The sequence below is a fragment of the Tundrisphaera macrotermitis genome (assembly GCF_051175315.1).
Taxonomy (GTDB): Bacteria; Planctomycetota; Planctomycetia; order Isosphaerales; family Isosphaeraceae; genus Tundrisphaera.
Genome location: NZ_CP195100.1, coordinates 2,644,573 through 3,567,318 on the forward strand (window position 1 = coordinate 2,644,573; position 922,746 = coordinate 3,567,318).

Below are 922,746 nucleotides of genomic sequence, written 5' to 3' on the forward strand. Positions count from 1 at the left end.
TCGACCCGTTGGGGTGGACCATCGTCGTCGAGACGTCGTTGACGAACGGGAGCCCGGTGTCCTGGGTGAACTGGCCGGTCGCCGGGTCGTAGCTGGTGAGGCTGATCCCGCCCAGGAGGATCGTCTGCGACGACCGGTCGCGGGCGTCAAACAGGGGGATCTTGGGGCTGTTGTACTGGCTGAAGAACTGCTGATAGGCGTAGTCGACCCGCGACCGGCCCCTGCGGTCGATGTAGACCGAGTTCCGATAGCCGTTGCCGTCCGGTGTGAACACGCCGCCGATGGCCACCAGGCCGGGGTTACCGTGGGCGTCGATCCGGTGGGCCAGGTTGTAGTCGCGGCGGTGGAACTGGATCGGGTCCACCTGGGCGGTGTACTGGGTGATCCCCAGCCGCTTCGCGTTGTCGACGATCCGGAACGAGGCGATCGTGTTGTTGTAGACCTGGCTGATGTCGGCCGTCGACCCGGTGTAGCGGCCCTGGAAGTCCTGGCCGAAGACGAGGTAGGTCCGGCCGTCGATCGCCTCCATGTCCCCGCCCGTCGCGCGGAGCCGGGGGTCGCGGGCCTGCCGCACCGTCGCGGCCACGTCGCCGCCCAGGGTCACGGCGCGGATCAGGTCGGGGACGTCGATGGCGGTCAGGGTATCGAACGTGGTGAACAGCCCCGTCGACGAATCCAGCCCGTAGCCGCCGACCGTGTAGAGGGTGTCGCCCTCCTGGTAGGACTGCTGGTTGGTCGACGACAGGGCGTCGGCCACCAGGGCGGAGACGCCGGTCTCGGCCCAGGGCTTCTCCCAGGTCCGGCCGGTGCTAGGGTCGATCACCACGATCGACCGGTTCTGGAACTGGCGGGGGAACCCGCCGTCCGGGTTGGTCGGGGTCACGCCGTCGAAGTTGTGCAGGCCGTTGGTCCGGCCGCCGATCATGAGCCACTTGCCGTCGGCCTGGGCGAAGGTCATCGACTGCAGGGCCAGGGCCGAGGGCAGGGCCACCGGCGTGATCTGGAGCGCGTAGGGAAAGTTCGCCGAGGCGACCAGGGGCTTCGAGTCGATCGCGAAGGTCGGCCGCGCCAGGGTCGTGATGACCTCGTTCGCCCCTTCGAGGACCGGGATCGCCACCTGCCCGTTGCCCCGACGCGCCTTCTGGACGCCGCCCGAGAGGGTCGTGCGGTAGGGGTTGGCCCCCGAGACCCGGACGACCTGGACATCCCCGCCGATCTCGCGGGTCACCTCCATCTGGCCCGCCCCGGCCAGGCGGAGGGTGGCGACATCCCCCTGGTTGTCCGCGAAGCGGAGCGTCTTGCCCCAGCCGATCAGGTTGCGGTAGTCGCCCCCCGGCGTCAGGTCGGCATCGCCGTCGAACGGGATGCCGTCGGCCGAGGCGAGGCCGGTGAGCGGGTCGCCGCTGATCGTCAGGCGATAGAAATAGCCGGGCGACAGGCGGCGGTCGGCCAGCAGCGTGACCGACCGGGTGGCCTCGTCGTAGGTCGCCGAGCGGAGCGGGATCGAGGCCCCCTCGCCCGCGGTCCCGTAGATCTGATCCTTGCCGCGCCCGGGGCGGATCAGGTTGTATTCCGACAGCGACTCGGCCCGGGCCGGGTTCATCGGCTCGTCGAACCGGACGACCAGGGCCGTGGCCGACCCGACCTCCACGTGGGTCAGGCTCGTCACCAGGGCACCATTCGCCCCGGACAGGACCTGCCGCCGTTCCAGGGATTCCAGGGCGAGGTGCCGGAGGCGATGCGGGTTGCGGGCTCGGATGTTGACTCGGCTCATCGGGTCGGCTTTCTCGGAAAGGGGGAAAGTTCCGGCAGGAACTCCGGCGCGAGCGGCGAGAGAAATGACGCGAAACCGGTCAGGGCAGGATAAAAGGGAAGTTTAAGCCGAACAAGGGGTCTGGGAGGGGAGGGCTCTCCATCCCACCGATCCTTGCCCGTCCCGAACGATGGCCAGGCCCCGTCGGCGTCGGAACTCCCGGGCACGACGGCGGGTTGCCGGGGGAGGCCGACAGAGGCTAGAGTAAAGGGAGTGTGGCGGCCGGGCCGGATCGCGCTCCGTCCCCCGGGCTGCCGCGTTGGTCCATGATCCCAGGACGAGTCCACGCCCCGGAGGGCCTCCGTTCATGCCGCGACGGAACCTGTACGCAATCGCGATGGTGGGGGTGATTTCCCTGGTCTGCTGGAAGGCGGGGCAGGCGGCCCGGCCCAAGGACGACGTGATGGAGATGTACGGCGTGTTCGTGGACGCCGTCGAGCAGGTGCAGGCCAACTACGTCCGGCCGGTCTCGCGCCGGGAGCTGATGGAGAGCGCCCTGCGGGGGATGCTGACCGACCTGGACCCCCACTCGGCCTACATCAACACGTCCCAGTGGCGGTCGTTCAAGAGGCAGATCGACGGCAAGTTCGGCGGCCTGGGGATCACCGTCGAGGTGGACGACGACGCCAAAAGGCTCAAGGTCATCGCCCCGATGGTCGGCACGCCCGCCTACGGCGCGGGGGTCCTGGCCGGCGACCTGATCATGGAGATCGACGGCCAGTCGACCGAGGGGATGAACATCGAGAAGGCCGTGGAGGCGCTCCAGGGCCAGCCGGGCACCCAGGTCAAGCTCACGGTCCTCCACGAAGGGACCGACAAGCTCGAAACCCTCAGCATGAACCGGGCGATCATCGAGGTCCCCAGCGTCATGGGCGATCGCCGCAAGCCCAACGACGAGTGGGACTTCATGCTCGACAAGGACAAGAAGATCGGCTACATCCGGATCACCAACTTCATCCAGGACACCGCCGACCAGGTCAAGCAGGCCCTGGCGACCCTGAAGGATGAGGGGATGAAGGGGCTGATCCTCGACCTCCGCGACGACCCGGGCGGGCTGCTGACCGCCGCCGTCGAGATCTCCGACATGTTCGTGAAGGACGGCAAGATCGTCAGCACCAAGGGCCGGAACACGGCCGAGAAGACGTATACCGCCCACGAAGAAGGCAACGAGCCCGACTATCCGATGGTCGTGCTGGTCAACCACAACTCGGCCTCGGCCTCCGAGATCCTCTCGGCCTGCCTCCAGGACCATGACCGGGCTTTGGTCGTCGGCGAACGGACCTACGGCAAGGGCTCGGTGCAGAGCATCCTCGACCTGGAGGATGGGGACAGCGTCCTGAAGCTGACCATCGCCACCTACTGGCGGCCCTCCGGCAAGAACATCCACCGGTTCAAGAACGCCAAGGAGAGCGACGAGTGGGGCGTCACGCCCAGCCCGGGCCTCGAAGTGAAGCTGTCGCCCCGGGAATACCACGACTGGGCCCTGGCCCGCCGCGACCGCGACTTCCTGTCCAGCGTCAACAAGCCCAAGCCCGCCAAGGGGGAGGACGGCAAGCCGGTCGAGGGGGAGCCCAAGCTCGCCGACAAGCAGCTCGATAAGGCCCTGACCGCCCTCTCCGACAAGCTGAAGTAACCCACCGACGATGTATCTCCTGGCCATCGAGACGACGTGCGACGAGACGGGGGCGGCGGTCCTGGAAGGGCCGGCGCCCCCGGCCGTTGGCGTGCCCGCCATCCGGTCCAGCGTCGTGGCGTCGCAGATCGGGCTCCACGAACGCTTCGGCGGCGTGGTGCCCGAGATCGCCGCCCGCGAGCACACCCGGCAGATCCTGCCCGTGATCGACGAGGCCCTCCGCCGCGCCGGGGTCACGCTCGACCAGATCGGCGCGATCGCCGTGGCGACCCGGCCCGGGCTGGTCGGGGCCCTGGTCGTCGGGCTGACGGCCGCCAAGGCCCTGGCCATGGCGCTGGACGTGCCCCTCATCGCCGTGGACCACCTGGAAGGCCACCTCTACGCCTGCCAGCTCGCCTATCCCGACCGCGAGGTCTACCCGTGCGTCGGCCTGGTGGTGTCGGGCGGGCACACCAGCCTGTTCGCCTGCCGGGGGCCGATCGACGCCGAACTCCTGGGCGGGACGATCGACGACGCGGCCGGCGAGGCGTTCGACAAGGTCGCCAGCCTGCTCGGCCTGGGCTATCCGGGCGGCCCCGGCATCGAACGCGCCGCGAAGGAGGGCAACCCCCGGGCGTTCGCCTTCCCGCGCTCGTTCCTCCACGACGCCCGGCTCGAATTCAGCTTCTCGGGGATCAAGACCGCCGTCCTCTATGCCCTGAAGGGGAAGGACGCGCGGACGGCCGGAACCGCCCCGCCCGCCCCGCTGGTGGCCGACCTGGCGGCGAGCTTCCAGGAGGCGGTGGTGGACATCCTGGTCGCCAAGTGCCGGCAGGCCCTGGAGCAGACCGGCTTCCGCCGGCTCGGGATCGGCGGCGGGGTGGCGGTCAACGGCCGGTTCCGCGAGCAGGTCGGGGCGATGGCCGCGAGGATGGGCGTCGAGTTGTTCCTCCCGCCCATCGCGCTCTGCACCGACAACGCCGCGATGTCCGGCATCGCCCTGGCCAAGCTCGCGGCCGGGCAGGTGGCCGACCTGGAGATCGACGTCACGCCGGGGCTGGTCCGCCCGGCCCGCAAATGAAGTTTGCGAGATGGGGCCGTCAAGGCCTTCCCTCCCGGAAATATTCGACCACAATGGAGAAATTGGGCAAAACGTGCCGACGACCCTTGGGCTGATGGACGCACCGCGAACATGACCAGTCGAGCCGAGTGGGGCGATGTCGAGGGGATCATCTTCGACGCCGTCGGGACCCTGATCGAGCCGGTGCCCTCGGTGTCCCAGGCTTACGCGGCGGCGGCCCTGCGGCAGGGGGTGGTGGTCGAGCTTGACGAGGTCAAGCGGCGGTTCCGGCTCCACTTCCGCAACGACGAGGAAGACGAGCAGATCGGCCCGATGGCCACCGACGAGCGGATCGAGCGTCGGCGGTGGCGGAGGATCGTGGCCAACGTCCTGCCCGACCTGCCCGACCTGGACCGGGGCTTCGACGAGCTGTGGGAGCACTTCGGCGACCCCAAGGCGTGGCGGTGCTTCCCCGACGTGGGCCCGACCCTGGCGGCGCTCCGCGAGGCCGGCTTCCCGACCCGGATCGCGTCGAACTTCGACGGCCGGCTCCGGGGCGTGGCCGCCGGCAAGCCCGACCTGGCGGGGTTCGTGGAGACGGTGGTGATCTCCTCCGAGGTCGGCGTCCGCAAGCCGCATCCGGGGTTCTACCTCGCGGCCTGCGAGGGGATGGGCCTGGCGCCGAACCGGGTCCTGTGCGTGGGCGACGACCTGGAGAACGACGTCCGCGGGGCGGAGCGGGCCGGGCTGCGGGGCATCCTCGTGGATCGCGAGGGACGCCGGCCGGTCGGGCTCGATGCGGTGTCCGACCTGCGGGAGATCGTCGCGTCCCTGGTCGGCGACCGGGTTCGCGCCTGAGGATCCTGTTCGGAGAGGTTGGGGAATTCCCCGGGATCGTCCGATAACAAGGATGAGGCGGGCAGGGTTGCCCACCGGGTCGGGTTCGGCTTGTGGCTTTCGGCCGCTTGGACTACGATCCGCCATCCTGACATCACCCGGGTCGTCCGGGGTCGGCGTCCGACGCCGATCCGGCAAGCCCGGTTCCGTCAGTTCCTTTCAGGGAAGAAGGGAAGATGCACGTGGCCGCCACGGTGGGACAGCTCGCCGCCCTGGTCCGGGGCCGGCTGGTGGGGGACGGAAACGTCCCGATCAATTCGGCAAGGCCGGTCGGCGAGGCCGGGCCGGGCGATATCACGTTCATCGAGAACGAGCGATACGCCCGCCTCCTGAAGGCTTCGCCCGCCTCGGCGGCGATCGTCGGGCCTCATTTCCGGGTGGCCGAATCGGCCCCCGTCGTCCCGGTCATCGAGGTCGACGACCCGATCACCGCATTCCTGGCCGTCCGGACCCACCTGGTCGGCGCCGTCCGGCCGCGCTGGGTCGGCGTCCACCCGATGGCCGCCGTGTCGGCCTCGGCCGAGGTCGGCCCCGGGGTCGCGATCCACGCCTTCGTCTCCATCGGCGACGGGGCGACGATCGGCGAAGGGTCCACGCTCCACCCCGGCGCCGTGATCGGGGAAGGTTGCCGGATCGGCCGCGACGTCGTGATCCATCCCAACGTGGTCCTGTATCCGGGCGTCGTCCTGGGCGACCGGGTCGAGGTCCACGCCGGGACGGTGCTGGGCGGCGACGGCTTCGGCTACCACATGGCCCAGGGCCGCCACGTCAAGGTCCCCCACACCGGCACGCTGGAGGTCGGCGACGACGTGGAGATCGGGTCGAACTGCACGATCGACCGCGCCACTTTCGCGACCACGCGGATTGGAGAGGGGACCAAGATCGATAATCTGGTGATGATCGGTCACAACAATCAGATCGGCCGTCATAATCTCCTGTGCGGCCAGGTCGGCATCGCCGGCAGCTGCAAGACCGGCGACTACGTCGTGATGGCCGGCCAGGCCGGCATCAAGGACCACGTCGAGATCGGCGACAAGGCCGTGGTCGGCGCCCAGGCGGGCGTCCATCGCAACATCCCCGAGGCCCAATCGGTGCTGGGCGCCCCGGCGATCCCGGTCCGGGAGCAGCGTCGCCTGTTCCAGATGATCGCCCGACTCCCCGAGATGCACCGACAACTCCGAGAGCTGACCGCGCAGATTGCGGCGCTTTCCGCCCTCGCTCCATCGGCCGGCGACGCCGCGGCCGTAGATGAGGGTGATCCGACCGGCTTCTGACCGAACGCCGGCCCTTCCCGTTCCCGTTGGGGGTTGATCCCATGTTCGTCCGCAACCGCCCGGCCCTCCTGGTCGCGAGCCTGGCCCTCGTCGTCGCGGCGTCGACGACCGCCCCGGCCGAGGACATCTACGTCGAGAACGGCGTGTACGTCAAGCAGCTCCCGCCCTGGCGGCAGCGGCTGCTCCAGAAGAGGATGCTCCGGCAGTCCGGGGCCGCCGAGGTCGTGATCCAGGGCCCGCCGGCCGTCCGCGTCCCGGGCCCGCCCGCGTCCCGGCGCTCGATGCGTCCGCTGTTCGGCCCCGTCCGCTACCCGGCCACGATCATCGAGCCGGCGGGCGACCCGGTCGTGGTCACCGGCCCCAAGGTGATCTCCAGCAAGCCCGGCGTGGTGGTCGAGTCGCCGACCCGGATCAAGGCCGAGCCGCCGGTCGTGGTCGAGGAAGAACTCGACGAGCTGCCCCCGGTCGACCTGCCGCCCGCCAGGGAAAGGGCCCCCTTGCCGGCCCCCGCCGCCGCCCCCGCGCCCGGCGCGGTGATCTCGACCCCGGCCACGAAGCCGGCCGCGCCCCCGCTGGAGCTGGAGCCCGAGCCGCCCCTGGCCGCGCCCGCCTCGGCCCCCGCTTCGGGCGCCCTGCCGAAGCCGAAGCGGTCCGCCTGAGCCACGAAGCCCATCCGCGATTTTTCGGCCCCAAGGAGGATCGGCCGGTGTCCTTGCTCTCCCTCAAACGACCGCGCGGCCGGGGTGCCCTGTCGTCCACGGCCGCCGATCGCACGATCGGGCTGCTGGCCGGGAGCGGCCGGTTCCCGATCCTGTTCGCCGAGGCGGCCCGCAGGCAGGGCCTGAAGGTGGCCTGCGTCGGCGTCCGCCACGAGGCCCCCGCCGTCCTGGCCGATCTCTGCGACTCGTACGAAGAGGTCGGCGTTTCGAAGCTGGGCGGGATGATCCGATCGTTCCGCCGCCGCGGCGTGGGCAAGGTCGTCATGGCCGGCAAGATCACCAAGGCCGTGATGTACACGCCCTGGCGGATGGTCCAGCTCACGCCCGACCTGCGCATGATGCACATGTGGTATCGGACCTTGCGCGAAGACAAGCGCGATGACTCGATCCTGCTCGGCGTGATCGCCGAGTTCGCCCGAGACGGGATCGGCTTCGCGTCGGCCCTCGACTATTGCCCGGAGCTGCTCGTGACCCAGGGGACATTGACCCGGCGGAAGCCCTCCGCCGCGGAGTTGAAGGACATCGACTTCGGCTGGGGCCTGGCCAAGGAGATGGGCCGGCTCGACGTCGGCCAGTCGGTCGCCGTCAAGGAAAGGGCCGCCCTGGCCATCGAGGCCATCGAGGGGACCGACCGCTGCATCGAGCGCGCCGGGCTCCTGTGCCGGGCCGGCGGCTGGACCCTGGTCAAGGTCGCCAAGCCCCAGCAGGACATGCGGTTCGACGTCCCGACCATCGGCGTCGCGACGGTCGAGAACCTCCACAAGGCGGGCGGCCGTGTCCTGGCCATCGAGGCCGACAAGACCATCGTGATCGACCAGCCCGACGTCGTCGCCCTGGCCGATCGCCTCGGCCTGGTGATTGTCGCCCTCGCCGACGCCTGATCCGCCGCGATCCGCCCCGACCATGACGCGACCCCGGCCCCGACGGCCGGGGTCGCGTCGTTTCGAAGTCGAGGAATGATCCGGAGATGTGCAGGGATTGATCTCGACAGATCCCCGCGGCTATGCGACCTAATCCCGAAATGTGTCGGCCTATGGAACTCGGGCTCGCCTTTGATCGGGAGGGATGCGGATGCCTGCGGTCCAGGAAACGGGGGTCGTCCGATCCCGGCGGATGCGTCGCCTGATCCCGACGATCCCCCCGAGGTCGGCGGCCCCGGGGCGGCTCGACCCGGGCTGGGTCGGGGTCTGGCTGGGCCTGGTGGTGGGCTACGCCGAACTGGGCATCCGCGTGGCCGCCCGATACGCCTCGGGGCACGTCACGGCCGCGACGCTGGCGACCAACCACCACTCGTTCTGGATGATCCCGCTCTGCGACCTCCTCCTGATCGGCGGGGCGGGGGTCCTCCTGGGCCGGATCGCCGCGAGGTCCGCCCGGCCGGCCGTGGCGCGGGCCTGCCTGCTCCTCCCGTGCTTCCTGGCCGCGCAGGCGATCGCGATGACGGTGCCCGGCCTGCACAAGACCGCCGCGCTGGTCCTGGCGGCGGGGGTGGCCTGGCGGCTGGCGATGGCGATCGACGGCCATCGGGACCGTTTCCGCGCCCTGGCCTCGCGGACCGTGCCGGCGTTGGGGGCGATCCTGGCGGTGCTGGTCGCCGTCGGTGCCTGGACGGTCGCGGGCGGGGAAGGGCGGGCCCTGGCGGCGCTGCCCCGGCCCGAGGCCGGATCGCCCAACGTCCTCCTGATCGTGCTCGACACGGTCCGCGCCGACGCCCTGAGCATGAACCGGGCCGACCGCGACACCACGCCCCACCTGGCGCGGCTGGCCGAGCGCGGGGTCCGGTTCGATCGGGCGAAATCCACGGCCCCCTGGACCCTCCCGGCGCACGCCAGCCTGTTCACCGGCCGATGGCCCCACGAGCACTCGGCCAACGTCGGCCGGGCCCTCGACGCCGCCCATCCCACGATCGCCGAGGCGCTCGCCGGTCGCGGCTACGCCACGGCGGCCTTCATGGCCAACACCCACAACGGCAACGCCTGGTACGGCCTCGATCGCGGGTTCGCCCACTACGAAGACCTGTACGAGAACCGGGCCGTCTCGGCGTTCGAGATCCTCCGGAGCACCGGGCTGGGCTGGAAGCTCGCCAAATCCCGGGCCGGTCGGCGGTTGCTGGGCTCGCTGATCGACATCCCCAGGCTCGGCTATCGCAAGACGGCGGCGATGATCAACCGCGACCTCCTCGCGTGGCTGCCGACGCGCGGCGACCGGCCGTTCTTCGCCTTCCTGAACTACTACGACGTCCACGACCCCTACGTCGTCCCGCCCGGGGCCGACCGGGCGTTCGCGCGCTCGGGCGAGGGGCGGCCTCGCTCGGTCCTGGAGACGGCACGCGACGACTACGACGATTGCCTCCGCTCGCTCGACGAGGAGGTCGGCCGCCTGCTCGCCGACCTGGAAGGGCGGGGGCTGCTCGACGACACGCTGATCATCGTCACGTCCGACCACGGCGAGGCGTTCGGCGAGCACGACCTCCAGGGGCACGGGATCAGCCTGTATCGGCCCGAGCTGCACGTCCCGCTCCTGGTCGTCCAGCCGGGCCGCGTCCCGGGAGGGCGGACGGTGGCGGAGCCGGTCAGCACCCGCGACATCCCGGAGACGATCCTCGACCTGATCCGACACGACGGCGACTTCCCCGGCACGTCGCTGGCCCGGTTCTGGTCCGGCCCGCCCGGCGCGGTGGTCCCGCAGCAAGAGCCGGTGCTGGCCACCGTGTCGCGCAGCGCCAAGCTGTCCACGCTTCGCACCAACGCCCCGGCCCGGCTCGGCCCGATGTACGCGCTGATCGATGATGGCCACAAGCTGATCCGCAACGGCGACGGCCGCGAGGAGCTTTATCACCTGGCCTCCGACCCCGACGAGGCCAACGACCTCGCCCCGTCCCCCGGGGCGGCCGACACCCTGGACAGGCTCCGCGCGCAGCTTTCGCGGATCGTCGACGGCGCCGGGAAGGGCTCGGATCGCTGAAGTGGCTCATCTCGAATGAGACTTCGTCGACCGCATTTTGAATCCGGCGACCGGCAGGGCGTGCAGGGTCAATCCGGATCGACCGGCCGCAGGTGCTCGTCCCCGGTGTCGAAAAACCGGTCGATGTATTCACGCAGGCCGAGTTCGCTCGTACGCATCAGCGAGAAGACCTCCGACTTGTGGCCGATGGCCCGGTCGAAGAGGTGGAAGATCTGGAGGAAGCCCGAGTAGGACCAGCCTTCAGACATCGCCACATATTCCTCCGCCTCTTCTTCCGCCATGCGGATGGCCTGCTCCCAGGAATCCGCCCGGACGAGGATCACTCGCTCTTCGTATGTCGTGAGTTGGTCCGGCTGTTCGAGGCAGAAAATGCACCTGGCCGCATACCAGGGCTCTCGTTCCGCATCGGTCTCATCAGGATCGCATCCGTCCATCGTGGCCTCCCCCTGATCGACGATGGGCCGGCGCCGACCGCGACCGCCCTGGAGGCGTCATCACGCGAGCCCGCGAGGGCGGCCGGCCTCGACGGCGCGGACGATGATCTCGGTGGCGATGGCGGGGCCGAGGGATTCGGAGTCGAGCACGAGGTCGTAGTTGGCCGGGTCGGCGGAGTCCATCCGGTACATGGTCCGGACGAAGTGGGCGCGTCGGCGGTCGAGGTCGCGGGCGGCGCGTCGGGCGGTGCGGACCGTCACGCCGGTGCGCTCGGCGAACCGGGCGGCGCGGGCCTTGATCGGGGCGATGATCCGGATCGACAGGGTCTCGCTCCGGGGCAGGAGGAACCCCGCGCCTCGGCCCACGATCACCGAGTCGCCGGCCCGGCCGATCGCCTCGACCAGCTTGGCCAGGTGGTCGAGGTAGGCCTCCTGGGGGGCGTAGTGCTCCTCGCGGAGCGGCAGGATCCAGTCCTGCACCACGCTGGGGGCCAGCTCGTCCAGGACCTTGACCTCCTCGGTTTCCAGTTCCATCCGGTGGGCGATCGCCTCCAGCAGCTCGTGGTCGAAGACCTTCCAGTCGAGCCGGGTGCCGACCATCCGGGCGATCGTGCCGGCCCCGGCGCCGGTCTCTCGGCTGATGCAGACGTTGCGGAACCGTGCGACCGGGGCGGCGGGCCCCTTGGACCCCTCGAGCCTCGCCCCCCGCCGGAACCAGCGGCGCGACAGCGCGAGCGTCCACTGGCGGAGGACGCCGGGCGGCGGGGCCGGTTCGGCCATGGGCGAGGTTTCGGGCGAGGCCATGCGGGGGGACCCCGGAGGTGGAGGGGGACGCAGGCCGGGACCGCCCCCGGGCCGCACGCCTCCCCCAACCCCAGTCTAAAGGCCGGGTTGTCGAAAGGAAAGGCGACGCCGGGGGCCGTCGCCGGGCCATGTAATCGTTACAAGGGGGCCCGGCCCGACACGAGTCCCGAAAAATCCCCGAGATTTCCTCAAGTCCTGCGTGGGCTCCGGTTAGCTCTCGCGGGGCCGTGTCCATCCCCGGCATCGGCACGCCCCTTGCTTTCTTCCGAATCCAATGACGCTCGCCCGACGGTTCGCCGCACCGGTGGGCAAGACGAGAGTGACGGAACGACCGAGGAGCCGCACGATGCGAAACCGACGCCAGACCCTCCTGTGGATGAAGGACCTGATCGACCACATGACCCGCTGCCACGACCAGCTGCAGTGGGCCGCCGACGCCCCGACCGAGACCTACCTGGCCGACTCCCTGATGGTCAACCTGACCGAATGCCAGAGGCTCTGCGAGCAGCTCAGGGACCGGCCGGGCCGGCTGGCCGCCTCGGCCTGAGCCGACGCGGGGCCGACTCCCTTGCGGGGAAGGGCCCGGGCGTCTAGGCTGTGGCGATCGACCGATGCCCGCAGGGTCGGCGGAGGTCGCGCCGGAGTCTCGCCCGCAATGATCGCCCCCGAAGTTTCGCCCGTCGCCCAGTTCACCGTGGATTCGCTCCGGGTCATCGTCCACGAGGATCGCGCCCGGATGGGGCGAGCGGCGGCCCAGTCCGTCGCCCAGGCGATCGCCGCCCGCCAGGCCCAGGGCGGCCAGGCCCGGGTCGTGTTCGCGGCGGCGCCGAGTCAGGACGAGTTCCTGGCGGGCCTGGTCGCCGCCACCGAGGTCGACTGGTCGCGCGTGGTCGGCCTCCACATGGACGAGTACCTCGGGCTCGGCCCCGACCATCCCGGGTCGTTCCGCCGCTACCTGCAGGAGCATCTGTTCCGCCTGGTCGGGCTCGGCCCGGACCGCCTGCAACTGATCCCCGGCGAGCAGGTGGAGCAGCCGGCGCGGACCGCGCTGGGGTACGAGGACATCCTCCGCGCCGGGCCGATCGACCTGGTCTGCGCCGGGATCGGCGAGAACGGCCACCTGGCGTTCAACGACCCGCCCGTGGCCGACTTCCTCGACCCGCAGCTGGTCAAGGTGGTCCGGCTCGACTCCGGGTGCCGCACCCAGCAGCTCAACGACGGCTGCTTCTCGCGGATCGAGGACGTGCCGACCCACGCCTTCACCCTGACCGTCCCGGCGCTCCTGTCCGCCCCGATCCTCTCGGTGGTGGTGCCCGGCCCGCGCAAGGCGGAGGCCGTGCTGGCCACCCTGCGCGGCCCGATCACCGAGGCCTGCCCCGCCTCGGCCCTGCGCCGTCACCCCGGGGCGACGCTCCACCTCGACCGCGACTCGGCGCGGCTGCTGCTCTGACCCGGTGCGATCCGGTTGAGGAGATGGAGAGGCGGCCACCCGACTCATCCCCCTGCTGTGTTCCGGCCACATGGCCGTGGCCGATCGGGTGATCGGTTGTCCGTGGGGCGGGAAACGGCTACAATCCGTCGGTCGATCCCCGGCCGGGACGGCTTCCTATCCCGGCCGGAGGCACCATCGCCGATGACGCCGTGAAGGATGCCCGATGGCCGCCGACGCCTTGCTCAAGACGCCCCTCCATGACTGGCATCACACCCACGGGGGCCGCCTCGTGGAGTTCGGCGGCTGGTCGATGCCGGTGCAGTATTCGACCATCGTCGACGAGCACAACGCCGTCCGCCAGCGGGTCGGGCTGTTCGACATCAGCCACATGGGCCGGCTCGACTTCGAGGGGCCGGACGTCGAGAAGTGGCTCGACTTCGTCACGACCAACCACGTCGCGAAGCTCGCCCCCGGGCAGATCCAGTACAGCCTGATGGTCGACGACCACGGCGGGGTGCTGGACGACATCCTGGTGTATCGCCGCGACGACGGGCTGGCCGTGGTCTGCAACGCGTCGAATCGCCTCAAGGTGATCGGCCAACTGGAGCGCCACCGCGACGGGTTCGACGCCCGCCTGATCGACCGGACCCGAGACACCGCGATGATCGCCGTCCAGGGGCCGGCCGCGCTGGCCACCGCGTCGCGGCACTTCGACGCCCCGTTGACCGACCTGGGGTATTACCGGTGCGCGTCGGGGAAGATCCTCGGCGTCGATGCCGTGGCCAGCCGGACCGGCTACACGGGCGAAGATGGCTTCGAGCTGATCGTCCCGGGCGCGAAGGCCGAGGCGGTGTGGGATGCCCTGATGGACGCCGGCCGCGTCTTCGGCATCCAGCCCTGCGGCCTGGGGGCGCGGGACACGCTCCGGTTCGAGGCGGCCATGCCGCTCTACGGGCACGAGATGGACGAGACGGTCAACCCCTACGCCGCCGGACTGGGCTGGGCCGTGAAGCTGGCCAAGGGGGAGTTCGTCGGCCGAGACGCCCTCCGCAAGCACAAGGCCGGCCCGGGCCGGTCGCGCGTCGGCCTGGCCCTGGAGGGGAAGCGGATCGCCCGCCAGGGCTCGGTCGTCCTGCGGGATGGCCAGGCGGTGGGCGTGGTCACCTCCGGCACGTTCGCCCCGACCGTGGGGCAGAGCCTGGCGATGGCCCTGGTCCGCCCCGAGGCCCTGGCCGACGGCGTCACGCTCTCGGTCGACGTCCGGGGCCGCGACGAGCCCGCCCGCATCGTCCCCTTGCCCTTCTATCGACGCGCCGCGTCGGGCGCGTAAGTCCCCGTCCCCGGTTCGCCCCAGGACCCTCGAAGCCATGGACCCGACGACCCTGAAGTTCACGCCGACCCACGAGTGGGTCCACCTCGACGGCGACATCGCCACCCTCGGGATCTCGCGGTTCGCCGTGGATCAGCTCACCGACCTGATCGTGATCGACCTGCCGCAGGTGGGCGCCACGCTCACCCCGGGCAAGTCGTTCGGCGAGGTCGAGAGCGTCAAGGCGGTCAGCGACCTGTACGCCCCGATCGGCGGCGAGGTGGTCGAGGTCAACTCCGCCGTGGCCGACGACGTTCAAGTCCTGGCCGAGGACCCGTACACCAAGGGGTGGCTGGTCAAGGTCCGCGTGGCCGACGCCTCGCCGCTGGCCGGCATGCTCGACCACGACGCCTACCAGCGCAAGGTGGCCGACGAGGCCCACTGACGCCAGCCCCGCCGATCCGTCTCCCTCGGGCGGCCCGACGCCGGGACCGCCCGTCCTCTCCCCCCATCATCTCCGCCCCTCCTCGAAGGATGCTTCGCGGCCGGTTCTTCGGCCTCGGACGGATCAAACCTCATGGCTTACATCGCGAACACGCCGGACGACGTCCGGGTCATGCTGGATACCATCGGCCTCGAATCGCTGGACCAGCTCTTCGACATGATCCCGCCGGAACTCCGGCTCGACCGCCCCCTGGCGATCCCCGAGGCGCTCGGCGAGCTGGAACTGACCACCGAGGTCGGCGCCCTGCTGGCCCGCAACCAGGGGGCCGACGTCCGGCCCTGCTTCCTGGGCGGGGGCAGCTACGACCACTTCATCCCCGCCGTGGTCGACAACCTGGCCTCCCGCGGCGAGTTCTACACCGCCTACACGCCCTACCAGGCCGAGGCCAGCCAGGGCACGCTCCAGGCGACCTTCGAGTATCAGACGCTGATCGCCCAGTTGACCGGCATGGACGTCTCCAACGCCAGCCTCTACGACGGCGGCTCGGCCGTGGCCGAGGCGGTGCTGATGGCGATGACCTCCACCCGCCGGACGGGCCGGGTGGTGATCGCCGGGTCGGTCCACCCCGAGTATCGCCAGGCCCTGGTGACGAACCTGGCCAACCTCGAACCGGAGATCGTCGAGGTCCCCGCCGTCGACGGCCGGGTCACGCCCGAGGCGATCGCCGCCGCGATCACCGACGACACGTCGGCCGTGGTGGTGGCCTACCCCAACTTCTTCGGTCAGCTGGAAGACGTGGACCGGCTGGTCGAGGCGGCCCGCTCCCGGGGTGCGCTGGCGATCGTCAGCGTCGACCCGATCGGCCTGGGCCTGCTCCGCCGCCCCGGCGACTTCGGGGCCGACATCGTGGTGGCCGAGGGGCAGTCTTTGGGCAACTACCTCAGCTACGGCGGGCCGTACCTGGGGATCCTCGCCTGCCGCGACGCGTTCGTCCGCAAGATGCCGGGCCGGGTGGTGGGCCAGACCGTCGACCGCTCCGGCAAGCGCTGCTTCGTGCTGACGCTGCAGACCCGCGAGCAGCACATCCGCCGCGAGAAGGCCACCTCGAACATCTGCACCAACCAGGGCCTGCTCGCCCTGCGGGCCAGCATCTACCTGGCGGCGCTCGGGCCGTCGGGCCTTCGGCAGGTCGCCGAGAACTCGACCCGCAAGGCCCACTACGCCCTCGACGTCCTGTCGAAGGTGCCCGGCCTCACGCCCGCCTTCGCCGGCCCGTTCTTCAAGGAGTTCGTGGTCCGCTCGGCCAAGGATCCCGTCAAGGTGCTGGCCGAGGTCGGCCGCCTGGGCTACCACGGCGGCATCGCCCTGGGCCGCTGGTACCCCGAACTTGCCGACGCGATCCTCATCGCCGTCACCGAGAAAAGGACCAAGGCCGAGATCGACGGCCTCGCCGAAGCGTACCGCCAGGCGCTGGCGTCCTGATCGGACCGATATGGCAACCCCCACCATCTTCGTGATCGCCGGGCCCAACGGGGCGGGGAAGTCAACCTGCTCCCCGCTCTATATTCCCCCCGGGATGGCTTATCTGAATGCGGATGAGGTCGCCAAGACCTTGCCCAACTATCCATCCTCGGCCGCCGATCTGGAGGCGGGCCGGATCGTCCTGGACCAGATGGCCGATCTGGAGTCACGAGGTGAGGGTTTTGCCTTCGAAACCACCCTGGCCACTCGTGCCCTTGCTTCGCGGGTCGCCCGGCTTCGCGTCTCCGGATATCTGTTCCACCTCGTCTATGTCTGGTCGCCCAATGTCGATTTTTCGATCCGAAGGGTTGCGGCTCGGGTGAGGGCCGGTGGTCATCACATCCCCGAAGACACGATCCGACGACGCTATGCGGCGGGCCTTGCCAATTTCTTCTCGCTGTATCGCCCGCTCGCTGACCATTGGGAGATGGTCGATAATTCCAACAGGGGCCTCCCCCGTCTCATCGCGGCCGGCAGCCTGGGCGATACGATGATAGTCGAGGACTCCGAACTCTGGGATCAGATCAGGAGCGGTCATGAATCCTGAAAACCCTGCGGCGGCGGTCAGTCGCGAAGAGGAAATCGCCGAGATGCTCCGCTTGATGGGCCTGGGTGTCCGGGACGCCCTGCGGGAACACAAACGGCTCGGCCAGTCGATCGTGGTCTGGGATCGCGAGAACCAGAAGATCGTCGAAATTCCCGCCGAGGAGATCGTCGTCCCCGAAGTTGACGACGCCCCGAAACACGAGGAGCGGGCCTGACGGGCCGCCCGCCGATATTGGCCCGATGCGGCGCCGCCCGCCGCGATTTGCCTCGAACCGAATGGACACCTTTGCATGTACAAGATCCAAGTGCCGTCGCTGCTGTTCGAGTCGAGCCGTCCCGGACGCGCCACGGCGATCGTGCCGAAGTCGGACGTGCCGGAGCGTCCGCTGGAATCGCTGATCCCGCCCGAGCATCTGGCCGAGGTGCCGCCGGCCCTGCCCGAACTGGGCGAGCTGGACATCGTCCGGCACTACACCAACCTGTCATCGTTGAACATGTCGATCGACGGGAATTTCTACCCGCTCGGCTCGTGCACGATGAAGTACAACCCCAAGCGCAACGAACGGCTCGCGGGCCTGCCGGGGCTGGGGGCGCAGCATCCGTATCAGGATGAGTCGACGCTCCAGGGCCTGCTGGCGATCCTGTACGAGATGCAGGGGATGCTGGCCGAGATCGCCGGGCTCGATGCGGTCAGCCTCCAGCCGGCGGCCGGGGCCCACGGCGAACTGACGGCCTTGCTCTGCGCCGCGGCCTACTTCCGCGACTTGAAGGAAGCGAAGCCGCGGACCAAGGTCCTGGTGCCGGATAGCGCCCACGGCACCAACCCGGCGTCGGCCAACCTGGCCGGGTTCCAGGCGGTCACGATCAAGAGCAACGCCCAGGGGTTCGTCGACCTCGACGACTTCAAGGCGAAGCTCGACGACGAGGTCGCCGTGTTCATGATGACCAACCCCAATACGGTGGGGCTGTTCGACCCGCAGGTCAAGACGATCGCCGACCTGCTCCACGCCCGGGGGGCCTTGCTCTACATCGACGGGGCTAACATGAACGCCATCCTGGGGATGACCCGGCCCGGCGACATGGGGGCCGACCTGATGCACTACAACCCCCACAAGACGTTCTCCGGACCCCACGGCGGCGGCGGCCCCGGCGCCGGGCCGATCGCCGTCCGCGCCAACCTCGCCCCTTACCTGCCGGCCCCGCTGGTGGCGAAGAACGACGACGGGACGTACCGGCTCGACTACGACCGCCCGCACACGATCGGCCGGGTCCGCTCGTTCTTCGGCAACGTCGGCGTCCTGTTCCGGGCCTACTGCTACATCCGCAGCCAGGGGCCCGACGGCCTGAAGGCGGTGGCCCAGCACGCGGTGCTGAACGCCAACTACATCCTGGCGCTGGTCAAGCACGTCTACCCGGTGCCCCTGGGCGACCGCTGCATGCACGAGTTCATCGCGTCGGCCCGCTCGATGGCCCGGGATCGCGGCGTCCGCGCCATGGACATCGGCAAGCGGCTGATCGACTACAACTTCCACGCCCCCACGGTCTACTTCCCGCTCATCGTCCCCGAGGCGATGATGATCGAGCCGACCGAGACGGAGAGCCGCGACACCCTGGAGGCGTTCGCCGCCGCCCTCCTCAAGATCGCCGAGGAAGACCCGGAAACCCTCCACGCCGCCCCCAGCACGACCCCGATCAGCCGCCCCGACGAGGTCGCCGCCGCGCGGACGCCGATCCTCCGCTGGTCCCCGCCCCAGGATAAGCACGCCCCCGCCCCGGGCCGCGAGCCGGTCGCCTCGGGACAGACCACCTTCGTCTGATCGAAGGACGATCGGCGGGGTTCGCAACGCACACCCCTTGCCCGTGCCCCGCCGATCGGCCACGCTACGAAGGAAGATAGGTTGTCCCGACACCGAGGATCGTCATGACGCGATCGAAGCGGTACGCAGCCTGGGCCGGCGTCCTGAGCCTGACTCTCGTCGTGGTGTGGATGGTGAAGCCGGCCTGTGCCTGCCTCCCCCTGGAATATGCCGAGGTGGCCGTCGCCGACCTCCCCGACCGAGCTCGGGCGGAAGCCGAGGCGTCTGCGCCCGGAATCGTCGTCGGGCGGGCCTGGATCTTCGGCGCCGGCCCCGAGGTCGCGAAGGGCAGGGGCCAGGGCTACTTGATCCGGGGGCGCGTCCCCGGCGGCTGGTGGGACAGCGACGTCAAGGTCCCGTTCGACCATGAGCCGATGACGGGAGGCCCGGTCGAACTGCAACCGATCCCCTGAATTTCACCTGCCACCCGAAGTCTTTGGCGTAGTGTGACGCCCTGAAGGCATCCAGGCACAGGTGTTTTACGGATGGGATGGGGCTATCGGAATTGGATGATATGGAAATCGATACCTTCGTGGAAGTCACGCGTCGCGTCATTGCCACAGATGGCTTCGATGACTATCTCCCGACGATCTGTTATCCGCGACGCCACTACATGACTGTCATCGAAGGGATTCCAGAGGGCATCGACATCGAACAAGCTGCCCTGAGGATGGCCTCTCGTAAGGCCGAAGCCGGTGAGGAATATCTGGTCGCCTTCAAGATCAGCCACGATCATTTCAAGGTGGTGCGTCGGGTGGGCGATGTCACCGAGGAGGGCGTCTACCCCGTCATCGACGCCTGACCTCGATTGGGTGCAGATCCGATGGCAAGATGCTATCTTCTTGCGATCTGCGATCATCTCGGCTGAGTTTCCGGTGACTGGTCGCGTCGCCTCGGCCACCTGGATCACGGCTTGCGTTCGGGAGGCCCTGCGTTGTCGATCGTCGTCGAGGATTACCACAAGATCTACGACCGGACGGCGGCGGTCTCCGGGCTGTCGTTCGAGGTGAGGCCGGGGGAGATCCTCGGGCTGGTGGGGCCCAACGGGGCGGGCAAGACGACCACCATGCGGGCCCTGGCCGGCATCCTCACGCCCACCAAGGGCCGCCTCCTGATCGACGGCCACGACATCACAAAGGACCCTGTCGCCGCCAAGCGGGCGTTGTGCTACGTGCCCGATGACCCCCGACTGTTCGATAACCTGACGGTCTGGGAGCACTTCCAGTTCATCGCCGCCGCGTATCGGCTTTCGGGCTGGGAGCCGGCCGGCGAGGAACTGTTGCGCCAGTTCGACCTGACCGAGAAGCGCGACGCCCCGGCGTCGGACCTGTCGCGGGGGATGCGGCAGAAGGCGGCCATCGGCTGCGGCTACCTCCACGACCCGAAGGTCATCATGCTCGACGAGCCGTTGACCGGACTCGACCCGCGCGGGATTCGGACGATGCAGGAGTCGATCAAGGCCCGGGCGGCGGCCGGCGCGGCGGTCATGGTCAGCTCGCACCTGCTGTCTTTGGTCGAGGACCTGTGCACGTCGGTCCTGCTGATGGTCCGGGGCCGGAAGGTGCTCCACGGCCGGCTCGACGACCTCCGCAGTGAGGCGGCCGAACGCGGGCGGGAGGAGACGCTGGAGGAGGTCTTCTTCCGGCTGACCGAGGCCCCCGAAGCCGCCGGGGGGATCTGACATGGACCCCTCGCTCAAGCTCCTGGCCCGGCTCCAGCGTCGGGGGCGGTTCCGGCGCTGGCGGAAGTCGCTGGGCAGCCCCAAGGGGATCGTCTTCGCCGCGATCTCCGCGATCCTGATCGTCTGGTGGGTCGGTTCGGTCGGCTTCGCGGCGAAGCTCGGCGCGTTCGCCAAGACCCCACCGGAGGCGGTGCGGAGCCAGGGGCCGGTGCTCCTGATGGCGATCACCGTGCTGACCGTGGCGATCGGCAACGGCGGCCGGGCCCTGTACTTCACGCCGGCCGAGGAGGCTTTCCTGTTCGCCGGCCCGTACCGGCGTCGGCAGTTGCTCGGGTACAAACTCCGCGCGGTGGTCGTGGGCTGCCTGATCTCGGCGGTGATCCTGACCCTGGCGACCATGAGTTCCTGGACCTCGCCGGCGGCGGCCTACCTCGCCCTGTTCCTGATCTCGCTGTTCCTGGAGCTGGTGGCCGTGGTGGCCGGGCTGGCGGCCGGCGTGGTCGGCGCGATGGCCTGGGACCGAGCCCGGCGCGGGGTGGTGGCCGTGGTGATCGCGGCGGTCGCCTGGGGGGCCTGGTCCTCGCTGGGCGACCTTTCCAAAGTGTCGTGGCCCGACCTGTTCGCGGGGATCGCGCGGTCGCCGGTCGCCTCGGCGATCGCCACGCCGTTCCGCGTCTTCATCATGGCGTTCGCCGCGGAGCGGATCTGGCCCGACTTCCTCCCCTGGGCGGCCGGGGCGGCGGCCATCGACCTCGCCCTGGTGGGCCTGGTGTTCGCGCTCGATGCCGGCTACCTGGAGGTGGCCTCGGCGACGAGCGCCCGGACGTATGCGAAGCTCCAGAAGATGCGGGCCGGCGGCGGGGGTGCCCGGGCGGTCTCCGCCCGCAAGGCAGGGGGGGCCTCGATCCGTTTGCCGGCGCCCGCGTGGTGGGGCGGCGTGGGGCCCAACTTCTGGAGGCAGATGACCACGGCCCTGGGCTCCCCGGGGCGGATCGTGTTCGTGGTCGCCTGCCTGGCCGCGCCCCTGATCGGCATCCTGGGCGGCCAGAAGGGGGCGGGGCCGGGGGGGATGGGGCCGGCCCTGGGCATGCTCGCCTGGATCTCCCTGTTCCTGGGCGTCCTGCTCCCCTACGATTTCCGGGGCGACATGGACCAGATGGAGTTCCTCAAGACCCTGCCGATCCCCCCGGCGCGGCTGGCCCTGGGGCAGTTGCTCGCGCCGACGCTGATCGCCACCGCCGCGCAGGCGGTGGTCCTGCTGGTGCTGCTGAGGATGGGGGGCACGCAGGGGCAGCCCGCGTGGGCTTGGGCGGCACTCGCCTTCCTCCCGCCCCTGAACCTGCTGCTGATGGCGGTCGAGAACCTCCTGTTCCTGTGGTATCCCTCGCGGCCGGCGGTCGGCCAGTTCGAGATCACGGCGATGGGCCGGCAGGTGCTGTTCCTGCTGGCCAAGCTCCTGGGGGTGGGCGTCGGGGCGGGGACGGCGGCGGCAGTGGGGGCGGGGGCGTATGCCCTGTCCGGGGGGAGCCTGCCGGTCGCGCTGGCGGCGGGATGGGCCGTGCTGGCTTGTGTGGCCCTGGCGATGGTCCCGTGGGTGGGCCGCGCGTTCGTCGGCTACGACGTGGCGAGCGACACGCCGGCCTGATTCGTCTCATGGAAGGCTCGGTCGATGCCGAAACAGGACAATGGGGGGGAGGCCGTCTGCCGCGTCCTGCCGCACGAGGTTGGGCATGGGCCCCGCCAGATGGCGCTGGATGAGGCGTTGCTGGATGCGGTGGCCGCCGACCCGCGCGAGGCCGTGATCCGGACCTATTCCTGGTCGATCCCGACCCTCAGCCTCGGCTATTTCCAGACAATCGCCGAGGCCGAGTCCGACCCGCGATGGGCCGGGGTCCCGATCGTCCGCCGGCCGACCGGGGGCGGAGCCCTCTGGCATGACCGGGAGGTGACGTATGCATTGGTCGTCCCCGGCACCCATCCCTCGGCCCGGCCCAGCTCGGCCCTGTATCGCGCCGTGCACGAGGCGATCGCCGCCCGACTCCGCGATCGCGGCATCCCCGCGGCCCGTCGCGGGCCCGTCACTCCAACCGACGGGCCTCGCCCGTTCCTCTGCTTCACCGACCGGGATTCCGAGGACGTCGTCTGCTCCGGCGCCAAGATCGTCGGGAGCGCCCAGAGGCGTCGGGCCGGGGCTGTCCTCCAGCACGGCTCGCTCCTGCTGTCGCGGTCGCCGACGACCCCGGAATTGCCCGGACTGGCCGACCTCGCCCCCGTCGATCCCGCCGAGTCGGGGTGGCGGGAGTTCCTCCTCCGGGCCCTGTCCGATGCCCTGGGGCTGCGATTCCGGGACGATGGCCTGCGTCCCGACGAGGCCGCGCGGGCGGCCCAGCTGGAGCGCGATGCCTACGGTCATCCCTCGTGGACTCGGCGTCGATGAAGATCGATCCTTTCCCTTGAGCATCGGCACGGTTATGATAATGTTGTCCCGTGCCTCGTGCCCGACGATGGATCATCTCGGACCCTCGATGATTCGATCCCCCTCGCTTCCTTCGGACTGATCATTTCATCTCCCATGGCTCGGCGGTAGCCCTGCGCCGCCCGAGGTGTCTCCGAGAACCCGTCGACTGAATTGACCCCAAGGGTCGGGACTTCGCGCATGAAAGCCCAGTTGGTGGTGGTCCAGGGGAAGCCCGAAGGGAAGACGATCCCGCTGGCGATCCCCATCTTCAAGATCGGCCGGGGCGATACCTGCCAGCTCCGGCCCAACAACGACCTGGTCAGCCGCGAGCACGCCGAGTTCCAGGTCGGTACCGATACCGTGATCGTCCGCGACCTGGGCAGCCGCAACGGCACCCAGGTCAATGGCCGGACCTTGAACAAGGGGGAATCCTACACCCTCAAGAATGGCGACCTCGTCACCGTCGGCACCCTGACCTTCGCCCTCTCCATCACGGGGGTCGAGGCCAAGGCCGCCGCCCAGCCGAAGAAGCCCAAGTCGCTGGACGATGCCAGCCACGACGACATCGACTCCTGGCTCGTCTCCGACGCCGCCGGGACCCCGCCCGATCGGCCGTCGGGCGTCTACGATGGCGCCACCCTGACCCTGGCCACCTACAACGGCAAGGAGAAGGAGAAGGAGAAGGAGAAGGAGAAACCCAAGGCCGCCCCGGCCCCGGCCCCGGCCCCCGCCGCCAAGGCCCCCGCTTCGGCCCCGGCCCCCGCGCCGAAGGCCCCGACGCCCCCGCCCATCCCCGAACCGGTCGCCGAGGACGAGACGGTCGCCGATGACGAGACGGAAGCGGAGGACGAGATCCCCGGGATCGACGAGGTCGAGGAAGACGACGGCATCGAAGATCTCTCGGAGATGACCGCCTCGGACGATTCCGAAGCGGATGACATGCCCGAAGAATTTATCGACGAGTCCAACCCGTTCTACGTCGCCAAGAAGAAGGCGGAGGCCCCCGCCGCCACCTCGGCCGCCAAGGATGCCTCGCGGGATTCCAGCGACGTCGCCGGCGACATCCTCCGCAAGATGATGGAACGCAGGCGGGCCCGCTGACCCCTCCCCGCGAACCGACCCCGGGGGATTTCGCGTCGGGTCCCCTCTACCCGACCGATAATCCCCGGTCCTGCCCTTCACCCTCCCCCCACCCCATGACCGACCTCGACCGTTCGACCCCGCCCCCTCCCCCCGGGGTGGCGCTCTCGGCCCTGCTGGAACGGCTCGAACGCGAAGTCATCGGCCAGCGCCCGCTCCTGGAGCGGCTGGTCATCGCGCTGCTGGCGGGCGGCCACGTCCTGATCGAGGGCGTCCCCGGCCTGGCAAAGACCCGGTCGGTCCGCGCCCTGGCCCGGGCGCTCGACCTCCCCTCGCGGCGGGTCCAGTTCACCCCGGACCTCCTCCCGTCGGACCTCACCGGCACGCAGATCTACCGGCCGAACACCGGCACGTTCGACGTCCGGCACGGGCCGATCGTCACCAACGTCCTGCTCGCCGACGAGATCAACCGCGCCCCGGCGAAGGTCCAGAGCGCCCTGCTGGAGGCGATGCAGGAGGGCCGCGTCACGGTGGGCGACCAGCCCGTGGACCTGCCCGACCCGTTCTGGGTCCTGGCCACCCAGAACCCGATCGAGCACGAGGGGACCTACCCCTTGCCCGAGGCCCAACTCGACCGCTTCCTGATGAAGCTCACGGTCGGCTACCCCGACCGCGACGCCGAGCTGGCGATGCTCGACCTCGCCGGCCCCGGCGCCGGGACCGGCCACGACGACGGCACGGCCGAGTCCCCCCCCTTGCTGGGCCCCGACGACATCCGCCGCCTGCGGGCCCAGGCCAGCGCCGTGCGCGTGGCCCCGGCGATCAAGGAGTACGCCGTCGACCTCGTCCGCGCCACCCGCGACCCGTCCGCCTACGGCCTCGACCTCGTCCCGATGATCGAACTCGGCGCCAGCCCCCGAGCCTCGCTGGCGCTGGTCGCCGCGGCCCGCGCCCACGCCCTGCTGTCCGACCGGGACTACGTCACCCCCCACGACGTCAAGAGCCTGGCCCGCGACGTCCTCCGCCACCGCGTGGTCCCCAGCTACGAGGCCGACGCCGCCGGGCTCTCCCCCGACGCGATCATCGGCCGCATCCTCGACCAGATCCGCATCCCCTGAGGAGGGACCGACCCCCGGTCGGGCTCGTTCGATCGGATCGGGATCCGCGCGATTTGCCGGCGGAATCCCCGGGGACGGGGCGGGCCGTCCCCGGGCGTGGTCCTCGCTCAGAACTGGTCGGCCGAGACGACCTCGCCCCCGGCCCGCGTCGAGAGGAAGCTGAAGATCTTCGGATTCACGGTTTCCTTGATGAACCGGACCGAGCCGTCGCAGAACAGGAAGTTGCACCCGCCCGGGTGCAGGCTCCAGAAGTCGTCCGCCCCGGCCCCCCGATAGTTCGGCACGTCCACCCAGGATTGGTCGGGCGATGGCCCCGTGTGCCCGAGCACCATGACGTTGGCGGTCTCGCAGTCCTGCACCTTCCACTTCGGGTGGGTGCAGACCCGGGAGGACGGGATGACGCCCACCCAGGTCGCATCGGCGACGTTCCGCGACCGCTCGCCCGCCATCATCGTCGTGCTCGTGCCGTCGGCGATGTCGCGGACGCCGACCCGGCTGTTCCGGTAGAACACGCCGTTGTTCTGGGCCGGGAACTCCTCGACTTCGAGCTGGCCGGCCGAGGCGACATACTGGCCGGGCGAGAGGTCGGCCACCAGGGTCTTGCCCCCCGCGTCCTTGAGGACGACGGGGCCGCTCCCCCCGGCCGAGCTGGGGCAGAGGAAGGCGGAGAGGCTCATGGTGCGGACGGTCTGCGAGGCCGGGTCGGCGATGGGCCGGCCGAAGTTCGCGGCATGGTAGGCGGCGGATTGCTCCAGGGAACCCAGGAGCATCGTGCCCCACGCCCATCCGGGCCCGGTCTCCGGGCTGTCGGCATCGTTCGTCAGGGTGCCGGTGATGTAGCCGGGCGGGAAGGTGTCGTGGGTCGCGTGGTAGTTGTGCATCGCCAGGCCGATCTGCTTGAAGTTGTTCGAGCACTGGGCCCGGCGTGCCGCCTCCCTCGCCGACTGGACGGCGGGGATCAGGAGGGCGACGAGCACGCCGATGATGGCGATGACCACCAGCAGTTCGATGAGCGTGAAGGCTCGGGGATGACGGGGGCTCGCAGGATGTGGCATGAGAAAGCTCCGGTTCGTGTGGGTCGCTCGGGACGCGGGATCAGCGGGACGGCACGCATCCGGCGGGCGGATGCGCGTCGAGGGCCGAGATGGGCGAGCGACCTTCAGAACCGGAAGACCTGGAGCCAGGCGTGCCGCCGCCTGGGCGGTGCCTGGGGCCACCAGGCCCGTTCCCACAGACCTTCCTCGGCGGCCGGGGTGCGGACCGTGGAGGACGGAGGGGGCAGGAAGGAGAGGCCGGCGACGGGCGGGGCGTCCGCCTGTGGGCCGTGCGATGCGGTGAGCGTCCCGTCGCCGGAATCGTCGCCGACGGCGCCGTCGAGGGGTTCGACGTCGGCCGGCTCGAACAGGCCGGCGAGCGACCGCGACAGGTCCGACGCCGCCTCCGCCTGCCGGAGCGGCGTGCCCGTGATGGCGACGAGCAGCGCGATGAAGGACGCCCAATGACGCATGCCAGCCTCCCCCGACTGCTCATCTTCGGGCCCCGCCCCGCTCCGGTCAAGCCTGGCCCCCTGCGACGAGGCCGACGCCGCCGGCCTCTCCCCGGACACCCTCATCGGCCGCATCCTCATCCAGAATCCATTCCTTCCTAACCTTTGTTAATACCGATGAAGCAGGTTAAGGACGCTATTTATAACTAGCTTACTTCCGGTTGAGTTAGATTCGGCTTTAATTGTGAGTTAGATGATACAACAGTCAAAACTTTCAGCAGCCTCACTGATTTCAGAACGCGATGAGTTTGACAAAAGGTCCCCGGTTTTGGGAAGATCTTCTCTAGTCGACGTGGATGACCAAGATGTGAGACTTGCATGCCCTATATGATGACAAAATCTCGAACCAATATACCGCCTATGATCGCAAGGGAATTACGACGAGAGGTTGGATTCGGATGCCCATTCAACGGCTGCCGCATTCCGTTCTTGGAGTATCATCATTTCGATCCGACTTGGAGCGAAGCTCAAAGTCACATCCAACAAGGGATGATCGCACTTTGCCCCAAACATCACCGGATGGCTGATCAAGGGCAAATCAGTAAGAAGCAGCTAAAACTGCTGAAATGTCATCCGACCTCTGCTCTAGCCGTCCAAGACAAATTTGGGTGGATTCGGCCTGATCAGTTGATTAGGATCGGAGGCGTTTATTGTAATCCAAACCGATATGCCTTATTGTTGAATCCTGGAGTTGATAGGGAAATCATACAATTTGATGTTGGTAATGAGGAGATGTTGGAGACATCGTTTACGCTTCGAAATCATCAAGGCACTCTGATCGCGTCGATGTCCGCTAATTCGTTTTTGGCTTATCCTCAGAACCTCACTGACTTGCATGTGACAGCAAGTGGTTCTATGGTAAAGATTAAAACAAAGGGAGTGATTCGAAACGAAGATACTGTGCTAGATGCTGCTTTGAAACACCTGAACTTGGATGAGCTTAAAAAGTTAATCGACGATGATTGGGACAATTTTCGAGACACAATTAAAAACAAGCGGCGAGGTGATGTTGATAAAATTGAGTATTCGCGGGTGAATTTGTATGCTGGTCCACCCACTCTCGATTTGACGGTTCAGGAACGTCCTGACGATGCACGGGAGTCTACACGCGAAAGCATTATTAGTTATGCAAGCAAATTGGTTGAAGCTAACGAAGGAAAGGTGCCTTTGTTGAGCGTCAACAAATTTCAGACATTCTATTCCCCTTTGAGCCCACCCCTGGTGGTAGACAAGGTGTTCTCATTTGGAACCATGATACGGGGGTCGGGAGCGTCAATAATTAAAGATAATGCTGACGCAGTGGCGATGCTGTCCGTTCGAGGCATCCCTACAGACTAACGCCGAGTTCGTCTAGCCACCTGAGAAAGTCTTGCACTGCCATTAAGCCGTAACCTTGTTGGATCGCTTCGTCGTTCAGTAATTCTTGAGCAAATTTTGAGCAAACCATGTTTCTTTCCTGTTCCCCCAGTCCATTAAGGTAATTGCGTACAATTCGTCTAAGTTCCGCATCCGAGGATCCGGAATCTGTTGCTCCACTATCAAATGCCATTAGCGAGTCGATCGCTTCGTTTATCGATAAACCTTTGAAATGAAATCCATTTTTTATCATCTCAAATCTCCGGATTTGACGAATGGCGGGCCTGGGAAATATGGGACGCCTGCGGGGACTATACCATGCGGAATCGTGAGTGAGATCTGATTGCGACCAATTAAAAAGTTTTGGTCCTGGACTTGCGGGGGGGGGCTTCGAGCTATGAGCTCTCGGTGTTAGGAGAGTACCATTCAGGCCGTTGATGAACTTTTCATATGTGAATTGATCTGATAATATGGTGTTCGCGGGCTGATTGTTAGCGTGGCTTCTTCCGAGATCAAGGATAGTATTTCAAAACGCCCTCCTCCTCCGAAGGGAAATATCTCGGTAAATAAACCATTCTCGAGGGATTCGAAAACGGCCGGAGCCTCCACGCTGTGCGTCCGAGGCGGCTCCGGCCGTCTGGCTTAGAGGCCATCGCTTACGTCGTTGACGTCGACAACGCGTTGGCGGCTTCGTCGACCTATAGCAAGGCTCAGACCTTCTCGTTCACGAGGGTCTTGGAGAAGGCTTCGAGCTTGCGGGCGTCGGCGTTGAACTGGCGGATGCCGTCGCTCAGCTTCTCGACGGCCATGGCGTCCTCGTTGTGGAGCCAGCGGTAGGACTTCTCGTCCAGGTGGATCTGGTCGATGGACTCGGCCTTGGCCGTCTCGGGGGTGAGCCGGGGCGTCATCTCGCCTTCGGTCTGGCCGAGCTTTTCGAGCAGGTCGGGGCTGATCGTGAGCAGGTCGCAGCCGGCCAGGTGGGAGATCTGGTCGATGTTGCGGAAGCTCGCGCCCATGACCTGGGTCTGGTAGCCGAACTTCTTGTAATAGTTGTAGATCTTGGTGACCGACGCGACGCCGGGGTCCTGGTCGGGCTTGATCTCGGCGCCGGTGGACTTCTTGTACCAGTCGTAGATCCGGCCGACGAACGGCGAGATCAGCGTGACCTTGGCCTCGGCGCAGGCCACGGCCTGGGCGAAGCTGAACAGGAGGGTCAGGTTGCAGTGGATCCCGTCCCGCTCCAGCTTCTCGGCGGCCTTGATGCCTTCCCAGGTGCTGGCGATCTTGATCAGGATCCGGTTCCGGTCGATCCCGTGCTTCTCGTACATGCCGATCAGCTTGTGGGCCTTGGCCACCGTCGCCTCGGTGTCGAAGCTCAGCGACGAGTCGATCTCGGTGGAGACGCGGCCCGGGACGATCTGGAGGATCTCGCGGCCGAAGGCGACCGACAGCCCGTCCATGAATTCCTCGGTCTGGGCCTTCTCGCTCCCGCCGATCTCGGCGGCGTCGCTCAGGGCCTGGCGGACGAGGTGGGCATAGTTCGACTTCTGGGCCGCCTTGAGGAGCAGCGAGGGATTCGTCGTGGCGTCCTGCGGCTTGTACTTGGCGATGGCTTCGATGTCGCCCGTGTCGGCCACCACGGTCGAGAACTTCTTGAGCGATTCCAGCAAGTTCATGATAACGGCGAAGCCTCGTTAGGTACTCAGGCACTCGGGAGATGGTGACGAGCCGGTATCATAACAAAAACCGGCCGCGTCGGGGACCTTGGGGATGGCGATGCATCCCGCCCCCCGCCGTCGCCGCGCGGGCCGGCCGCCGGCCGGGGTCGGGGCGTCAGGCGGCCGGGCTGAGGTCGCGGCGAACGAGGCCGTAGGCCGCCTCCCCCAGCAGGATCAGGACGACGCTGGCCCCCATGACCGGGAGGAAGACGCCCAGGACGGCGATCACCCCGATCAGCCAGGCGGGCACGCGGACGTCGGGGCGGCGGGGCAGGCCGGATCGGCCCTTCGGCCGGCGCTCCCACCACATCCACAGGCCGGTGATCGGCAGGATGGTCAGGACCACGCAGGCGATCAGCCAGGGGATCTTGGTCGCCAGGCCCCAGAAGCTGCCGACGTGGAGCGGGTAGGTCCACTGGTGCCAGAAGAACTCCATCTGGGAGTTGTCCTTCTCGGCCAGCACCTTGCCGGTCGACTTGTCCAGGGTCACGCTGGTGCCGACCATCGGCCCATACGTCCGGTTGAAGTCGTTGCCGGCGCTGATCATCATCCCATTGCTCGGCCCGGACTTGGCGGCCGCCCCGCGACGGCCCCGGCCCTCGCCCAGCGAGGCCATCAGGATCCGGTCGGGGAACCGCTCCCGCATCGTGCCGATCAGGGTGTCCAGCGGCAGCGACGGCGGCGCGGGCGGTCGCTGCGCCGCGACGGCGTCGGGCCGGGGGCCGCGCTCCCCCTTGGATCGAGGGGCCTCGGCCGCCGGCTCGTCCTCGCCGACCCACTCGTGGGCCGCCTTGTGGATCACCGTGCCGACCGCCAGGGTGTAGAACATGCCGGTGACCAGGATCGTCGCGCAGATCGGCATCAGGTAGATCCCGCCCACCGAGTGGAGGTCGCGGAGCAGGGTGTACAGCTTCGCCTTCCACCGCAGGGTCCAGACTCCGGCCGCCTTGGCCTTCTTGCGAGGCCACCAGAGGTAGACCCCGGTGACGACCAGCACGATCGACCAGCTGGTGGCCAGCTCGGTGATGACCCGGCCGGTGGTGCCGGCCCACAGGGTCCGGTGGATCGACAGGATCGTCTGGAAGAAGGAGTTGAGGGCGGACGCCCCGCCCAGCTGGCCCAGGATCTTGCCGTCATAAGGGTTCACATAGACGTTGACCTGGCTCCGGAACCCCTCTCGGCCCTGGGGCGGGGCCTCGCCCGGGCGTCGCGCCGGGCGGAGCGTGATGATCGTGGCCCGGTCGGGGTCGTTGTGGACCTGGATCTGCGCCGGCATGGTGCCCGGATGCGCCGCCAGGGCCGCGTCGACCTGCGCCTGGTAGGTGACCCGCGAGGGTCCCGGCGTCACGAACAGGAGGTCGCGGCGGGCGAACTCCTCGATCTCGGCCTTGAAGATGTACAGCCCGCCTGTCACGGACATGACCACCAGCACCGGGGCGATGATCACCCCGGCGTAGAAATGCCACCGCCAGATCACCCGGAACAGGCTCTGGAGCCCCGGATTCGCCCCGCGGGCAGGGCCCGGCCGCTTCGCCGGGGCGATCGCGGGTGGGAGGATCTCGCGGGCCTCGGCCATCTCCGGGGCTTCCACCGACTCCGTCAGCAACGCTTCGGTCCCGTTCAAGTGACCCCACCCCCAGGCGGTCGAGGCCGCCCGCAGCGGCGGGCCCCGACCGGATCGTTTGCGACTCTCAATGTTGAACCGACATTGAGATTCATTCTCATCGGGGTAGGTTAACGCCCGACGGGCCTCCGATCAATGAGTGGGAGGGCCGGTTGATCCGGAATTTCGTCACCGTCCGGCGTTGATGGTGGGCTGGGTGCCGCGGTCGGAGCAGAGGACGACGAGCAGGTTGCCGACCAGGGCGGCCTTCTTCTCGTTGTCGAGGTCGACGATCTGGTGGTGGGAGAGGCGTTCCAGGGCCATCTCGACCATGCCGACGGCCCCCTCGACGATCTTCTGGCGGGCGGCGATCACGGCGCCGGCCTGCTGGCGTTGGAGCATGGCATGGGCGATCTCGGCGGCGTAGGCCAGGTGGCTGATGCGGGCCTCCAGCACCTCGACGCCGGCCTGGGCCAGCCTTTCCTGGATCTCGGTTTTGAGGTGCTCGGCGACCTCGGCGGTGTGGCTCCGCAGCGAGATCTCCCCCTCGACGTGGGGGTCGTACGGATAGCTCAGGGCCATGTTCCGCAGGGCGGACTCGCTCTGGACGTGGACGAAGTTCTTGTAGTCGTCGACGTGGAACAAGGCCTCGGCCGTGTCCACGACCCGCCACACCACCACGGCGGCGATCTCGATCGGGTTGCCGGACTGGTCGTTGACCTTCAGCCGCTCGCTCTCGAAGTTCCGCACCTTCAGCGAGATCGCCTGCTTGGCGTAGAAGATGTTGACCCACCGCAGCCCCGGCTCGCGCACCGTGCCCTGGTACTGGCCGAACAGTTGGAGCACCTTGGCCTCGTTGGGCCCGACCGTGAACAGGCCGATCGGGATCAGGATCCCGGCGAGCCCGGCCGCGACGCCGACCAGGACCACCAGCGGGTTCCCCATCCCCGCCCCGGCCAGGGTCATCAGCCCGCCGCCGACCAGCCCGGCCAGCGACAGGGCGAGCATCCCCAGCCCCGGTTTGGGGGCGATCAGCACCTCGCGCATCACCTGCGATGGCTTCGTCGTGGCTTCCCAATCGACGCTCATGGTCGGGATCTCGCCTCGTGCCAGGGGTTCATGGGTCGGACTCGATGATCTCTTCGCCGGCCGCCGCCCGGTATTGTTCGGCCTTCCGGGCGGCGACCTCGGGGCATCAATGCTGGAGCCGGCGTAGGCGGTCGGTGTAGAGCAACTGATGCCGTTCGCTCGCCTCAGCCCAGGAACGGGGCAGGGAGAACTGGCCGTGGATCACGTCGTCGATCGCCTGGCGGACCTGCCGGGCGCAGGTGTTGACGCCCATCCGGCCGACACCCGTGCCCAGGCCCGGGAAGGCGATCGACTCGACCCGTTCGGCGATCGGCCGCCCGGCGTGCTCGCCGTGGCCGAACCGGCCGCGTGCCACCAGAAGCAGGGCCGCGCGGGCGGCCAGGTAGGCGTTCACCGACTCGCGGAGGATCATCGGCACCCGCATCGTCGGCGCCGCCACGAGGTAAGGGATCCGCGGGTTGTCGGTCGCGACGATCTCCGCCGCCCCGACCACCAGTTCCCCGTGGTGCTGCTCCAGGATGGCCCGGCGGACCTTCATCTGGATGTCCGGGCCGAAGTGGTCGAGGTACAGGGCGTCGACCCCGCCGTCCATGAAGCCGAAGCTGTTGGCCGGGCTGACCACGGCATCGCACCGGAGGTCGAGGATCGAGCCCCGATGCACCTCGACGCCCTCGACATCGCCGCAAAGCCGTTCCCAGGCGTCGGCCAGCGCCGGTTCGATGGCCGAGAGGATGATCTTCATGCCGATCCCTCATCGATTTCAGGTGATCAATCATCCTGGCTCACACGATCAGCATTGCATCCCCATAACTGTAGAAGCGGTATTCCAGGCGCACCGCCTCGGCGTAGGCCTCGCGGATCAGGTCCACGCCGGCCAGCGCCGACACCAGGACCAGCAGGCTCGACCGGGGCAGGTGGAAGTTGGTCACCAGGGCATCCACCCCCCGGAACGCGTGGCCGGGCCGGAGATACAGCGCGGTGTCGCCCGCGAACGGCTCGAACCGGCCCGACGCGGCCGAGGTCTCCAGGACGCGGGCCGAGGTCGTGCCCACGGCGACGACCCGGCCGCCGTCGGCCCGCTTGCGGTTGAGCGCTTCGGCCGTGTCGGGGGAGAGTTCGGCGGCCTCGGCGTGGAGGGCGTGGTCCTCGATCCGCTCGGCCTCGATCGGCCGGAAGGTGCCGATGCCGACGTGGAGCGTGAGGTCGAGCCGCTCGATCCCCCGGGCGTCGAGCCGGCGGAACACGTCGTCGGTGAAGTGGAGCCCCGCCGTGGGGGCGGCCACCGAGCCCGGCACGGCGGCGTAGACGGTCTGATACCGGGCCCGGTCCCCCTCGGACTCGATCCCCTTGCGGATATAAGGGGGCAGGGGGACCGTTCCGTGGGCTTCCAGCAAGGTGCGCGACGGCCCCTCGGCCCCTCTGCCCGGCCGGGCCGCCCACCGGCCCTCGCCGAGCCGGGCCTCCAGGGTCAGGGGGAGGCCGTGGCCGACCACGACGGTTTCCCCCGGGGCGGGGCGGCCCCGGGTCTTGGCCAGGATCTCCCACGAGCCGTCGGGGCGGTCGCGGAGGAACAGCCCTTCCCAGCGGCCCCCGGTCGAGACGCGGTGCCCGACGATCCGCGCCGGGACCACGCGGGTGTTGTTGCGGACCAGCACGTCGCCGGGGGCGAGCAGGTCGGGCAGGTCGGCGAAGGTGTGGTGCGCGATCGTCCCGGAGTCGCGCCGGACGACCATCAGGCGCGAGCGGTCGCGGGGCTCGACGGCGTGCTGGGCGATCAGGGCATCCGGCAGGTCGAAATCAAACGCCGACGTCTCCAAGTTCCGCTTCTCCCCGGGGCCGGTTCGTTGCACAATGGGCGGTGTTCGGAGGTTCAACGCGGTCGGGAGGGGGTCATCATGGCCAGCATCACCACCGAGGTCTTCTATCCCGAATCCGACGGCAAGCCGATGGCCGAATCCCCCGTGCACCGCGACGTGATGGCCGAGACGATCGCGGCCCTGCGGGACTGGTTCGCCGACGACCCGCTGGCCTACGTCTCGGGCAACGAGTTCCTCTACTTCGTCGAGGGGGACCCGCGGCGCAACGTCTCGCCCGACGTCTGGGTGGCCCGGGGGATCGACAAATCGGTCCGCCGACCCTCCTACAAGACCTGGGAGGAAGGCGGCAAGGGGCCCGACCTGGTGATCGAGGTCTCATCCCCGTCGACCCGCCGCGAGGATCTCCGCCACAAGCTCGGGCTGTACCAGGACGTCCTCCGCGTCCCCGAATATTACCTGTTCGACCCCCTGGGCGAATACCTCGACCCGCCGCTCCAGGGGCATCGCCTGGTCGATGGCGCCTATCGGCCGATCGCCCCCGAGGCCGGCCGCCTGCCCAGCCAGGTCCTGGGCCTCCACCTCGAAGCCGACGGCACCGAGCTGCGCCTGTTCGACCCGGCCGCCGGCCGACGGCTCCTGACCCGGAAGGAAGAGCTGGATCAGGCGCGGGCGGCCGAGGAGAAACGCAAGACCCGGGAACGTCGGTCGCGTCGGGAACTTCGGGCGACCATCCGCGCCCAGGCGGCCATGATCGACGTCCTGAACCAGCGGTTGGCCGCCCAGGGCGAATTGCTGGACCTGCATCGCGCGATCGGCGAGGAGGCCAGGGCGACCGTCCAGCGGCTCCGAGACGAGTTGGCCGAACTCAAGGCGGAGCGGACTTCGGACTGAAGGCGGACGCCGCGTGCAAGACCTCGCCCGACGATTGGCGACCGCCCCCCGCCGGGCCTGGCCCGGCCGGCCGGTGCCGGTGTCGCTGGTGATCACCGGCCTCGACGTCGGCGGCGCCGAGCGGGCGCTGGTGGCGCTGGCGACGGGGCTCGACCGGCGGCGTTGGGCCCCCTCGGTCGTCGCGCTGGACGGGGAAGGGGCCCTGGCGGGGCCGTTGCGAGCGTCGGGGATCGGGGTGGCCTGCCTGAGCGTCGATCGTCGCAAGCCCTGGCAGGCGGTCGCTCGGCTCGCGAAGGCCCTGCGCGACTCGAATCCCGAGCTGATCCAGAGCTTCCTGTTCCACGCCAACGTGGCCGCCCGCCTGGCGGCGCCCCTGGCGGGTCGGCCGTGGGTGCTGGGCGGGCTGCGCGTGGCCGAGCGGCAACGGCGATGGCACCTCGCGCTCGATCGCTTGACCGGCCGGATGGCGGCGGGGTCAGTGTGCGTGTCGGAGGGGGTCCGCCGGTTCAGCCGGGAGGCCGGCGGGCTCGATCCCGATCGGCTGGTCGTGATCCCCAACGGGGTCGACCCCGGCCCGCATGACCGGGCGGGGGCCGTCGATCGCGCGCCCCTGGGCGTGCCCGCCGACGCGATCCTGGCCCTCTACGTCGGCCGGCTCGACCCCCAGAAGGGGCTGCCGAGGCTGCTCGAAGCCGCCGCCCGCGTCGCCCGGGCCCGGCCCGACTGGCACCTGGCGCTGGCCGGAGACGGTCCCGACCGCGACGCCCTGCACGAACAGGCCCGAAACCTTCCCGATCTCGACGGCCGGGTCCACTGGCTGGGCCGGCGCGACGACGTGCCGGGGCTGTTGCGGTCGGCCGACCTGCTGGTCCTGCCGTCGCTGTGGGAGGGGATGCCCAACGCGGTCCTGGAGGCGATGGCCGCCGGCCGCGCCGTGGTGGCGACCGCCGTGGAAGGCTCCGAGGAACTCGTCCGGCCCGGCCGCACCGGCTGGCTGGTGCCCTCCGGCGAGGCCGGCCCGCTGGCCGAGGCCCTCCTCGATGCCGCGTCCGACCGCGACCGCCTGGCCCGGTACGGCCGGGCCGGCCGGGCTCGGATCGAGGCCGAGTTCGACCCGGGTCGCGTGGTCGCGGCCTATGAACGGCTGTGGGCCGGCGTCCTGGGATATGACCCGGACGCCGGCCCGGCGTGAGGCATCGAGCCCGGCCGGCGAACCGGGCTCGTGGTTGACGCGGGGTTCATCCCCTCGGACAGGCCATCGAGGCTCGATGTCAATAATCCATGGATTTCCACTAGCCGTGAATCCTGCCGCGGCGAGGATGTCGTGGGTCCGGGAAGTGACAGGGCATGGATCAAGAATGTTCGTGCGAGTGTCCATCGATCGGTGGCGGCGGCCCGGGGCGCGCGGCTTGCGGGATGGTCCGGTCGCGGCAGGCCGTCGCGCGATCCTCGCGGTGCGAGGCGATCCCGGTGGTGCCCAACCTGTCGTTCCCACTCCTCGCCGCGGTCGTCGGCGCCGGGGGGAGGCTCGGGCATCGCAAGGGGATGGACGATGGCAATCGAGCGTTGGGACCCGTTCCGCGAGATGGTCAGCCTTCGCGATGCGATGAACATGCTCATGCAGGAGAGCTTCGTGCGGCCCGTCGCGACGTCGGGCCAGGACGGCACGCCGGCCCACCTGCCCCTGGATATCACCGAGAACGGGGATGAATTCGTGGTCAAGGCGTCGCTGCCGGGCGTCAAGCCCGAGGACGTGGAGGCCACCGTCCACGGCGATACGCTGCTGATCCGCGCCGAGTCCAGGGCCGATCTGGAGAAGAAGGGGGATCACTGGCATCTGCGCGAGCGCCGGACCGGCGTGGTGCAGCGTGCCGTGAGCCTGGCCGCGCCCGTGGATCCCGGCCGGGCCCGGGCCAACTTCGAGGACGGCGTCCTGACCCTGACCTTGCCCAAGGCGGAACACTCCAAGCCCCGCCAGATCCGGATCGGCGGGGCGAGCCGGGCGGGTGCGGACGCAGGAGGCCAGGACGGCGCCTCGTCCCAGGCCAAGGCCGCCCCCAATGCGGCCGCGGCCCCGGCGGCGGCGGGGAGCTGACCCCGGCCGGCCCGGCGGTCCATCGGGCGACCCTCGGCCCGCGCGGCATGCCGGCCATCCCGCCCGGCATCGCCGCGTCCGCCCGGACGGGCCATCCCCTCTGTTTTTCCGGGATCAGTCCCTTGTTCGGCATCGCCGATTCATGTGTGATGGGGTGGATTCGTTGCCTTCGCGGCGTGGATCGCGCATCGCGTGCGCGTCGCGAAGGGCCGGGCCGCTCGATCTCTCCTCCAGAATGGCGGGCTTCCCATGCGGCTCCCCTTCGGCTTCGCCCGACCTTCTCGATCGCCCTCGCGGGCCCGGCGTCCTCTTGCGACACGCCTGGCCCCGTCCCTGGAGCCCCTGGAAGGGCGCCGGCTCATGGCCGGCGATATCGGGCTCGACCCGACCTTCCACCCGCCCGACGGGAGGGTCTCCCTCGACTTCAACAACGCGGTCGCGGTCAGCCCCCTGCGGGTCCAGACCGATGGCCGCATCCTCTCGGTGGTGTCGATCGGCCGGCCGGGCGGGGGGACCGATTTCGGGATCGAGCGGCTCACTCCGGACGGCTTCCCGGACCCGACCTTCGGCACGCTCGGCCGCAGCACGATCTCGTTCGCCTCCGACCTGGTCACTCCCACGAACCTGGCCCTCCAGCCCGACGGCAAGATCGTCGTGGTCGGGACGGCCGACCTGGACTTCGCCGCCGTGCGATTCACCGCCGATGGCCAGCCCGACACCTCGTTCGGCGCGGGTGGCCGGGTCGTCATCCCGTACAACGCGGGCGGGCTGAACGTCGACGGGGCGCTCCAGGTGGCGGTCCAGGCCGACGGCCGGATCGTCGTGGCCGGCATCGTGCAGCGGACCTTCCCGATCCGGTTCTTCCCCGGCAACAACGACATCGGCCTGGCCCGGCTCAACGCCGACGGGTCCCTGGACGGGACGTTCGGCGTCGGCGGCAAGGTGACCTTCGGGTTCGGCGGCGTGACCTCCGAGCCGGCGGGCCTCGCCGTCGACCCCGATGGCCGGGTCATCGTCGTGGGCACGGGCCGGCCCGCCGTCGGCATCGACCCCGCCGACTTCCAGGTGGCCCGGCTCCGCGCCGACGGCTCGGTGGACTCCTCGTTCGGCTCGGGCGGCGTCGCGTCCGTCGATTTCGGGGCCTACGATCTGCCCAGCGGGGTCTCGGCGCTGCCCGATGGCCGGATCGTCGTCGGCGGGTCGACCCTCCTGAACTCCGGGGTCGCCCGGCCGGTCTTCGCCCGGCTGACGGCGGACGGCCGGCCGGATGCGACCTTCGACGGGGACGGCAAGGTTTACCTCCCGACCTTGCAGTCCTTCTACCCGGCCGAGATGACGGTCCAGCCGGACGGCCGGATCATCGCCCTCCTCGGCCTGTCCGGCCTCTTCTCCAACAGCATCGGCGCCGGCATCGTGGGGCTGGCCGCGGACGGCACGCCCGACCCGACCTACCTCCGGGCCAACGCCACGTTCGGCGATGACATCCCGATCGCCCGGTTCGCGATCCAGCCCTTCGGCGGGATCATCGTGCAGGGCAGTTCGCCGTTCCAGGCCGGTCGCAACGTCGTGGTGGCCCGGCTGGCCCCCACCCAGGCCCCGATCGGCGAACTCCTCGAACGGACACCGCCGCAGCTCGTGGCGGCCCAGGCCGTCTTCGCGGGCGGGCGCCGCAGGCTGACCGGCGTCACGCTCTCCTTCGACGAAGGGCTCGACCCCGCCACGGTCACGGCCGATCGGTTCCGCCTGGGCGTCGTGGTCCGCCGCTCCCGGGGCAAGGTCACGACCCGCCCGCTGCGGGTCGCGGCGGCCTCCTACGACGCGAACTCCGGGCTCGTCACGCTCCGGGCGGCCAACAAGGTGGCCATCCCCAGGGGCGCCCGGATCGTGATCCGGCCGGGGCTCGCCGACCTCGCCGGCAACGCCACCACGACGCAGATCGTCGCCTTCGTCCGTTGAATCGGCCGGTCAGGGCCGGGGCTTCCCCGGCGCGAGCCAGGGGAGGTCCACCGCCTGGTGGATCGCCCCGGTGCGCTTGTCCTGGGCGAACACCGCGAGGCGGAGGGCTTTGGCGTCCCACGACGGGTCGAGGGCGAAGGTGAATTCCTGGTCCTCGGGCTTCCGGCCCCGGAGCGTGAGGAAGTCATACTTCGTCTGGCGGGCCGGGTAGCGGGCGACCAGGGTCTTCCCCTTGTTCTCGCCCGAGGCGATGGCCGTGGCCACGCCGTCCTCGCGGAGCACGGCGCAGACGAGCAGGGGGGCGTTCTCCGCCTTCTCGGACCGCGCCGCGAGCTTGATCCGCACCGTGCCCGATCGGCCGTCGTCCTTGACGGCGAGGTCGGCCGACAGCGAGACGGCGGGTCGCTTCGCCCTGGCGGCGCGGATCGCGGCGCGGGCCGCCTCCGGGTCGCGGCCGTTGACCGATTGCTCGCCGTCGACCATCAGCATCGGCGTGTAGTAGAGGCCATACTCGGGCGGCTTGGGCTTGGTGTAGACCTGGTGATAGGTCATCTGCCGCCGGCTGTAGAGCGGGTCGGAGAAGACGTCCTTCCACGGGGCGTTGAAGTAGTCCACGTGGAAGGCGATCGGCACGATCCCGGGCTCGCGTTTGGCCAGCTCGCCGAGGATCTCCTCGGCCTTCGGGCACATGTCGCAGCCCTGCGAGGTGAACAGCTCCACCAAAACCAACCGCCTCGCCGGCGCCTCGGGCTCGGCCGCCGAGGCGGGCAGCGCCGCCAGGCAGGCCGCGATCATCCAATACCAGGGCCTTCCGTGCAGACTCATCGGCTGTCTCCGTCCTTTCGGGGAAGAACAGCCCATCAGACGCCGGCCGGGACCCGGACATTCACCGCGACTTCGAAACGACGCTCAGGAGGCCGGTTTGGTGACGACCGGGATCTCGACGTGCGACGGGTGTTGCCTCGACCGATGGATCCGGTGGGTGGCGGTGCGGAAGTCCTCGGCCCTGGCGTGGAAGATGTTGGGCACGAACGTCTGGGGGTTTCGGTCGATCAGGGGGAACCAGGTGCTCTGGACCTGAACCATGATCCGGTGCCCCTTGCGGAACGTGTAGTCCTGCGTATGAAGGCTAAAGGCGTACTCGCGGACCTCGCCCGGCGGGATCGGCTCGGGGCGGTCGAACCCCTTGAGGTAGCGGCCCCGGAAGACCTCGTTGGACACCATCAACTGGTAGCCCGCCAGGTCCGGGTCGTCGGGGTTCTTCTCCGGGTAGACGTCGATCAGCTTCACGACCCAGTCGGCGTCGCTGCCGGTGGTCGATGCGTGCAGGCGGGCCATGACCTCGCCGGCAATGCTGGTGTCGGCGTCGAGCGGGGGCGTCTCCCAGCTCAGGACGTCGGCGCGGTCGTCGACGAACCTCTGGTCCTCGACCAGCCACGCCGGCCACTTGGATCCGCCCTCGAAGTAGGTGGCCTGGATCGGCCGGTGTCGGTAGGGGACCGGGTGGGCAGGGTCGGACACGTAGGCGTCCGACCCGTCATCGACCATCGGCGGATCGAAGGATAATTTCTCGTCGGCCCCGAAATAGAGCCGGCGGGGCTCGGCCTCCTTCACCGGGGGCCAGGCGTCGTGCCTTCTCCAGCGGTTGGACCCGGCCTGGAAGGTCAGGGCCTCGGGCAGGTCGAGCGTCCCCTTGTCCTTGAGATAGTAGGCGAACCAGGGGGCCTGGACCTCGTCGCGGAAGTACTTGGCGGTCGCCCCGTCGAACGAGATCGGCCCGAGCTTATCCCCGGCCCCGCGCGACCATCCGCCGTGGTTCCAGGGGCCGACCACGAGGTGGTTGATCCCCTTCGCGTCGAACTTCTCCAGGGCCTCGTAGATCCGCAACGGGCCATAGAAATCCTCCTGGTCCCACCAGCCGGCCACGTTCAGGGTCGGCACCTTCACCGCCTTGATGTGGGGGATGAGGGTCTGGCGCTTCCAGAAGGCGTCGTAGTCGGGGTGGGCGACGTAGTCGTTCCAGGTGGGGATCTTGCCGTGGAGGTATTTGCCGTCGACGTTGGCGAGGGGGCCGAGGTCGAGATACCAGTCGAAGGTGTCGTGGCGGTCGAAGCTGAAGTGGTCGACGTTCTTGCCCGCCTCCATCATGGCGGCGTACTCGAAGCCGTAGCTGAGCCGGAACGCGCCGTTGTGGTGGAAGTCGTCGCCCAGCCACATGTCGGCCGGTGACGCCTGCGGCGAGATCGCCTTGAGCGCCGGGTGCGGCTCCAGCGCGGCCATGATGGTGGTCCAGCCGTCGTAGGAGATCCCCAGCATCCCGACCCGGCCGTTGTTGTCCGGGACGTTCCGTAGCATCCATTCGATGCTGTCGTAGGTGTCCGTCCCCTCGTCCAGCGCCTTGTCGTCCCCCTCGTCCCGGGCCGGGCGCTGCATCACGAAGGTGCCCTCGGAGCCGAACTTGCCGCGGATGTCCTGGAAGGCGAAGATGTAGCCTTCCTCGGCCAACGTCTTGTAGTACGCGGCGAAGGCCCGCTCGGCGTTGGCCACGCCGTAGGGCGTGCGCCTGAAAATGATCGGAAGGGCCTCGCGGCGATCCCTGGGGCGGAAGATCCGGGTGTGGAGCTTCACCCCGTCCCGCATCGGGATCTCGGCCTCGGTGATCGCGAAGGCGTCTTCGGGGGGCGGTGCGGCCCCGGCGGCCGACAGGGCCAGGAGGCCGAGGAGGAGGATCGCGGGCGTCTGACGCCGGATGTTCATGGGCTGATCGATCCCGCAGTCGTCGCGCGGGCGGCCCGGGGCCGTCCCTCCAGCGAGGGTGCGAGCAGGCTCCGACGCCGGGTCGGATCCGCCTCCGGGCGCGACGCCAGGTCGCGACAGGTCGGGGCGATCCTAACCGCGTCGGGGTGCCGCCACAACCGCCCGGCGGTCGAATATTGGGATGTGCATGCGATATTGGCGCCGATGCCTTTCGGTCGGTCAGCGGACGATCTGGGTCTGCGGGTGGGCGTTCATGAATGAGGCGGCCCCCTCGGCGGTCACGCCCGTGCCGTAGGCCCCTACCAGCGAGCACTGCGTGAGCGGGGCGAGCAACGGCAGCCCGGCATCGCTGACCCTGGTCTCGCCCAGGAACAGGCGTTGAAGGCTGGCCATCGCGGCGAGATGCGGCAACCCGGCGTCGCCGATCGCCGTGCCTTCGAGGTTCAAATCGGCGATCCGCGTCAGCCCGGCGATCCGGGCCAATCCATCGTCCGTGATCTTTGTTTGCTTGAGGTTGAGGTTCATCAAGCGTGGCAACTTCCCAATCGTGGTCAGGCACGCGTCGGTGATCGCGGTCTCGGCCAATTCCAGCGTCAGCAATCCGGCAACCCTGGTGATCGGGGCGAGGCCGGCGTCGGTCACTGCGGTCCTTGAAAGGTAGATGTTGTAGAGGGCGGGTAGGGTCGGCAGCTTTTCCAACCCGGCGACCCCCGTTCCGGTCATGTTGATGGATTCCAGCCGGACCCATCCCCGTAGGTGGACGAACCCTTCGCCGGTGACCTTCGGCGCGTCGGTGATGCCAAACCGCTCCATGCTGGTCAGGCCGCGGACGTGCACCAGGCCGGCATCGGTGAGGCTCTCGCCGGAGATGGAAAGCTTTCTCATCTGCCGGAGGCCCGCCAGGTGGGCCAGGTCGGCGTCGGCGAGCGGTACTCCGACCAGGTCCAGGAGCTGGAGCTCGTGCAGCCCGGCGAGGTGCCGGAGGCTCGATCCTGTCGCCACCGTGCCGGGCAACGCGAGCGATCGGAGCCGCCGCAGTCCGGTCAGTTGGGCCAGCCCGGCATCGGTCACGCCCTTGCACCCGTCGAGGTTGACGGATTCGAGGCCGCCGAGGCGGGCGACGTGGGACATCGCCGCGTCGTCCAACTTCCCCCGGCCCTGGACCGCGACGACCTGATCGGAGAAATCGAGGCCGATGATCCGAACGATCCCGATCGGCAGGAACTTGACGGCCCGGGAGTTGGATGGACGGGCGGCGGGCCAGTCGCGTGCCCGGATCACACTGCCCCCCGCGGCCTCGATGGCGGCGATGGCCTCCGCCTGCTCGCGGTCGCGTCGGGCCGACCATCGCCAGGCCAGCCCCGCCCCGACGAGGAGGATCGACGCCATCAGCGCGAGGGCGATCCGGCTGCGTGAGGCCCACGGGCTTGTTGCCGGCTCGGTCATCGATCGGGGCTCCTCGGCGGGGATCATCCCAGGTCGCCGGATTGTTGCCCGGCCCGGCGGCGGCATCAAGGGAGGGACGCCCCGCGATCGGTCAGTGGAAGATCTGCATCTTCGGGGGCAGGCCGTTCCCGGGCGAGGCGACCCCGACCGCCGTCACGCCCGTGCCGATGGCCGTCACATGCCAGCAGCTCGCGAGCGGGGCCAGGAGGGGCAGGCCGGCGTCGGTGATCCGGGTGTTGTTCAGGCAGAGCGACTGGAGCCTGGACATCGACCCCAGGTGCACCAGGCCGGCGTCGGTGATCGCCGTGCGGTCCAGGTGGAGGCTCTCGATGCGGGCGAGCCCGGCGAGGTGCGCCAGCCCGGCATCCGTGATCGCCGTGCCGGTCAGCGCGAGCCTTTTCAGACGGGACAGCTTCCCGATCGCGGGCAACGAGGCATCGGCGATCGGGGCCTCGATCAGCCAGAGATCTTCCAACTCGGGGTAGGCCACAATGGGCGCCAGCCCCGCGTCGTCGATCGGGGATCCCGACAGGCCGAGGGACCGGAGCGCGGGCAGGGGCGGCAGCTTCTCCAGCCCGGACACCCGCGACCCGTTCAGATTCAGCGTGTGCAGGCGGTCCCATCCCCGCAGGTGGACCAGCGCCTCGCCGGTGATCTGCGAGGCATCGACGACGTAGAGATCTTGCATGCCCTTCAGTCGTCGGAGGTGGGCCAGGCCGGCGTCGGAGACCCGCTTGCCCGACATCATGAGCGTTTCCAGCGAGCCGACCCCCGCCAGGTGGGCCAGGTCGGCGTCGGCGACCGGCACGTCCAGCAGGCACAAGGAGCGGAGTTCGCCCGGGCCCGCCAGATGCCGCAGCCCGGGTCCCTTGACGCCGGTGCGCGCGAGGTTGAGCGACCGGAGGCGGGGGAGCCCGCCCAGATGGGCCAGCCCGGCATCGGTCACCTCCGTGCAACCGCTCAGGTCGAGGGATTCGAGGCTGTCGAGCCGGCCGATCTTCTCCAGCGCCGCGTCGTCCAGGCGGCCCTTGCCGACGATCTCGACGATATCGCCGGGGAAATCCAGGCCGACGAGCCGGCCGAGGTCGGCCATCAGCGATGTGATGGCCCAGGGGGCGGGGCCGGACGGCCGGTCCCGCGCGTGGATGGCCTGGCCGACGCCCGCGATGGCGGCGAGGGCCTCCGCCTGCACTCGGTCGCGCCGGGCCGCCCTCTGCCAGGCCAGGGCCGCCCCGGCGAGGAGGACCGACGCCATCAGCGCCATGGCGATCCGGGCACGCGACACCCGCCCGTTCCGTCCCGGATCGGCCATCGATGGTCGCCCTTCGGGGGTCACTTGAGGTCGAAGGCGAGCGGGGGATTGTCGCCCGGCTTGACGGTCACCTTCAGGGGGGTGGTGCCCTGGTTGGCGTATTTGGCCAGGGCGGGTTCGACCCGTTTCGGGGGGACCGGGCCATCAAGCTCCTCGGACCCGGGGCCGAGGGGCGGGCGGATCATCACGACGTAGTCGCCGGCCGGGACGCCGTCGCCGGGATCGTAGGTGCTCAACGAGAACTTGCCCTGGTCGTCCGCCTCGACGACGCGGTCCGCCAGGGCGGGGTCGTCGTTCAGCTGATCGACCGGGACGGCGGTCGGGTGGAACTGGACGGAAACCCCGGCCAGGGGCTTGCCGTCGCGGGTCACGGTCCCCGAGACGGGGTAGACCGCGACACGGGGCTCGCCCCCGCCGCAACCCGGGGCCGCGAGGGCCGCCAGGAGGGCGAGGGCGGAGAGGGACCGGGCCATGTGGGGGACTCCTCCGGATGGCGGTTCGATGCGGATCAATACTGGTCGGCGGAGACGACCTCGCCCATGCTCCGGGTGAGCAGGCGGATGTAGATCCGCATCGGCAGCGTTTCCTTGATGAACCGGACCGAGCCGTCGCCCATCAGGTAGTTGGCCCCGCCGGGGTGGAAGCTGTAGTCCTCGTTGCCGTTGTAGACGTTGGTGAAATACGGCCCCGGAGTGACCGTCCCGTTGGCGGAATAGCCGTGGGTGGTATAGCCGGTGTCGTAGTCCGCCCAGCCGCCCGCCGATTCCTGGGAGAACTTGGCCGGGGGCGGGGCCATCCTCCCGCGGCGGAACACGTTGGGCCGGCCGGCGGACTCGTTCATCATGAGCGTGTTGCTCAGGCCGTCGGTCACGTCGGCGATGTAGGTGACGTTGTTGGGCTCGCTGCCGGTCACGTTGCGGAGCATCGAGTACTGGGCGGTGTCCTTGAGGTCGACCATCCCGGTGTTGGCCAGTTCCTGGGTGATGCCATTGTTGACCGCATAGTCGGTCACCGCGGCGTGGATGCCGTACCAGGGGCCGCCGGTCTGCACCGTGTCGCCTTCGGTGTCGGTGTCGTCGAAGTCGTGGAACTTGTTGCCGTTGGCCGATGACGGGCAGAGCAGGGTGTTGATCACCGTGCCGATGGCCGTCGAGTTCAGCTTGCTGCGGAAGTCGCTCTTGATGTTGTAGCTGTTGTAGAGGGGCGTCTGCTCCATGTACGGCAGGATGTGCGTGAAGACGTAGCTGGACGCCCGCTGGCCGCTGGGAAGGATCTGGCTGCCGTTGTCCCGGACGTTGATGCCCATCGGCTGGACGAACCCGGTGCCCCGGATGCCCGACGGCGGGAAGAACTTGTTGACGCTCTCGAAGTTGTGCAGCCCCAGGCCGATCTGCTTGAGGTTGTTGGTGCACTGGGAGCGGCGGGCGGCCTCGCGCGCCGCCTGCACGGCGGGCAGCAGCAGGGCGATCAGCACGGCGATGATCGCGATCACCACCAGCAATTCGATCAACGTGAAGGCGCGACGGCGCCCGGCCGGATGATGCGAGCGAGACATCGGGATGGATCTCATGGGCGATGGAAAGGGCGATCACGAATCATCGGATCGATCGCTGTTGCGATGAGAACCATCCTGCCAAATCTTTGTGTGGATTCCATCAAGATTTCGCGAGGATTCCGATTTTTCGGGGCCGCCGCCCCGCCATCCGTCGCTAGTACGGCACGCCCCCCTTGCGGGCCTCCTTCATGGCGTTGGCGTACCATTCCAGCTCGCCGAGGAACTTGCCCGACCGCTTGCGCCAGGCGTCGGCGTCGTGCGGGCGGCCCTGCTCGTCGAACGCGTCCTGGACCTTGGGGATGGGCAGCAACGACGGGATGCTCGGCGTCCCCAGCTCGCAGAGCATGGCCCGCAGCTGCATCGCCGCCCGGACCCCGCCGAATCCCCCGGCCGAGTAGCAGGCGATGGCCGATGGCTTCCAGAAGTACTCCTCCAGGAAGTGGCAAAGCAGGTTGGACAGCGCCGGGGGGATGCTGTGGTTGTATTCCCCCGAGACGATGAGGAACCCGTCGGCCCCCCGGATCTGCCCGGCCAGCCGCTCCAGGGCCGCGGGGGCCTCGCCGGCCGGGTACTCCTTGTACATCCGGTCGAGCATCGGCAGTTGCAGCTCGGCCGGGTCGATCAGGGTGGCCCGGTGGCCCCGCCCCGCGCAGGCGTCGACCAGGAACCGGGCCGCCCTGATGCCCTGGCGGTCGCGCCGCACGGAGCCGTAGATCACCAGCAGGTCGAGCGGCGTCGTCGTCATCGCGTCCTCCCCCTCGGTCTCGAAGTACGCCGCCGGCCCGGCCCGGCCCCGGTCCCGCCGGGGAAATCGGGCCGGGGCGGAAAACCTATGATAAAGGTCGCGCGATCTCGCGATACTGTCCGGTGGACGATTCCGCCGGAGGGCCCCGGACGCCGCCGCAACCCGAGGTCTTCCCGGCATGGTCGCAACCCGGCCCGGACTCGCATCGACTCGCGCCCGCACCGCCCCCGGCCCGACCGCCCGCCGCCGGTCGATGGCGGCGCGCCCCGGCGTGCCGGCCCCGGACCCGATCGGGCCGCGGGCCGAGCCCCGATCGACGACGCAGGTGCGTGCCACCCCGGGGGCGGAACGAACCCAGTCCGGGCCCGACCCCGGTCGCCGAAACGAACCCAACCGGGCGGCGGCGCCGCCTCCCCGATCGAACCCCACCCGGACGCGGGACGGCTCGCCGGGGCGACCTCAATCGGGCGGCGTCGCCGTTGCCGAAACGAAGCCAGGCGGAGGCCGGATCGGGCGGGAAAAACGAACCCAATCCCTGCCGGCGGCCGATCCGGGCGGGACGCCTCCTCGTCGCCCCTCCCGGAGTTGGGTTTGTGGGTTTATCTGTCTGTTGGTAAAGGGTTTGCGTTGGCGGGCGGCCGGCGCGGCCCCGGCCGCCGAAACGAACCCAATGGCCGGTGTCCGGCCGCGAACGATGGGGTCAGGCCTGGCCCTCGACCGTGAGGTACTCGATGTCCCCGCTGCTGACGTCGTAGAGGGCGCCGACGATGGCGATCTTGCCCTCCTGGACCAGCCTGGCGATGGTCCCGCTCTGCTGGAGCATGACGGAGACCGATCGGACCACGTTGCGGCGTGCCACGTCGTCGACGTAGGCCTTCTGCTCGGCCTCGGTCATCCGGTCGAAGTCCTTGGCGGAGTCGTCGGCCATCGCCTTCTGGATCTCGGTGACGACCGGTTCCAGGTGATCGCAGCCGGTGGCCTCGGCGATGGACCGGGTCTCGTGGATCAGCTTCACGGCGCCGGTCACGGCCCCGCAGCGGGTGTGTCCCATGAGCACGATCAGCTTGGCGCCGGCCACGGCCACGCCGTACTCGACGCTGCCCAGGATCTTGCGGCTGGTGACGTTGCCCGCGACCCGGACCACGAAGATGTCGCCCACGCCGAGGTCGAAGATCAGCTCGGCCGGGGATCGGGAATCCATGCAGCTCAGGACGATGGCCAGGGGATGCTGGCCGGCGGCCGTGGCCAGCACCTGGCGGCCGAGGTTGCGGGTCAGGCGGCGGCCGGTGCGGAACCGCTCGTGGCCGTCCTTGAGGATCTTGAGCACCTTGGCCGGGGTCAGAGCCGCCTGGATCTCGCGGGTCGAGTAGTCGACGTACTGGGTCCGATCCTCCATCTTGTACTTCTCGCGGAACCCGACCAGGCTGACCTCGACGCCGCGGGCCGGCGCGGTCTGCTCGCTGAAATCGCGGATCAGCTGGAGCACGTCGGGGTCGATGTAGTCGGTCGAGGTCGCGTCCAGCAGGAGGTGGCCGCCGCGCGGCATCTCGTCGAAGGCGCGGACCAGGGCGCCCCGGTTCAGGAAGCTGACCTGGTCGGCCAGCTGGATCCGGACGACCTCGCCGCCGAGGTGCCCCTCGATGATCTTCCGCATCGGGCGGCGGACGCTGCTGCGGAGGATGTAGCCGATGCTCACGGCCAGGCCGATCAGGATGCCGCCCATGATGTCGAACAGGACGCTCGCCGCGACCGTGACGACGAACGGGATGAACTGCTCGGGGCCTTCTTTCCGGATCCGCCCGACCCGGGCGTGACCGATCAGGCTGACGCCGGTGGCCAGCAGGATCGCCGCCAGGCTGGACATCGGGATCAGGTCCAGGAACCGGGGCAGGAGCACCATGCTGACCAGCAGCAGGACGCCCTGGAAGATCGTGGCGAGCCGGGTCTTGGCCCCGGCGGTGATGTTGACCGAGCTGCGGGCGATGACCAGCGTGATCGGGATGCCTCCGAGCAGGCCGCAGGCCACGTTGCCGGCCCCCTGGGCCAGCAGCTCGCGGTTCCGGGGCGACGCCCGGCGTTCCGGGTCGATCCGGTCGTGGGCCTCCAGGTTCAGCAGGGCCTCCAGCGAGGCCACCGCCGCGATCGTCAACGCCGAGACGTAGACGGCCGGGCTGGCCCAATGCGAGAAGTCGGGATGGTGGAGATGGTGGGCATAGCCGAGGATCGTCTCCGACACCGGCAGGTTCACCCGGCGGGCGGCATCGATGGCCCAGGCGCCTCCGATCTGATTCAACAGCTGAGAGATCCCGGTGCCGGCGAGCACCGCGACCACGGGGGCCGGGATCCCGGTGCGCTTCAGCGGGGGCCACAGGGACCACGCCGCCATGAGCGTCAGGGACACGACCCCGACCAGCGCGGCCCCCGGATGGATGCCCACGAAGGTCTCCTGGATCCGGGTCAGGATCGGGGCCTTGTTCGTCTCGAGCAGCACGCCGCTCCACTCGGGGTCGAGGACATGCCCCAGGACGTGCGGGAATTGCTGGATGATCAGCAGCACGCCGATCGCCGTCACGATCCCCCGGACCACCCCGGTCGGGATGAACGAGGCCAGCGCGCCCGCCCGGGCCAGGCCCAGGGCGATCTGGATCAGCCCCGCCACGACCACGGCCATCAGGAACACCCGGAACGAGCCGAGCGAGAGGATCTGGGCGGCCACCACGGTCGACAGCCCGGCGGCGGGGCCGGAGACGGCGGTGGCCGTCCCGCTGAGCATCCCCACCAGGATCCCGCCGATGATCCCGGTGATCACCCCCGACAGCAGCGGCGCCTCCGAGGCCAGCGACATCCCCAGGCAGAGCGGCAGGGCCACCAGGAAGACGACCAGGCCGGCCTTCAGGTCCTTGAAGATGGTCGCGGGCGGGTGTCCGGCGATCGATGACATGGCTGGATCGTGCCTTTTCCTGGCCCGGACCCGAGGCATGGCGGGCCGCCCCGAGGAGCCCTGGCCGTCCTGAGTCCGATACCATTAGGTGAAGGAAAGGCTCGATTTTATCAGTGATGCCGGCCGAGAAAAAGGCCCAAGGAGGATGGCCCGCGAACTCTAGTGGTTATCGGGCCTTGGTTTAAGGGTGAAGATCCCTTGAAGATTCTCGCGTGCCGAGTCCGCCGATCGGGGAGGCCCGCCGCCCCCGCCCGCCGGATCCCTCCCGGGCGGCGCGGCGTGCGGCGGGGGCCGGTGCGGCCCGAGTCCGGGCCGCCCCGCGGGCCGGGTCACGCCGGGGCCTGGCCCCGATCCGGTCCGGGCCGAGCCGCCGGGATGGCCCCCTCGGCGACGGGTTCCCACCCCCGGCCCGGTGATCGGAACGACGCCCCGCCGCCGGCCGGGTCCAGGGCGTAGAGTCGCATCCAGCCGTTCTCCACGAGGTCGAGGACCGCGGGGAGCGAGGCCAATGCCTCGTCGAGCTTGTCCGGCCCGGCCTCCACGATGACCTGGAGCCGCAACGGCTCGTGGAACCACCGCCCGTCGGCCGAGTGGACCGACTGCATCGGCAGCCCGGTGCGGAGGTCGCCGCCGTTGCCCACGACGACCCCGATCGTGCCCAGGCGGTTGTGCAGGGCCTTGGTGCCGCAGCCGAAGACCCGGTTGTCCACCGTGGAGGCGAAGTACTGGAGGTTGATCCACGCCCCCACGACCACCGGGGCCGAGAGGATCTGCTTGAGGACCGACCCGTCGGCGTCCGTCGAGGCGTCGTAGGCGTGGAGGAACGCCCGGCCGTGGAGGTCCACGCCCCGGGTCCGCGCCCTGCGGGCGGCGATGAACGAGGCGTTGCGGGCCAGCCCCCACTCGGGCCGGACCTCGGACCAGTCGCGGCTCCTCCTCCGCAGGAGCCGCTCCAGGAGCGACGGGTCGCCGTCGGCCACCCCGAGGGATTCCGCACGCTCGTGGCGCACCGAGGCGCAGGCGTCCGCCATCCAGCGTCCCAGCCGCTCGACCTCGGCCCGGTGGCCGTTCGGGATCCCCTCGGGATCGAGCACCGTGAATTCATCGATCGTGGTGTTGTGGACCCCGGCGATGAAGACGGTATCGTCCGGGACCCGATGCCCCCGGGCCGGCAGCCCCGCCCGGACGTCCGGGTCGTTGAGGATCGCCGCGGCGACCCGGGCGTTGATCGCCCCGCCATGCCCGCCGCACGCCCCGCAGTTCAGGCCGGCGACGTGCGAGTTGTTGGTGGCGCTGGCCCGATGGCCGCACAGGAGCACGACCCGCGCGATCCGGCCCCGCAGGCCCAGGTTCTTCAGGATCGAGCAGGCCAGGTCCAGGCGAGCCTCGGGGGTGAAGCCCCGGCCCAGGCCGTCGGGGGCGAGGTCGAATCGGGCCGACTCCTCGTCGCGCCTCGCGATCGTGGGGACCAGCCCCAGCGCGTCGCGGATCATGCTGTATCCGTACGCCAGCCCCAGCGTCTCCACCAGGGTGAACGCCGCGCCCGGCGCCGACTGGAGCGGCTTGAGGACCCCCTTCACGTTGGCCGGGGGGGTGGGCTCGGCGGGCCCCAGGCGGTAGGAGGGCTGCAGCAACGCCGGGCACCGCGCGGTCCCCTTGCCCCCGTCCTGCCATTCCATCGGCACGCCGAAGAAGCCGGCGAAGCCGAAGGTGTCGATGCCGGGGTCCAGGGCCTCCAGGTGCCTTCGCAACGGCTCCGAGCGGACGTCGATGCAGAACACCGCCTGGACAGCCGGCCGGGCGGGCGGCTCCTCCGGGGCCGGGGCCGGGGGGATCCGGCCCAGCAGCCGCCGGGTGTAGGCGACCTCCATGGCATCCTGGATCGCCAGCCGCTCGGCCTCGTCCTCCACGACCTGCCGCGTCGGGACGGGGAGCCGGAACGGCCGCGAGGGGGCGGCGCCGCCGGGCCTCGCCAGCTCGGCCACGGCGGCGTCGCAGCAGACGCGGACGGCCAGGAGCCCCGCGACGTCCCGGCAGGTCTCGTCCCCCTCCTGCCAGGAGGCGCGGCGCAGGAACGACGCCCAGCCATAGACGCCGGCCAGCAGCCGGTAGAGATACGGCTCGCGCAGGGCCGGCGTCACGCGATGCCGCTCCAGCATCGCCTCGATCGCCTCCTCCGCCCGATCGGGCAGGGCCCGGGTCCAGCGCCGCCAGCCGACCAGGCCGGCGACCTCCAGCGAGCGGTCCACGAGGGCCGATTCCCGCCAGGACTGGTACAGCCCGGCATCGCCGACGATCTTCCAGGACGGGCCCCCCCCGGAAGCGTGGTCCGCGCACCAGCGGGCGATGTAGCGGATCACGGCGTCGTCCCACCCGGTGCCGTGCCGCCGGTCGAATTGCTCGGCGAAGCTGGACAACTCGCCGGAGGGCCGGAGCTTGGGCTCGGCGCGGCCTTCGAGGACCTCCACGAGGGCCGACGCGGACAGCCCCGCGCGATCGGCGGCCAGGGCCAGGTCGGCCGGGCCGAACTCCTCGGCCTGCCACCGCTCGCGGTAGTAGTCCACCCGGGGCAGGACGTGCGCTCCCAGCCCCTCGCTGATCTCGCGGGCGGCCTCGCCGATCGGCCGCGAGGCGAAGCCGAGGAAGGGGTTGACCGCCACGTAGTTGGTCAGGTCCCACAACGGAGGGATGCGCCGGCAGACCCGCGCCACGTCGTCGGCGATGCCGGCCGTGGTCGCCTCGCTGCCGGTCTCCAGGACTTCAAACATGGGTCACCTCCGTCTTCGCCCCGAAAAGGGACCAGGCCCTGCTCACCAGCCGATCGGCGATCGAGCCGAAATAGAAACCATGAAGGGCATGGACCCGGAAGGCCCGCCCCGAGGGGATCCGCCCCAGGGTCGGCAGGAAGGCGTGGAGCGTGCACAGGCCGGCGAACGCGACCACCGGCAGGGCCGCCGCGACCCAGGCCCACGGCCCCTGCGGGGAGGGCAGATCCCCGAGCACCGGCTCCAGGAAGATCTCCGCGCCGTGGTAGAGGGCGCAGGCCACCACCGCCAGGAACAGGCTCACCGTCGGGGCCCCGACGACCCGGCCCAGCAGCCCCCGGCCGGGCCACTCGGCCCAGAACTGGCCGATCGACAGCGCGACGATCGAGGCCAGGGCCATCTCGCCCGGCGACCGCCACGGATCGAACCCGGTGATCCTCGACCCCACCCACAGGGCGGGGATGCCGAAGGCGGTGCCCAGCGCGGTCAGCCCCAACGCGCGGAGCGGGGGCCGGTCGGGGGCATGCGGCGTCGGCTTCTGCAGGTCCGCCGCCCGGAGGAAGTTCCAGGCCTTGTAGAGCCCGTGGCCGACCAGGTGCATGGCCGCCGAGTGGAACGCCCCCAGCCCGCACTGGACCATCATGAAGCCCATCTGGGCCACCGTCGACCACGCCAGCGACCGCTTCACCTTCACCTGGGCCCACATCGCGATCAGCCCCAGCGCCGCCGTCAACGTCCCGACCGCCGAGAGGAGAATCAAGGCCGCCGGCTCCCTCGCCACCAGCGGCGCGAACCGCAGCAGCAGGACGCCCCCGGCGTTGATGATGCCGGCGTGCATCAGGGCCGAAACCGGCGTCGGCGATTCCATCGTCTCCGGCAGCCAGGAGTGGAAGGGGACCTGGGCCGACTTGGTCAGGGCGGCCAGGGTGATCAGGAGGGCCACCGCCTGCGCCGGGTTCTCGTATTGGGGCAGGGTGGACTGTTCCAGGAAGACATGCATGTCCAGCGTGCCCCAGACACGCCAGATCACCCAGATCGCCCCGATAATGGCGAAGTCACCCACCCGGTTGATCAAGAAGCTCTTTCGCGCAGCCCTCACGGCCTCGATGCGGTCCGGGTAATAGATCAACAAACGATGCAGGATCAGGCTCGTCAGCGACCATGCGGCGAAGAACAGCACCAGATTGGTCGAAATCATCAGGAGGTAGGCCACCGCGATCGTCGCGGCGAGCTGCCGGAGGAATCGATCCTGGCCGGGCTCGCCGGCCAGGTAGTGTTGCGAGAAGCGGAAGGTCACCGCCCCGACCACGGCCACCAGCAGGGAGATCGAGGCCCCGAGCCGGTCGATCGTGATCCAGCCAAGGCGGATGCTGCCCGGGTGCGACGCCTCCCTGATCAACATTCCCGACGAGATTGCCGCGAGGCCGAGCAAGCCGGCCAGGAGCAGGTTGCCCCCATGGCCCGCGGCCCGTTTCCCTCTCCATCGACCCCAGCCTGAGGACATAAATCCAACCTCTCCCCTCCGCGCCAAGTCTCCCCGGCATGCTCGTCAAGCCGGGACTCGCCGCCCGATTAAAAAAGATGTGGTCCAAAATGAACTTATGATGGGGTGGACGATGCGGCAACGATGGGCGGGCACGAAGGCGCCTCCCGTCGATGCCATCATCATCGACGCCGCGAAGGGATGGCTCCTCATGCCGATGACGTCTGCCCGTCATCGGCCATTCGCCGCCTTCACCCGCCCGTCCGTGCGGCGTCATCGGGCCGGATGACCGCCCGTCCCCCGGGCGTCGCGATCGGGGCATGCGACCCGACTTCGCGCCGGGCGCGTCGCATCCGCAATCCGGCCGTCGGGACAAGTTGCAGACGGCGTGCCAGGAGGGCGGGTCGGCGGGAATCGGCCGGCGTTGGCGGCCGTCGCGGGAGACCTGGGAGGGTCGCCGATGGCCCCGACGATGTGGGGGTGTCGCCGGAAGGGCTTGAGCGGATGGGAAGGTGCGAGGGGGCTGTGTCAGCCATCCCGACGCTTGCGATGCAATGAGTTCCGTATGAATTCGTTCGGGATTCGTCGACCTCACCGCTCGCCGCGGCGGGCTTCGTCCATCTTGCCCGCTCACCTCCCGTTCGGAGAAGATCGAATGACGCCCGACCCGCCCCGGCGCGACGGGGGGGCGATGCTGCGGCGATGAACGCGATCGATGCGAGAAGCGGGCCGCGCGGCCCGATGGAATTCGAGCAACGCGGGGGAGGGGGCCATGGCGCGGCAAGATTCCCATCGCGATCCCGAGGGACGTTACCCGCTGCTGGGCTGGCCGGGTCGGCCTTCACGGGCCTCGGGATGTTCCTGCTGGCCGTGGGCGTCGTGCTCATCGCCATCGGGCTCTATTCGCTCGCGGCGGGGATGCTGGGCGACCCGCCCCGGCCGGGCCTGCCGCCCGCTCGCCCGACCACACCAGCGGCCTCGATCATCAATGCACTGGGCGGCGCGTTCGCGACCCTCTGGGGCGGCGGTCTCTTCTTCTCCGGCCTGCAATGCGTGGCCATGGGGGCGCTCTGCCGCCTGGCCATCCAGGTCGAGGCGAACACGCGGGCCTCGGCCGAGCACCTGGCCCGGATCCGATCCCGGGCGGAACCGGCCCGGGAGGATGCCGCCCGCTTCTTCGTGTCGTGAACGCCGGGCGGGGCCGTCTCCGCCCGGCGATCCCTTCGGGGCCGGCTCAGCTCTGCTGGAGCTGGTTGATCTTGTTGTAGAGGGTCTTGAGGCTGATGCCCAGCTCCTTGGAGGCGGCGGGCTTGTTGCCGTTGTGCTTCTCCAGGACGACCTGGATGTACTTCATCTCGATGTCGCGGAGCGTCGGGCTGCCGTCGGGGATCGAGAAATGAGGCCCGGCGACCGCCGAGGGCTGGGCCGCGGGCGAGGCGGCCGACAGCGACGACCGGCGGGGCGGGCCCTGGGTGGGCAGGTGCTCCGGGGTGATGGGGCCGCCGCCGGAGAGGATCGAGGCCCGTTCCACGGCGTTGGCCAGCTCGCGGATGTTGCCCGGCCACTCGTGGGCCATCAGGGCGTCGAGCGCCTCGGGCGTGAAGGCGGTGTCGATCGCCCCGCCCCGACGCGACGTGTATCGCTTGAGCATGTGCTTGGCCAGCGCGGGGATGTCGGACTTGCGCTCCCGCAGCGGCGGCAGGTGGATCTCGAAGGTGTTGATCCGGAAGAATAAGTCCTCGCGAAACGCCTCGGTCTCGATCATCTCGCGGAGGTCGCGGTGGGTGGCGCACAGGACCCGGACGTCGACGCGGAACGGGTCGTTCTCGCCGACCCGGCGGATCTCGCCCGACTCCAGGAACCGGAGCAGCTTGACCTGGACGCTCTTGTCCAGCTCGCCGACTTCGTCCAGGAACAGGGTGCCGCCGTTGGCGACCTCGAACAGCCCCTTGCGGTGGGCGTCGGCCCCGGTGAACGACCCCTTGCGGTGGCCGAACAGCTCGCTCTCGACCAGGTTTTCGGGCAGGGCCCCGCAGTTGACCGGGATGAAGGCGTGCCCGGCGCGGTTGCTCTTGTCGTGGAGGTTGCGGGCGATCAGCTCCTTGCCGGTGCCGGTCTCCCCCAGGATCATCACGCTGGCGTCGGTCGGGGCGATCGTGTCGATCAGGCGGCGGACCGACTGCATCGACGGGGTGTCGCCGACCAGCAAAGGCGTCCCCTCGACGGCTTTGAGCCGGGCCTCCAGCGCGGTGGCCTTGTTGCTCAGCTCGCGGCGTTCGACGATCCGGGCGAGCAGCACCTCCAGCTCGGCCCACTTGCACGGCTTGGTCAGGTAGTCGAAGGCCCCCAGCCGCAGGGCCTGGACGGCGGTGTCCACCGTGGCGTGGCCGGTCATGATGATGACCTGAGTCTCCGGGCTGGCCTGCTTGACCTTGGCCAGGACCTCGATGCCGGTGAAGCCCGGCATCTTGATGTCCAGCAGGGCGGCGTCGAACGAGCCCTTTTCCAAAGCCTTGATCGCGGACACCCCGTCCGGGCAGACGGTGACCTCGTGCCCCAGCCGGGGCAGCTCCATCTGCATGAGCTCGCGGAGGTGGGCCTCGTCGTCGGCGAATAGAAGTCGAAGGCCGCCGTGCGGTTGCGTCTTATCCATGACTGGTCTTCCCCATCCCTGGGCTCCGCGGCCCGAGGCTCGGGCGGGCGGATCTGGTTCGGTCACCTGTGTGGAAACGACGGTTGGATCGGGACGATTGCATGTGTTCGTGTGCGGCTCAGCCGGCCCTGCGCCCCGGGGCCTCGGCCTCGGCGAACTCGGCGTCGTGGGCGGCGATGGCCAGCACCGGGCGGGCCGCCTTGACGGCGCGGGCCTTGCCGGAGCCGTCGCGGGGGCGGACCGGAAGCCGGACGGCGAAGGTCGCCCCCTGGTTCTCGCCGGGGCTGCTCGCGGCGATCTCGCCGTGGTGCTGGCTGATGATTCGGTGCGTGATCGACAGGCCCAGGCCCGTCCCCTTGCCGACCCTTCTCTTGGTGAAGAACGGCTCGAAGATGTTCTCCAGGACCTCCGGGGTCATCCCGCAGCCGTCGTCGGCGAAGACCATCTCGGCCATCCCCTCGGCGTGGCGGAGGTCGATCCGCAGCGTCCCGTTCTCGTCCATGCAGTCCAGGGCGTTGACCACCAGGTTCAGGACGACCTGCTTGATCTCCTGCCCGTCGACGTGGGCCAGGACCGCCTCGCGGGGCTGGAAGACGATCGTCTTGTGGCGATATTTGCCCATGTGCCGGATCATCTCCACGACCCCCTGGATCAGCCCGGCCAGGTCGGTCCGCTCGCGCTTGATCTCGGCGCAGCGGGAGAAGTCCAGCAGCTTCTCGGTGATGTTCTTGCACCGGAACGCCTCCTCCTGGATCATCCGGAGGTAGTTGTTCACGGTCTTGGCGTCGCCCGGGTCGCCGGGGGCGAGCATCGGGGCGAGGCGGTTCTCCAGGGCCTCGGAGCAGAAGGCGATCGAGGCCAGGGGATTGTTGATCTCGTGGGCCACGCCGGCGGCCAGGAAGCCGACCCCGGCCAGCCGTTCGGACCGGACCAGCTGGCGGCTCCGCTCGCGGACCTGGCGTTCCAGGTCGGCATAGGTGACGCGGAGCCGGGCGGTCATGTCGTTGAAGGCCTCGGCCAACGCCTGCATCTCGTCGCCGGTCCGCAGCTCGATCGAGCCGTCGAACGACCCCCGGGCCACCCGGCGCACGCCGCGCTGGAGGAGCCGGACCGGGTACATGACCCAGCGGTTGAACAGCACGGCCAGCACGCCGATCATGGCCAGCACGGCCAGTGCCGCGATCCAGACGATGACCCGGCCGGCCTCGTATTGCCGCTTCGAGTTCAGCAGGATCGCGTAGACGTCGCCGTGGAGCTTGGTCGGCAGCTGCATGACCTGCTGGAACAGGCGGTCGACGCGGTCGCGGGTCGTGCGGACGCCGCCGATCACCTCGGGGTGGCGGCCGACGTAGAGCGCCGTGCCGGGGAGGGCCGGCTGGATGTCCTCGCCGGGTTCGAGCCGGGCGAGGATCTCCGTCAGGTCGTGGTCGATGCCGAAGGCCAGCCCGCGCTCGCTCAGGCCGTCGTCGACCCGGTTGCGGCGGGTGGCGTTCTGCTTGAGTTCCTTGAAGTAGTCGATCAGGGCCTTGCGTGCGGCCTGGGCGTCGGCCAGCAAGGCCGTGCGGTCGGCCGGCGACTCGTCGCGGGGCGCCTCAAGGCGGGCGACGTGGCGGACCAGTTCCTTGGAAGCCCCCAGCTCGCGGAGCAGGTCCGTGAGCATGAGGTTGCTGTCGTGGAAGGCGCTGAGGCTGAACACCGCCCCGCCCAGCAGCGTGAGCATCATCCCGACGACCAGGCTGAGCCCGGCGATCAACTTGACGCGGATGGTCCACTTGGGCATGGGGCGACCTCCTGTCGCGATGTCCATCATCCTGAATGCCGATCCTGGCGGTGCGAGCGGCGGGACTATACCACAGGCCGTCCAGCCCTCAAAGGCGGGTCGGGGGACTTTTCCTCAAGTCCGGGCCCGATCGGGCCGATGCGTCCCGGCGATCAGGGGCCCAGCTGTTCGATCGCCCCGGTCTGATACGACAGGATCAGCGCGGCGATCAGGGCCACGGCCAGGGCGATCCGGAGCCGGGCGACGCCCCACTGGAACGACCGTTCGGCCCGGGGCTTCCCTTCGAGCCGTTCCAAGAACGCGATCCGGGCGGCGATGCTGCCGTGCCTCCAGGACCGCGTGGTCGGGTCCAGGCCGTTCAGGGCGGCGACCCGGGCCAGGGCGTTGGCGAAGATCCGGATGCCGACCGGGCAGAGCGGCCCGGCGGCCGGCAGCGGGGCGTCCGCCGGCCGGGCGTAGGGATCGGGATGCGGCGGGCAGTCGGGGCGATCGCACGACACCGACCGGCAGCCGAACACGTCCGCCTGGCGCTCGAACCGCCGCGACAGCACGCCGAAGACCGCCGCGAAATAGGCCACGCCCACCGACAGGACCAGCCCCGCCTGGATCGCCATCCCCGCCGCCCCGCCGACGATCCCGACCATCCGGTCGGAGACCATCTCGCTGGCCAGCGTCAGCGTCCCGATGCTCCCCACCAGGAAGAACCCGTAGAACGACAGGTGGCGATGGCGGATGTGCCCGACCTCGTGGCCGAACACCGCGGCGACCTCGTGCGGGTCCAGCGACTCGACCAGCAGGTCGGTCAGCAGGACGTAGCGGAACCAGGGCAGGGCCCCGGTCACCCCCGCGTTGACCACCGCCCCGTCGGTCTCCCAGATCAGGATGTCGGTGTACCGGAACGAGAACCGGGCCGCCAGCCGCTCCAGGCGGTCGCGCAAAGGGCCGGCGGGCAGGGGGCGGGTCGGCCAGCTCAGGCGGACGAAGGCCGGGGCCAGCCCCAGGGTCAACGCCCCCATCGCGGCCATCAGGCCGAGCTGGAACGAGGCGTCGGCCGATCGGGCCGGCCAGATCACCCGCGCCAGGTCCTGGCCGAGCGCGAACAGGAGCGACGCCGGCAGGACCATGCCCAGAGCCTGGCGGGCCCGGAGCAGGAGGTGCCGCCCCACCCCGGTCGCGGGCCGATCCGGGTTCCGGGCCAGCCGCAACGCCCGGTCGGCCGGGTAGAAGCCCCACCACCCGGCCAGGCGGGCCAGCACGAACGGGAGGATCACCAGCAACTCGTCGATCAGGACGGTGTCGCCGGTCCCCATCCCGGTGCGGACCACGCCGGTCCAGTTCCGGCCGACGACCGCATAGGCATAGCCGCCCAGGCAGATCGCCTCCACGGCCCACGACCCGGCCCCGTAGAGGCGGCGGACGCCCTGGGTCGGGCGGCCCCGGAGCCGGAGGCGGATCAGCACGGCCAGGGCGAAGGCGAAGGCCACCAGGCCGGCCGTCGCGACCAGGCCGGCGACCTCGGCGACCCGCGCGCCGACTTCGCCCCGGGGGACGGGCGCGGGGGGCAGGATCGACTCGGTCCCGAACGCGAGGAACAAGGCCAGGATCAGGGATACGGGCATGCGGCGAATCCGTCGGGGATCGGGCCCCGGGTCCAGGTGCCACGACGCCCATCGTCACGACTCAGCGTCGATTATGGGGCCGCCGTCGGAGGGGAGTCAAGGAGGGGTCAGGATCGAGACCTCGACCCGGTCCGCCTCGATCGGCGAACGGTTGGCGACGGCGTCGCGGAGGAAGCGGGCCCGTTTCTCGGCCACGCCCTTCCCCGGATCGTCGCCGGACAGGCCGGCCCGACGCACCGGGGCATCGGCGGCCGACCCGGCCAGGTGGAGGATGACCCGCTCGGGGCGGGCCGAGGCCACCTCGGCGGCCAGCCCGTCGATCCATCCCTCCCCCTCGGCGGTGGGACGGCTGCCGCCGGGGGGGAACAGGGCCTCGGCGGGGACGGTCAGCGTGCCCGTGGCATCGTCGAACGACGCGCCGGGCAGGGCCCGGGCCAGGTCGTGGAATCCGCCCGAATCGGCACCCGGAGCCTCGGCCCGCCCCGACCGGGAATCGCCCCGGGCCATCCGCTCGACCTCGCGGAACGCGGACCGCATCTTCTCGCGGTCCTCCTGGTAGCCCCGGATGCTCCGCTCGAACTCCTCGTTGGCGACTTCCAGGGCCCGGAGGGCGCGGGCATCGTCGACGGCCCGTTGCGCCAGCTCCTGATTCTGGGCCCGGAGCGTGATCGTCGTGTCCTTCATCTGGGCATTCTCGGCCCGGATGGCCTGCACCAGCTTGTGGGCCTCCTCGACCCGCGACTTGGGGGCCCAGGCGCAACCGGGCAGGAGCAGGGCCCAGGCCAGCGAGGCCGCGATCAGACTCCGGGCGGGCGGGGCGGCCATGGCGATCCGAATCCTTTCGGGGCGGCGGTGCCGCGCGGGCCCGCCCCATCCCGGGGCGGGCGGTCGGGGAGCCGGCCGGGCCATCTCGGGGGCCCGGCCGGCCTGCACAGATCAGCCGAACAGGCCGGAGATCGACTTGATCAGCCCGGCGGCGGGCCCTTCGCCGCGGAACTCGTAGAGGTTGCGGATCAGGTCCAGCGAGATGAACGTGGAGACCAGCAGGAGCGCCGAGGTGGCGGCCAGCAGGCCGACCCAGATGCCTCCCCACTCGGCCTGGGGGCCGGCGGCCACCAGTCGGGGGCTGCTGACGCCGACATCGGCCACGGCGGCCGCGCCGGCGGCCCCGTCGCCCTCGACATCCCAGGCGCTGCTGATCTCGCCCGAGGGGGCCTCGTCGTCGAACTCCGAATCCCCTTCGTCCAGGACCGCCGGGGCCATGGCGGTCGCGGCGTTGAGGTCGACGTCGTCCTCGTCGAGGGCGAAGACCTCGGAGGCCGAGTCGGACTCGTCCAGGTCGAAGTCGCTGCCGCGTTCCAGCTGGACGGTGCGGTCGTCGCGATCGCCGTCGAGGTCGTCGACTTCGAGGCTGAAGTCGGTGTCCTCGAAGATGTCCTTGTCCACCGCGCCCATGGCGGTTGCGCCGGGGTCGGAGGGCTGGACCGAGGTGGACGGGGCCTTGGGCTTGCTCGGCGGGGTGGCCGCCTTGGGGGCGGGCCGGGCCGGCTCGTCGTCGTCATCCAGCGGGGCCAGCTCGATCGAGTCGGCCTGCGACAGGTCGAAGCCGCCGACGGCCTGGAGGTTGATGCCCGAGTCGCTGGGCCGGGCCAGGTTGAGCCCGGACATGCCCGGCAGGGCGGCGGTCACGTCGGAGTCGTTGGGGCTGGCCATCGGCGTGGCCTCGAACTCGTCGCTGGCGTCCAGCGCCGTCAGCTCGAAGTCGCTGCCCGATTCGGGCTGGAGCGCCGCGGCGATGTCGGTGGACGGCATCAGCTCGAAGTCGCTTCCCGACTCCGCGTCGAGCGAGCTGACCTCGTCGGACGAGCCGATCGGCCCGCCGGCCTTGGGGACGGAGTCGGACGACCCGCTCAGGGCGTTGAAGTTGTGGATCGAGGCGTCCTCGGTGATCAGCGTGACGTCGGAGTCGCCGGGCCGGCCCGGCTGGCCCAGCGGCATGATCCGGACGTCGGAGTCGCTGGCATCCTTGAACGGCTTGTCGGGCACCAGCCGGACGTCGGAGTCGCTGGGCTGCTTGCCGCCGGACTTCATCCCGATGATCGTCGAGCTGGAGTTGCTCAGCGGCCCGGGGGGCAGCGACAGGTCGTCGAACTGGAGGTCGTGGTCGTCGTCGGAGCCCGACTGGCCGACCGCCATGTCGGAGGTCCGGCCGCCCAGGTCGGCCGGGGCCGTGCCGAGCTGGAACTCGGACAGGTCGATCTCGCCGCTGCCGCTGCCGTCGGGCACGGCCAGGTCGAGGTCGGACAGCGACAGCTCGGGGTCGCTGCCCAGCCCGCGCCGCCGGGCCAGCTCGTCGATATCGGCGACGCGGAATCGCCACGATCCGCTGTCCATGAAGGCGCGGACCTCGCGCTGTTGCGCCTTGGCCTTCAGGTCCTCGGGCCCCATGCCCAGGACGCGGGCGGCCTCTTCCAGGGTGTAGAACTGAGCCATCGACGTGCTCCTGGCGATCGAGATCGGCCGGTCGGCCGTTCGGTTCGATTCACAAGCGGGGCCGGGCGGAGTGACCGCGACGCCGAGCACGCCCAGGACCGGCCCTCACCTGGTCTTGGGCGTCACCATCGATTCGACGGCGGATACCTCGGGCGGCGAATTGTTATATTCCGAGAGCTTCAGGTCCCAGCGATACTGGCGGGAGGCTTCGAGCTTGACGGCCCCGGTCCCCTTCGGGTTCTGCGGATCGACGCGATACACGGCGAATGACTGGGCCTTGGTGTCGATCAGGTAGAGCATCTGCGACGGCAACCCCGAAGGGGAGACCGTGGGAGAGGCGAACGCGATCGTCCCGTTGGCATCCCCGCCCGGCCCGGCCGGCCCCTGGGCCCGGGCCGTCGGCCCGAACCCGCCGCCCAACCACGCCAGGGCCAACCCCACCGCGACCCCCGGCAAACCGTATCGAACTGCCTGCCCCCAGTGATGTGCGGCCATGACCTATCCTCCGTGAGTTGCGCCCGGAACCCCCATCCTGCGGGGGCTCGCCCGACCTCAGCTTGGTGCAATCGGCCTGCCGACGACGCGGACGTCCCGCGCCCCGAGGCCACCGTTCTTATGCAGTTTACCACACCACACGGATCGTGTGGGCCGGACCGGCCAAGTCACGCGGATCGCGTGAGGCCAACCGAGGAGAGGACCTTCATCGTTGTATCGATTTTACCGATCCGCCCGGGCCTGGCAAGATCAGTGCCGATCCGCCCCGCGCAACCGGCCGGGCCGCGGCGCCTCACGGCATCAGGCCGGGGCCGTTGGGCGACCCGGGGGAGCGGATCCGCTTGTGCTTGACCAGCTCGGCGTGGGTTGGGGACAGGATGTCGCCATCATCGAGGTCGGGCGGGCCGCTCCACGGATCGGGCCGGGGGGCGAACCGGCCGGGGGACTGTCCGCAGGCGGGGCAGCGGGACCGCCCGGCCCGCCGGGCCACCGTCCCGATCGTCAGGATCATGGCGATCGCCACGGCCACAACGGGCGGTCCCCAGTTCGCCAGGCGGGGCAGGCCCCCGACCAGCAGGCCCCCGGCGAATGCCACGAGGGCCACCGCGATCGTGGAGGGATGGACGAGCCTCGGGCCTTCCGGGCGCGGGGATGGGTCGATCATCGGCGGAACTCCTCGCGTCCGTAGGCCGGGGGACCGATGCTCGGGATCCACCGATCCTGGCCCGTCGGGGCGGCCGATTCAAGCGGGCTCCGCGGCCGGCCCGATGGATTTCCGATAGGATGGGGACGTGCGGCGCGGCCGCGTCCGACCTTGACAGGATCGGCGGGATGGGTAGATTCCGCCCGACCGTCCCGATCCGGCCCGATGGCCCGTTGGGGTCGCCAACCCCCTCTGCCTCTCTCTCAGAACGAGCCGACCGTGTCTTCCGAACCACCGATCCCGCCCCCGGTCCACCGCTCGGTCCTCCTCGACGAGGTCGTGCACTGGCTCGCGCCGGCCGAGGGCAGCGTGATCGTCGACGGCACGGCGGGCGCCGGGGGGCATTCCGCCGCGCTGGCCGACCGGGTCGGGGAATCCGGCCTGGTGATCGCCCTGGACCGCGACCCCGAGATGCTCGAACTCGCGGCGCGGGCCGTCGAGGGGAAGCCGGTGACCCTGGTGCGGACCGGCTACGCCCACATCGGCACGGTGCTGGACGACCTGGAGATCGACCAGGTCGACGGGATCCTCCTGGACCTCGGCCTGTCGTCGGACCAGCTCGCCTGGGAGCATCGCGGCTTCAGCTTCGCGGTCGACGGGCCGCTGGACATGCGGTTCGACCCCCGGGGCAAGACCACCGCCGCCGACCTGGTCAACGACCTGGACGCCGACGAGCTGGCCGACATCATCTTCCAGTATGGCGAGGAGCGGCACAGCCGGAAGATCGCCCGCCGGATCATCGAGGCCCGCCGCGTCGAGCCGATCACCACCACGGCCCGGCTCGCCGAGGTGGTGCGCCGGGGCGTGCCCGGCAAGTGGGGGGCGATCGACCCCGCGACCCGGACCTTCCAGGCGCTCCGGATCGCCGTCAACGGCGAGCTGGACCAGCTCGACGACCTGCTCGCCATGCTGCCCGACCTGCTCAAGCCCGGCGGGAGGGCGGCGATCATCAGCTTCCACTCGCTGGAAGACCGCCGCGTCAAGCACGCGTTCCGCGACAACGCGGAGCTGGACGTCTTGACCCGCAAGCCCGTGATGGCGTCCGAAGAAGAACTGGCCATCAACCCCCGTGCACGAAGCGCGAAACTGAGGGTCGCCCAGCGATGTCCGGACAAGAATGGGTCCCCGAACCCGCAGACCTCCGGGGCGAAGAACGCCCCCTGAGCCCCGCGGTCGGGCCCGAGCCCGGCTTCGCGCACCCCGACCACGCCGCGCCCGATCCGTACCCGGCCGACGACCTCGGCCCGGATGGCGATGGCGACGGCGCGGATGGCGACGATGACGCCGCGCCGGAGGCCCGCCCGCGCCGGGTCGGCTTCCGGTTCAAGATGCCGCGTTTCCGCGCCCGACGCGACGACTCCGCCGAGGCCGAGGAAGGCGTGGTCGAGGTCCTCACCGAGCCCGACGCCTTCGACGGCGACGCCGTCGAGGAAGAGGATGGCGAGCCCGCGCCCCGACGCCGGGCCTTCCCGTTCCGGATCCCCAGCTTCCGCCGCGCGCGGGTCGAGACGGACGAGGATCTCGCGCCGGACGATGATGCCGCGCCGGACGATGCGGACGAGGTCGGGCCGGAGGATGCCGAGCCCGCTCGGCGCCGGTTCCCGGGCCTGCCGCTCACCCGCGAGGCCCGGGTCGGGATCGCGGCGGCGCTCTCGTTCCTGATCCTGGTCACGGTCTGGGTCAACAACAAGGGCCGCGCCCCGGCCCCCATGGCCATCCCGAACCCGCCGAAGACCGAGGGGCCGGCCTCCGATGAGGGCAAGCTAGCGGTTGCCGGCAAGGGGGAGGCGTCGAAGCCCGAATCGAAGGGGACCGGCAAGGACGATCCCGAGGAGAAGCCCGAGGCCGGCGTGGCCGACCTCCATCGCGAAGCCCCGCCCGCGGCCGACGCGGCGATCGCCCACAACATCGGCGCCGGTGAGTCGCCACTACCCTCCGCCGCCCCGGCCCCGATCGATCCGGCGACCCCGCCCGCCCCGGCCGAGGTCCCCCCGGCCGCCCCGATCCTGGCCGCCAACGACGCCCCGGAGCCCGCGGCGACCCCCGCCCCCGCCCCTCCGGAGGCCGCGCCGGCCCCGATCGATCCAGCCACGGCGCCCCCCCCCGAGACGCTGGCCAACGCGGCCCCGGACCCCGTCCCCGCCGCGACCCCCGAAATCAAGCCCGCCGAGCCGGCCGCTACCCCGCCCCCGGCCGACGCGATGGCCGCCCTGCCCACGCTCGATACCAACTCGTCGATGCCCCCCTTGCCCGAGACGACCCCGGCGACGCCGCCGATGCCCGAACCCGGCCCATCGCCGCAGCCGATGCTCGATCCCGATCCCGCCCCGGCGACGCCGCCGATGCCCGATCCCGCCCCGGCGACGCCGCCGACCTTGACGGATCTGCCCGCCGAGCCCAATGCGGTCGAACCTTCCAGCATGCCCGCGCCCGCCTTGGAGCCCGATCCGGCCCCGAAGCCGGCCGAGCCCGAGCCCGAGCCCGCGTCCGAGCCGGTGCGGAAGCCGGCCGAGCCCGAACCGGCGGTCGCGCCCACCGAGCCTCCTTCGTTCGCCCCGGTCCCGGCGCAACGGACGCCTCCCCTGGAATCGGTCCCGGAGAACCCGTCCGCCGCGTCCGATCCGGCCCCGGCGGCCCCCGGGAACCCGTCGGCGCCCCTGGGCGATGGTTGGGTGATCATCAAGGGAGGCGCCAGGCGGGTGGTCGTCAGCAGCCCGCTCCGGGAAGGGCCCGATCCCGCGTCGCCCGCGGAGGGCGTCGGGGCGGCGGCCGGATCGATCGCCGAGGGGCCCCGACCGCGCGAGGACATCGCCGCCCGCGACCAGATCGAGCCCCGGCTCCACCGGGTCCGGTCCCGGGAGAACTTCTGGACGATCTCCCGCGACTACTACGGCACGGGTCGCTACTATCGTGCCCTCTGGAAGGCCAACGCCGGGGAAGTGCCCGACATCCGCGAGTTGTATGTCGGCACGGTGATCCGCGTCCCGCCGCCCGAGACGCTCGACCGCTCGCTGGTCGATCCCCCGCCCCCGGCCCGCGTGGTCGACAAGGCCGACCTGCCCAACGTCAGCCGGACGTCGAACTCCGAGGAGGCCGAGGCCGCCGCGCCCGTGGTCGCCGCACCGAGCTTCCCCCCGGTCCGCCGCCGCGGCCGCGAGGTCGAGAACCCCGACGAGCCCCCGGCCCGCCCGACCTACAAGGTCCGCCCGTACGAGACCCTGCGGAGCATCGCCCGCGACACCCTGGGGGATAGCCGCCGCGACCGCGAGATCCTCATCCTCAACCGCTCGATCCTCAAGGATGCCTCCGACCTGGCCCCGGGCCAGATCCTCACGCTTCCGGCCGACGCCCAGGCCGGACGCCGGGGGCGCTGAGGCAAGATCCCGAGACGGCGCAACGAAACATCGGCCGCCCGACCTATCGAGGTCGGGCGGCCGATGTCGTTCTGCCCGGCGAAACCTCCGGGCCGACCTCAGGCGGAGGCGGCCCGCGGGGCGTGGCGATGCTGGGCCAGGTGCCGCGCGGCGACCTCGGCGTCGTCGAACGGGACCACGCGATCGGCGAGCACCTGGTGGGCGTGGCGGCCCTTGCCGGCGATCAGCACGGCGTCGCCGGGGCGGGCGTCGTCCAGGGCCAGGCCGATCGCTTGGCGGCGATCCGGCTCGACGCGGGCGCGGGACGGGCGGCGGAAGCCGGCGAGCAGGTCGTCGAAGATCCGGTCGGGATCCTCGCCGCGCGGGTTGTCGGAGGTCAGGACCACGCGGTCGGCGCCCGCCTCGGCGACGCGGGCCAGGGCCAGCCGGCCGTCGCGATCGCCGTGCCCTTCGGCCCCGACGACGCAGATGATCCGGCCCGCCCCGGCGTCGCGGAGGGCGCCGAGCGATCGGGCCAGGTCGGGGGCGGTGCGGGCCTGGTCCACACGGACGTCGAGGCCCCATTCCCGGGCCGCGCGGACCGGTTCGAGCCGGCCGGGGATCCGGTCCACCGCCTCCAGGCCATCGACGACGGCCCGGAGCGGCAGCCCGCGTGCCCAGGCCACGGCGGCGGCCGCCAGGGCGTGGCGGACGTGGTCCTCGCCGGCCAGGCGGAGCGTCACCGTCGCCTCGCGATCGAAGCCCAGCAGGCGGAACCGGGTGCCGGACGGGTCGAACCGCTCGATGATCCCGCGGACGTCGGCGCGGCGTTCCAGGCCGAAGGTGACCCGGCGGGCGTCCAGGTTCACGGCCCCCAGCGGGTCGGCGTCCGGGTCGTCGACGTCGATCACCGTGGTGCCGCCCGCCGTGACCCGGCGGAACAGGCGGGCCGCGGCGCGGCGCCGATCGGCGATCGCCCCGGGGCCGGCGGGATGGCGGTCGCCCAGCCGGGTCACGATCGCCGCGTCGAGGTCGAGGCCGGCGAACTCGCGGCGTTCCAGGGCCGCGTCGTCCATCTCCAGCACGGCGCCATCGCAGCCGCGATCGACCATGGTGGCGAGCATCCGGGCCACGGCGTGCGGGGCCATCCCGTCCGGCCCTATCGGGTGATTCGCGGCCCCGTCGGACCACCCCGAGCGGGCGACCTGGCCGACCGTCTCGCCGTGGGCCTCGCCGATCGAGCGGAGGAACGCCGCGGCGGCCGCCTTGCCGCGACGGCCGGCCACGCCGACGGCGCGGAGCCGGGCGGAGGGGTCGCCGGCTAGGGCGTGGCAGATCCGGCCGTGGGCCGTGCGGCTGTCGGGCACGACCACCTGGAGCCGCCCGGCCTCGGGACAGGGGCGTTCCACCACCACGCCCGCCGCGCCGTGGAGCAGGGCCCGGCCGACATAGGCGTGGCCGTCTTGCTGGTCGCCCCGGACCGCCACGAAGACCTGCCCGGGGTCGAGATGCCGGGTGTCGGCCGTGCAGCCGGACACCTCCCAGTCTCGGCACCCGACGAACTGGGCGTCGGGCAGGAGTCGCCGCAGGCTGACCGAAGGGATGCCGCTCTGCGGGGACCGGTCGATGAACCATCGCGTCATGGGAGCTCGCCTCCTTGCCGGTAGGAACGTCCGTGGTGCATCCGGGGCGGGCCGCCCGGCATCATGCCTGGACGCCCTCGCCTCTCGGCCCGCGCGGAAGCCGCCGCGAAGCGGCGCACGCGCGAGTCGCGCAATTCTTGGCGGTCGGCCGGAATCGTGCAATCCCAGATCGCGATCACGCCTTGGTCGGGCGAGGTCCTCGTGCTTCCCGACGGCGTCCCTCGCCGCGGCTCATCGCCTCGCGTCGCGGATCTCCCGCCCCAGGTCCCGGAAATGCTCCAGCGCGGGGGCTTCGGCGGGATCGGCGAGCAGGTCGTGGCCTTCCTCCCGATCGGAGACGTCGTAAAGGGCCTCCGAACCCAGCGGGTCCCGATGGTAGATCCGACCGTCTTCGACGAACGCCGTGCGGTGGCGATCCTCGATCGGGAGGGTGTGAAGGTTGGCCGTGCCGGCGGGCAGCTTGAGTTCGGAGCGAGGAGCTTCGATCGGCCCCGATGCCGAAAGCGTGTCATCCCAGTGATGCCGGAGCGACTGGCCCGGGAACGGCGACGCCGAGCCGAGCCCGAGCATGTCGGCGACCGTCGCGGGCAGGTCGCGAATGCTGACCGGGGTCGTCACCCGCCCCGAAAGGCCGTCGCCCCGGGGCGGCACGATCAGCAACGGGACATCGACCAGGGGTCGCAAGAGGCTGTTGCCATGGCGGTAAATGCCGTGCTCGCCGAAGTGTTCGCCATGGTCGGCGGTCACGATGACCCAGGTGTTTCGCCCCTTGCCGCGCCGATCGAGCTCGGTCAGGAGGCGGTCGATCTGCTCATCGACGTAGCGAATGCAGTCGTCGTAAGCATCCACGCCGATGCGGTCGAGCGCCTCGAATCGCTCGTCGATCGGCAATCTCTCATCCCTGGCCCGGGAGCTCGCCTCGACCAGTTCCTTGCGATTCGCCCGCGAGTACTCGCGGGGGAAGGACTCGGGGAGGAGATACGGGCCGTGGACGTCGATGTAGTTGAGGAACAGGAAGAAGGGCCGATCCTGGCCCGCCCGCCCGTCGAGCCACGCCAAGGCGTTGCGGTTGACCTCTTCGGCCGTCTTGCGGGGGGGGAAGTCTGCGGTCGTCGGCCAGAGTCCCCACCGGACGGCCAGGGGCATCATCAGGCGGGTGAGCGCCGCACTCCGCAGGGTCTCCTGCGTTGATATTGCCTGGTTTTCATGCGTATCTTCGTAGTGGGCGAACCCGCGGGCGACGCCGAACCAGGAGTTACAATAGAAGGTATTGCCGACGAACCCCCCGGCGAGGTAGCCGTGGCCCCCCAGATACTCGGCGAGCGTCGGATGGGTGCCATCCAGGGGACGGTCGTAATCGACCGACAGCTCATTGGGCCATCGTCCCGTGAACATCGTCGCGTGTGACGGCAGCGTCCAGGGGGCCGCCGAGCGGGCGAAATCGAAGATGATCGCATGCTTCGCCAACGCATCCAGGTGGGGCGTCGTGCGGCGATGATAGCCGTAGAGGCTGAGATGATCGGCCCTCACCGTGTCGAGGACGATCAGGACGACGTTCGGTGCCTCTGGCCGCGCCGGGGGCAATCCGGCCAGGGCCCGCTGCTCGGACGAATGGACGAGGGCGAAGCCGCAACACCCGAGCAACGCCGAGGTGATCCCCAGCGGGAGCAGGGTCCGGCGGAGGACCGCCCCGCGATGGCGAATCCACCACGGGGCGAGCTTCAGCGAGAGCGCGGCGGCGAGGATCAGGCCGCTCAGCCAGTGCAATTCCTCGATCGCCAGCAGCGGGGAACTGAGGGCGAGGAAGAAGCCCATCCAGGTCACGAGCGAGTCACGCCACCACGACCGCGTCCATCGATTCGCGAGCAGCGTGGCCAATCCCATCCCGGCGGCGAAGATCGCCAGATGGGCCAGCAGCCCCAGCGGTAGGAAGTAGCGATTGAGCCGAACGGTCCCTCTCGTGATGGTCCCGACCAGGAGCTTGTGGCCCAGGATCACGCCGCATTCGGCCCAGCCGCTCATCAGGCCCAACCAGAGCGACTGGAGGGCCCAGGTGACCACCGGCTGCACCGGCGCGACGGGGGCAGCCGCCACCTCCCGTACCAAGATGCGGTGCAAGATCCGGGCTTGCCGGGAAGTCACGGGCGCATCCATGCGTCGTCCTTTCGGGATGGACTCGGGAGAGTTCGGCGGGTTCAGAATGGGTTCGCTGGTGGCGGTCCTATTTCCTTAAGAGGTTCGGCGAGTGGCGGCATGTTAAACGTCTCCCGAGATTCCGCAACCCCGACCCTGACTCGGAACTCCCGATGGGGGTTGGCCATCCGGCTCAGGCCCGCGGGCAGTCGCCCGCCTCGACGATCCGGCGCGTGGCGTCGTGGCGATAGTCGAACATCCGGCGGAGCTTGCGGCGGACCATCCCCCCGCCCAGCAGGCGGCCCAGGGCGCCCAGGGGCAGCTCATAGTCGACCGCGTCGCGGAGGATCGTCCCGCCCCGGCCGTCGTCGAGGAACTCGTGGCGATGGTGCCACCGGGCGAACGGGCCGGAGACCTGGATGTCGGCGAACAGGTGCGGCGGGGCGTACTCGGTGTGCTCGGCCACCCAGCGGAGCGGGATCGGCCCGAGCTTGGTCACCAGGACCACCCGGCTGCCGACCCGGATCGAATCGCCGCCCGACTCGACCTCGACCTTCTCCCAGGGCGGGGTCAGCCGTTGGAGGGCGCCGGGGCTCTCGTGGAAGGCGAAGACGCGGTCGGGTGGGGCGGCGATCCGGGTTTCCTTGACGAATTGCACGCGGGCCTCGCTCGGTTGAGGGTCGATCGGGTCGGTGATGGCACCCCGATGAGGGGGACGGATGCAACGGTGGTAAGATTTTCCGATCACAGATCTCTGGATTCCACGGGCCGCTCTGCTAGGATGCCACCGCGTTCCCCCCAACCACGCATTCATGATTTCGCCCGGAGGCGATCATGTCCCGTCGCCCGCGAGGATTCACGCTGATCGAGCTGCTGGTCGTCATCGCCATCATCGGTGTCCTGGTCGCCCTATTGTTGCCGGCCGTCCAGTCGGCCCGGGAGTCGGCGCGGCGGACCCAGTGCATCAACAACCTGAAGCAGATCGGCCTGGCCGAGGCCAACTACCACGGGGCCCACGGCTGCTTCCAGCCGGGCGGCTATTACGACAACTGCGACGGCAGCCACGCCCAGTCGCTGAGGACGATGGTGCCGCAGGTCGCCATCCTGCCCTACCTCGAGCAGAAGGCGTTCTTCGATGCGGTGAATTTCGACATCGCCTTCGACAACACCATGCCGTGCACCGCGGGAGGCGACGCCAATCGGACGGTCCGCCGGGTGATGCTCTCGGCCTTCATCTGCCCTTCGGACCCGGACTCGAAGAAGCGCCTGAACTATCGGGCCAACATGGGAAACGGGCCCTGGGTCGATGATGGCGAAAAACCCGACCTCACGCTCTATGTCCGGCCGAACGGCCCATTCTATCTCGACTCCGCGGTCAGCTACGCCGACGTGACCGATGGGACCAGCCACACGGCGATGTTCACCGAGCGTTTGGCCGGCGACGGGGTGGGTCAGGTCGGGCTGGCCACCCTCGCGCCCTACGACAAGGATTTGCAGCCCAGCCCCTGGGCGGCCTGCGATGACCCGCAGTATCGGCTGAATTACAAGACGCTGGGCTACGAGCTCAATCCCCAATCGGCCCGGATCGACGTGAGCAATCCCCCCAATTCCCGCCGGATCGGCTGCTACCTCCATGGCCCCGGCTACCCCAAAAATGTCGGCGATTTCATCGACGGGACCAGCTCCCAGCATCCCGGCGGGGTCAACGTCCTCATGGTCGACGGCTCGGTGCGGTTCCTCAAGGACCAGACCAGGAAAGAGGTCCTCCACGCCCTGGCGTCGATGGACGGGGGCGAGGCCATCAGCGACGACGATTATTGAGCCGGGACGCGCCCTCGGCGCCGGCCCTCGCGCCGCGATTGACGATCCGCCGCGGCGGCCGGTAAGATGCCGGTTTGGTTTGGACGTGCTCACTTCACAGGATCTTCCGTCGGCGCGATGAGCGCGGCGGGCCCGGAAAGACTCGCGAACGATGAAAGACGAGCCGCGCCCCGTCCCGGTCCACGAACTGGAACACCCCGAGCCGGTGGTCATCCACCACGCCGAGGAGGATGACTCGACGGCGCTGGCCCGCTGGCTGCGCCGCGGGCTGGAGAAGGGGCCCGTGTTCTGGATCTTCCTGGGCGGGGCGGCGCTGGCCGTGGCCGCGCTGGCGACCCTGGCCAGCGGCCTGGCCGCCAGCCGGACCGTCGACCCCCAGGCCTGGGTCGAGCTGATGACCGCCCGGACCGCCGAGGATAGCCTCAAGGTGGCCGACGCCCACCCGGACACCACGCTCGCCCTGAACGCCCGGCTCCACGCCGCCAACCTCGAATATGACTCGGGCTTCGATGCCCTGTCCAACCCGGCCCAGCGCGACCTGGCCGGCCCCCGGCTCAAGAAGGCACTCGACCTGTACCGCCAGGTCGCCTCCGCGGCGGACGCGAAGTCGCCGCAGGCCCCGATCGCCGCCTACGGGATCGCCCGGACCCTGGAAGCCCGCAACGAGCTGCCCGAGGCGATCAAGCAGTATCGCCTGGTCGCCTCGACCTATCCCGGGACCACCGAGGCCAAGCGGTCCGAGGCCATGGCCAAGGCCCTGGAAGACCCGGAGGCCGTCCAGTTCTACAAGGAACTCTACGCCTACAAGCCGCCCGCCACCCCGGCACCCGCCGATGGCGCGGTGCCGCCCCCGCTGATCCCCGGGATGAACCCCGGGCTGGGCACCCCGCCCGCCCTGGACCCGACCAAGTCGTTCCTGCCCGACCTCAAGGGGGCCGGGCCGGCCGACATCGACCCGCCGCCCGTCTCGCCCACTCCGACGCCCGCCCCGGCCCCCGAGACGGCCCCGGCCGAGCCCCAGGGCAAGGCGGAACTGCCCAACGACCCCAAGGGCAAGGCGGAACTGCCCAACGACCCGTTCCTCGCCCCGCCGCCCAAGTGACCCGAATCCGCACGTGCCGCCGCGACGCCGGGCTTCCACCCGGCGTCGCGGCGTTTTAGCCCCTCCCGCCCCGTACCTACCCCCTCCGGTCGCCATCCCGCCATGCCACCCGAACTGTCGACCGAGCCCACCGAGTTCGTCGTCAAGGCCCGGATGGTGGGCAAGCGGCTCGACGCCTACCTCGCCAGCCGCTACCAGGATTATTCCCGGAGCGTGATCCAGAAGGTGATCGACGCCGGCGCCGTGCTGATCAACGGCCAGCCGGCCAAGGCGTCCTACCGGGTCCGCGAGGCGGACGTCGTCCGGCTCTGGCTGCCCGAACTGTCCACGGTCTCCTCGGACCCCGAGGACATCCCGATCACGATCGTCTACGAGGACGCCGCGTTCACCGTCGTCGAGAAGCCGGCCGGGCTGGTCACCCACCCGGGCCGGGGCAACTGGAGCGGGACGATGATCAACGCCCTCCAGTTCCACTTCGACAGCCTCTCCTCCGTGGGGGGCGAGCACCGCCCCGGGATCGTCCACCGCCTCGATCGCGACACGTCGGGCCTCCTGATCGTGGCCAAGGACGACAAGGCCCACCGCGACCTGGCCCGCCAGTTCGAGGCCCGGTCGATCCGCAAGGAATACCTGGCCCTGGTCTCGGGGGCCCCGTCGCGCGACAGCGACTACATCGAGAAGCCGATCGGCCAGCACCCGGTCCAGCGCGAGAAGCAGGCCATCCGCCCGCTCACCGACGGGGGCAAGGAGGCGTCGACCTTCTACGAGGTGGTCGAGCGGTTCGACGGCTATGCCCTGGTCCGCTGCCACCCCCGCACCGGCCGGACCCACCAGATCCGGGTCCACCTGGCCCACATTGGCCACCCGATCCTGGCCGATAAGGCATACTTGGGGCGAGACCGCCTGGTGCTCGGCGACCTGATCGGACCCGATGCCCCGGACGCCGACCGCGTCCTGCTGGAACGCCAGGCGTTGCACGCCCACGCCCTGTCCCTGACCCACCCGCTGACCGGCGAGCCGCTCGCGTTCCGGTCGCCGCTGCCCGCCGACATGGAGGCGGCCCTCGCGGCGCTCCGCGAGCATCGCCCGGCGTCCGCCGCCAGGCCGAAGGCCGGGGGCAAGGGCTGACCTTCGCGGGGACGCTCGCATGAGTGACGGCGGATACGGCGGGAGTGCCCCGGGGACCGGCCCGGGCCAGATCAAGGTCTGGAATCGGGCCGAGGCGATCCTCTGGGACGAGAAGTGGCACCGCCTGACGCCCGGCGCCCGGCGGGGATTCCTGGAGCACACCAAGGGGCCGAGCCGTGCCGGATCGATCAATCGGGTCGGCACCCCCGCCGAACAGATCAGCCCGGCGATCCTCGCCGAACTGGTCGAGGCCGGATTCGCGGAGGTCGAGAAGGCCGCCGGCAAGAAAGGCCCCAAGGCCTACGTGCCGACGCACCTGAATGATTTCACCGTCCGGATCCGGACCATCCACCGCTACCACCTGCTCGGCCCCGACGACCGGGCCATGCTCGCCCAGTATTGCCGCTACGTCTTCCAGAGCAACGGCGAGCTGTCGATCGCCCGCGTCCTGGCCCGGGCGAAGGTCGATGACCCGTGCCGCCTGGATGCGGCCATCGAGCGGTATGTCGCCTCGGCCCGCTGGCCGGAGTGGGCCGCCGAGGCCACGGAACTGCCCCTGGCCCAACCCCTGGTCCAGGCCCTGATCAAGGCCCCCGGCCCGATCCGCCTGGCCGACCTGCCCCGCAAGGTCCCCGGGCCGGCGGCCGCCGTCGAGGCGGCCCTGGCGGGGATGATCGATCGGGTGGCCGCCTTCGAGGACCTCGATCCCGAGTCGTTCGACATCGTGGTCGGCCTGCTGCCGGTGGTCCGCGAGCGGATCGAGGCGGCCAGGAAGCCCCGGAGCCGGCCGCCGCTGGTCGCCGTCGAGAAGCCCCGGGGCCTGGGGCCGCCCTCCGGCCTGCTCGCCAACGACCTCCGCGTGTTCCTGCTGGAACTGGTCGGCCAGCCCCCCCGGCTCCGCCAGGATGGAGAGCTGTTCTCCAAGGAGGAGCCCCGGTTCCTGGAGGCGTTCCCCGCCTGGCCGGACTGGCTCGTCGCGGCCTCACGGCTGGACCCGCCCGCGAGGCTGGGCCAGGCCCACGACTGGGCCGAGGCGTTGAAGTTCGTCGAGAAGGACAACGAGGAAGACCGGACGCGACTGCTCCTCTCCGCGAAGGGCCGGGACTGGCTGGCCGCCGACCTGGAGGCCCAGTACGCCGCGATCTACGAGTTCCTCCGCGCCGTGCCGAACCGGCGCGACTCCTACTATTACTATGAGGACGAGACCTCGGGCGATGCCCTGTTCCTCGGCATCCGGGCCATGGTGGCCACCTCCCGGGTCAGCCGTTACCCCTCGTATTCCTACGACCTCAAGGCGACGGATCGCCAGGCCCTCCGCGAGTCGCTCTCCCGATCGTTGACCGCCCTGCCGGTCGGCCGATATGTGACCCTGGAGAGCGTGCTGGCCCACCTGACGTTCCGCGAGCACAACCCGCTGGTGCTGGGCCGGAAGGATCCGAGCGACCTGACGATCCTGGTCAACGACGCCCGCATCCCCCAGATCGAGGACCGGATCGAGAACGCCGGCCAGGTCCTGCTCTCCTCCTTCCTCCTCCGGCGGCTGGTCCTGTGCGACGCCCTGGCCGTGGCCATCGACGACGAGGGACTGCTGTGCGTGGCCCGCCTGCCGAGGTTGGACGGCTACTTCGGGCGGAAGTACAAGGCCGAGAAGGCGGGGAAGGCCGACGGCAAGGTGATCGTCCAGCCCGACTTCAGCATCGTGGTGATCGGGCTCGACCCCGCCCCGGCCGTCGAGCTGGCCCCGTTCTGCGACCGGGCCCAGGGGCAGGCCGGCCAGGGGGCGATGATCTTCAAGCTGACCCGCGAGTCGGTGATCCGGGCCGTCGCGCAGGGGATGAAGGGCGCGGAGATCGTCGCCCGGCTCAACCGCCACGCCAGCGTGGCCGTGCCGGCCAACGTCCTGAGCGAGGTCCGGGAGTGGGCCGACTGGACCCGCCGGGTCAACGTCCGGCCGATGACGGTGGTCCGCTGCCCCGACCCCGAGACCGTGGCGCGGGTGGTCGCGGCGCTGGGGCGGAACGCCGAGAAGCTGGGCGACACCCTGGTGGGCCTGGCCTCCGCCAAGCTGTCCTCGGCCGATCGGGCCAAACTCACGGCCCAGGGCATCATCATCACCAAGGACCCCATCGCCGTGGCCGGGACCGCCGGCGCGAAGGCGAAGGTGAAGGCCGCGGCACCGAAGAAGCGGGGCCGTCCGCGTCGGGCCGAGTGACCGGATCGCGTCGTTTTTTGGCCACATCCCGGACGGTCAGAAAAATTCATCCTAGATACCTCAAAGATCGGAGGGACGAATCAATCACCCGTGCCGGAAGGACTCTTCCCCGTGTTCATCGTGTTGCGGCCCCAGCTTCTGCTCCCCTTGATCATCGCCTGCGTCGTGTTGGCGTTCTCCGCCGGCACGACCCGGGGCGACTTCGTGAGCGCGGCCAACCTCGGGTCTGGCAAGGGCTTCAGCGAATTCGGCGGGTACACCCTGTCGGGCACGGAGGCCCAGGGGGGCGTCGGGCTCAGCCTCGCGGTCCGGTTCACCCAGGGGGGCCCGGGGGCCTCCGCGTTCCGTTCGGCCCAGCTGGCCCTCGGGCATCTGGGCGGGGCCAATGCGGTCGACATCCTCCTGATGGCCGACCTCGACGGGGGGCCGGGCAAGATCCTGGAAACGATCCGGCTGGCCGGTGCCATGACGGCCGCGACCTCGCTGGTCACGGCGAAGTCCGTGCTCACCCCGACCTTGATGGCGGGCCAGGACTACTGGCTGGCCGCCGTGCCCCGCGGGGATACGCTCCTGACCTGGGCGACCAACCCGCTCGGCGAGAAGGGGCACCTGGCCTATCAGTTGACCCTGGGCACCCGGGCCAACGACTGGCTGGTCACCACCAACCCGGACACCGCCTTCGCCGTCACCTCGGCGGTCCTGGCCCGGCCCATCGTCGAGGCCGGGGCCGTGCCGGAACCGTCCAGCATCGTCCTGTGCGGGATCTTCGGGGCCGTCCTGGTCGGCGCCCGTCAGTTCCGGCCCCGGGCCTGATCAACTCGCGGCGTCGAGCCGGGCCTTGAGGGCGGCGGCCGCCCGGCGGGGGAACTCGGCGCGGACCACGGCGGCGGACACGGCGATCCGGCGGGCCCCGGCCTCCAGCACCTCGTCCAGGTTCTCCTCGGTGATCCCGCCGATGGCGAACCAGGGCAGCGACGTGATCTCGGCGGCCCGGGCCACGAACCCGAGCCCGGCCAGGTCATCGAACCCCTTGGTCGTGCTGGCGAAGACCGGCCCCACGCCCAGGTAGCCGGCGGTATCCAGCACCGCCGCCTCGACCTGGGCGGGCTCGTGGGTGGAGACCCCGATCAGGCTCCCCGGGCCGACGATCCGCCGGGCGTCGCGGACCGTGACGTCCTCCTGCCCGAGGTGGACCCCGTCGGCGCCGGCCAGGCGGGCCAGGTCGGGGCGATCGTTGAGGATGAACCGGGCGCGGGCCTGGGCCGTGAGGATCCGGACCTCGCGGGCCCGGCTCAGCAGCTCGCGGTCGGGCAGCCCCTTCTCGCGGAGCTGGATCACGTCGGCCCCGCCGGCCAGGGCCTCGCCGACGATCCAGGTCAGGTCGCCCAGGGTGGGCAGGCCGCCCACCAGCACCATCAGCCGGGCGTCGCCGATCCCCCGGCGGGACGCGGCGGCGTTCAGCACCAGCTTCTCCAGGGTGTAGACGTCGTAGCGGAGGACCTCGAACCGGCCGGAGACCCAGACGTCGACCAGCTTGCTGTATTCCTCCAGCGAGCGGAGCGCCTCGGCGGTCCTCTTGAAGTTGGCGATCAGGACGGCGCGGGGGCTCTCGCGGGCCTGCTCCGAGGCGGTCATGATGTGGGTGCCGACGTCGCCCCGGGTGTCGCGCGAGGCCAGCAGGAGCGCCGGGTCGAGGCCGTCCATCGCGGTGGCGAACCGGTGGCGGACCTCCTTGAGCCTCCGGGTCAGCATCGGGTCGTCGAGCGCGAACCGGGCGAAGTCCTCGATCACGCGGAGCCCTTCGCGGGCGCGGTTGGCCGAGGCGTCGAGGATCCGGGCCAGGTCGATCTCCTGGCCCGGCTCGACCAGCTCCAGGGGGGCGACTTCCGGGCCGACCGGGATCGGCGCCCCCTGGTCGGCCTCGATCTCCTCCTGCCGGGCCAGCAGGTCGGCGACCCGGAGGCCGGCGGCGTCCAGGGCGGCGGAGACCGACCCGTCCATGGCCAGCAGGCCGACCAGCAGGTGCTCGGTGCCGATCGACTGGCCCCGGGTCAGGGCGCGGGCCCGCGCCGTCGCCTCGCCGATGGCGGCCCGGCAGTCGCTCGACCAGGGCAGGGCGGGGGCGTCGTCCTCGAAGTCCGGTCCATCCTCGCCGGGCGAGGGGGCATCGGCGGCGCGGAGGCCCAGGGCCTCGGCCACCCGCGCGGGCGACAGCCCGAACTCGATCAGGAGGGCCACGGCGCGGCCTTCCCCCTCGTCGGCCAGCGCGGCGGCCAGGTCGGCTGCCCCGACCTCGGCCCCGTCGCGGGATCGGGCCCGTGCCTCGGCGCGGCGGGAGGCCCGCAACGCCCCCGGCGTGAACGAATCGAACGAGATGCCTCGACCTGCCACGATCCCCCCTCCCGGCCCGGCCGCCGGGCGATCTGCCCCGCGCCCCGGCTTGCGTTCTGCCCCGAGCCCCCGGATGATGGGGGCTCGTGGCCGTCCCGCGGAGGCCCCGACCCGGGCCCCGCCTCACCTTCGATTCAGGACATCTCCATGATGGAACGCGTCGCCCCGATCGTCGCCGCCTCGCTGGTCCTCGCCTGCGGCCTGGTGGCCATGGCCGATGGGCCGGCCCAGGGCAAGCCCGCCTCGCCGCTCAACATCACGGTGAATGACATCGACGGCAAGCCGGTCAACCTGGCCGAGGCCCACAAGGGCAAGGTCGTCCTCATCGTCAACACCGCCAGCAAGTGCGGCCTCACCCCCCAGTACGAGGGGCTGGAAGCCGCCTACGAGAAGTACAAGGATAAGGGCTTCGAGGTCCTGGCCTTCCCGGCCAACGAGTTCGGCGCCCAGGAGCCGGGCACCAACGCGGAGATCAAGTCCTTCTGCACCGGCAAGTACAACGTCACCTTCCCGATCTACAGCAAGATCAAGGTCAAGGGCGAAGGGATCCACCCGCTCTACCAGACCCTGACCAGCAAGGAGACCAACCCCAAGTTCGCCGGCGACATCAAGTGGAACTTCACCAAGTTCCTGGTCGACCGCGACGGCGAGGTGATCGCCCGGTTCGAGCCCAAGGAGACCCCGGACTCGCCCAAGGTCACCCAGGCCATCGAAGCGGCCCTGGCCGGCTCCAAGTAAGCGGGACGGCGGGGGCCGATCGACCTCGGCTCGATCAACGCTTCGGCTTCGCCCTGGCCTTCGGCTCGCCCAACAGCCCGTCGAACGAGCCGTCGTCCCCCTTCGAGGAGGCCGGCTTGTCGGCGGGCTTCCCCTTGTCGTCCTTGGCCTGGGCGGCCACCTTGGCGACGTACTTCTCCGGGTTGTCGTTGAACTCGTCGCGGCAGCCGGAGCAGCAGACCGGGTAGCTCTTGCCCTGGTAGCTGACCGTCATCGTGGCGGCACCCCCGGTCAGGATGCACTGGGGCAGGCTGGCGGCGTTGCCCCCGGCGGCGAACGACTCCCCTTCCTTGGTCAGCCCGACCGAGAAGACGTCCTTGAACTGCGGCGCCCCCGGCTCCTGCCGCTTGAGTTCCAGGGTGTAGCGGATCTTGTTGCTGTTGGGCCGGAGCACCAGCCGCTCGTTGGCCTTGGACCCCGGGACGGCGCGGTTGAGGGTCAGCACCTTGCCGTCGGGGCTGAACGAGCCGGCGAACTTCGCGGGCTTCCCCTCGGCGTCGGTGCCGTCCAGGGTGTAGGTCTTGGAGGCGGCGTCGTAGGCGAGCTGCCCCTTGGCAATCGCCTTGTCGCCTTCGAAGGCGACGGTCATCCCGACCGGGACCCCCTTGTCGAACTTCCAGGCCCAGCCGTGGGTCTCCTGCCAGCCCTTGAACCGGTTGGCCGCGGGGGTGGCGGTCCCCTTCCAGGACCCGACCATGTGCTCGAACGGGGCGAATGGCCTGGGGATCTCGTCGACCGGGCCGGCCCAGGCCCCCCCGATCAGGATCGCCGCCAGCCCCAACCCCGCGATTCCCGTCCGCATCGCGATCACCTCCCCGCGCCAACGACCCAACCGGCTCCCGCGCCGACCGATGACCCATCCTAACGGCCCCGGTCGGCCGGCGGGAAGGGGGCGTCGCGTCGGGCCGCAAGTCGGCACGCGACATGCTCTGGCCAAAGGCGAGGCCACGGGTTACAGTGAAGGGATCGGGGAGCGACCGACGCCAATAGGGCCCGCCGGACGCATCCCCCACAGTCCGATCGACGGGGTTCGCCATGCGTTTGGAGGCAGTAGTCCTGCCCGAACTGGGGACCGGTCCGCACGTCCCGATCGTGGTCAGCCACTGGTTCGCCGGGCGCGGAGATCGGGTCTGGGAAGGGGATCGGCTGGTCGAGGTCCTGGTCGGCCCGGCCACGTTCGACGTCCCGGCCCCCTCGTCGGGCCGATTGGCGGCGATCCACGGCCGCGAGGATGACCTGGTGACGGCCGGCATGGTGCTGGGCCTGGTGGCCGTGAGCGAGGAAGGCGACCCCGATGGCGACGAGCCGCCGGACACCCCCGCGTCATGACCGCCATCCACGAAAACTCCGCCGGCGTGATCCCCTACCGGCGGACCGAGGACCGGGGCCGGCTTTATCTGGTCCTCCACTCCGCCACGGTGCGGAACCCCCGCGCCAAGTGGGAGTTCCCCAAGGGGGGCATGGAGGCCGGCGAGACCACCCGCGACACGGCCGGCCGCGAGTTTCACGAGGAAACCGGCCTGGTCGACTGGGAGTTCCGCGAGGGCTTCGAGCGGAGCCTCACCTATACCTACGTCCGCCGCGGCCGCAAGGTCCTCAAGACGGTCACCTACTACCTGGTCGAGGTCCTGAGCGACGCTCCGCCGATCCAGTCGATCGAGCACGTCGAGGACGCCTCCGGCCACTGGTTCCGCTGGGGCACGTTCGACGAGATCACCCGCCTCCTCTACCACGCCAAGATCCGCCAGGTCTTCGCCGAGGCCGACCAGTGGATCGACGGCGGCTGAGCCCCGGCCCGGCGTTGGGTTCGTTTCGCGAAAGTCCCGGGCGACCGTCGTTGGGTTCGTTTTGGCCGACTCACCGGGCGGCCCGACCGGGCGATTGGGCTCGTTTTGGCGATCATCCCAACGAGGTGAGGTGCCGCGTGGACCAGAAACTCGAAGTCATCGGCGAAGGGAAGCACCTCCGGCTGGTCCGCAAGGACGGCTGGGAATACGCCGAGCGGGCCCGCCCCGTCCGGGCCGTCTTCATCGCCGCCGTCACCGACGACGCCAAGCTCGTCCTGACCCATGAATACCGGGTCCCCGTGAACAGCATCGTCATCGGCTTCCCCGCCGGCCTCGTCGGCGACACCGAGGGGGATGAGGACGAGGAACTGGAGACCGCCACCCGCCGGGAACTGATCGAGGAGGCCGGCTTCGAGCCCGGCCATGTCGAGTTCCTGACCCGGGGCCCCACCTCCTCCGGCATGGTTGACGAGATCATCGCGATCATGCTGGCGACCCAACTGCGACGCGTCGGGGCCGGCGGCGGCATCGGCTCGGAGTCGATCCGGGTGGAGGAAGTCTCCCTGGCCGAGGTCGACGCCTGGCTGCGGGCGCGGGTCGCGGAAGGCGCCCTGGTCGACCCCAAGGTCTATACGGGGTTGTACTTCCTGCGGACGAATGGGGTCATTTAACCGCAGGGTTCAGTCTTCGGATTGGGCTCTCTTGATCATCTTTTCGATCTGGTCGCTCGTGTGGATCGCGATGATCCTCGTGTCGGGGTGGGACCTTCGATAGACGCGGAAGATCTCGTCAGCGAACGCCTGACCGACCGAATCGACCCCCTTGAAATCCAGGAGGACCTCGTCGAATCGGTCGAACCGATCCAGGACCCGCTTGGCCTGCGATCGCGAGACGAGCAACTCCTCCCCGTATTTGGCGAGCTTCAGGGGGACGTGGGTCTTCTTGAAGCCATAATCGACGTCGGCGAAGCGGTCGAAGACTTCGCGGGTCGTCCGAGTTGAATTGGTCGCGATCGACATCTTCACGAAGGTTCCCCCTGATGGATCGGGCGAGGTCTCGATCAGCCAATCGTCCTTCTCGGCGTTCCGGATATAAAAGAGCCCATCGGCCAAGATGATGAACTCGTCCAGCATCCTCGATGTGAAGAAAATCCCCTGGCCGGAATGATTCTTCGAGTCGGTCGTCAGGCCGCCCTTGGAAAGTTCCAGGATGGCCTCGCGGTGGTCGCGCAGGCCTTTGAAGGCCCGGATCTTCTCGAAGATCCCAACCCCGTCGTCGATGACGGTGATCGAGATTTTCGCCGGATTTGATTCCAGAACCACCAAGGCTTCGGTCCCGCCCGAATGATCGATGACGTTGTTGAACATCTCGGTGAACGCATATTGCAGGATGCCGTAGACGTTCTCTTTGATCCCCACGATGTTCGGGGCGACGTATTCCCGCCAGACGACGTCCTCCTCGCGGAACTCTTTCAGGGGGAACGCGAACCGCTTCCGGATCACCTTGAGGGAGTAAGAACGACTGCGGGTCGTGCCCGATGATTCGAGGATCCCATCCTCGACGAGGATCTTGATGTGACGATTAGCCGCCTGGCGACTGATGGCGAATTCCTGCGCGACCAGGTTCGCCAGATCGTTCGGATGCTCACCGACCTGCTCGATGATGAACTGGCGAATCAGTTCGCTTCGGAGTTTCACGGCAGCCTCGCATTGGCCTCGACATCATCGGTCTACCAAAGGTGGCCGCCACCACAGGGATTGTCAACTTTTCCTCGTGATATTGGAAACATTGGCCGCCTCTATGAGGCGGGTAGATCATGAGGACCCGAGAATTGCGATCTGCTCACTTCGGGCCGGGGCTCACTCGTAGCGGAGGGCCTCGATGGGGTCGAGCCGCGAGGCGCGCCAGGCGGGGTAGTAGCCGAAGGTGAGGCCGACGGCGGCCGAGATCGTGACCGAGGCGACGAGCGCCAGGGGGGACGGGTCGGTGGGCCACTGGGCGAGGACGCGGACCAGGATCGACGAGCCCCGGCCGACGATGATGCCTGCGACGCCGCCGAGGAGGCAGAGCATGGTCGCCTCGACCAGGAACTGGCGGAGGATGTCGCGCGGGCGGGCGCCCACGGCCATCCGGAGGCCGATCTCGCGGTAGCGCTCGGTCACGGACACCAGCATGATGTTCATGATCCCCACCCCGCCCACGACCAGGGAGATCAGGGCGACGCAGACCAGGAGGCCGGCCACCAGGCCGACCGTGCCGTGGACCGCCTCGATCACCTCGGTGAAGTCCTGTACCGAGAAGTCGTCGTCGTCGCCGTAGGCGATCTTGTGGCGCTCCTGGAGCAGCCGGGTGATCTGGTCCATCGCGGCGGGGATCTCGTCGGTCGACGCGGTGCGGGCCAGGATCGAGTCGACGTTGGAGTGCCGTTCCAGCCGGGGGGAGTCGGCGATCTGCATCACCGACGCCACCGGGAAGCTGCTGGCGTCGGAACGGGGGTAGCGGCGGCGGAGCAGGTTGATCTGCTCGGAGATGTCGGTCGGCGAGGCGGCCGGCGTGGCCGGGGCGTGGCCCCCGCCGCCGGAGGCGCTCACGCGATACTTGAGGGTCGTCCAGGGGGCCAGGAGGATGTCGTCCTGGTCCTCGCCCACGATGTCGGCCCCCTTGCGGCGGAGCACGCCGATCACGCGCAGGGGGACGTCGTTGGTGGTGATCTCCTGGCCGATCGGGGACTCGTCGGGGAACAACTCGCGGGCCAGGGTGTTGCCGATCACGCAGACCATCGCGATGTCGCGGACGTCCTCATCCGTGAATGCGTCCCCCTCGGCCAGGTCTTCCCAGTCGCGGACGCGGAGGAAGCCGGGCGTGGTGCCGAAGATCGTCGAGGGGACCCAGTTGCGGTTGCCCCGGACCACCTGCCCCCGGCCATTGACGATCGGGGCGATGGCCACCACCGACGGGCACTCGCGGAGGATCGCGTCGGCGTCCTCGGGCGACAGCGTCTTGAGGCTGCCGCTGCCCAGGCTCACGCCGTTGCGGGTGGCCGACCCGGCCTGCACCAGCACATTGTCCACGCCCATCTTGGTCAGCGTCTCGCGGATCGCCCGCCACGACCCGGTGCCGATCTCGGCGATGGCGATCAGGGACGCCACGCCGATCACGATGCCCAGGGTCGTCAGGGCCGACCGCAGGGGGTTCCGCCGCAGCGACCGGAGCGACGTGGTGGCGGTCCGCATCATGTCGCGGAGACCGCCCCGGCGGCGGGCCGGCAGGGGGTCGGCGGGCTGGCCCGGGATCGATGCGGCCGCGTCGTCGTGCGGGGGCTTGCGGGCCTCGGCGTCGTCGACCAACCCGTCCCGCATCAGGATGATCCGGTCGGCGTTCTCGGCGACCGATAGGTCGTGGGTGACCAGCAGGATCGTCAGCCCGTCCTCGCGGTTGAGCTGGCGGAACAGGGCCAGGATCTCGGCGCCGGTCTTCGAGTCGAGGTTGCCCGTCGGCTCGTCGGCGATCAGGAAGGCGCAGCGGTTCATCAGCGATCGGGCGATCGCGACGCGCTGCTGCTCGCCGCCGGAGAGCCGCGCCGGCTCGTGGTCGAGGCGATCGCCCAGCCCGACGCGAGTGAGCAGCTCGATGGCCCGCTTGCGGCTGGCGCGATCGCTCAGGCCGTGGGGGGCATACGAGACCGGCATCAGGACGTTTTCGAGCGCCGTGAGCCGGGGCAGGAGGTTGAAGTTCTGGAACACGAAGCCGATCTTGTCGCTTCGGAGGGCCGCCAGCTCGGCGATGGTCCTTTCGGAGATCTCCTCGCCGTCGAGCCGGTAGCGGCCCGAGGTCGGGCGGTCGAGGGCGCCGATCAGGTTGATCAGGGTGGTCTTGCCCGACCCCGACGCCCCCATCAGCGCGACCATCTCCCCCCGGTCCACGTCGAGCGAGACCCCCTTGAGCACGGGGACCTCGACCTTGCCGCGGTAGTAGACCTTGTGGATGTCCGACAGGTGGAGGAAGGCCGTGTCTTCGGCGAGGGTGGCGGCGGTGGTCACGGCTTCGACCCCTCCGACTTCTCGGCCGAGCGGGTGTGGGGGAGGAACGACGAGATGTCGCTCTCCTCGGTGCGGGCGATGCCGATCACGGCCTGGGTGCCCGCGTCCACGCCGTGGCCGCTGACCTCGGTGGTGATCCCGTCGCTGATGCCGACCTTGACCTCGATCGGCCGGACGAAGTCGCCGTTGGCGACCCAGATCCGCGCGGGGCCGTCGTCGGGCCGGTCGGAGCCGTCGGCGGGGTCGCGGCGCTTGGCCAGGAGCGAGCGGACGTAGGCCTCGCGCTCGGATTCGACGACGTGTTCGGGCTTGGGCTGCCAGCGGAGGGCGGCCTTGGGCACGAGCAGGACGCCCTGATGGGCCTCGACCTCGAACTCGACGCGGGCGGTCAGGTAGGGCAGGAGCTTGCCGCCGGGATTGTCGAAGGCGACCGCCACGGTGTAGGTCACCACGTTCTGGACCATGCTGGCGTTGAGCCGGATCTGGGTGACCGTGCCCCGGAAGGTCTCGCCGGGGAAGGCCCCGACCGTGAAGTGCGCCGCCTGGCCGATCCGGATCGAGCCGATGTCGGTCTCGTTCACCGACGCCCAGATCTCCATCCGGCCCAGGTCCTTGGCGATCAGGAACAGGCTGGGGGCGTTGAGGCTGGCGACCACGGTCTGGCCGATGTTGACGCGGCGATCGAGGATCACCCCCTTCACCGGCGACTGGATCGTGGTGTAGCCGAGGTTGGCCTCGGCCTCCGCGAGGTTGGCGCGGGCCACGGCGACGCCGCTCTCGGCGACCGCGATGGCGGTGCGGGCGACCTCGTAGTCGGACTGGGAGTTCTCGACCTCCTGGGGCGGGATCATCCCCGGCCCTCGGGTCGAGAGCCGGCGCGACCGCTCGGCGTTGCGCTCGGACTGGCGGAACTTGACCTGCGCCTGTTCGAGGTCGGCCTCGGCCTTGGCGAGGTTGGCGCGGGCCAGGGCGAGCCGGGCCTTGAAGAGCGAGTCGTCCAGCCGGGCGAGCACCGTCCCCTTGTCGACCAGGCTGCCGTAGCTGATGGTCTTGGCCGGGTCGGTCGGGTCCGCGCCGAAGCTGATGACCTCGCCGGCCACCTGGGCGCCGACGTCGACCACTTCTTCGGGCTCGATCGTGCCGGTGGCGCTGACCGCCGCGCGGATGTCTCCCTTGCGGACGGCCGAGGTGCGATAGCGGACCTTCGGCCCCTGGGCGTCGTGCCAGCGCCAGGCGGCGGCGGCCCCCAGGCTGCCCAGGATCGCGAGGAACAGAAGGGCCTTCTTCATCGGTGCATCTCTCCCGCCCGGGCCGGCTCCAGGGCCGCGTGCGGCCCCCCGTCCTCGCCCGGGTCGACGCCGATCCGTCCGTCCCGGAGGCGGACGATCCGGTCGGCGACGTCGTGGTAGGTCTCGTCGTGGCTGATGACCAGGAGCGCCTTGCCGGCGGCCCGGAGGTCGGGCAAAATCTCGCGGTAGAAGGCCTGCTTGAACCGCCAGTCCTGATTGGCGGCCCACTCGTCCAGGACCAGGACCGGGCGGTTTTCGAGCAGGGCGGAGAGCAGGCCGAGCCGCCCCCTCTGGCCCTGCGACAGGTCGGTCGTCGAGTACGACTCCCCCTCGAACCGGACCCGTTTGCCCAGGCCCATCCGGGCCAATCCCTCGGCGGCCTCGGCCTCCAGCCCCGGCCGTTCCTGGCCCCAGAGCCGGCGGAGCAGGTGGCCGTCGGCGAAGATCACGGTGAACAGGTCGCGATACCCGGCGCGTCCGGCGTCGTCGACCGGGCGGCCATCGACCCGGATCGATCCGGTGCGCGGGGCATACAGCCCGGCCAGGATCTTGACCAGCGTGGTCTTGCCGCTGCCGTTGCCGCCGGCCAATAGCACCAATTCACCAGGACGGAGGACGAGGTCGACCGGGCCGAGCGCGAAGCCGGGCTCGCCGTCCTCGCCGGGGTAGTCGTAGGTCACGCCGTCCAGCTCGATCGACGTGCGGAGGGCCGGCACGGGCGCGGCGGGGTCCTCGGCCGCGTCGGCGGAGAGGGTGGGCAGGAGGGCGTCGATCCGCCGGAGCGAGGCCCGGGCCCGGCCCAGGGTCGGGATCCAGGTGATCAGGACGTCGAGCGGCCCCATGATGTACAGGACCACCAGCATGGCCCCGGCCAGGGTCGCCCGGTCGAGCGGGTGGAACGCCGGCAGGACGAAGGTGAGGAACCCGAGGAACCCGAAGAACGACAGTTCGCCCCACCCTTCGGCCAGCGCGAAGAAGGTCTGCCCGCCCACGGCGCGGTCGCGGACCTCGGCGGCGGCCGGCTCCAGCCCGCCCGAGAGGAACGCGGCGGAACGGGCCCGGCTCTGCTTCAGCTCGCGGAAGCCGTCGATCAGGGTCGAGAAGTGGTTGACCAGCGAGTCCTGCCCCGACCTCGCGGCGTAGAGTTGCCGCATGGCCGGGCCGGTCAGCGCCAGGTACGAGCCGACGCCCACCGCCGCGAAGGCCACGCCGCAGGCGAGGATCATCGGCGACAGCCACCCGGCATAGAGCAGGCACAGCGCCACCAGCGGCCCGTTCAGGCAAATCTGGGGGATGCCGACCAGGGCGTTGGACACGACCATGGTGTCCTCGGTCAAAACCGCGAGCAGCCCGCCCTTGTCCAGCGCCTCAAACCGATCCAGGGGGAGGCCGAGGATCTTGCGGCAAAGCTGGATGCCGAGCGACGTGACCGCCCCCTGGCCCAGCCGCGCCATCGCCCCCTGCGCGATCACCCGCGAGCCGGCCACCACCACGCAGAGCGCGGCGAATGCCGGGCCATACCACCGGGGCAGGCTCGCCGCGTCGTCGCCGAGCGCCCGGTGGAGCATGGTCAGCAGCGTGACCGCCCCGGCCCCGCCCACGGCGGCCGCGACGATCGACAGGACGACCACCCCCCGCGACGCCTTCATCACGAACCCGAGCAGGCTCATCCCCGTGCCGTCCCTTCCGCGATGGCCCGGCCGATCAGGCCGGCGACGGTCGCCAGGTTCGGCTCCCGGAGCAGCGTGTGGTGGTCCGCGTCGATGTCGTGGATCGCGATCGGCCCGGACACCACCGCGTCCCAGCCCAGCGCGCCCCGGCCCCGATTCTCGGCCGAGCGGATCAAGGTCATCGGGCCGGGATAGGGTTGGGGCTTGTAGGCGTTGATCGCCCGGTAGTGGTGCCGGAACAGGTTGCGGAGCCGGTCGGTCTGCTCCGGGGTGAGGCGGTTGCGGATGTCGTCCTTGCCCCACCCGGCGCGGGCGATGTCGCGGTCGAAGGCGGCCTTGAGGCCCGCCTCGGTGCTCGGGGCGAAGTTCGGCCCGGGCACGACCATGTCGATCAGGATCAGGGTGGCGACCTCCTCGCCGGCCTCGCGGAGCCGCTGGGCCATCTCGAAGGCGATCGCCCCGCCCATCGACCACCCGCACAGGTGATAGGGCCCGGATGGCTGGCGGGCCCTCATCTCGGCGAGGTAGCGATCGGCCATCACGCCGATGTCGTCCAGAGGGGAGGTCCCGGCGTCGAGCCCGAGGGCCTGGACCGCGATCACCGGCCGCTCGGCCCCGACCAGCCCGGCCAGGCCGTGATAGCTGAGGATCCCCCCGCCGGCGGCGTGGATGCAGAACAACGGGTCCCCCGCGCCGCCCGACGCGAGGTGGACCAGGTGGGTCCATTGGCGGGGTTTGTCGTCGCCCCGGATCAGGGCGGCGAGTTCCTCGACGGTCGGCCCCTGGATCAGGTCGGCCAGGGCGACCCGGCGGCCGAACCGCTCCTCGACCTGGGTGAGCAGCCGGACCGCCAGCAGCGAGTAGCCGCCGACGTCGAAGAAATCGTCGTCGATGCCGACCCGGCGCCCGCCGAGGATCTCCTCCCACAGCGACACCAGCCCGGCCTCGATCGCGTCGCGAGGGGGCTGGACGCCGTCGGGCCGGGCCTCGGCGTCGGGCGTCGGCAAGGCCTGGCGGTCGACCTTGCCCGAGGGCGTGATCGGCAGGGCGTCCAGGATCACGAACGACGACGGGACCAGGTGCCGGGGCAGGCGGGATTTGAGGTCCGACCGGAGCGTTTTGGGATCGAGGTCGGAGCCCGCCGCGTAGGCGATCAGGGCCCCGTCGCGGACGATGACGGCGGCCTCGCGGACGTCGGGCCGGGCCAGGAGCGCGGCCTCGACCTCGCCCGGCTCGACCCGGAAGCCGCGGACCTTGGCCTGGTCGTCGACACGGCCCAGGAATTCGAGCACCCCGTCGGCCCGCCAGCGGGCGCGGTCGCCGGTGCGATACAGGAGGGCGCCCGGGCGATCGCCGAACGGGTCGGGCACGAAGGCGGCGGCGGTCTGGCCCGGCCGGCCCAGGTAGCCCCGGGCCACGCCCAGCCCGCCCAGGTAGAGTTCCCCGGGCATCCCGACCGGCACCGGATGGAGGGCCGGATCCAGGACGTAGGTCGTGGCGTTCGCGATCGGCCCGCCGATCGGGATCGGCCCCGGGACATGGCCCGGGCCGGGCTCGAAGGCGGTGGCAATCACGGTCGCCTCGGTCGGACCATACGTGTTGATCCAGCGGACCCGGTCGCCGGCCATCTCGCGCCAGGGGCCGAGCATCGCCGCCGACGCCTCCTCGCCCCCGACCACGACCAGCCGCAGGCACCCCGGCAGGGCCTCGCCCGACGCGTGCTGCGCCTTGACCCAGGCATGCCAGAACGCGGTCGGCAGGTCGAGGACCGTGACGCCCGCCTCGGCGACCTTCGCGGCGAACCGGGCCGGGTCGAGGAAGCCGTCATCGCGGAGCACCACCGCCGCGCCCGAGAGCCAGGCGGGGAAGATCTCCTCCACGGCGATGTCGAAGCTCACCGAGCAGAACTGGAGCACCCGGTCCCCGGCCCCCAGGCCGAACAGCCGGGCCGCCGCCAGGTTGTGATTGAGCAGGTTCCGATGGGTGACGACCACACCCTTGGGGGTGCCGGTCGAGCCCGACGTGTAAGAAACGTAGGCTGCCTGGTCGGGCGAAAGGCGGACGTCGGGGGCGTGTGGCTTCTCCCTGGCGATCGCGGCGGCATCCCGGTCCAGGTCGATCGTCGCGACCCCCTCGGGCGGGGCGAGCCGGCCGTCCGGGGCGATCAGGGCGGCCACCCCGGCGTCGTCGAGCATGAACCGGAGCCGCTCGGCCGGATAATCCGGGTCCAGGGGCACGTAGGCCGCGCCCGCCTTCAGGGTCGCCAGCAGGGCGACCATCTGGCCGGGCGACCGGGGCAGGCAGATGCCGACCCGCGACTCGGGGCCGACCCCCTTGCGGATCAGGTGGCGGGCCAGGCGGTTGGAGATCTCGGACAGTTCGCGATAGGTCCACGACGCGTCGCCGGAGGCGACCGCCACCGCGTCGGGCGTCCGGCGGGCCTGGGCGTCGATCAAATCCGGGACGGATGCGTCGGGCAGGTCGGCGGCGGTCCGGTTCCACTCATGGACGACCCGCGACCGCTCGGCCGGGGTGAGCAGTTCCGGCGCGGAGACCTTGAGGGCCGGGTCGGCGACCAGCGCGGCGAGCAGGGTGGTGAAGTGGCCGATGATCCGGTCGGCGGTCGCCTCGTCGAACAGGTCGGTGCTGTATTCGAGCGACCCGCCGAAGCCGTCGTCCCCCTCGGCCATGCCCAGGGAGAGGTCGAACTTGGCGGTGCCGCTGCCCCCGCCCGGGGCGTCGAGCGCGGACAGCTCCAGGTCGCGGCGGCCGGCCTCGGGCATCTGGTTGTTCTGGAGGACGAACATGACCTGGAACAAGGGCGTGCGGCTCGGGTCGCGCCGGGGTCGGAGCGTCTCGGTCAGCACGTCGAACGGCAACTCCTGATGCTCGAACGCCCCGAGGGCGGTCTCGCGGACCCGGGCCAGCACGTCGCGGAAGCTGGGGTCGCCCGACAGGTCGGCCCGCAGCGTCAGCATGTTGATGAAGTAGCCGATCAGCCCCTCGACCTCGGCCCGGTTCCGGTTGGCCGACGGCGACCCCACGGCGAAGTCGGCCTGGCCGCTGTACCGCGACAGGAGGACCTGGAAGGCCGCCAGGAGCGCCATGAACGGCGTGACCTGCTCGCGGCGGCACAGCTCGCGGACCGACTCCGACAGTTCGGGCGACAGGGCGAAGCCCCGGAGGCCGCCGCGGCCCGAGCGGACCGGGGGCCGGGGCCGGTCGGTGGGCAGCTCCAGCGCGGGGAGGCCGGCCAGGCGTTCGGTCCAGTAGCCGATCAGGCCATCCAGGAGCCCGCCCTTGAGCCGTTCGTGCTGCCAGTGGGCATAGTCGGCATACTGGACGGGCAGGGGAGGCAACGGCGACGGCCGGCCGTCCCGGATCGCCTCGTACAGGGCCGCCAATTCGCCGGCGGCGACGCCGAACGACCACCCGTCGGTGATGATGTGGTGCATGGCCAGCAGGACGGCGTGGTCGTCCGGGGCGAGCCGGATCAGCCGGGCGCGGATCAGGGGGCCGTCGGCCAGGTCGAAGGGGGTCCGGGCCTGCTCCTCGGCGATCCGCCCGGCCTCGGCGACGCGTTCGGCCTCGGGCAGGTGGGCGAGGTCGACGGTGGGCAGTTCCAGGTCCCATTCCGGGGCGATCCGGGCCATGGGCTGGCCGTCGACGACCGGGAACGTGGTCCGCAGGGCGTCGTGGCGGCGGATCATCTCGCGAAAGCCCAGCAGCAGGGCGTCCAGGTCGAGCGGGCCGGCCACCCGCACCGCCGACGTGACGTTGAACGTCGGCCGGCCCGGTTCGAGCCGGTCGAGATACCACAGCGCCTGCTGGGCGAACGACGGACGGAGCAACGCCCCGGGCTCGCGCGGGACGGGCACGATCGCCGTGTCGGTGCGGTCGCGGCCCTGGGCGCGGAGGCGGTCGACCCGCTCCGCCAGGGCGGACAGGGTGGGTGCCTCGAACAAAGCCCGCAAAGGCAGGTCGACGGCGAACTCCTGGCGGAGCCGGGACACGACCCGCGTGGCCAGCAGCGAGTGGCCGCCCAGCTCGAAGAAGTGGTCGTCGGCCCCGACCCGCTCCACCTGGAGGATCGCGGCCCAGATCGCCGCCAGCTCGGTTTCCGTGGGGGTGCGGGGGGCGACGTAGTCCGACCCGCTCTCGGCGCGGAACGGGCCCATCGCGGCCAGGGCGTCGCGGTCGACCTTGCCGTTGGCGGTCAGGGGCAGCCGGGGCAGGACCACGAAGACCGAGGGCACCATGTAGCTCGGCAGCCGGGAGCCGAGGGCCTGGGCCAGGCTTCGCGCGTCCGGGCTGGCGTCGGTATCGGCCTCGACGATCGCCACCAGCCGGGTGTCGCCCAGGCTGTCGTCGGCGATCACCGCCCCCATCCGCACGCCCGGGCACTCGCCCAGCGCGGCCTCGACCTCGCCGAGCTCGATGCGATAGCCGCGAACCTTGACCTGGTGGTCGATCCGCCCCAGGCACTCCAGCAGCCCGTCGGCCCGCCACCGCCCCAGGTCGCCGGTCCGGTACAGGCGGGCGCCGGGCTCCTTGCCGAAGGGGTCGGGCACGAACCGCTCGGCGGTCAGGCCGGGGCGGTTCAGGTAGCCGCGGGCCACGCCGGCCCCGCCGATGTACAGCTCGCCGGTGACGCCCGGCGGCACCGGCCGCATCCGCGCGTCCAGGACGTACATCCGGGTGGAGGCGATCGGCTTGCCGATGGGGATGGTCGGCCCGTCGGCCTCGCCGCCGACCTGCTGGATGCAGCAGCCGACCACCGTCTCGGTGGGTCCGTATTCGTTGTAGATGACGGTCTCGGGGGCATGCTCGCGCCAGAAGGCGACGTGCTCGGCGGTCAGCGACTCGCCGCCGACGACGAAGGCGCGGGTGCGGCCGGCGACGTCCTTCGGGTCGAGCTGCCGGCCCAGCAGCTGGAGGTGGGCCGGGGTGATCTTCACCAGCGAGTAGTCGCGGTGGTCGCGCAACGCCTGGGCGAGCTGCTCGACGCCGAGCCCCTCGTCGAGCAGATCGACGCGGCGTCCGGCGACCAGGGGGGCCAGCAGCGAGGTGACGGTGAGGTCGAAGGAGGCGGAGGAGTGGACCGGCGAGCCGACCCCCTCGGCCACGCGGTACGCCTTGGCGGCCCAGAGGAGGTAGTTGGTGAGGCCCCTGTGGGCGATCATGGCCCCCTTGGGGCGTCCGGTGGATCCCGACGTATAAATGATGTAGGCCAGGTGGCCGGGGGAGACGGCCACATCGGGCGGCGCGTCGTCGTCGCCGAGTGCGACCGTATCCACGCAGACGACGCGGGCGTCGGAGGCCGGGAGCGTCCCGCGCAACTCCTCCTGGGTGAGCAGGACCGGCGCGTCGGCATCCTCGATCATGAAGGCGATGCGCGAGGCGGGGTAGGCCGGGTCGATGGGGACGTAGGCGCCGCCGGCCTTCAGCACGGCGAGCAAACCGACGACCATCTCGGGGGAGCGTCGGAGGCAGAGGCCCACGCGCACGTCGGGCCCGACGCCGAGGTCGACCAGGCGATGGGCGAGTCGGTTGGCGCGGCGGTCGAGGTCGCGATAGGTGACGTGCCGGCCGGCGTGGGTCAGGGCGACGGCGTCCGGGACGCGGCGGGCCTGGGCCTCGATCATCCGATGGACGGGCGGCGAGGGGCGGCGGGGTGCCGGGGCCTCGGGGGCCCGGCGGTCGGGGCGGGGCAGTGGGGACGGGGGGCGTGCGGCCTTGGTCATTGGGGGGAATCCTCCGGACCCGCGTCGGCCAGCTCGGCGAGCATGGCGTCGAGGTCATCTTCGGATTCGGGGTCGAACCCGTCCTCCTCGTCGGCCGGGTCGTCCCACCGGCCGAGCAGGGCATTCTGCTCGGCCTCGGTGAGCATGGGGAGGTCGGCGACCGGCCGGTCGGGGTCGGCCACGATCGCCTCCAGCAGCGTCCGCAGGTGGCCCAGCATCCGGTCGGCGGTCGCCGGGTCGAACAGGTCGGCGCTGTATTCGAGGGTGGCGTCCAACCCCTCGGCGGTCTCGACCGCGATCAGGGTCAGGTCGTACTTGGCCGTGCCGCTGTTGGTGTCCAGCACGGCGATCTCCAGCCCCGGCGAGCTGGGCACCGCCATCGGGGCGTTCTGGAGCACCAGCATGGCCTGGAAGATCGGCGCCCGGCTGGGGTCGCGGTCGGGCTGGAGCGTGCCGACCAGGTGCTCGAACGGCAGGTCCTGGTGGGCATAGGCCCCCAGCGCCTCGGCCCGGACCCGCCCGAGGAAGGCCCGGAACGTCGGGTCGCCGGACAGGTCGCCCCGGAGGACCAGGGTGTTCATGAAGAAGCCGATCAGCCCCTCCAGCTCGGACCGGGTCCGGCCGGCGATCGGCGACCCGACCGCGATGTCGTGCTGCCCGGTGTAGCGGTGGAGCAGCACCTGGAAGGCGGCCAGCAGGGTCATGTACAGGGTCGCCCCCTCGGCCCGGCCCAGAGCCCGCAGCCCCGCGACCAGCTCGCCGGGGATGGATGTCGTCCGCTGGCCGCCCTTGTCGCCCAGGACGGCCGGGCGGGGCCGGTCGGTGGGCAATTCCAGCGCGGGGACGCCGGCGAGCCGGCCCGACCAGTAGTCGACGAGTTTCTGCAGCGCCTCCCCCCGGAGCCAGTCCGCCTGCCAGGCGGCATAGTCGCCGTACTGGAGGCCCGGCTCGGGCAGGGGGGACGGCTCGCCCAGGCGGGTCGCCTCGTAGATCGCGCCGATCTCGCGGATCAGGACGCCGATCGACCAGCCGTCCGAGGCGATGTGGTGCATGGTCACGCAGGCGACGTGCTCGGCCGCGTCGAGCCGGATCAGGCGGGCCCGGATCATCGGCCCCCGGGCCAGGTCGAACGGGATCCGGGCCTCCTCCGCCACCAGCCGGAGGACCTCGGCCTCGCGGGCCTCGGGGTCGAGCCCGCTCAGGTCGGTCGAAGGCATCGGGATCGGCGCGGGCGGCTGGACCACCTGGAACGGCACCCCGCCGTCGGAGACGAACGCGGTGCGGAGGATCTCGTGCCGCTCGACCACCGCGTCGAGCGCCCGGCGGAGGGCGTCGGCGTCGAGTTCGCCCGTGAGGCGGACGGCGGTCGGGATGTTGTACGCCACGCCGCCCGGCTCCAGCTGGTCGAGGAACCAGAGCTGCCGCTGGGACGACGAGGCGGGCAGGGGGACGGTCCGGTCGACCCGGGCGATCGGCGGGGCCAGCAGCCCGGCGCCCGCCGCCATCTCCTGCTCGATCAGCCGCGACAGCCCGGCGACGGTCGGCGCCTCCAGGAAGCCGCGGAGCGGCGGCTCGACGGCGAACACGTCGCGGAGCCGGGCCACCAGCTGGGTGGCGATCAGGGAGTGGCCGCCGAGGTCGAAGAAGTTGTCGTGGACGCCGATCCGCTCGCGCCCGAGCATCTCGCCCCAGAGGCCGACCAGCGCCTCCTCGACCGGCCCTCGGGGCGGGACGTAGCCGGTGCCGTCGTCCTCGCGGGCCGCGACCGGGTCGGGCAGGGCGTCGCGGTCGACCTTGCCGTTGGCCGTCAGGGGCAGCCGGTCCAGGAGCACGAAGGTGCTCGGGACCATGTATTCGGGCAGCGCCTCGCGGAGCGCCGCGCGGAGGTCGTTGGCGGTCGGGGCGGGCTCGCCGGGACGGGGGGCGACGTAGGCGGCCAGGGCCTTCTCGCCGACCGCGTCGTCGTGGGCGATCACCGCCGCCTCGCCCACGCCGGGCAGGCCGGACAGGGCGGCCTCGACCTCGCCGAGCTCGATGCGATAGCCGCGGACCTTGACCTGGTGGTCGATCCGCCCCAGGCACTCCAGCAGCCCGTCGGCCCGCCACCGCCCCAAGTCGCCGGTCCGGTACAGCCGGGCGCCGGGCTCCTTGCCGAAGGGGTCGGGCACGAACCGCTCGGCGGTCAGGCCGGGGCGGTTCAGGTAGCCGCGGGCCACGCCGGCCCCGCCGATGTACAGCTCGCCGGTGACGCCCGGCGGCACCGGCCGCATCCGGGCATCCAGGACGTACATCCGGGTGGAGGCGATCGGCTTGCCGATGGGGATGGTCGGCCCGTCGGCCTCGCCGCCGACCTGCTGGATGCAGCAGCCGACCACCGTCTCGGTGGGGCCGTACTCGTTGATCAGCACCGTGTCCGGAGCGTGCTCGCGCCAGAAGGCGACGTGCTCGGCGGTCAGCGACTCGCCGCCGACGACGAAGGCGCGGGTGCGGCCCGCCACGTCATTCGGGTCGAGCTGGCGTCCGAGCAATTGGAGGTGGGCCGGGGTGATCTTCACCAGCGAGTAGTCGCGGTGGTCGCGCAACGCCTGGGCGAGCTGCTCGACGCCGAGCCCCTCGTCGAGCAGATCGACGCGGCGGCCGGCGACTAGGGGGGCCAGCAGCGAGGTGACGGTGAGGTCGAAGGAGGCGGAGGAGTGGACCGGCGAGCCGACCCCCTCGGCCACGCGGTACGCCTTGGCGGCCCAGAGGAGGTAGTTGGTCAGCCCCTTGTGGGCGATCATGGCCCCCTTGGGGCGTCCGGTCGATCCCGACGTGTAGATGATGTACGCCAGGTGGCCGGGGGAGACGGCCACATCGGGCGGTGAATCATCGTCGCCGAGTTCGGCCGTATCCACGCAGACGACGCGGGCGTCGGAGGCCGGGAGCGTCCCGCGCAACTCCTCCTGGGTGAGCAGGACCGGCGCGTCGGCATCCTCGATCATGAAGGCGATGCGCGAGGCGGGGTAGGCCGGGTCGATGGGGACGTAGGCGCCGCCGGCCTTGAGCGTGGCGAGGATCGCCACGACGAGTTCGGGGGAGCGTCGGAGGCAGAGGCCGACGCGGGCGTCGGGGCCGACGCCGAGGCCGACGAGGTGGCGGGCGAGGCGGTTGGCCCGCGCATCCAGATCGCGATAAGTCACCGTGAGCCCGGCGTGGGTCAGGGCGACGGCGTCGGGGGCGAGGCGGGCCTGGGCCTCGAACAGGCGGTGGACGGCGGAGGCGTCGGGGCGGGCCCGGGCGGCCTGGGCCTCGGCCTTCTGCTTGAGCAGGCGGGCGACCAGGGCCCGTTTCTCGGCGACCGACAGGCCGGCGTGGGGCTGGGGGTCGGTGGTCATGAGGGGTTTCCTTCTTCGATCTCTCGACGGAGCGCGGCGATGGCCGCGTCGAGGTCGTCGTCCGCGAGGGCGTCGGGCCCGGGCGTGGGGCCCGGATCGCCGTCCCATTCGCGGGCGAGGCGTTGTTGTTCGTCCCGGGAGAGCAGCGCAAGGTCGGCGAGCCGGCGGCCCGTACCCGAGGCGATCCCTTCGATCAGGGCGAGGAAGTGACCGAGCAGGGCGTCGACGGCCGCGCCGTCGTGGCGGCGGGGGTCGAACCCCGCCCAGACGCGGAGCCGTTCGCCCGGCTCGACGGACACGGTCAGGGGGTAACTCGACTGCTCGTGGACCCGGGCGGCCTCGACCCCGAGACGCCCGGCGCGATCGGCGAGTTCGGCCTCGCTCGGCGTGTTCTGCACCACCAGGATGCTCTCGAACAGCGGGGTCCCGGCGGGGAGTTCGCTCCACTGCCGGGCCCGGACCAGCGGCGTATGCTCGAACCGGCGCAGGTCGGCCAGCGTCGCCTGGACGCCGGCGAGCCAGGGGAGGATCTCGGCCTCCTCGTCGACGGCGACCCGCAGCGGCAGGGTGTTGACCATCACGCCGACCATCCTTTCGACCCCGGCCAGGTCGGCCGGCCGCCCCGTCACCGTCACGCCGGAGACGACGTCGGCCCGCCCGGCGTAGCGCGACAGGAGCAATGACCAGGCCCCGTGGATCACGGTGGCCACAGTCAGCCGGGCCGACCGGGCGACCGCGACCAGGCGGGCGGTGGCCTCCGGGCCGAGGGACCGCTCCCGCTCCGCATACGGCGTGCCGGCGGGGACGTCGGGCCGATCCGCCTCGATCCCCCAGGGGGTGGGCGTCCGGAACCCGGCCAGGGCCTTGCGCCAGAAGGCCTCGGCCTCGGCGAGATCCTGGCGGCGGAGCCAGGCGATGTAGTCGCGGAACGGCGGGGCCGGGGGCAGGGCGGGCTCCAGCCCCCGGGCGATCATCTCGTAGGCCGCGACCACCTCGCCCAGGACGATCGGCAGGCACCAGCCGTCGAAGATGAGGTGGTGGCCGCTCCAGGCCAGGGCGTGGAGGTCGTCGCCGAGCCGGGCCAGGGCCAGGCGGAGCAAAGGGGCATGCGCCGGGGCGAAGCCGAGGCGGCGGTCGTCGCGGAGCAACGCGGCCAGCCGCACGTCCTGCTCGGCCGGGTCGAGGCCGCTCCAGTCGAGCCGGGCGATCGGCACGGCGGCCTCGCGGCGGACGACCTGGACCGGGACGTCGTGGTCGGCCCGGTGGAACGAGGTCCGCAAAGCCGGGTGGCGAGCGATCACGGCCTGCCAGGCCCGGGCGAACGCCTCGACGTCCAGCGAGCCCCGGAGCCGGCAGGTGAACTGCTCGACATACGAGCCGGCGTCCGGGGCCATCCGGTCCTGGAAGATCATCCCGGCCTGGACCGGGGAGAGCGGGTAGGCGTCCTCGGCGTCCGGCCCGAACTCGGCGAGCACGGCGGGGAGGTCGTCGAGCAGCGGCTCGGCCGGGGCGTGGGCCGGGGCCGGCTTCTCGTCGAGGGTCGCGGCGGCGAGGTCGGCGATGGTCGGGTGGCGGAACAGCAGGGCCGGGTCGAGCCGCAGCCCGGCGGCGCGGGCCCGCGACACCAGCTGGATGATCAGGACCGAGTCGATCCCCAGCTCGAACAGGTTGTCGGTCACGCCGATGCCGCCCACGCCCATCACCTCGGCGGCGATCCGCGCCAGGGTCGCCTCGGCGGGGGTGCGGGGGGCGACCCCCGCGATCGGCCCGGAGTCGGCGGCGACCTGCGTCTCCGGCTCGATCGCGGCCAGGGCCCGGCGGTCGACCTTGCGGTTGGAGGTCAGGGGCAGGGCGTCGAGGATGCCGAACGAGGCCGGCACCATGTACTCGGGCAGTCCCTGCTTGAGCCGGCGGCGGAGGTCGGCGCCGGCGGGCGGATCCTCGGGGTCGGCCGGCACGACGAACGCCATCAGCCGGCGCTCGCCGGGGCGATCCTCGCGGACCACCACAGCCGCCGCCTTGACCGCCGGGTCGCGGAGCAGGGCGGATTCGACTTCCCCCAACTCGATCCGATAGCCCCGGATCTTGACCTGGGAGTCGGCCCGGCCCAGGATGTCGAGCGAGCCGTCGGGCCGCCAGCGGGCGAGGTCGCCGGTGCGGTAGATCCGGGCTCCCGGGATGGCGCCGAACGGGTCGGGCAGGAACCTTTCGGCGGTCATCGCGGGGCGGTCGAGATAGCCCCGGGTCACCCCGGCCCCGCCGATGTACAACTCGCCGGTGACGCCCGCCGCCAGCGGTTCCAGGCGGTCGTCCAGGACGTACACCGACGACCCCGGGAACGGCCCGCCGATCGGCGCCGGGCGGCCGGGGGGCAGGGCGGACAGGTCCCCCTCGAAGAACGTGGTGTCGATGGTGGTCTCGGTCAGCCCGTAGCTGTTGACCACCCGCGTCCCCGGCCCGGCCAGCCGGCGGAGCCGTTCGTGCAATCCGGCGTGGACGAGATCCGAGCCGACCGCGATCAGCTTCATGAACCCCAGCGTCCCGCCCGTCCGCTCCAGCAAATCGACCAGCCCTTCCACGCCCGCCGGGACGAACTCGGCGCAGTCGACCCGCTCGCGGACCAGGAGATCCAGCAGGACTTCGGGGTCGAGGATCGCCTCGCGCGGGCAGGAGATGAGCGCCCCGCCCGAGCAGAGGGCCCGCGACCAGTCCCCGGTGAACACGTCGAACGCGGCGCCGGCGATCTGGAGGTGGCGGCCGGCCCAGGCGTCGAGGCCGTAGGACTGCTCCCACCCCCGGTAGGCGTTGTCCAGGTTGCGGTGCTCGACCATCACCCCCTTGGGCTTGCCGGTGCTGCCCGAGGTGTAGATGACGTAGGCGAGGTCGCCGGGGGTCGCCAGCGGCGATGGGTTCGTTTCGCGGCGGGCGGCGATCCGCTCGGCGTCGGCGATGAGGTCGACCACCGCATCGGCGGCGATCGGCCCGCTCTGGCCGTCGGTGACGACGATGCCCATGCGGGCGTCGTCGCGAATCTGGGCGAGGCGGGTCTCCGGCAGGCTCGGGTCGAGCGGCAGGTACGCCCCGCCCGCCTTGAGGATCGCCAGCAGGCCGATCATCAGCGACGGGTTCCGCCCCGCGTGGAGCCCGACCAGCACCCCCGGCCCCACCCCGACCGCCCGGAGGTGGTGGGCGAGGCGGTTGCTTTGCTCGTTCAACTCTCGATACGTCAATCGATCCGCGCCGAAGACGATGGCCTCGGCGTCAGGGGTCCGGCGGGCCTGGGCCTCGAAGCGGTCGTGGATGCAGCCCGGGGCGGCGTCCGCGATGAACTGAGGACCGTCGGCCCAGTCGACCAGCAGCTTTTGCCGATCCGCCGCGTCGATCAAAGGCAAATCCGAGAGCAGCCGCGACGGGTCGGCGACGGCGCCGGCCAAAAGGGCCCGGAACTGGGCGAGCAGGCGGTCGGCCGACGCCGGGTCGAACAGGTCGGCGGCGTATTCCAGCGAGAGCGCCAGCCGGCCGTCGCCCACCAGCGCCGTCATGAGGGTGAGGTCGAAGGCGGCCCCGCCGTTGTGCTGGGCCAGCGATTCGAGTGGGAGGCCACCGAGTTCGGTCTCATACCCGGGGATCGCCAGGGCGAACGCGGTCAGCCCCTGATCATCAAGGCGTTGCGACTTCTGGTGGATCAGCAGGACCTGATACACCGGCGCCCGGCTCGGGTCGAACGGGAGGCCGAGCCGGGGGAGCATCGCCGCGAACGGGTAGTCCTGATGCTCCAGCGCCTCGTGGACCACCTTGCGGGAACGGGCCAGCAGGTCGTCGAAGCTGGGGTCGCCGGCCAGGTCGCCCCGCATCGGGATCATGTTGACCAGGTAGCCGACCAGCCCTTCCAGCCCCGGGCGGGTCCGGCCCGCCAACGGCGAGCCGACGATGATGTCGTCCTGCCCGCCCAGCCGGCCGAGCAGCGCCTGGAACGCGGCGAGCAGGGCGGTGTACAGGCTCACGCCCCGCGACCGGGCCAGCTCAACCAGCGAGCCGGCGAGGTCGGCGTCGATCTCCAGGTGCCGCAGCGCCCCGGCCTGGGTCGGCGACGGCGGCCGGGGCCGGTCGGTCGGCAGGGCCAGGGTGGGCAGGGGGCCGGCGAGCTTGCCCTGCCAATAGCCCCAGAGCCGGTCCCCTTCGGGGCCCTTCACGAGTTCGTCCTGCCAGCGGACGAAGTCGGCGAACCGGATCGGCAAAGGTTCGAGCCCGGCCGGCGGGCCGCCGCACTCCGCGCGATAGGCCCGGCCGAACTCGTCCAGGAGGACGGTCGTGGTCCAGAAGTCGGCGACGATGTGGTGGACCACCAGCAGGACGACGTGGTCGCGGTCCCCCCGCGTCCAGAGGCAGACCCGCGCCAGCGGCCCCGCCTCCAGGTCGAACGGGCGGCCTGCCTCGACGTCCCGCAGGCGGGCGATCTCGGCCGGGTCCAGCCCCGACGCCTCGAAGAACTCGACCGCGACGCCCCCCTCGGACGGGTCGAGGACCCGGAGGGCGGGCCGTCCGTCGGGGGCGGGGAAGATGGTCCGCAACGCCTCGTGCCGCGCGGCGACCCGGTCGACGGCCCGGCGGAACGCGGCGGGGTCCAGGCCCGAGAGGATCCGCGCGGCGCCGGCGATGTTGTAGCCGCCCCGGGCCCCGGACAGCTGGTGGGCGTACCACATGGCCTGCTGGGCCAGCGACGGCGTGCCGGCATCCGGACCGCCCGCCGTGACCGACGACGCGGGCGCGGTCGCCGGGCCGAGCGTGGCCTCGGCCAGCCGGGCGATGCTCGGGCCTTCCAGCAGGGTCGTGAGCGGCAGGGCCAGGCCGAGCTGGGCCTCGACGGCGACGTTCAGCTCCATCGCCATGATCGAGTCGAACCCGAGCTGGTTGAGCGGGCGGTCGACGTCGATCTTGTCGGCGGGCAGCCCCAGGATCGCCGCGACCCGGTCCCGGAAGAAGGCGATGGCCGGTCCCCTTCGGCGTTCGGCGTCGAGCCCGAGCCAGGCCGGCAGGCCCGCCCCGTTCCCGTTCGCATGGGCGTTGCCGTTGGCGTGGTGGCCGTTGCCGTTGCGGGACAGCCCCTCGACACTGGCCAGGAACCGGCCCCGCCCGCCCGGGCCGAACGCGGCGGCCAGCCGCTTCCAGTCGGCGCGGACCACGGCGGCCTGGCGGGCCGAGGGGTCGCCGGCCAGCCGGCCGAAGGCGGCGAGGGCGGCGTCGGGGTCGAGCGGCTTGAGGCCGACCAACTGGAACGAGCGATCCCAGCCCGACGCCGAGGCCATCCCGCCGTCGGCCCAGGGCCCCCAGTTGATGCTCAGGCCGGGCAGGCCGAGCGACCCCCGGTGGGCGGCCAGGGCATCCAGGAACTGGTTGGCGGCGGCGTAGTCGCCGGTCCGCGCCGTCCCCCAGACCGAGGCCACCGACGAGTACATGACGAAGAAGTCGAGCGGCAGGTTTCGGGTCGCCTCGTGGAGGGCCCACGCCCCGTCGACCTTGCTCCGGAAGGTCGCCCGCAACCCGTCGGCATCGAGCGGGGCTTCGCCCACGGCGCGGACGACGCCCGCCGTGTGGATCACCCCCCGGACGGCGGGCATGGTCCGGCGGAGCCGGTCGAACAGGGCGGCCACGGCCGGGGCCGAGCCGACGTCGACGGCCTCGGCCGCCACGGTCGCCCCCAGGCGCTCCAGGTCCAGGATGGCGTCAAGTTTCGCCCGGTCGGCGTGGTCGGCGGGCAAAGCGTCCCAGTCGCCCCGGTCGGGCAGGCCGCGGCGGCCGACCAGCACCAGGCGGCGGGCGCCGCGCTCCGCGAGCCATCGGGCGGTCCGCAGGCCGAGCTGGCCCAGGCCGCCGGTGATCAGATACGTCCCCTCGGGCCGGATGGTCGGGCCGGCCGGGGCGGATTCTTCGTGCCCGTCGCGCGGCACCAGGCGGGGGATCAGCCGGCGTCCGCCCCGGAGGGCGACCTGTCCATCGCCGCCGCCCCGGACCAGCAGGCCCGCCAGCGTCTCGGCCTCGTCCGCTTCCCCATCGGGGTCGAGGTCGACCAGCCCGCCCCACAGGTCGGGGCGTTCCAGGGCGATCGACCGCCCCAAACCCCAGGCGGGAGACTGGGCCAGGGCGACGGGTGCCGATGCGTGCCCGGCCGGCTGGGCGCCCCGGGTGACGACCCAGGCCCGGGGCCGGCGCGACCCGCCGTCCGGGCCGGCGACCCGATCCATCAATGCGAGGATGTCGGAGCAGATCCGCGCGGCGGTCGATCCCGGATCGTCCCCCTCGGCGGCATCGAGCGGTCGGAGGTCGACAGTCCCACGAACTTCATCGGACCATTCCGTCTCGCACGACCCGCCCAGGGCCTCGATCGCGACCCGCAACCGGCCCGCGAGCCCCCGTCCGTCGCCCAGGATCAGCCATCGACCGGCGTGGGCCGATCCGTTGAGGTGGACGACTTCCGGGACGTCGGACTCCTGCCAGGCCACTTCGTGGAGTAGGCCGGAGAGGTCGGCCTCGGCCGGGGCTGCAACAGGGGTCGCGACGGGCCGGGCCTCGGTCCAGAACCGCTCGCGTTGCCAGGGATAGGCAGGCAGCCGCACGAGGGGGCCGGCCGGCGGGGCGATCGCGGGCCAGTCCAGGGGCAATCCGCGAACATGGAGGGCGGCCAGCGACCGGAGCAGGCCGCGGCGGGCGTCGTCGTCGCGGCGGATCGAGCCGAGCACGGCGGTCGGGCGGTCGCGGGTGGCCAGCGCCTCGCCCAAAGGGCCGGCGTGGATCGGGTGCGGGCCGACCTCCACGTACGCCTCGTAGGGCCCGTCGGCGAGCGTGGCGATCGCGTCGGCGAACCGGACCGTGTCGCGGAGGTTCCGGCCCCAGTAGTCGGCGTCGAGCGTCGCCCCGTCGCGGGTTTGGCCCGTCACGGTCGAGATGAACGGGATCGAGCCGGCGCGCGGGCGGAGGCCGGACAGGGCCTCGGTCAGCTCCCGGCGGAGCGGGTCCATCTGCGGCCCGTGGAACGCCACGGCCACGTCCAGCGACCGGGCGAAAATCCCCTCGGCGCGGAGGTCGGCCACCAGGGTCTCGACGGCCCCGGGGGTGCCCGACACGGTGGTCTGGCGCGACCCGTTCTCGGCGGCGATGGCCAGCCCGTCGCCGATCCGGCGGCGGACCTCGGCGGCGGGCAGCCCCACGGCGGCGGTCCGGCCCCGGCCCACGGCGCGGCCCATCAGCCGGCCCCGCAGGCAGGCGATCCGCAGGGCGTCGGCCAGGTCCAGCGACCCTGCGACGTGGGCGGCGGCGATCTCCCCCAGGCTGTGGCCCACCACCGCGTCGGGCACCACGCCCCACGACCGCCACAACGCGGCCAGCGCGACCTGGAGCGCGAACTGGTGGGGCTGGGCGAACGCCGGATCCAGGAGCCGTTCGGGCGCGATCTCGCCGGACAACTCGGCCGCCAGCGACCGCCCCTCGCGGGCCATCATCCAGAGGTCGCACGCGTCGTAGGCGGCCCGGAACGCCGGCTCGGCCGCGAGCAGGTCACGGCCTGCGCCGGCCCAGAGCGCCCCCTGGCCCGAGAACACGAACACCACGCCGGGGCGGTTGCCGGGCCGACGCTCGCCGACGGCGAGGTCGGGGTGATCCCGGCCCGCCAGGAAGGCGTCGAGGGCCTCGGCCGGTTCATCCCCGACGATCGCCAGCCGGTGGTCGTGATGCTCGCGCCGCACGGCCAGGGTGCGGGCCAGGCCCTTGCGGTTGCCCATGCTGGGCAGGATCCCCCGCACCCCCTGGGCCATCGCCCGCAGCGCCTCGGGGGACCGGGCGGAGATCGGGAACAGATCCAAACATGATGAATTGAGTTCGGGAGTTTCGATCGGTGCGAGGATCGGGGCGGATGCGAGGACGAGGTGGGCGTTGGTCCCGCCGAAGCCGAACGAGCTGACCCCGGCGAAGTGCGGGGCGTCCCCGACCCAGGCCGCGTCCCGATCGGCCAGCTTGAGCGGGATCGCATCGAAGGGGATGCGCGGGTTGGGCTCGGCGGCGTGCAGGGTGGGCGGGATGGCCCGGCGGCCGAGCATCAGGGCGACCTTGATCAGCCCGGCCACCCCGGCGGCGGCCTCCAGGTGGCCGATGTTCGCCTTGGCCGATCCGATCGGGCAGGGGCGGGCGGGATCGCGGCCCTCGGACAATGCGGAGGCCAGGGCCTTCGCCTCGATTGGGTCGCCCAAAGGGGTGCCGGTGCCGTGGGCCTCGACGTAGCCGATCTGGTCGGGCCGCACGCCCGAGGCCCGCCACGCGGCGCGGAGTACCGCCTCCTGGGCGCGGGGGCTGGGGGCGGTCAGCCCGTTGGAGCGGCCGTCCTGGTTGATCGCGCCGCCCCGGATCACCGCGTAGATCGGGTCGCCGTCGCGGACGGCCTGAGCCAGGGGCTTGAGGACCACGACGCCCGCCCCTTCGCCCCGGACGTAGCCGTCGGCGTCGGCGGCGAACGCCTTGCACCGGCCGTCGGGGGACAGGAACCCGCCCCGGGCGAAGTTGGCGGTGACCTCGGCCGACAGCACGAGGTTCACCCCGCCGGCCAGGGCCACGGTCGCCTCGCCCCGGCGCAGGGACTCGCAGGCCAGGTGGGCGGCCACCAGCGACGACGAGCAAGCGGTGTCCACGGCCAGGCTCGGGCCCCGGAAGTCGAACGCGTAGGAGATCCGGTTGGCGGCGATGCTGGCCGCGTTGCCGGTGATCTCGTAGACGTCGCCCCGGGATTGCGGCGATCGGCCGATCCGGCTGTAGTCGTCGGTGCTGATCCCGACGAAGACGCCGACCGGCGTCCCGGCCAGGCGGTCGGCCGCCAGCCCGGCATCCTCCAGCGCCTCCCAGGCGACTTCGAGCAGGAGCCGCTGTTGGGGGTCCATGCTCGTCGCCTCGCGGGGGCTGATCCCCCAGAACGCGGCGTCGAAGCGGTCGACCACGTCCAGGAACCCGCCCCGCCCGCGTTCGGCGCCAGGAGCGGCCCGGCGGGAGGTCGGGGCCTCGCCCACCGCCTCGCGGCACTCGCTCAGCAGGCTCCAGTAGGCGTCCGGCCCGGACGCGCCCGGGAACCGGCAGCCGATGCCGATGATGGCGATCGGCTCATCCGTCCGGGCCACCCCTTCGGCCGTCGGGTTGGGTTCGTCCTGCTCTCCCGCCAGGTGGCGGGCCAGGTCCTCGATCGTGGGGAACTCGTAGGCCAGCGTCGGCGAAAGCGGGCGGCCGAGCCATTCCTCCAGCTCGCCGGCCAGGGCGACCGCCTGGATCGAGCCCAGGCCGTAGGACGCCAATGGGGCGCGGCGGTCGATCGCCTCGGGGCGGAGGCCGAGCGGGGCCGCGACCCGGGCGGCCAGCCAGGCGGCGATCTCGGCGACCGGGCGCGACGGGCCGGCCTCCGGGGCCTGGATCGCGGCGGGTGCCGGGTCCGATCCGGCCGACGGGCGGGTCCAGGCGGCCACCGCTTCGAGCGAGCCGTCCAGGAACCGGGCGCGGCAGGCGTGCCTCTGGATCTTGCCGCTGGTGGTCCGGGGCAGGCCCATCGCCTTGACGAGGCGTATGGCGTGGACGTCGAGGTCGTGCCCCTCGGCGATCGCCCGCCGGGCCGCCGCGATCACGTCGTCCCCGGCGTTCCCCTTGCCCAGCCGCTCCACTTCCAGGAGGAGGACCAGGCTTTCCTGGCCGTCGACCTCGACCGCCACGGCGGCGGCGCCCCCCATCCGGCCCGACGGGTGGCAGCGCTCGGCGGTGGCCTCGACGTCCTGGGGGTAGACGTTCCGCCCCCGGATGATGAGTAGGTCCTTGATCCGCCCGGTGACGAACAGCTGGCCATCGCGGGCGAAGCCGAGGTCGCCGGTGCGGAGGTAGGGGCCGTCATCCGACCCGGCGATGCGGGCGGCGAAGGTGGCGGCGGTCGCCTCGGGGTCATTCCAGTAGCCGGCCGCGACGCTCGGGCCCCGGGCCCAGATCTCGCCGATCCGGTCGGCGGGGCAGGGCTGGTGGGTCATCGGATCGACGATCGCGACGCCGGGCTCGATCGCGCCGGAGCCGACCAGGGTGCGGGACTTCGGCCCGTCGTCGGGGGCGGGCTCGATCCGGCCGGCGGCCAGCCCGTCGGCGCTCGCGGCGAACAGGGCCGGGCCCGAGGCCGGGCGGCGGCCGGTGACCAGGAGGGTGGACTCGGCCAGGCCGTAGCAGGGGAGGAACGCCTCGCGGCGGAACCCGCAGGGGGCGAACGCCTCGGCGAAGCGGTCCAGGGTCTCCGCCCGGACCGGCTCGGCGCCGTCGTAGGCGACCGCCCACCGGCTCAGGTCGAGGCCCTGTTTCTGCTCCTCGGTCACCTTGCGGGCGCAGAGGTCGTAGGCGAAGTCCGGCCCGCCGCTGATCGTCGCTCCGGCGGCGGCGATCGCCCGGAGCCAGCGCACCGGCTTCTGGAGGAACGCCGTGGGGGCCATCAGGGTGCTGTGGCCGCCGCAGTGGATCGTCTGGAGCACCCCGCCGATCAGCCCCATGTCGTGGAACAGGGGCAGCCAGCAGACCCCCCGGCTCTCGGGGGTCGAGCCGAAGCAGGCCCGGATCGCCGCCGAGTTGGCCAGCAGGTTCCCGTGGGTGACCATCACCCCGCGCGGGGAGGCCGTCGAGCCCGACGTGTACTGGAGGAAGGCCAGGTCATCCCGGCCGACCCCGGGGTCGGACCACGACGAGGCGCGGTCGTCGGGGACGGCGTCGGTGGCCAGGCGGTGCAGCCCCGCCAGGGCGGGGACCTCGGCGGCCCAGCGGTCGGAGTCGGCCAGCAGGCCGGTCGTCGTGAGGATCGCCCGGGGCCGGGCCCCGTCGGCGATCGCCGCCAGCCGGGGCATCGGCCGGTTCGGGCGGGGCAGGTGGGCGGGCACGGCCACGACCCCGGCATACAGGCACCCGAGGAAGGCCGAGATGAACTCCAGCCCCGGCGGCCCGACCAGGAGCGCCCTCTCTCCCGCGACGCCCACCCCCTGCAATGTCGCCGCGATGGCCCGCGCCCGGCGATCGAGGCCGGCGAAGGAGAGCCGATCCTCGGCCCCGCCGCCGATCTCGCCGTCGTGGAGGAACGAGAACGCCGGCGCGTCGGCGCGTTCGTCGGCCCGGAGTCGGGTCAGGGCGACGAACGACGAGAGGTCCCGGGTGGAGGCGTCGGGGGGGTGGTTTTGTCCCATGAGATCAGGCGTCGTCGCCCGCTTTCCGCCGCAGGCTGGCCGGCGTCATGTCGGTCCAGGTGGCCTCGACGTATTCCAGGCACTCTTCCTTCGTGCCGACCTTCCCCGCGTCCGCCCAACCGGCCGGGTTCTCCCGGTCGAGGAACCAGAGGGAATACTGGCCTTCCTCATTGACCACCACCTTGTGGGTGGGGGCCGCACTGGCGGGATGGTCCGTCGTCATGAGGCTGGTGCTCGTCTGGGAGACCGCCCATCGCCGGCGTTTCGGGGCCGGGGGATCGGGGCTCGCAGGGGTAGATGTCGAGGTGTGACGCAAGCGATGCCCCCGCGTCATGCGGGGCGAGGCGGCGGGAGTCCGGGGATGCGGGGCGGGCCATCGACGCCGGTCGACATGCCGTGATCGTAGGGGTCGAGTCAATCCGCCCGGGTCCGGGGGACGCCCTTCGAGTGGCCGCGCCAGGGTCGGGCCGCCTGGGGCGGGATCTTCACGGGGATTACAGGTCTCCTATTTTATGGAGCTTCGCTATCCCGTAAGGTAATTAAAATACCTCCCATTCCCCAGGCCCGTCAAGCGTACTGATCGATCGTCTACGCTCGAATTTTCACAATAGGGGATTTACCCTGACTGATCCCAGGTTGAAATCAACGGCCGACGCGATCGGTCGTCGCGACGTGCCGGGCCCTTCATTGGGGGATCGTATGCGGGGCGGGGGATGTCGGCGGATGAGGTGGCGGGGGGGAGTGCCGGGGTAGGAGGCGAGGCGGGCCGGGAATTCGGCCCGGCCTCGGGGGTGGGAGCCGTCGCGATGAGATCGGGGCCTCATCGCGGCGGCGAGATCGGTCCGGCGGGGGGCTCAGTGGGATGGCGGGCCAAGGATGGGGATCTTGCCGGACACCCCGTAGAATTCGTCGCTGGCCAGGATCCCCTCCTGGACCTCGGCGGCCGAGCCGTCCGGGTCGGCGAGGATCCCTTCCCAGACGGCCGATGACGGGTCGCGGCGGCGGCCCAGGTAGTAACGGTAGAGGTCGTCCAGCACGAGGTCGATCGTCTCCGGGGCCGCGACGATCCCGGCGACCAGCGACGCCCGGCTGGCGCCCGCCGCCAGGGCCGCTTTCTTGTCCGCCATCCCGACGTCGTCGGCCGACCGCCTCAGGACGTCGCCGTAGAGATTGTGGATGAACTCGGCGTCGTCCTGGCGGGCCGAGAGATATTCCTCCGAGGACAGGATGCCCGCGATGACCGACGACTCGGACGCCCCGGCCAGCAGGGCGTCGACCCAGTGTTGCGCCCCGGGGTCAACGGCCCGATTCAGGTAATCCCAGTAATACCCCTTGACCTGATTGGCGCGGTGCTCGATCGAGCGGACGAACGCCGAGGAGACATCCTGGCGGGTCATGCCGTTGAGCAGGCCGCCCACCCAGTTCCCCACCTCGAAGTCGCTGCCCGCGCGGCCCAGCACGTTCCGGTAGAGCGACCGGACGAACGTCGCGTCCGGGCTCTGGTCGAACGCGTCCGGGTCCGGGGCGGACTGGACGCCCACCACGCTCGCCAGGCTCGAGTCGAGGCCGTCGAGCACGCCGACGGTCTGGGTGCCGGCGGTGGGGAGCACGATCGTGAATTCTCCCCGGCCCTGGACCAGTTCGGCGTCGGCGGGCAGGACGGCGGCCGGATCGGACGAGAAGAAGCGGATCGGCCAGGTGTAATCGAACACGCGGTTGCCGAAGAGGTCCTGCGCGGTGACGACCGCCCGCAGCGGGCGGCCCGCGATACCCGGCTCGACCGCGATGTCATACTTGGCCACCTGGTTGGCCCTGACGTTGATGACGATCTCACCCGTCAGGATCGGATCGGAGAGGCCGGACAGGTCGGAAACGATGATCCGCTGGTCACCGGCCGTCGTGAGGCCGGCCAGGAACGTCCCGACCCCGCCGAACAGATCGACCGTGTTCTCATAGCGGATATTCCCGGAAGTTGAGTGGATCGTGAGCCTTCCGCCGAAATCGGTCAGGCGGTTGCCGGCGGCGTCCACGGCGGTCACCGTGTAGGTCTGGACGAGCCCGGCGAGGACCGACGTCTCCGTCGCCGTGATCCGGAAACCGGCCGGCGCCGGGGTCACGTCGACCCGGCTCGTGGCCGAGAACCTCCGCACCGCGAACTGGTCCCCTTCGGAGACGAGGAGATCGCCCATCGCGCCGACGGCCAGCGAGTGGGCCGGGCCGAAGGGCGCCAGAACGCCCGACCCGTACCCGCCGGGGGTGCGGGAGAACCGGGCGACGGTCGAGATGATGCCGTCGGGCGACACGCGGCGGATGGTGGCACCATCATCGTCGGTGAAGTAGAGGTTGCCCCAGGCGTCGACCGTCGGTCTGGAGGGCCGGTTCAACTTCGCGGAGGTGGCCGGCACCCCATCGGCCGTGGTGCCATTCCCGAAGGCCCCGGCCACGGTGGTGATGATCCCGTCCGGCGAGACCCTGCGGATCAAGGCGTTGCCGGAGCCGGCGATGGTAGTGCCGGCGATGTAGAGGTTGCCCGCCACGTCCATCGCCAGGTCCGCCCCGCTGTCGAGGTGCGACGAGGTGGCCGGCACGCCGTCGCCGGGACCGCCCGGGTGCATCGTGCCGGCATAGTCGGAGTAGATGCCGTCCGGCGAGAGCCTGTTGATATAGCCGTACAGGGCGTTCTGGATGTAGAGGTTGCCGGCCGGATCCAGGACGAAATGGCCGATGAAATCGATGGGCAACGTGGACGGCGAGGCGGGCGTCAGGGCGATCCCGTTGCCAACGATGGTGCGGATGATCCCGTCGGGCGAGACCTTGCGGATCGCCCCGTTCCCGGGGTCGGCCAGGTAGAGGTTGCCCGCCGCGTCCACGGCCAGGTCCCGGAGGTCATTGAACCGGGCATCGATCGCCGGCCCGCCGTCGCCGGAGTTGCCGGGCGCCCCGGTGCCCGCGATGCGGGTGATGACGCCACCCGGCGTGATCCGCCCCACGGAGAGGCCGCCGCCGGCGATGAAATAGATGTTCCCCGCCGCGTCGGCGACCATCTCCCGGGGCGCCCCGCCGATGGTCAGCGCGTCGATGGATCCCGCGAGGCCCGGCAAGTTGATCCGGACCGTGTTGAAGTCGCTCGCCGCGTCGACCCCCTGCCGGTCCGGCAGGAATCGGGAACCCCCGTCGTACGAGACGGAGAGCTGGTGCGAGCCGATGCCGAGGGTGGAGACGGCCAGCGAGGCCGACCCGTTGACTACCGCCACGGTGCCCAGCACGGTCGACCCGTCGCGGAACGTCGCCGTCCCTTCGTCGACGACCCCGGCGACGCTGGTGACGTACGCGGTGAGCATCAACTCCCGGCCGGCGTAGAGCGACGTGGCCGACGTCGAGAGCCTGGCCGTGGTCGCGGACGGGGTCACCGTAACGTCCGTGGTCGCGGAGACCATCCGGACGGCGTTGGCCGACGTATCGGCGAAGTAGAGGTTGCCGATCGCGTCCTGCGCCATGCCGCGGATGAGCTGGAATTGGTCGCTGCGGCGCCCACCGCCATCGGTGATCGACCAGGCGGTCGCGATGGTCGAGAGGGTGCCGTCGGGCGAGACCCGGCGGATGGCCTGATCCCCCGAGTCGGCGAAGTAGATGGTGCCCGATGCATCCACCTCCACGCCGGTGATCTTGGTCAACTCGACGGAGGTGGCCGGCATCCCATCGATGCCCTCGTAGTAGAGGATGGGGACCGGGCTGGGCGGTGCTCCGTTGCCGGCGACGGTGGAGATGATGCCGTCCGGGCCGATCTTGCGCACGACGCGGTTGCCGGTATCGGCGATGTAGACGTTGCCCGCCGCGTCGGCCGCGACCGCAAACGGCCGAGCCACGAGGGCCGCCGTGGCCGGCCCGCCATCCCCGGTGTAGCCGACCTCGCCGAGCGTGCCGGGAGTCGTCGTCGGAATCCCCGCGATGGTGGAGATGATCCCGTCGGCCGACACCCTGCGGACGATGTTGTTCCAGTACTCGGTGAAATAGAGGTTGCCGGCCGCGTCCACGGCCACGCCTTGCGGAGCGTTCAACTGCGCGGAGGTGGCCGGCCCGCCGTCCCCGGAGAAGCCGGCTCTGCCGTTGCCGGCCACGGTGGAGATGATGCCGTCCGGGCCCACCTTGCGCACCGAGACCTCTCCGTCGGAGAGGAACAGGTTGCCCGCCGCATCCACGGCCACGCTCAGCGGGTAGTTGATCGGGGCGGCGGTGGCCGGCCTGCCGTCTCCCCCGGATCCGGGGATGCTGATGTCGAAGGAAGTCCCGTTGCCGGCGACGGTGGAGATGATGCCGTCCGGGCCCACCTTGCGCACGAAGCGGTTGGAGGTGTCGGCGATGTAGACGTTGCCCGCCGCGTCGACGGCGACGTCCGAAGGATGATTCAGCAAGGCCGAGGTCGCGAGGCCGCCGTCGCCGGCGTATCCGGCCGCCCCGCCGCCGGCGATGGTCCGCACCGGGCTGTTCGGCCGCACCTCGGTCCGGCTGGCGAGGTAGTCGCCCCCGCCGCTATAGGTGGCCGAGAAACGGTGCGTGCCGATCGCCAGCGAGGTCGTGGTCAGGCTGGCCTGGCCATCGACGACGGGCACGGTGCCGAGCACGGCCGACCCGTCGCGGATCGTCACCGATCCCCCGGTGACGGGAATGTTCGTATCCCTGCCCAGCACGATGGCGTTGAGCGTGAGGGATTGGCCCAGGCCCACCAGCGGGTTCGAGGCTTGCAGCGCCATGGCCGTCGGGGTGGCGCTCATCACCACGCGCGATTCCAGGTTCTCCAAAATCGCGGCGATCGAGGCCCGCCTCGCGGTGCGCGGGCGGCGGCGGGTCGAGAGTTCCATCATGGGGGGTCGACTCGTTGGGGGGGGCGGCTCGATGGTGATCCGGCGCGGCTCCGCCGTCGGATGATTCGGATCGGGTGTCGAGCTTGGGTGGGTGATTGAACTCAATGGGGTCGCCGATTTCAACCCCTGACCACATGAATGCATCGGCAGGCTTCACCCATCCGGTCGAGATTGCCCCCGCTTTGCGGACACCGACGGCGGGTCGTCCCCCCCGGCCGGATCGGTTAGACTGCTCGGGCCAGCGACGACGCCCGCCGGGACGACCCCGCCGAATCCCCATCCGAGGTGCCGATGCCCCGCCTTTCGCCCCTGCTCCTCGCCTTCTTCTGCCTGCCGGCGATCGCCGGCGCCGCCGAGCCGATCCGCTACGCGGTGCGGTTCCCGGCCCCGCAGACCCACTATGCCGAGGTCGAGGCCGACGTCCCCACCGACGGCCGCCCCGACGTCGAGCTGATGATGCCGGTCTGGACGCCCGGCTCCTACCTGGTCCGCGAGTTCGCCCGCCACGTCGAGGCGGTCGCCGCCAAGGGGCCGGACGGCAAGCCCTTGGCCGTGGAGAAGTCCCGCAAGAACCGCTGGAAGGTCGCCACCGGCGGCGCCCCCCGGGTGACGGTGTCGTATCGGGTTTATGGCCGCGAGATGGGGGTCCAGACCAACTGGATCGACGCCGGCTTCGCCCTGCTCAACGGCGCCCCGACCTTCCTGACCCTGGCCGACGGCGGGGCCCGGCCCCACGAGGTCGCCCTGGCGCCCCCGCCCGGCTGGCTCAAGAGCTTCTGCGCCCTGCCGTCCCCGGCGGCCCACCGCTTCGTCGCCCCGGACTACGACAGCCTGGTCGACTCGCCGATCTACGCCGGGAACCCGGCCGTCTACGAGTTCACGGTCGACGGCAAGCCGCATTTCCTGGTCAACGAGGGGGAGAACGGCATCTGGGACGGCCCGAAGGCGGCGAAGGACGTCGAGGCGATCGTCCGGGCCCAGCGGGCATTCTGGGGCTCGCTGCCCTATGATCAATACATCTTCTTCAACATGCTGACCGAATCCAGCGGCGGCCTGGAGCACAAGGCATCCACGGTGCTGATGGCCAGCCGATGGGCCACCCGCCGCCGCGCCGATTACCTGGGCTGGCTCAAGCTGGTGTCGCACGAATTTTTCCACACCTGGAACGTGAAGCGGATGCGCCCGGTCGAGCTGGGGCCGTTCGACTACGAGAACGAGGTGGTCACCAAAAGCCTCTGGATCGCCGAGGGGCTGACCAGCTACTACGGCGACCTCCTCGTCCGCCGCGCCGGGCTGTGTACGTCGGATGAATACCTCGCCGGCCGGGCGGTCGGGGCGGCCGGCGAGGGTGACACCGCCAAGGGGGACATCCAGAACCTGCAGGACACCCCCGGGCGCGGCGTGCAGCCTTTGGAATCGGCGTCGGCCGACACCTGGATCAAGTTCTACCGCCGCGACGAGAACACGCCCAACACGGCGATCAGCTACTACACCAAGGGCTCGGTGGTCGGCTTCCTGCTCGACGCCGAGATCCGCCGCGCCACCAAGGGGGCCAGGAGCCTGGACGACGCGATGCGGCTGGCCTATGCCCGCTTCTCCGGCGCCAGGGGGTACACCCCGGCCGAGTTCCGCGCCGTGGCCGCCGAGGTGGCCGGCACCGACCTCGCCCCCTTCTTCCACCGCGCGTTGGAGACGACCGATGAGCTGGATTACGCCGCCGCGCTCCAGTGGCAGGGCCTCCGCTTCGCCCCCGAGCCCGCCCCCAAGGAAGGGAAGCCGGTCAAGGCGTGGCTCGGCCTGGAAACCAAGGCCGAACTCGGCCGCCTGAACGTGTCGGTGGTGAAGCGCGACACCCCCGGGTATGCCGCCGGCTTCAACGTGGGCGACGAGATCGTGGCCATCGGCGACGACCGGGTGCTCCCCGAGCAGTGGTCGCGGCGGATGGAGCAGTACCTCCCCAACGAGAAGGCGTCGATCCTGGTCGCCCGCCGCGGCCGGCTCCTCCGCCTCGACGCCACCTTCGGCCGCGAGCCCGCCCCCCGCTTCAAGCTGGAGCCGGACCCCGCCGCGACCGATGAACAAAAAGCCCACCGCCGCGCCTGGCTGGGGGAATGATGTCCGAATGGGTCGCCCCTCATGATGCGGGGCGGCCGTTCCTCTCCGACCCGAAGGGATCGACGATGGCCCAGAGCACGGAGGCGTCGAAGACCACCCGCAAGCCCCGGACGAGCGGGGCGGCCGAGCCCATCCCCGACGAGGCCGACTGGCGCGAGGCGACCCTGTCCCGGATGCGGGCCCTGATCCTGGAGGCCGACCCCGGGATGGTCGAGGAGATCAAGTGGCGGAAGCCGTCCAACGGGATGGCGGGCGTCCCGACCTGGTCGCACGACGGCATCGTCTGCACCGGGGAGACGTACAAGCAGGCCGTGAAGCTCACGTTCGCCCGCGGCGCCAGCCTCCCGGACCCCTCGGGCCTGTTCAACTCCGGCCTGGACGGCAACGCCCGCCGGGCGATCGATATCCGCGAAGGGGAGCAGGTCGACGCCCCCGCGTTCCGGGCCCTGATCCGGGCCGCCGTGGCCCACAATCGCGATAAGGCGAAGCCGGCCGAGCTCGCCGCGGCACCGGCCGGCCCGGTCAAGCTCCTCTCGGGCGGCAACCCGCAGATCGCCAAGGCCGACGGCGACGCCCCGGTGCAGGCCTACATCGCCGCCATGCCCGGCTGGAAGCGCGGCGTCGGCGAGCGCCTCGACGCGATCATCACGCGGGCCCTCCCCGACGTCCGCAAGGCCGCGAAGTGGAACTCCCCCCTCTACGGCGTCGAGGGCCAGGGCTGGTTCCTCGGCTTCCACTGCCTGACCAAATACGTCAAGGTCGCCTTCTTCCGGGGCTCGTCGCTGCAACCCCTCCCCCCCGGCACCTCCAAGAGCGCGGACACCCGCTACCTCGACATCCGCGAGGGCGATGAGATCGACGAGGCCCAGCTGGCGGCCTGGGTGCGCCAGGCCGCCTCGCTGCCCGGCTGGACCCCCTGATGCAGGCCTGGGGCCATCCTCCGAGTCGATCGCCACGGCCCCCGATCGGTTCGGCGACGAGCTCCGGCATCCGGCCGCCCTCGCCCTGACTCGGCGCGACGATCGGGCAGGGCGATCCACCGGCCTCGGATGAGCGACCTTCGATCACCGGGGACCTTTCGGGGCCGGTCTCGATGGAGGCATAGGGGATGGGTGGGGCACGTCCAGGGCGTTGGACAGCTTGACGTAGTCCGAGGGGTCCGAGGGGTTCACGTTCTCGACGCCCACGGTCAATTTGTCGCCGGGGGCGAGCCCGATATTCGGGATGGCCAGGTCGTATCGAGTGCCGGTCGTCGCCTCATTAGGGCTGAACCACCTCACGTAGAAGGCATGGCCGTTCTGCCGCACGATGAGGAGATAGCTGCCGGAGGGGCCTGTGCCCGCCGGGCGGTTTTTCCCGTTCGGCTTGATATCGATCACCGGGCGTCCGTCCGGACGAGGCGGCGCCTTGGAGATGGTGAACACCTTGTCGGCGGCCTGGCCGGGGACCAGATCCTGAGTCAGATGCGAATGCCTCGGCTTCCGCTTTCCGGGGAAGATCCGCGCCATCGCGGCATCGATATCCTCGATCTGATTGGCATCGATGGAGAAATAGTCCAGGCCGACCAGGTTCCGGATCTCGTCCGGCAGCGATCTCAGCTTGTTGTGGTCGAGCGTGAGCGATTCGAGGCGGGGCAAGAATCCCACCCTGGGGCTGATCGTCTCGATCTCGTTATCCGACAGATAGAGTGCACGGAGCGACGTGAGGGCGTAGACGACCTCGGGGACCGCTGTCAGGCGGTTCTCGATCAGATTGAGCGATTTCAGTCGTTTCAGCCCGGCGATGGAGCGAGGCAAATCGGCCAGGTGATTGGACCGAATCCCCAGGGTTTCGAGCCTGGATAGGGAGCCGATTTTCCCGGGGATCGATCGGAGCTGATTGGCCATCAGGTCGAGATCGGTGAGTTCGGAGAGCTCGCCGATGCTCTCGGGGACCTCGATGAGGCTATTCATCGCCAGGTTCAGCTTGCGCAGTCGTTTGAGTTGGCCCACTTTGGAGGAGACCGACTCCAGCCCGTTATTCGACAGGTCGAGCTCGACCAGATCGGTCAAGCCGTAGATGGCCTCGGGAAGTTCGGGCAGGTCATTGGAAGCGATAACCAGCTTTTTTAGCCCGTCGAGCCGGCCGATCTCCGGGGGGATCGAGCGAAGGCTTGACGGGAGATTCTGCAGGGACGTCTTCTTTCCGTAGAGCTTCAGTTCAACCACCCTGCCGTCCCGCTGGACGGCAACTTTCGAGACGGGCGTCCCCGCGAGCCCGTTCTCGTCGAGCAAGCGGCGGACGATCCTGGCGTCATCGGAAGTTTCCTGACCATCGGACGCCGCTTGCATGCGTCCTGCGACGCCGATGCTCGGGGATGTTATGACGCCGATGAGCACCATCAGGAAAGCACGTTTGCCGTTCAAGTCCGTCGTCTCCGGGGGGGCGGGTCGTCTGGGGGGGCAGCAGAGGAAACAACGATGTCGATCTTCGCGTCTCATCCCGATCCCGGCAAGCCAGTCCGAGGATGCCATCGGTGCTCAACGAGGCAATCCCTCCGGCCAGCCCGCCGGGCGGGCCGCTCTCACGGCTTCGCCGCCCCGCCCGGGGCGGGCTTGAGCGACCGGAGCAGGTCGAGGATCGTCGCCTCGATCTTGTCGGAGGCGGCGACCTCGACGCGGTTGGTGCCCAGCCAGGTCTCGTAGCCGCCGAGGGCGTGCTGGCGGGGGGTGGGCAGGTAGCCGTAGGATCCGCCGGCCAGCTCGATGGTGAAGGTGCGCGGGAACGGGCTGGCCTTCTTGATCGCCAGGCCGGTCTCGGCGAAGGTCTCGAACGGGATCGCGGCGATGGCCAGGTCGCCGATCCGCACCGCCTGGAGCGGGACGTCCACCGTGGCCGGGGCGTCCACCAGCGAGAGGACGCGGGTGGCGTAGGCCCGCTCGTTGCCGTGGACCGGCTTGGCGCCCTCGGGCTTGGCGAGCATCGACTTGGCGTATTCGACCTGGGCGGGGGTCGGGATCCGGTTGGCCAGGGTCAGGTCTTTGCGGGCGGCGGCCAGGGGGGCCTGGCGCGTGTAGGTGATGGAGGGCAGGGCGCCGAAGACGGCGTCGGCGACCTCGCCGGCCACCGCCTCGATCTTGGCGTAGGGGGGCATGGCGGCCGTGGGCTTGGAGCGGTAGTCGACGTTGTTGCAGTCGCCGCTGGTGCCGTTGGTCATGATCCCCACGAACGGAGGTTCGAGCCGCTCGGCGTCGAGCTTCCGGGCGATGTGTCGGGCGAATGCGGCGAAGTAGTCGGCGGAGATATGACCCTGGGGGACGCCGCCGATGTAGTGGAGCGAATAGTTGGCCATCAGGGCGATGGGACGTCCCGAGGTCGAGCGGATGGAGACGAATGAAACCTGGGGGTCGGTCGGCCCGGCCGGCTCGGAGAGCCCGGGGCGGTTGTACCCGGGGTTCATCATGGCCGTGTCCTGCTCGCCGAACGGGTTGAGCGGCGGCTTCGATCCGGGCTGGAACAGCCAGCGGCGGTTGAACACCTGGTTCGGCACGTCGACCGAGCCCCAGCCGATCTCGGCGGGCTCGCGGTTGTTCCAGGCGCGGCGGATCCCGTCGGCGATCCGGCGGGCGACGAAGCGGTGGTAGTCGGTCATCTCCTTGCCGGGGTCGGGCAGGCTGATCCACCCCGCCGAGGTCGCCGAGTGGGTGTGGGTGGAGGCCAGCAGCAGGTGGGCCTCGGGGATCCCGATCTCCTCGCGGACCAGCCGGCGGGCCTCGTCCAGCACCGGCCGGCCGATGCCCAGGTTGTCGCAGATCGCGAAGGCCAGGATGTTCGTCCCGTCGTCCAGGACCACGCAGCGGGCGTGCAGCTCGTCGTGGACGTGGGTCGCCACGGGCGTCCCGAAGTTGCCGATGATCAACTGGCCCAGCGGCGGCGTGATGTTGCTGGTCGCCGCCCCCGCGCGGAACACCTTCTCCTCGCCGCGTGCGGGATGGGCGGCCAGGACGGACACGATCGTGAGCAAGGACCAGAGGCGCATCGGCGATTCTCCTAAGGAACTGGGTCAGGACGTCGGCATCGTATCCCGCCCGAATCGGCGGCGAAACCCTCTCGCCGGGCCGCCGAGGCCCGGATCAATTCCTCCTAATCCGGCCCATGCCCGGCCCACCGGCCTCGGTTATGCACGTCCTGATGGAAGGCCACCGATCGATGGCCCGGTCCGCATCCCAACCAGGGCTCCGAGGAGAATCGCCATGAAGTTCGCCATCCTGTCGCTGGGCCTGCTCGCCGCCGCCGGGGTCGCCCGGGGCGACGACGAGGAGAAGGTCGCCCTCGAAGACCTCCCCAAGGCCGTGCTCTCCGCCGTGAAGGAGAAGTTCCCCGAGGGGAAGCCGACCTCGGCCGAGAAGGAGACGGAGGACGGCAAGACCAAGTATGAGGTCGTCGTCGAGGATGGCGGTAAGACCGTCGAGGTTTCCGTCTCCCCCAAGGGGAAGGTCACGGAGTCCGAGACCAAGATCGACCCCAAGGACCTCCCCGCGGCCGTCACCGCCACCCTCGCCGCGGAATATCCGAAGGGCAGGATCGCCAAGGCCGAGAAGGTCGTGAAGTACGGCAAGAAGAAGGACAGGACCGGCTACGAGGTCGCCATCGTCGGCGAGGACAAGAAGGAGGTTGAGGTCAAGCTCAACGCCAAGGGGAAGATCCAGGAGGCCGAGGAAGACGAGGAGGATGACGCGAAGCCGGGCGACGCGAAGAAGGAAAAGGACGGCGCCAAGGCCGAGGAGCCCGGCAAGGCGAAGGACAACGGCTGACCTTCCCGGCCCACTCGCCGGAGCGGCGTCCCGCGGTCGCCGGGGCGCCGATCATGAAGTTCACATCGCCGCGCGGCCATGCCCGTCGTCCTCCGCCGCGGGCGGCCGCCGGGCGAGGCCGGGACGTAACCAGACCTCCGGGGACCGGATCGCGCGGGGCGTCGATCGGGCCGGAGGTCGTGCGAGTTTCGGGAGGGAGGGCGGACCCGGGCCTCAGAAGCTGTCGGCGCTGATGACCTCGCCGCCGGCCTTGGTGCCCAGGCTCCAGTACGTGTCCATGCTGATCGTGCTCTTGATGAAGCGCACGCTGCCGTCCAGCAGGAGGAAGTTGCAACCGCCGGGATGGTTGCTGGTCGCGTTGGTGACCGTGGAATTCGCGGCGTAGGCGCCGGCGTTGGTGCAGGACCCCCAACGATACTGGGTGGAACTGGGCGGGGTCACCGTGTTGAACAGGGTGACGGCCTGGCCGCCGGTGGCCCAGTGGTTCCCCTTGTTGTTGAAGGACTCCGCCTTCGTGGGGGGCGTGATCCGGTAGCCGATGGCCTTGTCGGTGCACTTCTGCAGGAGGTTCATGACCGCCGGGCCGTTGGCCTTCACGTCGACGAAGCGGTTGCCGCCGGCGGCGCCGACCTGGGTGATCGTGTTCCGCCACACCTCGGCGTCCCACACCGTGGTGCCGACGAGGCCCTCGCCGAAGCCGATCGTGTTGGACAGGCCGTCCGTGACCGCCGAGATCGTGCAGGCCACGGCGTTGTGCTGATTGGTGTCGTAGCCGAAGGGGCCGGAGACGACCGGGTTGGTGGGCAGGGTGCTGGACCCGCTGCTGCCGAAGTAGCTGTTGGAGCCGGTGACGCCGGCCGAGCCGTCGGAAGGGCAGTAGAACGCGCTGATCTTGGTCTCGAAGGCCGTCTCGTTGACCGGGTACTCCGGCTTGAAGAAGAAATTGCAGGCGTTGTAGACCGCCTGCCCCTCGATCTGGCCGAGCAGCTGGGCGTGGACGCTCCACGGGTTGCCGCCGTAGTTCGCCGGGGGGGTGTTGATGGCGACGATCGCCCCGAGCGGGAACGAGCCGTTGGCGCTCTCGTAGTTGTGCAGGGCCAGGCCGATCTGCTTGAGATTATTGGTGCACTGGATGCGCCGGGCGGCCTCGCGGGCCGCCTGCACGGCCGGGAGCAGCAGGGCGATCAACACGGCGATGATCGCGATCACCACCAGCAATTCGATCAGCGTGAAACCGCGACGACGCATCAAATCAATCTCCTTCGCGCCGAGACCGAGCGAGGCCGAGGCCCCACGGGGGGGCTTCGCCATTTCCGGTCGCGATAGTCCTAAAGCATTAAAGCATATCACCATCGACCCGAAACGGCAATCGCAACGGGGCGGCGTGCCGGGCCGCCGCACCCGGGGATTGGTGATTTATGGAGGGTTTGTGGGAAAAATGCATCATCGTGGGAGGACGCAGTCCAAACCTTCGGGCGGCGGGCCCGGCGGACGCGCAAGTCCTTGAGATGATCGGACTGGACCGGGGCCGACCCCGCGAACATCCCGAGAATGGCCCGCATCCCCGGGGGCCGATGGAGGCCATCGGCGCGGCAGCCTTGCCGGGCGGTGGCGTCGCGAGGCCCCGGGACCGGGATCGTCCGGCGTGATCCGGGAGCGATCCCGGCCGGTCGGGGTCCCGGGCGTGCCGAATCAATGGCCGGGCGCGGCCCCGGACCCGGAGGGACTGCCGGTGGCGCCCGTGCCGGGGGCCGAGTCGACTCCCTTGTTCGTGCTCTCCGCGGCCTCGCGGTCCGACTTGCCGGTCCCCGACGTCTCGCGGTTGTCGGCGCATCCCGCGAAGGCCGTCGCGAGCGTGGCCGCGACGATGGCGTGCTTCCAGTAACCGATGCTCATGGGTGCTGCTCCATTCCCTGGGTTGCGATTTCGAGCCGGGCCGGAAGCCCGGACCCGCTCGACGGGGCGGTTGCGGCATCCCTCCCAGCAAACGAGGAACCGCGGGTGAAGAAATTCCCGATGTCCGATGGGCGGGACGCCCGACCCTCGGGCATGAACCGATCAGCGCCGTCCCCCCGGCCTGCCGCCGACGCCCGCTCCCGAGCCCCGATGGTCGCGGCGACGTGGCCCCTGCGCCTCGAACCCGCAAACCCCGGCATCCCGCCCCCGGATGGGCCATCCGCCCTACTTTGGCGTCGGCTCTGAATAGATAATCATTTCGTTTGGCTTAACAAAATCAATCATGATGTCATGGGGCAAATTTGATTGCATTGACCCCATCGGGCCGCGACAATCCGGACCTGATGCGTCCCGGGTGCAGGGCCGGGCAACACGACTGATGGCCGAGGAGGTGGAAGGAATGGCACGCATGACGCCGCAGCGATGGGTGATGGCCTTGACCGTGCTCTCGATGATCGCAGGCGCCGCGGGCCGGTCGGAGGCCATGTTCGTCACGAATGGGAGCGTCGGCCTGGCCAACCCGGTGAGGACGATCACGTTCAGCGAGGTCGCCGGCATCCAGTCGCGGCTGGTCACGGATCAATTCCGATCCCTCGGCGCCACCTTTTCCGGATTTTACGGCGACGAGGGGCTGATCTATCTGCAGAATGGGATCGGCTTCTCGGGTTCGGCCTTGTCCACTTCCACGATCGATCAGGCGATCAACCCCAACCTCCCGGGGCCTTATTTGATCACCTTCACGGAGCCGGTCAACGCGGCCATGTTTGCCGCCGTCGATCAGGGGTTCTCCTACCGCCTGGATGCCCTCCTGGGCGGCCGGGTCATCGAGACCGGGACCGTCGTGATCCCGCTCCTCCCGGGGCTCGGCTACATCGGCTTCACCGGGATCACGTTCGACGCGATCCGGATCTCCCGGGTCGATGAGGCGCGGTTGAGCGCGTTGGCGATCGATACGCTCCAGTTCAACCCCGCGGTCCCCGAGCCGTCGTCGCTGGCCCTGTGCGTGATCGCGGGCGGCGTCGGCCTCGCGGCCCGGGCGAGGCGTCGCCGCATCTCCTGATCGGAGGCTCCGCCCGGAATCTTCGCGCGAGGACTCCCTCGCCAGGGACGGCCCGGCGAGGCCATGATGGGCCGTTCGTGAATCCGATCGGCTCGCAGGCCCGGCGATGTGCCGTCGGGCCGACAGCGCCGCTTCACTGGTCCGAGTCTTGATCCATGCCTCTTGTTTCCTTGATCCCGGCCGGGATGTTCGCGATGGCGTTGGTGCTGATGGCGGCGGGCCCGCCCGAGGGGAGACGGCCCCGGGCACGCGACCTGGGCGTGGCGCCCGGGGTCTTCCCGCCCGGCCCGCTGAACGCGATCACCGACGTCCCGGGCGTGGCGGTGGGCCACGCCACGATCATCCGGGGGGACGACGTCCGCACCGGGGTGACGGCGATCCTGCCCCACGGCGGCGACCTGTTCCGCGACAAGGTGCCCGGCGGTGTCTTCGTGGGCAACGCCTTCGGCAAGCTGGCCGGGTCGACCCAGGTCGAGGAGCTGGGGACGATCGAGACGCCCATCGTCCTGACCAACACCCTGGCCGTGGGCACGGCGGTCGAGGCCGTGGTGGATTACACGACGGGCGGGCCAGGCCACGGCGACATCCGTTCGGTGAACGCCCTGGTGGGCGAGACCAACGACGGCGGGCTCAACGACATCCGGGGACGGCACGTCACCCGGGACCACGTCCTGTCGGCGATCCGCGACGCCCGGGGCGGGCCGGTCGCCGAGGGGTGCGTGGGCGCCGGGACCGGGTGCGAGGCGTTCGACTGGAAGGGGGGCATCGGCACCGCGTCGCGGAAGCTGCCCGCCCGCTATGGCGGCTGGAACCTGGGCGTGCTGGTGCAGGCCAACTACGGAGGGGTGCTCACGATCGCCGGCGCCCCGGTCGGCAAGGCGCTGGGCCGGCACGCCTTCCGCGAGGAGCCCGAGCCGGCCCGGAACGGCGACGGGTCGTGCCTGATCGTGGTGGCGACCGACGCCCCGCTCGACGCCCGCGACCTCCGACGCCTGGCCGCTCGGGCGGTGTTCGGGCTGGCCCGCACCGGGTCGTCGTTCACCAACGGCAGCGGCGATTACGCGATCGCCTTCAGCACCGACCCCGGCCTCCGCGTCCGCCACGGCGACCGCGATGCGAAGGCCCGCACCGTCCTGCCCACCGAGGCGACCTCGCCCCTGTTCCAGGCCGCGCTGGAGGCGACCGAGGAGGCCGTGGACAACGCCCTGTTCCAGGCCACGACGACCACCGCGAAGGGCCGGACCGTCGAGGCGATCCCGATCGACGAGGTCCGCCGCATCCTCCAGCGGCACCGGATGGTCGAATAGGGCGGCCCCCGGGCCTCGGGGATGTCTTAGAGTCAGGGAGGGCGAGGGCGATTCACGAAGGGGACGAGGGATGGCGATCGCGGACATGGTGTCGGAGCCCGGGCCCCCGGCCCCTCGAAACCCGGAAGGGATCGTGCCGGAGCGGGAGGTGCTGTTCACGCTGGCGAAGACCCTCCACCAGGCGGGCGTGCCGTCGCACCGGCTGGAGGCGACCCTGGCCCGGGTGGCGGAGCGGCTGGGGATCTGCGTCGAGGCGTTCGCGCTGCCGACCGGGCTGATCCTGTCCGCGGGGCGGGGCGAAGGCGCGGCGGTGCGGCTGTTCCGCCTGCCGCCCCGGCCGACCGACCTGGAGCGGCTGCGTCGGCTGACCAGCGAGTCCGAGGCAATCGCCCGCGGCGAGGTCCCGCCGGCGCAGGCCGTGGCCCGGCTGGAGGCGGTCCTGGCCGCCACCCCCCCGGTGCCGCCCCACGCCGCCCACGCGGTCGGCCTCCTGCTGTCGGCGGCCGCCTTCTCGGTCTTCTTCGGCGGGGGGCCGCTGGAACTGCTGGTGGCCGCGTTCATCGGCGGGGTGGTCGGCCTGATCGCGATGGCCTTCGGCGGCCGTCGCGGGGCCAGCCGGCGCTACGAGCTGGTGGCCGCGTTCGCCGCCGGGCTGGTCGCCACCCTGGTCGACCACCACCTGAGCCACTTCATCCACTGGATCCCGATCGCCTCCGGGCTGATCGTCCTGCTGCCCGGCCTGGCCCTGGTCGATTCCATCGAGGAGCTGGCCAACGGCCACCTGGCCTCGGGCGGGGCCCGGATGGCCGGGGTGGGCTCGGCCTTCCTGGCCCTGATCTTCGGGGTGATCCTGGGGGTCAACGTCGCCGAGCTGGCCGGCAGCGCCCAGCCCGACCGGAACTCCGTCTCGTTCCCGACCTGGGCCCTCCTGCCGGCGCTGGCGGTGGTGGCCCTGGGCTCGGTGTTCCGGTTCCACGCCCGGCTCCGGGACTGGCCCTTGATCCTGCTCGCCTCGGCCGTGGCCCTGGCCGGCTCCCGGATCGGCGGGCGGCTGGGCAACCCGCTCCTCGGCCCGTTCGTGGGCGGGCTGGCCCTGGGCCTGACCGCCAACCTCTATTCCCGGTTCTTCCGGCCCACGCCCCAGCTCCTCTTGGTCCCCGGCCTGGCCCTGCTGGTCCCCGGATCGATGGGCTTCCGCAGCCTGGAGGCCCTGGTGGAAGGGGACTCGATCCGGGGCATCGAGCAGGGCTTCACCATGTTCCTGATGGGCATGGCCCTGGTGGCGGGCCTCCTGTTCGGCAACGCCCAGGTCGACCGGCCCGACCGCCGGGACAAATCCGCCCGGGCCCGGATCGGCGCGTAAGAAGAGACCCCCCGGGACGACCAATCCTCCCGGGAGGGACATTTTGCCGTGGTCGACGATCGCCCCGAATTGCTGTTCCAACGCTGGCTCGCCCGCCACGGCGCCGCCGTGATGAAAGTGGCCCGCGCCTACACCGCCACGGCCGACGAGGCCTGCGACCTGGCCCAGGAGATCCTGCTCCAGGTCTGGCGCTCCCTGCCCCGGTTCGAGGGGCGGGCCGACGCCTCCACCTGGGCCTACCGGGTGGCCCTGAACACCGCGATCGGCTGGCACCGCAAGGAGCGCCGCCGACGGTCCCGCCAGCGGCCGATCGCCGAGGATGAGTCCCCGCCCGCCCCCGGCCCGGACGGCCCCCAGCAGGCTGACCGCCGCGAGGTCGTCGAGCGCCTCTACGCCGCGATCCGCCGCCTGTCCCCGGCCGACGCGGCGCTGGTCCTGCTCTACCTGGACGACCTGAGCTATCGCCAGATCGCCGAGGTGCTGGGGATCTCCGAGAACCACGTGGGCGTCAAACTCAACCGCGCGCGGAAGGCCCTGGCCGCGCTGATGAAGGGGGAATGACGTGGAACCCGACGACCTCAAGCAAGCCTGGCAGGGCCAACCCCGCCCGGCCCTGGATGCCGGACCCCTCCTCGAAGAGATCCGGCGCGACCGCCAATCGTTCGCGAGCATGATCTTCCGCCGGGATCTCCGCGAGGTCGGCATCGCCGTCCTGATGGTCCCCCTGTGGCTCTACCTGGGGGCTCGGGGTGCCTTGCCGTGGACGTGGTACCTGACGGTGCCGGCCCTGCTGTGGGTGTCCGGCTTCATGCTGGTCGACCGGATCCGCCATCGCCGCAAGCCGTCCGGCCCGGACGATCCGCTGCGCCGGGTCGTGGAGGGGGCGCTGGCCGAGGTGGAACATCAGATCGGCCTGCTCCGCACCGTGCACTGGTGGGGACTGCTGCCCCTGGCGATCGCGATGCTGGCCTTCTTCGGGCAGGGTGCCTGGCAAGAGCGGGGGGGCGGATGGTGGACGGTCCTGTCCGTCGGGATGGTCTCCTCCCTCGGGCTCGGCGTCTTTGCCATCATCTATGGGCTGAATCGCCACGCCATCCGGGCCGACCTCGAACCGCGACGGAGGGAACTGGAGGCGATCCTCGCGGGACTCGCCGACGAGCCCCCCGGCGCGACCTGAACCCCGGCCGTCAGTCGCCCCCGGGCACGTCCCGATACGGCTTCCCGTCGCGATACAGGGCCAGCCGCCCCTTCGCCTTGGCCTGGAACTCGGGATCCTGCGACAGGGCCAGGGCCTTCTCCTGGGACTCGACCGCCTTCGCGAAATCCCCCGCCTCGGCCTGCGCCGCGGCCAGGGTCCCGACGCAGAATGCATCCTTCCATCCGGTCAATTCGCAGGCCCGCGTCGCGTTCTCGACGGCGCCACGGCCGTCCCGATAGCGGCCCACCGGGCAGGTGGCCTTCAACCAGGCCAGACTGTTGTGGGGCATGGCGACGTCGGGGGCAATCCGGATGACCGCGTCATAATCGGCGATGGCACCATCGTATTGTCGCCTGGCGCACCGTGCCTCGCCGCGGAGGAAGTGGCCCATGGCCGACGCGGGATCGAGCCGGAGCGCCCGGTCGCAGTCGGCGATGACGCGGTCATGTTCCTTCTTGTCGTGCCAGGCTTGGGCGCGAAGGAGATAGGCCGAGGTATAGCCGGGCAAGAGCCGGATGGCCTGGCCGCAATCGGCGATGACGCGGTCATGCTCCCGCTTGTCGCCCCAGGCGAGGCCGCGATTGAGATAGGCCGGCGCCATCCGAGGTTCGAGCCGGATCGCCTCGCTCAGATCGGCGATGGCGCGGTCGGGTTCCTGCATGTCGCGCCAGGTGATGCCGCGATTGTTGTAGGCCATGGCAAGCCCGGGATCGAGCCGGATCGCCTCGGTGCAGTCGTCGATGGCGCGGTCGTACTCCTTCTTGACGCCCCAGGCGCTCCCCCGGTTGTTGAAGGCCATGGCGAGGGTGGGATCCAGCCGGATCGCCTCGGTGCAGTCGGCGATGACGCGGTCGGATTGGCCTTTTGCATCCCATGCGCCGCTGCGGTGGAGGTAGGCCATGGCGAGATCGGGGTCGAGGCGGATCGCCTCGCTCAGGTCGGCGATGGCCCGGTCCCACTCCCGCATCCCGACCCAGAGCCCTCCCCGATTGAGATGGGCCACGGCCATGCCGGGAGCGAGGCGGATGGCCTCGGTGTAATCGGTGATGGCGCGGTCGTATTCCTTTTTCTGCACCCATGCGTTGCCGCGATTGGCGTGGGCCCGGGCGTCATCGGGGTCGAGGCGGAGGGCCCGATCGTAGTCCGCGATGGCGTGGTCGAAGTCCTTCATCCCGGCCCGGACGTTGCCTCGATTGAAGAAGCTGATGGCCAATCGGGGGTTGCGCCGGATGACCTCGTCGAAGTCGGCGAGGGCACCATCGAAATCGCCCATCTCGTTCCGAACGGCCCCTCGGACCGCATAGTTCGCCAGGTCGCCGGGATTGGCCCGGATCCGGGCGGTGTAGGCGTCGATGGCCTGGTCGAAGGGGATGACATCCTCGGGCCTGGCCCATCCCCGGGCGGTCCCATTCTCCTCGGCCAGCCAGAGCCAGCGCTCGTTGCCCTCGACGACCCGATAGGTCCGGAACCCGCCGGATTTCCGGACGGGTGCGGCCGGGCTCCGCGACCGCCCCGCGTCCGTTTGGCCTCCGCCCCCGTCGCGGAGGACGACCCCGGGCCGGGTGATCACGCGGCGACCGGCCCAATCGTCCGGGGGTATGGGATCGGGGGCCTCCGCGTCGGGCGGGCTCGCCAGCAGGGCGGCGATCAGCAGCGGGAGGAGGTGGGGCATCGTCGCCGCGGCTCCGGATCGTCGGTCGGTCGAGGCCGGGGCCGACATCGCCCCCGGCTGCGCCGGCAGTCTGCCACGAACGGTCGAAACGGGCCAGATCGGAAGGCCCGCAGGCTGGCCGGTGACTCGGAAGCCTCCCGGCGAGGAATTCCATCGGCGCGGTCAAAAACTATGCGAACGGCCGTCCACGAACACGATGTTATTCGATGGTCATCACGATCCCGGCCCTCCTGCGCGCGAGCCTCGACCATGCGACCCGATCCCACACAGGTCCCCAACCCAACGCAGCCCGTCCGCGCCGCGGCCTCGATCGCGATCCCGAAACGAACCCACCGACACCCCGTCATGTCGCCCCGGCATTCCGCCGAAATAAAAGCACCACTGATGGGAAGCCCGGCCCCCGTCCCGGGAAAAACGAACCCATTGGACGAGGCCGCCGCCCGTGCTGGCGGGTTCCCGAACGAAGCCAACCCGGTCCTCCGGGGGCGGGAAGGTCGCGGGAAAAACGAACCCAATCCGGGGGATGTCGCCCGGCAGGGGAACCGTCCCGAACGAAGCCAACGCGGTCGCAGGCCGGCGGGGCGATCGCGGGGAAAAACGAACCCAACGGCGGGACTCGGGGCGGGGGCGGAGGGGTTCGGCTACAATCAAGCGGCAAGGGGCGGGCCGGCGTCGGCGGCGCCCGGGGGCGGGGAGCGGGGGCCGATCATGGCGGTTCTGGATCGCGAGGAGTGGATCGAGCAGGCGTACTTCTTCCACGCCTTCCGCGAGCGGTTGCTCGACGGGATGCCGTCGCAGGACATCCTGGCGCGGGTCGGCGAGGAACTGCTCTCGACCACCCGGCTGCCGATGGCCGTCTCGTTCCTGGCCACCGAGATCAAGGTCTACGGGCTGATGGCCCCGGCCATGGCCCGGCTGGGGCACTACTTCACGCCGTTCCAGGCCCACGTCGTCGCGCAGGCCGAGCAGGACGTGAGCCGGTTCCCGATGGATCAGGCCCTGCTGATCCTGGAACGCGAGGCCCGGTATCGCTCCGAGGGGCCGACCTCGGCCGGGCTGTTCGTCTACCAGTTCGAGGCCCTGTCGCGGAACCGTCTGGGCTACAACGCCGGCTTGCAGGCGATCTCCGGCGACCCCGCCTACGACGAGGACTGGCGCGACTACATCGTCCTGCTCCGCTCGCGGCTCGGGGACGTCGATTTCGCCGACCTGATCTACGTCCGCTCGGCCTACCTGGTGACCGAGCAGAGGCGGACCCGGCCCGACTACGTCCCCAAGTTCCCGACCCTGTTCGGCGAGAAGGAAGGCAAGATCGCCCGGGCCAACCGGGGCCGCGACCCGCTCTACCTGTTCTCGGCCCTCCAGCGCCAGCTCGGCTATCCGGAGGTCCCGCGGCCCCGCCGTCCCGACGAGGCCGAGGCCCGCATCCTCCTGCTGGAGCAGCGGGTGACCCAGCTGGAGAACCGGCTCAAGGCGGCCGAGGCCGGGAATGGCCCCGCCGACCTGTCCCAGGTCCTCGTCAAGCCCGAGGACACCGCCGGCCCGCCCACCGGCTGGGGGAAGGCCTGACCGGGGGCCGGCACGGACGCCCCCGGCCGATCTCCGGGCCTCGCTTACTTGGCTTCCAGCAGCGACCAGAGCATGGGCTCCATCGCCTCGGCCCAGAGGCGGTAGCCCTTGGCGCTGAGGTGGAGGAAGTCCGGCATGATCTCGCGGGTCACCTGGCCCTCGGCGTTGAGGAAGCTCCCGCCGATGTCGAGGTAGTGGACGGCCTTGCCGTCGGCGATCCGGGAGATCATCTCGTTGATCCGGGCGACCCGCGGCTCGACGGCGGTGGCGACCTGGCTCTTGTCGCGGTTCAGGCCCCGGGGGAAGATGCCGAGCAGGAGGACCTTGGCCTCGGGGAACTTGTCGCGGATCTTCGCGACGCAGGCGGTGACGCCCTCGGCGATCTCCTCGTCCTTGTTGCCGCCGAGGTTGTTGGTCCCGATCATCAGGACGACCACCTTGGGCTTGAGCCCGTCCCCTTCGCCGTTCTCCAGCCGCCAGAGGATGTGCTGGGTGCGGTCGCCGCCGATGCCGAAGTTGGCCGCCTTGCGGGGCCCGTAGTACCGCTTCCAGGTCGCGTTGTCGGCCCAACCGGCGGTGATCGAGTCGCCCAGGAATAGGAGATCGACGTCCCCCTGCCTGGTCCGTTCGAGCAGCTTCTCGTGCCGGGCCGCGGGCGGTCCCTGGCGGTCCTCGGGCCGGAGGGCGGAGTTGGTGATCTCCGGCTTGGCCGGGGCGTCGGCCTTGGGCTTCTCCTGGGCGGGGGCGGGGGCGTCGGCCTTGGGCTTCTCCTGGGACATCGCCGGGGCGGCGAGCAGTGCCATCAGGGCGAGCGCGGAGAGGCGGACGGGCAGGGGCGTCGCTGTCATGGGAGGCTCGATCTCTCGGGGTGGGATGGGGGCGGGAAGAGCACCCGGCATCGCGCCATCCTATCCCGCCGGCCGGCCCGAATCCAGCGCCTGGGAGTCGTCGTCGCCGACCGTCCAGGGCTGCCCGAAGTGCTCGGCGAAGCCGACGTGATCGAGCCCGAAACGGCCGGGGGGCGGGGCCGTCTCGGAGGCATATCCCAGGGCGATCAGGCCCCAGATGGCATGGTCGTCGGGCACGCCGAACGACGCGCGGACCTGGCCGGCGTCGAACGTCTCCAGCGACGCCGAGGCCAGCCCCAAAGACTCCGCGGCGATCTGCAAGGTCGTGCTCGCGCGGGTCGCCTCGCGGATCGCCCAGATCTCCGGCGCCAGGGGGCCGGAGCGCCCCAGGCCCCGGGCGGCGGTCGCCCGCAGCCGCGCCGCCTCCTCGATGGTGGCCGCGCCGCCCTCGACCATGCGGACGGCCACGGCGTCGAGGTCGGTCTCATGCGGGCGGAGGTATCCCAGGACGATCAGGACCGCCGGGGCCTCGGTGATCCTGGCGTCGCCGAAGGCGCAGCGGCGGAGCCGGCGGCGGTTCGCCGCGTCTCGCACCACCACGAACCGGGTGGGCTGGAGGTGGAAGGATGACGGCACCATCCCGGCCAGGTCGATCAGGCGGGCCAGCAGGGCGTCGGCGACCGGCCGATCCGGGTCGAACCGCACCGCGGTGCGGCGGGCCGCGATGGCCTCGGTCGCCGATCCGGGGCGGGGTGCGTCGGCCTCGGGGGTCACGTCCCCTCCCTCCAGGATCGGACCCCGATCGCGCGGCGCCGGTCGGCCTCGTAGGCCTCGATATTCCCCATCCGCTTGTGGACCCGGGACCGGGCTCGATAAGCATTCAGGTCGGCGGGATCCAGCTCGATGGCCCGGTCCAGGCAATCCAGGGCCCGGTCGAGTTCGCCGAGGTCGAGCCGGATCAGCCCCAGGGCCCGGTGCATGTTGCCGATCCTCGGGCCCAGGGCGATCGCACGCTCGTAATCGGCCGCGGCCCCCGCCAGATTCCCCGCCTGGCGATAGGCCGAGCCCCGATCGGCGTGGTATTTCGCCGAGCCGGGCTCCAGACGGATCGCCTGGGTGAAGTCGGCGATCGCCCGTTCGCACTCCCCGCGCCTCTGGAGGCAGACGCCCCGGCCGTCGAGCGCCCTGACGTTGGCCGGGTCGAGTCGGATCGCCTCATCAAATTCCGCGTACGCCCGGTCGTAGTCGTTGTCCCGGATCCGTTCCCAGCCCCGGACGGAGGCCTTCCGGGCGAGATTCCTGGCCGGGCGATCGGCGGATCCGCTTGGCGAGGGGGACCGGGGCGGGGCGTCCGGGCGGCCATCGATCGGGGCCGGCGTGCCGGGGGCGGGCGGGGCCGACCGGACGGCCCCGGCGCCCTGACCGTCGCGTCGGGCGGCATGCCTCCAGGCCGCGATGCCGCCGGCCGCGATCGCCAGCAGGAGGATCGACCCCGCGACGCGGCGGCCGCCCCAACGCGGCTCCTCGATCAGCGCCCGGAGGGCGGCATCGGAGGGGGGCAGCTCCGGGGCGGTCGGCCCTCCGGAGAACGGCCCGAGCGCGCGGGCCACCTCCTCGGGGGCCGCGAATCGATCCCCGGGCCATCGCGCCATCATCCGGCGGATGACCGCGACCAGCGCGGGGGGCAGGTCCGATCGCAGGGCATCCAGGGGGATCGGCAGGGCGTCGCGATGCTTGCCGACCTTCCCCAACGCCGTGCCCCCGGGGTAGGGGGGGGCGCCGGCCAGGAGGAAATAGAGCGTGCAGCCGAGGCTGTAGATGTCGGCGCGAATGTCCGCCCCGGCGGGGTCCTCGGAGGCCTCGGGGGCCAGGAAGTCGGGCGTGCCCACGATCCGGTCGTCGAGCATCCCCCCGGGCCCCACGCCGTCGCTGGCCCGCGCCAGGCCGAGGTCCGCGACCTTCACCACCCCATCGTCGGCCATGAGCAGGTTGGACGGGTTGATGTCGCGGTGGACCAGACCTCGCTCGTGGATGTGCTGGAGCCCGAGCGCCGCCTGCCGGGCGGCATCGCAGGCCGGGCCGACCGCCAGGGGGCCGCTCCCTCGCACCAGGGCTTCCAGGTCGATCCCGGAGACGAACTCCATGACGAAGTAGGCGAGGTCGTCGACCTCGCCCGCGTCGTGGGCCACCACCACGTTGGGATGGGCCAGCTTGCCCGCGGCCAGGGCCTCGTCGCGGAACCGCTGCACCACCGATGCGCGCTCGCGATGGCCATCCAGGAGGATCTTGAGGGCGACCTCCCGGCCCATCGCCGGGTGCCACGCCCGGAACACCCTCCCCATCCCGCCGGCCCCACGGGGATCCAGCAGGAGGTACGGGCCGATCACCAGCTCATGGCCGCATCCGGCCCGGATCCGCCCGGCCTGGTAGCCGGTCAGGAGGCCGAGCCCCCCCAGCCGTCCGATCAGGTCGGCCGAGGGGTCGTGATCCGCGTCGCCCGTGGCCGGGCCGTCCCGCGAGACATCCACGGCCCTGGATCCACGGAGCAGGGCGAGCACCTCGGCGACGGACGGATCCATGAGCGATATCCCGGGCGTCGGCGGCGATCGATCGGGCAGCGGCCTATCATTCTATCGAGAGGCCGGGCCGATCGTCACGCGACCAACCTCGGCCCGATCGCCGAGGTCGGAGAAAACGAGCCGACGCCCGGCGGGGGGGGCCGGGCGTCGGCTCGGGGGGGAAAGACTCGCTCGGCACAGGGACGAGGGCACAAGATTGGCAACGGCACAGGTTGGGGGGGAACGAACCTCCCCACCCCCCGATGGTCCGGGGGAGTGGGAAGGCCCGCCCACTCCTGATAGAGACGGGATCGGGGATTCTTCCGGCCATCCTGGAAAAAATTCGGACGATCGATCGGATGTGCTGATACAATGCACGCATATGTCGACGCGGGGGAAATGGATTCATGGCGGAAGGGTCGAATCTGGATCAAATCTCGACGGCCTGGTCGGATCTGATGCGGGCCCACACCGCGGCCCCCGATGAGGCGACCGAGGCCCGCCGCAAGATCCTGGAACGCTACGACGTCGCGGTGTTCCGATACCTTTGCAAGGCCTCCGGCAACCTGGACCGGGCCCGCGACCTGTTCCAGGAGTTCTCGCTCCGCTTCATCCAGGGGGACTTCCGCGGGGCCGATCGCGAGCGGGGGCGCTTCCGCGCCTACCTCAAGACCTCGCTGAGCCATCTGGTCTCGGAGATGAACCGGCGGAATCGCCCCGCGTTCACGATGGACCCCAAATCGATCCCGGACGCGGCCATCGAGACGCCCTCGGATCGAGATGCCGAGTTCGCCGACGAGTGCCGGGCGACGATCCTGGGCCGCGCCTGGGACGCCCTGCCCGACGGCACGCGGGGGGGCGAGAAGCCCCTGAGGCTCGCCCTCCAGCTCCGGGCCAACCGGCCCAAGGAGCCGTCGCGGGCCCTGGCCGCCGAGCTGTCCCGGCTCACGGGCCGGGAGGTCACGCCCAACGGGTTCGACAAGATGGTGTGCCAGGCCCGCCCCCGGTACGCCGACCGGGTGCTGGCGCTGATCGCCGAGTCCCTGGGCGACCCGTCGCGCGAGGCGATCGAGGCCGAGTTGATCGAACTCGGCCTGCACGGCCATTGCCGCGACGCGCTGCGGCGATTCGGGCGGGACCGGGGCCCGGCCTGATCCGCGAAGGACGATCCGGCCGAGGCCGGGCGCGGAGGCCCGGCCCCGGCGCCGGGCTCAGGCGTGGGGCGGCCGCGAGGCGAGGATCTCGGCCAGGCAGTCCACCAGGGCGTCGTTCTCCGACGGGGTCCGGACGCAGAACCGGAGGTGGCCGTTGGTGACGAACTCGATGCCGGGGCCGGTGATCCGCGACCCGATCTCCAGGCCGCGATAGTTGGAGCATTCGCGGACGAAGAAGCCGCGGCGGGCCAGCGTGTCCTGGACCTGGGGCGAGGTCCAGGGAGTGTTGACCAGGCTGACCAGGATGAAGTTGGGCATCGAGGCGGCCGACTTGGGCCGCTCGCGGCCGGGCCAGGCGGGGCGGAGGCCGGGGACATCCCAGAGGCGGTCGGTGAACCGGGCTGACTCGGTCTCGATCAGCTCGATGGTCCGGGCCAGGTACTCGTCATCTTCCAGGGCGGCGATCGCGGCGACCTCGGCGGCGGTGGTGACCGACCAGGGCTGCTGGCCGCGGCGGAGCCGGTTGATCATCTCGGTGGAGGCCACCGCGTAGCCGACCCGGAGGCCCGGAAAGGCGAAGATCTTGGTCATCGACCGGAGCACCAGCAGGTTCTCGCTCGACGCGGCGGCCTGGATCACGGTCCGGTCGGCCTCGTCGGGCAGGAACGGCAGGTAGGCCTCGTCGACCACGGTGAGCAAATCGGGGTTGCGGTCCACCAGGGCCAGGAGCTGGTCGCGTTCCCAGGCCCGGCCGGTCGGGTTATTCGGATGCCCGGTCCAGAAGATCCCGGCCGCGCCGTCGGGCTCGGTGTCCTGGCCCCATCCGAGGATGTGCTCCGGCCAGATCCGGGTGTTCAGGCCGTTCTGGGCCGAGGTCCGGCGGTATTCGCCGTAGGACGGCTCGACGAGGTGGGCCAGGGGCAGGTCCGGGTCGCTCGCGTCGAGGCGAGGGTCCTGGGCGAGCCCTTCGCGGTAGACCTGGCCGATCAGGCTGATCAGCTCGGTGGTCCCGGCCCCGACGATGATCCGGTCGGGTTCCACGCCGTGGTATTCGGCCAGCCGCGCCACCAGCCGGGGGGCGCCCGGCTCGGGGTAGCGGTCGATGGTCTCGGTGGCCTCGCGGACGGCCGCGACGGCACCCGTGGGCGGCCCCAGCGCATTGAGCGGAGCCGAGAAGTCGACCATCGGCCGACTCCCCAACTTCAAGCGCGCCCGGATGGCCGACTGGTTCCCGCCGTGTTGGATCGGTTTGGTCGCCTGGTAATCTACCATACGGCTCGCGGAGGTGAGATAGGAGGGATGGAGGCTGGAGGACCCCGACACGCGCCGGTCGAGTACGCCCGGCCCAGGTGGAGTGGAATTCATCTCGGGCGTGACCTCGGTGCCGGTCGCGGGCGAGCCAAGCAGCTCGATGGATCGCCTCCCGCGCGAGGTGGCGATTATGGTGAAGTCCGAATGTAACGAGATCGCCGCTCCGTGCAAAGGGCATGCTGGGCTGTTGGACGATTTGGCGTGTCGGGATCGCCGGACGCAGCGGGGAGCGGCCGGCTTCTGGACCTTGGACGGGGCCGCCGCCCATCGATTACAATCTTGCCCGACGCGAGGCTTTCGGTCGAGCCGACCCCGCGAGCCCGAGGCCCGACCCGCGCGGAGGTCGGTCGATCCGGGCCAAGACCTCCGTGATCCGTTTCCCCACCCAAGGTCCACCATGACGACGGCCAGCTCTTCCGACTCCAACGCCCAGGCCTACGACAACAAGGGCCAGTACAGCCGCACCAGCATCCTCCGCTACGAGAAGATCTTCGGCGAAGGCTATATCAGCACCGGCGGCCACGAGACCACCGAATACCTCTGCACCAAGATCAAGGACGCCCTCCGCCCCGGCGCCCGGCTCCTGGACGTCGGCAGCGGCATCGGCGGGTCGATGTTCTTCCTGGCGAAGACCTACGGCATCGAGGCGACCGGCGTCGACCTGGCCCACGAGATGATCGCCATCGCCCACGACCGGGCGCAGCAGATCCAGGCCCCGGACACGGTCAAGAGCATCCTGGGCGACGTCCTGACGATGGACCTGGAGCCGGCCAGCTTCGACATCGTCTGGAGCCGCGACGCCCTGATGCACATCCCGGACAAGGCCAAGCTGTTCTCGCGGCTCCACTCGCTGAACAAGCCCGGCGGCCGGCTGGTCATCACCGACTACGCCAAGGGCGTCGGCGAACGCTCGCCCGAGTTCAACGAATACATCGAGAAGACCGGCTACCACGTCGTCGACCCGGCCTCCTACGGCAAGTTCCTCGAAGGGGCCGGATATAAGGATGTGGTCGTCGAGGACGCCACCGACCGATTCGTCGCGATCCTGGAGCGCGAGCTGCACCTCCTGGAGAACAACCGCGCCGACTTCCTGGCCAGCTTCTCCGAGGAAGACCTCAACTACCTGGTCGCCCGCTGGAAGATGAAGGTCGGCTTCTGCCAGGCCGGCGACATGAAGTGGGGCATCTACACCGCCACCAAGTAATCCGCCCCACGCCGGGGGGCCGTCCCGTCCGCCCGATCGGGCCCGGGCCGGCCCCCGATCATTCCAGGGCGAACGCCTCCGCAGGCTTGGTCGGCTTCGCGGATCGGCCCCGGGCCCGGCCGATCAGGAAGGCCACCGCGATCGGCGGGGCCACCACGACCAGCACCACGGGCCATTCATACGCGAATGGGTCGTCGCCCTTGTGATGCGGGAACAGGGCGTCGCGTGTCAACGTCCCGAGCCACCAGGCCGGCACGCAGGCCGCGAACAGGATCGCGAGGGTTGGTGCAAACCGGAAGGGCCCGGCCGGGGCGAACGTCGCCCACCCCACGCACGCGCAGACCGTCGTGCATCCGATGAGGGGCATCGAGGCGTAATTCCTCATCCAGGTCCGGAATGCGAGGTCCGACCATTCGCCGTTGAAGCGGCGGGCGACGAGCATCATCGCCATCGTCCCGATGGCCCCCGCGGTGGCACAGAGGATGGTCCCCAGGATGCCGCGAGGCCAGTCCATCGTGTTCGATCCCGATTTCATGGCGATGCCCTCCGGCCCGGGTCGGTGGCCTTCGTCATATCACGCCGGAGCCCCGCGTTGCAAATCCGGCTCGCGGCGCCGGGGTCGGGGAGCCAACCATGGCCGCCCGGATGGAGATCCACGGGTGATCAACCTTCGAGCTGAACGGCCCGGCGTGGCACTCCGCCGCCGGATCCGGGGCGGTCCGAGTCGTCCGGGGCATGGCACCCCCGGGGCGTGTCACGGCCGTCGGCCCCGGCCCGGGGGCCACGCCGGGGGGCCGATCCCCGCACCCGTCGACCGAAAATCGGTCGGGTGAGGCGGTTCGGGACTGGTACGCGTCGGGTCGAGACGGCAAACTACAACCCCATCGCTCCGGGGGGACCGGGGAGGGGGGACGACGTGGTCAAATGGAACGCGGGCGCGGTTGCCCCGCTTGCGAGGTGAATATGGCGAATCTCTGGGTCAGGAAATCGATCGAGTCGCTCAAGGCCGAGGCGGCCGTCAGCGACGATCACGGGGGGCTGAAGCGGACTCTCACGGCGGCCAACCTGACGGCCCTCGGCATCGGTGCGATCATCGGCGCCGGGTTCTTCGTACTGACGGGCCACGCCGCCGCCGAGAATGCCGGGCCGGCGATCGCCCTGTCGTTCGTCGTCGGAGGGATCGCCTGCGCCTTCGCCGGGCTCTGCTACGCCGAGATGGCCTCGACCGTGCCGATCGCCGGCTCGGCCTACACTTACGCCTACGCCACGATGGGCGAATTCATCGCCTGGCTGATCGGCTGGGACCTGATCCTCGAATACATGGTCGGCGCCACGACGGTGGCGGTGGGCTGGTCGGGCTATGTGACGAGCGTGCTCCGGGACTTCGGCATCAACATCCCGGCACGATTCGCCGCCTCGCCCGGCACGCAACTGATCGAAATCCCCAACGCCATCGCCGACCAGCTCCACATGCGTCACGGCTGGTCCGAGATGACCGACTCGATCCGCAGGCTCCTGACCGAGCACGGCATCGACTTTTCGGGCTTCGCGACCGCGACGGGCATCGTGAATCTCCCGGCGATGTTCATCGTCGCGGCGGTCACCGTCCTGCTGGTCATCGGCATCCAGGAGTCGGCCCGGGTCAACAACGTGATCGTCGTCATCAAGGTGTCCATCGTCCTCCTCTTCATCCTGCTCGGCGCCCGCTATTTCTCGACCGCGAATTGGGGCGGCAAGTTCATCCCCGACAGCGACCCGAACGACTTCTTCAAGTACGGCTGGGGCGGCATCTTCCGGGGCGCAGGGCTCGTCTTCTTCGCCTACATCGGCTTCGACGCCGTCTCGACCACCGCGCAGGAGGCCAAGAACCCCCAGCGGGACCTCCCCATCGGCATCATCGGTTCGCTGCTGATCTGCACCCTGCTGTATGTCCTGGGCGCCCTGGTGATGACCGGGATGGTCAACTACAAGCAGCTCGACGTGCCCGACCCGGTCGCCGTGGCGATCGATGTGATGAAGATGCCGTGGTTCTCCTGGTTCGTCAAAATCGGCGCGATCGCCGGCCTGTCGTCGGTGATCCTCGTGATGCTCCTGAGCCAGCCCCGGATCTTCTTCGCGATGGCCAAGGACGGGCTGCTCCCGACGGCGGTCTCGAAGATCCACCCGAGGTTCCGGACCCCCTGGATCACCACGATCATCACCGGCGTGATCGTGATGATCGCCGCCGGGACCATCCCCATCGGGATCGCCGGCGAGCTGACCTCGATCGGCACCCTGTTCGCCTTCGCGGTCGTCTCGGCCGGCGTGCTCTACCTGCGGATCACCCAGCCCGACGTCGAGCGGCCGTTCAAGACGCCCCTGGTCTACTTCACCGCGCCGATGGGCGTGATCTCCTCCGTCCTCCTGATGGCGACCCTCCCGGTCGACACCTGGATCCGGCTCGTCGTCTGGATGGCGATCGGCCTGGTGATCTACTTCGTCTACGGGGCCCGGCACAGCCGGCTCGGCAACCCCGGCAAGGCTGACCCGTCGCTGGCGGCGATCGGCGAGGTGTGAACGACCGGCCCCTCGATGGGGGGCCGGTGAAAAACAGCGGGGCCGCCCTCGTGCCATCCGGACGAGGGCGGCCCCGCTCGTTTCGATCGATCCGGGACTTCGGTGCGGCCGCGGCGATCGGCCGCGACCCCCGGGATCCTTTACTTGGCGGGCAGTTCCTTGACCTCGACCTTGCGGATCGAGACGCGGCTGCCGGGGTCGTGCTGCTGGAAGGCGAAGTGCCCGGCGGCGAACAGCTTGTCGTGGTCCAGGTACTCGTAGAGCAGCTTGTCGTTGACGCTGATCCGGAACCGGGTCACGACCTTGCCGCGGTAGTTGACGTCCTCCACCTCTATCTGCTGGGTGAAGTAGGTATCCGGCGGCGGGGGGTTGGACGAGTCGAACAAGTTGACCAGGGTGTACAGCGAGCCGGTGCGGACCGGGTCGGTGTGGGTGCTGTTGACCTGGATCTCGTAGCCGTCGGTGAAGCTCGGCTTCATGGCCGGGCACCGGACGTACATGCCGGAGTTGCCCTTGTCGTTGATCTTGATCTCGGCGCGGAACACGAAGTTCTTGTAGTCGCCGCGCGGGCTGTAGAGCATCGACTGGGAGCCGGTGCCTTCGATCACCCCGTCCTTGACCTCCCACTTGCTCGGCTGCTTGTTGAGCGGGACGGCGGTCCACCCGCTCAGCGTCTTGCCGTCGAACAGGGAGACCCACTCGCCGGCCGGGGCCTTGGCGTCCTGGGCCGGGGCGGTCGCCGGCGCGGTCGCCAGGCCGAGGGCGAGGCAGGCGGCGGCCTTCCACGATCGGATCATCGGATGCGTTCCTTTCGGTGCGTGTCGGTCGATGGGAGAGGAGGCGGTTCGTGCCGGCGCGGGCCCGCTCACTTCTGGGTGACGGCCGGCAACTCCTGGACCTCGATCTTGCGGATCCAGACCTGGCTGCCGGGGTCATGCTGCTGGAAGGCGAAGTGGCCCTTGGTGTGGGTGTCCTTCTTGTCGACGAAGTCGACCACCGTCTCGCCGTTCACCTTGATGATGATGTGATTGCCCACGGCCTCGATCTCCTGGGTGAACCAGGTGTCGGGCGGCACCAGCATCTTGCGGACGGCGACGAAGTTGTACAGCGACCCGGTGCGGACCGGGTCGGTGTGGGTGCTGTTGACCTGGGCCTCGTAGCCGTTCGGGAAGCCGGGGCCCTTGGCCGTGCGGAAGTACATGCCCGAGTTGGCCTTGTCGGCGATCTTCAGCTCGACGCGATACCGGAAGTTGCGGTAGTCGCCGCGGGGGCTGAACAGGTGCGAGACCGGCCCCGATCCGTGGATCACGCCGTCCTCGACCATCCAGGTCCCGGGCGTGCCGTCGGCCGTGGTCCAGCCGCCCAGGGTCTTGCCGTCGAACAGGGAGACCCACCCGCCGCCGGCCGGCGCGGCGTCCTGCGCGGGGGCGGCCGAAACGGCCAGCGCCGCCAGGCCGAAGGCGATCCGGGCGGCCCCGGCGATCCGTCGTCGCATGCTCATCATGGGAGAGTCCTCGGTCGTCGATCGGGCGGCCCGACCGGACGGGCATCCGCCCGGCCAGACGAAGTCTACGGAAACGGCCCGGCCGACGCCAGCCGCCCGCGGCCCGGAGATCGGGCCGATTCGCCGGAAACCTGAAAGCGCGATGCCCCCCGCCGGCACTATGATCGACGTCGGCACTCAACCGGGGGGATCGAAGGCATGGCGAACGGACGGGGCGGGGCGGCGCTGGGGTCGATCGGGTCGGTGTTCGGGGTCGGGGCCTCGGCCGGGCTCGACGACGCCCGGCTGATCGAACGGTTCCTCGCGGGACGGGGCGAGGCCGCCGAGGCGGCGTTCGAGGCCCTGGTGATCCGCCACGGCCCGATGGTCCTGGGCGTCTGCCGCCGGACCCTCCGCGACGCCGACGCCGCCCAGGATGCGTTCCAGGCGACGTTCCTGGTCCTGGCCACCCGGGCCGGGTCGATCCGGTGCCGCGACGGCCTGGCGGGCTGGCTCTACGGCGTGGCCCGCAAGGTCGCGACCCGGGCTAAGGCCGACGCCGCCCGCCGCAGGCTCCGGGAGCGCGAGGCGGGGACGCAACTCCGCCCCGAGCCGTCCCCCGGCCCCGAGCCCGACGAACTGGCGGCCCTGTTCGAGGAGATCAACCGGCTGCCCGGCACCTATCGCGATCCGGTCATCCTCTGCCACCTGGACGGGATGACCTACGAGGCCGCGGCGCGGGAACTCGGCTGCCCCCTGGGCACGCTGAGCATCCGCCTGAAACGGGCCCGCGAGCGATTGCGGACCCGTTTAGAGCGGCGGGGCCTGGACGTGCCGGCCTCGGTGCTGGCGGCGGGCCGGGTGGCGGGATCGTCGGCGCCCCCGGCCGCGTGGGCCGGGCAGGTCGCGCGGTCGGCGGTGGCGTGGAAGGTGGGCGGAACCGCCGCGTCCGGGATGGTCCCGGCGGCGGTCTCCGCCCTGGCGAGGAGGACGATCATGGCGATGCGATTCCAGGTTCTCGGGCTCGGCGTGCTGGCCCTCGGTGGCGTGGCGGTGGCCGCTTCGGCCTCCCTGGCGATGATCCCGGGGGCGGACAGGCCCGATGCCCCCGCAACCAAGGCCGAGGCGAAGCCCGCCCGATCCTGGGTACAAACCCTCCCCGGAGGGGCCAAGGTCCGGCTGGTCGGCGTCTCGACCTACCCCTCCGGGCCCAACACCTGGAGGACCCCGGACGGCGAGCCGCTGACCGCGCCCTGTGAACGATCGGGCTTCCAACTCCATCCCGATGTGGGCCAGAAGGTGCGGGTATTCGCCATCTCGGTCATCAATACCACCGACGAGCGGGCCTCCTATCGCTGGGAGATCACACCGTCGGCTGGAGCAACGGCCTCGTCCCACCCGTTCGCCGCGTCGGGCGAGGAGATCCCGGGCCTCGGATCGGTCGCCGTCTGCCTGCCCGCCGATCGTCGGACCTGCACGGTCCGGGCCGGGGTCGCCTCCGGGGCCTGGAAGACCCTGCTGACCAACGGGCCGGGATCCGGGTCGATCATGAGCGGCGATTTCGGCGCCACGTTCGCCGACCCCACCGAGATACCCAACCGGCCCGCCCGGGACGGCGGCCCGACCTCGCTCACCCTATCCCATGACGTGCTGGACGGCGACGTGCGGGTCGTGGCCGTGGACGCCCAGGGCAAGGAGACGGCCCCGGTCCGGCAGTCCTCGGGCGGCACGAAGAACTTCCGCCAGGTGACGGTGGGTTTCGACCTGCCGCTCGCCTCGATCAGGGAGTTCCGGCTCCAGTCCCGCCCCTTCGAGTGGGCCGAGTTCGCCGACGTCCCGGTCGACCCTCCATTGCCCGCTTCGACTCGCGGACCCGGTAAATAGCCTTCCTCGCCGGGAATTGCCTCAGGCGGGGCGATCGGCGACGATGGACTGTCGCGGCGGCCGATCGCGAGGAGGCCAAGACCCTCGCCGGGTGCTGGGCAGGGGAGGCCCGGATGTCGGCCAAATACGGGATGGTGTTCGGCCTGATGGCCTCGGCCGCCGCGCTCGTGGGACGCGAGGCCGCATTGCCGGCCCGCCTCCTGGCCGGATGGTCAGCCCTCTCGTTCGGGGTGATGGCGGTCGTCTATCTCGGAGGCGGGGTGCAGATCCTGGGTAAGCGGCCCGACGGTCGACGGGCGGCCTGGGCCTGGCCGCTGCTCGGCCCGTATTTCGCCCTGAACGGGGCCGGGTTCGCCCTGTATCGCCTGAGCCGCCGGGGGGATCGGCCCGACCCGATCGCCCCGGGCGTCTGGCTCGGCCGGAGGATGACGGCCGCCGAGGCCCGCCGGGCGGGGATGCCTCCGTGGGCCTCGGTGCTCGACCTCGCGGCCGAGTTCGCCGAGGCGCGTCCGCTGCGGGAGGGCGTCGCCTATCGGTCGATTCCGGTCCTGGACGGGACGGCCCCCGCCTCGGCCGAACTGTCCGAAGCGGTCGCCTGGCTGATGGGGCGGGCCGGGTCGGGCCCGATCCTGATCCACTGCGCCCTCGGCCATGGCCGGAGCGCCACCGTGGCGGCGGCCTACCTCATGGCCGCCGGCCTCGCCCCGGACGCCGCATCGGCGATGGCGAGGATTCGCGAGGCCCGCCCCGGCGTGGCCTGGAACCCGGCCCAGGCCCGCGCCCTGGCCGGATTCGCCCCGCCGGCCTGATCGCCGTGGTCAGCCCCCGGTCGCCTGGGCCGCCTTGTTGGCGAGGAGGCACTTCGAGGCGGCGGACACGAGGATCACGGCCACGCAGGCCAGGAGCATCACGGTCAGGCCGATGTTGAGGTAGCCCTTGAGCGCCGTGGCCGGCACCAGGGTCATCTTGCGGAACTTGCCGGTGATCTCGTAATAGCCGGCGGTGGTGGTCGTGGTCGCCACGAACAGGAGGGGGAGCAGCGTCACCCAGGAATAGCGGGCCCGGCCGGCGTTGACCAGGATCGTCGTGGCGATCGCCAGGGCGATCACCGACAGCAGCTGGTTCGCCATCCCGAACATCGGCCAGATCGTCTCCACCGACCCGGTGGCGATGAACGTCCCCCAGCCGACCACGATCAGCCCGGTGGCCAGGATCGACGGGCCGAGGCGGTCGAGGTCGCCCAGCGGCTTCCAGATCTTGCCCAGCACCTCCTGGAGCAAGAATCGCCCGATTCGGGTGCCCGTGTCGATCGTGGTCAGGATGAACAGGGCCTCGAACATGATCGCGAAGTGATACCAGTACTTGATCAGGCCGTTGAAGCCGGGCATCGCCTGCGAGAAGATCCGGGCCATGCCCACGGCCAGGGTCACGGCCCCGCCGGTCCGGCCGTGGAGCGACTCCTGGACGTCGGCCTCCATCTGCACGAGTTCGCCGCCGTCGTGGTCCACGTCCAGGGCTTTCAACGCCTGCTGGAACTGGGGGCGTCGGGCGAGGTCGATGTTGATGTCGTAATACATCGAATTGGGCAGGGCCGCCGCCGCGATCAGGGCGACCACGCCGACCAGCCCCTCCATCAGCATCGCCCCGTAGCCGATCATCCGGACGTCACTCTCCCGGTCGACCATCTTGGGCGTCGTGCCGGAGGAGACCAGGGCGTGGAACCCGGAGATCGCCCCGCACATCACGCAGATGAACACGTAGGGGAAGATCGGCCCGTCGAAGTAGGGCCCGCCGCCCTGCGAGAACTGGTGGTTGATCGCCGGGGCTTCCAGCACCGGGTTGGCCACCAGCACGCCGATGACCAGCAGGCCGATCGTTCCGATCTTGAGGAAGCTGGACAGGTAGTCGCGCGGGCAGAGCAGGAGCCACACCGGCAGGATCGACGCGACGAAGCCGTACCCGGCGATCGCCGCGGTAGTCTGGTTCCGGTCCCAGATGAAGTACCGTTCCAGGCTCGAACCCGGGATCCACGCCCCTACGACGGTCGCCGCCAGCACGGCGATGGCCCCCATCAGCGACGCCTCGACCACCTTCCCCTTGCGGAACCGGTACATGTACCAACCCACCGCCAACGCGATCGGCACGGTGCAGGCGATGGTGAACGTCCCCCAGGAACTTCCCGGCACCAGCCGCTTCGCCCCGTCGGGCAGGACCAGCGTGGGCGAATCCGGGGCCGAGGGCTGCGGGGCCTTGGAGTCGGGGACCATCATCCGGAACGGCTCGTGGAAGACCATCGTCTGGTCCGGCGCGTCGCCGAACTTGTAGGTCGTCTCGGGCGGGACGTCGAGGTATTGCTTGCCGTCGGGGCCCGTGGCCAGGGCCAGCTGGACCGAGGCGGGAGGGGTGAGCGACGTGCCCGCCTTCATGGCGACCTCCTCGCCGCCCAGCGCCTTGACGACCACGATCCCCAGCCCGGCCAGGGCGATCACGATCACATAGAGGATCGCCAGGGTCGTGGCCGCCCCCGCCACCGGGCCGACCTCGGCGCGGGCCAGGCCGGCGAGGCTCTTGCCCCCCAGCCGCACCGACGCCGCCAGCGTCATCATGTCCTGCACGGCCCCCGCCAGGCAGACGCCCACCACCAGCCAGACCAGCCCCGGCATGTAGCCGAACTGGATGGCCAGCACCGGGCCGATCAGGGGGCCGGCCCCGGAGATCGCCGCGAAGTGGTGGCCGAACAGGACCCAGCGGTTGGTCGGGTGGTAATTCTGCCCGTCGTTGAGCAGGTGAGCCGGGGTGGTCCGGGTGTCGTCCAGCACCGCGACCCGCGCGGCCAGGAAGGCGCTGTAGAAGCGGTAGGCGACCGCCAGGACGGCCAGAACCCCGAGCATCACCGGCATCGCATGGACTTGAGACATCGCGGGCAAACCCCTGGTGCAGCCCGGATCGTTTCGGCCGGGGAGAGGAGGACGGGTTCGGTGGAAACGGAGGTGGTGTCCGCTTCAAAGTCTACGGGCTCCCCGCCCGCCGTCAACGGGCCACATCGCCGGGGGCCCGGCCCGGACAAAAAAAAGGGCTTGCCCGGACGGTCGCCGGGCAAACCCCTGGATTCAAGCCGACCCCGCGAGGGGGTTTACTTGATGAACAGCATTTCCTGGTAGGTCGGCAGCGGCCAGAGGTCGTCGGCGACGAGGAGTTCGAGCTTGTCGCCGGCGGCGCGGACGGCGTTCATGGCGGGGATGACGGTGTCCTTGGCGTGCTTGGCGTGGGCCAGGGTGTCGCCTTCGGCGTGGTCATCGGACGCCTTGACCAGGGCGGCCAGCCCGGTCTGCAGCTCGTCGATCGTCCTGGTCAGCTCGTTGAGCAGGTCGACCTGGCCCTTGGGGGCGGAGACGCCGGCGGCCTTGAGCTGGGCGATCGCGTTGGCGACCTCGGCCTGGTACCGCATGGCGGCCGGCAGGATCTGCCGCGAGCCGATCTGGGCGGTGAGCTGGGCCTCGATGGTGATCGTCTTCTTGTAGTTCTCCAGGAAGATCTCGAACCGCGAGTGCAGCTCTCGCTCGGAGAAGACCCCGTACTTGCCGAACAGGGCGATCGACTTGGAGGAGATCAGGTCGGGCAGGCTGTCGACCGTGCTCTTGCGGTTGGGCAGGCCGCGGGTCTCGGCCTCGGCGTGCCACTTCTCGGAGTAGTTGTCGCCGTTGAAGATGACCTTCTTGCTGTCGGCGATCAGCTTGGGCAGCAGGGCCTGGATCTCGGCGTGGAGATCCTTGCCGGAGTTGACCGCGGCCTCCAGGTGGGTGGCGATCTCGTCGAGGGCCTCGGCCACGATCGTGTTGAGCACGACGTTGGGGCCGGCGATCGACTGGCTGGAGCCGGCGGCGCGGAACTCGAACTTGTTGCCGGTGAAGGCGAACGGGCTGGTCCGGTTGCGGTCGCCCGCGTCGCGGGGCAGGGTCGGCAGGACCGAGACGCCGATCTGCATCGTGCCGCCGGCCTTGGTGCTCTTGGCGCCGCCCTTCTCGATCTGCTCGACGATGTCCTGGAGCATGTCGCCCAGGAACACCGAGATGATCGCCGGCGGGGCCTCGTTGGCGCCCAGGCGGTGGTCGTTGCCGGCGTGGGCGACGGTCAGGCGGAGCAGGTCGCCGTGGCGGCTGACCGCCGTGAGGACGGCCGCGAGGAAAACCAGGAACTGGGCGTTATCGTGCGGGGTCTCGCCCGGACGCAGGAGGTTCGTGCCCAGGTCGTCGGACAGCGACCAGTTGACGTGCTTGCCCGAGCCGTTGACCCCGGCGAACGGCTTCTCGTGCAGCAGCGACTGCATCCCATACCGGTCGGCGACCCGCTTCAGGGTCTCCATGATCAGCATGTTGTGGTCGGTGGCGACGTTGGCGTTCTCGAACAGGGGCGCCACCTCGTACTGCGACGGGGCGACCTCGTTGTGCCGGGTCTTGACCGGGACGCCCAGCTTGTACAGCTCGGTCTCGAATTCGAGCATGCAGGCCAGGACGCGCTCGGGGATGGCGCCGAAGTAGTGGTCCTCCATCTCCTGCCCCTTGGGGGGCTTGGCGCCGAACAGGGTCCGGCCGGCGTTGATCAGGTCGGGGCGGGCATAGTAGAAGTTCTTGTCGATCAGGAAGTATTCCTGCTCGGGGCCGCAGGTGGAGTGGACCCGCTGGGCCTCCGACCCGAACAGCTTGAGGATCCGCAGCGCCTGCTTGGAGACGGCGTCCATCGACCGGAGCAGCGGGGTCTTCTTGTCCAGCGCCTCGCCGGTCCACGAGCAGAACGCCGTGGGGATGCAGAGCGTGGTGCCGTTGGGGTTCTCCAGGATGAACGCCGGGCTGGTCGGGTCCCACGCGGTGTAGCCGCGGGCCTCGAACGTGGCGCGGATGCCGCCCGACGGGAAGCTGGAGGCGTCCGGCTCGCCCCGGACCAGCTCCGAGCCGCTGAACTCGGCGATCGCGGTGCCGGCCTCGGTGGGGGCCAGGAACGAGTCGTGCTTCTCGGCCGTCAGGCCGGTCATCGGCTGGAACCAGTGGGTGTAGTGGGTCGCACCCTTCTCCATCGCCCACTCCTTCATCGCCGCCGCGACGACGTCGGCGATGTTCGGATCGAGCGAGACCCCCTTCTTGATCGTGTTCCGCAGCCCGCGATAGACGTTCTCGGGCAACCGCGACCGCATCACTTCATCGGAAAAGACGTTGATGCCGAAGAGCTGGCGGACCGGAGTCTCGCTCGGGGCCATCCGGGCCCCGTTGGCGGCCCAGGAGGTGACGGCCGCGATGGCGCTCTGGCGTGCGGAAGGTTGGGCCATGGTCGATTCGGCTCCGGGTACGGTTCGAGTCAGGGGGAGGGTGTGGGCGTCGATACGGATCAGGGGCCCGGGCCGCGGGCGGATCCTGCCGGGGTCGGACGCGGGGGAAGTTCAAGACAGGTGTTCATTCGGAGGGCGGGCTTGCGACGCCCGGATCCCGAGGATCGCCGGGGGCGCCTCGGGTCATGGCGGACGTGGACCCGGGATCGGCGGGTTCGGCCCGCCCCGCAGGGCGATCGGTCCGGGGGAGAGCCGGGGAGGACGCGACCGACTGGTCACGCCCCGCGATCGCTATGCGAGGCATCGCCGATCCGAGTCGGTCGAAGGGGCGGCCTGCGTCGGCCGACCCTTCCACTCAGATCCATCTCGGGGATGAATTATAGCCCCCGCATCATTCCCACGCCAGACCTTGCCCGGCGACGGCGGGGACGCGGTGGGCTGGGGCATCATGGGTCACTTGGGCAGCTTCGCCAGCACGCCGGCGGGGTCGGACTTCACCTCGCCCTCGCAGCCGGAGCAGCAGAGGAAGAAGGTCTTGCCGTTGACCACCTGCTTGATCGGGGCGCCCATGCCGGGGTCGCCGAGGTGGCCGCCGCTGACCGGGCAGACCTTCTGGGCCAGGGCGATCGCCTGATCCTCGGCGGGCAGCTTCTTGATCTCGGCGATCTCCTCGTCGGACAGCTTGACGTCGGCGGCGGCCCCTTCGGCCTTGCCGTCGGCCTTGGGCTCGACCGGCATCGACTTGATCTCGGTGGAGGCGGGCCCTTCGGTGGTGGTCGGGGCCGGGGCCACCGGCGCGGCGGGCTCGCAGCCCGACAGGAGGGCCATCGACAGGCCGAGCGAACAGAGGGAGGCGAACCGGCCGAGGTGGCGGGTCGAAATCATCGGGGAGTCTCTCGTATGGGAAGGATCGACGGTCCGCCCGCGTCCGGCTTCGGCGGGCACCCGTCGATTGTAGCCGGGCCGGGAGCGGCCCGCCAACCGTCGCGATCAGGGCAGGGCGTCGAGTTCCTCCTCGGTGGGCAGCTCGACCGGGATCCCCTTGTAGAACCGGCGGTTGTCCACGGCGAAGATCTTGCCCGTGAACTCGTCGTCGGTGGTCGAGCGCATCCGCTCGGCGGCCACGGCGTTGATCTTGGCGTCGATCTCGTCGGCGTAGTGGACGATCAGCGCCTCGATCGTCAGCGGCGCCTTGGGGGCCCCGTATTCGAGCCGGCCGTGGTGGGCCAGGATGGCGTGCTCCAGCAGGAGCAGCGTCTCCTCCGGGAAGTTGCCGATCTCCCGGGCCTTGTCGCGGACCATGTCCCGGCCCAGGACGATGTGGCCGATCAGCGTCCCCTGCTTGGTGTATCGGGCCTCGACCGGGTGATAATCCAGCTCGCGGAGCTTGCCGATGTCGTGGAGAATCGCCGCGGCCACGATCACGTCGCGGTCCAGCTTCGGGTTCAGGTCGCTGTAGTATTCGGCGTAATGCTTGATCAGCAGGGTGCAGACCCGGGTCACGCTCCAGACGTGCTCGATCAGCCCGCCGTTGAAGCCGTGGTGCAGACTCTGGGCCGCGGGCATCTTGCGGAACAGCTCGGCGTGCTCGGCCAGGATCTCGCGGACCAGCCGGGCCAGTTCCGGGCGGCGGACGTGCTTGTCGATGAACCCGAGGATCTGGGCATAGCAGGAGTCGGGCGGATACTTCGAGCTTTCGACGAGGTCGAAGAAGTCGTACCCGTCGGCGACGTCCTCAGGGACCACCTTCCGGATTTCGAGGATCTTGATCTGCGGGCCGTACCGGGTCGTCTCGGCCTTGGCGCGGAGCCGGAACCCCTCGCCGATCGGCCAGTCCTCGGCGAACGCCAGCAGCGGGTCGGACGACCACAGCGGCGCGATCCGCGTGGCCCTCTTGTCGCGGAAGTGGACCTTGGCGAACGGGTTGCCGTGCTTGTCGGTCCCCGTCTCCTTCTTCACCAGCGCGGCGAAGAACTCCGCTTCCTGGCCGTCCGCCAGGTCGGAGAGTCGAATCACCGCCGTGTCCGTGCCGGCCATGCCCCGCCGCCTTTCGGTCCTCGATGCCCCACGCGATGGCCATCCACCGCGACGCAACACCTCTTATCGTCGCGGGCCCATGCCGCACTTGAGGCCCTATTCACCTGGCGACTACTCATCAAACAGATAGCATGGCCGGACGTACCGTACAAGACTGGACGGGCTTATACCCATGGCGATCAAACGGCTTGCGATGGTCGTGCGGATTGTGGAGATACCGCCGTTCGAAATGAAGATCGGGGACAGATCGCGGCATCGCCATCCATCCCCGCGCGGGTGGACCGCCGCATGGAGCGTCAGGTGGGCGGGGCCTCGGGCAAGCCCTCGGGCGCCTTCCGCTCGGCGGGCGGCAGGTCCATCGAGTCGTTGAGCTTGGTGTCGGTGTTCTCGGTCGACCCGCCCGTGACCAGGACGAAGCGGCCGGCGTCCACCTTGGCGTTGATGGCCAGGGACGGGTTCTTGTCGGCGGTGAACCGGGCCCGCTCGACCGGCTTCCAACCGCCGTCCTTGAGCTTGACCCAGGCGTTGCCGTAGTGGGCCTCGCGGGCGATCGTGGCGGAGACCTTGTTGCGCTTGAAGTCCTCGACGAACGAGTAGTAGCCGCCCAGATCCTTGCCGCCGGTGATCGTGGAGAACGTCACCAGGTGCGTCCAGGCCGGGTCGTCGGGGCCCCGGAAATAGCCTGCGTACTCGGTGCGCTCGCCGTCGACCCGGGAGGTGACGAGGAAGCGATAGGTCGCGCCCACCTTCCAGTCGAAGTCGAGGAACGACTGCCCGCCGGTCCCCTCGCCGCCGAACCGGCCGATCCGCACCTTCTCGTCCTTGTGGAGCAGCTTGACCCGCTTCGACTCGTCGACCGCTGACTTCTCGTCCTGGTTCGAGTCCCAGACCGAAAAGATGACGACCTTCTTGCCCCGGTCCAGCTCCTGGATGCCGAAGTACCCCTTGTTCCAGCCGATGGCGCAGAAGTACGTCCCGGGCGCCGATCGATCGACGGTCACCTCGTTGTAGAACGCCGTCCCCGCCCCGGCCGGATAGCCCAGGTGGACCGACCGGCAGGCCCGGCCCGCGAGCTTCTCGTCGGCGTGGATCGATGCGGTCCACCCGGCCAACAACAAGCCCACAACGATCATCGAACGCCGACCCAGGATCACAGTCTGCATCACGTTGCGGTCCCTTCCAACTCCTCGGGCGTCATCAGCAGGAACACATCATCGACGGCGATTCGCCATTTTGGGACGGCGGGTTCGGCCTCGGCCATGTCACCACGTCGATAAATGACGGGCTGATCCGGGCCCTCAGCCCGATGAACCGTGATCGTCTCCGTGACCTGATCGACGTCCCAAACGACCAACGTACCCACCGCGAAGTAATCAGCTCGCTTGGAGGCCATTTCGGCCAATGAGGCGGGGCCGCGATCTCCCTCGCTGCGGACTTCGGCGGCGAACCGGGGGGCTCCGTCGAGGAACCGCATCGGATTCTTGGGCCAAGGGCCGATGTAATAGGCTGCATCGGGCGAGAACGTCCGCCGCCCCGAAGGCAAGGGCGGCACGACGAACGCCATGTTGTCGGTCACGGCCGCTCCCCGCCGGTTCCGCCTGGCGTAGAGTTTCAGCGAATCGTAGATATTCGCCGCGATCTGGGATGGAATGAATCCGGTGGGCATGAAGCGGACAATCCTCCCGGCGATCAGCTCGGCCTTGCCCGGCTCGCGCGCGAGGTCATCGAGCGTGGCCGGGGCTGTGGACGCGGTGGCCATGGGGAGGGCCCTCCGGGCGCGGGGTGGATCGTTCTCGCCTCGCCCCGATCCTACGCGATGAGGACGGGGCGGGCGAGCACCGGCGGTTTGCTCAGTCGAACGGACGGCGGTCGTTGCCGTGGTCCAGGGGCTTGGGGAGGTCGGTCTTGCCCATCAGTTCCAGGTCGATGGCGTGGGCGGCGTCGCGGCCCTCGGCGATCGCCCAGACGATCAGGGACTGGCCGCGCGACATGTCGCCGGCGACGTAGACCTTCGGGACGTTGGTGCGGCGGTGGCCGTCGGCCTTGACGTTGCCACGCTCGTCCAGCTCGACGCCGAAGCCCTGGAGCAGGCCTCCGCCCTCGGGGCCGGTGTAGCCGAGGGCCAGCAGGACGAGGTCGGCCGGGTAGAACTGCTCGGTGCCGGGGATCTCGACGATCTTGCGGCCGGTCGGGGTCCGCTCCACCTGCACCCGGACGGTCTCCAGGCCGGTGACCTTGCCGTGATCGCCGACGAAGCGGCGGGTGTGGATCGAGAACTCGCGGACGCCGCCTTCTTCGTGCGCGGCCGACGACCTGAAGATGTTCGACCACTGGGGCCAGGGGTTGTCCAGCGCCCGCTCGCCGGGGGGCTGGCGGTGGATCTGGAACTGGTGGACGGCCTTGGCCCCCTGGCGGTGGACCGTGCCCAGGCAGTCGGCCCCGGTGTCGCCGCCGCCGATGATGATGACGTTCTTGCCCTCGGCCGTCAGGGCGGGGCGCTCCTCCACCGGCAGGCCCGCCACGCGGCGATTCTGGGGCGTGAGGAAGTCCATGGCAAACTCGACCCCGTCGAGGTCGCGGCCCGGGATCGGCAGGTCGCGCGGGGCGGTCGCCCCGGCGCAGAGGCAGACGGCGTCGAACTCGGCCAGGATCTGGTCGGGCCGGATGTCCGCCCCGATGTTGACCCCGGTGCGGAAGACGACCCCCTCGGCCTCCATCTGGGCGATCCGGCGGTCAATGTGCCGCTTCTCCATCTTGAAGTCGGGGATGCCGTAGCGGAGCAGCCCGCCGATCTGGTCGTCGCGCTCGAAGACCGTCACGTCGTGGCCGACCCGCGCCAGCTGCTGGGCGACGGCCAGCCCGGCGGGGCCGGAGCCGACCACCGCCACGGTCTTGCCGGTCTTGACCTTGGGGGGCAGGGGGACCACCCAGCCGTTCTCCCAGGCCACGTCGATGATCGATTCCTCGATCTGCTTGATCGCCACCGGCTGGTCGATCAGGCCGAGCACGCAGGCCGACTCGCACGGGGCCGGGCAGAGCTTGCCGGTGAACTCGGGGAAGTTGTTGGTCGCGTGCAGCCGGTCGATGGCCGCCTGCCACTGGTCGCGGTAGACCAGGTCGCTCCAGTCCGGGATCAGGTTGCCCAGCGGGCAGCCCTGATGGCAGAACGGGACGCCGCAGTCCATGCACCGGGCGCCCTGGTCGCGGACGTTGACCAGGGGCAGGGGGTTGTAGACCTCGCGGAAGTCGTTGATCCGCTCGGACACCGGCCGGTACGGATGCGTCTCGCGGGGCAGTTCCAGGAATCCGGTCGGCTTACCCACCGCTCACCTCCACACCCTTCAAAAGATCCTGCCCCGCCTCGGCCGCCGCCTCGCGCTTCCTCTGGTCGAGGACGCGGCGGTAGTCGACCGGCATCACCTTGGCGAACAGCCCGATTGCCTTGTCCCAGTCGCCCAGCAGCCGCGCGGCGACGGGGCTCTTGGTGTATCCCGCGTGCTGGATCAGGAGGTCGCGGACCAGGGCGATGTCCTCCCCCTCGACCAGCCGTTCCAGTTCGACCATGCCCAGGTTGCACCGGGTGGCGAAGTCGTCGGCCTCGTCCAGGACGAAGGCGGCGCCCCCGCTCATGCCGGCGGCGAAGTTCCGCCCGGTCGGGCCGATCACCACCGCGACGCCCCCGGTCATGTACTCGCAGCCGTGGTCGCCCACGCCCTCGACGACCGCCAGCGCCCCGCTGTTGCGGACGCAGAACCGTTCCCCGGCGCGGCCGCGGAAGAACGCCCGGCCGGAGGTCGCCCCGTACAGGGCGACGTTGCCGATGATGATGTTGTCCTCGGCCACCAGGTTCGACGCCCGGGGCGGGTAGACCACGAGCTTGCCGCCCGAGAGGCCCTTGCCGACGTAGTCGTTGGCGTCCCCTTCCAGGGTCAGCGTCATCCCCCGGGGGACGAAGGCGCCGAAGCTCTGGCCGGCGGTGCCGGTGAACCGGAGCTTGATCGTGTCGTCGGGCAGGCCGGCCCCGCCGTGGCGGCGGGTCAGCTCGCTGCCCAGGATCGTGCCCACGGTCCGGTTGACGTTGCGGATCTCCGAGACGATCTCGACCGGCTCGCCCCGCTCCAGGGCCGGGGCCGCCTGGGGCAGCAGGGTCTGGTCCAGCGCCGTGTCCAGGCCGTGATCCTGCTCGATCTCTTTGCGGACGCCGACGCCGGGGCCGGCCTCGGGGCGATAGAAGATCTTGCTGAAGTCGAGCCCGCGGGCCTTGTAGTGGTTGATCGCCTTCCGCATGTCGAGCAGGTCGGACCGGCCGATCATCTCGTCGATGGTGCGGAAGCCGAGCTTGGCCATCAGCTCGCGGACTTCCTCGGCGATGAAGTGGAAGTAGTTGACGACGTGCTCCGCCTTGCCGTTGAACTTCTCGCGGAGCTTGGGGTTCTGGGTGGCGATCCCCACCGGGCAGGTGTCCAGGTGGCAGACCCGCATCATGATGCAGCCCATGACCACCAGGGGCGCGGTGGCGAAGCCGTATTCCTCGGCCCCCAGCAGCGCGGCGATCACCACGTCGCGGCCGGTCTTCATCTGGCCGTCGGCCTGGACGACCACGCGGTCGCGGAGCCGGTTCATGACCAGGGTCTGCTGGGTCTCGGCCAGGCCGAGTTCCCAGGGGACGCCGGCGTGCTTGAGCGAGGTCAGCGGGCTGGCCCCGGTGCCGCCGTCGTGGCCGGAGATCAGGATCACGTCGCTGTGGGCCTTGGCCACGCCCGCCGCGACCGTGCCGACGCCGACCTCGGCCACCAGCTTGACGCTGATCCGGGCCCGGGGGTTGGCATTCTTGAGGTCGTAGATGAGCTGGGCCAGGTCCTCGATCGAGTAGATGTCGTGGTGCGGCGGCGGGCTGATCAGCGACACGCCGGGGGTGGAGAACCGGACCTTGGCGATCCAGGGCCACACCTTCTGGCCGGGAAGCTGGCCCCCCTCGCCGGGCTTGGCCCCCTGGGCCACCTTGATCTGGATCTCGTCGGCGCTGACCAGGTATTCGCTGGTGACGCCGAACCGGCCCGAGGCCACCTGCTTGACCTTGCTCCGGCGGTCGTCGCCGTTGGGGTCCAGGGTGTTGCGGCGGGTGTCCTCGCCCCCCTCGCCGGTGTTGCTCCGGCCGCCGATCCGGTTCATGGCGATGGCCAGGGTCTCGTGCGACTCGCCGCTGATCGACCCGTAGGACATCGCCCCGGAGGCGAACCGCTTGCAGATCGCCTCGATCGACTCGACCTCCTCGATCGGCACCGGCTCGCGGTCGCCGAACCGGAAGTCGAACAGGCCGCGGAGGGTCGCCAGCCGCTCGTTCTGGGCGTCGACCATCTCGGCGTACTGCCGGTAGATCTCGACCTTGCCGGTCTTGGTGGCGTGCTGGAGCCGGAACACCGTCTCGGGGTTGAACAGGTGGTACTCCCCCTCGCGGCGCCACTGGTACTGGCCGCCCCATTCCAGCATGGTCGGCCCGGCCTCGCGGTCGGCGTAGGCCCGGGCGTGGTGGTACAGCGTCTCGCGGGCGATCTCCGGCAGGCCCACGCCGCCGATCCGCGACGCGGTCTTGTCGAAGTACTTGGAGATGAACGCCTCGTTCAGGCCGATCGCCTCGAAGATCTGGGCCCCGCGATAGCTCTGGATCGTGCTGATGCCCATCTTGGACATCACCTTCACGACCCCCTTCTTGATCGCATACCGATACTTCGCGACCGCCTGGGCGTGGTCGATGCCCGGCTGGATCATCCCCATCCGGATCATGTCGTCGAGCGTCTCGAAGGCGACATAGGGGTTGATCGAACCGGCCCCGTAGCCCAGGAGGAGGGCGAAGTGGTGGTTCTCGCGGGCATCCCCGCACTCGATCACCAGCCCGGCGCGGGTGCGGCGACCGACCCGGACGAGGTGGTGGTGCAGCCCGGCGCAGGCCAGCAGCGACGGGATCGGCGCGTGGGTGGCGTCGACGCCCCGGTCGGACAGGATCAGCAGGTTCGCCCCGTCGTCGATGGCGGCCACCGCCGCGTCGAACATCTGCTCCAACGCCCGGGCCATCCCCTGGGCGCCGTCCTCGGCCGGGAAGATCATCGGCAGGATGGCCGACTTGAAGCCGCGCCAGCCGTCCAGCCGCTTGAGCTTGGCCAGGTCGTCGTTATCGAGGATCGGGATGTCCAGCGCGATCTGGCGGCAGCTTTCCGGGGTCGGCATCAGGAGGTTGCCCTCCCCGCCGGCTCCGGTCAGGACCGAGGTCACCAGTTCCTCGCGGATCGCGTCCAGCGGCGGGTTCGTCACCTGGGCGAACAGCTGCTGGAAGTAGTTGAACAAAGGCTGGGCGCGGTCGGAGAGGACGGCCAGCGGGGTGTCCGTGCCCATCGAGCCGATGGCTTCCTCGCCGGCGTTGCCCATCGGGCCGAGGATGTACTTGAGGTCTTCCAGCGTGTAGCCGAACGCCTGCTGGCGGTGGAGCAGGGTCTCGTGGTCGGGGCCCTGGACGTGCTCGGGGGCCTCGGGCACCTCGGCCAGCGGGATCATGTACTCGGACAGCCACTCGCCGTAGGGCTTCTCGGTGGCGATGGCGTTCTTGAGTTCCTCGTCGCCGATGATCCGGCCCTGCTCCAGGTCGACCAGGAACATCTTGCCCGGTTCGAGGCGGCCCTTGAAGACGACGTCCTCGGGCGGTATCGCCAGGACGCCGCTCTCCGAGCCCATGATGACCCGGTCGTCGCGGGTGACCCAGTAGCGGGTCGGGCGGAGGCCGTTGCGGTCCAGCACGGCGCCGATGGTCTTGCCGTCGGTGAAGCCGATCGACGCCGGGCCGTCCCACGCCTCCATCAGGCAGCTATGGTAGCGGTAGAAGTCCTTCTTGTGCTGGGGCATGGTCTCGTGGTTCTCCCACGCCTCCGGCACCAGCATCATCATGGCGTGGGCGAGCGGGTAGCCCGACCGCACCAGCAACTCGACCGCGTTGTCGAGGCAGGCGGTGTCGCTCAGCCCCTCGCGGATGATCGGCTTGAGCTTGTCGACGTCACCGTCGTCGTACAGGTCCGAGGCGAACAGCTCCTGGCGGGCCTTCATCCAGTTGATGTTGCCCCGGAGGGTGTTGATCTCGCCGTTGTGGGAGATCATCCGGTAGGGGTGGGCCAGCTCCCAGCTCGGGAAGGTGTTGGTGCTGAACCGCGAGTGGAACAGGCACAGGGCCGACGCCAGCCGGGGGTCGCCGAGGTCGTCGGCGAAATAGCTGCCGACCTGGTGCGGGGTGAGCATCCCCTTGTAGACGATCGTGCGGCAGGAGAGGCTGCAGAAGTAGAAGAACCGGTGGTCGTCCAGCCGGGACTTCTCGATCTCCTTCTCGAAGCTCTTGCGGATCACGTAGAGCTTGCGCTCGAAACGGTCCTCGGAGAGCGTCGGGTCCTTCTTGCCGACGAAGGCCTGGAAGACGGCCGGCTCGACCGACTTCGCCCCTTCGCCCAGCAGCGCGTTGTCGGTCTTCAGCCGCCGCCAGCCGAGGAACGCCTGCCCCTCGCGGGCGACGATCTTCTCGAACAGGGCCATGCCGAAGGTCTGCTGGACCGGGTCTTGCGAGGCGAAGAACGAGCCCACGCCGTAGGCCCCGGGCTCGGGGACCTCGATGCCCAGGGTGGCGCACCGATCGGCCAGGAAGACCTCGCGGAGGAACTGGTCGGGGATCTGGATCAGCACCCCGGCGCCGTCGCCGGTGTTGTTCTCGCAGCCGCAGGCGCCGCGGTGGTCGAGGTTCACCAGGGCGGTGATGCCGTCGCGGACGAGCTGGTGCGATTTCCGCCCCTTCAGGTCGACGATGAAGCCGACACCGCACGCGTCGTGCTCGAACCGCGGGTCATACAACCCCTGCGCCGCCGGCATTCCTGATCCCATGCTCATGTCTTCCCTTTCCACTCCGCGGACGTTGGCCGTGGGCCTGGCAGTGCAATAATCGGCGGGACGACGGGGCGTCGCGGGCCCAGGGCCGGACGCATCGGGGGGGAGGCTTGCCCTCGGCCGCGACGGACGCCTCATTCCTGGGCGTCGCGGGCGAGGGCCGCCCCGTCGTCGGGTTTGGCCGCCACCTCGACGGCGGGCGGGGCCGCCGGGGCTTCCTTGGTGGTCAGCAGTTCCAGGAACCGCCCGGCCGCCAGCGAGAGCTGCTCCGAGCGGCGATGGATGATCGCCAGGGGCCGGGTCGGGCGGGGGTCGCGGAACCGGACCGTCCGCAGCGTCCCGGCCTTCACCTCGCCGGCCAGCGTCGGCATCGGCAGGATGGCCACCCCGGACGGGACCTCGACGGCCCTCTTGATCATCTCGATGTTGTCGAACTCCAGGGCCACCCGGACGTGGACCCCGTGCTTGCGGAGGAACCGGTCCACGGCGCGGCGGATCGGCAGGCCGTGGTCGAAGCCGACGAATCGCTCCCCCCCCAGCTGCCCGGCATCCACCTCGCCCAGCCCGGCGAGCCGGTGCGACGGGTGGACCGCCAGCACCATCTCCTCCTCACGCCAGGGGATCGCCGTCAGCTCGGGCCACTTCCTCGGGAAGGAGATCAGGCCCAGCTCCGCATCGTCCCCCATCACGCTCTCGATCACCCGGGTCGGGTGGAGATACTCGACCCGGACGTCGGCCTCCGGATACTCGGCGCGGAACCTCTCGACGTATCGCCCCATGTCGTGGAACCCGACCGAATAGATCGCCGCCACCCGGACCGTGCCGGTCAGGCTGCGGGCATCGTCGAGCGCCTTGACGCGATTTTCGACCTCGAGGTAACGTCCGACCAAATCCTTGCAGCCCTCGTAATAGACCTTCCCTTGCGGCGTCGGGACCAGGGGCCGCTTCGATCGGTCGATCAGCTTCACCCCCAACCTGGCCTCGATCTGATGGACGACCTGGCTGGCCGTCGACTGCGAGATCCCGTTCTCCCGTGCCCCCTTGGAAACGCTCGCCCAGCGCACCACGTCGCAGAAGATCTTGAGCCATTCGAGCTGCATGACCCCTCGCCAGTTGGCGAGACCTCGATAGTGCGTCGGGGGAGTTATCGGGAAACGTAATACTAATCGCGACCACGGGGGGAAAGTCAAGTGGTCTCCGTCCCCGAACCCCGGGGCGGAGCCGTTGGCGCTGTCGCGACTTGGGGACACGAACCGGCCCGGACCCCCGCCCCAACCGGGCTCCGGGATCAATTTCGGCCCAAAAACTGCCGGATGCTCCCGACGATCGCATCCACATCGGCCATGCCGCCGATCCCGACATCGCCGCAGGCCAGCCGCTTGGATTGCGGGCCGACCAGTGCGAGATTCGGCGCGTGGCGAGCGAAGACCTCGGCGGCGTCGTCCAGGCTCCAGCTGGGCGGCTGGAGGCCGTCGCCGCGGTCTTCGAGCATCTGGGCGAGATGCCTTCGCGTGACCGGGCTGTCCCACATCAGCGAGTTCATGGCCGGGGCCAGCACCACCGGGCGGCCGAAGTCCCAGGCCCGGAACAGGCAGGACAGGAAGTTGTCCGAGAACCCCAGGGCGAACTTGGCCAGGGTGTTCGCGTCCAGGGGGGCGACCGCGAGCAGGTCGGCCCAGCGGCGGAACTCGATGTGGAGCACCGGGTCGTCGCGACGCCAGCGGGAAGGGGGCCACTCGTCGGCGTCGCGGAAGACCGGCCCGCCGAGCGGATCGGCCGGGTCGGGGGCCAGTTCGGCGGGGTCGAAGAAGTGGAGGGATGGCTCCGTGGCCACCACCCGGACCTGGTGGCCCTCGTCGCGCAACACCCCGTAAATCGCGGGGGTCCGCAGGGCCGCCACCGATCCGGTCACGCCGAGGATGATCCGAGCCATCTTGCCACGGGCCCCGCCCTTCGGGCGGGTCTTGGGGTCAGCGACGGTCGGCGGACAGCGGCTCGACCGCCTGGTTGACCGCCGACACCATCTGATTCCAGAGGTTGGTGCGAAGCTGCGCGTATTCGCGACGCGTGAGCATCAGCCGTTCGTTCGCCCTCTGGGCGACCATCGAGACGACCGCCCGCAGGTCGGCGCGGAGCAATCCCTCGATGTCGTCGAATTCGGCAGGCAATGCGAGGCTATCGAGCGAGGTGTCGTTCTTGCAGATGGCCATGTCGAACCCTCCTTGGCTGGACCGCACGATGGGGACGCGGGGTCCTCCCGCGATCGATCGAGATTAGCTCGCCCATCGCAACCCAGTCAAGTCAATATTGACCGACTCATTCTTTGAGCATCCGTTGACCGATCGCCGCGGTGCCCTGGGAGGTTCGCGACGGCTCATGAAATTGCAACTGCCGCGCCGGTCGCCGATCGAACCGGGAGAACCGTGTCAATTCCGCATCTCCTGCGACTGAACCTCATGGTGAATGCGGTGATCGGGCGACCCGACCGCCCCCCCGATCCGCGGTGCCACGCGGCCGATCGTGCCGGGATCAGGCCGGCGCCGCCGGGAAATGGGGCGGGGCGGATCAGAACCAGGCGGGCTCCGGCTCGCGCTTCGCGCCGGGGCCCATGGCCTCCTGCACCAGCTCGACCAGCCTCGGCCCGTCGATCAGCTCGATCGGATGCTCGGAGGCGAACCGGTCGGCGGCCAGGGTGAAAGTCCGGGTGGTGACGAAGAAGCCCTTGTGGCTCCGCGTGTGATGGATCGTGCCCAGGAACTTCTGGAGTTCCGGGGAGCCGACCACCCCCTTGCTGAAGTACTTGCACTGGACGATCCCGATCACCCCGGAGCGGCAGACCCGGAGGTCCACGCCCTGATCCCCGGTGCCGCCCACGTGCTCGACCTCGAAGCCGAGCGACTCGAACACCTCGCCGACGAATTCCTCGAACTGTTCCGGGGTCAGCGACGCCAGCTGCGACAGCTTCAGCTCGGCGCGTCGGCCCTGCTGGCGGAGCCGGTCGGCCCTCTCCCGGCCGTCGCGGACGAGGTCGCGGATGTCGCGGCACTCGGACTCGACGCGGCAACGCTCGTCGTCGTCGAGCCGGTCCACGTACCGGTCGATCTTGAACAGGGCGTTCTCGATCGTGTTGTCCAGCCGGAGCCGCTCGGCCTTGGTCAGGTGATTCTGATAACGGCGGAACACCGCGTACCGCAGGTGCTCGACGGCGCCCGCCAGCTCGCCGTCGGTCCGGATCGTCGCCGCATCTTCCCGATACGGGACGCTGGCCCACAGCAGGCCCTGCCGGGCCGCCGGATCGGCCTGGGCCGCCTCGCCCGCGCCGGACTGGGCCTTGATCCATTCCAACAAGATCGCCGCGCACCGGGGTTCCGCGCAATCCATCGTCGCCTCGCTCCTCGCGTTCCGGGGATTCCGCATCCGGGAGCCGATCCTGCCGCCCCCTCGTCCTGAGGCCCATTGTAGGAGGCGTCAAGCCGGGAGCAAGCGGCCACGCCCCGGCGTTGACATCGGTGGGGCCGGGGACCACAATCGGGCCCGATCGCCCGGACCTTCTCCGGCGTCGAGGCCCCGAGGAAGGATGCGCCGATGGCCCGGTTCGCCGTGATCCTGCCGGCCGCCGGCCGCTCCACGCGGTTCGGCTCGCCGGACCGGAAGAAGACCTATGCCGAACTGGACGGCCGGGCCGTGTGGCTCCGCGCCGCCGATGCCTTCCTGGGCCGCGACGACGTCGCGCAGGTGATCGTGGCGATCGCCCCCGAGGATCGCGAGCTGTTCGAGCGACGCTACCGGCCCAACGTCGCCTTCATGAACATCACGGTCGTCGAGGGGGGGGCGGAGCGGTCGGACTCGATCGCCAACGCCCTGGCCCGCGTCGACCCGTCGTGCGACTTTGTGGCCGTCCACGACGCGGCCCGCCCCTGCGTGACCCCCGCCGTGGTCGACGCCGTGTTCGCCGCCGCCGTCGAGTTCGGCGCGGCCCTGCCGGCGGTCGCCGTGGCCGACACCCTGAAGCGGGTCGACGCCGACCGATGGACCGTCGAGACCGTCCCCCGCGCCGGGCTGTTCGGGGCCCAGACGCCGCAGGCGTTCCGCCGCGACTGGATCGAGCACGCCTATGCGGAGCGGCACAAGCTCGGCGCCGCGATCACCGACGATGCCCAGCTGGTCGAGGCGTCCGGGCACCACTGCCGGATCGTGGACGGGTCGTCGGAGAACCTCAAGATCACCACGGCCGAGGACTTGCGGCTCGCCTCGGCGATCCTGGCCGCCCGCCCCGCGCCGAAGCGTGACGGCCCGCTCCACCCGTTCGCCGACGATCCCGACCGGTCCTGAGCCCGGCCGGGATGGCGGGGACGGCTCAGCGCTTGTGGCGACCCGCCGGCCGCTCGCCTTCCTTGTCCTTCTTCGGCGCCTCACGCTCGCCGAACCGGGTGACGACGTAGGTGCCGCTCTTGGGGTTGCGCTCGATGTCGACGATCGCCTGGTCGTCGGCCTCTTCCAGGAGGTGGGTGAAGGACCGATAGCCGTAGTAGCTCTCGTCGAACGAGGGCTTCTTGCGCTTCATCGTGTCCTTGATCATCGACGCGTAGAGGACCTCGTGGTTCTCGCGGCGGAGGGCGTTGCAGGCCTCGATCAGCAGCGTGTAGACCTCGCGCTTGCGGTCGGGCATGTCCGCGTAGAGCGTGGTGGTGATCTGCTGCTCGTCCTGCTCCTGGCGTTCGAGGTCCTCGTAATAGATGAACTCGTCGCAGTTGTCGCGGAGCAATTCCGAGGTCGAGCCCTTCATCCCCAGGCCGATGACGTGCTTGCCGTTCTCCTTGAGCTTGGAGACCAGCGGCGAGAAGTCGGAGTCGCCCGAGACGATCACGAAGGTATCGACGTGGGGCTTGCTCCAGGCCAGGTCCATCGCGTCGACGACCAGGCGGATGTCGGCGGAGTTCTTGCCGGTCTGGCTGCGGCGGGGGATCTCGATCAGCTCGATGGCCGCCTCGTGGAACGGGGCCGTGTAGGCCTGGTAGCGGCTCCAGTCGGCGTAGGCCTTCTTGACGATCAGCTTGCCCTTCTCGACCAGGCGTTCGAGCACCTTCTGGATGTCGAACTTGGTCTTGCGCTGGTTCTGGAAGCCCATGGCGAGGTTTTCGAGGTCGACGAAGACCGCCAGGCTGCGTTCGCGTTCAATCTTGGTCATATCGGGCTCGGGGGCGCGCTGGTTCGGGCGTCCCGGTCGGCCCGGGACGAGGCGACGTCGCTCTCTTGAGATCGAAAAAAGGCACTACGCGCCGGCAGTCCACCATCATAAATCGGGAGGGGGCGCAGGGGGAAGCATCCCGATCGAGGATGGGGTGATTTTCGGGATCGATCGCGGGGGGCCAAAAGCCGATCCCCGCCGGCGCCGGATCGGCGGGCGGGGATCGCGGGCCCGGTCGAGGATCGGGCGGGATGTCGTGGGTTCGCCCGGATCGGGGCCGGATGGGGAGGCGGGCCGTCGCTCAGCCGCCGTGGCCGCCGAACCAACCGCCGCCGGCATACAGGTCGCGGACGGTCCGGCGGGGGCGCGACTCGTTGACCGTGAGGGGGCGATTCTTATGTTCCTTGCCGTTCAGGGCGAGGATCGCCGCGTCGGCCTCGGTCTGGCGGGGCATGTCGACCATGCCGAACCCGCGCGAGTGGCCGGTGCGCGCCTTGACCTGGACCTCGGCCATGGCCACCGCGCCGAATGGCTCGAACAGGGCCCGCAGTTCCTCGGACGTCACCCCATAATCCAGATTCCCGACATAAATCATCATAGCGGACTTCAACTCCTCAACGGGACGATGGGCCGGCCTCGCGCCTCGTCTTAAACGCGAGCCAAGCCTTAGCTTCGGCGGGATCGGCGATGACGACCTGAATTGAGGCAAGCCGGCTGGGCCGCTCGTCGCGACGCATCCAGTCGCCGGTTGCACGCGGGAAGGCGAACCCGGCCCGCGGTAATCGACAAGACGAGACTTGGCCTCGATCGTCCGGCGCGATCACGCCGAAGCGGCGCCACCCCAGGCGCCTTCGATTCCTGTCGCCTGCCACTCTATCATCACGGGCCCCGGGTCGCCAGGGAGACCCGCCCCCGATCGTCCGGGGAAACGCCCATCCCGGCGGTGCCGGGCGGGGAAATCCCGATCCGTCGGGATCAAACGGAGCTGACCCCGGCCGCGATGGCGGCCGGGGATCGGATGCTCGATTCCGCGATCGGCGTTCAGGACTGGGGAGCGGCCTTGGTCGGGACGACCGGGGCCGGCAGGACCTTGGACGGGGCCTGGGCGGCCGGAACCACCTTCGAGGGGGCCTGCGGGGCGGCGACCGGGGCCGGCAGGACCTTCGAGGGGGCCTGGGCGGCCGGGATCACCTTCGAGGGGGCCTGGGGAGCGGCGACCGGGGCCGGGGCCGGCAGGACCTTGGACGGGGCCTGGGGAGCGGCGACCGGGGTCGGCAGGACCTTCGAGGGGGCCTGCGGGGCGGCGACCGGGGCCTGGGCGGCCGGGATCACCTTCGAGGGGGCCTGCGGGGCGGCGACCGGGGCCGGCAGGACCTTCGAGGGGGCCTGCGGGGCGGCGACCGGGGCCTGGGCGGCCGGGATCACCTTCGAGGGGGCCTGCGGGGCGGCGACCGGGGCCGGCAGGACCTTCGAGGGGGCCTGGGCGGCCGGCACCACCTTGGACGGGGCCTGGGCGGCGGGCAGCTGCTTCGACTGGGCCTGCGCCGAGGAGGCCAGGGTCAGGCCGACCAGAGAAGCGGCGATCCAGGCGGACGAGTTGCGATCGAACACGGTGGGAATCTCCAGGTATCGTCCCGTTTGTCCCGCCAACCTGACGGGGTCCAACGCGAAGGCGGTTCAGACGATCCAATATACGGCACGATTGGCTGCGTAGTCTAGGAGTCTTAGGAATTCTTGGAGAAATTTTTGAGAGGTACCGCTTTGGGTCGAGAATGACGGCGAATCGGGCTTGGCTCCTCGTTCTGATACAGTTGGAGGAAATGAAGATCAAGACTGTTGCAGGAGCGATGGCCGTGAACCCGCCGTGGAAGCCGACCCCGGAGCAGATCGCCCGGGCCCACAACCGGACGATCCCCGATATCGTGGCCCCCGGGCTGAGGGTCCTGTTCTGCGGGATCAACCCCAGCCTCTACTCCGGGGCGGTCGGCCACCACTTCGCCCGGCCCGGGAATCGGTTCTGGCCGACCCTGCACGCGGCGGGCCTGACGCCCCGTCGATTCGATCCGTTCGAGGATCGGGAACTGCTCGCCCTCGGGTTCGGCATCACCAACCTGGTGGCCCGCTCGACCGGCGCGGCCGACGAGCTGACCCCGGCCGAACTGGTCCTGGGCGGGGAAGAACTGGGGCGCCTGGTCGCGCTCCATCGGCCGAAATGGGTGGCCTTCGTGGGGATCACGGCCTACCGGACCGCGTTCCGGCGGCCCCGGGCCCGATTCGGCCCGCAGGAGGAGTCCATCGGGCCGTCCCGGCTCTGGGTCCTCCCCAACCCCAGCGGGCGGAACCAAAGCTTCTCGATCGGGCCCTTTCGCGACCTGGCCCGGTTCCTCGCCGAGAAATGATGCTTTTGGGCAATCCGCCCGGGATCCGACGGCCGGGATGTCGGCTGGATGATATGCGACCGGCTTGGATTTTGCTAAGTCTTGTAGACTTTCATCCCATGCATCCGACGCTCGCCGGCCCGACTCCGGCGAGGGCTCCGGCCGAGGAGTGAAGTAATGATGGTCCGTGCCTTGGCTTTCTCCCCGCTCTCCCTGGGTCTATTGCTGGGACTCGCCCTCCCCGGCTGTGGGGGCGACGGCATCCCTCGGGAATCCGTCGCCGGGACGGTCACGCTCGATGGGAAGCCCCTGGAGTCGGGGACGATCCGATTCTTGCCGTCCGACCCGGCCGCGACCCAGACCACCGCCGACGCCCCGATCTCCGGGGGCAAGTACGCCATCCCCGCCTCCCAGGGGTTGGCCCCCGGCTCCTATCTCGTCTCCATCTCATCGCCGGTGCCCGGGGAAGACCCGACGGCCAAGAAGCGGCCCGCCGCCAAGCCCGAGGAGAGCGGGACCGGGGCCATCGACGCGCCCGTGGAGCCCCCCATGCACGATCAGATCCCCCGCAAGTACAACATCAACAGCACCCTCAAGGCCGACGTGGTCAAGGGCCAGCCGAACGCCTTCCCGTTCGAGCTGACCTCGAAATAACTCCCGGTCGACTTCATCCATTCCAGCGATCCATTACGGAGTTCGTCCATGAGATCCCCGATCCGACGCGGTTTCACCCTGATCGAGCTGCTGGTCGTCATCGCGATCATCGCGGTCCTGATCGCCCTGCTGCTCCCCGCCGTCCAGGCGGCCCGCGAGGCCGCCCGCCGCAGCCAGTGCATCAACAACCTGAAGCAGATCGGCCTGGCGATGCTCAACTACGAGAACAGCGTGGGGACGTTGCCCCCGGGCGTCGTCGGTTGCTGCAACGGGACCTGGCAGTCGTTCATCCTGCCCTACCTGGAACAGGGCGGACTGTACAACGCCTATAACTACTCCAACCCCCGATACAGCGACGTGGCGAACACCACGGTCACCTGGAGTTTCATCGGTGCGCTGCTGTGTCCCAGCGACTCGCCGAGCCGGCCGACCAGCACGGCCCTCGGGGCGGCCAACAATGGGAAAATCACTGCCCATAACTACGTGGCGAACTTCGGCCAGAACGACATCGATCAGCTTCCCGTCCTCAACGGAGTCGCCTTCGCCGGTTCCCCGTTCAGCTTCATCGCCCGCTACTCGAACGCCAACCACGTCGACTCGGTGAACAAGGGTCGGGTCACCCGATTGGCGGACATCACCGATGGGCTGAGCAACACGATGATGAACTCGGAAGTCGTGGTCGGGAAGGGGGCGGACCTGCGCGGGGTGACCTGGTGGACGGACGCCGCCACGTTCACGACCCACCTGGCCCCGAATTCACCGCTGCCCGACCAGATGTATTCGGCCTCCGCCTGCGCCTACCCGGCGAATGCGAACACGCCCTGCCTGGCGAACACGGTGGCGAATGCCCCGACGATGACCGGGGCCCGGAGCCGTCATCCGGGAGGCGTGAACTCCGTGTTCTGCGACGGCAGCGTGAAGTTCATGAAGAACACGATCAACCTGAACACCTGGCGGGCCCTCAGCTCGACCCAGGGGGGCGAGATCATCAGCGCCGACGCGTACTGATCCGGGTCGCACCATCCTCCTCGTCCTCAAGCCGCCCCCGACTCCGGGGGTGGTTTTCGTTAGCCGGGAGTCTTTCGGACATGAAAAGTGAGCGAGCCGCGATCCTGGCCGTGGGGCTGATGCTCCTGGCCGCACCGGCCCCGGCGGCCGAGCCGATCCGCCTTGCGACGTTCAACATCCACCACGCCGAGGGCAAGGATGGGGTCCTGGACCTCGATCGGGTGGCCGGGGTCGTCCGGGGGGCCGACATCGTGGCCTTCCAGGAGGTCGACGTCCGCTTCGGCGAGCGGAGCAAGTTCGAGGACCAGGCCGAACGCCTGGGCAAGGCGCTCGGCGGCAACGTCACCTTCGGCGGCAACCTGATCGTGGGGGACGGCCGATACGGCGTGGCCCTGGTCAGCCGGTTCCCGATCGTCTCGTCCCGGAACCACCCGCTGCCCCGGTCGGCCGGGCGCGAGCAGGCCGAGCCCCGAGGGCTCCTGGAATCGTTGCTGGACGTGAACGGGGTCAAGCTCCGGGTCTTCGTCACCCACCTGGCGCACGACTCGAAGGAGGATCGGCAGCTCCAGATCGACGCCGTCCGGTCCATCGTCGCGGCCGAGCCCGGCCCGGCGATCCTGATGGGCGACCTGAACCTCCGCCCGGAGTCGCCGGACTACGCCCGCCTGATCGCCCCGGCCCCGGGAAAAACGAACCCAGTGTTCGTCGACGCCTGGGCCCGCGCCGGGGAAGGGCCGGGGGCGACCCTCGGGCTCGGCGGCAAGAACCCCGGCCGGATCGACTATATCCTGGCCACGCCCGACATCGGCGAAGGCTTCGCCAAGGCTCGGGTCGACACCACGGCCAGGGCGTCGGACCACCAGCCTGTCTTCGTCGAGCTGACGCTACCCGCGACCCCGAAATAACATCGGTCGAACAAGTCCCGCCGTGCCGCGGTCTTGCCGGCCCGAGGAGGGCCGTCCCAAACGAACCCAAGCTCGCCCGGGCCTCCTCGCCCGGCCCCCGAACGAACCCACCGAGGTCGGTCCGACCCGGGGCCGCCAGGCGTGCCCAAACGAACCCAGGGCGACCCGGATGCCTGCCCCGGGAAACCGAAACGAACCCACCCCGCCCGGTGCGTCGCCGCCCGGGCGGGGCGGATGGCTCACCAGATCCGGACGCGCTGGTCGGGGGGCAGGTAGAGCTTGTCCCCTTCCTTGACGCCGAACGCCTCGTAGAACTCGGGCATGTTGCGGACCACGCCGTTGCAGCGGAACTCGGTCGGCGAGTGCGGGTCGACGGCCAGTCGGCGGATCGCCTCGGCCTCGCGGGTCTTGCTCCGCCAGACCTGGGCCCAGCCGATGAACAGCCGCTGCTCGCCGGTCAGGCCGTCGAGTTCCGGGGCCTTCTTGTCGCCCAGCGAGATCCGATAGGCCTTGTGGGCGATGGTCAGCCCGCCGAGGTCGCCGATGTTCTCGCCGATCGTCAGGGCGCCGTTGACGTGCTGGCCGGGCAGTTGGGCGGGAGAGTATCCGTTGTACTGCTCGATCAGGAGCTTGGCCCTCTTCTCGAACTCGGCGCGGTCGGCGTCGGTCCACCAGTCGTTGAGGTTGCCCTTGCCGTCGTACTTGGAGCCCTGGTCGTCGAAGCCGTGGCCGATCTCGTGGCCGATCACGGCGCCGATGCCGCCGTAGTTCACCGCGTCGTCGGCCTCCATGTCGAAGAACGGGGGCCGGAGGATCGCCGCCGGGAAGACGATCTCGTTCATCCCCGGGTTGTAGTAGGCGTTGACCGTCTGCGGGGTCATGAACCACTCGTTGCGGTCGACCGGCTTGGCCAGCTTGCCGAGGTCGCGGGCCAGCTCGAAGGCGGCCGAGCGGTGCATGTTGCCCACGAGGTCGTCGCGGCGGATCTCCAGCTTCGAGTAATCCCGCCACTCGTCGGGGTAGCCGATCTTGGGCGTGAACTGGTCGAGCTTCTCCAGGGCCTTCTTCTTGGTCTCCGGGCCCATCCACTCCAGCGACTTGATGTCCTGGCGATACGCCTCGGTCAGGTTGGCGACGAGCTGCTTCATCCGCTCCTTGGCGGCGGGCGGGAAGTGCTTGGCGACGTAGAGCTTGCCGATCGCCTCGCCCAGCATCCCCTCGACGGTCGCCACCCCGCGCTTCCAGCGGGGGCGGTTCTCCTTGGAGCCGGTGAGGATCTGGCCATAGAACTCGAAGTTCTCATCGACGAACGCCTTGCTCAGCATCGGGGCGTGGGCGTGGACCACGTTCCAGCCCAGCCACTCCTTCCAGGTGTCCAGCGAGACGTCGTCGAGGGCCTTGGCCAGCGCGGTGAAGAAGTCGGGCTGGGCGACCACGACCTCCTTGATGTCCTTGGCGCCGATCCCGTCGAAGAAGGCGGCCCAGTCGAAGCCCGGGGCCATCTCGTCCAGGGCCTTGCGGTCCTTCTTGTTGTAGGTCAGCGTGTCGTCGCGGCTCTTGACCCGGTCCCACGAGTTCTTGGCCAGCAGCGTCTCCAGGGCCATGACCCGCTCGGCGGCCGGCTCGGGGTCCTTGGCCGCCGAGGAGAGGGCGAACATCCCGGCGATGTGGTCGACGTAGGCCTCGCGGATCTTGGCGAACTTGGGGTCGCGATAGTACGACTCGTCGGGCAGGCCGAGGCCCCCCTGGGAGAGATAAAGGATGTAGCGGTCCGACTGCTTGGCATCGGTGTTCACCCCGAGCCCGAACGGGCCGGAGACCCCGTCCTTCTGGAGCGCCGCGAGGGCGGCGATCAGCTCGGCCTTGCTGCTGATCGCCTTGACCCGGGCGAGCTGGTCGGCGATCGGCCGGAGGTCGAGGGCCTCGATCGCCTCCTCGTCGATGAAGCTGGCGAACAGATCGCCCACCTTCTTCGCCTCGGCCGAGCCGGACGCCCCGCCCTTGGCGGCCTCCTCGATCAGGACGCGGAGGTCGGCCTCGGCCTGGTCGCGGAGCTTGTAGAAGGCGCCATCCTGGGGGCGGTCGGCCGGGATCTCGGCGGTGTCCAGCCACTTGCCGTTGACGTGGCGGTAGAGGTCGTCCTGCGGCCGGGCGGCCGGGTCGACGAAGCTCTTGTCGATGCCCGACTTGATCTCGGCGGCCGGGGCCAGGGGCGGGATCGCTGCGAGGAGGAGGGCCCATGCGGCCCACGACGAACGGTGCATCCGGTGCGTCTCCAGGGGGATGGTGCGACGGCCCCGGCCGGCGTTCGATCCGGGGCCATGCGACCATTCCATACGATCGGTGGGCCCCATGCCAGGCCAAACGACCGCGACCGGCTCAGGCCGGGCGCCCGGCGACCGTCCGGGCGGGCCAGTGGGCGACGGCGAACAGGAGCGAGACGTAGCTCAGCAGGGCCGCGGCCGGGTGGAGGGCCGAGAACGACCGGCCGGTGTCGGGGTCGGTGAACAGGCCGGTGAGGCCGACCGACGAGCCGAAGGCCATCACCGCCAGGCTCGCCCCGGCCAGGCCCGCGGCGATGCTCGGCGTTGCATCCCAGAGGCGGCCGATGCCCCGCACCCGGAGCACCAGCCCGACCAGCAGGACGATGCCGAGGCCGAGGCTGGCGATGATCGCCGCCACGATCGGCTGGAAGAGGAGCGACGTCAGGCCGTCGTAGGACCAGAGGGCCATCGCGACCATGTCCACCATCCAGCCCACGCACCAGGCGGCCATCGCCCGGGAGATCCGCCCCATGTCGTCGCTCCTCGTCGGGGTCCGGGCCGCGTCAGTCCGCCAGGGTCAGGTCGTCGAACTGGGTCCGGGCATCGGCCTTGGTCCAGAGGCCGATCCGTCCGGCGTCGGGGAAGGTCGCGTCCTCGGCCTCCAGGAACTTCTTCCCGTCCAGCGAGCAGGTCATCTTCGGGCCGACCATCGTCACCCGGAGGGTATGCCAGCCGAGGTCGCCGGGCACGTCGGCCGACCCGAACATCGTCCGCACGCCGTCCTGGACCTTGTAGATGCGGAGATTGTCTTCGAGCGGGTTGTAGCGGGCGGTGTAGTAGTTCCGGGCATCCCTGGCCCGCCAGACCAGCCCGCCCCCCTGGTCGATCTCGCCGTCGATCGCCCGGAGCCGGACGGAGAGGTCCAGGTCCTTGCGGGGCGGGGCATCGACGAGGGCGACGTTGAAGGCGGGCTTCTCGTTCTTCGCGTCCTGGAGGAGGGCGCGATTGCCGCCGTCCTGGGCCACCACCCAGCGGCCGACCTCATTGGTGAAGTTTTTCGGCAGGGCGCCGGGGGCGTCGGCCTCGAAATCCCAGGTCTGGCCCGGCCCGGCCGCCAGGGCGAGACCGGAGAGCAGGGGGGCCATCAGCAAGGCGGATCGAAGGTTCATCGGCGAAAGTTCCTCCCCGTGATCGGGACGTGTTCAGCCCCCGGTGAATTCCGCTTCCAGGAACCGGGTCACCTCGTCCCAGAGCCTGGCGGCGGCTTCGAAGTCGACCGCCATCGGCTTGACCGTCTGCGGCGTCTCGACGCGGGCGGTGGCCGGGGTGCTCAGCAGCAGGGGGATCTGGGCGCTCGGCCCCCTGGCCAGGGCCGATTCGACCTCCGGGCCCAGCAGGTGGTCGGCCAGGGCCTTCGCGGCCTCGGGGTGGGGCGACCCCTTGATCAGGGCGATCACGTTGGGGATGAACAGGGTGCCGAGTTGGTCCGGCCCGCGATCCGGGTAGATGATCGCCACCGGGCTGCCGGCCTCGATCTCCACCATCGCGTCGTCGGTGTCCGTCAGCCCGAACGCGGCCTGCCCCGAGCCGACCGCCGTGGCCACCTGCTTGTTGCCGCTCACGATCTGGACCTCGTTGGCCTTCAGGTCGCGGAAGAACGTCTTGGCCGGCTCGTCGCCCCAGGCGGCGAACAGGCAGGCGGCGTGGGTCGCGGTCGTCCCGGCCAGGGGCTTGGCCATCGCGACCTTCCCCTTCCACTTCGGGTCGAGCAGGTCCTTGATGCCGCCCGGCCTCTGGTCCTGCGGGACGAGCCGGGTGTTCACCAGCAGGATCCGGGCCCGTGCCGCGAAGCCGTACCAGGTGTCGTCCTTGGCCCGGAAGGCGTCGGGGATCTCCCCCAGGTGCTTGGGCCGGAACGGGGCGAGCAGGCCCTTATCTTTGAGCCGCAGGGTGTTGAGGATCTCGTTGTTCCAGAACAGGTCGCAGCGGGGGTGCTCGGCCTCGGCAATCAGGAGGTTGGTCAGGCCGACGGTCTTGGTGCTCTCGACGTCGAACTTGGGCCGGACGTCGACGTTCGCGGCCTTGCCGTAGTCGACCAGGATCGGCTCGGAGAACTCGCGATCCAGGGCCGAATAGACGACCACGGACCCGCCCGGATCGAGCTTGTTGGGTTCCGGCCCGATCTTCTCGGCGCATCCGGGGGCGGCCAGCGTCCAGAGCCCGAGCAGGGCCCACGGGGGGAGCGATCGCATGGGGGAGAGTCCTCGCGGGGGGGCCTTCAGCGCCCGCATTATCCCGGACCGATCCGTCGATCACAAGCCGGGCCCGGCCCCCACCCGGCCCAAGAATCCGAGCCCGATCGCAAAAGGCGTAGACCTGGGGGCGTCGGCGGGCGACAATACACGGTATCACGCCCGCCCGGCATCGTCGCCGGGGATCGGGCCGGTCGCCCGGGATCATGCCTTGCGAGCTGAAGAAGGAAGAGGGAGAGCGATGAATCGCCCGCGTTTCTGGTTCCTGGCGGCGCTGACGTTGACGGCCGCGCTCAGCCGGCTGTTGCCCCACCCGCACAACTTCAGCCCGGTGGCGGCGGTCGCCCTGCTGGGCGGGGCCGCGTTCCCGAAGCGTTGGGCCGCGATCCTGGTCCCGCTCGCCTCCCTGTTCCTCAGCGACGTCCTGCTCCAGGTGACCTACGCCCTGTCCGGCGGCCAGCAGCCGTTCTGGGGATTCTATCCCGGCCAGGTGGTCGTCTATGCCTGCCTGGTCGCGACGGTCGGCATCGGCTTCCTGATCCGCGACCGCCGCACCGTCCCCACCGTGGCCCTGGCCACGCTGGCCTCGTCGGTCCTGTTCTTCCTGGTGACCAACGCGGCCTACGTCTTCGAACCGACCTCGCCCTACCCCAAGAATCTGAACGGGGTGATGCTCAGCTACGGGGCGGCCTTGCCATTCTTCCAGAACGCCCTGCTGGGAGACGCCTTCTTCGCGACCGTCCTGTTCGGCCTGCTCGCCCTGGCCGAGTCCCTGAATCCGGCCCTCCGCGATTCCGCCAAGCCGGCCCTGCCGGAACTGGCCTGATCGATCACGGGTCGGGCTCGTTCCCATCGCGAGCCCGACCCGCCTCGCCCATCAAAAGCCCACCTTTCGAATCCCCCGGGCCCGCATCACCCATCCGCCCGGCCGATCACCGACACCCGGCGAGCCTCGGGGGCAGTGGATTGGAACCTCCCGCTTCCACACGCGAGAGTCCCCCGGGTGCTCGGTTCAAAGTCATCGACCTGATGATCTTGATCGCGGCCATGGCGGTCGGCTCGATCCATTTCGCCCATGCCTTCAAGAACGACGACCATCTCTGGGAGCCGGGGTATCCCACCGATTGGCGGCTTCAGTTCCTCTGGCACTGGATCAGCACGGTCATACCCGCGGCCTTCCTGGTCCACGCGGCAACGCTGGTCCTCGGGTTGAAGGACCGGAGGAGTTGGACGGCCCTGCGTGAACCGGGATTGGGGGCCGGATTCGTCGCGGTGGTCTTCGTCTCCGCCAAGGCGATCCGATGTGCGGCACGAGGAGCCATCCTCGTCTGGGATTACCCGGATGGGTTCTGGACGAAATGGATGGATATGGTCTTCAACAGGGATTGGCCGGTCATTTACGGCGACCTCTTCGACAAGGATAACGAGATCGGCATCGCCGTGGCAGCATTGTGGGCGTTCCTGTTCCTCACGGGTCAATGGCGGCCCCGACCCGCCTGGGATGATCGGCTAGGCCGCGCCTTGGGGATCTTCTGGATCGCCATCATCCCCTTTTCCTGGGCGTCCGGCATCTACGAGTAGGCCGAGGTCGGGCAGGTGCCAGGCTCATCGCCGCTGTCCAAGAGGCGTGGTCGATCGGGCCGGCGTTGGCATAGAATGAGGGCGGGACGATGACGGATGCGTCCCGAGGGACGGCCGAGGCCGATCCCCGATCGCCGCGAAGACCCGCGAGCCGCCGCACGATGCCCACCATGACCGCCGCAACGTCGCGGCTCCGCGACCGACTCAGCCGCGAGACCACGGCCGAAGTCCTCCTCGACGAGGGGAGCCGGTGGCTCTACGCCACCGACGCCAGCCTGTACCAGATCGAGCCGCTCGGCGTGGTCGTCCCGCGCACCGGGGACGACCTGGCCGCCGCCGTACGGATCGCCTTCGAGGAGGGCGTGCCGATCGTCCCCCGGGGGGCCGCCACCAGCCTGTCGGGCCAGACCATCGGCGAGGGGCTGGTGCTCGACCTGTCCAAGTACCTGAACCGGATCGGCATCGTCGACCGCGACCGGATGACGGTCAAGGTGGAGCCGGGCGTGGTGCTCGACCGCCTCAACGCCCACCTCCGGCCGCTCGGCCTGATGTTCGGCCCCGATGTGTCGACCGGCGACCGCGCCACCCTGGGCGGGATGATCGGCAACAACTCGGCCGGCGCCCGGTCCCTGAAATACGGCAAGGTCGTGGACCACGTCCGGTCGCTCGACGTGGTGCTGGACGACGGCACCCGCACCACGTTCGGGCCGACCTCGGCCGAAGACCTGGATCGGATCTGCCGCCAGGACGACCGGGTCGGACGGATCCACCGATCGGTCCGCGACACCGTGGCCCGGCACCGCGCCGCGATCGAGGCCCGGTTCCCGAAGATCCTCCGCCGGGTGAGCGGGTACAACCTGGACGAGCTGGTGCCCGGCCTGGCCCGGCGGGCGCCGGGGTGGGTCGATGGGCCGTGGGCGTTCAACCTGGCCCGGCTGATCGTGGGGTCGGAAGGAACCCTGGCCGTGATCGCCTCGGCCGAGGTCAACGTCGTGCCGATCCCGCCCGCGCAGGGGCTGGTGATCCTGTCGTTCGCCTCGATCCCGGCGGCCCTGGACCGGCTCAATGAGATCATCGCCACCGGACCGGCCGCCGTGGAGATGGTCGACCGGATGATGCTCGACCTCGCCGCGCGGAACCGGGACTATGCCCGGAGCCTGAGCTTCGCCTCCGGACGCCCCGAGGCGATCCTCGCCGCCCAGTTCTACGCCGACTCGGCCGAGGAACTGGCCGACCGCGCCGGCGACCTCGCCCGGCGGTTCGAGGGGCAGCCCGGCGTACTCGGCGTCCGGCAAAGCCTGAGCGAGTCGGCCAAGGACGACTTCTGGAAGATCCGTAAGGCCGGCGTCTCCTTGCTCATGGGCATGGTCGGCGACCACAAGCCGGTGGCGTTCGTCGAGGATACGGCGGTGGCCCCGGAGGTCCTGCCCGCCTTCTACGACCGATTCGCCGCGATCCTGGCCCGGCACGGCACCCACGGCGCCTGCTATGGCCACGCCGACGTCGGCTGCCTCCACATCCGGCCGGTCCTGAACGTGAAGACCGCCGAGGGGGTCGAGACCCTGCGAGAGATCTCCCGCGAGGTGTCCGACCTGGTGGTCGAGTTCGGCGGCTCGATGAGCGGCGAGCACGGCGACGGCCTGGCCCGGAGCATCTGGAACCGCAAGCTGTTCGGCGACGAGGTGTATGCCGCCTTCGGCGAGGTCAAGCACGCCTTTGACCCCCGCGACCGGATGAACCCCGGCAAGGTGGTGGCCGAGCCCGACCCCGGCGCGTCGCTGCGGATCGGCCCGACCTATCACGCGGTCGAGCCCGAGGAGGTGCTGTTCGACTTCGACGCCCAGGGCGGGTTCGCCCGCGCCGCCGAGATGTGCTCGGGCGTCGGGGCCTGCCGCAAGAACGGCGGCGGGACGATGTGCCCGAGCTACATGGTCACCCTGGACGAGCGCCACACCACCCGCGCCCGGGCCAACGCCCTCCGCCTGGTCCTGGACGGCACCATGCCGGCCGACAACCTGGACCACCCCGCGCTCCGCGAGGCGCTGGACCTCTGCCTCCAGTGCAAGGCGTGCAAGACCGAGTGCCCGTCCAACGTGGATATGAGCAAGCTCAAGGCCGAGGTCCTGCACCAGTCCTACAAGGGCCGGCCGGTCCCGCTGGGCGTCCGGCTCATGGCCTACATCTTCCGACTCAACCCCATCGGCTCGGCCACCGCCCCGCTGGCGAACGCGACCCTGCGCAGCCCCGCCTTCCGGTGGCTGATGGAGAAGCTGGCCAGGATCGACCGTCGCCGCACCCTGCCGACCTTCGAGTCGAACCACCTCCGCAAGTGGTTCAAAGCCCACACGCCCGACCCTCGGGCCGGGTCGCGCGGCAAGGTGATCCTCCTGGACGACTGCTTCACCACCTACAACAGCCCGGATGTCGGCCGGGCGGCGGTTCGGGTCCTGGAAGCGTCGGGCTACACGGTTGAGTTGGCTGGATTGCCGTGCTGCGGCCGGCCGGCGATCTCCAAGGGCCTTTTGACCCTGGGACGCGACCTCGCCCGCGAGAACGTCCGACGGCTGGTGGGAGCGGCCCGCGAGGGGACGCCGATCCTGGGATGCGAGCCGAGCTGCCTGCTGACCCTGGTGGACGAGTATCGCGACTTCCGCCTCGGCCCGGATGCCGACCTCGTCGCGGCCTCGGCGCGGATGGTCGACAGCTTCATCGCCGACCGCGAGGCCGTGCCGGACCTGCCGCTGACCGCCGGCTCGCCCGAAAAAGTCCTGCTCCACGGCCACTGCCAGCAGAAGGCGCTGGTGGGAACGGCCGGGACGCTCGCCGCGCTGCGGAGGGTCGAGGGGCTGGAGGTGTCGGAGCTGGATTCCGGCTGCTGCGGGATGGCCGGGTCGTTCGGCTATGAACTCGGCCATTACGAGGTGAGCGAGGCCCTGGCCAACCGTGTCCTCCTCCCCGCATTGGCGAAAGAACCGGGCACGCGGCTGGTGGCCCCCGGCTTCTCATGCCGGAGCCAGGTGCACGGATTGGCCGGCGTGGATGCCGTCCACCCGCTCGAATTGATCGCTTCCCGGCTCGCTCCGCCAGAGGCTTGACGAGGGGCGCGGGGCCGCTGATGATGAGGGCTCGATCCTCCCTCCTCGTGCAGACACCGGCCCCGTGACCCACCACCCTCGCCACGCCCGACCCTCACTGCGTCGCCCCGCCTGGGTGGCGATCGTGGCGGCGCTGTGGCTGGCGGGCGGGATCGCGCCCGGTGCGCTGGCCTCGCCGGGCATCGCGGCCAACGCGGGCGAGGGGAAGCACCGCTGCCCGTGCGGGATGGATTGCGGCACCGTGTGCTGCTGCAGGCACAAGGCGCCCGCGAAGCCGAAGCCGGGCAAGCCCCCGGCCCGCACGCCGGCCAAGGCCGGACCGTGCATGGGGATGGCCCCGTGCGGCGGGGCGCTGCCCCCGGGCGTGTCGGCCGTGGCCTTGTCCGTGGAGAAGGCCGACTGCCCCGCGATCGTGGCCTTCGTGCCCGGCTTCTCCTCCTCGATGCTGGTCCCCCCCGGATCGGATCGGAGTGAGGGCCTGGCCGGATCCCCTCCCGACGAGCCGCCGGAACGTCGCATCGACGCCTGAATGCCCCGCGTCCGCACGCCTGACGCGGCCATGACGTCGACCGTTCCTGGCCAGCCTGCGCCGCCGATCGGGGCCTCCTGCCCGCATCGATCGGTCGTGGGCCCGTTCGCCCCTCCTCGGAAAGATCCGAAGCCATGCGCCGTCGCGCCTTCACCCTGATCGAATTGCTGGTCGTGATCGCGATCATCGCGGTCCTGATCGCCCTGCTGCTGCCCGCCGTGCAGGCGGCCCGCGAGGCCGCCCGCCGCAGCCAGTGCACCAACAACCTCAAGCAGTTGGGGCTGGCGATGCACAACTACCACGCCACCTCGAACAGCTTCCCGGTCGGCTTTTTGTACCCGGCCAACACGACGGGCCTGCCCGTCCCGGCCCTGCATTACCGCTGGTCGCCCCTGGCGCAGATGACGCCGTTCCTGGAGCAGACCAACGTCTACAACGCCCTGAACATGAACTACCCGATCGCCCCCGGGGCGACCGGCGTCTACGGCGGGGCGCCCTGGACCCCGTTCGCGGCCAACACCACCGTGACCGGGTCGATCGTCAATACGTTCCTCTGCCCGAGCGACGGCGCCGCTCCCCCGACGACGCTGCCGGGCGGCGTCCACTCCGGGCCGAGCAACTACCACTTCTCCACCGGCGACGGCTCGCCGGGCACCGCCGTCCCGGGCGATGCGGGCGTGACCGTGCCGGCCAACGGGGCGTTCGTCCTGGGCCCGGCCCAGGGGATCGCCAGCATCACCGACGGGTCTAGCCACACCGTGGCCGCGTCCGAGCAGCTACTCGGCCCGGCCGCCGGGGGGGCCTCCACCCAGTCCGGGGCGACACCCGTGCCGCAGGACGTCCGGCGGGCGGCGGCGGTTTCCTCCGCCCCGCTGACTGATGCCGGCTGCGCCGCCCCGACCGGCTGGCGGCTGGACAAGGGCTTCGGCTGGTGGGATGGCGACTACCGCAGCTCGCTCTACAACCATTACCTCACGCCCAACTCGCGGTCGTTCGACTGCTGGCAGAGCAGCCCGCCCCACAACCCGGCGATCAAGGCGGCGCGGAGCAACCATCCGGGCGGCGTCAACGTCCTGTACTGCGACGGCCACGTCGGTTTCGCCAAGGATGCAATCAACCTCGCCACCTGGCGGGCCCTGTCCACCCGGGGCGGCGGCGAGGTCGTCTCGGCCGACGCCTTCTGACGGGGTTCCGGCATGAGCCGCGGCCGGGGATCGATCCCCGGCCGCGGAGGCTCCGCTGGCGTGCGGAGCCGAATTATCCTAAATTCGGAGGCCGACCGCGCGGGGCAGACGACCGGACCGATCCGCAGGACGCGACCAATGACTGGCCTGAACATGGAATCGTTCCTCCGGCTGATCCGGGCCGACCTCGGCGCGTGGTCCAGCCTGGCCGTGATCGCGGTCGTCCTGGCCCTGATGACCTGGACGAGCTGGGGATCGCGCCGGGCTTTGTGGAAATGCCTGGTGCTGTCGGTGGCCGTCCATGCCGGGCTGCTCGTCTACGGGAACGCGCTGGCCCCGCTGCTCGGCCTGACGCGGATCGACGGGTCGGGGGCGAAGCGGCCGATCGAGGTCGTCGAGCGGGTGCGGATCGCCCCGGTCCCGGACGACCGTTCGGGCGCGACCGGCGCCGGTGGGAAGCGGCCCCGGAAGGTGGAAGCCTGGGACCGAGACCGCACTCCGCTGGCCCTGGACGACCCGGCCTCGCGCCCGCCCCGGCCCGAGCCGGTCCAGGCGGCCCCCGCCATCGAAGCCCCGACGGTCCCCGAGCCGCTGGCGGCCGAGCCGGTGGTGGCGGAGGCCATGACCCCGACCCCGGCGGCCCCCGAACCGGCGCAGGCCCCCGCGCCGGTGGCTGCGGCCGAGGCGGCCCCCGACGTGGCCCCCCTCGCCGCGGCCGAGGCGGTGCCCGACGAAGCATCGCCCCCGCCCCGGCTCGCCCCGGAGCCGGCCCCCGGCCTGGCGATGGCGGGGGGCGAGGACCTACGCGCCCGCACCTCGCGATCGGCCGCCAACCCGGGCCGGTCGCCCATGGGCGCGGGGATGGTCGCCGGCCCGTCGACCCGGGGGCCCATCGTCGAGCCGTCCGAGGCGCCCACGCTCCCGGCCGCGGTCCCGCCCGCCTCCGGACCGGAGCGGCGACCCGCGTCGGTCCCGGCCGCCCCCTCGTTGCCGCTGGGGCCGGATCTCGAACCGCCGATGGCCCCGTCCGAGTCGTCGGCACCCGCCCCGCCCCGGGTCGCGACCAACCCCGCCCCGATGCCCGCGCTGCCCGAGGCGGACCTCCGACGCTCGACCCGCCCGGCGCGGGGGACGCCGGAGCCCGCCCCGATCGTCGCGCCGGGGCGTCTGCAGGAGGCCCGGCCCCCGGTGGCCATGGCCCGGGTCACGCCGTCCGGCCCGTCGAGTTCGCTCGCCCTGCCGAGGCCCGGCGGCAGGCGGGCGCTTTCCGACGTGCCCACGGTGTACCGCTCGCGGCTCGACCCCAATCGCGCCACGCTGGCGCAGCGGGCCGGTGCCAGCGTGGCCAGCGAGCAGGCCGTGGAGAAGGCCCTGGAATGGCTGGCCAAGCACCAGGACGCCGACGGACGCTGGGACGGAGGCACCGCGCGGACCCGCGACGGCACGGCCCTGGGCGACGACGACTCGTTCACCTCGCACTGCGACCCCGGCGACATCTGCTACGGCGAATGCCTCTACTGGGAGGCCGACACGGCCCTGACCGGCCTGTCCCTGCTGGCCTACCTGGGCGCGGGCTACACCCACGTCGACGGCAAGTATGCCCAGACCGTGGATCGAGGGCTCGACTTCCTGCTCCGATCCCAGAAGGAGGACGGCGACCTCCGGGGGGCGAGCACCGCCGTGGGGATGTACTGCCACGCGATGGCGACCCTGGCCCTGGCCGAGGCCCACGCCCTGACAGGCGACAGCCGGCTCCGCGAGGCGGCCGAGAAGGGGGTCGGCTTCCTGGTCCGGTCCCGGGCCAGCGACGGGCTGGCCTGGCGCTACACCCCGGGCGAGCGGCCGATGGGGGATACCAGCATCCTGGGCTGGGCGGTCATGGCCCTGCGCACCGGCCGGGTCATCGGGGTGACGATCCCCGCCTCGATCCAGCCGGGCGTCCAGGCCTGGCTCAAGAAAGTCGCCGGCGGGACCGATGGCGGGCTCGCCCGCTACCAGCCGGGGACCGAGGTCGACCCCACGATGACCGCCGAGGCCTGGGCGTGCCGGCAGTTCCTCGGCTTCGGGGGGCCCGGGGCCGCCAGCGACGAGGCCGCCGCCTACCTCCTCCGCAACGGGCCGGCCAAGGGGCCGTACAACATCTATTACTGGTACTATGGCACCCTGGCCATGTTCCAGCGCGGGGGCGAGGACTGGAAGGCCTGGAACGGCCAGGTCCGCGACCGGATCGTCGCCCGCCAGGAGACGCTGGGGCACAAGGCCGGGAGCTGGGAATCCGACAAGACCCAGCACGGGTCGCGGGGCGGGCGGATCTACGGGACCGCCCTGGCGACCCTGACCCTGGAGGTCTACTACCGCTATCTCCGGCTCTACGAGGCCACGCCGGCGGTCCCCGCGACCGGGCCCTCGCGCTCGGTCGACGCCGGGGCGAGGCGGGCCGGCTCCGGGATTGCCCCGGCCGGCCGCTGATCGCTGGCCCCGTCGCGCCGGGGGGCGTACAATCGTCCGCGACGGCCGGTTCGGGCCGGGGCCTCGGCGCGAGGGGGGCGTGAACGTTGGACGCATGGACCGACCTACCTTGGATCTGGGCCCAATCGACCGGATCGGGGGGGCCCGGCCCGGCACCGCCCCCCGACGATTCCTTGAGGATCGCGATCCTGGCGATCCGCCGCTGGTGCGGCGGCCTCACCCTGTCGCCTCCGGAGCCCGTCCCCGGGCTGGTCTCCCCGGGCCTGTGGGCCTGGCTGGCCGGGCTTGGTGCCTTGCTGACCGTGGCCGCCGCGCTCCAGGGGCCCGGCCGGGCGTTCCTGCAGATGATCGACCTGGCCGGGCTCGCCCGGCTCCTCTCCGACGCCGTGGAGCGGCTGAGGAAGGCGGCGCGGATGGTCGTCGCGGTCGTGGCCATGACGGTCGTCACCTGGACCGCGGGCCAGGCCGTGTCCTACAACAAGCCGCAGGGGCTGGATGAAGTCCGGCTGTTGACCCGGGGGTATTCCCGGGTCGATGTCGCCCTGGGGCAGGGGGTGCTCGCCGCGGTGACGCCGCTCCGCGACATCCAGGCGTTGGGGATGATGATCCCGGTGCTGGCCGCGGCCGTGATCATCCTGTTCCGGTTCAACTTCGACAGCTGGGGGACGGGGATCCGGCCGCCCCGCGAGATTCGGGAGCGGGCCTCGCGCTGGTCGATGCTCGGCTGGGCGGGGACGGCGGTCTACCTCCTGTATTACCGGGTGATCGCCGCGATGGCGGGGCAGGGGGGGATGCCGGTGGGCGGCTGGCTGGTGGTCGAGGTGGTGGTCGCCCCCGCCTTGATGGCGCTGGCCACGGGCGTGGTCCTGGCCTGGGTGCTGGCCGAGCTGCGCGGCGTGGGCGTGGACGGGTCGTCGGGCGAGGCGATGGATGTCCTGGGCTCCGTGCTCCTGTTCCCGGCGGCGATCCTGGCGAGCCTGCTCACCTTCCCCGCGGCGTACCTGGCGATGTCCACGCTCCTGGTCAGCGCCTATGCCCCGCCGGACACCGCGGTCGGGAAGGCGCTGGCGCCCTCCATCCGCTGGGCCCTGGGCTGGGGGCTGGCCGAGATCCAGGCGTTCGGCCTGGCCTGGGTGGGCCTGCTCGGGGCGGTGGCCTGGAGTCGGGGGACCCCCCTGGATTCCCTCCGGGGCTATGCCCGGATGCTCGCGGCCGAGGGAGGGCGGCTGGTGGCCCTGGTCGCCGCGGCCGGCCTGGCGGCGTGGGCGGGGTCGGCCCTGGCCTACCTGGTGATGCTCGCGTTGCCCGCATCGACCTGGGTCCTGGCGGCGGCCGACAGCTATGCCCACTATGCCACCCTGCCGATCGGGCTGGTGCTGCTGTCCGCCCTGGTCGAGTTGGGAGAACGTTCCCTGCCGATGGCCGAACTCGCCGACGCCGCGGCGCCTCCGGAGGATGGGGGCGACGGGCCGGGCTGAAGTGGAGGGCGGCCGGCCCGGGGCGATCCGGTTCGCTTGACACGAAATGGGGGGCGGGGTTGTAATGGACGGTGAAGGCCGGGTGCCCGAAGCGATGGGGCCCGCACCCGCCGCTGTCAGGCCGCTTCGCCCACTCCTCCGGGCCGGCTCGGGCATCCCAGACCGAGTGTCCGCCGGCTTCCTCGTCGATCCACGACGTCATCTTGACAATACGGCCAAGCCTCGCCCCGAGGACTCTCTCGCCACGCGCGGGTCCCGAGCCGCCCGACCGGCTCCCGCGCCTTTTCGCGATGCGCACCGCCCGACGGATCCACACCGTTCAGGAGGGAGATCGCCCATGTCCGCAGGATCAGACCTGATCGCCCAGATTGCCGGCCGCCAGAACCTGGCGGACTACCAGAAGAAGCACTGGACCGGCAGTTTCGCCGAATATCTCGACATCGTCCGCGCCGACCCGAAGGTGACGCGGACCGCCTACCAGCGGATCTACGACATGATCCTGTCCCACGGCACCGATGAGGTGACCGTGAACAAGGAGAAGGTCGCCCGCTACAAGTTCTTCGACGATCCGATCGGCAACGGCCAGGACGCCATCTTCGGCCTGGACCGGACCGCGATGAGCCTGGTCAACGTCCTGAAGAGCGCCGCGCATCGCTACGGGACCGAGCGCCGCGTCCTCCTGCTGCACGGGCCGGTCGGCAGCTCCAAGAGCACGATCGCGAGGCTGCTGAAGAAGGGGATGGAGCACTACACCCGGACCGACGACGGGGCCCTCTATACCTTCAGCTGGAAGGAGGAAGGCCCCGACGGTCCCGAGACCTTCGTCGATTGCCCGATGCACGAGGAGCCGCTCCACCTCGTCCCGCCCGAGTCCCGCGCCGACCTGGTCGAGTCGCTGGCGGCCGCCGCGCCGGACTATCCCTACCCGATCACCATCGAGGGGGACCTCTGCCCATTCTGCCGCCAGACCTTCAACGAGCGGCTGGCGAAGTACGACGGGGATTGGTCCAAGGTCATGGGCGACATCCGGATCCGCCGTCTCGTGCTCTCGGAGCAGGACCGCGTCGGGATCGGCACGTTCCAGCCCAAGGACGAGAAGAACCAGGATGCCACCGAGCTGACCGGCGACATCAACTACCGCAAGATCGCCGAGTACGGCACCGAGAGCGACCCCCGGGCGTTCAACTTCGACGGCGAGTTCAACATCGCCAACCGGGGGATCATCGAGTTCGTCGAGGTCCTGAAGCTCGACGTGGCGTTCCTGTACGACCTCCTGGGGGCCAGCCAGGAGCACAAGATCAAGCCCAAGAAGTTCGCCCAGACCGACATCGACGAGGTCATCATCGGGCACACCAACGAGCCCGAATACAAGAAGCTCCAGAGCAACGAGTTCATGGAGGCGCTGCGGGACCGGACGGTGAAGATCGACGTCCCGTACGTGACGCGGCTCTCCGACGAGATCCACATCTATCAGAAGGATTACAACAGCCGGAAGGTCCGGGGCAAGAGCATCGCCCCGCACACCCTGGAGGTGGCCGCGATGTGGGCCATCCTGACCCGGCTGGAGGAGCCCAAGAACGCCGGGCTGACCCTGCTCCAGAAGCTCAAGCTCTACAACGGCAAGACCCTGCCCGGCTTCACCGAGGACAACATCAAGGAACTCCGCGAGGAGGCCGAGCGCGAGGGGATGCACGGGATCAGCCCGCGCTACGTCCAGGACAAGATCTCCAACGCCCTGGTCGCCCACGCCGACGAACGATCGGTCAACCCGTTCATGGTCCTGAATGAGTTGGAGGCCGGCCTCAAGCACCACTCCCTGATCAATAGCGACGAGGTCAAGAAGCACTACAAGCACCTGCTCGCGGTGGTCAAGGAAGAATACGAGGACATCGTGAAGAACGAGGTCCAGCGCGCCATCGCCGCCGACGAGGACGCCCTGTCCCGGCTCTGCGGCAACTACATCGACAACGTCAAGGCCTACACCCAGCGCGAGAAGGTCAAGAACAAGTACACCGGCCAGACCGAGGAGCCCGACGAGCGGCTGATGCGGTCGATCGAGGAGAAGATCGACATCCCGGAGAGCCGCAAGGACGACTTCCGCCGCGAGATCATGAACTACATCGGGGCGCTCTCGCTGGACGGCAAGAAGTTCGACTACCGGACCAACGAACGGCTCCAGAAGGCCCTGGAGCTGAAGCTGTTCCAGGACCAGAAGGACACGATCAAGCTCACCAGCCTCGTCTCCAACGTCATCGACAAGGACACCCAGGAGAAGATCGACATCGTCAAGGGCCGCCTGATCCGCAACTACGGCTACGACGACGACTCGGCGACCGACGTGCTCAACTACGTCGCCAGCATCTTCGCCCGCGGCGACGTCAAGCGCGGCAACCACTGACCGAACCGGCCGGGGGCGACTCCCGCGTCGCCCCCGGCCGCTCCCCATGACGGAGACCGGACATGGCCACCAGCACTGCCGAGGCCGAAGCGGCGACGCCCGCGACCGAACCGATCGCGACTTTCCCGCGACATCGCCTGACGATTGACCGTTACCTGGCGATGGTCGAAGCGGGGATCTTCGGCGAGGACGAGCCGATCTTCCTCTGGCGTGGGGAGCTTGTCGAGAAGATGACCAAGGGTCGCAACCACACCATCGTCCAACTCGTTCTGCAAAATCTCCTGCTCGCCATGATGCCCGAGACTCATCATGTCGAGATCGAGGCGCCCATGGTCGTCGGCGAGACGAGCCTGCCTGAGCCGGACCTCTCGGTGATCCGCGGAGCGATCCGCGATTATCCCGACCGGCCTCCTGGGGCCCGGGATGCTGCCTTGGTCATTGAGGTTGCCGATTCCAGCCTGCGGATCGATTCGGTGACCAAGCTGGCCGCCTATGCGTTCGAAAGCATCCCCATCTATTGGATTGTCAAACTCGCCGAACGTCGCATCGAAGTTTGCAGTGGGCCGACAGGCCCGGCCGAACCGGCGACCTACCGGGAGCGAAGGACGTACAATCGAGGAGAGGAAGTGCCGGTCGTGCTCGATGGTCGCGAGGTCGGCCGGGTGCCCGTCGATGCGATCTTCCCGGCCGATCGGGGTTGAGCGACGGATCACCTTCGGTCTATGATTTGCCGTATGGCTCGGCGGGGCCGTCCGAGCCCGACGGATCGTGGCTCGTCGAGATGCGATCCCGCCCACGCCCGCCCTTCCATCCTCCAACAGTCCACCCCGATCTTTGCCATCCGGGCCCCGGTCGACCGCTTGAGTCGTGGGCACGCACTGCCGCGTCCCCGGGCTCGCGGGTCTGTCTTCGAGCGAACCCGACGGGGTCGTTCGGGCACCTTGGCCGCCCCCGGTGACGCCGTCCTCCAACGTCGAGGGACCAGCGGCCGTGGTACGGAAAATCGAGCGGGATCAGAATCGGTTCAAGCAGATCGTCCGCGGCAAGATCAAGGACGACCTGCGCAAATACATCACCCACGGCGAGATGATCGGCAAGACGGGGGGCGAACTCGTCTCGATCCCCCTGCCGCAGATCCAGATCCCCGAGTTCCGCTACGGCCCCAAGAACAGCGGGGGCGTGGGGCAGGGGCCCGGCGACGTGGGGACGCCGATCGGCCGCGCCGGCGACGGCGAGCCCGGCGCCGGCGCGGGGGACTCGCCCGGGGCCCACATCCTGGAGGTCGAGCTGACCCTCGACGAACTGGCCGAGATCCTCGGCGAAGGGCTCGCCCTGCCCCGGATCCAGCCCAAGGGGCGGGCCAACATCATCGAGGAGAAGGACAAGTACACCGGCATTCGCCAGACCGGGCCGGAGAGCCTCCGCCACTTCAAGCGGACCTACAAGAAGGCCCTGAAGCGGCAGATCGCCTCGAACACCTACAACGCCGCCGACCCGATCGTGATCCCGGTCCGCGAGGACAAGCTGTATCGCTCCTGGAACCCGGTCTTCCTTCCCCACTCCAACGCCGTGGTCATCTACCTGATGGACGTGTCGGGCAGCATGACCGACGACCAGAAGGAGATCGTCCGGATCGAGGCGTTCTGGATCGATACCTGGCTCCGGAGCCAGTACGACGGCGTGACGACCCGCTACGTGATCCACGACGCGGTCGCCCGCGAGGTCGACCAGCACACCTTCTACCACACCCGGGAGAGCGGCGGCACGCGGATCAGCTCCGCCTACAACCTCGCCCACAAGATCATCGAGGCCGACCACCCGGTCGCCGACTGGAACATCTACGTCCTCCACTTCTCCGACGGCGACAACTGGGGCGAGGACAACCGCAACTGCGTCGCCATGCTCCGCGACCAGCTCCTGCCCAAGTGCAACCTGTTCGGCTACGGCCAGGTGGAGAGCCCCTACGGCTCGGGCGAGTTCTTCCGCGAGCTGGAAGAGGCCTTCGAACACGTGCCGAACCTCGCCCTGTCCGAGATCCGCAACAAGGACGGGATCTACGAGTCGATCAAGGAATTCCTGGGCCGGGGCCGGTGATGGACGACACCCGGGTCGGGATGGAGTGAGAACGATGGCGACCCCGATGGCAGTACCGAAATCGAAACCCTCGCCGACCCGGGGGAGTTCGGGAGATCAATGTGTCGCGATGTCGGGTGTGGGTTGGCATGGCTATGAGGCAGCTCTCCGGGTGCGAGGCGACCAATCTCGACCCCGGCTGATCTACCTCGATGGGGATGTCTTCTTCGTGTCACCCTCCGATGCTCACGAACGGATGAATCTACGGATCGGCACGATCCTCCACGAGATCATCCTCGGGCTGCGCATCCCCTGCCATCGCACGGGGCAGACCACTTTTCGGAGGGAGAGCCGTCGTGGAGGAGTGGAAGGGGATCAAACCTACTACTTCGCCAACGAGGCGAGGGTCCGGGGGAAGCGACGAATCGACCTCAACATCGACCCACCGCCCGACCTTGCCGTCGAGGTCGTTCACACCCACGACGCCGATGCTGCACTGGAGGTCTATGGACGCCTGGGCGTGCCCGAGGTTTGGGTGTGCACGGAGGAAAACCTGGTGATCCTGGCCCGGCAGCCCGATGGCGAGTATCAGGCGATCGAGTCGAGCCTTTCCTTGCCGTTCCTCACCCGGAAAGAAATCTTCGAAAGGGCGAGACAGCCCGAGGATCTTCCCGAGTTGGAATGGATGGAAGGGATTCGTCGCTGGGTCCTGGACGAGTTGGTCCCCAGGGTCCGGGGTCGGGCCGGTTGACGCTGGGGCATTCAGAAAACGTACCGCGTCGTGTCGCAAGACGATGCCGAGGTGAACCGCATGGCGATGTTCCGCGTCCCGTATCCCGGCGACCCCGAGAAGCGCAAGGCCCTGTTCGAGAAGGCCGCCGCGAAGCTCGGGCGTCATGGCACGTATGAGGGGACCCCCGACGGCGGGACGTTCCAGGGGACGACCCCGATCGGGGCGGTCGCCGGGGCGTATCGGAGCCCGGCGGGGGCCGATTACCTGGAGATCGAGATCCACAAGAAGCCGTGGGTCGTGCCCGTGGCGCTGGTCGAGAACAAGGTCCGCGAGTTCATGGCGCAGGTGTGAGAGACAGTCCGGCCCGAGACCAGGGGAGGTACGCCGATGTCGATCATGAGCACCGAGCACAACCTGCCGGCCGACCTCCGGGAGCTGCAGGTCGAGATCGAGGCCCACGCCAAGGGCTATGGGCTGGACTTCTACGACACGATCTTCGAGGTCCTCGATTACGACGAGCTGTCCGAGATCGCCGCCCTCGGCGGGTTCCCGACCCGCTACCCGCACTGGCGGTTCGGGATGGAGTACGAGCAGCTCAGCAAGGGCTACCGCTACGGGCTCCAGAAGATCTACGAGATGGTCATCAACAACGACCCCTGCTACGCCTACCTCCTCCGGTGCAACCAGCGGGTCGACCAGAAGCTCGTGATGGCCCACGTCTACGGGCATAACGACTTCTTCAAGAACAACATCTGGTTCAGCCAGACCAACCGCAAGATGATGGACGAGACGGCCAACCACGGCAACCGGATCCGGTCGCTGATGGAACGTTTCGGCGAGGAGACCGTCGAAGACTTCATCGATAGCTGCCTGTCGCTCGAAAACCTGATCGACATGCACTCGCCGTTCATCAAGCGGCGTGATGACGTCAGCCGCTACGACTTCCACCCCGACGGCCAGGACGGCGGCGACGACGGCCGGTTCCGGAGCAAGGGGTACATGGATGCCTACATCAACCCGCCCGACCACCTCAAAGAGCAGGCCCGGCTGAAGGAGGCGGAGAAGGCGAAGTCGAAGCAGTTCCCCGAGGTGCCCGAGCGCGACGTCCTCCTGTTCCTCCTGGAGAACGCCCCGCTCAACGCCTGGCAGCGCGACGTGCTCGACATCGTCCGCCAGGAGGCGTACTACTTCACCCCCCAGGGGCAGACCAAGATCATGAACGAGGGGTGGGCGTCGTTCTGGCACTCCACCATCATGACGACCAAGACCCTGGAGCCCTCGGAGCTGCTGGACTACGCCGACCACCACTCGGGCACGATGGCCACCCAGCCCGGGCGGCTCAACCCGTACAAGCTCGGCATCGAATTATTCCGGGATATCGAGGAACGTTGGAACAAGGGGCAGTTCGGCCCCGAATACAATGAGTGCGACGACTACGAGACGCGGATGCGGTGGGACACCGGGGCCGGGCTCGGCCGGGAGAAGATTTTTGAGGTCCGCCGGATCCACAACGACGTCACGTTCGTCGACACCTTCCTGACCCCCGACTTCTGCCGCCGTCATCAGATTTTCAGCTTCAAGCACAACGACCAGCACGAAACCTACGAGATCGAGAGTCGGGAGTTCAAGAAGGTCAAGGAGCGGTTGCTGTTCGGGCTGACCAACTTCGGACAGCCGATCATCCGGGTGAAGGAAGGGAACTACCGCAACCGCGGCGAAATGGTCCTGCTGCACGAGCATTTCGGGATCGACCTGAAGCTCGACCATGCGCAGGACACCCTGCGTCATCTCCACCGCCTCTGGACGCGACCGGTCCACATCGAGACCAGCGTCGATGGGCGGCCTACCCTCTTGTCATTCGACGGGACGGATCACACGATCCGGCCCTTGGGAGGAGCATCCCATGACCCTGAGCCGAGAGATCGCCGTCGCGGTTGACCGCCTGCCCGAAGGGGCTGCCCTGCCATGCCGGGTGGACGTGGAGTCGGGCCCGAACCGGCTCGGCCTCGAACTCGTCGCCTGCGGCCCGGTGGGCCTCGCCTTCAACACCCTCGACTTCGCCGCGACCGGCGGCGCGGACCGCGGCCCCGACGACCTCCGCGCCTGGGGGGACCGCCTGGCCGGCCGCCTGACCTACCTGATGGAACCCCTGGTCCTGCTCGAAGTCGACCACCTCGCCGGGGAGGCCAAGCTGCGGAGCAAGGCCCCGACCGCCCGCGAGGATCTCCGGTCGTTCTACGAAATCCGCCTGGGCCGCGCCGGGACGCTCCGCCTCCGCCGGATCGCCTTCGACGGGACGACCCGGGCCCGCCGTGCCGTCCCCTGCCAGATGACCCGCGAGGTGCTCGAACGCCTGGCAGACGACCTCGCCGCGTCGGCCGCCTGAACTCTTTCCATCCCTCCGATCGTGCGCGACGCGGGGCCCCGGGACCGTCCGGGCCCCGCGTCGCGTCGTTTCCGGAATGAGACGTCCTCGGCCCGCCAGGCCGCGCCCGTTGGTGTCTCCCCCTCGGCTTGCTATAATCGGGCCCGATCGGTTCGCCCTCAAATTTGGATTCCCACGAAGGGGAAGGCCCCACCACGATGCTGCATCCCTGGCATGACGTTACACCCGGCGAGAACCTGCCCCGCGAGTTCAACGCGCTCGTCGAGATCCCGATGGGGTCTAGCGTCAAGTATGAGCTGGACAAGAAGACCGGCCTGCTCCGGCTCGATCGGGTGCTCTACTCGGCGGTCTACTATCCGGCTAACTATGGCTTCATCCCCCAGACCTTCGCTGAAGATGACGACCCCCTCGACGTCCTGGTCCTGTGCCAGGAGGCCGTGGCCCCGATGACCCTGGTCACGGCCCGCGCCATCGGCCTGATGACCATGCTCGACACCGGCAAGCCGGACCACAAGATCCTGGCCGTCGCCGTCGGCGACCCCGAGTTCAACAGCTTCCAGGAGGCGGCCGAACTCCCCTCGCACCGGCTGTCGATGCTCCGCCGGTTCTTCCAGGACTACAAGTACCTGGAAGGGAAGTCGGTCGAAGTCGACGAGATCCAGTCGTCGGAACTGGCGCTGCCGATCATCGAGGACTCGCTCCAGCGCTACAGCCACCAGCGGCGGAAGGGCTTCCAATGAGCCCGCTGAACGCGGTCGTCGTCGGCGGCTCCGGCCAGATCGGCGGCTGGCTGCTGCGCACCCTCGCCGAGCGCGGGCATCGCGGGGTGGGGACGTATGCCACCGTCGCCTACCCCGGGCTGGCCCACCTCGACGCCTCCGACCTGGAAGGGTCGGCGGCCTGGGTCCGCGAGCAGAAGCCCGACGTCGTGTTCTACCCGGCCGGGTTCACCTGGGTCGACGGCTGCGAGCGCGACCCGGCGAAGGCCCGGGCGGCGAACGTCGAACAGCCGCTGAATCTGGCCCGGGCCGCGGCGGAGTCGGGGGCCCGGTTCGTCTACTTCTCGACCGACTATGTCTTCGACGGCGTCGCCGGGCCCTACGACGAGAAGAGCCCGACCCGCCCCCTCTCCGTCTATGGGCAGGCCAAGCTCGAGGCGGAGCAGGCCCTGGCCGCCGAACTCGGCGATCGGCAACTGACCGCGCGGACCGCCTGGGTCTTCGGGCCGGAACGGCAGGGGAAGAACTTCTCCTACCAGCTGGCGCGGGCCCTGGCGGCGGGCAAGACCCTGGGATGCCCGTCCGATCAGGTCTCCAACCCGAGCTACGGGCCCGACGTGGCCCGGGCCGTGGTGGAACTGGTCGAGGCGGGCGAGTCGGGGCTGATCCACGTCGCCGGACCCGAGCTTTTAGACCGGGTCCAGTTCGCCCGGATCCTGGCCGACGGCTTCGGGCTCGACCGGGACCTGATCGTCGGCAAGACGACCGCCGAACTCGGCCAGGGGGCCCCGCGCCCCCTGGCCGGCGGCCTCCTCTCGCCCCGGCTCGGCACGCTGCGGCCGGGCGTGATGCGGCCCCTGTCCGAGACGATGGCCGACTTCGTCTCGCGCATCAACCTCGACGCCGACCTCGCCCGACCGATCCCGTCCTGAGAGGGGCCGGCCCTGGGATCGGCGATTCTCACTTTGCGGATCGCCGCCCTCCCGGTACAGTGGTTCCGCGGGCCTGGACGGAGTCCGGGCCCGCGCACGCACACACGACGAGAATCCGGGAGGTCAGGGATGACGATTTATGACGCGGCCATGGCCGGCGTGATCATCTTGGGGATGGTATGGGGTGCCTGGCGCGGGATCACCTGGCAACTGGCGAGCATCGCTTCGTTGGTGCTGGGCTACTCCGTGTCCCAACCGCTCTCCGCGCAGCTGGCCCCCAGGTTCCCCGGCGATCCGACCGTCTCCCGGGCCCTCGCCATGCTGACGGTCTACGTCGGGGTGTCGGCCGCCGTCTTCCTGGTGGCCTGGGTGGTCCGGGCGACCCTGCGCCGGATGCAATTCGAAGCCTTCGATCGCCATCTCGGGATGGTCCTGGGCGGCCTGGAAGGGGCGCTGCTCGGCCTGGTGATCACCCTGTTCGTGGTCAGCCTGGCCCCCAAGAGCCGCGACCCGATCTTCGCGAGCCCCTCGGGCAAGGTCGCCGGCAAGGTGATGCTGGCACTGGGGCCGATCCTGCCGGCCACCGCCCGGGACATCATCGACCCGATCTTCGACCCGGATCGGGCCGAGGAAGTCCGACGCCAAAATGACGAGGTGACGGACGCCGTCGCGTCCGGCCTCAAGGTCTCCCCCGAACTCCTTTCGATCGGCCGCGAGATCGGCCGCGCGAGCACCGCCCATGCCGGAAACCCCGAACGTGCCCGAACCTCTGAACGTCGGCGAGCGGCCTATTAATCTGACCCAGGTCCTGAAGCTGGCCAGCTGGGTCGGTAACGGGGGAGAAGGCAAGGCCCTGATCGCCGAGGGCATGGTCCGCGTGAACGGAGAGGTCGAACTCCGCAAACGCCGACAGATGGCCCTCGGCGACGTCGTTGAACTGGAGGGCGGGCCCAGCCTCGTCCTCGTCAAGGCCTAGCCCGCCGCGTCCCCTCTCCCTCGTGAGGACGCGGCCCGAGGTCGGGCGCGGTCGATCCCAACCGGACGGAAGCAACCACGATGAAGCGGATCGGAATCCTGACGGCGGGGGGAGATACCCCGGCCCTCAACGCCACGATCGCCGGCGCCGTCGAGCAGGCCAACCAGGCGCGGGTCGAGGTCTACGGGATCATCAAGGGATTCAGCGGGCTGTTGAATCGCCAGGTCCCGCACGTCCACTTGAACCCCCTCTACCACAGCATCCCGGAACTGGACCCGACGCGCGGGGGGACGATCCTCGGGGCGTCGCGAGACTACGTCGACGGCGACGATTCGGAGACGATCGCGCGGGTGGCCGAGCGGCTCAAGAAGCTCAAGATCGACGGATTGGTGTGCGTGGGCGGCGACGGCACACTCAACGGCATGCAGCCTTTGAGCAACTATCTTCCCGTCGCTCTCGCCCCCAAGACGATCGACAACGACCTCGGGCTCAACTACCCGGAGGAGCCTAACGAATGGATTCGCGAGCCCAGCGAAGGGTCGCGGGGCTATCGTTATCGGAAGCAGCCGGGACGCGAGTTCACCAACGACGAAATGGTGAATTACGTCACGCCGGGATATGCAACCTCGGTTTACGTTTCGTCCCAGAGCGTCCAGCGCATCCGCACGACCGCCGAGAGCCATCGCCGGGTGGCGATCATCGAGGTCATGGGCCGGGATTGCGGGATGATCGCCCTGGGCACCGCCTATGGCCAGCCCGACATCATCCTGGTGCCCGAATCCCCGGTCGATCCCGGCCCCCTCGTCGAGAGGGTGATTGCCATCCTCGACATCCAGAAGCACGCGGTCATCTGCGTCTCGGAAGGGATCGTCGACAAGGACGGGGACATCCTCGGCTCGAAGGTTGCGAGCAAGGACCCGGCCGGCAACGTCCAGTACACCGGGGCCGCCGAGGCCGTCAAGCGGCTGCTCGTCGAGCAGATCGGCGATGCGTTCTTCACCCGCCAGCGGCGCAACGAGAGCGCCGACGCCGCGATCTTCGTCCGCAAGATCGGCCACACCCAGCGCGGCGGCCGGCCGATCCTCTTCGACCGGTTCTATGCCGCCCAACTCGGCGGCAAGGCGGTCAGGCTCTTGCTGGACGGCTATCATAATTGTGTCGCGACGCTCCAGTGCCGCGACGGAGGCTTCCACCTCGACAGCATGGATGCCAACAAGCTCCGCGATCGCTGGGGCATCATCCATGCCCGGCCGCTGCCCCTGGCGTTCTACGATGCCGAGCGATTCCAGCCGTCGAAGCAGGGCGTCGAATACTTCCGGTCGATGTTCACGAATGCGTTGGGGGCCGATGATATCGAGGCGACGCGGACCCTGTTCAACACCGGCAACCTCGTCCGCCCCTATGATTCGGTGAACGTCCACGTCCACAAGCGGATCCGCCGGATCGATCCCGGGGCCTGATGGCGTCGGCCGGTGCCTGCGGGTTGGCACCGGAGATGCTCAGTTTCGGGGCCCCGGCTCCGTCCGCATCCCGGATCAGCCGCAACGTCGTCATGAGGTGCTTCTTGCCATCCGAGGCCGTATCGACCCCGCTGACGCAACGCTTGACGATGCTCTCCGCCCGGACTTCGGGTGATGAATCGCCGGCTGTTTTCGCCCAGGCCGTCCGGGATGGCCTGGGGGCGGATCCCAAGACCCTTCCATGCCGCTACTTCTATGATGCGGAGGGATCCCGACTCTTCGAGGAAATCTGCGACCTGCCCGAATACTATCCGACCCGGACCGAGGATCAGATCCTCCGCGATCACGCCGATGCCATGGTCGATGGCTGGATGCGCGACCCGGTCATGATCGAGCTGGGCAGCGGGAGTTCGACCAAGACCCGCCGCCTGATCGCGGCGTCGCTCCGGGCTTATGGCGGCCTGCATTACGTCCCCATCGATGTCTCCGCATCGATCCTCGAAGATTCGGCCCGATCCCTGGTCGCGGACTTCCCGGCCCTGGAAGTGACCGGGTTTGTGGCCAACTACCGCGACGCGCTGGATACGGTGTTCGATCGCTTCTCGGGCCCGAAGCTCGTCGTGTTCCTCGGCTCGAGCCTTGGGAACTACGAGTCCGACGAGGCGGTCGATTTGCTCTCCCTGATCGCCCGGGGCATGGACCCGTCCGATCGCTTGCTTTTGGGGACCGATCTGGACAAGGATCCGGCGATCCTGGAAGCCGCCTACGACGACGCTCGGGGGGTCACGGCCCGGTTCAACCTCAACCTGCTGGAGCGGATCAATCGCGAGCTGGGGGGCCGATTCGACCCGGGCCAGTTCGAGCATCGGGCCATTTACCGCGCCGATCGGGGCCGGGTCGAGATGCACCTCGTCAGCCGGAAGGATCAGGTCATCCCGATCGAGGAGGCGGGGATCTCCGTCCGCCTGGCGGCCGGCGAGTCGATCCACACCGAGAGTTCCCACAAGTATTCCGAAGGCCTGCTCCAGGACCTGGCGCGTCGGGCCGGGTTCGAGGAGGAGGCGGCCTGGACCGACCGCCGGGGATGGTTCCGCGTCCAGAAATGGCGGCCTGCCCATCAGGGTTATTGATTCGGTCCCGTTTCCGGGAAATTGTGTGTGGGCGAAGGCTGGATTTCGCGATACTATCAGTTGCGGATCGAGGGGCGGGCTGACGAGGCCCGTCCTCGCATCGACGATGAAGTGGCCGGCTTTCGTTTCCGGAAGTGTGTTCTGCTAAATGAATTGCGCTTGGTGAAGGCGATTTAAACCGATCCTCCCCCATCCCGGATGGGGTTGCGGTCTTTCCTGGAGAGGCCCCTCATGGCGAATGGCATGCTTCTGTCGAAGGTGGAATCCCTCCCGATTTCGGAATCCGTGCTTCCCGTGAACGCGAGCGTGGGGAGGCGGTGGAAGTTTCGCCGCAACCTGGTGATCTACGTCGCGAGCCAGCAGGGGATCTCCCAACGGCTCCTCGCTGACGTGTTCGACCTCCCCCATTCCCGCATCGCGGCCATCCTCAAAGAATTTCGCACCAAATACAGCATCTAAGGCGGCCGAGGCGGGATCCCCTCGCCCTGCGATCCTCGACGAGCGGCGGATGTCCCGCGCCCTGAGACTCGTTCCCGGGGACGTCGGGGACATCGTCGCGGGGCCGCGCGGGGCCGCGCCCCCGTATGATCCAACTTCATGAATACAAAGAATCACCCCGAGACGGTGGGGCCACCCGTGACGGAGTCCGGTCGCCCGCAGACCCCGAAACAACTCCACGACTGGATCCGAGCCTATACGGGGATCGAGATCCCGAGCCAATCGGTGTGTGCCGGCCACCAGTCCCCCTGGGATTGCTTCCGGACGATCCACCTCGACCGCCCCTCGATCGCCCTCGTCCTGGGCTCGCGAGGCTGCGGCAAGTCGTTCCTCTCCGCGCTGGACACGCACATCACGAGCCGGTGGAATCCCGGTCACGGGACGAGGATCCTGGGGGGGAGCAAGGCGCAGTCGGAGCAGATCTATCGCGCCTTGCGCGAGATCGCGACCCAGTACGAGGGCACGAATGGGAACGATGCCGCCGCGATCGCCCGGTTGCGGAAGGATGGGGCCTCCTATGTCAACGGCTCCGAGGTCGCCATCCTGGCCGCTTCGAGCACCAGCGTCCGGGGCCCGCACGTCGCCAGCCTGAAGCTCGACGAGGTCGACGAGATCGATGTCGACCTGCGCGAGTCGGCGATGGGGATGTGCATGGCCTTGAGTCCCAGGGGGGAGCGGGGGAAGGGCCTGCGGGCATCCGCCCTGATGACCTCGACCTGCCATCGGGTGAACGGGCCGATGGCGCAGCTGGTGGAGCGGGCCAGGGAAGGGGAGTTCCCGCTGTTCACCATGTGCGTGTTCGAGGTGCTGGAGACGTGCCCGGCCGAGCGGTCCGGGCCGGGCCTGGAGAGATGCCCCGAGTGCCCGATCGTCCGATGGTGCCACTCGGAATTCGTCGACGGGCTGCCCAAGGCCAAGAGGTCCCAGGGCCATTACACCATCGATTCCTTGATCCAGAAGGCGAAGACGACCGGGATCCGGACCTTCGAGGCCGATTATCTCTGCAAGTTGTCGGGCAGCGACTCGGCCTGGTTCCCGGAGTTCGACCCGGCCCGGCACGTGTCGGAACGCGCCGAGTTCATCCCCGGTTTCGATGTCCACCTGGCCGTCGACTCGGGGGTGTTCACCGGCGCGGTCTTCTTCCAGGTGATCCCCCCGGCCGACGGGCGGTCGGAGACGGGCGAGACGATCCACGTCTTCGCCGACTACCTGGCCGAGGGCCGGTCGGCCGAGGCGAACGCCCGGGAGATCGTCCGATTGTCGGAATCGGTCTGCCTGGGCCGCCGCGATCGCGCATCGACCGACCCGGCGGGGAATTCCCGGACGGCGATCGGCCCGACGGTGCTCGCCGAGTACCGGAGGGCCGGCCTGGAGTTGCAGCCGTGGCCCCTGGGCAAGGTCGCCGATGGCCTGGCCCTCCTGGAATCGTTCATCAACCCGGCCGGTCCCGACGTCCGGTTCCTGGTCCATCCGCGGTGCGTCGCGATGATCCGGGCGTTGCAGAGCTACCGTCGCGCGAAGCGTGCCGGGGATTATCTCGATTATCCCGCCGACCCTCAACACCCCCACGAAGACCTGGTGGACGCGCTCCGGGGCGGGTTGAAGGCGGCATTTCCCGAGGGGAGGATCCCGAAACCGTCCTACCGGCGCGTCAGCGCCAGCAAGGCTTTCTAGGCGATGCCCCAGAACAAAGAAATCCTCGACTTCCTCCGCCGTCGGCATCCCGAATGGCAGGAACATCAGGTCCGCTGGCGGTGGCTCCTCGACTCGCTCGAAGGGGGCGAACGCTATCGCCAGGCGGTCTACGGCCACGACCCGCGCGGGGTGCCGGTCCGCAACCTGATCCGCCACAAGCGCGAGTACCCCGACCCGCGCGAGCCGGGAGCCCTGTACGACCCGCTCGGGCTCGGCCAGCACGGCAACGGCGCGGATCCGGCCACCACCGCCACCGATGACGACTACGAACTGCGTCGCGCCCGCACGCCGGTCCCGACCTTCGTGGCCGAGGCGATCGACACCCACCTGTCGCGGATCTACGCCCGGGAGGTCCGCCGCGCCGGCCCCGATCGCCTGATGGGCTGGTGGCGCGACATCGACGGGTGCGGGACCACGATCGATCAGTGGATGGCCGAGGTGGTCGCGCCCCTCCTGCTGGCCCTGGGCCAGCTCGACCTCTGCTTCGACCATCCGATGGCCCCGGAGGGGGAGACGATCGCCACCCGCGCCGACGTCGAACGATTCGGCCTGGGGCAATGCCTGGCCTCGTACATCCTGCCCGAGAACATGCTCTGGTGGCGGCTCGATCCGGCCGGATCCCGCTATGTCGAGTGCCTGGTCCTGGAGACCCACGAGGTCGGGGACGTCTGCGAACTTCGCTACCGGCACTGGACCGACGAGGATTCCACCCTCTATGACGCGGACGGGAATACCCTGGGCGTCACGCCCCACCCGTTCGGTCGCGTCCCGATCGTCCGGGTCTTCGACCGCCGCAAACCGCGTTGCAAGAACATCGGCCAGCCCCGATACGAGGGGGTGGCCGAGCGTCAGCGCGAATATTACAACCGGGATTCGGAACTGATCCTCTCGGACACGACCCAGGCCCACCCCCTGCTCCAGGGGCCCGAGGACTTCATCAACGCCGACGGCACGATCCCGATCGGGCCCAACTGGCTCCTGCCCAAGAAGAAGAACACGCAGGGCGGGTCCGCGACCTATGAGGGATTCGACGTCGTCCCATTCCCCAAGGAAGGGGCGGATTCGATCCGCAAGAACAAGGCGGACATCCGCGACGACGTCGACCGGGATTCGGCCCTGATCCGGCCGTCCGGACGCACCGGGACGTCGCAATCGGGACTGTCCAAGGTGATGGATCATTCCGACGGCAACAACCGCCTGGCCAAGATCGCCAAGATCCTGGCCCGCGCCGAGGAACAGATCGCCGAGATGGCGCTGCTGGTCCTGGACGACGGGATCACGCCCCTGGATGTCCTCCGGGCGATCCAGGTGGCCTACCCGACCGAGTTCGACCTGTACACGGCCGGGGACGTGGCCGCCGCGGCGGCCAGCTTCCAGGCCCTGATGGCCAGGGCCGGAGACCTCCCGTACACCGAAGGCCTGATGCTCGGGAAACTGATGCGTCTCTGCCTGCCGGGACTCAACGACGACCAGTATGCGCGGTGCGATGCCGAGATCTCGGCGAGGCTCGCCGAGGGGGCCCATCCGGGCCCGCGCTGAGTCCAAGGTCTTTCGGGCGAGGTCGCTTCCACCATCGGGCCCGCCGGGGCCCGCCGGTGGGGCGGCCTCGCCCGGTTCGATTTCCGGCTGGCCGCGATTTGGGATGGGATCCCCGGCCGGTTTCCGGGGCCAATGTGAGCGGCGAAATTCTGCTTAATGTGTTGTGGTTTTTCGTCTTGTGTCTCGCGGTGGCCCAGGGCGATGTTGCCGTTCTCGCCGAATGTAGCGGGACGATGGTGGGGAGGACCTCGAAAGCTCACCACCGCGATCGATCCCGAGCGTCGTCCGGCTTCGTTTGAAGCGATATTCGAGGCGTTCGAGACCCTTCCATGATGCTTTCGCTGTTCTCCGCCTTCGCCATCGGACTTTCTTTCACGATCGCCATCCTGACGATCGTCGTGCCCCTCCTCCGCGGCCTCGGCGACCCCCGTCGCGACAATCTTTGATCTGTTGGGAATCACCATGAGATTGTGCCAATACCTGATGTCACCCGAGCCGGAGGCCGGCGGCGGCCCGGCGGTCGACGAGGTGGTGACGATCGCCCGGGCGGAACTCGACGCCTTGCAGGCCCTCGCCGCGAAGGCCGCCGAGGCCGCCCGGATCACGGAGGAGCGGGCCGAGGACGCCAAGGTCCAGCTCATGGCCCGCGACGCCGCCCATGCCCGCGAGCTCGCCGCCCGGGACCAGCGGTCCGCCGACCTGGAGCGGTCCTATCGATCGGCCCTCCGCGATCGCGAGATCGCCGCGGCCCTGGTCGGCAAGCCGCTGATCCCGGGTGCGGCGTCGCAACTCATGCAACTGTGGCGCGACGACTTCGACGTCATCGACGATGGCGGGCAGGTTCGCATCCTGGGCCGCGATGGCCGGGCCGTCGAGCAGGTCATCGCCGATCGCCTGGGCGGGCCCGAGTTCGCCCACTTCTGCGTCCCGACCTCGCGGGGGGGCACCGGGGCCCGCGGGCAGAATCGCTCGGCGAGCCCCGCCCAGCCCCCGCCAGGTCCCCGGAGCCTGGGCGAGGCGGCCGTGATGCGGTGGCAAGTCGCCGCGTCGGCCGAAGGGATTCACGAACGGGCGGGCTGGGGCCGCCGCTGAGCCTCGCCTCCCCACTCCTACCACCCGCGTCCCGACCTCCCCGCGCCGTCCCGGCCCGTCGCCGCCGTCGCGCCGGGAAGGTCGACGAATACGATCCTCTATCGAAGGTCCCTCCATGCCGAGCAGCTATCTCCAGGGCATCCAGACCGCGTTCGACAACCAGGCCCAGATCGCCAACGATGTCGCCGTCGTCTCGACCAACTGGTTCGTGAACCGATGCCCGCTGATCACGCGGACGCCGCGGGTCCCGGTCGGTTCGACCGTCTTCACGATCGTGAGCCGGGGCTTCCGCCCCCGCGTCGCCACGCTCGCCGCGCCCGCTTCGGCGACCGATTTCCAGCTCACCCTGGCGGATGCCAGCCCGTTCATGAACGGCGACGTGCTGGAACTGGCGTCGGGCGAGCGGGTCGAGATCAATGGCGACCCGAACGCGGCGACCAACACCATCGTGGTGCGTCGGGCCGTCGAGGGGACCACCGCCGCGCCCGGCGCGGCCAACGACACGATCCGCCTGATCTCCAACAGCCGGACCGGCGCCGAGATCAATCAGAGCGCCATCGCCCGGCGTCCTCAAGGCGTGGCCCAGTACTGCCAGACCTGGCAGCATCCCGTCCAGGTGGGCGGCTCCCTCCAGGCCTCGGCCGGCTACCAGGCCTCGCCGGGCCTGCGGACCCCGTTCGAGCAGAGCAAGATGGATGCCCTCCAGAACCTGATGGACGACATGGAAGTGTCGTCGTATTACGGCCGGGGCGAGGACCCCTCCGTGACGGCCCGGCCCAAGCAGAAGGGTCTCAAGGTCCTGCTCGCCGCCAACGGCACCACGGCCCCGACCAACGCGGCCGCCTACCGGCCCACCGACTTCATCCGCGACACGCTGGAGAAGGCCCGGGTCGGCGGCGGCAACCCCGACGTGCTCCTGCTCTCGACCAACTTCATGACCGGCTTGGCCGCCTGGGGCCAGCAGGTCATGCGAATGGATGCCGGGACCAACGTCTTCGGCATGAAGATCGACGTCTTCGAGGCCCCGTTCCTGGGAGGGATCACGATCATCGAGGCCCCGCTGCTCAAGCCGTTCACCGCCGTGGCCCTCACCTCGTCCGAGGTCCGGATGCGGATGAAGCGGAACGAGTTCTGGAGCCCCCGCGGCTCTCGCGGCGACTCCTTCGAAGGGGACTGGATCGCCGAAGGGGCCATCGAGGTGGACAACCCGTCGCACCATGCCTGGCTCGAAGGGGTCACGGCCTTCTCCGCGAATTGACCCCCGGACGCGGCCTGCCCTCATCCCCCATCCCCCGCGGCCGGGCGGCCGGCCGCGGGCCGTTTTCCCGAGGTTCCCCACATGGCGTCTTATGTGTTCCTGGGCTATCCGGCCTTCCTCCAGAGGGCGGCCGACGAACTCGGCCGTCCCGAGTCCGCACTCGCCGCCGGCCGGGTCCCGGCCCTGGCCTCGCTCGCCAATCTCTGCTCCCAGGCGACCCACGCCGATCCCGACCAGGTTGCGGACATCCTGGCCAAGGCCGGCGAGTTCCGCGACCAGATCCATACGGCGTGGCTGGCCGCCGACCTGATGCTGTCCGAGGTGAAGGCCGGCTGTCAGCGGCCGCCCGCCCCGGCGCGGACGCTCGCCGATCCCCCGCGCGGGGCGCCCCGTTCCGGCTCGGGCGGCTCGAAGAACTCGCGGGGGACGGCATGATCCCCCTGGCGACCGACGAGGACATCGCCCTCCGGGCCTCGTCCGACGTCATGGCCCTCTGCCCCCGCGACCAGACGCTGGTCTCGGGGTCCGACGGGGTGATCGCCCCGGACGATCGCTGGACCCTGGCCTCCCCGGGCGCGAATCTCGCTGGGGTTGGCCTCCAGCCGGGTCAATTGATCCACCTGATCCGGCCGACCTCGGCCTTCGGCCCCGGCGGCGAGGTCCTGGTCATCCATCAGGTCACGCCGACGGGGGTCGTCCTCCGGCGCAAGGGCCAACTCGCCGGGGTGGGCCAGCCGCCCGCCGCCGCGACGGGGATCGAATTCGCGGTCCGGACGCTGGGCCCCCAGATCGTCCGGGCCGGGCAGGAGATCGGCCGTCGGCTCGGGATCGACGATCGCTTCCCCGGGCGGCGGGCCATCGACCTCGGGGATCCGACCGAGGTCCGCGAGGCCGTCGTCCTGACCGTGCTGTACCGCCAGTTCCTCGACCAGAGCCGGCAGTCCTCCGGGGCCGGCGACCGGCCCGACGACTGGTACTCGGCCAAGGCGAGGATGATCAAGGCGGAACTCGACGAACGCCTGTCGGGCCTCGCCCTCCGCTGGAGTTCGAACGCCAACGGGGCGGGCGAGACGATCCGGTTTGGCATGCGGATGACTCGATGACCATGCCGATCGCCTACCACATCTACCGGAACGACGGCCGGGGCGGCGACGTCGATTACTCGACGCCGATCGCGACGACGGGCGGCCTGACCTTCGAGTGCGGCCCTCTGGCCGCGCCCGGGGACACCACCTTCGCCGTGCGGGCCTTCGACACGGCCACCGGCCTCGAGGAGGCGAACACCGACGCCCGGGTGCGGATCGTCCTCGATGCGTCGGGCCATGACGTGACGAATCGGCCGGGCCGAGTCGTCGGGTTGTCGGCCCGCCCGATCCGGGGAGGCTCCTGCCGGGTCGCCTGGGGCTACATCCCGCCCCCCGGCTCGAGCCCGCCGTCGGCCTTCGCCGTCACGCTGACCGAGGGGACCGTTCCCGACCTTTCCCGGGTCGCGGTCATCGTCCCCTGGGGGGCCGGGGCCCTCGGGTATGAGTGCGCCCTGTCCGGCCTGGCGGACAACACACCTTATGTGATCGCGGTTCGCGCCGTCGGACCATCCTCCGCCCTGGAAGGCGAGCCGGAGGAGGTGCGGGTGATCCTGGCCTCCACGCCCCTGCAGGACGTGGAGGCGTTGAGGGACGACTCGTCGGGGTGACCCTGCCCGGATCGGCCCGATCCACGGCCCGGCCCAACGATCCTTGTTTTGGCGGAGCGACCCCTTGTCCAAGACCTATTTCTCCCCCACTTATTTCTCCCCGGCCTACTTCAGCAACCTCGCGATCGCCCCGAGCCCGGTGCCGGTGACGGTGCCGGCCAGGACGCGCGACCGGCAGTCGTATCGGGCGATCCTCGATGCGTTGTCCGAAGGCGGGGAGTTCGATCAGATCCTCTTCGGCCAGGCCGGGCCGCGGGCCCGGGCCGGGGCCGACAGCTATCCGGTCCTCATGGTGATCCCGAAAGGGTGGGAAGAGATCGACGACGCCGACCCGACGTCGCTCGTCCGGCGCGCCAAATTCGCGCTGACGATCGTGATCCGGGACGAGGATCCGGAGCGGGGCTTCGACGAGCTCGACCGCCTCGCGTGCCTGGTCGTCGATGCCCTCGACGGGTCGGACCTCGGCGGGACCGCCCTGCCCGCGCTCACGAAGGTCCGGTCGGCCCGCTACCCGCGAGCGGCGAATCCCGAACAGATCGTCGAACTCGAAGGCGAATTCACCAGCCTCTATCAAGTGCCCCAATCATAATTTCGTAGTAAGAGGCCATGAATGTCCGTCTCCAAACGGTTCATGAACTGGAGTGGGGTCTCGTTCACCCCGCTCGCGGGCGCACCGACCGCCTTCACCGGGGTGACCTCGGTGTCCATCGAGAGCGGCGGGAATCTCGCCAAGTTCTCCGGGGATGGCGACCGTTATCCCACGATCGTCGTCAATGACTTCAACGAGCCCACCGTCACGATCCAGTCGGCCGACCTGGCGGCGATCCGCGCCAACCCGGTCGGGACGATCGGCACGGTGACGGCCACCCATAACGACGCGAGGTCCGGCACCGGGACGGGCGCGATCACCTATACGCTGGCCAATGCCGTGGTGGCGTCGTGCGACATCGGCGGGGCCCATCGCCATTTCGGGCAGGGCACGATCACCTTCGCCGCCTATTCGGCGGACGGCGTCACCAACCCGCTCTCGACCAGCGTGGCCCCTTGATGGGGAGAGTCCCGTGACCCAGCGACCTTACGACGCGGTCCTGTCCCCCCTATCGTTCGCCGGCCCGGGGGATGCCGCGAGCCGGCTGGCAAGATTGCAGGAGGCCTTCGCCCCGCTCCTGGGCGTCTCCCGGGTGCATGTCCGCCATCAGGGCGACCGGCATTTCCTCACCGGGGACCCGGGGGAGACCCTCCTGTTCCCCGGCACAGACCCTCGATCCGGGCAGCCCCGGTACCGCTGGGCCGAGCGGGGAGACGGCGTCTCGCTCGGGCGCAGGGTGGACGATGCCTGAACTGGTGGAGCGCGAGCGGCGGAAGCCCGGCGCCCGCGGGCGCCCGGTCCGCCTGGCCGATGGCAACCTGTGGATACTGCCCGATGTCGTGTATCGCCGGGGGGAATCGAGCCTGACCTGGCCCCCCCTGGACGCCATGATCGACCGCTTTCATGAGCAATCCGTGCTGGGCGAGGAGGTCGCCGTGGCCGACCTGATCGGCGTCGCTCGCATCCTCCTGCTCACCAACTACGACCTGTCGAACGACGAAGTGTGCGACCTGCTATGCGTCGAGCCGGGGGCCGAGATCGAGGCCCTGGCACGCGAGGTCTTCGCCTCGTTGTTCGGCCCGACGGAACGGGTCCGGGGCTTCACCGACTGGGCCCGCGCCAGCCTCCTGGCCAACGGCCTGGGCGGCTCGACCATCCCCGCCCCCGCGATCCACGACGTCCTCGCCATCCTGGTCGCGACGAATCGGACCACGCCTTCGGCCCGGTTCATCGACGCGTGCCGGGCGGCCCTCGATCGCAATGCCCTGGAGCAACTGATCTGATGGCCGACCGACCCACGCCGGGATCGTCTCGAAGGGAGGAGGTCCCCGCGACCCCGGCCATACTGGCCGATGGCCGGGCCTGGTCCCTCGCCAGGCCCTCGACCCGCCTCCGGCCAATCCTCCACCGCGAAGTGGATGTCCTGGGCCGGCCGACGGAGGTGGTCCGGCTGGTCGTCGAGGCCGGCTATCCGGCCGAGATCCGGCGGGCGATCGACCGCCTCCGGTCCGAGTGCGAGTCCGGGCCCCCGGCCGGCCTGCGCGATGCCATCGTCGCGCTCGGGGTGTCGCTGCTGCTCCGGGCCCACCGGCTCGACCCGGCGTTCGCCGCGTCCCTGTTCGAGGTGCCCCGAGACGAGTTCCCCCGGCTCGCCGATGCCATCGTCGAGGTCGCGGCCGGGGGGAAAGATCATGACCTTTGAGAATGCGAGGGGATGCCGATGCCTGACGCGGACGACTTGCCCGACGAACCCGAAGCCGAGCCTTCCGATCGGTCGGTGACGCTGGACCCGGAGGCGATCCTCCGGAAACTTGGAGGGCGGACGCCCGGACCGGCGGCCCCCGCCCGGCTGTCCGAGTTCCCGGCGGCCGATCCGGCTCTCCGGGCCGACATCGCCATACCGGGCGGCTCGACCTATGCGGTGGGTGCGAGCTTGCCCGACGCGGAAATCGACGATCCTCCGATTGTCGCGAGCCCGATCACAGGCGGCCGGCCCGCGGCCCCGGGGGAGGTGCGCCGGAACGCCGTGGGGGAAGGGGCCCCGGGCTCGTTCGCCCTACCGCGGGTGGGTCCGCCCGTTCCTTTCGGCGATCCTCCGCCCCAGCGGTCCCGGATCGATCCGGTCGAGTCGTCGGTCTCGGATTTTGGCGAATTTCCCGGGGCGGTGTCGCCCGTTGTCACCCCCGAATCGATCTCGCCCGAGGGGCGGGGACGGGCCCCCGCGATGCCCGAAATCCCGGCCTCGCCGACGATCGCGATCCGCGACGCATTCCCATCCGGTCCGATGATCGACGGGATCCGGGCCGCGTCGTCGGGCGGGGAGCCTCGCGATGACATGCACGATTTCGGGGCCTGGGGGACGGGACGGGCCGGGACGGCGGACGACTTCCCCGGCTCCCAGCACGGGGTCTCGGCGGAGGACCTGCTCAAGACGAACGAGTTGCTCCGCCAGTTGGTCGAGGAAACAAAAAGGCAGCGAGTAGCATCCTTGCCGGCGGCCGGGCCGTCGGTCTATCCGGGCCGTTGACGGCGAGGCGATGGGGGACATATGGCTTCTTTTGGTGGGGTGCGGATCTTCGGCGAAGCGGTGTCGATGATCACGGCGGAGGTGCCGCGGGAGAATCAGCTTAATGGATTCTTCGGCGTAAATGGGTTCGAGTCGATCGACGGCGGATACCGTGGCCGGGTCACCCGCGTGAAGGGGGTGCTCTCGGGCTCGTCGGCCGCCGGCCTCGGCGCGGCGGAGGCCCTGTTCCGCTCGTTCAACGACGGGATCGCCCGCCCCCTGGTCGATACCCTCGACGTCCTGTGGCCATCGACCCGCCTGGTGGCGTTCCAGCCCTCGGGGCGGGTCCGCCGCTCGGCTTATGGCGTCCATTTCCGGGCCTATCAGGCCCAATTCTTCCACCTGGCGTGATCCGATGGCCTTTTCGCAATCCGGCATCGTCGACGTCCGCGTGATGGCCGACGGTGCCGACCTCTTCGTCGCCTGGACGGCACCGGGCCGGGACGGAGCCACGTTCCAGGTCTACGTCGATCGCAGGCTGGCATGGTCCGGGACCGCCCGGCGATGCCACGTCCCGATCCCCGCCGGGTCGATCGGGCGCAACGTCTGGGTCGAGGTCGGCATCGTCGGGCCCGAGGAGCCGACTCGCAACCATGCCTCGCTCCTGTCTTCCCCGGGCGGCCGGGGAGGGCGTGCGACCTTGACCTGGAGCGGGGGGACCTATCTCGATGCCTCCGGGGGCGACAATATCCAGGGGTTTCGCATCTACCAGGGTTCCGGCCCGGGTACGCCGGTCGACGAGGCGGCGCCAGCGGACACCGTCCTCGCCTACCCGGGCGGATGGATCAACGACGGATTCGGCAAGGGGGGATTCGGAGAGGCCGGCTTCGGCCGGGCGGCGACCCTCTACCGATGGCAGAGCAAGCCCCTGGACCCGGGCGACTGGAGCTTCCTCGTCGTCCCGTTCGACAAGACCGGCAAGTCGCAAGGGACGCGGCGACCGATCGTCGTGACGATCGCCTCCCCGCCCCGGCCACCGGCGCGGGGGGCCGACGGGTCGCGACTGGCCTTGAATTACCCGGGGCCAGGGGGCGGGCAAGCGTCGCTCGCCTGGCTCCCCAGCCCGTCCGAACCCAGGTGAACCCTTGGCAACCGCATACACAACGAACGTCCGCCTCCAGAAACCCGCCGCCTCGGACCGTCACTGGGACGTCCCGATCAACGCCAACGTCGACCTGATCGACGGGATGACGGCGATCGGGGGCCTGGCCGTCACGACGGCGGAATCCCCCAGCACCTCGCTCGCCGTCCGGGTCGCGCCCGGCTCTTACGTCAAGGCCGACGGCACCGTGGCGAGGTTCGCGGGCACCCCCTCGCTCGCGATCCCTCCATCGTCCACGGCCTTCGTCTGGCTGACCGACGCCGGCGTCGCGACGGCGGGGACCTCCTATCCCGCCTCGGCCCACCTCCGACTCGCCCGCGTGGTCTCGGAGGCCGCCTCGATCTCCCAGGTGGCCGACGACAGGGTCCAGTGCGCGGTCTCCGGCACCGGCCTGGGTTTCGTGGCCAGGTCCGGAGACACCGTGACCGGCCCGCTGACCGTGGCCACGCCCGCGACCGGGACGCCCCTGCTCACGCTCGACGCCGCGAACCGCACGGTCGGCTTCTTCGGGGCCACGCCCGCGACCCAGGCCGCGGCGCTGACCCTCCTGACGTCGGCGGCCGGCGTCGCCTCCGACTCCATCGCCGACGTCGGATCGACCCACTCGCAGGCCGTGCTCAACAACAACTTCGCCAGCCTGACCGCCAAGGTCGACGCCCTGATCAACGCCCTGAAGCGTCACGGGCTTATGGGCAGCTGAGAGGTATCCATGCCCGCGTACGCCTCCGTCGAGACCGCGAACATCCCGATCATCCGCCCGCCCGCGTCGGTCGGAGTCTTCCGATACCGGCCCGACGGCTCGCCGCCGTTCGAGTTCCTGCCGAACGTCCGGGTCCTGCACATCCAGTTCCGGGAGGGGGCCGACGCCGGCACGGCCCGGTTCCAGTATGTCTTCGACGACCGGGGGACCCCCTCGGTGCCGCACTCGTTCCAGGAGGTCATGTCCGTCGACGCGTCTCTCCCCGGCGTCGTCAGCAACGACGAGCGGCTGGTCGTCCTCTCGGCCAACCCGGACGGGTCGCATCAGGTCCTGTTCGATGGGTTCGCCCAGGTCCCCGAGCTCGGGCTCTCCCCCGATCGGGAGATGGTCACGTTCCTCGCCTTCGGCGTGGCGATCCGCGAGTGGGATACTCCGATTGGTGGGGCGTTGATGCGCGACGCCGACGATCCGGGCGTCGTGTCCGACGTGGAGACGGACCTGCTCACCCACTTCAACCCCCAGGGGATGCCGAACGCCACCCCCGAGGGGGCCGATGCCGTCTCGGATTCGGGCCAGTCCCACCCGAGTTTCCTCGACCCGCTCGTGGTCCGGTCGCCCGACGTCCGCCGCCACTGGAGCCTGCCGATGGCGGCCCGCTACCTGTGCTTCCGCCATAATCCGGGCGAAGCTTATGTGGCGAACCCCGACGGCGGCCACCTGTACGCGATCCTCGATAGCCGCAAGCCGGGCGTCGGGGCCTCGTTCCTCCCCGACGACCCGGGGTCGACCGCGAGCGAGCCGATCGTCGTCCCCGATTATCCCGCGACCGGGAAGGCCTGGCCCAACGTCCTGCGGGATCTCCTCGATCCCCACGGCTTCGGGATGGCCTTCCGGGTCGAGACGACGGGCGACGGGAGGCCCCGCACGGCCCTCGACATCTATCGCCGGCAGGACGGCTCGGACGCCACCTACAAGGACCTCTACCTCCAGGCGCGGGGCTCGACCCTCGACCCGGGCCAGACCAACATCGGCGAGGCGAAGCTTACGCGCGATACCCGAGGGATCGCCAATGCCTACGTCGTCGAGTCGGGCCTGGTCCGCTACGAGGCGAGTTTCATTCTGACGCCAGGATTCGCGATCGCGGCGTCCGACGCGCAAACCGCCGCCTCGATCGTCGCGTATGACCGGAATGGCCCGTCGTTTTCGTCCGCCAATCGTGACAAGTATCGGCTCTACGTCCTGGATGAGACCGGCGAAGGACACTGGGACTGGAAAACATCCAGAATGGTCCGGACCCCCCCGTCGCTCCGCGACCTCTTCCTCCAGGATCCGGAGTCGGATGGATCCTACGTGAAACGCCGGAGGATCCCGATCGGCGAGCTGTTTTCGGTCGACTCCAACCGTAAGCCATTGAAGGCTCAGCTTTCGATCTCGACCGATTACGCGGGCACGCAACCGGGCCTCTGGGACGGGACGGGTACCTGGCAGCCCATCGGTTCCGGGTATGAACTGCTCAGGGATCGGCTCGGCATCTGGATCAATGCGCCCAACCCGAACGCCTGGAACATCCAGGGGTCGAAGGCAGGCAATGCCCCTTATCCGGCCGGGATCGTCAAGGGTGTGGAGGATCAGGCGGCCGGCGCGGGCAAGAGGTTCACGCTCCGGCTGACCTGCGTCATCGAGGGGGATCGGTTGGCCTCGGCCACCGCCGATCGCCGGCCGTCGAGCCCGGTCACCTACACGATCACCCGGCGCGTCGATGCCCGGGATCGCTATGCCAAGCATTTGATCGCCGCACGCAGCGAGTTCCATCCCGGCTCGGAGCCGGAACCGGCCCGCGACGACAGCAACGATGCCCTGGCCGAGGCCGCGGCGCGCCGGCTCGCGGGGGAGGCGGGCGAAGTGGCCGGGTTCGTCACCATCCCCCGCTTCACCCAGGCCTATCGGATCGGCGACCGAATCTGCTCGATCCAGGGGCGCAACCTCTCGCTGAAGACCAACGCCGGGGCCCCGAACGAGGAAGGTGAGGTTTTCCCCACCGTCGTCGGCCTGACCTGGTCCTTCGAGGGGAAGCAGCAGACGGTCCTGCAACTCTCCGATCACAAGGGGGCGTGACCGATGATCGACCCGAGGATTGAGGCTACGAGGCTGCGAAGCCGCGATCCCGCTCCCCAGGAATCGGCGATCGCCGGGGGGAGGGCCGCCGCCAGCGCCTCACCGCTGATCGTGGCCCAGACCAAGGCCTTGACGACCTATCCCACGGCCGCCCAACGCTTCTTCGCCTGCCGGCCGATTATGGTTTTGGGGGCGGAGGTCGAGGGGGGGCTGGGGACCATCACGGCCGACTCGGCCACCGTGCTCGCGTTGAACCTGGGGGCGGGAATCCCCCCATCCGGGACCAACGTGGTCCTCTCCTATTGCGCGAATCGCTGGGTCTTTATTTATAACTGAGCAGCCCACTCCGCCATGCGGAGCCGAGGCCCGGGCGGGGGATGCTGGTGCAAGCATCCCCCGCCGAACTGCGCGCGTCGAGGGCCTCAGAGCGGCGGGGGCTCCGTCGGAGGGGCCGGCTCGGTGGCCTTCTCCTTGGGCTCCGTCGGCGTGGCTGGCTCGGGGGGCTTCTCCTTGGCCTCCGGCTCGGGTTGGGTCGGAGGGGCCGGGGCCGGAGGGGCCGACTTTTCTTCCGGGGCGACCGTTCGTGCGGGGGGCACCGGCTTGCCGAGCTTTTCGAGATAGTAGGCGATCACCGGACGGATCGCCAGGTCGGGCTCGAGTTCCAGGGCTTTCGTGAAGTGCTCGGCGGCGACCGATGGGGCGATGCCCCCTTCGAGCGCGGCCAGGGCCGTCTCGAACTCCCATTCGGCCTGCTGGCTGATCATCTCGGGGATGTCCATGAGGGTGCGAGTCGCCGACATCGGCTCCCCGGTCAGGATCATCTGGGCGGTGGTCAGGGCCTGGAACGATCGCTGGACCTGGAGGGGAGGGATCGCCTTGCTCGCCCAGAGCAGGACTGCATTGGTGTAGTTGCCGAGCAGGAAATGGACGCGACCCTGCCGGAAGGGGGACGTGCCGACGCCCGTGCTGAAGGTCGGGTCGTCGCTGTTGCTGTTGCCGAGCAGGTCGAAAGCCTTGTCCGGCTGACCCGTCTCGCAATAGAGGTCGAGCAAGCCGGGGCGGATGCTGGCCGGATTGCCGCCGCCCGACTGGTCGGCTTCTTCCAACTCCCGGATCGCCAGCCCATAGGCCCCCTGCGAGCGGGCGAATCCCGCCTTCTCCTGGGGCGAGGCCCTCCTCTGGATGACCATGTCCCGGATCTGGGCCTCGATCTGGCGGATCCTCTGGTTCAACTCGTTGAGCTGCTGGGTCAGGGTGATGAAGTCCGCCTCGGCGAATTCCTCTTTATGGCTGAGGTCGATCGCCAGCAACCGGTCGCGGGCGAGGTCCAGGATGCCCATCTGGAGATAGAGCTGGGCCATGGACATGTTCAGCCCCGAGAGCAGGCGACGCTCATTCGCGTCCTTCGGAGGGGGCAATGTCTGGATGGCGTAGTTCATCGCGGTCAGGAGCTGCCGCGAGCGGATGGCGAGGATCCTGGTCTGCTGGGGTCCCTGGCTCATCTTGGCGATGTTGTCCGACGTCAGGGCGATGCCGTTGATCAACGCCGACTCCTGGATGAGCAGGAGCCGGTACGCATCGATGAGCCTCTGGAACGCCAGGGGATCGTCGGGCTTTGCGACCAGTGCGATCCGGGCCTCACGGATGGCCAGCAGACAACGAGCCGGATCGGGCAGGAACGGCTTCGCCGGATCGAGCCCGGCCGGGAACATCCAGTGGAACGCCGCCTCGACGTGGGGTTGGGTCCGGACGCTCACGCGATTACGGAAGACCGCGTCGATCTCCGAGGTCGCCGTGGGCGTCCTCTGGAGGGGCGGGACCTCGCGAGGCGTCTGATAGGCCATCTTGTCGGGGTCGAGCCGGTTCGCCTTGAAGTAGGCGAGGTCGCCCGCGGGCACCTTATCGTCGGAGCGGCCGAACATCTGGACCAGGCCGTCGTCGTAGAACGGGATCCAGTTCGGGCTGGTCATCAGCCGGGTGTAGGTACGAGGGGCGTTGGCGGCCTGGATCAGGATGGTGCTGACCTTGTACTTGTCCAGGGCCGGCCGCCACCGGTTCACGTCGTCGTCGCGGATCGCCAGCCGCAGGTCCTCCCATTCGCGGAAGTCGCTGAGCTTGTAGAGGTGGGGCCGGTTGTCGATGAAGGCCTTCCGCTTCGGGGCGACGCGCCAGGCGAGGAGGTCGCCCTGGGCGAGCGTCGTGTTCAGGATGCCCCCCTCGATCTGGGCCGATTCGAGGGCATGGGTCATCTCGAACGGGAAATCGTCGGGGTTGAATCCGAAGCCATAGACCGAATCATCGGCCTGGCCGCCCCATCCCGTCAATCCCTGGGTGATGGCCAGGAAAAGCAAGCTGATCGTGACCAGGCGACCGCCGGTCGACCAGACGCGCCAGCCCGTGCCGACCTTGCCCTCCGCGCCGAAGGTGTCGAGATACCACTCCTGGCCGTTGGTCGCGAGGGCCGCGGCCAGGGCGATCGCGAAGAACGGCAGGAAGGCGAGCGACATGGCCAACATCAGGGTCGCGGCCAAAAAGCCGAGGAGCCGACCCAGCTGGAAGTTTCGCCGGTTGATCGCGAACGAGAGCAGTCCGATCAGGAGCAGGCCGCCGAAGAAGAGACGATTCGGCCATGTCGCGAGGGCGCTGTTCAGCAGCGAAGGGGGCTGGGGGCCGAAGTCCATCCCGAACTTGCTGAGGACCGAGTCGAAGCTCGCGGCGAGCCCGAACACGTGCGACGGGCTGACCAGCGTCGCCAGCACGCACGCCGCGAGGGCGATCAGGCTCGGGCGGAGGCGCGACGGCCCGGCCCCCCCGGACTTCCTCGCTTCGAAGGCCGATCCCAGCACCGTGCCCGCCAGGACGACGAGCCCGTAGGAGAACGTGTCGTCGAGGTTCGCCCAGAGCAGGAACAACGGGATCAGCAGATAGAAATTCCCGGGCCGGACGGACCTTAACGCCCGGTCGAGGAGCAGGATCTCCGCGGCGAACAGGAGCAGCCCCCAGGCCCCCGGCGAGACCATCGCGGGGCGGGCCAGGCCGCCCAACTGGACCCCGATGGTGCGAATGACGCGGCTCGTCCCCTCATCGTCGGGGATGGATGTGATGATTTCGATGGGCACGAGGAAGACGCCCAATGCCAGCGCGACGCAGGCCGAGACCCACCAGAGACCGGGGCCTGGCCGCCGCAACTTCAGCAGGAGAAAGGCCGTCAGGCCCCGCGCCAGGGCGGCGAGCGCGATCAGCACGCCGATCCCGCCGGTGGCCCCGCGGCCGATCTTGCTGACCAGGTCCGGGGAAGGGTCGGGCGGGAGGAGTCGGGCGACCGCGGCGTAGATCTGGTAGTGTGTCCACTCGAACAGCCACGGGATGTTGACCCAACGCCGATCCTGGCCGGCGATCGACGTCAGGTCCGAGACGATCGGGCGGCCCGCCTCGGAGATCTGCCGGCCCGCGTGGAGGTAGGACCAGAGGACGGAGTTCTCGGGCTGGAGCCGGTTGGCCGACGACAGGAAGGCCAGGAGCAGGACCCCGGCCGCGACATACAGGTCGTAGTACGAGTTCCATTCGAACACGCGGGCCGGGGTCATCGGTTCCGCCGGGGTCGCCTTGGGCGAGGCCGATGCCGACTCGGCGGACGTCGTCGATTCGTCCTTCCCATCGTCGGAGGAGGGATGTTGGGCCTGGGCGTTGGTCATTGTGTGCGCCGACTCGATGAGTGCGATGGTCCGGTGCCGCGACGTCGTCCGGGGGATTCCAGATCGTCGGAGCCAGACATATGAAACGCCATGCTAGGGGGATCGCGGGGGTCGGGTCAAGGGGTTGGGGTGGCCTGCGATGACCGGCCGGCCGGGCGAGTTGCGAGGGCCGGGCGCAACGGATCGCGGCCACGACCGAAGGGGTTCGGTCGTGGCCGCGCGGTGGGGCAAATCGATGGATTCGGCGATCAGACGCTCTTGGCGGGGTCGCGTCCGTCGATCCAGTCACCCTCGAGCTTCTGGTAGTCCTTCGGGGTCAGGGTCGACCCTTCGAGGGGGTCGGCCTTCCAGCCCGGGACCTGGGCGGGCTTGCCGCGCTCGTGGCTGATCTTCTCCCACTTCTTGGACCAGGAGCTGTCGGCCTCGGAGACCTTGCCGTCGGCCTTGTCGAAGTAGTAGGCCTTGCCGTAGCGGTAGGAGTCGACGCCCAGGTTGACCGTGGCGATGGCGGCATAGCCGGTCTCGGCCGGGCACAGCGTCTCGGCGTTCCGCGACCGGAGGCACTCGATGAAGTGATCCCACAGGGCGCGGGTGTCGCGGTCGCCGCCGGCGTTGAAGTCGACCTTGACCTCCTCGCCGCCGACGGCCTTGTTGGACCCCGGAGGGGCCGGCTGGCCTTCGATCTTCTGCGGGCTGATGCGGAACGTGTTGCCCCCCTCGAAGGCGATCGTGCCGGTGTGGCCGCGGATCACCTCGCCGAGCTGGACGTCGTTGCACATCGTGGCCGAGATGATGATCTGGCATCCCTCGTCGTAGTCGGCGACCACCGTCGCGACATCCGGGACGTCGCGGCCGTCATATTCCATATACAGGCCGCCGGCGCCCACGACGCGGCGGGGGAACCGCACGCCCATGGCCAGCAGGATATGGGTGAGCTGGTGGACGAACAGGTCGGTGTACATGCCGCCGCCGAAGTCCCAGTAACAACGCCACTGGGCATACTTGGCGCGGTTGAAGGGCTGGTCCGGGGCGAGGCCGAACTCGGTCCCGAGGAACATCTTCCAGTCGACCGTTTTGGGGGTCATGTCCTCGGTCAGCTTGTAGTACCGCCACTGGCCCATCGAGCTGTTGCGGTAGTAGCTGGTCTGCGCCTGGAGGACGTGGCCGATCCGGCCGGAGGTGATGACCTCGTTGGCCTTGCGCCAGATCGGATGGGCCGTCGACTGGACGCCGACCGTGAAGATCTGCCCGGTCCGCGCCTGCGTCTCGGTGATCTTCTTGGCCTCGTCGATCGTATGGCACATCGGCTTTTCGCAGTAGACGTCCTTCTTGGCGTCCATCGCGTCGATGGCCATCTTGGCATGCCAGTGGTCGGGCGTGGCGATCACGACCGCGTCGATGTCCTTGGACTCGAGTAGCTTGCGATAGTCCTTGGTGACCTTGGACTTGTCGTTGCTGTCGATCCCGCAGCGGTCGGCCGACGGGTAGAGGCCGCGGCCCACTTCCTTGTTGCCGTCCCACACGTCGGCCACGCCGACGATGTCGACGGCCTTGCCTTCCTTCTTCATCGCCAGGAGGTGGCCGATGTGGGCCTGGGCACGACCGCCGGGGCCGAGGATGGCGAAGTTGATGCGGTCGTTGGCCCCCTTGACCGCCCCGATAGCGGGGTGGGCGAAGGCACCGGTGCTGAGCAGGGCCCCCGTCGCCGCGCCCGTGGTCTCCAAGAAACCACGGCGAGACACCGTCTTCTTCTCAGTCATCGCCTTCTCCTGCTGGGGACTCGATCGGGAACGGAGAGGATCAGTCGGACGGTCCGGCCGCGGTGAGGGGATTCGGGCCGGTTCCCCATTATGGTGGCGTCGGGGCCGATCGAGATCAACAGATTTTATCGATCGGCTGCGAATTTAGGGCCGACGCGCCCCGCCCAACGATCTCGAGTGGCAACATCGGCGTTGCCGGCCCGATCGCTCAACGATTTCTGGAGAGCCCCTGATTGACCAGGGCCCTCGCGGCCAGCCTGGCCGCCTTCTGCGCGGCCTTCCTCCGGGCGGCGGCCTGCGCCGCGGCGAGCCGTGCGGCCTTGCGGGCGGCCCTGGCCTGGGCCGCCTTCTGGGCCTTGGTCAGCGGCTTCGCCGGGGGCGCCTCCGGGAGGGGGATCGGAGCGATCGGGTTGGAGGCCGGGGTGACGGAGACCGAGAATCCGTAGCTGGCGACCGCCTGGCCATCCGGGGAGACGAAGATCAGCGAATAGCGGGTCCCCGGCCCCTCGGCGGTGAAGCCGATCAGGCCGACGCCGGCGGCCACGATCTGTCCCGTGGCGTTCATCACGAGGATCCGGGTGCCCTGCGATGCGACCGACACCGTCCCCGCCTGCGTCGCCGTGAAGCTGAAGTAGTCCGCGTCCGCGGCGCTGTCGAGCGTCAGCCCGTTGATGACCGTCTGCCCCAGACCGCCGAGGTTCGTCGCGGCGAAGGTCGAGTCATTCGGTTCGAATCGATCGGCCGGGATCTGGGCCACGATCGGCGTGGGGTTGGTCGGTGCCGGGGCCGGGGACGGGTTCGAGGGGGCCGGGGGCGGCCCCGGCACCGGGGACGGGTTCGAGGGGGCCGGGGCCGGCGGGAGCGGTTGGCCACCGACGAATCCCACGGCCAGGGCATAGGTGCCGACCGAGAAGACGTCGTCGGTCGCCCCCTGGACGGCGATCGTGTAGCGCTGGCCGGCGATGGCGCCGGGGATCACGACCTGGATGTCGTTGCCGTATTGCGAGGGTTGGGCATTGGCCGAGAGCACGTTCCCGGCGGCGTCGGTGACGGTCACCTTCGGGCTGAGCAGGCTGACCCCCGAGGCCAGGGCGGTCACGACGAGGGAGGAGCCGGGGGTCGGGGGCACGACCGAGAAATATTGCGTGGTGCCGATCGCGTTGAGCCGCAACCCGTCGATCTTGACCTGCCGGTCGGTGTTCAGGCCCGGGGACACGTCGATCGAGGAGGACGCCGAGCCGCCGAGGCCGGCCGCGGTGTAGAAGTCGGGGCGGCGGGGGCCGTACAGCGACTGGATCCCCTCGATGTCGTAGGTCGTGAGCGACTGCTTGATCCCGGAATAATACATGTACATGGCGGCCTGGGGCTGGGGCGATTCGCCCAGGCCCAGGGAATGGCCGAACTCGTGGAGCATGATCGTGCCGAAATCATACTGCGCGCCGGCCGCATAGCTGTGCGACGTGTTCAACTCCGCGTCGCCGGCGCCGGTGGTCCCGTTGGGCGGCGGGCCGTAGGTGCGGGCCAGGGTGGTCGCCTCGGGGAAGGCGTATCCGCCGATTCGGATATCGCCGAACCGCGAATCCCCCTGGGAGTTGCCCGACGCGTTGAAGTCGTAGCCGCCGTCGCCGACCAGGGTGAAGTCCAGGTTCGCCGAGGCCGCCCACGTCTGAAGCGCCTTGGCAATCTGGTCCTTCCAGGCGGAGCCGCCGAACTGGGCGTTCATCCGCTCATTGATGTTGTTGATCCCCCGGTCCCAGTGCACACCGTCCGGCGCGAAGCTGAACGTGATCCGCTCCGGGTTCTCCCATTGGCCGCCCATCAGCGTGTAGTTAACCCCAGCACCGGAAAGCATTTGCCGCTGTTCCAGGCCCTCCCCGACGGGGGCGAACCTGGTTTTCAAAGTGCGAGGTCGAACGCCCGCTTTGCGCGTCATGAAAGAGAAGCCCAGCATGGATGCACCTGAATCGGTCGACGAAGTGTGCCAATCACGATGAGACCGGCCGCAACCGAGGGCGTGGAGCTACCCATCGCCCAATCCGGCTCTTGCGGAAAGTCGATGCGTCCATCCGTTGGACTTGATTTGTTCGGGGGGTGTCGGCAAACCCGGCTACGTCCGCACTTCGGGGACGGCCTTTGCGCGGTTTGCCTGATCGAGGGGAAAGACAGCGAGACGAGGGGGAGGCGAACCTTCCTGTTCGTTCGGCCGCCAATCTAACACTAGGTCACGTCCCGGTACAAGGGACTAAGATTTTTCGGATCCATCGGGATTCCCCGAATAAATGGCGCGACCCATAAAGGCTGCGAAAATGCTTCAACCGAATGTCCACGGCCGGTCGGGGGGCGCCGGAGTGTTTTTGGGCCCGAATGTTGACAATTGTCGCCGATTAAGAAAGGTCGCACGATGGCGCAGGCCGGTTCCCCACCCGTCCGGGGCGGTGGCACCGGCCGCGGTGCTTGTCGGTCGGACGCCCAGAAGATACGATTTTCATGGACTTTCTCTCGCCCGCCTCCCGATCCGCCGGCCTGCCGCCGTCGGGTTCGGCGACTGGATCGAATCAACATGGGGTCGCCATGTCCTTGAACTCCCCCCCGCCCGCCCATCTTGAGATCCCGAAGACGTCGCGTCGCGGGCCGATCCTCAAAATCCTGGCGGTCGCTGCCATCGCGGCGTCGGTGATGCTCGGCGTGCATTTCTGGAGGGCGGGATACCGCCCCTCGCATGCGTGGCAGGCCCCGGTCGAGCGCCTGAAGACGGTCTCCGTCGATCGGGGCGACATGGCCGCGCTGGTGACCGAGACGGGCACCCTGGAGAGCGCCAGCAATGTGACGGTCCGCTGCCAGGTCGAGGCCCTGATCGGGATGGTCGGCGGCAGCAGGTCGGGCTCGGGCGGGTCGCGGGGCGGATCGTCGGGAGGTTCCGGGGGGGGATCGTCGGGCGGCGGGACCCAGTATTCCCAGGCCACCCCGGCCAAGGCGAGCGGCGGGGTCGCCAAGGGCGGGGGCGGGGCCAAGGGTATGACCAAGGGGGCGGGCTCGGCCTCCTCCGCATCAGCCGGGGGGGGCTCGTCGGGGGGCGCGGGCTCGGGGGGGGCCACGCCTGCGAGCACGCTCACCCGCCCGCAGATCGCCAGCTTCACGATGAAGGTCACCCCATATTCCCCGCTCCGGGTCACGATCAAGGCGCCGACGCCAGGGTCGAAGGGTTCGGGGGGAGGGGGCGGCGGGGGCGGCGGCGACTCCGAAAAGCCGGGATCGACCCGCATCCTCTGGATCAAGCCCGAGGGGACCCCCGTCCAGGCCGGGGAGGTCGTCTGCGAGCTGGACTCCGCCGCATTCAAGGACGAGGTGCTGGCCCAGCGGATCAAGTACGACCAGGCCAAGGCCTACGTGAACCAGGCCAAGGCCATCCTCGGCGTCAACGAGGTCGCCCGGACCGAGTACAAGGACGGGATCCTGCCCCAGGACCAGATGCTCATCAACCAGTATCTGAATGCTTGCATCACCGACGAGAAGCGTCTGCTCCGCAACGTCAACTGGTCCAAGGAGGCCGTCGCCAAGGGGTTCCGCTCGCCCGCCCAGCACCTCGCCGACGAGCTGGCCCACCAGAGGGCGGTGATCCTGCTGGACGAGGCCAGGGCGATGCAGGAGCGGCTCGTCAAGTACACCGCGCCCAAGCTGCTCAAGACCCTGGATGCGAAGCTGGAGGCCAATCGGGCCGACATCCTCGCCCAGGAAGGGGCCTTCCAGCTGGAGAGCGACCGGCTCGAACGGCTGGAGAAGATGGTCGCCAACTGCACGCTGCGGGCCCCCAGCGATGGGATCGTGGTTTATGCCCAGCCCCCCTCCAATGGGTGGCGGACCAGCTCGACCGTGATCCAGGAAGGGGTGACGGTCCGCGAGGGTCAGGCGATCTTCGAGCTGCCGGACTCCAGGCACATGCGGGTCAAGGCCCGCGTCAACGAGTCGAAGATCCGCGAGGTGCAGATCGGCCAGCGGGCGATGATCAAGGTGGACGCCTTCCCGGATCGGGAGTTGGCCGGCTCGGTCTCCGAGATCACCGCGATCCCCGCGCCGGGGGCCGGGCCCTTCTCCGACACCCGGGTCTACTTCGTCAACGTGACGATCGATGACGGGGCCTTCGAAGGGCTCCGGAGCGGCCTGACCGCCGAGATCTCGTTCCTGGTCGGCCGGCGGGCCGAGGTGACCCGGGTGCCGATCGCCTCGGTCCGGTGGAACCGGGGGCGGAAGTTCGTCGCCGTCGCCACCAATCCCGAGCGGACCGAATGGGAGTGGAAGCCGATCGAGCTGGGGCTGATGAACGACGCCTATGCCGAAGTCCTGAGCGGGCTGGAGGTCGGCGATCAGGTCGTCATCGACCCCCACGACCTCCGGCGGGCCTTCCCGGACGAGGTGAAGCCGACGCTCCAGGCCCGGGGCGAGGCCGACGGCAAGCCCAGCGGCTGATCGCGAGGCGACCGGCCCGGCCCCGGCCCGGGGCGGATCACTCCTGCTCCCGGGCCCGGGGCGAGATCCGGACGTCGAGGCCGATCGACGTCGTGGAGATCTCCCAGTCTTCGCGATCCCAGCCGACGATGATGCCGGTCGCTTCGAGCCGGTCGAGCATCTGCTCGACGAAGGCGGGGACGCGGTTCTCGAACTCCGAGACCAGGTCGAGCTTCCGGCCGATCAGGTTGAACAGGCCCCGGATCGTCGACGGGCCTTTTTCGAGGATCCGGCTCCGCCCCTCGGGGGAGGCCGGGTCGGGCCCTTCCAGGCTCAGGGACATCGAGCGGAGCAGGCGGCCGAAGTCGCCGAACCAGGTGTCGCGATAGCCGAAATAGTCGCGGTGGATGATGTAGAGTTCGCCGCGGCGGACGATGGCGGCCTGGTAGACCGACTCCAGGTGATTCTCGCCGAAGTCGGATTGGAAGGCGATGTTGATCGCCTTGGCCAGGTGTTGCAGGGCGCCGCGGACCCCGATGACGTCGGGGTCGACGTCCATGGCCAGGTCGCGGAGCCCGCCCGCCTTCCGCGCGGTGACGGTGCCCGTGCCGGGATCGGCCGAGACGGCCACGCCCAGGCCCACGTCGCCGGTCGTGGTCGAGGTCGGCAGGACCGGCGGGACGCCCGGAGGGGCGATCGCTCGGGGGGGCGGGGCCGCCATCGGCGGGCGGGGTCGCCCCGGGGCCGGCCTGGGGGCGGCCTGCGGCGGCGGGGTCGGGGGGGCGGCCTGCGGCGTCGGGGCGGGCCGCTTCGGGCCCTTGGTCGGTGGTTGCGGCATCGGGCGGCTCCGGGGTCGCCGGCCCGAGGCGGGCGTCGGGGCGATCCCCCCGACGACACCCCTTCGATGGCCGGCGATGCGATGGGAGTCATCCTATCGGGTCCGGCCGCCGCGCCGAAGCCGGCGGCGGCGAAATCCGATCCCGGCCACGCCCTCCGGTCAACGGCCGGGTTTCCCGGCCTTCCGCCCCGCCGATCCCTGGCGTGCCGTCCGCATCGCCCGAGGTGGCGCCGCGATCGGCCGGGAGGCGAACAGGAAGAGGTGACGACCGCGCCCGGCGGGCTTCCAGAGATTCTTCCAGAACCGCCCGACGCTCGCGGGCACCAGGGCCCTCGCGGCGATCATCGCGGACGGATTGGCCGCGGCGGGCAGGGAGGAAGCGGAGACCTCCGAGCCCTCGTCGGTGCTCCCGACTTCCGGGGCCGAGGGCCACGCGGCCAGTTCCGCCGGATCGGGAAGGGGCCCGGCCTCGTCCTGCGCCCCGGGGGCCAGCAGGGCCGACGGCGGCTGGATCATCGGCGAGGCGGGTGGGGAGGCGGGGAGGCCCGGGGCCCCGGCCGGGGGGATCAGGAACACACCCGGCGGCTTCATCCCGATCGGCGACGGCGCGGGGGGCTCGGGCGGGGTCGGAGGGGCGGGCAGCGGATCGACCGGGGCCGGGACCGTCGGGGTGATGGGCCCCGACGGCGGGGTCGGCGGGGGCGGATCGACCGTCGGGGTGACGACCGGCGGCACGGCCCGCGTCGTCACCAGGGGGTCGATGGGCTGCGGGGCCGGTCGCCCGTAGGCGACGCCGTTGATCGTGACCGAGGCGATCGAGGTGTAGCTCGGCGGGGGTTCGACGCCCTCCCAGGCGACCGTGTTGTTGGACGACGTGATCCGGATCGTGCTCGGGTCGAGGAACCGGGAGGCCTCGGCGTGGGGCACGATCGCCTGGCTCACGACCCGGGCGTACGAGTCCGCGAACTGGGTCCGGACGATCGTCGGGTTCTGATACGAATACTGGAAGGCGTTGTCGTTGAACCGGAGGAAGCCGTAGGTCCGCCCGTACGAGGGGGCGAAACCGCGTTCGACATAAATGTTCACCCCGCCCAGGGCGTCGATGATCGTGTTGTGCTCGATCGTCGCCTCGATGGGGAGATACTGGTTGGCCCGGTGGTCGTCGTACTTGACGAACACCTCGAACCGGATGGCCTGGCTGGTCAGGTGGTTGCCGTTGCCATCGCGTTCGATGCTCCGGTCCCCGAGGAAGGTGTTGCCCGAGACCCGGGCGTTGAGGATCGAGTCGGACAGGACCAGCCCGGTGGAGACCGTCCCCCGGACGTCGATCGTGTTGCCCAGCACGTCGAGGTGGTTGTGGGCCGGGACCAGCGAGAAGTCGAACGTGCCGGCCGGCAGCGGGGAGGCCAGGACGAAGTTGGTGCTGTCCGGGTTGACCAGGTACTGGACCAGGGGGATCGACGTGCCGGCCAGCGGCCCGTTCAGGATCACCAGGACCACCGGCCCGGCGCCCGGGGCGAACCGATCGGTCTGGCTCCGGGCGATGGTGATCACCCGGCGGTCGTAGGAGGCCACGGCCGAGGAGGAGACCCGGGTCGCCGCCAGGCTCCCTTCGAAGAGCTTGCCGTAGCCCTCGAAGACCATGATCTCCGGGTTATTGCGGGGGTTCCCCTCGGAATAGCCGCCCGGGTTGGGCGGGATCAGGCCGACGTTGCCGGTGACCGTGTTGCCGATGATCGTCAGGCCGTAGGAGCCGTTGTTGGCCGTCAGGAAACGGTCGATCGCCCCCGTCTTCACGCCCGAGGTGGCGATCAGGTCGGCCCCGGCGTTGCTGACCAGGTTCCCGCTGATCCGGACGTCGTGCGAGCTGTAGAGCGAGAACGCCGTGTCGGAGACGGTCCCCGCCACGCCCCCCAGGACCTTGTTGTCGCTGATTGTCCACGGCCCGCCCTGGACCGCCACCACGCCGCCCCGGATGGTGTTGCCCGAGATCACCCCGGAGGCGTACGGGCCGCTGTCGAAGGTGGCGAGCGTGCTGATGGCGTAGTTCTGGGACGGGTTGGCCCCGAACGGGACGAACGGGGCCTGGATGTCCAGGTTGAGGAGGTTCAGGTCGACGCGCGGGACCTGGCTGTTGTCCTGGCGGTTGCTGATGATCGCCACGCTGGTGGCGTCGGCCCAGCCCCCGTAGGTGAAGTTGACGGTCGGCTGGGCGAAGCGGATCTTGAACCCGTCGAGCGTGACGTGGCTGGAATAGATGTTGATCGCCCCCTGGACCACCGTCGAGAAGGTGAAGTTCAGGGTCACGTCGGGGCTGGCCGCCTTCAGGTTGACCCCGGCCCGGACGTCGAGCCGGCGGTCCAGGGTGTAGACCCCGCCGGTGGACCCGGCGGTCATCGTGATGTTGCGATAGGGCGAGCCGGGGTTCAGCAGGGTCTGGATGTCGACGACCTGGGTCCGCCCCGCCGCGTCGACGTAGCTGACCATGTTCGGCGTGGCGGCCGAGGTCGGGGCGATCGTCACGGAGGGGGCGGACGCGGCGATCGGCCCGCCGTCGCGACGGTTCAGGTCCATCCCGGAATCGGCCGGGATGGCCACGTCGATGATGTGCTGGGTCGCATTCCCGACCGAGCGGAAGGACAGCGTCATGGTCGTCCCGGATTCGTCCCGGAGCGGGGCGAAGTCGATGTTCGCCGCGGTCCGATCGGTCGAATAGGCGAGTGATGCCCCGAGTTCCCACCGGCCGTTGGTCGAGCCGTAGGTCCAGTAGCGGCCGGTGGTATCGGTCAGCACCAGACTGGACGTGTCGATCGTCGTGCCAGCGGGCAGGCCCGCCAGCGCGATCCGGGCCCGGCCGTCGGGCAGCTGGCCGGCATAGGTCGCGGCATAGGCCCCGAAAGCGATCGGCGGCGAAATCGGCGGGGCGCTCGCGAGGTCCTGCCCGATCAGGTCGTCGACGGCGACGATCAGGGCGGGGTTGGTGGCCCAGGAGTCGCGGGCCGCGCCCCCGCCGGCCGTCCGGTAGGAGACGGAGAGCCGGAGCTGGCTGGTCTGGCCCGGCGAGCCGTGGCGATACTCGCCCGTCGCCGGGTCGTAGACCACCGAGGTCGGCCCGAGCGTGGCCCGGGGCAGGGTGACCATCGCGACGCCCCCCGTCACCTCGTCGACGACCTGGACCGTGGGGCTGATGTAGAGGGTGTAGTTCCGGAACGCATCGCCCGGGGCGAATGGGGCGGGGTCGACCACGATCGCCGCATCGGCCCGCGTCTGGTCCCCAAACGACCAGCGCGTGCCGTCGGGCCCCTCGATGCGGACCGAATCCAACGTCCCGCCACGGCCGTCGGCCCCCGCCGGGAGGCTCACCTTGAGTTCGAGGTTCCGGACCCCGCCGGGTCCGATCGACGCGGTCGGGCCCGCGAAATCGAGGTCGGTCAGCCCGAGATACGAGGCCGAGACGGCCATGAGGCGACGGCTTTCGAGAATCTCGGCGCGCGGACCGATCCAATGACCGCGGTTGGCGCGTCTCATCGTGCTGCGATCCTCTGCAATCGGGGTGCGGGTTTCAGGATGCTTCGACGTCGCCGATTCGAAAGGGGCTGAGCGACGATGGAAGTCGAGAGGGGACCGTTCGATCAGGCTCGGTGGATCCGAAGGCCGGGATGCTCGCGGCCGGATTCTGCCCCGGGAAATCTAGGATGCGAAACCCGGATTGTCACCAGGCGTGATGGTGAAAAGGGGTTGGAGCGGTAACTAGGGGGAAATGGGTAATTTTCTCGATTATGAAATCCAGCCCTGGCATTGTCAAACGTTTCGGGGCACGAATGTCGATAATTCGGCCCCATTCGCCGCGACGTCCGGCGGGCGGCGCGAGGGCCCCTGCGAACCGGGGGGGATCGATGATCGTATCCAAGGATGACCGCCTCCTGGGGCCGCCCGGCGGCTCGCCCGCGGTGGCCTGGGGCATCACCGGGCGTCGATTCGCGGCGGTCGGCTTTTCGGCCCCGGTTTCCCGCCCTATGATGATTCGGCGAGGGATGAGTCCGCGAGTCGGAGAGGAGGCACCATGATTCGGCGTGGCATGAGGATCGGGTTGGGGTTGGCCTTGCTCGCGGCGGCGCCCGCGATGGCCGGCGAGCTCGATTCCGAATTCGGGGTGAAGTCGCGGGTGCCCGTGGGTCCTGCGGCCGTCGCAAACGCCGCCCCCGCCGTGTCGGAGCCGGCGGCTCCCCGATCGAGCGAACTCGACCGGGAGGCGCCCACCCAGGCTTATCGCCACGGTTTCGGCGGCTTCGGCCATCGCGGTTTCGGCGGCTTCGGCCACCGCGGCTTCGGCTACCGCGGTTTCGGCGGCTTCGGCTACCGCGGCTTCGGCTACGGGCGCGGCTATGGAGGCTTCGGCTTCAGCAGCTTCGGGCTGGGCCTGGGCTTGGGCGGCTACGGCCTCGGCTATGGCCTGGGTTACGGCGGCTATGGCCTCGGCTATGGCGGCTACGGCCTGGGTTATGCCGGCTATGGGATTGGCTACGGCGGATATGGCCTGGGTTATGGCGGATACGGCTATGGGTATCCGAGCTACGGCTACGGCGGGTTCGCCCTGAATATCGGGATCGGCAACGGCTGCTGGTGATGATCGCCCGCGCATCGGGATGGCACGATAACCCGGCCCCTCGTCGTCCTCCGGATCGGCGAGGGGTCGTGCGTTGAGGGGAGGCCGCGGATGAGGATCGCTCCGGCCCTGGGCTTCGTTCTCGCGGTGATCGCCGGGCCGGCCGGGCTCGGCCAGGCCCCGCCGTCCGATCCGCCGACCGCCCCGGTCCGGGTCGCACGGTTGGCGGATGCCGCGGGCCTCCGCCGACGCCTCGGGCTGACGCCCGAATACGAGAACCTCGCCCGGGTCGACGCGATCCGCATCGCCGTCCTCGACTATGGCTTCGAGGGGATGGGCCCGGGGCGGCCTTATCTCCCGGATGGCACCGAGTTGATCGAGCATTACGACCCCGAGTTCGTCCGCCGCAACGGGCTGGGCGATCCCGAGTACCGCAAGGGGTTCGAGCCGGGCAACCGCCACGGCCGGGACATGGCGCAGATCATCTGGGCCATGACCGGGTCGAGGCCGCGCGGTCCCCAGTTCGTGCTGCTCAACGCCAACGGCCCGACCATGCTCCGCCGCGCGGTGCGGTACGCGATCGAACGGCAGGTCGACGTCATCCTCTTCAGCGGATCGTTCGAGGGGGGGGGCAATGGCGATGGGCGGGGGCCCATCGACCACGTCGTCGACGAGGCGGTGGGCCGGGGTATCCTCTGGATCAACGCGTCGGGCAACCAGGGGGGGCGCGTCTTCACGGCGCCGGTCCGCCCCCTGAGCGATGGCTATCTCCGGCTCCGGGACGGGGCGGACATCGCCTCGATCCGGTTCCGCAACCGGGTCGACGAGAACACCGTGATCGTCACGCTCACCTGGAACGACTACCGCGAGGAGGAGGACGCCGGCACCGACAAGGACCTCGACCTGTTCGTCGAGGACCCCTCCGGACGCGTGGTCGGTTCGGGCGAGAAGGTCCAGACCTCGGGCGATCGCGAGGTGACCGACGCCGAGACCCGGAACCCCCGCGAGCGCGTCGTCCTGGCCAACCTGCCCGCCCTGCCGGTCGTCTCCAACCCGGAGGCTACCTACCGGATCCGGGTCCGGGCCCGGGCGGGCCGATTCGAGGAGACCGACCGGATCCGCATCCTGGTGACGGCGGCCCGCGAGACCTTCGTCCTCCCGGGAGGAACGACGCCCGAGGAGGCGGTGACCTTCCTCGACGCCTCGAATCGGTCGGAGATCTATCCGCCCGCCGATCACTCCGGCGTCCTGACCGTGGGGGACGCCAGCCCCTCCTCCTCGGTGGGCCCGACCCTCGACCGCCGGATCAAGCCCGACGCCGTGATCGCCGATTCCCGGGTCGACTTCACCGATGGGCTCATCACCTCGGGCTCGTCGAATGCCGCCGCGCAGGTCGCGGGGGTGGTCGTCCTGCTCAAGGCGGCCGAGCCGGCGTTCAATCCCCGGCACCTCCTCCGGCTGGCCAGGCAGGGGCCCTTGCTCTCCCAGGGCGACCGCGCCTCGCTCGGCCTCCGCTCCTGGCAGACCCCGGGCCGGGCCCGGCTCGCGGATTTGGTCCGCACGGGCCGCTGACGGCCGAGGCCCCCGCGCGGCGGACGCCCGGGCCGGGGAGGGAGGGGAGGGTGCAGCGGCGTGCCATGAAGATATGAACGGGCCTGATCGGCGGCCCCGGGCCCGACGCCGGCCGGGCGGGGCTCCTGGGCCCGCCCGCGGAGGGGGAAACGGACCGGGCGGGCGAGGCTCGCGGCAACCGAGCTTGTCTGAATCGACAAACATGCGTACAATCAAGATCCTGGCCGTCCCAAGCCCTCCGACGCTCCCATCCTATTCCTAGATGGCCCGCCACTCCACACGGCGGACTCGATCCCATGATCCGACGCGAAGACATTCGAAACGTGGCGATCATCGCGCACGTCGACCACGGCAAGACCACCCTGGTCGACGTGATGTTGCGGCAGTCCGGGCAGTTCCGGGCGGTGCAGCTCACCCAGGATTGCATCCTCGACTCCAACCCCCAGGAGCGGGAACGCGGCATCACGATCCTGGCGAAGAACATCGCGATCAATCACGGGTCGACCAAGATCAATATCATCGACACGCCCGGGCACGCCGACTTCGGCGGCGAGGTCGAGCGGACCTTGCAGATGGCCGACGGCGCCCTGGTGCTGGTCGACGCCTTCGAAGGCCCGATGCCGCAGACCAAGTTCGTGCTCCGCAAGGCGTTCGCCAACGGCATCAGGCCGATCGTGGTCATCAACAAGGTCGACCGCCCGGACGCCCGCCCCGACGAGGTGCTCAACGAGATCTTCGACACCTTCGTCGACCTCGGCGCCAATGAGGAGCAGCTCGACTTCTCCTACATCTTCGCGTCGGGCAAGGGCGGGTTCGCCTCGCACGATCCCAAGGCGACCTCGGGCGACATCAAGCCCCTGCTCGACCTGATCGTGGCCAAGGTGCCGGGCCCCGAGGTCCACCCCGAAGGCCCGTTCCAGATGCTCTGCACCACGCTGGACTTCTCCGAGTACGTCGGCCGGATCGCCATCGGCCGGATCGCCTCGGGGACCGTCAAGAAGGGGCAGAAGATCGTCCTGATGAAGGCCGAAGGGGTCCAGAAGTCCTGCACGGCCGACGGCGTCCTCGTCTTCGACAAGCTCGGGCGGACCGAGGTCGACCAGGCCGAGGCCGGCGACATCATCGCCCTGGTCGGCGCCGCCGGCGTCGACATCGGCGACACCCTGGCCTCGACCGATGCCCCGTCGGCCCTGCCTCGGATCGAGGTCGACGAGCCGACCCTGAGTATGATGTTTACGGTCAACGACTCGCCTCTGGTGGGCGAGGGGCAGTTCCTCACCTCCCGCCACCTCAAGGACCGCCTCGACCGCGAGCTGCAGTCCAACGTGGCCCTGCGGGTCGAGCCCACCGAGGAACGCGACTCGTTCATGGTCTCCGGCCGCGGCCTGCTCCACCTCTCGGTCCTGATCGAGAGCATGCGACGCGAGGGCTTCGAGCTAGCCGTCGGCAAGCCCGAGGTGATCCTCAAGCGGATCGACGGCGAACTCCACGAGCCGTTCGAGTACCTGGTCGTCGACGTCCCCCAGACCCACATGGGCCCGGTGATGGAACTGGTCGGCGCCCGCCGGGGCGAGATGCTCCGCATGGACGTCAAGGGGGTCTACGCCCACCTCGAATTCGTGATCCCGGCGCGCGGCCTGCTCGGCCTGAGGAACCGCCTGATGAGCGGCACCCAGGGCGAGGCGATCATGCACCACAACTTCCACGAGTACCAGCCCTTCAAGGGGGACATCCCCAAGCGGGCCAACGGCGTGATGATCAGCATGGTCAACGGCCAGGCCGTGGCCTTCGCGATGGACTCGCTCCAGCAGCGCGGCACGATGTTCATCGCCCCCGGCGACGACATCTACGCCGGCATGATCGTCGCGGAGAACGCCCGCGGCGACGACATGACCGTCAACCCGTGCAAGGAAAAGAAGCTGACCAACATGCGGGCCTCGGGCTCGGACAAGAACGTCCTGCTCAAGCCCCCCCGCCTGATGTCGCTCGAATACGCCCTCGAATACATCGAGGCCGATGAGCTGGTCGAGATCACGCCCTCGAAGATCCGCCTCCGCAAGAAGGAACTCTCCGAGGAAGGCCGCAAGCGCGCCGGCCGCAGCAAGGCCGTCAGCGTCTGATCCATCGAGCGATCGCCGAAACGATCCGGGCCGGGGCTGGCTTCACCAGTCCCCGGCCCGTTCCGTTTCACCAGGTCGATTGCATCGGGCGACGGGGTGCGAGGTCGGGCGGGCGCTCGATCCTCAGCGCCGAGGCTCCTGGATCGCCCCGCGGTCGCCCTGCGGGATGGTCGGGACCCCGCGTAGCGGGTCGAGGAAGGTCCGCCGGAACTTCCAGCCGCGATAGCCCTGGGCGAGCAGGTAGAGCCCGGCGACGATCAGGGCCGAGGCCATCCAGGAGTCGATCCCCTCGGCGTAGGTCTTGAATTGCTCGGGGAGGATCGTCCTCCAGCCGGGTCGGGCCCCGGGCGGTATGGTCCGCGCCAGGGCCCAGGCCGTCCGGCGATAGAGCAGCACGAGAAGGCCGGAGCCGCCCAGGATGAAGGCGGCCCCGGTCGCCATCTTGGCCGTGGGATTCTTCACGGTCGATGATCGCTCCGGTCGGGGTCGAACTCAGACCGGGACGACGGTCTGCCACTGGCCGAGTTCGGCCGAGTCGAGCACGGCGTCGCACACGGCCTGGGTCGCCAGGGCCTCGCGGAAGGTCGGGCTGGTCGGCTTGCCGCCGTCGAGGCCGGCCAGGAAGTCGGCCACCTGATGCACGAAGGTGTGCTCGTAGCCGATCTGGAGGCCGGGCACCCACCAAGCTTTCATGTAAGGATGGTCGGGGTCGGTGACGTGGATCGACCGCCAGCCGCGGGTGATCCCCTCGTCGCCGTAGTCGAAGTATTCCAGGCGATGGAGGTCATGGAGGTCCCACTTGAGGGAGCCCTTCTCGCCGTTGATCTCGAACGTGTACAGGGCCTTGTGGCCGCGGGCGTAGCGGGTCGACTCGAACAGGCCGAGCGAGCCGTTGTCGAACCGGCAGAGGAACGAGCAGGCGTCGTCGATGGTGACCGGCTCGACCTTCCCGGTGAGGTTGTGCTTCCGCTCCTTGACGAACGTCTCGGTCATGGCGGTGACCGTGGTGATCGCCCCGTTGAGCCACAGCGCGGTGTCGATGCAGTGGGCGAGCAGGTCGCCCGTCACGCCCGACCCGGCGGCGGCGGCGTCCATCCGCCAGAGGCCGGCGCCGCCTTGCGGCAGCTCGGCATTGATGGTCCAGTCCTGGAGGAAGTTGGCCCGGTAGTGGAAGATCCGGCCGAGCCGTCCTTCCTCGATGAACTGCTTGGCCAGGGTCACGGCCGGGACGCGGCGGTAGTTGTACCAGACGGTGTTGGGGACGCCGGCCTTCTCCACGGCCTCGACCATCTTCTGGCCCTCGACCATGTCCATGGCCAGGGGCTTCTCGCACAGGATCATCTTGCCGGCCTCGGCGGCGGCGATGGCGATCTCGGCGTGCGAGTTGTTGGGCGTGCAGATGTCGATGGCGTCGATGTCGGGGCGGGCGATCAGCTTGCGCCAGTCGGTCTCGACCGACTCGTAGCCCCAGCGGTCGGCGAACGCCTGGGCGGCCTCCTGGCTCCGTCCGCATACGGCCTTCAGGACCGGGCGATGGCCGGAGTCGAAGAAGTCCCCGACGCGCTTGTAGCCGTTGGAGTGGGTCCGGCCCATGAAGCCGTAGCCGACCAGACCGATGTTCAGGGGTTTCTTCGTCGCGGCCATGATGTCCCCGATGGGTGCGAGAAAGGTTCGATGGGGGCGGGATTACTTGGGTTGGACCGGGGAGCTGAGGTCGAGCCAGGGCTGCCCGGCGAGGTGTGGCGGTTTCGACCAGCAATGCCCGGTTTCGGTATCGATCACGATGATGTAGCCATTGCCCGAACCGATGCCGACCATCTGATAGCGGCCCCCCGTGACGCGGGCCGAGGGCGACTGGGCCGGCGGAGCCTGGGCGTCGGTCGGCTTCACCCCGAAGGGGAACAGGCAGAGCGAACCCAATCCGACCGTCATGAGGGTGGCTGCCAGGGCCCGTCGACTCATCGAAGACTCCTCGGTGTGAGCGGTGTGCCCGGGGCATCACCGATGTTGCCGTGGTGTGCGATCAAGGGATGGCCCCGGATGAGGGCAGGGTCGTCGGGACGTGGGCCCGAGAGGTCGGTGTGGGCCTGGGGCCGAATTCGTCCCAGGCCGGCGGCTTGCTCGCCGGGCTCGGCTCGGGCCGACGCACCGGCGGGGTCCACTCCTCCCAGGCGGCCTTCTCGCCGCCGCGCGGCCGTTGCCAGAGCCGCCCGGTGGCGGTGTCGAGGATCACGATCCCTTCGCCCCCGGAGTCGATGGGCTGGTAGCGGCCGACGGGGCCGGGCGACTCCAGTCCCTCGTCGATCCGCCTCTGGCGGTTGAACTGCTCCCACTGATAGGCCACCGCGCCGACGAAGACCACCAGGAGCCCCATCATGATCATCTGGATCATCGTCGTGACTCCCGTGTGGACCACGTCGGCGGGGTTCAGGCCTGCCAGCCGTGCTGGTCGCGGACGGCGATCATCGTGCGGAGGATGTCGTTCCAGGTCGAGGGCCGGCCCATGACCTCGTTGGGGAACATGCAGCCGTCCCAGCAGATGTGGTTGAACTTCTTGGTCAACTGGCCCTTCTCGTCGCGGAGCCAGTAGCCGGCGTGGCGGGGGATGTCGAGCTTGCCGTTGGGGTCGGTGGCCTGGCAGTGGCGCCCGGTGTGGTCGTGCGAGCCCGAGCCGAACACCGTGGCGTCGTTCTGGGCGACGTGGAAGTCGATCGTCCAGGGGCGGAGGGCGTCGGTCAGGGTCTTCAGGGCGGCGTCGAGCGTGGCGCCATCCTTCCAGTCATACCCGGCCGGGAGGATGCGGTCCTCGGGGGCGTTCTCGCCCAGGGTGTAGAGCAGGGTGTGGGCCATGTCGGCCTGGAAGCCGACGGTCTCGGGCTCGCCCACCCGCTCCAGCAGGTCGACCATCTTCCGCCACGAGTGCATCCCGCCCCAGCAGATCTCCCCCTCAGCGGCCAGTTTCTCGCCGTGGTCGCGGGCGATCTTGCCGGCTTCCTTGAAGGTCTGGGCGATCTTGTCCTGCCCCTTGGGGTCGGCCGCCCAGTCGCCGGGGCCCGTGCCCGAGTCGATCCGCACCACGCCATAGGGCCGGATGCCCAGCTCGCGCAACCGGCGGGCGATGTGGCAGCCCTTGTGCACCTGCTTCAGGAAGTTGGTCCGGCCTTCCCCCTCGTCCATCGCCGACCCGCCGCCCGTGGGGGGCCACACCGGGGCGACCACCGAGCCGACCGTCAGCCCCCGCGACCGGATCCGATCGGCGAGGTACTTGAGGTCGTCGTCGGAGCTGTCGATGCTCACGTGGGGGTCGAACAGGAACAGGTCGACGCCGTCGAACTTGACGCCGTCGACCTCCGCCGCGGCGGTCCAGTCGAGCAGGGTGTCCAGGGGGATCGCCGGTTCCGACCCTTCCCCCTTGCCCACCACGCCGGGCCACGCCGCGTTGTGCAGCTTGGGGAAGTTGTTGGCATGGCTGGCGGCGGTGCTCATGGTCTTGGTCCCTGAGGCGGAGGTGGGTCTTTGGAGGGCGTAGGCTGGGTCGAGACCCAGCTGACATTGAACGAAGCGAAGCGTCGTGTCTGGTGAGGGCCGTAAGCTGGGTCCAGACCCAGCCTACCATCCCTGTCATGTCGATTGGTTAGTCCGGCCAGTCTGTCGTGCGGATCGTCTCATCGTGGTCGGCCACGAGGTGTGTTCGGACCAGATTCTCGACGCTTCGTACGTGGGCCACGCCCCGGAACTTGCCACGATATTGGTAGTCGCTCAGGTGAAGGTCGCCCGATCCATCCGGGTACTGGGTGCGTCGGATCGCGGTGGCCAGGATCGTCCCGCGTGGCAGAATCGAGACCTCGATCGCCCCCGGCGTGTCACCGCGTCCCCAGAAGATGGCTCGCCGGTCAGTGATGGCATAAACCTCGCCGACGGTCCGACGCTCGCGTACGAGACGAGCCACAACATTGCCGATCGCGTGGATTCCGACGATCAGGCCTGCGGCGGCCGAGATCGTCCCCAGGATGATGAAAAGACCCTCGCCCGCCCCTGACCGGATCTGCGACCAGGACAGGGCGAAGAAGAGCACGACGCTCAGGCCGAACAGTCCCAGGGCCCAGTAGACCGAAACGGCCTCGGAGCCCAGGAGGACCCTTCGCTTCGGGAAGGAGCGGGCCGCCCAGAGGAGCCGTTCGCCGGGCGCCAGCTCCGGTTTGATCAGCCCGAGCATCCCCTCGTCGAGGTCGAGCGTCCCGAAGCTGGCGTCCGGCGAGGCGTCCATGAGCGATCAACGAGCCTTCTTGTAGTCGCCCATCTTGGGGAGGTCCGAGTGGACGTCGGGGCCGAAGTAGCGGAGGCTGACGAACGGCTCGGTGCCGGTGTTCTTGACGGCGAAGCCTTCCTTCGCCCTCTTCTCGGAGATGAACACCTCGTCCTTGGTCACCTCGCCGTAGCGGATGAAGACCGGGCAATCGACGTCGAGCGTGCCGATCGTGCCGCGGCCCTGGGTGACGACGAGGCCGGAGGCGCCGGCGTCCTTGATCGTGGTCGAGCCGCCGGGGTAGACCGTCAGCTCGCGGGCGCTGAAGACTTGCTTGCCGTCCACGGTGCCGTAGACGATCCACTTGTCGACGAAGCCCTCGGCCTCGGACCCGGCGTAGACGATCGGCTCCAGGTAGTTGTTCGCCTTGAAGTCCGGGTCGACGTTCTTCTCCCAGTCGAGCTGGTCGACGATGTAGTCGAGGTCGCGGTGCTTGTCCGGGGGGACGTCCTTGACCAGCAGTTCCCAGGGGACGCGGCGGCCTTCCACCAGCGACTGGTACATGCCGAAGACGTCCGAGCCCCACTGCGGCTCGTAGGTCACCAGCGAGCCGGGGGCGTGGAGCACGGCGGGCGGGATCAGCCAGCCGGTGCCGGGCTTGAGCCGGTAGGCCTTGCTGAGGTCGAGGATGCCGTTATCCCCTTCGTCCCACCGCTCCAGGCACTGCCGCAGCTCGGCCTTGGTCGTGCCGGGCTCGAAGCCCATGAAGGTGTAGGGGAAGTTGTTGCCGGTCCAGTTGAGCTGGGGCGGGAAGTAGTAACTTTCCGGCTTCCCTTCGAGCCCGAGCAGCGCGGCCTGCTCGGCCGTCTGGTGCATGTGGTGGGGGATGGGCCCCATGTTGTCGAAGAACTTGCTATAGACCGGCCACTTCTTGTACTTGTCCCAGATCGCGGAACCGATGATCTCGGCGCCGGCCTCGGCCACGGCGTCCCGCAGGGTGAACTTGCCGCCCTCGTGGACGACGTAGCTCAACCCCTCGTCGGGCGGGGCGCCTTCGTTGGCGGCGACGGTGGTCGAGCCGAACCAACGCTCGTCGATCCCCCCGCGGTGGGTGCCCAGGGCATACAGGTCCTGGCTCGCGAGCTTGAGCCGGCGTCCGGGCATCAGGAACGAACGCGGGACCCAGGTGGGGGCCAGCCGCAAGATGCCTTCGCCCGCTTCCAGCGCCGCGCGTACGCGACCGCCGAGGTTCTGATCGCTCATCCGTCCCGCTCTCCCCGCCCGTGGAATCTGACCGGGCCACCGACCGCGACGCACCCTCGCCTTCAGCGAACCACGACCCGGGCGCGTCGGGAAGTCCTTTTCTAAGGGGGAGCTACCCGCGAAGCAAGCAAAAAAACAGGGGCATGATCCGATCGATTCGGGTCACGCCGCCGGGGTGGAGCTTGATGGTCGGATGATGGGCGAGGACGCCGGGTGCCTGTGGTTGGCTTGCCAACCACGGAACCTGCGTGCCTGGCCGATCCGGTTGGGTGCCTGTGTGCCGGGGGCGGAGAATCGGCCCAACGCGTCGGCAACGGTGGCTCTCCGGGGCCGTGGGCTGGGCCCGCCGGTAGGCTCACCGGCACCGTGGTTGGCAAGCCAACCACAGGCACCCCGCGACATCAAGGGAAGCGTTTGCGCAGATCGGCGAAGACCTGATCGGCCGGCTCCCCCGCGACGCGTCCGGATTCGATGTCTTCGACGCGTCGGGCCAGTTCGACGTCCCAGGCCTTTTCGACTTCGCCTGCGTCAAACGTGCTCGAACGAAGACGCCCCAGGATTCGGGCCTTGGCCACCTCCCAGGGGATGCCACTGCCCGGGTCCCGATCCAGTTCCTCGATTCGGCGATCGAGTTCCGCCTTCATCGCGTCGGTCAGTTCCAGGTCGTCATCTTCGATGGCGATTCGATCCCAAAGATCCTGGACCAGCCGGAGGCGTTCCTCGACGGGCCAGGAGTCGACCTCGGAGAGGATGTCTTGATAGTCCATCGGTCACCTGCCGGGTTGGGTTGGTGCATCAAGCGTCGCTGGACCGGCCCGCCCGCATCCAGGATACACCGCGAGCCCGACCGGACCCAGTCCGATCGGGCTCGCGTGGGTGGGGCAGAAATCCGAAGCCGTGGGCTCAGTGGTGGGCCGCGACGGCCTCGTGGATCGCCTCGGGGGCCGAGGTGTCGACCTCGGAGACGAAGGTGTTGCTTCGCGGCTTGCGCCACTCGGCCAGGCGTTGCATCACGACGTAGAAGACCGGGACGAAGAAGACGGCCAGCACCGTCGCGGCGATCATCCCTCCGAACACCGCCGTGCCCAGCGACCTCCGGCTGGCGGCCCCGGCACCGGTCGCGTTGACCAGCGGGAGGATGCCCAGGATGAAGGCGAACGAGGTCATCAAGATCGGCCGGAACCGGAGCCTTGAGGCTTCCACCGCAGCCTCCAGGATCGGCCGGCCCTTCTGCCTGAGTTCGCGGGCGAACTCGACGATGAGGATGGCGTTCTTGCTCGCCAGGGCGATGATCAGCACCACGCCGATCTGGGTGTAAACGTTGTTGTCCATCCCCCGGAACGCCACGGCGGCCACCGTGCCCAGCAGCGCCAGGGGAACGACCAGGATCACCGCGGCCGGCATCAGCCAGCTTTCATACTGGGCGGCCAGCACGAGGTAGACCATCAGCACGCCGAGGGCGAAGACGAAGATGGCCTGGTTGCCGACCCTTTTCTCCTGGAACGACATGCCGGTCCACTCGTAGCCCATCGACCCCGGCAGCTTGGTGTCGGCCATCTGCTCCATCAGGGCCATCGCCTGCCCCGAGCTGAAGCCGGGGGCCGACGAGCCGTTGATGGTCGCCGACGGGTAGAGGTTGTAGCGCGGGATGATCTGCGGGCCGTTGGACAGCTCGACCCGGCAGAAGGTCCCCAGCGGGATCATCTGGCCGGCCTGGTTGCGGACCTCCAGCCGGCGGATGTCCTCCGGCTTGAGCCGGAATCTCTGGTCGGCCTGGACCCGGACCTGCCAGGTGCGGCCGAACTTGTTGAAGTCGTTGACATACGCCGACCCGAGCGCCGCCTGGAGCGTCCCGTAGATCGTGCCGAGCGGCAGGCCCAGGCTCTTGGCCTTGACCCGGTCGACCTCGACGTAAAGCTGGGGCACGCCCGACCGGAACGGGCTCTGGAGCTGCGCCAGGCCCGACTGGGCGGAGCCGTCCTTGACCATCTCCTGGACGACCTGCTCCAGCTGGGTCAGGCCGGTGTCGCCGCGGTCCTCGATGCGAAGCTCGAAGCCGCCGGTGGTGCCCAGGCCCATGATCGCGGGCGGCGGGAAGGCGAAGACCATCGCCTCGGGGATCGCCTGGACCGCCCCCATGACGTGGCCCAGGATCGCCTCCAGGCTCATCTCCGGGTGGCCGGCCCGTTCCTCGAACGGGAGGAAGCTGAGGTAGAACGTCGCCGCGTTGGAGGCGGTCGCCCCGTCCAGCAGCGAGTTGCCGCCGATCAGGAACCAGCCCTGGAGGCCCGGCGTCTCCTTGAGGATCTTCGAGAGCTTGTCAACGACCTCGCGGGTCCTTTCCAGCGAGGCGGCGTCGGGCAGCTGGCAGCCCATGATCGCGTAGCCCTGGTCCTCGGTCGGCAGGAAGCCGGTCGGCAGCCGGGTGAACCAGTAGCCGGTGCCCGCCGCCGTGACCACGAACAGGAGCATCATCGTGACCGTGTGGCGGACCAGCCGGCGGATGATCCCTGCGTAGATCGCCTCGCAGCGGTCATACACCCGGTTGAACCAGCGATAGAACGCATTCTTGTGCGTCTTGGTCGGGCGGAGATACACGGCGCACTGGGCCGGCTTGAGCGTCACCGCGTTGATGGCGCTGATGACCGCCGTGGCGGCGATGGTCAGGGCGAACTGGCGATAAAGCTGGCCGGTGATCCCGGGAAGGAAGGCCGTCGGCAAGAACACCGCCATCAGCACCAGGGTGATCCCGATCACCGGCCCGATCACCTCGGACATCGCCTTGATGGTGGCCGTCTTGGGGTCGAGCCCGCCCCGGTCGATGTGGTGCGAGGCGTTCTCGACGATCACGATGGCGTCGTCCACCACGATGCCGATGGCCAGCACCAGCCCGAACAGGGTGAGCATGTTGACCGAGAAGCCCAGCGCCCCCATCGCCGCGAACGTGCCGATGATCGTCACCGGCACGGTGGTCGCCGGGATCAGCACCGCCCGCCAGTCCTGGAGGAACACCAGGATCACGATCAGCACCAGGACGCCGGCCTCGAACAAGGTCTTGTAGACCTCGTAGATCGACTCATCCACGAACGTGGTCGGGTTGAACGGGATCGAGTACTTCATGCCGGGCGGGAAGCCCTTGGACAGCTCCTCCATCTTGGCCAGCGTCTGCTTGGCGACGTCCAGGGCGTTGGCCCCGGGGAGCTGGAAGACGCCGAGGCCGGCGGCGGGCCGGCCGGCGATCTCGGTGTAGGTGTCGTAGGTCTGCGCCCCCAGCTCGATCCGGGCCACGTCCTTGACCCGGGTCAAACGCATCCGTGCCGGGGAGTCGGCCACGGTCTTGACGATGATCTCGCCGAACTCCTTGGGGTCGCTGAGCCGGCCCCGGGTGGTCACCGTGTACTGGAAGTTCTGGTCGCGGGGGGCGGGGGCCTGGCCGACCTGGCCGGCGGCCACCTGGATGTTCTGCTCGGAGATCGACGCCAGAACGTCCTCGGTGGACAGGTTGCGGGCCTTCATCTTCTCGGGGTCGAGCCAGACCCGCATCCCGTAGCTGCTGCCGCCGAAGACCAGGATGTCGCCCACGCCGCTGATCCGGCTCAGGGCGTCCTTGAGGTAGAGCGTGGCGTAGTTGCTGAGGTAGAGGCCGTCGTAGGTGTTGTCCGGCGAGGTCAGGCCGACCACCAGGATGATGGCCGTGGATTGCTTCTTGGCGACGATCCCCTGGCGCTGGACCTCGACCGGCAGGCGGGGCTGGGCCACCGCGATCCGGTTCTGGATCAGCACCTGGGCCTTGTCCAGGTCGGTGCCGACCTCGAAGGTGACCGTCAGGGTGTACGACCCGTTGCTGGAGCAGGTCGAGGACATGTAGAGCATGCCCTCGACGCCGTTGACCTCTTGCTCGATCGGCGAGGCCACCACGTCGGACAGGACCTTGGCGTCGGCCCCCGGGTAGTTGGTCGTCACCTGCACGGTGGGCGGGGTGATCTTGGGATACTGCTCGATCGGCAGCCCCAGCAGCGTCACGACCCCGACCAGCATCGTCATGATCGCGATGACGTTGGCGAAGATCGGCCGCTCGATGAAGAACTTCGAGAACATGGATTGTTCGCTCGGTCGGGATCAGGGGCGGTGATCGGACGCGGTTTCGGCGGGTTGGCGGGCGGCCACGGCGGCGCTCGCCGGCTCCTCCATCTTGGGTTTCACCTTCATGCCGGGCCGGGCCCGGAGCAGGCCATCGACGACGACCCGGTCCTCCAGGCCGAGCTGGCCGGAGACCACCCGCAGGGTGCCGTCCTCGGGCCCGGACTTCACCGCGCGGCGCTGCACCGTGTCATCCTTGTCGACCACCAGCAGGTAGACGCCCCCCTGGTCCGACCCCAGGGCCCGGTCGGGTACCAGCAGCGCGTCGGGCTTGGTCTCCACCGGCATCCGCACCCGGACGAACAGCCCCGGGGTGATCGCCCCGTCGGGGTTGGGGAACAGGCCCCGCATCCGGATCGTGCCGGTGCCGGTGTCGATGCTCGGGTCGGAGTAGTCGACCTTGCCTCGGAAGGTATAGCCCTCCTCGTAGCCCAGCCCCAGCTCCATCGGCAGTTCGATCTTGCGATAGTCGCGGGGCTGGCCCTTCTGGCCCGCGCCCTGGAGCCGCAGCAGGTCGTCCTCGCTGGGCGTGATGTAGGCATAAATCGGGTCGGTCTTCACCACGGTGGCCAGCACCGTGGAGGCCCCGTCGCCGACGTAGTTGCCGATGTCGAACACCCGGTTGTCGATCTTCCCGTCGATCGGGGCGGTGATCCGGCAATAGCCCAGGTCGATCTCGGCGTTGCGGACCTGGGCCTTGGCCGCGGCGATGCTCGACCGGGCCGACAGGATGTTGATCTCGTAGTCCGCCTTGGCCTGCTCCAGCGCGGCGCGGTCGGCCTCGACCTGGGCCTCGCTCTTGCGGTGGTTGGCCTCGGCGCGGTCCAGGTCCTCGCGCGACCCGGCGTTGCGCGACACCAGGTTGCGGCTCCGCCCCTCCTCGATCTTGGCCAGGGCCAGCGACGCCTCGTCCAGGTCGAGCTGGGCCTGGGCGACCTCGCGGCTCCGCGACCCCTCCGCCTTGCGGAGCTGCGCCTCGGCCTCGCCCAGCCGGGCGCGGGCCTGGTCGAGCATCACCTGGAACGGCTCCTCGTCGATCACGAACAGGAGCTGCCCGGCCTTCACGTCGTCGCCGTCCTTGAACTTCCTCTCCTTGAGGAAGCCCTTGACCCGCGCCCGCAGCTCGACCCGCTCCGACGCCTGCGCCGTGCCGGTATAGGAGATGTACTCCGTGACCGACCGGCGCACCGGGTGGGCCACGATCACCTCCGAGGGCGGGAGCTGCTGGAGCACGTTGGTCGGGCCGCAGCCCCCCGCCGCCACGATTAGCACACCGGCCAACGCACGCCAGGGCCGGCGCAGGCCTTGCTGGAGAAGCCATCGATTCTTCACGGATCGGCTCGCCTGATTGTTTACTGTTCGATCGACAAGTATTATGATAATGTTCGTCCGTGCGTCAACGGCAGACCGCCGGGGGCGTCGACTTTTCCGATCGGGCTGATGGTGAGAGGGGATGACACGGTGACCAGCGAAGCGGTTCGCGTCCGAAACCCCGAGAAGACCAAGCGGGCGGTGCTCGACGCGGCCGAGCGTCTGTTCGCCGACCGGGGGTTCGATGGGACCTCGTTGCGCGAGATTTCGCGGGCGTCCAGCGTCTCCCAACCCCTGATCCAGCACCACTTCGGCAGCAAGGAGCAGCTCCACGCCGCCGTGATCGAGCGGTCGATCGACGCCTTCGTGGCCCGCTTCCCCGAGTCGTCGTGGACCTCCGAGCAGACCCTCGACCTCCGGGCCGAGATGACCCGGCTGTTCGCGTTCTGGAGCGAGAACCAGGCCCAGCTCCGGATCTTCGGCTGGTCCCGGCTCGAAGGGCGCAGCCCGCTGCTCAAGGGCTGCTCCGACCTCCGCTGGGCCCTGGTCCGCCGGATCGAGAAGGGCCAGGAACTCGGCGTGGTCCGCCGCGACCTCGACGCCATCGCGCTCAGCCTGATCATCGAAGGGGTGGTCTTCGCCTGGCTCGAAAACCGCTCGCTCACCGCCGAGCATTTCCCCACGATGACCGACGCCGTCTACCTGGAAACCGCCATCGCCACCCTGGAACGCGGCTTCGCCCCCGCCTGAATGCGGGCGCGCTGCGAGCGGGGGGCCAGGCCTCGGAGCAGGCGGGGTGCGAGGTGACGCGACGGGGCCGGTGGGCGATCGGGCCGCTGCCGGAGTTGGGCATCCTGCGGATGCTGCTCGGCGGGGACGCTTTCTCCGTTGCCTGCGCATCCGCCGGTATGCCGCGGCCGGATCTTTCGAGGAAGACCGGGCGGTCGGATTGATGCCTGTGTTCCACGTCATTCACCACGGCGAAGGTGCCGGTGCGGATGCGTTGTGATGCCCGATGCCGTTCGCGGTCGGCCTCTCGTTGGTGATCCACGCATTCTGGTACATCGCTCGGATGGATGCCGAGGAAAATCCCTAAACCGTGCCCCGTCTGCTGGATTCGGGCTGGAGCCGCAGCCCAGGGCCGAGGCGAGCCCGCCAGGGACGGCCCCGATGGCACGGGGGTTGCGGACCTCATCCCCGTCCCATCGAGGATTTGGACCCAACATTCGAAGCGGGCACCCAAGCTCCGGGTCCGCCATCCAAAGGAGCCTCCCACGATGTTCACCCGAACCGTCCTGTCCTTGGGCCTGACCGCCGGCCTGCTCGGCCTGTCCTCCGTCGCCGATGCCCAGCAGAAGCCTGCCGCCAACCCCGACTTCGGGCAGCAGGTCCAGCAGCGCTTGCTCAACAATTTGGAAAACCGCGTCCTCGGACAGCCGAACCAGTATCCGAATCAGAACCAGTACCCGAATCAGAACTACGGCCCGAACCAGAACCCGGGCAACAACCCCTATCGGAACCCGGGCAACAACCCGTATCAGCCCAACAATCCCTACCAGGTCCGGCGGCCCGCCTTCGGCCAGCCGGGATATGTCCAGCCCGGACAGAACCCGACGCAGCCGGACTATCGCCAGGCGACGGCCAGCCCGAACGCGACCCGCTATCAGCTGCCCGCCCAGTACAACGGCTACGCCCCGGGGTCGACTCTGGTCTACGGCGGGACGACCTATGTCGTCAATCCGGACCGGACGATGAGCCCCGCCGCGGCGACCCAGCCCGCTCCCACCGCGCAGCGGTACCAGATCCCGGCCGAGCACGCCGGGGCGGCCCCCGGGTCCACCATCACCTATGGGGCGGCCAACTACGTGATCAACAATGACAACACGATGAGCCCGGTGGCACGGTAACCCATCGGGTCGCCTCGTCGAGGATCGTCCGCACATCAGGCCGGGGGCACGCATGACGCGCCCCCGGCCTGTTCTCGTTCGGGGGTCGATGACTGCCGATCGCCGATGCGGCGAGGGTAGCGTGTCGCCGGGCGGGTTGGGGCCGGCTACAATGCGGCGTCTTTCGTCCGCCCCTCGTGTCGTAGCTGGACCTCGCCGCGCATCGCGCCGGCGACGGAGGAGTGATTCATGCGGAGATTCTCATCCCTGGCGGTCGTCGCCCCGCTCTGGATCGCGCTGGTGCCCGCCCCGGTCGCCCGGGCCGAGGACCTGACGCGGGAGTCGGTCGTCAAGATCTATGCGTCGTCGCGGCTCCCCGACCCGATCCACCCGTGGCAGAAGCAGAGCCCGCAGGACGCCTCGGGCACAGGGATCGTGATCGAGGGCAAGCGGATCCTGACCAATGCCCACGTGGTCAACTACGCCAGCCAGGTGAAGGTCGAGCCCAACCAGTCGGGCGAGAAGTACGTGGCCACCGTCGAGGTCTCCGCCCCGGGGATCGACCTGGCCATCCTCAAGCTGGAGGACGAGAGCTTCTTCGAGAAGCGCCCGCCCTTGCCCCGGGCCGAGAAGCTGCCCGAGATCAAGGATGCGGTCACGGTCTACGGCTACCCGACCGGCGGCAGCAGCCTGTCGATCACCAAGGGGATCGTCTCTCGAATCGAGTTCGTGCCCTACAACGGCCGGACCCAGGGGCTGCGGATCCAGATCGACGCGGCCATCAACCCCGGCAACAGCGGCGGCCCTGCGCTGGTCGACGACAAGATGATCGGCGTGACCTTCAGCGGCATCCGGGGCGCGGACAACATCGGCTACATCATCCCCACCGAGGAGGTCGACCTGTTCCTCAAGGACGTGGCCGACGGGACCTATGACGGCAAGCCGATGATGTACGACCAGCTCCAGACCCTGGAGAACGACGCGGTCCGCGCCAAGCTCGGGTTCTCGAAGAAGCCGATCGGCATGGCCGTGCACGCCCCGGACCGCGACGACGCCGACTACCCGCTCAAGGAGTGGGACGTGATCACCAAGATCGGCGACCACGAGGTCGACAACGTCGGGATGGTCAAGGTCCGCGACAACCTCCGGCTCCGCTTCCAGTACTACATCCAATCGCTCACGAAGGACGGCAAGGTCCCGCTCACGATCGTCCGCGACGGCAAGGAAATGGCCGTCGAGGTCCCGGTGCCGACTCAGGTCGACGACCTCATCAAGCCGTTGAAGGGGAAGTATCCGACCTACTTCGTCTACGGGCCCCTGGTGTTCTCGCCGGCCACGACCGAGTTCGTCAACCTCCTGGAGCGGAACAACAACCTGGCGGTCCTGTTCGCGGCCATCTCCAGCCCGCTGGCCACCCGCAGGGGCGACAAGGTGGCGTTCCCCGGCGAGGAGCTGGTGGTGATCTCCGCCCCGATGTTCCCGCACCGGCTGGGCAGCGGCTACAGCAATCCGTTGGCGAAGGTGGTCAAGGAGGTCAACGGCATCCCGGTCAAGAATCTCCGCCACCTCATCGAGATCCTCCGCGACGCCACCGACACCTACGTGACGATCTCGTTCAACGACCGGGGCTCGGAGACGATTGTTTTCAACCGCAAGGAGGCCCTGGAGGCGACCGACGAGATCCTCTCCGACAACGGCATCCGCCAGCAGGCGTCCGACGACGTCCTGCCGATCTGGAAGAAGACGCCCTGATCGGCGTGGCTCAGGGCCGGCCCTCGGGCGTCTCCGCTCGCGGGCCGGCCAGGATCTCGGCCAGCAGGCGGGGGGCGTAGGTGGCATAGCGCGGGTCGGGCACGGCCCACTTCCCGGCGAACGCCCCGATGGCCGGATGGGCGGGTGACGCCTTCGGGCCGAGGGCGGCCAGGGCGTCCAGCCCCCCCAGTGCCGAGAAGACGTCATTCCCGGCCGGATCGACGAGCCTCGTCAGGACGGGCAGGGCCCGGGCCAGGTCTTCGGCGGTGCCGAACTGCCCGAGGATCCGGCCGGCCACGGCCCGGACGTCGGGCGAGGGGTCGTCCAGGGCCTTGCGGGTCTCCGGTCCCGCCGAAACGAACCCATCGCGGCCTCGCATCAGGACGCCGAGCGCCGCCCAGTAGCGGACGGCGGCGTCGGGGTCGGCGAGGCTGCCCTTCAACGCTGGGAGGGCCTCGGGCCTGAGCATCGAGGCCGCGTCGGCCGTGGCCGAGACGCGGTCGAACGGGTAGCGGTCGCCGTCGCGGGCCAGGTCATACGGGCTGCCGCCCTCGGCCCGGCGGTATCGCTCGCCTTCGGGCAGGAACCCGACGTCTCGGATCGACCGGGCCAGTTCTTGCTGGGCGGTGCGGAGGCGATCCAGGATCGCGCGATGCTCGGGCGATCCGGCCAGGTTGCGGACCTCGTCCGGGTCGGCGTCGAGGTCGTACAGTTCCTCGGGCGGCTTGGGGTTCCAGAACGCGTCCTGGGCCGGGGTCAGCTTGCCGGCATCGTGGAGGGCCTTCCAGACCCGGGTCGTCGGGGTCTGGAACATGTAGTCGATGCGTTGGCCGTAGATCAGGTGCGGCATGTAGTTTCGGGCGTAGACGAACCGGCCGTCGGTGGCGGTGCGGACCAAGTCGACCCGCTCGTCCATCCGGCCCCGGAAGCCGAACGCGAACGGTTGCGGCGGCGCGGCGAACTCGCCCAGGAAGGCGTGCCCCTGCGTCCAGGACGGCGGCCGGACCCCCGCCAGACTGAGCACCGTGGGGGCGAAGTCGACGAACCCGACCAGGCGATCGGACCGGCCGCCCGGCGCGTACCCTTCGGGGGCGAGGTGCCGCCACTTCTTCGGGAACGACACGACCAAGGGCACGCGCAGGCCCGAGTTGTAGGGCCAGCGCTTGCTGCGGGGCATGCCCGACCCGTGGTCGCCGAAGTAGAAGACGATGGTATCGTCGGCCAGCCCGGCCTTATCCAACTCGTCGAGCCGCATCCCGGCGTCGGCGTCGGCGGCCGTCACGCCGTCGTAATACTGGGCCCAGTCGCGGCGGACCTCCGGGGTGTCGGGGTGATAGGCCGGGATCGGGACCTTCGCCGGATCATGGACCAGGGTGTGCGGGCGGGCGCGGATCTGGCTCTCGTGGCTCTTCTCCGAGTTGAACACCGCGAAGAAGGGTTGATTCGCCCGGCGGTTGCGCCAGTGGGCCTGCTTGCCGGAGGCATCCCAGACCTTGCCGGGCTTCGCCAGGTTGTAGTCTTCCTTGGCGTTGTTGGTGCAGTGGTAGCCGGCCTCGCGGAGCAGTTGCGGGAACATGGCCAGCCCGGCGGGGTAGGGGACCAGGCTCCGCATGTTCTCGCCGCCCGTGGAGCAGGCATACATCCCCGAGATCAGGGTCGTCCGGGCCGGGGCGCAGACCGGGGCATTCGACCAGGCGCGGGTGTAGATCATCCCCCGCGCGGCCAGCTTGTCGACGTGGGGCGTGGTCGCCACCGGGTCGCCATAGCAGCCCATCTGCGGGCCGTGGTCCTCGCTGGTCAGCCAGAGGATGTTGGGCCGGTCGGCGGCCGGGGCCGGCCCCGGGGTGACGATGCCGGCGGCGAGGCCCAGCCATCCGGCCGCGACGATGATGCGATTCATGGGGTGGGCATCCGGGTGGGATGAAGCCAGGGGGCGCGGCCGGTCCGGGTCACTTCCCGGGCGGCGTGTAGTCCGGGTTGGGCGTCGGCATCTGGGCATCGACCGAGGCCCGCCAGGCGGCCAGTCGATCGCGGAGCCGGGCGGCTTCTTCGGGATGGTCGGCGGCGAGGTCGTCCACCTCCATCGGGTCGATCGCCACGTCGTAGAGTTCGAGCCGGCCGTCCTCGTAATTTTCGATCAGCTTGCGATATCCCTGGAGGATCGCCCCGCCCGGTTTTCCCCCCTGGTTGCTGTAGTGGGGGTAGTGCCAGAACAGGGCCTCCCGCCTCGGCGTGCCCGACCCCCGCAGCACCGGGACGAGGTCCACGCCGTCGATCGTGGCATTCGGCGCGGGCTTCGTCCCGGCCAAAGTGAGCACGGTGGGAAATAGGTCCTGGCCGCTGGCGGGGACCTGGGTGATCGCCCCGGGCTGGGTCACGCCGGGCCATCGGACGATCAGGGGGACGCGGATCCCCCCTTCGTGGAGATAGCCTTTCCCGTCGCGGAGCGGCGCATTGGAGGTGGACGGCGTGCCCGGGCCTTCCTTGACCGAGAGCCCGCCGTTGTCCGAGGTGAAGATCACCACCGTGCGGTCGGCCAGCTTCGCGTCGTCGAGCGCCTTCAATACCCGGCCCACCGCGTCGTCCAGCGACTCCATCATGGCCGCATAGGTGGGGTTGTTCTGTTTCGACCCGGCCTTCGGGGTGGCCGCCTTGTAGCGGGCGATCGCCTCGGCCCGGGCCTGCAACGGGGTGTGGACGGCATAATGCGGCAGGTAGAGGAAGAAGGGTTTATCGCGATGGGCGTCGATGTATTGGGCCGCCTCCTCGCCCAGCCGGTCGGTGAGGTACTCGTCGTCGGCCCGCGCGGCCAGGGTCGGGGTCTTGAACCGGAAGTAGCCCCCCGGCGGCGAGCCGGTCGCGGTTCCCCCGACGTTGACGGCGAAGCCCTGCTGCTCGGGCAGGAACCCGTCGCCGCCCAGGTGCCACTTGCCCATCGTCGCGGTGTCGTAGCCCACGGCGGCGACCGCCTCGGCGATGGTCGTCTCCTCCAGGGGCAACGCCTGGCGGATGATCGGGCGGATCATCTTCTGCGTCGGGCGGTCGGCGCGGCCGGGCAGCCAGTCGGTCAGGTGGAGCCGCGCCGGGTAGCGGCCGGTCAGCATCGCGGCCCGGGACGGCGAGCAGACCGGGCACGCGGCGTACGCGTGGGTGAACCGCGTCCCCTGCATCGCCAGCCGGTCGAGGTTCGGGGTCTTGTGATACGTGCTGCCGTAGCATCCCAGGTCGGCCCACCCCAGGTCGTCGGCCACGATCAACACCACGTTCGGCCGGACCTCCTCGGCAGGAGCGGACCCGGTCCAGGCGAGCAGGACGACGAACGCGACCAGGCGACGGGACATCGTGGCGGCTCCGGCGGGCGATGGTGCGAGGTGGGCATGACCGGGGCCAGCCTAGACGATGCCGGGGCGCATTGCCATCCCCGGCCCGCGTCCCTCGAATCTCCGGAGGAACTCCGCTCGACCTACAGGCCGCCGAGGCCGCGGAGGTTGGCGGTCATCTGGAAGTGGCAGAGGGCCACGGCGCAGGCGTCGGCCACGTCGTGGGGCTCGGGCAGGCGGTCCAGGCCCAGCTCGGTCTGGATCGCGTGCTGCATCTGCTCCTTGGGGGCGCGGCCGGATCCGGTCAGCGTCTTCTTGATCCGCGACGCGGCATACCCCACCACCGGCACCCCGCGCTCGGCGGCGGCCAGCATGATCACCCCCCGGGCGTGCGACATCAGGATGGCCGTCCGGGGGTGGGCCGGGCGGCTGTGGACCTGCTCCAGGGCCAGGGACGCCGCCGGGAAGGCGTCCAGCACCTCCAGGATCCCCCGGTGGAGGACCAGCAACCGGGCCTCCAAGGCGGTGGCCGTCTTGGCCCGGGGGCGGATCACGCCGGCCTCGACCACGTAGGGCCTGCGGCCGGCCGCGTCGACGACGGCGTAGCCGGTGACGTTCAGGCCGGGGTCGATGCCGACGATCCGCGTCGGCGTCGGGGTCCTGGTCGGGGTGGCCACGGGCGCGGTCGAGGTCGTCGACATCGGGTCACCTCCATGCGAAACGAACCCAAGATCAGGCCGGGGCGTCGATCTTCCAGGCCGTGCCATCGGGCCGGTCTTCCAGGGTCACGCCGATCGCCGCGAGCCTCTTCCTGATCTCATCGGCCATCGCGAAGTTTTTCTCCTTCCGAACTCGTGTACGAAGTTCCACGAGCAGGTCGAGCAACGGCCCGGTGAGGGCGTCGGACTTCGGCTCGGCCTCGACCTTCGCCCGGGGCTCGCGGAACAGGCCGAGGATCTGGGCCAGTTCCTTGAGGATGACCATCCCGGAGCGGAACGCGGCCTTGTCGGCCTCGGCGGCGCCCGGCTGGTCGAGCTTCTGCGCGACGGCGAACTTCCGCAGGGCCTTGACCAGCTCGAACAGCTCGCCGAGGGCCCCGCCGGTGTTGAAGTCGTCGTCCATCGCCTCCAGGAACCGGGCGCGATACTCGCGGAACTCGGCCACGCGGGCGTCCTCGCCGGCCGGCGGCTCGTCGGCGGCGCGGGTCGGGGCGTCGAGGTCGTAGAAGCTCTCGCCGGTGGCGGCCTCGAAGCGGTCGAACAGGTTATAGAACGCCTGGAGGGCGCGGGACAGCTCGTTGAGGCGGTCGGGGCCGTAGTCGATCGGCCGGCGGTAATGGCTGGAGAGGAACAGGCAGCGGAGCGTGTCCGGGTCGTACTTCTCCAGCAGGTCGGCCATCAGCACCACGGTGCCGGGGTCGGACTTGCTGATCTTCTTGCCGCCCTTGGTGAGCAGGCCGTTGTGCAGCCAGTAGGTGGCGAAGGTCTGGCCGGAGTAGCACTCCGACTGCACGACCTCGTTCTCGTGGTGGGGGAAGACGAGGTCGAGCCCGCCGCCGTGGATGTCGAAGTGCTCGCCCAGGATCTTCATGCTCATGGCCGAGCACTCGATGTGCCACCCCGGACGGCCCGGGCCCCAGGGGCTATCCCACGACGGCTCGCCCGGCTTGGAGCCCTTCCAGAGGGCGAAGTCGCCGGGGTGCCGCTTGATCGCCGTGGGCTCGATCCGGGCGCCGGCTTCGAGCTGTTCCGGGTCGCGGTGGCTGAGCTTGCCGTATTCGGGGGCCTTGGAGACCTCGAAGTAGACGTCGCCGGCGGACGGGTAGGCGAAGCCCTTGTCGATCAGCCCCTGGGTCATGGCGATGATCTCGCCGATGTGCTCGGTGGCCTTGGGCATGTGGTCGATGCCGTCGACCCCGAGGGCGTGGAGGCAGCGGAGATAATCCTCGGTCACGCGATCGGCCAGGTCCTTGACGGTGGTCCCGTCCTTCTGAGCCTGGACGATCAGCTTGTCGTCGACGTCGGTGATGTTGACGACCCAGGTCACCTCGTAGCCGAGGTAGACCAGGTGCCGCTTGATCGTGTCGAAGATGACCGGGCCGACCATGTGGCCGACGTGGCTGTTGGAATAGACGGTCGGCCCGCAGACGTACATGCCCACCTTGCCGGGCCGGACGGTCTGGAACGGCGTCTTGGTCTGCGTGAGCGTGTTGTAGAGGCGGAGCGGCATGGCGAAAGGCTCGGGAGGACGGGGGACCAGGGGCATTCAGGCCGGTTGGAGGAGGACCACCGCCTCGCAACAGATCGCCTCGGCGCGGCCGACCGGGCCGACGTGCTCGCCGGTCTTGGCCTTGATGTTCACGGCGGATTCGGCCAGGCCGAGCACCCGGGCGACGTTGGCCCGGATGGCCGGCTTGTGGGCCAGGAGCTTGGGGGCCTGGGCGTGGATGATCACGTCGCAATTCATCGGCCGCCAGCCGGCGCCGGCGACGCGGGCCACGACCTCGCCCAGCAGGCGCCCGCCGTCGAGCCCGAGCCATTCGGGGTCGGTGTCGGGGAAGATCTCGCCGATATCCCCCAGGGCCGAGGCGCCGAGCAGCGCATCGGCGACCGCGTGCATCACCACGTCGGCGTCGGAATGGCCGAGCAGGCCCCTGGGATGATCGATGCGGACCCCGCCCAGGATCAGCGGACGGCCCTCGACCAGGCGATGCGTATCATGACCGATCCCGACCCGCACCGTGCGCCACCCCTTCGCCATGTCCCCGAGGGCCCGGCCGCGACCGGGCCAGTTGTCCCCGATCCTAACCGGGATGCGCGAATCTTGCCATCGCATTCGCCCGGCGTTCGGGCGTGCCGCGTCGGGGCCGGGAGGGGGCCCCGATCAAGGGCCGGCCGGGGCCGGGGGCTGCGCGGTCGCCTCCGTCCTCCCGCCCGCGTCGGGGACGACCCGGGGGGCGTCCGGGCCGGCCGGAGGCCGGTTGTTCATGTCGAACGCGGAGGGGCCATCGGCCCGGGGCCGGCCGTGGGAGCCGGGCATCGGTCCGGACGGGCTGAAGGGGGAATGGGATGGGGAGAGGGGCCACATCACCGAGCGGAGTTCCCGCCGGCCCAGGTGGCCGTCGCCGTCGGTGTCGGCCCGCTTCAGGAAGGCGGTCGCCTCGTCCATCGTGAGCCGATGGTCCGAATCGGCGTCGGCCGCCTCCACGAGCCATTCGGCGACCCTCGCGTCGAGTTCCCCGTACGACCCCGGGGGGTCGGCGGCGAAGGGGAGGTAGATCTCGCTCTGGAGGAGTGCCGCGGCCAGGGTCGAGTAGTCGACGGAGCCGATCCCCGGCGGCTGGAGCGCCGCGACGAAGCTTCGGGCGGCCTCGGCCGCCTCGCCCTCGGAGATCCGGCCGTCGCCGTCGGCGTCGGCCCGCTTCAGGGCCCGGGAGACCGAGCCCGGCGGCCCGGAACGGCCCGGCGGACCGAACCCCTCGCCGGGCCGGGATCGCATGCTCCGGTCCTTGTACGCCATGACGTAGCCGGCCCCGAACCCCATCGACGTGACGCAGGCCAGGATCATCAGGGCGATCACCAGCAGGACGCGATCCTCGACCTTGCGGCGGAACAGGGCGAACACCCCGGACAGGACGATCGACAGGGCGACCGCGATGGCGATGGCGCCCAGGACCTCCTCGGGGCTCCGGTCGAGGATCACGTCGTAGATCGAGCGGAGCAATTGCATCGGGGATCCTCCAGGCGGATGCCGGTCGAGGTCGCGGTCTGGGCGTGGAGTCCATCATCGAAATTCCCCGCCCGATCGCAAGCCCGTCCCGCCCGCCCCCCGGGCGCCGGCGTGGCCCGGCGGCATCACGCCCGTCCGGGCGCGGACAGCTTGCACAGGGATCGGACGTGGTCGCGGCTGCCGTCGTTGGCCCAGCCGTCCAGCTGTGCCGCGTCCTTGAGCTGCTGGCCCCGGCGGCGATCGACGGCCAGGAACGAGCAGGCGAGGTCGGGCAGGGAGGACAGGTCGCCCCAGAGCTTCTCGAACTGGACGACCGGGAAGACGTCCTCCTGGCCGTGCCCCCAGCGCCGCTTGACGTCCTTGATCGTGACGTAGGTCGGCACCCGCGCCGCCACCTCGCGGACCGAGGCGGCGACCTTCTCCGGGCGGTCCCGGAGGTCGGCCCGGGTCAGGCGGAAGGCGTCCAGCAGCTTGTCGACGTCGACCCAGGTGGTCAGCGTGTTGTAATAGCGGAGCCGGAACTCGACGTCCTCGCGCGGCTGGGCCAGCCCTTCCAGCAGCCGCAACCGGCCGCCGACCCGGGCCAGCCCGCCGCCCCGGTCGTCGATCCGCCGGGGGATCACCTCGAACCCCAGGGCCGAGCCGGCCTCGATGGCCAGGCCCAGGACGCCCGGGTCGATGTCGGCGCCCAGGGTGTCGATGTTGTGGACCAGCAGCCACTTGAGGTTCGGCGACTCGTCAAACAGCCGGGCCAGGACGCCGTTGCGGAGCAGGGTGGGGACCTCGTAGAAGTGCCCCGGCGGGTTGAACCGCTGGATCGGCACGTTGTCCACGTAGTCGGACCCTTCCCCCCGCGACCGGGCCCAGTCCAGGATGGCGCGGCGGCCGGCGTCGCGGACCTTCTGCTTGTTCTCGTCGAGGATCTCGTGCGCCCCCTCCTCCCAGAGGAACGAGAGGTCCCGCGCCATCGGGATCAGCCTCTGGCCGATCGACTGCCCCCGCGACAGGATCACCGGCCCGTCGTGGCCGTAGTTGCGGGACTGTTGGAGGTGGTGCTCGATCGCCTGGTGGGTCAGGAAGCTGGTCGTGACCACGTGGGGGATGCGGACGCCGTAGCGGTCCTGGACCTTGCCCGTCTTGGCCAGGTGGATCTCCAGGAAGCTCCGGTGCCGGCCATCGAGCATCACGAACGGGTTGACCGCCTTGACCACCCCGGCGCCGGTCGTCCAGCGGCTGCCGACCCCGGCCGCCAGCGACACCACGGCGACCTCGCCGTTGCGGATCGCCCGCTCGCCCCGCTCGATCGCGTGGGACGGGAACGGCCCGGTGGCGTCGATGAGGTCGCCGTCCTCGACGTCGCGGATGTCGATGTCGACCGGCAGGCGGTTGCGGCTCAGGCCGATCCGACCCCGGCGGAGGTCGTCGCGCAACTGCTCATGCTGGACCGGGTCGAACCCGTTCTCGGCCCGGATCGCCTCGGAGGCCCGGTCCCAGTCGATCGCCCGCGAGTCCCCGGCGGCCCTCGCCACCGGGAACAGGTGGTTGATCATGGTCCGGAAGACCCGGAGCAGGTCGTCGGCCTGCGCGTGCCGGTTGGCGAAGTGGTCCACGTCCGCCTTGCGGCCCGGTGCGAGCCCGGCCGGCCCCTCGGCGATCATCCGGGGGACCTGCAGGGTGTAGTAGCGGGGCGGCATCATGGCCGCGTCGTCCACGTCCAGCTCGGCGAACGTGCCGTGCGGGTTGATCCGGAAGTCGTAGACCACCGGCTCCATCGCGAAGGGCAGGGCGTCGTCGAGCGTCGCCTTGACCCTCCGCATCAGCGCCTTGGCCTCGTCCAGGAACCACGCCTTGCGCTCCGGCGCGACGAAGAAGGCCATGCCGCCGCCCGACATCCCGCCGAGCATCAGGAAGCCCCAGAAGTCGTCGCCCAGCGCCGCCTTCGCCTCGCGGATGATCGCCTCGGTGAACGGGTTGCTGACCCAGGGGATGATCCCCTTGATCGGCCCCTCCCAGTTGGCGGTGGTCAGCCGGCCCAGCTCCTTGACGTCCGAGGACCGGACGGCACCGACGATCCCCTCGAAGATCCGCAGGGCCTCGGCCCGGCCGTCCCACTCCGACCCGCTCCGGAGCAAGTACTTCTCGGTCACCATGTTGAGGATCGGACCGACGTTCTGGGCCATCCCTCCGTGGACCAGTACCAGGCTCTCGGCCAGCCTCTGGTGGAACTCGGGCGTCTCGGCGACGTCGGCCTGATCGTCGTCGGGCCGGGCGTCGAGGATCTCGTGCGAGGGGAGCAAACGGCCCCGGCTCACCCCCCACTCGGGGTCCCCTTCGGCCGCCGCCACGCCCCGGATCAGCTTCACGCCGGGGAAGACGCCGCCGGAGTCCTGCCAGCCGCCGCCCGACCCGCCCAGCCATTCCCCCAGGATGGCGCGGGCCACGACGACCGGCGCCTCCTCGGGGTGGAGCGGGCCGGCGAGGTTCCGCGCCTGGCCGGTGGCCCGCATCAGGGCCGAGATGATCGACGCGAGCAGGTTGGTGGAGACCGCCAGCCGCGACCCCTTGGGGATGTCGTTGACCTTGCTGACCACCTCCAGGCCGTGCCCGGGCCGGACGACCTGGGCCAGCAACTCGTCGAGCTTCGCCGAGGTCCCTTCCAGCGACGCCGGGACCAGCCCCGAGGCGATCACCCCCGCCTTGACCAGCCCGAGGTAGTCGTTGCCGAAGTTGAACAGCTCCTCCAGGGTCGCCACGTCCTTGCAGGCGTCCAGGTCGATGCTGGTCAGCCGGAGGATCGGCTCGGCGATCACCCGCACGCGCGTCTCGATCGGCGGCACCGGGCGGGCATCGCGGCCGTGGACGCCCAGGTCCACCGAGATGTTCAGGACCCGCGCCCCTTCGGGGTAGTCCATCCCCAGGAAGAAGATGTCCGACCAGGCGCTGTGCGACAGGTCGAGCCGCACCGGGGTCCGCTCGACCAGGATCGGGAACAGGCCGTCGTCGGAGGCCCGCTCCAGCAGCCGGGGATGGATCCGGATCGGATGCTCGTCGACCTGGCCGACGCGGAACATCCACCGATTCCCCCGGCATCCCCGGACCGACCGCCGGACCTGGTCGGCCAGGGTCTGATAGGTGATCTTCTCGTAGGCCGAGGCCAGCGCACTGGCGATCGACCCGTCCAGGCCGTCGCGCTCCACGGCCTGCCGGAACGCGGAGATCGCCTGCTCGTACCGCCGGCCCATCAGGTCCAGGAACCCGTCGAACGGGATCATCCCCCCCGGCGGGATGTCCGGGGCATCCTGGAGATGGTAGCGGTAGATCGCGTGGAGGAACATCGAGGCGCGGACCCGCTCATAGAGGTTGCGGGCGTCCTGGCGGAACCGTTCGACCTCCTCGGCGATCCGGCGGACCTCTGCGGTGGGCAGCCCATCCAGCATCGCCCCCAGGGAGCGGTCGCGGACGGCGGGGTCGGGATCGGTGATGGTCTGGATCAGCGGGTTGGGGGCGTTCGACGTCCTGGCCGTCACGACGGGCGACTCCTCTGGGAGGTGCAAGGTTCCGGCTCAGGACGCGTTCTGCTCGACCCGGACGACCGATTCCAGGAGCGTGGTGAGCATCCGCTCGCGGTCCACGCCCGCCAGCGACAGGGCGATCTGGGCCTCGACCACGCCGAACTTGACCCCGAGGTTGTGGCGGGTGCCCCGCGCCTCCAGGGCCAGGTACTTCTCGCGGCGGGCCAGGGCATCCAGCGCGGTCGTCAGCTGGATCGAGCCCAGTTCCCGGCGATCGCCGGCCACCAACTCCGCCAGGCCGTCGAACACGCCGGGCGTCAGCACGTGCATGCCGAAGAAGCAGAGGTAGTGACCGGCCCGGAGCCCGGGGACCTGGAGCCGCAGCTCGGCGAGCGTGGGATTGGGCTTCTCGATGATCTCGTCGATCGCGTAGACGTCGGGCCGGTCGTGCAGCCGCCGCCCCTGGATCGTGCCGTACTGGTGGATCAGGTGCTCGCGGGTCGCCTGCACGGCCGACACGGCGCACCCCTCGGCCTCGGCGAGGTCGATCAGCTGCCGGGCGCAGCGGCGGGCCTCGCCGGAGATGTAGAGGTGATCCCCCAAGAGCAGCAGGCAGGGCTGGCCGGCCACGAAGTCCCGGGCGCACCAGACCGCGTGGCCGTACCCCAGAGGCTCATCCTGGACCGCGAACCGGAGCCTCTGGGCCAGCTCGCCGATCTTGCGGGCCTGCTCCTCGACCCACTCCACCCCCTTGAATGCCGACCGGAGGTTGGCGGCATAGCTCTCGAAGTGGCGGCGGTAGACGGCCTCGTCACTCGGGGCGCAGACGATGCAGATCTCCTCGATCCCGCTCTCCAGCGCCTCCTCGGCGATGATCTGGAGGACCGGCTTGGTCATCCCGTCGCGGTCGACCAGCGGGAGCATCGCCTTCTGCACCGAGTCGAACACCGGATACTGCCGGGCCCCGCGCCCCGCCGCCGTGATGACCGCCTTGGAGATCCGCAACGTCCGTTCCTCCCGCACTCCGACGCCGTCCGCATCGGGGCCCCGGCCCCCTATCGCTGCCCGATCTTAGCAACCGGCGGAAGAAACGTCGAGGATCGGGGACCAGACGCTTGACTCGGTCGGCGACACCGGCTAAGATTCGTCTCACTCGCCCGACATGACGAAATGCGGACGACTGAGGGGATGTAGCTCAATTGGTTAGAGCACCGGCCTGTCACGCCGGAGGTTGCGGGTTCGAGCCCCGTCATCCTCGCCTCAACGGAAACCCCGGGTAACACCGGGGTTTCTTTGTTTCGAAAGCCGCCGTTTCCCATCCCCGATCGCCGACTTCCTCCGGTTCGCCCGGTGCCGCCTCGGGGCGAGCGACGTCGCACAGCGGCGGAGGTACGCCGCGCTCGAGCGGATCCGCTGGACCTTGGCCGCGGATCAGCCGCCGCAGAGCTGGCCCAGCAACCGATCCGTCGCTGGGGCGATCTCGCCCTGGCGGGCCAACAGGAGCACCGGCGGCCCGCCCACTCCCCAGCCCTGCCTTCGAACTCGGCTACTCCCGGGGACCATGCGTCCCGCTCGCCCTGCGGTGCCGGATGGCCGGCCCGCGAGCCGTCGACATCGGGCGACCTGATGGCGAGGATGGAGGCCGGGTCGGCGGCGGGGAGTGGAATCGCCTCCGACCGATGCAAATTGTGAATATGCGAATGATTTCTCTCAATTTCGGATTCCAGCCGGATTAACATGCGAACTCCCGGCGTCCCCGGGGCCTCTCGCCGCTCTCGCGGGCGACGGCATGGACTCATGGTGGGGGATCAACGATGCAGCGGCTCCGAATCGCGGCGATCTTCTTGGGGACCCTGGCCCTTTGCGAGGCCCCGGCGGCCGCGGCCTTCATCGCATCGAGCACCTTCGACACGGGCGACGACGGCTGGACGCTCGCCGGCGACTCGACGTCCGCAGTGCCGACGTATGTCGCGACGGGCGGCAACCCGGGCGGCTTCCTGCGCGGGTTCGACGAGACGGTCGGGGGCACCTGGTACTGGGACGCCCCCGGGAAGTTCCTCGGCGACATCTCCGCGGCCTATGGCCAGGCCCTGACCTTCGACCTCCGACAGCGGGGCGATGGCACCCTGTTCGATGAGCCCGACATCATCCTGAGGAACGGCGCCCTGCGGCTGGTCTACGACACGACGGTCAATCCGCGGCCGAACATCTGGACGACCTACAGCGTCCTGCTCACCGAGTCGTCGGGATGGAGGATCGGGACGCTCGACGGGGCGATCGCGACGCGGTCGCAGTTCTTGGCCGTGCTGTCGGGTGTGGACCGGCTGCGAATCCGGGGCGAGTTCATCGACGGTCCGGACAGCGGGGATCTGGACAACGTCATCCTGGGCTCGGCGGCGGTGCCCGAGCCGTCTTCGCTCTCGCTCTGGGGCGTGGCGGCCGCCACCGGACTGCTCTTCGCCCGCCGGCGTGGAGGCCGGTCTCCGGCGGCCTGACGGCTCATCCCTTCTCCCGAGAACATCTTCGAAACCCAGGGACGCCCGCCCCCCTTCGTCGAAAGGCGGGCGTCATCGCTCCGCAGTCCGGGCCCGAGCGACATCCTTCGGGACGGATGAATCCCCCACTCATGACCGTGGGCGCGGCTCCTCCACGGCGGCAGACCGCGGGCACACTCCCGGGTACAGGCCCAACCGAACCATCGTCTCGACGTCGAATATCATTCGGTCACGTCCGCGGAGATGCCGCTGAGATGCAGAGGCCGTTTCTCAGTCAAGCGATCAGCGATCACCCGCCGACCTCCTGTATAATCTCCCGGTCATAGGTTGACTTCGGGCAATTCCGGTACTAATATCGGATTGAGTCGGGTTTAGGTGGCTTCGGAAGTTGTTGTTCGGCAATGGGTTGGGGCTAACATTCGGAAGTTCGGACAGTCCGTGAGGCCGGACGGTCGCGGCGTCATGCCCCGTCATCCTCGCTCCTGTTTGTATCCGGAATGAAGGTCAAATCCTTTCGACGCCGAGTTCTTTCAGCCACCTCCTTCCCGATGGCCTGACTCAACACCCGAGAGCCTATCCGTTGCCCTCCGGGGTGGCGGGTGGGCTTGTTGTTTATCATCGTGGCACGCCTTGAGGTCGGATGCCGATGGCAACCAGGACGTGCGTCGTCGTTTGCTATTACATCGGCGAGCCGATCGGCCCCCTGTTCCGCCTGCTGAAGCAGATGGGCAAGGTGGACCCGGGCGCCCCGTTCGACGTCGTGATCGTCGTCAACGGCGGGGACCTCAAGCCACTGACCCTCCCCCCCCAATTCGCCGGGCTCCGGGCGCGGGTCATCAACCGGGTCAACCACGGCTACAACATCGAAGCCTGGGACATCGGCTGGCGGGCTTCGGAGGGATACGACTACTTCCTGTTCCTCCAGTCGCAGTGCTTCCTCAAGGCGAAGAACTGGATCTCGGACTTCGAATTCCGGATGGCCCGCGACCGCGGGGTCGGGCTGCTGGGCGAGCTCTACTTCTGGGAGCACAAGACCTGGGAGTTCATCCGCGAGTCGACCGACCGCGACCTCGGCCCGAGCATCTGGCCGGCGGGCGAGCCGCTGCACCCCGTCGAGGCGGTGAAGACGTTCATCGAGGGGCATGGCCTGCCGGCGACCGAGCTGGGGACCCACCTGTCGGCGATCATCCTCTTCACCAGCCGCGCGGTCCTGGAAGAAGTCGGGGGCTTCCCGCTGGTCGGGGCGACCTATCGGCAGGCGACGGCCGGCGAGGTCGGGTTTTCGCGGGTGATCGAGGCGAAAGGCTATCGCCTCTCCCGCATCCGGGACCGTGACTTCTCCGTCATCGGTCATCGCCAGCATACCCGGGCCCACCAGGTCAAAGATCGGCTCATGAACAACGCCCGGTCGTTCCTCAAGAAGCTCGGGGTGAGGCGGCCCCGCAGGAAGAAGCCGGCCGTCGCCCCGCCCGGCGCGGGGTGATCTGGCCCCGGGGCTCCGCATCGAGATCCCCGGCCGCCGAATGGTCTCCCCAGAATCGGGCCCTGGCGGGATGGGGCACCGGACCGCCACGCCGGACGCCGCGGGTTTGAGCGGCGGTCTTTCCGGATCGGCGCTGACCGATCGCGGTCCCCGCCGGGCTTCGTGATCCTGCGCTAGTAGAGCGCCGGGTGTGATCGGCGTGCGCCGGCCGGGATCCCAGGCTCGAGGCGGCCCACGGTCCCCGATTTGCACCCGGTCACCGGGTCGAACTTTGCATCCATGACCGCCGAACCCCCGGTCGTCCGGGTCACTTTTCTCCCCGCCTCTGCTGGAGAACCGGGCACTTTTGCATGGATCGTATTCGCCGTCACCCGGAGGGGCGGCGCCGACGATGCGGTTGGCTCGCGGAGTTTGCACCGCACCGAAACTCGCTAACTCCCTCGAATGGCAGGCCTTGGCCCTCGTGCTCGATGGTTGATCCGGGTCGCAACCAGGGCGCGGGGTGAGGTGGCACGGATTTCGCTTTCAGACCGGGCGTGATGCCCGCCGATCGCTGCACGGAATTCGAAATCCTCCCGGACTCGGCGATTCCAACGATGGGCACCCCCATGCGACCCGGATCCCGGATCGATCATGGGATTCGGCCATCCCATAGGCCGGCATCGCGAGGAAGGCTCAACTGCATGAGTTTCCCTCGCCGGCCCCGGGCCGCATCTTCACGGATTTTTCTTGCTTCATCGAATCGCTCCCACCAGAATGCCTGGATGTCGCCCCCGGCATAATATCGCCCCGTAGCGATATTCCCTTCGATCCCCCGATCCGGGGCGATGCTCTGCCCCTGCAATCAATCACACCATCAACTCTTTTCCAGAGGTTGCACTCCCATGCGCGCACGGCGTGGCTTCACCCTGATCGAACTGCTGGTGGTGATCGCGATCATCGCCGTCCTGATCGCCCTGCTATTGCCCGCCGTTCAGGCGGCCCGCGAGGCGGCCCGCCGCTCGCAGTGCACCAACAACCTGAAGCAGATGGGTTTGGCGATGCACAATTACGAGAGCGCCAACGGGGCGTTCCCGCCGGCCAAGATCTTCGCCAGCAGCTGCGTGACCGCCGGGGGCAACGGCGGGACGGGCTCGGTGCTCAGCACGACGGCCTTCAGCATGATCCTGGGCTCCCTGGAGCAGACGGCGCTCTACAACGCCTACAACTTCAGCCAGGCCTCGACCAACGGGGTCGTGTCCCCGCTCACGAGGACCGTCGGCTCGGCGTTCTCCAACTCGACGGCGGTCGGCACGATGGTCGCGACCTACATCTGCCCCTCCGACCCCAACCCCGCGACGGTCGTCAACGACCCGGCCACGACGCACTACTCGCGGCAGAACGCGATGCGGAGCAACTACCTCGTCTGCACCGCCAATTCCTCCGAGTCGCAGTGCCCCGGCACCGGCGGGGCCGTCCCCGCCGCGATCTCGCGCGGGACCTTCTACAACGACATCTCGACGAGGCTCGCCGACATCAGCGACGGGACCAGCAATACGCTCCTGCTGGGCGAGTCGATCAACGGCCTGGGCAAGTACCGCGGGACCGGGCAGACGGTGTCGGACGGCGGGTATGGCTACGGTCCCTACTGGGGCTCGGGCTGCCACACCTCCACCCACGGCATGATCTACCCGCCGACGAACGGCTCCGTCCTGATGATGCTGCCCAACGGCAAGACGGGCGTGCAGTACCCGACTTTCCCGCCCGAGCAGAAGATCCGCCCCTACGCCTACAACTTCAGCAGCAAGCACCCGGGCGGGGTGAACATGGCGATGGCCGACGGCAGCGTCCGCTTCTTCAAGGATTCCATCAACGTCTACACATGGTGGAGCCTGGCGACCATCGGCGGCGGCGAGGTCATCAGCTCGGACGCTTATTGAGCTCGTGAAGACCTCGATTCTTCCGGAGGTGAGTCTCGCCGCGGACGGCATGCATCCATGTCGTCCGCGGAGGGCCTTCCGAATTCGTCTTTCACCGTGACGAAGGCATGTGCACCGATGAGACAGATTCGATCGCTGGCGACCCTGGCCCTGGCCCTGTCCGGGCTCGGGTTCACCGGATGCGGCTCGGAAGGTCGGGTCAAGCTGGTCCGGGTCGATGGGATGGTCGCGCAGGCGGGCAAACCCGTGGCCGGGGCCGTGCTGACCTTCATCCCCGAGCCGGGTAACAAGGACAATACCCCAGGTAGTGCCGCAACCGACGAGACGGGCCACTATGACGCCATGTGGCTGACCAGGTCGGGATTGGCCCCCGGCTCTTACAAGGTCATGATCATCGCCGAGCCGACCGCGGGGGGGGGCGCGATCCATCCGGACTTCATCAACGACCCCTACATGGCCCAACTCAGCAACGAGGCGGCGGCCCCGCCGGGTCCGAAGAAGGCGCCCGCCCCCAAGCAGGAGTTCAAGGCGGACGTCACCGAAGCGGGAGGGACGTTCGACTTCAACCTGGCACGGACCCCCACGGCCACCGCGAATAAGTAGAATTGACCTGCCGAGCCCTGGCGTCGGGCCCATCCGTGAAGGTGGGCCCGCGCGGGACTTCCCCTCGAATGAGTCGCCCCTCCATGATCGCAAGATGCTTGACGCAACGTCGATTGCTTTGGACGGCCGTCCTGACCCTCACTTTTGGCTGCATGGGGGCGGAAAGCGAGGATGACGCCGGAGGCCCTGACTTCTCGAACCTGGTCCCCGTGAGCGGGGTCATCACCCTCAACGGAGAGCCGCTCCAGGGGGCCGTCATCACGTTCCTCCCGAAAGCCTGGTCGCCCGGTCTCGGCGAAACCGACGCGAAGGGCGAGTACACCGTCACGACTTCGAATCGGCCGGGAATCTCGCCGGGCGAGTACAAGGTCGCCATCAGCCTGCTGCTCTCGCCCGAGAACGTGCCCCAGGGGATCGGTCCCCGATCCAGCATGTCCCCGCCGCCGAGCATGTTGAATTCGAGAGAGCTACTACCTCGGGAATACACCGACCTCTCGGCATCCAAGCTCACCGCTCGCGTCGAGAAGGCCGGGGATGTCTTCAACTTCGACGTGAAGGCCCCGGGGCTCGTCATCCCGGCCCGCGTCGAAGGCCCGCCCGCGGCCGCCCCCGAGCCCGAGAAGCCCGCTGCCCGGGGCAACGACGACGGGGCCGGCGAGAAGCCCGCCTCCGCGCCCTGATCCCCGCCCCGATCGCGGCCCCCCGGCGATTCCCGGCCCGCCTCGCGGCGCCGGGCGTCTGCGGGGGGCGGCTCAGCCCCCCGCCGGGGCATCCCCACGCCCCTCGGGCCCGGGGAAGTCCGCCAGCAGCCGTTCCAGGTCGGCGAAATCGACGGGCTTGACGAGGTGGCCGGAGCAGCCCGCTTCCTTCGACCGGGCCCGGTCGCGATCCTGGCCCCAGCCGGTCATCGCGATGATGAAGGTGGACCGGCCCCAATCCTGGGAGCGGATGCGGCGGGTGGCCTCGTAGCCGTTGAGCCGGGGCATGCCCATGTCCATCAGGATGACGTCGGGCCGGAACCGCTCGGCGACCTCGACCGCCTCGATCCCGTCGTAGGCCTGGCGGGTCTCGTTCCCCATCAGCTTGAGCAGCCGAGCCATCGACCGGGCCGAGTCCTTGTTATCGTCCACGACCAGGATCCGCCGACGGCCCGCGACCGGGGGATGGCCGGCCTCGCGTGGGGCGACGGCCGGCGCGCGGGCCGGTTCCGCGGATGGGATCGGGAGCCGCACGATGAAGGTGGTCCCCCGGCCCTGACCTTTGCTCTCGGCGGCGACGGTCCCGCCGTGCATCTCGACCAGCCCCTTGACCAGCGCCAGCCCGATGCCGAGGCCGCCGGTGGAACGCTCGATGCTCCGATCCACCTGGGAGAACATGTCGAAGATGCGCGGGAGGAACTCGGCGGGGATGCCGATGCCGGTGTCCTCCACCGACACGACCACCTCATCGCCCCGGCGCTCGGCGGCGAGCCGGATCCGGCCGCCGCGCGCGGTGTACTTGGCGCTGTTGGTGAGCAGGTTGCTGAACACCTGGGCCAGCCGGGTGGAGTCGGCATCCAGGGGCACGGGCCGCGTCGGCAGGGAGACGATCAGCTCGTGCCCGGCCTCCTCGATGGCCGGGCCGGCGGTCTCCACCGCGGCCTTCACCACGTCCGACAGGAGGACGCGCGACCGCCGCAATTCCATCTTGTTCAGGCTGATCCGCGAGATGTCCAGGAGGTCGTCGATCAGCCGCACCATGTGCTCCAGCTGGCGTTCCATCATGGCGCGGGCCTGGGCGGCGGCCTCGGCATCATCGCCCGCCATCCGCATCAGCTGGAGGCCGTTGCGCAGGGGGGCCAGGGGGTTGCGCAGCTCATGGGCCAGCAGCGCGATGAACTCGTCCTTGCGGCGTTCCGCCTCCTTGCTCTCGGTGATGTCGCGGGTGGTGCCGGCGACCGCCTCGACCTCCCCATCGACGCCCAGGACGGGGACGAAGATATAATCATAGACGCGTCGGCCGTGCGTCCCGGCGAAGGGGACCTCGCCCCGGATCGGCCGCCGGGTGGCCCGGACCTGGTCGATCTCGCGGCCGTGCATCTCGGCATGCCACGGCTCGTAGCCGATCTCCAGGAACGTCTTGCCGATCGTCTCCTCGGGGCCGCGTCCCCACATCGTCATGAGGGCGTCGTTGGCGTAGAGGACGCGGTGGTCGAGGCTGAAGACGTAGACGAAGTCCGGGGTGGCCGAGAGGACCGCCTCGTAGAGCCGGCGCAGCCGGTCGGACTCGGCCGTCACGCGGGCCAGCTCCTCCCGGGCGAGCCTCTGATCGGTCACATCCCGCGCGGTGCCGAACCACTCGACGATCTCGCCGCCTTCCAGGATCGGGACCGCCCGCGAGAACGTCCAGCCGATCGTCCCGTCGACGCGTTTGACCCGGTGCTCCAGCTCGAATGTCCGCTTCCCGGCGATCGCCGCGTCGATCGCGGCCCGGAGCCGCTCGTGCTCCTCGGGCGGCACGTTCCTCGCCATCCAGTCGCGGATCGGGGTGGGATTGCTGGGGATGAGGTGGCGGCCGTCGAGCGGCTGCATCTCCGCCCAGTCGGCGCTCATGCGGTAGACCACGTCGGAGCTGGCATTGACCAGCACGCGGTGCCGCCATTCGCTCTCCCTCAGGGCGCGGTCGGTCCGGGCCCGCTCCAGCGCCTCCCAGCAGCGGCCCACGAACGTCGTCACCAGCCCGACCTCCTCCGCCGTCCATCGGCGGGGGGACGACTGGTGGACCGACATCGCGGCCGTGAACTTCCCGTGCTTCCGGAGGGGGACGCAGATCGCCGCCCGGATGGCCGCCGCCCGGTAGGCCGGCAGGTCCGCCGGGCCGATGAACGGGTCGGCCTCGGCATCGTCCACGACGAAGGGCTGATCGGCCCGCATCGCCCTGAGGTGCTCCGCGCCGAAGGAGGCCACCGGCCAGCGGCCGACGATGCTCGGCACGCCCCGCGGGTGGTCCCCGATGATCTTGTAGACCGACTCGTCCTCGACCTCCGCGTAGGCGCAGCGATCGGCCCCCAGGTGCTCGGCCAGGAGCCGCGCGGCCTCGGCCATGATCGCCGCCGGGTCGGTCAGGGGCTGGGTGGCCGCGGCCAGGTCCACCAGCAGCCGGCGCCGCCCCTCGCTCGCCCGGGCCTCCGCCTCGGCCTCCTTGCGGGCGGTCACGTCCTGCGCGACCCCGACCATCCGGACCAGCTCGCCCGCCGGGTCGAACACCCCCCGGCCCCGGACCGCCACCCACCGGCCGTTCGCGATCGGGTATTCGATGTCGTAGTCGATCCGCTCCGCGACCGCACGGGCCGCCTCGCGCCGCGCCCGGTCCCGGTGGTCGGGATGGATCAACTCCCGGAGCCCCTCGCGACGATGGGGGCCGGCCGGGTCGATGCCGAAGATCTCGGCCGCGCGGGCGGAGAGGGCCATCGCGTCGGTGGCGGCTTCCCAGTCCCACGCCCCCAGGTCGGCCGAGTCCAGCGACAGCCGGAGCGTCTCGGTCAGCCGGGCCTTCTCGTCCTCGGCCCGCTTCCGCCCGGTGATGTCGCGGGCCACCTTGGACGCCCCGACGACGTGGCCCTCCTCGTCGTGGAGCGGGGAGACCGAAAGGGAGATGTCGATCGGCCGGCCGTCCTTGGTGACCCGGACGGTCTCGAAGTGCTGGATCCGCTCGCCGCGGCGGAGCTTGGCGAGGATCTCGCGCTCTTCCTCCAGCCGCTCCGGGGGGATGATCAAGGTGATCGGCCGGCCGATGGCCTCCTCGGCCTTGTGGCCGAACAGACGCTCGGCGCCGGCGTTCCAGGACCGGATGATGCCGTCTAGCGTCTTGCTGATGATCGCGTCCTCGGACGACTCGACGATCGCGGCCAGGCGGGCCTGGATCACCTCCGCCGCCTTGCGCTCGGTCACGTCGCGGAAGACCAGGACCGCCCCGATCGCCGCCCCGTCGCCGTCGAGCATCGGGGCGGCGCTGTCATCGATGGGCCTTTCGGTCCCGTCGCGCGCGATCAGCAGGGTGTGGTTGGCCAGGCCCACCACCCGCCCCTCGCGCAGGGCGCGCAGGGCGGGGTTCTCGACCGTCTCCCGGCTCCGTTCGTTCACGATGCGAAAGACGTCCGGGAGCGGTAGGCCGCGGGCCTCGGCCAGGGGCCAGCCGGTCAGCGATTCGGCGACCCCGTTCATGAACGTCACCCGGCCGGCGGCGTCGGTGCTGATCACCGCATCGCCGATGCTGGAGAGCGTGACCCGCAGCCATTCCGATTGCTCGCGCAACGCCTCGGCGGACTGCTGGCGCGGGCTGAGGAACCCGTGGGGGGCGACCTGGCCGCGCAGGTCCTCTCCTTCGACTGGAGCCGACATCATGCCCCCCCGGCCACGAATCGGTCGCTCGGCTCTTGGACGTGGCACCAGTCCATCCCGACTCCTGAATCTCCGAAGGCGATCGGCGCGAACGCTCGGCCCGTCCCGCTAGCCCGAATTCCCACATTCTACACCACAATGCCGGGTACGGGGACGATCCTGCCCCGGAATCCCCGCCCGCCCGTTGTGCCGGATGCCCGGCCCCCGCGGCCCGGCGATGTCCGGCTTCGCGGGGGCCTGTCACGACCGTCGTGGCACGGCCGCTCCCCCGATCGGCGCGGGTGCATCGGGCGGTTCGGTGGCTTCCCGCCCCCGGGGGACGCGGTTCGATTGCGTTGGATTATCATGTGAGGCTTATTGTGTAGGATCCGGCCCCGGCCGCTCCCTTCGCTCTGCGCCCCGCGGCGCGACCATGGCCGAGAGCCGGGCCTCATCGCCCGGGGATCGGTCGCTCGGGCGGGCCGATCGGGGCGCCGTCGTCGGGCTTCGGGCCAGCAAGGGCCGTGCCGTCCCGGGGCGATCAGGGCCCGCCGGCCGGGATTGCGGCCGGACCCGGCCCCCAGTATGCTCGCCGCCCGTCACGATCATCCCCGCGTCCCATCATGAGGCCAGGATGCCAAAGGCTGAAAATCAGGATCGGCCCGTCTATTCGGTGGTCGGCGACCGCTACACCTACCTGATGACCGGGGCCGAGACGAACGGGGCCTGCTTCGTCTTCGAGGCCGACGTCCCCCCGGGGGGCGGATCGCCTCCGCATGTCCACACCCGCGAGGACGAGGGATTCTATGTGGTCGAGGGGGAGTTCGAGTTCCTCGTGGCCGGCGAGCGGATCCGGCTCTCGAAGGGGGAATTCCTGTTCGGCCGGCGCGACGTGCCCCACAACTTCACCAACGTCGGCGACGCGCCCGGCAAGCTGATCATCACGGTCACGCCGGCCGGCCTGGAGCACTTCTTCGCCGAGGCCGGCGACCGGCTGGCGGGCCGCGAGGACGCCCCGATCCCCCCGTCGCCCGAGGCGATCGCCCGGCTGATCGAGGCGATGCCCCGATACGGGCTGTCGCTGGCCGGCGGCCCCTGACGGCGCCGCGGGCGAACTTCGCCGGCGGGGATGACGATCGGCCGCCGATCGCCCATAATTCGGGCCGGGGCAGGGGAGTCGCCGACGAACCCGATGCGCCCCGGCTGCCCGGATCGACCCGAGGCCGAGCGTGGACGAAGAGACGGCGGAAGCCGGCAGGAAGGCGACCAGGAAGGCGATCTCCCGGGGGATCTCCGTCGATGGCCGGGGCGGATACGGCCGCCACGTCCTGCTCTGCATCGGCAAGAGCTGCTGCGACGGGGAGGCCCGCAAGGACACGCTGAAGCGGCTCAACAAGCGTCTGCGCAAGCTCCAGGAGGCCGGGATTTACGTCTATCGGTCCGAGGTCGAGTGCCTGAGCCTCTGCCGGAGCGGCCCCCTGCTGGTGGTGTACCCGGATGGGACCTGGTACCACTCGGTCACGCCCGAGGTCCTCGACTGGATCATCGACGAGCACATCGTGGGCGGGCGGGTGGTGGACGAGTACGCGTTCGCCCGCAACCCGATGCGGGGCGGCGACTGACCGCCCCGCCGGGGTCAGCCGTCCGGATCGTCCTCATCCTCGAAGTTGAAGTCGATCCCGCCCGGGGCAGGCCCGGCGTCCGCCGCCTGCTTCGCCTTCCGGCCCGGCTTGCCGCCCTTCGCCCAGCCCTTCTTGCGCTCGGTGGCCTTGGCCGCCAGGAAGAGGCTGGTCGACATCTCGATGCCGAACTCCCGGCGGAGGTAGGCCGTCCCCTCGTCGGCCCCCTCGAACCCCGCGGCCAGGGCCCTCCGGATGGCCTCGGACCTCGAGATGGGGGCGGGCTTCCCCCCGCCTCCCGGGGTCGATTGCGGCGGCTGATTCTCGTTCATGGGCGTCTCGGATGGCCGGGCGGATGGCCGGCGGCGGGCGTCGCCGCGACCCATTGGATTCTAGCAAGGTCCCCCCGCCGGGGAACCGGGGTCGGATCAGGCCGTGGCGTCGGCTCCGTTGGCGAGCAGCTGCAGGAGGGCGTCGTGATCGACGGGCTTGGTCAGGTGGTAGTCGAAGCCGGCCTCGCGGGATCTCCGGCGGTCCTCGTCCTGGCCGTAGCCGGAGACGGCGACGATGAGCGCGTCGCTGCCGCACGGCTCGCGCCGGAGCTTGGCCGCGACCTCGTAGCCGCTCATGCCGGGAAGGCCGATGTCGAGCATGATGAATCGGGGCAGGAATTGGCGGGCCACCTCGATCGCTTCGAGGCCGTCGTGCGCGGTGGCGACCTCGTGGCCGAGGAGCTTCATGAGCCGGGCCATCCCCCGGGCGGTGTCGACATTGTCGTCGACGATCAGGATCTTGAGCTTGCGGGCCGGCTCGGACTCCGGCCGTTTTGGACGGGCCGACTCCACGGAGGGGGCCCCGGCCCGGGGGAGCCGGATCAGGAACTCGCTGCCGAGGCCGGGGCCGTCGCTCCGCGCCGCGATCGTGCCGCCGTGCATCTCGACGAGCTTCTTGACGACGGTGAGGCCGATCCCCAGGCCCCCCTCCGACCGGGCCAGGGAGCGGTCCCCTGGGCGAACAGCTCGAACATCTCGGGGAGCCGCTCGGGGGGGATGCCGACCCCGTTGTCCTTCACGCCGATGAGGATCTCGTCCCCTTCCGCGGAGGCCGACAGGACGATCCGGCCGGCGTTCTCGCTGTACTTGGCCGCGTTGTTCAGGAGGTTCACCACCACCTGTTCGAGCCGGGTCGGGTCGGCGTCGACCCAGAGCTTGCCCCGGTCGATGTCGAGTTCCAGGGTGTGCTTGCGCTCGTCGACGAGGGTCCGCACCGTGGCCGCGGCGCTCTCCAGGATCGGGGTGGCCTCGATCACGTCCCTCCGCAGGGCGATCTTGCCGCGCGTGATCCGCGAGACGTCCATCAGGTCGTCGATCAGCCGCGAGAGGTGCTGCATCTGGCGGCTGATGACCTGGTTGGACCAGTCGTGCTGCTCCTTGGCGTCGGACCGGGACGACAGGAGGACGGCGTTGCCGATGGCCGCCAGGGGGTTCCTCAGCTCGTGGGCGAGCATGGCGAGGAACTCGTCCTTGCGCTCGTCGTTGCTGCGGAGTTCCTGGTACAACCGGGCGTTCTCGATGGCGATCGCCGCGAGCTGCGAGAGCTGGACGAGGATGGCCTCGTCGTCGACGGTGAAATCCCCGTCCGCCTTGTCGGAGAGCTGGATCAGGCCCATGCTCTTGCCGTTGCGGCCCATGAGCGGGGCGGCCAGCCACCCGTTGCCGGTCGACTCGGGTGCCCGATCCCGGAGCGCCCTCCATCGCGGGTCGGCGTCGATCTCCCCCCGGGTGAGCCGGACCGCCTCGTTCTCCGAGCCCATCGCCGCGAGGTCGTCCTGCCCCTCGATGAGCAGGGGGGGCACGCCCGGCGCGAGGCCGGCGGAGTTGGAGACGACGTTGATCGGCTGGGGGTGGTTGGGGTCGAGCGTCATGCTGGTGGCGGCGTGGCGGGCGTTCAGGAGGCTCCGGGCCTCGCCGGTGACCACGCCGATCACGGAGTTCACGTCGTGGGCCGAATTGATCCGGGTGGCGACCTCGGCGAGCTTCTGGAGCTGCGAGGCCCTGCGGACGGTGGCCTCCTCGGCCTCCTTGGCCCCGGTGGCATCCTTGAAGACCTTGCCGAATCCCTTCAGGCTCCCGTCCTCGTCATAGAGGGCGGTCATCACGCCATCGGCATAGAACCGGGACCCGTCCCGCCGGATGTGCCAGCGCCGGTCCTCGGCGCGGCCCAGCTCGGCGGCCTTGGCCAGCTCCTTCTCCGGGATGCCGTCGGCCCGGTCCTCGGGCGTGAAGATCAGGCCGGGGGACTGGCCGATGGCCTCGGCGGGGGGATATCCCGTGATCCGCTCGGCCCCGCCCTGCCACTCGACGATGGTGCCCCGGTGGTCGCTGATGATGACGGCGTAGTCCTTGATGTTCTCGACCAGGAGGTTGACCCGCTCGGTCTTCGACCGCAATTCTTCCTCGGCGCGCTTCCGATCGGTGATGTCGAAGGAGACCCCGGTGAGCGACCTGACCTCCCCGGCCGCGTCGGTCGAGCAGCTGGCCCGGACCTGGACCCAGTGCAGGGAGCCGTCCGGCCAGAGGACGCGGTATTCGATCTGGAAGTCGGCCGCCAGGCCGATCGCGTCGGCGATCGTCTGCCGCCAGTAGGCCCGGTCCTCCTCCAGGACCGAGGCGGCCAGATCGTCATAGTCGAAGGGCTCGCCGGGCTTCCGGCCGTAGTTGGCCCGGCAGGCGTCCGAGCAGGTCAGCCGGCCGGAGCCCAGGTCCAGGTCCCACGTCCCCATCCGCCCGGCTTCCAGGGCGAACTTCAGCTTCCGCTCGCTGGACCGGCGGTCTTCCTCGGCATGCTTCAGGTCGTCGACGTCGATGACCGACCCGACGTAGCCGAGGTATTCCCCCTCCGGGGACCGGCGGGGCCGGCCGATGTCGATGGCCCAGCGGTAGTTCCCGTCGACTTGCCGGACCCGGTACTCGCAGCGGAAATCCCGCTGGTCGCGATTGGCCTCGCGGAAGAGCCGGCCGGACCGCTCGCGGTCGTCCGGGTGGACGGCCTCCAGCCAGCCGAAGCCGAGGCCTTGCTGCGGATCCTGGCCGGTGAACTCGAACCAGCCCCGGGACAGGAACGTGCACCGGCCGTCGGCCTCGGTCACCCAGAGCATGGCCGGGGCGGTGTCGGCGAATTCCCGGAACCGCCGCTCGCTGGCCCGGAGCTCCTGCTCGGCGTGCTTCCGCTCGGTCAGGTCGACGCCGTGGATCAGGACACCCGAGACCGACCCGTCCGGGTCGCGGATCGGCTGGAAGACGAAGTCGAGGTATCGCTCCCGGAGCGGCTCGCCCGGCCGGCCCGCGAGCATGACCCGGGAGTCGGTGCCGACCACCGGCTCGCCGTCCCGGTAGACGCGGTCGAGGGCCTCGAAGAAGCCCTGCCCCTCGATCTCAGGCAGCGCGTCCCGGACCTTCATCCCGACCACCTGGCGATGCCCGACCAGCTGGCTGTATCGCTCGTTGACCAGCTCGAAGACGAGGTCGGGGCCCCGGAGGATCGTCATGAACGACGGCGACCGGCGGATCACGTCGGCCAGGCGCTCCCGCTCGGTCTGGACCTCGCGGAGCAGCCGCTCGCGGTCCTGCTCGGCCCGCACCCGGGTCGTGATATCGTTGAAGAGGACGGCCACTCTCCGGCCTTCGGGGTCGCCGTGGCGGAAGGCGGAGACCTCGAACCAGCGGTGCAGCGCCCGGGCCTCGTGGACCAGGTGCAAGGGCTCGCCGGTCCGGGCCACCTCGCCGTAGGCCTGCATCCAGAACGGTTCATGCTCGGGGGCGAGTTCCAGGATCGTCCGGCCCTCGGCGTCCCGCAGCCCGGTGTGGCCTTCGAAGGCCGGGTTCATCTCCAGGAAGCGGTAATCGAACGGGCGATCCTGCCCGTCGAACAGCACCTCGATGATGCAGAACCCCTCGTCCATGGCGGTGAACAGGGTCCGGTAACGCTCCTCGCTCGCCTTGAGCTGCTGCTCGGCCTCCCTGCGCTCGGTGATGTCGTTGATGGTCCCGTCGAAGCTCCGGAGCCGGCCGTCGTGGTGGATCGCCTTGCCCTTGGCGAAGACCCATCGGACGGCCCCGTCGGGCCGGATCACCCGGAATTCGATCGCATAGGGCTCCGGGTCGACCCCGCGGATCGCCGCCCGGATCGCGGCCTGCACCCCGGGCCGATCTTCGGGGTGGATCATCGCCAGGATGGTCTCCTGGGCGGGCCGGTCGGTCGACAGGCCGAAGATCGCCGCGAACCGATCGTCGACGACGAAGCCTTCGGTCGCGGTGTCGAAGTGCCACGAGCCCAGCTCGGTCGATTCGAGCGTCAGCCGGAGCTGTTCCTCACTCCGCTTCAGCGCCTCGTCCGTCCGCAGCCGCTCGCTGACATCCCGGAAGTAGACGGAGATGCCGTCGGCGGCCGGGTAAGCGTGGACCTCGTACCATCGGCCGTGGTCGGGGTAGAACGAGGTCAGCGGGACGACCTCCCGCCCGTCGTAGGCCTCGCGATACGCCCGTTCGAAGTCGCTCCCGACCAGCCCCGGATACTCGTCCCAGATGACCTTGCCCAGGAGGTCGCCCGGCGTGCGGCCGAGGATCTGCTCGGCCTGGGGATTGGCGTAGGTGAACCGCCAGTCGCGGTCCACCGAGAAGAACCCGTCGGTGATGCTCTCCAGGATGCGCACCGCCCGCCGGTCCGCCTCGCGATCCTCCTCGCGGAGCCGCAGCATCTCGGCCTCGGCCCGCTTCGCCTCGGTCATGTCGCGGGAGGCGGCGAGGATCCGCGTCGGGCTGCCGTTCGGGCCGAGGATCGGGGAAAGGGTGACGTCCCACCACTTTTCGGTGCCCTTCGCGGTCGGGCAGGGGCCCTGGAACTTGGCGATCCGCCCGCCCCGGGCCTCGTCCAGGGCCCGTCGGGCCGTCTCCCGGGCCTCCGGCGGCCAGAAGTCGAGCCACTCCCGGTCCGCGCACGCGGCGAAGTCCTCGACCTCCATCAGCCGGCAGCCGTACTCGTTCATCGAGATCAGCCGGCCGTCGAGGTCGAGGACCTTCAGGCAGTCGACGCTGCTCTCGACGACCCGGCGGTTGAACTCCTCGCTCTCGGCGAGGGCATCCGTCGCCTTCCGCTGCTCGGTCACGTCGCGGAAGACCAGGACGACCCCGGCGATCTCGCCGCGGTCGTCGCGGATCGGGGCGGCGCTGTCGTCGATCGGCCGCTCGGTGCCGTCGCGCGAGATCAGGGTCGTGCGCCCCGGGAGCCCCTGGGGGCGTCCCGTCTCCAGGACCCCGGCCACCGGGCTGGGCGCGGCCTCGCGCGTGGACTCGTCGATGATCGCGAACACGGAATCGAGCGGCCGGCCCCGCGACGCATCGAGGTCCCAGCCGGTCATCGCCTCGGCGACCGCGTTCATGAAGCTGACGCGGCCCGACGCATCCACGGCGATCACGGCGTCGCCGATGCTCTCCACGGTCGTCTGGAACCGCCGGCGCCCGGCCCTCTCGGTCGCCTCGGCTTTCCTCCGGGCCGAGGCCATCAGCCCGATCAGCGACGCGACGATCACGAAGGCCGCCGTCGGGGCGAGGCCCTCCCCTCCGGGCGAGAAGGAGCCGTAGGGCTCGATGAACGAGTAATGCCCGGCGATCGCCGACGCGGCGATCGTCAGGATCCACGGCCACGCCCCCCCGTTCCAGGCGGCGGCCATCACCGCGGCGAAGAACAGGGCCCAAGGCGTGGGCTTCAGCAGGGGCCAGGTCCCGGCGGTCGCAATGAAAGCGATGAGCGCGGACAGCGCGGCGATGCCATACTTCCGAAGCCCCCCGGGCTCGGCCGTCTTCGTCCTCATCGGGCAAGTCGCTCCATCGCGCATCGGTCCGGGGTCGGAGGCCGGGTTCACCACCAGCTTACCAGAAGGCCGGGCATCGGCGGTACGGCCGTCGCTGACGCCCCGGTCGTGCGGGCGGCCTCCTTCGCCGCCTAGCGGGCCAGGAACGGCCGGACGCGCTCCCGGAGCAGGGCATAGCCTTCCGGCGAGAAGTGGAGCCGGTCCTTGACGAACAACTCGGGCCGGGCCTGGCCGTCGCGATCCAGGACCATCTCGAAGGTGTCCACGAAGCCGACGCGCGGCATACCCAGGGCCATCTCGCGGACGAGCCGATTCAGCTCGCGATACTTGTCGGACTGGCCCCACCGCAGCGGGGCCGGGCTGTTGCCGATGAACAGGATCTCGGCCTTGGGGAGCCGGGCGTGGACCACGCGGACGAACTCCGCGAAGTCGTCCGCCACCTCCCTCGGGGTGCGGCCGTTGTGGATGTCGTTGCCGCCGGCCCGGAGGAAGATCTGCTTCGGCTCGTGGGGGAAGATCAGCCGGTCGGCGAAGTGGGTGGAATCCACGATCTCGCTCCCCCCGAACCCGCGGTTGATCACCGGGAGGCCCGGGAAGTCCTCGGCCAGCGTCTTCCAGAGCCGGATCGTCGACGAGCCGATGAACAGGATGCCCCCCTTGGGGGGCTGGGACTGGCGATCCGCCTCCTCGTAGGCGGCGATCTCCTTCTCCCATCTCGCGAAGTCGTGCGCGGCCGCCGCCGCCGGGGCGGGGGGGGCCACCTGGCCCGGGGCCGGCGGGGCTGACAGCAGCCCCAAGGCGAGGATCGCTGCGGTCGGGATCGATCTCATGGGTCCGGTCCTGGGGAGGTGGGGCGGGTCGGGGGAAGGCGACCATCCTACATCGCCGATCGCCGGGCCGCCAAGCACCGCACCGCCGTTTCCCGACCCCGGCCGCGGGTCGGCGATCGCGCAAGTATGGACATGATAGCGAGCATCGAAATGGCGACCGCCCCGCGCGTCCCCCGGCGGAGGTCCGGGGTCCGCGCGGGGGATGGGGGGGACGATGGGGCATCGGCCAGACCGGGCCCGCTCAGAAGAGCCGGCGGAGGGACTGGTACAGCCGGCCTTTCGCGGCGAACAGGCGGCCGGACATCGGCGAGAGGCGGACCAGCTGGATCTGCCGGGCCAGCCCCTCGCGCTGCGAGGCGGGCGTGTCGGCCCGGCCGGCCAGGGTGAGCTTGCTGATCCGGATCAGCTGGTCATCCCCGCCGATCCCGTCGCCGTTGCCGTCCACGGCCAGTCCGGTCGCCCCCCGCAAGGGGTTGGCCCCGGATCCCCTCAGGGTCAGCTGGTACTTGCCGTTCAGGTTGATCCGCGTCCCGGTGGTCAGGCTGACGCTCCGCGTCGCCGGGTCGTAGGTCGCCGACCGCAGCACGATCCGCCGGTCGTCGCGGGTGCCGAACCTCCCGTCCCGCCCGGCCGAGACCAGGACGTAGTTGGACAGGTCGACCGCCGAGGCCGGGTCCAGGGCCGTGTTGAACTGGACGTAGAACGAGGTCGGCTGGGCATGGAACCCGAATCGTGCGACGGCCGCCGCCTGGGGTGCGATCGCGGCGGCCGGCCCGACCGACAGGACGACCGTGACCGGCTGGCTGAGCGCCGTCCCGTCGCTGGCCCGGTAGATGAACGAGTCTCTCCCGACGAAGCCGGGGTTGGGGATGAAGACGAATGACCCGTCGGGGTTGAGCGTCACCGTGCCGTTGGCCGGCCCGGACACCAGCACGGCGATCAGCGGGGTTCCGTTGGGGTCGAAGTCGTTGCCCAGCACGCCCGGGCCGGGGATCACCAGCGGGGTGCCCTCGGTCCCGTTATAGAAGTCGGGCAGGGCGACCGGGGCCCCGTTGACCGCGGTGACGGCGATGGTCACGGCGACCGGGTTGCTGAAGTTGGTCCCGTCCGTGGCCCGGTAGGTGAAGGTATCGGTCCCCACGAACCCGGCGTTGGGCGTGTAGGTGAACGAGCCGTCCGGGTTGAGGGTCAACGTCCCCCCGGTCGGGCCGTCGACCAGCTGCGCGGTCAGCGGGGTGCCCGAAGGCGAGCTGTCGTTGCCCAGCACGCCCGGTCCCGGGATCGTCAGCCCGCTCCCCGATGGCGTGGTGTAGGTGTCCGGCAAGGCCACGGGCCCCGAGATCGCCGCCGCGACCACGACCGTGACGCCGACCGGGTTGCTCAGGTTGGTGCCGTCGCTGGCCCGGTAGGTGAAGGTGTCGGTCCCCACGAACCCGGCGTTGGGCGTGTAGGTGAACGACCCATTCGGGTTGAGCACCAGCGTGCCGTTGGCCGGGCCGGTCACCAGCACGGCCGTCAGCGGCGAGCCGTCGGGGTCGGTGTCGTTGCCCAGCACGCCCGGCCCGGCGATCACCAGCGGCACGCCCTGGGGCCCGGTGTAGATGTCCGGCAACGCCACGGGCGCGCCGTTGGCGGCGTTGATGGCCAGCGTCACGGCGACCGGGTTGCTGAAGTTGACGCCGTCGGAGGCCCGGTAGACGAAGGAGTCGTTGCCGATGAAGCCGGGGTTGGGCGTGTAGGTGAACGAACCGTCCGGGTTCAGGAAGAGGGTGCCGTTGGCCGGGCCGGTCACCAGCACGGCCGTCAGTTGCGTTCCGTTGGGGTCGGTGTCGTTGCCCAGCACGCCCGGGCCGGGGACGATCAGGGCGGTCCCCTGGGTGCCGGAATAGGCGTCCGGAAGGGCCACGGGCGGGGCGTTGACGGCGGTGATGGACAGCGTCACGCCGACCGGGATGCTCTGATTCGTCCCATCGCTGGCGAGATAGGTGAAGGAGTCGGTGCCGACGAAGCCGGCGTTGGGGGTGTAGGTGAACGAACCGTCCGGGTTCAGGGTGACGACGCCGTTGGACGGGGCGGCCACCAGGACCGCCGTGAGCGGGTCACCATTGGGGTCGAAGTCGTTGCCCAGCACGCCCGGCCCGGCGATCACCAGCGAGGTCCCCTGCTGGCCCGCGTAGGCGTCGGGCTGGGCGATGGGGGTGTTGCTCGCGGCCGTGATCGTGATCGTCACGCCGACCGGGGCGCTGGTGTTGGTGCCGTCGGTGGCCTGATAGACGAAGGTGTCGGTCCCCACGAACCCGGGGTTGGGGGTGTAGGTGAACGAACCGTCCGGGTTCAGGACGACCACGCCGTTGGTCCCGTTGGTCACCAGGACCGCCGAGAGCGGGTCGCCGTTGGGGTCGGAGTCGTTGGACAGGACGCCGGGGATGGAGATCACCAGCGGGGTCCCCTGCGGCCCGGTGTAGTTGTCCGGGAGAGCCGTCGGGGTGTTGTTGACCGGCAGGATCGTCAGGGTCACGGACACCGTGCCGCTGGAGTTGGTCCCGTCGGTGGCCTGGTAGGTGAACGTGTCGCTGCCGACGAAGCCGGCATTGGGCGTGTAGGTGAACGACCCGTCCGGGCTGAGGGCCAGCACGCCGTTGGTCGTGGTGCTCACCAGCGTCGTCGTCAAGGGGACGCCGCCGGGGCTGAAGTCATTGCCCAGCACGCCCGGCGCGGCGACCGTCAGGGTGGCCCCCTGGTTGCCGAAATAGGTGTCCGGCAGCGCGGTCGGGGTGGTGACGGCCGCAGCGACGTTGATCGTCACGCCGGCCGGGCCGCTCGCGTTGACGCCGTCGCTGGCGAGGTAGGTGAAGCTGTCGGTCCCCACGAACCCGGCGTTGGGCGTGTAGGTGAACGAACCGTCCGGGTTCAGGACGAGCGTCCCGTTGGTCGGGCCGGCCACCAGCGCCGCCGTCAGGGCCGTGCCCTCGGGGTCGAAGTCGTTGCCCAGCACGCCCGGCCCGGCGACCACCAAAGGCGTGTTCTGGGGCACGAGGTAGGTGTCGGCCACCGCCGTCGGCGGGTTGTTGACCGGGTTGACGGCGATCGTGACCGTGCCGGTCGACGTGCCATTGTTCCCGGTGATCGTGTAGGTGAACGAGTCCGGGCCGACGTAGTTGGCCGCCGGGTTGTAGGTGATCGTCCCGTCGGGGTTGACCGTCAAGGTCCCGTTGGCGGGCTGGGTCACGCTCGTGATCGTGATCGTGTCGCCGGCCACCGAGGCGTCGTTGGCCAGGACCGGGATGATCACCTGCGCGTTGCGGACGGTGGTCGCCACGTCCGGATTGGCGGCCGGGGGGGCGACCAGGCCCTGGTTGCTCACCGTCACCACCAGTTCGCCGATCCCGACGCCCACCGCGTCCAGGACCGGGTCGACCACGCCGGTCAGGACCGTGGACAGCACCGGGGCCAGGGTGTTGGCCACCAGGGGCGTGACGACCGGCAGGATCGTCCCGTTGACCACCGGGTCGAGGACCAGGCCCAGGCTGCCGCTGGTCTGGACCTGGAGGTTGGTCACGAGCGTGGACGCCAGGTTCGCCAGGAAGGCCGCGCTGCTGCCGTCGACCAGCGTCTGGGGATAGGGCGGGGTGAACACGAGGCTGCCGGCGAGCGGGGCCGCGCCCAGCGCCGACGACCTCGCCTGGATCGCCGTGGTCCCCGAGGTATTGATCAGCCCGGACGTCCCGATCGTCAGGGCGCCGATCGTCCCGAAGCCGATGTCCGTGGCCGGATTGATCGGCACGGCGCGATTGCCGAAGACGGCGTCGCTGATCGTGCCGAGGTAGGCATTGGCCACGCCGGGCGTCGTCTGCATGGTCACGGCGCGGCTGATCGCGTCGATCGCCGTGATCGTCCCCGTCCCGCTGGCCACCGTGGTGAACAGGTCGATGTTGCCCAGGGTCAGGTTGGAATCGACGCTGAGCAGGTTGCTGAGCGGCCCGGCCAGGGCGCCGCCCAGCAGGCTGTTCAGCCCGGCCGTGCTGGGCGAGAGGTCGACGAGGTCGAGGTTGAGCTTGAGCCGGATGCCGGCCGTGTGGAAGGTCGTGCCGACCCCGCCGACGGTGAAGACCGGAGGCTCCACGACCGTGGCGGACAGCGCCACGCTATTGACGACCGAGCCCAGGCCGAGCGCCGCCCCGGAGATCGTGACCGGGGCCGTGGTCGTCGCGACATTCTTGAAGTTGAAGAGCTGGACGGCGCCGGTCGCCAGGTCGAGCGCGTTGAGATTCGCGTCGGCGAGGTCGCCCTGGTTGGGCGTCACGTTGATCAGTTCGCCGAGGCGGATCGTCTGATTCGACCCGGTGACCTGGAGCGCCAGGTTGTCGAAGGCGGTGACCAGGGCCGTGTTCCCCTCGGCCTGGGCCGCGTCCGCGGCGGCCGCGAACAGCTGGGGCAGGGTGATGTCGGCCGCCGCGGCCTGGTCGGTCGAGGCCAGGCCGAGGTTCGTCTGCAAGGCCGCCAGCAGGTTGCCGCCCCGGACCTGCCCCTGGGCCAGGGCGTTGTTATCCAGCACGCTGGTGGACAGGGCCCCACCGCCCACCAAATTGCCGAGGAGGCCGTTGAGCAGGGCACTCCTCGTGGTGTCTACGCTCGCCAGTCGCGTCCCTGCCGTGACGGATGCTATCGGTACGCTGGCTGCTACGTTGAGCGTGACGGTGGCGGAGGCGGTGTTCACCCCGTCGCTGGCGGTGTAGTTGAACTGATCCTGGCCGACGAATCCCGGGTTCGGGACATAGGTGAAGGTCCCCGCCGGGGCCAGCACCAGCGTCCCGTTGGCGGGCGTCGTGTTCGCGCTCACCGACAGGGGATTGCCCGAGGCCAGCGTGTCGTTGGCCAGGACCCCCGACGCGGCGACGTTCAGGAGGTTGTTCTGGACGAGGTTGTAGGTGTCGGGCAGCGCCACCGCCGCCAGCAATTGCCGGGCTTCCAGGCACTCGATCCGCGTGAGAGTCGATCGATGCCGGATCCGGGACCGGCGGCGGGCGAGGGCGGGCCTGTTCGTAGGCATGGGGACTATCGGGATCATCGGGGCCGGTCCTTGATAAGTAGGGGCATCGGTTCTCGGTGTCTGTCCGAAACGATCCTGTCGCTGGGAGGCTGGCAATCTTCCGGGGCGGACTTTCGACGTTGGCCCGGCGGCACGAGCCGGGGCGCGACCGTCCCCAACCGACGCGGCGCCGCGGCTTGCGGCGGCCCGATCGCCCCCCGAATTCAGGCCCGGGAGCACGGGGCGCACGGGCCCTCGCCGCTCATCCCGGGCGGTGGTTCGGGGATCTCGGGAGGTTTGGCCTGATGCGATGAGGAGGCGACTCTCGGCTGCACGACCCTTGATTTACCGGATCGGAACCGCCCATTGGTCGGCGGGAAGGCCCGATCCGAGTTAGGGTTTTTCCCTGATGTCGCCATAGGGGAACCTAGTTCATGATTGCCAGATGGGAGAGAAAATCGTATTCGAATTCGCCTTTCGCTTGCCGCGCCGTGCATGGGGTCTTATTGCCAAAATAAACATGCCATACAAGTGGCAAAGGTGGGATCGGGGCGTATGGGTCGGGGCGACGGGCGGCATCCGCGGGCACTCTCGGGGCGGATGGCGGCCGTCGGTGACCCGGCGATGGGGGTGGACCTCGGTTGTCGCCCGGTCGGGCCGCCGGCGGGGTGGGACGATCGCCCGCCCACCGGGTCGGAGGGGGGTCAGCCCGCGCGGGCGACCATCGCCAGGGAGGCGACCGCTCCGAGGAGCAGGGCGGGCAGGAGGCGGCGGATCAGGTCGAGGGGGGCGACCCCGGCCAGGCCGGCCCCGCAGACGACGACCGCCGAGACCGGCGACATCGTCCGGCCGAACCCGGCGGCCAGGCAGGTCAGCGCCCCCAGGGCGACGGCCCCGGGCCGGTCGCCGAGCGGTGCCAGGCCGATCTGGGCGAACGCCAACACCGGCCCCGAGCCGGACCCCGACACCGCGGCCAGCCCCCACGGCAGCGCCATCGCCGAGGCGGCCAGCGCCCCCGGCGAATGGCCGGCGTGGCGGAGCATCGCATCCCCCAGCCCCGACGCGGCGATCCCCGCCCCGAAGCATTGGGCCGCGACCGTCAGGGCGATGACGTTCCCGTAGGCGGAGCCCATCCCCTCCGAAAAGCCGCGGGCCAGCCGCGGGATGTCCCGCGCCGCGAGGAGCCCGGCCACCAGGACCCCGATCAGCATGGCACGCACCACCGGCAGGGCCCCGGCGAGCGGCCTCCAGCCCTCGCCGTCCGGGACCCGGATCAGCCAGCCCATCGGCGCCCAGCCGGCGTGGGCCACCAGCAGCAAGGTGACGGGGACCAGAGGCACGGCCGCCTTGAAGATTGAAGGCGCCGATTCGTCCCCGTCGGCGGGGAAGGGCAGGGGCATCGGATCCCCGGCCGGCCCGCGCCGGTTCAGCAGGGGGAAGGCGATCGCCGCGACGAGAAGGCCCGCCAGGTTGGCCGGGGCCGCCAGGGAGTACAGGGCCCGTGCCTCCATGCCGGTCGTCCCGGCGATCGACAGGAGATCCTGGGCGCCGGGGTTGAGCAGGTCCCCCCCGAACGAGGATCCCAGCACCAGGGCCGCCGCGGCGACATCGCGCCGGCAGCCGGAGGCGACGATCAGGGGCAGGAGGATCGGCCCGAGCATCGCCGCCGTGCTGGACTGGCTGGGCACCGCCAGGTTGACCAGGTAGGACGCCACGATCCCGCCCGGCAGGACGGCCCAGCGCGCCCTCCGCAGGGGCGAGGTCAGGAGCCGGACCAGCTGGCGGTCGCACCCCGTGACCCCGAGCGCGGCGGCGAAGCCCATCGAGGCGCAGATCGGGGCGACCATCGGCGCCACCATCGACCGGGCGAAGGTGTCCGCCACGGCGAGCGGCCGCCCCGCCAGCGTCGCCAGCGCCAGCCCGGCCCCGATCAGCACGACCCGGACGTCGACGCGGCGGATCATCAGCCCCAGCGCGATCGCCAGGATGAGGCCGTTGAGGACGAGCAAGCCCACCCACCTTTCCATCGAGCGTTCGTGATGACGCCGGGCCGGGGTCGGTCGCCAGTCTAACCGATCGCCGCGCCCGGAGGATTGCCCTTCGCGGATCGGCGGGTCGGCGGTACGATCCGGCCCGGCCGGGGATCGGGCAAGGTGGCGTCGCCGCGCCCCGGCCAGGCCAGGGACAGGGAGGTCTCGCGTCCGATGAGAAACCGGGTCGCCCGTCTGGGCCTGTCGGCGGTCGGTCTGGCCTTCGCCGGGCCGTGGTGCGTGATCGAGGCCGGGGCCCAGCAGCCCTCGGCGGTCCATGCCACCGCCTCGATCAAGGATGGCTTCGAATCCCCCAGGGTCGCGTGGCGGTTGGAGCAGACCGACGCCACGGTCAAGATCTACGCCCAGGAGCGGACCGAGCGCGCGGCGCACGAGGGTTCCAAATCCGAGGGCTTCTCGTTCGACGCCGGGGTCGGCGGCGGCTTCTACTATAGCTACGAGCTGCCCAGGATCCCGATCACCGATGACCTCCGGGTCTCGATGTACGTCCGATCCAACCGGGCCGGGGCCTACTTCATCGGCCGGGTGATCCTGCCCGCCGACATCGACCCGGAGAAGCGCCTCCCGTCGTTCGTCACGGTCCAGAGCAGCTCCTACGAGGCGACCGACCGCTGGCAGCGGCTCGACCTGGCCGAGATGCTCCCGGAGGTCGAGCGGCAGGCCCGCGTCCTCCGCGCCTCGACCCGCCGCAAGGTGAGCCTGGAAGGGGCCTACCTGGAGCGGCTGGTGGTCAACCTCTACGGGGGCGAGGGGGAGACCGAGGTCTACCTGGACGAGCTGACGATCGCCCCGGTCTCGGCGGAGGTGGCCGACTCGTTCTCCCAGGCCTCCCGCCCCCGCGCGGCCCGCCCCCGGGCGGTGCCGATCGCCGACCGGCCCCGGGGCGAGGACGAGCCCCTGCCGCCCCTGCCGTCGTCGGCCCGGGTGCAGTTCGCCCGGAATCGGCTGACCAAGGACGGATTCCCCTGGTTCTTCACCGGGGTCCGCGGCCTGGGGATGGACCCCGCCCAGCTCCGGAGGGCGGGATTCGACACGATGTTCCTGCCCAAGGAGGCCGGCGAGGAGGACATCCTCGACGCCGTCCGCAGCGGGATGCTGCTGGTGCCGGAACTGGTCGGCCAGCCCGGGAAATCCTCGCGCGAGCCCGACCAGGTCGCCTCCGAGGCGGCGACCTACCCCGGCCGCGACGCGGTCGCCTTCTGGTCGATCGGCCGGAATCTGGGCGATGACATCGACCTCGACCGCCGCCAGGCGGTCAAGGCGCGGACCCGCGAGACGGTCCGGGCGATCCGCAAGGAGAAGCCCGGCGGCACGGCGATCTCCACCGCCACCGTGCTGGGCCAGGTCTCCGACTACGCCCGACTCCCCGAGAACCTCGACCTCCTCGGCGTCCCGCTCACCAACTGGGCCACGGTCCAGAACCCCCTGGAATCGCTGGCCTACCTCAACCAGCGTCGGTTCCTCACCGCCCGGAGCAACGCCGACGCCCTGATGTGGGCCAGCATCGACGCGACGCCGCCGCCGGCCTACGCCGAGGCCATCTGGGGCCGAGATCGCCCGCCGGGCTGGGGCGTCCCCCAGGTCCAGCCCGAGCAGATCCGCATCGCGGCCTACGCCGCCATCGCGGCCGGGTGCCGGGGCCTCTGCTTCAACGGCGATGCCTCGCTGACGCAGGGGGGCGGCCGGTCGAACCTGATCGAGCTGGCGCTCCTGAACCTGGAGTGCGACGTCCTGGAGCCGATCCTGGCCGATGCCGACAAGACGATCCAGATCCTGGATACGCTCCAGCCCGACATCCCCCAGCCCCTGCCGCCGCCCGTGATCGGGATGAACACCTCGACCCAGAGGGTGGTGATCCCCAAGGAGCAGGCCCCCCATCCGACCATCAAGGCCGCGATGATCGAGACCAAGGACCGCCGGGGCCGGCTGCTCATGGTGGCCGACTTCAGCCCCTATGCCCAGTACCAGCCGCCGATGGCCGCGATCAACAACCTCTCCGTGGTGGTCCCCGCCTCCAACGACTCGGTGGCCTACGAGATCACCCCCGGCGGGATCACGGTCCGCGACATCGAGCGCGTGCCGGGCGGGATGCGCGTGACCCTGCCCGACTTCGGCGTCTCGACGATCCTGCTGGTCACCACCAACGTCGACCTCGCCAACCAGGTCAAGACGTCCATCAACAACGTCCGCCACCTCGCCGTGGCCTATGCCATCGAGCAGGCGGAGATCCAGAGGGCCTGGGTCGAGGAGATCGACGCCCGGATCGTCGAGCTGGACCATCCCCAGAAGGATTCGGCCGCCCTGATCGCGCAGGCCGGCGACCTGGTCAAGTCGGCCCGCGAGCGGTACGAGGCCGAGGATTATCAGATGGCCTGGGAGGAGGCCCGCCGCGCCGGGCGGCCGCTCCGCCACCTGATGCGCTACCACTTCATGGCGGTCTACGACCGGATCATCAAGTCGCTCAACGACGAGAGCCTGCCGTGCGGCCCGGTCCCCCTGGAGGGCAAGGAGAAGCCGCAGGAGCGGGTGATCCAGCCGATCGTCGCGGCGCCGCTGGCCTCGTGGTCGACCCTGCCCCAGGCGTGGATCTGGCTGGACTGGATCCGCTCCGGCCGGCTGGGCTCGAACCGGATGGCGAGCGGCGACTTCGAGTTCGAGGATGAGGAATTGCTCGCCGACCGGGGCTGGGCCGACGAGAGCTACCAGGACCCGGAGATCCAGGCCACGATCAAGGTCGTCAAGGGGGGGGCCGACAAGAGGGGTCACCACCTCATGCTCAACGCCAAGCCCAAGGGGGTCGCCCTCGACTCGCTCCCCCCGTTCCAGGACCATCCGGTGGTCGCCGTCCGCTCGCCGGCCATCAAGGTGAGCGAGCGCGAGGTCTATCGGGTCTCCATGAAGGTGGACCTCACCTACCCCACCGCGGCCGGGGCCGGCGGGCTGATCATCCGCGACTCAATCGGCGGAGAGCGGCTCCAGTTCCGGCTCACCTCGGCGGCACAGGCCTGGTACGAGGTCGTCTTCTACCGGAGGATCCCCGCCGACGGCACCATGAGCCTCATGATCGGCCTGGCGGGGTACGGGTCGGTGGGGATCGACGACCTCAGGATCGAGCCGATCCAGGAGACCGTGGACCCGGAGGCCTACGCCGCCAGCCGGCCCCGCCGGGCGGCCGAGGTCCGGACGACCACCGTGGACCCCACCGCGATCCCCGCGGCCCCCGCCGCGACCCGCTCGGCCACCCGGGCCCAGCCCTATCCGGTCCGCCAGTGAGCGGCCGGGGCCCGACGCCGACGGGCCTCCCGCCTCAGCGGCCCTCGGCGGGGGCCGGGGGCGGGGCGGAGGCGTCGGCGTAGCCCTTCTGGGCCTGGACGTCGGACGGATCGATGCGGATGGCCAGCTTGTACCAGGAGCGGGCCTCGGCCCGCCGGCCCACCCCCAGGCAGGCGGCGCCCAGGTCGCGGATCAGGGCCGGGTCGTCCCGGTTCGACACCCGGGCGGCCCGCTGCATCAGCTGTTCGAGCCGGTCGTGCTTCTTCAACTCCTCCAGGTACGGCGCCGCGGCCTTCGCGTCGCCGACGGCGAGCAGGGCCTGTCCCAGCCCGAGGATCGCCTCGCGCTGCGACGGGTCGGCCGCATGGGCCGCGCGGAACGCCGCCAGGGCGGCCGGCCCCTCGTTGCGGGCCAGGGCCAGCCGGCCCCTCAGCAGGGCGAGGCCCGCGTGGTCGGCCGGCCCCTCGGCCAGCAGGGTTTCGAGCCGCTCGTCCTCGCCCCGGTCGATCGCCGTGCGGGCCCGGATGGTGCGGGCGTCCGGGTCGGAGTCGGGCAGGGAGGCCAGGGCCGCCTCGGACTCGGCGAATCGGTTCTGCTGGCGCAGGGCCTCGGCCAGCCCGAGCCGCGATTGGCGATCGGCCGGGTCGGCCCGGACGCACTCGGCCAGGTACTCCGAGACCTCCTCGGGCTCCCAGGTCACCCCGCGGGTCAGGGTCCAGAGGTAGACCTCGTCGGCATTCAGGTCCGCCAGCCCGGACAGGGCCCGGAAGGTCCGGTTCAGCTCGGGGCGGCGCAGCTGCATCCCATAGATGTAGATCAGCTCGCGGAGCGGCTGGACCAGCCGGGGCCCGAGTTCCGCGGCGCGGCGCAACAGCGCCTCGGCCGCGACCAGGCGGTGCCTCCGCAGCTCCAGCTGCCCCGCGAGCAGGCGGGCCTGCGGGGCCATGGGCTCGCCGTCGGGGACGCGGGCCAGGTTTTCCAGGGCCGCGTCGGGCCGGCCCAGGCCGATCTCGGCCTCCGCCCGGAGCAGGAGGTCCTCCGACTTCGGCTCGCGGAGCCGACGCAGCCGGTCGAGCGTCGCCAGCGTCCGGTCGAACCGGTGGCCGTCCAGCTCCGCCTTCGCCTGACGCCACAGGTCGTCCGGGGCCGGGGACGGCCGGAGGACGAACAAGAGGCCCCCCAGCAACGTAAGGGACAGCAACCCGACGGCCAGTCCATATCGAAGCGGCCGGGGGCGAGTCGGGTCGTTCGTCGCCGGTCCCGGCGGTTGCCCCTGTTGCATGTCTGATCCCGGGGCGACCCCAGCCAGGCCTCGTCGTCGGCGGGAGGGGCCGCGATGGCCCCGATCCCGCCTCACGAATCGTGTTTCATGGTGGCGACACGGTGCGCCGGTTGCAAGACCATCACCGGGAAGATCCGACGCCGCATCGATCGGGGACGGGGCGAATGCGACGCTCCCGGGCGTCGTCGAGCGATCCGTCCGCCCGGCCCGCCTTCGCGGGCCCGGGCGGGGCCCATCGGCGTCGCGGATCCATCATCTCCAATCGCGAGGGTATCGTCATGCATGTCCAGGTCCACACCGACAACCACGTCCACATCGGCGCGAAGAAGATCCAGGAGATCGGCGAGGATCTCCAGGGCGACCTGTCCCGCTACGGCTCCCGGATCACGGGCATCGAGGTCTTCCTCTCCGACGAGAACGGGCCCAAGGGGGGCGAGGACAAGCGTTGCCTGATCGAGGCCCGGGTGGCGGGCCACTCCCCGATCGTGGCGAGCCACAGCGCGGGGGGTGTGGATGAGGCCCTGGACGGCGCCTCCGAGAAGCTCCTGCGCGGCCTGGAGCACACCCTCGGCCGGCTCCACGACCCCAAGGGGCGGGTCACCTCGTTCGGCGGGGATCAGGAGATCTGAACCCCGCCCGGGCCGACCGTCATTCCCCCTCGACCACCGCCAGGGTCGCGTCGACCGCGACGCGCTCGCGGACGGTGGTCGCCCCCGAGGGCCAGCGGATCGAAAGCTTGTCGACCTCGGCCGCGTCGCCCACGCCGATCAGCATCCGCGGGTCGTGCGACGAGAAGACGCTCGACCCGTGCTTCCGCTGGCGGACGATGGTCCTCCCCCCGGCCTCGACCCGGATCGTGGCGCCGATGGCGTCGCGGTTGCTCTTCGTGCCGGTCAATTCGAGCCTGATCCAGTGCCCCTGGGCCGGCGTGTCGTTGCGGAGCAGGGCGGCCGGGCCGTCCTTGTGGCTGACGGCGATGTCGATGTCGCCGTCGTCGTCGAAATCGCCGAAGGCGGCCCCCCGCGCCACGTGCACACCGGAGAAATACGGCCCCACGTCGCGGGTGGCCAGGCGGAACCGCTTGCCGTTGGCGTTGCGGTGGAGCAGCGGGGGCTCGGCATAATCGACGTTCTGGCCCAGGGCCCGGCGGTTGTCGTCGACGTGCCCGTTGGCGACGAAGCAGTCGGGCCAACCGTCGTTGTCGAAGTCGGCCAGGGCGGTCCCCCAGCCGACCCAGGGGCGGCTGTCGGCCCCCATCCCGGAGAACGGCGTCATGTCCAGGAAGTTGCCGCCCCCCCGGTTCTGGTAGAGCGTGTTGTATTCGTGGGCGAAGTTGGTCACGAACAGCTCGGGGTCGCCGTCGCCGTCGATGTCCTCGGCGTCCACCCCCATGCCCGACTGGACGTGCCCCTTCTCGTCGTACGCGGCGTTGGACGAGTCGGTGGCGTCCTCGAACTTGCCCCCGCCCTTGTTGAGGAACAGGAAGTTCGGGTTCATGTCGTTGGCGACGTACAGGTCGGCGCGGCCGTCGTCGTCCACGTCGGCGGCGACCGCCGCGAAGCCGTGGCCGTCGTCGCGGCCGGGGATCGGGTTGCCCGAGGCATCCACCAAAAACTGGTCGTAGACGTCGGTGAAGGTCCGGTCGCCGTTGTTGCGATACAGGAAGTGCTTGGTCGTGCGGATCTCGCGCGGCGAGCAGTAGAGGCGGACGTTTTTCTCGCGGTCGCCGCAGAATCGGTCGTCCTCGGGCAGGTTCCAGATCCCGTAGTTGGCGACGTAGAGGTCGAGGTCGCCGTCGCCGTCATAGTCGAAGAAGGCCCCGCCGGACGACCAGCCCGGCACGTCGATCTTGCTGGCGTGGCTGATGTCCTCGAACGTCCCATCCCCCCGGTTCAGGTAGAGGGCGTTCGGGCCGTAGTTGCAAAGGAAGACGTCGGGGTCGCCGTCGTTGTCGATGTCGCCCACCACGATCCCGTGGCAGAACCCGGAGAAGCCCAGGCCCGACGGCCCGGTCCGGTCCTCGAACTTGCCATCCCCCATGTTGCGATAGAGCCGGTTCGTCCCGCCCGACGACGAGCCCAGGGGGAGCGTGGTGGCGGTGACGAAGTAGAGGTCGAGCTTGCCGTCGCCGTCGTAGTCCAGGAAGGCCACGCCCGAGCCGTTGGCGGTGGGGAAGTGCTTGGCCTCGGTCATGCCCGAAACGTGGCGGAAGTCGATCCCGGACGCGGCGGCGACCTCGGCGAATCGGAACGGGCTGACCTCCTGGGGGATCGTCGGGTTGGCCGGCTCGGCCTTGTAGTGCGCCTCGCGGTCCCCGGTGATGGTCGAGGCCGGGCGCGGCGCCGGGCCGGCGGTGGGCCCGGCCACCGTCGCGGGGGGCGGGGCGACCCCGGCCTCCGGGCCGGGCTCGGCCGTGCCGTCGCAGCCGCACGCCGCGGCCCAGGCGATCACCAGTGCCGGCAAGCAGGGGGTTCCACGCATCGGCCGGCGCCGATCGGGGATCGAGGGGCAGGGCATCGACGTCTCCGAGAGAGGGGCGGAGTCAATCGCGATCGACTGGGAACGGGAGGTATGGGCGCAGCGAACGGGCCTGCGCCCCCGATTCCCGAAGGATTGTATCCGCCGTCGACCCCCATTTCTGTGCCGGACCGACGGCTCGAACGAAATCCTTCCCTCGGCCTATGTTGCAGCGACCGGCCGGCCGGTGCGGCGGGCCCGGCCCAACCCGGCAAGAGAAGTCGACCCTGCCGAATGCGGGCTTGGCATGTGGCGTGCTAGAATTTGGCGGCTGAATCGCGCCGGATCCGCCGTGCCGGACCGCCCGGCCGAATTGCGCGACCCCGACGATATACAATCGCGACACAACCCCATCGCCCGGGCGATTTGGCATCGAATGGGCGTCAAGGCCCGGCCGGAAACTCTCGACTCTATATCCAGTCTGAAGGGACTCATGACGCGTCAAACCGGACCGCGACAACTGGGAGCTCTCATGAGCCGACGGACCAGATTCTGGACGCTCGCGATGGTCGGGGCCGGATCGGCCCTGGGCACCGCGACCTTCGCCCAGCAGCCCCCCGCCGCCCTGCCGGTGAACGCCGCTAAGGCGGCCCCGAGCTACCACGCCGTCTCCGCGGCGATCGCCGACGTGACCGCTTCCTGGGATCAGCCGGGCGCCGTGGTCTCCGACCAGGCCCCGGGCTGGCGGGCCTTCTTCGGGGCCCTGGGCGAGGAGCTCGACCGCTTCGGCGCCGCGGCCGACGCCAACGCCCGGCTCGCCTCGCTGGGCCGTCTCCACAAGATGGACGTCGCCCTGACCAGCACCAGCTGGGAGCCCGCCGTGCGGGTGCGCCGGGCCCTGAACGCCTGGCTCGCCCCCCGAATCCGGATCGCCTGGGCCGGCCGCAACCTGACCGACTACGTCAAGGGCCAGGCCGGCGTGGCCCCCGAGAACGCCGACCACTGGGTCCGCTTCGTCGGCGACGACCTCGGCGCGGCCCTGTCCTCCTACGAGGGGGCCAAGACCGTCCAGGCCCGCGCCGCGGCGCTCCGCCGGCTCACCGACGTCCTGGCCGCGCTCCGCAAGGGGAACCAGGCCAATCCCTGGACCTTCTCCTGGGAACTCCAGGGGGCGCTGGACGGGCTCTACAACCGGCCCAACCTCGACGCCTCGGCCGACGTCGCCTCGGTCGCCCCGTTCCTGTCCAACGACGTGGTCCAGACCGGCCCGGTCTACCGCAAAGGCTACGTCTCGCAGGTGACCGCCGGCCCCCGCACCGGCTTCGGCCTGCTGCCCAGCGACGACGGCATCGCCTTCTACAACAGCCAGCTGGCCAGCACCGCGACGCCGATCACCGACTTCCAGCAGCAGCTCCAGCAGGACCGGCGGGGCCGGAAGCTGTCCAAGCTCTACTACTTCTCGGCGTCGTCCTACGACCAGCCGCAGATCACGGTGACGGCGGTCCTCCGCCCCACCACCGGCCTGAGCCTGATCCCGCAGTCGACCCACGCCGTCAGCGCCTCGTTCAACTCGATGCCCACCCAGGGCAAGGGGCTGACCCGGGGCCTCCTGGGGGTGATCGGCCTGAACCAGAACAAGCTGACCAACCTGGTCGCCCAGAACGCGATCCCCAAGATCGCCTCGAACGTGGAACGGGAGGCCGCCCAGGAGGCCGCCGAGCGGATCCCCGGGGCCGAGGCCGAGCAGAACGCCAAGCTCCGCCAGGTCCTGCCCGGCGACGGCACCGTGGCGGTCAAGGCCTACCGGATCAACGACGTGTCGTTCCGGTCGCGGCCGGAGAATGTCCTGGTCTCCGGCAAGGTCGGCCACCAGGCGGTCCCCGACGCCATCGGCGCCGACATGCCGCAGCCGCCCGCCCTGATCCAGCCCGACGCCGGCGTCTCGGTCGACGTCCACCTGGGGTCGATCCTCTCCAACGTCGCGGCCGGGGCCCTGCAGGATGAGGGCGTCCGCTCCATCGAGAACGTGATGATCGTGACCAAGGCGACCCAGCCGGGCGCCCCGCCCGCCGAGGGCGTGACGGTCGGCCGCAACGTCCCGTTCGCCGAGTTCCTCGGGCAGATCGACGCGGCTCGCGCCGCCAATGACCCCAAGACCACGGCCCTGCGGATCCGCAAGCCGGGCAAGCCGCCCGAGTTTTTCGCCGACGCCCGCGGCTACCTGGTCGCCCTGGTCCGCGACTTCCAGATGGACGTCCCGGCCCCGCCGGGATCCGAGCGTGGCGGCCTCCTGGGCGCCAAGGCCAAGGTCTTCCGGATCACGATCCCGACCGCCGAGTTCATCCTCTCGTTCAAGGCCAACTCGGCCACCCCGGGCGGCCCGCCGACCCAGGTGGACGCCAAGGTCGAGGACTTCGTCGCTTCGAGCGATGCCAAGGTCCTCGGGATCCTGGACGACGAGAACGCGGCCGTCCCCCTCGGCCCGCTCCAGGCCAACCTGATCCTCGCCGGCTTCCGCACCAAGCTCCAGCAGGTGCCCATCAACGTCCCGCTGACCCAGCTGCGGATCCCCGGCTTCGACCTCCGGACGATCTCGCCGCTGGACCCGTCCGGCTGGATGCGGGTGGTCCTCTACCCCAACGGCCAGCCGATCCCCAAGCCCGGCCAGCAGGTCGCCCAGGTCGAGGCCCCGGCCCCGGCCCCCGCGGTCGCCGCCCCGGCCGTCGCCGCCCCGGCCCCGGCCGTCGTCACCCCGACGCCAGCCGTGCCCGAGGCGAACCCCGCCCCCGCCGTGACGGCCGCCTCCCGCTGAGGCCCGCCCGACCGACGCTCGATCTCCACGAGGCCGCGTGACTCCCGACCGGGGGCCACGCGGCCTTTTTTCGTGCAGTCTATTGACGGCGGCGGAGGTTTACGACAAATGTACTAGGGCGCTTGTCCCATCATCTCAAGTCCCGGCCGGGGGCCCGACCCATGATCCCTCGTTACTGCGTTGTCGCGGCCTTATTGCTCAGCGTCCCCTGGGATGCGACCGGTGAGGAGCCGAAGACGGTCGTCGGCCGGGTCGTCGACGAGGCGGGCCGACCCGTGGAGGGGGCCGACATCTCCGCCTTCTGGGGCGCGAATGGGAAGGCCTGGGAGCAGGTGGTCGACCTCCGTGCCAAGGATCCGGAGGCTCTCTGGCGCGACGAGGGCCGGATGGAGCCCTGGGGCGACACGCGGGCCCGCTCCGATGCGGACGGGCGGTTCTCGATCCCGGCCCAGGAGCGGCGGAACTGGCTGATGATCCTCGACCGCGACCGCAAGCGGGGCGCCCTGATCGACCCCCGGACCTTCGCCGGGCCGGTCGAGGCCCGGTTGCAACCCCTCGTCCGCGTGTCCGGGACCACCCGCCTGGAAGGCAAGGAAGGTCCGATGCCGTGGTCGTGCACCTACTTCGAGATCCCGTACAATGAGGCGGATCCGCTCGAAAACGGCCGCGTGGCGATCTGCGGCAGCCTGCGGTCCCGGTTCTCATTCCTGGTCCCGCCCGGGACCTATCAGGTCTCGGCGAGCGGCTCGGATCCGAACTCCTCCACCGTCGACGGCCCGAAGATCGCCGTCGCGGCCGGGTCGGGGGACATCGACCTCGGCGCCCTGGTCCTCCGGCCCGTCACTTCGCTCGGGATCAACGATCTGATCGATCGGTCCAGGGCACGCGGGACCTGGGGCAACTACCGGGAGATCGTCGGCAAGACGCCGCCCGACTGGCACCTGACCGACGCCAGGGGGATCGCCAAGGACGCCCGGCTGGCCGACTTCCGGGGCCGGTGGGTCGTCCTCTACTTCTGGTCGCCGGGCTGTGCCCCTTGCCTGGCCAAGGATCTCCCGGAACTGATGGCGTTCCACAAGGCCCACGCAGGCCAGCGTGAACGCTTCGAGATCCTCGCCTTCTGCACCGATTTCGATGAGAAGCTCAAGACCGTCGCCGAACTGGAGGCGAAGCTGGAGCCGGTGCGGAAGGCGGTGTGGGGCGGCCATTCGTTGCCGTTCCCGGTCCTGCTCGACAGCACGTTCCAGACCTACGAACGCTTCGGCCTGGAAGGGGACGACGTGCCGAACTACCTCCTCATCAACCCCGACGGCAAGCTCGTCGAGGGCGGGCTGGACGCCCTGGCCCGGACGCTCGACGGCCCCGGCCGCTGAGCCGCTCGGCCCATCGCCGTCGGGGTCGGCCGGATCTCAGGGTTCGTTGGTCGTGTCCTTGACCTCGAAGCCGGCCGGGGGCAACGTGCCGAACAGGACCGCCGGGTCGGCCCCTGCGGGGTCCCAGGCGAAGTCGGTGTAGACCCACTCGTTGCGGGCGATCCGAGGACTCGGGTCGACGCTCGTGAACTCGATCCGGATCGGCAGCTTCGTCGCGTCGTCGACCCAGAGGACGGAGGTGAGATTCCCCTCCACGAGCCGATACTTCGTCGCCTCTCGGCCGTCGAGATTCCCCCGGAACGACGTCGTCGCCGGGTTGGCTTGGAGCTTTCGCAGGCTGTCCAGCAGCGTCCGGCCCTTGCCGAGGTCGCTCATCGGCTTGATGTCATCCGTTTGGGTCTGGGCGACCCTGGAGACGATGGCCTTCTTCTGGTCGGTGAGCCCGCGTTCCTTCGCGTTCCGGATCATCCAGGCATCCATCTCGTCCTTGGCCTGGGCTTCCTCCTTGATGATCCGGTTGGTGGTGCAGAAGAGGCAGCGATCCGCCTCGTAGTCGTAGACCGCGGCGTAGGTGAACGCCACGGCGCCGTTGAGCGTCAGGTGCGCCACCTCCTGCCGGAGTCGCGAGTGCCGGAGATCGACATAGACCGTCGAGACCAACGAGCCGGTCAGGCCGGTCTCCCGGTCGTCGGACGTCTGGGTCATCTTGAACCGGACCAGGCCATGCTTCTCGGTCGCCTTGATGACCTCCTCCAGTGCCATCGATGGCCGAGGGGTGAGTGACAGGAAGCCGGCGGCCAGCAGGATCAGGGCGGCGGCCGAGGAGTAGCGGACGGTCGGGCGCATCAGGAACCTCCGGATCGGGTGGGGTGGGGCCGGGGATCGCCGGGCCTCGGCGGCCAGGCGGGCGAGGATCAACGCGTCGGGGGGACGGTCGGGCACGGCGAGCCGCCGGAACGCGGCGGCGATCGGGTCGTCGTGGTCGTCGGTCATCGGTCGCTCCGCGTTCGGGGTGGTTCGGAGTAGGCGGCACGGAGCCGGGCCCGCGCCCGGTGGAGCAGGACCCGCAGCTCGCCGGGGGAGACCTCCATGGCTGCGGAGGCCTCGGCGTGGGGCATCTCCTCGACGCCGATCAGCCAGAACGCCTCGGCCTGCCTGGCGGGCAGGCCGGCCAGCAGGGCGCGGAGTCCGTCGAGCGACTCGGCCCCCTCGGCCATCTCGGCCGCCGAGAAGCCCGTGGCGGCCGGCTCGGCGGCGGGGTCGAGCGGGGCGAGCCGGCGCGCGGAGCGCCCCCGACGCCGGAGGTGGTCGATGGCCCGGCGGGTGGCCAGGCTCTTGAGGAAGGCGGGCCAGCGGTCGATGGCCCGGCCCTGGGCGGCGCGATAGGCATCGAGGAACACCTCCTGGTAGCAGTCGTGGGCGTCGGCGTGGCGGCCCAGCAGGCGGAACACGGTCCGCCAGACGGCGGGTCCGTGGTCGGCGATCAGGGCGGGCCAGTCGGTCTCGGTCACGATTCGTCCTCCCCCCTCATGTCGCCCGGCATCGCCCCGGCGTTACAGATCCGCCGAACCTCGGCGCGGCCGGCCTTGTCGCATCCCCTGGGGGGGCGGGTAGAATGGGCCGTCTTCCTCCGGAATCGTGTCCCCTCGGAACGTGCCATGATCGCCATCATTGATTACGGGATGGGCAACCTGCGGAGCGTGCAGAAGGCGTTCGAGGCCGTCGGCCACGAGGCGACGATCACCTCCGACCCCGACGCCATCCGCCACGCCTCCCGGGCGATCCTCCCGGGCGTCGGCGCCTTCGCCGATGCCGCCGCCGAGCTGCGCCGGACCGGCCTCGGCGAGGCCTTCCGCGACGCCGTCCGCGCCGGCAAGCCCTGCCTGGGCGTCTGCCTGGGCATGCAGCTCCTGTTCGACGCCAGCGAGGAGGACGGCGAGTACCAGGGCCTCGGCCTCCTGCCCGGCCGGATCGTCCGGTTCGAGTCCGCCCCCGGGCTGAAGATCCCCCACATGGGCTGGAACACCCTGCAGATCCGCCGGCCCGCCCCCCTGTTCGAAGGGCTGGAGCCCGACCCCTCGGTCTACTTCGTCCACTCCTACCACGCCCGGGCCGACAACCCCGACGACGTGGCCGCCGAGTCCGACCACCCCACCCCGTTCCCCGCCGTCGTCTGGCGCGACAACCTGATGGCCACCCAGTTCCATCCCGAGAAGAGCCAGAAGGTCGGCCTGGCCATGTACGCCAACTTCGCCCGGCTCTGATCGGCGATCAGAACGGGAACCGGCCGGGGTCGTCGGAGGGCGGGCGCCGATCCCCGTAGGTGTTGAAGAACATCCGGTCCCGCGGCTCGACGAGGTGGAACGCGTCCCGGAGCATCGGCACGCCGATCAGGAGCGTTGCCAGCAGGGCGAACACGATCGGACGTCCGGGCCGGAGGTCGCGCGAGCGGTCCAGCCCGGCCGCGATCAGGAGCAGGAACGCCGGGACCAGGAACAGGATCAGCCGGCCGTGGAACGGGTAGAGCCGCAGGCCCGACGCCGCCGCGGCGAAGGCGATCGGCAGGGTCAGGATCGCCAGGCGGTCCCGGCCCGATCGCCACAGCGCGGCGAACCCCGCGACCCCGCACAGCAGCGCCGGGATCATCGACCACCCCGGGCCGAACGGCTCGCGGAAGTGGAGCGGGTTGACGAGGACGTAGGCCAGCCTCCGGGCGATCCACGACGCGTCCCAGGCCGATCGGGGGGCGGGGGGGAAGGCGAACGCCCAGAACTCCCACATCATGCCTTCGTGCCCGAGTTGGTCCATCGCCACGTGGTGCACGGCGGCGAAGCTGGCGACCCACGCCGCCCCGATCCCGCACCAGGCCGCCGCCCCCGGCCAGTCCCGCACGAGGATCCGCCCGGCCAGCCGGGCCGTGCCCACCGCCGCCAGCACGAAGACGGACGGGTGCGAGAACCAGACGATCAGCACGCCGAAGCCGGCCAGGATCGCCGCGCGTCGGGGCGTCAACCGGCCGGCGCCGGCGGTCAGCCCCAGGAGCGTGCAGGCCAGGGCCGCCGCCACGTCGCTGGAATACTGCTTCCCCTCGGCCGCGAAGTAGATCAGGTCGTCGGCCGAGGCGAACAGGGCCGCCGCCGCCGGAACCGCGCGGGGGGCCAGGACCCGCCGGGCCACCTCCAGGAACAGCCACAGGCCGGCGAGCCCGGCCAGCAGGGGGACGAATCGCACCCCATACGACGAATCGCCGATCGCCCGGACGGCGAGCCACTGGAGCAGCAGGAACCCCGGCGGGGCGAGCTGGCCGTTGCCGAGCGGGCCGAAGAACGCCAGGGGGGACGCGACCCGGACGCTGGCCCGCAGCGACTGCTCGTCCAGCCACAGCGACCGGCCGGCCAGGTACTGGGCCACGCGGAACAGGGCCCCCAGGCCGAGCAGGATCGCCACGCGATGCCGCCAGAGCCAGGCTCGCACCGCCGGCCCGTCCCAATCGATCCGCAGGTTCCAGCCGCCGGAGGGCTCGTCGTCCACGGTGAAGCGGCTCCCCTGCGGCGGTCGGGCCCGGCCCGCCCGACGAGGGACGCGGCGTGACCGGTCCGGTATATGCCAACCGGGCCCGGCCCGCAATGCCCCCGGGCCGCAGGACGGGACGCCCGGGGCTGGCGTCAGGGCCCGCCGGCCTCAACCCGGATGGCCTGGGCAGCCGCCTCCGCGGCCTGCCGGACTCGCTCGTCGGGGTCGGCCGCCCGGGCGTCGAGGGCGGGCAGCGCCTCGCGGGCCGCCGGGCCGATCCGGCCGAGGGCATGGGCCGAGGCGATGCGGACCGCGGCCTCGGGGTCGTCCAGGCACCGGATCAGGGCCGGGACGGCCGGGGCGGAGTGCGGCCCGTAGGTCCCGAGGATCTCGGCGGCGCCGCGGCGGGCCTCCGGATCGGGGCTGGCCAGGTCCTCCACGGCGCCGGGGAGGAGCTTCGTCCGGAATGCTGACGCCTTGCCCTCGATCCGCCGGATCGCCTCGGAGGCCGCCTCGCGGACGATTCCTTCCTTGTCCTCGGCCGCGCGGCGGAGGTCGGGGAGGGCCGCCTCGGCGTCGAGGCAGATCGAGCCGAGCCGACCGGCCGCCGCGCGGCGCACCTCCGGGGCGGGGTCGCCCAGATGATGGATTAGGATCGGCACGGCCGGCCGTGCGCCCGGGCGATGGGGCAGCGATTTGCAGGCCATTCGGCGGACGAACGGACTCGGGTCGGACAGGGTGTCGTAGAACTCGGGAACGTCTCCCGGCGCGAGTTGGGAATAGTTGCCCAGGATGTTCGCGGCGAATCCGCGATTGACCTCGTTCGACTCCTTCAGGGCCGGCGCGAGGGCCTCGCGGACGGCGGCAAGGCGCGATGGCCGGGGCGTCCAGCCGAGGACCCGGATCGCCTGGTTGCGGACGTCCAGGTCAGGATCCCGGGTCGCCCCCAGGATCGTGGACCAGACAGCCTCGTCGTCGAGGGCGGTGCCCATCAGGCCGACGGCCTCGGACCGGATCATCGGGTCGGCATCGCCGGCCGCCTCGATCAGGGCGGGAGAAATGGTCTTCGCGTCGGGTTGCAGCATCGCCAGGGCCACGGCCGCCGCATGGCGGGCGCCGGGATCTTTGCCGGCCATGGCCATCTCCAGGGTGGCGCGGACCTCGTCGGCCCGGGGGTGATTGTGGTCACGGAGGACATTGGGGAGCGCCATCGCCGCCCTGGCGCGGAGGGTGGGGTCGGCGTCTTCGATGGCTTCCAGCAGAGGATTGATCGCCGACTCGGCCCTGAATTGGACCGACGAGAGCCGCTCCGCCGCCTTGATCCGCTCGGCCGGGTCGAACGAACGAAGCCGCCTCGCCAGGCTCGCGGCCGGGTCATAAACCTCCTGGCGATACCGCATCACCGCGAGGTAGGCGGCGAAGGCCGCGACCAACCCGATCAGGTGCCACATCCGGAGCCGGAGCCTGGGCCTTCGCATGGTCGCTCCCGGTCGAGGCCAGGGGAAATCCGCAGGACCATCGGCGCGATTCTATGTCGGATGTCGTGGGCCGAACAGCCCGGGTGTGCCCGTTGATTTTGGCATGTGGCTCGGCGGTCCTGGGTGGCTGTGGTTGGCTTGCCAACCACGGCGCCGGCGCCACGATCGCGGTGTGCTGACCATCGCGGCACCGGGCCGAGGATCATCGACGCCGGCCATCGATCGCCGGGCGGGCTCGTCGGCACCGTGGTTGGCAAGCCAACCACAGCCACCCGGAAATCCGAATGCCAAAAGCAAAAGGCACACCCAACAGCCCCGACCAGGGGATGCGCCGCTTGCGGAGCCGGCCGGGCAGGGCTACGATTCGAGGTTGTGCGAGGTGGTTTCGGCAGTTGCGGGGCGAATCATGCAGATCATTCCGGCGATCGATCTTCGGGGAGGCCGCTGCGTCCGTCTCCAGCAGGGGGACTACGGGCGCGAGACCGTCTTCGGCGACGATCCGGCGGCGATGGCCGCGAAGTGGGAGTCCGAGGGGGCGTCGCGGATCCACCTGGTGGACCTCGACGGCGCCAAGGACGGCCGGCCGGTCAACGGCGACGCCGTCCGCGCGATCCTCGCCCGCGTCAAGGTCCCGTGCCAGCTGGGCGGCGGCGTCCGCGACGAGGCGACCATCGCCTCCTGGCTCGAAGCCGGGCTGGACACCGTGATCGTCGGCACCCGCGCCCTGCAGGATCCGGCCTGGTTCCGCGAGATGGCCGCCAAGTACCCCGGGCGGCTGACCCTGGGCTTGGACGCCAAGGACGGGCGGGTGGCGACCGGGGGCTGGCTCGACGTCTCGTCGGTCGAGGCCACCGCCCTGGCCACGCAGTTCGATGACCTCCCGCTGGCGGCGGTCGTGTACACCGACATCGCCTGCGACGGGATGCTGCAAGGGCCCAACGTGGCCATGACCGAGGCGCTGGCCCGCACCCTCCGGACGCCGGTCACGGCCTCCGGCGGCGTGGGCACCCTGGAAGACCTGGCGGTGCTGGCGACCACGCCGGTGGCCGCCTGCATCGTCGGACGGGCCTTGTACGAAGGGCGTTTCACGCTCCCCGAGGCGCGGGAACGCGCCGGCGACCGGACCTAGGCACCCGACGCGGGCCTCGTCGACCCGCGCCCGGCTCTTTCCCATCATCGAACAGGTGCCACGCGCCCCCTCGCCGGTCAGTCGCGGATTCACCAAGCTCACCCCTTGGGAGGCCGACGCATGACCACGACCTATCACATCGCCGATATCCGCAACATTGCCCTGGCCGGACACGGGGCGTCGGGCAAGACCAGTTTGGCCGACGCCCTCCTGTTCGCCGCCGGGGCCATCGATCGCCGGGGCTCGGTCGACGACGGCACGAGTCCGACCGACGCCGAGGATGAGGAGCGGCGCCGGCACTTCACCATCGACTGCCACCCGCTCCACTGCGAGTGGGCCGGCCGGCAGGTCCACCTGCTCGACTCGCCCGGCTATCCCGACTTCATCGGCCACGCCCTGGAGGCCCTGGCCGCCGTCGAGAACGTGGTCCTGGCCGTCTCGGCCACCGCCGGGGTCGAGGCCCAGACCCGGCGGATCGAGCAGGAGGCCACCCGGCTCCGGCTCGGCGGCCTGATCGCCATCACCAAGATGGACGCGGATTCCGCCGACTTCCTCCGCACCCTGGATGCGATCCGCGAGGCGTTCGGCCCGCGCTGCGTCCCGTTCTTCGTCCCCATCGGCGAAGGGCGGACGTACCGGGGCGTCGTGGACGTGCTCGACCCGCCCGACGGGGCCGAGTGCGAAGACTGCCCGATGTCGCCGGCCGACGCCTACCAGATGCTCGTCGAGCAGATCGTCGAGACCGACGAGGAGCTGATGGCCCTCTACCTGGAGGGGGAGGCGATCGAGCCCCAGCTGCTCCGCGAGGCCGCGCACCGCGCGGTGGCCACCGGCATGCTCGTGCCCGTCGCCTGCGTCTCCGCCCGCAAGGAGATCGGCGTCCGCGAGCTGCTCGACCTGCTCGCCGAGATCAGCCTGACGCCCGAGGAGCTGCACCGCTTCGGCCATCGCGGGGCGGACGAAGACGAGGTCGAGCTGGAGCCGTTGGAGGACGGCGAGCTGGTGGCCCAGGTCTTCAAGACGACGAATGACCTGTTCGTGGGCAAGCTCAGCGTCCTGCGGATCCACTCCGGCCGGATCACCCACGATACCACCCTGGTCAACCTCCGCACCGGCAAGAGCAGCAAGCCCGGCCACCTGTATCGGCTCCAGGGCAAGGCCCAGGAGGAGGTCAAGGAGGCGATCGCCGGCGACATCGTGGCCGTGCCCAAGTGCGAGGACCTCCACATCTCCGACACCGTGACCGCCCTGTCCGGGGGCAACGGCAACGGCAACGGCCACGCGGCCCACATCGCGCTCGACCCGATCCACTTCCCCACGCCGATGGTCCCCCGCGCCGTGGACCCCCGGGCCCGCGAGGACGAGCCCAAGATCGCCGCCGGCCTGGCCCGGATCGCCGACGAGGACCCCACCTTCCAGGTCCGGCGCGACGCCCAGACCCACGAGCTGGTGATCTCGGGCATGAGCGAACTGCACCTCGACGTGATCCGCAACCGGCTCAAGTCCCGGTACAAGATCGACATCGACACCCACATCCCCCAGGTCGCCTACCTGGAGACGATCGCCGGCGAGGCCGAGGCCCACCACCGCCACAAGAAGCAGACCGGCGGCCGGGGCCAGTTCGCCGACGTCCAGCTCCGGGTCCGGCCCCGCGCCCGGGGCGAGGGGTTCTCGTTCATCGACGCGACCAAGGGGGGGGTGATCCCCAACCAGTTCATCCCGGCGATCGAGAAGGGGGTGCGGGAGCAGCTGGAGAAGGGGGTCATCTCCGGCAACCCGGCCGTGGACGTGGAGGTCGAGGTCTTCTTCGGCTCGCACCACGCGGTGGACAGCTCCGAGGCGGCGTTCAAGACGGCCGGGGCGGCGGCCTTCCGCAAGGCGTTCGCGGCGGCCCGGCCGGTCCTGCTGGAGCCGGTCGTGGCGCTGGAGGTGGCGGCCCCGCTCGACAAGTTCGGCGACCTCGCCGCCGACCTCGCCACCCGACGCGGGCACATCACCGGCATGGATACCCTGAGCGGCCAGCAGCAGGTGATCCGGGCCACGGTCCCCCTGGCGGAGGTGCTCCGCTACGGCACCGACCTCAAGAGCCTGACGGCCGGGCAGGGTAGCTTCGCCATGGAGTTCCTCGCCCACGAGCCGGTCCCGCCCCAGGTCCAGCAGGCGATCGTCGATCGCTGGGCCCGCTCGCGGGCGGGGGTCGAGGAGGATTGACCGCGTTGCGGGCCGGCCCGGGCCGGGCTATAAGGGGGCGGAGGCGGCCCGATCTCGGCCGGCCGCCCGTCCCCCCTCTCGGACTCGACCGATGGCCACCGATTCCTACGAGATCGACGCGCCGGGCCCCGCCCCGGACCCCGCACCCGCGCCCCGGGCCGCCCCGGCCCGCCCGGCGGGTCCCCCTTCGGCCCTCCCCGGATGGTTCGCCATCGCCGCGGCGGCGGCGATCGGCCTGATCCACGTCGCCGCGATCTGGCTGGCGCTGGGGAAGACGGCCGGGATCCGGTCCGACTGGCCGCCGCTGATGCACGACCACGGCTTCCAGTTCCACCACGGGATCACCGCCCGCGAATTCCTCCGGCAGACGGGGACGACGGCCGGGTACGACCCGAGCTTCATGGGCGGGTATGCCATGAGCGTCCTGTCCGGGCCGTCGACGACGCTCACCGGGCTGGGGATGCTGTGCCTGCCGGGGGGCCCGGCCCTGTCCTACAAGCTCGGCGTCCTGATCCTGGGCGGGGGGGCGATCTCGCTGGTGGCCCTGGCCGCGGCCCTGATGGGGGCCCGCCCGGCGGCCGTGGCGGTGTCCGCCCTCCTGTTCCTGGCCTACTTCTGGACCGGCCCGCCGATCGGGTATGCGGAACTGGGGATGCTGCCCTACGTGATCTCGGTGCCGGCCGGGCTGGTGGCCGTGGCCTCGCTGGCGGCCTACCTGGATCGGGGCGGGTTCGGCCGCTGGGCCGGTGCCTGCGCCGCCTGCTCGTTGGTGTTCCTCTGCCACCTGACCAGCCCCATGCTGGTGGGCCCGGCGGGGCTGCTGGCCTACGCCGTGGCGGCGGTCCGAGGGCATCGCTCGGGCCGGCCCCTGCCGATCGCGCGGCACCTGGGCCTGTGGGGGATGGTGCCGGTGATCCTCCTGGTCAACGCCTTCTGGTATCTGCCGGGATTCGCCCTGCTGGAGACCAAGGGGCCGGCCGGCATCGCCCCGTTCGTCCACACCGAGCCGTTCTGGCGGAGGGTCGCGGAGATCTTCTGGTCGGAAGGGCCGATCGACCCGATCCTGCTCGGGCTGGGCGCCGTCGGCGTGATGACCCTGGCCCGGCGCCGCCCGGTGGTCGCGGCGGCCCTGGGCGGGTTCCTCCTGATCGGCTTCCTCTGGGGCTATCCGGCCGGCATGTTCCGGTCGCTCGACGAGTTCCAGCCCGGCCGGCACACGTATGCCTGCTTCACGGCCGGGTGCATCGCCTCCGGGATCGGGCTGGTCGAGATCCTCGCCCGGCTCCGCGACCCGGCGCGGGGGCGGCTGGACGTCGCGGTCGCGGCGCTCGCGGTGATGATCGGCGTCCGCGTCGTCGGCCCGTCGATCGATCACTCGGCCCGGACGCGCCTCTTCACCCCGTCCCCGGTCCTCTCCAACAGCCCGCACCCCGGGGCCCTGGCCATGGTCGATTCGATCCGCCGCCACGTCGCGCCCGGGGAACGCCTCCTGTACGAGGAATCCGGGCTGGGCGCGGACCCCTTCGACGGCCGGCACTACAGCGCCCTGCTCCCCTGGCTGGCGGGGGTCGAGGTGATCGGCGGCCCCTACCTCCACATGGCCCTGAAGTCGAATTTCACCCAATTCGGCGAGGGGAAGATCTTCGGGTCGAAGGACTGGAGCCGCGAGCATTTCGAACGCTACGCCCGGCTCTATCGCCCCTCCGCGATCGCCTGCTGGAGCCGCGACGCCGTCCGGTTCTGCCGGGCCAACCCCGACCTGATCCGGATCGTGGACGAAAGCGGACCGGTGCTGATCGGCCGGGTGATCGGGTTCGAGGGGGCGACGATCCGGGGCACGGCCGCCGTGGAAGCCCGGCCCGGCCGCCTGGTCGTCCGCGACGCGAAGCCCGGCCCCGACGGCCTGGTCGTCCTCCGCTACCACCACACGCCCCGCCTCCGGGCCACCCCGCCGGCCGTGATCGAGCCGATCACGCTGGAGGCCGACCCGGTCCCGTTCATCGGCCTCCGCGCCGACACGCCGGGGCCGATCACCATCGAGCTGGTCGCGCCCCCCGCGTCCTGGTTCCGCCGATGATCGGGCGGGGTTCGCGCTAAGGGTTGGACGGCCCGAGGATTGCGTGTGGGTGCCCGGAATCGTCCGCCCCGACGATCCTCGGCGGTCCGCCCGCGCGAGGATCGCCGGGGCCCCTCCGCCGCATCCCGAGGCCCTTCATGACCGAGTCCCCGTCCGCGATCCCCTCGGCGACGAGCCTGGAGCGCGTCCAGAAGCCGTTCTATCGCCTGGCCTTGCTGGTCCTGATCGTCATCATCCTCCACTCGATGCAGGTCGTCCTGGTGCCGGTCGCGCTGGCGGTCCTGCTCGCGTTCGCCCTGTCCGGCCCGGCCGACTTCCTGGAAGAACGGGCCGGCCTGAAGCGATACGTCTCCGTGCCGATCGTCATGATCGGGTCGCTGGCCCTGATGGGGACGGCCGCCTGGGTGGCGGGCGCCCAGTTCCGGTCCCTGGCGGCCGAGATCCCCAAACATCGGGAGAACCTCGACCGCAAGCTGGACCCGCTCTACAAGCTCGCCGAGGGGCTGGAACAGCTCGAAAACTTCGGGGCGAAGCCCGACGTCGAGAAGAGGAAGGAGAAGGCGACCGGCGACGTCCCGACCCCGGTCGAGGTCAAGCCCCCCGGATCGTCCGGGCTCTCGTGGCTCCCGACCGTGGCCCAGCCGATCGTCGAGACGTTGGCCACCACCTTCCTGGTGCTGGTGCTGACCACCTTCTTCCTGGCCCAGCGCGAGTCGCTGCGCGACCGCCTGCTCGGCCTCGTCGGCCGGACCCAGATGACCGGGACCACGCGGGCCCTGGAGGACGCCGGCCGCCGCGTCGGGCAATACCTGCTCCTGCAGCTGGGGACCAACGCCGTGGTCGGCGTCGGGGTGGGCGTCGGCCTGGCGCTGATGGGCGTGCCCTATGCCCCGCTGTGGGGGCTGTTGACCACGCTCCTCCGGTTCCTCCCGTATGTCGGGATCTGGCTGTCGGCCCTCGGACCGATCCTCCTGAGCGTCGCCCTGTCGCCGGGGTGGACCCAGCCGTTCCTGATCCTCGGCCTCTACGTCGCGCTCGACCTGCTGATGGCCAACGTGGTCGAGCCCCTGCTGTTCAGCCACGGGACCGGGGTCTCGCCGGTCGCCCTGCTGATCGCGGCGGTGTTCTGGGCGTGGCTCTGGGGCTCGGTCGGGCTGCTGCTGGCCACGCCCTTGACGGTCTGCCTGGTGGTGCTGGGCAAGCACATCCCGTCGCTCAAATTCCTGAGCCTCCTGCTGGGGGACGAGTCGAACTTCGACCAGGCCACCCGCTATTACGACCGCCTGCTCGCCCGCGACTACGACGAGGCGGCGATCATGCTCAAGGACTACGCCAGGGACCGGACCGCCGACGACGTGTATGACGACGTGATCCTGCCGGCGCTGGCCCAGGCCAAGACCGACCGCGAGCAGCGCGACTTGACGGAAGAGCAGGAGCGGTCGATCTACGACGTGACCGGCGAGATGGTCAAGATGATGAGCCGGCGTCCCGCCTCGCCGACCGCCCCGGCCCCCACCCTCCGGGTCCTGGGCTGTGCCGTGAAGGGGCAGGCCGACGTCCTGGCCCTGGACATGCTCCGCGACGCCCTGGAGCCGGCCGGCGCCGAGGTGATCGTGGCCACCCCGGAGTTGCTCGCCGAGGCGATCGAGAAGGAGGCCAGCACCCGCAAGACCGTCGCGGTCTGCCTCACCGCCCTGTCGCCGGGCGGGCTGTCGCAGTCGGCCGACATCTGCCGGGCGATCAAGGCGAAGTTCCCCGACGTCCAGATCACGGTGGCCCGCTGGGGCCAGTCCGGCGACACCACCCAGACGGCCGACTACCTCAAGGCCGCCGGCGCCGACCGGATCGGCTGGACCCTCAAGGAGGTCAAGGCGGAACTCACCGCCTCCGAGAAGACCAGCCCCACCGGCAACGCCGACGCCGCCGGCAAGGCGAGCCCCTCGACGCCGCCCGGGCCCCGGTCGAATCGCCGGAACCGCAAGCGTTGATCCTTGATGCGGAGGTCAGGGCGTGGGCACCTCGACTTCCGCCAGGTAGATGTTCGCCTTCCCCTCGTGGGACGAGTAGTACGACACCCAGAGCTTGCCGTCGTGCCAGGCCAGGCCGGGGTAGCTGGTGTCGCCGCCCGAGGGGAGGGGGAGGAACTCGGCGAGCTTGCCGGACTCGGGGTCGAGCCAGCACAGGGCGGTGCGGACCTTGCCGTCGTGGAGCCGGACGCCGGCCACGATCCGGCCGTCGGGCAGGGCCAGCATCGCGGGGCCGCCGAACCGCACGCCCAGGTCGGTCCAGGTCCAGTCGGTGTAGGGGGGGCGGGACCGGCCGAGCTGGCCGCTCGCCTCCTTGCCGTCGCGGCGGAGCAGGCACAGGGCCGACCCGTCCGGGCGGAAGAGCAGGGCCGACTCGTTGGGGAAGCCCCGGTCGAACAGGGTCGGCACCAGCGTGTCGTAACGGACACCGTCCGCGCTGCGATAGAGCCGGGCGAACCGGGCGGCGCCGGCGCCGGTGCCATAGCCCACGCCGTAGGCGGCCCCGTCGTGCCAGGCGATCCGCCAGAGCCACACATCCCGCTCGCCGATCGGCGTGGCCTGGCCCCAGTCCTTGCCGTCGCGGGAGAACCACACGAGCGTCTGGTGCTTGCCGACGTCGGGCGGGCGGAGGGCCGCCGCCGCCAGGAGCATCAGGCGGCCGTCGGGGTGGATGCTCAGCTTAGCGTCGCGGAGGTCGGAGGTCGCGGACTCGATCCGCGCCGCCGAGGCCCAGGCCTTGCCATCCTCGGACGTCAGCACCCGCAGGGCCCCGTCGGGGGCGACGTGCGTCTTCCCCTCGCGGAAGGCGCAGAACCAGCGGTCCTGGTAGCGGATCAGGTCGGTGAAGGCGTTGTGCGGGGCCTGGTCCCAGATCCGCCGCACCTCCAGCAGGCGCGGGGCCTGCGGTGCGGGCTGGGCAAACGCCGGCGCGGGGCAGGCGAGGAGGGCCGTCCAGACGAAGAATCGCCGCATCGCATCGGGCTCCGGGGGTCGGTGGAAGACCCCCAGGATAGCCCGACGTTCGAGGATCGCAAGGGTCGCCCGGCGAGGACGGATGGATGAAACGCCGGGCGATCCCCGATCGATCAGGCGGCGTTTCGCGACGTCCGCCGACGCAGCCCGAGCAGGCCCGCCCCCGCGAGCCCGACGGCCACCATCGCCAGCGAGGCCGGCTCGGGGACGGCACTCGGGGCGATGGCCAGGCCGTACACGTTGCCGAATTGCGAGCCGAACGACCCCTGCGAGGTCGCCGCGCCGGTGGCCAGGTTGATCGCGTAGAGGCCGGTCGACCCGTTGGCGGTCAGCACGGCGAAGGCCGAGTTCACGCCGTTGGTCGTGGTGATGTCCAGCCCCGCCAGCTCGTTGAAGTCGAGCACGACGTTGTTGACCCGGATCTGGGCGACCGTGGTCAGCGTGCCGGCGTTGTTGGCGATGGTGACCAGGGTGTTCCGGTCGTGGTCCAGGCCATACTGGACGGTCGCGTTGGCCCCGGCGAAGTTGTTGGTGTAAGCGTTATCGATGATCAACGGCCCCTTGGCCGGGTCCGCGCCGGGGTCGCCCGCGGCGTAGAACAGGCCGGTGGCCGCCGTGGAGGTCGCGTCGTTGGGGTTGAACACGATGTTCTGGGCGCTCTCCGTCACCACCCGCAGCCGGTCGATGGTCGGGTTGAAGTCCATGCCCAGCGAGAAGGTGTTGGTCGCCGTCGCCCCGGTGCCGCCGCCGACCCGGGTGAGGGCCCCGGTCGAAAGGTTCACGGTGTAATAGCTGTCGGCGAGGTCGCTGTAGCCGTACAGCTGGCCGGTGGCGGTGCGGAAGTCGATGGCGTCCAGGAACAGGCCGGATTGGAAGAAGCCGACGCGGGACGCGGACCCGGGGCTGCCGGTGTCGAAGCGGATCAGCGACGCCCCGCCGTCGCCGATCGCGTAGGCGAATTCGGCCGAGGCGGTGCCGGCGGTCAGCAGGCCCAGGGACAGGACGGCCGCCAGGGATGCGAGGGGATGGCGCATGATCGGGGGGACTCCCGGGTGGAGGAATGGCCGCGCCCGGAAAGGGCGCGGCGGTGTGGGATCGGGCCGGATCAGCGGATGGCGCCGTTCAGGCCGGCCGGGAAGAAGCCGCCCGGGGCCCCGTTGCCGTTGAGATAGACGATGTTCAGCACCTGCTGGGCGGTGCGACTGTATGCGATGGCGTTGTCGTCGGTCGGCACGATGTTGATGCTGCCGCCCTGCAAGATGCCCTGGTCCTGGTCGCCCGCGCCGTCGGCGGCGTCGCGGAGGTCGGAAATCTTCTGGACGATGTCGGCGATCGCGGGGTTGTTCTGGCTCAGGCTCGCGAGCACGGTGCGGACCTCGCCGGCGTGGTAGGCCTCCACGGCCAGGATGCCGGCGGCGGCCTCCAGGAAGTCCTTGTTGGCCAGGAGGCGGGCCGCCCCCTTGTAGGCGGTCACGCCCACGTCCTCGAAGATGAAGGCGCCGAGCAGGAAGCTCACCTCGTCGGCGAACGGGTCGAAGCTCGCCCCGATGCCGGCGGCCGAGGCGGCGGCGTTGAAGCTGTTCTGCAGGTCGATGGCCGGCCGGGCGACGGCGGCCGCCCCCAGCGCGGACCGGAGGAACGCGACGTGCTTCAGCTCGTCGGACGCGATCTCCCGGGCATATTGCTCGATCAACGGGGTCTGGAACGGCACCTTGGGGTTGGCCTTGGCGGTGATCGCGCCGGGGTTGCCCGCCCCCGTGTTCACGCCGGTCACGCCGATGCCCATCTGCGAGATCGACGTCCCGTAAACGGCGAGGTTGTAGTATTCCGCCTCGAGGTATTCGAGGTTGAGCGCGAAGTTGAGGACGGCCACGTCCAGCCCCCCCCGCTGGGCCTCGGCCGTCCCCGGCACCAGGGCCGCCCCCGCCACGCCGAGCGTCCCGAGCCCGAGCCCCTTGAGCAGATCGCGACGACTCCGCGCGAGGGCGGTGCCCCATCTCTGTCCGAACATGATGCCGTCTCCCGGATCCTGAGGAAGCAACGATCCCGCCCCGCCGCCCGGATTCGCCCGATCCGTGGGGTCATTCCCGGGGGCACTCGGCCGGCCCGGTTGGGTTTGCGGGAGGTGCTTCCCCAACCCTCGATCTTGGATTCAGGAGGGATTCGATTTTGCGGGGGACGACCGTCGCCGATGGCGGAAAGCGATGTGTGCTCTCGGGATCGATCCGAGGCGTCCGGATCTCGTCAGGCAGAGGTTCAGGTGCAGGTCGGGTCGGTCTGGGCGAAGAAGCCAAGGAGCTGGGTGATGATCAGCACGGCCACCAGCCCGACCAGGATGGCCCAGAGGGGTTGTGCCAGGGCCAACGACACCGGTGCCCCGAGTCGCGTGGCCCACGGCGAAGGCCGTGAGGGGCTTCCGGCCTCGCGGGCGACCCCGGATTTCGGGCCTGGCGGGGGCGGGAGGGAGGGCTCGTCGACGGGCCCGGCCGTGGCGGATTGCGCCGCCTCCCGCCCCGGCCAGAGCAGCCACAACAACCCCACGCCCACGGAGATCCCGCGCCGATCCAGGAGGTCCTGGAGCCTCCGGCGGCCCCGGAGGATCCGGGTCTTCAGGGTCCCGAGCGGCCATCCCAGGGCCGTAGCCGCCTGCTCATGGCTCTGGCCCCGGAGGTAGCACAGCTCCAGGGGGATGCGATACGCCTCGGGCAGGGTATCCAGCTCCTCGCGGACCGTCTTCCCGAGGTCGTCCCAGGGGCGGGGCCCGTCTCCGGGAGCCGGGGCCATCCTGGCCCGGAGCCCTTCGTGCTTCCGCCGCCGCGCCTGGTCGCGGCGGAGCCGGAGCGAGACGCGGTGGGCGACCCCGTGCAGCCAGTTCCCCAGCGCCCCGGGGTCGCGGATCGCCGGGGCCTTCTGCACCAGGACCAGGAAGGTCGCCTGGTAGGCATCCTCGATGTCGTCGGGCTCGGTCAAGACCTCCCGACAGACCCGGATCACGCGCGGGCCGTGGCGGGTCACCAGGGCATCGAAGGACGCCCCATCTTTCCGATGGATGAAATCATCGAGGAGCTGGATGTCCGTCATTCGGGGCACTCTTCCGGCCAGGGTCGGGATCGTCCCCGGGACTGCTCATGCCGATGGCATTGGGAGTTTGCCTGGAGGAGTTCCCGATCATCGCAGTTCGGATTCAATGACCCGAAGCGGGGCCGGCGGATTCGCCCGCCGATGTCGCGAAAAGAAAACATCCTGCCGGGGCAGGATGTGGTAAGTCTCGTCAGGAACGAAGGATCGGCGAAGCCGCGATCAATACGGGAAGGCGTAGCCCATCCCGCCCGCGAAGCCGATCCCGTAGCCGAAGCCGATCGGCCGGCCATAGGCGTCGATGTGGTCCTGGATGTTGCGGGCCCTCTGGTTGCCGACCTGCTGGGCCGCGATCTGTTCGGAGCGGCTGGGGCCGCCGCCGCTGTCGAACTTGGCGACCGGGTTGGCGTGGTAGTCGGCCGGGGCGTCCAGGGTCCGCTGGTCGTAGTATTCCGAGTAGCGGCCGACGCCGCCCGGGTTCGAGAACCGCGCCGAACCCTGCTGGGACTGCGTCTCGGACGAGCGGTAGGAGGACCGCTGCGGGATCGGGTTGTGCCGGAGGATCGTCCTGTGGGCCCCCGCGTGATAGCCCGGCTGCGACGGGTCGGTCGGGATCGGCGGGAACAGCGAGGAGGGATCGCCCGGGTCCGGGGCCGGCGTCCGGGCCGGCGCGGGGGGCGGGGTCGATGTCGGTGCGGGGGACTGGGCCCCGACGTGGGCGGTCATGAGGCCGCCCACGAGGAGGGCCGAGGCGATGCGCAGGTGGCGGACCATGATGTGCCTCGGTTCGGGGTCGATCGGGTCGGGGCGGAATTGCGCCCTTTTCCCAATTATAGGACGAGGCGAGATCGGGGCCGAATGGATTCCGGCCCGATTTCGCCCCGTCCCCCCGGATTTCGCCCGACCGCTCAGGCGCGGTCATACCCCAGGTTCGGCGCCAGCCAGCGCTCGACCTCGGCGACGGGCTGCTTCTTGCGGGCGGCGTAGGCCTCGATCTGGTCCCGGGTCAGCATGTCGACGGCGAAGTAGCGGCTCTGCGGGTGGGCGAAGTAGAGGCCGCTGACCGACGCGGCGGGGTGCATGGCCAGGCTCTCGGTGAGCCAGATGCCGGTCGCCTTCTCGACGTCCAGCAGGCTCCAGATGGTCGTCTTCTCGGTGTGGTCCGGGCAGGCGGGGTAGCCCGGGGCCGGGCGGATGCCGCGATACTTCTCGTCGATCAGCTCGTCGTTGGAGAGCCCCTCGGACCGGCCGTAGCCCCACTGCTGGCGCACCGTCTGGTGCAGCTTCTCGGCGAACGCCTCGGCGAGGCGGTCGGCCAGGGCCTTGGCCATGATCGCCGAGGGGTCGTCGCCGTCGGCCTCGAACTCCTTGGCCAGCTCGTCGGCCCCGGCGCCGGTGGTCAGGGCGAAGGCGCCCAGGTAGTCGGCCCGCCCCGAGTCGATCGGCGCGATGTAGTCGGCGAGGCTGCGGAAGTCCCGCTGCCCCTCGCGCTCCCACTGCTGGCGGAGGGTGTGGATCCGGCACTTTTCCACCTCGCGCGATTCATCCTCATACAGGACGATGTCGTCGCCGTCGGAGTTGGCCGGGAAGAAGCCGTAGACGGCGTTGGCCTGGAACAGCTTCTCGCCGATGATCCGGTCCATGAGCTTGCTGGCGTCGGCGAACAGCTCCTTCGCCACCTCGCCCACGAACGGGTCCTGGAAGATCGCCGGGTACTTCCCCTTCAGCTCCCAGGCGTTGAAGAACGGCGACCAGTCGATGTAGGGGAGCAGGTCGGTTAGGGGGTAGTCGCTCAGGACCTTGGTGCCGACGAATTCGGGGACGGCGATCTCGGCCTTGGCCCAGTCGGTGGCGAACCGGCGGCGGTAGGCCTCCTCGTAGGGGACGAGCTTCCGCTTGATCTTGCGTCCGAAGGCGACCCGCTCGCGCTCTTGGGCCTCGCGGTTCTCGCGCTCGATCTCGGGCCGGGTCTCGGGGCGGTTGAGGCGGTCGACCACCCCGACGCTCCGCGAGGCGTCCTTGACGTGGACGACCGGTCCGTCGTAGTGCGGGGCGATCTTCACCGCCGTGTGCTTGGCGCTGGTGGTGGCCCCGCCGACCAGCAGGGGCACGGTGAACCCCTCGCGCTTCATCTCCTTGGCGACGTGGGCCATCTCGTCGAGCGACGGGGTGATCAGGCCGGACAGGCCGATCATGTCCACGTCGTGCTCGCGGGCGGCGCTGAGGATCTTGTCGGCGGGCACCATCACGCCGATGTCGATGATCTCGTAGTCGTTGCAGCCGAGGACGACGCCGACGATGTTCTTGCCGATGTCGTGGACGTCCCCCTTCACGGTGGCCATCAGCACCTTGCCGCGGGCCTTGTGCTCGCCCCCCTCGCCGCCGGCGGCGACTTTTTCCGCCTCCATGAACGGCTGGAGGTAGGCGACCGCCTTCTTCATCACCCGGGCGCTCTTGACGACTTGCGGCAGGAACATCTTGCCGGCGCCGAACAGGTCGCCGACCACGTTCATGCCGTCCATCAGCGGGCCTTCGATGATGTGCAGGGCGCGGCCGTACTTCTGGCGGGCCTCCTCCACGTCCTCGTCGATGTGGTCCACCGTGCCGGTGACCAGCGCGTGCTTGAGACGTTCCTCGACGCTGGCCTCGCGCCAGGCGGTGCTCTCGGCGGCGGCGGACTTCTTGCCCTTCTTCTTCACCGTCTCGGCGAACTCGGTCAGGCGGTCGGCGGCGTCCGGGCGGCGGTTGAGCAGGACGTCCTCGACCCGTTCCAGCAGGTCCTTGGGGATCTCGTCGTAGACTTCGAGCTGGCCCGGGTTGACGATCCCCATCGACAGCCCGGCGTTGATCGCGTGGTACAGGAACGCCGCGTTCATCGCCTCGCGGACGGTGTCGTTGCCGCGATAGCTGAACGACACGTTGCTCACGCCGCCGCTGGTCTTGCTCTCCGGGAACCGCTTCTTCAGCTCGCGGACGGCCTCGATGAACTCGACCGCGTAGTTGTTGTGCTCCTCGATCCCGGTGCCGACGGTGAGGATGTTGGTGTCGAAGATGATGTCCGACGGGTGGAAGCCGACCTCCTCGGTCAGCAGGCGGTAGGACAGGTCGCAGATGGCGACCTTGTCGTCCTTGGTCACGGCCTGCCCCTCGGGCATCCCGGGGATGACCCCGTCGGCCACGAACGCCATGACCACCACCGCGGCGCCATACTGCCGGGCCAGCCGGGCCCTTTCCAGGAACTTGTCGACGCCGTCCTTGAGGCTGATCGAGTTGACGATCGACTTGCCCTGGACGCACTTCAGGCCGGCCTCGATGACCTTCCAGTCGGAGCTGTCGATCATCACCGGGATGCGGGCGATGCCGGGGTCGGCGGCGATCATGTTGAGGAACTTGGTCATGGCCGCCGGGCCGTCGATCATCCCCTCGTCCATGTTGACGTCGAGGATGTTGGCGCCCCCTTCGACCTGGTCGCGGGCCACGGCCACGGCCGCCTCGTAGTTCCCCTCGCGGATCAGGCGGGCGAACTTCTTGGAGCCGGTGATGTTGGTCCGCTCGCCGACCATGATGAAGTTGGTCTCGGGGCGGATCGTCAGCGGCTCCATCCCGCTGAAGCTGCTGTAGCCGGTCGGCGCGGGCCGCCTGCGGGGGACGATCCCCTCCACGGCGGCGGCGATCTGGCGGATGTAGTTGGGGTTCGTGCCGCAGCACCCGCCGACGATGTTCACCCAGCCGTTCTGGGCGAACTCGGCGATGATCTCGGCCATCTCCTCGGGCGTGTTGTCGAAGTTGCCGAACCCGTCGGGCATCCCGGCGTTGGGGTGGATGTTGATGTGCGACGTCGCCACGCCGGCCAGCGCCTCGACGTTGGGCCGCATCTCGTTGGCCCCCAGCGCGCAGTTGATCCCGACGCTCAGGAGCGGGAAGTGCGACACCGAGTGCCAGAACGCCTCGATCGTCTGCCCGGACAGGGTCCGCCCGGCCTTGTCGATGATCGTGCCGGACACCATCACCGGCAGGGTCTTGCCCGTGTCCTGGAAGAACCGGGCGATGGCGAACAGGCACGCCTTCATGTTCAGGGTGTCGAAGCTGGTCTCCGGGAACAGGATGTCCACCCCGCCCTCGACCAGCCCTTCCACCTGGACATAATAGGAATCGGCCAGCTCGTCGAACGTGACGTTGCGGTAGGACGGGTCGGCCACGTCGGTGGCGGTGGACGCCGCCTTGTCCGTCGGCCCGATCGAGCCGGCGACGAACCGGGGCTTGTCCGGGTTCAGGGCCGTGACCTCGTCGGCCACGCGGCGGGCCAGGGCGGCGGACGCCCGGCTCATCTCGCGGGCGTGGGCCGATAGGCCGTAGACGTGCATCGAGATCGGGTTCGAGTTGAACGTGTTGGTCTCGATGATGTCCGCGCCGGCGTCGAGGTAGGCGCGGTGGATCTCGGCGATCACGTCGGGCCGGGTGATCGACAGGAGGTCGTTGTTCCCCTTGAGCGGACTGGGGTGGTCCTTGAACCGCTCGCCCCGAAAGTCGTCCTCCTCCAGCCCATACGTCTGGATCACGGTCCCCATCGCCCCGTCGAGGATCATGATCCGCTCGGCCAGGATCTCTTCCAGGAGTTCCAGCGTCGTCGGGCGGGCGGCGGATTTGAGCATCGCGGGGCGACTCGTCTCGGGGTATTCGGGGCAGGGGGGCGACCAGGATCGGCCATGCCGACGCGCAATCCGCGCGGCCTCGCCCCGGTTGTCGGGACCTGAATTATCGGATCGGCCCGGATCGCATGTCAAGCCGACGCGCCCGGACGCCACATCCCGCCGCCGATCGTCCGATCGTCGACGAACCCGCCTGAATCCGGGCAAGCCGCCGAGGTGGCGCCCCGCCCATGGGGCGACATGGCCGGATTGCCGCGATCGCAGATTGCGATTACCGTGGAGGGATGCGAGTCATTTCGCGTGCTCGACTGCGGCAGTTCTGGGAGTCGCGGAAGGACGACTCGGCCCTGGCCATGCGATCCCTCCTGGCCTGGGAGAAGATCGCCCGGGGGGCGGCCTGGTCGAACTGGGGACAACTGACGCAGACCTTCGGATCGGCCGACCGGGTGGGGAACTGCGTCGTCTTCGACGTGGGCAACAACCGCTTCCGACTCATCGCCAGGGTAAACTTCGACAAGGGGCGGCTCTACATCCTCAGGGTGATGGACCACGGAGAATACGACAAGGCCAGGTGGGTCGAGTCCTGCCGATGTCACCAACCGCCGCCGAGGGGAGCTTGAAATGCCCATCGCCCTGCCCGCAACCTATTTCCGGATGGTGCAGTCGTTCCCGCTGACGCGAATCCGGGACGACGCCCACCTGGCGGAAGCCCAGGCCCTCCTCGATGACCTGTTGAGCCAGGATATGGACGAAGGGGCCGAGGCGTATCTGGATGCCCTGGCCGATCTCATCGAATCCTATGAAGGCCAGAACGAACGTTTCCCGGATGCCCCGGCCCGGGATGTGCTCAAGCTTCTCATCGAATCCAGCGGCATGAGCCAGCGAGAATTCTCCCGCGTCGTGGGGATCGCCCAGTCGACCATCTCGGCGTTCCTGAACGGCACCCGGAGGCCGACCACCGACCACTCGAAGACGCTGGCCGATCATTTCGGGGTGGCGCCGTCCGTATTCCTCGCCGAATGATCGAGGGATGAAGATGAGATCGATTGAGATTGGGATGTTGCCGGATGGGTCCGGGGATGGTACGATCGCCGTGGCCCGGGGCCGCCGCGCCCCCGCCGGTGCCGGCCGCGACGCCGCGCCTCGCGATGCGGCCCGAACGCCCGGGCCTCGCCGCCCGATCCTCTCCCCACCACCAACCCTGGGTGTCAGCCATGCCGCTCACGCCGGATGAGGCCCTGTCCCGGAACGCGGGCCGGGCCAACCTGCAGATGGAACGGGCGATCCGCGCCCTGCTGGACGAGGTGGAACTCGCCCTGGAAGACTACGTGGGCGACCACCTCTACGTCGGCCTGCCGTCCTACCTCGAATATCGCACCGAGTTCGACGCGGCCCTCGGCAGGAAGCCGACCACCCTGGAGATCGTCGACGAGCGCCTCCACGAGCGGTTCGCCGCGTTCGGGTGGAAGATCGGGATCGTGACCAATTCCACGGGCACGCACCACTGGATCCACCTCCTGGACGCCCGGGAACGCTAGCGGCGGGCGGCCCCGGCCCGGTCGCTCCCGGGCGATCGCGGCCTACTTCGGCACGTGGAGGAAGCGGAGGTCCCCGCCCTCGGTGTCCAGCAGGGCGACCGTGAACGCGGAGGCCCGGTGCAGCGCCCCGGGGTTGATCCGCCGCACCGACCCGGCCATGCCGTCCGAGGCGACGTGCGAATGCCCGGTGAGCAGGTAGTCGGGCCGGTCGGCCAGCACGCGCCGGAGGTCCCGGGCCAGGTGGCCGTGGGCCACGCCCAGCCGCGCCCCGCCCAACTCGATCACGCCGCCCCGGCCCAGGCACGCCACGCCCGACGCGGCGGCGGCCCGCTCCAGGTGCGGGGCCCGGCCCTCATCGTTGTTCCCCAGCACGAACCAGGCGGGCAGGCACGCCAGGATCTCCACGATCGGCGGGGTGGTCAGGTCGCCGCAATGGATCAGCGCCTCCGCCCCCTCCGACCGCAGAAGTTCGACGGCGGTGCGGGTCCGCTCGACCTTGTCGTGGGTGTCGGACAGGATCCCGACCCGCATCGTCAACGCCTCGGAGGGGAGTCGGTGCGGCCGGCACCGGCGGCATCGCCGCCCGGTCGATCCTCGGGGACGCCCAGGGCTCTCCGGAAGGCCTTGTCGAACCGCGGGATGTAAAGGTAGAGCATGGCCATCTCGATCGCCAGGGACAGCAGCCCGATCAGGATCAGCAACCCCAACTCGCCGATCGGCACGGGCAACATCCAGGCCAACGCCGAGGCCACGCAGAACGACAGCACCACGCCGATCGCGACCATGAGCGGCAAGAGCACCAGGTGAAGGGCCATCGCGGCGACGATGACGATCACCAAACGCGACCGGTTCGAAGGGCCGTCGGCCATGATCCTGGGTCCCCGCCATCGCCTTGGGGGCCGTCCCCGCCCGGCCCGGGCATCTCGTCCCGGCATCCCGCCGCGTCAGAAATTCTTGATGAGCTGGAAGGTGGTCTGCGTGTCGAACGGCATCCCCCCGACCAGCGGCACTTCCAGGCCGCCGAGGAAGTACCAGTCCCCGCCCACGCCGAACCGGAAACCGGGCGTGATGCTGAGGTAGGTGGCGTCGCCCCCGCTCAGCTCGGTGTGCAGGTTCGCCGCCGCGTAGTACACGAAGCTCTTGAAGAAGCGGGCATCGCCCGAGGTCAGGTAGTGCCCCACCGCCAGCCGGGCGTCGAAGGTCGTGAAGCTGCTCGGCGACGCGTTGAAGCCGGTCCAGGGGTTGGACCGCTGCAACGCCGAGGACGCGGGCGTGTAGTTGGTGGGGACCGTCACGCCGGCCCCGCCCCGGACGACCCAGCGTTCGAACGGATTCGCCCAGAACTCGACGTCGGGCGACAGGCTGGCCGCCCCGTTGCCGTTGCGGCCGTCGCCGGTCGGCAGCCGGACGAACAGGTTGCTGGTCACGGTGTACCGGCGATCCTCAGCCAGAAGGATGCGCGGGGCGATGGTCAGGTCCCCGAAATCGGTCCAGTTGGGCCCGCCGGCCGGGCGTGCGGCGTCCGGGGCCGAGGTCACGAAGGGGACGAACCAGCCGAGTTCGAACCGGCGGCTGAGCGGGCTGAACAGGATGGCCGTGCCGTTGTAGGCGGTGCCGCCCCCCGGGATCGGGGCGAACGAATACGAGGCGACGTAGAGCCGGTAGAACGCCCCGTCGGCGCTGCCGACCCAGGTCTGCCGGGGCGCGTCCCCGGGGGCCGGTGCATACGGCTCATCCCAGCCTTCGGTCAGCAAAGACCCGATGCCGAGCGGGCGCCACGCCTCGGGCCGGAGCGGGTCGAGCAACGACTCGCCCACGACCTCCGCGAACGATCGGGGCCGCCACTCCGCGACATCCGCCGGGACCGGCCCGGCCGCGGGCGGCTCCTGTCCACCGACCGGGGGCGCGGGCCAGAGCAGCCATAACGCGACGGCCGCCTTGAGTGAACCCCATCGAACCCTGTTCATTGGTCTTCCCCCCGAGGGCCGTCGATCGGTCTGCGTTAGGATCGGCAGGATCGGAAATTTCGGTGAGTCCAACTGCCGCCCCGCTCCGAATCCCGCCGATCTCCCCCCGTCGGCCGGATCCGCCGCCATCGCGGACGCCCTCCCGGGCCGGCTTTCCGGAAGAAAATCGCCATTTCGGGAAAAACACAGCTTAAGGCCCCCCCGGAATCCTGAATATGTCGGACGAATGCTCCGGCCCGACCCCCGGAGCCGCCCGCACCTCGACGACCTCCCGGAGCCGCCCGCCATGACCTGCAGCCCCGCACGCCTCGCCGCGAACCGGGCCAACGCCCGCCGGAGCACCGGGCCGACCACCCCGGAGGGGCGGCGGATCTCGTCGAGGAACGCCTACAAGCACGGATTGGCCGGCGACGGCGTGGTCCTGCCCCCCGACGAGGAGGCCGGGGTCGACGCCGCGACCGCCCAACTCGTCGCCGAGATGAAACCTCCGGGCTGATGGGCCGGATCCTCCTGCGGCGGATCGCCGTCTTCTCCCACCGCCTCGACAAATGCGGCCGGCACGACGCGGCCATGACCGCCCGGCGGGTCCGCGACGCCCAGAAGCAGCGCGATGCGGCCCGCCGCGCCGAGGTCAACGAACTCGGCGTCATCCTGGACATCGACCCCGATCGCGCGGTCACCCGCATGCTGGAGACGCCCGAGGGGATCGACGGGCTGACCGAGGCCTGGCAGGTCCTCCGGGGGAAGCTGGCCCGGCCCGGCAAGCTCGCCTGGAACGAGCACGACGACCGACAGCTCGACCGCCTGCTCGGCCGGCACCCCGGCATGCACCCGCCGACCCCGTTCGACCCGATCCTCCGGGCGATCCGGGGCGACTTCTCCGGCATGACCGCCGATCAGCGGGCCGGGCTCGACAGCAAGAAGCGGAAGCAATGGGCCCGCGAGCAGCTGGCCGCCCTGATCGACGCCGAGGTGGAGGCCCTGCGCGAGCTTCGCCCCCTGATCGACGACGAAAACGAAGCCGCCGACCGCGCCGAGGCGGCCGACCGCGCCCTGTTCGACCCGTCCAGGGAGGGGCAGCTGGCGCGTCGTTACGAGGCCGCCGCCGAGCGCGGGCTGTTCCGCGCCCTGCGCGAGTTCCACGAGGTCGAGGCGCGGAACGAACCCAACGCCGCCCCCCCGGCCCCGGCCGCCCCGCCGGCGACGCCCCCGGCCCGGCCGGAGCCCCGGCCCCGCGCCACCGCCCCGGCCCGGGTCGCCCCGACGCGGGCCTTCGAGCCCAGGCCGATGGCCCCCGCGACGCCGGGCGAAACGAACCCAACCGACGCGGCCCGGACGGCGACGATCGGGGGGCCGGGCCGGTCCCCGACGCCATGACGCCTCCCCTCCGACCCGACGATCGGCCCCGCGCGACCGCCCCTCCCGACCCTCCTCCGGGCCCGGATCGGGGGACCTGCCGCCATCCCGGGACGCCCTCGGCCCGTCGCCATCGGCGCGAATCCGCGCCCGCGAGTGGCCGAGGCCGGCCCCCCGTCGGGGCTTGCGCCGTCGGGAAATCGGGCCGGCCGGGCCGGGCCGGGGCGGATTGGGTTTGCCGAATCGGCGGCCGGCGCGGGAAGATGGGGGAAACGGCCCGCCCGACGCGCCACCTCGTCGTGACCGCGAAAAGGATCGGTCGGGCCATCCATGGAGTTCGCCATGAGAGTTCGACCGTTCGCGCCGTTCGCCATGATGGGCCTGATGATCGGGCTGGCCTGCGCCGAGCCGACCCCGCCCCAGGCCGCCAAGGCGGCCCCCGCCGACGAGAAGTCGGCCAAGGCCCTTCTGAAGCAGGCGATGGAGGCCGCCGACAACAACGACATGACCAAGGGGATCGCCCTGGCCGAGAAGGCCGTGGCGGCGTCCCCCTCGGATCGCGAGTCGCTGTTCATCCTGGGCGCGATGACCCAGCTCCACGCCGACTCGGTCAAGGACAAGGCGGGGCGGATCGCCCTGTTCCGCCGCTCGTCCGAGGTGCTCCACAAGCTCGCCGACGTGTACAAGGACCTCAAGCCGCAGGAGCAGATGTTCCTGGCCCGGTCCACCTACGGCGAAGCCCGCGCCGCGGCCCTGGAAGGCAAGCCCAAGGAGGCCGTCGCCCTGATCAAGAAGCTGGTCGACGACGGGCTGGACGACGCGGACATGATCGACGGCGAATCGGACTTCGAGTCGATCCGCGGCCTGCCCGAGTACGCCGAGCTGAAGGCCGGCCTGCTCAAGGCGATGAAGGAGAGCGTCGCCAAGGAGCTGGCCGAGTCCAAGTCCTACCCATTCGACTTCTCGCTGCTCGACATGGACGACAAGCCGGTCAAGCTGGCCGACTACAAGGGCAAGGTCACGATCGTCGACGTGTGGGGCACCTGGTGCCCGCCGTGCCGCAAGGAGATCCCCCACTTCGTCGAGCTGTACAAGGATCTGCACGACAAGGGGCTGGAGATCGTCGGGATCAACTGCAACGAGGGGGACGACAAGGCCGAGGCCAAGAAGACCGTCAAGGCCTTCATCGCCGAGCAGAAGATCCCCTACAAGTGCGTGCTCAACGACGAGAAGACCGAGAGCAAGATCCCGGACTTCCAGGGCTACCCCACCACCCTGTTCCTGGACCGGACCGGCAAGGTCCGCCTGACCCTGGTGGGCTACACCGCCAAGCCCAAGCTGGACGCCATCATCGGCGCCCTGATGGCCGAGCCGGCCGCCAACTGAGCCCCCGCCCGGGCCGCCCCGCCGGATCGCATCCGGCGGGGCGCAGGGTCGGATTGACGATCCGCGGGGCTTTTTTTAAAGTCCCCGATCATCCGGGACGATGGACGTCCCCCGAGCTTGAAAACATGGAGGGGGCCTTGAACAGGCGATGGATCGCCCAGAGGCTGGGAATCTCCGCATTCCTGGCCATGCATCTCGCCGCGCTGGCCATCTACAACATGCCGGCCTGCGCCCTCCGGGCGCGGCTGTTCCCCTACGCCTCGACCTACCTGATCCCGCTCGGGCTCTGGCAGAACTGGGGGATGTTCGCCCCGAACCCCGCGGCCTGCGAGATGACCGTGGAGGCCATCACGCTGGACGCCAAGGGGATCCAGCGGACCTTCGCCTTCCCCAAGATGGCGGACTTCTCGATCCTCCGCGCCGCCCCCCGGGTCCGGCACTCGAAGTACGCATCGAACATCGGCGATGATGAGAACGTGGCGATCCGCGAATGTGCGGCCCGGCACGTGATCCGCCAGCTCCACATCCCCGAGGACGCCTACCCGGTCGAGGTCGAGCTGTACTACCAGGTGCGCGAGACGCCGAAGCTGGGCGAGGGCCCGCTCGACCCGATGAAGCCGACCGTCCCGCACACCCTCAAGAGCTACCGATTCGCCAGCGCCGAGGACATCCGCTCATGAACCCGATCCGCGCCTGGAATGCGTTCTGGTTCCGGCCGACCTCGGCGAAGCCGCTGGCGGCGATCCGGATTTTGTTCGGCCTGCTGGTGCTGTGCAACCTGGCCTTCATCTCCGTGGACCTCGACTACTGGTTCACCGACACCGGGCTGCTCCAGGGGTCGGAGTCGAAGTTCGTGGCCGGCCCGCTGCGGCAGTCGCCGTTCCAGTACTGGCAGGACCCGACCACGGTGCGGGCGGGCTTCGCCGTCGTCGCGGCGATCGCGGCGGCCTACACGGTCGGCTGGCGGACCCGGACGATGGGCGTCCTGCTCTACCTGGGGCTGGTCTCGATCCACCACCGCAACGTGGTGACCAGCAGCGGGGCCGACGTCCTGCTGATCACCTTCGCCTTCAACCTGATGCTGGCCCCCGCCGGCGCCGCGTGGTCGCTCGACGCCCGCAAGCGGGACCGGCTCCGGGGCACCCTGGCCGAACCCCTGATCATCCCCTGGGCCCAGCGGCTGATCCAGGTGCAGATCAGCCTGATCTACACGGTCGCCTCGGTGCTCAAGGCCCACGGCGTGAACTGGCTCAACGGGTCGGCCCTGCACCTGGTGCTGAACAACGCCGAGGTCCGCCGGTTCGACTTCAGCTTCCTGACCCAGTACCCCGAGCTGATCAACCTGATGACCTACTCGGCCCTGGCCATCGAGTTCGGCCTGGCCATCGTCATCTGGTTCCGAGCCGCGAGGCCCTGGATCCTGCTCGCCGGCGTGGCGCTGCACACCGGGATCTTCTTCACGATCAACATCCCGATCTTCGGCGAGCTGATGATGGTCGGCTACCTGGCCTTCCTCACGCCCGAGGAATTCAATCACATGATGGCCTGCCTGGACGTCCGCCGCTGGTTCCGCCGGGCCCCCGCGCCGGCGGCCGCCATCGCGGCGAGCCCGCCGGCCGTCCTGCCGATCGACGCGCGGGCCGACGGCCCGTCCGAGTTCTGGGGCCCGCACCAGGTCGACACCGCCTGGGGCGCCGCGTCGGAGCCGGAGTTCGCCGACGCCGAGGCGTGACCTCTCCCCCGAGCATTGATGCACCGCGGCCCCGCCGACCCGAATCCCGGGGGGGCGGGGCTTCGGCGTGGGGGTTGCAAGGAGGGGCGGGCCTGGACCCCACCCCTCCCCGGGAGCCACCCCATGATCGCCAAGAACGCCGACCTGCACGGCAACGTCCCTGACACGGCCAAGGTCGCCCTGCTCCTGATCGACACGATCAACGACCTGGAGTTCCCCGATGGGGAGCAGCTCCTCCGGCAGGCCCTGCCGATGGCCGATCGGATCGCCGAGCTGAAGCGCCGGGCCGGAGCCGCCGGCATCCCGGTGGTCTATGCCAACGACAACTTCGGCCGCTGGCAGTCCAACTTCCACCACCTGATCGAGCACTGCGCGGGCGACGTGCGCGGCCGTCCGGTCGTCGAGAAGCTCCGGCCCGGCGAGCAGGACTACTTCGTCCTCAAGCCCAAGCATTCCGCGTTCTTCTCGACCACGCTGGACATCCTCCTGGATTACCTCCAGGTGGATACGCTGATCCTGACCGGCATGGCGGGCAACATCTGCGTGCTGTTCACGGCCAACGACGCCTATATGCGCGACTTCCGGCTGGTCGTGCCCGGCGACTGCATCGCCTCGAACACCGAGGAGGACAACCGGTACGCCCTCCGGCAGATGGAGACGATCCTCAAGGCCGACGTCCGGTCCTCGGCCGAACTCGACCTCGAAGCCCTCAAGGGGGAGGCCCGCGACCTGGCCGGGTGCGAGCCGAAGGGGGGCCGCGGCGGGGGGTGATCCCGCCGCGGCCGGTGGGTCGTCGCGGTCAGTTGCCGCCGGCCGCCGCCGGCGTGGCCGGGGCGGGCGACGGGCTGGGGGAAGGGGCCTGCCCAGGGGCTGGCTTGCGGGGGATCTTCTCGTCGCGGTTGGCGGTGTTCAGGACGAAGGCGGCCATGATCGCCGACGCCTGCTTCATGTCATCGGCCTGGATCCGGTCGAAGACGTCCTGGTTGGAGTGGTGGGTCCGCGAGTCGTACTCGACCACGTCCTGGATGAACTGGAAGCCGGGCAGGCCGATCCCGTCGAACGACTGGTGGTCGGTCCCGCCGGTGTTGGCGATCGTGACCGTCGCCGCCCCCATCTCCCGGAACGGGTTGAGCCAGGGGTGGAACACCGACCGGGCCGCCTCGTTCCCCTGGAGGTAGATGCCCCGGATCTTGCCGGTGCCGTTGTCGAGGTTGTAGTAGGCAGAGAACTTCTCATACTCGGGCTTCGTGGTGAGCTTTGCCATCCGGGCGTTGCCCAGCGCCTCGGCGGCCGGGGAGGCGTTGCCGAGCTGGCCGAAGTGCTCGCGGACGTAGGCCTTCGATCCCAGCAGGCCCTGCTCCTCGCCGGTCCAGAGCGCGACGCGGATCGTCCGGCGCGGCTTGAGGTCCAGCGCCTTGATGATCCGGACGGCTTCCATCGCCACGGCCACGCCGGCGGCGTTGTCGGTTGCCCCGGTGCCGCTGTGCCAGGAATCCATGTGCCCACCGAGCATGACGACCTCATCCTTGAGGTCGGTCCCGGGGATCTCGGCCACGGTGTTATAGACCTTGGCGTCGTCCCCCTCGTGGAACTGCACCGCGAGGTCGACGGTCATCTTGAGCGACTCGCCCTGGCGGATCATCCGCAGGAGGCGGTTGTAGTGCTCCTTGCTGACGGCGATCTGGGGGAGGATCCTGGGGGCATCCTTGTCCCAGGCCGAGACCCGACGCGCGGGCGGCTCGCCGGGGCCGGGCAACGGGCCGGAGGGCACGCTCGCCTGGGCGACGAACAGGGTGCCGCCATCCCCCTGGGCGCTGCCGTCGAGGATCGCGGCGGCCCCCTCCTCCATCGCGAAGGTCGTCTTCCTCCGCTGGAGCTGCAGGGCGGCCCGCTGCTCGGGGCTCATCCCGCCCCGGCCGCCCGTCGGCGCCGGCGTGGGGGCGGGGGTCGGCGCGGTGCCGGGGGCAGGGGGCGGGGTGCGGCGAGGCCGGCGGGTGTTCACGTCCGGGGCGTTGGCCAGGACCAGCAGCTCGGAGTCGTTGATCCGGGTGGCCAGTGGCTCGAACCGGGCGGGCACGTCGCGCACCGGGCCGAGCAGGACGAACGCCCCCTTGAGCTTCCCCTTGAGCTTGTCGAGGTCGGCCTCGGTCTTCACCGAGTCCAGGTCCACCACGTCGCCCGTGACCGGGCCGTCGGTGCCCGGCGACCAGGCGCGGGGGAAGGCGATCAGCGGGATGCACTGGGGCTCGACCACCTGGATCGAGAACCGCTTGAGCGTCCATCCCTTGCCGAACTCGCCCCACGGCTCCAGCTTGGCGTTCTCCAGGCCCCAGGCGGCGAGCTTGTCGCGGGTCCACTCGTTGGCCCGCTTGGCGCCGGGGGAGGCCGTCAGGCGGGGGCCGATCACGTCGGTCAGGTAGCCCAGGGTCGCCATGACCTGGGACCTCTTCTCCGCTTCCTCCTTGATCCGCTCGATCGGGTCGGCGGGGCGCTTCGCCGGCACGGCCTCCTTGGCCTGCGCCACGGCCTCCTTGGCCGAAGGCTCGGCGGGAGGGGTGGTCGGGGGCGGCTGCTGGGCGCGAGAGGCGACGCCCGATCCGATCAGGACGACGGCCATCAGCATCGGGCAGGACAACGAGAGGACACGGCCGGGCATGGTCGGAGACTCCGGGTGGCGGGATCGGCGGATGGGATGGCCGTGCAGAGGGCATCGGGTCGGGGAAGAACTCCCGACGGACGAGGGCCGACGTCGATCATAACCCGCCCATCCCGGGGAATCACCCGCCCAGGTTGCCGACCCGCCGCTTTTCCCGGCCTTCGAAACGGCCGAAGGCCGGGAGGATCGATCCCCCCGGCCCCCGTCGTCGATGATCCGCGAAAGTGAGCGGGCCTCAGGACTTGCTGGTCGCGTTGCGGACCGTGTGGTCGACCCGGTCCCAGGCGTCGCGGGCGGCGTGCTTGGCGTGATCCCAGGTCAGGCTGGACGAACCCTTGCGGCTGTCCCAGTCGCGGCCCAGGTCGCCCTCGACCTCGTCGAAGGACTTGTCCGCATGAATCCCGCGCGACTCCCACCCATACTGGTAGGCGGGGCGATAGTGGTCGTAGCTGGTGCCGGCCTGGGCATACGGCCGTTCGCGATGGGCATCCCGCCAGTAGGCGTCCTCGGTGGTCGGGTCGATCGATTCGGCCACGCCCTTGCCGGCGAGCCCGCCCGCCACGGCACCGACGACGGCACCCACCGCCGCGCCCACCGGGCCGGCGGCCATCCCGCCCACGGCCCCGGCCGCGGCGCCGGCCCCGGCCGCACCCAGGCCGGTCCCCACGGGATGCGCGCCCGGCTCTCCGGTGATCGGGTCGCGATTGGCGTCAGGGGCGGTCTTCTTGGCGTCGGACATGATCGGTATCTCCCGGGCTGGTGTGTGGGGCGAAAGGACTGACTGATGAATATGACAAAGCAAACCAAGTGCCGTGCCCACCAATCCGTCGCCCGGATTTTTCCGACACCATGGCGCGGGACGCCCGACCACCCCCCGTCTCGATCATTTGAATGGATATGGAGATCTGGAAACGGTCCCGCCGACGGCGCGTGCCAGCTCGGCGACGCGGCGGGCATCCACGACGCCCCGCCGATCCCCCCCGACGCAGGCCGCCCCCCGGACCGCGAACAGGTCGGGCTGGAGCGGGGCCAGCCGGGCGATGGCCGCCAGGTCGAGCCGGCCGGCCAGCGCGACGAATCGGCCCCCGGACCGGGCCCGCTCCGCCCAGGCGATCCATCCCGGCGAGGCGTCGAGCGACCCCGGTCGGGACTTGTCCCAGGTGTCCACCAGCACGCCGACCACCTCGGGCGCATCCAGGGCGGCCTCCAGGATCCGATCGGGACGGGGCGAGCGGGCGATTTCCCAGTCGGAGTAGGCGACCGCCACCCAGCGCGGCCCGTCGGGGTCGGAACCCCGGATCTCGGCCCAGGCTGCCTCCCAGTCCGGGCCGGAGCCGGCGAGCCCGAGCTTGCGGAAGGCGATCCCCTCGCCGTGCGCGCGGTCGAGCCGCCATTCGCCCAGCTCGCCCAGGGCCATGCTGACCGGGATCGCCGCGGGGACGGCCGACCGGATCGCCCGGATCGCCGGGGCGGGGGCCCGTCCCAGCGGCCCGAGGTCGGGCTCCTTCACGTCGATCACGCTCGCGCCGCCCGCGACGGCGGCCCGCGCCTCCTCGGCCGAGCGGACGCTGACCAGCAAGCCCGCCATGAACTAACCTCCCAGCCCGGCATCGCCGCCGGCGATCCGATCGATGATGTCGAAGCGGCGGACCCGATCGAGGCGGAACTCCTTCTCGCGATCGTCGAGATGGCAGACCGCGACCAGGTAGGCGACCCCGCCGCGATGGGCGAATCCCCGGGGCGTGACCAGGCGAGGCCCCGGCCCGCGCGAGCCGCCTTCGTACACGATCCGGAGATCCTGGACCCGCTCGATCGCCCCGGCCACGCCCGTCCAGCTTTCGGGCGCCGGGGGCGGCAGCCGGCCGTCGAAGATCGGGTAGGCCAGGGGGGGCTCCCCGGCCGGGTCGCCGTCGCGGAGCGCCCGCCAGAGGCCGAGGACGCGGCGGGCATCGGCCAGGGCCCGGTGGGGGCCGCTCGGGTCGAGCCCGAACCGCGTGGCCAGGCTCCCGAGCTTGTAGCTCGACAGGGCAGGCCAGCGGTCGCGCGACCAGGCCAGGGTGTCCACGACCGAGTGGCCGGGCAGGGGGAGGCCGAGCCGGATCAGCTCCCGGCCCAGGAAGCCGGCGTCCAGGGTCGCCCCGTGGGCCAGCAGCCGCGTCCGGAGCGGGTCGCCAAGGAAGGCGACGAACGCCGGCAGGACGACCTCGGCGCCGGGCGCCTCGGCCAGCACCTCGTCGCCGATCCCGTGGATGGCCCGCGCCGCCGGGCTCGACGGCCGGCCGGGGTTGATCAGCGACGCGAACGCGGCCAGCTCGACGCCGGCCGCGTCGAATCGGACGGCGCCGACCTCGACGATCCGATCGTCGGCCGGGGACAGGCCGGTCATCTCCAGGTCGAACGCCACGAACTCCGCCGCCGGTCCGGCCACCGTTTCGCCCCTCACCCCGCGATTCCGGTCGGCGGTCGGCCCGCCGATCCGACCTCATTATCGGGGGCCGGGCCGGGCGCGGATAGCCCGACCGGAACCGGCGTCCTCCTCCTGCGCCCGATTGGCTCGCGGATCGGCCCGATGCCGGCCGATTTTCCCGACATGTGCCCCACGCCCCCGCGATCGCGACGCCTGGTGCTGGCCGCCCTCCTCGCGGGTGCGGGCCTGAGCTGCACCGCGCATCGGCCGGCCCCGCTGCCTTCCGCGCCCCGGGTCTCGCTCCCGGATTCGCCCGCCCCCGACGATGGGGACGTGGTCGAGGCGCTGGTGGCGGCCCACGCCGCCGAACGGGCCCGGAAGCGGCTGCCTCCGCTGGTGCTCAACCCCGAGCTGGAGGAGGCGGCGCGGGGCCACGCCCGGGAGATGGCCTCGCGGCGGAAGATGAGCCACACCGGGGCCGATCGGTCGTCCCCGTTCGACCGGATGTCCCGGGTCGGCTATCGCTACACCCGGGCGGCGGAGAACGTGGCGGCCGGCCAGCGCGACGTCGCCGAGGTCATGTCGTCCTGGATGCACAGCCCCGGCCACCGCCGGAACATCCTGGGCGACTACGCCGAGATCGGCGTGGCCCGCGCAGTCGCCACGGACGGCACAGCCTATTGGTGCGCCACGTTCGGCACGCCTTCCTCGGCACGATCTCCGGCAAGCGCCTCAGCCGTGGGGTATCCTTGACCAGAGGCGATGATGCCCGGCCCGCTCGGGTCGGGCCCCGCCGGAAAGGATCGTCTGGTCATGCGTGCCAACCATCGGACGGTGATTGCCCTGGCGGCGTTGGCGTTGATCGGCCCCGGTTGCCAGAATGCTGCGCGTCGCAAGGTCGTGGAGAACGAGCCGGTGCTGACCGACCCCGCCGAATCCGGGACCCTGATCGGGGACGCCTCGGTCCCGTCCAAGGTCGCGGTCGTCCCGCCCGCGTCGGTGTCGGTGGTGGACCGCCACCCCCTGCTGTCGCGCCCACGGGATTACTACGAGTCCTCGGGCAACAACAAGTTCGTCAAGACCGCCGCGGCGGCCGTGGTCGGCGTGCCGGCCGGGATCGTCGGGGAACTTCGCCAGATCGTGACCGGCACCCCGGTCGCCCGGACGACGCCCGTCGTCACGCCCACCGATTACTGAACCTCGGCGGGCGGATCATCCCGGCCGGACCCGTGGGCCAGGTAGATCCGCCCGGCCAACCGGTCGTAGAGGAAGTCGGGCAAGACCCGGACCATCCGCAGGGCGGCGACCAAAGGCCAGGGGAAGTCGACCCGGCTCCTCCTGGCCGCGATCCCCCGGAGGATGATCCGGGCGGCCTGGTCCGGCCCCATCTCCAACGGCTTGGGATTGGTCTGGTCGGCGGTCATCGCCGTCCGGACGAAGCCGGGGTGGACCGTGGTCACGGCGATGCCCGCCCCGCGCAGCTCGGGCCTGAGCGATTCCAGCAGGGTCGAGAGCCCCGCCTTGGTGGCCGCATAGGCCGAGGCGCCGGGGATCCCCCGGAAGGCCGACAGGCTGCTGATCCCGACCAGGTGCCCACGCTTCCGGGCGAGCATGCCGGGCAGGACGGCCTCGATGGCGTAGGCCGGCCCGATGAAGTTGACCCGGGCCATGCGGTCGAACTCGCGGGCGGAGAAATCGTCGGCCGGGGTCTTCAGGCCGACGCCGGCGTTCATCACCAGGAGGTCGATCGGGCCGAGTTCGCCGGCGATCTTCGCCAGGGCCTCACGGATCGCGGCGGGATCGGAGGCGTCGGCCGGGGCGACGCAGGCGGTCCCGCCGGCCGCGCGGATCGACGCGGCGACCGCCTCCAGGTTCTCGGCCCGCCGCGCCGTGAGCCCGACCCGCACCCCCTGGGCCGCCAGTTGCCGGGCCAGTTCCGCCCCGATCCCGCTGGATGCCCCCGTGACCGCCGCGACCTCGCTGGAAATCCGCATCGGGCCCCTCATGACCTCCGCATCCGTCGAAAAGACTCAACCCATTGCACAAACCGGGCCGATACCGATCTCGCGTCATGGCCCAGCATCATGGCGGCTCGACCCCGTCGAGGACAAGCTCATGCGACGAATCGGCGGCGGCAAATCCAACAGGACCGGCGACGACCCCGGCTCATCCGGCCGGGCCATCCGCCTGGCGCTCGCCCTCGGCCTGATCGGCCCGGCCGGCGTCCGGGCCGGCGACGAGGGGCCCATGCTGTCGGCCCCGGCCGGGCTGCCCGACGCGGCCCCGCTGCCCGGGCCGGCGGACGCACCGCCGATCCGACAGGGGCCGGTCCTGGCCTTGCCCGGGATCAGCACTCCCCCCCGCGGCGCCGCCCCGGCCCCGGCCGCCGACCTGATGCTGCCCGACCTGGATGCGCCGATCGGGATGAGCAACGCCCCCGCGCCGGCCCGGGCCGCCGAGCCGACGATCATCGAGACGATGCCGTTCGAGCCGGCCGCGCCGATCGACGAGCGCCCGACCACGCCCCGCTCGTCGGCCCGGGCCACTCCGACCGCCTCGACATCCGGCCCCACCCGATCGGCCACGCCCCCGCCGCCCGCCCGCCGCCCCTGGTGGTTCGGCAACGCCCGGCCCGGGACGGCTCCCACGCCCGCCTCGGCCCCCGGCCGGGCCGCCGTCGCGTCGGGCGGGTCGATGGCCAACCCGTCCGAGCCCAAGAACGACCCGGCCGCCGATACCCTGCTGCGCCGCAAAATCGAACGCCAGGCGCGGGCGCTGGTCGGCAACCGGGCCCGGTCGCTCGAAGTCCGGGTCGTCGGCAAGCAGGTGGCCATCGAGGCGCGGGGCGTCGGCATCTTCCAGAAAAGGGCGGTGCGCCGGTCCCTGGAGTCGATGCCCTCGCTGTCGGGCCTGCGGTCGTCGGTCGTGGTGCTGGACTGATCCGGCATCAGCGGGTCGACCGCCAGACCTCGCGGGTCCAGGCTTCCCGTAGCCGGACGTGGGCCCGGAGCGCGGCGAGCGGGTAGAGGTGCCCGCGCCAGATCACGCCCCCCCGGGCCAGGGTCAGGACCACCGATCGGACCAGGGCGACCAGCACGGCGACCGCTCCCACGGGGAGGATCAGGCCGTAGACCCCGCCGATCCCGCTCCCCCTCTTCGTCCCGGCCAGGGCCAGGACGATGCTCGCCACCCCGATCCCGCACACGGCCCGCGTCCAGATCGGCCCGACGAACAGGCCGGCGTGGGGCGCGATCCCCAGGATCACGACCGCCGCGCCCGCCCCCAGGGCCCGGGGCAGGCTGTAGAACATCCCGGCGAAGAAGTTCTTCTCAAGGCCCCGGATCATCCCCCCCAGGCCGACCTGCCAGCGGACCGCGACCGCACGCCGGCCCAGCACCAGCCGCGCGGCATAGCCGCCATACTTGAGCGCCCGGGCCAGCCGGATGTCGTCGTCCACCGACAGGGCCAGGTGGCGGAATCCGCCGATGGCCCGGAACGACTCGGCCCGGATCAGGTTGAACGCGCCGACGCCGGCATTGGCCCGGCTGGAGAAGTCGGCGATCTTGCCGGGCCGGGCGTGCATCGAGAACAGGAGTCCGAACATCGCCAGGAAGACCCGCTCGGCCGACGTGTCCGAGAGCACCTCGGGGATCGCGCAGACGTGGTCGGCCCGCTCGGACTCGGCGTAGGCGATCGACTTCCGCAACGCCCCGGGCGCGAAGACCACGTCGGCGTCGGTGAACAGGATCCACCGCGCGTCGGTGGCGTCGGCCCCCATCTGGAGGGCGTTGGTCTTGCCCAGCCAGCCGTCGGGCAGGTCGCGGACGTGGACCACCGTCAGGCGGTCGGACTCGGCGGCGAGCGCGTCCAGGATCGGCCCGGTCGCGTCGGCGGAGCGGTCATCGACGGCGATCACCCGCAGGCCGGGGTAGTCCTGGACCAGCAGCGACCGGATGGCGGCCTCGATCGACCCCGCCTCGTCCCGCGCCGCCACGATCACGGCCAGCGACGGCCAGCCCCCCTCGGGCTCGCGGTCGGGCACGTCGGCCAGCTCGACCACGTCTCGGCGATGGCGTCCCAGGTGGATCAGGTGGACCAGCCAGATCAGCGAGCCGAACACGCCCAGTGCGGCGACCGTCGAGGAGAGCCATGCCATCGTTCGGGGGCCAAGAATGCCGGTGGATCCATCGGGCCTCGGCGCGTCCGGGGCCGATCCCCACGATAACCGAGCCGGTCGCCGGCGCGGAGCCCGTCTCGGCTCAGCCGACCACCGAGACGGTGATCCGGCGGCGGTGGGGGGCCGTCCGGTGCTCGTACAGGAAGATGCCCTGCCAGGTGCCGAGGTCGCAGCGGGACCGCTCGATCGGCACCGAGATCGAGGCCTGGGTGAGGATCGATCGGACGTGGGCCGGCATGTCGTCGGGCCCCTCGGCGACGTGGCGGAACAGCGGGTCGCCGTCCGGCACGAGCCGCGAGAAGAACCGCTCCAGGTCGGACACGACGCCGGGGTCGGCGTTCTCGCAGATGATCAGCGAGGCGCTGGTGTGGTGGACGAAGACGGTGCAGAGCCCGCGGTCGACCCCCGAGCGCCGCACCACCTCGCCGACCTGATCGCTGATCTCCCAGGTCCCTCGCCCTCGGGTCCGCAACTCGAAGGTCTCGGCGTGATACATCGGCGATGCTCCGGCGCCTGGCGGGTCCCGCCCACGTGCTTTGGCGATCGGTCGGCCGCCCGGACGTCGCGAGGGCGGCCCCGGCTCACCTGGCCCCGGGTTCTCGCAAGGCGTCCTTGATCAGGGTCATCAGGGCCCGGGCCCGCTTCCGATCCTCGCGGGACATCCCGTCGGCGGCCATCAGCCGGCCCAGGAACCGACGCGACTGGTCGAGGATCATCCCCATCTCGATGCTGTGGCCACGCTCCAGGGCCCAGGCTCGCAGCAGGTCTTCCATGTCGACCTGCGGGCGGAACAGCTCGATGCCGATCGGGGAGGTGGCCCCGTCGTCGGCAGACGTGATCCAGAGGTCTTCGAGACGATTTCTCACGATCTGGGCTCCTTGGCCCTGGCCTTCATGGCCGACCCAAATCCTGAGCCGCCCGGATCGACGACGACGGGCGACATCGATCCTCCAGCCGGGCACGAACCAACCCTTGGCGGCGCGTTCGACCAATCGATGATGTTCGCGAAAACGGACCTTGGCGGAGATCCTCCTGACCGCCCCTCGCACGTGAGCCTGTCTCGGAAGGTTATAGGGGGACCGACGAAAGTTTGCAAAAGAAAAGTACGGGTTCACCCAAAATCGTGACCGGGGGGCGTCACTCGGACCGCACGGGACGCCCTTCGCCGGCCGGGGGAACCGGACCGGGTCGGGGAGCTTCGAGGTAGGTCCGGCCTGCCAAGGATTCGGGCAGGCAGGTCATGGCGGAGGCGCCCTCGGGGTCGTCGTGGGCGTATCGATAGCCCTGGCCGTAGCCCTGGGCCTTCATCAGCGGAGTGACGGCGTTGCGGAGGTGGAGCGGCACCGGCTCGCGGGCGGTGGCCGCGGCATCCTCGGCCGCCGCGAAGTAGGCCCGCTTCAGGGCGTTCGACTTGGGGGCCCGCGCCAGGTAGGCGGTGGCCTGGGCCAGGGGATAGAGCCCCTCGGGCAGTCCGATCAGCCGGACGATCTCGGCGGCGGCCGCCGCCTGCTCCATGGCCCGGGGGTCGGCCAGCCCGACGTCCTCGGAAGCCAGGATGCAGAGCCGACGCGCGATGAACATCGGGTCGGCCCCCCCCTCGATCAGACGGGCCAGCCAGTAGAGCCCGGCGTCGGCGTCGCTATTTCGCAACGACTTGATCAGGGCCGAGGCGAGGTTGTAGTGCTCCTCGCCCCCCTTGTCGTAGGCGAACCGGGCCCGGCCGACGGCCTCGATGATCGCCTCGCGGTCCACCCCCCGCGCGCCGTCGGGGCCGGGGTCGGCCGACAGGACGGCGGCCTCCAGGGCCGTGAGGGCGACCCGGGCGTCGCCGGCGGCGGCGCGGGCCAGGTGGGCGAGATCCTCGTCGGCGACCGCGGGCCGGAGATGCTTCAGGCCGCGCTCGTCGGCCATGGCGCGGCGGAGGATCGTCGCAACGTCTTCCTCGGATAGGGGCTGGAGCGTCAGGACCCGGGACCGGGACAGGAGCGCGGCGTTGACCTCGAACGACGGGTTCTCGGTGGTCGCGCCGACCAGGCTGACGGTCCCGTCCTCCACGGCCGGGAGCAGGGCGTCCTGCTGGGCCTTGTTGAAGCGGTGGATCTCGTCCACGAACAGGATCGTCGGCTTGCCCCGGCGCCGGGCGTCCCGGGCCTCGGCGATCGCCTCGCGCAGCTCCTTGACCCCGGACAGGACCGCCGACAGCGGCGCGAACCTCGCGCCGGTGCGGTTGGCGAGCAGCCGGGCGAGGGTGGTCTTGCCCGTCCCCGGCCCGCCCCAGAGGATCAAAGACGGGAAGGGGCCCCCGCCGTCGACCAGCTTGCGGACCATCCGCCCGGCCCCGATCAGGTGCCCCTGGCCGACGTACTCTTCCAGCGTCCGGGGCCGCATCCGCTCGGCGAGCGGGGCGTCCTGCGCCACGGCCTCCGGGGCGGGCTCGTCGTCTTCGGGCTCGAACAGGCTGCGGACGGCGTGCCTGGCCATGTTTCACCTTCCTGGTCGATGGCGGGGATTCAGTCGGACTTCGGGGCGGCCAGCCATTCGGGGTTGAACCGGGCCAGCTGCAGGGTGGGCGGGACGGTCGACCCCTTTGCCGACGACCCCGACTCGTAGAAGCAGGAGATCACCCCGTCGGGCCCGACCGCAAGGTCGGCATAGCCGCTCGTGCCGGGTTCGAGCGCCCGGGCGACCGGCCAGGTCCGGCCGTCGTCGCGGCTCATCCGGACGGTCAGGTTCCGCCGCTCCTTGCTCGCGGCGTTGTCCAGGTTGACGAACAGGAGCCGGGCCGGGTCGGCCGGCATCCGCGCGAGGCTGCCGAAGCAGACCGGGTCGGGCAGGGCCGGGTCGAACCGCATCGGGCTCCAGCCCGAGAGGCCGTCGGGGCTGATCGAGATTCCCCGGAGCCGGGGCTCGGACTCGTGCCGGACGTTGAGCATCACCCGGCCGTCGGAAAGCTCCGCCGTCGACGACTCGCTCGGGTTGGACGGGCGGGGGTCGGCGACCACGATCGCCCCCCGGGCCCAGGTCTTGCCCCCGTCGTCGCTCGCGATGGTCGAGACGACCGACGGCCGGTGCGCGGTCTGCCCCTTGCCGGTCGACAGCCAGACCGGGACGACCAGCCGACCGCCCGAGAGCCGGATGCCGTGGCCGGGGCCGGTGGCCAGGACGTTCCAGTCGTATTCGGGGCGGAACCGGTCGAAGGCCGGGGTGATCTCCACCGGGGGGGAGAAGGTCGCGCCGTCGTCGTCGCTCCGCATGTGGAAGCAGCGGGCGTACTCGACGCAGTAGAGGACGTGGACGGCCCCGGTCTCCGGGTCGGCGATGGCCACCGGGTTGTTGAGGGTGAACTCGCCGGGCGGGGCGTCCTTCCGGGCCGGGGCGACGGGGTTCTTGCGGGCGTCCGGCGGCGGGGCGGCGATTTTCCGCGCCGGGCCCCAGGTCTTGCCGCCGTCGGTGCTCCGACGCATCACGATGTCGATGGTGCCCCAGTCGCTCCGCGAGTGCTTGCGGGCCTCGCAGTAGGCCAGCAGCGTCCCCGCCTTCGTCGCCACCAACCCGGGGATCCGGTAGAGGGCATAGCCGCCGGTGTTCGCCTCGAACAGGGTCTGCCGCTCCAGGATCGGGTCGTCGGCCCGGGCCGTCCCCGCGAGGAGGATTCCGGCGAGAGCGATCAGCATGCGTGTCATGGGCGGGCCTCCTCGGGGTCGGGCGTCGGCGTTGCGGGCAGGTCGTGTTCTACCCGATCGGGGGCCCGAGCGGCACCCGTGCGCGATGATCAGGATGGGATGGAAGGCGACAATCGTATACTATGTGCGATACGGGCGTTCTCGGGCACGACCCCTTCATCGCAGGCAGGAGCATCGGCATCATGGGCGAGAAGCACCCGGTCTGGACCCGGACCCGGGTCGGTCGCGACCGTGTCCACTGGGTGGCCTACGACGACGTGGCCGGTGCCGAGGGCCGGATCACGATCGCCCAGGGCTACGCGCCCAGCTTGAAGGAGGCCGATGTCGCCGCCCGGGAGGCGCTGGCCGAGGCCGGGATCTACGGGTCGCGGCGGGCGTCGACCGCGTCGAGGCGAGTCGCCCCGCCGAAGCGGGACAACCCCGCCCCGGCCGCCGGCGCATCGGGCGGGCGCGAGCCGCGGCGGGAATACCTCTACACCCGCCGCGCCGGGGACCACGAAGGGGAGACGTTCGTGGCCGCCCACCTCGTCCTGTCGAAGACCGCCAAGAAGGTCCGGGTCGGCCGCCGCTCGTGCGGGCCGGACCAGATCGGCACCGAGGACGAGGACTGGGAGGGGCTGAACCCGACGGTCGCCCTGGACCGGGCCCGCCTGGAGCGCGAGGGCTCGGCCTACTCGGTCGGCTATCCCGACTCCGAGTTCTACACCACCCGCGCCCGGGCGATGGGGGACACCGGCTCCGACGCGCGGCCCGCGTTCCGGGCCCTGGGGCTGGAGCCCCCGTGCAGCCTGGACGACATCAAGGCCGCCTATCGCATCAGGGCCCTCTCGGTCCACCCCGACCGGGGCGGCAACCCCGCCGAGTTCCACGCGGTCGAGGCCGCCTATCGGAGGCTCCTCCGCGAGGCGGCCCCCGACGAACCGCCGACCCGGTGAGGCCCTCCGGGCGGCGGCGGTCGTCGGGCGGGGTCAGGCGTCGATCCGGTCCCGCAGGCCGCCGTAGGTCAGCCCCTTGATCAGGTCCTTGGCGTAGAAGTCGTGCGGGAAGCCGAGTTCGATCCGGCTGGCCTCGTCGAGCCGGCCGACCTGCGCCGGGTCGAGCCTGAGGTCGACGCAGGCCAGGTTGTCGCGGAACTGGTCGATCTTCCGGGCGCCGATGATCGGGATCACCGGGGTCGGCCGGTGGCGGAGCCAGGCCAGGGCGACTTGCGCCGGGGACCGCCCGACCTCTTCGGCGACCTTCAGGACCTCGGCCACGATCGCATCGGTCCGGGTGCCGGACGCGGCGAAGCCCTTCATCATGTCGCTGTTCATCCGGGCGTCGGCCCCGGCCTTGCCGTGGGCATACTTGCCGGTCAGGACGCCGTTGGCCAGCGGGGACCAGGCGGTCACGCCCAGGCCGAGGGCGTCGGCCATGGGTGTCAGCTCGCGCTCCACGGTCCGCTCGATCAGGCTGTACTCGACCTGGAGCCCGACGAACGGGGTCCAGCCCCGCAGCTCGGCCAGGGTGTTGGCGCGGGCCACCGCCCAGGCGGCCATGTCCGACACCCCGGCGTGGAGGATCTTGCCCTGGGCGACCAGGTCGTCGAAGGCCCGCATCACCTCTTCCAATGGCGTGAGCCGGTCCCAGATGTGGAGCCAGTAGAGGTCGATGTAGTCGGTGCGGAGCCGCTTGAGGCTGGCCTCCACGGCCCTCATCATGTTCTTGCGCTGGTTGCCGCCGGCGTTGGGGTCGGTGCCCGGCATGGCGTTGGTGTACTTGGTCGCCAGCACGGCCCGGTCCCGGTCCCCTTCCAGGAACTCCCCCAGCAGCGCCTCGCTGGTGCCGTTGGTGTAGACGTTGGCCGTGTCGATGAAGTTGCCGCCGGCCTCGAAGAAGGCGTCCAGGATCTGCCGGCTCTCTTCCTTCGTCGAGCCCCAGCCCCAGTCCTCGCCGAAGGTCATCGTCCCGAGGCAAAGCTCCGAGACACGCAGGCCGGACTTGCCGAGCAGTCGGTATCGCATCGCTGAATCTCCCGAACCGAGGGAAGAGGGATCCGAAGTCGAGGCGCAGCGCGGCCCGGAGGGGCCGCGCGATGGGCCGATGATGATGGACGGATCAGGGACGGCCGGCCTCGTCGCCCGGCTCGGCCAGTCGCCGCAAGGCCCGGTCGAAGGCGGCCCGATCGCCCGGGGCGAGCCGGGCCAGGCGTACGCCCAGAGGGCGGCTGAGGGCGTCGCTGCCCCGGAGCAGCGCCTCGCGGCCCGATGCGGTCTGCTCCAGCCGGAACCGCCGCAGGTCGTCGGGCTCGGCCCGCCGTTCCACGAACCCCCGCGCCTCCAGCTGCTTGACCAGGTAGGTCACCGTCGGCGGCGGCAGGTGCATCTTGCGGGCGAGCTGGGCCGGATACGGATGATCGCCGATCGCCTCCAGCAGGTAGAACGCCTTGACCGACAGCCCCAGCTCCGCCAGGGCCGGCTCCGAGTCGTCCAGGATCGCCTGGAACAGACGCCAGAGGTCGGCCAGCAGGGCCCCGGCATCCCGGCCGACCCCCTCATCGCTTGGCACCATGATAGGCCTGCACTGTTTCCAGGTCAAATAATTCAGGTGTGGAACTAAGCGGCGAGATTGGAATATGCTCAGCGCAAATCGGGGGCCGGGTGGTGGAGCCGATAGGTCTTGAAGCCGCCGCCGATGTTCGCGGCGCGGAACCCGGACTGGAGCAGGATCCGGGTCGCCATGTGGCCGTTCTGCCCGGACTGGCAGTAGGTGGCGATCTCCCGGTCGCGGGGGATCTGGTCGAGCCGGTCGCGGATCTCGTCCAGGGGCAGGTTCACGGCGCCGGGGAGATGCGCCTTCATGAAATCGTCGGGGCTGCGGACGTCGAGCAGGAGGGGCCGGCGATCGGCGGACAGGTCCAGGACCGCCTCGACGTCGACCTGGGGATGCTCGCCCCGGAGGAGCCCGCCCGCCACGAACCCGGCCATGTTCACCGGGTCCTTGGCCGCGCCGAACTGGGGGGCGTAGGCCAGCTCCGACTCTTCGAGGTCGAACGCCGTCATCCCCGCCTGGATGGCCATGGCCAGGACGTCGATCCGCTTGTCCACGCCGCTGCCGCCCACCGCCTGGGCCCCGAGGATCTTGCCGCCCTCCGGTTCGAACAGGAGTTTCAGCGAGATCGGCTCGGCCCCGGGCATGTAACCGGCGTGGTTGTTGGCGTGGACGTAGACCTTGCGGAACGGCCTGTTCGCCTTGCGGAGGGCCTTCTCCGAGGCGCCGGTCATGGCCGCCGTCTTGCCGAAGACGCCGACGATGGCCGTCCCCTGGGTGCCCCGATAGCGGGCCTCGGCCTCCCCGCAGATGTGGGCGGCGGCCAGCCGTCCCTGGCGGTTGGCCGGCCCGGCCAGGGGGACGAGCGTGGGGCCGCCGAGGACGTAGTCCTCGACCTCGATGGCGTCGCCGACGGCGTAGATGTCCGGGTCGTCGGTCCGCAGGTGCTCGTCGACCCGGATGCCCCCCTTCGGGCCGAGGGCCAGCCCCGCCGCGACGGCCAGCCCGGTCTCGGGCCGCACGCCCACGCCCACCACCACGAGCTGCGCCTGCCGGGTCCCGCCCGATCTGAGCCGGACCTCGATCCCGCCCGCCTTCTCCTCGAAGGCCTCGGCGGAATCGCCCAGGATCAGCTCGATCCCGTGCTCGGCGAGATGCTCGGCGATGGGCGTCGTCATCTCGGCGTCGAACAGCGACAGGACCTGGCCCTGGGACTGGACCAGGGTGGTGGCCACGCCCCGACGCGCCAGGTTCTCGGCCACCTCCAGGCCGATGTAGCCGCCGCCGATCACGACCGCGCGGCGGATGCCGGCGTCGACCCGCCCGCGGATCCGGTCGACGTCGCGGAGGTCGCGGAGGGTATGGATGCCCGGCAGGTCGGCTCCGGGCACGTCGGGCCGGGTCGGTGCGGCGCCGGGCGAGAGGATCAGCTTGTCGTAGGGCTCGTCATACTCCCGGCCGGAGGCCAGGTCGCGGGCCCGCACCACCTTCCGGGCCCGGTCGATCGACTCGACCGAAGTGCGGACCCGGACGTCGATGCGGTAGCGGTCGCGCATCCGCTCGGGCGAGGTGACGATCAGCTTGTCCCGGTCGTCGATCACGTCGCCGACGTAGTAGGGGAGGCCGCAGTTGTTGAACGAGACGTCCGGGCCGCGTTCGAAGACGACGATCTCCGCCGCCTCGTCGGCCCGGCGGGCAGAGGTCGCCGCCGACGCCCCCCCGGCCACCCCGCCGACGATCACCAGTTTCAGCGGCATGATTCGACCTCCTGACTGAGTCGTGCGTGTTCGAGGGGCCGGCGGCCCGGCCTCACCCGGAAGACTTCGCCTTGCGTCGGGCGCTGATCTTCGGGGGTTCCTTGACCACGTCGAACCACACCTTGGCCCGGCTCGTGGGGCTGCCGTTGTAGTTGATGGTGATCTCCTCGCCGGCCGCGATGTCGCGGATCGCGATGTATTCCTTGGCCTTCGGCTCGTCCGCGTCGTCGTCGTAGCGGGCGTTGGGCTTGTACGAATGGTTGTAGATCGAGCCGAAGCCCAGAACCAGGGCGATCTGGCCCTCGCCCCAGGCGAAGACGTAGCCCGCCAGCAGGGTCTTGTCCACGCCGCTGCAATATTCCTTGTCGCTCATCAGGAGCACGGGGGCCCGCTCGATCAACTCCCCCTTGCCGATCGGGCGGCGGGCGAAGACGCCCAGCCCCTTCCCCTCGGCCTTCTTGACCTCGACCGCATCCGGTGGCTCAAAGCCCATCGCGTCACGTCCCCTGGACAACTCTCTCGCGCTCCCGTCGCGATACCTTCGATGATCGGGGCGGGCCCGTCCAGTGTCGGTCGGGAAAGAATGCCCGTGCCGGCCGGCCGAACCGGCCTCCCCGACGCCTCCAGGGCCTCATTCGACCTTCAGGGTCACCACGCCGTATCGGGCCAGGGCCGGCCGGCCCCGGTCGGTGACGGAGAGCCGGATCCGGATCGTCTGGCCGGCCAATTCCGGGCCGACGACGACCCCGGCCCGGCCGGCGTCCTGGACCTCGAACCGGACGGCGCGGGACGACGCCGGGGAAGGGGATTCGACGGCCCAGCCGAAGTCCAGCGGATCGCCGTCCGGGTCGCTCGTCTCCCCGGCGTCGATCGTGGCGACCATCCCGGCCCGGACGGTCCGCTCCCGACCCCCGGCGATCCGGACCTGAGGGGGGTGGTTGGCCCGGTCGAAGGGCCGGACGCACCAGTCGAGCCGGGCCTGGAAGTCGGCCTGGAACGCGGGGCGCCAGCGGTGGACCGACGCGATCCGCGGGTCGGGGTCCTCGGGCATGTCGAGGCCCGGGTCGGGCACGTCGGTCGGGCTGCCGCCGACCCGTTCGAACCGGCCGCCCCAGGTGCCGACCCCGGTTTGTCCCGGTTCGCCCAGCCCGACGGGGATCAGGGCCAGGAACGACGGCGTGTCCCCTTCCTTGATCCCCCGGACCGGGCCCAGCTTCGAGGACCAGATGTCGCCGCCGCGATAGTCCGGGTAGAGGTCGCCGAGCGGGCCGTGGCCGTGGATGTGCTCGCGGACCCAGGCGGGGGAGGTGAGGGCGGTGTCGCCGCCCCGGTACATCCCCCGATACGCCCGCCTCTGGGTGATCGCGAACAGGCCGGGGAACTCCGCCCGGATCCACGGCCCGGTCGAATCCTGGTCGCCGATGGCGTGGACCCGCAGCTTCGCCACGAACCGGGCCAGTTCCTCGGGCGTGCGGGTCGCGCGGACCTTCCACAAGGCCTGGGCCAGGTCGGTCGATCCGCCCCAGATCAGCACCCAGGCGGGGCGGGGGTCGGGCCGGTCCGCGACCCGGATGATCCAGTCGGAGGCCTCGGTGTCCTTCCCCTCGCCGACGCCGTCGGCGATGGCGACCTTCGGCCCGGCGATCGGTTGGCCCGCCTTGACCGCCGCGTCGAGGTGGGACGCCGGGGGATAGCGGTCGTCGTGCAGGACCAGGCTCGGGCGGGCCTGCCCATAGGCCGCGACGACCCGGCGGATCAGGTCGGGCCGCACGGCCTGGCCGTGCCCCAGGTTGGAGGAGGCGACCAGCCCTTCGATGTCGAAGTCGTTGGCATAGAGCATCAGGCGGATCAGCGACTGGCCGTCGTCGGGCTCGGCGACCCCGGCCTTCAGGCTGCTGATGTCCGTCAGCACCACCAGCCGGGGCCGTTCCGGCGGCGCGTCCGCGGGCGAGCCGAGGAGGAGGGAGAGCAGCACCGGGCCGAGGATCACGGTCGGGCCTCCCCGGAAGCGCCCTGATCCGGGCGGGCCCCGGCCGGGCCGGCGGATCGCAGGTCGCCCGCCTCGGCGTCGCGGAACCCGGGGGCCTCGCCGTACACGCCGTCGGCCTCGGGGATCGGCAGTTTGGGCCGGCTCCGCGCCGGGGCATCCAGGCAATACCAGGCGTTGCGGGCCAGGGTGAAGCTGTCCGGTGCCGTGCCGGGGCCGACGTTGATCGGCACCGCCATCTCGTCGGATCGGAACGCGATCAGGTTGTCGGAGAACGCGCCGTTGCGGCAGGGGGCGAAACCATCGGCCTTGGTCTCCTGGAGGATCCGCAGGCCCCAGCGCTTCGGCCGATAGATCGTGTTGTGCCGCACGGTCGCCCCGTCCACGCCCACGAAGGCCACCGGGGCCATCGAGCCCAGGAACGTGCAGTCCTCGACGGTGATGGCCTTCGCCTCGTAGCCCGGAGCGGGCTGGGGCCGGAAGTAGGGCAGTCCGGTGCTGCCGCCGAGGTTCACCGCCCTCTGGCCGGCGTGGTCGAACCGGCAGCGGCGGATCGCGATCTCGGCGCTTCCCCCCTTGGTCTGGACGCCGTGATCCCCGAGCTTGTCGCCGTGGTGGAACGTGCAGCCGACGATCTCGCCCCGGTGGCAGCCCACCATGTCGATCCCCGAGCCCCGGTCGCCCCAGCGCTCGACGGTGCAGCCCTCGACCCGGAAGTCGTCCAGGCCGGACAGCTTGATCCCGTCCCGGTTGCCCTTCGGCCCGACGTCGCGGACGACCAGGCCCCGCAGCACGACGTGGTGCGAGGGCTCGCCGGCCTTCCCGCCGTCGTCGATGTTGATCCCGTTGCCGGTCGCCCCCTCGACGACGAGGTCGGCCAGTTCGAGGTGCGAGACCGCGGCGAGGTGGAAGGCGGACGCGCCGCCCCGGAAGGTGGGCGGCTCCTTCGGGTCGGCCGCCCGGATCGCGATCGGCGATCCCGGCTTGCCGTGCAGGCCGCGGGCCGAGACGCCCCCCTCGTAGACCCCGGGGGCGACCCGGATGACGGACCCCGGCTTCGCCCCGGCGATCTCCCGCCGCAGGCCGGCGATGTCCCGGACCACGATCTCCTGCCCCTCGGCGGGGGCGGCCATCAGGGCCGCGAAGGCGAGGGCCATCGGCGCGAACGTGATGCGGGCCATGGTCGGGTCCTGGCGGGTGGCGATTCGGGCTGGTCTCGGGTCGCGCCCAGTAGACACCCCCGGCCCGGCCGCGTCTACGGCGTGGCGGGCCCGGCCTTCTTCCGGAGGTACGCCTTCGCCGAGTCGGCCATCGTGACGAGTGCGGCGCCCATCATGATCGCGTCCTTGACCACCAGCCGTCCGGCCCCGCTCAGGTACGGGAACCCGTGGTTCGCGTCGCCGAGCGGCGGCACCCAGCATTCCGGGGTCGTGATGAGGAACGACAGGGTCACGAACGACATCACGACCACCAGGAAGCTCCCCAGGGTCGCCACCTGCGGCAGCCACGGGTGGAGGCAGAGCATCAGCCCGTACAGGACGATCACCGACCCCAGCCCGTAGGCGAACGGATAGGTGTGGTTGGCCTCGTGCCAGGCCCGGTTGGCCGGGACCAGCGCCCCCTCCGGGTTCTTGTGCTGCTTGTAGTCCGGGGCGGGGTACTTGTAGAAGAAGTTCATGAACGGCGAGTTGGCCACGAACGGTACGATGCCGTCGGCCTCGTAGCGGGCCGACTTCAGCCCGCCGATCCAGACCAGCACCACGATCAGCCCGGCGCGGGTGACGGCCACGCCGAGCCGGTCCGCGCGGGCGGCGACCTCGAAGAGCCTGGTGATCGCGTTCATCTCGGACGCTCCCTGCACGGCCCTCCCGCGCCCGGGCCCGACCGTCAGGGCCCCTCGGCGGGATCGTCCCCATTCTGGGCCGATGGGGCGTCCGGAGGAATGGACGGATCGCCCCAGGGCATGGACAGATTTCGCCCGCCCCGAATTTCGGTCTCATATTCCCGGAAGAACTTCGGGGAGCAGCCGGTGGCCCGCTTGAACAGGCGGCTGAAGTGGAACACGTCCTCGAAGCCGAGTTCCCGGGCCACCCGCTTGACCGGCTTGGTGGTGTGGAGCATCTCCCACCTGGCCTGGCGGATCACCCTGTCCCGGATCAGTTCTGTCAGGGTCTTGCCGTGGTGCCGCCGCACCAGCCGGGCCAGCGACTTCGGCTCCAGGTGGAGCAGCCGGGCGTAGTCGGCGGGCCGGCGCAGCTCCCGGTAATGGGCCTCGATCAGGGCCTTCAACTCGAGCAGGACCGGAGGCCGCTTCTCGGGCGTCGACCAGTCGACCTCCTGCTGTTCGAGCTTGAGCCGGGTGGCCCGCACCAGGAGGATCTTGAGGTAGGAGACCAGGACCTCGGCATGGGCCAGCCCGCACTCCTCCAGCTCGCGTCGCATGGCCTCGACGATCAGGCCGATCTCGCGGGCCTGGGGCTCGTCCAGGCGGACGGCGGGGCTGCCGTAGACGTCGTTGAACAGGACGCCGTTGCAGCCGACCTCCTCGTGGTGGGTCTCGATGCAGAAGAAGTTGGCGTGGAACTGGATGAGGTGCCCCCGGATCGGCGTCTCGCCGACGAGCCGGTGGGCCTGGTAGGTCGAGGCGAACAGAAGGCAGTGGGCGGCGAACGGGACCTCGGCCAGATCCGCCGCGAACGTGCCTTGCCCCTCGCTGGCCCAGATCACCGAGAAGCAGTTGGAGCGGCGGGGCCCGGCCGGGTCCGCCCCGGGCGTGAGCGCCTCGACCTTCAGGGCCAGGTCGCCGATCCTGGGGTCGTAGAGGTCGAGCGGGGCGTCGTGCATGGGCGGTCCGGGTCCTCGCTCTCCCTCAGGGGCCCGAACGGCCCGGCAGCTTCGCCGCGAACGCGTGCTGGACGATCTGCTTGATGCCGGAGCCCACCGATCCGCCGAGCAGGCCGCCCAGGATCGGGATGTCGCCCGAGGCGTGGACCTCCGACGCATCCACCTTCATCTCGACCCAGAATCCGGCCCCTTCCAGGCGGACCCCGTTGCGGTCGCCGTCCCAGGTCGCGCCCCGGATCATCCGCCCGAAGCGGGCCTGCATGTCCCGGACGGCATGCTCCATGGCGCCCCGGGCCTCGTCCAGCGTCCGCCCATGCTTCAGCGTCAGGTTGATCAGGGACATGATCGTTCCCCGGCTCGGTCGCCGCTTCGCCCGTCACGATACAGGAAATCGTCGCACGCTCCCACACCATCTCGCACGTCGGGGGCCAATGATGCCGGCGCGATGGTTTTCCCGGCCGGGCCGGGCCGACTGGCCTTCCGGCGAGGCCCGCGCCTAGAATCCCCCGTCGGGGTTCGATCTTCGGGTTCCAGGAGCGGCGCGATGAGTCTGCAAGGCAAGGTGGCGGTGGTCACGGGGGCGTCGCGGGGCATCGGCCGGGCGATCGCCGAGCGGCTCGGGCGCGACGGGGCATCGGTCGTCGTCAACTATGCCGGGAATGAAGCGGCCGCACGCGAGGCCGTGGCCGCCGTCGAGGCCGCGGGGGGCCGGGCCGTCGCGGTCCGGGCGGATGTCGGCAAGGTCGCCGAGATCGCGCGGCTGTTCGACGAGGCGATCGCGGCGTTCGGCCGGCTCGACATCCTGGTCAACAACGCCGGGACGCTGTTCAACAAGCCGCTGGCCGACGTGACCGAGGAGGAATACGACCGGATCTTCGACGTGAACGTGAAGGGGACGTTCTTCGCCTGCCAGCAGGCGGCCCGCCGCATGGCCGACGGCGGCCGGATCATCAACTTCTCCTCGACCACCACCGTGATGATGCTGCCCACCTACGGGGCCTACGTCGCCACCAAGGGGGCCGTGGAGCAGCTCTCGCGGGCGCTGGCCAAGGAACTCGGGCCGAGGGGGATCACCGTCAACGTGGTCTCGCCCGGCCCGACCGACACCGAGATGTTCGGGCAGGGCAAGACCGAGCAGGACAAGCAACGGTTCGCGCAGATGGCGGCCCTGGGCCGGCTCGGCACGCCCGGGGACATCGCCGACGTCGTGGCGTTCCTGGCCGGCGACGACTCCCGCTGGGTCACCGGGCAGAACATCCGGGCCAACGGCGGGCTGATGTGAGGGCCGGGCCTACCGCGACGCGTGGTCGGTCGGGGCGGGGGCCTGGGCGATCGCCGGGGGCCGGCCGATCGCCCGGCAGAGGCGGAACTGGGACCGGTTGTAGGACAGGACGGAGTCGAGGTAATCGGCCCGCGCCTGGGCCAGGGCCTGCACCGGCTGGAGCACCTCGATCGGCCGGGTCGCCTGGGGTAGCCCCGCCCCCCGGCGGATGTTGGTGAGGTTGAGTTCGAGCGAGGCCTGGGCCTCGGGCAACGCCCGCGCCGCCTCGTTCATCTGCCGGGACGCGGCGATCCGCTCCTTCTCGGCCCGGACCACCTCGGACGCCACGCGGTCCTGGACCTTGAGCAGTTGCAGCTGGGCCACGCGCTGCTGGGCGGCCCGCTGGCGGGCGATCGAGCGATCGGCCAGGCCCAGGTTCTGGACCTCCCAGTAGAGGTTCACGTCGGCATCGCTGCGGGCGTCGAAGTTGCCGAAGAAGTCGTTCCGCCCGCCGCCGAACCCGCCGCCCGAGTAGCGGAAGGCGACGCTCGGGATCAGCGGCCGGAGCTTCGCCTGCCGGAGCCGGACCAACGTCTCGCGGACCAGCGCCTGGGACTCGGCCAGCTCGGGGCGGCCTTGCAGGCCCATCACGATCAGGGCGTCGATCGAGCAGCCGTCCTCGATGAGCCGGAGCACGGTCTCGGGGGGCTCGATCGGGGCGACCACCAGCTTCGGGTCGAGCCGGGTGCGGCGGACCAGGTCGGCGGAGGCCATCTCCAGCTCGCCCACGGCGACCTCGACGTTCCGGCGCTGGCGGTCCCGCTCGGCGAGGCTGCGGCGATAATCGGCGTCGAGCCCCGCCCCGGTCCGGGCGTAGGACGCGGTGAGGTCGGCGAGCGTCTGGGCGTCGGACGCCGCCTCGCGGGCGATGGCTAGCCGGCCGGCGGCGCGCTGGAGGTCCAGGTACGACTCCGCGACGCCGAGCAACGCATCGTTGGTCGCCACGGCGATCCCGGACCGGCGGGCCTCGACGATCTGGCTGGCGGCGAGCGGCTCGAAGATGGCGTCGGAGATCCGCAGGATCGAGGTCAGGCCGGAGACCTGGGCGGGCCCTCCCGCCGGCACCGGCCCGCTGATGCTGGAACCCCCGGCGGCGGTCGCCCCGAGGAAAAGCGAGCTCTTGCTGATCGTCCGGACCGGCCCCTCGACCACCTGGGCCTGGCCGTCGTGGCGGGTCCAGTTCGGGCCGAGATACAGGCTGGGGAGCCACTGGACCCGGGCCTGCTGCAGCTCGGCGATGGCCTGGCAGACCCGCTCGCGGGCGATGGCCACGTCCAGGTCCTCGGCCCCGGCCAGGCGGAGGGCCCCCGGCAGGTCGATCGGCTGGATGGCCTGGCCCGGGACGAGCGGCATCCCGAGCCCATCGATCATGCCCGGGTCGGGCGCGGGTGGGGCGGGATCCGTCAGGGGCACGGGGAGCGGGTCGGCCGCGACCTGAGCGGCGATCATCGCCGCCTCGGGCCGGCCGAGGGGCGGTTCCTGCGCCCCGGCGCCCCCGAGCATGAGCAGGGCGAACGCCGACCCAACGAACGGCATCGTCTTCGTCGAAATCCTGTCGATCATCGGGCCCTCCCTGGCCTCGCCCGATCGGGGCGTACCCCTCAATTCGTTCGTTGCGGGCCCTCCTCGCGAGCCGACCTGGGCCTTCGCGGCCCGGGCGGCTCGGGTCGTGCCGGTCGGATCAGTTCTTCGCCTTGGGGGCGTCCGCCGGCGGGTCGTTCTTCGCCACGGGCTGGCCGTCGACGAGCGAGGCGCCGCCGGCCTCGACGACCTCGGCATCCGCCCCGATTCCGGAGAGGATCTCGGTCCGCTTCCCCTCGGCGAGGCCGAGCTTGACCTCATGCCGGCGTGCCTTGCCATCCTCGACCGTGACGCAGAACGTCTTGCCGGCGTCGGCGACGATCGCCGTCGTGGGAACGGTGAGCGCGTCCTTGTGCTCCTCGGCCACGATCGAGGCGTAGGCGTACAGGCCGGGCCGGAGGGCGTCGTCGGCATTGGGGAAGTCGATCTCGGTGCGCAGGGTCCGGGTCGGGGCATCCAGGGCCCAGGCGGTGCGGCCGACCTTGCCCTCGAACGACTTCCCCTCCAGGGCCTGGAGCCGGACCCGGGCGGTGTCGCCGATGTTGACGGACGGGGCCTCGGTCTCGGGCACGCCCACGGTGATGGTGACCAGGCCCGACCGGGCGACGACGAACAGGGGCTCGCCCACGGCCCCCGGCGTGGTGAGGTGGCCGGTGTCGATGCCCCGACGGGTCACCACGCCGTCGAACGGGGCGACGATCCGCGCGTAGCTTTCCATGGCGGCGGCCCGCTCGGCCTCGAATCGGGCGACGTCGATGCGGGCGATGCTGGCCTCCAGGTCGGCGCCGGCCTTGTCGAGGTGGGCCTTCGCCTCGGCCAGCGCCGCCTCGGCGGAGCGGACCTTGGCCTTCACCTCGTCGCGGCCGGCCTGCGCCGCTTCGAGCTTGCTCCGGGTCTCGTCCAGGAGGCTGCCGGTCAGGGCCCGCTCGCGGGCCAGTTGCTCGACGCGGGCGTACTCCGCTTGCCAGCGGGCGGCCTCGGCCTCGGAGCGGCGCACGCCGGACTGGATCTCCTCCACCTTCGCCTGGGCGCTGGCGACGCCCGCGCGGGCGACCTCGACGGCCGACTCGCTCTGCTTCCGCTCGGCCTCGGCCTGCTTCACGGCGGCGTTCTTCTGCTTCAGGTCGGCCTCGGCCTCCGGCACGCGGAGTTCGGCGAGCACCTGCCCCTGCTTGACCGGGTCGCCGATGTCGACGGCGACCTTCTCCACGTAGCCGCCGAGCTTGGCGTAGATCGGCGTCGTCTCGGCGGCCTCGATCTGGCCCGGCTGCTCGGTCATCCGGCGGACCGTCTCCCGGAGCGGCCTCGCCACGGTCACCCTGGCGACGGGCCGCGCCGGGATGGTTTCCGCCCGGGCCGTCTTCTCGACGGCCGGGCGGTCGCAGCCGGGCAGGGCCAGGGCGGCCAGGCAGAGCGCCGCGTGGGATCGTCGGGCTTTCATGAGTGGTCCTCCATCCGCGGGGCGTGGGTCGTCGGCGAGGGGCGGGGCGTGCCCGCCCCCGGCCCGTCGAAGTAGGGGCTCTCCGGGTCGTCCGGGTCCACGGACGCCGAGGTGCGGCCGCTGCCCCCCTGGGCCAGGGCGAACAGGGCGGGCAAGACCAAAAGCGTCGCCAGGGTCGCGGCGACCAGCCCGCCGATCACGGCCCGGCCCAGCGGGGCGGTCTGCTCGCCCCCCTCGCCCCAGCCCAGGGCCATCGGCACCATCCCGGCGATCATGGCGCAGCTGGTCATCAGGATCGGCCGGAGCCGCCCGCCGGCGCCAAGGACGGCGGCCTCGGCCGCGCCGGCCCCGTCCTCGCGGCGGTGCCGCTCGGCGAAGGTCACCAGCAGGATGGCGTTGGCCACCGCGACGCCGACCGCCATGATCGCCCCCATGAACGACTCGATGTTGACGGTCGTGCGGGTCAGCCACAGGGCGACCACCACCCCGCACAGGACGGCCGGGGCGGTGGAGATCGTCACCAGGGCGAGCTTCACGGACTGGAAGTTCGCGGTCAGCAGCAGCAGGATCACCACGATCGACATCGCCAGCCCGACCGACAGGCCGCCGAGCATCTCGCGCATCGGGACGATCTGGCCGCGGATGTCCACGACCACCCCCTTGGGCGGCGTCCCGGCCCGCTCGATCGCCTCGGTCACCCGATTGGCGACCCGGCCCAGGTCTTCCCCCTCGATGTTGGCAGTGAGGCTGATGGTCCGTTTCATGTTGTAGCGGTCGTATTCGCCGGGCATGGTCCCGCGTCGGACGTTCGCGACATCCCGCAGGAGCAGCGAGGGGCCGCCGGAACGCTGGACCGGGATCGTCTCCACCTGCTTGATCGAGTCCATCAGGGCCAGGGGGATCTCGACCTGGACCTGGTAGCCGATGCCGGTCTTGGGGTCGGGCCAGTAGTTGGGCACGATGAACCGGCTGGACGAGGTGGCGGTGACCAGCGACCGCGACACCTCCTCGGCCGTCACCCCGCTGATCCCGGCCCGCTCGCGGTCGATCTCGACCGAGACGGTCGGGTAGTCGAGGGCCTGGGCATACTGGAGGTCGCGGAGCGAGCCGACCTTGGCCAACTCGTCCTTGAGCTTCGCCGCGTGCGCCCGGACGTCGGCGTAGGCCGGGCCGCTGACGGCCACCTCGACCGGCGTGGGGGAGCCGAAGCTCATCACGTCGCTGACGATGTCGGCCGGCTCGAACGAGAACCGGACGTCGGGCATCTGCCCGGTCAGCTTGTCGCGAAGCCTCCGCTTCAACGCCTCCACGTCGACCCCGGCCTCGTGGCGGAGCGCGACGCGGAGCATCACCTCCTCCGGCCCGGCGGTCCACTGGTAGATGGCGTTGATCGGGTAGCTGGACGGGATCAGGCCGACGTAGCCGACCGAGATCTCGATGGCGTCTTCGCCCACGTCCGCCTTCACGGCGTCCAGCGCGGCCCGGGCGATCTGCTCGGTCTTCTCGATCCGCGTCCCGGCCGGGGCCTTGATCCGGAGCTGGAATCGCCCGGCGTCGACCCGGGGGAAGATCTCCAGCCCGAGCCGGCTCCCCACCCCGTAGGCGATCAGCACGGTCACGGCGATATAGGCCGGGACGACCAGCCATCGGAGCCGGACCGCCCCGCCCAGCCCCCGCGTGTAGGCGTCGCGCACCCGGTCGAAGGCCGTCCGCCTCGGCTCGCCCCCCCCGTGCCGCCGGGGATGCCGGAGCAGCCACGCCGAGAGGACCGGCACGAACGTGCTGGATAACAGGTACGACGAGACCATCGCGAAGCCGACGGCCAGCGACAGCGGCACGAACAGCGCCCGGGCCGCCCCCTGCATGAAGAACGACGGGATGAACACCGCCAGCACGCTGAGCATGGCCAGGAGCCGGGGCACCGCCGTGTCCAGGTTCCCCTGCCTCACGGCGCGGGGGATGTTCGGGGTGTGGCTCATCCTCGCGTGGATGTTCTCGATCTCGACGGTCGCCTCGTCCACCAGGATGCCGATGGCCAGGGCCAGCCCGCCCAGGGTCATCAGGTTCAGGGTCTGCCCGGTCAGCCAGAGCGCGACCACCGCCCCGCACAGGGCGAACGGGATGTTCAGGACGACCACGATCACGCTCCGCCAGTCGCGGAGGAACACCAGCACCATCAGCCCGGTGAGCATCGCCCCGACGATCCCCTCGGTGGCCAGGCTCCGCATGGCGTTGGTGACGGTCGGGGACTGGTCGAACTCGAAGCCGACCTTGATGTCGTCGGGCAGGACCGCCTGCATCGAGGGGAGGGCGGCCTTGACGTTCTCCACCACCGAGACGGTCGAGGCGTCGGCCCGTTTGGTCACCAGGATGTAGACCGCGCGTCGGCCGTTCACCAGGGCATAGCCGGTGGGGATGTCCGAGGCGTCCGACACCGTGGCCACGTCGCGGAGGTAGACGGTGGGCGACACGCCGGGGCGGATTGGGATCGCCTTCAGATCCTCGGCCTGCTTGACCAGCGAGTTCACCGGGACGATGGGCATCTCGTCGCCGATCCGGACGTTGCCCGACGGGCTGATCGCGTTGCCGGCGGCCAGCGCCTTGATGACCTCGTCCGGGGACATCCGGTAGGAGCGGAGCCGGTCCGGGTCGATGCGGACGACCACGGTCCTCTGGCTCCCGCCGAACGGGGGCGGGGCCGACACCCCGGGCAGCCCGGCGAACATCGGCCGGACCTTGAACAGGGCCTGGTCCTGGATCTCGCCGATGCTCTTGGTCTCGCTGGACAGCACGAGATAGCCGACCGGAACGCTCCCGGAGTCGAACCGGGTGATGAACGGCGAGACGGTGCCCGGGGGCATGAAGGCGCGCGACCGGGTGACGTAGCCGATGGTCTCGGCCATGGCCTGGGCCATGTTGGTGCCCGGGTGGAAGAACAGCTTCATCAGGGCCATGCCCTGGATGTTCCGCGACTCGACGTGGTGGATCCCGCCGATATAAAGGAAGTGGTATTCGTAGTAGTTGGTGAGCAGCCCCTCCATCTGCGCCGGGTCCATCCCGCCGTAGGGCTGGCAGACGTAGACGACGGGCAGGTTGAGGTTGGGGAAGATGTCCACGGACATCCGCTTGAGCGCGAGGCCGCTCCCCAGGGCGACGGCGATCACCGCCACCATCACGGTGAGGGGCCGCCTCATGGCGAAAACGATGGGGTTCATGGGCCGGGCATCGCTCCGTGGTCGGGCCCCGGTCCGAAGGATCCAGGGAGGAAAGTCGGGTTCGAAATCGGTCGGGGTGGCGCCGGGGCGGGGGGCCCGGGTCGGCGGGCCCGTCGCGGCCGAGGGGACGCGGCCGGCGGGAGGCTCGGGGCGTGCGTTCGCGGCGGCGATGGCCCCGATTAGAAGGCTTCGGATTCGGCAGGACAAGGGGTAGACTGTCGATTCCGGCGGGGCGACCCGCCCATCCGACCGGATCGGGCCATTCGCCCGCCCCTTGTCATGGAGGAGCCGCATCATGAGCAAGTCCAGGCTGACGTTCGCCCTGCTAGCCCTCGCCTTCTTCGGGGGCCGGGCCGAGGCCCAGGCTCCCGGCCGGGCGTGGCTCGTCCCCTTCGACGAGCTGGAGCGGCGGCTCCCCGACCCCGACCTCCGCCTCCTGGATGCCCGCCCGAAGGCGGACTACGACCGGGGCCACATCCCCGGCGCCGTGTGGGTGGACGTCAAGGCGGTCGAGGCCCTGGCCGCGAAGCCGGGGGCCCTCGCCGATCGCGCGACCTGGGAGGCCTGGATCGCCCCGCTCGGGATCGGGCCGAAGTCCGAGGTCGTGGTCTACGACGCGAGCCGCCAGCTGGCCGCCGCCCGGATCTGGTGGCTGCTGGGCTACCTGGGCGTGGAGCGGGTCGGGCTCCTGAACGGGAACTTCCGCCTCTGGGCCGAGGGGGGGCACCCGGTCACCGCCGAGGTGAAGCCCGTCGCCCCGCAACCGTTCCCGGTCGCGTTCCGCAAGGACCGGCACGCGACCCAGGAGGAGGTCCTCGCCGCCCTGGGCTCGAAGACGGGCGCCATCCTCGACGCCCGCAGCGACGAGGAGTACGTCGGCTCGAAGAAGCTCTCGAAGCGGGCGGGGCACATCCCGACGGCCTGCCACTTGGAGTGGAGCCAGCTGGTCGACCCGGACGGGCGGTTCCTGGATGACGCGACGCTCCGGGCGAAGCTCGCCAAGGCGGGCGTGGACCCCGGCGTGCCGGTCATCACCCATTGCCAGGGGGGCGGCCGGGCCTCGGTGAACGCCTTCGTCCTCGAACACCTCGGCTACCACGCCCGGAACTACTACCTGGGCTGGTCCGACTGGGGGAATGCCGAGGCGACCCCCGTGCAGCTCGATGAACCGGCCGGGCCGAAGGATTGAGGCCCGGATCGGGCGGCGGCCGAGGATCGCGGTTCTCGCATCCTCGTCCCCGACGTATGATGCTCCCACGGCCGACGGGCCGAGGACCAGCTCATCCGGGTAGGGATACGACATGGCGAATCAAGGACCGTCCCCAGCGCTCTTCTTCGAGACGATTTTCGCCTATCAGCGCACCGAGGCGCTCCGGGCGGCGATCGAGCTGGACCTGTTCTCGAACCTGGCGCGGGGGCGGGGGACGGCGACCGAACTGGCCGAGGGGTGCCGGGCCGACGCCCGGGGCATCCGCATCCTGGCGGATTACCTGGCCATCATCGGCTTCCTCCGCAAGTCCGGCGACCGCTACGAGCTGACCGACGATTCGAGGCTGTTCCTGGACCGAGGCTCGCCGGCCTTCGCGGGCGATGCCGTGCGGTTCATGCTCTCGCCCCAGCTGCGCGAGAGCTTCCTGACGCTCCCCGAGGCGGTGCGCCGGGGCGGCACGGCGGTCTCCGACGAGGGGACGGTCTCCCACGACAACCCGGTCTGGGTGGAGTTCGCCCGCGCGATGGCCCCGCTGATGCGGATGCCGGCCCATTTGCTGGCGGGCCTGGCCGGCGAGCCGGGCGGGCGGCCCCTGCGTGTGCTCGACGTCGCCGCGGGCCACGGGGTCTTCGGCCTCGCGATCGCCGAGCGCCACCCCGAGGCCCGCGTGACGGCCCTGGACTGGCCGAACGTGCTGGCGGTCGCCGAGGAGAATGCCCGCATCGCCGGCGTGGCCGACCGCTACGACCTGCGGCCCGGCAGCGCCTTCGACGTGGACTGGGGCGGCCCCTACGACGTCGTCCTCCTGACGAACTTCCTCCACCACTTCGACCGCGAGACCTGCGCAGGGCTGGCGGCCCGGGCCCACGCGGCGCTCGCCCCGGGCGGGCGGGCCCTGACGCTGGACTTCATCCCCGAGCCGGATCGCGTGACCCCGCCGCCGACGGCCGCCTTCGCCCTGGTGATGCTCGCCACGACGGCCCGCGGCGACGCCTACACCTTCGAGGAATTCCGGGACATCTTCGCCCGGGGTGGCTTCTCGCGCAGCGAGTTCCATCCCCTCCCGCCGACCACGCAGCAGGCCGTGGTGTCGTTCAAGGATTGACCCGGATCGGAGGTCGAGTGGCACCCGCCGGCACGACGGGCGACGATCGACGGGCATCGGTGATCGGGGGAGGACGCGATGGAAGTCATCCATTTCTACTCGGTGTCCGAGGAATTCGGCTGCTTCTCGAACTTCTCGCCCCACCCGATCTCGCTCAAGGGGAAGAAATGGCCCACGAGCGAGCATTACTTCCAGGCCCAGAAGTTCGCGGGCACTCCCGACGAGGAGGAGGTCCGGCAGGCCAAATCGCCGATGATCGCCGCGCGGATGGGCCGAAGCCGCAAGCGTCCGCTCCGCAAGGATTGGGAGTCGGCCAAGGACCGGATCATGCACGAGGCGGTCATGGCGAAGTTCGCCCAGCACGCCGACCTGCGCGAGATCCTCCTGGGGACCGGCGACGCGACGATCGTCGAGCACACCGAGAACGACGCCTACTGGGGCGACGGCGGCGACGGGAGGGGGAAGAACATGCTGGGGAGGATCCTGATGCGCGTCCGGGCCGAACTCCGCGACGCTGGCCCGAGGCCGTGAGCCCGGCCGTCGGCGCGATCCGGGAGGGCCTCGCGGCCCGCCGGGACGCCGGTCATCGGATCGTGGTGGTCCTGGGGCACCCCGAGTTCTACCCCCGGTTCGGCTTCTCTGCCAGAATGGCCGATCGGCTGCGGTCGCCGTACGCGGGGCCTGCGTTCATGGCGGTCGAACTCGTTCCCGGTGCCCTGGAGGGCATCGAAGGCGAGGTCCGCTATCCGCCGCCGTTCGAAGCCTTATCGCCGCTGGGGGGCGTGCCATGCGATTGATCTGGATCGGGCTGCTGGTCCTCGTGCCGATGGCTTCCGGGCTCGCCGCGCCCCCCGAACCCGAGGTGGTCGTCCGGCCCTCGCCCGCACCCGGCCCGCTCGACAACCCACTCAAGGGCTGGTGCCCCTACGCCGATGCCGGGCCGATCCGCCAGCCGTATTCGATGGTCTTCCTCTACGCCCCCTGGAAGGACCTGGAGCCGGAGGAGGGCCGCTATGCCTTCGATCGGTGGGAGCGGCGGTCCTGGTCGGCCCCCCGGGCCGCGGGCAAGCACGTCGTCCTCCGGGTCTACATCGACTATCCCTCCCGCCCCTCCGGCCTGCCCGGCTGGCTCAAGGAGAAGGGCGTCAAGCTGACGCCCTATGCGGACCACGGCGGCGGCCTCTCGCCCGACTACGACGACCCCCGGATGGTCGCGGCCATGGAGCGGCTGATCGAGGCGATGGGCCGGCGGTACGACGGCGACCCGCGGGTGGCCTTCATCCAGCTGGGCCTGCTCGGCTTCTGGGGCGAGTGGCACACCTGGCCGAAGGGCAAGCTCTACGCCAGCAAGGAGACCGAACGCCGGGTCATCGATGCCTACCGGCGGGCGTTCCCCCACAAGATCCTCATGGCCCGCTACGCCCGGGACGCCGCCGGAGATCAGCCCTGGCTCGGGTTCCACGACGACATGTTCCCGGACGACACCGACAACGGCCACGACTGGTCGTTCCTGGCCGGGCTGAGGAAATCGGGCCGGATGGACAACTGGCAGCGGGCGGCCATCGGCGGCGAGATGGAGCCGCACCGAGCGAAGAAGTGGCTCGGCGAGGGCTACGAGCACACGGTCGAGATGGTCGAACGGAGCCACTTCACCTGGGTCGGCCCCTATGCCCCGGCGCTGGACGCGTCCCGATCTCCCGAGTTCCTCGGTCGGAGCGAGGCCCTGGTGCGCCGGATGGGCTATCAGTTCCGGCTCGACGAGGTCCGTCACCCGGCCACCGTCGCCCCGGGCGGCAGCCTGACGGTCGCGATCCGAGGGGAGAACCAGGGGGTGGCCCCGTTCTACTACCCGTGGCCGGTGGAACTGGCCCTGATCAACGCGGCGGGCAAGGTCGCCGGTCGCTGGCCGCTCCGCTGCGACGTGCGGTCGTGGCGGCCGGGTCCGTTCCAGGTCGATGGCGGCGTCGAGGCCAACTCCCCGCCCGGCCGCTACCGCCTGGCCCTCGGCATCATCGACCCCTGGACCGGCCGCCCGGCCATCGCCTTCGCCAATGACTTGCCCCGGCACGAGGGCTGGACGGTGATCTCGGAGGTGTCCGTGGGGCCGGTCCAATGAGCGGGCGCCGGGGCAGGGGGGCCCAACCTTCGTCAGCCCCCGAGTTCCCGGATCTTCGACTTCACCAGGCGTTCGACCTCCTCGACCGACGCGTCGGTGGCCTCCTGGACGGCCCGCTCCGAACCCCGGCCCCGGGCGGCGATCTGCTTGCGGGCGTCCTGGCGGATGGCGCGGATGGCGACCTTGGCCTCCTCTCCGAGCTTCTTGACGTGTCGGGCGAGTTCGGCCCTTTGCTCGCCGCTGACCGGCGGGATGCCGACTGCGACCGTCCTCGGATCCAGGGCGTAGGCGTTCAACTTCGCCTCGGCGAGGGCCTTCACCACGGCCGGGACGTTGGCCGGGTCGAACGGCGTGACGACGATCCGGTCGCCCCGGCTCGCGACGCTGGCCATCCTCCCGAGCGCGACCGAGTTGCCGCCGAGCGAGGCCCGGAAGGTCTCGATGAAGCCCACGCTGAGCGTGCCGGCCCGGATGCCCGCCAGCTGCTCGGCCAGGTGACGCACCGCCTTGCCCATCCTCGGCTTCCAGTCGCTCATGCCGCCCCTCGCCGGATGGAGCAAGGCCGGGCGAATGCCCGCCGATCCCTTCGCCACCCATGCGATTGTAACCCGGGCGAACCCCGGGGCCATCGGGCGCGTCCACCCTCGCGGGAAACACGGTCCTGGACGGGACGATCGTTCGCAGCAACCGCCCCGGACGGGGGCCGGGATTTCGGACATGATACCGATCCTCATCGTCGGGCTGGACGAGCCCGAAGTCGCAGAACTACGCAGCCGGATCGATCGGCCGGTCCTCGCCTTCGAGAACCTGCCCCGCATCCGCGTGGATCGCGGGCTACTCCTGGTCGAGCATCCCCACGTCATGGACCACTTCGTCCCGGTCGGGCGGGTGGCCTACCACGCCATCTTCGAGGATGACTTCGACTTCCTCTCCGCGTTGGCCTTGTGGGGAGGCCCTTGCCTGCCGGGTGCCCGGGGGATGATGGACCTCCGGCTCCGCCTCCCGGGTTTGGTGCGGGCCCTGGCCGTCACCCGCTTCGGCCGGATTCCTCGGGGCTATGCCGACCGGGGGACGACCGTGGTCGCCGAGGGGCCGATGGTCGCCAAGTGGGGGAACTGGCACTGCGGGGAGGACAAGGCCCGATTCGACGCGACGTGGTCCGCGACCGTGCCGACGCTCTTCGAGGAGTTCGTCGAGGGCGAGGCCGTCCGCATCGTCCTGATCGGCGAGCATGCCTGGCAGGTCGGCATGGCCGGCGACGGCTGGCTCAAGTCGATCCACGACCCTGGGGCCGCCTTCATGGCGATCGACCCGGAACTCCTCGACGACGCCCGACGCCTGGCCGCCCACTTCGGCCTGGAGGCCGTCGGCGTGGATTACATGGTTTCGCCCGACGGCTCCCGGCACCTCCTGGAGGTCAATCACGTCCCCAACGTCACGGTCTTCCCAGAAGTCCGGGCGGCCTATCTGGATCGGGTCGTGGCCTGGGCGGGGGGGGCGGATCGCGGAGCGGTCCCATCATGAACCTGCTCGACGACGCCACCCTGGAACGATCGGCGGTGGTCGCCAACTGCCGGATGAATCGGGAGCGTGCCCTCGTCGGCCCCAACGGCTACGGCAGAGAACTGGGCTTCAACCCGCTCGACGTCCTCCGGGAGCGGGCGGGCTCGGGCCACGCGTCCTGGCTCGACCTCTGCTGCGGGTCGGGCCGGGCCCTGATCGAGGCCGCACGCGTCCTCCACGCTGAGGGGCTCGACCCGCGGGTCGAGATCGTCGGCATCGATCTTGTCGGGATGTTCTTCCCCGCCGACCCGGCTCCGACCTGGCTCCGGCTCGTGGAGGCATCGCTGTCCAACTGGCGGCCCGACCGGCCATTCGACCTGATCACCTGCGTCCACGGCCTGCACTATGTCGGCGACAAGCTCGGGCTGATCGCCCGGGCCACCTCGTGGCTGGCCGACGGCAGTCGGTTCGCGGCGAGCCTGGACCCGGTCAACCTGAAGTTCGCCGACGACCCGAACGCTGGCCCGAAGATCGTGGCCGGGCTGCGCAGCGCGGGCCTGGAATTCGACCGCCGGAGGCGACTGATCGCCCGCCGGGGCCGGATGGATTGCGAACTGCCCTATCGCTACTTGGGGGCCGACGACCAGGCCGGGCCGAATTCCACCGGGCAGCCCGCCGTGGATTCGTACTACCGGGCCCTCTGATCGCCCCTCCGGCCCGCGCCCGACGGGGCCGGGTCGCGGCCTCGGAACTGCATGGAATCCGTCCCGGGCACCCCCGCGAGGCCGGAACCATCGGAGGACCGATCCATGTTCTTCTTCTACTTCAACAAGCTGGGATGGGCGGGGTCGCTGCTGGTCTCGATCGGCCTGACGTTGCTCCTGATCCTGGCGTTCCGCCTGCTCGCCGGTTGAGCCGGGGTCACGCCCGGGCCAGGTAGCCGGGCGGCACGGCGTCGACCAGCCAGACCCCGTTCGCCGAGACGAAGAACGCGATCCCGTCCCGGTGCATTCGCCCGGCGGCCACTTCGAGGACGACGGGCCGGCCCCGCCTCGCCCCGACCCGGCGGGCGGTCTCCCGATCGCTCGATAGGTGGACGTGGTGCCGGTCCCCCCGGATCAACCCCCGGGACAGGATCGACGGCAAGGACCGCTCGACCGTCCCGTGGTACAGCAGATCGGGCGGCTCCTTCTCCTCCAGTTGCAGGTCCACCGCGACGCTGTGCCCCTGGTTGGCCCGGATCCGGTCTCCGCCGTCATCGAACGAGAACCGGCGCTTGTCGTTCGTCTCCACGACCTCGACGAGTTCGTCGTAGGAGATCGGGAAGCCGTGACTCGCCGCGGCCGCCAGCAGGTCATCCACCGGCACCCACCCGCCCGGGAGCAGGGATAATCCCAGTTCCTCGGGGGAATGCCGCAGGTACTTCGACAGGTACTTGCTGACCCGGATGGCTCGTGCCGACACAACTCGTCCTCGATCTGTGTGCCCTGGCCGCATCGCGCGAGCCCGGAGCATCTTGCCCGCTCGACACGCATCTCGTCGCGGGGGTTCGGCCGATTCGTCGGCATGCCCGGCCTGCCTGCCTCCATCGCACCGGCCGAAGGATGGGCGCACGAAAAAACCCGGCTCGGACCTGGAATGGCCCGAGCCGGGTTTCTTGAGAGAACGAATTCACCGCTCGAAATGATCGGCGGGAATCCATGACCTTTGGCGAGGTCGTAATGGGCGATACAGGATTCGAACCTGTGACCCCCAGCGTGTCGAGCTGGTGCTCTAGCCAACTGAGCTAATCGCCCTTGCGAGTGCGAGGTAGAATGTACCGGGAGGAGCCGCCCGGGTCAAGAACTTCCCGGGGAAGAATTCGCGGGGGTCGGATCCGGGGCGGGCGCGGGAGGTTCTGGAAACCTCGGGGAGAGTTCGATAACCTGAGGTCCTGGCGGGCCGGATGTGGAACGGACAAGCCGCCTTCGACCGAGATCCCGAGCCTCCGATCCAGGACCCCCGATGGCGACGACCCAGTTCACCAAGGCCGAGCGGCTCCAGAAGCTCCCCCCCTACCTGTTCGCCGAGATCGACAAGAAGAAGAAGGCGGCGCTGGCCGCCGGGCGCGACGTGATCAACCTGGGGGTCGGCGACCCCGATCGGCCGACCCCGGCCCCGATCATCAAGAGCCTCCAGCACCACGTCGAGAACCCGGCCTTCCACCAGTACGCGCTCGACCAGGGGGCGCCGGAGCTGCGCCTGAGCATCGCCGCGTTCTGCAAGAAGCGGTACGGGATCGACCTCGACCCGAACAGCGAGATCCTGCCCCTGATCGGTTCCAAGGAAGGGATCGCCCACTTCCCGCTCGCCGTGCTCAACCCCGGCGACATCAGCCTGGTGCCCGACCCCTGCTACCCGGTCTACCGGAGCAGCAGCACGTTCGCCGGGGCCGACGTCTACACGATGCCGCTTGAGCCGGGCCTGGGCTTCCGCCCCGACCTCGATTCGATCCCGGCCGACGTCTACCACCGCGCCCGGCTGATGTTCCTCAACTACCCGAACAACCCGACCGGCGGCTCGGCCGACCTCGCGTTCTTCGAGAAGGTCGCCGGCCTGGCCCAGGCGCACAACCTGGTGATCGCCCAGGATGCGGCCTACAACGAGATGTACTTCGAGACGCCCCCGCCCAGCATGCTCCAGATCCCGGGGGCCAAGGAGCACACGGTCGAATTCCACAGCCTGTCCAAGACCTTCAACATGACCGGCTGGCGGGTCGGCTTCGCGATCGGCGGGGCCCCTTTGATCGCGGCCCTCGCCCAGGTGAAGGCGAACACGGACTCGGGCATCTTCACGGCGATCCAGCACGCCGCCAAGGCCGCCCTGGACGAGTACGACACCATCACCCCTCCGCTCCGGGCCCTCTACAAGGAACGCCGCGACGCCTTCGTCGCCGGGATGCGCGGGCTGGGCTGGGAGGTGCCGACGCCCGAGGCCACGTTCTACGTCTGGATGCCCTGCCCGAAGGGGTACACCTCCACGGAACTGGCTTCGCGCCTGCTGGATGAGGCCGACCTCGTGATGACCCCCGGCCTCGGCTTCGGCCGCACCGCCGACGGCTACATCCGGGCCGCCCTGACCGTGGAGACCCCGCGCCTGCTCCAGGCGGTCGAGCGCATCGGCAAGCTCAAGCTGTGACCCGCGCGGCGATCGGGATGGGCGGCAACCTCGGCGATCGGGCCAGAACGCTCGACGACGCGGTCGCCGCCCTGTCCAAGACGCCGGGCCTGATCGTCCGGGCCGTCAGCTCGTACCACGCGACCAACCCGACGGGCGGGCCGGGCGGGCAGGGGGCCTTCCTGAACGCCGCCGCCGTGGTCGATGCCGAGTGCGGGCCGATCGAGCTGCTCCGGATCTTGCAGGGGATCGAGCAGGCGGCCGGCCGGGTCCGGCGGGAACGCTGGGGCGAGCGGACGCTCGACCTCGACCTCCTGCTGTTCGGCCCGACCTGCCTGGACACGGCCGAGCTGACGATCCCCCATCCCCTGATGCCGGTCCGCCGATTCGTGCTCGCCCCGTTGGCCGAGATCGCCGCGGAGGAGGTCCATCCCCCGACCGGGCGGACGGTCGGGGAATTACTGCGGAACCTCGACCGCCGGCCGGCGCGGGTCGAGGTCCTCGACCGCGACGAGGCCCGTCGATCTCGGGTCGTCGCCCGGCTGGCTGGGGGGATTGCCGCGAACGGCTGGGCGATGGTCGTGGGCGACGTCCCCGCGACGCCGACGACCTTCCGGGCCGTCATCGGCGAGTCCCGCTCGGATCTCCCGCCCGATGGCACGCCGGTCGTGCGCGTGACCCCGGGCGAGCCCGAAGCGATCGCCGACCACCTGCTGGCGATCTGTCAGGGCGTGCTCGGCCTTTGAGATCGAGGATCCGGCCCACGCCATCGCATGGGCCGGATCGGTCGGTCGATCAGGCCTTCTTGGCTTGGGCCTCGGCGAACGCGGAGTCGAAGCCGCGGCCGGACGAGGTGAAGCCCATCTTGGTCTTCACGAACGAGGCCGCCTCGGCGGCGCCGAACTCGCGGTCCATGCCGGGGTCTTCCCACTCGACGGAGAGGGGCCCGGCGTAGCCGAGGGTGTTCAGCGTGCGGGCGATCTCCTCGAAGTCGACCTGCCCCCGGCCCGGCGAGCGGAAGTCCCAGCCCCGGCGGGGATCGCCGAAGTTCAGGTGCGAGCCGAGGATGCCGGTCTTGCCGTCGAGCGTGCGGGCGGCGTCCTTGACGTGGACGTGGTAGATCCGGTCCGGGAACGCCCGGAGGAACGCCACCGGGTCGACGAACTGCCACAGGAGGTGGCTCGGGTCGAAGTTGAACCCGAACTCGGGGCGATGGTCCAGGGCTTCCAGCGCCGTCTGGGCCGAGTAGAGGTCGAAGGCGATCTCGGTCGGGTGGACCTCCAGCGCGAACTTGACGCCCACTTCCTTGAACACGTCGAGGATCGGGTTCCAGCGCTCGGCCAGCAGCTTGAAGCCGTCGGAGATCGTCTGGTCGGAGACCGGCGGGAACGAGTAGAGCAGGTGCCAGATCGACGAGCCGGTGAAGCCGTTGACCACCGGCACGCCCAGCTTCGCGGCGGCGCGGGCGGTGTCCTTCATCTCCCGGATCGCCCAGTCGCGCTTCGACTCGGCCGAGCCCCGGAACTCCTCGGGCACCCAGGGGTCGGTGCGGTCGTCGAGGATGTCCAGCACGAGCTGTCCGACGAGGTGGTTGGAGATCGCCCAGGTCTTCAGGCCGTACTTGGCCAGCAGGTCGTGGCGGCCCTGGCAGTACTTGTCGTCGGTCAGCGCCTTCTGGACGTTGAAGTGGTCGCCCCAGCAGGCCAGCTCGATCCCGTCATAGCCCCACTGGCTGGCCTTCTGGGCGATGGTTTCCAGCGGGAGGTCGGCCCACTGGCCGGTGAACAGGGTGACGGGTCGGGCCATGATCCGCGGGCTCCCAAGGGCGTCGGCGATGCCGCCGGGCTCGGTCTCGGTATGGGGAAGGGGACGAGCCGCAACCATAAGCGGCGTCCGGGGGAAAGTCAACGATTTGACGCTCGCGCCCCCGCCCGCGATAATCGCCCCCATCCGCCCCGCCCGGGGCCTTTTCGCGAGGCGAGATCGATGCCCACCCGCGCCGTCCTGTTCGACTTCGATGGCGTGATCGCCGACACCGAGAACGTCCACGTCGCCGCCTGGCAAAGGACCTTCGGCGCCCTCGGCTGGGACGAGAGCGAGGAGGCCTGCCTCCGCGCGATGGAGGTCGACGATCGCCAGTTCCTCGCCGAGGTCTTCGCCCGCCGCGGGATCGAGGGGGGCGACGTGGAGGGCTGGGTCCGCCGCAAGCAGGACCTCACCCTCTCGCTCCTGGCCGATGCCCCCCGGATCTACCCCGGCGTCGCCGAACTGGTCGCCCGCCTCAAGGAATACGCCCGGCTCGCGGTGGTCTCGACGACGTGGCGGGCCAACGTCGAGGCCGTGCTCCGGTCGGCCGGGCTGCTCGACGTCTTCCCCATCATCATCGCCAAGGAAGACGTGGCCGCCCCCAAGCCCGACCCCGAAGGCTACCGCCTGGCCCTGGCCCGCCTGGGACTGGACGCCGAGGATGCGGCCGCCCTGGAAGATTCCCCCACCGGGCTGGCCGCCGCCCGCGCCGCCGGGCTTCGGGCGGTCGCCGTCGGCCATCGCCGACCGATGGGGGACTGGGCCGGCGAGGCCGAATTCGTGGCCGACTTCGCCGACCCGTCGGCGGTGCTGAGAGTTCTCCAGATCGAGGAATGCTGATCCGAAAATCCCGCGGCGCGTCCCATCCAACGGAGTCCACCGACCATGATCCGGCCCCTCTCCGCCGCACTGCTGGCCCTGTCGTTCGTGGTGTCATCTCGGGCCGCCGAGCCGGGCCCTTACGCCCAGCACGCCCGCGAGGTGACGGAGCACATTCAGAAGACGTTCTACGACGCCAGGACCGGCGTCTACCTCAAGGCCCTGTCGATCCAGAAGCCGGATTACGTCTGGCTCCAGAGCGTCCAGTTCTCGAATCTGGTCGCGGCGGCGAGGGTTGACCCGGCGACTTATCAGAAGCGGCTCAAGGATTACTTCGTCGCCCTCGACGCCTACTGGGACGACAAGGTCGCCATCCCCGGCTACGAGGCCGCGATGACCAGGGGGAACGGCAACGACAAGTACTATGATGACAATGCCTGGCTGGTGATCTCCTACCTCGAAGCGTACGAGACCGACCGCGACCCGCGCTACCTCAAGCGGGCCGACGAGACGCTCAAGTTCGTCCTGAGCGGCTGGGACGAAGAGATCGGCGGCGGCATCTGGTGGCACCAGCTGCACAAGGACGGCACCAAAAACGTCTGCGCCAACGGCCCGGCGGCGGTGGGCTGCCTGCGGATGGCCCGCGAGGTCGACGAGGCCCGCTCGGCGGAACTCATCGATCGCGCCCGCAAGATCGTCGCCTGGACGAGGGGGGCGTTGCAGGACACCGACGGCCTGTTCGACGACCGCAAGGTGGTGGCCACCGGCGAGATCAAGCGCGGCAAGCTGACGTATAACACCGCCCTGATGCTCCGCGCCCTGCTCGGCCTCTACCGGGCCACCGGCGAGGCCCAGTATTTGGACGAAGCGAAGCGGATCGGCAAGGCCAGCGACTGGTTCCTGGGGGAGACGACCGGCGTCTACCGCGACGCCCCCCGGTATTCCCACTTCATGATCGAGGCCGACCTCGAACTCTACCGCACCACCAAGGAGCCCTACCTCATGGAGCGGGCCCGGAAGAACGTCGACGCCCTCTACGCCGGCTGGAAGGCCAAGCCGCCCGAGGACATGATCTCCAACGCCGCCATCGGCCGCGTCCTGTGGCTGATGTCCGAGACCGAGACCGACGCCGGCCAACTCTTCTGGGAGGAATCCGACAAGACGAGATTCCTCCACTGAACTCAGATCGACCCCGGCTCCAGCGTGTGAGCGGGACTTCCCGTGCCCCACGCGTTGATCTCGTTGATGAGCGGCTGGAACGGCCCACGCCCCGCACCGCTCGATGATGAGGGTACGGGAGGGCCGTGATCTACCTGCCGGCATCCCGAACACATGGCAAGTATCAAGATCAGCGCGAGTCGTGCCATCCCACCCTCCTGGTTGCCCGGGATCATATCGGGCCGCCCGGGGGGATCAAGGCCAGATGGCCGATTCGTCGCTGACGATCCAATCCGTCAGCCTTCGCCGGACCGCGACCAGACGACGTAGGCCGCCAGCCCTTCGGACAGCGTCGTCTTCGGCTCATAGCCGAGTTCGGCGCGGGCCAGGGAGATGTCGGCGTGGGTCTTGGGGACGTCGCCGGGCTGTTCGGGCAGGTGGTTGAGGCGGACCGGCTTTCCGAGGGCGTGGCCCAGCGCGGCGATCATGTCCCGGAGCGGGACCGGGGTGGCGTTGCCGAGGTTGTAGAGGTGCAGGCCCCGGCAGCGCTCCACGGCCCGGACGATGCCGTCGACGATGTCGCCGACGAACGTATAGTCGCGCAGGGTGGAGCCGTCGCCGAACATCGGGATCGGCTCGCCCGCCTCGATCAGGGCGGAGAACTTGGCGATCGCCAGGTCGGGGCGATTGCGGGGCCCGTAGGCGGTGAACAGGCGGAGCCCGGTGGCCGGCAGGCCGTGGAGGTGGTGGAACGTCGCCGCCATCAGCTCGCACGCCTTCTTGGTCGCCGCGTACGGACTGACCGGGCGGTCGACCGGGTCGGACTCGCGGAACGGGGCGGCGGTCCTTTCGCCGTAGACGCTGGAACTGGACGCATAGACGAACCGGGGGATCTCGGGCAGGCGGCGGGCCGCCTCCATCAGGTGGACCGTGGCCACCACGTTGGCCTCGGCATAGCCCGAGGGGTCGTCGATGCTGGGGCGGACCCCCGCCTTGGCCGCGAGGTGGACGATCGCCTCGGGCGCGACCTCGGCGATCAGCCGATGCACGGCCGGGCCGTCGCGGAGGTCGATCTCCGCCAGCCGGAACCGGGGGGACCGCAGGGCGCGGGACAGGTTGGCCTGCTTGCGGGCGCGGGCGTAGAACGGGTCGAAGTTGTCGACGGCGACCACGTCGCGGCCTTCGGCCAGCAGGCGATCGACCAGGGTGGACCCGATGAATCCGGCTCCGCCGGTCACGAGGGTGGGCATCGGGCGACGTCCTTTCCTTGGAACGTGGGGCGGGTGGCTCTCCGGGCTTATTCGACGACGAGTTCGCGGTGGATCGCCGGGGAATCGCGGTCGATGGTGAGCTGGACGCCCCCCTCGACCTTCTCCACGGGGATCGGCCCGATGCGGGCCCCGGTGCTGTCCAGGGCGTACGCCTTGATCGTGCCAGCCCGCCGCCAGGACAGCTTCGCCTTGACCGGCTCGCGGAGCAGGGGGGGCAGGCCGGGGTCGGCCCGCTCCCGGCGCCACTCGTCGGCCCAGCGGAAGCCGGTCGGCTCGACGCGGGCGACCGACGTGACCAGCAGGCGGCGGGCGGTGGCGATCGGCTCGGGCCCCGTGGCGGTGACCACGACCACGGCGAACGGGGTGTCCACCGACACCGAGATCGCCCCGAGATCGGCGGGCTCGTCGTCTACCCAACCGGCCACCCCCTGGGTGTGGGGCGTGTCCAGGACCAGGCGGCCCCGGGTCGGGTCCCACCCGCCCACGCCCGCGCCGGGCCGGGCCCTTTGCGGGACGCGTCCCTTCGGGGCGGCGGCGGCCGGCTGGCCCCGGAGCATCAGCGACGAGGCGTGGGGGAGCAGGGCATAGGTCTGGGGGATGCCGTTGAGGACCTCGGGCAGCGAGAAGATGTCCTCGCCCCCTCCGGTGCCGGCGGCCGAAGCCCCCCAGTTCTCGGGGAACAGGAAGATCCCGCGCCGGATCAAAGCGTCCCAGTCGTCGGCGCCGGCGGTCTGGGCGGCGAGCAGGAGGTCGGCCCCCTCGTCGGGGGTGGCCCAGTTGCCCTGGGTCTGCAGGGCCCACTGGCCGACGACGTAGGGGCGGTCCGCCCTCCGCTTGCGATTCGCACCGGCCGCGATCCCGCCGTCGCGGCTCCAGAGCGACGACCGGCGATCCGGGCTGATCCAGGTCGGCGAGGAGTAAAAGAGGCGGTCGTCGATGAGGTCCAGCCCCGGGGCGGCCTGGGCCGAGGCGTAGTCGGCCTCCCTCCGCCAGTGCGACCCGCCCGCGATCGGGACGCGGACGCCGAGCTTGCGGAGGTCGTCGGCCATGGCCTTCCACTGGGCCGACTCGACGGCCGCCCAGCCCTTGCGGGCCGAGGTGATCCCGTCCTTCCGCATCAGGTCGCGGACGGCGGCCGCCTCGGCCGGATAGCCGAACTCGCCGGCGTCCCCCTGGTCGAAGATCGAGAGTTCGCCGGCCAGCGTGATCCAGGCGAGCGCGGGTTCATCCCGGAGCCGGAGCCCGGTCTCGGAGTTGACGTGGTCGAGCAGGAGTTTGGCCGCGTCGGTGGCCGCCTTGCGGATCGCGGGATCGAACGCGGCGGCGGCCCCCCCGCCGGGCGGGAGCTTGCGGCCGTCCGGGATCGGGTCGCCGTTGCGGAACTTCTGCCCGCCCTGCAACTCCAGGGCGACGTAGATCCCCCGCTCCTTGAGCGCGGCGATCAGGTGATCGAGCCGGCTCAGGGATTCGGGGTCGAGGGCCGCGTTGTCGTCGCGGGTGTCGTCGAACAGGCTCCGCCCCGGCCCCAGGGGGGTGCCCAGCTCGCCGAGCCGGACCAGGTTCACGCCCGAGCGGGCCAGGCGGTCGGCCAGCGCGTCGGCCCGGTCGGCGTCCAGGAACGCGGTCGGCGGCAGGAGCGACGCCCCGAGGAATCGCGCCCGGGTCCCGTCGGCGAAGTGGAGCCGGCCGGAGCGGACCTCGACGAACCCGTGCTTGCCCGCCGGGGCTTCGAGCAGCGACGAGGCATCCAGCGCCGAGCCCTCGGCGATCCTCGGCGACGGCTCGACCGGGGCCCATCCCCGGGTGTCGGTCAGGACATGGCCCGGGGTCCACTGGCCGTCGGCCCCCTGGCCCTCGACCCGGACGTCGTCGATCCAGAGGGTGCCGCTGGATGACGCCTTCTCGAACTGGACGATCGCCCGCGACGCCCCGCGCGGCACCTCGATGGTGCGCCGGGCCGGCTGCCAGGCGAAGCTGCCCGAGAAGTTCAGCGCCACGGTGCCGTTCTCGGAGCCGGGCAGCGGGCGGCCGTCGTCGTCCAGGAAGAAGAAGGCCCCCATCCCGGCATTGGCCCCGCGCAGCCCGGAGCCCTTGACGTTGGCCGACAGCTCCAGGGACGAGAATCGGCCGACCGGCAGGGCCAGGCCGGCGGTGGCCCGCGCCCCGCTCGCCTTGAGTTCCAGCGAGGCGTCCGAGCGATAGCCCGGGAACGACCGGCCGGCGCCGTGGTCGACGATCCAGCCGGCGGCGTCGGGGTCGCCCAGCTCGAAGTCGCCGTTGCGGACGAGGTTCGTGGTCGGCGTGCCGCCGACGGGGATGGCCTCGATCGTCAGGCGGTCGATCTCCAGGACGCCGGTCGCGCCGATCAGGCCGACCGAGAGGATCGCGTCGCGGGTCTCGGGCGGGATCGGCAGCGTCCTGGCGACGTGGACCCAGGACGACCCGACCGTCCGCCACGGCCCCACCGCCCCCCGGCGCACCGCGCGGAGCTGGTCGCCCAGGAAGTCGATCACCAGGGCGGGGTCGTCGCCGAGCCGCTCGCCCGGGGCGATCCGCTCCTGGCGGACCCAGAGGCCGACGACCAGCGCCTCGATTTTCCGGCCGTCCACGCCGAACGCCCGGCTGGCCCGCGCGGGGCGGCCCGGCCGGTCGTTCTCGAACCGGAGGCAGTGCCCGCCGGGTTCCGGCCCGCCGGCGACGATCTTTGCGTCGCGGAGGTTGTACCAGCCGTCGGGCACGCCGTCCTTGTCGGCGTCGACCTCGAAGTCTTCCAGCGGGGGCGGACCGGATCGTTCCGGCTCGACCGCCTGACCAAAGGAGGATCCGGCCATCAATCCCGCGACGATCAGCCCTGGAATCCAGCGGATCACGGCTTGGCCCCCGGGGCGCCGGCCTCGCGCTGGGCCCGGCCTGTCATCGGGACGAACAGGGTCGGCTTGAGCGGGGTCTCCACCAGCTTGCCGTCCTTCTTGACCATCAGGTAGACCTTCTGGAGGAAGCGGTCGCCGAGCGGGATCACCATCCGGCCCCCCTCCTTCAACTGCTCGACCAGCGGCGGAGGGACCTTGGTCGGGGCGCAGGTGACGATGATCGCGTCGAACGGTGCCGCCTCGGGCCAGCCGGCGTAGCCGTCGCCGACCCGGGTGTGGATGTTGGTGTAGCCCAGGTCCTTGATGACCGCCGCGGCCCTTTTGCCCAGGGGTTCGTGGATCTCCACCGAGTAGACGTCCTTGACGCACCGCGACAGGATCGACGCCTGGTAGCCCGACCCGGTGCCGACCTCGTAGACCACGTCGGTCGGCTTGGGCTCCAGGGCCTCGGTCATGAACGCGACGTCGTAGGGGGGCGTGATGGTCTGCCCCTCGCCGATCGGGATCGACTCGTCGTCGTAGGCCATCCGCTGGGTGGCGGGCGGGAGGAACTTGTGCCGGGGCACGGTGCGGAAGGCGTTCAGGACCGCCGGGTCCTTGATACCCCGCTCGACGAGGTGCTGCTGGACCATCTTGGCCCGCGCCGCGGCGGTGGGGTCGGCGGCCGGCTTCCCGTCGTCCCCGGCCAGGGCCAGGGAGCCCGCCCCGATCACCAGGGTCGCCAGGGTCGCGACGCGCGAGGACGCTCGGTCTCTCATCGGGGGATCTCGCCTCGGGGACCAGAGTTCGGGCCGGCACACGACGGGCGCCAGGATAGCAGACACCCCCGGACCCGTCGACCGGACTCGGGGCGGTCTCGCCGGGAAATCCGGGCGGTCGTCCGGTGTCCGAGTCACGCCCGTGGCATCAACATTGCACAAAAAATGTAGCGTTGATCCGGCCACATCCGGCCCGACCCGTCCCGGAGTTGCATCATGAAGCCGCACCAGTTGCTTTCGGGCTTGCTCTGCGGGGCGAGCCTGGCCCTGATCGCCCCCGGGGTGGGGATGGCACAGGGGCCGATCTACGCGAACCAGGCCGATCTCGGCGGGCTGACCCGGGGCCTGGCGGATCGGGTCCGCCACCTCGGCGAGGACATCGCGGCCGAGCTGGGCCAGAACCCCGGCGTCCAGCACATGCTGGAGGACACCCAGGAGCTGGCGATCACGGTCGACGAGTTCGGCCAGACCCTCCAATCCCGACCCGACCCGAACCAGGTGGCCCAGGCCCACGCGGCGATCGAGACGACCTGGCAGCACCTGCGGGCCCAGCTGACCCGCCCCGGCGCCAGCACCGACGGCGTGAACCGGGCGATCGTCCGGGTGGACGAGATGCTGGTCCAGGTCCGGCAGGCGGTGCAGGGCAACCCGCCGCCGCCGGCTTATAACGGATACGGCCCGCCGCCGACCGGAGTCGCCGAGACCCAGAGGCTGGCCCATGCCCTGGTCAGCCGGGCCCAGGGCCTGGCCACGGCGATCCGGATCGACATGGCCGGCGACCCCAACGGCGAACCGTTCGCCCGCGACGCCGACCAGCTCACCCAGGCGGCCGACCGCTTCCACGACGCGATCGACGCCAACCAGCCGATCGAGGTCGCGGCGCAGGCCTTCGGCCCCGTCGACCAGATCGCCGACCACGTCGAGAAGTACGCGACCTCGGGCCGGGTGCCGCCCCGCGTCCAGCAGGCCTGGCAGGCGTTCGCCTCGGTGGAGGCCCTGATCCACCAGAACCTCGGGCTCAACTCCCCCCAGCCCACCGCCGCCTACGTGATCACCGCGCCGGCCGGGGGCGGGCCGTCGCCGATCGTCGGCCTGGCCGACCGGATGGCCGAGCAGATCAACGCCTACATCGCCACCTTCAACAAGACCGCCCGGGGAGAGCCCGAGGGCCTGGCCGCCCTGTCCGACGCCCAGCGGCTGCTCCAGTCGACGGCGAACTTCCGCCAGGTCGCGGCCCAGGGGGCCCCGCCCAACCAGCTCGCCTACGAATTCCGCGAGGTCGACGCCGACTGGCAGAGGCTGGCCCGTCGGGCCGCCCGGATCGCCCGGGGTCGGAACGGCCCCTACGTCCAGCAGGTCCGGGCGATCGGCGGCACCAGCGAGCAGATCCACGCCGCCCTCGGCATGATCGGCTATCCCCCGACGTTCGAGGATCCGGTCGGCAACGTCCCGCCGCCCCCGCCCCCCGGCAGCGGCCAGTTCCGCTGACTCGAGGGGCGCGCCAGGGTCGGACGTGCCGGGTGTGCCCTTTGACTTCTGCCTTCGGTTCGGCGGTCCTGGGTGGCTGTTGTTGGCTCGCCAACCACGGCGCCGGTGACGCGATCGCGGGGTGATGGCCATCGCGGCACCGGGCCAGGGATCATCGACGCCGGCCGACAATGGCCGGGGCGGGCTCGTCGGCGCCGTGGTTGGCGAGCCAACCACAGCCACTCGGAGGCCAGGACGCCAAAATCGAAAAAGCACACCCGACGGGCCCCGATTCTCGGAAAACTGCTAACCCCCCGCCGCCCGGCCCTGCGATGATCCCGTGATTGGCGGGCGTTTTCGCAGGTCCGGGCCGGGTCGGGAGTGCAGCGAGATGAATCTGTTCGGACGAGTTTGTTTGCTGGCATGGATCGTGGCGGCCGGGACGGCCGGGGCCGAGGTCGTGATCGAGAAGGATCTCTCCTATCTCGGGCCCGACCGGGCCGAGAAGATGGACCTGTACCGGCCCAAGGCCGACCCGAAGCCCGGCGAGAAGCGGCCGGGGATCGTCATCATCCACGGCGGGGGCTGGACGGGCGGCGACAAGGGGGCCAAGCGCGAGATCAACATCGGCACGACCCTGGCCGAACACGGCTACGTCTGCATCAGCATCAACTACGTCTTGGCGAGCAAAGGCCACCCGACCTGGCCCGAGAACGTCAAGGACTGCAAACGGGCCGTCCGCTGGCTCCGCCGCAACGCCGACAAATACGCCATCGACGCCGACCACATCGGCGCCATCGGCGGGTCGGCGGGCGGGCACCTGACGGCCATGCTGGCGGTGGCCGGACCGGAAGTCGGTCTGGAGCCCGAGGAGGACGCCGGCCTCTCCAGCCGGGTCCAGGCGGCCGTCCCGATGTACGCCCACATGGCCGCGAGCATGGACCGCGACCACACGATGTTCCCCGCCACCAAGGCCGAGGATCCCGCGATGTACCTGCGGGCCACACCGGCCACCCACGTCACCAGGGACGATGCGCCGATGCTGCTCCTGCACGGCACGGCCGACAAGACCACGCCCCTGAACCAGTCGCAGCGGTTCGCCGCGAAGCTGGCCGAGGTTGGCGTGGAGCATCAGCTCGTGATCGTCGAGGGGGCCCCGCACAGCTTCGACCTCAAGCCCAAGCAGCGCGACCTGCGGCCCCTGGTGCTCGAATTCTTCGACAAGCACCTCAAGCCCCCCGCCGCCGACAAGAAGGCCGCCGGGATGTTCGGCCCGCCCCCGGCCCTGGTCGGCGACCTGGGCGCGTATCGCAGCCCGCTCAAGTTCGAGGACGGCCGCCCGGTCCGCGACGCCTCCGACTGGGCGGAGCGCCGGTCGGAGATCCGCGCCGCGTGGCACGCCGCGATGGGGGCCTGGCCCCCCCTGATCGAGGCCCCCAAGGTCGAGCGGCTGGAGACGGTCGCCGAGCAGGGGTACACGCGACAGAAGCTCCGCGTCGAGGTCGCCCCGGACCGGACCGTCGACGGCTACTGGCTCCGCCCCGAGGGGCAGGGGCCGTTCCCGGCCATGCTGGTCGTCTTCTACGAGCCCGAGACCGCCGTCGGCATCGGCGGGAAGCCCCGGCGCGACTTCGCCCGCCAACTGGCGAAGGACGGGATCGCCGCCCTGTCGATCGGCTTCGACCCTCGGGTCATCGACCCGAACAAGTCGGGCATCGCCATCCAGCCGCTCTCCTACCTGGCCTACGTCGCGTCCAACGCCCTGACCGCGATGCGGGGCTTCCCGGACGCCGACCGCGACCGGATCGGCGTGATGGGCCACTCCTACGGCGGCAAGTGGGCGATGTTCGCCGCCTGCCTGGACGACCGCTTCGCCTGCGGCGTCTGGTCCGATCCCGGCGTGGCCTTCGACGAGGCCCGCCCCAACGTCAACTACTGGGACCCCTGGTATCTCGGCTGGGAGCCGGGCCAGGTCCGCAAGAAGGGCCCGATCTCCGAGAGCAACCCCCGCACCGGCGCCTACAAGCGCCTGGTCGCCGAGGGGCGGGACCTCCACGAGTTCCAGGCGCTCATGGCACCCCGGCCGTTCCTGGTCTCGGGCGGGGCCGAGGACGGGCCCGGACGCTGGACGGCCCTGAACCACGTTGTTGCGGTCAACGACACGCTGGGCGTCCGCGATCGGGTCGCGATGACCTATCGGCCGATGCACGACCCGACCGAGGAATCCAACGCCCGGATCGTCGGATTCCTCCGGGAGGCGCTCAAGGCGGCGCCTTGATCCGTCAGAACAGCTCGGCGATCGGTTCGCCGCGCTCGACGATTGCGTGCGGGCGGTCGGTGGGGTCGAGGTAGACGGCGTCCACCGGCACGCCCATGTGGCGATAGATGGTCGCGGCGAGGTCGCCCGGGGTGACCGGCCGGGAGGCGATGTAGCCGCCGTCGCGATCCGACGAGCCGATCACCTGCCCGTGGCGGAGCCCTCCGCCGGCCAGGCACATGGACATCACGTTGGGCCAGTGGTCGCGGCCGTCGGTGCTGCCCTGGGTGCCGATCCGAGGCGTCCGGCCGAACTCCCCCATCGCGATCACCAGGGTCTCGTCGAGCAACCCCCGGTCGTCGAGGTCGCCCACCAGCGTGGTGATCAGGTGGTCGAACAGGGGGAGGAGGGGCTGGAGCCCGTTCTTGATCCCGCCATAGGGGGGGATGTTGTCGCCGTGGTTGTCCCAGGTGCCCGACGCGCCGTGGTAGCTCAGGTCGAGGGTCACGAAGGCGACCCCCGCCTCCACCAATCGCCGCGCCAGAAGGGCCTGCTGGCACCACAGGTGCTTCCCGTAGCGCTCGCGGACCTTCGGGTCTTCCTTGCTCATGTCGAAGGCGTCGCGGGCCTTGGTCCCCACGAGGAGGTCGATGGCCTTCTGGCCGTAGCCCCCCATCGCCTCGACCGAGCGGACCCGGTCCAGATCGGCGCGGACCTGATCGACGCTCTCCAGCAACGACCGGCGGGCGTGGAGCCGGTCGGGCGTGATCCCCCTGGGGAGCTGGAAGAAGCCGCCGCCGGACTTCCGCCCGGTGTCGACCCCCACGTCGGTGTAGACCGGCAGCGAGGCGCCGTCGCGGCCCAGAAACGGGTCGTACGCCTTGCCCAGGTAGCCGCCGTAGGCGATGTGGCTGCGCGAGGTCTGGAACGCGACGTAGGGCGGCATCGCCGGGTGGTTGGCCCCGCGCATCTTGGCGATGATCGAGCCGATCGCCGGGTACATCTCCGCCGATGGGTTGGTGCGGGGCTCCGCCAGCAGGTTGGCGGTCTGCATCACCTTGTTGGGCTCGTGGTTGCTGTGCCGGCAGTCCACCCCCCGGAGGATCGTGAACTTGTCGAGCATGGCCGCCTGCTTGGGCAGGTGCTCGCAGATCTGGACGCCGGGGATCTTCGTCTGGATCGCGGCGAACGGCCCCCGGTTCCCCTCGGGACGATCCGGCTTCGGGTCCCAGGTGTCGATCTGGCTGGGCCCGCCGGCCATCCACAGCAGGATCACGCTTTTGCGCGACCCGATCGGCCGGCCGGCCGCCCCGGCGACGTCCCGCGCCTGGAGCAGGCGCGGCAGGCTCAGGCCCGCCAAGCCGGCGAGACCCGCCTTGAGCATCCCCCGGCGATGGACGAACGCCAGGCCCTCGGCCTCGCGTGCCTTGAGCCCGGAGAACGCATGAGGCCGATCGTGGCCCGCGCAACCCGCCGGATGGTCATTTGCCATGCCGTCATGCCCCCCTGTTCAACTTCGACGGATCACCCTGGCCGTGGCCGTCTTGTTGAACAATCAGTCTAGTCGATCGGGCGATGACCGCAAGCGGATTATCGCCGCTCAGGGATTGGCCGGGGGGACGAACTCGAACGCCTCGGCGGGGATCGGGCCGTCGAGCTTCGGGCGATAGATCGTCGTCGCCTCCACCTTCGTCGCGCCGGGGATCGTGAACTGATGGACGATCTTCCGCACCAGCGACGAATCCTTGTCGATCCAGATCGCCAACGGATCGCCCCTCCTGGACTTGCCGTCGATCCACCAGCAGGCCACCCCTTCGATCTCCGCCTCGCCGCCGAGCTTCAGGTCGTGCATGCCGCCGAACGGGACCTCCACCCTCGGGCCGGGCATCAGCAGGCTGGGCAGGTTGACCGACGACCTCCCGGAGACTCCGGCCGCGGTGCCGAGGGCCTGGCGCATCGAGACCTCCGAGACCTTGGGCTGGATGGTCCACCACGATTTGGCCCGCTCGGGGGCCTCGGCGCTCCAGATGACGTAGTGGCTCTTCTCGGTCCGGCCATCGGGGCCGATGTCCGAGAATTCGAAGCGAAACCGGGTCGGCCGTTCATATTTCGTGGAGAACCTGAGGAGATTGGCGAAGTTCACGTTCGGGCCGTTGAAGACCGTCGTGATCTCCCCCGTATCCTCGTAGGAACGGGCCGTCGCGTAGGCCCGGACCATCCGGGCAAACGCCGCCTCGGCCTTCGCATCGGCCGGGCCGGCCGGCTTCGCGGGCTCCGAGGGGACCGGATCGGTTTTCGGCGAAACCGGGTCGGGGACGGCCACCGGCGGGGGGACGGGCGCGTCCTGCGACAGGAGGACCAGGGTGGCGGAGGACGAGCCGATGCACACCAGGCAGGCGGCCGCCGAGGGGAGGATTCGACACCAGCTCATGACTTTCAAGACTCCCGTTCGCCATCGCCGACGCGGTCGCCGAGGCCGAAATGGCCCGAATAAGGCGATCCGTCGGGCCGAGCTGGCCCGGCATCGAGCCGCCATCATAGACGAAGCCGGCCTGCGCAAGCGATGGGAAGGGCCGTCCCGTCCCACATGGAGGGCCGGCCCGCCAGGTCGCAGACGCGGGGACGCCCGTGTTGTATCCTCGGATCCCGAACCCCCTCCCTCGACGGCGAGCGGGGGGCGACGGAGCCTCGGGACCCAGGCCCACCCCATGACACAACCGCCGACGCCCGACGCCGCCCCCGGCGACCTGGTTCCGCCCCATCGACCGCGCTGGAAGACGGTCCTCAACCGGGGCCTGAAGGCCTTCGGCGTGACCGTGATCGCCTGGGTGCTGATGGCCTATCTGATCCTGCCCGCGATCTGGAAGCACTACGAGCACAACCCGGCCCTGGAAGAGGCCCCCAAGGTGGCGACCACGTCCCAGGGGATCCCCGGCGACCCGCTCAACGTCGGGCTGATCGGCCCGGAATCGGCGGTGGTGCACGCCATGCTCGCGGCCGGCTGGGACCCGGCCGACCCGATCACCCTGGGCACCAGCCTGCGGATCGCCGGCAGCGTCCTGAGGCGCAAGCCGTACCCCGACGCGCCGGTCAGCGACCTGTTCCTGTTCGGCCGCAAGCAGGACCTCGCCTTCGAGAAGCCCGCCGGCCGGAGCGCCAGCCGTCGCCATCACGTCCGGTTCTGGAGGTCGGACGACCTGGGCCGGGACGGCGCGCCGCTCTGGTGCGGCGCCGTGACCTTCGACCGCAGCGTCGGGCTCAGCCACCGGACCGGCCAGATCACCCACCACATCGGGCCCGACGTCGACGCCGAGCGCGACGCCCTGATCGGCGGGCTCCGCGACGCGGGCCGGCTGTCGGAGATCTACCAGGTCACCGGCGTGGGCGCGACCCTGCTGGGCCGCAACGGCGGCGGGGACCTCTACTTCACCGACGGCGAGCTGACCATCGGCGTCCTGGCGCCGGCCGAGTCCCGCGACGAATCGCCCGACCTGCTTCCCAACCCCCAGCCCGTCCGGATCAAGGAGCAGCTCTGGACGGCGATCCGCCCGCTGCTCCAGTCCCTCCCGGACCCCGCTACGACCGAGGATCCCCGGCCATGATGCGTGCCCCCCTCCTGATCGCGTTCGTCGCGGCGATCCTGCCGGGTCCGTCCCCGGCCGCCGAACCGGCCGCCGATGCCTACCGCCATTACATCGAGACGGCCCCGGAGTTCCGCCCGGTGCCGCCGCCGAAGGGGCCGGGCCGCTGGGACACCTGGCTCTACATGCCCTGGCGGTATCGCTGGACCATCGGCACCAACGAGGCGGGCGGCCGGTTCTGCCGCGAGGTTGGGATCAACGGCGGGTTCGCCGATCGCGGGGAAGGGCCCCTGGACTGGCTCGACCGCTGGAACCTCCGGTTCTACAACGACCACACGGCCGGCAAGGGGGACCTCTGGCTCCCGGCCTTCCCGGACCGGCCCCGCCTCCAGGCGATCCAGCGCGACCCCCGGGCGATCCGCCAGGGCAAGGACGGCCCGCGACCCCTGGACGGGGCGATGCGCGAGCGGCTGGAGGCCGCCATCGGCCGGAGCATCGCCGGGGCCTCGAAGAGCCCGAACCGGGTCGCCTACGCCCTCGACGACGAGATCTCCTGGGGGATGTTCGTCACCCCGATCCCCTGGCGGATCAACGACGACGACGCCGCCTACCAGGCCTGGCTGGAAACCTACTACGGGGCCGGGAACGCCCCCCGCGCCGCGTTCGTGACCCCCGACTTCGCGCTCGGGCAGCTCGATCGGCCGCTGGCCCGGATCGACTTCTCCCCGCTCCTCGACCGCATGACCTACAACGACTCGGCCTGGGCCAACCTGCTGGGCGGGCTAGTGGAGCACGCCAACCGGCTCGACCCGGAGACGCCGTGCGGCTTCGTGGGCGGTCAGGCGCCCAACCTCTGGGGCGGCTACGACTACGCCAAGCTGTCGAAGAAGTCCCAGTTCACCGAGGCCTACGACCTCGGATCGGCCCAGGCCATCCTCCGGTCGTTCGATCCCTCCGGCGACCGGCCCCTGGTGACCTCGCACTTCCACAACGACAAGCTCGGCGTCGCCAACGACATCTGGCACGCCTGGTATTACTTCGCCCACGGCAATCGCGGGATCATCGGCTGGGTCGACGAGTCGTGGTTCGACGGCGACCGCCCCCGGCCCTGGCTGGAAGCCTTCGGGCCCACGCTCCGCGAGATCGGGGCGGTGCAGGGGCCCAAGCTCGCCGGGGCGAAGCGGGTCCACGACGGCGTGGCCATCTATTATTCGCACCCGTCGATCCAGGTCGGCTGGTGCCTCGACGCCGAGCCCCACGGCAAGACCTGGACCAACCGCAACGACGACCACCGACTGGGCACCTCGCACAACGTCCGCAAGGCCTGGGAGTACCTTCTGGCCGATTCCGGGGTCCAGGCCAATTTCCTCGCCTACGACGAGGTGATCCGCCACGGCGTGCCGAAGGAGTACCGGACCCTGATCCTGCCGGCCTGCTACGCCCTGTCGGACGCCGAGGCCGGGCGGATCGCCGAGTTCTGCCGCGCCGGGGGGACGGTGGTCGCCGACTTCGCCCCCGGCCTGTTCGACCAGCACGGCAAGGGGCGCGATCGCGGGGCGCTCGACGACCTGTTCGGCGTGGCCCACGACGGGGCGCTCACCAAAACCGACTTCTTCGGCGGCAAGCTCTGGGTCGAGGCCAACCAAGACGCGGGCTACTCGGCGAAGACCCCGCGCGCCTTGCTGGACACCGTCGCCTGCCGGCAGGAGGGGGGATTCGCCGTGGCCCGGCCCGGCCAACCCACCCAGGTCGCCCGCCCGGTCGGCCAGGGCCAGGCGGTCTACCTGAACCTGTCGCCCTGGCGCTACCTCCAGCACCGGGCCGAGAGGACGGACACCGACGACCATCGCGCGGCCTTCCTCCGCCACATATTGACGGACGGCCGGCCCCCGCGCGTGGCCGTCACCGCCGCGGACGGCCGACGCCCCCGGAACATCGAGGCGACCTACTGGGAGAAGGGCGGCCGGCTATTCGTCTTCCTGGTGCGGAACCTCCCGACCTCGGTGACCCAGGCCGGTGGCGGCGGGGCGATCGGCCTGGCCCCCTCGGCCGCCGACCTGGCCGTCGAGCTGCGCTGGCCGGCCCGCGACGCGATCGACGAACGCACCGGCCGACGCCTGGGCGACGGATCCCGATTCACCTTCCCCTTCGACGGCACCTCCGCCGTCCTGTTCAGCGTCGCCGCGCCCGGGCCGTGAGGCGGCGGGCCGGGCGGGGTGGATTTCTTGACTTTTTTACTTTTGAATGGATTTGGGTTGTGGTAGATTCGAGTCGGTTGGTCTGACGATCGAGAAGCACCGCTGGCTCATCGCGATCCGGTCCCTGCTCCCCCCTCGCCTTTCCCGCCCACCGGGCTCGCCTTGAGCCCCCCTTTCTCCTCGACCCGGAAAGTCATCAGCGGGTCGGCGTTTCGAGTTCCGGAGCTTGATCTTGGCCAAGAAGCTGTACGTCGGCAACCTGACCTACAACGTCAACGAGTCCGACCTGGAGGCATTGTTCTCGCAGTTCGGCACCGTCCAGAGCGCGCAAATCATCATCGACCGCGACACGAACCGGTCCAAGGGATTCGGCTTCGTGGAGATGGGCAGCGACGCCGAGGCGCAGGCTGCCATCCAGGGGCTCAACGGCCAGGATCATGAAGGCCGCAACCTGACGGTCAACGAGGCCAAGCCCCGCGAGCCGCGCTCGGGCGGCGGCGGCGGTTATGGCGGCGGCCGCAGCGGTGGCGGTGGCGGTGGCTACGGCGGTGGCGGTGGCGGCGGCTACGGTGGTGGCGGCGGCTACGGCGGCGGCGGCCGTTATTGATCCCGAACGGCCTCGGTCGCGGGGCGATGCGTTCGCCCCCGACACGATGCCGCGATGCCAGACCGGCCCGCCTGCCCCGATCGGGCCGGGTCGGGCCTGGTCCGTTCGCCGGGGAGATCGGACGGGGTGATCCCGCGTCCGATCGCCGGCCATGCGTCCCCCAGGCTTTCCGAATCGCTCCGCGAGTCGGACCGGCCCTCTCGCCGGCGCCCGGGCCCGCTCCGATCCCGCCCATCCCGATTCGCACCCCCACGCTCGGAAGGTGGCGCCGATGGCCATGCGCACCGATCACACCCCGCCCCCGCCGGGCTCGACCCGGGCCCGCTGCCCGGTCTGCCGCGAGGCGGTCTACTCCCGCTCCGGCATCCACCCGCAGTGTGCCGTCCGCCAGTCCGAGCTGAACCGCCCCAAGGCCGTTCCGGCGGACGTGGCCGCCGAGTCCGAACCGGCCGCCGGGCCGGAGATCCTGGTCGCGGAGCCCTCGGCCGTCGCGATCATCGAGCCTGCCCCGGCCGCGCCCGCCCGGCGCCGACGCGGCTGAGCTTCGGGGCGGGTTCGTAAAAAAGGCGAGCTTCCTCCGGCACTCCCTGGCCCTCGGGGGACCGCACGGGTTCAATGGCGCCACCGTACGCCATCACACTCCGTCGCTTGATCCGAGGAGCTTCGCATGAGCCGTCGCCTCGATCGTCGTCGATTCCTCCAGGCCGCCTCGGTCGCGGGGGTCGGTTTCGGCGTCGCCCCGGGCATCCTCCGGGGCCAGGTGGGTTCCCCCAACGACCGCCTCCGGTTCGCCTGCATCGGCGTCGGCGGCAAGGGGTCGAGCGATACCGACCACGTCGCCGCCCTCGGCGATGTCGTGGGCCTCTGCGACATCGACGCCAACCGCCTGGACGCCAAGGGGGAGAAGCTCCCCAAGGCCAAGAAGTACGCCGACTTCCGCAAGATGCTGGAAGAAATGGGCGACCAGATCGACGCGGTGGTCGTCAGCTCGCCCGACCACACCCATGCCCCGGCCGCCCTGATGGCCATGCGGATGGGCAAGCCGGTGTACTGCCAGAAGCCCCTGGCCCACTCCCCGTATGAAGCCCGCCTGATGCGCGAGGTCGCGGCCGAGAAGAAGGTCGCCACCCAGATGGGCAACCAGGGGACCGCGCACCCCGGCTTCCGCTCCGGGATCGAGCTGATCCGCTCGGGCGTGGTCGGGCCGATCCGCGAGGTCCATTCCTGGACCAACCGCCCGTTCAGCTACTGGAAGCAGGCGCCCGACGTCGTGGCCCGGCCCCAGAATCCCGGGCCCGCCCCGGCCCACGTGGCCTGGGACCTGTTCCTCGGCCCGGCGCCGGAGCGTCCCTACGCGCCCGGCTACCACCCCTTCGCCTGGCGCGGCTGGTGGGATTTCGGCACCGGGGCGATGGGCGACATGGCGTGCCACACGGCCAACCTCGCCTTCATGGCCCTGAAGCTCGGCCTGCCGACCCACGTCTCCGCCGAGAGCGGCGAGATCAACCCGGAGACCTACCCCGCCTGGGCGACCATCACCTATGACTTCCCGGGCCGGGGCGACCTCCCGCCCGTGAAGCTCACCTGGTACGAGGGGGCCCGGGACGGCCGGCGCAACCTCCCGCCCGCCGAGCTGTTCCGGGGCAAGAAGCTCTCCGACAGCGGATCGATCCTGATCGGCGACAAGGGGGCGATCTACTCCCCCAGCGACTACGGCCAGGAGCAGGTCGTCCTGGGCGTCGACGCCGAGGCCGTCCCCAAGCCGGCCGAGAAGCCCAAGGACGCCCCCAAGCCCAACATCGACGCCGACCACAAGGCCGAGTGGGTCAAGGCCATCCGCGCCAACGACCCGTCGATCGCCTGGTCGAACTTCGGTTACGCCGGGCTGCTGACCGAGGCCATGCTGCTGGGCAACGTCGCCGTCCGGATGGGCAAGGCGTTCGACTACGACCCCGCCACCGGCCAGGCCGGCAGCGGCACCGACGCCAACCGCTTCATCCGGCCCGCGTTCCGCGAGGGCTGGAACCTCTGATCCGGGCCGGGCGCGAGGGGCGGGCCGCGAACCCCGCCCTTCGCTCCCGCGACTTTTCGCCGGATTTCCACTGTACAAACGTGGCGGCTTGGCCGATAAAGACTCTCGACAAGACGCTCGGAATCATTCCTGTTCATGGGAACGGGGTGGCCCGGGCGGGTCTTCGTAGGGAGGCGAGATCATGGGTCACCCGATTCCGGCCGGCCACCATTCCATCACCCCGCACCTGATCATCGACGGGGCCGCCGACGCCATCGAGTTCTACAAGAAGGCCTTCGGCGCGGTGGAGCTGGGCCGGATGCCGATGCCCCGGGCCGACGGCTCGATGATGATCGGCCACGCCGCGATCCGGATCGGCGATTCGCAGGTCTTCCTGGCCGACGAGTTCCCCGACTATGGCGCCGTGGGCCCCAAGAACGGCTCGGCGGTGGTCATCCACCTCTACGTCGAGGACGTCGATGCCGTCTTCGCCCAGGCCGTCGAGGCCGGCGCGACCGTGACCATGCCCGTGGAAAACATGTTCTGGGGCGATCGCTACGGCAAGCTCGTCGACCCGTTCGGCCACCACTGGTCGATCGCCGAACACCTGGAAGACCTGACCCACGAGCAGATGGCCGAGCGGATGGCCGCCATGGCCGGCGCCGGCTGCGACTGACGCCCTCCGACGGACGCGCGGCCCTGGGCCGGCCCGGGATCTCCGGTTAGACTCTCCCGAAACACGCGGGAGAGGCGAGCATGGAATCGACGATCCTGGGCCGGACGGGCCTGAACGTGACGCGCATCGGCCTGGGCCTGGCGGCGCTGGGGCGGCCCGGCTACATCAATCTCGGCCATGCCGGCGACTTGGACGACGGCCGCGACGTGGCCGCGATGGAACGCCGGGCGCAGGCCGTCCTGGACGCGGCCTGGGCGGCCGGGGTCCGCTACTTCGACGCCGCCCGGTCCTACGGCCGCGCCGAAGCGTTCCTGGCCGGCTGGCTCGCGAGCCGGGGCATCCGGCCCGAGTCCGTGGCCGTCGGCTCCAAGTGGGGCTACCGCTACACGGCCGGCTGGCAGGTCGAGGCCGAGAAGCACGAGGTCAAGGACCACTCGCTCGCCCACCTGACGACGCAACTGGCCGAGAGCCGAGCCTTGCTCGGCAGCCATCTCGACCTCTACCAGATCCACTCCGCCACGCTGGAAAGCGGCGTGCTCGACGACCCCGCCGTCCTCGACGCGCTGGCCCGGATCCGGTCCGAGGGCCTGGCCATCGGCCTGTCGGTCTCCGGCCCGCGCCAGGCGGACGCGATCCGCAAGGCGATCGCCGTCCGCGTGGATGGCCAACCCCTGTTCGACGCCGTCCAGGCCACCTGGAACCTCCTCGAAACCTCGGCCGGCCCGGCGCTGTCCGAGGCCCACGACGCGGGGCTCGGGGTGATCGTCAAGGAAGGGCTCGCCAACGGCCGGCTGACCGCGCGGAACGATGACCCGGCCTTCGCCGCCCAGCGAACCCGGATCGACGAGGCCGCCGCCCGCCTGGGCACCACCCCGGACGCGCTGGCGCTGGCCGCCGTCCTCGCCCAACCCTGGGCCGACGTGGTCCTGAGCGGGGCCAGCACGGCGGACCAACTCCGATCCAACCTCGCGGCGACCGGCGTCCGGTTCGACGGCGAGGCGGCCGACCGGCTCGCCTTCCTGGCGGAAACTCCGGACGCCTACTGGTCGACACGGTCACGGCTCCCCTGGAACTGACCGGAACTCACATCGCCAGGAACGGGACCGGCAGCAGGAAGGCGTGCTGCTCGTAGAGCCCGCCCACGCCGTCCCAGCCGATGTATTGCGAGATGAACACGACGAGCACGTAGAACGCCGCCGCCGGGACGATCGCCGCCCGCCCCAGGATCCGGAAGAACCAGTGCCGGGGCCGGTCCCTCCGCAGAGATCGGGCGTAGGCCCACCCGGTCAGCAGCCGCGCCGGGGCGAGGAAGGCGATGAACACCAGGCTGGGCAGCCAGGCCGCCTCGCGGGGGATCATCTCGATCTTGAGCACATACAGCGGGATCGCCGCCAGCAGCAGGACCATCAGCGAGAACGCGAACGCCCACGGGGCGCGGCGGAACTGGTCGCGCACCGCCCGGGGGGCGAACAACGCCGCCGCCCGCCCCTCGATCGCGTACCGGACCTGGAGGAACGGCAGGAACGGGACGACCACCGCCAGCGCGAGCGCCCCCAGCAGCCCCAGCAGCGGGAACCGCGACCCCGCCGCGATCAGCAGCACCGGCGGGACGATCCACGCCAGCGTCCCGAAGAAGCCCACCAGCCCGAGCCGGAAGTAATACGGCAGCCGCAACGACTCCCGGAATGCCCACAGCCCGTCGCGGGCCTCGACGTAGAGCCCGCCCCGCCTCAGCCGCCGGACCAGCCAGGACGGATGCCCCAGGGGCCAGAGGAACAGCCGGAACCGTCCCCCCCGCAGGCAGGCCGCCGCGATGTGCATCACGGTGAGCACCGCCAGCACCAGCGCGGCCGCCCGCCACGACCGGGCGACGGGCCCGCCCGGGTCGATCAACTCGGCCGACCGGGCATAAGACCGCACCATCCACGCCGGCCGGGTCGCCAGCCAGGCCCCGGCGATCACCCCGCCGACCCTCGCCGCCTTCCGGACCCCGATCAGCCCGTCCCGGAGCCGTCCCGACCGCGCCACCCGCCCGGACGCCTCCAGCAAATAACCCAGGCTGAGGAACTGGGCCACCGGCAGCGCCGCCAGGATCGACAACCCCAGCAGCAATGCCGTCAGGCCGAAGATCCATTCCGACGCCGACCCGACGAGTCGCGCGACGGCGCGGATCCCGCCCAGCAGCGACCGGCGTCGCCCGGCGGCCATCGGATCGGGGGGAGCGTCGAGCAGGAGGAGATCGGACATGATCGACACGGCCCTCACCGACGTTTTTCCGGGTGGCTGTGGTTGGCTTGCCAACCACGGCGCCGGCGAGCAGGCGATGCAAGGCCGTCCGCCCGACAGGCCGATCCCGGCACCGCTGACCGGAAGGGTCATCGAACCAACCCCGACTCCTCGGCGCCGTGGTTGGCAAGCCAACCACAGCCACCCGGAGGGGACTCCTGGACCCGGCGTGTCCAGCCGATCGGGTTACCTCGCGAGGGCCCGTCCCGGTTTCGTCGAAACCGGATCGTCCCCTTCCTGGTATCGTCGAACGACGGCCGGACGGCAAGGTCGAGGAGGATGCTCATGGGCGTGCGCGACGGATTCCTGATCGGGATGGCCCTCGCCGGGCTGGTCGCCGTGGGCGTCGAGCTGGTCGGCCTGCCGCCCGCCGTCCGCCCCGGGCCCGCCCCGGATCGGCCCGGGATCGCGTCGGCCGTCGATGCGGCGATCCGACGGGGCTGGGCCGAGGCCGGCGTCACGCCGACGCAACCGGCGCCGGACCTCGTCGTGATGCGCCGGCTCGCCCTGGCGCTGACCGGCTCGATCCCCTCGCTGGAGGAGATCCGCCGCTTCGAGGCCCGGCCCGCGGCCGCGCGGGTGGATGCGTACCTGGACGACCTCCTCCACGACCGCCGGACGGCCGACTACCTGGCCGAGCGGTTCGCGCGGGCGTTCGTGGGGACCGAGGGGGGCCCGTTCCTGGTGTTCCGCCGCCGCCGGTTCGTCGCCTGGCTGGCCGACGCGATCCTCGAAGATCGTCCGTATGACGCCACGGTCCGGGCGATGATCGCCGATCGCGGCCTCTGGACCGACCACCCGGCCACCAATTTCGTGTCGGTTACCTACGACCAGGAGGCCAAGCTCCCCGACCCCGAACGGCTGGCCGCCCGCGTCTCGCGGGCCTTCCTCGGGACGCGGATCGACTGCGCCCAGTGCCACGACCACCCGTTCCAACCCTGGAAACAGGCCGACTTCCGGGGCCTGGCGGCGTTCTTCGGCGAGGCCCGGTCCGACCTCCGGGGCATCGGAGATGGCCCGATGCTCTACCGGCCCGCCGACCGCAAGACCCTGGAGCCGACCCAGGTCGCCCCCCGCGTCCCGTCGCATCCCGAACTCTGCCCCGACACCGGCAAGGGCCGACAGCGGCTGGCCGCCTGGGTCACCCACCCCGACAACCCGGCGCTGCCCCGGGCCACCGCCAACCGGGCCTGGGCCCTCCTGTTCGGCCGGCCCCTGGTCGAGCCGATCGACGACCTGCCGCCCGACGGCGCCCTGCCGCCGGCCCTCACGCTCCTGGCCGACGACTTCTCCGGCCACGGCTTCCGGCTCCATCGCCTGATCCGCGCGATCGTCGCGACCGAGGCGTTCCGGCTGGACGGCGCGGCCGGCGCCGATTCCGACGGCCCCACCGAGGCCGAAGAATCGGCGTGGGCCGCGTTCCCGCTCACCCGGCTCCGCCCCGAGCAGGTGGCCGGGGCGCTCGACCAGGCGGGCAAGCTCTCGACCCTGGGGCCACGGACGTCGTGGGTCTTCCGGCTGATCGGCCAGCTCGAACGCAACGACTTCGTCAAGATGCACGGCGACACCGGCGAGGACGAGTTCAACGACCGCGTCGGTACGATCCCCCAACGCCTCCTCCTGATGAACGGGAAGCTCGCCAACGAGGCGATCCAGGGCGACCCGTTCCGCGCCCCGGGCCGGATCGCGGCGCTCGCCCCCGACGACCGCACGGCGGTCGAGGTCGCCTACCTCACCGTCCTCACCCGCCGCCCCGACCCCGACGAGGCCGCCCACTTCGCGGCCCGCCTGGCGGGAACCTCGGGCGACGAGCGGAAGCGCCGGCTCACCGACCTCTGCTGGACCCTGGTGAACTCGACCGAATTCTCCTGGAACCACTGAGCCAACCATGCCCATCCCCTCGACCCCGTCGATCGGCCGCCGCCACCTGCTCGCTTTGGGCGGGGTGGGGGCGGCCTGGCTCACGCCGATCGGCCAGCTCCTGGCCCGCGAGGCCGAGGCGACCCGGGCCCCGGCGCGGTCCTTGATCCTGCTCTGGCTCGGCGGCGGCCCCAGCCAGCTCGAAACCTTCGACCCCCACCCCGACACCCGGATCGCCGCCGGCACCGGCGCGATCCGCACGGCGGCCTCGGGCATCCGGCTGGCCCCGGGCCTGGAGCGCCTGGCCGAGCGGATGGGGGACGTGGCCCTGATCCGGTCGATGGTGAGCAAGGAGGGGGACCACGAGCGCGGGACGTACCTCCTGAAGACCGGCTATCGCCCCGACACCACCGTCGAGCACCCGTCCATCGGCGCGATCTGCTGCCACGAGCTTCCCCCGGGGCCGGTCGACATCCCACGCCACATCTCGATTCTGGCCGGGCAGTGGCCCGCCCGGGGCGGGTTCCTCGGGGCCGAGCACGACGCCTTCCAGGTCGGCGACCCCCGCGACCGGCTCCGCGACGTGGCCTCGTGGGCCCCGGCCGACCGCGATGCGGCGCGGGTCCGCGACCTCGACGTGGTCGAGCGGTCGTTCGCCCGGGGCCGATCGGCCCGGGTCGACGCCACCGGCCACCGCGACGCCCTGGCCCGCGCCCGGCGGATGATGTCGTCCGACCAGCTCCGCGCCTTCGATGTGGCCTCCGAGCCCGCCTCCGTCCGCGCCGAGTACGGCGACACCCCGTTCGGCCGGGGCTGCCTGGCCGCCCGCCGGCTGATCGAGGCCGGGGTCCGCTGCGTGGAGGTCACCCTCGACGGCTGGGATTCGCACGTCAACAACCACCAGATCCACCGCAACCTACTCGCCCAGCTCGACCCGGCCTATGCCGCCCTTTTGGCCGACCTCAAGCGGCGCGACCTCCTGGGCCGCACGGTCGTCCTCTGCGGCGGCGAGTTCGGCCGCACCCCCCGCGTCAACCTCGCCGGGGGCCGCGACCACTGGCCCGGCGGCTTCAGCCTGGCCCTGGCCGGAGGCGGCTTCCGCGGCGGCTTCGCCCTCGGCGAGACCGACCCCGAGGGGATCAAGGCCCCCGCCCGCCCCACCTCGGTCGAGGACGTCCACGCCACGATCCTCTCCGCCCTCGGCCTCGACCCCTCCCGCGAGAACATCGCCCCCGCCACCAGCCGCCCGATCAAGCTCAGCGCCGGCCGGCCGATCCCCGATTTGCTGACCTGAACCGGAAGGTCGTGCCGGACCGCGATAAATGCAGTGTCAGCTGGCCAGGGGAATAATTCCTGAACCTATGCAATGATGATGACTTATTGGGTTCTATCGGGGCGGCGTAGGGTTATTCTTCTGCGTCCCGGATGATCCAGCCTCTGGTCGAGGCGTAAAGCGTCAACCCCGTGGCATTCTCCCGGAGATGCCAGAGGTGATCGTCTTCGGGATCGGAGGCGAGGACCCGGACGACGTGCCCGCCCGCCACGTTCATCGTCATCGAGCGAGTGCGCCGGTCGACTTGGAGCTCGGTGATCGGTCGACCTAACAACTCGCCACGGATCGGCGTCGAGACGCGACCGAGTTGCTCCTCCGTCGGCCCTTCCTCATCCTCGGACCTGGCCTGGCTCGAATCGGCCACGACGCCCTCCGGCGAGGAGACCTCCCAGGGAGGATTGAGCCAGAATGTCAGCCCTCGGCCGTCGCCCGGATCGCAATCGACGTACAGCAGGAGGATGTCGCAAACCAGGCGAACGAAGGAGATCGGGCGTCCGATCACCTCATCTCGCATCCGCCGGAAAAGTTCATCGCCGTCCACACCGAGCCTCCGTCCGATGATCCTTGAGTCTGGCAGGCTGGGTCGAAACCCAGCGATCGACTCGGTGATGAGCTCGAAGCAGGGTCTCGACCTGGCCTACAGGACTTCATCGTGATGGGCGATGAGCGGGCCAGGCATGACACCGATCCTGGTTCGTGCTGGGGACGACGCGAGCCGTCGTCGAAGCTTCAAGCGTTGCGGCTCGGGCGGGGCTCCGATCGATCAGACCGCACGCAGGGGTGCCGGCGGGGCCGGGTGGGAAGGTGGGTTGAGCTTGCATCGGAGCAGCAACAGGGACCGTCGGCAAATCGCCGCCGCAAGCACGGCCGTCGCCGCGAGGATGAGCAGCGAGATCCTGAGATCCCAGACGAGCGGAGCCCCGGCCTTGGCGAATTGCTCGCAATGGATCCGGAGTCCGGGGACCTCCATCCGACCGTTCCATCGGATCGGTACGCCGGGAGTCCGGGGGTTGACCTGGAGCGCCTGGCCCATGCCTTCGTCGTCGAAGCGGTGGCAAATCGCCAGTTGGCCACGGCCGACGATCAGGTCAACGTCGTGCGGACCCCATGAGGCGAGGTTCCTGAATCCGAACGAGTCGGCTTCTTCGGAGGCCGTATGCACCCATCCGGCCGCCAGCACGAGGGCGATGGCCATGAACCCCAGGCAGGCCCATTCGAGTGCCGCGCGTTTCCAGCCATGACGGTGAACCGGCGTCTGGGTATTGAGCTTCATGGTCTGCACCTCAGGGAATCGTCCCGTTGAACTCGACTTCGGTTGCGTCCGCCGGGCCTGGCCCAAGCCTCCATCACTCCGGCTCGACGATAGGGGGCTCCACCCCGCGCCGGATCAATTCCTGGAACGCTTCGCTGCGGCCCTGCCTCCAGGACCGCCGCGCCTTGTTGAACTTGACCGAACGCTCCATCGTGGTGCAGGCATCGATCCAGTCGCGGATCTGCTCGACGGAGAGGTCGCGGAGATCCCGGCCGCGCAACGCCATCTGGCTCTTCGTCAGCAGGCCATCCATCGACTCAGCCCCCGTCGCCCCGGAACCGATTTTCCGGCAATCCCATCAAAGGACCGCCAACTCCAGTCGCCCGGCCATCAACCGCCGTCACGATATCATCCGTTGCCATCAGGCCGGTCTGGACGTCCCCGAAGCGATCGCCCGGATCGATCTCCAGGCGGCGAACCCCGTCAGCGAGAAGAGCGCGAGGGGCATCAGGTCCGGCCTCGTCGCCCCGTGATCCCTGCGCGAAGAACGCTCGGCCATGATGGCCCGGACGAGCCGGGTTCCGGTCGAGATGGGAGGCCCGGAGGCTCGCCGCCACTCGATGAGGCCGGCGAGGCCGATGGCGATCAACGCGACCACGATCATCAGATGGCCGATGCTTGCCCTGAACCTCATCGAATTCTCTCCGCCGAATGAACGCGGCCGCGCCGCACGACGATGGTGCCCGCCTCACCCGGGCGATGGGGGGGCGGACGTTTCGCGTCTCGGTGCGGCACGATGGCCCCACAGTGCATCCGCCCCCCGACCTGAGCGGCGATCCGGCCGGGCAGTTGAAAAAATACAACGGAACCCATTGTTGATTTGTCGCATCATAATATTGCAGATTGCCTCACAATAAACCATATTCGCATTTCGTTCCGCTCGGCGCCCGATCCCACCTCAAGGATGCCCCCCAATGCTTCGGATCGCCAAACTCGCCCTCGCCTGCACCGCCCTCGCCCTCGTGGCGGCCCCCGCCAACGCCGGTTTCGTCCCCGTTTTCCAGAGCGCCGTCTTCTCCAGCGGCACCAACTCCACCACGATCTCCTACTCCCTCAACTTCACCAGCAACGGAGCCACCGAGACCCTCGGCTCCGGCAACTTCCTCACCATCTACGACATCGCCCCGACGGCCCTCACCGCCGTCACCACCCCGGCCACTCTCACCTTCTCGACCACCACCACCGGCGTGACCCCGCCGCTGGTCGGGCCGACCGACAACCCCGCCCTCAACAACATCACCTACACCTACACCGGCAGCACGCTCACCACCGACACGACCTTCACCGTGTCCTTCTCCGTGGCCGGCAACTACACCTTCGGCACCCGGATCGGCCAGTACGGGAGCACCGACAACATCGCCCTGGGCACCAACAATCAGGTCGGGCCCGTGGCGATCCCCACCGCCGTCCCCGAGCCCGCCTCGCTCGCCATGGTCGGCCTCGGCCTGGCCGGCCTCGGCATCGTCGCCCGCCGTCGCCGCTCGATCGCCTGATCGGCCTGCCCGACGCTTGAAACCCATCGCCCCGGCCGCTCCCTTCGGAGTGGCCGGGGCGTGTTCGTTTTTATCGAGAATCGGCCTTGGTCCCGCAGGCTGGGTCTGGACCCAGCAACCGACTCGGTGATGAGCTCGAAGCGGGGTCTCGGCCCAGCTTACAGGGCTGCATCACACACCGGCTCATCGCGACCGTTCGACTTCCGGAGTGACATCAATCACACTCACGCCAGAATCTATCGACGAGTTGCTGCATCTCACGCACCATGCTGCACACGCGTTTGGACCTGATCTCGGCCAACGCCTGTTCCGCCGTGAGTCGCCGATGCCGGACCAGGTATGCGGCCACGACCGCCGGAGACCGGCTCCATCCCGCCTGGCAGTGGACCAGGACTGGCCCGGATTGGTCGACCAACCTTGATAATTTGGTCACGGCCCAGCAGAACTGCATGAAGTCGTTACCCTCGCCGTCGATCAGGGGGACGACCTCGATGGCAGACACGCCGAGATCCATCGGGGACGTCTTCGCAAGCGCATCGACCAACCCGAGGATGGATCGGATCCCGTTGCGGCGCAGCAGTTCGGGATCACTGGCCTCATGGACGCTGCCGATCGCGATCTCTCCGGTGATCCAATTCATCCAGGATCCTGGGCCAGTAAGGTGAGTCTGGTAGGCTGGGTCGAGACCCGGCGCTCGGCTCGGTGATGAGTTCGAACGGAATCCTATGGCGTCTCCGGCCTGTCCCTGAACAATCCGACCACACTCGTGCCGACCATCAGCATGCCGCCCCCGATCATGATGATACCCAGCATCATCGGGGGCCAGCCTCCGCCAGAGTCCATGTGGTCGAGGACTTCGGACCACCATTCCCGGCCATCCAGCGAAGGATCGACCATGCTGGCAAAGGCGAAGATGCAGAGGACGATCCATCCGCCGAGAACCATCAGCCCGGCACCGCAAAGGATTCTCACGGCTGACTCCAGGTGCTGGAGGCTGGGTCAAGACCCAGCAATTGACCATCGAATCGACGGGCATGCATCATCACGTCGGTCGGTCGGATGTGAAGGGATCAGGCGTGTGGGCCTCATGATGCGAAATCGGGCCCGATCGAGCAAATACTATGCTAAGCGGCCCGCGAAATCCTGAAGTTAAGGGGAGGGACGCGACGCGCGTCCATCCGTGATCGACTTCATGACGTGGGACCCTTCATCATGGCTTGCAGCCCCGCGCGCCTCGCCGCGAATCGTGCCAACGCGAAATTGTCGACCGGGCCGAAGAGCGATCAGGGGAAGGCCACGTCCCGGAGGAACTCGCTGAAGCACGGCCTGAGCGGCGCCGGGGTGGTCCTGCCGCCCGACGACGTGGCCAAGGTCGACGCCCTCTCCGCCGAACTCGTGGAGGAGATGAAGCCCAGGGGCGCCATGGGGCGGGTCCTCTTGCGGCAGTTCGCCATCTTCTCCGCCCGGATCGACCGCTGCGAGCAGCAGGAGGCGGCGGCCCGGGCCCGGCGCGTCCGCGACGCGGAGAAGGACCGCGACGTCGCCCGCCGCGCCGAGGTCAACGCGATCGCCGCCAACCTGGAGAACGACCCCGACGGGACGGTCCGGACCCTGTTGCAGACGCCCGAGGGGATCGACGGCCTGATCGAGTCGTGGCAGGAAATCCGGGGCCACCTGGACCGGCCCCGACGGTTCGCCTGGGGCGATTGGCACGCGAAAAGGGTCGATTACCTGATGGGCCGCCACCCGGGGATGCACCCGCCCAGCCCTCTCGAAGCCCTGAGCCAGGCGTTGCGGGGCGACTTCTCGATGCTGGGGGAAGGGCAGGGGGCCGGCCTCCGGCGGGATCGACGCATGGCCTGGGCCCGCGAGCAACTGGGCGCCCTGATCGACGCCGAGGTGGCGGAACTCCGGGCGGTGCGAGCGTCGATCGACGCCCAGAACGAAGCCACCGACCGGGCCGAGGCGGCCGACCGCGCCCTGTTCGACCCCTCCCCGGAGGGCCAGCTCGCCCGGAAGTACCAGGCGGCGGCCGAGCGCGGCCTGTTCCGCGCCCTGCGCGAGTACCGGGCCCACGAACGGCAGACCGAGGTCGAGGCCCCGCCCGAACCGGCCGCGCCGGCCGCGCCGGCCGCCCCTTCTCCCCGAGTCTCGAAGCCGGCGGCGGCCGCGGCCCGGCCGGCCCCGGCTCCCCCCGTCATCGCGGCCCCGACCCCGCCGCCCTCCCGAACGAAGCCAACGCCCAGGGTGGGCGGCCCGGCCATCGGCAGACCGGACGCGTCCACCATCCGGGGATTCGCCTGATTCCGCCCGCCTGGACGCCCCCCCGTTCCTTGGCAATTCGATGCAGGGCCCGCCGACCGGCCGGCCTGCGCCCTCATTTGACCTGGAAGTAGCCCCAGATCTCGACCGCCTCGCCCCCTTCGAGGGCCGCGTCGACGCGATAGCTGACCGGCGTCGCCCGCTCGAACGTCGCGAGGGGCACGCGCGCGGGCGGCTCGCCGGCCGTCCCGATCTCGGCCTTCCCTTCGATCCAGGGGCCGGCCAGCTCGGTCTGGTAGCGGATCCGGAGCGACTTGACCTTCGCGCCGGCCGGCCACCGGACCCGGAGCGCGACCGGCTCGCCGGCCTTCGGCACGGTCGGGTCCTGGAGGGCCGTGAACGCGGTGAAGAGGGCTTCGGAGGCGTCGTTGCGCCGCTCCTGGGGCGGCAACCAGTTCAACTTCTTCTTCTGGTCGACGTTCAGGAAGGTCTCGTTGATCCATCCTTGATATTGGGCCACGCCCATGACCGAGCCGTCGACCGGCTCCGGGTGGGGCAGGCCGATCGTGTGGCCGACCCCTTCGTGATAGACCACGCAATCGGACCCGGAATAGGGCACCCGCCAGCCGTCGGCGCTGACCAGCCCGAGCCCGAACCCTTCCCGGGACCAGTAGGTCGCCCGCGCCCCGCCCGACTCGGCCCCGGGGAAGTGCCGTCCCCCCCGGCCGATGTTCCCCTCGTGCACCTCCTTGCCGTCGACCACCCGGGTGCGGCGGAAGTCGTCGAGTTCCCGCCAGTTGATCTCGCTCAGGACCAGCAGGATCGGGAAGGCTTTCCGGGACTCGCCCGGCCACTTCAGCGCCTTCCGGGTCTCGTTCACGGTGTTGTAGAACGTCGCGTTCGGGTCGTTGCCCCGGACCTCCTCGGCCGTCTTCGCGGAGCGGAACGGCTCGGGCCGGACGATGACCTTGAGGTTGGACTGGCCGTCGAGTTCCCGGCGATGGAACGCCTCGATCCGCTTCGCGAAGTAGCCGAGCCGGTCGTGCCAGTCGGCCAGGGGCTCGCGATCCTCGGGCACGAAATAGACGAAGGTCACCTCGATGTCGTCGATCGGATGCTTGCCGTCGAAGGTACGCATCCTTTCATTCGCGAGGGCCGACCGGGCGAGGAGGGCGATGGAGAACAACACGACCATGCGACGGGTCATCGATCGGGCTCCGCGGGCCGGGGTGGAGGTTTCGCGATCAGGTTATCACGGCCCGGCCCGGGATGCTGTCGGGTGGCAGGGCGGATTCGAATCCGGGATCCGGGCGAGCGTTTGCGGTTGTGGGTCGGGGGGGAAGTCCCTACAATGGTCGATTCTTCGGCCGGGCGGGATGGATCGGGACGCGACTTGCCATGTTTGACGACCTTCAGAAACGGCTCGGGACGGCGTTCGGCCGCTTCCGCACGCGCGGGCTGTTGACCGAGGCGAACATCTCCGAGGGGCTCCGCGAGGTCCGATCGGCCTTGCTGGAGGCGGACGTCAATTACGACGTCGTCACGGAGTTCATGGACCGGGTCAACGCCAAGGCCGTCGGGGCCCAGTTGATCAAGACGGTCCGGCCCGAGCAGCAGGTCGTCAAGATCGTCCACGACGAGCTGATCGAACTGATGGGCCCGGGCGATCCGGCGATCAAGTTCGAGAAGTCCGGCCCGACGATCCTGATGCTCTGCGGACTCCAGGGGGCCGGCAAGACGACCACCGTCGGCAAGCTGGGCAAGCTGCTGCTGGGGCAGGGGCGCAAGCCGCTTTTGGTCGGGGCCGACCTCCAGAGGCCGGCGGCCGTCGAGCAGCTGCGGGTGATCGGCGAGCAGCTCGGGCTGCCGGTCTTCAGCCAGGCCGGGGTGAGCCCGGTCAAGGTCTGCCAGGACGCCGTGGCCGAGGCCAACCGCCAGGGCCGCGACACGATCATCCTCGATACCGCCGGCCGGCTCCACATCGACGACGCGTTGATGTCCGAGCTGAAGCAGATCGAGAAGAAGGTCAAGCCGCACCAGGTCTACTTCGTCTGCGATGCCCTGACCGGCCAGGATGCCGTGGCCTCGGCCGGGGCGTTCAACGACGCCCTGGAACTCGACGGCGTGATCCTGACCAAGCTCGACGGCGACGCCCGCGGCGGTGCCGCGCTGTCGGTCAAGCAGGTCACCGGGGTGCCGATCAAGTTCGTCGGGATGGGGGAGAAGCTGGACAAGCTCCAGCCGTTCGACCCCCGGCGGATCGTCGGCCAGATCCTCGGCATGGGCGACATCGTCGGCCTGGTCGAGGCGGCGCAGACGGCGGTCGACGAGGAGGAGGCCAAGCGCCAGCAGGAGAAGCTGGCCAAGGGCAAGTTCGACCTCGACGACTTCCGCAAGCAGATCATCCAGATGAAGTCGATGGGGTCGGTCAAGGACCTCATGAAGATGATCCCCGGCATGAACCAGATGTCGGCGGGCCTGGAGGGGATCGACGCCGACGGCGAGGTCCAGCGGATCCAGGGCATCATCGACTCGATGACCAAGGCCGAGCGCCGCGATCCGCACATGATCGACATCTCGCGTCGGAGGCGGATCGCCGCCGGCGCCGGGGTCGACCCGTCGGACGTGTCCGGGCTGGTCAAGCAGTTCGACGCGATGGCCTCGGTCGTCAAGCAGATGGCCTCGATGACCATGCTCGACAAGGTCCGCGCCCTGTCCGGCCTGGGCCGCGCGGGTGCCTTCAACCCCGGGGCGACGCTGAACGCCCTGAAGGGGAGCACCGGCAAACGGCTCAGCCCGAAGGAAAAAGAGAAGGCCAGGAAAGAGCGGGAGAAGGAAGAGCGCCGCAAGCGTCGCGAGATGCGCGACAAGGGCGGGCCCCCGGCGTGACCTGAACTCCCCCCCACCGTGCACCGCCCGGCCCCGGACGACGAACCGTCCCGGGCCGGCATTCCCGTGCTGTCGATCGATAGGGTGATGCCGAACGCCGGGCGTGATGCCCGGCCGGAGGCGCGAGGCCGCCGTGGGCTCGGGACCGGCCTCGTCCCCGCGAGGGGCGTCCCCGATGGACTCGCCATGCGTCCGAGCCGTCCCTTTCCCCGAAGAGGTTTGCCGTGGTCCGCATTCGCATGAAGTCGTTCGGCCGCCGTCACCGCCCGTTCTACCGGATCTGCGCCATGGACTCGCGCACCGGCCGCGATGGACGCGCCATCGAGGAGCTGGGCCACTACGACCCGATGGTCCGCAACAAGGAAGCCCGCACGGTCCTGGACGTGAGCCGGGTCCGCTACTGGCTGTCCGTGGGCGCCCAGCCCAGCGAGAAGGTCGCGGCCCTGCTCCGCGCCCACAAGATCGAGAAGCCCGCCCCCGGCGAGCCGTGGCAGGTCGCCGAGCCGGCGCCCGCCCCCGCCGCCGAGACGGCCCCGGCCGCCGCCCCGACGACCCCGCCGACCTCCTGAGGCCCCCGGGCCGCCGAGACCCGAGACGATGTCGCCCCCGACGCCCTTGCTCCGCGTGGACGTGCTGACCCTCTTCCCGGACCTTTTCCAAGGGTTCCTGGGCGAGAGCATCCTCAAGCGCGCCATCGCCAAGGGATTGGTGGACGTCCGGCTCTGGGACCTGCGCGACTGGGCCGAGGGGAAGCACAGGCAGGTCGATGATCGCCCCTTCGGCGGCGGTCCCGGCATGGTCCTGATGGCCCCCCCCATGGTCGCGGCGGTCGAGGCTCTCCGGGCGATGGCCGATGCCGGTGGGCCCGGGCGATTGATCGCCATGACCCCGCAAGGCCGGACCCTGACCCAGGAAACGGTGCGGACCCTGGCGCGCGAGCCCCGGCTGGTCCTGCTGTGCGGACGCTATGAAGGGTTCGACGAGCGGATCTTCGAGATCCTCGAGCCCGAGCTGATCTCGATCGGCGACTACGTGCTGTCCGGGGGCGAGGTCGCGGCCATGGTCGTCATCGACGCCGTGATGCGGCTGATCCCCGGGGTCCTCGGCGACGCCGAGAGCGCGGTCGACGAGTCGTTCGGCCCCGACGGCGGGCTGGAATATCCCCACTACACGCGGCCGCGGACCTATCGCGACCGGGCCGTCCCCGAGATCCTCCTGAACGGCGACCACGCGGCGATCGAACGCTGGCGCCGGGACCAGGCACGCGGGCGGACCGCCGAGAGGCGACGCGACCTCCTCCATCCTCCTCAAGACACCAGACTCGAACCGCCCGGAGAGCCGGGACCGCCCGAGCCGGGCGGCAGAAAGGAAGTCGTGAGCCATGCAGAATAAATTCATGGAGCTCGTCGAACAGTCGAGCATGAAGGCGAATCTGCCGAAATTCGAGATCGGCGATACGGTCGACGTCCACGTCCGGATCCTGGAAGGCGAGAAGGAACGGATCCAGATCTTCAACGGCGTGGTCATCGCCCGCTCGGGCACCAAGACCCGCGAGATGTTCGTGGTCCGCCGGATCGTGCAGGGCGAGGGCGTGGAGCGCAAGTTCCCGATCCACTCGCCGCGGATCGCCGACATCGTCGTGAAGCGGTCGGGCAAGGTCCGCCGCGCCAAGCTCTACTTCCTCCGCGAGCGGACCGGCAAGGCCGTCCGCCTCAAGGAGCGTTTCCCGACCGCCTCCGCCTCGCCGGCCGAGGCCGCGGCCGCCAAGGCCGAACGCCGGGCCGTCCGCGCCGCCAAGAAGGCGGCGCGTGCCGTGGCCGCCGCCGCCAGCAAGGCCGCCGCGGCCGCCGGCTCGGCCGTCTCCTCTGCGGTCGAGACCGTCACCGGCTCGGGCGACGAGTCCAAGGAAAGCTGAGGCCCTCCGCCTCTCGGATCGCCGACTCTCCCACGCCGCCTCGCCCGGAGGTTCCCCTCGGGCGAGGCGGCGTCGTAGGATAGGAGGCCGACCCCGAGGAGGAGACGCCCATGCTCGCCGCGCCCGCCGAACCGAACGCCGACGGCCCGACCATCGGCCAGTACCTGATCGACCGCCTCCATGCGATGGGGCTGGGTCATGTCTTCGGGATCCCCGGGGACTACATCCTCACCCTCTACAAGCTCCTGGAAGAAAGCCCGATCGGCCTGGTGGGCATGACCCGCGAGGACTCCGCCGGGTTCGCCGCAGACGCCTATGCCCGGGTCCGGGGCCTGGGCTGCCTGTGCGTGACCTACTGCGTGGGCGGCCTGAGCGCCTGCAACAGCGTGGCCGGGGCGTTTGCCGAGAAGTCCCCGGTGGTGGTCCTGACCGGGTCGCCGGGCCTGGCGGAGCGGGCCCATAACCCCCTGCTGCACCACAAGGTCCGCGACTTCTCGACCCAGTTCGAGGTGTTCGAGAAGATCACGATCGCCGCGGCGGTGATCGACGACCCCTCGCGGGCCTTCGCGGAGATCGACCGCGTGCTCGCCGCGGCGGTCCGATACAAGCGGCCGGTCTACCTGGAGATCCCCCGCGACATGGTGCTGGTCCGTCCGGGCACGCCGCCCCGACCGCCGGTCGAGCCGCCTCCCAGCGACCCGGATGCCCTCCGCGAGGCGCTCGACGAGGCGGGGGCATTACTGACCGCCGCCAAACGACCGATGATCCTGGCGGACGTGGAGATCCATCGATTCGGGCTCCAGGATGACATGCTCGCCCTGGCAGAAGGGGCGGGGCTGCCGATCGCCACGACGATCCTGGGCAAGAGCGTGATCAGCGAGTCCCACCCGCTGTTCGTCGGGGTGTACGAGGGGGCGATGGGCCGGGCCGAGGTCGCCGAATGCGTCGAGGGGGCGGACTGCCTGCTGATGCTCGGCTGCTTCCTCACCGACTTCAACCTGGGGATGTTCACGGCGAAGCTCGACCCGTCGCGGTGCATCGACGCGACCAGCGAAGACCTTCGGATCCGCTACCACCACTATCGCGACGTCCGGCTGGAGGACTTCGTCCGGGGGCTCCACGAGCGGCAACTGAAGTTGGCCCGCCCGCTGGTGCCGCCCCGGGTCCCCATCGAGCCCGGCCCCTGGGTGGCGGTGCCCGACGCCCCGGTCACGTCGGATCGGCTGTTCGCCCGGATCGACCGGATGCTCGACGACCGGATGGCGGTGATCGCCGACATCGGCACGTCGTTGTTCGGCGCGGCCGACCTCCACATCGCCCGCCGCACCGAGTTCATCAGCCCGGCCTATTACACGTCGATGGGATTCGCGGTGCCGGCCGCCGTGGGGGTGGGGATCGCCAACCGCGACCTCCGGCCCCTGGTGATCGTGGGCGACGGGGCGTTCCAGATGACCGGGCTGGAGCTTTCCACGGTCGCCCGCCACGGGCTCAACCCGATCGTCATCGTCCTGAACAACAAGGGTTACACGACCGAGCGGTTCCTGCTGGAGGGCTCGTTCAACGACATCCACGACTGGGCGTTCCACAAGATCCCCGACCTGCTCGGCGTCGGACTGGGGCTGGACGTCCGCACCGAAGGGGAACTGGATCAAGCCCTGGACCGGGCCATTGCCAATGCCGGATCCTTCACGATCCTGAACGTCCACCTCGACCCGATGGACCGCAGCCCGGCCCTGGATCGGCTGGCGTCCCGGCTCTCGAAGTTGGTCTGAGTCGCAATGCGATCGGGCCGCCCCCCGCCATGAGGCGAGGGACGGCCCGAAGTCGCGACGATGGCCGGGGGCGGGCGTCAGAACGACGTGTAGATGTCTTTCTGGCGGTTGCGGGGGATCACCTTCACCTTGTGGGTGAACTGGATCGACTGCCCCTTCTTGAACTGGCCCCGGGTGCGGATCTTGTTCGAGACGGTGTTGACGCCCAGGTACTTGTCGTTGACGGTGGTGCCGGCCGGGGCCTGGTGGAGCCTGGCCTTGGTCTTTCCGCCCTTGGCGAAGATCTGCTGCCGGGCCCGGAAGCCGGGGGCGGGCAGGAACTGCTCGTAGGCCACCGACACCGGCAACGGCTTGTAGGAGTTGAGGTGCTCCAGGGTCTCGACGCCCGGGACCAACTCGCCGCCGTAGGACCCGCTGAAGGTGCTCGGGATGTAGGCGGAGACGAACGGATTGAAGAAGCCCACCGAGCCGCCGCCAGGGGTCGGGTTGGGCGGGGTGTTGCCGGTGAGGGAGGCGATGGTGCTGCCCACGATCGGCAGGCCGTTGGTGGTGTCGGCCGAGAACAGGACTGGCAGGGTGGTGCCGGTCGTGTCGAGGCCCGAGGTCGAGATGGTGAACGAGGCCTCGGGCACCCCATCGCCGTTGACGTCGGGCACGCTGGTCAGGGTCACGCCGGGGAAGGCCACCCCGTTGATGACGATCGAGGCGGGGTCGAGCTGGGTGAAAGGCGCGAGGGCCGGCTGGGTGGGGGTGGCCGGGGTGCTGGCCACGAAGATCGTGATGGACGTCGTGGTGCTCGGGTTGAACGCGTAATTCGGCGTCAGGCTGTTGATGCCGATCGCCGGGTTGATCCGGTCGAGGAGCTTCAGCCCGGACACGGCGAATGCGGTCCCGGCCAGGGGCCGGGTCGTCACGGTGCCGGCGGCGTTGCCGATCACGCTCGGGTTGTAGCCCGGCGCCCCGACGATCAGGTCATCCAGGGGGTCCTGGTCCACGGTGTAGAACCGGTTCGCCGCGAACAGCGGGCGGGTCGACACCGAGGTGCCCAGCGCGGCGGGGGCTCCGCCGGCCGAGTTGGTGGCCGTCAGGGTCTGGGCCTGGACGATCGAGATGCTCGTGGACGCCCCGGGGGCCGCGAAGATGGACGGGATCACGTAGACCGCACCCAGGCCGCCGGCGGTGCCCGGGGCCCCGACGGCGATCCCCTTCAGGAACCCGGCCTGTTCGCCGTTGTACAGCGCGATCGGGGCGAGGGAGTAGCCGGTCAGGTCGCCGGGGGTCGCCGCGGTGAAGTACTGGGTCGACAGCGGGCCGCCGGCGAACGGGTCGATCTGGAACGTGCCGTTGATGCGGGTCAGGCTGGACCGGCCGTAGACGACCGCCGCGAAGCCCGAGTTGGCCGCGCCCGGCGCCCCGATGAGCACGTCGTCGAAGCCGTCGTTGTTGAAGTCGCCCGCCGAGTTCACCGCGAAGCCGAGCCGGTTGGCGGAGATCCCGTTGAGGATCAGGCCCTTGACCGGGAAGGGGATCGCCGTGGTGGGCGTGGCCACGCCGACGGTCGACAGGGCGTAGGTGCCGCCGCCGGGGGCGATTGTCGCGGCGGCCGTCCCTTCGAGCGTCTGGTTGCCGTAGATCAGGTAGGAGCGGCCCGACGTGAAGGCGCCGGGGGTGGCCGGGCCGGGGGCTCCGATCAGGAGGCCGTTGATGGCCTGGATGTTGGCGGTGGAAGTCCCGTCGTAGTCGCCGAAGTTCCCGGCGGTGGACAGGGCGGCACCGGCGCGATCGTTGGCCTGGCCGGTGAAGATCACGCCGCTGGTGGTCGCGAAGGTGGTCAGGTTGACGCCCAGCCCCGCGCCGGCGACCGAGGCGCCGGAGAGGGTGTAGACCGTCCCGGCGTTGCCGTTGGTGCCCGGGGCGCCGATGGCGAGGTCGTTGACGGTGGTCCCCTTGGTGATGAACTTCCCGATGCCGGCCACCGAGGCGCCGACCTGATCTCCCGCGTTGGGAGAGGTGAAGCTGGCCACCCGCGTCGGGGCCGTGCCGACGTCGAGGTTGACGTTCGCCCCGCTCGAATTGGCGAGGTTCGGGCTGCCGAAGACGACGTAGGCCGTGCCGCCGGTCCCCTGGTTCGGGGCGCCCAGGGCGAAGTCGTTCAGGCCGTCGCCGTCGAGGTCGCCCACGCCGGCGACCGACGCGCCCAGCTGGCTGTTGGTGCTGGACGTCGTGAAGGTGATCCCGTCGAAGTTGAAGCCGACGGGCGAGCCGTCGGTGGGGGTGACGATCAGGGGATTGACCTGGCCGGTCGTGCCCAGGCTGAGGAGGTCGCCCACCCGCTCGTTGGGCGTGAGGTTCAGGAAGTTCGTGACGGTGCCGCTATTGACCGTCTTCGACCCGAAGATCAGGTAGACCTTGCCCTGGCCGGTGCCGATCCCCGTGCCGGTCCCGGTCGGGGCCGTGATCGTCGGCGAGGAGACCAGGAAGCTGTCGTAGCCCGAGCCCGTGACGTCGCCCACGTTGGCGACCGTGAAGCCGGCCCCGTCGCCGGAGGCGGCCCCGATCTCCTGGACGCCGATCGAGAGGTTGGAATTGGAAGCCTGGGACTGCGCGATGTTGGCGAGGTCCACCACCGCCATCAGCTTGCGGTCTTCAAGCCGTTCGTTGCTCGGGCGGAACGAGATGCGTCGTCGGGAAGACGGCGAACCGGGCCCACGCTTGCCTGAATGCATCATCGGAGACTCCCTCCTCCAAGCTCTTGGTCGCAACCGGGCGGGCCGGGGGCCTTTCCGGCCGGAATCTCCCGGGGACCGGGCCTCCTGTGCCCTTCATCCCCCTGGCTGACCGGCGCGACTCCGCGGCCGTCAATAGGAATTCCGTTCCTGCTCACTTTGTTCGGCCCGTCGGCGGCCCGGCCTGCAACCAAAGGCACCGGGAAAGGAGAGGGGCCCGCGGGCACAACCGGCCATTTCGTCTCAATCGATCCGACCGGAGCGACCGATACCCCCCATATCGAATTGAGAGGCGCCGTCCCCACTCCCTCTGTGCCTCGCCCCTCCCGGGACCTGGCCGGGACGGAAGCCACCGCGTCGCGACCCTCCGTATCACCGACCCCGCCGGCCAGGCGTCCGAAACGGCCAGGCTGCGGGGATGTCCGAGGTCATAAGCCCATGAGAAGTCCAGCCGTCGGGGCGCCATCGGCGCGTCCACATCTCCTCCGCCTGGTCGGGATCACGCTGCTGGCCGTCGTCTCGCAGCCGGGGTGCGGCCGCGAGTTCTACCGCGAATGGGCCAACCAGGACGTCTCCGAGGCGGTCTACGAGAAGAGCCGCGACCCGCGCTTCCGCATGGACCTGTTCTCGGTCGAGCCGCCCGGCATGTCCCGGTTCGCCGACCCCTACGACCCGGAGCGGCCCCCCGCGCCGCCCGACGACTTCGCCACCCAGGCGATGGCCCCGGTCCCCCAGTGGCCCGACCACCGCCTGATCACCCCCGTGGAGGGGACCGGCTACCTGGCGCTCCTGGAGAAGGACGCCGAGCGCTACGAGCCGCCGCCCCCCCGGCCCGCCACGCTCCCCCTGAGCGGGACCGACCTGCCCGGGCCGCCCCCGGGGTCGACCTCCCCATTCATCCCGGCCCCGGGCTCGATCGTGCCGCCGCCCGGCCCGTCGTCGATCACGGCCCCGACGGCCCCCGGCGACCCGCTCCGGACGCCGCGGACGCCCAACGACCCGAACCCGACCGACGCCGACCTGTCGATCCCGACCCGGCCGCCGATCATCCCGCCCGGCCCGGGCGCATCCCGGGCGAATTCCGGGACGAACGCCGTCGCGATGTCGCCCATACCTATGTCGCCCAGGCCTTCATCGCCCGCCGCGTCCGCCGCACCCAAGCCGGCCGCGGCGGCGGCACCCTCCCGGGTTTCCGCCCCGGGGAGTGCGAAGGATGCCGGCGTCCGTCGCGTCGCCATGCAGGATATGCCCCAGCCCATGCCGATCCCTACGGGACCCACGACTCCTGAGGCCGACCAGACCGCTCCGGGCGACCCGCTCCGGACGCCGCGGACGCCCAACGACCCGAACCCGACCGACCCGAACCTGTCCAGCCCGCTCGACGTCCGGCCCGACCAGACCAACCCGGAGATCGCCGACAACGAGACGGCCATCTCCACCCTGTCCGGCCTGTTCGTCCCCGAGAACGTCCCGCTGGACGAGGCCATCGCCGGCGGCCTCCCGTCCAACAGCCGCCCCTCGATCCTGACGATGGAGAAGGCCTTCGAACTGGCCCTGGTCAACAGCCGGACCTACCAGACCCAGCTGGAAAACCTCTACATCAGCGCCCTGCCGGTCACCCTGCAGCGGTTCGCCTTCCAGCCCCAGTTCATCGCCGGCCTGTCGCCGGTCAACAGCTTCCTGAGCCCGTCCTCCGGCGGGGCGAACCTCGGCCCGTCCGTCAGCCCGGTCAACAGCTTCCTCTATAGCACCCGGGAGACGGGGGCCCAGCAGTCGACCCTGAACCTCGGGACGGTCGCGGGCATCGGCAAGTCGTTCGACGCGGGCGGCCGGATCCTGGCCTCGTTCGCCAGCTCGGTCGTGTTCAACTTCGTCGGCCGGAACCCGAGCCAGCCCACCGTCCGGTCGTTCCTGCCGATCCAGTTCGTCCAGCCGTTCCTCCGCGGCGGCGGGCGGGCCGTGACCCTGGAGGCGCTCACGCAGGCCGAGCGCACCCTGGTCTACGCCGTCCGGAACTTCGCCCGGTATCGCCAGGAGTTCGTCGTCAACACCCTGGTCGGCGGCGGCCAGAATACGTTCGGCCCGATCGGCACGTCCGGCCAGATCGACCCGACCGCCAATGGGTTCCTCAACCTGGTCCGCGACCTCCAGGTCGTCGAGAACAACGTCAAGAACGTCTCGGTGTTCGAGCGGATCATCGGCGTCTACCGGGAGCTGGTGAAGGGGGAGAGCTCGGGCCTGACGCAGCTCCAGGTCGACCAGATCGACCAGAGCCTCCAGACCGCCCGGAGCAATCTCTTCCAGGCCCAGGTGCAGTATCGTAACGACATCGATACGTACAAGCTCGTGCTCGGCATGCCGCCCGACGTCCCCCTGGTGGTCAGCCGCCAGCGGACCGAGGGGTTCCGCAAGGTCTTCAACGAGATCGACGAGTGGTCGCTGAGCCCGAAGCGCGAGCTGCCGCAGCTCGACCTGATCGTCTCGCGGCTCCCCAGCCTGGAGACTCCGGTCCTGGAAGGCCGGGCGTTCGTGACGGTCTTCAACGAGATCGAGGACCAGACCCTGGAGGACCTGCTGCTGACCGCCGAGCGGGTGGCCCTGGAGAACCGGCTCGACTTGATGAACGCCCGCGCCTCGCTTTATGATAGCTGGAGACAGATCCGCGTCACGGCCAATGCCCTCAAGGGCGTCCTCAACGTCGCGGTCACCAACCAGTTCGTCACGCCCCCGACCACCAACAATCCGTTCGCCTTCGTCGATCAGGCCAAGAACTTCTCGCTCGTGCTGAACGCCGAGCTCCCCCTGGTCCGGATCGCCGAGCGCAACGCCTTCCGCCAGTCCCTGATCACCTACCAGCGGGCACGACGTACCCTCCAGGCCTCGGAAGACTCGCTCAAGAATCTCATCCGCGCCAACGTCCGCCAGATGGAGTTGATCTATCGCCAGTACAACATCGCCAAGCGGAACCTGGTCCTGAGCGTCCGGCAGAAGGACCAGTCCTTCGAGCAGATCATCGCCCCGACGGCGGGGACCACGGCCAGCACCCAGGGTGCCACCCAGACGATCAACCTGGTCAACGCCCAGCAGTCCGTCCTGAACCAAGAAAACAACCTGGTCTCGCTCTGGTATCAGTACCAGGTGCAACGCCTGAGTCTCTACCGCGACCTCGGCATCTTGCCCTACGACGAATGGGAGGCCTTCGATGAACTTTTCCCTGCAGACCGAGCCAGCGGCACCGACGCCGCCCCCGCAGGTGGCCGACCTGCCGTCGTACAGCCAGGCGAAGCCGCGGCGCCGCCGGTGGGGGGCCCTTAAGGCCGCCGCAGTCGCGGCGGCGGTGGCCGGGGCCGGGGCCGTCGCCGTGATCGGCGTCCCCGGGATCAAGCGTCCGCTCTCCGGGCTGTTCGCGTCCACCCGCCGCGAGGTCATCACCGTGCCGGTCAAGCCCGGCAAGTTATCGGTGATCGTTAAAGAAAAGGGTAGCATCGAGAGCGCCAATAATAAGGACGTCGTCGTCGAGGTCGAAGGCGGCACGACGATCATCTCGATCAAGCCGGAGGGGACCAAGGTCAAGGAAGGCGACATCGTCTGCGAGCTGGACTCGGCCGCCCTCCGCGACTCGCTGAACACCCAGAAGATCAGCACCAGCCAGGCGGAGGCGTCCTACGAGCAGTCCAAGCTGACCCGCGAGGTGGCCGAGGTCGCCGTCGTCGAGTACATCGAGGGGCTGTACAAGCAGGAGATCAGCACCAACGCGGGCGAGAAGTCCCTGGCCGAATCCGACCTGGAACGCGCCATCGACCGCCACAAGTGGTCGTCCCGGATGCTCGAGAAGGGCTACGTCTCGATCTCCTCGAACATCGCCGACAAGCTCTCGGTGGACAAGGCGAAGTTCGAGCTGGAGAAGGCTCAGACGGCCTACGAGGTGCTGACCAAGTACACCAAGGAGAAGACGATCAAGGAGCTGCGGAGCGAGGTCGAGAAGGCCCGCGCCGACGAGCTGTCCAAGGCGTCGGTCTGGGCGCTGGAGAAGACCAAGGAAGCCAAGCTGATCAAGCAGATCAACGCCTGCATCCTGAAGGCCCCCGCCGACGGCATCGTCGTCTACGCCAACGACCCGAACCGGTTCGGCGGCCAGAACCAGCTCCAGATCGAGGAAGGGGCCTCGGTCCGCGAGCGGCAGAAGATCTTCAGCCTCCCCGACATCAGCAAGATGCGGGTCAACACCAAGGTCCACGAGTCGATGGTCGACCGGATCAAGCCGGGCCTCCGGGCCCTGATCCGGGTGGACGCCGCGGCCAATCAGGTCCTCCGCGGCCGGGTCAGCAGCGTCGCTCCGATGGCCGACCCCAACAGCATGTTCAGCTCGGACATCAAGGTCTATACGACCCAGATCGCCATCGAGAGCGACGCGTCGGCCCTGAACCTCCGCCCGGGCATGACCGCCCAGGTCGAGATCCTGGTCACCGAGCTCGATGACGTCCTGTCGGTGCCGGTGATGTCGATCCTGGAATACAAGGGCAAGGACTACGTCTTCATCCGCAAGGGCGAGGAATACAAGCGGGTCGAGGTCACGCCGGGCGTGTCCAACGACCAGCATGTCGAGATCAAGAAGGGCCTGATCTCCGGCGACCAGGTCGCCCTGACCCCGCTGGCCCTGCTCTCCGAGGACGAGCGCCGCGAGGCCTTCAGCGTCGCCGAACGCGACGCCGCCAAGAAGGACTGGGGTGCCGAAGGCCCGCCCGCCGCCAAGGGGGCCGGACCCGGTGCCGAGGGCGGCGATGGCGCCTCCGCCAAGGGCAAGGCCAAGGGCAAGCGAGGCGGTGGCGGCGGGATGGGAGCGATGGGCGCCCTCTTCCAGAACATGAGCGAAGAGGACCGCGGCAAGCTCCGCACGGCCAGCCCGGAAGAACGCATCAGCATCCTCAAGAAGGCCGGCGCGACCGACGCCCAGATCGAGCAGATGCAGCAGATGGGCGGCGGTGGTGGCGGCGGTGGCGAGGGCGGCGGACGCCGTCGCGGCGGCGGCGGTGAGGGCGGCGGCGGTGGCGGATTCGGCGGCGGAGGGCCCGGCCAGTGACCAACTCGGGACGCCCGATCGTCAAGATCGTCGACATCCGCAAGAAGTACGTCATGGGACACGCCCCCAGCAAGGGCGGCCTCTTCGGGGGCCGCAAGGGGCCGAGCCAGACGATCACCGTGCACGCCCTCAAGGGCGTGTCGGTGGACTTCCACCAGGGCGAATACGTCGCCATCATGGGCACCTCGGGCTCGGGCAAGAGCACCATGCTCAACCTGCTCGGGTGCCTGGACCGTCCCACCAGCGGGCAATACTTCCTGGGGGATCGCGACGTCGCCCAGCTCGACGACGACGAGCTGTCCGAGGTCCGGAGCCGCTACATCGGCTTCATCTTCCAGTCGTACAACCTGATCCAGCAGTACACGGTGGTCGAGAACATCCAGCTCCCCCTGACCTACCAGGGGAGCGGCGAGATCACCCCCGAGCAGCAGGCCCGGACCGAGGAGCTGGCGCGGATGGTCGGCCTGGCCGAACGCCTCGACCACCGGCCCAACCAGCTCTCCGGCGGCCAGCAGCAGCGCGTGGCGATCGCCCGATCGCTGATCAACGACCCGTTCATCATCCTGGCCGACGAGGCCACGGGCAACCTGGACAGCGCCACTTCGGACGAGATCATGGCGATGCTCGGCCGGCTCAACGAGGCCGGCAAGACCATCATCATGGTCACCCACGAGGAGGACATCGCCGAGCACGCCAAGCGGATCATCCGGATGCGCGACGGCCAGATCGTCCAGGACGGCCCCAGCCCCCGGATGCTCGCCGCGATGGCCGAGACCGCCGCCCCCTGATCGCCGGGCGATTTCCCCGTCCGCCGCCCGAAGACCCCGCCGATTCACCCCCAACTTCGCGACCACCGCGGAGGGTTTCGTCCATGCGTCGGATCATTCGCAGCGTGAAGCTGGGCATGAAAAGCCTGGTCCTCCACAAACTCCGGTCGGGCTTGACCGTCCTCGGCATCGTCTTCGGCGTGGCGGCGGTCATCTCGATGCTGGCCGTGGGCGAGGGGTCGAGCCGCGAGGCCCAGCGCCGGTTCATGGCGCTGGGGGCGACCAACATCATCTACAAATCCAAGAAGCCCAGCGACGAGTCGCAGGCGGCCGGCGGCCGTCCGGTGCGGGTGCTCAACTACGGGCTGAAGTACGACGATTTCGACCGGATCCTGGCGACCGTCCCCACGATCAAGAAGGCGCTGCCGATCCGCGAGATCCGCAAGCAGGTCCGCTACTTGAACCGTGCCCTCGACGGCCGCGTGGTGGGCACGACGCACGACTACGCCGACTTCACCCACCTGGAGATCGCGCGAGGCCGGTTCCTCAGCCCGTCGGACAACGAGCGGTACGAGAACTTCGCGGTGATCGCCGCCGGGACCGCCTCGAAGCTGTTCCCCTACGAGGACCCGATCGGCAAGGCGGTCAAGCTCGGCTCCGACTACTACACGGTGATCGGCGTGACCCGCGAGCGGGCCGGCACCGCCGGCGTCGGCAGCAGCCTGGCGGCCGAGGACTTCAATCAAGACGTCTATATCCCCCTGAATACCTGCAAGCTCCGGTTCGGCGAGCGGATCATGGACAACCGCTCGGGGTCGATGTCGGTCGAGGAGACCCAGCTCTCGCAGATCACCCTGCAGGTCCACGACATCTCCGAGGTCCAGCCGTCGTCGCCGATCATCGAGGCGGCGGTCAAGCCCCGCCACCCCAAGTCCGACGTGGAGATGATCGTCCCGCTCGACCTGCTCCAGGAGGCCCAGCGGACGGCCCGCCAGTTCAGCATCATCCTCGGGACGATCGCGTCGATCTCCTTGCTGGTCGGCGGCATCGGCATCATGAACATCATGCTGGCCACCGTCACCGAAAGGACCCGCGAGATCGGCATCCGCCGCGCCCTGGGGGCCAAGCGGAAGGACATCACCCAGCAGTTCCTGATCGAGACGGTGGTGCTGTCCGGCGTGGGCGGCGTGCTGGGCGTGTGCATCGGCGTGGGCATCCCCCAACTCATCAAGTATTTCGCCACCGACCAGAACCCCGTGGTCACACCGGGCTCGGTGCTCCTGGCCTTCGGGATCTCGGTGGGAATCGGCATCCTGTTCGGCCTGTACCCGGCCCGGCGGGCCGCCATGATGGACCCGATCGAGGCGCTGCGCCACGAATGACCACCGGACGCGTCAACACCTATCGACATCGGTTCGGGGTTGCGTCGCGGTCCGGCGAAGACTAGGCTTAATCTCGACCGCGGCCTCGGGCTTCCCCCGAGGCCGCGGTCCTTCCATGCTCGGCCCGGGGACGGCCCTGCGGTCGTCCGGCTCGACTTCCCCCCTCACTACGCTCGCGCGGCCTCGTCGCGTGCCATAGATTGTCCGATCTTGGGAGCCGCAAGGGATGTCCGCAGACCGAATCCCGATGTCGAAGGAAGGCTACGAGAAGCTCAAAGCCCAGCTCGATACGATGAAGAACGAGGAAATGCCGAAGATCGCCGAGCAGATCGCCGAGGCGAGGGCGTTCGGCGACCTGTCGGAGAACGCCGAGTTCGACGCCGCCCGCGAGGCCCAGGGGATGCTCCAGGCTCGCATCAACGACCTCCAGGGCAAGCTCGCCCTGGCGTTGATCGTCGACAAGTCGACCCTGCCCACCGACCGCGTCGTGTTCGGCTCCCGGGTCCGCGTGCTCGACCTCGACCTCAAGGACGAAGAGGACTTCATCCTGGTCGGCCCCGGCGAGGAAGATTACGACCAGAACAAGATCCTGCTCACCAGCCCGATCGGCCAGGCCCTGATCGGCAAGCAGGTCGGCGACACCGTCGAGGTCCCCATCCCGCGCGGGACGCTGAAGCTGAAGATCGTCCAGATCAGCATCGACTGATCGGCCCGCCCCGCCTCAGGCCCCGCCGGCCCATCGCGACCACGCGTCCGGCGGCGGGGCCACCCAGGTCATCTCCTCGCGGAGGATCGGGTGGCGGGTCGTGAGGCTCCGGGCATGCAGGGCGATCCCCTCGGGGAAGGCCCGGGTGGAGCCGTAGGTCGCGTCGCCGACGATCGGCCGGCCCCGCGACGCGGCCTGGGCCCGCAACTGGTGGGTCCGTCCCGTCTCCGGCCGGAGCGTCAGCCGGGTCGTGCCCGCGGGGCCGCCCGCGCGTGCGGCCACCTCGTAGGCCGTCAGGGCGTGGGCGAAGCCGCTCGCCTCGTCGGATCGGATCGGGGCCCGGCCCTGCCGGTCGGGCGGGCCGATCCAGTCGTCCCAGGTCCCCGACGGGCCGAACGGGGCCGCATCCCCCTCGACGATCGCCCAGTATTCCTTGCGGGCCTCGCGGCGGGCGAACTGCTCGGACCATCGCCGCGCCGCCTTGGGCGTCTTGGCCCAGAGGACGACTCCGGAGACCGGCCGGTCGAGCCGGTGGACCGTCCCGACGAAGGCGGAGGCCGGGTCGTCGGGGCGGAGGTGCTGCCGGACCAGGGTTTCCAGGGTGATCTCGGCCGGGTCCGACCCGCGCTGGGTCAGCAGGCCGGCCGGTTTGTTGGTCGCCAGACCGTGGGCGTCTTCCCACAACACGACCAGGGGCGCGGGCATGACGGCCTCGATCCGGCGGGGGCGTCCCCGGTCACTGGGGGGCGGGAAGGTCGCTCGGCCGCCCCATGGCGGCGGGCGCGTCGAGCGAGGGGGGGGCCATCTGCCCCACCGACGGGGGTTCGACGCTCAGGTCGGGTCCGGACGGGGGCGCCATGATGCCGGGCATCTCGGCCGCGGGCATCGGCGAGGGGGGTTCGCCCAGGCCGGACGTGCCCGGCCCGCCATAGGCGGGGCCCGGCATGGCGCCGAACGGGGTCGACCCGCCGTCGCGGCCGGTGCCGACCGGCTGGCCCGGCTTCATGTTCGGGGTGATGCTCGGCTGGAAGACGGCGGTCGCGGCGCCGTTGACCGGGTGGCCTTCCGAGCTGAAGTCGATCGGCTTTCTCTGGCGACCGTCGTTGGCGTAGGGGCGGGCCGGCGGCACTTCGGGCTTCATGCTCCGGCATCCCGCGGCCGGCGCGAGCAGGCCGAGGACGGTGACGGCCAGGATTTTCCGGTGCCGATCCATCGGCGTGATCCTCTCCGGGGAAGGGGCGGCGTCGGGGGTCGACCTGACCCTCCGACGCCGGATCATAGCGATCTGGCCGGCCCGGTCAACGCGGATCGGCGGCCCGGCTCAGCCCTTGGCGGCGGCGTAGAGCTTGTTGACCTCGTCCCAGTTGATCACGTTCCAGAACGCCGAGATGTAGTCCGGGCGGCGGTTCTGGTACTTGAGGTAATAGGCGTGCTCCCACACGTCCAGGCCCAGCAGCGGCTTGAGCCCTTCCATCACGGGGCTGTCCTGGTTGGGGGTGGAGGTCACGGCGAGCTTGCCATCCTTGCCCACGATCAGCCAGGCCCAGCCCGAGCCGAACCGGGTGGTGGCGGCCTTGGTGAAGGCCTCCTTGAACGCGGCGAACCCGCCCAGCTCCGAGGCGATCGCCTCGCCGATCGCGCCGGTCGGCTCGCCCGAGCCCCCGCCCGGCTTCAGCAGGGTCCAGAACAGCGAGTGGTTGGCGTGGCCGCCGCCGTTGTTGCGGACCGCCGTCCGGGCCGACTCGGGGACCGCGTCGAGGTTGGCGATCAGCTCGTCGATCGGCTTGCCTTGGAGCTGCGGGTGGTCCTTCAGGGCCGCATTCAGGTTGTTGACGTAGGCGGCATGGTGCTTGTCGTGGTGGATCTCCATCGTCTTGGCGTCGATGTGGGGTTCCAGGGCCGCGTTGTCGTACGGCAGCGGGGGGACGGTGTACTCGGCCACGATGTCGATCTCCTGGGATGGGTGACCCGGCCGGTCGGCCGCGATGCGTCACCGCCAGATTAACACAACGACCCATGATCGTCCAAAGGGCGGGCGGGCCCCGGGCGGCCATCCGCCGGCTCGTTGACTTCCCTTCCCCCCCAACTAAAATGCGGTGGCCTGGATTTTGCCGGTCCATCATTTGCGACCCGCCATCCCGTGCTTTCCCTCGCTCGTCCGCCTGCTCCGGGGCCGTTCATGCGCATCCTGACAGCGATCCCCGTCTACAACGAAGAAGCCCACATCGAGCCGGTGCTGGAGGAGGTCCTCCGGTATGCCGACGACGTCCTCGTCGTCGACGACGGCTCGACGGACGGGACCAGCGAGAAGCTCCGCGCCTTCCCCAAGGTCCGGGTGATCCGCCACGGCACCAATCGCGGCTACGGGGCCGGGCTCGCCAGCGCCTTCGAGTACACGATCTCCCAGGGCTTCGACGGCCTGGTGACGATCGACTGCGACGGCCAGCACGAGCCGAAGCGGATCCCCGAGATCGCCCGCGACCTCGACAAGGTCGACATCGTCTCGGGCAGCCGATACCTCCAGGTCTTCGACCCGAGCCAGGTCCCGCCGATCGAGCGGCGCAAGATCAACGTGGAGATCACGGCGAAGCTCAACGAATGCCTCGGGCTGAACCTGACCGACGCCTTCTGCGGCTTCAAGGCCTACCGGACGTCGGCCCTGGCCAAGTTCGACATCACCGACTTCGGCTACGCCATGCCGCTCCAGGTCTGGGTCCAGGCGGTCCAGCACGGGATGACGATCCTGGAGGTCCCGGTCCCCCTGATCTACCTGGACGAGAAGCGGGCCTTCGGCGGCGCCCTGGATGACTCGACGTACCGCCTGAACCATTACCTGGCCGTCTTCCGCGAGGCCCTGGACCGCTCGGGCCTGAACGTGGCCGGGGGATGTCGTTGATGCGTCCGAACCGCTTGCGGGCCCCCTCCGCCGACGGTGCCTTGCTGGCGGCCCCGTCCCTCGACCAGGCGGGCGTGGTGCTCCGGGCGAATGCCGGTCGCCTGTCGGCCTGGGATCACGACTTCCAGGGACGCCGCGCCTTCCGCCTCCGGGCGATGGCACGCGCCCAGGCCGTCGCGCTGGCCCGGGGCTTCCACGACCGCTTCGGCCTGGACTGGCCCGACGTCCCGGCGCGTCCGGAACTGATGGCCGTCACCGGGCACCAGCCGGAGCTGTTCCACCCGGGCGTCTGGGTCAAGAACTTCGCCGTGGCCGGCATCGCCTCGGCGACCGGCGGCGTCGCGCTGAACCTGATCGTCGACAACGACATCCCCAAGGGGCCGGCGATCCGCGTCCCGCACCGATCGGGCTCGTCCCTGCGGGCCGTGCCGGTCGCCTTCGACGTCCGGGCCGACGAGGCGCCCTATGAAGACCTGAAGGCCCACGACGAGTCGCTCTTCGACTCGTTCGGCGGCCGGGTCCGCGAGACGATGGGCGGGCTGGTGGAACACCCGCTGATCGATCTGTTCTGGGACCGCGTCCTCCGCCGACGCGACTCGGGCATCGCCACCGACCGGGTCGGGCTCCGGTTCGCCCTGGCCCGCCACGAGCTGGAGGCGGATTGGGGCGTGGCGAATCTGGAAGTGCCGATCGGGGCGGTCTGCGAGAGCGAGGCGTTCCTCTGGTTCGCCTGCCACGTCCTGGCCCACCTCCCCCGGTTCCGGGGCATCCACAACGCGGCGCTGGCCCGCTATCGGGCCACCTACGGGATCCGCAGCCGCAACCACCCGGTCCCGGCGCTGGCCCGCCAGGGGGAATGGCTGGAGGCCCCGTTCTGGGTCTGGCGGGCCGACTCCCCCCGGCGTCGCCCGCTCATGATCCGGCCGATGGCCCAGTCAATGGAGCTGCGGATCGGCGGGGAGGATCAGCCGTTCCTGGAACTCCCGCTGACCGCCGATCGCGACGCCTGCTGCGCCGTCGAGATCCTCCAGGGCCTGCCGGCGCAGGGCATCCGGTTCCGGACCCGGGCGTTGACCACAACCATGTTCGCCCGCTACCTGCTGGGCGACCTGTTCGTGCACGGGATCGGCGGGGCGAAGTATGACGAGCTAGGCGACGAGGTGGCGCGCGAGTTCCTCGGGATCGAGCCGCCCACCTTCCTGACCCTGTCGCAGACCGTCCGCCTCGGCCTGGAAGAAGACCCCGCGACCCCGGACCGGCTCGATCGGCTGGGCCTGCGGCTCCGCGACCTCGAATTCAACCCGGATCGCCACCTGCCCGATCCCTGCCCGGCCGAGGCCCGGCCGTTCGTCGAGGCCAAGTGGGCCGCCATCAAGGGGCCGGTCGAGACCCATCGCGACCGGGTCGAGCGGCTCCGAGCGATCCGCCGGAGCAACGAGGCCCTGGCCCCCTGGGTCGAGTCGGGGCGGGCCGAATTGCTCCGCGAGAGGGACCGCCTGAAGGCCGGGCTGAAGCACAACGCCATCGCCCGATCGCGCGAGTATGCCTTCCCGCTCCACGACCAGGCCCGGCTCCGGGCCGCCATGGAATCCACTCGGATCCGGGCCTCCGAGGGCTGAGGCCGTGACGGCCGGCCGGCGCCCATCTCTTCAAGGATGGGCGCCCGACGGGCGGGCGGGTCGGCCCGCCCGGTTCACTTGGACTGGATGGCGAAGTTGGCCGACGACGTGCCCTTGCCATCGACCTCGAACTTCAGGGTCGTCTTGTCGTTGTACTTGTCGGGCACCCGCTCCTTGGGCTGGTTCTGCATGTGCAGATAGTTGTCGTCGCGGGTGATGTCCACGGCCTGGGTGTTGGGCGGCACCGACCGGATGGTGACCTTGTGGGTCCCGACCACCGCGCCGGCCCCCTTCAGCGGGGTCTGGAGCACGTACATCCCGTCGGCGTTGGTGGTCCCGCTGGAGTCGGTCAACCCCTTGGTCGCGGTCCCTTCGGGCTCGAAGCGGACGACGGCATCGGCCAGGGGCTTGCCATCCATGGTGACCGTCCCGGCGACCGGGACGAGGACGAGTTCGGAGTTGCCATCCCGGTTGCAGCCGGCCATCGCGACGATCAGGCAGGCCGAGGGAATCCAAAGGCGAGTGGTCATGGTGGTGGGGCGCGTCCTGGGCGGGATCTGAGAATGGGAAGATCAGGATGGTTCATGGATCGGGGTCCATGAACCATCCTGATGAATGACCGCGTCGATGGGCCGGACTGGGCGGCCGTGCCGGTCGATCAGAACGCGTCGGCCGAGATGACCTCGCTGCCCTGGATGGTGGCCAGGGGCATCCAGACGCCGCGAAGGTTGATCGTCTGCTTGATGAACACGACCGAACCGTCGGCCTTCAGCGCGTTCATCCCGCCCGGGTGGAGGCTGGCGAAGGCCCGCTTGCAGACGTTGCTATCCGGGACGGCGGTCGCGCCGGCGATGCAGGCGGTGTAGTCCGGGATCATGGCGATGGTGTACGGGTTCGCGGTCGACGAGTTGTACGAGGTGTAGGAATCGGCCCAGAAGGTCCGGCGGCGATTGTTGGTCTTGGTGCAGTACTCGGCCACGCAGACCGTGTTCGAGGTCCCGTCGATGATCGCGGAGATCGGCTCGCAGGTCAGCTGCGGCTTCGGCCCGACGGTGTGCATCACGCCCCGCCAGTTGCGGCTCAGGTCCGAGGGCAGGTCGGGGTTGTCCCAGTAGTAAGCCCCGCTTTGGGCATTGGACGCGCCGGCGACGATCCGATACGAGCCCGGGGCATAGGAAACGTCCGCGGTCTGGGCCGACGGGCGGCTTTCCGGGATGGCCAGCGTGTTGGTGTTCAGGTCGGACGGGCAGAGGTAGGTGGCGACGATCGACTCGCGGAGGGTCTTGTTCTGCGGCTCGTAGTTGAAATTGCTGAAGTTGTAGCTGTTGAACAGAGCCGTCTGTTCCATCGACGGCAGGAGGGCGATCGACCAGGTCGTCTGGAACGGGTCGTTGATCCCGTTGATGGCGAGGTTGCCGGGCGGGAACGTGTTGTTGACCCCCAGATAGTTGTGGAGCGAGAGGCCGATCTGCTTGAGGTTGTTGGTGCACTGCGAGCGGCGGGCGGCCTCGCGCGCGGCCTGCACGGCCGGCAGCAGCAGGGCGATGAGCACCGCGATGATCGCGATCACCACCAACAATTCAATGAGTGTGAATCCGCGACGCTGGACGGCGCGCATGACGGTACCCCCCTCCGAGATGATGGATGTAGGACTGGCACGAACCGATGTCTATTAGACGCGAGGAGACCAAACTATATCTCGCCGATCGCCACGTCAAGCATGGATCAAGGATTTGGAATCAGCCCATCCAAGGGGGCTCGTCCGATCAGCGTCGGACGCATGGGCGCAGGGGATCCCCCGGCCGCGGCCTGCGCCGCGACGCGACCTTGGCGGGCATTTCCTCGATCGTGCTCAAAGAGGGGGAATCGCCCGGGCATCAAACAGATGTTGGGGCGTGCACGGACGATCGGGTCGGGTCCGGCCCCTCGCCTCGTCGGGAAGGGCGGGGGGCCCGGATTATTACCAGTCGAGGACCTCGCGGGGGGCGGCCGACAGGTCGGCGACCACCCAGTCGGCGTCGGCGAGCTTGTCGCGGGTGAACGAGGTGGAGAGCGCCAGGCATCGGGCGCCGGCACGCTTGGCGGCGGTCACGCCGGCGATGGCATCTTCCACCACCAGGCAGGATGAGGGGTCGAGTCCGAGCCGACGCGCGGCCTCCTGGAAGATCTCGGGCGACGGCTTCTTGTGAGCGACGTCGCTCCCCGTGACGATCGCGTCGAAGGTCTCGGGGGGTATGCCGATCTCCCGCAGGTTCCCCTCGACCTTGATCGCGTCGGCGCTCGACGCGACGGCGATCTTGAGCCTGCGCTCGCGGCACAGGTCGATGAAGTCGCGGACGCCCGGTAGCGGTTCGAGCCGACCCTTGATCAGGTCGAGGTAGATGGCGTAGGTGCGGGCCTTGTCCACCTCCGGGTCCAGGGGGATGCCCCGCGCCTCGGCCGGCCCGCCGATGAATCGGTCCTCGCCGGTGCCGATGAACGGCCGGAAATCCTCGGGCTCCAGGGTGTAGCCCTTCTCGGCGAACATCCGGATGGCCGCCTCGGCGATGATCGGCTCGGAGAGCACCAGGACGCCATCCATGTCGAAGATCACGCCCTGGATCCGCTGCGGTTCGATCATGGCCACTCCGGGAGAAAGATCAGGATTTGAGCCGGGGGACGGGCAGGAGGGGAAACTCGGCCCGGAGCGCATCGCGGGCGAGCGGCGGGAGCGGCACGAAATGACGCGAGGCGAGGGCCGCCGAGCCCAGGCTACACTCCTTCTCCAGCAGATAGAAGCGGTTATACCCTTCGATTTGACGATTCAGGGCGTCGAGGTCGACCGCGTCGAGGTATTTGCCCCACCGCCGGTTGAACCGCTCGACGCTGGCGATGAGGTCGCGCGCGACGCCCCGGAGCCGCCGGGGAGGTGCGGTGACGAACGCCCAGCGCGGGGCCTCGGCCTGGGCCATCGCCCACAGGTCGTCGATCGGTGCGGCGAACGCGGCCCGGGCGGCCTCGGGCCCGGACGCCACCCCGGCCCACTGGCGGAGCCGGAGCCGGACCATGTCGAGCATCCCGGCCCGCTCGGCGGCGCAGCGGAGGCGGAGCCGGGACAATCCGTACTCGACGTCCTGCCCCCGGCGGGCGAACGACGGCACGTCGAACAGGCCGAGCAGTTCCTTGATCTCGGTGTCGACCCCGCCCAGGGGCGTGGCGTCCTGACCCCACTCGTCCATGCGATCGCCGGGACCAGCGGCCCCGGCCCTCCAACAAGGCCGCCTCAGCGCGAGGGCGGCTCGGGCGGGGTGATGACGCCGGGCAGCCCGCGGCGGTGGTGCCAGGTCTGGAGGGCCTCGCCCCGGGCTTTGCTCCGGTCGGCCCAGGCCTTCGCCAGCGCGTCCAGGGCCTGATCGACCGGCGTCCCCCCGACCGCGGACGCCCGCGCCCTGGCCAGGTCGGCCAGGTAGCCCGGTGCATCCGGGATCCGGAGGCCGGGGGCGATGCGTTCGTTTTCCATGGTCTTGCGGACCGCCTCGGCCCAGGGGCGGGCCTCGACGCCGGGCGCCGACCGGGGGCTGTTCATCCCCTTGGCCAGCTGAGGGCCTCGGACCGCGAGCATCGGGAAACCCTTCTCGGCCCGCATGCGGTCGGACGCCTCGGGCCCGGAAAGGTGACGGGCGAAGTCGAGCGCCGCGTCGCGACGCGTGCCGGCGGCGACCACCCCGGCCAGCCAGCCGCCCCCGTTCAGGAGATAGGTCGGCCGGTTCGGATCGGCCGACTCTTCCCAGGCCTGGCGCGACGGGTCGAAGACCCGGCCCGAGCCGGGCAGGGGCCACACGCCGATCGCAGCGTCCGGCGTCTCGCCCCAGGACGACGCCCTTTCGGCGCGGTCGATCAGGAGGGCCGCCTCGCCGGTGCGGAACGCCTTGCGGGCGGCCTCGGCATCGAACGCCTTGGCCTCGGCCGGGCCGGACGCGGCGAGCCCCACCAGGGCCCGGAGCGATTCGACGAACGGAGGGGACGCGACCCGGGGGGCGGTGGTCTCGGAGTCGAGCAGGAAGGCGAACTGGTCCTTGTGGAAGGCCGAGGCCGCCGCGCGGGCCAGCCAGATCCCGTCCCCGACTCCCTCGGGATCCGAACCCCAGGCCAGGGCCAGGCCCGATTCCGGGGCGCCGTCGCCGTCCCAGTCCTTGCCGTGGAGGAACCGGGCCAGGGCATCGAACTCTTCCCAGGTCCGGGGCGGGCCGAGCTTGATCCCGGCCTTCTCGGCCGCCTCGCGGATCTCCGGCCGTTCGAGCGCCCCCCGACGGTAGGCGATCACCAGGGCGGATCCGCCCAGGGGCAGGGCCATCCGGTCGGGGCCGTAGCGGGTGACGAGGTCGCGATAGGCCGGGACGATCTCCTGGTAGGCGAACGCGTCGGAGGCTTCCGAACCGGCCTCGACCGCGGCGTCGGGGATCGCGGCCAGGGTCTTCGCCTCGACGAGGTCGCCCATCCGGTCGCCGGTGAAGATCAGGACATCAACGCCTTCGACCTTGGCCGGGTCGACGGGGGTGTCGCGGATCTCGATGTCGCCGCCGGTGCGGGCCGCCCACTCGCCGCGCTGGGATTTGACCGAGGCCAGGATCGCCGGGTCGCCGACGGCCCCGACGACGAGCTTGACCCCCTGGTACGGGCGGGCCGGCGCCTCGGCCTTGGGCTCGGGGGCCCGCTCGCACCCGGCCAGGGCCTGGATCAGGAAGGCACCCCAGCAGGCCGCCGACCGCATCGCTCTCTGAAACCGCATGATCCCCGAGTCCTCGAAGCCCCTTGCACGCCAACCCGTCCGACTTTCCATCGTACCGGGTCCGGGGCCGTCGGATCAAACGGGGATCGGCGGGACGAGTTGCAACCGCTGGCGGCTCAGGCCCTGGGCGTGAACGGAGGCATCAGCCCCTCGACCTTGAGCCGGACCCGGTAGACCTGATCCACGGCGGTGATCGCCAGGGTCGACCCGTCGCGTCCGCACCAGGCCAGGTTGGACGGGCGGGCGGGCATGGCCAGGATGCCCAGGAGTTCGCCCGTCGGCTCGAACACCCACACACCCAGCGCCACGGCGACGTAGACCCGCCCCGCGCGATCGACCTTCATGCCGTCCGGGCCGCCGGGCTGGCCGGGGTCGAGCGTGCAGAAGACGCGGCCGGTGGCCGGGACGACCTCCCCCTCGGGCGAGAAGTCGAACGCCCGGACGTGGTACTTGCCGGTGTCGCAGACGTACAGGGTCTTCTCGTCGGGCGAGAAGGCCAGGCCGTTGGGCTTCTCGAAGTCGTCCAGCAGGAGCCTCGGCTCGCGCGGGCCCGCGCCGTCGAGGGCGAACACGCCCTGGAACGGGAGCTCGCGGTCGGCCGGCTGGACCCCATACGGCGGGTCGGTGAAGACCAGCAGCCCGTCGGAACGGGCCACGATGTCGTTGGGGCTGTTGAGGTGCTTGCCCTTCCAGGCGACGGCGACGGTCTCGACGCCGGTGCCGTCGGGGTTCATCCGCGACACCTGGCGGCCGTTCTGCTCGCAGAAGACGATCTTGCCGTCCTTGTCGAACGTCTGGCCGTTGGCGGCGCCGGTCTTCTCGCGGAGGACCGTCGCGTTGCCCGAGGCGTCGATCCGGTGGGTCTGCTCGGCCTTGATGTCCTGGAACAGGATCGACCCGTCCGGGAGCCAGAGCGGCCCCTCGGTGAACTGGAGGCCCGACGCGATCGGGGAGAGCGATGCGCCGGGCTCGATCAGGTCCGACAGCCCGGCGTCGCGGAGGATGGCGATCATCGGGCGACTTCCTCCCCGGCGGCGGCCAGGGCCTCGACGCCGATGCGGTGGCAGTAGTCGCCGAAGGTCTCGTCGGCCGACCGCTCGTCCTTGTAGCGGGCGAGGATCGGGGCGAGTTCGGGGACCACGCGGTCGAACGGGACGTAGTCCTTGAACTCGACGTTGAGCCGGTCGCCCAGGGTCCGGCCGCCCAGGAAGATCGTGTAGGTGCCCGGCCCCGGCGTGCCGTCCGGGTTGCGGGTCGCCGACCGTCCGACCAGGCCGATGTCCGAGTTATACGGCCGGGCGCAGCCGTTGGGGCAGCCGGTCATCCGGACCGTGAACCGGTCCCGATCCAGGCCCAGGCTGGTCAGCTCGGCTTCCAGCTGGTTCATGATCGTGGGCAGGGCCCGCTCGGCCTCGGTCACGGCCAGGCCGCAGGTGGGCAGGGCGGGGCAGGCCATCGACCAGCGGCGGACCGTGGAGATCTGCTCGACCCGGGCGATCCCGTGGTCGACCAGGAGCTGCTCGATCTCGGCCTTGTGGGCCGGGTCGATCCCCGCCAGGATGATCGACTGCTGGCAGGTCATCCGCGCCGGGGTGCCGTACTTCGCGAAGAAGGTGCGGAGGCCGGTGAGGAACCGGAAGTCGCCCACGTCCTTGAGCCGGCCGTTCTCGACGGGCAGGCCCAGGAACACCTTGCCGTCCCCCTGCTCGTGCCAGCCCAGGTGGTCGTCGACCTCGGTGATCCGGATCGGCTTGCTGGGCTCCAGGGACCGGCCGAGGTACTCCGCGACCGTGGCGCGGAACCTGTCCATGCCCCAATCGTAGACCAGGTACTTGATCCGGGCCCTCTTGCGGTCGGAGCGGTTGCCGTGGTCGCGGTAGACCTTCATGACCGCCTCGCCGACGTCGAGGATCTGGTCGCGGGGCACGAAGGCGAGATCCTCGGCCAGTGCGGGGAAGGTCTTCTCGGCGCTCGGGGTCGTGCCCAGGCCGCCGCCGACCACCACGTTGTAGCCGACCAGCTCCCCGCCCTCGACCACGGCGAGGAAGCCGAGGTCATTGGCCAGGACGTCGGTGCAGTTGTCCTCGGGCAGGGCGAAGGCGGTCTTGAACTTGCGGGGCAGGAACGCCTTGCCGTAGATCGGCTCGGACGGCTCGTCGCCGGCGGTCGGCACCCGGATCGGGCCGGGGACCGGGAAGTCTGGGTTAGCGACCTTCTCGCCGTCCAGCCAGATGTCGAAGTAGCTCGATGCCCGGGGGGCGAAGTGGGCGGCGAACAGGTCGACGTCCTGCTGCATCGCGTCGCGGATCCCGTCATGGATCGGCGCGGGGCAGCACAGGACGTTGCGCTCGACGTCGCCGCACGCGGCCAGGGTCGACAGCAGGATCTCGTTGATCCGCCGCATGGTCGACGGGAGGTCGGACTTCAGGACGCCGTAGATCTGGAATTCCTGCCGGGTCGTGATCCGCAGGGTCCCGTTGCCCACGGTCCGGGCCAGCTCGTCGACGGCCAGGTACTGCGCGGCGGTCGCCTTGCCGCCGGGCACCCGGACCCGGACCATCAGGCGGAAGTCCTTCTCCTTGCCTTCCTTCTTGAGCTGCGTGCGGTGGTCGCGGTCGTCCTGCTGGTAGCTCCCGTGGAACTTCAGCACCGTGGCCGCGTCTTCGCTGAAGTGGGCCACGCCATTGTGGAGTTCCTCGGCGAGTTGCACCTTGAGGAACTGGCTGGCGATCTTGATGGCCTCGACTTTGCTAGGCTTGGGCGCCTTGGGCTCCATGCGTGCGGCCTCCTGACCGATCGTCGAGTCGCCGACCATCGTATCACCTGAATCTTCGGTTCCAACATCAACATTCCGACCATTCCATCATAACGATCCAGGCCCCTCGAAATCAATCGAGGCATGGTCGGCGGCCTCGAAACCCCCGTGGCTCCTCGGGTACACTCGGGTTTGGCGCCGCCCGGCCGACGCGCGAAGAGGTAGGTCGATGACCGGATACCATCTGGAAGGCCCCAAGGCCGCGCGGATGTACGAGGTGATCCTGCCCAAGAAGCTCGGCTACTTCGGCAAGGTCCAGGAAGTCCTCGAAGACCTGTTCAACGAGGAGGCGATCCGCGCCATCCCGTTCGTGCAGCGGTCGATCGCCTCGCGAACCAAGGACGATGCCGGATTCGACGCCGACGCCTGGGTCCGGACGCTCTACCATGCCTCGCGGGGCTATTCGATCTACGAGATGGACGGCCGGTTCCTGAACGGGCCGGAGCCGATCGACGAGCGGGTGCTGGTGATCCGGTTCATCTTCCACGACACCGAGGCCCATTCCGATTCGCGGACCACCATCCTGGATGCGTCGCTGGAGGTCGTGAACTACCTGGTCGCGCATCGGTTCGCGGAGGAACTGGGCGTCGAGCAGGAAATCTGGTTCCTCGAATACCCGTACACCCGCCTGGCCATCTGGCGCAAGGAACCCCCGAGGGGAGATTGATCGCGTGATTCCCAGCCGAACCTCCCAGATCGCCGGCGTGATCGGCCGCTTCGCCGACGGCGGGCCGATCCTGGTCCAGGCCGCCTCCGGACTGACGCCCGAGGCCGCATCCGCCCGCCCCGGCCCCGGGGCCTGGAGCCCGGCCGAGGTGATCGCCCACATCGTGGACACCGACCTCGTCCTGGCCGACCGGATGAAGCGGCTGATCGCCGAGGACTCGCCCACCCTCCAGGCCTTCGACGAGAACGCCTGGATCGAGCGGCTCGGCTCCAACGAGATGCCCCCCGAGGAGGCCGCCACGCTCCTGGCCGCCAACCGGACCTGGATGACCCGCGTCCTCCGCCGGCTCGACGAGGCCGACTTCGCCCGCGCCGGGACGCACACGGTGGCCGGCCGCGTGACCCTGGCCGAGGCCCTGGCCAAGGCGGTGAATCACATGGACCACCACCTCAAATTCCTGTATGCCAAGCGGGCCAAGCTCGGCCTGGCGATCTATCCCCGTTATGCGGGCAACCCCGGCTTCTGACTCGACGGGCCGGGAGGCCATCTCATGGGACGATTGTTCGCCGGGACGCCCTTCGATCGTCCCCCGACCTGCGAGCGCTGCGGCCGGCTCGAAACCGATTGCACCTGCCCGCCGCCGGTGGTCGAGCCGGTCCGGATCCCCCCGGAGACCCAGACGGCGCGGATTCGGGTCGAGAAACGCCCCAAAGGGAAGTCCGTCACCACGGTGAGCGGGCTCGACCCCGAGGGCAACGACCTCGCCGACCTCGCCACCCGGCTCAAGTCCCGCTGCAACTCGGGCGGGACGGTCAAGGACGGCGTGATCGAGTTGCAGGGCGACCAGATCGCCGGCGCCGAGGGCGTCCTCAAGACGCTCGGCTACAAGGTCCGCCGCGGCTGACCCCACCTCTCCAGGATCGGCCGACACCCCCCAACGAACGGAGTCCCCCCCATGCTGCGTTCCCTCCTGGCCCTGGCCACCCTCCCTTGCCTGATGGCGGCCGGCCCGCCGCTGGAGCGGATCGTCATCGACGACGACTTCCCGGCCGGCTACCAGGTCGAGGTGGCCGACGTCAACGGCGACGGCAAGCCGGACATCGTGGGCCTGGGCGGGGGCACCTGCGCCTGGTACGAGAACCCCACCTGGCGGAAGCGGATCGTGACCGGGCCGGACCGGACGCCGGACATCATCAGCAGCGCCACGGCGGACATCGACGGCGACGGCAAGGCGGAGATCGCCATCGCCTACGACTTCGCCATGAACGAGCCGAAGCGGGGCAAACTCCTGCTGGCCGTCCAGGGCAAGGGGCCCGACGACCCGTGGGAGGTGGGCCACATCGCCGACGTCCCGAGCATCCACCGGCTCCGCTGGTTCGATCAGCTCAACGTCGGGCCGGATTCGGTCCGCATGACCCCCGTTCAACCGGGTCGCAATCCGGCGCCGGAACACCCCGGCACGATTTTCAGGACACGCTTGATCGTCGCCCCCTTGTTCGGGCCTTCAGCCACGCCGCCGACTTATGCCCAAGAACCGGCCCACGTGCGATTCTGCGGGTTCGAACCCTATCAGCCTGCCAGACTCGATCCGTCGAGAGGCATCCGTAATCCTTTTCTCCGCCCTGATCAGATGCAGCCGGCGACGGCCTTCCTGCAGAAATGGAATCCGCCGCAGATCTATCTCGGGCCGATCAACGATGGTCGGGACACCGGTGATGCCCCGGTGACCCACGCCATCGCCGTGGATTCCTCCGTCAAGGGCAGCGGTCTTCACATCCTCGCGGCAAGCAATCTGGGCGTCACCCGCCGGTACGTCGAGTTCGTGGCGGGGGCGGAGTTCTGGAAAACGGTGACCATCGTCCCGGGTGCCCCTGGAGAGGCTCCCAAGAAGGGGGCGAGCGAGGTCCACGTCGGCAAGCTCAAGGACGGTCGGTACTTCCTGACAACCGTCGAGCCCTGGCACGGCACCGACGTCGCCGTCTACGTGTCCCAATCGGCGGAACAGGGGAACCGGAAACTGGGCCCGAGGATGGTCATCGACACGACCCTGGTCGATGGCCACGCCCTGTGGGTGGCCGACATCGACGGCGACGGCGATGACGAGATCTTCGCCGGCTACCGGGGCGGCAAGGCCGGGGTGAACATGTACCGCCGCGAGGGGGATGCCTGGACCAGGACCGTCGTGGACGACGCGATCGCGGCGCAGGACCTCCGGGGCGGAGACCTCGACGGCGACGGCCGGCCGGACGTCGTGGCCATCGGGGGCAAGACGCACAACCTGGTCTGGTATCGCCCGATCGGTCGGCCATGAGCCCCGCGATGACAAATCCGGCCAGATCTCTTGCAGGAGGATGTTCCGCCATCCGATGATGGAGGTCGGGGGTTCCTGTCCACGATCCCCGACCACCCTGAAGTGAGCAGTCGACATGGCGATGCGGATGGGTCCCCGGTGGCTCGCGACGCTCGTATTGACGGTCTGGGTCGTGCCCACCTTCGCCGGCGATGAACGATCGACCGACGTGATTCTCGACCTGGAATATGCCAACGTCGGAGGCCGGTCGCTCAAGCTCGACCTGGCCCAACCCTCCGAGGAGGCGGGGCCGTTCCCGGCGGTCGTGGTCATCCACGGCGGGGCCTGGCGGACCGGGAACAAGGCCCACCACCGCGGCCTCCTGGCCGACCTGGCCCGGCGGGGTTACGTGGCGATCTCGCCGCAATATCGCTTCTGCCCACAGGATCGATTCCCCGCGCAGGTCCACGACGTCAAGGCGGCCGTGCGGTGGCTCCGGACCCACGCCGAGGAATATCGGATCGACCCCGAGCGGATCGGGGCGATGGGATTCTCGGCGGGCGGGCATCTCTCGCTGATGCTGGGCGTGACCAGCCCGGAGGATGGCCTGGAAGGTGGCGTGCCCCCCGGGGCCCCCAGCTCCCGGGTCGCGGCGGTCGTCAACTACTTCGGCCCCACCGACTTGCTGGCGTCGCGCATCCCGCTGACCTCGCGGTTCCTGATCCGCGACTTCCTGGGCAAGCTGCCCGACGAGTTGCCCGAGATGGCCGCCAAGGCGTCGCCCGTCACGTTCGTCACCCGGGACGACCCCCCGATGCTGACGTTCCACGGCACCAACGACCCGATCGTCCCGTTCGACCAGGCGACCCGGCTGGCCGCCGCCATGAACCGGGCCGGCGTCAAGGGGCGGGTGGAACTGGTGGTCGGCGCGGGGCATGGGTGGTTCGGCCGGGAAAATCACCGCACCATGGACGTCACCTTCGAATTCTTCGATGCCCATCTCAAGCCCCAGGCGCGCCGGGTCGAACCGCCGACCGGCGACGCTCCCCGCCCCGACGCGGTCGCGGGCGGGAGTTCCGGGAACTAGCCGGGCTCCGGCGATGGCCCGTCCGTCGGGGGAGGATGCCGCGACCGGGGCCCGTTCCGGACCGCCGGTCGAGAAAATCCGCGCGTTTTCTCATACAACTAGCGGCAGACCGGCGACGCGCCTCCTACAATGGGAAGTCTCATCGCCGGGGCGGCTCGCCCCGACCCGACGCCGGCATCGAAACGTTCGCGGCTCGCCCCGAAGGTATTCCATTGATGAAAGCGTCCGAGCCGGTCGTGCGGCTACCTTATCGTCGTGGCTCCGTCGAGTTTAGCCTCGGCACCGAGGCCGACCACGAGGCGGTCTACCAGGCCCTGCTCCATGTCTTCCCCGGGGCGGACCGCGAGGCGTTCCTGGGGGCGCTGGGCGACCCGGACTATCGGCCCGACCAGCGGATCCTCGTCAAGGTGGATCACCGCGTCGTCAGCCACATCCACCTGACGGATCGGTCGATCCGCTATGGCTCGACCACGCTCGCGATGAACGGGGTGATGTGGGTCGGCACCCTGCCCGAATATCGCGGCCTCGGGTTCGCTCAGAATCTCATCCGCCTGGCCGATAGCCGGGCCCGCGAGACCGGCGTCGCCCTCCAGGCCCTGACCACCGGCATGCCGCAGGTCTTCCGGCCCCTGGGCTGGGGGGTGTGCGGGCGGCAGAGCCTGGGGCAGACCCTCAGCCGGAACCTCCCCCAGGTGAGCGACGGGGTGGTCGAAGGGAAGGGCGGTTTCTGGCACGTCCGGCCCTGGCGGCAGGTCGAACTCAACGACCTGATGAGCCTGTATGATCGCCAGTTCGCCCGGACCAACGGGTCGGTCATCCGATCCGAGGACTACTGGCGGTGGATGATTGGTCGCCGCTACGCCCACGTGATCTGGGTCGCCTGCCAGGGCGAATCGGTCCGGGGCTATGCCTTCGTCAAGGATCACCGGATCCTGGAGATCGCGACCGATCCCGCCTATCCCCAGGCCCTCAAGGCCCTGCTCGGCCGGATCCGCGCCGAGGCGCTGGAGCGGGCCTATCCCCAGGTGATCGTCCACGCTCCGCCGGATCACCCGGTCATGGAGGCGTTCGTCCAGGCCTCGGGCCGGATCATCGACCAGGAGGAATGGGAAGGGATGACCTCGATGTACCACATCCCCAACCTGGAGAAGTTCCTCACCTCGGCCATGCCGGAGCTCATCCAGAGGGTCGCGGCGTCGGGCGTCTCCACCCCGGTCGAGCTGGGCCTCACGGTCGGGGAGCGCCGCTGGCTCCTCCACGTCGAGGCCGACAAATCGCGAGTCGAGCCGGACAAGCTGAGCCGGCGGCACCTGACCCTCTCCGGCCCGGCCCTGGTCCGGCTCCTGATGGGCCACACCGGGATCGAACGCGCGGTCGAGGAGGACGGCGTGGAATCCTCCACCGGCACCGCCCTGGACGCCGCGCGGATCCTGTTCCCGGCCCGCCCGGTCTGGAGGAGCCCGCTCGACGCGGCCACGGCCTGAGAGGTCCGCCGCCCGGCCATCCGGGCGGCGGATCAGGTAGTCCGGCCGAATCCGGTCGGATCAGTGCCTGGCGAACTGCCGCCGGAACGACGGGGTGTTCATGTAGACGGCCAGGGCCGCGTAGCCGAGCAGGAGCGTCACGCCCAGCTTGATCTTGCCCATGTCCAGCCGCTCGTCGATCGAGCGGATGCGCGGGCCTTCGAGTTCTTCGAGCGACCCGGGGGCCGGCGCGATGATATCGGTCGGAACCGCGTCATCCACGAAGTTGGCGTGGTAGATCGGCAGGGCGATCAAGGCGGCGATGTTGATGAAGATGCCGATGCTGAGGGCGACCATCAGCAGCCTCGCCGACTTGCGGCGGAGGAACTGGACGGAGGCGTAGACCCCGAACAGGCAGATCGCCAGGAGGAATTCCGCCCCCTGCATCCCCTTGTTCCAGGCCAGCAGCGAGACCACGGCCAGGATCACGCTGCCCAGGGCGCTGATGCCGCCGATGATGAAGACGCCCATCGGGAACGAGACCTGGCGCGGGGCCGCCGGGGCCTCGTCGAACAGGTCGAGCGTCTCGACCCTCTGCCCGGTGTCCAGGTCGAGCCCGCACTTCGAGCAGAGCGACATCCCAACCGGGACCACGCCGCTGCACGTCGGGCATCGGCGGGCATCGGCGCGGGCTTCCGCCCCCTTGGGACGCCGTGCCGCCTTGGGTTCGTCCTGGAACAGCGCCATCGCGTCGGACACGGGGGGGGCGGCCCCCGCCGGCGGGGTGGTCGGGCCCAGGTCCGAGAGCAAGGGCAGGTCGAATGTTTCTCGCAGGGGGGGCAGGGAACTCGGCAGGGTGAAATCCCCGCTGCTCCCCCCCTCGCGATCCATCGGGGCATACATGGACGAGGCGGCGCTCGACCCATTGATCGTCGGGATGACCGCGGAACTGGCCTCGGGGGCCGGGAACCGCGTCTCGCAACGGGGACACTTCAGTCGGCGACCCGCGGCCGTGGCGGGCACGTTGAGCACGACCCCGCATTCGGGGCATTGGACCGTCTTGGGTGAGCCGACCTGGCCGGGGAGGGCCGCGGTGGAAAAATCGGGAACCCGCGCCATCGGGGGCACCTCCTCGCGAAGGGGGGGCGGGGCAAGCGATGGGCCTGCCCCGTGGAATCTTACGCTGGCGGGCGGTCTCGGGGTTCTACGAATGACGAGGCTCGATCTTGGCGATGACTCGAAAAATCATCGCGGCGTCGCTACCCTGTGACAGTCGTCTCAAGAAAGAATCCTAACAACTTTACCCTGGATCCCACAAATGGGAATCCTGCGAAACGCGAAATCCCGCCATTTTTCCGCCCCAAACCATCAGGCCTGGGGTCATAGGAGGGAAGTCAAGTCGATCTTAGCCTCGTTGCAAGCATGATTGCAAGCGGATTGCGTCGGCCTGATGAGCGGTCACCCATGAGGGTTCGTCACCGATCCCGATTTCTTGGCGACGCGGCGCCGGAATCTCGCGACATCGATGATCCGGCGCCGATGGATACCTCGGGCGACCGGCTCGATCCCGTCGTGGGCTTCCACCTGGAAGGTGACGACCGGTCCCGACACCAGGATGACGCGGGCCTTGCAGATCACGGTCAGGCCTTCGGGCACCGGCGCCAGGTGTTCGACTTCGACATAAGTTCCGACGCTCCGCTCGTCGTCCGATAGGCATGGGGCGATGGCGTGGCGTGCCGCGTATTCGAGGTGGGCGACCAGCCAAGGCGTCGACAGGACGGCCGGCATCTGCTCGTCGGCGAAGACGATCCGGTTCGTTTCGTCCACGACAAGCCGTTCTTCGGCCGACATCCCGGGGCGGGGAGGGGTGCGCATCCGACGGGAACGGGGCGGCGAGGCCCCGCCTCCTCTGACTTCAATCAAACTTGCGGCGTCCCGACGGGTCAACGCCTTGACCATCCTCGGGGGGACAACGATAATCATTATCGGTTAGGATCGATGGGGACGCGAGACCGAGGCCGAATCGACCCCGCCCCGATGCCGGCGCAGGCGAAGCCGCCCCGAGGACCGCTCCCGGATCCCTCCGGCCCGAACAGGCCTCAACTCGATCGGCGCGTTGATCGTCGCCGGTCCCGCCTCCGGCGAAGCGTATCGGGGTCGCGTTTCGCGCGTCCCCCTGTTGGAGAAATCATGCCCATCCCGCCTCCTTCGTCCCGGCCCGCCTGGCTCGCCTCCCTCATGCTCGCGGCCCCAATCCTCCTCACGGGTTGCGGCGGTACCGGTCCGATGGCGGAAGCCTCCGCCTCGGCGCAGGACAAGCCCGCCACGACGGGCTCGAACCCGGCCACGCCCGCCCCCGCCCCGGGGCAGAAGGGCGCGGAACTGACCACGCCCGATCGCCGGGTCGACACCAAGCAGTTGATCGACGTCGTCAAGGAAGAGGTCAAGGGGGGCGAGGCGACCGAGGGCCCGACCCCGCTGAACTACCTCTGGCTCCCCGCCGACAAGAGCCTGATCTCCGACGAGCCGTATGAGCTGGCCGAGCCCCTGGGCCTCGACCCGATCGCCGCCACGATCCCCGCCTCCAACCCGATCACCAAGGGGAAGGTCGAGCTGGGCCGCCAGCTCTACTTCGACCCCCGCGTATCCAAGAACGGCACGGTGAGCTGCGCCACCTGCCACGACCCGGAGCGGGGCTGGACCGACAACGCCAAGACCTCGATCGGCATCGAGGGCCAGGTCGGCGGCCGGAACGCCCCCACCGTGATCAACACGGCCTACGGCCGGACCATGTTCTGGGACGGCCGGGCCCCGTCGCTCGAAGGGCAGGCCCAGGGCCCGATCCAGAACAAGATCGAGATGGGCGACCAGTCCTACAAGGAGATCGTCGAGCGGCTCCGGACCATCCCCGGCTACAAGGAGCAGTTCCGCAAGGTGTTCGGCACCGACGTGACCCTGGACGGCATGGCCAAGGCGATCGCCTCGTTCGAGCGGACCGCACTGTCGGGCAACTCGGCCTATGACCGCTACACCCGGGGGAACCCCGACGACGAGGAGACCTTCAAGATCCTCGACGAGAGCCAGAAGCGCGGGATGGTCCTGTTCGGCCTCCGCCTCCAGGACGACGACCCGTTCAAGGTCGACCCCTCGCTGCTGAAGAAGGCCAACTGCACCTCGTGCCACGCCGGGGCCAACTTCACCGACGAGATGTTCCACAACCTCGGCGTCGGCTTCGATGCTTCCCAGGGCAAGTTCGCCGACCTCGGCCGGTTCGCCATCGCCCCGATCGGCGCCAAGTCCGAGAGCGAGGTCGGGTCGTTCAAGACGCCGACGATCCGCGACATCGTCCACACAGGCCCGTACATGCACGACGGCAGCGAAGCGACCCTGGAAGCGGTCATCGACTACTACGACCGGGGCGGCAACCCCAACCCCTCGCTCGACCCCGAGATGAAGCCGCTCAAGCTGACCGCCCAGGAGAAGGCCGACCTCGTCGCCTTCATGAAGGCCCTCACCGGCGCCCCGATCAAGGTCGAACTGCCCAAGCTCCCCCCGGGCGCCGACGGCAAGAGCCCCGACCCCGAGGCCGCCCTGGCCATCCCGACCAAGACCAAGAAGGCCTCGCTGGAAACCCAGGACGTCCACCGGGTCCTCTCCGCCCGCTGAGAGGGATGGTTCGATGAGATGAATCGAGGCGCCCGCCAGGATCAAGCATCCTGGCGGGCGTCGTTCATTCCCGGGCCGGGGCGTCGTCGGCTTTCACCCATCGCCCGTCCACGCAGGCTTCGGTCAATTCGAATGCGGGCCGACCCCCGAGCCGGAACCGGATCAGGTTGGCCGGCTGGCCGGGCTCGATGGCCGGATCGGGACGGCCCAGGAATCGGGCCGGGTGTTTCGTCCCGGCGGCGATCGCCTGCGCCGGGGTGAGCCCGGCGACCCGGATGAGCGCGTCGGTCCCCTCGGCCATCCCCTGCATGGCCCCGGCCAGGTAGGGGGTTCCGGCGACGACGACCTTCCCCTCGGGCACGACCTCCCACTCGCCATGACGGCCGGGGGGCAATCCCGCCAGGGGGCTGGCGTCGCTGACCAGGATGACCCGTTCGGGGGTCTTGGCCCGGACCAGCGTCTTGAGCACGCACGGTTCGAGGTGGTGGCCGTCGGCGATCACGGACGCCCACAACTCGTCGAGCGCCGCCTGATCCCAGATCGGGTTGGGGTGGCGGGGCAGGGGCGAGGCGATCCCGTTCCCAAGGTGGGTCGAGAGCCTGGCCCCGCTCGCCGCGGCGGCCCGGAGCGTCGCGCCATCGGCGGCGGTGTGCCCCACGGCCACCGCTACCCCCCGAGCCACCAGCCACTCGATGAACGGCAACGACCCCGGACGCTCCGGCGCCAGGGTCATCATCACAACCCGCCCCCCGGACGCTGCCTGGATGGCCTCGAACTCGCCCCGATCCGGGTCGCGGATCGCCGCGATCGGGTGGGCGCCCCGGTATCCGTCGATCTCGGAAAGATACGGCCCTTCCAGGTGGATCCCGAGGATCATCGACGCGACGTCCGGGTGCGCGTCGCACGCCTGCGCGATCGTCCGGACCCCATGGATCGTGGCGTCGGGCATCGCGGTGATCAGCGTCGGGCAGAGCCGCGCCGTCCCCAGGTGGGCCTGGGCGCGGACGACCTCGACCACCTGATCGACGGTCAGGTCCGGTGCCGAGAACGAGATGCCCCACCGGCCGTTGGTCTGGATGTCCCAGAATGCCGGCGCGACCCAGGGATCATCATCGCGGATCTCGTCCGGCCCCTCGGCGTCCTCGACCGCCGCGATCTTGCCATCAGCAATGTCGACTTTGACCCACTCGCCCGTATCGATCTGGCGTGCTTTTCCGATCATATCCCAGCGATGTTCCCCACCCTGATGCCAGGGGTTCCAACCCGATCGATCAAGGTTCAATGATCAGGGAGACGTTATCGACCCGGCAGACGATGTCCTGGAAATCGTCATTGGTCGAATATTCCCATCCCAGCAGGTAGCTGTTCGGGACGATCTGGCCGGTGGCCTTGTCCTTGTACGGGTAGATCATGAGCTTGTAGGGCTGCTTGGAGAGCCTTTTGGTGTGGGCGGCGACGAGGGCGGGCTGGCTGTAGACATCGCTCTCGGCGAGGCCGTCGTTGGCGACCCAGAGGCCGAAGGGGGCGTCGCCGGGGTCGAACTCGACCTTGGAGCCATCGGCCAACGGGGGCGGGAGGCGGTTGCCGGTCTGGACGTCCTTGGTGGTGTTCTTGAAGGTGTAGGACCAGGTCTCGGTGCGGTCGGGCTTCCGGGTGGGGTCGGCGGCGGGGCGATACCAGCCCCCCTTGTTGCGGGTCTCCAGGCCGAGGGCGATGACCGGGCGGTAGGTGACCGGGCCGGGGCCGGCCTTGCGGAACAGGCCGGGCGTGGCCTCGGGCGTGGTCTTGACCGGGTTGAGCAGGTCGCCGAACATCGAGAGGCCGTACTTGGTGTCGAGCACGACCTTCCAGTCGGGCTCGTTGGGCCCGGGGGCGACCTTGGGCTGCTTCGGCCCCTGGGCCACCGCGACCGTTGCCAGGGACAGGAAAGCGATCGGCAGTTTCAGGCCCATGACGAACGGCTCGCGACGAGGGAAGGGGGGCGACAACTCGACCCACTTTAACCTCCCGCCGGGACGCATCAAGGGCCGAGTCCTCCGCCCCTCCCACCCCTTTCGGAGATCGAGCCCATGCCGGCGATCCCTCTCCTCCTGGCCGCGGTGCTGATCAGCCAGGCGTCGACCGCGACTCCCGGCCGGCGGGTGGACCTCGGCGGGGAGGCCACCGCGTTCATCCCCGAAGGCTACCGGCCCGCCGATGGGGCGGTGGACCTCCTGATCCATCTCCACGGCGCCCCGAGTGCCGTCGAGCCGGCGCTGGCGAAGTTCCCCGGCTCCGTCGTGCTGGTCGAGGTCAACCGCAAGGGGCTGTCGAAGGCATATTCCGAGCCGTTCGCCGACCGGGAGTTGTTCCTCCGGATCATCGATCGCGCCGTGAAGGCGGTCGATAGCCCGACGCCGTTGCACGCCGGGCGGGTGACGGTCAGCTCGTTCAGCGCCGGGTTCGGCGGGGTGCGCGAGCTGCTCAAGGTCCCCGAGCACTTCGCCCGAATCGACGCCCTGATCATGGCCGACTCGATCTATGCCGGGTATGAGGGGGACATCGCGGCCCGCAAGGTCGACCCCGGCCTGATGGCGGGGTTCCGGGCCTTCGCCCGGGCGGCCGCGGCGGGGGAGAAGGCGATGATCGTCACCCACTCGGCCCAGGTGCCCGAGGGCTACGCCAGCACCACCGAGACCGCCGACGACCTGATTCGCGCCGTCGACGGCCGGCCCACCACGGCTCGGGTCGATTGGGGCGACGGCTGGATCCAGTCGCGGGCGTTCTCCGAAGGGAAGTTCACCGTGATCGGGTTCGAGGGGGCCGGGCCCGAGGATCACATGAGGCACCTGCGGCGGATCGGGGAGGTCTGGCGGATCACCCCCGGATCATCGCATGTTCCAGGCGCCAGCGACGGCGCCAGCCCAGCCCGATCGGATAGGCCACGAGGAAGCCGAGCCCGCCCAGGCTGATCAGGCAGCCGACCCGGAACGAGCCGGGCTCGTAGGTATAGACCAGGCGATGCCGGCCCGACGGGACGGCTGCCCCGCGCATGATCCGGTTGGCCCGGAGGATCGGGGCGGGCTGGCCGTCGATGGTCAGCTTCCAGCCGGGGTAGAAGATGTCGGCCAGGATCACCAGCCCGGGCCGGGCCAGCGAGACGTCCAGCTCCACCCGCTGCGGACCCTGGACGACCACCGAGGCGGTCTCCGAGGCCGTCGGCGCCCCGCCCGACACGAAGCCCTGGAGCTGGGATCGGTCGTCGGTCTCGATCCAGGCCGTCCGCTTCGGGTCGTAGAGCACCCATTCGGGGTCGAACCACAGGGCGTCGGCGGGATAGAGGATCTCGAAGATCGTCCGGGTGCGGGAATTGCGAGCCAGGTCGACGATCGGGTCCTTCATCCGCGCTTCGTGGACGATCCAGGCCCGCGGGTAGGCGTCCTTGTTGCGGAGGATCTGGTAGTCGGAGGTCTCGGCCCACGTCCGCATCTTCGTCTCGCCGTCCGGGCCCTTGAAGGCATCGCGGGGCGGGTAGATCCGCTCGGTCCGGGGCAGGAGCGCGGCGAATCCCCGATCCGGGTCGTTCCACGACGGGACGAAGGGGAGGACGAAGTAGCGGGTGTTCCAGAGGTCGAACCCGCGCCGGGGATAGATCACGATCTGCTGGGGCTCCTTCAGCCCGAGCTGCCGCATCATGTCGCCTTCGACGGTGCGCGGGAATCCGGCGAAGAACCACTCGTAGTCGTAAAGCTCGGCCGTCCCCATCGTGTAGGTGTAGTCGACCCCGTGGAGCAGGCCGTACTTGGGCTGGATCGTGTCCCGCTCCCAGCGCACCATGTCGGTCAGCCGGTCGGCCGAGCCTTGCGAGGTCCACACCATGGGGCTCCACACCGGCGTCCGGTGGATCCGGAATGGGCCCGGGGCCGGGTCGATCTTCTCGGCCTCGTCGATCCGGAGCAGAACCTCCGGGCGTTTCTCCAGCTCCGCCTGATCCACGGTGACGACCAGCGGGGCGTTGGCCACGCCGAGGTCGATCGCCGTCAGGGCCGCCGCCAGGGTCCCGGCCAGGGCGGGGCGGCGCCAGGCCAGGCGGATCAGCCACCAGCCGGCCCCCAGGATCAGCGCACCGTGGATCAGCGCCGCCTGGATGCCGGAGACCGCCCCCGCCGCGTCGAGCGGCCCGAACACGGTGGCGACCTTCGCCCCGGCGAGGCCCTTGACCAGGGCGGGACGCGCCAGCGTGACCGCGACCAGGACCGCCACGGTCGCCCCGGCCCCGATCGCCGAGAATCGGAGCATCCGCCGCTGCCGGCCGGCGATCGCGGCCTCCCAGCCGATGCCGGCCAGCGCGGCCAGGGCCAGGGCGGTGAAGCTCAGGAGCTTGCTCGGGTAGCGGAACGTGTGGAACCCGGGGAGGACCGTGGCGAGGATCGAATAGGGGCTCCCGTCGCCGTCGCGGAGAAATCCATCCAGCCGGACCGTGTTGGTGTTGGGCAGGTCATGCGCCCCGATCTCGCGGGCGACCGCAGGGATGTACCGGGCCAGGAAGATCGGGCTGGCGAACTCGCCGAAACCCGCGACCAGGCTCGCGACGGCGATCCCGGAGAGCCACGCCCGCCAGGGGGCACCGCCACGGAACCCCCACGCCCCCAGGGCCAGGACCAGGGTCAAGCCCCCGAGGTACAGCGACGGCGACCAGACCCGGTGGTTCCCGCGCGGAGGGATCACGCCGATCCAGGAGACGGGCTCGCCGAACGGCCGGTCGAAGACTCCCGGCCAGGCCAGGTCCACCACGCGGTAGGGCTCCAGGCTGAACGGATAGATGTCGTGCGGCCCCTCGTCGGTCGCCCGGGCGCTGCTGCGGGTGAACTCCAGGACCGGCAGCAACTGGGCCGCCGAGAGGGCCCCGGCCAGGGCCGCCGCCGCCGCCAGGCCGACCAATCGCGGCATCAGCACCCGGGCCAGGGGCTTCCCCTTCCGCCAGCGGACGAGCAGGACCAGGCCCGCCAGCCCCCATGCCGCCAGGGAGATCTTCGGCAGCCAGGGCACCCACGGGAGGCTCGGCACCGGGCCCTCGTTCACCCTCTGGCGGAGATGGGGGAGGTAGTAGGCGCCGGCCAGGCTGATCGCCGTCCATGCCACGGCCCCGGCCGCCGCCAGGGCGATGATCCGTCCCGGCCTGGCGGGGCGATCGTCGCGGCGATTCGGCTCGATCTCGCCCCGGCTCAACGCGAACGCATAGGCCCCAGCGCACAGGCCGAGCAGATAGGCCGTTTCGGGATCGCCCCCCAGGACGATCATCGCCAGGATCACGGCCAACTCGGGCAGGGCCATCGGCCTCCGCAGCCGGACCCACCGGTCGATCGCCCGCATCCCCCACGGGGCCCACGCCGCGCCGACCAGGAAGATGATGTTGCAGTACTGGAACAGGATCGGGGCGCCGAACGCATACCCCAGGGCGGCGATCGTCGCGCCCGGGCCCCGGACCCCCCAGGGCCGCAGCAGCATCCACATCCCCAGGAAGGCCCAGGCGGTGTGGACCACCGCGTAGGTCCGCGCCGCCCAGGCATAGCTCAGGGCGGCATAGATCACCTTGCCGGGGTAGAGCACGGCCGCGGTGGGATTGCCCAGCAGCGGCATCCCGGCATTCTCCCCGGGATCCCACAGCGGCCATCGGCCGGCGTCCCACTCCGCCTGGACCCGGTGATAGAGCGGATAATAGAAGTGCGCGGCGTCGCGGAACCCGTACTGGCCTCCGGAGAACAGGGCCGGCCGGTAGCAGAACAGGAGCAGGGCCAGGCCGAACCCCAGGCCGAGCCAGGACGGAAGGCGACGCATCGCAGTGGGACCTCCGACCGCGACGGGGCGAGGCGGGCCCGGTCCGAACCCCGGCGCAACGATGCCCCACCTCGCGCGGTCGGCAACATCCTATCCCATTCCCCCGCCAATCTGTAGGTAGGCCGGGACGTGGATTCGCTTCGGTCGGACGGAGCAGGGTCGAACGCATCTGGTTCCACTCATCCCCGACGAGGAACCGCTATCGGACCCATGCCGATGGCGTCGGCTCTCCGCCGCCGATCGTCGCGAGGCCCCTCGCCTCACTCGGGGCGATCGATCCCGGCAGCACCCGCACCGAGCCGTCCACGCAAACGACATGGGCGACGCGATCATGACTGGAGATATGAGGCTGTTTCGGGCCGCCATCGACGGCATCGATCGTCCTCACGTCGAGGTCGCGCGGCTCCATCCAGTTGATCCCGGAGTCGGCGACCTCGGCGATCATGATCGTGTCGCCGGTCGGGTCGCTGACATCGGAGAGCGAGGTCGATCGTCCGCCGGGGAACGCCGTGCCCGGCCCGACGATGGCCAGATAGTTGGTCCGATTCGAGTGCCCCCCATAGTCGGGACCATTGGGGCAGGCGAAGAAGTTGGGTTTGGAGAGGGCCAGCCGGGAGTTGTTCGGCCCGTCCCATGGTTCGGCGAAGTCATAAGCCCCGTAGAGGCCAGGCTCGAGGAATTGGAGGATCAGCACTCGCCAGCTATGCATCGGCCGGCCTTCCGGGTCGGCGATGTAGGCAGGAGGGAAGCGGCCGTAAACTTCGTGATAGTTGTGAAGGGCGAGGGCGATTTGCGCCAGGTGGCCCACGCATTGGGCGCTATTCGCCGATCGACGGGCTTCATCAACTATCCGGACGAGCCAGGCGATCATCCCGAAGAGGACGGCGGCAACGGCAACCCACGCCATGAGACGCCGCAGGTTGAATGAAGCGAGGGTCGCTTTCATGACATCGTTCCCGGGAAGCTAGCTCGCCGGAAGTTCCGAGGCGGATTCGTCCGAGCCGAATGCGTCCTCGATCGGCCGGAACGGCGCGGCGCCCCGGCCTCGGAAGGGATCGAACTGCTTGCGTTCGCGCTTGAGGGCCTCCAGGCCGAGGAGGCGGGGGCGGAGCGCGGCGAGGATCTGGTCGAGCGACCAGACGTGGTAGTCGTGGCCGTCGAAGCCGACGTCCAGGGCCGCCCAGGCCTCTGTGTAGCGGAGCGGGCTGGCCTCGGGGTTGCGCTGGTAGAGGGCGTGGACGTGGCCGTAGAGGTGGATGTTCGGCTCGGCCACCGACCCGCGATGCTGGCCGTCCCAGGTGACCATCGGGTAGTGGTTGAGGGTCAACACGGCCTCGCCGTCGCGGATCCGGACCTGATCATGGGTCGCCGTGAACAGGTCGCGGATCTTGCGGTCGTCGTGGTTGCCCCAGATCAGGCGGACGTCCCGGCAATGGATCTGGTCGCGGAACCAGCGGGCGTTGCGGAGGTAGTCCGAGCCCCGGCCGAAGGCCCAGTCGCCCAGGCACCAGAGGGTGTCGTCGCGGCCGACCCGGGCGTTGATGTTCTCGACCAGGGCCCGGTTCATCCGCGCCACCGACTCGTCGCCGATCCGGAGCGTGCCGAAGTCCCCGCCGGTCTCCTCCAGGCGGAGGAACGCCGCGAGGTCCTCGGGCGTCATGAAGGCGGTCCGCCGGCAGTACTTGAGGATGTTGGCGTGGAAGGCGTGCGGGTCGCTGCAATAAAAGTTGGCCATGGGGATCCGGTCGCTTCTCCCGGCCCGATTGCCGGCTTGGATGTGGTCATATGGATTGGGAAGGGAGGATCGCAAGGCCCGTGCCGACGGCTCGGCGGCTCGCTTGACCCCCGCCCATCCTCTTTACGACAATGGCGGCCATGGGGATTGATGGATTGAATCCTACCATCCGGGCGCTGGCCACGGACTATGACGGGACCCTGGCCGATCGGGGGGTGATCGACGCGACGACCTGGTTCGCCCTGGGACGGTGGCGGGCATCGGGGCGGGCGGTGGTCCTGGTCACGGGGAGGGAGTTGCCCGAACTGCTGGCCATCTGCCCGGAGATCGCCGGGTTCGACCGCGTGGTGGCGGAGAACGGGGCGGTGCTGTATCGCCCCGGGGATGGTTCCGAACGACGGCTCGCCCCGCCCCCGCCCGATGGCTTCGTTTCGACGCTCCGGGCCCGGGGCGTGGGCCCGATCTCGGTCGGCCGGGCGATCGTGGCGACCTGGCAGCCGCATGCCGAGGCGGTCGAGGCGGTGATCCGCGAGCAGGGACTCGACCTGGCCGTGACGCTCAACAAGAGGGCGGTGATGGTCCTGCCTTCGGGCGTGGACAAGGCGTCGGGGCTGGCCGTCGCCCTGGCGGAACTGGGCCTGACGCCCGGCGAGGCGGCGGGGGTCGGGGATGCCGAGAACGACCTGGCGTTCCTCCGCATCTGCGGCCGGTCGGTGGCGGTCGCCAACGCCTTGCCGGAGGTCAAGTCCCGCGTCGATGTGGTCACGCAGGGCGAGCGTGGGGCCGGGGTCGCGGAGTGGATCGACGCGGTGCTGTCGGGCCAGGGCTGACCCGGCCCGCAGGATCCGCGGGCATGGGATTCGCGGCCAGCCGGCGGGATCGGCGGGCCGACCGGAACGGCCCCGTCCCCATCCCCACCCCGGAGAGGCCGCGCCATGAGCCCCGAAGATGCCCTGACCGTCTCGATCGCCGACGTCCCCGGCGACATCGACAAGTCGATCACCCGCGCCCTGTCCGACATCACGCTCGACGACTTCAAGGACAAGGTCGTGGCGATCAAGCCCAACGACACGACGGCCACGAAGTCCGACAAGACCGCCTGCACCCAAGCTGATTCGCTTCGGGCGACGATCCGCCACATCAAGACCCTGCACCCCCGCAAGATCATCGTGTCCGGCGGCGCCGGGGCGATGGAGACGGAGGAGGTGTTCAAGGTCCTGGGTTTCATGGAGGTGATCGAGGAGGAGGGGGTCGAGTGGTTCGACCACAACAAGGCCCCGTTCGTCGGCGTCGACCTCCCGTTCGGGCCGCAGCGGCGGGTGATGGTCAACCCGCGCGTGCTCGAATACGAGAAGCTGGTCTCGCTGGCCCAGCTCAAGGTCCACCAGACGGCGACCGTGACCCTGGCGATCAAGAATATCGCCATGAGCTACCCGGCCGCCGACTTCTACGGCCACCCCCGCGTGAGCCAGAAGCTCCACCCGCACAACATCCTGGACGACAAGCAGGCGTTCCTGGTGGGGATGCTCATGCGTTTTCCGATCGATCTGTCGATCGTGGTCGGGCATCCGGCGATGATCGGCAAGGGGCCGGTCGGCGGCAAGGCGATCGAGACCGGCATCACCATTGCAGGACGCGACGCCGTGGCCGTGGACACGGTCGGGGCCTACCTGCTCGGTTTCGAGACGCTGGCCGTCCAGCACCTCCACCAGGCGGCGAAGCTGGGCCTGGGCATCCCGTATGCAGGGTCGGAGCAGGCCACCAAGCCGGGGGTCCTCCGGTTCAAGGGCGTGTCCGTCGAGGCGGCCGTGAAGTCGTTCCGCAAGTCGGCGTATGGCGAGGCGTTCTGATCCAAGACCGGCGAAAGCCAGGGGGCAGGCACCATGAATCCGATGATCCAGCACCAGATGCAGGACCAGCTCCAGACCGCGCCCGGATTCCATGACCGCGAAGGGGGGACGGCCGCCACGGCCATCGCCGACGACATCGCCTACCTGCGGACGGCGATCGTCAACGTGGTCCTGGTCGGGCCGCCCGAGGCCGGGGATCGGGGCTGGGTCCTGGTCGACGCCGGGATGCCGCTCTCGGAGACCTCGATCGTCGAGGCGGCCGAGGACCGATTCGGGGCGTATGCCCGGCCCTCGGCCATCGTCCTGACCCACGGCCATTTCGATCATATCGGCGTGCTCCGGTCGCTGGCCGAGCGGTGGGACGTGCCGATCTATGCCCACGAGCTGGAGTTGCCCTACATCACCGGCCGGTCGGCCTACCCGCCGCCCGACACGACCGTGGGGGGCGGGATGTTCTCGGCCCTGTCGTGGATGTTCCCGCCCGGCCCGATCGACGTCGGTGACCGGGCCCGCGCCCTGCCCGCCGACGGTTCCGTGCCGGGCCTGCCGGGCTGGCGGTGGGTCCACACGCCGGGGCACACCCACGGCCACGTCGCGCTGTTCCGCGACTCCGACCGGGCCCTGATCGCCGGCGATGCCTTCGTCACGACCCGGCAGGAATCGGTCCTGGCCGTGATCGAGCAGCGCAAGGAGATCCACGGCCCGCCGATGTACTACACCAGCGACTTCGGCCTGGCCCGCCGGTCGGTGGAGGCCCTGGCCAACCTGCGGCCCGCCCTGGCGATCACCGGCCACGGCCGGCCGATGGCCGGGGCCGAACTCGACGCCGCCCTGGCCACCCTGGTCCGCGACTTCGACCGGATCGCCGTCCCGCACGGCGGCCGATATGCCCGCGACCCGGCCCGGGCCGATGCCTCGGGCGTGACCTACATCCCGCCCGACGTGCCGCACCCGGCGCGCAGCCTGCTTCTCTGCCTGGGGTTGGGGCTGGTCGTGGGCGTTGTCGCGGCCCGATCCTTCGACGACCGCGACTGATCGCGAGACTCGCGTGCACGCCCGGCCCCGAACCCTCGGGCGCGGCCGCCGGCAGGGACGGCGTCTCAGGTTGGGGCGTGCACGCCGCGGCTTGCGTACTGGACGACCCGGGGGTCGGTCGGGTCGAGGGCGAGCAGGTCGGCGTGCTCGCGGAGGAGCTGGCCGGCCAGCTCGCCATCCCCGCGTTCCAGGGCATCGACGATCGGGACGTGGGTCTCGGCGATCGGGATCAGGGCGTCGCCGACGTGCTCGATGCCGAGCCGGGTCCGGGCCTCCAGGAGGAGCGAATCCCAGGTGCGCAGCAGGACCTCATTGCCGGCGGCCAGCATGATGAAGCGGTGGAAATCCTCGTTGTGCCGGGCATAGTCGTCGAGCCGGCCCTCGCGGGCGGCGACGATCAAGGCATCGGTCATCTCGCGGAGCGCCCCGACGTTGCCCGCCAAGGAAGGGGCGGAGAGCGTTGCGGCCTCGGCTTCCAGGTGCCCCCGGACCCAGGCGGCCTCCACCATCTCCTCGCGGCTCACGGCCCGGACCCGCGAGCCCCGGTAACGCTCGGTGGAGACCAGCCGCATCCCTTCCAACTCGCGGAGGGCCTCGCGCACGGGCCCCTGGCTGGTGCCGAACTCCTTGGCGAGCTTCAGCTCCAGGAGGCGGTCGCCGGGGGCATAGGTGCCGTCGGTGATCCTCTGGACCAGGGCGCGGCGGATCGTCACCCTCGTGCAGTCGCGGGAGATGTCGCTCGCCGAGGCATGGCAGTCGTCGCCCGGGGCCGAGTCCGATTCCATCGCAGCCATGGGTGACCAGCTTTCTGGAGGTCGCGGGCCTCGATCGCGGCGGCCCGGGGCTCAGGGGGGGGACAGGGCCGCATCCAGGGTGGCGACGTGGCCGGCGCGGAGGTCAGCCTTGCCGAAGCCGGGGAGGGCGCCGAGGGCCTGGGCCTCGGCCTGGGCCTCCGGGAAGTTGCTGACCAGCATGACGGGCACGTCCGCCAGATCCGGGTCGGCCTTCAGGGCGCGGATCACGTCCACGCCGGGCGAGCCGTCGCGGTCGAGCTGGCGATTGATCAGGATCAGGTCGAAGCCGCCGCCCTTGGCCGCCTTCAGGGCCTCGGCGGCCGACTGGGCCCGGGCCACCTCCGCACCATAGGCGGCGGACAGGTGGCGGGAGATCGAGCCGTGATCGTAGGAGCACTGGCCGACGTCGAGGATGCGGGGCTTGGCCATCGCTTCTTCACTCCGGGGGGCTGGTCGACCGGGACGGGGCTCGGTTCGCGCGGGATCGGGAGGCGTCAGGATTCCGCCGCAATCGGCGTGCCCTGCGCCGAGACCATCTGCCACCGGCCGTCCTGCTCGACGTAGACGTGGACGTAGCGGCTCTTGATCTGATAGGTGGCGTCTCCCAGCCAGCCGACGATGTCGGTCCGGCCCGAGACGATCGCCGTGGCGCCGTGGCGGCGTTCCTTGACCTCCGCGGGCTCGAAGGCCTCGAACCGGAGCAGCCCCCCGCCCACCGCCGCGATCAGGTCGCCGCGCGGGACCTCCCCGCCGCGCATCACGTCGACGAGGACGAAGTCCGGGCTCAGCAACCGGTCCAGCGTGTTCGCGTCGCCACCGATCAGGGCCGCGAAGAACTCCCGATCCGCCACCAACGCTCCCGATTCTTCTGCCATCGTCGATCTCCCCCGACCGCGTCTCTCGTACGGTCGATTTTATGCAATGCCCCCCGAATCCGGCAAATCTCGGCCGACGATACGGCCCGCCCTCGCGGCCCGGGGCGGGGCCGCGAGGGGGGCGTGGGCATCGTGGCCACTCCGACGCCGCTCAGGCGCCGAACTTCTGGAGCCGGTTGGCGTGGGCGAGCGCCAGCGGCATGATCTGCTTGGCGAGGATCTGGCCCAGGCCCCCCTGGAGGCAGGGACGCTCGCCGAAGGTCGTCACCAGGTCGGGTCGCCCGGTGGCCGGGGCCCACAGCAGGAGCGGAACCGGGTGGAAGCTGTGCGACTTCATCCGGCTGGGGGTGGAGTGGTCGCCGGTGACGATCAGGACGTCGGGGTTCAGCCCCATGAGCTTGGGAAGTTCGGCGTCCAGGGCCTCGATCATCTCCACCTTCTTGGCGAAGTTGCCGTCCTCGCCGGTGCTATCCGTGTACTTGTAGTGGATGAAGAAGAAGTCGTACTTCGCCCACTCCTGCTTGGCCACCTCGAACTGGTCGGCCAGGGTCTTTCCCGGCTCGACCACCGTCATCCCGACCAGGCGGGCCAGGCCGCGATACATCGGGTAGACGGCGATGGCCGCCGACTTGAGGCCGTAGGCCTCCTCCATGGTCGCGATCTGCGGGAACTTGGCGAAGCCCCGGAGCATCAAGAAATTGGCCGGGGTCTCGTCCTTCAAGATTTCCTTGGCCTGGCGGAGGAACTCGGAGGCGATCTTGGCCGTCCGCTCCGAGCCGGCGTCGCCCGCCTGGGGCTCCAGGGTGTGGAGGCCGGTCGACAGGGGGTCGGTGTCGGCGACGTTGTCGCCCAGCCCCTCGCCCCGGAACCGGACCACGAGGCGATACTCGCGGACGGCCTCGACCAGGGTCTCGACGCCGTCGATCTTCACCCCGGCGCGGAGCTTCTCGACCAGCTTCTCGCAGACCTCGGTGGGGATCCGCCCGGCGCGGCGGTCGGTGACGCGGCCCTCGGCGTCGATCGTGCAGAAGTTGCCCCGGATCGCCACGTCCTTCGGGCCGACCTCGACGCCGATGCCCAGCGCCTCCAGCACCCCGCGGCCGATGTCGTTCTCCAGCGGGTCGAACCCGAACAGGCCGAGGTGGCCCGGCCCGGAGCCGGGGGTGATGCCGGGGGCGACCGGCGTGCTGAGGCCCACGGTCCCCTCGGTGGCGAGCCGGTCCAGATTCGGGGTTTTGGCCGTCTCCAGCTCGGTCTTCCCGCCCGGCTCGATCGGCAGCCCGCCGAGGCCGTCGGCCACCAGCATCACGATCTTGGTTGAGTTGGTCTCTCGGAGCTGGCGGAGCAGGTCATGCATCGACATTGCGGGGCGGTTCCCAGGAGAGTGCAAGGGGCGCGACGCGCGCTCGCGCCGGCGCCATTCTCCCCTTTGCCTAACCGATCGCGCCCCCCGGACGCAAGCCCGGTCCGCTCAAGGGGCGGGCGGGGCCGGCTCCGGCAGGGCATCCCGCAGCCGCAGGGCCTCGTCGCGATCCCCGCCGGGGACCTCGGACAGCCAGGTGTAGAACCGCCGGGACCGGGCCATGTCCCCCTTCGCGGCGGACTGCTCGGCGTCGGCCTTCAGGGACGGGGCGGGCAGGGCCCCCGGCAGGACGCGGGCCTTGTCGCGGGCCGTGCGGATCTCCTCCGCATTCAGCCCCGTGCCGGTGGTCCCCGAGGCCAGGAGGTTGAACGTGTCCTGGCGATGGGCCAGGCCGAGGGCGTGGCCCAACTCGTGGGCGGTGACCCGGGGCAAGGGCTCGTCGATCCCCCCCTCGACCTTCCGCAGCCGCGCCGTGTCCTTGACGAAGGCCGTGCGATTGCCGAGGTAAACCCCGTTGGCCTCGAACTCATGGACATAGTAGACGTCGATCCCGCCCGGTCCGCGGCTCTCGGCCGGGACCAGCTGGCGGAGCAGTCCCAGGGGGGCGGGTCGCCCGGCGGCCTCCTCGTCGGCCTCCCGGGCCTTGCGGAAGGCGTCCTGCCGCGCGGCGGGCTCGCGGATCAGCGCCTCCAGGCCCCAGTGGATCCCGGCCGGTTGCCAGATGCCGTTGACCTTGCCCAGCACGCGATGGATGTCGGCGTCCTCCAGCCGGCAGTCGACCTCGGGCAGGTCGGTCGCCGACAGCAGGTGGACCCGGATCGGGATCACCACGAATTCGGCGAACGGCGGCGGGGTCGGCGTATCCTCGCCCCGGGCCGCCCCGACGCTCGCGAGGAAGCCGGCGAAAGCCAACCGGACGATGCGACGCATGAATGCGATCCCTTTGATGATGGCCTGACTCGACACGCCCGCCGGGCACGCTCGCCCATTGCACCACCCGGGTTGACCGCCCGCAATGACCGATCGTCGCGGGCGGTTCGGCCAGGATCAGGTCAGGGCCTCCCCGATGGCAGTGCCGGCCGGGAGGACCTGGTAGTCGATCGGCTTGAACGAGTAGTTGTTCGACATCTCGGCCGAGCACGCCGTCAGCCCCACGATCAGGTCCATCTCGGCGCGGAGGGTGATCGACTGGCCGGCCTTCGAGGTCGGCGGGCCGATCTTCAATTCGCCGGTAGGCAGGACCTCGACATTCATGAAGATGTTGAAGGTCGTGGGGATCTCGTCGGGCTCGATGCCGAACGGGGCGAGGTTCTGGACGAGGTTGCCGAAGCAACTGGGGTGGTCGCCCTGGTGGTCGTAGATGATCCGGAACGTCTCGATGCTGCACGGGGTCAGCAGGAAGTCGTGGCGTCCGACCTCATCTTCCAGGATCGTGAACATCGGCCGGCTCCGGTTGGAGTAGAGCAGGTGGCCGGTGGTCAGGTAGATCGAGTTGGCGTAGTCCATGCTCCGGCCCGACGAGAGCCATTCGCGCTTGTCGTCGCGGGCGAAGGCCACGAGGTCGGAGACCTGCTCGCCGTGGGGGTCGATCACCCGGAGGCGTTGCCCCTTCTCCAGCAGGAAACCCGCCCCGGTTTGGGGCGGCATGCGATGGGTGGCGACGTCGCTCGATTCGTTCATGATTCGGACCTCAGGACCGCGTGGAAGGGGCAGCCGGACGCCCCGGCCGGGGCATCGTGATGTGCGGTCGGGTGGAACGGGGGGTGCCAGTCGGCCTCGACGGCGCGGCCCGAATACTGGCGGGCCTCGGTGGCGGTGCCGTAATCGGCCAGGTTCGGGTTGAGCGACCCTTGCAGGTGCTCCTCCCGCGTCCGGATGACCTCCTGTAGCCGCTCCCAGCGCCCGTCCTCCTTGAGGTGCTGGAACTGGGCGTGGGGGTTGAACACCAGGGTCGGCCAGATGAACCGGCGCGCCTCGCGCGAGCTGTGGGGATGGAGCCCGACGATGAAGAAGGCCATCTCCGCGAAGCTGAAGCCGAAGTGCGGGCTCTCCGGGTCCTGGCTCACGCTCGGGTCCCAGCGGTGGAGCGGGGCGTCGAGTTCGTTGAGCCGGCGGAGCTGGTCCCAGAGCATCCTTTCGAACGCCTCCTCGTCCACGTCCATCGGCCCGCGGAACATGGCGACGAACGTCCGGAACTCGTGCGGGTCGGCGCCCTCGGACTCGCGGGCGAAGGTATAGAGGTCGCGAGCCAGGCCGGCGGTCGCCCCGTCGCCGGCCAGCTGGTCGTACACGCCGAGCCGGTAGGTTTCGTGCATCACCGCGCTCTTGGCGCCGACGCACGAGAAGTCCGGGTTGAGCACGAAGCCCCGGAACGCCCCCACGGCGGCCGACGCGAACAGGTCGGGGGTGGAGCCGGGGCGGGAGAGGAGGACGGCCCGACCGCCCTTCGTCCCGTAGTACTGGCTGTTCCGGAGGGCGATCTCGCTATCGAAGGGGTTATCCACGCCGGCGGCGGCGTGGGGACAGGTCGGGGCCGTTGCCGGCGAGGCGACAGAAATGGTCATGAAAGATCCTGCAAGAAGGCGACCGCATCGAGGGCGGGCGGCAAGGCCCGCACCCGATCGCACGGCGGACTCGTGGGCGGAAGTCCGGGGACGGTCGGGGCAGGGATGAAGCAAATGGCATGCCTTCTAGGGTACGGGCGTCGACCCGGTCGCGACGGTCCTGCCGAATCGCGGGGCGGGAGTTCCCCGGGCGGCCGGGGGTTGATAAATTCGATGGGCCCGCCCGAGGGCCATCCGGCCCGGATCGCACCACCGCAAGGACAGCCCGACATGCGACTCGTTCGCCCGAAATATTCGATCATCCTGCTCCTGGTCGCGGCATGGGCAGCGCCCACCGCCTCCGGGGCCGACGACGCCGGCGTCGTCCCATCCGACGCCCGGGGCCTCCCGCTCAACCTCGACTTCGAGGCCGGCTCGCTGAAGGACTGGACGGCCGAGGGGCCGGCCTTCGCGGGCTCGCTGGTGGAAGGGGACGCGGTCGCCAAACGCCGGTCCGACATGAAGAGCGGCCACGCCGGCAAGTTCTGGGTCGGATCCTATGAGAAGGGGGGCGATGTCCCCCACGGCACGCTCACCTCGGCCCCGTTCCCGGTGGCGAAGCCGTTCGCCAGCTTCCTGGTCGGCGGCGGCGATTTCCCGGAGACCCGCGTCGAGCTGGTCCTGCGCGACGGCGGCCGGGTGATCGCCAAGGCGTCGGGCGAGAAGAACGAGGGGATGACCCGGGTGGCGTTCGACCTCACCCCGCACCTGGGCAGGGAGATCTTCATCCGGCTGGTGGACGAGCATTCGGGCGGCTGGGGCCACGTCAATTTCGATGATTTCCGGCTCCACGACACGAAGCCCGCCGTCCCCGCCCGCAAGGCGCCGGACGCCTTCGCCCATGCCGGGCTGCCGCCCGCCGAGTCGGCCGCCGCGATGACCGTGCCCGAGGGCTTCAAGGTCACTCTGTTCGCCGGAGAGCCGGACGTCCACCAGCCGATCGGCTTCGCCATCGACGACCGGGGCCGGCTCTGGGTGGCCGAGGATTATTCGTACCCGGTCCGCGTCCCCGAGGATCAGGCCCGCGACCAGATCCTGATCTTCGAGGATACGGACAACGACGGCAAGTTCGACACCCGCAAGGTCTTCGCCGACAAGCTCAACCTCGTCAGCGGCATCGAACTCGGATTCGGCGGCGTCTTCGTGGGGGCGGCCCCGAACCTCCTGTTCATCCCGGACAAGGACGGCGACGACCGCCCCGACGGCCCCCCGGAGATCCTCCTGGATGGCTGGGGCTATGAGGATACCCACGAGACCCTGAACAGCTTCGCCTGGGGCCCCGACGGCTGGCTCTACGGCTGCCACGGCGTGTTCACCCACTCGCGGGTCGGCAAGCCCGGCACGCCCGACGCCGAAAGGACGCCGATCAACGCCGGGATCTGGCGCTATCACCCGACCCGCCGCGAGTTCGAGGTCTTCGCCCACGGCACCAGCAACCCCTGGGGCATCGCCTTCGACCCGCACGGCCAGGCGGTCGAGACCGCGTGCGTGATCCCGCACCTCTACCACATGATCCAGGGCGGCCGGTATGAGCGTCAGGCCGGCCCGCACTTCAACCCCTACACCTATGACGACATCAAGACCATCGCCGACCACCGCCACTACCTGGGCGGGAACCCCCACGCCGGCAACGGCGTGTCGGGCGACGCCGGCGGCGGCCACGCCCACGCCGGGGCGATGATCTACCAGGGCGGATCCTGGCCCGCGCCCTATGCCGGCTCCCTGTTCATGAACAACATCCACGGCGCCCGGATCAACCGCGACGTCCTCACGCCCAGGGGCTCCGGCTTCGTCGGCTCGCACGCCCCGGACTTCCTCCTGACCAACGATGCCTGGTCGCAGATCATCAGCCTCAAGTACGGCCCGGACGGCCAGGTCTACTTCATCGACTGGTACGACCGCCAGCAGTGCCACCACAAGGATCTCAACATCCACGACCGCTCCAACGGCCGGATCTACAAGGTCAGCTACGAGCCGGATGGCAAGAAGCCGACCCGGCCGATCGCCGACGTCGCGAAGCTGACCGACGATGAGTTGATGAATCTGGTCTCGGCCCCCAATGAGTGGTACGCAGCCCACGCCCGCCGGGTCCTGATGGAACGGGCCCAGGGTGGGAAGCAGCTCGACCATAAACGTCTACGGTGGGCGTTCGTGGACATCAACAACTACGCTTTGAACAAAGAGGTCGAGCGTCTTCGAGCCCTCTGGGCCTTCCACGCAATCGGGAAGATCGACGAACCGGATTGGGGCTGGGGCGATCCGAGTCCATACGTCCGTGCCTGGAAGATCCAACTAATCTTCGAGCAACGTGTCGTTAACCCTAGTCGATGGGACAACCTCGTATCTCTGGCGAAGTCCGATCTGTCGCCGGTGGTCCGGCTCGCCCTCGCATCGGCCATGCAGCGCCGTCTCGAATTCCCCACCGACCGGCATCGCGAGGCCGATGCGAAGCGATGGGATGTCATCGCCGCGTTGGCCGATCACGCCGAGGACGCCGACGACCACAATCTGCCCCTGATGGTCTGGTATGCCGCCGAGCCCCTGGCGGCTCAGGATCCGTCGCGGGCGCTCAAGCTGGCCGCCGGGTCGAAGCTGCCCACGCTGCTGCCGTTCATGGTCCGGCGGGTCGCGGCGATCGGCACGCCCGAATCCCTGGCCCTTTTGATCGACGCGATCGGTCAGGCACCCACGGCCGAAGCCCGGCGCACGATCCTGGCCGGGGTGGTCGAGGCCCTGAAGGGCCGCCGCACCGTGGATCGCCCAGCCAACTGGGACGAGATCTACGCCAAGCTCGTCGAGGACAAGGACCCCGAGGTCCGGTCGCGGGCGACCTCGCTGGCGGTGTCGTTCGGCGACGCCTCGGCCATGGAGCAGATGCGCACCGTCCTGGTCGACGCCTCGGCCGACCTCCCGCGGCGCCGCGACGCCCTGGCCTCGCTGCTCAAGGCGAAGGACGCCAAACTCGCCCCGGCCCTGCGGGCCTTGCTGGCCGAGCCGGCGCTCCGGGGCGAGGCCCTGCGGGGGCTGGCCGCCGCCGACGACCCCGCCACCCCGGCCGCCATCCTGCGGATCTACCCCACGCTGCCCCCCAACGAGCGCCGCGACGCCCTGAACACTCTGGCGGCCCGGAGCAACTCGGCCCGGGCCCTGCTGGCGGCCGTGGCTTCGGGCACGGTCGGCCGCGCCGAGTTGTCGGCCGACCTGCTCCGGCAGGTCCGCAACCTCAAGGACCCCGAGATCGACGCCGAGGTCGGCCGCGTCTGGGGGGCGGTCCGCGAGACCTCGCAGGACCGCGCCAAGATGATCGCCGATGCCCGGAAGCGGTTCGCCGCCAAGCCGGCGAAGGCCCCGGACCCGATCCTCGGCCGCGCCGTGTTCGCCAAGACCTGCCAGCAGTGCCACAACCTGTTCGGCACCGGCGGGGCGGTCGGCCCCGAACTGACTGGGTCGAACCGGGCCGACCTCGACTATGTTTTGGCCAACGTCTATGACCCCTCGGCGCTGATCGGCAAGGACTACCTGGCCCACGTCGTGGCCACCACCGACGGCCGCATCCTCACCGGGATCGTCCGGGCCGAGGACAAGGATGCCCTCACCCTGGTCACGGCCAACGAGACCGTGATCCTGCCCAAAAACGAGGTCGAGGACCGCAAGCCGAGCGAGGCGTCGATGATGCCCGAAGGACTTTGGGACCCGCTCGACGACCACGAGATCCGCTCGTTGCTCGCCTACCTGGCCAGCCCGGCCCAGGTGCCGATGCTCGCCACCCCAGAGAACGCCGCCGGCTTCTTCAACGGCCGCGACCTCGCCGGCTGGGACGGCGACCCCACCCTCTGGTCGGTGAAGGATGGCGAGATCGTGGGCCGGACGGAGAAGGGGATCGGCCACAACAGCTTCCTCCGCTCCGACCTCGCCGCCGCCGACTTCCGCCTCACCCTCGACATCAAGCTCGTCGGCGACCAGGGCAACAGCGGCATTCAGTTCCGCAGCGAACCCCTGCCCAGGGGCGAAATGAAGGGCTACCAGGCCGACGCCGGCCCCGGCTGGTGGGGCAAGCTCTACGAGGAGGAAGGCCGGGGCATCCTCCGCGAGCCCTCGGGCCCGGTCGCCCTCAACTCGGGCGACTGGAACACCTATGAGATCCTCGCCGTCGGCCCGAAGATCGAAACGCGGATCAATGGGCAGGTGGCGATCACCATCGAAGACCCGGCCGGGGCCCGGCGGGGGATTTTTGGGCTCCAGCTCCACGCGGGCGGGCCGACCGAGGTCCGATTCCGCAACCTCAAGCTCGAACTCAACCCCAGGCCCTGACCCGGCCCCTCACCACGCGATCCGGTCGAACTCGGCCCGCAACCGGCCGGCTCGCGTGGGGTTGAGGGTCGCGACGTGGGCGATCCGCCCGAGCAGGTGCGCCCGGAAGTCCGTATGACCCACGCGGTCCTGGCCCCCCGGCCCGTGGCGGGCGCAGTTGTGCAGGATCGCCTTGAGGGCGTCGAACTCGTCGCGAGCGACGTTCGGCCTTTCGTTGATCACCGCCCCGGCCAGTTGCTGCCGCACGCCGGGGCGCATGATCCTCGTCTTCTCCGGATGGACCGCGAACCCTTCCTCCAGGGCGATCGCGTGGGCCCGGACGGCGAACCGGCCGACGCCCCGGGCGAACTCGGGGCCGCCCGAGAAGGCCAGGTCGTCGGCATAGCGGGTGTAGGCCGCCCCGTGCGACGCGGCGAAGGCGGACAGTCGCAGGTCGAGCCGGAACGCGCAGAGGTTGGCCAGGGCCGGCGAGGTCGGTGCCCCCTGGGGCAGGTGGGCCACCTGGAACTGCTTCCGCGCCCGCCACGCCTCCGGGCTCGACCCGGCGACGGAGGCCGGGGCATCGGCCCGCCGCCACACCCCCGACGGCACGCGGTTGCAGCACAACCCGGCCAGGCTTTGGGCCACGGCCTCGGGATAGCCGGCCACCCGGAACAGGGCCGCCACCCGCGCCGAGGTGATCGACGGGAAGAAGTCCCGGAGATCCAGCTTCAGCACCGCCGACCGCCCGGCATGGGGCGCCACGAACGAGCCCACCGACCGCCCGGGCCGGAAGCCGTGGGCGGCGTCGTGGGGCGGGATCGGGCCGATGATCTCGCGGAGCAGACGCCTCTGGATCTGCTTCAACCGGGGCCGGGGGGCCTCGACCAGGCGGGCCGACCCGTTCCGCTTCGCCACCCAACGATAGTCGTAGTGGCACAACGGCCCGTCCGCGACCCGATCCAGCCGCCCCCGCAGGTCGGCGAACCAGTCCAGCTCGGCCGGCTCGACCCCGACCCGCGCCGCCAGCGCGGCGAGGGTTACGATCGCCGGCACCTTCCACGACGACGGCACGCCCGGCGACGGGCTCATCACCGGGGGCGGTCGGGGCCCGACGACCAGCTCGACCGGCGTCTCGGCCCACGCTTCGCCGAATCCCGGATCATCGACCAGGAACAGGAAGACTCGTCGCGCCCTCGGCCTCGCCCCCGGGAACGCGGCCAGCACGCGGTCGGCCAGCCCCGGCAGCCAGTCCGGGCTGTGGCCCAGCACCATCGACCCGCGCTCGATCATCCCCTCGGCGGTCCAGGGCCCTTCGCCAAACGCCTCCGCAAGCAGGGCGGCGGCCCTTCGCTCGGTGGTGGTCATGGTGGATCTGATGGCGGCGGGACGCCCCAACCCCACTGGTCCGGCGTGAGCACTACTGCGACGGAGGCGCAGCGACGCTCACGCGACGTCAAGTCCTCGGTCAACGCATCCCCCGGGGTAACCCCGGAGAGGCGAATCCGACCGTCCGAAACGGCCCGATCCCGCCTGCTTGGCGCGTTCCCGCCGCCGGACTGACCCTAAAGAACTCCTGAACCTTTGTCAAGGCATTCGAGGTCGAGCCCGATCAGCGTTCTTCCAGCCGGACGTGGCTGACCTTGTTGTCCTGGAGCCACTGGAGGAACAGCTCCTGCTCCTCGGACAGCTCGACCTCGGTCATCGAGTCGGTATCCAGCGGGGAGACCAGGAGGAAGACCCCTTCGTCGGCCCAGGTGGCCACTTCCTTCGGCTCGAAGAAGAAATCCAGCTCGCCGAGCGGGGGGAGGCCGGGGGTGTCCCGGGGGGTCATGAAGTAGACGAGCTGGTTGCGGAGCCTCTCCGTGATCGGTCGCGCGGGGACCTCGGGGCGGTCGATCGGGACGAGGGTGAGACGAGCCATCGGTCGGGCCTGGCCTTTCGCGGGGTGGGGGCGCCATGGCAGATGGCGTCAACCGGGCGAACGTAACGCGCCCCGGAGCCCGCCGTCAATTCAATCGGGGCGCGGCGCCTTGTCGCCGGGGCGGGCCCGCTTTACTCTGGGGGCCGTGGGAGGACGGGAGGAACGGGATGGATTTCCAACGTGGGAAGGCCGTGATGATGGAATTCGCGGGACGTCGATGGATGCTCGCCCTGGGGCTCGTGACCCTCGCCGCTTTGGCCGCGGGGGGGGCGAGTGCGGATGAGGACGTCCGACTGGCCGATTATTATGGGTTCCTCCCCGTCGAGGTGTACAAGCTCGACAACCGGATCAGCAACATCCTGACCGCCGACCTCGACGGCGACAAGGTGGCCGACGTCGCCGTCAGCAACAACGCCCGTTCGCGGATCGACCTGCTTTTGAGCACCCGCAAGCCCGGCGACGACGACGCCGGGGGGGCCAAGAAGGAAGTCAACGACATCGTCGGTGATCGCCGGATGCGGCTGGTCAGCATCCCGGTCAACAAGGAGGTCGTCAGCCTCCAGGCCGGGGACCTCGACGGCGACGGCAAGGCGGACCTCGTCTACTACGGGACGCCGGCCGGGATCGAGATCCTCTCCAACCGGGGGGGCGGCAAGTTCTCCGACCCCCGCAAGCTCCAGGTGGGCGAGGCCGTCGAGAGCGCCGGGGCGCTGGCGGTGGCCGACCTCGACGGCGACGGTCGCGACGACATCGCCCTGCTGACCCGCGAGGAGATCATCGTCTTCCGTCAGCGGGAGAAGGGGAAGCTCGGCGATCCGGAGCGCTGGCCGCACACCCTGGACAATCCCCGGATGGTGAAGGCCGTCGACATGGACGGCGACGGGAAGCTCGACCTGGCGATGCTCGACGGCGGCCAGGACGACCCGATCCGGGTCCGGTTCGCCACCGGCGAGGGGCGGTACGGCCCCGAGGAGCGCTTCGAGGTCGAGCCGCTCCGCGCCTACGCCTTCGGGCAGGTCGACGGCAAGCCCGGCGACGAGCTGGTGACCATCGAGCAGCAATCGGGCCGGGCCCGGGTCGCCACGCTCGCCGAGCAGGACGACGAGTCGGAAGTCCGCGGCCGGCTCAGCTTCACCCCGCTGCCCCCGGGCGCCGGCCTGGGGCGGTCGCTCGACCTGGGCGACCTCGACGGCGACGGCAAGATCGACGTCGTGGCCACCGACCCGGCCCGCGCCCAGCTCGTCCTGTACCGGCAGTCCGGCACGTCGGGGCTCGGGCAGGCCCGCACCTTCCCGGGCCTGGCCGGCGGGGGCCCGGTCCGCCTGGCCGACTTCGACGGCGACGGCAAGGCCGAGGTCATCGTCCTGTCGGAGAAGGAGCGGCAGATCGGCCGGAGCGTCCTGATCGACGATCGCCTGACCTTCCCGGTCCCGCTGCCCATCGTCGGCGAGCCGGTGACCCTGGCGGCGGCCGACCTCGACGGCGACAAGACCCCGGAGATCCTCTACGTCACCCGCGAGAAGACCGAGAACTCGACCGCCGACTCGTTCGCCCTCCGTGCCCTGGCCCGGGGCAAGGACAAGTCCGCCCCGTTCGCGCCGTACCGCTGGGGCCAGGCCGACATCGTCCCGCTCAAGGGGATCAACGGCGTGCCCCCCGAGATCTCGGTCATCGACGCCAATCGCGACGGCCGGGCCGACGTCCTGGTCTTCAACGCCTACGGCCCGCCGGTCCTCCTGCTCGGCCGCGCCGGTGACATCCCGACGCCCCCGGCCGAGGGCCTCGGCCCCCTGGCCGGCGCCTCGCCGGGCGGCCTGACCATGGCCGACCTCGGCGGCCCGGCCCTGCTGGTCGCCCAGCAGGCCAGCGCCCGCGACCTCCTGCTCGACGCCGACGGCCACTGGGTCGTCAAGGACCAGTTCGACGCCGGGCGGTCCTCGGCCCAGGTCGAGGGCGTGGCCGCGCTCGACTTCGACGGCGACGGCGTCAAGGAAGTCGTCCTCCTGGATCGGGCCGACAAGAAGCTGGTGATCCTGGCCCGCAAGGGCGGGACCTACGTCCCGAGCGGCACGCTCTCGGTCGGGCCGTTCGACGACTTCCGGGGGATGCGCGTGGCCGACCTCGACGGCGACGGCCGCGACGACCTCCTGCTGGCCGGCACGTCCCGATTCGGCGTGGTCCTGGCCGGCAAGAAGGGCCGACGCCTGAAGGTGATCGCCAGCTACGAGCCGGAACGCGAGGATGCCCGGCTCGGCGACCTGATCGTGGGCGACCTCAACAACGACGGCAAGCCCGACATCGCCCTGACCGACATCGCCGAGCACTTCGTCGAGATCGCAACCTACGCCGGCAAGCCCGACATGGCCCGCGCCCTCGCCTTCAAGGTGTTCGAGCGCAAGGGCCGCCGCTCGGTCGCCGACATGATCGAGCCCCGCGACCTCACCCTCGGCGACGTCGACGGCGACGGCCGCACCGACCTGATCCTGCTGGTCCACGACCGCATCCTGATCTATCGCCAGGATCCGGGCCAGGACAGGGACAAGGGCATCATCAAGGCCGCCGAAGGCCAGTAAACCCCTCACCCCTCGTCCACCTCCCGAAGCGGCCGGGGCCTCCTCGCCCCGGCCGCTTCGTTTTCCCCTCGATCGAAGCGGGCCGAAATTCCCGGCCGGATCGGCTTGACGGGCCGGGCGGTGCCGCTACATTTGAATCATCAAATTTGGGAAACCAAACCGGAGGGGCGACTGGCATGGGACGGCCGGCGGCGAAGGATCTCACGGAAAGGGAGCTGGAGGTGATGCACGCCTTCTGGTCCCGGGGCGAGGCGACGGCGGCGGAGGCCCGCGACCGCCTGGCGGAGTCGGGGCTGGATCGGACCTATGCGACGATCGCCAACCTGGTCCGGGGCCTCCACGAACGGGGCTTCTTACGCCAGGTCAACGCCGACCGCCCGTTCGTCTACCAGGCCGAGCGCACGTACGAAGACGTCTCGGGACGTCTGCTGGGCGACCTGGTCCAGCGGGTGTTCCGGGGATCGCGGTCGCAGCTCCTCTGCCGGCTGGTCGAGGGGCGGAAATTGACCGACGAGGAACGGGCCATCCTGGAGCGGGTCCTGGAGGAGTCGGGCCGATGAATCACGCCGGCCTGACTTTGGCCTGGCTGGCCATCCAGGACGGATTCGTCCTGGCGCCGGCCCTGGCCGTCCATGCGTGGGCCTCGCGCCGCGGCCCCGCGGCCGGGGCGTGGGTCGCCTCCCTCAGCCTGGCGCTGGTGCTGGCCCTGGGGATGTCGGCGTTCTGGCCCCGGTCGGGGCGGCCGGCCGGGCCGATCCGGGCCCCGCTTTCGACCCCGATCGCGGTCGCGGCCGGCCGCCCGGCGTCCCCCGTCGCGACGGATCCGTCCCGCTCCGGCCCCACCCTCGGCGGCTGGTCGGCGCTGCGATCGGCCTGGGCCCGGGCGGGCCGGGGCGTCGCCGCGCCGGCGGCTCAGTGGCGACCCTGGGGCCGGGCGGTGGCCTGGGTCGCCGGCCCTTTGATCGGGTTCGGCCTGATCCGGCTCGCGCTCGGCATGGTCTCGCTCGCCGTTTGCTTGCGGAGGGCCCGGCCCGTCGATGATCCGGGCCTGGCGACGCTCCTCGGCGAACTCCGCTATTCGATGGGTTGCCGACGGCCCGTGCGACTGCGGGAGGTCGACGACGTGGGATCCCCGGCCACCGCCGGCTGGCGGAGGCCGACGATCCTGCTGCCGCCCGACTGGCGCGACTGGGACGCGTCGGAGCGGCGTGCGGTCCTGGCCCACGAACTGGCCCACATCATCCGGGGCGACTACGCGGCGGGCCTGCTGGCCCGGCTGGCGGTGGCGCTCCATGCCTTCCACCCGATGGTCCGGGCGATGGCGTCCCGCCTGCTGCTCCAGCAGGAGATGGCGGCCGATGCGCTCGGGGCGCAGTTCTCAGGCGGGAGGACCGACTACCTGGTCGCCCTCGCGCGGCTGGCGTTGCGGCAGGATGGACGGGCCCCGGTCGGACCGGCGAGGGCGTTCCTCCCCGGCCGAGGGGCCCTGATCAGGAGGATCGCGATGTTGCGTGACGAATCCCCGGCGAAGCCCGCCGATCGGCCGTGGTCCCCGGCCCGGAAAGGGCTGATCTCCCTGGCCCTCCTGGGCACGACGGTCGCCGTCGCCTCGTTCCGCCCCCCGGCCCTGGCCGAGGACGCCCCGGCCCCGGCCCGCCCGGCCGCCACGCTCCTGGCCCCGGTCTGCTTCGGCGACAACATGGACGGCGTGCTCACGTTCCGGCCGGCGGCGGCGTTCCGCCATCCCGGCCTGGAACGGATCGCCGCCGACCTCGACGCCTACGCCGATAAGGAACTGATCCAGGAACTGGTCCGCATGCTCCGCGTCGACCCTACTCGCTCGGGCTTCCTCCGGATCAGCGTCCGGGACATCGAGTGGATCTCGGTCGGGATCGGGCTCGATCTGGGCGGCCACAAATCGGAGGACAAGCTCCATCGGCTCACGGTGGGCGGCACCGCGATCCGTCTGGTCTCCCCGTTCGATTGGTTGGCTTACCTGCGCCAGTGGCGGCTGGAACTCACCGAGGCCGGGGCGCCGGGCCAGCGTCTCTACCGGGTCGGCTTCGACGGCCGCCCGGTCCCGTCCGAGAGCGGGGGTGTCTGCTTCGCCCACCTGCCCGACGACCGGACCTTGATGCTGGGGTCGGAGGCCGAGATCCGGGCGACGATCGCTCGGGGGCCCGCGACGCCGCCCCTCATCGACCAGGCCGACTGGGCCCGCGCCAGCCGGGGGCTGATGGGCCTGACCCTGGCGAATCCCGGCGGGGCGATGGTGAAACGATTCGACCTGGGCAGGCCCGACGACGCCGTGTTCCTTTCGCTGTTCCGTGGCGTCGAGCGCTGGACGCTCGGCGTCGAGGATGCCGAGCCGATCCAGTCGTGGGGCTCGGCCGCATGCGTCGATGATGCGGTCGGCTCTGCGATCGCCGCCGTACTCCGGTCCTACTGGGCGACGAATCGTGCCTACCCCAAGGAGGATGGGCTCGGCAAGGATCTCCCGGTGGAACCCGAGGATCTTTTCCTGGTCCTTTGCCGGCGGATGATCGATCGCGGGGTGATCACGCAGGAAGGCCGCTCGGTTCTTGCGAAGTTCGGGCCGGCGCTGACGAACGCGGAATTCGCCGAGGTCATCGCACGCTATCTCCTGGATGTCGTGCGGTGACGGCCGCCGGGAAGGGCCTCCAATCGATGGCCTTCGGGCGACGAAAATGGCTGTCGACAAAATCCCGGTAATGCCGATACTCACCCCGTTCGCGCGCTCGTAAGGGACGGGGTGGAGGACGGGGATGCCGGCCATGGATGGATCGAAGTTCGCCCTGGGCCGACTGCCGTGGGGCCTGATCGCCTCGATCGTCGCGATCGCCGGGATCGAATCCTACATCGCCGGTCGCGGGGCCTTCTTCCGCGACCCGGGCGACTGGGGCTGGGCGGTCACCGAGAAGGCCGCCCGCGTCGAGGGGCCGAAGCACGAGATCCTCGCCTTCGGCGATAGCCTGGCCAAGATGGGCCTCGTCCCCGAGGTGATCGAGGCCCATTCCGGGCGATCGACCTACAACCTGGCCGTGACCGCCGGCCAGGCCCCGTCGAGCTATTACCTCCTGCAAAAGACGCTCGACGCCGGGGCCCGGCCGCGGGCGATCCTGGTGGACTTCTTCCCCCGGCTCCTCCAGGTCGGCGTGCGGGATACCCCGTACTGGCACGCCGTGCTCGGACCCGGGCAGGCGGCGGAACTGGCCTGGAAAGCCCGCGACCCCGAACTCTTCGCCACGATCATGGCGCCCCGGCTGCTGTCCAGCCTCAGGGCCCGCCACGGGCTCCGGATGGCGATCAGCAATCTCACCTGGCGGCCGTGGGGGACCGAGACTTCGGCCTATCGCCGCAACTGGCGCGAGAATCGGGGGGCGCAGCTGATGCCCTGCGGGGTCGACCCCAACGTCGACTTCCCCGGCATCCGCCGGGCGTTCTACTCCGACGCGAAGTTCGACCCGGTCAACGTCGCCTATATCCATCGCTTCCTGGACCTGGCGGCCTCGCGGTCGATCCCCGTCTATTACCTGCTCCCGCCGATCAAGCCGGCCCTCCAGGCCGAGTGCGAGGGCAGCGGGTTCGAGGCCGCCTACCGGGCCTTCCTCCGGGAGATCCAGGATCGCCACCCCTCCGTGGTGATCGTCGATGGGCGCCACGCCGACTACGATCCGGCCCTGTTCCACGATGCGAACCACCTGGGCCGCGACGGTGCCTGGGCCTTCAGCGCCGCGATCGGCGACCTGCTCCGGGAACGACCCCCGGAGGCGCCCGGACCCCTCTGGGTGGACCTCCCGGCATATCGCGGCCTGCCCGCGGGATCGCCCCCCGAGGACCTGAACGAGTCCCGCGCCGCCCTCGTCGCCGAACGCCGGGCCGCCCGGTTGCGGTGAGGGGCATTGCCCGCCGCATGTGCCTCGCCTATGCTCGGACATGCGTCATGAGGTGACAGGGGACGCAAAGGGAGAGGGAGGGGCAGCCATGCCGGGCGATCCCGCACCGGGCCGTGATCGGTTCGAGGGCTGCCTGCTCGGGCTGGCGATCGGCGACGGCCTGGGGGCGCCCTACGAGGGCCTGCCCGAGGACGTGATCTTCGCGATGGGGCCGGCCGATGCGATCGTCGCCGACTTCCCCGAGCCGGTGATCCGCTACACCGACGACACGCAGATGACCATCGCGGTGGCCGAGGCCCTGGTCGCGCGGGAGGAGATCGAGGAGGAGTCCCTCTGCGCCGCCTTCACGGCCCACTACGACCCGGATCGCGGCTACGGCCCCGGCGCCCGGCGGATCCTCGGGGCGATGCGGGACGGCCAGGATTGGCGATCGGTGGCCCGCGACGTCTTCCCGGGCGGGTCCCTGGGCAACGGCGCCGCGATGCGGGTCGCCCCGATCGGCCTCCTGTTCGGGGATGACCTCGACCGCGTCGCCGAGCAGGCCGAGCGATCCGCCCGGCCGACCCACCTCCACCCGATCGGCATCGACGGCGCCCGGCTGATGGCGGTCGCCGTCGCGCTGGCCTCGCGCGGGGGGCCGTTCGACCGCAAGGCGTTCTTCCGCGACCTCGCCCCGTTCGCGGAGACGGAGGAGTTCCGCTGGCAACTCTCGGTCGCTCGGCGGCTCCGGCGGTCCGATGGCGTCGGCGGATTCGGCAACGGCCTGGAAGCCCACCGATCGGTCACCACCGCCCTGGCGATCTTCGCCGCCTCGCCCGACGACTATCCCGCCGTGGTGGCCCGCGCCATCGGCCAGGGCAACGACGTCGACACCCTGGCGGCGATGGCCGGCGCCCTCGCCGGCGCCCGGCTGGGCCTGGCCGGCATCCCTCCCGTGCTGGTGAGCAAGCTCGAAGAAGGACACCAGGGTCGATCCCACATCCTCAGCCTCGCCGGCCGCCTCCATGAGCTTCGCGCCGGCCGGCCCGACTCGGCTTGATCCTCGGGCCGGTCCGTTCTCCTGCAAGACTCACCAGATCCGCCGGATCGGGTAGGCATCGAATGCGGAATCGGCACTGACCAGCGGCAGTGATTCGACGGTTGCCTGTGCAATCAACATGCGATCGAACGGGTCGCGATGGTGGTTCGCCACGAATTCCACCTGCGTGGCGTGGACCAGGGAGATCGGCAGGAGCGAGAAGCGATTGCGGACCAGGGCTCGATCGAGGAAGGTTCGCGTCGGCTCGCCGAGGTCCAGCTTGCCGAGCCCCACCTTGATCGAGATCTCCCAGCAGGTGGCGATGCTCACGAACTTGTGGTGTCGGGGATCCTCGATCCAGGCCTTCGCGGTCGCGCTCAGCCGCCGATCGTCCTGGAAGAACCAGAGGAGGGCATGAGTATCCAGGAGGAGGCCCGCGCTCATTCCATGTACTCGCGGAAGTCCTCCAGAGGCTCGTCGAAATCGGGGGCCATCCAGAATTTATCGCTCCGCTCGCTGCCCGCCTTGCACGGCCAGGGGCCCGGGTTTCGCTCCAACTCAAACTGGCCGGAGTTATCCGAGGGGGGGGACGGGTCGCCGCTCAAACAGGCCACGACCCGATCTCCCCGGACGATCAGCACCTGCTCGCCCCTGGAGAGCCCGTCGATCAACTCGGGCAGCCGGGCCTGGGCATCTTCCACAGTGATCGTGGTCATGGTCGGCTCCTTCGAATGGGGGCGGCCTCTGCCCTGATTCTACAGGAGCCGACCGGATCATGGCCCGGGGAATCCTCAGGCCGCCTCGGTGTCCGGGGCGACGTGGGGGTAGGCGGCGCTGCTGAAGGTCCGCTTGACGATGCTGCGATACAGGGCGTTGCCCTGCTCCATGCTGACGTTGAGCAGGTCGAGCGCGTCCTTGAGGTTGTGCATGGTCTTGGCCAGTTGTTCCTGGCTGGCGCGGCTGGATCGCTCGAACGAGGCGGACCAGGACTGCGACAGGTTCTCGACGGCGGCGCAGGTGCGGTCCAGGCCCCGCTTGATCTCGTCGAGCGGCTCGACGTGGGGGATGTTGGCCTCGATCCGGGCCAGGGTCAGGACGCCCCGGCGGATCGACTCGTCGACCGTGCCGAGCGTGGCCAGGTCGCGCCCCAGGCGGTCCATCGCCTCGGCGCCCGTCTTGAGGCCGGACAGGGCCACCGGCAGGCGGTCCACCGAGTCGGCGAACCGATCGACGTGCGGGCCGAGGCCGTCGCCCATCCGCGCGGCGAGGTCTTGCAAGGCCCGCGTGGCGGGCTCCAGGGCGGCGGCCAGCTCGCGGCGCATCGCCTCCAGGTGCGGGGCCAGGGCCTCGGCCACGCCGGCGGCCAGCGGGTGCTCGCCGGCCGAGCCGAAGCGGGGCAGGGCGTTCTCCACGACCCAGCGGTCGACTCGGGCGAGCAAATCTTCGGAGCGGCGGTAGACCAGCGTCTGCACCAGCATCAGGGTGGCGCTCAGGAACAGGGCCAGCAGCGTGCTGTCGAAGGCGACCTGGAGCGCGGAGGTCACGCTGGTCAGGTTGCTCATGAACCCATCCAGGTCCTTGACCATCGGCAGGACCCGGCTGATGTTCATCAGCGCCATGCTGATCCCCTCGACCGTGCCGATGAAGCCGATCACCGGCAGGAGGTAGAGGATGTACTTGGTCAGCGTGAACCGGCCGCCCATCATCTCCTGGTCGAGCCCCGACCCCTCGCGGTGGACCTCCATCAGCTGCGACGCCGACGCCTCGCGGGCCTCGGCGGCATACGCGGCGAGCTGCCGGACCCGGGCCGGCAGGATCCGCCGGTCGTCCTCGGCGATCGCCCCGGCGCGGATGGCGGTCGCGCGGGTCGGGTCGAGCCACCCCTTCGCCTCGGCGAACGCCGCCTCATTCCTCCAGAGCCGGGTGAGTTCCCAGCCCAGGGCGAGCACCGCCCAGACGAAGATCGAGGTCCCGACGTACTGCTCCCAGCCCCGCTCGAACATCAGGGTTGGGTTGAAGACCATCAGCGCGATCGGGAACGCCAGGGCGAGCGCCAGCATCCCGAAGGTGCCCGGATAGCTCAGTTTCGAGACGCCGTGGGCGGCCTTCGCGGCGCGTCCCGTCTTCCTGGCGGCGGCCTTCGCGGGCGTGGGGCTGGCCATGACGATCATCCTTCCTGGACGCAAGGCGTGGGTCATCCGCCGATTCAAAAGATCGGCCCTCATCATCGATCCCATCGGCACGATCCCCACCCGACTTGAGACCGGTCAGGCGTCGCCCCCTCCCGATGGCTTCGTCCGGCGGAACCGGAAGTCGCAGTGCGTGGCCCCTTCCATCAGCGTCTGGGTGCGGGTCAGGGTGATATCGGGGTTGAAGCCCTCGACCAGCGCGAAGTCGCGGACGCAGGACAGGTGGGCGCCCAGGTCGGCCAGCCCCAGCGAGCGATACATCTCGGCGTAGCGGCAGCGCACGACGTCGAACGACAGGGCCTCGGGCGTCTGTTCCAGGATCTCCATCTCCAGCGCCCCGCCCTCGCGCCAGCGGTCCAGGCAGGCGGAGAAGGCTTCCAGCGAGGTCTCGCCCAGGCCCCGGGCCATCTCGGCGCCGGCGTCGCGGGCCAGGCCCTCGATGGTCCGGGCGACGATCTCCAGGGCCTTCTGCTGCCCCACCTCCTCGGCGAAGGCCCTCACCAGCGGCCCGACGATCCGGGCCTCGATCTCCCTGCGGCCCAACAGCGTGAGCTTCGGCATCTCCTGATCCATCGCGGCTCTCCTCGGGATTCGGTGGCTGGCGGGGATTCCGGGGCGAATCGTCGGATTCCCCCTTCTTGCCTACCTCCCCAGTATGAATCGTCGAATCGATTCGGTCACGCCGCCTACCGGTTTCCCAGCACGAAAGTTGCGGTCGACCAACTCATTTGGCTGGCGACCGGCCGATCAAAGTCTTCCGCGTCGGCGACCAGGGCCTGGCCCAGGACACCCGCACCGGGGCCCTCGCCTATCGGCCGATCGTGCGGGTCATCCCCGGTACCCTCGCCGCCCTTGCGGGTCGCTTTCGGCGGGGGAACGGTCATCGTCTCGGGAATCCACCGGTTCTGGAAGGCGGGCCGGGGCTGGGCGATGGCCCGCGAACTGAAGCCGGGCGATGTGCCGCGGGCCCTGGGCGGGCTGACCTCGGTCGAGTTGGTCGAGCCCGATCGGGTCCTGCCGGTGTTCAACCCCGACGTGGCTGAGGACGCCGACTTCTTCGTCGGGGCCTCGGGCGCCCTGGTCCACGACAGTACGCTGCCCGACCCCAGGGCCTTGCCGATCGAAGCCCCCCGGGAGATCGCCCGCCGTCCCGGATGATAGGGCGAAGCCGCGGCCGCCGGTCGCGGGACTCCTCCCTGGACAGGCCGGGGTCCGGCGCGTCCAATGGGGGAAAGCGAACGACGGGGCGGGGGGAGAAATCATGGGCGATCTCTGGGATCGGGTCGACGAGCAGCCGGGCGGCGGGATCGTGCGGGGCGGCCCCGCCGTCTCCGACGTGGTCGCGCGGGTCGAGCGGGGGGGGGCGCTGGTCGCGGTCGCCGACGAGATGGGCCTGGGCCCGGCGGACCTGATCTCGGCCCTGGCCCACGCCGGGCTCGGCCCCGCCACCGCCCCCGGGCCGACGCTGAACCAGGTGCCGCCCGGCCGCCCCTGGCTGCGGCCGGCTCTGGAGGAGGGGTCGCTGGCGGACCTCCTGCCCGGCGCGAGGAGGCCGGCGTTGCTGGCCCTGTCGGCCGGGCTCCTCCAGATCCACGACGAGTGGGGGGCCAGCCACGAGGCGGCCCAGGAGGCCGACGACCTGGGGGAATCCGCGACCTCGGCCTACTGGCACGGGATCGCCCACCGCCGCGAGCCCGACCCCGGCAATGCCGCCTACTGGTTCCGCCGGGTCGGCCGGAACCATCCGGCGTTCTCCCCCCTGGCCGCCGCCGCCCGGCCCCTGCTGGACGGCCACGGCGATCCCGGCCTCGCGTCCGGCCTCCTGGCGGGGGGGGCCTGGAACTCCACGGCCATGATCGACCTCTGCACCCGGTCGCAGCCGGGGACGCCCCGCGCCTCGCTCGCCCGCAAGCTCCAGCGCCTGGAGATGATCGCCCTCCTGGAAGTGACCGTCGCTCCCCTCTTGTGAAGGAACCGCATGGAATATCGTCGACTCGGGGCCTCGGGCCTCATGGTGCCCGCCCTGAGCTTCGGCACCGCCACCTTCGGCGGCAACGCGATCTTTCAAGCCTGGGGGCACAGCGATGCCGCCGAGGCCACCCGGATGGTCGACATCTGCCTGGACGCCGGGCTCAACCTGTTCGATTCCGCCGACGCCTACTCCGCCGGGATGGCCGAGGAGATCCTCGGCGCCGCCATCAAGGGTCGCCGCGACCGGGTCCTGATCTCCACCAAGAGCGCCTTCCGGGTCGGCCCCGGCCCCAACGACGTCGGGTCTTCCCGATCCCACCTGATCCGCGCGGTCGAGGGGAGCCTCCGGCGCCTGGGCACGGATTATATCGACCTCTACCAGCTCCACGCCTTCGACGCCGTGACGCCGGTCGAGGAGGTGCTGGGAACGCTCGACGGCCTCATCCGGGCGGGCAAGATCCGCTACATCGGATGCTCCAACTTCTCGGGCTGGCACCTGATGAAGTCGCTGGCCGCCTCCCGGGAACTCGGGCTCGCCCGCCACGTCGCCCACCAGGCGTATTACTCCCTGGTCGGCCGCGACTACGAGTGGGAGCTGATGCCCCTGGCCCTCGACCAGGGGGTCGGCACCCTGGCCTGGAGCCCGCTGGGCTGGGGCCGGCTCACCGGCAAGGTCCGGCGCGGCCAGCCGCTGCCGGAGACCAGCCGGCTCCACTTCGCCGACGCCGCCCACACCGGGCCGCCCCTGGAGGATGAGTTCGTCTACCGAGTGGTCGACGCCCTGGACGAAGTGGCCGCCGAGGTCGGCAAGACCGTCGCCCAGGTCGCCCTCAACTGGCTGCTCGGCCGGCCGACCGTGTCCAGCGTGATCATCGGCGCCCGGACCGAGGACCAGCTCCGCCAGAATCTCGGCGCCCTCGGCTGGACCCTCGCCCCCGAGCAGGTGGCCCGGCTCGACGCCGCCAGCGCGGTCACGCCGTCCTACCCCGCCTGGCACCAGCGCCTCGCCACCGAGCGGAACCCGCCCCCGGCCTGACTCAGGGCTGGATGGGCTGGATCGCGTAGACGATCCGGTCGTAGAAGTTGGCCACCAGGAGCCGGTGGTTGGCCTCGTCCGCCAGCACGGCCAGGGGGCCATTGAAGCCGGACGCCACCCGGCGGACCTTGCCGGACGAGGGATCCGCGGCCACCAGGTCGTTGTAGGTGAGCGTCCGCGACAGCCCCCCGGTTTCTGTCACCGAGGCGATGAAGCGGACGATGAAGACGTTGCCCCGGAGTTCGGCCGGCAGCCGGTCCGAGTAGAAGAATGAACACCCGTTCGACGACGAACTCGGCCCCAGCCCGTCCGGATTGGCCGGGTCGTGGATCGGGTACGGGCCCTTGTTGAACAGGTTGTCGAAGGTGATCGAGACGACGCGCGTATAGCCGGGGGCGGTCGGCGTGAGCATCGGGTTCACGCCGCGCCAGTTGGTGGTGGTATAGCCGTAGTCGGCCCCGAGCCGGGCCTGGAACAACTGGTCGTGGACGTCCCGGCCGAAGTTGGACGAGGTCTGGTCGCCCCGCAGGCCGAAGCTGGTCTTGCCGTTGCCCAGGGTCGTCATCCTCTGGAAGTTATTGGTGAACCAGAGGTTGCGATTGCGGTCCAGGCAGAGGCCGAAGGGATTTCGGGTGCCGGCCGAATGGACCACCAGGCGGCCGGGCGACTTGTCGGTGAACGGGCCGGGATCCTGCTGAAGCCGGGCCTGGAGCGAGGGGGCCGGCTCGACCGCCCAGGCGTTGGCCGACCCGGGCAGGTCGACCACGGCGTCGAGGTCCTGGATCCAGGCGATCGTGCCATTGTAGGCGGATTCGCCGTAGGTCCTGCCGAGTCCCCGGTTGAAATAGCCCTCACCGCCGAAGTCGTCGATCACGCCGCCGGTGTAGGCCCCGGCCTGCCCGTTCTCGGTCCGGGTGCCGATCCCGGCGTAGAGGGTCCGGCCGACGATCTGGATCTGGTCGATCGTATGGTCGCCGGAGGGGATCCCGGTGACGATCGCCACGTCCAGCTCGCCAGCCTCGCCCCAGATCCCGTTGCCGTTGTCGTCGGCCAGCTTGTGGAGCGAGCCGTCCATCCCCGTTGTATACATCGTGCCGTCGCGGAATCCGATGCCGATCCCCCGGACGTTCGGCGCGGCCGGCCTCGGGTCGGAGAGGGCCCCGGTCGTCGGGTCGTAGGCATAGCTGAAGGCGCCGGCGTCGATCGTCATCGCGTAGACCCGGCCGCCGGGCCCGAAGGTCATCTGCGCCGGCGCTCCGCCGACGCTCCCGACCGCGCCGATGGCCAGCCGCCCCTGGTAGGCCGGGGCGATTGAGGGGGCCTGGGCCATCGCGGGGGCCTGGGCCATCGCCGCGACTGCGCAGACGCCCAGCAGGGCCAGGGCCCTCCTCCGGAAGCGGAAGGCCAGGCCGGCCGCCCCAGCGATCGCCGACAACGCCAGCGACGAGGGCTCGGGCACGGGGGCCGGCGCGGCGATCGGCGTGAGGTTCACCGTGACCGATTGCGGCGATCCCGAGAAGTTGAACCCCAGGAAGGTCTCCAGCACGTCGTCGGGCGGGGTCGTCCCGCCCAGGAACGTGGCCGTCCGCCCGCCGTCGGAGAGCAGCACCGTGTACGACGGGGGGGTGGCGTAGGTGCCGTGGGCGTCGAACGGATTGTTCGGCTCGCGGAACGTCGCCGAGCCCGAGACGATCTCCGCCCGGAACCCGATCCAGGTGGTCAGGGAGTCGTTGATGTTGACCACATCCAGCGTGACCGCGGCGTTGTCCGTCACCGAGAACGACACCGCGATCGGCGCGATCGCCGTGAAGTCGGCGTAGACCACCGCCGACATCTGCTGATCGAAGGTGTTGATCTCGGAGTAGGTGATCGACCCGCCCGGCCCCGTCGTCCCCTCCGGGCTGAGCGATCCGGTCGTGAAGCTCGCCGGTGCCGGGGCGACCAGGGCCAGGAAGGCGAGCATCGGGGCCAGGGTCCATCGCATCGGCATCGGCAGGTTCGGCATCGTCTGAATCGCCCCGTCCGGTGATCTGATCATCGATCCGTCGATCCGACGGACCCGCGGCCCGGATATTTCAGCCGGCCGGGCCGTCGCAAGTCAACGGATCCTGGACGTGTTACTTTGATCGACTTTGTTAAGCCATCATGTGTTTCCCCAATCCGACCCGGGCGTCTGGGCTGCCTTGATATGCGGGCATCACCGCGGGGCGTCGGGCTTCGGGGCGGACGCCGGGGCGGGGGCGGTCAGGTAGGCGAGGAGGTCGCGCGTGGCCTCGGTGCCGATGGCGCCCAGCAGCCCGACCGGCATGATCGACGAGGGGCTGGGGCGGAGTTCCTCGACCTCGGCCGTGGGGAAGGTGGCGGATTTGGCGTCGATGTCGGAAACCCGGAGCGAGTCCGCCCCTTCGGCCCGGACGACGCCCATCACCACCCGGCCATCCTTGAAGGCCACGGTGTATGAGGCGTAGTCCGGGTGGATCGAGGCGCTGGGCTCGGCGATGTTCTGGTAGACCCAGGACCGATCGGCCCCGGCGAGCCCGGCGAGGTCGGGGCCGATGGCCGGCCCCTGCCCACGCATGGCGTGGCAGGTGGCGCACTTGGCGGTCTCGCCCCGGAAGATGGCCTCGCCCCGGGCCGGGTCGCCCCCGGTCAGGAGCGTCGCGGGGACCTCGGCCGGCGAGGCCACGGTCGGGGTGGGCGGGGCCCAGGGCATCACCAGGGAGGAGCGGGGCAGGGGAGTCAGGGCGTCCTGCCCGGCCGCCTGGGTCGCGATCCGCAGCCGGGGGGAGGGGGAACATCCGGTCGCCAGGTCCACCTGCAACTCCACGGCCTCACCCGCCCCCTCGAACCGCAGCGCGGCGCGGTGGGCATTCTCCGGCGTGGCGAACGAGCGGACCTCCTCGCCCGACAAGGTCGCCCGGAACGGCGCCGAGGCGTCGAAGGTGAGCGACCCCTGGCCCATCGGGAGGTTCACGAAGGCGCGGAGGGTCAGGCGCCCGGCGTCGCCGCCGATCTTCGCCCAGAGCCGCTCATGTCCCGCCGAGGCCCGGGTGGTGTCGTACGCCTCGGCCATGTCGAAGGTGGGCAGCCAGCCCGACCACGCCGGGGGCGGCCCGCCGCCGGCGCCGGGGGGAGGGGCGGCCCCGAGATGCCAGGTGGCCTCGACCCCGGACAGGTCGTAGGCGACCTCCACCCGCTCGCCCTCCCCGGGCTTCCCCGCAGCCTTCACCCCGGGGAGGGATAGCCGGTAGGTCGCCTCGCGCGGGTGGGGATCGGTGGCCAGGACCAGTGTCCGGCCGCCGTCCTCCAGCCGCGCCGCGGCCACGCGGAGCGTCCCCCGATTGCCCCCCGGACGCCCCTGGGCCGCCGGGTCCTCGAAGCCGATCTTCGTCCCGACGACACCGGAGGCCACCGACGGGTCGACCGCCTCGGGGAACGCGATCCGCGTCTCCATCGGCCCCGCGGCCCACGCCTGAGGCCCCCGGGGCGGGTCCGCCGCGATCGAGAGCGAGGCCATCGGCAGGGCGAGGGTGCAGGCGGCGAGCCATCGGGAGGTCGTCATCGGGGGGTCACCGGGGCCGGTTCGGGTGTCGGGTCAGGTCCTCCCATCTTAGGCGCCGCTCCTGGCCCCGGACAACCGAAGACCACGCTCGCGGGGCGGGCCGGGCCCCGGCATCCTCGCCCCATCCCCGGCCGTCTTTCGCGCCGAGATGCGCCGGGGGGCGACGACGGTCGCCGCGTGCCCTAGAATCGTCCTGTCCGTCGGCCGAATCGAAGCCGCCGACGCCCGAGGCGCCTCCACCCGACGACGGGGCGGGCCGGCCGGGGCGGGGCCGGGGGCTTCTGTCCGGGGGAGGACAGATCCGGTCGGCGCGATCTGATCCATTGGCACGATCAGCGCCGAGGCGCGGAAGTCCGCATCGGCCCGTGATGTTCGCGGCGAGCTTGCCGCCAGGAAGCCCCATGCCATCCTTCCCCACCTACCGCAACATCGATAACTTCATCCTCGATCGCCTGCCCGACCAGGAATATGGCCGGATCGCCCCGCACCTGCGACTCGTCCCCCTGGAACTCCGCCAGGTGATCCATCAGATCGACGAGGAGATGGATCACGTCTACTTCCCGACCACCGCGTTATCGTCGCTCCTGACCGTCCTGGAGGCGGAAGACCCGGTCGAGGCGGCCGCCGTCGGCCGCGAGGGATTCATCGGGGCCGTGGCGGGCCTGGACCTCACGCAGAGCCCGCACCGGGTCATCTGCCAGATGCCCGGGGAGAGCTTTCGCCTGCCGATCGAGGCGTTCCACGAGGCCCTGGCCCAATCCCCGGTGCTATCGCGGCTGGTCTCGCGCTACCATGCCTACTTGATGCGATACTTCAGCCAGGGGATCGCCTGCAATGCGCTCCACATGGCCGAGGCGCGGGCGGCACGATGGCTGCTGATCTCGCACGACCAGGCGCGGGCCGACGAGTTCGCGCTGACCCAGGAGTTCCTCGGCGTGATGCTCGGGGTCCGGCGCCAGGGGGTGACGGTGATCACGGGCGTCTTGCAGAACGCCGGGATCATCGCCCACAGGCGGGGGCATTTCATGGTTCTGGACCGGGGCCGGCTGGAGGAGGTGGCCTGCGAATGCTACGCGGCCACCCGCGCCTATCACGAACGCGTCATGGGGTGAGCGCCGGAGGCACGCAAGGGGACGCGGCCGGGCCATCCCGACGCGGAACGGGGGCACGACCTTGAAGCGAACCGATCGAGAGCCGTTCGACCTGGACGAGGTGTTCCGCCGGCTCCGCGAGGCGCTGGCGGGGCTGCCCAAGGCGGCGATGTTCGACCTGCGAGACCGGGGGTATGACACACCGTTCGAGCAGTTGGTGGGCAGCCTGATCTCGGCCCGGACCCGGGACGAGACGACCATGGCCGCCTGCCTCCGCCTGTTCGCCGTGGCCCGCACGCCGGGGGCGATGGCGAAGCTCGACGAATCGGAGATCGCCCGCCTGATCGCGCCGGCCACCTTCCCGGAGCCCAAGGCCCGCGACCTCCGCGAGCTGTCGCGGCGGATCGTCGAGGAGCATGGCGGGACGGTGCCGGACACGATGGAGGGGCTGACGGCGTTCCGGGGCGTCGGCCCCAAGATCGCCGCCCTGACGCTGGCGGTGGGGTTCGGCCGGGCGGCGATCGCCGTGGATGTCCACGTCCACCGGATCTGCAACCGCTGGGGCTACGTCCGCACCAAGACCCCGGAGCAGACCATGGCCCGGCTGGCGGAGATCCTGCCGGAACGCTACTGGGTCGAGATCAACGAGCGGCTCGTCCCGTTCGGCAAGTTCGTCTGCGTGGGCGTGAGCCCGAAATGCTCGACCTGCCCGCTGCTGTCGATGTGCGAGCAGGTCGGCGTCACCACCCATCGTTGATTGGCGTCCCGTCACTTCCTGGATCGGAGGTGCCGGTCGGCGAAGTCGAGGTAGCGGGCCCAGTCGAAGTCGGTCACGTCGTGGACGCCGGGGCGGACGTGGTAACCGATGCCCCCCATCGACGGCTCGCCCACCGCCGGCCAGGCGGTCGCGGGCATCCCTTCGACGCCCAGCAGGCGGAAGGCGGGCTCGGCCGACTTGATCCCGGCGAACTCCCCTTCCGGGTCGGCGTTCTTGTCTTCCAGGGCGCTGCCGACGTAGGCCGGTCGGGGCGCGATCAGGGCGATCACCTGGTGCTGGTCGAACGGGAGCATCGCATCCTGGTCGTTGTACTTGCGGAAGTTCTCGCAGAACCAGTGGGGGAAGTTGGTGTTGAGCTTCCGGACGCTCTCGCCCGACGCCCGCCGGAACAGCTTGGCCCCGCCGGCGCCCGACTCGTTGCTGATCACCAGGGCGAACCGCTCATCCGTCGCGCCGGCCCACAGCGACGCCTTGCCCAGCCGGGAGTGGCCGAACGCAGCCACCCGCTTGGCGTCGATGGCCGGGTGCGTCTCCAGGTAGTCGAGCGCCCGCGACAGGCCCCAGGCCCAGGCGGCGATCCCGCCGAAGTTGTCGGGCCGGTTCTGGAGGTCCGGGAAATCCGACCGGACGCTCTCGGCGAAGCCGTCCTTGCGGTCGGGGTCGAGGTCGCCCCGGGCGAAGGTCGCCACGGCGTAGCCCCGGTCGATGATCGTCTCCAGCGGCCACCGCCGCGACTCCGACCCGCGCGGGAAGATCACCATCTTGCCGCCGGGGGCCGCCATCTTGACCTTCGACTCGATGATCGCCGGGTCCTCGTTGACCGACTGGTTGCCCTGGAAGTTGATGCCGAGGAAGGCCGGCACCGGCACCGTGGCCGCCTTGGGGCGGTACAGGAGCAGGTGGATGGTCCGCCCTTCGGGCCGTCCGTCGAGCCGGATCGCGACCTGCTCGCGGATCGCCTTGCCGCCCAACGCCTCGGCCGGCTCGGCCTCGGCCGCGATGGTCATCGCTTCGGGACGGCCCGGCGATCGGCCGTACATCTCGCGGGCGAAGAATTCGAGCAACTCGGGGCGGCGAACGTCGCGCCACTGCTCCGGGGTGGTGATCTTCACGCCCGAGGCGGTGGTGAGCAGGTCGGGAATGCCGGCGGGGAAGGTGGGGGGCATGGCCGAGTCCTGGGCCGCGACGCCGATGGGGGCCGTCAGCAGGGCCCATCCGGCCAGCGATCGGAGAGTACGCAGCATGGGCGACCTTCTCGGGGTTCGTGGGGTTCGGGACGATCCGAATCCGGACGGATCGCGGGATTGCGGCGATTTTGCGGCACGGGCGGGCCCGGCTCAAGGCCCGGGTCGGGTCGGGCCGATGGTTTCGAAGTGATGGGCCGGCGACGCACGGACGGCGCCGCGGATCGATCCGGCGGGAGGGAGGCCGAACACCCATGCGACGGTCGAGGCGAGGCGGTCATTCCGGGATGGAGTTCGGCGGGTCGGGCGAGGATTCGTTCGTCGCGGTGGTCGTCACCAAGCTGACCGGGGCGTTGCTGTTCATCCTCCTGCTGACCATGGTCATCATGGCCCTGATCCCCAAGGCGATCGACCTGCCCTCATCGCCGGCCCGCGACGCGGCCGCGGAGTCGGAGGACGACGGCGCGGGGCCGCTGCGGATCGGCACCCCGGGCACGCTGCCCGAGGCGATCGCGGGCCGGCCCTACCAGGTCGCGCTGGCCGCGATCGGCGGCCGGGGGCCGTTGCGGTGGTCGATCGACGGCCCGCTGCCCGCCGGCCTCTCGCTGGATCCCGAATCGGGCCTGGTCCGGGGCACCCCCGAACGCGGGACGCCCGAGCCGTCGAGCCTGGTCCTCCGGGTCGACGACGGGAAGGCCCGGGCCAGCCAATCCACCCAGCTGGTGGTCTACCAGCCCGACCGGCCGCTGACCGTCCCGTCGAAGTGGAAGCCGGCCCTGCCGCCGATCCCGTGGCGGGCCTGGCTGGACCAGGGCTTCGGCTTCCTCGTGCTCGTGCTCGTCCACATGGTCGGGATGAACGCGATCGCCTCGCTGGAGCGTCGCGCCCGGGCCGCCGACCCCGAGGCGGCCCCGGGCACCCATCGCCGATTCGTCGCCTACCGGGCGACCCTCCGGCTGGCCTCCGTGGCCGCGTTCGCCGGGCTGGTGGCCTGGCTCTGGGCGGCCCCGGCCTGACGGCCCCGGCATCGCAGGCGGATCGGAGGCCGATTTCGGCTTTTTTCGGAGATTCCGAGGACGAAACGGGCCGTCTTGCCGCTCACCCTCTCATGATGCGATCATACGAATCGTGAGGCAGGCGGTCCCGGGTCGCGCGACGGTGCCCGGCCCCGAACCATCCGTCCCGGTCATTTCCGAGGGATCACCCATGCTCCGCTCGTACCGTAGCCTCCTGGCGGCTAGCCTCGCCATCGTCTTCGCCTGCTCCGCGGCGAATGTCCTCGCCCAGCAGGATCCAGGGAACCAGGGCGGCAACCGGCGCGGTGGCCAGGGCGGCCCCGGCGGCCCGGGTGGCTTCGGCGGCGGGCCCGGCGGGTTCGGCGGCCGCGGCGGCGGGTTCGGCGGCCGCAGCAGCAACCCCCTGCAGTCGATCCCGATGCTGCTCGGCGTCGAGGCCGTCCAGGCCGAGCTGAAGCTGACCGACGATCAGAAGGCTCAGATCAAGGCGATCAACGAGAAGTCCGGCGCGCAGATGCGGACCCTGATGGAAAAGATGGGCAATCGCCGGAATCGCGGCGGCAACAACGGCGGCAACGACCTGGGCGACAACGCCGGCAACAACAACGCCGGCAACAACAACAATCGGGGCGGCGACAACGCCGACGCCGACCGTCAGGCCGCCCGCGACGAGATGACCGCCCTGCAGAAGGACACCGAGAACGCGCTGGCCAAGGTCCTCAAGAAGGAGCAGGCCAAGCGGGTCGCCGAGATCGCCTACCAGCTCGCCGGCCCCCAGGCCTTCACCTCGCAGGCCCTGGCCGCGAAGCTCAGCCTCGATGACGACCAGATCGAGCGGATCAACGCCGTCCTGGGCGACATGCGGCGGACCCAGTTCGAGTCGATGCGGGCCCGGTTCGCCAACCGCGACGGCGGCAACGGCGGCAATCGCGGCGGCGACAATGGCAACAACCGCGGCGGCACCCGGGGCGGCGACAACGGCGGCAACCGCAACGGCAACGGCGACCAGGGCAACGCGAACCGGGGCGGGGACAACGGCGGCCGGGGCGGTCGCCCCGACTTCAACAGCCCCGAGTTCCAGGCCCGGATGACCGAGATGAGGGCCGAGCAGGCCAAGCTCAACGACAAGGCCATGGTCGCCATCGGCAAGATCCTCGGGCCGACCCAGCGGAAGGTCTACTCGGGCCTCGTCGGCGCCAAGTTCGACCTGACCAAGGTCAACTTCCGCGGCCCCGGCGGCCCCGGCGGCCCCGGCGGCCCCGGCGGCCCCCCCGCCGCCCCGGCCCCGGCCGCCGCCGCGACCCCGACGGCCGCAACCCCGACGGCCGCCGCCCCGGCCCCGGCCGCCGCGGCCACCAAGCCCGCGAGCAAGATGACCCTGAGCGAGCGTCGCGCCGCCGCCGCGGCGGCCGCCAACGCCGCCCCCAAGTAATTCCGATCGCCGCGCCTCCGGGGGGCCTCGATCGCCCTTCCCGGACGGCCCGGTTCGTCGTATAAGGACGAGGGGCGAAGCCCAGGGACGGGCGATTGCCCCTCGTCCCTCGCATTTCCGGATCGTGAACCCTGGTCACGGAGGACCGCCCATGCGTCTGGGAATGACGCCCGCACTGATCCCGTTCGCCCTCGGGGTCGTCCTCCTCGGGTCCGCCTCGGCCGGCCCCTGGAGCCTTCCCGACGCGGCCCAGGGGATGCGGCTCAACCCGCTGTTCCTCCTGAGCCGGCCGGACATCCGCGACGATCTCAAGATCGGCCCCGAGCAGGCGGCCGCCATCGACCGCGAGGTCGTCGAGGTCTATCGCCAGGCCGCCGCCCTGATCGGCCGGACCGATCCCGGCGTCGTCGCGGCGCGTCGCGCGGTCGACGAGCGGGCGGCCCGATGGATCGAGGAGCACCTCTCGACGGATCAGCGGGTCCGGCTGTCCCAGCTCGAACTCTGGTGGGAGGGGCTCGCTGCCCTGACCTATCGCCCGGCGGTGGCCGACGCCCTGTCGCTCTCGCCGGAACAGCAGGCCGCGCTGGCCAAGGCCGTCGCCGCCCGCAATGCCGCCCGCGCCAGGGGGGGCGACCCGGCCGTCGAGCAGCAGAAGCTGACCCGGGCCGCCATGGCCGTGCTCTCCGAAGGGCAGCGCAATCGCTGGGTCGGCCTGCTCGGCCCGCCCTTCCTGCTCCGCCCCGCCACGGCCCAGCTCGATCCCCAGGCCATGACCGCCGGCCACCAAGGCCCCGGGCGGTAAGCATCCGCCCCGGAAAATCGCCCGGCCCCCGAGTTGCGTGCATGTTAGACTCTCCTTGAGGGCGATGCACGCGAGAAAGGATGGGTCGGGGTCATGGGCCGATCTGGCGAGATTCGGATCGGCATCGTCGGGGCGGGACGGGTGGCCCGCGAACGCCACCTGCCGGGCTTCCTTGCCTTGCCGGGCGTGCGGGTCGTGGCCGTCTGCAACCAGAGGCGCGAGTCCTCGGGCCGGATCGCCCGGGAATTCGACATCCCCAAGGTCCATGGCGGCTGGGAAAGCCTGATCGACGACGACGACGTCGACGCCGTGGTCATCGGCACCTGGCCTTACCTCCATTGCCCGATCACCCTGGCGGCCCTGGACGCCGGCAAGCACGTCCTCACGCAGTCGCGGATGGCGATGAACGCCCGCGAGGCGCAAAGGATGCTGGATCGGTCCCTGGAGTGCCCCGACCAGGCGACGATGGTCGCGCCGTCTCCCTACGGGCTGGTCGGCGACGCCTACCTGAAACGCCTGATCGCCGACGGTTTCCTGGGCGTGCTCCGCGAGGTTCACGTCACCGGGCTGTCCGGCGAGCTGGCCGACCCGACGACCCCGGCCGGCTGGCGGCAGATGACCAAGTACGCCGGCTTCAACATGCTCGACCTCGGCGAGCTGCACGAGGCGGCCCTCCGCTGGGTCCCGCCCCCGCGCCGGGTGATCGCCGCGGCCTCCAAGCAGATCGCCACCCGGCCCGACCCGGAGACCGGCGACCTGGCCAAGGTCGGCACGCCCGACAGCGTCCAGGTGCTCACCGCCTACGCGGACGGGGCCCGGGGCACCTACCGGGTCAGCGGCGTCGCCTGGCACGAGGACGAGACCTCGATCGTCCTCCACGGCAGCGAGGGGACGCTCCGCTACGACTTCCGGGCCGACGAGATCACCGGCGCCCATCGCGACGACCCGAAGATGAAGCCGTTGCCGATCCCCGAGTCCCTCAAAGGGGGCTGGACCGCCGAGGCCGACTTCGTGGCCGCGGCCCGGGGCGAACGCCCGGTCACCCGCACCACCTTCCTGGACGGCGTCCGCGGCATGCAGTTCGCCGAGGCCGTCGCCCGCAGCTCCCGCCACCAGACCCCGGTCGACCTCCCTCTCAAGGAGTTCTCGAACCCCAGCCTCTGAGGCGGTCCCCGGCCGACCTCGGCCCCGATCGCGAAGTGAGCAGGCCCGGATTCCCGAGGACTCGCCCGGCGAGGAGCCAACCCCGCCTGGGGCGACGGGAACCCGGCGGATCCCCGCCAGGATTGGGTCCATCGATGCCGGGCCATGCGCCGGGGCCGGAGGAGCCCTCCGGCGAGGCGTCCGGGAGCGCGCCCGGCCGGCGGCGAGCCTCGACGGAAAAACGAACCCAACGCCGGACGACTCACGGTCCGCCCGGGGGGGCAGCGACCGGGCTCGGCTCCCGGGCGAACCCGGCGCGGTGCCATGCGAAACGAACCCAACGCCCGGGCCGGCCCGCCCGGCATGGCGTCCCGAACGAACCCAACGCTCGGGCCGGGCCCGGATGCGGGAAGGGTCTGGCCGGCCCGGACGGCGGCCGATCGAGGGGCGTCGGTCGTCGGGCTGGTTCAGGGAAGTTGCGTAATCGTCGCAATCGATTTCATCGTTAGTTTCTTGTCATCTTCGCGCCGGCATGCAAAATTGTGGATCCGGCGGTCCCGTCCGGAGTCGGCAAAGCGGCCGACGTGGCGACGAAGCTTCCCCCCACCCGTGATGCCCATCACCGATGAACAACCTCCGCATTCGCGATCCCTTCCCACGCCGCCCGCGGCAGTCCGGGCGTCGCGCCCGATCGATGGCCCCGAGGGTCGAATCGCTCGAAGGGCGACAGCTGCTCGCGGTCCAGCTCCAGGTCGATTATTCGCTCGACACCGGCTTCTTCGCCTCGTCGGATCGTCGGACGTTGCTGGAGAACACCCTCCGGGAGATCACGTCGCGCCTCGATGACTCGCTGGGGGCGCTCTCGTCGGACTCGTACACCTTCCCCGGGCCGTCCGGCGACGTGACGAAGACCATCTCGGTCCCCGCCGACACCCTGAAGCTCTACGTCTACGGCCGGAAGCTGGGCGACCGCACCGCCGGCCGGGGCGGCAGCGTCTTCTCCGATTCCAATCGGTTCCGCGGCCAGTCCGAGACCAACGACTTCGCCCCTTCAATCTCCTACATCGGCTTCGACGATGACGGGTCGACGGACTGGTTCTTCGGCTCCTCGACCACGTCCGGGGTCGACCTGTCGGGCCGGCCGGCGACCCTGGAAGACCACTTCGACTTCGTCTCGACCGTCCGGCACGAGTTCCTGCACACCCTGGGCTTCCTCGGCAGCGTCTACACGAAGCTGGGGCTGTCCAGCGGCGGGAACTTCGTCGGGCCGACGGCCCTGAAGGCCAACAAGGACAAGTCGATCCCGCTCGACGGCGGGCATGTGGACGAGGCGATCCCCTCGCTGATGAACCCGTCGACGGCGAACGGCGTCCGCCGCGACCTGACCTCCCTCGAATACGGGATGCTGACGGACCTCGGCTGGCAGATCAAGCAGCCGGCCGGCTTCTACAAGAAATTCGACCTGCTGACCTCGGGCGACGGCGGGTCGCTGCGGCTCCGGGTCACCCCGTCGCGGGGCGTCTACCTGATGCGCCTCGACGCGCTGGTCGGCGATACCCTCACGCTGACGACCCAGGATGGCACGAAGTCGAACGAGAAGGGGGTCTCGACCTCGCTCCGCCTCTACGACCTCGACGGCAACCTGCTCGCCACGGGCGACACGTCCGGCGAGAAGGCGAGCCTGAGCTACTATTTCGCCCGGGGCGGCTCCTTCTACGTCGGCGCGTCCGCGCGGTCCCAGGATGACTACAGCTTCTCGACCCCGTCGGCCACGGCCGCCTCGTCGCAGTCCTTCTTCCTGGACGCCACGCTGGACGGGCCGGCCGACGCCGAGGCCAACAACATCGCCTCGGCGACGGTCCCCCTGGCCATTTCGGGGGCCGGGACCACGCTGACGACCACCCTCCGGGAGAATGCCGACCCGGACTTCTACGCCTTCGACGCGACGGCCGGGCACACGATCCGGATCCGCACGGCCCTGCCCGCCGGCGGCGGGTTCGCCGGGGCGTCCATCATCACGGTCTACGACCAGTCCGGCCGCAAGCTCGCCGGGATGCCCGCCCCGAGCGAGGAGGACGCGACCAGCTACGGCGAGATCGCCTTCCTCGCGCCGGCCACGGCCCGCTACTACGTCCTGATCGCGCACGACGCGGGCTCCGAGACGGTCGGCCTCGATGATGGGACGATCACCGAAGGCTGGGGCTTCCTCACCTCCACCGGCGAATTCAGCGGCGGCGGCGAACGTTCCGGCGGGAGCGACTACCGGCTGACCATCATCGACTCGACCATCGACAACGGAGGCGGTGGCGGTGGAGGCGGTGGCGGTGGCGGTGGCGGCGGTGGTGGTGGTGGCGGAGGCGGAGGCGGTGGCGGTGGCGTTGTCACTGTCGCGCCGACGGTCGTGGGCGTCATCGCCGTGGGGCGGGTCAAGAAGTCCCGGAAGATCTCGACGATCACCCTGGCCTTCAGCGACTCGGTCGACCCGGCCCAGGGGACCCAGGCCGGCTTCTATTCGCTCGCCCTCGGGGTGAAGAAGAAGCGGAAGCTGGTCTTCACCAAGCGGGTTGCGATCAAGTCGATCCGGATCGGGGATGCGCCGAACACGGTCGTCCTGGCCTTGCCCAAGGCCGGCGTCCAGGGGAAGGTCCAGGTGACCGCCCGGGCCGGCATCCTCGGGTCCGGGGGCGTGGCCACCGCGTCCGACTTCGTATCCGTCATCAGCTGATCGGCCCGCCCCCCCGGGTCATCGGGGGGAGAGCCGGGCCAGGCCCCTGCCGGCGATCCAGGCCGGCAGGGCCAGGATCGCCAGCGTGACCAGGCCGATGCCCGCCAGCTTGCTCTCGACCCCGGTGTGGAGCAGGCCCCAGACCCGGACCGACAGCAGCGAGGTGCCGGGCGGGACCACCTGGTTCGCCGCCGGTAGCTCGCCCATCGCCAGGGCGAAGGCCACCCCCCACGACGCCGCGATGGCGGCCCGGGTCAGGGGCACCCCGACGCGGATGGCCTGCCCGAGCGGGCCGCATCCGTCGACCTCGGCGGCCTCCAGGATCTCGGGCGGCAGCCCCCGGACGGCCGGCCAGGCGACGAGCAAGGCATAGGGGAGCGTCCGGAACCCGAACGCCAGGATCACCAGTCCAGGGGAGTCGTAGAACCGGGGCCACCCGATGTAGCCCAGGACCAACGCCATCCCCGCCACCGGGCCGGGCGTGGCCAGCGTCGCGGCCAGGGTCGCCGCCGTGATCCATCGCCATGCCGCGGACCGGCGGGACTTCCAGGCCAGGCACCAGGCCAGCGCCGCCGTGCCGGTCGCCGCGATCGCGGCCAGGATCAGGCTCGACGCCATCGGACTCTCGAACGGGTCGCGGAAGGCCGGGCCGACGAGTTCCCCCGCCGAGGCCGCGATCGTCCCGGCCAGCCCCGACGGCGACCACGTCGGCGGCCGGCCCGCCACGCCGCCGACCCGGCCGGCCCGCCAGACCAGGCTATAGAGAGGAAGGGCGACCAGGTTGCCCGCCGTCATCAGGATGGCCATCCCCACCGGCACCCGCCACCGGCCCAGCGGCCAGTCCCGCGCCCGGCTCGCGGCCGACGCCAAGCGGGCCGGGTCGAGGCGGAGCAGGGCGGTCGACCCCGCGAAGATCAGCCCGCCCAGCACGATCAGGGGCAGGAGGGCCGAGGCCGCCGCGCCGGGGGCGTCGCCCATCTGGTAGCGGATGTAGGCTTCCTCGGCATAGGTGCGGACCAGCAGGAGGTCGGTCACGGTCATGTCGCCCGCCGTCTGCACGGCCACCGCCAGGGCCGCCGCCGCCAGGTAGCCCGGGCACCTCCGCAGGGTGACCTGCCAGGCCACCCGCCAGGGGGGCAGGTCGAGCCGGGCGGCATCCTCCAACTCGGGCTCGACCGACCGGAGTCCGACGCCCACGATCAGGACGATCCAGGGGAGCGCCGCCGCCGCGTGGATGAACGCTGCCCCCGGCCACCCCACCAGCCACGGCCCGGCCCCGAGCGCCTGGGACCGGCCGGCGTTGCCGAACCCGCCCAGCCAGGCCGTCGCGTGGAGCGGGGTCGGCACGAAGGCCGCCAGGAGGACCGCCCCGAGCATCGCCCGCCGGCCCCAGGCATCGGTGCGGCACAGGAGGAATGCCAGGGCGACCCCGGCCGGCATCGCCATCGCCTCGGCGGCCACCACCAGCCGGGCGGTCTCCCAGGCCAGACCCAGGGGCCGGACGATCTCGCCCGGCCGGGCCGGCTGGCCCGAGCCGTCCCCGCCCCATCCCCCGACCGCCGCCCGGGCCGTCGCCAGCAACGGCCACCCGACCACACCGATCAGGGCCAGCGCGAGCAGGAGGTCGCCGAGCCGCCGGGCGATCAAGCGCGGAGCCCCGCCGCCTTCATCAGCTTCGACGTCTCCTCATAGGCCTCCCGGACCCACTCGACGATTCGGTCGGGCTCCGGGGAATACTCCAGCTCGATCGACATCGTGGCGTCGTCCAGCCCGAGGTCGCGGATTTTACGCAGATACGGCCCGAAGTCCACCACGCCCCGGCCGGGCGGGAGGTCGCCGTGGACCTTGCCATCGCAGTCCGAGATGTGGACGTGGGCCACCCGGCCCCGGAGCTGTTCCAGGGACTCGGCCGGCTCGCCGGCCAGCATCAGGTGGGAGATGTCCAGGTTGGCCTTCACCGACGGCCGGCCGACCTCATCGAGGAACCGGGCCATCTTCGCCACGTCGTTGAGCAACGACAGGCGGAACGGCTCCAGTTCCAGGGCGATCTCCAGCCCCAGCCCCTCGGCATACTCACCCAGCGCCCGGACCTGCTCCACGCCGGCCGCCCACTGCTCGGCGGGGGGGATGACCTCCTTCTGCCAGACGTACTCGCCGAGCACCAGCAGGAGATTCCTGGCCCCGAACCCCCTGGCCATGTCCAGGTAGGCCCGGACCCGTTCGGCGTGGAACCGCCGGACGCTCGGGTTGAAGTCCACCAGCCCGAGCGCCACGCAGGCCACGCTGACGATCGGCAGCCCGGCCCGGTCGCACTCCTCCTTGGTGAGCCGGATCTCCGCCGCGTCGGCGTCGAGCGGGTCCAGGAAGATGTCGATCGCGTCGAAGCCGATCTCCTTGGTCTGGCGGATGCCGAACGCCGTGTCCCGCCCGGCCTGGGCCCAGGCGGAGTTGATCAGGCCGAGTTTCATGGATCGGTGACCTCCGGGGTATTCGGGGCGAACTCGGCGAAGTCGACGACCCGATGCTCGCGGGCCGCGGCGAGCACGGCCTCGCACAGGGCGAGGGTGCGGAGGTGGTCGCGGCCGGGGATGTCGGGCGTGGTGCCGGTTTCCAGTGCGATCAGGAGCCCGGCCATCGGCCCGGCGAAGGCGTCGGGGAACCAGGCCTCGGCCCAGCGCGGGCGGTGCCAGACGCCGGGCTCGTCCAGGGTCGTCCAGTCGATCGTGCTCGGGACCCGGGCCGGCCAGCCCGGCCAGCCGATCGTCCCCAGCGCCAGCCCGCGCGTCCCCTCGAACCGCCAGCGGACGGACAACTCCTCGCGCGTCGGCCCGGCCCACACGTCGTCCCAGGCCGAGGCACGGGCCTCATTCGCATATTCGAGGATCGTCAGGTTGATCCCGTCGTCGTGCGGGAACGTCGTCCGGGGGTCGGGGCGGGTGCTGGCCAGGACCCGGGCCGGGTCGCCGAGCCAGTATCGGAAGGTGTCGAGGTGGTGGATGCTCATGATGAATGTCGAGAGCGACCGGCCCCCCTCGGCCCAGGGCATCCAGTGCGGCACGGCCCGCATCTCGATCGTCGCCAGGACCGGGTCGCCCAGGACGCCGCGATCGATCAGCCCCTTCAGGGCCCGGACCGAGTGGTCATGCCGCATGTTCTGGTTGACCTGGAGCACCACCCCGGCCGCTTCGCAGGCCTCGACGATCTCCCGGCCCTCGGCCGCCGTCATGGCCAGCGGCTTCTGGGCGAGGATCCCCCGAGGCCGCCGCGGGTGGGCCAGCAGGCGGCGGATCACGCCCGGTTGTTCCCGGGGCGGGACCGCGACGTCGACCACGGTCACGGCCGGGTCGTCCAGCATCGCCTCGGCCGACGGGTAGACCCGGGGCACGTCCCGGAGCGCGGCGACCTCGCGGGCGGTGGCCTCGGTCCGCGACGTGATCCCCGCGACCGGGAACCCGGCGTCGGCATAGGCGACCAGGTGGCAATCCCGGACGATGAACCCGGCGCCGACGACGCCGATCCCGAAGTCCCGGCCTCGGGGCATCGGCGGCAGGTGGCTCGGGGGAAGGGGGGCGTCCATCGGTGCCGATCCGCTTCGGGGTGGAGGGGGGCCGGGCTTGCTGGCTTTTCGCCTCCCAGTCTAACCCCTCCGCGCGTCGGGTCCAGCCACCGGCCCGATCAGGCCGGGACGGCCAGCGTCACCAGCACCGTGGCGTCGTCGACCCCCCGGAGCGAGTGGGGCTGGCCGGCCGGGACGTAGAGCAGGTGCCCGGCGTGGAGTTCCTGGGTTTCGTCCCCGATCGTGAAGTCGACCTGCCCTTCCAGGCAGTGGACCGTGATCGTGCCCCGGGCCGAGTGGGTGGGGATCTCCTTGCCGCGGGGGATCACCAGCCGGAGCACTTCCAGGCCGTCGGCCTTGAACAGGGCGGAGGTCCGGGCCTCCGCGAAGGCCGGCCCCAGCGGGCGGACGTCGATGACCTGGCCGGGCAGAGCGTGGGGGATCGCCATGGGACATCATCCTCGATTCAGGGCAGGATCCTGGAAAGGGCGTCGCGCATCCGCCGGGCTCGGGCTATGTAGGCCTCGGCCTGATCGGCCGGGCAGAGGTCGCGCGCGGTGGACTCGAACAGGGCGAGCCAGCGGTCGAAGTGAGCGGCGTCCAGGCCCTCGATCGCCCGGTGCCGTTCCAGCGGATTGCCGGAATACCGGCCCGTCCGCAGCAGGGCGGCCGACCAGAAGTCGGTCATCTTCGCGAGGTGTTCGCCCCAATTGTGGATCCGCGAGGCGAACACCGGGCCGAGGCGGTCGTCCTGGGCCGCTCGCCGGTAGAAGGCTTCGACCACCCGGCGGATCTGGGCCTCGTCGATCCCCAGGGCATCGGCGAAGGGGGCCGCGATCCCCTCGGTCAGCGGCAATGAGAGAGGAGGTCGGTTCATGCCGGGCCGTCCTTCCAGGCCTCGGGCAGGTCCGTCCGGGTGGCGCGGAGGATCTCGATGATGGCCCGGCGGTCCTCGGCCGACAGCCGAGGGTCGTCCTTGCGGCGGTTGCGATCGTTGAGGATGTCCCAGAGCCGGCCGTCGATGTAACCCTTGACCTCGGCGGGCAGCGAGGTATAGGCCCGGGAGGTGATCAGGTAGCTGCACGGGTGGCGGAACAGGCGGGTCTGGAGGTCAAACTCCCGGAGCGACCGGCCTTTCCCGTCGCGCGGACCCCGGGCGGCGAACTCGGCCGCGAAGGGGGAGGTCCCCTCGATGTCGCCGGTCAGCTGGGCCTCGCCCTGGAACAGCATGTAGCGGACGACGGCATCCCCCACGCTCCGGATCCGCGATCGGGTGCTCTCGGCCTCGGTGCCCGGCGGCCGCCCGAGGGCCTTGTTCAGGTCCTCCTGGTAGTGCAGGGCCATCCGCGTCTCGATCCCGGCGCGGGCCAGGCGGTTGAGCATGCCGACCTGGTGTTCCAGGACCATCAGGGCCACGATGTCGCTGTGGGGCGTCGGATACAGGGCGGTCGTGAACCGGCCCGACAGGTCGACCACGTTCACGCCGTCGTCGTCGTAGCTCTCCGGCTTGCGGTTGCCCCGATAGATCCGATTGCCGAGGTGTTCTTGATTCCCGCTCGTGCCGGTGACGTACCAGCCGCCCCAGCGCTCGGCCAAAGGGCTCTCATGATCGGTCCGGAACGACCCCCCGGCCAGCATCGGCTCCCCCTGCCGATCCACATAGAGGGAGCGGACCAGATGCCCGGGCATCTTCTGGTTGGCCGAGGAGGCATGGCAGAGCAGGCACGACTCGGTCTGGCGTTCCGGCGCCGGGGGGACCTCCCGGTCCTGGTCGATCGTGTAGAAGGAAGTGCCCAGGGCGTCGTCGACCGTGGCGATCTCCAGCACCGACCCCTTCAGGCAATAGCCCACGGTCACGTCGTCGTTGAAGTAGATGGCCCGGGGCGTCTTGGGGGAGATCCGCTGCCTTTGCATGCTGGTCTTGGAATAGACCAGCACCTGCGACGACTCGGGAATGTCGAGGGCCTTGAGCAATCCCCGGAGGTAGCCGTGATCCCCGGCGAACTCCAGCCGCGCCGCGCCCGCGTCGATCCGGCCCTTCAACTCGGCGATCGGATTGCGGGGCGTCGCCGTGCTGTACCGGATCGGCTCGGCCTCGATGTCCTGGCCCGACGAGGGTGGCGCCGAGGCCAGCAGCCAGGCGGCCAGCATGCCTCCGATCCATCGACCCGATCCCGCCCGACGGTTGCCCATCATCGCCCCTCGATCGGTCTCGTTAATTGGTATTCAACATACATGATATGGGGCCTGGCCCGGCTGTCAATGAAACAATCCGGGGTGGCCACGAACACGAACTGCCGAGCTTGACCCAAGAAGGTGCCGGCTGCATCGTGATTTCTCGGGAGAGAGTCGTTCACTCCATCGAGGAAATGACCATGGGTTTCTTGCTGCTCTGCCTGATGTCGATGGCGCCGGCGGTGGCCGATGAGGCGATCACCGAGATCGCCCTCCGGCGTTCCCCCTGCTTCGGCAAGTGCCCGGTGGACGAGGTGATCCTCCGCTCCGACGGCACGGCCGAGTACGTGGGCACCCGGTTTGTCCCGCGACTGGGGAAGTATCGGGGCAAGCTGGCCCCCGCCGACTTCGAGACGCTGGCCAAACTCCTGGCCGACCGCAAATTCTTCGCGCTCGACGCCCGCTATGCCCGGCCGATCACCGACCAGGCGACCTGGACCACCTCGGCCAAACGCGGGGCGGTCGAGAAGAAGGTTGAGGATTATGGCGGCGCCGGGCCGGAGGGGCTGAAGGAGATCGAGCGCCGGATCGTCGAGGTGATGGATCGGATCGAATGGCAGAAGGCGGGCTGATCAGGGGGACGGCCGGAACCAGGCGGCGAACTCCTCCTCGACGCCGCCCCGGCGGGCGACCCGGACGATCCGGGCCATCGCCAGCGACGGGGCGAGCACGGCCATGCCCCGCACGCCCCATCGCTCGGCCGCGAGCCAGGCGGCCGGGGAGATCACGGCCACCAGGGCCAACCCGGTCAGCCCGAGCAGGACGACGTGGGGCTCGCACGCCTTGTAGGCCGGCCAGGTCAGCATCCCCCGGCCGCGTCGAGGCCACGGGGCCGGCGGCGCGGGGCGGCCCCCCGACCCGCCGGCGACGCGGAACGAGTCGGGCGACGCCTTGAGCCTCTGGAAGAAGGCCTTGTAGCGGGCGTCGTTGTGGAGGCCGAGGAACAGCCACCCGGCGGCGATCGCGAACCCGGCCGCCGTCCAGCGGAGATCCCCGGTCCGCGCCGCCAGCCCGTACCCGAGGCCGAAGCCCAGCGCCGGGGCCGTGGCGTGGTGCATCAGATAATCCAGATACACCCCGTCCAGGCTGGCCGTGCCGGTCCAGCGGGCCACCTGGCCGTCGACGTGGTCGAGCCAGAAGGTCAGGTGGGCCAGGGCCACGCCCGCGACGAATCCCCACCGGGTCCCGGTCGCCACCGCGACGGCCGCCCCCATCCCGGCGAGCCAGGCCAGGAAGGTGACCTGGTGGGCCGAAAGCCCCAGGCGCACCGCCGCCCAGGTCCCGTAGATGGCCGCAGGCCGGCCGACCCGCCGGGCCAGCCAGTTGCCCACCTCGCGATGCCGGCCCTTGTGGGCCCGCGCCCGGAGTTCGTCCAGGGTGGGGTGTCGATTCGTCACGGCCCTTCCTCCGCCCGGATCGAGTAGATCGCGTAGCGGCGGGTCACGCCGTCTGCGTCGGACAGGTCGCGGCGATAGACCGGCTCGTGCGTCGCCAGCCAGGGGGCGAGCAGGCGGCCGAGGGTCGGGTCGAACTCGACCGCATGCTCGGGGACCGGCGGGCAGAGCAGGACGTGGGTGAACCCGGCGCCCCGCAGGGCCTCGACCACCCCGTCGGCCGATTCGCCGTGCCGTCCCAGCCCGGTCCGCCGCCGGTGGGCCAGTTCCATGGAATAAGGTCGAGGGATGTAGAACCCGCGATGGTCCTGCCCGACCAGCCGGGCATCGCCGGGCAGGTGGGCGTCGATCCACCGACCCACCGGATAGGTCGGCTCGCGGCGGGTCAGATGAGAGTCGGCCGATTCCCGGCCCAGGACCACGCCGAGGCCCGTCCGGGCCCGGGCCACCGCCAGCGATGCCTCGAACCCCAGGGCCAGGAGCAGGATCCCGACCAGGGCTTGCGCCGGGATCGTCCGGCGATCCCGCCAGGTCGAGGCCAGCCAGCCCACGCCCACGGCCATCGGCCCGACGGCGGTCAGGACGAATCGCATGCTCTGCCGCTGGGTCAGGCAGAGCGACAGGAACGCATAACCGACCAGCACGACCACCCAGACCCGTCGCGGCGGGCGCTCCCAGATCAGGGCCGGGAGGAACAGGAGGAACATCGGCCCGAACTGGTGCGAGAAGCTGTCGAACCGGCCCGGTTGCAGCGTCATCGGCCCGAGCGCCGTGAGGACGTTCCAGGCGGTCGGCACCATCGCCTTCTTCGCCGGGTCGAGCACCTCGTCCAGCCCCGCGCCGCCGAAGACCTGGCGAAAGAACGGGAACACCGGATTGCCCGTGTGGAGATATGCCCGAAGATACCAACCGCCGCCGACGAGCACGGCCATCCCGCCGAACATCAAGGCATGCTTTATCCGCACGCGAATCCCACCCGGCCCGAGGAGCATCCCCAGCCCGAGCACGCCCAGCAGCACCAGCCCCGGATATTTCACCCCGATGGCCAGCCCGGCGAACGCCCCCGCTAGCAGGGCCGAGGCCATGGACGGCCGATCGCGGTGTCGCATCCAGGCGAAGATCGCGGCGTTGCCGAAGGCTGCCAAGGCCACGTCGTTGAGCGGTGCCCCCATCCCGTTGGAGACCGCCGGCACCAGCAACGCGATCGTCGCCGCCCACCGGGCCCGCGTCCCCAGAATGGGCCTGGCCAGCGCCGCGACGTTGGCCGCGAACACGATCCCCAGCAGCCACTGGACCAACCGGCACGCCACCGGCCCCCGGAGGGCCAGCGCCACGGCATAGAGCATCTCGACCGAGAGGGGGTAGACCGTCTCGTGCAGGTCGGGCTCGAACGTCGCCCCGCCCGCCGCCAGAAAGACCTTGGGGACCTGGAGGTGATAGCACAGGGCGTCCCCGTCCGTCACCGGGGCCAGCGCCGTCGCCAGCGACCCGGCCGCCGTCGCCGCGAACAGCCAGTCGAACGCCCGCCCGACCCCATCCCGCCCCCGATCCCGGACGATGCCCCTCACCACCCCGGCCGTCGCGTCCCATCCTGCCTTGCCGCCGACTACCAACCCGATCACCATCGCCAGCCCGATCGACCCCGGCGTCAGCCGCCCGGCCACCCCCAGCCCGAGCACCGCCAGCGCCAGACCGCCGAGCCCGAGCGGCACGGACAGGGCCCACGCGTCGGCCGGATCCTCGGGCCTCATCCCGATCGCATCGAGCACCCGACGCCCGACGCCCGCCGCGACGATGGCCAGGAAGATCAAGAATCCCAGGTCGAGCGGCATCCGTCTCCCTATGCGTTCGTTGAATCGTTCGAGCAGCGGAAGACAATGGCTAAGGCGAGGCGAAGTTGCGAGAGGACCTCCGGCGGAATCATCCTCGACTTCTACCGCCGGCCAGCAATCCGCCCCATTCATGCCGGCGGCCCCAGAGCCACATCGTCGGGGCGAGCCAGGCCGCCAAGGCCAGGGTCCGCAGGGCGAGGGCCGCCCACGAGCCGAGGTCGTTCAAGGGCCAGTGGGCGACCAGGAGCGTGCCGAGCGTGAAGCCGACCAGGGTCCGGCAGGTCCGGGCGCCGTGGCCGATCCAGGCCCGGACGCCCAGCAGGGGGGCGAAGGCGACGCATGCGGTCAGGGCCGAGACGATGGCGTAGCCGAGCGAGACGCCCCAGGCCACGCCGACCATCCCGGCGCGGTCGGCCCCGACGATCCCGAATCCGGCCGTCGCGGCCAGCCCGACCAGGGTGGCCAGGGCGAGGCGGTAGGGTCGGCCGAGGGCGATCATCGCCTGGCGGGCCGGCCAGGCCAGGCCCAAAAAGAGGGCGCCGGGCAGGGCCGGCCGGAGCGCGGGCAGGCCTTCGACATAGCGGGGCATGAGTGCGCCCAGGACGGTCGGCGCCAGGACGTAGGCCACGGCACCGCCCGCCGCGAGCAGGGGGGCCTGGGCCTCGGCGGCACGCATCGCCTGCCGGGCCACTTCGGCCGGATCGCGGGTCCGGCCCAGGGTGGACTGGAAGTAGGTGTAGAGGACCGTGACGATCCGCCCGGCCAGGTCCAGGCTCCAGCTCGTCCCCATGATCGCGATCGTGTAGAGCCCCGCGACTCGTTCGCCGTCGGGCACGCGTCCGAGGATGAGCACGCGATCGATGCCCAGCACGGCGCCGAACGCCGCCGTGTTGGCCAGGATCGGCAGCCCGGCGACCATCAGCCGCGATGCCAGGGGGAGGTCCCAGGCCCAGCGGAACCGGAGCGGATGGCTCGCCTGCAGGTAGGCGATCTTCGCCAGGAGGATCACCGCCACCGAGGCCAGCAGGCCCCAGAACCCCGCGAACCACAGGCCGAGGCCGACCGCGACCGCCGAGACCAACGACTCCAGAACGTCGACCCGGCTGGTGAGCGCGAACTCCTGGTGGGCCCGCAGCACGGCGATCAGGAAGCTTTCTTGCCGTTTGAGCAACGCCAGCCCGGCCACGGCCACCAGCCCCCAGGTCCACTCGGCGGCCAGCGGGTCGGCGGCCAGGGAGCGGGATCGGAGCAGGGCCCAGGCGATCAACCCGACGGCATAGATCAGGCAGGTCAGGGTGTTGGTCGTGTGGGCCACGTCGGCGATGTGGCGGGCCTCGGCCTCGCGGCCCTGGGCGCGGAGGATCGGGATCTCCTGGACGGCCCCGAGGCCGATCCCCAGGCTCGACCGATTGGTGTTGTCGAGCGCCAGCCTCAGCCCGGTGTAGACGCCGAGCCGAGCCGGGTCGAGCCACCAGCGGAGCATCAGCGCCGTCAGCGTCCCGATCCCGCGGCCGACCTGCCCGCCGACCACCACGACCAGGCTATCGCGGACCGCCCCCCTGGGCTCGGCCCGGGGCGGTGCGACCGCGCGGGCGGGCCGGGTCAGGCTCGCCACAGCTCGGCCACGCAAAACTGGGAGTCGTAGGGATCGCTGGGGATCGGGCCGACCTCGGCCAGCGGGATCCCCCGGTCGCGATACCAGGCGGCGGTGTCGTAGCCGTACCGGTTATAGGTGACGTCGGTGTCCTCGTTGTGCGCGGCGAACCGGCGGCCGACGCGGACCACCTCGCGGCGGATCGCCTCGGCCAGCTCCGGCTCGTTGTGGAGGATCACCGCCGAGGTCACCACCATGTCGAACGCGTTGTCCGGGAACGGCAGGCGGACGCCCGAGGCCAGGATCAGGTCGATGTCGTTGAGCCCTTCCAGGTAGTCGCGGGCCTTGCCGAGCTGGCTCGGGCTGAAGTCCACGCCGACGATCGGGGCGCCGGTCTGGGCCCTCATGCAGCGCACCAGCTTGCCGTAGCCGCAGCCGACTTCGAGGATCGACTCGGGTTGGTAGTGCGAGATCCGCCGCGCCACCCATTCGGCCCGATGGGTCCGGGCGAGCTGCCCTTCCTGCTCGCGGAAGTAGTCGTGCCCGCCCCGGAGCGTCCAGTATTCGCGGGGGTCGGCGTAGACCACCCGCCGTTTCACGCCCGGCCAGCGCCCGAGCGTCTTCCGCATGGCCTTGTGCCAGGCATACTTCCCGCCCCGGTCTCGCCAGGCCTTCCAGGCGCGGACGACCAGCGGCGGCGGTTCGAGCTGTCCCACGGCGCAAACCTCCTCCATGAGGGCGCCTCGATGCCGGGATGCAATTCCCCCATCGGGCGTGCGATGCGGCGGGAGTGTAGGCCCGCGGCCCGGTGCGGTCAAGGCGGGATGGGCGAGGGCCGCCGGCGGGGGCGCCGGCAATTCCCCCCTGGGGGCGATCGGGGGCAGCGGATTTGCCTGGTTCGGTCGGGCGGCGATTTCATCATGAGAGCACCACGTCGCGGCGATACGCATCGGGGAAAGGTCCATGGATCTCATCAAAGGCGCGGCGCTCTCCCTCCTGGCGGCCATCGGGACCGCCTCGGCCGCGGCGGCCGGCGAGACTCCCGCCGCCAGTCCGCCCATCGCCGAGGGGATCCGCTGGCCCGGGGAAGGGGGCAAGCGGATCGTCGTCTCGGTCGGGATCACGATCATCGACTTCGCCCGGGTCAGCCCCCAGGATGAGACCTTCGAGATGGCGGGCTACCTCGACCTCGGCTGGGTCGACCCCACCCTGGCCCTCCCCCCGGAACGGGCGAAGACGACGCGTCGCCGGTTCCGGAAGGGGGACATCTGGTCGCCGGAACTGGAGTTCGTGAACGCGGCCGAGCAGGTCCAGAGCGAACGAGACGGGGACCTGTACGTCGACCCGGACGGGCGGGTGGTCCAGCGGGTCCGGTTCAGCCACAACTTCCGATCGAGCCTCTACCTGAAACGGTTCCCGTTCGACCACCAGACCCTGACGATCTCGATCTCCCCGTTCGACCCGTTCGCCCGGGACATCGACCTGGTGATCGACCGGCGGGCAACCGGGAAGCTGCCGGGGGCCTCCGTCCCGGACTGGAAGATCGAGAAGGTCTCCGCCCGCATCGATCCGCCGTCGGACGGCAATCCGTCGGATCAGGCGTTCGTCTTCGAGGTCAAGGTCTCGCGGCGGTCCACGTTCTACCTCTGGCGGGTCTTCCTGCCGCTCGCCCTGCTGGTCGCCGTGTCGTGGTCCGTCTTCTGGATCGACGAGGAGGCCGCCCCGGCGAAATTCGGCACGGCGGTCACCGTGCTCGTCTCCCTGGTCGCTTTCAGCTACACGATCGACTTCTCGCTGCCGAAGGTCCCCTACCTCACGTTCGCCGACACCTTCTCCCTCGCCTCGTTCGCCTACGTCCTGTCGGTGATCTTCGCGGTCACGGCGATCCACGTCATCCACAAACGCCGGGGGTCTGAGGCCGCCGAGCGCCTCCAGGCCCGGGCCCGGGTCGGCTTCCCGGCCAGCTTCGTCGCGGTGATCCTGGCCGTCTCCATCTACTCGCTGGCCTGAACGACGGGTCGGTTCGATGGGCGGAAATCCCCCCGATGGGCGGGGCGATCCCACCGCATCCGCCGACGCCTCCCTCGCCCGTATCGCCCTGGATTTCTGCAAGCTGGAGCAGGATCATCACATGCGGTCCTGTATCGGATATTGGCACGCGTCCTGCATCGACACCCGCCCGGCCGGTCACGTCGCCGGCCGATCCCGAGCCTTCCACCGAGAAAGCGCGATACCCATGAGCGGGCATACGACCGTCGACGAACGCGGCGAGCAGGCCTTGAAGGGAAGCATCCGGGCCGTCAACTTCGCCCCGAAGGGGGAGATCGATGGCTTGATCCTGGACGTGGCGGGCGAGACGGTGCAGGTCAACCTGCCCCCCGGACGCGAAGAGATCAGACAACGGGTCGGGCAGGAGGTCGAGGTGATCGTCGTGCCGGAGCCGAAGGTGGCGGATCATCCCAAGGGCCCGCATCGGGTCCACAAGCTGGTCGCCTTCGCCGGCGAGGATCGCGAGGCCAAGCCCCCCCATCCCCCCAAGCCGCCGCATCCCGGCCACGGAGAGAAGGTGAAGGCTTCGGGCAAGGTGTCCCGGTTCAACTTCGCCAAGCACGGCGAGGCGAACGGGGTGGTCCTGGAAGGAGGGGAGTTCCTTCACCTCAAGCCCGATGGGATGAAGCGGGCCGGATTGGAGTTGGGCCAGCACGTCGAGGCCGAAGGCGAGGCGAAGCCGTCGCCGACCGGCGTGCGGGCCATCGAGACCTCTGTCGTGAACGGGGTCGCCCTGGGGCCGAAGAAAGGACATTGATGAGGAAGTACGTGCCGGGTCGCGGGCCGGGGAACTCGGGGGGGGACCCTGGCCGCGGCCCGGCACTTACCACGATGTGCGGCGGAGGGGAGGTTCGTCGCGGCCGGGATCGCCGGTTTAATGATGCCCTGTGAGCCGTTTGCCGGTCGTCCGGAGGCGTTCTATAATCTGTCCGACAGGCCCGAGGAGTGACGGGCCGCCGACGACGGTGCCGACCACGGAAAGGGGTGCGGCGATGGGTTCTGGCCTGGGGCATACGCGGATTTCCGACCTCACCTTTCGAGTCTTCGGGCGAGCCCCGCACCCCGACTGGTTCGCCACGCGGGCCCACCGGCGGGTCGCCCAGGACGGGTGGCAGGCCGACATCCGGATCATCGAGGGCGGCCATGCGATCCTGTGGCGGGCCGGCGACGTCCGGCTGGCCGAGGTCCTGGTCGGCGCCAACTCGCCCCTGCCGGAATCGTCGGTCCTTTTCCAGGCCCCGGTCCGTCACGAGCGGGCCACGGTGCTCCGCCCCGGGTCGGGCGTCGAGTATCAGACCTGCTTCGAGGTCGAGAGCACCGACCCCGAGGTGTTCGCCCACCTCTGCGACGAGATGGTGCTGGATGCCGGCCGCGACCGGCTGTTCCACCGATCGTCGTGTGCCGATCGGATGCATCCCCCGGGCCTGAGCCACGTCATCTTCGAGACCCGGGCCCGCGGCCTCCTCGTCCATTCGTTCCACTCGTTCCCGGCCGACCGGGCGATCGTCCGCACCCAGTCCCTGTTCGAGATCCCGGCCGAGCCCCGGTGACTCAACCCGGTCCGATCTCGGCGGGCCGATCCGGGGGGAGCAGGAACCAGCTCGTCGCCGTGGTCGCGGCCCCGAGCGCGACCAGGAGCCGGAACGCGGCGGTCTCGCCCCAGGCCACGGCCCAGCCGTCGTAGCACCAGCCGCCCACGGCGGTGGACAGCGCCGCCGCCAGGTTTTCCAGGGCCATCAGCGTCGCGAAGACGCTGCCCGTGGCCTCGGGCGGGCAGGCCCGCGCGGCGAGTTCGAGCTGGATCAGGGTCGCCAGCATGTACGCGAAGCCGACCGCCGCCGCGACCACCAGCAACGACGCCGGCCCGCCCAGCCCCCAGTAGAGCAGGGTGCTGACGACCCCCAGGGGCACCGAGGCCCGCGCTAGGGCGGGGAAGGGGACTGCGACGGCGATCGGCGCGTAGGCCAGGCAGGCGGCGATCGAGGCGACGGCCATCAGCGACTGCGACCGGCCGAAGTGCGCCTCGCTGTGGCCCAGGGGGCCGGTCATGTATCGCTGGAGGATGTAGGTCGAGAACGGGTTGAAGTTCCACAGGAACAGGAAGCCGCCCACCCTCAGCAGCCCCGGCGAGCGGGCCGCCCGGGCCCAGGATCGCAGTGCCTCGGCCAGCCCGGTCTGTTGGCCCCCGACCCGGGGCTCGCGCGCGGCGAACGCGGCCAGGGCCACGATCCCGAGCGCGGCCAGGGTGCAGGCCATCAGCGCCCGATCCTCGCGATGCTCGCCGGCCCACCGACCGCCGACCAGGCCGACCACGACCCCGGCGGCGTAGGCCGACCCCCATTGCGCCGCCTGGAGCGGGCCGATGCGGCCGATGGCCCGGCCCCGGTCGATCAGGAGGGCGTCGGAGGCCACGTCGGTGCAGGCCACGGCGGCGGTGGCCAGCGCCAGGCACCCGACCAGAGCGCCGATCGAAGGGCCCGGCCGGGCCGCCAGGGCGAACAGGGCCAGGGCCGCGACCCCCCCGCCCAGGATCAGGTAGCCCTGCCTCCGCCGTCCCCAAAGAGGCACGGCATCGCTGAGCAGGCCGAGCAGCGGCTTGAAGGTCCAGGGCAGGGCGATCAGGGCGAGCACCGCCCCGTCGACGGCCGTCCCCCGTCCCTGGCGGATCAGCCACGAGCGGACCGGCTGGGCGGCGAGCCCTTCGGTCGGCTCCGCGATCGCCTGGAGGAAGGCGAGGAGGCCGAACAGCGTCCCCAGGCCGACGGCCCGGCGGGCGTCCGGGCTCAATCGAGCATCTGGAGCCAGATGTTGCGGTACTGGACCGGGTTGCCGTGGTCCTGGAGCATGATCGGCCCCGGCGTGCTGGGGTCGCCCCCCATCCCGGCGACGGTGTTGTCCAGCGGGATGGCGACATCCCGATGGATCGGCGTCCCGTTCTGCGTCACGCTGATCCGCGCCGGGGCGACCTTCTTGCCGTCGGCGAACCGGGGGGCCTGGAAGTCGATGTCGTAGCTTTGCCAGACGGTCGGGGCCTTGCAGGCGTTGGCCAGCGGCCGGGCGACCTTGTAGATCCCCCCGCAGTCGTTGTCCTGGCTGTCGAGGCCGTAGCTGTCGAGGATCTGGACCTCGTAGCGGCCCTGGAGGTAGACCCCGCTGTTGCCCCGGCCCTGCCCGGCCTTGTCCGGCATGTAGGGGACCCGAAATTCGACGTGGAGCCGGAAGTGGCCGTCGAAGGCGTCGCGGGTCCGGATGCTCTGGCCCTGGACCTGCATCACGCCGCCGGGCAGGACGGGCCATGCGGCGGGCCCCTTGCCGTCGGCCCGCATCCAGGCGTCCAGGTTCGACCCGTCGAACAGGACGACGGAACCCGGCGGCGGTGGGACGGTCGGGGCGTCCACCTTGTCCTCGGGGCGGGCGAGCTTCACCCCGGAGATGTCGCCGTAGAAGTCCGCGGCCGCGGCCATCCCGGCCAGCGCGAGGAACATCGCCCCGGCGCCGGCCCAGCCCATCGTCACGGGTCGCATCGCGGTCCGCCTCCTCGTCGATCGCGCCGCGTCGCGGCATCCCGGGAACCTCGCACGAAGATGGTGCACGGTCCTCCAGCAATCGTCAACAGATGGCTTGGATTTGTTTCGATCCGATTCGTGCTCCTCGACCGTACGAGGCGGGTGGCGACCGCTGATCCTGGCATTCCGTTCCTCACGATTGCGCGACGGAGGGGCGGCGGATGGGTCGAAGTTCGTCGATCTCGGTGTCAGCCGGGGCGGCCGTGACTGCCGATAAACCCTTGCGGGTCGACCCGGCCTGGACGCCGGGTCGTCCTCGCCGACCGGCCCCCTCCCGCCCCCGGGTCGACCGCCCCGATGCCCCCGTCTCCCAGGCCGCCGTCGTTCGAGGCCCGCATGAGGTGCGGGGCGGTGGCAAATCGGAAAAAACCGATGCCGCCCGACTCGGATCCTAAGTGGATGACGCGCCAAGGGCCCCTGCTGCCAGGGGTGCGTCGCGGGGGGGCCGGCGGCCGGGTTGGCGGGCAAATTTCGATTGGCGTCCTCGGTCCCCCCCGGTACCTTCGACGCGTCCGGGCGACTTCGGGATGCCGACCGTCCGACGCGGGCCGCCCCTGGATCTGTAGGAGCCGTGACGAGATGACGCAAACGACCCGCATCGACCGCGTCCGTGGGTGCTTGCTTGGATTGGCCATCGGAGATGCACTTGGGGGACCGCTGGAGGGTCTCGGGGCGCAACAAATCCGGGCGCATTACCAGCTGGTGACCGACTACGTCGATGGGGCCCGCGCCTGGAAGAAGAAGCCCTACCGCTGGCGGATGCCCGGCCTGTATACCGACGACACCCAGCAGGCCCTGGCCTTGTCCGACAACCTGCTGGCCCACGGCCGCGTGGATGTCAGGCGCCTGGCCGAGGTGTACTTGGACCTGGCGACTCCCGAGGCGGGGTATGCCGGGGCCCATCGCGGGGTCGGCCGAAGCTTCCGCCAGGTGCTCGCCGACCTGCGCCGCGGCGTGGAGCCGCACCTCACGGGCCAGGACTCGGCCGGCATCGGCGCGGCGATGCGGATCGCCCCGGTGGCCCTCTACTTCCCCGAGGATGACGACGCCCGCCACGAGGCGATCCTGTCCGCCAGCCTCATGACCCACCGCGACGTCCGCAGCCTGGCCGGCGCCATGGCCGTGGCCCACGGCGTCCGCCGCCTGGCCTCCGGGGAGTCGCGCGACCCCAGCTTCCTGTTCCGCGTCGCCGCCGACACGGCCCGATCCGAGGCGAGGATCGCCGCAGACGCTTCCCTGCCCGTGGCCTCGATCGCCGGCCATGGCCGGGCCATGTCGCAGGCGATCGCCCACGCCGAGTCCCTGCTGGACATCCCCCGCGAGCGGGCCCTGGCCGCGCTGGCCGAGGAGGCCAACCGCCACGGGGCGGAACCGGCCTGCCGCCGCGCCACGATGGGCTTCCCCCCCGCCTGCATCCCGGCCTGCTTCTATCTCCTGCTCACCACCGAGAGCTTCGAGGAGGCCGTGACCGAGGTCATCAACCTCGGCGGCGATGCCGACTCCACCGGCGCGATCCTGGGCGCCCTGGCCGGGGCCCACTACGGCATCGAGGCGATCCCCGCCCGCTGGCTGGCCGGCCTCCAGAACCGGGAAGGGATCGAGGTCCGCGCCGAGGCCTTGGCCCGCCGGTCCGCCGAGGGGCTGGAGATCCCCGACCTCGTGGCCACCGAGAAGGCCCTGAGCGCCCAGGAAGTCGCCTGCCGCCAGTCGCTCATGACCCAGTCGGCCAACGGGGGCGACCTCGGCGCCAACCGGCGCCTTTGAGCCGATCCCGGATCCCCGCGACACGGGCAGGACCCGCCGATGCGCGGCAGGTCTTGCCCTGGACGCGAGTTTCGCTAGGATTGGATCTCAGCGGATCGGCGTGGGCCGGTCCGGTCCCGGGGGGCGATCGCGTGCAGGCGCAACCGACCTACGATCGGATCAAGCGGCAACTCGGCGAGGCCGAGGGCTACCTGATGCTCAACCTGCCCCTGCGCGCCCTGGAGATCCTGGAGAGCCGGCCGGACTGGGCGACCATGCAGTTCGAGGCCAACTCCCTGATGGGGGAGGCGCTCCGGACCCTGGGCCGGTATCGCGAGGCGCTCCGCCCCCTGGAGACGGCCGCCTCGCTCCGCCCCGGCGATGTGGTGGTCGCGATCGCCCTGGGCTGGTGCTACAAGCGGACCCATCGGCTGGCCCAGGCCATCGACTCCCTGAGCCGGGCCCTCCGGCACAACCCCGAGCACGCGCTCTTGCACTACAACCTGTCGTGCTACTGGAGCCTGGCCAACAACCCGGCCAAGTGCCTCGACGAACTCGCCGCCGCGCTCGATCTCGACCCGGACCTCCGGGCGCTGATCGCCGACGAGGGGGATTTCGACGCCCTCCGCGGCAACCCCGAGTTCGACCGCCTCGCCGTCGGCCCGGCCCCGCTGGCCTGATCGGTTCGGATGTCCCGCGCGAGCCGACCTCGGCGTCATTCGTCGCCATCTGCCGTCAGGATCGCCCACTTCGGCGGACGGGCACTACATCGTCGATCATCTACGATGGAATGATCTGGGTTCGCCCTTCCCAGGCCCCATGCTCGGCGGTCGGCCTGAATCTCAACGTGGTGAACTCGAAGTGAAAATCCTTGCGCTGGCGCTCGACCATGGCCGCGGCATGGCGCTCGGGTCGCGGCACGAGGCTTCGCCCGCGGACCATGTCGACCATCTCCTGTTGGGACCTCCACACGGTGAAGGTGGAGACCGTGCGAGGCGGCCGATTCGCCGCCAACGCCAGGGTCGTGCCCGGGTGGTCTCGGACGAGTTGCTCGACCGGCTTTCCCCATCGGATGAAACGCGGCACTTGCAGAAGATTCAACCGGGCGAGCGTGACCGCGACCACCGGCGCCGCGGGGTCTTGCCCTCCGTCACTCGCTTCGAAGCCATCGAATTCGGTGAAATGACCCCAGCGTCGCAGTAGCGCCATCCGCACATGCCACCCGGTGGCCAGCACGCGGCCCAGCGAATGATTGGCAAGAAAATCATCGATCGCTGAGTGGCTGTCCCAGGCGGCGAACATCACCAGATGGCGGAGCTGCAACCGGGCCGGGGAGAGGATCGGGGCGCCGAGCGTCATCCTTGTCATGCATTCGGCGTGGTTGAGGCCGGGTACCTTCCGACCCGTCGGCGGGCGACAGAGCGACATCGCCGTGGTACCGAGCTCGGTCTTTGCCAGGTGGAAGGTAAACACCGTCATCGGATTCTCCCCTCTCGAACGACACAGCACGGCCACGCGGACTGCGATGGATCCTATCACAACATCATCCGGTGGGGCCGTTCACCGGTTCCTCGATCCGATCCATGTCGCTCGTCCCTCAGCCTCCTGCGGGCGTCGTTCGGAGAACCCCAGGGCGATACAGCCTCCCGAACCGTTGGGCGCCCGGATAACCGCTAAAATCGAAACAGTCTCACGCGATCAGGCTCGCGGTCCGATAAAGGTCGTGCCCATCCATCGAATCGGGGACAACTTATCCCTTGCCTCGCTCTCCGCGGCGGGATGCCGCCGGCATGACCGCGGGATCGACGCCGGGGTGGTCATGGACGGGCCGGGCCTTAGCCAGGAAAGGTTCACTTGGTCAAGGTCGAAACGCCACGATCGGGGCGACGGTCTCGATGGCCGAGGATCCTCCTGCGATGGGTGCCTTCGCTCGTGCTGGCCCTGGGCCTTGGTGCGGACGGGGGCGAGCCCACGCCCGCCGCCCCTCCTGCGGCTCCGGCCGCCACGCCGGCCGCACTCCCCTCGGACATCGACGAGCGGTTTCGGCGTCTGGAGAGCCTGGTTGGCAAGCAGTCGGAGCAGATCCAGAGGCTGACCGAGGAGAACCGGAGGCTGGCCGATCGGCTGGGCGCCGTGCGGGTCGCCCCCCCCGACGACCGGGTGGCGCCCACGCAGGCGGAATCCCCGCCCACCCCGGACCAGCCCAGCCCGAGCCTTCCCGGCGATGTCCAGGATCCCGCCCCCATGGACGCGGATTCGCCCCCTGCGGACGCGGCCCCGGCACCGGAGGCCATCCCGGTCGACGGCCCGGCGATCCGGGGGGACGACGACATCCCGTCGGACTTCTCGGATCTCCAGGATGGCGGCAACGATGCCATCCCCCAGGCCAGCTCGCTCGGGACGGGCCGCCGGTACATCACCGGCCGCTATGACCAGGGCTTCGTGCTGGTCGCCCCCGTCGACGAACAGAAGACGCCCTTCTCCCTCAAGCTCAACATCACGACCCAGGTCCGCTACACGGGCTTCAGCCGATCGGTGCAGAACTGGACGGACAGCACCGGGCAGGTGCTCCCCGTCCTCCAGCGGAACAACATCGAGATGAACCGCAACTGGTTCTCGTTCACCGGCTTCGCCTTCTCCCCGAAGTTGAAGTACAACGCCACGGTCTTCAGCACCTCGACGACCAATCAGACGATCTTCCAGGGATTCGTAGGCTACGATTTCGCCAAGGCGCTGCGGATCGCGGGCGGATACTACAAGATCCCCGGCACCCGCGAGTGGACCGAATCGGCCCGCTACCCGCTGGGCATCGATCGGTCGATGGCCAACACCTTCTTCCGGCCCTCGCTCAGCGGGGGCATCTGGGCCAACGGCGAGCCCCTGCAAGGCGTCTTCTACTACGCGGGGGTCTACAACAATTTCAACGCGGCCCGCCTCGGCGCCGACCGATCCAACAACAACATGGCCTACGCCGCGAACGTCTGGTGGGAGCCGCTCGGCGAGTTCGGCCCCGGCTACTCGGACGAGGAGTATCACGAGAACCTCGTGCTCCGCACCGGGTCGAGCCTGACCTACCAGCGCAGCCGCCGCGAGCCCGACCCCGCCACCGGCGGGACGAACCCCGAGGACACGATCCTCCGCCTGTCCGACGGCACCCCGATCTACCAGGCCGGGGCGTTGGCCAGGGGGGTGACGGTGACCGGGGCGAACATCGCCCTGTTCTCCTACGACCTGTCCCTGAAATATCGCGGCTTCAGCCTCGGCGGCGAATACTACGGCCGGTGGATCAATGGGCTCGACTCGCGCGGCGGGGCGATCCCCCAGCCGAGGCTGAACCTGTTCGACTCGGGCGGGCTCGCCCAGGTGTCCTATGCGTTGATCCCGAAGCGTTTCGAAGTCTACGCGAGGGGGTCCGCGGTCTTCGGCGAATTCGGCGACGGCAGCGAATATGGCGGGGGGGTGAACTGGTACATCTACTCCACCCGCAACGTCCGGGGCACCTTCGAGGTCAAGCGGATCAACCACTCTCCGGCCAACAACGCCCTCTACGGCTACTTCGCCGGCGAGAGCGGGACGATGTACCAGGTCCAGATCCTCACGGATTTCTAAAGGCCGCATCATCCCCCGGCGTTGGGGATGCCGTAGCGGTTGCGGAGGTCGACGATCAGGTCGTCCATGTCCTGGGGCAGGGGGGCCTCGACCCGGACCTCCTGCCCGGTGATCGGGTGGACGAAGCCCAGGGCCTGGGTGCGGAATCAGGGCGAGGCTCGGTCGACCTTGATGAGCATCGATCGGAGGGAGGCGGCCCTGGCCAATGCCGCGTCGACCCGGGCCGCCAGTGCCGCGAAGTCCGCATGATGACTGCAGAGGACGAGTCCGCTGTGGGGGTGGCCGGCGTTGTGGAGATTGCGGAAATGTTTGCGATTGTGCGTGAGCACCGCCCGGCCGAGCGAGTGCGCATAGGCCAGGACCTCCTCATCGGAGATCCCTCGCCCCGCCCGACCGGCCTCGTTCGCCGTCAAGACGTCATGTCCGAGCCGTCGCAGGGCCTCGCAGGCCGGGAGCGGGAAGTCCTCGTCGGCGTAGAGGTGGGCCAAGCGCTAGGCCCCCTCGTTCTCGGCGATCTGCCGCTCGACCTCGTCGCGATTCGCGGCCACATAGGCCCAGGCATTGACCAGGTCGGCGGCCCTCAGCCCGGGATAGGCGGCGAGGATCTGCGATTCGGACAGGCCGAGGCGGCGGTAATGCTCCAGGGTCCAGACCGGGATCCGGGTGTTCGCGATCCGGGGATCGCCGCCGCAGATGCCCGGCTCCGACTCGATGCCCGAGCCGAGCCCGGCCAGAAGCTGTTCGACGGTCGTGGCCATGAGCTTGCCCCTCCTGCCATCGATCGTACCTGCCGGGGCGGAAGGCTGCAACGAAAGGGGCCTCGCCATCGATTCGGCAACGTTCATCCCCCGGCGTTGGGGATGCCGTAGCGGTTGCGGAGGTCGACGATCAGGTCGTCCATGTCCTGGGGCAGGGGGGCCTCGACCCGGACCTCCTGCCCGGTGATCGGGTGGACGAAGCCCAGGGTCTGGGCGTGCAGGGCCTGGCGGTGGAACTTGGCCTTGCACGAGGGCTGTTCGCGGGGCCGGTAGACCGGCTCGCCCACGACGGGGTGGCCCATCTCGGCCAGGTGGATGCGAATCTGGTGGGTGCGGCCGGTCTCCAGCCAGCAGGCGACCAGGGTGGCGACCGGGCCGAAGCGTTCCACGACCCGGAAGTGGGTCACGGCGTGCTTCCCCTCGCCGGGCACGCGGGCCACGCCCCGGCGGAGGTCGCCACGGTCGACCACGAGGGCCTTGTCGATCGTCCCGGTCTCGCGGCGGACCGTGCCCTCGACCACCGCGAGGTACTGCCGCTCGATGTTGTGGTCGCGGAACAGGTCCTGGAAGGCCCGCGTGGCCTGGGGCGTGCGGGCCAGGGCCAGGGCGCCGGAGGTGTCCTTGTCGAGCCGGTGGACGACGCCGATGTAGGTCCGGCCCGCCCCGTGGCGGTAGGTCAGGTAGCGCTGGGCCCGGGTGACCAGGGTGTCCTTCTCCTGCTCGGGCGTGGGCTGGCTGAGCAGGCCGGCCGGCTTGACCACGATCAGGACGTGGGGATCCTCGTGGAGGATCTGGAGCCGCCCGGCCACCTTGCGGAGCCGGGGCCGGTTCGGGAAGTACCCCAGCGGGGCGTCGGGCTCGACCTCGCGGCCGGGCTCGTCGCAACGCTCGCCGTCGAGGTCGATCCGGCCGTTGCGGACCGCCTCCTGGGCGGCCCGGCGGGAGAGTTGGAAGCGTTCGGAGACGAGTTTATCGAGGCGGATCGGCACGGCGGGCGATGTCCCAACGGTTCCGGTGGCTGACTGGGCGGCCTTCCAGTCCATGAGGGCCGCCCGCCTCGCGATCTTCGGTCGCCCGGAGGGGGGACGGCCGGGGACCGCGAGCAGTCTCGTCCATCGTAGATGAGGCCACCCGGCGGGGCCATCCTTGACGGCTCCATTCTTAGCGTGCCGCGCCCCCCAGGCATAGGCCCCACCGCCGGGAGGGGCCGGTTTGGGCCGGGGACTGTCCCCCGGGGGCCCCGATGGACTATCTTGTAAGGCAGACTGGACGCCTGCCGCCGCCGACCGGGGATCGATGGGAATGGGAACGCTCGCCGAGGATCTGGAAGCAATCAAGGGACTGGCCGCCGAGGCCGCCGCGCTGGCCCGGTCGCGGTCGGATCAGGTGACGCCCGAGGAGAAGGCCAATGAGAGCTACGTCACCGACCTCGACAAGGCCCTGGAGCGGCTGATCCGCGAGCGTCTGGGGACGATGTTCCCCGACGACCGGCTGACCGGCGAGGAATACGCCGCCTCGGGCGGCACCGGGCCGCGCCGGTGGTCGATCGACCCGATCGACGGCACCGGCAACCTGGTCCACGGCCTGCCCCTGTGGGCCGTCTCGATCGGCCTGATCGACGACGGCGAGCCGGTGCTGGGCGTGATCGCCATCCCCCCGCTCAACGAGCTGTTCTGGGCCATCAAGGGGGGGGGGGCCTGGAAGGACGGGGTCCGGCTCCGGATCCAGGACGCGGACACCTTCCACTCCCAGGACAACCTCTGCGTCGGCACCAATGCCCTTCGGACGGTCGACCCCCGGACCCTGCCCGGGCGGCTCCGCGACCTCGGCAGCGCCTGCTGCGAGCAGACGTTCGTGGCCTGCGGCCGGCTGGCCGCCTGCACCTTCCTGGGCGAGCAAGCCCACGACGTCGCCGCCGGCGCGGTGATCGTCTCCGAGGCCGGCGGGCGGTTCGCCACGATCGACGGCGAGCACCTGACCCCGGCGCAGTTCGTCGCCCGGACCCCGGTGGCGCGGCCCACCTTCATCGCCCCGCCGAAGCGACTGGAGATCCTGCTGGCTTCGGCCCGCGAATTCTGACCGTCGCCCCGAGGCGGATGGAGGCGTTCCCCGCATGCGTCGCGTCGTCGCTTCGTTGCCCGAGACCATGACGGAGCTTTGCCTGGTCCGGCTCGGGCTCCGGGTCCGCCGGCTCCGCGCCCTGCCGTTCGCCCTGCGGATCGGCCGGGCCATCGAGCGGTCGGCGAAGGAGGCGATGGCCGGCGACGCGGGGCTGCTGAGTTCGGAACGATTCCTGCTCGGCAGGGATCATCTCGGGGTCCTACAATACTGGAAGGACTTCGAGTCCCTGGACGCCTGGTCGCACCGGCCCCCCCACTCGGACTGGTGGCGTGAGGCCTTGGGCCGGATGCGTACCAAGGGGGATTTCGGGATCTACCATGAAACGTATCTCGTGCCGAGGTCGGGGATCGAGGCGATCGCGCTCGACTGCCCGCCGACCGGGCTGTTCGCGTTCGGGGCGACCGGCGAGGCCGTCGGGCCGATGACCACGAGCCGGGATCGATTGGGGCGACGCTGAGGCGAGGGGACCGCGATGGGACAATGGGGCGTGCGGAGCTACGAGAACGACGACGCGGCCGAGGCGCTCGACGCCGGCTTCGACCGGGTGCATGGGGCCGTCTATGAAGACCTGATGGACGACCGCAACCCGCTCACGCCCGACCAGATCGAGAAGCAACTGGCCAACCCCGCCACCCTGGAGGCGGCGGTCGCGGCCTGCCGCGAGGCGGTGGACAAGCCCTGGGACGAGTGGGACGAGACCGAGCGGCTGGGGTTCGTCGGCGTGGTGGTCCGCCATGCCGAACTCGGCGTTCCGGTCCCCGACGAGTGGCGCGACCGCGCGGCCGGCTGGCTCCGGGACGAGGACATCGACTGGGAGGAGGCCACCGCCCGCCGGCTCCGGCGCGAACGCGAGATCCGCATCCTGGTCGGGGAGGCCGGCTGATGATCCGTCGCGGCGTCGTCCTGGCGGGCCTGATTTCGGCGTTGATGATGCCGGCCCCCGGCCCGGCCGACGAGCCCCGGCCCGGGGACGACGCCACCTTTCGCCCGACGGTCATGATCCGCAACGGATCGTCGCTCGGGACCGGCACCGTGATCGCCTCGTCCGCGGGCGAGACGCTGGTGCTGACCGCGGCCCACGTCGTCGCGTCCGAAACGAACCCAACGCGGGTCGCCCTCCACCGGTTCAACATCGGCGTCGAGCAGACGGCGAAGGAATCGGCCTTCCCCAAGCAGTTCGCCGCGACCGTGGCGGCGCGGGACCCCGATGCGGACGTGGCCATCCTCCGCGTCCCGGGCCTGCCCGCGTTGCCGTACCGGGCGCGGATCGAGCCGGGGAGCAACCCGCCCGAGCCGGGCATCGTCGTCAATTCCCTGGGCTACGACCGGGGCGAACGCCTGCTCGGCTGGACGACCCGGTTCCGCCGGACCGCGCGGCTCCGGATCGCCGACGAGCGGGTCGACCGGATGTTCTACCTGACCGACGACCCGCCCGTGGAAGGGCGGTCCGGGGGCGGCCTCTATCGCGAGGACGGGACGCTGATCGGCGTGTGCGTGGGCCGGATCACCTGGGACACGAACAAGACGCTCGGCCTGTTCAGCCCGATTCGCAACGTCCACCGACTGCTCGCCGAGCACAAGGACCTGGCCGGGTCGGTGGCCCGGTCCCAGGGGGAGTTGCAGGCCGTGGCCCGCTAGCCCGGCCGGCGCGAACAACCGGGGCCCGGATTTCGTTGTCTATCCAGGAGCGGTGGTCCACAATAGGGATGTGGGGGTGCGCGGTTCGCCCGCCGTCCCCGGCCGACTCAACCGCCTGGCCTCGCTGGAGAATCGACCGTGCAGACGAGCAATCCCGCGTTTTCCGACAATATCCTGTCCCACTTCGACCAGTCGCGGTCGTGGGGGACGAGCACGACGCTGACCGCCCAGGGCACCGCCCTGAAGGGATTGGTGCTGCTGGCCCTGGTGATGCTGACGGCCGCGTGGTCGTGGGACCAGACCGCGGCGGGCACCATGCCCCAAGGCCTCATGGTGGGGTCGATGATCGGCGGGTTCGTGCTGGCCCTGATCACGACCTTCAAGCCGACCGCCGCCCCCTGGACGGCGCCGATCTATGCCGCCGTGCAGGGCGTGTTCCTCGGGTCGTTGTCGCGGGTCATCGAGAACCAGGGCTATCCCGGCATCGCCTTCCAGGCGGTGGCGCTGACCGGCGGCGTCAGCTTCGTCATGCTATTCACCTACGTGACCGGGCTGATCAAGGTCACGGGGCAACTCGTCGCGGCCGTCACGGCGGCCACCGGCGCAATCGCCCTGGTCTACCTGGCGTCGTGGATCGCGGGGATGTTCGGCTACCCGTTCACCCTGATCCAGGGCTCGGGCGGGTTTAGCATCGCCTTCAGCGTCTTCGTGGTCGGGCTGGCCGCGTTCAACCTGCTGCTCGACTTCGACCAGATCGACCGCTGGTCGCGCTCCGGCGCCCCGAAGTCGATGGAGTGGTACTGCGCCTTCGGCCTGATGGTCACCCTGATCTGGCTGTACCTGGAGATCGTCCGCCTGCTCATGAAGCTCCAGAGCCGCCGCGACTAATCCCGATCCACCCCGGCCCGGCCGCGACGCCCGATCGCGGCCGGGCCGTCTCGTCAGGCCTGCTTCGTGCCGCCGCGCGTCCCGGCGTAGAAGCCGTATCTGCCCTGGATCACCTCGTTCCCCGGCTTGGGCTTGTTGTACACCCAGCCGACGTCCCGGACGGTCCGGCCCTCCAACGGATCGACGAAATCGATCCACTGGCAGACGCCCTTGTGCGGGCAGGTGTAGGTCCGGTCGGTGACGCGGAGGGAGCCTTCCTCCACGACGGACGTGTCGAAGTACAGGTTCCCCTCGAAGGGGACGACCAGCTCGGAGCCCTCCGGCGCGCTCGCCAGGAGTTTGCCCGACTGCTTCTCGCGAATCGTGATGTTCATGATGCGTGCGTCCTCCCTTGGCCGGGGGCGGGACGCCCCCGTTCCCCGGCATTGTAGGCCGCCGGCCGGGATCGTCATGGCCGGATCGCGCGGGGGGAAGGCCGCCCGCGCGTCGGCCCTGCCGCTCCGGAATCTTGAGGAAATCTTTTTGCCGGCCCGCCGATCGCGCGATACATTAGAGGCATCGCCAGGTCGGGCGTGCTCCCGACACTCGCACCGCGTGATTTAGGACCTTGCCGCACACCGAAGCGGCTGCGAACCGACCTCCTCGGCCCCTGATCAGGCCCGGGCGGATTTTCCGGTCGTCAGTCCGGTTGCCACGCATCGAGCCCGGCTCCCCCCGAGGTTCATCTCGACGGGGAGCCGGGTTTTTTCCTTTCCCGGCCAGGATGCCGCGCCCTTGAACCCGGTCGCCGACGTCGCCACCGAGACGATCGACCCCGTGCCCGCCCGGGGGCCGAACCGGGGCCTGCTCGCCCTCGCGCTGGCACTCCTCCCGGCGCTGGCGGCGATCGCCTTCGTCCCCGAGTTCTCGACCCAGGACGGGCCGGCCCACCTGTTCAACGCCCGGATCCTGGCGTCGTCGCTCCGGGCCGATTCGTCCTACTCCGGCACCTACGAGGTCAACTGGCGGCCGGTGCCCAACTGGGCCGGGCACGCGGCGACCGTGCTGGCGGTCGAGCTGTTGCCGGCGGGCGTGGCCGGGCGGGCGATCACGGCCGGGACGCTGGCGGCCCTGGCCGGGGCCATCGTCTGGTTGCGGTGGCGGGTGGCGGGTGCGGACGGGCTGGCATGGGCGAGCGTGCTGGCGGTCTTGCTCGGCCTGAACGTGACCTGGCTGCTGGGGTTCACCAGCTTCCTGCTCGGCGCGACCCTGTTCCCGATCACCCTGGCGTCCTGGTGGCGGGGTCGGGACCAACCCGGGCCGGCCGGTGCCGCGAGGTTGGCCGGGCTGCTGATCCTCGGCTATTTCTGCCACCCGGTCAGCCTGGGCATGACGGCGTTCGGGCTGGCGGTGCTGACGCTGGCGACGCCCGGCCCGAGGCGCGGGCGATTGATCTGGACGCTGGCCGCGCTGGTCCCGCTGGTCCCTCTCGGCCTGATCTATGCGGCGATCACCCGATCCGGGGGCGGGCTGGAGCCGACCTGGCAGCACCTGGCGGGCCGGCTCGCCTCGCCCCGGGCCTGGGTGGCCCAGCTGTCGTGGGTCGATCCGCTCTCGCTGGCGGCGAAGACCATCCGCCCCCTGGGCGGGGCCTCCTCGCCCTGGTATGGCCTGCTGGCGCCGGCGGCCTGGACGTCGGTCGGCCTGATCCTGCTGGCGGGCGCGACCTGGAGGGCCCGACGCTCCGAACTACGGGGCTGGGGGATCCTCGCGGCCCTGATCCTGGCCGGGGGCGTGTTCGGCCCCGATACCCTGGGCGAGCGCCACGGGCATTACCTCCCCCAGCGGCTGACCCTGCTCGGGCTGGTGGCGCTGGTGCCCTGGCTCGACTTCGGTTCGAAGCGGCCGGCGGGCCGGCTGGCGGTTCTCTTGCTGGGGGTGGCCCTTGCGGTGCAGTCGGCGTTCGTCTGGGAATACGCCCTGGACTGCCGCGATCGGCTCCGGGAGTTCCTCCGGGCCGGGCCGTCGATCGGGACGGGGCAGAGGGTCGGGACGCTCCTGGTCGGGACGAGGGGCCGGTTCCTGGCCAATCCCTTGCTCCACGCCGATTGCCTGTTCGGCATCGACCCGCCCAACATCATCTGGGGCAATTACGAGACGGACCACTATTACTTCCCGGTCCGGGTCCGGGCCGATCGCCCCCACCCCGCGGCCAAGGACTTCGAGGTCGTCTCGTTCAAGGACGGCCCCGGCGAGGCCGAGGAGCGTCTCCGGCTCTGGGAGTCGTTGCTCCGCGAGCATCACGGCGAGATCGACGTCCTGGTCACCTGGCAGGCCGACCGCCGGCTCGATGCCATCACCGAACGCTGGTTCCAGCCCCGCGCCGGGTCCGGCCGGGTGCGGACCTGGGCCCACCGGGGCCTCCACCGAGAATGACCCGAGGAGCGTCGCCATGGCGGCACGCCGCGACCTGACTTTCGAACGACTTGATGATGTGATGGCCGACGTCGACCGCCTTCTCAAGGGGCATACGACCCTGGGTCGGTGGTCGCTCGGCCAGATCTGCAACCACCTCTCCGGTTCCTTCATCGGATCAGTGGAGGGGTACGGCGGCAAGGCCCCCTGGCTGATCCGCCAGACCTTCGGGCGATTCATGAAGCGGAAGATCCTCCGCTCCGGCCGGATGCGGGAAGGGGCGCCCTTGCCCGCGAAGTTCCAGCCGAAGCCCGGCCTCGATGATCGGGCCGAGGCCGAGGCGCTCCGCGCTGTGATCGGGTGCGTGACCGGATCCCGGCCGCCGTCAGCGGATCATCCGTTCCTCGGGCCGATGGCCCCCGAGGAATGGATGACGTTCCACAGGATCCACGCCGCGCACCACCTCAGCTTCGTCATCCCCGACGAGGCCTGCTGATCGGCCCGAGCGGGATCGGCGAGGCGGTGCGCCCGCCGACCACCGATCCATCAACCCTTCGGGTTCGCCACGCGTCCGAGGAACAGGATGGCGCCGGATCGGACGTCGCGGATCAGGAACAGGAACGGGTGATCGGCGCGGAAGATGGCGGGGGGCGTCGGGGGCTGCATCGCCGCCGTGGCCCGCATGACCACCGCCGTGGCCGCGGCCGCCTCGGTCCCCTCCTCGTCCACGGCGACGAACGCCTGATGGATGACCGCCGAGATCGAAAGCTCCTCCTCGGTGGCGATCCCCGAGAAGTCCGCCGCCTCCGGGTTGAAGGCGCGGATCATCCCCAGGGCGGCGAGGGGCTTACTGAGCTCGGCCTTGGTCTTCATGGTGAACCTGGGCAGCGAAAGCTCCACGCGGCGACTCTTGAGGCCGCCGAGCCACCGCGTCAGGTTGTCCGGGGTGAGCTTCGCCTCGATCGCCGGGAGGCCGTCGATGGCGTCGGGCAGGAGGATGTCCATGGCCAGGTCGCCCGGGCGATAGGGCAGTTCGATCGCCTTGAGCCCGTCCCCCTCATAATAGAGGTACGAGCCCTCGTGCATCATGGTCGGCACCGGGGCGGGGGCGGATGCGGAGGCGTGGAACGGCCGGTCGCGGGTAGATTCCTTCGCGAAGGGGATCGTCCACTTCCCCTTGAAATAGATGGCGTTGGTCAGAACCAGGCGGGTCCCGGCGTTGACGTCGCCCTCCTGGAGCAGATCGTTGATCTTGTACTGGGTCTTCGAGGCGACCCAGGCGTTGATCGTGCGGATCGCCTCGGCCGTCTGGCCGAAGTTGATGCGCTCCAGCCCCGCGCCGTAGTTGGCCCTGGTCCGCTCGATGAACTCGGGGACGAAGTGGAAGCCCTGCATCCCCCAGAGCCGGTTGGCCACGTCGAGGCGATAGCCGCGGTCGGCCTTATCCCCGTTCAACGAGGACATCAGGGCCGCGAATTCGCGGTCCGTGGCCGCGGGGTCGCCGCCCTTGAGGTGGAGGACCCGATCCATTTCGGCGGCCGTCTCCCCCTTCGCCCCCGCCCGGGTCATCGCCAGGGCGGATGAGATCGAGTAGGGCGAGAGGAAGGCGTTGCCCTCCTGGGCCCGGAGCTTACCGTAGAGGTCGAGCGCGAAGGCGTTGTTTCCCCGGACGACGTCGGACATCGGAGCCTCCCCAGGTTCGGTCCCCAGCCCCAGGGCCACGAGCGAGATCGCGAGCCAGTTCATGCGTCATCCTCCGGCGAGTGGTGTCGGACCCGTTCCCGAAGATACCACGTCCCCGGCCCGGAAACCTTGGATCGGGGGCGAGCCCGCCGGTCGTGCCGGCCTCCGTCGCGCTGATACACTGGTGGCGATCCGACGCTCCGAACCCTGGGGAGGCGCCGCCGCCGATGGACGAGACCTATTTCTACGAGCCCGCCCGGGGGCATGGCCTCCCGCACAATCCGTTCAAGGCCATCATCGCCCCCCGGCCGATCGGCTGGATCTCGACCCGGGACAGAGAAGGCCGGGTCAACCTGGCCCCGTACAGCTACTTCAACGCCTTCTGCGACGAGCCGCCGATCATCGGCTTCAGCAGCTACGGCCGCAAGGATAGCCTGAGCAACGCCGAAGCGACCGGCGAATTCACCTTCAACCTGGCGACCCGGCCGCTGGCGGAGGCGATGAACCTGACCTCGGCCGCCGTGGCCCACGGCGTCGATGAACTGGTCATGGCCGGGCTGACGGCCCTGCCGTGCCGGATCATCTCGGCCCCCCGCGTGGCCGAGTCGCCGGCGGCCCTCGAATGCAAGCTGATCCGGGTGATCCCGGTCACCGACCTCGAAGGCCGGGAGACGAACAACTTCCTGGTGATGGGCCAGGTGGTCGGGGTCCACATCGACCCGAAATGCCTCCGCGACGGGCTGTTCGACATCACCCTGGCCCGGACCATCGCCCGGTGCGGCTACCTGGCCGACTACATCGAGGCCGATCGGCCGTTCCAGATGACCCGGCCGAAGGTCGGGTGACGCCGGCCCCCGGGGTTATCCCCCTGGTCAATCGGCCAATGGCTGGTTGAGTTCGGTCCGCCAGGCGGCAGGGTCCCGGCCCGATTCCGGCCCCACCAGGTAGGCTTCCCAGAGGTCTTCGCATCGGGCCAGCCCCCGGGATGCCACCCACGCGGTCAGCTCGCCCCAGGCACCGGCGAGCCCTTCGTAGGGGCCGCCATACACCGTGCGGGCCACCCGGGCGGCGGCCAGTCGGCCCGGGATCACCCGGCCCGACGGGGCCACCGGCGTGTGGACCGGGACGCTGACGGCGAAGTCGAATGTGTCCGAGGGGCGTCGCCGGTGGTGGGTCAACCAGGGGCCGGCGGGGGCGATCCCCTGCGCGGCGAGCGTGGCGTACAACTCACGGAGGCTCGGGCCCATGACGAATTGGATCTCGGCCCGGGGGACGACCAGCGGGATGCAGGCGGTCAGGCGGTCGGCGGTCTCGACGATCTGCGGTGGTTCAACCATCTCGGACTCCTTCCATGAGGTTGGATCGGCAGGGGGAAGGGGGGGCGATGCGATCACGTCCCCCGGTCAATGCGTCAGGCGGCGGCCCGGTCGAGAATCTGGTCGAGGCGGTCGTAGCCGGCGGCCATGCCCCGTTCCATGCCCGAGGCGAGCGCGCCGTCGCGGGCCTCCCTGGATTCGTAGAGGAGGGTGATCGTGAGGGCGGTCGTCTCGCCGCAATCCTCCAGGACCAGCGTCGCCCGTTGCTCGCCCCCGCCGGGGACGCAGCCGGTGTCGAAGACCTCGGTGCGGACGCACCGCTCGGGCGGGACGACTTCGTGGTAGACGCCCGACATCGACATCGAGGCCCCGTCCGGGCCGACCCAGGCCCAGCGAAACGTCCCGCCGACGCGGGCATCTTCCTCGCATACCGTCATCTCCCAGCCGGGGGGGCCGAGCAGCCAACGCTTGAGCAACTCGGGCCGGGACATGGCGTCCCAGACCAGGGCACGCGAGGCGTTGAAATCGCGAGTGATGACGATTTCTCGATCGGTCGGGGTCGTGACCTTCAGGGCGTTCCGCATCGGCGGGGTCCTCAGGGGGATTTCTTGTCGGCTTTCATCTCGTCCAGCAGGGTATCGAGGCGGTCGAAGTTCGCTTCCCAGATCTTCCGATAATCCTCCAGCCACCGGTTGGCCGCGGCGAGCGGCCCGGCCTCGATCCGGCACGGACGCCTCTGGGCATCCCGCCCCCGCGAGATCAGGCCGGCCTTCTCCAGGACCTTCAGGTGCTTGGAGATCGCCGGCTGGCTGAGTTGGAACGGGGCCACCAGCTCGTTCACCGTGGCTTCCCCCTCCGCCAGGCGGGCGAGGATCGCCCTCCGCGTGGGGTCGGACAGGGCCGCGAACGTCGCGTCGAGCGTTGCTGTCAGCATCGGTAGATTACCTTGTGGTTGTATAGCCGAAAGGTAATTTATGTGCAAGTTGATCGCCGGTCAATGGCCGGGTCGAGACCCGGTCGGGCATCGCTCGGTTTGCCCTGGCGGCTAGAATGGCGGCGACGCATCGGAGATCGACCACCAGGACAGGAGGCGACGCCATGGCCAGGGTTGTCCGTTTTCACGAACTCGGCGGGCCCGAGGTTTTGCGGATCGAGGACCTCGACGTCGCCCCTCCCGGCAAGGGGGAGGTGCAGATCGCCGTCAAGGCGATCGGCCTGAACCGGGCCGAGGCGATGTTCCGCCGGGGGCAGTACCTCGAACCGCCTCAGTTTCCGGCGCGAAACGGGTACGAGGCATCGGGGACGGTGACGGCCGTGGGCGAGGGCGTGGCGGGGTTCAAGAAGGGGGAGGCCGTCAGCACGATCCCGGCCTTCAGCCTGAACCAGTATGGGGTGTATGGGGAACTAGTGAACGTCCCGGCCCATGCGGTGGCGCACCATCCCGCCTCGCTCTCGTGGGAGGAGGCCGCCTCGATCTGGATGCAGTACCTCACCGCCTACGGGGCGTTGATCGAGGTCGCCGGGCTCGGGAAGGGCGAGGCCGTGGTCATCCCCGCCGCGTCGAGCAGCGTCGGACTGGCCTCGATCCAGATCGCCAACAAGGTCGGGGCCATCCCCATCGCCATGACGCGGGGCAGCTCCAAGCGGCAGGCCCTGCTGGACGCCGGCGCGGCGCACGTGATCGCCAGCGATGAGCAGGATCTGGTCCGGGAGATCCTATCGATCACCGGCGGCAAGGGGGCCCGCGTCGTCTTCGACCCGGTGGGCGGTCCGACCGTCGCCAAGCTGGTCAAGGCGATGACGCACCTGGGCATCCTGTTCATCTACGGGGCCCTGAGCAGCGAGCCCACACCGGTGCCGGTGTTCGAGGTGCTCGGAAAATCCCTCTCGATCCGCGGCTATCTCCTGTCCGAGGTCACGACGGTCCCGGAGAAGATGGAGCGCGGCCTGGCGTTCGTCAACGAGGGCCTCGCCGACGGGACCCTGAAACCGATCATCGCAAAGACCTTCCCGTTCGAGCAGATCGCCGAGGCCCATCGCTACATGGAAGGGAACGAGCAGATCGGCAAGATCGTCGTCACGGTGTGACCGGGCAGGTCCCCCCAGCCGGACCCCGGCCGGATGGCCTGCGGGGGAGGTGCCGGGGATGCCGATGAAAGGATTTTCGGCGGAGCCAGGAGGGCACGGACATGAGCGTGGCGACGCGGATGGCGGAGATCCGTTCCGGCGATCGGATCGTGCAGGGCGAGGCTTATCAATCCCTGCTCGCCGAGTCGGAAGGGCCGGTGGATTGGGCGTACGAAGTCTGGGACGATCTCCTCGGAGCCTTGTCCCACAAGGACAATCGCCTCCGGTCGATCGCCGCGCAACTCCTTTGCAACCTGGCCATGAGCGACCCCGAAGGGCGGATCCTCCGGGACCTCGACGCCCTGATCGGGGTGACGAGAGACCCGAAGTTCGTGACCGCCAGGCATTGCCTGCTCGCGCTCTGGAAGGTCGGGTTGGCGGGGGACGCCCAGGCGGAGGCGGTGGTCGCGGCGATGGCCGGACGCTTCGCGGACTGTGTCGCCGAGAAGAACGCGACCCTGATCCGCTTCGACATCGTCCAGGGCCTGCGAAAGCTCCACGATCGCCGGCCGGATGGGGCGATCCGGTCGAAGGCCCTGGAGTTGATCGAGTCGGAACCGGACGGGAAGTATCGCAAGAAATATGCGGGGGTGTGGAAGGATTCATGAGGCGGGCGGCCCGCCGTGTCCGGGGCACCTTCGCGAGAAAGGCCCGCGGTGTGCATGCTCGGCGGGCCGTTGCCTCGGAGGTTGGACTTCGCCCGACCCCGCCCGATGTTTCACCAGGAGGTGCAGGATGGCCGCTCCGACCGGATCGGTGGCTGGACACGAGACCGTCGGCTGGCGGTTAGAGACGACCTACGCGCAACTGCCGGGCGACCTGTTCGTCGCGACCAGCCCGGCCGCCGTGCCGCAGCCGCGCGTCGCGATCTTGAACCATCGCCTGGCGGGGGAACTCGGGCTCGACCTCGCCGCGTGCTCGGCCGACGAGGCGGCGGCGCTGTTCGCCGGCCAGGCCATCCCGGCCGGGGCCATGCCGATCGCGCAGGCGTATGCCGGGCACCAGTACGGCGGCTTCACCATGCTCGGCGATGGCCGGGCGATCCTCCTGGGGGAACATCGGACGCCCGACGGGCGGCTGGTCGACATCCAGTTCAAGGGATCGGGGAGGACTCGGTTTTCCCGGGGCGGCGACGGCAAGGCCGCGCTCGGGCCGATGCTCCGCGAATACGCGATCAGCGAGGCGATGGCCGCCCTGGGCATCCCCACCACGCGGAGCCTCGCGGTCGTGACCACCGGCGAGCGGGTCTATCGGGAGACGCCCCTGCGCGGGGCCATCCTCACCCGCGTGGCCGCCAGCCACATCCGGGTCGGCACCTTCGAGTATGCGGCCCGCCGCGACGAATCGACCCTCCGGGCGCTCGCGGCTTACGCCATCGATCGCCATTATCCCGAGCTGGTCGATGCTCCTCGCAAGCACCTGGAATTCTTCCGGGCGGTCGCCGATCGCCAGGCCGCGCTGATCGCCCGGTGGCAGCTCGTCGGCTTCGTCCACGGGGTGATGAACACCGACAACGTGGCGATCTCGGGCGAGACGATCGACTACGGCCCTTGCGCCTTCATGGACGCATACGACCCGGCGACGGTGTTCAGCTCGATCGACCGGGGCGGGCGCTACGCCTACGGCAACCAGCCGCTCATCACCCAGTGGAACCTGGCCCGATTGGCCGAAACGCTGCTGCCGCTCCTCGACCCCGAGCCGGAGACGGCGGTCGAAATCGCCACCGAGGTGCTGGAGGGCTTCCCCGACCTCTGCGAAGGCTACTGGCTCGCCGGGATGCGGAAGAAGTTGGGATTCCGCACCGAAGAGGCCGGCGACCCCGAGCTGATCCACTCGCTTCTCGACTGGATGCAGCGGACCCGGGCCGACTTCACCAACACCTTCCGCGACCTCTCGCCGGATCGACCGCCGGGCGATTGCGCCGATCGGGATGGCGACTTCCGGTCCTGGCATGCCCGCTGGGTGGAGCGGCTCGGCCGCGAGCCGCAAACCGGGGCGCTCGCCCTGATGCGATCGGTCAACCCGGCGGTGATCCCCAGGAATCATCGGGTGGAGGAGGCCCTCGCCGCCGCCGAGAAGGAGGACGACCTCTCGCTGCTCCGCCGGCTCCTCGATGCGCTGGCCGCCCCCTACGAGGATCGCCCCGGCAACGCCGAATATCGGGAACCCTCCGCGAAGCCGGGATATCGGACGTTCTGCGGGACGTAGTCGCTTCGGCCCTCCCGAGGACCGCTCGCCGTCAGGACGTCCCGGCGGATGGGAAACGAAGGAAGGGGAAGGACTTCACCTCCAGCTTCCCGGGAGAAGGATCGCGACCCGGCGAGGACCGCCCTGCCATCGCGATGGCAAGGGGCGGTCCTGTCGCCGCTTCGAAGCCCGGTTGACAGGGGCGGCGTTGATTTGCCGAGCATCCCGTGTCGAGGAATCGATTTGTCTTCCCGTGGCATCCCGGGCCGTGAAGGCAGCGGCCGGGGGCCGGTGGTCGGGGCACGCCCCGGACCCGGCGGCCTTTCCTCGGGAAGCCCTGCCGGCGAAGGGGCGGACCCCTCGGCGTCGAGGGGCGACGACGAGCCGGCCTCGGCGGCTTGCAGCCCGTCCCGTCGGCCCGAAAGAGTTGCTTCTCGGTTTGATGGGCTGACATTCGGATCGATCTCGGGCGGGCGGTTCGGCCGATCCGCCGGCACGTCCTGGTATTCTTGGATGCGTGACGGGTATCGTCGGTGTTCCAACCCCGATCAGGCTGACATGATCCCGAGGGCCCCCCATGACCGAACCGACCGATTCCGGCAAGCCGTTCGAGGTCGAGAACGACGCGACGGCCGCCTACTGGCATAACAGCCCCGCCAACACCATGCCGCCGCCCGACATGATGGGCGCCTACATGCGGAATCGGCCGGTGCTGCCCGGGCCCGTCCCCGGCCGGAAGGCGTGGATCATCGGCGGCGGCATCGCGGGCCTCGCCGCGGCCTTCTACATGATTCGCGATGGCGGGATGGCCGGCGAGGATATCACCATCCTGGATGCGTTGGACATCGCGGGCGGGTCGCTCGACGGCGCGGGCAATGCCGAGGAAGGGTACATCATCCGCGGCGGCCGGGAGATGAACTGGAACTACGACAACCTGTGGGACATGTTCCAGGATGTCCAGGCGTTGGAGCTGCCCGAGGGCTACAGCGTCCTCGACGAATATCGGCTGGTCAATGACAACGATTCCAACTACTCCAAGTCCCGGCTCATGCACAAGCGTGGCCAGATCCGCGACTTCTCCACCCTGGGCCTGTCGAAGTCGCACCAGTGGGACCTGATCCGGCTGATGCTCAAGCGGAAGGAAGACCTCGACGACATCTCCATCGAGCAATACTTCAGCGCGAGCTTCCTGGAGACCAACTTCTGGTATCTCTGGCGATCCATGTTCGCGTTCGAGAACTGGCAGAGCCTCCTGGAGATGAAGCTCTACATGCACCGGTTCCTCGACGCGTTCGACGGGCTGGCCGATATGTCGGCCCTCGTCTTCCCCAAGTACAACCAGTATGACAGCTTCGTCCGGCCCCTGGTCGACCACCTGCGGGCCCGGGGCGTCAAGGTGCAGTTCGACACGCATGCCTACGACCTCGACATGGCCGTCGAGGGCGAGTCCCGGACGGTGACCGCGATCCGGGCCCGGTCGGGCGGGGCGGAGACCACCATCCCCCTCGGGCCGAAGGATGTCGTCTTCGCACTGACCGGGTCGATGACCGAGGGCACGGCCTACGGCGACATGGACCACGCCCCGGTCCTGGAACGCGGCAAGCATGACCCGGGCGACCAGAGCGACTGGGCCCTGTGGAAGAACCTGGCGAAGAAGTCGCCCATCTTCGGCAAGCCCGAGAAATTCTACGGCGATGTCGATGGCTCGATGTGGGAGTCGGTGACGCTGACCTGCAAGCCGTCGCCACTGGTCGAGAAGCTGAAGGAACTGTCGGTCAACGACCCCTATTCCGGCAAGACCGTGACCGGAGGGATCATCACCTTCACCGACTCCAACTGGGTCCTGAGCTTCACCTGCAATCGACAGCCGCACTTCCCGAATCAGCCCGCCGACGTCCTGGTGCTCTGGGTCTATGCCCTGCTGATGGACAAGGAGGGCAACCACGTCAAGAAGCCGATGCCGGCCTGCAACGGGCGGGAAATCCTGGCCGAGCTTTGCTACCACCTCGGCATCGAGGATCGGCTGGACGACGTGGCGGCGAATACCAAGGCGAGGCTCGCGTTGATGCCTTACATCACCGCGATGTTCATGCCCCGCGCGGCGGGGGATCGCCCGCACGTCGTGCCCGCCGGCTGCACGAACCTCGGCCTGATGGGCCAGTTCGTCGAGACGTCCAATGACATCATCTTCACCATGGATAGTTCGATCCGCACCGCGCGGATCGCCGTCTACAAGCTCCTCGGCCTGCGAAAGCAGGTGCCCGACATCAGCCCGACGCAGTATGACATCCGAAACTTGCTGAAGGCCGCCCGCGTCCTGAACAACAACGAGCCCTTCCCGGGCGAGCGCCTCCTGCACCGGCTCCTGGACAAAACCTACTTCGCCCACATCCTGCCGCCGCTGCCGGAGCCGGCTTCCTCCCGGCTCCAATCGGTCGAGAACGAGCTTTCGGGCCTCCTGGGCAAGGGGAATCAGGCGATGGGCACGGTGCTCGGCTGGCTCGACAGGATCCGGGGAAGCCTGGCCGAGCGAAAGAGTTAGGGCCTGATGCCTCCAAGGCGACTGCAGACTGTTGAACATCGGTACGAGCAAGGCGGCATGGAACTGGCCCGCCCACCCCGAGTGGGCCGGGCCATGCTTCCGGATGGCTCGATCGGAAGGAATCGGGGCCGGTGGCGGGCGGTCACATCGGCTTGCTCCTGGGTCGTTGCAGGGCCGCCTCCAGGCCGAAGATGGCCCCGGACCAGGGGCCGAGATGGCCCCGGATGCGGCGCACGACGCGTCGGTAGGCCCGGACCACGGCGGGGTGGCCATTGGCGGGGATGGACGGGCCCTGGTTCAGGGCCAGGACGGCCCGGCTGGCCCGATAGGCCGCCCGCCGGCGCTGGTCGGGGTCGGCCGCCTCGACCTCGCGGATCGCGCCGGCCAGCCCGATGAGATGCTTGTGTTCCTCGTCGAGGGGCCCGGGGTCGATCCCGTCGAGCCGGGCCGAGCCGGCCTCGACCTGCCCCGCGAGCAGCTCGTCGAGGGCCAGCCAGGTCAGGTGCATCGGGGTGCAGACATCGCTCGCGAGGGCCAGGGACCGGCGACTGGCCTCGTTGGCCTCGGCGTCGCGCCCGACGGTGCGGAGGGCGATGATGAGGTTCAGCAGCATCCACGGCTGGAGGCCGGCCCGGTCTCGCCAGTCGGCGAGGTGGCGGATGGTGGCCCGGAAGTCGCTGGCCTGGAGCAGCGCATAGCCGCCGGTCCCCCAGCAGAAGGTGTCTCGCCGGATGGCCTCGCGGTGCCGGCGGAGAGCGGCGCGGAGGCGAGACCGTCGCCGGCCCTGCCCCAGGCACCGCAGGTGGGCGGCCAGGGCCTGGAGGCCGGCCTCGCTGCCCGCCGCAACGATCGTCGGGAGCCGGCGGAGTGCCCGCCGGTCGCGGCGGTCGGTCATCCGTTCGCCCCAGAACGCCCCCAGGGTCGGCGAGGCATCGGGCCGCTCCAGGGCCCGGGCATAGATTTCCCGGGCGGGGGCATCCCAGCCGGCGTGGTGGATCGCGTCGTCGGCGACCTCGAAGGGCCAGCTCGTGTCGACTCCCGGTGCCGTGGCCAGGCGCTCCAGGGCGGACAGGGCCCGGTCGCGATCGCGCCGGGCGGCGTGGAGCTGGACCGCGCGGGCCAGGACGAAGTGCCCGCCCTCGTCGTCGATGCCGATGGGCTCCAGCACCGCGGCGGCCTCGTCCAGATCCCCGTCTTCGAGCAGGAGGTCGAACTGGCTGAGCGCGGCGAACTGGTAGTCGGCGTCGAGGGCCAGGGCGCGGCGATACGCGTCCTTCGCCCCGGCGCGGTCGGCGGTCCGCTCGCTGGCCTCGGCGTGGTAGGCGTGGGCGACCGCCGCGTCGGGCCAGAGTCGGGCCGCGGCCTCCGCCGCCTCCAGGTACTTCTCGGGCGGGGCCACCTCGCGCCTCCACTCGGCGAGCTGGAACCAACCCCAGGCGTAGTCCGGGTTCTCGTCGAGCAGGGCCTGCATCCGCTCGGCGGCGCCCGCCATGTCGCCACGGCTGGCCATGACCCAGAGGGCCCGCCCGCGGATCGACACGGGCGGGCGATCCCCCCAGCGCGGGGACCGGCAGGCGGCCTCGGCCTCGTCGTACCGACCGGCGTCGGCCAGCAGCCGGACCTTGAAATCGATCGCGTCGGTCCCCTGGAGGTCGATCGCGGCGGCCCGATCCAGCGCGTCGAGGCGCTCGGCCAGCGCCTCGGGCCCGTCGAGCGTGCGGGCCAACGCCATCCAGGCCGAGGCGTCGCCGCTCCGTCGGTCGGAGATCTCGCGAGCCAGCGCGGGCAGGCGCTCGGCCCGACCCAGTTGCTCCAGCCAGTCGCGGAGGGTCCGCCATCCCCATTCGTAGCCCGGTTCGAGGCGGAGGGATCGCTCCATCCGCTCGACGGCCGCCTCGCGCTCGTCGAGATGCCAGAGGGCGTCGGCCAGATAGGCGTGATTGCCCGCATCGAGGGGCGAATGCGCGGCGGCCTGTTCCAGGACGGTCCGCGACCCGGCGTAATCCCCGTCGGCCTCCAGCGACTGGGCGAGCAGGCGCGCCGCCATCCCCCATCCCGGGCTGATCCGCAGGGCCACCCCCAGCGCCTCGCGCTCGCCGGTGCGGTCTCCCTCGGCGGCGCAGGCGGCGGCCAGTTCGCGCCAGACCTGGGCGAGCAAGGGGAATCGTTCGGTCGCCTCGCGGGCCAGGGCGCGGGCCCCGGAGGCATCGCCCTGCACGATGTGCTGGCGGATCAGCGCCGACCAGGCGTGCCACAGGTCGGGCCGCTTCTCGTGGGCGGCCCGGAGCAGGGCCATCAGCTCGGCGGGGTCGAGCGTGCCCCGGGCCTGGCCGGCGAAGGCCAGCAGGCCGTCGCCGAAGGTGACCTGGGTCGTCAGCTCGGCGGCGATGAACGTCAGGTCGGCCACGCGCTCGGCGTGGGACCCGACCGTCTCGATCAGCCGGGCCAGCGCCTGGCCGTTGTCCACGTCGCGGCGGATGGCCTCGCGATAGGCCTCCCGCGCCTCTCCGACCCGGCCGGCCCTCTCCAGGATGTAGCCCCGGACCGATTCGTTGATCGAACCGCCCGGCTCGAAAAGGACGGCGGCGTGCAGCTCGGCCTGGGCCTCGGCGTGCTCGCCCCGATTGGCCAGGATGATCGCCAGCTCGCGCCGGGCCCAGGCGTCGTGGGGGTGATCGGCCAGGAGCCGACGGACGACCGGTTCGGCGTCGGCGGCCGACCTTTCGTCGCGTAGGTAGTGGATGAGGAGCTTTCGCAACGCGTAATTGAAGGGCGAACGCTCGCAGGCCGCTTCCAGGTGGGACAGGGCCGCGTCGGCCCCCTCGGTCTCGGCCCGGAGCCGGGCGGCGGCTCGGTTGGCGTCGACGTCGGTCGGTTCTCCGGCGAGGAATTCGTCCCAGAGGGCGAGCGCCCCGACCAGGTCGCCGCGCATCTGGGCGACCTCCGCCGCGACGCGGAGCCAGTCGCCGCGCCGGCAATGGCCCCGCGCCGCGTCGAGCCGGGAATCGGCCCGGTCGAAGGCCCCGGCGGAGGCGTCGGCGCGGGCGGCGTGCAGCAGCAGCGCCCCGTCGTCGGGCCGGAGCCGGAGGGCCTCCTTCAGGACCGCCTCGGCCTCAGCCGACCGATTGAGCTGGTCGAGGACGTCGTGGAGCGTCCGCGCCGGCTCCGACGAGCGGACCCCGGAGCGTCGGACGCGCCCGGCGAGGAGACGCAGGGGCTCGTCGACCCGGCCGAGGAAGCGGGCGGCGGAGAAATAGCTCTGCGCCATCCCCTCGTCCTTGTCGTCGAGGCACGAGGCGAACCGGTACCGCTCCAGCCCCTCGTCACGCCGGCCCGCCTCCCAGGCCACGCGGGCCAGCACCATCATCGCCCCGGCATCGCGGGGCCGGAACCGCAGGACGCGGCGGGCCAATCGCCCGGCGGCCGGGTGCTCGCGGGCGTCGGCCAGCAGTTCCTGGGCGTACTGCCGCCAGACGAGCGGGTCGGTCTTGCTATTGTCGCAGAGGTCGCGGAGCAGGACCAGTCGCTCATCGCGTCGCCCCAGCGCGCGGAGGCAGCCGAGGTGGGCCAGCCGGAGGTTCTCGTCCTCGGGGAACAGGGCCCGGAGCGACTCAACGCCCGCGAGGATCTCGGCCGGGTTGTTGTCGTAGATCGCCAGGAGGCGCCGGGCGTGATGGGCCAGGCGGTGCTCGGGCGTGGCCTCCCGGAGCGATCGGAACGCGTCGTCGGCCCCCTTGCGGTCGTGGTCGTGCAGGGCGACCTGCACGCGGTGGAGCCGGTCGTAAACCTCCGCGTCGGGCAGGTCGATCCCGTCGAGCAGGCCCGGCCGGTCGAGCGGGACGAAGGCCATCCCCCTCGGCCCGACCGAGCGGTACTTTTCGAGGAACGGGACGGCCAGGGCCTCCCCGGCGTGCGGCATGGTCGGGTCGCGGATCAGGAACGACTCCCGCCGGGCGTCGTACCCGATGACCGCCTGGAGGTGGGCGCTGCCGACCTCGACCGTCGTCAGGGTGAACGGGATGCCCCGATCCAGCAGGGCGATCGCCGATTCCCAGGTCACGGTGAACTCGCGGGCCACCCATCCGTTGGCCTCGGCCCAGGAGCGTTCGCGGTGGTCGGGGGTGCCGTCGTAGCAGATCGCGTCGGCCACGGCGAGTTGGTCGGCCTCGCGGCCCCAGAACCGCGCCAGGGCCGAGAGCGTCGCCGGGGCACAGGTCTGGTGGTGCTGCCGGACGAACCCGACCGGCAACTGGACCCGGCGATCGGGGATGGCCGGGTCTTCGAGCCGCTCGGCCACCTTGAGGAAGAAGGGGGCCTCGGTGGCGCGGGCATACTCGGCGGCCCGGGCGTGATCGCCCAGCCAGTAGGCGGCGTCCGACCGCCGGGCGGCGAGCCAGCGGCGGGTCGGCCGGTCGATCAGCGGGGACAGCTCGGCGTAGCGATCCAGGCTTTGCAGCGACTCGGCGTAGAGCCCCGCCTCGAAATGCAAGACCGCCAGCTGGCCGGCCAGCGACCCGGCCCGGACATGGTCCAACGCCTCGATCAGCAGCTCCCGCGCCTCCCCCTCGCGACCGAGGAGCGAGAGGACGTGGGCGACGCACTGCACGGCCGGGCGATACCACGGCTGGATCGCCAGGGCCTCGCGGGCGGCGGAGAGCGCGTCGTCGTATCGGTCCTGCTCCTCCAGCAGGTCGGCCCGCTCGACGGCGATCCAGGCCCGCCCCGGCGCGGTGCGTTCGGCGTCGGCGAGATAGCCCTCGGCGGCGTCGAAGTCGCGCAGGCCGCCCAGGACCATCGCGTGCGTGGCCAGCCAGTCGGAGCGGATCTCGGCGGGGGCGTCGGGCAGCGGCCCGACCCGGCGGAGGAACTCCCAGGCCGCCAGGAACCCGCGTCGGCCCGCGATCATCCGTGCCACATAATAGTTGGCCTCGGGATCGGTCGGGTCGTCCCGCAGGGCCAGGCGGTGGATCGTCGTGGCCAGGCGGATCGAGCCGAGGTTGCCCGCCAGCCGCCCGGCCAGGACCCGCGCGGCCGTGCCGGTCCACCGGTCCAGCGGCCCGATCGCGGTGGCGGCGTGGTAGGCGCCGAGGTAGTCCCCGGCCTCGTAGAGGCCCCGGACGCCGGCCAGGTCGGCCGGGCGCACCGCGATCGGCGCTCGCTCATCGGTTGCTGTCGCCATGATGGCCCGTCCCAACCCTTCCTCGGCTTGCCGATCCGTCGTCGGGCCCATCGCGGCCAGAGTCCCCGCGCGGTCGCGGCGCCGGATCGATTGTTGGACACACCAACCTACGACAAGGTTCCGGGACAGGGAACGAGGATCCTCGCCGTCGTCGAAAACGGCGACGACGGAGGAACAAAGGGCGAGGCCGGCCCCTCCCGGGCCATCTCGCGACGGTTGACTCCTCGACCGGGTCGCCGCCATGGCGGAATCGGCCCCGGATGTCACTCGGGCATACCGCCCGCAGGGACTCGCCCATCGCCCCGATCAGGGCTGCGGTCGTCCGGGCCACCGTCCGCAGCCGTGCCTTGAGTTTCAAGGAAAGCGCTCGATCGGGTTCAATTCGGGCGAAAAGGCCAGCAGATAGCGGACCTCCGTACCGGCTGAGCGGGATCGGCCGGCGGTGGCCTCGGCGTTGAAGGGTGCGAATGCCCGGCCCAGGGCCGCGAGGAGCGATTGACGCGTCACGTTCTCCTCCGAGGTCGTATCTCGCCCGGATTCGGCCCGTTTGGTGACGATCCCGTCTTCCGTGGGACCAATGAACGCACGCAAGATCCAGATGTGACGAACGCGAGGACATCCCCCCGGCAGCCCCGCCGCGTTGGTGGTAATCTGGTGGGCAAGCAAAGGGCATCGGGATCTGGGACCATTCCGGGAGAGAGCCATGCACCGAGGGCCGGGGATGGATCGCGGGGTTCGACGAGGACGGCGGCTCGGGGCGAGGAGGCGACCGGAGGTCGATCGCCTCGAAACCCGCGTGGTCCTCTCGGGGATCCTGGTCCAGGGGGCGGGGAGCGGGGACGCGCCCGAGGTCCGGGTGTTCGACTCCGCCACCGGGGTCGAGACGTCCCGCTTCCTCGCCTATGACGAGGCGTTCCGGGGCGGCGTGCGGGTGGCCGTCGGCGACGTCGACGGCGACGGGCGGCCCGACATCGTGACCGCGCCCGGCCCGGGCATGGCCGGCCTGGTGAAGGTCTTCTCGGGCGCGGACGGGGCCCTGGTCGGGCGGTTCCTCGCACGCCCGAAGTCGTACCGCGGCGGCCTGACGGTGGCGACCGGCGACGTCGAGGGGGGCGGGCTGGCCAACATCGTGGTCGGGGCCGACCGGGGCCCGGCGCGGGTGGGGGTCTTCCGGGGCGTGCAGGGGCGGCGGGTGGCCTCCTTCCTCGCCGGCACCCCGGGCGGCCGGGGCGTGCAGGTCGCGGTGGGCGACCTCGACCGGGACGCGCACGCCGACATCGTGACGACCCCGGTCGCGGGCCGGGCCGTGGTCAAGATCCTCGACGGGGCCACCGGTCGCGTGCTCGCCCGACACCAGCCGCCCACGAAGGGAGCCCGGGGCGGCAACTCGGTGGCCGTCGGCGACGTCGACAACGATAACCGGCTCGACGTGATCGTCGGCACCGGCGGCGTGCAGGGCGCGGCGGTCCGGGTCTATTCCGGCCTGGGCACCACGCCGTCGGCGACCTACCGCGTGGCCGGCCCCGAGTTCGCCCGCGGCGTGCGGGTCGCGGCCGTCGACATCGGGGCCCGGCGTGGGGGCGACGGCATCGCGGTCGCCCCCGCAGGCAGGCCCGGCGCGACGACCGTGCTCGATGCGGCCCCCTCGCGCGTCCGGCTCCTCGGCCTGACCACGCCGGACGCGTCCCCGGCGGTGGCCTACACGCTCCCCGTCGCCCGGGGTGGCGGCTCGCTCGCTGCGAGCAACACGGTCGGCCTCTCCACCCCGGCCGTCGTCGCCGCCGACGCTTTCAGCGACGCCGATCTGCTCCCCTACCAGCGGCTCGCCCGCTTTCGGTACAACCCGTCCACGGGGAAGCCCGAATTCGTCCCCGTCGCGCCCAACGACCCCAGCCTCGTCGGCAAGCATGTCGTCGTGCTCGTCCACGGCTGGGCCGCCGACTACAGCTACTGGGTCGATGCCGAGGCCAATGCCAGCCCCCCGAAGGACCTCACCTGGTGGGACACCGACCCGAGCCAGGCCGGCTACTCCCTCGCCGCCAACCTCGCCGCGAACGACCAGTCCGACATGACGCTGGGGCCGGCGTCGTACTGGCTGCTCCACGGCTACGACGTGAACGCAATCGAGGTATCCGAGACCGGCATGGCCCAGACGATCGCCGCCCGGGCCGCGGCGATCGACCCCCAGGCCGTCGTCCTCGCCTATACTTGGATCGACGACTCGGGCACCTCGTCGATCACCAACCCGAATGTGTCCGAGGCGGCGACGGTCCTCAATGGCGAGCGGCTGGCCGATGGCCTCCGCACGGTCCTGGGGAGCCAGGAGGCCTTCGGCGGGGAGATCCAGCTCATCGGCCACAGCCACGGCTCCAAGGTGGCGACCGTCGCCGCGGTCTCGCTCGCCACCAAGGCCGTGCCAGGCACGTTCGACGTCCGGCAGCTCACCACCCTGGACTCGCCCGAGGACCTCTCCGAGGTGAGCAACACGCTCGGGGCGACGAACTTCAACTGGTACTACCTGCAGGACCTGAACATCGGCCGGCAGGGCCAGGGGGCCACGTTCGTCGACAACTACATCTCCTACCTGAGCGAGCCGTACAGCAACATCACCACCCCGTCCGGCAACACCCTGAGCCAGGTGGTGGACGTGAACCTGGACGGCTCGGACTTTTCGATCGAGGACCGGCACAGCTATTCGGCGTACTGGTACACCGGATCGGGCCAGCCGGGCGTGAGGTTCGGCGCGACCGTCGGCCAGGGGTGGTCGCCGCTGTTGCCGGGCAATCAGGGGCAGCAGAAGCCGCCGGCGGATCTCACGTCGAGCTACTACACGCAGGGCTGGGCCGGATCGAGCTATGACCCGAGCCTTCAGTACGTGCTCCAGCCGGGCACGCTGGCCTCGCGCGTCTACAAGTCGTATAACCTGGCATTCAAGACCACGCCGAACACGCCGTCGGTGGCGGTCAGCAATCCCGGCTCGGGCGCCCAGGTCACCCTGACCCAGACGAGCGGCGTCCCTCAACCGAGCTACTCGGGCTCGTTCTCGACCGAGTACGGCCGGCTCAACGGCATCTCGTTCGATTACCAGTTCCTCGACCCCTCGCAGGGGGGGACGCTGACGATGACCCTCGACGGCGACCTCGTGTTCGTGATGGACGCGTCGGTCGTCCGGGATCGCGGAGGGCGGGGGACGATCACGCTCAACCAGAGCGAATTCAGCATCGGCGGGTCGCACACGATGCAGTTCGTGCTCACCCCGGCGGCGGGGTCGTCGAGCACCCAGGTCCGGGTCTCGGACCTGAACTTCTTCTACGCGACGAGTTGACGGGCCTGCCGGGCCTTCGGGACCCCGGCCCTGGCGGCACCGCCGGGTCGGGGTCCTCGCCTGCCTCATCTCGCCGAGATACCTCGCGGGGCCGTCGGGCCATCCGCCCGCCTCGATCGGCGGAGGAACCCGCGGGCTCCCCCCGGGATCCGCTCGCGGCGAAGTCGAGGTCGAGCAAGCGGGCCGGGTAGCCGGCGGGGGGGCCGGAGGACTCCCTTGATCGCCAAGGCATCGGCCCAACCCATCAGCATCCTCTGGTCCCCAACGGCCCGGGTCGACGAATGGCTCGCCGTGATGGCCGAGGAAAAGAGCGCCTTCACGGTCGCGTTCGGGAAGCTCCTCGCGTGGGCGAACGACGACCTCCCGTCCCTCGACCGACGGCGACGGCCGGTTCACGATCTGGGGGACCGGCCGGGAACGGGTCGAGTCGCCACTGATCTCCGGCCCGGGCTGCGAGATCCGCCCCGAGCACTCCGCGACGCGGGGGATGCCGGTCTGGTCCCCGGCCTGAAGAATCGCCTGCGAGACCGGTCGGGCCGGGTCGTCGCCGGGGAGGCGGCCGGCGATGTGACCACCCTGCCGGGCGAGGCGAAGCACCTCGGCATCTTGAGGTTCCAGGCCCCCGGATCGACGGGGAAGCGGTGGGCATCCGGTGCGGTCCGGCGAGATTTCGGGGAAAATTCCGGGACGAGGCCGTGACATCACCCCTCTTATTCGGGTCGGACGAGACGCGATCGGGGGAGCCCACCGCATGGCGAGCGCAGGATTGGGATCGGCCGACCGCCACCTCCGCGACCTCTTCGGGGCGGGGACGGCGGTCGGGCAGGGGGACGGCCAACTGCTGGCCAGGTACGCATCGTCGCGGGACGGGGTGGCGTTCGAAGCGCTGGTGGCCCGCCACGGGCCGCTGGTGCTGGCCACCTGCCGGGCGATCCTCCGGGACGAGCACGACGTGGAGGACGCCTTCCAGGCGACCTTCCTGGTCCTTGCCCGGCGGGCCGGCGCAATCCGGGGCGGCGAGGCGCTCGCCGCCTGGCTCCACCGGGTCGCCTATCGGGCGAGCCTCCAGCTCGCCGCCGAGGCGGGCCGGAGGCGTCGGAAGGAGGCGGAGGCGGCGGCCATGAAGCCCCCGATCGCGAGCGTGTCCGGCGACGGTTCCGACCCCGAGCTCCGCCGGGTCGTCCACGAGGAGGTCGACCGCCTGCCCGAGGGCCAGCGCCTCCCGGTCGTCCTGTGCGACCTGGAAGGGCTGAGCTACGAGCAGGCGGCCGGCCGGCTCCGATGGACCGTGCCGACGCTCCGCAACCGCCTGGCCCGGGCCCGCCAGCGGCTGAAGGGCCGCCTGGCACGTCGGGGCCTCGCCGCGCCGGCGGTCGCGGCCCTGCTGGCAACGCCTGCCACGGCCTCGGCGGTCCCGCCGGCCCTGGCCCGGGCGGCGGTCTCGGCCGCCACCGGCGGGGGCGCCTCGGCGGTCGCCCTGGCCCTGACCCATGCCATCACGAGGGGGATGCTCATGACCAAGATCAAGATCGCCGCGACGTCCGCCGTCGCAGCCTTCGGCCTGGCGACGGCCGGCGTGATCGCCGCCGGCGCGGGCCGCCCCGAGGGCCCTGATGCCAGGCCGGATGCTCCGGCCCGGTCGACCGCCGAGGCCGCCGCGACGGAGCAGGAAAAGCCGGTTGAGACCGTCGAGGTCCGGGGCCGGGTCGTCGCGCCTGACGGCAGGCCGGTCGCCGGGGCGGTCGTGCGGGCGGCCCTCGTCGATCGCGGGGAGAAGCCCTGGCCGGAGGCCACCTCGGGCGCCGATGGCCGATTCGCCATCCTCCTGACCAAACCGGGCGGGGCCGAACCGCAGGGATACGCGGCCAGCTTCCCCTGGCTCGTCGCCTCGGCCCCGGGATTCGGTGTGGGCTGGATCGAGCGGGCCTTGCGGGCCAACCGGCCTGCCGAGCAGGTGGTCTCCCTGGTCGAGGAGGGGCCGCCCATCGAGGGGCGGATCATCGACCTGGAAGGACGGCCCGCCGCCGACGCCAGGGTCGAGGTCGCCCGGATCTGGTTCGAGGCGAGGGGCGACCTGCCGGGATGGATCGCCCGGGCCCGCAATGGCGCCGCCGGCAACCTCTGGCAGGGGTTGGAGAACCTCCCGATGGAGCGGCCCGGGCCGATCGCGGCCGAGGCCGGCCCCGATGGCCGGTTCCGGCTGACCGGCGTGGGCCGCGACCGGATCGCCGAGTTGAACATCACGGGCCCCGGGCTCGCCACGACACGCGTCAATGTGCTGAGCCGCGAGGAGGCGACGATCCGGTCCGTCGACAAGGCGATGCTGCGGCAAGGGCCGTTCATCGTGGAAGCCCCCCGGTTCCAGATCGCCCTGGCGCCCAGCAAGCGGATCGAAGGCGTCGCCCGCGATAAGGACTCGGGGAAGCCGATCGCCGGCCTGAAGATCAAGGCCGCCGTCTACGACGCGTCCAGCATGATCCCGGCCCAAGGGATCGAGGCGCGGACGGATGCCGAAGGGCGGTACCGCCTGGAGGGCCTGCCCAGGTCGACCGCCTATCGCCTGTTCCTGGAGCCCGGCCCGGGGCTCCCCTACACCCGTGACACCCTGAAGGTCACGGCCGACTCCCCCGCCCTGGAACCCGTCGCCTTCGACTTCGCGCCGAAGGCGGGGATCGTCGTCCGGGGCAAGGTCACTGACAAGGGGACCGGACGGCCGGTCCGGGGGTACGCGAGCTATTACACCTTCAGGGACAACCCCCACCTCGCCGATTACCCGCGATTCTCCGCAGGGCTGGAGTCCTACGGCCAGTTGGGGGCGGACGGCAGCTACGAGCTGACCGCGCTGCCCGGCCGCGGCCTGATCGCGATCCGTGCGGAGGAGGAGCGGCATCTCAAGGCCGTTGGGGCGGAGACGATCGCGGGATTCAATCCCAAGACGCGGTGGTTCGATACCGCGCCGAATGTTTGCCACGTGGATGGCTTCCACGCGATCGCCGAGGTGAACCTGGGGCCCGATTCCGTCCCCGCCACGGTCGATTTCCACCCCGATCCCGGCCGGTCGGCGGAGGTCCGGCTCGTCGATCCCGAAGGCCGGCCCGTGGGCGAGACCACGGTCAAGGGATTGGGAGAGCTGTTCGCGACCAGCCCATCCGACCAGCAGGCGTCCCGCTTCGAGGTCCACGCCCTCGATCCGTCCAAACCTCGCCGAGTGGTCGCCGCCCGCGAGGGCCGCAAGCTGATCGGCTCGGCGCTCCTGAGGGGGGACGAGGCGGGCCCGGTCACGATCCAGCTCCAACCCTGGGGGACGGTGGTCGGCCGGATCGTCGACGACGAGGGCAAGCCCCGCAAGGGGATGTTCATCGGGAGCCCGACCGGCTCCACCAACCCGCACCCGGAGACCGACGACATCCTGCCCGGGAGCGACTGGAATCAGGGCATCTGGGTCGGCGACGACGGCCGCTTCCGGGTCGAGAGGCTGGTCCCCGGCCTGAGGTACAACGCGGACGCCCGGGCGAATATGGACTCCCCCGGTGACCTGTTCGTGAACCTGATCGTCGCCCCCGGCGAGGTCAAGGATCTTGGCGACCTCAAGGTCCAGCCCCCGAAGAAGCAGGAGGATTGACCCTTGGGACCCCGTTGCGACGCCCCAAGCCCGGTCGACTCCTGGGCCCCCTACGAGCCGACCGCCGAGGTCCCCTGGGACCTCGGCCGGGTCGTCCACCTCCACCGCCGGGCCGGATTCGCCGCCACCTGGGCCGAGACCCGGAGGGACCTGCATGATGGCCCGGAGGCCACGGTCTCCCGGGTCCTGGCGGGGACCTCCCGGATCGGCGGCGTCCCCGAGGACTTCGAGGCGACCTCCGCCCTGCTGGCCGATGCGGCGGTGGCCTCGGGCGATGCCGACCGGCTCCGGGCCTGGTGGGTCTATCGGATGCTCGGCTCGCCCGACCCCCTGGGCGAACGGCTGGCCCTGATGTGGCACGGCCACTTCGCCTCGGCCGTCTCGAAGGTCGGAGACCTCGCTTTGATGAGGCGGCAGGTCGAGACCTTCCGCCGGCTGGCCCGCGCCCCGTTCGGCGAGCTGCTGGGAGAGGCCGCCCGCGAGCCGGCCCTGCTGATCTACCTCGACGCGCCTGCCAACCGCAAGGGCCATCCCAACGAGAACCTCGCCCGCGAGCTGATGGAGCTGTTCACGCTCGGGATCGGCCAGTTCGCCGAAGGCGACGTCCGCGAGGCGGCCCGCGCCCTGACCGGCTGGCGGGTCGAGGATGGCCGGTTCGCCGAGTCGCCGTCCCGGCACGATGACGGCCCGAAGACGATCCTCGGTCGCAAGGGCAACTTGTCGGGCTCCGACCTGCTGCGGATCCTCCTGGACCACCCGGCCACCGCCCGGCGGGTCGCCTGGCGGCTCTGCGACACGCTGATGGGCGAGGGCGCCACGGACGGCCCGGCCATCGACGCCCTGGCCGGCCGGCTGCGGTCCGACGGGCTCGACGTGGGCCGGGCCGTGGCGACGATCCTCCGCTCTCGGGACTTCTTCGCCCCGGCCAACCTTCGGTCGCGGGTGCTCGGGCCGGCCGAACTGGTCGTCGGGGCCTGCCGGGCGCTGGTGCCGGCCGGTTCGATGCCGAGCACGCTGATCCTGGCCGATTGGATCGGCCGGCTGGGGCAGGAGCTGTTCGAGCCGCCCAACGTCGGCGGCTGGCCGGGGGGCCGGTCGTGGCTTTCCGCCCGGTCCCTGGTCGCGCGGGCCAATCTCGCCGCGGCCCTGGCGGATGGCAAGGCGGTCGGCCTGCCGGGGCCGCTCGATGCGCAGGCCATCGCCGCCTCGCAGGGCCGGGGCACCTCGGCGGGCGATGCCCGCGTTGCCGCATCCGCCCTCCTGCTTGGCGTCGAGCCCGACGGCGCGGCGACCCTCGGCGAGGACACCCCCGAAGCGGCCCGCCATGCCCTGCGGGAGGTCCTGGCCTCGCCAGAGGCCCAGGTGGGCTGAGCCCGAGATCGGGCCGCGAGAGACCGGAACGAACCCAACCCGAGGAGCCCGACCATGGCCACCCGCCGCGACGTCCTGCGATCGCTCCCCCTGATCTCGCTGGCCCCCACCATCCCCGGCTTCCTCGCCCGTTCGGCCTGGGCCGCCTCCGCTGAGAAGGACGGCCGGGTCCTGGTCGTGATCCAGCTCGACGGCGGCAACGACGGGATCAACACCGTCGTGCCCTTCGGGGATGAGGGCTACGCGAAGAATCGTCAGGCCCTGAGGATCCCGGCCGATCGGCTAATCAAGGTCGCCGACGGCGTCGGGCTGCACCCGGCGATGGCCGGGGCGGGGCGGCTGCTGGAGTCGGGCCGGCTGGCGATCGTGCCGGGCGTCGGCTATCCCAACCCCGACCGGTCGCACTTCCGGAGCATGGCCATCTGGCAGACCGCCCGTCTCGACCCCGAGGAACACGTCGGGCCGGGCTGGATCGGCCGCTCGCTCGACGCCGCGGGCGGGCGGGGAGAGTCGCTGCTCGTCGGCCCGGGGCCGATCCCGCCGGCGCTCCGGGGTCGGCGGTCGGTCGCCTCGGCCATCGAGCGGATCGACGACCTCGCGCTCGACCCCGCCCTCGGCCGGCCCGCCGGAGATCCGGCCGGCGACGACCTGGCGGCGTTCGTCCGCCGGAGCACCCTGGACGCCTACGCCGGCGCCGATCGCCTGGCCGAACTGGCCCGCCGCTACGAAGGCTCGGCCCGCTACCCGGCGACCAGCCTGGCCGGCCGCCTGAAGCTGATCGCCCGGCTGCTGAAGGGGGGCTACGCCTCGCGCGTCTTCTACGCGACGCAGGGCGGCTACGACACCCACGCCGCCCAGGCCCCGACACATGCCGGACTCCTGTCCGAGCTGTCCGGGGCCCTGGAGGCGTTCCTGGATGACCTGGCCGCCTCGGGCCTGGCCGAGCGGGTCCTCGTGCTGGCCTTCAGCGAGTTCGGCCGTCGGGTGGCCGAGAACGGCTCGGCTGGGACCGACCACGGGGCCGCCGGCCCGGTGTTGCTGGCCGGCCCCGCGGTCCGCCCCGGCCTGATCGGTGCCTACCCGAGCCTGGGCGACCTCGACGACGGCGACCTGAAGGCATCCGTGGACTTTCGCATGGTCTACGCCACGCTCCTCGACGGCTGGCTCGGCCTGGAGTCGAGGTCGGCCCTGGGCGGATCATTCGGGAGGATGCCGCTGCTCCCTGAGTGAGCTTTCGCTCCACCGATCCGATGGGGGGATCGCCCCGGTTCGCACGCGAGTCGTGCGCGCCAGGGCGTGGTCTTCGAGGGCGTGGGGCTGGTCGCGGAGTGGATGGAGCAGGCGAGCACGGCCACGGGTCGCGGGTCCCGGTGGATGTCCGTGAGAAGCTGTGCCGGCCGGATCGACGGGCATGCCATGGCGACACTCGACGATGAAGCAGGTCGGTCATGCGGAAACGCACGGGGCGGTTCGGATGGCCAGGCGGCTTTCGATCAGGACAGCGTGACCCGCTTCTTGTTGATCGTGGCCAGCAGGTCGCCGCCGACCCGGCCATCGCGATTTCCGTCGACCGGGCGGCCGCTGCCGTCGAGCAGCCCGGCGCCGATCACCCGGAGCTGGACCGGGCCGGAGGTCAGCGAGACCTTCCGGTTCGGCGAGAGCGTGACGGTGTTGGTCGCCGCGTCGTACGACGCGGAGGCCAGGTTGAGCCGGACGTCATCGCGGGTGCCGAACCTGCGGTCGCGGCCCGCGCCGATCAGCCGGTAGTTGCCCAGGTTGATGGCCGAGCCGGCGTTGAGCGCCCGTCCGAAGCCGACGGCGATCGCCTGGGCCCTGGACTTCTTGGCCTTGACCGTGACCACCCGGACTCCGGACACGGTGACGGGCGGGAGATTGATGTTGATCATGGCCACGGGGGCGGTGTTCAGGTCGTTGTAACGCGGGTCGATGCTGGACGCGGTCGCCGTGACGGTGTATGCGACCGACCCGGTGCTTCTGTTGCGGCCCGACCCGACGACGCTGACCGACTGGGGGAGGTTCCAGTTGTCGGGCGTGAAGATCAGGACCGAGGGCGATACCGTTCCCTGGGCCGGGTCGGTCGAAACGACGTTGACCGCGACCGTCGAGATCGGCCGCGACCGGAGCAGGATGGCCAGCGTCGCCGCTCCGCCGGCGGTGGTGGTCGGCGGCGAGGTCATGATCACGGCGATCCCGGGCTCGTCGTCGTCGATATTGACGATCCCGACATCCGGTGCGCCCAGGTTGTTGTAGGACGGGTCGGCCGACTGCGCCGGGCCGATCACGACCGCGTGGGCGACGTTTCCGTCGGCGACCGGGTCGTCCGCGCCGGAGACGGTGACGGCCTGCGGGACGTCCCAGTTGCTCGGGGTGAAGAGCAGGAAGGCGGGCGTGACCACCCCCTCGGCTGGGTTGCTGGTGCGGAGCGGGACCACCACGTCGCTCGTCGGCCGGGTATCCAGTCGCACGGAGAAGGTGGCGGTGACGCCCATCTCGGTCGTCACCAGGCCGGAGGTCGGCGCCACGATGATCCCGGCCACATCGGTGTCGATGCTGTAAACGAGGAAGTCATCGGCGTCCAAACCGTTGTAGACCGGGTCATCGCTGACCGCGGTGCCGGTGATGATCGTGTAGAAGGTCGGCCCGTCCACCGTCTGGTCGGCGACGCCACGGACCGTGACGGTCTGCGGGACGTTCCAGTTGCTCGGGGTGAAGATCAGGAAGGATGGGTCGGGGACGCCCTCGCCCGGCTTCGTCGACCCCAGGGGGATCATCACCTGCGCGGTCGGCCGCGACGTGAGTCGGACGGTGAACGTGTCGGTGCTGCCGGCCTCGGCCGTCCCCAGAGTGGAGGTCAACGCGGTCGCGACGATCCTGGCGGTGTCGTCGTCGGTGTTGCTGAGGCCGACGTCGGGCACCGCCAGCCCATGATAGGAAGGGTCGGCGCTGCTGGTGGCGGAGGTCACGATCGTGTACGCGGCGCTGCCGTCGGCGGTGTCGTCGTCGACCCCGGTGACGGTGACCACCTGCGGGGTGGCCCAGTTGGCCGGGGTGAAGACCAGCGTGGCCGGGCCGACGGTCCCCTCGGCCGTGTTGGACGAGGCGAGGGCGATCGTCACGTTGGCCGTGGGCTTGGAATTCAACCTGAGGGAGAACGTGGAGGCGCCGCCCGCCTCGGTTGTCACCAGGCCCGCCGTCCGGGAGACCGTGACGCCGGGCGTGTCGTCGTCGAGGTTGACCACATCCACATCGGCGACCGCCAACCCGTTGTAGAACGGGTCGTCGCTGACGATGTCCGAGGTCACGATCGTGTAGGCGACATCGCCGTCGGCGAGGGCGTCATCGACCCCGGTGATGGTCACATACTTCGGCGTATTGAATTCGTTCGGGGTGAAGGTCACGGTGGTCGGGCTCACCGTCCCTTCGGCCGGGTTGGACGAGGTGAGGGTGATCGTGACGTTGGCCGTGGGCCGGCTCTTCAGGAAGAGGCCGAACCTGGCGGTCCCGCCCGCTTCGGTCGTGGTCAGTCCGAGGCTAGCGTTGACGTCGATGCCGGCGGTGTTGCTGTCGATGATGGTGACCACCGTCGAACTCGTCGCCCCGAGCGTCGCCCCATCGATCCCGCTCAGGGTGATGCTGAACGTCTCGATCGGCTCGACGGTGAGGTTGCTGATCGGCGAGATCGTGAAGGTTTGGGGGGTGGCATCCCCGTCTTCGAAGGTGATCGTGCCCGTCTTCGCCAAGTAGTCCGACCCGGCCAGCGCCGTCCCGTCGGACGTGGCGTAGCCGACGCTCACCGTTCCGACCGTCCCGCCCGTCCGGGTGACCGTGATCGTGGCCATCCTCGATTCGGTCATGCTGTAGGTCGCCGATTCAAACTGGATCGTGCCCGGCGAGGGGGCCAGGCTGAGGAAGGCCTGCGAGAATTCGGAGGTGTTCCCATTCGGATCGGTCGCCGTCGCGGTGATGTAACTGCCCCCAGCGACCGCCCCCTCGGGGAAGAAGCTGAAACGGCCCGTCCCCAGGCTATTGACCGTGACCGTGGTGAATCCGAGGTAAGTCCGGCCCTGGCCATACCCGGTGGCATCGGGAGTCTCGCTGGCGAAAAATTCGACCCGGAATTGATCGCCGGTATGACCGCTCGTCAACGTCCCGCGAACCGCGGGGCTGCTCCCCGAGGTGGCCGAAGTGACGACCGGGAAGGGTTGGGATGAGTTGGGCCCACCCCCCGTGGGCTCCACAGGATTCCGGGTCACGCCATCGCCACCCAGGTCGATGCCGATGCCGGTATTGCCGTAGATCGAGTTGCCCAGGATGCGATTGCCCCGGCTGTCGAATCCCCCCCGGATGACGATCCCCTCGCCCCGGTTGAATGCGACCAGGTTGCCGTCGATGGACTTGGTGCCGCCGATCGTGTTGTTGCTGACCGATTTGCGGAAGGGAGGGTTGACTTCGATCAACTCGATCCCGGCCCCGCCGTTGGGCCTGGCACTCGTGCCCGTCGCATCGGTGCCGATGTAGTTGCCCCGGACCAGGGTGCCGGAGGCTCCCTCGATCACGATCCCCCGCGAATCGAAGCCGCCGATGGCCAGGCCGTCGATCCTGCAGTTATTGGCCCGGATATCGAGCCCGGATGCGCCGCTGCCGGCGTTGGCCCCATCCAGCGCGATCGTCGGCTTGCCGTCCGGGCCGGCACCGCCGATGGAGACCGTGTTGGTGATCGCCGGCAATGCCGACATCGGTGCGATCGTGAACGGTGCCGACCCGCTCAGGGCAAAGCCGATGTCGTTGGCCCCTGGCGTCGCGTTGGAGTCGATGATCGCCTGCCGGAGGGAGCCCGCGCCCGAGTCATTGACGTTCAGGACGAGGAACGATGCCAGCAATTCGCGCGTTTCCAGCCGCTCCGGCGCCAGCCCGTGACGAGAACGGTTCGCTACCATGCCACGACGTCGGCGCGGGGAGGGGCCTGACGGCATCGACGAACTCCAATGCAATGCATGGGCCATTGGGTGCAAGTGCTGGTTCGTCGGCAAAGCTATCAGGTCCACCCGGGTCAGGCAAGCAGACAAAAAGATGGGTGAATGTAAATGATGGGCGGATGCGTCCGGGGACTCGCGGGATGTTGAAAAAGCGGAACGCAAGAAGCCCGAGCGACCGGGCCACCCTGCAGGACCATCCGCCCTGGGCCAGGTGGCCACGGCATGAGTTCGCAGCAAGGAACCATGTCGAGTCATCATGCATCCATGGAACGGACTGAGGTGCCGGTGGCGGATCTTGCCCGGTCGTCGATCCGCCGGGCATTCCCCTCGGCCATCGTTGCCAGGATGCGGAAGGTCAACCGGGTCGATTCCGGTCATTTCCCATCGATGTTGTCCAGCGCGAAAGCCATCTGGGTCATGGCCGCGACCTTGAGGTCGGGCTCGGGGATCGCATCGATGACCGCCTGGGCACCGGCGAGGTCGCCGCGATAGATGAGCATCGCCACGAGCGATCCGTAGGCCGATTGTCTCCGCGTCATCGCCCCCTGGCGGATGAGATCGGGGTCGTCGGCCGGCAATTCGCCTATCAGCTTCAGCGCGACCTCGGGCCCATCGAGCAGGCCGCGTATCGTGATCGATCGATCTCGCTGGGTGAATCGGTCCATCTCCGGGGCCGATTCCAGGTCAGGGTCGATGAACGTATCGATCGAGATCACATCCAATCGCTGGGACGGCCCGGGCCTGGCATCCTTCGGCGTCTCGGCCTCGCAGGCGGCCAATTCCTGGCGGAGGAAGGCCCGGTCGCCCTCGATATCGCCCGCCCTGCGATGGGCCTCGGCGATGCCCCTCAAGGCGTTGAGCTTCTCGCTCCTGGGATAAGAACGGATCGCCGTCATCGAGGCGGCCGCGCCGGCCAGATCGCCCGCGTGGATCCGCTCGGTGACGATCATCGCCAGCGATCGCGAGCGGCGGGGCTCGGGCAGCGTCCCGACGAGGGATTCCGCCTCGCCCAGGACGGCCAGGGCGGCCGCCCGATCACCGAGCCGAGCCATCTCGCGCCCGATCACCATCAGGGCAACCGTCTTCTCCCCCCGGTTGTTGATGGCCCGGGCCTCGTCGAGAGCCCCGCGAAGTTCGGCCTCGACGCGGGAGCGGTCGCCGGCCTCGGCCTGTTCGCGGGCGATCAGGGCGAAGGTGACCGGGCGGATCGCGTCGTAGAAGCCGTCGCTCGGGCCGGGGTGGTCTTCGCGATGGAGGGCAGGTATCGCACCCGCCGTCTCCCGGGCGCCGGCGAAGTCGCCGGCCTTGGCTTGCAAGTGGGCGATCCTCGCGAGCAGCCTCGCCCGGGCGATGGGAGCATCCACCCCGGCCAGGGCCCTGGCATACCTGGGCAGGTCGCGTCGGGCCGTTCCGGGGTCCGTGACCTTGAAGGAATCGGCGCCGATCGTGACCTTGAGCAGACCCGGCCCGTACCAGGTCGCCCGGGTATCGGATTCGATCAGATCCCGGAGGAGCCCATCGAGTGTCGAGGTGAGACGGGCCGGGCCCGAGTCGACGAGCATGGAGAGCGCCCCGTCGATGTCGCCCGACCGGGCCAGCGCCCTCGACAGGCCGATCCGGGCGGCTTCCTTCTCCTCGGGCGTGGCCGCTGCTTCGGCGAGCTTGCGGGCGCGGTCGATCAGGTCGCGGGCCCCGGCCGGGTCGCCCGCCTTTTGCATCTCGCTGCCGAGATAGCCGAGGTAGATGGCCCGCAGACCGGCGGATTCCCCCTCCAGGCAGTCGGCCATGCGGCGGAGCAGCCGGAGGGCCTCCTCGCGATCGCCGAGCTTGATCCGCTGCTGCGCGATCGATCCGAGGAATTCGGCCAGGACGAGATTGCTGCTGAAATGCTCGACCCGAATCGTGAAGTTCCTGTCGCCCTCGATTGGCGCGACTCGGGAAGGGTTGGAGGGCTTGTTCACCCGGGAGTCGATGAGCCTGGTCGCCCGGTCGAGCATCCCTCGGGCGACGTCCGCCTCCCCTTCGGAAAGGAGGATCCTGGGGATGTCGATGAGCGAATCGATCCGCCCCCGATCCTCCTCGGCGCCCGTCAGGTCGCCCTTGTCGATCGCCTCGAACGCCCTCCTGAGGGTCGCCACGCCGGCCTCGCGGTCTCCGAGCTGGATCTGGGCCTGCCCGAAAGCCTCAAGGGCATCGATCCGGGAGGCTTCTCGCTCGCGTGGCCCGCGCAGGGCCTCCAGACGCGCGACGGCCTGGCGGGCCATCGAGCGCCTGGCCTCGATCTCATTGGTCGCATCGGCCCGCGATCCCAACGCCAGGGTCGCCACGAGGGCGAGTGCCCCCGCCACGCCGAGTCCTTCCGGCATGCTCAACTTCATCGATCGGTCCTCCAGATTGAAAAGGCGACGGATGCGGGTCAGCAACGGCCCGTCGGCCAGGGGCATGGCGGCGCGGGTGCGATGTCCCGGCGTCGCCATCGAGGCGAGCATCTCCGCATACGCCCTCGGCTCGCCCACGCGATCGACCACGAGCCGATCGCAGCACAACTCCCGCTCCAGGCGCACCCACGACGACAGCCACCACGTCGCCGGGTGGAAGAACAGCAGCGATTCGGCGACCCTCTGGGCCAGATTCACGAGGTTGTCGCGCCTCCGCAGATGGGCCAGCTCGTGCAGCAGCACCATCTCGATCTGATCGATCCCCCACCCGCAGAGGGCCGCCGGGGGGAGCAGGATCATCGGCCGCACGATCCCCACCAGCACCGGCGAGGCGAGCCGATCGCACACCCCCACCGCGACCCGCCCGGCGATGCCGAGCGAACCCGCCAGTTTGTCGACCAGTTCGGCGATCGGCCCCTCATGGATCGGGCGGCTCGACCGCCGCAGGCCCTCGACCCCGACGAGCCCTGTGGCCAGCAGCAGGAGCGTCGCGGACGATCCCGAGATCCACAGCCAGGGCAGGTAGGGAACCAGGACCTCGACCCGGGAGCGGACCTCGACCTCGTGCCGCCCCGGGGTCCGTGGCCGAGCCGCGGGCCGTTGTGGGGCACCAGGGGCAGCTTGCATGACGGGGACCGCCGCCGAGGCGATAGATGACGCCGAAGGATTGACGACCGACGCGGGCGATTCGTACACGGCGGCGAGGATCGCGACCGGCGAGGCGGTCAGGATCATCAGCGCCAGCAAGGCGACGGCATATCGGACCTCGGGTCGGGCCGACCCGAGGACCCGGCGGGCGAGCGCGGCCATCACGCCGATCAGGATGCCGGCCCAGCCGAGGTGGACCATCGTCCAGCCCGCGGCCATCCACAAGGCTGAGGCAGGGGCGATCATGCGTCGTCCCCTTTCGCCCGGGGCTTCTTGGGGGCGGTCCCGGCCTCGGTGCGTTTCAGCAGGTCGAGGATCTCGGCGCGCTCGCGATCGTCGAGCGCACCATCCTCGATCAGGTGCGCGACGAGGCGGCGGGTCGAGCCGTCGAAGAGATGGCTCACGAGCTTGCCGACCAGGCCCGAGGCGGTCGCCCGCTCCGTCGGGACGGCCGACCACGCATAGCCGCGCGGGCCGTCCTCGCGGGCGACGAGCCCCTTGGAATGCATCGTCTTGAGCATCGTGGCCACGGTGGTCATGGCCGCCGGGCGCAGCTCCTGGATCGCGGCGTGGATCTGGCCCAGCCCGGCGGGACCTGACTTCCAGAGGATCTTCAGCACCTCCAGTTCGCCATCGGTGGGCTGCTTGCTCGGAGATCGGGCCATGGCGTCATCCTCGGAGTTAGCGGGTCGTCATGGGTTCTGATTCTGCAGAAATAGAAGATCCCGTCAAGCCGGGCCTGACGGCGACCTCGGCCCCGGCAAGGATTGGGAACATGCCGGATCGGCCATCCCGAAGCGGGATAAGGTCGTGCGTCATCCTCGATTCGTGCGGGGCGACCGCACCCCTGCGGGTCGCCACGCCCGGCAGGGTCGAGACCTCGAAGCGGCGAGGGGAATCGGCAAGGGCCTGATTGCCGGGTGTTTGGGCGTGCGAGATCTCGCTCGTCGGCCGCGCCATCGGATGCTTGCCCCTCGAATCGATCCCTGGGACACTGATGCACCCAGATCAATGACGATTGTGGATAGGTCCCCTTTCGGCGGGAGGTCTTGTCATGACGGATCGGATCGGCCCCGGGCGAGCGGCCCGGTTGGCGTGCCTTATCACCCTGATCGCCCTATCCACCGGGCGGGCGGAAGCCGGTCGGGTCGCGGGGACGGTCGTCGACCGCGAAGGCAAACCCGCGGGCGAGGCCAGGGTCTGGGTCGCGAAGATGGACCTGAGCGGGCCGCTAGAGGTCCGCGAGGCGACGGCCGACGGCGCCGGGGCATTCGGCATCGAGGCCGGGCCCGGGAGATGGTTCGTCTTCGCCCTCCGGGGCGACGAGGGTGGCCGGTGCGGGTTCGATCAAATGCCCCGGATCGTGGACGGCAAGGACCCGGCGCCGGTGACGATCCGCCTGGGGCCGCCCACGAAGTTGAAGGGACGCCTGCTGGACGCCGAGACGGGCGGGCCGGTCGCCGGAGGCAGGTTCGCCCTGGACGACGGCAGGCGGGTCGAGGTCGATGCCGAGGGCCGGTTCGAGGCCCCGGGCCTGCTCCCGGACAACCATGAGGCGTATCCGGCCTGCCCGGGCTACGAACGCAAGCGGATCTTGTTCGACACGACCGGCCGGCCTGAGGCCGAGTTGGAACTGAAGCTGCCGAAGGCGGGCAAGGTCGTCGGCCGGGTCGTCGACGCCGAGGGCAAGCCGATCCCGGGCGCGACGGTCGGGTTGAACACCTCGGGCACGATCCTCTCGGGCGCGGCGTTGTGGGAGCGGTGCGACCAGGATGGCCGCTTCGCCTATGACGGCCGCTCCCTGGGCCGGGCCCAGCGGCTCTCGGCCCAGGCCCCGGGTTTCCAGCAGCAGGAACTGCCCGAGGTCGTCGTGCACGATGGCGGGACCCCGACGGCGGTGGAGTTCGTCCTGAAGCCGCGACCGGCCGGAGGGCAGGCGGCGAAGCCGGTCGCGGACCGTCCGCCGACGTCCCGGCGGACGGTGTCCGGCACCGTGGTCGGGCCCGACGGCAAGCCGGTGGCCTCGGCCCTGGTGCGCTGGGACCTGCGGTACGGCAGCAATGACATGCCCGAGACGAAGACCGACGATCGGGGGGCGTTCCGCCTGGAGGGCGTGCCCGACGCCGCCAATGTCCTGTCGGTGATGGCCAAAGGGCTGTCGCCGGCCTTCCCCCAGGTCGATGCCGGCGGCGACCGCGAGGTGGCGGTCGCGTTGAAGCCCGGCGTCACGATCCGCGGCCGGGTCGTGGACGACGCGGGCTCGCCCGTGGAAGGGGCCGGGGTGTCCCCGCAAATCACTAATCCCAAGCCCAACTGGGCGGGCTTCGTCTACCTCGACGAACTGAGGACGAAGACCGATCGCGACGGCCGGTTCACCCTGGAGGGGATGCCCGAGGGGGCGACCTGCGACGTGGTGGCCGAGGGCCGCAGCGCCGTCCGGCGGAAGGCCCTGTCCCCGACGGACGAGGCGATGAACCTGGTGACACTGCAGGGCGAGGGGGCGATCCGGGGTCGGGTGGTCACGCCCGGAGGCCGGCCCGTGCGGAATTTCCGGATCGTGCTCGGCTTCCCCAAGGACACCAAGCCGGGGGATCCGGTGGGCGGCTTCTTCGCCGGGTATTCGGGCATCGGCGTGACCTTCACCCGGGACGACGGCGAGTTCACCGTCACCGGCCTGACCGCCGGCAGCTTCGTGCGCGTGTCGGCGATCGCCGAGGGCTTCGGGGCCGGCGAGGCCGACCGCGTCGAGGTCCGGTCGATCGGCAGCCTGGGGCCGGCCGACGACCTGACGCTCAAGCTCGGGGCGCCGCATGCCCTCCGGCTCCGCGTCTTCCGGTCCGGCGGCAAGCCGGTGGAGGGCGCCCGCGTGACGGTGATCCACGGGGAGGGGCGGGGCGGTTTCCAGTGGGGCTACAGCGAGAATTCGTGGGCCGACACCGTCTCCGCCCGGTCCGATGCGAGGGGATGGGCCGGGTTCCCGTCCCTCTATTTCGACAAGGGCGCCATCGTGGTCAGGGCCGAAGGATTCGGCCGCGCGAAGCTGGATTGGGCGAACGGCGAGGATGAGATGGATGTCCTCCTGGAGCCCCAGGCGAAGCTCTCGGGCAGCGTCCTGGACCAGGACGGCAAGCCCGTCGCCGAGGCGAGCTTGATGCTCTCCTGGGGGGCGGGCGAGTCGATGGATGTGCCGATCGACGAGACGACCGGCAAGTTCACGGCCGAGGGGCTGGGCCCGGGCAAGTACCAACTGAGCGTCCAGGCCAACGTCGGCCCCGCCCTGTTCGCTGAATCGATCACGCTGGAGGAAGGCAAGGCCGAGGTCAGGGACATCCGCGTCAAGCGACGGGCCCCGGATGCCGGGGCGGCGCCACGCCCCAATTGAAGCAGATCGTTGGACGGTCGGCGCCGAGCCTCGTGCTGGAGCGAGGACAGCCTGCCACGGGCTCGGTCGGCACGTCGCTCGCGTCGCTCGACGGCTACGGTCCCGACCTTGTCGGATGCCGGGGCCGCGACCTCGATCCGTTGGGCGTTGTCCGGCCCGCAGGAGATCGGCTCGTGCCTGCTCCTCGGGCGGTCACGCCGCATTCAGTCTTCCCAGGCCATGCCGGTCTCCTGTGAGGATGATGGGACGGCGTCCTATCGGCGCTCGCCGACGGGATTGGCGGGTCGGGCCGAGGCCCTCGACCTTCGAGCCCACTTCGATTGGGGAGATCCTCGGGAGCAATATCGAGCCGGGCCAGGACGCGGGCCCGATCGACCTGGACATCTTCGAGCCCGGTGGCGCTGTGCAACTCGACCTCGTCGACGGGCAAGGTCGGCCGATCCCCGGCCTCTCGTTCGCCCTCCGCCGGCCGGAGGGGTCACGGACAATTCGTTTGGGTCGGATCCGACCGGCCGGAGGGCGAGCGGCCCATCTCCGGCATCTCCGGAGGATCCACCTCGTCCAGCCGATCATGGGCGAAGGGACTGGCGGGACGTCGAAGACCGATCAGGCCCCCCTTTGGACGTGATCCATCCCGCGACGAGCGACGTCTCCTTCCCCACGGATGATGCGGGGCCTGGAAGCCACCGGATCCTTCCCGGAAATGCCATGGGACGCCTCGAAAATCGAGATCGTTTGTCCACAAGGCAACGTTATCGAAAAATCTGGATTCGACTCTTGACCTCGTCCGCTCTGATCGCCACTCTATACCTAACTTTCTAAGTTAGGTGGGTCGCCCCGGACTCGGGGTGGGGAGGTCGGGTTGGCCGAGAACGAACCGAGCCCGAGGGAGCTGGACGTACTCAAGGCCCTCTGGGCGCTGGGCTACGGCAGCGTGCGCGAGGTCCACCGCCGGATGTGCCCGGGCGGCGAGCTGGCGTTCAACACGGTGCAGACGCTGTTACGGATCATGGAGGAGAAGGGGTTGGTCCGACATCGGGCCGAGGGGCGGACCTTCATCTACGAGCCGGCCTACGACCGGGACAAGGTGACGTCCCGGCTGCTACATCGGGTGTTCGACGGTGCCCTCGATCAGGTCGTCCTCAGCCTTTTGCAGGCGAAGGAGACCAGCGAGGAGGAGTTGCGGGGCCTGGAGCGGCTGATCGCCGAGGCCCGCAGGCGGAAGGGATCGAAGGGCGACGGGAAAACGGGGGGCAACTGAGATGGATGGGGGAATCTTCGCCTGGTGGCGGCCGGCGGATGCCGCCGCCGGAGGTCTGATCGTCCTGGCCGCCGGGAGCCTCGCGGCCCGGCTCTGCCGGCAGCCGGTGAGGCGAGCCCGGCTCATCGTCTTGACCCTCCTCGGTGGGCTGGCCGTCCCTTGCCTGGGAGCCCTGCCGATCGTGCCGCGGTGGTCGGCCGGACTCGTCTCCGCGCCTGGCCCGGCCGGGTCGCGGCCCGCGAGCCCAACCATCACCAACGGCCCTGCCATCCCTTTCGGGGGAGCGGAATGGCCGGGAGTCATCGATCCTTCCGGGCGGTCCGCGGTGCCGCCGAAAGCCTTGGTGCCCGGTGATGGAGCGATCGCGCCGAAACGGCCGGCGACGCCGCTTTCCCGGGGGCGGTGGAGCATCCCGCCCGCCGGGGTCATCGTCGGGTCGTGCTATCTCGCCGCGTCGGCCGGGTTCGCGGCCTGGTGGCTTGCGGGCCAGTGCCTGCTCTGGCGTTTGGCCCGGTCGGCCCGTCCCGTGCCGGGGGCGGTCCGCGGAGTGTTCGACGATCTGGCCGGGCCCGGGGGCCGGCGGGTCGCCTTGCTGGAGAGCGACCGGATCGCCCTGCCGATCACCTTCACCTGGGCCCGGCCGGTGATCCTGCTGCCGTCGTCGCTGTGCGACGGGGGAGAGCTCGGGGCGCTTCGATACGTCCTGGCCCACGAGTGGTCGCACGTCGAGAGGGGCGACGCCTGGGCGTGGAACTTCGCCTGCCTGTCGGGCTTTGTCCTCTTCTACCAGCCCCTGTTCTGGTGGCTCAGGCGCCAGCTCCGCCTCTGCCAGGACTATCTCGCCGACGCCCGGGCCGCCGCGGCGGGCTCGTCCGAGGATTATGCGGCCTATCTCGTCTGCCTGGCGAGGCGGCATCGGTCCGGGCCGGCGTTGCCGGCGCTGGGGATCGGCGACCGTCGCTCGAACCTGTACCGGAGGGTCACCATGCTCGTGGACGATCGCGAACCGCTGGAGCAACGCTGCCGGACGGCCTGGAGCGCCGCCATCACCGCCATCGCCGCGGCCGTGATCGTCTTCGCCTCAGGGGTCCGACTCGGGGCCGCGCAATCGGTCGCCGTCGAGGCCACCAAGGAGGCCCAAGCCGTGAAGGACGCCGCCAAGCCGTCCCCGGACGCCAAGGATGCCGAGGGGCCCCTCCGCTACAAGGGGACGGTCGTCGACAAGGACTCCGGCCAGCCGATCCCGGGGGCCACGGTGGTCGTCCGCCGCTCGATCCTCCGGGCGAACGACAACCGGATGATCCAGGAGACCAGCCACACCACCGCCGCCGACGGCACGTACGCCTTCGGGATCCCGCCCGATCAGTTCTCGATGCCCTATCTCTACATCGAGCTTGATGTGGAGCACCCGGACTATGCCACGCGGGATCGGTTCGGCTACTCCCTGAGCATGATCCGGAAGAACGAGACGCTCAACGAGCGGCCGTTCTTCGAGACCGTCGAGCTGCGCCCGGCGAAGCCGATCACGGGGCGGGTCGAGACGCCCGAGGGCCGCCCGGCGGAAGGGGTCGTGGTGCTGGCCTACTCGCGCAGCGACAAGGGAGGATTCGCCGAATACGGTTCCTTCGTCCGGGCCGAGACGGACGCCCAGGGCCGGTATCGACTCCCGATCACCACCCCGGGCCAGGCGGCGTACTGGGTCCTGCCCAGGGACCATGCCGTCGAGTTGCACGTGGTCCCCGGCGGGAAACGAGGAGACATGGGGACGATCACCTTGAAGAAGGGGGTCTCCGTCGCAGGCCGGGTCGTGGACGTCCAGGGCAAGCCGATCGTGGGCGTGTTCGTCGAGATCGAGCGAAAGCCCGGGGGCGAATCGGATCTGGACGCGAACGGCCTTTCGTTCATCTCCAACGTGATCCGGCGGGTGGCGGAGACCGACGCCGACGGGCGATTCACCTTCGCCCCATTGCCGTCGGGGGAATACACCGCCACTCCCAGCGAGTCCAACTACGATGGCGACCGAAAATCCCGATGGGACCGCCGGCCGTTGGACCACGTCTTCGCGCCCGTGAAGCTGACGATCAAGGAAGGAGAGGCCGCCGAGCCGCTGGAGATCCGAGCGTCGCCGGTCGCGGTCATCGAGGGGCGGTGGCTCGACAGCAAAGGGCAGCCGAAAGGGGGCTGGAGCAGCAGCGTCTTCGGCCGGATCGACGGTTCATTCTGGCATGCGATGACCAATCCCGATGTCCAGGGCCGGTTCTCCCTCAAGGTCCCCCACGGGCTGGAGCAGGTGGAGCTCGACATCTCGACCAACGAGCACGCCTCGGCCCGATATCGGATCGGCAAGGACGGGCCGCTGTCCGAGGGTCGCAGGGTCAATCTGGGCACGCTCGACCACGACGTTAAGGGCATCGAGATCGTCCGCTACGTGGCGCCGATCGTCGTCGTCGATGCCACGACCGGGGACGGCAAGCAGATCCAGGGGTTCCGGGCGACCGCGAAGTACACCGACCCCGGGACGGACCCGGACCAGAGGCTCCACTTGACCGGCGGGGGCAAGAAGAAGGACGCCCTGCAGGACGAGCAGTATGACGGCCGCTACCGCACGTCCAGCCTGCTGCCCGACCGCGAGGTGGAGATCGGCGTCTCGGCCGACGGCTTCGCGCCGGCGAGCCGAAAATTCACGCTGCCCGAGGGGAAGACCGAGGAAGTCACCTTCGTCCTGGAACCGAAGTGACTCCGGGAGCCAGCCGATGAAGAAGCGACTCGCGATGGCCGGCATCCTGGCGATGCTCGCCGCCCGGCCGTCGAGGGGTGATGAAATCAGGCCGGCACTCCCGCCGGGCGAGTCGGCGCCTTCGGGCGTCGAGTTCGACCGGCACGTCGCCGGCCTGTTCGGGCGGCTCGGCTGCAACGCCGGGAGCTGCCACGGGTCGTTCCAGGGTCGGGGAGGGCTGGCCCTGAGCCTATTCGGCCACGACCCCGCCCGCGACTTCGCGTCGCTCACGAGGGGCGATCAGGGCCGCCGCGTCAACGTCCTCGACCCCGACCGCAGCCTGGTCCTGCTGAAGGCCACCGGGCGGGTGCCCCACGAGGGGGGGAGGCGATTCGCCCCCGATTCGTGGGAATACGGATTCCTCCGCACCTGGATCGCCGAGGGGGCCCGGCGTGACCCGGGGCGCCCCTCGGCGAGGGAGATCGCGATCCGGCCCCCGGAGTCGCGGCTCAGGCGCCCCGGCGCGACCGGCCGGATCGAGGTCATCGCCCGGTTCGCCGACGGCACCGAGGCCGACGTCACCCCATTCTGCGACCTTCGCTCTCGGGACCCCGGCGTCGTCGACGTCTCCCCGGCGGGGGAGGTCCGGGGCCTGGCACCCGGCGACACGGCCGTGGTCGCCTCCTACATTGGCCTGATCGCGTCGGCCCGCGTCCTGATCCCGACCGGGCGGGAGGTTGCGATCCCCGATGACCCCGACTCCGGCCTCGTCGACCGCGAGGTGGACGCGAAGTTCCGCGACCTCGGCGTCGAGCCCTCGGGGCCGGCGTCGGACGCCGAGTTCCTTCGCCGGGTCACGCTCGACTTGATCGGCACCCTGCCCACCCCCGAGGAAGTCCGCTCCTTCCTCGTCGACGCGGCGCCCGACAAGCGGACGCGGGCGATCGACCGACTGCTCGCCCACCCCATGCACGCGGCGCTCTGGGCCATGCGATACCTCGACATCACCGGCTGCGACGTCGCCGCGATGGAAGGCCCCGACGACCTGCGGCCACGCCGGGCCCGGCTCTGGCACGACTGGTTCCGGGCGAGGTTCGCCGCGAACGTCCCCTACGACCGGATCGCCCGCGGCGTCCTGTGCGCGACCAGCCGCGACGGGGCCGACGCACTCGCCTGGGCCCGCCGAGAGGCCGAGGACACCCTCGCCCTCCGGGAAGGCAAGGCGACCGATTATGCGGACAGGCCGGGGCTCGACCTGTTCTGGCGACGCCTGGACGGCGGCGGCCCCGCCCCGGTCGAGGCCCAGGCCGAGCGGGTCGCGGCGGCCTTCCTGGGCGTCCGCATCGAGTGCGCCCAGTGCCACAAGCACCCGTTGGACCGCTGGACCCAGGACGACTACCGGGCGTTCGCCAACGCGATCGCCGACGTCCGGTTCGGCCTCTCGCCGGACGGCCTCGCCGCCACCGCCGCCCTGCTCGACGAGCGGCGCAACGCCGACCCGAACGGCGTCCTGCCCCCGATCCCCCGGATCCGCGAGGTCTTCGTCGCGAGGCAACCCTCCCGCCGGCTTGCCGACCCCAGCTCGGGCCGGCCGACCGCCCCGCGAGCCCTCGGCGGGCTCGACTTGCCCGAGGACGGCGATCCTCGCGAGAGCCTGGCCGACTGGCTCGCCCGGCCCGATAACCCCTTCTTCGCCCGCAGCTTCGTCAACCGCGTGTGGGCCGCCTACTTCGGGGCGGGGCTGGTGGATCCGGTCGACGGCTTCTCGGTCGCCAACCCGCCCTCGAACCCCCGTTTGCTCGACGCCCTGGCCGCGGACTTCGTCGCCCACGGCTTCGACATCCGCCGGCTGGAACGGCTCATCCTCGCCTCGCGGGCCTACCAACGGTCGTCGGCCCCGGCGGCCGGGAACCTCGACCACGGCGGGGATTTCGCCCGCTCGGTGCCGAGGCCCCTGATGGCCGAGGTGCTGGTCGACGCGATCGACGCCGCGGCCGGACACCCCAGCGCATTCGGCACCGACGCCCCCGAGGCGACGCGGGCCATCGAGGTCGCCACCAACCGGGCCGTGTCGCCCGCCCTCGCCCGCGCCTTCCGAGCCCTCGGCCGGCCCGAGCGGGCCTCGACCTGCGACTGCGAGCGGCCACGGGCACCGGTCCTCTCCCAGACCCTGTTCCTGATGTCCGATGAATCCATGATCGCCCGGCTCAAGGACGGGCGGGTCCGGGAGTTGGCCGCGTCGGGCCGGCCCGACGCCGAGGCGGTCGAGGATCTCTTCCTGGCCTCGCTCTCCCGACCGCCGAGCCGCGACGAGGCCGAGGCGGCGGTCGACCACCTCCGATCGGCGGCCGACCGCGCGTCCGGGCTGGCCGACATCCTCTGGTCGTTGATCAACACCCGCGAATTCGTGTTGAACCACTGAATCGTCCCGACGACATCCCGGGGGGCTGCGCCATGCCTCGATCCTGGTCCGACTGCGAGGGATTCCACCGACGCGATGCCCTGAGGGCCGGCGTCGCCGGGCTGCTCGGCCTGTCGCTGCCCGATGCGTTGAGGGCGGAAGCCCGCGCCGCCTCCCGGCCCCGCGGGAAGAAGCCGGCGACCGGGGTGATCCAGATCTGGCTGGCGGGCGGCCCGGCGACGATCGACATGTGGGACCCGAAGCCCGACGCCCCCGAGGAGATCCGCGGCGAGTTCCGACCCATCGCCACGGCCGCGCCGGGGATCTCGGTCGGCGAGCACCTGCCGGGCATGGCGAAGGTCATGGACCGCTGCTCGCTGGTCCGCTCGCTCGGCCACTCGATCGCCGCCCACGGACCCGGCACCACCTACATGGCCACGGGGAACCGCCCGGGGCCGTCGCTGGAGTTCCCCGCGGCGGGCCCACTTGCAGCACGCTTGCTGCCGTCCCGGGGCGGCGTCCCCCCCTACGTCACGTTCGAGACGCTGCGGGACGGCATCTCCGGGACCGGCCCCGGCTTCCTCGGCCCGGCGTTCGGCCCGTTCGAGGTCGAGGGTGACCCCGCCCGCGGGTCCCTCCGATCCCTCGGGGTGACGCTGCCGGAAGGAGTGACGCCCCGCGACTTCGAGGCCCGCGAGTCGCTCCGGGGCCGGTTCGACCGGGGCCTGGGACCGCTCGAAGGCTCCGACGCGATGGCCGGCCTCGACCGGTTCCACCGCCAGGCGGCGGAGATCCTCCGGTCCGACCGGGTACGGACGGCGCTCGACCTGTCCCGAGAGCCCGAGGCGTTGCGCGACGACTACGGGCGGACGACGCTGGGGCAGGGGGCGCTGGCGGCCCGGCGGCTGATCGAGGCCGGGGCCCGGTTCGTGACCTTGGGCTTCGGCGGCTGGGACACCCACTCCGACAATTTCCGCACCCTCCGCGACCGCCTCCTGCCCATGCTCGACAAGGCCCTCTCGGCCCTGGTCCTCGACCTGGAATCCCGCGGTCTGCTGGACGAGACGATCGTTGTCTGCGCCGGCGAGTTCGGCCGGACCCCACGGATCAACGCCGCGAGCGGTCGGGACCACTGGGCGAGATCGATGTCGGTGATCCTGGCCGGCGGAGGTTTTCCCGGAGGGGCCGTCTACGGGTCGACCGATGCCCGAGGGGCCGCCCCGGTGCGGGACGCCTGCTCTCCCGACGACCTCGCCGCCATGATCTTCGCGAGGCTGGGGTTCGGCCCCCGGCACGAGGTCGAATCGGCCGCAGGTCGGCCGATCCCGATCTTCCGCGAGGGGCGATGCCTGGAGCCCCTGCTGGGCTAGGTCCTGCCTGGCGATCCACGAGTCGTCGTCATGGGATCTCCCGCCCGGGGTTCCTCGCATGATTCGCCGCCATGAGCGGTTCGCCCTGGTCGAAGACCTGATGCCCACGACCCGTCGCCCGGGTGGCCGGTGGATGGCCACCGCTCCACGCTCGACGGCATCTTCTGGATCCTCCACACCGGCTCGCGGTGGCGGAAGCTGCCCGAATGCCACGGAGTTCCATTCCTCCATGTCGCAGGAGCCACCCCCTTGAGGGGCAGGTGTCGACATGGCCGGAATAATTGTCGCGTGCTCGCTCACAGTCTTCCGACATTCGGCGATCGCTCAGCCTCGCCGGGAAATAGATGGCTGAAAGGCGGGGACTTCTTGATTCCAGGATTGAGATCGATTAGACAAATACCGATTCTCACCTCCTCGATCGATCTCTGTGAGCACGCTTGCGGCGGCGGTTGGGACTGGTTCTAATTTCCTCGTGGGGCCGGGTCGCATTCCGTGTTGGAGGTGGCCCCGACTCGGCATGCCGCGTCCTTGAAGCGGACCAGCGTCGGACCATTTCCGGGATTGCCGTCGGAGGGCGAGGCCGGGAACTCAACTCATCGGTCGTTCGGCCCTGCTCGCGGACAGATCGAGTCGTTTGCGGGGGGCCTGCAGGGGGTGTCCGACGGCCTGGGACCGCGGTGCCGGCGAGATCCGAGCACGGATCGCACGCGGGCCGAGGATCATCGGCACGCCACGCCGGTGCAGATTGAACCCCAGTTCGGAGAGCATGGGGGGCTTGGTGTAGCCACAATGAGCCTTCGGCCATGAGCCCCCGCTGAAACCCTGGATGAGCCTGGATCATGGCCGAAACCTGGGGTTTGTCTCGCCTATTCCGTCGTTGGACGATCGGTGAATGGGGAGCAGACCCATGGCCAATATGGAAACAATCATGCAACCGATAAAAACCATCGGTGTTGTTGTGTTTGACGGAATCGAGCGGCTCGACATCGAGGGGCCCCTCGGTGTTTTCGGCTGGACCGCCAAGGTGACCAATTCGGCCATTGACCTCCGGCTGATGTCGAAACACGGGAGGTCGATTCGTGACCACCTCATAGGCAGGGAAATCCAGGTCGATGGAGCGACGGCAGATCACGAGCGCTTCGACCTGCTCCTGATCCCCGGCGGGGATCGATCCAGGTTCGAGGACGACGGCATCCTGATCAAGGAGGTAGGCCGGCTGGCGGAAAACAGCATGCTGGTCGCTTCCGTCTGCACCGGGGCATTCCTGGTCGCCCCAAATCCGGTGGCCGATCAGAAGACCATGGTCACTCACCACATGGCCAAGATACCGTTCCGCCAGAAATTCGAACCGCGGGTCCGCTTGGCCGACCCAGCCCGGTTCTACCAGGACGGGAACTTGTGGTCCTCTGCCGGCATCAGCGCCGGCATCGACATGGCCCTGCGGATAGTGATCTCGGTCTGGGGCGAACCGACCGCGAAGATGGTCCAGTCATTCCTGGAGTATTACCCCGAGCCTCCGTTCGGCCCTGTTGATTTGTAGCACTCAAGAGAGCCGAGTGTTTGAGAGATCCGCACCCGAGGCCCAAGGAAACTTGAGATGCGTTATCTGCCGATCGGGATCCTGCTCGTCCTATCGACCCTCGGCGGGCCGGTTGCCTCCGCCAATGGGCAGGTGATCCTCGACATCGAGATCAATAACACCCCAGCCGAGGACGATGATTATATCGGCTGGACACCGGTACGGGCCCAGATCCGCCAGCGGAATGGCACGGCCGACATGGCGGTCAATCTGACCGGTGCCAAAATCAACGCGACGACTGCGACCGGCGAGGTGTCGTTCCTCCCGTTCTCCGCGCTGCCCCATACGCCCGTGACGGCAGTATTTCAAGATTCGCTCAGCGTTACGTTGCCCGCAGACGGCACCTGGAAAGGGTTTTGGTTGGCGGGCAAGGCGGCGTCGTCCGACGGCAAAGACGTGAAAATCGTCGTGCGGGACGCGATGAACGCCGAACGAGCGGCCCTCCCGCTCATGGTCCGGGTCCGCAAGAACGCTGAATCTCTCTCGGATGCCGAGGTGAACCGATTTCTCGTCGCCTTGGCGAAGATGCACGACCTGGATAACGCCGCGGGCGTCGGCAGGGCATCCAAATATCTCAAATACGTCAAGGCGCATAAGGAGGCGTTCAGTGAAGGCATCCATGGCTCGCCTCTGTTCACCCCGTGGCACCGGGCCATGCTGCTCTCGTTCGAGCGAGAACTCCAGTCGTTCGATCCTGCCGTCGCCCTGCCATACTGGAAGTTCGACGAGCCGGCCCCGAAGCTATTCTCGCGGAAGTTCATGGGTGTCATCACCTCGTCCTCCAATATCGTGCGATTCGACGCCGGCAACCCGATCCGGAATTGGGCCATGCCCAGCGAGGCGGCCATGGACGCGATGACCTCTCTGTCCTCGATCCCGACGAGTACGGAGCCGATGCTTCGGATCGACAACGCGGACACCGTGGCACCCGATGTGGACTTCCAGTCCGTGATAGACGAAGATAGCCATACCTTTATGCGGAGCGCGTTGGAGAACAACTACCACAATCGCGCGCATTCGACGATCGGGGGCTGGCTGGTGTCCGCGGCCTCGCCGCGAGACCCGCTCTTCTTCCTGCTGCACGCCAACGTCGACCGAGCCTGGGCCGCCTGGCAGAAGGAGAAGAGCCTGTTCGACCCCGACGGGGTGGACTCCGTCACCTACTCGCCGCTGGGCGGCTACCCCGGCCCGGTCGCACCCAACCGATCGCATCACGGCACCTACGCCAACGACACCGTGTGGCCTTGGAACGGGGCTGGCGGAACCCAGGGCACCAATGATCCGTTGGACGACTGGCCGAACTATTCCTTCTCGATGCCGGCCGCATTCGCCAACCACGGGCCGGGCAACCGAGTCCGGAACTTGATCGACTACCTCGACATCCGCGGCAAGGGGACGCCGCACGGCTATTGTTACGATAAAATTGGATTCAAATGAAGGACGCCGGCCGCTCCCATGCCATACAATTCAAGTCACAGGGGGAACGCCATGACCATAAATCGCACACTCAGGGTCGGGTTCACCGCCGGCTTGATGGTCGGCTATCTTGCCACCTCGCCGTCTCTGGGCCAAGAACACAAGATGGCGCCCAGCTCCGAGGCGCCGCTCATCCATCCCGACCTCGTCGCGAGGTACGAGAAGAACGCCGCCGACATCAAGGCTCTGCAGGAGACGGTCCAGGACGGTAGCCGGCCAGAGGAGGACCGGCTGAAGGCCTTCCACCTGCTGCGACGGAAGTACCCGGACGCCGCTGTCGTGACCTCTGCCGCATTGGTGAAAGCCAAAGAACCTTCCGAGAAGGTGGCCGCCTTCGCCGTCGGTGAACTCGGGGCGGCGGCGGCGATGTCCGATCACCGGATGCGCGAAGGCGTACAACCGACCCCAACGGACTTGTACATGATGCGACGGCACGAATTCGCCCGCGAAGCGCTGCGGATTGGTCAGAAGGACCCGCGGCCGTCCATCCGCAACTCGGCCACGAACACGCTCGCGGCCTTGTCCGACAAAATCGGGCTGGACAACGTCGTTGCTGGGGCCAACGAGGGTCGGTATTCGGCCCTCGAGGCGGTCAACCACCTCGGTTTGGCGCGGCGAGATGTAGGGGCCGAGTTTCTGGAACCCTACCTGGACAGCAGCAAATCCGCCGATGTGCAGGCCGCCGCCGTCACCTACCTGGCGGGCGTGCCCGACCTTTCCAATCGCATCCGCGACGAGTTTCTGCTCAACCCGGACGCCCCGATGGAAGCTCGATTGGCAGCGGCGAGGCGCCTCGCCAAGAATCCGGACATCGCGCTCCTGATTCTTAGCAACGACAAAACACCCCCCGAGTTGTTTCAAGAAACCTTCACCACGTATCTCACAGCCGAGGAGAAGCATTTCTCCGAACCGCAGCTCAAGCTCATCGAGGGCACTCTGATGCGGTACAAGAATGCCAACCCGGATGCCAACCTGAAACGAGCAGACGACACGGTGAAGAAGGTGCGAGAGGCGAATTCTCGGTGATTCGCATGGCATCGCCGTCGGGCTCGTTCGACAACTCGAAGTGGACCTGCCCCTTCAAGCGAGCCCGCCTCCGATGTGAGAATCGAGGCGCGGGCCTGATGGAAGCCGCCTCGGGGAAATACTGAGCCTGGCGAAGCGAAGCGAGACGGTCGAGCACGTCGCGAGCGTGCTCGGCCTCGATCGCGTCTCGCAGCGTCGGGCGTGCAGGACGCTGGGCCTGTGCCGGACAAACCAGAGGCGCTCGCCGGACGTCGCCGACGACGAGCCCCGGCTGGCGGGCCGGATGGCTGAGGGCCGAGGGCTTCGCTGTCAGCCACAATCGGATCGAGAGGCCCTGGCGGCGCGAAGGCCTGAAGGTGCCTGCGAGGCATTCGATGCGGGGCCGACCCTGGCTGGGCGGCGGGTCGTGCGTCGGGCGGATTGCGGGCTAAAGTCCAGTCTCGCCGTAGATCGGATCGACGAGGCTTGCCCTCGACCCAGGTCGGACTGAGCCTGGGTTGGCGCAAATATATCTCCCCACTTTTTCCACAGATATCAGTGGATATCCTGGGGTTCTGAAGGGGAGATCGCTGAACGGCGGGCAGGACATCCTCGCCGTAAACCATTGCCTGTACTGTGATTTTTCAACTGAATGCGAGAGGAGGGACTTGAACCCTCACGCCTTGCGGCACAGGAACCTAAATCCTGCGTGTCTGCCGTTCCACCACTCTCGCCCAACGGGCCCGGCCGGCGCAGCGTCGCGTCATGTTGCGACGAACGGCCTCCTCCCCCCTTCCAGGTGACTCGGCCGTGGAAAGGGGGCCGGGTGGGCCGAAACCCATTCTAATCAATCCCCCCCGGCGGGGTCCATCATCCCATCGCCGACCTTCGTGCGATCGCATCCCGGCGCGTCATCGATCCGCCGGGGCGGGGCAGTCTTCCGGGCCTGGTCAGGGGACGGGAGTGGTCTCGATCATCCCGCGAAAGACATCGCGGGCCTGGGCCGCCGTGCCCGGGTCGGCCGCCGAGGCCGAGACGACGACCCAGGAGCCGGCGGGGTGTGGGACGGCGACGATGGTCAGCGTGACCGCATCGTTGCCGCCGATCACGAGCGGGTCGACCCCGTCCGCCCCCTTGACGATGGTCTGGCCCTGGGAGCGGAGCGCCTGATCGGCGACCGCCAGGCAGCCGTCGGGCGACGAGGGTTTGACGAACGTGCCGTAGACGACATACATCGATGGAACCTCGCGTCAGGGGCGGGGGGATTCCAAAGCGGCCAGCCCGGCACGCGCCACCTGGCCATCCTCGACCGGCTTCACGCCCGAGACGCCGATCGCCCCGATGATCTTCCCATCCAGGATGACCGGCAAGCCCCCTTCGATGGGCATGACGGGGGATCGGAGCGAGCGGAGGCCGGCGCCCCCCGCGGCGATGGCGTCCTCGAAGTATTTCGTCGGCCTGCGGAACATGGCGGAGGTCCGGGCTTTCTCCAGGGACACCTCGACGCTGCCGAGTTGGGTGTTATCGAGTCGGTGGAAGGCGACGAGGTGGCCTCCGCTGTCGACGACCGTGATGGCGACCGGCCAGGAATGCTTCTTGGCCTCGGCCTCGGCGGCGGCGACCAGCCTGAGCGCCTGCTCCAGCGTGATCGGGGGCCCATACGGGGTCGGCTCCTGTCCGACGACGGGAGCAGCCGGCAGGCAGGCCAGGATCAGGGCGAGGAAACCGAGTCTCATGTCGTGGCTCCGGGAGGGGTGGCGGGCCTGGGGTTCGGGGGGATGCGGAACGTGGGCGTGGTCCGGGGCGGGGGGGCTTCCTTCGAAGGAGGGACCAGTTCGAAGACCCCGATCGGCCGGGGCTGTCCCTCCTCGCCCACGTCCCACTGGTCGAACTTCAGGTCCCAGCCCGCTTTTTCCAGCGTTTCCATCATCCGGATGCCATCGCCGCGGAAGGGGTCGGCAAGCAGCAGCTTCCCACCGGGGGCGAGGTTGGTCTCGAAGATCTTCTGGAGGTGGGGGTGGAGCGACGCCCCATAGAGGATGTCCGCCCCGATGATCCAGTCGTACTGGCCGGTCTCCTCCCAGGCCGTCCAGTCGGCCAGGCGGTATTCGACCCCCTCGACGTTGTTCCGCTCGCCGTTCTTGCGGCAGAGGTGCAGAACCAGCTCGTCCCGGTCGGTCTGGACCACCCGCGCCCCGAGCGTGGCCGCGATGATGCCGGGCAGGCCGGTGCCCGAGCCCAGTTCCAGCACGCGTTTGCCCTTGATGACGGCCTCCCGGGTGGCGATCTCGTGCCCCAGGACGATGGCGGCGGGCCAAAGTGAGACCCCATAGGGCAGCCGGTTCGTCTTGAGGACGATCACGTGGGTCTCGTCGTCGTCGGTCATCACCGCGCCGGTGTGGAGCACGCTCCATTCCCGCCCGCCGCTGTGGAGCCGATAGTCCAGGAGCCGGAAGTCGCCGATCGATGTCTCAAGAACGGTATCGCTCATCACGGCCTCGGGCAGGAAACGGGTCGAAGGAGGTGCATTGTACGAGCCGGATCCGGCCCCGCTCCAGCCCGGAAATCCGACCGGCCGGTCGGGGTGTGGTGCGGAACTGTTCGCTCACCCGACCAACCGCTATAATCAGGATCGTCCCGGACGGTCCACGATCGATGCGGAGATGGACGCGACCACTCAGATATCTGACTCACCGACGGAGCGAGCCCCCCATGGCCAAGTTGCGTTTGCTGAAGACCGGGCACGGCGACCTTTGCCTGGCCGAGTGGGATCCCAAGCGGCCCGAGACCGTCTCCGATGCCGCATCGGCCTTCGCGGAACACTTCACGGCGGGCCGCCTGGCGTTCCGGCTCGATGGTCCCGGCCAGACCCGGCCGATCCGGGCCTTCGATGCCGCGGCGCCCGAAATCCTCCTCGTCCCCGCGATCCAGGGCGGCTGAGCGTCTCCGAGGCGGGGTCCCACTCCTCATGATCCGCACCGGCTATCTGCGCTGGGAGATCGACGTCGCCGACGAGCGGAGCGCCGTCGATCCCCGGGCCCGCGAGGTCTCGTTCCGGGCCCGGCCCAGCTATCGCATCGTCCGCGTCAAGAACCACGGGCATCGCGAGGCATCCGAGCGGTTCGTCCGCGGCGAAGACTCGTACGACGCGGTGATCCGCACCCTCAAGAAGGAGGGGGCGGAGACCGACGTGACGATCCCCGACGTCGGGCCTCGCCTGTTCCGCTACAGCGACGAGGACCGGAACCAGACCCCGCGATTCTGGATGGTGAAGCTCCAGCGCGAGGCCAACGCCTTCGCCCACGAGGTCGTCCGCGCCGCCGCGTCGTTCCCGCAGATGGTGATCTCCAGCTCGGCATTGCGGGCCGGCTATGCCCGGCTCGTCGAGTGGGAGATCTTCCGCGTGATCGAGGGGCGGAGCCAGCCGGCGGCGACGGTCGAGGACGAGCCGATGCGGCTCGACGCGGGGGCCTACCAGGCCGGCGTGCCCGAGCTGGTCGCGGCCGAGCTGGTGCGCGACGTGGTCGAGCCCAAGGAGTTCGACGAGTTCTGCCGGTTCGATCGCGTCACCGTGCTGAACAACGGCAAGTATTACCGCGTCCCGCGCCGTCCGCACGGGCTGATCGAAGTCTGGGACGCGAAGACCCATCGGGGCGAGGCCCGGCTCTGCGTGGTCTTCCAGGACCCCGGCATGCCGCCGTCGGACGAGGTGGTGATGAAGTACCTCCTCGCCAAGCACCAGCCCGACCTGCTGTGGCAGGTCGGGGTCAAGTTCAGCCCGCCCACCGGGCGGTTCGATGCCGCCCCGCCTCGGCGATGGCGGTCCGCCGACGACTGAGGCGATGGCCCGCCGATCACTTCGCGGGCTTGTCCTCCGGGGCCTTGTCGAAGATCAGGATGTGCTGCCAGGGGAGGAAGTCGAACTTCTCCTTGAACAGGAATCCGTTCGCTTCCAGCTCCAGACGGACCTGCGCGACGGTCATCTTGTGCTCGGGCTTGATCGGGACCTCAGGGTCCTCGCCCCTGAACTCGACGAGCACGAGGCGGCCGGTCGGCTTGAGCGCCTGACGAAGCCCGGCCAGGGTCGCCACCGGGTCGGAGCATTCGTGGTAGACGTCCACCATCAGGGCCAGATCGACCTGGGCCTCGGGCAATTTGGTGTCGGTCGCCGTGCAGAGGATCGGCTTGATGTTGCGGATGCCGACCGATTTGGCGTTGGCCGAGAGCATCCGCAGCATCTGCGGCTGCACGTCGGTCGCCAGCACGGTCCCCTTCGGCCCCACCCGGCGGGCCAGGCGAAGGCTGGTGTAGCCGGCCCCGGCCCCCACGTCGGCCACCGTCTCGCCGACCTTGATCCGCAGGGCATCGAGCATCTTCTCGGGCTGTTCTTCGTCCTCGCGGGTGTCGCGGAACAGCCAGTCGGCCCCGTGGTAGCTCATGATCTCGGCGATCGGCCGGCCCATGTACGTGCCCGGGGCGTCGCCGCGTCCTTGCCGCTTCGCGGCCGGCCGGGCCTTGGCCTTCGGCGAGGGGTCGGTCGCGTCCTGTGCCACGGCGGTCCCGACGGCGAACGCCGCGAGGAAGGAGGCGATCAGCAACGCCGGGGCAGACGACGCGGGGCGGATCATGGTGCGTTCCCCGAGGGGAGGGCGGCACAGGAGGGATGCCCTGCGCCGGCCAGCCGATGGATCGATCAATCCCAGAATGCGTAGCGGACGATGCAGTAGAGGGCCTGGAAGCCGTCCTTGATGCCGATCTTCTTGCCTTCGCTGTAGTCGCGGCCGTTGTAGCTGACCGGGATCTCGTAGATCCGGCAGCGTCGGGCCGGGCGGCCGTCGAGGGCCGGCACCTGGAACCGGGCGACCTTGGCCGTCACCTCGGGCTCGAAGCCGAAGCGATTGCTGTCCAGCTTGATGTTCTGGATCACCTCGCGGCGGAAGACCTTGTAGCAGACCTCCATGTCCGTGAGGTTCAGGTCGGTGAAGAAGTTCGACAGGAGCGTCAGGACCCGGTTGCCCTGCGAGTGCCAGAAGTGGAGCACCCGGTGGGATTCGCCGATGAACCGCGATCCGTAGACGACGTCGGCCTTGCCCTCGATGATCGGCTGGACCAGCTGGAGGTACTGCGACGGGTCGTATTCGAGGTCGGCATCCTGGACGATCACCAGGTCGCCGGTGGCATGCTTGAAGCCGGTCCGCAGCGCGGCCCCCTTGCCCTGATTCACCTCGTGGAAGACGATCGTCAGGTCGGGGTCGGTCGTCATCATCTCGCGGAGGACGTCGGTCGTGCCGTCCGTGGAGCAGTCGTCGACCAGGATGATCTGCTTGTTGATCTTCACCGCGCGGACCTGGCGGAGGATCTCGCGGATCGTGTTCTTCTCGTTGTAGACCGGGATCACCACCGAGAGCACGAGATTGTCGGGGATGCGGAAGATGCCCAACCGCTTGCAATTGGCCTCGCCCAGCAGCCGCACCAGTTCATCGTAACGTTCGGAGTCTTGAAAAGGATTGGACACAGACAGTTCCTCGTCATCCAGCTCGGCCGAGGAGGAGGGGTCCGATTCAAATTGTGTGTTCATCGGGCGGGAAACCCCAGATTGACCGCGAAGTCGAAGAGATCGGCCGGGTCGAGCCTTGCCCAAACTGCCTTGCTCGGGCCTTCCACCAGGCGTCGAACGAGTATAAGAAAAAGGCCCGGATCGGTAAAGCCGGCGTCCATATCCGTCAACATGCGCGGATCGCCCCGATGGGACGACGAGCACCCTGGGCGCATAATGCAAGACGACCCGCGACGAGTGGACGTCGCGGGTCGTCTCGGGGAGAAAGCCAGGGGCCTTCTCTAGTCTCAGAAGCCGGCCGAAGGAGCCGGGACCGGCGGGGGCGGGGGCGTGCCGGGGGCCGGGGTGGCCGGGGCGGAATCGGGCACCGGGGCGGGCTCGGAGGCCGGGGCCGGCTCGGGGGTCGGGGCAGGGACAGGAGCCGGGGCGGCAGCCGGGGCGCTGGTCACCGGGTACTGCTTGGACGGGACGATCTGGCCCGACGGGATGTACTGGGCCGAGGCGTAGGTCTCATAAACCGGGGTGTAGGTGCCGTAGACCGGCATGCTGCCCAGCGAGCAGGTGTCGCAGACCGGGGCGGGGACCGCACAAACCGGGGCGCAGACCGGGGCGGGCTCGTAGCAGCCGCCGCACGACCGCTTCTTGTGGCCGAACAGGCCGTGCTTGTGCTTCTTCCCGCTGTAGCAGGAGCTGTAGCACGACGAGTAGCAGGAGCTGTAGCACGACGAGTAGCAGCTGGAGGCGTAGCAGCTCGACGAGCTGTAGCACGACGAGTAGCAGCCGCTGTACATCGAGGAATAGCAGCTCGACGAGCTGTAGCACGACGAGTAGCAGGAGCTGTAGCACGACGAGTAGCAGCTGGAGGCGTAGGCCACCGGCTCGCACTTCTTGTGGTGACAACCCAGCCCGGTCAGAGCCATCAGCATCACGACGGTCGCCTGCATGTCGGAAACTCCCTGGGTGTGCAATTCTCGGTGTCAAACCTGGCGAGGGGGTCGGCCCCCGACGCCGGCCCCGCTCATGGGCCGACGCATCATACCAGGATCCCCCTGCTCGCCGACCCGTTACTTCTGGCGTTTTCGTTATTGGTCGCTCAGATACCGCAAATTCTAGTCTCCCAATCGGCTGATGCAAGTCAATTTGGGAAATTTGCGTTGAAGATTTTGGATGGGGCGAATGGTGGGTCCTGGCGAGTTCCCCCGAGGCTGTCCCGTTCGGCTGGCCCGAAGCGTCGCGGGCGGCTAGTCTGGCAGCGCGGATCATGTGGCGATCGGCCGGGGTCGGGGGGAATCGGCATGGGACGGAGAATGGCGGATGAGGGCGATTGGGCCGAGGCCGACGCGCAGGGATGGCCGGTCTGGGCCAAGCGGCTCACGACCCTGGCCGTCCTGTTCCACGCCGCGGCGATCTGGGCCGGTGCCTGGGCGGCCGCGCCGGCCTCCGGGCTGGAAAGGGCCCTGGCCGATCGGTTCTCGGCCTACAATCAGTTCATCGATCAGGGCTACTCCTACCGGTACTACAGCCCGGAGCCGCCGCCCACGCCGGTGGTCACGGCCGAGTTGAGCTACGCCGACGGTCGCCCGAGCCGGACCGTCCGTCTGCCGGAGCGCGGGACCTGGCCCCGACTGAGATACCAAAGGCAACTGGCCCTGGCCAACGCCCTGGCGGCCGACTTCGAGGATGCCCGGACCCATGCCGGCGACGGCTCGCGGAGCCGTTGGGCCCACGCCTACGCGACCCACCTGGGGAAGGAAAATCCGGGATGTTCGGAGGTCACGCTCCGGCTCCAGATGCACCTGATCCCGCCGCTTGAACGGGTGCGCGATCAGGTGAGGCAACGCGGGTTCGCCCCGGTCGACCTGGACGCCGAGGAGTTCTACTCGACCCCCGAACGGATCGGAGTCTACCCGTGCAACGCTTCCTGAACGGCCTGGTGGGCGTCCCGGCCGCGCTGGCGGGCTCGATCGCCCGCGGCTGGGATCGGTTCCTCTTCACCCCGGCCGATCCCACGCCCCTGGGCCTGATCCGCGTGCTGGTGGGGGGCCTCCTGACGTGGAGCATGCTGGTCTATGGGCTGGACCTGCACGCGTTCTTCGGCCGCCAGGGCTGGGCCAACCTGGAGACGGTGCTCCAGTTCCGCTCCGAGCAGGGGCCGGGGTCGTGGTCGTTCTGGTTCTACGTCCCCGACGCCATGCTCCGCCCGGTGTGGATCGCCTGCGTGGCCGTCCTGGCCGCGTTCACCCTGGGGCTGTGGAGCCGGACCACGGCCGTCCTGGCCTGGATCATCGTCGTCTCCACGGCGCGGCGGGCTCCGATCAGCCTGTACGGGTTCGACAACATCGCCTCGACCTGGGCCCTGTACCTGGCGGTGTCCGGGGCGAGCGGCCAGGCGGTGTCGCTCGACCGGATGATCGCCCGCTATAGCAGGAGCCGGGCCGAGGTCGCCACCCGGCGCAAGGATGGGCTCTGGACGGCCCCGTCCGGCGTGCCTTCGCCCTCGATTTCGGCCAACCTGGGCTTGCGGCTGATCCAGTGCCACCTGGTCCTGATCTACGGGCTGTCCGGGCTGTCGAAGCTCCGGGGCAACCCCTGGTGGGAGGGGACGGCGATCTGGGGGACGATCGCCGCCGGGGAGTTCCGGCTGTTCGACCTGACCTGGCTGGCGGCGTTCCCGTTCCTCCTGAACGCGATGACCCACGCCGCCGTGGCCCTGGAGGTCGGCTACCCGGCCCTGGTCTGGGTCCGGCCGATCCGCCCGTTCATCGTGGCCGCGGCGATGATGATGCACGCGGCCATCGGGCTGACCCTGGGGCTGTTCGAGTTCGGCCTGGCCATGATCGCCGGCAACCTCGCGTTCGCCTCCGGCCCGTGGCTCCGGAGCCTGGCCTCGGGCCTGGAGCAGCCCTCGGGCCGGGTCCTCTACGACGGCGCCTGCCCCCGGTGCCGGGCGTCGATGGCGCTGATCACCGCGATGGACCCGGACCGGGTCATCGAGCCGGTCGACCTGACCGCCGTGGACGTCGCGACCATCCATCACGGGCTGACGAAGGAGGAATGCCTCCGGGCGATGCACCTGGTCCGCAGCGACGGGGTGGTCGAGGTCGGCTACGAGGCGGTCATGCGAATCCTGGGCTGGACCCCCCTGGGCCGCATGCCGGCGATGGTCCGGTATGTGCCGGGGGTTTCGTGGGTCGGCCGTCGGGTCTACAATCGGATTGCGGCGACGCGCCCGCGCGATGGTTCCTGCAACGACGAGGCTTGTGGCATCCACCCGCCCGGGGGCCGGCGACCGGCGGACGGCCGCCCGGCCTCGACCCAGCCCGGGAAGGTCACCCGATGAGCCCCGATCCCTCGACGCCCGAGCCCGCCCCGCGTCGGATGTTCATCCGAGAGCCCGGCTGGCGGGTCGGGCACAAGCTCGGCAGCGAGCGCGAATTCTGCTATGCGATGGCCCCCGGACAGGATTACTACCACCGCCTGCTCGATGGCGAGATCTACGTCCATCACGGCGACGAGCGGCTCTGCCTCGCCTGCGCCGAGCGGCGGGGCCTGCTCGCCTACGAGCCCAAGGGGCTGGGCCGGCCCGGTTCGGCTGCATCGGGATTCGTGATCGAATACGATCCGGCGAACGACGAGGGGGGGCAGGGCGGCCTTGAGCTGGAACCGTGAGGCGATCCGACTTCGGCGACCGTGCCGGGAGCGGGCGGGATGCGTGACCCCGTCCGTTCGATCTTGACTTGTCTGGTCGAAATGGGGATGATTCGTCCCCGTCCGAGGTGAGATCGTACCGATGAGCGTTTCTTCCAAGTGCTACTACGCCTTGCGTGCGATCTACGCCCTCGCCGAACACGCCAGCACCGAGCCCCTGAAGATCGCCGAGATCGCCGAGCGGGAGCTGATCCCGGTGCGATTCCTGGAGGTCATCCTGGGCCAGCTCAAGGGCGGCGGGTTCGTCCGGAGCCGTCGCGGCGCGGAGGGGGGGTACACCCTGGCCAAGGCGCCCGAGGACATCACCGTCGGCGAGGTGATGCGGTACGTGGACGGGCCGATCGCCCCGGTGGATTGCGTCAGCCAGTCCCGGCCCAAGGAGTGCGAGTTCCACGGGCACTGCCACTTCTTCGGTTTCTGGTGCCGGGTCCGCCAGGCCATGTCGGACGTCGTCGACAAGACCACCTTCGCCGACCTGATCGTCGAGAATCGCGACCGGAAACGTGAGTATGTCGGCGACTGGATCATCTGAGAGGCAGGGACGAGCTGCGATGCGACGACCGGAGGGGGCGAAGTTCGGGGCCTGGTTGATGGGGCTGCTCCTGGCGGCCTCCGGCCCCTCGTGCGGCCCTCGGGTCGGCGCCTCGCAAGGGGTCGATACCCTGACCCTGGGCGCCTATTCGGTCGTCCGCGAGGCGTTCCACGACGGGCTGATCCCCGCCTTCACGAAGTCCTGGGCCGACAAGACCGGCCGGGCCGTGCGGTTCGAGGAGTCGTACAACGCCTCCGGGGCCCAGTCCCGCGCCATCGCCGCCGGGTTCGATGCCGACATCGCCGTGCTGTCGCTCCAGGGGGACATGGACAACCTGGTCAAGGCGGGCGTGGTCGAGAAGGGCTGGGACGCCGGCCCGACCCGGGGCATGGCCACCCGCAGCCTGGTCGTGATCGGCGTCCGCGACGGCAACCCCAAGAACATCCGCGATTGGGCCGACCTGGCCAATCCCGGCGTCGGCGTCCTCTACCCCGACCCCAAGACCTCGGGCGGGGCCCGCTGGAACATCGCTGCCGTCTGGGGGGCCGGGCTCCTCGGGGCGGATCGGGACAAGCCCGACCCGGAGGCCGCCCGCGACCTCCTGTCCCGGGTCCAGGCCAACGTGGTGAACATGGACAGCTCCGGCCGGCAGAGCCTGGCGACCTTCGAACGCGGGACCGGCGACGCCGTGGTCACCTACGAGAACGAACTGCTCCTCCGGGAGAAGTTCGTCCCGCATCCGATCCCTTATGTGACCCCGCCCGCGACGCTCCAGATCGAGAGCCCCGCGGCGCTGGTCGAGGCCTCGGTCCGCCGCCACGGCAACCGGCAGGTCGCCCAGGCGTTCCTCGAATTCATCCGCTCGGACGAGGGGCAGCGGATCCTCGGTGATTACGGCTTCCGGCCCATCGACCCGAAGGTTGAGGTGCCCGGCCAGGCCCCGCTGCCGCCCCGCCTGTTCACGATCAAGGATCTCGGGGGCTGGTCCCAGGTGAAGAAGACTGTGTTCGATCCCGGAGGCGTCTTCGATCGGACGTTCACCCGTCGCGGCGGGGGGAAGTGACGACGATGACGAGGCGACCCGAACACGTCCCGGCGTTGATGCTCCGGGCCTCGACCCTGGCCTACCTCGGCGTGATGGTGGCGCTGCCCCTGGCCACGCTGGCTTATCAGGCGGCGGAGCCCGGCCCGGCCGCGTTCCGCAAGGCGATCTTCGACCCGTTTGCCTGGCACGCCCTCCAGCTCACGATCACGACGGCCCTGATCATGGTGGCCATCAACGCCGTGGCGGGCACGGCCACCGCCTGGGTTTTAGTCCGCTACGACTTCCCCGGCAAGGGGATCATGAATGCTTTGATCGACCTGCCGTTCGCCGTGCCCACGGTGGTCACCGGGCTGATGCTGGTGGCCCTCTATGGACCGTCGAGCGCGCTGGGGGCGGTGCTGGGCCGATTCGGGCTAGGGGTCATCTACCAGCAGCCGGGCATCGTCCTGGCGCTCCTGTTCGTCACCTACCCGTTCGTTATCCGCAGCGTGCAGCCGGTGCTCCTGGAGATCGACCGGGGCGAGGAGGAGGCTGCGGCGACGCTGGGGGCCCGGCCCTGGACGATCTTCCGCCGCGTGACCCTGCCCACCCTGTTCCCCTCGATCCTCACCGGCACGGCGCTGGCGTTCAGCCGGGCGCTCGGGGAGTTCGGCAGCGTGGTGATGGTGGCCGGCAACCGTCCTCTGGAGACCAAGACCGGGCCGATGTACATCTTCGGGGAGATCGAGAGCGGCCGGCCCCACGGGGCCCTGGTCGTTTCTTCGGTGCTGCTGGCGGCGTCGCTGGGCATCCTGATCGTCCTGAACCTGATCCAACGAACCCGAAAGGCCTGACGCCGTGGCCAGCCCCGCATCGCCCGCGACCACCCTCGGCAATCGGTCGGCGTTCTGGAGCGGCCGGACGCTCCTGATCGGCCTGGTCGTCGGCTGGTTCGCGATCCTGATCCTGGTGCCGACCCTGTCGCTGGTGAGGACGGCGCTGGCCGGCGGGTTCCGGCCGTTCTGGGATGCCCTGCTGTCGGCCGACGCCCGCAGGGCCTTCGGCCTGACGATCGGGATCACGGTGGTCGCCACTCTGGTCAACACCCTGTTCGGCCTGGCCTTCGCGCTGGTGCTGGTGCGGCAGAAGTTCTGGGGCCGGGCGTTCGCCGACGGCCTGGTGGACCTGCCGTTCGCGGTGTCGCCGATCATCGCCGGGCTGATGCTGGTGATCGTCTACGGCCCGAATGGCTGGCTGGGCCGACCCCTGGAGGCGGCCGGCCTTCGGGTGGTCTACGCCTGGCCCGGGATGGTGCTGGCCACCCTGTTCGTGACCCTCCCGTTCGTGGTCCGCGAGGTCGTGCCGGTCCTGGTGGAGTTCGGCGTCGACCAGGAAGAAGTCGCCCGGACCCTGGGCGCGGGCCGGTGGCGGACCTTCTGGCAGGTGACCTTGCCCTCGATCCGCTGGGGGCTGGCCTACGGCGTGACCCTGACCGTGGCCCGCTCCCTGGGCGAGTTCGGGGCGCTTTTGGTGGTGTCGGGCAACATCCTGGGCCGGACCCAGACGGCCACCCTGTACATCCACGACGGGATCGAGGGGTTCCACCCCGAAGGGGCCTACGCCGCCAGCGTGGCCCTAGCCGGGATCTCCTTCGTCCTGCTGATCGGCATGGAATCGCTGCGTCGTCGCGTCGAGGCCCACGAACACAACCGGGGCGAGTGAACGGGCTCGGTCCCGTCTCCCCCTCAGCCAGAGATCTCGTCCGGGAGGATGCCGTGGGTATCGTGGTCCGCGACCTTCAGAAGAAGCTGGGCAAGTTCCGGATCGACTCGGTCTCCTTCGAGGTCCCATCCGGCCAGCTCGTGGCGCTGCTCGGCCCGTCGGGCTCGGGCAAGAGCACGATCCTGCGGATCATCGCCGGGCTGGAGCAGGCCGACTCGGGATCGGTCGAGCTGACCGGCGAGGACGCCACCCGGATGCCGGTCCAGCGCCGGGGCGTCGGCTTCGTGTTCCAGCACTACGCCCTGTTCCGCCACATGACGGTCCGCCAGAACGTGGCGTTCGGCCTGGAAGTCCAGAAGCTGCCCAAGGCCGAGATCCGCGACCGGGTCGAGGAGCTGCTGAGGCTGGTCCAGCTGGCCGATTACGCCGAGCGATTCCCCTCGCAGTTGTCGGGTGGGCAGAGGCAGCGGGTCGCACTGGCGCGGGCTCTGGCCCCCCGGCCCAAGGTGCTCCTCCTGGACGAGCCGTTCGGGGCGCTCGACTCGCGGGTCCGGGACGAGCTGCGGAGCTGGCTCCGCCGGCTCCACGACGAGGTCCACGTCACCACCCTGTTCGTCACCCACGACCAGCAGGAGGCGTTCGAGGTCTCCGACCAGATCGTGGTCCTGGACAAGGGGAAGATCGAGCAGATGGGCCCGCCCCAGGAACTCTACGAACGGCCGGTCTCGCCGTTCGTGACCGAGTTCCTCGGCGCCGTCAACATCCTCCCGTTCGAGACCGTGCTGAACATGGAGATGCAGCACGACGAGGCCCCTCTCCCGCTGGATGTGCCCGGCAGCGACGGTCCGACCCTGGTCTACGTCCGGCCGCACGACCTGGACATCGCCCGGAGCCGGAACGGCAAGCCGGCCTGGGCGTCGCAGATCCGCCGCCTGACCCGCCTGGGCGCGCTGGTGCGGCTCGACCTCCGGCTGGCCGACGGCACGCCGCTCCAGGTCCAGCTCACCCGCGAGCGGTGCCAGGAATTGAACCTGGCCGAGGGGGAGCAGATCTTCGTGACGCCCAAGGACCTCAAGGTCTTCCACGGCCGGCGCGGGGTGTTCGTCGAGAACTACGTGATCTGACCCGATCGAGGAGCGCCGGATGACCGATTCGCCCGCCGAAACCCGCCCGGGGCCCGCGTCGATCCTGGCCTGGGCCGCCTGGTTCGGCCTCGCCTTCGGCGAACTGGAGCTGGCGGCGTTCCTGCTCAAGTGCCACGTCCTGGACCCGCGCAACTACAACATCAGCCACCACTTTCCCTGGATGATCCCGGTGGCCGGGCTCATCCTGACGGCGATCCCCGGGCTGGTGCTGGCGGCCCTGGCCGTCGCATCCCGCCGCCGGGTTCCCGCGGGGGTTTCCGCCTTCGCCCTGGCGGCCGTCGCGTCGCTCGGGTTCCTGTTCCGCTGGCCGATCTACACGGCGGCCTGCCTCGTCCTCTCGGCCGCCATCGGGCTGGGCTTCGCCCGGTTGGCGACCCGCCATCCCGGCCGGTTCCGGAGTGCGGTCCGGTGGACCTTGCCGGTGCTGGTCGGCCTGGTCCTGGCCTCGGCCGTGGCCTGCTCGGTCCCCTGGTCGCGGGTGCTGAGTCGGGGCAGGGGAGGCCCGCCCGAGGGGCTCGAAGGCGGGCCGAAGAATGCGATCCTGATCGTCCTGGACACGGTCCGGGCCCGGAGCCTGAGCCTTCATGGATACGACCGGGACACCACGCCCAACCTCGCCCGCTGGGCGGCCCGGGGCGTCCGGTTCGACCAGGCGTACGCGACGGCCCCGTGGACGGCCCCCTCGCACGCGGGGATGTTCACGGGTCGCTGGCCGCATGAGTTGAAGGTCGACTGGAAACAACCGCTGGAGCGGGAAGTGCCGACCCTGGCCTGGTTCCTGGGCAATAAGGGGTTCGACACGGCCGGGTTCGTGGCCAACGTCACCTATTGCAGCTATGAGACCGGCCTGGCCCACGGCTTCGACCACTACGAGGATTACCCCGTCACCCCCCGGTCGATCCTGATGGGATCGGCCACGGTGGCGCGGGGCATGGACTTCCTCCATCGCCACCCCGCCCTGTCGCGGGGGCTCGGCCTGCCCGAGCAAACCTCGGGCGATCGCAAGGACGCGGCGCGGATCCGCAGCGACTTCCTCGGCTGGCTCGACCGCCGATCGCCGGGGCCGAACTTCGCGTTCCTAAATTTCTTCGACGCCCACCATCCCTACTTCCCGCCCGAGGGTTCCGGGGCGGACCTGCCGGGCGCCGTGGCCGAATCCCCGGATCGAATCCGCCTGCTGAAGACCTGGTGGGAGGCCGACAAGTCCGGCCTGACCCGGGACGAACTCAGGCTGGCCCGGGACGCCTACGACCGCTGCATCGCCGCCCTCGACGCCGAACTCGGCCGGCTGCTCGACGACCTCGACCGCCGGGGGGCGATGAAGGACACGCTGGTCATCATCACGGCGGACCACGGCGAACACCTGGGCGAGCACGGGGTGTTCGGCCACGGGGTCAGCCTGGGGCGGCCCGAGATCCACGTCCCGCTGGTGGTGCTCGGCCCGGGCATCCCGGCCGGGGCCAAGGTCGAGACGCCGGTCAGCCTCCGCGACCTGCCGGCCACGGTCGTCGGCGAACTCCTGGCCGATCGCGAGGCGTTCTTCCCCGGGGATTCGCTGGCCCGGTTCTGGACGGCCCGGCCCGAGGAGCTTCCCGTCCCGCCCGACCTCGTGCTGTCCGAGGTCAAGGCCCCGCCCGAGGACGACCCCAACCACGGCCGGTCCCCGGCCCGATTCGGGCCGTTGCGGTCGATCGTCGACGCGACCCACCACTACATCCGCGATCGGGACGGGCGCGAGCGCCTGTTCGACCTGGCCCGCGACCCGGACGAGGATCGCGACCTCGCCCCGCTCGCGGATTCGGCACCGATCCTGGGGCGGTTCCGGGAGTTGCTGCCGAGGTGACCCGCCCGCGCTGGACGATCGGTCCCCCGGGCGGTTAGAACTGGTGGATCGCCCTCCCCGGCGACCGACACGGCCGGATCGCACCTCCGCCCGCATCTGCGCCCTTCGCATCTGGGAGCATCCGCACATGAGATCCCGCCTCGCGTTCGCGCCCTTCGCCGTCCTCCTCGCGTTGGCGACGGTGGCACCTGCGGGCCTGAAGGCCCAGACCATCCCCGACCTGAAGGTCGAGACGTACTCGCTGCCCAACGGCCTGTCGGTCATCCTCCACGAGGATCACACCACGCCCACGGTCAGCGTCAACATCTGGTACAAGGTCGGGTCCAAGAACGAGAAGGTCGGCCGGACCGGATTCGCCCACCTGTTCGAACACCTGATGTTCCAGGGGTCGGAGCACCACGACGGCGAGTACTTCGGCCCGCTCGAAAAGCTCGGCGCCCAGATCAACGGCAGCACCAGCAACGACCGGACGAACTACTACCAGGCCCTGCCCAGCAACGCCCTGGAGCTGGCCCTGTACATGGAGTCCGACCGGATGGGCTTCCTGCTCCCGGCCCTGACCCAGGAGAAGCTGGACAATCAGCGCGACGTGGTCAAGAACGAGCGCCGGCAGCGGATCGATAACGTCCCGTACGGCCAGACCCAGGAAAGGATCCTGGAGGCCCTCTACCCGCCCAACCACCCGTATCACCACTCGGTGATCGGCTCGATGGCCGACCTCTCCGCGGCCAGCCTCGAAGACGTCTCGGCCTTCTTCCGCACCTATTACAGCCCGAACAACGCCAGCCTGGCGATCGCCGGGGACTTCGACCCGGCCGAGGCCCGCAAGCTGGTGGCCAAGTACTTCGGGCCGCTGCCGAAGGGCCCCGAGGTCGCCAAGATGGCCCCGGACGTCCCCAAGCTCGACGCCCCCAAGCACCTGACCATGACCGACGCCGTCCAGCTGGCGCGGACCCAGCTCGTCTGGCCGACCGTGCCCAACGGCCATGAGGACGAGGCGGCCCTGGACACCCTGGCCGCCGTCCTGGGGCAGCTCGACAACCAGAACCGCCTGTTCCTGGCCTTGCAGTACGAGAAGCCGCTGGCGGCCAGCGCCATGGCCTACCACGGCGCCCAGGCGATCTCCGGCACCTTCAACGTCTCGATCACGCCCCAGAAGGGGCAGACCATCGACGACCTGATCGCCATCGCCGACCGCGAGATCGAGCGGCTCAAGGCCGATGGGCCGACCGCCGACGAGGTCCAGAAGGCCAAGACCAGCGTCGAGAGCGGGTCGATCTTCGGCCTCCAGTCGGTGGCCCGGAAGTCCGACTTCCTGAACACCTACAACGTCGTCTACGGCGACCCGCTCGCCTACAAGAAGGAGCTGGAACGGGCCTACGCCGTCACCCCCGACGACGTGAGGCGGGTGGCCAACAAGTACCTGGTCGCCAACCGGATCCGGATGGACGTGACCCCCGGCAAGCCGACCCCCCGCCCCGAGGAGCCGGCCGTCGACCGGTCCGCCCAGGCCCCGTTGGTCAGCCCGCCGGTGGCCCAGATCAAGGACGACGTCGATCGGTCCAAGCTGCCCACGCCCGGCCCCAACCCGGACTTCACCCCGGCCCCGGTCGTCCGCCGCAAGCTGTCCAACGGCCTGGAAGTGCTGATCTCGGAGCGGCATAACCTGCCGATCGTCGGGATGAACCTGGTGGTCAAGGGCGGGGCGACCACAGTGGCCCCCGGCAAGGAAGGGCTCGCGTCGCTGGCCACCTCGCTGATGACCGAGGGGACCACCTCGCGGGACGCAATCCAGCTGGCCAAGGACCTGGCCGACCTGGGGGCCTCGGTGAACGCCGGGGGCGGCCTGGAGTCGAGCAGCCTCTCGATGTCCACCCTCACGCGGCAGTTGCCCAAGGCTCTGGAGATCTACACCGACGTCCTGCTCCACCCGACCTTCCCGGACAAGGAGCTGGAACGCCTCCGCCTCCAAAGGCTCGCCGTCCTTCTCCGCCAGGCCGACAGCCCGCCGGCCATCGCCGGGATCGTCTTCCCCAAGCTGGTCTACGGCGAGGATCACCCTTACGGCCGGGTCGCCACCGGCACGCCGAAGTCGGTCAAGTCGATCACCCGCGATGACGTGGTGGCCTACCACAAGAACCTGTTCATCCCCAACAACTCGGCCCTGATCGTGGTCGGCGACACCACGCCCGACGCGATCATCCCGGTGCTGGAGGCCGCGCTCAAGGACTGGCAGCCCGGCTCGCCGGTCACGGCCAAGCTGCCCGACGCCCCGCCCGCCAAGCCGGTCACGGTCTACCTGATCGACAAGCCGGGCGCGGCCCAGTCGATCCTCTCGGTCGGCCAGGTCGGCGTCGCCCGGAACACCCCGGACTACTTCCCGCTGGTGATCATGAACGCGATCCTGGGCGGCCAGTTCTCCAGCCGGATCAACCTCAACCTGCGCGAGGCCAAGGGCTACACCTATGGGGCACGGTCGAGCTTCGACTTCCGCCTGACCCCGGGCCCGTTCGAGGCCGGAGGCTCGGTGAAGACCGAGGTCACCGCCCCCGCGCTCGTCGAACTGGTCAAGGAAGTGGCCGACATCGCCGGCCCCCGCCCGGTGACCGACGCCGAGCTGGCCTTCGCCAAGGACCGCTCGATCAAGGGGTTCCCCGCCCAGTTCGAGACGATCTCCGGCGTCGGCAGCACCCTCGCGGCGCTGGTCCTGTATGACCTCCCGGCCGACTACTTCACCACCTACCGCGATAAGGTCGAGGCCGTCACCCGGGCCGACATCGACCGCGTCGCCGCCAAGTACCTCGACCCCTCGAAGCTGACCATCCTGGTCGTCGGCGACCGCTCCAAGATCGAGGGCCCCATCAAGGAACTGCCGTTCGCCAAGGTCGTCAACGTCCTCGACGTCGAGGGGAATCCCGCCCCAGCCACGAAGCCCGACGTGGTGCAGTGACCGGCCCGAATTCCCGATCCCGGCAAATCTTGGCCCCGCTCACTTCGGCGAGCGGGGCTTTTTTCATCCTCTCCAGCCCGGCCACATCCTCGGCGAATGTTCAGACCACGACCCGCAGCGTCCGGAGGCGGTTGATCGCCAGGTCCAGGGTCTCATCCTTCTTGCAGAAGCAGAACCGGATGTACCTGGAGCCGAGGGCCTTGTCCTGGAAGAAGCTGGAGCCGGGGACGGTGGCGACGCCGACCTCGCGGACGAGGTGGCGGGCGAACGCGACGTCGTCGGTGGCGCCGAAAGCCTCGATGTTGGCCATGACGTAGTAGGCCCCCTGGGGCGGGTCGAGGTCGAACCCGACGTCGAGCAGGGCGGAGCACAGGCGGTCGCGGCGGGCCTGGTAGTCGGCGGCGAGCCCGTCGTAGTAGGAGCGCGGGAGGCGATAGGCCACGGCCCCCGCGGCCTGGAGCGGCGCCGCGGCGCCGATGCTGACGAAGTCATGGACCCGGCGGAACGCGTGGGTCAGGTTCGGCGGGGCGATCATGGTGCCGATCCGCCAGCCGGTCACGGAGTAGGTCTTGCTCATCCCGCCGATCGTGATCGTCCGCTCGCGCATCCCGTCCAGGGACGCCAGCGACACGTGCGGGCGGCCGTCGTAGAGGATGTGCTCGTAGATCTCGTCGGTGATCGCCAGGACGTCCCACTTGCGGCACAGGGCCGCGACCTGCTCCAGCTCGTCGCGGGTGAAGACGGTGCCGGTCGGGTTGTTCGGGTTGCACAGGACGATGGCCTTGGTCCGGTCGTTGAACGACGCGGCCAGTTCGTCCGGGTCGAAGGTCCAGCCGGGCGGGCGGAACGGGACGAACCGGGGCGTGGCCCCGGCCAGGACGCAGTCGGGCCAGTAGTTCTCGTAGAACGGCTGCGACAGGATCACCTCGTCGCCGGGGTTGATCACCGAGAGCAGGGCGACCAGCATCGCCTCGGTGCTGCCGCAGGTGACGGTGATCTCGGTCTCGGGGTCGACGTCCAGCCCCAGGTGCCACTTCGCGTGATCGGCGATGCCGGACCGGAGGCCGGAGGCCCCCCAGGTGATGGCGTACTGGTTGACGTCCTCCTGGATCGCGCGGCAGGCGGCGTCCTTGATCTCGGCCGGAGCGGGGAAGTCGGGCATGCCCTGGGCCAGGTTCACGGCGCCGTGGGCGGCGGCCTCCAGCGACATGCCGCGGATCACGCTCTCGGTGAACCGCGACGCCTTCTGCGAGATCAGGGGGGCCTGCATCGGGACGGGACCTCGGGGCGATTCGGATCGGGGCTCGGCGGGCGTCCAGGGTGCCATTGTGTCGCAACCGGCGGATCGGGGCAATTCCGGTCCTGGAGCTCACGATCGGACCGACCGGGCCAACCGGCGTGACCCGCGATCGGCGCGTCGGGTCGGGCGTGTTTTGGGACGAGGCGACGATCCGGGCCGTCGATACTTCGGAGGGGAATCGGACCATTCGAAGGGCCTGGCATCGGCCGGGGTTGGCTACGGAGGGCAGCGAGCATGACCCGCGACGCATCGGACGGACGGAAGTCGAATCGGCGGGCCTTCCGGCCCACGCTGGACGGCCGCCTCGAATCGCGACTCCTGATGGCCGCCAAGGCGAACGTCGCCAGCGCCTTCGGCAACGCCCGGACCGCGGCGGGGGGCCAGGCCGTCGTCGTCACCCTGGCGAGCAAGGAGCGGTTCTACATCTCGATCGTCAACGGCGGGACCATCCGCGCCACGGCCGCGCCCCGGGGCCGGATCAACCTGATCATCGACGGCTCGTCGATCGACTCTCTGGTGACGATCAACCCGATCGTCCAGCTCGGCACCGTCCAGTCCAGCAACTCCCAGTCGGAAGGCTCGTCGCAGCAGGTGCTGGACGCCCACACCTTCCGCACGGCCCTCGGGAACCAGAGCCGGCTGGTGAACATCGCGTCGATCCGGGTCAGCTCGGGCACGATCGGGGCGATCGAGGGCTACCGCACCGCGATCCTGTCCGGGCCGGTGAACATCAAGAGCACCAACCGCGTCGACCGGCTCGCCTTCGCCTCGGTCGCCCGCCGCGGGTCGATCTCCGTGGGCGGCGACCTCAACACCCTGGACATCCTCACCGACGCGGACTTCAACACCGGGGCCGGCCTGAACGTCGGCCGCGACCTGAACAACATGAACGTCGGCGGCAACCTGACCTTCCAGAACGGCGCCGACATGACGGTCGGTCGCTACATCGGCCTGACCGCCCAGGCCGCCAAGGGGTCCGGGCCGGCCGGCAAGGGGGTCCAGGTCACGGGCGATACCACCATCGCCCCGGGCAGCTCGCTCTCGGTCGGCCTCGGCTTCCCCCCCAACAGCGCCTTCTCGACCTCCGGCTTCCTGGCCGGCGTGTCGCGGATCCAGGTCGGCGGTGAGCCGATCCTCGGCACCAGTCTCCTCGGCGCCTTCCCGGCGCTCGGCGGCGCCTCGATCTGAGACACCGCCCCGGGCCGGGAGGGATCGTCCTAGCTGGTAATCCCCTTGGTCAGGTGCATGAACGCCGTCTCCAGGTTGATCTCGTCCTCCTTGAACAGGGTGATGTCGAACCCCTGTTCCAGGAGGCGGGGCACCAGGAAGCTGTACTGGACGACCCCCTCGCGCATCTTGACGACCATCACGCCGTTCTTGTCCTGGACGTCCTCGACCTCCGGCTGCTTCTCCAGGAACAGGGCGGCGTCGGCGGCGCGGTCGGACACGCCGATGTTCAGGACGATGTCGGTCCGGACCTGCTTCATCACGTCGACCACGGCGCCGTTGACCAGCAGGACGCCCTGCTCGATGATGCCGATCTTGTTGCAGATGTCGGCCAGCTCCGGGAGGATGTGGCTGGACACCAGGATCGTCTTGCCCATCGCCCGCAGTTCCTTGAGCAGCGCCCGGATCTCGATCCGCGCCCGGGGGTCGAGCCCCGACGCCGGCTCGTCCAGCAGCAGCACCTGGGGGTCGTGCAGCAGCACGCGGGCCAGGCCGAGCCTCTGGGTCATCCCGCGCGATAGGCTGGTGACCAGGGCATCGCGCTTGTAGGTCAGGTCGACCAGCTCCAGCACCTCCTCGCAGATCTTCTTGCGGGCCGGGCCGGTGATCCGGTAGGCGGCGGCGAAGAATTCGAGGTATTCGATGACCTTCATGTCATCGTAGACGCCGAAGAAGTCGGGCATGTAGCCGATGGCGCGGCGGATGTCCTTGGCGCCGGTGTAGATCGAGTAGCCGCAGACGGTGGCCTCGCCCCAGGTCGGGTTGAGCAGCGTGGCCAGGATCCGCATCGTGGTCGTCTTGCCGGCGCCGTTGGGGCCGATGAAGCCGTAGACGTCCCCCTGGTTCAGGGTCAGGTTCAGGCGATTCAGGGCGTACAGGTCGCCGTACATCTTCGTCAGGTCATGCGTCTCGATCATTGCGGTGAGCCTTTCGAGGTGCCTGCGGCCCTTATTTGCCCCGGGACGCTTCCGGCTTGAGGGGGAGGATCACGCGGATCAGGGTGGTCTGCTCCACCTTCGCCGGGGACGGGGTGTCGCCCAGCAGGAGCTTCGCCGCGGGCCGGTCGACCTGGGCCACCAGCATCGGCCGCCCCAGTTCCAGCTGCCCGGTGAGGTCCAGGTCGTGCAGGGCCCGGCTGGGCAGGGAGACCTTGCCGGAGCGGTCGCTGTCGTGGAACATCAGCTCGCGGGCGAGGTTGGCCCGGTCGATCTTCGCGGTCTGCTGGCCGTAGAAGTTGTCCGGCATGAACGAGGCGCGGAGGTCGTCCAGGTAGCCGCCGAGCACTCGGTTGAGCGAGGCGTCGATCTGCACGGTGGCGCCCGGCTCGATCGTGGGGATCTGGTAATAGACCTGGGTGCCGTAGGCCAGCAGGACGTTCTTGAGCGGGATGTCGAGCCGGTTGGTGACGGTCCCTTCCACGCGGTCGGTGCCGACCGCCGACAGGTCGGAATCGACCACCGGCGACGGCGCCGGCCCGTCCCACCGGCCGGCGAAGGCCTTGGTGCTCCAGATCCCGACCCGCACCCCTTCCAGCCGCTCCGCCCGGCCGGCCGGCTCGTAGGCGTAGCCCGACCCGCCGAAGCCGGTGCCGCGCCCGCGGTTGTTCATCCCCCGCAGTCCGGCCTCAGGGGCCCCGAACCAGGAGACCATCGTCTCGGTGCCGGGGGGCGGCGGAGGCACCTCGCCCGCGTCGGCCGCCGGCTCGGGGCGGTCCGGCGCCAGCGGCGCGATGGCCACGTCGTAGTCGCGGTTCTGGGGGCTGAACACGTTGAAGAAGGTCGAGCCCCGGACCCTTTTCGTCGCCAGGTCCACGTCCACGATGTCCACCTTGTTGACCCGGAGGTCGGTCCCCTTGATCCGGTAGGCGGCGTAGTACGCCAGCAGGCTCACCGCGACCACGATCGTGGGGAAGGTGATCCAGGTCAGCTCCATCCGCTTCAGGACCTTCTTCAGGAAGAAGTAGTCCCCGGGGCCGATCAGCAGGATGTACAGGAAGATGAACCCGGCCACCCAGCCGAACGGGACGAGGGTCACCCCCTGGAACTGCTCCAGCGCCTGGAGGAGCCGGCTGGACAGGTCCGAGACGCCCGACTGCACCAGGCGGCCGGCCTGGTTGATCGCCGCGTTGGCGTCGCCGGGCGGGGCCTTCAGGTCCATCGCCTTGACCCAGAACAGGGCCCGGTCCGGCCAGTCGGCGAACGGCTTGGCGTCCACGTCCAGCCCGATCACCGTGACCCGGCCGAAGCCGTAGGGGCCGCGGACGATCAGCGGGGTGGACAGGGTCGAGGCGATCACCTGGCCGCCGCGGGCCTCGACCTCCTCGAACTTGGCGGCCCGGCCCTGGTTGGCCTCGGAGACGATCGGCTTGGAGCCGCCGGCGAACGCCTCGATCGCCTCGTAGGGCTCGACCTGGACCTGGCCGGCGATCCGGAGCGGCAGCATCGGGCCGAGCACGCTGTCGTTGACCGCCTGCCAGTTCGACCCGACGGCGACCACCAGGTGTCCGCCCCGCTCGACCCAGCGGCGGAGCGCCTCGCCCCGCCCGGCCGAGAGGGCGGCCAGCGTCTCCTTGTCGTTGGTGTCGATGGCCACGGCGTCGGCCGCGTCGTAGCCGTACCACCGGCCGGGCAGCAGGTCCTCGGCCGCGCCGGGCTGGGCCACGGCCACCTCGCGGGCGCGGCCGTAGGTGGCCGGCCCGTTGCGGTCGGCGTTGAAGCCGGGCAGGGTGGGGATCTGCTTGATCCCCTGGGGCTGGCCCAGGGCCACCAGGAGGTAGTCCTCCGCGGTCAGGGCGTCGGGGACCTTCGAGCCCATCAGGGAGCCGATCGCCGCGTCGTTGACGGCGCGACGGCCGGTCTTGCCGTCGCGGAACCGGAGCGTGGCGAAGTCGGGGTCGGTCGACCCGACCCGGACGTAGGCGGTCACCCTTTGACCCTGGCCGGGGCCGACCTGGACCGGCTGGCGGACCACGGTCTCCGTGCCGTACTCGTCGGGGGCGACCAGCTCCATGACGCCGGCGAACCCCTGCGGCCCGCCCCGGAGCTGGATCCAGACCGGGGTCCACGAGCCGGGCTTGAACCGCTCTTCGAACCCGACGCGGACGTTCTCGACCTCGACGGCGGGCGCGGCCGCCCGGGCCGTGGCGACGGTGGATGCCATCGCCGCGAGGGCGGCGATCATCCGGAGAAAGGGGCGGGATCCGGGTCTATGGGTGGTCACGCTGGGGGGTCCGTTCAGGGTTTCTCCGCCGGGTCGCACCGGCAGGGGATCGCGTCGCACCCGGGGCACGCCTCGCCGTATTTCCGCCAGGCCGCCGCCTCGAGGTCCACGCCCCGGACGTTGGCCAGGGTCACCAGCCAGGCCAGGACGTCGGCCATCTCCAGCGCCAGCTCCTCGGGCGTCCCGGTCCGCAGGGCGGTGGCCAGCTCCCCGACCTCCTCGGCGAACCAGAGGAAGGTCCCGGCGTCGCCCCGGGTGGCGTCCTTGGCCCCGTAAAGCTCGCGGATCCGGCGCTGGAGGGCCCCGATGCTCAGCCCTCCCGGGGGTGGTTCGCTCATGGGGCCGAGATCTTGCGCCAGGATGAGGCTTCGACGACGCGCGGGCCGACGACGCCCGCGCAGGGATACCAGGGTCGCGGAGGGTCGGTCGATTGTCAAGGGCCGGGCCCCCTGCGGGCGGCCGCCCGGGTGTCCCTTTTGATTTCGGCGTTCTGGGCTCCGGGTGGCTGTGGTTGGCTTGCCAACCACGGCGCTCGTGATGCAATCGCGGGGTGATGGCCATCGCGGCCCCGGGCCAAGGATCATCGACGCCGGCCATCGATCGCCGAGCGGGCTCGTCGGCGCCGTGGTTGGCAAGCCAACCACAGCCACCCAGCGGCGGCCCCCCAGCCCTGACCCCGCGTGGGGCCGGATGGCGTCTCGATCCGGCCGGCCGGAGGCGTCGGATGGCTCATCCCGGCCTCCCATCCGCGAGCGTCCGGAGGCCGGGGGCTGGGTTCGTTTTGCACGGCGTGTGGGCGGGCGGGCCGAACGACGCGGGCCGGGGCGCCGGCGGGGGAGCGGTCGCGGGTCGGCGGCGGATCGGCACGGGCCGGGCGTCCGGGGCGGCCTTCGGCGCGGGGGCCGGGGCTGCTGGGATCGATGGGGCGGCGTTGGGTTCGTTTCGCGCCTCGACCTCGTGGAACTCGCGTAGGGCCCGGAACAGCCCGCGCTCGGCGGCGGCCTCGTAACGACGCGCCAGCTGCGCCTCCTTGGACGGGTCGAAAAGGGCGCGGTCGCCCGCCTCGGCGCGGTCGGCGGCCTCGTTTTCGTCGTCGATCAGGGGGCGCAGCTCGCGCAGGGCCTCGACCTCGGCATCGATCAGCGCGGCCAGCTGCTCGCGGGCCCACCGCATGCGGGCGTTGCGAGACAGCCCGGCCCCCTGGTCGGCGGTCAGGCCGGAGAAGTCGCCCCGCAGGGCCCGCAGGATCGGGTCGAACTGGGTCGGCGGGTGCATCCCGGGGTGACGGCCGAGGAGGCGGTCGAGCTGCCGGTCGTCGTGCTCGTTCCAGGCGAGCTTGCCGGGCTGGGCCAGCTTGCCGCGCAGCACCAACCAGGCCTCGGTCAGCCCGTCGATCCCCTCGGGCGTCTCCAGCAGCCGGGTGACGGCCCGGTCGGGGTCGATGTCCAGGATGACGCCGAGTTCGTTGACCTCGGCGCGGCGTGCCGCGTCTCGGGCCTTCTGGGCGTCGCGGACCCGCCGGGCGGTCATGGCCGCGTCGTGCCGGCCGCATCTGTCGAGTCGGTGGGAGAAGACGGCGATCCGCTTCAGGAGGATCCGGCCCATCAGCCCGGAGGGCTTCATCTCGGCGACGAGCTGGGCGGCCACGACGTCGACCTCGGCCGCTTCCCCTTCGGGCAGCACGACGCCGTCGCCGGCCAGCCCGTGCTTCAGGGCGTTGCGAGACGATTTGCGACGCCCTTCCGGGCTGGTCGGCCCGGTGCTTTTCAGGGCGTTGGCCCGGTTCGCGGCCAGTCGGGCGGGGCTGCAGGGCATGGCGTGGACTCCTCGCGGCTCGTCGATGATGCGGGGTGCCGACGCCCGGCGGCGCCGTCGCCCTACATATTCAGAATCGCGAGGGGTGCCTAAACATACTATTTCGACATGTCGGGGGATTTTTCGGGGAGAAAGGGCCGCCCCCGATCAGGCGGTGAACGACCGGCGGAACCGCTCGATCATCGCCGCGAAGGCCTGGTCGGTCGCCTCGGGGTCGTATCGGGGCCCTTCGTCCCGCATGAAGGCATGCTCGGCCGGCAGGAGGAGGAAGTCCGCGGGGACCGACGCCGAGCGGAGGGCGGACTCGATCGCCAGCCGCCCCTCGGGGGGGACGTGGGGGTCCAGGCTGCCGAACACCATCAGGAGGTCGCCCCGGATCTCCCCGGCGCGGGCCAGAGACCCGGCGTCGTCGTCGCGGCCGAGCTTGCCGTTGTGGATGCCCGTCCCGTAGAAGCAGACCGTGGCCTTCACGTCGGGCTGCAACGCCGCCCGGAACGCCAGGTGCCCGCCCAGGCAGAACCCGCTCGCACCGAGCTGCCCCGGCGCAACCGCCGGATGGGCGGCCAGGTAGTCGAGCGCCGCGCGGCAGTCGGCGTCGTAGTGGGCGACCGGCATCTTCGCGGTGTCCTCCAGGCCCCGGGTGCGCCCGGCGTCGTCGAACGGGATGGCGGTCCCCTTCGGCTCGATCCGGTGGTAGATCTCCGGGGCCGCGACCACGAACCCGTATCCGGCCAGCCGCTCCGACACCCGGAGCATCGGCCCGGTGAGCTGGAAGATGTCCGAGTAGAAGACGATCCCCGGGAACCGCCCCTCGGCGCGGGGCCGGGCCTGGAACGTCCGCATGGGGGAGCCGTCGACCGGGATGTCGACGAATTCCGTCGTGATGACCATCGCATGCACCTCGCGTCGGGAGATCGGGATGAACGGACCAATGTACCCGGCGAGTCGATGGCGGTCGCGGGGGTGGGCTGATAGGATGGGCCGGGGGGTGGAATCAGGGCGGAAAGGAATCGGGGCACCGCGATGGGCAAGTCCGACGTCCCTTATCGGCTGGTGATCTTCGACGCCCTGGACAACCCGACGGCGGTGCGGGACCTGTTCAGCCGCGTGACCGGGGCGCATCCCACCGATGCGATGCAGTGGGTGGCCAAGGTGCCCGGGGTCTGGCCGAAGATGCTCGATGAGGCGCAGGCCCGGCAGTTGCTCGACGGGCTGTTCGAGCTGCACGTGGCCGCCGAGGCGTGGCGGGCCGACGCCTTCCCGGACATCGCCCGGCCCCGGACGATCCACGAGGCGAGCTGCCTGCCGGGCGGGTTCCGCGTGACCGGCCTGCGGGGCGAGCCGACCCACTGGGTCCCCTGGGACAAGATCGAGCTGGTCTGCGCCGGGCGGATCGACGCCGAGGACGAGTTCCGCGAGGTCTCGCCGCCCGGCTGGATCAACGCCATCTCGACCGGCTTCCGCGCCGCGGTGGGTCGGGCCCCGAGGCAGGCCCGCCGGCTCCGGGCGTCCCGGGTGACGCGCGACCCGGTGGGCGAGGTGATCGTGGTCCGCCGCGACCCGAGGGTGGCGTTCCGGATCGTCGAGAACAAGATGAACTACGCCTATCTCGGCGACCGGCTCCGCACGTCGGCCGCCGAGAACTTCCCCCAGTTCGTCGGCGACCTCCGCCGGCTCTCGACCGACGCCTACATCACGCCCAGCACCGTGGCGCTGCTGGACGGCACCGACCCGGACGATCCCGAGGCGGAGCCGTTCCCCTCGTCGCAGGCCCTCCTCGACTACGCGACGCTCCGGCTCCTGTGGAGCTGGTATCGCCGCGATCGCGAGGCGAGCCGGGGCACCGAGTCCTCGGGCGAGTTCAACCAACTCTGATCACGGGGCCGCGTCCAGCCGCCGCGACGAGGCGCCGTCGGCGGCGTGGCAGATGTGGACGTCCGGGACCAGCTTGGTCCGGCGGGCATAGCCGGCGCGGACCGCCTCGGCGAAGGCGTCGGCGTCGTCGGACCGGACCAGGTTGACCGTGCAGCCCGCCCACCCCGCGCCCGAAAGCTTCCCGCCCAGGAAGCCGGGGGCGACCTCGGCCGACTCGATCAGGGCGTCGAGCGCCGGAGAACTGTTCTGGAAGTCGTCGCGGCTGGAGGCGTGCGACGCCGACATCAGCGAGCCGAACCGGGCGACATCGCCGGCCCGCAGGGCCTCGGCGCCGTCGCGGACCCGGTCGTTCTCGGTCAGGACGTGGCGGGCGCGGAGCCGGCCGACCGGGTCGAGCCGGTCCCACTCCTCCCGGAGTTCGCCCAGGGTCACGTCGCGGAGGAGCGTGATCGCCTCGTCCTGCTTCGCCGCGCGGAAGTGGGCGACGACCCCCTCACACTCGGCGTGGCGGCGGTTGTACATCCCGTCGGCCAGCTGGCGCGAGGTCTTGCTGTCGCAGACGACGATGGCCGGGGCGGGGTCGCCGAGCGTGACCCGGTCATACTGGAGGGTCCGGCAGTCGAGGAAGACGGCGTGATCGCGGCGGCCGAACAGCGAGGTGAACTGGTCGAGCAGGCCCGAGGCGACGCCGACGAACTCGTTCTCGGAGCGCCGGAGGGTGTGGGCCAGGGCCATCCGGCTGGGGTCGTCCGGATCCGATCCGCCCGGGTCGGCGACGCGTGCCAGGAACATCGCCAGGGCCGCCTGGAGGCTGGCGGAACTCGACAGCCCGGCGCCTAAGGGCACGTTGCCGGCCAGGGTGGCCACGAAGCCCCGGGGCAGGGGGCCACCGGCCTCCTGGATCGCCCAGGTCACGCCCCGGATGTACTGGCGCCACGATCCGGGCTCGGCCGGCCGGATGGGGTCGAGCGGGAAGGCGTCGTCCTGGCCGAGGTTGGCCGATCGGATCCGGCCATCGCGTTCCGGCGTGGGGCGGCCGACGACGACCGTCTCGCGGTCGATGGCGGCGGCCAGCACCAGGCCGCCGTTGTAGTCGGTGTGATTCCCGAGCAGCTCGACGCGGCCGGGGGCCCGCCCCAGGAAAGCGGGCGGACGCGGGTCGATCTCGGCGAAGGCGAGGCGTGCCGACGCTTCGTTACTGGGCATGGAGCTGGACATGGACATGGTCGGCGTGACCTTCCCGGAGGGGCGGGGTCGGTTCTCCCGGGCGGGGTCCCAGGCCACCGACCGCCCCGGCGACGAGGCCGGGGCGGGGAGGCCGGAACTTGAAAGCGCGGGAATCCCGCCCGGTCCATCGGTCGGTCAACTCGGGAGCAACTCAGAGTCCGGCGGCCTTGCGGAGGGCGGCGGCGTCCTCGGTCTTCTCCCAGGTGAAGTCGGGCTCGGAGCGGCCGAAGTGGCCGCCGCTGGCCGTCTTCTGGAAGATCGGGCGACGGAGGTCGAGGTGCTTGATGATCCCGGCCGGGCTGAGCGGGAACTGCTTGCGGACCAGCTCCGCGATCTTGGTGTCGGGGATCTTGCCGGTCCCCTCGGTGTCGACCAGGACGCTGACCGGCTCGGACACGCCGATGGCGTAGGCCAGCTGGATCTCGCAGCGGTCGGCGAGGCCGGCCGCGACGATGTTCTTGGCGACGTGGCGGGCCATGTAGGCGGCCGAGCGGTCGACCTTCGTGGGGTCCTTGCCGCTGAAGGCGCCGCCGCCGTGGCGGCCCCGGCCGCCGTAGGTATCGACGATGATCTTCCGCCCGGTCACGCCGGCGTCGCCGTGAGGGCCGCCGACCACGAAGTTGCCGGTCGGGTTGATGTGGTAGATGATGTCGCCGTGGACCAGCTCCTTGGGCAGGACCGGCTCGATCACCTGCTTGATGATGGTGTCGCGGATCGTCTTGTTGTCGACGTCCGGGGCGTGCTGGGTCGACACGACCACGGTGTGGACGCGGACCGGCTTGCCGCCCTCGTACTCGACGGTGACCTGGCTCTTGCTGTCCGGGCGGAGCCAGGGGATCGTGCCGTCCTGGCGCAGCTCGGTCAGGCGATTGATGATCCGGTGCGACAGGGCGATCGGCATCGGCATCAGCTCGGGCGTCTCGTTGGACGCGAAGCCGAACATCAGCCCCTGGTCGCCGGCCCCGATATCCTTGCCCGCCCCTTCGTCAGCGTTCACGCCCATGGCGATGTCGGGCGACTGCTTGCCCAGGGCGACCATCACGCCGCAGGTCGTGGCGTCGAAGCCCATGTCGCTGGAGGTGTAGCCGATCTCTTTGACGACCCGGCGGACGACGTCGGCGTAGTTCACCTGCGCCGAGGTCGTGATCTCGCCGGCGACGACCACCAGGCCGGTCGTCAGCAGGGTCTCGCAGGCGACGCGGGCCGCCGGGTCCTGGGCCAGGATGGCGTCGAGGATGCCGTCGGAGATCTGATCGGCCATCTTGTCCGGATGGCCCATCGACACCGATTCGCTGGTGAACAGATGGCGGTCTTGAGACACGAAGGGTGTTCCTCCCGAGGCGATGGGGCGGTATATGCCGGGCGGTCGGGTGCCGGCCGGACCTTGAGGCGCGACGTGCGCGGACGCACGCCCGTCCGTGAGCGAGGGGTCCGAGTGTAGCAAGTCGCCGGACCGGCTGTCCATTCGACCCTCGGCGGACTCTCCCGCCGCGTGGCTTTCCGGCGGAGTTCGTTGGAAATCGGCGACGCCCGCGGCCACAATCGGGCAACGTCGCCCATCTTAGCGCCCCGCCCGGAGAAGACCGATGCTCGCACCGATCCGCCCCGCCAACCGCCCGGCCCCGGCGGGATGGGTCCTGGCCGCGCTGGCCTGGGTCGTCCCGGCCGTCTCCGCGGAGGGGGGGGCCGTGCCGGTCGTCCCGCACGCCTCGGCCCCCTTATTAAACGGCCAGCCGCCCGAGGCGTACAAGAAGCGTCGCCGCGACCTGATGGAGCGGATCAAGGGGGCTGATGCGGCCTCGGCGACCCTTCGCGATGCGATCCGGGCCGCCGAGGGGCACGGCGGGGCGGCGCCCGAGCCCGGGCCGGTCGTGATCCTGCTGGGGCGCGGGGTGCCGCCCGAGGACGGCAAGTTCGCCCAGGAGCCGAACTTCGCCTACCTCACCGGCGTGGCCGAGGAGGACGCCGCCCTGATCCTCCGGCCCGACACCGGGGAGGAAGCCTTGTACCTCCCGCCCAGGAACCCCGCCCAGGAGCGGTGGAACGGCCCGAGGCTGGCCCCGGGGCCGGAGGCCCAGGCGCGGACCGGGTTCGACCGGGTCGAGTCGTCGGCCCTGTTCCTGGCCGACGCGTTCCGGGCGGTGGCCGACCCGCGATCCGGGCTCCACGCCCGGGCGGCCACGGTCCACCTGATCGAGCCCGAGGCCCGGCCGGGCTCGACCTCGGTCGCCGCCCGGTTCGCGCGGTTCCTCCGCGAGGGGGCGCCCCATGCCCGGTTCGTCGACGTGGCCCCGCGGCTCAACGAGATGCGGAAGGCGAAGTCGGAGCCCGAGATCGCCCTGATCCGCCGCGCCATCGCCGCCACGGCGGTCGCGCAGGACGAGGTGGCCCGCCTGCTCGCACCGGGCGTGACCGAGAATCGTCTGGAAGGGGCGATCCTGGGGGCGTTCCTCGCCGGGGGCGGTTCGCGGGCGGCCTTCCCGTCGATCGTCGGCTCCGGCCCCAATTCCACGGTGCTCCACTACAACCGCAACGACCGGACGGTCGGCGGCGGGGAACTCGTGGTGGTGGACATCGGCGCGGAGGTCCACGGCTACGCGGCCGACATTACCCGCACCTATCCGGCCGACGGCGTCTTCACCCCCCGCCAGCGCGAGGTCTACCAACTCGTCCTGGACGCCCAGTCCGGCGCGGCGGCCCAGTTCAAGCCGGGGGAGACGACCATCGCCACCCTGTCGCGGTGGGTCAAGGACTTCTTCCGCAAGAGCCCGCTCCGGGCCCGGGACGAGACCGGGACCGAGCAGACGATGGACCACTTCTTCACCCACGGCCTCGGCCACCACATGGGCCTGGAGGTCCACGACGTGGGCGACACCTCGAAGCCGCTCGCCCCCGGCGAGGTCTTCACCATCGAGCCCGGCCTCTACCTCCCCTCGGAAGGCTTCGGCGTCCGGATCGAGGATGACTACCTGGTCACGAAGGACGGGCTGGAGAAGTTGTCCGGGGACATCCCCAGCGACCCGGCCGAGGTGGAGCGGCGGATCAGCGACCGCCGATCCTCGTCGCCCCCCCGCGCCGCGACCGCCCCCTGATCGCGGCGCGAACTCGCCCCGGCCCCGGGCCGACGCCCGATCAGTGGAACGTCGATTGGAACCGGAGCATGCCGACGAGCGGGGGCATCTTCCCCTCGGACCTCTGGACGAAGTCGACCGCGATCCGGTTCACCTGGCCCTGGGTCATGTCCAGCTCCCAGATCCGGAATTCCCCGGCGAGCATGTTGGAGCCCCGGCCGTTGCCGCTGAAGTCCAGGCCCGGGGCGTCGTTGCTGAACGGATACCGCTTGGCGTCCCGATACTCGGCCGCCTCCAGCATCCGATTGCCGCCGGCCGAGAGCGACAGGGTCCAGTTGCCGAAGTCGCCGATTTGGCAGCGGAGGGCCGGGCCCTGCATCTGGAAGGACAGGTCCCCCTTCCCATACGAGTAGGATTTCCCCTGGCCGATGTAATCCCCCGCCGTGCTCTCGACGCGGACGTAGGAGATCGGCGAGGTGCTGCGGGGCGGCCGGATGAATCGGCCTTCGCGGAGGGCGTCGAAGGATGGCCGCGGGGCCCCTTCCAGGAACAGGGGCAGGCTGGACCGGCCGATCTCCTCCTTGCCCCGGAGCGCGACCACGGCGCAGCTGACCGCGTCGTCGGCGTTGGGCTCCGTCACCTCGATCTCGCGGGCCTGCGACAGGTCCAGGGCGAGCCTTTGCCCGCCGACCTGCACCGGCAGTTCCTTGGGGGCCTCGGGCGCCGGGTCCAGCGGACGACCGTCGGCCGCGATGGCCTCCGGGCCGGGCGACAGGCGCAAGGTGCGGAGCCGTCCGAGCCGCACGCCGGCGCCGCCCGACCGGAGTTCGATGTCCTCCGCGTTGCCCTTCACGGACCCGTCGGGATACCGGACCTCCACGCCGACGCTCCGCGGCCCCTTGGTCGCGGGGAAGGGGACATCGCTCGCAACGTACGCGTCCCCCGCGCGGGTCATGGGCTTGCGACGCTCCTGGGGCGTGCCGGCGGCGAACACGAGTTGCAGGTCCGGCGGCGTCGAGCCCGCGATGGGCGACGCGACCTGGGCCCGGAATTCGACCGATTCGCCGGGCATCGCCGTGTCGCCATGCCCCATCGCCGCGAAGTCGATCTCCGGCATGGAGAGGAATCGGTCCAGGATGGTGACCGGGATCGCCAGGTCGATGCCCGCCCCGAACTGCCCCTCGACGCGGCCGACGACCACGCCCACCACGTTCCCCCTGGCGTTCAGCACCGGCCCCCCGGAATTCCCCGGGTTGACCGCCGCGTTGAGCTGGATCCGCTCCAACCGGCCATCCTTCCGCCGGAGCGAGCTGATCGCCCCGCGATTGACGCTGATCGACGGATACTGCTCGTTCCTGGGCGTCGCCACGATCATGGTCTGGTTGCGGCCGAACGGGAAGCCGAAGATGAACACCTCGTCCAGTTCCGCCAGGCCATCGGCAGAGCCCAGCGGCAGCGCGGGCAGGCCCCTGGCCGATTCGGCCCGCAGCAGGGCCAGGTCCGCCTCGCGGTCGCGGCGGACGACCTTCGCGTCGAAGACCTGCTGCTCCAGCGACCCCGACCCCATCACGACCTTGATCTTCGCGCCGTCGCCCGCCCCCGGCCCGCGCAGGACGTGGTCGTTGGTGACGAATAGCCCCGACGGGTGGACGCAGAAGGCCGTGGCCGAGCGGTTCCCGCCGAACTCCAGGAAGGCGGTCGCCTCCCTCCCGCGCCGGGCGATCTCGGCCCGGGGAAGCTCCGGCCCCTCGGCGCCCCGGACCGCCGGCGCCCCCCATGTCGCCCAGGCCAGGAAGGCCGCCCCCCAGAAACTCGCCGATCTCAGGATCATCGTCGCCCCCGTCGCCCGGACACACGACACGGCCCCGGTGGGGGGACCGGCCGAACCCGCAGCCACCCAGATCCTCGGGCATGCCGGAGATGCCTGCTGGTGTGATGATGCGGCTCGGCCCCAGTATCCTCGCCGCGTCGATGGCGGGAAAGGATGCGGTTCCCCGAATATTTCGAGGCCCGGCCGCGTCAGCAGGGGCTCCCGGCCGCCGGTCGGCCGACCCCGGCCCCCTCGGAGATCCAGCCATGCCCGTCGATCCTTCGGCATCCGAATCCGGCGATCGGCCCGACCCCGCCCGCAGATCGCACCGACGCGCCCGGCTTGTGGGACTAGCCCTCGCGGTGGTCCTGGCGGCGGGGGGGCTCCATCTCTGGCTGAAGCCGAGGCCCCGGCTGATGTTCGCCTTCGCGAACACGGCCAATCAGACGGCGTTCTCGCCCGACGGGCGGGCCTTGCTCTCGGGCGGGCCGGGTTTCGAGTCGGTCCCCTCGACCGACTGGTGGGCCGAGCCCGGGGACGTGTCCTGGCGGGCGCGGCTCTCGCTCCGCGACGGCCGGAGCGGGGCCCCGCTCCTCGGCGATTCGCTGGGAGGGATGAGGCTGGAGCCCGAGGCCACGCCGACGCCGGTCGAACTCCTGGACTTCTCGCGCGATGGCGGTTTGATCGCGGCCGGCGGCTGGGACTCGGTCTCGGTCCCGGGCCGGACCGGGATCCTCCGGATCTGGGACGCGGCGACCGGCGTGGAAGGGCCGACCCTCGACCTCCCGGGTCATGGCGGGCAGGTCGCCTTCGCCGACGGCGGCCGGACGCTCTTGATGAGGGAGATGGTCGGTTCCGACCAGGAACGGATCCATCGCTGGGACGCCCGGACCTGGCAGCCCTTGCCCGAGATCCTCCTCTCCAACCTGGTCCACGAGGCGGCGATCTTCGCCCCGGATGGGTCGGCCCTCGCCGTCGCCGACCTGGCCGGGGTGGCGATCACCCTGTACGACCTGCCCTCGGGCCTGAAACGGACGGTCCTGGCCGATCCCGACCGCTCCGGCCCGCAACTCTCGTATATCGCCCTGCAATTCTCCCCGGACGGGCGCACCCTGGCCGTGATCCGCGCCGACGGGGCGGTCCAGCTCTGGGATGTCCCCTCGTCGACGATCCGTCGTACCCTCCGCCCGGATCTCGGCGACCTGTCGCTGGGCTGGTCGATCGCCTGCGGGGACCGCTACCTGGCCCTCGGGGCCTTCGAGGAAATCACCCCGTCCTGGGCCCAACGGCTGGTGCGCCGGTTCACACCGGGGGGGCGTCCGGCGGCCTCGGCCCTGCCCGTCGCGGGCCGGATCCGGATCGTCGACGGCCTGACCGGGCGCGAGGTCGCGACCCTGGAGGGGTTCAACACCAGGTCGGTCCGCCTGGCCTTTTCGCCCGACGAGCGGACCCTGGCCACCACGGAGATGGACATCGACGCGACCGGCACGCGGCAGGGGGTGTGGTACGCGACCAAGGTCTGGGACATCTCGGCGGTGCGATGACGCCCCGGACCCGTCGCCGCCGGCGGCTCACAGCATCGGCAGGTCGAGCTTCTCCTCGCCGGCGATGCGGCGGAGCTTGTCCTGGGCGCGGGATTCGATCTGGCGGACGCGCTCCTTGGTGATGCCGAGTTCCTTGCCGAGCTGCTCCAGGGTCTGCTCGCTGGCGCCGTTGATGCCGTAGCGGCAGATGATGATCCGGCGCTCGCGGTCGTCGAGCCGGCCGAGCATCCCCTTGACGGCGACCTGCATCTTCTTCTGGGAGTTCTCGTATTCGTGCTCGTCGGTGCGGTTGTCGGCGGCGGCCTCGAACATCTCCTCATGCCCGGTGACGAAGCGGTCGCGGCGGTAGTTCTCCTCGGGGATCGTCCGGGCGAAGTTCTTCATGATCGCCCAGCTGGCGTAGGTGCTGAACTTGTTGCCCCGGGCGTAGTCGAACTTCTCCACGGCGCGGATCAGCGACATGTTGCCGTCGGAGACGAGGTGGAAGAAGTCGTTGGACGGGCCGACGTGCCTCTTGGCGATCGAGACCACCAGGCGGAGGTTGGCGCTGATGATCTGGTTCTTGACGGCCAGGGCCGCGTCCTGGAGCCTTTCGATCTCGTCCAGGACCGAGGTCTTCACCTTGGTCGGTTCGATGGCCTGGCGGATCTTGTCGGCCTGGTACTTGAGGTAGTTCATCTTGCGGAACAGGTGGGCTTCCTGCTCGCGGGCCAGCAGGTTGACCTCGTACAGGCTGGCCAGGTAGGGGGGCAGGCCCTTGGGGGCCTTGGTCTTGCGGGGAGCCTTGCCGTCGGCCGGCTCGGGCATCGGGCCCAGGATCTCGGCGGCCATCGCGGGGTCGTCGAAGCTGGGGTGGGCCATGTACTCCAGCTTGATCTCCAGGATCCGCTGGGCCCGGACCTCGTTGAGGACGCGGTAGATGCTCGACCGGGTGCGGCCGAACTGGGCGGCGAGGTCGTCGGCCGAGACGCCCCGGCCGTGGTTGTAGAGTCGCGCGATCTTGGCCTTGGTGGCGTCGTCCAGGGGCGGCGTCGTGGGCCCGAAGATCGCCCGGTCCGGGTGTTCCAGGTCGTAGGTCTTGAGGGTCATGCGGACGGTCTCGGTGGAGCGTTCCATCTTCCGTGCGATCCTCCGTGCGATCTCGACCAGCCCGCCCTGGCCGACGGGCGCCATGCGCCGGGCGCGACGGATGATCTCCTCGCGCTCCTCGTCGGTGAGCCGTTGGAACCGGGACCCGCGATCGACCTGGGCCCGGTGCGATTCGACGAATTTCGAGAGGCTCGACTCCAGGAAGCCGACCTTGGACCGGCCGCCGATCAGGAAGCGGCGGGCGACCAGCCCCTGGCCCCGCCATCGGGTGATGGTCCGGGTGGAGACGTTGAAGCGGCGGCTGACCTCGGCCACCGTGAGGACCGGCTCGGGGGCCTGCTCGACGGTCTGTCCGAGCGACGCGGAGAGGTCCTCGGCGTAGACGCGGAGGTCGGCCCGGACCCCGGCGCCGTCCAGCACCAGCGCCGTGGTCACCTCGGGCCGGAAGCCGGTGAGGCGGAAGAACAGATATTCGAACGGGTATCTCTTCTCGGCGTCGATCTCCTCCAGGAGCTTCTCGGCCCGCTCGACCTGCTCGAACAGGCGTTCGCGGGGCGCGAACCGGGCCTGCTGCTCCTGGAGCTCGCGGAGAGCCGGATGGCGGTATGTCCCCCCCATGAGCCTCGCCCCCGTCCGTCGCCCGCCTCCCCCGTCGCCACCCCGCCGCTCGCCGATGGCCGGCGATCCCGCCCGGTGGTGACTGACGGACCGATCCGGGAACCCTCGGGTTCGCGATCGGCGCCAGTGTGATTACGCAAAGAAGGTGCCCGGTGATCGATCCGGCCCGCCCCCGTCCCCAACGTCATCGCCCCGGCGGGTTTCGGGATCGGCCCAGTCGCAACCCTCCCCTCTCCTGATCGTAAAAGCGGGCGGATTTCGCCGCGCCTTCTCTACAACTTACCCGACGGGACGATGAGAAGTGGACAGTCCGGGCGGATTCCCTCGCCGATCGCCGACGGACCGGCCGGGATGGGGCGTTCCTGTCGCCTCGCGGTCGCGGTCTGCGATAGATTGATCAGGCGCGCGAATCGAGGTCGATCCGCGCCGGGCCGGGGTTCGGGAGATTGGATGATGGGCGTCTTCTGGGCATGCGCGACGGTTCTGCTGGCAGTCGCGGCGCCGGCCGACAAGGTGTCGCTCCGCCCGGCCGCGAAGGCGGGGGACCTGTCGCACGCCACGATCGAGCTGAAGGCGGCCGGCACCTACAAGCCGGCGGTGGCCCCCGGGGCGCCCGCCGCCCCGGCCCTGGCGCTGAAGGTGGAGACCCGCCTGGAGTTCGACGACCGGGTCGCGGAGGTCGCCCGGGACGGATCGCCCCGGCTGGCGGTCCGGCAGGTCAGCCGCGCCGGGGCCACGATCAACGGCGAGATCCGGCCGTCCTCCTCGTCGCTCCGCCCCGAGATGACGACCCTGGTCGCCGAGCGCAAGGATGGGCAGGTCACGGTCCATAGCGCCGGAGGGCCGCTCACGCGGTCGGAGCTGGAGCTGGTGCAGGGCCCCGGCGACCCCCTGGCCCTGGCCGACCTGCTCCCCCCCGCGCCGGTGGCGGTCGGCGAGCGGTGGACCGTCGGGGCCGACGCCGCCCGGTCCTTGAGCGGCTACGACGCGCTGGCGGCCAACACGCTGGAGGCGACCCTGGAGGCCGCCACCGAGGCGACCGCCACCGTCCGGCTCCTGGGCTCGATCCGGGGCGCCGCGCTGGGCGGCGAGGGGAACATGGCCTGCGAGGGCTCCTTCACTTTCGATCGCGCGGCCCATCGGGTCGCGACCCTGTCGCTGCGGAGGGCCGAGACCCGCGCCCCCGGGCCGATCGAGGCCGGTCTGGACGTCAAGAGCACGCTGGACGTCGCCATCGCGGCGACGCCCACCACCGGGATCCTGGCCGATGACGGGCTGGTCGGGCGGGCGATGGCCCCCGCGCCGGGCCGGGACCTGCTCCAGTTCAACGCGCCGGACGGCAAGTATTCGCTGCTCCACGACCGCAACTGGCACCTCTACTGGGACGACCCACGCCAGGTCGTGCTCAAGCGGCTCGACCGCGGCGAGCTGGTCGCCCAGGCCAACCTGATGGCCGGGCCCGACGCCGGCAAGGGGAAGCACCAGGACCCCGAGCAGTTCCGCGAGGACGTCCGCAAGGCGCTCGGCCCCCGGTTCGAGGCGATCGTCGGGCAGGGGGAGGTCGGCGGGGTGGCCGCCGGGAACTATCGCTACAAGGTGTCGGCCCGGGGCAAGCAGGGGGACGCGGCGATCCTCTGGCATTACTACCTGATCGCCTCGCCGGCCGGCGACCAGATCATCGCCACGTTCACGCTCGGCCAGGCGCAGGAGAAGGCGTTCGGCGACCAGGACCTGCTGCTGATCGGCTCTTTGGAATGGAAGATGCCGGCCGCGAGATGATCGGCGCGGACCGATGACCCCGACCCCAGATCCTTGCTTCGAGGTGCCACCGATGAGCCCCAGCCCCGCCGACGGCCCGGCCCGACCCGGCCGGATGATCCGAGCTTCGATGATCCCGGCCGGGCTCCTGGCGATCGGACTGGCCGCCCACGCCCAGGAGCCGAAGGGGGAGATCGCCGCCTCGTCGCCCGCGAAGACGACGGTGATGGCCGACCTCACCCACCGCTATCGCCTCATGGAGCGCTACGCGCCGGACGAGACGGACGCCGCCGGCACGCCGCTGATCGGCCCTTATCGCGTCGGCGTGGTCGAGATCACCAAGGACTCGATCGACGTGCCCAAGGGGTCGCCGAAGCGGTCCGAGACGGCGCGGCAACTGGTGTACGTCGAGCGCCCGGCCGAGGTCTCGACCCAGGGGATCCCGGCGGCCACGGTCCGCACCTTCGAGCGGTTCCAGGTCCGCCCGGGCGACGCCGCCGAGGCGGTCATGCCCCGCCCCTTCGAGGGGCTGTCCGTCTATTGCCGCCCCCGCCCCGGCGAGGCGTCCCAGCTCCTCAGCCTGACCGAAGGGCGGCGGCTCCGCGACACCGAGTATGAGCTGGCGGCCCGCGTCACCTTCCTGCCCCACGCGTCCCAGATCCTGCCCGCCCAGCCGGTGCGGGTCGGGGAGACCTGGCGGATCCCCCGCAAGGCGGCCCAGGCCCTGATCGGCGAGGCCGCCGGCCCGGTCGACGCCCTGACCGGGAAGCTCGTCGAGCTGCGCCGCGAGGCCGACGGCCCGCGCCTGGTGGCGGTGATCGGGATCTCGGGCCGGGTCGAGTCCCCCAGCCTCCAGGCCGCCGTCAACGCCGAGGCCCTGTTCACCGGCCTGCCCGAAGACGCCACGCCCCCCGCCGATGCCACGGCCCCTGCCACGGCCCCGGCCCAGCCCCCGGCCCGGGCCGACGACGGGATCATCGAAACCCGGGGCGGCCTGACCGAGATCCGCATGGCCCGGACCACCACCGGCCTGCTGCCGGGGCCGGGCCGGCTCCACTACCGGACGACCCGCGAGGTCGTGGTCCACCGCCAGCTCGGCCTGGGCAACGACGCCGCCACGATCCCCAGGCCCCCGGCCCGGCCCGAACCCACCGACGCCAACGCCTGGCTGTCCTATCTCGACCCCAGGGGCCGGTTCGGCTTCGACCACCCCCAGGACCTGCTGCCGCCCGACCCCTACCAGCTGGTGGCCGGGGGGATCGTCGCCGACCCGGAGACGGCCACCCTCACCCGGGGCCGCCGCGACGGCCACGACCTGCTCCAGGTCGAGTACGTGGGCAAGGTCGTCACCCCGGAATTGCTCCGCCAGAAGCTGGCGTCCAAGTGGGGATCGAACCGGCTCGAAGTCATGAAGGGGGGCGAGGAGTGGCTGCCCGAGGCCGAATGGCCCAGGATGAAGGTCCACCGGATCGAGGCCGCCATCCAGGCCCCCGACCGATCCAAGACCGGCAACGCCCCCCGGATCCACTTCGACGGCTACCTGATCCAGTTCGGCCAGTCGGCCTCGATCCTGGCCGTGGCCACCACCTCGCGCGACAACGTGGCCGCCTATCGCCAGGAGATCGAGCGGATCCTCAAGTCCCTCCAGATCAGCCCGGCCCGCTCGGTCGAGGGGTGAGGCCGGCCAGGCTCGCCGCGACCTCCCCGGCCAGCCGGGCGTTGTTGACGATCAGCGACCGGTTGGCGCGGAGGCTGCGGCCCTCGGTGGCGTGGCGGAGGTGATCCAGCAGGAACGGTGTGATCGCCTTGCCGACCACCCCTTGGTCGCGGGCGGCGGCCTGGGCCTCGGCCAGGGCGGTTTCCATCGCGGCCCGGTCCAGCGCGTCGGCCTCCGGGACCGGCTGGGCCACGACCACGGCCCCGGGCAGCGCCAGGTCGCGGTGGGCCCGGATCAGGTCGGCGACCTCCCCCGGCGATTCGACGCGGGCGTCGAGCCGGTGCTCGTCGCCGGTCGAGGTGAACGCCGGGAAGCAGTCGGTCCGGTAGCCGACCACGGCCACGCCCCGGGTCTCCAGGACCTCCAGGGTCGCCGGAACGTCGAGGATCGACTTCACCCCCGAGCAGACCACCGCCATCCCGTCGGCGTCGGCCAGCTCGTCGAGGTCGGTCGACACGTCGAAGCTGGTCGAGGCATCCCGGTGGACCCCGCCCAGCCCGCCGGTGGCCATCACGCCGATCCCGGCCCGGCGGGCGATCCGCAGGGTGGCGCTCACGGTGGTCGCGGCGTCCAGGCCGCGCGCGACCGCCCAGGCCAGGTCGCGGCGGCTCGCCTTGAGGATCGTCCCCGGCCGCGCCAGGCGGTCCAGGTCGGCCGCGTCCAGCCCCACCCGCACCCTTCCTCCCAGGACGGCGATCGTGGCCGGCACGGCGCCCGCCTCGCGGACGGCCGCCTCGCACGCGCGGGCCACCTCCAGGTTGTCGGGGAAGGGGAGGCCATGCGCGATCAGGGTCGATTCCAGGGCGACCACGCCCCGGCCTTCGGCGAGTGCCCGGGCGATTTCATGGGTGATGTCATGCATGGCTGTTTCCCGGGGTTTTCCCGATTTTTGCCGAAGATGTGACCGGGATTGGTCCCCGACCCGTATGGTCCCTTATACTTGATGGGATGGCGAGGTTGGAGGACGATCGGGACCCGATGCGAGTGATCCTGGATGTCGTCGAGGGCCCGCGACGCGGCCAAACGTTCCTGTTCGACCGCCACGATACGTTCATCGTGGGGCGGTCGCGGTTCGTCCATTGCCCGATGCCCGAGGACTCGGCGCTGTCGCGCGACCACTTCCTGGTCGAGATGTACCCGCCCCGCTGCGAGCTGCGCGACCTGGGCAGCACCAACGGGACGTTCGTCAACGACCGGAAGGTGACGCGGACCCTGCTGGCGGCCGGGGACCGGATCGCGGCCGGGCAGAGCGTCTTCGTGGTCCGGATCGAGGGGAGCGCGGCGGTCGCGCCGGAGGAGGATTCGGAGCTGACCGTGCCGGAGAAGACCCGGACGTTCATCCCCGCCGCGCCCCCCGCCAGGATCAACTGCGCCAGCTGCGGCGCCGGGGCCCCGCCGGGCATCGACGTGTCCAGCGGGTTCGGCGACGCCCGGGCCGGCGAGTCGATCCAGTGGCTGTGCGACATCTGCCGGGGCGAGGTGTCCACGGCGATGCAGCCGGTCCCGCACTTCACCACGATCCGCGAGCTGGGCCGGGGCGGGATGGGGGTCGTCTTCCAGGCCCGCCACAACGAGACCGGGCGGATGGTCGCCCTCAAGCTGATCGTCCCGGAGAGCGCCGCGACCCGGTCGGCGATCGACCGCTTCCTCCGCGAGATGTCGGTCATCAGCCAGCTGAAGCACCCGAACATCGTGGAATGGCTGGAGCAGGGGATGACCCGGGGCCAGTTCTGGTTCACGATGGAATACGTGGCCGGGACCAACCTGGAGGCCCTGGCCAATGCCGAGCCGGGCACCTACCCGATCGACCAGGCGTGCCGGATGGCCAGCCAGGTGCTCAAGGGGCTGGAGCACGCCCACGCCCTCGGCTTCGTCCACCGCGACATCAAGCCGGAGAACATCCTGATCGGCCAGTCGCCGCAGGGGCTGATCGCCAAGATCTCCGACTTCGGACTGGCCAAGAGCTTCCGGGGGCTGGGGCTGTCGGGCCTGACGTTCTCCGGCGAGATGCGCGGGACGATCCCGTTCATGCCGCCCGAGCAGATGCTCGACTTCAAGGCGGTCAAGCCGATCGGCGACCTGTACTCGACGGCCGCGACCCTGTACTACCTGATCACCGGCCGGTTCATCTACGACGAGGACGCCAACAGCAACGACCTGATCCGGACCCTCCTGGAAGAGGCCCCGATCCCGATCCGCGACCGCCGCCCCGACGTCCCCGCCGCGCTGGCGGCGGTCCTGGCCCGGGGGCTGGCCCGCGACCCGTCCGACCGCTACCCGACCGCCTCCTCGCTCCGCCGCGCGATCCGGCCGTTCTGCTGAAACCCGCGTCCGCGATCATCCCAGGGTCGCCCCGGGCGTGATCCGTGGGAGACCTCCGCCGCCTCGGGCCGTTCGTCCGGGCCGGAGGCGGTCGGGAGGTGGAGGCGCCGGGCGGGTCAGGCGGCCCGCCTGCGACGGAGCCGGACGGCGCCCAGGCCCATCAACCCGGCGGTCACGCAGAGGGCGAGAGAGCCGGGCTCGGGCACGGCGGCCGTCGTGACGTAGGTCCGGAAGCCGGTGTCGAGGGTGGCCAGCTCCGGTGGGATACCCCATGCCCCCGCGGTGCCGCTCCGCGTGTAGATGTTGCCGCCGCTGTAAGAACCGGCCGACGTCTGCCAGAGGACCCAGGGGGGCGTGCCCGGCCCGGTCCGGCTGAGCGACAGGGCCAGCACCTGGCCGGGCGTCACCGCGATCCCGGCCGAAGAGATGTCGATGGACGTGAATGGGTCGATGCCGGAGTTGTCGAACGGCACGCTGCTCAGGGGGATGGTCACCTGGAAGAGCGACTGGACTTCGTCCGGGTTCGGGGCCCCGCCGGCGGTCGTGCGGATCGAGAAAAGCAGGTCGCCGGTCGTTCCTTGCGACTGGGCGATTTGCAGGTCAACCCGGGCGAGGATGCCCTGCACGCCCACGGTGAAGGTCTGGGCGACGGACTGGGTGCTCACCACGGCGATGTCGAAGGTGCGGCTCGTGATGACGTTCGATTGATCGAGGACGAAGTCTGCCTTGCCGGGGGCGGAGGCTGCGAGGGCCAGGAACAACGCGGCCGGGAGGATTCTTCTTGAGTTCATCATCGGGGGGCTTCCGGGTCCGGCCGGCGATGGGCCCGACCTGCCACCGTCGGCGGTCGCCTGGACCATCGCAGACCTTGACATCGCAGGAGTGTGGCACCTCCCCGGCCGCCGGGTCGAGAGGGTCGGGCAGGGACGTTGCCCTGACGCCACATGGCCCGGACTCCCGGCCCGGCCGCCCGCCGGGGTCAACCGCCGCTCCTCGGGTCGATCGCACCCACGCCGGTCGCGTGGCGACTCGCCCGGCCTGCGATGGGGAGGGGTATTCTCCCGACCGAACGCCGGATCGAAGCCCGGAGCGGATCCCGAAGTCATCGATTCGGGTACACTGGCCCTCCCCGCGACGAACCATCGCCACCGGCGTGAGAGATCCTCCGAATGCCACGCAACCCCGGACATCCCAGGCTCCCTGCAAGAAAGGCGAAGCGTGTTCGACCTCCCGCGCGGCCGAGGTATCCGGGGGAACCGCTCGTCATCCGGGCTCGACTGGCGGCGGCCGGGGAGTCGTTGAAGATCCTGTCCGGGCCGCCGATGGCCCCGGCGACCATCGAACTGGCACGCAGGATCGACGGACTGACCGACCGGTCGATCGCGCAGGTCCACGACGCTTGCCACGATGGGCACCGCGTCGCCTGCCGGAGCGGCTGCACCTATTGCTGCACGTTCCCGGTCGCGGCCTCGATCCCGGAGGTCCTGGCCATCGCCTCGTTCGTGCGGGATCGCTTCGAGGCAGGACGCCGCTCGGCGCTGGACGCCCGCATCGAGGCCAACATCGCGGCGACCAACGGCATGGACATGAGCCGGAGGGATCGCGTCCGGCTGGATTGCCCCTTCCTCGAGGCGGGCCAATGCTCGGTCTACGAGGTCAGGCCGGTCGCGTGCCGGGGAGTCTCGTCCTACAGCGTCGATGATTGCCGGGAGGACTATGAGCAGGCGGGGGCCGGGGTGGAAATCCACGCGAATGCCATCCGCGAGCTCGTCTTCGGGGCGATCCGCGAGGGGCTGGCCGTCGCCTGCAAGATGGCCTCGGTCGAGCATCGCCTCGTCGAACTGGCCCGGTCCTACCGGATCGCCTCGGAAGACTCGACCCTGGAGGAGACCTGGCGCAGCCGCGCCGGAGCTTTCGACTCCGCGATGGCGGAGCGCGTCTTTCCCGGACCGTGGTCGGGCGAGCTTGAGGAGGAGTTCAAGGAGGTCTATCGGGAGACCGTCGATCATTTCGAGCGGGGGAGCGGATCGGCGTGAGCGTCCCTACCGGCCCTCAATACCGGTTCTCGATGACCAGCCGGGGGATGGGGACCTTCGACTCGATGCGGAGGAACGGCACGTCGCCGGGCGGGGCCGGTTCCGGGCCGATCGTCGCGGGCGGCTCGGCCTTCCAGGTGTCGAGCCAGTGGAGCGAGACCACCGCGACGCCGTCCTGGGGCTCGACGTCGGCGAGTTCGACCCGGTTCGGGCCGAACGAGACGAGTCTCCCCTTTCCCTTGAGGAAGAACGAGTGGGGCCGCTCGACCCGGTAGACCGAGTAGGAGCCTTCCCCCTCCATCATGTAGCGGCGGGCCACGATCGACCCGGCCCTCCGGGTCATCGCGGCCCACTCGTGATCATTGGGCGAGGCGGGCCAGCCCGGCGTGGCCACCCGGGGCAGAGTCGCCACTTTGGTCGCGCCGGGGAACCGGTCGAACCAGAAGCGGGAGAGAGGCGACCAGCAGATCACCCAGCCGACGTTGTACAGGTCGCAGTACGCCCGGAGCTGCGTGGCGTTCCACTTGTCGATCGGGCGGTCGCCGAGCTGGAAGTCGCCGAAGGCGGCCATCTTGTGGTGGCGGATGAACGCGGTCTGGTAGAGCCCGCCGATGAACATCCGCGCATCGGGGCCGAGCAGCGTGGGGAGCAGCGGCGTCCAGTGGACGCTCTCCGGGTCGGTCGCCTCCAGGAGCCGGAGCTGGTCTTCGAGCATGATCCGCGCCGAGGCGTCGGTGTTGGCCTTGATCCAGTCGACCAGCGCCCGCGCCTCCGGGGGAACGCCGACCACCAGCGGGCGATGCTGGATCAGCCCCGCGACCATCGACCGGGCGACGCGGGCATCGGCGTAGAGCCAGCCGGTGACGGCCAGCCCCCAGGCGATCGCGGCGGTCAGCCCGCCCCGGGCACCGCCGCCCGCCTTCCGGATCAGCCACCCGGTCGCCGCGATCAGGCACGAACCGGCCGGAACGGCGAGCAGGAATTGCAACGGGACGCGGAACCGCAGCGGCTCCATGACCCGGGTCGGCCCCCACAGGCTGCCGAACCCGGTCATCAGGAGCAGGGCGAGGATCGACCCGCCGAAGGCCGCCGCCTCCGCCCTCCGCCCGATCTTGCGCCAGCGGATCAGGCCCAGCACTCCGGGGATCAGGATCAGCAGGCCGAGCCGGCCGTCGGGGTCCGGCCCCAGGTAATACTCGAGGAGGTAGAGCGGGGAGTCGCTCGTCATGAAGAAGCCGGTGCCGGTGCGCAGGCCCCGGAACCGCCACAGGCTGACCAGCCAGGTCAGGTTCGCGACGACCGTGACGGCCGCCGCCCCCAGCACGGCGGCATGCCAGCGGCGGTCGTGCTTCCGGGCCACCGTGGCGTAGAAGGCCAGGGCGCCGCCGAGGGCCATCACCGGGGCCGTGACGTGGAGGAAGAACAGGACAACCCCGCACGCCGCCAGCGCGGCCCAGTTGCCCCGGGTCGGCCGCCGGTCGAACCGGACGCAGAGCCCGAGCAGGAGGCCGACCCCCGCCGCCGCCGAGATGAACGCGAACAGGCCCGTCCGCCAGAGCACGGCGGGGAAGGCGCCCCAGAAGTAGATCCAACCCAGCGCGGCGGCCGCGGCCACCTCCCCGGCGCCCAGCCCCAGCCCCCACGCCCCGCCCGCGATCGCCGCCGGGATCAGCAACGACAGCAGGAGCAGCCCGAGCTTGTAGGCCCGGGGCCGGTAGCCCCCCCCGCCCAGGAGCTGGAACAGGATCGACGGGTTGCTGCTGGAGTCCCAGACCGGCGTCTCGGGGTAGCCGGCCAGGAACATGGGGTCATAGCCCCAGCTCGTCGCATGGTTGCGGAAGAAGGTCGCGCCCAGCGATCCGTGATAGAGGTGGATCGCGTGATCCACCATGATGACCGGGGCCTCGGGGTCGAGGATCGAGCCGATCCCCGGGAACAGCCGCGCGGACTGGTAGGCGTGGGCGGCGAGGACCAGGCCCAGGACGGCCCAGGCCCATCGCCTCCGCCGGCCGGGAGGGGGTTGCGGGGCGACGACGAGGGGGCCGGTCGGCGGGGTGGGCGTCATGACGACGCACCCTACCAACCGACCCCGGGGCGGGCAAGTCGGTTGCGGCGGCCCCGCTCAACCCGGGGCGTTGCGGGATGTCACCCGTCCCCCCTCGGCGAGATCTTCAGGGGTGGCTCTGGCTTGGACTCCGACTCCGCGACCTTGGCCGGCGGGTCGCATCCCTTGCGGCGCTCGGCGGCGTTTGGGTCGAGGTAGAACGTCGGCGTCAGGCCCGGGGCGTCGGCATAGGAGTTCGGCCGGACCGGGCCGCCGGCCCTTTTGTAGATGATCCGGGACTCGGTGATCTTGGTCGTGTCGGCCTGGACCCGGCTGCTGGTCCCGCCCAGCTTCGCGACCTTCAGCCCGGCCGTGGCGATCGCCGGGGACATCTCGGCGGTCCTCGATCCTTCGAGCTTGAGCGTGCGCGACCCTTCCACGACCTCCTCGGCACGGACGATCTCGTGCCCTTCGGGGAAATGGGCCGCCATCAGTTTGTCCGCCTGCTTGCGATAGTAGGTGGGCCAGACGTTGGAATTCTCCGGCATCCCCACCACGCCGTAATCACCATCCTGGTAGACGTAACGCACCCCCATCGTGGAGGCGCAGCCGAAGGACGTGGCCAGGGTCGGGGCGACCAGGCACAAGCTCAAGGTGTTCAAACGCATGGCATCCTCCATGCGGGTACAACCCGCGTCTCCTCCGGGTGATCCAGACGTTCGCACGCCCCGATTCCTCGCCATCGCCGGCGGGATCGGAACGGCGGTTCGACGAATTTTTGCAAAAAGGTGGAGTCGCGAGGTGTGATTGCCATTGACCTGCAATCCTCGCGCCGAAATCCGGCCGGATCGGAGTGAGTCAAGCCCAAACCCGCCGGCCCGGGGAGGAGGGGCAGGATGGGCCGGACCTGACTGCCGGGCGTGCGGCCTTCCCCTGGCGAGCGGGGCGGAGGCTCTGTTACGGTAGATCGGATCGACAACCCAGGAGGTGGGCATGATGCGTCGCGTCGCGATCGGTTGGGCAGTGGCGGTGGGACTGGTCGCGGGCCTCGCGGCCCCGGCGCATGCGGCGGGGCCGGGCCTGGACGAGGCGCGGTCGATGATCAAGGTCGGCAAATATGCCGAGGCCCTGGAAGCCCTCGACGCGCTGGCCAAGGCGGACCCCCCGCCCGCGCCGGCCGAGCGGGAGGCGATCGCGCTGGCCCGCGCCGAGGCGCTGGAAAGCACCGGCGAGGTCGGCCAGGCTTCGCAGGTCTTGCGCGCCGCGATGGACGCCGCCACCGCGGCGAAGCCCGTCGACCCCAAGGCAATCAACCCCGACCTCTGGGCTCGGCAGGCCGAGATCTTCCTGGGGCTGGGCGAGCGCGAGGCCGCCGCCGAGGCGGCGAAGCTGGCCCGCGAAGCGAACCCCGACCACCTGCTCGCCCGGTGGGTGGAGGCCCGGCTCCTGGAAGCCCGGGGCGACACCGAGGGGGCCGACGCCGCCTACAAGTGGTTCGTCGACTACCAGAACGCCCACGAGGAAGAACTGTCGAAGGATGCCGCCGGCCTCCTCATCGTCGGGCAGGCGGCCGAGAAGTACTTCCGGGCCAACATGAAGGGGGAGGAGCAGAGCGAGGCCCTCAACGACGTGATCAACCAGCTCTACGAGGCGGCGATCAAGGCCGACCCCGAGTGCTGGCGGGCCCCGTGGCTGGAAGGCCGGCTGTTCCTGGCCGGATATCAGGAAGGGGACGCCCGCCGCGAACTGACGCGCGCCCTGCGGATCAACCCCCACGCCCCCGAGGTCCTGGTCACGCTCGGCCAGGCCGACCTCCAGGGCTACAAGCTCGCGGCCGGGCGGAAGAAGGCGGAGCGGGCCCTGGAGATCAACCCCCGGTATGCCCCGGCCCACATCCTGATCGCCGACCTGAACATCTCCGACGAGCGGTTCGCCGACGCCAAGGCCGCCGCCGAGAAGGCGGTCGCCGAGAACCCCCGCGACGAGGACGCCCTGGCCCGGCTCGCCGCCTCGTCCCGGCTGCTCGTCGATCCCCTGGGGGCGCTTGCCGTCGAGGCCGTGGCGCGGTCCCACAACCCCCGCCCGGCGACGTTCTATGCCGCCCTGGCCGAGAGGCTGGCCGATCGCCGCAAGTACCATTCGGCCGAGAAGGCATTCCTCCAGGCGATCGAAGCGGACCCGCGCCGCGCCGACACCCGGATCGGCCTGGGGATGCTCTACATGCAGATCGGCCGCGAGCCCGAGGCCCGCGACCTGTTCGAAGCCGCGTTCGAGTCCGACCCGTTCAACGTCCGCGCCAACAACATGCGGCTGATCCTCAAGCACATGGCCGCCTACAAGCCGGTGGACAGCCCGCACTACACGGTCCTGTACGACCCGACCCAGGACAAGCTCCTGGCCCGGTACGCCTCGCGGTATCTGGAGTCGATCCACGGCGAATTGACCGAGCGGTTCGGGTTCTCGCTGCCCGGGATGACCCAGATCGAGATCATGAAGGACCACGAGAAGTTCTCCGGCCGGACCGTGGCCCTGCCGTTCATCCCCACCGTGGGGGCCTGCACCGGCACGGTGGTCGCCCTGGCCAGCCCCAAGTCGAGCAAGAAGCCGTACAACTGGGCCCGGGTGCTGAAGCATGAGTTGACCCACGTCATCACGCTCCAGCAGACCGAGTTCAACATCCCCCACTGGTACACCGAGGCCCTGGCCGTCGAGAGCGAAGGCTACCCCCGGCCCCAGCCCTGGAACCAGATGCTCCAGGAACGGGTGCCGGCGCGCAAGGTTTTCAACCTCGACAACATCAACCTCGGCTTCATCCGCCCGGACGTGGCCGAGGATCGGCAGATGGCCTACTGCCAGGCCCAGCTCTATGCCCAGTACATGGTCAAGCGGTTCGGGGCCGATGCCCAGATCCGGATGCTCGACGCCTACCGCCGGGGGATGACCACCGACGCCGCCGTGAAGCACTGCTTCAACGTCGAGAAGGCGGACTTCGAGGAGAAGTTCCTGGTCTATCTGGACGAGGTGGTGGCCTCGATCCGCACCCGGGTGGCCGAGGAGAAGGCGCCGAGCATGTCGGTCCTGGAGCGGAAGCTCAAGGAGAACCCCGAGGACGCCACCGTCAACGCCCAGCTCGCCTACGAGCACTTCGCCCGCCGCGACCTGAAGAAGGCCCGGCCGCTGGCCGACGCGGCGCTCAAGCTCCAGCCCAACCAGCCGCTGGCCGCCTACGTCAAGGCCCGGCTCTACACCTCGATCGGCGACGACGACGCGGCGCTGGAGGTCCTGCGGCCGGCCCTCGACCCCGAGAAGCCCAACGAGCGGGTCGTGGACCTGCTGGCCGAGCTGGAGATGAAGGCGGGCAAGCTCGACGAGGCGGCCCGGCTCTACGAGCTGGCCCGCAAGGACGACCCCCAGCATACCAAGTGGATCGCCAACCTGGCGCGGGTCCACCTCCGCCAGGGGGACCAGGAGAAGCTCCTCGGCGACCTCGAAAAGCTGGCCGTCAACGATGCCGACGACATCGCCGTCCGCAAGACCCTGGCCGAGCGCCGGCTGGCCGCCGGCCAGCCCGCGCAGGCCGAGACGTGGGCCACGGAGATGATCTACATCGACACCTACGACCCGACCGGGCACATCCTCCTGGCCGACGCCCTGGCCGCCCAGGGCAAGCATGCCCCGGCCGCCGAGGAGTACGAGACGGCCCTCACGCTCAAGCCCAAGAAGCCCGACGACCTCCGCGTCCGCCTGGCGAAGTCCCGCCTGGCGCTCGGCGACAAGGACGGGGCCCGCGCGACCCTCGACGACATCCTGGCCCGCGACCCGGACCACCCCGAGGCCAAGGCCGCGCGCGAAAGCATCGAGAAGTGAGCGGCCCCGATTCCCGGGCGAGCGGCGGCGGACCCGAAGAGAGAGGCTCGTTTCCCGGGCCGGGGCGCTCGGCGCGACCGGCCGAGCGTGCGGCATGGGACGGGCGAAACGAAGCATCGGGCCTGATGAGAGTAGACGACACGATTGTTATGATCCGACCCCACCGATGACAGCGGCGTGCCCGAAGGCCTCCTCTCATCCCGGTTGGCCCTCCCTTCGCCGCAACGCGTCGGCAATGCGGGAGGCCTCGTTGCGCCAGCCGCACGTGCCCGGGGTGGCCTTCGCCCCCGCCCGAACTTCCCTATCGAGCGGGCGCTAACATGGGCGAAGTCCGAGGATTGCAGACGGGATGCGACGCGGTTGCCCCCTTCGCCGGGGGCGGCGAGATGGGCGAACGAACCCGATCCTTCGATTGGGGGCGGACCCCGCTCGGCCCGATCGAGGGATGGCCGCAGGCGCTCAAGACGGTGGTCCGGGTGATGCTGTCGTCGCGGTATGCGATGTGGCTCGGCTGGGGGCCGGAGTTCACCTTCTTCTACAACGACGACTACGCGCGGATGACCCTGGGGCCGAAGCACCCGTGGGCCCTGGGCCGGCCCGCCGGGGAGGTGTGGTCGGAGATCTGGGGCGACATCGGCCCGAGGGCCGAACGGGTCGTCCGTACCGGCCAGGCGACGTGGGACGAGGGGCTGCTGCTGTTCCTGGAGCGGAACGGCTTCGCCGAGGAGACCTATCACACGTTCTCCTACAGCCCGGTGCCCGACGACCACGGCGCGATCGGCGGGATGCTCTGCGTGGTCACCGAGGACACGGAGCGGACCATCGGCGAGCGCCGGCTCCGGACCCTCCGGGAGTTGGCGGCCGACACCTCCCACGAGCCTAGGTCGGTCGAGGAGGCGTGCCGGGCCATGGCGCGGCTCCTGGAAGGCAACCCGCACGATGTCCCGTTCGCCCTCCTCTACTTGCTGGATGACGGGGGGACGCGCCTGAAGCTCGCCGGTTCGGCCGGCCTGGGGCCGGGCTCGGCGGTCAGCCCGCATTCGATCAACCTGGCGGACGGGCGGAGCCCCTGGCCGTTCCGCGAGGCGGCCCGCACCGGGGCGGTCATCGAGGTCGCCGACCTGCCCGATCGCTTCGGGCCGATGCCGGGCGGGGCCTGGCTCGAGCCCGCCCCGAGGGCCCTGATCCTGCCGATGGCGCGGCCCGGGCAGTCCCAGGTCGCCGGCTTCGTCGTGGCGGGGATCAGCCCCCGCCGCCCGCTGGACGACGGCTATCGGGGCTTCCTCGACCTGCTTGCCGGCCAGGTGGCCAACGCCGTCAACCACGCCCGGGCCTACGAGGAGGAGCGGGAAAGGGCCGAGAAGCTCGCCGAGCTGGACCGGGCCAAGACCGCATTCTTCTCCAACGTCAGCCACGAGTTCCGCACGCCGTTGACGCTCATGCTCGGGCCCGTCGAGGACCTGCTCGCCGCCGACTCCGGGCTCCCGCCGGGGAGCCGGGGGCTGCTGGAGGTCGTCAACCGCAACGGGCTGAGGCTGCTCCGCCTGGTCAACACCCTGCTGGACTTCTCGCGGATCGAGGCGGGGCGGGTCCGGGCCTGCTACCGACCCACCGACATCGCCGCGCTCACCGCCGACCTCGCCAGCGTCTTCCGCTCGGCGTGCGAGCGGGCCGGGCTCGGGCTGGTGGTGGACTGCCCGCCGATCCCCGAGCCCGCCTACCTCGACGCCGAGCTGTGGGAGAAGGTTGTCCTGAACCTCCTCTCCAACGCCTTCAAGTTCACGTTCGAAGGGGAGATCGCCGTCGCCCTGAGGCGGGTCGGCCGGTCCGTGGAATTGAGCGTCCGGGATACCGGGGCCGGCATCCCCGAGGCGGAGATGCCCCGGCTCTTCGAGCGATTCCATCGGGTCGAGTCGGCGCGGGGCCGGACCCACGAGGGGAGCGGCATCGGCCTGGCGCTGGTGCAGGAGGTCGTGAAGCTGCACGGGGGCGCCGTCGCCGCCGAGAGCGTCGTGGGGCAGGGCACGACGTTCCGGGTGACCATCCCCCTGGGCTCTCGCCACCTCCCGGCCGGGCAGGTCCGGGAAGATCGGGCGGCCCCCGCCGCGGCCGCGGCCGCCGTGCCGTTCGTGGAGGAGGCCCTGCGGTGGCTCCCCGACCGTCCCCGGGGCGACCGCGGCCCGTCGGGATCGCCGGACGTCGATGGCGCCCCGGCCGAGCCCGATCCGCCATCGCCCCAGGCCCCGGCGGCCGCCCGCCCCCGGGTGCTCCTGGCCGACGACAACGCCGACATGCGGGATTACGTCGCCCGCCTCCTCTCCGGCCAGTTCCGGGTCGAGGCCGTGGCGGACGGCGAGGCGGCGCTGGCCTCGGCGCTGGCAAGCCCGCCCGACCTGATCCTGACCGACGTGATGATGCCCCGGCTCGACGGCTTCGGCCTCCTGCGGGCGCTGCGGGACGACGCCCGCACCGCCGAGGTGCCGATCCTCATGCTGTCGGCCCGCGCCGGGGAGGAGAGCCGGGTCGAGGGGATGGAGGCCGGGGCCGACGACTACCTGGTCAAGCCGTTCGGCGCCCGTGAGCTGCTGGCCCGGGTGGCCGCCCACCTCCAGATGGCCCGGATGCGGCGCGAGGCCGGCGAGTCGCTCCGGCACAGCAACGCCCGCTTCGAGGCGGTGCTCGACGCCGCGCCGATCGGCGTCTTCCTCGTGGATTCGGGGCTGCGGATCCGCCAGGTGAACCCGACGGCCCGGCCCGCCTTCGGCGAGATCCCGGGGCTGATCGGCCGCGACCTCGACGGGGTCCTGCACGCCATCTGGCCCGACGGTTTCGCCGACGAGGCCGTCGCCCGGTTCCGCGCGACGCTGGCCACGGGCCGCCCCCATCTCGTCGCCGAGGAGGCCCTGGTGCGGCGGGGTTCGGGCGAGGCCGAATACTTCGAGTGGCAGATCCATCGCCTCCCGCTGGCCGGCGGCGAGTTCGGGGTGGTCTGCTACTTCACCGATATCTCCCGGCACGTCCGGGCCCGGCAGGCGCTGGCCGAGGCCGACGGCCGCAAGAACGAGTTCCTGGCGATCCTGGCCCACGAGCTGCGCAACCCTCTGGCCCCGATACGCAACGGCCTCCAGATCATGAAACGGGCCGGCGACGACCGGGGCGCGATCGACGAGGCCCGCGTCCTGATGGAGCGGCAGGTCTCGCACATGGTCCGGCTCATCGACGACCTGATGGACGTCTCGCGGATCACCCGGGGCAAGCTGGAGCTGAGGCGCGAGCGCGCCGACCTGGCGACCATCATCGGCAACGCCGTGGACGCCTGCCGGCCCCTGGTCGACTCGGCCGGGCACGAGCTTTCGGTCTCCCTGCCGCCCCGGCCGATCTGGGTGCGGGGCGACGCGACCCGGCTGGCCCAGGTGTTCACGAACCTCCTGAACAACGCCGCCAAGTACACCGAGCCGGGGGGCCACCTGCGGCTGGCCGCCGAGCAGTCGGACCGCGAGGTGGTCGTCGCGGTGAGCGACGACGGGCTCGGCATCCCGGCGGAGATGCTGCCCCAGGTCTTCGACATGTTCACGCAGGTGGACCGGTCGCTGGAGCGTGCCCAGGGGGGCCTGGGCATCGGCCTCACCCTGGTGCGGAGGATCGTGGAGAAGCACGGTGGGTCGATCGAGGCGAGGAGCCAGGGCCCCGGCCGGGGGAGCGAGTTCGTCGTCCGCCTGCCGATCGTGATCGACCGGGGCGGCGACCCCTCCGCGCCGGCGGGGCGCATCCCGGAGTCCCTGCCGGCCCCCCGCCGGATCCTGGTGGTGGACGACAACCTCGACGCGGCCCGCACCCTGGGCCGGCTCCTCAAGCTGATGGGCCACGCGTTCCGGCTGGCCCACGACGGCGGGCAGGCCGTGGAGGTGGCCGGGTCATACCGGCCCGAGATCCTCCTGCTGGACATCGGCCTGCCGGTCATGAACGGCTACGAGGTCGCGCGGGAGATTCGCAGTCGGCCCTGGGGGCGGGAGATCCACATCATCGCCCTGACCGGATGGGGGCAGGAGGACGACCGAAGGCGGTCCCACGAGGCGGGGATCGACTGGCACCTGGTCAAGCCGGTCGACCCCGATCGCCTGGAGGCCCTGCTCCGGGAGTGCCGGCCGCTCCCGGCCTGATCCGCCCCGCCCCGGGTCATTGCAGCTTGAAGGCCGCCTTCAACTCGTCGATCGCCGCGTCCCCCATGATGTGGACCTCGCCCAGAGACCGCCCGCCGATCATGGCCTCGGCGGTCGCCTCCAGCACCTCCAGGCGGTCGAATGCATCCAGGACGGTCGTCCCGCAGACCTGGACGCCGTCGTTGGCCAGGATCGAGATCGGGTGGGTGGGCGAGACCAGGTCGGCCAGGGCGGTGCCGTCGCCGAGCTGGACCCCGGCCGGCACGCGGGCCACGTCGCGGAGGAACAGGAAGCTTTCCGGGATGGTCCGGGAATCGAACGGGGCGTCCGTGATGCTGAAGGCCGTGGCGTTGACCGGGTAGGCGTTGACGATCGACTGGAAGGCGGGATGCTTGAGGTAGATGGCCCGGTGGTTCCGCGCGGACCCGCTCGGCACCTTGCCCGCCTCCGGGATCCCGTCGCGGACCAGGACGATGTCGTCCACCTCCAGCGACTGGCGGTCGACCCGGTGCGGCGTGATCAGGAAGGCGTCGCCCTCCAGGCGGGCCGAGAACGCCCCCTGGGTGCTGATCATCAGCCTTTGCTGGTAGCTGCGGCGGACGAACTCGCACAGCTGCCGGCGCAGCTCCTTCTCGTGGCTGGTCGGCTTGTGGGGGGCGGGCGTCCCGGCCGCCTCGGCCCGGGGCCGCTCCTCGTCGCCGATCAGGGGGCGGACCGGGCCGAGGATCCGGGCCTTGATGATCGTCTTGGCGGTGAATTCCAGGGTCTCGAACCGCTCGAACGCCTCGGTGAGGTCGGCGCCGCCCACCACCACGCCGTGATTCTCCAGGACCACGCAGTCGAACCCCTCGGCGAAGGTCCCGGCGATGTTCCGCCCCAGGGCCTCGCTGCCGGGCAGGGCATAGGGGGCGAACCCGACCTTGCCGCAGACCCGCCGGGCCTGCCGGCTGATCTGGGTGTCCGGCACCTGGCGGCAGATCGAGAACGCCACCAGCGCCACCGGGTGGGCGTGGACGATCCCCCGGAGGTCGGGCCGGGCCTCATAGATGGCGCGATGGAACGGATATTCCGAGGAGGGCTTGTGAGGCCCTTCGATGGTGCCGTCCTTGAGGACCCGGACGATGTCCTCGCGGCGGAGGGCCCCCTTGTCGAGCCGCGCCGGGGTGATCCAGAGGTCCCCCTCGTCGTCCAGGATCGAGATGTTGCCCCCCGACGTGGTGGTCATGCGATAGCGGTAGATCCGCTCCATGGTGCGCATGATCGCGTCGCGGGGGTGGGTCAACTCGTGGCGTCGGCTCATCGTCGGCTCTCCTGGCGGTCCCGGCTCGGGTCGCGCCGATTCTACCAGGAGGTCCGGCCACGTCGAGCGGCCGGCGGCCCCGCGTCCCGCTGGGGACTGTCCCGCGCGGGGGCAACGTGGTATCCAGGCTGGTGAGGGCCGCCTCGCGGCCGGGCCGATGGGATCGAGAAGCCAAGGGAGACGCGACGCGATGAGCATTCTGAAGAACGGGCGGATCAACCAGTCGCTCGTCTACTGGTGTTACGAGAAGTACTGGGACTTCGAGTCCTTCATCGGCGTCGCCAAGGAGCTGGGCTGCACCAGCATCGAGCTGGTCGACCCCAAGTATTACCCCCTGCTGGTGAAGAACGACCTGACCTGCGCCATCAGCTGGATCGACATGGGCGGCGAGATGCCGTTCCTCAACGGGTTCTGCGATCCGAAGAACCACGACCGGGTGATCGCGGCCACCAAGAAGTCGATCGACGAGAGCCATGAGCACGGCTTCCGGAACGTGATCTCGTTCACCGGCATGGCCAACGGCATCGACCCGGCCGTCGGGGCGACGAACTGCGTCGAGGGGTTCAAGAAGGTCGTCGAGTACGCCGAGCGGAAGGGCGTGACCCTCTGCCTGGAGATGCTCAACTCGCGCGACGAGGTCGAGATGAAGGGGCACCCCGGCTACCTGGGGGACCACACCGACTACTGCATCGACATCATCAAGCGCGTGGGCTCGCCGGCGCTGAAGCTCCTGTTCGACTTCTACCACGTCCAGATCATGGACGGCGACCTGATCCGCCGCGTCCACCAGCATAAAGATTACATCGGCCACATCCACACGGCGGGCAACCCCGGCCGGTGCGAGCTGGATAACAAGCAGGAGATCAACTACCCCCCGCTGATGCAGGCCCTGATCGACGTCGGCTACAAGGGGCACGTCGCCCACGAGTTCATCCCGACCCGCGACGCGATGGAAGGGCTCCGCGAGGCCGTCCGCCTCTGCGACGTCTGAACGATCCGCCCGCCCCGCCCGCCGCGCCGACGGTGGGCGGGGACGCTTGCCGATGCAACCCTTGTTTGATCCTTCCCCTTCCCGTACAATGGACCGGTCGACCGCACCCGGGTCGTCCTCCCGCCTGCCCACCCGCGACCGAATCCCGAAATCATGCCCCGGCCGCCCGCCCGATCCGGCGGAGTGTGCCCGGGATGTCGCCCCCCGGCGTCGAACCGCCGGGCCATCGCGACCCGCGCCCGGCCCGAATCCCTCGCCGCACGAAACCCGAGGTCCATCGCCGATGACTCGACCCTGCTGGTATCGACCCTCGGTCTTCCTCGCGATCGCCGCGGCGATGGTCTCGATCACGCCCCCGGCCGGCGCGGGCGACCGTCTGGAATTCAACCGGGATATCCGGCCGATCCTCTCGGAAAACTGCTTCCTCTGCCACGGGCCGGACAAGGCCCACCGCGAGGCCGACCTCCGGCTCGACGACCGAGACGCCGCGATCGCCCTGGATGCGATCGTCCCCGGCAAGCCGGAGGAGAGCACGCTGGTCGAGCGGATCCTGAGCGAAGAGAAGACGGAGATGATGCCCCCGCCGTCGTCGGCCAAGTCGCTGACGGCCGCCCAGAAGGACACCCTCCGCCGCTGGATCGCCCAGGGGGCCGAGTATCAGCCGCACTGGGCCTACGTCGCCCCCCGCCGGCCCGAGATCCCCGCGGTCTCCCGCCCCGAGTGGGTCCGCAACCCGATCGACGCCTTCATCCTGGCCGGACTCGACGCGAAGAAGGTCGCCCCGTCCCCCGAGGCCGACCGCCCGACCCTGATCCGCCGCCTGAGCCTGGACCTGATCGGCCTGCCCCCGACCCCCGAGGAGGTCGCCCGGTTCGAGGCCGACGCCGACCCGAAGGCCTACGAGAACCTGGTCGACCGCCTGCTCGCCTCGCCCCACTACGGCGAACGCATGGCCGTGCCCTGGCTCGACCTGGCCCGGTTCACCGACACGGTGGGCTACCACGGCGACCAGAACCAGAACATCTACCCGTTCCGCGACTACGTCATCGGGGCGTTCAACCGCAACCTCCCGTTCGACCGTTTCACGGCCGAGCAGCTGGCCGGCGACCTCCTGCCCGATGCCACGCCCGAGCAGCGGGTGGCCAGCGGCTTCAACCGCCTGAACATGGTGACGCGCGAGGGCGGGGCCCAGCCCAAGGAATACCTGGCCAAGTACGCGGCCGATCGGGTCCGCACGACCTCGATCACCTGGCTCGGCTCGACCATGGGCTGCGCCGAGTGCCACGACCACAAGTACGACCCGATCACGGCCAAGGACTTCTACCGCTTCTCGGCGTTCTTCAGCGACCTGAAGCAGTGGGGCGTCTACAGCGACTACAACTACTCCCCCAACCCCGACCTCAAGGGGTTCACCAACGATCACCCGTTCCCGCCCGAGCTGGAAGTCGAGAGCCCCTACCTCCAGCGTCGGATCGCCGCCGACGACCGCCGGATCGCCGAGTTGCTCGACCTCGCCTCGGCGAAGCTCGACCAGGACCCGGCCAAACTCTCCGCCTTCCAGGCGTGGCGTGACGAGGTCCGGGCCTTCCTCGACCGCAACCCGACCGGCTGGGCCACCCCGGCCGCCTCGACCGACGAGGAAGATGTGGCCGCCCGCGAGGACGGCAGCCTGCTGTTCACCGGCAAGCCCGCCAAGCCGGCCGCGAAGAAGGCGGCGAAGGGCGACGACGGGGCCGCGATCACCCTGGCCGGTTCGCCCGGCTGGGTCGCCGCGATCCGCCTGGAGCTCCTGCCCGCCGACGAGCACAAGGGCAAGATCGTCCGCGGCGGGGGCATGGGCACCACGATCCAGCTCTCCGCGGCAGTCCAGGGCGGCGACAAGAAGCCGACCAAGCTGGCGATCGGCCACGCCGATGCCGACCTCCGCGACGAGCGCTACGTCAATGGCTCGGCCGTGCTCGGCGTCGCCGGGTTGTGGAGGACCAACAGCCAGCACGCCCGGGAGCCGCAGACGGCCGTCTACCGCCTGGCCCGCCCGGTCCGGATCGGCGACGGCGAGCAGCTGGTCGTGACCCTCAAGAGCGACGCCGTGGGCCGCGTGAGGATCTCGACCTCCCCGTTCCTGCCCCAGGACCCGCAGGACGACGCGATCGACCCGGCCCTGCTGGCCGCGGCCCGATCCGACGAGCCCGCCGACCTGGCGCGGATCCGGGCGGCCTACCTGGTCGGGACCGCCGCCGACGAGCCGACGCTGGCGGCGATCAAGACCATCGAGATAGACAAGTTCGAGTGCCGGGGCGGCAAGACGATGACCCTGGTCTCGGAGGCCTTGCCCGAGCCGGCGGTGACGCGGGTCCTGGCCCGGGGCAATTTCCTGGACGAGACCGGCGAGGTCGTCACGCCCGCCGTCCCGCACTTCCTCCCCCAGCCGCCCGAGGCCGAATCCCGCCGCTTGACCCGGCTCGACCTGGCCCGGTGGATCACCTCGCCCGACAACCCGCTCACCGCCCGCGTGTTCGCCAACCGGATGTGGAAGCAGTTCTTCGGCACCGGCCTGAGCGCCGTGATGGAGGACGTGGGCGCCCAGGGGGAATGGCCCTCGCACCCCGACCTGCTCGACTGGCTCGCCCTGGAATTCCGCGACCTCTGGGACATCAAGAAGCTGGTCAAGACCATCGTGATGTCGGCCACCTATCGCCAGGACGCCCGGCTCCGCCCCGAGCTGCGCGAGGTCGACCCGTCCAACCGCTGGCTGGCGTCGCAGAACCCCCGCCGGCTGGAGGCCGAGTTCGTCCGCGACAACGCCCTGAGCATCGCCGGACTGCTCAACGCCGAGATGGGCGGCCCCAGCGTCTTCCCGTACCAGCCGGACGGCTACTACGCGGCGATCCAGTTCCCCAACCGGACCTATGAAGCGAGCCAGGACGCCCGGCAGTATCGCCGGGGCCTCTACGCCCACTGGCAGCGGACGTTCCTCCAGCCGATGCTGGCGAACTTCGACGCCCCGAGCCGAGAGGACTGCGTGGCCAGCCGGATCATGGCCAACTCTCCCCAGCAGGCGCTGACCCTGCTCAACGACCCGACCTTCGTCGAGGCCGCCCGGACTCTGGCCGCCGCGCTGCTCCGCGAGACGGCCGATTCCGACGCGGCCCGGATCGATCGGCTGTTCCTCAAGGCCCTGGCCCGCCCGGCGAAGCCGAAGGAGCGGGAGTCGTTGCAGGCGTTCCTCGCCGCCCGCCGGGCCGAGTGCCAGTCCACCCCGGACGACGCCGCCAAGCTGCTCCGCGTCGGGATCGCCCCCACCCCGGAGGACTTGCCGGTCGCCGAGCTGGCGGCCTGGGCCGAGGTCTGCCGGGTCGTCCTGAACCTCCACGAAACCATCACCCGCTATTGAGCGACGGGAAACCCATGACGCCGCACTTCGATCCCGAAGACTATCGCCGTGGCCTCCACCGTCGCGCCTTCCTGGGCCGCACCTCGCTCGGCCTCGGCGGGCTCGCCCTCGCCAACCTGATGGGCCCGAAGGCCCTGCTCGGCGCGGAGGGCAGCGCCGCGAAGGCGGGCGGGGTGGTCCACCCCCTGCACGTCCCGGCCAGGGCCAAGCGGGTGATCCACCTCTGCATGGCGGGCGGTCCGTCGCAGTTCGAGAGCCTGGACCACAAGCCGGAGCTTTACCGGCTCGACGGCCAGCCGTTCCCGGAATCGTTCACCAAGGGGCAGCAGCTCGCCCAGTTGCAGAACACGGTCCTGAAGGCCCGCGCCCCGTTCACGAAGTTCCAGAAGCACGGCGAGTCGGGCCAGGAAATCTCCGACCTGTTCCCGCACATCGCCGCGATCGCCGACGACCTCTGCATCGTCCGCTCGATGCAGACCGAGCAGATCAACCACGACCCGGCCCACGCCTTCATGAACAGCGGGTCGATCCTCAAGGGCCGGCCCAGCATGGGGTCGTGGCTCCTCTACGGCCTCGGGGCCGAGACCGAGGACCTGCCCGGCTTCATCGTCCTGAACTCGCAGGGCCGGACCGGGCTCCAGCCGGTGTCGGCCCGCCAGTGGTCGGCCGGGTGCCTCCCCTCGCGGTTCCAGGGGATCCAGTTCCAGTCGCGCGGGGATGCGGTCCACTACGTCGGCAACCCCGACGGCGTGTGCCAGAGCACCCAGAGGCAGGTGATCGACGAGATCAACCGCCTCAACGGCGTGCTGGCCGAGGACCGGCTCGACCCCGAGATCCAAACCCGCATCGCCCAGTACGAGCTGGCGTTCAAGATGCAGACCTCGGTCCCCGAGCTGACCGACTTCGCCGCCGAGTCCAAGGAGACGCTCGACCTCTACGGGGTCAAGACCCCCGGCGACGGCTCGTTCGCCTCAAACTGCCTGCTCGCCCGGCGTTTGGCCGAGCGGGGCGTCCGGTTCATCCAGCTCTACCACCGCGCCTGGGACCACCACTCCAACATCGTCGACGGCATGAAGTGGGGTGCCGAGGACGTGGATCAGGCCTCGGCCGCCCTGGTCTCGGACCTCAAGCGGCGCGGGATGCTCGACGACACCCTGGTCATCTGGGGCGGCGAGTTCGGCCGCACGCCGATGGGGCAGGGGACCGGCCGCGACCACCACATCCTCGGCTTTTCGCTCTGGATGGCCGGCGGCGGCATCAAGCCCGGCCTCACCTTCGGCGAGACCGACGAACTCGGCTATCGCGCGGTCAAGGACATCGTCCACGTCCGCGACTTCCACGCCACCATGCTCCACCTCTGCGGCATCGACCACCGCCGCCTCTCCGTCAAGTTCCAGGGCCTCGACATCAAGCTCACCGGCGTCGAGGCCGCCCACGTCGTCAAACCGCTCTTGGCCTGACCCCATCTCGGTCGCATCGCACGGCGCGGGTGGACACGCCGATGAACTCCTGATGTCTCATCAGAGAAGTGAGGATTGGACGGTCGGGCAATATGATCATCTCTGCCGTGTCAGGCCCGTGCTCGATGACCCGGCCACGGAGGGCCGACTTTCGAGCAAGGAGACGCTTCGGGTGGCTTTTGTTGGCTTGCCAACTAAGGCGCCAAAGAGCCGGTAGCACGGCGCTGGATGCCGCGTCCGATCGGTCGTGGCGTCTCACTTGCCTCGTCGATTGAACCGGCTATCAAGCTCGGCGCCGTGGTTGGCAAGCCAACAAAAGCCACCCGGCCGCTTGGATCATCCTATTCCTGGCCTTCGTAGCCGGGCAGCCACGGCTCCAGTTCGATCTCGTGCAGCGATCCGCGAGATAGCTTGATCCATAATTCCAGCACGCGAGCTCTTGTCACATCGTTCATGTGTCTCGGGTTGTCGCCGGCCTCTGCATTCTCCCAAACAAGCAACCCGCTCGGGTACGCCGCCAGATACCATTCGGACTCGTGACTCAGCGAGACCGACGTGTGCTCATCATCCTCGGCATCGAGTTGGCTGAGGATCTCCTGCAAACGCTCGACCGAGGGCTCGCGTTCGTCGCCACCCCAACGTGTGCGTGCGAAGAATCCCAGCGGCCTTGGCTCCATGCAGGATAGATCCGCCTCGTTCGCCACGGCCTTCCCGAGCATTCGGAGATCAACCAGGCAGGTCGGTCGATGCTTTTTGGTCTTGCTATCGAGCCGGTTCCAGGTCGATGGCCGGGTCGAGGCCGGCGCCGCTGACCGGGTTGGGGCGGGCGACGGCGTGGTTGGGGAATCGGACGGCGTAGGGGGAGATGTCGGGGCGGGGCTCGAAGAAGTCGGAGCTGAGGAACTGGGCGCCGCTGGCGAGGGCCTTGTCGCGGCGGGTGGGGTCGTTGCGGCGGGCCTCGGCGGTGTCGATGTCGGTGCGGGTGCGGACCAGGAAGCCGGCGGCGACCAGCGAGCGGATCTCGTCGAACTCCGCGATCGCGTCGTTGCGCTTCATCCAGGCGGCGGCGGGGTGGTCCGGGGCGACGTTGGCGAACATCGCGCGGCCCTGGAGGGCGGGGTGGTCGGCCAGGTAGTCGTCGCGGATCGACCCCTCGTTGTCCAGGGCGAAGTAGACCTTGCCCCGGCACTCGGAAAGCCTCGGCCAGCCCCGGGAGCGGATCGCCTCGGGCAGCGTGGCCGAGTCGCCCCGGACGTCGTCCGGCAGGAGCAGCCCCTCGCGCGGGAAGACCGAATAAATCGCCGCGTCGATCGTGTCCAACTCGGCCCGGCCGATGGGCGGGGTGGCCTGGAGGATCGCCCAGTCCTTGACCTCGACCAGCACCAGGATCGGGACGTGGTCGGGGTGGGCCTTGGACCAGTCGCGGACCTGCTCCAACGCGGCGACGAAGGTGGGCGTGGTGCTCAGGAAGTCGAACTCGGGGATGTGGAGGATCTTCCACCCGGGCCGGCGGAGCACCCCGTCGATGTCGGGGTCGGGTCCGGCGTCGCGTCCGAAGGTTTTGAGTACCTTACGCGCGGGGGGATCGGCGTATCGGCCCCCCTCGGGGTCGGGGTAGATGTCCAGCTCGATCTGGCGGACCCCGGCCCGGGACAACTGCTCGGCCAGCGGGGGGTGGGTGTAGTCGAGCGCCTTGGCCTGGGGCCGGAAGCGCGGGATCATCAGGTTGACGACAGTCGGGTAGGGGGCGATGTGGTAGGAATTGTGGCTGCCGACCACCTGGATCTGGTTGAGCCGGACCTCGTCGGCGGCCGGGGCCGGCGACGCCGGGGCAACGCCCAGCGCGAGGGCCGCGAGGGCCGTTCCGAAGCGAACGATCATGAAGGGCCGGGAAATCGATCCCGCTCCGATGGATGGGCGGCGGCGGGGATGACGACCGATCCCCGTGCCCGATCGATCCATCGGACCATGACTCGGCGCGCACGTCCAGGGATCATTTCGGCGGGTCGCCCGACGACTTCTGCACGCCGGGGTCCACCGTGGTCTTGGTGGCGACCGTGACCTTGGCCGCGTCGGGCTTGGTGTCCTCGGCCTTCTTCTGGGCCGCCAGCAGGGTGGTTGCCCCGAGCTTCCGCACCGTGTCGTTGGGGTCGATGTAGAGGTTGGGGACGGCGGTGGCGACCTCGGCGAAGCCGTCGGTGACGGCCGGCGTGCGGGCCCCCTTGCGGCGGTAGATGATCCGGCTCTCGGTGATCTGGAGCGTGTCCTTCTGGTCCAGGGACGTGCTTTTTTCGAACTTGCCGACCTTGAGCATCTGGTTCAGGGCGTTGACCCCCGGCTCGGTCTCGACCTCCACCTTGCGGGCGGTGTCAGTAACCCGCTCGCCGGCCACGATCTCCTCGGCCCGGACGATCTCGTAGCCCTCGGGGAAGTGGAGGGTCATCAGCTCGCGGGCCTGCTGGCGATAGTCCTTCTTGCCGTACGAGCTGTTGCGCGGGACCCCGATCACGCCGTATTCGCCGTCCTGGTAGACGTAGCGGGCGTCCATGGTCGTCGACAGGCAGCCCGGGCCGGAGGCGATCCCGAGCAGCACGACCAGCCCCGCCAGAACCCGGCCCCGTCCGTCCCTCATCCGCTCATGCTCCTCGTCCGGGGTGCGACCTGGCCCGACCATGCCCGCGGAGACGCCCGGCGGGAGGGGGGCGGCCGGATCAGGGGTCGGAGGGTTCGGCGAGGGTGCGGTGCGAGGGTGTCCGACGCGCGGATGCGGCAACCGATCGGCGGTCGCTTCGCATCCTACGCATCGACGCATCCCCGTCAAGTCAGGGTTTGGCATCCAGGTGCCGGGCGCGGAGGTTGCGGAAGGCGACCGGGCCGTGGTCGGACTGGATCAGGATCGGCCCGGTGGGCTTCTCCTTGTTCCGCCAGTTGTTGCCGGTGGGGGAGGTCACCTCCAGGTTGTCCTGCACGACCTGGCCGTTGAGCTTCACCGAGATCCGGGCGCTGGCGGTCTTGTTCCCCTTGTCGTCGAACCGGGGGGCCTTGAAGGTCAGGTCCATCTCCTGCCACTCGCCGGGGGGGCGCGAGGCGATCACGAGGGGCGGGTGTCCCTCGTCGATCTTGTGGTACTTGGGCTTCATCTCCGACCGGGGGTAGACCGAGCCCGAGTCCGTGCCGGTCGGCTTCTTGGCGCCGTAGCTGTCGAAGATCTGGACTTCGTAGACCGTCTGGAACTTGATGCCGGAGTTGGAGCCCTTGGGCACGACGAACTCGGCGTGGATCTCGACGTCGCCGAAAGATTCCTTGCTGACGATGTTCTTGCTCTTCTTGAAGTCCGGGCCGTTGTACATCACGGCCGAGCCCGGCTCGGCGACCAGCTTCTTCGCGTCCGAGGGGTCGAGCTTCACCCCGCCGACGATCGACCACCCGGCCGTCGGCTCCTTCCAGGCGTCCAGCGTCGAGAGGTCGACCCACCCGTCCCCGGCGCGGAGGGGGGCGGACCAGGCGAGCAGCGAGAGGCCGAACATCAGGGCGAGGTTGCGGGACGGGCGGCGCATCGGATCATCCCCGGGTGGTGGTCGGGCCGGTCGTGGTGGGCGTGGTTCGGCATCGATCCTAAAGACATCCGACGGGAATGCAATCCTCCAGGCCGGCGCAATGCGGCCCGGCGAGTGCTAGCGGACCGACCCGCGCTTGTGCGAACCTGGGACCCGGACGACGCCATCGATCATCCTTGGGATTCGGAGTGCCGCGATGTTTCGGAAGTGGGGTGCGATTGTTCTGGGGCTGGCGATCATCGCGGGGGGCGGAGCGTCGGCGGGCCGGGCGGAGGAGCCGAACTATCGGCGGATCGAGGACGTCATCTACGGGCGGAAGTTCGGCACGGCCCTGACGCTCGACGTCTTCACGCCGGTCGCCGACGCGAAGGGGATCGGCGTCGTCCTGGTGGTCAGCGGCGGCTGGGTCTCCGGCCACGACGCGGTCCGGCCGATGATCTGCCAGCCCCTGCTGGATCGGGGCTACACGGTCTTCGCCGTCGTCCACGGCAGCCAGCCCCGGTTCACGGTGCCGGAGATCATCCCGGACATCAATCGGGCGGTCCGGTTCGTCCGCCACCACGCCGGGCGCTACGGGATCGACCCGGATCGGATCGGGATCACCGGGGCCTCGGCCGGCGGGCACCTTTCGCTGATGATGGGGACCGACGGTTCGCCGGGCTCCGCGACCGCCGCCGACCCGGTGGAGCGGGAGTCGAGCCGGGTCCAGGCGGTCGCCTGCTTCTTCCCGCCCACCGACTTCCTGAACTACGGCAAGCCCGGCAATCGGCTCGTCCGCGCCGAGGACCTGGGACGGACGTTCCGCCCGGCGTTCGACTTCCGTGAGATCGACCGCAAGACCGGGCTGTCCGTGCCGATCGTCGACCCCGAGCGGCTCAAGGAGATCGCCCGGGAGATCTCGCCGATCACCCACGTCACGCCCGACGACGCCCCGACGCTGATCGTCCACGGCGATGCCGACCCGCTGGTCCCGCTCCAGCAGTCGGAGACCTTCCTGGAACGCCTGAAGGCGGCCGGGGTCCCGACCAGGCTGATCGTCAAGCCGGGCTACGGCCACGGCTGGCTCACCCTGGCCCGGGACATGGCGACCTTCGCCGACTGGTTCGACGAGCACCTCAAGCCCCGGGAATCCCCGGCCCATTGAGGGCCTGGCGTCGATCGCGGGGCGGCCGGGTCGTGGCCTTTCTCGGTGATCCAGGGTGGGGCGGTGTCGCATGGCCGTGAATCCGGACTGGCCCCGGGGCGAGGCGATCCGCCTGGAAGGCGTCTCGGTCCGGAGGGGAGGGGCGGAGATCCTCCGGGGCGTCGACCTCGCCTTCGAGCCCGGCCGCCGCCACGTCCTGATCGGGGCCTCGGGGGCGGGCAAGAGCACCCTGCTGAGGCTCCTGAACCGGCTCGACGATCCCGACGGGGGGCGGATCCTGGTGGGCGGACGGGACCTGGCGAGCATCCCCCCGCGTGAGGTGCGGGCGGCCGTCGGGCTGGTGGTCGCCGCGGCGCGGCCGTTGCCCGGCACCGTGGCCGAAAACCTGCTCTATCCGCACCGCGTCCGGGGCCGGTCCGGCCCCGACCGGGACGCGCAGGCCGCCTCCCTCGACGCCTTCGGGCTGGATCCCGCCTGGCTCGACCGCGACGCCCGGGAACTCTCCACCGGCGAGCGGCAACGCCTGGCGATCGCGACCGCCCTGGGGGCCGGGCCCGAGATCCTGGCCCTGGACGAGCCCACCGCCGCGCTCGACCCGGCCTCGGCACGCCGGGTCGCGGAGATCCTGGCGGCGAAGGCCCGGGACGAGGGGTTGCGGACCATCGTGGCCACCCACGACCGGGCGCATGCCGGTCGGCTGGGGGACGTGGGGATCCGGATGGATGCCGGCCGGGTCGTCGACGTCGGGCCGATCGCCGAGGTCCTGGGCCGGGCGGGAAGGGCGGGGCACGCGTGATGAAGACCATCGGGCCGGATTGGTGGGGCCTGGCCTGGGCGAGCCTGCCCATGGCCGTCGGGCTGGCCCTGCTGTCGTGGCAACGGCTCGGGCAGGTCCGGCCGATGCTGATCGCCACGGCGCGGCTGGTGGGGCAGATGATGCTCCTGGCGGTCTCCTTCGGTGCGATCGTCGCGGCGGACAGTGCGATCCTGGTGGTCGCGGTGGCCGCCCTGATGCTGGGCGTCGCCGCCCACACGGTCGCGTCGCGGATGTCGTCGGGCCGCCGCGTCCGGGTGGGCGTCGAGGCCTTCGCGGCGATGGCGCTGGGGTCGGTGGTCGTCCTGGCCGTCTCGTCGCAACTGGCGCTGAAGGTCCAACCCTGGTACGACGCCCGGGTGATCCTGCCGTTGCTGGGGATGATCCTGGGCAACTGCGTGACCGCCGTGGCGCTGGCGGCGGAGCGGCTCGATGCCGACCTGGAGGCGGACCGCGACCTCGTCGAGCGGTGCCTGTCGCTGGGGGCCTCGCCCCGGCAGGCGGCCACCCCGGCGCTGCGGGCGGCGGTGGCGGCCGGGCTCACGCCGATCATCAACAACATGATGATCGCCGGGATCGTCGCCATCCCGGGCATGACCACCGGCCAGATCCTGGCCGGGGCCGACGTCGGCTCGGCGGTCCGGTATCAGATCCTGATGTACCTGGGGATCGCCGGCACCACCACGATCGGCGTCCAGGTGCTGCTCTGGTCCCGCCTGCGCCGGGCGTTCACCCACGCCGAGCAACTGCGACGGCCCGAAGAACGCGAACGGCCGCGCCCCCGACCCGAGGGTCGAGGGCGCGGCCGGGATGGATCCGCCGAACCGATCGGGGACGATCAGGGGGCGTAGGTCCGGGTCGAACCTTCCTCGTCGAACACCCGGCGGACGGTGGCGACCTGGTCGTCGGGCACGTTGGCCGAGACGAAGATCCCGCCGCTCTCGATGGCCGAGGAGAAGTGCTGGGCCTCTTCCTCGGGGATGCCGGCGCCGATCAGGCCGCCGATCAGGCCGCCCGACGCCGCGCCGATGCCGGCCCCGGTGAGGGCGGCGGCGATCGGCCCGCCGATCAGGACGGTGCCCAGGCCCGGGAGCAGCACGGTGCTGCCGACCAGCGCGATGCCGATCAGGGCCCCCACGCCGGCGCCCGAGACGAGGCCGGCGGTCGCCCCTTCATCGCTGAGGTCGCCGACGCCGGTCGACTCGCTGATGGAGGAAGCCTCCCGGACATCCTTCATGGCCACGCTGATCGAGTCGCGGTCGACCCCATCGGCCTGGAGCCTGCGGATGGCGGCCTCGGCACCCGACCTCGCGTCGAACAATCCCACAACCGTACGCATCGCTGATCTCCCCCGGCGGTGCCCGCCCGATGGGCCGGCTCCTGGTGATGTTGCGCCGCGAGGATCGCGACGCCGACATCCTTAAGCATCAAGCAAACGTCGGGCCGCTCAGCGGGGCTTCGGCGTGGAGAAATCGCCGACCGGCTCGGGCTTAGCCGGATCGGAGGCCGCCGGCTTGGCGGTGCCCTTGAGTTCGGCCAGGAAGGCATCCACCCCGGCGGTGGCCACTTCCACATCCTGCTCGCTGTTGCCGCCGGCCACGCCGATCGCGCCGATGACCTGGCCGTCGACCGTGATCGGCAGACCGCCGCGGAGCGAGGTGAACTTGCCGCCGCTGGCCGCCGCCGCGTCCTGGATGCCCAGATTCAGCAGGAGGTCGGGCGATCCCCCGACGGGCAACGGGCCGCTCGCCTGGCGGAAGGTTGCCGCCGTGGTCGCCTTGGTGATCGAGGTCGCCACGCTGGCCGGCCGCGACCCGTCCATCCGGGCGAACGCCAGCAGGTGGCCGCCGTCGTCCACCACGGCGATGTTGGACTTCAGCTTCAGGCTCACTGCCTTCGCCTCGGCCGCATCCAGCGCCTTGCGGGCGCCGGCCAGGGTCAGCCCCACCCGGGATTCGTCCACCAGCGGGGACGGCCCCCGGCCGATGATCGGGGCCGCCGCGGCGGCGGGGGCCGGCTCGAAGCTCCGCTCGGGCTTGGATCCCGACGGCTTGGGCATGACCTCGATGATCGTGGTGGCGGCGGCGTGGACCCCGCGGATGAGCCCCTCGTCGGCCTTGCCGGCGCGGAACTGGTCGGTGAAGGCGTCGCGGATCGCGATCATCTTCTCCACCGTGAGCTTGTCGCGGAAGTTCCGCGAGGCGATCGCCTGGGCGCGGTGGTCCTTGTTGGCGATCAGGATGAAGATCCCCTTGTGGTCGAGCTGCTCGGCCCGGCGCTCGGTGGCCTCGTTGATCGTCTGCCCCTTGAGCGAGTCGATCGTCTCGACCGTGACGGCGAGCTTGTAGGCGCGGTCGATCTCGGCCAGCTCCGACTGAGCCAGGCGGATCGCGTCCTTGGAGAACATCCCGGCCTCGTCGATGATCGCGGAGCGATCCTGGGCGGACGCCGGCGCGGCCAGGGCGAGGCCGGCCAGCAGGGACAATGTCATGGCGATGCGTGTCATGGTCTCGATTCCGGAGAGGGATGGGGGTGGATGGCGTTCACTTCGCCGGGGCATCGTCCAGGAAGGCGCCGACGTCGGCCCGGAGCTTCGCAAGGGACGCGGCGTGGAGGTACATCATGTGCCCGGCGTCGTACTCCTCGACGCGGAGCCGCCGGCGGAACCCGGGGTCGAGCCCCATGTGGGCGAACGTGTACTCGGCCGCGCGATACGGGGTGGCCAGGTCATACAAGCCGGATGCCACCAGGACCCGGAGGTGCGGGTTCTGGGTCCAGGCCGACCGCAGGGACTCGCTGGTGTCGGCCGCGATCCGCCCGGTCGTGCCGTAGTCCCACGCGCCGACCCCCTCGCCCAGGACGAAGTAGGGGAGGTCGTTCTTGTAGCCTAGCTCGGACCGGACGTACTGGTTGAAGGCCGCGGTGAAGGCCGGGCGGATCGCCGAATAGCTCGGGTCTTCCTCCGGCCGGTCGGTCACGCCCAGCTCGTCGGAGCCGAGGAACCGGGTGTCGAACCGCCCCACGGTCCGGCCCTGGTCGCGGAGGAGTTCCTTGCGGAACCGGGTCGGCTCGATCCGGAGGTTGCTCCGCTCCACATAGGTCGGGTCCAGCCCGGTGAGGCTCGCCAGCTTCGCGGCGACCTCCTTCCGCTTTTCGGGGGAAAGGCGATCCCCCTGCATCAGCGCCACGGTGTAGTCGGACTCGGCCCAGCGAGCGGCCTCGGCCAGCGTCCCGGCCCGGTCGGCCAGCAGGTCCTCGCTGAGTTTCCGGTGATACCAGGCGGTGGCCGTGTAGGTGGGCAGGAACAGGATGTAGGCGAGGTCGTTCCCGCGATTGGTGCTCAGGGTCTGGAAGTTCAGCACCGTGGACATCAGCACGATCCCGTTGACGGCGATCCCGCGCTCGATCAGGCGGTCCGACAACCCCGCCGCGCGGGTCGTGCCGTAGCTCTCCCCGGCCAGGAACAGCGGCGAGCCCCAGCGGTCGTTGCGGGTCAGGTAGAGCCGGATGAACTCGCCCACCGAGTCCAGGTCCCCCTGGAGGCCGTGGAACTTCTTGTTCAGCTCCGGCTTGGCGGCCCGGCTGAACCCGGTGCCCACCGGGTCGATGAAGATCAGGTCGGTGCGGTCGAGCCAGGTGGAGGGGTTGTCGACCAGCCGGAACGGCGGGGCGGGGATCTGCGCGGCGTCGGGGAACTCGACCTTCCTCGGGCCGATCGCCCCGATGTGCAGCCACAGCGAGGCGGAGCCCGGCCCGCCGTTGAAGGCGAAGGTGAGCGGCCTGTTGCCGGCCGGGCCGGCCTCGTCGCGGTGGTAGGCCATGTAGAAGATGTTCGCCTCGACCACGCCCTCGTCGTTGGCGATCGGCAGGAAGCCCGCGGTCGCGGTGTACTTCAGCGGCTGGCCGGCCAGGCCGATCTCGTGGTGGGTCACCACCGGGTCGCCGGGCTTGCCCTTCTCGGCGGGCTTCTCCTCGGCCTTGGCGGCGGCGGCCGGGGGCGGGCTCTGGCCGAATCCGGGGGCGGGCAGGAGCGCCGCCAGTGCGAAGGTCAGCCGGGCGGTGCGGGACGGTGAGATCATGGGATGTGCGCTCGAACGTCGGGTCGGGCATGAGGCGGAAGCGAGCCCCGTCGGGCCCCGACCACCATAAACGGCGCTCGGAGCGGATGGCAAGGATCTCACGACCCGGACGGCCGTCGCGCGGATCGCCCGGTCCGGCTTGACCGATGTCCGAAAAAGGTGATAATTGAAAGAACCTCCCTCGCGTTACCCCATCGCGCCGAATTCGCCAAATTATCATTTCCGCATCGATCCGTCCGTTTGTTTGGGAGCTGGACCCTTGTCCAACCAACCATCCCGTCGCCTGGTGCTGAAATCCGTCCTGGCCGGCGCCTTGGGGACCTCCTGGGTCGGGGCCAAGGGTCAGGATCCCGTCCCGGTCGGCGACTTCCCGCCGCCCGAGCCGATCACCCCGGTCGTCCTCGGCCCGACGCTGAAGACGCACGCGGTCCGGCGGAACGCCAACGGGTTCGAGAACCCGCTCAACGGCAAGAAGGTCTTCAACGAGCGCTGGGTCGACGCCTCGGTCCTCCCTCGCGACAAGAAGGGGATCTGGGTCCTCGACTTCGCCTTCAAGCCGCTGCGGATCGTCACCGTGGACGTGCCGGGCAAGGGCCGCCGCGACGTGCATTACATGTACTATCAGGTGATCAACAAGACCGGCGAGCCCCGGATGTTCGTCCCCCAGTTTACCCTGGTGACCGACACCGGCAAGCGGTATGAAGACACGGTGATGCCCGCCGCCGTCAAGATCATCGCGATGCGGGAAGACCCGACCATCGACGACCTCTACGGCGCCGTCGACATCATGGGCATGGTCCCGCCCAGCACCAAGCGGGGGATCGACGACGCCGTCTTCGGCGTGGCGATCTGGGAAGGGATCGACCCCAAGGCCGACAAGCTCACCATCTACGTCCGCGGCCTGTCCGACGGCTATCGCGAGGACTCGGCGCCCGACGGCGGCAAGCCCGTGGTCCGCTACAAGACCCTCCAGATCGACCTGATCCGCCGCGGCGACGAGCACGATCTCAAGGAACGCGAGATCACCCTGCTCGACCCGCCCTACGACTGGACCTATCGCTGATCCCGGGTCAACCCGCGGCTCTTGCAGGGGGATTGACTCCGGGTTGAATCCCGGGGCCGTCCCCCGTTCGCATTGGCGGATGCGATGGGGGGAGCCGATGCACTTCGATCAACTCACCATCGGCATGATCTGCGCCTCGTTCGTCCTGACGCCGTTCACCGCCCTCATCGTCGGTTCGCAGGATCGCGATGATGTCGGGACGCTGTCGGCCTGGGTTGGGGGCATCCTCGGGGTCATGCTCCTCGCCTCCTGCGTCCCGCTTTTGGCGGGGCCGGCGGAAGCCCGCGCGGGGGGCTGGCCTTCATCATCTTCTTCGCGGCCCAGATCACGGGCGTGGTCTTCGGCTATCACTTCGCGCTCGCCCGTCCCGTCGATCCTCCGGTCGAATCGGTGGGCAAGAAGGGGCTGCCGATCCGCTGGGACGAGGAAGATGCCTGAGCCGGGTGCCTCCGCCTAGCGTTCGCCTTCCAGGGTCCGGTGCGTTTCCGGCTCGATGATGTGCCGGCGTTCGGGCTCGGCGTAGCCGGCGGGGTCGTCGAGGCCGAGGGCGTTGAAGGCGTTCAGGCGGAGCGTGCAGGAGTCGCAGCGGCCGCAGGACAGCCCTTCCGGCGTGGGGTCGTAGCAACTGTGGGTCAGCCCGTAGTCGACTCCGAGTTCCCGGCCCCGGACGATGATCTGCTCCTTGGTCAGTTCGAGCAGGGGGGCATGGACCCGGAACTGGCCGTGGCCTTCCACCCCGGCCCGGGTGGCCAGATTGGCCAGGGTCTCGAAGGCCCGGAGGAACTCGGGGCGGCAGTCGGGGTAGCCCGAGTAGTCGATGCAGTTCACGCCGACGAACAGGTCGAATGCCCCCAGGGTTTCGGCCCAGGCCAGCGCCAGGGACAGGAAGACGGTGTTCCGCGCCGGGACGTAGGTGATGGGGATCCCGTGGGACATGGCGTCGGCGGATCGTCCCTTGGGCACCTCCCCCTCGCCCACCAGGGCGCTCCCGCCGAACTGGCGGAGGTCGATCGACTGCTCGACGTGGCGCTTGACGCCGATGGCCCGGGCGACCTTGCGGGCCGCCTCCAACTCGACGGCATGCCGCTGGCCGTAGGTGATCGTCAGGGCATAAAGCTCGAAGCCCTGCGCCCTGGCCTCCGCCAGCGCCGTGGCCGAGTCGAGCCCGCCGCTCAGGAGGACGACCGCCCGGGGATGTTCATGGTCGGTCATGGGGGTTGCCTTTCTCTGCGACCCGACCGGCCGAGCCCGGCGACCGGAAGTGAGCGGTCGCGGATCCGGGCTTCGGCGGGAATTCTCGGCCCGATCCGTCGTCGGAGGTCCGCCGATCCGGCTGGGACTCGGCAAGGGATGGGGGGAGAGTTCCCGACCTCCGATCGTCGGCGAACCTCCCGGCCCGATTGTCGACCGCACCGGGGTGGGTCGGCAAGGGGTTGGCAATCGGCATTTCCCCGGCAATCATACGGATCCGGACGCCGGCCTCGCCGATGGGCCGGGCGACGCACTTGACGTCCGGCGAGCCTGGACTTAGATTGGTGGTTTCCCGATCGTCGGGCCCTGTCGAGATCGCCGTGCGTCGGCGCGTCGGACGCTTACACGTCGGATCTGAGGACGAGGATTTTCGCGTCATGCCCCGGAAGAAATTCGGTCGTAATCGCAAGAACCGCTGCCGGTTTTGCACCCCCGAAGGTTGCCCTCGTCCGGCGTACGTCGACTACAAGGACATCGGCCTCCTGAAGAAGCTCTGCACCAACCAGAGCAAGATGTTCTCGCGGAAGCGGAGCGGCAACTGCGCGGCCTTCCAGCGCGCGTCCAGCGACGCCGTCAAGCGGGCCCGCTTCATGGCCCTGATCCCCTACGTCGGCGAATAATCGCGGCCTCGACGATCCGACGACGAGACAAACCGGGCCGGCATCCCTCCCCGAGCGATGCCGGCCCGACCTCGTCCCGCCCTCAGCGAGGCCGGAGGTAGTCGAGGAACTCCCGGTCGAGGTCCGCGTAGCGACGGCCCAGCCGCGACTCCAGGCTCCGGCCCGACGCGTTCCTCAGCCGTCCTCGATACGCATCCTGGACATAATCCAGGAATCCCTCGCGGTAGCGCCCGCCCTCCGCCTGCATCAGGAACACCGCCAGCGCCATCGATTCGGCGTAGTGGAGATAGATGGCCGGTTCGGTGTTGAACCGCCACTTGTCCATCGCCACCAGATCCTTGATCGGGATGAACTCGCCGCCGTCGAGGAGCCGGGCCCGGGCCCGCTCGATCCTCGGGCCGACCAATCCGCCGATCCGCACCGAGCCGTCGGGCTCCAGGGTCAGGGTCTCGAAGTAGGTCCCGAACCCCTCAAACACCCAGTAGTTCCCCTGATTCTGACCGTAGTGGTCCAGCCCCCCCGTCTCGAACAGCAATTGGTGCGACCCTTCGTGGAACAGGGTGGCCTCGATCGGGAGCTGACCGCCGACATCGTTGAAGAAGTAGCTGGCCAGGCCCAGCGTCTTCGAGTCCTTCCGCGGGACGTACAAGCCCAGGCTGGCCCGGGCCTTGTCGCCGAGCACCGGGGCGACGTGGCGAGCATATTCGTCGAGCGTGGCGAAGTAATAAACCCGATGGCGCTTGCCGGCCGGGGTCGGCTTGACCTCCTTGCCCGCATACCGCAGGGCCAGCGGAAGCCGCTCCGGCACGACGAGGTCGGCGGCGATCGAGAAATACAACTCGTGGAGAATTTCCAGTTTGCGCCCGAATGAGATCGCCTCGGCGAGCGGCATGTTGGTGCCGATCTCGAAGTGCTCGGTGTTGATGCTCCAGCGGTTGGCCCAGTCCCGATGCCTTTCGTCGGCCTCGGCCGCCGGCAGCCAGCGGCCCGTCGCGCCGGGCTCCGGGAGTTCCCCCTGGCGGAGGTGGGGGACCCAGTTTTCGGGGACCCAGCCGAACGTCGCGTCATCGACCCAGCGGTTGGCCTTCATCGCGAGGGCATGCGGGGTCGCCCAGCCCCCCTCGTGCGAAACGAACCCAAGCAGGCGGCGGGCCTCGGGGTGGTCGGGCTTCCGCTCCAGGGCGGCGCGGAGGCAAGAGTCCGCCACCGCATAGGCCGGGGGCCGGGACCGGGCGGCCTCGCCGGCCAGGTCGACCAGGGCGGCCGCCGCCTCGTCGCGGATGGCCTCCGCCTCCTTCGCCCCTGGGGGCGTCTCGCCGGGAGGGGCGGGGGCCGGGACGATCGGGGGCAGGGGGACGAACCGGGTGGACCCGTCGCGGACGGCAGGAAGGTCGGGGCCGAGGATGGCGTCGGCCGTTTTCGCGTCCCCCTCGTTGCGCAGGCGGACCGAGAGGGCCGAGATCCGGTCGGCCTCGCGGGCGAGGATCGCCTCGGACCTCTTGCGGAATCCCCCGGCCTCGGCGGCATCGACCGGGGGGGCCGGCACCTGGGCCCGGGCCGGCGCAGGCGGCGAAACGAACCCAATCCCGAGCGCAAACGCGATCCAGGCGGCCCTCATGCTCATCTCCTCCCTGTTCGATCGCCCGGGCGGCGATCGCCATCTGCCCTGGACGGTCCGGCCCATTTCGAGCACGATCCGGGGGCCGCGTCCGACCCCGGCGGCATCGCAATCACCCGATGGAGTCTAACCCACGATGACTGGTTTTCCACGCCGAGTCCCGCCCGCGATCGTCCTGGCCCTCGGCGTCCTGCTGGGCTGGGCCGTGTCGTGGCACCCCTCGCCGACGGCGAAGGCCACCGGCGGGGACCGCTACGGCGACTGGGCCGTGACCACCGGCGCGATCTCGGTCCAGTACAACGACGCGACCAAGACCCAGGCGACCCAGGAGGCGGTCTACTTCCTGGATTATCGCGGGGCGCGGCTCCTGGCCACCATCCCCGCGATCAAGATCAGCCAGGCAGGGTCGAAGCTGGTCGAGGGGTTCGTCGAGCGCGACCTCACCGCCGACTTCAAGCTCGACGTCGAGCGGGGCCCCGCCCCCCACTTCCTGATGACCACCGGCACCCTGGGCGGCTATGGGGACGGGTGGGCCCCCCTGTTCGTCTTCGAGACGACCACCAAGCAGATGGCCGCCTACCGGCTCCAGCCCCAGATCGTCGGCGCCAGCGGGACGAGGCCGAAGTTCGACCTCCTGGAAATCCGACCGTTCGCCGGCCAGCCCCAGGCCCCGCCCCAGTGAGGCGGGGCGGGACGGTCCCGGCCGATCCGACCCGGGCCGGCTGATCTCAGGGGGTCGTCGGGGCCAGCCCGGCGGCCGCGCCGGCGGGACCGCCGGGGATGCCGGGCCCCGGGGTCCCCGGCGCCGCGGGCGGGGTGGCCCCGCCCTCGGCCGGCGCGGCCGGGGCGGCGCCCCCTTCGGATCCGCCTTCATCCAGGATGTCCTCGGTCCCGATCGGCCGGGCCTGCTGATGCAGCAGCAACCACGACGCCTTGGGGTCGAAGAGCATCGGCTTGTTCTTGAACTCGCCCATCCCGTCGGCAGGCCCGACCCCGTTGCGGGCGAACGTGTAGCCGGTGGTGTACTGGAAGAAGGCCAGGAAATCGCGGTCGAACCGGACCCCGTAGAACGGCTTGTACTGGTAGTCCATCACCCCCAGCATCTTCTTCTGCACCGGCGACGCCTGGTAGCCCAGGATCAGCATCGCGATCGTGATCAGGGCGGCGCCGACGCCGAAGACGATCCGCCCCAGGTGATAGACCGGGGTCGGGAATCGCACCATGGTCGGTGCGATGCTTTCCGTGGCCAGCCGGAGCAGCACGAGCGGGATGATGTAGAGCAGCATCATGCAGAGCGAGTCCGCATAAGGCTGGAGCATCTCCGGGAAGTTGTCAACGGCCAGCTGGGCCAGGGGCTCGTAGAAGTTGAACGCGATCAGGGCCGCGAAAAGCGAGTTGAAGAACATCAGGGCCGCCCCCCAGAGCCCTTCGCTCATCAGGGCGTAGGTGATCCCGGCGACGAGGGCCAGGATGATCAGGTCGATCACGGTCGACATGGGCGTGGGTCTCGGGTCGGGGGCGGTGGATGGTCCAATCGGTCGGGGTGATTACTTGACGACCCGCAGCAGCTCGTCGATCGAGGTCTTGCCCTGGATCACCTGGCGGAGTCCGTCTTCCTGGAGGTAGATCATCCCGTTCTTGCGGGCCTCGGCCTTGATGGCGTTGATCGACGGGTTCTCGCGGATCAGGTCGCGCATCGACTCGGTGACGACCAGCAGCTCGAAGATGCCGGTCCGGCCCAGGTAGCCGGTGCCGCCGCACTGGGGGCAGGGCTGCTGGGGCTCGGTCGGCTTGCGGTAGAAGACGTCGACCTTGTCCGCCGGGAGATTGGCCTTCTTGAGGAACTCGGGCTTCGGCTTGTACGGCTCCTTGCAGGTGTCGCAGAGCTGGCGGACCAGCCGCTGGCCGAGCACCGCCGTGAGGGCCGAGGCGATCATGAACGGCTCGACCCCGAGGTCCAGGAGGCGGAACAGGGCGGTGATCGTGTCGTTGGAGTGGACCGTGGAGAACACCATGTGGCCGGTGGTCGCCGCCTGGCAGGCGATGGTCGCGGTCTCCTGGTCGCGGATTTCGCCGATCATGATCACGTCCGGGTCTTGCCGGAGGATCGATCGCAGGCTGCCGGCGAAGGTCTGGCCGCTCTTGGTGTTGATCTCCATCTGCGTGATGTTGTCGAGGTGGTACTCGATCGGGTCTTCGACCGTGATGATGTTCTTCTGGAACCGGTCGATCTCGCGGAGGCAGGCGTAGAGCGTGGTCGTCTTGCCCGACCCGGTCGGGCCGCAGCAGAGAAACATCCCATGCGGCTGGGTGACGAGGTTGCGGATCTCGGTCACGAGCTTCGAGCGGAGGCCGACCTCGTCGAGCCGGCCCACGGCCGACGCGTTGTCGAGGATTCGCATGACCATCTTCTCGCCCGACTTCGACCCGGAGGTCGCCACGCGGAAGTCGACCTCGCGGCCTTCGAGCTTGGCCCCGAACGAGCCGTCCTGCGGCTTCCTCTTCTCGGAGATGTCCAGCGCGGCCAGCACCTTGAACACGTTGAGCACGGCGTCGCCCGTGGCCCGGTCGAACGGCTCGGCGGCGTGGAGGATGCCGTCGATGCGGTAGCGGATCGAGAGTTGCTCGGGCGTCGGCTCCAGGTGGATGTCGGTCGCCCGCCGGAGCACCGCGTCGTAAACCAGCTCCTTGGCCGACATGTACGACTTGGATTCCTCGGCCTGGGCCACGCGGCCGTGGTCGACCTTGGACGATCCCTGGCTCTTGCCCACGAAGGTGATCGGCGGCCCGGTCTTGCTGGTCCCGGTGTCGGACTTGTTGAAGATCCCCCGCATCCCGACCTTGTTCATGAGGTCGTTGGCCACCTCGCCGAGGTGGTACGGCGTCAGGACCTTGTCCATGTCCGGCACCGTCTGGTTGCGGATGTAGATGTAGGTGAACAGGGGGACGAAGTAGGACAGCAGCAGCAGGACGATCCCGACGGCATAGAACGGGATGGCCCAGATCAACGCCAGGCCGAGCACGCCGGAGGCGAAGATGATCGAGTTCCACATCTCGAACCGGGGGTTGGCCAGGTCCCGGCAGTCGGAGTCGACCCAGTTGGTGGTCCAGGCCCAGAGCAGGTAGATGCAAAGCACGGGGACGAACTTGAACAGGTTCAAATACATCCCCGGCCCGCGGGCCATGGTCGGGGACTGGGCCAGCAGGAGCAGGTCGCCGAACGAGGCGGCGTTCGCCGCGTCGGCCACGCCGAGGATCAGCAGGGCGAACGTCGCGAGCGCGAGGGCGTGGCGCGGACGGGTCATCGCAGGCCTTTCATGGACGGTGGATCGACGCGGACGGGGCCCGGCATCGGCCCGGGCCCGGGGCGTTGGCTTAGAGGATACCAGGTTGGTTGAGCGAAATCCCCTTGAGCGCCATTTTCAGGACCTCGACGCTCGGGGCCACTTCGAAGGCCGTCGCCCGCTCGATCTTCTCGTCGACCACGAGCTGGCGGAGGCTCTCGGTGAAGTCCTGCATCCCTTCTTCCTTGCCCATCCGGATCGCGTCGCCGAGCTTGTTGTCGTCCTCGTTGAGGATCAGCTTCCGGATGATCGGGTTGGTCCGCATGATCTCGTTGGTCGGCACCCGGGTGTTGCCGGTCTTCGCCGCGTATTCCTTGGTCGTGGGCAGGAGCTTCTGGGCCACCACGGCCTTGAGGTTGAACGACATGTTCTGCCGCAGCGGCGTGTGCATCTCGCGGGGGAACAGGTCGAGGATTCGGCTGATCGTGGACGGGGCGCTGGAGGCGTGGATCGTCCCGAACACCAGGTGCCCGGTCTCGGCGGCGTGGAGGGCGGCGCTGAACGTCTCCTGGTCACGCATCTCGCCCACCAGGATGATGTCCGGGTCCTGGCGGACGGCGTCCTTGAGCGACTTGTGGAAGTCCTTGACGTCGATGCCGATCTCACGCTGGTTGATGATCGACTTCTCATCCGTGAACGTGAATTCGATCGGGTCCTCGATCGTCACGATGTGCATCCGCTCGCGCTCGTTGATGTACTGGAGCATCGAGGCGATCGTGGTCGACTTGCCGGACCCGGTCACGCCGGCCAGGATGATGATCCCCTGCTCGTACTGGGTCAGGTCGGCCATGACCGGCGGCAGGCCGAGCTGCTCGAAGTTGGGGATCGTGTTGTTGACCCGCCGGGCGACCAGGCTGAGCCGGCCGCGGGCCCGGAACAGGTTGACGCGGAACCTCGTTTCCAGCTTGCCGTCGTAGACGATGTGGGCGAAGTCCGCGCCCCCTTCGTCGTCGAGGATCTGCCGCGACCGGGGCGTCATGATCGGGTACATCAGCCGCTCCATCTCGGCCGTGGTCAGCGGCGGGAGGGCCATCTGGCGGAGCACGCCGCCCATCCGGACGCACGGCGGGAGGCCGACCTTCAGGTGGAGGTCCGACCCCTTGTGCTTCATCACCATCCGGAACAGCTTGTTCGCCTCGGGCTCGCTGGTGCTGGCGACGGGCTCGATCGTCGATGCGGGCACGAGCGAAGGGGCGGCGGCGGCCGGTTCGGTCTTGGCTGACATCGCGTTCAATCCTCCGCGAGAAGGGACGCCGCGAGGCATCCGGGGTCGGTGACGGTTCCGGGGGCGGGGCGGGATCGCGCCGGTCAGGAGGCCGCGGCGACGACCCGCCGGACCGCGACGCCGTGGCGATGGAGGTGTTCCTTGGTCTCGGCGATGGTGAACTGGCGATAGTGGAAGATGCTGGCCGCCAGGGCGGCGCTGGCCCCGCCCTCGTCCAGCGCGGCTCGGAGGTGGTCGGGATGGCCGGCGCCGCCGGAGGCCACCACCGGCACCTCGAGAGCGTCGCTCACGGCGCGGGTCATGGGCAGGTCGTAGCCGTTGCGGGTCCCGTCGGCGTCCATGCTGGTCAGGACGATCTCGCCGGCCCCCAGGCGCTCGACCTCGCGGGCCCAGGCCACCGCCTCCAGCCCGGTCGGGATCCGCCCGCCGTTGACGTGGACTTCCCAGACCTCCGCCCCGTCCCGCATCACCCGCTTGGGGTCGATGTTCACGACGATGCACTGGCGGCCGAACCGCCGGGCCGCCTTCTCGACGAACGCCGGGTCGCGGACCGCCGCCGAGTTGATCGACACCTTGTCGGCCCCGGCGTTCAGCAGGGCCCGGATGTCGTCCAGGGTCTTGATCCCGCCGCCGACGGTGACCGGCATGAAGCAGACCTCGGCGGTGCGGCGGACCACGTCCAGGATGATGCCGCGGCCTTCGTGGCTGGCGGTGATATCGAGGAAGACCAACTCGTCGGCCCCCTCCGCCTCGTACCGGGCCGCGACCTCCACCGGGTCGCCCGCGTCGCGAAGGTTGACGAAGTTCGTCCCCTTCACCACGCGCCCCTCATTGACGTCGAGGCAGGGGATGATCCGCTTGGCGACCATATCCGGGGGATTCTCGATCGGGACGACGGGCCTGCGACGGGCGGATTGCCCAACTTAAATCATCCTACTCCATGCACCGACCGAATCCAAGGAGGAGGGGCGGAGGCGGCGGATCGGCCCCGCCGCGCCCCGGCAAACCGTCACGCTCAACGAACTCCGGACCAACTTCCGGCATCGATGCGTAGCGTGCCCGGTCCTGGTATCGTGCGGACGAACGACCTCCCCGACCCGACTCGGGGCCCCAAGACTCGGGACCGTGCCCCGGGCCTGACGACCTCGCGAACTGAGGGTAATCCACGATGCCCATCGCTCGTTTCCTGGCATTCGTCCTCGCATTGAGCGGCCAGGCCCCCAAGGACGACCCGGCGGCCTCGACGGATCGGCCCCGGGCCGAGACGCCCGAAGCGACCTTACGCGCGTTCATGGATGCGATGATCGCCCGGGACGAACCCCGTTTGCGCGATCTGGCGCTCCCCGATGACGATCTGCACTACCTCCTGAAGACCGCAACCAAGCCCAACCTGTTGCAGGTCACCGTGGCCCGCCGGAAGATCGCCCAGGTCCCGATTCGTGCGCTGACCGCGGGCGAAATCGTCGAGATCCCCACGCCCGGTGGCAAGAAGCTCCTGGTTGTCGGGCCCGACGAGGTATCGGACACGGCGGCTTTCCTCCTGATGGAGGGCAACCCGGTCCCGACCCGGATCCGCAAGGTTGACGGCCGATGGAAGGTCGATGCTCGCCCGATGATTGCGGGCCGGAAGGCGGCCGAGGCGGCCCGCAAGCGCCCGGACGACCAGCCCAAACCCTGATCGCCGCACCCCTCGTCAGGCCGGGCCAGGCCATCGGGCGGATCAACGAGAACGGCCGGCCCGCCGGGAGGATGATTCCCCTCGGCACGCCGGCCTCGTCGAGATCGAGCGACGGCCACCCGAAGGCGGCCGACGGTTCGGGTTCGGATCAATACGAGTCGCTGGAGACGACCTCGCCGCCGCTGCGGGTGCCGAGCGCCATCCAGGTGGCCTGATTGATCGTGCTCTTGATGAACTTCACGGAGCCGTCGCCCATCATGGCGTTGACGCCGCCCGAGTGGAGGCTCGACGCCTTGGTGAAGTGGGCGTGGCCGGCCGTGGCGCAGCAGTCGAGGCGGCACGCATTCCACTTGTTCTGCGCCGAGTTCGGGGTCACGACGGTGTTGAACATCGAGTACCCCTCGATCCCGTTCTGCCAGTACTTGCCGGAGTCGCGGAAGATGTTCGTCCCGGCCTGGAACGAGGTATTGCAGCCGGCCAGGGCCTGGTTGACCGCGGTCATGTTGGCCGAGGCGTCGATCAGCTTGGCCGCCGCCACGTCGCCGGCCAGCCCGACGCCGTTGCCGGGCTTGGCGTTGGTGCCGATCGAGTCGCCGGCCAGCGACTCGGAGAACGCGATCGTGTTGGTGGTGCCGTCGGTGCAGTCGCGGATCCCGTAGGCGACCTGGTAGGTGAACATCCCGGTGCTGCCGGTGTTGTTCATCAGGGTCGTGGTGCCGATCGATCCGTAGTAGCTATTGTTGTTGCCGGAGGAGCCGCCGGCATTGCCGTCGGTCGGGCAGAGGAAGACGCCGATCTTGATGCCGAGGGCCGTGGAGTTGATGTACTGGGGCGGGTCGCCCGCGGTCGAGGCCCGGGCGGCCCAATCGAAGTTGATGGCATTGTAGACGGCGGTCTGCTCCATCTGGGGGAGCATCAGGGCGTGGGCGCCCCAATTGTTCCACTTGGTCTGGCTCGTCGTCGTCTCGGCGGCGAGCGAGGAGCCGAGCGGATAGACGTTGGACGCCGAGTGGTAGTTGTGCAGGGCCAGGCCGATCTGCTTCAAGTTGTTGATGCACTGCGAGCGCCGGGCGGCTTCGCGGGCGGCCTGCACGGCCGGCAGCAAGAGCGCGATCAGGACCGCGATGATGGCGATGACGACCAGCAGCTCGATCAGGGTGAACCCCGACCTACGTCGCGAAATGCGCATGATATCTCCGAATCTTGAAAATGGATGAATGGAAATGAGTCGTTGATCGGTCAATGGCGGAGCCCGACCGCCCAGGACGATCCGAGGCCCGGGGCTTCGCCGGGATCGCCCGGCTTCCTTCCCGGCGAGATACGGGGATCTGGCCGCCGGGATGGGCGAGTCGTGTCGTCGCCGTCGGGCCCGCGCAACGCAGGGATGGGGCGGGGCGATCGCCCCGGCAACCCGTCCCTCAATGGCTTATTTTTTCTTCTTCTGCTTCTCAAATTCGAGCATCTGCTTGTTGATGTCGATCTCCTGCGGCGACTGCCCGGGGGGATACTTCGCCGCATCGGACGCGTCTTGACCGCCGCCACCACAACCCCCCACGCAGGCGAGGGTGGTGACGCAAAACAGCAGGATCCCGGTCAGAATGGATGATTGAGCGCGCACGAACCGTCTCCATGATCCCGCGCCAGGGCCCGCCTATGGCACGCTCCATGGGGGAGCGAACCAACTCCGACTGGGAGTGGCCTGGGTCGCAGGCTCGATCTTTTTAGAGCATAGGTTAAACAGAGACCCTACCCCGAGTAATCCATGTATGCAACAAGAATTTCGGTAAAGGTTCCTGATGGATGCACGCATCCGCCCGGAGGTTCTGCAAACCTGCCAAGGCTCGGATTTTTTGGGGCGTCCCCGGGCCAAGTGCCATCCCCCCGAGGGTTGGTCCGGCGATGCAAATCGAGCGTGTGGGCCGACGTTGATCGCCCTGGGGATCCCCTGTACCCTGGGTTCATCCGCGCGAGGCGTTGCGATCGATCCGACCGGTCCGATGACCCGGGGTCACCGATCAGGGTGGATGGGGTTATGCCGCTGCGTCTCCGATTCCCCCGGGTTCACTGGCCGTTCCGTCGACGCCGAGCCCGGGCCGAGGTGGAGACGCCGCGCATGGATGCGGCGGCCCTGATCGCGCGGGCTCGCCGGCTCAGGTTCCGGGTGCGGCGGGGGGCGATGGCCGACCTCGTCGGGGCGTACCAGGGGTCGCGGGCCGGCTCGGGGCTGCTGTTCGCCGAGCTGAGGCCGTACGAGCCGGGGGACGAGGTCCGGCATCTCGACTGGAACGCCTCGGCTCGGCAGGGGAGGCCGTTCGTCCGGAAGTTCGCCGAGGAGCGGGCGCTTACCGTCTGGCTGGTGGTCGACGTGTCGGCGAGCCTCCGATTCGGGCCCGAGGGGGCGACCAAGGCCGACCGGGCCGTGCAGGCCGCGGCGCTGCTGGCGACGGCCGCCGTCCGGGCGGGGGACCGGGCCGGGCTGGTGCTGGTCAGCGACCGGGTCGAGGCCGAGCTGCCGCCGGGGGTCGGGCCCCGGCACCTGGCCCGGCTGATCCGGACCCTGGTGGTCACCCCGTCGCGTTCGCGGAGGACCGCGCTGGCGAAGGGGCTGGCCGGCCCCTCCCGATCGCGGAGGCGGGCCCTGGTCATCGTCCTGGGCGACTTCCTGGCCGCCGAGCCGGCCGCGGACTGGGAGGCGGCGACCCGGAGGCACGACGTCGTGGCGATCCGGATCGTCGAGCCGCGCGAGGAGCGGCTGCCCCCGGCCGGGCTGCTCGACGTGGCCGATGCCGAGACCGGGGCCGCCCGGGTCGTCGATTCCGGTTCGAGCCGGGTCCGCGATGCCTACGCCCGGGCGGCCGAGGAGCGGGCCCGCGCCTTCCGGGCCTGGTGCGGGGCGTGCGGCGTGGTCGGTCTCGAACTCAGCACGGCCGACGACCCGCTGACGGCGTTGCTCCGGTTCTTCTCCGCCCGGGCCCGCAGGCGGGGCCGCCCATGAGCCCGGGCGAAGGGGCCGGCGACCCGGCCGGCGAATCCCTGATCCCTCCACGGCCCAACCTCGGCCCCGAGCCCTGGGAGGAGCCGGGCGGGCTCGGCCCGGCCTGGATCGGCGGTGGGCTGGCCCTCGCCCTGGCCTTGATCCTCGTCGCCCGGCGTCGACGCCTCGCCCGGAAGCGGCCCGCGGGCGAGTCCGACGGCCCGTCCGATGGCGGGGCGGGGCTCGACCCCTGGGTGGCGGCCTCGGAGCGGGCTCGCGAGGCCCTGGTGCGGGCCTTCGGCCCCGGCTGGCGATCGCGGACGACCGAGGAGATCGAGGCCGACCCGATGCTCGCGGATCGCCTCGGCCCCGACCATGCGACGCGGCTGGTCGCCCTGTTCCGCCGGGCCGATCTCGCCAAGTTCGCCGATCCGCCCCCGAGCCCCGAGGACGGCCCGGGCCCCTCCGACCTCGACCCCCTCATGGCGGCGATCGGTGGCGCGGGGCGTCGGGGGGCGTCCGGGGTGCGTCCCGGCGATCGGCCCTGATCGGGCCGAACCCGCGAGCCGCCCGCTATCGATCCTTCGCTCCCTGGGGGGCGATGCCGATCGACTCGACCTGATCCACCCCGGACCGGAGCCGGAGTCGCCAGGAGAGCGATTCGGGCGAGACCGTCGCGGCCTTCGGCGACATCGCGATCACCACGTCGCGCGATTCCCCCGGCCGAAGCTCGGCGAAATCCTGGCCGACGATCCCCATCTCGCTCTCGAAGGCGAGCGGATAAGGATAGATCCGTTCGCCGTCGGGCGTCTCGGCGAAGCACTCCGGCGAGGACAGGCCGCGTTGGCGGACGAACCCGGGCTCGAAAGGGGCGAACACCTGGTCCTGGGACGTGTTCTGGAGCCTGAGAGTCAGGATGATCGTCCCGGGCAGCCCTTTCCGCTCGGTCACGTCCCCCGTCAGGCCGACGCGGCGGAGGACGACGTCCCGGCGCTTGGTATCCAGGGGGGTGATGGCCAGCGACCCCACCCGGAGCGTGACGCCGAACCGGGCGGTCCGGTCCTCGGCCAGCGGGGCCAAAGGCTCGACCGTCCGGCCGGCGGGGCCCTCGGCCGGCACCTCGATGGCGACCGGGGCGCGGGGGGCGAGTTCGGCGGGGATCCCGCGCTCCCGGTCGCGGACCAGGACGAAGCCCAGGGCCAGGGTCACGGCGCTGGCGTAGCTGCCCAGCAGGACCATCGGCCAGGGGGTCCGCGCGTCGGCCGCATCGGGGCCGTCCCATTCCTCGGACGATCCCGCCGGAGGGGCCGGCTTCGCCGGCGGCGACGTGTCGATCCCGCCGAGCAGGACGTCGGTGGGCGAGCCGGGCAGGGGCCCCGGGACGGCGTACAGGTCGGACGGCGAGTCGGTCAGCTCCGGGACGAGCCGATGGCTGTGGGGGGACTGGAGGAACGAGTCGTCCTGGCTGCCCGGCGCCAGGATCGGCGTGGGCGGGATCGGATCGCCCTCGTCGGCCGGCCTCGGCCCCGGATCGGGGTTCGGCCGATCAGGGACGGGGGGATCCTCGGCGGGACGGGGAGGCTCGGTCGTCATGCGCCGCTCCGGAATCAATCGATACGCCAGGCACGCCGGGGGTCGCCGGTCCGCGACATCATCGCCAAAGCATACCAGGTGAGGACCCCGGCATCGACCGGGCCGGGAAGGATGGGGGACGCCTCGCCGGGCCGGTGGGGCCACTCGCCCAGGATGGCCACCCCTCCCAGCCGCCGGGACAGCTCCTCGGCGTTGGTGGCCTCGGCGACCGGGTCGGCGGTGGGCCTCGCCCCGTTCAGGAGGACGCCCGCCACCCGCAGCCCCCGGGACCGGGCGGCCTCGACGGTCATCAGGGTGTGATTGATGGTGCCCAGCCCGCGGTGGGCCACGACCAGCAAAGGGTAGTCGAGCGCGATCGCCATGTCGGCGACGGTCGCCCCCTCGGCGATCGGGCAGAGCAGGCCGCCGACCCCCTCCACGACCATCACCTCGGCCCGCGTGGACCACCATTCGAGCGAGCCCAGGACCGCCCGGGCCAGCTCGTCCCAAAGCAAAGGGGCGCCGGCCCGACGCGCGGCCACGGGCGGGGCCAGCGGTTCCTCGTAGAGCAGCGGGCAGACCCGGTCGAGCGGGGCCGGGCCGATCGCCGCCCGGAGGGCCTCGGCATCCTCGGAGATCCATCGGCCGTCGCGGACCTCGGCGCCGGTCGCCACCGGCTTGAGCACGCCGACCCGGCGGCCGGCCCCGGCCCAGGATCGGGCGATCCGCGAGGCGACCCGCGTCTTGCCGACGCCGGTGTCGGTGCCGACCACGAAGAGTCCGGGCAGGTCGTTCATCGGTCGGGCCCCAGCTCGGCCACGATGCAGGTTTCCATCGTGTCCACCATCCAGGATAGCTCGTCGGCGGTGATGGCCAGGGGCGGCATGATGACCAGGACATCCCCCAGGGGCCGGATCAGGAGGCCGAGGTCGCGGGCCCGCCGGCAGATCCTGGCCCCGGTCTGCCGGTCCCAGGGGAACGGGGCCCTGGTCGCCCGGTCGGCCACCAGCTCGATCCCGGCGATCAGGCCGTGCTGGCGGATGTCCCCGACGTGGGGATGGTCGCGCAGGCCGTCGAGCTTCTCGCGCAGCCGGTCCACCTTGGCCGGGAGGTTCTCCAGGGTCTGCTCGTCGTCGAAGACCTGCAGGCAGGCCAGGGCGATCGCCGCGCCCAGCGGGTTCCCGGCGTAGGTGTGGCCGTGGTAGAAGGTCCGGCCGTCGCGGGCCGTGCCCCGGAAGGCGTCGTAGATGCGGTCGGTGGTCAGGGTGGCGGCCAGGGGCATGTAGCCGCCGGTCAGCCCCTTGGCCAGGCAAAGGAAGTCGGGCGAGACCCCCTCCCGCTCGCAGGCGAACATCGACCCGGTCTTGCCGAACCCCACGGCCACCTCGTCGGCGATCAGGAGCGTGCCGTGGCGGCGGGTCAGCTCGCGAAGTCCCTTCAGGTAGCCTTCGGGGTGGACGATCATCCCGGCCGCCCCCTGGACCAGGGGCTCGACGACCACCGCCGCGACCTCCCCGGCGTGGGCCGCCAGGATCCGATCCGCCTCGGCCAGGCAGGCCATCCCGCAGTCGGAGCGGTCGCGGTCGAGCGGGCAGCGGTAGCAGTGGGGCGACGGGGCGCGGAGGGCCGGGAAGAGCAAGGGGCCGAACATGGCGTGGAACCGATCGACCCCGCCCACGCTCACGTCGCCCAGGGTGTCGCCGTGGTAGGCGTTGCCCAGGGCGAGGAACCGGGTCCGCTTCGGCTCGGGGTCGGGCTTCTGGCGCCAGTACTGGAAGGCCATCTTGAGGGCAACTTCGACGGCGGTCGCCCCGTCGTCGGAGAAGAAGACCCGGGTCAGTCCCTTGGGGGCGATCTCCGCCAGACGCCGGGCCAGCTCGATCGCCGGGCGGTTGGTCAGGCCCAGCAGGGTCGAGTGGGCGATCGTGTCGATTTGGGCCTTCGCCGCGCGGTCGAGGGCGGGGTGGCGGTGGCCGTGGACGTTGCACCACAGGGAGCCGACGCCGTCCAGGTAACGCTTGCCTTCGGCATCGCGGAGGTAGACCCCTTCGCCGTCGGCGATCACCAGGGGGTCGGTCGCCTCCCAGTCGGTGATGGCCGTGAACGGGTGCCAGAGGTGGGCGTGGTCCCAGGCCCGGAGCTGGGCGAGGTCGGTGTCGTTCATGATCTCGGTTCTTGGCTGCGATGGAGGCGGACCGGCACGCCTCGGCCGACGCCCAGGAGGCGGGCCGCGGATCCGTTGACCACGGCGATTTCGAGCCGGCCCGAACTCCCGACCAGGGCGACCAGGTCGCCGGGAGGCCGCTCGCCGTAGGTACGGATCAGGTCCGGGGAGGAGCCAGCGATCGTAAGGGCCGGCCCTGGGATCGTCGCGAGGTGATCGCGGGTGAGGTTGGTGATCAGGTTGCCGAACGGGTCGACCGAGATGACCTCGCCGGCGAGCCCGTCGGGCGTCGGGCTCGGCTCGGACGCCGGGAGGACGATCAGGTCCCGGGCGGGCGGGCCAAGGTCGGCGGGATCCCCGCCACGGAGCAGGAAGCCGGCGGCGGGGGCTAGGATGTCGCGGCCGTGGAACGTGTCCGAGACCGGGTGGAGCCGGTGGGCCGGGTTGCGGACCTCCCACGCCTCGGGAGGCCGGAGGCCGCGCAGGGACGGGCCGATCAGGCCGTTGTCCGGCAGGAGGAACCACCGGTCGTCGACCCGGACCGCCACCAGCCGCCGGTCGGTCCCCACCCCCGGGTCGACGACCGCCAGGTGGATCGTGCCGGGGGGGAAGTAGGGGGCGACCTCGGCCAGGACGAACCCGGCCTCGCGGATATCCTGGGGCGGGATCGCGTGGGACACGTCCACCAGGCGGGCGTCGGGGGCAAGGCCGAGGATGACCCCCTTCATCGCGGCGACGTAGGGGCCGTCGGCGCCGAAGTCGGTCGTGAGGGTCACGATCCCCGACGTCACCACGACCCGCCCTCGTCGGCGGTGGCGGCCGAGTAGCGGGCCGTGATCTTGGAGGAGATCCCCCCGCGTGGGGTGAACTGGCCGACCACGGTCATGCTCCGGGGCTGGCAACAGGCGACCAGGTCATCCAGGATGGTGTTGATCGAGTGCTCGTAGAAAATCCCCCGGTCGCGGTAGGCGAACAGGTAGAGCTTGAGCGACTTCAGCTCGACGCAGGTCTTCGCCGGGACGTAGGTGATCAGGATCGTGGCGAAGTCGGGCTGGCCGGTCTTGGGGCAGACGGCGGTGAACTCGGGGCAGGTGATCTCGATCTCGTAGGGCCGGTCCGGGAACTGGTTCGGGAAGGTTTCCAGCAGGTTCGACATCGGCGCGATCCATTCTCCGGGGCGAGGCGGCGGCCCAATGGCGGGCCGGGCGGGTTCGCCCCCCATCGTAAACGATCCCCGCCCCAGGCCACCAGGGGACCCGGCGATCACGCCTCGGCCCGCCGGTATTCCTCCAGCGCCCGGTGGATGAACTGGACGGCGATCGACCCTTCGCCGACCGCCGACGCGACCCGCTTCACCGAGCCGGCCCGAACATCCCCCACGGCGAAGATCCCCGGCCGGCTGGTCTCCAGGATGAAGGGGGCCCGCTCCAGCGGCCAGTCCTCGGAGATCCCGGGGCCGACGCAGATGAACCCGTTGGGATCGGTGGCCACGCAGCCGCCCAGCCATTCGCTGTTGGGGGTGGCCCCGACCATCAGGAAGACGTGACGGATCGGCCGGTCCTCGGGTTCCGGTGCGTCGGCGTGCTGCCAGGAGATCCCTTCCAGGTGGCGGTCTCCCCGGACCGCCACGATCTGGGTGCGGGTGTGGATCGTGATCCGGTCGCTGGCCTCGATCCGGTCGACCAGGTAGTCGGACATGGTCAGCGCCAGCGCCGGGCCCCGGACCAGGATGTGGACGTGCCTGGCCGAGCGGGACAGGAACATCGCCGCCTGCCCGGCCGAGTTGCCCCCGCCGACGATCGCCACCTCCTCCTCGGCACAGAGGCGGGCCTCGATCGTGCTGGCGGCATAGTGGATGCCCATCCCCTCGAACTGGCCGCACCCCGGGACCTGGATCCCCCGGTAGTGGGCCCCGGTGGCGATGACCACGGTCCGGGCCAGGGCGTGCCGGCCGTCGTCGAGCCGGATCCGATAGGGCCGCTGGTCGCAGTCGATCCCGACCACGCGCCGGGGCAGGGCGATCTTGGCGCCGAACCGCATGGCCTGGATCGTGGCGCGGCCGGCCAGGGACTGGCCCGACAGCCCGGTGGGGAAGCCCAGGTAGTTCTCGATCCGGGAGCTGGTGCCGGCCTGGCCGCCGGGGGCCTCGGCCTCCAGGACCAGCGTCGTCAGCCCCTCCGAGGCGGCGTAGACGGCCGCGGCCAGCCCGGAGGGCCCGGCGCCGACGACCGCCACGTCGTGGACCCACTCCGAGCTGAAGTCCTCGGCCAGCCCGAGGTGCTCGGCCAGCTCGACGTTGTCGGGGTTGACCAGGGTCGTGGACCCCGGGACCAGCACGGCGGGCAGGTCGGCGCAGACCAGCCCGTTCTGGTCCATGAGGGCGCGGGCCTCGCCGTTGCAGTCGGCGTCCAGCGACCGGAGCGGGTGGCCATTCCGGCGGAGGAACCGCTCGATCCGCACCGCGTCGGCCGACATCCCCGAGCCGATCAGAGTGACTGCCGCGTGCCCGTTCCTGATGAAGCCGAACCGGCGGGCCACGAACGCCTGCATCACCAGCTCGCCGATGTCGGGCTCGGCCAGGAGCATCTTGCGGAATTCGGACCGGACCACCCGCAGGACCCGCCCGGGCTCGCCCATCCGGCCGTTGACCAGGGCCTTGCGGTCGTTGAACAGGTTCACCTCGCCGGTGAACTGCCCCGGGTGGTGGATCGTGAAGATCCGCCCCTCGTTCTCCACGACCTCGATCGTGCCCGACAGGACCAGGTAGAAGTCGATCCGCCGGTCGCCGCGGCGGAACAGCAGTTCCCCGGCGACGCATTCCAGCACCGTCCCGAACCGCGACGCCCGCTCGATCTGGTCGGGCGTCAGGAACGGGGAGGCTTCGGGGCCGTACGGGTGGGCGAAGGGGGGCTCGGTCGGGATCTCGTCGGCTCGGGACATGGCTTCGTGGCCTCTGGGGGCGAGGATCGCGGTGATGGGGCCGTCGGGGCGGCAGGGGCCGGGCTCGGCGCCCGATCGCGTGCCTCCTTATACTGGCGGGTCGAATCGGCAAGGCGGGATCGCGGATCGATGAGGGTTGAGATGATCGAAGCGGGAACCGGGCAGGACGCGGCGAGCGGGGATCGGCGGACGTTCCTGGAACGGCTGGGCGCGACCAGCGACGGCGAAGGGCGGCTGATCCTCCGGCCGGGCCCCGAACACCTCCGGAGCCTGGGCATCGTCCACGGCGGAATGATCGCCACCCTGCTCGACTCGGTGATGGGGCTCGACGTGAGCCGCCGGGCCCCAGAAGAGTATTACGCGGTGACCGTCCAGCTCAACATCAATTACATCCGGCCCGCATTCCCGGCCGAGACATTGATCGCTTCCAGCACGATCAAGCACCTGGGCCGGTCGACCGCCGTGGCCCAGGGGGAACTGCGGACCGAGTCGGGGACGCTGGTCGCCACCAGCTCGGGCACCTTCTGCTTCGTGGCCCACACCGACCGGACCCGAGGCCTCGAAGATCGCCTCGATCCCGGCCCCGGCTGACTCCGGGCCATCAGGGCGGTGGGGACTCGCCGATCCTCCTCAACTCGGCCGCGATGATCTCGGATTCGGGCGGGCGTGGGCCGAGGCGGAGCCCCTCCCGCAGCGATCCGGCCCAGGCCGCGCGCCGGCCCGCGGCGTCGTTCAGCTTGCCGACCCGGGCCGTGGACTGCTCCTTGAGTTCGCGCGAGGCGTCCGACCCGATGATCGAGGCCCACACGGCCCGCGCCTGGTCGTGGGCGTCCCGGGCGATGGCCCGGTCGAGTTCGATGGCCAGGCAGGTCTCGCGGAGCCGCCGGAGGTCGGGCGTCCGCTCGATCGGCGGGACCTGATCGAGCTTCGCCAGCAGCTCGGGACGGCGATCGGCCGTCAGCAGGATCTCGGCGAGCAAGGCGTCGTGGACCGGCCGGAACGGGGCCGAGATCCGGTCGCGGCGGATTCCCAGGAGGGCCTCGGCCAGATCAGTCCGGGCCGGGGAGGGCGGGGGCCCCTCGGCCTGGAACCGGGACAGGGCGGCCTGCAAGGCCCAGGTGAGCAGGGCCTCGTCATTGCCGGGTCCGGGCCGGGCCGCCTCCTGGTAGCGGGGCCAGGCGGAGGTGGCGATCCAGTGTCGGGTCCGGTCATTCCCGCCGACCCGGGCATGGACCCGGTAGAGGGGATCGCCCAGGTAGATCAGCCGCCACGGCTGGCCGTAGGCCTCGGCCATCGTCTTGCGGACGGCGGCGGCCATGGGGATCTTCTCGCCGAGGAGGTCGCCGATCAGCAACGGGGTGCGGAACGCCTGGAGGTAGGGCTCGTTGACCGACCCGTAGAAGACGAACGCCCCGTTGGCCAGCCACCGGCCGGCCACGGTGTCCGGGTTGGTGGGGTCGGCCGACGAGAAGCTGTGGATCATCGCCACCGCCGTCGGCACCCCCCGGGGGATGTCGGCCGCGGAGGCCGGCCCCCCCTGGAGGTTGAAGACGGTCGGCGACCCGTGCGAGTTCACCCAGACCAGCCCGTGTGGGTTCTCCGCCCCGAAGGCGTCGTGCCAGCCGTGGATCGAGGCCCGGTCCGTCCCCGAGACCTGATGGGTCGGGACCACCGCCGAGAAGCGGGTGGCGGCCAGCCGGGTGGCATAATCCGACCAGGGGGGGGCGTCCTCGGCGTACCCGTTGAACATCAGGGCCGACTCGGGCTGGAGGAACAGGCTGCACATCGCCCGGTAGGCGCTATCGGCCGATTCCCCCAGCAGCCGCCCGGCATAGGCCCACCGGACGTGGTTCCCGGAAGATCGGCCGATCAGGTCATCGACCGCGTCGACCTGCCCGTCGTCGCCCCGGTAGCGGTAGGGCCAGTCGCCCGCCAGGGTGATGAAGTCGCAGGCGTCGCCCAGCCGGCGGTACTCGATGACCCGGCCGCCGATGACCGTCTCGGCCATCTGGCAAAACGTCCGGGCCTGCTCGCCGGTCAGGATCTCGGGGAACTTGCGGGGGGTGGTCAGCCGGGCCAGGGGCTGGAACCGGCCCGCGGCCAGGGCCACGGCCCCCGCCAGCATCGGGGCGTCGGGCGAGGAGAGGACGACGCCGGGGGGCGTCGCGCCGATCCCTTCCGGGGCGGAGCCGCCATCCATCGGGGGGGCCTTGGCCGACCCCGGGCCGCCCGGCTTCCACGACGCCCCGACCGCCGCCGTCGCCCGGGACCAGAGCTGGGCCTCCGGGACCGGGGCGACCGCCCGGGGATAGCGGATGATCCGGGCGGGCTTGAAGGCGCGGATGAACCGGAACGACGACTCGACGTCGTCGAACAGGACCGGGAAGTACCGGGTCCGGTCCCAGGTGGCGATCACCTCCAGGAAGGTCGGGACGTCCGGGACCAGGCAGACCTGATCGACCACGGTGCGCTCGGGGCCGGTCCGGATTTCCCAGGCCACCCCGGCCTGGCGGAGCGTTTCCAGGCTGGGGTCGCGCAACGAGGTCGGCATGGCGGCCGGAGTGGGGGGCTGGGCCGGGCCCTGGTCGGCCGCCGGATCGGCGCCGACGCCCGCGAGCACCGGCAGGGCCAGCCACCACCACCGCATCCGCCCGGTCGTCCGCATCATCAAAAACGCCCTCCGGCCAAGGGGTTGGGCCCGCCGAACGGGGGGGCATCCGTGGGGTGGAGTCGATCGCGGCCAGCGGGTATACTACCCGACTTGGTGTCAGCAGTCCGTGTCTTGCGCTCGATTCTGGCCGGCCCGGCGACCCGTCGCCCACGCCCGCCGACAGGGATCAGGTCCGATGAAAAAAGGTGGCATCCTCAACCCCGCGATCTGCTCTCTCCTGGCGGAACTCGGTCATCTCGACGAACTCCTGATCGTGGATGCCGGATATCCGCTCCCCCCGGACGGACACGTCATCGACCTGACCCTGACCCCCGGCATCCCCCGATTCCTCGACGTCCTCCGCGCCGTGGCCGAGGAACTGGTGATCGAGTCGATCGCCGTGGCCACCGAGATCAACGAGTATAGCCCCAAGCTGTACCAGGAGATCCAGAAGATCGTCGGCGACATCGACGTGGACGAGGTCCCCCACCACGAGTTCAAGGAACAGTCCCTGGGCGTCAAGGGGATCATCCGCACGGCCGAGTTCACCCCCTATGCCAACGTCCGGATCCTCTGCGGCAGTGCGTTCTGAGTCAGGCCGGCAAAGAAGTTACGTCGCGAGCCCGGTGGTCGATCGACCCGGGCATTGGGTTCGTTTCGTCAAGCGGGCGAGGACCGGCCGGGATCGTCATTGGCTTCGTTTGGGAACCGGGGTGAGGCCCGTCCGCGCCCCGGCTTGGCTTCGTTTGGGATCAAGGGCATTCGTCGGATTGGCTTCGTTTGGGAGTCCTCGACGCCGGCGGATTGGCTTCGTTTGGGACGGGCCATTCCATCCGGTTGGGTGTGGGTGGCAAGCCGGCCACGGCCACCCGGACCGGACAGGGATCGAGAGTTGAAGCCGACTCGCTCCCCCCATCATCGCTTCCCTCCAATATAGGATGGGGATGAGAGGATCGGGCCGAGCGGCGAGGGTGGAAATGCAACGGGCCGGCCCGCGATGTCGCAGGGCCGGCCCGTCGGTTGATGCTCACTTCGGCGGGGCTCAGCCGCCGATGGTGACGACCTCGGGCATTTCGAGGTCGCCGGTGATCAGGGCCCGCTTGACCTCGGAGATGGTCTGCGTGACCGGGATGTCGCGCGGGCAGGCGGTGGTGCAGTTGAACACGGTGCGGCAGCGCCACACGCCCTCGGCATCGTTGAGGATTTCCAGGCGCTCGGCGGCCCCGCGGTCGCGGGAGTCGAAGATGAAGCGGTGGGCGTTGACGATCGCCGCCGGGCCGACATACTTCTGGTCACCCCAGAAGGGGGGGCAGGCCGTGGTGCAGCAGGCGCAGAGGATGCACTTGGTCGAGTCGTCGAACCGGGCCCGTTCCTCGGGCGACTGGAGCCGCTCGGTGGTCGGGGCCGGCTCATCGTTGATCAGGAACGGCATGACCGCCTTGTAGTGGTCGAAGAACGGCTTCATGTCGACGATCAGGTCCTTGATCACCGGCAGGCCGAGGATCGGCTCCAGCGTCAGGGTGTCCGACCTGAGGTTCTTGACCAGGATCTTGCAGGCGAGCCCGTTGGTGCCGTTAATCCGCATCGCGTCGGACCCGCAGACGCCGTGGGCGCACGACCGGCGGAGGCCGAGCGTCTCGTCCTTCTCCCACTTCACCTGCTGGATCACGTCGAGGACGCGGTCGTGCCCCTCGGCCTCGATCTGATACTGCTCCCAGTGCGGCTGGTCGTCGATCTCGGGGTTGTACCGCTTGATCTTGACGGTCAGCTTGCGCGTCGCCTCGACGGACGTGGCCATGATCGGTCGCCCCTCTTCTTAATATTTGCGGATTTCGAGGGGGTACTTGGACACCTGCTGGCCGTCCTTCTCGACGGTGATGACGTCGACATCCTTGTAGTCGACGCGGGTCCCGTTCTCCCCCTCGCGATAGATCAGGCTGTGGCGGAAGAAGCGGTCGTCGTCGCGGTCGGGGAAGTCCTCGCGCGAGTGGCCGCCGCGGCTCTCCTGGCGGGCCAGGGCCCCGGCGACGGTGGCCTGGGCCACGTCCAGCAGGCAGCCGAGTTCGAGGACTTCCAGGAGGTTGGTGTTGAACACCGTCCCCTTGTCCTGGACGCCGAGCTTCTGGTACCGCTCCTTGAGGCCGACCAGGACGTCGCGGGCCCTGGTCAGGGTCTCCTCGGTCCGGTAGACGCCGCAGTCGTCCATCATGGTCTGCTGCATCTGGTCGCGGATGCGGACCCAGGGCTCGGTGCGGGGGCGGGACAGGAGGCCGTCGATGGCCGCCTTGGTCGGGGCCTCGGGGTTGGCGGGCATGGCCGCGAACTTCCGGGTCGAGGCGTACTCGGCCATCGCCCGCCCGGCCCTCCGGCCGTAGACGACGAGGTCGACCAGGCTGTTCGTGCCGAGCCGGTTGGCCCCGTGGACGCTGACGCACGCCGACTCGCCGGCCGAGTAGAGGCCCGGCACCGGGGTATTATAGGCATCGCGGATCACGCGGCCTTCGACATCGGTCGGGATCCCGCCCATGCCGTAGTGGGCCGTGGGCTGGATCGGCATCGGCTCGCGGATCGGGTCGACGCCGAGATAGGTCCGGGCGAATTCGATGATGTCCGGCAGGCGATGCTCGACCCAGGCGCTGTCCACGTCCTTGCCGGTCGGGCTGGTCTTGTACTTGTTGATCGTCTCGGCGCGGATGTCGAGGTAGACGTAGTCCTTGCCGTTGATGCCGGCCCCGGCCCGCACTTCCTGGTAGATCGACCGCGAGCAGACGTCGCGGCTGGCGAGGTCCTTGAGGTTGGGGGCGTACTTCTCCATGAAGCGCTCCCCCTTGCCGTTGAACATCACGCCGCCGTCGCCCCGGCACGCCTCGCTGAGCAGGATGCCCAGGCGATAGATGCCGGTGGGGTGGAACTGGTAGAACTCCAGGTCCTCCAGCGGCAGGCCGTGGCGGTAGGCGATCGCGGGCCCGTCGCCGGTCAGGGCGTAGGCGTTGGACGACACCTTGAACATCCGGCCGAACCCGCCGGTCGCGATCAGGACGCTCTTGGCCTGGAAGGTGTGCAGCTGGCCGGTGGCGATCTCCAGGGCGACGATGCCCCGGCATTCGCCGTCTTCCATGACGAGGTCCAGCATGTGGAACTCGTCGAAGAAGGTGACGCCCTGCTTGATGCACTGCTGGTAGAGCGTCTGCAGGATCATGTGGCCGGTGCGGTCGGCCGCGTGGCAGGCCCGCATGACCGGGATGCGGGGCTTGGCCGCGTCGGTGCCGGGGGCCGCGCCCTTGTCATAGATCGGGTTGGGCTTGGTGTGGCCGCCGAACCGGCGCTGGGAGATCCGGCCGTCGGCGGTGCGGTCGAACGGCAGGCCCATGTGTTCGAGGTCGTAGATGCACTCCACGGCCTCGCGGCAGAGGATCTCGGCGGCGGTCTGGTCGACCAGGAAGTCGCCGCCCTTGATCGTGTCGTAGGCGTGGTTCTCCCAGGAGTCGTTCTCCAGGTTGGCCAGCGCCGCGGCGATGCCGCCCTGGGCGGCCCCGGTGTGGGACCGAGTCGGGTAGAGCTTGCTGACGACCGCCGTGCCCACGCGCTTGCTGGATTCCAGCGCGGCCATCATGCCGGCGCCGCCGGCCCCGACGATGATGCTGTCGAAACGATGGTAATTCATGCGACCCGTCGTGAGCGTGGGAATGGGGTTGGTCTAGCGCTCGGCCGGGGGGATCGCGGCCGGACCCGGCATCTCGTCGGTGGTCCGCTCGACCTTCAACGGATGCTTGCGGATGTGCTCTTCGTCCTTCTCGAACATGAGGATCGAATAGCCCCCGGCCCCGATGAACAAGGCGCACAGGCCCCAGATCACGGTCCCGGCCAGGACGCGCCCGCGGGCGCCGAGGTATTCGTAGAGGATCTGCCGCAGCCCGTTGAACCCGTGGATCACGGCCAGGCTGATCAGGGCGGCATCCCAGAGCCGCCAGATCCACCCGGTCCGGGGGGCCGTCCAGCGGCTGGCGACGAACGCGTAGTTGATGGTCTCGACGTTGTTCAGGATGTGCATGATGAACAGGTGGCCGACCGCGAGGAACACGAGCACCAGGCCCGAGATTCGCATGAAGTACCACAGGAACAGTTCATAGCCGCCGCTCGGCCGGATGCGTCGGCTCATCGATCGCGATGCCATGTCGATACCCATCTCGCCTGGAGGTGATTCGGATCCCGGGCGGGGATCAGCGGCCCGGGGCGGGCGTGGTGGCGACCGGCTTGTCGAGGGCCGGGCGATCCGCCTGGACATCGGCCACGGTGTCGGGGGCCTTGCGGAGCGGGTAGAGCACGATCGGCGTCGTGATCAGCATGATCGCCCAGAAGACGACCTGCACCGCGACGACGATCCCCCGCCGGTTCTCCGCCCCCTTCGACCAGAGGTCGTAGAGGATCACGCCGACCCCGTTGACGGCATGGAAGACGACCGAGGCGATCAGCCCGAGTTCCGCGATCCGGAACAACCACCGGAGCTGCCAGTAATAATTCCCGTCGAACCAGATCCCGCCGTAGATCGCCACCGTATGGTCATACCAGTCGGGGGCGAACACCACGAAGAACGTGTCGGTGATGTGGACGATCAGGAAGAACAGGATGCCGAGCCCGCTCAGCCGATGGGCCAACCATGACCACTGGCCGACGCCCCCGCCGTAGCGAAGGCCTTCGATGATGCGGGCGATCGTCCCGCTCTTGTAAACGCGGGGGGCGCGGAGTGTCTGCGACATAGAACTTCACGATCCGGGGCGGGCAGAAACCGATCCGAGGCGAGCCACATGCGTTCGGGCCGCCTGCCCGGCGACCAGCGATGGCCCCGTACGCCAGAGACAGTCTACAAGGAGTTTGTAGAGGTGCAACCTGGCAGGGTCAAGGGGCGGGGCGATTTCCCGGCCGGCCGATCAGGGCGCCAGGCGGATCTCGGTCGCCGAAAAGAGGCCGGACAGGGTCAGCCGGCCCACCGCGGAGACCGGCAGCCCATGGCACAGGTTCTCGCCCAGATCCTGGAGCCAGCCGCGATCGGGGACGAGGTGCGCCTCGGCCTCCACGATCATCAGGTCCTTGGGGTGGCCGGACGGGGCGACTTGCAGGACCAGACGCGAGCCGGAGCCGGAAAGATGGGCCCGCTCCAGCCACGAATCGACGATCGCCCCGGTGACCTGAATTTCCTGATCCATGTGACGCTCCTCCTTGCTCGCGCAGGAGACGTGGGGGCCCGAGAGGGACGAGCCACCGAATGCATCCATCATAGCTGGCGAAGGAGCGGTCGGCAAGTTCCCTTTACGGTAAGATCGGCGGAATGGCGAACCGGACGATCGGGAAAAAGGGGGAGGGGAGGGGTTGATGGGCCTGTAAGCCGGATTCTGTCGGAAGCGAACTTCCGGATGACCATTTCTCTCGGGCGACGGTTGCCCGCCGCCTCCAGCGACCTACCCGGGAGTCGTAACGGGCCGGGCCGGCCCGCGAGCCTCGGCCGTGACCTCGCGGCCCCGACCTCGACGCTGCTCCCCTATTTGGTCTTGCTCCCGGTGGGGTTTACCGAGCCGAGGCGGTCACCCGCCCCGCTGGTGAGCTCTTACCTCACCGTTTCACCCTTACCGCGACCGCCTTGCGACGGCCGAGGCGGTTTGTTTTCTGTGGCACTGTCCCTACCCGTTTCCGGGCGGTGGGCGTTACCCACCACCGCGCCCTGCGGAGTCCGGACTTTCCTCCCCGGCATGCCCCCGCCGGGGTGTTTCCACCCCGACCGGCGCCGGAGCGGTCATCCGGCCCATCAACCCCGCGACCATCCTACCAGAACAGCCTCCCGGACTTCGAGGCCATCTGCCGCCGCGGGTTTCCCGGCGCCGGGTTCGCGGCCCGACCCGATCGGCGGAACCGGGATTGCATGCATGGTGACGATATGCATCATGGCGGCGAATTCGCGACCTTTCGGCTCGAAACCGCCGGGCCGGTCCTGTACAATCCCTAGCTTTATGAAGACGTTAAAGTTTATTTAATTGTGTGGGGTGGTCGCCTGCGCCCTCGCGCCGGCCGGCCCCATCGCTTTGATATCGAATCCGGAGATGGCCATGATTTCCGCTCGGATCTTGCTGACCGGCCTGATCACCCTGTGCCTTTTCGCCGATCGGCCCGCCGGGGCGGCATTCGTCGCGATCAATCCCTCCGGGAGCGTCGGCCAGACCGTCACGACGGAATTCACCCCGGGGCCCATCGCGACGACGACCTACTTCGAGTCTCAGAACGCCAGCGGCCCCTTCACCACCGGATCCCAGTTTTTCTACGGCCGTTTCAATCAGGTCACCACGGCCCAATCCACGCGATTCCTGGTCAAGTTCAACCTGGGTTCGCTGGCCGGTGCCGACATCACCGCCGCGACGCTCGATTTCTCCGTCGCCAACGGCTTCTATTCCGGCGGCGTGGAAGTCTTCGGTTACGGTTCCGGCACGGTCGACGCACGCGCATCCGATTACGTCGGGGGGGGGCTCGTCTCCAACGCAACCCTCAGGGAAGTCATCGACAACCCGTCGACGGGCCAGCCCCTCTCCCTCGACGCGGGCTTCATCCGGACCCTGGCGAAGGCCGGCGTTCCGGCGGTCGCGTTCATGTTCACCGTCGATTCCTTCGGTGCCTACAACGGGATGACGGGCGGGGTCTCGTTCACAGCGCCCCGCCTGAATGTCACCTTCCAGCCTGCCTCCGTCCCCGAGCCTTCCAGCCTCGTCCTGTGCTCGCTCGCCGGGCTCGCTGGCCTGGGCGGGGCCGCCCTCCGCCGCCGCGCGGTCGCGACGGCCTGACGGCCGGGGCGATCCCGCCATCGGGTCACGGGGCGACCGGGAGCTGGGCCGACTGGAGGCCGCGTTTCAGGGCCTCGACCAGATCCGGCCGATCCGAGGCGCGGTCCCGGCGTTCCGCCGGATCCTCGACGAGATCGTAGAGGGCAAACTCCCTCATACCGGCGTCGGCGAGCAGCTTCCACGGCCCTTGCCTCACGGCCAGGGTCCACGGAGGCCCTCCGATCGCCCGGTCGTATTGCCAGGCCAGGGGCCGGGGACGCTCCACGGCCTTCCCCTCCAGGGCGGCCCGGGCATCGACCCCGTCCAGCCCGAGATGGTCGGGGACCGGGGTGCCGGTCGCCGCGCACAGGGTCGGCAGGAGGTCGAAGAAGGCCACGGGCTCGTCCGAAACCGTGCCGGCGCGGACCCGGCCCGGCCAGCGGACGATGCCCGGGACCCGGATCCCCCCCTCGTACATCGACAACTTCTGACCGCGGAGCGGGCCGGCCGAGCCGTGCGAATGGACCGCTTTGGGGTAACGCTTCAGCCCCTCCGGCCCGTTGTCGCTGGTGAACAGGACCAAAGTCTTCTCGCGCAGGTTGTTCGCGTCCAACGTCGCGAGGAGCCGGCCGACCTCGTGGTCGACGAGCGAGACGCTCCCGTAGTAGTCCCTGACCGTGGGATCTGCCTCGTCCGCGTACATCGCCCGGTAGGCCTCCGGGGTCTCGATGATCTCGTGAGGGGCGTGGAAGGTGACGAAGACGGCGAACGGTCGGTCGCCGGCCTTGCCGATGAAGTCGATCGCCTCATCCACCACCACCTGCGACGCGTGGGCCGCGAGCGGGCCCGCCCGTTTGCCGTTCCGCACGAAGTTCTTCGGGGCGGAGTGGTCGGTGTTGTTCTGGGTCGCGAACCAGTGGTCGAAGCCGAAGTCGCCCGGGTTCGTCTCCTTCCCGTCGAACTTGCTGTTGAGGTGCCACTTGCCGGACAGGCAGGTCGTGTAGCCGGCCTGCTGGAGCAGGCGGGGCAGGGTGACCTCGCCCCGCGGCAGGTGGATGCCCGAATCCTGGGGGATCCAGTCCCGGATGCCCACGCGGTTGGGATTACGCCCCGTGAACAATGCCGCCCGCGACGGGGAGCAGACCGGGGCCCCGGCATAGAACGCGGTGAGGCGGACCCCATCCCGCGCCAGGGCGTCGAGGTTCGGGGTCCGGATCCGGGGGTGGCCGAAGCAGCCCAGGTCTCCATATCCCAGATCATCGCAGAGCAAGACGACCAGATTGGGCCGGGCCGGCTCCGCGACGGATAGCACGGCCAGGGACAACGCGAGGGCGGCGACGGTCATGATCGTGGCCTCGGGCGGGGTGGGGCGAACGTCCGACCCCCGGGTTCGGGGTGAGGCCAGGGTGGCGTGGCCCGGGGGCCGACGCAAGGGGCCCGCATCGAAACTCGTTCAAGTCCCCGTCCGCACCCGGCCGACGTTTCTCCCTGGACGAAGCAAGCCGACGCGCGGATGGGCAGGGGAGGCCCGACCTCAATGAGACGTCCTCGGGCGGGGATCGGGGCCGAACTGGTCCTCCTGGCGATGGTCCTGGTCGCCCTCGCCGGGGCATGGAGCCTGCTGATCCTGGTGCATCGCCGGTCGGCGGCGCCGCCGGCCGACGCGCCCGCGTTGGTGGTCGCGACCTCGGCCCCGCCGACGATCGCCGCGCCGGAACCGGTCCCGGCCCCGGAACCGGATCCCGAGCCGGAACCCGCCCCGGAACCGCCGGCGCCGCCACCGCCCCCGCCCGAAGATCCGACGCCGAAGGTGCTGGCCCCGATCGCGGCGGCCGAGGCGGAGCAACGCGAGGCGGCGACCCAGGCCGATCGGAAGGCCGAAGCCCTGGAAAAAGCCCGACGCGAGGCGGAAGTCGAGGCGGAGCGTCTGCGGCGGCGCGAGTCGCTGGTTCGCTCGCAACTGGACGCCCTGGACGCAAAGGCGAAGGGGGTGGAGCGCCAGATCGCCGTGATGGCCGCCGAGCGTGACGTCCTGGCCCAACGCCGCGATGCCGCCAAACGCGTGGTCGCCCAGGCCAATGCGCGTCCGAGTTCCGCGATCCTGCCGCACAAGGGCCCGAATGGCACCTGGCGGAGGCCGATCGCGGTCGAGTGCCGCAACGGTCAGGCGATCATCCAGCCCAGGGGGATTGCCTTCGGCCTGCTCGAACTCTCCGAGGGGTACGGCCCCTCCTCCAACCCGTTCGTGTCGGCCGTGATCCGCGAGGCCGTCCGCCTCCAGGGTGAACGGGGCCCCGATGGAGCCCCGATCGTGCCGTACATCTTCTTCCTGATCCGCCCCGACGGGATTCGGCCCTATTACGAGGCGCGGAGCCGCCTGGAGCCGCTGAGCATCACCTTCGGCTACGAACTCGTCGAGTCCGACGAGGCGGTCGACTTCCCCGACCTCGATGAAATCTCGACCTGGGATGGTTCGGCGCCGAAGCGGAAGGCCGACGTCCCGCTGGCGTCGGGCCGGCCGGCGTCCGGATTCGGCCGCGATCCGGCCACGCCCTCCCGCCCGGATTCGCGACGAGGCGGCGTGGCCGGCCCCCGCGGGTCGGAAAAGGCCGATGAGTTCGTCTGGACCATGCCCCGGCTGGGCCGCTTCGCCGGGTCGGGCCCGTCCGCGGGCAACTTCGCCGATCAGCCCGGCTCCCTGGTGCCCCCCGCCCTCGAATCTGGCGGGTCCGCCGACCATCCGAATTCGCTCCAACCGCCAGGCCATCACCCGGCGGGGGGAAACTCCGACCTTTCGGCCGCCCCGACGGTCGACCCGTCCCTCGGCGGGACCAAGACGGCCGGGACGCGGGTCGGGTCGGGCGGGCCGGGTACGATGGCCCGGGAGCCCCGGACCGCCTCCGGGGCCTCGGATCTGGCCGCCGGCGAAGGGCTCGAACCGGGCGGGACTTCTCCCGAGCCCGCCACGGCCCGCGAAGCGAACGGCGAGGCCTCGGCCGACCGGCAACTCGCCGGAGAGGCGGGGCAGCCCGGCGGGTCGAAACGGGACGACGCCTCCGCCGACCCCGGCGTCGCGTTCGTCTGGCCTCCCAAACCCGGCCCGGGGGCGAGTCGCGCCGCGAGCCGGCCGGGCGTCGAGGCCGAATCCGACGCCGAGGCGGAGGCCGCCGTCTCCGGGATCCCTTCGCTCCCCTCGGCCCGCGAGATCGCGGAGCGACGCGGGTTCGTCCCACGATCGGTCCCGGCGTCACCTCGCCTCGGCTCGGGGATTGGCGAGCCGGCCGGGCGACCGGACCTGTCCCGATCCGGAGGGGAGTCCGGCACGCCATCGGGCTCGTCGCGAGGTGCGAGCGGGGCATCAGCGTCGGGGTCGGGCCTCGCCGCGGGCGATCCATCGGGGGCGCCGGGCCAGGGGCAGGGACAGTCGGGCGGGAGCGGGGAGAAGTCCCCGACCGATTTCACCTCGCCCGGGACGGTCGTCGACCGGCCCTTCGAACTGGTCGTCGCCTGCGGCCCCCACGGCGCGACGATCCACCCCGGCGGCTACCGGGTGACCGCCCAGGCGCTCGATTCGAGGGATGGGCTGCTGATCCAGCAGTTGAAGGGCCTGGTCAGCGAGCAGAGGCACGACGATCCGTACTCGCGGATCGAGCCCCGGGTCCGATTCCTGGTCCAGCCGGGGGGCGAGGCGACCTATCGCTCGGCGAAGGGCCAACTCTGGATGTCGGGCCTCAACTGGCCGACGAACTTGCAGGTGGTGGGCCCCGATCCCGTGGCCGCGCTGCCATCGGAGTCCTGGTGATGATCGACCCCAACCCGCCCCGCCCGGACCGTGCCGCCCCCGCCTCGGCCGAATCCTTCGCGCGGATCCTGGCCCGCCCGCTCCTGGTCCTCCTCGTGCTCGGGGCGGTCGCGGGGCTGGTCCTCCGCCGGGGGGAGGTCCGGACGCCGAAAGCTCCCCGTACCGAGCCGGCGACGGCACCCCGGCCCGTCGTGGTGGCCGCGCCGCCCCGGCCGAGCCCCGCCAGGCCGGCACGGGAGGAGGCCCCGGCCCCGCCGCCCCCGCCGGCCCCGCCCCAGGTCGATCGCGAGGCGGTCGCCCGCGCCGAGCAGGCCCTCGATGCCGCCAGCCGGGACCGGGCCCGCGCCGATGCCCGCCTGGCGGATGCCGCCCGATCGCTGGAGGTGGCCACCACCCGCGCCGCCGCCGAGGCGGCGAAGAGTCGCACCCTGGTCCATCGCGTCCGCGACCCGAGTGCGCGGATCCAGGCGGCCTCGGCCAAGGCCCAAATCCTCCGGGCGGAGCGCGATCGGCTCGCCGGCGAGGTCGTGGCCCTGGATAAGGTGGAAGCCCCCAAGGCCAAGGCCCTGCTGGCCAAGAGCGCCGTGGCCAAGCCGACCGAGGGGACCGAATACCACTTCGAGGTCCGCCGCAACCGCGTCGCGTTCATCGACCTGGACCGCCTGGTGGACCAGGTGAAGGCCGACGCCCGGCTCCGGCTCAGGATCGGCGGCGGGGCGACCCGAGGGGCGATCGCCGCCCTGGTCGGGCCGGTGGGGTCGTTCTCGCTCCGCTACCGGATGGCCCGCGCGATCTCCGACGACCTTTCCGACCTGCTCGACGCCCGCGAGGTCACCTATACCCTCCAGAGCTGGGAAGTCATCCCCGAGGGGGAGAACCGCGGCGAGCCCTACGAGATGACCCGGTCAACCTCCTCGGAATTCGGGCGGGCGATCCGCCGGCTCAACCCCGAACGGGACACGATCACGATGTGGATCTACCCGGACGGCTTCTCGCTCTATCGCCGGCTCCGCGACGACCTCCACGAGCGGGGGTTCACCGTCGCCGCCCGCCCGCTGCCCGCCGGCATGGCGATCCGGGGCAGCCCCTCGGGATCGCTGTCCGCCGGCCAGTGAACGAATGGATCGGCCCATTCGCCCCGTACGCCGGGTACTGGCGTGTGGCTTAAGTGGTCGATGCGAACCCCTCCCGCTCCGCAGGTTGGCCCGAAAGTTGTGGTATCATGGCCGCCGGCCCATGGCACCCCCCTCGATGGTCTTCCCGGATCGGGAGAGCAACCCCGCATGGTACGCGACGAAACGGGCCATCACGCCCCGTGGCTCGTGATCCTCAACCCCAGGTCGGGCACCGCTTCGGTCGACACCGCGCGACGCGCGATTGCCGACCGGAAAGCCAGCGGCGAGCTGGACGAGTATGAGCTGAAGGAAGGCGACGATCTCCACGCCGTCGTCCGGGAAGCCCTGGGGCGTGGCGTCCGCCTCGTCGTCGCGGCCGGCGGGGACGGCACCGTCTCCTCCGTGGCCGACGTCCTGGCCGGCACCGACGCGTCCCTGGCCATCTTCCCGATGGGGACCACCAACGTCCTGGCGCGGGAGATGGGCCTGCCTGTCGAGCCCGACGGGACGTCGCCGCTCCCCGCCGCCGCCCTCCTCGATCACCCCGAATCGATCGCCCGCATCGATGCCATGAAGGTCGCCGGTCATCACTACTTCACCCAGGTCGGCGTCGGCATCGACGCCCTGATGATCCGCGACACCAAGGACGGGGCCAAGCGGATGTTCGGCCGGGCGGCCTACCTCTGGACCGCTTTCGGGCAGCTCCTCGGGTTCCAGCCGCGACGCTTCACCATCACCGCCGACGACCGCACCCTGGTCGTCCGGGCCTCGGAGATCGTGGTCGCCAACGTCGGGATGCTGGGGCAGCCCCCCTATCGATGGGGGCCCGGCATCCGGCCGGACGACGGCCGACTTTCCATTTGCATCGTCCGGGCCCGGAACCTCTGGCACTACGCCCAGCTGTTCTGGATGGTCGCCCGGGGGCGGCACAACGAGAGTCCCCACATCCGCTATGTCGAGTCGCGGAAGACGATCTCCATCGCCAGCGAAAAGCCCCTGCCGGTGCAGGCCGACGGCGAGATCATCGGGGAGACGCCGGTCCGGATCGAACTCGTTCCGGCCGCCCTCCGGCTGGTCGTCCCGAAGCCCTGAGGGCCGGCGGAGGGGAGGCCGGCCCGGGGTCCGGTGCCGGCGGGCGCAAGTTGTGTCTCCCAGGGTAAAAACCCAGGAACTCCCGTTGACTCGGGAGAGGACTGCCTGTACTTTCTTACTTTCCCCGCGAACGTCGTCCTGAGCGGGGTCGGAACGATGACGAAGCTCGGTCCGACGATCGAAAGAGGGGATTTCAAGCGTGGCCGGGATCAGCAACGAACGAATCCGCATCCGTATGGAAGCTTACGATCACACGATCCTTGATCAATCCGCCAAGGATATCGTGGACACCGCCAAGAGGACCGAAGCCATCGTGCATGGCCCGATCCCCTTGCCGACTCGGATCGAGCGCTATACGGTGCTTCGCGGCCCGCACATCGACAAGAAGTCGCGCGAGCAGTTCGAGATCCGCACCCACAAGCGGCTGATCGACATCGTTCAACCGACCAACAAGACAATCGACGCCCTGAACAAGCTCAGCCTCCCGGCGGGCGTTGACATCAAGATCAAGGCCTCCCCCTCGGGAGGTTGATCGGCGATGGTTCGGGTTTCGTGAACCAATTTCGTGCGTGTGAGACCGGACCAGGTCTCCGTTGAAGATCCCAGGGTGGCCGCCTCGGCCCCGTCGTGGCGGGCCCTTCGAGCGGATCGTTTGAGAACCTATTCATGCGTGTCGGACTCCTTGGCCGCAAAGTCGGCATGACTCAGATCTTCGAGGCGAACGGGACGGCGGTCCCGGTGACCGTCCTCGAATGTGGCCCGTGCACGGTCCTCCAGGTGCGGACCGCCGAGCGCGATGGCTATCACGCTGTCCAGCTCGGCTTCGACGACAAGAAGCGAAAGAGCGCCACCCAGGCCGAACGCGGCCACGCCAAGAAGGTTGAGGCCGAACCCAAGCGATATGTTCGCGAGATTCGCCAGGAATCTCCGGCCGAAGGGGTGGCCGAAGGGCAGACCCTGACGGTCGAGGTCTTCAACGAGATCGGCCGCGTCGACGTCATCGGCACCAGCAAGGGCCGTGGCTTCTCGGGCGTGGTGAAGCGTCACGGCTTCAAGGGCCTCCGGGCCAGCCACGGCGTCAAGCGGATGCACCGCCACCCGGGCTCCTCGGGCCCGAGTGCCGACCCCGCCCACACCCGCAAGGGGATCCGCAAGCCGGGCCAGTACGGCAACGCCCGGATCACGGTGAAGAACCTGAAGGTCGTCCGCGTCGACCTCGACAATAATTTGCTGTTGATCCGAGGGGCGGTCCCGGGACCCAACGGCGGCTACCTGACCGTCCGGCAAACCAACAAAGTCTGAGGATCACCCGAGGGTCCCACGCCGTTGCCCAGTTCGGGCCGCGTGGCGATCGGGGAGTGGATGGAAACATGCTGAGCGTCCCGGTTTACAACGCGGCAGGCGAGAAGGTCGCCGACGAGTCGATCGATCCGGTCGATTTCGGTGGCGCCGTGAACAAGCAATTGCTCCACGACGTCGTGCTCATGCACCTCGCCGCTCGTCGCGTGGGCACCGTCAACACGCGCGGCCGGGCCGATGTCGCCGGGTCGGGCAAGAAGCTGTTTCGCCAGAAGGGGACCGGCAACGCCCGGGCCGGCTCGAAGCGGACCAACAAGCGGAAGGGTGGCGGTGTCGCCTTCGCCCGCCGCAACCGCGACTATCGCTACTCCATCCCGAAGAAGGCCGTCCGGGCCGCGATCCGGATGGCGATCCTTTCGAAGTTCCAGGACGGCCAGGCGATCATCATCGATGGGCTGGCCCCCGAAGGGTCCCCGAAGACCAAGATCGTCGCCCAGGCCCTCCGGTCAATCCGCCGCCCCGACCTGCCCGAGGCGGAAGCCGCCCCGGTCGCCGGCGAGACCAAGGCGTCGGCCCTCCGCCGCACCCTGGACGGCCGCTCGATCCTGATCGGGCTGCCCGGCAACGACCCGCTCCTCTACCGGAGCGTCCGGAACATCGAAGGCGTGGAAGCGGCCCCGGTGGCCGAGTTCAACACCTACGACGTGCTCAAGCAACGCTATCTCATCCTGACCCGCGAGGCGCTCGCCGTCCTCAAGGAACGGGTGAAGCAGAAACCCGCCCGACGTCCGGCCGCCACGCCGGCCCCGGCCGCTTCGGAGGTCTGATCTCATGGTGACGCTTTATCGCCCCCCGCAGTATGTCCGATCCGGGCCGGCCCTGGAGCCTTACCAGGTCATCCTCCGCCCGCTGATCACCGAAAAGGCGACTCACCTTTCGGAACGCCACAACGCCTACACCTTCGAAGTGAACTCGCTCGCCAACAAGACCGAGATCAAGCAGGCCGTCGAGGCCCTGTTCAACGTCAAGGTGGCGGACGTCCGGACCCAGAACCGCCGCGGCAAGGTCCGCCGGTATCGGCTCAAGCTCGGGCGGATGCGGAACTGGAAGAAGGCGATCGTCGCACTCCACGACGATTATCGTATCGACTTTTATTGACCCCAGGGCCTCGCCGTGGAGGCGATGCCGGGCCTGCTCCTGTCGTCGGGCGCGGGCGGCCGACGGCTCGACGTTCGCAGGCGAAGAAGGATGCGTTCGCGATGGGTATCCGCTACTACAAGCCGACCAGTCCCGGCCGACGAAATGCCTCGGTCAGCGACTTCTCCGAGCTGACCGACAAGAACAAGAAGCCCGAGAAGAGCCTGACCGAGCCGCTGAAGAAGACCGGCGGCCGGAACAATCAGGGCTTCATCACCGCGCGGCATCGTGGTGGCGGCCACAAGCGGATGTATCGGATCATCGACTTCAAGCGTAACGACAAGGACGGCATCCCGGCCGCCGTGACGCATATCGAGTATGATCCCAATCGCTCGGCCCGGATCGCCCTCCTGGTGTTCCCCGACGGCGTCAAGCGCTACATCATCGCCCCCGAAGGCCTCAAGGCGGGCATGACCGTGACCAGCGGGCCGACCGCCGACCCCAAGGTCGGCAACTGCCTGCCCCTGTCGCGGATCCCGACCGGCATGGCGATCCACAACCTTGAGATGCAGCCGGGCGGCGGGGCCAAGCTCTGCCGCTCCGCGGGCGTCTCCGCGACCCTGACGGCTCGCGAAGGGACCTGGGCCCAGATCACGCTGCCTTCGGGCGAGGTGCGGCGGATCCCGGCCGCGTGCCGTGCCACCGTCGGGACGGTCGGCAACGCCGACCACATGAACATCGTCCTCGGCAAGGCGGGCCGCAAGCGTTGGCTCGGCCGTCGCCCGCACGTTCGTGGCGTCGCCATGAACCCTGTCGATCACCCGATGGGTGGCGGCGAAGGACGCACCTCCGGCGGTCGTCATCCGTGCTCGCCGACCGGCAAGCTCGCGAAGGGCGGCAAGACCCGTCGTCGTCGCAAGCCGTCGAACTCCGCGATCATCCGCCGTCGCCGGAGCGTCCGTTACGGGCAGCTCAAGCTCTGATCATGGGCCCGATTCGTCGGGCCATCGCCACCTACTTCAATCTTTGTCGCGACGTCGTTCGACACCACCGCCCCGCCAGTCGGGGCGTTTGACCCCGAGGGGTCCGGGGACCGGAGTTTCATGGGACGTTCGTTGAAGAAAGGCCCGTACGTCGTCGAGCGTTTGCTCGAGAAGGTGTACCGGGCGGATGCCAGTGGAAATCGCGAACCGATCAAGACCTGGGCTCGTGCTTGCACCATCGTGCCCGAGTTCATCGGCAAGAATTTCGCCATCCACAATGGGCGGAATTTCATCAAGTTGTACGTGACCGAAGACATGGTCGGTCACAAGCTCGGCGAATTCGCACCGACGCGGACTTTCCGGAGCCACGGCGGTAAGTCGACCAAGGGCAAGCGTTGAGCTTGCCGTGAGAGGCTCGGGACTGGGGACTCTGGACACAGACCACAAGGGGAGGACTGGGAACGCCGGGTTGGTTGATTCCGGGGCATTTCGCCTCGGATTCAGGTCCGGAGTCGCGAGTCCTTGAGTACACATGCCTTCCTATCACGCCTCACACCGATTCGCCCGGATCTCCGTCAGGAAGCTCCTGCCGCTCCTGGACCTGATCCGAGGCAAGTATGCCGATGACGCCCTCGACATCCTCCGCTATATGCCCAATCGTGGGGCCCGGATGATCGAGCAGGTCCTGAAAAGCTCCATGGCCAACGCCGAGGACAAGGGAGTCCGGTCCGCCGGCGACCTGATCATCTCGGATGCCCGGGGCGAGGGCGGGCCGATGTTCAAGCGGCTGATGCCCCGGGCCCGCGGCATGGCGTACATGATTCGCCGCCGCAGCTCGCACATCATCATCGGCCTGACTGATCTGGAATCATATCTATCCCGTGGCGCGACCGTCGGCGCGGGCGAGGACCGGGCCTAACCGCCGGAGGACCACTCGATGGGCCAGAAGATCAATCCGACCGGCTTCCGCGTCGGGATCATGGAAGATTGGCGGAGCCGTTGGTACGCCTCCAAGCATGAATTCTCCGACCTGCTCGTCGAAGATTTCAAAATCCGCAAGTTCATCAAGGGGAAGTACAGCTATGCTGGCATTCCCCGGATCGAGATCGAGCGGACTCGCGACGCCGTCACGGTCCTCCTGTTCACGGCCCGTCCGGGTGTGATCATCGGCCGCAAGGGCGCCGAGGTCGAAAAGCTCCAGGAAGAACTCCAGGGGCTGACCGGTCGTCGTATCGAGATCAAGATTCAGGAAGTTTCCCGTCCTGAGCTCGAAGCCCAATTGATCAGCGAGGACATCGCCGAGCAGCTCAAGAAGCGCTCGAGCTTTCGTCGCACGATGAAGCGGGCTCTCGAGCAGACCATGGATGGCGGCGCCCGGGGCGTCAAAATTCAACTGTCTGGGCGGCTCGGTGGCTCCGAAATGTCGCGGACCGAGGTTGCCAACCTCGGGTCGATCCCCTTGAGCACCCTGCGGGCCAAGATCGACTACGGTTTTGCGGAAGCCAAGACCGCCCAGGGCCACATCGGCGTCAAGGTGTGGGTCAACCAAGGTGATCACTTGAAGGTGGAGGGCTCGTCCGATGCCGCTGATGCCCAAGCGAGTCAAGTTCCGAAAAAGCCAAAAAGGCCGCGTAAAAGGTAACGCGACCCGCGGCAATTATGTCGCGTTCGGCGAATACGGAATCCAAACTCTGGAAGCCGGGAAGATTTCCGCCCAAACGATCGAGGCCGGCCGAATTGTCGGTAGCCAATCGGTCAAGGGCGGTGGTAAACTCTACATCCGCATCTTCCCCCAGAAGAGCGTGACCTCGATCCCCGCCGAGACCCGAATGGGTAAGGGCAAGGGTGAGGTGGAATACTGGGCCGCCGTCGTCAAGCCCGGAACGGTCCTCTACGAACTGGGCGGCGTGAGCGAAGAGCTGGCGCGAGCCACCCTGGCCCGCGTCGCTTACAAGCTTCCGGTCCGCTGCCGATTCGTGACCCGACGCCCCACGTTCTGAACCCGGATTGACCGGCCTGGTCGAGATCTTCCATGAGCAAGCCATCCGAACTTCGCGAACAGGGCGACGAGCAGCTGGAACTCCTGCTCCACGAGACCCAGACGAATCTGTTTCGTCTCCGCCTCCAGAGCGAGACCGAGCGGCTCGAAGCCCCGAGCGAGATCATCAAGGCCAAGCGTGAGATCGCCCGGATCAAGACGATCCTCCGCTTGCGTCAAATCGAACGCGATCGGGCGAGCCTCGTCCCGACTTCCTAAACTCCTCCCCGGTGGGACGCGATGAGCCAGCCGACGACCGATGCCGACGCTCGATCCACTCGGAAAACCGAGATCGGCGTCGTGACCTCCGATAAGATGGACAAGACCCGCCGGGTCGAGGTCGACCGCCTCGTGCCCCACCCGAAGTACGGGAAGTTCCTCCGTCGCCGCACCGTCTGCCATGCCCACGACGAGGTCAACCAGTCCCACGTGGGCGACATCGTCGAGATCATGGAAACCCGGCCCCTGTCCAAACTCAAGCGTTGGCGAATCGTCCGCATCGTTCGGCCCGGTGTCCAGCAGGCACTGGCCGGCGAGGGCGAGGCTCCCAAGTCGGAATCCTGAACCGTCTGCCGGTGGACCCGGGTTCCCGAAGGTCCACCGTTCGCCTTCTTCCCGCCTAGGTGCCTCATGATCCAGATGCAAACGCGACTCGATGTCGCCGATAACACCGGGGCCAAGGAAGTCATGTGCTTCAAGGTCCTCGGCGGTAGCGCGTCGCACTACAAGCGGCGCATCGCCGGTCTTGGCGATGTGATCATTGCTAGCGTCAAGAAAGCCAGCCCTGGCGGTGAAGTCAAGGCGGGCGATGTCGTTCGATGCGTGGTGGTCCGGGTCCGCAGCTCGACCCGTCGGGCTGATGGATCGTACGTCCGCTTCGACCGCAACGCGGTCGTGCTGATCGACAACGACAAGAATCCTCGTGGCACCCGGATCTTTGGTGCCATCGCTCGCGAGCTCCGCGATCGCCAGTTCATGAAGATCATCAGCCTGGCCGCCGAGGTCGTCTGAGCACGACCTCCGTCTCCTACCGTCACGGGCACTTCCATGTATATTCGTAAAGATGATCTCGTCGTCGTGATCACGGGCGACGACAAGGGATCCGAGCCTCGCAAGGTGTTGCGGGCCTTCCCCCAGAAGAACAAGATCGTCGTCGAAGGTGTGAACCGGGTCTACAAGCACCTCAAGCCGAGTGCCAAGAATCAGCAGGGTGGCCGGCTCTCCAAGGAGATGCCGATCGATGCTTCCAATGTCATGCTCTACAACCCGACCCTGAAGCGGGGCGTTCGCGTCGGATTCCGCTTCACCGAGTCGGGCCAGAAGGAGCGGTATTGCAAGCTTTCGGGCGAATCTCTGGGCCTGGTGGGGCCTGCCAAAGCCAACCATGCCAAGTCGAATTCCTGAATCCTCGTCGGATCGTGGCCACCTGGCCGCGATTTTTCCCATCGGTTTCGGAGTTTTCGACGCACGCATTTTCCCAGGGCCTGCGTCGGCAAAGGTATAGTTCCATGGCCCGTTTGCAAGACCACTACAACACGACGGTCGCAACCGAGCTTGCCGCCAAGTTCGGCGTCAAGAACAAGATGGCGATCCCGAAGCTCGAAAAGATCGTCATTAACATGGGTGTCGGACGCGCCACCCAGGATAAGGCGCTCATCGAGGCCGCCGTCGATAGCCTGACCAAGATCTCCGGCCAGAAGCCGATGGTCACCAAGGCGAAGACCTCGGTCGCGGGCTTCCGCCTCCGAGAAGGCAACGAGATCGGGTGCAAGGTGACCCTGCGTGGCCGCCGCATGTTCGAGTTCCTCGACCGTCTCGTGACGATCGCCCTCCCTCGTATTCGCGACTTCCGGGGCGTCAATCCCAATAGCTTCGATGGGCACGGGAACTACACCCTCGGCCTGTCCGAGCAGGTGGTTTTCCCCGAGATCGACGCCGACCGTCTTCAGCACACGCAGGGCATGGACATCACGATCGTGACGTCCGCGCCGAATGACGACCAAGCTCGTGAATTGCTCCGCTCGTTCGGGATGCCCTTCCGTCAACCCCAGCAGCGCGGCGGACGGAACTAAGTTCGTTCCGACCTCAATCGACGCATCGAGACCTGGTGGGATATGTCGACCAAAGCTCAGATGATCCGCTCCCAGACGCCCCGCAAGTTCGCCGTGCAGCACCGCAACCGGTGCAAGCTCTGCGGGCGTCCTCGCGCTGTGTATCGCAAGTTCGGCATTTGCCGGATCTGCTTCCGCAATCTCGCCGCCCGTGGTCTGATCCCGGGTGTCAAGAAGGCCAGCTGGTGAGCATCCCTCCCGCCCGTTGATTGTCTTTCCATGCCGATGTGTCACCCCTCCCGATCGGTTCGGGTCGGCTGAGCATTACCCGTGGAAAGTGCGAGTCTCCCCGCCATGATGACCGATCCGATCGCCGACATGTTGACGCGCATCCGCAATGCCGTCCGAATTGAAAAGCCCATCGTGGAGATGCCCGCCTCCAAGATTCGGCGTGGCATCGCTGCCGTGCTTAAAGAAGAAGGTTACATCTGGGATTTTGAAGAGATCGACACCGTTCCCAGCAAGACCCTTCGTCTTCAGATGAAGTATGGTCCGAACGGCGAGCGTCTGATCACCAAAATCGACCGTGTCAGCAAGCCTGGTTGTCGCCGTTACATGGGCTACAAAGATCTTCGGCCGGTCTTGGGGGGTATGGGGATCCAGATCCTGAGCACTCCTCGCGGTGTGCTGAGTGACCGCCGTGCTCGCGCCGAGAAAGTCGGCGGCGAAGTCCTCGCGCTGCTTCACTAATTCGGCCCCATGACCCGCATCGGTGTCGCAGCCCTGCGCGATCACGACCCTGGTCGGATCCGCCCCGGCTCCATCGGTTCCCACGATTGCGAGAGGATGAGGATCTCATGTCCCGTATTGGACGTAAGCCGGTCGCTGTCCCGGCCAACGTGAAGATTTCCCTGGCCGACTCGACCATTCAGGTCGAAGGTCCTAAAGGCAAGCTGGCCTATCAGTATCGTGACTCCATTGGCGTCACCTATGATGATGCCGGCCGCCAGGTCGTCGTTACCCGCAATGATGATGAGCGTGAGAACCGCGCTCTCCACGGTCTGACGCGCAGCCTGATCGCCAACATGGTCGAGGGCGTGACGACCGGCTACACGAAGAAGCTGGAAATCGTCGGCGTCGGTTACCAGGCCCAGCTCAAGAAGGCCAATACGGTCGCTCTCCAGGTCGGGTTCGCCAACCAGGTTGTCCTGGAAGCTCCGGCCGGTGTCAGCGTCGTCGTCCCCGACCCCACGCACATCACCATCACCGGTGCCGACAAGCAGGCCGTGGGGCAGTTCGCCGCCGTCGTTCGCAAAGTCCGGCCCCCTGAGCCTTACAAGGGCAAGGGCATCCGCTACGAAGGCGAAGTCGTCCGTCGCAAGGCCGGCAAGGCGTTCGGGTCCAAGTAAGTTCCAACACTTGCATCGATCCACTCCGATTCCAAGCTCCGTTGAGGCTGGGTGCCCGGTCGGTATCGGTCACCTCTAACCCCTCGCGTTCGAGAAGGATAGATCCTTGAATCAGCGCAAGCAGGTCGAAGTCCGTCGCCTTCGACGCCAACGCCATGTTCGTAAGCGGCTGCTTGGGACCAGCGAGCGTCCTCGCCTGGCCGTGTTCCGCAGCTCCAAGCATATCTACGCCCAGGTCATCAACGACGAGAACGGGACGACCCTGGCCTCCGCCAGCACCCTCGATCCGACTATCCGCGGCGATCATCCTTACGGCGGCAACAAGGCTGCTGCCGCGGTCGTCGGCAAGCTGGTGGCTGAGCGTGCTGTTCAGGCCGGCATCTCCAAGATCTGCTTCGACCGCCGCAGCTACAAGTATCATGGTCGGGTCCAGTCCCTGGCCGATGCCGCTCGCGAAGGTGGACTGCAGTTCTGATCGGTCTTGACTTTTCGTCGTTGGTAGTCGCCTCGTGGCCGTTTTGCTAGAATTCGTTCCCTCGCGATTGGTTGTCGGACTCGGCTCGGACTTCACGTCCCACCTGCCAACATCTCGCGACGGATCCTCATACGGGAGTCATCGTCGTGTCGAGCGATAATCGGGATCGCGACCGCGGGGATTGGTCGGAAAGCGTCGTCACCATCCGTCGTTGCGCGGCGGTGGTGAAGGGTGGTCGTCGGTTTAGCTTCAATGCGCTCGTCGTCGTGGGCAATGGCCGCGGACAGGTGGCTTGGGGTTACGGCAAGGCGAATGAGGTCCCCCCTTCCGTGGAGAAGGGTGTCAAGGACGCTCATAAGCAGATGAATCGCGTCAACCTCAAGGGTGGGACCATCCCGCACCGCGTGGTCGGCAAGTTCGGCGCGGCTCGCGTCGTGATGCTCCCGGCCAGCCCGGGTACCGGCGTCATCGCTGGTGGTGCGGTCCGCGCCGTCGTCCAGGCGGCCGGCGTGACCGACATCCTCACCAAGAGCTATGGCTCGACCAACAAGCTCAACATCGTCAAGGCGACGATCAACGCCCTGACGCAGCTCAGGACCAAGGAAGATATCGCTCGCCTTCGGGGGGTGACGCTCTAATGCAACTTCATGATGTCGATCGCGGGATCCACAAGCGGAAGCCGCGGCGCCGGATCGGTCGCGGTGTCGGCTCGGGTCACGGCAAGACGGCCGGCAAGGGTCACAAGGGTCACTCCTCTCGGCAAGGGTTCAAGCAGAACCCCTTGTTCGAGGGTGGCCAGATGCCTCTGGCTCGCCGCGTCCCCAAGCGGGGATTCTTCAATGGCGCCTTCAAGAAGGATTACGCCATCGTCAACCTCGATTCGATCGAAGCTGCCTTCGTGGCGGGCGACGTCATCGACGAGGCGGCCTTGCGGGCTCGTGGGCTGGTCAAAGGTCGCCATGATGACGGGGTCAAGATCCTCGGCGATGGCGAAGTGACCAAGTCGTTCACCGTCCACGCGACGAAGTTCAGCGCCTCGGCCGCCGCCAAGATCGCCGCCGCCGGCGGATCCTGCGTCGTCGCTTAATTCCCTTCGTCCGTCGAATTTTCATGATCGTGGCCGTGTCGATCGTTTGACGGTCGCCGGCCCCATCATCACGCCTTCTCGCCCCGTTCGCCTGCCAGGAGGAGTCGTGGAGAAGCTGTTCACGATCTTGTTCAAGGTTCCGGAACTTCAGCGCAAGATCCTGATGACGGCCATGTTTCTGGCCATCTATCGGGTCGGCTACTTCATCCCTCTGCACGTCGTCAATCAGGCCAAGCTGGAAAGCTATCAGAACCAGCTCAACCAGACGGCGGCCGGCAAGGTGTTTGGCGCGGTGGCCATGTTCGGCGGCACCCAGATCGGGATGAGCACCATCTTCGGTCTGGGCATCATGCCTTATATCTCCGCCTCGATCATCTTCCAGCTCCTCGGCAGCGTCGTCCCCTCCCTCGAAGCCATGATGAAGGAGGGGGAGAGCGGGCGTAAGAAGATCAATGAGTATACACGATACGCTACGGTCATCTTATGTCTGATCCAGAGTACGCTCTGGGTCCAATACATGATGAGTAGTTTGGATATCGTCCATCCGGATTTCAGGACGCTACCCAATATCATCGTCTGTGTGCTCACGATGACGGCCGGGACCATCTTCTTGATGTGGATCGGCGAGCAGATCGACGAGTACGGCATCGGTAACGGGATCAGCCTCCTGATCATGGCCGGGATCCTCGCCCGGATGCCTGAATCCATCACCCGACTTCTGGCGAATTCGACGACCCACATCTCCTCCGAGGGCGGGAAGCACGGCCTGCTCACCCTGGCCGCCTTGGTGGTCGTGTTCCTGGCGGTCGTCGTGGGTGTGATCGCGATCACCGAGAGCCAACGACGCATCCCCACCCAGTCGGCGAAGCATGTTCGTGGCCGTCGGGTTTACGGTGGTACGAAGCAATACCTCCCGTTGAAGGTGAACCAGGCCGGCGTGATGCCGATCATCTTCGCGTCCAGCCTTTTGATGTTCCCCTTCTTCATCCTGAATAGCTTGAAGCAGGCGACGACGACCTGGACGCTGCCGAAGAAGATCGGCGACGTGGTTCAACCGATGACCCTCCTTGATTCGATCAAGTATGGCCTCGGGTCGTTCTTCGAGGCGGGGGCCGATGCCTTCCAGAGCCACGGGTATGTCTACACGATGTTCTACATCGTCCTGATCTACTTCTTCTGCTATTTCTGGACGGCGATTACCTTCAACCCCAAGGATATGGCCGATAATCTCAAGGATTACGGCAGCTTCATCCCGGGTTATCGGCCGGGTCGCCGGACGGCGGATTACCTCGAGAAGGTGATGCTCCGGATCACCTACGTCGGTGCGGCGTTCCTCAGCCTCGTCGCTGTCATCCCGTCCCTGGTCTCGGCCTTCCTGGGCGTCGATTACACCATCGCCTCCTTCCTGGGCGGCACCGGGCTCCTGATCGTCATCAGCGTCTGCCTCGATCTGGTCCAGAAGATCGATAGCCACCTGATCATGCGTAATTACAGCGGCCTTGTCAGCAAACGCTGATCTCAGGGCCCGCTCCAAGCACGTATCGAGGGTCCGGTCCTGTCGCCCTGCGACGTGGAGTCCGGACCCTTGGTCGTATCTACCGTTCGAGATGGGTGCCGTGATCAAGCTGAAGAGTCCTCGTGAAATTGGCCTGATGCGCGAGGCTGGTCGTGTCGTCGCCCAGGCCCTCGATCGCGTCCGATCGATGGCCCAACCGGGTGTGTCCACGGCGGACATGGACGATGCGGTCGCCGAGATCTTTCGCGAGCACGGCGCCATCTCTCTTTTCCAGGGCTATCCCAACTCCGTCCGAGGCAAGCCGGCGTTCCCGGCGGTCATCTGCGCCAGCGTCAATGAGGCGGTGGTCCACGGGATCCCGAATCGCCGTCCCCTGGTGGCCGGTGACGTCGTCTCCATCGATACGGGGTGCAAGCTGAATGGTTGGTGCGGCGACGCCGCCGTGACCCTGGCCATCGGAGAGGTCGCCCCGGAAACGCAGAAGCTTCTTGAAGTGACCTCGCAGACCCTGGACCTAGCCATCAGTGCCATGTCCCGGTGCCGCCTGTGGTCGGAAGTCGCCGCGTTGATGGAGAAGTTCGTCAAAAGTCAAAACATGTTTGTCGTCGAGAAGTTCGTCGGGCATGGGATCGGGCGCGACATGCACGAGGAGCCGCAGGTCCCGAATTTCGTCAGCAAGGCCCTCCGCAAACATGATATCGTACTCGAACCCGGCGTCGTCCTCGCCATCGAGCCGATGGTCGCCCTGGGCACCAAGGCCGTGACGACCCTCGACGATTCCTGGACCGTGGTCACCAAGGATCGCCGGGCGAGCGCCCACTTCGAGCATACGGTGGCCATGACGACCGACGGACCTCGCGTCCTGACCCACCTGAAGGACTGACCGAGGTCGTCCTCGGCCGGTTCGATCATTCCCTCCGGTCTGTGCTTGCAGTGACCGGGCGGTCGAGGTATATTGGCCGAATTCGGCCCCGGATCGGTTGCCCCGGACTGGTTTCAGCTTTGCGGTTTGATCTGCGATCATGGTATCGGCCCCGGTCGGGCCGTTTGTCCTCTGTCGCATGAGAGCGTCGATGGGAAAGCGAGAGGCCCGATGAAGATCCGTTCGAGCGTGAAACGAATCTGCGAGAGTTGCAAGATCGTCCGTCGCCGGGGCAAGGTGTACGTGATCTGCGATAACCCGCGCCACAAGCAACGGCAGGGCTGAGGCCCGACACAGCCCCACGGAGATTGGACGGATGCCTCGTATTCTGGGTGTCGACATCCCGAACGATAAGCGAACCATCATCTCGCTTCAGTACATCTACGGGATCGGTTCGTATCTCGCCAAGCAGCTCTGCGAACGGGCCTCGATCGATCCCGATCAGAGGGCCCGCGAGCTGAGCGAAGACGATCTGGCCAAACTGGCCACCCTGCTCGATAACGAGTATGTGGTGGAAGGCCAACTCCGCCGCCAGGTCCAGCAGAATATCGCCCGCCTGCGTGATATCGGCTGCTACCGCGGACTTCGCCATCGCAAGGGCTTGCCGGTCCATGGTCAACGGACCCGGACCAACGCCCGGACTCGCAAGGGTCCTCGTAAGACCGTGGCTGGCAAGAAGGGTGTCAAGGAAATGCGTTGATCCGGATCGTCCTGAATTTGGTGGGACGGCCCGCCGGATTCGCCTGATCCTGATCGATTTGTTTTTCTTGAAGCCTGCACTCGAATTCATTGACGCGATCCAGGGAGCAACGGACCCGTGGCCAAGGCCAAGAAGCGAAAGACACGGCGCAACGTCAGTCGGGCGGTCGTGCACATCAAGGCGACCTTCAATAACACCACGGTGACCATCACCGATCCCAACGGCGATGCGCTGTGCTGGGCTTCCTCGGGGACCGTCGGGTTCAAGGGTAGCCGCAAGAGCACTCCGTTCGCGGCCCAGCGGGCCGCCGAGACCGCCGCCTCGACCGCCACCAAGTATGGGGTCAAGGAGGTCGAGGTGAAGGTCAAGGGTCCGGGCTCGGGTCGCGAGAGCGCGATCACCGCCCTGCAGGCCTCGGGCCTCTCGATCAAAGCCATCGAGGACGTGACTCCTCTGCCGCACAACGGTTGCCGTCCGCCCAAGAAGCGTCGGGTCTGACCCCGACTTTCCGACGACGGACGTTGCCTCGGGCTACGTCGGGTCGTCGGCACGAATTTGCCTTCAATCCGTTGATCCGGCGGAGAGCCGTCGGTTTCTCCAACGAGGAATGCCCGAGACATCATGGGACGTCATATCGGTCCGGTTTGCCGGCTTTGCCGCCGCGAAGGTTTGAAGTTGTTCCTGAAGGGGACGCGGTGCGATACCCCCAAGTGCGCCGTGGATCGTCGTGAAGGCGTCCCCGGCATGCACCAGTTCCGCCGCAGCAAGGCCAGCGAGTATTCGGTTCGCCTTCGCGAGAAGCAGAAGGTCAAGCGGTATTACGGGATCTTCGAGCGGCAGTTCCGCAAATATTTCGACCTGGCCAGCCGCCGTCCGGGCAACACCGGCGATGCCCTGATGTCGCTCCTGGAGCGGCGTCTGGACAACGTCGTGACCCGCCTCGGGTTCGCGACGAGCCGACCCCAGGCCCGCCAGATGATCACTCACGGTCACATCTCCGTGAACGGTCGCAAGCTCGACATCCCGAGCTATCTGGTCCGCCCGGGCGATCAGATCCAGGTCAAGGATCGCGAGCACTCGCGGGCCATGGCCGCCAGCCACCTGGCCACCGATGGCATGCCGCCGGTCCCGGATTGGTTGGATCGCACGACGACCGAGCCGCCCGAGGGGCGTGTCTCCCGCCTGCCGGCCACCCAGGACATCTCCCTGCCGGTGACCCCGCAGCTGATCGTCGAGTTGTTGAGCCGCTGATCCTCCCGTCCCATCGCGGGATCGATCTTGCCTCGATGGGCCGTGACCGGCCCAGTCCTCTTGCTCTCGCACGCAGCGTCGGCGGCCGGTCTTCCTTTCGACGACCGGCCGCGGTTGCCGACCGCCGTCTGCCCTTTTCCGGAGAACTCGCGCGATGCGCATCCGTTGGCGTGGCCTCGAACTTCCCAGCCGGGTCGTCTGCGCCCGCGAAAAGCTGTCCGATACCTATGGCGAGTTCCACGTCGAGCCCTTCGAGCGCGGATTTGGCCACACGGTCGGCAATAGTCTTCGCCGCATCCTCCTGTCGAGCCTCGAGGGGAGCGCGGTCTCGACGATCAAGATCCAGGGCGTCCAGCACGAATTCTCGTCGATCCCCGGGATGGTCGAGGATATCACCGACTTGGTCCTGAATCTCAAGGGCCTGGTCGTCAAGAACCACTCCGAGCAGAGCCGCACCATCCGGATCGACCGGGATCGTCGCGGGGTCGTCACCGCCGCCGACATCCTCCACGACGAATCGATCGAGATCATCAACCCGGACCACGTGCTTTGCACGCTGACCGATGATGTCCCCTTCGTCCTCGAGATGATCGTCGAGAACGGCCGCGGTTACCGGCCGGCCGCCGAAGGGCACACCGACGACCTCGAAGTCGGCGGCATCCCCATCGACGCGATCTTCAGCCCGGTCATCCGGGTCGAGTACAAGGTCGAGAACACCCGCGTCGGTCAGCGGACGAACTACGACAAGCTCCTGCTCAAGATCTGGACGACCGGGACGCTCGGCCCCGAGATGGCCCTGGTCGAGGCCGCGAAGATCCTTCGCAAGCACCTCAACCCGTTCGTCCAGTACTACGAGCCCGGCCCCGGCCTTCCGGCCGAACCCGGCGGCCACGACAGCCTGCGTGACCTGCCGATGGATGCCGAGCTGGAGCGGAAGCTGGGCATGAGCCTCGCCGAACTGGAACTCTCGGTCCGGGCCACCAACTGCCTGGAGAGCGAGGGGATCACCACCGTTCGCGACCTCGTCAGCCGCAATGAAGACCAGTTGCTGACCGTCCGCAACTTCGGCGAGACGACCCTGAAAGAGGTCAAGGCGAAGCTCAACGAGATCGGCCTCGACCTGGGAATGGACGTCGACTCTCGGTAGCTCCGTCAAGACTCCCGCCGGGTGTCGAAGGCCGGTCTCCGGCCTGATGATGCCGGCCTTCGTCCCTGGCCCTTATTCTCTTCTAGACAGCGAAATCATCATGCGCCACCGTAATGCCGGACGCAAATTCAAGCGGACCCCGGAGCATCGTCGGATGATGCTCCGCAATCTGGCCACCGCTCTGATCGAGCATGGCCGGATCGAGACGACCCTGGCCAAGGCCAAGGAACTCCAGCCCTACGTCGAGAAGCTCATCACCCTCGCCAAGGGCGGGTGGGACCTGAACAACTTCCGGCGGATCAACGCCGTCCTGACCAGCAAGAAGGTCGCCTTCTCCCTGATCCACGAGGTCGGGCCGCGGTTCCAGGGCCGGCCGGGTGGCTATACTCGCATCTACAAGCTGGCCAAGGTCCGCCAGGGTGACGCTGCCCCCATGGGCATCATCGCCCTCCTCGGGGCCGACGAGCAGATCAAGGCCCCCACGCGTCCCGCCGTCGCCGCGAGCGGTGCCTGAGCGAATGACCGGTCGGGGTCCCGGAGGATCATCATGAGCCATCAGGATCCCGACTGCCTGTTCTGCCGGATCATCGCCGGCCAGATTCCCTCGGCCCAGATCCTGGAAACGGACTGGGCCGTGGCATTCCTGGACATCCACCCGGTCAATCCGGGCCATGTCCTGCTGGTCCCCAAGGTGCATCACGCCACCCTGGCCGACCTGCCCGAGGATGCCGCATCGGCGGTCGCCGCCCTGATGCCCGGGCTCGTCCGGGCGATCATCGCCGCCACCGGCGCCGATGGCCTCAACGTGGTCGTGAACAACGGCCACGCCGCCGGTCAGACGGTTGATCATGGCCACTGGCACCTGATCCCCCGGTTTCATGGCGACCCGGTGCACTGGCCCTGGCCGCATCAGTCGTACAGCGGCGATGAACTGGGCCGGATGCAGGGGCGGATCGCCGAGGCGTTTCGGGCCCGGCCGAGCTGACGCGGGCCGTCGCCTTCTCGGGCGGCGGCCTGTTGCGGTTGACGCTTGCCGCGCTCCGACTTACACTCCGGCACGCAGGTCCCTTCCGAGGGCCCGATCGCCGAACCCGGTCGCGGAAAGGATTCCGCCCCATGTCTTTGAAACTCCCGTTCGCCGCCCTGGCCATGATGGCCCTGGCCGGTTGCTCGTTCATCCATCCCGAATCGAGGCCGAAGGGCGACCAGGTCGTTCCCGCGTCCTATACCGGACGGTCTGGTAAGCTCGTGGTCCCTCGATTTTGCAAGCTCGACACCGCCGTCGTCACTCGCCCGCTCGGCCATGTTGCCATCGAAGAGGCTGCCTGGCGGGCCGCCGACGAGCAAGGGGTCCCGCTGGGCGTCCGCCAGGCCCTTTCCGCCAACGGGCTCCGGATCGGGGTGATCACCGGCGGCCTGCCGCCCGACCTCTCCGAGGCCTTCCAGAGTCGGCCCCCCCAGAAGCCGACCGAATGGGTCCATTTCGACCTGCCGGAAGGGGTGCAGACGCCGGTCACGGTCCGCCCCAAGGTCGATCCCGACGCCGCATCGGGCTCCGAAGTGGTCACCTTGCTCGTCAATAATCAGGGCAAAGTCGAGGGGAAGGACTATGCGGACGCCAGCGGGCTGATCACCCTGACCGCCGATCAGAAGGGGACGCGCGAGGTGTCGCTGCGGATCGTCCCTGCGGTGCAACATGGACCCAAGCGGGGTGGTTATGCCGCTGTCCAGAACGCCGGGCCCTTTGCCCAGCAGGAATTCACCTTCAAAAACGAACAGCAGGAGGATTCCCGGCGCGACCTGGCGGTCACCCTGGACATCCAACCCGGTCAATATGTGGTGATCGGATGCCGGAGCGGCCACGAGCGCAGCCTCGGGTCGTTCCTGTTCACCCGCACCGAGGCCAACAGCGATCAGGTCATGCAGAGCATCCTCCTGATCCAGGCCGGCCGGAACAACGTGGGGGCCGAGCCCCCGAAGCCCGAAGGCATGGAAGAGCCGAGCATCGCCCCCGGGGCCAGCCCTCGGCCCGTCAAGGAAGTGCCCCAGTTCGAGGCGAGGCCGGCCAAGGACGCTCCGGATCGCTAAGCCCCCAGGGAAGGGAGATCGCCGATGGAATGGCTCCAGGGACGGTCGGCTCGCGGCCTCGGAAAGACCACCGGACGAACCCCGTCCCGGCGATGGGTGTCCCACGGTCGTCATGGCGAGATTTCCCTCCCGCACCGGGAGGTCGTCAGATCGTCGGGTGCGATTCCGAGCGGAGGTGGGGCGATGGCGACCAGTCCTGGGCGACATCACGTGACGTTGGACGGTTCGAGCGGGGAAGGGGGGGGCCAGATCCTCCGCTCCGGGCTCACGCTCTCCTTGTTGACCGGGCTCCCGGTCACGTTCGAGAACATCCGGGCCAATCGCGACCGACCAGGCCTCCGGCCCCAGCACCTGAAGGCCGTGGAAGTTGCCGCCCAGATCGGCCAGGCCCGGACCGATGGGGCGAAGATCGGTTCCCGGAGCTTGACGTTTCGGCCGGGGACGATTGCGACCGGCGACCTCCAGGTCGACATCGGCACGGCCGGCTCGACGGCGCTGGTGCTCCAGGCCGTGCATCTGGCCCTCGCACTCCGAGCCACGTCCGCCGTTCGCCTGACGCTGACGGGGGGGACGTTCAACACGCAGGCCCCGTCCTTCCCCTTCCTCGACTCCACCTGGAAGGCCCACCTGGCCGCCCTGGGCATGCCCCTGGGCCTGGCCATGCCGGCCGCCGGCTTTTATCCGGAAGGGGGGGGCCAGCTCGACGCCTGGATCGAGCCCGCCTCGCCCCGGCCGATTGTGCAGGAGACGCGAGGGGCATTGACCCGGATCCGAGGGGTGGCCGGCGTCACGAATCTCGACCCGGGCATCGCCGCCCGGATGCGAGATCGCGCCGCGAACCGACTGGCCCGGCGCGGGCTGGACGCGGACCTCGCCGTGGCACTGTGGGACGGCCCCGGTCATGGGGCGGCCATCGCGCTGGTCGCGGAGTATGAGGGCGTCACGGTCCCCGTCACGTTCGTCGGCCTGGGACAGCGGGGGAAACCCGCCGAAGCGGTCGCCGATGACGCCGTCGCGGAACTCCTCGACTACCACGATGCCCCCAACGGTGCCATCGACCCCCACTCCGCGGATCAACTGCTCCTCCCGCTCGCCTTCGCCGACGGCCCGAGCCGGTTCTCCGTCTCGCGGGTGACCGAGCATCTCCGGACCAACGTCGCCACGATCCACGCGTTCCTCGACCGCCCGATCCGGATCGAGGAATCCACCGAGGGGCCCCACGGCCGCGTGTTCATCGACTGACGGTCCCGGGCCGCCCCGGGCGTGGGAATCCCGATCCGTCCCCGATGATTCACCAGGCTCGCCGACGGTCCTCCTGCCTCCCGAAGCGGCGTCCGGGGTTCGGTCAACTCGACCTTACCTTGTCCCTCTGGCCCGGGGAGTGCTTGTCGGGGGCCTCAGGGGGCCCGAAGCCACTTCGCGCAAGGGGAGTGGAGCGGGTGGCGATGGATTGCGAGGATGTTTGGTGGGGATCGACCCAGCCACGGATTCGGGGTACGACGATGGGCTATCAGATCGTGGCGATCGGCGAGGTCCTGTGGGATTGCCTCCCCTCCGGAAGGAAACTCGGGGGGGCCCCCGCCAACTTCGCCTTCCACGCGCAATCGCTGGGGGCGGATGCCCGGATCATCAGCCGCGTCGGGGATGATGCCCTGGGTCGCGAGATCCTGGAACAACTCCAGAAGAATGGCCTCTCGATCCAGACGATCGAGGTGGACGAGGACGCGCCAACCGGGACCGTCGAGGTGGCGGTCGATGAACAGGGCCAGCCTTCCTACACCATCTGGGAAGGGGTGGCGTGGGACCGGATCGATGCCAGCCCGCTGGCCCTGGCGACTTGCGCGTCCGCCGACGCGGTCTGTTTCGGCAGCCTCGCCAGGCGGAGCGAGGTCTCGCGACGTGGCATCGGAGGTCTCGTGGCCGCGACCGGACCGGGCGCCCTCCGCATCTTCGACGTCAATCTCCGACCCCCCTTCGTCGATCGGGGCGTGATCGAGGATTCGCTCGCCCTGGCCAACGTCCTGAAGCTCAACCACGACGAACTCGACGTGCTGGCCGGGTGGTTCGGGCTGGAAGGGGCTGATGCCAGGAGGGTTGCGGGCCTGGCCGCCCGATTCGACCTGGGGGCCATCGCCCTGACGCGCGGGTCGTCCGGGAGCCTCATCTATCGCGACGGGGTCGTGGCCGAGCATCCCGGAACCCACGCGCGCGTCGTGGACACGGTCGGGGCCGGCGACGCGTTCACCGCCGTCCTGACCATCGGGCTGCTCGACGCCTGGTCGCTCGACGAGATCAATCACCGGGCGAACCTGGTGGCCGCGTTCGTCTGCTCCCGCGAAGGGGCGACCCCCGAACTCCCGGATGGCCTGATCCGAGCCTGACGGGTCCATCGACGATGATTGGTCCTCCAATCCTGACTCCCGGCGTCGACCTGCACAGCGAAACGACCGTCGGAGGCTCCGTCCTCTTGGTGCCGAATCGCAGTCGGCGACGAAGCCCCGGAGCGGGTTGTCGTGAAGGCCAATCGATGACGCCCCGGGGAGGCCTAAGACTCGAACGGCCAGACGGTTTCGGTGATGGCGCGGACACGATCACGAGATTTTCAGCAGGCTCTTGATCAGGCCGCGTTGTCCGGGTAAACTTGGCCTCGCACTGAAGATGAGCCGTCAAGACAACGCCCCGCGTTGAATGGCAGCGAATCTTGATCAAAGCCGAAGTGGCGGAATTGGCAGACGCGCTAGGTTCAGGTCCTAGTCCGGTTCACCCCGGGTGGAGGTTCAAGTCCTCTCTTCGGCACTGTGACGACAAGGGGTCACGTCGCGAGACGTGACCCCTTGTCGTTTCATGCGTTGGTAGGAAACATCGCGGTCGCCGCGTTGATCGTGCCAAGTCGGCCGTGGGCCCTCCAGCCTGATGTTCGCCGGCCTTCAGATTCCTCTAGGCGAGGGTGCTCCAGATCTGGGCGGTGCCGTGCGATTGGATCTCCAGGAAGTCTCCGAACGGGTTCTCGCAGGGGCAGAAGTCGAAGTTGAAGCCGGGGGCAAACTCCCAGATCTTGCACCGCTGCTTGCCTCGATTCTCGACGATCCGCCGGGCCAGGCCTTCGACGTCCGGGTCAAACACGCAGAAGTGGAACGCGCCGGTCCAGTGCAGGTCGAACTCCTGGTTCTCCTCCGCACCTCGGGGGGCGAGATCCGGTTCGGCGAATTCGAATAACTCCAGGCCGACGCCTTGGCCGGCGTCGAGCATGGCGATCCGTCCGCGGACTACCCCTCCTACAGCGTCGACGATTGCCGGGAAGACTTCGAGCTTCCGGGAGCGGGGGTGGAGTTGCGGACCAACGGGCTGCGCGAGCTGGCCTACGGGGCGATCCGCGAGGGGCTGGCCGTCGCGTGCCGGAAAGCCTCGGCCGAGCATCGCCACCTCGAACCGGTGAGGGCGTTCCAGGTCGCCTCGGAGGATCCGACGCTGGCGGCATCCCGGCGCGATCGTCCCGGTGCTTTCGAGGCCGCCACCGGGGCGAGAGTCCATCCCGGACCATGGCCGGATGAACCCGATCAGGAGATCGAAGACGTCTATCGGGAGGTCGTGGATGAGATCGGAGGAAGCGGATCCGATCCGGATGAGTCTCGATTTCCTGACGCTTCACGTCCAGGGGGAAATCGTTCGGGAAAAGCGATCAAAACGTCCACCCGCAGCAAATTGGCGTCAGTTTGAGTCTGTTCGTGTCGTCGGTCGGCCATAAGCTGCGATCAGGCGTAAAGATTTGGAGGGTGCGGTGGGTCTACGATCACCTCCATCCTCGTCGATCTCGATGCCGAGCGATCTCGTTGGAAATCGCCGCAAGGCCGTGAGACTCGCGTATCGAGTGTGGACGCTGCTGGTTTCTCCCGGCCCGTGCGATCACACTCGGGATGGCGCGGGCGGTCGTCGATCGGACGGGGATCGAGATTCATCCAGGGGAAGGGCATTCATGAGAGTCCTGACGGTGAGCGTCGGCCTCCCGCGCGAGATCGAAGTCGATGTCGGGACCGTGTTGACCTCGATCTTCAAGGCACCCGTCGCCGGCCGGGTCCGCGTCTCCGGCCTGAATCTGGACGGCGACGAGCAATCCGACCTCTCGGTCCACGGGGGGCCGCTGAAGGCCGTCTATGCCTATCCCTCCGAGCATTATGCCGCCTGGCGGCAGGAACTCCCGGACATGGAGTTCCCCCCGGCGGCCTTCGGCGAGAACCTGACCACCGAAGGGCTGTCCGAGGACGTGCGGATCGGCGATCGCTTCCGGATCGGTTCGGCGGAGTTCATGGTGACCCAGCCGCGGATGCCCTGCTTCAAGCTCGGGATCCGATTCGGTCGCATGGACATGCTGAAACGGATGCTCAGGAACGGCCGGACCGGCTTCTACTTCTCGGTGGAGAAGGAGGGGGATGTGGGGGCCGGCGATGCCATCGAGCCCCTGGGACGATCCGAGGAAGACCTGACGATCGCCGACGTCGTGCGGCTCTACACGGTGGAGGCCGGGAACCAGGACCTGCTGCGCAAGGCCATCGGCTCCTCCTTTCTCCCGGAAAGCTGGCGGGAATATTTCCGCAAACGGTCCCGCTGACGCCGGACGCCCAGGCCCGAACGGGGTGGGTCGTCGGCCAAAAAACAAACCCCCGGTGTTGGCCGGGGGTTGTTCATCTCTCGGGGAGAGAAGCGATCTGAGATGCGAGGCAGATGCCGGAGACAGGACTTGAACCTGCACGGCCTTGTGGGCCACTAGCCCCTCAAGCTAGCGCGTCTGCCAATTCCGCCACTCCGGCTTTCAGAGCGAGGCATGAGGCTGAGGGTGTTCCCGAGACGATTGGTGTCTCGAAAGCAGGTCCAGACTTTACCGTCGACGCCCCCCCGGATCAAGGGCAACCTGCCGGCCGATCGCGATTCTCGGCGATTTTCTCCGATCCGGTGGGTGCAAACCGGGTCGCGGCCGGTTAGGCTTCGAACGATCACTCCTCAACAACCCGGGATGGTGCATCCATGAGGCTCGTCCTCCTCGCGTCGATAGCGTGTTCGGCCCTGGCATTCCCCGCGTGCGGCGCCCGCGACGAGGGGGCTCGCCCGGGGGGGGCGGCGCCGTCGGGGGCCTCGCGGGGGACGATCGGCGTCTCCGTGCTGAGCCTGACCAACCCGTTCTTCAAGGTGATCGCCGACGGGATCGCCGAGGAGGCGAAGAAGAACGGGTACGACGTGATCGTGACCAGCGGCGAGTTCGACGTGGCCCGCCAGCAGAATCAGGTCAAGGATTTCCTGGTCAAGAAGGTCGCGGCCATCGTGCTCTGCCCGTGCGATTCAAGGGCGATCGGGACCGCGATCGCGGAGGCCAACGCGGCCGGCGTGCCCGTCTTCACGGCGGATATCGCCTGCCTGGCGCCGGACGCGAAGGTCGTGTCGCACATCGCCACCGACAACTTCGGGGGAGGGGAGCAGGCGGCCGGGGCGATGATCGGGGCGCTCAAGGAGGGCGGCAAGGTCGTCATCCTCGACTTCAAGCAGGCCGAGTCCTGCCTCCAGAGGGTCGACGGCTTCAAGAAGGTCATCGATGGGTGGAACAAGGAGCATCCGGCCGCCGGGCGGATCGAGATCGTCGCCGAGCTGCCCGGCGACGGCAAGAAGGACCAGGGCTACAAGTGCGCCGAGGATGCCCTCCAGTCGCACCCCGACCTGGCCGGGATCTTCGCCATCAATGACCCCTCGGCGCTTGGCGCGAGGGCGGCCCTGGAGAAGGCCGGGAAGGCGGACCGGGTCGTGATCATCGGCTTCGACGGGCAGCCCGAAGGGCTTCGGGCCATCGACGAGGGGAAGATCCTCGCCGACCCGGTCCAGGACCCCGACAAGATCGGCCGGATGACGGTCGCCTCGATCGTCGCCTACTTCAAGGGGGAGTCGGTGCCGCCGTCCCAGCTGATCCCGACGACCCTCTACCGCAAGGGGACCGCCGAGGGGCCGAAGCAGCCATGAGGCGTGGAGCCTGGACCCGGCCGCTCGGCTTCCTCCTTTCCGACCACGGCATGCTCCTGGTCCTGCTGGGGCTGTGCGGGTTCTTCAGCCTGGCGACGATCGAGGAGCAGCACCCGGGCGGGGCCTCGGCGGCTCGGCAGCTCGCCGCGTCGATCGCCGCCGGGGCAGGGCGGGAGCCCCACGCCGCGATCGTCGTCCGCGACCACCCCGCCGATGCCGAGTTCGCCGACGCCCTGGCCGGTGCCCTCCGCGAGCGCGGGGTGGAGGTGGTCGCAACGGTCCGAGGCGGGCCGGCCGATGCCCGATCGACCCTGGTCGGCCTCGGCGAACGGGGCGTTCGCGTGGACGCCATCGCGGCCAACCGGGTGACGGCGGCCTGGAACGTCTACGAGTCGCCCATGGCCCGCTATCCGTCGCTGGCGAAGGCGCGGATCTACCAGCCCGAGAGCTACCGCTGGCCGGTCTTTCTCAAGGCGGACAACCTCCTGAACGTGGCCAACCAGATTGCGGTGATCGCCATCATCGCGATCGGGATGACCCTGGTCATCATCACCGGGGGCATCGACCTTTCGGTGGGGAGCCTGATCGCGCTGGCGGCGGTGATCGCGGCCCGACTGATCCGCGACCAGGCCGGGGGGGCCTCCGCATCGATCCTGGGGATGGTCGCCTGCTCGCTGATCGGGATCCTGGCGTGCTCGGCCTCCGGCTATTTTTCCGGGCTGATGATCACATGGTTCCGGGTCCCCCCGTTCATCGTCACGCTGGCGATGATGCTGGTGGCCAGCGGCCTGGCCTACATCCTGGCCGAGGGGCAATCGATCGACCAGGTCCCCGACCGCTTCATCTGGCTGGGCCGGGGCTCCGACCTCCCCTATCTGCCCAATGCCGTCGCGCTGATGCTGGTGCTGTATGCCATCGCCCACGTCGTGATGGGCCGGACCGTGCTGGGCCGGTACATCTACGCGGTGGGCGGCAATCCCGAGGCCGCCCGCCTCTCCGGGCTGCCGGTCCCCCGGGTGATCCGCACCGTCTACGTGATCAGCGGGACCCTGGCCGGGCTGGGCGGGATCGTCATGGCGTCGCAGCTCAAGAGCGGAGGGCCGACCTACGGGCAGATGTACGAGCTTTACGTGATCGCCGCCGTGGTCGTCGGTGGAACCTCGCTGTCCGGGGGCGAGGGGAAGATCTTCGGCACCCTGATCGGGGCGCTGATCATCGCCGTGATCCAGAACGGGATGAACCTCAAGGGGGTCGAGAGCTATACCCAGAAGATCGTCCTGGGGCTGGTCATCCTCGTTTCCGTCCTGCTCGACCGGATCCGAGCCCGCCCGGGGCGATGATCCCCGGGGGCGGGCCGGGGCGAAACGAACCCGATTTCCGCATGGCCGGAGGGGGAAGATCGGGTAGACTGGACCGATCCCGCTCCCCACCCGCCCGACACATCCCGACCGAGGTACGACCATGGCCGAGTCGATCGTCCGCAGGGCCGAGGGGCCGCTCGCCGACCTCGATGATTGGGAGTCGGCGCACGAACCGACCGAGTCCGAAGGCGGGGAGAAAACCCCGTCCGGCTTCCGCGACTATCGCAAGAACGTCCGTCCGGGGGTGGTCGAGTTCTATCGCCAGAATCACACCCACCAGACGCTCGATTTCGTCCTGGCGAAGAAGCGCGACTACCTCGCGCTCAACCGCCGGCGGATGGGCATCTGGGAGGCGATGGAATACCTGAACACGCTGGTCGATGACAGCGACCCGGACACCGACCTGTCCCAGATCGAACACCTGATGCAGTGTGCGGAGGCGATCCGGGCCGATGGCCACCCGCGATGGATGATCCTGACCGGGCTGATCCACGACCTCGGCAAGATCCTCTGCCTGTTCGGCGAGCCGCAATGGGCGGTGGTCGGGGACACGTTCCCGGTCGGGTGCCGCTACTCGGACAAGATCGTCTTCCCCGAGTTCTTCGAGCTGAATCCCGACAGTCGGGTCGCCGCGTACCAGACCCCGACGGGGATCTACGAGCCGCATTGCGGGCTGGACAACGTCCACCTCTCCTGGGGGCACGACGAGTACCTGTATCACGTCGTGAAGGATTACCTGCCCGAGGAAGGGCTGGCGATGATCCGCTACCACTCCTGCTACCCGATCCATCGCGAAGGGGAATATGGGCACTTGATGGACGAGCGGGATCATCGCATGATGAAATCGGTCCTCGCCTTCAACCCGTATGACCTGTACTCGAAGGGGCACGCGAAGCCCGACGTCGCGGCCCTGACGCCGTACTATCGCGAGTTGATCGCCGAGTACTTCCCGCCGACCCTCGCCTGGTGAGGCCCGCCGCAGCCAGACCGCCCGGAGACCCCCGATGCTCACGTTCACCGGCAGGGGCAAGGCCCAGACCTGCGACGGCACCACCCGCCGCGACTTCCTCCAGGTCGGCGCCCTGGGGGCGATCGGCTTCGGCCTGCCGCAACTGATGGCCGCGCAGGCCGCCGGGGCGGTCAAGCCCGGCCACGACGATCGCGCCTGCATCATGATCTTCAACCTCGGGGCACCCAGCAACATCGACCTCTGGGACATGAAGCCGGACGCCCCGGCCGAGATCCGCGGCCCGTTCAAGCCGGTTAAGACCAAGGTCCCGGGCCTCGAATTCTCCGAGATCCTCCCCGGCCACGCCCGGATCGCCGACAAGATTTCGCTGGTACGGTCGGCCCACCACGGCGGGGCGGCGGTCCACGACGCCGGCTGGCAGATGATGCAGACCGGGCGGCTGTTCTCCGGCGGGGTGAACACGCCCCACGTCGGCGCCGTGGTCGGCTACCTCAAGGGAAGGAAGACCGACCTCCCCCCGTTCGCCGTCCTGCCCGAGCTGATGGGCCGGGGCGGGGGCAACATGCCCAACGGCCAGGCCGGCGGGTTTTTGGGCAAGAACCACGACCCGTTCGCCCTCAACGCCGACCCGTCGCAGCCCAACTTCCGCGTCCCGGACCTCCTGCCGCCCGCCGAGATCGGCACGGTCCGGCTCGACCGCCGCCGCAAGATCCGCGACCTCGTGGACAACGCGGTCGACCTGTTCGAGTCGAGCGAGGACGCCGCGCTCCTGGACGGCAACTTCCAGGCGGCGTTCCGGCTCATGACCAGCGAGCAGGCGCGGTCGGCGTTCGACCTCTCCAAGGAGCCGGCCGCCGTCCGCGAGCGGTACGGGATGACCCGGTTCGGCCAGTGCTGCCTGCTGGCCCGGCGGCTGATCGAGAACGGCGTCCGGTTCGTGACGATCAACACCTTCCTGACCGTCTTCGACGAGATCACCTGGGACATCCACGGATCGAAGCCGTTCACCTCGATCGAGGGGATGCGCGACATCGTCTGCCCGCTCTACGATCAGGGCTACAGCGCCCTGATCGAGGACCTCGACCAACGCGGCATGCTCGACGCGACGATGGTCTGCAACATGGCCGAATTCGGCCGGACTCCCCGGGTCAACCCGGCCGGGGGGCGCGACCACTGGCCGCAGTGCTTCACGGTCGGTTTCGCCGGCGGGGGCGTCAAAGGTGGCCGGGTGGTCGGGGCCAGCGACCCCATCGGCGCCGTGCCGGCCGACCGGCCGGTCGAGCCGGCCGACGTGGCCGCGACGATCTTCCACAGCCTCGGGCTCGACCCGGAAACGACCCTCCCCGGCCCGGCCGGCCGGCCGTTCCCGCTGGTGGACTTCGGGCACCGCGAGATCCACGAGCTGTTCTGACCGACCGAGGCCCATCGGCAACCGCGAGGAAGTCCCCTGATGACGATCAAGCCCTGGTTCTGCCCGGTCGCCGCCCTGCTGATCTCGATCGTCGGCCCGCTTGCCGTCGCCGAGGAGGGGCTGGTCCTCCTCCCCGCCGAATCGACCCTGGGCGGGGCCGACAGCGTCCAGCGGCTGCTCCTCCAGCACGCCGACCGGGGGGAGATCGGGCGGCAAGAGGGCGGGGCGATCTCGTGGACTTCCAGCGACCCCGGCGTGGCGACCGTGGTCGACGGCGTGGTCCGGCCGGTCGGCGACGGGCGGGCGACGATCGAGGCGAAGGTCGGCGGGCGGTCGGCCACGGCCCAGGTCGTCGTCTCGGGGATGTCGCGGCCGTTCGAGCCCGGGTTCCGCGACCACATCGAGCCGATCCTCGCCAAGCTCGGGTGCAACTCGGGGGCGTGCCACGGGGCGCTGGCCGGGAAGGGGGGCTTCCGCCTCTCCTTGAACGGCTATGACCCGGATGCCGATTACTTCAACATCGTGAAGCTGGACCGGGGCCGCCGGGTCGAGTTCGCCGACCCGGGCCGGAGCCTGGTCCTGGCCAAGCCGTCCGGGGCGATCCCGCACAAGGGCGGGACCAAGTTCGCCACCGACTCCCGCGAGTATCGCCTGCTGGCCGACTGGATCGCCGTCGGGGCCCGCCCCCCGTCCGACGCCGATGCCCGCGTGGTGTCGCTCGACGTGCTCCCGGAGCGTTCGACCCACGCGATCGGCGACGCCCAGCGGGTCGTGGTCCGGGCCCGCTACTCCGACGGCCGGGTCGAGGACGTGTCGCGCCAGGTCAAATGGTCGTCGGCCGACGAAACGGTCTGCCGCGTCGATCAGGACGGCGTCGCCACCGTGGCCGGGCCGGGGGAAGGGGCGGTGGTCGCCTGGTTCGCCAGCCGGATCGCGATCGCCCGGATCACCGTCCCCTACGGCGATGGCAAGCCCGCCCCGGCCGGCCCGCTGGTGGACCAAAGGAAGCCACGCAACTTCATCGACGAGCAGGTCGACCGCCAGCTCGCCCGGCTGAACCTGCCCGCCTCGCCCGCCTGCGAGGACGACGAGTTCGCCCGCCGCGCCTGGGTGGACACCGTGGGCCGGCTGCCGACCGTCGATGAGATCAAGCGGTTCCTCGCCTCGACCGCTCCCGACAAGCGAGACGCCCTGATCGACGAACTCCTCGCCCGGCCCGAGTTCGTCGACTACTGGACCTACAAGTGGGCCGACGTCCTGATGCTGACGAGCGTCAAGCTGCCGCCCAGCTCGGTCAAGGCGTACTACGACTGGCTCCGCAAGGAGGTCGCGGCTAATACCCCCTGGGACAGGCTGGTCCGGCAGATCCTGGTCGCCACCGGGGAGAGTTCCGAGAATGGGGCGACCAACTTCTACGGCCTGAGCCAGTCGCCCGAGGACATGACCGAGAACGCCAGCCAGGCGTTCCTGGGGCTGTCGATCGCCTGCGCCCGCTGCCACAACCACCCGCTCGAAAAATGGACCAACGACCAGTATTACGCGATGGCCAACCTGTTCTCGCGGGTCCGGGCCAAGGGGTGGGGGGGCGACGCGACCAAGGAGAAGGGGAGCGGGCAGCGGACGATCTACGTCTCGCAGGCCGGCGACCTGACCCAGCCCCGGACCGGCAAGCCCCAGCCGCCCACCCCGCTGGACGGGACGCCGATGGACCTGGACGATCCGTCCGACCGCCGGGTGGCGCTGGCCGACTGGATGACGGCGCCGGACAACCCGTACTTCGCCCGGTCGATCACCAACCGGGTCTGGGCCAACTTTTTCGGCGTCGGGCTGGTCGAGAAGGTCGATGACGTCCGGGCCTCCAACCCGGCGAGCAACGAGGCCCTGCTGAAGCAGGCGTCCGACGAGGTGGTGCGGGCGAAATTCAACCTCAAGGTCCTGATGAAGTCGATCCTCCAGTCCAACGCCTACCAGAGGTCGAGCCGGCCGTTGCCCGGCAATCGCGGCGAGCAGCGGTTCTATTCCCGCTACTATCCCCGGCGGATGATGGCCGAGGTGATGCACGACGCGATCGTCCAGGTGACCGGGGTGCCGACGAAGTTCGACGCCCTCGTCGTGCCGGGGGGCGAAACCCAGAGGATCGACTTCTTCCCCACGGGGACGCGGGCGATCCAGCTCAGCGACGCGGCCGTCGACTCGTACTTCCTCCAGGCCTTCGGCCGCAACCCGAGGCGGATCGTCTGCGAGTGCGACCGCTCCGACGAGCCCTCGGTGGTCCAGGTGCTCCACCTCTCCAACGGGGACACCCTCAACGCCAAGCTCAAGGCGGCGGGCAACCAGGTCGAGTCCCTGCTCAACCTGCGCCATCAGGGGATGTCCGACGCGTCTTTGATCGACGACCTCTACCTGGCGAGCCTGACCCGCTATCCCACCGAGGCCGAGCGGGCCCGCCTGCTCGAACTCCTGCCGCCCCCCGGTTCCGCCGAGGAGCGTCCGACCCTCGAAGACGTGTTCTGGGGCCTGCTGAGCAGCCGCGAGTTCCTGTTCAACCATTGAATGATGGCCCGGCCCCCGTCGCCCGAAACCACCGCCCCGCGAGCCTCCCATGAGCAGATCCGTCGTCCTGGCGGCGTTCGCCTCCCTCGTCCTGTCGGCCGCCTCCCGCGGCGAGGATGGCGCGACCCCCGACTTCGCGACCGGGGTCGCCCCGATCCTCAAGGCTTACTGCGCCGGTTGCCATAATGATGACGATCGCGAGGGGGAATTCTCGCTCGATGGCGAGGATCCCTGGGAGAAAGGGACGTCGCGCGGCCCCCTGGTCAAGCCGGGCGACTCCGCGTCCAGCCTCCTGATCCGTCAGATGACCGGCCAGGCCAAGCCGGCGATGCCCCCCAAGGGGAAACCCCGCCCCAGCGACGCCGAGATCGCCCGGGTCGCGGCCTGGATCGACGCCGGCGCCAGGCGGCCGGCGGCCGCCCCCGCCGATCGTCTCGCCCTGGTCGTCCCGAAGATCGTCCCCCGGGCGAAGGTCCGGCCCGTGACGGCCCTCGACCTGTCCCGCGACGGCCGTTGGCGGGCGGTGGCTCGCTATGGCGAGGTCGAACTCTTCACCGGGTCCTTCGAGACGCCGACGATGACCCTGCGGGACTTCCCCGGGAAGGTGACCGCGGTCCATTTCTCCCCGGATGGGACGAGGTTCGTGACGGCCTCGGGCGTGGTCGGGCTGGGCGGTGTGGCCGCCCTCTGGAACGTCGCGGACGGGACGCTGATCCGCCGCTTCGACGGCCATCGCGACATCCTGCTCGACGCCGAGCTTTCCCCCGACGGGAAGGTGCTGGCGACCTGCGGCTATGACCGGACCATCCAGCTCTGGGACGCGGAGACGGGCAAGAGCCTCCGGACCCTGCTCGGCCACAACGGCGCCGTGAACGACGTCGGGTTCAGCCCCGACGGCCGGTTCCTGGTCAGCGCCAGCTCCGACGATACGTGCAAGGTCTGGCGGGTCGGCGACGGCACCCGGATGGATACGCTGCCCCAGCCCCTCAAGGAAGAATACGCCTGCACCTTCAGCCCCGACGGCCGCTACATCGTCGCGGGCGGGGCGGACTGCTCGATCCGGGTCTGGGAGTTCGTCTCCCGCGACGAGCCGAAGATCAACCCGATGATCCTGGCGCGATTCGCCCACGAAGGCCCGATCACCCGCCTCGCCTACAGCCCCGACGGGTCGCGGCTGGTGACCGTCGCCGAGGACCGGACGATCAAGGTCTGGGACACGGCCCACTTCTCCGAGATGCGGCTCTGGGAGCACGAGCCCGACATCGCGACCGCCCTGGCGGCCTCCGGCGACGGCCGGGGTTTCGGGATCGGGCGGATCGACGGGACGACGGCTCATCATGAATTTCCCGCCAGTTCGGAGCGGGCATCGACCGTCGCGAGCCCATCCTCGACGGCGAGCCCGGCCGGATCGGCCGCGGGCGAGCCGACGAAAATCGCCGAACGGGAGCCCAATAACACCCCCGGGGAGGCCGCCGAAGTCGTACTGCCCGCCCAGATCACCGGGGTCATCGCCGACCCGGCGGACGTCGACCTGTTCCGGTTCGCGGCCAAGGCCGGCGAGGAGTGGGTCCTGGAAGTGAATGCGTCCCGCTCCGGGTCGAAGCTCGATTCGTTCCTGGAAGTCGTCGACGCCCAGGGGAAGCGGATCGAACGCGTCAAGCTCCAGGCGACCCGCGATTCCTACTTCACTTTCCGGGGCAAGAACGACGCCGTCTCCGGCGACTTCCGGGTCTTCAACTGGGAGGAGATGCATCTCGACGAGTACCTCTACGCCAACGGCGAGGTGGTGAAGCTCTGGCTCCACCCGCGCGGGCCCGACTCCGGCTTCCTGGTCTATCCCGGCGAGGGGAAACGCTGGGGGTACTTCGACACGACCCCGATGGCCCACGCGTTGGGCGAGCCCTGCTACGTGGTCGAACCCCACCCGCCCGGGTCGACTCCCACGCCCAACGGCCTGCCGGTCTTCTCGCTCGCCTTCGAGAACGACGACGACGCCCGCCGCGAACTCGGCCGGGATTCGCGCCTGACCTTCACCGCGCCCGCCGATGGTTCGTACCTGGCGAAAGTCCGCGACGTGCGGGGGTCGGGAGGGGCCGACCACGGATACACCCTCGCGATCCGCCCGCGTCGCCCCGACTTCGGGGTCACCCTGTCCGCGATCAAGGCGGCCATCACTCCGGGGGGGGCCCAGGAGTTCACGGCCCGGGCGAGCCGGATCGATGGCTATGACGGGCCGATCCGGGTGGCGATCGAAGGGCTGCCGCCCGGCATCTCGGCCTCGACCCCGCTGATCATCGAGGCGGGGCAGGTCGAGGCCCTGGGCGTGATCGCCGCGGCGCCCGACGCAAAGGCCCCCACGCCCGAGCAGGCCGGGGCGATCCGGGTCGCGGCCTCGGCCGTGATCAACGGGGAGGAGCGGTCACACCCGGTCAAGTTCGCGGGGATGATCAAGCTGGCCCCGGCCCCCGCCCTCCGGCTGGCGATCGCCCCCGACTCGGAGGGTGATCCGGCCGTCCACGACGACCCGGACGGCGGGCTCACCGTCGACATCGATCGGGGGCAGACGATCACCCTCAAGGTCCGCGTCGAGCGGAACGGCCACGTCGGGCCGGTGCCGCTGGGCAACGAAGGGGCCGGTCGCAACCTCCCGTTCGGCGTCTACGTGGACAACATCGGCCTGAACGGGCTGCTGATCACCGAGCAGCAGGCGGAGCGGACCTTCTTCATCACCGCCGACCGCGCCGCGACGCCCCAGTCCCGCAAGTTCCACCTGAGGACCACGGCGGCCGGAGGCCAGGCCAGCCTGCCCGTCACGCTCCGCGTCCGATAGCTCCGACCTCGACCGCTCACGGGCAGAGTCGCGTCTCGATCAGGGTCGCGACCCCGTCGTGCTGATCCGAGCCGGTCACGTGATCGGCGACGGCCAGCACCTCGCCGGCGGCATGCCCCATCGCGACCCCGAGCCCGGCGCCCCGGAGCATCGGGATGTCGTTGCGGTCATCCCCCACCGCGCAGATCTCCGACGGGTCGACGCCCCAGGCCTCGGCCAGGCGGAGCAGGGCGGTCCACTTGTTGGCGTCGCGGTGGAGGATCTCGCACATCGTCCCGGCGTATCGGGGGCTCTTCTGGACGAAGGTCTGGACGGCGTCCGGCATCCGCTCGTGGACCGCGTCCTCGAAGGCGAGCATCGCTTCCCGGGTCCCGATCGCGCACAGGTGGAAGTGCTTCAGGTCCCGGCGTAGGAGCCAATCGGGATCGACCCCCGCATACTCCTGATTCTGCGAAACGTAGTCGTCGAACAGGGGGCGGCCGGTGGACTCCGCGGCGACCAGGAAATCATGCTCGTCGATCCCGCGATCCAGGAAGGTCACGGCCGGCTCGTCGTGCTCCCGGAACAGGGCGAGCGCGGTGGCGGAGTGGTGATCGGAGAGGTCCGCCCTCCACAGGGTGGACCGATCGCCGGGCTGCTTGATCAGAGCGCCCGAGTTGCAGACCAGCGGGGCATCCAGCCCCAGGGCCTCGGCGATCGGCAGGGCGCGGCGGAAACGCCTCCCGGTGCAGAGGACGGGTCGGATGCCGGCCCGGGCGGCGAGGTGGACGGCCGAGATCGTCCGGGGGCGGAGGACGCCGTCGCGATCGAGGAGGGTGCCGTCGATGTCCAGGGCCAGGATGCGGAAGCGAGGGGTGTTCAAGGGTCATATTCCGGAATGGTATGCGGCGTGCATTGGTCAGATCACGAAACTTTTGCGTGGCGGCATTCCCCGGGATGGGGTGGTCTTTTCGAGTTCGTCGGGGTTCGACCTTGTCGCGGGGTAGAATTATTCTAAACTGAACCTGCGAGCGACCAGATCCCGATGAAGAAGTGACCCCCCCTCCGCGACGCCGCCGGGATGCGAGCCCGGCATCAACCAGGGCGGCCTGCCGCCGACCCGACCGAATGCCGCTCGCCCGCCTCCGCCCACCCGCCCCACCCCAGCCTCGATTTCGACCACGCCCACGGTCTGGAGCCATACCCGTGACCTCCCCGGATCAGGCCGTTCCGACCCTTCCGTCAGCCGTACGACCCCGTCGCCGTGGCCTCAAGCCGGCCCTCTGGATCCTCGCGTTCGGCGTGATCGGGAGCCTGGCGGTCGCGGGTGCATCGCGAAACTCGGGCCTCTGGAAGCGCGACGATCGGATGGCCCACGTGGCCCGGACCGTCGTCTATCGCACCGACCTGGGGGCGGTCCTCACGACCTCGGGCCAGACCGAGAGCGCCGACAATACGATCATCTCCTGCCAGCTCGAACGGCTCGATTTCCGGACCTCGGGCGGGGCCGGGATGTCGACGGGCGGGGCCTCGGTCATCATCGATGTCGTCGATGAGGGCACGATGGTCAAGAAGGACGACGTGATCTGCCGGCTGGACGCCTCGGACTACGAGGAACTGGTCCGGCAGCAGGAGATCAAGGTCGACCAGGCCCGCGCGGCGTTGCTCCAGACCCAGCTGGATTTCGAGGTCGCCGAGCTCGGCGTCCGCGAGTACACCGAAGGGCTGCTCAAGCAGTCGATGGAAAATCTGTCGGGGCAGATCGTCTTCGACCAATCGAATCTCGAACGGACGGTCGACCGGCTGGCCTGGACGACGCGGATGCTGGAGAAGGGATATGCCTCCCTCTCTCAGAGGACCACGGCGGAGCGGGCCGTCACCCAGGCGAACCTGAAGCTGATCGCCTCGAAGTGGCAGATGCACCTCTTCGAACGCTTCGGCCGGCCGAAGTCGCTCAAGAGCCTCCAGGCCAACGTGGAGAAGTGTCGTTACGGCCTGATCTCCAACGAGCGACGCCTCACCCGGATGACCGAGCGGCTCGACTACTACAAGCAAATGGTGGACTTCTGCACGATCCGCGCGCCCCACGACGGCTTCCTGATCTACGCCAGCGATCCCTACCGGTCGGGGAATTATCGGCTGGAGCCGGGGGCCACCGTCCGTCAGTCCCAGAAGCTGTTCTTCCTCCCGAATCTCGATCAGATGAACCTGCTCACCTACCTGCACGAGTCCGTCGCCCAGAGGGTGCAGGCCGGGATGGTGGTCCGGGCCAAGATCGAAGGGCTGGGGGCCAGGACCCTGACCGGCCGGGTGCTCTCGGTGGCCCCGCTCCCGGTTGCCGCGTCGAGCGGCTGGCTCAGCAGCGGCGAGGTGAAGTATTTCATCGGGGTCGTGAAGCTGGACGAGAGCCCGCCGGGCATGCGGCCCGGACTGACGGCCCAGGTGGAGATCGACATCGACCGCCGGGAGGACGTCCTGGCCATCCCGTCCGAGGCGCTGGCCATCCGCGACGGCCGCGAGGTCTGCTACGTGGCCGGGCAGGACGGCCTGGAACGGCGCTCGATCACGATCGGGCAGTCGACCAAGGATTTCCTGGAAGTGACCTCCGGGCTGAACGAGGGGGAAGAGGTCGTCATGCAACCCGAGCAGATCGATTCCCTCGACTCCATGGTCGCCGCGAGCGATGAGCCTGAGCCCGCGTCCGCCCTGGCGGAATCGACCGGGTTCAGCGGGACCCCGACCGTGGAATGATGGTCGACCCGCACGACCCCTCCGGAGCGGATGACCCGCCCCGACGGGGATGGCTCGCCTCGGATGGGCTGTTCGATCGGTGCCGGCGGTGACGAAGACAGGATGAAGCCCGGTACGAGCGCGATGGGACCGGGCCGACCATCACCCGCCGGGACCGACCCTCGATGGCATCCAAACGTCCTCCGCCCAAGCCCGCGGCGGCCCCGACCGCATTCCCCTGGGTCAACGCCCTGCTGATCGGGGCCGCGCTGAGCTACGGGATCGGGCTGCTAATCGCACGCGGCCGGGTCTCCTGGCCGCCCCACCAACTGCTGGCGAACCTCTTCACCGTGGCGGGCTGCCTCGGCCTGATCGGGCCGATCCTGCTGGGGCGATCCCAGTCGTCCTCATTTGGGCTGGGCGAAGTCCTCTGGATGGCCGGCGGGATGGTGATCTGGGTCCACGACCTCGCGGCGCTGGCCCGGGGCGATCTCGGCACGGCCACTTGGTCTACCCCCCTGGGCTACCAGCCGATGGGCCTCATCATCCTCGCCGTCCTGCTCGCGGGCTGGCGGTGTCGGATCGGCGGATCGCAGTGGACCTGGACCAACGTGACGGGGTGGGTGCTGGGGATCTACTGGGTCGGCATGGCCGCCACCACGCTCGTGCCGGCCCGAACGCTCGGCCTGGCCTCCCGCTGATCGGCTGGTCGCTTGACGCCTCGCGCTGGGCCGATTAGTCTCGCTCCTGGCCTTCGCGACGGTCCCGAAGAAGGGATCCACCATTCATTATCGTCGATCCTTAGCGTAAGTTGCTGCTTCCAAGGAGTTTGCGACGTGGCCATCGATCCCAAGCAGGCGGCCGGGCCGGTCGACACCGGCCCGACGTCGATCATCGAGAATGAGATTCCGACCTATCGGGCGATCAGCTCGGCCGCGGTCTTCAGCCTGCTGCTGGGCATCGCCTCGTTCCTCTGCTTCACGCATGTGGGGTTCATCGGGGTGGCCATCGCGGCGGTCCTGGTCGGGGTCCTGGCCCTGCGCGGGATCGATCGGAGGTCGGACGTCCTGACCGGGTCGAACCTCGCCCGGGTCGGGATCACGCTCGGGCTGGTCTGCGGGATCGCCGCGTTCACCTCGAACGTCGTCCAGGCGATGATGCTGAAGCGCGAGTCGACCCAGTTCGCGTCCGACTTCGTGGAGGTCCTCAAGAACGAACCGATGGCCGTCGCCCTCTGGTATCACCAACCCCCCGGGGTCCGCTCGGACAAAAAGCCCGACGAGGTCGTCGAGGAGTTGAAGAAGGCCGCCCAGGGGCCGGCCGGCGATGCCTACGCGACACAGAGCACCCCGGTCCTGAAGATCAAGGAGATCGTCAAGGCGAAGGGGGACGTCCACTTCGAGAAGATCGAGACGAGCCTCTACCAGGGGCTGACCGCCTACGCGAACGCGTTGCTCGAAGTCCACAACCCCTCGGCCAAGGACCCGGCCGAGAAGGAAGCGTTCGCCCGGCTCCGGATCCGCCGCGATGCGGCGAATGCCCGGAACGAGTGGACCGTGGAAGAGCTGGAGTATCCCTACAAGCCGGCGAGCTACGTCGAGAAGGTGGCCGCGCCCGATGATGGCCACGGGCACGGCAGCCACTAGTCGGCGGGCAAGCCACGCCGGCCGGGCCGAGGATCAACCGGCCCGGTAGGCGGCGTGGCAGTTCTCCGTCTCCCAGAGGATCACCTCGACGATCGGCAGGCCGGCCTTCACGCCTTGCTCGAAGATGAGCCGGGCGATGTTCTCGGCGGTCGGGTTGGCCTCCATCACGTAGACGCGCTCGCCCTGTTCCAGGAGGATGGGCAGGAGCGGATCCTCGCGGCAGAGCAGAAGGGTATGGTCGAGCGTCTCGTCGATCCATCTCTGGAGATGCCGCTTGATCTCGGAGAAGTCGACGAGCATGCCCTTGTCGTCGAGGGCGGGCGCCTCCAGCGAGACCACGGCCCGCCCGTTGTGGCCGTGCAGGTGGCGGCACTTGCCGTCATAGTTGAGCAGGCGATGGCCGTAGCAAAACAGGATTTCACGCGTGACGCGGTACATGCGAACCTTTCAGACGTCCACCGTCGAAGGAGTTCGGTAATCCGTCGGATCGGCCAGGCCCGCCTCCGCGAAGCCCCGTCGCCGTTCCGCACACTTGTTGCAGGCGCCACAATGGATCCCCGACCGGGGATCGAGGCACGAGATGGTCAGTCCCAGGGGTAGTCCCGCCCCCCGGCCCAGGACCTCGACCTTGGAGAGTCGGGCATAGGGCCGGATCAGGCGCAAGGGCATCCCCAGGCCCAGGGCGAGCGTCGTCTCCAGGGACCGATCGAACTCGGGCGAGCTGTCCCGGAACGGATTCGACGCCAGGCTGCCCACCGCGATCGTGCCGATCCGATGGATCTGGCAGAAGACGGCCGCCTTGGCGATCAGGAGGAGATTCCGCCCGGGCAGATGGACCGCCTCGTCGGGGCTCGAATCATCGGGGATGCCCGGCCCTCCCACGCTCCAGTGCGGGCCGTAAACCCCGGCCATCGGCTCATCGAGCACCACGAGCGGGGCCAGGCCCGGCCGGTCGATCTGCTCCAGGAACGCCCGCAACCCGGCCAGTTCCTCCCGCTCCCAGCGCAAGCCGAAGCGGACGAAGATCGGCTGCACCCGCTCATGGCGTCCGAGCAGTTCGGCACACAGGATTGCGCTATCCAGCCCCCCGCTCACGAGGACGGCGAGATCGGCCGGTCGGGTGGACATCGAGGCGGAGATCCCGGTCGGATTCATCGGGCGACGAGGCGACCCGACAACTCCATCGGTTCGTCATGGACCATCGTATCCCGGAGGGGCATCGAGTTCAAACCGGAGCCGGCGTCACCGAGCCCGCCGGGACCGCCCGTTGAACCAGCCGAGGGCGTCGCAATGGCGGTGATAGGTCGTGCCCAGGATCCGGACGATCGCCATCGCCGCGTACAGCGTCAGGACCCAGCAGGCCCAGAGCCCCAGCACGCCGGCCTCCACGCTGGGCGAGTGGAACAGGACGAAGTACCAGGCCGACAGGACGATCGCCAGCGTCCCCCCGATCAGGAGGCTGGGGGCGACATTGGCCCGGCCGATGAGCACCAGGGCCCGGCCGATCGTGACGGGGTTGGCCGCCAGGGGCGTGTCGTGGAGCAGGGCGGCGATCAGGGCCATCTGGGCATAGGACAGCCCCGCCACCACCAGCACGGCGAAGGCCGCGAGCGACCAGCGGCTGCTGAGCCCGACCGAGGTCGCGTAGAGCCCGGCGGGGATGCCCCCCACCGCGATGCCCAGGAGGCCCGCCCAGGCCCATCGGCCGATCTCTTCGAGGATCTCGACCCGGTCCCAGATCGGCCACCGGGGATGATCCTCCTCGCCGATCGACGAGGACTCCAGGGTCCGGCCGAGGAACAGGAGGAGATAGCCGGACGTGAGGGTGAAGCTCGTCACCAGCGGGAGGCTGAACGGCAGGATCAGGAGGTTGACCGGGTTCAGGGCGTTCTCGGGGGAGAACCGGACGATCAGGTCCAGGACCGGAAGCGCCATGATCGCCAGGAAGGGGGGGAGGCCGATCAGCAACCCGAGGCCCGGGCCGTCCACCAGCGGATAGGCGAAGCAATCGCGGAGCCGGGAGACCGGTCGACGCCGCCAGGCCCTCAGCGGCCGTCCGTGGCGATCGAACCCGAACGGTATCGATGAGATGGTCCGACCGAATCCCATGCCTGGTTCCATCCCCGAGGCGTGCGAGATGACGCGCGAGTCACGCGGGGGCGATTATCCCAAACCAAGCATGTGCCAGCAAGCATGCCTCCGCGATCTCCCCGGTGGAGACGGGAAGAATCTTGAAGATTCTCCCCAATGAATCGCGATCATGTGCGAACAAGACCTGAGGCCGGCATCACTCCCCGTCCGGTGCGCCATCGTGGATGTTCATCTCATCCAGGAGGCTCCGCACCTCGCGGGCCTGATCCGGCTGGAGGGTGTGGGATTTGAGGAGGTGGAGGACCAGCAGGCCGGGCTCGCCCTGATAGAGCTTGTCGATCAGGCTGTCCACCCGCCGCTGCTGGACCTCGGAGGCGGAGACGACGGGCCGGTACACGAATGCCTGCTCCGCCCGGTCGCTCTCCACGACCTTCTTCATCTCGAGGCGGTCGAGCAGCGTGGCGATCGTGGCGTAGGACCACGGCTGGCCCTTCTTCTCCCCGGTGTGGCCCGATGCCTTGAGCGTGTCGAAGACCTCGCGTACCGTGGCCTGGCCCCGCTCCCAGAGGACTTTGAGGACATCCAGTTCCGAATCGGGGATGGATGAGGGAGGCTTCGCCATGATCTCTCGTCTCGCTTCGAATCGATTGACCGACGTCTGGACCCATCGTGGTGACCGACGCATCGGGACGCATTGACCGGCCGTTCCGATTCCTGTATCCTAAGACAACTGTCAACCTTTCGTCAACCCCCGTTCCGACAACTGTCTTGAATCCGAAAATCAAGATCAGTTTGCGATGTGCGTCCTGGCGATCGGAGGGGACCGTGATTCGCAGCGACGGGCGGCCCATCGGTGCGAGATGTCGGGGGTCCTTTCCGATGGCGTCCGCCATGATTCATCCCTTGGCACGACCCCCCCTGGGGCCGGATCGTGCCGGTGACCGGGTCGTGAGCCACGATGCCGGATAAGAACGCATCGGTGAGCGGGCTCTCCCTATCGATGCGTCGCGGGATCCTGCTCGGCCTGCCCTGGATCCATCGCCTCGGGATCGGCATCGGGTCGATCGGCCTGATCGCGCTGGGCGGCGGGTTCCTGGTCATCCGGTCCTGGCTCGAGGACGAGATCCGGGAGGGGTCGGACATCACGGCCTGCCTGGGCGGGCCGAGGGTCGCGCCGACCGACCGGGACGGCAATGCGAACTTCGGCCCGATCCTGGAGCGTTCCGATGCCCCCCTGTTCCACGACGCGGTCGGATCGATCGCGCGGAGGATGGGCGTCCGGCCGCCGGAGGAGATCCGGCTGGCCTACCTCCCGTGCTGCGGCGTCCTGACCCGGCGCCGGAGGCGGGTGCTCCTGATCGGCCTGCCCTTGCTCCCGGTGCTCACGCGCGGCGAGTTCCAGGCCGTGCTCGCCCACGAGCTGGCGCACCTGGCCCGGGGCGATGCCACCCGGATCATGGACGCGATCCGCTACGTCGAGGCCCTGGGGCGGGGCCTGGATGACCCGAGGGCGCGGACGTGGGGGCCGCTCCGGGCCTGGTCGGCCGCCTGTCGCCGGGTGGGCGAGGCCGTCGCCGCCCCGATCGCCCGGGGCCAGGAAGTCCGGGCCGACCGCGTCTCGGCCTCGATCGCCGGCGGGGTGGTCGCCGCCTCCGCCCTGGCCAAGGTGGCCATGGTCCAGCCGCTGTTCCGCGAGGTCCTCGCTCGCTTCTCCGGGGCGGGCCCCGGCTCGCCCAACCTGTTCGCCACCTTCCGGGGGCTCTGGGATCGCCTCCCCGAGCCGTTCCGGGAGGAGATGAGGCGTCGCTTGCAGGTGGACCAGGAGGCCGCGCCGGGCGACCCCCACCCGCCGCTTGCCGACCGGTTGACCGCCCTCCAACGCTTCCCCGATCGCGCCGAGGCCGGGACGGATGCCCTGCCGGCCTGGGGACTCCTGAACGATCCCGAATGGCTCGAAGAGATGCTCCACGAGTCGCTGTTCCGGCGGATGGAAGCCCGGCCCAACGTCTTCCACCGGGCCGGCAGCTGACCCGGCGCCGGGCAGCCTGGCGGGGCCTTCGCGGGTGGCCCGGGGACGTCGCCACGGCTTGACTTTTCCCCCGCGGAGTCCTGATACTGTAGCCACCCGGAACCGACGACTGTGGCCGGCCGGCGCAGGGCCGTGCAGCAACGACGCTGTCCAAAGCGAAAGCACATTATGAGCGAGACCGCCACTTTGGCGGATCACATCGACCATCATGGCGACGCGATCCTGGCCGTCTGGCGTTCGACGACCGAGCAGGTGGGGAATGTTCCCCGAGCGGAACAGCTCTCCAATCGGGAGTTCGTGGACCATGTCCCCGAGTTGCTGAAGAACCTGGCCGATCGGCTGCGCGGCAAACCCGTCGACCCGAGCGAGGCGGGCCAGAAGCACGGGCAGCATCGGTGGAGCCAGGGGTATGACATCGCCCAGGTGATCAGCGAGCTGGGGCATCTGCGGACGAGCCTGATCCGGGCGACCTTCGACTATGCGCAGACGCATGGGTTCGAGGGCCGGTGGCTCGAAGACGCCACGGTGGCCATCAACGAGGTCATCGACGAGGCCGCCGCGGAATCGGCCCGCCAGTACCAGGGCGACAGCATGGCCGCCACCCTCCGCATCCTCCAGCAATCGGAGGCGCGCAAGGCCGCGGCCGACGCCGAGCGGACCCAGCTCAAGACCCTGCTGGAACACCTCCCCGTCGGCGTCTGGGTCCTGGATTCGCAGGGCCAGAAGATCGCGGTCAACCGCGAAGGCGAGCGTCTCCAGGGCTCGACGTCCCCCGACGAGGCCGTCCGCCCCGGGGGCCGCCGGTGGCTCCCCCTGGAAGACATTCGCCCGATCGGCGGCCGCGCCTATCGGCCCGAGGATCACCCCCTGGCCCGGGCCCTCCGGGGCGAGACGATCCTCCAGGCCGAGCACGCCTGGCCCATGCCCTCGCGGATGCAATACATCTCCGTCAACGCCGCGCCCCTCCGCGATGCCGGGGGTCAGATCACCGGCGCCGTGGCCGTCGTCCTGGACATCACCGCCCGCAAGACCCTGGAGAACGACCTCGCCCTGAGCGAGGCCCAGACCCGGGCGATCGTCGACCAGTCGCCGGTCATGATCTGGAGGTCGGACGCCTCGGGCAATTACGACTTCTTCAACCGGACCTGGCTCGAATTCCGGAGCCGTCCGCTCGACGACGAGGCCGGAGAGGGTTGGTACGAGGGGATCCATCCCGACGATCGCGATCGGAGGCGGGACGCGTTCCTCGCCGCCTTCGCCCGGCGCGAGCCGTTCGAGATCGACTTCCGCCTGAAGCATCGCGACGGGTCGTATCGCTGGGTCTCCGACCGGGCGGCCCCCTATCTCGACTCCCGAGGAGTCTTCCTCGGCTATCTGGGCAGCTGCCTCGACATCACCTCCCGGATCGAGCTGGAAGAACGGCTCTTGGAACAGTCGCGGCACAAGAGCCGGCTGATGTCGGCCCTCTCGCACGACGCCCGCACCCCGCTGAACGCCGTGGTCCTGTCCGCCGACCTGCTCCAGTCGCAGATCCACGACCAGGAAGAGCCCGAGGTCCAGGAGTCCCTGCGCACCATCCGCAACGCCGTGCGCAACGTCCTGGACCTGCTCAGCGACCTGCTCGACCTGACCCGGCTCGACGCCGGGGCGACGACCGCCGACCGGACCCGCTTCGCCATCCGGCCGACGCTCTCGGAGTGCCTCTCGAACATCGAGGGGCAGGCGCGGGCCAAGGGGCTCGACGTCCGCTGCGAGTTCGATCGGCTCGGCACCGCCAGCATCGAGACCGATCGATTCAAGTTCAAGCAAATCTTCTCCAACCTGCTCTCCAACGCGCTCCGGTACACCGAACGCGGTCACATCCGGCTGACGACGGAACGGGCCGACGGCCTGATCCGCTTCAGCGTCGAGGATACGGGGGTCGGCATCGCCGAGCAGGACCAGAAGAAGATCTTCGACGAGTTCGCGGTCCTCGAGCACCCCAACCGGGTTCGAGGCGAAGGGACGGGCCTGGGGCTGGCGATCTGCCGGCGGCTGGCCAACCTGCTCGGGGGGGAGATCCTCCTGGAGAGCCAGCTCGGCCGCGGGAGCACCTTCACCCTGGCGTTCCCCGACTCGATCCTGTGCGAGGTCGATGAGGTGGCCGCCCCGCCCGAGGTGATCACCTCGGCGGCCCCGTCCGGTTCCATCCTGATCGCCGAGGATCACGCCGGAAGCCGCACGGCGCTCGCCAAGGTGCTCCGACGCATGGGTTACCGGGTCCTCGAAGCTGGCGATGGCCATGATGTCCTGCGACTGGTCGAGGAGGAGGTCCCCTCGGTCGTCCTCATGGATGTCAACATGCCCGGGCTCGACGGGATCGAGACCACGCTCGCCCTCCGCAAGGATCCCCGGTTCCGGACGCTCCCGATCTTCGCCCTGACCGGCGATGTCACGATCGTCAATCAGCAGAGGATCGGCGAGGCCGGGGTGGACGGTTATCTGGAGAAGCCGGTCACCTGGGAGAAGCTCGAATCGGCCCTCTCCCAGATCCATTCCAGCCGCCCTTGAGGCGCGGGTAAACGCGAGGGGCTCCGAACTCGCCGGTCGAGTTCGGAGCCCCGTTGTTTTTCAGACGAAGGGATCGGATCGATTACTTCGGCTGGGCGGCACCCTTGGGCGCGGCCGGGGCGCCGGGGGCGGCCGGCTCGGCGGGCGCGGGCGGGAAGAAGTCGGCGGGCATCTTGTTGATCTCGATCTTGGCCGTCTTCCGCATCTCCTTGACGATCTTCTCCATGATGTCGATGCCGTAGAAGTTCTGGATCGCCAGCTTCTTCTGCTCGAAATCGATGGGAGTTCCTTCGCGGCGGTCGGTCACCTGGATCAGGTGATAGCCGAACGGGGTCTCGACCGGGTCGGAGATCGACCCCTTCTTGAGCTGGAAGGCGGCGGCGGTGAACTCGTCGTTGAACTGGCCCTTGCGGGTGAAGTAGCCGACGTCGCCGCCCGACGGGCTGGTCTTGTTGCCTTCGTCCTCGGAGTACTTGTTGGCCGCGTCGGCGAAGCTGATCTTGTTGCCGTCGATCTCGGCCTTGATGCCGGCGAGCTTCTGCTTGACCTTCTCCTTCTCGGCGGCCGGGGCATCGGGGTCGACCCGGAGGACGATGTGGCTCGCCTTCACCTGGGTCATGTTGAAGATGTCCTGGTTGTCGGCGACGAACTTCTTGAGGTTGGCGTCGGTGGCGACCTTCTGAAGGTAATTCCTCCAGCGAAGGGTCTTCACCATCTCCTTGCGGACGTCTTCCGGGGTCAGGCCGTTGGCGGCCAGGGCCGGGCCGAGCTCGCCCCCCTCGTCCTTGATCGTCTTCTCGAACCGGGCATACTCCTCGTCGACCTCCTTGTCGGTGACGGGGATGTTCTGCTTGGCCAGGTACTGGTTGATCAGCTTGTGATTGGCCAGCATCTCGATGGCGGCCTTGTAGATTTCCTGCTCGTTGCCCGGGGGCAACTCCTGCTTATTGATCACCTGGATCAACTCGCCCCGGGTGATCGGCTCGCCGTTCACCGTGGCGAGCGTCTGGTTGAGGATCGGCGGGCGGACGACCGGGGCGGCGGCGGTCTTCGGGGCGGCGGCGTTGCCGGCCGGGGCCGGGGCGGGCTTCGGCGTCTGGGCCCCGGCGACCGTCGCGCACATCACGACGGAGGAGGCCATCAGGCCGGATCGGACGAACTGGCGCATCGGTCGCTGCTCCCGGGCAAATCGGTGTCCACGAATGCGATCAATCGCATCCCCTCGGAAACGGCCGATTATAGGAGTAACGCCGATTCTTCGCCGCGCCAAAAATCCCCCGACGGCCGTCGGAGACTCGCGTCAGCCCGGCCTTTCCGGCTTCTCGATCCTCTCCGGCTCGCGGATCGCTTCCAGGACGCGATCGATGTAGTCCTGCCAGGGGATTTCCAGCGCCGGGATGTCGAAGCGGGACGGGTCCTGGGGCCAGATAGCGATGGCGCGCCAGGCGAGGTAGCTGAGCAGGCCATACATGGCCAGGGTCGTCCAGGGCGACGGTGCCCAGAACTTCATCGCCGTGCCGAACGCCTTGTTGACCCGCGCCCCCCGGAGGTCGACGCTGCAGATCTCGTCGAGCAGGAGGTGGGAGAAGAACCCGACCATCACCGCCACGGCCATCACGATCCGGAGTCCGTGATAGGGGCTGGGGTAATAGAGGTAGGTGAGCAGCCCCCAGACGCCGCAGGTCGGGATGCTGTGGCTGATGCCGCGATGCTTCGAGAGCTTCGACAGGATGCGGCGAAGCCCGTGCCTCACCGAGACATAGGCAAGGACGACCGCCCAGAGATGGATCTCGAAGACGGTGTTCGGCTCGACCCGGGCGAAGGCTTCCCAGGTCGCCAGCGCGGCGAGCACCCCGAGGATGCCGGTGAATCCCCGCATCTCGACGCCGGAGGCCGAGTCGAGGTCGGGCAGGAGGCCGCCGAGCGTGGCCAGCAGCGTGGCCACCGTCCCGTACAGCCAGTGGACCGGCACCAGCATGAACGCGGCCACCGAGTAGCCGGCGCCCAGGAACCAGGCGAACGTGATGTGCTGGCGATAGTTGCCCATCCGGTGAGCGAGCCGTCGGCGTCCGGGGGAATGGCCCCGGACGCCGGGCGAAGGCGATCCGTCAGGCCGCGAGCCAGGTCCGGATCCGGCCCATCTCCCCGTTCCAGTCGGGTCCGGTCCGGCATCGACCGTAGGCATCGTACAGGAGGTCGAGCGTCTCGACCAGATGCCGAAGGGCGTCGACCCGGGCGAGGTGGAGGTCGTGGCCCGACGCCCCCTCGATCTTCGGCATGGCGGCGCCGGAGACGGCCAGGGTCTCGGCCTGGAGGGTCAGCTCGTACTGCGAGCCGTGGCGGACCAGGATCAGCCCAGCCTTGCGGGGCAGCTTGCCCGCCTGGAGGGCGCGGAATGCCTCGGGCAGCTTGGTCGGCCCTTCGTGCGCCAGCTGGTCGCGGCCGGTCTCGCCCCGGGGGCAATCCAGGACCAGCGTCTTGCTCAGCATGACGGTCACTTCGGAGTCATCCGGCAGGCGGATCGTGTCGCCGTCGGCCTGGAGGGTGTGCCACAGCCAGATCAGGAACTCGTTGCCCCAGTAGTCGGGGCGGGTCACGTCGGACGCATCCGACCAGGCGACCGACGAATGCCCGTCCGCGCCCAGATAGCCGAGGGGGACGTGGCTCTCGACCGTCGACTCGTGGCCTCGCACCCCAGCCAGCGAGTGCGCCAGGCTGCCGGCGCTGATCGGCTCCAGGATCCGGTCGAAAGTCTCGCGGAACAGGGTCTGGACCCGGTCCAGGACCGACAGGCTGGTCACGCCGGCATAGACGATGTTGCTCATCCCGTCCCAGAGGATCGGGTAGTGGGCCATCCGGCGGAACCGGCCGTCCTTGGCCTCGGACTCGGCGCGGGCCTTGGCGGCCTCCTTGGCTTCCTGCTTCTGCGCCTTATTGGCGTACCCGCTCGGGTTCATCCGGGCCCGGGCATCGGTCTCGATCTTGGTGTAGGCCTTGAGCAGCGTGCCCGGGATCTTATCGGTGTCGACCCGCATCGCCAGGTGCAGGGCATCGTTGACGATGTTCTTGCCGATGTCCAGCGTCGTGTCGAGGACATGGTCCCCGCCCGCCCAGCCCACCGAGATCCCATCGGTCGGGTCGGCCTCGCCGTGGACGCCGATCAGATGGGCCCTGGCCGTGTCCAGATGCTCCTCCGAGAAGGGCAGGGGGCTATCGCCGGAAACGCGGAAACGAGCAAACGTGACCCGACCATTCAAGAAGCCCATGACGCCCCTCCTAAAGCAAGGCTCCTCGGCATCCGGCGCCATCCAGCGCCTCCGAGGGCCGACGGGGATTTACATCGTCCCTCGGAGGCCCGGGAGGCAAGGCATCCGGACGGACCAGGACCGGAGGGGGGCCGCTGGTAGGGGTCGGGCCGACCTTGACGGTCAGGTGAAGTTGTTGAACTGGAGGGGATAGCCCGGCCCGTTCTCGCGGAGGAAGGCCATCACCGCCTGCAGTTCGTCCTTCTTCTTGGCCGTCACGCGGACCTTGTTGTCCATGATCTGGGACTGGACCTTCAGGCCCAACCCCTTGATCTGCTTGACGATCTTCTTGGCGTCGTCGGTCTCGATCCCGATGTGGAGGGTGGCGACCTCCCGGACCGTGTCGTGGGTCGCCTCCTCCAGCTTGCCGCGTTGGAGGGCCGTGACGGCCACGCTCCGCTTGGCCATCTTCTCCTTGAGCATCTGGACGACCGTGTCGAGCTGCCCCTTGTCGTTGGCCGTCAGGTTGATCTTGTTCTCTTTCTTGTCGTACTCGATGCCGGCGCGGGTGCCCTTGAAGTCGTAGCGCACCGCGATCTCGTGCTGGGCCTGCACGACCGCGTTGTGCATCTCGGCGGTGTTGATCTCGCTCACGATGTCGAACGAGTGATTATCGGCCACGGATCGGCGTGCTCCGGCTGGTGGGTTGGGATCGGTTCAGAGCCACTTGGCGGCCAGGGACTGGAAGAAGGGTTCGAGGTCGACGTTGCCGCCGGTGATGATGATCCCGACCCGGAGGCCCTCGACCGGGAGCTGCCCATTGTAGACCGGGGCGACCGGCACCGCGCACGACGGCTCGATGATGATCTTGAATCGCTCCCAGACGAACCGCATGGCGTCGAGGATCTCCGCCTCGGTGGCCGTGACGATCTGGTCGACGTCGCGGCGGATGATCGAGAACGGCCGGACGCCCAGCGAGGTCCGCAGCCCGTCCGCGACGGTCCGGGGATCGCCCGAGGGTTCGATCCGGCCCGAGACGAACGAGCGGAGGGCGTCATCGGCCCTCGCCGGCTCCCCGCCGACGACGCGGGTGGAGGGGGATCGGCCCTTGGTGGCCAGGGCGGTGCCCGCGAGCAGGCCGCCGCCGCCGACCGGGCAGAGGATCACGTCGAGCGGCCCGGCCTGGTCCATCAACTCCCAGGCGGCGGTCCCCTGGCCGGCGATCACGTCCCAGTTGTCGAACGGGTGGACCAGGGTCGACCCTTCGCGTTCGATGATCTCGGCCACGGCCCCCTCGCGGGCCGCCAGGGTCGGCTCGCACTCGATGATCCTCGCCCCGTAGCCGGCCGTGGCGGCCTTCTTGGGGGCCGGGGCGATGTTCGGCATGACCACGCAAACCGGCACGCCCAGCCACCGGCCGGCCTGCGCCAGGGCCTGCGCATGATTGCCCGACGAGTGGGTGACCACCCCACGCGCCCTCTCCTCCTCGCCGAGGCGGAGCAGGGCGTTCATCGCCCCCCGGATCTTGAAGGCCCCGATCTTCTGGAAGTTCTCGCACTTCAGGAAGACCGAGCCCCCGCACCGCTCGTCCAGCGTCCGCGACGTCATTACGGGCGTGCGGTGGATCCAGGGGGCCAGCCGGGTCGCGGCCTCCCGGACCGCCTCGACGCCGATCGCAGGCGGGGTGATCTCTGCCGTGGACATATTCGAGGATCTCGCGGGGAAGGGGGGCCGGCTTACTTGATCGCGCTGTAGTCGGTCGGTTCGAGGAACACCGAGTCGACCTTCTTCACCAGGACGCCGTTCTTGTGGCTCTCCTCCATCGCCTTCTTCCACTCGGGGTCGTCGCGGAAGGCCTTCCAGGAGGCTTCGGCCGCCTCCTTGCTGGGATAGGCGAGGATGTAGACCAGGGTATCCGCCTTGCCGTCCTTCTCGTTGATCGGGGTCCAGAAGCCGATCAGGTCCATCCCGTGCTTCTTGAACAGGCCGCAGGTGTGCTCGCGGAACCGCTTGTTGAGGTCGTCCAGCTTGCCCTCGTTGGCGTGGTAGGTCCGCATCTCGAAGACGCGATTCTGGCCGGGCGTGGAGGCTGGCTTGTCGTCGGCCGCCATGGCAACTCCCGAGAGGGAAACGAGGAAACCGAAGGCGAGGGCGAGGCGGATCATGCGCGTCTCCGTGGTCGGATCGATGGGGCGAGTCTTGGTTCGTTTATACCCGATCCGGGGCCGGCCTCAATGGTCGACGGCCCCGGACACGGCCTTGGCCTCCTCCCAGATCGGCCCGTAGACCGCCTTGTCGAAGGGGGGGCATCCGGCCGGGAACTGGCCCATCTCGTTCTGCTTGTTCCGCATCAGCGCCGTGCAGTAGCTGAACGTGCGGCAGGTCTTCTTGGGGTCGAGCGGCCGGCCCTCCGCGGCGTACCTGGCGAACTCGGGATGCGACAGCGATCCCCGGCCGACGCCCATGAGGGAGACCCGGCCGTCCCGGATGTTCGCGGCCCCCGCCTGGAGCATCCAGGCCTGGAGCCAGCTGTAGCCCGACCCCACGATCGCCAGGTCGGGGAACGCGGCCTGGACCTCGGCCGTGGCCCGGAAGTGGCGGTCGACGCCCACCAGCGGATGCTCGGGCGTCTGGTATCCGTCCACCGGGGCGTACTCGAACGGCCGGACATGGTGCGGATTGGCGTAAGGGTTCCCCATCGAGACGTTCAGCAGGTTGAGCCCTGCGGAGCGGAGGTCGCCGATCAGGCGGATCGGCTCGGCCAGGTCGGGCACGCCCGGGTCATCGGGCCGGGTGCCCCAGCACGAATCGAGGGGGAGCGTGTGAGGGTCGGGGACGCCCGAACCGTCCGCCCCGCCCGGTCCGTAGGGGATGCTATCGAACAGATTCAGGCGGGTGCCGAGGATCTTGCCGGGGTTCTCGCCCCGGACCCGCCCGACGAGGTCGCGGATGAACCGGGTCCGGTTCTCGTAGGGGCCGCCGTACTTGCCGGGCCGGCTCCGGGCCGCGAGGAGTTCGTTGAGCAGGTAGCGGTGGCACTGCTTGAAGTCGACGAAATCGAACCCGATCCGGAAGGCGAGCGCCGCGGCCCGGACGTAGGTGTCCTGGAGTCGATCGAGTTCGTCGTCGGTGATCAGCGGTGTGGAGGCCGAGGCCCTGGTGCCGGCCGCCTTGTCGGTGACGGTGCGGGGGTCGAGCAGGGGGTCGTGCTGGGCCAGCACGGGCCGGCCGAAGCTGTACCGGCCCGAATGGGTGAGCTGGATCCCGACCAGGAAGTCGTCGGCGTCGCCCCAGGCCGCGCGATGGGCGTCCCGGCAGGTTTCCAGCAGGCGGGAGAGGCCGTCGGCGTGGGCCTCGTCGATGACGAGCTGGCGCGGGTTGGCGCGGCCTTCGGGGACGATCGCGGCGGCCTCGCCCCAGATCAGCTTGGCCCCACCGGCGCCGAAGCGCTCATAGCGGCGGATGGCGAGCACGTCCGGGGAGCCGTCCGCCGTGGCATCACACCCTTCCATCGGGTGGATGGCCATCCGGTTGCCGGCCGTCCGGGGCCCGATCGTGATCGGGCGGAGCAGCGGGCCGAGGTCTGGGTCCAGGCGGATGTCGAGCCCTCGCGCCTCGGCGTCGCGCGCCAGGGCGTCGGCGGTCTTGTACTTGAAGAAGCGGGCCAAGGCCGGTCGTCCTTCCCACGGAGAGGGCGAGAAAGTCCGCGAACGGACGCCATTCTCCCAGGCGGGGCGGGCCGCGACAATCCCTCGCTCGGGGCCGCGTTGCGTCGCTTGACTCGGTCCGCGCACGCGTCGTACAGTGAATCATCGAATCATGGCATCCGCCTCACGCTCGTCGCGCCATCGCCACCGGATCTCCATCGGGCGGCCCCGGGCCCGTCTTTCCCATCGATCAGGAGCCGTCCATGCTCCGCCGTTGCTTCGCCCGCGCGATCGCGCCCGCCCTGGTGATCGCCGGTATCGCGTCCCCGGCGATCGCCGAGGACCCCCGCGTCGCGGCCGACTTCCTCCAGGGCCTCCGCGACCGGGAATACTTCGACCTGGCGCTGGAATACCTGGGCACCTTGCGTGAGTCTCCCGACACCCCGGCCGAACTGAAGACCCTGATCGACTACGAGGAAGCCCGCTGCCTGATTGGCGAGGCGGCCCGGTCGTCGGACCTCGAAGCGGCCCGGCAGACCCTGGATCGCGCCAAGAGCAAGATCGACGCCTTCGTGAAGGCCAACCCCGACCTGCCCCAGACCACCGAGGCCCTGGTCGAGCTGGCCCACCTCCTCTATGAGCGCGGCCGGATCATCGCCCGGATCGCCGAGGAGCAGCGCACCCCCGCCGACACCCAGGCCCGGCTCTCCGAGGCCCGCGACACCCTGGCGGCGGCCAGGGACGCCTATTCGCTGGCCTTCGACCGATTGAACGCCAAGTTCAACGCCTTCCCCAAGTTCATCCCCGACGACGACCCCCGCAAGATCGAGCGGGAGCGGGTCCAGACCTCGCTGATGCAGTCGGAGTTGCAGAAGTCGGTGGTGGACTACGAGATCGCCCAGACCTACCCGCTCAAGGCGCCCGAACGCAAGGAATACCTCGACAAGGGCCTCGCCGGGTTCGAGGAGATCTACAAGCGATACCGGACCCAGCTCGTCGGGTTCACGGCGCGGATGTGGCAGGGGAAGACCTACGAGGAACGCGGCGAGCTCGGCCCCGCCATGGGCATCTACAACGAGCTGATCGACCACCCCGATCCCCGGCTCCGGGTGCTCCAGAAGCAGGTCGACTACTTCCGGATCATCGTGATGGGCAAGCGCGGCGAGTACGCCAAGGCGGCCGACGAGTGCCGACGCTGGCTCACCATGTTCCCCAAGGATCGCCGGTCCTTCGAGGCCCTGGGGGTCCAGCTCGAACTGGCCAAGTCGATGCTGGCCCAGCTGCCCGAGCTTTCCGAGGACGACCAGAAGCGGGCGACCAAGGCGGCCGGGGACGCGCTCGTCGATGTGGTCCGCTACTTCTCGCCCCACAAGCCCGAGGCCGTGGCCCTGCTCAAGAAGATCCGCCCGAGCGCCGCCCTGAGCGCCTCGGCGATCGCCAACCTGAGCTACGACGACGCCATGTCGCAGGCCGAACAGTCGCTCTCCTCGCAGGAGTACGACCGGGCGATCTCGCTGTTCAAGGGGGCGGTGCTCAAGGCCGACCCGGTGAAGGATGCCGCGAAGGCGAACAAGGCCCGGTTCAACCAGGCGTTCGCCGCCTACATGGCCAAGCGGTACTACGAGTCGGCCGTCATCGCCGAGCACCTCGCCCGGCGTTATCCCAGCGGAGAGAACGCCCCCAAGGCGGCCGAGATCGGCATGGCCGCCTTGGTCGACGCCTACAACAACGAGCCGGGCGGGGATCGGACCGTCGACCTCGATCGGCTGGTCGACCTGGCCAAATACACCTCGGAAACCTGGCCGGACACGGAGCAGGGGGATTCCGCCCGGATCGCCCTGGGCAAGATCGCCCTGGGGCGCGGCCGGTATGCCGAGGCGATCGCCGCCTTCGACTCGCTCCGCGACAACTCCCCCAAGAAGACCGAGGCGCAGTCCGGCAGCGGCGACGCCCACTGGAAGCTCGGGCAGGCCCTCCGCGAGCAGGGGAAGGAGAAGGAGGCCGACGCGGAGGCCAAGAAGGCGGTCGACCTCCTGAACGCCGCCCTGAAGGCGAAGCGCGACGCCAACACCTCGGACTCCGACCCCTCCCTGGTCAACATCGCCTGCGACCTGGCCGTCATCCAGCTGGAGTCCGGCAAGTCCGACGACGCGCTCAAGCTGCTCGATCCCCTCGCCAAGGCGCTGGCCAACGCGACCCGCACGCCGTCGCAGAACGCCGCCTACGGCCGGGTTTTGACCTCCATCCTGCGGGGCCATGTCGCGACCAACCAGGTCGACAAGGCGATCGCCGGGATGAAGACGTTGGAGGAGTCCGGGATCGCCGGGGCCAGCGGGGCCCAGCTCTACTTCGAACTCGGCAAGCTCCTGGAACGCGAGATCGAGGCCCTCAAGAAGAAGAACGATCGCCGGGGGCTCGAACGCACCCAGAAGGCCTACGAGCAGTTCCTCATGGCCCTGGTCGCGAGCAAGTCGGGCCAGTCGATCCAGTCGCTCCAGTGGGCCGGCGAGAACTTGCTCAAGCTCGGCAACTACAAGGAGGCGGGCTCGGTCTTCGCCAACATCCTGACGATCTACGGCAAGGATCCCGACTTCCTGGCGAAGCCGGGATCCAACGATCGGCTGCTCCGCGTCCGGATCAAGCAGGTCGCGGCGCTGGTCGGCGAGCGGAATTTCGACGAGGCGGGTAAGCAGATCGAAGAGATCGTGAAGCAGAACCCGCGTTCGCTCGAAGCCCAGATGGAACTCGGCCACCTGATCGATGCCCGGGCCGAGGCCAAGCAGGCGACCTGGGCCCAGGCCCACGACCACTGGCGGAAGCTCGCCCTCAAGCTCGCCTCCGCCCGGCAGAAGCCCCCCGAATACTACGAAGCCTGGTATCACGCGGCCCTCGCCCTGGAGAAGCAGGGGAAGAAGGACCTCGCGCAGCAATCGCTGGCCAGCGTCGTCCGGCTCTCCAACTTCGCCGGGGCGACGGACATGAAGGCCAAGTACCTCGAAACGATCAAACGCCTGGGCAAGTGAGGCCCGAGACGGCCGCTCCGGCCTCCCCCCTGTTCGCGAGGAACCGCACGCCATGAGCCTCCGCCGATCGCGCCTCCTGCTCGCCCCGGCCGCGACGTCCGCCTTCACCCTGATGGCCCTGTCCGTCGCCCTCGGGGATGTCGTCACGCTGAACCCCGACGCCACGACCAAGGGGGTCGGGGGCGCCGTCCGCGGCGTGGTCCAGGCGGAATCGTCGACCGTGGTCGAGGTGAAGCTCGGCAACACCGTCACCAAGGTCCCGACCAACGAGGTCGCCTCGATCACCTACGATGGGCACCCCGCCAGCCTCGACCAGGCCAATGATAAGCTCGCGGCGAACGACCTGGCGGCCGCCGCCGAACTCTTCAAGAAGGCGGCCGGCGAGGCCTCGACCAAGCCGTTCATCGCCGAGGACGCCCTGTTCAGCCAGGCCCGGACGGTCGCCGAGATGGCATTGACCGACACGTCCAAGGCCGAGGAGGCGGTCGCCCTCCTGGACGCCTTCACCCGGGCCCACAAGTCGGGCCGGCATGCCGCCCCGGCCCTCGAAGCCCTGGCCCGGCTCCAGATCGCCCAGGAGGACTATGCGGGGGTCGAGAAGACCCTGTCCCAGCTCGGCCAGTTCCCCAAGGGGGAGGACCGGGCCGCCATCTTCAAGGTCAAGGTGTTCGCCAAGAAGGGGCAACTCGACCAGGCGATCGCCGAACTCGACAAGATCATCGCGGCCGCCCCCGAGAAATCGGAGAAAAGGCGCGACGCCCTGCTGACCAAGGCCGAGAGCCTCGCCGCCCAGAAGAAGTACGCCGAGGCCGAGTCGACCGTCCGGGCCGTGATCAAGGACGCCCCGACCGAGGACGCCGCCACCCAGGCCGCCGCCTACAACACGCTGGGCGACTGCCTGAGGGCGGCCGGCAAACCCAAGGAGGCCCTTTACGCCTACCTCCACACCGACCTCCTGTTCGGCAAGGCGAAGAACGAACACGCCCGAGCCCTGTCCCAGATCTCCCAGCTCTGGCGCGTCCTGAAGCGGGAAGACCGGGCCGAGGAGGCCAAGGAGCGGCTCAAGCAGGAGTATCCCCGGAGCACCTACGCCAACGCGATGAAGTGAGCCCCGGGGCGGATTCGCCTCAGAGGAGCAACTGGTCCAGCCCCGCGAGCCCGACCGGCTCGCGGCTGGCGAACGGCTCGGCGTGAAGCACGCCGACCGTGTTCCCCCAGAACCGGGACCGGTCGCGGACCGCGTCGATCACCCCCGGCCGGCCGGCCGGCTGGTTGTCGACCAGCTGCGACCGGTAGCACCGCAGCGCCTCCGACTTCCGCTCGGCCTGGTCCGAGACGTCGACCACGAAGCTCGGCCGCTCGACGATCCGGAGGTGGACGCTGAAGTAGTAGAGGATGCGCGACGGGTGGAACGGGTCGCCCGGGATGTCGCTCTTGCTCAGCTTGCTCCAGAAGCGGGCGTCCTCCACGAGCTTGGTGGCCGCGGTGTGGTCGGGGTGGGCGTCCTCCCAGAACGGGGCGAACAGGAGCCGGGGCCGGACCTGCCGGAAGACCGCCGCCAGGGATCGGCGATGTTCCAGGGTCGCCTCCAGGCTCCGATTCGGCAGGCCGAGGTTCTTCCTCCAGGAGAGCCCGAGGATCTGAGAGGCTGCCTCGGTCTCTGCCCTGCGGATTTCCGGCGACCCGAGCGGCGTCGGCTCGCCGCTGGTCAGGTCCAGGATGCCGACCTTCCAGCCCGACCCGATGAGTTTGATGATGGTCCCGCCCATCCCGAGTTCGGCGTCATCCGGGTGGGGGGCGATGACCAGGGCGTCGAGCATGATGGCTACTTCCGGAGGATTCCAGGGGGGCGGACGCAAAATCGATGGTCGAAAGCGGTGAAAATCGAGTAAGGTGGAACTTTGCCCCGGCGGGGTCGCCGGGAAGTCCCTCCGATCCGGTCTCGACGAGGTGTCTCGTGGCGTTCCGCCCTCGCAAGAAAGCGTTCCACAAGGCCAAGAACCACACCTGCAAGCGTTGCGGCGGCTCGATCCGCAAGCGGTCGGTCCGCTGCAAGAAGTGTAGCGAAAGCCAGCGTTGAGCGAAACGATGCGAGGCGGCCCACACGGGTCGCCTCGCTTCGTTTGGCGGATCGGTTCGGGATCATCCCGGCCGGCGGTCAGTCCAACGGCCGCGTGCCGGTCGGCTGCCCGGTCTCCGAGGCCGTCGCCAGGACCTTGATGGTCATGTCCGACTGGACGCGGACCTGGCAGGACAGCCGGATGTCCGGCCCGAAACTTTCGTCGCGGGCGAGCCGGGCCTGCTCCATGCCCCCCATCTCGGGGAGATCGCCCGAGATCACCTGGACGCGGCAGGTGGTGCAGCGGGCGTTCCCGCCGCATCGGTGGAGGATATCGATCCCGGCATCCTCGATCCCGAGGACCAGCTTCTTGCCGGCCTCCATCTCGAACGACTTCACGCCTTCAACGGTGACGGTTGGCATTCTGTTTGGACCCTTAAACGCTGCGGCCGGTGGGAACCCGAGAAGACGGCGGCGTGGCCTCACGCCGGTCGACCCGCTCAGACGTGGTCAATCTTAACACTTCGGATGTCGCGCTCGGATCGGGCATGATGCCAGATCCGGTCCAGGACGACCTTCGGGTCGCGGACGCCCAGCAGGTAGAAGGTGGGGGCGCCCTTCTCCGTCGAGACGACGATGACGGTCCCCAGCCCGAACCAGCGTTCGAACAGGCTGTTCTGCCGCATCGTCACGTCCTTGATGCGGAGCAGCTCCAGCATCTCGCGGCGACGCTGGACGATGCCGGAGGAGACGAACAGCCGGCGGGTGGTCAGGCGATAGAAATGGCTGTACCAGGCCCTGAGCATCCGGTAGCCCAGGTAGAGCCACATCGCGGCGATGATGATGGCGAACACCATGTTCAGCCGGCGCAACCAGTGGTAGTCGGCCTCATTGCCGGCCCGGATCGCCAGGGCGATCGCCGCGATTGTCAGGACGACCCGGACGGCGATCCGCCCGATGAAGTTCAGCATCGAATACCGGCCGGTCCAGACGTCGACCTCGCCTTCGACGCCGACCTGCTCGGCGGATTTCCCCGACCCGACTTCCAGCTCATCCCCGGCGGTCGTCGCGGTGGCGGCGATCAGGGGATCGACCGACGGCCCAGCGGTGGCACCAAGGGGGGAGGTCGAGACCGTCGTCACCGGTGGCTCGGGTCCGAGGGGATTGGAGTTTGGGGCGGACATTTCGGATTTCCTCGAGGCTCCCGAGGCGTCCGGGATGGGCCTGTCCCTCCCGGAAATCGACCCGGAACATCACTTGCAATCCACGTTCCGTCTTCGTATCTGGGATGATCGGCTACGCCGGGGTTCCCTGGCAAGGGCTGGCATTTCCCGCGTGATCCGCGATATTATCGGCCGTGAGCCGGCGACTGCGCGCTGAGTTGGTCGCATTGCGCCGATTTCCACAGACCGGGGGTCCCGTATGGCAGGTCAGGCGAAGGTCGTCGATAAGTTGAGGGAACTGGCTCGCAACCTCTGGTGGACCTGGCAGCCGAACGTGATTGGCCTGTTCCGGGAGATCGACCCCGCCTTGTGGACCGCGACGGGGCACAATCCGGTCGAGTTCCTCCAGAGGATCGAGCCGGAACGCCTGGAAGGGATGGCCGCCCAGGTGGCCCTCCACTCCCGGATCGATTATGCCTTCCGACGCCTGGCCGAATACCTCAAGAATACCGACTCCTGGGGCTCCGTCCACGCATCCTGCCTCCGCTCCCGGCCGGTGGCCTACTTCTCGGCCGAATTCGGCCTCCACGAGAGCCTGCCGATCTATTCGGGCGGCCTCGGCGTGCTGGCGGGCGACCACCTCAAGAGCGCCAGCGACCTGGGCATCCCCCTGATCGGCATCGGCCTCCTGTATGCCGAGGGCTATTTCCGCCAGTCGCTGGACGGCGACGGGTGGCAGCAGGAATCGTACCTGTTCAACAACCCCGACCTCCTGCCGATCGAGCCGGCCCTGGATGCCAAGGGCAACCCGGTGCGGATCTCGATCGACACCAACGCGGGCGTCCTGCACGCCCGGGTCTGGCGGGCCGAGGTCGGCCGGACGATGCTGCTCCTGCTCGACTCCAAGGTGGATGAGAACAACGAGAGCGACCGCGCCCTGACCTCCCGGCTCTACGGCGGCGACGCCCGGGTCCGGATCCGCCAGGAACTGCTCCTGGGCGTGGGCGGCGTCCGGGCCCTGGCCGCCCTGGACATCAACCCGTCGGTGCTCCACCTCAATGAGGGCCACAGCGCCTTCGCCGGGCTGGAGATGGCCCGGAGCCTGATGGAGTCCGAGGGGATCCCGTTCGGCGAGGCCGCCCGCGAGGTGGCCACCATGACGGTCTTCACCACCCACACCCCGGTGGCCGCCGGCCACGACCGATTCCCCGGGCAGCTCGTCGAGGAGCACCTGGGCAAGATCCGCGAGGGGCTGCACCTCTCCTACGACGACTTCCTGGGTCTCGGCCGGGTCCACCCGGGCGACCCCAACGAGCCGTATTGCATGACGGTGCTGGCGCTGAAGCTCGACCGCCACGCCAACGGCGTGAGCGCCCTGCACGGCCGGGTCTCGCGGCAGATGTGGCACCCCCTCTACCCCAACCGGGTCGAGGAGGAAGTGCCGATCGGCCACATCACCAACGGCGTCCACGTCCAGAGCTGGCTCGCCCCCCAGATGCACGCCCTGTTCGAGCGGCACCTCGGGCCCGACTGGGCCCGGAACATGAGCGACCCGGACACCTGGGCCAACATCGCCCACATCGACGACGCCGAGCTTTGGGAAACCCAGCAGATCCTCAAGGCCAGCATGATCGACTTCGTCCGCTGGCGCCTGGCCTCCCAGGCCCGCCGCCGGGACGAGGGGGACGGGGCGATCGAGAAGGCCGGCAAGGTGCTCGACCACGACGCCCTGACGATCGGGTTCGCCCGCCGGTTCGCCACCTACAAGCGGGCCGGCCTGGTGCTGAGCGACATCGAGCGCCTGCTGGCGATCATGGACACCTCGGACCGGCCAATCCAGTTCGTGTTCGCCGGCAAGGCCCACCCGGAAGACAAGTACGGCAAGGAACTGATCCAGAACATCGCCCGGCTGGCCCGCGACGCCCGGCTCGAAAACCGCCTGGTGTTCGTCGAGGACTACGACATGAACGTCGCCCGCCACCTGGTCCAGGGGGTCGACGTCTGGTTGAACAACCCCCGGAGGCCGCAGGAGGCGAGCGGCACGTCGGGCGAGAAGGCGTTCCTGAACGGTGCGCTGAACTTCTCGATCCTCGACGGCTGGTGGGCCGAGGCCTACGACGGCACCAACGGGTTCGCCATCGGCCACGGCCGGTCGCACTCGGTCCCGTCGATCCAGGACGAGCGCGACCACGCGTCTCTGATCGAGGTGCTGGCCAACGAGGTCGTCCCCCTGTTCTACGACCGGGACGCCTCGGGCCTGCCCCGGGGCTGGATCCAGAGGCAGAAGTCGGCCCTCCGCTCGCTCTCCTGGCGGTTCAACGCCGACCGGATGGTGATGGACTACGTCCAGAATAGCTATCTGCCGGCCGCGGCCGGGCTGACCTGCGTCATGCCCCGGTCCTGATCGATTCGGTTGTGCCTGCGGCCCGGGGCGGGGGAGGTCGACTCCCCGGCCTCCGGTGCCCGATCCCCGTCCAGAGGCCCTGATCGAACCCCATCGCCCGTCTCCGGTGCCCCATGATCGGCCAGAAACTCGGGTCGTTCCAGATCGAGTCGATCCTCGGTTCGGGGGCGATGGGCGTCGTCTACCTCGGCGTCCACCAGGAGAAGAACCGCAAGGCGGCGATCAAGGTGATCGGCGGCGACCAGATGGGGAAGGGGAACGCCTACGAGCGGTTCGTCCGCGAGGCGGTGATCCTGGAGCAGTTCCGCCACCCCAACATCGTCCGCTACCTGGCCCGGGGCCGGGCCTCCGGCATCAATTACTATGCGATGGAGTTCGTGGAAGGCCAGACGGTCGACCACATCCTCACCGGCCGGGGCACCCTGCACTGGCGCGAGGTGGTGGCCCTGGGCATCCAGCTTTGCGACGCCCTCCACTACGCCCACGAGCGCGGGATCGTCCATCGCGACCTCAAGCCGTCCAACCTGATGCTGACCGCCGACGGGAAGCTCAAGCTGACCGACTTCGGCATCGCCAAGGATCTTGACGCGACCGCCCTGACCGCCACCGGGCGGACCCTGGGCACGGCCGCCTACATGGCCCCGGAGCAGATCCGGGGCAACTACGCGATCAGCCACAAGACCGACCTGTATTCGCTCGGGTGCGTGTTCTATCAGCTGCTCACGGGGGAAGTCCCATTCGTGGGGCAGACCCCGATGGTCATGATGCACGCCCACATCAATTCCCCGGTGCCCCACCCTTCCAGCAAGACCCAGGAGATCCCCAAGGCGCTGGATGCCCTGATCGTCTCCCTGATGGCCAAGGAGCCGTCCGACCGCCCGTGGGATGCCGAGGCCGTGGCCCAGACTCTGCGCGAGCTGCAGAAAAAGGACCAGGCCAAGGAAACGGTGGCGATGGTCTGGCCCGAGCCGGGCAGCGATGCCGCCAACCCCACCCGGGCCGAGGTCCTCGCCGACCCGCGCCCGGCAAAGACCGCGAAGAAGAGGAAGCAGGCCCGCCCCCGGGTCGGGTGGGAAGTCGTCGGGCTGGTCCTCGGCCTGGTGGCCGTCGGCTCGCTGATCGCCTACCTGCTCTGGCCGCCCGGGGAGGCGTATCTGTATCGCCATGCCCGGGAGTTGATGGCCTCGGCCGAGCCGTCGGATTGGGTCCGGGCCCGCGACGAATACCTGGCGCCGCTGGACGCCCGATTCCCGAAGCACGCGCATCGGGAGGAGGTCGACGGCTGGCTGGATCGGATCGACCTCCACCAGGTCAAGCGCCGCGCCGAGGTCCTGGAACGCCCGGTCCTGCTGGCGCTCACCAAGCCCAAGACCGAGACCGAGATCCAGTATCGGACCACCTTCGACGAGGCCGCCGCCGCCCTGGCCATCCACCACGACGGCGACGCCTACGACCTCTGGAAGAAGCTCGAATTGTCGCTGGCCCGCGAGGGGAGGAAGGAACGCGGGTGGGCCCTCCTAGCCGGCGAGCGGGCCGAGCAGATCAAGCGCCAGATCGAGCAGAGGCGTGAGGTGGTGGCCGGCCTCCTGGCCCGGGCCACGATCACCGAGCCGGTCGCGGCGACCGAGGCCGGCCGCAAGTACCGCAAGGACATCCTCGAAGACATCATCGCCCGGTTCGGCCCGTATCCCGACGTCGCCGACCTGGTGGATGAGGCCAAGGTCGGGCTATCCGCCCTCCCGGCGTCCTGAGGCTGGCCCATCGCGGCCCGTCGGACGACGTCGCCCCAGATCGACATGGGATGCGGCCCTCCGGGCGTCGGCTCGCCCCGACTTGACCCTGCCGACGGGCGAATGCTAACTTCGAAATGGGCGTGGGACGCCTCGAAACCCTTCGAGCGACCAGGACATCACCCGGACGGCTGAGCGATTCATGCAATCCACGCGAGAGGCCCCGCTCCCCATCCCCCCCGCCGCGACCCCCGACCCGACGACGCCCCCCGAACTCTCCGTCGCGGTGTCCGCCACCTACACCGCCGAGCCGATCGAGGGGCCTCTGCGGTTCTGGATCGGGGAGCTTGGCTTCGATCCGCGGGTCCGGTTCGCGGACTACAGCCAGCTGATCCCCCAGTTGCTCGACCCCGGCAGCCTGTTCGCGGCGAATGCCCGGGGGATCAACGTCGCGCTGGTCCGCGTCGAGGACTTCGCCCGCGCCCGGCCCGGAGGGTGGGACGAGGCCACGATCGCCGCCGGGGTGGATGACCTGGCCGACGCCTTCCGCTCGTTCGCCGAACGGTCGAACACCCCCACGATCATCGCCACCCCGCCCGCCTCGCCCCAGGTTGCCGAGGATCCCGCCCGCGCGGCGTTCCTCGTATCCATGGAGGCGAGGCTCCGCGATGCGGTCGTCCCGTTCGATTCGCTCCACTGGCTCGGCCGGGCCGAACTGGCCAGCCATGACCTGGAGGGGGCCCACGACGCGGCCGGCGACCGCGTCGGACACATGCCCTACACGCCGCTGTTCGAGGCGGCCCTGGCGACCGACCTGGCCCGGCGGATCCACCTGATCCAGTCGCCCCCCCGCAAGGTGATCGCCCTGGACTGCGACAACACCCTGTGGAAGGGGGTCGTGGGCGAGGACGGGATCGACGGGATCACCCTCGGCCCCGGCATGAAGGCGCTCCAGGAATTCGTCGTCGAGCAGCAGGCCGCGGGGATGGTCGTCTGCCTGGTCAGCAAGAATGCCGAGGCCGATGTCCTGGACGCCTTCGACGCCCGGTCCGACTTCCCCCTGCGCCGCGAGCATCTGGTCTCGTGGCGGATCGGCTGGGGACGCAAGTCGCAGGCGCTGGTGGAGTTGGCCGAGGAGCTGAACCTGGGCCTGGATAGCTTCATCTTCCTGGACGATAACCCGGTCGAATGCGCCGAGGTTCGCGCCGCGTTGCCGCAGGTCCTGACCCTGCAGGTCCCGCCCGACGAGGAACTGGCGGACTTCCTCCGCCACGCCTGGTTCTTCGACCGCCGCAAGATCACCGAGGAAGACCGCGCCCGGACCCGGATGTATCGCGAGAATGCCGACCGCTCGCGGGTCGAGCGCCAGGTCTCGGACATCGGGACGTTCCTCGCCTCGCTCGACATCCGGATCGACATCGGAGCCCCACGCGAGGACCAGTGGGCCCGGGTCTCGCAACTGACCCAGCGGACCAACCAGTTCAACGCCTCGACCGTGCGCCGGTCCGAGGCGGAGGTCCGCCGGCTCGCCGGGTCCGGTCTCGAAGTCCTCCGGGTCGAGGTCTCCGACCGATTCGGCGACTACGGCCTTGTCGGCGTCCTGATCTTCGGGGCCGAGCCGGATACGCTGGTGGTCGACACCATGCTCCTGAGCTGCCGCGTCCTGGGCCGGGGCGTCGAGCATGCCATGCTGGCCCACCTGGGTCGGCTCGCCCGCGATCGGGTCCTCTCGTCCGTCCGGGTCGGCTATGTCCCCACGCCCAAGAACGAGCCGGCGTTGAACTTCCTGAAATCGCTCCCCGAAGCGACCGCAACGCCGGGCGCCGACGGCAACGGCACCGCCTACCGCGTCCCGGCCGCGACCGCGGCGGAGCTGGTCTATCGCCCCGGATCCGACGCCAAGGATCAGCTCGAACTGGCACGGACGGGCGGCAAGCCGGCGAAGGCGACGAAGTCGGGCGGCGGGCCGGGGATCGACCTTTCCGCCTTGCATGGCCGGATCATCGCCGAACTCCACCGGCCCGAGGCGGTCCTCGGCGCCGTGGCCCGGGGGTCGATCAAGCGGAGGGCGCTGGAAGCCCCGTTCGTCCCGCCCCACACGGCGGTCCAGCGCGAGCTGGCCTCGATCTGGTCCCGGGTGCTCCTGATCGAGCAGGTCGGGATCCGCGATGATTTCACGGCCCTCGGGGGGACCTCGCTCAAGGCCGCACGGATGTTCGTCGAGATCGAGGCCCAGTTCGGCATCCGCCTGCCGATGACGACGATCCTCGAAGCGGCGACGATCGAGGAACTGGCCGTGCGGCTCACCGACGGACGGTCCCGGTCCCGCGAATCGCTGAAGCTGCTCAAGCCCGGCGCGGAGGGGGGGCCGTCCCTGTTCCTGGTCCACGATGGGGACAGCGAAACGCTCCTTTACCTCAACCTGGCCCGCCGCCTGCCCGACTCGGTGGCCGTGTTCGGCCTGGAGCCGGCCGGCGACGAGCGGAGCCCCTACCTCCACACCCGGATCCCGGAGATGGCCGCCCACTACGCGGCCCGGGTCGTGTCGGCCTGCCCGAGCGGTCCCATCCTCCTGGGCGGGATGTGCGCGGGGGGGATCATCGCCTACGAAATGGCCCGGCAGTTGACCGCCGAGGGCCGGAGGGTTGGGCTCGTCGCCCTCCTGGATGCTGCGGCGCCGCAGGCCAAGGTGCGGCCCTTCCGCGAGGTCCGGCTCCGCCTCCAGAGGTTCCGCAGTTCGCTCCGCGGCAAGGCCCCGGCCCAACCCGTCGAGGCCTCGGAACCGGGGCCGGTGGTCGCGTCGCACGCACCGAAGCGTTCCCGCATCGGGTCGATCGCGCGGAAGGCCGCGATCGCCGCCGGCAAGGTCCGGTCCCTGGCCGCCTACGAGCTCGGGGCCTATCGCAAACGTCGCGCGGATGCGGCCAATGTCCGGACCCTGCGCGCGATCCTCGACCGCGGGGGGAGCCTGCCCGAGGACTACGCGATCCCGACCTACCGGACGGTCTACAAGCAGGCCGAATCCGCCTATCGCCCCGAAGGACTGCTCGACGTCCCCGTCGTCCTGTTCCGCGCCGGGGCCGGTGGGCATGACGACCCTTCGGACGAGCCGTTCCTCACGATCTACCGGGACGAACGGTTCGGCTGGGGCCGGCACGTCCGATCCGTCGAGGTCATCGACGTGCCGGGCGGCCATGGCGGGATGCTCCAGGAACCCCACGTCTCGGCGATCGCCGAACCCCTGGCGGATCGGATCGACCGAGTCCAAGCGTCGGAGGCCACGCCTTGAACCCGGCCGCCACCGCGAACGCACCCGTCACCGAATCCGCCGACGTCTCGAACAGGCCCGAACTGCTGGTCGTGATCGTCAACTACAAGACGGCCCGGTTGACGGTCGCCTGCCTGGAGACCCTCGAACCGGAGCTGGCCGCGATCCCCGGCGCCCGGGTGGCCGTGGTCGAGAACGCGTCGGGCGACGGCGAGGCCCTGGCCCGGGCGATCGCCGAGCGAGGGTGGGGGGGCTGGGTCGATCTCGACGTCGCCGAGGTCAACGGCGGCTTCGCCTACGGCAACAATCGCCCGATCCGGGCCGCGATGGCGTCCGGCAACCCTCCCCGGTTCGTCCTGCTCCTGAACTCGGACACGGAGGTGCGCCCCGGCGCGATCCGGATCCTCCTGGATGACATGCGGGACCATCCCGATGTCGGGATCGCCGGCGGGAGCTTCGAGAATCTCGACGGCTCCGACTGGCCGATCGCCTTCCGCTTCATCACGCCCCTGTCCGAGTTGGAGAGCGGCTTCAAGTTCGGCCCCGTGACGCGCCTGCTGAAACGCCACGTCGTCGCTCGCGTGATGGAGCAGGATGCCCCCCAGCCGATCGACTGGGTGGCCGGCGCCTCGATGATGATCCGCTGGGAAGTCTTCGAGGCGATCGGACTGATGGACGAGGATTACTTCCTCTATTTCGAGGAAGTCGACTTCTGCCTGCGGGCCAAGCGCCACGGCTGGCCGTGCCGCTACGTCCCCAAAAGCCGGGTGATGCACATCGCCGGCCAAAGCAGCGGGCTGACCGAGCGCGACCGCCGCCCCCCGCGCACGCCGGCCTACTGGTTCGAGTCCCGCCGCCGCTACTTCCTGAAGAATTTCGGCCTCGCCGGGGCGATCTCCGCCGACCTGGCCTTCGGGTTCGGCTTCTGGACCTGCCGACTCCGCCGGATCGTCCAGAGGAAGCCGGACCTCGATCCGCCCCACTTCCTCGCGGACTTCTGGAAACAGAGCGTCCTCCGTCGCAAGAATCGCCGGTCGATCCCCCGGGCCTGATCGGCGCGGCGCGGTACACGCCGACGTCCCGCTGAGCCGCGCATGAATCCGGGCGGTCGATGCCGGTTCCGCGGACCTGCGCTTGCCAAGGGGCAGCAAAACCTTACAATAGCAATTCGCGTTGACCCGTCCTCGGCGTGGAGCGGACGGGTTCATACTTCTCGGTCCCGGAAGACCAAGCGGCCACCGCCCAGGCCTCCACGCCCTGAGCGACCCCGGCCCGCGATTCGGACTGCGCGTCGTCGCCCCGCGATGCCCGGCCCGGATTCCCCCGTCGTCCCCGACGGGGGCTGGATGAAATCACACCCAACTATGGTAGATCGCAATCTGCTCCGTGAGTTCGACGTCAGCGACGATGAACTCGGCTTGATGACCGTTGGCGAGGACGGCGAGAACGACTTCGATCGCTTCCTGACCGATGGCCAAAATTTCGACATCGGCGGGATCGTCTCCGGCAAGGTCATCGAGATCGTCGGCGACCAGGTCATCGTCGACGTCGGCTACAAGTCCGAAGGGCTCGTCCCGCTCAACGAGTGGGAAGACGGCGAAGAGCCGCCCAAGCCCGGCGACGCCGTCGAGGTCCTCCTCGAAGGCATGGAGGACGAGACCGGCGAGATCGTCCTGTCGCGGAAGAAGGCGCACCGGATGCGCCAGTGGGAGATGGTGATCTCCAAGTACCACGAGGGCGACTCGGTCTCGGGCAAGGTGACCCGCAAGATCAAGGGCGGCCTCCTGGTCGACATCGGCGTCAACGTCTTCCTGCCCGCCAGCCAGGTCGACATCCGCCGCCCGTCGGACATCGCCGACTACATCGACCAAGAAATCCACTGCATGATCCTCAAGATCGACGAGGGTCGGCGCAACATCGTCGTGTCTCGCCGCAAGCTGATCGAGATCACCCGCGAGCAGCAGAAGAAGCACCTGCTCTCGGAGATCGAGACCGGCCAGGTCCGCAAGGGCACGGTCAAGAACATCGCCGACTTCGGCGCGTTCGTCGACCTCGGCGGCATCGACGGCCTGCTGCACATCACCGACATGTCGTGGGGCCGGATCAACCACCCCTCGGACATGGTCAAGATCGACGATCAGATCGAGGTCATGGTCCTCAACGTGGACAAGGACCGCGAGAAGATCGCGCTCGGCCTGAAGCAGAAGTCCGCCAGCCCGTGGGAAAACGTCGCCGACAAGTACCCCGTCACCACCCGCGTGATGGGCGAAGTCGTCAACGTCATGAGCTACGGCGCGTTCGTCAAGCTTGAGGAAGGGATCGAGGGCCTGGTCCACATCTCCGAGATGAGCTGGACCAAGCGCATCAATCACCCCTCCGAGCTGGTGAACATCGGCGACAAGATCGAGGTCGTGGTCCTGGCCATCAACAAGGAGAAGCAAGAAATCTCCCTGGGGATGAAGCAGACCCAGACCAACCCGTGGGACCAGGTCGCGCACAAGTATCCCCCCGGCACGATGATCGAGGGGACCGTCCGCAACCTGACCAACTACGGGGCGTTCATCGAGATCGAGGAGGGCATCGACGGCCTCCTCCACATCTCCGACATGAGCTGGACCCGCAAGATCGGCCACCCCAACGAGGTGCTCGAGAAGGGCCAGAAGATCCGCTGCCAGGTCCTCAACGTCGACCAGGACCGCAAGCGCATCGCGCTCGGTCTCAAGCAGCTCAAGGACGATCCCTGGGAGACCGACATCCCGGCCCGCTATGGCCCCGGCGATGTGGTCACCGGCAAGGTCACCAAGCTGACCAACTTCGGCGTCTTCGTCGAGCTGGAAGCCGGCCTGGAAGGCCTGCTCCACATCTCGGAGCTGGCCGACCACAAGGTCGATAGCCCCGAGGAAGTCGTCAACGTCGGCGACGACATCGAGGTCAAGATCCTCCGCGTCGACCGCGGCGAGCGGAAGATCGGCCTGTCTCGCAAGAAGGCCCACTGGTCCAAGGAAGACGGCGAGCCCGAAGAGGGCGGCGAGGCGTCGACCGCCTCGGCCGGTTCGCCCAAGTCCGAGGCCCCCGCGCCCAAGCCCGAAGTCAAGGGGCTCAAGGGCGGCCTGGGCGGCTCCGGCCCGCTGTTCAGCATGGGCGGGGATTCGACCCCGGCCGAGCCCGAACCCGCCGCCGAAGCCCCGGCTTCGTCCGAGCCCGAGGCCCCGGCCGAAGGCGAATAAGCCCACCCTCGCAACCGTATGATCCTGGTCGCCGTCTCCTCTCCGAGGGGACGGCGACCTTTTTTTGCGCGCACGCCCCAGATTTCCAACGTAACCGGGCTTGACTACCCATCCGCAACAAACTGCATTACTATCAAATTGCCGGTAACTCCCATATTTCCAAAGTCATCTCAAGTTACCCAGAGTACGGGTCGATAGCTAATCTCAGGTCGGGAAGTTCTCGCGGACTTTCTGACGGCAAAGGCAGAGGGTGACTCGTAGGCGGCGGCGGAGGCCGGATCGGCCGCGGGTCGAGCCCGGGGGCCTGGCAAGGGCCTGACCGGGGAGCGGAAGGTTGGCCCATGAGGGGCAGAGCCCGCTGGCCCTTATCTCGACGATCCGGCCCGCCGGGCGGACCCCTACACGAGAACGACCGACGACGAGGTTCCTTCATGGCCCGTATTCGACGACATCGCCGAGACACGGTGCAGAGTCCCCTGGAGACGTATCTCCGGGAGATCAACGAAACCGCTCTGCTCAACGCCGACGAAGAGAAGATGCTCGCGCGAAGGATCGCCGAAAGCGACTTGGAAGCGAGCAAGGCGGCCCGGGACCGGATGGTCCGCGCCAACTTGCGGCTGGTGGTGAACATCGCTCGGGGCTATGTGGGCAAGGGATTGGCCCTGCAAGACCTGATCGAGGAGGGGAACCTCGGCCTCCTCCGCGCCGTGGAAGGGTTCGACCCGGCCGTCGGCACCCGGTTCAGCACCTACGCCAGCTACTGGATCAAGCAGTCGATCAAGCGGGCCCTGGTCAATACGGCCAAGCCGATCCGGATCCCGGCCTACATGGTCGAGCTGCTGAGCAAGTGGCGGAAGATGGCCGCCGACCTCCAGGATTCGCTGAAGCGACCGGCGACCGTCGAGGAGATCGCCCGGGCCCTGGAACTGCCCAAGAAGAAGCTGGCGATCGTCAAGAAGGCGATCAAGGTCTACAACCTCGTCCCCCAGACCGACCAGCCCGAGAACGGCTGGAGCCTGGGCGAGATGCTCATGGACGAGCGGACCAAGGCCCCCGACGTCGAGATGGTCGAGGCCGACAACCTCAAGCTGGTCATGCACCGGCTCAACGAGATGGACAAGCGCGAGGCCACCGTCCTGCGGATGCGGTTCGGCCTGAACGACGCCCCGCCGAAGACGCTCAAGGAGATCGGCGAATCCCTGGGCCTGACCCGGGAGCGGGTCCGCCAGATCGAGAACGAGGCCCTCGGCAAGCTCTCGGCGACCTTTGCGGCCGACTGATCGGCCGATGACGAGGCCCGGGCTGATCCGAAAATCAACCCGGGCCTGGTGGTGTTTCGATCGAGTCCGGGCCGTTTCTCAGGCCCCGAGATCCCGGGTCGTGATCCGGCGGCGGCCCCGATAGAACAGGCCGGCACCGCAGGCGAGCAGGACGACCAAAGTGGTCGGCTCGGGGACGGGCGGCGGGATCGGGGTGCTGGTCCGGTGGGTGTTGGTCAGGACCTTCTCGCTGGCGAAGTCGGCGGTGAAGACGCCCTGGAAGGTGCTGTTGGCCTCGGACGTGACCCGGATGTAGGCATCCGGCCCGTAGCTGGCCGCGAGCACGCCCCCGGTGATCTTCAGCTGGAGATCGAAGATATCCTCGCCCGTGACCGCCTTGCCGAGGTCTTCCGAACCGAACGCGGTCGGCGTCCCCTGGAGCAGCAGGCCGGTGTAGGTCTGGTCGCCGACGACCACCTTGCCGTAGAGCTGGAACGAGTTCTTGTCGCTGTCGACGAGCCGGCCGTTGGAGTCGAGGACCGCCGTGACCGTCTGGAGCCGCATGCCGCTATCGGACTTGGTGACGTCGTACTCGTCGAAGCCGCCGCTCGACGTCCTGCCGGTCGTGAGCAGGAAGGGCAGGTTGGTCAGCTGGAAGACGCCGGTGCCGGTCGACGCATCGTAGGAATAGGTCTGCGACCCGTTGGCGAAGGCCGTGATGTCGGGGAACTCGCGTTGATCGTTGGGGCGGAGCAGGGCGGCGGTGGCCCGGTCGGCAGACCCGAGGACGACGATCGCGATCAAGCCGGCGGGAACGATGAGGCGGCGCATCCGGTGCATGGGAACTCCCTTGTAGCCGGCCGCCGATCGGAGCTTTCCGTGGTGCAGTTTCGGGTTCGACGGAAAGGTGCGGATCGGGGCGCGGCTGCAATTAGGTCCGACTCAAGTGAACCGGGCCGAGAACAGGGAGCGACGTCGCTGCCCCAGGACTCGACCAACGCCCTCCAGGCGCGTCGGTTCGAAGCAAATCCAAAGCGATCGAGACGACGGTGCGACTCGTTGATGACGATCCTCGCGGATCGGCCGGCCATCACGGGTGTTTAGCGGGGTGTCGGACGAGATGGGGTGGCGGGGCCATCCGGAATCCGTTCCGAGCCAGGCTCAACTCCGGGGAGTTGCTGATCCCCCTCGCTCCTTGAGGGGTATGGGTGCGGGCAAGCCGATCCCGACGTCGATGTCGGCAGGCTTGCGGAGCGGAGGTGATTAAAGCCGGACTCGCCGAGACTGTCAATCGCGAAACCGGCGATTCGAGAAAAGCCCCGCCGAGGCGACTCGGACCCCTCGGGTTGGCTTGTCGGCGGTAGTCCCTGACCGGATAATGGTTGAGCATCCCGACCGACCCTCCCCCGATCGAGAAAGCCTTTCTCCGTGTCGACAGCGTTGGAACCCCGGCTCGATCGAACCCCCGCGCTCGCCCGTCCGGAATTGCTCTCGCCGGCCGGCAACCGCGAATGCATGGTCGCGGCCATCGAGAATGGGGCCGACGCCGTCTACTTCGGCCTCCAGGGGCACAACGCCCGCGCCCGGGCGGCCAACTTCGCCCTGGATGACCTCGACGGGGCGATGACCCTGCTCCACCGGCGGGGGGTCAAGGGTTACGTCACGCTCAACACCCTGGCGTTCCCCTCCGAGCTGGCCGACCTGGAAAGGGCGATCCGCCGGGTCGCCGAGGCGGGCGTCGATGCCGCGATCGTCCAGGATGTCGGCCTGGCACGGTTGATCCGGGCGATCACGCCCGACCTGGAGATCCACGCCTCGACCCAGATGTCGATCACCAGCGCCGAGGGGGTCCGGCTCGCCCGCGAACTCGGCTGCACCCGGGTCATCCTGGCCCGCGAACTCTCGCTCCGCGAGATCGCCAAGGTCCGCGCCGAGTCCGACCTGCCGGTCGAGGTCTTCGTCCACGGGGCCCTGTGCGTGGCCTATTCCGGGCAATGCCTGACCAGCGAGGCCCTCGGCGGCCGGTCGGCCAATCGGGGCGAGTGCGCCCAGGCCTGCCGGATGCCCTATGAAATCGTGTGCGACGGAGAGCTTCAGGACCTGGGGAAGACGAAATTCCTCCTCAGCCCCCAGGACCTCTCCGCCCACGACCTCGTCCCGGCGCTGATCGAACTGGGCGTCGCCAGCCTCAAGATCGAGGGCCGCCTCAAGGCCCCCGAATACGTGGCGAACATCACCCGCCACTATCGCGAGGCCATCGATCAGGCCGTCTCGGGCCAACCACGGGCGGCCGACCCCGACGCGGTCCGCGAGATGGAACTGTCGTTCTCGCGCGGATTCAGCCACGGCTTCCTGGACGGCAACGATCACAAAGTCCTGGTCCGCGGTGACTACGCCAAGAAGCGAGGCGTTTACGTCGGCGAGATCACCTCTCTCGCGAATGGCCGCGTCTGCCTGAATTTGTCCGCCCCGGTGAAGCCCGGCGACGGGATCGTGTTCGACGGCGACGAGCAGGCGGGCGTCGAGGAGCAGGGGGGGCGGGTCTACGAGGTCTTCCGGGATGCGTCCGGACGCGGGCGATTCGCGGCCCCGGCACCGGTCGGGCCCGAAGGGCTGGCCGCCGGCCCGGCGCAGCTCGGGTTTGGGCGGCGTGATCTCGACGTCCGGCTCCTCCGCCCCGGCCAGAGGGCCTGGAAGACCGATGATCCCGAGCTGACCCGCAGGCTCCGCCGCACCTTCGAGGGGCCGCCCCGACGCAAGGCGGCCCTCGACGTCCGGATCCGAGCCCACGCCGGCGAGCCCCTGCAAATCTCCGCGGTCGCTTCCAGCGGTGCCCGGGCCGAGATGGCGTCCGAGATGCCCCTCGACCCGGCGACCAACCGACCGGCGACGGCGGACGACCTGCGGGCCCAGTTCGATCGGCTGGGCGGCACGATCTACGAGCTGGGCGACTTCGCCGCATCGATCGAGGGGGGGCCGCTCGTCCCCCGCAGCCTGCTCAACGACCTCCGCCGCAGGCTGGTGGAATCCCTCGACGCCCAGACGTTGATCCCCGCCCGCGCGATCGCCGAAGGGCCGGTGCTGGATGGGCTCCGCCCCACGGTCATCGCGGCCCCCCCGGAGCCGCCGGTCCTCTCGGCCCTGTGCCGGACGGTCGAGCAGATCGAGGCGGCCACGGCCCGGGGCGTCCGGACGATCTATGCCGAGTTCCAGGACATCAAACAGTATGGCGCCGCGGTTGGGGCGGCCCGCAAGGTCGACGGGACGGCGATCTACCTGGCGACCACGCGGATCCAGAAGCCGGGCGAGGCCAACCTGTTCCGCTACCTGGAGAAGCAGGGTGCCGACGGGTTGCTGGTCCGCAACCCGGCCGGGCTGTTCCACTGCGCGGATCGGGGCGTGCCGTTCGTCGTCGACTTCTCTCTGAACGCCGCCAACGAGCTGGCGGTCGACTACTTCATGGGCCGGGGGGCGCAACGGGTCGCGGCCTCCTATGACCTGAGCTTCGAGCAGCTGGACGACCTGATTCGGGCCACGCCGGCCGGCTGGCTGGAGGTCGTGATCCACCAGCAAATCCCCATGTTCCACATGGAGCATTGCGTCTTCTGCGCCTTCCTCTCGCCCGGGAACAACGCGACGAATTGCGGACGGCCGTGCGACTCCCACGACGTGAAGCTGCGCGATCGGGTGGGAATGGAACACCCGCTGAAGGCCGATGTCGGCTGCCGGAACACGCTCTACAACGCGGTTCCCCAGACCGCCGCCGAGTTCCTCCCGCGGCTCATCGCCCGGGGCGTCCGCCACTTCCGGGTCGAGTTCCTCGACGACGACCCCGGGGCGGTGGGGCGCATCCTGTCCCTGTACCGGGGGGCGATGGATGGCACGCGCAATGCAAAGGATCTCTGGCGAGAGCTGAAGGCGACCAACCAGTATGGCGTGACCCGGGGCCAGCTCTCGATCCTGGCGTAAGGCGGGATGGACACGAACGTCCGGCCCTCCCGCACTCCCGGGATGCCCGCGTCGGATCATGGCGTGGGATCCTGGGGTGAGATAGATTCACACCCTGGGATATCACCACCGGGACCAGCAGGCCGCCCCCACCCTCGCCCGGCGAGGGGCCGGGTCCGGGGCCCGTCCGCCGTCCGGTCCGAACGGCCATCCTCCCGTCGTCCTCCAGCCACGACTCTTTCACCGAGGATCGTCATGACGGAAACGACCATGCCCCGACCGAGAACCCGAGGGGGATTGCTCCCCCTGATGCTCCTGCTCGCGTGCGCCGGCTGCCACGACGAGCCGAATCGATTCGATAAGGTCCAGCAGGAGACGCGGGGCCAGAAGGCGACCTCCGACGAGGCCGTCGCCGGGGGTGACTTCAACAAGTTCTTCCCACGATCGGAAGGGGATTTCTCGGTCATCTACACGCAGGAGAAGAAGGGCTTCGCCGAAGCCGAGGTGAAGAAGGGGGGGGAGGTGCTCGCCACCCTTTCGATCTTCGACACGACCAGCAACCCCGAGGCGGCCCAGAAATTCCGCGATGCGACCCTGACCCTGGACACCTATCCCGAGGTCGAAGTCGGCAGCCTGGGCACGGCCATCCTGGTCGAGAACCGGATGCAGGTCCAGGTCCGGTCCAAGGATGCGGGGATCGACAAGGCGGGGCGAGAGTCCTGGATCCGGCGATTCGACCTGCCCAACCTCGCGGCCTACGCCAAGATCCAGTGAGCCCCGGCCGGACGCCCGGGCCCCGCGCCGAAGATTCATCCCCCGGATCCATCCCTCCACCGTCGGAACCATCATCATGAGCGCGTCGATTTTCAAGCTCGTCGACGATCTGCCCGAATCAAACCTGACCGTCCGGATGCTCAAGGCGATCGACACGATCGTACCGGGGAACTACACCAACCTCGTCGGCTTCGAGCACACGATCAAGACCATCACCGGCGAATCCGACGAGGCGATGGTCCAGAAGATCGGCGAGCGGGCCGTGGCCCTCTACAACGACAAGAAGCAGGGCTATCAGCGGGCCATCTGGCTCTACGGCGCCGCCGAGACCATGAGCAACATGGTGGGGGCCGCCTCGCTCGTCAACAAGGTGGGCGAGAGCTGGAGCTTCATGAAGCTGCTCAAGTGGGTCACCCCCAAGGCGGAGAAGGCCCAGAGCCTCGACTTCGCCGTCAAGACCCTGCTGGAGATGCTGACCTACTGCCAGATCAACGGCATCCCGGGCGACAGCGTCGGCGACTTCGTCAAGGGGCTGACCAATTACAAGGAAGAAGCCCTGATCCGAGTCGCCGCGCTGATCTGCGTGGACGGCCTGATCCCGCTGGGCCCCGATTACCTGGACAAGGCGTTCAACGCCCTGAACAAGGGGGGGGCCTCGGAACTCCAGGGCAACTCCACCTACCAGTCGATCGAGCAGTACATCCCGGGCGACCCCGCGCACAAGATGGGCGTCGTGAAGCAGACGCTCGAAGGCGTCGGGGGCTGGATGAACAACTTCACGATCCAGAACCACCTGACGCAGGATTCGGTGCTGGGCAAGGTCAAGCAGTTCATCGACGTCTCGGAGAGCAAGCTCGACTACGTCGCCGCGTTCATCGACATCTCCACCAACTATTACGAGCACACCGGGACCCAGTCGGTGGCCCGGAGCCTGATCGAGCGCGCGGTCAACGAGATCTGACCGCAAGCTCCCCCGACGGGCCACCCCCGACGTCCCGACCCGCCGAAACCCACCGGCGGGGCGGGCCGTGGCCGGCTCGGGGGATGACCGGGACCCCCGAATATCCTATGATGCGACGTCGGCCTGCGCCCGATCGACGATGATGATGCGGGACGGCGCGGGGCCCTGGTCGGTTGTCGAGGGGGCGGGATGCAATCGGTCGCGGTGGGCCTGCTGGGCCTGGGGACGGTCGGTGGGGGGGTGGCTCAGCTCCTCGATGAGCATGGCGATCGGATCGCGGCCCGCGCGGGGCGGAGGATCGAGATCCGCCGGGCCGCCGTGCGCGACGTCGGCCGGGCCCGTGCGGGCCGGATCGCCGGCGACAGGATCACGGACGACCCCCGCTCGGTCATCGAGGACCCCGAGATCGCGATCGTGGTCGAGGTGATGGGGGGCATCCACCCCACGCTCGACCTCCTGCTGGCCTCGCTGGCGAACGGCAAGGACGTGGTGACGGCCAACAAGGCGCTGCTGGCCGAGCACGGCGCCGAGCTGTTCGCCGCCGCCCGCAAGCACGGCCGGACGATCGCCTTCGAGGGGAGCGTGGCCGGGGGCATCCCGATCATCCAGGCCCTAGGGGTCGGGCTGGCGGCCAACCAGGTCCAGGGCCTAGCGGCGATCCTCAACGGCACCTGCAACTTCATCCTGACGGCGATGAGCCGGGACGGCCTGCCCTATGCCACGGCCCTGGCCCAGGCCCAGTCGCTGGGGTTCGCCGAGGCCGATCCGACCCTGGATGTTGACGGGTCCGACACCGCTCACAAGCTCGCGGTGCTCGCCCAGATCGCGTTCCGGGCCGACGTGACCACGGCCGACATCCCCCGCGAGGGGATCGACCGCCTCCAGCCGGCCGACATCGCCTACGCGGCCGAGCTGGGCTATTCGGTCAAGCTGCTCGCCCTGGCCAAGCTGTCCGAACCCGGGCTGGAACTCCGCGTGGCCCCCACGCTGGTGCGCCGCGGCAACCCTCTGGCCGAGGTCAAGGGGCCGTTCAATGCCGTCCGGGTGGTCGGGGATGCGGTGGGCGACGCCCTGTTCTCGGGACGCGGGGCCGGGGCGATGCCGACCGCCTCGGCGGTGGTCGGCGACCTGATCGATGTGGTCGTGGGCCGGGCCGCCCTGACCTTCCGCGCCATGAATCTCTGGTCCGGAGCGGGGCAGTCCCCCCGGCTGGTGACGACCCACGAGGTCCGCAGCCGGTACTACCTCCGGTTCACGATCGCCGATCGTCCCGGGGTGATCGCCGCCTTGACCAAGATCCTCGGCGATCACGGCATCAGCATCGCCAGCGTGATCCAGCACGACCCCGGGGACGATGCGCCCGCCGATGCCCCGGTCCCCCTGGTCATCATGACCCACCTCGCCATCGAGGGGGACCTCAACGCCGCCCTCCGCGCCATCGATGGGCTGGACGTGGTCCACGCCCCGAGCGTCTGCCTGGGCGTCGAGGAATGAGGGGGCCGATCGGGTCGGCCCACCACCCCCTTAAATCTCGGCCTCGTCGCGGGTAAGATCGGATGTTCCGTCCCGCGAGGCGTCTACCTCCGGGCCGGATCGGTCCGATTCCCACGCTCGTCCAGGGTCCCGCTTCCATGCCTCAGAAATTCGCGATCGTGATCCCCGACGGGGCCGCCGATGAGCCGTTGGAATCGCTCGGGGGCCGGACCCCGCTCCAGGCCGCCCGCACCCCGGAGATGGACGCGATCGCCCGCGAGGGCGTGCTCGGCCGGTCGAGGAACGTCCCCGATCGCTTCCTCCCCGGAAGCGACGTCGCCACCCTGAGCCTGTTCGGCTACGACCCGGACGCGGTCTTCACCGGCCGCGCCCCGCTGGAGGCCGCCGCCGCCGGGGTCGAACTCGGCCCCGAGGACTGGGCGATCCGCTGCAACCTGATGACGATCGAGGACGGCCGCCTCTCCGATTTCACCGCCGGCCACATCACCTCCGAGGAGGCCGCCGAGCTGATCGCCGCCCTCGACAAAGGGCTGGGCGGCGACGGCATCGAGTTCCGGCCCGGGGTCAGCTACCGCAACCTGATGATCTATCGCGGGGCCGGCCGTCCCGCCCCGTTCGGGCCGACGACCAAGACCGTCCCGCCCCACGACCACCCCGACCAGCCCGCCGCCGAGTACCTGCCGACCGGCCCCGGGTCCGACCTGCTTCGCGACCTGATCGAGCGAGGCCGGGAGATCGTCGAGAACCATCCGGTGAACCTGGCCCGGGCCGACCTGGGCAAGAAGCCGGCCAATGCCATCTGGCTCTGGGGGCAGGGCAAGGCCCCCAGCCTGAGCAAATTCGCCGACCTGCATGGCCTGCGCGGGGCGATCATCTCGGCCGTGGACCTGGTCCGGGGCGTCGGGCTGCTGGCCGGCTGGGATCGGATCGACGTGCCCGGGGCGACCGGCTACCTCGACACCGATTATGCCGCCAAGGGACGGTACGGCGTCGAGGCGCTCGACCGCTACGACATCGTGTGCGTCCACATCGAGGCCCCCGACGAGGCCAGCCATGAAGGCCGGGCCGACGCCAAGGTCGAGGCCCTGGAGCGGATCGACCGCGAGATCGTCGGCCCGATGCGGCGGGCGATCGACTCGCATGGCGGGCGGATCCTGGTCTCGCCCGACCATGCGACCCTGGTCCGCACCAAGGCCCACGACCGCGACTGGGTCCCCTGGGCGATGGCCGGGGCCGGCCTGGCGGCATCCGGGTTCCCCTACGACGAGGCGTCCGCGGCCCGTGCCGGCGGCCCGTCCCTGGCGGACGGGCATCGCCTCATGAACACCTTCCTCGACATCGCGAACAATCGCTGATCGACGACCTACGGAGCGTGGACGAGTGGCCCTTCTGGTTCAGAAATTCGGCGGGACGAGCGTCGCGGATGCTCCCAAGATCCTCGCCGCCGCGCGCCGGGCGATCGCGGCCCATGACCGGGGGGCGAAAGTCCTGGTCGTCGTCTCGGCCCGGGGCCACACGACCGACGAGCTGATCGACCTGGCCCGCGAGATCAACGAACGGCCGCCGGCCCGCGAGATGGACATGCTCCTCTCCACCGGCGAGCAGGTCACCGTGGCCCTGATGGCCATGGCCATCCAGGCCCAGGGCGTGCCGTCGATCAGCTTCACCGGCGCCCAGATCGGCATCGTCACGGACAGCTTCCACACCAAGGCCCGGATCCGCAACATCTCGACGGCGCGGATCTCGCAGGCCCTGGACGAGGGCAAGATCGTCATCGTCGCCGGGTTCCAGGGGGTCGACGACGACTACAACATCACGACCCTCGGCCGGGGCGGGTCGGACACCACCGCCGTGGCCCTGGCCGCCGTCCTGGGCGCCGACGCCTGCGAGATCTACACCGACGTCGACGGGGTCTACACCACCGACCCCCGGGTCTGCACCGAGGCCCGCAAGATGGACCGGATCAGCTTCGACGAGATGCTGGAACTGGCCAGCCTGGGCGCGGGGGTGATGCACTCCCGGTCGATCGAGTTCGCCAAGAAGTACGGCGTGCCGATCCACGTCCGCAGCTCGTTCTCCGACGCCCCGGGGTCGTGGATCGTGAGCGAAGGGGATGCCCGCCGGCTCGGGGTCCGCGTCAGCGGGGCGGCCCTGGCCAAGGACGAGGCCCGGATCACGATCGCCGGCGTGCCCGACCGCCCCGGCGTGGTCCGGACGATCTTCGGGGCGATCGCCGCGGCCAACATCGTCGTGGACATGATCGTCCAGAACATCGCCACCGAGGGCGTCACCGAGGTCAGCTTCACCGTGGCCGGGGGGGACCTGGAGGAGACCCTGGCCGTGGCCCGCGAGGCCGCCGAGGCCGTGGGCGCGACCGGGGCGATCACCCACGACGCCGACGTGGCCAAGGTCTCCGTGGTCGGCCTGGGGATGCGGACCCACACCGGCGTGGCCCGCGAGATGTTCGATGCCCTGGCCGAGGCCGGCATCAACATCCAGATGATCACCACCAGCGAGATCAAGATCAGCGTCCTGGTCGAGCGGTCCCGCTCCGCCGAGGCCCTCCGCGTCGTCCACCGCGCCTTCGAGTTGGAACGGCCGGTCGAGGATCGCCCCCGCGACGCCGACGACGCCACCCCGGACTGGTCGGCCACCCGCGCCTCGCGCCGGCCGCCGGCCACCGAGGACGGCCAGGTCGCCACGCATCCCCCCGGCATGGAAGACCTGGTGATCTCCGGCGTGGAACTCGACGAGGGCCAGGCCCGCGTCACGATCTACGACGTCCCCGACCAGCCGGGCTACGCCGCCAAGGTATTCCGCAAGATCGCGGAGGCCGAGGTTTTCGTGGACATGATCGTCCAGAACGTGAGCACCTCGGGCCACACCCACCTCTCGTTCACCGTCCCCCGCCACGAGGTCCGCCGCGCCACCGAGGCGGCCACCGCCGTCGGGCTGGGCAGCGTCTCGGTCGAGCCGGCCATCGCCAAGCTGGCCGTCCTGGGCGTCGGGATGCGGACCCACACCGGGGTCGCGGCCCGGACCTTCGCGGCCCTGGCCGAGGGGGGGATCAACATCGCCCTGATCAACACGTCCGAGGTCCGGATCAACGTGGCGACCGGCCACGACCGGGGCCAGGAAGGGCTCGAATACCTCCGCAAGACGTTCGACCTCCCCGCCGAGTAACCCGAAACGCCGTTTTCTCCCGTTAGAACGAAGGACTTGCACGTGGCACGCGATAAGGTCGTATTGGCATACAGCGGCGGGCTCGACACCTCGGTCGCCGTCAAGTGGATCAACGAGACGTATGGTCTCGACGTGATCGCCTACACCTGCGACCTGGGGCAGGGGCAGGACATCCAGGCGATCCGCGATAAGGCCCTCCGCACCGGCGCCGTCGAGGCGATCGCCGAGGACGTCCGCAACCTGTTCGTCGACTTCTTCGCGTTCCCCTCGCTGATGGCCGGCGCCCTGTACGAGGGCAAGTACCCGCTCGCCACGGCGCTCGGCCGCCCGCTCATCGCCCAGCTCATGGTCCGCGTGGCCAAGGAGCACGGCGCGGTGGCCGTGGCCCACGGCTGCACCGGCAAGGGGAACGACCAGGTCCGCTTCGACGTCACGTTCCAGACCCTGGCCCCGCACCTCAAGATCATCGCCCCGGTCCGCGAGTGGAAGTGGACCCGGACCCAGGAACTCCAGTACGCGGCCGACCACAACATCGAGGTCGAGGCCACCAAGAAGAGCATCTTCAGCACCGACCAGAACCTCTGGGGCCGCTCGATCGAGGCCGGGATCCTGGAAGACCCCTGGGTCGAACCCCCGCCCGAGACGTTCCAGTGGTCGGTCGACCCCCGCAACGCCCCCGACGAGCCCCAGGAAATCGAGATCGAGTTCGAGCGCGGACGCCCGGTCGCCCTCGACGGCCGGCGGATGGACGGGGCCGAGCTGATCGAGACCCTGAACAAGATCGCCGGCAGCCACGGCGTGGGCCGGGTCGACCACATCGAGAACCGCCTGGTCGGCATCAAGTCTCGCGAGATTTATGAGGCCCCGGCCGCGCTGGTCCTCCACGAGGCCCACCGCGAGATCGAGTTCCTCACGCTCTCCAAGGAAGCCCTCCGGTTCAAGACCCTGGTCAGCCAGCAGTACTCGGACCTGATCTACAACGGCCTCTGGTTCAGTGCCTTGCACCAGGACCTGATGGCCTTCGTGGTGTCCAACCAGCAGTACGTCTCGGGCGTGGCCCGGGTCAAGCTGTTCAAGGGGCACGCCGCGATCTCGGGCCGCAAGAGCGAGCACAGCCTCTATCGCCACGAACTCGCCACCTACGAGGAAGGCGACCAGTACGACGCCTCGGCCGCCCAGGGCTTCATCAAGATCCACGGCCTGTCGCAGACCACCCAGGCCAAGTTCCAGATGCTCAAGGGCCCCGGCGGCCGCGGCCCGCTCGAACTGCCCAGCATCATCCCGCCCGACTCGGGACAGTGATCCGCTGAACCTTCGATGAGGGGACACGACATGGACGCCCGCACCCTGGTTCCTTCCGCACCGTCCGATTTCGAACGCGACGATCGTTGGGATGAAGTCTGGGAGGGCGTTCTTTTCGTGTCTCCAATTCCGAATGTCGAGCATCAACGGATCGGCACGAGGCTTTCCAGAGCCTTCCTGGAGGCCATCGAGGACGATGGGCTTGGGATGGTCTTGCACGGGACGAACGTCAGCGATCGGGGTCAGGGTTGGGTCCAGAATTATCGATGTCCCGACATCGCCGTGTATCTGGTGGGTAACCCCTCTCGCGATTGGAACACCCATTGGGAGGGGGGACCGGATTTCGCCGTCGAGATCGTCAGCCCCGCGGATCGGTCCCGGGAGAAGCTCGACTTCTACGCCAAGGTCGGCGTCCGGGAACTCCTGGTCATCGATCGCAAGCCCTGGAGGCTTGAGTTGTATCGGCTCGGGGACGGTGTCCTGACGTCGGCCGGATCGATCGAGCCGGGTCAGGCCAACCTGCTGGACAGCGAGGTGCTCCCGCTCAAGCTCCGGCTCGATGCGGGCACGCCCCGGCCCACCATCGCGGTGATCCACGATGATGGGCTTCGCCGGTGGACGGTCTGAGCCGGGCCTCGGCGTTCAGGCCGGATCGGCCTGGGGCGTCGTGCCTTCGGAGGCCAGCCAGCGGTCGACCCATTCCAGGGCGTCGCGCTTGCTGTGGATGGTCCGTTCGAGCTGGGCCTCGTAGGCCAGTTCGAGGATCGTCTTGAACCGGGGCCCGGGGCGGAGTCCGTGGCGGGCGAGGTCGTGGCCGGAGAGCAGGGGGGCCGGGTTGATCGGCCCGGTCGGCTGGTCGCGGAGATAGGCCTCGCAGTAGTCGACCTGCGAGGCATCGCCGGTCGAGGCCAGGGCATCGGCGCGGTGCAATGCCAGGAGGTCGGCGATGCCCGGGGCGGACAGGATCCGCTTGAGCTTGGCCTCGCGGAGCTGGGTGGCCTGGCCGAGATACTGGTGATATTCGACCAGCCAGGCGATGTGCTCGCGCTCCGCGTTGGCGAGCTTCAGATCCCGGGCGATCTTCTCGGCGATCGTGCGGCCGACCTGCTCGTGGTTGTGGAACGAAACCTTGCCGTCCGCCCACGCCAGGGTCGAGGGCTTGCCGACGTCGTGGAGCAGCGCCGCGAAGGCTAGGGGGAAGCCGGGATCGGGAGGTAAGAAGTCGAGGACGAGCTTGGTGTGATCCCAGAGGTCGCCGTCGGGCTGGACCGGCTTCCCCTGGAACAGCCCCTTCATCCGGGCCACGGGCGGCAGGATGGCCCGGACCAGGCCCGATTCCATCGCCAGGTCCAGGGCGGCCGACCGCCTCGGGTGGACCATCATCTTGCGCAACTCGTCGGCGATCCGCTCGACGGCCACGACGTGGATCTGCGAGGCCATCGCGACCAGGGCCGACCAGGTCCTCGGCTCGATGGCGAGGCCCAGCCTCGCGGCGAAGCGGACGGCGCGGAGGAGGCGGAGCTTGTCCTCGGCGAACCGCGCCTCGGGGTCGCCGATGGCGCGCAGGACGCGGGCTTCGAGGTCGGCCCGGCCGCCGACATGGTCGATGACCTCGCCGCCGATGGGGTCGTAGAACATCCCGTTGATGGTGAAATCGCGGCGCTCGGCGTCGCGGCGGGGGTCGCCGAACTGGACCGATTCCGGATGCCGGCCGTCGAGGTAGGCCCCGTCGCTCCGGAACGTGGCCACCTCGACCTCGCCCGCCGGGGGCGGGCCGAGCACGCGGACGACCCCGAAGCTGACCCCGACCGGGATCGTCCGGCGAAACAAACCCATCACCTCATCCGGGGTGGCCGAGGTCGCCACGTCGAAATCCGCCGGCATCTCCCCCAGGATCAGGTCGCGGACGCACCCGCCGGCCCAGAGCGCCTCGAAGCCGGCCTGGCGGAGGCGGGACACGACCTCGGTGGCGAAGGCCCGGCGCGATTCATGAGGCGTCATCGGCGGCATCCTGCTGGTCGTCGACCCCTTCGTCCGACGGCGCGTCGTCCTCGGGGACCTCGCCGATGGTCCGGATGGCGACCTGCGTCCCGCCGTAGCGGCGGATGTCCCAGAGTTCCAGGTCCGGCAGGACCTCGGCGTCGAGCTTGCGCCGGGACTCGGCGGCCAGGATCGAGCCGTCGGGCATCGCGGCGGCCAGCCCGGTGATCAGCTTGTTGACCTTCCCGGGATGGTCCTCGTAGTCGGCATAGGGCGGGTCGACGTAGATGGCCACCGGCTGGTCGTCGGCGGGGGCGTAGGACTTGCCCCAGCGATAGGCGTCGGCCATCACCACCGAGGCCCTGTCCTCGTAGTGGAGCGTGGCGATGTTGCGGCGGATCAGGGCCACGTTCTCGCGGTTCTTCTCGACGAAGATGGCCCGCGCGGCCCCCCGGCTCAGGGCCTCCAATCCGATGGCCCCGGTCCCCGCGAACAGGTCGATCACGACCCAGTCCTCGACGACCTCGCCGATGATGTTGAACAACGCCTCGCGGACCAGGTCGCTGGTCGGCCGCGTGGAATGATCCCGGGGCCCGTCGAACTTATGCCCGCGCCGTTGGCCGGCGATGATCCGCATCCTCAAGGCTCCCGCGGGGGACGTCCGGGGCCGGGCCGACGATCTCGACACCACCGCCCTTCGGCCCGACCATCTTATCAAGAGGGATGCGTCGCCGACATCGAAGCTTGCGATCGAGGCCCGTCGATCCGCGGGATTCGCTGGATCCGGCCTTCCCGCGGATCCGATATCCCCATCAGTAGCCCCCCGGATTCGGGATTGACCGTCTTCCGCGATCGGACCATACTGCCGTCGAACCCATCGAATCAGGGTCATGGAATGGCCCCCCGATGGATTCGATCATCATGGACGATCCCCAGGGACGAGGTCGGCCCGCCCGCTTCGCCCGCCCCCGGTCGCCACGGCCTGGGGCGACCACGGCGAATCGCTTTCGTCGAGGACGGCGGCGTTGACCGAAAGCAGGACACGGAACGTCATGCACCGCCCCGCGCTCGCCTGCCTCCTGATCCTGGCCACGTTGGCAGCCTCATCGCCGGCCCGCGGCGACGCGGCCGGTGCCATCGCCGACGCGCGTCGCCAACTGGCCGGGCGCGATGCCATCGCCGCCGCCTCGACCCTCGAAGCCGCGCTCGCGACCGCCGGCGGCGAGAAATCCGCCGTCCTCGACCTGCTGCGCACCGCCTACGCGCAAGCGGCCCAGCAGTGCGAGGCCCAGGGCAAGCCCGGCGAGGCCGAGACGTACCGCGAAGACCTCCGGATCCTGAATCGATCCATCAAGCCGACGGTCCCGCGAGCCCAGTCACCGGCCTCGGAGCCGGCGAAGCCGCCGATCGAGCCGCTCCCGGAGCCGGCGAAGCCGCCGATCGAGCCGCTCCCGGAGGTCCCGCCGTCGCCGGTGCCCGCGGAGTTGCCGCCGCTCCAGGCCCCGGCGCCCACCCCGGAACCAACGTCGATCACCCCCCCGAAGCCGGAGCCCGAGCCCGAGCCGGCCCCGGTGACGAAGCCGGAGCCCGAGCCGGCCCCCGCCCCCGCCCCCGCCACGCTTCCCGAACCGGCGCCGGCCCCCGTTCCATCGGCCTTGCTCCCGCTCCCGGCGCCGACGCCGACCGTGGACCTGGCGACCGCGGACGCGGCCTTCCTGGCCGAGCGGTATGCCGAGGCGGGCCGGCTCTACACCGAGCTGGCCCGGGCCCGGAAGCTCCCCAAGGAACGGAACGACTGCTGGGCCTATTGCCGATCCGTGGCCGTCGCCAAGAGGATCAACGCCCGGCCCACGGACCGGTCCGAGTGGGCGAGCATCGATGCGGAGATCCAGCAGATCCGGAAGCTCGACCCCGAGAACTGGATCGGCGAATACCTCCGGAACCTCGCCGCGGAGCGTCCCGGTGGAAAGAAGGCCGCCGCGTCCGGCTCGACGGTCGTGCGGGCCTCGTCCCCCGAGGAATCGCCGGCCACCAGCCCGCCCACCCGAGCCGCCGCGAATGCCCCGGCCGGGGCCTCCGCCAAGCCGGCCCAGACGATCGGCCGGTGGCAGACCCGCGAGTCCACGAACTTCCGGATCTACCACGTCGACCCCGCGCTCGCGGCCAAGGTGGCCCAGATCGCCGAGACCACACGCGTCCGCCAGACCAAGTTCTGGACCGGGGCCGAGCCTCAGGCCGCGTGGATGCCGAAGTGCGAAATCTACCTCTATCCCAACGGCAAGATCTACGGCCAGATGACCGGGCAGCCCGAGGATTCCCCCGGGTTCTCGACCATGGGGATGAACGAGGGGAAGCTGATCGGCCGGCGCGTGAACGTCCGGGTCGATCACCCCACGGCATTGACGGCCGTCCTCCCCCACGAGGTCACCCACGTCATCCTGGCCGATTTCTTCACCACCCAGCAGATCCCGCGCTGGGCCGACGAAGGGATGGCGGTGCTCTCTGAGCCGGCGGACGAGCAGAGGCGCCGGGCCGCCGACCTGTCCGAACCCCTCGCCGCCGACCGCCTGTTCCCGATCGCCAACCTGATGACGATGGATTACCCCGAGAGCCAGTACTGGAACCTCTACTACGCCCAGAGCGTCTCGCTGACGCGGTTCCTGGTCGAGACCGGCTCCTCCAAGCTGCTCCTCAAATACCTCCAGGCGGCCCAGGCGGGCGACCCGGAAGAGGAGCTGCGTAAGCACTACAAGATCGACGGGTATGCCGACCTCCAGAGCCGCTGGGTCGAGTATGCCCGGAAGAACGCTTCCCCGGCCCTGGCGACGCCCGCGCCGAAGCCCGACCTCCGGGTCCGCTAAAGGGTTCCGGACGCCTGGATCGCCCGGATCGCGTCGGCGATCTCCGCCGGGTCGAAGGGGCCGTCCTCGACGGTCGCCGCCCCGTCGCCGAGTCGCACTCGGCGGAGCCGGACGGGGATCTCGGGCTTCCGCTCGCGGGCGACCTCGGCGGAGACCAGATGCCGGAGCCGCTCGCGGGGCCCGTCCGCGCCCGGGCCGCTGACCTGGATCACGGTCATCCCGCTGCCCGGTTCGTCGAAGGCATAATCCCCGGTCCCCGAGAGGACCAATGGGTTCGACTCGAACGGCCAGGCGATCGTCCAGGAATACCCCCGGATCACGTAGGGGGAATGGGTGGCGTCGCGGGTCGCGGCCTTCCAGGCGGGCAGGGCCAGCCAATCCAGGACCTCGGCGACGAGCGAGGCGGGGGCGACCGGATCCTGGAGCCGGGCGGCACGGGCCGCGACCTTCGGCAGGGCGGCCAGGTCGAGCGACCGTGACTCGGCCAGGATCGTCCGCAGCAGCCGGTCGCGTCGGCCGGCCCGCGACGAGAGGCCCCAGGCCGGGTCGAGGTCGAGGGACGGCGGGGTCGGCGCGATCCGGGGCGGGGGCTCCGGGCACGGGCCGGCGATCGTCTCGCGGATCACGCGGGCCACGTCGAGCAGCCGGGGCTGGCGGCGGCGCGGCAGCAACCGCTGGGCTGGGTCCGGCCGGTCGGAGGCGATCACCTCGACCCGGGGCGCGACGAGCCCGTCGGGCAACTGGCCGAGGAACCGGCCGGTGGTACGCTCGAATCGGCGATCGATCAGGCGGAGGGCCGGCGAGGTGGCGGGCTTCGCCGGGTCGCTGGCCGAGGAGAGCAGGAGGAAGTCCCGGGCGCGGGTGGTAGCCACGTAGAGCAGGCGGAGCGCCTCGTCGTCGTCGGCCTGGCGCTCCAGGTGGCGATGGAGGGTCCAGCCCAGGCTGCCCCCCGACTCCTCGGCGTCGTCCGGCCCGGCGGCCTCGGCGACCGGGTTGACCAGCGGCCCGAGGGTGGCGTCGAAGGCCACCCGCTTGAGGTCGCCGGGGCGTTTGCGGTCGAGGTCGGGGATCACCACGATCGGGAATTCGAGCCCCTTGGCCTGGTGGATCGACATCAGGCGGACGATCTCGCCCGCCTCGTCGGTCGTCGCGGCCTGATTCTCCTTGGTTGCCATCCGCATATCCGCGCGGAGGCGGGCCACGAAGTCGGCCAGGGTGAACCCGCCCTGCTCGTCGAAGGCTCGGGCCATCCGCGCCAGCTTCCGGGCGTTGGCCCGCTTGCGGTCGCCCAGGGCCTCGCCCAGCAGGGCGGCCTCGTAGCCCGACTCGTCGAGGATCATCTCCACCAGCCCGGCGATCGGCGTCCGATCCTTGATTGCGCGCCAGCGGTCGAGGAGTTCCCGCGCCCGCTCGACCCGGGGCCGGTCGGGCGGGGAGAGCCGTTCGAGCCATTCGCCCCGGGCGGCGGCCAGTCCGGCATGGGGGGCGCCGGGCGTCTCCTGGACGAGCCAGAACAGGGAGTCGTCGCTGAGGGAGAACGCCGGGCTCCGCAACGCCCCGGCCATGGCCACGGCGTCGAGCGGGTCCTCGACGGCGGTGAGCAGGTTGATCACGTCGGAGACTTCTTGCTGAGCGAAGAAGCCCGAGCCGCCCACGACGTGGTAGTCCAGCCCCGCCTCGGCCAGGGCCGTCTCGTAGGCCGAGGCGTCGGACAGGGATCGGAACAGGATGGCGACATCGCCGGCCGTGGCGGGGCGGGGGATCCCACCCGGCCCCCGGACCGTCCACCCGGCGTCGAGTCGGTCGCGGAGATATTCGGCGATCCGGCGGGCCTCCTCGCGGCGCCGGGCCGTGGCGTCGGCCTTCTCGGTCGTCCCCTTCGGCTCGGCCGGGGCGGGATCCCAAAGGAAGCCGACGGCGGGCGGGCCTCCCTCAAAGTCGGGGCGGCCCCCGCCGGGCTGGAGCGCCGCGTCGGCCTCTTCGAACGTGTCGGCGAACAGGGCGTTGACGAAGTCGAGGATGCCCGGCACGCTCCGGAAATTCTCGGTCAGGCTCCGCCGGCCCTCGGCCGGGAACTCGGATCGGTATTCGATGAACAGCCCCGGACGGGCCCCCCGGAAGCGATAGATCGACTGCTTGAAGTCGCCCACCAGAAACATCCGCCCGTCCCCCAGGCCCGGCCCGGCCAGGTGGCGGAGGATGTCCGACTGCACCGGGTCGGTGTCCTGGAACTCGTCGACGAGCATCAGGTCGATCGACCCGTTCAGGTCGGCGCGGACGCTCTCGGGATGCTCGGCCAGGAGCCGGCGGGTCAGCAGCAGGAGGTCGTCGTTGTCCAGACCGCCCCGACGCTGCTTGGCCCGGTCGTAGGCATCCCGGGCGTGGACGACCAGGCGGGCGAACTGGACCCCCTGCCGCGCCGCGACCAGGGACGTCGACTCGTCCCAGACGAAGGCTTCCAGGAGCTTGTCGATCTCGTCGCGGATCTTCTTGAAATGATCGCCGACCGCGGCCTTCACCTCGTCCGAAGGCCAGGTCCCCTTGGCGCTCAATCCGGTCATCTTGGCGAGTTCGCGGATCGCGGCGAGGGCCGCCTCGGTCGATTCGGACCGCGTCTTCAGCAGGGCGAAAGCATCTTCGAGCCGGGCTACCCGTTCGATCGCCTTGGGATGGGCCAGGCCCGCCGAGGCGAGCAGGTCCCGGCAGGGCCGGCACTTCTTCTCGAAATCGACCAGGAGTTGCGGGCGGACCGTCTCCGTCCAGGTGGCCACCCATTCGATCAGGACATCCTCGGGCTCGCGGGCCGCCCAGGCCGGGAGGTCACCGGCCGATCGGTTGGCCAGCAGCTCGTCGAGGGCCTTGACGACGATCCCCAGGCCGAATTCCACGGCCAGCTCGATCAGGTCGGGGTCGCGATCGGCCAGCCTTTCGCGGAGCGCCAGATTCAGCGCCTCGTCGCGGATCGCCATCGCGATCGGCTCGTCGAGGACCGCGAAGCCGGGGTCGACCCCCGCCGCGATCGCGTGGCGGCGGAGGATCTCGCCGCAGAACGAGTGGAAGGTGCCGATCCGGGCGGCTTCCAGCCCGCGCAGGATCGACCGCCAGCGGTCCGGGTCGCCGTGGCCCGATTCGAGCCGGGCCCGGCACTCGGCGCGGATCCGGTCCCGCAATTCGCGGGCGGCCTTATTGGTGAACGTCAGGGCGACCACCCGCCCCAGGGCGATCGGCTCCGGCCCACCCACGGCGCGGACGAACCGCTCGGTCAGCACCGTCGTCTTGCCGCAGCCCGCCCCGGCGCTCAGGGCCACGCTCGCCCGATCCACATCCAGCGCCTCGGCCTGCTGGCGGGTCAACCTCGGCCCGGTCCGCGTCTCGCTCATCCGACTCGCCCTCCCAGCAAGGGCATCTCGGTCCAGATCTTGCCCGCCCGGCGGACCTGGGAGACCCGGCACATGGCCTGGAAGTCGCAATACTTGTTGCAGTCCTTCTTCCGCGAATCGATCGGGAATCGGCCGCCGCGGAGCTTCGCGACGATCTCCTGGACGAACGCGATCAGGTCGGAGCGATAGCCGTCCCAGTCGTCGAGCTTCACCCGGCTGAACCCCTCCTTGTGGAGGCTCCAGTAGCCCACGTCGAGCAACGGGTGGTCCCCGCCGGGCAGGATGAGCTGCTCCACGGCCAGGGCGTAGAGCGGGAGTTGCGAGGCTTGCCCGCTCAGGACGTCGGCCTTGCTCGGGTTCGAGCCGGTCTTGTAGTCGATCACGCGGAACCCGGTCCGGCCGTCCGACTGGACCAGGTCGATGCGGTCGATGACCCCCTGGAACCGGACGGCCGAGTCGCCCTCGCCGATCGTCAGGTGGTCGAGCGAATCCGGCTTGTCGGGCTGCCCGAACCGCACCTCGAACTTGTGGGGGGACGGCGTCCCGCCCCTCTCCACGTAGGTGCGGAACTGGGCATGGTAGCGGCCGAGGATCTTCCGGGTTCGGAGCGAGCCGATCTCCCGGAGCACCAGCGACACGTCGCCCGCCGCCCCGTCGAACTGGTCCAGCTCGACCTGCATCTCCGAGCGGATCAGCTCGTCGAGCCGATCGACCAGATTGACGTCGGATTCGGACGCCATGAGGAGGTGGATGGTTTCGAGGATGCGGTGGACGTCGCTCCCCCGGCCGGCGTAGTCCTCATCGAGTTCGCGCCGCTCATCCACGGGCTTCAGCCCCAGGACGTAGCGGAGGAAGAACTGGAACGGGCAGAGCGCGAACGTTTCGAGCTGGCTGGCGCTGAACGGGTGGGACGGGCCGAACTTCTCGCGGATCTTGGCGATCGCGGCCGGGTTGGCGAGCAGGCCGTCGAACGAGCTGAAGGCCCGGTCGTGGTGCCGTTCCTGGGCGACCTCCAGCGCCGAGGCCGTCCCTTCCAGGGCGCGGCCGTGCCCGGGGACACGCGCGACCCGGCGCACCGCGTCGAAATCATCGTCCCGGAAGGCCCGGGCGACCGCCAGGACGCGGGCATCAGTGGGCGCGACGGCTAGGTCGTCGTGGCCCAGCAGGACGGGGTCGAAGCGTTGGTGGATCTCGACCACCGGGGCCGCGTAGCCGCCGTCGAGCCGGCGCACCACGTCGTCGAGGAAGCCGGCGGGAAGGAGCCGCTCGCCATTGAGGTCTGTGGTCGGGTAGGCCAGGATCAGCCGCTCGTCGGCCATCCCGGCCACCCGCAGGAACCGGAGCATCTCGCGGCCGTAGGCCGTGGCCTCGGGCGGCGTCTCGTCTTCGAAAAATTCCTCGACGGGATCCGGTTCCCCTGCCCCGGCCGGGGCGTCCGGGGTGGCCGGCCCGAGGTCGATGGCGTCGGCCGAGGGGAAGGTGCGTTCCGCCAGGTTGGCCAGGATCACCACCCGGACGCGGGCCCCGTCGGCCGACCCGACCGGCTCGATCCGGATCGTGCCCGGGGCGGGGGGGGCGGCGTCGATCACCTGTTCGGTGACGATCGCGTCGACCTCATCGGCGAATTCGGCCCAGGACCAGGGCTGATCCGCGACCGAGGGGCCGAGCCCTTCGCGGACCCATCGGGCATCGTCGAGGGCATCCCAGAGCGGGTCGAGGTCGGGCCCGAGCAGGCCCAGGCCGCCCGCCAGGCGTCGCAGACGACCGTCCTGGACCCGCCAGGGGCCGGTGCGGGCCAGGGGATCGATCAGGGTTGAGAGCCGCTCGACCAGCGCCCGGGCTTCCTTCGCGCCGGGGCGTTCGGCCGCGCCGGGGGAGGGCCGCTCCAGGGCGCGGAGGAGCATGGCCCGATCGCGGAAGACCCGGGTCGCCCGGATCGCCGAGGCGGCCTCGAACCGGGCGAAGGCGGATGCCTCCGCGTCGCCCCAGTCGATCCGGCCGTTGCGGAGCAGGCGGGACAGGCTCGCCATGTCCCAACCCTCAACGGGCAGCCGCATGGCCCTCCGCAACGCGGCCAGGGCGGGGACCGCCGCCAGGCGGGCGACCGGCGGGTCGGCCGCGGGCAGCCCCCACGATCGCAGCGTCGATCGGATCAGCTCGGCGTCGGAGTCGGGCCGAGGGACGAGGATCAGGATCTGGTCGGGCTCCACGCCGCGTTCCAACTCGGCCCGGACCTGGCGGGCGACCAGCAAGGCCAGCCCCTCCCCGCGCGGGCCTCCCAGGATCCGCAGCCCGCTGTCCGGGCCGAGCCGGACCTTCGGGCGGGCATGGGCGTCGGGCCGGAACACCTCCAGCTCGATGGTCTTGAGCCCGGCCGGGCGGAACCAGTCCTGGTGGGCCGTCGCCTCCTGGAAGCCCCAATCGAGGAACCGTTGCCGGGACGACGCCGGGCCTGCGTAGGGCTCGACCATCGTCGGCTCGTCGGAATAGGGGAGGAGGACCAGCATCCCCTTGGCGACCTTCTGGCAGTGGTCGAGCACGCGCCAGCCGGCGCGGCCGGGATCGACCGGGTCGAGCACCACCACCATGCCTGGCTTCCGCAGTCCGGGGGGAGCCGATCGCGCGATCTCGCGCGAGGCCCAGGCCGCCCATCCGGCCCGGTCGACGGCTTCGAGGTCGGCCAGGACGCCCCGATAATGGCCGTAGAGGTGCCACTCGTCCCGCCCGGTCGCCGAGTCCTCGACCGGCGGCGCGGCCGGCGATCGCTCCAGCCGGCCCCAGCCCGCGAATCGATCGAGGAGCTGGCGGCGATAGCCGGCGAAGGACAGGGACCGCCCGATCGCGGCGAGTCCGCCGTCGGCCCGGCAGCGCTCGATGGCCTCGGCCAGGACGGCCCGGAGCCCGGCGTCCGAGAGCCGGGCCGGGGGCTCGGCATGGGCCAGGGCCATCGCCTTCCAGGCGTCGTCCCAGCACCAGACGCGGTGGCGGGTGATCGCGCCCTTAGCGGCGATCGCCAACGAGCGGGACACCTGATCGCGGGCCATCGGCGAGGGGACCAGCCAGAGCGTGGACGTCTCCCGCGCCGCCCGCTCGATCACCGCCGAGCGCGGGTCCACCCCGCAGGGGCCGGTCCAGAGCGTGCGAAGGCCGGGCATCGGTGCCGCCTTTCCCGAGCGAATCCGTTGCGATCAGGGCGATCCCCAATGCGATCAGGTATACAGAAAAATACCATAGCCGACCGAGTTGGACAAGCCGAACCAGCCAGGTGATCGCCAGGTAGCCGATCACGCCCGCCAACGCGGCCGAGGCAATGATCTGGGCGACCCGGTCGGGGGTCATGGTGGCCGGGTCGACCTTGAGGATCTCGAACGCGGTGGCCCCCAGTATCGCCGGCACGGCGATCAGGAGGCTGAACCCCACGGCCCAGGTGCGGCTGAAGCCCAGGGCTAGCGCCGCGGTGATCGTCATGCCGCTCCGGCTGACGCCGGGCAGGGGGGCGAGCATCTGGGCGATCCCCACCAGCAGGGCGTCCAGCCAGGTCATCTCATTCGGGCCCTTGGATGCCCCTTTGAGCCGAGCATTCACCAGCAGGACGGCCGCCGTGATCAGGAAGCCGACCCCGGTGGCCGTGAGGCTGTGGAAGGCGTTCTCGATCAGATCCATGAAGAAAAGCTTGAGCGGGATCAGCGGCAGCGTCGCGATCACCGCCAGGATGCCGACCCGGATCACCGCCGATCTCCGGGACGAAGCGGGGACCTCCTCCGATCCCAACAAGCCCCGGGCACCCTCGATGGCGACGGAGCGATAGTGGAACACGATGGCCAGCAAGGTCCCGACGTGGAGCATCACATCGAAGAAGATCTTGTCGGCTTCCGTCTGCCGGCGTCCGGTCAATCGTTCGAACAGGTGCTGAATCGTGTTCAGGTGGCCGTCGCTGGAGATCGGCAAGAATTCGGTCAGGCCCTGCACCACGCCGAGCACCAGGGATTCGATCCAGTCCATGAAGCCTCGGCAATAACGTCAGGGGAGCGTGGACGGGGACCGATCACGAAATCGGGGGATGGCCAGCATCACATAGCCGAGGCCGCTGTAGACCGTAAGCGCGACCGCCGTCCAGGTCACCACGTCGCGGGCCAGGAGCCAGGGGGCGGTTGGCCGGAGGCTGAGCGACATCAGGATGGCTGAGATCGAGAGGCACTGGACGACCGTCTTGAGCTTGCCGGCCATCTGGGCCCCGAACGCCTGACCGCCCCCTTCGAGGTGGCTCCGCAGCCCCTGGATCAGCAGCTCCCGGATCACGATCGTCGAGACGATCCAGGGGCCGAGCCCGGTGTCGGCCCGGACGCTCATCAGGAAGATGAACACGCCGCAGATCAGGACCTTGTCGACCAGCGGGTCGAGCTGGCGGCCGAGGACCGTGCCCTGGCCGAGCCGGCGGGCGACGTATCCGTCGAAGGCGTCGGTGATGGCCGCGATCGCGAAGACGATCAGGGCCGCCCAGTACCACTGGGCGCCGACTAGGGCGAAGACCACCCAGGCCAGCGCCAGGCGGCTGAGGGTCAGGAGGTTGGGGATGTTGAACACATGCTCCGGCCGGGCCGCTTGGCGGGGTTCGGGAGGTGCTATCATCGTCGACCATCCTCCGGTCGGGGCGGTTCGGCGTCAGTTCAGGATGGTGAACGGAGAGCCCGGCTTGCGCCTCGGGCGCGGCCGCGTCTTGCGGCGGCGCGGCGGGGCGGCGGCGTCCGGCTTGCCGACCAGGTCATACCCTTCGGCGGCCACGATCGTGCAGCGGACCAGGTCGCCCGGCTCCAGGTGCGAGCCGGGGACGTAGACCAGCCCGTCGACGTCGGGTGCGTCGGCATAGGAACGGCCGACCTTCAGGTCGCCCCGGTCCGAGCCCTCGGCATCGCCGTCGATCAAGATGTCCAGGGTCTTTCCGACCAGGCTCTGGTTGAACTCGAAGGCGATCGGCTGCTGGGCCGCCATGATCCGGTCGCGGCGCTCGGCCTTGACCTCGTCGGGCAGGTGGCCGGGCAGGCGGGCGGCCGGAGTGTCGGGCTCCAGCGAGTAGGGGAACACCCCAAGCCGCTCGAACCGCTTCTCCTCGACGAAGTGGAGCAGGTCCTCGAACTCCGCCTGGGTCTCGCCCGGGAAGCCGACGATGAACGTGGTCCGGAGGACGAGGTTGGGCACGGTCGAACGGAGCCGCGTCAGGATCGCCTCGGTCTCTGTCAGGGTGTGACGGCGATTCATCAGCTTCAGCATCCGGTCGTTGGCATGCTGGATTGGCATGTCGAGGTACGGGATGACCTTGGAGCAAGTGGCGAGGGCGTCGTACAGCTCGTCCGTGAAGTAGTTCGGATAGTTGTAGAGGACGCGGACCCACTCGATCCCCTCGACCTCCTCCAGGGCCCGCAGCAGGTCCGCGAGCCGGGGGCGGCCGTAGAGGTCGAGGCCGTAGTAGGTCATGTCCTGGGCGACGAGGTTCAGCTCGCGGACGCCGTCGGCGGCCAGTTCGCGGGCCTCCTCGACGACCTTTTCGATCGGCTTGGTGACGTGCTTGCCCCGCATGTAGGGGATCGCGCAGAACGTGCAGAGCCGGTCGCAGCCCTCTGACACCTTCAAGTAGGCCAGGTGGCGCGGGGTGATCCGGAGCCGGGCACGGTCGTCCTGGGCCTGGACTGGGGCCGGGCGGAAGATCGACCGTTGCTCGTGGAGGTCGCCCATGATCCGGTCGGCGGCGCGGCTGATCTCCTCGCGGCCGAACACGCCGATGATCTGGTCGACGTCGGGGACCTCGTCCAGGAGCATCTCGCGCTGGCGCTCGGCCAGGCACCCGGCGACGATCACGCCCTTGATGTCCCCGGCCTTCTTGCGGTCGAGCATCTCGCGGATGACGCCCAGCGACTCCTGGCGGGCGGCGTCGATAAACCCGCAGGTGTTGATGATGACCAGGTCGGCGTTGCCGGCGTCGGGCACCAGGGCGTAGCCATCTTGGGACAGGAGCCCGAGCATCCGCTCGGAATCGACCAGGTTCTTCGGGCATCCCAGGCTGACGAACGAGAACGTCGCCTTCCGGGCGGGATCTTGGGTCATGGGGTCCACGGGCGGGGTTTCGAGGTGCGGGGGAGTTTCCCCGAGCATCCCGGGATGGTCCTCGGGCCCGTCGGGGAGATCCAACATGACGTCGGCGAACACGGAGGGATCACAGGACAACGGCCATCAAGCGTCGATCCATTTGCGATCGTCCATCCCGATCGAGGCGATGGAAAAAATGCGCCCGGTAGGATTCGAACCTACAACCTTCGGATTCGAAGTCCGCGACTCTATCCGTTGAGCTACGGGCGCCTGGTCTGCATCACTATAGCGGGGACCCCCTCCTCGGGACAAGTCACCCGCTCTTGGTGCGACCAGAACTTCAGGTCGAGGGGCGGACGGACATCAGAGTTCCGTCGCCTCGTCGGGAGTGGGATAGACCTTGCCGTCGATCGTCCAGTCGATCGGGGTCTTGGCCCGGACCAGGGCCTGGATCTCCCCGATGCGTCCGAACGCGGCCCGGCTGTCGAGGTTCTCGCGGGCCATGAACGCGGCGATCACCCCGGAGGCGGTCCCGGTCGACCATTCGATCGGATGCAGACGGGTGGCGGAATTGGCCATGAAGCTTTGGGCCATGGTCTTGCCGGCCACCATCATGTTGCCGTACCGCTCGTTGGTCAGCGCCCGGAACGGGATGCAGAAGGGGAGCGTGTCGTTGTGGGCGTGGACGTAGGAAGGGAAGTCGCACCCGGTCACCGGGTGGATGTCGGCCGGGTAGGCCCCCAGGGCGATCCGATCCTTGAACCGCTTGCCGGTCAGGTTCGCCACCGGGCCTTCGAGGTCGGAGATCTTGAGGATGAAGCCATCCAGCCCGATCGATCGCCGGGTGTCGCGGATGTAGGGGAGCTTGGCCAGGCCGTGACCGGTGCCGAGCAGGCCCCGATCCAGGGTCACCTGGCCCGGGACGAACGGGGCCGGGACGTGTTCCTTCAACCAGTAGTGCCAGCCCAGGGCCCTCTGCTCGGCCCCGGCGAGCACGGCGCGATTGAGCCCGCCCTTCCAGTCCTTCGCCTCGGCGGCCGCCGCGGAGCGGGGGGGGAACAGGTAGCCGAACGGATAGTCGTTGCCCCCCTCCTTCATGCGGTCCGAGTAGCCCCAGTTCTGGAGGCTCAGGTCCCCCACGGCCGGGCCGGCCTCCTTCCCCTTGAGCCGGCGATAGGTCCAGATGTGGGCCCAGGGGTCTTTCTGCTCCGGCTTCAGGGCGAAGCCGAGTTTCTCGACGCCCTTCGGGCCGGGCGGTTCGTCCACCGGGGTCGGGTTGAGGCGTTGGATGAAATCGAACACCGTGGCCTGGCCGCAGGTGTCGTCCCCCTCGCGGCCGCCGTCGACGGCCTCGACACCCTGGAGATAGGGGGCACCGGACAGGGCGAGGACCTCGCCCCACTCGGTCGCTTCCAGGAAGACGGTCCGGTGGCCGGGCCGATCGTCGGCGCGGAAGGTCAGGAGGACCTTGTCGAACCGGTCGGAGGGCTCGGGGCTGTACCAGTCGTCGAGGTCGAGCGAGAGGAGTCGGTCATACCCGCCCCAGGCCACGCCGGGCCGGGGGATACGCCGGATCGCGTGGATCGCGGTGATTCGCCCTGATGCGGCGTCGGCCTCCACCGACTTGATGACCGCCTCCCGGAACACCACGAGCTTATCGCCCCGGGCCTTCTCCCGCGGCAGAAGCTGGGCGTCCAGGAATTTCTTCGGCTCGAAGCAGTACTGGCTGACCCAGCCCCGGCCCGGGTTGCCGGTGGCGTCCAGCATGGCGCGGAAGTCGGGCGTCATGTTGGCCCGATCGCGGGCGATCGTGGCGACGTTCAGGACCTTCTTCATTTTGGGATCGGTGATCTTGTGCCAGGCCTCGTCGATGGCCGGCACGGCCGAGGCGGTGATCTGCCCCCCCACCCAGTCGGTCGGCTCGATCAGCGCGGTCCGGGCCCCGGAGTCGGCCGAGGCCAATGCTGCGGCGAAGGCGGCGGTGGTCCCCCCGGCGATCACGACGTCGAAGTCACCATGCGTCTCGCGGGGCGGCGGCTCGACCGAGCGGGCGGTGAGGGCGAAGAGATGCAGGATCCCAAAAAGGGCAGGCGCGTAACTCCATCGGCGGAATGTCATGGAACCTCAACCATAAAAAAACCAGGGATGGGCAGCCCGAGGGGCTGCTTCGATTCGCGGAGGGGGTAATTAAGACTATGGACCCCGGCCCGCGACTTCAACCGGCCAACCCCCGCGTCCAATTTGCGGTTGACACGTTCAAATGATCTTCGCCGGTTCCCATCTTGCAATCCCCAAAAATCCGGTCATAGTATCGGGATCACGAATCGTGGCCCCGCGGCCGTATTGGTAAAACCGATGCGAGGTCAGTCCGACCTCGCCGGATTTCACCTCCCCGGATGCGGCACGATTCGCGGGCTCGATCGCACGACCACCGCACGAGTTGGGGCTGGCCCTTTCCCGCCCCAAGGCCAAGGCCCGGTCCACGGCCCTGGACTCGTCGGGTCCGGTCGCGGGGCATCCCCGGATCCTCGGGCGATCCCCGCTCCCGGCGCTTCCACGGCCCCCTTCCTGCGGGCCGGGCGGGCCGACGCGATCCGGCCTGTCGACGAACCTCTCCCGTCCCGTCCTCGAACTTCAACCCTCGCCCCGATGGCTGCCTCCTCGCGCGGAACCGCCCCGGTCAATGCCCCGAGTGGAACCCGACGCGTCGACGACAGCCGCCTTCCTCCCTCAGGTGGCCCAACCCCATGAAACGTGCGACCCCCATTCCGTTCATCCTTCTCACCGTCGTCGCCGTCCTCGCCCTCTGCCCGGCCTTCTACCCGAAGCCGCAACCGGCCCCGGCCGGCGATGCGATCGTCGCGGGGGATGTTGCCTGGATGCTCACGGCCTCGGCGCTCGTGCTGTTGATGACCCCGGGCCTGTCGTTCTTCTATGGCGGGATGGTCGGATTCAAGAACGTCGTGTCGACGATGCTCCAGAGCGTCGTGGCCCTGGGCGTGATCAGCATCCTCTGGGTCATGGTCGGCTTCAGCCTGGCCTTCGGCGATGACGTCAAGGGGCTGGGGCTGATCGGCAATCCGTTCACGTACATGTTCCTGGACGGGGTCGGCGAGGCCACCAGCTCCAAGCTGCCGATGACGATCCCCCTGATCGTGTTCGCGATGTTCCAGCTCAAGTTCGCGATTATCACCCCGGCGCTGATCACCGGGTCGTTCGCCGAGCGGGTGCGGTTCTCCGGCTACCTCCTGTTCATGGTCCTGTTCAGCCTGTTCATCTACGCCCCGCTCGCCCACATGACCTGGCACCCCGAGGGGCTGTTCATGAAGTGGGGCGTGCTGGACTTCGCCGGCGGCACCGTGGTCCACATGTCGGCCGGCTGGGCCGCCCTGGCGGGCGCCATGCTGCTGGGCCGCCGCAAGAGCCACGTGGCCCGCGAGGAGCACACCCCGGCCAACGTCCCGTTCGTCCTGCTGGGCACCGGGATGCTGTGGTTCGGCTGGTTCGGCTTCAACGCCGGCTCGGCCCTGGCGGCCAACGGCACCGCGGCGATGGCCTTCGCCACGACCAACACGGCCTCGGCCGCGGCCATGCTCGGCTGGATGTTCTTCGACTGGATGATGGGCAAGAAGCCGTCGGCCCTGGGGGCCTGCATCGGCGCCGTGGTCGGCCTGGTGGCCATCACCCCGGCGGCCGGCTTCGTCACGGTCCGCGAGAGCATCATGATCGGCCTGGCGGCCAGCGTGATCAGCAACATCGCCGTCCACCTCCGCACCAAGTCCACCCTGGATGACACGCTCGACGTCTTCCCCTGCCACGGCGTGGGCGGGATGGTCGGGATGATCGCCACGGCCCTGTTCGCCTCCCAGGCCAAGGGCGGGCTGTTCCACGGCGGCGGCATCGAACTGATCAAGAACCACATGATCGCGATGGTGATCGTGTCGGTCTATGCGTTCGTCGGCTCGATTGTCCTCTACAAGGTCACCGACATGATCATCCGGCTCCGCGTCACCGACGAGCAGGAGATCACCGGGCTGGACCTCAGCCAGCACGGCGAGACCGCCCTGGGCGCCGACCTCTTCGGCACCCCGAGCAACGGCGTCTACGAGCACGCCGGCGAACTCGTCGGCTCCGGCGTCTGATCCCGGGATCCGGCACGCGAGCGGCCCCGCCCTTGCAAGCGGCGGGCCGTTCGCTTAACATGCTCTGCTTGGCTTGCTCGTCCCGATCATCGTCCCGTCGCCCGGGATGCTGGTCGGGATGTTTCGTCCATGATGCGATCGAGCCCGTGACAGGTCGAGGGAGAGACGGATGGCCGAGTTGATGACCACCGACGTTCGCGCGCTCTTGGATCGCAATCCGTTCGATGCTTCGGCCGTGGCCGATCTCCGGGAAGTCCTGGGGCGTGACCCCTCGCGCTACGCCACCCTGCGGGAGGCCGTCGGCACCCTGCGCGACCGCAGCAAGGGGGGCGAGATGACCCCCGACACCCACCTCCGCCTCGGCGTCGGCGAGGTCCTGCTCGGCAAGTATGCCAGCGGCCTGTCGCACCTGTCCGAGGTCGGCAAGCATGGCCTGGCCTACTTCTTCCGGGGCCTCGCCCTCGAATACCTCCAGAAGTGGGAAGAGGCCGCCTCCGAGTTCGAGGCCGCCTCGGCCGCCGGGTACGAGCCCAAGCTGTCCGACCTCCACCGGGCCGGGGCCTTCCGACGACTCGGGCAGGATGCGGAAGCCCGCGCCATCCTGGACGGCCTGAGTTCGATGGCCGGCTCGTCGGCCGAATACCACTACCAGCGGGGCAGCCTGCTCGCCTCCGAGGGGGAGCTGGTCCTCGCCTCGGCCGAGCTGGAGAAGGCCGTTGAGCTGGATCGCCACCACACGAACGCCCTGTTCGAGCTGGCCTACATCAACGACCTCCACGGCAACGATGACGTGGCGCTGGACTTCTACAAGGACTGCGTGAATCGCCCGCCCGTCCCGCTGGCCGCCCTGATCAACCTGGGCGTCCTGTACGAAGACCGGATGAACTTCCGCGAGGCCGAGAACTGCTATCGCCAGGTCCTGGCCTACGATCGCAACCATCCCCGCGCCGCCCTGTTCTTCAAGGACTGCCGCGCCAGCCGCGACATGTTCTACGACGAGACCGTCGAGAAGGACATCGCGATCAAGCGGCAGTTGATGGAGATCCCCGTCACCGACTTCGAGCTGTCGGTGCGGAGCCGCAACTGCCTGCGGAAGATGAACATCCGCACGCTCGGCGACCTCTCCCGGACGACCGAGGCGGCGCTGCTCGCCTCCAAGAACTTCGGCGAAACCTCGCTGTCCGAGATCAAGGAGATGATGACCTCCAAGGGCCTCTGGCTCGGCATGGCGCTGGAGGGGGGCTCGCAGACGTCGGCCTCGACCCACGAGGAGCCGGAATCGCTGTCGGCCGAGGATCGGGCGCTGCTGGTCAAGCCGATCGGCGACCTCAACCTGTCGGTCCGGGCCCGCAAGTGCATGACCAAGCTCGGCATCAATTCGCTGGGCGAGTTGCTGAGCCGCACCGGGGATGAACTCCTCGAATGCAAGAACTTCGGCGTCACCTCGCTGAACGAGGTCCGCGAGAAGCTCCGCGAGCTGAACCTCAAGCTCAAGAACGAGTGAGCACGACCACCCGCCCGGTCAAGTTCGAGACGATCGCGACCGATGCCGCGTCGGCCGCCCGCTGCGGGCGGCTTCAGACGCGGCATGGGTCGTTGGACACCCCGGCGTTCATGCCGGTCGGCACCCTGGCGACGGTCAAGGGCGTCACGCCCGACCAGCTTCGTGCCACCGGGAGTCGGATGCTCCTCGCCAACACCTATCACCTCGCGCTCCGCCCGGGCGACGAGGAGGTGGCCGCGATGGGCGGCCTCCACGCCTTCATGGACTGGGACGGCCCGATCCTGACCGACTCGGGCGGGTTCCAGGTCTTCAGCCTCGCCGATCGGGCCAAGATCACCGAGAAGGGCGTGGCGTTCCGATCCCACCTCGACGGACGCCTGCTCGACCTCACGCCCGAACGCGCCGTGCAGATCCAGGAAAACCTGGGCGCGGACGTGGCGATGTGCCTGGACGTCTGCCCCGCCTTGCCCGCTTCGCGCGAGACGATCGCCGCGGCCGTCGATCGCACGATCCGCTGGGCGACCCGGTGCCAGCAGGCCCGCACCCGCGCCGACCAGGCCCTGTTCGGGATCGTGCAGGGGGGGGCCGAAGAAGACCTGCGAGGCCGGTGCGCCGAGGCGTTGATCGCCCTGGACTTCGACGGCTATGCCGTGGGCGGCGTGAGCGTGGGCGAGGATCGCGAGCAGGTCCGCAAGGCCCTGGAGGTGACCACCCACCTGCTGCCCGCCGACCGCCCCCGCTACCTGATGGGCGTGGGCCGCCCGCAGGACATCCTGGACGCGATCGCCACCGGGATCGACATGTTCGACTGCGTCCTGCCGACCCGCAATGGCCGCAATGCCACCTGCCTGACCATGGCCGGGCCGGTCAAGCTCCGCAACGCCGGCCACCGCCGCGACCCCCGGCCGATCGAGGAGGGGTGCGATTGCCTGGCCTGCACGCGGTTCAGCCGGGCGTACCTCCGCCACCTCTTCATCGCCAACGAGATGCTCGGGCCGATCCTGGCCTCGATCCACAACCTCCGGTTCCTCCAGCGGTTGACCGCCCGGGCCCGCGAGGCGATCCGCGCCGGTCGATTCGTCCAGTTGCGAGCGGAAGTTCTTGAAGCGTTGGGACCGTAACGGGTAGAGTGCAGGTTCCAGCGGGGCCGGGCCGATCGGAGAGGCCCGCGTCGCTCGCGAAGGCCGCCCTCCCTACTCCTCCTCGAACGATGACGGACTGATCCCCATGTTTGGCCCGTTTGACGCCGTGCCGTTGTTGTTCGCCCAGGCCGCCGCCCAACAACCGAGCCCCTTCAGCACCCTGATCCCGCTCCTGCCGATCCCGATCCTCTTCTACCTGCTGATGTACCGCCCGCAGCAGCAGCAGGAGCGGAGGCGCAAGGACATGATCCGGGCCCTGAAGCCCAACGATAAGGTCCTGACCGCGGCTGGCATCTACGGGACCGTCCAGTCGGTGGATCCCGCCAATGACCGGATCGTGCTCCGGGTCGACGGGGACGGTCGGGTCAAGATCCCCTTCACGATGTCCAGCGTGGTCCGGCTCCTGGAACCATCGGACAAGCCCGAAACGGCCCGCGACGTTTGACATCAGCCGGGCGCCGTCGGATCGGCGATCCCGCACCATCCGGGGGACCGGCATCGAAGGCGATCCGCCGGACGGCCCCCGCATCACATCGACTTGTCGGAAATCATCAAAGGCCGCCGGACCGCGGGGACGCTCATGAACAAGTTCGCTTCGAGATTCGCCCTGATCGCCGGGCTGACCGTGCTCGGCCTGATGGCGATCATCCCGCCCAGTGAAAAGCTCAAGACCGGCATCGACCTGTCGGGCGGGACGATCCTGGTCTACGAGGTCCGCGAGGACAAGGCGAATGCCTCCGGCAACGTCAATGTCGATGACCTGATCACCGCCCTGAAGCGGCGCATCAACCCGGAGGGGGTGCTCGACATCCCGATCCGCAAGGTCGGCAAGAATCGCGTCGAGGTGATCCTCCCCAAGGCCAGCGCCGAGGAGGTCGAGGAAGTCAAGCGGAAGATGACCAACGTCGGTCAGCTCGAATTCCGCATCCTCGCTAACTACAAGCATGACGGCGGCATCGCCGACCGCGCGCTGGGCTCGCGGCTGGACAAGGCCCCCCCGCGCTACCGCTGGGCCAAGCTGGGCGAGACGATCACCGGCACCAACCCGGTCAGCGACGCCTCGGGCCGGACGATCACCGACCCGACCCGCCGCTGGGTCAAGAACGCCTACGCCGGCCGGACCGTCTACCTCAAGGGGAAAGACTCCTCCGGGGTCGAGTCGCCCGAGGTGGCCGTCCAGATCGAGGGGAATACCCTGAACTCCCTGACGCTGGCCAAGCCGCACGGCCTGACCAACGTCACCGGATACCGGATCGAGTTCAACCCGAGCCGCATCACCGCCCGGAACCCCCTGGCCCCCTCGCCGTCCGACCCGATCATCCGCGAGGAAACCTCGCCCGGCCTGGTCGAGCGCTACATCCTCTACCGGGTCGATCGCCAGAACGTCTCCGGCCAGTATCTCGCCAAGGCCGAGATGCAGACCGACGACCACTTCCAGCCGGCCGTCGGCTTCACGTTCAACCGCCAGGGCGGGCGGAAGTTCGGCCAGCTGACCCGCGAGCACCTGCCCGAGGAAGGCGGCAACTTCCGCTACCAGCTGGCGATCCTGCTCGACAACGTCGTGCAGTCGGCCCCGACGATCAACTCGGAGATCCGCGACTCCGGGATCATCGAGGGCGGCGCGGACGGCTTCACGCCCAGCGAACTCGACTTCCTGATCACCGTGCTCCGGTCCGGCAGCCTGCCCGCCAGCCTGAATCCCGAGCCGTTGCAGGAGGAGAGCGTCGGCCCGACCCTGGGCGACGACACGATCGCCAAGGGCATCTTCGCGATCGGCCTGTCGATGATCGTGGTGCCGGTCTTCATGATCGCGTACTACCGCTTCGCCGGGCTCGTCTCGGTCTTCGCCCTGATCCTGAACATGATCCTGCTGATCGCCTCGCTCGGGATCACGGGGACCAGCTTCACCCTGCCCGGCCTGGCCGGGTTGGCCCTGACGATCGGCATGGCCGTCGATGCCAACGTGCTGATCTTCGAGCGCATGCGTGAGGAGGCGGAGCGAGGGGCGAGCGTCGCCCAGCAGATCCGGCTCGGGTTCGACCGGGCGTGGGTCACGATCCTGGACTCGCACGTCACCCAGTTCCTGGCCGGGGCTGTGCTCTACTTCGTCGGCACCGACGAGGTGAAGGGGTTCGCCCTGACCCTGATCATCGGCATGGTCTGGAACCTGTTCACCGCCGTCTACGTCTCCCGCGTGATCTTCGACTTCTGGTACAGCCAGGGGTGGCTCAAGAAGATCTCGATGCTGAAGATGATGGACAAGACCCGGTTCGACTTCATCGGCCCCCGCAAGGCCTGCATGGCGGCGTCGGTCGTGATCATCGGGCTGGGCCTGGCCGCCACCATGGCGCGGGGCCGGGGGATGTACAACATCGACTTCACCGGCGGCTCGCTGGTGACGATCCGGCTCAACCAGCAAGCCGAGGCGATCAAGGGGATGTCCGAGTCGAGCCGGACCAGCTTCGTCCGCGAGAAGGCGGACGCGCTGCCCGACGTCACGGTCGAGAGCCTGAACGTGGGCGGCTCCAAGGGGGGCGTCCGCTACAACATCCGCACCACCGAGCAGGACCGCGACGTCGTCAAGAAGGCGGTCCTCGACGCCTTCGGGCCGTCGCTGCAGCGGGTCGAGATGACCCCGGGTGCCCCGACCCCGATCGCCGCGGCCGCCCCCGCCGACCCGGCCAAGCCGGCCGACGCCAACAGCCCGGCCGCGTCCGACCGTTTCGCGGGCGGCAAGCAGTATGAACTCACGTTCAACACGCCCCAGTCCGCCTCCCAGGTCGAGTCCCTGTTCCTCACCAACCTCAACAATGCCGGGATCGTGAATCCCCGGACCCGGTTCGAGATCCTCAACCCGCTGGCCACGCCGGGCAGCACCTCGGTGGCCGACTCCAACAAGCTGGTCCTGCGGACCAATCTGGAGGACGAGGTGGCCCAGGCCGAGCTGAAGAAGCTGGCCGTCACGCTCCAGAACGACCCGAACCTCCTGTTCGAGCGTTCGGAGAACTTCGGCAGCACGGTCGCCGGCGAGACCCGGACTCTGGCGGTGATCGCGACGGTCGCGAGCTGGATCATCATCGCCGGCTACCTCTGGTTCCGGTTCAAGTCGCTGACCTACGGGCTGGCGGCGATCATCGCGGTCGTCCACGACGTCCTCGTGACCCTAGGCGCCGTGGCGGTGAGCTACTGGCTTTCGATGATCCCGGGCGTGAGCGAGGTCCTCTTGCTCGAACCGTTCAAGATCGACCTGCCGATGATCGCGGCGTTCCTGACCCTGATCGGGTTCTCGGTCAACGACACGATCGTGATCTTCGACCGGATCCGCGAGCTGAAGGGGAAGACGCCCCACCTGACCGCGACCATGATCAACGACGCGATCAACCAGACCCTGAGCCGGACGATCCTCACCTCGCTGACGGCGTGGCTGGTCGTCTTGATCCTCTACATCTTCGGCGGCGAGGGGCTGCACGGCTTCGCCTTCGCCCTCGTGGTCGGGTTCCTCAGCGGGACCTATAGCACGGTCTACATCGCCAGCCCGATCCTGATCGACTGGGATCGTCGGGCGACCGAGAAGACGCTGAACAAGCAGGACCTGGCCGCCTCGCAGCTCTCCTGAGCCGGCCGAGATTCTCGACGACGGCCCGCCCGGTCCCGGACCGGCGGGCCGTCGTCGTTTCGAATCTCAGCGGAGGACCTGCCCGCCGACCACGGGCACGATCGACGAGCCGCTCAGGACCCGCAAGGCCCCGGCCTCGTCGATCCCGCAGCCGGCCCCCTCCAGGATCGAGGTCCCGAGGTCGATCCGCACCGGTGCGCCGAACAGGGTGTCGAGGCTGGCCCAGCGACCGGCCAGCTCAGGATCGTCGTCGGCGAGCCTCCGCAGGGCGACGGCGAATCGATCCAGGATGGTGCGGAGGACGGCCGGCTTCGGGTCGTCCGGGGTGGGGTCGGCCTCCCACTCGACCAGCGAGGCGGCCATCCGCGCCACCTCCGCCGGGGCGTCGTCGAGGCGGGTGCGGACGTTGAGGCCGATCCCCACCAGGATGCGCGGGCCGGCGTCCGTCTCGACCCGCTCGGGGAGGAGCCCCCCGAGCTTGCGGCCCCCGACCTCGATGTCGTTGGGCCAGCGGATGCCGGGCCGGCAGGTCGGGTAGAGGGTTTCGATAGCGTCGACGATCGCCACGGCGGTCGCCAGCGCCAGCCTCGGCTCGTGCAGCGGGGTCAGGCCGTGGGCGGCGGGGTCGAGGGCGACCGTCACGGTCAGGCTCCCCTCGTCGGACCACCAGCGATGCGAGCCCCGCCCCCGGCCCTTCGTCTGGCGGTCGGCCCCCACCAGCAGGGGGAGGTCGGCCCCCGCCCGCGCGACGAGGCGTCGGGCCTCGTCGCTGGTCGAGTCGACGTCCGCCAGCCAGGCGGCCGAGCGGACGAACGGCCAGGGCGGGGCAGGCCGGGCCGGGTTCAAGGGATCACTCCGGCGTCATCCGGATCAGCAACTCGCCGGTCTTGACCTGGCGGCCGACGGCGGTGACGACCTCCGAGACGCGGCCGGGGCGCTCGGCGTAGAGGGTGGTCTCCATCTTCATGGCCTCGATCGACAGCAGCTTCTGACCCTTGCGGACCGGGTCGCCCACGGCCACGGCCAGGCCGACGACCAGGCCGGGCAGGGGGGCGGCCACCTGGTTGGGGTCGTTCGGGTCGGCCTTGGGGGCCTCGCGGACGGCCGAGGCCAGCGAACGGTCGACGACCTCGACCTCGCGGGGCTGGCCATTGAGTTCGAAGAAGACCGTGCGCTTGCCGTCCTCGTGGGCCTCGCCCACGGTGAGCAGCTTGACGATCAGGGTCTTGCCCGGCTCGATCTCGATCAGGTTCTCGACGCCCGGCTCGGGGCCGAAGAAGAACAGGGGGGTGGGCAGGACCGACGTGTCGGAGTAGGCCCGCTCGTGGCTGGCCAGGTCGGGGAAGACCCGGGGATAGATCAGGTAGCTGAGGGCATCCTGGTCGTTGGCCGGGCGACCCAGAAGCGAGGTCGCCTTCTCGCGGGCCGCGGCGATGTCGGCCGGGGGCAGGTCCTTGCCGGGGCGCTCGGTGGTCGCCGGGCGGCCGCGGAGGACGCGCTCCTGGAGCGCCTTGGGGAAACCGCCGGGCGGCTGGCCGAGGCGGCCTTCGAAGAGTTCGACGACGCTCTCGGGGAAGGCCAGCTCGCGCTCGGGGTCGAGCGTATCCTCGGGGGTGAGGTTGTTGGCGACCAGGAACAGGGCCATGTCGCCGACGACCTTGGACGAGGGGGTCACCTTGACGATGTCGCCGAACAGGATGTTCACGTCGGCGTAGGCCTTGCACACCTGCGGCCACTGCGCGGCCAGCCCGAGCGCCTTGGCCTGCTGGAACAGGTTGGTGTACTGGCCGCCGGGCATCTCGTAGGCGTAGACCTCGGCCGAGGGGGACCGGAGGTTGGTCTCGAACGGAGCATACATCGACCGGACTTCGTCCCAGTAGCGACTGATGTCGATCAGGACATCGGGATCGACGCCGGTCTCGCGGGGGGTGAACCGCAGGGCCTCGACGATCGAGTTGAGGCACGGCTGCGAGGTCATCCCGGACATGGACGCCATCGCGCCGTCGGCGATGTCGAGCCCGACCTCCGAGCCCTTGAGCACGCTGGCGGCCTGGGCCCCGCCCACGTCGTGGGTGTGGAAGTGGACCGGGATGCCGACCGCTTCGCGGAGGGCCTTGACCAGCTTCTCGGCGGCGAACGGCTTGCAGAGGCCCGCCATGTCCTTGATCGCGATCAGGTTGGCCCCGCGCTTCTCCAGCTCCTGGGCCATGCTGACGTAGTACTTCAGGTCGTACTTGGTCCGCTTCGGGTTGAGGATGTCGCCGGTGTAGCAGATGGCGGCCTCGCACAGCCCGCCGGCCTCACGCACCGCCTCCAGGGCGACCTCCATGTTGGGCACCCAGTTCAGCGCGTCGAAGACGCGGAACAGGTCGATGCCGGCATCGGCCGATTCCTTGACGAACGCCTTCACCAGGTTGTCGGGATAGCTGGTGTAGCCGACCGCGTTGGAGCCGCGCAAGAGCATCTGGAACAGGATGTTGGGGATCTTCTCGCGGAGCTGGGCCAGGCGGTCCCAGGGGTCTTCCTTGAGGAACCGCATCGACGTGTCGAAGGTGGCCCCGCCCCACATCTCGATCGAAAATAGCTCCGGGCAGAGCCGGGCGTAGGCATCGGCCACGCGGAGCATGTCGCGGGTCCGCAGCCGGGTGGCCAGCAGCGACTGGTGGGCGTCGCGGAACGTGGTGTCGGTCAGCAGCAGCGGGGTCTGCTCGCGGACCCACTGGGAGAACTTCTCCGGCCCCAGCTGCTTGAACCGGACGCGCGAGCCGTGATCGGGCATGGGGCGGCCGCCGGACGACGGAGGGGTCGGCTCGGGCAGGGTCGCCGCCTGGCTGGAGCGGGTGACGCCCGGGAAACCATTGACGGTGACGTCGGCGGCGAAGCTCAGGAGCTTGGTGGCCCGGTCCTTCGTCACCGGGAACTGGAACAGCTCGGGCGTCTCGTCGAGGAAGCGGGTCGTGGCCTGGCCGGCCAGGAACGCCGGGTGGCGGATCACGTTCAGGAGGAACGGGATGTTGGTCTTCACGCCCCGGACCCGGAACTCGCGGAGGGCCCGCTCCATCCGCCGCGACGCGTCGATGAACCGGTGCCCGCTGGCGCAGGCCTTGACCAGCAGCGAGTCATAGAACGGCGTGACGATCCCGCCGGTGATCGCCGGCCCGCCGTCGAGGCGGAGCCCCAGGCCGCCCGGGGATCGGTAGTGGGTGATCTTGCCGTAGTCCGGGGTGAACTTGTTCTCCGGGTCCTCGGTGGTGATCCGGCACTGGAAGGCGAAGCCCTCGGTCTTGATCTTGGACTGGTCGCCGAGGTGGATCTCCGGGTCCGAGAGGTCGACCCCCTGGGTGATCAGGATCTGGCTCTTGATCAGGTCGACGTTCGTCACCATCTCGGTGACGGTGTGCTCGACCTGGATCCGCGGGTTCACCTCGATGAAGTAGAACCGGGCTGCGTCGGCGTCGTAGAGGAACTCCACCGTCCCGGCGTTGTCGTAGCGGACGTGCTTGCCGAGCCGCACGGCCGAGGCGCACAGCTCGTCGCGGATCGCGGGGTCGAGGTTCGGCGCCGGGGCGATCTCGATCACCTTCTGGTGCCGCCTCTGGATCGAGCAATCGCGCTCGAACAGGTGGACGAGGTGGCCGTGGCGGTCGCCCAGGATCTGGACTTCGAGGTGGCGGGCCCGCCGGATGAACTTCTCCAGGAAGACGTCGGGCACCCCGAAGGCGTTGCCGGCCTCGCGGCGGGCCTGGTCGATGGCGTCATCCAACCCCTCGGCCGAGTCGACCACCCGCATCCCGCGCCCGCCGCCGCCCATCGACGCCTTGACGATCACGGGGTAGCCGAGCGATTCGGCCAGGGAGTGGGCGTCGGCCCCGGGCAGCACAGGGTCGTCGCTGCCGCTCAGGACCGGCACTCCGGCCTCGCGGGCGAGCTTGCGGGCCGCCACCTTGTCGCCGAGCTGGTCGAGCAGCTCCGGCCGGGGTCCGACGAAGGCGATCCCCGCCGCCTCGCAGGCGCGGGCGAAGTCGGCGTTCTCGGACAGGAAGCCGTAGCCGGGGTGGATCGCATCCACCCCCTTCTCCTTGGCGAGCGCGACGATCGCCTCGATGTTGAGGTAGGACCGGATCGGCTCGCCGGGCTTGCCGATCAGGTAGGCCTCGTCGGCCTTGAGCCGGTGGATCGCGAACCGATCCTCGTGCGAGTAGATCGCGACCGTGCGGATGCCCAGCTCGCTGGCCGATCGGAAGACGCGGATCGCGATCTCACCCCGGTTGGCCACCAACAACTTGCGAATCGCGGACATGAAAACCATCCCGGGGTTGAATCGATCGAGCGCGAGGGGAATGTCGCGAACCGGCATCGCGGATCATGGCCGGGCCCGGCCCGGACCGGCGACCGTGGGACCTGGTCCCCGCGATTGCCCGCCTTCTGGTCATCCCGGCCAAGGATAACATACCGGATGCCCGCCGCCTCCGCCCCTCATTCCTCGGCCTCGACCGTGTTTTTCAGCGTGCCGATCCCCGAGATCGTCGCCTCGACGACGTCGCCCGGCTCAAGATAGGTCTCGGTTGCCGAGCCTACCCCCGCCGGGGTGCCCGTGGCGATCAGGTCGCCCGGCTCCAGCGTGACGAATCGCGAGACGAACTCGATGATCGCGGCGATCGGGAAGATCATCTGGCCCGTGGATGCGGCCTGCTTCACCTCGCCGTTGACCGTGAGCGTCAGCTTGAGATCCTGCGGGTCGCCCAGGTAGTCGGACGGGACGACGCACGGGCCCATCGGCAGGAACGTGTCGTGCCACTTGCCGTGGAGCCAGTCGAAGAATTTGTCGCGTTCCCGTGGTTTCCGGTCCGGATTCGGCGTGAATTTGCGGTCGCTGATGTCGTTGATGATGGTGTAGCCGGCGACGTAATCCATCGCCTCGGCCTCGGCCACGCCCCGGCACCGGCGGCCGATGATCACCGCCAGCTCGCATTCCCAGTCGATGTGGTCGGGCGAGACGCGGGGGATCCGGATCGGGTCGCCCGGATGGTTGATGGTGGTCGCCGGTTTCATGAAGACGTAGGGGAAGGTCAGCCGACGCTCGGCCGGCGTCCCGCCCCGCTCGACGACGTGGGCCGCATAGTTGCCCGCCAGCAGGAGGATCTTGGGCGGGGCCTGGATCGGGGCCAACAGCCGGATCCGGTCGTGGGGGATGCCCAGCCCCGCCCCGTCGGACTTCTCCTTCTCGACCACCCAATCGTGGAGGGTGCGGATCGCCCCGAGCGAGGCGCCGTCGGGCGGGAGGTAATCCAGCAGGTCCGGCGAGGGCTCGATCCACAGGTCCATCCCCGTCTCGTCCACGTAGGACTCGAGGGCTCCCTGGATCGGGATCACCCGACCGTTCTCGAAGAAGCCGACCAGGGTGAGGTCGTCGGTCTGGAATCGGCAAAGGCGCATGATGGCGGGCTCCGGGAGGATGAGAGGGGGGGGCCCGGCTCTAGACGTGGTGCTGCCGGCGGTGGTGGATCAACGATAACTTAAATGCCCGCCCCGATCCATCCATGCGGCCGCGCCGTCTCCTGGCGGCCGATGCCGGCCTATTACGACTTGACCCTGAGGGGTCGGGCGTTGATACTGGTCAGCGCTACGGATGGCCCGTCCTCGGATGGCACGGAGGATGACACCGCGATGATGCACCCCGACGAATCGGCCCGCACTTCCCCAGGGCTCCGCCCCCACGCCCGGGACCCCCTCGCCGCCGACCCCGGCCGGCGTTCCAATCCGAATCGGCCCCCCGCCGCCCGCCGGGATCCGGCCGGGCCGTCGACGCACCGTCGGGCCCGCCGCACGCCGTTCGCGGCCCAATGGCCCCGCCGCCGCGCGGGCCGCTGAAGCACTCCCCGAATCATGCGCCCGCGGGCCACGCCGGACGAGGATGTCCGGGCCGATCGCGCACCGGTCGAACAACGAATCAGGACGATGAGGCTTGTCCGACCCATGCTCCCATCCAACACCTACCTGCTGATCTTCGCCCTGGCGTTCATGGGATGCGTCCTGGCGACGCCGGTGGTCACCCGCGTCGCGGGCTGGCTGGGCGCCATCGATCGGCCCGACCAGTTCCGCCGGATCCACAAGGGGGCGACGCCGCGCCTGGGCGGCCTGGCGCTGGGCTTTGGCCTGGTGCTGGCCATCGCCCTGATGGTGGCGGGCAACTACCTCCACGAGTGGGCCGACTACCATCGCTGGCTCGCCTCGCTGTTCCCGATCGGCCTGGCCGCCGCGATCATCCTGGCGGTCGGGGTCGTGGATGATGCCCGCGAGATCGGCCCGAGGGTCAAGCTGCTGGGCCAGGCCTCGGCCGTGGTGGTGCTGTACCTCGGCGGGATCCGGATCGACACGATCACGCTGATGAATCGGACGCTCGACCTGACCGCCCCGGGATTCGACCTGGCGATCGCCGGCCACGGGGTCCGCCTGGCCCTGCCGGCGCTGATGGTCTCGATGCTCTGGTTCCTGGCGTGCATGAACATCTGGAACCTGATCGACGGGATGGACGGGCTCGCCTCGGGCGTCGGCCTGCTGGTGAGCGGGACCCTGGCCCTGGTGGCGATCTGGCTGGAGAACCCCAGCGTGGCCATCCTGGCGGCCGCCCTGGCCGGGGGCCTGGCCGGGTTCCTCCTCTATAACTGGCACCCGGCCTGCATCTTCCTGGGCGACAGCGGCAGCCTGATGATCGGCCTCCTGATCGGGATCATCGGGGTCCAGGGGTCCTTGAAAGAAGGGGCCACGATCTCGATCCTGTTCCCGATCCTGGCGATGGGGCTGCCGATCACCGACACGGCGATGGCGATCTTCCGGCGGTGGGTCCGCAACCTCCCGCTCAGCTCGGCGGACCGGAGGCATATCCACCACCTGCTGATCGGCCTGGGGCTCAACCCCCGGCAGGCGGCGGCGATGCTGTATTGCTTCTCGGCCGGCCTGTGCGGCGTGGTCATGCTGGGCGTGGTGTACAAGAACGAGGTCCTGGCCCTGGCGATGGGGATCTCCGGCTGCCTGGCGTTCCTCCTGATCCTGACCAGCCGCCGCGACGAGCTGACCACGCTCCGATCCGACCTCCAGGCCCGCCTGGCCCGGGGCAAGCAGGAGCGTTTCGCCGCCAAGGTGACGTGGGAGGCGATCCAGAGGGTCGAGCTCTGCACGGCCCCGGACGCCATATGGGCCATCCTCCGGGCGGCCGCGGGCAAGCTCGGGTGCGACCACATCGAGCTGTCCTGCCGCAGGGACGGCCTGTCGCTCTTCGAGGGGCGGGGGCCGACCGACGCCGAATCCGCCGCGGACGCCCCGATGTTGATGTCGGGCCCCACGGTCACTTTCCGACTGTCAACGGGGCGGGAGTCGCTGCTGATCGTCTCGCTCCACCAGCACGCGGAGTCGACCCTGGCGGCCGACATCGCCTTCCGGTTCGTGCAACGGCTCTCGCTGGCCTCGGCCGAGCGGCTGGAACGTCTCTTCGGCGCCGACGAGCGGCCCGAGACGATCCTCCTGCCGGCCGGGCCGGACTGCATGGCGGCGGACGGGTCGGTCCCGTCGATGGCCCGGCTATCCCCCCGCATCGCCCCGTCCGACGCCTCGCCGCTGGCGAGGCCCATCTTCGGACGGATTCGGAATCACCTGGGTTGGCCCTGGACCCCGGCGGCCTCCGGACGCCCTCTCGGCGAGGAATGATTGGAGACGATCGATCCATGGATGGACTACAATCGCTCGACAAGGCACCACGCCCCATCGTCGCCACGATCCACCCGCAGCCGATCTCGGCCCTGCCGGCCAAGTCCCCCTCCGACTATATCCAGGCCCTCCGCAGGCGGATCTGGATGGTCCTGCTGGTGGCCGTCCCGGTCGCCACGGCCGGCACGCTCCTGATCCTGCGGATGACTCCGGTCTATTCGGTCTCCGCCCAGATCGTGATCGAGCCTCCCCGGATCGACCCCAAGGTCAGCGGCATCGTCGGCCACGGCGAGCTGGGGGCCGGGGACTCCGCCAGGGGTGAGCAATACGTCCCCAATGCCCTGGCGATCCTCCGGAGCAAGACCCTGGCCGAGGACGTCCTCAAGGACCCGTCGCTGGAGCTGCCCCACGCCCCATCGGAGGCCGAGATCGCCGACCTGATGGGCAAGATCCAGACCCGCAACCCGCCCAAGTCGCAGCACTTCTTCGTCACCCTGGAAGGGACCGATCAGGGGCGGCTGGCCAAGGTGCTCAACCTCCTGCTCAACAAGTTCCGGAAGAAGATCGAAGACGAGAACATGGAGGTCAGCCAGAACGTCGAGGACTTCGCCTCCCGCGCCCTGAATGACTACGGGTCGGAGCTGGTCCAGATCGACAAGGCGATCGCCAAGATCCTCGCCGAGTCCACCTCGCTCGCCCCGGGCGGGCGTAACCTCCGCGAGATCGACTATGAGCGGCTGCGGAACCTGATCTTCCAGGAAGAGACCCGCCTCGGCCAGCTCAGCGAGAACCTGGAGCTGCGGGCCCTCGACCCGCGCAACGCCGGGGCACCGGCCAGCGACCGGGCCCGCAAGGTCGCCGAGCTGCAGCAGGATCGGAAGCTGATCCTCAAGAAATACAACCATCACAACAACATCGTCCGCGACAAGTCCGACCCCGCCCTGACCCGGGCCTCGGGGGAACTCCGCGACATCGACGAGCAGATCGCCCAGCTGGAGGGCCTGGAAGCCCCCGACCAGGGCGCCTCGGTCGCCGCCGCGACGGAGGCCTTCCTCGCCAGGTCCTACGAGAAGATCGAGGGGCTGCAGAACCGGATGCAGGGGGTCATGGGCGAACTCAAGGGCTCGATGCCCGAGTACCAGACCTACTTGACGAAGCTCCGCGAACGCGAGGCGAAGGAGAAGCAGATCGCCACGATGACGGCGAAGATCTCCGACTTCAAGATGATGGCCCGGACCCAGAAGCCCCCGGTGACGATCGTCGACGATGCGAGCGACCCGACCCAGCCGATCCGGCCGAAGAAGGCGATCTACATCGCCGGCTGCATCATCTTCTGCCTGTCGCTGGGCGTGGCCCTGGTCTGCTTCCTGGAATACATCGACAACTCGGTCAAGGTGCCCGAGCACCTGACGGCCGGCCTGGCGTTGCCGCTGTTCGGCGTGGTCCCCCGGATCCGCCGCGAGGCCCGCAACCACCGGGGGGGCCACCTCTGGACCCACGGGATGCCCGAGTCGATCGAGGCCGACGCCTTCCGCAACCTCCGGGCCAGCCTCCTGGGGGCCGGGTCCAAGGCCGACCCGATCATCACCCTGCTGGTCACCAGCGCCAAGGCGGGCGAGGGGAAGAGCACCACCGCCCTGAACCTGGCCGCCACCTGCGCCCGGGCCGGCGAGCGGGTCCTGCTGATGGACGTCGACCTCCGCCGGCCGAGCCTCGTGGATGTCTTCCCGCAGAACGAGCACGGGCTCGGACTGGTTGACGTCCTCCGCGGCGACCTGCCCTGGCAGCGGACGGTCGTCCAGAGCGAGATCCCCAACCTCGACTTCCTGCCGACCGGCGACACCCAGGGCGTGCCGATCGAGGTGCTGGGCAGCCTTGAGCTGCGGCAGCTCCTCCTGTCGCTGTCCCAGCACCACTACGACCGCGTGATCCTGGACGGGCCGGCCGTGCTGGGCCTGGCCGATTGCCGGATGCTGGGTCGGATCGTCGACGCGTCGGTCCTGGTGGTCCGCTCGGGCTCGCAGGGCCTCCGGCCGCTCCAGCGGGCCAAGACGATGCTGGAGCAGTCGCAGGTCCACATCGCCGGCCTGATCTTCAACGGGCTGAGCGACGACCTCCAGAACTGGTCGAGCTACGGCACCGGCGTCATGGAATACCCGTCGCTGGTCGACGCATCCCGGCGTCCCGCCGGCGCCTCGCGGGGGCTGGGCGCCTCCTCGACCGCCGGGGCGGAGGCCGCCCTGATGGTGGCCGGCCCGGTCGACGCCTGAGGGCAGGAGACACCTTGTGCTGACGCTTCGACTCAAACTCCTGCTCGGCCTCGATCGGCTGATCGCCCTGGCCCTGGCCGCGGCGCTGGTCGGGGCGGCGCTCGCCTTCGGTGGGGCCGTCTGGTGGGCCCGCCCCCCGATCGCGGCGATCACCCTGGCGCTGGTCCTGGCCTGGGTGGCCCGGTCGGCGATGGCGGGATCGTGGCGGATGCTCAAGAGCCCGCTCGCCGGGCTCGGCGCCCTGGCCCTGGCGCTGGCCCTCGTCCAGCTCCTTCCGCTGCCCGTGTCGATCGCCCGGCGGGTCTCCCCCCGCTCGGTGGCGGCCAACACCATCGGCACGATCCCCGACAAGGCCCTGGCCGATGACCCCTCGGCCGTCCTCCCGGCGCCGTTCCTGGCCCGGGTGCCGCTGACCCTCGACCGGCCGGCCACGCTGCGCTGGCTGGCCGGCGGGATGGCCTGCCTGGCGATGTTCTGGGTGGCCTCCCATTTCTGCGACCGCCTGGGCCATGCCCGGGTGGTGTGGGGGAGCGTGGTCGCCGTGTTCTTCGTGAACACGGTGCTCAGCGTGGTCCAGGTGGCCAACCTCTCCGACGGTCTCTATGGATTCATCGTCCCCGGCGCCGGGCCGATCTGGGCCCCGTCCCTGGCCGACGCCGCCGCGGCCCCGGCCTCGACCGTCCTCCGACCCCTGGCCGATGCGCGGCCGGCGACCGAGTCGGATCGGGCCCGCCCGGCGATCGCGGCGGCCCGGCTCAAGCCGCAATTCCAGCTCGGCACCCTGATGGGCGGGCCGGGCGGGTTCCTCGCCCTGGGCAGCCTGGCCCTGCCGCTGGCCCTCGGGATGACGCTCCACCTGATGTCGCCCCGTGGCAGCCGTGGCGGGCTGCTGACCCGGCTCCGCGCCGAGGGGCAGGGGAGCCAGCTCGTCGTCCTGGCCGCCCTGGTCCTGGCGGGGGCCACGCTGATCGGGCTGGTCGCCGGCCCATCGCTGGCCCCCTGCTTCGCGATCGCCGTGCTGGCGGTCGGGCTGCCGGGGACCTGGTCGGCCGGCCTCCGATGGACCGGCCTGCTCGCCACGCTGGCCCTGGTCGGCGCGATCGGTGCCGGGGTGGCCCTCGGGGGGATGCTCCCGCCCTCCTCGAACGGCGAGGGTTCGCCCCGGATCGAGTGGGCGGGCGCCCGGCGGATCTGGGCCGAGGCGATCCCGATCGCCCGCGACTTCCCCCTCGTGGGGACCGGCCTCGGGAGCTTCGCCGCCGTCGAGCCGTTCTACAAGGCGAGCGACGAGGCCTCCAACACTGCCATGAGCAGCGTGGCCCAGTGGGCGGTGGAGACGGGCGGGGCGGGCGTGGCCCTGCTCGGCCTGGCCGGGCTCTGGTGCCTCGTCCGCCTGCCCGGCGCGATCCGGAGGGTGGGGACGGCCGATCGAGCCCTGGCCTTCGGACTGCTCGGCTCGCTGGGCGGCTTCGCCCTGTTCTCGGCCGTCCACTGGACGGTCCAGCTCCCCGCCGTCGCCCTGGCCGCCAGCGCGGTCGCGGGCACGGCCAACCGCTGGCTCGCCGGCGGGACCGACCTGTTCGTCGACCGAGGATGATGCACCACACGGCCCCGGCCGGGGGGATGAACCCCCGGCCCCACCCGGGCCTGATTCGCGGAGGAGACGGTCTCGCCATGCCGGAAACCACGTTCCTGCAAATCCAGGGTCGAGACCAATCCGCGTCGCGGGTGCTGGAACTCCCCCTCGGCCCCGTGCGGATCGGCCGAGGTTCGAACTGCGAGGTCCGCCTGGGCGGCGAGCCGGGCCTCGGCGACGTCCAGTGCCTGCTCCGGCGACGGGGCAGCAACTGGCACTTCCAGCCGGTCGGGCCTCCGGGCCACGTCTGGATCGACGGCCGGCCCGCCGACCACCAGCGCCCGCTCCCGGTCGGCTCGTCGCTCCGCGTCGGGGACCACTGGCTCACGCTCCGGACCGCTTCCGGCCCCGCCGACGCCCGCGGCTCGTTCACCGCCCCGATCACCGTCGACTTCCGCCCGGCCGACGAAGCGCCCGCCCCGGCGAGGCCGCAGCCCGCCCCCGAGCCGCCGCCCGAGGTCGCCGCCACGCCCGAGCCGATCGGGTCATCCGAGCCGATCGAACCGGAACGGGCCCGCCCGGCGTCGGCCTCCCCCTCGGAGGATGAAGACCGGCTCCGCCGCTGGCAGTCGCGGCTGGAGCAGCGCGAGCGCTGGCTCAAGAGCCGGCAGGACGAGCGGACCTGGGAAGCGCGCTGGAAAGCGGCCGGCGAGACGATCCGGGGCCGGGGCACGGCGGCGACCCCGCCCCCTCCCGCCCGACCGGCCTCGCCCGCCGGCCCCGCGTCGCCGCCGGCGCCGTCTCCGACGCCGCCGTCCCCACTCGACCGCCGCCCGCCGGCCCGGCCCGCCGAGCGGGTCATCGAGCCCCGGACCTCGGCGCCGCTCCGACGCGCGGCCGAGCCGGCCCGCCGCCCGGTCCCGGGCCGGGTGCCGGTCCGCACCCCGGCCGCGGCGATCCCCGCGACGCCCCGGACCCGCCCCGAGCCGCCGGCACCCGCGGCCCCGGCCCCGGTCCCATCGTCGCGGGCCCTGAGCACCCGCTCCACCGCCCCGGCCACGCCCCAGGTCGAGACGGTCGCCCGCCAGGCCGAGTCCGAGCCGCTCTTGATCGCGGAAGCGATCCCCGTCCTCCCGGTCGCGGCCCGCGACGCGGAGGCGTCGGAGGCCGTCGTCCTGGTGCAGGATGAGGCCGAGGCCGAGATCTCCTCGATCGGGATGCCGGCCTTCGCCCCGGACATCGACGAGGCCGACCTCGAACCCGAGCCCTTCGCGGTCGAGTCGGCCGTGATCGAACCGGCCGTCGACGATGCCGCCGCCGACCTCCTGACCGACGACGAGGCCCGGGCCCAGGCCGAGTGGACCGCCCCGGTCGTCGAGGAAGCTCCGGCGGACGTCGAGGAAGCCGAGGTTGAGGAGGCCGAGCGGGACGGGGAACCGGCCGCCGAAGCCGTCGCCGACCTGCCCGCGATGGCCGACCCGGAAACGGCCCCCCCCGTCCGGTCGACGCCCGCCCCGGCGGCCGCGATCGCGGGCTACGCCAGCGCCCGGGCGATCTTCGATGCGAGCCTGACCCGACCCGTCCCGCAGCCCTCCGCGACGACCGACCGCCGGCGTGCCAAGCTCGGCCCGATGCCGACCGCCGTGCGGGAGCCGGACCAGTGGACCATGCCCTTCTGGCTGGGCGGCCTGCCCACCGCCCTGGCCGCCCTCTGCGCCGGGGGCCTGGGCCTGATCCTGGCGTGGGCCTGGACCAACGACGCCCTGGCGATGAACGAGGCGGTCCGGCTCGCCCTCCGGCCCGAGAAGTCGGCCCCCCCGGCCGTCGACCCGGCCCTGATCCCGCGCCTCCCCTGGTGGCAGACCACGCCGGGCCAGCTCGCCGCCTGGGCGGTCGCCCTGGAACGGTCCGCCGACGGCGACGACCGCGAGCTGGAGGTCCGGGCTCTGGTCGACGAGGCCCGCCGCGCCTCGCCGCTGTCGGCCACCTCGCGGTTCGTGATCGACCTGCCCGCCGACCCCTCCCCGGACGCCGCCCCGGCCCCGGTGGCCGTGGGCCGGACCCGCGACATCGTCTCGATGGCCTGGACCGGCCGCGACCTCCGCCGGGCCGGGAAGGCCGAGGACGCCCTGCGGGCCTATCGCGCCGCGTTCGACCTCGCCGGCCGCGGCGAGGGGGATCGCCCCGCCTTCGACGAGGCCCGCCAGCCGCGCCGGTTCGTGCTCGAACACGAGGGCCTGCTGGAATGGGTCGCCCGGGACATGGCCGCCGCGGGCCCCTGGACCCAGGAGCAATGGGCCGGCGTCCTGCCCCCGTTCGCCCTGGCCCCGCTGGTGGCGGCGAGGGCGATGCTGGATCGCGACCGCGACCAGGCCGACCGGCTGCTGGAGCTGGCCGTGGCCGGCGTCGAACAGGCGGCGGGCCCCGGCTTCCCCGAGGCCGAGCATCGCGCGGCCGGGGCGGAGGCCCTGGCGGCGCGGTCGCGCTGGACCGACGCGATCGAGCAGTATCGCCGGGCCATCGAGGTCGCCCGCGACGACGCCGCCCGGCGGATGTGGTGGGTCAACCTGGCCGAGATCGCCGGCCGGACCGGCGACGAGGCGGCCCGGTCCGAGGCCCTGGAGCAGGCGATGGGCCCGTCCGAGAACCCCGACGAGATCGGCCGGCGGGCCCAGAAGGTCCGCGACCTGGCCGGCCTGTCCCGCCAGGCGTCCCGGCCCTGAACACGATTCTTCGCGGGCGGAGGGAGACTCCGCCGTTGACCTCTCCCCAGTATCCCTTCTCCCCGAGGCGCACCGCGATGGCGACCGTCCCGATCTCGACACCCCGGACGACTCCCCCGGCCCCATCGGCCGGGACGGCCCGGGATCGCCCCACGCCGCCGCTCCTCGATCTGCTCCGCGGCGGCTGGGCCGACCCGCGGCACCGGGCCCTGATCGTCGCGGCGGTCGGCGCCCTGGGGCTGATCGGGTTCCTGTTCTGGGAGAACCTCGAACACTTCATCCGGGTCTGGTCCAACGACGAGAACTACAGCCACGGCTTCCTCGTCCCGTTCATCAGCCTCTATTTCGCCAACGAGGCCGCCCGCAAGGGGCCGGTCGCGATCCGGTCGGGGGCGTTCCTGGGCACGGCGCTGATCCTGCTCGGCCTGGCCATGAAGGCGGCCACGATCGTCATCCCGTTCTCGGTGGCCAGCGACGTGGGCCTGCTGGTGACCCTGGCGGGGGTCTGCACCGTCCTGATCGGCACGTCGGGGCTGCGGCGCTACGGGTTCGCGATCTTCTTCCTGGTCTTCATGATCCCGCTGCCGGTGGCCATGTACGCGGTGATCGCCTCGCCGTTGCAGCTCCTGGTCAGCCGGGTGGCCACGTCAATGCTCAACCTGATCGCGATCCCGGCGCTCTGCGAGGGGAACATGATCACCCTGCCGGGCGGGCACCAGCTGTTCGTGGCCCAGGCGTGCAGCGGGATGCGGCAGTTGACCGGGTTCCTGGCGCTGACGACGGCCTGGGCCTACCTGTCCGACCGCCCGTTCTGGAACCGCCTGCTCCTGATCGGCTCGTCGGTGCCGATCGCCATGACGGCCAACGTCGTCCGGGTGACGCTCACGGGCGTGATCACCCACTCGCTGGACCCGCGCTACGCGTCCGGGGCGTTCCACACGATCGAGGGGCTGGCGATGATGGTCCTGGGCCTGGCCATGCTGTCCTCGTTCAGCTGGGGCATCGACCAGGTCGTCGCCCTGTGCCGCGACGCGGTCCGGCCCGGGTCGACCGAGTCCACGACCTCTCCCGTCGCATCGCTCTGAACCGGCACCCACCCGCCCGAACGAGGGAACATCGAAGATGAACAGCATCGGCCGCGCCGTGCTCTGCCTGTCGCTCCTGTCCCTCGGGGTCGCCGCGCAGGCCGGCCTCGAATCCATGAGCCGGATCGATCGGCCCCCGCTGCGTCGCCCCCTGGGATCGTTGCCGCACCGGCTGGGGTCGTGGGTCGGCGTGGATCAGGAGGTCGACCCCCGGATCCGCCAGGAGTCTCAGGCGACCGAGCTGGTGAGCCGGATCTACGAGAATCCGGCCTTCCCGGGCGCCCGCCTGAACCTGTGGGTGAACTTCTCGATGATCGGCGACAACATGCGGCATTCGCCGGCGATCTGCTTCCCCTCGCAGGGCTGGACGCGGATCGAGTCCCAGACCGAGACGATCCCGGTGGTGGACGCCGATGGGAAGGAACTCCCCATCACCGGGCTGGGTTACGCGAAAGAAGAACTAGTGCAAGGGGTGGGATTCTGGTACTACATCTTCGGTGAAGGGGTCGCCGAACGCTGGGTGCGAACCCTGCCGATCACCAGCCGGAGTAGCCATGGACGGACGACTCGCGGCTCGGGATTGACGGTGGAAGTCTTCTGGACGCCGGACGGCAACGGTGATACGACGGCGTTGCGCGACTTCGCGCACGCCTTGCTGGTCGGCCTGGAGCCGATCATGCCCGAGGATCGTGCCGAATATTTCGTCCCCTGACCCTGTCAAGCCTCGAAGACAGTCTGGCGAGCCCGACGGAACGAGGCCGAGGATCCTTTCATGAAACGTGCATTGATCACCGGGATTACGGGCCAGGATGGCTCCTATCTCGCCGAATTCCTCCTGGGCAAGCCGGACTACGAGGTCCACGGGCTGGTCCGCCGATCCAGCTCGATCAACCGGCAGCGGATCGACCCGATCTTCCGCGCCCATCCGGACCTGGGAGACCGCTTCCAGCTCCATTACGCCGACCTCGCCGACGCGTCGAGCCTGTCGGTGATCATGGAGCAGGTCCGGCCCGACGAGATCTACAACCTCGGCGCCCAGAGCCACGTCCGGGTCTCGTTCGACCAGCCGCTCTACACCGCCGACGTGGTCGGCCTGGGGACGCTCCGGCTCCTGGAGGCCGCGCGGCACCTGAACCAGAGCCAGAAGGTCAAGTTCTACCAGGCCAGCAGCTCGGAGATGTTCGGCTCGGCCCCGCCCCCGCAGGGCCTGGACACGCCGTTCCACCCCCGCAGCCCCTACTCGTGCGCCAAGCTCTACGGGCACTGGCAGACGATCAACTATCGCGAATCCTACGACATGTTCGCCTGCTCGGGCATCCTCTTCAACCACGAGAGCCCCCGCCGCGGCGAGACCTTCGTGACCCGGAAGATCACGCTGGGCGTGGGCCGGATCAAGGAAGGGCTCCAGAAGAAGCTCATCATGGGCAACCTGGAAGCCAAGCGCGACTGGGGCTTCGCCGGCGACTACGTCCGCGCCATGTGGATGATGCTCCAGCAGGACAAGCCCGATGATTTCGTGGTCGCCACCGGCGAGACCTACGCGATCACCGAGTTCCTGGAGATCGCCTTCGGCATGGTCGACCTCGACTGGAAGGACTTCGTCGATTTCGACCAGAAATACTGCCGCCCCGCCGAGGTGGACGTCCTGCTGGGCGACCCGACCAAGGCCAAGAAGGTCCTGGGCTGGGAGCCCGAGGTCGACTTCAAGGGCCTGGTCAAGATGATGGTCGAGCACGACCTGGAACTGGCCCGCCGCGAGAAGTTCGCCCTGGGCTACCAGCAGGTCTGATCGGCCCGCGGATCGGCGCCGACGCGACGGGAAGGCCGCCCGCCCCGTCGCGAGGCCCGATCGATGGCCGCAGGGCCTCGGCATTTTGCACGGAAGATCACGCAGCACGGAGGGAGAGGACGCGATGCCCCCAGCCAAGGCGACCAAGGTCGTGGTCATCGGCCTCGATTGCGCCGAGCCCAGCCTGGTCTTCGAGAAGTTCGCCGAGCGGATGCCCAACCTCACGAAGCTCCGCCAGCGCGGGACGTGGGGCAAGCTCCGCAGCAGCGACCCGCCCATCACGGTGCCGGCCTGGATGTCGATGATGTCCAGCCGCGACCCCGGGGTGCTCGGCTACTACGGGTTCCGCAACCGGGCCGACCACTCGTATGAGAAGATGACCACGGCGACCTCGCTGGCGGTCAAGGAGCCGTTGCTCTGGGATTACCTGGGCCAGGCCGGCAAGCAGGTGATCCTGATCGGCGTGCCCCAGACCTATCCGCCCCGCGCCGTCAACGGGCTGATGATCACGGACTTCCTCACGCCGTCGATCGCCTCCAACTACACCCATCCCCCCGCGCTCAAGGAGGAGATCGCCGGCCTGGCCGACGTCCACCCCTATGAGTTCGACGTCAGCGACTTCCGCACGCCCGACAAGGGGAAGATCCGCGACGCCCTGGTGCGGATGACCGACAAGAGGTTCGCCCTGGCCCGTCACCTGATGACGACCAAGCCGTGGGACTTCTTCATGATGGTGGAGATGGGCACCGACCGCGTCCATCACGCCTTCTGGCAGTACATGGACCAGTCCCACCACCGCTACGAGCCCGGCAACCCCTACGAGAACGTGATCGAGGAATACTTCGCCCACGTCGACCGCAAGATCGGCGAGCTGCTCGAAGTGATCCCCGACGACGCCCACGTGATCGTGGTGTCCGACCACGGCGCCCAGTGCATGGACGGCGGGATCGCCCTCAACGAGTGGCTGGTGCAGCAGGGCTACCTCGTCCTCCACGAGCAGCCGACCACCCCGTCGCGGCTCGAATCGCTCAAGGTCGACTGGTCGAAGACCACCGCGTGGGGCTCGGGCGGCTACTACGGCCGCCTGTTCCTCAACGTCCAGGGGCGCGAGCCCCAGGGCGTGATCGCCCCCGAGGACTACGAGAAGACCCGCGACAAGCTGATCCGCGAGCTGGAAGCCCTGCCGGGGCCGGATGGCGAGTCGATCGGCACCCGGGTCCTCAAGCCGCAGGACCTGTACGAGACGGTCAAGGGCGTGGCCCCGCCCGACCTGTTCGTCTACTTCGGCGACCTCAAGTGGCGGTCGGTGGGTACGGTCGGCTCGGGCGAGATCTACACGTTCGAGAACGACACCGGACCCGACGACGCCAACCATGCCCAGAACGGCCTGATCGTCGTCGCCGGCCCCGGCGTCCCCAGCCACGGGCCGACCGAAGGGCTCCAGCTGATGGACGTGACCCCGACCGTGCTCCGGCTGTTCGGGCTCGACGTGCCCGCCCAGCTCCAGGGCAAGCCGATCAAGCCGGTGGTTTCGGCCGAGCCGGCGCTCGCCGGTTCCTGAGATCCGAGAGGAACGGGCCGGCCGGACTTCCCGGGTCCGGCCGGCCCCGCTCGCATCCTCCGCACCCCTCGCCAGAACACCCCCGATCAAGGATGATCTCGTGACGACCTCCGCGATCCCCGACCATCGGGCCCTCGCGCCCGCCGGGCCGACGCCGCTTCCCCGCGAGATCGGGCCGGTGCTGGTCGCCTGCCCGGATGCCCGGCCCCCCGCCTACCAGGCCGCGATCGGGCTGGCGCAGGCCGGGGCCCTGGATCGGTTCCTGACCGGGTTCTATTACAAGGGGCACGGCACCGCCTCGGAGATGGCCCGGCAACTGCTGCCGTGCCAGTTCGCCCGGATCCGTCGGACCCTGATGCGGCGCCACGAGCGTCGGATCCCCGCCGACCGGGTCCGGTCGGCCTGGAGTTTCGACGCCGCTCTGGCGGTCGAGAACCGGCTGGCCGCCCGCCGGCCCGGGGCCCGCGAGGCCGTGGCCCGGTGGCGAACCGAGCGGTTCGATCGGTTCGTCGCGCGGTCCCAGTCCTGGGGCGAACGGCCGTCGGCCGCGCTCCTGTTCAGCGACGTGGGCTCGCGCGAGGCTCTGCCGGCCTGCCGACGCCTGGGGATCCCGTCGATCCTGAGCATGGTGCACGGCGACGTCCGCGAGGAAGTGGAAGTCCTGGCCCGCGAGAAGGCCGAGGCCCCCGACTTCTTCCCGATCTACCTGGGGGACGGCCGGCTCGACCTCGACGCCCTCGACTGGCTCCACCAGAGACGCTTACGCGACATCGCCGAGGCCGACCACATCCTGGTCCCGTCCGACCACATCGCCGGGGAACTGGCCAGGCATGGCACGCCCCGCGACCGGATCTCGGTCATCCCCTACGCGGCCGATTGCAAGCGGTTCCGCCCCGATCCCGGCAAGACCCACGGCGACGGCTGCACCTTCCTGTTCGCCGGGGGGATCACCCAGCGCAAGGGGATCAAGTATCTCCTGGAGGCCTGGCGGCGGGTGCGCCGGCCCGGCTGGCGGCTCCAACTCGTCGGCGCCCTGCCCAGCGACCCGGGGCCGCTGGCCGGCCTCCTGGACGATGTCGAGCACCTGGGACGGGTCGGGCATGCCGACATGCCGGGGCTGATGGCGAAGGCCGACGTCTTCGTGTTCCCGTCGCTGTTCGAGGGCTCGGCCGTCGTCACCTACGAGGCCCTCGCCTGCGGCCTCCCGGTCATCACCACCCCCGCCGCCGGGTCGGTGGCCCGCGACGGCGTGGAGGGGGCATTGGTCGGATCCCGCGACGTCGATGGCCTGGCCGCGGCGATGGCCCGGCTCGGCTCCGATCCGGCCCTCCGATCCCGGATGGCGGTCGCCGCCCGCCTGCGTGCCGAGGCATTCGACTGGGATCGCTACCACGCCGCGTTGCTCGACGTCGTGGCGCGGGTGGCGGTGCCCCGCCGCTGAAACCGGCCGGGCGTGTCGCGGAATCGGCCGGAACTCGACTAATCACCGGGGAGATCGGGCGCCGAGGACGCGCGCCCGCCGGGTGTCGGGGCTTTACGGGCAAGGATGCGCGATGGACGACCTGGTCTACATCTACGCGATCGCGGCGATGATCGTCGCCACGTTCATCCTCCAGGTGATGCGGAAGACCTTCGATCCGTTCGCCCCGATCTGGCTGTTCTTCGTCGGCTATGCCCACGTCTACGTGATCCAGGCCCTGTCCTACCACGAGTGGGGCATCCGTACCCGCGGGGCGGAACTGGTCGCGGCGGCCAGCTTCCGGTCGTTCTGGGCCATCTCCCTGTTCATGCTGGTCTACTTCCTCGCCCCCTGCCGGGTGATGGCGAAGTGCGTGCCCAGGCCGCCGAAGGCCTGGTCGATCAGCCTGATGGGGCTCCTCTGCCCGGTGCTGATGGTCTGGGGCCTGTACTGCGCCTACACCGTGTCCCGCCTCACCAGCGGCGAGACCGACATGAGCGCCGAGTCGAACCTGATCCTGTCGTTCCCGCTGTTCCTGCTGGTGTCGGGGATCCTGCTGGTCGTCAGCGGCCGCTTGCCCGAGAAGCCGCAGCCGATGCTGGTGATGGCCGGGGTCGCGATCATCACCCTTTATATGCTGCTCTGGATGTTCAACGGCAAGCGGTCGCACTCGCTGATCGCGGTGCTGACCGGCGTGTGCGTCTTCTACATCTCCAAGCTGAAGCGGCCCTCGTTCCCGATCCTGATCGCCACGGCGATCCTGGGGGCGTCGTCGGTCGGCGCGGCGATCAGCTGGCGCTACTACATGCAGAAGTCCGAGTCCAAGGTCTCGTTCTCCACGTTCCTCAGCTTCCTCTCCGACTTCGACCCGGGCACGGTGCTGGAAAGCCTGAACATCAAGGAGCACGCGTTCGCCACCGAGGACGTCACCTACGAGACGGAGGAGTTCGGGGCCTACCTCCTGATGATGGACACCGTCCCGATGAAGTCGGACTACGACTACGGGCTGCCCTACCTCCGGGTCTTCACCACGTTCATCCCCCGGGTCGTCTGGCCGAGCAAGCCGCTGCCGGGCCGGGACCAGTGGACCGAGGCGTGGATCGCCGGTTCCGAGCAGAAGCGGGACATGACCTTCACCGGCCCGGCCATCAGCATCCTCGGGGCGACCCAGCTGAACGGCGGGGCGATGGGGACGTTCATCGTCATCGGCGTGGTCGCCTTCGTCTTGAGGGCCGGCTACGAGTACTTCCGGATGCACGCCGACGTGCCGTGGGTCCAGGTGTGGTGGGCCCTGACCTACTACAACGCCTGGTTCTGCACGGTGAACGACGACCCGCTCAACTGGTTCTATTACAACTGGGGCTTCACCACGATGCCGATGCTGGTGGCCCTGTGGGTGGCCAACAAGTTCTCCGGCGCCCCGGCCAACACCGCGGCCCCCGCCCCCTCCGCCGTGGCCGCGTATTGACCGGGCCGGGACCGCACCCGAGGGAACACCATCGATGATCTTCGCCGTCTGCTTCACCAACTTCGGCCCCTACCACCTGGCCCGGCTCCGGGCGCTGGCCGGACAGCTGGCCGGTCGCGGGGACGCCCTGCTCGCCTACGAGCTGGCCGATCGCGAGGAACGGTATCCCTGGGACCGGTCCCGGGCCGGTGAGCCGTTCCGCTGGACGACCCTTTTCCCCGGCCGGTCGATGGAATCGCTCTCGCGCGACGACTGCGCCCACGCGATGACCCGGGCCCTGGACCGCGACCGCCCCGATGCCCTGGGCGTCGTCGGCTACGCCCGGCCCGAGTCGATGGCCATGCTCCGCTGGGCCATCCGCCACCGCCGGACCTCGGTGCTGATGAGCGAGAGCCAGGAGATCGACCACCCCCGGGCCTGGTGGAAGGAAGCGATCAAGGCCCGCCGGGTCCGCCGGTTCTCCGCCGGGCTGGTCGGCGGGCCGAGGCACCGCGACTACCTGGTCAAGCTCGGGCTGCCCGCCCATCGGATCGCCCTGGGCTACAACGCCGTCGACAACGCCGCCTTCGCCGCGCGGGCCGACGCCGCGCGGAGCGACCCGGCCGGCCGTCGCTGGCTCCCGGGCCGCCCTTACTTCCTGGCCACCAACCGATTCGTGCCCGAGAAGAACCTCGACCGGCTGGTCCGGGCGTTCGCCGCCTATCGGGCCGACGCCCCGGCCGATCGGGCCTGGGACCTGGCCCTGTGCGGCGGCGGGCCGATCGAGGCCGAGATCGACGACCTGATCCTGGCCCTGGGGCTGACCGCCTCGGTCCATCGACCCGGGTTCATCCAGGAAGCCGAGCTGGCCCGGTGGCTGGCGCACGCCTCGGCGTTCGTCCACCCTAGCCTGATGGAGCCCTGGGGGCTGGTGGTCAACGAGGCCGCCGCCTGCGGGCTGCCGCTGCTCGTCTCCGACCGGGCCGGGTGCGTCGAGACCCTGGTCCCCGACCCCTCGGGCACGACCGGGCGGCGGTTCGACCCCCATGACGATGACGACCTCGCGGCGGCCCTGGCCTGGATGGCCGGGCTCGGCGACGCGGACCGGGCGGCGATGGGCCGGCGGGCGGCCGAGGTCGCGACGGAATGGGGGCCGGAACGGTTCGCGCAGGGGGCCATCGAGGCCCTGGAACGGGCGGATGCCCACGCGGTTCGAGGAGTTCGACCATGCCGGAGCTGATCGTCGCCGACCGCCCCACCGCCGCGATCCCGGCCCGCGCCCCGGCGGGCGGCTGGCTCCACTGCTGCAACGGGCTCGACCCGCGCCGGGATGGCGGGATGGTGCCGAGCATCCTGGGGATGACCGGCGCCCTGGCCCGGCACGCGGGGCCCCTCGCCATCGTCACGCCCACCCCGTCGCGGCTCGACGGCACGCCGGTCCCGGCCGACGTCACCCTGCTTGGCCCGGAAACGGACTACCTGGCCTCAATCCGCCGGGCCGACGCGGTCCACTTCCACGGACTCTGGCAGGTCCACACCAGGCTCGGCACGAAGGCCGCGCGGCAGTCGAACGTCCCCTATCTCATGGCCGCCCACGGGATGGCCGAGCCCTGGGCCCTGCGGCACAAGGCCCTCAAGAAGAAGGTCTACACCGCGCTGGTCGAGGGGAAGAACCTCCGCCGGGCGTCTTGCCTCCACGCCCTGTCCCGGCCCGAGATCGGCCACCTCCGGGCCATCGCCCCCCGGACCCCGGTCTGCCTGGTCCCCAACGGCGTCGACCTCCGGCCGTTCGACGACCTCCCGGCGCGGGCCGAGCTGGAACGCGACCACCCGGAGCTGGCCGGCAAGTTCGTCGTCCTGTTCTTCGGCCGGGTGCACCGCAAGAAGGGGCTCGACCTGCTGGCGAAGGCCCTGGGATCGATCCGCACCGACCATCCCGACGTCCACGTCCTGTTGGCCGGGCTCGACGACGGCGCGCTCGCGCCGTTTTTGGCCCAGGCCGAGGCCGAGGGGGTGCGGGACCGGATCACCTACGTCGGCCACGTCTCCGGGGCAGGGGCCCGCCGGGTCTGGGGGGCGGCCGACGCCTTCATCCTCCCCAGCTACAGCGAGGGGTTCAGCATGGCGATCCTGGAGGCCCTGGCCTGCCGGCTCCCCTGCCTGGTGACCACCGCCTGCCACTTCGGCGAGCTGGAGCCGGCCGGCGCCGCCCTCGTCGTCGAGCCGACCGAGGCCGGGGTCACTCAGGGGCTCCGCAACCTGATCGAAATGGGTGCCGACCAGCGTGCCGCGATGGCCCGCAACGGCCGGGCCCTGGTCGAGTCGCGCTACACCTGGGACCGCCAGGCGGAGCGGCTCGCCGGGGTCTATCGCTGGGTCGCCGGCGGGGGCCCGGCCCCCGAGGCCGTCCTGGACGCCCGGGAGGAGGCCCGATGAACCGCATCGACCCGCAACCGAAGCCCGGGAAGGCCCGCATCAGCGTCCTGGTCCCGGTCAAGAACGAGGCCGACAACCTCCGCCGCTGCCTCCCGGCCCTGGCCTGGGCCGACGAGGTCTTCGTGGTCGACAGCCAGAGCAGCGACGAGACCGCCCGGGTCGCCGAGGAGCATGGGGCCAAGGTCGTCCAGTTCCATTTCAACGGGGTCTACCCCAAGAAGAAGAACTGGGCGCTGGACCACCTCCCGTTCCGCAACGAGTGGGTCCTGATCGTCGACGCCGACGAGGTGGTGGTCCCGGAACTCGCCGAGGAGATCGCCCGGCGCACCGCCGCCGACGAGTCCGACGGCTTCTACCTGAACATGAAATACTTCTTCCTCGGCCGGCGCATCAAGCATTGCGGGTATGCCGAGGCCTGGAACCTCCGGCTCTTCCAGCACCGGCTCGGCCGCTACGAGAAGATGCCCGTCGCCCCCGGGATCCGGACCGGCGACAACGAGGCCCACGAGCACGTCGAGTTGCAGGGACGGGCCCCGCTCCGGCTCCGCCACGAGCTCGACCACCACGCCTACCCGTCGATCGCCGTGTGGGTCGAGAAGCACAACCGCTACGCCGTCTGGGAGGCGGCGATGTACGAGCGGTTCCTCCGCGAGCCGATCCCGACCAGCATCGGCCCCGGCAAGCGGTTCAAGCGAATGCTCAAGAAGGTCTACCTCCGGCTCCCGGCGCGGCCTCTGGTCCGGTTCCTCTACGCCTACGTGGCGCGGCTCGGGTTCCTGGACGGGCGGCCCGGGCTGGTGTTCTGCACCCTGCTGGCGTTCTACGACTTCCTGGCCTGGGCCAACGTCTACGAGATGGGCCTCGACGGTCGCGGGACCGGGCCTCGCGTCGGGGCCACCGCAAGCGATCCTTTGCCGATCCGCGAGGCGGCCCGGCCGGAGTTGATCGCGACGGCGGGGGCGATCGCCGGTCCCGGGGCCTGAGCCTCGGCCTCGATCGGGAGCCCCGCATCGGGACCGGCCACGACCTCTCGGTAGAGGCGGTCGAGCCGGGCCGCCTCTACCGAGAGGTCGTGGGCTCGGAGGGCGGCCTCGCGGCCCCGCGATCCCAGCTCCTCGGCCCGTTCGGGGTCCGCCAGCAATGACAGGATGGCGCGGGCCAGGGCCCCGGGGTCGCCCGGGGGGATCCGCAGTCCGTCCTGTTCGTGCTCGATCAGCGTCCGCATGCCGGCGACGTCTGTTGCGATCGACGGGACGCCGTGCGCCATCGCCACGGAGAGCGGAAGGCCGATCGTCGGCGCGACGGACGTCTGGCAGTAGACGTCCAGGACATTCCAGAAGTCCAGGTGGCCCGATCGGTCGTCCGCGAACGTGATCCGGTCGGCGATCCGGAGGCGGTCGGCGCGGCGGCGCAATTCGATCTCGTCCTCGCCCTGGCCAGCGATCAGGAACTCGACGTCGACGCCGGCGTCCAGGACCCGCTTGGCGGCCGACAGGTAGGTGGCGAAGCCGGAACCCTGGACCAGGGGGCCCGCCGCCCCGACCACGGGCACCCGGTCGCGGCGTCGCGGGGAAGGGGGGGGCGCGGGCGGGCAGATCCCCCTCGGGATGGCGTGGACCCAGTCCCGCGGCAGGCCGAAGTCGCGGTGGAGGACGTCGGCCAGTTCGCCGTTGGCGGCCACCAGCCCCCGGCAGCGGGCCCGGCTCAGCCGGAATCGGGCGCCTCGTGCGGGGTATTCCTCGACGGAGAGCAGGTAGGGCAGCCCCCAGCGCTCGGCGATCTCCAGCCCGGCCGCGCCGAGCCTCGACTCCAGGACGTGGAGCAGGCGAGGGCGGCCGGCCTCCTCGGCCAGGAACCGGAGGCCCCGCGCCGCCCAGGGGAGCCGCCACCAACGGTCCAGGCCCGCGCACTCGGTCAGGACGGGGAAGAGCGGGACGCCGGGGGCCCGCGTGCAGAGGATGCGCGGGGCGTGCCCGAGCGCGGCCAGCCGCTCGACCAGGGCCGCCAGGTCCCGCGACGGTTCCCCGCCGGACAGCTCGCCGGCCAGGAAGATGATCTCGCAACCGGGGTCGGCCATGACGTCCCGTCCTCGCGAGGAGATGAGAGATGGTGGGAGGAGGCCCGCCGGCCTCGGGGCGGTTGTAGCACAACCCCCGGGATCGGGACACCCGAGCCGGGGCCGAGGGCCGGCTTCCCCCCGATCAGTCGGTTGGAATCGCCGTCCCGGCGGTTTATAATCGACCGGGCCGCCGTCGCCCCCCCATGGTATCTCGCGACCGAATCCAAGGATCAGGCATGATCGCACCGCAAACGGCCGAGTCCCCCGATCGCGAAGCGGCCTCCCTCGCGCCGTTGCTCCACCGGCTCCTGGATAACATCGGTTCGGTGGTCCTGGGCAAGCCGGAGGCGATCAAGCTCGCGGTCGTCGCCCTGCTGGCCGAGGGGCATGTCCTGGTGGAGGACGTCCCTGGCGTGGGCAAGACGCTGCTGGCCCGGGCGATGGCCGCGAGCATCGATTGCACGTTCCGGCGGCTCCAGTTCACGCCCGACCTGCTCCCCTCCGATATCCTCGGGTCGAGCGTCTACCACAACGCCACCGGCGAGTTCACGTTCAAGCCCGGGCCGATCTTCGCCAACGTCATCCTGGCCGACGAGATCAACCGGACCACGCCCCGGACCCAGAGCGCGCTGCTGGAGGCGATGAGCGACGGCCAGGTGTCGGTGGAGGGGAAGACCCACATCCTGGAGCCCCCGTTCCTGGTCATCGCGACCCAGAACCCCTACGAATTCGAGGGGACCTACGTCCTGCCCGAGAGCCAGCTCGACCGGTTCATGATCCGGCTCAAGATGGGCTACCCGCTCCGATCCGAGGAGCGCAGGGTCCTGTCCAGCCACCGCTCGGGCATGCCGGTGGAGACGCTCAAGCCGGTGCTGACCAAGGACGACGTGCGTCGGCTCCAGATGGCAGTGCGCGAGGTCCGGGTCGACGACGCGGTGGCCGACTACCTGCTGGACATCGTCCATGCCACCCGCGACGGTGAGGACCTGAGCGTCGGCGTGAGCACCCGGGGAGCCCTCACGTTCTACCGGGCGGCGCAGGGGCTGGCCCTGGTCTCCGGGCGCGACTACGTGATCCCCGACGACGTCAAGACCCTGGCGGTGCCGGTGCTCTCACACCGCGTGGTCGGCAAGTCGTTCCTCCAGGCCGGCGAATTCGGCGCCGCCGAGGCGATCATCCGCGAGATCGTCGGCCGGCTCCGCGTCCCGACCTGAGCCCGCTCCGGGCCGGGCCCCATCCCGCAGATCCACAACCTCGCGACCGCAGCCACCCCGGATGGGGGAGACCTGGATGCCCGAACCCCGGACCTCACCGCGGCGGTTCAGCCGCTGGTTGATCTCGCACCTGTGGCCCAACCAGAGGCTCCGCCTGACCCGCGAGGGCTGGCGTTACCTGGTGATCTGGCTCGGCCTGCTGGCCTTCGGCCTCTACCAGCAGATCAACCTGATCCTCCTGGTCGCGGGCCTGGCGGCCGGCCCGATCGCCTCGTCGATCGTGGTCAGCGCCGCGATGCTCCGCCGCCTCCGGGTCGGCCGGAGGGCCCCCAAGTATGCGTTCGCCGGCGAGCCGCTGGCCATCGACTACACGCTGGACAACGACCGCAGGATGTCCGCCGCCCTGGCGCTGGTGGTGGCCGACGAGCTGGTGCCCGCCGATCGGTCGTCCGGGGCGACCGGGGTGGGGCCCCTGGTCTTCTTCCCCCGGGTGGCGGGGCTGTCCCGGATGCGGGCCCGCTGGCAGGGGATCGCCCCGGCCCGCGGCCGATACCGGTTCCGGAACCTGGAGATCGTCACCCGTTCCCCGTTCGGCCTGCTCGAACGCGAGCTTTCGATCCCGGACCCCGGCGACCTGGTCGTCTATCCCACCATCGGCCAGCTCGCCCGCCGCTGGCAATACAAGCACCTGGAGGCCAGCGAGGCCCGGCGCGGCTCGCGGAGCGACCGCTCGATCCAGCAGCAGGAATACCACGGCCTGCGCGACTATCGCCCGGGCGACAGCCCCCGCTGGATCCACTGGCGGACGACGGCCCGCCTCGGCGTGCCGATGGTCAAGGAATTCGAGCAGCACAACGAGCAGGACCTGGCCATCCTGCTCGACCCGTGGCTCCCCCGCAACAAGGCGACCGCCGAGCAGCGCGAGGCCGTGGAACTGGCGATCCGATTCGTGGCCACGATCTGCTACGAGACCTGCCGTCACCCGGGCCGGAGGCTCCTGATGGGCTGGGCCGGCCCCACGCCCGGCGTCCGGCAGGGCCCGGCCTCCGTCAAGCTGCTCCACGAGTTCCTGGAGCAGCTCGCCACGCTCCGCCCCCTGCCCGAGGGGGGGCTGGCCGACCTGCTCGACATCCTCCCGCCGGCCACGCTCCGCGACTCGTTCCTGATCGTGGTCTCGACCCGGCCCATACAATTGGCCGAGGAGGCGGAGCGTTCCACGAAACTCTCGGCCACCTCGATCCGCGGCCTCATGGGGCGGGTCACGCTGCTGGATGCCTCCCGCGGCGACCTCGCCCCCCTGATCCACTTCGGCCCCCCCGGCAGCTCACCGGCCGCGCTCCGGGACGCGCAGCGACGCACGGATGATGGCGACCGGCCGGAGGGGGCGGCGGATCCCGCCGGGGTGGCATCGGCAGGGGGGGCATCGTGACATTCTCGGCGATCTATCGGGCCAGCTTCTACTTGATGCTGACGTTCGCGACCCTGGTCATGAGCGTCGACGCCACCGACGACAACAAGCTCGCGATGCTCTACCCGCCCGCGGTGGCGCTGGCCGGGGCGATCGCGTTCCTCACCGTGGACCGGAACCCGAAGCTGGCGCTGTCGCGCCCGCTCGCCTCGGCCCTCGGCCTGGCGTCGACCGGGCTCTGCTTCGCCGAGTACCAGTACGACCACAATCTCCTGCTGCTGTCCGCGGCGCACTGGCTGGTCTACCTCCAGATCATCAAGATTTTCCTGCCCAAGACGGTCGAGGACGACTGGTTCCTGTTCCTGCTCGGGCTGGTCCAGGTGCTGGTGGGCGGCGTGATCAGCCAGAGCGACAAGGTGGGGATGGCGCTCTTCTGCTGGGCATTGCTGTCGCTGTGGGTCCTCTCCCTGTTCGCGCTCCACCGAGACGCCCTCCGGATGGAGAAGATCCCCCGGCCGGTCGACGAGGACGCGCCGCTCGGCCACTTCGAGATCTATCGCGGCCTGATCGATGCTCCGTTCTTCCTGGCCTCGATCCGCGTGGCGGTCACCACCCTGGCGCTGGCGGGCCTGATCTTCCTGGCGATGCCGCGGCGGGCCTCGATGAGCCTCTCCCGCGGCGGGGGCACCCCCGGCCAGACGGTGTCCGGGTTCGATGAGGAAGTCCAGCTCGGCGTGATGGGGGAGATACTGGAGAACGACAGCGTCGTGCTGAGCATCGAGATGTTCGATCAGGACGATCGCAAGATCGTGCCCACGGCCGACAACGAGTCGCTCTGGCGGGGCGCCACCATGTCCCGCTATGAGCGGGGCCGCTGGCGTCGCCAGTCGTCCGACGCGGGCGGCAGCGACTTCGGCCGGCCCGAGCGCGAGCCCGGGGTGAAGCTGATCCGCCAGATGATCAAGATGGAGCCCAGGGATAGCAACATCCTGTTCGCGCTCCGGCCGATCATCGAGGCCGACTCCGCGAATCGCCGCTCCCACCCATCGGTCAACATGACCGACGGCACGCTCCATCGCATGGACCACCGGCCCATCCCCCTGGAGTACGAGGTCACCTCGGGGATCGATCCCAACCTCCCCCAGCCCGGGGAGACCTATCCCCTCCCCGACTATCGGAACGACCTGGTGTCGATGCCCGACGACCTCCGCCAGAGGTTCCGGGCGATCGCCCTGAAGGTGGTCGGCTCGATCCCGGCGAAGGATGTCCGGGGCCGCGCCGACGCCCTGGAACGATATCTTCGCGACTCCGGGCAGTTCGGCTACACCCTCAAGCAGGAGCGGGGCGCCGCCGACGTCGATCCGGTGGAAGACTTCCTGGTACGCCGTAAAAAGGGACACTGCGAATACTTCGCCAGCGCCCTGACGCTCCTGCTCCGGTCGATCGACATCCCGGCCCGGATGATCAACGGATTCAAGGGGGGCGACCACAATACCCTGGCCGGCGTCCTGACCGTCCGCCAGAAGCATGCCCATAGCTGGGTGGAGGCCCTGGTCGGCCGCGCCGCCCCGGATTACCAGCAGCCCAGTTGGCTCACCCTGGACCCTACCCCCGCCGACCAGAGGAACGAGTCGGTCGCCCAGGTCGGGGGATTCGCGAGCCACTTCCGCCAGATCACCGACCTGATCCGCTACCTGTGGGTCTTCTACGTCGTCGGCTTCAACACCGAGCGCCAGTATCGGCTGCTCTACGGGCCGATCAGCCGGCTGATCAGCGACGCCCAGCGCGGGTTCGCGATCATGGGGGAGACGATCCGATCGTGGCTCCACTTCCCCAGCGTCGGCAGCTTCTTCAGCTTCCGCGGTTTCGTCGTCAGCTTCTTCGCCCTCCTGCTCCTCGTCGCGTTCGGCAAGCTCGTCCACTGGTTGGTGATGCGGATCGTCCGCTGGCTCTCGGGCCCATCCAGGGAGTCGGCCAACCAGGGCGCCGGGATCGCCTTCTACACCCGACTTCTCCAACTGCTGGCGGAGGCCGGCCTGGAACGTCCGCCGGCCGAGACGTCCCGCGAATTTGCCCGTCGGGCCGCCATCTTCCTCTCAGGACACGGCTCCGAGGCGGAGACGGTGGCCGACGTCCCGCCCCTGGTCGTCGACGCCTTCTACCGGATCCGATTCGGCGACCACCGGCTGGCCGCCGCCGACCTCGGCCATCTCGACGCCCGGCTCGATGCCCTGGAAGCCCACATCCGGCCGTCGCGGGCCTGAGCCGCAAGACTCTCAGGGGGTCCGCAGCCAGGTCCCGGCCTCCAGCGGACGGTCGCTGGAACGGACCTGGTCGCGGTTCGCCCGGAGCAGGACATCGACCGCCGATCGCGTCCCATAAACCCGGTCGGCCACGTCGCCCAGGGTCTCCCCCGCCTCCACCTCGGCGAACGCCGATCGGGGCCGGGAGGCCCGCGGCGGCCGGGCCGGGACTGGGGCCGGGGAGGGGGGCGGCGAAGGCACCGGGGCTTCGACCCGCCTCTGGACCATCCGGGGCCTCGCCTTCGCAACGGCGGGCCGATGAGCCGGGGTCTCGACCGTCGTCGGGGGAACCGCGGCCGGCCAGGCCGGCGGGCTGGGGATGATCGGCGGGGTCGGCGCGGGCAGGGCTCCCGGCTCGCGGATCTCGGCGCGGGCGAGGGCCGTCTCGATGACCGTGCCGACCGGGGCCGCGGAGGGAGTCGGTGATGGCGGTGGCGTCGGGGGAGGGGCCGGGGCCTGGGCCGGGGTGACCTGCGCGACCTTCTCGGCCACCGTCGCCGGCTTCTGCGGTTGGGGTGGCGTCTCCTTCTCATGGAGCAGGACCGCAAACGTCGCAACGATCAGGAGGCTGAGAATCCCGCCGGCGCCCGCGTGTTCCACCATGCCAGGCGTCTCCCCTTCCAACTCAGGATGACGGATCGAGTGGTTCTCTCCTTGAATCGGATAAATGACCCGGGAGCTTGAGCGGTTTGCGTTAAATGGGAAAAAAGAAGCGGGCGGGGAAGATGGTTGGGCGACCATCTCTCCCGCCCGTGTTTCATTCAGCGTTCAGGCAGGACGAACTCAGCGGGGCGACGTCACCCCGCCCGAGATCGGCCGTTCACCCGTTGTGCCGGCGGGGACCGGGTTGCCGTTCGGCCCGAGGGTGTTGGGCGTGTTGGGCAGGGCCGGGTTGGGATCGGGGTTGGGGGTGGTGGCTGCCTCGCGGAGGGCTTCCTTGACCCCGGCGTTGTTCACCGTGCCGACCGACGGGCTGCCGGTGCTGTAGGTGCCGCCGATGATCTCGGGGCGGGGGTCCTGGAACCGGCCCGGCGAGTTGACGGCCTCGCCGTTGTTGGGCAGGCCGCCGGGGATGGCCCGGACGGGGCGATCGTTGGCGATGTCGGGGACGCCGTTGGTGACGTTGGGGGTGTTGGAGGGGAGTTGGCCCCTCATGCTCACCGGGGCGGGGGCCGACGCGGCGATCTGGTCGGCGGCCTCGATCAGGTCGCGGCCGTGGCGGGCGAGCATCGCGGGGCCGGGCTGATCGGCCTCGGCGCCGGCGTTGCCGACCATCCGCATGATCGACTGGGTCCCGGCTTCCTTCATGGCGCGGGCGTGCTGGACGAGCTGCTCGGTGGCGCCGCTGCCGCCGTAGGTCCGGCCCATCGCCGCGATGTGATTGGCGTCGAGCACTTCCTTGACGGCGTGGTTGATCAGGGCCACGCGGGCCAGCTCGGCGGGCGGGGCCGGGCTGGCGGCCGACATCGCCGACAGGGCGGTGATGTAGGCGTTGGACGCGTCGTAGAACCGGCGGATCGGCGAGTTGGCCGGCACGTTCCGCCCGTCGCTGGCGGCGCGGGTCAGCAGGTCGCGGCTCTCCTGGAGGGCGGCCCGGCCGTGGTCGGACAGCTCCTTAGTGGGCCCGCCGGCGGACGCCTGGGGGCCGGCGATCGCCTGGAGGGCCGAGCCTTCGATGGCCATCCCCACGGCGTGCTCGATCAGCATCGCCACGTCGAGCCCCGGCATCAGGGCCGGCCGGGCGCCCATCATGCCCTGGCCCGGCGTGCCGGGATTGCGGAGGATCACGCTATCCGCGGCGGGCACGGTCCCGGCGGCGGGCGCGACGCCCGGCGCGTTGGGGTCGGCCGGCAAGGGCGCGGGGGCGGGCACCGAGGAGGATCCGACGGCCCCGGGCGGGATGGCCGGGGCGATGGCCCGGCCGCGGGAGGCCTCCGCGGCGGCCTCATCCTTCTGGATCTGGCGATTGATGGTCGAGGGGGTGACCCCTTCGGTCGTGATCCGCTCGTTCTGGGATCGGGGCTGGGCCGCGGCACCGGTGGCGCCGCTCTGGGCGAGGGCGGCGGGACTCGCGGCGAGCGTGAGCAAACAGGCGGCGCCCAGGCGGAACGTCGGGCTCTGGCGTCGATTCATCATGGCCGGGTCTCCGGAGCGGGTGGCATCGCGGGACGACTTCGCGGTCGAGGTTTCATCGGATTGGCAGGCGCCGGCCACGCTCTTCGCAGCATAACGCCTGGCGATCCTGGAAGGACAATAGGTGACGGGGAGGGCTTCCCGTCGGCATCTCGGCGGATAAACTTCAATTTTCATGCCAAGATTTCTCGATCCGGAGGGATCCCGCCGTGGCGACCGACATTCCTCGACGCGATGCGCTCCGGGCGGGCCTCGCCTCGATGTCCTTCCTCGCGCTCGGGCAGGCCCCGCGACTCTCCGGGGTCGCGTCGTTCCGCCTGATCGAGCGGGAGGGGCTGCGCCGCATGGCGGAGCCGGTCTCGACCACCTTGCCCGTCCCCGGCCGGGGGCTCGGATTCCGGCTGGTCCGCGACGGGCGGGCGATCCCGGCGCAGTTCCGCCCGGCCGCGCCCGATCCGGCTTGCCCCGGGATCCGGCTCGATTTCGCCGCCGACCTCGGCCCCGGCGAGGTGGCTCGCTACGAGGTGCATTTCGGACCGGCCGTCGAATCCGGCCCCGACCCCGCCGCACGCTGGGCCCTGGATCCCACCCCGGACGAGTTCATCATCACCCGGGACCGGGTCGAACTCTTCTCGATCGATCGATCCCTCCGCGATCCCGGTCGCCCGTCCGGCCCGGCCCCTCGCGAAGGGCTGATGCGGCTCGCCCCCGGGCCGTCGATCTTCCTGCGTGATGGCCGCCGCATCCGGCCAGGATCGGCGACGGGCACGATCACGCGCGAAGGCCCGTTCGCCATCGGGCTCCGATTTGCCTGGGACGGCCCGCCGGGCGTGGCCTCGACCCTGGACCTCGACTTCCCCACCACCCGCGATCAGGCGATCGTCGCGTGGACAGTCCAGGACCCCGACGATCGGGCGGCCACGCTGGAATTCGAACTCGACCGCCCCGGCCTCGGTCCGGGCGGGGTCCGAGTCGAGTCCGAGCCCGGCACGTCCCCGCGATGGGCGATGGCGGAGGGCCCGCATCGCCGCATCCTCGCGGTCGCCGATGGGCCGGATGGGCCGGTGTCGATCGGCTTTCCCGACGGGGCCCGATTCTCGATCTCGCGCCGATTCCCGACGGCGTCCCGGGTCAAGTCGCTGGCATTCCGGCTCGACCTCTCGCGTCCCGATCGGCCCTCGGAGCGGGGATCGAGCCTCCGATCCCTGCTCTGGCCGATCCGCCTGGAATGGGATCAGCCCGTCCCGGCCCCGGGCTGATCCTCGCCCCGATTAACGGGGGACGACCGCGACTTCCTCCAGCTTCGGCGCGGCATCGAAGGGGACCAGCCTCGTATCCGGCAGGCTGTTGTCGTGCACCAGCGCCGCGGCGGACCCGGCGAAGAAGTCGTGGTCGCCGGCCACGTCGAGGTTGAAGACTGGCTGCGTCGGCCCAGGCTCCACCGCGTCGACCCGGGCCGTCCCGCCCAGTAGCCGCATGGTCTCGCCGCCTTCCAAATCGCGGGCCATGACCCAGCCCCTCCCGGCGACCCAGAAGCGGTGGAACGGGCTGCTGACGATGGAGTCGCCGCTGACCTTCACGACGAACGTGGGGCTGGGGGGGGTGTGGTGGACCTTGGTGATCGCGTGGTAGCCCAGAGAGCCGTCCGCGACGTCCTGGGTCAGGACGCGGTCGCCGACCTTCAGGGATTCGATCGGCCTGGGGCCGTCGAGCGTGCGGACCATCGTCCCCGCGCCGAAGCAGGACATCCGCTGGAAGGTGCCCGAGTACGTCGTGAAGGTGGGGATCTCGATCTGAGAGACGTCGGCCACCTGGACGGTCGTGGTCGGGACGGTGCTGACGCCCAGGGTCGCCGTGGAATAGCCCATCTGGTCGATCGCCCAGTCCCGCCACCGGTCCGGGTCTTCGTCGTACGGCTTGCCCGAGACGGCGGAGAGGATGGGCAGGATCGCGGCATTCGCCTTCTTCACCTCGGCGGCGTTTGCATCGAGCCAGGCCACGTCACGATTCATCTGGCCCTCGATCTCGACCCGGGCCTGACCCACCGGGACGATGGCCTCATTCCTGACCTGCCCGTTGAATCGAAAGCCGAAGGTCGTGGTCGAGGATTTTTCCATTACGGCCGTCGCCTGGATCGTCGAGGCGATCGGGCTCGGCATCGAGGGAATGAAATCGTACGCCGACATCGTCGCCACCATCCCCGTCGTGTCATTCTCCAGGGCCTGGATGTAAAGGCCGGCGCTCGACCGATCGAATGAGAAGAGCGGCCTGAATTTGCCGTCCGCGATCTGGCGGTCGAACGCGTTGATGTCGGACTCGCTGTAGCCTTCCATCCTCAACCATTGGGCTCCCGTGATCCGGCCCGTCCGTACGGGTTGCTGGGCCAGGACGCGGTCGAGCGCCGGGAGCCCGGCGCGATCGCGGATGACCTGATCGCCGGGCCGAGGTCGATAATATTCGGGGAGGGAATAGTCCCGGACGACAGCCCCCTCCGGCCCCTCGATCCGGATCGAGCCGGGCGATTCGATCGCATCCGATCGCGTGACCGTGTATTTGATGGGCCGTCGCAGCAGGCCGATCAGCAATCCGGAGAATTCGCGCGGATCGCGTCGCTTGAGGATCTCGGTCGCCGCCCTTCGGATCTCCGGCGATCCATCGAACGCGGCCAGCAAGGCGAGCGCCCGCGAGGACGTCGGCGCATCGATCTGGCCCAGGATTCGGATCATCCGCTCGCGATCCTCTTCGTGGCCCCGCGAGAAGACCGCGAGCACCGCCGGCACGGCCCGGGGATCGGTCACCCCGGACAGGGCGGCTTCGGCCCGGCCCTTCCTGTCCCCGCGATCATCGAGATGACTCCGCCATTCCGCCAGGTCGGCCTTCCACCGGCGGGTGGCCTCTTTCTGGAGCTTCGCCTCCTCCTTCTCGGCCGAGAGTTGAGCCTCGGTCACCCACCGCTTCCCGTCCTTCCTGTAGCCGAGCTTGCGCCAGGATGCTTCGCGGGTGGGGTCGAGTTGGACGGCGACGCCGTGGTGGGCCTTCGCCTCGTCGGATAGCCCGTTCCGCTCGCACCAGTCGGCCAGCCGGGCCTGGGCCTCGGCGGTTCGGGGGGCCTTCTCGCGGCGGTCGCGATACTCGGCCATGCGGGCGGCATGCTCGGCGTCACTGGCGAGTTGTTCGGCCACCTTCTCGGGGCGGGCCCAGGCGTCGCGATGGCGGACGACGCCCATCAGGCCGCGGGCCGCGGCGTTGTTGGGATCGCGCAACGCCGCCAGGGCCAGGTGCTTGAGCCGCTCGGCGGGGAGCCCATGGGACTCGCACCAGAGGGCCAGGCGGATCTGGGCGCCGGCGTCGTTGCCTGTCTGAGTGCGGGCCGCCTCGTAGGCGGCCCGGTCAGCCGGCGTGGGGGGGCAGGCCGCCGGATATTCGGGTGAGACGCACAGGAGCCCGGTCGCGAGCAGCAAGCAGGGGGGCATGGGCTTGGCTCCGGAAGGGGATTCGGTCGCGTCGGCTTCCTCTAGTCGATAAGATATGACGGAACCTAACGCGGAAAAAATCGAACCGGCTCGATTTCGCCCTCCGCCTACCCCCCCATCCCGGAGTCGCGTCCCTCGTGGCCGATACGGTATTCGCCTCGACCAGCCTGACGTTGCTCGGGCGACTCCGCGAAGCCCCCAGGGATGAGGCCGCCTGGGCCGAGTTCGTCCAGGGCTATGCCCCGGCGATCTCCCGCTGGTGCCGGGCCTGGGGCCTCCAGCCGGCCGACGTCGAGGACGTGACCCAGGTCGTGCTGCTCAAGCTGGCCCGGTCGATGGCGACGTTCCGCTACGATCCGTCGCGGAGCTTCCGCGCTTATCTCAAGACTCTGACCGGATATGCGGCTCGGGACGCCCTGGCCGAGATCCGCGATCGGCCCACGACCGGCCTGGGCACCGAGATGGCCGCCTGGCTCGCCATCGAGGATACGGGCTTGGACCTGGCCCGCTGGATCGAGCGAGAGATGCGCGGCGAGCTATTCCGCGAGGCTTCGCTGAAGGTCAGCGGCCGGGTCGATGCCCACACCTGGGAGGCGTTCATGCTCACGGCGATGGAGCGCATCCCCGGGCGCGAGGTGGCCGAGCGGCTGGGCATGACGGTCGACGCCGTCTACATGGCCAAGTCCCGGGTCGTCCGGATGATGCGTGGGGAGGTCCGACGGCTGAGCGGGCCGATGTCCGACGCCCTGGCCTGAACAATCGGGACGAACCGTGGCGGGTCGGCGACGTATCAATAGGATCATTGCCGCGGCCCGCCCGATCGACCCCGCCCCGGCCACCCCCCGAGATCGCAAGGCCGGCCTTGTTGACCCGGGCGTCGCGGACTAAGATGACGAGGTGTGGGCGGGCGGCGCCAACAACTCCCCAATCCCTCTGACCTTGGGATCCACAATTCATGTCCCGATCCGTCTTGCGACCAGTGGCGGCGACCGGACTCCTGGGGATCGTGGCCCTCGTGATCGGCGCCCAGGCGCCGGCCCCGGCCCCCACCCCCCTCGACGAGCGGACCGCGCGGGCCGTGGTCTACCTGCTCGAAAAGAGCCACATGGCCAAGCCCACCATTGACGACGAGATCGCCAAGCGGTGGTGCAAGACCTTCTTGAAAGACCTGGACCCCCAGAAATATGTCTTCTTGAAGGCCGACATCGATGAGTTCCTCCCCCAGGCCGTGACCCTGGACGACAAGATCCGCGACGGCAACCTCGACTTCGCCAAGGAAGTCTTCGCCCGCTACCTCAAGCGCTCCGACGAGCGCCTCAAGATGGCCACGGAGATCCTGGCCCAGAAGCCCGACTTCACCATCGACGAGTCGATGGCCGACGACCCCGAGCAGCTGGACTATCCGGCCGACGAGGCCGAGGCCCGCGACCGGCTCCGCAAGCGGATCAAGCTGGAGTTGCTCCAGGCCAAGATCGACGGCGAGCCCGAGGAGGAGGCGGTCAAGAAGGCCAGCATCCGCTATCGCGACCGCAACCGGATCGTCCACCAGTTCAACTCGTCCGACATGCTGGAGATCTACCTCACCAGCCTGAGCCGGACGTTCGACCCGCATACCAGCTTCATGAACAAGGATTCGCTGGAAGACCTCATCCAGCAGTCGTTGCAGCTGTCGCTGACCGGCATCGGCGCTTCGCTCCAGTCCGAGGACGGCTTCGCGGTCGTCAAGGAGCTGATCCCCGGCGGCCCGGCCGACAAGGATGGCCGGCTCCAGCCCGAGGACAAGATCATCGGCATCCGCAAGGATGACGGCACCGACATCGACTTCGTCGAGAAGCGGCTCAAGGACGTCGTCCGCGACATCCGGGGCGACGCCGGAACCCACGTCAAGCTGATCGTGATCCCCCACGACTCCAAGGAAAAGAAGATCTACGAGCTAATCCGCCAGAAGGTGGAGCTGAGCGAGGCCCATGCCAAGGGGCAGGTCATCGAGACCAAGGGCCCGGACGGCAAGCCGCTCAAGGTCGGCGTGATCAACCTGCCGGCGTTCTACGGCGACAGCACGGCCGTCCGCAACGGCGACGCCAACGCCGTGAGCTGCACCCTGGACACCGCCCGGATCATCCGGGACTTCAAGGAGAAGGGCGTCAACGCCGTGATGATGGACCTCCGCGGCAACGGCGGCGGCCTGCTGGATGAGGCCATCTCCCTGTCCGGCCTGTTCATCGACAAGGGCCCGGTCGTCCAGGTCCGCGAGTCGGCGGGCGTCGACCACAACGACGACGAGGACGCCGGCACCGCCTGGGATGGCCCCCTGGTCGTCCTGATCGACCGCCAGAGCGCCTCGGCCTCGGAGATCTTCGCGGGCGTGATCAAGGACTACGGCCGCGGCCTGATCATCGGCGACATCAGCACCTTCGGCAAGGGGACCGTGCAGAGCATCGTCCCGATCAACGAGCATCTCCGCCAGCGGGGAATGCCGAGCCTGGGCGCCCTGAAGCTGACGATCCGCCAGTTCTACCGGGTCAACGGCGAGAGCACCCAGATCAAGGGCGTCCCGCCCGACATCCACATCCCCTCGATCTTCGACCAGGCCGAGTTCGGCGAGGGGAAGATGGAGAATGCCCTCAAGTTCGACAAGGTCGCCGAACTGCCCCACGACAACTACAACCGCGTCCCGTCGAAGCTGGTGGCCCAGCTCACCGAGCTGTCCAGCAAGCGTCGCGCCGAGAACGACAAGTTCCGCAAGCGTGACGAGGCGATCAAGAAGATCCTCGAACGTAAGTCGCGGCACGCGATCTCGCTGAACGAGGAGAAGTTCCGCGCCGAGACGGTCTCCGACGAGGAAGACAAGGACGAGACCAAGGTCTCCAAGACCAAGGCCAAGAAGCGGCTGGCCGAGCATCCCGCCTGGGAGTCGAACTATTACAACGACGAGATCCTCAACATCGTCGGCGACTACCTGACGATCGGCTCCGACGTCGTGGCCAACGCCCCGATCAAGGCGGCCGCCAACAACTGAGCCGCTTCGAGATCGGATCGAAACGACCACGCCGGCGGATCGGGGATCACTCCCCGATCCGCCGGCGTTTTTCGTCGTTCACGGGTGGCGCTGCGTCGGATCGATGACGGCACGCTCGAACCAGGATGGGATGCGTTCGGACCTCAACACCAGCTCATCGCCGCCGGTCACTTCCGCCAGCCACGTCAGCCCCGGGTCGCGGCCATCGCCGGAATTATCGAAGATGTAGGCGCGGTCGACGTGCCTGATCGCGCTGGCGAGCAGGTCGAGTGACCGATGATAACGCGAGAGGATCCGATCCTCGGGCACCGCATGTCCGCCTTGAGCGACGCGATTGCGGACGCGTGCGACATTGATGGCGGGATCGTCCGTGGCCACATAGTAGAGATAGGTCCGGAAACCCTCCCTCCGGGCTCGCGCGAGGAACTCGACCTTCCCGGGATGAGACATGACCGTCTCGAACGTGAACGAGGTCCGCGTCCGGAGCAGATGCGAGCGGAGGAAATCCACGGCCACGGATGCCAGGTAGGAATTCACCGTGGTGCGCGTGAAGTCGAGTCGACCCTCAGCATACGTCAGTTCATGGGCGGCGTTGCCCAGCCCGACGGAGTGCAGGAACGACGACCCCGAGAAGAATCCCAGGATCTCCTCGGCCGAGGTCGAGACGCCGTAGGAAGTCAGGTCGAGATGGCCAATTCCTCGGACCGCCTGCTCGATCTCATCGGCGTTCAGATAGACGCCGACGAGTTCCGATGGCAAGACCGCCTTGAGGGTGCTTTTGCCGGAGCCATTCGGCCCGGCGAACATGCGAAGGCGCGGCGTGGGGCTACTCACCGCAGTCGGATCTTGCTGCCCGCGACGACCGGGAGCCAGGGCTTGGCGGCCTTGACGAATCGGCGGCCACCATCGGGCGAGATCTCGACGATCGCGCCGGCTTGCACCTGCACGACACTGTGGCCGGCCGCCAGGGCGTGGTCGAACGCCGAGGCGAACGCCTCGCCCGCCGCGTGCGGGAAGGACCGTTCGAGCCGATCCAGGTCGGCCTCGGTGATTTCCGCATCATCTTGATTCATCGATCACCCCCGCATGGATTTTAGGTTGGGCGATCGAGCGGAGCAACCGGACTTCTGGCGTGGCTTGAACCGGGTGGTTCCCTATGATCCCGCGTGACGTGATTGCATCTCGCGCGTGACGCGACTATACCGGACGGCCGGCGATGCCTCCTCTCCGTCATGATGGTCGCACCCATGAATCCAACGCGTTTGTGCGTGTATCTTACGCTGATCACGCTTCTGCATGCTCCCGCGATGGCCCCGGCGGCCGAGCCGTGGAGCGGGATCTATCCCCACCTGGCGATGTTCAACGAGGGGGGCGAATGCGGCACCGGCGCCGTGGTCCCCTGGGCGGGGCGGCTCTGGGCGGTCACGTACTCCCCCCACAGCCCGGCCGGCTCGGCGGACAAGCTCTACGAGATCGACGACCAGCTCCGCCTGATCGTCCGGCCCGAGAGCATCGGCGGGACGCCCGCCAACCGGATGATCCACCGCGAGTCCAACCAGCTGTTCATCGGCCCCTACGCCATCGATGGCGATCGCCGGGTGCGGGCCATCCCCTATTCCCGGATGTATGGCCGCCCCACCGGCAACGCCCGGCACCTGACCGACCCCGCCGGCAAGATCTACTACGCCAGCATGGAGGAGGGGTTCTACGAGGTCGACGTCAAGACCTTGGACGTCAAGGAGTTGTGGACCGACGAGCAGAAGAAGGGCGGCCACTACGCCGACCTCCCCGGCTATCACGGCAAAGGCTTCTACAGCGGGCAGGGCCGGATGGTCTACGCCAACAACGGCGAGCACGGCCCCGCCGCGCTCAAGGATCCGACGATCGCCTCGGGCATCCTCGCCCAGTGGGACGGCAAGGCCCCCGCCTGGGACCTGGTCCGGCGCAACCAGTTCACCGAGGTCACCGGGCCGGGCGGGATTTTTGGCAATGACCATCCCGAGACCGACCCGATCTGGACCATCGGCTGGGATCCCCGTTCGCTGATCCTGATGGTCCTGCACGAGGGCAAGTGGACATCGTATCGCCTGCCCAAGGCCAGCCTCTCCTACGACGGGGCCCATGGCTGGGACACGGAGTGGCCGCGGATCCGCGAGATCGGCGAGGACGATCTCCTGATGACCATGCACGGGATGTTCTGGCACTTCCCGCGCGACTTCCGGCCCGGCCATACCTCCGGGATCGCGCCCCGGTCGAGCTACCTCAAGGTCATCGGCGACTTCTGCCGCTGGAACGACAAGGTGGTCCTCGGCTGCGACGATGCCGCGCAGGCCGAGTTCACCAACGTCAGCCGGGTGAAGGGGAAGATCGGCGGCCCCGGCCAGTCGCAATCGAACCTGGTCTTCCTCGACCCCGCCCAGCTCGACGGCTTCGGCCCGGCCCTGGGCCGGGGGGCGGTCTGGCTCCGAGACAAGGTGGAAGGCGGCCGGCCGAGCGATCCCTACCTGTTCCAGGGCTTCCGACGCCGGACCCTGACCCTCTCCCACGGCTCGAAGGGGCCGGTGACGTTCACCATCCAGACGGATGGCGGCGACGGCCGGTGGACCACCCGCCGCACCGAATCGGTCCAACCCGGCGAGGCCACCTGGATCCCGTTCGACGAGCAGGAACCCGGCGCGTGGATCCGGGTGATCGCCGACCGGGATGTGGACTCCGCGACCGCCGTCTTCCGCTCCAGCAACCCGGACCCGAGGACGTCGGCCGCCGACCCGATCTTCGCAGGGATCGCCACGACGAGTTCCGCCGACTACCTCGCCGGGGTCCTCCGGGCCCGAGGCGACAACCTCCGCACCCTGGCGGTGGGGGCCGCGAAGGTGGAGGCCGGCTCCGTCGTGTCGAAGGGCTTCTATGAGCTGGGTGCGGACATGATCCTCAGGCCGTCCGGCGATACCTCCGCCCTGGCGGCGCTGGAGAAGGCCGTCCCGGTGAACGGCGAGGCCCTCCAACGCGATGCGGCCAGCGTCCTGATCGTGGACGATCAGGGCAAGCGCTGGCGACTCCCCAGCGACCTGGCCTATGCCGGCCCGCCGGCCGCGTCCCTCAAGGTGGCCCGGCGACTCGATCGCAACCGGGACTTTGCCGGTCCGCCGGGGCGGGTGGCCCGGGAAGTGGTCACGGAGCGGAACATCCTCAACGCGGACGGGACCTTCTACGAACTGCCCGCCGGCAACGCGGGCGGATTCGCCGGCCTGCGGGCCATCGCCACCCACGGGCGGCGGGTGGCGGATTTCGCCTCCTATCGCGGCCTCATGGTGATGACCGGCATCGACCCCGCCGGCGCGAAGGAGAATCGCCACCTCATCCGATCCGAGGACGGCCGGGCGGCGGTCTGGGTCGGCTCGATCGACGACCTCTGGCGGTTCGGCAAGCCGGTCGGGGTCGGCGGGCCCTGGAAGGACACGATCGTCGCGGCGGGCGTCCCGTCCGACCCCTACATCCTGACCGGCTTCGACCGGAAGCGGGTCCTGCTCGCGCACAACGCCGGCAAGGCCGTGCGGATGCGGGTCGAGGTGGAGGTGGCCGGCAACGACCACTGGATCCCCTATCGCACCTTGGACGTCCCGCCCGGCAAGGCGATTGACTTCGCTTTCCCCCCCGATTTCGACGGCAACTGGGTCCGCGTCGTCGCGGACGCGGACTGCGTGGCCACCGCGCAGTTCACCTACGAGTGAGGTTAGACGACGATCGCCGAAATTCCTGGAACCATCCCGGCCACTCGCCCCATTATCAACGTGTCATCGAGACGATGGGGCGGGCCGGGGAGGGCGGGACGTGACGATCGGCGATCGGGGAGAGGCCGTCCGGAGCTTGCGGTCGGCGTACCAGGCCGGGTCGGTCCGGGACTGGACCGACGGCCAGCTCCTGGAGCGGTTCGCGGCCGGCCCGGCCGATGTCCGGGATGTGGCCTTCTCCGCCCTGATCGAGCGGCACGGGCCGATGGTCCTGGGCGTCTGCCGGGGGATCCTGGGCGGACGTCATGACGCCGAGGATGCGTTCCAGGCGACGTTCCTGGTCCTGGTCCGCCAGGCGCGCGGGCTCTGGGTCCGCGACTCGATCGGCCCCTGGCTCCACCGGGTCGCCCAACGGACCGCCGTGGCCGCCCGCGCGGGGGCGGCCCGACGCGCCCGGATTGAGCGCCGATCCCCGCCGACCGAACCAACCCATCACCCCGGCGACGACCTCGCCCGCGTGGTCCACGAGGAGGTCGCCCGGCTGGCCGATCGCGACCGCGCCGTGGTCGTCCTGTGCGACCTCGAAGGCCAGACCCACGAGCAGGCGGCGCGGGCCCTGGGCTGGCCGGTCGGCTCGGTCAAGAGCCGCCTGTCCCGCGCCCGAGACCGGCTCCGCCTCCGCCTGATCCGCCGGGGGCTCGCCCCCGAAGGAGCGGCCTCGTCGGTGGTGGGGCTCATCGGCGGGTTGCCGCCCGCGCCCGCCGCCTCCCTGGTCTCCCTCACCTACGCCGCCGCGATCCGGTTCGCGGCGGGGGGGCCCGTCGTCGCCCCGACCATCGCCACCGCGCTCGCCCTGGGAGTCCTCCAGACCATGACCCTCTCCCGACTGATCCATTCGGCCTTGGCCGCCTCACTGACCGCCCTGGCCCTCACTGTCGGCTCGTCCTGGCTCATGGCCGGCGATGCCCCGCAGGAACCCCCCGACGCCATCAAGGAAGCGGTAAAGCCCGGACGGCCCGAGGTCCCGACCGTGGTGGCCCGCGCCTCCATGAAATCGGAGTTCCTCACCGAGAGGGGGCAGGTGATGCCGCCGAATGGCGTCGATGTCGACAACCCGCTCCAGGTCAACAATCCGGTCGGCGAGCCGATCCCGATCATCTGGTCGATCCCGCTGGGCAGCCGGGTCAAGAAGGGGGATTTGCTCTATCGCTTCGACACCTCACCGTTGCGGAAGGCCCTGGATCGGCAGGAGAAGAAAAAGGCAGAGGCGCAGGAGCAGCTCGACCTGGCCAGGAAGGAGTTGGAGTCGGCCGAGGCCGCACTCCGGGAGTACAAGGACGAGGTCGAGGCCAGGCGTCGCCAGGCGGTCGAGATCGAGGTGGGTGCCGCCCGTGATGCCCTGAAGCGGGCCGAGGCCCGCGTCAAACGTTATCGCGACGCGAACGAACTGGCCGCCCGGATGACGATTGATCCGTCCGAACCGACGAGCATCGCCAGTATGATTGCCCGCCTCGACCTCGCCGATCGACTTGATGGCGTGGAGGCGGACCTCGAACGCGAGAAAGCCAAGCTCCTCCGGATCGAGGCCGATGCATCCAAGAGCAAATTCGCCGAAGATCCTGCGGTGGGCACGATTAGCGGGCGTGTCGATGGTGCTCGAACTCGGGCCTCCGCTGCGTCGAAGAAGAGTGAGAACGCCTCCCGGGATGAACAGCAGATCCGCGCCATGCTCGACATCAACGAGCTCCGATCGCCGGCCGATGGCATCGTCGCCGAGCCTCCGGGGATGGATCAAAGCATTATGGGCCGAGTCCAGGCTCTTTGCCGGATCATCACCGGGCCGGAACCCTATGAATTGATACGCGTTACCTTGCCGGTCGAAAGCCGGATGTCCTACCTCAAGCCGGGCCAGAGTGTGCTGGTCAAGTACACGCGGGGCGACCCGGGGATGGCCAGGGAACTCTGGTCGATCCCGGCTACCTTCGTGGAACTCGAAACCGCCCAACCCTCGATCCGCGAAGGAGGCGGTCCATTCGGCCGCCCGGGTTCTCGCATCGCCTTGCTTCGGCTGGCAAGCCCCCTTGACGCGACGTTGGCGGATAATATCACGCTCGAATACTCGGCCATGATCCCTTCCGGTGGGATCGAAGTCCCGGCCCGTGCCGTCGATGGCCAACGGGTCGCGGTCCGCGGGGAGGACGGAACGTTTCGGTGGCGAGATGTTCTGATCAAGATGGCCAACGGCGACCGGCTGATCGTCTCGAAGATGCTCGGCGACGGGGAGGTGATCGCGCTCGATCCCCGGGCGGCCATGGGCTTGCCCCCCAGGGAGAAGAAGGTTAAGACGCCTGCCGAACCCGCCCCGTAAGAGCAGTGAGCGATCACAATCGGGGAAAATGGGCGGGATCGGCAGAATCTCGGATAAGGAGCCGCGGATTTTCTGAAATTAAAGGGTGATGGCCGCGGGCAACGACCCGGTGACGGGCAGGATCGCGGCATCTTCTACCCTACGAAGAGAAATCCCCCCATGCCGTGCAGCCCCGCCCGCCTCGCCGCGAACCGCGCCAACTCGTCCCGGAGCACCGGGCCGCGGACGGAGGCCGGGAAGGATCGCTCCCGCGCCAACAGCCTGAAGCATGGGATGACCGGCGACGGCGTGGTGATGGCCTCCCGCGACGCCGCCGAGGTCGCGGACCTGTCCCGCGAGCTGGAGGCCGACCTCCGGCCGACCAACGCCGCCAGCCGGGTGTTGCTCAAGCGGTTCGCGGTGCTGGCCGTCCGGCTCGACCGCTGCGTCGAGCACGGCGACGCGATTCGGGCCGGGCAAGCCCGCGACGCCGACCATGCCTTCCTGATCGCCCGGACCGCCGAGATCAAGGTGATCGGCACCCACCTGGAGCACCGGCCGGCGGCCACGGTCCGGACGCTCAAGGAGACCGCCCAGGGGATCGACTGGCTGGTCGGGACCTGGCTGGCCATCAAGAAGGACCTCGGCCGGGGCCGCAAGGTCCGCTGGCAGCGCTGGCACCTGGACCGGATCGACAACCTGCAGGGCCGATATCCCGGCGAGTCGCCGCCGTCCCGGTTCGATGCCGCCTGCCGGGCCGGGTGGGGCGACTTCTCGGGCCTGCCCGCCGACCCGGGCACGCCCACCCCGCGCGAGCGGAAGGTGCTGGCCCGCCGGCAGGTCGCCGCGATGATCGACGAGGAGGTCGCGGCGCTGCGGGCGATGGCCCCGACCCGCGACCCGGACGAGGAGGCCGCCGACCGCGCCCAGGCCCCCGCGCGGGCTTTGTTCGACCCCTCGCCGGAGGCGAACCTCGCCCGGAAGTACGAGGCCGCCGCCGAGCGGGGCCTGTTCCGGGCCCTCCGCGACTTCCGCCAGCTCGAAGGCTGGGCCGAGGGCCGAGACTCCGGCCCCACCCCACCGCCCCGGGCCGCCGATCCCCGCCCCGAGCCGACGCCCGAGATCGAGCCCAAGGAGGAGGAGGTCGAGGGCCCCGAGCCCGCCGTACCCCCGGCAAAAACGAACCCAACCGACCCGCCCCGGACGCTGGACCCGCCGGCCCCGTTGGACTGGGAGCCGGCCTTCTGGCAGCCGCCGTCCCCTTTGCCCCCGGGCTTGCCCTCGATCCGCGAGATGACGGGATACGGATCGGGCGGGGGAGGCCCGGCCTGAGCCCTTCCCCGCCCGATTGCGATCGACTCGATGGCCGAAAAGGCTCGGCCCCGGCCGCCCCGCGCCCCGGGTCAGCCCTGGATGGCCGACGTCCGCCCGAGCGCGATGTCGAAGTCGCTGACCGCCGGGACCAGCATCGCCAGCAGGGCGAACCCGTACATGCCGACGCTGAACAGGAACGCGGCCAGGATCTCCCCCTTGAGCAGCGAGATCACGCAGTAGAACGACCAGAACGGCACCAGCAGCGCCACCAGGGCGATGGCCCGCGACGGGTTCTTGGCCCCCAGCGAGGCGAACAGGGCCACGCTCCCCGCCCCGATGAAGATCAGGAAGCTGAGCAGCTGCCGGGCGAACTGGCGGTCGCTGAGGATGATCAGCCAGGCGCAGATGCCGATGCCGACCATCAGGAAGAAGATCGTCCCCAGGCTGTTGGCCACCGCCGTCCGGCTGTTGGTGTAGGTGATCGCCGAGTGGAGCCCGAGCATCGCCGAGAAGTGGGCCAGCAGCAGCCCGTCGGTGATCGCATAGAACGCCGACTCGGCATTCATCGTCCCCCGGATCGTGAACCAGAGGATCAGCAGCAACGGCAGGAGGATCATCTCCTTGGTGTTGTAGAGCACCCCGTACAGCTTCCCGTAGACGAACTGCTTGGGGGTCAGCTCGGTCACCAGCAGGAGGTCCAGCGCCCCGGTGTCGCGCTCGGAGGTCAGGGCGGTCACCCCCTGGGCATTGATCAGGATCAGGCTGAGGATGCCCAGCAGCAGCAGCGTCCAGGTCTGCCGCGAGTTCATGGTCGCGGCGTCGGGCGAGGAGTAGACGTAGGCGACGCCGAGGGCGAACGCCAGCAGATACGCCCCCTTGATGACCAGCGGCTTGGTGCCGTAGGCCCGGGTCTTCAGCTCGCGCCAGAGGACCGGGTTCGACCACGGCCGGCGATACTGGCCCGGGCCCCGGGTGATCCGGCGGTGGGTCCGGCGCGGGACGTGGAGCCCGGTCGAGACGCCGTGGCCGTGCGCCACGACCTCGGGGGCCGGGGCCGGCTCGATCTCGGCCACCTCCACCAGGGTCTCGCCCCCGGCCTCGGCCTGCTCCCCCTCGCGCTGCTCGCGGGGCTCGTTGCGGCCCGGGTTCCAGACCCGGAGCATGAACACGCCCACGGTCAGCAGGATCACGGCGAAGATCGACGCGGCGGACACGAAGACCAGACCCGGCGAGCCGACCCCGGGCCGGTCCCTCGCGGTGGGGTCGATGATCGTCAGGACCGTCCGGAACGGGTCGAGCGCCTGGGCGATCGGCACGCCGAAGAGGGTCAGGTCGGGGAAGGCGAAGCCGGCCGTCTCCACGGCCGCCAGCGACAGGACGATCGCCAGCACCGTGAGGGCCAGCGACTGGAAGGTCCGGTCGCGGCCCAGGGCCACCAGCAGCCCCAGCGCCCCCCCCACGAACCCGGCGGCGGCCGTCACGCCGATCACCTCCACCACCTGGCCGGGCGAGACGCCGCCCAGCAGCAGGCAGAGGAAGAACACCGGCGCCGAGGTCAGCAGCAGGGTCAGGATCTGGAGCAGGCTCGCCGCCAGCTTGCCGAGGATGATCTCGACATCCCGGAGGTCGGTCATGAGCAGGAGGATGAACGTCCGCCGGTCCTTCTCGTGCGCGACGGCCGTGGCCGCCGACAGCGGGGCGAAGAACAGCATCAGCGTGAGCTGGAACAGCACGAACATCCGGAACAGGACCCGCCCGAAGTAGGCGATCTCCCCGACTTCCGTCACGTCGCGGAGCCCGACCAGCGATTGCCAGGCCGTCCACATCAGGATGAACAGGAGCCCGACGTAGGAGGCGCGGGCCACGTAGAACCGGACCGGCCGGGGGGCGGTGAGGACCTCTCGGGCGATGATGGGGCCGGCGAACAAAGGAGACCTCCCGGAACGATCATTGATGATGTGTCAATAAGCTCGCGGTTGCGCGGCGTCGATCGGGCCGCGCGGGCCCGGGCGGGGGCCATGACCCATCTTAGCCGAAAAGCGTCCCCTTGCCCAATCGTCCCGGGCATCTCCCGCCGGTCAAGCCGACGCGTCGAATCATCCAGATCGATTGAAATTCTCACGCTCACCCATGAATACGGCATCAGAGTTGCCTGGGTTGCTCCGGCCCGATCATCCCGCCCAATCGGCAAAATCGGCCCAGCTTCCGCCCTTCTCACCAATCCGGGCGACGCGCCATCGCGGGCCCGCCGCCGGTGACCCACCGGCCCCAACCGGAATCCGAGGCATCCATGACGAACCCCGACCCGAGCGTCCTCGATCCCACCGCCGACCGCGAAGCCAGCGAGCCGACCGGAGGACGACCGTCCTCGGCCTCCCGGCGCACCCTGGTGGGCCGGGGGCTCGCCTTCGCGGCCGCCGCCGCGCCGGCCGGTGCCCTGCTATCCGCCGCGTCGACGGCCCGCGCCGCCGGCAAGATCCGCCGCGATGCCGACGGGGGCGCCTCCCGCGCCAATCCCAACGTCGAGACCAACTCCGGCACCAATGCCTCGGTCGCGGGCCGGAACAGATCCCGCCCCCGGGGCGGGTCGGGGGGCGGGGCCGGGGGAGGATCGGGGATCGACGAGGGCGGGCTCCCCTCGCTCTACCCGGACTGGATCCGGCGGAATTTCCTCCAGATCCGCACCAACGAGAACTCCCACCTCGACATCGTGATCACGGCGATCCGATCCCTGGGCGGCACCCCGCGCCCGAAGCCGACCTTCCAGAACCTGGCGGCGGGGTCGCTGATCGAGTTCACCCGGATGTCCTCGATCTTCGAGAATACCGGGACCTCGGCCTACGTCGGCGGCGCCCCCTTCATCCTCAACCCGAACGTCGCCGCCGTGGCGGGGTCGCTGGGGCTGGTCGAGGCCTACCAGTCGGGCTGGCTCAACACCCTCCTGAATGACCCGCTCATCCCCACCCGGACCACCTACGCCGTGCCGGCGACGCCCCCGCAGGTCGCGGCGATCCAGGCCCCTTTCATTGCCAGCCTGAACGACGGCGGCCTGTTCCCGCCGACCTTCGCGACGACCAAATCCCCGGAGAATGACATCGCGATCCTCAACTTCGCCCTGCTCCAGGAGTACCTCGAGGTGGAGTTCTACAACATCAATATCCCCCGCCTCTTCAACGGGGCCTGAGCGGGCGGACCGCGCCCATCGATTCGACATCATCCGGCTCGATCATCCACCAAGAACATCATTCCTCGAAGGGTCATCCGATGTCATCTCCCGCCGCCGACCAGTCGACTCAAGACGAGCTTTTCGCGAGGCTGACGCAGGACGTCAATCGCCGATCCTTCCTGGGCCTCGGCCTCGGGGCCGCCGCCGCGCCCGCGATGATGGCCCTGGCCGGCACCTCCGCCGAGGGGGCCTCGAACTCGCGGAACAACATCCCCTCGCTCTATAACGGCTGGACCGAGCGGAACTTCCAGAAGATCCGCGAGGACGAGAACGACCACGTCACGATCCTCCAGACGGCGATCGTCTCGCTGGGCGGCACGCCCCGGCCCATGCCGACGTTCCGGAACCTGGGCTTCACCAATCCGACCCTGTTCGCGAATCAGGCCGCAGCCCTCGAAAACCTGGGCGTGATGGCCTACTTCGGGGCGGCCCCGGCGATCTCCAACCCCAACGTCCTGGCGGTTGCCAACTCGATCGCCTATGTCGAGGCCTACCACTCCGGGTTCATCAACACCCTGCTGAACCGGACGCTCACGCCCAACGGCATGACCTACGTCACCCCGGCCACCCAGGAACAGGTGATCGCGGCGGCGACCCCGTTCATCGCCAGCCTGAACGACAACGGCCAGTTCCCGCCCGGATTCAGCCCGACGCCGTCGCCGGCCAACGACCTCGCGATCCTGAACTTCGCCTTGCTCCTGGAGCAACTCGAAGCCGAGTTCTACAACATCAACGTCGCCCGGTTCGCCTCGGGCCGCTGAGGCGAGATCGCCCCGCGCCGCGCCCGCCGGGACCGGCGGTCGCGTCCGCTTGACAGGCCGGCGTCGAGGCCTTCTAATCGAAATCTCGTCGCTTGCCCGTCCGGGAGATCGTCCGTCGTGCCAGCCCGCTCGCACGCCCTGAGCCGCATCGGCCTCTGGTCGATGGCCGCCCTGTTGCTCCTGCTCGCCCCGGCGCGTCCGGCGTCGGCGGCCGGATGCCACGGGCCGGATCGTCCGCAGCTGGACTACGCCTGGGCCGGCGACGCCCCATCCGAGGCCCCGTCGACGGTCGACCCGGCGCCGACGCCGATTTCCCTCCGCCATGCCCCATGCCCCGGCGAGCCCGCCGAGGTCTCACCCCGGACCAGCCCGATCGTGGGGTCGGGGCCGGGACCCCGGCTCCCGGATCGACCCGACCGATCGCCGACGGATCTGGCCGCGCTACTGGCATCGGAATCCCTGATCTCGTCCGAGTTTGCATCGCGAATGGAACGCCCGCCCCGGGCCACGACGGCCGCGGCCTGAGGCCGCCGTGCCTTGCCGTCGAGCGTCCGGTGTGTCCGATCCATTTTCCTTGATGCAAGCCGGCCCGGTCGCGCCGCGACGGGCCGGGGATGAGGGTTTTTGATGTCTTCCAGCGTCCGACCGATGCAGGATCGCCGCGGGCGGGCGTACGTCCCGGCCGTGGGATCGGGGCTCCGCCCGTGGCTCTGGGTGCTCCTGGGCGGGTTCGCCCTGCTGGGGGCCAACGGCGTCTACCTGGCCAGCGTCTCGGCGCTGACCTGGGCGACCGGCGTGACCCAGCAGACCTACTTCTACATGCTCATGATCGGGCTCCACCTGGCGCTCGGCGTGCTCATCGTGGTGCCGTTCATCGTCTTCGGCCTGGCCCACTGGGTCACGTCGTGGAAGCGGCCCAACAAGTCGGCCATCCGGTTCGGTGTGGCCCTGCTGGCCTGCTCGGTGGTGGTGCTGATCTCGGGCTTCGTGCTGGTCCGCCAGATCGGCCCGTTCGAGGTCCGCGACCCGACGGCGCGGCGGATCAGCTACTGGCTCCACGTCGCGACCCCTCTCCTGGCCATCGGCCTGTACATCAAGCATCGCCTGGCCGGGCCGAGGATCCGCTGGGTCTACGCCCGCCGGATCGGCGCGGTGGTCGGGGTGGTGGTGGTGGCCATGGGCATCCTCCACACCCAGGAGCCGCGACGGTTCGGCACCAAGGGGCCGCGCGACGGGGCCAAGTACTTCTTCCCGTCGGAGGCGGTGACGGCGACCGGCAACTTCATCCCGGCCGAGACGCTGATGATGGACGAGTATTGCATGCGCTGCCACAAGGACGCCTACGACAGCTGGTTCCACTCGGCGCACCACTTCAGCTCGTTCAACAATCCGGCCTACCTGTTCAGCGTCCGCGAGACCCGCAAGGTCTCGATCGAGCGCGATGGCGACACCCGCGCCGCCCGCTGGTGCGCCGGCTGCCATGATCCGGTCCCGTTCTTCTCCGGGCAGTTCGACGACCCCAAGTACGACGACGTGAACAACCCGACCAGCCAGGCCGGGATCACCTGCACCTCGTGCCACTCGATCACCCACGTCAACAGCACCCGGGGCAACGCCGACTACACGATCGAGGAGCCCCAGCATTATCCGTTCGCCGGGTCGGACCAGCCGGTCCTCCGCTGGATCAACGAGACGCTGGTCAAGGCCAAGCCGGAGATGCACAAGCGGACGTTCCTGAAGCCGGCCATCAAGGGTGCCGAGTTCTGCTCGACCTGCCACAAGGTCGGCCTCCCGTTCGCCCTGAATCACTACAAGGACTTCCTCCGGGGCCAGAACCATTACGACACGTTCCTGCTGTCGGGCGTGTCGGGCCAAGGGGCGCGGAGCTTCTACTATCCCCCGGCCGCCAAGGGGAATTGCGTCGACTGCCACATGAACCTGGTCGCCTCGACCGACTTCGGGGCCAAGGACTTCGACAGCAAGGGCGGGCGCGAGATCCACAACCACCTGTTCCTGGGGGCCAACACCGGGCTGGCGACGATCCGGGGCAAGCCGGAGATCGCCAAGATCCACGCCGACTACCTCAAGGATAAGAAGGTCCGCGTCGACCTGTTCGCCCTCCGCGAAGGGGGGACGATCGACGGGGCGATGCTCGGCCCGCTGCGGCCGGAAGTGCCGACCCTGACGCCGGGCAAGCCGTATCTGGTCGAGGCGGTGGTCCGCACCCTCGGGCTCGGCCACCCATTCAGCCAGGGGACCGTGGACTCCAACGAGATCTGGGTCGAGCTGGTGGCGAAGGTCGGCGACCGCGTGGTGGGGCGTTCGGGAGGGATCGGTCCGGATGGCCAGGTCGACCCCTATTCCCACTTCATCAACGTCTACATGCTGGACCGCGACGGCAAGCGGATCGACCGCCGCAACCCGCAGGACATCTTCGTCCCGCTCTACAACAAGCAGATCCCACCCGGTGCCGGGCAGGTGGTCCACTTCGGGCTCGACGTGCCGGCCGACGTCGCCGGCCCCGTGACGCTTGAGGCCCGGATCAACTACCGCAAGTTCGACCGGACCTACATGGACCACATCTACGGCCCGGGCAAGGGGCCCGAGCTGCCCATCACCCTGATGGCCCGCGACGAGGTCCGCCTGCCGGTGCAGGGGGGGCCGGCCGTCACCAACCCGCCGTCGCCGATCGCCGAGACCTGGCAGCGCTGGAATGACTACGGCATCGGCCTCCTGCTGGAAGGCTCCGACAAGGGCGGCCAGAAGGGGGAATTGCGCCAGGCCGAGCCGATCTTCCGCAAGGTGGCCGAGCTGGGCTTCGCCGACGGCTGGGTGAACCTCGCCCGCGTCTACCTCCGCGAAGGCCGGAACGCCGACGCCCGGGACGCCCTGGAGAAGGCGGCCAATCACCCCAAGCCGGCCGCCCCCTGGGTCATTTCCTGGCTGTCCGGCCAGATCGACGAGCGGAACGGCTTCCTCGACGAGGCGATCGAACGCTACGAGGCGGTCCTGGGCCACAAGATTCCGGAGAAAGGTTTCGACTTCGGCAAGGATTACGAGGTGATCAACGCCTTGGGCTCGGTCACCTACGCCCGCGCCCGGCAGGAGGACCTCAAGAGCCCCGAGCGGACGAAGTGGCTCCTCCGCGCGGCCGAGGTCTATCGCCGGACGATCGCCATCGACTCGGAGAACGTGGCGGCCCATTACGGCCTGGGGCTGGCGTATGCCGACCTCGCGACGGCCGCGACCGACCAGCCCGCACCGGCCGGCGCCCCGACCGAACAGATCCTCCGCGAATGGCTGGCCACGGCGACCGATCCCACCATCCCCCGGGATCGGCGGATGGCGGCGTCCCGGGATCTGGCCCGGATGGTCCCGGCGTTCCTGGCGGCACCTCGCCAGGAGTTTGCCTCGCGGCTCAACCCGCTCCACGACGTGGTCGAGACCCTGGGGCGATCCTTCGCCGAAGGGGAGGATCCCACGCTCCGGTCGGCACAGGCCCTCGCGCTGGCGGCGACCCACAAGGCGCTCCATGCCCTGTTCAAGCCCGACGAGACCGCCGAAGGCCGCGCCGTGGCCAACGCCCGCCGCGACAACCCGGCGGCCGACCAGAACGCCCAGTCGATCGTGATCCATCCGCTCCACCGTCCGGGCGCACCGGGGATCGACCCGACCCCCGCGACCTCGACCGTCGCCCGGGAGGCCGAAGAATGAGAAAGCCCGCCCTGATCGCCTCGGCCGCCCTCCTGGCCTCGCTCGCGGGGGGCTGCAAGCCGCCGCCCGCGGAGACGGTCGCCGCCGCGCCGCTCCGGCCCACGGCGGTCAAGCCGTTCGACCCCAAGGACGTGCCCGACGTCCGGTTCGTGGAGATCACCGGCGAGGCCGGGATCACCTTCCGCCACAGCAACGCTGCCGCCGGGAAGAAGCTCCTGCCCGAGACGATGGGCTCGGGCGTGGCCTTCCTCGACTACGACAACGACGGCGACCCCGACCTGTTCCTGGTCAACTCCATGCCCTGGGCCGACGCCAAGACCGAGGGGCCGCCCCCGACCCAGGCCCTCTACCGCAACGACGGGAAAGGGCACTTCGAGGACGTGACCAAGGCCGCCGGCCTCGATCGCACCCTGTTCGGCATGGGCGTGGCCGTGGGCGACTACGACAACGACGGCGATCCGGACCTCTACCTGACGGCATTGGGCGGCAACGTCCTGTTCCGCAACGAGGGGAACGGCCGGTTCGAGGACGTGACCGCCGCGACCAGGACCGGGGCGGGGGAGGGCTGGTCCACCAGCGCCGCGTTCTTCGACATGGAGAACGACGGAGACCTCGACCTGTTCGTCTGCCGCTATGTCGAGTGGTCGGAGCAGGCCGATGCCTCGGTCTCGACCCAACTGCTCGGCACCGGCAACGGGTCGGCCTACGACCCGCCCTCGGCCTACGGGGGGGCCCACTGCATCCTGTTCCGCAACGACGGCGGGACCTTCGCCGACGTGAGCGCCGAGGCGGGCATCCAGGTCTTCTCGCCCGACCGCAAGGTGCCGACCGCCAAGTCGCTGGGCGTGGCCCCCTACGACGTCGACGGCGACGGGCTCGTCGACCTCGCCGTGGCCAACGACACGGTGACCAACTTCCTGTTCCACAACCTCGGCGGCGGCAAGTTCGAGGAGATCGGCGTCGTCACCGGCATCGCCCTGGACGAGTACGGCTCGACCCGCGCCGCGATGGGGATCGACTGGGCCGACTTCAAGAACGACGGCTCGCTCGGCCTGGCCATCGGCAACTACGCCAACGAGATGACCGCCCTGTACGTCTCCGAGGAGCCGTCGCGGCTCCTGTTCTCGGACCTCGCCAAGATGAACGGCCTGGGGGCGCCCACCCAGCCGCCGCTGAAGTTCGGCCTCTTCTTCTTCGACTACGACCTCGACGGCCGGCTCGACCTTCTTTCCACCAACGGCCACCTGGAGAGTGACATCGCCAAGGTCCAGGCCAGCGAGACCTATGCCCAGGCGGCCCAGCTTTTCTGGAACACCGGCAAGGCGGGCCGGAGCCGGTTCGTCCTGGCGGATGCCACCAAGGCCGGCCCGGACCTGTTCAAGCCGATCGTCGGCCGGGGCAGCGCGTATGCCGACATCGACGGCGACGGCGACCTCGACGTGGCGATGACCGAGAATGGCGGACCGGCCCACCTGTTCCGCAACGACGGCGGGTCGAAGAACCACTGGCTCCGGCTTGCCCTGGTCGGCACCGGCAAGTCCAACCGCGACGCCACAGGGGCCAAGGTCGAGGTCCGGTCCGGCGAGACCGTCGCCCGCCGCCAGCTCTTCGCGGCCAAGGGGTATCTCTCCTCGGTCGAGCCCGTCCTGACGTTCGGGTTGGGCGAGTTGGAGCGGGCCGATTCGGTCCGGATCACCTGGCCGTCGGGCCGGGTTTCCGAATTGAAAGATTTGGGTGCCGATCGGGTCCATCGCATCGAGGAGGCCGGTCCGGGGGACTCGGAGGCCCCAAAAGGAGCGGTCCAGCTTCCCCCATCCCCCGACGCAACTCGGTAAGAATTACCATTTTTTGTCGTCCGGACAATCCGGGCGTGACCCTTGCCTCCCTGTGATATATTTCGACTGGAGGGGATGGCCGCCGCGACCGAGCCCCCTCCGGACCGACCCCGGTCATCCGGGCCTTGCCGCCCGGATTGGCCGAAGTCCTGCCCACCGGGATCGATCGAGCAACCATTGAGCACACCGCAACCCTGGAGCCTGGCGCCTGGCGCGATCGGATCGAGACCTTCGACATCGGACCCGCTTCTCGGCCCCCGGCCAGCCCCATCCGGACGCGCGGCGTCGGTGGGACGGCCCGGCCGGCCGGATCCGGATCCATCGACGTCCGCGACCCGGCGCGAGGCTCCTCCGTGGGGAGATCGTCCGCGATGAGAACCCTGGCGTTTTCCCGATCGGGGTGGCTCGTCCCGGCCCTGCTGGCCGGGCTCTGGGCCGCCACCGCCCGGGCCGGCGAACCGGCCAACCCGCCGAGCGAGGCCCCGCGTGCCGTCGCGGGCGATCCCGAGGCGACCCTCCAGAAGGGGCTCGACCTCGAACGCCGCAAGAACTGGTCGGCGGCCCTCCAGGTCTACATTGACGCCAACGAGCAATGGCCCAGCCGCCAAGACTTCCGCCAGCGGAAGCGGCTCTGCGAGATCCATCATCGGCTCGCCAGGCGGTACCAGGATCAGAGTTTCCGCAACGTCCTGCTCCGCCTCTCCCGCGAGAAGTCGTTCGACCTGTTCGACGAGATGGTCGAGCGGATCGAGAGCCACTATGTCGATCCCGTCCCGCTGGCGCCCCTGATCCGCCGGGGGCTCGATAATCTGGAGGTCGCCCTCCGCGACCCGACCTTCCCGTTCCTGGCCATCAACGCCCCGCAGGCCACCCCGGCCCGCCTGTCCTGGCTCCGCGAGCAGCTCCGGGTCCGCCGCGATCACCTCGTCGTGGATAGCCGCGACGCGGCCCGCGCCGAACTCCAGGCCGTGTGCGACCTGGCCCGGCAGGCGATCGGCGTGGACCCGGCCCCGGTGGTCCTCGAATTCGTGTTCGCCACCTGCGACGTCCTGGACGACTACACGACCTACCTGACCCCCGACAAGCTCGACGACATGTTCGCCATGATCGACGGCAACTTCGTCGGGCTCGGGGTCGAGCTGAAGCTGGACGATGAGGGCCTCCGACTGGTCGGCGTGATCCGGGGCGGACCCGCCTCGGAGGCGGGCCTGAAGGCCGGCGACCGGATCGTGGCGGTCGGCGGCAAGTCGGTCCGCGGCCTCGGGCTCGACGAGGCGGCCGGCCAGCTCCAGGGGACCGAGGGGACGCCGATCGAGATCTCCGTGCTCCGGAGCGACAAGTCGACCCACGACCTCAAGCTGGTCCGCCGGCACGTCGAGGTCGAGAGTGTGGCCCAGGCCAAGATCGTAGAGCCGCTTTCCGGGGTCGGCTACATCCAGCTCGCCGGATTCCAGAAGTCCTCGGGCGAGGAGCTGGACCGGGCCGTCTCCGACCTGCAAAAGCAGGGGATGCGTTACCTGATCCTCGACCTCCGCGGCAATCCCGGCGGGCTCCTGAATGTCGCCGTGGAGATCGCCGACCGGTTCGTGGATCGGGGCGTGATCGTCTCGACCCGGGGCCGGGCGCCGGGGCAGACCCAGGTCTACCGGGCCCATCCCGACGTCCCGTTCACCATGCCCGTGGCCGTCCTGATCGACCACGACAGCGCCAGCGCCAGCGAGATCCTCGCCGGTGCCCTCCAGGAACTCGGCCGGGCGATCGTGATCGGCGACCGGAGCTACGGCAAGGGCTCGGTCCAGAGCATCTTCGAGCTGCGCTCCGCGCCGGCCGGCCTGAAGCTCACGACGGCCAAGTTCTACTCCCCCCAGAACCGGGCCTACAGCGAGCAGGGGGTCACGCCCGACGTCAAGGTCACGGTCCGGGCCAAGCCCGCCGCGGACGCGGAGGAATCCGGCGACGGGCCGTCGCCCGAGTTCGGCGATCCCGGCACCGACGAGGTCCTCAAGATGGCCCTGATGCAGGCCCGCCGCCAGCTGACCACCGCCCGCTGAACGTCCGCCGATCATCGCAGCCGAGGGCCGGGGAGATGCGGGATCGATCCCGTCCCCCGGCCTTCCTGTTTGATCGGCCTTTGGCAAATGTCGTAGGATCAGGGTATGTCATCCCCTCCCGCTCGCCCATCCGGACGGATCGACCCCGCGCCGGCCTGGACCATCGTCACCGACGCCCCGCTCAAGGGGTTGGGCCTGGCCCGCGAGGCGGGTTGCGTCCTGGCCTGGGACGAGGCCGACCAACTCTACCGGATCGACGGCCGGGGCCAGTTCCAGTCGGTGGCCCGGGCCCCGGGCAAGGTCTCGCAGGTCGCCATCAGCGACGACGGCACCCTGGTGGCGATCCTGGGGGAAGGCTCCCGGCTCTGGCTCCTGGACGGGGACTTCAACCTGCTCCACGACCGCCCGGCGATCTCCGACCCGCTCTCCCTGGCCGTCGACCCTCACGGACGCTATGTCGCGGTCGGCTCGCGGATGAACCTGGTCCAGATCACCGACCGCCGCGGCAAGGCGGCTGGGCGATTCGAGACCCGCCAGCCGCTGTCCAACATCGTCTTCGTGCCGACCCACCCGTTCCTGATCGGCACCGGCGCCTTCGGCTCGATCATGGGGATCGCCCTGGCGCCCCGGGGCGGCTCCGGCGGGCTGGACGGCAACGTGTTCTGGTATGAGGCGCTGATGACCAGCGTCGGCCAGCTGTCGACCTCGGGCGACGGCGGGATGATCCTGATCGCCTGCTTCACCCACGGGGTCCAGAAGTACAACCTCGCCGGCCATGCCGAGGGCTCCTACCACCTGGGCGGGTCGGCCTCCCACGCCATGCCCGACTTCGCCGGCCGGTCGATCGCGGTGGCCACGCTGGAAGGGGAGCTGGCGATCCTGAGCGGGGCCGGCAACGTCCGCTGGAGGACGACGCTCCCCCGTCCGGCGTCGGCCCTGCAGATGGACGCCCTGGGCCGCTACGTGATCTATGGGATGGCCAGCGGCGAGGTGGTCCGGCTCGACCTCCAGGGGGCCGGCCGTTCCGCCGCGTCGGCCCCGCCGGTCGGCGTGAAGGGGGTCGTCACTTCCCGCCCCGAGCCCGAGCCGGCCCCGGCGCGGATGAGGGAAGGGGCGGCCGAGGTCCGGACGCCGGACTGGGCCGTCGAGGTCGTCCAGAACGAGGATCAGGCCGAATTCGCCGTGCTGGCCGTGGCAGATCAACCGCCCCGGGTCGGCGTGATCACCCACCACAACCGGCTCGAACTGTTCGGCACCGACGGCCGGAAGCTGGGCCAGGCCCCCGAGATCGACGGCGTGGGGCGGATCCTCCGCGTGGCGCCCAACTGGATGGCCGCGGCCACCGATCGCCGGATCATCCTCTGCGACCTGGCCAACAACACGGCGAGGCGGGTCGACATGAGCCTCGCCGAGCTGACCCACCTGGCGATCCTGCCCGACAGCTACGGGCTGGGACTGGTCCAGGAGCGCGACCGGGTCGGGCGGGCGACGATCGCCGGCCGCTGGATCTGGAAGGCCGAGCTGAAGTCGCCGGTCGAGGAGCTGGCCATCACCGAGGAAGGCTACACCGCGATGACCACCGAGGACGGCAAGCTCCGGGTCCACGACCCGGCCGGCGTCGCGGTCGGCGAGTCGCAGGGGGCGGTCGGCGACCCGGCGCTGCTGTTCGCCGCGCCGGCCGGGGCGGGAGTCACGTGGATCACCCTCTCGCGTAGGTCTCAGGTCATCCGGGGCCACGATCGCGAAGGCCAGGTGCTCTGGCAGTCGCCCGTCCCCTGGGAAGGCTGGCAGCTCCATTCGGTGGGGCCCCTGGCGGTGGTGGTCGCCCCGGACGGCCGGACGGCGGCCTACGACGCCACGGGCCGGGTGATCGCCCAGGGCCGGGCCGATGGCCCGCCCGACGCCTTCCTCAGCGGGCCAGGCGGCAAGGCGTTACGCATCGTGCGCCAGGGAGTCCACCTCCTCTGCTCCGACCTCGGCGGGCGCGTGATCTGGCGGGCCGTGGCCGAGGCGCCCCTCGGCCCGATCGCCTCGGACACGCCGGGCGTGGCGGCGATGGTGGGCAAAACCCTGGCCTGGTTCGGATCGCGGCAAAATCCTTGATTCCCCGGGCGGAGAAACGTCGATGAGCGAGACATCCCTCCCCCAACCGTGTCGTACAATCGCATCGACGAGCGAACTCGGCTTGCCCGCGATCGGCCCGTTCGATTACGATTGCCCGCGAGAATCTGCCACGTTTTGAGAGATCGACCTTCCTTGCGCCTCGTTTTTGCTACTCTGCTAATCGCGATGGATTTCGATAGCGATTGAGTGAAACGCCCCCTGGCCTGGGTCTTGTCGCCTCGTCGAATTACTTGATTCATCCCTCTCCCGACCTGGAGGACGAGATGGCTCCATGTAGTTCTCCCCAACTCGATATGGTCCGCCCCATGATTCGCATGAGCGTCCATGATCGCGGGGCCATCGAAGCAGAGCGGCACAAATGGATCGAGAGCGAGAAGGCGGGCCACGACCTCGGCGAGCGCGCCATCCGGAGCTGGGTCCGCCAGCACTGGAATGGCTTCCTCCGCGAGAAGTGGCTCGAACACCTGGAGGGCAGGACGTTCTGGATCGAGCTCGATCACGACGACTTCGGCCTGCTCCAGCGCTCCTACCACAATTCCGAGCTGATCCGCGAGATCGTCTGGCGGCTCAAGGGCGGCCAGGAAAACCTCGATATCCTGAACTGGGCGATCGATGAAAACCTGGACATGAACGAGATCATGAGCATCCTGGAGATGCTCGACATCAACAGCCGTCGCATCGAATGCTTGTTCGAAACCCGCCTCCTGCAGGCAGGTTGATCGCCTCCCCCCACCTTCTCGCTTATACGTGCTGCATCGATGCCCGATCTAGCCGAATGCTCATTCGGCGGCGTTCGCCGTCCGCTCCCAGGTTTGCTGCCTCGTTGATGCATCGGTTCGGAGCCAGTTCGGGGCGACGTTGGCCCCCATGACCATGACGTCGCCCCGAAGTCAGCTCGATCGCGTCCGATCAGGCCGTCCCGGCCTCGCCCTGGATCAGGGCGATGAGGGTGCGGACGAAGCAGCCCGTCCCGCCCGCGTCCCGCGTGCCCGACTCGGAATCCGCCCAGCTCGGGCCGGCGATGTCGAGGTGGACCCAGGGGCGTTCGGCCACGAACTGTTCGAGGAACTTGGCGGCGGTGATCGACCCGCCCCACCGGGTGCCCACGTTCTTCAGGTCCGCGACCGGGCTCTTGAGCTGTTCCAGGAAGTCGTCGTCCAGCGGGAGCTGCCAGGCCCGCTCGCCGGTCCGCTTCGACGCCGCCAGGACGTCCCCGGCGAACCCGGGATCGTTGCCGAACAGGCCGGCGACCTTGGTCCCGAGGGCGACCATGCAGGCGCCGGTGAGGGTCGCCAGGTCGAGGATCCGGTCCGGCTCCTGTTCGGCGGCGTAGCTCAGGGCATCGGCCAGGATGAGGCGGCCCTCGGCGTCGGTGTTCATGACCTCCACCGTCTTGCCGTTCCGCATCGTGAGCACGTCGCCCAGCCGCATCGCCTTGCCGTTGACCATGTTCTCGGTCAGGGCCAGGTAGCCGACGAGGTTGGCCTTGAGCCCGAGCCGGGCGGCGGCCACCATCGTGGCCAGCACCACCGCGGCGCCGGTCATGTCGGCCTTCATGTCCTCCATCGAGGCGCTGGGCTTGAGCGACAGCCCGCCGGAGTCGAACGTCACGCCCTTGCCGACCAGGGCCAGGGTCGGCCCGTCGCCGCCGCCCTTGTGCTCCAGGATCACGAAGGCGGGCGGCTCCTCGGACCCGGCCGCGACGCCCAGCAGGCCGCCGAACCGCTCGTTGCGGATCCGGGCCTCGTCCCAGACCGTGACGGTCAGCCCGGCGGCTTCGGCGGCCTCGCGGGCCCGCGCCGCCAGGGCGGTCGGGGTCTTCTCGGCGGGCGGGGTGTTGGCCAGGTCGCGGGCCAGGTTGACCGCCTCGCCGACGATCGCGCCCCGCGTCGCGGCGGCCTCGACGTCCGGCGAGGCCCCCTCGGTATCGACCAGCGTGAGGCCGGCGAATTCGTGGCGGTTCGGCTCGGCCTTGCGGAGCCCGGGCCCGCGCGTGCCCACGGTGAGCCCCTCGATCAGGGCCGAGGCGACGGCGGGGCGGTCACCGGCGTCGGGAAGGGCGACGGCGACCTGCCCCCGGGCCTTGCCCGCGAGCTTCTTGCCGGCCGCGACCCCCGCCGCGAAGGCGACCCCGGCGTCGAACTTCTCCCGCTTGCCCAGGCCGAGGGCGACCACGGCCTTCGCCTTGATCCCGCCGGCCGGGAGCCCGAGCAGGGGGGCGACCTCGCCGACGGATCCGGACAGGTCCTTGGCCTCGACCAGCCGCGCGAACGTGTCGCCCAGGGGTGTGCCCGCCAACGCGGCGGGGGCGCCGGGATCGCCGTCGAAGACCCCGATGGCCAGGACCTCGGCTTCGACATCCACCAAATTCTGTCCGCTCGTCTTCACGTTCATCGTCGGTTCGTTCCCGGGCCGCAGGTTCGTCGTTCCCCGGCGAAGTTTACGCCAAACCGGCCCCGCCGAGTAGTCGGGCGGCGATCGGGCGGAACCGGACGGGCCGGGAGGTCCGGCCGGGATGTCGGGTTGAGGCAATCCGGCCGGATCGCTACAATCCGCCCCGATCGACGCCCGGGGGCCTCCCCGGCCCGTCCCGTCACGCCGACCCACCCCCGACCGCGCACCCCGGATTCGACCCTCGGCGCCATCTCGTCCTGGCCGAACTGCGGGGAGCCGGAAATGCCGAGTCATCGCGGACGCTTGCTGGCCGTGATCGCCCTGTTCGCCACCTGCGGCCTGTCGGGGTGCGTGGAGCGTCGCTACACCATCCGGACCGACCCGCCGGGTGCCCTCGTCGTCATGAACGGCGAGCCGATCGGGATCTCCCCGGTCTCCAAGAGCTTCGTCTACTACGGCGACCGGAACGTGCGGATCGTCAAGGAAGGTTACGAGACGCTGGACATCGTCCAGCCGATCAAGGCCCCGTACTGGGACAACCTCCTGACCGAGTTCTTCACCGAGAACCTGATCCCGTACACCTTCCGCGACGAGCTGGAGTTCAACTACAAGCTCCAGCCCAACCAGACGGCCGACCCCAACGACGTGCTGGCCCGATCCGAGGCGCTCCGGGCGGAGGCCCAGGCGCCGCCCACGCCCCGGCGTCGCGGGTTCCTCGGCTTCTTCGGGTTCTGACCACCGGTCGCGGAGATCGGGCCGATTGGGGTTGTCAGGATGACGGGTCCGGTTAAATTGCCGGCCGCGAGGGCCGACGTCACGTCCCCCGCGTGCCGATGGGCCGACCTTGCCGCCTGCAATCGCCGGCCCGCCGTCCTCCAACATCAGGGGTCACGCTCGTGAAGATCGCCGCCGCGACCATCCAGATGGCATCGGAACCGGGGCGGGTCGCGAGCAACCTCGACCGTGCCGATGCCCACCTCCGACGGGCCCGCGACCTCGGCGCCGAGCTGGCGGTCCTGCCCGAGATGTTCAACACAGGCTACGGCCTGGTGCCCGACTACGCCCCGACCGCCGAGGGCCGCGACGGCCCGACGCTCCGCCACCTGGCCGCCCGGAGCCGGGAGTGGGGCATGGGCATCGCCTTCGGCTTCGTCGAGAGCGACGGCCATCACCTCTACGACTCGCTCGGCTTCTGCCAGCCCGACGGCCAGCTCGACGTCTACCGGAAGCGGCACCTGGTCTTCTGGGAACGCTTCCGGTTCCGCCCCGGCCGCGAGCCGGTGATCGTGGCCAGCCCGTGGGGCCGGATCGGCTTCGCCATCTGCGCCGACATGATCTATCGCCGGACCTGGGCGGATTATCGCGGCAAGGTCGACCTGGCCATCGTGGCGGCGGCCTGGCCCGACTTCGCCTGCCGTTTGTCTGGGCGGAAGCACTGGCTGTTCGGCCAGCTCGGGCCGCTGTCGGCCTCGATCCCGGCCAAGGTCGCGGCCGAGCTGGACGTGCCGGTCCTGTTCAGCAACCAGGTCGGCGACACCCAGACCTGCATCCCGATCCTGGGCGGGCGGATCGCCGACCGCTTCGCCGGCATGAGCAGCCTTTGCGACGGCCTCCACGGGATCTCCGCCCTGGCCGGGACCGCCGAGGACGTCCTGATCGCCCCCCTGACCATCCACCCCGCACGAGGACCCCGCACATGGCGTTCTATGTCCCCCTCGGCTCGCGAGGCATCCTTTTCCGGGTCGGAACCGGTTTGATCGGCGTGCTCGGTTCGTGGGTTTATTGGCGGGCCAGCCGTCGGCGTGTCATGATAGGGGTGTCCGCGCCGGAGCCGACCCCGCTGGAACCGGCCTGAGCCGGGCCCTCGGGCCTGCCCGCGCCAACCCGAACATCGACCGAAGGCCCCGTCACCATCCCCTGAGGAGACGACCGGCCGTCGCTCGCCACCCCTGGGGATAGGGAACGAATTATGTGCGGAATCGCCGGGGCCTTCGACCTCACGGGTGAGCGCGAGTTTCCGATCCCTCGCCTCCTCTCGATGACCGCCGCCATCGCGCACCGCGGGCCCGACGACGAGCAGTTCCACGCCGAGCCGGGGGTGATCCTGGGCGCCCGCCGGCTCTCGATCATCGACCTCGCCGGCGGCCGCCAGCCGATCCCCAATGAGGACGGGTCGATCTGGGTCGCCTTCAACGGCGAGCTGTTCGAGTACCCCGAACTCCGGCAGGAGTTGCTGGCCAAGGGCCACACCCTGTCCACCCGTTGCGACACCGAGGCGTGGGTCCACCTCTACGAGGACCACGCCGAGGGGATGTTCGACCATGCCCGGGGCCAGTTCGCCGTCTCGCTCTGGGATCGCGACAACCGGACCCTGATCCTCGGCCGGGACCGCGCCGGGATCTGCCCGCTCTACTACATCGAGCGCGACGGCTGGCTCCTCTGGGGCTCGGAGATCAAAGCCCTGCTCGCCTCCGGGATGGTGCCGGCCCGGCCCGATCCGAAGGGCGTGGACCACCTGTTCTCGTTCTTCTGCGCAGGGACCGAGCGGACGTTCTTCGAGGGGATCAAGTCGCTCCGCCCCGGCCATTACCTCAAGGTCAAGGATGGCCGGGTCTCGGCCCATCAGTACTGGGACCTTGACTTCCCCGACGCCGGCCAGGAGCGCAGGCTCGCCGACCCCACCCCGCTGGTCGACGAGTTCGAGGCGCTGCTCCGGCAGTCGGTCGAGCGCAGGCTCCGGGGCGACGTGCCGGTGGTCAGCTACATCAGCGGCGGACTGGACTCGACGGTGGTGCTCGGCCTGAGCTCCAAGCAAAGGGGCAAGGCGATCCCGTCGTTCACGATCGGCCTCGATAACGCCGGCCCCGACGAGCGGAGCCAGTCGGCCGAGTCGGCCCAGATGCTCGGGTCGCCGCTGACCATGGTCACGATGGACAGCCGGAAGATCGCCGACTCCTACCCGGAGCTGGTGATGGCCGCCGAAGGCCCGGTGATGGACACCTCGTGCGCCGCCCTGATGAAGCTGGCGCAGGCGGTCCACGGGCAGGGGTACAAGGTGGCGTTGACCGGGGAAGGGGCCGACGAGGCGCTGGCCGGCTACGTCTGGTTCAAGACCCAGGCCACCCGCGAGGCCGTGTCGAGCCGGATCGGCCACGCCCTGCCCAGGGTGGCCCGCTCGTTCCTCCTGGCGGCCGTCGGCGGCGGGTCGAAGCATCGCCCCCCGATGCGGGCGATCAATGGCGTCCGCACCGCCCAGCAGGACATGTACGAGCTGATCGGCCAGGCCCGGTCGATCCTCTACACGCCCGAGATGTGGGAGCGGCTGGGCGACCACAACCCGTACGACGACCTGGGCATCACCACCGACCGCATCAAGCGGTGGGCGCCGATGAACCAGTCGCTCTACGTCGGCTACAAGGTGATGCTCGCCGGCCTCCTGATGATCTCCAAGGGGGACCGGATCTCGATGCACTCGTCGGTCGAGACCCGCTACCCGTTCCTGGACGACGACGTGATCCGGTTCTGCTCGGAGATCGCCCCCGAATACAAGCTCCGGGGCCGGACCGAGAAGTGGATCCTCCGCCAGGTGGCCGCCCGGATCCTCCCTCCGGCCATCGCCAAACGCCCCAAGACGATGTTCCGGTCCAAGTTCGCCCCGACCTTCTTCGGCCGGAACCGCCCCAAGTGGGTCGACCAGCTGCTGAGCCCCGAATCGCTCCGGGCGACCGGCTACTTCGACGCCGAGATCGTCAAGAGCGAGCGGATGAAGCAGGTGGCCTTGCCCCGGATCACGGCCCGCCGGTTCGTGCTCGACATCGCCCTCACCAATGTGGTGGCCACCCAGCTCTGGCACCACCTCTACTTCGGCGGCCTGTGCGACCTGCCGACCTGGACCCCGCCCCGGTTCGACGAGGAATCGGCCTCGGCCAACGGACACGCGGCCTCGCTCTCCTCGCTGTGACAAGGGCAGGGGGGTGTGCCGGATGAGAGCGGTCCTGCAGCGCGTCACGCGGGCCTCGGTCACGGTCGAGGGCCGCGTCGTCGGCTCGATCGGCATCGGCTGGCTGATCCTCCTGGGCGTGGCCCGGGAGGACGGCGACGACGACGCCCTCAAGCTCGCCGACAAGGCGGCCGGCCTCCGCGCCTTCGAGGACGCCGACGGCAAGATGAACCTGGCTCTGGCCGACGTCGGAGGCTCGGCCCTGGTGGTCAGCCAGTTCACCCTGTTGGGCGATTGCCGCGCCGGGCGTCGCCCCAGCTTCATCGCCGCCGCCGAGCCGGCCGAGGCCGAACGGCTCTACCTCGTCTTCTGCGACCGGATCCGCTCGGCGGGCATCGCCGTCGCCACCGGGGTCTTCCGGGCCGACATGCAGGTCGAGCTGGTCAACGACGGCCCGGTGACCCTGCTGCTGGATAGCCGCAAGGCGTTCTGAGGCGGGCCTCGCGGGAAGCCGTGCCCGAGACCGTCGAGCATGGTTTTCCGGCGACGGGGGGCCGGATAAAATGGTCTGCGAGAGACACCGACAGTCGAGCAGGGAGTTTTGACCGTGAGCGAGTCCGCCGCCCCCGCCGAGACGCACGAATACGCCTTCCAGGCCGAGATCAAGCAGCTCCTCCACCTGCTGTCGCATTCGCTCTACCAGAGCCGGGACGTGGCGATCCGCGAGCTGATCTCCAACGCCTCGGACGCGTTGGATAAGCAGAGGTATCTCGGGCTCACCGACGAGTCCCGCCGCGACGATGCCCCCCTGGAAATCACGCTCGAAGGCAAGGCCGACGACAAGACCCTGACGATCCGCGACAACGGCGTGGGGATGACCCGCGACGAGCTGGTGACCAACCTCGGGACGATCGCCCACAGCGGCTCGCGCGAGTTCCTCCGCGCCGCCAGGGATGGGGCAGCGTCCTCCCCGTCGGGCAAGCCCGACCTTTCGCTGATCGGCCAGTTCGGCGTCGGCTTCTACGCGGCGTTCATGATCGCCGACCGCGTCGTGGTCCGTTCGCGGAGTGTCAAGGAGGAGGCCGGCCACGAGTGGCGGTCCGACGGCTCGGGCTCGTTCACCGTGGGCGACGTCGCCGACCTCCCACGCGGGACCGAGATCGTCCTCCACCTCAAGGACGACGCCAAGGACTACGCCAACGCCTGGAAGCTCAACGAGGTCATCCGCCGCTACTCCAGCTTCGTCCCGTACCCGATCAAGGTCGACGGCGTCATCGCCAACAGCCAGAAGCCGATCTGGGTCGAGCCCAAGTCGCAGGTGACCGAGGAGCAGTACGAGCAGTTCTACCAGCACCTGACCCACCACCCGGAGGAGAAGCCGCTCTGGCATCTCCACCTCTCGGCCGACTCGCCGATCCAGTTCCACGCCGTGCTCTACTGCCCGCCCACCAACCCGGAGAAGCTGGGCTTCGGCGTCCTGGACCACGGCCTCAGCCTGTGCGCCCGCCGGGTGCTGGTCCAGGCGGATTGCCGCGAGCTGGTGCCGGAGTACCTCCGGTTCCTCCACGGGCTGGTCGATAGCGAGGACCTGCCCCTCAACGTCTCCCGCGAGACCTTGCAGGACAACGCGGTGGTCCGGCGGATCCGCACGTCGCTGGTGAAGGGGGTCCTGGACCTCCTGACCCGGATGGCGGCCGACAAGCCCGAGGACTATGCCCGGTTCTACGAGACCTTCGGCATCTTCATCAAGGAAGGCGTGGCACGCGACCAACCCAACCGCGAGAAGCTGGCCAAGCTCCTCCGGTTCGCCTCGACCCGGTCCGAGGGGGACGAGCCGACGACCTCGCTCGACGAGTACGCCGGCCGGATGATCCCGGATCAGACCCACATCTACTACCTGGGCGGGCCGGACCTCGCCTCGGTGCGGCGGAGCCCGAACCTGGAGATCTTCCGCCGCAAGGGGGTGGAAGTCCTGTTCCTGACCGAGCCGGTCGACGAGTTCGTGATGTCGGCCCTCGGCGAGTTCGGCGGCAAGACCCTGACCTCGATCGACTCCGCCGACCTCGACCTCCCCGGCGAGGAGCCCAAGGCCGAGGACAAGCCCGAGTCCCACCCCGGCGGGTTCGGCCGGGTGCTCGACCTGTTCCGCGAGGCCCTGGGGACGCGGGTCCAGGAAGTCCGCGCCTCGAAACGGCTGACCGAGAGCCCATGCTGCCTGGTCAACGCCGAGGGGGCCCTGAGCACCCAGATGCACCGCCTGCTGGCGATGAGCGGCAAGGAGGCCCCGCCGGTCAGCCGGAGCCTGGAAGTGAATCCCGACTCCCCGCTGATCGGCCGCCTGGCGCTGCTCGCCGCCAACCCGGACAACGACGCCTTCATCAAGGACTGCGCCCTCCAGCTCTGGTCGGGCGCCATGATCCTGGAAGGCTCGCTGCCCGAGCCCGAGGATCTCGCGGCCCGAATGCAGCGGTTCGTCGAGAAGGCCGCCGAGGGGAAGTCGGCGATCGTCATCTAATCGATCCTTGATCCATCATCGCGAGGAGACGCCGATGTTGCCCGGCTTGACGATCCTGGTCGCTTGCCTGGCGGCATCGGCGGCCGACCCCGGCGCGGTGGCGACCCGCTTCCTGGAACGGTGCCGCGACGCCCGGTTCGCCGAGGCGGTCGAGGCCTTCGACGCGAAGATGGCGGACGTCCTGCCCGCCTCGAAGCTGGCGCAGACCTGGGACGCCGTGCGGCTCGGCGCAGGCGATCTCGGATCCCTGGGCCCGCCCCGCGTCGAGGCCAGGGGCCAGCACGCCGTGGTCCTGGTCCGATGCGGCTTCGCCCGCAAGGCCCTGGATGCCCAGGTCTCGATCAACCCGGAAGGGAAGATCGATGGACTGTACTTCCGGGCCCCCAAGGTCACCGGGCTCGCCCCTTATGTGAAGCCGGGGACCTATGCCGAGTCCGCCCTGATTGTGGGGGCCGAGGGCTGGCCTCTGGGGGCCACCCTGGCCATGCCCGAAGGGGCCGGGCCGTTCCCCCTGGTGGTGTTCGTCCACGGGTCCGGGCCCAACGATCGCGACGAGACGGTCGGGGCCAACGCCCCGTTCCGCGACCTTGCCCTGGGCCTGGCCTCGCGGGGGATCGCTACGCTCCGCTATGACAAGCGGACCAAGGTCCACGGCGAGCGGATGGCGAAGCTCACGCCGACGCTCGACGAGGAGGTCGTCGACGATGCCCTGGCGGCCGTCGCCAGGGCCCGCACGCTCGAACGGGTCGACCCCCGCCGCATCTTCGTCCTGGGGCATAGCCTGGGGGCGGTGATGGCCCCGAGGATCGCCCGCCGCGACGGCCACCTGGCCGGGATCATCTGGATGGCGGGCAATGTCCGGCCGATCGATGAGGTGGTCCTCGACCAGTTCCGCTACCTGTCGCGCCCCGAGGCGAAGCCGTCGGACGCGGTCAAGGATCTGGTCCGCGCTACCGAGGCCGATGTCGCCGCCTTCCGCGCCGATCCGGAGAAGGCCGACGGCAAGATCCTGGGCGCCCCGTTCGCCTATTGGAAAGAGCTGGGAACGGTCCGTCCCGAGCGCGAGCTGGCCGAACTGCCCGGGGTCCCCGTCCTTGCCCTCCAGGGCACGCGGGACTACCAGGTGACGATGGTCGATTTCGACCGCCTGCGCGATGCCCTGAAGGGCCGGGCCAACGCCTCGTTCGAGGCCTTTCCCGACCTCAACCACCTGTTCATCGCCGGGTCCGGCGTGTCGGGACCGGCCGAGTATGATCGTCCCGGGCATGTCGACGTGCGGGTCGTCGAGCGGATCGCCGCCTGGATCGATGGCACGAAATAAGGCGGGTGGCGATCGGGAGCGAAATGCCCCCGATCGCCGACCCTCCGTCGATCAGTGGGCCAGGTAGGCCTCGACCATCATCACGATCGGCCCGGCGCGGCGGATCACGGCCAGGCGGGTCTCGGCGCTGGCGACCTCTTCCAGTTGCTCGGTGACGAACCACTGGAGGAACGTCGACATGACGTGGCACTTCTCGGCCGCGGCGGCGTCCACGAGGTCGTAGATCTGCTTGGTGGTGCGGATCTCGGAGTCCAGCGCGAGCTGGGCGGCGTCCTCGGCCGAGATGAACTCGTTGCGCGGGGCGGGCACGTCGGGGATGGCCACCTTGCCGCCGGAGTCGTGGATGAACTTCACGATCTTCATCGCGTGTTCACGCTCTTCCTCGGCCTGCTTGTAGAAGATCTTCGCCAGGCCGAACAGGTCCTCGCTGTCGAAGTAAGAGGCGATCGCGATGTACTGGTGCGAGTTGCCCAGCTCGTGGCCGATCTGGGTATTGAGCAAGGCGTTGAGATTGCCGCTGATCAGCATCGGACCTTCTTACCCTTCCGAAAGAGGCGAGTCGGGGGACCGTCCCGAGCGATGTCGAGGCGACACGCGCATCATCGCATCGTACCCATTCCTGCCCGAACGACCAACCCCTGTGCCGGGCCGGGCAACCCCTGGGAAATCGGCCCGGCGCCCGCTAGACTCGCGACCGGTCGCGCCTCGATCCCGCCTCCCCTCGCCCCGTTGACCCGACACCCAGGGATTCCACCATGCTCGCAGCCCGCACCCGCCCCCGCGCGTCGCTCGCGCTCCTGTTCGCCCTGGCGACGGCGCCCGCCCTCGCCGATGATCCCGTCCCTAAGGGCGACGTGACCAAATACACGTTCGAGGCGTCCAAGATCTTCCCCGGGACGACCCGCAGCTACTGGATTTATGTCCCGAAGCAGTACGACCCGAGCAAGCCGGCCTGCCTCTACGTCAATCAGGACAACGTCCAGTTCAAGGCCCCGGAGGTCTTCGACGCCCTGATCGCCGCCAAGGAGATGCCGGTCACCATCGGCGTGTTCGTCTCCCCGGGCGTCGTCAAGGCGATCGCCCCCAACGCCCTCGACCGGTTCAACCGCAGCTACGAGTACGACGGCCTCGGCGACGCCTACGCCCGGTTCCTCCTCGACGAATTGCTGCCCGAGGTCGAGCGTCAGAAGGCCCTGGACGGCCGGGAGATCCACCTGTCCAAGGACCCCAACGACCGCGGCATCGGCGGCTCCAGCAGCGGGGCGATCGCCGCGTTCACGGCCGCGTGGGAGCGTCCCGACGCCTTCCGCCGGGTGTTCAGCTCGATCGGCACCTATGTCGGCCTCCGGGGCGGCAACGAGTACCCGACCCTGATCCGCAAGGTCGAGCCCAAGCCGCTCCGCGTCTTCCTCCAGGACGGCAAGAACGACCTGAACATCTACGGGGGCGACTGGTGGATGGCCAACCAGGAGATGGAGCGGGCGCTCACGTTCGCCGGGTATGAGGTCAACCACGAGTGGGGCGACGGTGGCCACGACGGCAAGCACGCCACGGCCATCTTCGCCGACGCCCAGCGCTGGCTCTGGAAAGATTGGCCCAGGCCGATCAAGGCCGGCGCCGGTTCTCCGGTGATGTCCTCGATCCTCATCCCCGGAGAGGACTGGCAGCTCGTCGGCGAGGGGTACGGCTTCACCGAGGGGCCGACCGCCAACGCCAAGGGGGAGGTCTTCTTCGACGACATCCCCAAGAACACCTCCTACAAGGTCGACCTCGACGGGAAGGTCTCGGTCTTCCAGCCCGACAGCAAGAAGGCCAACGGCCAGGCGTTCGGCCCCGACGGCACCATGTATGTGATCGCCACCGCCACGGCCCAGATCCTGGCCTACGACCAGTCCGGCCAGTGCAAGGTCTTCGCCGACAACATCAAGGGCAACGACCTCGTCGTCCTGGCCAACGGGTCGATCTACGCGACGGCCCCCAACCCCAACGCCGCCCCGTTCAGCGAGCTGGTCTACTTCAGCCCGACCGGCGAGCGGAAGGTGGTGGACACCGGCCTGAAGTACGCCAACGGCGTGACCGTCTCGCCCGACCAGAGCCTCCTGTACGCGGCCGACAGCCGGACCCACTGGGTCTACAGCTACCAGATCCAGCCCGACGGGACCCTCAAGTACAAGCAGAAGTACGACCGGCTCCACGTCCCGGACACCGCCGACGACTCCGGCGCCGACGGCATCCGCTGCGACCGCGAGGGCCGGCTCTACGTCGCCACCCGCATGGGCCTCCAGGTCTGCGACCAGCCCGGCCGGGTCAACGCGATCATCCCCACGCCGACCGGCTCGGCGTCCAACCTCTGCTTCGGCGGCAAGGACTTCGACACGATCTACGCCACCGCCGGCACCCGGGTCTTCCGCCGCAAGGTCAAGGCCCAGGGCGCCATCCCCTTCATGGCCCCGATCAAGCCGCCGACCCCCCGGCTCTAATTGATCGATCCGCCGCGCCGGGAGAACTCATTGCCCGGCGTGGACATTCGAGCAAGGATGAATGGCGAGCCTGATCGGCGTTCATGCGTACCGATCAACCGAACAGCATCAGAGAGTTTGGCCAGGTCGGACGCAGTCACTCGGGACGGCCCGCGACGCGCTTCACGACCGAAACGGCGCGGGGGGAGGACTGGGAGAGTCGTTGCAGGCGTCGCGCCAGGCCCAGGCGATCGGGCCCGGCTTACGATATCGAGCCCGACATCGGTGGGCCGGATCGATTCCTCATCCTCACGCCGGGGTCGCGTCGTCCCATCACCAGAGGAAGTGGCCGATCAGCAGGCCGCTCAGGAAGGCGAAGCCGAGCCCGCCCAGCGCCCCCAGCGCCCAGGCCATGACCACGGTCCGGGGCAGCATCACGTCCCGACGCCGCCCGGCGGGGTCGTAGGCCGTCGACACCGGCCGGCGGCCGGTGATCGGCGAGACCGCCGGGGCCACGTCGATCGCGACCTCGGCGTCCGATCCTCCCTCCGCATCGGGCCCTTCCGCCTCCGGGGCCGGCTCGGGGGGGGGCGGGGCCGCTTCGAGGAAGGCGATCGGGTTCGACTCCGGGATCGAGAAGTTGGGGTCGAGCAGCGATGACGAGGATGGCGGCGACTTGCGGGGGGGCAGGGGGTCGAGTTTCACCCCGATGTCTTCGAGGTTGACGGCGAAGGCGTTCTCGTCGGCGTCGTCGGCCGGCACATCCTCGGGCGACGGGACGACCAGCTCGACCCCGCAGCGCGGGCATCGGATCGTCTTGCCGAACTTCGATTCCGGCGCACCCATCAATTTCTGGCAGCGGAAGCAGCGGAATCGAAATAACTCCGCCATGCGGTGCGTCTCCAGGGCAAGGGATTCGGGAGAGGGGCCGTGCTCAGGAGGGATCTCCCTCCTCCCAGGCTATGCAAACGGTCCCGCCGGTGCCAGGTCGCCGATCCCGTACCCCAAAGCCGCCCGCGCGGCTTGACCCGGGCTCGGGCCGCGGCACAATAACTCCTGGGATTCAGCGGACGGGCCCCGGCGTTCGGGCCGATTCGACCGATCGGACATTGTCGATTCGAGGGGGCACCAGCATGGGTCACGGACGGCGATCCGGCCGCATCATCGGCGTCGCGACGCTCGCCGCGTCCCTGCTCCTGGGCGGGGGAAGGGCCGGGGCGGATACGGTCATCCTCAAGAACGGGGTCGCCTACAAGGGGACCGTCGACCGCGACAATACGACCATCAGCGTCTACGACGGCCTGAAGCGGATCGTCTTCCGCGACAACCGGATCGAGCGGATCGATTCGGACCCCGGCTATTCCCGCAACGAGCGATTCCAGCTGGTCCAACCGTTGGAAGTCCATGCCGGGGTGATGCCGCACGCCGCCGTCAACATCCAGTCGACCCCCTGGGATGCCAAGGGGCGCCGGAGCTTCCGCTACCTGACGCAGAAGCCGGGCAAGGGGATGGCCGCCGTCGAGATGCAGCAGGCGATCAACGAGCTGACCCCGCACATGGTCAAGTATCGCGGGATCGACGGCTTCTGGCTCGGCCAGGTCGCCACCAGCCAGGTCCCCCGCCCGATGATCCTGGGGCTGCTGGGGCGCGTGGACCAGGCCGACCAGGAGCAGCGGCTCAAGGTTGCCCGCTGGCTGATCCAGGCAGAATGGTTCCCGGAGGCCCGCGAGGCCCTCGACGGCCTGGCCCGCGACTTCGCCGACCTGGCCCCGACCGTGGCCGACGTCCGCAACTCGATCGCCGAGATGGAGGCCCGCGAATCCCTGGCCGAGGCCCGTGTCCGCCGGCAGGGGAATCAACCGGTCGCCGCCCTGGCCCGGCTCCGGGCGATCCCCGAAGCCGGCCTGCCCGAATCCCTGCTCGAAGAACTGCGGGCCGAGATCCGCGCCGCCGACGATCGGTTGGCGGCCGACCGGACGCTCGCCGCCGACCTCCGGTCGCTGGCCGACTCCCTGCCCGAGGAAGATCGGAAGGCCTGGAAGGTCCACCTGGCCGAGGTGCTGGAAGGGCTGTCGCAGGCCCCCGAGGTCGCCCGGCCCCGGCTCGAACCCCCGGCGCCCGCCTCGCCCGCCCCGGCCTCGGCGGCGGCCACGGTCCCCCCCGACCCATCGCCCGCGGCCCGCTTCGCGCGGAAGATGTCGGGATGGGTCGTCGGCGAGGACGCCGCGACCGAGGATCTCAGGGCGGCCCTGGCCATGTGGAAGGGGCGGGACGCCGCCCAGGCGTATCTCTCCGAGTCCGACCCGATGGCCCGCGAGACCCTGCTAGCCGACCTGGTCAAATACGCCGAGGTCGACCGGCCGACCATGGAACGCATCATCCCCCGGATGCCCCCGCCGCTCCGGGATCGCGACCGGGCCCGTGAGGCGGCCCCCGGGGTGAAGATCCGCCGGGTCGCCGAGGATGAGAACCCGGTCCCCTCGGAATACGCCGTCCTCCTCCCGCCCGAATACCACCCGCTCCGGTCCTACCCGGCCGTGGTCGTCCTCCACGACGGCAAGGGCCCGCTCCCGGCGATCGACCTGGTGGCGGAGGAGGCGGCCCGCCGGGGCTACATCGCGATCGCCCCGGAATATGCCGCCCCCGGCAAGCTCGGCGGCGACCCCGCCTCGGTGATCCTCGCCCTCCGCGACGCCCGCAAGCGGTACGCGATCGACTCCGATCGGGTATTCCTGCTCGGCCAGCTCGACGGCGGCACCTCGGCCTGGGAGATCGGCCTGGGCCACCCGGACACCTTCGCCGGGGTGGTCTCGCTCTCGGGCTTCCCGGCCCGCTATGCCTACCGCTACACCAAGAATGCCGAGCAGGTCCCGCTGTACGTCGCCCTCGGCGAACTCGCCCCAGGCGCCCGCGAGGTGGTCTTCGACACGCTGGTCAAGAAGCAGATCGACGACGTCCAGGACGTGACCTACGTGGACTACCTCAAGCGGGGGTACGAGTCGTTCCCCGAGGAAATCCCGCCCGCCTTCGACTGGATGGACCGCCGCCGACGCGACCCGGCCCCCAAGGGCTTCGAGCTGGTGACCGCCCGCGACACCGACGACCGGTTCTTCGGCGTCGTGGTCCGCGACTTCGTCCCCGGGCGCGTCACCGCGCCCGAGGCCGCCGACCCGCTCGGCAAGAACCTCCGGCCGGCCACGCTCAAGGTCCGAACCACGGTCCAGGGCAACCAGTTGACCCTGACCACGTCCGGCATCCAGCGGATGGACGTCTGGCTCAGCAGCAAGCTCCTGGACCCGAACCGGACGATCCAGGTCCGGATCAACGGGTCGCTGATCTATCGCGGGCAACCGGCGGCCAACGACCTCGCCCCGATGCTCGAAGACGTGCGCGTCCGCGGCGACCGCCAGCAGTTATACTTCCTGAAGATCGCGGCCGACGGCCCGCGGACCAGGATTCGTTGATGAGACGCCCCGACGCCGCACGGAGATGATGGTGCTCGAACCCCAGACGCCCGATTGGGTCCGCGACGCGATCTTCTACCAGATCTTCCCCGATCGGTTTGCCCGCAGCCTCTCGCTCCCCAAGCCGCAACGGCTCGATGAATGGGGCTCCGCCCCGACGCCCCACGGCTATCAGGGGGGCGACCTGCTGGGTGTGGTCGAACGCCTGGATTACCTGGTCGACCTGGGGATCAACGCCATCTACTTCACGCCGATCTTCCAGTCGGCCTCCAACCATCGCTATCACACCCACGACTACGAGCGCGTCGATCCGATGCTCGGCGGCGAGGCCGCCCTGCGGAGGCTGGTGGACGAGTCGCACGCCCGGGGCATCCGGGTCGTGCTGGACGGGGTCTTCAACCACGCCAGCCGCGGGTTCTTCCAGTTCCACGACATCCTGGAGAATGGCGAAAATTCGGCCTACCTCGACTGGTTCACGGTCCACGGCTGGCCCCTGAACGCCTACGACCACGCCGCCAGCCCCTCCTACAACGCCTGGTGGGGGCTCCATGCCCTGCCGAAGTTCAACACCGACACCCCGGCGGTGCGCGAATATCTCTGGGGGATCGGCCGGAAGTGGATCGAGTTCGGCATCGACGGCTGGCGGCTCGACGTGGCCAACGAGATCGACGACGACTCCTTCTGGCGCGAGTTCCGCCGGAAGGTTCGGGCCGCGAATCCGGAGGCCTACATCGTGGGCGAGATCTGGGAGTCGAACCGGCTCGCCGACCTCACCCCGTTCGCCTCGGGCGAGGACCGCAACGACGAGGCGACCCGCTGGCTCCGAGGCGACATGTGGGACGCGGTGATGAACTACGCGTTCACCCGAGCCTGCCTGGCCTTCTTCATCGGCGACCGGGTCGACCCCACCGAGATCGGCCGGACCGGCTTCCGCAAGCTCGACCCGGTCGGCGCCCCGGCGTTCCGGACCGCCATCGAGCGGCTGCTGGCCCACAACCACCCCAACACCACCGGGGTGATGCTCAACCTGCTGGACAGCCACGACCTGGCCCGTTTCCGGTACTTCGCCAAGGGCGACGCCTCGGCGGTCCGGCTGGCCACCCTGTTCCAGATGACCTACCCGGGCGCCCCGTCGATCTACTACGGCGACGAGATCGGCCTCGACGGCGGCCATGATCCGTTCAATCGCGAGGCCTTCCCCTGGCATCGGACCGATACCTGGGACCTCGGCCTGCTCCACGACTTCCAGAAGATGGTCGCCCTCCGCAAGGCCCGCCCGTCCCTCCGCCGCGGCTCGTTCGCCTTCATGCTGGCGGAAAATGACGTGGTGGCCTACGTCCGGCAACTCGGGGACGAGACCGTGATCGTCGCCCTGAACACCGCGACGGAAACCCGGCGCGTCGACCTCAACGCCCATCCCCACCTGGCCGAAGGGGCGGTGCTGGAAGACGTCTGGAACCACGAGGCCGCCCGGGTCGAGGACGGTCACCTCCGGTCGATCGAACTGGCCCCGCGCACCGGCCGGGTCTTCGCCACCCCGGCCCCGGCCCGATGAGCGGCGAGCCGCCCCCCGACTGGATGCTGCCCGCCGGGGTGGACGCCCCGCTCTGGCGGTACGCCCACACCCCCCGGCTGGCCGTCGAGGAGGATGATTACTTCTCCGGCCATCCGCTGTTCGAGGCCGATGCCCGGGCGCTCGACGCCCGGTTCGTCGAGCCCGGCCCGCTGGTCGACCTCGGGTGCGGGGCCGGACGGCATTCGATCCGGTTCGCCCGGCGCGGCTTCCCCGTGACGGCGGTCGACCTCTCCGCGCCGATGCTGCGGACGGTCCGGGCCAAGGCGCAGGCGGAGGGGGTGGCGGTCGACTGCGTCCAGGCCAACCTGTGCCGGCTCGGCTGCTTCCCGGACGCGACCTTCGCCTCTGCGATCTCGATGTTCAGCACCCTGGGGATGATCCGGGGGGCGGCCCGACGCCGCGAGGCGGTGGCCGAGGCGTTCCGCATCCTCCGGCCCGGCGGGCGGCTGGCCCTCCACGCCCACAACGTCTGGCTCAACCTGGGGGACCGCCAGGGCCGGCGGTGGCTGCTGAGCGAGCTAGGACGTCGGTGGGCCGGTCGGATCGACGAGGCCGGGGACCGGCGGATGACCTATCGCGGCGTGGCCGGGATGGGGGTCCACCTCTTCACCTGGAAGGAGCTGGCAGGGGACCTCGGGGCGGCCGGCTTCCGGATCGATGAGGTGCTGCCGATCGACGCCGTCCACGCCCGGCCGATCCGGTGGCCCCGGCTGCTCCGCGACCTGCGGGCCGGGGGGTGGCTGGTGTTCGCCCGCAAGCCGGGTTGACGTCCGACTCAGATCTGGTAGTCGAGCCCGCCCAGCGAGGGGTCGGCCCCGGCGGCCCGGATCCGGAGCCGAGGGTCCTCGATGGTGACCGTCGTGTTCGGCGCGACCGACCGGGTGATCCAGGCAGAGGATCCGATCACGGCGTTCTGGCCGATCACGGTCTTGCCGCCCAGGATCGTGGCGTTGGCATAGATGACCACGCCGTCCTCGATGGTCGGGTGCCGCTTGATGCCGCGGAGCAGCTCGCCGGTGGTCTCGTCGCGGGGGAAGCTGAGTGCGCCCAGGGTCACCCCCTGGTAGACCTTGACCCCCTCGCCGATGTGGGTCGTCTCCCCGATCACGACGCCGGTGCCGTGGTCGATGAAGAAGCTCCGCCCGATGGTGGCGCCGGGGTGGAGGTCGATGCCGGTCTTGGCGTGGGCGTACTCGGTCATCATCCGGGGGATCAGGGGCACGCCCAGCTTGTACAGGACGTGGGCGATCCGGAAGACCGTCACGGCGGCCACGCCGGGGTAGCAGAACAGGATCTCGTCGAGGTTCCGCGCGGCCGGGTCTCCTTCGAACGCGGCGCGGGCGTCGTCGGCCAGGATCTTCCGCAGGTCGGGGATCGACTCCAGGAGCTGGACCGCGATCGCCTGGGCCTCGGCGTCCAGGTCCTCGCCCGGCTCGCGCTCGTCGCAGCCGTGGCGCAGGGCCCGCGCGATCTGGGCGGTCAGGCGATCGTGGAGGCTGTCGATCAGGTCGCCGACGTGGTAGCCGACGTTGCCCAGGTGGAGGTTCTGCCGCCGGCCATAGCCCGGATAGAGGATCTCCCGGAAATCGGCCAGGATGTCGACCACCTCGCGATAGCTGGGCAGGGGGCAATGGCCCAGGTGGTGGATCCCGCCGCACTCCTCGTAGGTCTCGACGATCCGCTCGATCAGCGCGGGCATGGTCCCCTTGAGCCGCAGGTCTGTGGCCATGGTCGGACGGACTCCCCGGCGGATCGGCGCCCAGGCTAGGTCAGGTTCGAGGCGGATGAGATCGCGGACCGATTGTAGGAGGGCGGGGCAAACTGGTCAACGCCGGCACGCCGATCCCGCCGTCCCGGCCGGACTTGTGCGATTGGCGTCGATCGCTACGATACGCCCGGTCCTCGCCCCGAGCCGGCGGCCCCGGCGCGTCCCCAGGCCCCCACCGAGATCGACCATGAACGGAAGTTTGGTCCGACTCCGGCCCGTCGCCCGCCTCGCGTCGGCCCTCGTTCCATGGTTCGCCCTGTCGGTCGCATCGGCCGCCCCGCCCGCCTCCGGGATGGTGGACCAGGGGACGCGCGACCCCCGGCTCAAGGGGATCGCCGCGCCCCGGGGCATCAAGGTCGAGGTGGTGGCCGACGAGGCGGAGGTCGGCACGAGCCCGATAGCCATTGCGTTCGATGACCGGGGCTCGCTCCTCGTCGCCGGCTGGAATCCCTCGGACCGGACCTACTCCGTCTCGGAGGTGATCCACCCGCCGACCGGCGACCCGGTCCGGGTGCGCCGGCTCCGCAAGACCACGACCGACGTGGTCCGCCGCCTCGTCGACAAGGACGGCAACGGGACGTTCGAGGCGTCGGAGGTCGTCCTGGAAGGGGCCGAGATGCCGGCCGCGATCGTCGCCGGCAAGGGCCATCTCCTGCTGGCCTGCGGCGGGCGGCTCGAACGCTGGGAGGACGAGGACGGCGACGGGCGGTTCGAGGCCCGGACGATCCTGGCCGATGGCTTCCCCGGGTCCGACCTCCACGGACTGAGCGGGATCACGCCCGGCCTCGACGGATGGCTCTACCTCGCGACCGGGGACGGCCAGGGGCACCTGGTCGGGGCCGAGGGGCGACGCATCGACGTCGACCGGGCCGGGGCGATCTTCCGGTGCCGCCCCGACGGCTCGGAGCTTCACCTGTTCGCGACCGGGCTGTCCGACCCGCGCGGGGGCCTGGCCTTCGACGCCGCGTTCCGGCCGTTCCTGGCCGACGACGATCAGGAGGATGGTTCGAAGTTCCAGGGGGTCCGGCTGATCAGCCCGGTCGAGGAGGGGGACTATGGCTGGCGTTCCCGCCCCGACGGCTCGGCCGATTTCGACCGCGCGGCCGTCGATGGCGAGCGGTCCGGCAAGCTGCCGGTGGTGGCCCGGGTCGGCCGGGGCAGTCCCCACGGCCTGGTCGTCTACAACGGCTCGGCCTTGCCCGAGGAATGCCGCGACCTGATCCTCTATCCCGACCAGGCCGGCCACCGGATCCGGGGCTTCAAGCTGAAGCCCGGCCCGGGTGCCCGGAAGCTGGAGGGGGAGACGGTCCTGATCTCCGGGGATGAGCAGTTTGCCCCGAAGGTCGCGGTCGTCGGGCCCGATGATGCTCTCTACGTCCTGGATGCCCGCCAGGGGCCCGGCGACGAGTCCCATCCGTGCGGTGCCGCGAAGGCCGGGCGGATCTATCGGATCACACGCGACGGGCCGGTTCAGGGCGATCCGCCCCAGGACGGAAAGTGGATCGGCTCCGCGACGCTGGCCCAGCTCCTCCCGCTGCTGGGGGCGGAAAACCCGGCCCAGGCCGATCGGGCCGCCCGCGAGATCGTCGGCCGGGGGGCCGCGGTCGCACGCGGGCCGCTCCTGGGCACCCTCGCCGACCCGGCCAAACCGATCCACGCCCGCCTGCTCGGGCTCCAGGGGGCGCGGACCTTCTGGGATGAGACCGTCGAGGCCGCGATGGTCCAGGCCCTGACCGACCCCCATCCCGACGTCCGCCGCCTGGCCGCGCAGGCCCTGGCCTGGGAACCGAAGTCGCCCAACCCCCAGCTAATCGCCCGGCTCGCGCCGCTGCTGGCCGACGCCGATGCCGGGGTCGTCCGCGAGGCGGTCCTGGCGGTCGGCCGCCATGCCGACCACCGGCCCGGGCCGTCGTCGGTGGTCCTGGTCCGCCGCCTGTTCGCCGACCCGGGCATGGACCCGACGACCCGGGACGGCTACATCCGCGCCCTGGAACGGCTGGGCGATGCGGGCGTCGAGGAGCTGGCCGTGGCGGTCCGCACCAAGCACGGGGCCGACCGGGTCCGGGCCATCGCCTTCTGGACCTCGCTCCGATCGGCCCCCGCCGCCGAGCGCCTGCCCGGCCTGGTGGCGATGCCCGACCTGACCGGGACCGAACGCGCCGCGCTGATCCGGCACTATCTCGACTTCCCCGCCTCGATCGCGATGCCGACGCAGGGCCTGGCCGACTGGGCGGCCCGCCACCCCGAGGCCGAGTCCCCGGTCAAGCTGGCCGTGCTGGACGTCTGCCTCTCGGCGGGCAACCCCGCCTCGGCGCTGGTCCTCCGCCTGATCGATGACGAGGACGAGGCGACCCGGCTGGCCGCCATCGAGGTCGCCGCCCGGTCCCGCCCGCCCGGCTCGATGGCCCGGCTCGCCCAGAGGCTGAACCAGCCCGCCTCGTCGGCCGCCGAACGGCTTGCCATCGTCCGGGCCCTGGGGGGGGCCGGGTCGTCGGCGTTCCCGGCGATCGAGGCCGCCTATGCCCGGGCGAGCGACGACCCCGCCTACGCCGTGGCCGCCCTCCGGGCGATGGCCGAGGCCGACCCGGAGAAGGCCGCCCCGGCGATCGAGGCCGCCCTGGTCGGCTCGGTCTCCGACCTCAAGGCCGAGGCGATCCGGATTTTGTCCGCGACGCCGCAAGGGGCGATATCGCTGGGCAAGCGTCTCATCGCCGGCAAGCTCGGCCGCGACGACCTGCCCGCAGTGATGGCCGCCCTCGGGCATCATGGCGGCGCACCCGGGATCCGTCCGGTCTGGACCGAGGTGAATCAGGCAAACACCCCTATCGGCGATCTCGGAAAGTTGAAGCAGGGGGGCGATCCCTGGCGAGGTTTGGGTGTCTTGCTCCGGGACCCCATCCTCCGGGAAGGTCAGGTCCACTCGATCTCGGTCGCCGGGCCGGTCGGCCCTTACCTCTCGGAACATCAGGACAGCCTCAAGGGGGATGACCTCCTCAAGGCCATCGGTGATCGATCTTCCCTCGTAGGCTTCGCCCTGAATCGCCTGACCTTGAAGGATGGTCGCAAGGTGGAAGGGAATGTTCACAAGGAGGATGACACGTCGATCACCCTGGGCCGGCCGTTCAAGAAGGACGAGACTTTCCGGCTGGACGAGGTGGCAAGCCGGGACCGGATCGCCGCCAATCTCAGCCCGATGGATCTTCACAAGGAACTGACCACGTCCGAGATCGCCGACCTGGTGGCCTTCCTCCGGAGCCAGCCGGCGCGGCAATCCCTGGAGCACGGCCCGCGGCGGATCGACCAGGTGATGGCCATCGGCCCGATGGAGATGGGGGCGGACAAGCTCCGCGTCCCCCTGAACCGGATCGACCCGGCACGCGCCTTGCCTGGTCAGGATGGATCGTCCGTGGGCTGGGGCATGCTCGAAGCGTCGGCGGCCGGAACGTTCGACCTCCGGGGGCAGTTCGGCCACCGGCCGGGCCGGGCCTACATCGCCGCCGAGATCCGAAGTGAATCCGACCAGGAGGCAGCCCTCCGGTTCGCCTCGGACGGGGCCGCGCGGGTCTACCTCAATGGGATCAAGGTCGGCGAGTTCGCCGCCGCCGACCCGTCCGAGATCGCCCCGGCCTTCGCCTCGCCCCGCCCCGGGACCGTGGCGCCGATGCCGGGGCTGGCCCGCCTCCTGCTCAAGGATGGCTGGAACCTCGTCGTCGTCGCCATCGACCGGGGCTTCGCCGGTTCGGACCGGGCCGCCTTCGAGGTCGCCTCGCCCCGGCCGGTCGAGATCCGGACGCCCCGCCCGACATCTTCGCCCAGCAACACCGCCGCCTCGCCCACCCCGGGACGCACCCGATGATGAACCACCCGCCTCTGGTCTCGCCCGCGATCGACCCGACCTCGATCTTCGAGATCTTCCGGGGCAACCTGGGCACCGAACTGTTGACGGCCGCGGTCGCCCACTTCCGGGTGTTCGAGCGGCTGTCGCACGGACCGATGACCCCGGACGAACTGCGCCGGGACCTCGGCCTTGCGGAACGGCCGGCCTCGGTCCTGACCACGGCCTTGAAGGCGTTCGGCCTGCTGGCCCAGGACGGAGAGGGCCGGCTCGGCGTGACCGACCTGGCCCGCGACCACCTGACGCCGGGGGCCCACTTCGACGTGGGGGGCTACATCGGCCTGGCCGCCGAGACCCCCGGGGTCCTGGACCTCGTCGAGCGGCTTCGCACCAACCGGCCCGCCGGGGCCGACGAGGTCGGGGAGGGGGCCGCCTTCATCTACAAGGACGGGATCGCCTCGGCGATGGAGGCCGAATCGTCGGCGGAGCGGCTGACCCTGGCCCTCGCCGGGCGTGCCATGAACGTCGCCCCAGTGCTGGCCGAGCGATACCCCCTGGAAGATTCCCGGCTGCTGCTGGACGTCGGGGGCGGCACGGGCATCTACAGCATCGCCTGGCTGCTGCGGCATCCCGAACTCAGGGCGATCGTCTGGGACCGGCCCGAGGTCCTGAAGGTGGCGGTCCGCCTGGCCGAGTCCCACGGCGTGGCCGACCGGATGGAGTTCCGGCCCGGCGACATGCTCAAGGACCCGGTCCCGGAGGGGGCCGACGTCGTCCTCCTGTCCAACGTCCTGCACGACTGGGACGTGGCCGACTGCTGGGTCCTGGTGTCGCGCTGCGCCGCGGCCCTGCACCCGGGGGGGCGCCTGCTGATCCACGACGTGTTCCTCGACGATGACCAGGCCGGGCCGTTGCCGGTGGCCCTCTACTCGGCGGCCCTGTTCCGGATGACCGAGGGCCGGGCCTACAGCACCCGCGAGTACAAGGCCTGGCTGACCGCGGCCGGCCTGATCCCCGGCGATGTGATCCCCACCCTGATCCATTGCGGCGTCCTGCCGGGGATCAAGGTGACGGATTGAGGGGCGGAGAAGTGGACTGGTCAATGCGGCGGGGTTCGGTTAGTGTCGCGGGTCAAGTTTTTCCGACCGACGCATCACGTATTCCGGGGGCAATGCTCCGACACCGGGGGCACAGATAACGCCATGATGATCAAGGCCACCGACGTCCGCCGCGGCATGGTGATCACGATGGAAGGGATCAACTTCGTCGTGGTCGACTTCGCCCACCATACCCCCGGCAACCTCCGCGCGATGGTGCAGACCAAGCTCCGCAACATGAAGACCGGCGCCCTGATCGACAAGCGGCTCCGCTCGGTCGACCAGATCGAGGTGCCCTACGTCGAGACCAAGGAGTTCGAGTACCTGTACTCCGCGGGCGACGAGCACATCTTCATGGACACCGAGACCTACGACCAGTTCCCGCTGGGCTCGGAGATCCTCGGCACGTCGATGCAGTACCTGCTGCCCAACAGCCGGGTGCAGGTCAAGTACGTCGACGACAAGCCGGTCTCCATCGAAGTGCCGGCCTCGATCGACCTGACCGTCGTCGATACGCCCCCCTCGATCAAGGGCGCGACCGCGACCAACCAGTACAAGGAAGCCACCCTCGAGACCGGCCTCAAGGTCAACGTCCCGCCGTTCGTCGGCCCCGGCGAGAAGATCCGCATCGACACCCGCACCGGCGAGTATGTCGAACGGGTGAAGTGAGCGGTTCCTTATGCTCCAAGGATCGGCGTCGTCGCATCGCCTCGGATGGCCATGCCCGACTCGATCGGGCTTCCATCCCGAGATCCGAGGATGACGCCTCCGTCCTGCCGATTGTTCGTCATCCTCGCCCGTGACGTGCCGAAGGCCGTGATCCTCCGTCGCGGCCCGTCACGTTGGTTCCATGTGATACTGTGGGACATGGCGGGCGATCTGTTCACGCCGGGGGCCTGGCTGCACGGTCGCATCTACGAGGAGAAGTGCGACCTTTCCCCGGATGGGCAACTCTTCGTCTATTTCGCCTACAAGACGAACCGGATCGGCGAGAGCACCTACGCCGCTTTCACGGCAGTCAGCAGGCCGCCCTGGCTCCGTGCCCTGGTGATGTGGCCGCAAGACGACACCTACGGCGGGGGCGGGCGATTCCCGGCCGATCGGATCCTCCACGCGCGGCCTCTCGTGTCTCACGAATGTTCCTATCCGGCACCCTTGCCCGGGCTGAAATTGAAGCCCGGAACATGGGATGTGCCGGCCACCCACGCGTCGAGCGGTGAGGTCGCCGGATCGGATTGGAGCGGACGCGACCATCGGTGCCGCGTCATCTTCACCGTGGGCGGGAAGCTGTTCCGCCGGGATCAGGGGGTCGAGACCCTGCTCGCGGACTTCACCGACCTGAAGCCCGATCCCCAGCCGCCCCCCGCCTGGGCGAACGACTGGCCCGGCCCCTGATCTCACTTCCGGCTCTTCGGCGGCTTGACCTTCCGGCTCAAGGCCCCGGCGCAGACGCCGGTCAGGACGCGGGTGGCGTTGCGGCCAAGGAAGCGGACGTTGTAGCCCCCCTCCTGGACCAGCAGGGTGGGCAGCTTCATCTGGCCGATCCGCAGGCCGACCTCGTGCAGCCCCTCCGGTGTGACGGACCAGGTGCCGGTGGGGTCGGCCTTGGCGATGTCCAGGCCGAGCGACACGACCAGGGCCTCGGGCTGGAAGGCGCGGATCAGGGCCAGCGCCTCGTCGAGGGCTTCCAGGTAGCGGCCGTCGTGGACGTCCTCGGGTAGAGGCAGGTTGTGGTTGAAGCCGAGGCCCTCCCCCTCGCCGGTCTCGTCGGCGAATCCGGAGAAATACGGATAGGCGAAGTTGGGATGGCCGTGGATCGAGACGGTCAGGATGTCGGACCGGCCGTAGAAGATGTCCTGCGTGCCGTTGCCGTGGTGGTAGTCGACGTCGAGGACGGCGATCTTGCCGCCGAGCTTGGTGCGGAGGTACTGGGCGGCGATCGCCCCGTTGCAGAAGTAGCAGAACCCGCCGTAGGTGTCGCGTTCGGCGTGGTGGCCCGGGGGGCGGCACAGGCTGTAGACTAACGGCTCGCCGGCCACGATCGCCGCCGCGCCGGACAGGGCGACGTTCACCGAGGCGCGGGCCGCTTTGTAGGCGTCGCGGCCCAGGGGGGTGAACGTGTCGATGCAGTAATACCCGGCGCGGACGGTGCGGTCGTGGGGCGGGCGGTCGGTGCGGCGGATCGGGAAGACGTAGGGGTAGAGGAGCTTTCCCTCGGGCATCTCGGTGCAGGTGTTGCGGATGTAGTTGACGAAGTCCGCGTCGTGCACGGCTCGGATCGGCCCCTCGCCGAAGTTGCGGACCTTCATCCGCTCGACATCGGGCAGGGCCTCGATCGCCTTGAGAATCACGTCCACCCGCGCCGGCCGCTCGACATACCCGCGCTCGCGGACGTGGTGCAGGGCATGGCGGGAGGAGCAGAAGACCTTGATCGGGTGGAGGCGGCTCGGCGCCTTGAAGCGGCTGTCGTCCTCGGGCTGGGTGTACAGCGGCTTGCGGAGGCGGATCGGATCCTTGACCGAGTCCAGGACCTCGGTCACATAGGGCCCGTCATCCTCGAAGTTGTACCGCTCGACGAGGATGGCCCGGATCACCTGGCGAACGGTCTCGGCGTCGGGCACCTCGTCGTCGTTGAGGGCGTCGTAGAGCAGGCGGGGCTCGGCCGGGCTGCCGGGCCGGATCGGCTGGTCGTACAGGGTGCCGACGATCGGCCGGGCGTCGTATCGCTCGTAGAACTTGAGCCGATTCTTGTTCGACTTGAGGTAGGCGGCGTCCGAGACCTGCTTGGGGTCGTCGGTGGGGACTTCGAGGAACAGCCCCTGGGCCCCGCGCGCCATCAGGTCCTGCCGAAGGGCTTCGTACAGGGCCCCGCCCAGGCCTCGCCCGCGCTGCTCGGACTCGGTGACGATGAAGTCGAGGTAGGCGTGCCCGGTCCACTCGAAGTGGTCGGCCAGGGCGAAGCCCATGACGTGATCGTCGGGGCCGTGGGCGACCAGGAGGATCGACGGATAGCCCCGGGTCGACTGGTCGGCGAGCTTGCGCTCGATGTAGTCGGTGATGTCGGCGAGGTCGGGGAAGGCGGCGGCCAGGAGCGCCTGGACCTCGGCGATGCACCGGCGGTCGTGCTCGCGGTGGGTGCCCAGGACGTGGCTGATTCGAAACATCGGGTCATCCCCGGTCCAACCGCTTGCCGAACGTCAGGCGGTCGTCGCCCGGTCGGTAGAAGTCGGCGATCCGTTCCAACAGTTGATAGCCACGCCGGAGGTAGAACGCCCGGGCCGGGGCATAAATCTCGGTCGACGAGGTCTCCGCGAGCAACCAGCGTGCCCCGGACGCCCGCACCGCCGCCTCCGCCGCCTCGTCGAGCCTGGTCGCGGCTCCCGACCGGAGCGACCCGGCGTCGACCGCGATCCAGTAAAGGTCGTACGTCCCCTCGGTCAACGGGACCGGGCCGAAGCAGGCGAAGCCGATCACCCGGCCGTTGGCCTCGGCCATGACCCAGCGATAGTCGGTGGACGGGCCGGGATTCAGGGTCTCGTCCACCAGTTCCAGGCCGATGGCGATCTCCTCGGAGCGGAACGCCCCCGAGCCTTCGAGAATCGCGGCGATCGGGCCCCGATCCCCGGCCTTCAGCGTCTCTCGCAGCGTGATCGCCGGCTTATCCATGCCCGCCCCTCCGCCCCGCCTGCTCGGCCAGCGCCGCCAGGGTCGCCCCGTATGCGCGCCCGGATGCCCGGAGCGCCCGGGCCCAGCCGGCGGTCGGGCCGATGTCCGGGTTCGGGTTGACCTCCAGGATCATCGGGCGGCCCTCCGCATCGAGCCGCACGTCCACCCGAGCATAGTCGCGGCACCCCGTCGCGCGGAAGGCGTCAACCGCCAGCCCGGAGAGCCGACCGGCCAGCGCCTCGTCGACCGGCGCGGGGCAGACCGGGGGGCTCGCCAGGTCCTCGTCCGACCCGGCATGCCACTTGGCGGCATAGGTCAGGATCGGCCAGTCGCCGGTCGGGACCTTGTAGACGATCTCCGCCACCGGCAACGCGGACGGTTCGCCCAGTTCGATGACGCCGATGTTGAACTCGCGTCCCGGCAGGTAGGCTTCGATCAGGACGTCCGACCCGTAGCGGTCGTGGAGCCGGGCGACGGCCCGCCGGAGTTCGTCGGCCGAGCCCGCCACGCTCCGCTGGTCGATGCCGAGGCTGGCATCCTCGGACTCGGGTTTGGCGATCGCGGGGAAGGGACCCTCCCAATCGATGGGCGCCCCGCCGACCCGGGCCACGGCCGCGGGCGCCGTGGGCAGGCCCGAACCCCGGAGGACCGCCTTGGCCCTTGCCTTGGACCGGCACAGGCCCTGGGCCTCGGGCGGGCAGCCGGTGTAGGGCAGCCCGAGCAGTTCGAGCAACCCGGTGATGTGGGCCTCGCCGCCGCTCGAACCTCCGAAGCCTTCGATCAGGTTGAAGACGACGTCCGGCGGCCTCTGATCCAGCGAGGCCACCAGGGATCCCAAAGGAGGCTTCGCGGCCACCGGCCAGGCCTCGTGGCCGGCATCGACAAGGGCCTGGATCACGGCCGAGGCCACCTCGACCACGTCGGCCTCGGAGGCGAAGTCCGGGTGGTCGGGCGGCAACGCTGGGGCGTTGAACAGGACGGCCACCCTCACGAGAGCCCGACCCGCGTCAACGCGATGCGGAACAGCTTGCGGATCAGGTCGGCATGCGACAGCCCGTAGCCTTCGGCCAGGATCACGAGGTCGCTGGTCACCGGGGCCAGGCCGGGCAGGGGGTTGGCCTCGATGAAGAAGACGTCTCCGCCGGGCGTCACCCGAAAGTCGATCCGGGCGAAGTCGCGGCAGCCCAGGGCTGCATAGGCCCCGCAGGCGGATTGCTCCAACTCCCGGATGATCTCGGGATCGAACCGGGCCGGCGTCTCGTAGGTGACGCGCCGTCTCCAGTCGCGCTTCACGTCGAGCGAGTAGACGAACCGGGGGTCGGGCCGGTTGGGGACGACCCGCATGACCCCGAGGACCTCGACCGATGACGTGCCATCGGGACCCGGGTTCCCGCAGACGCCGACGGTCACCTCGTCCCCGGCGATGAATTCCTCGACGATCAAAGGCTGGTCATAATCGCGGACCAGGCGTTGCCAGATGTCGATGAGTTCGGCCTCGGACTCAGCGAGCGCCCGGCCGCGGATGCCTTTGCTCGACCCCTCGAACGCCGGCTTGAGGATCAGCGGGGTCCGGGACAGGTCGACCGGTTTGTCGAGCATCAATGGATCGAAAATCAGATAGATCCCGTCGATGAAGCGGTCGTGGTCGTCGGGATCATAGGCGATCGGGGACAGGGAGCATCCCCGGGGCATCGGCACGCTCAGGGGCCAGCCATCGAGCATCTGCCGGGTCGTCCCCTTGTCCAGGCAGGCGGCCAGGGTCAGGGGGTCGGATCCGGAGTAGGGGATGCCCAGCATCTCCAGGGCGGCGGGGACGCGGGCCTCGCGGCAGCGGCCGACACCTTCCCCCTCGGCAATGTTCCAGACGAAGTCGGGCGGGTCGGCCAGGACTTTTTCGAGGAACGAGCGGCCGTCGCCCAGGAGGACGACCTCGTGCCCCTCGCCTCGGATCACGTCGGCGATGGCGTGGACTGTCTCGGGCTGATCGAACTCCTCGAACCGATCGTCGGGCCCGTCCGAGGGCGGGCCCGACGCCGGAGCGAGGTCGAAGGCGATGCCGACCTTCACGACCCGTTCTCCGAGCCGTGGTATCCGTTGCCATTCCCGTTGCCGTTCAGATACGGCTTGACGATCCGCCGGGCATGGCGCGGGTTGCCGGAGGGGATCAGAGCCTCGGCCTGCCCTTCGAGCAGGGCGCTCACGCCCTGGGTCTCGACCGCCGCCGGCCGGGCCGGGGCGTCCCCGGTGGGATGATAATGGACGATCATCCCCTCGTAGTTGCGGAGGACGACCGAGTCGTTGGACGCGGACAGGAGATAGTTCGGCCCGAGCGGGATCTTGCCCCCCCCGCGCGGGGCATCGACCACGTAGGTCGGTACGCCCAGCCCGGAGATGTGCCCGCGCAGCCCTTCGATGATTTCGATCCCCTTCCAGACCGGCGTCCGGAAGTGACCGGCGCCGGTGACCGGGTCGCAGTGGAACAGGTAGTAGGGACGGACCTTGATCCGCAGCAGGGACCGGCACAGTTCCTTCTGGATCTCCAGGCTGTCGTTCACCCCGGCCAGCAGGACCGCATGGTTGTTAATCGGCATGCCGGCCATGCGGAGTCGGGCGCAGCCCCGGGCGGCCTCGGGCGTCACCTCGCGCGGGTGGTTGAAGTGGGTCTGGATCCAGATCTTGTCGGAGGCGCCCAGGATCTCGATCAGGTCGTCGTCCATCAGCCGTTGGGGCAACGTGACCGGGACGCGGGTCCCGATCCGGAGGACGTCGACGTGCGGGATGGCCGACAGGTTCTCGACGAAGAACGCCAGCTTCTCCGGGGGCAGGGTGAGCGGGTCGCCCCCGGACAGGATGACGTCGCGGATCTCGGGGTGGTCTCGGACGTACTCCACCATCCGCTCGTCGTCGCGCGAGACCGAGTCCCACCCGCCCCGGCGCATCGTGGCCCGCTTGCGGGTGCAGAACCGGCAGTACATCGTGCAGACGTGGGTGGACACCATCAGCACCCGGTCCGGGTAGCGATGGGTGAGGCCTGGGACCGGCGAATCCTTGTCCTCGTCGAGCGGGTCGTCTTCCTCGGCCCCGGCCGCCCCCTGCCTCTCCAGCGCCGAGGGGACCGACTGCAACCGGATCGGGTCGCGGAGGTCGCTCGGGTCGATCAAGGAGAAGTAATAGGGCGGGATCGCCGTCTTGAACTCGGCCGACAGGGCATCGACGGCCGCCCGTTCTTCGGGCGAGAAGTCGAGCAGGGCGGCGAGCTGCTTCGGCTGGCGGATCGCGTTGCGCGATTGCCAGCGCCAGTCGGACCACTCGTGATCGGGGACGTCGGCCCAGATCGGATGCCGACGCGAGGCGGTCGGCCGGGGACTGGGAGGCTCGTCGCTGTCCGGGGCCTCGGTCGGCCCGGCGACATCGACGAGGGAAGACTGCGAGCCCGCGGGATCGCTCATCGGATTCCATTCCCTCGTTGGAGAGAGAGGGGGGAGCCCGGACGCCCCGTACGGAGCCCCCCGAAATGTTGTGGGGATTCTAAGACATCCGAACCGTCGGGCAAGTGGGAGGGGATCATTTTGAAAAAAGAAATCATCGATGCCGCGACCGGGTCGGCGAGGACGCCCGCCCGCCCCCATTTTTCGACCGACCGGTCACCCTCCAGGCGGGCCGACCGACCGGGTGGCCGCCCGCCCCGGGCCCGGTTATCATCGGCCCATCTCGAAGCGAAACCGGCCGCATTGGAGCTGCTCCCTTGGATGCCGTGACCCGCCTGCTCTCGGACCTCGTCGCCATCCCCAGCGTCAATCCGATGGGGCGGCCCTTCGGCGGGCCGGGATTCCTGGAGGCGGGGATGTCCGACTACCTGGAAGCGTGGTTCCGCGACCTCGGCGTCCCCTGCGAACGGATCACGGTCTCGCCCGGCCGCGACAACCTCCTGGCCCGATACGATGCGCCCGATTCGCGGAGGACCATCCTCTTCGACGCCCACCAGGACACGGTCCCGACCGACGGGATGACGATCCCCGCGTGGACCCCCGACGTGGTCGGCGGGCGGCTGTATGGCCGAGGGTCCTGCGACATCAAGGGCGGGATGGCGGCGATGCTCCTGGCCTTTGCACGGCTGGTCCGCGAGCGGCCGGCCGGCTCGGCCTCGGTCGTCATGGCCTGCACGGTCGACGAGGAGTACACCCACACGGGGTCGGACCACCTGGCCCTCTGGCCCCACGGGGCCGATTTCGCCATCGTGGCCGAGCCCACCGGGCTGGAGATCGTCGATCGCCACAAGGGCGCGGTGCGGTGGAAGATCCGGGCCGATGGCGTGGCCTGCCACTCCTCGACGCCCCACCTGGGGGACAACGCCATCTATCGGATGGCCACGGTGGTCTCCTCTTTGGCCCGCCACGCCTGCGAACTCGCCGGCATGCCGCCGGTCCCGATGCTGGGCACGCCGAGCCTCTCGGTCGGGCGGATAGAGGGGGGCGTGAGCGCCAATGTCGTCCCGGACCGGTGCGAGATCGACATCGACCGCCGGCTCCTGCCCGGCGAGACCCCGGACGCGGCCGTCGACCGCGTCCGGGCCGCCCTCGGCGACCTCCGAGGCCTCACCTTCCTCCCGCCCTGGGTCAAGATGCCCGCTCTGGGGCCGCGGGCCGACGATCCCTGGTTGGCCCCGATCCGGGAGGCCATGGCCGGGGCCCTCGGTCGGGAGCCGGGCGTGATCGGCGTCCCCTACGGGACCGACGCCGGGCCGTTAAACCAGGCCGGGTTGCCCTGCTATGTGGTCGGGCCCGGGGACATTGCTCAGGCCCACACCAAGGACGAATGGATCGAGCTGGATCAGGTCCGAGCCGCCGTGGACGTGTATTACGGGATCGCACGGCACCTGGGTTGAAATCCGTCGGCGTTCGAAACGCGATGGGGCCCGGCATCGCTGCCGGGCCCCAGATGCAGAACCAACAAGGAGTAGTGCGGGGAGAGGATCAGAACACGTCGAGCGTGTAGTGATGGCCCTGGTAGAACTTCTTCTTGGTGTTGCCGTGCACGCCGAACGGCTGCTTGTGGATGCCGAGCACCCGCTGGCCACCATAGTAGTTCATGTAATACTTGCTCTGGATCTGGGGGACGATCCGCTGCTCACGCGGATAGACATACCAGTTGTCGTAGAGCGGCTTGTAATTGAAGCCGTTGCTGGCCGACTGGGGCGGGATGTAGGGCCAGTGCATGTAGTCGCCCCAGTCCTGGGCCTTGGCCGACGACAGACCGGACAGCCCGAACATCGCCGCGAGGGCGAACGCCTTGATCAGAGTACCACGCGTCACGATCCACCTCCGTGCTGGGACGCCATTCCCTTAACGAGTCGAAGCATGACATACGATCGGGCGGTGCGGCGGGAAGTCGGCGCGCTTTTTCTGGGGTCGAGACTCGGTCGTCCGGGCCATGCCTGTCAGCCCGATCGCGCCGATGATGCCGGCCTGTCGCCTCGTCCCGCCTGGCGCGGGTGGATCGGGGCCCTGGGTTTGCTCCTCCTCCTCGCCACGGGCGGTCCCGCCGACGGGGCCGAGCCGGAACTCCCCCGTCTCCGATCCCACGTCGAGACCCTCGCCTCGCCCGAGTTCGCCGGGCGTCGGGGAGAAGGGGCCGCCAGGTCCCGAGACTACATCCTCGCCGAGTTCCGGCGCCTCGGTCTCGCTCCGCTGTTCGGGGAGTCGTACACCCAGGAGATCCCGGACGCGAACACCGGCGAGGTCCTTGGGGTGAACGTCGCCGCCCGGATCCCGGGGACGGACCCCGCCCTCCGCGACGAGTGGGTCGTGCTCGGCGTCCACTACGACCACCTCGGGTCCAGGGATGGGTTCTACTTCCCGGGTGCCGACGACAACGCCTCGGGCGTGGCCATGATGCTCGAAGTGGCCCGGTCGATCGCCGAAGGCCCGGAGAAGCCCCGCAGGGGGATCGCCTTCGTCGGGTTCGACCTGGAAGAGGTCGGGCCGAAGGGGGAATTCGGCCTCCGCGGGTCGCGCTACTTCGCCAACCACTCGCCGATCCCGATCGACCAGATCCGCCTGTTCGTGACCGCCGACATGATCGGCCGGGCGTTGGGCGGGGTTTGCCTCTCGAAAGTCTTCGTCCTGGGCAGCGAGCACGCCCCCGGCCTCCGCCCCTGGATCGCCGACGCGGCGAAGGGCCGGCCGGCCGAGGTGGCCCTGCTGGGGGCGGACATGCTGGTGATCGACCGCAGCGACTACGGGCCGTTCCTGTCGCGGAGCGTCCCGTTCCTGTTTTTCACAACCGGCGAGAATCCGGTCTACCACACGCCGCGAGACGTCGCCGAGACGCTGGACTACCCCAAGTTCGAGGCCATCAGCCGGATCATCATGGGGGTGATCCGAGAGTCCACGCGGGCCGAAAAGATGCCCACCTGGTCGGCGGTCCCCGATCATCCGGTGGCCGAGGCACTGGCCGTCCGAGACGTCCTCCGCATCCTGATCGAGAACCGCGACCGGCTCAAGATCGGCCAGACGCAACTCTTCCTGATGAGGAACTGCCTCCGGGTCATCGACGGGATCGAGGAACGCAGGGCGATGACCCCGGCGGAGCGCACCGGCATCGTCCGGGTGGCCCAGGTCGTCCTGTTCACGGTCTTCTGAGCCGGACCGCGGCGATCAGGGCAGGGGGTCGGGCGGCGGGAAGACGCGACGGCCCCGAACCGGAGGATCCGCCGGACGGTCGGGCGGGGCGGGGAACCGGTTGCGGGGCGGGGGCAGGACCGGTTCCTCGATGTTCCCGAATCGGCCGTTGAGGACCCCCGGCCGGATCGCGTCGAATCCCAGTCCCTGGATCGGGTCGGGGGTGAAGCGATCGTGGGAGGCCGCTGCGGCGTCAGGCTCCCCCCTGGCCTGGGCGGCGGCCAGGTCGCGAAGACGGGTCGCCCTCTCGGCGAGCGTGGCGACCCAACCCGGCCCGGGGCGGGGATCGGCCGTCAAGACCGCCCGCAGACCGACCCATTCCAGGCGGGAGGCCGGTTTCGGTTCGATCGACCGGAGATAGTTGATCATCCGGCCCGCCCGGTCGAACTCACCCAGGCCCAGAGCGATCTGGGCCCGAAGCCCGAGCAGGGCCAAACGCCGTTCCGGAGCGTCGGCCGAGGGCTCGCCACGATCCAGGTCGGCCCGGGCCGCCGCATAATCCTCACTGAGAACGTCGAAGAAGAGCCGAGCCTCACCCAGGAGGGCCCCGAGTCGCGGGTCGGCATCGGGCAGGTCCGACGGACGGTCGCACAGGCTCCGACCCATCAGCGAGACGCGGCGGATCCGCTGGGGCACGTCCCCGACCGGGCCGAGTTCTCCCGGATAGGGCAGGATCGTGGGGCTGTCGCCCGCCTGGGCGCGGGCCGGCCGCGACGCCAGGGCCTTCCGGGCCGCATCGATCATCAAGGTCACCCACGAGGCGCGGGCGAAATCGTCGGGGACGATCGCGCGGAGATCCTGATCGCGTCCGTCGTAGGAGAGGAGGATGGGGGGCGAGAGGAACTCGTCCCGGGCGAAGCGGGCCGCCAGCCTCCCGCCCTTCGGCGACAGCGCAATCGAGCGGATCGGCAGGGCGGGGTCGAGGATCACCATCCGGTTCCGGACCAGGACCTCGCGCGGGCGGTACCACTCGATGTGATGAGCCCGGGCCCCGACCGACATCGACCAGAACAGGTCATCCCCCTCGCGGTCGATCGAGAACGACAGGCCTTCGATCTCCCGGCCCACGGGGATGGAGGTCTCCGCCGCCAGTGCCCGGATCGTTTCTATCTGACCATTATCGGTCCGGACCCGCACCAGGTCGACCGGCCGCATCGGCCGGTCGAACCGGATCTGATTCTGCCGGGCCCCGAACACCGCCGTCACCAGTCCTTCGCGCGTCCACAAGGCCGGGGACGTCGCCTTGCCCACCTCGCAGAGGGGCTTGGCACGGCCCAGGGCCGAATCCAGCACCGCCAGGGATTGCCCCGATTCGCTCGGGATGAAGCAGGCGAGTTGAGGTCCGGTCGGCGACCAGGAGGGCAGGCTGCCCCCGGGGATGAGGTTGACCTGCCGCCCTTCCTCGACGTGGAGGATGGCCAGGCCCAGGGTCGGACCCTGCGGGACCGCGACATAGCGGCCATCGGGGCTCCAGGCAATCGACTCGCCCGCGATCCGCTCGACCTCCTCGCGCGTGCCCGGGAACGGTCGGGTCCCGACCAGTCGACTGCGGGCCGGCCCTTCCCAGATGACGACCTCGATCACCTCCGGATCGTCGCCGCGACGTCCGAAGGCCACCGCCCGCCCGTCGGGGCTCCACGACGGGCCGAGGATCAGGTCGGGCGACTCGTCGACCAGGTGCGAGAGCCGGCCGTCGACGCGAGTCACCCAGAGTTGATCCCGATTCTCGAAATCCGGAGCCGCCGGGTCCGTGGGGGGGGCGGCGACGCCCGAAGTGCCGAACAGCCACCCCGGCTCGCTTGCGACGGCCTCGGGCCGGACCCGGGCCGTGTAGGCGATCCAGGCGCCGTCGGGGGACCAGCCGATCCGCTGATCGAGGTCGGCCCCATAGGTCGTGGCCGATCCCAGGAGGAGCGAGGCGAGCAGGGCGATTCTCATCGGGCGGGTCGTCCCCAGGATGCGGGCCGGGCCCTCAGGAATAAGGCGGGACGGCCGAGGCCGGCGGGCGCACCCGTGTCGTATTATAAAGGATCGCTCATCCGGAGGAAGGGCACACCCGCGATGATTCCGGTTTTGCGGGCGGTGCGGATTAAGCCAACGCCGTGCACTGAAGAAATTTGGGGACCCTGGCAAGCTGATTTGACGCGTCCCAGCTGAGGTGTAAAGTTGCCTGACGACTCCGGCGGACCAGGATGAGGGGCGATCGGCTTCCCTTGCCAGGGCGGCGCCGCCTCTCTACAATGTCCGACTTGTCATGGGATTGCGATGATTCGAGTTCCATCGATCGGGGCTCGGTTCTCGGTGTTCGAGGAATTCGCCAGCCAGTTCCGGGGCTCTCCATGAGATTTGTCCTCATCGATCGCATCACCGAACTCCATCCCGGCCAATCGCTGGTCGCCACCAAGAATCTTTCGCTGGCGGAAGAGTACCTGGCGGACCACTTCCCGGGCTTCCCCGTCATGCCGGGCGTCCTGATGCTCGAAGCCTTGACCCAGTCCGGCGCCTGGCTGCTCCGCGACATGGAAGACTTCGCGCACAGCGTGATCGTGCTCAAGAAGGCCAAGATGATCAAGTACGGGAGCTTCGTCGAGCCCGGTCGGCAGCTCCAGCTCAAGGTTACGCTGGCCTCGCACGACGAGCGGGACGCGGTGTTCAAGGGTGAAGGGGTGATCGACGGCCAGACCATGGTGAAGGGCCAGCTGACGCTCACGCGATTCAATCTCCGCGACCGCGACCCGCAGCTGCACACGACCGACGCCTCGATCGTGGCCGGCCTCCGCGACCTGTTCGCGACCCTCCGCAAGGGGTCCGTGGGCGCCAGGGCCCTGGTCAAGGCCGCTCAAACGGAGCCGGCCGTCGCGACGGTGGTCGAGTCGGCGGGCCGCTGAATGGCGGGATGGGAGATGGGGGAGGGCAGGGGCCGGCGGTGATGAGGTTGCAAGGATCGTCGAAATCCATCAAGATGAGCGTGCAATGGAACGCCGGCCGGTCACGCACGAAGCCTTCCCCTCGCGCCCCGCATCCGCGATCAGTCCCGCCCCGGTTGAAGTTGCACGCCAGAAACTGCCGACGATGATCGGGTTGGCCCGTTGGACGGCGGTCGGGGACTGTCCCCATCGTGGGTTCCCGTTTGGTGTTCCCCCATTCCGAGGATAACATGCCGACGCACGACGAGATCTATCAGAAGGTTCAGGCCACGCTGGTCGACGCCCTGGGCGTGGACGAAGAGGATGTCACCCGGGACGCGACCCTCCAGGGCGACCTCGGGGCCGAGTCGATCGACTTCCTCGACATCGTGTTCCGCCTGGAGCGCAACTTCGGCATCAAGATCCCTCGCGGCGAACTCTTCCCCGAGAACGTGGTCACCGACCCCGATATGATCGCCGATGGGAAGCTCACCGCCAAGGGGATGGACGAGCTGAAGGCCCGGATGCCCTACGCCGACTTGAGCGGCTTCGCCGCCGACCCGGACGTGGAGCGGATCGGCGACCTGTACACCGTCGACATGCTGGTCCACTACGTGTCCAGCAAGCTGGCGGCCTGATCTCGATCGCGTCGCGTCGGGTCTCCTGGCGAGGTGAGCGGGCGAATCTCGGCCCGCTCCATCGCGCCGGATCCATGTTCCCCACGCCGAACGGCGTCTGATTCCCCCTGGCGACGGCTTCGACGGATTTCGCTCCGGCCCAGTGCCGACGATCCCGTCTCCCTGATGGGTGACCACCGATCATGCGATGGATCTGGATCGATAAATTCCTCGACTTCCACAGCGGCAAGTTCGCCCGGGCGATCAAGAATTTGACGCTGGCCGAGGAACACCTGCACGACCATTACCCCGGCTACCCGGTCATGCCGGCCTCCCTGATCATCGAGGGGCTGGCGCAGACGGGCGGCATCCTGGTCGGCGAGGCGGGCGGGTTCGTCGAGAAGGTGGTGCTGGCGAAGATCCCCCGCGCCGAGTTCTTCGGCGTGGCGTGTGCCGGTGACCAACTGGTCTACGAGGTCACCTTGACCGACCTCCGGGCCGAAGGGGCCGTGGTCGAGGCCAAGGCCTTCCTGGGAGGCGAACTCCTGGCCGACACCGAGATCGTCTTCGCCCATCTCGACAATACCAGGGCCAACCAGATCTTCGGCCCCAAGAACTTCGTGTTCACCCAGCAGTTGCTGGGCGTCCTCGACCTGGCCAAGGCCCAGGCCCGGGCCAAAGATGCAGAGGCGGCCGCTGCCCTGCCCGCGTCGTCCAACGGCGACCTTGAACACAACCCTTCCCCGACATCGAGCTGATCGACCCGAATCCCCGAGCGTCGCGGAGCGTCCCGGACCGACGACTCGGCCGATACCCGGCGGAGGCTGACGAGAATTCCCCATGGCCCGTTCCGAACGTCGAGTCGTCATCACCGGTCTGGGCCTCGTCACCCCGGTGGGCATCGGGGTGGATCCGTTCTGGGCCTCCCTGATCGAAGGTCGAGGCGCCATCCGCAAGATCGGCGCCTTCCCGGTCGAAGGCCTGCCCAATGACATCGCCGCCGAGATCCCCCAGCTCGACAAGAAAGCCATGGCCGAGCTGGCGATCCCCAGGGTCCGCAAGGCCCTGACGCGAAGCCTCAAATACATGGCCCGCGACATCCAGCTCGCCGTGGCGGGGGCTTTCCTGGCCATGACCGACGCCGGGCTCGCCGACGGCGGGTTTGATCCGACCCGGATCGGCGTCGACCTCGGGGCCGGGCTGATCTCCACGGAACTCGACGAGCTGGCCCCGGCCATCGACGTCGGCTTCCAGGGCGGCGGGGCATTCGACTACAGCGCCTACGGTCGCGAGGGGATCGAGAAGATCACCCCGATCTGGCTGCTGAAGTACCTGCCCAACATGCTCGCCTGCCACATCTCGATCCTGATGGATTGCCAGGGGCCGAGCAACACGATCACCGAGGCGGAGGCGGCCTCCAACGTCGCCATCGGCGAGGCGGCGCGGATCATCGCCCGCGACCGGGCCGACATCATGATCTCGGGCGGGGCGGACAGCAAGATCCATCCCCTCAGCCTGATCCGGATGAGCCTGCTCGACCAGATGACCCGGTGGTCCGGCGAACCGGCCCGCGCCTGCCGGCCGTTCGACACGGAACGCGACGGCTGGGTGCCCGGCGAAGGGGCGGGGATCCTCGTCCTCGAAGAGCGCGACCACGCGATCGCCCGCGGCGCGACCATCTACGGCGAGATCCTCGGCTTCGGCTCGGGCTGCGACGCGAACCCGCGCGGCGGGCTCGACCCCGACGGCGTCGGCACCGAGATCGCCATGAAGGCCGCCCTCCGCGATGCCGGTCTGGAGCCCTCCGCGATCGGCCATGTCAACGCCCACGGTGCGGCCACCGGGACGTCGGACCTCGCCGAAGCCCGGGCCATCCGCCGCGTCTTCGGCGACTCCCCCGGAGTGCCCGTCACGGCCCTCAAGGGTTATATGGGCAACATGGTCTCGGGCAGCGGGGCCGTGGAGCTGATCGCCAGCCTCCTCGGCGTCAACCGCGGCCTGATCCCCTCGGTGCTCAACTGCGACCATCCCGATCCGGAGTGCGGCATCGATGTGGTGACGGGCTCGGCCCGGCCCACCGATAATCCGACCTTCCTCACGACCAACCTCACCCGACACGGGCAAGCCGCGGCGCTGATCGTTCGCGGAGGCCCCGGGGCCGACTGAGCCACTACGACTGGAGCCTTCGAAGCGATGAAATTCCTGCATCGTCGAGTCGTCGTGACGGGGATGGGGATGGTGACCCCGGTCGGCCGCGATCTCGAATCCACCTGGACCTCCCTTCGCGAGGCGCGGAGCGGGGTCGGCCTGATCACGCTGTTCGACGCCGCCAGCTTCCCCACCCGGATTGCGGCCGAGGCCAGCGGCTTCGCCCTGTCCGATTACGTTTCCGATGCGGAACGCTGGGCCGAGTACAATCGCAACACCAAGTTCGCCATCGCCGCCGCCCGGATGGCGATGGACGACTCGGGGCTGGAAGACTACCCGGCCCTGGATCGGTCCCGTTTCGGGATCTACCTCGGCTCGGGCGAAGGGCAGCAGGACTTCCCCCGGTTCGTCAGCCTCGTCCACCGGTCGTCGCGGGATGGCCGGGTCGACACCGCCAACTTCACCAAGCATGGCGTCCACGAACTCCACGCGATCCACGAGGCCGAGCAGGAGCCGGGGACGCCGGCCGGCCATCTCGCCGGGATCTTCGGGGCCCGGGGGCCGAACGCGAATTGCCTGACGGCCTGCGCCGCCAGCTCGCAGGCGATCGGCGAGGCGACCGAGATCATCCGCCGGGGCGATGCCGACGTCATGCTCTCGGGCGGGACGCACAGCATGATCCACCCGTTCGGGGTGACCGGCTTCAACCTGCTCACCGCCCTGTCGACCCGCAACGACGAGCCGGCCCGGGCCAGCCGCCCCTTCGACCGCGATCGGGACGGGTTCATCCTCGGCGAAGGCTCGGGGATGCTCCTACTCGAAGAGCTGGAGCATGCCAAGGCACGCGGAGCCAAAATTTACGGCGAGGTGGCCGGATACGGCTCCACCGCCGATGCCTTCCGGCTGACCGACACCCACGACGAGGGCCGCGGGGGCATCGCCTGCATCCGCCAGGCGATGGCCGATGCCGGGCTGAATTACGATGATGTCGACTACATCAACGCCCACGGGACCAGCACGTCGGTCAACGACTCGATCGAGACCCTGGCCATCAAGAAGTCGTTCGGCGACCAGGCCTACAAGGTGCCCGTTTCCAGCACCAAGAGCATGATGGGCCACCTCATCGCCGCCGCCGGCAGCGTCGAGGCGATCGTCTGCCTGCTGACGATCCGCGATGGCGTCGTCCCCCCCACGGTGAACCTCGACCATCCCGGCGAGGATTGCGACCTCGACTACATCCCCCACGAGTCCAGGGACCGGAAAGTGGATGTCACCCTTTCCAACAGCTTCGGATTCGGGGGGCAGAATATCACCCTGATCCTCCGGCGTTTCGCCGGCTGATCGAGCCAGACGACATACCGACCCGACGACTTCCCTCGTCGGGCGGTCGCCCAGTGAACGACCCCACGAATCTCCCACCCGGCGAACGCCCTCGGAGCCCCTCTCGTGTCCAGTCTCGCGACGGTGATCTTGCTGGCCTCCGCGAGCATCGCCACGGCCACCCTGATCGGTTTCCTGATCTATATCGTGATCCGATACGCTCCGATCGTCGGCCGGATCTTCGAAGAAAAGCCGATGTTCCTCCCGCTCCGCGTCAAGCGGGTCGAGGGGAACGAGGATGTTCGTTTCCGGACACCGACCGGCGTCGAGCTGGTGGGGACGTATTTCAAGGCCCGCACCGAGGCTCGCCTCGGCGTCCTGGTCTTCTGCCATGAATATCTGAGCGACCGCTGGAGTGCGATCCCCTACGTCGATCACCTCCGCGACCAGGGGTTCGACCTGTTCAGCTTCGATTTCCGGAACCACGGCGAGAGTCCCAAGGATGCGGACTACGTCCCGCTTCAATGGGTCACCGACCACGAGCTCGACGACCTCCGCGGCGCCCTGGCCTATCTCCGCTCCCGTCCCGATGCGGACAAGGCCGGTTTCGGCCTGTTCGGCGTGAGCCGGGGCGGCGGCACCGCCCTCTGCGTGGCCGCCCGCGACCCGGGCGTGTGGGGAGTCATCACCGACGGTGCCTTCCCGACCCGCGGGACGATGCTGGCCTACATCACGCGGTGGGCCGGCATCTATGTCGGCAATCCGTTCTTCTGGAAGCTGATGCCCACCTGGGTCTTCGAGTTCCTCGGCTGGTCCGCCCGATTCCGCACCCAGCGCAAGCTCCATTGCCGCTACGCGAACGTCGAGCGGGCGGCCGCCAAGCTGGCCCCGCGCCCCTGGCTGATGATCCACGGCGCCAAGGATGCTTATATCGGGGCCGATATCGCGCGAGGGCTGTTCGACCGGGCCCGCGAGCCCAAGGAGTTCTGGCTGGTTCCCGGGGCGAAGCACAATCGCTGTCGGGAGAAGGAGCCGATCCTCTATCCCGAACGCATCAGCACTTTCCTCCGCCGCTATTCCCCACGGACGGCCCGGCCGGCCTCCCCGGTCCCTGTTTCGTCGACCCTGACGGAACCCGGCGACTTCGCCCCCATCACCGTCTCTCCCGATTTCGGGGTCGCGGTGGCGGGTTGACGAAATTTGAATTCTTTCGGAAACATGGGGCGAGCCCCGACCGGCCCGGTCGGGCTCGCCCCTTCTCGTTGCGATTGACACCTTTGAGGTGCAGGGCTAGATTTGCCTGAAGGGCCACCGCGCCGGATGACCGTAAGGATGTGGTCATCACTGGCGGCCATCGCGACCCAGGGGATGGGCGATCCACGCATGCTGAACACGATCCGCAAGTATGTGGGTTTGCCGCTGGTCCATCGTTCGCAGAGGCTGGCCCGACGGTTCCTCCGCCAGACGCGCGACTCACGCCAGGTCCAGAACGATCTCCTGCTGTCGCGGATCGCCCGGCACGCCGACTCCCAGTTCGGGCGTGACCATCATTTCGGCGAGATCAAGTCCCCGGCCGACTTCCGGCGTCGAGTGCCGGTCGGCGGTTATGATCGCCATGAACCCTACATCGACCGGGTCCGGCAGGGCGATACCTCGGCCCTGTTCGGCGCCGGTACCGAAGTCCTGATGTTCGCCCTGACCTCGGGCACTACCAACCGTCCCAAGACCATCCCGGTCACCCGAGAAGCCCTGAAGGATTACCGGGAAGGCTGGACGATCTGGGGCATCATGGCCTTCGACGCCCACCCCCGGATCCTGGACAGCGGGCTGAAGCCGATCCTCCAGCTTGCCAGCGACTGGCGCGAGAGCTTCACGCCAGCCGGCATCCCGTGCGGGGCGATCACCGGCCTGACGGCCCACATGCAGAATCCCCTGATCCGGATCACCTACTGCATGCCCCCCTCGGCGTCCAAGATCAAGGACGTCGAATCCAAGTATTACCTGGCGTTGCGGCTCTCGGCCTACCGCGACCTCGGCGCGACGATCGCCGCCAGCCCCAGCACGATCCTGGCCATCGCCCGCCTCGGCGACCGCGAGAAGCAGACCCTGATCCGCGACATCGCCGACGGCACCCTGGACCCCAAGTGGTCGATCCCGGACGAGGTCCGTCAGGCCGTCAGGATCCGGACCCGTTGGAAGCGCCGCCGGACCGCCCGCCGCCTGGAGGCGATCGTCGAGCGGACCGGCCGGCTCCTGCCCAAGGATTACTGGCCCAACCTCGACTTCCTGGCCAACTGGACCGGCGGGACGATGGGGGCCTACCTCCGAAACTATCCGGAGTATTTCGGCGACCATCCGGTCCGCGACATCGGCCTGATCGCCTCGGAAGGCCGGTTCACGATCCCGATCGCCGACGGCACCCCGGCCGGCGTCCTCGACATCCGGCACCACTACTTCGAGTTCATCCCCGAGGATCAGGCCGGGCGCGACGACCCCGAGACCGTGGAGGCGGCCGACCTCATCGAGGGCCGACGCTACTTCCTCGTGCCGACCACGGCGGGCGGGCTCTACCGCTACATGATCCATGACCTCGTCCGCTGCGTCGGGTTCGAGGGGCAGGCCCCTTTGATCGAGTTCCTGAGCAAGGGGGCCCACTTCTCCAGCCTGACCGGCGAGAAGCTCTCCGAATACCAGGTGGTCGAGGCCGTGTCCAACGCGCAGAGGCGGCTGGGCATCCGGCTGACCGCCTTCCTGGTGCTCCCCAGCTGGGGCGATCCGCCCTTCTATAACCTCCTGTTCGAGGAGGGAGATCTCCCCGACTCCAGCACCGAGTCCCGGCTGATCGCCGAGGTCGAGGAGCAACTCCAGCGGGTCAACCTCGAATACGAGAATAAGAGGGCGACCCAACGCCTCGGCCCGATCCGGGCATTCCGCATCGCCCCCGGCTCCTGGGCCGATTTCCAGCGGAGGCGGCTGGCGCGGAGCGGGGGAACCGTCGAACAGTACAAGCAACCGTGCCTCCTGTCCGACCTGGAGGCGCTGGAGGGATTCCGGCCCCCCGGGCCGAGGATCTCCGCCCACGCCTGATGTTGTCGGCCCTTCCATCGATCCCCATCGAGGGGGAGAATCTTCATGTTCCCGGCGATGGATCGCTCGTGCCCGTTCATCCCGGGTCGCCGCCGACTCGCCCTCGGCGTGGCCCTGGGACTCGTCCCCATCCTGATCGCTCCCGGCTGCGCCCGGATGCGTTCCTCGCGGTCGGCCCCGGCACCCGCAACGCTCGGCGTCGAGCGGCCCGAGAACAATTACTCGTCCTACCACACGGCCCGCAATACGGCGAACTCCCCGGTGGTCGATTCAACGATCCCGCACATCGCCGGGGTCGAGGCCATCCCGCCCGGCGAGATGATCGTCGAGGCGAACCCGCCGGCCGTGACGCCCGCCCCGGGCCCGGCCTCGGATGAGTCGACCCACCTCGTCTCGGCGACCCGGGGGGTCCCGAACGCCGCGAGGCTGATCGCCGCCTCCGGGGCGCGTCCCGAGTCGCCCGCCCCGGCCTTGCCGACCGATGAGGCCGTGCGATTGCTGGAGCAGGCCCGGGCCAGCCTGAATCGGGCCTCATCTTACCAGGCGAAGATGTATCGCCAGGAGCGGGTCGGATCGAAGCTCCTCCCGGCCGAGGATCTGGTCCTGAGCGTCCGTCGCGAGCCGCTGGCGGTCCGCCTGAGCTGGCCGGAGGGGCCGACCAAGGGCCGCGAGGTGATCTATCGCGCCGATTCCGGCGGTGGCCTGATCCACGTGAATATGGCCGACTCGGCCATCCCCGTGCCCCGGATCTCGCTGCCCCCGGATAATCCGATGGTCATGCGGAACAGCCGCCATCCGATCACCGAGGCCGGATTCGACTCCATCATTGCGGCCATGGAGCGTGCCGTCGCATCGCCCGGGCCGGCGCCGCTGACCTTCGCGGGGATGGAGACGCCCGTCTCGATGGATCGCCCCCATCCATGCCTGGTCTTCACCAACGCGGCGGGCGAGGTGGCCAAGACCTATCTCGACCCGGACTCCCACCTCCCGGTGGTCGTCGAGGTCAAGGCGGCCAACGGCGACCTGCTGGAAGATTACCGCTTCCATGACGTCCGCATCGACGTGCCCGAGCTGGCCCAGGCCGACGCCTTCGATCAGGACGTGCGATGGGGCCCGGCGCGGGGCCTTTTCGGCCGGATCGCCCGCGGCAACGACGCGACCGATGAGGCCAAGCCTCGTTAACTGCCAAAATGGCCAACGGGTGCGGCATGCATGACGCGCCCGATGGCCGGCACCGCCGATCTCCATCGACGCGTAACTTTTTAGAGATACGGGGCTTGGAGAATATCATCGCTTGAGCCTCATTGAGCTTCTTTGATGGCTCGCGGATTGCATTTGGTCCAGTCGTTGCTGCCGGTCTCAATCCTCCGATGAGCGCGGTGGGTCGGTCATGACCTCGGATGCTACACCTTCGATCTTGGTAACCGACGACGATCCGGCCTCGCGGGAGACCTTCCGCGAGATCTTCGAGGTGGTCGGCTTCCGCACGTTCCTCGCCGAGAGCGGCGAGGAGGCGATCGACATCGTGAAGGGGCATGAGGTCCACGTGGCCTTGATGGACATGCATCTGCCCAGGCTCTCGGGCCTGGAGACGATGGCGATCGTCCGACAGATCAAGGGGATGTTCCCGATGATCCTGATCTCAGCCGACCAGGACGAACACCTGATGCGCCGGGCCTTGACGGCCCAGGCGTTCAGCGTCCTGGCCAAGCCGGTCAGCCGGAACGTGGTGATCTACATCGTGCAGCGGGCCCTCGACAAATTCTATGATCGGGGAGAGCTCCCCGGGGCGTGATGACTCCAACCGGCCCGCGATCGCTCGACCTCTACCACGTCGACGTCCCGCTCAAGAAACCGATCAAGCATGCGTCCCACGAGCGAACTCATAGCGACAACCTCGTCGTCCGGGTCCGGCTGGGCGACGGCAGCGAGGGCCACGGCGAGGGGGTGCCCCGCGACTACGTCACGGGCGAGACGATCGAGAGCACCTTCGCCAGCCTGGCCGGGCTCGACCTCCCCAGCCTCCTCGGGAGCCCCGAGGACTGGCCGTCCGCCGTCCGGGCGATCGAGTCCCTGGCCCTGCCCGAAACGCAGGCCGACCCGCGCGGGATGGCCGGCAATGCCTCCCGGTGTGCCCTGGAGTTGGCGCTGCTCGACGCCTACGGGCGTCGATTCGGCGTGTCGGTCGCGGACGCCGTGCGCCGGGCCGAATCGGCCTCCGGCCTGCTGTCCCCCGCGCCCCGGCCCGTCCGGTACAGCGGGGCGATCACGGCGGAGACGGAGAAGGGGGAGCGGATCTCGGCCTGGAAGATGTGGATCTATGGATTCCGGCAGGTGAAGGTGAAGGTCGGGGTCGATGGCCAGGATGACCCCGCCCGACTGGCGCGGATCCGGCGGATCGTGGGTCGACGGATGGATCTCCGGATCGATGCCAACGAGGCCTGGTCCGCCGATGAACTGATCGAGCGGGTGGGGCCGCTGCTCCGGTTCGCCCCCTCGGCCCTGGAGCAGCCCGTCCCCCATGCCCAGGTGGACGCCCTGGCCGACCTGCGGCCCCGGATCGGCGTCCCGATCATGCTCGACGAGTCGCTTTGCGGCTATCCCGACGCGGTCCATGCGGTCGAGCGGAAGACGGCCGACGTGCTCAACGTCCGGCTCTCCAAATGCGGGGGGATCATGCCGACGCTCCGGATCATGGCCCTGGCGGCGAAGTCCGGGCTCGGCGTGCAGCTCGGCTGCCACCCGGGCGAGACCGGCCTCCTCTCGGCGGCGGGGCGTCATGTGGCGGCCAACATCGCCGGCATCCGCTACGTGGAAGGGTCTTATGACCGCCACGTCCTCCGCGAGAATCTGATCGCCGAGGACGTGACCTTCGGCTATGGCGGCCGCGCCCGCCCGATCGCCGGGCCCGGCCTCGGCGTGACGGTCGTCCCCGAGGCGCTGGCCCGGATGACGGTCCGGCATCAGGAGGTCCACTATGGCTGATCCCGGACCGGCCCTCTCGACCTGGACGGCCTCCGACGGCTACCCGATCCACGTCGCCACCTGGCCCACCCCCGGCCCCACGCGCGGGAGGGTGGTCATCCTCCACGGCGTCCAGAGTCACGGCGGCTGGTATCATCGCCTGGGGCGGACCCTGGCGGAGGCCGGCTACGAGGCGCATTTCCCCGATCGTCGCGGGTCCGGGTCCAACCGCAAGGACCGGGGCCATGCCCCCTCATCGCGCCGTTTGATCGACGACGTGACCGAGTATGTCGCCTCGATCCGCTCGGGGTCGCCGCCCCTGCCGACCACCCTGGCCGGGATCAGCTGGGGCGGGAAGATCGCGGTCATCGCCGCGGCGCGACGCCCCGACCTGATCGACGCGCTGGCCCTGATCTGCCCCGGGCTCCAGCCCCGCGTCGGCGTCACCTCGCGCGAGCGGCGGGCGATCGCCTGGGCCTATTTCACCAACCGTCGCAAGACCTTCCCGATCCCGCTCAGCGACCCCGCCCTGTTCACGGACAACCACGAAGCCCAGACCTTCATCGCCAACGATCCGCTCGGCCTCCGCGCCGGCACCGCCGGGCTGCTCGCCGCCAGCGCCTTCCTCGATCGCGGCGTCCGACGCTCCCTCCGCCGCGTCCGCCAGCCGAGTCTCCTCATCCTCGCCGGCCACGATCGGATCGTCGACAACGACAAGACCCGCGCCGATTTCGCCCGGATTCCTTCCGCCGAGAAGCAAATCATCGAATACCCCGAAGGCCATCACACCCTGGAATTCGATCCCGACCCCTCCGCCTACGCCCACGCCCTGATCGCCTGGCTCCAGGCCTCATCGCCAGCACGACCTTGATCCGTCCGATGGTTGACCCGGCGGTCCTCCCGACGAAGGTGGCTCGACGATGAACGCTCCCCGGCTCGAATCGGATGTTCCCGCTCGACCCGGTCTCATGCAGGGTGCGTGGAAGCGGGCGAAACGGTTCGGCTTCTTCGCGTCGTTCCTCGGCGTCCCGTTCATCGCCATCGGTCTGGTCGGGGGACTCGCTTTCTCGGCGTTCCTGTTCGGGGCCGGCCGTGGTTACTGGATTTTCAGGCTCCCGATCAACCTGATCGGGCTCGGCGGCGGCTTCATCACTTTCTGGATGGTCGTCGGAGCTGCGTGGGGGATGGTCGCCGGACTGCTGGACCGAACCCGACCGGATTCCCGATTGGGGGCCGGTTGGTCTCTGGCAAACCGCCCGATCTCCTTGCCGTTTCGACGCGCGAAGAAGAAGGCCGCGCCCGATCACGCCGCGGAACTACCTCCGGTGCGTCGGATGCCGGTCTGGCCCTGGCTGCTCCTCATCCCATTCCTCGGGCTACTCGTCGTCGCCGGACTGTTCGGTCGTTATGTGGACAACAGGCTCGAAAAGCGGCTTGAGGACGCCGTCAACGCGGCGGATGCCGACGACCCGAACTGGCGATGTGATGATTTGATGGCTGGCCGAGTGCCGATCCCCGACGATGAGAACGGGGCGATCGTGGTCGCCGAGGCACTCGAAAACGTCCCCGACACCTGGCCGATGGACCCCGGCGGCCCGGGCCAGCGACCGACCGACACGGCGGTTTCCAAGGTCTACGACAGATCCGTTGAGATCGAACCCAATGTCCTGCTCGACGATGAGGGCGTAGACACGCTTAGGGCTGAGTTGGCCCGGCTCGGCGACTCCGTCCGGATCGCCCGCACCGTCGCGGACTTCGACCAGGGCCGTCACGAGTTGGAATTCGCCTGGAACCCGTTGTCCACACTCTTGCCTGAAACCCAGCGGTCACGCACCGCTGCGCGGTTGCTGGTCGCCGACGCGATGATCAGGGCCCAGGATGGGGATGCCGACGGTGCCCTCGATTCTTGCCGCGCGATCCTCGGGGTCGCCCGTTCGATCGGCGACGAACCGTTCTCGATCTCGCAACTCGTCCGGATCGCCATCGATACCGTGGCCGCTCAGGCGACCGTCCGCGTCCTCGGGCTGGGCGAGCCCTCCGACGCGGCCCTCGCCCGGCTCCAGGCCGTCGCGTTGGACGAGATGGCCGAGCCCTTGTTTCTCTACGGGATGAAAGGCGAGAGGGCGATGCTCGTCGAGGTGATCCGCAAGATCAGGGACGGGGAAATGCCGATCGGAGCCCTTTCCGGATCGGCGCCCGATGACGACCCCAGCCTCCGATCCCCGGTGTCGGGTTGGAGCCAGTTCTATTACGACTGCCAGCTGGCGACCGCCCTGGAATGGATGAACGAGACGGTCGCCATCGCGCGAAGCCCGGTCCTCGCCCGACCGCCCCTCCGGGATGCATGGGAGGCCGAGTTCGATCGGACTCGCAAAAGTCGCCTACGATCATGGTTTGCGGTGCTTCCGATTCTGCTCATGCCCGCCGTCGATGCCTCGGAATCCGCGGCGTTGCGAAACCAGGCTCAAATGGGAACACTGGCAAACCTGCTCGCCGCGGAGCGTCATCGTCTCAGGCATGGCGAATGGCCAGAGAGCCTTGCGGCGATCGACCGGGAGATCCTCCCCATACCACCGCTCGATCCCTACACGGGCAAGCCCTTCCTGCTGAATCGGAGCGATGGGCGGTTCATCGTCCATTCAATCGGCCCGAATCTCGTCGATGAGGACGGCGCTTATGAGCCGAAGCGTTCTCTGCGAGGAGGACCGGACGACATCGGCTCCATGGCATGGGACCTGCCCCTCCGACGACAGGCGGCCCCAGAGTGAGGATGGGATCAGCGCCCGAACCGATGCGGATCTCTTGTGTCCTGGACTCCAGACCCGCCGATCTCGAAAGACGAGGCCGTCATGGACCCCACCAAGCGTGAACTCCGCGAGACGAAACGCGCCGTCAAGCGGGCCGGCAACAAGCATCGCCGGCTGATGCTCAAGCGGACGCTGATCGACAACCCGGAGGAGGCGGCCGCCGTCGAGGAAAGTTTCGGACGCCATCGGTCGTCGAAGCTCAACGGGATCGACCGGGACAGCACCCGCAAGAAGGCGGGGCCCGACCCGATCGACCCCGCCCTGCGGATCGATGAGAGCTGAGGAGGCTCAGGGGGCCTTGGCCGGCCGGACCTCGACCTTGGACGCCCCGAAGGCAGCGGTAAGGAGTGCGTCGGTCCGGGTCGGTTCGAATCCCTCGACGACCGCCACATCGAGGCCTCGCCGCTCGACCGCGTAGACCACCCCAGAGTGGGGGCGGCGGAGCGAGTCCGGGAAGGCGTCGGGAGAAGCCACCCCGTCGCCCATTTTGGTCGTCTGGAACCGGGCGTACTGGCGGGCGAAGTCGCGGGCATCCTCCTCGGTGTCCCAGGTCGTCAGCCAGACGACGCCGAGCTTGTTCTCGGGGCCTTCGAACACCGCGAAGCGGTCGCCATCCCATCCGGCGGCGATCGGCTTGCCGCCGTGGCGCCGGAGCAAGACGCCCAGCTGCATCTCGCCCACCACGTTGCGGCCGACCTCGGCCCATCCTTCGCCCGGGTCAAGCCGGCCGAGGTCGATGGAGGTCGGGTAATCGGGCCGGGCCCGATACTTCTCGGGGTGGAGGATCTGTTCGGTCGACTGGGGCGGGCTGGAGTACGCCTCGTCGACCGATCGCCAGCCGCCATCGTTGGCCAGTTTGGCGCAGAAGACCATCCCCCGCAGGTAGGGGAACAGCAGCGATTCGGAGAGGATCGGCGGTGCGTCGCGGAGGCCGGCCCCGCCCGCCATCGGCAGGAGCGGCATCAGCAGCGAGAACACCCGGTCGAGGTCGGCGGCCGGAATCGCCGTGACCAGCGTGCCGTCCCAGTCATTCATCTGGGCCCCGATCATGGCCAGCGTCGCCTCCCCCTCGATCAGGGCGGAGAGGGCCAGTGATCGGTCGTCGTCGCTCTTGGCGTCGGCGTGGAGCTTGTCGAGGTCGTAGTGCTGATCGGCGAGCGCGTGGGTCAGCTCGTGGGCGATCACGGTCTTGTTCTCGTCCTTGTCGAACCCCTGCTTCTTCAGGCCGAGCAGGCTCTCCAGGAAGGTTGCCTTCTTCGGCTCGGCGACGGCCGGCTCCCCGATCAGGTGCATGGTCTTGGTCTTGGGGTCGTAGAACGCCGCGATCTCCTCCGAGTAGACCCGGACCATCGTCTCCTTCCAGTTCAGGTCGCGGGGCAGGAACCCAAGCGCCTTGAGCCCCAGCTCATTCGTCTTGAACTCCCCCGGGGACAGGTCGTTGTCGATCTCCTTGATCAAGAAGGCCCGCAGGTCCTCGCGCGCGGTGACGTCGCGCTTGACCTCGGTCCGGAACGGCAGCCGTCGCAGGCCGGGGAGCAACTGCTCGAACCCGAGCTTGTACCGCAGGACGGCCTCGGTCGGCTCGTTCTTGTTGGCCAGGTCGTCCCCTTCCTTGAGGAGCTTCTTGCCCAGGCCGGCGTCGGCCGGCAGGTCGGCGGCGACGGCATTCGACGCGACCAGCAGGCAGGGGATGAGGAGGAGGATGGCGGACGGGCGACGCATGGTGGAGTCTCGGATGGGTGGGTCGCCGGGTCTCACCGACGCCCGGCGGGGGCGGAAGATGGCCCTGAGGCCCGGGCCGATGAGGGGGACACCGGACGGGGCGGGTAGGCGAGCAGGACGTTCGCGCATCGGCTCAGGATCTGATGATACGATTTCGGGCCGTTGCGCGACGTGCCGTCCTCCCACTTCCCCTGATGCGAGGTGAGGTCGAGCAGGATGCCGGCCTCGGGCCAGCCGATCGATCGCAGTTCCTTGATCCGGAGCTTCTGATCGACGCCCGCGGCTCCCAAACTCAGCACCCGCGACGCCTTCGCCTGGGCCCTGGCCACGGGATCGGGCTCGAAACCATAGCGACGGCAGAGGTCGGCGATCTGGGCGCCGCCATCCTTGCCGAACCTGCGGACCAGCGCCCGGAGGTCGGCGTGGAATCGGGTGCGCTCCTCATCCCGCCGCCGCCTCTCGGCGAGGAACCGCCGATACCGTTCGAGTTCGGCCTGCCTCGGATCGCGGGGCAGGACGTCCGGGTCGATCGCCTTCGGCAACTCCGCGACTTGCGGGGCGGCCGGCTGCGGGGCGGCAGGCTCGGCCGCCGGGGGCTTGATCTCGGCCTTCTCCAATGCGTCGAGATCGAAGCCGAACGCGGGGGCGCTCGCCAGGGGGGCGGCCGGCTCGGGCGTGGCCGGGGCCGCCGGCGCGGGATCGGGCGAGGCTTCGACGACGTCCGCAGGCTTCGGAGGATCCGGTGCGGCGGCCGGCTCGCTCGTGGCCGGGGCCGTCGGCGCGGGCTGCGGCGGCGCGGGATCCGGCTCGACCACCGGCGGTAATTGATCGGCCGGCAGGGCCACCGGCGAGGGGGGGGCCGGGGCCGGGGCGATCGGATCGAGGATCGGCCGTTCGGGGAGGATCTGCGGCGGGGGCGTAGCTGCCTCCGCCAACAGGGTTTCCGGCACGGCGTGAACGGGCCGGACCTTGATTTCGAAGGCCTTGTAGCCGATGACGGCCACCGCCGCGGCCGTGACCAGCAGCGGAAGCACCAGCATCCAGGGCAGCCCCCGGTCGCGATACTCGATCACGACATGGGGGCCTGCGATCGGGCCTGGCACCGTGTCGTCGTTCGGGTCGCCGATCTCGATCAGATGGTCGCCGCGATGTTCGGACATGCTCGGCCCTCCTCGCTCTGGTGCGGATTCAACCCCCGGCGGCCCCGCCCACCCCCGTCCCTCGGACGGTCTGGCCGTGGGGTTCGAGCATCGCGGCGATCTCCTCGGCGGTGGGCACTCCTAGGCGCATCAGGAGCCCGGGCGGGTCGGCCAGCCCGAGCGCCGGCCCGATCTCCTCGACCGTCTTGCCGGCGACGTCGGACAGGGCGATCTCGCGGACGTTCTTCCCTTCTTTATAGGCCTTCTTCGCGAGCGAGGCGGCCACGTCGTAGCCGATCCGGGGCGCCAGGGCGGTGCACATCGCCAGGCTCTGCTCGATCAGCTCGCGGCAGCGCTGCTCGTCGGCCTCGATCCCCAGGACGCCGACGACCGCCTTGCCGGCGAGGTGCTTCTCCGCATCGACGCACTTCTCGGCGAGGTGCTTAGCGGCGTTGGAGAGGATCTCGATCGACTGGAGCAGGTTGAAGGCGATGACCGGCATCATCACGTTGAGGTCGAAGTTCGACCCGAGGGCGTTGGCCCAGGCGATCGTGGCGTCGTTGCCCACGACCTGCGCCGCGACCATCATGACGGCCTCGGGGATGACCGGGTTGACCTTGCCGGGCATGATCGACGAGCCGGGCTGCAACTCGGGGATCTTGATCTCTCCGATGCCGCACCGGGGGCCGGAGGCCAGCCAGCGGATGTTGTTGGCGATATTCGACAGGCTGATGGCGACGGTCTTCAGGGCCCCCGAGACCTCCACAGCGGCGTCGCGATTGGCCATCGCCTCGAAGCAGTTGGAGGCCGGCCGGAACTCCAGGCCGGTGTCCTTGCCGAGTTCGGCGGCCATACGCTGGGGGAACTCGGCGTGGGTGTTGATGCCCGTGCCCACGGCCGTCCCGCCGATCACCAACTCGCACAGGGCGTCGCTGGCCTGGGTCAGGCGGCGGACGCCGTGCTCGATCTGGGAGGCGTAGCCGGAGAACTCCTGGCCGAGGCGGATCGGCACGGCGTCCTGGAGGTGGGTCCGGCCGATCTTGACCACGTTATCGAAGGCGACGGCCTTGGCGGCCAGGGCTTCCTGGAGGGCGGTCAGGGTCGGGATCAGCCGCTTGCGGACCCCTTCCAGGGTCGCGACGTGAATCGCGGTGGGGATCACGTCGTTGGACGACTGCCCCATGTTCACGGCATCATTGGGGTGGACCGGGGTCTTGCCGCCCCGGGCGCCGGTGAGGCGCTCGTTGGCGACGCCGGCGATCACCTCATTGGTGTTCATGTTGGTCGACGTGCCGCTGCCGGTCTGGAAGACGTCGACCACGAACTGGTCGTCGTGCCGGCCGTCGGCCACGGCCTGCGCCGCCTGGACGATCGGGGCGCCCAGGTCGGGATTGAGCAGCCCCAGGTCCATGTTGACCTGGGCGGCGGCCTTCTTGATCAGGCCCATCGCCCGGATGAACGGGCGGGGCATCCGCAGCGGGCTGATCTCGAAGTTCAGCTCGGCCCGGCGGGTCTGGGCCCCGTAATAGGCGTCGACCGGGACTTCCAGGGCCCCCATCGAATCTTTCTCGGTGCGGAACGGCGAGGTGGCCAAGCTCGGGAACTCCCAACGGGCGGAACGGGTGGATCATGGCCGGCTCGACGCCCCGGCCGTCCGGTTTGCGTGGGCCATGATAACAAATTCCAGCCCGCCGGGCACGACACCCCATCCGCCGGAGGGATGCCCCCGGATGCGCCTTCGCAACATCCGGGGGCCTCGATTCAGACGCGGACGGCCTTCGGCCGGACCGTGATCAGCCGCCCCGTGTCGACCGTCGTGGTCGCGCCGTCGGGGTCGGTCACGGAGGCGAGGAGGCGGTACGTCCCGGCGGGGACGGCCGCCTTGACCCGGTTGGCGACGAGGGTCACCCGGGCCGATTTGCCCTCCTTGAGCCTGACCTTCGCCGCGCCCGAGGCGAGCGTGTAATCCCCGACCGCCCCGGATGCGGCCGGCGACAGGCTCAAGCGCACCCTGGCCCTTTGCGTGACGTCCGACGACCGGGCGGTCAGCGTGAGGGTCTGCTGGATCCGGGCCCTCTGGCCGGCCACCACGCTGGCCGGGACCGGGCCCCTCCCCTTGATGTTCAGGACCGAGGCCGGGATCACGACCGGGGGGATGATGACCGGCGGCGGGATCACCGGCGGCGTGACGACCGGCGGAGGGATCACCACGACCGGGGGAGGGGTCACGACCGGCGGGGGAGTCACGACCGGCGGCGTGACGACGGGCGGGTTGCCCCCCGTGACGTTGATCGAGAACGTCTGGGTGACGGATACGCCGTCCGATCCGTAGCCGGTGACCGTGATCTTCGCGTTGCCGGACGCGACCGGCTTCACACTGAGCGTCCGGCCCTGGACCGTCGCGACCGCCACGCCTGGGGTGTCGCTCGACGCCAGGTACAGGTCGTTCGCTGTCGTGATCTTGTTGATCACCACCATGTTCGACGGCTGGACGGCCGTCCCCGGCGAGTAGTTCCGCAGCGGGATCTGATTCAGGGGCGAAGCGAAGGGGGAGGGCGACGGGACGGGCACGCTGGAGATCGCGTCCATGACCGACAGGCCAGCCGACCCGACCACGTTGCCGAAGACGGTGAACCCGCCGTTCTGATTGTCGAGGTTGGCGGCGTTGGTGTCCGACTCGTTGAAGAAGAACTGGTTGGTGGCGCTATTCGGGTTGCCGCCCAGCTTGGCCATGGCGATCGTCCCGCGGACGTTCGAGGCCTTGAACTCGTTTTGGATCGGTGAATCGGACGCGATCGGCGTCTGCGCCGGGTTGGCCGACGCGGTGAAGCCGCCGGACTGCCAGATGAATCCGGGGACCGAGCGATGCACGACTGTGTTGTCGTAGCTGCCCTTGTTCACGTAATTCTGGAAGTTGGCGACCGTGATTGGGGTCGTCTTGGGCGTCAGCAACACCGGGATCGTGCCCAGGGTCGTGTCGAAGATCGCGAAATTCGGCTCGGGGGCCGGATCCTGGAAGTACGACCCGAGGTCCACCGAGGTGGGGGCCGCGCCGGGGGCGACGGTGACGGCCGGCAGGGGGTTCGTCGCGGCGATGGTCATCAGGGACCGCGATTCGAGATGTTCCAATGGGGCCAGGCGGCCCTTGCGACGCAAGCGTTCCCGACTCTTCATCTCGGCTCTCCGGAAGGCGGATCGGCACGGCGGGACCGGCCCCGCGTGCCATCCTGTGATCAATTCCCGTGGGGACGGTTCGCGATCGGGCGGATCGTCTCAGGGATGAAGAGCCTACGGTGAGGAGAATATCCCGGTTCGCGCGAGCCGGGACTTTACCGCCGCCCGGGACTTCGAGACAGGCCAAACCGCCCGGCGGCGTTTCGCCGATCGCACGATCCGGGATCGGGCTTGACGGAGATCCGGGACTTCGTACCTTCCTCGGAATTGCAATCGAGAATGTCAAACGGCCGACGGGAAGGATCCGCAATGGTCATGAATCCGATGCGTGGGAGCCTTGCGATCCTGGCCCTCGCCCTGTGCGTGCCAACCTCCGCCCGGGCCGGCGCATTGACGGCCTACTCCATCAAGGACCTCGGCCCGGGTGTGGCCCGGCTCTCCGATCCGGTCGGAGCGGGCGCGACGCTCATCACCCCCGATGGCTCCACTACGTATGCCTTCCCCAGGACCGACCACCGCGTTGCCGACGATCGGGGGAGCAAGGAAATCGGGGCCTATCAATCGCCCTCCTATTACTCAGGCCTCCCCAAACTCTTCGCCTACCAGCCACCGCCCGGTTCGTACTCGACCGGGGCCTATTCCCCCGAGTTCTACTACCACAACTACATCGGGCCGATTTTTCGCAACGCCAACGGCTTCGTCGCCGTGTCCGATATGTCCGGCCTCGCCGGCCATTCCACCGGGGCGGGGAGCGCGATCGGTTTCTATCGAATGAAAGATGACGGCACCTACGGCAGGCTGGAGACGATGATTCAGGGTCAACCCCTCTCCACACCGGACAACATCTCGACCTCGGGCGTCATCGCTGCGGTTTTGGATCTCAATAATCGCAATGAAGCTTTGGTCAGGACGGCGAACCCGCGTAACGGTTGGAATGGGTACACCTCGCCGCGATATTCCGTGGTCGATCTCGTCACCGGGATCCAGACCGACCTCGCCACCCTCCTGCCCAACAAGCATCAATTCGACGCACTGGCACTCGACGACGAGGGTCGGATTCTCGTGAAAGGCTGGGCCGAGGACGAGTTGTTGAGGACCACCGAGCTGCATTCCTATCTCCTCTCCCCTTCGGGTGTGGCCTCAGAGCCGATCACGACGCCCGAGCCGGCGACTCGGGCCCTGTTCGCCGTCGCCAGCACCTCCGTGCTGATCAGGCGTCGGGCGAAGCACCGGCGCGCGTGAAGCCCTGGAATGAGGCACCCGAGGGCCTCAACTCCGGATCTTCGATCCGTTTCCTGGGCGGGCCCGGCTCCTCTTCGTCCGCATCCTCCCGTCCGGCGGGCAGGGGCACGCCGGCCGGGGGCCAGGTGCGGAGCAAAACCTCGCCATCCTTAACCGAGACGAACGGGCAGGGGGACGACTCGATCCAGGTCCCGCTGTTGACGTAGAGGATGCCGTCTTTCTCGGCCACCAGGGGGCTATGGGTGTGGCCGCAGGTCACGGCCTGGCAGCCCAGGCTCCGGGCGTACTCGATCGCACCGTCCTGGACCTGGGGGCCGTTGCGCTGCCACTTCTTGGTGGTCCGGCGGATCCAGCGGGCGGCGCGGTGGGGGAACCAGCGCTGGATCCAGTAGAACAGCCCGCAGGCGATCTCGGTGAGCCACGGATTGTGGGTGATGATCCGGTCGAACTGGTCGCCGTGGAGGATCAGGAGGCGGATCCGCCCATCCTCATAGATCCTCTCGTCGAGGATGTTGACCCCGACGATGTGGCCGATGATGTCGGCCGGGCCGTCGTGATTGCCGCGGATCCATGTCAGTCGGAAGTCGGGCCGGTCGGAGTTCTTGCGGATGATCTTGAGGCAGGCGAAGTGCCGCTTCTTGAGCCGCTTGAAGTTGAGGTCGTCGAAGATGTCGCCGTTGATGACCAGCTCGCGGGAGTTGGCGACGGCCCAGTTGAGGAAGCATTCGAGCAGACGGCCCTGGACCATCTCGCTGCCCAGGTGGATGTCGCTGATGATCAGGCAGTCGTAGGGGGACGGCGGGGCGATCTCGGCGGGCGTGGAGGCGAAGGTGGCGGCCATGCTCGGGTCTCGAAGGGGACGAGGCTCGATCCTTGGGACGGACAGTCGACCACGATCGGTCACGACCAGCCGGCATAGAACGCCATGCCGGGAAAGTCGCGGACGAAGCCGACCTCGGCCAGCCAGGGGGCGGCGGGGCTGGCCAGGGTCGCCGCCGTATTATAAGCCTCGACCTTCAGGACGCGACGGGCCGGCCCCGCCAGGCTCGGGAGCAGGCCGCAGGCCGCCTTCAACTCCTCTTCGGAGGCCGAGGCCAGCCCGGTCAGCCGCTTGCCGTTCGCCTCGACGATCAGCACCGGCCGGCCCGCGATCTGGATGAGGAAGTTTGCCGGGTTGCGGCTCAGCCGGGCCGTCCCGCCTTCGAGCAGGGGGACGTCGAACGGGGCCCCCGCCCCATAGAGATTGGCCGGGTCGAGCGTGCCCAGGAGCATCGGGCCGCGATCCTGGTCGAGCCGGGAGGCGCAGCGGGCCAGGCCCTCCACGGCCTCGACGGTCGCGTACTGGACGCCCGACAGCCCCTCGACGAAGAAGCCCCGGCGCAATTCGCCCCGCATCTCGGCCCGGTCGAGCCAGGGGGCCAGCTCGCGCCAGGGCGGGGCCCACGGCTCCATCGCCGTCGTCTCGCGGGCCAGGACCCCGTAGCGACCCAGGAGGATCGCCGCCCAGGCCAGGTAGGCCGCCTCGGAGTTCGCCTCCGGCGTGGGGGGGATCAGCGACCATCGCCCTTCGGGCCGACCGGCCGCCGGCCGTCTCAGGTTGGGCCGGGGCCGGCCCAGCCGATTGGTCCGCTCGGGTGCGGACGCTGCGGGAGTCGCCGCGGGCACCCCCCTCGCCCCCGGGCGGAGCGGGTCGAACCGATCATTGGTCGCCAGACCCCGGAGCATCAGCGCATCCAGGGCTGATCGTGCCGCCGCCGGACCCAGGCCGGTCTCGCGGGCGACGTCCACGGCGAAGCTGGCCCCGCGCCGCTCCAGATGGTCCAGGACGGTCGCCTCGGGCGGGGTCGGTCCGGCGGCCTCGGGGTCGGGGGCAGGCCACGGGCCGAGGAAGTCGCGGGGGACGAGCGCCACCCGGGGCTCGCCCCGGCCGTCGGCCTCGGCCCGCCAGGTCCATCCGCCCGAGGCCAGCGCCTCGTCGAGCCAGGACGGGCGGAAGTCCTTGACCCGCCGGGGCAGCAGGTCCGCTTCCCAGAGATCGGCGGGGGCGGCGAAGCCCTGCAACTCCTCCAGCACCAGGGGCACGGCCGCCATCCCCTCGCGGCGCACGTCCGGGTGGACGAGCTGGCGGCGGGCGACGAAGTCGGCGAACGCCTCGGGCGAGACCGCGACGCTTTCCTTGCGGCGGATCGCGATCGACAGGCGGCGGACTTCTTCGAGGTTCTGCCGGTCGGCCCAGCGCGGGCCGTCCGATCCCTCTTCGGGGTCGAGGCGGACCAGTCCCCCCTCGTCGGCGAACCGCTCCAGGAGGTCGGTGGCCGTGGCCGGGCCCATCGGGTAACGCGCGGTCAGGTCGCCGAGCCCGACCAGGGCCCGCGACCGGAGATACCGCCGGACGATCGCCTCGACCGCCGCGTCGGCCTCGGGGGGCGGCTCCGGTTGGGTTCGTTTTTTCCCCTTCGGCCTCGGGGAAAGCTGGTCAAAGGCGGTGGCGTAAAGCGAGCCATCCTCGTCGCCGATCCAGCGATCCGGCTCGGCGGCCCCCGCAACCATGATCCGCAGGGCGCGGCCCTGCCGCTCCAACTCGGCCAAAAAGCCGGCCATCGGGCCCACGACCTCGCTCGGTTCGAGGTCGCCGAGACGGCGGAGGGCCTCGGCCATCTCGTCGGCGTTTCGCGGGGGATGGCCCATACCCCGGAGCCGGGCCTCGACCCGGCCGATCGCGGCGGGCTCCAGCAGGGCGTCGAGCAGCGCCGTGTCCACCGGCTCGGCCCCATCGACCGCGCGAGACTGGGTTTTCTTGGGCTCGTCCCACTCGTAGAGGAAGTGCGAGGTGAACCGGAAGATCAGGTCCGAGGCGAACGGGGACGGGTTCTCCCCCTCGCGGATGATGACCCGGATCTGGCCGGCCTCGACATCGTTCAGGAAGGCCCGGAGTCGCGGCAGGTCCAGGTCATCGTCGAGGCATTCGCGGTAAGTCTCGACGACGATCGGGAAGTCGGGCATCTTGCGGACGACTTGCAGCAGATCTTTGGCGCGGAGCCTCTGGAGCCAGAGAGGAGTCCGCTTCGCGGGATCGGGCCGGGGCATCAGCAGGGCCCGCCCGGCATTCTGGCGGAACCGGAGGCCGAACAGGGCGCTATCGCCGAGTTCCTGGCGGATCAGGGTCTCGGCCACCGGCGCGGTCAGGCCGGCGAAAAGGTCGGTGGGCAGCGTATCGGTGCGCGGCAAGCGGATCAGCAGGCCATCGTCGCCGTGGAGGCAGGCGACAGCGATCCCCAGCCGTTGCCGGAGTCGGCCCTGGATCGCTAGCTTCAGGGCGAGGTGGAGCTTGCCGCCGTGGGGCGACAGGAGGGCGAGCCCGACCTCGCCGGCCGGGTCGCGGAACGTCTCGATCACCACCGTCCGGTCGTCGGGGACCGCCCCGGCCACCCGGACCTGCCGGGCCACATGGTCGCGGACCACCGCCGCGGCGTTGGCGTCCAGCCGGCAGGTCTCGTGCAGCCAGGCGGGCAGGGACGGGTCATCGCTTCGTTCGGCGACCTCGCGGCACAGCTCGCCGACGCGTGCCCCCAACTCGGCGGTCCGGGGCGAACTCTCGCCGCGCCAGAAGGGCATCATCGCCGCCTGACCCTCGGCGCGGGATACGACGACCTTGTGGGCCTCGATCGCATCGATCCGCCAGGTGGCCGTCCCCAGGACGAACGTCTCGCCGATGCGCCTTTCCAGGACGAACTCCTCGTCGAGTTCGCCGAGCCTCGGGCCGTTCTCGCCGAGGAATAGCGGGTACTGGCCGGTGTCCGGGATCGTGCCACCCCCCATCAACGCCATGCGGGCGGTGCCGGGAAGGGGGTGGAGCCGGTTCCGGACCCGGTCCCAGCTGATCCGGGGCTGGAGGTCGCGGAATGTGGCCACGGGGAACCGGCCCGAAACCATCTTGAGGACGCCTTCGAACGCCTCCGGGTGGAGGTCGCGGTACGGGTAGGCGGAGCGGATCAGGTCGAACAGGGCCGGCACGTCCCAGGGTTCGAGGGCCACGCAGGCGACCACCTGCTGGGCCAGGACATCGAGGCAGTTCGTGGGGACGCGGAGGGTTTCCACCTCCCCGGCCAGCATCGACCGGGCCAGCGCCGCGGACTCGAACAGGTCGGCCGAAGTCTTCGCGATCAGGCGTCCCTTGCTCACCCGACCGACGATATGCCCCGCACGCCCAACCCGTTGCAGGCCCCGGGCCACCCCGCCCGGCGAGCCGACCTGGCAGACCAGGTCGACCGCTCCCATGTCGATGCCCAGCTCCAGGGACGCCGTGGCCACGACGCTCGCCAGCTCCCCCTTCTTCAACGACTCCTCGGTCGCCCGCCGTTCGTCCAGGCTCAGACTTCCGTGATGCGAGCGGGCGACGACGATCGCCGGCTCACCTCCATCGGTTTCGGACTCGGGCGAGGCGAGTTCGTTGAGGTGCGCCGTCAGGCGCTCGACGATCCGACGGTTATTGGCGAACACGATCGTCGAGCGATGGTCGCGGATCAGGTCGAGGAGTCGCCGTTCGATGGCCGGCCAGATCGACCCTTCGACCCTCGGGCCGCCGCGGTCGAACGGGGCGATCACTTCGAGGTCCAGATTTTTTCTGCGGCCCGCATCGATGATCGAGACGGGTCGCGGTTCGAACGTTCCCGGGTGCTCGTCGGATTTGCGTAAACCGCCTAGAAAGCGTGCGACTTCTTCCAGAGGTCGTTGGGTGGCCGAGAGCCCAACACGAACGAGCGGATGCCGGGGAATCACCTCCAAGCGCTCCAACAGGAGCGACAGGAAGACCCCACGCTTGTTGGGGCAGAGGGCGTGGATCTCGTCGATGATGACGTGCGACAGCCCGGAGAAGATCGCTCGTGCCTTGCTCGTGAGCATGAGGTGCAGCGATTCGGGCGTCGTGATCAGGATGTCGGGCGGATGTCGCAGGATCCGTTGCCGCTCGTTCGCCGGGGTGTCCCCGGTCCGGATCGCCAGGGTGAGGGGCCGGAGCGGGGTCCCGACCCGTTCGGCGGTGGCCAGGATGGCGTCGAGCGGATCTCGGAGGTTTCGATAAACGTCGTTATTGAGGGCCTTCAGCGGCGAGATGTAGAGGATCCGGACGCCGGGTTGGGCGCGCGGCACTCGCCACAGATGATCCAGGCAGGCCAGGAATGCGGCGAAGGTCTTACCCGACCCGGTCGGTGCGAACAGGAGCGTATTCTGCCCGGCCGCGATGGCCGGCCATCCGAGACGCTGCGGAGGGGTCGGATCGCCGTAAGTTTCTCGAAACCAGGAGGATACCGCCGGAAGCAGGACGTTCAGGCCGTCGGATTCATGGGGATTCAAAAGGAAGCCGTCCCTCGGTCGCCGTCATGCGAAGGCACGATCCCTTTTTACCGTCGAAATGTAAGAAGCTCAAGGTCGCCTGAACAAAAGTGAGCGGACAAGGGGCAAGGCGGGGAGAGGATTTGCGGCGGCAAGTCAGGCCCGAGCGGACCGGGCGCGGGAAAGCTCCTGATCGATCATCTGCCTCAGGACCTGGCCGACCGTCTGTTCCCGATCGCGGGCCAGGCTCAACAAGGCGGCCGCGCGATGGGCGGGCAGCAACAATTCCAGCTCGACGACCCCGTGCATCGGGCCTTCACCGGTCTTCGTGGGATGCTCGCCCATCAGGGCGGCGATCGATTGGGTCGGCATGGGTCTTCCTGATCGGCGGGCGGTTCCATGGATCTCACGGTGCGAGGGATATGCACGTCGCGGACCAAAGTTGTTCACCGGAGCCACTGGGCCGCGGCGATGCCGATCACCGCCAGGGCCCCCACGATCAAGGCGATCGCGATGAAGCGGATCAGCCACCGCATCTCGTCGGGTTGGTGACTGGGCCGATTCATCTGGGGCGGGAGGATCACCGCCGGCCGGGGCCGGGTCGGGCGACGTCGATAGGGGGCCGGGGCCGCCTCGGCCGAACCGTAGTCGCGGAGCGAGGTGCCGGGCCCCTCCGAGGCGGAATCGGCCAGGCCCCGGAGATCCTCGTCGTCGATCTCCGGGGCCGGGAGGCGGAACGCCCTTGCGGCATCGGCCTCGGCCCCGAGGATCGCATGCACCAGCGCCGGATCGGCCCAGCGGGCGAGGTCGACCCGAAGCTCGGCGCAGGTCTGATAGCGGTCCTCGGGCTGTTTGGCCATCAGCTTGCGGACGATCGCGGCGAACGCGGCGGGCACGCCCCGCGCCACCTGCTCCAGGGGGTCGGGCTCGTCCATCTTCTGCTTGAAGATCTTGTTGACCACGTCTCCCCCTTCGAAGGGGGGACGCCCGGCCAGGCTGAAATAGATGGTGCAGCCCAGGCTGTAGAGGTCGCTCCGGCGGTCGGCCGAGGCCGCGTTGCCGAGCTGTTCCGGGCTGGCGTAGTCCAGGGTCCCGATCACCACGTGCTCGCGGGTCAGGGGGCGGTCTTCGTCCTCGGCGCGGGCGAGGCCGAGGTCGAGGATGCGGGCGTCCCCCTCGGGCGTCACCATCAGGTTGGAAGGCTTGATGTCGCGGTGGATCAGGCCGGCCTCGTGGGCCGCCTCCAGCCCGTCGATCACCTTGAGGAAGAACCGGGCGGCATCGGGCACCCGCAGGGGGCCGCCGTGCTTCTGCTTCACGAGCTGATACAGGCTCTCCCCGGGCACATATTCCAGGATCATGAAGTGGACGTTGCCGTCCTGCCCGACGTCGATCGTCCGGGCCAGGTTGGGGTGGGTGGCCCGGCGGGACAGGGTCATCTCGCGTCGGAAGCGGAGCAGGGCCTGGCCCCCATCCCGGGCCCGGCCCGGGGGGAGGACCTTGATCGCCACCCGCTGCCCGTCGTCCTTGTGGGCGGCCAGGTAGACCTTGCCCATCCCGCCTTCGCCCAGGGCCCGGAGGATCCGGTAGTCCCCGAGGAAGAAGCCACGCGTCGCCCCGGCCAGGATCTTGCGGGCCTGGTAGCTGGTCAGTGCCCCCTGCTGGATCAGGACGCGGGCCAGGCGGACCGCCGCGTCGGAGGCCGGCTCGGGGGGTAGCCCGTCGCGCGCGAGTTCGACATCGGCGCGGGGGACCAGCCCGCTCCGGATGACGTTGGCGACGAATTCGTCGAGGCGAGCCATGCCTTCGAACCCCATCAGGCCGGAGGCGCCGTCGGGCCTTGCCGCGGATCGTCGCGGCTCAGACCGCGTGGATCACCAGGCAAGTGACATTATCCTTGGAATGGCTGTCGAGCGCCAGCTGCATCAGGGTCCGGGCGGCCACCTGCGGGTCGTCCGTGGTGGACAGGACTTCCTCCAGCCGCTCGTCGGGGACGACCCCCGTGAGCCCATCGGAGGCCAGGAGGAAGCGATCGCCGGGCTCGACCTTGGCGGAATGGACGTCCTCGGGGCCTCCCCGCGCATCCTTGCTCCCGAGGTACAGATAAAGAACGTGGCTGAACTTGTGGTTCGTCATCTCCTCGGGCGAGATCGTCCCGGCGTCCAGCAACGCCTGGGCCAGCGAATGGTCCTTGGTGAGCTGTTCGAGCCGACCTTGCCGGACCCGGTAGGCCCGCGAGTCGCCGATCCCCGCGATGTAGACGCGGTCGTCGTGGAACAGGGCCAGGACGACCGTCGTCCCCATGTTGTTGAACTCGGTCTGCACGACCGACAGGCCGAGGATCTCGTGGTTGGCCGCGGCCACCGACTCGCGGATCGCCTTGCGGATCGAGCGATCGTCGGCCCCGATCGGCACCAGCCGGCGCGACAGCTCTTTGGGCAGGATGTCGACGGCCATCTGGCTGGCCTTCTCGCCGGCGAGCTGGCCGCCCATCCCGTCGGCCACCACGAAGAGCGACGACGACTTGGAAGGCGCGGGCAATTCCAGACCGTCATCGCGATGGCCGGTCCCGCCGCTCGACGACCGGCCCGGTGGGGCGGGAAGGTAGAAATTATCCTCGTTGTGCTCGCGGTAGTTCCCGACCGTCGAGACCACGCCGACCCGCAGGCGGGCGAACCCCGGCGTCCCTCCGAGCAAAGGCAACTCGTCGACGGTCGAGGGCACGACCTCCGCGTCCCGGGTGGCGTACGGGTCGGCGGCCGGCTCGGCCCCCGGAGACGTACGGGCGGAGGCGGGCGAGGCCGGCGGGCCGCCCCACAGTCTGCGCCAGAAATCCCGCAAGCTAGGAGGTGCCACCGCTTCCGCCTCTCAGAAAACGTCGGCCGCTCGGGGCCCCGGGGAGGCCCCGAGATGCCACCGGCCGATCAGGGTAGCGCGGCGCCCGGGCAGGCCCAGCGCATGAGATCATCGACCCCGATCGAGCGATACGTCAGGAACAATTCCCCCGCCTCGAAGCCCGCCGTCAGGCCGTGATACCGATTCATCGTCTCGATTGCCGCAAAAATCCCCGCCTTTTTCGCGGGAAATTGGGTCGCATAGCACCGCACCGCTTCGATCTTGGCCGCCAGGGTGTCGCCGATGTTCACGATCACCGTCCCCGCCGACTCGTGAACATCCATCGAATGCAATGCGATCATATAGCTGAGCTGGGTGGTGACGGTATGGACGGGCAGTCCGTCGAAGTGCTCGTCCCACTTGGTCAGCCGGCTGTAGAAGACCGCGGCGTCGGTGATCAGCATCGCCTGGTAATGATCCGGCGAGGCCCCGACCGTCTTCCCCCCGAACCCCATGACGAGCTTGGGCTTGTGCTTGCGGAAGACCTTGGCCAGCGCCACCCGGGCCTCGAAGCAGTCGAAGAGCCGGCGGTTGGGCAGGTTGAGGTTGATGCGGGCGTGGATGCCCAGGGCCTCCGCCGCCCGCCGGGCCTCCTCCATCCGGACGTCCGGCCCGGCCGACAGGGGCGTCGGCTCGCCGTCGGTCAAGTCGACGATGCCGACCCGATAGCCCTGGCGAGCCAGGCGGGCCAGCGTCCCCCCGCAAGCGATCTCGACGTCATCGGGGTGGGCCCCGACGGCGATCACATCCAGCTCGAACTCGCCCGACTCGAGCATGCCAACCTCTCCATGCCACACGATCTCGATTCGCTCCACTTAGTATAATGCGATCCGGGCGGATCCGACAGGGCGAGCCCCCGATCGCCACGCGTTTCCCCATGACCGCGACCGGGTTATGGTCGGGATCGGGGGGGAAGGGGGTCGCCGGACTCACCGGCCCGGGCGTCGCGGGCGGGGGCGGGCCGCAATCCCCATCGCGGGGATCAGTCGTCGGCCTCGGCCGACTTGGTGACGGCCAGCAGGAACGTGGGGTTGACCGCCTCGAAGCGGACCCGGTCCATCTGCTCGATGCCCCGGTTGATCGAGATGTTCCAGATCTGGACCTCGCCGGCCAGGGTCTTCAAGGTCCGGTGGGCCGTGGCCAGCCCGTCGATCGTGGCGACGTTCACCGCCAGGCGGCCGCCGGGGCCGAGGCGGGCGAAGGCGGCGGAAAGCACCAGGTCGACCTGCCGGCCGGTCCCGCCGATGAAGATTGCGTCGGGGTCGGGCAGGGTGCCCAGGACGTCGGGCGCCCGACCGGCGATGCTCCGCACGTTGGGTACGCCGAACGTCTCGGCGTTGGCGGAGATCAGGGCCAGGTCATCGGGCTCTGGCTCGACCGCGTAGACCATCCCCTGGCTGGCCAGCTGGGCAGCCTCGATGGCCACCGAGCCCGAGCCGGCGCCGATGTCCCAGACCACGCTGGTCGGACGGATGTCCAGCTGCGCCAGGGCGATCGAGCGGACCTCGGCCTGGGTGATCAGGGCGCGTTTCGGCTGGCTCTGGGCGAAGGCGTGGTCCGGGTTGCCGAACAGGCGGTAACGGCTCTTTCCCCCGGCGCGGTCGGGGCGGTCCGGCTTGCGGACCAGGATCAGCACGTTGAGCGGGTCGAAGTCGAGCCCGAGGAGGTCCGACAGCTCCCCGGAGGTCACGCGCTCGTCGGGCGAGCCAAGGTTCTCGCAGACGTAGGCGCGGAAGTAATCGATGCCTCGGTCCAGGAGTTCCCTGGCGATCCGCGCCGGCGTGTGATCATCGCCCGAGAACAGGCCGACCTTCTCGGCGGTGCGGATCCGGTCCACGATGGCCTCGAACGGCCGGCCGGCCAGGCTGGTGAGGTAGGCATCCTCCCAGCTTTCCTTGACCCGGGCGAAGGCCAGCTGCATGCTGCTGACGTGTGGCACGACCTCGAACTGGTCCTTGCCCAGGCGGTCGCAGAGGTATCGGGCGACGCCGTAGAACAAAGGGTCGCCGCCGCTGACCAGGACCGGGCGGCTGGCCATCATCGCCTCGCGGACCTGCCGCAGGGCGGCGGGCATCTCCGCCTGCAAGGGAACTTGCCGGGCCGCGCTGTCGTCGATCAGGCGGAGCGTGGCGGGCGCCCCCAGGATCACGTCGGCCTCGCGGATCGTCCTCCGGGCCGACTCGGTCAGCCCGGGAAGCCCGTCGTCGCCGATGCCCACGATCACCAATTTCGCCCGTTGCTCGGCCACGTCGGTCGCCCCATTCGCCCAGGTTCGCCTGCCCCGTCCTCCGGGATGCCCCGAGATTGTACCGGCAAGCGGCCCCAATCCTCAACCGCCCGGAACGGACCCGGCCCGCTCGACGAAATCGGAGACGAGGTCGGCCAGTTCCTCCGGATGCGTGAAATGCGGCTGGTGCCCGGCCCCGACCATGATCCGCTCCTCGGCGTTGGGCAGGCCGGCCCGCAGGTCGGCCTGGCATCGTTCCGGCACGATCCGATCGCCGGTGCCCCGGATCAGGAGGACGGCCGCCCGGACCTGGGGCAGGCTCGTCCGGAGGTCGAGCCGATGGATGAGGTCGAGGCGGGCCGACAGCGCGGCGATCGGCGTCAGGCCGTTCTGCTCGACGTAGAACCGCCAGCGGTCGTCCATCCCGGCGAATTCCGACCGGCTTCGATGGGCGAGCGCCCGTTCGTGGAACGGGAGCCGAGAGGAAGGCCCCCGGATCCTCCGGCCCAGGGCGAGCGCCGCCCTCTCGTGCGGGGCCAATCCCCGCCGGGCAAACCCGCCCTGGAGCACCGCGACCGGGGCGTATCGGCCCGGGTGGCGCAGCAGCGAGCGGAGGGTGATCGTCGACCCGAACGACAGGCCGAACAGGATCGGCCGGTCCAGCCCCAGGTGGTCGCACAACCCGGCCAGGTCGTCGACCAGATCATCATGGCCGATCGACCCGAGGCGGGCCCCGTCGTCGGGATTTTCCCCGGGGTAGTCGATCACGACGGTCCGGAACCGCGAGGCGAGGCGGTTGAGCATCGGGGCGTAGCCGCGATAGGTCGACGCCAGGCCCGGGACGACGACCAGGGGGGGGCCTTCGCCCAGGGTCCGGTAGGTCATCCGGTAATGCGGCCCGGCCCAGTCCCCGACGCTGGTACGTCGATCGTACTCGGCCACCCCTTCGAGGAACGATGCGGGAAGCGATGCTGTCTCGGTCACGTCGCGGTCCCCTGTGCGGTCGAGGTCTCGTAGGCCACGCTGGCGAAGCTGACGCAGCAGGTCCGCGTCGGGTCGACCGCCTGGCCATAGCGGAGCGAGCGGCCCCGGGCCGGGCCGATCGCGTGGAGCAGGGTGTAGGTCGCGGCCAGCCCACAGACCCGCCACCGATTCTGAACTTCGGCGGCGCGGGCGAACCAGCCGTGGGGATCGACGGCCTCGGCGCGGTCGAGCATGCTCTCGTCGAACCGGTGGATCTGATCGAGCTGGCCATCGTCGACCGGATCCGGGTCGCCGAATTCGGGGCCGACGTGGCACAGGTCGATTGCGCCGATGTAGGCGACCTTCCGCCCGGACTTCGCCTCGGCGGCCTCCAGGGCGGCCACCATCCGGGAAACCTCCGGGTCATCGATCGGATCCCGCCCGGATTCCATCAGGTCGTGGAACGAGCCGACCAGGATCGGCACGATCCGGAACGGACGCCGATCTCCCAGGAGGTGCTGGAGGAAGACCGCCTGGAACTCGATCGAGTGCTCGTTGCGATGGGCCATCTCGTCGTCGTACAGATTCGGACCGGCCACAGCGACGATCCGATCGAGGAAGTCGCGATCCGTCGGGACCAGGCCCAGCGGGGTGGCGAAGTCCTTCCGGGTCAGCGCGAAGCGGTTGCGGGTGCCGTGGTGGGCCACGCCCAGGATCACGAAGGTGTCCGCGTCGGAATTCTCCACCAGCTCGCGATACGCCCAGGTATAGGTCGGCCCGCCCCGGGTGAAGTCGATGTGCGGGCAGAGGATGGCACGGAGGCCGGGCCCGCCGTCGTTTTGTCCAACGGTGGAGGGGGGGCCGGAGCCCCGAGGGTCCGCGAAGAACCCATCGATCCAGGCCCTCAACCGCGCGGGATCGGACGGATAGGACCGGCCGGCCAGGGCCGCGGGCCGGATCGCCTCGCCCGCATAGGCTTCCCGGAGGGCCTGGAACGACGGCCCGTCCAGCACCAGGGCCCGATCCAATCGTTCCAGGACCGCATGGATCTCGCCCTCGGCGATCTCAATCCCGAGTTCGCGCGACGCAAGGATCCGGATCTCCTCGCGGGTCGATCCTCCATCGCAATGACGAAGGATGGCGCGGAAGATCGGGCGCGGCACGAGGACCTGGCCCTCGAAGCTGCCCGTAGGATCTTCGCAGGCGATGAAATCGCCCCCCTCGTGGCGGACGGCGCGGAGCTGCAAGGGGCGGATCCGGGGCCTGTCGAGGATGGACATTCGGTGTGGTCCCCGCCGGGGGGCCGAGGCCGGGTCTTGCTCACCAGGCCATCGACTCCCGACGGGGGATGATTGTGTCCCGTCCCGGATGGGCCGGTCAAGACGATCGGCGCGTCCCACGGGGAGGGTTGCCGATGAGCGGGAGCGACCAGGCGGGCGGGGCGGCTTCCTGGGACGGTCGCGGCATGGTTCGCATCGTCGTCTCCCTTCTGATCCGGGGTGGTCATCGGCCCGATGGAGAGTTGCTCAAGCAATCCCCGTTCCCATCGCCGGGCACTGCGGAATTATATCCTCGGGGAGACACCGATCGGCGGATTTCGGTTCGTTAAGTCCTGCTCCACGGCAGAAGGGCCCGGGATGGCCCGGGCAGGGGTGCCCGGATTCGCGGCGTTTTTCGCCCGGGATCGCGATCCGGGGAAGACCTGTGCGCTTTTCGGAAATTTTGTTAAGTTTCGCGATGATGGGAGGGCGGTGGTCGGGAAGGATCCCCGATCCACGTCGTCCGGAAGTGCGGCAGGTCCACGGTCCGACCAGGGAGGGAGACGCCATGAAGACTCACATCGCTTGGATTCTTGCATTGGCCGCGGTGGCCGGGGCCGTCGCGCCGGCCTCGGCCCAGCAGGCGCCGCCGGCCCGGCCGGCCCGCCCGCAGCCGGCCGCGGGGGCGGGCTCGGGGGTCCGGGTGGCCCCGGCCCCGACGGCCAAGCCCGATCCGGTGACAGAGAAGCTGGCGCAGCAGGCCGCCGCGAAGCTCCGTCAGGAGATGGATCAGATCCTGGTGGCCTGGGAGAAGCAGAGTTCCCAGGTCAAGTCGCTGAGCGTCGACTTCAAGCGGATCGACAAGTCCGCCGCCTGGGGCGAGGAGGAGTTCACCGGCCAGGCCGTGCTCCAGAGTCCCGACCTGGCCTGCCTCAACTTCAAGAAGCGGACCAACCCCGACGCCGGACCCGATGCGAAGCCAATCTATGAGGACGACGAGCGCATCGTCAGCACGGGGAGCGAAGTGCTCCAGTACAAGTGGGATACGATGCAGATCTACGTCTATCCCCTGGACAAGCAGGCCCAGCAGAAGACGCTCCAGCAGGGCCCTCTGCCGTTCCTCTTCAACATGAAGGCGGACGAGGCCCGCAAGCGGTACGACATGGCCTTGACCAACCAGTCGGACAAGCAATACCTGATCCGCATCGCGCCGCTCTACGACATCGATCGCGAGTCGTTCAGCAAGGCGTTCCTGTGGCTCAACAAGACGACCTTCCTGCCCGACCAACTCTGGCTGGTGGCGACCAACGGCAAGGATTATCAGGACTTCAGGTTCAACAACGTCGCCACGAACCAGAAGATCGACCCCAAGTTTTTCCAGAAGATCAAGCTGCCGGGCTGGAAAGAGGTCGTGAACGACGGCAACGAAGGCCGCGCCGCGGCCGCCCCCGCGGCCGCCCCCGCGGGCGGCAAGCCGGCACCCGGCCGGGGTGCGATCCAGCCCACCCGTCCGGCCCCCGCCGCCGCGACGCGCGGGGCCGCCGCCCCGCGCTGATCCTCGGCATCCGACTCCGAACGCGACGCCGGCCCTCGTCCTGCCCAGGACGAGGGCCGGCGTCGTCGCGCGCCCGGCCCGGGAAATCCGTTGGCAACCGGCCTTGATGCAGGTCTATAATCGCCGACGACGCAAGCATCGAGATCCGCCGGGCGCACGGATGGAAGCGAATTCATGTTCATGCCTCGATCGATTCCCGTATTGCGGATCGTGATCCTGGGGTGGGCGGCGGGCTCGTTCGCGTCCGGGGCGGCATCCGGGGCCGACATCGACGAGGCCGCCGACTTCCTCCGCACCGGCCGCTATGAGGATTGTGCCCGCGAGGCCGCGGCGGGGATCGTCGGGGGGGCCTGGGACGAACGCTGGTTTGCCCTCAAGATCCGGGCCGAGATGGCCCAGGGCCATTATGCCGAGGCGCGGGCCGCGCTCGACGCGTCGAGCCGCCGCCACGCCACCAGCGTCGCCTTATTCCTGCTGGGCCGCGAGGTCCGCCGATTCAGTGGTCTGGCCGATCGCGAGCCGGCGGCGATGGACGCCATGGAACGGATCATCGTCACCAACCCGCGCCGCTACGCCTCGGCCGAGGGTCAGGTGGCGCTCGGCCGGTTCCTGGTCCGACGCGGTTACGACCCCAAGAAGGTGCTCGATCAGTTCTACGACCCGGTCGTGAAGAATCATCCGGGCCATCTCGACGCCTACTTCGCGATGGCCGAACTCGCGCTCGACAAGCAGGACTACGGCCTTGCCGCCGAGAGCCTCAAAAAGGCCCCGGAGCAGGCTGCAGAGGAACCGCGCTTCCATTATCTCACCGCCCTCGCCTATTCCCAGGATGATCGCGCCCGCGCCGAGAAGGCCCTGCTGGAAGCCCTCGCGATCAATCCGAAATATGTCGACGCCCTCATCCTGCAAGCTGATGGGCTGATCGACGCGGAGAAGTACGATGAGGCCGAGGCGGTGCTGGCAGCGACGCTCGCCGTCAATCCGCGCGAGCCCCGGGCCTGGGCCCTCCGCGCCGTGCTCGCCCACCTGCTCAACAATCCGGAAGGCGAGGATAAGGCCCGGTTGACCGCGCTCGAACCGTGGGCCACCAACCCCGAGGTTGACACGCTGATCGGCCGCAAGCTGGCCGAGAAGTATCGGTTCGCCGAGGGGGCCACCGCCCAGCGCAAGGCCCTGGCGTTCGACCCCGACCACCTCCCGGCCAAGATCCAGCTTTGCGAGGCCCTTCTGCGACTGGGCCAGGAGGCCGAGGGCTGGAAGCTGGCCGACGAAATCTTCCGCCGCGACGCCTACAACGTCGTGGCCTTCAACCTGATCGCGCTCCGCGACTATCTCGCCAAGTTCCGGGTCCTGGAGGCCGACGGGCTGGTGGTCCACATGGACCCCCGCGAGGCCGACCTGTACGGGGCCCGCGTGCTCGACCTGCTCAAGCGGGCGCGTTCGACCCTGGGATCGACCTACGAGGTGGCCTTGCCCGGCCCGGTCATCGTCGAAATCTTCCCGCGCAAGCAGGAGTTCGCCGTCCGGACCTTCGGGCTCCCCGGGGCCGACGGGCTGCTGGGCGTCTGCTTCGGCCGGGTGATCACGGCCAACAGCCCGGCCTCGCAGGGGGAGAATCCCTCGAACTGGGAGGCCGTGCTCTGGCACGAACTCTGCCACGCCATCACCCTGACCAAGACCCGCAACAAGATGCCCCGCTGGCTCAGCGAAGGGATCTCGGTCTACGAGGAAGGCCGGAGCGACCCCGCCTGGCGAGGGGCGATCAACCCCCGGTTCCGGGCCATGATCCTGGGCGAGGAACTGACGCCGCTCAGCAAACTGAGTTCGGCGTTCCTGGGGGCGAAGTCCGCGCTGCACCTCCAGTTCGCCTACCACGAATCGGCCATGGCCGTGGAGTTCCTGGTCGAGAAGGCCGGGTCCTCCGGGCTCAACGCGATCCTTGATGACCTGGGTGCCGGCCTGACGATCAACGAGGCGCTGCCGAAACACGCGCGGATGACGCTAGAGGAGATGGACCGATCGTTCGCCGACTTCGCTCGGGCCAAGGCCTCGGCCGTCGCCCCGGAAGCGACCTGGGAGCCGGTCGACCTGCCCGACGACGCCGAATCGACGGCCGTCGCCGCCTGGCTCAAGGACCATCCCAAGAGCTTCGCGGGCCGTCAGCTCCTGGCGAAACGGTTGATCGCCGAGGAGAAGTGGGAGGCGGCCAGGGCCGCGATCCGGGAGTTCCAGGCCCTCGACCCGACCTACGCCGGCGCGGAGAACGCTTCGATGATGCTCGCCGCCGTCCACAAACGCCTGGGCGACACCGACGCCGAACGCCGGGCGTTGGAGGAGGTCGCCGGCTGCGACGGCGACGCCTTGCCCGCCTATCTCCGCCTGATCGAGCTCGATGAGGCGGCCGGTCGTTGGGAGGACTTGGCCCGCAACGCCCGCCGCGCCCTGGCGGTCCAGCCGCTGACCGTGGGGCCCCACCGGGCCCTGGCCCGGGCCGGCGAGCACACCGACCATCGCGACGAGGCCATCTCCGAATATCGCGCGGTCGCCCTGCTCGACGACACCGACCCGGCCGACGTCCACTTCCGCCTCGCCGGGCTCCTCCGGCAGTCGGGCCGGCTTGACGAGGCCCGCCGCGAGGTGCTCAAGGCGTTGGAGGAAGCCCCGAGGTTCCGCGACGCCCACAAACTCCTGCTCGAACTGACGCCGTCCCAAGCCTCCGCGGAGCCCCGTCCATGACGCGGAAACGCCTGATCCTGGCCGTGGTGCCGGCCCTCGTCCTCCTGCTGGGCGGATTCACGCTCGGCCAGATGATGCGGCGGGGCTGGGGTCCGTCCCCCCTGGATGGAATCCCGGCCGACCGCTCGGGCGTGCCGGACTGGAAGCAGGACGAGCAGTTCAAGAAAGACGTCTTCACCTTCGTCCGGGTCCAGTACGACTCGGCGTATGGCGGCTACGGTCGACGGCGGGGCGGCGCGGGCTGGGAGACCGACTGGCCGGACAGCGATCTGAACTTCTCCTATCGCCTCCAGCAGCTGACCTCGCTCAAGGTCAACCCGAACCCGATCTCGCTCCGCCTGACCGACGAGGCGCTCTTTGACTACCCGTTCCTCTACATGATCGAGGTCGGTAGCCTCCAATTCTCCGAGGAGGAAGTCGTCGCCCTCCGCCGCTACCTGCTCAACGGCGGGTTCCTGATGGTGGACGACTTCTGGGGCGACGACCAGTATCAGAATTTTTACGAGCAGATCAAACGCGTGTTCCCCGACCGCGAGCCCCGGGAGTTGCCGCTCACGCACGAGATCTTCCAGTGCGTCTACCGGCTCAAGGAGAAGCCGCAGGTCCCCAGCATCCATACCTTCGAGCAGTCGGGGTACGACCCGACGATCACGTGGGAGTGGGGCCACGGGGGCAACGTCCGCGAGGTCCACTATCGGGGGATCTCCGACGACAAGGGGCGCCTGATGGCGATCATCTGCCACAACACCGACCTCGGGGACGGCTGGGAACGCGAGGGGGAAGACCCGCGCTACTTCCGGGAGTTCTCCGAGAAGAAGGCCTATCCCATGGGCATCAACATCATCACCTACGCCATGACCCACTGACCGACATCCATCGACCGCCTGACGAGGAGCCATCGTGACGCAAGACGGGGATGCCTACGAGGACGAGCGCCGGGTGGTCGAGAAGGTCCACGAGAGCCGGGGACGGATCGAGCACGAACTCGGGAAGGTGATCGTCGGCCAGCGGGAGGTGACCCATCAACTCCTGATCAGCCTGTTCGCGGGCGGGCACTGCCTGATCACCGGCGCACCCGGGCTGGCCAAGACGCTGCTGGTCCGCACCATCGCCCAGGTCTTCCACCTCCGGTTCCAGCGGATCCAGTTCACCCCCGACCTGATGCCCGCGGACATCACCGGGACCGAGATCCTGGAGGAGACGACCGATGGCCGGCGGCGGATGCAGTTCGTCAAGGGGCCGATCTTCGCCAACGTGATCCTCGCCGACGAGATCAACCGCACGCCCCCCAAGACCCAGGCGGCGCTCCTGGAGGCGATGCAGGAGCACCAGGTCACGGCGGCCGGCGTCCGCTATCCGCTCGAAGAGCCGTTCTTCGTCCTGGCCACGCAGAACCCGATCGAGATGGAAGGGACCTACCCGCTCCCCGAGGCCCAGCTCGACCGCTTCCTGTTCAACGTGGTGGTCGATTACCTGCCCGAGGATGACGAGGTCTTGGTGATCCTCCAGACCACCTCGCGGAAGACCGAGCCGATCGAGCCCCTGTTCGACGGGGCCGACGTCCTCCGGTTCCACGAGGTCGTCCGCAAGGTGCCGATCGCCGAAGACCTGGCCCGCCTGGCCGTCCGCCTCGCCTCGGCCAGCCGACCCGGGCCGAAGGCGCCGGCGTTCGTGAATGAGTGGGTGTCGTGGGGGGCCGGCCTCCGCGCCGCGCAATCGCTGGTCATGGGGGCGAAGGCACGGGCCTTGCTGGCGGGGCGGTTCCACGTCTCGGCCGAGGACATCCGCGCCCTGGCCCATCCGGCGCTCCGCCACCGCATCCTGCTCGGCTACCGGGCGGAGGCCGATGGCATCTCGGTCGACGCCGTGATCGACCGCCTGCTGGAACACGCCAAGATGCCGGGTTGAGAGCCGCCGCGATCCTGACCAGGGAGCGAACCGCACCATGCCCGCCCGCCCCGACGCCCCGGCCCCGCCCCGGCCCGGATCGACCATCGATCCCCGGGCCCTGATGCGGATCAAGAGCCTGCAGCTCCGGGCGCGGGCGACCGTGGAAGGCTTCCTCAAGGGGATCCACCGCAGCCCGTTCCACGGCTTCTCGGTCGAGTTCAGCGAGTATCGCCAGTACAGCCCCGGCGACGATACCCGCCACATCGACTGGCGGCTGTTCGCCCGGTCCGACCGCTACTACGTCAAGCGGTTCGAGGACGAGACCAACCTCCGCTGCACCCTGGTCGTCGACACCAGCCGGTCGATGCAGTACCGCTCCGGCGCGTACAGCAAGGGGGAGTACGCCCGGACCACGGCCGCCACGATCGCCCACTTCCTCGGCCTCCAGCGCGACGCGGTCGGGTTGCTGACCTTCGAGGATCGGATCACCGATTACCTCCCTCCGCGGCTCCGCCCCGGCCAGCTCCGGCGCCTGATGGGGATGCTCGACCGCGAGCCGACCGGCCGGTCGACCGACCTGGATGCTCCGCTGGAACAGGTCGCGGCGACCGTCCGCAAGCGCGGGCTCGTCATCCTCCTGTCCGACCTCCTGGCGCCGGTGGAAACGCTCAAGTCGCGGCTCGGATCGCTCCGGGCCCGGGGGCACGAGGTCGTCGTGCTCCGCATCCTCGACCCGGCCGAGGTCGAGTTCTCGTTCGCGACCCCGTCGATGTTTCGCGACGTGGAGTCGGGCCGGCAGCTCTACATCGACCCGGACGCCGCCCGCGCCGAGTATCTCCGCAAGTTCGCCGACCATGCCGAGGCCATCGAGCGGGCGTGCTCGGACCAGGGGATCGACTACCAGTCGATCCGGACCGACCAGCCCCTGGAATTGATCCTGTTCGACCTGCTCAAGTCCCGGATGCGGCGCGGCCGACCGGGCGGCCGACGCAGTGCCCCGGGGCAGGGGGCATCGCGATGAGCCTGCTCGCGCCGCTGTACCTGCTGGGGGCGTTGGCCGTCGTCGCGCCGATCGTCTTCCACCTGATCCGCAGGACCACCCGGGGCGAGGTCCCGTTCAGTTCCTTGCTGTTCCTCTCGGCGTCCCCCCCGCGCCTGACCCGCCGCAGCCGGCTCGACCACTGGCCGTTACTCCTGCTCCGGTCCACCGCCCTGATCCTGCTGGCGATCGCGTTCGCCCGGCCGTTCCTCCGGGAACTGTCGATCCTCAACCTGGGGTCCGGCGAGCGGAGCCGGGTCGCGGTCCTGATCGACGCCAGCGCCAGCATGAAGCGGGGGGATCTCTGGAAGCAGGCCCAGGCCGCCGCAGCGGACGCGATCGACGCGACCGGCCCGGACGATCAGATCGCCGTGCTCGCCTTCGACACGGGCACGCGAACGGCGTTCGGCTTCGGGCAATCCCAGGCCCTCGACGCATCGCGCCGCCAGGCCGCCGCGCGCGGGGTCGTGGCCGGCCTGGCTCCGTCGTGGCGGGGGACCGACCTGGGGCATGCCCTGATCGACGCCGTGGGGGCGATCGAGGACGTTGGCGACGCGGCGGGCAAGGCGTCCCGGATGCGCCGGCGGATCGTCCTGGTGAGCGACATGGCCCAGGGGTCGAAGCTCGACGCCCTGGGCGGCTTCGAATGGCCGTCGGACGTCGAGATCGAATGGAAACGGATCGGCGTCTCCGGCTCCAACGCCGGGATCCAAAGGCAATCTGGCCCGGCCGAGGGGGAGGGGACCGCCGAGAAGGACGGTGGCATCCGGGTGCGGGTCGCCAACGATCCGCTCTCGAAACGGGACACCTTCGCCCTGGCCTGGGCGGGCGACCCGGGGCCGCCGACCTCGGTCTACGTCCCGCCCGGGGAGAGCCGGGTGGCCAAGCTGCCCCGGCCCCTGGCGTCGGGCTCGCTCCGGCTCCGGGGCGACGACTTCGACTACGATGACACCCTGTTCGTGGCGGCCGAGCCCGCCGAGCCGGCCACCGTCCTGTTCGTCGGGCCCGACGCGGCCGACGATCCGGCGGGCTTGCTCTATTACCTCACGCGGGTGTTCGAGGGGGATGGCCGCCGGGCGATCACGGTCGAGCCGAGGTCGCCGACCGCCGCGCTGACGAAGCCGGCCGACCGCTCCCTGCCGATGATCGTGCTGGCCGGGGAGACCACGGCGGGCAACGTGGACTTCCTCCGGTCCTTCGTCCGAGACGGCGGGACGCTGGTGGCGGTGCCGGCCGCGGGACGGGCCGAGGCCCTGGCGGCCGTGGCCGAGGTCCCGCCCTTCGACGTCGCCGAGGCGCCGGTCAAGGGGGATGTCCTGCTCGGTGAGATCGCCTTCGACCATCCCCTGTTCGCCCCGTTCGCCTCGCCCCAGTTCAACGACTTCACCAAAATCCACTTCTGGAAGCGTCGGTCGTGGCCATCCGACGCCCTCGGCCCCGACGCCCGGGTGCTGGCCCGGTTCGAGGGGGGCGACCCAGCCGTCGTGGAGAAGGCCGCCGGAAAGGGCCGAATCGTGGTCCTGGCGAGCGGCTGGACGCCCGCCGATGGCCAGCTCGCCCGCTCGTCGAAGTTCGTCCCGCTGATGGCCGCGCTGCTGGATCGCGGCGATGCCACGCCCGAGGCCACCGATCTCCGCGTGGGCGATCCGATCCCGCTGTCGCCCGACGCCCGGTCGGTCCGGACGCCCGACGGCTCGGACGTGCCGGTCGAGGCCGGGTCCGCCTCGTTCGCAGCGACCGAGTCGCCGGGCGTGTATGCGATCGAGTCGGCCGGTCGGAAGACCCGGCTGGTCGCGGTGAACCTCGACCCGGCCGAGAGCAAGACCGCCCCGCTGCCGATCGAGACGCTGGAGCAGTTCGGCTGCCGGATGGCGAGCCCGACCCGCGAGGCGGCCGAGCGCGAGAGCCGGAGGCAGATGCAGAACGCGGAGCTGGAAGGTCGCCAGAAGGCATGGCGGTGGCTGATCCTGGCGACGATCGGCGTCCTGATCCTGGAAACCGGCCTGGCGGGGTGGCTCGGTCGCCCCCGTCCCCTTCCTTCGTCAGCGGAGGCCCCGGCGACATGAACGCGGAACTGGAACGGGCGCTGGAACGGGTCGCGCATCGGGTCCGGCTGGTCCGGCTCTGGTCGGCGCTCGCCCTCTGCTGGCTGGTTTGGGCCTCGGCCGGGCTGGTGCTGATCGGGCTGGGCGTCCGGCCGTCGCCCGGCCTCCTGGCGGGCCTCGCCGTCGCGGTGGTCGGGTCGGGGGTGGCGTGCGGGGTCCTCGCCTGGAGGTCGGTGCGGGATGCCCGTTGGGTCGCCCGCCGGGTCGAGGCGCGGCACCCGGACCTCGATGCCGGGCTGCTCGCTGCCGTCGAGGAACTGCTCCGGCCGACCGCCGAGCCCGCGGGGTTCCTCCGCGATGCCGTGATCCGCTCGGCGGCGCGACACGCCCGCACCCACGACTGGAACCGCGCCGTGCCGTCCTCGCGGATGGGCGGGGCGATCCTGGCCCACGTCGTCGCGACGGCCGGGCTGGTCGCGGTCGCGGCCACCCTGGTCGGGTCGACCCCGACGCGGGCCGAGATCCTGGCCGACGCCGCCCGGCCCGCCGACCCCTCGACGATCCAGGTCGAGGTCGAGCCGGGCAACGCCTCGGTGGAACGCGGCTCATCGTTGCTGGTCGTCGCCCGGTTCCCGGGCTATGTCCCCCCGGACGCCAGCCTCGTCATCGAGGCCCCGGCGAACCCCGGGCCGGCCCGGCCGATGGCACGGAGCCTGGACGACCCGACCTTCGCCGGCCGGATCGAGTCGGTGGATGCCGACCTATCCTACCGGATCGAGTTCGCTGGCCGGAGCAGCGAGACGTTCCGCGTCCGCACCTTCGAGTATCCGGCGTTGCTCCGCACCGACGCCCGGCTCGCCTTCCCCGCCTACACCGGCATGGAAACCCGGATCGCCGAGGACATCCGCCACGCCTCGGCCATCGAGGGGACCGAGTTGACCCTGACCTGCCGGCTCAACAAGGAGGTCGCCTCCGCCCTGCTGGTCGACGAGACGGGTGCGGAGATCCCGCTCCTCCCGGGCAAGGAGGATCCCCGCCTGCACACGGCGACGTGGACCCTGACCGACTCGCACCGCTACAAGGTCCGCCTCGTCGATCGGGACGGGCTCAAGAACAAGGTCGTGCCCGAGATCGCGGTGAACGTGACCCGCAACAAGCCGCCGACGATCCTGGTCACCCGGCCGGGGCACGACGCGCGGGTCTCGCCGGTCGAGGAACTGCCGGTCAAGGCGGAGATCGCCGACGACTTCGGCATCATCCGACATGGCCTCAGCTATGAGCTGACCGGAGTGGAACCGCGCGACCTGCCGATCGGCGATGGCCAGGCCGCCCTGGGCAAGAAAGTGCTGGCCGATCACCTGATCGACTTCGAATCCCTGAAGGCCGAGCCCGACCAGCTCGTCACCTATCATGTCTGGGCCGAGGACTTCGGCCCCGACGGCAAGCCCCGGCGCACCGACGGCGACATGTTCTTCGCCGAGGTCCGCCACTTCGAGGAGATCTTCCGCCAGGGCGAACCCCCCTCGGGCGATCAGGAGTCGCAGGAACAACAGCAGGGGGGCAACGCCCAGCAGGCCGAACAACTGGCCGAGTTGGAGAAGCAGATCATCAACGGCACCTGGAAGGTCATCCGCCGCGAGATCAAGGCGACCCCGAGCGACGCCTTCAAGTCCGATGTCGAACTGCTCCGCGACTCCCAGGCCCAGGCGATCGAGCAGGCCGTGGCCATGGGCGAAAAGCTGACCGACGCCGCCTCCAAGGCCAGCCTGGAGAAGGCGGTCGAGGCGATGTCCCGCGCCGGCGACCTCCTGGGCAGGGCCGCCGGTGAAGCGTCGATCCCCGGCCTCACGCCCGCCCTGGCCGCCGAGCAGGCCGCCTATCAAGCCCTGCTCAAGCTCCGCGCCCGCGAGTTCGAGGTGACCCGGCAGAACTCCAGCCAGCGGCAATCCCGGGGCGGATCGGCCTCGGCCTCCCAACGTCAGCTCAACCAGCTCGAACTGAAGGATGACGAGAATCGGTTCGAGCAGCAGAGCAAGGCCCGCCAGGATGAGGCCTCCGCCAGGGAGCAGGAGCGGCGCGAGACCCGGCAGGTGGTCAACCGGCTCAAGGAACTGGCCCAGCGCCAGGGCGACCTCAACCAGCGGGTCAAGGAGCTGCAGGCGGCCCTGGAAGCCGCCAAGGACGACCCGGCCAAGGAGGAGATCGAGCGCCAGCTCAAGCGGCTCCGCGAGCAGCAGCAGCAGATCCTCCGCGACACCGACGAACTTCAGGAGCGGATGGAAAACGAAGCCAACCGCGAGCGGATGGCCGAGGCCCGCCAGCAGGTCGAGGAAGGCCGCGAGCACGTTCGCCAGGCATCCGAGGCCCTCGAAAAGGGCCAGCTCTCCCAGGCCGTGACCGAAGGGGCCCGCGCCGGGCAGAAGCTCGACGAGGTCAAGGAAGATCTCCGCAAGAAGTCGTCCGACCAGTTCTCCGAGCAGATGACCGCGATGCGCGACCAGGCCCGCAAGCTCGACGAGGGCCAGGACAAGCTCACCGAACGGCTCGACGCCTGGAAGGACTCGGCCCAGAAGACGCTCCGCGACACCGAGGATCGCCAGAAGCTCAAGGAAGCCCTGGAAGGCCAGCGCAAGGGGTTCGAGGATCTCGTCGACCGGATGCAGAAAACCGTCCAGGAGGCCGAGGAAACCGAGCCCCTGCTCGCCAAGAACCTGTTCGATGCCGCCCGCAAGGCCGACGTCCCCGGGACCGACGGCGAACTCCAGGACGCCGGCCAGCTCGTGGATGCGGGCATCGCCAACGAGGCCGCCGAGTCGTCCCGCCGTGCCGGCCGGGGGATCGAGCAGGCCCGCGAGGGCGTCGAACGCGCGGCCCGCGCCATCCTCGGCGATGAGACGGCCGCCCTCAAGCGTGCCCAGGGAGAAGTCGAGGATCTCGCCAACCAGATCAACCGCGAGATCGCCCAGGCCAACGGCGACCAGCCCGGGGCGATCCCGCCCATTTCCGGCAATCCCGGCGGCACCGAGCCCGGCCGTCGCGATCGCCCCGAACAACCCGGGGAGCCCCAGGCCGGACAGGCCCGGGACGGCGAGGAAGCCGGACAGCCCGGCCGACGTCCAGGGCAGGAAGGCCAGGAAAGGCAACCCGGCCAGGGGCGGGAAGGCAACCAACCCGCCCAGCAACCCGGACGGCGTCAACCCGGGCAAGAGCCGGGCCAGCAGCCCGGCGAAGGCCAGCAGCCGGGGCAGGGGCAACAGCCCGGCCAGCAGGGCGAAGGACAACAGCCGGGCCAGGGCCAGCAGCCCGGCCAGGGCGAACAGCCAGGACAGCAAGGACAAGGACAACAGCCGGGCCAGGGGCAGCAACCCGGCCAACAAGGCCAGGGCCAGCAGCCCGGGCAACAAGGCCAGGGGCAGCCGGGCGGCCAGCAGCCGGGCGGCGGGAACCGGCCGGGGGGCGGGCAGCCGCCGCAACCGGGCGGGCGACAGCCGTCGGAACTGGAACGACTGCTGGAAGGGATGGCGGGTAATAACGGCGGCGGTCCGGGGGGAAGTCCGGGTGGGCCGATCACCGGCGAAGGGTTCCGGCAGTGGTCGGACCGGATGCGTGAGGTCGAGGAACTGCTCGATGATCCCAACCTCAGGGCCGAGGCCGCGCGGATCCGCGACCGGGTCCGGGGGGCCCGCGAGGAGTTCAAGCGGCACGCCAAGACCCCGGACTGGAAGGAGATGCAAGGCATGGTCGCCGAGCCGATCCGCGAGCTGGCCCGGCGGATCGGCGAGGAGGTCCGGCGCCGCGAGGATCCCGACGCGCTGGTGCCGATCGACCGCGACCCGGTCCCGCCCCGCTATGCCGAAGGGGTGAGACGCTATTACGAACGCCTGGGGAGCGGCAAATGACCGTGCCGACGCTGATCCTCGGCACCCCCGGCTGGTGGGCCGTCGCGGCCGGCCTGATGGCCCTCGCCGCGGCCGTGATCGCCTGGAGCTATGGCCGGGCCGGGGGCAAGCCCTCGGTCCGCCTGGCCTGCGCCCTGCTCAAGGCCGCGGGCCTGGCGGCACTGTCCCTGATCCTGCTCGAACCTCTGCTCACCGGCACCCGGCCCCGCAAGGGGGCAAACTCGTTCGCGGTGCTGGTGGATAACAGCCGAAGCCTCCAGATCCGCGATCGGGACGACCAACGATCGCGCGGCGACTGGGTGCGCGACCAGGTCCGGTCGGGGAGCCCCTGGGCGACCCGGCTCGGCCAGGACTTCGACGCCCGGTCCTACGTCTTCGATTCCCACCTCCGGTCGGTCGAGGGGTTCGATACGGCCCTCGACTTCGACGGCCCCGGCACGGCGCTCGGCTCGTCCCTGACGGCCCTCGCGAAGCGATTCCGCGGCCTGCCCCTGGCCGGGGTCCTCCTGTTCACGGACGGCAACCGGACCGACCTCGCCGGCCTGGACTGGTCGGCGTTGCCGCCGATCTACCCGGTGATCCCCCCCGCGCGAGGGGTGGCCCGCGATGTCGGGGTGCGCGACGTGGCGGTGAGCCAGACCAACTTCGAGGCCGCCCCGGTCGTCCTCCGCGCCGAGGTCTCGGCCGTCGGGTTCGGGTCCGAACCGATCGTCGCCGCCGTGTTCGACGAGGCCGGGGCGGAGGTGGAACGGCAGCAGGCGAAGGCCTCGGCCGACGGCCGGCCGCTCTCGTTCCGCTTCCAGTTCCGACCGATCAAGGCGGGGGTCAACTTCTACCAGGTCCGGGCCTTCCCGGCCTCCGAGGAGCCGAAGGCGGAGGCAGGACAGGTGCCGGCGAACTCGTCGGAGCAGACCCTGGCCAACAACCGCCGACTGGTGGTGGTCGACCAGGGGGGCGGGCCGTATCGGGTCCTGTATGTCGGCGGCCGGCCCAACTGGGAGTTCAAGTTCCTCCGCCGCGCCCTGAGCGAGGACGAGCAGATCCAGCTCGTCGGCCTGCTGCGGATCGCGCGTCGCCAGCCGAAATTCGACTTCCAGGCGTCCCGCAACCGGACCACCAGCCCCCTGTTCGACGGCTTCGACAACCCGGACGGCGACACGGCCGAGGCGTCCGACCGGCCGGTCCTGATCCGGCTCAACACGCTCGACGAGGTCGAGCTTCGCGACGGCTTCCCGAAGACGGCCGAGGAGCTATTCAAATACCACGCGATCGTCCTGGACGACCTGGAAGCCGGCTTCTTCACCCCGGACCAGCTCGCCCTGGTGCGGAACTTCGTCGGCGTGCGGGGCGGCGGCCTCTTGATGCTGGGCGGCCCCGACTCGTTCGCCCAGGGGAAGTACGACCGGACACCCATCGGCGAGCTACTTCCGGTCTACCTTAACGGGCCGGCCTCGGCCGCCACGTTCGCGGGCGACTGCCGCCTGGTGCTGACCCGCGAAGGCTGGCTGCAACCCTGGGTCCGGACCCGCAAGAGCGAGGACGAGGAGCGGAAACGGCTCGCGGCGATGCCCGCCTTCCAGACCTTGAGCCTGGCCTCGGGGATCAAGCCCGGCGCGGTGACGCTGGCCGAGGTGGCCGACGAGTCGGGCAACCCGGTCCCCGCCCTGGTAGCCCAGATGTTCGGCAAGGGGCACGTCGCGGCCCTGATGATCGGCGACCTGTGGCGGTGGGGGATCCGCCGCGAGACGCCCGAGGAGGACGACCTCGACCGCTCCTGGCGGCAGACCGCCCGCTGGCTGGTCAGCGACGTGCCGGGCCGGGTCGAATTGACCGTAAAGCCGGACCCCGACGCCGCGTCCAACGCCGTCGACCTGATCGCCCGGGTCCGCGACGCCGAGTTTCGCCCGCTGGATAACGCCAAGGTCACGCTCCGCCTGACCCTGCCCGGCGGCGACACGCTGAGCCTGGACGCCGAGCCGGATGCCCGGGAAAGCGGCCTCTACGCCGCGAGCTTCGCCCCCAAGCAGGCCGGGGCCCACCGCGTGGTCGCCTCGGCCGCCATGCCCGACGGCTCGGCCATCGGCGAGCGCGAGGCGGGCTGGGCGGCCCAGCCGTCGGCCGACGAGTTCGCCCGCCTGGAGCCCGACCGGGGGTTCCTCGCCGAGATCGCCTCCCGGACGGGCGGGGAAGTCGTCGATGGTCGCGGCCCCGATGCGTTGGTGTCCGGGCTGATGGCCCGGGGGGCCCCGATCACCGAGCCGTGGACCGCCCCGCTCTGGCACCATCCCCTGTACTTCGCCATCGCGATCCTCTGCTTCGCCGCCGAATGGGGCCTGCGACGGGTCAACGGCCTGCCCTGACCGAAGCGAAACCCTGCCAGGACCCGCCCATGCCGTGGCTCTGCCTCGCCCTGTCCCTCTGCCTGGCCTCCCCCAAACCGGCGGATCCGCCCCTGGTGATCGTGGTCGAGGGGGCACCGGGCACCCCGGAGTATGGCCGGGAGTTCCGCCGATCGGCCGACTTGTGGGAGAAGGCCGCCGCCCGGGGATCGGCCCGGCTGGTTCGGGTTGGGGAGGGCCATGGCGACGGCTCGGAGACCGACCGCGATCGGCTCCGAGCGGCCATGGAGGCCCGCGCGAAGGATGGCTCCCAGTCCCCGTCGTGGCTGGTCCTGATCGGCCACGGGACCTGGGATGGTCGCGAGGCCCGGTTCAACCTGCGCGGGCCGGATTTGTCGGACGCCGAGCTGGCCGAATGGCTCAAGCCGATCGCCACGCCGATCGCCATCGTGAACGGCGCCTCGGCGAGCGGGCCGTTCTTGCCGAAGCTCTCGGCCCCGAATCGGGTGATCGTCACGGCCACGCGGAGCGGCGACGAGCAGAACTTCGCCCGCTTCGGCCTGTATCTGGCCGAGGCGATCGCCGACCCGGCCGCCGACATCGACAAGGACGGGCAGACCTCGCTGCTGGAGGCGTTCCTCAAGGCGAGCGCCCAGGCGCAGGAGTATTATCGATCGCGGTCGCGGCTGGCCACCGAGCATGCCCTGATCGACGACAACGGCGACAAGCTGGGCACGCCCGCCGACTGGTTCCGCGGCATCCGGGCCACGAAGCGGGCCAAGGACGGCGCCGAGCTGGACGGCCTCCGGGCCAATCAGCGCACGCTGGTCCTCGGCGATCGCGATGCGACGCTCTCGCCGGAGGCCCTCCAACGCCGCGACCAGATCGAGGTGGCCGTGGCCTCGCTCCGGTCCAAAAAGACGAGTTTAGCCGAGGACGAATATTATCGGCAGCTTGAAGCCTTGATGCTGGAGCTAGCCCGATTGTACAAGGGGCCTTCCGACGCGCCGATCGCCCCGACCTCGCCGTGAACCGGGGCGGGGGGCGGGGCCGGACGGTCTTCCTCCCCCCCACGTGCGAGACGAACCCATGCGACACCCCCGACAAGTCCTCCCGCCGACCCTGGCACTGATCTTCGCCCTGATCGTGATCCCTCCCACCGCGAGGGCCGGGCAGGAGGGGAAGGGCTTTGTCTCCGTAGACGAGTCGCTGAGGCAAGGCGACCTCGCGGCCGCCGAGCGGCAGGTGGCGGAGAAGCTGCAGGCCGATCCCGGCGACGATTCCCTGCGCTTCGGCCTGGGCATGGTCCGGTTCCTCCGGGCGGTGGAGGCACGGATCCAGGCGTTCCATCGCCACGGCCTGGGCGTCAACCTCATGGGCATGGGCGGCCTGACCCGCCTGCCGGTCCCGCCCAATCCCAACCCCGAGCCGATCGACGCCGCCAAGGCCCGCACCCTTCTCCAGGCCTGGGTCGACGACCTGGCGGGGGTCGAGGCGACCCTGGCCGACATCAAGTCGGACGCGGTGAAGCTCCCGATCCACTTCGCCCTGGTCCGGCTCGACTTCGACGGCGACGGCACGGCCGGCGATGAGGAATCGCTCTGGAAGATCTACGAGCGGATGAACGGGGGGCAGGAGGGCCTGGAAGGAGCGGCCAGGGAACTCGTGGTCGCCTTCGATCGCGGCGACGTGGACTGGCTCCGCGGCTATTGCCACCTGCTCTCGGCCATGACCGAGGTGGTGCTCGCCCACGACTTCGCCCCCTGGTTCGAGCATTCCGGGCACGTCTTCTTCGCCGGCGCGAAGCCCCCTCAGCCCTTCCTCGACTCGCGGGAGGAGCGGGAAGGCAACCGGTTCATGTCCGACGTCCTGGATGTCGTGGCCCTGATCCATCAGGTCCGGATGGACGTGGCCGAGCCGGCGCGGTTGAAGGCGGTGCTCGCCCACCTGGAGGCGATGGTCGCGCTCAGCCGATCCACCTGGAAGTTCATCCAGGCCGAGGCCGACGATGATCGCGAGTGGATCCCCAACCCCAAACAGCACACGGTCATCGGCGTCGCGGTGACCGACGAGATGATCCAGGGTTGGCACCGCTTCCTCGACGAGTTCGAGGCCATCCTCCAGGGCCGGACGCTGGTCCCCTTCTGGCGCGGTCATCAGGCCGATCGCGGGATCAACGTCCGCCGCGTCCTGCTGGAACCGCGGCCCTTCGACCTCGTCCTGTGGGTCCAGGGGACGGCCGCCGCCCCCTACCTGGAGCGGGGCGAAGTCAGCTCGACCGAGACCTGGGGCCGGATCAACCGGATCTTCCGCGGCGAATTCATCGGGTTCGCCATCTGGTTCAACTGATCCGCGATGCGGGCGGAGTCGGACGCCCCGCCCGGGGTCATTCGGGCGGGGGGTCGTACTGCGGCATCGGCTTGCCGAGCAAGTACTTGTCGAACCAGTTGACCATGTGCTGGAGGCGTTCGACCCGGTGCCAGGGCTTGCCGGTGCGCGACAGGTCGTGCGTCTCGCCGGGGAAGCGGATCATCACGGTGGGTTTCTTGAGGGCCTTCAGGGCGCGGAACATCGCCTCGCCCCCGGCGGCGGGCGGGGTCCGGGCATCGGCTTCCCCCTCGATCAGCATCAAGGGGGTGTCGACCTTCTCGACGAAGGTGATCGGCGAACGGGCGGCGAATCGGGCGGGGTCCTGGAACGGGAATGTCTCGAACCAGGTCGGCCGGAACAGGGTGAAGTCGGCCGCATACCACCAGGCCGACCAGTCGGCGATCGATCGCTGAGAGACGGCCGCCGCGAATCGGTCGGTCTGCGTGATCGCCCAGTTGGTCAGCATCCCGCCGCCGCTCCCCCCGGTGATCCCCAGCTTCTTCGGGTCGATATATCCTCTGCGGATCAGCTCATCGACGCCCGCCATCAGATCCTTGTAGTCGTCGCCGGGATAGTGGTGCTGGATCGCGTTGCCGAACGCCTCGCCGTAGGTGCTGCTCCCGCGCGGGTTGGGGTAGAGCACCACATAACCCCGGGCGGCCAGCCACTGGAACTCGTGCGAGAACGTGTACCCATAGGCCGCGTGCGGTCCCCCGTGGATGTTGAGGATCAGCGGATACTTGATCTTGGGATCGAAACGGGGCGGCTTCTGGACCCACGCCTCGATCTCACGCCCGTCGAAGCTGCGGTACCGGATCGCCTCCGGCGGCGTGAGGTCCAGGCCTGCGAACAGGGCGGCATTGGGATCGACCAGCTTGCGGGGTTCCCCCTTCTTTTCCGGCTCCACCAGCTTCAATTGGCCGATGATCGTGGGCGAGGAGGCGAGGATCGCCAGCTTCGAGCCGTCCGCCGACCCGGAGAATCCGGCCACCTCCTGATCGCCCGACGTGACAGGATGGGATCGGCCGGTGGCGACGTCGAAGGATTCGAGGTTGGCCCGCCCCTCGCGGGCGACCCGGTCGATCAGCGACGACCCGCCATGTGCCCAGATCGGACGGGTCGGGGCCGTCCCCCGGGGCGGGTGCTGGTCCCCCGAGAGGGTCGATCCGACGTCGGCCTCGAACTCCTCGGTCAGGTTGCGGGGCGGTTGCTTCGCGCCGAGGTCGAGGACGAACAGGTCGTGGGTGGAATACGATCGCGCCGGCTCGTTGATCGTTCCCCGGAAGGCGATCCGCTTGCCGTCGGGGGAGGGGGCCAGGGTCGAGATCGAGCCCGGGATGGAGGCGACCTCGGCGATCGGCCCGCCGTCCGCCGCCACCGAGTAGATCGCCCCCCGATCGGCCCGGTGGGCCGGGTCCGGGTCGCGGGTCGAGAGGAAGTACAGGCGGCGGCCGTCCGGGGCCCACTGGGGATCCCACTCGTCGGACGGTCCGGAGGTGATCCGCCGGGGCGCGGGCCTGTCCTCGGCATCGGCCGAGACCGCCAGGATCCAGATGTGGGCGGGGTGCTTCGGGTCGCGGTATCCGGCGTGATCGGCGCGGAATTCGGAGCGGGTCACGATCCGGACGTCGCTCTCGCGCTCCGCGGCGACCGCCGCCTTGCCACGCTCGCGGATCTTCTGGAGCCGAGCCAGGTCCTCGTTCGACGTGGTGCTCAGGAAGGCGATCGACTTGCCGTCGGGGGACCACTCCGGCGCGGAGACCCCTTCCGGCAGCTCGGTCAGGACGCGCGGCTCGCCCCCCGCCAGGGACAGGACGAACAGTTGCGTCTTGCCCTTCTCCCCCTCGCCCCGGCGGAGGAACAGGAGCCGGGCGCCGTCCGGGGACCACCGGGGCAGCGTGTCTCGGGGGCCGTTGGTGAGCCGGCGGGGCGGCCCTCCGGCCGACGGCACCATCCAGATCGACGACTCGTAGTCGTCCTTGTCCCGATCCGCCGCGACGCGGACGTAGGCGATGGATTGGCCATCGGGCGAGATCCGGGGGTCGGCGGCCCACGCGAACCGGAACAGGTCGGTCTCGGCGATCGGACGGCGTTCGCCCCCGACCAGCGGGGCGGCGGGCAGCGTGGCGAACGCGATCATCAAGGCGAAGGAGACCGCCCGTCTCCGGCGCGTCGGGATCATCGCAAAACCTCTGGCGGGGCGCGACGGCCCGGATCTGGTACGCTCCGACGGATGCCATCCTACCGGGACGGTCGACGCGAAGCGATCGGACGCCGATGGCGGCCGGCCCGCCGTCGGCGGCGAGGATCGGCAGTCCCGGCCCGATCGGCGGGGCCCGCGATGTTTCGAGGATACAAAGGATTCGCCATGAACGAGGTCTCTTCCCGTCGCGCCCGGATCGGGCGCGGGTTCACCCTGATCGAGCTGCTGGTCGTCATCGCCATCATCGCGCTGCTGATCGGGCTGTTGCTGCCCTCCGTGCAGGCGTCGCGCGAGGCCGCCCGCCGGGCCCAGTGCGCCAACAACCAGAAGCAGCTCGGCCTGGCCCTGCATAACTACCTCTCGGTCCACAACACCTTCCCACCGTTCTCGGTCCTGCCCCGAACCCGCACCGCCCAGCCCTGGTCGGCGCTGGCCCGCCTGCTGCCGTTCATCGAGCAGACGGCCCTGGCCAACCTGATCAACTTCGACACCGACTTCGAGTTCCCGATGAAGCCGACCGTGGCCTCGACCCGCGTGGCCGCCTTCATGTGCCCCAGCGAGACCCAGGACCGGTCCCGGCCCACGGCCACGCTGACTTACTATCCGTCCAACCAGGCGTTCTTCTGCGGCTCGTGGTTCCAGTACGACCCGGCCAGCGACACCGCCGGCGATGGGGCGTTCCTGCCCAATCGCGCGATGCGCGCGACCGACTTCGCCGACGGCATGAGCTATACCCTGGCCGTCTCCGAGGGCAAGGCCTTCCAGGATAACATCTACGATTCCCGCGTCCCGGCGGCCCTGGGGGCACCGATCCCGGCGACCCCGGCCGAACTCGCGCCCTTCCTCCCGGCCGGCGTCTACGACCACAATGGGCACAC

729 protein-coding genes, 6 tRNA genes, 1 other RNA gene and 2 pseudogenes (2 of these 738 cut by a window edge) are annotated in these 922,746 nt (G+C 69.8%); 409 read left to right on the top strand and 329 right to left on the bottom strand.

The genetic code is table 11. The features are described from left to right. On the bottom strand, window positions 1–1,774 hold the 5' portion of the coding sequence (locus TA3x_RS10625; protein ID WP_435020984.1) for a hypothetical protein. It extends 233 nt beyond the left edge of the window; only the first 1,774 of its 2,007 coding nucleotides appear in the window; it begins with the start codon at window positions 1,772–1,774; the stop codon falls past the left edge of the window. 346 nt (window positions 1,775–2,120) lie between these two features. On the opposite strand from TA3x_RS10625, the gene TA3x_RS10630 reads away from it, so the two are divergent. From TA3x_RS10630 to TA3x_RS10660, 7 genes are all read left to right on the top strand, one after another. Further along, complete coding sequence (locus TA3x_RS10630) at window positions 2,121–3,446, top strand: S41 family peptidase (protein ID WP_435020986.1); 1,326 nt, start codon at window positions 2,121–2,123, stop codon at window positions 3,444–3,446. A 10-nt stretch (window positions 3,447–3,456) separates the two neighbouring features. Further along, entirely contained in the window at window positions 3,457–4,506 is a 1,050-nt protein-coding gene (gene tsaD / locus TA3x_RS10635) for a tRNA (adenosine(37)-N6)-threonylcarbamoyltransferase complex transferase subunit TsaD (protein WP_435020988.1), read from the top strand. Window positions 4,507–4,617: 111 nt separating this feature from the next. Then, on the top strand, window positions 4,618–5,343 hold the full coding sequence (locus TA3x_RS10640; RefSeq protein WP_435020990.1) for an HAD-IA family hydrolase: 726 nt from the start codon (window positions 4,618–4,620) through the stop codon (window positions 5,341–5,343). A gap of 215 nt (window positions 5,344–5,558) precedes the next feature. After that, entirely contained in the window at window positions 5,559–6,656 is a 1,098-nt protein-coding gene (gene lpxD / locus TA3x_RS10645) for a UDP-3-O-(3-hydroxymyristoyl)glucosamine N-acyltransferase (RefSeq protein ID WP_435020992.1), read from the top strand. 41 nt (window positions 6,657–6,697) lie between these two features. Next, window positions 6,698–7,315 (top strand): hypothetical protein, encoded by a 618-nt coding sequence (locus TA3x_RS10650; RefSeq protein WP_435020994.1) that lies wholly within the window; start codon window positions 6,698–6,700, stop codon window positions 7,313–7,315. A gap of 47 nt (window positions 7,316–7,362) precedes the next feature. Further along, window positions 7,363–8,256, top strand: coding sequence for an LpxI family protein (locus TA3x_RS10655; RefSeq protein WP_435020996.1), 894 nt, complete (start codon window positions 7,363–7,365; stop codon window positions 8,254–8,256). 232 nt (window positions 8,257–8,488) lie between these two features. Beyond that, on the top strand, window positions 8,489–10,339 hold the full coding sequence (locus TA3x_RS10660; protein ID WP_435020998.1) for a sulfatase: 1,851 nt from the start codon (window positions 8,489–8,491) through the stop codon (window positions 10,337–10,339). Between the two features lie 68 nt (window positions 10,340–10,407). Here TA3x_RS10660 and TA3x_RS10665 read toward each other — a convergent pair whose 3' ends face one another. Then, window positions 10,408–10,773, bottom strand: coding sequence for a DUF4288 domain-containing protein (locus TA3x_RS10665; RefSeq protein WP_435021000.1), 366 nt, complete (start codon window positions 10,771–10,773; stop codon window positions 10,408–10,410). Window positions 10,774–10,833: 60 nt separating this feature from the next. Continuing rightward, the gene (locus tag TA3x_RS10670; RefSeq protein ID WP_435021002.1) at window positions 10,834–11,577 is read right to left on the bottom strand and encodes an AAA family ATPase; all 744 of its coding nucleotides are present in this window, start codon (window positions 11,575–11,577) and stop codon (window positions 10,834–10,836) included. A gap of 346 nt (window positions 11,578–11,923) precedes the next feature. Between TA3x_RS10670 and TA3x_RS10675 the strand changes: the two genes are divergently transcribed. The 15 genes from TA3x_RS10675 (at window position 11,924) to TA3x_RS10745 (ending at window position 25,023) form a co-directional block, all read left to right on the top strand. Continuing rightward, complete coding sequence (locus TA3x_RS10675; RefSeq protein WP_435021004.1) at window positions 11,924–12,124, top strand: hypothetical protein; 201 nt, start codon at window positions 11,924–11,926, stop codon at window positions 12,122–12,124. 108 nt (window positions 12,125–12,232) lie between these two features. Continuing rightward, the gene (locus tag TA3x_RS10680; protein WP_435021006.1) at window positions 12,233–13,027 is read left to right on the top strand and encodes a glucosamine-6-phosphate deaminase; all 795 of its coding nucleotides are present in this window, start codon (window positions 12,233–12,235) and stop codon (window positions 13,025–13,027) included. 205 nt (window positions 13,028–13,232) lie between these two features. Continuing rightward, window positions 13,233–14,339: a glycine cleavage system aminomethyltransferase GcvT gene (gcvT, locus tag TA3x_RS10685; protein ID WP_435021008.1), complete on the top strand. Its 1,107-nt coding sequence runs from the start codon at window positions 13,233–13,235 to the stop codon at window positions 14,337–14,339. 37 nt (window positions 14,340–14,376) lie between these two features. Next, window positions 14,377–14,763: a glycine cleavage system protein GcvH gene (gcvH, locus tag TA3x_RS10690; RefSeq protein ID WP_435021010.1), complete on the top strand. Its 387-nt coding sequence runs from the start codon at window positions 14,377–14,379 to the stop codon at window positions 14,761–14,763. A gap of 132 nt (window positions 14,764–14,895) precedes the next feature. Continuing rightward, window positions 14,896–16,245 carry an aminomethyl-transferring glycine dehydrogenase subunit GcvPA gene (gene gcvPA / locus TA3x_RS10695; RefSeq protein WP_435021012.1) on the top strand — a complete coding sequence of 450 codons (1,350 nt, stop codon included), beginning with the start codon at window positions 14,896–14,898 and terminating at the stop codon, window positions 16,243–16,245. A 10-nt stretch (window positions 16,246–16,255) separates the two neighbouring features. After that, entirely contained in the window at window positions 16,256–16,831 is a 576-nt protein-coding gene (locus TA3x_RS10700; protein ID WP_435021014.1) for a zeta toxin family protein, read from the top strand. A gap of 43 nt (window positions 16,832–16,874) precedes the next feature. Continuing rightward, complete coding sequence (locus tag TA3x_RS10705; protein ID WP_435021016.1) at window positions 16,875–17,045, top strand: hypothetical protein; 171 nt, start codon at window positions 16,875–16,877, stop codon at window positions 17,043–17,045. 75 nt (window positions 17,046–17,120) lie between these two features. Beyond that, complete coding sequence (gene gcvPB / locus TA3x_RS10710) at window positions 17,121–18,647, top strand: aminomethyl-transferring glycine dehydrogenase subunit GcvPB (protein ID WP_435021018.1); 1,527 nt, start codon at window positions 17,121–17,123, stop codon at window positions 18,645–18,647. Between the two features lie 104 nt (window positions 18,648–18,751). Beyond that, a complete protein-coding gene (locus TA3x_RS10715) occupies window positions 18,752–19,099 on the top strand; it encodes a hypothetical protein (RefSeq protein ID WP_435021019.1) in 348 nt (115 codons plus the stop codon). Window positions 19,100–19,200: 101 nt separating this feature from the next. Next, window positions 19,201–19,488, top strand: a complete 288-nt coding sequence (locus TA3x_RS10720; RefSeq protein WP_435021021.1) for a hypothetical protein — start codon at window positions 19,201–19,203, stop codon at window positions 19,486–19,488. Between the two features lie 132 nt (window positions 19,489–19,620). Beyond that, window positions 19,621–20,367 (top strand): ABC transporter ATP-binding protein, encoded by a 747-nt coding sequence (locus tag TA3x_RS10725; RefSeq protein WP_435021023.1) that lies wholly within the window; start codon window positions 19,621–19,623, stop codon window positions 20,365–20,367. A 1-nt stretch (window position 20,368) separates the two neighbouring features. Further along, window positions 20,369–22,012, top strand: coding sequence for a putative ABC exporter domain-containing protein (locus TA3x_RS10730; protein WP_435021025.1), 1,644 nt, complete (start codon window positions 20,369–20,371; stop codon window positions 22,010–22,012). A gap of 24 nt (window positions 22,013–22,036) precedes the next feature. Further along, window positions 22,037–22,804 (top strand): lipoate--protein ligase family protein, encoded by a 768-nt coding sequence (locus TA3x_RS10735; protein WP_435021027.1) that lies wholly within the window; start codon window positions 22,037–22,039, stop codon window positions 22,802–22,804. A 219-nt stretch (window positions 22,805–23,023) separates the two neighbouring features. Beyond that, on the top strand, window positions 23,024–23,926 hold the full coding sequence (locus TA3x_RS10740; protein ID WP_435021029.1) for an FHA domain-containing protein: 903 nt from the start codon (window positions 23,024–23,026) through the stop codon (window positions 23,924–23,926). 95 nt (window positions 23,927–24,021) lie between these two features. Next, on the top strand, window positions 24,022–25,023 hold the full coding sequence (locus tag TA3x_RS10745) for an AAA family ATPase (protein ID WP_435021031.1): 1,002 nt from the start codon (window positions 24,022–24,024) through the stop codon (window positions 25,021–25,023). A gap of 107 nt (window positions 25,024–25,130) precedes the next feature. On the opposite strand, the gene TA3x_RS10750 is transcribed toward TA3x_RS10745, so the two are convergent. Further along, window positions 25,131–26,078, bottom strand: coding sequence for a DUF1559 domain-containing protein (locus TA3x_RS10750; protein WP_435021033.1), 948 nt, complete (start codon window positions 26,076–26,078; stop codon window positions 25,131–25,133). Window positions 26,079–26,182: 104 nt separating this feature from the next. Then, window positions 26,183–26,530 (bottom strand): hypothetical protein, encoded by a 348-nt coding sequence (locus tag TA3x_RS10755; protein WP_435021035.1) that lies wholly within the window; start codon window positions 26,528–26,530, stop codon window positions 26,183–26,185. A gap of 357 nt (window positions 26,531–26,887) precedes the next feature. Here TA3x_RS10755 and TA3x_RS10760 point away from each other — a divergent pair, with 357 nt between their 5' ends. Beyond that, window positions 26,888–27,907 (top strand): hypothetical protein, encoded by a 1,020-nt coding sequence (locus TA3x_RS10760; protein ID WP_435021037.1) that lies wholly within the window; start codon window positions 26,888–26,890, stop codon window positions 27,905–27,907. A 728-nt stretch (window positions 27,908–28,635) separates the two neighbouring features. Here the strand turns inward: TA3x_RS10760 and tal are convergent. The 5 genes from tal to queA form a co-directional block, all read right to left on the bottom strand. Beyond that, window positions 28,636–29,601, bottom strand: coding sequence for a transaldolase (gene tal / locus TA3x_RS10765; RefSeq protein WP_435021039.1), 966 nt, complete (start codon window positions 29,599–29,601; stop codon window positions 28,636–28,638). Between the two features lie 157 nt (window positions 29,602–29,758). Continuing rightward, a complete protein-coding gene (locus TA3x_RS10770; protein ID WP_435021041.1) occupies window positions 29,759–31,267 on the bottom strand; it encodes a PepSY-associated TM helix domain-containing protein in 1,509 nt (502 codons plus the stop codon). Window positions 31,268–31,435: 168 nt separating this feature from the next. Continuing rightward, window positions 31,436–32,293, bottom strand: a complete 858-nt coding sequence (locus tag TA3x_RS10775; RefSeq protein ID WP_435022337.1) for an SPFH domain-containing protein — start codon at window positions 32,291–32,293, stop codon at window positions 31,436–31,438. 148 nt (window positions 32,294–32,441) lie between these two features. Further along, window positions 32,442–33,077, bottom strand: coding sequence for a macro domain-containing protein (locus tag TA3x_RS10780; RefSeq protein ID WP_435021043.1), 636 nt, complete (start codon window positions 33,075–33,077; stop codon window positions 32,442–32,444). Between the two features lie 40 nt (window positions 33,078–33,117). Then, a complete protein-coding gene (gene queA, locus TA3x_RS10785) occupies window positions 33,118–34,152 on the bottom strand; it encodes a tRNA preQ1(34) S-adenosylmethionine ribosyltransferase-isomerase QueA (protein ID WP_435021045.1) in 1,035 nt (344 codons plus the stop codon). 78 nt (window positions 34,153–34,230) lie between these two features. Here queA and TA3x_RS10790 point away from each other — a divergent pair, with 78 nt between their 5' ends. The 4 genes from TA3x_RS10790 (at window position 34,231) to TA3x_RS10805 (ending at window position 39,094) form a co-directional block, all read left to right on the top strand. After that, window positions 34,231–35,043: a Uma2 family endonuclease gene (locus TA3x_RS10790; RefSeq protein ID WP_435021047.1), complete on the top strand. Its 813-nt coding sequence runs from the start codon at window positions 34,231–34,233 to the stop codon at window positions 35,041–35,043. Between the two features lie 13 nt (window positions 35,044–35,056). Then, a complete protein-coding gene (locus TA3x_RS10795) occupies window positions 35,057–36,235 on the top strand; it encodes a glycosyltransferase (protein ID WP_435021049.1) in 1,179 nt (392 codons plus the stop codon). A gap of 360 nt (window positions 36,236–36,595) precedes the next feature. Continuing rightward, window positions 36,596–37,138, top strand: coding sequence for an Hsp20/alpha crystallin family protein (locus tag TA3x_RS10800; RefSeq protein WP_435021051.1), 543 nt, complete (start codon window positions 36,596–36,598; stop codon window positions 37,136–37,138). 360 nt (window positions 37,139–37,498) lie between these two features. After that, window positions 37,499–39,094 carry a hypothetical protein gene (locus TA3x_RS10805; protein ID WP_435021052.1) on the top strand — a complete coding sequence of 532 codons (1,596 nt, stop codon included), beginning with the start codon at window positions 37,499–37,501 and terminating at the stop codon, window positions 39,092–39,094. 9 nt (window positions 39,095–39,103) lie between these two features. Here the strand turns inward: TA3x_RS10805 and TA3x_RS10810 are convergent, their stop codons facing one another. The 10 genes from TA3x_RS10810 to TA3x_RS10855 all read right to left on the bottom strand — a co-directional run bounded on the left by TA3x_RS10810 (window position 39,104) and on the right by TA3x_RS10855 (window position 54,017). Continuing rightward, complete coding sequence (locus tag TA3x_RS10810; RefSeq protein WP_435021054.1) at window positions 39,104–39,919, bottom strand: DUF1223 domain-containing protein; 816 nt, start codon at window positions 39,917–39,919, stop codon at window positions 39,104–39,106. Between the two features lie 84 nt (window positions 39,920–40,003). Next, the gene (locus tag TA3x_RS10815; RefSeq protein ID WP_435021056.1) at window positions 40,004–41,851 is read right to left on the bottom strand and encodes a CocE/NonD family hydrolase; all 1,848 of its coding nucleotides are present in this window, start codon (window positions 41,849–41,851) and stop codon (window positions 40,004–40,006) included. A gap of 219 nt (window positions 41,852–42,070) precedes the next feature. Continuing rightward, window positions 42,071–43,297: a leucine-rich repeat domain-containing protein gene (locus tag TA3x_RS10820; RefSeq protein ID WP_435021058.1), complete on the bottom strand. Its 1,227-nt coding sequence runs from the start codon at window positions 43,295–43,297 to the stop codon at window positions 42,071–42,073. Window positions 43,298–43,388: 91 nt separating this feature from the next. After that, window positions 43,389–44,609, bottom strand: a complete 1,221-nt coding sequence (locus TA3x_RS10825) for a leucine-rich repeat domain-containing protein (protein WP_435021060.1) — start codon at window positions 44,607–44,609, stop codon at window positions 43,389–43,391. Between the two features lie 20 nt (window positions 44,610–44,629). Beyond that, window positions 44,630–45,082, bottom strand: a complete 453-nt coding sequence (locus TA3x_RS10830) for a hypothetical protein (RefSeq protein ID WP_435021062.1) — start codon at window positions 45,080–45,082, stop codon at window positions 44,630–44,632. Window positions 45,083–45,117: 35 nt separating this feature from the next. After that, the gene (locus tag TA3x_RS10835) at window positions 45,118–46,164 is read right to left on the bottom strand and encodes a DUF1559 domain-containing protein (RefSeq protein ID WP_435021064.1); all 1,047 of its coding nucleotides are present in this window, start codon (window positions 46,162–46,164) and stop codon (window positions 45,118–45,120) included. A gap of 154 nt (window positions 46,165–46,318) precedes the next feature. Next, a complete protein-coding gene (locus tag TA3x_RS10840; protein WP_435021066.1) occupies window positions 46,319–46,909 on the bottom strand; it encodes an NADPH-dependent FMN reductase in 591 nt (196 codons plus the stop codon). Between the two features lie 700 nt (window positions 46,910–47,609). After that, window positions 47,610–49,850 (bottom strand): bifunctional SulP family inorganic anion transporter/carbonic anhydrase, encoded by a 2,241-nt coding sequence (locus tag TA3x_RS10845; RefSeq protein ID WP_435021068.1) that lies wholly within the window; start codon window positions 49,848–49,850, stop codon window positions 47,610–47,612. A gap of 329 nt (window positions 49,851–50,179) precedes the next feature. Then, the gene (locus TA3x_RS10850; RefSeq protein WP_435021070.1) at window positions 50,180–52,618 is read right to left on the bottom strand and encodes a putative inorganic carbon transporter subunit DabA; all 2,439 of its coding nucleotides are present in this window, start codon (window positions 52,616–52,618) and stop codon (window positions 50,180–50,182) included. Beyond that, window positions 52,611–54,017 (bottom strand): proton-conducting transporter transmembrane domain-containing protein, encoded by a 1,407-nt coding sequence (locus TA3x_RS10855; RefSeq protein ID WP_435021072.1) that lies wholly within the window; start codon window positions 54,015–54,017, stop codon window positions 52,611–52,613. The genes TA3x_RS10850 and TA3x_RS10855 overlap by 8 nt, the downstream gene beginning before the upstream one ends. Before the next feature lie 936 nt (window positions 54,018–54,953). Here TA3x_RS10855 and TA3x_RS10860 point away from each other — a divergent pair. Then, complete coding sequence (locus TA3x_RS10860) at window positions 54,954–55,286, top strand: hypothetical protein (RefSeq protein ID WP_435021074.1); 333 nt, start codon at window positions 54,954–54,956, stop codon at window positions 55,284–55,286. A 46-nt stretch (window positions 55,287–55,332) separates the two neighbouring features. Here TA3x_RS10860 and TA3x_RS10865 read toward each other — a convergent pair whose 3' ends face one another. The 7 genes from TA3x_RS10865 to TA3x_RS10895 form a co-directional block, all read right to left on the bottom strand. Then, the gene (locus TA3x_RS10865) at window positions 55,333–56,751 is read right to left on the bottom strand and encodes a sigma-54-dependent transcriptional regulator (RefSeq protein WP_435021076.1); all 1,419 of its coding nucleotides are present in this window, start codon (window positions 56,749–56,751) and stop codon (window positions 55,333–55,335) included. 118 nt (window positions 56,752–56,869) lie between these two features. Next, complete coding sequence (locus TA3x_RS10870) at window positions 56,870–58,531, bottom strand: ATP-binding protein (protein WP_435021078.1); 1,662 nt, start codon at window positions 58,529–58,531, stop codon at window positions 56,870–56,872. A gap of 152 nt (window positions 58,532–58,683) precedes the next feature. Then, complete coding sequence (locus TA3x_RS10875) at window positions 58,684–60,150, bottom strand: M48 family metallopeptidase (protein ID WP_435021080.1); 1,467 nt, start codon at window positions 60,148–60,150, stop codon at window positions 58,684–58,686. 96 nt (window positions 60,151–60,246) lie between these two features. Continuing rightward, window positions 60,247–60,975, bottom strand: coding sequence for a hypothetical protein (locus TA3x_RS10880; protein WP_435021082.1), 729 nt, complete (start codon window positions 60,973–60,975; stop codon window positions 60,247–60,249). 111 nt (window positions 60,976–61,086) lie between these two features. Continuing rightward, window positions 61,087–62,643 carry a helix-turn-helix domain-containing protein gene (locus tag TA3x_RS10885; protein ID WP_435021084.1) on the bottom strand — a complete coding sequence of 519 codons (1,557 nt, stop codon included), beginning with the start codon at window positions 62,641–62,643 and terminating at the stop codon, window positions 61,087–61,089. A gap of 105 nt (window positions 62,644–62,748) precedes the next feature. Then, a complete protein-coding gene (locus tag TA3x_RS10890) occupies window positions 62,749–63,138 on the bottom strand; it encodes a hypothetical protein (protein ID WP_435021086.1) in 390 nt (129 codons plus the stop codon). A gap of 292 nt (window positions 63,139–63,430) precedes the next feature. Beyond that, complete coding sequence (locus TA3x_RS10895) at window positions 63,431–63,802, bottom strand: hypothetical protein (RefSeq protein WP_435021088.1); 372 nt, start codon at window positions 63,800–63,802, stop codon at window positions 63,431–63,433. Window positions 63,803–64,060: 258 nt separating this feature from the next. Here TA3x_RS10895 and rsmH point away from each other — a divergent pair, with 258 nt between their 5' ends. Together rsmH and TA3x_RS10905 are read left to right on the top strand one after the other, a co-directional pair. Continuing rightward, entirely contained in the window at window positions 64,061–65,005 is a 945-nt protein-coding gene (gene rsmH / locus TA3x_RS10900) for a 16S rRNA (cytosine(1402)-N(4))-methyltransferase RsmH (RefSeq protein ID WP_435021090.1), read from the top strand. Continuing rightward, entirely contained in the window at window positions 64,945–67,215 is a 2,271-nt protein-coding gene (locus tag TA3x_RS10905) for a LysM peptidoglycan-binding domain-containing protein (protein WP_435021092.1), read from the top strand. The genes rsmH and TA3x_RS10905 overlap by 61 nt, the downstream gene beginning before the upstream one ends. A gap of 98 nt (window positions 67,216–67,313) precedes the next feature. Here TA3x_RS10905 and TA3x_RS10910 read toward each other — a convergent pair whose 3' ends face one another. The 3 genes from TA3x_RS10910 to TA3x_RS10920 form a co-directional block, all read right to left on the bottom strand. Continuing rightward, the gene (locus tag TA3x_RS10910) at window positions 67,314–68,837 is read right to left on the bottom strand and encodes a Mur ligase family protein (RefSeq protein WP_435021094.1); all 1,524 of its coding nucleotides are present in this window, start codon (window positions 68,835–68,837) and stop codon (window positions 67,314–67,316) included. 231 nt (window positions 68,838–69,068) lie between these two features. Next, entirely contained in the window at window positions 69,069–70,931 is a 1,863-nt protein-coding gene (locus tag TA3x_RS10915; protein ID WP_435021096.1) for a sulfatase, read from the bottom strand. Window positions 70,932–71,163: 232 nt separating this feature from the next. Then, window positions 71,164–71,628: an SRPBCC family protein gene (locus TA3x_RS10920; RefSeq protein ID WP_435021098.1), complete on the bottom strand. Its 465-nt coding sequence runs from the start codon at window positions 71,626–71,628 to the stop codon at window positions 71,164–71,166. Between the two features lie 176 nt (window positions 71,629–71,804). On the opposite strand from TA3x_RS10920, the gene TA3x_RS10925 reads away from it, so the two are divergent. The 5 genes from TA3x_RS10925 to TA3x_RS10945 all read left to right on the top strand — a co-directional run bounded on the left by TA3x_RS10925 (window position 71,805) and on the right by TA3x_RS10945 (window position 78,046). Then, window positions 71,805–72,791, top strand: a complete 987-nt coding sequence (locus TA3x_RS10925; RefSeq protein WP_435021100.1) for a DUF1559 domain-containing protein — start codon at window positions 71,805–71,807, stop codon at window positions 72,789–72,791. A gap of 151 nt (window positions 72,792–72,942) precedes the next feature. After that, complete coding sequence (locus TA3x_RS10930) at window positions 72,943–73,893, top strand: tetratricopeptide repeat protein (protein ID WP_435021102.1); 951 nt, start codon at window positions 72,943–72,945, stop codon at window positions 73,891–73,893. Window positions 73,894–73,995: 102 nt separating this feature from the next. Further along, window positions 73,996–75,021 (top strand): RluA family pseudouridine synthase, encoded by a 1,026-nt coding sequence (locus tag TA3x_RS10935; RefSeq protein WP_435021104.1) that lies wholly within the window; start codon window positions 73,996–73,998, stop codon window positions 75,019–75,021. A 19-nt stretch (window positions 75,022–75,040) separates the two neighbouring features. Further along, a complete protein-coding gene (locus TA3x_RS10940) occupies window positions 75,041–77,233 on the top strand; it encodes a helicase-associated domain-containing protein (protein WP_435021106.1) in 2,193 nt (730 codons plus the stop codon). A gap of 111 nt (window positions 77,234–77,344) precedes the next feature. Next, window positions 77,345–78,046, top strand: a complete 702-nt coding sequence (locus TA3x_RS10945) for a hypothetical protein (protein WP_435021108.1) — start codon at window positions 77,345–77,347, stop codon at window positions 78,044–78,046. Here the strand turns inward: TA3x_RS10945 and TA3x_RS10950 are convergent, their stop codons facing one another. Beyond that, entirely contained in the window at window positions 78,047–79,624 is a 1,578-nt protein-coding gene (locus TA3x_RS10950; protein ID WP_435021110.1) for a thiamine phosphate synthase, read from the bottom strand. It abuts the gene before it with no gap. A gap of 147 nt (window positions 79,625–79,771) precedes the next feature. On the opposite strand from TA3x_RS10950, the gene TA3x_RS10955 reads away from it, so the two are divergent. Continuing rightward, the gene (locus tag TA3x_RS10955) at window positions 79,772–80,362 is read left to right on the top strand and encodes a glutathione peroxidase (RefSeq protein WP_435021112.1); all 591 of its coding nucleotides are present in this window, start codon (window positions 79,772–79,774) and stop codon (window positions 80,360–80,362) included. Between the two features lie 34 nt (window positions 80,363–80,396). Here TA3x_RS10955 and TA3x_RS10960 read toward each other — a convergent pair whose 3' ends face one another. Continuing rightward, window positions 80,397–81,203: a YHS domain-containing protein gene (locus TA3x_RS10960; RefSeq protein WP_435021114.1), complete on the bottom strand. Its 807-nt coding sequence runs from the start codon at window positions 81,201–81,203 to the stop codon at window positions 80,397–80,399. A gap of 233 nt (window positions 81,204–81,436) precedes the next feature. Between TA3x_RS10960 and TA3x_RS10965 the strand changes: the two genes are divergently transcribed. From TA3x_RS10965 to TA3x_RS10975, 3 genes are all read left to right on the top strand, one after another. Beyond that, complete coding sequence (locus tag TA3x_RS10965; protein WP_435021116.1) at window positions 81,437–81,730, top strand: biotin/lipoyl-containing protein; 294 nt, start codon at window positions 81,437–81,439, stop codon at window positions 81,728–81,730. Further along, on the top strand, window positions 81,727–82,188 hold the full coding sequence (locus TA3x_RS10970; protein WP_435021118.1) for a bis(5'-nucleosyl)-tetraphosphatase: 462 nt from the start codon (window positions 81,727–81,729) through the stop codon (window positions 82,186–82,188). The genes TA3x_RS10965 and TA3x_RS10970 overlap by 4 nt, the downstream gene beginning before the upstream one ends. A 137-nt stretch (window positions 82,189–82,325) precedes the next feature. After that, the gene (locus TA3x_RS10975) at window positions 82,326–82,859 is read left to right on the top strand and encodes an NUDIX hydrolase (protein WP_435021120.1); all 534 of its coding nucleotides are present in this window, start codon (window positions 82,326–82,328) and stop codon (window positions 82,857–82,859) included. Window positions 82,860–82,868: 9 nt separating this feature from the next. Here TA3x_RS10975 and TA3x_RS10980 read toward each other — a convergent pair whose 3' ends face one another. The 9 genes from TA3x_RS10980 to TA3x_RS11020 form a co-directional block, all read right to left on the bottom strand. Next, window positions 82,869–83,885, bottom strand: coding sequence for an STAS-like domain-containing protein (locus tag TA3x_RS10980; RefSeq protein ID WP_435021122.1), 1,017 nt, complete (start codon window positions 83,883–83,885; stop codon window positions 82,869–82,871). Between the two features lie 162 nt (window positions 83,886–84,047). Continuing rightward, the gene (locus TA3x_RS10985; RefSeq protein ID WP_435021123.1) at window positions 84,048–86,228 is read right to left on the bottom strand and encodes an ABC transporter permease; all 2,181 of its coding nucleotides are present in this window, start codon (window positions 86,226–86,228) and stop codon (window positions 84,048–84,050) included. Further along, window positions 86,225–87,517 (bottom strand): efflux RND transporter periplasmic adaptor subunit, encoded by a 1,293-nt coding sequence (locus TA3x_RS10990; RefSeq protein ID WP_435021125.1) that lies wholly within the window; start codon window positions 87,515–87,517, stop codon window positions 86,225–86,227. The genes TA3x_RS10985 and TA3x_RS10990 overlap by 4 nt, the downstream gene beginning before the upstream one ends. After that, complete coding sequence (locus TA3x_RS10995; protein WP_435021126.1) at window positions 87,514–89,187, bottom strand: cyclic peptide export ABC transporter; 1,674 nt, start codon at window positions 89,185–89,187, stop codon at window positions 87,514–87,516. Before TA3x_RS10995 ends, TA3x_RS10990 begins: the two co-directional genes overlap by 4 nt. Continuing rightward, window positions 89,184–94,931, bottom strand: coding sequence for an amino acid adenylation domain-containing protein (locus tag TA3x_RS11000; protein WP_435021128.1), 5,748 nt, complete (start codon window positions 94,929–94,931; stop codon window positions 89,184–89,186). Before TA3x_RS11000 ends, TA3x_RS10995 begins: the two co-directional genes overlap by 4 nt. Then, window positions 94,928–98,305: an amino acid adenylation domain-containing protein gene (locus TA3x_RS11005; protein ID WP_435021130.1), complete on the bottom strand. Its 3,378-nt coding sequence runs from the start codon at window positions 98,303–98,305 to the stop codon at window positions 94,928–94,930. The genes TA3x_RS11000 and TA3x_RS11005 overlap by 4 nt, the downstream gene beginning before the upstream one ends. Then, window positions 98,302–109,530 (bottom strand): amino acid adenylation domain-containing protein, encoded by an 11,229-nt coding sequence (locus tag TA3x_RS11010; RefSeq protein ID WP_435021132.1) that lies wholly within the window; start codon window positions 109,528–109,530, stop codon window positions 98,302–98,304. The genes TA3x_RS11005 and TA3x_RS11010 overlap by 4 nt, the downstream gene beginning before the upstream one ends. A gap of 4 nt (window positions 109,531–109,534) precedes the next feature. Then, window positions 109,535–109,753 carry an MbtH family protein gene (locus TA3x_RS11015; protein ID WP_435021134.1) on the bottom strand — a complete coding sequence of 73 codons (219 nt, stop codon included), beginning with the start codon at window positions 109,751–109,753 and terminating at the stop codon, window positions 109,535–109,537. Window positions 109,754–110,384: 631 nt separating this feature from the next. After that, complete coding sequence (locus TA3x_RS11020) at window positions 110,385–114,392, bottom strand: Ig-like domain repeat protein (protein WP_435021136.1); 4,008 nt, start codon at window positions 114,390–114,392, stop codon at window positions 110,385–110,387. Between the two features lie 291 nt (window positions 114,393–114,683). Here TA3x_RS11020 and TA3x_RS11025 point away from each other — a divergent pair, with 291 nt between their 5' ends. Together TA3x_RS11025 and TA3x_RS11030 are read left to right on the top strand one after the other, a co-directional pair. Next, on the top strand, window positions 114,684–116,507 hold the full coding sequence (locus tag TA3x_RS11025; RefSeq protein ID WP_435021138.1) for a M61 family metallopeptidase: 1,824 nt from the start codon (window positions 114,684–114,686) through the stop codon (window positions 116,505–116,507). 65 nt (window positions 116,508–116,572) lie between these two features. Continuing rightward, complete coding sequence (locus tag TA3x_RS11030; RefSeq protein ID WP_435021140.1) at window positions 116,573–117,427, top strand: DUF1801 domain-containing protein; 855 nt, start codon at window positions 116,573–116,575, stop codon at window positions 117,425–117,427. A gap of 144 nt (window positions 117,428–117,571) precedes the next feature. Here the strand turns inward: TA3x_RS11030 and TA3x_RS11035 are convergent, their stop codons facing one another. Both TA3x_RS11035 and TA3x_RS11040 read right to left on the bottom strand, forming a co-directional pair. Then, the gene (locus tag TA3x_RS11035; RefSeq protein WP_435021142.1) at window positions 117,572–118,912 is read right to left on the bottom strand and encodes a leucine-rich repeat domain-containing protein; all 1,341 of its coding nucleotides are present in this window, start codon (window positions 118,910–118,912) and stop codon (window positions 117,572–117,574) included. 158 nt (window positions 118,913–119,070) lie between these two features. Then, window positions 119,071–120,525 (bottom strand): hypothetical protein, encoded by a 1,455-nt coding sequence (locus tag TA3x_RS11040; RefSeq protein WP_435021144.1) that lies wholly within the window; start codon window positions 120,523–120,525, stop codon window positions 119,071–119,073. 214 nt (window positions 120,526–120,739) lie between these two features. Here TA3x_RS11040 and TA3x_RS11045 point away from each other — a divergent pair, with 214 nt between their 5' ends. After that, a complete protein-coding gene (locus tag TA3x_RS11045; protein WP_435021146.1) occupies window positions 120,740–121,300 on the top strand; it encodes a PepSY domain-containing protein in 561 nt (186 codons plus the stop codon). A gap of 213 nt (window positions 121,301–121,513) precedes the next feature. Here the strand turns inward: TA3x_RS11045 and TA3x_RS11050 are convergent, their stop codons facing one another. Then, window positions 121,514–122,548 carry a DUF1559 domain-containing protein gene (locus TA3x_RS11050; RefSeq protein ID WP_435021148.1) on the bottom strand — a complete coding sequence of 345 codons (1,035 nt, stop codon included), beginning with the start codon at window positions 122,546–122,548 and terminating at the stop codon, window positions 121,514–121,516. Between the two features lie 444 nt (window positions 122,549–122,992). Continuing rightward, on the bottom strand, window positions 122,993–123,196 hold the full coding sequence (locus tag TA3x_RS11055; RefSeq protein WP_435021150.1) for a hypothetical protein: 204 nt from the start codon (window positions 123,194–123,196) through the stop codon (window positions 122,993–122,995). Window positions 123,197–123,665: 469 nt separating this feature from the next. Here TA3x_RS11055 and TA3x_RS11060 point away from each other — a divergent pair, with 469 nt between their 5' ends. From TA3x_RS11060 to TA3x_RS11080, 5 genes are all read left to right on the top strand, one after another. Next, window positions 123,666–124,316 (top strand): PEP-CTERM sorting domain-containing protein, encoded by a 651-nt coding sequence (locus TA3x_RS11060; protein ID WP_435021152.1) that lies wholly within the window; start codon window positions 123,666–123,668, stop codon window positions 124,314–124,316. A gap of 155 nt (window positions 124,317–124,471) precedes the next feature. Then, on the top strand, window positions 124,472–125,623 hold the full coding sequence (locus tag TA3x_RS11065; protein WP_435021153.1) for a P1 family peptidase: 1,152 nt from the start codon (window positions 124,472–124,474) through the stop codon (window positions 125,621–125,623). Window positions 125,624–125,693: 70 nt separating this feature from the next. Further along, on the top strand, window positions 125,694–126,986 hold the full coding sequence (locus TA3x_RS11070) for a threonine/serine ThrE exporter family protein (protein WP_435021155.1): 1,293 nt from the start codon (window positions 125,694–125,696) through the stop codon (window positions 126,984–126,986). Window positions 126,987–127,034: 48 nt separating this feature from the next. Next, window positions 127,035–127,547: an RNA polymerase sigma factor gene (locus TA3x_RS11075; protein WP_435021157.1), complete on the top strand. Its 513-nt coding sequence runs from the start codon at window positions 127,035–127,037 to the stop codon at window positions 127,545–127,547. A 1-nt stretch (window position 127,548) separates the two neighbouring features. Then, a complete protein-coding gene (locus TA3x_RS11080; RefSeq protein WP_435021159.1) occupies window positions 127,549–128,163 on the top strand; it encodes a hypothetical protein in 615 nt (204 codons plus the stop codon). Window positions 128,164–128,173: 10 nt separating this feature from the next. On the opposite strand, the gene TA3x_RS11085 is transcribed toward TA3x_RS11080, so the two are convergent. Beyond that, a complete protein-coding gene (locus TA3x_RS11085; RefSeq protein ID WP_435021161.1) occupies window positions 128,174–129,856 on the bottom strand; it encodes a tetratricopeptide repeat protein in 1,683 nt (560 codons plus the stop codon). Between the two features lie 708 nt (window positions 129,857–130,564). On the opposite strand from TA3x_RS11085, the gene TA3x_RS11090 reads away from it, so the two are divergent. Further along, window positions 130,565–131,425: a hypothetical protein gene (locus TA3x_RS11090; RefSeq protein WP_435021163.1), complete on the top strand. Its 861-nt coding sequence runs from the start codon at window positions 130,565–130,567 to the stop codon at window positions 131,423–131,425. 44 nt (window positions 131,426–131,469) lie between these two features. Here the strand turns inward: TA3x_RS11090 and TA3x_RS11095 are convergent, their stop codons facing one another. The 3 genes from TA3x_RS11095 to TA3x_RS11105 are packed head-to-tail and all read right to left on the bottom strand — an operon-like array spanning window position 131,470 to window position 134,852. Continuing rightward, window positions 131,470–132,273, bottom strand: coding sequence for a GDSL-type esterase/lipase family protein (locus tag TA3x_RS11095; RefSeq protein ID WP_435021165.1), 804 nt, complete (start codon window positions 132,271–132,273; stop codon window positions 131,470–131,472). Window positions 132,274–132,333: 60 nt separating this feature from the next. Then, a complete protein-coding gene (locus TA3x_RS11100; protein WP_435021167.1) occupies window positions 132,334–133,047 on the bottom strand; it encodes a nitroreductase family protein in 714 nt (237 codons plus the stop codon). Further along, the gene (locus TA3x_RS11105; protein WP_435021169.1) at window positions 133,044–134,852 is read right to left on the bottom strand and encodes a protein kinase domain-containing protein; all 1,809 of its coding nucleotides are present in this window, start codon (window positions 134,850–134,852) and stop codon (window positions 133,044–133,046) included. Before TA3x_RS11105 ends, TA3x_RS11100 begins: the two co-directional genes overlap by 4 nt. 386 nt (window positions 134,853–135,238) lie before the next feature. Here TA3x_RS11105 and TA3x_RS11110 point away from each other — a divergent pair, with 386 nt between their 5' ends. Continuing rightward, window positions 135,239–135,985 (top strand): RNA polymerase sigma factor, encoded by a 747-nt coding sequence (locus TA3x_RS11110; RefSeq protein WP_435021171.1) that lies wholly within the window; start codon window positions 135,239–135,241, stop codon window positions 135,983–135,985. A gap of 57 nt (window positions 135,986–136,042) precedes the next feature. On the opposite strand, the gene TA3x_RS11115 is transcribed toward TA3x_RS11110, so the two are convergent. After that, a complete protein-coding gene (locus tag TA3x_RS11115) occupies window positions 136,043–137,170 on the bottom strand; it encodes a pyridoxal phosphate-dependent aminotransferase (protein WP_435021173.1) in 1,128 nt (375 codons plus the stop codon). A gap of 523 nt (window positions 137,171–137,693) precedes the next feature. On the opposite strand from TA3x_RS11115, the gene TA3x_RS11120 reads away from it, so the two are divergent. After that, window positions 137,694–138,500, top strand: a complete 807-nt coding sequence (locus TA3x_RS11120) for a methyltransferase domain-containing protein (protein ID WP_435021175.1) — start codon at window positions 137,694–137,696, stop codon at window positions 138,498–138,500. A gap of 58 nt (window positions 138,501–138,558) precedes the next feature. Here TA3x_RS11120 and TA3x_RS11125 read toward each other — a convergent pair whose 3' ends face one another. Beyond that, window positions 138,559–139,014, bottom strand: a complete 456-nt coding sequence (locus TA3x_RS11125; protein WP_435021177.1) for a hypothetical protein — start codon at window positions 139,012–139,014, stop codon at window positions 138,559–138,561. A gap of 449 nt (window positions 139,015–139,463) precedes the next feature. Here TA3x_RS11125 and TA3x_RS11130 point away from each other — a divergent pair, with 449 nt between their 5' ends. Beyond that, window positions 139,464–141,056 (top strand): amino acid permease, encoded by a 1,593-nt coding sequence (locus TA3x_RS11130; protein WP_435021178.1) that lies wholly within the window; start codon window positions 139,464–139,466, stop codon window positions 141,054–141,056. A 140-nt stretch (window positions 141,057–141,196) separates the two neighbouring features. Here TA3x_RS11130 and TA3x_RS11135 read toward each other — a convergent pair whose 3' ends face one another. Further along, complete coding sequence (locus TA3x_RS11135; RefSeq protein ID WP_435021180.1) at window positions 141,197–141,853, bottom strand: 3-keto-disaccharide hydrolase; 657 nt, start codon at window positions 141,851–141,853, stop codon at window positions 141,197–141,199. Between the two features lie 68 nt (window positions 141,854–141,921). Then, window positions 141,922–142,560, bottom strand: a complete 639-nt coding sequence (locus TA3x_RS11140) for a 3-keto-disaccharide hydrolase (RefSeq protein ID WP_435021182.1) — start codon at window positions 142,558–142,560, stop codon at window positions 141,922–141,924. A gap of 198 nt (window positions 142,561–142,758) precedes the next feature. Between TA3x_RS11140 and TA3x_RS11145 the strand changes: the two genes are divergently transcribed. Continuing rightward, complete coding sequence (locus TA3x_RS11145; RefSeq protein ID WP_435021184.1) at window positions 142,759–144,423, top strand: RNA polymerase sigma factor; 1,665 nt, start codon at window positions 142,759–142,761, stop codon at window positions 144,421–144,423. 113 nt (window positions 144,424–144,536) lie between these two features. Further along, window positions 144,537–145,232 carry a dual specificity protein phosphatase family protein gene (locus TA3x_RS11150; protein ID WP_435021186.1) on the top strand — a complete coding sequence of 232 codons (696 nt, stop codon included), beginning with the start codon at window positions 144,537–144,539 and terminating at the stop codon, window positions 145,230–145,232. Between the two features lie 9 nt (window positions 145,233–145,241). Here TA3x_RS11150 and TA3x_RS11155 read toward each other — a convergent pair whose 3' ends face one another. From TA3x_RS11155 to TA3x_RS11210, 12 genes are all read right to left on the bottom strand, one after another. After that, window positions 145,242–147,341: a carbon starvation CstA family protein gene (locus TA3x_RS11155; RefSeq protein ID WP_435021188.1), complete on the bottom strand. Its 2,100-nt coding sequence runs from the start codon at window positions 147,339–147,341 to the stop codon at window positions 145,242–145,244. 215 nt (window positions 147,342–147,556) lie between these two features. Continuing rightward, a complete protein-coding gene (locus tag TA3x_RS11160) occupies window positions 147,557–149,743 on the bottom strand; it encodes a glutamine synthetase III (RefSeq protein ID WP_435021190.1) in 2,187 nt (728 codons plus the stop codon). A gap of 453 nt (window positions 149,744–150,196) precedes the next feature. Then, window positions 150,197–150,628 carry a hypothetical protein gene (locus TA3x_RS11165; protein WP_435021192.1) on the bottom strand — a complete coding sequence of 144 codons (432 nt, stop codon included), beginning with the start codon at window positions 150,626–150,628 and terminating at the stop codon, window positions 150,197–150,199. Window positions 150,629–150,733: 105 nt separating this feature from the next. After that, window positions 150,734–151,780, bottom strand: a complete 1,047-nt coding sequence (locus tag TA3x_RS11170; RefSeq protein WP_435021194.1) for a 3'-5' exoribonuclease YhaM family protein — start codon at window positions 151,778–151,780, stop codon at window positions 150,734–150,736. A gap of 296 nt (window positions 151,781–152,076) precedes the next feature. Next, entirely contained in the window at window positions 152,077–152,943 is an 867-nt protein-coding gene (locus tag TA3x_RS11175) for a DUF3472 domain-containing protein (protein WP_435022339.1), read from the bottom strand. Further along, entirely contained in the window at window positions 152,943–153,539 is a 597-nt protein-coding gene (locus TA3x_RS11180) for a Uma2 family endonuclease (protein WP_435021196.1), read from the bottom strand. Before TA3x_RS11180 ends, TA3x_RS11175 begins: the two co-directional genes overlap by 1 nt. Window positions 153,540–153,630: 91 nt before the next feature. After that, complete coding sequence (locus tag TA3x_RS11185; RefSeq protein ID WP_435021198.1) at window positions 153,631–155,103, bottom strand: glutamate synthase subunit beta; 1,473 nt, start codon at window positions 155,101–155,103, stop codon at window positions 153,631–153,633. After that, entirely contained in the window at window positions 155,096–159,691 is a 4,596-nt protein-coding gene (gene gltB / locus TA3x_RS11190) for a glutamate synthase large subunit (RefSeq protein ID WP_435021200.1), read from the bottom strand. Before gltB ends, TA3x_RS11185 begins: the two co-directional genes overlap by 8 nt. A gap of 137 nt (window positions 159,692–159,828) precedes the next feature. Next, on the bottom strand, window positions 159,829–160,794 hold the full coding sequence (locus TA3x_RS11195) for a LysR family transcriptional regulator (RefSeq protein ID WP_435021201.1): 966 nt from the start codon (window positions 160,792–160,794) through the stop codon (window positions 159,829–159,831). Between the two features lie 188 nt (window positions 160,795–160,982). Next, window positions 160,983–161,627 carry a flavoprotein gene (locus TA3x_RS11200; RefSeq protein ID WP_435021202.1) on the bottom strand — a complete coding sequence of 215 codons (645 nt, stop codon included), beginning with the start codon at window positions 161,625–161,627 and terminating at the stop codon, window positions 160,983–160,985. 37 nt (window positions 161,628–161,664) lie between these two features. Beyond that, window positions 161,665–161,904: a hypothetical protein gene (locus TA3x_RS11205; protein ID WP_435021203.1), complete on the bottom strand. Its 240-nt coding sequence runs from the start codon at window positions 161,902–161,904 to the stop codon at window positions 161,665–161,667. A gap of 355 nt (window positions 161,905–162,259) precedes the next feature. Continuing rightward, complete coding sequence (locus TA3x_RS11210) at window positions 162,260–163,075, bottom strand: restriction endonuclease (protein ID WP_435021204.1); 816 nt, start codon at window positions 163,073–163,075, stop codon at window positions 162,260–162,262. 204 nt (window positions 163,076–163,279) lie between these two features. Between TA3x_RS11210 and ispD the strand changes: the two genes are divergently transcribed. Then, window positions 163,280–164,026 carry a 2-C-methyl-D-erythritol 4-phosphate cytidylyltransferase gene (ispD, locus tag TA3x_RS11215; RefSeq protein WP_435021205.1) on the top strand — a complete coding sequence of 249 codons (747 nt, stop codon included), beginning with the start codon at window positions 163,280–163,282 and terminating at the stop codon, window positions 164,024–164,026. A gap of 25 nt (window positions 164,027–164,051) precedes the next feature. On the opposite strand, the gene TA3x_RS11220 is transcribed toward ispD, so the two are convergent. From TA3x_RS11220 to TA3x_RS11230, 3 genes are all read right to left on the bottom strand, one after another. Beyond that, window positions 164,052–164,882, bottom strand: a complete 831-nt coding sequence (locus TA3x_RS11220; protein ID WP_435021206.1) for an NYN domain-containing protein — start codon at window positions 164,880–164,882, stop codon at window positions 164,052–164,054. A gap of 301 nt (window positions 164,883–165,183) precedes the next feature. Next, window positions 165,184–165,480: an RNA recognition motif domain-containing protein gene (locus tag TA3x_RS11225; protein WP_435021207.1), complete on the bottom strand. Its 297-nt coding sequence runs from the start codon at window positions 165,478–165,480 to the stop codon at window positions 165,184–165,186. Between the two features lie 443 nt (window positions 165,481–165,923). Next, window positions 165,924–166,493, bottom strand: a complete 570-nt coding sequence (locus TA3x_RS11230; protein WP_435021208.1) for a hypothetical protein — start codon at window positions 166,491–166,493, stop codon at window positions 165,924–165,926. A 242-nt stretch (window positions 166,494–166,735) separates the two neighbouring features. Between TA3x_RS11230 and mug the strand changes: the two genes are divergently transcribed. The 4 genes from mug to TA3x_RS11250 all read left to right on the top strand — a co-directional run bounded on the left by mug (window position 166,736) and on the right by TA3x_RS11250 (window position 169,827). Then, window positions 166,736–167,281, top strand: a complete 546-nt coding sequence (gene mug / locus TA3x_RS11235; RefSeq protein ID WP_435021210.1) for a G/U mismatch-specific DNA glycosylase — start codon at window positions 166,736–166,738, stop codon at window positions 167,279–167,281. 156 nt (window positions 167,282–167,437) lie between these two features. Further along, window positions 167,438–167,914: a carboxypeptidase-like regulatory domain-containing protein gene (locus TA3x_RS11240; RefSeq protein WP_435021212.1), complete on the top strand. Its 477-nt coding sequence runs from the start codon at window positions 167,438–167,440 to the stop codon at window positions 167,912–167,914. Between the two features lie 48 nt (window positions 167,915–167,962). Then, window positions 167,963–168,922, top strand: a complete 960-nt coding sequence (locus TA3x_RS11245) for a DUF1559 domain-containing protein (RefSeq protein WP_435021213.1) — start codon at window positions 167,963–167,965, stop codon at window positions 168,920–168,922. An 80-nt stretch (window positions 168,923–169,002) separates the two neighbouring features. Then, on the top strand, window positions 169,003–169,827 hold the full coding sequence (locus TA3x_RS11250) for an endonuclease/exonuclease/phosphatase family protein (protein ID WP_435021215.1): 825 nt from the start codon (window positions 169,003–169,005) through the stop codon (window positions 169,825–169,827). A 239-nt stretch (window positions 169,828–170,066) separates the two neighbouring features. On the opposite strand, the gene TA3x_RS11255 is transcribed toward TA3x_RS11250, so the two are convergent. The 4 genes from TA3x_RS11255 to TA3x_RS11270 all read right to left on the bottom strand — a co-directional run bounded on the left by TA3x_RS11255 (window position 170,067) and on the right by TA3x_RS11270 (window position 174,343). Further along, complete coding sequence (locus tag TA3x_RS11255; RefSeq protein WP_435021216.1) at window positions 170,067–172,091, bottom strand: M13 family metallopeptidase; 2,025 nt, start codon at window positions 172,089–172,091, stop codon at window positions 170,067–170,069. A 115-nt stretch (window positions 172,092–172,206) separates the two neighbouring features. After that, window positions 172,207–172,623, bottom strand: a complete 417-nt coding sequence (locus TA3x_RS11260; protein ID WP_435021218.1) for a hypothetical protein — start codon at window positions 172,621–172,623, stop codon at window positions 172,207–172,209. 31 nt (window positions 172,624–172,654) lie between these two features. Continuing rightward, window positions 172,655–173,260 (bottom strand): hypothetical protein, encoded by a 606-nt coding sequence (locus TA3x_RS11265; protein ID WP_435021219.1) that lies wholly within the window; start codon window positions 173,258–173,260, stop codon window positions 172,655–172,657. Between the two features lie 33 nt (window positions 173,261–173,293). Next, a complete protein-coding gene (locus TA3x_RS11270) occupies window positions 173,294–174,343 on the bottom strand; it encodes an extracellular solute-binding protein (protein ID WP_435021220.1) in 1,050 nt (349 codons plus the stop codon). Window positions 174,344–174,584: 241 nt separating this feature from the next. On the opposite strand from TA3x_RS11270, the gene TA3x_RS11275 reads away from it, so the two are divergent. From TA3x_RS11275 to TA3x_RS11465, 39 genes are all read left to right on the top strand, one after another. Beyond that, entirely contained in the window at window positions 174,585–175,169 is a 585-nt protein-coding gene (locus TA3x_RS11275; protein ID WP_435021221.1) for a DUF6580 family putative transport protein, read from the top strand. 203 nt (window positions 175,170–175,372) lie between these two features. Continuing rightward, window positions 175,373–175,924, top strand: a complete 552-nt coding sequence (locus TA3x_RS11280) for a hypothetical protein (protein WP_435021222.1) — start codon at window positions 175,373–175,375, stop codon at window positions 175,922–175,924. A 170-nt stretch (window positions 175,925–176,094) separates the two neighbouring features. Further along, window positions 176,095–179,019 (top strand): FAD-binding and (Fe-S)-binding domain-containing protein, encoded by a 2,925-nt coding sequence (locus TA3x_RS11285; RefSeq protein ID WP_435021223.1) that lies wholly within the window; start codon window positions 176,095–176,097, stop codon window positions 179,017–179,019. 64 nt (window positions 179,020–179,083) lie between these two features. Further along, complete coding sequence (locus TA3x_RS11290) at window positions 179,084–179,548, top strand: hypothetical protein (protein ID WP_435021225.1); 465 nt, start codon at window positions 179,084–179,086, stop codon at window positions 179,546–179,548. Window positions 179,549–179,682: 134 nt separating this feature from the next. Beyond that, a complete protein-coding gene (locus TA3x_RS11295; RefSeq protein ID WP_435021227.1) occupies window positions 179,683–180,732 on the top strand; it encodes a DUF1559 domain-containing protein in 1,050 nt (349 codons plus the stop codon). A gap of 138 nt (window positions 180,733–180,870) precedes the next feature. After that, window positions 180,871–183,201: a prenyltransferase/squalene oxidase repeat-containing protein gene (locus tag TA3x_RS11300; RefSeq protein ID WP_435021229.1), complete on the top strand. Its 2,331-nt coding sequence runs from the start codon at window positions 180,871–180,873 to the stop codon at window positions 183,199–183,201. A gap of 173 nt (window positions 183,202–183,374) precedes the next feature. Further along, window positions 183,375–184,679: a hypothetical protein gene (locus TA3x_RS11305; protein ID WP_435021230.1), complete on the top strand. Its 1,305-nt coding sequence runs from the start codon at window positions 183,375–183,377 to the stop codon at window positions 184,677–184,679. A 337-nt stretch (window positions 184,680–185,016) separates the two neighbouring features. Next, on the top strand, window positions 185,017–187,077 hold the full coding sequence (locus TA3x_RS11310) for a PrkA family serine protein kinase (RefSeq protein WP_435021232.1): 2,061 nt from the start codon (window positions 185,017–185,019) through the stop codon (window positions 187,075–187,077). A gap of 62 nt (window positions 187,078–187,139) precedes the next feature. Then, window positions 187,140–187,778 (top strand): Uma2 family endonuclease, encoded by a 639-nt coding sequence (locus TA3x_RS11315; protein WP_435021234.1) that lies wholly within the window; start codon window positions 187,140–187,142, stop codon window positions 187,776–187,778. Window positions 187,779–188,067: 289 nt separating this feature from the next. Beyond that, window positions 188,068–189,171, top strand: a complete 1,104-nt coding sequence (locus tag TA3x_RS11320; protein WP_435021236.1) for a DUF444 family protein — start codon at window positions 188,068–188,070, stop codon at window positions 189,169–189,171. A gap of 34 nt (window positions 189,172–189,205) precedes the next feature. Continuing rightward, a complete protein-coding gene (locus TA3x_RS11325) occupies window positions 189,206–189,901 on the top strand; it encodes a Uma2 family endonuclease (RefSeq protein WP_435021237.1) in 696 nt (231 codons plus the stop codon). Between the two features lie 60 nt (window positions 189,902–189,961). After that, window positions 189,962–190,234, top strand: coding sequence for a hypothetical protein (locus TA3x_RS11330; protein ID WP_435022341.1), 273 nt, complete (start codon window positions 189,962–189,964; stop codon window positions 190,232–190,234). Window positions 190,235–190,279: 45 nt separating this feature from the next. Further along, a complete protein-coding gene (locus tag TA3x_RS11335) occupies window positions 190,280–191,821 on the top strand; it encodes a SpoVR family protein (RefSeq protein ID WP_435022343.1) in 1,542 nt (513 codons plus the stop codon). Continuing rightward, window positions 191,787–192,269 carry a hypothetical protein gene (locus TA3x_RS11340; protein ID WP_435021239.1) on the top strand — a complete coding sequence of 161 codons (483 nt, stop codon included), beginning with the start codon at window positions 191,787–191,789 and terminating at the stop codon, window positions 192,267–192,269. Before TA3x_RS11335 ends, TA3x_RS11340 begins: the two co-directional genes overlap by 35 nt. 197 nt (window positions 192,270–192,466) lie before the next feature. Beyond that, a complete protein-coding gene (locus TA3x_RS11345; RefSeq protein ID WP_435021241.1) occupies window positions 192,467–193,009 on the top strand; it encodes an inorganic diphosphatase in 543 nt (180 codons plus the stop codon). Then, complete coding sequence (locus TA3x_RS11350) at window positions 193,006–193,920, top strand: SDR family oxidoreductase (RefSeq protein WP_435021243.1); 915 nt, start codon at window positions 193,006–193,008, stop codon at window positions 193,918–193,920. Before TA3x_RS11345 ends, TA3x_RS11350 begins: the two co-directional genes overlap by 4 nt. 129 nt (window positions 193,921–194,049) lie before the next feature. After that, complete coding sequence (locus TA3x_RS11355; RefSeq protein ID WP_435021245.1) at window positions 194,050–194,715, top strand: CvpA family protein; 666 nt, start codon at window positions 194,050–194,052, stop codon at window positions 194,713–194,715. After that, window positions 194,678–194,896, top strand: a complete 219-nt coding sequence (locus TA3x_RS11360; RefSeq protein ID WP_435021247.1) for an RNA-binding S4 domain-containing protein — start codon at window positions 194,678–194,680, stop codon at window positions 194,894–194,896. Before TA3x_RS11355 ends, TA3x_RS11360 begins: the two co-directional genes overlap by 38 nt. An 80-nt stretch (window positions 194,897–194,976) precedes the next feature. After that, window positions 194,977–196,356 (top strand): 6-phosphofructokinase, encoded by a 1,380-nt coding sequence (locus TA3x_RS11365; RefSeq protein ID WP_435021248.1) that lies wholly within the window; start codon window positions 194,977–194,979, stop codon window positions 196,354–196,356. A gap of 149 nt (window positions 196,357–196,505) precedes the next feature. Continuing rightward, window positions 196,506–197,486, top strand: coding sequence for an L-histidine N(alpha)-methyltransferase (egtD, locus tag TA3x_RS11370; protein WP_435022344.1), 981 nt, complete (start codon window positions 196,506–196,508; stop codon window positions 197,484–197,486). Window positions 197,487–197,771: 285 nt separating this feature from the next. Beyond that, window positions 197,772–197,945, top strand: coding sequence for a hypothetical protein (locus TA3x_RS11375; RefSeq protein WP_435021250.1), 174 nt, complete (start codon window positions 197,772–197,774; stop codon window positions 197,943–197,945). Between the two features lie 138 nt (window positions 197,946–198,083). Beyond that, window positions 198,084–199,658, top strand: coding sequence for a hypothetical protein (locus TA3x_RS11380; protein WP_435021252.1), 1,575 nt, complete (start codon window positions 198,084–198,086; stop codon window positions 199,656–199,658). Between the two features lie 3 nt (window positions 199,659–199,661). Continuing rightward, a complete protein-coding gene (locus TA3x_RS11385) occupies window positions 199,662–201,218 on the top strand; it encodes a hypothetical protein (RefSeq protein WP_435021254.1) in 1,557 nt (518 codons plus the stop codon). 462 nt (window positions 201,219–201,680) lie between these two features. Then, complete coding sequence (locus TA3x_RS11390; protein WP_435021256.1) at window positions 201,681–202,310, top strand: hypothetical protein; 630 nt, start codon at window positions 201,681–201,683, stop codon at window positions 202,308–202,310. A gap of 115 nt (window positions 202,311–202,425) precedes the next feature. Continuing rightward, a complete protein-coding gene (locus tag TA3x_RS11395) occupies window positions 202,426–203,568 on the top strand; it encodes an SU10 major capsid protein (RefSeq protein ID WP_435021258.1) in 1,143 nt (380 codons plus the stop codon). An 81-nt stretch (window positions 203,569–203,649) separates the two neighbouring features. After that, a complete protein-coding gene (locus tag TA3x_RS11400; protein WP_435021260.1) occupies window positions 203,650–204,003 on the top strand; it encodes a hypothetical protein in 354 nt (117 codons plus the stop codon). Continuing rightward, on the top strand, window positions 204,000–204,671 hold the full coding sequence (locus TA3x_RS11405) for a hypothetical protein (protein ID WP_435021262.1): 672 nt from the start codon (window positions 204,000–204,002) through the stop codon (window positions 204,669–204,671). The genes TA3x_RS11400 and TA3x_RS11405 overlap by 4 nt, the downstream gene beginning before the upstream one ends. Beyond that, window positions 204,668–205,261, top strand: a complete 594-nt coding sequence (locus TA3x_RS11410; protein ID WP_435021264.1) for a hypothetical protein — start codon at window positions 204,668–204,670, stop codon at window positions 205,259–205,261. The genes TA3x_RS11405 and TA3x_RS11410 overlap by 4 nt, the downstream gene beginning before the upstream one ends. Window positions 205,262–205,325: 64 nt before the next feature. Further along, entirely contained in the window at window positions 205,326–205,850 is a 525-nt protein-coding gene (locus tag TA3x_RS11415; protein ID WP_435021265.1) for a hypothetical protein, read from the top strand. 21 nt (window positions 205,851–205,871) lie between these two features. Next, window positions 205,872–206,309 carry a hypothetical protein gene (locus TA3x_RS11420; RefSeq protein WP_435021267.1) on the top strand — a complete coding sequence of 146 codons (438 nt, stop codon included), beginning with the start codon at window positions 205,872–205,874 and terminating at the stop codon, window positions 206,307–206,309. A gap of 13 nt (window positions 206,310–206,322) precedes the next feature. Continuing rightward, complete coding sequence (locus TA3x_RS11425; RefSeq protein ID WP_435021269.1) at window positions 206,323–206,601, top strand: hypothetical protein; 279 nt, start codon at window positions 206,323–206,325, stop codon at window positions 206,599–206,601. Further along, window positions 206,594–207,133: a hypothetical protein gene (locus TA3x_RS11430; protein WP_435021271.1), complete on the top strand. Its 540-nt coding sequence runs from the start codon at window positions 206,594–206,596 to the stop codon at window positions 207,131–207,133. Before TA3x_RS11425 ends, TA3x_RS11430 begins: the two co-directional genes overlap by 8 nt. Then, entirely contained in the window at window positions 207,133–207,552 is a 420-nt protein-coding gene (locus tag TA3x_RS11435) for a hypothetical protein (protein WP_435021272.1), read from the top strand. Before TA3x_RS11430 ends, TA3x_RS11435 begins: the two co-directional genes overlap by 1 nt. Before the next feature lie 522 nt (window positions 207,553–208,074). Further along, window positions 208,075–208,377 (top strand): hypothetical protein, encoded by a 303-nt coding sequence (locus tag TA3x_RS11440; RefSeq protein ID WP_435021274.1) that lies wholly within the window; start codon window positions 208,075–208,077, stop codon window positions 208,375–208,377. A 21-nt stretch (window positions 208,378–208,398) separates the two neighbouring features. Next, the gene (locus tag TA3x_RS11445; RefSeq protein ID WP_435021276.1) at window positions 208,399–208,767 is read left to right on the top strand and encodes a hypothetical protein; all 369 of its coding nucleotides are present in this window, start codon (window positions 208,399–208,401) and stop codon (window positions 208,765–208,767) included. Window positions 208,768–208,771: 4 nt separating this feature from the next. Further along, window positions 208,772–209,497, top strand: a complete 726-nt coding sequence (locus tag TA3x_RS11450; protein ID WP_435021278.1) for a hypothetical protein — start codon at window positions 208,772–208,774, stop codon at window positions 209,495–209,497. A gap of 4 nt (window positions 209,498–209,501) precedes the next feature. Then, window positions 209,502–210,218: a hypothetical protein gene (locus TA3x_RS11455; RefSeq protein WP_435021280.1), complete on the top strand. Its 717-nt coding sequence runs from the start codon at window positions 209,502–209,504 to the stop codon at window positions 210,216–210,218. A 9-nt stretch (window positions 210,219–210,227) separates the two neighbouring features. Continuing rightward, window positions 210,228–212,333, top strand: a complete 2,106-nt coding sequence (locus TA3x_RS11460) for a hypothetical protein (protein WP_435021282.1) — start codon at window positions 210,228–210,230, stop codon at window positions 212,331–212,333. Between the two features lie 3 nt (window positions 212,334–212,336). Then, the gene (locus tag TA3x_RS11465) at window positions 212,337–212,669 is read left to right on the top strand and encodes a hypothetical protein (RefSeq protein ID WP_435021284.1); all 333 of its coding nucleotides are present in this window, start codon (window positions 212,337–212,339) and stop codon (window positions 212,667–212,669) included. 86 nt (window positions 212,670–212,755) lie between these two features. On the opposite strand, the gene TA3x_RS11470 is transcribed toward TA3x_RS11465, so the two are convergent. The 3 genes from TA3x_RS11470 to TA3x_RS11480 all read right to left on the bottom strand — a co-directional run bounded on the left by TA3x_RS11470 (window position 212,756) and on the right by TA3x_RS11480 (window position 219,640). Next, window positions 212,756–216,028 (bottom strand): tetratricopeptide repeat protein, encoded by a 3,273-nt coding sequence (locus TA3x_RS11470; RefSeq protein ID WP_435021286.1) that lies wholly within the window; start codon window positions 216,026–216,028, stop codon window positions 212,756–212,758. A gap of 248 nt (window positions 216,029–216,276) precedes the next feature. Next, complete coding sequence (locus tag TA3x_RS11475) at window positions 216,277–217,788, bottom strand: Gfo/Idh/MocA family protein (RefSeq protein WP_435021288.1); 1,512 nt, start codon at window positions 217,786–217,788, stop codon at window positions 216,277–216,279. A gap of 208 nt (window positions 217,789–217,996) precedes the next feature. Continuing rightward, window positions 217,997–219,640 (bottom strand): matrixin family metalloprotease, encoded by a 1,644-nt coding sequence (locus TA3x_RS11480; RefSeq protein ID WP_435021290.1) that lies wholly within the window; start codon window positions 219,638–219,640, stop codon window positions 217,997–217,999. Between the two features lie 719 nt (window positions 219,641–220,359). On the opposite strand from TA3x_RS11480, the gene TA3x_RS11485 reads away from it, so the two are divergent. After that, the gene (locus TA3x_RS11485; protein ID WP_435021292.1) at window positions 220,360–222,252 is read left to right on the top strand and encodes an efflux RND transporter periplasmic adaptor subunit; all 1,893 of its coding nucleotides are present in this window, start codon (window positions 220,360–220,362) and stop codon (window positions 222,250–222,252) included. Between the two features lie 37 nt (window positions 222,253–222,289). Here TA3x_RS11485 and TA3x_RS11490 read toward each other — a convergent pair whose 3' ends face one another. Both TA3x_RS11490 and TA3x_RS11495 read right to left on the bottom strand, forming a co-directional pair. Next, a complete protein-coding gene (locus TA3x_RS11490) occupies window positions 222,290–223,069 on the bottom strand; it encodes a hypothetical protein (RefSeq protein ID WP_435021294.1) in 780 nt (259 codons plus the stop codon). Between the two features lie 159 nt (window positions 223,070–223,228). Then, complete coding sequence (locus tag TA3x_RS11495) at window positions 223,229–226,597, bottom strand: hypothetical protein (protein WP_435021296.1); 3,369 nt, start codon at window positions 226,595–226,597, stop codon at window positions 223,229–223,231. Between the two features lie 568 nt (window positions 226,598–227,165). Here TA3x_RS11495 and TA3x_RS11500 point away from each other — a divergent pair. The 3 genes from TA3x_RS11500 to typA all read left to right on the top strand — a co-directional run bounded on the left by TA3x_RS11500 (window position 227,166) and on the right by typA (window position 231,367). Beyond that, a complete protein-coding gene (locus TA3x_RS11500) occupies window positions 227,166–227,696 on the top strand; it encodes a hypothetical protein (protein WP_435021298.1) in 531 nt (176 codons plus the stop codon). A gap of 90 nt (window positions 227,697–227,786) precedes the next feature. After that, window positions 227,787–229,247, top strand: a complete 1,461-nt coding sequence (locus TA3x_RS11505) for a S8 family serine peptidase (RefSeq protein ID WP_435021300.1) — start codon at window positions 227,787–227,789, stop codon at window positions 229,245–229,247. A 296-nt stretch (window positions 229,248–229,543) separates the two neighbouring features. Beyond that, window positions 229,544–231,367, top strand: coding sequence for a translational GTPase TypA (gene typA, locus TA3x_RS11510; RefSeq protein ID WP_435021302.1), 1,824 nt, complete (start codon window positions 229,544–229,546; stop codon window positions 231,365–231,367). Between the two features lie 123 nt (window positions 231,368–231,490). On the opposite strand, the gene TA3x_RS11515 is transcribed toward typA, so the two are convergent. The 10 genes from TA3x_RS11515 to TA3x_RS11560 form a co-directional block, all read right to left on the bottom strand. Then, window positions 231,491–231,829 carry a hypothetical protein gene (locus tag TA3x_RS11515; protein WP_435021304.1) on the bottom strand — a complete coding sequence of 113 codons (339 nt, stop codon included), beginning with the start codon at window positions 231,827–231,829 and terminating at the stop codon, window positions 231,491–231,493. Between the two features lie 30 nt (window positions 231,830–231,859). Further along, entirely contained in the window at window positions 231,860–233,011 is a 1,152-nt protein-coding gene (locus TA3x_RS11520; protein WP_435021306.1) for a Gfo/Idh/MocA family protein, read from the bottom strand. Between the two features lie 42 nt (window positions 233,012–233,053). Further along, on the bottom strand, window positions 233,054–233,329 hold the full coding sequence (locus tag TA3x_RS11525) for a hypothetical protein (RefSeq protein ID WP_435021308.1): 276 nt from the start codon (window positions 233,327–233,329) through the stop codon (window positions 233,054–233,056). Between the two features lie 61 nt (window positions 233,330–233,390). After that, window positions 233,391–233,759, bottom strand: coding sequence for a hypothetical protein (locus TA3x_RS11530; protein ID WP_435021310.1), 369 nt, complete (start codon window positions 233,757–233,759; stop codon window positions 233,391–233,393). 35 nt (window positions 233,760–233,794) lie between these two features. Beyond that, window positions 233,795–234,853 carry a sugar phosphate isomerase/epimerase family protein gene (locus TA3x_RS11535; protein ID WP_435021312.1) on the bottom strand — a complete coding sequence of 353 codons (1,059 nt, stop codon included), beginning with the start codon at window positions 234,851–234,853 and terminating at the stop codon, window positions 233,795–233,797. 148 nt (window positions 234,854–235,001) lie between these two features. Further along, window positions 235,002–235,634, bottom strand: coding sequence for a hypothetical protein (locus TA3x_RS11540; protein WP_435021313.1), 633 nt, complete (start codon window positions 235,632–235,634; stop codon window positions 235,002–235,004). Between the two features lie 6 nt (window positions 235,635–235,640). Beyond that, a complete protein-coding gene (locus TA3x_RS11545) occupies window positions 235,641–236,876 on the bottom strand; it encodes a hypothetical protein (RefSeq protein ID WP_435021315.1) in 1,236 nt (411 codons plus the stop codon). Between the two features lie 401 nt (window positions 236,877–237,277). Beyond that, complete coding sequence (locus TA3x_RS11550) at window positions 237,278–237,643, bottom strand: addiction module protein (protein WP_435021317.1); 366 nt, start codon at window positions 237,641–237,643, stop codon at window positions 237,278–237,280. Window positions 237,644–237,779: 136 nt separating this feature from the next. Then, the gene (locus TA3x_RS11555; protein ID WP_435021319.1) at window positions 237,780–240,974 is read right to left on the bottom strand and encodes an efflux RND transporter permease subunit; all 3,195 of its coding nucleotides are present in this window, start codon (window positions 240,972–240,974) and stop codon (window positions 237,780–237,782) included. 21 nt (window positions 240,975–240,995) lie between these two features. Beyond that, the gene (locus TA3x_RS11560; RefSeq protein WP_435021321.1) at window positions 240,996–242,348 is read right to left on the bottom strand and encodes an efflux RND transporter periplasmic adaptor subunit; all 1,353 of its coding nucleotides are present in this window, start codon (window positions 242,346–242,348) and stop codon (window positions 240,996–240,998) included. A 129-nt stretch (window positions 242,349–242,477) separates the two neighbouring features. Here TA3x_RS11560 and TA3x_RS11565 point away from each other — a divergent pair, with 129 nt between their 5' ends. The 3 genes from TA3x_RS11565 (at window position 242,478) to TA3x_RS11575 (ending at window position 245,965) form a co-directional block, all read left to right on the top strand. Beyond that, the gene (locus tag TA3x_RS11565; RefSeq protein ID WP_435021324.1) at window positions 242,478–243,077 is read left to right on the top strand and encodes a TetR/AcrR family transcriptional regulator; all 600 of its coding nucleotides are present in this window, start codon (window positions 242,478–242,480) and stop codon (window positions 243,075–243,077) included. A 527-nt stretch (window positions 243,078–243,604) separates the two neighbouring features. Continuing rightward, window positions 243,605–244,234: a hypothetical protein gene (locus TA3x_RS11570; RefSeq protein WP_435021326.1), complete on the top strand. Its 630-nt coding sequence runs from the start codon at window positions 243,605–243,607 to the stop codon at window positions 244,232–244,234. A gap of 228 nt (window positions 244,235–244,462) precedes the next feature. Continuing rightward, window positions 244,463–245,965, top strand: a complete 1,503-nt coding sequence (locus TA3x_RS11575; RefSeq protein ID WP_435021328.1) for a trypsin-like peptidase domain-containing protein — start codon at window positions 244,463–244,465, stop codon at window positions 245,963–245,965. A 10-nt stretch (window positions 245,966–245,975) separates the two neighbouring features. Here TA3x_RS11575 and TA3x_RS11580 read toward each other — a convergent pair whose 3' ends face one another. The 8 genes from TA3x_RS11580 to TA3x_RS11615 form a co-directional block, all read right to left on the bottom strand. Beyond that, window positions 245,976–247,865 carry a sulfatase-like hydrolase/transferase gene (locus TA3x_RS11580; RefSeq protein WP_435021330.1) on the bottom strand — a complete coding sequence of 630 codons (1,890 nt, stop codon included), beginning with the start codon at window positions 247,863–247,865 and terminating at the stop codon, window positions 245,976–245,978. Between the two features lie 49 nt (window positions 247,866–247,914). Further along, a complete protein-coding gene (locus TA3x_RS11585; protein WP_435021332.1) occupies window positions 247,915–249,306 on the bottom strand; it encodes a sulfatase in 1,392 nt (463 codons plus the stop codon). Window positions 249,307–249,428: 122 nt separating this feature from the next. Beyond that, window positions 249,429–249,986 carry a crossover junction endodeoxyribonuclease RuvC gene (ruvC, locus tag TA3x_RS11590; RefSeq protein WP_435021334.1) on the bottom strand — a complete coding sequence of 186 codons (558 nt, stop codon included), beginning with the start codon at window positions 249,984–249,986 and terminating at the stop codon, window positions 249,429–249,431. 31 nt (window positions 249,987–250,017) lie between these two features. Continuing rightward, window positions 250,018–251,514 (bottom strand): cysteine--tRNA ligase, encoded by a 1,497-nt coding sequence (gene cysS / locus TA3x_RS11595; protein WP_435021336.1) that lies wholly within the window; start codon window positions 251,512–251,514, stop codon window positions 250,018–250,020. A gap of 36 nt (window positions 251,515–251,550) precedes the next feature. Further along, on the bottom strand, window positions 251,551–252,045 hold the full coding sequence (gene ispF, locus TA3x_RS11600) for a 2-C-methyl-D-erythritol 2,4-cyclodiphosphate synthase (protein ID WP_435021338.1): 495 nt from the start codon (window positions 252,043–252,045) through the stop codon (window positions 251,551–251,553). 123 nt (window positions 252,046–252,168) lie between these two features. Then, window positions 252,169–253,014, bottom strand: a complete 846-nt coding sequence (locus TA3x_RS11605; protein WP_435021340.1) for a hypothetical protein — start codon at window positions 253,012–253,014, stop codon at window positions 252,169–252,171. 125 nt (window positions 253,015–253,139) lie between these two features. Continuing rightward, complete coding sequence (locus TA3x_RS11610) at window positions 253,140–256,541, bottom strand: UTP--glucose-1-phosphate uridylyltransferase (RefSeq protein WP_435021342.1); 3,402 nt, start codon at window positions 256,539–256,541, stop codon at window positions 253,140–253,142. A gap of 36 nt (window positions 256,542–256,577) precedes the next feature. Beyond that, the gene (locus tag TA3x_RS11615) at window positions 256,578–257,531 is read right to left on the bottom strand and encodes a UTP--glucose-1-phosphate uridylyltransferase (protein WP_435021344.1); all 954 of its coding nucleotides are present in this window, start codon (window positions 257,529–257,531) and stop codon (window positions 256,578–256,580) included. A gap of 179 nt (window positions 257,532–257,710) precedes the next feature. Between TA3x_RS11615 and TA3x_RS11620 the strand changes: the two genes are divergently transcribed. From TA3x_RS11620 to TA3x_RS11645, 6 genes are all read left to right on the top strand, one after another. After that, a tRNA-Asp gene (locus TA3x_RS11620) sits at window positions 257,711–257,784 on the top strand. A gap of 556 nt (window positions 257,785–258,340) precedes the next feature. Beyond that, window positions 258,341–259,021, top strand: a complete 681-nt coding sequence (locus TA3x_RS11625) for a laminin B domain-containing protein (RefSeq protein ID WP_435021346.1) — start codon at window positions 258,341–258,343, stop codon at window positions 259,019–259,021. 646 nt (window positions 259,022–259,667) lie between these two features. Then, window positions 259,668–260,504 carry a hypothetical protein gene (locus tag TA3x_RS11630; protein WP_435021348.1) on the top strand — a complete coding sequence of 279 codons (837 nt, stop codon included), beginning with the start codon at window positions 259,668–259,670 and terminating at the stop codon, window positions 260,502–260,504. An 884-nt stretch (window positions 260,505–261,388) separates the two neighbouring features. Then, on the top strand, window positions 261,389–262,423 hold the full coding sequence (locus TA3x_RS11635) for a DUF1559 domain-containing protein (RefSeq protein WP_435021350.1): 1,035 nt from the start codon (window positions 261,389–261,391) through the stop codon (window positions 262,421–262,423). A gap of 117 nt (window positions 262,424–262,540) precedes the next feature. Continuing rightward, a complete protein-coding gene (locus tag TA3x_RS11640) occupies window positions 262,541–263,026 on the top strand; it encodes a carboxypeptidase-like regulatory domain-containing protein (protein WP_435021352.1) in 486 nt (161 codons plus the stop codon). A 98-nt stretch (window positions 263,027–263,124) separates the two neighbouring features. Then, window positions 263,125–263,706 (top strand): carboxypeptidase-like regulatory domain-containing protein, encoded by a 582-nt coding sequence (locus tag TA3x_RS11645; protein ID WP_435021354.1) that lies wholly within the window; start codon window positions 263,125–263,127, stop codon window positions 263,704–263,706. A gap of 72 nt (window positions 263,707–263,778) precedes the next feature. On the opposite strand, the gene TA3x_RS11650 is transcribed toward TA3x_RS11645, so the two are convergent. After that, the gene (locus tag TA3x_RS11650) at window positions 263,779–267,408 is read right to left on the bottom strand and encodes a PAS domain S-box protein (protein ID WP_435021356.1); all 3,630 of its coding nucleotides are present in this window, start codon (window positions 267,406–267,408) and stop codon (window positions 263,779–263,781) included. Between the two features lie 610 nt (window positions 267,409–268,018). Between TA3x_RS11650 and TA3x_RS11655 the strand changes: the two genes are divergently transcribed. Beyond that, window positions 268,019–268,483, top strand: a complete 465-nt coding sequence (locus TA3x_RS11655; RefSeq protein ID WP_435021358.1) for a cupin domain-containing protein — start codon at window positions 268,019–268,021, stop codon at window positions 268,481–268,483. A gap of 130 nt (window positions 268,484–268,613) precedes the next feature. After that, window positions 268,614–269,006 carry a (2Fe-2S) ferredoxin domain-containing protein gene (locus tag TA3x_RS11660; protein WP_435021360.1) on the top strand — a complete coding sequence of 131 codons (393 nt, stop codon included), beginning with the start codon at window positions 268,614–268,616 and terminating at the stop codon, window positions 269,004–269,006. 14 nt (window positions 269,007–269,020) lie between these two features. Here the strand turns inward: TA3x_RS11660 and TA3x_RS11665 are convergent, their stop codons facing one another. The 6 genes from TA3x_RS11665 to dcuC form a co-directional block, all read right to left on the bottom strand. Further along, window positions 269,021–269,335, bottom strand: a complete 315-nt coding sequence (locus TA3x_RS11665; protein ID WP_435021362.1) for a hypothetical protein — start codon at window positions 269,333–269,335, stop codon at window positions 269,021–269,023. Between the two features lie 96 nt (window positions 269,336–269,431). Continuing rightward, window positions 269,432–269,977: a response regulator gene (locus TA3x_RS11670; RefSeq protein ID WP_435022346.1), complete on the bottom strand. Its 546-nt coding sequence runs from the start codon at window positions 269,975–269,977 to the stop codon at window positions 269,432–269,434. Then, the gene (locus tag TA3x_RS11675; RefSeq protein ID WP_435021364.1) at window positions 269,878–274,872 is read right to left on the bottom strand and encodes a PAS domain S-box protein; all 4,995 of its coding nucleotides are present in this window, start codon (window positions 274,870–274,872) and stop codon (window positions 269,878–269,880) included. The genes TA3x_RS11670 and TA3x_RS11675 overlap by 100 nt, the downstream gene beginning before the upstream one ends. A 131-nt stretch (window positions 274,873–275,003) precedes the next feature. Then, complete coding sequence (locus TA3x_RS11680; protein WP_435021366.1) at window positions 275,004–275,702, bottom strand: GDSL-type esterase/lipase family protein; 699 nt, start codon at window positions 275,700–275,702, stop codon at window positions 275,004–275,006. A 241-nt stretch (window positions 275,703–275,943) separates the two neighbouring features. Continuing rightward, entirely contained in the window at window positions 275,944–280,752 is a 4,809-nt protein-coding gene (locus TA3x_RS11685; protein WP_435021367.1) for an Ig-like domain-containing protein, read from the bottom strand. 683 nt (window positions 280,753–281,435) lie between these two features. Further along, a complete protein-coding gene (gene dcuC, locus TA3x_RS11690) occupies window positions 281,436–282,746 on the bottom strand; it encodes a C4-dicarboxylate transporter DcuC (RefSeq protein WP_435021368.1) in 1,311 nt (436 codons plus the stop codon). 189 nt (window positions 282,747–282,935) lie between these two features. Between dcuC and TA3x_RS11695 the strand changes: the two genes are divergently transcribed. After that, on the top strand, window positions 282,936–286,055 hold the full coding sequence (locus TA3x_RS11695; RefSeq protein WP_435021370.1) for a hypothetical protein: 3,120 nt from the start codon (window positions 282,936–282,938) through the stop codon (window positions 286,053–286,055). Window positions 286,056–286,089: 34 nt separating this feature from the next. On the opposite strand, the gene TA3x_RS11700 is transcribed toward TA3x_RS11695, so the two are convergent. After that, window positions 286,090–287,256: a tetratricopeptide repeat protein gene (locus TA3x_RS11700; RefSeq protein WP_435021372.1), complete on the bottom strand. Its 1,167-nt coding sequence runs from the start codon at window positions 287,254–287,256 to the stop codon at window positions 286,090–286,092. A gap of 359 nt (window positions 287,257–287,615) precedes the next feature. Here TA3x_RS11700 and TA3x_RS11705 point away from each other — a divergent pair, with 359 nt between their 5' ends. Next, complete coding sequence (locus TA3x_RS11705; RefSeq protein WP_435021374.1) at window positions 287,616–287,966, top strand: HPF/RaiA family ribosome-associated protein; 351 nt, start codon at window positions 287,616–287,618, stop codon at window positions 287,964–287,966. 19 nt (window positions 287,967–287,985) lie between these two features. On the opposite strand, the gene TA3x_RS11710 is transcribed toward TA3x_RS11705, so the two are convergent. Continuing rightward, on the bottom strand, window positions 287,986–289,800 hold the full coding sequence (locus TA3x_RS11710) for a CRTAC1 family protein (protein WP_435021376.1): 1,815 nt from the start codon (window positions 289,798–289,800) through the stop codon (window positions 287,986–287,988). 526 nt (window positions 289,801–290,326) lie between these two features. Between TA3x_RS11710 and TA3x_RS11715 the strand changes: the two genes are divergently transcribed. Together TA3x_RS11715 and TA3x_RS11720 are read left to right on the top strand one after the other, a co-directional pair. Further along, window positions 290,327–292,606 (top strand): hypothetical protein, encoded by a 2,280-nt coding sequence (locus TA3x_RS11715; protein WP_435021378.1) that lies wholly within the window; start codon window positions 290,327–290,329, stop codon window positions 292,604–292,606. Between the two features lie 161 nt (window positions 292,607–292,767). After that, the gene (locus tag TA3x_RS11720) at window positions 292,768–293,979 is read left to right on the top strand and encodes a redoxin domain-containing protein (protein WP_435021380.1); all 1,212 of its coding nucleotides are present in this window, start codon (window positions 292,768–292,770) and stop codon (window positions 293,977–293,979) included. A 36-nt stretch (window positions 293,980–294,015) separates the two neighbouring features. Here the strand turns inward: TA3x_RS11720 and TA3x_RS11725 are convergent, their stop codons facing one another. After that, the gene (locus tag TA3x_RS11725) at window positions 294,016–294,972 is read right to left on the bottom strand and encodes a hypothetical protein (RefSeq protein ID WP_435021382.1); all 957 of its coding nucleotides are present in this window, start codon (window positions 294,970–294,972) and stop codon (window positions 294,016–294,018) included. Further along, window positions 294,969–295,490 carry an RNA polymerase sigma factor gene (locus TA3x_RS11730; protein WP_435021384.1) on the bottom strand — a complete coding sequence of 174 codons (522 nt, stop codon included), beginning with the start codon at window positions 295,488–295,490 and terminating at the stop codon, window positions 294,969–294,971. Before TA3x_RS11730 ends, TA3x_RS11725 begins: the two co-directional genes overlap by 4 nt. A 147-nt stretch (window positions 295,491–295,637) precedes the next feature. Here TA3x_RS11730 and hisH point away from each other — a divergent pair, with 147 nt between their 5' ends. Beyond that, entirely contained in the window at window positions 295,638–296,243 is a 606-nt protein-coding gene (gene hisH, locus TA3x_RS11735) for an imidazole glycerol phosphate synthase subunit HisH (protein ID WP_435021386.1), read from the top strand. 7 nt (window positions 296,244–296,250) lie between these two features. Here hisH and TA3x_RS11740 read toward each other — a convergent pair whose 3' ends face one another. Both TA3x_RS11740 and TA3x_RS11745 read right to left on the bottom strand, forming a co-directional pair. Next, complete coding sequence (locus TA3x_RS11740) at window positions 296,251–297,510, bottom strand: hypothetical protein (protein ID WP_435021388.1); 1,260 nt, start codon at window positions 297,508–297,510, stop codon at window positions 296,251–296,253. A gap of 134 nt (window positions 297,511–297,644) precedes the next feature. Beyond that, the gene (locus TA3x_RS11745; protein ID WP_435021390.1) at window positions 297,645–298,970 is read right to left on the bottom strand and encodes a HEAT repeat domain-containing protein; all 1,326 of its coding nucleotides are present in this window, start codon (window positions 298,968–298,970) and stop codon (window positions 297,645–297,647) included. Between the two features lie 406 nt (window positions 298,971–299,376). Here TA3x_RS11745 and hisA point away from each other — a divergent pair, with 406 nt between their 5' ends. The 4 genes from hisA (at window position 299,377) to TA3x_RS11765 (ending at window position 306,375) form a co-directional block, all read left to right on the top strand. Next, on the top strand, window positions 299,377–300,099 hold the full coding sequence (gene hisA / locus TA3x_RS11750) for a 1-(5-phosphoribosyl)-5-[(5-phosphoribosylamino)methylideneamino]imidazole-4-carboxamide isomerase (RefSeq protein ID WP_435021392.1): 723 nt from the start codon (window positions 299,377–299,379) through the stop codon (window positions 300,097–300,099). Between the two features lie 120 nt (window positions 300,100–300,219). After that, entirely contained in the window at window positions 300,220–302,310 is a 2,091-nt protein-coding gene (gene fusA / locus TA3x_RS11755; protein ID WP_435021394.1) for an elongation factor G, read from the top strand. Between the two features lie 91 nt (window positions 302,311–302,401). Continuing rightward, window positions 302,402–304,387, top strand: coding sequence for a hypothetical protein (locus TA3x_RS11760; RefSeq protein WP_435021396.1), 1,986 nt, complete (start codon window positions 302,402–302,404; stop codon window positions 304,385–304,387). Window positions 304,388–304,524: 137 nt separating this feature from the next. Continuing rightward, window positions 304,525–306,375: an AI-2E family transporter gene (locus TA3x_RS11765; RefSeq protein WP_435021398.1), complete on the top strand. Its 1,851-nt coding sequence runs from the start codon at window positions 304,525–304,527 to the stop codon at window positions 306,373–306,375. Window positions 306,376–306,390: 15 nt separating this feature from the next. Here the strand turns inward: TA3x_RS11765 and TA3x_RS11770 are convergent, their stop codons facing one another. The 6 genes from TA3x_RS11770 to metH all read right to left on the bottom strand — a co-directional run bounded on the left by TA3x_RS11770 (window position 306,391) and on the right by metH (window position 315,116). Beyond that, window positions 306,391–307,386: an exo-alpha-sialidase gene (locus tag TA3x_RS11770; protein WP_435021400.1), complete on the bottom strand. Its 996-nt coding sequence runs from the start codon at window positions 307,384–307,386 to the stop codon at window positions 306,391–306,393. Window positions 307,387–307,499: 113 nt separating this feature from the next. Continuing rightward, entirely contained in the window at window positions 307,500–308,420 is a 921-nt protein-coding gene (locus tag TA3x_RS11775) for a DUF4394 domain-containing protein (protein WP_435021402.1), read from the bottom strand. 71 nt (window positions 308,421–308,491) lie between these two features. Beyond that, window positions 308,492–309,397: a ferritin-like domain-containing protein gene (locus TA3x_RS11780; protein WP_435021404.1), complete on the bottom strand. Its 906-nt coding sequence runs from the start codon at window positions 309,395–309,397 to the stop codon at window positions 308,492–308,494. Window positions 309,398–309,642: 245 nt separating this feature from the next. Beyond that, window positions 309,643–310,467: an RNA polymerase sigma factor gene (locus TA3x_RS11785; protein WP_435021406.1), complete on the bottom strand. Its 825-nt coding sequence runs from the start codon at window positions 310,465–310,467 to the stop codon at window positions 309,643–309,645. Window positions 310,468–310,686: 219 nt separating this feature from the next. After that, on the bottom strand, window positions 310,687–311,238 hold the full coding sequence (locus TA3x_RS11790) for a hypothetical protein (protein ID WP_435021407.1): 552 nt from the start codon (window positions 311,236–311,238) through the stop codon (window positions 310,687–310,689). A 134-nt stretch (window positions 311,239–311,372) separates the two neighbouring features. Then, window positions 311,373–315,116 (bottom strand): methionine synthase, encoded by a 3,744-nt coding sequence (gene metH, locus TA3x_RS11795; protein ID WP_435021409.1) that lies wholly within the window; start codon window positions 315,114–315,116, stop codon window positions 311,373–311,375. A gap of 281 nt (window positions 315,117–315,397) precedes the next feature. On the opposite strand from metH, the gene TA3x_RS11800 reads away from it, so the two are divergent. The 3 genes from TA3x_RS11800 to TA3x_RS11810 are packed head-to-tail and all read left to right on the top strand — an operon-like array spanning window position 315,398 to window position 316,651. Continuing rightward, window positions 315,398–315,733: a type II toxin-antitoxin system HigB family toxin gene (locus TA3x_RS11800; protein ID WP_435021411.1), complete on the top strand. Its 336-nt coding sequence runs from the start codon at window positions 315,398–315,400 to the stop codon at window positions 315,731–315,733. Between the two features lies 1 nt (window position 315,734). After that, a complete protein-coding gene (locus TA3x_RS11805) occupies window positions 315,735–316,136 on the top strand; it encodes a helix-turn-helix domain-containing protein (protein WP_435021413.1) in 402 nt (133 codons plus the stop codon). 56 nt (window positions 316,137–316,192) lie between these two features. Next, the gene (locus TA3x_RS11810) at window positions 316,193–316,651 is read left to right on the top strand and encodes a hypothetical protein (protein ID WP_435021414.1); all 459 of its coding nucleotides are present in this window, start codon (window positions 316,193–316,195) and stop codon (window positions 316,649–316,651) included. A 42-nt stretch (window positions 316,652–316,693) separates the two neighbouring features. On the opposite strand, the gene TA3x_RS11815 is transcribed toward TA3x_RS11810, so the two are convergent. From TA3x_RS11815 to TA3x_RS11825, 3 genes are all read right to left on the bottom strand, one after another. Further along, complete coding sequence (locus tag TA3x_RS11815; RefSeq protein ID WP_435021416.1) at window positions 316,694–317,182, bottom strand: metallophosphoesterase family protein; 489 nt, start codon at window positions 317,180–317,182, stop codon at window positions 316,694–316,696. Between the two features lie 2 nt (window positions 317,183–317,184). Beyond that, window positions 317,185–317,520 (bottom strand): hypothetical protein, encoded by a 336-nt coding sequence (locus TA3x_RS11820; RefSeq protein WP_435021418.1) that lies wholly within the window; start codon window positions 317,518–317,520, stop codon window positions 317,185–317,187. Window positions 317,521–317,595: 75 nt separating this feature from the next. Then, window positions 317,596–318,618 carry a transporter gene (locus tag TA3x_RS11825; RefSeq protein WP_435021420.1) on the bottom strand — a complete coding sequence of 341 codons (1,023 nt, stop codon included), beginning with the start codon at window positions 318,616–318,618 and terminating at the stop codon, window positions 317,596–317,598. Window positions 318,619–318,904: 286 nt separating this feature from the next. On the opposite strand from TA3x_RS11825, the gene TA3x_RS11830 reads away from it, so the two are divergent. The 6 genes from TA3x_RS11830 to TA3x_RS11855 all read left to right on the top strand — a co-directional run bounded on the left by TA3x_RS11830 (window position 318,905) and on the right by TA3x_RS11855 (window position 323,863). Beyond that, window positions 318,905–319,114 carry a hypothetical protein gene (locus TA3x_RS11830; protein ID WP_435021422.1) on the top strand — a complete coding sequence of 70 codons (210 nt, stop codon included), beginning with the start codon at window positions 318,905–318,907 and terminating at the stop codon, window positions 319,112–319,114. After that, window positions 319,114–319,995 carry a hypothetical protein gene (locus TA3x_RS11835; protein WP_435021424.1) on the top strand — a complete coding sequence of 294 codons (882 nt, stop codon included), beginning with the start codon at window positions 319,114–319,116 and terminating at the stop codon, window positions 319,993–319,995. The genes TA3x_RS11830 and TA3x_RS11835 overlap by 1 nt, the downstream gene beginning before the upstream one ends. Window positions 319,996–320,316: 321 nt before the next feature. After that, window positions 320,317–321,360: a TlpA family protein disulfide reductase gene (locus tag TA3x_RS11840; protein ID WP_435021426.1), complete on the top strand. Its 1,044-nt coding sequence runs from the start codon at window positions 320,317–320,319 to the stop codon at window positions 321,358–321,360. A gap of 137 nt (window positions 321,361–321,497) precedes the next feature. Continuing rightward, a complete protein-coding gene (locus TA3x_RS11845; RefSeq protein WP_435021428.1) occupies window positions 321,498–322,040 on the top strand; it encodes a hypothetical protein in 543 nt (180 codons plus the stop codon). Beyond that, the gene (locus TA3x_RS11850) at window positions 322,037–323,092 is read left to right on the top strand and encodes an HTTM domain-containing protein (protein ID WP_435021430.1); all 1,056 of its coding nucleotides are present in this window, start codon (window positions 322,037–322,039) and stop codon (window positions 323,090–323,092) included. Before TA3x_RS11845 ends, TA3x_RS11850 begins: the two co-directional genes overlap by 4 nt. 123 nt (window positions 323,093–323,215) lie before the next feature. Next, the gene (locus tag TA3x_RS11855; RefSeq protein ID WP_435021432.1) at window positions 323,216–323,863 is read left to right on the top strand and encodes a cysteine hydrolase family protein; all 648 of its coding nucleotides are present in this window, start codon (window positions 323,216–323,218) and stop codon (window positions 323,861–323,863) included. Window positions 323,864–323,891: 28 nt separating this feature from the next. On the opposite strand, the gene TA3x_RS11860 is transcribed toward TA3x_RS11855, so the two are convergent. From TA3x_RS11860 to TA3x_RS11875, 4 genes are all read right to left on the bottom strand, one after another. Then, window positions 323,892–325,748, bottom strand: a complete 1,857-nt coding sequence (locus TA3x_RS11860; protein WP_435021434.1) for a M20/M25/M40 family metallo-hydrolase — start codon at window positions 325,746–325,748, stop codon at window positions 323,892–323,894. 235 nt (window positions 325,749–325,983) lie between these two features. After that, on the bottom strand, window positions 325,984–326,487 hold the full coding sequence (locus tag TA3x_RS11865; RefSeq protein WP_435021436.1) for a hypothetical protein: 504 nt from the start codon (window positions 326,485–326,487) through the stop codon (window positions 325,984–325,986). Between the two features lie 144 nt (window positions 326,488–326,631). Further along, window positions 326,632–327,336 carry a (5-formylfuran-3-yl)methyl phosphate synthase gene (locus TA3x_RS11870; protein ID WP_435021438.1) on the bottom strand — a complete coding sequence of 235 codons (705 nt, stop codon included), beginning with the start codon at window positions 327,334–327,336 and terminating at the stop codon, window positions 326,632–326,634. 3 nt (window positions 327,337–327,339) lie between these two features. Continuing rightward, entirely contained in the window at window positions 327,340–328,176 is an 837-nt protein-coding gene (locus TA3x_RS11875) for an exonuclease domain-containing protein (RefSeq protein WP_435021440.1), read from the bottom strand. 141 nt (window positions 328,177–328,317) lie between these two features. Between TA3x_RS11875 and TA3x_RS11880 the strand changes: the two genes are divergently transcribed. Together TA3x_RS11880 and TA3x_RS11885 are read left to right on the top strand one after the other, a co-directional pair. Next, the gene (locus TA3x_RS11880; protein ID WP_435021442.1) at window positions 328,318–328,908 is read left to right on the top strand and encodes a CAP domain-containing protein; all 591 of its coding nucleotides are present in this window, start codon (window positions 328,318–328,320) and stop codon (window positions 328,906–328,908) included. Window positions 328,909–328,968: 60 nt separating this feature from the next. Further along, window positions 328,969–329,352 carry a hypothetical protein gene (locus TA3x_RS11885; protein ID WP_435021444.1) on the top strand — a complete coding sequence of 128 codons (384 nt, stop codon included), beginning with the start codon at window positions 328,969–328,971 and terminating at the stop codon, window positions 329,350–329,352. On the opposite strand, the gene TA3x_RS11890 is transcribed toward TA3x_RS11885, so the two are convergent. Continuing rightward, window positions 329,346–330,149, bottom strand: a complete 804-nt coding sequence (locus TA3x_RS11890; protein WP_435021446.1) for an SDR family NAD(P)-dependent oxidoreductase — start codon at window positions 330,147–330,149, stop codon at window positions 329,346–329,348. The genes TA3x_RS11885 and TA3x_RS11890 overlap by 7 nt on opposite strands. Window positions 330,150–330,270: 121 nt before the next feature. Between TA3x_RS11890 and TA3x_RS11895 the strand changes: the two genes are divergently transcribed. Further along, window positions 330,271–331,095 carry a hypothetical protein gene (locus tag TA3x_RS11895; protein ID WP_435021448.1) on the top strand — a complete coding sequence of 275 codons (825 nt, stop codon included), beginning with the start codon at window positions 330,271–330,273 and terminating at the stop codon, window positions 331,093–331,095. A 7-nt stretch (window positions 331,096–331,102) separates the two neighbouring features. Here TA3x_RS11895 and TA3x_RS11900 read toward each other — a convergent pair whose 3' ends face one another. The 5 genes from TA3x_RS11900 to TA3x_RS11920 all read right to left on the bottom strand — a co-directional run bounded on the left by TA3x_RS11900 (window position 331,103) and on the right by TA3x_RS11920 (window position 336,015). Continuing rightward, window positions 331,103–332,311, bottom strand: a complete 1,209-nt coding sequence (locus TA3x_RS11900) for a glycosyltransferase (protein WP_435021450.1) — start codon at window positions 332,309–332,311, stop codon at window positions 331,103–331,105. 103 nt (window positions 332,312–332,414) lie between these two features. Then, window positions 332,415–332,828 carry a secondary thiamine-phosphate synthase enzyme YjbQ gene (locus tag TA3x_RS11905; protein WP_435021451.1) on the bottom strand — a complete coding sequence of 138 codons (414 nt, stop codon included), beginning with the start codon at window positions 332,826–332,828 and terminating at the stop codon, window positions 332,415–332,417. Window positions 332,829–332,913: 85 nt separating this feature from the next. Continuing rightward, complete coding sequence (locus TA3x_RS11910) at window positions 332,914–333,198, bottom strand: hypothetical protein (protein WP_435021453.1); 285 nt, start codon at window positions 333,196–333,198, stop codon at window positions 332,914–332,916. 271 nt (window positions 333,199–333,469) lie between these two features. Next, on the bottom strand, window positions 333,470–334,813 hold the full coding sequence (locus tag TA3x_RS11915) for a replication-associated recombination protein A (protein ID WP_435021455.1): 1,344 nt from the start codon (window positions 334,811–334,813) through the stop codon (window positions 333,470–333,472). A gap of 29 nt (window positions 334,814–334,842) precedes the next feature. After that, window positions 334,843–336,015 (bottom strand): sialidase family protein, encoded by a 1,173-nt coding sequence (locus tag TA3x_RS11920; RefSeq protein ID WP_435021457.1) that lies wholly within the window; start codon window positions 336,013–336,015, stop codon window positions 334,843–334,845. 182 nt (window positions 336,016–336,197) lie between these two features. On the opposite strand from TA3x_RS11920, the gene TA3x_RS11925 reads away from it, so the two are divergent. Next, complete coding sequence (locus TA3x_RS11925; RefSeq protein ID WP_435021459.1) at window positions 336,198–336,950, top strand: J domain-containing protein; 753 nt, start codon at window positions 336,198–336,200, stop codon at window positions 336,948–336,950. Between the two features lie 33 nt (window positions 336,951–336,983). Here TA3x_RS11925 and TA3x_RS11930 read toward each other — a convergent pair whose 3' ends face one another. From TA3x_RS11930 to TA3x_RS11970, 9 genes are all read right to left on the bottom strand, one after another. Next, window positions 336,984–338,018 (bottom strand): aldo/keto reductase, encoded by a 1,035-nt coding sequence (locus TA3x_RS11930; protein WP_435021461.1) that lies wholly within the window; start codon window positions 338,016–338,018, stop codon window positions 336,984–336,986. A 94-nt stretch (window positions 338,019–338,112) separates the two neighbouring features. Beyond that, entirely contained in the window at window positions 338,113–338,565 is a 453-nt protein-coding gene (locus TA3x_RS11935; RefSeq protein WP_435021463.1) for a MarR family winged helix-turn-helix transcriptional regulator, read from the bottom strand. A gap of 68 nt (window positions 338,566–338,633) precedes the next feature. After that, window positions 338,634–340,301 (bottom strand): FAD-dependent oxidoreductase, encoded by a 1,668-nt coding sequence (locus tag TA3x_RS11940; RefSeq protein WP_435021465.1) that lies wholly within the window; start codon window positions 340,299–340,301, stop codon window positions 338,634–338,636. 52 nt (window positions 340,302–340,353) lie between these two features. Further along, window positions 340,354–340,794 (bottom strand): SET domain-containing protein, encoded by a 441-nt coding sequence (locus tag TA3x_RS11945; protein ID WP_435021466.1) that lies wholly within the window; start codon window positions 340,792–340,794, stop codon window positions 340,354–340,356. 138 nt (window positions 340,795–340,932) lie between these two features. Then, on the bottom strand, window positions 340,933–342,291 hold the full coding sequence (locus tag TA3x_RS11950) for a nucleoside hydrolase-like domain-containing protein (protein WP_435021467.1): 1,359 nt from the start codon (window positions 342,289–342,291) through the stop codon (window positions 340,933–340,935). Further along, complete coding sequence (locus tag TA3x_RS11955; protein WP_435021469.1) at window positions 342,288–343,469, bottom strand: right-handed parallel beta-helix repeat-containing protein; 1,182 nt, start codon at window positions 343,467–343,469, stop codon at window positions 342,288–342,290. Before TA3x_RS11955 ends, TA3x_RS11950 begins: the two co-directional genes overlap by 4 nt. A 74-nt stretch (window positions 343,470–343,543) precedes the next feature. Further along, window positions 343,544–344,131, bottom strand: a complete 588-nt coding sequence (locus TA3x_RS11960) for a DUF417 family protein (protein WP_435021471.1) — start codon at window positions 344,129–344,131, stop codon at window positions 343,544–343,546. 44 nt (window positions 344,132–344,175) lie between these two features. Beyond that, complete coding sequence (locus TA3x_RS11965) at window positions 344,176–345,132, bottom strand: helix-turn-helix domain-containing protein (protein WP_435021473.1); 957 nt, start codon at window positions 345,130–345,132, stop codon at window positions 344,176–344,178. Window positions 345,133–345,157: 25 nt separating this feature from the next. Further along, window positions 345,158–345,475: a polyhydroxyalkanoic acid system family protein gene (locus TA3x_RS11970; protein WP_435021475.1), complete on the bottom strand. Its 318-nt coding sequence runs from the start codon at window positions 345,473–345,475 to the stop codon at window positions 345,158–345,160. 201 nt (window positions 345,476–345,676) lie between these two features. Between TA3x_RS11970 and TA3x_RS11975 the strand changes: the two genes are divergently transcribed. Further along, window positions 345,677–346,414 carry an SDR family oxidoreductase gene (locus tag TA3x_RS11975; protein WP_435021477.1) on the top strand — a complete coding sequence of 246 codons (738 nt, stop codon included), beginning with the start codon at window positions 345,677–345,679 and terminating at the stop codon, window positions 346,412–346,414. A 9-nt stretch (window positions 346,415–346,423) separates the two neighbouring features. Here the strand turns inward: TA3x_RS11975 and TA3x_RS11980 are convergent, their stop codons facing one another. The 3 genes from TA3x_RS11980 to TA3x_RS11990 all read right to left on the bottom strand — a co-directional run bounded on the left by TA3x_RS11980 (window position 346,424) and on the right by TA3x_RS11990 (window position 352,690). Continuing rightward, on the bottom strand, window positions 346,424–348,016 hold the full coding sequence (locus TA3x_RS11980; protein WP_435021479.1) for a TolC family protein: 1,593 nt from the start codon (window positions 348,014–348,016) through the stop codon (window positions 346,424–346,426). A gap of 118 nt (window positions 348,017–348,134) precedes the next feature. Further along, window positions 348,135–349,475 (bottom strand): efflux RND transporter periplasmic adaptor subunit, encoded by a 1,341-nt coding sequence (locus TA3x_RS11985; RefSeq protein WP_435021481.1) that lies wholly within the window; start codon window positions 349,473–349,475, stop codon window positions 348,135–348,137. Then, entirely contained in the window at window positions 349,472–352,690 is a 3,219-nt protein-coding gene (locus TA3x_RS11990) for an efflux RND transporter permease subunit (protein WP_435021483.1), read from the bottom strand. The genes TA3x_RS11985 and TA3x_RS11990 overlap by 4 nt, the downstream gene beginning before the upstream one ends. Window positions 352,691–352,985: 295 nt before the next feature. Between TA3x_RS11990 and TA3x_RS11995 the strand changes: the two genes are divergently transcribed. The 5 genes from TA3x_RS11995 (at window position 352,986) to TA3x_RS12015 (ending at window position 357,121) form a co-directional block, all read left to right on the top strand. Next, window positions 352,986–353,879, top strand: a complete 894-nt coding sequence (locus TA3x_RS11995; protein WP_435021485.1) for a sulfurtransferase — start codon at window positions 352,986–352,988, stop codon at window positions 353,877–353,879. A gap of 112 nt (window positions 353,880–353,991) precedes the next feature. Beyond that, window positions 353,992–355,005, top strand: coding sequence for a methyltransferase (locus TA3x_RS12000; RefSeq protein ID WP_435021487.1), 1,014 nt, complete (start codon window positions 353,992–353,994; stop codon window positions 355,003–355,005). Window positions 355,006–355,083: 78 nt separating this feature from the next. Further along, complete coding sequence (locus tag TA3x_RS12005) at window positions 355,084–355,536, top strand: NADAR family protein (RefSeq protein ID WP_435021489.1); 453 nt, start codon at window positions 355,084–355,086, stop codon at window positions 355,534–355,536. Further along, the gene (locus TA3x_RS12010) at window positions 355,533–355,802 is read left to right on the top strand and encodes a hypothetical protein (RefSeq protein ID WP_435021491.1); all 270 of its coding nucleotides are present in this window, start codon (window positions 355,533–355,535) and stop codon (window positions 355,800–355,802) included. Before TA3x_RS12005 ends, TA3x_RS12010 begins: the two co-directional genes overlap by 4 nt. Beyond that, window positions 355,793–357,121: a DUF4832 domain-containing protein gene (locus TA3x_RS12015; protein ID WP_435021493.1), complete on the top strand. Its 1,329-nt coding sequence runs from the start codon at window positions 355,793–355,795 to the stop codon at window positions 357,119–357,121. The genes TA3x_RS12010 and TA3x_RS12015 overlap by 10 nt, the downstream gene beginning before the upstream one ends. A 32-nt stretch (window positions 357,122–357,153) precedes the next feature. Here the strand turns inward: TA3x_RS12015 and TA3x_RS12020 are convergent, their stop codons facing one another. Next, on the bottom strand, window positions 357,154–357,657 hold the full coding sequence (locus TA3x_RS12020; RefSeq protein WP_435021495.1) for a ribosome-recycling factor: 504 nt from the start codon (window positions 357,655–357,657) through the stop codon (window positions 357,154–357,156). A gap of 181 nt (window positions 357,658–357,838) precedes the next feature. On the opposite strand from TA3x_RS12020, the gene TA3x_RS12025 reads away from it, so the two are divergent. Both TA3x_RS12025 and TA3x_RS12030 read left to right on the top strand, forming a co-directional pair. Further along, window positions 357,839–358,645, top strand: coding sequence for a hypothetical protein (locus TA3x_RS12025; RefSeq protein WP_435021496.1), 807 nt, complete (start codon window positions 357,839–357,841; stop codon window positions 358,643–358,645). Next, window positions 358,642–359,328, top strand: coding sequence for a class I SAM-dependent methyltransferase (locus TA3x_RS12030; protein ID WP_435021498.1), 687 nt, complete (start codon window positions 358,642–358,644; stop codon window positions 359,326–359,328). Before TA3x_RS12025 ends, TA3x_RS12030 begins: the two co-directional genes overlap by 4 nt. A 217-nt stretch (window positions 359,329–359,545) precedes the next feature. On the opposite strand, the gene TA3x_RS12035 is transcribed toward TA3x_RS12030, so the two are convergent. Together TA3x_RS12035 and TA3x_RS12040 are read right to left on the bottom strand one after the other, a co-directional pair. Further along, on the bottom strand, window positions 359,546–360,121 hold the full coding sequence (locus TA3x_RS12035) for an RNA 2'-phosphotransferase (RefSeq protein WP_435022348.1): 576 nt from the start codon (window positions 360,119–360,121) through the stop codon (window positions 359,546–359,548). Window positions 360,122–360,346: 225 nt separating this feature from the next. Beyond that, window positions 360,347–360,420 (bottom strand) — tRNA-Val (locus tag TA3x_RS12040). A 208-nt stretch (window positions 360,421–360,628) separates the two neighbouring features. On the opposite strand from TA3x_RS12040, the gene TA3x_RS12045 reads away from it, so the two are divergent. Together TA3x_RS12045 and folK are read left to right on the top strand one after the other, a co-directional pair. After that, complete coding sequence (locus TA3x_RS12045; RefSeq protein WP_435021500.1) at window positions 360,629–361,801, top strand: LL-diaminopimelate aminotransferase; 1,173 nt, start codon at window positions 360,629–360,631, stop codon at window positions 361,799–361,801. Continuing rightward, window positions 361,798–362,526: a 2-amino-4-hydroxy-6-hydroxymethyldihydropteridine diphosphokinase gene (gene folK, locus TA3x_RS12050; RefSeq protein WP_435021502.1), complete on the top strand. Its 729-nt coding sequence runs from the start codon at window positions 361,798–361,800 to the stop codon at window positions 362,524–362,526. The genes TA3x_RS12045 and folK overlap by 4 nt, the downstream gene beginning before the upstream one ends. A 49-nt stretch (window positions 362,527–362,575) precedes the next feature. On the opposite strand, the gene TA3x_RS12055 is transcribed toward folK, so the two are convergent. Then, window positions 362,576–363,586, bottom strand: a complete 1,011-nt coding sequence (locus TA3x_RS12055; protein ID WP_435021504.1) for a sugar phosphate isomerase/epimerase family protein — start codon at window positions 363,584–363,586, stop codon at window positions 362,576–362,578. A 180-nt stretch (window positions 363,587–363,766) separates the two neighbouring features. Here TA3x_RS12055 and TA3x_RS12060 point away from each other — a divergent pair, with 180 nt between their 5' ends. Together TA3x_RS12060 and TA3x_RS12065 are read left to right on the top strand one after the other, a co-directional pair. Beyond that, window positions 363,767–364,426: an HAD family hydrolase gene (locus TA3x_RS12060; protein ID WP_435021506.1), complete on the top strand. Its 660-nt coding sequence runs from the start codon at window positions 363,767–363,769 to the stop codon at window positions 364,424–364,426. Between the two features lie 45 nt (window positions 364,427–364,471). Next, window positions 364,472–365,584 (top strand): glycoside hydrolase family 76 protein, encoded by a 1,113-nt coding sequence (locus TA3x_RS12065; RefSeq protein WP_435021508.1) that lies wholly within the window; start codon window positions 364,472–364,474, stop codon window positions 365,582–365,584. Window positions 365,585–365,859: 275 nt separating this feature from the next. On the opposite strand, the gene TA3x_RS12070 is transcribed toward TA3x_RS12065, so the two are convergent. The 3 genes from TA3x_RS12070 to TA3x_RS12080 are packed head-to-tail and all read right to left on the bottom strand — an operon-like array spanning window position 365,860 to window position 370,462. After that, window positions 365,860–366,813 (bottom strand): GDP-mannose 4,6-dehydratase, encoded by a 954-nt coding sequence (locus tag TA3x_RS12070; RefSeq protein WP_435021510.1) that lies wholly within the window; start codon window positions 366,811–366,813, stop codon window positions 365,860–365,862. A gap of 47 nt (window positions 366,814–366,860) precedes the next feature. Next, the gene (locus TA3x_RS12075) at window positions 366,861–369,665 is read right to left on the bottom strand and encodes a hypothetical protein (protein ID WP_435021512.1); all 2,805 of its coding nucleotides are present in this window, start codon (window positions 369,663–369,665) and stop codon (window positions 366,861–366,863) included. 35 nt (window positions 369,666–369,700) lie between these two features. Beyond that, entirely contained in the window at window positions 369,701–370,462 is a 762-nt protein-coding gene (locus TA3x_RS12080; protein ID WP_435021514.1) for a protein-L-isoaspartate(D-aspartate) O-methyltransferase, read from the bottom strand. 216 nt (window positions 370,463–370,678) lie between these two features. Between TA3x_RS12080 and TA3x_RS12085 the strand changes: the two genes are divergently transcribed. Further along, on the top strand, window positions 370,679–371,950 hold the full coding sequence (locus tag TA3x_RS12085; protein WP_435021516.1) for a hypothetical protein: 1,272 nt from the start codon (window positions 370,679–370,681) through the stop codon (window positions 371,948–371,950). A gap of 370 nt (window positions 371,951–372,320) precedes the next feature. Then, on the top strand, window positions 372,321–374,207 hold the full coding sequence (locus tag TA3x_RS12090) for a prolyl oligopeptidase family serine peptidase (protein ID WP_435021518.1): 1,887 nt from the start codon (window positions 372,321–372,323) through the stop codon (window positions 374,205–374,207). Window positions 374,208–374,211: 4 nt separating this feature from the next. On the opposite strand, the gene TA3x_RS12095 is transcribed toward TA3x_RS12090, so the two are convergent. Together TA3x_RS12095 and TA3x_RS12100 are read right to left on the bottom strand one after the other, a co-directional pair. Then, a complete protein-coding gene (locus TA3x_RS12095) occupies window positions 374,212–375,678 on the bottom strand; it encodes a DUF1501 domain-containing protein (protein WP_435021520.1) in 1,467 nt (488 codons plus the stop codon). Between the two features lie 108 nt (window positions 375,679–375,786). Next, the gene (locus TA3x_RS12100) at window positions 375,787–376,617 is read right to left on the bottom strand and encodes a LolA family protein (RefSeq protein WP_435021522.1); all 831 of its coding nucleotides are present in this window, start codon (window positions 376,615–376,617) and stop codon (window positions 375,787–375,789) included. A 277-nt stretch (window positions 376,618–376,894) separates the two neighbouring features. On the opposite strand from TA3x_RS12100, the gene TA3x_RS12105 reads away from it, so the two are divergent. The 7 genes from TA3x_RS12105 to TA3x_RS12135 all read left to right on the top strand — a co-directional run bounded on the left by TA3x_RS12105 (window position 376,895) and on the right by TA3x_RS12135 (window position 384,335). Beyond that, window positions 376,895–377,788, top strand: a complete 894-nt coding sequence (locus TA3x_RS12105; protein ID WP_435021524.1) for an LssY C-terminal domain-containing protein — start codon at window positions 376,895–376,897, stop codon at window positions 377,786–377,788. After that, a complete protein-coding gene (locus tag TA3x_RS12110) occupies window positions 377,785–379,965 on the top strand; it encodes a beta-galactosidase trimerization domain-containing protein (RefSeq protein ID WP_435021526.1) in 2,181 nt (726 codons plus the stop codon). The genes TA3x_RS12105 and TA3x_RS12110 overlap by 4 nt, the downstream gene beginning before the upstream one ends. A 232-nt stretch (window positions 379,966–380,197) precedes the next feature. Beyond that, window positions 380,198–380,572: an RNA recognition motif domain-containing protein gene (locus TA3x_RS12115; RefSeq protein WP_435021528.1), complete on the top strand. Its 375-nt coding sequence runs from the start codon at window positions 380,198–380,200 to the stop codon at window positions 380,570–380,572. Between the two features lie 271 nt (window positions 380,573–380,843). Beyond that, complete coding sequence (locus tag TA3x_RS12120) at window positions 380,844–381,113, top strand: hypothetical protein (RefSeq protein ID WP_435021530.1); 270 nt, start codon at window positions 380,844–380,846, stop codon at window positions 381,111–381,113. Between the two features lie 126 nt (window positions 381,114–381,239). Next, window positions 381,240–382,604: a Gfo/Idh/MocA family oxidoreductase gene (locus TA3x_RS12125; protein ID WP_435021532.1), complete on the top strand. Its 1,365-nt coding sequence runs from the start codon at window positions 381,240–381,242 to the stop codon at window positions 382,602–382,604. A 181-nt stretch (window positions 382,605–382,785) separates the two neighbouring features. After that, window positions 382,786–383,259 carry a VOC family protein gene (locus tag TA3x_RS12130; RefSeq protein ID WP_435021534.1) on the top strand — a complete coding sequence of 158 codons (474 nt, stop codon included), beginning with the start codon at window positions 382,786–382,788 and terminating at the stop codon, window positions 383,257–383,259. An 80-nt stretch (window positions 383,260–383,339) separates the two neighbouring features. Beyond that, window positions 383,340–384,335 (top strand): aldo/keto reductase, encoded by a 996-nt coding sequence (locus TA3x_RS12135; RefSeq protein WP_435021536.1) that lies wholly within the window; start codon window positions 383,340–383,342, stop codon window positions 384,333–384,335. Between the two features lie 7 nt (window positions 384,336–384,342). On the opposite strand, the gene TA3x_RS12140 is transcribed toward TA3x_RS12135, so the two are convergent. Continuing rightward, on the bottom strand, window positions 384,343–385,506 hold the full coding sequence (locus TA3x_RS12140; protein WP_435021538.1) for a hypothetical protein: 1,164 nt from the start codon (window positions 385,504–385,506) through the stop codon (window positions 384,343–384,345). 324 nt (window positions 385,507–385,830) lie between these two features. On the opposite strand from TA3x_RS12140, the gene TA3x_RS12145 reads away from it, so the two are divergent. Then, entirely contained in the window at window positions 385,831–387,426 is a 1,596-nt protein-coding gene (locus tag TA3x_RS12145) for a DUF1549 domain-containing protein (RefSeq protein WP_435021540.1), read from the top strand. A gap of 7 nt (window positions 387,427–387,433) precedes the next feature. After that, window positions 387,434–388,699, top strand: a complete 1,266-nt coding sequence (locus TA3x_RS12150) for a DUF1501 domain-containing protein (RefSeq protein WP_435021542.1) — start codon at window positions 387,434–387,436, stop codon at window positions 388,697–388,699. Between the two features lie 112 nt (window positions 388,700–388,811). On the opposite strand, the gene TA3x_RS12155 is transcribed toward TA3x_RS12150, so the two are convergent. The 3 genes from TA3x_RS12155 to TA3x_RS12165 form a co-directional block, all read right to left on the bottom strand. Beyond that, complete coding sequence (locus tag TA3x_RS12155; RefSeq protein ID WP_435021544.1) at window positions 388,812–389,279, bottom strand: hypothetical protein; 468 nt, start codon at window positions 389,277–389,279, stop codon at window positions 388,812–388,814. Between the two features lie 222 nt (window positions 389,280–389,501). Then, entirely contained in the window at window positions 389,502–390,077 is a 576-nt protein-coding gene (locus tag TA3x_RS12160) for a hypothetical protein (RefSeq protein WP_435021546.1), read from the bottom strand. A 7-nt stretch (window positions 390,078–390,084) separates the two neighbouring features. Continuing rightward, window positions 390,085–390,303, bottom strand: coding sequence for a hypothetical protein (locus TA3x_RS12165; protein ID WP_435021548.1), 219 nt, complete (start codon window positions 390,301–390,303; stop codon window positions 390,085–390,087). A 661-nt stretch (window positions 390,304–390,964) separates the two neighbouring features. Between TA3x_RS12165 and TA3x_RS12170 the strand changes: the two genes are divergently transcribed. Then, on the top strand, window positions 390,965–391,543 hold the full coding sequence (locus TA3x_RS12170) for a PEP-CTERM sorting domain-containing protein (RefSeq protein WP_435021550.1): 579 nt from the start codon (window positions 390,965–390,967) through the stop codon (window positions 391,541–391,543). A gap of 214 nt (window positions 391,544–391,757) precedes the next feature. Here the strand turns inward: TA3x_RS12170 and TA3x_RS12175 are convergent, their stop codons facing one another. Then, window positions 391,758–392,183, bottom strand: a complete 426-nt coding sequence (locus TA3x_RS12175; protein WP_435021552.1) for a dual specificity protein phosphatase family protein — start codon at window positions 392,181–392,183, stop codon at window positions 391,758–391,760. An 83-nt stretch (window positions 392,184–392,266) separates the two neighbouring features. Continuing rightward, the gene (locus TA3x_RS12180) at window positions 392,267–392,515 is read right to left on the bottom strand and encodes a hypothetical protein (RefSeq protein ID WP_435021554.1); all 249 of its coding nucleotides are present in this window, start codon (window positions 392,513–392,515) and stop codon (window positions 392,267–392,269) included. Between the two features lie 240 nt (window positions 392,516–392,755). Here TA3x_RS12180 and TA3x_RS12185 point away from each other — a divergent pair, with 240 nt between their 5' ends. Next, a complete protein-coding gene (locus TA3x_RS12185; RefSeq protein WP_435021556.1) occupies window positions 392,756–393,847 on the top strand; it encodes a hypothetical protein in 1,092 nt (363 codons plus the stop codon). Between the two features lie 73 nt (window positions 393,848–393,920). On the opposite strand, the gene TA3x_RS12190 is transcribed toward TA3x_RS12185, so the two are convergent. After that, on the bottom strand, window positions 393,921–395,012 hold the full coding sequence (locus TA3x_RS12190) for a hypothetical protein (RefSeq protein ID WP_435021557.1): 1,092 nt from the start codon (window positions 395,010–395,012) through the stop codon (window positions 393,921–393,923). A 191-nt stretch (window positions 395,013–395,203) separates the two neighbouring features. On the opposite strand from TA3x_RS12190, the gene ffh reads away from it, so the two are divergent. The 5 genes and pseudogenes from ffh to TA3x_RS12215 all read left to right on the top strand — a co-directional run bounded on the left by ffh (window position 395,204) and on the right by TA3x_RS12215 (window position 400,381). Further along, window positions 395,204–396,694: a signal recognition particle protein gene (ffh, locus tag TA3x_RS12195; protein WP_435021559.1), complete on the top strand. Its 1,491-nt coding sequence runs from the start codon at window positions 395,204–395,206 to the stop codon at window positions 396,692–396,694. A 224-nt stretch (window positions 396,695–396,918) separates the two neighbouring features. Continuing rightward, a complete protein-coding gene (gene rpsP, locus TA3x_RS12200; protein WP_435021561.1) occupies window positions 396,919–397,263 on the top strand; it encodes a 30S ribosomal protein S16 in 345 nt (114 codons plus the stop codon). A gap of 28 nt (window positions 397,264–397,291) precedes the next feature. After that, on the top strand, window positions 397,292–398,086 hold the full coding sequence (gene trmD / locus TA3x_RS12205) for a tRNA (guanosine(37)-N1)-methyltransferase TrmD (protein ID WP_435021563.1): 795 nt from the start codon (window positions 397,292–397,294) through the stop codon (window positions 398,084–398,086). After that, window positions 398,076–398,417, top strand: a pseudogene (gene rplS / locus TA3x_RS12210) (50S ribosomal protein L19); the annotation flags it as partial. The gene trmD and the pseudogene rplS, both read left to right, overlap by 11 nt. A gap of 302 nt (window positions 398,418–398,719) precedes the next feature. Then, window positions 398,720–400,381 carry an alpha-keto acid decarboxylase family protein gene (locus TA3x_RS12215; RefSeq protein ID WP_435021565.1) on the top strand — a complete coding sequence of 554 codons (1,662 nt, stop codon included), beginning with the start codon at window positions 398,720–398,722 and terminating at the stop codon, window positions 400,379–400,381. Window positions 400,382–400,458: 77 nt separating this feature from the next. Here the strand turns inward: TA3x_RS12215 and TA3x_RS12220 are convergent, their stop codons facing one another. Continuing rightward, window positions 400,459–403,110 (bottom strand): beta strand repeat-containing protein, encoded by a 2,652-nt coding sequence (locus tag TA3x_RS12220; RefSeq protein WP_435021567.1) that lies wholly within the window; start codon window positions 403,108–403,110, stop codon window positions 400,459–400,461. 435 nt (window positions 403,111–403,545) lie between these two features. On the opposite strand from TA3x_RS12220, the gene TA3x_RS12225 reads away from it, so the two are divergent. The 5 genes from TA3x_RS12225 to greA all read left to right on the top strand — a co-directional run bounded on the left by TA3x_RS12225 (window position 403,546) and on the right by greA (window position 411,042). After that, entirely contained in the window at window positions 403,546–406,422 is a 2,877-nt protein-coding gene (locus TA3x_RS12225; protein ID WP_435021569.1) for a hypothetical protein, read from the top strand. Beyond that, window positions 406,310–408,187: an efflux RND transporter periplasmic adaptor subunit gene (locus TA3x_RS12230; RefSeq protein WP_435021571.1), complete on the top strand. Its 1,878-nt coding sequence runs from the start codon at window positions 406,310–406,312 to the stop codon at window positions 408,185–408,187. The genes TA3x_RS12225 and TA3x_RS12230 overlap by 113 nt, the downstream gene beginning before the upstream one ends. A gap of 53 nt (window positions 408,188–408,240) precedes the next feature. Then, window positions 408,241–408,975, top strand: coding sequence for an ABC transporter ATP-binding protein (locus tag TA3x_RS12235; protein ID WP_435022350.1), 735 nt, complete (start codon window positions 408,241–408,243; stop codon window positions 408,973–408,975). Window positions 408,976–409,058: 83 nt separating this feature from the next. Beyond that, window positions 409,059–410,336, top strand: a complete 1,278-nt coding sequence (locus tag TA3x_RS12240) for an ABC transporter permease (protein ID WP_435021573.1) — start codon at window positions 409,059–409,061, stop codon at window positions 410,334–410,336. Between the two features lie 226 nt (window positions 410,337–410,562). Then, complete coding sequence (greA, locus tag TA3x_RS12245; protein WP_435021575.1) at window positions 410,563–411,042, top strand: transcription elongation factor GreA; 480 nt, start codon at window positions 410,563–410,565, stop codon at window positions 411,040–411,042. Window positions 411,043–411,057: 15 nt separating this feature from the next. Here the strand turns inward: greA and TA3x_RS12250 are convergent, their stop codons facing one another. The 3 genes from TA3x_RS12250 to TA3x_RS12260 all read right to left on the bottom strand — a co-directional run bounded on the left by TA3x_RS12250 (window position 411,058) and on the right by TA3x_RS12260 (window position 412,984). Then, complete coding sequence (locus TA3x_RS12250) at window positions 411,058–411,747, bottom strand: RluA family pseudouridine synthase (RefSeq protein WP_435021577.1); 690 nt, start codon at window positions 411,745–411,747, stop codon at window positions 411,058–411,060. 31 nt (window positions 411,748–411,778) lie between these two features. Continuing rightward, window positions 411,779–412,255: a hypothetical protein gene (locus TA3x_RS12255; protein ID WP_435021579.1), complete on the bottom strand. Its 477-nt coding sequence runs from the start codon at window positions 412,253–412,255 to the stop codon at window positions 411,779–411,781. Window positions 412,256–412,363: 108 nt separating this feature from the next. Beyond that, the gene (locus TA3x_RS12260; protein WP_435021581.1) at window positions 412,364–412,984 is read right to left on the bottom strand and encodes a superoxide dismutase; all 621 of its coding nucleotides are present in this window, start codon (window positions 412,982–412,984) and stop codon (window positions 412,364–412,366) included. Between the two features lie 237 nt (window positions 412,985–413,221). On the opposite strand from TA3x_RS12260, the gene TA3x_RS12265 reads away from it, so the two are divergent. Continuing rightward, window positions 413,222–413,938: a glycosyltransferase family 2 protein gene (locus tag TA3x_RS12265; protein ID WP_435021583.1), complete on the top strand. Its 717-nt coding sequence runs from the start codon at window positions 413,222–413,224 to the stop codon at window positions 413,936–413,938. Beyond that, window positions 413,938–415,557, top strand: a complete 1,620-nt coding sequence (locus TA3x_RS12270) for a hypothetical protein (protein ID WP_435021585.1) — start codon at window positions 413,938–413,940, stop codon at window positions 415,555–415,557. The genes TA3x_RS12265 and TA3x_RS12270 overlap by 1 nt, the downstream gene beginning before the upstream one ends. A gap of 74 nt (window positions 415,558–415,631) precedes the next feature. On the opposite strand, the gene TA3x_RS12275 is transcribed toward TA3x_RS12270, so the two are convergent. From TA3x_RS12275 to TA3x_RS12305, 7 genes are all read right to left on the bottom strand, one after another. After that, window positions 415,632–416,087, bottom strand: a complete 456-nt coding sequence (locus TA3x_RS12275) for a hypothetical protein (RefSeq protein ID WP_435021587.1) — start codon at window positions 416,085–416,087, stop codon at window positions 415,632–415,634. A 128-nt stretch (window positions 416,088–416,215) separates the two neighbouring features. Continuing rightward, window positions 416,216–417,175, bottom strand: coding sequence for a DUF1559 domain-containing protein (locus TA3x_RS12280; protein WP_435021588.1), 960 nt, complete (start codon window positions 417,173–417,175; stop codon window positions 416,216–416,218). 342 nt (window positions 417,176–417,517) lie between these two features. Then, window positions 417,518–418,177: an HAD family hydrolase gene (locus tag TA3x_RS12285; RefSeq protein ID WP_435021590.1), complete on the bottom strand. Its 660-nt coding sequence runs from the start codon at window positions 418,175–418,177 to the stop codon at window positions 417,518–417,520. A 19-nt stretch (window positions 418,178–418,196) separates the two neighbouring features. Further along, window positions 418,197–418,775 (bottom strand): hypothetical protein, encoded by a 579-nt coding sequence (locus TA3x_RS12290; protein WP_435021592.1) that lies wholly within the window; start codon window positions 418,773–418,775, stop codon window positions 418,197–418,199. Between the two features lie 44 nt (window positions 418,776–418,819). Then, complete coding sequence (locus TA3x_RS12295) at window positions 418,820–420,325, bottom strand: ABC transporter substrate-binding protein (protein WP_435021594.1); 1,506 nt, start codon at window positions 420,323–420,325, stop codon at window positions 418,820–418,822. Between the two features lie 116 nt (window positions 420,326–420,441). Continuing rightward, on the bottom strand, window positions 420,442–421,338 hold the full coding sequence (locus tag TA3x_RS12300) for an SMP-30/gluconolactonase/LRE family protein (protein WP_435021596.1): 897 nt from the start codon (window positions 421,336–421,338) through the stop codon (window positions 420,442–420,444). After that, window positions 421,335–423,101, bottom strand: coding sequence for an NADPH-dependent assimilatory sulfite reductase hemoprotein subunit (locus TA3x_RS12305; protein WP_435021598.1), 1,767 nt, complete (start codon window positions 423,099–423,101; stop codon window positions 421,335–421,337). Before TA3x_RS12305 ends, TA3x_RS12300 begins: the two co-directional genes overlap by 4 nt. Window positions 423,102–423,309: 208 nt before the next feature. On the opposite strand from TA3x_RS12305, the gene TA3x_RS12310 reads away from it, so the two are divergent. The 6 genes from TA3x_RS12310 to TA3x_RS12335 all read left to right on the top strand — a co-directional run bounded on the left by TA3x_RS12310 (window position 423,310) and on the right by TA3x_RS12335 (window position 428,668). Continuing rightward, window positions 423,310–423,807: a hypothetical protein gene (locus TA3x_RS12310; protein ID WP_435021600.1), complete on the top strand. Its 498-nt coding sequence runs from the start codon at window positions 423,310–423,312 to the stop codon at window positions 423,805–423,807. Window positions 423,808–423,811: 4 nt separating this feature from the next. Beyond that, entirely contained in the window at window positions 423,812–424,333 is a 522-nt protein-coding gene (locus TA3x_RS12315; protein WP_435021602.1) for a DinB family protein, read from the top strand. Between the two features lie 24 nt (window positions 424,334–424,357). Beyond that, window positions 424,358–424,711: a translation initiation factor gene (locus TA3x_RS12320; RefSeq protein WP_435021604.1), complete on the top strand. Its 354-nt coding sequence runs from the start codon at window positions 424,358–424,360 to the stop codon at window positions 424,709–424,711. A gap of 51 nt (window positions 424,712–424,762) precedes the next feature. Beyond that, window positions 424,763–426,118 (top strand): FG-GAP repeat domain-containing protein, encoded by a 1,356-nt coding sequence (locus TA3x_RS12325; RefSeq protein ID WP_435021606.1) that lies wholly within the window; start codon window positions 424,763–424,765, stop codon window positions 426,116–426,118. A gap of 115 nt (window positions 426,119–426,233) precedes the next feature. Next, on the top strand, window positions 426,234–427,184 hold the full coding sequence (locus tag TA3x_RS12330; protein WP_435021608.1) for an alpha/beta fold hydrolase: 951 nt from the start codon (window positions 426,234–426,236) through the stop codon (window positions 427,182–427,184). A 215-nt stretch (window positions 427,185–427,399) separates the two neighbouring features. After that, window positions 427,400–428,668 carry a GNAT family N-acetyltransferase gene (locus TA3x_RS12335; protein ID WP_435021610.1) on the top strand — a complete coding sequence of 423 codons (1,269 nt, stop codon included), beginning with the start codon at window positions 427,400–427,402 and terminating at the stop codon, window positions 428,666–428,668. A 60-nt stretch (window positions 428,669–428,728) separates the two neighbouring features. Here the strand turns inward: TA3x_RS12335 and TA3x_RS12340 are convergent, their stop codons facing one another. Together TA3x_RS12340 and TA3x_RS12345 are read right to left on the bottom strand one after the other, a co-directional pair. Continuing rightward, on the bottom strand, window positions 428,729–429,766 hold the full coding sequence (locus TA3x_RS12340; protein ID WP_435021612.1) for a hypothetical protein: 1,038 nt from the start codon (window positions 429,764–429,766) through the stop codon (window positions 428,729–428,731). Between the two features lie 339 nt (window positions 429,767–430,105). Then, window positions 430,106–430,474: a thioesterase family protein gene (locus TA3x_RS12345; RefSeq protein WP_435021614.1), complete on the bottom strand. Its 369-nt coding sequence runs from the start codon at window positions 430,472–430,474 to the stop codon at window positions 430,106–430,108. Between the two features lie 459 nt (window positions 430,475–430,933). Between TA3x_RS12345 and TA3x_RS12350 the strand changes: the two genes are divergently transcribed. Then, entirely contained in the window at window positions 430,934–432,313 is a 1,380-nt protein-coding gene (locus TA3x_RS12350; RefSeq protein WP_435021616.1) for a cytochrome-c peroxidase, read from the top strand. Window positions 432,314–432,377: 64 nt separating this feature from the next. Here TA3x_RS12350 and TA3x_RS12355 read toward each other — a convergent pair whose 3' ends face one another. Continuing rightward, entirely contained in the window at window positions 432,378–433,535 is a 1,158-nt protein-coding gene (locus TA3x_RS12355; protein ID WP_435021618.1) for an N-acetylglucosamine-6-phosphate deacetylase, read from the bottom strand. Window positions 433,536–433,584: 49 nt separating this feature from the next. Next, complete coding sequence (locus TA3x_RS12360; protein WP_435021620.1) at window positions 433,585–434,265, bottom strand: hypothetical protein; 681 nt, start codon at window positions 434,263–434,265, stop codon at window positions 433,585–433,587. 117 nt (window positions 434,266–434,382) lie between these two features. Here TA3x_RS12360 and TA3x_RS12365 point away from each other — a divergent pair, with 117 nt between their 5' ends. Further along, on the top strand, window positions 434,383–435,264 hold the full coding sequence (locus TA3x_RS12365; RefSeq protein WP_435021622.1) for a hypothetical protein: 882 nt from the start codon (window positions 434,383–434,385) through the stop codon (window positions 435,262–435,264). On the opposite strand, the gene TA3x_RS12370 is transcribed toward TA3x_RS12365, so the two are convergent. The 3 genes from TA3x_RS12370 to TA3x_RS12380 all read right to left on the bottom strand — a co-directional run bounded on the left by TA3x_RS12370 (window position 435,170) and on the right by TA3x_RS12380 (window position 439,865). Further along, window positions 435,170–438,130, bottom strand: a complete 2,961-nt coding sequence (locus tag TA3x_RS12370; protein WP_435021624.1) for a hypothetical protein — start codon at window positions 438,128–438,130, stop codon at window positions 435,170–435,172. The two genes, TA3x_RS12365 and TA3x_RS12370, sit on opposite strands and share 95 nt — an antisense overlap. Window positions 438,131–438,329: 199 nt before the next feature. Then, complete coding sequence (locus TA3x_RS12375) at window positions 438,330–439,076, bottom strand: DUF1559 domain-containing protein (RefSeq protein ID WP_435021626.1); 747 nt, start codon at window positions 439,074–439,076, stop codon at window positions 438,330–438,332. An 18-nt stretch (window positions 439,077–439,094) separates the two neighbouring features. Beyond that, the gene (locus TA3x_RS12380) at window positions 439,095–439,865 is read right to left on the bottom strand and encodes a phosphoesterase (protein ID WP_435021628.1); all 771 of its coding nucleotides are present in this window, start codon (window positions 439,863–439,865) and stop codon (window positions 439,095–439,097) included. A gap of 155 nt (window positions 439,866–440,020) precedes the next feature. Here TA3x_RS12380 and TA3x_RS12385 point away from each other — a divergent pair, with 155 nt between their 5' ends. From TA3x_RS12385 to TA3x_RS12395, 3 genes are all read left to right on the top strand, one after another. Then, on the top strand, window positions 440,021–440,695 hold the full coding sequence (locus tag TA3x_RS12385; protein ID WP_435021630.1) for an HAD family hydrolase: 675 nt from the start codon (window positions 440,021–440,023) through the stop codon (window positions 440,693–440,695). A 105-nt stretch (window positions 440,696–440,800) separates the two neighbouring features. After that, a complete protein-coding gene (locus tag TA3x_RS12390) occupies window positions 440,801–441,715 on the top strand; it encodes a DUF362 domain-containing protein (protein ID WP_435021632.1) in 915 nt (304 codons plus the stop codon). A gap of 42 nt (window positions 441,716–441,757) precedes the next feature. Further along, window positions 441,758–442,750 (top strand): MBL fold metallo-hydrolase, encoded by a 993-nt coding sequence (locus tag TA3x_RS12395; RefSeq protein ID WP_435022352.1) that lies wholly within the window; start codon window positions 441,758–441,760, stop codon window positions 442,748–442,750. Window positions 442,751–442,815: 65 nt separating this feature from the next. Here the strand turns inward: TA3x_RS12395 and TA3x_RS12400 are convergent, their stop codons facing one another. From TA3x_RS12400 to gntA, 7 genes are all read right to left on the bottom strand, one after another. Further along, window positions 442,816–443,544: a GntR family transcriptional regulator gene (locus tag TA3x_RS12400; protein WP_435021634.1), complete on the bottom strand. Its 729-nt coding sequence runs from the start codon at window positions 443,542–443,544 to the stop codon at window positions 442,816–442,818. A 51-nt stretch (window positions 443,545–443,595) separates the two neighbouring features. Next, entirely contained in the window at window positions 443,596–443,973 is a 378-nt protein-coding gene (locus tag TA3x_RS12405; protein WP_435021636.1) for a response regulator, read from the bottom strand. 65 nt (window positions 443,974–444,038) lie between these two features. After that, window positions 444,039–444,419 carry a nuclear transport factor 2 family protein gene (locus TA3x_RS12410; RefSeq protein WP_435021638.1) on the bottom strand — a complete coding sequence of 127 codons (381 nt, stop codon included), beginning with the start codon at window positions 444,417–444,419 and terminating at the stop codon, window positions 444,039–444,041. 151 nt (window positions 444,420–444,570) lie between these two features. Beyond that, window positions 444,571–445,782: a 2,3-bisphosphoglycerate-independent phosphoglycerate mutase gene (locus tag TA3x_RS12415; protein ID WP_435021640.1), complete on the bottom strand. Its 1,212-nt coding sequence runs from the start codon at window positions 445,780–445,782 to the stop codon at window positions 444,571–444,573. A 108-nt stretch (window positions 445,783–445,890) separates the two neighbouring features. After that, window positions 445,891–446,712, bottom strand: coding sequence for a Matrixin (locus TA3x_RS12420; protein ID WP_435021642.1), 822 nt, complete (start codon window positions 446,710–446,712; stop codon window positions 445,891–445,893). Window positions 446,713–446,829: 117 nt separating this feature from the next. After that, window positions 446,830–447,462, bottom strand: a complete 633-nt coding sequence (locus tag TA3x_RS12425; RefSeq protein ID WP_435021644.1) for a DUF1989 domain-containing protein — start codon at window positions 447,460–447,462, stop codon at window positions 446,830–446,832. Next, the gene (gntA, locus tag TA3x_RS12430; RefSeq protein WP_435021646.1) at window positions 447,459–448,346 is read right to left on the bottom strand and encodes a guanitoxin biosynthesis heme-dependent pre-guanitoxin N-hydroxylase GntA; all 888 of its coding nucleotides are present in this window, start codon (window positions 448,344–448,346) and stop codon (window positions 447,459–447,461) included. Before gntA ends, TA3x_RS12425 begins: the two co-directional genes overlap by 4 nt. Before the next feature lie 270 nt (window positions 448,347–448,616). Here gntA and TA3x_RS12435 point away from each other — a divergent pair, with 270 nt between their 5' ends. Beyond that, window positions 448,617–452,696, top strand: a complete 4,080-nt coding sequence (locus tag TA3x_RS12435) for a PVC-type heme-binding CxxCH protein (RefSeq protein ID WP_435021648.1) — start codon at window positions 448,617–448,619, stop codon at window positions 452,694–452,696. Window positions 452,697–452,705: 9 nt separating this feature from the next. Here TA3x_RS12435 and TA3x_RS12440 read toward each other — a convergent pair whose 3' ends face one another. Together TA3x_RS12440 and TA3x_RS12445 are read right to left on the bottom strand one after the other, a co-directional pair. After that, window positions 452,706–454,043 carry a reverse transcriptase family protein gene (locus tag TA3x_RS12440; RefSeq protein WP_435021650.1) on the bottom strand — a complete coding sequence of 446 codons (1,338 nt, stop codon included), beginning with the start codon at window positions 454,041–454,043 and terminating at the stop codon, window positions 452,706–452,708. Window positions 454,044–454,287: 244 nt separating this feature from the next. Continuing rightward, window positions 454,288–454,599 carry a hypothetical protein gene (locus tag TA3x_RS12445; RefSeq protein ID WP_435021652.1) on the bottom strand — a complete coding sequence of 104 codons (312 nt, stop codon included), beginning with the start codon at window positions 454,597–454,599 and terminating at the stop codon, window positions 454,288–454,290. A gap of 167 nt (window positions 454,600–454,766) precedes the next feature. On the opposite strand from TA3x_RS12445, the gene TA3x_RS12450 reads away from it, so the two are divergent. The 5 genes from TA3x_RS12450 to TA3x_RS12470 all read left to right on the top strand — a co-directional run bounded on the left by TA3x_RS12450 (window position 454,767) and on the right by TA3x_RS12470 (window position 462,128). Further along, window positions 454,767–457,172, top strand: a complete 2,406-nt coding sequence (locus TA3x_RS12450; RefSeq protein ID WP_435021654.1) for an FG-GAP repeat domain-containing protein — start codon at window positions 454,767–454,769, stop codon at window positions 457,170–457,172. Window positions 457,173–457,348: 176 nt separating this feature from the next. Further along, on the top strand, window positions 457,349–457,732 hold the full coding sequence (locus tag TA3x_RS12455) for a BlaI/MecI/CopY family transcriptional regulator (protein WP_435021656.1): 384 nt from the start codon (window positions 457,349–457,351) through the stop codon (window positions 457,730–457,732). After that, window positions 457,729–459,834 (top strand): M56 family metallopeptidase, encoded by a 2,106-nt coding sequence (locus tag TA3x_RS12460; protein ID WP_435021658.1) that lies wholly within the window; start codon window positions 457,729–457,731, stop codon window positions 459,832–459,834. Before TA3x_RS12455 ends, TA3x_RS12460 begins: the two co-directional genes overlap by 4 nt. Window positions 459,835–459,967: 133 nt before the next feature. After that, entirely contained in the window at window positions 459,968–461,089 is a 1,122-nt protein-coding gene (locus TA3x_RS12465) for a hypothetical protein (protein ID WP_435021660.1), read from the top strand. Between the two features lie 88 nt (window positions 461,090–461,177). After that, complete coding sequence (locus tag TA3x_RS12470) at window positions 461,178–462,128, top strand: ADP-ribosylglycohydrolase family protein (protein WP_435021662.1); 951 nt, start codon at window positions 461,178–461,180, stop codon at window positions 462,126–462,128. A gap of 30 nt (window positions 462,129–462,158) precedes the next feature. On the opposite strand, the gene TA3x_RS12475 is transcribed toward TA3x_RS12470, so the two are convergent. The 4 genes from TA3x_RS12475 to TA3x_RS12490 form a co-directional block, all read right to left on the bottom strand. Next, entirely contained in the window at window positions 462,159–462,551 is a 393-nt protein-coding gene (locus TA3x_RS12475; RefSeq protein ID WP_435021664.1) for a type II toxin-antitoxin system VapC family toxin, read from the bottom strand. Next, window positions 462,548–462,823 carry a type II toxin-antitoxin system Phd/YefM family antitoxin gene (locus tag TA3x_RS12480; protein WP_435021666.1) on the bottom strand — a complete coding sequence of 92 codons (276 nt, stop codon included), beginning with the start codon at window positions 462,821–462,823 and terminating at the stop codon, window positions 462,548–462,550. The genes TA3x_RS12475 and TA3x_RS12480 overlap by 4 nt, the downstream gene beginning before the upstream one ends. Before the next feature lie 75 nt (window positions 462,824–462,898). Then, the gene (locus tag TA3x_RS12485; protein ID WP_435021668.1) at window positions 462,899–464,269 is read right to left on the bottom strand and encodes a MotA/TolQ/ExbB proton channel family protein; all 1,371 of its coding nucleotides are present in this window, start codon (window positions 464,267–464,269) and stop codon (window positions 462,899–462,901) included. 105 nt (window positions 464,270–464,374) lie between these two features. Continuing rightward, window positions 464,375–464,869 (bottom strand): L-2-amino-thiazoline-4-carboxylic acid hydrolase, encoded by a 495-nt coding sequence (locus tag TA3x_RS12490; RefSeq protein WP_435021670.1) that lies wholly within the window; start codon window positions 464,867–464,869, stop codon window positions 464,375–464,377. Between the two features lie 357 nt (window positions 464,870–465,226). Here TA3x_RS12490 and TA3x_RS12495 point away from each other — a divergent pair, with 357 nt between their 5' ends. The 3 genes from TA3x_RS12495 (at window position 465,227) to TA3x_RS12505 (ending at window position 467,303) form a co-directional block, all read left to right on the top strand. Next, complete coding sequence (locus TA3x_RS12495) at window positions 465,227–465,454, top strand: hypothetical protein (protein WP_435021672.1); 228 nt, start codon at window positions 465,227–465,229, stop codon at window positions 465,452–465,454. Window positions 465,455–465,557: 103 nt separating this feature from the next. Next, a complete protein-coding gene (locus tag TA3x_RS12500; RefSeq protein ID WP_435021674.1) occupies window positions 465,558–466,265 on the top strand; it encodes a DUF433 domain-containing protein in 708 nt (235 codons plus the stop codon). Window positions 466,266–466,274: 9 nt separating this feature from the next. Continuing rightward, a complete protein-coding gene (locus TA3x_RS12505; protein ID WP_435021676.1) occupies window positions 466,275–467,303 on the top strand; it encodes an aldo/keto reductase in 1,029 nt (342 codons plus the stop codon). Window position 467,304: 1 nt separating this feature from the next. On the opposite strand, the gene TA3x_RS12510 is transcribed toward TA3x_RS12505, so the two are convergent. After that, complete coding sequence (locus TA3x_RS12510) at window positions 467,305–469,341, bottom strand: PEP-CTERM sorting domain-containing protein (RefSeq protein ID WP_435021678.1); 2,037 nt, start codon at window positions 469,339–469,341, stop codon at window positions 467,305–467,307. 159 nt (window positions 469,342–469,500) lie between these two features. After that, complete coding sequence (locus tag TA3x_RS12515) at window positions 469,501–470,865, bottom strand: c-type cytochrome (protein ID WP_435021680.1); 1,365 nt, start codon at window positions 470,863–470,865, stop codon at window positions 469,501–469,503. Window positions 470,866–471,266: 401 nt separating this feature from the next. Here TA3x_RS12515 and TA3x_RS12520 point away from each other — a divergent pair, with 401 nt between their 5' ends. Then, window positions 471,267–471,977, top strand: coding sequence for a Crp/Fnr family transcriptional regulator (locus tag TA3x_RS12520; RefSeq protein WP_435021682.1), 711 nt, complete (start codon window positions 471,267–471,269; stop codon window positions 471,975–471,977). Window positions 471,978–472,038: 61 nt separating this feature from the next. Continuing rightward, window positions 472,039–472,713 carry an endonuclease III domain-containing protein gene (locus TA3x_RS12525; protein ID WP_435021684.1) on the top strand — a complete coding sequence of 225 codons (675 nt, stop codon included), beginning with the start codon at window positions 472,039–472,041 and terminating at the stop codon, window positions 472,711–472,713. Between the two features lie 11 nt (window positions 472,714–472,724). On the opposite strand, the gene TA3x_RS12530 is transcribed toward TA3x_RS12525, so the two are convergent. After that, window positions 472,725–473,978, bottom strand: coding sequence for a glucuronyl esterase domain-containing protein (locus TA3x_RS12530; protein WP_435021686.1), 1,254 nt, complete (start codon window positions 473,976–473,978; stop codon window positions 472,725–472,727). A 194-nt stretch (window positions 473,979–474,172) separates the two neighbouring features. Between TA3x_RS12530 and TA3x_RS12535 the strand changes: the two genes are divergently transcribed. The 5 genes from TA3x_RS12535 to TA3x_RS12555 all read left to right on the top strand — a co-directional run bounded on the left by TA3x_RS12535 (window position 474,173) and on the right by TA3x_RS12555 (window position 481,036). Further along, a complete protein-coding gene (locus TA3x_RS12535) occupies window positions 474,173–474,934 on the top strand; it encodes an Ig domain-containing protein (protein ID WP_435021688.1) in 762 nt (253 codons plus the stop codon). 190 nt (window positions 474,935–475,124) lie between these two features. Continuing rightward, a complete protein-coding gene (locus TA3x_RS12540; protein WP_435021690.1) occupies window positions 475,125–476,366 on the top strand; it encodes a Spy/CpxP family protein refolding chaperone in 1,242 nt (413 codons plus the stop codon). 151 nt (window positions 476,367–476,517) lie between these two features. After that, entirely contained in the window at window positions 476,518–477,168 is a 651-nt protein-coding gene (locus TA3x_RS12545) for a hypothetical protein (protein ID WP_435021692.1), read from the top strand. Window positions 477,169–477,261: 93 nt separating this feature from the next. After that, a complete protein-coding gene (locus TA3x_RS12550; RefSeq protein ID WP_435021694.1) occupies window positions 477,262–478,332 on the top strand; it encodes a Gfo/Idh/MocA family protein in 1,071 nt (356 codons plus the stop codon). Window positions 478,333–479,005: 673 nt separating this feature from the next. After that, window positions 479,006–481,036 (top strand): hypothetical protein, encoded by a 2,031-nt coding sequence (locus tag TA3x_RS12555; protein WP_435021696.1) that lies wholly within the window; start codon window positions 479,006–479,008, stop codon window positions 481,034–481,036. 18 nt (window positions 481,037–481,054) lie between these two features. Here the strand turns inward: TA3x_RS12555 and TA3x_RS12560 are convergent, their stop codons facing one another. The 6 genes from TA3x_RS12560 to TA3x_RS12585 all read right to left on the bottom strand — a co-directional run bounded on the left by TA3x_RS12560 (window position 481,055) and on the right by TA3x_RS12585 (window position 486,743). Beyond that, window positions 481,055–482,683 (bottom strand): ABC transporter permease, encoded by a 1,629-nt coding sequence (locus TA3x_RS12560; RefSeq protein ID WP_435021698.1) that lies wholly within the window; start codon window positions 482,681–482,683, stop codon window positions 481,055–481,057. Then, complete coding sequence (locus TA3x_RS12565; RefSeq protein WP_435021700.1) at window positions 482,680–483,504, bottom strand: sugar phosphate isomerase/epimerase family protein; 825 nt, start codon at window positions 483,502–483,504, stop codon at window positions 482,680–482,682. The genes TA3x_RS12560 and TA3x_RS12565 overlap by 4 nt, the downstream gene beginning before the upstream one ends. Then, window positions 483,501–484,613: a Gfo/Idh/MocA family protein gene (locus TA3x_RS12570; protein ID WP_435021702.1), complete on the bottom strand. Its 1,113-nt coding sequence runs from the start codon at window positions 484,611–484,613 to the stop codon at window positions 483,501–483,503. The genes TA3x_RS12565 and TA3x_RS12570 overlap by 4 nt, the downstream gene beginning before the upstream one ends. Window positions 484,614–484,711: 98 nt before the next feature. After that, window positions 484,712–485,041, bottom strand: a complete 330-nt coding sequence (locus TA3x_RS12575) for a cupin domain-containing protein (RefSeq protein ID WP_435021704.1) — start codon at window positions 485,039–485,041, stop codon at window positions 484,712–484,714. A gap of 17 nt (window positions 485,042–485,058) precedes the next feature. Next, window positions 485,059–485,469 (bottom strand): group III truncated hemoglobin, encoded by a 411-nt coding sequence (locus TA3x_RS12580; protein ID WP_435021706.1) that lies wholly within the window; start codon window positions 485,467–485,469, stop codon window positions 485,059–485,061. Then, entirely contained in the window at window positions 485,466–486,743 is a 1,278-nt protein-coding gene (locus TA3x_RS12585) for a hypothetical protein (protein WP_435021708.1), read from the bottom strand. The genes TA3x_RS12580 and TA3x_RS12585 overlap by 4 nt, the downstream gene beginning before the upstream one ends. A 224-nt stretch (window positions 486,744–486,967) precedes the next feature. On the opposite strand from TA3x_RS12585, the gene TA3x_RS12590 reads away from it, so the two are divergent. Then, window positions 486,968–487,399, top strand: coding sequence for a DUF6438 domain-containing protein (locus TA3x_RS12590; protein WP_435021710.1), 432 nt, complete (start codon window positions 486,968–486,970; stop codon window positions 487,397–487,399). Here TA3x_RS12590 and TA3x_RS12595 read toward each other — a convergent pair whose 3' ends face one another. From TA3x_RS12595 to TA3x_RS12610, 4 genes are all read right to left on the bottom strand, one after another. Beyond that, window positions 487,400–488,224: a CDP-alcohol phosphatidyltransferase family protein gene (locus tag TA3x_RS12595; protein ID WP_435021712.1), complete on the bottom strand. Its 825-nt coding sequence runs from the start codon at window positions 488,222–488,224 to the stop codon at window positions 487,400–487,402. It abuts the gene before it with no gap. Continuing rightward, entirely contained in the window at window positions 488,221–490,053 is a 1,833-nt protein-coding gene (locus tag TA3x_RS12600; RefSeq protein WP_435021714.1) for an ArnT family glycosyltransferase, read from the bottom strand. Before TA3x_RS12600 ends, TA3x_RS12595 begins: the two co-directional genes overlap by 4 nt. Window positions 490,054–490,141: 88 nt before the next feature. Beyond that, complete coding sequence (locus TA3x_RS12605) at window positions 490,142–491,683, bottom strand: lipopolysaccharide biosynthesis protein (RefSeq protein ID WP_435021716.1); 1,542 nt, start codon at window positions 491,681–491,683, stop codon at window positions 490,142–490,144. Further along, on the bottom strand, window positions 491,656–492,363 hold the full coding sequence (locus TA3x_RS12610; protein WP_435021718.1) for a class I SAM-dependent methyltransferase: 708 nt from the start codon (window positions 492,361–492,363) through the stop codon (window positions 491,656–491,658). The genes TA3x_RS12605 and TA3x_RS12610 overlap by 28 nt, the downstream gene beginning before the upstream one ends. 247 nt (window positions 492,364–492,610) lie before the next feature. Here TA3x_RS12610 and TA3x_RS12615 point away from each other — a divergent pair, with 247 nt between their 5' ends. The 3 genes from TA3x_RS12615 to TA3x_RS12625 all read left to right on the top strand — a co-directional run bounded on the left by TA3x_RS12615 (window position 492,611) and on the right by TA3x_RS12625 (window position 495,246). Continuing rightward, on the top strand, window positions 492,611–493,657 hold the full coding sequence (locus TA3x_RS12615) for a hypothetical protein (RefSeq protein ID WP_435021720.1): 1,047 nt from the start codon (window positions 492,611–492,613) through the stop codon (window positions 493,655–493,657). A 226-nt stretch (window positions 493,658–493,883) separates the two neighbouring features. After that, the gene (locus tag TA3x_RS12620) at window positions 493,884–494,453 is read left to right on the top strand and encodes a hypothetical protein (protein ID WP_435021722.1); all 570 of its coding nucleotides are present in this window, start codon (window positions 493,884–493,886) and stop codon (window positions 494,451–494,453) included. A 235-nt stretch (window positions 494,454–494,688) separates the two neighbouring features. Continuing rightward, window positions 494,689–495,246 carry a DUF2617 family protein gene (locus tag TA3x_RS12625; protein ID WP_435021724.1) on the top strand — a complete coding sequence of 186 codons (558 nt, stop codon included), beginning with the start codon at window positions 494,689–494,691 and terminating at the stop codon, window positions 495,244–495,246. A 1-nt stretch (window position 495,247) separates the two neighbouring features. Here TA3x_RS12625 and TA3x_RS12630 read toward each other — a convergent pair whose 3' ends face one another. Next, entirely contained in the window at window positions 495,248–496,483 is a 1,236-nt protein-coding gene (locus TA3x_RS12630) for a hypothetical protein (protein ID WP_435021726.1), read from the bottom strand. Beyond that, entirely contained in the window at window positions 496,480–497,220 is a 741-nt protein-coding gene (locus TA3x_RS12635; protein WP_435021728.1) for a 3-keto-disaccharide hydrolase, read from the bottom strand. Before TA3x_RS12635 ends, TA3x_RS12630 begins: the two co-directional genes overlap by 4 nt. Window positions 497,221–497,841: 621 nt before the next feature. On the opposite strand from TA3x_RS12635, the gene TA3x_RS12640 reads away from it, so the two are divergent. Both TA3x_RS12640 and TA3x_RS12645 read left to right on the top strand, forming a co-directional pair. Beyond that, on the top strand, window positions 497,842–499,026 hold the full coding sequence (locus TA3x_RS12640) for an ADP-ribosylglycohydrolase family protein (protein WP_435021730.1): 1,185 nt from the start codon (window positions 497,842–497,844) through the stop codon (window positions 499,024–499,026). A gap of 131 nt (window positions 499,027–499,157) precedes the next feature. Further along, the gene (locus TA3x_RS12645; protein ID WP_435021732.1) at window positions 499,158–499,685 is read left to right on the top strand and encodes a TPR end-of-group domain-containing protein; all 528 of its coding nucleotides are present in this window, start codon (window positions 499,158–499,160) and stop codon (window positions 499,683–499,685) included. Between the two features lie 100 nt (window positions 499,686–499,785). Here TA3x_RS12645 and TA3x_RS12650 read toward each other — a convergent pair whose 3' ends face one another. Next, window positions 499,786–500,484 (bottom strand): hypothetical protein, encoded by a 699-nt coding sequence (locus tag TA3x_RS12650; RefSeq protein WP_435021734.1) that lies wholly within the window; start codon window positions 500,482–500,484, stop codon window positions 499,786–499,788. Between the two features lie 441 nt (window positions 500,485–500,925). Between TA3x_RS12650 and TA3x_RS12655 the strand changes: the two genes are divergently transcribed. Continuing rightward, window positions 500,926–502,614 (top strand): hypothetical protein, encoded by a 1,689-nt coding sequence (locus tag TA3x_RS12655; protein ID WP_435021736.1) that lies wholly within the window; start codon window positions 500,926–500,928, stop codon window positions 502,612–502,614. Between the two features lie 146 nt (window positions 502,615–502,760). Here TA3x_RS12655 and TA3x_RS12660 read toward each other — a convergent pair whose 3' ends face one another. The 3 genes from TA3x_RS12660 to TA3x_RS12670 form a co-directional block, all read right to left on the bottom strand. Next, window positions 502,761–503,102 carry a DUF5615 family PIN-like protein gene (locus tag TA3x_RS12660; RefSeq protein WP_435021738.1) on the bottom strand — a complete coding sequence of 114 codons (342 nt, stop codon included), beginning with the start codon at window positions 503,100–503,102 and terminating at the stop codon, window positions 502,761–502,763. A gap of 3 nt (window positions 503,103–503,105) precedes the next feature. Then, window positions 503,106–503,372, bottom strand: a complete 267-nt coding sequence (locus TA3x_RS12665) for a DUF433 domain-containing protein (RefSeq protein ID WP_435021740.1) — start codon at window positions 503,370–503,372, stop codon at window positions 503,106–503,108. Between the two features lie 83 nt (window positions 503,373–503,455). After that, window positions 503,456–504,361 carry an RluA family pseudouridine synthase gene (locus TA3x_RS12670; RefSeq protein ID WP_435021742.1) on the bottom strand — a complete coding sequence of 302 codons (906 nt, stop codon included), beginning with the start codon at window positions 504,359–504,361 and terminating at the stop codon, window positions 503,456–503,458. Between the two features lie 313 nt (window positions 504,362–504,674). On the opposite strand from TA3x_RS12670, the gene TA3x_RS12675 reads away from it, so the two are divergent. The 5 genes from TA3x_RS12675 to TA3x_RS12695 all read left to right on the top strand — a co-directional run bounded on the left by TA3x_RS12675 (window position 504,675) and on the right by TA3x_RS12695 (window position 508,019). Beyond that, window positions 504,675–505,451 (top strand): inositol monophosphatase family protein, encoded by a 777-nt coding sequence (locus tag TA3x_RS12675; RefSeq protein ID WP_435021744.1) that lies wholly within the window; start codon window positions 504,675–504,677, stop codon window positions 505,449–505,451. 34 nt (window positions 505,452–505,485) lie between these two features. Next, window positions 505,486–505,950, top strand: a complete 465-nt coding sequence (locus tag TA3x_RS12680; protein ID WP_435021746.1) for a monooxygenase family protein — start codon at window positions 505,486–505,488, stop codon at window positions 505,948–505,950. Window positions 505,951–505,965: 15 nt separating this feature from the next. After that, a complete protein-coding gene (locus TA3x_RS12685; RefSeq protein WP_435021747.1) occupies window positions 505,966–506,376 on the top strand; it encodes a hypothetical protein in 411 nt (136 codons plus the stop codon). Continuing rightward, complete coding sequence (locus tag TA3x_RS12690; protein WP_435021749.1) at window positions 506,376–507,131, top strand: S1 family peptidase; 756 nt, start codon at window positions 506,376–506,378, stop codon at window positions 507,129–507,131. The genes TA3x_RS12685 and TA3x_RS12690 overlap by 1 nt, the downstream gene beginning before the upstream one ends. 138 nt (window positions 507,132–507,269) lie before the next feature. Beyond that, window positions 507,270–508,019 (top strand): Bax inhibitor-1/YccA family protein, encoded by a 750-nt coding sequence (locus TA3x_RS12695; protein WP_435021750.1) that lies wholly within the window; start codon window positions 507,270–507,272, stop codon window positions 508,017–508,019. A gap of 53 nt (window positions 508,020–508,072) precedes the next feature. Here TA3x_RS12695 and TA3x_RS12700 read toward each other — a convergent pair whose 3' ends face one another. Continuing rightward, entirely contained in the window at window positions 508,073–508,393 is a 321-nt protein-coding gene (locus tag TA3x_RS12700) for a DUF427 domain-containing protein (RefSeq protein ID WP_435021752.1), read from the bottom strand. A gap of 400 nt (window positions 508,394–508,793) precedes the next feature. Here TA3x_RS12700 and TA3x_RS12705 point away from each other — a divergent pair, with 400 nt between their 5' ends. Beyond that, the gene (locus TA3x_RS12705) at window positions 508,794–510,434 is read left to right on the top strand and encodes a hypothetical protein (RefSeq protein ID WP_435021753.1); all 1,641 of its coding nucleotides are present in this window, start codon (window positions 508,794–508,796) and stop codon (window positions 510,432–510,434) included. Between the two features lie 16 nt (window positions 510,435–510,450). Next, the gene (locus tag TA3x_RS12710) at window positions 510,451–510,909 is read left to right on the top strand and encodes a DUF1569 domain-containing protein (protein ID WP_435021754.1); all 459 of its coding nucleotides are present in this window, start codon (window positions 510,451–510,453) and stop codon (window positions 510,907–510,909) included. A gap of 50 nt (window positions 510,910–510,959) precedes the next feature. On the opposite strand, the gene TA3x_RS12715 is transcribed toward TA3x_RS12710, so the two are convergent. Continuing rightward, window positions 510,960–512,159 carry a serpin family protein gene (locus TA3x_RS12715; RefSeq protein ID WP_435021756.1) on the bottom strand — a complete coding sequence of 400 codons (1,200 nt, stop codon included), beginning with the start codon at window positions 512,157–512,159 and terminating at the stop codon, window positions 510,960–510,962. A gap of 164 nt (window positions 512,160–512,323) precedes the next feature. On the opposite strand from TA3x_RS12715, the gene TA3x_RS12720 reads away from it, so the two are divergent. Further along, window positions 512,324–512,941, top strand: coding sequence for a flavin reductase family protein (locus tag TA3x_RS12720; protein ID WP_435021758.1), 618 nt, complete (start codon window positions 512,324–512,326; stop codon window positions 512,939–512,941). A 27-nt stretch (window positions 512,942–512,968) separates the two neighbouring features. Here TA3x_RS12720 and TA3x_RS12725 read toward each other — a convergent pair whose 3' ends face one another. The 3 genes from TA3x_RS12725 to TA3x_RS12735 all read right to left on the bottom strand — a co-directional run bounded on the left by TA3x_RS12725 (window position 512,969) and on the right by TA3x_RS12735 (window position 514,346). Then, window positions 512,969–513,433, bottom strand: coding sequence for a GyrI-like domain-containing protein (locus TA3x_RS12725; protein WP_435021760.1), 465 nt, complete (start codon window positions 513,431–513,433; stop codon window positions 512,969–512,971). Window positions 513,434–513,507: 74 nt separating this feature from the next. Beyond that, window positions 513,508–513,996, bottom strand: a complete 489-nt coding sequence (locus TA3x_RS12730; RefSeq protein WP_435021762.1) for an SRPBCC family protein — start codon at window positions 513,994–513,996, stop codon at window positions 513,508–513,510. A gap of 11 nt (window positions 513,997–514,007) precedes the next feature. Then, a complete protein-coding gene (locus tag TA3x_RS12735) occupies window positions 514,008–514,346 on the bottom strand; it encodes an ArsR/SmtB family transcription factor (RefSeq protein WP_435021764.1) in 339 nt (112 codons plus the stop codon). A 164-nt stretch (window positions 514,347–514,510) separates the two neighbouring features. On the opposite strand from TA3x_RS12735, the gene TA3x_RS12740 reads away from it, so the two are divergent. The 4 genes from TA3x_RS12740 (at window position 514,511) to TA3x_RS12755 (ending at window position 520,268) form a co-directional block, all read left to right on the top strand. Beyond that, on the top strand, window positions 514,511–515,500 hold the full coding sequence (locus TA3x_RS12740) for a zinc-dependent alcohol dehydrogenase family protein (protein WP_435021766.1): 990 nt from the start codon (window positions 514,511–514,513) through the stop codon (window positions 515,498–515,500). A 101-nt stretch (window positions 515,501–515,601) separates the two neighbouring features. Further along, window positions 515,602–516,147: a hypothetical protein gene (locus TA3x_RS12745; protein ID WP_435021768.1), complete on the top strand. Its 546-nt coding sequence runs from the start codon at window positions 515,602–515,604 to the stop codon at window positions 516,145–516,147. Between the two features lie 127 nt (window positions 516,148–516,274). After that, entirely contained in the window at window positions 516,275–517,747 is a 1,473-nt protein-coding gene (locus TA3x_RS12750) for a protein adenylyltransferase SelO (protein ID WP_435021770.1), read from the top strand. Window positions 517,748–518,303: 556 nt separating this feature from the next. Beyond that, complete coding sequence (locus tag TA3x_RS12755) at window positions 518,304–520,268, top strand: oleate hydratase (protein ID WP_435021772.1); 1,965 nt, start codon at window positions 518,304–518,306, stop codon at window positions 520,266–520,268. A gap of 142 nt (window positions 520,269–520,410) precedes the next feature. Here TA3x_RS12755 and TA3x_RS12760 read toward each other — a convergent pair whose 3' ends face one another. Both TA3x_RS12760 and TA3x_RS12765 read right to left on the bottom strand, forming a co-directional pair. Further along, window positions 520,411–525,447 carry a tetratricopeptide repeat protein gene (locus TA3x_RS12760; RefSeq protein WP_435021774.1) on the bottom strand — a complete coding sequence of 1,679 codons (5,037 nt, stop codon included), beginning with the start codon at window positions 525,445–525,447 and terminating at the stop codon, window positions 520,411–520,413. 354 nt (window positions 525,448–525,801) lie between these two features. After that, complete coding sequence (locus TA3x_RS12765; RefSeq protein WP_435021776.1) at window positions 525,802–526,038, bottom strand: hypothetical protein; 237 nt, start codon at window positions 526,036–526,038, stop codon at window positions 525,802–525,804. Between the two features lie 130 nt (window positions 526,039–526,168). On the opposite strand from TA3x_RS12765, the gene TA3x_RS12770 reads away from it, so the two are divergent. From TA3x_RS12770 to TA3x_RS12785, 4 genes are all read left to right on the top strand, one after another. Next, complete coding sequence (locus tag TA3x_RS12770; RefSeq protein ID WP_435021778.1) at window positions 526,169–528,772, top strand: FG-GAP repeat domain-containing protein; 2,604 nt, start codon at window positions 526,169–526,171, stop codon at window positions 528,770–528,772. A gap of 751 nt (window positions 528,773–529,523) precedes the next feature. Then, the gene (locus TA3x_RS12775; RefSeq protein WP_435021780.1) at window positions 529,524–532,394 is read left to right on the top strand and encodes a sigma-70 family RNA polymerase sigma factor; all 2,871 of its coding nucleotides are present in this window, start codon (window positions 529,524–529,526) and stop codon (window positions 532,392–532,394) included. 3 nt (window positions 532,395–532,397) lie between these two features. Then, entirely contained in the window at window positions 532,398–533,765 is a 1,368-nt protein-coding gene (locus tag TA3x_RS12780; protein ID WP_435021782.1) for a DUF1800 domain-containing protein, read from the top strand. Window positions 533,766–533,819: 54 nt separating this feature from the next. Then, window positions 533,820–534,995, top strand: a complete 1,176-nt coding sequence (locus TA3x_RS12785; RefSeq protein WP_435021784.1) for a DUF1501 domain-containing protein — start codon at window positions 533,820–533,822, stop codon at window positions 534,993–534,995. A 263-nt stretch (window positions 534,996–535,258) separates the two neighbouring features. On the opposite strand, the gene TA3x_RS12790 is transcribed toward TA3x_RS12785, so the two are convergent. The 3 genes from TA3x_RS12790 to TA3x_RS12800 all read right to left on the bottom strand — a co-directional run bounded on the left by TA3x_RS12790 (window position 535,259) and on the right by TA3x_RS12800 (window position 542,513). Beyond that, window positions 535,259–538,723 carry a Calx-beta domain-containing protein gene (locus TA3x_RS12790; RefSeq protein ID WP_435021785.1) on the bottom strand — a complete coding sequence of 1,155 codons (3,465 nt, stop codon included), beginning with the start codon at window positions 538,721–538,723 and terminating at the stop codon, window positions 535,259–535,261. Between the two features lie 413 nt (window positions 538,724–539,136). Continuing rightward, the gene (locus tag TA3x_RS12795; RefSeq protein ID WP_435021787.1) at window positions 539,137–542,094 is read right to left on the bottom strand and encodes a M56 family metallopeptidase; all 2,958 of its coding nucleotides are present in this window, start codon (window positions 542,092–542,094) and stop codon (window positions 539,137–539,139) included. After that, entirely contained in the window at window positions 542,091–542,513 is a 423-nt protein-coding gene (locus TA3x_RS12800; RefSeq protein WP_435021789.1) for a BlaI/MecI/CopY family transcriptional regulator, read from the bottom strand. The genes TA3x_RS12795 and TA3x_RS12800 overlap by 4 nt, the downstream gene beginning before the upstream one ends. Window positions 542,514–542,938: 425 nt before the next feature. Between TA3x_RS12800 and TA3x_RS12805 the strand changes: the two genes are divergently transcribed. The 8 genes from TA3x_RS12805 to TA3x_RS12840 all read left to right on the top strand — a co-directional run bounded on the left by TA3x_RS12805 (window position 542,939) and on the right by TA3x_RS12840 (window position 557,059). After that, entirely contained in the window at window positions 542,939–545,230 is a 2,292-nt protein-coding gene (locus tag TA3x_RS12805; RefSeq protein WP_435021791.1) for a carboxypeptidase regulatory-like domain-containing protein, read from the top strand. A gap of 862 nt (window positions 545,231–546,092) precedes the next feature. After that, the gene (locus tag TA3x_RS12810) at window positions 546,093–546,491 is read left to right on the top strand and encodes a BlaI/MecI/CopY family transcriptional regulator (protein WP_435021793.1); all 399 of its coding nucleotides are present in this window, start codon (window positions 546,093–546,095) and stop codon (window positions 546,489–546,491) included. Between the two features lie 343 nt (window positions 546,492–546,834). After that, the gene (locus TA3x_RS12815) at window positions 546,835–549,228 is read left to right on the top strand and encodes a carboxypeptidase regulatory-like domain-containing protein (protein ID WP_435021794.1); all 2,394 of its coding nucleotides are present in this window, start codon (window positions 546,835–546,837) and stop codon (window positions 549,226–549,228) included. Between the two features lie 16 nt (window positions 549,229–549,244). Continuing rightward, a complete protein-coding gene (locus TA3x_RS12820) occupies window positions 549,245–551,629 on the top strand; it encodes a DUF1549 and DUF1553 domain-containing protein (protein ID WP_435021796.1) in 2,385 nt (794 codons plus the stop codon). Between the two features lie 32 nt (window positions 551,630–551,661). Further along, window positions 551,662–552,978: a DUF1501 domain-containing protein gene (locus TA3x_RS12825; protein WP_435021798.1), complete on the top strand. Its 1,317-nt coding sequence runs from the start codon at window positions 551,662–551,664 to the stop codon at window positions 552,976–552,978. 907 nt (window positions 552,979–553,885) lie between these two features. After that, on the top strand, window positions 553,886–554,518 hold the full coding sequence (locus TA3x_RS12830; protein ID WP_435021800.1) for a DJ-1/PfpI family protein: 633 nt from the start codon (window positions 553,886–553,888) through the stop codon (window positions 554,516–554,518). Window positions 554,519–554,575: 57 nt separating this feature from the next. After that, window positions 554,576–555,994 carry a tyrosinase family protein gene (locus TA3x_RS12835; RefSeq protein ID WP_435021802.1) on the top strand — a complete coding sequence of 473 codons (1,419 nt, stop codon included), beginning with the start codon at window positions 554,576–554,578 and terminating at the stop codon, window positions 555,992–555,994. 93 nt (window positions 555,995–556,087) lie between these two features. Then, window positions 556,088–557,059, top strand: coding sequence for a hypothetical protein (locus TA3x_RS12840; protein WP_435021804.1), 972 nt, complete (start codon window positions 556,088–556,090; stop codon window positions 557,057–557,059). A gap of 632 nt (window positions 557,060–557,691) precedes the next feature. Here the strand turns inward: TA3x_RS12840 and TA3x_RS12845 are convergent. The 4 genes from TA3x_RS12845 to TA3x_RS12860 form a co-directional block, all read right to left on the bottom strand. Then, a tRNA-Leu gene (locus TA3x_RS12845) sits at window positions 557,692–557,772 on the bottom strand. Window positions 557,773–557,988: 216 nt separating this feature from the next. Further along, window positions 557,989–558,273, bottom strand: coding sequence for a hypothetical protein (locus TA3x_RS12850; RefSeq protein ID WP_435021805.1), 285 nt, complete (start codon window positions 558,271–558,273; stop codon window positions 557,989–557,991). Window positions 558,274–558,288: 15 nt separating this feature from the next. Continuing rightward, on the bottom strand, window positions 558,289–558,774 hold the full coding sequence (locus TA3x_RS12855) for a GlcG/HbpS family heme-binding protein (protein ID WP_435021807.1): 486 nt from the start codon (window positions 558,772–558,774) through the stop codon (window positions 558,289–558,291). Beyond that, window positions 558,771–559,529, bottom strand: a complete 759-nt coding sequence (locus TA3x_RS12860) for a class I SAM-dependent methyltransferase (protein ID WP_435021809.1) — start codon at window positions 559,527–559,529, stop codon at window positions 558,771–558,773. Before TA3x_RS12860 ends, TA3x_RS12855 begins: the two co-directional genes overlap by 4 nt. 221 nt (window positions 559,530–559,750) lie before the next feature. Between TA3x_RS12860 and TA3x_RS12865 the strand changes: the two genes are divergently transcribed. Both TA3x_RS12865 and TA3x_RS12870 read left to right on the top strand, forming a co-directional pair. Continuing rightward, window positions 559,751–559,978 (top strand): hypothetical protein, encoded by a 228-nt coding sequence (locus tag TA3x_RS12865; protein ID WP_435021811.1) that lies wholly within the window; start codon window positions 559,751–559,753, stop codon window positions 559,976–559,978. A 28-nt stretch (window positions 559,979–560,006) separates the two neighbouring features. After that, the gene (locus tag TA3x_RS12870; protein WP_435021813.1) at window positions 560,007–560,876 is read left to right on the top strand and encodes a hypothetical protein; all 870 of its coding nucleotides are present in this window, start codon (window positions 560,007–560,009) and stop codon (window positions 560,874–560,876) included. A 16-nt stretch (window positions 560,877–560,892) separates the two neighbouring features. Here TA3x_RS12870 and TA3x_RS12875 read toward each other — a convergent pair whose 3' ends face one another. The 4 genes from TA3x_RS12875 to TA3x_RS12890 all read right to left on the bottom strand — a co-directional run bounded on the left by TA3x_RS12875 (window position 560,893) and on the right by TA3x_RS12890 (window position 563,539). Beyond that, window positions 560,893–561,666 (bottom strand): class I SAM-dependent methyltransferase, encoded by a 774-nt coding sequence (locus TA3x_RS12875; protein ID WP_435021815.1) that lies wholly within the window; start codon window positions 561,664–561,666, stop codon window positions 560,893–560,895. Between the two features lie 65 nt (window positions 561,667–561,731). Then, window positions 561,732–562,616, bottom strand: coding sequence for a glycosyltransferase family 2 protein (locus TA3x_RS12880; RefSeq protein WP_435021816.1), 885 nt, complete (start codon window positions 562,614–562,616; stop codon window positions 561,732–561,734). Next, the gene (locus TA3x_RS12885; protein ID WP_435021818.1) at window positions 562,613–562,768 is read right to left on the bottom strand and encodes a hypothetical protein; all 156 of its coding nucleotides are present in this window, start codon (window positions 562,766–562,768) and stop codon (window positions 562,613–562,615) included. The genes TA3x_RS12880 and TA3x_RS12885 overlap by 4 nt, the downstream gene beginning before the upstream one ends. A gap of 114 nt (window positions 562,769–562,882) precedes the next feature. Next, window positions 562,883–563,539 (bottom strand): hypothetical protein, encoded by a 657-nt coding sequence (locus tag TA3x_RS12890; RefSeq protein WP_435021820.1) that lies wholly within the window; start codon window positions 563,537–563,539, stop codon window positions 562,883–562,885. Window positions 563,540–563,890: 351 nt separating this feature from the next. On the opposite strand from TA3x_RS12890, the gene TA3x_RS12895 reads away from it, so the two are divergent. From TA3x_RS12895 to TA3x_RS12940, 10 genes are all read left to right on the top strand, one after another. After that, window positions 563,891–564,520 (top strand): hypothetical protein, encoded by a 630-nt coding sequence (locus TA3x_RS12895; protein ID WP_435021822.1) that lies wholly within the window; start codon window positions 563,891–563,893, stop codon window positions 564,518–564,520. Continuing rightward, entirely contained in the window at window positions 564,505–565,935 is a 1,431-nt protein-coding gene (locus tag TA3x_RS12900) for a DCC1-like thiol-disulfide oxidoreductase family protein (RefSeq protein WP_435021825.1), read from the top strand. The genes TA3x_RS12895 and TA3x_RS12900 overlap by 16 nt, the downstream gene beginning before the upstream one ends. After that, window positions 565,932–566,264, top strand: coding sequence for a hypothetical protein (locus TA3x_RS12905; protein WP_435021827.1), 333 nt, complete (start codon window positions 565,932–565,934; stop codon window positions 566,262–566,264). The genes TA3x_RS12900 and TA3x_RS12905 overlap by 4 nt, the downstream gene beginning before the upstream one ends. Before the next feature lie 121 nt (window positions 566,265–566,385). Then, window positions 566,386–566,835: an RrF2 family transcriptional regulator gene (locus TA3x_RS12910; protein ID WP_435021830.1), complete on the top strand. Its 450-nt coding sequence runs from the start codon at window positions 566,386–566,388 to the stop codon at window positions 566,833–566,835. A 19-nt stretch (window positions 566,836–566,854) separates the two neighbouring features. Beyond that, window positions 566,855–567,898, top strand: coding sequence for a sulfate ABC transporter substrate-binding protein (locus TA3x_RS12915; protein ID WP_435021832.1), 1,044 nt, complete (start codon window positions 566,855–566,857; stop codon window positions 567,896–567,898). Window positions 567,899–567,903: 5 nt separating this feature from the next. Further along, window positions 567,904–568,713 (top strand): sulfate ABC transporter permease subunit CysT, encoded by an 810-nt coding sequence (cysT, locus tag TA3x_RS12920; protein WP_435021833.1) that lies wholly within the window; start codon window positions 567,904–567,906, stop codon window positions 568,711–568,713. 4 nt (window positions 568,714–568,717) lie between these two features. Then, complete coding sequence (locus TA3x_RS12925; RefSeq protein WP_435021835.1) at window positions 568,718–569,581, top strand: sulfate ABC transporter permease; 864 nt, start codon at window positions 568,718–568,720, stop codon at window positions 569,579–569,581. Window positions 569,582–569,634: 53 nt separating this feature from the next. Next, window positions 569,635–570,705 (top strand): sulfate/molybdate ABC transporter ATP-binding protein, encoded by a 1,071-nt coding sequence (locus tag TA3x_RS12930; RefSeq protein ID WP_435021837.1) that lies wholly within the window; start codon window positions 569,635–569,637, stop codon window positions 570,703–570,705. Window positions 570,706–570,724: 19 nt separating this feature from the next. Further along, a complete protein-coding gene (locus tag TA3x_RS12935; RefSeq protein ID WP_435021840.1) occupies window positions 570,725–572,569 on the top strand; it encodes a sulfatase-like hydrolase/transferase in 1,845 nt (614 codons plus the stop codon). A 127-nt stretch (window positions 572,570–572,696) separates the two neighbouring features. After that, entirely contained in the window at window positions 572,697–575,519 is a 2,823-nt protein-coding gene (locus TA3x_RS12940) for a M16 family metallopeptidase (protein ID WP_435021843.1), read from the top strand. Window positions 575,520–575,619: 100 nt separating this feature from the next. Here TA3x_RS12940 and TA3x_RS12945 read toward each other — a convergent pair whose 3' ends face one another. Further along, window positions 575,620–576,789, bottom strand: coding sequence for a pyridoxal phosphate-dependent aminotransferase (locus TA3x_RS12945; RefSeq protein WP_435021845.1), 1,170 nt, complete (start codon window positions 576,787–576,789; stop codon window positions 575,620–575,622). Window positions 576,790–577,053: 264 nt separating this feature from the next. On the opposite strand from TA3x_RS12945, the gene TA3x_RS12950 reads away from it, so the two are divergent. Further along, on the top strand, window positions 577,054–578,007 hold the full coding sequence (locus TA3x_RS12950) for a hypothetical protein (RefSeq protein ID WP_435021847.1): 954 nt from the start codon (window positions 577,054–577,056) through the stop codon (window positions 578,005–578,007). A gap of 29 nt (window positions 578,008–578,036) precedes the next feature. On the opposite strand, the gene TA3x_RS12955 is transcribed toward TA3x_RS12950, so the two are convergent. From TA3x_RS12955 to TA3x_RS12975, 5 genes are all read right to left on the bottom strand, one after another. Further along, window positions 578,037–578,963 (bottom strand): ABC transporter ATP-binding protein, encoded by a 927-nt coding sequence (locus TA3x_RS12955; RefSeq protein ID WP_435021849.1) that lies wholly within the window; start codon window positions 578,961–578,963, stop codon window positions 578,037–578,039. Between the two features lie 31 nt (window positions 578,964–578,994). Continuing rightward, on the bottom strand, window positions 578,995–581,265 hold the full coding sequence (locus TA3x_RS12960; protein ID WP_435021851.1) for a hypothetical protein: 2,271 nt from the start codon (window positions 581,263–581,265) through the stop codon (window positions 578,995–578,997). 14 nt (window positions 581,266–581,279) lie between these two features. Next, window positions 581,280–581,603 carry a MazG nucleotide pyrophosphohydrolase domain-containing protein gene (locus tag TA3x_RS12965; RefSeq protein WP_435021853.1) on the bottom strand — a complete coding sequence of 108 codons (324 nt, stop codon included), beginning with the start codon at window positions 581,601–581,603 and terminating at the stop codon, window positions 581,280–581,282. Window positions 581,604–581,994: 391 nt separating this feature from the next. Next, a complete protein-coding gene (locus tag TA3x_RS12970) occupies window positions 581,995–583,080 on the bottom strand; it encodes a hypothetical protein (protein WP_435021855.1) in 1,086 nt (361 codons plus the stop codon). Window positions 583,081–583,227: 147 nt separating this feature from the next. Further along, the gene (locus TA3x_RS12975; protein ID WP_435021856.1) at window positions 583,228–583,971 is read right to left on the bottom strand and encodes a dienelactone hydrolase family protein; all 744 of its coding nucleotides are present in this window, start codon (window positions 583,969–583,971) and stop codon (window positions 583,228–583,230) included. A 132-nt stretch (window positions 583,972–584,103) separates the two neighbouring features. Here TA3x_RS12975 and TA3x_RS12980 point away from each other — a divergent pair, with 132 nt between their 5' ends. Then, on the top strand, window positions 584,104–584,955 hold the full coding sequence (locus tag TA3x_RS12980) for a hypothetical protein (protein ID WP_435021858.1): 852 nt from the start codon (window positions 584,104–584,106) through the stop codon (window positions 584,953–584,955). Here the strand turns inward: TA3x_RS12980 and galK are convergent, their stop codons facing one another. Next, on the bottom strand, window positions 584,956–586,173 hold the full coding sequence (gene galK, locus TA3x_RS12985; RefSeq protein WP_435021859.1) for a galactokinase: 1,218 nt from the start codon (window positions 586,171–586,173) through the stop codon (window positions 584,956–584,958). It abuts the gene before it with no gap. A 160-nt stretch (window positions 586,174–586,333) separates the two neighbouring features. Next, a complete protein-coding gene (metK, locus tag TA3x_RS12990; RefSeq protein ID WP_435022354.1) occupies window positions 586,334–587,461 on the bottom strand; it encodes a methionine adenosyltransferase in 1,128 nt (375 codons plus the stop codon). Between the two features lie 307 nt (window positions 587,462–587,768). Here metK and TA3x_RS12995 point away from each other — a divergent pair, with 307 nt between their 5' ends. Continuing rightward, window positions 587,769–589,274, top strand: a complete 1,506-nt coding sequence (locus TA3x_RS12995; RefSeq protein ID WP_435021861.1) for an aminopeptidase P N-terminal domain-containing protein — start codon at window positions 587,769–587,771, stop codon at window positions 589,272–589,274. 40 nt (window positions 589,275–589,314) lie between these two features. Here the strand turns inward: TA3x_RS12995 and TA3x_RS13000 are convergent, their stop codons facing one another. Continuing rightward, on the bottom strand, window positions 589,315–591,084 hold the full coding sequence (locus tag TA3x_RS13000; protein ID WP_435021863.1) for a S1C family serine protease: 1,770 nt from the start codon (window positions 591,082–591,084) through the stop codon (window positions 589,315–589,317). Between the two features lie 323 nt (window positions 591,085–591,407). On the opposite strand from TA3x_RS13000, the gene TA3x_RS13005 reads away from it, so the two are divergent. Next, the gene (locus TA3x_RS13005; protein ID WP_435021865.1) at window positions 591,408–592,607 is read left to right on the top strand and encodes a WD40 repeat domain-containing protein; all 1,200 of its coding nucleotides are present in this window, start codon (window positions 591,408–591,410) and stop codon (window positions 592,605–592,607) included. Window positions 592,608–592,634: 27 nt separating this feature from the next. Here the strand turns inward: TA3x_RS13005 and TA3x_RS13010 are convergent, their stop codons facing one another. Beyond that, window positions 592,635–594,314, bottom strand: a complete 1,680-nt coding sequence (locus TA3x_RS13010) for a sigma-70 family RNA polymerase sigma factor (protein ID WP_435021867.1) — start codon at window positions 594,312–594,314, stop codon at window positions 592,635–592,637. Window positions 594,315–594,764: 450 nt separating this feature from the next. Here TA3x_RS13010 and TA3x_RS13015 point away from each other — a divergent pair, with 450 nt between their 5' ends. Together TA3x_RS13015 and TA3x_RS13020 are read left to right on the top strand one after the other, a co-directional pair. Beyond that, window positions 594,765–596,093, top strand: a complete 1,329-nt coding sequence (locus tag TA3x_RS13015) for a hypothetical protein (protein ID WP_435021869.1) — start codon at window positions 594,765–594,767, stop codon at window positions 596,091–596,093. A 52-nt stretch (window positions 596,094–596,145) separates the two neighbouring features. Then, window positions 596,146–597,750, top strand: a complete 1,605-nt coding sequence (locus TA3x_RS13020) for a hypothetical protein (protein WP_435021871.1) — start codon at window positions 596,146–596,148, stop codon at window positions 597,748–597,750. Here the strand turns inward: TA3x_RS13020 and TA3x_RS13025 are convergent. After that, window positions 597,722–598,651 carry a pseudouridine-5'-phosphate glycosidase gene (locus TA3x_RS13025; RefSeq protein ID WP_435021873.1) on the bottom strand — a complete coding sequence of 310 codons (930 nt, stop codon included), beginning with the start codon at window positions 598,649–598,651 and terminating at the stop codon, window positions 597,722–597,724. The two genes, TA3x_RS13020 and TA3x_RS13025, sit on opposite strands and share 29 nt — an antisense overlap. Window positions 598,652–598,767: 116 nt before the next feature. Between TA3x_RS13025 and TA3x_RS13030 the strand changes: the two genes are divergently transcribed. After that, the gene (locus TA3x_RS13030) at window positions 598,768–600,111 is read left to right on the top strand and encodes a protein kinase domain-containing protein (RefSeq protein WP_435021875.1); all 1,344 of its coding nucleotides are present in this window, start codon (window positions 598,768–598,770) and stop codon (window positions 600,109–600,111) included. Window positions 600,112–600,227: 116 nt separating this feature from the next. Here TA3x_RS13030 and TA3x_RS13035 read toward each other — a convergent pair whose 3' ends face one another. Beyond that, window positions 600,228–600,905, bottom strand: a complete 678-nt coding sequence (locus tag TA3x_RS13035; RefSeq protein WP_435021877.1) for a PEP-CTERM sorting domain-containing protein — start codon at window positions 600,903–600,905, stop codon at window positions 600,228–600,230. A 504-nt stretch (window positions 600,906–601,409) separates the two neighbouring features. On the opposite strand from TA3x_RS13035, the gene TA3x_RS13040 reads away from it, so the two are divergent. Further along, window positions 601,410–602,147, top strand: a complete 738-nt coding sequence (locus TA3x_RS13040) for a YkgJ family cysteine cluster protein (RefSeq protein WP_435021879.1) — start codon at window positions 601,410–601,412, stop codon at window positions 602,145–602,147. Window positions 602,148–602,163: 16 nt separating this feature from the next. On the opposite strand, the gene TA3x_RS13045 is transcribed toward TA3x_RS13040, so the two are convergent. Further along, window positions 602,164–604,212, bottom strand: a complete 2,049-nt coding sequence (locus TA3x_RS13045; protein WP_435021881.1) for a hypothetical protein — start codon at window positions 604,210–604,212, stop codon at window positions 602,164–602,166. An 80-nt stretch (window positions 604,213–604,292) separates the two neighbouring features. Continuing rightward, entirely contained in the window at window positions 604,293–604,859 is a 567-nt protein-coding gene (locus TA3x_RS13050) for a hypothetical protein (protein ID WP_435021883.1), read from the bottom strand. Between the two features lie 325 nt (window positions 604,860–605,184). Between TA3x_RS13050 and TA3x_RS13055 the strand changes: the two genes are divergently transcribed. Beyond that, window positions 605,185–608,058, top strand: a complete 2,874-nt coding sequence (locus TA3x_RS13055; protein WP_435021884.1) for a tetratricopeptide repeat protein — start codon at window positions 605,185–605,187, stop codon at window positions 608,056–608,058. Window positions 608,059–608,444: 386 nt separating this feature from the next. After that, window positions 608,445–612,218, top strand: coding sequence for an ATP-binding protein (locus tag TA3x_RS13060; RefSeq protein ID WP_435021886.1), 3,774 nt, complete (start codon window positions 608,445–608,447; stop codon window positions 612,216–612,218). A 16-nt stretch (window positions 612,219–612,234) separates the two neighbouring features. Here TA3x_RS13060 and TA3x_RS13065 read toward each other — a convergent pair whose 3' ends face one another. Next, on the bottom strand, window positions 612,235–613,518 hold the full coding sequence (locus TA3x_RS13065) for a class II aldolase/adducin family protein (protein WP_435021888.1): 1,284 nt from the start codon (window positions 613,516–613,518) through the stop codon (window positions 612,235–612,237). A gap of 190 nt (window positions 613,519–613,708) precedes the next feature. Between TA3x_RS13065 and TA3x_RS13070 the strand changes: the two genes are divergently transcribed. The 3 genes from TA3x_RS13070 (at window position 613,709) to TA3x_RS13080 (ending at window position 619,363) form a co-directional block, all read left to right on the top strand. Further along, window positions 613,709–614,509 (top strand): hydroxypyruvate isomerase family protein, encoded by an 801-nt coding sequence (locus TA3x_RS13070; RefSeq protein WP_435021890.1) that lies wholly within the window; start codon window positions 613,709–613,711, stop codon window positions 614,507–614,509. 283 nt (window positions 614,510–614,792) lie between these two features. After that, window positions 614,793–617,903 carry a PSD1 and planctomycete cytochrome C domain-containing protein gene (locus TA3x_RS13075; protein WP_435021892.1) on the top strand — a complete coding sequence of 1,037 codons (3,111 nt, stop codon included), beginning with the start codon at window positions 614,793–614,795 and terminating at the stop codon, window positions 617,901–617,903. 14 nt (window positions 617,904–617,917) lie between these two features. Continuing rightward, window positions 617,918–619,363, top strand: coding sequence for a DUF1501 domain-containing protein (locus tag TA3x_RS13080; RefSeq protein ID WP_435021894.1), 1,446 nt, complete (start codon window positions 617,918–617,920; stop codon window positions 619,361–619,363). Window positions 619,364–619,704: 341 nt separating this feature from the next. On the opposite strand, the gene TA3x_RS13085 is transcribed toward TA3x_RS13080, so the two are convergent. The 4 genes from TA3x_RS13085 to TA3x_RS13100 all read right to left on the bottom strand — a co-directional run bounded on the left by TA3x_RS13085 (window position 619,705) and on the right by TA3x_RS13100 (window position 622,920). Beyond that, window positions 619,705–620,082, bottom strand: a complete 378-nt coding sequence (locus TA3x_RS13085; RefSeq protein ID WP_435021896.1) for a hypothetical protein — start codon at window positions 620,080–620,082, stop codon at window positions 619,705–619,707. Window positions 620,083–620,125: 43 nt separating this feature from the next. Next, window positions 620,126–621,244, bottom strand: a complete 1,119-nt coding sequence (locus TA3x_RS13090; RefSeq protein ID WP_435021898.1) for a Ca2+-dependent phosphoinositide-specific phospholipase C — start codon at window positions 621,242–621,244, stop codon at window positions 620,126–620,128. A gap of 112 nt (window positions 621,245–621,356) precedes the next feature. Continuing rightward, the gene (locus TA3x_RS13095; RefSeq protein WP_435021900.1) at window positions 621,357–621,995 is read right to left on the bottom strand and encodes a hypothetical protein; all 639 of its coding nucleotides are present in this window, start codon (window positions 621,993–621,995) and stop codon (window positions 621,357–621,359) included. 190 nt (window positions 621,996–622,185) lie between these two features. Then, complete coding sequence (locus TA3x_RS13100) at window positions 622,186–622,920, bottom strand: 3-keto-disaccharide hydrolase (protein WP_435021902.1); 735 nt, start codon at window positions 622,918–622,920, stop codon at window positions 622,186–622,188. Between the two features lie 196 nt (window positions 622,921–623,116). On the opposite strand from TA3x_RS13100, the gene TA3x_RS13105 reads away from it, so the two are divergent. From TA3x_RS13105 to TA3x_RS13115, 3 genes are all read left to right on the top strand, one after another. Continuing rightward, on the top strand, window positions 623,117–624,064 hold the full coding sequence (locus TA3x_RS13105; RefSeq protein ID WP_435021904.1) for an alpha/beta fold hydrolase: 948 nt from the start codon (window positions 623,117–623,119) through the stop codon (window positions 624,062–624,064). 70 nt (window positions 624,065–624,134) lie between these two features. Beyond that, complete coding sequence (locus TA3x_RS13110) at window positions 624,135–624,860, top strand: ABC transporter ATP-binding protein (protein ID WP_435021906.1); 726 nt, start codon at window positions 624,135–624,137, stop codon at window positions 624,858–624,860. Continuing rightward, the gene (locus TA3x_RS13115) at window positions 624,860–625,729 is read left to right on the top strand and encodes an ABC transporter permease (RefSeq protein ID WP_435022356.1); all 870 of its coding nucleotides are present in this window, start codon (window positions 624,860–624,862) and stop codon (window positions 625,727–625,729) included. Before TA3x_RS13110 ends, TA3x_RS13115 begins: the two co-directional genes overlap by 1 nt. Here the strand turns inward: TA3x_RS13115 and TA3x_RS13120 are convergent. The 3 genes from TA3x_RS13120 to TA3x_RS13130 all read right to left on the bottom strand — a co-directional run bounded on the left by TA3x_RS13120 (window position 625,717) and on the right by TA3x_RS13130 (window position 628,957). Further along, window positions 625,717–626,217, bottom strand: a complete 501-nt coding sequence (locus TA3x_RS13120; protein ID WP_435021908.1) for a general stress protein — start codon at window positions 626,215–626,217, stop codon at window positions 625,717–625,719. The two genes, TA3x_RS13115 and TA3x_RS13120, sit on opposite strands and share 13 nt — an antisense overlap. A gap of 108 nt (window positions 626,218–626,325) precedes the next feature. Then, a complete protein-coding gene (locus TA3x_RS13125) occupies window positions 626,326–627,384 on the bottom strand; it encodes a heme-binding protein (RefSeq protein WP_435021910.1) in 1,059 nt (352 codons plus the stop codon). 37 nt (window positions 627,385–627,421) lie between these two features. Continuing rightward, a complete protein-coding gene (locus tag TA3x_RS13130; RefSeq protein ID WP_435021912.1) occupies window positions 627,422–628,957 on the bottom strand; it encodes a S10 family peptidase in 1,536 nt (511 codons plus the stop codon). Window positions 628,958–629,216: 259 nt separating this feature from the next. Between TA3x_RS13130 and TA3x_RS13135 the strand changes: the two genes are divergently transcribed. Next, a complete protein-coding gene (locus TA3x_RS13135) occupies window positions 629,217–630,020 on the top strand; it encodes a hypothetical protein (RefSeq protein ID WP_435021914.1) in 804 nt (267 codons plus the stop codon). 453 nt (window positions 630,021–630,473) lie between these two features. On the opposite strand, the gene queC is transcribed toward TA3x_RS13135, so the two are convergent. Next, window positions 630,474–631,232 carry a 7-cyano-7-deazaguanine synthase QueC gene (gene queC, locus TA3x_RS13140; protein ID WP_435021916.1) on the bottom strand — a complete coding sequence of 253 codons (759 nt, stop codon included), beginning with the start codon at window positions 631,230–631,232 and terminating at the stop codon, window positions 630,474–630,476. A 416-nt stretch (window positions 631,233–631,648) separates the two neighbouring features. Here queC and rpsR point away from each other — a divergent pair, with 416 nt between their 5' ends. Beyond that, window positions 631,649–631,891: a 30S ribosomal protein S18 gene (gene rpsR / locus TA3x_RS13145; RefSeq protein ID WP_435009509.1), complete on the top strand. Its 243-nt coding sequence runs from the start codon at window positions 631,649–631,651 to the stop codon at window positions 631,889–631,891. Window positions 631,892–631,973: 82 nt separating this feature from the next. Here the strand turns inward: rpsR and TA3x_RS13150 are convergent, their stop codons facing one another. Next, on the bottom strand, window positions 631,974–633,509 hold the full coding sequence (locus TA3x_RS13150) for a DUF1570 domain-containing protein (RefSeq protein ID WP_435021918.1): 1,536 nt from the start codon (window positions 633,507–633,509) through the stop codon (window positions 631,974–631,976). 136 nt (window positions 633,510–633,645) lie between these two features. Between TA3x_RS13150 and TA3x_RS13155 the strand changes: the two genes are divergently transcribed. Further along, window positions 633,646–634,191 carry a hypothetical protein gene (locus TA3x_RS13155; protein ID WP_435021920.1) on the top strand — a complete coding sequence of 182 codons (546 nt, stop codon included), beginning with the start codon at window positions 633,646–633,648 and terminating at the stop codon, window positions 634,189–634,191. Between the two features lie 46 nt (window positions 634,192–634,237). Here the strand turns inward: TA3x_RS13155 and TA3x_RS13160 are convergent, their stop codons facing one another. The 4 genes from TA3x_RS13160 to hisF form a co-directional block, all read right to left on the bottom strand. Then, the gene (locus tag TA3x_RS13160) at window positions 634,238–635,005 is read right to left on the bottom strand and encodes a hypothetical protein (protein WP_435021922.1); all 768 of its coding nucleotides are present in this window, start codon (window positions 635,003–635,005) and stop codon (window positions 634,238–634,240) included. 51 nt (window positions 635,006–635,056) lie between these two features. Beyond that, a complete protein-coding gene (locus tag TA3x_RS13165) occupies window positions 635,057–636,814 on the bottom strand; it encodes a GspE/PulE family protein (RefSeq protein ID WP_435021923.1) in 1,758 nt (585 codons plus the stop codon). A 70-nt stretch (window positions 636,815–636,884) separates the two neighbouring features. Further along, window positions 636,885–638,078 (bottom strand): type IV pilus twitching motility protein PilT, encoded by a 1,194-nt coding sequence (locus TA3x_RS13170; protein WP_435021925.1) that lies wholly within the window; start codon window positions 638,076–638,078, stop codon window positions 636,885–636,887. Between the two features lie 83 nt (window positions 638,079–638,161). Continuing rightward, window positions 638,162–638,947 carry an imidazole glycerol phosphate synthase subunit HisF gene (gene hisF / locus TA3x_RS13175; RefSeq protein WP_435021927.1) on the bottom strand — a complete coding sequence of 262 codons (786 nt, stop codon included), beginning with the start codon at window positions 638,945–638,947 and terminating at the stop codon, window positions 638,162–638,164. Between the two features lie 299 nt (window positions 638,948–639,246). Between hisF and TA3x_RS13180 the strand changes: the two genes are divergently transcribed. Beyond that, window positions 639,247–639,756: a hypothetical protein gene (locus TA3x_RS13180; protein WP_435021929.1), complete on the top strand. Its 510-nt coding sequence runs from the start codon at window positions 639,247–639,249 to the stop codon at window positions 639,754–639,756. 148 nt (window positions 639,757–639,904) lie between these two features. Here the strand turns inward: TA3x_RS13180 and TA3x_RS13185 are convergent, their stop codons facing one another. After that, window positions 639,905–640,945, bottom strand: coding sequence for a DUF1559 domain-containing protein (locus TA3x_RS13185; protein WP_435021931.1), 1,041 nt, complete (start codon window positions 640,943–640,945; stop codon window positions 639,905–639,907). Between the two features lie 237 nt (window positions 640,946–641,182). Continuing rightward, window positions 641,183–641,374 carry a hypothetical protein gene (locus tag TA3x_RS13190; protein ID WP_435021932.1) on the bottom strand — a complete coding sequence of 64 codons (192 nt, stop codon included), beginning with the start codon at window positions 641,372–641,374 and terminating at the stop codon, window positions 641,183–641,185. Between the two features lie 495 nt (window positions 641,375–641,869). Here TA3x_RS13190 and TA3x_RS13195 point away from each other — a divergent pair, with 495 nt between their 5' ends. Further along, entirely contained in the window at window positions 641,870–642,751 is an 882-nt protein-coding gene (locus TA3x_RS13195) for a DUF58 domain-containing protein (RefSeq protein ID WP_435021934.1), read from the top strand. Beyond that, a complete protein-coding gene (locus tag TA3x_RS13200) occupies window positions 642,748–643,278 on the top strand; it encodes a hypothetical protein (protein WP_435021936.1) in 531 nt (176 codons plus the stop codon). Before TA3x_RS13195 ends, TA3x_RS13200 begins: the two co-directional genes overlap by 4 nt. Before the next feature lie 25 nt (window positions 643,279–643,303). On the opposite strand, the gene TA3x_RS13205 is transcribed toward TA3x_RS13200, so the two are convergent. From TA3x_RS13205 to TA3x_RS13230, 6 genes are all read right to left on the bottom strand, one after another. Next, complete coding sequence (locus TA3x_RS13205) at window positions 643,304–644,323, bottom strand: hypothetical protein (protein WP_435021938.1); 1,020 nt, start codon at window positions 644,321–644,323, stop codon at window positions 643,304–643,306. Between the two features lie 14 nt (window positions 644,324–644,337). Beyond that, the gene (bioD, locus tag TA3x_RS13210; RefSeq protein ID WP_435021939.1) at window positions 644,338–645,099 is read right to left on the bottom strand and encodes a dethiobiotin synthase; all 762 of its coding nucleotides are present in this window, start codon (window positions 645,097–645,099) and stop codon (window positions 644,338–644,340) included. Further along, window positions 645,096–646,466, bottom strand: a complete 1,371-nt coding sequence (gene bioA, locus TA3x_RS13215) for an adenosylmethionine--8-amino-7-oxononanoate transaminase (protein WP_435021941.1) — start codon at window positions 646,464–646,466, stop codon at window positions 645,096–645,098. Before bioA ends, bioD begins: the two co-directional genes overlap by 4 nt. Next, complete coding sequence (locus TA3x_RS13220) at window positions 646,463–647,260, bottom strand: SAM hydrolase/SAM-dependent halogenase family protein (protein WP_435021943.1); 798 nt, start codon at window positions 647,258–647,260, stop codon at window positions 646,463–646,465. The genes bioA and TA3x_RS13220 overlap by 4 nt, the downstream gene beginning before the upstream one ends. Beyond that, entirely contained in the window at window positions 647,254–647,622 is a 369-nt protein-coding gene (gene queF, locus TA3x_RS13225; RefSeq protein ID WP_435021945.1) for a preQ(1) synthase, read from the bottom strand. The genes TA3x_RS13220 and queF overlap by 7 nt, the downstream gene beginning before the upstream one ends. A gap of 107 nt (window positions 647,623–647,729) precedes the next feature. Beyond that, window positions 647,730–649,406, bottom strand: coding sequence for an FAD-dependent oxidoreductase (locus tag TA3x_RS13230; RefSeq protein WP_435021946.1), 1,677 nt, complete (start codon window positions 649,404–649,406; stop codon window positions 647,730–647,732). Between the two features lie 141 nt (window positions 649,407–649,547). On the opposite strand from TA3x_RS13230, the gene TA3x_RS13235 reads away from it, so the two are divergent. Then, on the top strand, window positions 649,548–649,997 hold the full coding sequence (locus TA3x_RS13235) for a PaaI family thioesterase (protein ID WP_435021948.1): 450 nt from the start codon (window positions 649,548–649,550) through the stop codon (window positions 649,995–649,997). Window positions 649,998–650,007: 10 nt separating this feature from the next. Here the strand turns inward: TA3x_RS13235 and TA3x_RS13240 are convergent, their stop codons facing one another. Then, the gene (locus TA3x_RS13240) at window positions 650,008–652,074 is read right to left on the bottom strand and encodes a hypothetical protein (RefSeq protein WP_435021950.1); all 2,067 of its coding nucleotides are present in this window, start codon (window positions 652,072–652,074) and stop codon (window positions 650,008–650,010) included. A gap of 178 nt (window positions 652,075–652,252) precedes the next feature. Between TA3x_RS13240 and rbsD the strand changes: the two genes are divergently transcribed. After that, window positions 652,253–652,648, top strand: a complete 396-nt coding sequence (gene rbsD, locus TA3x_RS13245) for a D-ribose pyranase (RefSeq protein WP_435021952.1) — start codon at window positions 652,253–652,255, stop codon at window positions 652,646–652,648. Between the two features lie 450 nt (window positions 652,649–653,098). On the opposite strand, the gene TA3x_RS13250 is transcribed toward rbsD, so the two are convergent. The 6 genes from TA3x_RS13250 to rnpB all read right to left on the bottom strand — a co-directional run bounded on the left by TA3x_RS13250 (window position 653,099) and on the right by rnpB (window position 657,860). Continuing rightward, entirely contained in the window at window positions 653,099–653,854 is a 756-nt protein-coding gene (locus TA3x_RS13250) for a succinate dehydrogenase iron-sulfur subunit (RefSeq protein ID WP_435021954.1), read from the bottom strand. Window positions 653,855–653,872: 18 nt separating this feature from the next. Next, window positions 653,873–655,720: a succinate dehydrogenase flavoprotein subunit gene (sdhA, locus tag TA3x_RS13255; RefSeq protein ID WP_435021956.1), complete on the bottom strand. Its 1,848-nt coding sequence runs from the start codon at window positions 655,718–655,720 to the stop codon at window positions 653,873–653,875. Window positions 655,721–655,753: 33 nt separating this feature from the next. Next, window positions 655,754–656,215 carry a succinate dehydrogenase gene (locus TA3x_RS13260; protein ID WP_435021958.1) on the bottom strand — a complete coding sequence of 154 codons (462 nt, stop codon included), beginning with the start codon at window positions 656,213–656,215 and terminating at the stop codon, window positions 655,754–655,756. Window positions 656,216–656,276: 61 nt separating this feature from the next. Further along, entirely contained in the window at window positions 656,277–656,813 is a 537-nt protein-coding gene (locus TA3x_RS13265) for a succinate dehydrogenase, cytochrome b556 subunit (RefSeq protein ID WP_435021959.1), read from the bottom strand. Window positions 656,814–656,984: 171 nt separating this feature from the next. Continuing rightward, window positions 656,985–657,260, bottom strand: coding sequence for a hypothetical protein (locus tag TA3x_RS13270; RefSeq protein ID WP_435021961.1), 276 nt, complete (start codon window positions 657,258–657,260; stop codon window positions 656,985–656,987). A gap of 159 nt (window positions 657,261–657,419) precedes the next feature. Then, window positions 657,420–657,860: RNase P RNA component class A (gene rnpB / locus TA3x_RS13275), an RNA gene on the bottom strand. Window positions 657,861–658,154: 294 nt separating this feature from the next. On the opposite strand from rnpB, the gene TA3x_RS13280 reads away from it, so the two are divergent. Further along, window positions 658,155–658,880, top strand: a complete 726-nt coding sequence (locus TA3x_RS13280; RefSeq protein ID WP_435021963.1) for a PEP-CTERM sorting domain-containing protein — start codon at window positions 658,155–658,157, stop codon at window positions 658,878–658,880. Between the two features lie 25 nt (window positions 658,881–658,905). Here TA3x_RS13280 and TA3x_RS13285 read toward each other — a convergent pair whose 3' ends face one another. Next, entirely contained in the window at window positions 658,906–660,204 is a 1,299-nt protein-coding gene (locus tag TA3x_RS13285) for a sulfatase family protein (protein ID WP_435021965.1), read from the bottom strand. Window positions 660,205–660,396: 192 nt separating this feature from the next. Between TA3x_RS13285 and TA3x_RS13290 the strand changes: the two genes are divergently transcribed. From TA3x_RS13290 to TA3x_RS13465, 36 genes are all read left to right on the top strand, one after another. Further along, complete coding sequence (locus tag TA3x_RS13290) at window positions 660,397–662,661, top strand: hypothetical protein (protein WP_435021967.1); 2,265 nt, start codon at window positions 660,397–660,399, stop codon at window positions 662,659–662,661. Further along, a complete protein-coding gene (locus TA3x_RS13295; RefSeq protein WP_435021968.1) occupies window positions 662,661–663,776 on the top strand; it encodes a hypothetical protein in 1,116 nt (371 codons plus the stop codon). Before TA3x_RS13290 ends, TA3x_RS13295 begins: the two co-directional genes overlap by 1 nt. A 168-nt stretch (window positions 663,777–663,944) precedes the next feature. Continuing rightward, a complete protein-coding gene (locus TA3x_RS13300; protein WP_435021970.1) occupies window positions 663,945–664,868 on the top strand; it encodes a diacylglycerol/lipid kinase family protein in 924 nt (307 codons plus the stop codon). A gap of 199 nt (window positions 664,869–665,067) precedes the next feature. Continuing rightward, window positions 665,068–665,400 carry a 30S ribosomal protein S10 gene (gene rpsJ, locus TA3x_RS13305; protein WP_435021971.1) on the top strand — a complete coding sequence of 111 codons (333 nt, stop codon included), beginning with the start codon at window positions 665,068–665,070 and terminating at the stop codon, window positions 665,398–665,400. A gap of 134 nt (window positions 665,401–665,534) precedes the next feature. Then, complete coding sequence (gene rplC / locus TA3x_RS13310) at window positions 665,535–666,170, top strand: 50S ribosomal protein L3 (RefSeq protein ID WP_435021973.1); 636 nt, start codon at window positions 665,535–665,537, stop codon at window positions 666,168–666,170. A gap of 68 nt (window positions 666,171–666,238) precedes the next feature. Next, window positions 666,239–666,994 (top strand): 50S ribosomal protein L4, encoded by a 756-nt coding sequence (gene rplD, locus TA3x_RS13315; RefSeq protein ID WP_435021975.1) that lies wholly within the window; start codon window positions 666,239–666,241, stop codon window positions 666,992–666,994. A gap of 4 nt (window positions 666,995–666,998) precedes the next feature. Then, entirely contained in the window at window positions 666,999–667,325 is a 327-nt protein-coding gene (gene rplW, locus TA3x_RS13320) for a 50S ribosomal protein L23 (protein WP_435021976.1), read from the top strand. 101 nt (window positions 667,326–667,426) lie between these two features. Continuing rightward, window positions 667,427–668,287, top strand: coding sequence for a 50S ribosomal protein L2 (gene rplB / locus TA3x_RS13325; protein ID WP_435021978.1), 861 nt, complete (start codon window positions 667,427–667,429; stop codon window positions 668,285–668,287). A 120-nt stretch (window positions 668,288–668,407) separates the two neighbouring features. Beyond that, window positions 668,408–668,686, top strand: coding sequence for a 30S ribosomal protein S19 (gene rpsS / locus TA3x_RS13330; protein WP_435021980.1), 279 nt, complete (start codon window positions 668,408–668,410; stop codon window positions 668,684–668,686). A 133-nt stretch (window positions 668,687–668,819) separates the two neighbouring features. After that, window positions 668,820–669,206 (top strand): 50S ribosomal protein L22, encoded by a 387-nt coding sequence (rplV, locus tag TA3x_RS13335; RefSeq protein WP_435021982.1) that lies wholly within the window; start codon window positions 668,820–668,822, stop codon window positions 669,204–669,206. Between the two features lie 18 nt (window positions 669,207–669,224). Next, on the top strand, window positions 669,225–669,929 hold the full coding sequence (gene rpsC, locus TA3x_RS13340) for a 30S ribosomal protein S3 (protein ID WP_435021984.1): 705 nt from the start codon (window positions 669,225–669,227) through the stop codon (window positions 669,927–669,929). Beyond that, window positions 669,868–670,287: a 50S ribosomal protein L16 gene (rplP, locus tag TA3x_RS13345; protein ID WP_435021985.1), complete on the top strand. Its 420-nt coding sequence runs from the start codon at window positions 669,868–669,870 to the stop codon at window positions 670,285–670,287. Before rpsC ends, rplP begins: the two co-directional genes overlap by 62 nt. Before the next feature lie 32 nt (window positions 670,288–670,319). Continuing rightward, window positions 670,320–670,544, top strand: coding sequence for a 50S ribosomal protein L29 (rpmC, locus tag TA3x_RS13350; RefSeq protein ID WP_435021987.1), 225 nt, complete (start codon window positions 670,320–670,322; stop codon window positions 670,542–670,544). A 21-nt stretch (window positions 670,545–670,565) separates the two neighbouring features. Continuing rightward, a complete protein-coding gene (gene rpsQ / locus TA3x_RS13355; protein ID WP_435021989.1) occupies window positions 670,566–670,889 on the top strand; it encodes a 30S ribosomal protein S17 in 324 nt (107 codons plus the stop codon). A gap of 66 nt (window positions 670,890–670,955) precedes the next feature. Further along, complete coding sequence (gene rplN, locus TA3x_RS13360) at window positions 670,956–671,336, top strand: 50S ribosomal protein L14 (protein WP_435021991.1); 381 nt, start codon at window positions 670,956–670,958, stop codon at window positions 671,334–671,336. Window positions 671,337–671,372: 36 nt separating this feature from the next. After that, complete coding sequence (rplX, locus tag TA3x_RS13365; RefSeq protein ID WP_435021993.1) at window positions 671,373–671,729, top strand: 50S ribosomal protein L24; 357 nt, start codon at window positions 671,373–671,375, stop codon at window positions 671,727–671,729. Window positions 671,730–671,833: 104 nt separating this feature from the next. Next, window positions 671,834–672,397, top strand: coding sequence for a 50S ribosomal protein L5 (gene rplE, locus TA3x_RS13370; protein ID WP_435022358.1), 564 nt, complete (start codon window positions 671,834–671,836; stop codon window positions 672,395–672,397). Between the two features lie 42 nt (window positions 672,398–672,439). Continuing rightward, window positions 672,440–672,625 (top strand): type Z 30S ribosomal protein S14, encoded by a 186-nt coding sequence (locus TA3x_RS13375; protein ID WP_435021995.1) that lies wholly within the window; start codon window positions 672,440–672,442, stop codon window positions 672,623–672,625. Between the two features lie 105 nt (window positions 672,626–672,730). Beyond that, window positions 672,731–673,126, top strand: coding sequence for a 30S ribosomal protein S8 (rpsH, locus tag TA3x_RS13380; protein WP_435021997.1), 396 nt, complete (start codon window positions 672,731–672,733; stop codon window positions 673,124–673,126). Between the two features lie 107 nt (window positions 673,127–673,233). After that, a complete protein-coding gene (rplF, locus tag TA3x_RS13385; RefSeq protein WP_435021999.1) occupies window positions 673,234–673,785 on the top strand; it encodes a 50S ribosomal protein L6 in 552 nt (183 codons plus the stop codon). Window positions 673,786–673,891: 106 nt separating this feature from the next. Continuing rightward, on the top strand, window positions 673,892–674,260 hold the full coding sequence (gene rplR / locus TA3x_RS13390; protein WP_435022001.1) for a 50S ribosomal protein L18: 369 nt from the start codon (window positions 673,892–673,894) through the stop codon (window positions 674,258–674,260). Window positions 674,261–674,406: 146 nt separating this feature from the next. Further along, complete coding sequence (gene rpsE / locus TA3x_RS13395) at window positions 674,407–674,898, top strand: 30S ribosomal protein S5 (RefSeq protein ID WP_435022003.1); 492 nt, start codon at window positions 674,407–674,409, stop codon at window positions 674,896–674,898. Beyond that, the gene (gene rplO, locus TA3x_RS13400; protein ID WP_435022005.1) at window positions 674,898–675,347 is read left to right on the top strand and encodes a 50S ribosomal protein L15; all 450 of its coding nucleotides are present in this window, start codon (window positions 674,898–674,900) and stop codon (window positions 675,345–675,347) included. The genes rpsE and rplO overlap by 1 nt, the downstream gene beginning before the upstream one ends. 106 nt (window positions 675,348–675,453) lie before the next feature. Beyond that, entirely contained in the window at window positions 675,454–676,863 is a 1,410-nt protein-coding gene (gene secY, locus TA3x_RS13405) for a preprotein translocase subunit SecY (RefSeq protein WP_435022007.1), read from the top strand. A gap of 91 nt (window positions 676,864–676,954) precedes the next feature. Then, complete coding sequence (map, locus tag TA3x_RS13410; RefSeq protein ID WP_435022009.1) at window positions 676,955–677,746, top strand: type I methionyl aminopeptidase; 792 nt, start codon at window positions 676,955–676,957, stop codon at window positions 677,744–677,746. Window positions 677,747–677,956: 210 nt separating this feature from the next. Further along, window positions 677,957–678,070 carry a 50S ribosomal protein L36 gene (gene rpmJ / locus TA3x_RS13415; RefSeq protein WP_435022011.1) on the top strand — a complete coding sequence of 38 codons (114 nt, stop codon included), beginning with the start codon at window positions 677,957–677,959 and terminating at the stop codon, window positions 678,068–678,070. 31 nt (window positions 678,071–678,101) lie between these two features. Then, window positions 678,102–678,485: a 30S ribosomal protein S13 gene (gene rpsM, locus TA3x_RS13420; protein WP_435022013.1), complete on the top strand. Its 384-nt coding sequence runs from the start codon at window positions 678,102–678,104 to the stop codon at window positions 678,483–678,485. A 117-nt stretch (window positions 678,486–678,602) separates the two neighbouring features. Next, complete coding sequence (rpsK, locus tag TA3x_RS13425; protein WP_435022015.1) at window positions 678,603–678,983, top strand: 30S ribosomal protein S11; 381 nt, start codon at window positions 678,603–678,605, stop codon at window positions 678,981–678,983. A gap of 123 nt (window positions 678,984–679,106) precedes the next feature. Beyond that, window positions 679,107–679,736, top strand: coding sequence for a 30S ribosomal protein S4 (gene rpsD, locus TA3x_RS13430; RefSeq protein ID WP_435022017.1), 630 nt, complete (start codon window positions 679,107–679,109; stop codon window positions 679,734–679,736). Between the two features lie 154 nt (window positions 679,737–679,890). Next, window positions 679,891–680,883, top strand: a complete 993-nt coding sequence (locus tag TA3x_RS13435; RefSeq protein ID WP_435022019.1) for a DNA-directed RNA polymerase subunit alpha — start codon at window positions 679,891–679,893, stop codon at window positions 680,881–680,883. A 100-nt stretch (window positions 680,884–680,983) separates the two neighbouring features. Further along, window positions 680,984–681,397 (top strand): 50S ribosomal protein L17, encoded by a 414-nt coding sequence (gene rplQ, locus TA3x_RS13440; RefSeq protein WP_435022021.1) that lies wholly within the window; start codon window positions 680,984–680,986, stop codon window positions 681,395–681,397. A 33-nt stretch (window positions 681,398–681,430) separates the two neighbouring features. Beyond that, window positions 681,431–681,868 carry an HIT family protein gene (locus tag TA3x_RS13445; protein ID WP_435022023.1) on the top strand — a complete coding sequence of 146 codons (438 nt, stop codon included), beginning with the start codon at window positions 681,431–681,433 and terminating at the stop codon, window positions 681,866–681,868. 131 nt (window positions 681,869–681,999) lie between these two features. Then, a complete protein-coding gene (locus TA3x_RS13450) occupies window positions 682,000–682,971 on the top strand; it encodes a hypothetical protein (protein ID WP_435022025.1) in 972 nt (323 codons plus the stop codon). Window positions 682,972–683,154: 183 nt separating this feature from the next. Further along, window positions 683,155–684,213, top strand: coding sequence for an RNA 3'-terminal phosphate cyclase (rtcA, locus tag TA3x_RS13455; protein WP_435022027.1), 1,059 nt, complete (start codon window positions 683,155–683,157; stop codon window positions 684,211–684,213). A 260-nt stretch (window positions 684,214–684,473) separates the two neighbouring features. Next, on the top strand, window positions 684,474–685,352 hold the full coding sequence (locus tag TA3x_RS13460) for a carbohydrate kinase family protein (RefSeq protein ID WP_435022029.1): 879 nt from the start codon (window positions 684,474–684,476) through the stop codon (window positions 685,350–685,352). Window positions 685,353–685,681: 329 nt separating this feature from the next. Further along, window positions 685,682–685,767 (top strand) — tRNA-Leu (locus tag TA3x_RS13465). Window positions 685,768–685,908: 141 nt separating this feature from the next. Here the strand turns inward: TA3x_RS13465 and TA3x_RS13470 are convergent. After that, the gene (locus TA3x_RS13470; RefSeq protein WP_435022031.1) at window positions 685,909–686,220 is read right to left on the bottom strand and encodes a hypothetical protein; all 312 of its coding nucleotides are present in this window, start codon (window positions 686,218–686,220) and stop codon (window positions 685,909–685,911) included. Between TA3x_RS13470 and TA3x_RS13475 the strand changes: the two genes are divergently transcribed. Both TA3x_RS13475 and TA3x_RS13480 read left to right on the top strand, forming a co-directional pair. After that, the gene (locus TA3x_RS13475) at window positions 686,203–686,688 is read left to right on the top strand and encodes a hypothetical protein (RefSeq protein WP_435022033.1); all 486 of its coding nucleotides are present in this window, start codon (window positions 686,203–686,205) and stop codon (window positions 686,686–686,688) included. The genes TA3x_RS13470 and TA3x_RS13475 overlap by 18 nt on opposite strands. A 256-nt stretch (window positions 686,689–686,944) precedes the next feature. Next, entirely contained in the window at window positions 686,945–687,577 is a 633-nt protein-coding gene (locus TA3x_RS13480; RefSeq protein ID WP_435022035.1) for an MOSC domain-containing protein, read from the top strand. 114 nt (window positions 687,578–687,691) lie between these two features. Here TA3x_RS13480 and TA3x_RS13485 read toward each other — a convergent pair. Further along, a tRNA-Leu gene (locus TA3x_RS13485) sits at window positions 687,692–687,776 on the bottom strand. Between the two features lie 214 nt (window positions 687,777–687,990). Between TA3x_RS13485 and TA3x_RS13490 the strand changes: the two genes are divergently transcribed. The 6 genes from TA3x_RS13490 to TA3x_RS13515 all read left to right on the top strand — a co-directional run bounded on the left by TA3x_RS13490 (window position 687,991) and on the right by TA3x_RS13515 (window position 698,096). Further along, the gene (locus tag TA3x_RS13490) at window positions 687,991–688,971 is read left to right on the top strand and encodes a substrate-binding domain-containing protein (protein ID WP_435022037.1); all 981 of its coding nucleotides are present in this window, start codon (window positions 687,991–687,993) and stop codon (window positions 688,969–688,971) included. Then, window positions 688,968–690,311, top strand: a complete 1,344-nt coding sequence (locus tag TA3x_RS13495; RefSeq protein WP_435022039.1) for an ABC transporter permease — start codon at window positions 688,968–688,970, stop codon at window positions 690,309–690,311. The genes TA3x_RS13490 and TA3x_RS13495 overlap by 4 nt, the downstream gene beginning before the upstream one ends. Window positions 690,312–690,432: 121 nt before the next feature. Continuing rightward, a complete protein-coding gene (locus TA3x_RS13500) occupies window positions 690,433–691,302 on the top strand; it encodes an inositol oxygenase family protein (protein ID WP_435022041.1) in 870 nt (289 codons plus the stop codon). A 34-nt stretch (window positions 691,303–691,336) separates the two neighbouring features. Then, on the top strand, window positions 691,337–692,713 hold the full coding sequence (locus TA3x_RS13505) for a DUF1501 domain-containing protein (protein ID WP_435022042.1): 1,377 nt from the start codon (window positions 691,337–691,339) through the stop codon (window positions 692,711–692,713). Window positions 692,714–692,752: 39 nt separating this feature from the next. After that, window positions 692,753–695,266 (top strand): DUF1549 domain-containing protein, encoded by a 2,514-nt coding sequence (locus tag TA3x_RS13510; protein WP_435022044.1) that lies wholly within the window; start codon window positions 692,753–692,755, stop codon window positions 695,264–695,266. Window positions 695,267–695,315: 49 nt separating this feature from the next. Continuing rightward, entirely contained in the window at window positions 695,316–698,096 is a 2,781-nt protein-coding gene (locus tag TA3x_RS13515; protein WP_435022046.1) for a c-type cytochrome domain-containing protein, read from the top strand. Between the two features lie 16 nt (window positions 698,097–698,112). Here the strand turns inward: TA3x_RS13515 and TA3x_RS13520 are convergent, their stop codons facing one another. Further along, window positions 698,113–698,958 (bottom strand): HAD family hydrolase, encoded by an 846-nt coding sequence (locus tag TA3x_RS13520; protein ID WP_435022048.1) that lies wholly within the window; start codon window positions 698,956–698,958, stop codon window positions 698,113–698,115. Between the two features lie 494 nt (window positions 698,959–699,452). On the opposite strand from TA3x_RS13520, the gene TA3x_RS13525 reads away from it, so the two are divergent. From TA3x_RS13525 to TA3x_RS13535, 3 genes are all read left to right on the top strand, one after another. After that, the gene (locus TA3x_RS13525; protein WP_435022050.1) at window positions 699,453–700,826 is read left to right on the top strand and encodes an efflux RND transporter periplasmic adaptor subunit; all 1,374 of its coding nucleotides are present in this window, start codon (window positions 699,453–699,455) and stop codon (window positions 700,824–700,826) included. A 164-nt stretch (window positions 700,827–700,990) separates the two neighbouring features. Further along, window positions 700,991–701,506, top strand: a complete 516-nt coding sequence (locus tag TA3x_RS13530) for a hypothetical protein (protein ID WP_435022052.1) — start codon at window positions 700,991–700,993, stop codon at window positions 701,504–701,506. Window positions 701,507–701,641: 135 nt separating this feature from the next. Further along, complete coding sequence (locus tag TA3x_RS13535; protein ID WP_435022054.1) at window positions 701,642–702,451, top strand: DUF4190 domain-containing protein; 810 nt, start codon at window positions 701,642–701,644, stop codon at window positions 702,449–702,451. Between the two features lie 33 nt (window positions 702,452–702,484). Here the strand turns inward: TA3x_RS13535 and TA3x_RS13540 are convergent, their stop codons facing one another. The 4 genes from TA3x_RS13540 to TA3x_RS13555 all read right to left on the bottom strand — a co-directional run bounded on the left by TA3x_RS13540 (window position 702,485) and on the right by TA3x_RS13555 (window position 705,164). After that, the gene (locus TA3x_RS13540; RefSeq protein WP_435022056.1) at window positions 702,485–702,889 is read right to left on the bottom strand and encodes a 6-pyruvoyl trahydropterin synthase family protein; all 405 of its coding nucleotides are present in this window, start codon (window positions 702,887–702,889) and stop codon (window positions 702,485–702,487) included. Window positions 702,890–702,898: 9 nt separating this feature from the next. Further along, the gene (locus tag TA3x_RS13545; protein ID WP_435022058.1) at window positions 702,899–703,579 is read right to left on the bottom strand and encodes a 7-cyano-7-deazaguanine synthase; all 681 of its coding nucleotides are present in this window, start codon (window positions 703,577–703,579) and stop codon (window positions 702,899–702,901) included. 114 nt (window positions 703,580–703,693) lie between these two features. Then, complete coding sequence (locus tag TA3x_RS13550; protein ID WP_435022060.1) at window positions 703,694–704,560, bottom strand: hypothetical protein; 867 nt, start codon at window positions 704,558–704,560, stop codon at window positions 703,694–703,696. A gap of 178 nt (window positions 704,561–704,738) precedes the next feature. Next, window positions 704,739–705,164, bottom strand: coding sequence for a BlaI/MecI/CopY family transcriptional regulator (locus TA3x_RS13555; protein ID WP_435022062.1), 426 nt, complete (start codon window positions 705,162–705,164; stop codon window positions 704,739–704,741). 357 nt (window positions 705,165–705,521) lie between these two features. On the opposite strand from TA3x_RS13555, the gene TA3x_RS13560 reads away from it, so the two are divergent. Together TA3x_RS13560 and TA3x_RS13565 are read left to right on the top strand one after the other, a co-directional pair. After that, window positions 705,522–706,571 carry a M48 family metallopeptidase gene (locus tag TA3x_RS13560; RefSeq protein ID WP_435022063.1) on the top strand — a complete coding sequence of 350 codons (1,050 nt, stop codon included), beginning with the start codon at window positions 705,522–705,524 and terminating at the stop codon, window positions 706,569–706,571. A 168-nt stretch (window positions 706,572–706,739) separates the two neighbouring features. Then, window positions 706,740–709,121 carry an ATP-binding protein gene (locus TA3x_RS13565; RefSeq protein WP_435022064.1) on the top strand — a complete coding sequence of 794 codons (2,382 nt, stop codon included), beginning with the start codon at window positions 706,740–706,742 and terminating at the stop codon, window positions 709,119–709,121. A gap of 82 nt (window positions 709,122–709,203) precedes the next feature. On the opposite strand, the gene TA3x_RS13570 is transcribed toward TA3x_RS13565, so the two are convergent. The 7 genes from TA3x_RS13570 to TA3x_RS13600 all read right to left on the bottom strand — a co-directional run bounded on the left by TA3x_RS13570 (window position 709,204) and on the right by TA3x_RS13600 (window position 716,034). Beyond that, window positions 709,204–710,289, bottom strand: a complete 1,086-nt coding sequence (locus TA3x_RS13570; protein WP_435022065.1) for a peptidylprolyl isomerase — start codon at window positions 710,287–710,289, stop codon at window positions 709,204–709,206. Between the two features lie 132 nt (window positions 710,290–710,421). Continuing rightward, on the bottom strand, window positions 710,422–711,168 hold the full coding sequence (locus TA3x_RS13575; RefSeq protein WP_435022067.1) for a metal-dependent hydrolase: 747 nt from the start codon (window positions 711,166–711,168) through the stop codon (window positions 710,422–710,424). Between the two features lie 61 nt (window positions 711,169–711,229). After that, a complete protein-coding gene (locus TA3x_RS13580; protein ID WP_435022069.1) occupies window positions 711,230–712,387 on the bottom strand; it encodes a hypothetical protein in 1,158 nt (385 codons plus the stop codon). Window positions 712,388–712,549: 162 nt separating this feature from the next. Then, window positions 712,550–713,047, bottom strand: coding sequence for a YajQ family cyclic di-GMP-binding protein (locus TA3x_RS13585; protein ID WP_435022071.1), 498 nt, complete (start codon window positions 713,045–713,047; stop codon window positions 712,550–712,552). 36 nt (window positions 713,048–713,083) lie between these two features. Then, the gene (locus TA3x_RS13590; protein WP_435022073.1) at window positions 713,084–714,070 is read right to left on the bottom strand and encodes a pyridoxal-phosphate dependent enzyme; all 987 of its coding nucleotides are present in this window, start codon (window positions 714,068–714,070) and stop codon (window positions 713,084–713,086) included. Between the two features lie 32 nt (window positions 714,071–714,102). Beyond that, a complete protein-coding gene (locus tag TA3x_RS13595) occupies window positions 714,103–714,531 on the bottom strand; it encodes an NIPSNAP family protein (protein WP_435022075.1) in 429 nt (142 codons plus the stop codon). A 66-nt stretch (window positions 714,532–714,597) separates the two neighbouring features. Continuing rightward, window positions 714,598–716,034 (bottom strand): NADH:flavin oxidoreductase, encoded by a 1,437-nt coding sequence (locus TA3x_RS13600; RefSeq protein WP_435022077.1) that lies wholly within the window; start codon window positions 716,032–716,034, stop codon window positions 714,598–714,600. Window positions 716,035–716,276: 242 nt separating this feature from the next. Between TA3x_RS13600 and TA3x_RS13605 the strand changes: the two genes are divergently transcribed. Then, on the top strand, window positions 716,277–719,036 hold the full coding sequence (locus tag TA3x_RS13605) for a tetratricopeptide repeat protein (RefSeq protein ID WP_435022079.1): 2,760 nt from the start codon (window positions 716,277–716,279) through the stop codon (window positions 719,034–719,036). A 52-nt stretch (window positions 719,037–719,088) separates the two neighbouring features. Then, a complete protein-coding gene (locus TA3x_RS13610) occupies window positions 719,089–720,144 on the top strand; it encodes a tetratricopeptide repeat protein (RefSeq protein ID WP_435022081.1) in 1,056 nt (351 codons plus the stop codon). Between the two features lie 19 nt (window positions 720,145–720,163). Here the strand turns inward: TA3x_RS13610 and bshB1 are convergent, their stop codons facing one another. Continuing rightward, a complete protein-coding gene (bshB1, locus tag TA3x_RS13615) occupies window positions 720,164–720,856 on the bottom strand; it encodes a bacillithiol biosynthesis deacetylase BshB1 (protein ID WP_435022083.1) in 693 nt (230 codons plus the stop codon). 137 nt (window positions 720,857–720,993) lie between these two features. On the opposite strand from bshB1, the gene TA3x_RS13620 reads away from it, so the two are divergent. Continuing rightward, a complete protein-coding gene (locus TA3x_RS13620) occupies window positions 720,994–721,116 on the top strand; it encodes a hypothetical protein (RefSeq protein ID WP_435022085.1) in 123 nt (40 codons plus the stop codon). A gap of 78 nt (window positions 721,117–721,194) precedes the next feature. Here TA3x_RS13620 and TA3x_RS13625 read toward each other — a convergent pair whose 3' ends face one another. Beyond that, entirely contained in the window at window positions 721,195–721,518 is a 324-nt protein-coding gene (locus tag TA3x_RS13625; protein ID WP_435022087.1) for a 2Fe-2S iron-sulfur cluster-binding protein, read from the bottom strand. A 77-nt stretch (window positions 721,519–721,595) separates the two neighbouring features. After that, window positions 721,596–722,237: a PH domain-containing protein gene (locus tag TA3x_RS13630; RefSeq protein WP_435022089.1), complete on the bottom strand. Its 642-nt coding sequence runs from the start codon at window positions 722,235–722,237 to the stop codon at window positions 721,596–721,598. 280 nt (window positions 722,238–722,517) lie between these two features. Here TA3x_RS13630 and glgP point away from each other — a divergent pair, with 280 nt between their 5' ends. The 6 genes from glgP to TA3x_RS13660 all read left to right on the top strand — a co-directional run bounded on the left by glgP (window position 722,518) and on the right by TA3x_RS13660 (window position 734,167). Further along, window positions 722,518–724,662 (top strand): alpha-glucan family phosphorylase, encoded by a 2,145-nt coding sequence (gene glgP, locus TA3x_RS13635; RefSeq protein WP_435022091.1) that lies wholly within the window; start codon window positions 722,518–722,520, stop codon window positions 724,660–724,662. Between the two features lie 113 nt (window positions 724,663–724,775). Next, complete coding sequence (locus TA3x_RS13640; RefSeq protein ID WP_435022093.1) at window positions 724,776–726,413, top strand: serine/threonine protein kinase; 1,638 nt, start codon at window positions 724,776–724,778, stop codon at window positions 726,411–726,413. Between the two features lie 181 nt (window positions 726,414–726,594). Next, a complete protein-coding gene (locus tag TA3x_RS13645; RefSeq protein ID WP_435022095.1) occupies window positions 726,595–729,681 on the top strand; it encodes an HAD-IIIC family phosphatase in 3,087 nt (1,028 codons plus the stop codon). Next, a complete protein-coding gene (locus tag TA3x_RS13650) occupies window positions 729,678–730,712 on the top strand; it encodes a glycosyltransferase family 2 protein (protein ID WP_435022096.1) in 1,035 nt (344 codons plus the stop codon). Before TA3x_RS13645 ends, TA3x_RS13650 begins: the two co-directional genes overlap by 4 nt. A 312-nt stretch (window positions 730,713–731,024) precedes the next feature. Continuing rightward, on the top strand, window positions 731,025–732,887 hold the full coding sequence (locus TA3x_RS13655) for a 30S ribosomal protein S1 (RefSeq protein ID WP_435022098.1): 1,863 nt from the start codon (window positions 731,025–731,027) through the stop codon (window positions 732,885–732,887). A 431-nt stretch (window positions 732,888–733,318) separates the two neighbouring features. After that, window positions 733,319–734,167 (top strand): sigma-70 family RNA polymerase sigma factor, encoded by an 849-nt coding sequence (locus TA3x_RS13660; protein WP_435022100.1) that lies wholly within the window; start codon window positions 733,319–733,321, stop codon window positions 734,165–734,167. 78 nt (window positions 734,168–734,245) lie between these two features. On the opposite strand, the gene TA3x_RS13665 is transcribed toward TA3x_RS13660, so the two are convergent. Then, window positions 734,246–734,986: a PEP-CTERM sorting domain-containing protein gene (locus TA3x_RS13665; RefSeq protein WP_435022102.1), complete on the bottom strand. Its 741-nt coding sequence runs from the start codon at window positions 734,984–734,986 to the stop codon at window positions 734,246–734,248. A gap of 675 nt (window positions 734,987–735,661) precedes the next feature. On the opposite strand from TA3x_RS13665, the gene TA3x_RS13670 reads away from it, so the two are divergent. The 8 genes from TA3x_RS13670 (at window position 735,662) to TA3x_RS13705 (ending at window position 746,435) form a co-directional block, all read left to right on the top strand. Continuing rightward, complete coding sequence (locus TA3x_RS13670) at window positions 735,662–738,115, top strand: DUF3656 domain-containing U32 family peptidase (RefSeq protein WP_435022360.1); 2,454 nt, start codon at window positions 735,662–735,664, stop codon at window positions 738,113–738,115. A 249-nt stretch (window positions 738,116–738,364) separates the two neighbouring features. Continuing rightward, window positions 738,365–738,868, top strand: coding sequence for a hypothetical protein (locus TA3x_RS13675; protein WP_435022104.1), 504 nt, complete (start codon window positions 738,365–738,367; stop codon window positions 738,866–738,868). A 76-nt stretch (window positions 738,869–738,944) separates the two neighbouring features. Continuing rightward, window positions 738,945–739,829 carry a hypothetical protein gene (locus TA3x_RS13680; protein ID WP_435022106.1) on the top strand — a complete coding sequence of 295 codons (885 nt, stop codon included), beginning with the start codon at window positions 738,945–738,947 and terminating at the stop codon, window positions 739,827–739,829. Window positions 739,830–740,018: 189 nt separating this feature from the next. Further along, complete coding sequence (locus TA3x_RS13685; protein ID WP_435022108.1) at window positions 740,019–741,323, top strand: homoserine dehydrogenase; 1,305 nt, start codon at window positions 740,019–740,021, stop codon at window positions 741,321–741,323. A 137-nt stretch (window positions 741,324–741,460) separates the two neighbouring features. Beyond that, complete coding sequence (locus tag TA3x_RS13690; RefSeq protein ID WP_435022110.1) at window positions 741,461–742,678, top strand: cofactor-independent phosphoglycerate mutase; 1,218 nt, start codon at window positions 741,461–741,463, stop codon at window positions 742,676–742,678. Window positions 742,679–742,703: 25 nt separating this feature from the next. Next, the gene (locus TA3x_RS13695) at window positions 742,704–744,506 is read left to right on the top strand and encodes an aspartate kinase (protein ID WP_435022112.1); all 1,803 of its coding nucleotides are present in this window, start codon (window positions 742,704–742,706) and stop codon (window positions 744,504–744,506) included. A gap of 42 nt (window positions 744,507–744,548) precedes the next feature. After that, complete coding sequence (locus tag TA3x_RS13700) at window positions 744,549–745,808, top strand: argininosuccinate synthase (protein WP_435022114.1); 1,260 nt, start codon at window positions 744,549–744,551, stop codon at window positions 745,806–745,808. Between the two features lie 30 nt (window positions 745,809–745,838). Then, window positions 745,839–746,435, top strand: coding sequence for a Uma2 family endonuclease (locus TA3x_RS13705; RefSeq protein WP_435022116.1), 597 nt, complete (start codon window positions 745,839–745,841; stop codon window positions 746,433–746,435). Window positions 746,436–746,450: 15 nt separating this feature from the next. Here TA3x_RS13705 and TA3x_RS13710 read toward each other — a convergent pair whose 3' ends face one another. Further along, a complete protein-coding gene (locus TA3x_RS13710) occupies window positions 746,451–747,809 on the bottom strand; it encodes a CCA tRNA nucleotidyltransferase (protein ID WP_435022118.1) in 1,359 nt (452 codons plus the stop codon). Beyond that, entirely contained in the window at window positions 747,796–748,425 is a 630-nt protein-coding gene (rsmD, locus tag TA3x_RS13715) for a 16S rRNA (guanine(966)-N(2))-methyltransferase RsmD (protein WP_435022120.1), read from the bottom strand. The genes TA3x_RS13710 and rsmD overlap by 14 nt, the downstream gene beginning before the upstream one ends. Window positions 748,426–748,840: 415 nt before the next feature. On the opposite strand from rsmD, the gene TA3x_RS13720 reads away from it, so the two are divergent. Continuing rightward, window positions 748,841–750,649: a peptidase MA family metallohydrolase gene (locus tag TA3x_RS13720; protein ID WP_435022122.1), complete on the top strand. Its 1,809-nt coding sequence runs from the start codon at window positions 748,841–748,843 to the stop codon at window positions 750,647–750,649. On the opposite strand, the gene TA3x_RS13725 is transcribed toward TA3x_RS13720, so the two are convergent. The 7 genes from TA3x_RS13725 to TA3x_RS13755 form a co-directional block, all read right to left on the bottom strand. Then, window positions 750,646–754,029 (bottom strand): UvrD-helicase domain-containing protein, encoded by a 3,384-nt coding sequence (locus TA3x_RS13725; RefSeq protein WP_435022124.1) that lies wholly within the window; start codon window positions 754,027–754,029, stop codon window positions 750,646–750,648. The two genes, TA3x_RS13720 and TA3x_RS13725, sit on opposite strands and share 4 nt — an antisense overlap. After that, a complete protein-coding gene (locus TA3x_RS13730; protein WP_435022362.1) occupies window positions 754,026–757,073 on the bottom strand; it encodes a PD-(D/E)XK nuclease family protein in 3,048 nt (1,015 codons plus the stop codon). Before TA3x_RS13730 ends, TA3x_RS13725 begins: the two co-directional genes overlap by 4 nt. Then, window positions 757,030–758,031: an undecaprenyl-diphosphate phosphatase gene (locus tag TA3x_RS13735; RefSeq protein ID WP_435022126.1), complete on the bottom strand. Its 1,002-nt coding sequence runs from the start codon at window positions 758,029–758,031 to the stop codon at window positions 757,030–757,032. The genes TA3x_RS13730 and TA3x_RS13735 overlap by 44 nt, the downstream gene beginning before the upstream one ends. A gap of 18 nt (window positions 758,032–758,049) precedes the next feature. Beyond that, window positions 758,050–758,658 (bottom strand): CDP-diacylglycerol--glycerol-3-phosphate 3-phosphatidyltransferase, encoded by a 609-nt coding sequence (gene pgsA, locus TA3x_RS13740; protein ID WP_435022128.1) that lies wholly within the window; start codon window positions 758,656–758,658, stop codon window positions 758,050–758,052. Window positions 758,659–758,691: 33 nt separating this feature from the next. Beyond that, complete coding sequence (rimO, locus tag TA3x_RS13745) at window positions 758,692–760,128, bottom strand: 30S ribosomal protein S12 methylthiotransferase RimO (protein WP_435022130.1); 1,437 nt, start codon at window positions 760,126–760,128, stop codon at window positions 758,692–758,694. A gap of 179 nt (window positions 760,129–760,307) precedes the next feature. Beyond that, window positions 760,308–760,380, bottom strand: a tRNA-Arg gene (locus TA3x_RS13750). Between the two features lie 93 nt (window positions 760,381–760,473). Continuing rightward, entirely contained in the window at window positions 760,474–762,228 is a 1,755-nt protein-coding gene (locus tag TA3x_RS13755; protein WP_435022131.1) for an FAD-dependent oxidoreductase, read from the bottom strand. A 629-nt stretch (window positions 762,229–762,857) separates the two neighbouring features. Between TA3x_RS13755 and TA3x_RS13760 the strand changes: the two genes are divergently transcribed. The 5 genes from TA3x_RS13760 to secD all read left to right on the top strand — a co-directional run bounded on the left by TA3x_RS13760 (window position 762,858) and on the right by secD (window position 770,514). Then, window positions 762,858–764,252 (top strand): ammonium transporter, encoded by a 1,395-nt coding sequence (locus tag TA3x_RS13760; RefSeq protein ID WP_435022133.1) that lies wholly within the window; start codon window positions 762,858–762,860, stop codon window positions 764,250–764,252. Between the two features lie 169 nt (window positions 764,253–764,421). Next, window positions 764,422–765,756, top strand: coding sequence for a DNA-directed RNA polymerase subunit alpha C-terminal domain-containing protein (locus tag TA3x_RS13765; RefSeq protein WP_435022135.1), 1,335 nt, complete (start codon window positions 764,422–764,424; stop codon window positions 765,754–765,756). After that, window positions 765,753–766,877, top strand: a complete 1,125-nt coding sequence (gene tgt / locus TA3x_RS13770) for a tRNA guanosine(34) transglycosylase Tgt (protein WP_435022137.1) — start codon at window positions 765,753–765,755, stop codon at window positions 766,875–766,877. The genes TA3x_RS13765 and tgt overlap by 4 nt, the downstream gene beginning before the upstream one ends. 106 nt (window positions 766,878–766,983) lie before the next feature. After that, the gene (yajC, locus tag TA3x_RS13775; protein ID WP_435022139.1) at window positions 766,984–767,343 is read left to right on the top strand and encodes a preprotein translocase subunit YajC; all 360 of its coding nucleotides are present in this window, start codon (window positions 766,984–766,986) and stop codon (window positions 767,341–767,343) included. A 135-nt stretch (window positions 767,344–767,478) separates the two neighbouring features. Beyond that, window positions 767,479–770,514 (top strand): protein translocase subunit SecD, encoded by a 3,036-nt coding sequence (secD, locus tag TA3x_RS13780; protein WP_435022141.1) that lies wholly within the window; start codon window positions 767,479–767,481, stop codon window positions 770,512–770,514. 66 nt (window positions 770,515–770,580) lie between these two features. Here secD and TA3x_RS13785 read toward each other — a convergent pair whose 3' ends face one another. The 3 genes from TA3x_RS13785 to TA3x_RS13795 all read right to left on the bottom strand — a co-directional run bounded on the left by TA3x_RS13785 (window position 770,581) and on the right by TA3x_RS13795 (window position 775,950). Beyond that, window positions 770,581–771,360, bottom strand: a complete 780-nt coding sequence (locus TA3x_RS13785) for a biotin--[acetyl-CoA-carboxylase] ligase (RefSeq protein WP_435022143.1) — start codon at window positions 771,358–771,360, stop codon at window positions 770,581–770,583. A gap of 4 nt (window positions 771,361–771,364) precedes the next feature. Beyond that, the gene (locus tag TA3x_RS13790) at window positions 771,365–774,814 is read right to left on the bottom strand and encodes a pyruvate carboxylase (protein WP_435022145.1); all 3,450 of its coding nucleotides are present in this window, start codon (window positions 774,812–774,814) and stop codon (window positions 771,365–771,367) included. Window positions 774,815–774,990: 176 nt separating this feature from the next. Beyond that, on the bottom strand, window positions 774,991–775,950 hold the full coding sequence (locus TA3x_RS13795; RefSeq protein ID WP_435022147.1) for a fumarylacetoacetate hydrolase family protein: 960 nt from the start codon (window positions 775,948–775,950) through the stop codon (window positions 774,991–774,993). Window positions 775,951–776,472: 522 nt separating this feature from the next. On the opposite strand from TA3x_RS13795, the gene TA3x_RS13800 reads away from it, so the two are divergent. The 13 genes from TA3x_RS13800 to TA3x_RS13860 all read left to right on the top strand — a co-directional run bounded on the left by TA3x_RS13800 (window position 776,473) and on the right by TA3x_RS13860 (window position 795,547). Then, window positions 776,473–778,218 carry an MraY family glycosyltransferase gene (locus tag TA3x_RS13800; RefSeq protein ID WP_435022149.1) on the top strand — a complete coding sequence of 582 codons (1,746 nt, stop codon included), beginning with the start codon at window positions 776,473–776,475 and terminating at the stop codon, window positions 778,216–778,218. Between the two features lie 17 nt (window positions 778,219–778,235). Continuing rightward, window positions 778,236–780,488: a GumC family protein gene (locus TA3x_RS13805; protein WP_435022151.1), complete on the top strand. Its 2,253-nt coding sequence runs from the start codon at window positions 778,236–778,238 to the stop codon at window positions 780,486–780,488. 16 nt (window positions 780,489–780,504) lie between these two features. After that, window positions 780,505–782,085, top strand: coding sequence for an O-antigen ligase family protein (locus TA3x_RS13810; RefSeq protein WP_435022152.1), 1,581 nt, complete (start codon window positions 780,505–780,507; stop codon window positions 782,083–782,085). Window positions 782,086–782,162: 77 nt separating this feature from the next. Then, the gene (locus TA3x_RS13815; RefSeq protein ID WP_435022154.1) at window positions 782,163–784,787 is read left to right on the top strand and encodes a hypothetical protein; all 2,625 of its coding nucleotides are present in this window, start codon (window positions 782,163–782,165) and stop codon (window positions 784,785–784,787) included. Window positions 784,788–784,822: 35 nt separating this feature from the next. Beyond that, on the top strand, window positions 784,823–785,872 hold the full coding sequence (locus tag TA3x_RS13820; RefSeq protein ID WP_435022156.1) for an exosortase/archaeosortase family protein: 1,050 nt from the start codon (window positions 784,823–784,825) through the stop codon (window positions 785,870–785,872). Between the two features lie 37 nt (window positions 785,873–785,909). Continuing rightward, window positions 785,910–786,584, top strand: coding sequence for an EpsI family protein (locus tag TA3x_RS13825; RefSeq protein WP_435022157.1), 675 nt, complete (start codon window positions 785,910–785,912; stop codon window positions 786,582–786,584). A 60-nt stretch (window positions 786,585–786,644) separates the two neighbouring features. After that, window positions 786,645–787,661: a GDP-mannose 4,6-dehydratase gene (gene gmd / locus TA3x_RS13830; protein ID WP_435022159.1), complete on the top strand. Its 1,017-nt coding sequence runs from the start codon at window positions 786,645–786,647 to the stop codon at window positions 787,659–787,661. A 124-nt stretch (window positions 787,662–787,785) separates the two neighbouring features. Further along, complete coding sequence (locus tag TA3x_RS13835) at window positions 787,786–789,222, top strand: alkaline phosphatase family protein (protein WP_435022161.1); 1,437 nt, start codon at window positions 787,786–787,788, stop codon at window positions 789,220–789,222. Between the two features lie 100 nt (window positions 789,223–789,322). Further along, entirely contained in the window at window positions 789,323–790,663 is a 1,341-nt protein-coding gene (locus TA3x_RS13840) for a glycosyltransferase family 4 protein (RefSeq protein ID WP_435022163.1), read from the top strand. Between the two features lie 112 nt (window positions 790,664–790,775). Further along, window positions 790,776–792,149: a hypothetical protein gene (locus TA3x_RS13845; protein WP_435022165.1), complete on the top strand. Its 1,374-nt coding sequence runs from the start codon at window positions 790,776–790,778 to the stop codon at window positions 792,147–792,149. Window positions 792,150–792,183: 34 nt separating this feature from the next. After that, window positions 792,184–793,368 carry a glycosyltransferase family 4 protein gene (locus TA3x_RS13850; RefSeq protein ID WP_435022167.1) on the top strand — a complete coding sequence of 395 codons (1,185 nt, stop codon included), beginning with the start codon at window positions 792,184–792,186 and terminating at the stop codon, window positions 793,366–793,368. Further along, window positions 793,356–794,564 carry a glycosyltransferase gene (locus tag TA3x_RS13855; protein ID WP_435022169.1) on the top strand — a complete coding sequence of 403 codons (1,209 nt, stop codon included), beginning with the start codon at window positions 793,356–793,358 and terminating at the stop codon, window positions 794,562–794,564. Before TA3x_RS13850 ends, TA3x_RS13855 begins: the two co-directional genes overlap by 13 nt. Beyond that, window positions 794,561–795,547 (top strand): glycosyltransferase family 2 protein, encoded by a 987-nt coding sequence (locus TA3x_RS13860; RefSeq protein WP_435022171.1) that lies wholly within the window; start codon window positions 794,561–794,563, stop codon window positions 795,545–795,547. Before TA3x_RS13855 ends, TA3x_RS13860 begins: the two co-directional genes overlap by 4 nt. 119 nt (window positions 795,548–795,666) lie before the next feature. Here TA3x_RS13860 and TA3x_RS13865 read toward each other — a convergent pair. Next, window positions 795,667–796,641: pseudogene (locus TA3x_RS13865) on the bottom strand (glycosyltransferase family 4 protein); the annotation flags it as partial. Window positions 796,642–796,859: 218 nt separating this feature from the next. On the opposite strand from TA3x_RS13865, the gene TA3x_RS13870 reads away from it, so the two are divergent. From TA3x_RS13870 to TA3x_RS13880, 3 genes are all read left to right on the top strand, one after another. Beyond that, window positions 796,860–797,837, top strand: coding sequence for an AAA family ATPase (locus tag TA3x_RS13870; protein ID WP_435022172.1), 978 nt, complete (start codon window positions 796,860–796,862; stop codon window positions 797,835–797,837). A 76-nt stretch (window positions 797,838–797,913) separates the two neighbouring features. After that, complete coding sequence (locus TA3x_RS13875) at window positions 797,914–799,266, top strand: DUF58 domain-containing protein (RefSeq protein WP_435022174.1); 1,353 nt, start codon at window positions 797,914–797,916, stop codon at window positions 799,264–799,266. Then, complete coding sequence (locus tag TA3x_RS13880; protein WP_435022176.1) at window positions 799,263–801,509, top strand: transglutaminase TgpA family protein; 2,247 nt, start codon at window positions 799,263–799,265, stop codon at window positions 801,507–801,509. The genes TA3x_RS13875 and TA3x_RS13880 overlap by 4 nt, the downstream gene beginning before the upstream one ends. A 12-nt stretch (window positions 801,510–801,521) precedes the next feature. Here TA3x_RS13880 and TA3x_RS13885 read toward each other — a convergent pair whose 3' ends face one another. Then, the gene (locus TA3x_RS13885) at window positions 801,522–802,151 is read right to left on the bottom strand and encodes a hypothetical protein (RefSeq protein ID WP_435022178.1); all 630 of its coding nucleotides are present in this window, start codon (window positions 802,149–802,151) and stop codon (window positions 801,522–801,524) included. A gap of 180 nt (window positions 802,152–802,331) precedes the next feature. Next, on the bottom strand, window positions 802,332–803,684 hold the full coding sequence (locus TA3x_RS13890) for a hypothetical protein (RefSeq protein WP_435022180.1): 1,353 nt from the start codon (window positions 803,682–803,684) through the stop codon (window positions 802,332–802,334). Window positions 803,685–803,890: 206 nt separating this feature from the next. Here TA3x_RS13890 and TA3x_RS13895 point away from each other — a divergent pair, with 206 nt between their 5' ends. Next, the gene (locus TA3x_RS13895; RefSeq protein ID WP_435022182.1) at window positions 803,891–804,940 is read left to right on the top strand and encodes a hypothetical protein; all 1,050 of its coding nucleotides are present in this window, start codon (window positions 803,891–803,893) and stop codon (window positions 804,938–804,940) included. Window positions 804,941–804,952: 12 nt separating this feature from the next. Here TA3x_RS13895 and TA3x_RS13900 read toward each other — a convergent pair whose 3' ends face one another. Beyond that, window positions 804,953–807,154, bottom strand: coding sequence for a polymorphic toxin-type HINT domain-containing protein (locus TA3x_RS13900; RefSeq protein ID WP_435022184.1), 2,202 nt, complete (start codon window positions 807,152–807,154; stop codon window positions 804,953–804,955). A gap of 137 nt (window positions 807,155–807,291) precedes the next feature. On the opposite strand from TA3x_RS13900, the gene TA3x_RS13905 reads away from it, so the two are divergent. Further along, the gene (locus tag TA3x_RS13905) at window positions 807,292–807,909 is read left to right on the top strand and encodes an RNA polymerase sigma factor (RefSeq protein WP_435022185.1); all 618 of its coding nucleotides are present in this window, start codon (window positions 807,292–807,294) and stop codon (window positions 807,907–807,909) included. Window positions 807,910–808,109: 200 nt separating this feature from the next. Further along, a complete protein-coding gene (locus TA3x_RS13910) occupies window positions 808,110–810,173 on the top strand; it encodes a carboxy terminal-processing peptidase (RefSeq protein WP_435022187.1) in 2,064 nt (687 codons plus the stop codon). A 78-nt stretch (window positions 810,174–810,251) separates the two neighbouring features. Here the strand turns inward: TA3x_RS13910 and TA3x_RS13915 are convergent, their stop codons facing one another. Further along, complete coding sequence (locus TA3x_RS13915) at window positions 810,252–811,007, bottom strand: hypothetical protein (RefSeq protein WP_435022189.1); 756 nt, start codon at window positions 811,005–811,007, stop codon at window positions 810,252–810,254. Continuing rightward, entirely contained in the window at window positions 811,004–811,246 is a 243-nt protein-coding gene (locus tag TA3x_RS13920; RefSeq protein ID WP_435022191.1) for a hypothetical protein, read from the bottom strand. Before TA3x_RS13920 ends, TA3x_RS13915 begins: the two co-directional genes overlap by 4 nt. A 174-nt stretch (window positions 811,247–811,420) precedes the next feature. On the opposite strand from TA3x_RS13920, the gene TA3x_RS13925 reads away from it, so the two are divergent. From TA3x_RS13925 to TA3x_RS13935, 3 genes are all read left to right on the top strand, one after another. After that, entirely contained in the window at window positions 811,421–813,904 is a 2,484-nt protein-coding gene (locus tag TA3x_RS13925) for a hypothetical protein (RefSeq protein WP_435022193.1), read from the top strand. Window positions 813,905–814,004: 100 nt separating this feature from the next. Beyond that, complete coding sequence (locus TA3x_RS13930) at window positions 814,005–816,272, top strand: sigma-70 family RNA polymerase sigma factor (protein WP_435022195.1); 2,268 nt, start codon at window positions 814,005–814,007, stop codon at window positions 816,270–816,272. A 159-nt stretch (window positions 816,273–816,431) separates the two neighbouring features. Beyond that, window positions 816,432–817,583, top strand: a complete 1,152-nt coding sequence (locus TA3x_RS13935) for a hypothetical protein (protein WP_435022196.1) — start codon at window positions 816,432–816,434, stop codon at window positions 817,581–817,583. A 71-nt stretch (window positions 817,584–817,654) separates the two neighbouring features. On the opposite strand, the gene TA3x_RS13940 is transcribed toward TA3x_RS13935, so the two are convergent. Beyond that, window positions 817,655–819,493, bottom strand: coding sequence for an ABC transporter permease subunit (locus tag TA3x_RS13940; RefSeq protein WP_435022198.1), 1,839 nt, complete (start codon window positions 819,491–819,493; stop codon window positions 817,655–817,657). 362 nt (window positions 819,494–819,855) lie between these two features. On the opposite strand from TA3x_RS13940, the gene TA3x_RS13945 reads away from it, so the two are divergent. The 8 genes from TA3x_RS13945 to TA3x_RS13980 all read left to right on the top strand — a co-directional run bounded on the left by TA3x_RS13945 (window position 819,856) and on the right by TA3x_RS13980 (window position 831,995). Continuing rightward, window positions 819,856–820,749 (top strand): ferritin-like domain-containing protein, encoded by an 894-nt coding sequence (locus TA3x_RS13945; RefSeq protein WP_435022200.1) that lies wholly within the window; start codon window positions 819,856–819,858, stop codon window positions 820,747–820,749. 80 nt (window positions 820,750–820,829) lie between these two features. Continuing rightward, complete coding sequence (locus tag TA3x_RS13950; RefSeq protein ID WP_435022202.1) at window positions 820,830–821,552, top strand: ferritin-like domain-containing protein; 723 nt, start codon at window positions 820,830–820,832, stop codon at window positions 821,550–821,552. A 117-nt stretch (window positions 821,553–821,669) separates the two neighbouring features. Continuing rightward, entirely contained in the window at window positions 821,670–822,077 is a 408-nt protein-coding gene (locus TA3x_RS13955) for a hypothetical protein (RefSeq protein ID WP_435022204.1), read from the top strand. 102 nt (window positions 822,078–822,179) lie between these two features. Further along, entirely contained in the window at window positions 822,180–825,266 is a 3,087-nt protein-coding gene (locus tag TA3x_RS13960; RefSeq protein WP_435022205.1) for a multiheme c-type cytochrome, read from the top strand. Continuing rightward, a complete protein-coding gene (locus TA3x_RS13965) occupies window positions 825,263–827,101 on the top strand; it encodes a CRTAC1 family protein (RefSeq protein WP_435022207.1) in 1,839 nt (612 codons plus the stop codon). The genes TA3x_RS13960 and TA3x_RS13965 overlap by 4 nt, the downstream gene beginning before the upstream one ends. Window positions 827,102–827,472: 371 nt before the next feature. Then, window positions 827,473–829,152: a S41 family peptidase gene (locus TA3x_RS13970; protein WP_435022209.1), complete on the top strand. Its 1,680-nt coding sequence runs from the start codon at window positions 827,473–827,475 to the stop codon at window positions 829,150–829,152. Between the two features lie 105 nt (window positions 829,153–829,257). Next, window positions 829,258–831,255 (top strand): hypothetical protein, encoded by a 1,998-nt coding sequence (locus TA3x_RS13975; protein ID WP_435022211.1) that lies wholly within the window; start codon window positions 829,258–829,260, stop codon window positions 831,253–831,255. 335 nt (window positions 831,256–831,590) lie between these two features. Next, window positions 831,591–831,995, top strand: coding sequence for a hypothetical protein (locus tag TA3x_RS13980; RefSeq protein WP_435022213.1), 405 nt, complete (start codon window positions 831,591–831,593; stop codon window positions 831,993–831,995). A gap of 190 nt (window positions 831,996–832,185) precedes the next feature. Here the strand turns inward: TA3x_RS13980 and TA3x_RS13985 are convergent, their stop codons facing one another. Further along, window positions 832,186–833,670 carry a leucyl aminopeptidase gene (locus tag TA3x_RS13985; RefSeq protein ID WP_435022215.1) on the bottom strand — a complete coding sequence of 495 codons (1,485 nt, stop codon included), beginning with the start codon at window positions 833,668–833,670 and terminating at the stop codon, window positions 832,186–832,188. 282 nt (window positions 833,671–833,952) lie between these two features. On the opposite strand from TA3x_RS13985, the gene TA3x_RS13990 reads away from it, so the two are divergent. The 6 genes from TA3x_RS13990 to TA3x_RS14015 all read left to right on the top strand — a co-directional run bounded on the left by TA3x_RS13990 (window position 833,953) and on the right by TA3x_RS14015 (window position 841,446). Next, window positions 833,953–834,405, top strand: coding sequence for a PEGA domain-containing protein (locus TA3x_RS13990; RefSeq protein ID WP_435022216.1), 453 nt, complete (start codon window positions 833,953–833,955; stop codon window positions 834,403–834,405). Window positions 834,406–834,566: 161 nt separating this feature from the next. Then, window positions 834,567–835,427 carry a carbon-nitrogen hydrolase family protein gene (locus tag TA3x_RS13995; protein ID WP_435022218.1) on the top strand — a complete coding sequence of 287 codons (861 nt, stop codon included), beginning with the start codon at window positions 834,567–834,569 and terminating at the stop codon, window positions 835,425–835,427. 212 nt (window positions 835,428–835,639) lie between these two features. Then, on the top strand, window positions 835,640–837,631 hold the full coding sequence (gene asnB, locus TA3x_RS14000) for an asparagine synthase (glutamine-hydrolyzing) (RefSeq protein ID WP_435022220.1): 1,992 nt from the start codon (window positions 835,640–835,642) through the stop codon (window positions 837,629–837,631). 22 nt (window positions 837,632–837,653) lie between these two features. Continuing rightward, entirely contained in the window at window positions 837,654–838,103 is a 450-nt protein-coding gene (gene dtd / locus TA3x_RS14005; RefSeq protein ID WP_435022222.1) for a D-aminoacyl-tRNA deacylase, read from the top strand. Window positions 838,104–838,217: 114 nt separating this feature from the next. After that, a complete protein-coding gene (htpG, locus tag TA3x_RS14010) occupies window positions 838,218–840,125 on the top strand; it encodes a molecular chaperone HtpG (RefSeq protein WP_435022224.1) in 1,908 nt (635 codons plus the stop codon). Window positions 840,126–840,159: 34 nt separating this feature from the next. Further along, a complete protein-coding gene (locus TA3x_RS14015) occupies window positions 840,160–841,446 on the top strand; it encodes an alpha/beta fold hydrolase (protein WP_435022226.1) in 1,287 nt (428 codons plus the stop codon). Between the two features lie 51 nt (window positions 841,447–841,497). Here TA3x_RS14015 and TA3x_RS14020 read toward each other — a convergent pair whose 3' ends face one another. Beyond that, window positions 841,498–841,974, bottom strand: coding sequence for a ferritin (locus tag TA3x_RS14020; RefSeq protein WP_435022228.1), 477 nt, complete (start codon window positions 841,972–841,974; stop codon window positions 841,498–841,500). Window positions 841,975–842,201: 227 nt separating this feature from the next. On the opposite strand from TA3x_RS14020, the gene TA3x_RS14025 reads away from it, so the two are divergent. After that, window positions 842,202–843,926: an SMP-30/gluconolactonase/LRE family protein gene (locus tag TA3x_RS14025; protein ID WP_435022230.1), complete on the top strand. Its 1,725-nt coding sequence runs from the start codon at window positions 842,202–842,204 to the stop codon at window positions 843,924–843,926. A gap of 312 nt (window positions 843,927–844,238) precedes the next feature. Here TA3x_RS14025 and TA3x_RS14030 read toward each other — a convergent pair whose 3' ends face one another. Further along, a complete protein-coding gene (locus tag TA3x_RS14030; protein ID WP_435022232.1) occupies window positions 844,239–844,796 on the bottom strand; it encodes a hypothetical protein in 558 nt (185 codons plus the stop codon). 242 nt (window positions 844,797–845,038) lie between these two features. On the opposite strand from TA3x_RS14030, the gene TA3x_RS14035 reads away from it, so the two are divergent. From TA3x_RS14035 to TA3x_RS14045, 3 genes are read left to right on the top strand one after another with little or no spacing between them, the layout of a single operon-like run. Beyond that, the gene (locus TA3x_RS14035) at window positions 845,039–847,369 is read left to right on the top strand and encodes an alpha/beta hydrolase (RefSeq protein WP_435022234.1); all 2,331 of its coding nucleotides are present in this window, start codon (window positions 845,039–845,041) and stop codon (window positions 847,367–847,369) included. A 28-nt stretch (window positions 847,370–847,397) separates the two neighbouring features. Then, window positions 847,398–848,924, top strand: coding sequence for a glycoside hydrolase family 13 protein (locus tag TA3x_RS14040; protein WP_435022364.1), 1,527 nt, complete (start codon window positions 847,398–847,400; stop codon window positions 848,922–848,924). Then, window positions 848,921–849,712, top strand: coding sequence for a methyltransferase domain-containing protein (locus TA3x_RS14045; RefSeq protein WP_435022236.1), 792 nt, complete (start codon window positions 848,921–848,923; stop codon window positions 849,710–849,712). Before TA3x_RS14040 ends, TA3x_RS14045 begins: the two co-directional genes overlap by 4 nt. Before the next feature lie 8 nt (window positions 849,713–849,720). Here the strand turns inward: TA3x_RS14045 and epsC are convergent, their stop codons facing one another. Then, window positions 849,721–850,674 carry a serine O-acetyltransferase EpsC gene (gene epsC, locus TA3x_RS14050; RefSeq protein WP_435022238.1) on the bottom strand — a complete coding sequence of 318 codons (954 nt, stop codon included), beginning with the start codon at window positions 850,672–850,674 and terminating at the stop codon, window positions 849,721–849,723. A 226-nt stretch (window positions 850,675–850,900) separates the two neighbouring features. Here epsC and TA3x_RS14055 point away from each other — a divergent pair, with 226 nt between their 5' ends. The 4 genes from TA3x_RS14055 (at window position 850,901) to TA3x_RS14070 (ending at window position 857,040) form a co-directional block, all read left to right on the top strand. Then, on the top strand, window positions 850,901–854,569 hold the full coding sequence (locus tag TA3x_RS14055; RefSeq protein ID WP_435022240.1) for a PVC-type heme-binding CxxCH protein: 3,669 nt from the start codon (window positions 850,901–850,903) through the stop codon (window positions 854,567–854,569). Further along, a complete protein-coding gene (locus tag TA3x_RS14060) occupies window positions 854,566–855,627 on the top strand; it encodes a methyltransferase (protein WP_435022242.1) in 1,062 nt (353 codons plus the stop codon). The genes TA3x_RS14055 and TA3x_RS14060 overlap by 4 nt, the downstream gene beginning before the upstream one ends. A 123-nt stretch (window positions 855,628–855,750) precedes the next feature. Further along, a complete protein-coding gene (gene efp, locus TA3x_RS14065; protein WP_435022244.1) occupies window positions 855,751–856,314 on the top strand; it encodes an elongation factor P in 564 nt (187 codons plus the stop codon). 90 nt (window positions 856,315–856,404) lie between these two features. Continuing rightward, a complete protein-coding gene (locus TA3x_RS14070; protein ID WP_435022246.1) occupies window positions 856,405–857,040 on the top strand; it encodes a hypothetical protein in 636 nt (211 codons plus the stop codon). 2 nt (window positions 857,041–857,042) lie between these two features. Here TA3x_RS14070 and TA3x_RS14075 read toward each other — a convergent pair whose 3' ends face one another. From TA3x_RS14075 to TA3x_RS14095, 5 genes are read right to left on the bottom strand one after another with little or no spacing between them, the layout of a single operon-like run. Continuing rightward, complete coding sequence (locus tag TA3x_RS14075) at window positions 857,043–858,809, bottom strand: GNAT family N-acetyltransferase (protein ID WP_435022248.1); 1,767 nt, start codon at window positions 858,807–858,809, stop codon at window positions 857,043–857,045. A gap of 4 nt (window positions 858,810–858,813) precedes the next feature. Continuing rightward, window positions 858,814–859,311, bottom strand: coding sequence for a GNAT family N-acetyltransferase (locus tag TA3x_RS14080; RefSeq protein ID WP_435022250.1), 498 nt, complete (start codon window positions 859,309–859,311; stop codon window positions 858,814–858,816). Continuing rightward, window positions 859,304–860,302, bottom strand: coding sequence for a D-alanine--D-alanine ligase family protein (locus tag TA3x_RS14085; protein WP_435022252.1), 999 nt, complete (start codon window positions 860,300–860,302; stop codon window positions 859,304–859,306). The genes TA3x_RS14080 and TA3x_RS14085 overlap by 8 nt, the downstream gene beginning before the upstream one ends. Next, window positions 860,299–861,378 (bottom strand): D-alanine--D-alanine ligase family protein, encoded by a 1,080-nt coding sequence (locus tag TA3x_RS14090; protein ID WP_435022254.1) that lies wholly within the window; start codon window positions 861,376–861,378, stop codon window positions 860,299–860,301. The genes TA3x_RS14085 and TA3x_RS14090 overlap by 4 nt, the downstream gene beginning before the upstream one ends. Next, the gene (locus tag TA3x_RS14095; protein ID WP_435022256.1) at window positions 861,375–862,760 is read right to left on the bottom strand and encodes a KamA family radical SAM protein; all 1,386 of its coding nucleotides are present in this window, start codon (window positions 862,758–862,760) and stop codon (window positions 861,375–861,377) included. The genes TA3x_RS14090 and TA3x_RS14095 overlap by 4 nt, the downstream gene beginning before the upstream one ends. Window positions 862,761–863,065: 305 nt before the next feature. Here TA3x_RS14095 and TA3x_RS14100 point away from each other — a divergent pair, with 305 nt between their 5' ends. Then, window positions 863,066–864,196 carry a M20 family metallopeptidase gene (locus tag TA3x_RS14100; RefSeq protein ID WP_435022365.1) on the top strand — a complete coding sequence of 377 codons (1,131 nt, stop codon included), beginning with the start codon at window positions 863,066–863,068 and terminating at the stop codon, window positions 864,194–864,196. Window positions 864,197–864,284: 88 nt separating this feature from the next. Here the strand turns inward: TA3x_RS14100 and TA3x_RS14105 are convergent, their stop codons facing one another. Beyond that, window positions 864,285–864,623: a hypothetical protein gene (locus TA3x_RS14105; RefSeq protein ID WP_435022257.1), complete on the bottom strand. Its 339-nt coding sequence runs from the start codon at window positions 864,621–864,623 to the stop codon at window positions 864,285–864,287. 198 nt (window positions 864,624–864,821) lie between these two features. On the opposite strand from TA3x_RS14105, the gene TA3x_RS14110 reads away from it, so the two are divergent. After that, the gene (locus TA3x_RS14110; RefSeq protein ID WP_435022259.1) at window positions 864,822–865,952 is read left to right on the top strand and encodes a M28 family peptidase; all 1,131 of its coding nucleotides are present in this window, start codon (window positions 864,822–864,824) and stop codon (window positions 865,950–865,952) included. A 15-nt stretch (window positions 865,953–865,967) separates the two neighbouring features. Here the strand turns inward: TA3x_RS14110 and TA3x_RS14115 are convergent, their stop codons facing one another. Next, a complete protein-coding gene (locus TA3x_RS14115; protein WP_435022261.1) occupies window positions 865,968–867,929 on the bottom strand; it encodes a TolB family protein in 1,962 nt (653 codons plus the stop codon). A gap of 401 nt (window positions 867,930–868,330) precedes the next feature. On the opposite strand from TA3x_RS14115, the gene TA3x_RS14120 reads away from it, so the two are divergent. The 13 genes from TA3x_RS14120 to TA3x_RS14180 all read left to right on the top strand — a co-directional run bounded on the left by TA3x_RS14120 (window position 868,331) and on the right by TA3x_RS14180 (window position 882,122). Beyond that, window positions 868,331–868,879: a 3-hydroxyacyl-ACP dehydratase FabZ family protein gene (locus TA3x_RS14120; RefSeq protein ID WP_435022263.1), complete on the top strand. Its 549-nt coding sequence runs from the start codon at window positions 868,331–868,333 to the stop codon at window positions 868,877–868,879. Between the two features lie 269 nt (window positions 868,880–869,148). Further along, entirely contained in the window at window positions 869,149–869,535 is a 387-nt protein-coding gene (locus TA3x_RS14125; RefSeq protein WP_435022265.1) for an acyl carrier protein, read from the top strand. Window positions 869,536–869,717: 182 nt separating this feature from the next. Then, window positions 869,718–870,272: a 3-hydroxyacyl-ACP dehydratase FabZ family protein gene (locus tag TA3x_RS14130; RefSeq protein ID WP_435022267.1), complete on the top strand. Its 555-nt coding sequence runs from the start codon at window positions 869,718–869,720 to the stop codon at window positions 870,270–870,272. An 82-nt stretch (window positions 870,273–870,354) separates the two neighbouring features. Beyond that, window positions 870,355–871,680 (top strand): beta-ketoacyl-[acyl-carrier-protein] synthase family protein, encoded by a 1,326-nt coding sequence (locus TA3x_RS14135; RefSeq protein ID WP_435022269.1) that lies wholly within the window; start codon window positions 870,355–870,357, stop codon window positions 871,678–871,680. 36 nt (window positions 871,681–871,716) lie between these two features. After that, window positions 871,717–873,003, top strand: a complete 1,287-nt coding sequence (fabF, locus tag TA3x_RS14140; RefSeq protein ID WP_435022367.1) for a beta-ketoacyl-ACP synthase II — start codon at window positions 871,717–871,719, stop codon at window positions 873,001–873,003. A 105-nt stretch (window positions 873,004–873,108) separates the two neighbouring features. After that, the gene (locus tag TA3x_RS14145; RefSeq protein WP_435015291.1) at window positions 873,109–874,176 is read left to right on the top strand and encodes an alpha/beta hydrolase; all 1,068 of its coding nucleotides are present in this window, start codon (window positions 873,109–873,111) and stop codon (window positions 874,174–874,176) included. Window positions 874,177–874,314: 138 nt separating this feature from the next. Then, window positions 874,315–876,069: a GH3 auxin-responsive promoter family protein gene (locus tag TA3x_RS14150; RefSeq protein WP_435015292.1), complete on the top strand. Its 1,755-nt coding sequence runs from the start codon at window positions 874,315–874,317 to the stop codon at window positions 876,067–876,069. A 45-nt stretch (window positions 876,070–876,114) separates the two neighbouring features. Further along, a complete protein-coding gene (locus tag TA3x_RS14155) occupies window positions 876,115–877,251 on the top strand; it encodes a DUF1571 domain-containing protein (RefSeq protein ID WP_435015293.1) in 1,137 nt (378 codons plus the stop codon). Window positions 877,252–877,459: 208 nt separating this feature from the next. Then, window positions 877,460–877,864, top strand: a complete 405-nt coding sequence (locus TA3x_RS14160) for a response regulator (protein ID WP_435015294.1) — start codon at window positions 877,460–877,462, stop codon at window positions 877,862–877,864. Next, a complete protein-coding gene (locus TA3x_RS14165; RefSeq protein WP_435022368.1) occupies window positions 877,864–879,054 on the top strand; it encodes a dipeptide epimerase in 1,191 nt (396 codons plus the stop codon). Before TA3x_RS14160 ends, TA3x_RS14165 begins: the two co-directional genes overlap by 1 nt. Next, window positions 879,047–879,904 carry an alpha/beta fold hydrolase gene (locus TA3x_RS14170; protein ID WP_435015295.1) on the top strand — a complete coding sequence of 286 codons (858 nt, stop codon included), beginning with the start codon at window positions 879,047–879,049 and terminating at the stop codon, window positions 879,902–879,904. The genes TA3x_RS14165 and TA3x_RS14170 overlap by 8 nt, the downstream gene beginning before the upstream one ends. Before the next feature lie 49 nt (window positions 879,905–879,953). Then, window positions 879,954–881,801 carry a hypothetical protein gene (locus TA3x_RS14175; protein ID WP_435015296.1) on the top strand — a complete coding sequence of 616 codons (1,848 nt, stop codon included), beginning with the start codon at window positions 879,954–879,956 and terminating at the stop codon, window positions 881,799–881,801. Between the two features lie 81 nt (window positions 881,802–881,882). Beyond that, window positions 881,883–882,122: a hypothetical protein gene (locus TA3x_RS14180; RefSeq protein ID WP_435015297.1), complete on the top strand. Its 240-nt coding sequence runs from the start codon at window positions 881,883–881,885 to the stop codon at window positions 882,120–882,122. 6 nt (window positions 882,123–882,128) lie between these two features. Here the strand turns inward: TA3x_RS14180 and TA3x_RS14185 are convergent, their stop codons facing one another. The 4 genes from TA3x_RS14185 to TA3x_RS14200 form a co-directional block, all read right to left on the bottom strand. After that, window positions 882,129–883,562 (bottom strand): hypothetical protein, encoded by a 1,434-nt coding sequence (locus TA3x_RS14185; protein WP_435015298.1) that lies wholly within the window; start codon window positions 883,560–883,562, stop codon window positions 882,129–882,131. A gap of 32 nt (window positions 883,563–883,594) precedes the next feature. After that, the gene (locus TA3x_RS14190) at window positions 883,595–884,722 is read right to left on the bottom strand and encodes a hypothetical protein (protein WP_435015299.1); all 1,128 of its coding nucleotides are present in this window, start codon (window positions 884,720–884,722) and stop codon (window positions 883,595–883,597) included. 28 nt (window positions 884,723–884,750) lie between these two features. Further along, window positions 884,751–886,295 carry a class II fumarate hydratase gene (locus TA3x_RS14195; protein ID WP_435015300.1) on the bottom strand — a complete coding sequence of 515 codons (1,545 nt, stop codon included), beginning with the start codon at window positions 886,293–886,295 and terminating at the stop codon, window positions 884,751–884,753. 167 nt (window positions 886,296–886,462) lie between these two features. After that, window positions 886,463–887,875 (bottom strand): peptidylprolyl isomerase, encoded by a 1,413-nt coding sequence (locus TA3x_RS14200; protein ID WP_435015301.1) that lies wholly within the window; start codon window positions 887,873–887,875, stop codon window positions 886,463–886,465. 315 nt (window positions 887,876–888,190) lie between these two features. Between TA3x_RS14200 and TA3x_RS14205 the strand changes: the two genes are divergently transcribed. Further along, on the top strand, window positions 888,191–889,117 hold the full coding sequence (locus tag TA3x_RS14205) for a hypothetical protein (RefSeq protein WP_435015302.1): 927 nt from the start codon (window positions 888,191–888,193) through the stop codon (window positions 889,115–889,117). Here the strand turns inward: TA3x_RS14205 and TA3x_RS14210 are convergent. The 9 genes from TA3x_RS14210 to amrB all read right to left on the bottom strand — a co-directional run bounded on the left by TA3x_RS14210 (window position 889,086) and on the right by amrB (window position 901,813). Beyond that, window positions 889,086–889,958: a UDP-2,3-diacylglucosamine diphosphatase gene (locus TA3x_RS14210; RefSeq protein WP_435015303.1), complete on the bottom strand. Its 873-nt coding sequence runs from the start codon at window positions 889,956–889,958 to the stop codon at window positions 889,086–889,088. The two genes, TA3x_RS14205 and TA3x_RS14210, sit on opposite strands and share 32 nt — an antisense overlap. A gap of 59 nt (window positions 889,959–890,017) precedes the next feature. Next, entirely contained in the window at window positions 890,018–894,469 is a 4,452-nt protein-coding gene (locus TA3x_RS14215) for a DEAD/DEAH box helicase (protein ID WP_435015304.1), read from the bottom strand. 135 nt (window positions 894,470–894,604) lie between these two features. Beyond that, a complete protein-coding gene (locus tag TA3x_RS14220) occupies window positions 894,605–894,820 on the bottom strand; it encodes a hypothetical protein (protein ID WP_435015305.1) in 216 nt (71 codons plus the stop codon). A 74-nt stretch (window positions 894,821–894,894) separates the two neighbouring features. Next, window positions 894,895–896,250 (bottom strand): serine/threonine-protein kinase, encoded by a 1,356-nt coding sequence (locus TA3x_RS14225; protein WP_435015306.1) that lies wholly within the window; start codon window positions 896,248–896,250, stop codon window positions 894,895–894,897. A gap of 58 nt (window positions 896,251–896,308) precedes the next feature. After that, complete coding sequence (locus tag TA3x_RS14230) at window positions 896,309–897,172, bottom strand: PP2C family protein-serine/threonine phosphatase (protein ID WP_435015307.1); 864 nt, start codon at window positions 897,170–897,172, stop codon at window positions 896,309–896,311. A 200-nt stretch (window positions 897,173–897,372) separates the two neighbouring features. Further along, complete coding sequence (locus TA3x_RS14235) at window positions 897,373–898,119, bottom strand: PIG-L family deacetylase (RefSeq protein ID WP_435015308.1); 747 nt, start codon at window positions 898,117–898,119, stop codon at window positions 897,373–897,375. Between the two features lie 206 nt (window positions 898,120–898,325). Then, window positions 898,326–899,591 (bottom strand): precorrin-6y C5,15-methyltransferase (decarboxylating) subunit CbiE, encoded by a 1,266-nt coding sequence (gene cbiE, locus TA3x_RS14240; RefSeq protein WP_435015309.1) that lies wholly within the window; start codon window positions 899,589–899,591, stop codon window positions 898,326–898,328. Window positions 899,592–899,672: 81 nt separating this feature from the next. Beyond that, window positions 899,673–900,554: an alpha/beta fold hydrolase gene (locus tag TA3x_RS14245; RefSeq protein WP_435015310.1), complete on the bottom strand. Its 882-nt coding sequence runs from the start codon at window positions 900,552–900,554 to the stop codon at window positions 899,673–899,675. Continuing rightward, window positions 900,551–901,813, bottom strand: coding sequence for an AmmeMemoRadiSam system protein B (amrB, locus tag TA3x_RS14250; protein WP_435015312.1), 1,263 nt, complete (start codon window positions 901,811–901,813; stop codon window positions 900,551–900,553). The genes TA3x_RS14245 and amrB overlap by 4 nt, the downstream gene beginning before the upstream one ends. A 547-nt stretch (window positions 901,814–902,360) precedes the next feature. Between amrB and TA3x_RS14255 the strand changes: the two genes are divergently transcribed. The 10 genes from TA3x_RS14255 to TA3x_RS14300 all read left to right on the top strand — a co-directional run bounded on the left by TA3x_RS14255 (window position 902,361) and on the right by TA3x_RS14300 (window position 919,644). Beyond that, a complete protein-coding gene (locus TA3x_RS14255) occupies window positions 902,361–903,347 on the top strand; it encodes an outer-membrane lipoprotein carrier protein LolA (RefSeq protein WP_435015313.1) in 987 nt (328 codons plus the stop codon). A 180-nt stretch (window positions 903,348–903,527) separates the two neighbouring features. Further along, window positions 903,528–906,083 carry a tetratricopeptide repeat protein gene (locus tag TA3x_RS14260; RefSeq protein ID WP_435015314.1) on the top strand — a complete coding sequence of 852 codons (2,556 nt, stop codon included), beginning with the start codon at window positions 903,528–903,530 and terminating at the stop codon, window positions 906,081–906,083. After that, window positions 906,080–906,949, top strand: coding sequence for a DUF4159 domain-containing protein (locus TA3x_RS14265; RefSeq protein ID WP_435015315.1), 870 nt, complete (start codon window positions 906,080–906,082; stop codon window positions 906,947–906,949). The genes TA3x_RS14260 and TA3x_RS14265 overlap by 4 nt, the downstream gene beginning before the upstream one ends. Window positions 906,950–906,983: 34 nt before the next feature. Next, window positions 906,984–907,991: an AAA family ATPase gene (locus TA3x_RS14270; protein ID WP_435015316.1), complete on the top strand. Its 1,008-nt coding sequence runs from the start codon at window positions 906,984–906,986 to the stop codon at window positions 907,989–907,991. A 37-nt stretch (window positions 907,992–908,028) separates the two neighbouring features. Then, window positions 908,029–908,994 carry a DUF58 domain-containing protein gene (locus TA3x_RS14275; RefSeq protein WP_435015317.1) on the top strand — a complete coding sequence of 322 codons (966 nt, stop codon included), beginning with the start codon at window positions 908,029–908,031 and terminating at the stop codon, window positions 908,992–908,994. Continuing rightward, window positions 908,991–911,078 (top strand): BatA domain-containing protein, encoded by a 2,088-nt coding sequence (locus TA3x_RS14280; RefSeq protein WP_435015318.1) that lies wholly within the window; start codon window positions 908,991–908,993, stop codon window positions 911,076–911,078. Before TA3x_RS14275 ends, TA3x_RS14280 begins: the two co-directional genes overlap by 4 nt. Further along, the gene (locus TA3x_RS14285) at window positions 911,075–914,956 is read left to right on the top strand and encodes a hypothetical protein (RefSeq protein WP_435015319.1); all 3,882 of its coding nucleotides are present in this window, start codon (window positions 911,075–911,077) and stop codon (window positions 914,954–914,956) included. The genes TA3x_RS14280 and TA3x_RS14285 overlap by 4 nt, the downstream gene beginning before the upstream one ends. After that, a complete protein-coding gene (locus tag TA3x_RS14290) occupies window positions 914,953–917,316 on the top strand; it encodes a glutamine amidotransferase (RefSeq protein WP_435015320.1) in 2,364 nt (787 codons plus the stop codon). Before TA3x_RS14285 ends, TA3x_RS14290 begins: the two co-directional genes overlap by 4 nt. A gap of 29 nt (window positions 917,317–917,345) precedes the next feature. Continuing rightward, a complete protein-coding gene (locus TA3x_RS14295; protein ID WP_435015321.1) occupies window positions 917,346–918,326 on the top strand; it encodes a hypothetical protein in 981 nt (326 codons plus the stop codon). Window positions 918,327–918,384: 58 nt separating this feature from the next. Then, window positions 918,385–919,644 (top strand): hypothetical protein, encoded by a 1,260-nt coding sequence (locus TA3x_RS14300; protein WP_435015322.1) that lies wholly within the window; start codon window positions 918,385–918,387, stop codon window positions 919,642–919,644. A 37-nt stretch (window positions 919,645–919,681) separates the two neighbouring features. On the opposite strand, the gene TA3x_RS14305 is transcribed toward TA3x_RS14300, so the two are convergent. Further along, window positions 919,682–921,847: a S9 family peptidase gene (locus TA3x_RS14305; protein WP_435015323.1), complete on the bottom strand. Its 2,166-nt coding sequence runs from the start codon at window positions 921,845–921,847 to the stop codon at window positions 919,682–919,684. A 186-nt stretch (window positions 921,848–922,033) separates the two neighbouring features. Between TA3x_RS14305 and TA3x_RS14310 the strand changes: the two genes are divergently transcribed. After that, window positions 922,034–922,746, top strand: the 5' portion of a protein-coding gene (locus tag TA3x_RS14310; RefSeq protein WP_435015324.1) for a DUF1559 domain-containing protein. It continues 304 nt past the right edge of the window; 713 of the gene's 1,017 nt are visible here — the first part of the coding sequence; its start codon is at window positions 922,034–922,036; its stop codon lies beyond the right edge, outside the window.

What these genes read in the sequence shown, in the direction of transcription:
- TA3x_RS13990 (WP_435022216.1), top strand. Translation starts at nt 833,953, where the DNA reads ATGCCGAGTCATCGCGGACGCTTGCTGGCCGTGATCGCCCTGTTCGCC.
- TA3x_RS13170 (WP_435021925.1), bottom strand. Translation starts at nt 638,078, where the DNA reads ATGTCAGCCAAGACCGAACCGGCCGCCGCCGCCCCTTCGCTCGTGCCC.
- TA3x_RS12735 (WP_435021764.1), bottom strand. Translation starts at nt 514,346, where the DNA reads ATGCTGACAGCAACGCTCGACGCGACGTTCGCGGCCCTGTCCGACCCC.
- rtcA (WP_435022027.1), top strand. Translation starts at nt 683,155, where the DNA reads ATGGCGACCAGTCCTGGGCGACATCACGTGACGTTGGACGGTTCGAGC.
- TA3x_RS14135 (WP_435022269.1), top strand. Translation starts at nt 870,355, where the DNA reads ATGGCCCGTTCCGAACGTCGAGTCGTCATCACCGGTCTGGGCCTCGTC.
- TA3x_RS12500 (WP_435021674.1), top strand. Translation starts at nt 465,558, where the DNA reads ATGGGCGATCTCTGGGATCGGGTCGACGAGCAGCCGGGCGGCGGGATC.
- TA3x_RS13815 (WP_435022154.1), top strand. Translation starts at nt 782,163, where the DNA reads ATGCCGGAAACCACGTTCCTGCAAATCCAGGGTCGAGACCAATCCGCG.
- TA3x_RS11195 (WP_435021201.1), bottom strand. Translation starts at nt 160,794, where the DNA reads ATGCAGCTCGAATGGCTCAAGATCTTCTGCGACGTGGTGCGCTGGGCG.
- TA3x_RS10640 (WP_435020990.1), top strand. Translation starts at nt 4,618, where the DNA reads ATGACCAGTCGAGCCGAGTGGGGCGATGTCGAGGGGATCATCTTCGAC.
- TA3x_RS12535 (WP_435021688.1), top strand. Translation starts at nt 474,173, where the DNA reads ATGCGACGGTCGAGGCGAGGCGGTCATTCCGGGATGGAGTTCGGCGGG.
- TA3x_RS11930 (WP_435021461.1), bottom strand. Translation starts at nt 338,018, where the DNA reads ATGCGATACCGACTGCTCGGCAAGTCCGGCCTGCGTGTCTCGGAGCTT.
- TA3x_RS11715 (WP_435021378.1), top strand. Translation starts at nt 290,327, where the DNA reads ATGAGCCGACGGACCAGATTCTGGACGCTCGCGATGGTCGGGGCCGGA.
- TA3x_RS13845 (WP_435022165.1), top strand. Translation starts at nt 790,776, where the DNA reads ATGGACGACCTGGTCTACATCTACGCGATCGCGGCGATGATCGTCGCC.
- secD (WP_435022141.1), top strand. Translation starts at nt 767,479, where the DNA reads ATGAACAAGTTCGCTTCGAGATTCGCCCTGATCGCCGGGCTGACCGTG.
- ispF (WP_435021338.1), bottom strand. Translation starts at nt 252,045, where the DNA reads ATGGCGAAGGGGTGGCGCACGGTGCGGGTCGGGATCGGTCATGATACG.
- TA3x_RS12305 (WP_435021598.1), bottom strand. Translation starts at nt 423,101, where the DNA reads ATGGAGCCCAAGGCGCCCAAGCCTAGCAAAGTCGAGGCCATCAAGATC.
- TA3x_RS14020 (WP_435022228.1), bottom strand. Translation starts at nt 841,974, where the DNA reads ATGCTGATCAGCGGCAATCTCAACGCCTTGCTCAATACCCAGATCGGC.
- TA3x_RS13825 (WP_435022157.1), top strand. Translation starts at nt 785,910, where the DNA reads ATGAACAGCATCGGCCGCGCCGTGCTCTGCCTGTCGCTCCTGTCCCTC.
- TA3x_RS10755 (WP_435021035.1), bottom strand. Translation starts at nt 26,530, where the DNA reads ATGCGTCATTGGGCGTCCTTCATCGCGCTGCTCGTCGCCATCACGGGC.
- TA3x_RS12890 (WP_435021820.1), bottom strand. Translation starts at nt 563,539, where the DNA reads ATGCAGGCGACCGTCGTGATGCTGATGGCTCTGACCGGGCTGGGTTGT.
- TA3x_RS12530 (WP_435021686.1), bottom strand. Translation starts at nt 473,978, where the DNA reads ATGCTGCGTACTCTCCGATCGCTGGCCGGATGGGCCCTGCTGACGGCC.
- TA3x_RS13640 (WP_435022093.1), top strand. Translation starts at nt 724,776, where the DNA reads ATGATCGGCCAGAAACTCGGGTCGTTCCAGATCGAGTCGATCCTCGGT.
- TA3x_RS12425 (WP_435021644.1), bottom strand. Translation starts at nt 447,462, where the DNA reads ATGAACGAATCGAGCGACGTCGCCACCCATCGCATGCCGCCCCAAACC.
- TA3x_RS12935 (WP_435021840.1), top strand. Translation starts at nt 570,725, where the DNA reads ATGACCGATTCGCCCGCCGAAACCCGCCCGGGGCCCGCGTCGATCCTG.
- rplQ (WP_435022021.1), top strand. Translation starts at nt 680,984, where the DNA reads ATGCGCCACCGTAATGCCGGACGCAAATTCAAGCGGACCCCGGAGCAT.
- TA3x_RS12995 (WP_435021861.1), top strand. Translation starts at nt 587,769, where the DNA reads ATGCTCGCACCGATCCGCCCCGCCAACCGCCCGGCCCCGGCGGGATGG.
- rplW (WP_435021976.1), top strand. Translation starts at nt 666,999, where the DNA reads ATGGTGACGCTTTATCGCCCCCCGCAGTATGTCCGATCCGGGCCGGCC.
- TA3x_RS13375 (WP_435021995.1), top strand. Translation starts at nt 672,440, where the DNA reads ATGTCGACCAAAGCTCAGATGATCCGCTCCCAGACGCCCCGCAAGTTC.
- rplD (WP_435021975.1), top strand. Translation starts at nt 666,239, where the DNA reads ATGCTGAGCGTCCCGGTTTACAACGCGGCAGGCGAGAAGGTCGCCGAC.
- TA3x_RS11330 (WP_435022341.1), top strand. Translation starts at nt 189,962, where the DNA reads ATGGCGATGTTCCGCGTCCCGTATCCCGGCGACCCCGAGAAGCGCAAG.
- TA3x_RS10700 (WP_435021014.1), top strand. Translation starts at nt 16,256, where the DNA reads ATGGCAACCCCCACCATCTTCGTGATCGCCGGGCCCAACGGGGCGGGG.
- TA3x_RS13755 (WP_435022131.1), bottom strand. Translation starts at nt 762,228, where the DNA reads ATGACATTCCGCCGATGGAGTTACGCGCCTGCCCTTTTTGGGATCCTG.
- TA3x_RS12555 (WP_435021696.1), top strand. Translation starts at nt 479,006, where the DNA reads ATGGCCCCGAGGGTCGAATCGCTCGAAGGGCGACAGCTGCTCGCGGTC.
- TA3x_RS11130 (WP_435021178.1), top strand. Translation starts at nt 139,464, where the DNA reads ATGGCGAATCTCTGGGTCAGGAAATCGATCGAGTCGCTCAAGGCCGAG.
- metH (WP_435021409.1), bottom strand. Translation starts at nt 315,116, where the DNA reads ATGCTCAAATCCGCCGCCCGCCCGACGACGCTGGAACTCCTGGAAGAG.
- TA3x_RS12945 (WP_435021845.1), bottom strand. Translation starts at nt 576,789, where the DNA reads ATGCAGGCCCCCCTGATCTCGCAGAAGGCGTCGCGGTTCACCGAGAGC.
- TA3x_RS11625 (WP_435021346.1), top strand. Translation starts at nt 258,341, where the DNA reads ATGCAGCGGCTCCGAATCGCGGCGATCTTCTTGGGGACCCTGGCCCTT.
- TA3x_RS10965 (WP_435021116.1), top strand. Translation starts at nt 81,437, where the DNA reads ATGCGTTTGGAGGCAGTAGTCCTGCCCGAACTGGGGACCGGTCCGCAC.
- TA3x_RS13250 (WP_435021954.1), bottom strand. Translation starts at nt 653,854, where the DNA reads ATGGCCACGTCCGTCGAGGCGACGCGCAAGCTGACCGTCAAGATCAAG.
- TA3x_RS14015 (WP_435022226.1), top strand. Translation starts at nt 840,160, where the DNA reads ATGTTGCCCGGCTTGACGATCCTGGTCGCTTGCCTGGCGGCATCGGCG.
- TA3x_RS11495 (WP_435021296.1), bottom strand. Translation starts at nt 226,597, where the DNA reads ATGAGACGCGCCAACCGCGGTCATTGGATCGGTCCGCGCGCCGAGATT.
- TA3x_RS12830 (WP_435021800.1), top strand. Translation starts at nt 553,886, where the DNA reads ATGGCCAATATGGAAACAATCATGCAACCGATAAAAACCATCGGTGTT.
- TA3x_RS11000 (WP_435021128.1), bottom strand. Translation starts at nt 94,931, where the DNA reads ATGACCAAGGCCGCACGCCCCCCGTCCCCACTGCCCCGCCCCGACCGC.
- TA3x_RS14115 (WP_435022261.1), bottom strand. Translation starts at nt 867,929, where the DNA reads ATGAGAATCGCCCTGCTCGCCTCGCTCCTCCTGGGATCGGCCACGACC.
- TA3x_RS14030 (WP_435022232.1), bottom strand. Translation starts at nt 844,796, where the DNA reads ATGGCGGAGTTATTTCGATTCCGCTGCTTCCGCTGCCAGAAATTGATG.
- TA3x_RS12455 (WP_435021656.1), top strand. Translation starts at nt 457,349, where the DNA reads ATGGGACGGCCGGCGGCGAAGGATCTCACGGAAAGGGAGCTGGAGGTG.
- TA3x_RS11405 (WP_435021262.1), top strand. Translation starts at nt 204,000, where the DNA reads ATGATCCCCCTGGCGACCGACGAGGACATCGCCCTCCGGGCCTCGTCC.
- tsaD (WP_435020988.1), top strand. Translation starts at nt 3,457, where the DNA reads ATGTATCTCCTGGCCATCGAGACGACGTGCGACGAGACGGGGGCGGCG.
- TA3x_RS10895 (WP_435021088.1), bottom strand. Translation starts at nt 63,802, where the DNA reads ATGATCGACCCATCCCCGCGCCCGGAAGGCCCGAGGCTCGTCCATCCC.
- epsC (WP_435022238.1), bottom strand. Translation starts at nt 850,674, where the DNA reads ATGGCCACAGACCTGCGGCTCAAGGGGACCATGCCCGCGCTGATCGAG.
- TA3x_RS12700 (WP_435021752.1), bottom strand. Translation starts at nt 508,393, where the DNA reads ATGAACATCACGATTCGCGAGAAGCAGTCGGGCAAACTCCTGGCGAGC.
- TA3x_RS13985 (WP_435022215.1), bottom strand. Translation starts at nt 833,670, where the DNA reads ATGAACGTGAAGACGAGCGGACAGAATTTGGTGGATGTCGAAGCCGAG.
- TA3x_RS13090 (WP_435021898.1), bottom strand. Translation starts at nt 621,244, where the DNA reads ATGATCGTTCGCTTCGGAACGGCCCTCGCGGCCCTCGCGCTGGGCGTT.
- TA3x_RS12120 (WP_435021530.1), top strand. Translation starts at nt 380,844, where the DNA reads ATGGCCATGCGCACCGATCACACCCCGCCCCCGCCGGGCTCGACCCGG.
- TA3x_RS11065 (WP_435021153.1), top strand. Translation starts at nt 124,472, where the DNA reads ATGCCTCTTGTTTCCTTGATCCCGGCCGGGATGTTCGCGATGGCGTTG.
- TA3x_RS13130 (WP_435021912.1), bottom strand. Translation starts at nt 628,957, where the DNA reads ATGATCTCACCGTCCCGCACCGCCCGGCTGACCTTCGCACTGGCGGCG.
- TA3x_RS13960 (WP_435022205.1), top strand. Translation starts at nt 822,180, where the DNA reads ATGTCTTCCAGCGTCCGACCGATGCAGGATCGCCGCGGGCGGGCGTAC.
- TA3x_RS12100 (WP_435021522.1), bottom strand. Translation starts at nt 376,617, where the DNA reads ATGAGCTGGTGTCGAATCCTCCCCTCGGCGGCCGCCTGCCTGGTGTGC.
- TA3x_RS14165 (WP_435022368.1), top strand. Translation starts at nt 877,864, where the DNA reads ATGACTCCAACCGGCCCGCGATCGCTCGACCTCTACCACGTCGACGTC.
- TA3x_RS10880 (WP_435021082.1), bottom strand. Translation starts at nt 60,975, where the DNA reads ATGGCCGCCCCGCCCGCCCGGAGTCTGATCGCGGCCTCGCTGGCCTGG.
- TA3x_RS14045 (WP_435022236.1), top strand. Translation starts at nt 848,921, where the DNA reads ATGAGCGGCGAGCCGCCCCCCGACTGGATGCTGCCCGCCGGGGTGGAC.
- TA3x_RS13445 (WP_435022023.1), top strand. Translation starts at nt 681,431, where the DNA reads ATGAGCCATCAGGATCCCGACTGCCTGTTCTGCCGGATCATCGCCGGC.
- TA3x_RS12575 (WP_435021704.1), bottom strand. Translation starts at nt 485,041, where the DNA reads ATGGCGATCCCCCACGCTCTGCCCGGCCAGGTCATCGACGTCCGCCCG.
- TA3x_RS13675 (WP_435022104.1), top strand. Translation starts at nt 738,365, where the DNA reads ATGCCCCGACCGAGAACCCGAGGGGGATTGCTCCCCCTGATGCTCCTG.
- TA3x_RS12090 (WP_435021518.1), top strand. Translation starts at nt 372,321, where the DNA reads ATGAATCTGTTCGGACGAGTTTGTTTGCTGGCATGGATCGTGGCGGCC.
- TA3x_RS11765 (WP_435021398.1), top strand. Translation starts at nt 304,525, where the DNA reads ATGACCGAGTCCCCGTCCGCGATCCCCTCGGCGACGAGCCTGGAGCGC.
- TA3x_RS12235 (WP_435022350.1), top strand. Translation starts at nt 408,241, where the DNA reads ATGGGACACGCCCCCAGCAAGGGCGGCCTCTTCGGGGGCCGCAAGGGG.
- rsmD (WP_435022120.1), bottom strand. Translation starts at nt 748,425, where the DNA reads ATGCGGATCATCGCCGGCCAACGGCGCGGGCATAAGTTCGACGGGCCC.
- sdhA (WP_435021956.1), bottom strand. Translation starts at nt 655,720, where the DNA reads ATGAATTACCATCGTTTCGACAGCATCATCGTCGGGGCCGGCGGCGCC.
- TA3x_RS11655 (WP_435021358.1), top strand. Translation starts at nt 268,019, where the DNA reads ATGCCAAAGGCTGAAAATCAGGATCGGCCCGTCTATTCGGTGGTCGGC.
- rplO (WP_435022005.1), top strand. Translation starts at nt 674,898, where the DNA reads ATGCAACTTCATGATGTCGATCGCGGGATCCACAAGCGGAAGCCGCGG.
- TA3x_RS13095 (WP_435021900.1), bottom strand. Translation starts at nt 621,995, where the DNA reads ATGAGGGACGGACGGGGCCGGGTTCTGGCGGGGCTGGTCGTGCTGCTC.
- TA3x_RS11555 (WP_435021319.1), bottom strand. Translation starts at nt 240,974, where the DNA reads ATGTTCTCGAAGTTCTTCATCGAGCGGCCGATCTTCGCCAACGTCATC.
- TA3x_RS11250 (WP_435021215.1), top strand. Translation starts at nt 169,003, where the DNA reads ATGAAAAGTGAGCGAGCCGCGATCCTGGCCGTGGGGCTGATGCTCCTG.
- TA3x_RS13020 (WP_435021871.1), top strand. Translation starts at nt 596,146, where the DNA reads ATGAGCCCCAGCCCCGCCGACGGCCCGGCCCGACCCGGCCGGATGATC.
- TA3x_RS11150 (WP_435021186.1), top strand. Translation starts at nt 144,537, where the DNA reads ATGTCGGCCAAATACGGGATGGTGTTCGGCCTGATGGCCTCGGCCGCC.
- TA3x_RS12110 (WP_435021526.1), top strand. Translation starts at nt 377,785, where the DNA reads ATGATGCGTGCCCCCCTCCTGATCGCGTTCGTCGCGGCGATCCTGCCG.
- TA3x_RS12940 (WP_435021843.1), top strand. Translation starts at nt 572,697, where the DNA reads ATGAGATCCCGCCTCGCGTTCGCGCCCTTCGCCGTCCTCCTCGCGTTG.
- TA3x_RS13550 (WP_435022060.1), bottom strand. Translation starts at nt 704,560, where the DNA reads ATGGGATTCGGTCGGACCATCTCATCGATACCGTTCGGGTTCGATCGC.
- TA3x_RS11720 (WP_435021380.1), top strand. Translation starts at nt 292,768, where the DNA reads ATGATCCCTCGTTACTGCGTTGTCGCGGCCTTATTGCTCAGCGTCCCC.
- TA3x_RS10730 (WP_435021025.1), top strand. Translation starts at nt 20,369, where the DNA reads ATGGACCCCTCGCTCAAGCTCCTGGCCCGGCTCCAGCGTCGGGGGCGG.
- TA3x_RS11445 (WP_435021276.1), top strand. Translation starts at nt 208,399, where the DNA reads ATGGCTTCTTTTGGTGGGGTGCGGATCTTCGGCGAAGCGGTGTCGATG.
- TA3x_RS11705 (WP_435021374.1), top strand. Translation starts at nt 287,616, where the DNA reads ATGCATGTCCAGGTCCACACCGACAACCACGTCCACATCGGCGCGAAG.
- TA3x_RS11580 (WP_435021330.1), bottom strand. Translation starts at nt 247,865, where the DNA reads ATGAATCGCATCATCGTCGCGGCCGGATGGCTGGGCCTCGCCGCCGGC.
- TA3x_RS10675 (WP_435021004.1), top strand. Translation starts at nt 11,924, where the DNA reads ATGCGAAACCGACGCCAGACCCTCCTGTGGATGAAGGACCTGATCGAC.
- TA3x_RS12850 (WP_435021805.1), bottom strand. Translation starts at nt 558,273, where the DNA reads ATGTATGTCGTCTACGGCACGTTCGTCAAACCCTCGTCGCCCGACGGC.
- TA3x_RS13085 (WP_435021896.1), bottom strand. Translation starts at nt 620,082, where the DNA reads ATGCTCGGGAAGGCCGTGGCGAACGAGGCGGATCTATCCTGCATGGAG.
- TA3x_RS10835 (WP_435021064.1), bottom strand. Translation starts at nt 46,164, where the DNA reads ATGTCTCGCTCGCATCATCCGGCCGGGCGCCGTCGCGCCTTCACGTTG.
- TA3x_RS12285 (WP_435021590.1), bottom strand. Translation starts at nt 418,177, where the DNA reads ATGATCGAACCGCAGCGGATCCAGGGCGTGATCTTCGACATGGATGGC.
- gmd (WP_435022159.1), top strand. Translation starts at nt 786,645, where the DNA reads ATGAAACGTGCATTGATCACCGGGATTACGGGCCAGGATGGCTCCTAT.
- trmD (WP_435021563.1), top strand. Translation starts at nt 397,292, where the DNA reads ATGTCGCCCCCGACGCCCTTGCTCCGCGTGGACGTGCTGACCCTCTTC.
- amrB (WP_435015312.1), bottom strand. Translation starts at nt 901,813, where the DNA reads ATGTCCATCCTCGACAGGCCCCGGATCCGCCCCTTGCAGCTCCGCGCC.
- typA (WP_435021302.1), top strand. Translation starts at nt 229,544, where the DNA reads ATGATCCGACGCGAAGACATTCGAAACGTGGCGATCATCGCGCACGTC.
- TA3x_RS14055 (WP_435022240.1), top strand. Translation starts at nt 850,901, where the DNA reads ATGAACGGAAGTTTGGTCCGACTCCGGCCCGTCGCCCGCCTCGCGTCG.
- TA3x_RS11760 (WP_435021396.1), top strand. Translation starts at nt 302,402, where the DNA reads ATGGCCACCGATTCCTACGAGATCGACGCGCCGGGCCCCGCCCCGGAC.
- TA3x_RS12740 (WP_435021766.1), top strand. Translation starts at nt 514,511, where the DNA reads ATGGCCAGGGTTGTCCGTTTTCACGAACTCGGCGGGCCCGAGGTTTTG.
- TA3x_RS11805 (WP_435021413.1), top strand. Translation starts at nt 315,735, where the DNA reads ATGCCCATCGCCCTGCCCGCAACCTATTTCCGGATGGTGCAGTCGTTC.
- TA3x_RS10760 (WP_435021037.1), top strand. Translation starts at nt 26,888, where the DNA reads ATGCCCTATATGATGACAAAATCTCGAACCAATATACCGCCTATGATC.
- TA3x_RS10830 (WP_435021062.1), bottom strand. Translation starts at nt 45,082, where the DNA reads ATGGCCCGGTCCCTCTCCGCCCTCGCCCTCCTGGCGGCCCTCGCGGCC.
- TA3x_RS13705 (WP_435022116.1), top strand. Translation starts at nt 745,839, where the DNA reads ATGGACGCCCGCACCCTGGTTCCTTCCGCACCGTCCGATTTCGAACGC.
- TA3x_RS11820 (WP_435021418.1), bottom strand. Translation starts at nt 317,520, where the DNA reads ATGGCCGACGGCCCTTCGAACCGGTCGCGTTTGGTGATCGTCATCGTC.
- TA3x_RS12495 (WP_435021672.1), top strand. Translation starts at nt 465,227, where the DNA reads ATGGCCCGCGAACTGAAGCCGGGCGATGTGCCGCGGGCCCTGGGCGGG.
- TA3x_RS12290 (WP_435021592.1), bottom strand. Translation starts at nt 418,775, where the DNA reads ATGGACGAGTGGGGTCAGGACGCCACGCCCCTGGGCGGGGTCGACACC.
- TA3x_RS12105 (WP_435021524.1), top strand. Translation starts at nt 376,895, where the DNA reads ATGACACAACCGCCGACGCCCGACGCCGCCCCCGGCGACCTGGTTCCG.
- yajC (WP_435022139.1), top strand. Translation starts at nt 766,984, where the DNA reads ATGTTTGGCCCGTTTGACGCCGTGCCGTTGTTGTTCGCCCAGGCCGCC.
- TA3x_RS11140 (WP_435021182.1), bottom strand. Translation starts at nt 142,560, where the DNA reads ATGATGAGCATGCGACGACGGATCGCCGGGGCCGCCCGGATCGCCTTC.
- TA3x_RS12725 (WP_435021760.1), bottom strand. Translation starts at nt 513,433, where the DNA reads ATGGTTGAACCACCGCAGATCGTCGAGACCGCCGACCGCCTGACCGCC.
- TA3x_RS13885 (WP_435022178.1), bottom strand. Translation starts at nt 802,151, where the DNA reads ATGGTGGAACACGCGGGCGCCGGCGGGATTCTCAGCCTCCTGATCGTT.
- TA3x_RS12905 (WP_435021827.1), top strand. Translation starts at nt 565,932, where the DNA reads ATGAGCCCCGATCCCTCGACGCCCGAGCCCGCCCCGCGTCGGATGTTC.
- TA3x_RS13725 (WP_435022124.1), bottom strand. Translation starts at nt 754,029, where the DNA reads ATGAGCGAGACGCGGACCGGGCCGAGGTTGACCCGCCAGCAGGCCGAG.
- TA3x_RS11345 (WP_435021241.1), top strand. Translation starts at nt 192,467, where the DNA reads ATGCTGCATCCCTGGCATGACGTTACACCCGGCGAGAACCTGCCCCGC.
- TA3x_RS12745 (WP_435021768.1), top strand. Translation starts at nt 515,602, where the DNA reads ATGAGCGTGGCGACGCGGATGGCGGAGATCCGTTCCGGCGATCGGATC.
- TA3x_RS10705 (WP_435021016.1), top strand. Translation starts at nt 16,875, where the DNA reads ATGCTCCGCTTGATGGGCCTGGGTGTCCGGGACGCCCTGCGGGAACAC.
- TA3x_RS12970 (WP_435021855.1), bottom strand. Translation starts at nt 583,080, where the DNA reads ATGCCCTGCAGCCCCGCCCGACTGGCCGCGAACCGGGCCAACGCCCTG.
- rplV (WP_435021982.1), top strand. Translation starts at nt 668,820, where the DNA reads ATGCCTTCCTATCACGCCTCACACCGATTCGCCCGGATCTCCGTCAGG.
- TA3x_RS12055 (WP_435021504.1), bottom strand. Translation starts at nt 363,586, where the DNA reads ATGGCCCGACCCGTCACCCTGTTCACCGGCCAGTGGGCCGACCTCCCG.
- TA3x_RS12230 (WP_435021571.1), top strand. Translation starts at nt 406,310, where the DNA reads ATGAACTTTTCCCTGCAGACCGAGCCAGCGGCACCGACGCCGCCCCCG.
- TA3x_RS10780 (WP_435021043.1), bottom strand. Translation starts at nt 33,077, where the DNA reads ATGAAGATCATCCTCTCGGCCATCGAACCGGCGCTGGCCGACGCCTGG.
- TA3x_RS11955 (WP_435021469.1), bottom strand. Translation starts at nt 343,469, where the DNA reads ATGGCCCGCATCACGTTCGCGCCGATGGCCCTCGCCTTCGCGGCCCTG.
- TA3x_RS14035 (WP_435022234.1), top strand. Translation starts at nt 845,039, where the DNA reads ATGGGTCACGGACGGCGATCCGGCCGCATCATCGGCGTCGCGACGCTC.
- TA3x_RS13710 (WP_435022118.1), bottom strand. Translation starts at nt 747,809, where the DNA reads ATGACGCCTCATGAATCGCGCCGGGCCTTCGCCACCGAGGTCGTGTCC.
- TA3x_RS11050 (WP_435021148.1), bottom strand. Translation starts at nt 122,548, where the DNA reads ATGCGTCGTCGCGGTTTCACGCTGATCGAATTGCTGGTGGTGATCGCG.
- TA3x_RS13115 (WP_435022356.1), top strand. Translation starts at nt 624,860, where the DNA reads ATGAAGACCATCGGGCCGGATTGGTGGGGCCTGGCCTGGGCGAGCCTG.
- TA3x_RS11520 (WP_435021306.1), bottom strand. Translation starts at nt 233,011, where the DNA reads ATGGCCGCGACGAAGAAACCCCTGAACATCGGTCTGGTCGGCTACGGC.
- TA3x_RS12570 (WP_435021702.1), bottom strand. Translation starts at nt 484,613, where the DNA reads ATGGACGCCCCCCTTCCCCCGAGCCACCTGCCGCCGATGCCCCGAGGC.
- TA3x_RS14120 (WP_435022263.1), top strand. Translation starts at nt 868,331, where the DNA reads ATGAGATTTGTCCTCATCGATCGCATCACCGAACTCCATCCCGGCCAA.
- TA3x_RS12755 (WP_435021772.1), top strand. Translation starts at nt 518,304, where the DNA reads ATGACCGAACCGACCGATTCCGGCAAGCCGTTCGAGGTCGAGAACGAC.
- TA3x_RS13435 (WP_435022019.1), top strand. Translation starts at nt 679,891, where the DNA reads ATGCGCATCCGTTGGCGTGGCCTCGAACTTCCCAGCCGGGTCGTCTGC.
- TA3x_RS12450 (WP_435021654.1), top strand. Translation starts at nt 454,767, where the DNA reads ATGGATTTCCAACGTGGGAAGGCCGTGATGATGGAATTCGCGGGACGT.
- TA3x_RS14175 (WP_435015296.1), top strand. Translation starts at nt 879,954, where the DNA reads ATGAACGCTCCCCGGCTCGAATCGGATGTTCCCGCTCGACCCGGTCTC.
- TA3x_RS10925 (WP_435021100.1), top strand. Translation starts at nt 71,805, where the DNA reads ATGTCCCGTCGCCCGCGAGGATTCACGCTGATCGAGCTGCTGGTCGTC.
- TA3x_RS13545 (WP_435022058.1), bottom strand. Translation starts at nt 703,579, where the DNA reads ATGTCCACCCGACCGGCCGATCTCGCCGTCCTCGTGAGCGGGGGGCTG.
- TA3x_RS13910 (WP_435022187.1), top strand. Translation starts at nt 808,110, where the DNA reads ATGTCCCGATCCGTCTTGCGACCAGTGGCGGCGACCGGACTCCTGGGG.
- TA3x_RS11060 (WP_435021152.1), top strand. Translation starts at nt 123,666, where the DNA reads ATGACGCCGCAGCGATGGGTGATGGCCTTGACCGTGCTCTCGATGATC.
- TA3x_RS12580 (WP_435021706.1), bottom strand. Translation starts at nt 485,469, where the DNA reads ATGAACCGACCTCCTCTCTCATTGCCGCTGACCGAGGGGATCGCGGCC.
- TA3x_RS11840 (WP_435021426.1), top strand. Translation starts at nt 320,317, where the DNA reads ATGAGAGTTCGACCGTTCGCGCCGTTCGCCATGATGGGCCTGATGATC.
- pgsA (WP_435022128.1), bottom strand. Translation starts at nt 758,658, where the DNA reads ATGATAGCACCTCCCGAACCCCGCCAAGCGGCCCGGCCGGAGCATGTG.
- TA3x_RS11160 (WP_435021190.1), bottom strand. Translation starts at nt 149,743, where the DNA reads ATGGCCCAACCTTCCGCACGCCAGAGCGCCATCGCGGCCGTCACCTCC.
- TA3x_RS13655 (WP_435022098.1), top strand. Translation starts at nt 731,025, where the DNA reads ATGGTAGATCGCAATCTGCTCCGTGAGTTCGACGTCAGCGACGATGAA.
- TA3x_RS13875 (WP_435022174.1), top strand. Translation starts at nt 797,914, where the DNA reads ATGCCCGAACCCCGGACCTCACCGCGGCGGTTCAGCCGCTGGTTGATC.
- TA3x_RS12435 (WP_435021648.1), top strand. Translation starts at nt 448,617, where the DNA reads ATGCGACTCGTTCGCCCGAAATATTCGATCATCCTGCTCCTGGTCGCG.
- TA3x_RS11900 (WP_435021450.1), bottom strand. Translation starts at nt 332,311, where the DNA reads ATGGCATGGCTCTCCTCGACGGTCGCCGCACTGGGCGTGTTCGGCTCG.
- TA3x_RS11395 (WP_435021258.1), top strand. Translation starts at nt 202,426, where the DNA reads ATGCCGAGCAGCTATCTCCAGGGCATCCAGACCGCGTTCGACAACCAG.
- TA3x_RS12325 (WP_435021606.1), top strand. Translation starts at nt 424,763, where the DNA reads ATGCTGCGTTCCCTCCTGGCCCTGGCCACCCTCCCTTGCCTGATGGCG.
- TA3x_RS11460 (WP_435021282.1), top strand. Translation starts at nt 210,228, where the DNA reads ATGCCCGCGTACGCCTCCGTCGAGACCGCGAACATCCCGATCATCCGC.
- TA3x_RS13595 (WP_435022075.1), bottom strand. Translation starts at nt 714,531, where the DNA reads ATGATCCGCCTCGCCCTCGCCTTCGGTTTCCTCGTTTCCCTCTCGGGA.
- TA3x_RS11110 (WP_435021171.1), top strand. Translation starts at nt 135,239, where the DNA reads ATGGCGGAAGGGTCGAATCTGGATCAAATCTCGACGGCCTGGTCGGAT.
- TA3x_RS12540 (WP_435021690.1), top strand. Translation starts at nt 475,125, where the DNA reads ATGCTCCGCTCGTACCGTAGCCTCCTGGCGGCTAGCCTCGCCATCGTC.
- TA3x_RS13900 (WP_435022184.1), bottom strand. Translation starts at nt 807,154, where the DNA reads ATGCCCCCCTGCTTGCTGCTCGCGACCGGGCTCCTGTGCGTCTCACCC.
- TA3x_RS13280 (WP_435021963.1), top strand. Translation starts at nt 658,155, where the DNA reads ATGATTTCCGCTCGGATCTTGCTGACCGGCCTGATCACCCTGTGCCTT.
- TA3x_RS11335 (WP_435022343.1), top strand. Translation starts at nt 190,280, where the DNA reads ATGAGCACCGAGCACAACCTGCCGGCCGACCTCCGGGAGCTGCAGGTC.
- rplF (WP_435021999.1), top strand. Translation starts at nt 673,234, where the DNA reads ATGTCCCGTATTGGACGTAAGCCGGTCGCTGTCCCGGCCAACGTGAAG.
- TA3x_RS11605 (WP_435021340.1), bottom strand. Translation starts at nt 253,014, where the DNA reads ATGCAATTGCTCCGCTCGATCTACGACGTGATCCTCGACCGGAGCCCC.
- TA3x_RS12475 (WP_435021664.1), bottom strand. Translation starts at nt 462,551, where the DNA reads ATGAGCGCGGGCCTCCTCCTGGATACTCATGCCCTCCTCTGGTTCTTC.
- rpmJ (WP_435022011.1), top strand. Translation starts at nt 677,957, where the DNA reads ATGAAGATCCGTTCGAGCGTGAAACGAATCTGCGAGAGTTGCAAGATC.
- TA3x_RS12975 (WP_435021856.1), bottom strand. Translation starts at nt 583,971, where the DNA reads ATGGTCATCACGACGGAATTCGTCGACATCCCGGTCGACGGCTCCCCC.
- TA3x_RS11120 (WP_435021175.1), top strand. Translation starts at nt 137,694, where the DNA reads ATGACGACGGCCAGCTCTTCCGACTCCAACGCCCAGGCCTACGACAAC.
- rpsM (WP_435022013.1), top strand. Translation starts at nt 678,102, where the DNA reads ATGCCTCGTATTCTGGGTGTCGACATCCCGAACGATAAGCGAACCATC.
- TA3x_RS11410 (WP_435021264.1), top strand. Translation starts at nt 204,668, where the DNA reads ATGACCATGCCGATCGCCTACCACATCTACCGGAACGACGGCCGGGGC.
- TA3x_RS13205 (WP_435021938.1), bottom strand. Translation starts at nt 644,323, where the DNA reads ATGACGACCGAGCCTCCCCGTCCCGCCGAGGATCCCCCCGTCCCTGAT.
- TA3x_RS12240 (WP_435021573.1), top strand. Translation starts at nt 409,059, where the DNA reads ATGCGTCGGATCATTCGCAGCGTGAAGCTGGGCATGAAAAGCCTGGTC.
- TA3x_RS12335 (WP_435021610.1), top strand. Translation starts at nt 427,400, where the DNA reads ATGAAAGCGTCCGAGCCGGTCGTGCGGCTACCTTATCGTCGTGGCTCC.
- TA3x_RS10720 (WP_435021021.1), top strand. Translation starts at nt 19,201, where the DNA reads ATGGAAATCGATACCTTCGTGGAAGTCACGCGTCGCGTCATTGCCACA.
- TA3x_RS13870 (WP_435022172.1), top strand. Translation starts at nt 796,860, where the DNA reads ATGATCGCACCGCAAACGGCCGAGTCCCCCGATCGCGAAGCGGCCTCC.
- TA3x_RS11325 (WP_435021237.1), top strand. Translation starts at nt 189,206, where the DNA reads ATGGCGACCCCGATGGCAGTACCGAAATCGAAACCCTCGCCGACCCGG.
- TA3x_RS11285 (WP_435021223.1), top strand. Translation starts at nt 176,095, where the DNA reads ATGACCGCCGCAACGTCGCGGCTCCGCGACCGACTCAGCCGCGAGACC.
- TA3x_RS12350 (WP_435021616.1), top strand. Translation starts at nt 430,934, where the DNA reads ATGGCGGAAGCCTCCGCCTCGGCGCAGGACAAGCCCGCCACGACGGGC.
- TA3x_RS11885 (WP_435021444.1), top strand. Translation starts at nt 328,969, where the DNA reads ATGCGTGCCAACCATCGGACGGTGATTGCCCTGGCGGCGTTGGCGTTG.
- TA3x_RS12420 (WP_435021642.1), bottom strand. Translation starts at nt 446,712, where the DNA reads ATGCGTCGCATCGTCCGGTTGGCTTTCGCCGGCTTCCTCGCGAGCGTC.
- TA3x_RS11630 (WP_435021348.1), top strand. Translation starts at nt 259,668, where the DNA reads ATGGCAACCAGGACGTGCGTCGTCGTTTGCTATTACATCGGCGAGCCG.
- TA3x_RS13050 (WP_435021883.1), bottom strand. Translation starts at nt 604,859, where the DNA reads ATGCGTTTGAACACCTTGAGCTTGTGCCTGGTCGCCCCGACCCTGGCC.
- TA3x_RS12300 (WP_435021596.1), bottom strand. Translation starts at nt 421,338, where the DNA reads ATGATCGCCATCCTCCGCGACGCCGGGCTGTCGGACCTGATCGAGCCC.
- TA3x_RS14285 (WP_435015319.1), top strand. Translation starts at nt 911,075, where the DNA reads ATGAACGCGGAACTGGAACGGGCGCTGGAACGGGTCGCGCATCGGGTC.
- TA3x_RS11355 (WP_435021245.1), top strand. Translation starts at nt 194,050, where the DNA reads ATGACGATTTATGACGCGGCCATGGCCGGCGTGATCATCTTGGGGATG.
- TA3x_RS12390 (WP_435021632.1), top strand. Translation starts at nt 440,801, where the DNA reads ATGAGCCCCGAAGATGCCCTGACCGTCTCGATCGCCGACGTCCCCGGC.
- TA3x_RS10825 (WP_435021060.1), bottom strand. Translation starts at nt 44,609, where the DNA reads ATGGCCGATCCGGGACGGAACGGGCGGGTGTCGCGTGCCCGGATCGCC.
- rpsC (WP_435021984.1), top strand. Translation starts at nt 669,225, where the DNA reads ATGGGCCAGAAGATCAATCCGACCGGCTTCCGCGTCGGGATCATGGAA.
- TA3x_RS12625 (WP_435021724.1), top strand. Translation starts at nt 494,689, where the DNA reads ATGGGTTCTGGCCTGGGGCATACGCGGATTTCCGACCTCACCTTTCGA.
- TA3x_RS12480 (WP_435021666.1), bottom strand. Translation starts at nt 462,823, where the DNA reads ATGACCACGATCACTGTGGAAGATGCCCAGGCCCGGCTGCCCGAGTTG.
- TA3x_RS12310 (WP_435021600.1), top strand. Translation starts at nt 423,310, where the DNA reads ATGACCGGATACCATCTGGAAGGCCCCAAGGCCGCGCGGATGTACGAG.
- TA3x_RS12065 (WP_435021508.1), top strand. Translation starts at nt 364,472, where the DNA reads ATGATCCGGCCCCTCTCCGCCGCACTGCTGGCCCTGTCGTTCGTGGTG.
- TA3x_RS13510 (WP_435022044.1), top strand. Translation starts at nt 692,753, where the DNA reads ATGACGATCAAGCCCTGGTTCTGCCCGGTCGCCGCCCTGCTGATCTCG.
- TA3x_RS14265 (WP_435015315.1), top strand. Translation starts at nt 906,080, where the DNA reads ATGACGCGGAAACGCCTGATCCTGGCCGTGGTGCCGGCCCTCGTCCTC.
- TA3x_RS14185 (WP_435015298.1), bottom strand. Translation starts at nt 883,562, where the DNA reads ATGCGTCGCCCGTCCGCCATCCTCCTCCTCATCCCCTGCCTGCTGGTC.
- rplC (WP_435021973.1), top strand. Translation starts at nt 665,535, where the DNA reads ATGCGTGTCGGACTCCTTGGCCGCAAAGTCGGCATGACTCAGATCTTC.
- TA3x_RS14160 (WP_435015294.1), top strand. Translation starts at nt 877,460, where the DNA reads ATGACCTCGGATGCTACACCTTCGATCTTGGTAACCGACGACGATCCG.
- TA3x_RS12820 (WP_435021796.1), top strand. Translation starts at nt 549,245, where the DNA reads ATGAAGAAGCGACTCGCGATGGCCGGCATCCTGGCGATGCTCGCCGCC.
- TA3x_RS11400 (WP_435021260.1), top strand. Translation starts at nt 203,650, where the DNA reads ATGGCGTCTTATGTGTTCCTGGGCTATCCGGCCTTCCTCCAGAGGGCG.
- TA3x_RS11815 (WP_435021416.1), bottom strand. Translation starts at nt 317,182, where the DNA reads ATGCGGGTCGGGATCCTGTCCGACACCCACGACAAGGTCGAGCGGACC.
- TA3x_RS10740 (WP_435021029.1), top strand. Translation starts at nt 23,024, where the DNA reads ATGAAAGCCCAGTTGGTGGTGGTCCAGGGGAAGCCCGAAGGGAAGACG.
- TA3x_RS13165 (WP_435021923.1), bottom strand. Translation starts at nt 636,814, where the DNA reads ATGACCCGTCCGCGCCACGCCCTCGCGCTCGCGACGTTCGCCCTGCTG.
- TA3x_RS12760 (WP_435021774.1), bottom strand. Translation starts at nt 525,447, where the DNA reads ATGGCGACAGCAACCGATGAGCGAGCGCCGATCGCGGTGCGCCCGGCC.
- TA3x_RS13735 (WP_435022126.1), bottom strand. Translation starts at nt 758,031, where the DNA reads ATGGACTGGATCGAATCCCTGGTGCTCGGCGTGGTGCAGGGCCTGACC.
- TA3x_RS12125 (WP_435021532.1), top strand. Translation starts at nt 381,240, where the DNA reads ATGAGCCGTCGCCTCGATCGTCGTCGATTCCTCCAGGCCGCCTCGGTC.
- TA3x_RS13030 (WP_435021875.1), top strand. Translation starts at nt 598,768, where the DNA reads ATGCGAGTGATCCTGGATGTCGTCGAGGGCCCGCGACGCGGCCAAACG.
- TA3x_RS10855 (WP_435021072.1), bottom strand. Translation starts at nt 54,017, where the DNA reads ATGTTGATCAGGGAGGCGTCGCACCCGGGCAGCATCCGCCTTGGCTGG.
- TA3x_RS11585 (WP_435021332.1), bottom strand. Translation starts at nt 249,306, where the DNA reads ATGTCCCGTCGCCTGGTCGCGTTCGTCGTCCTGCTCGCCTGGACCGGG.
- TA3x_RS11870 (WP_435021438.1), bottom strand. Translation starts at nt 327,336, where the DNA reads ATGGCGGGCTTGCTGGTCAGCGTCCGCTCGGCCGAGGAGGCGCGGGCC.
- TA3x_RS12950 (WP_435021847.1), top strand. Translation starts at nt 577,054, where the DNA reads ATGACCCGCGACGCATCGGACGGACGGAAGTCGAATCGGCGGGCCTTC.
- TA3x_RS14275 (WP_435015317.1), top strand. Translation starts at nt 908,029, where the DNA reads ATGCCCGCCCGCCCCGACGCCCCGGCCCCGCCCCGGCCCGGATCGACC.
- TA3x_RS10750 (WP_435021033.1), bottom strand. Translation starts at nt 26,078, where the DNA reads ATGCCACATCCTGCGAGCCCCCGTCATCCCCGAGCCTTCACGCTCATC.
- TA3x_RS14070 (WP_435022246.1), top strand. Translation starts at nt 856,405, where the DNA reads ATGACGCCTCCGTCCTGCCGATTGTTCGTCATCCTCGCCCGTGACGTG.
- TA3x_RS12550 (WP_435021694.1), top strand. Translation starts at nt 477,262, where the DNA reads ATGGGCCGATCTGGCGAGATTCGGATCGGCATCGTCGGGGCGGGACGG.
- TA3x_RS12275 (WP_435021587.1), bottom strand. Translation starts at nt 416,087, where the DNA reads ATGACCACTCGCCTTTGGATTCCCTCGGCCTGCCTGATCGTCGCGATG.
- TA3x_RS11880 (WP_435021442.1), top strand. Translation starts at nt 328,318, where the DNA reads ATGCCGGCCGATTTTCCCGACATGTGCCCCACGCCCCCGCGATCGCGA.
- TA3x_RS12635 (WP_435021728.1), bottom strand. Translation starts at nt 497,220, where the DNA reads ATGCGACCCGTGACGATGGGCTGGGCCGGCGCCGGGGCGATGTTCCTC.
- TA3x_RS13665 (WP_435022102.1), bottom strand. Translation starts at nt 734,986, where the DNA reads ATGCACCGGATGCGCCGCCTCATCGTTCCCGCCGGCTTGATCGCGATC.
- bshB1 (WP_435022083.1), bottom strand. Translation starts at nt 720,856, where the DNA reads ATGCTCGACGCCCTGGTCATCGCCCCCCACCCGGATGACGCCGAACTC.
- TA3x_RS12415 (WP_435021640.1), bottom strand. Translation starts at nt 445,782, where the DNA reads ATGTCGATGCATGACCTGCTCCGCCAGCTCCGAGAGACCAACTCAACC.
- TA3x_RS11785 (WP_435021406.1), bottom strand. Translation starts at nt 310,467, where the DNA reads ATGACGGACATCCAGCTCCTCGATGATTTCATCCATCGGAAAGATGGG.
- TA3x_RS10860 (WP_435021074.1), top strand. Translation starts at nt 54,954, where the DNA reads ATGTTCCTGCTGGCCGTGGGCGTCGTGCTCATCGCCATCGGGCTCTAT.
- TA3x_RS10935 (WP_435021104.1), top strand. Translation starts at nt 73,996, where the DNA reads ATGCCACCCGAACTGTCGACCGAGCCCACCGAGTTCGTCGTCAAGGCC.
- tal (WP_435021039.1), bottom strand. Translation starts at nt 29,601, where the DNA reads ATGAACTTGCTGGAATCGCTCAAGAAGTTCTCGACCGTGGTGGCCGAC.
- TA3x_RS13125 (WP_435021910.1), bottom strand. Translation starts at nt 627,384, where the DNA reads ATGACACGCATCGCCATGACATTGTCCCTGCTGGCCGGCCTCGCCCTG.
- TA3x_RS10845 (WP_435021068.1), bottom strand. Translation starts at nt 49,850, where the DNA reads ATGTCATCGATCGCCGGACACCCGCCCGCGACCATCTTCAAGGACCTG.
- rplB (WP_435021978.1), top strand. Translation starts at nt 667,427, where the DNA reads ATGGGTATCCGCTACTACAAGCCGACCAGTCCCGGCCGACGAAATGCC.
- TA3x_RS13295 (WP_435021968.1), top strand. Translation starts at nt 662,661, where the DNA reads ATGATCGACCCCAACCCGCCCCGCCCGGACCGTGCCGCCCCCGCCTCG.
- TA3x_RS13000 (WP_435021863.1), bottom strand. Translation starts at nt 591,084, where the DNA reads ATGATCCTGAGATCGGCGAGTTTCTGGGGGGCGGCCTTCCTGGCCTGG.
- TA3x_RS12145 (WP_435021540.1), top strand. Translation starts at nt 385,831, where the DNA reads ATGGGCGTGCGCGACGGATTCCTGATCGGGATGGCCCTCGCCGGGCTG.
- TA3x_RS12150 (WP_435021542.1), top strand. Translation starts at nt 387,434, where the DNA reads ATGCCCATCCCCTCGACCCCGTCGATCGGCCGCCGCCACCTGCTCGCT.
- TA3x_RS11990 (WP_435021483.1), bottom strand. Translation starts at nt 352,690, where the DNA reads ATGAACCCCATCGTTTTCGCCATGAGGCGGCCCCTCACCGTGATGGTG.
- lpxD (WP_435020992.1), top strand. Translation starts at nt 5,559, where the DNA reads ATGCACGTGGCCGCCACGGTGGGACAGCTCGCCGCCCTGGTCCGGGGC.
- TA3x_RS12865 (WP_435021811.1), top strand. Translation starts at nt 559,751, where the DNA reads ATGGCCAAGTTGCGTTTGCTGAAGACCGGGCACGGCGACCTTTGCCTG.
- TA3x_RS11505 (WP_435021300.1), top strand. Translation starts at nt 227,787, where the DNA reads ATGAGGATCGCTCCGGCCCTGGGCTTCGTTCTCGCGGTGATCGCCGGG.
- gcvPB (WP_435021018.1), top strand. Translation starts at nt 17,121, where the DNA reads ATGTACAAGATCCAAGTGCCGTCGCTGCTGTTCGAGTCGAGCCGTCCC.
- TA3x_RS11485 (WP_435021292.1), top strand. Translation starts at nt 220,360, where the DNA reads ATGTCCTTGAACTCCCCCCCGCCCGCCCATCTTGAGATCCCGAAGACG.
- TA3x_RS12510 (WP_435021678.1), bottom strand. Translation starts at nt 469,341, where the DNA reads ATGATCAGATCACCGGACGGGGCGATTCAGACGATGCCGAACCTGCCG.
- bioA (WP_435021941.1), bottom strand. Translation starts at nt 646,466, where the DNA reads ATGAACGACACCGACCTCGCCCAGCTCCGGGCCTGGGACCACGCCCAC.
- TA3x_RS11980 (WP_435021479.1), bottom strand. Translation starts at nt 348,016, where the DNA reads ATGATCGACAGGATTTCGACGAAGACGATGCCGTTCGTTGGGTCGGCG.
- TA3x_RS11225 (WP_435021207.1), bottom strand. Translation starts at nt 165,480, where the DNA reads ATGATGATTTATGTCGGGAATCTGGATTATGGGGTGACGTCCGAGGAA.
- TA3x_RS11240 (WP_435021212.1), top strand. Translation starts at nt 167,438, where the DNA reads ATGATGGTCCGTGCCTTGGCTTTCTCCCCGCTCTCCCTGGGTCTATTG.
- TA3x_RS13575 (WP_435022067.1), bottom strand. Translation starts at nt 711,168, where the DNA reads ATGGGCAACTATCGCCAGCACATCACGTTCGCCTGGTTCCTGGGCGCC.
- TA3x_RS14125 (WP_435022265.1), top strand. Translation starts at nt 869,149, where the DNA reads ATGCCGACGCACGACGAGATCTATCAGAAGGTTCAGGCCACGCTGGTC.
- TA3x_RS13110 (WP_435021906.1), top strand. Translation starts at nt 624,135, where the DNA reads ATGGCCGTGAATCCGGACTGGCCCCGGGGCGAGGCGATCCGCCTGGAA.
- TA3x_RS12675 (WP_435021744.1), top strand. Translation starts at nt 504,675, where the DNA reads ATGGGAACGCTCGCCGAGGATCTGGAAGCAATCAAGGGACTGGCCGCC.
- TA3x_RS11165 (WP_435021192.1), bottom strand. Translation starts at nt 150,628, where the DNA reads ATGATTTCGACCCGCCACCTCGGCCGGTTCGCCTCCCTCTGTTCGCTC.
- TA3x_RS11265 (WP_435021219.1), bottom strand. Translation starts at nt 173,260, where the DNA reads ATGAACCTTCGATCCGCCTTGCTGATGGCCCCCCTGCTCTCCGGTCTC.
- TA3x_RS13625 (WP_435022087.1), bottom strand. Translation starts at nt 721,518, where the DNA reads ATGCCAACCGTCACCGTTGAAGGCGTGAAGTCGTTCGAGATGGAGGCC.
- TA3x_RS11905 (WP_435021451.1), bottom strand. Translation starts at nt 332,828, where the DNA reads ATGTATCACGCCGAGACCTTCGAGTTGCGGACCCGAGGGCGAGGGACC.
- TA3x_RS13590 (WP_435022073.1), bottom strand. Translation starts at nt 714,070, where the DNA reads ATGTCCACGGCAGAGATCACCCCGCCTGCGATCGGCGTCGAGGCGGTC.
- rimO (WP_435022130.1), bottom strand. Translation starts at nt 760,128, where the DNA reads ATGACCCAAGATCCCGCCCGGAAGGCGACGTTCTCGTTCGTCAGCCTG.
- TA3x_RS13950 (WP_435022202.1), top strand. Translation starts at nt 820,830, where the DNA reads ATGTCATCTCCCGCCGCCGACCAGTCGACTCAAGACGAGCTTTTCGCG.
- TA3x_RS11640 (WP_435021352.1), top strand. Translation starts at nt 262,541, where the DNA reads ATGAGACAGATTCGATCGCTGGCGACCCTGGCCCTGGCCCTGTCCGGG.
- TA3x_RS11915 (WP_435021455.1), bottom strand. Translation starts at nt 334,813, where the DNA reads ATGGCCAGGCACGCCGTCCGCAGCCTGTTCGAGCCCGAAGACGACGAG.
- TA3x_RS12140 (WP_435021538.1), bottom strand. Translation starts at nt 385,506, where the DNA reads ATGTCCGATCTCCTCCTGCTCGACGCTCCCCCCGATCCGATGGCCGCC.
- TA3x_RS13470 (WP_435022031.1), bottom strand. Translation starts at nt 686,220, where the DNA reads ATGCTCGACGCCGGCCAAGGCGTCGGCCTGGAGTTATTCGAATTCGCC.
- TA3x_RS13480 (WP_435022035.1), top strand. Translation starts at nt 686,945, where the DNA reads ATGAGAGTCCTGACGGTGAGCGTCGGCCTCCCGCGCGAGATCGAAGTC.
- TA3x_RS12895 (WP_435021822.1), top strand. Translation starts at nt 563,891, where the DNA reads ATGGGACGGAGAATGGCGGATGAGGGCGATTGGGCCGAGGCCGACGCG.
- TA3x_RS12445 (WP_435021652.1), bottom strand. Translation starts at nt 454,599, where the DNA reads ATGGCTCGTCTCACCCTCGTCCCGATCGACCGCCCCGAGGTCCCCGCG.
- TA3x_RS12355 (WP_435021618.1), bottom strand. Translation starts at nt 433,535, where the DNA reads ATGATCGGAAAAGCACGCCAGATCGATACGGGCGAGTGGGTCAAAGTC.
- TA3x_RS11770 (WP_435021400.1), bottom strand. Translation starts at nt 307,386, where the DNA reads ATGCGGCGATTCTTCGTCTGGACGGCCCTCCTCGCCTGCCCCGCGCCG.
- TA3x_RS12470 (WP_435021662.1), top strand. Translation starts at nt 461,178, where the DNA reads ATGCCGGGCGATCCCGCACCGGGCCGTGATCGGTTCGAGGGCTGCCTG.
- TA3x_RS12330 (WP_435021608.1), top strand. Translation starts at nt 426,234, where the DNA reads ATGGCGATGCGGATGGGTCCCCGGTGGCTCGCGACGCTCGTATTGACG.
- TA3x_RS13920 (WP_435022191.1), bottom strand. Translation starts at nt 811,246, where the DNA reads ATGAATCAAGATGATGCGGAAATCACCGAGGCCGACCTGGATCGGCTC.
- TA3x_RS11015 (WP_435021134.1), bottom strand. Translation starts at nt 109,753, where the DNA reads ATGACGACGGACCATCCCGCCAGTGCGGCCCCCACCCACAAGGTGGTG.
- TA3x_RS10810 (WP_435021054.1), bottom strand. Translation starts at nt 39,919, where the DNA reads ATGAGTCTGCACGGAAGGCCCTGGTATTGGATGATCGCGGCCTGCCTG.
- TA3x_RS12095 (WP_435021520.1), bottom strand. Translation starts at nt 375,678, where the DNA reads ATGGCAAATGACCATCCGGCGGGTTGCGCGGGCCACGATCGGCCTCAT.
- TA3x_RS11675 (WP_435021364.1), bottom strand. Translation starts at nt 274,872, where the DNA reads ATGAGGACGAAGACGGCCGAGCCCGGGGGGCTTCGGAAGTATGGCATC.
- TA3x_RS14025 (WP_435022230.1), top strand. Translation starts at nt 842,202, where the DNA reads ATGCTCGCAGCCCGCACCCGCCCCCGCGCGTCGCTCGCGCTCCTGTTC.
- TA3x_RS12225 (WP_435021569.1), top strand. Translation starts at nt 403,546, where the DNA reads ATGAGAAGTCCAGCCGTCGGGGCGCCATCGGCGCGTCCACATCTCCTC.
- TA3x_RS10735 (WP_435021027.1), top strand. Translation starts at nt 22,037, where the DNA reads ATGCCGAAACAGGACAATGGGGGGGAGGCCGTCTGCCGCGTCCTGCCG.
- TA3x_RS12220 (WP_435021567.1), bottom strand. Translation starts at nt 403,110, where the DNA reads ATGATGCATTCAGGCAAGCGTGGGCCCGGTTCGCCGTCTTCCCGACGA.
- TA3x_RS11270 (WP_435021220.1), bottom strand. Translation starts at nt 174,343, where the DNA reads ATGCGATCGCTCCCCCCGTGGGCCCTGCTCGGGCTCTGGACGCTGGCC.
- TA3x_RS14235 (WP_435015308.1), bottom strand. Translation starts at nt 898,119, where the DNA reads ATGCTCGAGTCGGGCGAGTTCGAGCTGGATGTGATCGCCGTCGGGGCC.
- TA3x_RS12080 (WP_435021514.1), bottom strand. Translation starts at nt 370,462, where the DNA reads ATGAGAGACCGAGCGTCCTCGCGCGTCGCGACCCTGGCGACCCTGGTG.
- ispD (WP_435021205.1), top strand. Translation starts at nt 163,280, where the DNA reads ATGGCCCGGTTCGCCGTGATCCTGCCGGCCGCCGGCCGCTCCACGCGG.
- TA3x_RS12440 (WP_435021650.1), bottom strand. Translation starts at nt 454,043, where the DNA reads ATGACCACCACCGAGCGAAGGGCCGCCGCCCTGCTTGCGGAGGCGTTT.
- TA3x_RS14295 (WP_435015321.1), top strand. Translation starts at nt 917,346, where the DNA reads ATGCCGTGGCTCTGCCTCGCCCTGTCCCTCTGCCTGGCCTCCCCCAAA.
- TA3x_RS12025 (WP_435021496.1), top strand. Translation starts at nt 357,839, where the DNA reads ATGATACCGATCCTCATCGTCGGGCTGGACGAGCCCGAAGTCGCAGAA.
- TA3x_RS13495 (WP_435022039.1), top strand. Translation starts at nt 688,968, where the DNA reads ATGAGGCGTGGAGCCTGGACCCGGCCGCTCGGCTTCCTCCTTTCCGAC.
- TA3x_RS10940 (WP_435021106.1), top strand. Translation starts at nt 75,041, where the DNA reads ATGAGTGACGGCGGATACGGCGGGAGTGCCCCGGGGACCGGCCCGGGC.
- TA3x_RS12750 (WP_435021770.1), top strand. Translation starts at nt 516,275, where the DNA reads ATGGCCGCTCCGACCGGATCGGTGGCTGGACACGAGACCGTCGGCTGG.
- TA3x_RS11145 (WP_435021184.1), top strand. Translation starts at nt 142,759, where the DNA reads ATGGCGAACGGACGGGGCGGGGCGGCGCTGGGGTCGATCGGGTCGGTG.
- TA3x_RS13690 (WP_435022110.1), top strand. Translation starts at nt 741,461, where the DNA reads ATGCCTCAGAAATTCGCGATCGTGATCCCCGACGGGGCCGCCGATGAG.
- TA3x_RS12775 (WP_435021780.1), top strand. Translation starts at nt 529,524, where the DNA reads ATGGCGAGCGCAGGATTGGGATCGGCCGACCGCCACCTCCGCGACCTC.
- TA3x_RS12410 (WP_435021638.1), bottom strand. Translation starts at nt 444,419, where the DNA reads ATGGCAGAAGAATCGGGAGCGTTGGTGGCGGATCGGGAGTTCTTCGCG.
- rplX (WP_435021993.1), top strand. Translation starts at nt 671,373, where the DNA reads ATGTATATTCGTAAAGATGATCTCGTCGTCGTGATCACGGGCGACGAC.
- TA3x_RS12485 (WP_435021668.1), bottom strand. Translation starts at nt 464,269, where the DNA reads ATGGCCAGCCCCACGCCCGCGAAGGCCGCCGCCAGGAAGACGGGACGC.
- TA3x_RS11775 (WP_435021402.1), bottom strand. Translation starts at nt 308,420, where the DNA reads ATGCGCCATCCCCTCGCATCCCTGGCGGCCGTCCTGTCCCTGGGCCTG.
- TA3x_RS13045 (WP_435021881.1), bottom strand. Translation starts at nt 604,212, where the DNA reads ATGACGCCCACCCCGCCGACCGGCCCCCTCGTCGTCGCCCCGCAACCC.
- TA3x_RS11005 (WP_435021130.1), bottom strand. Translation starts at nt 98,305, where the DNA reads ATGACCACCGACCCCCAGCCCCACGCCGGCCTGTCGGTCGCCGAGAAA.
- TA3x_RS12490 (WP_435021670.1), bottom strand. Translation starts at nt 464,869, where the DNA reads ATGGATCAGGAGATGCCGAAGCTCACGCTGTTGGGCCGCAGGGAGATC.
- TA3x_RS12060 (WP_435021506.1), top strand. Translation starts at nt 363,767, where the DNA reads ATGCCCACCCGCGCCGTCCTGTTCGACTTCGATGGCGTGATCGCCGAC.
- TA3x_RS11985 (WP_435021481.1), bottom strand. Translation starts at nt 349,475, where the DNA reads ATGAAAGCCCGACGATCCCACGCGGCGCTCTGCCTGGCCGCCCTGGCC.
- TA3x_RS14200 (WP_435015301.1), bottom strand. Translation starts at nt 887,875, where the DNA reads ATGAAGAGTCGGGAACGCTTGCGTCGCAAGGGCCGCCTGGCCCCATTG.
- TA3x_RS12585 (WP_435021708.1), bottom strand. Translation starts at nt 486,743, where the DNA reads ATGCTGGCCGCCTGGCTGCTGGCCTCGGCGCCACCCTCGTCGGGCCAG.
- TA3x_RS11960 (WP_435021471.1), bottom strand. Translation starts at nt 344,131, where the DNA reads ATGAACGCGATCACCAGGCTCTTCGAGGTCGCCGCCCGCGCGGACCGG.
- hisH (WP_435021386.1), top strand. Translation starts at nt 295,638, where the DNA reads ATGATCGCCATCATTGATTACGGGATGGGCAACCTGCGGAGCGTGCAG.
- TA3x_RS13855 (WP_435022169.1), top strand. Translation starts at nt 793,356, where the DNA reads ATGCCGGAGCTGATCGTCGCCGACCGCCCCACCGCCGCGATCCCGGCC.
- TA3x_RS13790 (WP_435022145.1), bottom strand. Translation starts at nt 774,814, where the DNA reads ATGTCCGCGATTCGCAAGTTGTTGGTGGCCAACCGGGGTGAGATCGCG.
- TA3x_RS13150 (WP_435021918.1), bottom strand. Translation starts at nt 633,509, where the DNA reads ATGAGGGCCGCCTGGATCGCGTTTGCGCTCGGGATTGGGTTCGTTTCG.
- TA3x_RS13835 (WP_435022161.1), top strand. Translation starts at nt 787,786, where the DNA reads ATGCCCCCAGCCAAGGCGACCAAGGTCGTGGTCATCGGCCTCGATTGC.
- TA3x_RS12650 (WP_435021734.1), bottom strand. Translation starts at nt 500,484, where the DNA reads ATGACGGTGTTTACCTTCCACCTGGCAAAGACCGAGCTCGGTACCACG.
- TA3x_RS11810 (WP_435021414.1), top strand. Translation starts at nt 316,193, where the DNA reads ATGGTACGATCGCCGTGGCCCGGGGCCGCCGCGCCCCCGCCGGTGCCG.
- TA3x_RS10905 (WP_435021092.1), top strand. Translation starts at nt 64,945, where the DNA reads ATGTCCGGACAAGAATGGGTCCCCGAACCCGCAGACCTCCGGGGCGAA.
- TA3x_RS13270 (WP_435021961.1), bottom strand. Translation starts at nt 657,260, where the DNA reads ATGGATCAGGAAATTCAGGTCACCGGGGCGATCGTCGATTCGTGGCTG.
- TA3x_RS13670 (WP_435022360.1), top strand. Translation starts at nt 735,662, where the DNA reads ATGGTCGCGGCCATCGAGAATGGGGCCGACGCCGTCTACTTCGGCCTC.
- TA3x_RS12280 (WP_435021588.1), bottom strand. Translation starts at nt 417,175, where the DNA reads ATGCGCGCCGTCCAGCGTCGCGGATTCACACTCATTGAATTGTTGGTG.
- greA (WP_435021575.1), top strand. Translation starts at nt 410,563, where the DNA reads ATGTCCGCAGACCGAATCCCGATGTCGAAGGAAGGCTACGAGAAGCTC.
- rpsH (WP_435021997.1), top strand. Translation starts at nt 672,731, where the DNA reads ATGATGACCGATCCGATCGCCGACATGTTGACGCGCATCCGCAATGCC.
- rplP (WP_435021985.1), top strand. Translation starts at nt 669,868, where the DNA reads ATGCCGCTGATGCCCAAGCGAGTCAAGTTCCGAAAAAGCCAAAAAGGC.
- TA3x_RS12020 (WP_435021495.1), bottom strand. Translation starts at nt 357,657, where the DNA reads ATGAGCGACTGGAAGCCGAGGATGGGCAAGGCGGTGCGTCACCTGGCC.
- cysS (WP_435021336.1), bottom strand. Translation starts at nt 251,514, where the DNA reads ATGCCGCTCCGCCTCTACAACACGCTCACGCAGACCAAGACGCCGTTC.
- TA3x_RS12185 (WP_435021556.1), top strand. Translation starts at nt 392,756, where the DNA reads ATGGCTTGCAGCCCCGCGCGCCTCGCCGCGAATCGTGCCAACGCGAAA.
- TA3x_RS11255 (WP_435021216.1), bottom strand. Translation starts at nt 172,091, where the DNA reads ATGCACCGTTCGTCGTGGGCCGCATGGGCCCTCCTCCTCGCAGCGATC.
- TA3x_RS10650 (WP_435020994.1), top strand. Translation starts at nt 6,698, where the DNA reads ATGTTCGTCCGCAACCGCCCGGCCCTCCTGGTCGCGAGCCTGGCCCTC.
- TA3x_RS11275 (WP_435021221.1), top strand. Translation starts at nt 174,585, where the DNA reads ATGAATCGCCCGCGTTTCTGGTTCCTGGCGGCGCTGACGTTGACGGCC.
- cysT (WP_435021833.1), top strand. Translation starts at nt 567,904, where the DNA reads ATGACGAGGCGACCCGAACACGTCCCGGCGTTGATGCTCCGGGCCTCG.
- TA3x_RS11385 (WP_435021254.1), top strand. Translation starts at nt 199,662, where the DNA reads ATGCCCCAGAACAAAGAAATCCTCGACTTCCTCCGCCGTCGGCATCCC.
- TA3x_RS13890 (WP_435022180.1), bottom strand. Translation starts at nt 803,684, where the DNA reads ATGATGAATCGACGCCAGAGCCCGACGTTCCGCCTGGGCGCCGCCTGT.
- TA3x_RS12320 (WP_435021604.1), top strand. Translation starts at nt 424,358, where the DNA reads ATGGGACGATTGTTCGCCGGGACGCCCTTCGATCGTCCCCCGACCTGC.
- TA3x_RS10865 (WP_435021076.1), bottom strand. Translation starts at nt 56,751, where the DNA reads ATGGATAAGACGCAACCGCACGGCGGCCTTCGACTTCTATTCGCCGAC.
- TA3x_RS12380 (WP_435021628.1), bottom strand. Translation starts at nt 439,865, where the DNA reads ATGGCCAACTTTTATTGCAGCGACCCGCACGCCTTCCACGCCAACATC.
- TA3x_RS11790 (WP_435021407.1), bottom strand. Translation starts at nt 311,238, where the DNA reads ATGGTCCGCCACCTGCGCATCGCCTCGGCCCTCCTCGTGGGCGGCCTC.
- TA3x_RS14220 (WP_435015305.1), bottom strand. Translation starts at nt 894,820, where the DNA reads ATGCCGACCCAATCGATCGCCGCCCTGATGGGCGAGCATCCCACGAAG.
- TA3x_RS12600 (WP_435021714.1), bottom strand. Translation starts at nt 490,053, where the DNA reads ATGCCGCTCGACCTGGGATTCTTGATCTTCCTGGCCATCGTCGCGGCG.
- TA3x_RS10815 (WP_435021056.1), bottom strand. Translation starts at nt 41,851, where the DNA reads ATGAACATCCGGCGTCAGACGCCCGCGATCCTCCTCCTCGGCCTCCTG.
- TA3x_RS11315 (WP_435021234.1), top strand. Translation starts at nt 187,140, where the DNA reads ATGGCCACCAGCACTGCCGAGGCCGAAGCGGCGACGCCCGCGACCGAA.
- TA3x_RS11850 (WP_435021430.1), top strand. Translation starts at nt 322,037, where the DNA reads ATGAACCCGATCCGCGCCTGGAATGCGTTCTGGTTCCGGCCGACCTCG.
- TA3x_RS11450 (WP_435021278.1), top strand. Translation starts at nt 208,772, where the DNA reads ATGGCCTTTTCGCAATCCGGCATCGTCGACGTCCGCGTGATGGCCGAC.
- TA3x_RS10955 (WP_435021112.1), top strand. Translation starts at nt 79,772, where the DNA reads ATGATGGAACGCGTCGCCCCGATCGTCGCCGCCTCGCTGGTCCTCGCC.
- TA3x_RS10870 (WP_435021078.1), bottom strand. Translation starts at nt 58,531, where the DNA reads ATGCCCAAGTGGACCATCCGCGTCAAGTTGATCGCCGGGCTCAGCCTG.
- TA3x_RS11040 (WP_435021144.1), bottom strand. Translation starts at nt 120,525, where the DNA reads ATGCGCCTCTGGTCCTTGCTCACGATCGTGTCCGTCCTGGCCGCCCAT.
- TA3x_RS14060 (WP_435022242.1), top strand. Translation starts at nt 854,566, where the DNA reads ATGATGAACCACCCGCCTCTGGTCTCGCCCGCGATCGACCCGACCTCG.
- TA3x_RS11045 (WP_435021146.1), top strand. Translation starts at nt 120,740, where the DNA reads ATGAAGTTCGCCATCCTGTCGCTGGGCCTGCTCGCCGCCGCCGGGGTC.
- TA3x_RS14280 (WP_435015318.1), top strand. Translation starts at nt 908,991, where the DNA reads ATGAGCCTGCTCGCGCCGCTGTACCTGCTGGGGGCGTTGGCCGTCGTC.
- TA3x_RS10850 (WP_435021070.1), bottom strand. Translation starts at nt 52,618, where the DNA reads ATGTTTGAAGTCCTGGAGACCGGCAGCGAGGCGACCACGGCCGGCATC.
- TA3x_RS11175 (WP_435022339.1), bottom strand. Translation starts at nt 152,943, where the DNA reads ATGCAGACTGTGATCCTGGGTCGGCGTTCGATGATCGTTGTGGGCTTG.
- TA3x_RS11135 (WP_435021180.1), bottom strand. Translation starts at nt 141,853, where the DNA reads ATGATCCGATCGTGGAAGGCCGCCGCCTGCCTCGCCCTCGGCCTGGCG.
- TA3x_RS12910 (WP_435021830.1), top strand. Translation starts at nt 566,386, where the DNA reads ATGAGCGTTTCTTCCAAGTGCTACTACGCCTTGCGTGCGATCTACGCC.
- TA3x_RS11170 (WP_435021194.1), bottom strand. Translation starts at nt 151,780, where the DNA reads ATGGCCGGCACGGACACGGCGGTGATTCGACTCTCCGACCTGGCGGAC.
- TA3x_RS12070 (WP_435021510.1), bottom strand. Translation starts at nt 366,813, where the DNA reads ATGCCCACCCTCGTGACCGGCGGAGCCGGATTCATCGGGTCCACCCTG.
- TA3x_RS13685 (WP_435022108.1), top strand. Translation starts at nt 740,019, where the DNA reads ATGCAATCGGTCGCGGTGGGCCTGCTGGGCCTGGGGACGGTCGGTGGG.
- TA3x_RS10680 (WP_435021006.1), top strand. Translation starts at nt 12,233, where the DNA reads ATGATCGCCCCCGAAGTTTCGCCCGTCGCCCAGTTCACCGTGGATTCG.
- TA3x_RS12215 (WP_435021565.1), top strand. Translation starts at nt 398,720, where the DNA reads ATGCTCGCCGCGCCCGCCGAACCGAACGCCGACGGCCCGACCATCGGC.
- TA3x_RS11945 (WP_435021466.1), bottom strand. Translation starts at nt 340,794, where the DNA reads ATGGGCTTTGAGCCACCGGATGCGGTCGAGGTCAAGAAGGCCGAGGGG.
- TA3x_RS12015 (WP_435021493.1), top strand. Translation starts at nt 355,793, where the DNA reads ATGCGATTGATCTGGATCGGGCTGCTGGTCCTCGTGCCGATGGCTTCC.
- TA3x_RS14075 (WP_435022248.1), bottom strand. Translation starts at nt 858,809, where the DNA reads ATGTTTCGAATCAGCCACGTCCTGGGCACCCACCGCGAGCACGACCGC.
- TA3x_RS14040 (WP_435022364.1), top strand. Translation starts at nt 847,398, where the DNA reads ATGGTGCTCGAACCCCAGACGCCCGATTGGGTCCGCGACGCGATCTTC.
- TA3x_RS11340 (WP_435021239.1), top strand. Translation starts at nt 191,787, where the DNA reads ATGACCCTGAGCCGAGAGATCGCCGTCGCGGTTGACCGCCTGCCCGAA.
- TA3x_RS11470 (WP_435021286.1), bottom strand. Translation starts at nt 216,028, where the DNA reads ATGACCAACGCCCAGGCCCAACATCCCTCCTCCGACGATGGGAAGGAC.
- TA3x_RS11835 (WP_435021424.1), top strand. Translation starts at nt 319,114, where the DNA reads ATGGGCCGGATCCTCCTGCGGCGGATCGCCGTCTTCTCCCACCGCCTC.
- queF (WP_435021945.1), bottom strand. Translation starts at nt 647,622, where the DNA reads ATGTCGAACCTGCTGGAAACCTTCCCGAACCAGTTCCCGGACCGGCCC.
- TA3x_RS11200 (WP_435021202.1), bottom strand. Translation starts at nt 161,627, where the DNA reads ATGGCTCGGATCATCCTCGGCGTGACCGGATCGGTGGCGGCCCTGCGG.
- gcvPA (WP_435021012.1), top strand. Translation starts at nt 14,896, where the DNA reads ATGGCTTACATCGCGAACACGCCGGACGACGTCCGGGTCATGCTGGAT.
- TA3x_RS14180 (WP_435015297.1), top strand. Translation starts at nt 881,883, where the DNA reads ATGGACCCCACCAAGCGTGAACTCCGCGAGACGAAACGCGCCGTCAAG.
- TA3x_RS10960 (WP_435021114.1), bottom strand. Translation starts at nt 81,203, where the DNA reads ATGCGGACGGGAATCGCGGGGTTGGGGCTGGCGGCGATCCTGATCGGG.
- TA3x_RS13200 (WP_435021936.1), top strand. Translation starts at nt 642,748, where the DNA reads ATGAGCCCGGGCGAAGGGGCCGGCGACCCGGCCGGCGAATCCCTGATC.
- TA3x_RS12875 (WP_435021815.1), bottom strand. Translation starts at nt 561,666, where the DNA reads ATGATCCGCCCCGCGTCGTCTGCCCCGGCGTTGCTGATCGCCTCCTTC.
- TA3x_RS14170 (WP_435015295.1), top strand. Translation starts at nt 879,047, where the DNA reads ATGGCTGATCCCGGACCGGCCCTCTCGACCTGGACGGCCTCCGACGGC.
- hisA (WP_435021392.1), top strand. Translation starts at nt 299,377, where the DNA reads ATGCAGATCATTCCGGCGATCGATCTTCGGGGAGGCCGCTGCGTCCGT.
- TA3x_RS13795 (WP_435022147.1), bottom strand. Translation starts at nt 775,950, where the DNA reads ATGCGCCTTTGCCGATTCCAGACCGACGACCTCACCCTGGTCGGCTTC.
- TA3x_RS12545 (WP_435021692.1), top strand. Translation starts at nt 476,518, where the DNA reads ATGCGTCTGGGAATGACGCCCGCACTGATCCCGTTCGCCCTCGGGGTC.
- TA3x_RS11695 (WP_435021370.1), top strand. Translation starts at nt 282,936, where the DNA reads ATGAGAAACCGGGTCGCCCGTCTGGGCCTGTCGGCGGTCGGTCTGGCC.
- TA3x_RS12615 (WP_435021720.1), top strand. Translation starts at nt 492,611, where the DNA reads ATGGATCTCATCAAAGGCGCGGCGCTCTCCCTCCTGGCGGCCATCGGG.
- TA3x_RS12785 (WP_435021784.1), top strand. Translation starts at nt 533,820, where the DNA reads ATGGCCACCCGCCGCGACGTCCTGCGATCGCTCCCCCTGATCTCGCTG.
- TA3x_RS12565 (WP_435021700.1), bottom strand. Translation starts at nt 483,504, where the DNA reads ATGAAACTCGGCCTGATCAACTCCGCCTGGGCCCAGGCCGGGCGGGAC.
- gcvH (WP_435021010.1), top strand. Translation starts at nt 14,377, where the DNA reads ATGGACCCGACGACCCTGAAGTTCACGCCGACCCACGAGTGGGTCCAC.
- TA3x_RS12880 (WP_435021816.1), bottom strand. Translation starts at nt 562,616, where the DNA reads ATGAACACACAATTTGAATCGGACCCCTCCTCCTCGGCCGAGCTGGAT.
- TA3x_RS14150 (WP_435015292.1), top strand. Translation starts at nt 874,315, where the DNA reads ATGTGGTCATCACTGGCGGCCATCGCGACCCAGGGGATGGGCGATCCA.
- TA3x_RS12825 (WP_435021798.1), top strand. Translation starts at nt 551,662, where the DNA reads ATGCCTCGATCCTGGTCCGACTGCGAGGGATTCCACCGACGCGATGCC.
- TA3x_RS12165 (WP_435021548.1), bottom strand. Translation starts at nt 390,303, where the DNA reads ATGGATGGCCTGCTGACGAAGAGCCAGATGGCGTTGCGCGGCCGGGAT.
- TA3x_RS11920 (WP_435021457.1), bottom strand. Translation starts at nt 336,015, where the DNA reads ATGACACGCATGCTGATCGCTCTCGCCGGAATCCTCCTCGCGGGGACG.
- TA3x_RS13980 (WP_435022213.1), top strand. Translation starts at nt 831,591, where the DNA reads ATGAGCGTCCATGATCGCGGGGCCATCGAAGCAGAGCGGCACAAATGG.
- TA3x_RS10930 (WP_435021102.1), top strand. Translation starts at nt 72,943, where the DNA reads ATGAAAGACGAGCCGCGCCCCGTCCCGGTCCACGAACTGGAACACCCC.
- TA3x_RS11745 (WP_435021390.1), bottom strand. Translation starts at nt 298,970, where the DNA reads ATGCGAAGGCCCAGGCTCCGGCTCCGGATGTGGCACCTGATCGGGTTG.
- TA3x_RS13160 (WP_435021922.1), bottom strand. Translation starts at nt 635,005, where the DNA reads ATGTCGACCGTGATCGACCTGATCATCCTGGCCCTCGTCGCCGGGATC.
- TA3x_RS12035 (WP_435022348.1), bottom strand. Translation starts at nt 360,121, where the DNA reads ATGCGGCCAGGGCACACAGATCGAGGACGAGTTGTGTCGGCACGAGCC.
- TA3x_RS10840 (WP_435021066.1), bottom strand. Translation starts at nt 46,909, where the DNA reads ATGACGACGACGCCGCTCGACCTGCTGGTGATCTACGGCTCCGTGCGG.
- rpsS (WP_435021980.1), top strand. Translation starts at nt 668,408, where the DNA reads ATGGGACGTTCGTTGAAGAAAGGCCCGTACGTCGTCGAGCGTTTGCTC.
- TA3x_RS12790 (WP_435021785.1), bottom strand. Translation starts at nt 538,723, where the DNA reads ATGGTAGCGAACCGTTCTCGTCACGGGCTGGCGCCGGAGCGGCTGGAA.
- TA3x_RS13970 (WP_435022209.1), top strand. Translation starts at nt 827,473, where the DNA reads ATGAGAACCCTGGCGTTTTCCCGATCGGGGTGGCTCGTCCCGGCCCTG.
- TA3x_RS12710 (WP_435021754.1), top strand. Translation starts at nt 510,451, where the DNA reads ATGGCGGCACGCCGCGACCTGACTTTCGAACGACTTGATGATGTGATG.
- TA3x_RS10910 (WP_435021094.1), bottom strand. Translation starts at nt 68,837, where the DNA reads ATGACGCGATGGTTCATCGACCGGTCCCCGCAGAGCGGCATCCCTTCG.
- TA3x_RS12955 (WP_435021849.1), bottom strand. Translation starts at nt 578,963, where the DNA reads ATGATCGAGACGCATGACCTGACGAAGATGTACGGCGACCTGTACGCC.
- TA3x_RS11020 (WP_435021136.1), bottom strand. Translation starts at nt 114,392, where the DNA reads ATGATGGAACTCTCGACCCGCCGCCGCCCGCGCACCGCGAGGCGGGCC.
- TA3x_RS11390 (WP_435021256.1), top strand. Translation starts at nt 201,681, where the DNA reads ATGAGATTGTGCCAATACCTGATGTCACCCGAGCCGGAGGCCGGCGGC.
- TA3x_RS12170 (WP_435021550.1), top strand. Translation starts at nt 390,965, where the DNA reads ATGCTTCGGATCGCCAAACTCGCCCTCGCCTGCACCGCCCTCGCCCTC.
- TA3x_RS12045 (WP_435021500.1), top strand. Translation starts at nt 360,629, where the DNA reads ATGGCGACGACCCAGTTCACCAAGGCCGAGCGGCTCCAGAAGCTCCCC.
- TA3x_RS10660 (WP_435020998.1), top strand. Translation starts at nt 8,489, where the DNA reads ATGCGTCGCCTGATCCCGACGATCCCCCCGAGGTCGGCGGCCCCGGGG.
- TA3x_RS13235 (WP_435021948.1), top strand. Translation starts at nt 649,548, where the DNA reads ATGATCGAAGCGGGAACCGGGCAGGACGCGGCGAGCGGGGATCGGCGG.
- TA3x_RS13720 (WP_435022122.1), top strand. Translation starts at nt 748,841, where the DNA reads ATGCACCGCCCCGCGCTCGCCTGCCTCCTGATCCTGGCCACGTTGGCA.
- TA3x_RS13760 (WP_435022133.1), top strand. Translation starts at nt 762,858, where the DNA reads ATGAAACGTGCGACCCCCATTCCGTTCATCCTTCTCACCGTCGTCGCC.
- TA3x_RS13070 (WP_435021890.1), top strand. Translation starts at nt 613,709, where the DNA reads ATGAGCATTCTGAAGAACGGGCGGATCAACCAGTCGCTCGTCTACTGG.
- TA3x_RS10990 (WP_435021125.1), bottom strand. Translation starts at nt 87,517, where the DNA reads ATGAAGAAGGCCCTTCTGTTCCTCGCGATCCTGGGCAGCCTGGGGGCC.
- TA3x_RS10670 (WP_435021002.1), bottom strand. Translation starts at nt 11,577, where the DNA reads ATGGCCTCGCCCGAAACCTCGCCCATGGCCGAACCGGCCCCGCCGCCC.
- TA3x_RS12590 (WP_435021710.1), top strand. Translation starts at nt 486,968, where the DNA reads ATGGGTTTCTTGCTGCTCTGCCTGATGTCGATGGCGCCGGCGGTGGCC.
- TA3x_RS11465 (WP_435021284.1), top strand. Translation starts at nt 212,337, where the DNA reads ATGATCGACCCGAGGATTGAGGCTACGAGGCTGCGAAGCCGCGATCCC.
- TA3x_RS11280 (WP_435021222.1), top strand. Translation starts at nt 175,373, where the DNA reads ATGATCTTGATCGCGGCCATGGCGGTCGGCTCGATCCATTTCGCCCAT.
- TA3x_RS13490 (WP_435022037.1), top strand. Translation starts at nt 687,991, where the DNA reads ATGAGGCTCGTCCTCCTCGCGTCGATAGCGTGTTCGGCCCTGGCATTC.
- gcvT (WP_435021008.1), top strand. Translation starts at nt 13,233, where the DNA reads ATGGCCGCCGACGCCTTGCTCAAGACGCCCCTCCATGACTGGCATCAC.
- TA3x_RS13580 (WP_435022069.1), bottom strand. Translation starts at nt 712,387, where the DNA reads ATGGGCTTCTTGAATGGTCGGGTCACGTTTGCTCGTTTCCGCGTTTCC.
- TA3x_RS11310 (WP_435021232.1), top strand. Translation starts at nt 185,017, where the DNA reads ATGTCCGCAGGATCAGACCTGATCGCCCAGATTGCCGGCCGCCAGAAC.
- TA3x_RS13080 (WP_435021894.1), top strand. Translation starts at nt 617,918, where the DNA reads ATGACGCCGCACTTCGATCCCGAAGACTATCGCCGTGGCCTCCACCGT.
- TA3x_RS14305 (WP_435015323.1), bottom strand. Translation starts at nt 921,847, where the DNA reads ATGATCCCGACGCGCCGGAGACGGGCGGTCTCCTTCGCCTTGATGATC.
- TA3x_RS13925 (WP_435022193.1), top strand. Translation starts at nt 811,421, where the DNA reads ATGAATCCAACGCGTTTGTGCGTGTATCTTACGCTGATCACGCTTCTG.
- TA3x_RS12000 (WP_435021487.1), top strand. Translation starts at nt 353,992, where the DNA reads ATGGCGAATCAAGGACCGTCCCCAGCGCTCTTCTTCGAGACGATTTTC.
- TA3x_RS13185 (WP_435021931.1), bottom strand. Translation starts at nt 640,945, where the DNA reads ATGCGCATTTCGCGACGTAGGTCGGGGTTCACCCTGATCGAGCTGCTG.
- TA3x_RS10995 (WP_435021126.1), bottom strand. Translation starts at nt 89,187, where the DNA reads ATGAGCCTGCTCGGGTTCGTGATGAAGGCGTCGCGGGGGGTGGTCGTC.
- TA3x_RS14260 (WP_435015314.1), top strand. Translation starts at nt 903,528, where the DNA reads ATGCCTCGATCGATTCCCGTATTGCGGATCGTGATCCTGGGGTGGGCG.
- egtD (WP_435022344.1), top strand. Translation starts at nt 196,506, where the DNA reads ATGCTCTCCGCCCGGACTTCGGGTGATGAATCGCCGGCTGTTTTCGCC.
- TA3x_RS13265 (WP_435021959.1), bottom strand. Translation starts at nt 656,813, where the DNA reads ATGTCGCAGACACTCCGCGCCCCCCGCGTTTACAAGAGCGGGACGATC.
- TA3x_RS11890 (WP_435021446.1), bottom strand. Translation starts at nt 330,149, where the DNA reads ATGCGGATTTCCAGCGAGGTCGCGGCGGTCACGGGGGCATCCAGCGGG.
- TA3x_RS11540 (WP_435021313.1), bottom strand. Translation starts at nt 235,634, where the DNA reads ATGGACGCCTCGCCGGACGCCAGCTTCGGGACGCTCGACCTCGACGAG.
- TA3x_RS10800 (WP_435021051.1), top strand. Translation starts at nt 36,596, where the DNA reads ATGGCAATCGAGCGTTGGGACCCGTTCCGCGAGATGGTCAGCCTTCGC.
- TA3x_RS13555 (WP_435022062.1), bottom strand. Translation starts at nt 705,164, where the DNA reads ATGGCGAAGCCTCCCTCATCCATCCCCGATTCGGAACTGGATGTCCTC.
- TA3x_RS11365 (WP_435021248.1), top strand. Translation starts at nt 194,977, where the DNA reads ATGAAGCGGATCGGAATCCTGACGGCGGGGGGAGATACCCCGGCCCTC.
- TA3x_RS11245 (WP_435021213.1), top strand. Translation starts at nt 167,963, where the DNA reads ATGAGATCCCCGATCCGACGCGGTTTCACCCTGATCGAGCTGCTGGTC.
- ffh (WP_435021559.1), top strand. Translation starts at nt 395,204, where the DNA reads ATGTTTGACGACCTTCAGAAACGGCTCGGGACGGCGTTCGGCCGCTTC.
- TA3x_RS11030 (WP_435021140.1), top strand. Translation starts at nt 116,573, where the DNA reads ATGGCCCAGAGCACGGAGGCGTCGAAGACCACCCGCAAGCCCCGGACG.
- TA3x_RS11725 (WP_435021382.1), bottom strand. Translation starts at nt 294,972, where the DNA reads ATGACCGACGACCACGACGACCCGATCGCCGCCGCGTTCCGGCGGCTC.
- TA3x_RS11220 (WP_435021206.1), bottom strand. Translation starts at nt 164,882, where the DNA reads ATGACCAAGATTGAACGCGAACGCAGCCTGGCGGTCTTCGTCGACCTC.
- TA3x_RS11665 (WP_435021362.1), bottom strand. Translation starts at nt 269,335, where the DNA reads ATGAACGAGAATCAGCCGCCGCAATCGACCCCGGGAGGCGGGGGGAAG.
- TA3x_RS12520 (WP_435021682.1), top strand. Translation starts at nt 471,267, where the DNA reads ATGCCATCCTTCCCCACCTACCGCAACATCGATAACTTCATCCTCGAT.
- TA3x_RS11975 (WP_435021477.1), top strand. Translation starts at nt 345,677, where the DNA reads ATGAGTCTGCAAGGCAAGGTGGCGGTGGTCACGGGGGCGTCGCGGGGC.
- TA3x_RS11435 (WP_435021272.1), top strand. Translation starts at nt 207,133, where the DNA reads ATGGCCGACCGACCCACGCCGGGATCGTCTCGAAGGGAGGAGGTCCCC.
- TA3x_RS12715 (WP_435021756.1), bottom strand. Translation starts at nt 512,159, where the DNA reads ATGAACTGGCTCGCGATCTCGCTCGTGGCCCTGGGGCTGGGGACCGAA.
- TA3x_RS11895 (WP_435021448.1), top strand. Translation starts at nt 330,271, where the DNA reads ATGCGACGAATCGGCGGCGGCAAATCCAACAGGACCGGCGACGACCCC.
- map (WP_435022009.1), top strand. Translation starts at nt 676,955, where the DNA reads ATGGGTGCCGTGATCAAGCTGAAGAGTCCTCGTGAAATTGGCCTGATG.
- TA3x_RS12505 (WP_435021676.1), top strand. Translation starts at nt 466,275, where the DNA reads ATGGAATATCGTCGACTCGGGGCCTCGGGCCTCATGGTGCCCGCCCTG.
- TA3x_RS12640 (WP_435021730.1), top strand. Translation starts at nt 497,842, where the DNA reads ATGACGCAAACGACCCGCATCGACCGCGTCCGTGGGTGCTTGCTTGGA.
- TA3x_RS11350 (WP_435021243.1), top strand. Translation starts at nt 193,006, where the DNA reads ATGAGCCCGCTGAACGCGGTCGTCGTCGGCGGCTCCGGCCAGATCGGC.
- TA3x_RS13260 (WP_435021958.1), bottom strand. Translation starts at nt 656,215, where the DNA reads ATGAGCCGACGCATCCGGCCGAGCGGCGGCTATGAACTGTTCCTGTGG.
- TA3x_RS11800 (WP_435021411.1), top strand. Translation starts at nt 315,398, where the DNA reads ATGCGAGTCATTTCGCGTGCTCGACTGCGGCAGTTCTGGGAGTCGCGG.
- TA3x_RS12915 (WP_435021832.1), top strand. Translation starts at nt 566,855, where the DNA reads ATGCGACGACCGGAGGGGGCGAAGTTCGGGGCCTGGTTGATGGGGCTG.
- TA3x_RS12085 (WP_435021516.1), top strand. Translation starts at nt 370,679, where the DNA reads ATGAAGCCGCACCAGTTGCTTTCGGGCTTGCTCTGCGGGGCGAGCCTG.
- fusA (WP_435021394.1), top strand. Translation starts at nt 300,220, where the DNA reads ATGACCACGACCTATCACATCGCCGATATCCGCAACATTGCCCTGGCC.
- TA3x_RS13025 (WP_435021873.1), bottom strand. Translation starts at nt 598,651, where the DNA reads ATGCATGACATCACCCATGAAATCGCCCGGGCACTCGCCGAAGGCCGG.
- TA3x_RS11635 (WP_435021350.1), top strand. Translation starts at nt 261,389, where the DNA reads ATGCGCGCACGGCGTGGCTTCACCCTGATCGAACTGCTGGTGGTGATC.
- TA3x_RS12690 (WP_435021749.1), top strand. Translation starts at nt 506,376, where the DNA reads ATGATCCGTCGCGGCGTCGTCCTGGCGGGCCTGATTTCGGCGTTGATG.
- rpsQ (WP_435021989.1), top strand. Translation starts at nt 670,566, where the DNA reads ATGAGCCAGCCGACGACCGATGCCGACGCTCGATCCACTCGGAAAACC.
- TA3x_RS10665 (WP_435021000.1), bottom strand. Translation starts at nt 10,773, where the DNA reads ATGGACGGATGCGATCCTGATGAGACCGATGCGGAACGAGAGCCCTGG.
- TA3x_RS12405 (WP_435021636.1), bottom strand. Translation starts at nt 443,973, where the DNA reads ATGGCCAAGCCCCGCATCCTCGACGTCGGCCAGTGCTCCTACGATCAC.
- TA3x_RS12135 (WP_435021536.1), top strand. Translation starts at nt 383,340, where the DNA reads ATGGAATCGACGATCCTGGGCCGGACGGGCCTGAACGTGACGCGCATC.
- TA3x_RS11475 (WP_435021288.1), bottom strand. Translation starts at nt 217,788, where the DNA reads ATGACTGAGAAGAAGACGGTGTCTCGCCGTGGTTTCTTGGAGACCACG.
- TA3x_RS14095 (WP_435022256.1), bottom strand. Translation starts at nt 862,760, where the DNA reads ATGAGCGATCCCGCGGGCTCGCAGTCTTCCCTCGTCGATGTCGCCGGG.
- TA3x_RS11535 (WP_435021312.1), bottom strand. Translation starts at nt 234,853, where the DNA reads ATGAGCACCGCCGCCAGCCATGCCAACAACTTCCCCAAGCTGCACAAC.
- TA3x_RS13660 (WP_435022100.1), top strand. Translation starts at nt 733,319, where the DNA reads ATGGCCCGTATTCGACGACATCGCCGAGACACGGTGCAGAGTCCCCTG.
- rplN (WP_435021991.1), top strand. Translation starts at nt 670,956, where the DNA reads ATGATCCAGATGCAAACGCGACTCGATGTCGCCGATAACACCGGGGCC.
- TA3x_RS14130 (WP_435022267.1), top strand. Translation starts at nt 869,718, where the DNA reads ATGCGATGGATCTGGATCGATAAATTCCTCGACTTCCACAGCGGCAAG.
- TA3x_RS14190 (WP_435015299.1), bottom strand. Translation starts at nt 884,722, where the DNA reads ATGTCCGAACATCGCGGCGACCATCTGATCGAGATCGGCGACCCGAAC.
- TA3x_RS10805 (WP_435021052.1), top strand. Translation starts at nt 37,499, where the DNA reads ATGGCCGGCGATATCGGGCTCGACCCGACCTTCCACCCGCCCGACGGG.
- TA3x_RS11085 (WP_435021161.1), bottom strand. Translation starts at nt 129,856, where the DNA reads ATGCCCCACCTCCTCCCGCTGCTGATCGCCGCCCTGCTGGCGAGCCCG.
- TA3x_RS12250 (WP_435021577.1), bottom strand. Translation starts at nt 411,747, where the DNA reads ATGCCCGCGCCCCTGGTCGTGTTGTGGGAAGACGCCCACGGTCTGGCG.
- TA3x_RS13180 (WP_435021929.1), top strand. Translation starts at nt 639,247, where the DNA reads ATGCCCATCGCTCGTTTCCTGGCATTCGTCCTCGCATTGAGCGGCCAG.
- TA3x_RS12360 (WP_435021620.1), bottom strand. Translation starts at nt 434,265, where the DNA reads ATGGGCCTGAAACTGCCGATCGCTTTCCTGTCCCTGGCAACGGTCGCG.
- TA3x_RS13120 (WP_435021908.1), bottom strand. Translation starts at nt 626,217, where the DNA reads ATGCGTACGGTTGTGGGATTGTTCGACGCGAGGTCGGGTGCCGAGGCC.
- gltB (WP_435021200.1), bottom strand. Translation starts at nt 159,691, where the DNA reads ATGGGATCAGGAATGCCGGCGGCGCAGGGGTTGTATGACCCGCGGTTC.
- TA3x_RS12005 (WP_435021489.1), top strand. Translation starts at nt 355,084, where the DNA reads ATGGAAGTCATCCATTTCTACTCGGTGTCCGAGGAATTCGGCTGCTTC.
- TA3x_RS13680 (WP_435022106.1), top strand. Translation starts at nt 738,945, where the DNA reads ATGAGCGCGTCGATTTTCAAGCTCGTCGACGATCTGCCCGAATCAAAC.
- TA3x_RS13285 (WP_435021965.1), bottom strand. Translation starts at nt 660,204, where the DNA reads ATGACCGTCGCCGCCCTCGCGTTGTCCCTGGCCGTGCTATCCGTCGCG.
- TA3x_RS14205 (WP_435015302.1), top strand. Translation starts at nt 888,191, where the DNA reads ATGAATCCGATGCGTGGGAGCCTTGCGATCCTGGCCCTCGCCCTGTGC.
- TA3x_RS11570 (WP_435021326.1), top strand. Translation starts at nt 243,605, where the DNA reads ATGTTCACCCGAACCGTCCTGTCCTTGGGCCTGACCGCCGGCCTGCTC.
- TA3x_RS11095 (WP_435021165.1), bottom strand. Translation starts at nt 132,273, where the DNA reads ATGACAGCGACGCCCCTGCCCGTCCGCCTCTCCGCGCTCGCCCTGATG.
- TA3x_RS12175 (WP_435021552.1), bottom strand. Translation starts at nt 392,183, where the DNA reads ATGAATTGGATCACCGGAGAGATCGCGATCGGCAGCGTCCATGAGGCC.
- TA3x_RS13505 (WP_435022042.1), top strand. Translation starts at nt 691,337, where the DNA reads ATGCTCACGTTCACCGGCAGGGGCAAGGCCCAGACCTGCGACGGCACC.
- TA3x_RS12515 (WP_435021680.1), bottom strand. Translation starts at nt 470,865, where the DNA reads ATGACGACCTCCCGATGGCTCGCCGCCTGCACCCTCGCCCTGCCGATG.
- TA3x_RS11300 (WP_435021229.1), top strand. Translation starts at nt 180,871, where the DNA reads ATGACTGGCCTGAACATGGAATCGTTCCTCCGGCTGATCCGGGCCGAC.
- TA3x_RS13540 (WP_435022056.1), bottom strand. Translation starts at nt 702,889, where the DNA reads ATGTACCGCGTCACGCGTGAAATCCTGTTTTGCTACGGCCATCGCCTG.
- TA3x_RS13195 (WP_435021934.1), top strand. Translation starts at nt 641,870, where the DNA reads ATGGATGCGGCGGCCCTGATCGCGCGGGCTCGCCGGCTCAGGTTCCGG.
- TA3x_RS11855 (WP_435021432.1), top strand. Translation starts at nt 323,216, where the DNA reads ATGATCGCCAAGAACGCCGACCTGCACGGCAACGTCCCTGACACGGCC.
- bioD (WP_435021939.1), bottom strand. Translation starts at nt 645,099, where the DNA reads ATGAACGACCTGCCCGGACTCTTCGTGGTCGGCACCGACACCGGCGTC.
- TA3x_RS13975 (WP_435022211.1), top strand. Translation starts at nt 829,258, where the DNA reads ATGTCATCCCCTCCCGCTCGCCCATCCGGACGGATCGACCCCGCGCCG.
- rpmC (WP_435021987.1), top strand. Translation starts at nt 670,320, where the DNA reads ATGAGCAAGCCATCCGAACTTCGCGAACAGGGCGACGAGCAGCTGGAA.
- TA3x_RS12835 (WP_435021802.1), top strand. Translation starts at nt 554,576, where the DNA reads ATGCGTTATCTGCCGATCGGGATCCTGCTCGTCCTATCGACCCTCGGC.
- TA3x_RS12770 (WP_435021778.1), top strand. Translation starts at nt 526,169, where the DNA reads ATGGATCGCGGGGTTCGACGAGGACGGCGGCTCGGGGCGAGGAGGCGA.
- TA3x_RS13105 (WP_435021904.1), top strand. Translation starts at nt 623,117, where the DNA reads ATGTTTCGGAAGTGGGGTGCGATTGTTCTGGGGCTGGCGATCATCGCG.
- TA3x_RS13230 (WP_435021946.1), bottom strand. Translation starts at nt 649,406, where the DNA reads ATGTCCCGAGCCGACGAGATCCCGACCGAGCCCCCCTTCGCCCACCCG.
- TA3x_RS13460 (WP_435022029.1), top strand. Translation starts at nt 684,474, where the DNA reads ATGGGCTATCAGATCGTGGCGATCGGCGAGGTCCTGTGGGATTGCCTC.
- TA3x_RS12800 (WP_435021789.1), bottom strand. Translation starts at nt 542,513, where the DNA reads ATGGCCCGATCTCCGAGCAAGCAGCCCACCGATGGCGAACTGGAGGTG.
- TA3x_RS11970 (WP_435021475.1), bottom strand. Translation starts at nt 345,475, where the DNA reads ATGTCCCTGATCAACCTGACGCTGAAGCATGGGCGGACGCTGGACGAG.
- efp (WP_435022244.1), top strand. Translation starts at nt 855,751, where the DNA reads ATGATGATCAAGGCCACCGACGTCCGCCGCGGCATGGTGATCACGATG.
- TA3x_RS12460 (WP_435021658.1), top strand. Translation starts at nt 457,729, where the DNA reads ATGAATCACGCCGGCCTGACTTTGGCCTGGCTGGCCATCCAGGACGGA.
- TA3x_RS13730 (WP_435022362.1), bottom strand. Translation starts at nt 757,073, where the DNA reads ATGGCCCGCGATCAGGTGTCCCGCTCGTTGGCGATCGCCGCTAAGGGC.
- TA3x_RS11070 (WP_435021155.1), top strand. Translation starts at nt 125,694, where the DNA reads ATGGCGATCGCGGACATGGTGTCGGAGCCCGGGCCCCCGGCCCCTCGA.
- TA3x_RS11935 (WP_435021463.1), bottom strand. Translation starts at nt 338,565, where the DNA reads ATGGTGCCAAGCGATGAGGGGGTCGGCCGGGATGCCGGGGCCCTGCTG.
- TA3x_RS13450 (WP_435022025.1), top strand. Translation starts at nt 682,000, where the DNA reads ATGTCTTTGAAACTCCCGTTCGCCGCCCTGGCCATGATGGCCCTGGCC.
- TA3x_RS11115 (WP_435021173.1), bottom strand. Translation starts at nt 137,170, where the DNA reads ATGGTCGACTTCTCGGCTCCGCTCAATGCGCTGGGGCCGCCCACGGGT.
- TA3x_RS13500 (WP_435022041.1), top strand. Translation starts at nt 690,433, where the DNA reads ATGGCCGAGTCGATCGTCCGCAGGGCCGAGGGGCCGCTCGCCGACCTC.
- TA3x_RS11680 (WP_435021366.1), bottom strand. Translation starts at nt 275,702, where the DNA reads ATGAGATCGATCCCGACCGCAGCGATCCTCGCCTTGGGGCTGCTGTCA.
- TA3x_RS12255 (WP_435021579.1), bottom strand. Translation starts at nt 412,255, where the DNA reads ATGGATCGGCACCGGAAAATCCTGGCCGTCACCGTCCTCGGCCTGCTC.
- TA3x_RS12370 (WP_435021624.1), bottom strand. Translation starts at nt 438,130, where the DNA reads ATGCGTCGCCTTCCGTCCTGGCTCGGCCTGGGGTTCGGCCTGGCCCTG.
- TA3x_RS13010 (WP_435021867.1), bottom strand. Translation starts at nt 594,314, where the DNA reads ATGGGGGGGACATACCGCCATCCGGCTCTCCGCGAGCTCCAGGAGCAG.
- TA3x_RS11995 (WP_435021485.1), top strand. Translation starts at nt 352,986, where the DNA reads ATGAGCAAGTCCAGGCTGACGTTCGCCCTGCTAGCCCTCGCCTTCTTC.
- asnB (WP_435022220.1), top strand. Translation starts at nt 835,640, where the DNA reads ATGTGCGGAATCGCCGGGGCCTTCGACCTCACGGGTGAGCGCGAGTTT.
- TA3x_RS13860 (WP_435022171.1), top strand. Translation starts at nt 794,561, where the DNA reads ATGAACCGCATCGACCCGCAACCGAAGCCCGGGAAGGCCCGCATCAGC.
- TA3x_RS13035 (WP_435021877.1), bottom strand. Translation starts at nt 600,905, where the DNA reads ATGATGAACTCAAGAAGAATCCTCCCGGCCGCGTTGTTCCTGGCCCTC.
- TA3x_RS12130 (WP_435021534.1), top strand. Translation starts at nt 382,786, where the DNA reads ATGGGTCACCCGATTCCGGCCGGCCACCATTCCATCACCCCGCACCTG.
- TA3x_RS10775 (WP_435022337.1), bottom strand. Translation starts at nt 32,293, where the DNA reads ATGCGCGAGGTGCTGATCGCCCCCAAACCGGGGCTGGGGATGCTCGCC.
- queC (WP_435021916.1), bottom strand. Translation starts at nt 631,232, where the DNA reads ATGACCGACCATGAACATCCCCGGGCGGTCGTCCTCCTGAGCGGCGGG.
- TA3x_RS11205 (WP_435021203.1), bottom strand. Translation starts at nt 161,904, where the DNA reads ATGGCCATCTGCAAGAACGACACCTCGCTCGATAGCCTCGCATTGCCT.
- ruvC (WP_435021334.1), bottom strand. Translation starts at nt 249,986, where the DNA reads ATGTCGACGACCTCGACCGCGCCCGTGGCCACCCCGACCAGGACCCCG.
- TA3x_RS10970 (WP_435021118.1), top strand. Translation starts at nt 81,727, where the DNA reads ATGACCGCCATCCACGAAAACTCCGCCGGCGTGATCCCCTACCGGCGG.
- rpsD (WP_435022017.1), top strand. Translation starts at nt 679,107, where the DNA reads ATGGGACGTCATATCGGTCCGGTTTGCCGGCTTTGCCGCCGCGAAGGT.
- TA3x_RS13060 (WP_435021886.1), top strand. Translation starts at nt 608,445, where the DNA reads ATGGGCGAACGAACCCGATCCTTCGATTGGGGGCGGACCCCGCTCGGC.
- TA3x_RS13610 (WP_435022081.1), top strand. Translation starts at nt 719,089, where the DNA reads ATGAGCCTCCGCCGATCGCGCCTCCTGCTCGCCCCGGCCGCGACGTCC.
- TA3x_RS11125 (WP_435021177.1), bottom strand. Translation starts at nt 139,014, where the DNA reads ATGGACTGGCCTCGCGGCATCCTGGGGACCATCCTCTGTGCCACCGCG.
- TA3x_RS12465 (WP_435021660.1), top strand. Translation starts at nt 459,968, where the DNA reads ATGGATGGATCGAAGTTCGCCCTGGGCCGACTGCCGTGGGGCCTGATC.
- TA3x_RS11940 (WP_435021465.1), bottom strand. Translation starts at nt 340,301, where the DNA reads ATGCCGCTGAAACTGGTGATCGTCGGCGGGGTGGCCGGGGGGGCGTCG.
- TA3x_RS13530 (WP_435022052.1), top strand. Translation starts at nt 700,991, where the DNA reads ATGGCATCCAAACGTCCTCCGCCCAAGCCCGCGGCGGCCCCGACCGCA.
- TA3x_RS13100 (WP_435021902.1), bottom strand. Translation starts at nt 622,920, where the DNA reads ATGCGCCGCCCGTCCCGCAACCTCGCCCTGATGTTCGGCCTCTCGCTG.
- TA3x_RS11480 (WP_435021290.1), bottom strand. Translation starts at nt 219,640, where the DNA reads ATGCTTTCCGGTGCTGGGGTTAACTACACGCTGATGGGCGGCCAATGG.
- TA3x_RS13965 (WP_435022207.1), top strand. Translation starts at nt 825,263, where the DNA reads ATGAGAAAGCCCGCCCTGATCGCCTCGGCCGCCCTCCTGGCCTCGCTC.
- dtd (WP_435022222.1), top strand. Translation starts at nt 837,654, where the DNA reads ATGAGAGCGGTCCTGCAGCGCGTCACGCGGGCCTCGGTCACGGTCGAG.
- gntA (WP_435021646.1), bottom strand. Translation starts at nt 448,346, where the DNA reads ATGACCATTTCTGTCGCCTCGCCGGCAACGGCCCCGACCTGTCCCCAC.
- TA3x_RS13765 (WP_435022135.1), top strand. Translation starts at nt 764,422, where the DNA reads ATGGCCGAGTTGATGACCACCGACGTTCGCGCGCTCTTGGATCGCAAT.
- TA3x_RS11530 (WP_435021310.1), bottom strand. Translation starts at nt 233,759, where the DNA reads ATGATCCAGATGATCATGATGGGGCTCCTGGTGGTCTTCGTCGGCGCG.
- TA3x_RS10790 (WP_435021047.1), top strand. Translation starts at nt 34,231, where the DNA reads ATGGCCAGCATCACCACCGAGGTCTTCTATCCCGAATCCGACGGCAAG.
- TA3x_RS12395 (WP_435022352.1), top strand. Translation starts at nt 441,758, where the DNA reads ATGATCCAGCACCAGATGCAGGACCAGCTCCAGACCGCGCCCGGATTC.
- TA3x_RS12795 (WP_435021787.1), bottom strand. Translation starts at nt 542,094, where the DNA reads ATGATCGCCCCTGCCTCAGCCTTGTGGATGGCCGCGGGCTGGACGATG.
- metK (WP_435022354.1), bottom strand. Translation starts at nt 587,461, where the DNA reads ATGGGCCATCCGGACAAGATGGCCGATCAGATCTCCGACGGCATCCTC.
- TA3x_RS13800 (WP_435022149.1), top strand. Translation starts at nt 776,473, where the DNA reads ATGAGGCTTGTCCGACCCATGCTCCCATCCAACACCTACCTGCTGATC.
- TA3x_RS11295 (WP_435021227.1), top strand. Translation starts at nt 179,683, where the DNA reads ATGCGCCGTCGCGCCTTCACCCTGATCGAATTGCTGGTCGTGATCGCG.
- TA3x_RS11180 (WP_435021196.1), bottom strand. Translation starts at nt 153,539, where the DNA reads ATGGCCACCGCGTCCACAGCCCCGGCCACGCTCGATGACCTCGCGCGC.
- TA3x_RS11830 (WP_435021422.1), top strand. Translation starts at nt 318,905, where the DNA reads ATGACCTGCAGCCCCGCACGCCTCGCCGCGAACCGGGCCAACGCCCGC.
- TA3x_RS14225 (WP_435015306.1), bottom strand. Translation starts at nt 896,250, where the DNA reads ATGGCTCGCCTCGACGAATTCGTCGCCAACGTCATCCGGAGCGGGCTG.
- TA3x_RS10745 (WP_435021031.1), top strand. Translation starts at nt 24,022, where the DNA reads ATGACCGACCTCGACCGTTCGACCCCGCCCCCTCCCCCCGGGGTGGCG.
- TA3x_RS13300 (WP_435021970.1), top strand. Translation starts at nt 663,945, where the DNA reads ATGGTACGCGACGAAACGGGCCATCACGCCCCGTGGCTCGTGATCCTC.
- hisF (WP_435021927.1), bottom strand. Translation starts at nt 638,947, where the DNA reads ATGGTCGCCAAGCGGATCATCCCCTGCCTCGACGTCAATGAGGGGCGC.
- TA3x_RS10820 (WP_435021058.1), bottom strand. Translation starts at nt 43,297, where the DNA reads ATGACCGAGCCGGCAACAAGCCCGTGGGCCTCACGCAGCCGGATCGCC.
- TA3x_RS12860 (WP_435021809.1), bottom strand. Translation starts at nt 559,529, where the DNA reads ATGAGCGATACCGTTCTTGAGACATCGATCGGCGACTTCCGGCTCCTG.
- TA3x_RS11440 (WP_435021274.1), top strand. Translation starts at nt 208,075, where the DNA reads ATGCCCGAAATCCCGGCCTCGCCGACGATCGCGATCCGCGACGCATTC.
- TA3x_RS13605 (WP_435022079.1), top strand. Translation starts at nt 716,277, where the DNA reads ATGCTCCGCCGTTGCTTCGCCCGCGCGATCGCGCCCGCCCTGGTGATC.
- TA3x_RS12400 (WP_435021634.1), bottom strand. Translation starts at nt 443,544, where the DNA reads ATGGCTGCGATGGAATCGGACTCGGCCCCGGGCGACGACTGCCATGCC.
- TA3x_RS11420 (WP_435021267.1), top strand. Translation starts at nt 205,872, where the DNA reads ATGTCCGTCTCCAAACGGTTCATGAACTGGAGTGGGGTCTCGTTCACC.
- TA3x_RS12730 (WP_435021762.1), bottom strand. Translation starts at nt 513,996, where the DNA reads ATGCGGAACGCCCTGAAGGTCACGACCCCGACCGATCGAGAAATCGTC.
- TA3x_RS12680 (WP_435021746.1), top strand. Translation starts at nt 505,486, where the DNA reads ATGCGTCGCGTCGTCGCTTCGTTGCCCGAGACCATGACGGAGCTTTGC.
- TA3x_RS11860 (WP_435021434.1), bottom strand. Translation starts at nt 325,748, where the DNA reads ATGCCCGGCCGTGTCCTCTCGTTGTCCTGCCCGATGCTGATGGCCGTC.
- TA3x_RS14290 (WP_435015320.1), top strand. Translation starts at nt 914,953, where the DNA reads ATGACCGTGCCGACGCTGATCCTCGGCACCCCCGGCTGGTGGGCCGTC.
- TA3x_RS11010 (WP_435021132.1), bottom strand. Translation starts at nt 109,530, where the DNA reads ATGGGACAAAACCACCCCCCCGACGCCTCCACCCGGGACCTCTCGTCG.
- TA3x_RS13055 (WP_435021884.1), top strand. Translation starts at nt 605,185, where the DNA reads ATGATGCGTCGCGTCGCGATCGGTTGGGCAGTGGCGGTGGGACTGGTC.
- TA3x_RS13155 (WP_435021920.1), top strand. Translation starts at nt 633,646, where the DNA reads ATGACTGGTTTTCCACGCCGAGTCCCGCCCGCGATCGTCCTGGCCCTC.
- TA3x_RS12885 (WP_435021818.1), bottom strand. Translation starts at nt 562,768, where the DNA reads ATGTTGACGGATATGGACGCCGGCTTTACCGATCCGGGCCTTTTTCTT.
- TA3x_RS11525 (WP_435021308.1), bottom strand. Translation starts at nt 233,329, where the DNA reads ATGAGTCGACGGGCCCTGGCAGCCACCCTCATGACGGTCGGATTGGGT.
- TA3x_RS11155 (WP_435021188.1), bottom strand. Translation starts at nt 147,341, where the DNA reads ATGTCTCAAGTCCATGCGATGCCGGTGATGCTCGGGGTTCTGGCCGTC.
- galK (WP_435021859.1), bottom strand. Translation starts at nt 586,173, where the DNA reads ATGTCCAGCTCCATGCCCAGTAACGAAGCGTCGGCACGCCTCGCCTTC.
- TA3x_RS13945 (WP_435022200.1), top strand. Translation starts at nt 819,856, where the DNA reads ATGACGAACCCCGACCCGAGCGTCCTCGATCCCACCGCCGACCGCGAA.
- TA3x_RS11260 (WP_435021218.1), bottom strand. Translation starts at nt 172,623, where the DNA reads ATGGGGCGGATCTCCCGGGCGATGGCCGCCTGGTGCGTGGGCTGGATG.
- TA3x_RS13805 (WP_435022151.1), top strand. Translation starts at nt 778,236, where the DNA reads ATGGATGGACTACAATCGCTCGACAAGGCACCACGCCCCATCGTCGCC.
- TA3x_RS14300 (WP_435015322.1), top strand. Translation starts at nt 918,385, where the DNA reads ATGCGACACCCCCGACAAGTCCTCCCGCCGACCCTGGCACTGATCTTC.
- TA3x_RS12340 (WP_435021612.1), bottom strand. Translation starts at nt 429,766, where the DNA reads ATGGCGCGGGTTCCCGATTTTTCCACCGCGGCCCTCCCCGGCCAGGTC.
- TA3x_RS12870 (WP_435021813.1), top strand. Translation starts at nt 560,007, where the DNA reads ATGATCCGCACCGGCTATCTGCGCTGGGAGATCGACGTCGCCGACGAG.
- TA3x_RS12665 (WP_435021740.1), bottom strand. Translation starts at nt 503,372, where the DNA reads ATGGCCACGACCGTCGAACAGCTTCTGGCCGGGCTCGGCTCGGGCATC.
- TA3x_RS12075 (WP_435021512.1), bottom strand. Translation starts at nt 369,665, where the DNA reads ATGGCCGGATCCTCCTTTGGTCAGGCGGTCGAGCCGGAACGATCCGGT.
- TA3x_RS13515 (WP_435022046.1), top strand. Translation starts at nt 695,316, where the DNA reads ATGAGCAGATCCGTCGTCCTGGCGGCGTTCGCCTCCCTCGTCCTGTCG.
- rbsD (WP_435021952.1), top strand. Translation starts at nt 652,253, where the DNA reads ATGAAAAAAGGTGGCATCCTCAACCCCGCGATCTGCTCTCTCCTGGCG.
- TA3x_RS11090 (WP_435021163.1), top strand. Translation starts at nt 130,565, where the DNA reads ATGGCGGTTCTGGATCGCGAGGAGTGGATCGAGCAGGCGTACTTCTTC.
- TA3x_RS11965 (WP_435021473.1), bottom strand. Translation starts at nt 345,132, where the DNA reads ATGCACGACGCCCCGCTCGACCTCTACGACCCCAGGATCGGCGACCTG.
- TA3x_RS11210 (WP_435021204.1), bottom strand. Translation starts at nt 163,075, where the DNA reads ATGGATTGCGCGGAACCCCGGTGCGCGGCGATCTTGTTGGAATGGATC.
- TA3x_RS10885 (WP_435021084.1), bottom strand. Translation starts at nt 62,643, where the DNA reads ATGGCTCAGTTCTACACCCTGGAAGAGGCCGCCCGCGTCCTGGGCATG.
- TA3x_RS11575 (WP_435021328.1), top strand. Translation starts at nt 244,463, where the DNA reads ATGCGGAGATTCTCATCCCTGGCGGTCGTCGCCCCGCTCTGGATCGCG.
- TA3x_RS11865 (WP_435021436.1), bottom strand. Translation starts at nt 326,487, where the DNA reads ATGTCCGACGCCAAGAAGACCGCCCCTGACGCCAATCGCGACCCGATC.
- TA3x_RS13935 (WP_435022196.1), top strand. Translation starts at nt 816,432, where the DNA reads ATGCCGTGCAGCCCCGCCCGCCTCGCCGCGAACCGCGCCAACTCGTCC.
- TA3x_RS12030 (WP_435021498.1), top strand. Translation starts at nt 358,642, where the DNA reads ATGAACCTGCTCGACGACGCCACCCTGGAACGATCGGCGGTGGTCGCC.
- TA3x_RS11105 (WP_435021169.1), bottom strand. Translation starts at nt 134,852, where the DNA reads ATGGATCCGTCCGTCGCCGAGGTGCTCGCCCTGCTCCGTGGATCCAGG.
- TA3x_RS11025 (WP_435021138.1), top strand. Translation starts at nt 114,684, where the DNA reads ATGCCCCGCCTTTCGCCCCTGCTCCTCGCCTTCTTCTGCCTGCCGGCG.
- TA3x_RS12965 (WP_435021853.1), bottom strand. Translation starts at nt 581,603, where the DNA reads ATGAGCGAACCACCCCCGGGAGGGCTGAGCATCGGGGCCCTCCAGCGC.
- TA3x_RS13075 (WP_435021892.1), top strand. Translation starts at nt 614,793, where the DNA reads ATGACTCGACCCTGCTGGTATCGACCCTCGGTCTTCCTCGCGATCGCC.
- TA3x_RS13290 (WP_435021967.1), top strand. Translation starts at nt 660,397, where the DNA reads ATGAGACGTCCTCGGGCGGGGATCGGGGCCGAACTGGTCCTCCTGGCG.
- rplE (WP_435022358.1), top strand. Translation starts at nt 671,834, where the DNA reads ATGGCCCGTTTGCAAGACCACTACAACACGACGGTCGCAACCGAGCTT.
- TA3x_RS13570 (WP_435022065.1), bottom strand. Translation starts at nt 710,289, where the DNA reads ATGCGCCAGTTCGTCCGATCCGGCCTGATGGCCTCCTCCGTCGTGATG.
- TA3x_RS11825 (WP_435021420.1), bottom strand. Translation starts at nt 318,618, where the DNA reads ATGAACAGGGTTCGATGGGGTTCACTCAAGGCGGCCGTCGCGTTATGG.
- TA3x_RS12270 (WP_435021585.1), top strand. Translation starts at nt 413,938, where the DNA reads ATGCGTCCGAACCGCTTGCGGGCCCCCTCCGCCGACGGTGCCTTGCTG.
- TA3x_RS11925 (WP_435021459.1), top strand. Translation starts at nt 336,198, where the DNA reads ATGGGCGAGAAGCACCCGGTCTGGACCCGGACCCGGGTCGGTCGCGAC.
- TA3x_RS12265 (WP_435021583.1), top strand. Translation starts at nt 413,222, where the DNA reads ATGCGCATCCTGACAGCGATCCCCGTCTACAACGAAGAAGCCCACATC.
- TA3x_RS12620 (WP_435021722.1), top strand. Translation starts at nt 493,884, where the DNA reads ATGAGCGGGCATACGACCGTCGACGAACGCGGCGAGCAGGCCTTGAAG.
- TA3x_RS12365 (WP_435021622.1), top strand. Translation starts at nt 434,383, where the DNA reads ATGCCGGCGATCCCTCTCCTCCTGGCCGCGGTGCTGATCAGCCAGGCG.
- TA3x_RS10630 (WP_435020986.1), top strand. Translation starts at nt 2,121, where the DNA reads ATGCCGCGACGGAACCTGTACGCAATCGCGATGGTGGGGGTGATTTCC.
- TA3x_RS13065 (WP_435021888.1), bottom strand. Translation starts at nt 613,518, where the DNA reads ATGAGCCGACGCCACGAGTTGACCCACCCCCGCGACGCGATCATGCGC.
- TA3x_RS12855 (WP_435021807.1), bottom strand. Translation starts at nt 558,774, where the DNA reads ATGAGACTCGGTTTCCTCGCCCTGATCCTGGCCTGCCTGCCGGCTGCT.
- TA3x_RS11430 (WP_435021271.1), top strand. Translation starts at nt 206,594, where the DNA reads ATGCCTGAACTGGTGGAGCGCGAGCGGCGGAAGCCCGGCGCCCGCGGG.
- TA3x_RS10890 (WP_435021086.1), bottom strand. Translation starts at nt 63,138, where the DNA reads ATGGCCGCACATCACTGGGGGCAGGCAGTTCGATACGGTTTGCCGGGG.
- TA3x_RS11780 (WP_435021404.1), bottom strand. Translation starts at nt 309,397, where the DNA reads ATGTTCGGACAGAGATGGGGCACCGCCCTCGCGCGGAGTCGTCGCGAT.
- TA3x_RS13645 (WP_435022095.1), top strand. Translation starts at nt 726,595, where the DNA reads ATGCAATCCACGCGAGAGGCCCCGCTCCCCATCCCCCCCGCCGCGACC.
- TA3x_RS14080 (WP_435022250.1), bottom strand. Translation starts at nt 859,311, where the DNA reads ATGGATAAGCCGGCGATCACGCTGCGAGAGACGCTGAAGGCCGGGGAT.
- TA3x_RS11545 (WP_435021315.1), bottom strand. Translation starts at nt 236,876, where the DNA reads ATGAGCGATCAGAACCTCGGCGGTCGCGTACGCGCGGCGCTGGAAGCG.
- TA3x_RS11490 (WP_435021294.1), bottom strand. Translation starts at nt 223,069, where the DNA reads ATGCCGCAACCACCGACCAAGGGCCCGAAGCGGCCCGCCCCGACGCCG.
- TA3x_RS13850 (WP_435022167.1), top strand. Translation starts at nt 792,184, where the DNA reads ATGATCTTCGCCGTCTGCTTCACCAACTTCGGCCCCTACCACCTGGCC.
- TA3x_RS12295 (WP_435021594.1), bottom strand. Translation starts at nt 420,325, where the DNA reads ATGCGGTTTCAGAGAGCGATGCGGTCGGCGGCCTGCTGGGGTGCCTTC.
- TA3x_RS11380 (WP_435021252.1), top strand. Translation starts at nt 198,084, where the DNA reads ATGAATACAAAGAATCACCCCGAGACGGTGGGGCCACCCGTGACGGAG.
- TA3x_RS14255 (WP_435015313.1), top strand. Translation starts at nt 902,361, where the DNA reads ATGAAGACTCACATCGCTTGGATTCTTGCATTGGCCGCGGTGGCCGGG.
- TA3x_RS13015 (WP_435021869.1), top strand. Translation starts at nt 594,765, where the DNA reads ATGATGGGCGTCTTCTGGGCATGCGCGACGGTTCTGCTGGCAGTCGCG.
- TA3x_RS10875 (WP_435021080.1), bottom strand. Translation starts at nt 60,150, where the DNA reads ATGCCCGTATCCCTGATCCTGGCCTTGTTCCTCGCGTTCGGGACCGAG.
- TA3x_RS12375 (WP_435021626.1), bottom strand. Translation starts at nt 439,076, where the DNA reads ATGAAAGCGACCCTCGCTTCATTCAACCTGCGGCGTCTCATGGCGTGG.
- glgP (WP_435022091.1), top strand. Translation starts at nt 722,518, where the DNA reads ATGGCAGGTCAGGCGAAGGTCGTCGATAAGTTGAGGGAACTGGCTCGC.
- TA3x_RS13565 (WP_435022064.1), top strand. Translation starts at nt 706,740, where the DNA reads ATGAGCGAGACCGCCACTTTGGCGGATCACATCGACCATCATGGCGAC.
- TA3x_RS10715 (WP_435021019.1), top strand. Translation starts at nt 18,752, where the DNA reads ATGACGCGATCGAAGCGGTACGCAGCCTGGGCCGGCGTCCTGAGCCTG.
- TA3x_RS12720 (WP_435021758.1), top strand. Translation starts at nt 512,324, where the DNA reads ATGGACGAGACCTATTTCTACGAGCCCGCCCGGGGGCATGGCCTCCCG.
- TA3x_RS11685 (WP_435021367.1), bottom strand. Translation starts at nt 280,752, where the DNA reads ATGCCTACGAACAGGCCCGCCCTCGCCCGCCGCCGGTCCCGGATCCGG.
- rpsR (WP_435009509.1), top strand. Translation starts at nt 631,649, where the DNA reads ATGCCCCGGAAGAAATTCGGTCGTAATCGCAAGAACCGCTGCCGGTTT.
- TA3x_RS14155 (WP_435015293.1), top strand. Translation starts at nt 876,115, where the DNA reads ATGTTCCCGGCGATGGATCGCTCGTGCCCGTTCATCCCGGGTCGCCGC.
- TA3x_RS11550 (WP_435021317.1), bottom strand. Translation starts at nt 237,643, where the DNA reads ATGGACTATCAAGACATCCTCTCCGAGGTCGACTCCTGGCCCGTCGAG.
- TA3x_RS11650 (WP_435021356.1), bottom strand. Translation starts at nt 267,408, where the DNA reads ATGATGTCGGCTCCAGTCGAAGGAGAGGACCTGCGCGGCCAGGTCGCC.
- TA3x_RS13240 (WP_435021950.1), bottom strand. Translation starts at nt 652,074, where the DNA reads ATGATGCGGACGACCGGGCGGATGCGGTGGTGGTGGCTGGCCCTGCCG.
- TA3x_RS12980 (WP_435021858.1), top strand. Translation starts at nt 584,104, where the DNA reads ATGGGCAAGTCCGACGTCCCTTATCGGCTGGTGATCTTCGACGCCCTG.
- TA3x_RS14210 (WP_435015303.1), bottom strand. Translation starts at nt 889,958, where the DNA reads ATGGCCGCCACCTTCGCCTCCACGCCCGCCGAGATCGCCCCGCCGTCC.
- TA3x_RS12190 (WP_435021557.1), bottom strand. Translation starts at nt 395,012, where the DNA reads ATGACCCGTCGCATGGTCGTGTTGTTCTCCATCGCCCTCCTCGCCCGG.
- TA3x_RS11055 (WP_435021150.1), bottom strand. Translation starts at nt 123,196, where the DNA reads ATGAGCATCGGTTACTGGAAGCACGCCATCGTCGCGGCCACGCTCGCG.
- TA3x_RS12685 (WP_435021747.1), top strand. Translation starts at nt 505,966, where the DNA reads ATGGGACAATGGGGCGTGCGGAGCTACGAGAACGACGACGCGGCCGAG.